The sequence below is a fragment of the Kitasatospora cineracea genome, assembly GCF_003751605.1.
In the GTDB taxonomy this organism is placed as follows: domain Bacteria; phylum Actinomycetota; class Actinomycetes; order Streptomycetales; family Streptomycetaceae; genus Kitasatospora; species Kitasatospora cineracea.
Genome location: NZ_RJVJ01000001.1, coordinates 3,292,960 through 4,194,907, shown reverse-complemented (window position 1 = coordinate 4,194,907; position 901,948 = coordinate 3,292,960). Strand labels below are relative to the sequence as shown.

The following is a 901,948-nucleotide window of genomic DNA, read 5'->3' as shown; positions in this document are numbered from 1 at the left end:
GCGCACCGGGTCCTGGTCGCCGCCGTCGATCCGGGGCACCCGGTCCGGGACGGCGGTCTCCGGCCGGTCCCGGTCGGCCAGGAACACCAGGTCCCACCGGTCCGGGTCTCCGTCCGGAGAAAAGTCCGGCCGGACCGCCAGCGCGCCCGGACCGCGCACCTCCGGCCCCTCGACCCGCCACCGTTCGCCGTGCAGCGCGGAAAGTTCGTCCGCCACCGCATCCAACACCGCCTGCGCGGACGGCTGTTCCGCACTCCTGCCGGGCGCGCCCGGGCCGGTGCCGGACCGGCCGCGCCACCATGATCCCCATGCCATGGCGGACACCGTAACGTTGTACGGATTCGCTCACAATGTGCCTACGGGGCGCTCTGTCAGGTGGTCGATGTCGTCCGCTATGTGTATCGTCGCACTGCGCGATCAGGGACTTACCGCGGGCAGCAGCTGGGGGCGGCAATGGCTGTGGAACTACCATCGGGGCTCAACCACATCATCGGACTGCTGGGCGTGCGCTTCCCGGCGGCCAATGAGGACGAGCTCAACCAACTGGCCGACCAGTTGGAGAAGTTCGCCGGGGCACTGGACAACGCCCAGATGACGGCGGACAAAGCACTGACCATGCTGCACGAGGTCTACCAGGGCAGTTCGGCGGACAAGCTCGCCGAGCTGTGGAGCACCATCACCAAGTACTCCAAGGTGATCGTCGAGATCTGCCAGACGGTGTCCAAGGTGCTGCGGGCCGCGGCCGTGGTGATCGAGGTGGTCAAGACCCAGTCGATCGCGCAGCTGTTCTCCATCTCCGCCCAGCTGGCGGCGGCCTCGTCCACCGGGCCGTGGAGCGCGGCGGCGGTGCTGCGGATCGGCCGCGAGATCATGAACCAGCTGCTGGAGGCGGCGGTCGGCAAGCTCGCCCAGACCATCGCCCGGCCGATCGAGTCCATGATCGAGAAGGCCGCGCAGAAGATCGCGCCCACCCCGTCCAACAACTCCAACGGGCAGGGCTTCTCCATCGACCTGGCCCAACTCGCCCAGTGCGCGGCCGACTTGCGCCGCGGCGCGGACGACATCGAGACGCACGGCACCAACTTCAAGCGGATCGTGCAGAGCCTGAAGATGGGCGACTCCGGCGACAAGTTCGGCAAGATCGTCATCGAGGTCGCCGAGAAGGTGCTGCAGACCATCGCCGAGGAGGTCCTCAAGCGGATCCTCGCCTCGTTCCGCGACACCGCCGACAAGATGGACAAGATGGCGGGCAACCTGAACGAGAACGAGGACAGCAACCGCACGGCGCTCAACAGCCTCACCTCGTTCGCCGCCAACCCGCTCAGCCCCAACGCACCGGCTCCCACCGGCTCGCTCCCCCAGCTGAACGGCCCGCGCCTGGGCGGCGGCGACGCCGGGCTGGCCGCGTTCGCCGGCCTGATGCCCAAGCTCGGCCCGGTCGGCTCCGGCCTCTCCGGCGGCGGCCGCAGCGGCGGCGCCGGCATCAACACCCTCGGCCTCAAGGAACCGCTGCTGTCCGGCGGGCACGGCGGCGCGGGCGGCGGCTCCGGTTCGGGCTCCGGATCCGGCTCCGGTTCCGGTTCCGGCAGCGGCGCCCCGGGCGGCTCGGGCGCGCCGGGCGGCATCGCCGTCGGCCCCCGCCTGGGGATGCCGGCCGGCAGCCTCGGCAGCCGCAGCGGCAGCAGCAGCACCCGGATCGAGACCCAGAAGTCCGGTGAGGGCAGCGGCAGTTCGGCCGTCGGCTCCGGTTCCGGCGGTTCCTCGCCCGGCACCGCGACCAACGGGGTCGGCCGCTCCACCCCGCCGGGCGGCATGATGGGCATGGGAATGGGCATGGGCCACGGCGGCTACGGCCCGGTCGGCGGCTCCGGCATCCGCGGCGCCTCCCAGCGCCGCACCGGCCGCACCGCCGACCAGGACCCGGAGAGCTCCGTCAACGCCGACAGCGTGGTGGCCGGCGACCCCGCCGCCGCCGGCATGTACTCCACCCTCCAGCTGGGCCGGGTCACCCCGCACCGCCAGCCGGTGACCGAGCGCGACGACCGCTACGACGACGACTTCGAGCTCGACCTCGACGGCGTCGACGACGAGTTGGACTGACCGCCCACCCGCCGACCGCCCGCCGCGCCGACCGCCGACCGGTCGGCCCCGCACCGCCCGCAGCCGCCGACAGGGCCCCCGGAGTCCACTCCGGGGGCCCTGTCCCGTTTCCGGGCCCGGCCGCGGCCCGCTCCGGCCGGGCCCGGTCCGTGAATTGACCGTGAACCGTAAACTTTTCGCCGTGGTGGTATGGACCACGAACGAAGCGGATGGCTAGGGTCGTAACGGCTCGCGTCCGCGGCCGTTCGGACCCCTGCGACAGGACGTGAGCGTGGCCGAGACACTGGTGGCCTCCGAGTACGAAGCCGAACGCCTGGACGCCACCGCCGCCTGGGTCGCCCGGCACCGCCCGCCGGGCAGCGGAGCACTGGCCGAACTCGGCGCCGGCGAGGGCGCGTTGACCGGCCGACTGCTCCGGGCCGGATACACCGTGCACGCCGCCGAACCGGACCCCGCCCTGCGGGCCCGGCTCTGGGACCGGCTGCGCGGCCGCGCCCGGCTCCGGCTGAGCGGGGCCGACCTCGCCGCCCCGCCGCCCGTCCGGCGCCGCTTCGGCGCGGTACTGCTGATCGACACCCTGCACGCGGGCCAGGACCTGGAACTGCTGCACGCCCTCCCCACCGACCTGCTGTTCGTCGCCCTGGCCCCGTCCGCCCTCGACAGGCGGCTGCGCCCCTGGCTCTCCGCGCAGCAGGGCTGGCTGCTGGTCGAGGAGATCGACCTCGCCGCCCCGCACCCCGCCCAACGGACCCTCGCCCCGGGCAGCCGCGGCGTCCTGCTCCGCCGGGCCGGACTCCCCTGACCCACCGCGATCCGGGCAACCGGCCGCGATCCGGTCAACCGCCCGCCCCACCCCGGCAACCGACCGGTCCGGGCCGCCGAGGAGGCGGAACGGGCGCTCAGGGCAGCCGGGCGAGCAACCCGTCCATCGCCGCCCGCCCGGACTCCAGCGCGGCCCGCAGCAGCGCCGGGTCCCGGGCCAGCCGGCCGACCTTCGGGGCGTCCGGCCCGGGGCGGACGGAGAGCACGGCGGGACCGTCGGCGGCCGGGGCGAGGTCGTGCCGGCCGAGCAACTCCTCGTCGGCCAACAGCCGTTCGGCCCGCCCCAGGTAGGAGTCGCGCAGCGGCGCGGGGTAGCGGCGCAGCACCGTCCGGGCCACCATCCGGGATCCGCGCGAGGGCCCGGCCGCCGCCCCGGCCGCCGCTCCGGCCGCCGCTCCGGCCGCCGGCGCCGCGAGCGGGGCCCGCGAGCGCAGCACCAGGACGTGCGTGGCGCCCTGGGCGAGCGCGGTGCGGAACGGGACGGACTCGGCGAGCCCGGCGTCGTAGTAGTGGCTGCCGTCGAGCGCGACCGGCGGCCCGGCGAGCAGTGGGAGGGCGGCGCTGGCGCGCAGCGCGAGGCGGAGCCGGGCCGGGTCGGTGAGCAGCGGGTGCAGGTCGGTGGCGGCCCCGGTGCCGGTGTGGGTGGCGATCGGGTGCAGGGTGGTGGGGTTGGCGAGGATCGCGTCGAAGTCCATCCGGGCCACGTGCGCGTACAGGTGCTCGACCAGGTGGTGCAGGTCGACGACGGGGCGGCCGCGCAGCACGTTGGCGGGGCGGACCATCGCCCGGGCGTACTCGGCGTCGGCCCAGCCGGCCAGCTGCCCGGGGTCGCTGCTGAGCAGCCAGGCGCCGGTCAGCGCCCCGGCGGAGGCGCCGTAGACGGCGTCGAACGCGCCGGTGAGGCCGGCCTCGTGGAGGGCCAGCGCCATGCCGCCGGAGATGATGCCGCGCATGCCGCCGCCCTCGACGGCCAGCGCGATCCGCCGGCCGTCGGTGCGCCCGCCGGGACGGCTGCCGGTGCGCCGCCGCTCGGCGAGCGCCGCCAGGACCCGGCCGCCGGGCGCACTCGCCGCGTCCGGCGCGCTCGGCGCCCCCGGCGCCCCGTACTCGTCCTGCTGCTCCACGCCGCCGCCTCCGGTGTCTCCCGCTCGCCCCGGCACCGGTTCCGCCGCACGTCCGCCGCACGCCCGTCCGTCCCGCGCCCGTCCGTCCCGCGTCCGCCCGGGCGCCCCGCCGGGGGTGGCGGCGTCCGGAACGCCCAGAAGTGTCGCACACGGACCCGGGTGCGCCGTCCGGCCGCGCCGCGCCCCACCGGCGGACGCCCACGGGCGCGCCGTGTGCGATTCGTCCGGTTGCGTCCTGCTATGTGTGGTCGATGGTCCTCATCAACCGCGCGCCCCGGCTGCGCGCCGCCACCGCCGTCCTCGCCGCCACCGGCGCCCTCGCGGCGGCGGCCCTGCTGCCCGCCGCCCGCTCCGCGTCCGCCGCGCCGGGGGACCTGGCGAGCGCGACGCTGGTGCAGCTCACCAACCAGGACGTCCCCGCGATCGGACTGTCGGCGTACCGCGGCGCGTACGGCACCGCGCGCTCCACCACGGTGCCCGACACCGACACCGCGGACTTCTCCTCCGACCCGGACGGGATGCTCTCCCGGATCAGCATCGCCACCCGGACCACGCAGACCTCCACCAGCCCGTCCAAGTACTTCGCGCAGGCCCAACTCACCAACCTGGTGGTGTGGTTCAACTCCTCCGAGCTGATCCACTACCGCCCGGTCGAGGCCGGCTCGGTCGGCTCCCTGGACTCGTACGCGGAGTGCGTGCCGCCGCCGGTCGGCCCGTACGCGCTGGCCTACAACCACACCGACGGCGACGAGGTGACCGTCCTCGGCCACCGGGTCGGCGTCGGCACCACCCGGCTGCAGATCACCGGCGCGGACATCGGCCTGCCCGCCACCATCGGCCCGTCCACCCTGGACGTCACCGTCGACCAGCACGCCGACCCGGCCGCGCAGAGCCGCCAGTACACCGCCGAGGCGTGGCTGGACGTCAGCATCTCGGGCACCTTCACCAACCTGCGGGGCGAGCAGCTGTACACCGGCCCGGTCACCGACGCCCGCCTCGGCGAGGTCCACGTCACCTGCCCCAACACCAGCCCCAGCCCCAGCCCGTCCCCCTCGCCCACCCCGTCCCCGTCCCCGTCCCCCACCGCGAGCCCCACCCCGACGCCGACCCCCACCCCGACCTCGACGCCGACCCCCACCCCTTCGCCCACCCGGCCGTCCCCGACCCCGACCCGGACCCCGGCGCCGGTCCCGCTGCCCGACACCGGCGCCGACGGCCGCCCCCTGGGCCTGGCCGCCGCCGCGCTGGGCCTGTGCGCCCTGGGTGTCGGCGCGCTGGCCTACTCCCGCCGCCGACGCTGACACTGACGCCTCATCCCCCCCATGCCGTCACCCTGCGCCACGCTAGTGTGACGGCATGTCAGTCCTCGGGACCGCCTCCTGCACCGACGCCACCGCCCTCCCCGAACCCGTCGCCCGGGCCGTCGAGTTGGCCGCCCGGCTGGGTTTCACCCAGTCCTGCCGCCCGGAGCAGGGACGGCTGCTGCAGGCCCTCGCGGCGGGCGCGTCCGGCCGGATCGGCGAGACCGGCACCGGCTGCGGCGTCGGCCTGGCCTGGCTGCTCGCCGGACGGCGGCCGGGCGTCCGGGTGGTGAGCGTCGAACGGGAGCCCGAACGCGTAGCCGCGGTACGGGAGTTGTTCGCCGACGTGCCCGACCTGGAGGTCCTGCACGGCGACTGGACGCTGATCGGCCGGCACGGTCCGTTCGACCTGCTGGTCCTGGACGGCGGCGGCAACGGCAAGCAGTCCGCGGCCGCCGACCCCGAGCGACTGCTCACCCCCGGCGGCACCCTGGTGGTCGACGACCTCACCCCGCTCACCACCTGGCCGCCGACGTACCAGGGCGCACCCGACACCGGCCGCACCGCCTGGTACGACCACCCGGCACTGCTCACCACCGAGATCCGCCTCGCCCCGGACTCCGCCACCCTGCTGGCCACCCGCCGCCCCTGAACCTCCCCCGGCGCCCGCTGGTTGCGTCCGGGGAAGCGGTGTACGGGTTCCACCCGTACCGGGGTTTCGTCGCGACAGCGGGTGTCGCCTGAGAACGTAAGACGGCCACCGGCTGGTTCTTCGAGGACGACCAAGCTCTTGAAGGAGTCACCGCACGACGGCCGCACCTGACAGTCCGCCGTTCGCCGCCCTGCTGGAGGAGCACCCGGCCTCGGCGGGATCTTCCCGGACCGTTCCTGGGTCATCCGGCCGATCGGCGCGGTCCTGGCCGAGCAGAACGGCGGATGGGCCCCCGGTCGAGAGGCGACTCGACCCGAGCACCTCTGCACTCCGCCGGCACGAGCGGACCTTCGACGGCTCCGGCGTCTCCGGGTTCCCGATGACCGGCGTCCTGGTACTCGACCTTGAGGACCACCCCGTCTGCCGATCCGGACGACCGCATCCGGCAGTCGGAGGCCCGGGTCGCCGCACTCGAGGCCGACGAACCGAAGCCGGCCACCGAGTGCCGGGTGGTCATACGGCGGGCAGCCCGTGGGCGGTGAAGCGCGCGCGGGCGGCCTCGATCTGTCCGGGGGTCGGGGCCGGCGTGTCCGCGAGGGTGAACTCGCGGCCGAGGGCGGCCCACTTGGCCGCTCCGAGCTTGTGGAAGGGCAGCACGTCGACCCGGGAGACGTTTCCCAGCGAGGCGGCGAACGCGGCCACCCCGTCGACGTTGTCGGCCGGGTCGGTGAGGCCGGGGACGAGGACGAAGCGGACCCAGACGTCCTTGCCGAGGTCGGCGAGACGGCGGGCGAAGTCCAGGGTGGGCTCCAGCGGGCGGCCGGTGAGCCGCCGGTACAGGGCCCGGTCCCAGGACTTGATGTCGAGCAGGACGAGGTCGACGTCGGCGAGCAGGGAGTCGCTGGTGCGCGGGCCCAGGTAGCCGGAGGTGTCCAGGGCGGTGTGCAGGCCGAGTTCGTGCTTGAAGCGGTGGAACAGTTCACCGGCGAACACCGGCTGGAGCAGCGGTTCACCGCCGCTGATGGTGGCGCCGCCGCCGGCGGCGCGGATGAACGCGGTGCACTTCGACGCCTCGCCGACCACCTCGTCCGCCGTGGTGCGCCTGCCGTTGCCCATCCGTCTGGTGTCGGGATTGTGGCAGTAGAGGCAGTCGAGCGGGCAGCCGGCCAGGAAGGTGACGAAGCGGGTGCCGGGTCCGTCCACGCCGGTGGAGAGGTCCCAGGAGTGGACGGCCCCGGTGATCGGGCGCCGGGTGGCGGCGCCGGCCGGTGTGACGGCGCGGCCTGCCGTTCCGTCCGGCAGCGCCGGGGCGGGGGCGGGCGACGGGCAGTGCGGGAGGGCGGGTCCGGACGGTGCGGCCATGGCGGGCTCCTCGGTCGGGGCGCGGCCGCCGGCGGTGGGCCGGCGGCCGCGCGCGGACGGGCTACAGCGAGCCGTGGAAGGTGCGGCCCAGGACGTCGAGCTGCTGTTCTCTGGTCAGCCGGACGAAGTTGACCGCGTAGCCGCTGACCCGGATGGTCAGCTGCGGGTACTTCTCGGGGTGTTCCATCGCGTCGAGCAGGGTCTCCCGGTTCAGCACGTTGACGTTCATGTGGAACCCGCCGACCGCGGTGTACCCGTCCAGCACGCCCGCCAGGTTGCGCACCCGCTCCTCGGGGGTGCGGCCCAGCGCGTCGGGCGTGACGGTGTTGGTCAGCGAGATGCCGTCCTCGGCCGCCGCGTACGGGAGCTTGGCCACCGACATCGCGCTGGCCACGTAGCCGTGGGTGTCGCGCCCGTTCATCGGGTTGGCGCCGGGCGAGAACGGCTCGCCGGCCCGGCGGCCGTCCGGAGTGGAGCCGGTCTTCCGGCCGTACACCACGTTGGAGGTGATGGTCAGCACCGACTGGGTGTGCTCGGCGCCCCGGTAGGTCGGGTGCTTGCGCACCTTGCGCATGAACTCCTCGACCAGCCACACCGCGAGCTCGTCGGCCCGGTCGTCGTTGTTGCCGTACGCCGGGTACGCGCCCTCGACCTCGTAGTCGACCGCGAGGCCGGACGCGTCGCGCACCGGACGGACCTTCGCGTACCGGATCGCGGAGAGCGAGTCCGCGGCGACCGACAGGCCGGCGATGCCGCAGGCCATGGTGCGGCGCACCGCGCGGTCGTGCAGGGCCATCTCCAGGCGCTCGTAGGCGTACTTGTCGTGCATGTAGTGGATGACGTTCAGCGCGTGGACGTACGTCTCGGCCAGCCACTCCATCTGCCGGTCGAGGCGGGCCAGCACCTCGTCGTAGTCCAGCACCTCGGAGGTGAGCGCGCCGGTGGCCGGGCCGACCTGGGCGCCGGACCGCTCGTCCCGGCCGCCGTTGATCGCGTAGAGCAGCGTCTTGGCGAGGTTGACCCGGGCGCCGAAGAACTGCATCTGCTTGCCGACCTCCATCGCGGAGACGCAGCAGGCGATGGCGGTGTCGTCGCCGAAGCGCGGGCGCATCAGCTCGTCCGACTCGTACTGGATGCTGGAGGTGTCGATCGACACCCGCGCGCAGAACTCCTTGAAGCCGCGGGGGAGCCGGGGCGACCAGAAGACCGTCATGTTGGGCTCCGGCGCCGGGCCCAGGTTGTACAGGGTCTGCAGGTAGCGGAACGAGGTGCGGGTGACCAGCGGGCGGCCGTCGGTGCCGATGCCGCCGATCGACTCGGTGACCCAGGTCGGGTCGCCGGAGAACAGCTCGTCGTACTCGGGGGTGCGCAGGAAGCGGACGATCCGCAGCTTGATGACGAAGTCGTCGACCAGTTCCTGGGCCTGCTGCTCCGTCAGCAGGCCGGCGGCCAGGTCGCGTTCGAGGTAGACGTCCAGGAAGGTCGAGGTGCGGCCGAGCGACATGGCCGCGCCGTTCTGCTCCTTCACTGCCGCCAGGTACGCGAAGTACAGCCACTGGACGGCCTGGCGGGCGGTGCGCGCCGGGGCGGAGACGTCGTGGCCGTAGCTCGCGGCCATCGCCTTGAGCTCCTCCAGGGCGCGGATCTGCTCGGCGAGCTCCTCCCGCCCGCGGATGGTGTCCTCCAGCGCGCGCGGGTCGCTGGGCGCGGCGTCCAGCGAGGCCTTCTCCTCCCGCTTGGCGGCGATCAGCCGGTCCACGCCGTACAGCGCGACCCGCCGGTAGTCGCCGATGATCCGGCCGCGTCCGTAGGCGTCCGGCAGGCCGGTGACGACGCCGGCCTTGCGGGCGGCCCGGATGTCGGGGGTGTAGGCGTCGAAGACGCCCGCGTTGTGGGTCTTGCGGTGGACCGTGAAGACCTTCTCCAGCTCCGGGTCGACCGGGTAGCCGTAGGTCTCCAGCGCCCCCGCGACCATCCGCCAGCCGCCGTTGGGCATGATCGCCCGCTTCAGCGGGGCGTCGGTCTGCAGGCCGACGATCAGCTCGTTCTCCCGGTCGATCCAGCCGGGGGCGTGCGCCGTGATGGTCGACGGGGTGTCGTACGAGACGTCCAGGACGCCCCTGGCCCGCTCCTCCGGGAACAGGGCGGTGATCTTCCGCCAGACCCCGGTGGTCCGCTCGGTCGGGCCGGCCAGGAAGGATCCGTCGCCCTCGTACGGGGTGTAGTTCTGCTGGACGAAGTCGCGGACGTCGATCGCGTCGCGCCACAGGCCGCCCTTGAAGCCGTCCCAGGCCCCGGTCGGCGCGGACGTGGCGGGGTGCTGCTGCGAGGTGGTCATCTCGGGTCTCCCTGTCTCAGCTCTGGTCGCCGTAGTAGGCCCGGGTCATCAGCTGCTGCATGTCCGCGAGCATCGGCATCCGGGGGTTGGCGGGCGCGCACTGGTCCTCGTAGGCGTTCATCGCCTGCTGCGGCAGCGCCGCCAGGAAGGCCGCCTCGTCCACCCCGGCGTCCTTGAACGAGCGCGGGATGCCGACCTTCTCGCGCAGCTCCTCCACCGCCGCGGCCAGCGACTGCACGCCCTGCTCGGGGGTGTCGGCGGGCAGCCCGAGCGTCCGGGCGATCTGCCGGTAGCGCTCCGGCGCGACGTAGCTGCGGTACTTCGGCCAGCTGGTCACCTTGGCCGGGGCCGACCCGTTGTAGCGGATCACGTGCGGCAGCAGCAGCGCGTTGGTGCGCCCGTGCGCCACGTGGAAGGTCGCGCCCAGGGTGTGCGCCATGGCGTGCACCACGCCCAGGAAGGCCGAGCCGAACGCCATGCCCGCGATGGTGCCGGCGTTGTGCATCTTCTCCCGGGCCACCGGGTCGTCGGGCCCGTCGGTGACGGCCCGTTCCAGGTGCGCGAAGACCAGCCGGATGCCCTGCAGCGCCAGGCCGTCGGTGAAGTCGTTGGCGTACACCGACACGTACGTCTCGATGCAGTGCGTCAGCGCGTCGAAGCCGGAGTCGGCGGTGACGTCCTTCGGCAGGCGGGTGGTGAGCGCCGGGTCGACGATCGCCACGCTGGGGGTGAGCGCGTAGTCGGCGAGCGGGTACTTCTGGCCGGTGGCGGTGTCGGTGATCACCGCGAACGGGGTGACCTCGCTGCCGGTCCCCGAGGTCGTGGGTACGCACACCAGCTTGGCCTTCTCACCCAGGTCGGGGAAGGTGAAGGCGCGCTTGCGGATGTCGAAGAACTTCTCCTTCAGGTCCGCGAACTCCACCTCCGGGTGCTCGTACATCAGCCACATCACCTTCGCGGCGTCCATCGGCGAGCCGCCGCCCAGCGCCACGATGGTGTCGGGTTCGAACGCGCGCATCAGCTCCGCGCCCCGGCGCACCGTGTCGATGCTCGGGTTCGGCTCGACGTCGTCGACGACCCGGACCTCGACCGGCTCGCGGCGCCGGTCCAGCACGGTGCGGATCCGCTCCAGGTGGCCGATCTCCACCATGGTCTTGTCCGTGACCACCACGATCCGGCGGGCGTTCGGCATGCTGGTCAGGTACTTGATCGAGTGGCGCTCGAAGTAGATCTTCGGCGGGACCTTGAACCACTGCATGTTGGTGTTGCGCCGCCCGATCCGCTTGATGTTGACCAGGTTCAGCGCCGAGACGTTGCCCGACACCGAGTTGTGGCCGTAACTGCCGCAGCCCAGCGTCAGCGAGGGCGTGAACGCGTTGTAGACGTCGCCGATGCCGCCCTGCGAGCTCGGCGCGTTCCAGATGATCCGGCAGGCCTTGACCGCCGTGCCGAACTCCTCGGCGAACGCCGCGTCCTCGGTGTGCACCGCCGCCGAGTGGCCCAGGCCGTTGAACTCCACCATCCGCTGCGCTAGTTCCACGCCCTGGGCCCGGCCGTCCGCCCGCAGCACCGCCAGCACCGGGCAGAGCTTCTCCCGGGTCAGCGGCTCGGCCTCGCCGACCCCGCCGACCTCCGCCAGGATCACCGAGGTGTCGTCCGGCACCGCGAAGCCCGCCGCCCGCGCGATCTCCGGCGCCGACCGCCCGACCACGTCGGCGTTCAGCTGCGCGCCCGCGCAGTCGGTGCCCGCGCCGACCCCGAAGAGGTGCCGCTCCAGCAGGGTCTTCTCCTCCGGCGTCGCCAGGTGCGCCTTCAGCTTGCGGAACTCGGCGATCGCCGCCTCGTGGATCTCCGCGTCCAGGATCACCGCCTGCTCGGAGGCGCAGATCATCCCGTTGTCGAAGGACTTCGACAGCACGATGTCGTTCACCGCGCGCTCGACGTCCGCGCTCCTCTCCACGTACGCCGGCACGTTGCCCGCGCCCACGCCCAGCGCGGGCTTCCCGCACGAGTACGCGGCCCTGACCATCGCGTTGCCGCCGGTGGCCAGGATCGTGGCGACGCCGGGGTGGTTCATCAGCGCGCCGGTCGCCGCCGTCGACGGGTGCTCGATCCACTGCACGCAGTGCGCCGGGGCGCCCGCCGCGACCGCCGCGTCCCGCACGGTCCGGGCCGCCTCGGCCGAGCAGCGCTGCGCCGCCGGGTGGAAGGCGAAGACGATCGGGTTGCGGGTCTTGAGCGCGAGCAGCGCCTTGAAGATCGTGGTGGAGGTCGGGTTGGTCACCGGGGTGACGCCCGCGACCACGCCCACCGGCTCGGCGATCTCCACGATCCCGTCGATCTCGTCGCGGCGCACCACCCCCACCGTCTTCGTCCGGCCCATCACGTGGGTGACGTTCTCGCAGGCGAAGACGTTCTTGACCGCCTTGTCCTCGAACAGGCCGCGGCCGGTCTCCTCGACCGCGAGGGCCGCCAGGCCGGTGTGCCGGGCCAGCGCCGCCAGCGACGCCTTCTTGACGATGTGGTCGACCTGCTCCTGGGTGAAGGAGGCGTACTCCTCCAGAGCGGTGAGCGCCTGGGAGACCAGCTCGTCGACGGCCGCGGCGGCGGGAGCCGGAGTCGACGGGGCGCTCGCGGGGGCCGGTTCGCTGTCGGTCTGCGGGCGGCGTGCCATGCTGACCACCTTTCGGATCGTCGTCCGGGATCGGGCGCCTGCGCGGACCGCTCGCGCCCTCGTCCCTCAGCCTTCCGCGCCCGGACCCGCCCCGGGAGGCACCGGATGGGGTACTCCCGTCCGGCCGAAGGTCCCGCCCCGCACGGACGTCCGGTCCCGTCCCGCGCGCGGGCGGCCGGGAACAGGACCGGCCCCGTGCCGTCCGGCCGCCGGCACGACCGCGACGCGGTGACCGCGGCCCGCAATCAGGCCCGGCGCCGGTCGGCGGGGAGGTGCCGGGTGAACAGCAGGGAGCCGCCGGCGACCGCCGCGCAGACCAGGACGGCGGACTTGAGGCCCTGGATCTGCGCGTCCTGGTAGTGGCCGACCAGGGCCGCGGCCTCCTGCGGCGGCACCTCGGGGTGGGCGGCGAGGGCCGCGGAGAGCTGGTCGGCGGGGACGAAGGAGAGGCCCGCCTCGACCTGGGTGCCGACCTGCTGGGCGACGGCCGTGCTGACCCGCGGATCGCCCTCGATCCGGGTGGTGACGGAGGTGGCGAGCGCGCCGATCAGGATCGCGCCGATCAGTGCCGTGCCGAGCGAGGAGCCGAGGTTCTGCGCGGTGTACTGCAGCCCGCCGGCCTCGCTGCGCTCGGCGGGGCGCACGCTGGACTGCACGGTGTTGCCGAGCTGCGAGGCGAGCATGCCCAGGCCGAGGCCGAGCAGGGCCATCGCCCCGGCGAACGAGCCGCCCGCCAGTTCGGGCCGGATCGCGGTGATCAGCCACAGGGTGGCGGCGAGCAGCACCAGCAGGCCGGCCCGGACGATCGCCCTGGGCGAGGCCAGGCGCAGCAGCAGCGAGCCGCTCATCGAGGCGGCGAGCATGGTGACGGAGACCGGCAGCAGGCGCAGCCCGGTCTCGAAGGCGTTCAGGCCCTGGACGACCTGGAGGTAGAGCGGGATGACGAAGAACAGGCCGAGCAGGACGGTGTTCTGGTTGAACAGCGCGGTCAGCCCGGCGCGCAGCGGCCGGTTCCCGAACAGGCCGAGCGAGACCAGCGGGGTCGCGCCGCGGCGCTCCCGGCGCCGCTCGTGGGCGCAGAAGGCGTACAGCACGAGGACGCCGAGGGCGACGGCGAACAGGGTGGGCGCGAACCCGAGGACGGTGAACGGCGGGTTGCGGGGTTCGATCCAGCCCCAGGTGCCGCTCTGCAGCACGGCCAGGACCACCAGGGCCAGGCCGGTGGCGGACAGCACGGCGCCGGCGACGTCGAGCCGGGGCCGGTCGGCGGGGGTCGGCTGCGCGGGGATCCAGCGCATCAGCAGCAGGATCGCGACGACCAGCACCACCTCGCCCGCGAACACCAGCCGCCAGGTCAGGTAGGTGGTGACCCAGCCGCCGAGCAGCGGCCCGACCGCGATGCCCGCGCCGGCCAGGCCGCCGACCACGCCGTAGGCGACCGCCCGTTCGCGCCCCTGGTAGGAGCCGGCCACCAGGGCGGCCAGGGCGGGCAGCACCAGGGCGGCGCCGAGGCCCTCGACCACCGACCAGCCGAGGGCGAGCAGGCCGACGGTGGGGGCGAGGGCGGTCAGCCCGGAGCCGACGCCGTAGACGACCAGGCCGATCACGAAGACGCGGCGGCGGCCGTACATGTCGCCGATCTTTCCGCCGGTCAGCATGAAGGCCGCCATCACCAGGGTGTAGAGGGTGATGACGGCCTGGATGGTGGTGACCTCGGTGTCGAAGTCCTCGACGAGCCGGCTGATCGACACGTTCATCACCGAGGCGTCCAGCACCATCAGGAACTGGGCGGTGCCCAGGACCGCCAGGGGTTTCCACTTGTTCACCACTGCCTCCCGATCCTCACGGCGAGCACGGTGCGCACGGCGAGCGGGGCGAGCACGGTGCGCACGGCGGCACGGTCCGGTTCCGCGCCGGGGTCAGACGAGGGCCGCGCCCCAGGCTTCGGCCCGGACCGCCTCGCCCTCGCGCAGCGGCCCACCGGTCTCCTCCACCAGGAAGCCGGCGGGTTCGGCCGCGAGGTCCCAGTGGTGCCGGGCGAGGCGGGTGGCGATGCCGTCGGCCGCCGCGCCGGCGTGCGCCGCCCCGGCGCGGGTGTCGAACGCGGCGGCCCGGGCTCCCGTCCCGCCGTCCGGCAGCGCGCGGAGCCAGGAGCGCAGGCCCGGGCCGCGTTCCGGTGCGCCCGCCTTGGCGGCCAGGGTGCGGCTGAGGCGGGTGGACATGCCCCGCATGTGGGTGGGGCCGCCGACCACCAGCAGGTCGGCGCCCTCGACGGTCCGGGCCCCGGCCTCGGCGACCGGCAGGCACCGTACCTCGGCGTCCGGCCTGGCCCGTCGGACGCCCTCGGCGATCGCGGCGGCGACCTGGCCGGTGTTGCCGTAACTGGTCTCGTAGACGATCACGGCGCGCATCGTGCGTTCACCTCTCCCGGTTGAGCGGTTCGTCGGCGCCGGGTCCGGCGGGGACGGTGATCGCCGGGCAGGGTGCCCGGCGGATCAGGCCGTGCGGGACGGAGCCGAGGCGCAGGCCGGTGAGGCCGCCCCGGCCGTGGCGGCCGACCACGACGGCCAGGGCGTGGGCGGAGACCCGGACGAGTTCCTCGACGGGGTCGCCCGCGAGGACCTCGTGGGTGAGGTCGAGGTCGGGTTCGTCGGCGGCGCAGCCCGCGGTGCACTCGAACAGCCGGCGCCGGACCTCGGCCGCGTCCTCCAGCGGTTCGAACGGGCGCACGGGGGTGCGCCGGACCCGGACGGCGCGCAGGGCTGCGCCGCGGCGTCCGGCCAGGTCGGCGGCGAAGCGCACGGCGGGCTCGCAGGCCGGGGATCCGTCGACGCCGACGACGACGTAGGGCGGCTGGAGGGTGGTGTGCTCCGGTTCCCGCACCACCGCGACCGGGCAGTGGGCCTGGGCGCTGACCGGGACGGCCACGGAGTAGCGGCTCAGCACCTCTTCCAGGCGGCCCAGGCGGCGCGAGCCGAGCACGACGAGCGCGGCGTGCGCGGACTCCGCGCACAGCAGCGGGGCCGGGCTCCCCTCCAGCAGGACGCACTGCCGTCGCAGCCCGGGGTGGCGTTCGGCCACCGTGCCCTCGGCCTTCTCCAGCGCGGCGGCCCCGGCCTCCCGCCGGGACTGGAGGTAGCCCGGGCCGTCGCCGCGCCGGTCGCGGGGCTCGTCGGGGACGGCGTGCACCAGGCGCAGCGGCAGTCCGCGCCGCTCGGCCTCGTCGGCGGCCCAGCCGACGACCACGGGGCTGACCTGCCGGGCGTCGACGCCGAGCAGGACCGGGCGGGGTCCGGTGGGTGGTGTCATGGCTCCTCCACCGCTGGGGGCGGCCGCCGTCCGGTGGCGGCCGGATCGCTTTCCACGCTAGGCGGGCCGGGTGGAGCGGGCGAGGGCCGATCGGCCCCCACCGGGCGGGACGGCGGTCCTGCCCCGGTCAGAGCGCGAAGGTGTGGCTCTCGCCGGGCCCCACCCGGGCGGCGGTGCCGCGCAGGCGCACGGTGACGGGCTCCTGCCGGTCCTGCCCGAGGGTGACCGTCACGTTCTTCCGGTCGACGGCGATCCGCACGCCCCAGTGGCCCCGGTAGCGCACGTCCATGACGAGGGAGCCGAGCGCGGCGGGCAGCCGCGGGTCCAGCCACAGGGCGTCCTCGCGCAGTTCCAGTCCGGTGTAGCAGCGCTGCAGCAGGTCGACGGCGCCGGCCATCGCCCCGAGGTGGACGCCCTCGCGGGTGGTGCCGCCCTGGGAGTCGCGCAGGTCGGCGGTGAGCGCGTCGCGGAAGTGCCGCCAGGAGGCGCGGCGGTCGCAGCGGGTCAGCACCCAGGCGTGCACCACGGAGCTGAGGGTGGAGCCGTGGACGGTGCGGCGCAGGTAGTAGGAGACGGTGCGGCGCATCAGTTCGTGGCCGGCGGGGTGGCCGAGGCGGCGCAGCAGGTCGCGCACCTCGCGGGCGGAGAACAGGTACCAGAGCATCAGGGCGTCGGCCTGTTTGGAGACCCGGTAGCGGTTGGCGCTGTCGCCCTCGGCCTCCAGGATCCGGTCCAGGCGGCGCAGGTCGGGGTAGTGGCGGCGGTAGGCGTCCCAGTCGAGTTCGGCGAGGCGCTCGTAGCCGTCGAACTGGCTGATCACCCCGTCGTGGAGGGGGACGTGCAGGTGGCGGCCGATCTCCTGCCAGCGGTCGGGTTCGGCGGCGTCCAGGGCGAGCGTCTCGGTCAGTTCGGCCCGGCGGCGGGCCGGCAGGGCGTCGAGGGCGTCGGCGGCGCGGGCGAGCACCCAGGAGGCGAGGACGTTGGTGTAGGCGTTGTCGTCCAGGCCGGGCCGGTCCGCCCAGGGGTAGGCGTCGTGGTACTCGTCGGGTCCGAGCACGCCGCGGATCGACCAGCGCTGCCGGGAGGGCGTGTACTCGGCGGCACAGGCCCAGTAGCGCGCGATCTCCACCAGGGTCTCGGCGCCCGCCTCGGCGAGGAAGTCGCGGTCCCCGGTGGCCTGGTAGTACTGCCAGACGTTGTAGGCGACGGCCGAGCCGACGTGCCGCTGCAGGTGGCTGTGGTCGGGCAGCCACCGGCCCGACAGCGGGTTGAGGTGGATCCGGGCGGACTCCTCGCGGCCGTCGTCCGCGCTCTGCCAGGGGTAGCTGGCGCCGCGGCGGCCCTCGGCGCGGGCGGCGCGCCGGGCGGCGCCGAGGCGGCGGTGGCGGTAGCGCAGTGCGGCGCGGGCGAGTTCGGGGAAGTGCAGGTCGAGGACGCGCAGGACGAACAGCTCGTCCCAGAAGACGTGGCCCCGGTAGGCCTCGCCGTGCAGGCCGCGGGCGGGGAGGCCGACGTCCAGGTCGGCGGAGTGCTCGGAGTAGGTCTGCAGCAGGTGGAACAGGTTCAGGTGCAGCGGGCCGAGGCCATCGAAGTCGGCGTCGATCCGGCAGCGCTGCCACAACTGCTCCCAGCGCAGGGCGTGTTCGTCCAGCAGGGTGTCGAAGTCGGGTGCTTCGGCGGCCAGTTGCCGGGCGGCGTCGAGCGGGTCGCCGGTGGCCGGGTCGTGCGAGGTGTGCACGGCGACCGCCTTGTCGAGGGTGACGGGGACGCCCGCGGCGGCGTCCAGGGCGACGACCTGGGCGGCCAGGCCGGTCCGGGTGCCGTCGGCGAAGGCGGCGGGCCGGCCCGTGGTGCGAATCAGGTGGCGGGCCGCGAGCGCGATCCGCCGGCCCGCGCCGGTGGACGCCTGCAGCCACAGCGTCCCGTCCGGCCCGGCGCCCTGGCCCAGCGGCGTCAGGTGGCGGCTGGTGAGGCCGGCGTAGCGGGGCACGCCGGTGTTGGCGACGGTGCCGTCGAGGGCGGAGCGGATCTCCAGGGGGCCCGACCAGTCCTCGGGGGTGAGGACGGTCTCCAGTGCGGCGAGGTGGGGTCTGGCCCTGCTGGCGATCCGGCGCTGGACCAGCCGGGTGCGGCGGCCCCCGCCGTCCACGCACACGGCGCGGCGGGTGAGGAGGCCGCGGCGCAGGTCGAGTTCGAGTTCCTGCCGGGCGGGCGGGCCGGTGAACCAGTCGCCGCCGGCGGGCCGGAAGGTCACGGGCAGCCAGTTCGGGCAGTTGACCAGGTCCTCGTGGGTGAACAGCCGTGCGCCGACGACGGATCCGGTGCGGTCGTAGCAGCCCGCCAGGTAGGTGCCCGGGTAGTGCACGCCGTCCGCCACCGCCTCGGGGGCGGCGCCCCGGGTGGCCAGGTAGCCGTTGCCGACGGTGGCCAGCGCCTCGCGCAGCCCTTCCTCCGCGGGCTGGTACCCGGTCCAGCGCAGGGTCCACGGGTCGGGCATCGGCGGGTGCCGGCCGCCCGTCGGCCGGCCCGGAGGGTCGAGGTCCACGGTCCGCCTCCTGTCGCACGGAGCCGGTTCCAGTGTGCTCGCCGATCCCGCGCCGTGCCGGGCGGGCGGGTGGCGGGCAGAATCGGAGGGGACCGGATCCGACTCCCGGGAGCCCCCATGGACGAGACCCAGTCCGGCGCGGCCGGGCAGCACGTGACGGTGTTCCTGCTCGACGACCACGAAGTGGTGCGCCGCGGGGTGAGGGACCTGCTGGAGGCCGAACCCGACCTCGAGGTGGTCGGCGAGGCGGGCAGTTGCGCGCAGGCGCTGGCGCGCGTCCCGGCGCTGCGGCCCCGGGTCGCGCTGCTGGACGTGCGGCTGCCGGACGGTGACGGCGTGACGGTCTGCCGGGAGCTGCGGGACCGGATGCCGGAGCTGGCCTGCCTGATGCTCACGTCCTTCGACGACGACGACGCCCTGCTGGACGCGATCATGGCCGGGGCCGCCGGGTACGTGCTCAAGCAGGTCAAGGGCGCCGATCTGGTCAGCGCGGTGCGCACGGTGGCCGCCGGCCAGTCGATGCTCGACCCGGCCACCACCCGCAAGCTGATGGAGAGCCTGCGCCACCACGAGCAGAGCGGCGCCGAGGCGGCCCTCGCCCAGCTGACCCCGCGCGAGCGGGAGATCCTCGCGCTGATCGGCGAGGGGCGGACCAACCGGGAGATCGGGCACGAGCTGTACCTCTCGGAGAAGACGGTGAAGAACCACATCTCCCGGATGCTCGGCAAGCTGGGCGTGGAGCGGCGGCTGCAGGCCGCGGTGCTGGCGGCGCACGCGGAGGACGAGCACCACCCCCCGCGCCCGCACTGAGGCCGACCGGACGTCCGGTGGGGCCGGTCGGCCCAAGCCCGGGGCCGCTCCCCCGCCGCACCGTGGACGGTGAGGGGCGCCGCCCCGGCGCCCACCGGTCCGGGAGGCCGCGGTGATGTACTGGAACGATCACGGGATGAACGGCTGGGGCGTCGGCCTGATGGTGCTCACCGTCCTGCTGCTGCTGGGCCTGCTGGCAGTCGTGGCGGTCGTGGCCCTCCGCGCCCTGGGGCACCCGGTCGGGCCGCGGCCGGCGCCGCGGCGCCCGGAGCCCGAGCAGCTCCTCGCCGAGCGCCTGGCCCGCGGCGAGATCGACCCCGACGAGTACCGGCGGCGGCTGGAGGCGCTGTCCGGCGCCCCCGGTCCGGGGAAGGGCGCGGACGGAACGGGGTGGACGCCGTGACTGCCCCGGTCCTGGACGCGCACGCCCTGGAGACCATGGTCTCCGCGGCGGTCGCGGCGCCGTCCATCCACAACACCCAGCCGTGGCGCTTCCGGCTGGTGCCGGAGACCTCCGTGCTGGAGGTCCGGGCGGCCGCCGAGCGCGCCCTGCCGGCCACCGACCCGCAGGGGCGGGCGCTGCACATCTCGGTGGGCGCCGCCGTGCTCAACCTGCGCACCGCCGCCCGCCACCTCGGCTGGTCCCCCGAGGTGCGGCTGCTGCCCGACCCGGCCGAACCGGAGCTGCTGGCCGGGGTGCGGCTCGACGAGCCCGCTCCCTGCCGGCTTCCGGCCGTCGACGCGCTGTACGACGCGATCTGGCGGCGGCACTCGATCCGCTCGCCGTTCACCGGGCCGCCCGTGCCCCGGGGGGTGCTGACCGGGTTCGCGGACGCGGCCCGGGCGGAGGACGCCGAGCTGCTGCTGCCCGACGACGCGGAGACCGCGCGGCTGCTGCGGCTGACCACCGAGGCCGAGCGCCGCAACACCGTCGACCCCGCCCTGCGGGCCGAGAGCCGCCGCTGGCTCCAGGAGTCCGGCGCACGGCCGTACGGCATCCCGGCCGCGGCCCTGGGCCCGCAGGACGCGGGCGGACACCTGCCGATGCGGGACTTCGGCGCGCTCGCCCCGGAACGGCACCTCGCACCGGTGCGCTTCGAGGCGCACCCGCGGATCGCCGTCCTGCTCACCCGCGGGGACGGGCCGGCGGACTGGCTGCGGGCCGGGCTCGCGCTGGAGCACGTGCTGCTGGCGGCGACGGTGCACGGCGTGCGGGCCTCGCTGCTGCACCAGGCGATGGAGTGGCGGTTCCTGCGCTGGGAGGCCAGGGACGTCCGGCAGGGGCCCGCGTTCGCGCAGATGCTGGTCCGGTTCGGCTACGGCCCGGAGGGCACGCCGACCCCGCGGCTGCCGGTCACCGAGGTGCTCGACGGCTGACGGGCCGGACGGCGGGTGTCCCGCCGTTCCGGGAGCCGGTGTCCGCGGGCCGGGCCCGCCGCGGGTGCGCCGGGGCGCGGATGCTCCTATAGACGTCAAGCTGCGGGAGCGAGATCGGGTTGAGTGATTTGTGTGGTTGGTGCGCTGGCCAGGGCGCGGTAGACCTCGCGGGCGACGAATCGTTTGAGGCAGCGCATGATGTCCTTCTTGGACATGCCTTCCTTGGTGCGGCGTTCGACGTAGGCGCGGGTGCGCGGGTCGAAGCGCATGCGGACCAGCACGATGGTGTGCAGGGCGTTGTTGGCGGCCCGGTCGCCGCCGCGGTTGAGGCGGTGGCGGTGGGTGCGGCCGGAGGAGGCGGGGATCGGTGCGACGCCGGCCAGGTGCGCGAACGCGGCTTCGGAGCGCATGCGTTCGGGGTTGTCTCCGGCGGAGGCCAGCAGCTGGCCTGCGCTCTCGGGTCCGACGCCGAACAGCTCCAGCAGTGCGGGGGCGGCCTTCTTGACGAGCGGGCCGATCTCGGTGTCGAACTGGGTGATCTCCTCGTCCATGGCCTGGTGGCGTCGGGCCAGTCGTCGCAGTGCCGCCCGGGTCGCCGCCACCGGGCCCGAGAGGTCGTCGCCGGGTCGCAGCCGGGCGAGCGTGCGTATCAACTCTGTGCGTGACAGGCCGGCCAGCGGCTCGCGCAGCAGGGCCGGCGCGGAGACGAGCAGGCCTCGGATCTGATTCATGGCCTGGGTGCGGGCCTTGACCGCGCTGCGGCGGGCGACCCGCAGCACCCGGACGGCCTCGACCACGCCGTCGCGGCTCTTGGGGACGCCGGTGGCCCGCCCGGAGAGCACGGCGGTGGCGGCGGCGTAGGCGTCGATCGGGTCGGACTTTCCCCGCATGCGGCGCGTTTTGCGGTCAGGGCGGTCGACGTCGACGACCGTGGTCCCGGCGGCGGTCAGTACCCGGGCGAGTTCGGCTCCGTAGGCGCCGGTGCCTTCCACGCCGACCGCGGCGAGGGTGCCGTGCGAGCGCATCCATTCCAGCAGGTCGCGGTAGCCGGCGACGGTGGCGGGGAACTCCCGGTCGGCCAGGTGCCGGCCCAGCGGGTCGACCACCGCCGCGTGGTGGGTCAGGCCGTGGGTGTCGACTCCGCCGGTGATCTGTGAGCCGCCGTGCGTCATGCTGGTCATGTCCGTCCTTGTCGCTTGTCCGAGCCGAGGGCGGCACGCGCCGGTCGGGCGGGTGGACAAGACAGTGACGGGGCCTCTGGCCAGGCTCCTATGAAGTCACAAGCGCCCGTCCGGCCGCGTGCGTGACGAGGAGCTGATGGGCCGACAAATCCCAAACAGGACAGTCTGAACGTCAGTCAGTCGGCGGGTCAGACCCATCAGCAACCCCGTCACCACAATCATCACTGTCAGTCGTCGGGCAGCGGGACCTTCCAGACCAGTTCGGTGCCGCCGGCGGGGCGGGCCCGGGCGCGGAACTCGCCGCCGAGCACCGCGGCCCGTTCGGCCAGGTTCGCCAGCCCGCTGCGCCGGCCGCCCTCGGGCAGGCCCGCGCCGTCGTCGGTCACGGTGACCGTCAGGTGCTCCTCGTCGGTCTCGACCGCCACCTCGACGGCGCTCGCCCCGGCGTGCTTGGCCGCGTTGGACAGCGCTTCCTGGAGCACCGCGGCGGCCTCGTCGGCGACCTGCTCGGGCACGCCCACGTCGAGCAGGCCGGTCATCCGCAGGGCGGGGGCGAAGCCCAGCAGGGTGGTGGCCCGTTCGACGGCCGCCACCACGGCGGCGCGCAGGCCGTGGGCGGCCGGTCCGGCGTCGCGGGTCCGCAGTCCGAAGATGGTGGCGCGGATGGTCCGGGCGGTCTCGTCGAGTTCGTCGATGGCCCGCAGCACCCGCTCCTCGGCCTCGGGGTGGTCGATGAAGCGGGTGGCGCCCTGCAGGGTCATGCCGACCGCGAACAGCCGCTGGATGGCCAGGTCGTGCAGGTCGCGGGCGATCCGGTCGCGTTCCTGCAGCAGGGCGACCTGTTCGGAGTCGCGGCGGCGCCCGGCGAGTTCCATGGCGAGGGCGGCCTGCCCGGCGAAGGCGGTCAGGGGGGTGGACTCGTCCGGCTCGAAGAGCGGCGACCCGGCCTTGCGCGCCAGCATCAGCACGCCGCGCACGCCCAGTTCGGCGGTGCCGATGGGCACGGCGACGGCCGGGCCCAGGCCCTCCCAGCGGGGCGGGCCGACGGTGATCCGCGGGTCGTGGTGGACGTCGGTGCTGGTGACCAGGGTGCCGGTGCGGGCGGCCGTGCCCATGAAGGTGCCCTTCAGCGGGAGCACCAGGCCGTGGTGCGCGCGGGCGCCGTGGCCGACGGCGATCCGCACCTCCAGCTCGTCGCTGCCGGGCAGCGGCAGGGCGACCACCGCCAGGTCCGCGCGGGCGATCCCGGCGGCGCGGTCCACCAGCAGGTCGAGCACCTCCTGCTCGGCGCTGCCGGACAGCAGGCTGTTGGTGACGGCGGCCCCGGCGGCGAGCCACTGCTCGCGCAGCCGGGCCCGGGCGTACAGCCGGGCGTTGTCGATGGCCACGCCGGCCGCGACGGCGAGGGTCTCCAGCACCGACTCGTCCTCGGCGTCGAACTCCTCGGCGCCGCGCTTCTCGGTCAGGTAGAGGTTGCCGAACACCTTGCCGCGGATGCGGATCGGCACGCCGAGGAAGCTGCTCATCGGCGGGTGGTGCGGCGGGAAGCCGTAGGAGGCGGGGTGGTCGGCGAGCCGGGGCAGCCGCAGCGGCTGCGGGTGGCGGATCAGTTCGCCGAGGATGCCGTGCCCGGAGGGCAGCGGGCCGATCCGGCGGGCCTGCTCCTCGGTGAGGCCCACCGGGATGAACTGCGACAGCCTGCGGTCCTCGCCGACCACCCCGAGCGCCCCGTACTCGGCGTCGACCAGGGTCACCGCGGCCTCGACGATGTGCCGCAGCACCTGGGTCAGGTCGAGGTCGCGGCCGACCGCCAGGACGGCCTCCAACAGGCTGTGCACCCGGTCGCGGGTGCCGCGCGCGGCATCGAGGCGGCTCTGCAGTTCGTCCAGCAGGTCGTCGAGCTTGAGCTGCGGCAACGGGGTCGGGTTCTCTTCTGCGCTGCCCACCGCGATCCTCCGGGCTCGGTGACGGCGCCTTCCAGCGTAGGCGCGGTGGCGCGGCAGCGCGTGCCCGGATGGGGCCGGTCGGCCCCGCACCCGGGCCCTGGCAGGCCCATGGCCGGGGCGGCCCGGGCGGCGAGGCTGGAGGTGGAAGCACCCGCGACCGGCGGAGGACGTGAGAGCGATGAAGGCACTGACCTACCACGGGCCCGGGCGCCGCACCTGGGGCGACGTCCCCGACCCGGTGGTCGTCGACCCGGAGGACGCGGTCGTCCGGGTCGACGCCGTCACCATCTGCGGCACCGACCTGCACATCCTGAAGGGCGACGTCCCCGAGGTCGCCGAGGGCCGGGTGCTGGGGCACGAGGCCGTCGGCACGGTCGTCGAGACCGGGGACGGGGTGCGCACCGTCGCGGTCGGCGACCGGGTCCTGGTGTCGTGCATCTCGGCCTGCGGCCGCTGCGCCTACTGCCGGCGCGGCATGTACGGGCAGTGCACGGGCGGCGGCGGATGGGTCCTCGGGCACCTGGTCGACGGCACCCAGGCCGAGTACGTCCGGACCCCGTTCGCCGACAACTCGCTGCACCGGCTGCCGGAGGGCGTCGCGGACGAGACCGCGCTGGTGTTCGCCGACATCCTGCCCACCGCCTTCGAGGTGGGGGTGCGCAACGGCCGGGTGGGCCCGGGCGACACCGTCGCGGTGGTCGGCGCCGGGCCGATCGGCCTGGCCGCGATCGCCACCGCCCGGCTGTACGGGCCGCGCCGGATCATCGCCGTCGACCTGGCCGCGGACCGGCTGAAGGCCGCCCGGCGGGCGGGGGCCGACGAGGTGCTGCGCGGCGACGGCGACACCGGGGCCTCGGTGCGCGCGCTCGGCCCCGACGGGATGGGCGTGGACGTGGCGATCGAGGCGGTCGGCGTGCCCGACACCTTCGAGCTGTGCACCCGGGTGGTGCGCCCCGGCGGCCGGGTCGCCAACGTCGGCGTGCACGGCAAGCCCGCCGTGCTGCACCTGGAGGACCTGTGGATCAAGGACGTCACCATCACCACGGGCCTGGTCGACACCGGCAGCACCCCGCTGCTGCTCGACCTGCTCGCCGCGGAGCGGCTCGACGTGGACGGCCTGGTCACCCACCGGTTCGGCCTCGACGAGATGCAGGAGGCGTACGACGTGTTCGCCGACGCCGCCGACACCGGGGCGCTCAAGGTCGCCCTGTTCCGGACCTGACCCGGGAAGGTGGGATCCGTGCTCATGCAGCCGCAGACCGATCCGGAGACCGCGGGCGCGATCGCCCGCCGGATCGCCGACCGCCGGGCCGTGCTCGGCCTCGGCACCGACGCGCTGGCCCGCGAGGCCGGCATGTCCCGCCCGTACCTGGAGTTCCTGACCGCGGCCGGACCCGGCTTCGACCCCAACGGCTTCCTGCGGATCGCCGCCGCCCTCGGCCTGACCTACCGCGAACTCGTCGAGGGCCTCCCCGACCGGCCCCCGGGGCAGGGCCCCCCCGCCCCCCGGCCGGTGCTGGTCCGCCTCACCGAGGAGGAGTGCTGGGAGCGGGTCGACGCCCGGGGCGTCGGCCGGATCGCCCTGCCCGGCGACCCGGAGCCCGCCGTCTTCCCGGTCAACTACACCGTCGACCGCGGCGGCGTCGTCTACCGCACCCACGAGCGCGGCGCCGCCGCCGCGGCGCCCGGCACCGCGGTGTCCTTCGAGGTCGACCGGATCGACGACCACCGCCGCACCGGCTGGAGCGTGCTGATCACCGGCACCGCCGAGCGGATCGAGGACCACGAGACGCTCCAGCGGCTGCTGCGCGACCTGGCCGTCCAGCCCTGGGCGGGCGGGCCGCGCACGCTCTGGATCCGGATCCGGCCGACCTCCGTCAGCGGGCGCCGGATCGTCGGCGCGCCGCCCCCGGAAGAGGACTGACCCCTCCCCGTTCCCGGGACGGTCGGCCTGCGCACGCGGCCCGGGCGGCCCTACGGCGCCCGGCCGCGCCGGACGAAGCTGGAGTCACCCAGTGGAAGCACCGACAGCAGGGAGGGAAGGAACGATGCGGCACCGAAGCGTGGGGCAGCTGATGACCCGGCCGGTGGTGAGCGTGCGGCCCGGAACGGGCTTCAAGGAGATCGCCCGGCTCCTCGCCGAGCACGACATCACGGCCGTCCCCGTCCTGGACGCCGAGGACCGGCCCGTCGGAGTCGTCTCCGAGGCGGACCTGATGCTCGGCCAGTGCGCCCGGGAGGACCCGTCCGGGATGCTGCTCGCGCCCCGCCTCACGTCCGAGCAGGCCGCCCGCAGCCGGGCCACCACCGCGGGCGGGCTGATGAGCCGCCCGGCCCTGTGCTGCCGCCCCGAGTGGACGGCCGTCGAGGCCGCCCGCCGGATGCAGCAGGCGCACCTCAAGCGCCTCCCGGTCGTCGACGAGGCCGGGCGGCTGATCGGCATCGTCAGCCGGAGCGACCTGCTGCGGGTCTTCCTGCGGCAGGACCGGGCGATCCGGGAGGAGATCCGCCACGACGTCCTCGACCGGGCGATGGGCCTGTCCCCGGACGGGCTGGGCGTCACGGTCGAGGACGGCCGGGTCACGCTGACCGGCACGGTGCAGCGGCGCAGCCTCGTCGGCGTGCTGGAGCGCCTGTGCCGCAGCGTGGACGGCGTCGTGGACGTCACCGTGCGGCTCGACCACCGCGAGGACGACACGGCGGGCCCCGGCGCGGAGCGCTGAGCACTGCGGCGGCTCAGTGCCGGTGCCGCGGGTGCCCGGGCCCGGCGGCGATCCGCCGGGCCCGGGCGACGCTGCGGGCCGCGGCCTGCTCACCGATGCCGAGCGCGCGGGCCAGCCGGTCGGCCGGCCAGCCGTGCCGGGCGAGCAGGACCGCCACCGCGTGGTGGTCCTCGTCCGCGGCGGGGGCCGGCGCGGACGCCGGCGGGGTCGGCGGCACCGGCGCGGGTGCGGGTGCGCGGCGGCGCAGCGCGGCCCGGCGCAGTTCGTCGGCTCCCCAGACGACCAGCGGGAAGGGCGCGACGGTGGCCAGCTGGGCGGGAGTGAGCGCGGCCGTGCCGAAGACCGGGTGCAGCCAGGGCAGGTAGACGATCGCGGCGGCGAAGACCAGGGAGAAGGCGATGCCGCCGAGCAGCCGGGGGTTGCCGAACACGCCGACGGCGCGCAGCGGGGCGCGGTCGGTGCGGGCGGCGAAGGCGGCGCCGATCTGGCAGGCGACGATGCCGAGCCAGGTGACGGTGGTGGCCCGCTGGTACGCGAGGTGCAGCGGGGTGCCGGGGCCGGTGGGGGCGCCGGGGTGCCAGCCGCCGCGGGTGAGGGTGAGGAAGTAGCCGGCCAGGACCAGGAGGGCCGAGATCAGGCCGAGGAAGCCCCAGGCGCGGGCGAGCATCGCGGGGCGGATGATGTGTTCGCCGCGGGAGCGGGGCCGGCGTTCCATCAGTCCCGGTTCGGCGCGCTCCCGGCCCAGCGCGAGGGCGGGGAGGGTATCGGTGCCGAGGTCGACGGCGAGGATCTGCATGACCGTCAGGGGCAGCGGGACGGCGCCGCCGGCCAGGGCGAACACCAGGAACGGCACGACCTCGGGCACGGCGTGCGCGAAGATGTAGACGATGAACTTGCGGATGTCGTCGTACGTCCGCCGGCCGGCCTCCACGGCTTTGACGATGGTGGCGAAGTCGTCGTCGGTGAGCACCATGGTCGCGGCTTCGCGGGCCACGTCGGTGCCGGAGCGGCCCATGGCGACGCCGATGTCGGCGCTGCGCAGGGCGGGCGCGTCGTTGACGCCGTCGCCGGTCATGGCGACGGTGTGGCCCTCGGCGCGCAGGGCGTCGGCGATGCGGAGCTTGGCCTCGGGCGAGGTCCGGGCGAAGACGACCTCCTCGCCGCGGCCGAGCAGGGCGTCGAGGCGGGCGTCGTCCATGGCGTCGAGTTCGGTTCCGGTGACGATCCGCGTGCCGCGGTGGCCGATGCCGACCTGCCGGGCGACGGCGGCGGCGGTGAGTCCGTTGTCCCCGGTGACGACGTGGACGGTGATGCCGGCGGTGTGCGCCCGCCGGATGGCCGCGGGGACTTCGGGGCGGGGCGGGTCGGCGAGGGCGACCAGGCCGAGCAGGCAGAGGTGCTCCTCGGCGTCCTCGCGGCGTGCGGGCGGTGGCCGGCCGGGGGGCGGGGCGGTGCGGGCAACGGCCAGCACCCGCAGGCCGCGGGCCGCGAACTCGACCACGGCACCGACGACTTCGGCGCGGTCGTCCGCGGCGAGCGGACGTTCGGTGGTGCCGTCGAGGAGGCGGTCGGCCCGGTGCAGGACCTCTTCGGGCGCGCCCTTGGTGTGCAGGACGAGGGTGCCGTCCCACTGGTCGGCGGTGGTCATCAGCCGGCGGCGGGGGTCGAAGCGGAACAGGACCCGGCGCTGCCCGTCGCGCTCCGCCGCGGTGAGGGGCGGGCCGAGCCGTTCGGCGAGGTCGAGCAGGGCGAGCTCGGTCGGGTCGCCGCGGCCGGTGGCGGGGTCGGCGGTGGTGCAGCGGGCGGCGGCCCCGGCCAGTGGGCCCAGGGCCGGGGGCGGGTGCGGGCCGTCGGCCGCGACGGTGCCGGAGCGCGGGGTCCAGGCGGCCGTCACCCGCATCCGGTTCTCCGTCAGGGTGCCGGTCTTGTCGGTGCAGATCACCGTGGTCGAGCCGAGCGTCTCCACCGCGGAGAGGCGCTTGACGACCGCTCCGGACCTGGCCAGTTCACGCACGCCGGCGGCGAGGGCGAGGGTGATGGTGGGCAGCAGCCCTTCCGGGACGTTGGCGACGAGCAGGCCGATGGCGAAGCTCAGCGCGGCGGCGAGCGACAGCCCGGCGGCCAGGCCGAGCGGCAGGAAGGCCAGGCCGGCGCCGACGGCCACCAGGGCGATCAGCCGGGCCGCGCGTTCGACCTGCCGTTCCAGCGGGCTCTGCTCGGGCGGCCGGCGCTGGCTCAGGGCCGCGATCCGGCCCAGCTCGGTGTGCATGCCGGTCGCGGTGACCAGGGCGAGGGCCCGGCCGCCGGTGCAGGAGGTGCCGGAGAACACCAGTTCCGGGGCGTCCACCAGGTCCGCGCCGGGCTCCGCCGCGTCGGCGGCGCGGACCACCGGCACCGACTCGCCGGTCAGGGCGGAGAGGTCGACCTCGACCGTCCCCTCCAGCAGCCGGGCGTCGGCCGGGACGCGGTCGCCCTCCTCGACGGCCAGCACGTCACCGGGGACGAGCTCGGCGGCGGGCACCTCGCCGCGGGCGCCGTCGCGGACCACCGTGGCGAGGTCGGGCAGGAAGGCCGCCAGGGCCTCCACCGCCCGTTCGGCCTGCTGCTCCTGGCCGAACGCCAGGCCCGCGTTGAGCAGGATGACCGCGGCGATCGCCACGGCCAGGGCGGGCGCGCCGCTGACCGCGGCCAGCGCGGCGGCCAGCGCGAGCAGCAGGGCCAGCGGGTGGGTGAACTGCCGGGCCAGCTCGCGCGGCCAGCGCCGGCCGCCGCGGCGGGCCAGGGTGTTGGGCCCGTACACGGTCAGCCGGCGCCCCGCCTCCCGTCCGCTCAGCCCGGACGGGGAGCTGTGCAGCTGCCGCAGCAGCAGTCGGACGGGCTCGCGCGGGTCGGGCCGGCCGTCCTGCGCGGCCGGCTCCGGTCGCTCGGCGGTGGTCATCGCCGCGTTCGCCTCCGTTCCGCCCCCCTCCTGGCACGCTACGGGCGCCGGCCGGTCCCCGGGAGGGCCGAGTGGCCCCGGTGGAGGGGGCCCGGTGTGCCCGGGAAGGACCCCCTCGGGCCCTCGTCGCGCCCGGGGCGCGACGCGCACGGTGGGGGCAGCAGGGGCCTGCCCGGACCCTGCCGGACGGAGGAGCGCCGCCATGACCGAGCGATCCGCGATGACCACCCCGGCGCGCACGGGCCTGCCGCCCGGTGCGGAGGCGCTGCTCGCCGACGGCAGCACCGTGTCGATCCGGCCCGTCGTCCCGGCCGACCGTCCGCAGGTGCTGGCCCTGCACGCGGAGCGGATGTCGGAGGCCAGCCGGCGGCTGCGCTTCCTCGGCACCAGCCGCCGCGCACCGGAACTGACGGCGGACCGGCTGTGCGGGCCGCCCCGCCCGGAGCGGTGCGCGCTCGGGGCGTGGGCGGCGGGCGTCCTGGTCGGCGAGGCCGATTTCGAGGCCGCCGCCGGGCGGCCCGACACCGCCGAGCTGGCCCTCGCGGTCGCCGACGCCTGGCAGCACCGCGGGGTGGGCAGCCTGCTGGTGGAGCACCTGGTGCACGCCGCCCGGGAGCGCGGCGTGACCGCCTTCGAGGCGGACGCCCTGGCCGGCAACGGCGCCGTGCACCGCCTGTTCTCCGACCTCGGACTGCCGGTGCACCGCCGGTACGCGCAGGGCGAGGTCCGGATCCGGGTGCCGCTGGACGAGCCGGACCCGGACGAGCGCTACCTGCGGGCGGTGGAGCAGCGCGGCCGCACCGCCGACCTGGCCAGCCTCGCCGCGCTGCTGCGGCCGCGCTCGGTCGCCGTGCTGGGGGCCTCCCGGCGGACCGGGTCGGTCGGGCAGAGCGTGCTGCGCAAGATCCGCGACGGCGGGTTCCGCGGCGAGCTGTGGGCGGTCAACCCGCACGCCGACCGGATCGCCGGGCTGCCCGCCTACCCCTCGGTGGAGGCGCTGCCCCGGATCCCGGAACTGGCGGTGCTCGCCGTCCCGGCCGCCGCCGTCCCCGACGCCGCCGAGGAGTGCGGGCGGGCCGGGGTGCGCGCCCTGGCCGTGCTGACGTCCGGTCTGGACGCCGGGCAGGCCGGGCGGTTGCTGCGCGGCTGCCGCGAGCACTCGATGCGGCTGCTGGGCCCGAACAGCCTGGGCCTGGCGCAGACCGACCCGCTGGTGCGGCTGGACGCCGAGTTCGGCGGGGCGTTCCCGCTGCCGGGGACGGCCGGGGTGGCCGTGCAGTCCGGGGGCGTCGGCATCGCGCTGCTGGAGCGGCTGGCCTGGCTGGGCATCGGCGTGTCGACGTTCGTCTCGCTCGGCGACAAGTACGACGTCAGCGCGGACGACCTGCTGCAGTGGTGGGAGGGCGACGGCCGCACCGACCTGGCGCTGCTGCACCTGGAGTCCTTCGGCAGCCCGCGGGCCTTCGCCCGCACCGCCCGCCGGGTCACCCGCCGCTTCCCGGTGCTGACCGTCGACGCCGGGCGCTCCCCGGCCGGCCGGCGCGGGGCCGCCGCGCACACCGCCGCCGCGGCCGTCCCGGTCTCCACCAGGACGGCGCTGTTCGAGCAGGCCGGCATCACCGCGACCCGCTCGGTGGCCGAACTGGTGGAGACCGCGGCGCTGCTGCACGCCCAGCCGCTGCCCGGGGCGCGCGGTGCGGTCGCGGTGGTCTCCAACGCCGCCGGGATCGGCGTCCTCACCGCGGACGCGTGCGCCGACGCCGGGCTGTCGCTGCCCGCCCTGCCCGGCGGACTCACCGCCCGGCTGCGCCGCGTGCTGCCCGACGGCGCGGGCACCGGCAACCCGGTCGACACCACCCCGGCGGCCGGGCCCGACGAGCTGCGGCACTGCCTCGACCTGCTGGAGCGCAGCGGCGCGGTGGACGCCCTGGTGGTGTGCCTGGTGCCCACGGCCCTGACCCCGGACCCGGAACGGGAACCGCTGCGGGCCCTGCTCGACGGCCGGGGCCGGCGCCGGCTGCCGATCGCGGTGGTGCGGATCGACCAGCAGGTGCCGGTCCGCTACCTGACGGCCGGGGACGGCGGCCGGGTCCCCTGCTACGCGGACCCCGGCTCGGCCGCCTCCGCCCTGGCCCGGGCCCGCGAACGGGCCCGCCTGCTGGCCCGGCCGCCCGCCCCGGAGGCCCTCCTGCGCGGCTGCGACCCGGCGGCCGCGCGGCGGCTGGTGGACGGGTTCCTCGCCGAACGGCCGGACGGCGGGTGGCTGGACCCGGCGCGCACCGCCGACCTGCTGGAGTGCTACCGGCTGCCGCAGCCCCCGGCGGTGTGGACGTCCGAGGAGCACACCGCCGTCCTCGCCGCCCGGTCGCTGCGCCGGCTCGGCCACGGCGGCCGGGCCGTCCTGGCGGCCCACCGCCCCGGAGAGCCCGCCGGGGACCCGGGCAGGGCGGTCGCAACGGATCACGAGGCGCGCGACGCCTTCCGGGAACTGAGCGCGACGGCCGGCGCACGGGCGGCCGGGGCGGTGGTCCGCCCGGCCGTCGGGCCCGGCGTCGACCTGCACGTCGACGTCCGCCAGGACGGGGTCTTCGGTCCGCTGGTGGTGCTCGGCCTCGGCGGCCCGGCCGGCGAGCTGCTGGACGAGCCGGTCGCCCGCCTGGCGCCGCTGACCCGGGACGACCCGCCCGCGATGGTCGCCGACTCGCCCGCCGCGCCCCTGCTCGCGGACCTCCCCGACCCCACCGCCCTGCACCGGGTGCTGGTCGGGGCGTCCCGGATGGCCACCGACCTGCCGCAGCTCACCGAGGCCCGGCTCGGCCCGGTCGTCGTCCGGCCCGAGGGCGTCCTCTGCACCGGGTCCCGGATCCGCGTCGAGCCCAGGCGGCCGTTCGACCCGTACCTGCGCCGGCTGCGCCGCCGACCGCTGCCCGGGGAGGGGCGGTGAGCGGCTCGGCGCCCCGGGCGGGGGCGCACCCGACCCGCCCCGTGGTGGCGGTCACCCCGGACACCGACTTCGCCACCGTGGTGGCGGCGCTGACCGCGTCGCGGCGCGGCGTGCTGCCGGTGGTCGACGGGGACGGCGCGGTGGTCGGCGTGGTGTCCGCCTCCGACCTGCTGGCCGCCTACGACCGGGCCGACGGCACGCCCGGGCCGGCCGCCCGCGACCTGATGACCTCCCCCGCCGTGACCGTGCCGGAGGCGGCGGCGCCGCTCACGGCCGCGCGCACGGCGCTGCGCGCGGGCGTCCACCACCTGCCGGTGCTCGACGCGGACGGGCGCCTGGTCGGCCTGCTCTCCCCGCACGACCTGCTGGGCGCGCTGCGTGCGGCCGACGAGGCGATCCGCGAGCGGGCCCTGGCGCTGGCGCTCACGCCGGGCTCCGGGGTGCTCCCCGGCGCGCTGCGCGTGCGGTGCGAGCGGGGCGTCGTCGTGCTGTCCGGCCGGACCAGGACCGGGGCCGACGCGCGGGCGCTGTGCCGGGCGGTGGCGGGCATCGACGGCGTGACGGGGGTGGCGGCCGAGCGCCTGCACGGCGACCGGGACGGTCCGGACGGGGTGTCCTGACCGTCCCGGACGGGGCGGCGTTCAGTCCGCGAACAGGTGCGGGCGGGGCGGCGTCGCGGGGTGGTCGTAGTGGTGGATCCGGGCGTCGGGGCCGGGGAAGTACTCCGAGACCCGGCCGGTGTCGGACCAGCGCACGTCGTACGGCGGGCTGCCGTCGGCGTGGTGCAGGGCGACGATCTCGCCGTCGCGGCGGGCGGCGCCGGGCCGGGTGGCCTCGACGATGATGCGGTCCCCGACCGCGGCGGTCACGGTGTTCATGGCGTTCTCCTTCTGTCCTTGCGGTCCGTCAGCGGACCAGTACGCGTTCGCCGGGGCGCGGCACGACGGCCGTCCAGCCGAGTTCGCGGTCGATCCGGTCGCGCAGGGCCTGCGCGCCCTCCGGCTCGCCGTGCACGAGGTAGGTGGTCGCCGGTGGGGGCGCCGGGCGCAGCCAGTCGACGGTCTCCCCGGCGTCGGCGTGCGCCGAGAAGGCCGGGACGTCGACGATCTCGGCCCGGACGGGGACGTAGCCGCCGTACATCTTCAGGACCCGGGCCCCGTCGACCAGGTCGCGGGCGCGGGTGCCCTCCGCGGCGTAGCCGACGACGACGACGGTGTTGCGGGGGTCGGGCAGCAGGCGGTGCAGGTGGTGGACGACGCGGCCGCCGGTGGCCATGCCGGAGGCGGAGACCAGGACCGCGGGCAGCGGGGAGTCCTCCAGGGCCAGGGACTCCTGGAGGGAGCGGACCGGCTGGAAGGGCTCCGGGCTGATCGCCGCCCCGCCCCGGGCCAGGACCTCCGGGCGCAGTTCGGGAGCGCGGTCGGCGAAGGCGTCCTGGTAGATCCGCAGGGTGGCGAGGGCCATCGGGCTGTCCACGTACACCGGGACGCCGGCCGGGAGCCGTCCGGTGCGGCGGAGTTCGGCGAGCTGGTGCAGGACCACTTCGGTGCGGTCGACGGCGAAGGACGGGATGACGACGGTGCCGCCCCGGGCGAGTGTCCGTTCCAGGGCCCGGGCGAAGCGTTCGCGGGCCGCGGCCTCCTCGTGCCGCCGGTTCCCGTAGGTGGACTCCAGCAGCAGCGCGTCGGCGCCGGTGAACGGGTCGGGCGGGTTGAGCAGCGGGTGGACGGGGCGGCCGAGGTCGCCGCTGGCGGCGAGGGTGTGTCCGTCCTCCAGGGTCAGGTGCACCCAGGAGGAGCCGAGGATGTGCCCGGCGGGGTGCAGGCGCAGCACGGTGCCGTCGGTGATCTCGACGTCCTCGCCGTGCGGGACGGGGACGAAGCGGGCGAGGGTGCGCTCGACGTCGTCCTCGGTGTAGAGCGGCAGCGCGGGACGGTGCTCGGACCAGCCGTGCCGGTTGGCGTGCTCGGCGTCCTCGCGCAGCAGGTGGGCGCTGTCACGGAGGATCAGCTCGGCGATGCGGGCGGTGTACGGGGTGGTGAACACGGGGCCGCGGAAGCCGTCGGAGACCAGTTTGGGCAGGTAGCCGCAGTGGTCGAGGTGGGCGTGGGTGAGCACCGCGCAGTGCACGTCGGCGGGGTCGAGCGGCAGCGGGCGGCGGTTGCGGCGGCGCAGTTCGGCCAGGCCCTGGAACAGGCCGCAGTCGATCATGACGCGGGCGTGGTCGGTCTCGACCAGGAACTTGCTGCCGGTGACGGTGCCGACGCCGCCGAGGAAGGTGAGCAGTCCCGGCCGGGGTGTCGGGGCGGGCTGGTGGTCCATGGCGGCCTCCCGGGGTTCCCTTCCAGCGTCCGCTCCGCCGCGCCCGTCCGTGAGGGCCGCCGGGGCCCGGTGCGGGGACCGGTCGGCCCTCACGGGGCGGCGGTCGGCGGGCGGATGGTGGGGGTAGCGGAACCGAGCGGCGGAGGAGTGGGAACCATGCAGCACCGAAGCGTCCGCGAACTGATGACCCGCGAGGTGGTGACGGCCCGGCCGGACACCCCGTTCAAGGAGGTCGCCGAACTGTTCCACCGCAACGACATCACCGCCGTGCCGGTCATCGACGACCAGGACCGGCCGATCGGCGTGGTCTCCGAGGCCGACCTGCTCCGCAAGGAGGCCGTCCTGCCCGACCCGGAGGACCGCCACCCCGGCCGCTGGCTGCGGCCCGCCGAGCAGGCCCGGGCCGAGGCGGAGACCGCGGGCGGGCTGATGACCAGCCCCGTGGTGACCGCGCGGGCGTCCTGGGACGTCGGCGAGGCCGCCCGCCGGATGGACCGGCACCGGGTCAAGCGCCTCCCGGTGGTGGACGAGGCCGGCCGCCTGATCGGCATCGTCAGCCGGGCCGACCTGCTGCAGGTCTTCCTGCGGCACGACGGAGCGATCCGCGAGGAGATCGTCCACGAGGTCCTCGGCCGGACCCTGTGGCTCCCCCCGGACGCCGTCTCCGCCACCGTGCAGGACGGCGTGGTCACCCTCACCGGCCGCCTCCCCCGCCGCAGCCTCCTCCCGGTCGCCGAACGCCTGTGCCGCGCGGTGGACGGCGTGGTGGCCGTCCACCTGTCGCTCGACTGGACCGAGGACGACACGGGGACCGCGTTCGAGCATCCCCGGGCCCACCGGGCGGGCGGGCGCTGAGCGGCCGGGGCCCGGGCCGGCGGACGGTTCGCCGGCCCGGGCCCCGGTCCGTCAGCTTCCGCCCTCCGCCTCGGCGATGCACTGCTTGACGGCGGCGAAGCTGTCCGGTGCGACGGAGACCGAGTCGATGCCGCAGTGCACCAGGAAGCGGGTGAACTCCGGGTCGCTGCTGGGGCGTTGGCCGCACAGGCCGACCGGGCGGCCGGCGGCGTGGGCGGCGGTGACCAGGTGCTCGATCGAGCGGGTGACGGCGTGGTCGGCCTCGTCGAAGAGGTCGGAGAGCCGGTCGGAGTCCCGGTCGACGCCCAGGGTGAGCTGGGTGAGGTCGTTGCTGCCGACGGAGAAGCCGTCGAAGCGGGCGGCGAACTCCTCGGCGAGCACGATGTTCGAGGGGATCTCGGCCATCACGTACACCTTCAGGCCGTTGCGGCCGCGGGCGAGCCCGTGGGCGGCCAGTTCGGCGAGCACCCGGTCGGCTTCGTCCGGGGTGCGGCAGAACGGGATCATCACCACGAGGTTGGTCAGGCCGATCTCGTCGCGGACCCGCCGCAGCGCCCGGCACTCCAGCGCGAAGCCCTCGCGGTAGCCGGCGTCGTAGTAGCGGCTCGCGCCGCGCCAGCCGATCATCGGGTTCGCCTCGACCGGCTCGAAGGGGCGGCCGCCGAGCAGGCGGGCGTACTCGTTGGTCTTGAAGTCGCTGGTGCGGACGACCACCGGGGCGGGCCAGTGGGAGGCGGCGAGTTGGGCGACGCCCTGGGCGAGCCGGTCGACGAAGTACTCGGTGCGGTCGGGGTAGCCGTCGGTGAGGGCGTCGACGGCCCGCCGGTCCTCGGGGTCCAGGCGTTCGGGGTGGACCAGCGCCATCGGGTGGACCCGCACCTGGTGGGCGACGACGAACTCCGTGCGGGCCAGGCCGACCCCGTCCGCGGGCAGCCGCCACCAGCGGAAGGCGGCGGCCGGGTCCGCGAGGTTCAGCAGGACGCGGGTGCGGGTGGCCGGGAGCGCGGCGAGGTCGGTCTCCGTCTCCTCCCAGTCGACCCGCCCGGCGTAGACGTGGCCCTCCTCGCCCTCGGCGCAGGAGACGGTCACCTCCTGGCCGTCGGTGAGGACCGCGGTGGCCCGCCCGGTGCCGACCACGGCGGGGACGCCGAGTTCGCGGCTGACGATCGCCGCGTGCGAGGTGCGGCCGCCGTGGTCGGTGACGATCGCCGAGGCCCGCTTCATCAGCGGCTCCCAGTCGGGGTCGGTGACCGCGGTGACCAGGACCGCCCCGTCCGGGAAGCGGGCGATCTCGCCGGGGGACGCCAGCGCGCAGACCGGCCCGCGGCCCGCCGCCTGGCCGACCGCGAGGCCGTCGACCAGTCTCCGCCCGGTGCCGGTGATCCGGTAGCGGCGCAGCACCGGGTCGTGCCGCCGGGACTGGACGGTCTCCGGCCGGGCCTGGACCAGGAAGAGCTCACCGGTGCGGCCGTCCTTGGCCCACTCGAGGTCCATCGGGCAGCCGTAGTGCCGTTCGACGGCGACGGCCCAGCGGCCGAGCACGTCGAGGTCGGCGTCGTCCAGGACCCGGGCGGCGCGCTCCGCGGCGGTGGTGTCGACGAGCCGGGTGAGGCCGTGCTCGGCGTAGACGGCCTTGCACCGCTTGGCCCCGACGGCGGCCCGCAGCAGCGGGGTGCGTGCCGTACCGGCTCCGTCGCCGAGGAGCGGTTTGGCCAGCAGGTACTCGTCCGGGTCGACCTGCCCGCCGACCACGGTCTCGCCCAGGCCCCAGGCCGCGCTGACCAGGACCACGCCCGGGTGGCCGGTCTCGGTGTCGAGGGTGAAGGCGACGCCGGCGCTGCCGAGGTCGGAGCGCACCATCAGCTGCACCCCGACGGACAGGGCCACTTCGAGCTGGTCGAAGCCCAGGCGCCGGCGGTAGTCGATCGCCCGGTCGGTGAACAGCGAGGCGTAGCAGCGCCGGCAGGCGTCCAGCAGCGCGGGAACGCCCCGGACGTTCAGGAAGGTCTCCTGCTGGCCGGCGAAGCTGGCCTCGGGCAGGTCCTCGGCGGTGGCGCTGGAGCGCACCGCGACGTCCGGGTCGGTGCGCCCGGCGGAGTGCGCCAACGCGCAGTAGGCGTCGGCGAGTTCCGCTTCGAGCTGCGGCGGCAGCGGGGCGGCCAGCAGGGCGGCCCGGACGGCGGAGCCGACCTCGGGCAGCGGGGCGCCGTGCTGCAGCCGGTCGAGCCGGTCGGCGACGCGCTGCCGCAGGCCGGTGGTGTCGAGGAACTCCCGGTAGGCGTCCGCGGTGGTGGCGAAGCCCTCCGGGACTCTGACCCCGGCCGCCGCGAGGGCGGTGGTCAGTTCGCCGAGGGAGGCGTTCTTCCCGCCGACCAGGGCGACGTCGGCGCGGCCGAGCCCGCTGAAGGGGACGATCCGTCGCATGGTGTCCTCCCGGTCAGTAGGGCATCGGTCGGCCGGACGGGGTCCGCAGGTCCAGCGGTGGGCGCGGCTGCGGGCGGGTCGGGCGCCCGGAGATCCGGATGCGGTCCATGGCTGCCACCTCCTCGGGGTGTCTCCTCCACCGTCCCGCGCCGCTCCGGCCGCACCCAGTGCCGCGGGGGCCGGGAGCCCGGGGCCGACCGGGACAGGCCGGATGGGGCCGGACGGACTCGGGCGGCCCCATCCGGGCCCGCCCGGAGCACGTCAGCTCGGTTGGCGGCGGGTCCAGTGGGGTTCGACCTGCTGCCACTCGGCGTCCCAGCGGACGTAGCGGCGGCGGTCGAGGACGTACAGCGTGCCCCTCCAGACGAGCGCGCTGACCAGGGGCAGGGCCGTGGCGGTGACCAGGGCGTCGGTCCACGCCGCCGCGGTGGCCTGGCCGGCCGTGGCGGGGGCGTGGACGACGGCGCCGTGCGCGTCCAGCCAGATCTGCACCGGGGCGCCGGCGCCTTGGCCGGAGTCCACCTCGGTGGTGGTCCTGTGGGTGGTGCCGTCGGCGGTCCAGGTGACGACGGCCGGCACGGTGCGGGTCTCGAGTCCGGCCGGGACGTCCTCGGCGAGCCGCGCCGTCACCGGGTGCCGGGCGGCGGCCTCGGCCTGCGCCTCCCGGACCTGGGAGTGGTAGGACGCCAGGCCGACCGCGAGCGCTGCCGGCAGGCCGGCGACCGCGAGCGCCAGCAGGAACCGGGACAGCCACCACTGGAGGCGGTCGCTGCCCCGTCTGAGCGGGTTCTTCCGCTGCCTCGGTCGCGTGCGCATGGCGTCCGCCTCCTCAACCGGCCGGCCGGGCTCCCCGGGTGCTCCCCAGCCTCCCGGGAAGCGGCGCGGCCCCGCATGGTCCGAACGGCCCTTTCCGCCCGGCAACGGGCCCGGGCCGCCGGTCCGGCTCGGCACCGGGCGCGTACGGGAGCACGCTGGGAGGAGGAGCCGTGCACGGGAGGCCGGGACCGGTCAGGACCTTCGCCGCCGTGAACGGGTGCGGGAGAACGGAGCGGGTGATGGACGACAGCGGCGCATCCTCCGCGGAGACCGGGGCCTGGGTGGTGGCCCGCCCCGGCCCGGTCGGGACGGCGGGCTCCGGGCCGCTGGTCCTGGAGCGGCGGCCACCTCCCGTCCCCGGTGCGGGCGAGGTCCTGGTGGAGGTGGAGGCGTGCGGCGTCTGCCGCACCGACCTGCACCTCGCCGAGGGGGACCTTCCGCCGCGGGTGCCGCGGTGCACGCCGGGCCACGAGGTGGTGGGGCGGGTGACGGCGCTGGGGCCGGGGACGGAGGGTTTCGCGGTCGGCGACCGGGCCGGGGTGGCCTGGCTGGCCGGGGTGTGCGGGCGCTGCCGCTACTGCCTCGGCGGACGGGAGAACCTCTGTCCGGCCTCCGCGTACACCGGCTGGGACCGGCACGGCGGCTACGCCGGGTCCGTCACCGCCGACGCCCGTTTCGCCTACCGGCTGCCCGAGGAGCCGCCCGCGGAGGAGCTCGCGCCACTGCTGTGCGCCGGAATCATCGGCTACCGCGCGCTGGAACGGGCCGAACTGCCGGAGGGCGGGCTGCTCGGCATCTACGGCTTCGGCGCCTCCGCCCACCTGACGGCCCAGGTCGCGCTGGCCCGGGGCGCCCGGCTGGCCGTGTTCACCCGGGGCGAGGCGGCCCGCGGCCTGGCCCGGGAGCTGGGCGCGGGCTTCGCGGGCGACTCGTACGACCCGCCGCCCGAACCGCTGGACGCCGCGATCCTGTTCGCCCCCGCGGGCGAGCTGGTCCCGGTCGCCCTGGCCGCGCTGGACCGCGGCGGCACCCTCGCGGTCGCCGGGATCCACCTCACCGACGTCCCCGTCCTGAACTACCAGCGGCACCTGTTCCAGGAACGGACGCTGCGCAGCGTCACCGCCAACACCAGGGCCGACGGGCGGGCGTTCCTGGCGGAGGCCGCCCGGGTCCGGCCGGTGGTGCGGGTGAACCGCTACCCGATGCGGCGCGCGGACGCGGCGCTCGCGGACCTCGCCGCGGACCGGGTGACCGGCGTCGCGGTGCTGGTGCCCTGACGACCTCGCGCATGGTTGGCCGCGGCCCTCGCGGGCTCGGCCCAACGGGTCCCGGCCCAACGGATCCACCGGGACCACGCCGACCCCCGCGGCGCCTACCGCTCACCGAGGGCGACCGCAGAACCGCGCGCCACCGGAACCCGGGTCCACCGCAAGCGGGGCGCTCTGGAGGGTCTTGCGGACCTGCTCCGCCAACCGCGAGACCCTCCAGGGCGCCCGCGACCACGGCGGTCCCGTCACCTGCCACGAGACCGTCCCCGCCCGGCTGACCCGCGACCACGTCCGCGGATCCTCCCGGCGGAGGAGGACCACTGGTCGTCGTCACCGCAGCTCAGCGCTCGCGCCCGCGTGGTTTCAACGGTGTGGCGGGCAGTTGCGGGGCGGGCAGCCGGTCCCCGTCGTAGCCGTGCACCTCGCCGAACCGGTCTCCCGTCTCCCAGTCGAGGCGGGCCTGCACGATCTCCGCACCGGACCGGCCGACGAAGTTCCACCACATGACCAGGCGCTCCTCGAAGGGTTCGCCGCCGAGCAGCAGCAGGGCGGCGTCGGTGCGGGCGCGCAGCGGGAGTTCGCGGCGGCCGCAGCCGAGGTAGAGCAGCGAGCCGGGTTCGACCGGGACGCCGTCGACGTCGACGGAGCCGGTCATGGCGAGGACCGCGTACTCGAAGCCCGGGTCGAGCGGGAGGCGGTGGGCGGCGCCCTCGCGGAGGGTGAGGTCGGCGCCGGTGAGGGCGGTGTGGGTGGTGCCGGGCGAGGTCGCGCCGTCGAGGGTGCCGAGGATGAGGTCGGCGCGCAGGCCGCCGGCGGTGACCACGGGCAGTTCGGGGTGGTGCTCGAAGGCGGGTTCGGTGTGCCGGTGCGCGTCGGGGAGCGCCACCCAGAGCTGGGCGCCGTGCAGCAGCGGCGCGTGCGCGCGCGGGGACTCCTCGGAGTGCGAGATGGCCCGGCCGGAGGTCATCAGGCCGAGTTCGCGGGGGCGGACGGTCTGCAGGCTGCCGAGGCTGTCCCGGTGCAGGACGCTCCCCTCGTGCAGCCAACTGACGGTCTGCAGGCCCATGTGGGGGTGCGGCGGCACCTGCATGCCGGGTTCGTCGGCGATGTCGTCGGGGCCGTAGTGGTCGACGAAGCACCAGGCGCCGACCATCCGGCGGCCGAGGTTGGGCAGCAGCCGCCGGACCACGGTGGACTCGCCGAGCGGGACGTGACGCCCGGTCAGCAGGTCCTTGACGGGGCCGGTGGCGGCCTGCCGCCCGCAGACCGCCGGGGCGGGTTTCCGGTCGAGGTTGCTCATGCCCGCCAGTATCGGCCGCCCGCCCCGGTTACCGAGGGCCGCGCGTCGCCGCTGCCGGTGTGCCCGCCGCACGGGAAGGCCGCCCGGAGGCCCGGACAGGTGGCCGGACAGGTGGCCGGACAGGTGCCCGGGCACCACCGGACGCCTGGACGACGCACCGCGGCTCCCGCACGCGGTCAGTGCTTGCACGCCCACCAGGCGTCCGCGCTGGCCGCCGCCGCCTGGGCGCGCAGCCCGCGGACGGCCTCGGCCGGGTCGGCGGCGCCGTACACCGCGGAGCCGGCCACGAACACGTCCGCACCGGCCTCGGCGCAGGCTTCGATGGTGCCCGCGGCGACGCCGCCGTCGACCTGGAGCCACAGGTCGAGGCCGTGCTTGTCGATCAGCTGCCGGGTGCGGCGGATCTTGGGGAGCATGATGTCGAGGAACGACTGGCCGCCGAAGCCGGGTTCGACGGTCATGATCAGCACCATGTCGAGCTCGGGCAGCAGGTCCTCGTAGGGCTCGATCGGGGTGGCGGGGCGCAGCGCCATCGAGGCGCGGGCACCCTTGGCGCGGATCTCCCGGGCCAGGCGGACGGGGGCGGCGGCGGCCTCGACGTGGAAGGTGACGGAACCGGCGCCGGCCTCGACGTACTGCGGGGCCCAGCGGTCGGGCTGTTCGATCATCAGGTGGCAGTCGAGGGGGGTGTCGGTGGCGCGGGCCAGCGACTCGACGACCGGCACGCCCAGCGTGAGGTTGGGGACGAAGTGGTTGTCCATCACGTCGACGTGCAGCCAGTCCGCGCCGCGCACCGCCTCGGCCTCGTCGGCGAGGCGGGCGAAGTCCGCGGACAGGATGCTGGGGTTGATCTGCGCCATGGCGAGGGTACCTTCACGGTTCGGTGCGGGCGGCCGGTGCGACCGCTCCCGACCATCATCCCCCGGCCCCCGGACGCCCCCGCCGGAGGAGTGCCCCCGCGGCACCCGCCCGCCCGTCCGTCCGCCCACCCTCCCGCTCACCCGCCCGCCCGCTCACCCGCTCACCCGCTCACCCGCTCACCCGCTCACCCGCTCACCCGCTCACCCGCGAAGTGTTCACACGCCCGCAACACTTCCCCTTCCCGGGGTCGGCCCGCTCTGGCAGGCTCCGGAGCAGGCGGAACCAACGCGCTGCTCGCCCCTCACGAAAGGCGTCCGATGACCCAGGTCGTCCACCCCGCACGTGCCCTCTGGTGGCTGTTCGAGCCCGTCCACGCCCTCACCTACTTCTCCCCGGAGGCCCGCGCCGCGTACGAGGCGGCGGGGCTGCGCGGCTACTGGCGCGGCTACTTCGGCGGGCGTTCGGCGCCGCTGGGCGCGGTGGACGCGGCGCCGGTGGTGGCCGCGTTCTTCAACTTCGCGCCGCAGATGGTCGAACGGGCACTGCCGGAGGTCTGGTCGCTGGCCGGCCCGGAGCGGGCGCTGGAGGCCCGGGTCGCGGGGGCGACGGGCGCGCTGCGGCGCGTCCTGGTGGACGTGAAGCCGGATCTGATCGACCGTTCGGTGGAGTTGCTGGAGCGCGCCGTCGACGGCCTGGACTGTTGTGGGCGCGTGCTGGCCGCCGCGAACGCCGACCTGCCTCGCCCGGAGGGCCGCCTGGCCCGGCTGTGGCAGGCCACCACCGTGCTGCGCGAGCACCGGGGCGACGGGCACGTCGCCGCCCTGGTCACCGAGGGCCTCGACGGCTGCGAGGCCCTGGTGGTCCGCTGCGCCCTCGACACCCGCCGCGAGAGCCTGCAGCCGCACCGGGGCTGGAGCGACACCGAGTGGGACGAGGCCACCGCCCGCCTGGTCGACCGCCGGTGGCTGGCCCCGGACGGTTCGCTGACCCCCGAGGGCCGCCGCCGCCACCTCGCCCTGGAGGCCGCCACCGACCTGGCCGCCTCCCGGGTCTGGACCCACTTCCACCGCTCCGAACTGGACGAACTGCTCACCGCGCTGCGCCCGATCGCCACCGCCTGCCGCGCCGACCTTCCCCCGACCACCCCGATCGGCCTCCCCAACGCGGCCTGACGCCCCCTCCGCCGCCCGCCCGCCGCCCCTCGGCACGGAGAACCAAGTACACGGGCCGGCACGGGGGGTCAGTACGGGGGCGGGCCGAGTACGATGCCGCGGCCGGAGTAGAAGCGCTCCAGGTCGCCCCAGGGCACCCGGGCGGCGCGCTGCGAGCCGTCGGGGAAGCCCGACGGGTTGTGGATCAGCAGCGCCTCGTCGTCGGCGCCGACCGCGAGCACCAAGTGGCCTCCGGTGCGCGGCACTTCGGGCGCCAGCGTGCGGATGCCGGGGTGGACGGAGAGCATCGGCAGCCGCCCCTCGCCGAGTTCGGCCGCGACCCGGTCGGCGGGCAGCGGGCTGACGGCCTCGGCGTGCAGGCCCCAGCGGGTGCGGGCGTACGCGGCGAACGGGGCGTGGATCAGCCCGTCGAGCCGCCCGTCGGGGTGCCGGACGTACGCCCCGGCCTGCTGGCACTCCTCGGCGAGCCGGACGGCCGCCGGGGCGACGCCCCACCAGTGGTCGAGCACCATCCGCAGGCAGGCCATCCCGCACAGCCGCCACGACCAGTACTCGTACTCGTCCTCGTTCGCGGCGCCGGACCGCTCCCACAGCGGGTCGTCGGCGGCCCGCAGCGTGCCGTCCAGGATGTCGGGCACGAGTTCGGGCGACTCCCACTGGGAGTAGTAGGGGACCTGATGGCTGATCGGCTTCACCCGGTCATCCTGGCGCACTTCCGCCCGGTTCCCCCGGAGCCCCGTCCGCGACACCGGCAAACACCCCCGCCACCCCGACCGCGCGGACCACCGCCCGCCCAGGTGATCGCCCCCCGCCCGTTTCCGCACTATCCTCCGTCCCCGTCCCCGTCCCGTATCCCTCCCCCTCCGCCTCCCCCGAACGGAACAGCCGTGGCCGAGATCCGCCCCGAACCCGTCGACTCCCCGGACGCCCGCCTGCTGCTGACCGAGTACCAGGCCGAGGTCCGTCGCCGCTGGAGCGGCCCGCCACCCGCCGAACCGCTGCCCGCCGAGGCCCCGGCAGACCTCGAACTCGCGCCGCCCCAGGGCGTGTTCCTGCTCGCCCGACTGGACGGCCGCCCGGTCGGCTGCGCGGGCGTCCGAGCCTTCGGCACCGCTCCCGACGCCACCCGCGCCGCCGCCCCCGGTACCGCCGAACTCAAGCGCCTGTACGTCCGCCCGGCCGGCCGCGGACACGGCCTGGGCCGGCTCCTGCTGGCCGCCGCCGAGGACGCCGCCCGCGCCCTCGGGCACGCCCGGCTGAGGCTGGACACCATGGCCGAACTCGCCGAGGCCCGCGCCCTGTACACGGCCACCGGCTACACGGACATCCCGCCGTACAACACCAACCCGTACGCCGCGCACTGGCTGGAGAAGGCGCTGTGACCGGGCCGGTGGTGAACCTGTGGCGGGCGGGCCTGACCTCCGTGCCGGACGAGGTGTGGGGCCGGACGGACGCCGAGGTGCTGATCCTCGCGGACAACGAGCTGACCGAAATCCCGGACGCCATCGGCGACTTCACGGCCCTCCGCACCCTCGACCTGGGACACAACGCGCTCACCGCCGTCCCCGACCGGATCGGCGACCTCACCGGCCTGTCCGACTTCCTCTACCTGCACGACAACCGGCTCACCGCCCTGCCGGAACGCCTGGGCCGCCTGCACCGGCTGCGCTACCTCAACGTCGGCGACAACCCGCTCACCGAACTCCCGGACAGTCTCGGCGACTTGGGCCGACTCCTCGAACTGCGCGCCCAGGACTGCCGGTTGACCCGCCTCCCCGGCACCCTCGGCGCGCTCACCCGGCTGCGCGAACTGCGCCTGCGCGGCAACTCCCTCACCACGCTGCCCGATTCGCTCTCCGCCCTGCACGAACTGCGCTGCCTGGAACTGCGTGGCAACCACCTCACCACCCTGCCGCCCGCCCTGGCCGGCCTCCCCCTGCTGCGCGAACTCGACCTGCGCGCCAACCCGTTGACGGACCTCCCGCCCTGGCTGGCCGACCTCCCCGCCCTGGAGAAACTCGACCTGCGCTGGACCCCGCACCCGCCCGCCTCGCACCTGGTCCAGGCCCTCGAACAGCGCGGCTGCGCCGTCTACTTCTGACCCCGCCGATACCCCAGCGATACCCCAACGGCACCCCCGACGGCACCCCCGCGGGCGTCCGGCGAAACCCCGCCGGACGCCCCACCGTCGACGCCTCACCAGGCGTAGTGCTCCGGCGCGGTGCGGTAGCCGGGGAAGATCCCGTCCAGCCGCTCCAGCGTCTTGGCGTCCAACTCGACCTCCAACGACCGCACCGCCGCGTCGAGTTGCTCCTCGGTACGGGGACCGATGATCGGGGCGGTGACGGCCGGACGGGTGCGCAGCCAGGCGAGCGCGACGTCGCCGGGCTGGTGGCCGAGCTCCTCGCACAGGTCCTCGTACGCCTGGATCTGCTCGCGGCGCTCGTTCAGGGTGTCCAGCGCGCGGCCCGACGCCCGGCGGACGCCCTCGCGCTCCTTGCGCAGCACCCCGCCGAGCAGGCCGCCGTGCAGCGGGGACCACGGGATCAGGCCGAGGCCGTAGTGCTGGGCTGCGGGGGCCACCTCCAGCTCGACGCTGCGCTCGATCAGGTTGTACAGCGACTGCTCGCTGGTCAGGCCGAGGAAGTTGCGCGCCCTGGCGGCCTCCTGGGCCTGGGCGAGGTGCCAGCCGGCGAAGTTGGAGGAACCCACGTAGACGATCTTGCCCTGGAGGGTGAGCACCTCCATCGCCTGCCAGATCTCGTCCCAGGGCGTGTCCCGGTCGACGTGGTGCATCTGGTACAGGTCGATGTGGTCGGTCTGCAGGCGCTGCAGGCTGGCGTCCACGGCACGGCGGATGTTGAGCGCGGAGAGCTTGCCCTCGTTGGGCCAGTCACCCATGTCGCCGTACAGCTTGGTGGCGATCACGGTCTTCTCGCGCCGCCCGCCGCCCTTGGCGAACCAGTTGCCGATGATGCTCTCGGTGAGGCCCTTGTTCTCGCCCCAGCCGTAGACGTTGGCGGTGTCGAAGAAGTTGATGCCGTGCCCGTGCGCGGCGTCCATGATCCGGTGCGCGTCGGCCTCCACGGTGTGCGGGCCGAAGTTCATGGTGCCCAGGCAGAGCCGGGAGACGGACAGGCCGGTACGGCCGAGGTGGGTGTACTCCATGTCCCCACCCTCTGCCGACCCGCCCCACTTGTCCAGTACCCACCCACCCGACGCCCTGCCACCACCCGACGCCCCATCACCACCCGCCCCCTCCCGTCCCCTCCCGCCCCTCCTCCCCCCGCTCACTCGCCCCTCACCACCCGGTACACCTCGGTCCGGCGCCCGCCGACCGAGGTGACCAGGACCGCGAACTCCGGGCCCTCCGAAACCGCCCGCCCCGACTCCCCTGCCGCGTCAGGCAGTTCGTCGCAGCAACGCCAGGTACATCGCATCCGTCCCGTGCAGGTGCGGCCACAACTGCACGTCCGGCCCGTCCCCCAGATCGGGCACGCCGGGCAGCAGCGGACGGGCGTCGATCCACTCCACGTCCGCCCGGCCGCGCAGCACGTCGTCGACCACGGCCCGGGTCTCCGCCAGGTGCGGCGAGCAGGTCGCGTAGCCGACCACGCCGCCGACCCGCGCCGCGTCCAGCGCCGAACGGAGCAACTCCCGCTGCAGCGGCCCGAATCCGGCGATGTCCTCGGGCCGGCGCCGCCAGCGCGCCTCCGGCCGGCGGCGCAGCGCGCCCAGGCCGGAGCACGGCACGTCGACCAGCACCCGGTCGAACGCCCCGCCCTGCCAGGCGCCCCGCGTCCCGTCCGCGGTGATGACGGCGTACGGTCCGGGGTTGCCGTCCAGCGCGCGGGCCACCAGCCGGGCGCGGTGCGGCTGCTTCTCGGAGGCGACCAGCGCCGCGCCGCGCTCCGCGGCGACCGCGCCGAGCAGCGCGGCCTTGCCGCCGGGGCCCGCGCAGCCGTCCAGCCAGAGCCGGTCGGGGCCGTCCAGCGGGGCGTTGGCGAGGGCGAGGGCGACCAGCTGGCTGCCCTCGTCCTGGACACCGGCCCGGTTCTCCCGCACCGCGTCGACCCCGGCCGGGTCGCCGCCGTCGGTGAGCCGCAGCGCGTACGGCGACCAGCGGCCGTCCTCGACCTCGGGCAGCGCCTCGCGCAGCTCCGCGACCGAGGAGCGCCCGGGGCGGGCGACCAGCGTCACCTCGGGGCGGGCGTTGTCGGCCTCCAGCAGCTGCTCCATCGCCTGCCGCCCGCTCGCGGCGGGCTGCCAGCGGCCGAGCGCGTCCCACAGCGAGGAGACCACCCAGCGCGGGTGGGAGTGGACGACGGCCAGGTGGTCCTCGGCGTCGTCCTCGTAGGGCGGGGCGACCTGGGCGACCCAGCCCGCCAGGTCCTGGGCGCTGATCTTGCGCAGCACGGCGTTGACGAACTTGGCCCGGCCGTCGCCGAGCACCACCCGGGCCAGCTCGACGGTCGCGGACACCGCGGCGTGGCTGGGGATGCGGGTGCCGAGCAGCTGGTGCGCGCCCAGCGAGAGGACGTCCAGCACCGGCGGGTCGACCTCGCGCAGCGGACGGTCCACGCAGGCGGCGATGACCGCGTCGTAGGTGCCCTGGCCACGCAGCGTGCCGTACACCAGCTCGGTGGCGAGCGCCGCGTCGCGCCGCTCCATGCCCTTGCGCTCGGCCTCGCGCAGCAGCGAGGGCAGGATCAGGTTGGCGTACGCGTCGCGCTCGTCGACGGCCCGCAGCGCCCGGAACGCGACGATCCGGGCGGGGTCCTTCTTCGGACGGCGGTGCGGACGGGGGGCGCGCTTCGCGCCGGCGGGGGTGCTCAAAACGAATGCCTCGAAACAAAAGGTGCTACGGATCAGGTCCGACCCGACGAGGGGCCTCCCCCAAGTCTAGGCCGAACCCACCGCGCACCCCGCCCCCGAAGGCTCAGCCCTCGAACCGCTCCCCGTCGACCCGCAGCCCTCAGCCCTCGAACCGCTCCCCGGACTCGATCCGCGCCCCGCGCGCCCAGTCCGCGGCCGCCATCGCCTTCTTGCCCTGCGGCCGGACCTCGCCGAGCTCCACCTCGTGGCTGCCGGTGCCGACCCGGACGCTGTTCTTGGCGACCGCCAACTCGCCCGGCGCCAGGGCGGTTTCGCCGGGCAGCAGGCGGACGGGGCCGGTGACCTTGAGCCGCTCGCCGCGGAAGGTGGTCCAGGCGCCGGGCGCGGGCGCGCAGCCGCGCACCACGCGGTCGACCCGCAGCGCGGGGTGGGTCCACTCGATCCGGGCGTCCTCGACGGTGAGCTTGGGCGCCAGCGACACCCCGGCGAGCGGCTGCGGCTCGGGCCGGGCCTGCCCGTCCTCGATCGCGTCCATGGTGCGCACCAGCAGGTCGGCGCCGGCGTGCGCGAGCCGGCCGAGCAGGTCGCCGCTGGTGTCGGTGGGCTTGACGGTCTCGGTGAGGACGCCGAACACCGGCCCGGAGTCCAGGCCCTGCTCGATCCGGAAGGTGGACGCGCCGGTGACCTCGTCGCCCGCCATCACCGCGTGCTGCACGGGCGCGGCGCCGCGCCACGCGGGCAGCAGCGAGAAGTGCAGGTTGACCCAGCCGTGCACCGGGATCTCCAGCGCGCCGGGCCGGATCAGCGCGCCGTACGCCACCACGGGGCAGCAGTCGGGGGCGAGCTCGGCCAGCCGGGCCGTGAACTCGGGCTCGCTCGGCCGGGCCGGCTTGAGCACCTCGATGCCGGCCTCCTCGGCGCGCTGCGCGACGGGGCTGGCCACCAGCTTGCGCCCGCGCCCGGCCGGCGCGTCGGGGCGGGTCACCACGGCGACCACCTCGTGCCGGGAGGCCAGCAGGGCGTCCAGGGCGGGAACGGCGACCTCGGGGGTGCCGGCGAAGACGAGACGCACGGGCGGGGGCCTTTCACTGGATTCGAACGGTCGGAACATCTGATGGCCGGAAAATACCCGCCGAACGGCCACCGGGCGGCCACCGGGCGACCGCCCTCCGGCCCCCGACAACCGTATTTCCGCACAACCTCAACACATGATCGGCGGACGAACCGTCAGCGGACCGGCCCGAAGGTGGAATGCGGCGAGATCCGCACCGTCGGCGCCGGACCGCCGCCCCAGTCGGTCTCCCGGATCGCCTTCATCGCGGCCTTCCGGGCCTCCCGGTCCAGCCGGTCGATGAAGATGATCCCGTCCAGGTGGTCCGTCTCGTGCTGGATGCACCGCGCCAGCAGCTGGGTGCCCTCCACCGTCACCGGCTCCCCGTGCATGTTGACGCCCCTGGCCACCACGCCGTACGCCCGCTTGGTGTCGAACCGCAGGCCGGGCAGCGACAGGCACCCCTCGGGGCCGTCCTGCTCCTCCTCGCTCAGCGACAGGTCCGGATTGATCAGGTGGCCCACCACCCCGTCCACGTTGTACGCGAACACCCGTAGCGAGACGCCCAGTTGCGGCGCGGCCAGCCCGGCCCCGGGAGCCTCCAGCATGGTGTCGGTCAGGTCCTTCACCAGCTTCCGCAGCTCCTTGTCGAAGACGGTCACCGGCTTCGCGGTCGCCCGCAGCACCGGGTCTCCGAAGATCCGGATCGGCTGAACTGCCAAGACTGCGACTCCCTCTGCACCGACTCTGCACCGACAGGACCGCCCGGAAACGGCGGCCTCCGGGAAGTCTATGCAATCCCCGCCACCGGTTCGGGCGGCCACTGGCATATCCCGAGTCGCACTCCGCGCGTGACCCAATGACCCGACGTGCGTTGGTCAATGCGAATTGACCGGGACGCGCGAGCGCCCCGAGCACGCGACCCGATCGAGAGGTGGCAACGAGGCCATGGCCGAGCAGATCAACCACGACGCCCGGGCCCGGGCGTCCCTGCACCTGCTGGTGCGGGACATCGAGCGGGTCCGACGCCAGGTCGACGCCCTGCGCACGCTCACCGCCCAACTGGGCAACGTCTACCGGCCCCGCCGCCCCAGCACCTCCGCCGGCTTCGTGGTCTACGGCCGCGCCCCCGCCCCGACCGTCCGGCTCGCCCAGGAACTGCGCGAGAGCGTCGAGACCCTGGTCGCCGCCGCCGTCGAGTTCGACCGCGCCCTCGGCTTCTCCTGGGACTCGGTCGGCTCCGCGCTCGGCGTCACCAAGCAGGCCGTCCACCGCCGCTACGGCATGCGCCGCCCCACCGGCGAACTCCTCCCCACCCCGCGCGAGACCGACACCCCCGCCGCCCCGCCGCCGCCCGCCGCCGCCACGGCCGAGCACCCCGTCGCGACGGCCCGCCCCCCGATCCCGCAGGCCCGCCAGGCCAGCCCGCTGATGCCCCAGCGCACCCGCTAGCCCCGCACCGAGCGGCCGGATCCACCCGGGGATCCCTCACCACCCCGGACGGATCCGGCCGCTCGCGCACTCCCCCACCCGTTCCCCCACCGTCCCACCCGCACAGCACGCCCGAGCCCCCACCGCCCCCGCGCACTCCGCCCGCCCCCGCCACCACACAGCGCCCCCCACCCGACGCCCGTCCCACCCGACGCCCGTCCCACCCGACACCCGTCTCACCCGATGTCCGTCGGATCCACCCGGATCCGCACCGTCTCCGCCCCCCGCAACGCCAGCCGCGCGATCTGCGCCGCCTTCAGCGCGGCCGCCAGCGCGGCCCCCTGCCCCGGCGCGACCCGCACCAGCGCACGCTCCACCCCCTCCTCCCGCGCTCCCCCCGCAGCGCCCGCCCCCCCGGCACCGCCCCCGTTCCCCCCGAACACCGGCACCGGCCCCAGCACGTCCGCCCCCGCGGGCAGTCGCAGCAGCCCCAGCAGGTCGGCGACCGCCCGCGCCGACCCCGTCACCGAGGCCATCCGCGAGACCGGCGGGAACCTGAGCTCCTCCCGCTCGTCGAGTTCCGTCCCCGCGTGCCCGGCCGGGTCCCACCGCACCAGCGCCTGCACGGCCCGCGCCGCCGCCTCCGCGACGACCACCACCGTGCCGCCCTCCGTCGCCGGGCGGACCAGCGCGGCCGCCGTCAGCCAGCGCCGCACCGCCTCCTCGCCGGCCCGCAGGTCGGGCCGGTTGAGCAGCGCCCAGCCGTCGAGCAGCAGCGCCGCCGCGTACCCGGGCCCCTCCGCGACCGGTTCGGCGCCCGGCGTGGCCAGCACCAGCGCGGGCGCCCCCGGCACCGTCGCCAGCACCGCGTCCCGCCCGGAGGTGCGGACCGGGATCCGCGGGAACGCCTTGCCCAGCTCCTCCGCCGTCCGCCGGACGCCGACCACCGCGGCCCGCAGCCGGAACGACCCGCACTCGGTGCAGTGCCAGTCGTGCTCCTCCGTGCCGCACCACGAGCACACCAGCACGGCGCCCGCCGCCGGTGACTCCAGCGGCCCGCCGCAGGCCCGGCAGCGCGCCGTCTCCCGGCAGCGCCCGCAGGCCAGCCGGGGCGCGTAGCCCCGCCGCGGGACCTGGACCAGCACCGGCCCCCGGGTCAGCGCCTCGTGCGCGGTCTCCCAGGCCACCGACGGCAGCCGGGCGGCCTGCGCCGCCCCGTCCCGGGCCTGGTCGTACTCGGTGACGGTGCGCACCCGGGGCGCGGTCAGCCGGACGGTCTCCCGGGCGGCCGCCAGCGGCCGGGCCCAGCCGGAACGCAGCAGCTGCGCGGCCTCGACCGTCATCGAGACGCCGCCGAGCAGCACCGCCGCACCCTCCTCGGCGGCCCGCAGCAGCGCCACCTCCCGCACGTGCGGGTAGGGCGCGTTGGGGTCGCTGTGGCTGCCGTCGCCGTCCGACCAGACCACCACCAGCCCGAGGTCGCGCACCGGTGCGAACACCGCCGCCCGGGTGCCGATCGCGGCGTGCACCGAACCGCGGCTGACGGACAGCCAGCGCCGGTAGCGCTCCTGCGGGCCCGCCTCGGCGGCCAGCACCACGTGCCGCCCGGCGCCGAGCAGCTCGTGCAGCGCCGCGTCGACCCGGGCCACCGCCCGCCCGTCGGGCAGCACCACCAGCGCGCCGCGCCCGGAGGCGAGCGTCGCCGCGACCGCCCGGGCGATCTCGCCCGGCCACTCGGGGCCGGGCAGCGCCGTCCACACCGCGCGCGGCGGGTGCCCGCCGGCCAGCGACGCCAGGAACTCGGCGCCGTGCACGTACCGCTCCCAGCTGCCCGCCGCCGGAGCACCCGGCGGCGGCAGCGGCCGCGGCGACGGCTCGCCCTCGGCCCCGGCGTGCCGCGGCGGGACGGCCAGTTGCAGCACGTCCGCCAGCGTCCCGGCGTAGCGGTCGGCGACGGCCCGGCACAGCCGCAGCAGCTCGGGCCCCAGCACCTGCTCGGGCGACAGCACCCGGGCCAGCGGGGCCAGCGGGCCCGCGTAGTCCGAGTCGTCCCGGCGTTCGACGACGAACCCGTCGTGCAGCGCCCCGCCCTCGCGCCGCCCGTGCGCGCCGACCCGGCCGCCGAACCGCACCCGGACCCGGACGCCGGGCCGGGCGTCCTCGGACATCGACTCCGGCACCGCGTAGTCGAAGTACTGGTCGAGGCTCAGCACGCCCTTGTCGACCAGCACCCGGGCCACCGGCTGCCGTTCGGCGAGCACCACCCCGCGCGCGGCCCGCGGCTTCGCCCGGCGCACCGTCTCCCGGATGAACGCCAACTGCTCCCCGGTGCCGTCCGCGCTGCTCACGCCCCCAACCTAGCGGACCCCGCCGACAACACGACGGAGCCGCCCGCCGGGGAAGAACTCCCCGGCGGGCGGCTCCGTTCGAACCGGACGGCTCAGCCCGCGACAGCGGCCTTCAGCGCGTCGACCCGGTCGGTGCGCTCCCAGGTGAAGTCCGGCAGCTCACGGCCGAAGTGGCCGTACGCGGCGGTCTGCTGGTAGATCGGGCGCAGCAGGTCCAGGTCGCGGATGATCGCGGCCGGGCGCAGGTCGAAGACCTGGGTGACGGCCTCCTGGATCTTCAGCACCGGGACGGTCTCGGTGCCGAAGGTCTCCACGAACAGGCCGACCGGCTCGGCCTTGCCGATCGCGTACGCGACCTGCACCTCGGCGCGCCGGGCCAGGCCCGCGGCGACGATGTTCTTGGCGACCCAGCGCATCGCGTACGCGGCCGAGCGGTCCACCTTGGACGGGTCCTTGCCGGAGAAGGCGCCGCCGCCGTGGCGGGCCATGCCGCCGTAGGTGTCGATGATGATCTTGCGGCCGGTGAGGCCGGCGTCGCCCATCGGGCCGCCGATCTCGAAGCGCCCGGTCGGGTTGACCAGCAGCCGGTAGCCCTCGGTGACCAGCTTGATGCCCTCGTCGGCGAGCGCCTTGAGCTCGGGCTCGACCACGAACTCCCGGATGTCGGGGGTGAGCAGCGAGTCCAGGTCGATGTCGCTGGCGTGCTGCGAGGAGACCACCACGGTGTCCAGGCGCACGGCGCGGTCGCCGTCGTACTCGATGGTGACCTGGGTCTTGCCGTCGGGCCGCAGGTAGGGGATGGTCCCGTTCTTGCGGACCGCGCTCAGCCGGCTGGAGAGCCGGTGCGCGAGGGTGATCGGCAGCGGCATCAGCTCGGGGGTGTCGTCGCAGGCGTAGCCGAACATCAGGCCCTGGTCGCCGGCGCCCTGACGGTCCAGCTCGTCCTCGACGTCGCCCTCGACCCGGTGCTCGTGGGCGGTGTCCACGCCCTGCGCGATGTCCGGGGACTGCGAGCCGATCGACACCGACACGCCGCAGGAGGCGCCGTCGAAGCCCTTCTTGGACGAGTCGTAGCCGATCTCCAGGATCTTCTCCCGGACCAGCTGCGCGATCGGCGCGTACGCCTTGGTGGTGACCTCGCCGGCGATGTGCACCAGGCCGGTGGTGATCAGGGTCTCCACGGCGACGCGGGAGGTCGGGTCGTCCTTGAGGAGGGCGTCCAGGATGGTGTCGCTGATCTGGTCAGCGATCTTGTCGGGGTGTCCCTCGGTGACGGACTCCGAGGTGAACAGGCGGCGAGACACAGCGCTCCCTGGGGTTGCAGCGGCTGCTGACTGAATGCGCTCGGAAGTCCCGAGGCATCCGGAAAGACTTGATTCCTGGAGTGGAGTGTAACGGTCGGCTACCGATCGCGGGGCACTCCCCGGCAAGGTCCGCCGTGTCCGGTCGAGGATCACACCGGCCGGTCTGCGCCGGTCAGGACGGGTCGCGGCCGAACCTACCGGCCCGGGGGGATCCAACTACCGGGACAACTCGGGGCGTTGCAGCGGTTAACGCTCCGCCCCGGCCCCGGCGCGGGGCAGCCGGGCGGCGACCTGGTCCCAGACCGCGTCCGCCAGGATCTCCTTGGGGCCGTCCGCGATGTGGACCTCGGAGCCGTCCGCGCCGAGCAGCACGGCGCTGTTGGTGTCCTGGCCGAACGCCTTGCCGTCGCCGACCTCGTTGACCACCAGCAGGTCGCAGCCCTTGCGGGCGAGCTTGGCCCGGCCGTTGGCCAGCACGTCGTCGGTCTCGGCGGCGAAGCCGACCACCACCTGCCCGGCGCGGGACCGGTCGGCGGCGACCTCGGCCAGCACGTCGGGGTTGCGGACCAGCACGATCGGCGCGGGCTCGACCCCGTCCACCTTCTTGATCTTGCCGCTGGCGTACTCGGCGGGGCGGAAGTCGGCGACCGCGGCGGCCATCACCACCGCGTCGGCGTCCTCGGCGGCCTTCAGCACCGCCTCGCGCAGCTGCATCGCGGTGCCGACCCGGACCACGTCCACCCCGGCCGGGTCGGGCAGCGCGGTGTTCGCGGCGACCAGGGTGACCCGGGCGCCGCGGGCCACCGCGGTGGCGGCCAGCGCGTAGCCCTGCTTGCCGGAGGAGCGGTTGCCGAGGAAGCGCACCGGGTCGAGCGGCTCGCGGGTGCCGCCCGCCGAGACCACCAGGTGCCGGCCGGCCAGGTCCTGCTCCAGCGGGCCGCGCAGCAGGACGCGGCGGCAGACCGCGAAGATCTCCGCCGGGTCGGGCAGCCGGCCCTTGCCGGTGTCGACGCCGGTGAGCCGGCCCACCGCGGGCTCGATCACGATCGCGCCGCGCCGCCGCAGCGTGGCGACGTTCTCCTGGGTGGCGGGGTGCTCCCACATCTCGGTGTGCATGGCGGGCGCGAACACCACCGGGCAGCGGGCCGTCAGCAGGGTGTTGGTCAGCAGGTCGTCGGCCAGGCCGTGGGCGGCCTTCGCCAGCAGGTCCGCGGTGGCCGGGGCGACCACCACCAGGTCCGCCTGCTGCCCGATCCGCACGTGCGGGACCTCGTGCACCCGCTCCCAGGTCTCGGTCGCCGCCGGCCGCCCGGACAGCGCCGCCCAGGTCGCCTCCCCGACGAAGTGCAGCGCCGCCGCGGTCGGCACCACCGTGACCTCGTGCCCGGACTCGCTGAACCTCCGCAGCAGTTCACAGGCCTTGTAGGCGGCGATCCCGCCGCTCACCCCGAGGACCACACGGGACGCGTTCATGACGGTCGGCTCTCCTTCATCACGGCACTGCGACGGGCTCGCGCCCACCTTACGGCCCATCAGCGCACGGCTGCGACGTGCCGCCGGGCACACCGGGCCGCACACGGCCGCAGGGCCCGCCCCGACGCCGGACGGCATCGGAACGGGCCCTGCAGGGACTCTCGGGGGCTCAGGCGCCCTCGACCGCCTCGGCGGTGAGCAGGCCGGCGTTGATCTCGCGCAGCGCGATCGACAGCGGCTTCTCGTGCACGTGGGTGTCGACCAGCGGGCCGACGTACTCGAGCAGGCCCTCGCCCAGCTGCGAGTAGTACGCGTTGATCTGGCGGGCGCGCTTGGCCGCGTAGATCACCAGGCTGTACTTGGAGTCGGTGGCCTCGAGCAGCTCGTCGATCGGCGGGTTGATGATGCCCTCGGGCGCGGTCATCGAAGAGGACACGCTGAACCTTCCGAAGTGGTTTACGGGTATCGGCTGGATGCAGCCGATCCGGTCAGGCTACACCGAGCAAGGCTAGCAGTTCGGCCGCTACCTGCTCGACGGAGGTGTTGACAAGGGTCGTGTCGAACTCCGCCTCGGCGGCCAGTTCGACCTTCGCCACCGCCAGCCGCTCGTCGATGACGTCCTGCGGCTCGGTGCCCCGGCCGGTGAGCCGGCGGACCAGCTCGTCCCAGCTCGGCGGGGCCAGGAAGACCAGCTGCGCCTCGGGCATCGACTCCTTGACCTGCCGGGCCCCCTGGAGGTCGATCTCCAGCAGCACCGGCTCGCCCTTGTCGAGCTTGTCGAGCACGGCCTGCCGCGGCGTCCCGTACCGGTTCCCGGCGAAGACCGCCCACTCCAGCAGCTCGCCGTTGGCCACCAGCTTGTCGAACTGCTCGTGGTCGACGAAGTGGTACTGCACGCCGTCGCGCTCACCGGGGCGCGGGTGCCGGGTCGTCGCCGACACCGACAGCCAGACCTCGGGGAACTGCTTCCTCATATGAGCGACGACCGTGCTCTTGCCGACCCCGGAGGGGCCGGAGAGCACGGTCAGCCGCGGACGCTCACTCATGTACCGATTATCCCGGATCGCGGACGTTCCGCCGACACCGGCCTCCGATCAGGAGGCCGCGCCGCCGAACTCCCGCTCCAGGGAGGCGATCTGGTTCGTACCGAGGCCGCGCACGCGACGGCTCTCGGAGATGCCGAGGCGCTCCATGATCTGCTTGGCGCGCACCTTGCCGACACCCGGCAGGGACTCCAGCAGGGCGGAGACCTTCATCTTGCCGATGACCTCGTCGTCGGACTTGCCGGCCTTGATGACGTCGTGCAGCGAGGCGCCCGAGTGCTTCAGCCGGTTCTTGACGTCGGCACGCTTCCGGCGAGCCTCGGCGGCCTTGGCGAGCGCGGCGGTGCGCTGTTCGGGAGTAAGGGGCGGAAGAGCCACGCCGTTCACCTCAGGTGTGGATGGAAGGGATGAGCCATGACTTGGTGGTGCCCGGACGCCACAGGCTCTGACCTGCGGAGGTGGCCGTGACCACCGCCAACTGGCGTCCTACCGCCGGACACTACCCAACTTGGGCCGCCGCGTCAGGAAAAGAACACGAAAAGTCCAGGTCAGCAGGGGCCGACCTGGGAGTTTTCCGGTCAAATCAACCGAGTTGGCGGCCCGATGCTCACGCGTTTGTGACGCCCCTCACATCGTTGACGAACGCCTGCGCGGCCTGTCGCAGCGCCGCCACCGACGGCCCGTGCCGGAGCACGTCGCGGCTCACCGAGGGCACCACGTTGCGCACCTGGTCGCCGAAGACCCGCGGCAGGTCGGCCGCGGTGGCGCCCTGCGCGCCCACCCCGGGGGCCAGCAGCGGGCCGTTGATCGCCAGGTCCACCCCGGCGTCGGCGAGCGTCGCGCCGACCACCGCGCCGAACGACCCCAGCGGCTCGGCGCCCGCGTTCTCCGCCGCCAGCCGCCGCAGCACCGCCTGCGCCACGCTCTGCCCGTCCGCCCCGACCGCGCGCTGCACCTCGTGCCCCTCCGGGTTGGAGGTCAGCGCCAGCGCGAACAGCCCACACCCGTTGGCGTGCGCCAGGTCCACGGCCGGCTGCAGCGAACCGAAGCCCAGGTACGGGCTGACGGTGAGCGCGTCCGAGAACAGCGGGCTGTCCGGGGACAGGAAGGTCTCGGCGTACGCGGCCATGGTCGAACCGATGTCGCCGCGCTTGGCGTCCATCAGCACCAGCGCCCCGGCCGCCCGGGCCTCGGCCACCGAGCGCTCCAGGACCGCGATGCCGCGGCTGCCGAAGCGCTCGAAGAACGCGGACTGCGGCTTGAGCACCGCGACCCGGTCCGCCAGCGCCTCGACCACGGTGCGGGAGAAGGTCTCCAGCCCGGCCAGGTCGTCGTTCAACCCCCAGGCGGTGAGCAGCGAGGCGTGCGGGTCGATGCCGACGCAGAGCTGGCCCCGGGTGTCGAGGGCGGTCCGCAGGCGGGCACCGAAGGGCGTGCTGTCAGTCATCTACTGTCTTCCGTCTTCCGTCGTGGTGGTGCGGTGGGCGAGCCCCACCGCGTCGGTGTAGGCGGCGAAGCCGCGCTCGGCGAGCTCCGTCCGCAGTTCGTCGAGGATCCGCAGCGGTGCGGTCGGGTCGCGCAGCAGCTCCGAGCCGACCGCGACGCCGGACGCGCCGGCCAGGGTGAACTCCAGGGCGTCCCGGCCGGTGCGCACCCCGCCCATGGCGAGGATCGGCACCGTCGGCATCCGCCCGGCCCGCATCCCGGCGTGCACCTGGAACACGCAGCGCACCGCGATCGGCCGCAGCGCCGGCCCGGACAGGCCGCCCAGGCCGCCGGGCGCGCCCAGGGCGGGACGGCGGGCGTCCAGGTCGATGGCCATGCCCCGGGCGGTGTTGACCATCGACAGGCCGTCGGCCCCGGCCGCCACGCAGGCGGCCGCGACCTCGGTGACCGACCCCTGGTCGGGGGCCAGCTTGGCGTAGACCGGCAGCCCGGGCGCGGCGGCCCTCACCGCGGCGACCACGTCGTAGCTGACCGCCGGGTTGGCCGCGAACAGCAGCCCCCGGTCGGCGGCGCCCGGCGCGGACAGGTTCAGCTCCAGGCCGCGCACCCCATCCCGCCCCGCCAGCCGGGCGGCCAGCTCCGCGAAGTCCTCCAGCCGGTGCCCGCCGATCGACACCACGGTGCGCACCCCCCGCTCCGCCAGCCAGGGCAGCTCGCGCCGCAGGAACCCGTCGATGCCCGGCTGCTGGCCGCCCACGGCGTTCAGCACCCCGCCCGGCACCGCGACGATCCGCGGCCCCGGCAACCCGGCCCCCGCCCGCGGCAGCACCGTCCGCGTGGTCAGCGTCCCCAGCTCGTCCAAGGGCACGAACCGCGCCAGCTCCCGCCCGAACCCGGCGCACCCCGCCGCGGTGGACAACGGGTTCGGCACCGTCCCGGACCCCAACGGCGCGGTCAGGTCGACGTCCTGACGGTCCGTCACGCGATCACCCCCGCCCCTTCCACGTCCGCCGGTACGGTGCCCAGCCCGCCCCAGCGGACCCGGGCGCCGTCGAAGACCGGCCCCTCGGTGCAGGCCCGCACCAGCCGGCTGACGCCGTCCGCGTCACGCACCGGCAGCACGCAGCCCAGGCACAGCCCGGTGCCGCAGGGCAGTTCCGCGCCCACCGCCGTCCAACTGCGCACCCCGCGCAGGGTCGCGGCGCCGACCGCCGCCGCGGAGAGCCCGGGCGAGGCGGCGGTGTACAGCAGGTCGGCGTAGAGCGCGCGCAGGGCCTGGTCGACCAGCCCGGCCGGGTCCTCGCCGAGCGGGAGCCCGGCACTGCCGTCCGCGGTGAGCAGCAGGACGTCGGCGGTGAGCTCGCGGGCCGCGTCGACGCCGTACAGGCGCCCGGCGGTCGGCGCGGCGAGCACGAAGGCGACCTGGCTGCCGCCCGCGAGCAGCTGTTCGGCGAGGGCGAGCAGCGGTCCGGCAGCGGTGTCCTCGCCGAGCAGCAGCGCGCAGCCGGGGGTGTCGGGCTGCGGGTAGGGCGTGCCGAGCGGGGCGATCAGGTCGAGGACGGCCGGCGGGTCGGCGGGCAGCAGCAGGTCGAGGTCCTCGCCGTCGGCGCGCAGGATCGGCACGGCCCGGCGCAGCACGTCGGCGCTCCCCCCGGGAGCGGCGAGGGCCGCGAAGTGCCCCGGCCGGAACCGGGCCGCCGCCGTCGCACAGCGCACCGTGACCCGCCGGCCGGGCCCGTCGGCCCGGACCCCGAGCACCTCGGCCCGGGCCACCACCGGATTGGCCATCCCGCCGTCCCTTCCTCCGCGCCCGCCGCCAAGACGGCCGTCCCGCCCAGCTCCTACCCCACCGCCCCGCCCCCGCAGCCGGCGGCCACCGGCTGCCCTCCACCCACCGCGCCCCCGATCCTCGCGCACCCGAAGGCCCGCAGCCGCGCCGACAGGCCCGCCCCGCTCCCCCACCCGCCCCCGCGGCCAGCGGCTGGCGCTGGCGGCTACCAGCTGCCCTTCCCCACCGCGTCCCCGATCCTCGCGCACCCGACGCCCCGCAGCCGCGCCGACAGGCCCGCCCCACTCCCCCAACCGCCCCCGCGGCCAGCGGCTGGCGGCCAGCAGCTACCGGCTACCGGCTACCGGCTACCGGTTGCCCTTCCCCACCGCGTCCCCGATCGTCGCGTACCCCGCGGCCCGCAGCCGCGCCGACAGGCCCTTGTGGAGCTTGCGCATCCAGAACGGCCCCTCGTAGATGAACGCGGAGTAGCCCTGGACCAGGTCGGCGCCGGCCAGGATGCGCTGCCAGGCGTCCTCGGCGGTCTCGATGCCGCCGACGGAGACGATGGCGAGCCGGCCGTCGGTGCGCTTGCGCAGGCGTTCCAGCACCTCCAGCGAGCGTTCCTTGAGCGGGGCGCCGGAGAGGCCGCCCATGCCGATCTCCTCGATCCGGGCGGCGGGGGTGCGCAGCCCCTCGCGCCCGATGGTGGTGTTGGTGGCGATGATGCCGTCGAGGCCGAGGTGCAGGGCCATGTCGGCGATCTCGTCGATGTCCTCGTCGGCGAGGTCGGGGGCGATCTTCACCAGCAGCGGCACGTGGTGGTTGGTGACCTCGTCGGCGGCCTTGCGGACGTCCCAGAGCAGCGGCCCGAGCACCCGCACGGCCTGCAGGTTGCGCAGCCCGGGGGTGTTCGGCGAGGACACGTTGACGACCAGGTAGTCGGCGTACGGCGCCAGCTCCTTCGCGCTCTTCAGGTAGTCGGCCGTCGCCTCCTCCTCCGGCACGGCCTTGGTCTTGCCGATGTTGACGCCGATGACGGGCGTGCTGCTGGTGTGCGGGCGGGCGGCGAGGCGGGCGGCGACCCGGGCCGAGCCCTGGTTGTTGAAGCCCATCCGGTTGATCAGCGCCCGGTCCTCGACCAGGCGGAACAGCCGGGGCGCGGGGTTGCCGGGCTGCGGCTCGCCCGTCACGGTGCCGATCTCGACGTAGTCGAAGCCGAGCATCGACAGGCCGTCGATCCCGATGCCGTTCTTGTCGAAGCCCGCGCCGAGGCCGAACGGTCCGGGCAGGTCGAGGCCGAGCGCGGTGGTGCGCAGCCGGGGGTCGCGCGGGGCGAGCAGGGCGCGCACCAGGGAGCGCAGGCCGGGCACCGAGTGGGCCAGCCGGATCCAGAAGAACGCCAGGTGGTGGGCCTTCTCCGGGTCCATCTTCTTGAACACCAGGTTGAACAGGAGCTTGTACATCGCGGGTTGGACCTCCATCAGCCGAACCGAGCCGGACCGGGCCTGGACATGGACGTGGGGGGCACCCGGCAACCGGACCGGTGTGCCCCCCACGGTTTCGACCTAGTTGCGGCCGGAGTTGATCAGTGCCGCGTGCTCCTGCAGCGACATCACGCCGACCTCGCCGCGCCGCAGCTCGGCGATGCCCTGCACGGCCGCGCCCATCGCCTGAACGGTGGTCAGGCAGGGCACGCCCCGGGAGACCGCGGCGGTGCGGATCTCGTAGCCGTCGAGGCGGCCGCCGGTGCCGTACGGGGTGTTGATGATCAGGTCGACCGCGCCCTCGTGGATCAGCTGGACGATGGTCTGCTCGCCGTTCGGGCCCTCGCCGTCGGAGTGCTTGCGCACCACGGTGGCGGGGATGCCGCCGCGCTGCAGCACCTCGGCGGTGCCGGTGGTGGCGAGCAGTTCGAAGCCGAGTTCGACCAGCGCGCGGGCCGGGAAGACCAGGTTGCGCTTGTCGCGGTTGGCGACCGAGACGAACACCTTGCCCTTGGTGGGCAGGGCGCCGTACGCGCCGGACTGGGACTTGGCGTACGCGGTGCCGAAGACCCGGTCGATGCCCATGACCTCGCCGGTGGAGCGCATCTCCGGGCCGAGCACGGTGTCGACGCCGCGGCCGTGCACGTCGCGGAAGCGCGACCACGGCATGACGGCCTCCTTGACCGAGATCGGCGCGTCGGCGGGCAGCGTGCCGCCGTCGCCCTCGCGCGGCAGCAGGCCCTCGGCGCGCAGCTCGGCGACGGTGGCGCCGAGCGAGATCCGGGCGGCGGCCTTGGCCAGCGGGACGGCGGTGGCCTTGGAGGTGAACGGCACGGTGCGGGAGGCGCGCGGGTTGGCCTCCAGCACGTACAGGATGTCGCCGGACAGCGCGAACTGGATGTTGATCAGGCCGCGCACGCCGACGCCCTTGGCGATGCCCTCGGTGGCCGAGCGCAGCCGCTTGATGTCGTACCCGCCGAGGGTGATCGGCGGCAGCGCGCACGCGGAGTCGCCGGAGTGGATGCCGGCCTCCTCGATGTGCTCCATGACGCCGCCGAGGTACAGCTCCTCGCCGTCGTACAGGGCGTCGACGTCGATCTCGACGGCGTCGTCGAGGAAGCGGTCGATCAGCACGGGGTGCTCGGAGATCAGGCCGGCGTGCCGCTCCAGGTAGGAGGCGAGCGAGGGCTCGTCGTAGACGATCTCCATGCCGCGGCCGCCGAGCACGTAGGACGGGCGGGCCAGCACGGGGTAGCCGATCTCGTCGGCGATCGCCTTGGCCTCCTCGAAGGAGAACGCGGTGCCGTGCTTGGGCGCCGGCAGCCCGGCGTCGCGCAGGACGCGGCCGAAGGCGCCGCGCTCCTCGGCGAGGTGGATCGCCTCCGGCGGGGTGCCGACGATCGGCACGCCGTTGTCCTTGAGCGCCTGCGCCAGGCCGAGCGGGGTCTGGCCGCCGAGCTGGACGATGACGCCGGCCAGCGGTCCGGCCTGCTGCTCGGCGTGGACGATCTCCAGCACGTCCTCCAGGGTGAGCGGCTCGAAGTAGAGCCGGTCGGAGGTGTCGTAGTCGGTGGAGACGGTCTCCGGGTTGCAGTTGACCATGACGGTCTCGTACCCGGCGTCGGCGAGCGCGAAGGAGGCGTGCACGCAGGAGTAGTCGAACTCGATGCCCTGGCCGATCCGGTTCGGGCCGGAGCCCAGGATGATCACGGCGGGCTTGGTGCGCGGCGCGACCTCGCTCTCCTCGTCGTAGGACGAGTAGAAGTACGGGGTCTTGGCGGCGAACTCGGCGGCGCAGGTGTCGACGGTCTTGAACACCGGGCGGATGCCGAGCGCGTGCCGCACCTCGCGGACCACGTCGGCCTTCAGGCCGCGGATCTCGCCGATCTGCTGGTCGGAGAAGCCGTGCCGCTTGGCGTGCCGCAGCAGCTCGGGGTCGAGCTTGTCGCCCTCGCCCAGCTCGACGGCGATCTCGTGGATCAGGAAGAGCTGGTCGACGAACCACGGGTCGATCTTCGTGGACTCGAACACCTCCTCGGGGGTGGCGCCGGCCCGGATCGCCTGCATGACGGTGTTGATCCGGCCGTCGGTGGGGACGACCGCCTTCGCCAGCAGCTCGTCCTTCTCGCCCGCCTCGCCGACCCAGCTGAACTGGGAGCCCTTCTTCTCCAGCGAGCGCAGCGCCTTGTTCAGCGCCTCGGGGAAGTTGCGGCCCATCGCCATGGCCTCGCCGACCGACTTCATGGTGGTGGTCAGCGTGGCGTCGGCGGACGGGAACTTCTCGAACGCGAACCGCGGCACCTTGACGACGACGTAGTCGAGGGTCGGCTCGAAGGAGGCCGGGGTCTGCTCGGTGATGTCGTTGGGGATCTCGTCCAGCGTGTAGCCGACGGCGAGCTTCGCGGCGATCTTGGCGATCGGGAAGCCGGTCGCCTTGGAGGCCAGCGCGGAGGAGCGCGAGACGCGCGGGTTCATCTCGATGACGATGACCCGGCCGTCCTCGGGGTTGACCGCGAACTGGATGTTGCAGCCGCCGGTGTCGACGCCGACCTCGCGGATCACGGCGATGCCGATGTCGCGCAGGATCTGGTACTCGCGGTCGGTGAGGGTCATCGCCGGGGCGACGGTGATCGAGTCACCGGTGTGCACGCCCATCGGGTCGAAGTTCTCGATCGAGCAGACGACGACCACGTTGTCGTGCTTGTCGCGCATCAGCTCCAGCTCGTACTCCTTCCAGCCGAGGATGGACTCCTCCAGGAGTACCTCGGTGGTCGGCGAGAGGGTCAGGCCCTGCCCGGCGATCCGGCGCAGGTCCTCCTCGTCGTGGGCGAAGCCGGAGCCGGCGCCGCCCATGGTGAAGGAGGGGCGCACGACGACCGGGTAGCCGCCCAGCGTCTCCACACCCGCGAGGACGTCCTCCATCGAGTGGCAGATCACCGAGCGGGCGGACTCGCCGTACCCGATCTTGGCGTTGACGGCCTCGACGACGCCCTTGAAGAGCTCGCGGTCCTCGCCCTTGTTGATCGCCTCGACGTCGGCGCCGATCAGCTCGACGTCGTACTTCTCCAGCGTGCCGGCCTTGTGCAGGGAGATCGCGGTGTTCAGCGCGGTCTGGCCGCCCAGGGTCGGCAGCAGCGCGTCGGGGCGCTCCTTGGCGATGATCTTCTCGACGAACTCGGGGGTGATCGGCTCGACGTAGGTGGCGTCGGCGATCTCCGGGTCGGTCATGATGGTCGCCGGGTTGGAGTTGACCAGGATGACCCGCAGCCCCTCGGCCTTGAGCACCCGGCAGGCCTGCGTGCCCGAGTAGTCGAACTCCGCCGCCTGGCCGATGACGATCGGGCCGGAGCCGATGACCAGGACGGACTTGATGTCGGTGCGCTTAGGCACGCTGGCCCTCCATGAGCTGGACGAAGCGGTCGAAGAGGTAGGCGGCGTCGTGCGGGCCGGCTGCCGCTTCGGGGTGGTACTGCACGCTGAAGGCGGGGATGTCGAGTGCCTGCAGGCCCTCGACCACGTCGTCGTTGAGGCAGACGTGGGAGACCTCGACCCGCCCGAAGGGGGTGTCGCTCACCTGGTCCAGCGGCGCGTTCACGGCGAAGCCGTGGTTGTGCGCGGTCACCTCGACCTTGCCGGTGCTGCGGTCCTGCACCGGCTGGTTGATGCCGCGGTGGCCGTACTTGAGCTTGTAGGTGCCGAACCCGAGGGCCCGGCCCAGCAGCTGGTTGCCGAAGCAGATGCCGAAGAACGGGGTCTTCTTCGCCAGCACGCCGCGCAGCACCTCGACCTGGCGGTCGGCGGTGGCCGGGTCGCCGGGGCCGTTGGAGAAGAACACGCCGTCGGGCTGCACGGCGTAGATGTCCTCCACCGAGCTGTTCGCGGGCAGCACGTGCACCTCGATGCCGCGCTCGGCCATCCGGTGCGGGGTCATGCCCTTGATGCCCAGGTCCACGGCGGCGACGGTGAACTTCTTCTCGCCGATCGCCGGGACGACGTAGGCCTCCTTGGTGGCGACCTCGGCGCACAGGTCGGCGCCCTTCATCTCCGGGGCCTGCTGCACCTTGGCCAGCAGCGCCGCCTGGTCGGCGACGGCCGGCCCGGAGAAGATGCCGACCCGCATCGCGCCGCGCTCGCGCAGGTGGCGGGTGAGCGCGCGGGTGTCGATCCCGCTGATGCCGACGACGCCCTGGCGCTCCAGCTCCTCGTCCAGCGAGCGCTGCGAGCGCCAGTTGGAGGCGACCCGGGAGGGGTCGCGGACCACGTAGCCGGACACCCAGATCTGCTGCGACTCGTCGTCCTCGTCGTTCCAGCCGGTGTTGCCGATCTGCGGGGCGGTCATCACGACCACCTGGCGGTGGTAGGACGGGTCGGTCAGGGTCTCCTGGTAGCCGGACATGCCGGTGTTGAAGACCGCCTCGCCGAAGGTCTCGCCGACCGCGCCGTACGCCTGGCCGCGGAAGGTCCGGCCGTCCTCCAGGACGAGCACGGCGGGCACTCGCTCCCGCCTGGTGCGCTGCGTGGTGGGGGCAGGTGCGGTCATGTGGCGGCCTCTTCCGTCTTCATCGTCTTCGTACGTGTCACTAGTGCCTCGACGGCTTCGACCCAGTCGTCGTGCCCCTCGGCGGCGTCCAGCCGGAACCCGCTCTCCAGGGCGCGGTCACCGAGCGTCCAGCCGACCACCAGCAGCCCGCTCGGCACGACCTTCCCGGCGATGCCGGAGTCGGTGCGGGCGCCGGTGAGCGCCGCGGCGGGGATCCACAGGTCGGCCTCGCCGGGGCGGCGGGCCAGCAGGCCCCGCTCGGTGAGGGTCAGTTCGGCCAGGCTGCGGGTGCCGAGGCCGTGCGCGACGACCCGGTCCAGCCAGTTCCCGGCGGTGGTGGAGCCGTGGTAGCGGCCGGGCGCCGCCAGCAGCGCCGGGCCGGTCTCCGCGGGCACCGCGGGCGGTTCGGGCAGGTCGGACTGGAGGGTGCGCCGCCAGTTCCAGCCCTGCCGCATCAGCCAGTACACCAGCGCGATCAGGATCAGCAGGCCGACCGTCGCGCCGATGTACCCGGGCCAGTCGGTGACGTGGCCCTTCTCGGTGGCGAGCGGCATCAGCGCTCGACCAGTTCGCCGGCCAGCACGGTGGCCTCGCCGCGCAGGAAGGTGGCGTGCACCCGGCCGGGCAGGTCCATGCCCTTGTACGGGGTGTTGCGGGAGCGGGTGGCGAAGGTGTCGGGGTTCACGACTCCACGGTACGCGGGATCGAACAGCACCAGGTTGGCAGGCTCGCCCACCGAGATGGGCCGTCCGTGGCCGGTCAGCCGCCCGATCCGGGCCGGCCGGTGCGACATCCGGTCCGCGACGCCCTCCCAGTTCAGCAGGCCGGTGTCGACCATGGTCTGCTGCACGACCGACAGCGCGGTCTCCAGCCCGACCATGCCCATCGCGGCGACCGCCCACTCGCAGTCCTTGTCCTCCGCGGGGTGCGGGGCGTGGTCGGTGGCGACGGCGTCGATGGTGCCGTCGGCCAGCGCCTCGCGCAGCGCCTCGACGTCGGCGGCGGTGCGCAGCGGCGGGTTGACCTTGTACACCGGGTCGTAGGAGCGCACCAGCTCGTCGGTGAGCAGCAGGTGGTGCGGGGTGACCTCGGCGGTGACGTCCCAGCCCTTGCCCTTGGCCCAGCGGACGATCTCGACCGACCCGGCGGTGGACAGGTGGCAGATGTGCACCCGGGAGCCGACGTGCGCGGCGAGCAGCACGTCCCGGGCGATGATCGACTCCTCGGCGACGGCGGGCCAGCCGCCGAGGCCGAGCTCGCCGGAGACCGTGCCCTCGTTCATCTGGGCGCCGGCGGTCAGCCGGGGCTCCTGGGCGTGCTGGGCGATCACGCCGTCGAAGGCCTTCACGTACTCCAGCGCGCGGCGCATGATCACCGCGTCGTCCACGCACTTGCCGTCGTCGGAGAAGACCCGCACCCCGGCGGCGGAGTCGTGCATCGCGCCGAGCTCGGCGAGCTGCTTGCCCTCCAGGCCGACGGTGACGGCGCCGACCGGCTGCACGTCGCAGTAGCCGGACTCGCGGCCCAGCCGCCAGACCTGCTCGACCACGCCGGCGCTGTCGGCGACCGGGAAGGTGTTGGCCATCGCGTGCACCGCGGTGTACCCGCCCATGGCGGCGGCCTGCGTGCCGGTGAGCACGGTCTCGGCGTCCTCCCGGCCGGGCTCGCGCAGGTGGGTGTGCAGGTCGACCAGGCCGGGCAGGGCGATCAGGCCGTGCGCGTCGATGTCGATGTCGGCCCGGACGTCGAGGCCCTCGCCGATCGCGGCGAAGGCGCCGTCGACGATGTGGATGTCCTGGGGGGCGCCGCCGAGGATCTGGGCGTTGCGGATCAGGTAGGTGGTCACTGGGCGGCCTCCGGGAGTTCGGTGGTGCGGGGGGCGTCGGCGAGGGTGGCGCCGCCGACCAGCAGGTAGAGCACGGCCATCCGGACCGAGACGCCGTTGGCGACCTGCTCGACCACGGTGCAGCGCGGCGAGTCGGCGACCTCGGCGGTGATCTCCATGCCGCGGACCATCGGGCCGGGGTGCATCACGATGGCGTGCTCGGGCAGCCTGGCCAGCCGGGCGCCGTCCAGCCCGTAGCGGCGGGAGTACTCGCGCTCGGTGGGGAAGAACGCGGCGTTCATCCGCTCGCGCTGGACCCGCAGCATCATCACCGCGTCGGCCTTGGGCAGCACGCTGTCGAGGTCGTAGGAGACCTCGCACGGCCAGGTGTCGATGCCGATCGGCAGCAGGGTCGGCGGGGCGACGAAGGTGACCTCGGCGCCGAGCGTGGTCAGCAGGTGCACGTTGGAGCGGGCGACCCGGCTGTGCAGGATGTCGCCGACGATGGCGACCTTGCGGCCGGCCAGGTCCCGCCCGGCGCCCGGGTTGAGGTGGCGGCGCAGGGTGAAGGCGTCCAGCAGGGCCTGGGTGGGGTGCTCGTGGGTGCCGTCGCCGGCGTTGATCACCGAGCCGTGCAGCCAGTCCGAGCCGGCCAGCCTGGCGGGCGCGCCGGAGGCGTGGTGCCGGATGACCACGGCGTCGGCGCCCATCGCCTGCAGGGTCAGCGCGGTGTCCTTGAGGCTCTCGCCCTTGGAGACCGAGGAGCCCTTGGCGGAGAAGTTGATGACGTCGGCGGACAGCCGCTTCTCGGCGACCTCGAAGGAGGTCTTGGTGCGGGTGGAGTCCTCGAAGAACAGGTTGACGACGGTGCGCCCGCGCAGCGTGGGCAGCTTCTTGACGGCCCGTCCGGAGAACTGGGAGAGCTCCTCGGCGGTGTCCAGGATCAGCAGGGCGTCGTCGCGGCCGAGGTCGGCGGTGGAGACGAGGTGGCGCTTCACGCGGTTCTACTCCGGGAGTTCGGTGTCGGCCGCAAGGGCCTGGGAGGAGCGGGCGGCGTAGTCGCGGTCGCCCAGCAGGACGGTGTCCAGCCCGTCGGACTCGGCCAGCCGGACCTGCACGGCCTCGCGCAGCGAGGTGGGCAGGTTCTTGCCCACGTAGTCGGCGCGGATGGGGAGTTCGCGGTGCCCGCGGTCGACCAGGACGGCGAGGCGGACGGCGCGCGGGCGGCCGATGTCGCTGAGCGCGTCGAGCGCGGCCCGGATGGTCCGGCCGGAGAACAGCACGTCGTCGACCAGGATCACCAGCTTGCCGTCGATGCCCTCGGCCGGGATCTCGGTGTGCTCCAGGGCCCGGGCGGGCTTCAGCCGCAGGTCGTCCCGGTACATGGTGATGTCCAGCGTCCCGAACGGGATGTCCCGGCCGGTGATCTGGGTCAGCTTGCCCTGCAGTCGGCGGGCGAGGTGGACACCGCGGGTGTGGATGCCGAGCAGCACCACGTCCTCCGCGCCCTTGGCGCGTTCCACGATCTCGTGGGCGATCCGGGTGACGACCCGGGCGATGTCGGTGGCGTCCAGCACCTGGTGCGGGGCGCGGGGGGGTGAACTGGGTGTGGTCATGCCGAAGCGGACCTCCTTCCCCGCCTCACGGGACGGGTCTTAAAGGATGTCTGGAATGGTTTCCGGCCGCAGCCGGAGCCTCGCCCATGGTAGCAGCGTGCTGATCGAAGGCCGTTCGCCGCCCGTTCGCACGAGTGCCCCATTCGGCTTGACGCGCAACCCTCACTCTACGTAACCTCACAGTGAGTTACGAAGGTGCTCTGCAGGGACCCGTCGTCGCTCACTTTTCAGCGCACGCGAAGCAATCTCGTCCGGGGAGATCCATTGTCCAGCGACTACGCGAAGCAGCTCGGAGCCAAGCTCCGGGCGATCCGCACTCAGCAGGGGCTCTCCCTGCACGGCGTCGAGGAGAAGTCCCAGGGTCGCTGGAAGGCTGTGGTCGTCGGCTCCTACGAGCGCGGCGACCGCGCGGTCACCGTGCAGCGCCTCGCCGAGCTGGCCGAGTTCTACGGCGTGCCGGTCCAGGAGCTGCTGCCCGGCGGCACCCCGGGCGGCGCCGCCGAGCCGCCGCCGCGCCTGGTGCTCGACCTGGAGCGCCTCACCCAGGTCCCGTCCGAGAAGGCCGGCCCGCTGCAGCGCTACGCCGCGACCATCCAGTCGCAGCGCGGCGACTACAACGGCAAGGTGCTCTCGATCCGCCAGGACGACCTGCGCACGCTGGCCGTCATCTACGACCAGTCCCCCTCGATCCTCACCGAGCAGCTGATCAGCTGGGGCGTGCTGAACCCGGACGCGCGCCGCGCCGTCCGCGAGGAGGACGCGAGCTGACCTCGGTCGGCCAGTCGCCCGTTTGAAGAAACGTCACAGCGGGGCGGGAGAACCGGAGTTCCGGTCTCCCGCCCCGCTGCTGCGCGTCCTCAGACCACCGTGCCCAGGCTGAACCCGGGGGCCGCCGCGACCCCGGCCACCGCCAGCTCGGCCGGCGACCACTCGTACCCGGTGCTCCGCCAGGCCCAGGCCACCTGCCGGTACTCGCCGCACAGCGCGCCCGAGCCCTGCGTCCCGTGCAGCACCGCGGCGCCCGGCAGCTCGCAGTACAGCCCGGCGCACAGCACCGCGGTGACCAGGTCCAGGTCCTCGTCGTTGATCCGGACCGCGCCGTCCTCCCAGTGCAGCACCCGCGCCCCGGCCTCCAGCGGCCCGCCCGGCGCGTCCACCACCACCCGGAACTCGTACGCCCCGCAGCCCGCGCCGACCAGCACCCGGCGGAACACCTCGGACGCCTGCTGGTACGTCCACCGCGCCCGCGGGTCGGCCGCCGCGTGCTCCGGGCCGCACAGCGCCCCGTCCATCAGCAGGTCCGCGTACCGCAGCGCCAGCCCGCCCTCGCGGGCCCGGACCAGCCGCGGCAGGAAGTCCGCCAGGTCCTCCCCGCGGTACGTCACCAGCTGGGTCTGCAGCGGCGGGTTGACCAGGTAGCCGTCCCGCGCGGCCTGCTCCCGCACGTCCAGCCCGTGCAGCAGGCAGTAGTCGGCGAAGTCCTCCGGGTGGAACATCCGGGCCCGGACCGTCCCGTACTCCTCCACCGCCCCGGCCAGCAGCTCCCCGGCCTCCCGCAGGTACGTCCGGTAGTCGGCCGCGTCCGTCACCCGCCAGGCCCGCACCCGCCGGAAGTCCGCCTCGCTGGTCAGGATCCCCGTCACGAAGACCTCTTCGCCCCGGCACGAGGGCTCCCCGCTGAGCCGGCGCGGCCGGCGGCTGTTCCTGGACATGGGTGGCTCCCGGGTCTATCGGTCGGGCAACTGCTGCCCCACTCCTCCCCGCCCACACCCGCCCCACACACACGGTCCGTCACAACTCTGCAACTGACCGTGCACCACCGGCGGGTCAGCGCGGGGTCTTGGCCAACTGGCGGGACTGGGCGACCAGTCGGCCGTTCTCGTCCCAGATCTCGCAGTCCTCCTCGAAGTAGCCGCCGGCCACGTTGCGGGTGGCGTGCGAGACCCGGAGCCAGCCGTCGGCGGGGAGGGCGCGGAGGTGGACGGTGAGTTCGATGGTGGGGGCCCAGCCGGGGCGGCCGAGGTCGAAGGTGACCGGGGGGAGGGCGTCGGCGGTGAGCAGCAGGGACAGCGGGTCGGCGGGGCGGCCGTCGGCGAGCCGGAACCAGCCCTGGATGCGGCCCTCCTTGGAGGGCTGGCCGAGCGCCCAGCCGACGGTGGCGGGGTCGAGGCGCAGGTCGAGGCGCTCCAACAGGGCGGCCTGGGCGATGAGTTCGCGCGGGGCGTGCTCGATGCCTATGCACTGCTCGGGCGCGGGCAGGGTCGGCGGCAGCGCGGTGGTGGCGACCTCGTCGTCGAGCGCGGCGAGGTCGGTGAACGAGGCGGTGACCCGCAGCCGCTCCTCGCCGCCCTGGGAGAGGATCGCGCTGCCGGTGGCGAGGCTGCGTCCGCGCCGGACGATCTCGGTGCGGACGGTCGCCGGCCCGGGCCGGGAGGCGGAGACGTAGGTGCCGCTGACGGTGAGCGGGTGCGGGTGCGCCGGCCCGGCTTCGAGGGCGAGCGCGTGCGCGGCGAAGGCGAGCAGCAGGCCGCCGTTGACGCCGCCGCCGATCTGCCAGCCCTCGCCGAGCTCGCCGTCGTAGCGGCCGGGCTCGTCGGGGTGCGGGGCGAGTGCGATGCCCCGGTCGAACTCGGAGGCGGTGGTGGTTTCCGGCATGGCTTCGCGGCCCTTCTGCGCAGCGGGCAAAAACATTACTTGCCGGTAGCTTACGCGCGGAGGCCGCCGGACCGACAGGTCCGGCGGCCTCCGAAGGGGCGTGCGGGTGCTCAGCGCCGGATGCTCGGCTTGAGCTCCATGAAGCGGGCGAGCAGGCCGTTCACGAAGGCCGGCGACTCGTCCGTGGAGAACTCCTTGGCGATCTCCACCGACTCGTCCAGGACCACCGCGTCGGGCGTGCCGTCCTCCCAGATCAGCTCGTACGCACCGAGCCGGAGCACGTTCCGGTCGGCGACCGGCATCCGGTCGAGCGTCCAGCCCACCGCGTAGGTGGAGATCAGGTCGTCGATGGTGCGCGCGTGCTGCGCGTAGCCCTCGACCAGCTGCATGGTGTACTCCGCGACCTGCGGGATGCCCTCGTCGGGGCGGGGGTCGCGGGCCCGCGCGATCCAGTCGGCGAGCACCCGCTCGGGGGACACGCCGCGGTGGTCCGCCTCGAACAGGATCTGGAAGGCCCGGGTGCGGGCCTTGCTACGAGCAGAGGCCACGGTTACTTGACCCGGCCGAGGTAGCTGCCGTCGCGGGTGTCGACCTTGACCTTCTCGCCGGTGGTGACGAACAGCGGCACCTGGATCTCGGCGCCGGTCTCCAGGGTGGCGGGCTTGGTGCCGCCGGTGGAGCGGTCGCCCTGGACGCCCGGCTCGGTCTCGGCGATGACCAGTTCGACCGCGGCGGGGAGCTCGACGTACAGCGGGGCGCCCTCGTTCTGCGCGACCAGGGCCTCGAAGCCCTCCAGCAGGTACTTGGCGGCGTCGCCGACGGTGGCGGAGTCGACCGGGATCTGGTCGTAGGTGTCCATGTCCATGAAGATGAACGCGTCGCCGTCGCGGTAGGAGTACTGCATGGTCCGCTTGTCGACGTTGGCGGTCTCGACCTTGATGCCCGCGTTGAAGGTCTTCTCGACGACCTTGCCGGAGAGGACCTCCTTCAGCTTGGTGCGCACGAAGGCCGGGCCCTTGCCGGGCTTGACGTGCTGGAACTCGACGACGGTCCAGAGCTTGCCGCCGTCCAGCTTGAGGACCATGCCGTTCTTGAGATCGTTCGTGGTAGCCACGGGCGCACTTACTCCTGATATGTCCGCTGTCAAGGAACACCAAGCCGCGCGCCGCCGGGACCGCTTCCGGTCACAGCGCGAGGAGCTCCTTGGTGGTGATGGTGAGCAGCTCGGGCCCGCCCTCCTCGGGAGGCCGCACCACGAGCGTGTCCTCGATCCGGACCCCGCCACGACCCGGGAGATGCACCCCGGGGCCGACGGTGACCGGCACGCGGTTGTCCAGTTTACCCATGTCGGCGGGCCCCAGGCGCGGAGCCTCCCGGATCTCCAGGCCGATTCCGTGTCCCAGGGCGTGGACGGAGCGTTCGGCGTGGCCCGCGGCCTGGAGGATCGAGCGGGCCGCGTCGTCCGGGACGTGCTGCTCGACGCCGGGACCGAGGGCCTCCCGGCCGGCCCGCTGGGCGTGGAAGACCAGCCGGTGCAGCTCGACCTGCCAGGCCGCGGGGGCGGCGCCGATCACGAAGGTGCGGGCGGTGGAGATGCCGTAGCCGCGGTAGCGGGCGCCGAGCGCGACGGTGAGGAAGTCGCCCTCCTCGACCCGGCGGTCGGTGGGCTGGTGGTGCTCGAGGCCGGAGTGGCTGCCGGTGCCGACGGAGACCGGGAAGGCGGCCCGGTCGGCGCCGTGGTCGATCATCCGGCGCTCCAGCTCCATCGCCAGGTGTCGCTCGGTGCGGCCGACCAGGATCGACTCGAGCAGCTCGCCGAGGGCCTGGTCGGCGATCTCGGCGGCGATCCGCAGGTCGGCGATCTCGTACTCGTCCTTGACCACCCGCAGCCGTTCCACGGCCCGGTCCAGGTCCAGCAGCCGGGCCGGGCCGACGGCCCGGGCGACGGTGCGGTGCCGGGCCACCGTGAGGTCGTGCTCCTCGACCGCGAGGTCGCGCACCCCGAGCCGGGCGGCGGCCTCGGCGGCGGCGGACGCGGCGTCGGCCTCGGCGGGCACCGGCAGCCGGGTGACCTCCGCGTCGAGCCTGCCCTCGCCGCCCTCGCCGCCCTCGGCGGGCTCCGCGTCCTCGGGCACCGCGAGCACCGCGCGCTCGCGGGTGAGCAGCAGCGCGGCGCCCAGCGGCGGGCAGCCGGTCAGGTAGCGGACGTTGGCGGCGCGCGTGATGAGCGCGGCGTCGGCCCCGGAGGCGCTGCAGTACTCGCGGAGGCGTTCGCGTCGGGCGGCGTGCGCGTCGGACATGGTCCGAGCCTACGAACGGGGGCCCGGGGGCGCCTGTCGGGACCGGCGGACGGGGGCGGGAATGCGGGCGGGTGGCCTCGTGTTGTGGCGTAGTGAAAACGGCAATCGTTGCCGGGAGAGGGAGGCAGAGGCGATGGCACGCAGCGAGCTGCGACCGGTGGTCGCGCTCCGGTCCACGGCGGGCACCGGGTTCACGTACGTGACGCGGAAGAACCGCCGCAACGACCCGGACCGGATGGTCCTGAAGAAGTTCGACCCGGTGGCGGGGCGCCACGTGGAGTTCCGCGAGGCCCGCTGACCGCGGGGCCCGTCCGACCGGCACACGCACAACGAGGAGGAGCAGCCATGCAGCAGGGAATTCACCCCGAGTACCGTCCGGTGGTGTTCCGCGACAAGACCGGGGGCCTGTCGTTCCTGACCCGCTCCACCGCCTCGAGCGACCGGACGGTCGCGTGGGCGGACGGGCGGACGTACCCGGTGGTGGACGTGGAGACGTCCTCGGCGAGCCACCCGTTCTACACCGGCCGGGCCCGCCTGATGGACACCGAGGGCCGGGTCGAGCTGTACCGGCGCCGGTACGGCGGCTGAACGGCCGACGGAGGGCCCCGGGTTCGCCCGGGGCCCTTTTCGCTACGCGCCGGGCGGGGGGACCGAGACCACCATGGTGACCAGGCACGGCGTGTCGCCGTCGTTGCGGTAGCCGTGGGCGGTGCCGGCCTCGTAGGAGGCGGTGGAGCCGGCCGGGACGAGGTGGTCGCGGCCGTCCAGGGTGAGGGTGAGGACGCCCTCGTCGACCCGGGCGATCTCGACGGTGCCGGGCGGGTGCGGGTCGGAGCCGTGCCCCTCGCCGGGCTGCAGGTGCCAGGACCACAGCTCCAGCGGGCCGGGGGCCTCGGTGCCGCCGAGCAGGGTGCCGCTGCCCCCGGCGGGGCCGGTCCACAGCCGGACGGCGTCCTCGACCGGGACGATCCGGACGGTGGCGGAGGCGTCGTAGTCGAGTAGTCGGGCGATCGAGACGCCGAGCGCGTCGGCGAGCCGGACCACGGTGCCGATGCTGGGGTTGGTGCGGGCCTGTTCGATCTGGACGACCATGCCGCGGCTGACCCCGGAGCGGGCGGCCAGGGCGTCCAGGGTGTGGCCGCGTTCGAGGCGCAGCCGTTTGAGGTTGCGGGCGAGGGCCTGGGTGACGAGATCGGCGTCCGGCACGGGCAGTCCAATATTCTGGTTGGGTCAGTGCAGTGGGTTGAACTATGCTGCGGCGGCATCGACAGATCCACCGACTGTACTGCGAGGTCCACCATGCTGTCCGCTTCCTGCGCCGCCGCCCCGTGAGCGCCGCCTTCGCACTGCTCGCCAGCCTGCTGTGGGGCGTCGCCGACTACGGGGGCGGGGCGATCACCCGGCGGCTGCCCGCGCTGACGGTGGTGGTGCTCTCGCAGACGGCCGCCGCCGCGGTGCTCGCGGTGGCGGTGACCGCCACCGGCGGGTGGGGCGGGGCCGGGCCGGCCCTCTGGTACGCGGTGCTGGCGGGCGCGATCGGCCCGTTCGCGCTGCTGGCGTTCTACCGGGCGCTGGCGCTCGGGCCGATGGGTGTGGTGTCGCCGCTGGCCACCGTCGGCGTGCTGGTGCCGATCGGGGTGGGCCTGTTCCTCGGCGAACGGCCGGGCGCCGTCCAGGGGTTGGGGATCGCGGTGGCGGTCGCCGGGGTCGCGCTGGCGGGCGGTCCGCAGCGCGGCGGGCCCGCGGTGGGGCGGCGGGTGCTGGTGCTGACGCTGGGCGCCGCGTTCGCCTTCGGCGCGGTGCTGGCGCTGGTCGCGCACGCCGGGGCGGGCGGCGCGCTGCTGCTGACGCTGTGCGTGCAGCGGTTGACCAACGCGGTGGTCGGCGCCGGGATGCTGGCCGCGCAGGCCCGCCGGCAGTCGCTCGAACTGCGGGCGGGCCTGCGCGAGTTGCCCGCGCTGACCGCCGTCGGGGTCGCCGACGTGGCCGCGAACGGCCTGTACGCGGCCGCCTCCTCCCCGGGGTCGGTGGCGGTGGCGGCCGTGCTGGCCTCGCTCTATCCGGTGGTCACCGCGCTGATGGCGCGCGGCCTGCTGAAGGAGCGGCTGCTGCGGGTGCAGGTGCTCGGTGCGGGCCTCGCGGTGGCCGGGACGCTGATCCTGGCCACCGGTTGACGCGCCGTCAGGACGCCTGCGCGAACGTCCGGGAGCGCTTGGCGATCCGCCAGTAGCCGATCGCGGCGGCCCAGACCACCACGAACAGGCCGACGATCACGAAGCCCACGTTGTCCAGGCTGAGGCCGGCGATCCAGCCGGTGACCGGGTCGGCCAGGTCGAACTTGTCGTGCAGCACGGCGACCAGTTCGATGGTCCCGATCACGAAGGCCACCGCGATCGACAGCCCCGTGATGGTCAGGTTGTAGTAGACCTTGCGGACCGGGTTGGAGAACGCCCACTGGTAGGCGAAGTTCATGAACGTGCCGTCCAGCGTGTCGAACAGGCTCATCCCGGCGGCGAACAGCAGCGGCAGGCAGACCACCGCGTACCAGGGCAGGCCGGAGGCCGCGCCGGAGCCCGCCATCACCATCAGGGTGACCTCGGTGGCGGTGTCGAAGCCCAGGCCGAGCACCATGCCGACCGGGAACATCTGGCCGGGGCGGCTGATCGAGCGGGTGGCCCGGTTCAGCAGCCGGGCCAGGAAGCCCCGGGCCGCCAGGTGCTTCTCCAGCTCGGCCTCGTCGTACTGGCCCTCCCGCATCGCCCGGAACACCCGCCAGATGCCCAGCAGGGCGACCAGGTTGAGCGCCGCGATCAGGTAGAGGAAGGCGCCGGACGCGGTGGTGCCGATGGTGCCCAGCACCCGGTGGGTGGTGGAGTCCTCGTCCATCAGGGTGCCCGCCAGCGCCGCGCCCCCGGCCACCAGGCCGGCCATCAGCACCACCATCGAGGAGTGGCCGAGGGCGAACCAGAAGCCCACCGAGACCGGGCGGCGGCCGTCCGCCATCAGCTTGCGGGTGGTGTTGTCGATCACCGCGATGTGGTCGGCGTCGAAGGCGTGCCGCATGCCCAGGGTGTACGCGGTGAGGCCCAGGCCGACGCCGAACACCTGGGTGCCGACGGCGTAGTGGTGCGGCGCGACCAGGAACAGCAGCGTCCCGAACGCCGCCACGTGCATGGCCAGGATCACCGCCATCAACCCGGCCGTGCGCAGGGTGTCCTCGCGCCGCCAGCGGAAGGCGGGAAGGGGGGAGCCGGGATTGTCCCCGGGCAGGGTCGATTCGGGCGCGGTCATCCGCGTTCACGCTCCAGCACCTCGTGGATCACTTCGTGAGATGCCGTGGCCGGTCTCCTGGCTGACGGGGTGTTGCGCGCCGGCTCCCGGCCTTCCCGACCGCGAGCGGCCAGTGGCACGGGGTGGGAGCCGACGACTCCCCGATCACAGTGGCGAGGGCCGCTCCGGACTCCTGCGACCGAACACTCTCGTGACGGTCGCAGTGCACCGGCTTCCCGAACACCACGGCCCGCCCACCGTAGGCCCGGCGCGGGCGCGGCGGCAAGGGCGCGTCCGGTCCGGTGGCGTAGATCACGCCTGGTCAGGGCCGCGCTGACGGGAGGTCAGGCCATCCAGAAGAAGACGCAGGTCATCCGCTTCTCCGCCAGCACCGCCCCGTGGTACTCGGTCGCGGTGTGGATCAGGTTGGCGGTGTAGAGCAGCAGCCGGTTGTAGCGGTGCGGGACGGCCAGGTCCTCGGTGAAGGAGTCCGGCGGGACGAAGCGGGTGCCGAGGGCGTCCACCAGGTTGTTGTGCGGGGCGACCACGCTGTTGCCGCCGAGCCGGCCGCCGGGCAGGCTCTGCCGGTAGAAGCTGGTGCCGCAGCGCTTGGGGACGGCCGGGTTGAGGTAGAGCACGGCGGCGTAGCGGCACAGCGAGCGCGAGTCGGTGTGCGGGCGCGGCTCGCACTCCCCCGCGCCCACCACCTGCACGCAGTTGTGGTTGAAGGTGCCGCCCTCGGCCTCGCCCAGCGCCCAGATCCGCTCCGCGCCGGTGGCCTCCCGGACCAGCTTCTCGACCTGTGCCAGCTCCTCCGGCTCCAGCCCGGGCATCGCCCGCAGGCCCGGCCAGGACTCCGGCCGGTGCGGGTAGCCCTCGTCCCAGTCGGTGCGCGCCAGGTGCCGGGCGCGCACCGCGTCCGGGTCCGGGAGGACGTCGTCCAGCACCCAGTAGTCACGGCCCCGGGTGGGCTTGCGGTACGGCAGGACCGGGAGCGCCGGGGTGGGGCGCGGCCCCTGGAACGGGAGAGCGGGCATGGCCCCGACAATAGGAGCGCCGTTCCGGGCCCTCGCCCAAGACCGGGTCAACCTTGCGTCAAGGCTTGCCGTGGTGACGGTGCGTCAGGACTGCTGGCAGCGCGGGCACCAGAACAGGTTCCGGGCCGCCAACTCCTCGGTGCGGACCGGGGTCCCGCAGACCAGGCAGGGCTGGTCGTGCCGCCGGTAGACGTACACCTCGCCGCCGTGGTCGTCCACCCGCGGCGGGCGGCCCATCGCCTCCGGGGTGTGCTCGGGGCGGACGGTGTCGATCCGGCCGGCGGCCACGCCGTCGTGCATCAGGGCCACCAGGTCCGCCCAGATCGCGTCCCACTCGGCGCGGGACAGCTCGCGGCCGGCCCGGTGCGGGCTGATGCCGAGCCGGAACAGCACCTCGGCGCGGTACACGTTGCCGACGCCGGCCAGCACCTTCTGGTCCATCAGCAGCGCGGCGACCGTGCTGCCGCTGCGGGAGATCCGCTGCCAGGCCGCGTCGCCCGCCTCGCCGGGGCGCAGCGGGTCGGGGCCCAGGCGGCGGTGGACGGCCGCCTTCTCGGCGGGGGTGAGCAGCTCGCAGGCGGTCGGGCCGCGCAGGTCGGCGTAGCCGCTGTCGTTCACCATCCGCAGCCGGACCTGGCCGACCGGCGCCGGGGCCTCGCCCGCCCCGAAGTCGTACTTCCCGTACAGCCCCAGGTGCACGTGCAGCCAGTGCTCGCCGAAGCCCAGGAACAGGTGCTTGCCGTGCGCCTCCGCCTCGTCGAGCACCCGCCCGTCGATCAGCGCGGCCCCCTCCGCGAAGCGCCCCTGCGGGCTGGACACCCGCACCGGGCGCCCTCCGAACAGCTCGTCGTTCTCCCTGGCCAGGCGGTGGATCACATGCCCCTCGGGCACCGGCGGTCAACTCCTCGGTCGTGGTGGTGGCGAGGAGTCCATTCTCCCAGGCCGCTCGGACAGCCCGGGCCGCCGCCTCAGAGGGCGGCGGCGGCTTCGCACAGGGCGGCCAGCTCGGCCAGCGCCAGGGCGGTGAAGTCCTGGCCGGGGCGGGCGGTCCAGGCGGCGAGGGCGGCGCGCAGGGCGAGCAGGGCGAGCTCGGCGGTGAGGCCGGCGGCCGGGTCGGGGGTGCCGCGCTCGCGCAGCGCGGCGGTGAGGGCGGTGGCGAGGGCCTCGCGCTTGAGCAGCTCGCGCTCGGTCAGCTCCGGGTTGGCGGCGACCACCTGCTGGCGCTCGCGGACGGCCCCGTGGCGCTCGGCGGTGAAGGCGCGCTCCCCGGCGGCGGCCAGCGCGGCCTCGACGGCCTGCCGCGGGCCCGCCCCGGGCGGGGTGGCGGCGACCGCGTCGGTGAGCAGGCGGACCAGGGCGTCGCCGCCGGAGAGCACCTCGCGCTTGTCGGCGAAGTGCCGGAAGAAGGTGCTCTTGGCCAGGCCGGCGCGCTCGGCGATCTCGGCGACGGTGGTGCGGTCGTAGCCCTGCCGGACGAAGAGTTCGAGCGCGGCGCGCTCCAGCCGTTCGCGCGCGTTCGGGTCCCATCTGGCCATGCCCGGATTCTACGTGACAGGACTTGGTCGCATCATCGGACTCCGCGGGCTATGGTGATGGGACAAAGTCTCATCACTTCGGATCTCCGGAGGTCCACCCATGCACGTCTTCGTCACCGGAGCCAGCGGCCACCTCGGCTCCGCCCTCGTCCCCGACCTGCTCGCCGCCGGCCACCGGGTCACCGGCCTGGCCCGCTCCGACGCCTCCGCCGCCGCCCTCACCGCCCTCGGCGCGGACGTCCGGCGCGGCGACCTCGACGACCTCGACGGCCTGCGGGACGCCGCCGCGGCCGCCGACGGCGTGGTGCACCTCGCCTTCAAGCACGAGGCGATGCTCGGCGGCGACTACGCCGGCGCGATGGCCGACGACCTGAAGGCCGTCCGGGCCCTGGTCGAGGCGCTCGCGGGCACCGGGAAGCCGCTGGTCGGCACCGGCGGCACGGGCGCCGGCAACACCCCCGGCCGGCCCTCGCTGGAGAGCGTGGTCGCCCCCGGCGCCCCGCGCACCGAGGCCGAACAGGCGATCGTCGACGCCGCCGCGGACGGTGTGCGCTCCTCCGTCGTCCGGCTGCCCCCCGTCGTGCACAGCTCGCTCGACCGGCACGGCTTCGTCCCCGTCCTGATCCGCACCGCCCGCGCCACCGGCGTCTCCGGCTACCTCGGCGAGGGCGCCAACCACTGGCCCGCCGTCCACACCCTGGACGCCGCCCGCCTCTACCGCCTCGCCCTCGAACACGCCCCCGCCGGCACCCGCCTGCACGGCGTCGGCGACCGGGCCGTCCCCTTCCGCGAGATCGCCGAACGCATCGGCCGCCGCCTCGGCCTCCCCACCGCCCCCGTCGAAGAGGCCCGCGCCGCCGAACACTTCGGCTTCCTCGCCCGCCTCGTCCCCCTCGACCTGCCCGCCTCCGCCGAAGCCACCCGCACCCTGCTCGACTGGCAGCCCGCGCACCCGGGCCTGCTCGACGACCTGGACGAGGACCACTACTTCACCGCGGACTGACCACCGCCGACCCCGCCCGGGCCGAAGGCCCCCCGCACTCACCGCGGAACCTCAGCGGACGTGGGGACGGCCGACGACCACGAGGGCCGGAAGCGCCAGCAGCCCCCGCCGCGGGGCCCCGGCGCGCAGGCAGGCGGCCGAGGACGGGGCGGGCCGAAGGCAGGCAACGTGGCCACGCCCCCCGCCGCGCAGCGGAATCTCCCCGCGCGGCCTCAGCGGGTGTGCAGGCGGCTGAGGATGGCGTGGTCGAGGGCGGCGGCGGTCTCCGGGACGCTCAGGTTCGAGTTGTCGATGATCGGGAGGCCGGAGGTGCGCCAGCCGGCCATCCGGCCGTGGATGCGGGCGACTTCGTCGTCGGAGAGGCGGCGGTTGCCGGAGCGCTCCGCGTTGCGGGTGAGGACCCGGTCGAGGCCGGGGAGCAGCACGACGGGGATCATGCCGGGGCCGATGTGGCGCTTCCAGCCGCCGAGGCCGATCGCGGGGCGGTCGGGGAAGACGGCGTCGTCGATGATGCAGGAGATGCCGTTGGCGAGGTAGTTGCGGCAGGCGAAGCCGCAGGTGCGGCGAGCGAGCCGGTACTGGGCCTCGGAGGCGGTGTTCCAGCCGGACTGCGGGTTGGCGAAGCCGGACTGGACCCATTCGCGGACGTCGTCGAGGCTGATGTGCGCGGTGGGGGTGGGCCGGCGTTCGGCCCAGTGGCGGGCCACGGTGGTCTTGCCCGCGCCGGCCGGGCCGATCAGCAGGACGGCGAGCGGGCCGGTGGGCGGCGGGGCCGGGAACGCGGGCTGCTGCGGCGGCGGCGGGGCGGGCAGTTGGACCGTGCCTCCGGTCGGGAGCAGGAAGTGCCCGGTGCCGCCGGGGGCGATCGGCCCGACGGCCTTGAGCGGGACGGTCGGACGGTCGGGGCGGGGCCCCGTCGGTCCCAGCGTCGGGATCGCCTGGGTGGCGCCCGGGTACGGCGGGTGAGGGCCCGTCGGCTGCGGCGACGCCGCAGGTCGTGGCGGCACCTGGCCCCCCGCGTGCTGGTTCTGCGCGTACTGGCTCACCGTCACCTCCCTGCGCCGAATGTACACGTCGGCCCGGTGGCGGGCACAAGTCCGCCACCGGGCCGAGGGGGCGCTCAGCGGGTGGTGAGCTGCTCCGCGAGGGCGCGCAGGGCGAGTTCGTACGAGCCGAGGCCGAAGCCGGCGATGGTGCCGGAGGCGACGGCCGCGATGACCGAGGTGTGGCGGAAGGTCTCGCGGGTGTACGGGTTGGAGATGTGCACCTCGATGAGCGGCGCGGTGCGCTGCGCGGCGGCGTCCCGCATCGCGTACGAGTAGTGCGTGAACGCGCCGGGGTTGATCACCACGGGGGTCTCGGCGTCCGCCGCCTCGTGCAGCCAGCCGACCATCTCCGCCTCGGAGTTGGTCTCCCGGACCTCCACCGCCAGGCCCAGTTCGGCGCCGAGCTTCGTGCACCGCTCGACCAGCCCGGCGTACGAGGTGGAGCCGTACACGTCGGGCTCGCGGGAGCCGAGCCGGCCCAGGTTGGGGCCGTTCAGCACCAGGACGGGCGTGCTCATCCGGAGACCTCCCCGTAGGCGGCGACCAGCACGGACGGGTCCGGGCCCTCCAGGATGGAGGTCTTGGCCAGGCCGTCCAGGACGACGAAGCGCAGCAGGTCGCCGCGCGACTTCTTGTCGATCTTCATGGCGTCCAGCAGCTTCGGCCAGGCGTCGGCGCGGTAGGTGAGCGGCAGGCCGACGGAGGCCAGCACGGCCCGGTGCCGGTCGGCCGTGGCGTCGTCCAACCGCCCGGCCAGGCGGCCGAGTTCGGCGGCGAAGACCATGCCGATGGAGATCGCCGCGCCGTGCCGCCACTTGTAGCGCTCGTTGCGCTCGATGGCGTGGCCCAGGGTGTGGCCGTAGTTGAGGATCTCGCGGCGGCCGGACTCCTTGAGGTCGCCGGAGACCACGTCGGCCTTGACCTGGATGGCCCGGCGGATCAGCTCCAGGGTGTGCGGGCCGGCCGGGCTGGTGGCGGCCTCCGGGTCGGCCTCGATCAGGTCGAGGATGACCGGGTCCGCGATGAAGCCGGCCTTGATCACCTCGGCCAGGCCGGAGACGTAGTCGTGCTTGCCGAGCGTCTCCAGGGTGCCGAGGTCGGCCAGCACGCCCGCGGGCGGGTGGAAGGCGCCGACCATGTTCTTGCCCTCGGCGATGTTGATGCCGGTCTTGCCGCCGACGGCCGCGTCGACCATGCCGAGCAGCGTGGTGGGCACCGAGATCCAGCGCACCCCGCGCAGCCAGGTGGCCGCGACGAAGCCCGCCAGGTCGGTGGTGGAGCCGCCGCCGAGGCCGACCACCACGTCGCTGCGGGTGAAGCCGGTCTGGCCGAGCACCGACCAGCAGTACGCGGCGACCTCGGCGCTCTTGGCGTCCTCGGCGTTCGGCACCTGGAGGGCGATCGCCTCGTAGCCCTGCGCGGCGAGGTCCTCGCGGATCGCCTCGCCGGTGGCCTCCAGCGCCTCCGGGTGGATGACCGCGACCCGCTTGGCCTTCGGGCCGATCAGCGGAGCGAGCTCGCCCAGCAGCTGGTGGCCGATCAGCACCTCGTACGGGGCGTGGCCGTCACTGCCGGCCACCTGGATCCTGACAACGTCGGCGTCAGACATGGGGGTTCTTCAACTCCAGTGCTTCGAGTACGGCGTCGGCGACCTGCTCGGGCGTGCGGCCCTCGGTGTCGGCCACGGCGGTGGCGACCTCCAGGTAGAGCGGGCGGCGGGCCTCCATCAGTTCGCGCCAGCGGGCCCGGGGGTTGACCGCGAGCAGCGGGCGGGGGGCGTCCAGGCCGACCCGCTTGACCGCGTCGCCGAGCGCCACCTCCAGGAACACCACCGGCAGCGGGGCGAGCAGCGCCCGGGTCTCCTCCGCCATCACGGCGCCGCCGCCGAGCGCCAGCACGCCCGGGAAGCCGGTGACGGCGGCCCGGACGGCCTCCCGCTCCAGCTGCCGGAAGTGCGGTTCGCCCTCGTCGACGAAGATCTCCGGGATGGGCTTGCCCGCGGTCCGCTCGACGTCGGCGTCGGTGTCGCGGAACGGCAGGCCGAGGCGTTCGGCGAGGACCCGCCCGACGGTGGACTTGCCACTGCCGGGCGGGCCGACCAGCACGATGGCCGGTGCGGTCATGTCCACTCCCCGCTTCGCTCGTCGCGTCGTGACCGACAGCGGCTCGTGCTTGACTGCTCGCTCCGCTCGCTCACCGGACGATCAGGTTCTCGAGGTAGGACTGCACGTTGCGACGGGTCTCGGAGACGTTGTCGCCGCCGAACTTCTCCGCCACCGCGTCCGCCAGCACCAGCGCCACCATCGCCTCGGCGACGATGCCGGCCGCCGGGACGGCGCACACGTCGGAGCGCTGGTGGTGCGCCTTGGCGGGCTCGCCGGTGCGCACGTCCACGGTCTGCAGGGCGCGCGGGACGGTGGCGATCGGCTTCATCGCGGCCCGCACCCGCAGCAGCTCGCCGGTGGACAGGCCGCCCTCGGTGCCGCCGGAGCGGCCGGAGGCGCGCTTGATGCCCTCGGCGGTCGGCAGGATCTCGTCGTGCGCCTGCGAGCCGGGGATCCGGGCCAGGTCGAAGCCGTCGCCGACCTCGACGCCCTTGATCGCCTGGATGCCCATCAGCGCGGCCGCGAGCCGGGCGTCCAGCCGGCGGTCCCAGTGCACGTGCGAGCCGAGGCCGACCGGCACGCCGTACGCCAGCACCTCGACCACGCCGCCCAGGGTGTCGCCGTCCTTGTGGGCCTGGTCGATCTCGGCGACCATCGCCTTCGACGCGTCGGCGTCCAGGCAGCGCACCGGGTCCTCGTCCAGGCGGGCCTCGTCGGCGGGCAGCGGCAGCACGCCGGCCGGGGCCTTGGCGGCGGCCAGCTCCACCACGTGGCTGACGATCTCGATGCCGCAGGTCTCCTTGAGGTAGGAGCGGGCGACCGCGCCGAGCGCGACCCGGGCCGCGGTCTCCCGGGCGCTGGCGCGCTCCAGGATCGGCCGGGCCTCGTCGAGCGAGTACTTCTGCATGCCGGCCAGGTCGGCGTGGCCGGGGCGCGGGCGGGTCAGCGCCTCGTTGCGGGCCAGGCCGGCCAGCACCTCGGGGTCGACCGGGTCGGCCGACATGACCTGCTCCCACTTCGGCCACTCGGTGTTGCCGACCATGACCGCCACCGGGGAGCCCATGGTCTCGCCGTGCCGGACGCCGCCGAGGAAGGTCACCTCGTCCTGCTCGAACTTCATCCGCGCACCGCGGCCGTAACCGAGCCGGCGGCGGGCCAGTGCGTCGGCCACCATCGCGGTGGTGACCGGCACCCCGGCCGGCAGGCCCTCCAGCGTCGCGACCAGAGCGGGGCCGTGCGACTCCCCCGCCGTGAGCCAGCGCAAGCTACCCACCGAAAGCTCCTTCGTCAGCGGCCCGCGCCGTGAACGGCGGCCGGCCCGGCGTCTCGTCCTGCCCGGCCGCGGGAACACGGCGGGCGAACTCCGATCCTTTCACGTCCCGCAGGCCACCGGGGCCACGGTCCGGGTGGCGGACAGCGAACGTCCGGAAGCCGCCGGGTGCCTCAGCCCGCGAGCGCCGCCTCCCCCGCCGCCCGCATCGCCGCCAGCGGGCCGCGCTCCACGCCGGTGAACCGCTCGAACTGCAGCACCGCCTGGTGCACCAGCAGGTCCAGCCCGCCCAGCACGGTGCCGCCGCGCTCCAGGCAGGCCGCGGCCAGCGCGGTCGGCCACGGGTGGTACAGCACGTCGAACAGCACGCCCGGCGCGGCCGTCAGCTGCGCCGCGAAGCCGTCGGTGGCCCCGACCGGCGTGGTGGAGACGGTCAGCGGCCCGTCCAGCGCCCGCGCGCCGTCCGCCCAGTCGGCGGTGCGCACCGGCACGCCCAGGCGCTCCCCCAGCGCCCGCATCTCGGCGGCCCGCCCGGCGCTGCGCACGTACGCGGTCACCTCGCCGTCGCAGACCTGGGCCAGCGCGGCCAGCGCGGACGAGGCGGTGGCCCCGGCGCCCAGCACCGCGGCCGATTCCACCCGTTCGACGCCGCGTTCGCGCAGCGCGTTGACCAGGCCGGGGACGTCGGTGTTGTCGCCGTGCCGCCGCCCGTCGCGGTCGAGGACCACGGTGTTGACGGCGTCCACCGCGCGGGCGGTGTCGCTGACGGTGTCCAGCAGCGGGCGGATCGCCCGCTTGAGCGGCATGGTCAGCGACAGGCCGGCCCACTCGGCGGGGTCGAGCCGGGTGACGAACGCCGCCAGGGTCGACTCGTCGACCTCGTGCCGGCCGTACTGCCAGCCGTCCAGCCCGAGCGCGGCGTACCCGGCGTTGTGCAGCGCCGGGGAGAGCGAGTGGGCGATCGGCGAGCCGAGCACGGCGGCCCGGTGCGGGGTGCTCACGTGGTGGGCCTTTCGAGAGGGGCGGGGCGGTGCAGGTACACGTCGACCGGGTCCTCGGACTCCAGCGCGAAGCCGTGCCGCTCGTACAGCCGCCGGGCGGGGCTGCCCTGCAGCACGTTCAGCCGGACGGCCAGGCCCGCGGCGTCGGCCCGCTCCAGCGCGGCGCGCAGCACCGCGGTGCCCAGGCCGCGGCCGTGCAGCGCCGGGTCGAGGTAGAAGTGCTCCAGCAGCAGGGTGCCGGGGGGATCGTCGGGGGCGAGCGCCAGGCAGCCGGCCGGTCCGGGGCGGCCGGGCACCTCGACCACCGAGGTGTGCTCGGGCCGGTACGCGTCGCGCAGCCGCTGCCGGACCCGGTGCTCGTCGTAGCGGCCGAGCCGTTCCAGGTCGGGGCGCATCGCCGCGGCCCGCAGTTCGGCCAGCGGTTCCAGGTCGGCGGCGGTGGCGGGGCGCAGCGTCCACGCCGCCGCGGCCGTCACTCGGTGCCCCGGCGGGTGCGGGCGGACCAGCGGCCCTCGCTGTGGGCGATCCGGATCGGGTGGCGGAAGCACTCGGAGACCAGTTCGGTGGTCAGCACCTCGGCGGCGGGGCCGGCCGCGGTGGTCAGGCCGTCGCGCAGCAGCAGGGCGTGGCTGGTGGTCTCGGGGAGCTCCTCCAGGTGGTGGGTGACCAGCACGGACGCCACCTCGGGGTAGCGGGCGCGCAGTTCGTCCAGGCTCTCCAGGAGCTGTTCGCGGGCGGTCAGGTCGAGGCCGGTGGCGGGCTCGTCGAGCAGCAGCAGCCGGGGTTCGGGCATCAGCGCGCGGGCGATCAGGACCCGGCCGCGCTCGCCCTGGGAGAGCGTGGTCCAGGGGCTCTCGGCGCGGTGCCCGACGCCCAGGGTGCGGATCAACTCCTCGGCGTGGTCGAGCTGTTCGGCCGTGGGCTTGCGGAACGGGTCCGGCTCGATGGACTGCGTGGTACCGGTCAGCACGACCTGGCGCACCGTCAGCGGGGAACGCAGCGGGTGCCGCGGGTTGACGTGCCCGAGGTGCCCGCGCAGCTCCCGGACGTCGACCTTGCCGAGCTGCCGCCCGAGCACCTTCACGGTGCCCGCGGTCGGGTGCTCGACCGCACCCAGCAGCGACAGCAGGGTGCTCTTCCCGGCCCCGTTCGCCCCGAGCACCGCCCAGTGCTCCCCGGCCCGGACGGTCAGCGAAACGTCCCGCAGCAGGTACTGCCCGCCCCGCACCACGTCGACGCGGGCAGCCTCCAACAGGGCCGGCTCGGGCAGGTGCGGCGTGCTCTCCGGTGTCTCCATCCGGATCACGCTACCCGCACCACCCGGCCGCCCCGCAAAGCCGTATCGACCACCGGACGGCGGCTCTTTTCAGTCGGGATCGATCAAGTTCCGGCCATCGAAAGCAAAGGCTTCACCAGCGCCGACCGTCATCGGCACACAATCGCCCCGCCCGTTCGTTCGTCCACCGATCGAGGAGTCTTCGATGTCCCGCGTCTTCCGTGTGATCGCCGCTACCGCACTCGCCGTCTCCGGTCTGTGGATCGGCACCGCCCAGGCGAGCGCCGCCTCCCTGCCGACCTGCACCAAGCAGGACTTCTTCTTCTACAAGCCCGTGGCGGACAACGGCTCGGACAGCTGCATCATGGGCTACGGCAACCAGGGCGACGGCGTGGTGGCGCTCCAGCGCGCTCTCGCGCAGTGCAACAACATCTTCATCGGGGTCGACGGGATCTACGGCAGCGAGACCAAGTCCGCCGTCGTCCAGATCCAGCGCGCCGCGGGCATCACGCAGGACGGCGTCTACGGCCCGAACACCCGCTCCCACATGCACTTCCTCTACATCGGCGGCTCGACCCCGTACTGCATCTGACCGGTGGTCGCCGGCGAGGCCGGAACACGGCGGCGACGGGCCACGGCGGCAGGAGCCGTGGCCCGTCGGTGCTCGCGAGCGCCGGCAGCGCGGACTACTTGCAGACCCCGCGGGACTTGTCGAAGCCCTGCCCGTGCGCGGTGCAGTTCTCCTGGACGTTCTTCAGGTGCTCGTCGTAGGTGGCCGCGAACCGGGTCTCGCTCGGGGACATCGCGTACCAGTAGACCCAGTCTCCGGGCGTCGGGTTGAGCACGGCCTGGATGGCCTCGTCACCGGGGTTCCCGATCGGGGTCGGCGGCAGGCCCTTGACCACGTAGGTGTTGTAAGGGCTCTTGTTCGTCTCGAGCTCGGCGTTCGTGAAGGTGATCCGGCCCAGCTGGTACTGCAGCGTCGTGTCGAGCTGCAGTTTGCCCTGGGTGGCGGTGGTGTTGAGGCGGTTGTACAGGGCTCGGGCCATCTTGCCGAAGTCCTGGTCGTTGTTGCCCTCCGCCTGGAGGATCGACGCTTCCTTGATCACGTCGTAGCCGTCCTTCAGCCCGACCTTCTGAGCCGCCTCGTCCAGCTTGAGGTCGCTGTAGTGCTGAAGCGCGTTGGCGACCATCTGCTTCAGCAGTTCCTCGGGCTTCATCCCGTCGGTGACCGAGTAGCGGGCCGGGTAGAGGAAGCCCTCGGGGTTGTTGCTCGCGTACGCGGGCAGGCCCAGGCTGCCGGCCTGCTCCTTGGCGACGTTCGCCGTGGTGCCCGCCTGGAGCTTCAGTTTGGCGTCGATCTTGCTGTAGACGTCAGCGGCCTTCATGCCCTCCGCGAAGATCAGCACGTTGCCGCCGTTGGAGTCCACCAGCTCCTTGAAGGCCGCGGCGGCGGACATCTGGTGCTTCATGGTGTAGATGCCGGGCTGGATGCCGCGGCCGCGCGGGTCCTTCTCGTACGCGGCGCTGAACGCCTTGATGCTCTTGACCACGCCCGCGTCGAGCAGGGCCTTGCCGATCGCGTCGCCGCCGGCGCCGTCCTTGACGGTGATGTTCACCGAGCCGGTGCCGTCGCCCTTGAAGTCCGGCGGCGGGCCGAAGCGCTCCTGGTAGATGCCGTAGCCCCACCAGCCGGCGCCGCCCAGGCCGCCGAGCAGCACCAGGGCGACCACCAGGCAGGCACCGCCGTTGCGGCGGCCCGACTTCTTGCTCTTCTCCTTGCGCTTGCGCTCGGCCTCGCGGGAGTTGTCCTGCTCGGAGAAGAACGACTCGTCCTCGGCCGCCTCCTCGTCCAGGTACTCGTCCTCGGCCCAGTCCTGGTGCTCCTGGTCGGCCCGCTCGTCGACCGCGGCGGCGGCGCTGCGGCGTCCGGCCGACGGGGCGTCGAGGGCGGCGGCCTCCGCCTCCCAGTCGATCCCGTCCGGCCCGGGGCCCCCGGCCGGCTCGGGCCCGCCCGCGGCGGCGGGGCGCTGCTGCTGCGGGCCTCCCGGTCCGGGCCGGCCCGGCCCGGGGCGCTGCGGCATGCCCGGCTGCTGGGGCTGCTGCCCCAGCAACTGCCCGACCGGGAAGCCGTGCGGCGGGGTGCCCTGCTGGGCCGTGCCCTGCTGCCCCGGCACGCCCTGGCGGGCACCGGGCTGCTGCTGCACGAACTGCTGCTGCCCGCCGTACGAGCCGCCCTGCGGCGCGCCCTGCTGCGGGTGGCCCTGGTGGCCCTGCCCCATCGGCATCTGCTGCGGCACCGGCTGCCCCTGCGGGTAGCCCTGCTGCTGCATCCCCGGCTGCTGCTGCACGAACTGCTGCTGCCCGCCGTAGGAACCGCCCTGCGGCACGCCGCCCTGCTGCTGCGGGTACCCCTGCTGCTGGACGAACTGCTGCTGGCCGCCGTACGAACCGCCCTGCGGCACGCCCTGCTGCGGGTAGCCCTGCGGTATCCCGCCCTGCTGCATGCCCGGCTGCTGCTGCATGCCCGGCTGCTGCTGCACGAACTGCTGCTGCCCGCCGTAGGAGCCGTCCTGCGGCACGCCGCCCTGCTGCTGCGGGTACCCCTGGGGGTACTGCTGGGGGTAGTCCTGCTGCCCGTACGGGCCCTGGGTCTGGGGCTGTTCGCCGGGGTACCACGGCTGGTCGCCCTGGGAGCCGTAGCGCCCGCTCTGATCAGTCATCGATCCCCTTACAGCGTCCAGGGTGTCCATCGAATCCGCGTGCTGTCCGCGCAGCACGTGGTCGGAGACGCTACCGTACCGCAGCGTAGCCAAGGACCGTCACTGACCGCTGTCGTTCACGGGGAAGCGGACGCCGAGGCCGGGGGCGAGGCGTGCTGGGCGCGGTAGGCGTTGAACTCGTCGACGTTCTTGCGCTGCTGCTCCTCGCTGTCGGTGAAGCGGGTGTCCCCGGGCTGGACGGTGACGAAGTACAGCCAGTCACCGTCGGCGGGGTGGAGGGCGGCGCGCAGCGCGTCCCGGCCGGGGTTGCCGATGGGGGTCGGCGGGAGGCCGGGGTGGGCGTAGGTGTTGAAGGGCGAGTCGAGTCTGGTGTCGTCGTGGGTGGTGGTGAGGGTGGAGCGGCCGAGTGCGTAGTTGATGGTGGAGTCGAGTTGGAGCGGCATCTTCTTCGCGAGGCGGTTGTAGACGACCCGGGCGACCTTGGCCATGTCCTCGGGGTTGTCGGCCTCGGCCTGGGCGAGGCTCGCGACGGCCAACAGCCCGTAGGGGGTCACGCCGTTGGCGGTGGCGGCGTCGGCGACGGCGGGGCCCTCGAGGTTGCCGTCGGCCTCCTTTACCATGTCTTGAAGGAGGGTCAGCGGGGTGCTGTCGCCGGTCACGGGGTAGGTGGCGGGGTAGAGGTAGCCCTCGAGGTGCCCGGCGGCGTCGGCGGGCAGGCCCAGCTCGGCGAGGTGCTGCTCGGCGGTGGCCTTGGCGGTGCCGGGCTTCAGGCCGAGCCGGGTGTCGATCGCGGCGAAGACCTGGGTGGAGCGCCAACCCTCGGGAACGGTCAGGGCGTTGGCGTTGGACGGATCGAGCAGCACGTTGAGCGCCGAGACCGCCGACATCTTCTCCTTGAGGGTGTATGTGCCGGGGTGGACGTTGCTGCCGGCCGGGCTCTTGGCCGCGGCGTCGGTGAACGCCCGGGCGGAGGCCACCACGTGTTTGGCCGTCAGGACCTTGCCGATCTGGGTGAGGCTGGCGCCCTGCGCCACCGACACCTGGACCTGGCCGGTGCCGCCGCCCGGGTAGTCGGGGGCCGGCGGCTTGCCCTCGGGCCAGAGCACGAACAGCGCGAGCGCGGCCGCCATCGCCACCCCGAGCAGCCCGGCGACGCTGAGGCAGCACGCGGCGCCGGTGCGGACCTGCTGCGGGTCCGGCGGCTCGACGCCGTACGGCAGGCCGGGCGGGGCGCCCTCGGGCTCGACGACGGGGGCACCGAGGTGGCCGGGGGTGAGTCCGGGCGCGGTGTACGGGTCGGTCACGGGGGCCCTTCCGGCGGCGGGCAAGGAGAGAGGGGCCCGTGCGGACGCGCGCCCGCACGGGCCCCTCTACCGGGAAGCTAACCCGTACCGGTCAGTTGACCGGCTCGACACTCTCGCCGGGCGCCCGGCCGCTCACCCGTTCGGTCTCCAGGGCTGACTGCAGGATGACCACGGCGGCGGCCTGGTCGATCACCGAGCGGCCCTTCTTGGACGACCGCCCGGAGGCGCGCAGCCCGGCGGCGGCGGTGACGGTGGTCATCCGCTCGTCCACCAGCCGCACCCCGACCGGGTGCAGCAGGCCGGCCAGCCGGCCCGCGTACTCGCGGACCTTGGCGGCGGCCGGGCCCTCCTTGCCGTTCAGCGAGCGCGGCAGGCCGACCACCACCTCGACCGCGTCGTACTCCTCGACGATCGCCTTCAGCCGGGCCTGCGAGCGGCCCCCGGCGGGGACGGTCTCCACCGGCGTGGCGATCAGCCCGTCGGGGTCGCAGACCGCGACCCCGATCCGGGCGTCACCCACGTCGACGGCGATCCGCCGGCCGCGCCGGAAGACCTTCTCCTCGGGCTCCATCAGGAAGCCCGCTCCGCGACCAGCGCCCGGACGGCGGCGATCGCCTCGCCGACCGCGGCCGGGTTCGTGCCGCCGCCCTGCGCGACGTCGTCCTTGCCGCCGCCGCCGCCGCCGAGGGTCTTGGCCGCGGCGCGGACCAGCTCGCCGGCCTTGATGCCGCGCGCGCGGGCGTCCTCGCTGGTGGCGATGACGGTCAGCGGGCGGTCGTTGGCCACGGTGAACGCGGCGACCACGGCCGGGCGGTTGCCGAGCCGGGCCCGGATGTCCAGCACCAGCTTGCGCAGCTCGTCCGCGCCGGTGCCGTCACCGACCCGGGCGGCGACCAGGGCCACGCCCCGGACGTCCTCGGCGCCCGCGGCCAGGCCGGCCGCGGCCGCGAGGACCTTCTCCGCGCGGAACTTCTCGATCTCCTTCTCGGCGTCCTTGAGCTTGGCGAGCATCCCGGAGATCTTCTCCGGCAGCTCCTCCGGGCGCCCCTTGACCAGCTCGGTCAGCTGGGAGACCACGGTGTGCTCCCGGGCCAGGAACTTGTACGCGTCGACGCCGACCAGCGCCTCGACGCGGCGCACGCCGGAGCCGATCGAGGACTCGCCGAGCAGCTTCACCAGGCCCAGCTGGGCGGTGTTGCCGACGTGCGTGCCGCCGCACAGCTCCTTGGAGAAGTCGCCGATGGTGACCACGCGCACCGAGTCGCCGTACTTCTCGCCGAACATGGCGATGGCGCCCTGCTTGCGGGCCTCGTCCATCGTCATCACCTCGGCGGTGACGTCGAGTTCGCGGACCAGCACCTCGTTGATCTTCTGCTCGACGTCGGTCAGCACCGAGCCGGGGACGGCCGCGGGCGAGCCGAAGTCGAACCGGAAGCGGCCCGGCGCGTTCTCCGAACCGGCCTGGGCGGCGGTCGGGCCGAGCGCGTCGCGCAGCGCCTGGTGGGTCAGGTGGGTGGCCGAGTGGGCGCGCGAGACGGCCCGGCGGCGGTCGGTGTCGATGGTGGCGTACGCGGACGCGCCGAGCACCACCTCGCCGAACAGCACCCCGCCGGAGTGCACGGTCACGCCGGGCACCGGCTGCTGGACGTCGCGGATCTCGACGACCGCGCCGGAGTCCAGCCGGATCCGGCCGTGGTCGGCGAGCTGGCCGCCGCCCTCGGCGTAGAACGGGGTGCGGTCGAGGACGATCTCGACCTCGTCGCCCTCGGTGGCGGCCGGCGAGGGGACGCCGTCCACCAGCAGGCCGACCACGGTGGCCTCGCCCTCGGTGTTCGCGTAGCCGGTGAAGACCGACGCGCCCGCCTTGTCGGCGACCTCGCGGTACGCGGCGACGTCGGCGTGGCCCATCTTCTTCGCCCTGGCGTCGGCCTTGGCGCGGTCGCGCTGCTCCTGCATCAGGCGGCGGAAGCCGGCCTCGTCGACCTGGAGGCCCTGCTCCTCGGCCATCTCCAGGGTGAGGTCGATCGGGAAGCCGTAGGTGTCGTGCAGCTTGAACGCCTGCTCGCCGGAGAGCACCGCGCCGCCGGACTGGCGGGTCTCGGTGACGGCGGCGTCCAGCAGGTTGGTGCCGGAGCGCAGGGTCTGGAGGAAGGCGTTCTCCTCGGCGACCACGACCGTCTCGATCCGCTTGCGGTCGGTCTCCAGCTCCGGGTACTGCGGGGCCATCGCCTTGATCGAGATGTCGATCAGGTCCTTGGCGACCGGCTCGGTGGCGCCCAGCAGCCGCATGTTGCGGATCGCCCGGCGCAGGATGCGGCGCAGCACGTAGCCGCGGCCCTCGTTGCCGGGGGTGACGCCGTCGCCGACCAGCATCAGCGCGGTGCGGAAGTGGTCGGTGACCACGCGCAGCGAGACGTCCGACTTGTGGTCGGCGCCGTAGGTGTGGCCGGTGAGCTCGGCGGCGCGGTCGAGGATCATCCGCGAGGTGTCGATCTCGAAGAGGTTGTCGACGCCCTGCAGGACGGCGGCGAGGCGCTCCAGGCCGAGGCCGGTGTCGATGTTCTTGCTCGGCAGGTCGCCGAGGATCTCGAACCCGTCCTTGCCGTCGCCGTGGCCGCGCTCGTACTGCATGAAGACCAGGTTCCAGATCTCCAGGTAGCGCTCGCCGTTGACCGCCGGGCCGCCCTCCTCGCCGTACTCGGGGCCGCGGTCGTAGTTGATCTCCGAGCACGGGCCGCACGGGCCGGGGACGCCCATCGACCAGAAGTTGTCCTTCATGCCCAGGCGCTGGATCCGCTCGGACGGGACGCCGATCACGTCCCGCCAGATCTGCTCGGCCTCGTCGTCGTCCTTGTAGACGGTGATCCAGAGCTTCTCCGGGTCCAGGCCGTAGCCGCCGTCCGCCACCGAGCCGGTGAGCAGCTCCCAGGCGAACTTGATGGCGCCTTCCTTGAAGTAGTCGCCGAACGAGAAGTTGCCGCACATCTGGAAGAACGAGCCGTGCCGGGTGGTCTTCCCGACCTCCTCGATGTCCAGCGTGCGGACGCACTTCTGCACGCTGGTCGCGCGCGAGAACTGCGGCTTGACCTCGCCCAGGAAGTACGGCTTGAAGGGCACCATGCCGGCGTTGACCAGCAGCAGGGTGGGGTCGTCGGCGACCAGCGAGGCCGACGGTACGACGGTGTGGCCGCGCTCCTCGAAGAAGCGCAGCCAGCGGCGGCGGATCTCTGCCGACTCCATCAGTGGGGGTCCTTCCGGTCGGTCGTGCGGCCCGGCAGCTCGCGCTGTCGGGGCTTGGCGACGATGGTCTGGGGGGTGGTGCGGCGCTCGGTGCGCGAGGACGGGGGCAGGGCGGCGGCCGGGGAGCCCGGGGCCGCCGAGATAGCTCGGACCCCGTCGTCGGCGGCCGCCGATCCGCTCAGCGCCCGGCGGCGCGGCGGCTCGACCACGGCGGTGCCGTCCAGGCCGAGGTCGGCGCGCAGCTGGCGCTCGCGCTCGTCCATGCCGGAGCGGACGTCCCGGGCGAAGCGCCTGGCGGCGTCGCCGAGGTGGAGCGCGCCGCGGGCGGCGGTGCCGGACAGCGAGTCCGGGGTGAGGCGGTGCACCGCCTCGTTGGCCTTGTTCGCGGCCCAGACCGCGGCACCCGCGCCGACGGCCATCCAGAAGATCCTGCGCACCATCGCGGTCAGCCCCTCACGGCCCGGCGGACCTTGGCCAGCAACCCGCCGCGCGGCGCCGTCGCGGCCCGCACCTCGGCCCGGATCATCCGGGCCAACTCCTCGCGCTCACCGGCCTGTTGCGGCACCCCGACCGGCCCGGCCTGCTGCCGGGCGGCGGCCTTGCGGACGCCGTAGCTGAACGCCGCCAGCTTCACCAGCGGCCCGCCCAGCGTCGCCGCCACGGTCGAGGACAGCGCCTTGGCGTCGGCCGCCGCGTCCTGCACGTTGGCGGTGATCTCGTCGACCCGCTCCAGCTGCTCGTGCGCGCTGCGGACGGCGCTGTTCGCGTCCTGCAGCAGCGGCACGGCCTGCTCGGTGACGGCGGAGACCAGCGCGGTCGCCTCCCGCAGCACCTTGGACAGCCGCACCAGCACCACGGCGAGCAGGGTGACCAGGACCGCCCAGAAGACGGCCACCAGCAGCCCGGCCAGCTCTCCCACGGACACCTTCGCGCGCTCCCTCGGCTGTGCTTGCGAAACTCTTGCGATCCCAGGGTTGAACCCTACCGTGACCACGGCTCGCTCCCCGACCGGTATATCCGCCGGTGGCCCGGCCCCGGCCCGGTCGGGTGTGCGAACCCGGCGCGTAACCTACCGTCAGGTCACCTCGTTGGGGGTGTGGCTCGCGGAGCGCGGGCCCGCCGGTTCCGGTCTCCTGCCGGTCCCCGGTGGTGCACCGGTACGGACGGGGGCGTCCCATGAACAGCACGTCGGCAGCGTCGAGGAGCCCGGGCCGGCTGCCCGCCGAGGTCACCAGCTTCGTCGGCCGGGCCGCCGAACTCGACCGGCTGTCCGCCCTGGTGGCCCGGGCCCGGCTGGTCACGGTGACCGGCCCGGGCGGCGTCGGCAAGTCCCGCCTGGCGCTGCGCGCCGCCGCCCGGCTGGCCGCCGGCTTCCCGGACGGCGCGCACCTGGCCGAGCTCGCCCCCGTGCAGGACCCGCTGCTGCTGGGCCACGCCGTGCTGGAGGCGCTGCAGCTGACCGACCACACCGCCCGCCCGCCGCTGGACGTCCTGGTCGAGCAACTCGCCGACCGCGAGGCCCTGTTGGTGCTGGACGGCTGCGAGCACCTGGTGGACGCCTGCGCCGAGCTGGCGGACGCGCTGCTGCGCGCCGCACCCGGCCTGCGGGTGCTCGCCACCTCCCGGCAGTCGCTGCGCGCCGCGGGCGAGCACCTGCTGCCGCTGGCCCCGCTGCCGTACCTGGCGGCCGACGGCGACGGGGCGGACCCGGAGGCGATGCTGCTGTTCGCCGACCGGGCCGCGGCCGTCCGGCCGGGCTTCCGGCTGGAGCCGCGCAACCGGGCCGGGGTGGCGCTGCTCTGCCGCCGGCTGGACGGCATCCCGCTGGCCCTGGAGCTGGCCGCCGGGCGGCTGCGCGCGCTGTCCGTCGAGCAGCTGGCGGCCCGGCTGGACGACCGCTTCCGGCTGCTCACCGGCGGCGAGCGGACGGCCCCGGCCCGGCACCGGACGCTGCGCACCGCGATCGGCTGGAGCCACGAGCTCTGCACGATGCAGGAACGTTTACTCTGGGCCCGCCTCTCGGTCTTCGCCGGCGGCTTCGACCTGGACGCCGCCGAGTACGTCTGCGCCGGCCGCGGCCTGGACCAGGACGACCTGTGCGAACTCGTCGACTCGCTGGTCGACAAGTCCGTGCTGGAACGCCTCGACGGCGAGGGCACCGTCCGCTTCCGGATGCTCGACACCCTGCGCGAGTACGGCGCCCACTGGCTGCGGGCCGGCGGCGACGACCGGCGGCTGCTGCGCCGCCACCGCGACTGGTACCTCGGCGTCGCCACCTGGGGCGAGGTCGAGTGGTTCGGCCCCCGGCAGGCCGAGACCGCCGAACGCACCCGGCTCGCCCACCCCAACCTCCGCGCCGCGCTGGAGTTCTCGCTCGCCGAGCCCGGCGAGGAGCAGCTCGCCCTCGTCCTGGCCGGCACCCTCTGGTACTTCTGGGTCGGCACCGGCCACCTCGGCGAGGGCCGGCACTGGCTCGACCGGGCCCTCGCGCTGGCCCCCGAACCCACCGACGCCCGGGCCAAGGCGCTCTGGGTCACCGGCTACCTCGCCACCCTCCAGGGCGACCTGGACCGGGCCCGCCCCGCCCTCGAGGAGTGCCGCCGCCAGGCCCTGGAGACCGGCGACGACCGGGCCCTGGCCTACGCCGTCCACCGCCAGGGCTGCGCGGCCCTGATCGGCGACGACCCGGCCCGCGCCGCCGAGCTGTTCGAGGAGGCGCTGTGGCACTACGACACCCTCGGCGAACTCAACTCCAACGTCCTGATGGCGATGTTCGAACTCGCCCTGGCCCGGCTCTTCCAGGGCGACGAGGAACGCGGCCGGGCCGGCATCGAACGCCTCCGGGAGACCTGCGAGGAGCACGGCGAGCAGTGGGCGTACGGCTACTGCCTGTACGCGATGGCCTTCGCCCGGCGGCAGGCCGGCGACCTGCGGCTGGCCCGGTCCTTCGCCCGCGAGTCGATGCGGCTGAACCACCTGTTCCGCGACCTGCTGGGCATCGTGCTGGCGATGGACCTGCTGGCCCTGCTGGCCACCGAGGGCCCGGACGCCGACCTGCACGAGGCCCGCGTCCTGCAGGGCGCCGCGCACCGGCTCTGGCGGGCCGTCGGCACCCCGTTCTTCGGCTCCCGCTCCTTCAACGGCCCGCACCTGGAGTGCGAGCGGCGCGCCCGCGACGGCCTCGACGGCGACGCCTACGCGGCGGCCTTCCGGCTCGGCTCCCGGCTCGACCTGGACGCCGCCGTCCGCCGCGCCCTCGACGGCGGCTCCCCCGAACCGCCCCCGGACGGCGGCGGCACCGACCGCCCCGGCCCGCCGCTCGACCCGGCCCGCCCGTACTCCCCCGTCGGCGCCTGACCCCGCCCGCCGGCCCGCGGACGGTCCGGAAACGGGAAACGCCCCCGCGGTCCGAGGACCGAGGGGGCGTTCCGCTCGCGGGTCAGCGCGAGTAGTACTCGACGACGAGCTGCTCGTCGCAGACGACCGGAACCTCGCGGCGCTGCGGCGCGCGGTCCAGGCGGAAGGCCAGGGCCTTCAGGTTGACCTCGAGGTACTTCGGGGTCTGGCCCTCGCCGGCGTTGCCGCCCTCGCGAGCCACCTGGAAGGGGACCTTCTCCTTGGACTTTTCCTTCACCGTGACGACGTAGCCCGGCTTCAGCTGGAACGAGGGCTTGTTGACCTTCGCACCGTTGACCTGGATGTGGCCGTGCACGACCATCTGGCGGGCCTGGTAGATGGTGCGGGCGATGCCCGAACGCAGGACCAGGGAGTCGAGGCGGACCTCGAGCAGGCCGACCAGGGCCTCGCCCGTCTTGCCCTCGATCTTCTTGGCGGCCTCGAAGGCACGCGCCATCTGCTTCTCGCTGAGGTCGTACTGCGCGCGCAGACGCTGCTTCTCGGTCAGACGGACCTTGTAGTCAGAGTTCTGCTTGCGGCCGCGGCCGTGCTGGCCGGGCGGGTACGGACGGGCCTCGAAGTACTTGACGGACTTCGGGGTCAGCGGAACGCCGAGAGCACGGGCGATCTTGACCTTGGGGCGCTTCTGGTTCGCCATGTTTCCTTTTCCTGTTCAGATACGGCTGTCACCAGGTGTTGACGGAGGACGCTTCTCGCGGCCCGGAGAAAAACCGCCCGTTGCCGGACGGTCAGCCGCTCTCCGCGACCGGGCACTATGTGCTTGCACACGGGACACCCACGACCGGGAAGGGTGGTGGACGACCCGCGACACCGAAGACCGGTGCGCGCCGCTCCTGGGGAACTCCCTCGCGGGAGGCCCCCGTTCAGTGCCCCGCTGGTGCGGCCGGTCGCTCCTCGCGGAACCCCGGGCCCGGGACACACTGCGAGCCAGTCTACAGGCTCCGGACCGGCCGGATTCACTGCCCCTTGAGCCGGGCCCTGGTCCACTCCGCGATCTCCGCGTACCGGGCCTCGCCGCCCCGCCGGGTCGGCCGGTAGTACTCCTTGCCGTGCACCTCGTCCGGCGCGTACTGCTGCGCGGCGATGCCCTCCGGCAGGTCGTGCGGGTACTGGTAGCCCTTGCCGTGCCCGAGCTTCTTCGCCCCGCCGTAGTGCGCGTCCCGCAGGTGCGCGGGCACCGCCCCGGCCAGGCCCTGCCGGACGTCCGCCAGCGCGGCGTCGATCGCCAGGTACGCCGCGTTCGACTTGGGCGCCAGGGCGAGCGCGATCGCCGCCTGGGACAGGATGATCCGCGCCTCCGGGAAGCCGATCAGCGCGACCGCCTGCGCGGCGGCCACCGCGGTGGACAGCGCCGTCGGGTCGGCCAGGCCGACGTCCTCGCTGGCGGAGATCATCAGGCGCCGGGCGATGAAGCGCGGGTCCTCCCCCGCCTCGATCATCCGGGCCAGGTAGTGCAGGGTGGCGTCCACGTCGCTGCCCCGGATCGACTTGATCAGCGCGCTCGCCACGTCGTAGTGCTGGTCGCCGTCCCGGTCGTAGCGCACCGCGGCCTGGTTGACCGCCGTCTCGGTCGCCGCCAGGGTCAGCACCTTCTCGCCCTGCTCCAGCGCCGCCCCCGCCGCCGCCTCCAGCGTGGTCAGCGCCCGCCGCGCGTCGCCCCCCGCCAGCCGCACCAGGTGGTCCTCGGCCTCCGCGCTCAACTCCACGCTGCCGCCCAGCCCGCGCTCGTCGGCGGCGGCCCGGCGCAGCAGGGTCCGGACGTCCTCGTCGGTGAGCGACTCCAGGGTGAGCAGCAGGCTGCGCGACAGCAGCGGGGAGATCACCGAGAAGTACGGGTTCTCGGTGGTCGCCGCGATCAGGGTGACCCAGCGGTTCTCCACCGCGGGCAGCAGCGAGTCCTGCTGGGCCTTGGAGAAGCGGTGGATCTCGTCCAGGAACAGCACCGTCTCCCGGCCGCTCATCCCGACCGCCCGCCGGGCCCCGTCGATCACCGCCCGGACTTCCTTGACCCCGTGCGTGATCGCCGAGAGCTCGACGAACCGGCCCTCCACCGCCTGGCTGATCACGTGCGCCAGCGTGGTCTTGCCCGTCCCCGGCGGCCCCCAGAGGATCACCGAACTCGTCGCCGCCGGCCCCTTCGCCCCCGCGACCAGCCGCCGCAGCGGCGACCCGTCCTTGAGCAACTGCTGCTGCCCCGCCACCTCGTCCAACGTCCGCGGCCGCATCCGCACCGCGAGCGGCGAACGCCCCGGCTCGGCACTCCGGCGTTCCTCGGCAGCATGCGTGAAAAGGTCGGGCTCGTCCACGCTCCGAGCCTATGCGACGCCTCCGACAGAAAACGCACCGCCAGGAAGCGCCCCTGCTTTCGCTCCCCTACTACTCGAAGCGCTCCGGGTCCCCCGCCCCGTAGCGGACGATCTCCGGCACCCCGTCCGAGAAGTCGACGACCGTGGTCGGCACCGTCCCGCAGTCGCCGGAGTCGACCACCGCGTCCAGGACGTGGTCGAGGCGTTCCTTGATCTCCCAGCCCTGCGTCATCGGTTCCTCCTCGTCGGGCAGCAGCAGGGTGCTGGAGACCAGGGGTTCGCCGAGTTCGGCGAGCAGGGCCTGGGTGACGGCGTGGTCGGGGATGCGGACGCCGACGGTCTTCTTCTTCGGGTGCAGCAGCCGGCGCGGCACCTCCTTGGTGGCGGGGAGGATGAAGGTGTAGCTGCCGGGTGTCGCCGCCTTGACGGCGCGGAAGACGTTGTTGTCGAGTTGCGCGAACTTGCCCAGCTGGGCGAAGTCCTGGCACATCAGGGTGAAGTGGTGGCGGTCGTCGAGCCGCCGGATGGTGCGGATCCGGTCCAGTCCGTCCCGGTTGTCCAGCCGGCAGCCGAGCGCGAAACAGGAGTCGGTGGGGTACGCGATGAGGGCGCCGTCCCGGATGCTCGCCACCACGGTGGAGATGGTGCGCGGCTGGGGCGTCTCGGGGTGCACGTCGAAGTACTTCGCCATTGCTCGCCCCTACTTCCCGGCCCGGGCCAGCACCGTCGCGGCGTGGTCGAAGACGTACTTCTGGAGGTCGCGCGGCGGCCGCTGGTAGCCGCGCGGGGCGGGGCGGGGCGGCAGGGTGACGGCGGGCTTGACCACCTCGTGGTACGGGACGGTGGAGAGCAGGTGGGCGATCATGTTGAGCCGGGCGCGGCGCTTGTCGTCGCTGTCGACGACGTTCCAGGGTGATTCGGGGATGTCGGTGTAGACGAACATCTCGTCCTTGGCCCGCGAGTAGTCCTCCCAGCGGGTGATGGACTCGACGTCCATCGGGGAGAGCTTCCACTGCCGCATCGGGTCGTCGAGCCGGTCGCGGAAGCGGCGCTCCTGTTCGACGTCGCTGACCGAGAACCAGTACTTGCGCAGCAGGATGCCGGCCTCGACCAGCATCCGTTCGAAGGTGGGGCACTGGTGCAGGAACTGCCAGTACTCCTCGTCGGTGCAGAAGCCCATCACCTTCTCGACGCCGGCCCGGTTGTACCAGGAGCGGTCGAACAGGACCATCTCGCCGGCCGCCGGGAGCTGCTCGACGTAGCGCTGGAAGTACCACTGGCCGCGCTGGCGCTCGGTGGGGGCGGGCAGGGCGGCGATCCGGGCGATCCGGGGGTTGAGGTACTCGGTGACGCGCTTGATGGCGCCGCCCTTGCCGGCGGCGTCCCGGCCCTCGAAGACGATCACCATCCGGACGCCCTCGGTGCGGACCCATTCCTGGAGCTGGACCAGTTCGCGCTGGAGGCGGAGCAGTTCGTCCTCGTAGAGCTTCTTCGGCATGCGCTTGGCACCGCGGGACTTCTTCCCGCCCCCGTTGCCCCTGCCGCCCCCGTCGCCCTTCCGGCCCTTGTCGCCCCTGCCCGTCCTGCCTGTGCTGGGTGCCGCCACTGGGTGTGCCCTCCGCTCGCCGGGTCGCCGATGCTGACGATCCCTCAGGCTACGGTCCGCCGGGCGGCGCCGCAGTTCGGACGGGGTGCGGGCAGGGCGCGGGTGTCCTTCCCCGGCGGGCACCGGCGGTCCCCTGTGCCGCCGGTGCCGATCGCGCCGGGGAAGGCCGGACCACTCTGCGGCACCCCCGGGTCCGAGGTCCAATGCATTGGTCCATAGCCTGGGGGCATGGATGTGGACACCCGGATGCTGCGCTGCCTGACCGTGGTCGGCGAGGAGGGCCAGCTGACCGCGGCGGCGGCCCGGCTGGGGGTCAGCCAGCCGACGCTGACCAAGCAGGTCCGGGCGCTGGAGCGGCAGCTGGGGGTGGAGCTGTTCCGCCGCTCGCGGGCCGGGATGGCGCCGACGGCGGCGGGCGCCGAGCTGCTGGCCCGGGCCGGGACGCTGCTGGCGGGCTGGGAGGAGGCGGTGCGGGCGGCCAGGCTGGCGGCGGCGGAGGCCGGCGGGGAGCTGCGGGTCGGCTTCGAGGGGTCGACGATGAGCCTGCTGGGCCGCGCGGTGGTGGAGGACTTCGCCCGCCGGATGCCGGGGTGGCGGCTGCGGTTGCGGCAGAACGACTGGTTCGACGAGTCCTCCGGCCTGGCCTCGGGCCGGCTGGACCTGGCGCTGTGGCACGCCCCGGCCTCGATGGCCGAGCGGTACTCGCACGTGCCGCTGGGCACCGAGGAGCGCTGGGTGGTGCTGGCGGCCGACCACCGGCTGGCGGCCCGCACCGAGGTGTCCGTGGCGGACCTGTGGGACGAGCCGTTCGTGGCGGTACCGGAGCAGGCCGGGGTGTGGCGGGACTACTGGCTGGGCGCGCCGGAGCGGGCGGGCCGGCCGGTGCGGATCGGGGCGGTGGCGCACAACGCGGACGAGTGGATGGCCGCGGTGGCCTGCGGGCAGGGGGTGGGGTTCGCGCCGCGCGCGGTGGGCCGCTGGAGCAGCCGCCCGGACGTGCGCTGCCTGCCGGTGCGCGGGCTGGGGCCGAGCCTGGTGGGGCTGTTCCGGCCGCGCGGGCGGGCGCAGACGCCCGCCATGGCGGCGTTCGCGGAGTCCTGCCGGCTGCACCTGGAGGTGCAGTTCCGGGCGACCGGTGGCGGCCGGTCCCCCGAAGCGGCGGCCGCTCAGACCTCGGCGAACGGCGCGGGGTAGCGGCACATGCCGTGCGGGGCGCGGTCGGCGCCGGGCAGCCGCAGGGCCTGGAAGTACCCGTCGGGGACGTCGAACGGCCCGGTGATGCGGTGTCCGGAGGCGGGGGCGAAGCCGAACCGGCCGTAGTAGCCCGGGTCGCCGAGCACCACCACGACGCGTTCGCCGGCCTCGGCGGCGGCGTCCAGCGCGGCCCGCACCACGGCGGTGCCGACGCCCTTGCGCTGCCACTCGGGGGCGACCGCGACGGGGGCGAGGGCCAGGCCCTTGCCGTTGCCGACCTTCAGCCGGGTGAGCAGCGCGTGGCCGATGACCACTTCGCGCTCGTCCACCGCGACCAGGGACAGTGCGGGCAGCCAGGCGGCGTCGCGGCGCAGCGCGTCCACCAGGTCCGCCTCTTCGGGGCCTGGGAAGGCCGCCATGTGCACCCGCCGGGTCTCGGCGGTGTCGGCGGGGAGCTCAACTCTGGTTCGTACGGTCATCCTTGACCCTTCTTGCGCTCTGCACCCCGTTGTGCAGCGTTCCGGGTGGTGCAGCATTCCGGCCCCGGGCGGTGGCAGCCTACTCCTGGTGGCCGCGCACCGGCCGGGGCCGGGACAAATCGTGATCTTTGTGATGCGCCGTCAGAATCCGACGGCGCTCGTGACGGTCCGTCAGGCGGTCGGCTCGGCCTCGGCCTTGGCGCCGTCCTTGTTCTCCTTGGCCTTGGGCTGGGCGTCCACGCCGGCCTCGCGGCGCTGGGCCGGGGTGATCGGGGTGGGGGCGCCGGTCAGCGGGTCGCCGCCGGTGGAGGTCTTCGGGAAGGCGATGACGTCCCGGATGGTGTCGTAGCCGCCCAGCAGGGTGACCACGCGGTCCAGGCCGAGCGCGATGCCGCCGTGCGGCGGCGGGCCGTAGTTGAAGGCGTCCAGCAGGAAGCCGAACTGCGAGGCCGCCTCCTCCTCGGACAGGCCGATCGCGTCGAACGCCCGCTTCTGCACGTCCCGCTGGTGGATGCGGATCGAACCGCCGCCCAGCTCCGAGCCGTTGAGCACCAGGTCGTACGCGTTGGAGAGCGCGCTGCCCGGGTCGGTGTCGAAGGTGGCGAGCGACTCGGCGGTCGGCGCGGTGAACGGGTGGTGCACCGCGTGCCAGCCCTGGAACTCGCCCTTGTCGTCCTCGATCGGCTCGAACATCGGGAAGTCCACGACCCAGAGGAAGGCCCACTGGGACTCGTCGATCAGCTGGCAGCGGCGGCCGATCTCCAGGCGGGCGGCGCCGAGCAGCTCCTGCGAGGGGGTCTTCTTGCCCGCGGCGAAGAACACCGCGTCGCCGGGCTTGGCGCCCGCGGCGGCGGCCAGGCCGGCCAGGTGCTCCTCGGACAGGTTCTTGGCGACCGGGCCGCGCAGCTCGCCGGTCTCGGCGTCCACCAGCACGTAGGCGAGGCCGCGGGCGCCGCGGGCCTTCGCCCAGTCCTGCCAGGCGTCGAGCTGCTTGCGGGGCTGCGAGGCGCCGCCGGGCATCACGACCGCGCCGACGTACGGGGCCTGGAAGACCCGGAACCCGGTGCCCTTGAAGTACTCGGTGAGGTCGGTGAGTTCCTGCCCGAAGCGGACGTCCGGCTTGTCGGAGCCGTAGCGCGACATGGCGTCGGCGTAGGTCATCCGGGGCAGCGGGTTCGGGATCTCGTAGCCGTGGACCTGCTTCCAGATCGCGGCGATGATCTTCTCGCCGAGCGCCAGGATGTCCTCCTGGTCGACGAAGGACGCCTCGATGTCGAGCTGGGTGAACTCCGGCTGCCGGTCGGCGCGGAAGTCCTCGTCGCGGAAGCAGCGGGCGATCTGGTAGTAGCGCTCCATGCCGGCCACCATCAGCAGCTGCTTGAACAGCTGCGGGGACTGCGGCAGGGCGTACCAGTGGCCCGGCTGGAGGCGGACCGGGACCAGGAAGTCGCGGGCGCCCTCGGGGGTGGAGCGGGTCAGGTACGGGGTCTCGATGTCGAGGTAGTCGTTCTCCTCCATCACCGTGCGGATGATGTGGTTGACCTTCGAGCGCAGCCGCAGCGCGCGGGCCGGGCCCTCGCGGCGCAGGTCGAGGTAGCGGTAGCGCAGCCGCACCTCCTCGTTGACCGAGCCGGGCTCGTACTCGGCGACCTGGAACGGCAGCGGCGCGGCCTCGGACAGCACCTCGATCGACTCGACGACGACCTCGACCGCGCCGGTCGGGATCTCCGGGTTCTCGTTGCCCTCCGGGCGGACCCGGACCTCGCCGACCACCTTCACGCAGTACTCGGAGCGCAGCCCGTGCACCGACTCCAGGTCGCGGACCACGACCTGCACGGTGCCGGAGGCGTCCCGCAGGTCGATGAAGGCCACGCCGCCGTGGTCACGGCGGCGGGCCACCCAGCCGGCCAGGGTGACGGTGGTGCCGGCGTGCTCCGCGCGGAGCGTGCCCGCGTCGTGCGTGCGGATCACAGCTGCTTCTCCTTCAGGGTGGTGACGAGCGCCTCAAGGGCGACGGGGGTCTGCTCGCCGGACTCCATGTCCTTGAGCTGGACCACGCCCTCGGCGAGGTCCCGGTCGCCCGCGATCAGGGCGTAGCGCGCACCCGACCGGTTGGCGGACTTCATGGCGTTCTTGATGCTCTTCACGCCGAAGGCCAGGTCGGTGGCGACGCCGGCCCGGCGCAGCTCGACGGTCTTGGCGAACAGCACGTTCTTGGCCTCCTCGCCGAGCGCCACCGCGTACACCTCGGTGGTGGCGGGCAGGTCGAGGACGACGCCCTCGGCCTCCAGCGCGAGGAAGGTGCGGTCCACGCCCAGGCCCCAGCCGACCGAGGGCAGCGCCGGGCCGCCGAGCATCTCGGACAGGCCGTCGTAGCGGCCGCCGCCGCCGATCGCGGACTGCGCGCCGAGGCCGCCGTGCACGAACTCGAAGGTGGTGCGGGTGTAGTAGTCCAGGCCGCGCACCAGCTTGGGGTCGTCGACGAACGCGACGCCCGCGGCGGTGAGCAGCTCGCGGACCTTCTCGTCGTACGCCTTGCACTCCTCGCAGAGGTGGTCGCGCAGCTTGGGCGCGTCCACCAGCTGGGCCTGGACGGCCTCGCGCTTGTCGTCGAGCACGCGCAGCGGGTTGATCTCCGCGCGGCGGCGGGTGTCCTCGTCCAGGTCGAGGCCGGCCAGGAACTCGACCAGGGCGGCGCGGTAGACCGGGCGGCACTGCTTGTCGCCGAGCGAGTTGAGCAGCAGGCGGTAGTCGCGCAGGCCGAGCGAGCGGAAGGCGTCGTCGGCGAGGATGATCAGCTCGGCGTCGAGCGCCGGGTCCTCGGCGCCGATCGCCTCCGCGCCGACCTGCGAGAACTGCCGGTAGCGGCCCTTCTGCGGGCGTTCGTAGCGGTAGAAGTTGCCGGAGTACCAGAGCTTGACCGGCAGGTTGCCGAGCTTGTGGAGGCTGGCCTCCAGCGCGGCCCGGACCACCGAGGCGGTGCCCTCGGGGCGCAGCGCCAGCGACTCGCTGCTCTCGGGGCGCCGGGCGAGGGTGAACATCTCCTTGGTGACGATGTCGGTGGACTCGCCGACACCGCGGGAGAACAGCTTGACGTCCTCGAACACGGGGGTCTCGACGTAGCCGTACCCGGCGCGGCGCAGCGGCCCGGAGAGCCGGTCGCGGATCGCCAGGTAGGCCGCGGAGTTGACCGTCGGCAGCAGGTCGAAGGTGCCCTTGGGGGCGGTGAAGGTGCTCAACTTCTCTTCCGTCACATTCCTCGTCGCGGGAAGGCCGGTGCGTCCGGCGCACCGCCCGCCTGCCGGAGGTAGGGGTTGGTGGCGCGCTCTCGGCCGATGGTGGTCTGCGAGCCGTGGCCGGAGAGCACCACGGTCGCGTCGTCGAGGGGCAGGCACACCCGGGCCAGCGAGCGCATGATCGCTCCGCTGTCTCCGCCCGGGAGGTCGGTACGCCCGATGGAGCCGGCGAACAGCAGGTCGCCCGAGAACAGCACCGGCGGGACCTCTGCCGATGCGGGCGTCCTGAACGTCACCGACCCCTCGGTATGGCCGGGGGCGTGGTCGACGGTGAGGTGCATCCCGGCGAGCTCCAGCACGCTGCCGTCGGCCAACTCGCGGACGTCGTCCGGCTCGCCGACGGTGATCGAGCCCATCAGCTGCTGCCCGAGCGAGCGCCCGAGCGCCTTCTCCGGGTCCGCCAGCATGTAGCGGTCCGCGGGGTGGATCCAGGCCGGGACGCCCTGCGCGCCGCAGACCGGGACGACCGAGGCGACGTGGTCGATGTGCCCGTGGGTGAGCAGCACCGCGACCGGCTTGAGCCGGTGCTCGCGGATCAACTCCTCGACGCCGGCGGCCGCTTCGTGCCCGGGGTCGACGATCACGCACTCCTCACCGGCGGCGGGTGCGACCAGGTAGCAGTTGGTGCCCCAGGCCCCGGCGGGGAATCCGGCGACGAACACGCGAGTCCTTCGTTTCATGCGGCGGCGGTCTGCTTTTCCCCCGCAGCCTACCGGCGGCACCGGGCCGCGGGCGAACCGGTTGTCCGGTGCGTTCAGACCTTTCTCATCTCGCGCTGATCCCGTCCTGACGCGCGGGGTCCTTACACTGGCCGCCGACGGATGCGATGATCCGTGCACGCCAGCTCAACTCCCCCCCCACGTCGACACAGTCCAGGAGACACCCCCGGTGGTCAGCAGCGAACAGCGGCGGCGGCAGCTCGCCCGTGACAAGTACGAGCGCCAGATGCAGGCGCGCTCCGAGGCGGCGGCCAAGCGCAAGCAGCGCAACGCGATCGTCGCGGGGATCCTGGCCGTCGTGGTGGTCGGCGGTGTCGCCACCGTGGCCTCCGGCGTGTTCGACTCGGACAAGAAGAAGGACACCAAGGCGGCCTCCGCCGCGCCATCCCCGTCCGCCACCGGCAAGCAGTGGGCCGCCGAGCCGGCCATGTCGATCGACGCGGCCGCCAAGTACACCGCGAAGATCGAGACCTCGCAGGGCGAGGTGACCCTCGCGCTGGACGCGGCGAAGGCGCCGCACACCGTCAACTCCTTCGTGTTCCTGGCCGGTCAGCAGTTCTGGGACGACACCAAGTGCCACCGCCTCACCACGGAGGGCATCTACGTCCTGCAGTGCGGCGACCCGACCGGCACCGGCCGGGGCGGCCCGGGCTACCAGTTCGCCGACGAGAACCTGGAGGGCGCGACCTACCCCGCGGGCACCGTGGCGATGGCCAACTCCGGCGCGAACACCAACGGCAGCCAGTTCTTCCTGGTCTACAAGGACACCCAACTGCCCCCCAGCTACACCCCGTTCGGCAAGATCACCGGCGGCCTCGACGTGCTGCAGAAGATCGCCGCCGCCGGCGCCGAGGGGACCGGCGGCGACGGCGCCCCCAAGCTCCCCGTCAACGTCACGAGCATCACCACCGCCAAGGGCTGACCCGCCGCGAAAATCGACCGGCGCCGGATGCGGACAGCACCGGCGCTGGTCGCCTATGTTGCTGTTGTATAGGGTGCCCTGACCGTCGGCCGTCACCCTCGGCACAACACCACGACGGCTCGGGACGGCGGGCTCCATCGGTCCGCCGCACATCAACTGTGGACGACGCTCCCGCCCGTGGGCGTGGCGTCATGTGGAGGAGGCGCTGTGAGCAGCGACCCGTGGGGCCGTGTCGACGAGCAGGGGAACGTCTACGTGAGGACGGCCGACGGCGAACGCCAGGTCGGCTCCTGGCAGGCCGGCTCCCCCGAGGAGGCCCTCGCCTACTTCGAGCGCAAGTTCCAGGGTCTGGAGGCGGAGACCGCCCTCCTGGAGCACCGGGTGCGCAAGACCGATCTGGCCGCCAAGGAGGCGCAGACCGCGCTCGACCACCTGCGCGCGCAGGTCACCGAGGCGCACGCGGTCGGCGACCTGGCCGCCCTGGCCGCCCGCCTGGACACCCTGGCCGGCGAGATCGAGACCCGGCAGGGCGAGCGCAAGGCCGCCAAGGCGAGGGCCCAGGAGGAGACCCGGGCCGCCAAGGAGGCGCTGGTCGCCGAGGCCGAGCAGCTCGCCGAGTCCAACCAGTGGCGGGAGGCCGGCGACCGGCTGCGCGCCCTGGTCGACAACTGGAAGGCGCTGCCGCGCCTGGACCGCAAGAGCGACGACGAGCTGTGGCACCGCTTCTCGCACGCCCGCTCGGTGTTCTCCAAGCACCGCAAGTCGCACTTCGCGGCGCTCGACTCGGAGCGCGAGTCGGCCCGTTCGGTCAAGGAGAAGCTGGTCGCCGAGGCCGAGGCGCTGTCCGGCTCCACCGAGTGGGGCCCGACCGCCGCCGCCTACCGCGACCTGATGACGCAGTGGAAGGCCGCCGGCCGCGCCCAGCGGGACGCCGAGGAGGAGCTGTGGGCCCGCTTCCGCGGCGCCCAGGACGTCTTCTTCCAGGCCCGGTCCTCCGCGTTCTCCGAGCGTGACGCCGAGCAGGGCGAGAACCAGAAGGCCAAGGAGGCGCTGCTGGTCGAGGCCGAGGCGATCCTGCCGATCACCGACCTGAAGGCCGCCAAGGCCGCGCTGCGCGACATCGCCGAGCGCTGGGAGGCGATCGGCCACGTCCCGCGCGACGCCCGCCCGAAGCTGGACGGCCGGCTGGGCGCGGTGGAGCGCGCGGTCCGCGAGGCCGAGGAGGCCGAGTGGCAGCGCTCCAACCCGGAGGCCCGGGCCCGCGCCACCGGCATGACCGCGCTGCTGCAGGCCGCCGTGGACAAGCTCGAAGCCGACCTGGCCAAGGCCCGCGCCGCCGGCAACACGGCCAAGGCCGCCAAGCTGGAGACCGAGCTGGCCGGCCGCCGGGAGCTGCTCGACCAGGCGCAGAAGTCGCTCCAGGAGTTCACCTCCTGAGCTCCCGCAGTGCCTGCGCGAAGGGCCCCCACCGTGCGGTGGGGGCCCTTCGCGCGTTCCGCGGCCCGGCGGCTCACACCACCGAGGTCGAGGAGGACGGCTGCTGCAGCTGGTCCAGGTCGAGGCTCTGGTCGGGCCCGGGGGTGGCGCTGGGCACCGGGGTGCCGAAGTCGCTGAACTCGACCGCCCCGGTGTCCTTGGCGAGTTTCAGCGGCACCGGCTCGCCGGTGGTGGCCACGTACAGGGTGCCGGTGCCGGTGCCGGTGCCGGAGGTGTTGGTCAGGGTGAGCGCGGGGCGGCCCTGCACGTTCTCCTCGCCGCCCTTGGCCAGGCCGCTCTTGCCGGTGCCGAGCTGGTCGGCCAGCGCGGTCAGGTCGCACAGGCTGCCGATCTCGCCGAAGTCCGGGTTGTCGCTGGTGGTCTTCAGGTAGCGGTCGCCGACCAGTTGGGCCATCGCCGGACCGCCGTGGGTCTGCCAGAACTCCTGGTCCGGTTTGACCCACAGCTGCTGCCCGGACTTCACCACCTGGAAGCTGCCGACGCCGCCCTGGCTGAGCGTGCCGGTGCAGTCGCCGGTGGTGTCCAGCCGCAGGTCCATGGTGATCTGCCCGCCCTCGCTGCCGACGGTGCCCGCCGCCCGGACCGCGCCGGCGTCCTTGAGCGCCTGCACGGCCCGTTGCAGCACCTGGTCGGCGGACTGCCCGGCCACCCCGTTGTCGGCGGCCGCGGAGGCCGCCGCCGCGGACGCCGACACCGGGCTGCCGGTGCCGCTCGCCGCCGGGCTGCCGGTGCTGCCGGAGCCGCCCGAGCCGCTGCCGCAGCCGGCCGCCAGCGCCGCGGCCGCCGCCGCGCTGGCCACTGCCGTCCTCATCCGTATCCCGTGCACGGTGCCTCCCGGAAAGCCGACCGCCCCCACCCGGCCAGTGTCGGCGGGGCGGGGGCGGTCGGCGACCGGGAGGGCCGCGGGCCTACTTGTTGCGGGCCGAGGTGACCCGGTACACGTCGTACACGCCCTCGACGCCGCGCACCGCCTTGAGCACGTGCCCCAGGTGCTTGGGGTCGCCCATCTCGAAGGTGAACCGGCTCATCGCCACCCGGTCGCGGGAGGTCTGGACGGCCGCCGACAGGATGTTGACGTGCTGGTCGGAGAGCACCCGGGTGACGTCGGAGAGCAGCCGGGAGCGGTCCAGCGCCTCGACCTGGATGGCGACCAGGAACACCGAGGACTGGGTGGCCGCCCACTCGACGTCGATCATCCGCTCGGGCTGCTGCTGCAGGGACTCCACGTTGACGCAGTCCGCGCGGTGCACCGAGACGCCGTTGCCGCGGGTGATGAAACCGACGATCGGGTCGCCGGGCACCGGCGTGCAGCAGCGCGCCAGCTTCACCCACACGTCGTCCACGCCCTTGACGATGACGCCCGGGTCGCCCTTGGCCCGGCGGCGCATCGCGCGCGGCTGGTGCGAGGGGGTGGCGGTCTCGGCGAGGTCCTCGACCGCGCCCTCCTCGCCGCCCATCGCCTGGACCAGCTTCTGCACGATGGCCTGCGCGGCGACGTGGCCCTCGCCGATCGCCGCGTACAGCGAGGAGATGTCCGGGTAGCGCATCTCGTGGGCCAGGGTGACCAGCGAGTCCCCGGTGAGGATCCGCTGGATCGGCAGGCCCTGCTTGCGCATCGCCCGGGCGATCGACTCCTTGCCCTGCTCGATCGCCTCCTCGCGGCGCTCCTTGGAGAACCAGGCGCGGATCTTGTTGCGGGCCCGGGGCGACTTGACGAAGCTCAGCCAGTCCCGGGACGGGCCGGCGTTCTCCGCCTTGGAGGTGAACACCTCGACGGTGTCGCCGTTCTCCAGCGTCGACTCCAGCGGCACCAGGCGGCCGTTGACCCGGGCGCCGATGCACCGGCAGCCGACCTCGGTGTGCACCGCGAACGCGAAGTCCACCGGGGTGGCCTGCGCGGGCAGCGCTATCACGTCGCCCTTCGGGGTGAAGACGAACACCTCGTTGCTGGACAGGTCGAAGCGCAGGGACTCGAGGAACTCGCTCGGGTCCTCGGTCTCCTTCTGCCAGTCCAGCAGCTGCCGCAGCCAGGCCATCTCGTTGACCGCGTCGGCCTTGTCGTGCTGCCGCCCGTGGGTGGGCGTGTCGGTGCGCACCTTGGACGCCCCGGCCACCGCGCGCTGCTTGTACTTCCAGTGCGCGGCGATGCCGTACTCGGCCCGGCGGTGCATGTCGAAGGTGCGGATCTGCAGCTCGACCGGCTTGCCCCCGGGGCCGATCACCGTGGTGTGCAGCGACTGGTACATGTTGAACTTGGGCATCGCGATGTAGTCCTTGAACCGCCCCGGCACCGGGTTCCACCGCGCGTGGATGGTGCCCAGCGCCGCGTAGCAGTCGCGGACGGTGTCGACCAGGACCCGGATGCCCACCAGGTCGTAGATCTCGGCGAAGTCCCGGCCCCGGACGATCATCTTCTGGTAGACCGAGTAGTAGTGCTTGGGCCGGCCGGTCACCTGCGCGGTGATCCGGGCCCCGCGCAGGTCGCCCTGCACCTGGTCGATCACGGTGGCCAGGTACTCGTCGCGCTTGGGGGCGCGCTCGGCCACCAGCCGGACGATCTCGTCGTACATCTTGGGGTAGAGGATGGCGAAGGCCAGGTCCTCCAGCTCCCACTTGATGGTGTTCATGCCCAGCCGGTGCGCCAGCGGGGCGTAGATCTCCAGCGTCTCGCGGGCCTTCTTCTCCTGCTTCTCCCGCTTCAGGTAGCGCATGGTGCGCATGTTGTGCAGCCGGTCGGCGAGCTTGATCACCAGCACCCGCGGGTCCTTGGCCATCGCCACGACCATCTTGCGGACGGTCTCCGCCTGCGCGGCCTCGCCGAACTTGACCCGGTCCAGCTTGGTCACGCCGTCGACCAGCAGGGCCACCGAGTCGCCGAAGTCCTGCCGGAGCGTCTCCAGCCCGTAGTCGGTGTCCTCGACGGTGTCGTGCAGCAGCCCGGCCATCAGGGTCGGCGCGTCCATCCCCAGCTCGGCCAGGATGGTGGCCACCGCCAGCGGGTGGGTGATGTACGGGTCGCCGCTCTTGCGCTTCTGCCCGCGGTGCCACTTCTCCGCGACGGCGTACGCCCGCTCGATGTCCTTCAGCAGCCCCGGGTCGGCCTTGGGGTCGTTGGCCCGGATCGTCCGGAACAGCGGTTCCAGCACCGGGTTGACCATCGAACTGCGCTGTCCGCCCAGCCGCGCAAGCCGAGCCCGCATCCCGCCCTGCGAGGAACGGGAACTGGCGGCAGCGGCCGTGGGCACAACCTCGTCGGGCAAGGACACTCCTACGTCGGATCAACCTTCATCGTACCGACAGCGCACCCCCGCGCGGCGGCGCGCCCGCCTCGAACAGGAAGCCGCCCGGGAACGGTCCTGTTCCCGGGCGGCTCTCGAACAGCGCGGCGTCACACCACGACGAGCGTCTCCAGCGGTGCGCCGTGCAGGTGCGCGGCGAGCTTCGCGCGCCCCGTCAGGAAGCCGAGCTCCATCAGCACGACCACGCCGACCAGTTCGGCCCCGGCCTCCTGGACCAGGTCCAGCGAGGCGGCGATCGTCCCGCCGGTGGCCAGCACGTCGTCCACCACCAGGACCTTCTCGCCGGGCTCGAACGCGTCGCACTGCACCTCCAGCGTCGCCGACCCGTACTCGAGGTCGTACGAGCGGGCGAACACCTCGCCGGGCAGCTTGCCCTTCTTGCGGATCGGGACGAACCCGAGCCCGGCCGCGAACGCGGCCGGGGCGGCGAGCACGAACCCCCGCGCCTCCAGCCCGACCACCTTGGTGGCGCCGAGCTCCCGCGCCCGCTCGGCCAGCGCCCGGGTCAGCGCGCCGAACGCCTCGGCGTCGGCGAGCAGGGGGGCGATGTCCTTGAACAGGACGCCCGGCTTCGGGTAGTCCTGCACGTCCCGGATCCGGCTGTTGAGCAGCTCGGACAGGGCGGGGTCGGTGGTGGAGGTCACGGGGGTTCCTTCGCGGAGGGTCAGCGCTTGCCGGACGGCCGTCCCTTGCCTCGGGAGCGGCTGGTCGGCTGGTTACGCTGTCCGACCATACCGGCCGGGACCTCGTCGCCGTCGTCCTCCCCGCCGTCGAACTCCTCACCCTCGGCGTCCTTGCCCCGGCCCTCGGCCGCGGCCTTGGCCTCCGAGGCGCGCCGCTGGGCAACCCGCTTGGCCAGCGCCTTCATGTCCGGGGCCTGCTCCTTGAGCTGCGCGAGCAGCGGGGTGGCCACGCAGATGGAGGAGTAGGCACCGGCCGCGAGGCCGATGAACAGGGCCAGCGAGATGTCGTTCAGGGTGCCGGCGCCGAGCAGGCCGCCGCCGATGAACAGCAGCGCGGAGACCGGCAGCAGGGCCACCACCGTGGTGTTGATGGAGCGCACCAGGGTCTGGTTGAGGCCGTGGTTGGCGGCCTCGCTGTAGGTCCGGCGGGACTGCTTGGTGATGCCCCGGGTGTTCTCCTTCACGGTGTCGAAGACGACGACCGTGTCGTAGAGCGAGTAGCCGAGGATGGTCAGGAAGCCGATCACGGTGCCCGGGGTGACCTCGAAGCCGACCAGGGCGTAGACGCCGATGGTGATCAGGAGGTCGTGGATCAGGGCGACCAGGGCGGCCACCGCCATCCGCCACTCGAAGGCGATCGCCATGTAGACGGTGACCAGCACCATGAAGACGATCAGACCGGTCAGCGCCTTCTTGGAGATGTCGGCACCCCAGGAGGGGCCGATCACCTGGGCGTTGATGTCCTGCTCCTGGACGCCGACCGCCTGCGAGAACTCCTTGGTGAAGGTCGCCGCCGGGATCGACTCCTGGGCGCTGACCTGGACCCGGACGTCACCCTTGTCCGTGGTCTGCACCAGCGCGGTGTTGGAGCCGATGATCTTGTCGGCGGTCTCCTTCGCCTGGGAGGCCGAGAGGCCGGGCTTGTGCACGGTGTAGACCGAGCCGCCCTTGAACTCGATGCCCAGGTGCAGGCCCATGGCCAGGCCGACGGCGGCCACCAGGACGATCACCGCCGAGATCGAGTACCAGATCTTCCGCTTGCCGACGAAGTCGAAGGAGACCTCGCCCTGGTAGAGGCGGTGACCGATGTTGCGGAGCGACATGGGTCAGACCTCCTGGGTGGTGGTGGAACGGCGGCGGGAGCCGCGGATCGGCGGACGGGCGCCGAGCCGCTTCGGGTCCAGGCCGGACATCGGGTGGCCGCTGGCGAAGAACTTCGTGCGGGCGAGCAGGCTGATCAGCGGCTTGGTGAACAGGAAGATCACCACGACGTCGAGCAGGGTGGTCAGGCCCAGCGTGAAGGCGAAGCCCTGGACCTTGCCGACCGACACCAGGTACAGCACCGCGGCACACAGGAAGGAGACGAAGTCCGACACCAGGATGGTGCGCCGGGCCCGCGGCCAGGCCCGCTGCACGGCGGCCCGCAGCTGGGCGCCCTCGCGGACCTCGTCCCGGATCCGTTCGAAGTACACGATGAAGGAGTCCGCGGTGATGCCGATCGCCACGATCGCGCCGCAGACCGCGGGCAGGTTCAGCGCGAAGCCGATGCCCGCGCCCAGCAGGCTCATGATCGACCAGGTCAGGATCGCCGAGACGACCAGGCCGGCGATCGAGATCAGGCCCAGGCCGCGGTAGTAGACCAGCGAGTACGCGACCACCAGCACCATGCCGATCAGACCGGCGATCAGGCCGGCCTTCAGCTGCTCGGAGCCGAGCTGCGGGGAGACGGTGGTGACGTCGCTCTTGACGAAGTCCAGCGGGAGCGCGCCGTAGCTCAGCACGTTCGCCAGCGACTTGGCCTCGTCCGAGGTGAAGGTGCCGTTGATCACGGCGCTGCCGCCGGTGATCGACTCCTGCACGTACGGGTGGGAGACGACCTGGCCGTCCAGCACGATGGCGAACTGGTTGGCCGGGGTGGACTGGGTGGCCAGCTGGCCGGTGGTGGAGGCGAAGGCCTTGGAGCCGGTGTCGTTGAACGACAGGTCGACCATCCAGCCCTTGCCGGTCTGGGTGTCGTACACGGCCTGGGCCTTGGTGACGTCCGAGCCGTTCACCGCGACGCCGCCGAGCACGAACTTGTACCAGAGGCCCTGCTCCGCGTCGTACGAGCAGGCCAGGGCCGGCGCGGTCGGGTCGTTGGTCTGGTAGTTGATCCGCTGCTCCTTGACCGTGCAGTCCAGGGCGGCGTACTTCTGCTGCAGCGCGACGGTCGCGGCGTCCGGGGTGGGCGCGGCGCTCGGGTCGGCGGCGGGGGCGGAGGCGGCGGTGCTCGGCTGGGCCGAGGCGCCGGCGCTCGCGGAGGCCGTCGGGTCGGCCTGCAGCGCGCCGGACAGCGCGCGGCCCGCCTTGCTGGCGGACGCGGAGGCCGAGGCCGGGGCGGAGGCCGAGGTGGAGGCGCCCGCGGAGGCGGAGGCGCCCGCGCTCGGGGCGGCCGAGGCCGCGGCGTCCGGGGAGCCGGACGGGGCGGGCTGCTGGGCGGCCGCGCCGGACGGCTCGGCGGCCAGCACCGGGCGGAAGTAGAGCTTGGCGGTGTCACCGACCTTGTCGATGGACTGCTGCGTGTTACCACCGTCGGGAATGTTGACGATGATGTTGGCATTGCCCTGGGTCTGCACCTCCGCCTCGGAGACACCCATGCCGTTGACGCGCTTCTGGATGATGCCGACCGCGGTGTTCAGATTGGTCTTGTTGATCGCGGAGGGATCGTCCGACTTTGCGGTCAGCGTGACGCTGGTGCCACCGGCGAGGTCGATACCGAGACGGGGCTTGGTGTTGCCCGTCCCGAACATGAGGGCCACAAGGCCGACGGTGACCACCAGGATGAGCGCCAGCGCCCGTCCCGGGTATCCGTCGCGCGACCGCGACTTGGGTGTTGCCACCTTGCTCGTTTCTCCCTGTCCATGCCGCCCGGCGGCCGGCCCCCGGCCCCGCGCGGGCGGGGGCGGAAGGCGGCGGACGCACGACGGCCCAAGAGGTCCTGTTGGGCTTGCGGCGGATGCCGCTGGTCGAGGGTGACCCCGACCGTACTACTTGCTCTCGGGAGCCTCGGCGTCGACCTTCGCCTCGATCTTCGCCTCGTCCTTCGCCTCGTCCTTGGACAGGCTCAGCGGCTTCTCGTCGGCATCCGCGTCGAGGGCCTCGACGGCCTCGTCGGACTCGTCCTCGGCGGGGCGGCCGTTGATGATCGCGTCGTACTCCAGCGGCTCCAGGACGGCCGCGATCGCGCCCTTGGTGAAGTGGGCCACCACACCGGGGGCGACCTCCAGCTCGACCGTCTCGTCGTTGACGGCCTTCACCAGCGCGTACATTCCGCCGATGGTGCGAACACCGGACCCCGGCTGGAGCGCGGTCTGCATGCTCTGCATCTGGGCCTGACGCTTCTTCTGCGAGCGCATCATCAGGAAGATGGCGAGGAGCGGGAGGAGGAAGATGATGAATTGCACAGCCAGGGTCCTTTGTAGGCCGCCGGTGCGGCAGCCAGTGCGTATACGTCGGCCCGTCGGGTGACTGGGGCGGTCCGGCGGAGTCTAGGCGACCCGCACTGAACGGACAACGCCAAGCATGCCAGTGTGCCGCCGAAAGTGGCGAGCCTTGGCATGCACATAAACTCCCGATAAGGCAGCGGAGTTATCCCTGGCCCGGCCCCTGGCCATCGGCCCACAGCCCGTTCTGCTGCCCGCCCCGCGCCCCGCCCGACGCCCGCGCCGGCTGCGGCGGGGTCAGCCCCAGGTGCTGCCAGGCCGCCGCGGTGGCGACCCGCCCGCGCGGGGTGCGCGCCAGCAGGCCCTCCCGGACGAGGAAAGGTTCAGCCACCTCCTCGACCGTCTCCGCCTCCTCGCCCACCGCCACCGCCAGCGTGGACAGGCCCACCGGGCCACCGCCGAACAGCTTCAGCAGCGCCTCCAGCACCGCCCGGTCCAACCGGTCCAGACCGCGCGCGTCCACCTCGTAGACCTCCAGCGCCCGCGCGGCGATCTCCCGGGTCACCAGGCCGTCGTGCCGGACCTGCGCGAAATCCCTCACCCGGCGCAACAGCCGGTTGGCGATCCGCGGCGTGCCGCGCGAGCGGCCGGCGATCTCGGCCGCGCCCGCCGGGTCGATCTCCACGTCCAGCAGGCCCGCCGAGCGGTGCACCACCCGCTCCAGCTCGGCCGGCGCGTAGAACTCCATGTGCCCGGTGAACCCGAACCGGTCGCGCAGCGGCGGCGGCAGCAGGCCCGCCCGGGTGGTCGCGCCGACCAGCGTGAACGGCGGCAGCTCCAGCGGGATGGCGGTGGCGCCCGGGCCCTTGCCGACGATCACGTCGACCCGGAAGTCCTCCATCGCCAGGTACAGCATCTCCTCGGCGGGCCGGGACATCCGGTGGATCTCGTCGAGGAACAGCACCTCGCCCTCGGTCAGCGAGGACAGGATCGCCGCCAGGTCGCCCGCGTGCTGGATCGCCGGGCCGGAGGTGATCCGGATCGGGGCGTTCAGCTCCGCCGCGATGATCATCGACAGGGTGGTCTTGCCCAGCCCGGGCGGGCCGCTGAGCAGCACGTGGTCCGGCGCCGCCCCGCGCTTGCGGGCCGCCTGCAGCACCAGCGAGAGCTGCTCGCGCACCCGCTCCTGCCCGATGAACTCCTCCAGCAGCTTGGGGCGCAGCGCCGCCTCCACCGCCTGGTCCTCGCCGTCGGCGGACGCCGTCACCAGGCGGTCAACGGGCTCGGACTCGTACGGGCTCATCGGAAGACTGCTCCCCATGTCGACTTGGTGACGGATCGTCACATTGCTTCATCGTGGTCCGGCGGGCCTCAGCGGGCCCGGTTCAGCCCCCGCAGGGCCAGCCGCAGCAGCGCGCCGACGTCCGGCACCGGCTGCGCCTCGGCCTCCGGCGTCACCCGGGCCACCGCCTCCTCCGCCTCCCGCGGAGCGTAGCCCAGGCCCACCAGCGCGGAGTGCAGCTGCTCGTGCCAGGGCGCCGGGCCGGACGCCACCGGCTTCTGCGCCGGGACGGTGCCGTGCGGGGCACCGAGCTTGTCCTTGTACTCCAGCAGCAGCTTCGCCGCCTTCGCCTTGCCGATGCCGGGCACCGCGATCAGCGCCTTCTCGTCGCCGCCCGCCACCGCCGCCCGCAGCGCCTCCGGCGAGTGCACCCCCAGGATCGCCTGGGCCAGCTTCGGCCCCACCCCCGGCGCCGCCTGCAGCACCTCGAACGTCGCCCGCTCGTCGTCGTCCACGAACCCGAACAGCGTCAGCGAGTCCTCCCGGACCACCAGCGAGGTCGCCAGCCGGGCCACCTCCCCCACCCGCAGCGTCGCCAGCGTGGTCGGCGTGCACTGCACCGCCATCCCCACTCCCCCGACCTCCACCACGGCCACCCCGGCCCCCACCACCGCAACCGGCCCCTGCACAAAGGCGATCATGGTGAAGTCGTTCCTCTCGATGGTTCCGATGCTTGACGCGTCCCGCGCCCGTCAGGGCCGCGGGCTTCCGCTCGACCTCCGGGCCCCGTCAGGGGCGCGGGGAACTGCGCGAGCGGCCCGGCACCCTGCCGTACGCCGCCCTGGGCGGGGCCGCCTGCTGCTCGGGCGGATCCTGCTGCCCGGCGTCTCCCGCTTCGCGCGGTTCCCCGCGCCCCTGGTTCCGCCCGGGTGCCCCGCCGTGCCAGGAGCTCCCGCCCGCGCCGTGGGCCTTGATCGCCGCGGTCAGCCGGTTGGTGCTGCCGCCGCGCCAGATGTGGCAGATGGCCAGGGCGAGGGCGTCCGCGGCGTCGGCGGGCTTGGGCGGGGCGTCGAGCCGCAGCAGCCGGGTGACCATGGCGGTGACCTGCGCCTTGTCGGCGCGTCCGGAGCCGGTGACCGCGGCCTTGACCTCGCTGGGGGTGTGCAGCGTGACGGGGATGCCGCGCCTGGTCGCGCAGAGCACGGCGACCGCCGAGGCCTGCGCGGTGCCCATCACGGTGCGGACGTTGTGCTGGGCGAACACCCGCTCCACGGCGACGAGTTCGGGCTGGTACCGGTCGAGCCAGGACTCCAGGCCCTGTTCGATGGCCAGCAGCCGGGGGCCGATCTCGTCCTCCGGCGGGGTCCGCACCACGCCGACGCCGAGCATCGTCAGCTGCCGCCCGGGCAGCCCTTCGACCACGCCGACGCCGCACCTGGTCAGCCCAGGGTCCACACCCAGTACTCGCACGGCCCCGCCTCTCTCCGACCTGCGCAGGTTACTCCCGGCCACCGACAGGCGGCCCCGGACACGCCTCCGCCCGGCGGCCACCAGCGGGCCACCGGGCGGGGAGCAGCCGGACTCAGGCGTCCAGCTCGGCCATGATCTCGTCGGAGACGTCGAAGTTGGCGAAGACGTTCTGCACGTCGTCGCTGTCCTCGAGCGCGTCGATCAGCTTGAAGATCTTGCGGGCGCCCTCGGCGTCCAGCTCGACCTGCATGCTGGGGACGAAGTTGGCGTCGGCGGAGTCGTAGTCGATGCCCGCGTCGACCAGCGCGGTGCGGACCGCGACCATGTCGGTGGCCTCGGACATCACCTCGAAGGCCTCGCCCAGGTCGTTGACCTCCTCGGCGCCGGCGTCCAGCACGACGTCCAGGATCTTGTCCTCGTCCACGCCGTCGGCCTTGGGGACGATCACGACGCCCTTGCGGTTGAACAGGTAGGACACCGAGCCCGGGTCGGCCATGTTGCCGCCGTTGCGGGTCATCGCCACGCGCACGTCGGAGGCGGCGCGGTTGCGGTTGTCGGTGAGGCACTCGATCAGGACGGCCACGCCGTTGGGGCCGTAGCCCTCGTACATGATCGTCGAGTAGTCGGCGCCGCCGGCCTCCGCACCGGAGCCGCGCTTGACGGCCCGGTTGATGTTGTCGATCGGGACGGAGCTCTTCTTCGCCTTCTGGATGGCGTCGTAGAGCGTCGGGTTGCCCGCGGGGTCGCCGCCGCCGGTGCGGGCCGCCACCTCGATGTTCTTGATCATCTTGGCGAAGAGCTTGCCGCGCTTGGCGTCGATCGCGGCCTTCTTGTGCTTGGTGGTAGCCCACTTAGAGTGGCCGGACATCGCCAGCTCCTTTTCGTCGCCAATGGGAAATGAACAGGGGAGATCCTACCGGTGCCGCACCGTCAGGTGGCACACGGTCACCGCGCCGCACCGGGCGCTCAGCGCCCGGCGGCCTCGACCATCCGGACGAAGTACTCGTGGACGCGGTGGTCGCCGGTCAGCTCCGGGTGGAAGGAGGTGGCCAGCAGGTTGCCCTGGCGGACCGCGACGATCCGGGCCTCCGGGCCGTCCGCGGCCGGCACCTCGGCCAGCACCTCGACGCCCGCGCCGACCGCCTCGACCCAGGGGGCGCGGATGAACACGCCGGTGACCGGGTCGCCGGCCAGGCCGGCGAACGGGATCGCGGTCTCGAAGGACTCGTTCTGCCGGCCGAAGGCGTTGCGGCGCACCGTCATGTCGATGCCGCCGACGCCCTCCTGGTCGTCCCGGCCGTCCAGGATCTTGTCGGCCAGCAGGATCATGCCCGCGCAGGTGCCGTACACCGGCATGCCGGCCGCGACCCGCTCGCGCAGCGGGTCCATCAGGCCGAACAGCACCGCCAGCTTGGAGATGGTGGTGGACTCGCCGCCGGGCATCACCAGCGCGTCGACCTCGGCCAGCTCCTCGGGGCGGCGCACCGGCCGGGCCAGCGCGTCGGCGGCGGCCAGCGCCACCAGGTGCTCGCGGACGTCGCCCTGCAGGGCCAGGACGCCGATGGTGGGGGTGCTCACGGTCTCACTACCTCTTCGTTCTCGAACCGATGATCCGGGACGCCACGCAACGGCCCGCCGCGCGAGGGGCGGCGGGCCGGACGCGCGGGCGTGCGTCTGCCGACTACCAGCCGCGGTTGGCGTAGCGCTCGGTCTCCGGCAGGGTGTCGCAGTTGATGCCGACCATGGCCTCGCCCAGGTTGCGGGAGGCGTCCGCGATGATCTTCGGGTCGTCGAAGAAGGTGGTGGCCTTCACGATGGCGGCGGCGCGCTTGGCCGGGTCGCCCGACTTGAAGATGCCGGAGCCGACGAACACGCCCTCGGCGCCGAGCTGGCGCATCAGCGCGGCGTCCGCCGGGGTGGCCACGCCGCCGGCCGAGAACAGCACGACCGGCAGCTTGCCGAGCTCGGCGACCTCGCGGACCAGCTCGTACGGGGCGCGCAGCTCCTTGGCGGCCGCGTACAGCTCGTTGTTGTCGAAGCCGCGCAGCTTGGCGATCTCGTTCTTGATCTGGCGCAGGTGGCGGACGGCCTCCACCACGTTGCCGGTGCCGGCCTCGCCCTTGGAGCGGATCATGGCCGCGCCCTCGGCGATCCGGCGCAGCGCCTCGCCCAGGTTGGTGGCGCCGCAGACGAAGGGGGTGGTGAACGCCCACTTGTCGGAGTGGTTGACCTCGTCGGCCGGGGTGAGCACCTCGGACTCGTCGATGTAGTCGACGCCGAGCGACTGCAGCACCTGGGCCTCGACGAAGTGGCCGATCCGGGACTTGGCCATCACCGGGATGGAGACCGCGGCGATGATCTCCTCGATCATGTTCGGGTCGGACATCCGGGCCACGCCGCCGTCCTTGCGGATGTCGGCCGGAACGCGCTCCAGCGCCATGACCGCGACCGCACCGGCGTCCTCGGCGATCTTCGCCTGCTCGGCGTTGACCACGTCCATGATCACGCCGCCCTTGAGCTGCTCGGCCATGCCGCGCTTGACCCGGGCGGTGCCGACCTGGGGCTGCTCAGCGGAAGTGGGGGTGGTGGACACGTAAGACCTCACTCAGGGATGAACCGGTGCTATCGATCCATCGTAGGCCCGGCGACCCCGCGCCCCATGCGCCACATGGTCCAGGGCCGTCCCCGGCATACGACAATCAGGCCAGCGGCCCGGTTTCGGCAGGAAACGCTGTCAGCCTACGCGGGCGCGCCCTCGGGCGTGAGGGCCGCCGGGGGCTCGTCGTCCATCTCGAAGGCCATCGGGAACGGCGCCCGACCCGCGAGGCGGAAGTAGCGCACCAGCCGGTGCTCGCGCACCGCCCGGGCCGCCCGCACCGCGTCGTTGTGGAAGCGCCGCGCCATCGGCACCCGGCGCACCGCCTCGACCAGGTCGCGCACCGCCTCCTCGCCGCCCGGCGCCGCCCGCAGGGCGCCGACCTGCGCCGGCTCGTCCAGCACCGCCCGCAGCGCCAGGCTCAGCTCGCTCTCCGCCACCTCGCGCTGCTCGTCCTCGGCCTGCCGGGCCGCGTGCGCGGCCTCCAGCAGCAGGATCGACGCGGCCGGGTCCAGCAGCGAGGAGGTGGCCAGCTCCACCGCGACCGCGGAACGGCGCAGCAGCTGGGCATCCAGCGAGGCCCGGGCGGCGTCGATCCGGGCGTGCAGCCGGTCGAGCCTGCCCGCCGTCCAGCTCAGGTAGACGGCGAACAGTACGACGGCCGCAACGGCCCAGATCCAGGTAGCCACGGGGCGCTACGGTACCGGCTCAGCCCCCGAGGACCGCCGAGCGGTAGGCGAGGTGGTCCAACTCCTCGACCTGGACGGCGACCTGCACCGGTCCGGCGTCCGCCCCCAGGTACTCGGGCAGCACCCCCACCACCGCCCCGGACAGCACCGCCTTGGCCTCCGCGCTGCGCCCCGGGAAGACCTCGACCCGGACCGCGACCAGCGCGAAGGTCTCGGTGTCCGCCCCGACCACGTTCTCCTCGGTGCGCCGGAACCTGGTCTTGCACTTCTCCGGCTTGGCGTCCAGCAGCTTCACCGCCAGCCGGTTCAGGGCCAGGCCGAAGCCGCGCCGGTCGAAGGACCCGGCGAGCCGGTCGGTGTAGTCGACGGTGATCAACGGCATGCGGGGACTACCTCTCGGGGCGGTGCGGGGTCATCGGCTCTGGCGCGGACGCCGGTCGGACGGTTCCAGCTCGGCCACCGGGGGCCGCCCGTCGGTGACCGTCTCGTACACCGACAGCACCTCGGCGCCGACCGTCTCCCAGTCGAAGCGCCGCACGTGCCGGGAGGCCGCCTCGCGCAGCGCCGCCAGCCGCTCCGGGCTGCCCAGCAGCTTGACCGCCGAGGCGGCCAGCGCGTCCGCGTCCTCCACCGGGAACAGCTCGCCGGCCGCGCCGCCGTCCAGCACCTGGCGGAACGCGTCCAGGTCGCTGGCCAGCACCGGGGCGCCCGCCGACATCGCCTCGACCAGGATGATGCCGAAGGACTCGCCGCCGGTGTTCGGCGCCACGTACAGGTCCACGCTGCGCAGCAGCCGGGCCTTGTCCCGGTCCGAGACCATGCCGAGGAACTCGACCCGGGCCCGCACCTCGGGCGCCAGGCCCGCCACCGCCTCCTCCTCGTCGCCCTTGCCCGCGACCAGCAGCCGCACGCCCGGGCGCTCGGCCAGGATCCGCGGCAGCGCGGCCAGCAGCGTCGGCAGGCCCTTGCGCGGCTCGTTGATCCGGCCGATGAAGCCGATGGTGCCCGGGCCGCCCTCGGCCGCGCCGCCCTGCCACCGGGGGTTCGGCTCGGCGTCCGCGAAGAACCGCACGTCCACGCCGTTCGGGATGACCACCGCGTCGCCGCCCAGGTGCTCCACCAGGGTGCGCCGGGCGTACTCCGACACCGCGATCCGGCCCGACATCTTCTCCAGGCCCGGCTGCAGGATCGGCGAGGCCGCGATCATCGCCCGCGAGCGCGGGTTCGAGGTGTGGAACGTCCCCACCATCGGCCCGGTCGCCGCCCACGCCGCCAGCATCGACAGCGACGGCGAGTTCGGCTCGTGCACGTGCAGCACGTCGAACCGGCCCTCGCGCAGCCAGCGCCGCACCCGGGCCGCCGACAGGATGCCGAAGCTCAGCCGCGCCACCGACCCGTTGTACGGCACCGCCACCGCCCGCCCCGCCGAGACCACGTACGGCGGCAGCGCCTCCTCGTCCTCCGCCGGGGCCAGCACCGACACCTCGTGCCCCAGCCGGATCAGGTGCTCCGCCAGGTCCCGGATGTGGAACTGCACCCCGCCGGGCACGTCCCAGTCGTACGGGCACACCACGCCGATCCTCACGACGCCTCCCGACGGGGCGTCAGGTCGGCCAGCCACAGCTTCTGCAGCATGTGCCAGTCCACCGAGTGCTCGCGGATCGCCTCCGCCCACACGTCCGCCATCGCCTGGGTCATCGCCGCGGCCTGCTCCTGCCGGGTGCCCTCGCCGGACGGCACCACCTCGGGGTGCACCTCGGCCCGCAGCATCGACCCGTCGTACCAGAGCGACACCGGGAACAGCGCCGCCCCGGTCCGCTGGGCCAGCGCCGCCGGACCGGCCGGCATCCGGGTCGGCTCGCCGAAGAAGTCCACCTGGATCCCGGCCTCCGAGAGGTCCCGGTCACCCACCAGGCACACCAGCTTGCCCTCGCGCAGCCGCCGCGCCAGCGTCCCCACCACCGAGACCTGGGAGCCGGTCAGCGCCAGCACCTCCATCCCCAGGCTCTCCCGGTACGCCACGAACCGGTCGAACAGCGACTCCGGCTTCAGCCGCTCCGCGACCGTGGTGAACGGGAACCCGCCCGCCGAGGCGATCCACGCCCCCGCCAGGTCCCAGTTCGCCATGTGCGGCAGCGCCAGCACCGCGCCCCGCCCGGCCGCCATCGCCTCGTTCAGCTGCTCCAGGTTCTTCACCGTTATGGCACCGGCGATCCGCTCCCGGCTCCAGGTCGGCAGCCGGAACGACTCCCTCCAGTACCGCAGGTACGAACGCATCCCGGCCCGGGACAGCTCCCGCAGCCGGACCGCGTCCGCGTCCGGGTGGACCCGCGACAGGTTGGCCTCCAGCTGCCGCACCCCCTTGCCCTGCCGCCGCCACGCCACGTCGGCGATGGTGTCGAACAGGCCGCGGGCCACCGGCTCGGGCAGGTGCCTGAGCCCCGCCCACCCGGCCGCGTACGCGGCGTCGACCAACCGTTCCCTCACTTGACCCCCTCGGCGGCGGCCGCCGCCTCCAGCTCCGCCGACTCCCGGCGCACCGTCAGCATCCGCTGCGCCACCGTCACCAGGCTGCCCGCCGCGACCGCCCACAGGGCGACCGGCAGCAGCCACTCGATGTACGGCACCCCGAACTTGTGCAGGCCCGCGAACCCGGCCGCGGTCAGGCTGATCACCAGCCGCTCGGCCCGTTCCACCAGGCCCGAGACGTTCACCGGGAAGCCCAGCGACTCGCCGCGCGCCTTGGTGTACGACACCACCTGGCCGCTGGCCAGGCAGAAGATCGACACCGCGCACAGCAGGTCGTTGTTCCCGCCCCCGGCGTACCACATCGCCAGACCGCCGAAGATCGCCGCGTCGGCGACCCGGTCCAGCGTCGAGTCCAGGAACGCGCCCCACTTGCTGGAGCGGCCCGCCTGGCGGGCCATGTTGCCGTCCACCAGGTCGGAGAAGATGAACAGCGTGACGGTGATCACGCCCCAGAAGAACTCCCCGCGCGGGAAGAACACCAGCGCGCCGGCCACCGACCCGGCCGTACCGATCAGCGTGACCGCGTCCGGACTGACACCCCACCGCAGCAGCATCGCGGCGAACGGGGTGAGGACACGTGTGAAGAAGGCACGCGCGTACTTGTTGAGCATGGCCTTCCGGTCCGCTCCGCTCCTCGGATTGGCACCCGCGAACCACAGACCCGCCGGGCGGCCGCGCGAATGGACCCGCCCGGCTGGACAATGGTATCCACGCTGATCGAGCGGCAGGAGGCCAGCCATGCCGGACCGGACGGCCCACACCCCCGCCCCGCCCGCCGACCGACCCGACCGGCTCCGCAACGTGGCCCTGGTCGGGGCCGGCGGAGCCGGGAAGACCACCCTCGCCGAAGCACTCGCCCACACCGCCGGCGTCCTGACCAGACCCGGCACCGTCCCCGACGGCACCACCGCCGCCGACTGGGAGGACATCGAGCACCAGCAGCAGCGCTCCGTCCAGCTCGCCCTCCTCCCGCTCCCCTGGCGCGACCTCAAGGTCAACCTGCTGGACGCCCCCGGCTACGCCGACTTCGCCGGCGAACTCCAGGCCGCCCTGCGCGCCGCCGAAGCCGCCCTGTTCGTCCACTCCGCCGCCGACCCCGAGGTCCCCCGCCCGGTCCGCGCCCTGTGGCAGCAGTGCGAGGACGCCCGCCTCCCCCGCGCGATCGTCCTCACCCACCTGAACACCGCCCGGGTCCGCCTCGACGACGTCCTGCAGATGCTCCAGGACACCCTCGGCACCCCCGACACCGTCCGCCCCCTGCACCACGCCGACCTGCGCGACGGCCACCTGCACGGCAGCACCGACCTGCTCACCGGCCGCACCTACGGCACCCCCGGCGACGCCCCCGACCTGGCCGCCGAACGCGCCCGCCTGGTCGAGGCCCTGGCCGGCGAGGACGACACCCTGATGGCCCGCTACCTCGACGGCGAGCCCCTGGACACCGCCGCCCTCACCGCCGGCCTGCGCCGCGAACTGCTGGCCGGCACCCTGCACCCCGTCCTGGCCACCGCCCCCGACGGCACCGGCTGCGACGCCCTGCTCGACCTGGTCGCCGACGCCTTCCCCTCCCCCGCCGACCGCACCGACGCCCTCCCCGCCCCGGACCCGGACGCCCCGCTCGCCGCCCAGGTCGTGCACACCGGCGAGGACCCCTACCTCGGCCGCCTCAGCCTGCTCAAGGTCTTCGCCGGCACCCTGCGCCCCGACACCGCCGCCCACCTCCCCGACGGCACCGAGGAACGCCTCACCGCCCTGCACAGCCCCCTCGGCCACCAGCTGCGCCCCGTCCCGCAGGCCGTCGCCGGCGACCTCGCCACCGTCACCAAGCTCACCGCCGCCCGCACCGGCGACACCCTCACCACCGGCCGCACCGTCCTACCGCCCTGGCCGCTGCCCGAAGCCCTGCTCCCCACCGCCGTCCGGGCCCGCTCCAAGGCCGACGAGGACAAGCTCTCCCAGGCCCTCGGCAAACTCGCCGCCCAGGACCCGGCCCTGCGCGTCGAACAGAACCCCGACACCCACCAGCTCGTCCTGTGGTGCACCGGCGAGGCCCACCTCGCCGTCACCCTCGACCGCCTCACCACCCGCCACGGCGTCCACATCGACACCGTCGACTACCGGGTCGCCCTGCGCGAGACCTTCGCCGCCCCCGCCGACGGCCACGGCCGGCACGTCAAGCAGTCCGGCGGCCACGGCCAGTACGCCGTCTGCGACCTCACCGTCGAACCGCTGCCCGGCGGCGGCTTCGAATTCGTCGACCACGTCGTCGGCGGCGCCGTCCCCCGCCACTTCGTGCCCTCCGTCGAGAAGGGCGTCCGCGCCCAACTCGCCCAGGGCCTGCACGGCCACCCGATGACCGACGTCCGGGTCACCCTCACCGACGGCAAGGCGCACTCCGTCGACTCCTCCGACGCCGCCTTCCAGACCGCCGCCGCCCTCGCCCTCAAGGAAGCCGCCGACCACACCGCCGTCGCCGTCCTGGAACCTGTCGACGAAGTGCGCGTGCTGCTCCCCGACGAGTACCAGGGCGCCGTGCTCACCGACCTCTCCGCCCGGCGCGGACACGTCCTGGGCACCGAGGTCGGCGGACCCGGCCTCAGCCTGGTCCGCGCCGAGGTCCCCGAGCTCGAACTCACCCGCTACCCGCTCGACCTGCGCTCGCTGTCGCACGGAACCGGCCAGTTCACCCGCAGCTACCTGCGGCACGCCCCGATGCCCGCCCACCTCGCCGCCCGGCACACCGACGGCTGACCCGCCGTCAGGAACGCCGCGGCAGCGCGCACGCCGGAGTACCGCCCGGCATCCGGTCCCGGTTCCTCGCCACCCAGCGGTAGACCACGTCCGCCACCGGCCGCACCGGCGCCAGCGCCAGCGCCCCGCCGGCCCACGCCCACAGCCCGCCCGACCGCATCAGCAGCCGCGCCAGCGCCTGCGCCCCGCCGTACACCTTGCGGTCCGGCGTCACCCACAGCACCTCCCGCGAGGCCCGCTCCGCCGACACCTCCCCGCCGGTGAACTCCGCCAGCGCCGCCATGTCCGCGAACTGCCACGCCACCGCGTCCCACCCCGCCGAGGACAGGCTCTGCCGCGGGTAGCGCTCCGCCCACCGCACGCAGCTGGAACAGAACGCGCAATCACCGTCGAAAACCAGCACCGGCCCCGGTGCGTACGCACTCGTCATGCCCGAGATCCTCCACCCCCGCGGCACCGGCCGACAAACCGGGGGCGTCGAACCCGCCCGCACGGGGCAGCATCACCCCGGAAACCCCGCGCGCGGCCGATATGTGACCCAGGATCAGCCGATGATCCGCACGGCCCGGCCCCCGCACGGTAACCTGCCGCAGATCGATCAGGGGAGAAGGAGCTGCACAGGTGACTCAGCTCGACATGACGCCGGGCGCGCAGGTACCACGCACGGACGTCGGCAACCAGACCGCGGTCACCCAGGCGTTCTCCTCCGCCGCGTACCGCAACGGCGACGTCAAGGAACTGGAAGTCCTCACCGGCGTCTCGGTCAAGGCCGGCAAGTTCGCCCTGTTCCGCCCCAGCGCCGGCGAGGCCTTCAGCCGCGCCCTGATCGACCGCACCCTCGGCGGCGGCCGCAAACCGCTGGTCCCCTCGCACGGCACCGACGTCCGGATGGTCGTCGAGCACTGCCTCGCCGCCCAGGACCTCCGCGAGGCCCGGGACCGCAAACTGGCCGGCCTCAGCCTGCTCTTCGGCCTGCTCTTCCTGCCCGGCACCCTGGTCTGGCTGGCCGCCTACCAGGCCCGCGCCTGGCTCGGCAGCAAGAAGTCCGCCGCCAGGGACGGCTTCATCGGCACCCTGGCCCTGCTGCTCGCCCTCGGCCTGACCCTCCTGCTGCTGGTCCGCCCGCCCTTCGGCGGCCCGCTCGGCCTCTACTTCCGGGTGGTCATGATCGGCCCGGCCGTCGGCTGGTACCTGGCCAAGCGCACCGTGGTCACCAGCGTCATGGAGCAGCGCGCCCGCTGGGGAGACCTGGTCGGCGGCAGCCCGGTCGCCGCCGTCGTCCCCAAGGCCGTCCCCAAGGACCACCTGGACAAGAAGGCCAACACCCTCAAGGCCGGCCTGGACCGCCTCAGCACCGAGCAGAACACCAACATCCAGCACTACGCCGGTCCCAAGGGCATCCTCGGCATCGGCGCCCGCTGGGCCGAGTGGTCCCTGCGCGAGGACCTCCGCCCCGCCGAGGGCCACGACGACTTCCGCACCTTCCACGTCGCCGACCTCACCCGCCGGATCGCCGACCGCCTCTCCAGCCTGACCAGCAGCGACGTCCCCAACGGCGGCCTGCCCAAGCCCCAGATCAACCACTGGGTGGTGCTCGACACCGGTGAGGGCGCCGACGAGATCGGCCGCCCCTCCGGCCCCGACATGGACGGCGACCGGATGCGCGACTTCGCCGTCCAGGAACTCGCCAGCAAGCAGAGCCTCGGCGCCGACACCCGGCACCGGATCGCCGTCCAGTTCGTCCTGCACAAGGGCCAGTTGGTCTCCACCATCGTCATCAACGTGATGGTCCTGGCGCAGAACCTGCAGATCCACGTCACCCCGCACACCCTCGGCCCGATCAACGGCTACTTCACCGCCAAGCCGAAGACCCCCGAGAAGGACGTCGCCAAGACCTTCCGCTTCTGGGAGACCCGCACCGTCCAGCTCGCGGTCGTCAACGACGACGAGGTGGTCCGCCAGGCCGTCCGCGCCCCCTTCCACAAGATCCCCGGCCTGCAGAAGTGGCTCGGCGGCGGCATCTCCTTCCCCGAACCGCTCTGCCTGCGCCAGGCCTGGGCCGACCCGACCTGGAACAGCCGCTACAAGTCGGACGACACCGTCTACCTGCCCAGCCCGGTCATCGGCGTCATCCACGCCGCCGTCGTCGAGTTCCTCGAGGAGCACGACGTGGCCACCGACCGGATCACCAACCGCTCCAACATCCTGCGCAGCGAGATCCAGGGCTCCCGCCCGTTCCGCGCCGACAAGTACGACGCCGGCTGACCGGGCCCGCCGCACGAGCAGCAGGGGCGTGCGGGAACCCTCCCGCACGCCCCTGAGCCGCTGTCAGACCGGCCACACCTCGGACAGCATCTTCCGGGTGTCCGCCAGCAGCTGCGGCAGCACCTTGGTCTGCCCCACCACCGGCATGAAGTTCGTGTCCCCGCCCCAGCGCGGCACCACGTGCTGGTGCAGGTGCGCGGCGATCCCGGCCCCCGCGGCCGCCCCCTGGTTCATCCCGATGTTGAACCCGTGCGCCCCCGACGCCGCCCGCAGCGCCGTCATCGCCTTCTTGGTGAACTCCCCCAGCTCGGCCGTCTCCGGCCCGTCCAGCTCGGTGTAGTCCGCGACGTGCCGGTACGGCACCACCATCAAGTGCCCGCCGTTGTACGGGTAGAGGTTCAGCACCGCGAACACCGACTCGCCGCGCTGCACGATCAGCCCGTCCTCGTCGCTCAGCTTCGGGATCGAGCAGAACGGACAACCGTCGTCGGGAGCCGGCCCGGTGGGCTTGTTCTCGCCCTGGATGTACGCCATCCGGTGGGGTGTCCACAGGCGACGGAAGCCGTCCGGCTCCCCCACGCCCCGCTGCAGTTCCGGCTCACTCGTCATGCCCGCCAGCATAAGCGCCACGGCCCACGAACAGAGCAGTGCGGGGCGCCCTCCCGAAGGAGGCCGCCCCGCACTCACCCGCGGCCGCGGGTCCTACGGCACCTTGGTCTTGTGCGCCTTCCGAATCTTCGGACCACCCCCGCCTTCGCGGGGAATACGTCAGACCTGTACCCGACTCCGTACCGCTTCAACGATCTCGGCGATCGCCTGGTCACGGGGCACGCCGTTCTTCTGCTCGCCGCTGCGGTAGCGGAACGACACCGCACCCGCCTCGACGTCATCGTTGCCCGCGATCAGCATGAACGGCACCTTGCTGCGCTGCGCGTTCCTGATCTTCTTCTGCATCCGGTCGTCCGAGGTGTCGACCTCGACCCGGATCCCGTGCTTCTTCAGCTCGGCCGCCACGTCCAGCAGGTACGGCACGTGCTCGTCGGTGATCGGGATGCCGGTGACGGTGACCGGGGCCAGCCACGGCGGCATGGCGCCCGCGTAGTGCTCCAGCAGCACCGCGAAGAAGCGCTCGATCGAGCCGAACAGCGCCCGGTGGATCATGACCGGCCGCTGCCGCGAGCCGTCCGCCGCGGTGTACTCCAGGTCGAAGCGGTTCGGCAGGTTGAAGTCCAGCTGCACGGTCGACATCTGCCAGGTCCGGCCGATCGCGTCCCGCGCCTGCACCGAGATCTTCGGGCCGTAGAAGGCCGCGCCGCCCGGGTCCGGCACCAGCGGCAGGCCCTGCTTCTCGGCCACGCTGGCGAGGACGGCGGTGGCCTCCTCCCAGTCCTCGTCGCTGCCGACGAACTTCTCCGGGTCCTTGGTGGACAGCTCCAGGTAGAAGTCGTTCAGGCCGTAGTCGCGCAGCAGGTCCAGCACGAAGGTCAGCGTGCGGTCCAGCTCGTCGGCCATCTGCTCGCGGGTGCAGTAGATGTGCGCGTCGTCCTGGGTGAAGCCGCGGGCGCGGGTCAGGCCGTGCACGACGCCGGACTTCTCGTAGCGGTAGACCGTCCCGAACTCGAAGAGGCGCAGCGGCAGTTCGCGGTAGGAGCGGCCGCGCGCGTCGAAGATCAGGTTGTGCATCGGGCAGTTCATCGGCTTGAGGTAGTAGTCGACGCCCTCGTCCAGCTGCATGGGGGGGTACATGCCGTCGGCGTACCAGTCGAGGTGGCCGCTGGTCTCGAACAGCTTCCCTTGGTGGCGTGCGGGGTGTAGACGAACTCGTAGCCCTCCTCCTCGTGCCGCTTGCGCGAGTAGTCCTCCATGGTGCGGCGGATGATGCCGCCCTTGGGGTGGAAGACGGCGAGGCCGGAGCCGATCTGCTCGGGGATCGAGAACAGGTCGAGTTCGTTGCCGAGCTTGCGGTGGTCGCGCTTGGCGGCCTCCTCGAGGAAGTCGAGGTGGGCCTTGAGCTCGTCCTTGGTGGGCCACGCGGTGCCGTAGAGGCGCTGCAGCATGGGGTTCTTCTCGCTGCCGCGCCAGTAGGCGGCGGCCGAGCGCATCAGCTTGAACGCCGGGATGTGCCGGGTGCTGGGCAGGTGCGGGCCGCGGCAGAGGTCGCCCCAGCAGAGCTCGCCGGTCTTCGGGTCGAGGTTGTCGTAGATGGTGAGCTCGCCGGCGCCGACCTCGACGTCGGCGCCCTCGCCGGCCGTGGCGGCCGAGCCCTTGAGGCCGATCAGTTCGAGCTTGTAGGGCTCCTTGGCGAGCTCCTCGCGGGCGGCCTCGTCGGTGACCACGCGGCGGGAGAACTTCTGCCCCCGCTTGATGATCTCCTGCATCTTCTTCTCGATGGTCTTGAGGTCGTCCGGCTGGAACGGCCGCTCGACGTCGAAGTCGTAGTAGAAGCCGTCCCGGACGGGCGGGCCGATGCCGAGCTTGGCCTCGGGGAAGACCTGCTGGACGGCCTGGGCCATCACGTGGGCGGTGGAGTGCCGCAGGATGTCGAGGCCGTCGGGGCTGGAGATCACGACGGGTTCGACCTCGTCGCCGTCCCGGACGGCGTAGGCGAGGTCCTTGAGCTGGCCGCCGACCCGGGCGGCGATCACGGCGCGGTCGTCGGCGAAGAGCTCGGCGGCCGTAGTGCCCGTGGTCACCACGCGCTCTTCCCGATCGGGTTCGCGGTTGATGATGATCCGGACGTCCGTCACCGGTCTCTCCTGACGTTCTGGCTACCGTGGTGCAGCAGAACCGCTGCACCGTGCATGGTACCGAGCCGGGCCGCGTCCCCGTCGCCAAGGCCCGGTCGCGGCCCGGGTGATCGCCCGGTCACGTTCCGCGACGATCCGGCCGCCGGGACGGTTGGCCGCCCGCCAAGTGCGGTATCACTCCTGCACGGCGCTGCCGCTGCACCGGTCCTCGGTGGCAGCGGCCGCCCGGCAAGGACCGTGCGGCGTCTGAGGGGGCGTCATGCAGCAGATCCGTTCCTGGTACCGCGGCCCGCTGGCGTCCTTCGACACCGAGACCACGGGTGTCGACGTCGAGCGGGACAGAATCGTTTCGGCCGCCCTGGTGGTGCAGCCCGCACCGGGCCGGGAGGCCGCCGTCCGGACGTGGCTGGCGAACCCGGGGGTGCCGATCCCGGAGCCGGCCCGCGCGGTGCACGGCATCTCGGACGAACAGGTGCGGGCGCACGGCCGGCCGCCGCGGGCGGTCGCGGTGGAGGTGGCGCTGGCCCTGGCCGAGCAGTCCCGGGCGGGCGTGCCGCTGGTGGTGATGAACGCTCCGTACGATCTGACGCTGCTGGACCGGGAGTTGCGCCGGCACGGGGCGGGTTCGCTGCCGGAGGTGCTGGGCGGCGCGGAGCTGCTGGTGCTCGACCCACGGGTGCTGGACAAACAGGTGGACCGCTACCGCAAGGGCCGCCGCACGCTGACCGACCTGTGCGCGCACTACGGGGTCTCGCTGGTGGGCGCGCACGACGCGGCGGCGGACGCGCTGGCGGCGATGGACCTGGTGCGCGCGGTGGCCTCCCGGCACGAGGCGCGCCTCGGTGCGCTGACGCCGGCCGAGCTGCACCTGCGGCAGGCGGTGTGGCACGCGGCGCAGGCCCGCGGCCTGGAGCGGTGGTTCGAGCGCGCGGGCACCCCGGAGCGGGTGGACACGGCCTGGCCGATGCGCCCGGCCCGCTGCCACTGCGGCGAGCGCCTGGAGCCGGGCCACGCCTGCGAGTTGGCGGCCTGACGCCCCGTCGGGACCGCCCGGCCCGAGAAACGCCGCAGGCCCCGACAGCGTGGTCGGGGCCTGCGGTTGGTGCTCGGTGGGCGATACTGGGATCGAACCAGTGACCCCTTCGGTGTGAACGAAGTGCTCTCCCGCTGAGCTAATCGCCCGGGCAACGAGAAGAACTGTAGCACCACTTGGGCCCCGGTTCACAATCCGTTCCCCGGACGGTCCCCCAGTTCCCGTTCCGGGACGGCACGTTGAATGGCCGTCAGAACTCGGCGCCCGGTACGCGGAAAAGGCGTAGGGCCCCGACCTGATAAACAAGTCGGAGCCCTACGCCTGTGCATTCCGGTGGGCGATACTGGGATCGAACCAGTGACCCCTTCGGTGTGAACGAAGTGCTCTCCCGCTGAGCTAATCGCCCGGGTGCAGGGAAAACATTACCCCATCCGCGCGGGTGCTCCGAACACCCTCGCCACCGCCGCGCCCGCCCCGCTCCCCCGCCTCCGGGGCCGGCCCCCGCCCGACCGTCCCGACCAGCGGCGCGGGCCGGGCACGCCGAGTGACGCCCCCAGTCGGGGCGGCCGCCGGGCCGGGCCGGACGGGGGCCGGCCGGGCGCGCGCCGGGCCAGGTTCGTGGGTTCCTCCAGTCCCGCCGCGGCCGCCCCGGTGCGACCCCCGGTAATGCCCTGCCGTTACCGGCCCGCCGCTCGGGCGACCGGACCGGCCGGGGGATTCCGCAATGCGCCGGAAGGGGTACGACTCGCACCGGAATCGGGACAGACGGGTTTACACCGGGCTTTCAGGTGGGATGGTCCGTTCGCCGACGTGCGATTCCCCGAGCGCACACTGAGCGAAAGGCCCTGGCGCTTATGAACACCACGGTCAGCTGCGAGCTGCACCTGCGCCTCATCGTGTCCAGCGAGTCGTCACTGCCCGTCCCCGCGGGCCTGCGCTACGACACTGCCGACCCCTATGCCGTGCACGCGACGTTCCACACCGGAGCAGACGAGACCGTGGAGTGGGTGTTCGCCCGCGACCTCCTCGCGGAGGGGCTGCACCGACCGACCGGTACCGGCGACGTCCGGGTGTGGCCGTCCCGCAGCCACGGTCAAGGCGTGGTTTGCATCGCCCTGAGCTCTCCGGAAGGAGAGGCCCTGCTGGAAGCCCCGGCCCGGGCGCTTGAGTCCTTCCTCAAGCGGACGGACGCCGCGGTGCCCCCCGGCACCGAACACCGTCACTTCGACCTCGACCGGGAGCTTTCCCACATCCTCGCCGAGAACTGAACCCCGAACGAGTACGGCCCGCCGTCGCGCGGCGGCGGGAACGCCTCGATGCGCACCGTCCTACTCGGGGGCACGGTCGCAGCTCGCAGCCGCCACGGCGGCCTCGGGGCCGGCCCCGGGCGTCCCTCCCACCGGAGCAGACGCCCGGGGCCCAGTCACGTCCGGGTCCGGGCCGCGTGCGGTCGGATCCGGTCGCCTCACGTCACGGCCTGGTCACGTCCCGGCCCGCGCACCCGCCCCGGTGACGGCCCGGGCCGGTAGAGTCGGCGCGCGATGACCGACGCGACGGCCCCCGGCCGGCGCCGCGTGAGGAGCCCCCACGTGCTGATCACCCATGACACCGAGTGCGCGCTGAGCATCCTGGTGGAGCTGCTGAACACGGCGCCGGAGGCGTGCGGCAGCGAACAGCTGCCCGACGTGGCGGCGCTGAGCGCGTTCGTGGTCCGGCAGGAGATCAGCGAGATCGACTCGCTCGGTCCGGCGGACCTGGCCGCCGTGCACGAGCTGCGCTCCCGGCTGCGCGAGGTGTTCTCGGCCGGGTCGGTCGAGCGGGCCGCCGGGCTGGTGAACGCCCTGGTCGCGGAGGCCGGGACCACGCCCCGGCTGACCAACCACGACCACCACGGCTGGCACATCCACTACTTCGCCCCGCACGCCGCGATCGGCCGGCACCTGGCCGCCGAGCTGAGCATGGCGCTGGCGTTCATCGTGATGGCCGGCGAGCTGGAGCGGCTGCGCCGCTGCGAGGCGCCGAGCTGCGCCCGGGTCTTCGTCGACCTGTCCCGCAACCGCTCGCGCCGCTACTGCGACAGCCGCACCTGCGGCAACCGGCTGCACGTCGCCGCGTACCGGGCCCGGCAGCGCTCGGCGGAGGCCGCGGCCGAGGCGGAGGCGGTGCCGGCCCCGGGGCGCTGAGGCGGCGGTCGGCGGGGCGCCGCCGACCTGGGAGACTTGGCGGCATGAGTGATTCCTCGCTGCCCCGTGTCGAGTTCTGGTGCGACCTGCTGTGCCCCGACTGCCGTACCGCGCTGGACGACGTCCGGGCGCTGCGGGAGCGGTTCGGCGACGCGCTGACCGTCGAGCTGCGGCACTTCCCGCTGGAGAAGCACAAGTACGCGTACCCGGCGGCCGAGGCGGCGGCGGAGGCGTTCGAGCAGGGGCGCGGCTGGGAGTTCGTGGAGGCCGTGCTGGAGCGGCTGGCGGACGTCGAGCGGGGCGGGGCGCCGGTGCTGGTGGAGATCGCCGGTGCGGTGGGCGTGGACGCGGACGAGGTGGACACCGCGCTGGTCGACGGGCGGCACATGCTGTGGGTCGACTCGGACGTGGCGGAGGGCCGGGCGATCGGGGTCAAGGGCACGCCGACGTACGTGGTGGCCGGGAAGCGGCTGGACGGCGGGCAGTCGCAGGAGGGGCTGCGGGAGCGGATCGTCGAGCTGCTGAACAGCTGAGGGCGGCCCGGGGCGGCGGGGTGGTCAGCCCAGGGGTTTGCTGAGCAGGTGCCGGGTGGTCCGGTAGCCGAGCGACTCGTACAGGCCGATCGCCACCCCGTTGTCGCGGAAGACGTTGAGGCCGAGGTGGCGGACGCCGGCCCGCAGGCACTCGCGTTCGGCGATGTGCATGAGGGTGCGGCCGTGGCCCCGGCCGCGGTGCTCGGGGGCGACCTTGACCAGCATCACCCAGGCGAGCGGGCTGCCGTCGGGGAGGCGGTCCTGGTGGAGGGTGACCCAGATGCTGCCGAGGACGCGGCCGTCGGCGTCCAGCAGGTGGCGCAGCACGGTGCCGACGGTGCCGGGGCCGACCGGGAGGGCGCGGCGGTGGTCGTTCTCGGCGCGGGCGGTGGCTTCGTCGGGGCCGAGGCCGGCGGTGAGCAGTTCCTCGCGGTAGCCGGCGACGGCGGCTCGGCGCCAGTCCGGGTACTCCTCGGCGGTGATCGGACGGTCCGTCAACCCGTCTGGTATCGGCGGGAGTTGGGCGAGGTCCTTGCCGAGGTTGCGCATCTGCTCGGTGTAGCCGAGGGTGTGCGCGAGGTGCAGGGCGACGGTGGCCCCGGCCGGGACGGTGACCTGGGCGCGGGCGCAGCCCCAGTAGCGGAGGACCTCCTCGGCGGCCAGGACGGCGACGGTAGCGCGGCCGCGGCGGCGGTCCGGTTCGGCCACTTCGAGTTCGCAGATCTCGCCGGGGTACTGGCCGGTGCGGGCCCACGCGTTGGTGCGCAGGCCGCCCGCCCGGCGGCCGTTCACCATGATGTGCCAGCGCTGCGTCCGCCCGCCGCCGACGCCCGCTTCCTCGGGCCCGTCGGGCCGCAACGTGGTGGTCATGCCGTCTCCCTTTCCCGCCCCGGACGTTCTTCTATCCCCGTGCTGCCGCCGGTGTTCAGACCGGGTCGCGGTCCTGGGCGGCGCGTTCGGCGAAGACCTCCATGGCCTTGCGGGTGACCGGGCCGACGCCGGGGAGTTCGCGGTCGTCGATCCGGGTGACGGCCTGGACGTCGCGGAGGGTGGAGGTCAGGAAGACCTCCTCGGCTTCGGCGAGGGCTTCGAGCGGGACGTCGGCCTCCTCGGCGCCGGTCCAGTCGACGACCAGGTGGCGGGTGATGCCGGCCAGGCAGCCGGAGGCGAGGGTGGGGGTGACCAGGCGGCCGTCGAGGACCAGGAAGACGTTGGAGCCGGTGCCCTCGCAGAGCAGGCCGGCGGTGTTGGCGAGGAGGGCCTCGCTGGCGCCGGCCCGGTGGGCGGCGGCGAGGGCGACGACGTTCTCGGCGTAGGAGGTGGTCTTGAGGCCGGTGACGGCGGAGTGCTCGTTGCGGCGCCAGGGGACGGTGACGACCGCGGTGGTCTCGGGGCGGGGGTGGGCGCTGCCGAGGGCGACGACCAGGCTGGGGGCGGCGGTGCCGCGTTCGGAGCCGAGCGGGGAGGTGCCGCCGGTGTAGGTGATGCGCAGGCGGCCGAGCGGCAGCGGCTTGGCGGCGAGGACGGCGGTGCAGGCCTCGCGGACCAGGTCGTGGTCGGGGTCGGGGAGGCCGAGGCCGCGGGTGGAGCGGGTGAGGCGGTCGAGGTGCCGGGTGAGGGCGAAGAGTTCGCCGTGCTCGGCCTTGACGGTTTCGAAGACGCCGTCGCCGACGGTGAGTCCGTGGTCGAGGACGGGGAGTGCGGCGGTGTCCTCGGTGGTGAGGGTTCCGTTGACCCAGATCATCGGCGGCTTGCTCCTTCGGGTGTTTCGGGGGTGCCGGTGGAGGCTATCGCCACCAGTCGGGCGGCCTTGAGTTCGGTTTCCCGCCATTCGCGGTCGGGGTCGGAGTCCCAGGTGATGCCGGCGCCGGTGCCGAACTTGAGGACGGGGGCGCCGGTGGTGGGGCGTTCGATCCAGAAGGAGCGGATGCCGACGGCGAGTTCGGCCTCGCCGCGGTCGGCGTCGACCCAGCCGACGGCGCCGCAGTAGGGGCCGCGGGGGGCGGTCTCCAGGGCGTCGATGATCCGCAGGGCGCTGCTCTTGGGGGCGCCGGTGACGGAGCCGGGCGGGAAGGTGGCGGCGAAGAGCTCGGGCCAGCCGGCGTCGGGGCGCAGGGTGCCCTCGACGGTGGAGACCAGGTGGACCAGGCCGGGGTGCTTCTCGACGGCGCAGAGGTCGGGGACGGTGACGGTGCCGGTCCCGCAGACCCGGCCGAGGTCGTTGCGGACCAGGTCGACGATCATCACGTTCTCGGCGTGGTCCTTGTCGAGCAGGTCGTGCTCGGTGCGGCCGGTGCCCTTGATCGGGCCGGAGCGGACGGTGCGGCCGCGGCGGGCGAGGTAGAGCTCGGGGGAGGCGGTGGCGATCTCGACGCCGTGCTCGGGGAGGCGGATCGTTCCTGCGTACGGCGCGGGGTTGTGGGCGGCGAGCAGGCCGGTGAGGGCGTCGATGTCGGTGCGGGCGGGGTCGGGCAGCGGGGCGCTCAACACCCGGCAGAGGTTGGCCTGGTAGACCTCGCCGGCGGCGATGTGCTCGCGGATCCGGCGGACTCCGGCCCGGTAGGCGTCGGCGTCGAGGGAGCTGTGCCAGGCGGCGGGGGCGGGGCCCTGCCAGCGGGCGGTGGCGGGCGGGGCCGGGTCGGGGCGGACGTCGGCGAACCGGGCGCAGGTGAGGCGGCCCTCGAAGTCGTGGGCGACGGCCCAGAACCCGCCGCGGTCGAGGACGGCCGGGTCGTGGCTGACTTCGCGCAGTCCGGTGGCGAGGCGGCCGGCGAAGCGGGCCATCGGCTGGTCGGGGCTGAGGGGGGCGGTGCGGCCGGACACGGTTCTCCTGCGCGGATTTCGGTGCTGCCCGCCGGCGGCGCCGGTGCCGGGCGCCCGGCGGTACCGGCCGGGCGGGGCCTGGTGGCGGCGCCGGTCCGCGCGGGCGCGGGACGGGCCCCGGGGGATCGCCCCGGTACCGGAAAGTCTAGGTCGGGGGCCTGGGAGAACGCCCGGGCCGGGCGGGGCGGTTCGGCATGCGGCGGCCACCACCGCGCCACGCTGCGGGAACGGATTTTTCAGCTGGGCCGGGAATCCGCTAGAGTTCAACACGTCGCCAGGGAGCGCAGCCGGGAAAACCGGAAAGCACCCGGGCCGACAGGCGGACGTGGCTCAGTTGGTAGAGCATCACCTTGCCAAGGTGAGGGTCGCGAGTTCGAATCTCGTCGTCCGCTCGATGGAGAACGGGTAAGATCGTTCTTCAGAAGTGAGTTGCCTGGTGGAGTGGCCGAGAGGCGAGGCAACGGCCTGCAAAGCCGTGTACACGGGTTCAAATCCCGTCTCCACCTCAAAGAGGTGCCGTCCGGTTCCGACCGGAGGCCCTCCCCGCGCGATTAGCTCAGCGGGAGAGCACTACCTTGACACGGTAGGGGTCACTGGTTCAATCCCAGTATCGCGCACTGGTCTTCGGATCCCGGTCCTTCGGATCGACCCGCGCGATTAGCTCAGCGGGAGAGCACTACCTTGACACGGTAGGGGTCACTGGTTCAATCCCAGTATCGCGCACTCAGGCTTCCCAGCAGGGGATTCCTGGCGCACCCGCGCGATTAGCTCAGCGGGAGAGCACTACCTTGACACGGTAGGGGTCACTGGTTCAATCCCAGTATCGCGCACCACGGTTGAGAGCCGCAGTCCGTCCGGACTGCGGCTCTCGGCGTTTCTTCCCGTGGTCGGGGAACGACCGGTGGCCGGGAACGGCACGCCCTCACCGACGTGTCGTTCCCGGCCATCGGGTGGGCCGGAGCTGCAGCCTGTGCCACTCACTCGAGTCCGTCCACGACTGTGAGGGCGGCTCCGGCCGGCGAAGACCCCCACCCCATGAGGGGGTCAGCGCCCGATCAGGTCGGCGACCGCTCTGGTCTGGGTCGCCAATTGGTCCCACGCTCCGAACAGGGCCAGCAGCAGGACCGCGCAGGGCAGGACGATGGCGAGGGCGACGACCGGGTGCCGGGTCTCCGTGGCGGGGAGGTGGCGGCGGCGAAGGGCTCTGGTGAGCGGTGCCATGGCGTGCTGGGCTCCTGCCGGGCTGGGTGCTGCGGGTCGGGTTCGGAGGGGGTGGGACGGGTGGTGCGGTCTGGCAGCGGGGGCGGGTTCTCGGGGGACGAGCGGGCCCGCCCTCGCTGTGGACAACCGTATGGCGGGGTGGGTGTCCGGGTCGTCATGCCCGCGTACCGTTCCGATCGCCTCCGCTGGGATGAGGCGTGGTGCGGCGGCCTACTCCTGGAGGCGGAGACCGGTGCGCGGGTACCCCTAGACCACCCTGGGGGCGCCCCCTGGGGGTCGGCTCGATCGGCGGCGGAGCCCGGGTTCTGACGGGGCGTGAACGGCGGGCGGCAGGCGGTTCGGACACGGATCGCCGCCGGTGGCGGGCGGGGGCGGGGCGTCCGGGAACGGAGCGTACGGCACCAATCCGACAATCCGACCGGCGGTTCGCGTGTTGCGTGTCGACGCGGGGCCACCACCTGTCCGTAAGCTGTCCCGAGACGGTTGCCTGACGATGCCCCACATCCGACGGGGCCTCATCCCACAAGCTGACGGAACGGGAACGGGTACGGGCAGATGGCAATGATGCGGCTGAGGCGTGAGGACCCCCGCATCGTCGGCCCGTACCGGCTGCACCGGCGGCTGGGCGCCGGCGGGATGGGCGTGGTGTACCTCGGCTCCGACCGCAAGGGGCAGCGGGTCGCGCTGAAGCTGATCCGCGCCGAGCTGGCCGAGGACGCCGAGTTCCGCACCCGGTTCGCCCGGGAGATCGCCGCCGCCTCGCGGATCCGCGGCGGGTGCACGGCCCGGGTGGTCGGCTCCGACATCGAGACCGAACGGCCCTGGCTGGCCACCGCGTACGTGCCCGGGCCCTCGCTGTACAAGCAGGTGTCCGAGGAGGGGCCGCTGGCCTGGCCGGACGCCGCCCGGATCGGCTCGGCGCTGGCCGACGGGCTGGTGAAGGTGCACGAGGCCGGGGTGGTGCACCGGGACCTCAAGCCGTCGAACATCCTGCTCTCCCCCAAGGGCCCGCGGATCATCGACTTCGGCATCGCCTGGTCGCGCGGCGCCTCCACGCTCACCCACGTCGGCACCGCGGTCGGCTCGCCCGGCTTCCTGGCGCCCGAGCAGGTGCGCGGCGCGGCCGTCACGCCCGCCACCGACGTGTTCGCGTTCGGGGCGACGGTGGCCTTCGCGCTGACCGGGGAGTCGCCGTTCGGGTCCGGCGCCTCCTCCGAGGTGATGCTGTACCGGGTGGTGCACGAGGAGCCCGACCTGACCGGCATCCCGCCGGTGCTGGCCCCGCTGGTGCGCGCCTGCCTGGCCAAGGAGCCGTCCGAGCGCCCGCCGGCCGCGGCGCTGCACGAGCGGTTGAGCGAGCTCGCGGCGCGCGGCGGCGGCCGGGCCGGGCGGAGCGGTGGCGGCGGCGCCGCCGGCCGGGCCGACGAGGCGCACGCGCCCGCCGCGCCGCCCGCCGACGGGCCCGCGGAGGGCGCTTCCCCGGTCCGCCGGGCGGCGGCCGGTGCGGCGCCCGGCGCGGTGCGGCGGCCGGAGGGCCGGCCCGACGGGGTGCGCGGCGCGGCGGGCGGGCGGCCCGAGCCGGTGCGCGGCGCGGCCGCGGGCGTCCGGCCGGTGGCGGCGAAGGCGGAGGGGGCGGCCGGGCCCGGCGGGCGGGCGGTGGCCGCGCCCGCGATGCCCCGGCAGGACGCGGCCCGTCCGGAGACCCGCGGCCCCGGGCCGCGGCGTCCGGTCCGGGACGGCGACACCGTCCGGGAGCGCCGCCCGGCGGCCGGGGCCGGGCGCACCCCCGTGCCCGGCCGGGACCGCACTCCCCCGCCCGGGCGCGCCCCGCACACCCTGGGTGGGCGGCCGACGCCCCGTCAGCGGCTGCTGCGGCAGCGGCTGGTGGTGTTCGTGACGGTCACCCTGGGCGTGGCGCTGGCCATCGCCGTCGCGCAGGGCTGCCAGAACCGCGAGGCGCAGGGACTGGGCCCGCAGCCCGGCGCGGTGGTGTCCGGCGGCCCGGGGGCGCCGAGCGCCGGGACGACGCTGTCCGTGGACGGCGTGAACGCCACCGGGCACAGCGACACCGGGCTCGCCCCGTCCTTCGGCAGCCCGCCGCAGGTCGACTGGCCCAACCTCAGCTACCCCGACCCGTCCGGCGGCCCGGCGATCCGGCTGCACGACGGGCGTTCCACCGAGAACGGCCCGCCGATCTCGCTCTCCGCGGTGCTGCCCGCCCGCTACCGGGACGCGCAGGCCGCGCTGGTGGTGCTGCGCCGGCTGGAGGGCGCGGTGCCGGTCGACCTGGTCCAGCTGTACGGCTTCACCGGCGGTTCCCCCGTGCTGCTCGCCGACCGGGCCTCGGCGGCCAATCCGGAGGCGGGCGCGGTGTGGCGGGTCGAGAACGGCGCGCTGATCCGCGAGGAGCGGGTCGACCGGACCGGTGCGGTCTCCTCCACCCGGTACACCGTCCGGGCGGACGGGGGGCTGGAGGAGTCCTGGCCGGGTTCGGGCGTCTCGGGCTCGGCGGACTGACCGGCCCCGGGCGGGTTCACAGGCCGGCGGCGTCCAGGAGCGCGCGCATCTCCTCGACCGGGAGGGCCGGGTTCACGGCGGCGGCCCGTTGGACGGCCGGGGACGGGTCGGCGAGCAGGGCCCGGAAGGTGGCCGGGGTGTGGGCGGGGTGGCTCGCGGCGATGCGGCGGACGCGATCATCGGGGTCGGCGGCGAGGCGTTCCAGTAGGGCGGCGGGCAACTCGGGGTCGCGCAGGGCGAGTTGGCGCATCCGGGGGGTGGGGTCGTCGGCGAGGCGGCGGAGGGTTTCGACGGGCAGTGGGTGGGCGTCGGCGGGGCGCCAGCGCATCCGCTTGACCGGGCGGTGCTCGCGGTCGAGGCGTTCGGCGGTGACCGGGTCGATCGGGTCGGGGCTGCTGCGGGCGGCGGCGAGCGCGACCTCGTTGTCGGGGTCGGCGAGCAGCCGGGCGCGGGCCTCGGCGGGCAGGTCGGGCGAGGCGGCGGCGGCCCGGCGGAAGGCCGGGTGGGGCGAGTCGAGGTGCGGCAGCGGGTCGGCGGTGACCCAGGGGAGGTGGAGCATCCGGAGTTCGATGCCGACCCCGAAGTGGTCGATCTCCAGCTCGATGGCGGTCTCCTCGTCCACGTCCTCGCCGGGTGGTTCGAACGGTCCGGTGATGGAGTCGTGGAGGGCGGCGCGGTCGGCGGCGGGGGTGTCGGGGCGGGCGAGGACGGCGAGGCGGACCAGGGCGCGGGGGTCGGCGGCGAGGCGGGCGCGGATCGCGGCGGGCAGGCCGGGGTGGGTGGCGAGGGCGCGGCGGACGTCCGGGTCGGGGTCGGCGGCGAGGCTTTCGAGGTCGGTGGTGTCCGGGTCGCAGTGCGGGGCGGCACCGGCCCGGGTGAGCGGGTCGGCGAGCAGGGCGGGGACGAGGTCGGCGGGCGGGACGGGGTGCGGCAGGCGGCGGAAGTACCCGGCGCAGGCCGCGGCGCGGACACTGCCCTCGGGGTCGGTGAGCAGGGTGCGGCGGACGGGCTCGGGAGCGTCGGTCCACCACTGGGCGAGGGCGGCGCGGACGTCCGGGGCGGGGTCGTGGGCGAGGCGGGCGCGCAGGTCGGCGGGGGTGCGATCGGACTTGGCGAGCTGCTCGCGCACCCGGGGCGCCGGGTCTGCGGTGAACCGTTCGAACAGGTCGCGTTCGTCGGGGGTGGAGGAGATGACCAGCGCGGTCCGGACGCTCGGGTTGGGGTGGGCGGTGAGGCGGCGGCGGACCTGCGGCGGCAGGTGGCGGCTGAGGGCGACGCCGTGCGCGTCCTGGGTGATCAGGGCGTCGAGTTGGGGTTCGGTCAGGCCGGGGCGGCGGGCGAGTTCGAAGGAGCGGCCCGGGGCGGCGAGCAGGCGGTCGATCAGGTCGGTGGGCAGGGCCGGGTTCTCGGCCAGGCCGTCCAGCAACTCGTAGCGGACGTCGGACATGCGGGCGGAGCTCCTTCAGCGGGTGGTGAGGCGGGCGCGGGCGGCGGGCCAGTCGGTGGCGGTCAGGGTGTAGTGGAGCAGGCCGTGCGGTGGGGCGGCGGAGTCGGCGGGGCGGGCGCCGAGGCGGGTGACGGCTCGGCGGGAGCGGGTGTTGGCGGCGTCGACGCGCCAGCGGATCTCGGTGAAGCCGAGGGTGTCGAAGGCGTGGGCCATCAGCAGGAGCTTGGTCTCGCGGTTGGCGCCGGTGCGCCACCAGCGGCGGCCGAACCAGGTGCCGCCGATCTCGATCCGGCCGGTGGCGGTGTCCCAGCCGTGCAGGTTGGTGGTGCCGATCGCGCGGCCCCGGGCGCGGTCGAGGACGGCGAGCGGGAGGCGGTGGCCGCGGGCGGCGTCGGCGAGGCGGGCGGCGACGATCGCGTGCAGGTCGTCCTCGGTCTGCGGGGTGGGGGCGCTCAGGTGGCGCCAGACCTCCTCGTCCCGGCCGCCGGCTTCGAACAGCGCGGGGACGTGGGCGGCGGTGAGCGGTTCGAGCCGCACCAGGCGGCCCTCCAGGACGACGGCTGTCGGTGCGGTCGGCATGGCCGGGACGCTACCGGACGGGGGCGAACGGCGGTGACGGCTTGTCAGTAGGCGGCGGCAGCATGTGCGCATGATGTGGACGACCGACGCGATGCACGTCGCGTACTGCCAGTACTTCCTGTACGGGCCGGAGCTGCCGGCCGGCTGGGACGCGCACGCGCTGGACCGGCTGTTCCACGGGAACGGGGTGGCCGCGGGCTGCCCCGACCACCTGACGGTGCTGTGCGGGACGCACACCGGGCTGATCCGGCTGGGGGTGGAGCGCTGCGCGGAGCGGCCACCGGAGCCGGGGGCGGAGTGGGAGAGCGCGGTGGAGCTGTCGCTGTACAGCAGCGGCGAGCTGCGGTTGCGCGCCTGGGACGGGGTGGACGTCGACGGGGCGGGGAACCTGGCGCACGCCGGGCGCGGCTGGTACCGGGTGCGGGTGCAGACCCGGGGACGGGACCGGGGGCGGGAGGCCGACACGGCGGCCCGGCCGGTCGAGGAGCACCGGTTGACGGTGTGGCCCGCTCCCCCGGCGCCCGACCTGGTGCTGCGGGTCGGCGACCTGACGGGCCGGCGGCACCACGATCCGCGGCGGCCGGCGCCGCAGCCGATCCGGCCTCCGGCGGCGCGTCGGGCGGCGTGACGGGGGCGGTGGGCTGGGGGCGGTGGGCTGGGGGCGGTGGGCTGGAGGTCGGGCGCGGCATGTCGATGATCACACCGTGCTGTTCGCCGGAGTGCCCGGCGCGGGTGGGCCCGTCGGCCGCCGGATAATGGTGCGCACCGCGGGCCGGTGGCGGCGGCGGTGGACGGTGATCCGGGAGGTGCGGGAGCGATGGCCCTGGTGGAGGGACAGCGTGTCAGGCTGGTCGAGGACCTGGCGCTGGGCGGGGCGTCCGCCGGGGAGGACGGCCCGCTGGTGGGTGTGCTGCTGCTGGGTGCGGGCGTGGAGGGCACCGTGGTGCGGGTGAGCGGCGAGCTGCCGCCGCCCGAGGAGGTCCGCGAGTACGAGCGGCTGCGGGCCCTGTTCGAGGACTACGGGCACACCATGCCCGCGGAGAGCCTGCGCCGACTGGAGGCGCAGTTGGCCGAACTGGAGCCGCACTGGCGGGAGTTCGAGGCGCGGGGCCCGCTGTCATCGGTCCGGGTGCGGTTCGACAACGGGTTCGTGCTGGACGACGCGGACGGGGCGGTGTTCGCCGCCCTCTGACCGCGTCCGCCGACTGTGGCCGCTGCCCGGGCCCGCCGGCCGTAACCACTGACCGCGTCCGCCGGCCGTGGCTGCCGCCCGGGCCCGCCGGCTGCGTCGGACGGCCCGGTCAGCCGTGGTTGACGGCGTAGAACGCGATCGCGGCGGCGGCGCCGACGTTCAGCGAGTCGATGCCGTGGGCCATCGGGATCCGCACCCGCTGGTCCGCGGCCGCGAGGGCCTTCGGGGTGAGGCCGTCGCCCTCGGCGCCGAGCATCAGCGCGGCCCTGGGGAGCAGGTGCGGGCGGGCCGCGGTGAAGTCCTCCGCGCCGGAGGGCGTCAGCGCCAGCAGTTCGAACCCCGCCTCCCGCACCGTGCCGAGCGCCGCCGGCCAGGGCTCGAGCCGCGCGTACGGGACGGAGAAGACGGCGCCCATCGAGGTCTTGACGGCCCGCCGGTACAGCGGGTCCGCGCAGTCCGGCGAGAGCAGCACGGCGTCCATGCCGAGTGCGGCGGCGGAGCGGAAGATCGCCCCGAGGTTGGTGTGGTCGACCAGGCCCTCCAGGACGGCGACCCGGCGGGCCCCGGCGAGCACCTCGGCGGCGGTGGGCAGCGGCTTGCGCTCCATCGAGGCGAGCGCGCCGCGGTGCACGTGGTAGCCCGTCACCTGCTCGGCGAGGGCCGGTTCGACCAGGTGGACGGGGGCGTCCGCCTCGGCGATCACGTCTCCCATCACGCCCAGCCACTTGGCGGTCAGCAGCATCGAGCGCATCCGGAACCCGGCGGCCAGCGCCCGCCGGATCACCTTCTCCCCCTCGGCGATGAACAGCCCTTCGGCGGGCTCCCGGCGGCGTCGCAGTTCGACGTCGGTCAGGTCGGTGTAGTCGCTCAGCCGGGGGTCGGCGGCGTCGGTGACGGTGAGTGGCTCGGACACCGGACGATTTTCGCACGTCGCGGGCGGCGCGCCGGGACGGGAGCGGGCGGCGGGTGCCCGGGGCTCACTCCGGCTCCGCCTCCCGGGCCCCGGCCGCGCGGCGTGGCGGTGCGGGGGTGAGCAGGGCGGCGAGCCGGTGGGTGTCCGCGAGGTACTGCTCGTAGGGGAAGCCGGCGGCCAGCAGGGCGGTGCGGAACTCCTCCTCCAGCGGTTTGCCCTCGGCCAGGAAGGCGGCCTGGCCGGCCGGGGTGAGGGTGACCAGGCGGCGGCGCCGGTGGGCGGGGTCGACGTCGACCGCGACGTACCCCTCGGCCTCCAGCGGGCGCAGGGCGCGGCTGACGGCGGGGTCGGACAGGGCCAGGGCCTCGGCGAGCCGGTGCTGGGTGGCGGGTTGGATCTCCTCGAGGGTGCCCAGCAGCCGCAGTTGGCTGGGCGAGAGGCGCCGGTCGGGGCCGGAGCGGCGCCGGGCGGCGTCCCCCATCAGCATGACCACGCGGTAGAGGAGTTCTGCCAGTCCTTCGTCCATGGGGCCATCCTACCGGAACGCTTGCATGGTTAATATTAACCATGCAACACTCGAAGGCATGGACACTCTCCCGTACGCCGTCCGCACCTCGTTCCCGATCCTCTTCCTGCTGGTGCCCGCCATCGGAGCGCTGCTGAGCTGCCGCCGCCGGAACCGGACCCGTCCGGCGGCGGAGGTCTGGCAGCGCTGGTGGGCCGTCGGCGCCCTGGGCTTCGGCAGCCTCTGGGTCGCGGTCGCGTTCCTGGGCGCCCCGTCCGGCATGGCCGACGCCATCGGGTTCGCGCACTCGCCGTTCCAGTTCGAGATCGCCTGCGCCAACATCGGCTTCGCCCTGCTGGGCTTCCGCGCCGCGTCGGCCTCCCCGCGCGAACGCCTCACCAGCGGGCTGGCGGCGGCCGCGTTCCTGTGGGGGGCGGCGGCCGGGCACCTCTACCAGTGGTTCGCCCACGGCGACCACGCCGCCGGGAACACCGGCGGCATCCTGGCCAACGACCTGCTGATCCCCGCCGTCATGATCGCCCTGGCCGTCCGGGACCTGCGCCGCGAGGCCCGCGCGGCCCGCAGTGCCGGCGGCACCCGCACCGTCCACCCGGTGGGCTGAGCGCGGCGGCCGGTCCTACGACGAAGGGGAACGGCCCGTCCGGAGCGACGGCCGTTCCCCTTCTCCCGTTCCCCTCGTCCGGACAGGGCCTAGACGAGTAGTTCCGAAGTCGGGTGTCTTTGGCTGTTCTGCTTCGGACATGCGGGGAGGGTGTCCAGGCTTCGGGTTGTGACGACCGAAGAGCTGGACACCCTCCTGACGGCACTCTACGTGTGGATCGATGATCATCTGCCTCGAACGCGCTGGTTGGGGCGCCCGCCGCGGCTGACGGACTCGGAACTGGTGTGCCTGGCCGTGGCCCAGGTGCTGCTGGGCTTCCACTCCGAGGCCCGCTGGATCCGCTTCGCCCGCGCCCGCCTGCGCGGCATGTTCCCGCACCTGCCCGAACGCCCCGGTTACAACAAGCGCCTGCGCGCCGCGCGCCCGCTGCTCCAGCAGGCGATCCGCGACCTGGCCCGGGACACCGACCTGTGGGCGGACCCGGTGTGGATCACCGACTCCACACCCGTGGAGTGCGGGCGCTCCCGCGACACCGTGCGCCGCTCGGCCCTGGCCGGGTGGGCCGGCTACGGCTACAGCCGCTCGCACTCACGCTGGTTCTGGGGCCTGAAACTGCACCTGGTCTGCACCCCGGCCGGACTCCCCGTCACCTGGGCCCTGGCCAGTCCGAAGGTCGACGAGCGCGAGGTGTTGGCCGCGCTCGTCGAAACCGAACCGGAGCTGGCCCGCGAGCGGCCCGGCCTGCTGATCCTCGCCGACAAGGGCTACGTCTCCGCCGAACTCGACCGCTTCCTCGAACAGCACGGCGCCCAACTGCTGCGACCGTCCTACCGCAACCGAACCCCACGCCCCGGGGAAGGGCTGCTGAAGTCCGTCCGCCAGCTGATCGAGTCCGTCAACGACACCCTCAAGGGCCAACTCGGCCTCGAACAGCACGGCGGCCGCACCATCGAGGGCCTCGGCGCCCGAGTCGGCCAACGGCTACTCGCAATGACCTGCGCGATCTGGCACAACCGCACCACCGGCCAACCCGTCACACGCTCGTTGATCGCCTACGACCACTGACCGACTAACCGACTTCGGAACTACTCGTCTAGGAGCCCAGGACGTGGACCACCTCGCCGATGACGATGACGGCCGGGGGCTTGATGCCCTCGGCCGCGACGGTCTCGCCCACGGTGGCGAGGGTGGCGTCGACGCGGCGCTGGGTGGCGGTGGTGCCCTCCTGGACGACCGCGACGGGCGTGTCGGCGGCGCGGCCGTGGGCGATCAGCTCGGCGGCGATCGCGCCGATCTTGTCGACGGCCATCAGCAGGACCAGGGTGCCGGTCATCCCGGCGACGGCCGCCCAGTTGGTGAGGGAGCGGTCGCCGGGGCCGACGTGGCCGGAGATGACGGTGAACTCGTGGGTCAGGCCGCGGTGGGTGACCGGGACGCCGGCCGCCGCGGGGACGCTGATCGAGGACGAGATGCCGGGGACGACGGTGACCGGGACGCCCGCCTCGACGCAGGCGAGCAGTTCCTCGCCGCCGCGGCCGAAGACGTACGGGTCGCCGCCCTTGAGCCGGACCACGAACTTGCCCGCCTTGGCGTGCTCGATCAGCGTGTTGTTGATCGCCTCCTGCGCCATGTACCGGCCGTAGGGGATCTTGGACGCGTCGATCACCTCGACGTGCGGGGGCAGTTCGGCGAGCAGTTCGCGCGGGGCGAGCCGGTCGGCGACCACCACGTCGGCGTCGGCGAGCAGGCGGCGGCCGCGGACGGTGATCAGGTCGGGGTCGCCGGGTCCGCCGCCGACCAGGGCGACGCCCGCGTCCCGGGCCCGGTACTGGCGGGCGGCCAGCGAGCCGTCCCGCAGGCCGGCCACGATCGAGTCGCGCAGCGCGGCGGAGTGCCGCGGGTCGCCGGTGAGGACGGCGACGGTCGCGCCGGAGTCGTGGCCGGAGGCGGGCGTCCAGGCGGTGGCGGCGGAGGCGTCGTCGCTGCGCGAGCAGAACACCCGCAGGCGGTCGGCCTCGGCGGAGACGGCGGTGTTGACGGCCGGGTCGTCGGTGGCGACCAGGGCGTACCAGGTGTCGGCGAGGTCGCCGTCCGCGTACGGGCGCCGGTGCCAGGTGAGTTCACCGGCGTCGGCCATCGCGGAGACAGCGGGGGTGGTGGCCGGGGATATCAGGTGGATGTCGGCACCGGCGGCGATCAGCGCGGGCAGCCGGCGCTGGGCGACCTGTCCGCCGCCGACCACCACGACGCGGCGGCCGGTGAGCAGCAGCCCGACGGGGTACGGGGTGAGGCCCTGGGTGGACGGGTGGGGGGTGGGCGCGGTCATGAGGGGAGCTCCTTGGGCGGGCGGTGCGGGGAGCCCCGCACCGGCGCGCCCTTGAGCCGGTGCGGGTTCGGCGGGCGGCCGCCCCCTCGCACTGCGGGGGCGGCCGGCGCCGGACGGTGGTCGGACCTTCTCGGCGACCCCGGTGATCAGGCCTTCTCGGTGACTCCGGCGGAGTCGAAGGTGGCTACATCGTGCATCGCCCGGGCCGCGCTCTGCACCAGCGGGAGGGCCAGCAGGGCTCCGGTGCCCTCGCCGAGCCGCAGGTCGAGGTCGATCAGCGGGCGCAGGCCGAGCTTGGCGAGCGCGGTCTGGTGGCCGGGTTCGGCGGAGCGGTGCCCGGCGATGCAGGCGGCCAGCACCTCGGGGGCGATCGCCTTGGCGACCAGGGCCGCCGAGCCGGCGATCACGCCGTCCAGGATCACCGGGATCCGCAGCGAGGCCGCGCCGAGCAGGAACCCGGCGATCGCGGCGTGCTCCAGGCCGCCGACGGCCGACAGCACGCCGATCGGGTCCGCCGGGTCGGGCTTGTGCAGGTCGAGGGCCTGCCGGATCACCTCGACCTTGCGGGCGTGGGTCTCGTCGTCGATGCCGGTGCCGCGGCCGGTGACCTCGGCCGGGTCGGTCTCGGTGAAGACCGAGATCAGCGCGGCGGAGGCGGTGGTGTTGGCGATGCCCATGTCGCCGGTGATCAGCACCTTGTTGCCGGCCGCGACCAGGTCGCGGGCGGTCTCGATGCCGACCTCGATCGCGCGCAGCGCCTCGTCCCGGCTCATCGCCGGTCCCTGCGTCATGTCGTCGGTGCCGGGCTTGACCTTGCGCGGCAGCAGGCCGGTGGTGCGGCCCTGCTGGATGGCGTCCGGGAGTTCGGCGGCCACGCCGACGTCCACCACGCACACCTCGGTGCCGACCTGGGCGGCGAACGCGTTGACCACCGCGCCGCCGGCCAGGAAGTTGCCGACCATCTGCGCGGTGACCTCCTGCGGCCACGGGGTGACGCCCTGGGCGTGCACGCCGTGGTCGCCCGCGAAGATCGCCACGCAGCCGGGCTCCGGGACGGGCGGCGGGCACTGCCGGGCCAGGCCGGACAGCTGGGCCGCGATCAGCTCCAGCACGCCGAGCGAACCGGCGGGCTTGGTCATCCGCTTCTGCCGGTCCCACGCCTCGCCGAGCGCCTTGGCGTCCAGCGGACGGATCCCGCGCAGGGTGTCGGACAGCAGGTCGTGCGGCTCCTCGCCGGGCAGCGCGCGGTTGCCGTACTGCTCCTCGTGCACCACCCAGGACAGCGGCCGCTTCTTCGCCCAGCCCTGCTGCTGCAGCTCCGGCTCGTCCGGGAACGCGTCCACGTAGCCGACGCACAGGTAGGCGACGACCTCCAGGTGCTCGGGCAGGCCCAGCTCGCGGACCAGTTCCTCGTCGTCGAAGAAGCTCACCCAGCCGACGCCCAGGCCCTCGGCGCGGGCCGCCAGCCACAGGTTCTCCACGGCCAGCGCGGCCGAGTACGGGGCCATCTGCGGCTGGGTGTGCCGGCCCAGGGTGTGCCGGCCGCCGCGGGTGCGGTCGGCGGTCACCACGATGTTGACGGGCGTCTCGAGGATCGCCTCGATCTTGATCTCCTTGAACTGCTTCGCCCGGCCCTTGGGCAGCGAGTCCGCGTACGCCTCGCGCTGACGCGCCGCCAGCTCGTGCATCTTCCGGCGGGTCTTCGCGGAACGGATCACCACGAAGTCCCACGGCTGCGAGTAGCCGACGCTCGGCGCGGTGTGCGCCGCCTCCAGCACCCGGATCAGCACCTCGTGCGGGATCGCGTCCGACCGGAAGCCGTTGCGCACGTCGCGCCGCTCCCGGATCACCTGGTGCACGGCCTCCCGCCCGGCCTCGTCGTACCCGGGCGCGGCGGGCGGGCGCTCGTCCTCTGCGGCCTCCTCGGCGGCGGCTTCGGCGGCTGCGTCGGCAGGCTCTTCGGCGGCCGCCTCCGCGGTCTGCTCGGTGACTGCTGCTTCCGCGGGCTCTTCGGCGGCCGCGGGCTCGGCCTCGGGCTCGGCTTCGGGGGCGCTCTCGACGGCCTCGGCGGTCTCGGCGGCCGCGGGCTGCTCGGCGGCGGCTTCCGGCTGGGCCTCGGCCACCGGCGCGACCTCCGGCTGCGGGGCCTCGGCCTCGGCGGCGGGGGCCTGCGCGGCCGCCGGTTCCGCAACGGCCTCGGCGGCGACGGGGGCCTCGGCCACCTCGGGTGCCTGCGCGGTCTCGACGGCCGCGGGCTGCTCGGCGGCGGCTTCCGGCTGGGCCTCGGCCACCGGCGCGGCCTGCGGCTGCGGGGCCTCGGCGGCCTGCGCGGCCTCGGGCTCCAGCAGCGGCAGTCCGGCGGGCGCGGCGAGGAACGCGGAGATCCGCCGGTGCGCGCCCCGTCCGGACGACTTCGCGGCCGGGGCGGGGATCGGCTCCGCGGCGGCCTCGCCGCTCACCGTCTCCGCGTCCGCCACCGGGACGGCCTCGGGCTGCACGGGCTCAGCGGCCTGCGCGGCCTCGACGGCCACTGGCTGCTCGGCCGACGGCGCGTCAACTGCCGCCGCAGCGACGGCGGGCGCAGCGGCCTCGGGCTGCACCTGCGACGGCGCGGGGGCCGCGTCGGTCTCGGCCGGCTCAACGGTCTCGGCGGCCGCAGCAGCCTCCGTGGCCTCGACGGCCGGAACGACCTCGACGACCTCGGCGGGCTCAACGGTCTCGGCGGCCTCCGCCACCGGCGCGGCCGGCTGCTCGACCGGCGCGGCCGGCTCGGCGGGTGCGGCCGGCTCGGCGGGTGCGGTCGGCTCGGCCGACTCGGCCGGTTCGACGAACACCGGCGCCAGGTTCGCGACGGGCGCGGCCTCGGCGGCCACCGGCTGCTCGACGGCGGCCGGTTCGGCGACGGGCCCGGCCACCACGGCCACGGCCTCCGCCACCGCCTCGGCCGCGGCTTCCACCGCGACGGGCTGCTCGGCGACGGGCTGCTCGACGACGACCACGGGCGCCCCAGCGGCGGCCTCCACCACCTGCGGCTGCACGGGCGCGGGCGCCGCCTGCTGGGCCGGCACCTGCGGAGCGAGGGACTGCGGGGCCTGCGCCTGCACCTGCGCCTGCTGCACCGTTTCGGCGGTCAGCACCGGCACCCCGTACGCGGGCGTGCCGCCGGGCGCGGACGGGCCGCGGTCGGCGAGCGAGCGGACCGGGACGTGACCGGTCATCAGGGACGGGTCGGGGATCGGCGGCCCGGCGTGCAGCGGACGGCGCGGCTGCGGCGGCACCGGCTGCTGCCCGGCGGCGGGTGCCGCGGCGGCAGCGGGTGCCGCGGCGGGCTGCGCCTGCGGGGCGCCGAGGTGCAGGGTGCCGTTCCCGGCGGCCTCCTCGGCCCCGGCGGGCGCGGCCGGTGCGGCGGGCGTGAGCGTCGTCGGCTCGACCGGCGGGGCGACGGTGAGGAGCGGGGGTTCGAGCGGCGGCCAGGACGGCGCGACCGGGGTGCCGGGCGGCTGCTCCCCGCCGACCGGCACGTCCGTGCCCGGGACCGCGCCCGCACCGGCAACCGGCTCGGCCGGCTCGACGGTGCCGTGCACGGCGTCGCCCCAGGCGGTCTGCGGGCCGGGCATCAGCAGGACGTCGTCCTCCTCGTCGCCGTCGGGCTGGTCGAGGAAGGTGTACGCGGGCCGCTGCTGGTCGCCGTGCCAGGCCCCGGCGGGCGCGGCGGGCTGGAGGGGCGCGCCGAGGTGGTGCTCCGGGACGGGTCCGCCGGGCCCGGGTTCGGGCGCGAGGGGACCGGCACTGGGGGCGTGGCCGCCGTCGGTCATGTCAATGCTCCTTCCAGGCCGCTTGCGCGTCCTCGGCGAGGTCCCCGGAGGCCCCGCCCACTTCGCCGGAACGGAACCGCACCGACCCGTCCCTTACTCCATCGGCCGTCACCCGCACGGGTGGCGTGCCATCAGAAACAACGACGGCCCCGGGCAACCGGCACGACGGCGCGGCCGCTCCGGACCCTCACGGCATTCTTCCGGGCGGGTGCGCACCACGTCGAATGCCCGCGAAGCGGGCCGTTCGGGTTGCAACGCGTCAAATCGGCGCGAACCGTGCCGGATCGGACACGGTGCTGCTTCGACGGGCTGGTCCCCCGGGGAAACCCTACCGGCCGTGGCCGGGCCGATCTCGAAACCCTGTCCGGATGCGACGGGGATCACCGTACCGCCGGGGACCGACCGTCCGCGGGGGTGTCCACGGGGTGTCCGCGGGGGTCAGTCGTGCGGTTCGCCCCAGATCAGCAGGGTGTAGTCGCCGCGTCCGAAGGAGGGCCCGGCGCCGGCGGCCTGTTCGGCGCGCAGGGGGGCGGACTGGAGCAGCAGGCCGTCGGTGCGGTAGCCGGCGGCGTCCAGGATCTGGCGGGTCTCGCCGGCTTCGGCGAGGGTGCGGGCGACGGCGACCACGCGTCCGGGCTTGCGGGCGGCGACGGCGCGGACCATGGCGGGGCCGCCCTGCTCGACGGCGACGGCGTCGGGTTCGGGAAGGGCGCCGAGGACTTCGGGGCCGGTGCCGGCGGCGGTCTCGACCTCGACGCCGGCCTTGCGGGCGTTGGCGGAGATCCGGGCGCAGTCGGCGGGTTCGGCCTCGACGGCGACCACGGCGGCGCCGAACCGGGCGGCCTCGACGGCGAGCGCGCCGTCCCCGGCGCCGACGGTCCACAGCAGGTCGCCGGGCGCGGGGGCGAGCCGGGCCAGGGCCAGCGCGCGGACGTGCGGCGGGAGTGCGCGGGGGCGCCGGGCGTCGGCGTCCGCTCCGGCGTACGCCCGGTTGGGGAGCGCCCAGCCGCGCTGCGGGCCGGGGTGGTCGAGCGGGCGGCCGGCCAGCCAGCCGGAGGCGGCCTCGGCGGGCGGGACGTTGCCGATCACCAGGACGACGGAGGGGTCGCGCCAGTCGTGGTCGGGGACGCGTTCGGAGGTGAGGACGGTGACGTCCTCCTCGGAGGTGCCGAGGGCCTCGCAGACCACGAAGGTGCGGGGGACGCCGCGCAGCATCAGGGCGAGTTCGCTGGGGCCGGCGCCGCCGGTGGTGAGGACGGCGACCTTGGGGTGGGCGCGGCAGACGTTGGCGGCGCGGCGCAGCCGTCCGCCGTGCGCGGAGACCACCTGGGCGTCCTCCCAGGCCATGCCGGCCCGGGCGAAGGCGGTGGCCACCGAGGAGACGGCGGGCAGGACTTCGAGTTCGAGGCCGTACTCGGGGCGGCGCAGGGTGCGCACGACGCCGAAGAAGCCGGGGTCGCCCTCGGCGACGACGACGGCGGTGCCGCGGTGGTCGGCGATCCTCCGGGCGGCGGCCCGCAGGTCTGCGAGGCCGATGCGTTCGGCGCGTTCGGGGACGGGGAGGGCGTCGAGCTGGTAGCCCGCCCCGGCGACCAGGGTGGCTCCGGCGAGTGCGCCGGCGGCGGCCTGGGTCAGTGGGGTGCCGTCCCACCCGATGACCGTGATCCGGTCAGCCATCTGCGGCCGCTCTCCCTCATGCCGTGTTCCACCCCTGGCGGGGTGCGCCGCGGGCGCGCCCCTGGGGCAGAGGCTACCGCCTGGCCGGGGTGGTGCGGAGCCGAGGCGCGCGCCGGGGCGTGAACAACGGGCGTACAGGCGTGCGAGCCCCGCGGGGGACGGGTTTCAGTGGCGCAGCGCGTGGTAGCGGTCGTCGGGGTGGGCGGGTTCGGGCGGGTCGAGGTCCTCGGGAGCAGGCTCCACACGATCAGGTCGGTGTGCTCCTCGGGCCCGGGGCCCCATTCGCCGCCGCGGACTATGCCGGCGTTGCGCAGCACGCCCTCGCTGATCGCGCCGGTCTTCTGGGCGACCTGCTGGGCGGCGGTGTTGCCGGCGGCGGTGCGCAGTTCGAGGCGCTGGAAGTCGCGGTCCTCGAACAGCCACTGGGCGGTGCCGAGGACGGCTTCGGGCGCGTAGCCCTCGCCGCGGGCCCAGGGGGCGGTGACGAAGCGGACCTCGGTGGCGCGCAGGTGCCAGTCGGTGCGGTCGAGTTCGAGCAGGCCGACGAGGCGCTGGGTGAGGTGCTCGGTGACGGCGAAAACGATTCCGCGCCCCCGGGCCCGCCGCTCGGGCGCCCGACGGGTGATCAGCTCGTGCGCGTCGGCCGGTCGGTAGGGGCGGGGGTGGCCGGTCCAGGTCTGGACGAGTTCGTCGTCGAGCATGGCGGCCAGTCCGGGGGCGTCCTGCTCCTCAAGGGCGCGCAGCAGCAGCCGTTCGGTGCTGATGGCTGTCTCGGGGAAGTTCGCAACCATGCCGTCTCTCCTCGCCGGGTCGTGGACACACCGTACGCCCCGCCCTTCGTCGGGCGTGCCAGCGTACCCGCTCCGTACCTCACGGCTCGTCAGCACGGTGCCCCCGGCGGGGAGGCCGGGGGCACCAATGGGTTGGAGCGCGGGTCAGAACGCCGGGACGACGGCACCCTGGAAGGTGTCGTCGATGTACTTCTTCACCTCGGCGGAGTGCAGCAGCTCGGCGAGCTTCTGCACCCGCGGGTCGCTCTCGTGGCCCTTCTTGACGGCGAGGATGTTGGCGTAGGGGTTGCCCTCGGCCTTCTCCAGCACCAGCGCGTCGGTGGACGGCTTGAGGTTGGCGCCCAGCGCGTAGTTGCCGTTGATGACGGCGGCGTCGACGTCGTCGAGGGCGCGCGGCAGCTGGGCCGCCTCCAGCTCCTTGAACTTGAGGTTCTTCGGGTTGCCGGAGATGTCCTGGACGGTGGCGGTGGTGCCGGCGCCGGACTTGAGGGTGATGACGTTGTTGTCGGCGAGCAGCTTGAGCGCCCGGCCCTCGTTGGTGGCGTCGCTGGGGACGGCGACCTGGGCGCCGTCCTTGAGCTCGGCGACGCTCTTGACCTTCTTGGAGTAGACGCCGAGCGGCTCCAGGTGGACGGCCTCGACGGAGACGATGTCGGTGCCGTTCTTCTTGTTGAAGTCGTCGAGGTAGGGCTGGTGCTGGAAGTAGTTCGCGTCCGCGGAGCCGTCCTGGACCGAGGTGTTGGGGGTCACGTAGTCGCTGACCTCCTTGATGTCCAGCTTGAGCCCGGCCTTGGCCGCCAGGTTGTCCTGCACGAACTTGAGGATCTGCGCGTGCGGGGTGGGGCTGGCGGCGACCACCAGGGGCTTGTTCGGGTCGGCGGAGGCGCCGGAGCCGGAGGAGCCCGAGGAGCAGGCGGCGAGGGTGAGCGCGAGGCCGGCGGCGGTGGCGGTCAGGGCGGTGGTCTTCAGAACGTGACGCACGAAAAGTGCCTTTCTGCGGGGTGCGAACGGCCCTGGTGGGGCCGGGGCGCCCGTCCGGTGGTGCGGGACGGGGAGTCAGTGCGAGGAGAGCAGGTCCTCCTCGGTGTCCTCCGGCTTCGCCGTGGCGGAGCGGAAGAAGCTGAGCGGGCTGCGGTAGTCGCCGCGGTGCGAGAGCCGCCGGGCGGCGAGGTCGCCGAGCAGCTGGATCGCGGTGACGATGATCACGAGTTCGGCGACGATCACCCACATGAAGGTGGTCTCGAAGCGCTGGTAGCCGTAGCGGATGGCGAGGTCGCCGAGTCCGCCGCCGCCGACCGTGCCGGCCATCGCGGAGTAGCCGATCAGCGCGATCACCGTGGTGGTGGCGGAGGCGACCAGCGAGGGCAGCGCCTCGGGCAGCAGGGTCTTGCGGACGATGGTGCCGGTGCTCGCGCCCATCGACTTGAGCGCCTCGACCAGGCCGCCGTCCACCTCGCGCACGGAGGTCTCCACCAGCCGGGCGAAGAACGGGATCGCGCCGATCGCCAGCGGCACGCTGGCGGCCTGCCAGCCGAGCGAGGTGCCCATGAGCAGCTTGGTGAACGGGATCACCGCGACGATCAGGATGACGAACGGGATGGAGCGCCCGATGTTGACGACCGCGCCGAGCACCCGGCTGACCGCCAGGTTCTGCAGCAGGCCGCCCTTGTCGGTGAGGACCAGCAGCAGCCCGATCGGCAGGCCGATCACCAGGGTGGCGAGTCCGGCGATGCCGACCATGCCGAGGGTCTCCCGGGTGGCGGGCCACAGCAGTTCCTGCATCTGGTCCCAGGTCATGCGGCCGCTCCGTTCGACGGGTCGAGGACGTCCACCTGGAGTCCCTGTTGGCGCAGGTAGCCGATCGGCACCACGTTGTCGGTGTGGCTGCCGGGCAGTTCGACCCGCATCCGGCCGACCAGGCGGCCGGCGATGGTCTCGACGGCCGCGCCGAGGATGTTGATGTCGATCTGGTAGGTGCGGGCCAGCTGGGAGACGAACGGCTGGGCGGGGGCGTCGCCCTGGAAGGTGATCTCCAGGACGGTGTGCTCGCCCTCCTCCGGTGCCGCGGTGCGGGTGCCGAGGTCGCCGAGCGGGAAGAGGTCCCGGGCGATCCGGGAGTGGCCGTCGGCGAGCAGGTCGGTGAGCCGGCCGCTCTCGACCACCCGGCCGCCGCGCATCAGGGCGGCCGAGTCGCAGACCGACTTGATGACGTCCATCTCGTGGGTGATCAGCAGGACGGTCAGGCCGAGCTGCTGGTTGAGTTCGCGCAGCAGCTTGAGGATGGAGCGGGTGGTCTCCGGGTCGAGGGCGCTGGTGGCCTCGTCGGAGAGCAGCACCTTGGGGTCGCCGGCCAGGGCGCGGGCGATGCCGACGCGCTGCTTCTGGCCGCCGGACAGCTGGTCGGGGTACTGCCGGGCCTTGTCGGCCAGGCCGACCAGGTCGAGCAGTTCGGCGGCCTTGCGGCGGCGTTCGCGCCGGTCCAGGCCGATGATCTCCAGCGGGAGTTCGACGTTCTGCTGGACGGTGCGCGAGGACAGCAGGTTGAAGTGCTGGAACACCATGCCGATCCGCTGCCGGGCCTCGCGCAGTTCGCGTCCGGCGCGCTCGCGGCCGCCGGACAGCGCGGTCAGCTCCAGGCCGTCGACGGTGACGGTGCCGGAGGTGGGCCGCTCCAGCAGGTTGACGCACCGGATCAGGGTGGACTTGCCGGCGCCGCTGGTGCCGACGACCCCGAACACCTCGCCCTGCCGCACGTGCAGGTCGACGTCGTCCAGTGCCCGGACCTCGCGGTCTCCCGAGCGGTAGACCTTGGTCAGGCCCTTGGTGGTGATCACAGCTGCTTCCGTGTTCGTCGGCGGACGGCCGTGGGGACGTCCGCGCCAGTGGCGGGACGGGCACGCGGGTGCCCGGGAAGATGGGGCTGCCGGCTTCGTTCCGATCATGTCCGCCGGCCGGCCGGGCCGCCCGTGGGCGTGGCCCTAACGAGTCATCAGCGGACGGGGCGTCAGCGGGCGCCGGGCGCAGGCCCTCAGCGGCGACACATTCGACGGCCGCACATGCGCGACTCACCTGCCGGCGTCGCGCCGGTGGGGATGCATGTCGTCGTCGTGGTCATGGAACCCAGTAAATCAGACATTTGGTCCACGTCCCAATTTCCGGGACGCTCTGTCCGCATTGCGGACACGACCCTTGCGGCACAAGCCCCGCGGCGCCCGACCCCTCGTTCGGGTCGGGCGCCGCGGGGCTGGACGGTCGTGCTCAGGCGGCCAGGGTGGTCGTCACCGGCTTGGCCAGCGTCACGATCGACAGCCGGCGGGACACCTCGCGCACCTCGGTCTCGCGGTAGCCGAGCTTGCGGTACAGCCGCAGGTTGCCCAGGCTGCGGTGGCCGGTGAACAGCTCGAAGCCGCCGGTGGCGCCGTCCTCGGCCAGCTGCGCCTCCAGGCCCTCCAGCAGGCGGCGGCCCAGGCCGTGCCGCTGCATCCGCGGGTGCACCACCAGCCGGCCGATCCGGCCGACGCCGTCGGCGTCCACCCAGCCGCGGACGCTGCCCACCACTTCGTCGCCGAGCCGGGCCACCAGTACCCGGTGCTCGGACAGCTCGGCCCGCAGGCTCTCCAGGGTCTGGGTCAGCGGCTCCAGCGTCCAGTCGCTGTACAGCTCCGCCTCGCTCTGGTAACCGAGGTACTGGAGCTTGAGGATCTGCTCCGCCTCTTCCGGTCGTGCCGCTGCGATGATCACACTCATGCCCATGTGCGGGGGCCTCCATCGTTAAGTGCCCGGCGCGTGCGAGTGAGGGTCTGGCACCGGTTCCTGTCCGAGGTGTGCCCGGACGGGGATCTGCCCGGCCCGGGAGAAGCGCGACGCGCCCCGCCGGACGGTGGCCCGGACAGCCGGAACTGACACGCTCACGCTCAGTATCCGGGGAGTCGGGCGACCGTCAAGAGAGACGTTCGCCACCGCTCTACCCAGCCGCCAGCTGTTCTCAACCTCCCCGACGTCCGACGTGGCGAGCGTCACGCCCCCGCGGGCGGACCGCTCACCCGCTCGGCCGGACGTTCTGGTTGACGCGGAACAGGTTCGCCGGGTCGTACCGGTCCTTCAGCGCCACCAGCCGCTCGTACTTCGCCAGCCCGTACGCCTCCACCACCCGGCCCTGCCCCTCGGCGCCCATCAGGTTGACGTACGCCCCGCCGGAGGAGAACGGCCGCATCGCCTCCCAGCAGCGCCGCACCCAGGCCGCGTGCGGCTCCGCGGGGCCGTCCGTCCAGCGCGCCACCGCGCTCAGCAGGTAGGGGGCCGTCCGGTAGGTGTAGGCGGTGTCCTCCGGGCCGACCCGGGCCACCGCCCCGCCCAGGAACGCCAGTTGCAGCTGGGCCGACGGGCCCGGCAGCGCGTCCACCTGGGCGGCCAGCCGGTCGATCGCCGTCCCGTCCAGCACCGACAGGAACTCCGAGCGGCCGACGTTCCCGGCGCCCGGCCCCCGGTCCACGTCCAGCATCTTCTGCCACAGCGGGTACGGGCGGGTCTGCACGGTGTCCGCGACCACGCCCGGCAGCGCGCGCAGCGGCGCCACCGCCTCCCGGCCCCGGTCGGCGCGGCCCGACCAGCACAGGCCGATCCGCAGCATGGTCCGGGCCGGCAGCTGCGGCATGCCGCGCGGACGCCCGAACTCCACCATCACCGTCAGGCCGTCCGGCGCGGCCGCCATGAAGTCCCGCACCGCGGCCAGGGTCGGCGCCAGCAGCTCCACCGGCACGTACACCGCCCCGCACAGCACGTGCGGCCCGACCCGGTGCAGCCGGTAGGTGAAGGAGGTCACCACCCCGAAGTTGCCGCCGCCCCCGCGCAGCCCGGCGAACAGCTCCGGGTGCGCCGCCGCGCTCACCGTCAGCAACCGCCCGTCGGCGGTCACCACGTCCGCCTCCACCAGGTTGTCGCAGGTCAGCCCGTACGACCGGGCCAGCCAGCCGAGCCCGCCGCCGAGCGTCGTCCCCGCGACGCCGGAGCCCGAGTAGGGCGAGCCGGTGGTCGCCAGGTCGAACGCCTGCGTCTCGTGGTCGAACGCTCCCCAGGTCGCCCCCGGCTGGGCCCGGGCGAGCCGGCGGGCCGGGTCGACCCGGACGCCCGTCAGCCGCGACAGGTCGACCACCATCCCGCCGTCGCAGGTGCCGAGCCCGGCCAGGCTGTGGCCCGCGCCGCGCACCGCGACGTGCAGGCCGTGCTCCCGGGCCACCGCGACGGCCTGCAGCACGTCCGCGGCGCCGGTGCACCGGGCGATCACCTCGGGCCGCCGGTCCACCGCCCCGTTCCACACCGCCCGGGCCGCGTCGTAGTCCGCGTCCCCGGGCACCACGATGTCGCCCCGGAACCCCTCGGCGAGCGCGGCGGCTGCTTTGGACATGGATCCAGCGTAGGCCGGAAGACGGGCGGGGGCCCGGGGAACGGCGGGGGCCCTCCTCAGGCCAGCCAGGACTGCTGGACGGCCAGGTCCTCCTTGACCTCGGCGAGCTGGACGGCGACCGCCGAGGGGGCGGTGCCGCCGCGGCCGCTGCGGGAGGCGATCGCGCCGTGCACCGACAGCACGCTGCGGACCTCGGGGGTCAGGTGCGGGGAGATCCCGGCGAACTGGGCGTCCGTCAGGTCGGAGAGCTCGATGCCCTCGGCCTCGCAGACCTTGACGCAGGCGCCGGCCACCTCGTGCGCGACCCGGAACGGGACGCCCTGCTTGACCAGCCACTCGGCGATGTCGGTGGCGAGCGAGAAGCCGGCCGGGGCCAGCTCCTCGATGCGCTCGCGGTGCACGGTCAGGGTGGCGATCATGCCGGTGAAGGCGGGCAGCAGGACCTCGAGGGTGTCGCAGGAGTCGAAGACCGGCTCCTTGTCCTCCTGGAGGTCGCGGTTGTACGCGAGCGGCAGCGCCTTGAGGGTGGCCAGCAGGCCGGTCAGGTTGCCGATCAGGCGGCCGGACTTGCCGCGGGCGAGCTCGGCGATGTCGGGGTTCTTCTTCTGCGGCATGATCGACGACCCGGTGGAGAAGGCGTCGTGCAGCGTGATGAAGCCGAACTCCTTGGTGTTCCAGATGATGATCTCCTCCGCGATCCGCGAGAGGTTGATGCCGATCATCGCGGTGACGAAGGCGAACTCGGCGACGAAGTCGCGCGAGGCGGTGCCGTCGATCGAGTTGCCCACCGAGCCGCGCTCGAAGCCGAGGTCCGCGGCGACGGCCTGCGGGTCGAGGCCGAGCGAGGAGCCGGCCAGCGCGCCGGAGCCGTACGGGGAGACGGCGGTGCGGGTGTCCCACTGGCGCAGCCGCTCGGCGTCCCGGCCGAGGGCCTGGACGTGGGCGAGCACGTGGTGGGCGAACAGCACCGGCTGGGCGTGCTGGAGGTGGGTGCGGCCGGGCATCGCGGTGTCCGGGTGGGCCTCGGCGAGGCCGACCAGGGCGTGCTGGAGGTCGAGGACCAGGGCGCCGATGGCCTTGCCGTGGTCGCGCAGGTACATCCGGAACAGGGTGGCGATCTGGTCGTTGCGCGAGCGCCCGGCCCGGAGCTTGCCGCCCAGGTCGGGGCCGAGGCGCTCCAGCAGGCCGCGCTCCAGGGCGGTGTGCACGTCCTCGTCGGCGACGGTGCCCACGAAGGCGCCGGACTCGACGTCGGCGAGCAGCTGGTCCAGCCCGGCGAGCATGCCGGACAGTTCCTCGTCGTCGAGCAGCCCGGCCTTGTGCAGGACCCGGGCGTGCGCCTTGGAGCCGGCGATGTCGTAGGGGGCGAGCCGCCAGTCGAAGTGGACGGAGGCGGACAGCTTGGCGAGGGCCTCGGAGGGGCCGTCGGCGAAGCGCGCGCCCCAGAGGCGGACGTCTGCGGGCTGGTCGGCGGTCATCGCGTGGGCTCCTTCAAAAAGGTCGGGGTGTGGCGGCGCCCCGGCCACCGTGTGTCGACGGGGGCCGGGGCACGGGTGCTGACGGGGATCAGGCCAGGTCGCGGCGGGCGGCGATCTTCGAGGACATGCCGAAGATCTCGATGAAGCCCTTGGACATGGACTGGTCGAAGGTGTCGCCGGTGTCGTAGGTGGCGAGGTTGAAGTCGTACAGCGACCGGTCCGACTTGCGGCCGTTGACGACGGCGCGGCCGCCGTGCAGGACCATCCGGATCTCGCCGGAGACGTGCTGGTTGGCCTCGTTGACGAAGCCGTCCAGGGCGCGCTTGAGCGGGGAGAACCACAGGCCGTCGTAGACCAGCTCGGCCCAGCGCTGCTCGACCTGCCGCTTGTAGCGGGCCAGTTCGCGCTCGACGGTGACGTTCTCCAGGGCCTGGTGGGCGGTGATCAGGGCGATCGCGCCGGGGGCCTCGTAGATCTCGCGGGACTTGATGCCGACCAAACGGTCCTCGACCATGTCGAGGCGGCCGATGCCCTGGGCGCCGGCCCGCTTGTTCAGCTCCTCGATGGCCTGCAGGACGGTCACCTTGCGGCCGTCGATCGCGACCGGGACGCCGGCCTCGAAGGTGATGACGACCTCGTCGGCCGCGCGCTCGGCGGCGGGGTCCTGGGTGTACTCGTAGACGTCCTCGATCGGGGCGTTCCAGATGTCTTCCAGGAAGCCGGTCTCGACGGCGCGGCCGAAGACGTTCTGGTCGATCGAGTACGGGTTCTTCTTGGTGGTGACGATCGGGAGGTTCTTGGCCTCGGCGAAGGCGATCGCCTTGTCGCGGGTCATCGCGTAGTCGCGGACCGGGGCGATGCACTTCAGGTTCGGGGCCAGCGACTGGATGCCGACCTCGAAGCGGACCTGGTCGTTGCCCTTGCCGGTGCAGCCGTGGGCGACGGTGGTGGCGCCGTGCTTCTGCGCGGCGGCGACCAGGTGCTTGACGATCACCGGGCGGGAGAGCGCGGAGACCAGCGGGTACTGGCCCTGGTACAGCGCGTTGGCCTTGAGGGCCGGCAGGCAGTACTCGTCGGCGAACTCGTCGCGGGCGTCGGCGACCTCGGCCTCGACGGCGCCGCAGTCGAGCGCGCGCTGGCGGATGACGTCGAGGTCCTCGCCGCCCTGGCCGACGTCGACGGCGACGGCGATGACCTCGGCGCCGGTCTCCTCGGCGATCCAGCCGATGCAGACGGACGTGTCCAGACCGCCCGAGTAGGCGAGTACGACGCGATCGGTCACGGCTATCTCCATTCACAAACACAGGTTCCATGCGGCGTTAGGCATAAGTATGCACCACCGCGTATGAGTTCACAAACCAGTACCGCACAGCGGGTTTGAAACGGGCGGGAACTACTGCGACTTGGCCTGGGCGAGTTGCATCAGGTGGTCGGCGAGCGCCTGCCCGCCGGCCGCGTCGCGGCTGATCAGCAGCACCGTGTCGTCGCCCGCGATGGTGCCGAGGATCTCGAACACCTCGGCGGTGTCGATCGCCGAGGCCAGGAACTGGGCCGCGCCCGGCGGGGTGCGCAGCACCACCAGGTTGCCGGAGGCGGTGGCCGAGACCATCAGCTCGCCCGCCAGCCGGGCCATCCGGGCCTCGCTGGCGGACTCGCCCATGGGAGCGCGGGGGGTGCGGTCCCCGCCCTCGGCCGGGACGGCGTAGATGAGCGCGCCGTCCCGGTTGCGGATCTTCACCGCTCCGAGCTCGTCCAGGTCCCGGGAGAGGGTGGCCTGGGTGACCACGAGTCCGTCGTCGGCGAGCAGCTTGGCGAGCTGGCTCTGCGAGCGGACGGGCTGACGGGTCAGCAGGTCCACGATCCGCCGGTGGCGCGCGGTGCGGGTCTGCGGGACCTGCGGCGTGGGGCCGGTGGCGGGGGTCGTGTGCTCGGGGCGGGGTGCGGTCATAACTGATGATTCTCCTGAAGGACGCTCAGCTGTTCGCGTCGGGGGCGGCTTCGCGGACCGTTCGGAGGATCGCGGGCAGCGCCGCGAGGAAGGCGTCGGCCTGCTCCTCGGTGAGCACCAGCGGCGGGACCAGCCGGACGGCGTCCGCGACGGCGGCGTTGACCAGGAAGCCGGCCTCCTGGGCGGCGGCCTGCACCTGGGCGGCGACCGGCGCGGTGAGCACGATGCCCAGCAGCAGGCCCTTGCCCCGGACGTGGTCGACCAGCGGGTCGCCGATCGCCTCGATGCCGGTGCGCAGCCGCTCGCCGAGCTTGGTGGCGTGCTCCAGCAGGCCCTGCTCCTCGATGGTGCGCAGCACGGCCAGGCCGGCCGCGGCGACCACCGGGTTGCCGCCGAAGGTGGTGCCGTGCTGGCCGGGGCCGAGCAGGTCGGCGGCCGGGCCGAAGGCGAGCACGGCGCCGATCGGCAGGCCGCCGCCGAGGCCCTTGGCGAGCGTGACGAGGTCCGGGTCGACGCCCTCGTACGCCTGGTGGGCGAACCAGTGGCCGGTGCGGCCGGTGCCGGTCTGGATCTCGTCCAGGACCAGCAGGGTGCCGGTGGCGCGGGTGATCTCGCGGGCGGCCTTGAGGTAGCCGTCGGGGAGCGGGATGGCGCCGTTCTCGCCCTGGATCGGCTCCAGGAAGACCGCGGCGGTGTCGGTGGTGACGGCGGCGCGCAGGGCCTCGACGTCGCCGAACGGGACGTAGCTGACGTCGCCGGGCAGCGGCTTGAAGCCCTCCTGCTTGCCGGGCTGGGCGGTGAGCGCGAGGGCGCCCATCGTCCGGCCGTGGAAGGCGCCTTGAAGGGAGACCAGGTGGGTGCGGCCGGTCAGCCGGGAGATCTTGAAGGCGGCCTCGTTGGCCTCGGTGCCGGAGTTGCAGAAGAAGACCTTGCCCGGGCGGCCGGACAGCTCGATCAGCTTCTCCGCGAGTTCGACGGCCGGCTCGGCCATGAACAGGTTGGAGACGTGGCCCAGGGTGGTGATCTGCCGCGTCACGGCCTCGACGATCGCGGGGTGGGCGGTGCCCAGCGCGTTGACCGCGATGCCGGCGACCAGGTCGAGGTACTGCTTGCCGTCGGCGTCCCACAGCAGCGCGCCCTCGCCGCGCACCAGCGGGATCCGCGGGGTGCCGTAGTTGTTCATCAGGCTGTGCTTGTACCGCGCGCTGATGCTCTCGTTGCTCATGCCAGGCCCCCCAGTACGGTGCTCTCGTCGTCCGGCACGACCATGGTGCCGATGCCCTCGTCGGTGAAGATCTCCAGCAGCAGGCTGTGCTGGACCCGGCCGTCCAGGACGCGGGCGGTGCCCACGCCGGAGCGGACGGCGCGCAGGCAGCCCTCCATCTTGGGGAGCATGCCGGTGGCCAGGGTGGGGAGCATCTCCTCCAGCTCGCTGGCGTTGAGCTGGCTGATCACGTCGTCGGAGTCGGGCCAGTCCTTGTACAGGCCCTCGACGTCGGTGAGCACGACCAGCATCTCGGCGCCGAGCGCGACCGCCATCGCGGCGGCGGCGGTGTCGGCGTTGATGTTGTAGACGTGGCCGTCGGTGCCGCGGGCGATCGAGGAGATCACCGGGATCCGGCCGTCGGCGATCAGCGCCTTCACGGCGCCGGCCTCGATGTTGACGATGTCGCCGACCAGGCCGATGTCGACCTGCTCGCCGTCGACCACGGCGTAGCGCTTGACGGCGGTCATGGTGTGGGCGTCCTCGCCGGTCATGCCGACGGCGAACGGGCCGTGGGTGTTGAGCAGGCCGACCAGTTCGCGCTGGACCTGCCCGGCGAGCACCATCCGGACCACGTCCATGGTCTCGGGGGTGGTGACCCGCAGGCCCGCGGTGAACGAGGACTCCAGGCCGAGCTTGTCGAGCTGGGCGCTGATCTGCGGGCCGCCGCCGTGCACGACGACGGGGTGCAGGCCGGCGTAGCGCAGGAAGACGACGTCCTGGGCGAACGCGGCCTTGAGGTCCTCGTCGACCATGGCGTTGCCGCCGAACTTGATGACCACGGTCTTGCCGTGGAAGCGCTCCAGCCAGGGCAGCGCCTCGATCAGGGTGCGGGCCTTGGGCAGGGCGGCGTTGCTGCGGGCCTGTTCGCCCTTGGGTGCGATCTGCATGGCGGTGGGTCGTCCCCCCTGGGGTCAGCTGGAGTAGGCGCTGTTCTCGTGCACGTACTCGGCGGTCAGGTCGTTGGTCCAGATGCTGGCCGTGGCCTGACCGGCCTTCAGGTCGGCGGTGATGACGACCTCGCGGTCCTTCATCGAGACCAGGTCGCGGTCCTCGCCGACGCCGCCGTCGCGGCACACCCAGACGCCGTTGATGGCGACGTCGAGGCGGTCCGGGTCGAAGGCGGCGGAGGTGGTGCCGATCGCGGACAGCACCCGGCCCCAGTTGGGGTCCTCGCCGTGGATGGCGCACTTGAGCAGGTTGCTGCGGGAGACCGTCCGGGCGACGTCGACGGCCTCCTCCTCGGTGGCGGCGTTGACGACGTCGATCCGGATGTCCTTGGAGGCGCCCTCGGCGTCGCCGATCAGCCGGCGGGCCAGGTCGGCGCAGACGGTGCGCACGGCCTCGGCGAACTCGGCCTGCTCCGGGGCGACTTCGGAGGCGCCGGAGGCCAGCAGCAGCACGGTGTCGTTGGTGGACATGCAGCCGTCGGAGTCGACCCGGTCGAAGGTGGTGCGGGTGGCGTCGCGCAGCGCGGCGTCCAGGGCGGCGGAGTCGACCACGGCGTCGGTGGTGACCACGACCAGCATGGTGGCCAGGCCGGGGGCGAGCATGCCCGCGCCCTTGGCCATGCCGCCGACCGTCCAGCCCGCGGGGGCGGTGAACTGGGCGGTCTTGTGCACGGTGTCGGTGGTCTTGATGGCGATCGCGGCGCTCTCGCCGCCGGTCTCCGACAGCGCCGCGACGGCCAGTTCGACGCCGGGCAGCAGCTTGTCCATCGGCAGCCGGACGCCGATCAGGCCGGTGGAGCAGACCGCGACCTCGATGGCGCCGATGCCGAGTTCGGCGGCGACCTTCTCGGCGGTGGCGTGGGTGTCCTGGAAGCCCTCGGGGCCGGTGCAGGCGTTGGCGCCACCGGAGTTGAGGACCACGGCGGCGAGCTCGCCGTCGTTCAGCACCTGGCGCGACCACTTCACCGGCGCGGCGTGCACCCGGTTGGAGGTGAACACCCCGGCGGCGGCGTGCCGCGGGCCGTCGTTGACGACCAGCGCCAGGTCCAGGGTGCCGGAGGCCTTGATGCCCGCGGTGACGCCCGCCGCGCGGAAGCCCTTGGCCGCGGTGACGCCGACGTTCTGGTCCTGGGGGGTGGTCACGGTGCGACTCCGTTCAGCGGGAGGCCGAGCTCCTCGGGGAGGCCGAGGGCGATGTTCATGCTCTGCACCGCGCCGCCCGCGGTGCCCTTCACCAGGTTGTCGATCGCGCTGATCGCGATGATCCGCCCGGCGTGCTCGTCCAGCACCACCTGCAGCACGGCCGCGTTCGAGCCGTACACGGACGAGGTGTGCGGCCACTGACCCTCGGGCAGCAGGTGGACGAACGGCTCGGCGCCGTACGCCTTCTCGTACGCGGCCCGCAGCCCGGCGCCGGTGGTGCCGGGCTTCGCCTTGGCCGAGCAGGTGGCGAGGATGCCGCGCGGCATCGGCGCCAGGGTGGGCGTGAAGGAGACGGTGACCGGCTCGCCCGCGAGCGGGGTCAGGTTCTGCGCCATCTCCGGGGTGTGCCGGTGGCCGCCGCCGACGCCGTACGGGCTCATCGAGCCCATCACCTCGCTGCCCAGCAGGTGCGCCTTGACGGCCTTGCCCGCGCCGGAGGTGCCGGACGCGGCGGTGATCACCGCCTCCGGCTCGGCCAGGCCCGCCGCGTACATCGGGTACATGGCGAGCGTGACGGCGGTCGGGTAGCAGCCCGGCACGGCGATCCGCCTGCTGCCGCGCAACGCCTCGCGGTGGCCGGGCAGTTCGGGCAGGCCGTAGGGCCACGTCCCGGCGTGCGGGGAGCCGTAGAACTGCTCCCAGTCGGCGGCCGACTCCAGCCGGTGGTCGGCGCCCAGGTCGACCACCAGGACGTCCTCGCCGAGCTGGGCGGCGAGCTCCGCGGACTGCCCGTGCGGCAGGCCGAGGAAGACGATGTCGTGCCCGGCCAGCGTCTGCGGGTTGGTCGGCTCCAGCACCCGGTCGGCCAGGCCGATCAGGTGCGGCTGCAGCGCGCCGAAGGGCTGCCCCGCGTTGGAGCCCCCGGTCAGCGCGCCGATCTCCACCTCGGGGTGCGCCTGCAGCAGGCGCAGCACCTCACCGCCCGCGTACCCGCTCGCTCCGGCGACGGCTACTCGCAATACCATGGCGTTCCCTCCTGAAGCCCAGCATGAATATACGTAGGCTAGCAAAATCATGCAAGGATGCGGCCGGTCCGGACCCTGTCGCACCCGTCTCCTAGGGTGCCGCCATGACCGATCTCGCCGTAGTGGCGCACCTGTTGACCGGGGACGGCCTCCCGGTGGAACTGCTGGCCTGCCACCCCCGCCTCCCGCTGGCCGCCGGGATCAGCACCGACGAGGAGGCCGACCGCTCGCGCGTCCGGATCTGGGACTGCTCCGGCGGGCGGCTGCGCGAACTCGCCTCCTTCGAGGTCGCGGTCTTCACCAGCAGCTGGGGCGACCGCCGGCTGCCCCCGATCGCCTGGCACCCGCACGAGCCCCTGCTGACCGTCGTCGACGAGGGCCTGCTGCGCCGCTGGACCCCCGACGGCCGGGCCGAGCCGCTGCCCGCCCCCGAATACTGCGAGGCGCTCGCCCACAGCCCCGACGGCCTCGTCCTGTGGGTCTCGGCGCCCGACGGCGACGACGCCTCGACGGTCCTCGACCCCGCCACCGGCGCCACCGCCCCCGCCCGCTGGTGGGACACCGGCGTCGGCGTGCACCCCTCCGGCGAGCTGGTCGCCACCCTGGTCAGCGACCAGGGCGCCACCTTCTGCGTGTTCGCCCGCCCCGGCGGCGAGGGCGGGGCGATGCGGCAGCAGCAGCGGGCCCTGGTCCTGGACGTCGACGGCTACGGCACCCCGCTGTTCAGCCCCGACGGGCGGTACCTCGCCGTCCGCGGCAACGCCTACGTCGACTCGCTGGACGTCTTCGCCTTCCCCTCGCTGCGCAAGGTCCTGCACACCGTCCTGGCCCGGGACGAGGAGTGGCCGCGCCAGAACCTCGCCTTCGGCCCGCAGCCCGGCGTGCTGTGGATCGGCACCCCCGGCGGCGCCCTGGTCGAACTGGACCTGGAGGCCCGGGAGGCCGTCGAGCGCGGGGGTCCGGACGACGCGGGGGTCACCGCGCTGACCGCGACCACCGCCGGCGAACTGCTGGTCGCCCGGGAGGACGGCAGCCTCACCCTGCTGACCGCACCCACCGGGAGCCGGCCCCCGTCCCCCGCCACCGCGGCGGGCGAGGACGCGGCGGCGTTCCTGGCCGGCACCGGGGACGTCCCCGCCGACGGCGACCTCCACGACCACCTGGACTTCACCGACGGCGAGCACGACTGGGACCGGGAGAAACTGGCCGAGGTCACCGACGCCTCCCCCGCCGACCCCACCTGGCTCCAACTCCAGGCCCACATCAACCGGTTCTCCGCGGGGCACACCGGCTGACGGGCCCCGGGCGACGCCCGGCCCGGCCGTGTGCGAACATCACCGGCATGCCCGACAGCACCTCCGTCGCGGCCGTGGAGTCGCACGTCCGCGCCTTCTTCACCGGCCACCCCGTCCGCTCCGCCACCCCCGCCCCGGGCTCCGGACCGCGGATCCTCGCGGCCGGGCCGGGGCCGCGCGGCGGCGGATGGTCGTACGTGACGGCCGGGTGCGGGGTAGTGGAGTTCGTCCTGTGCGGGCCGGTGGACGACCCCCGGTTCACCGACCTGCTCGGCATGGTGGCGTCGTACCACGCCACCCACCGACTGGACGTCGAGCACAGCCTGCCGATCGGCGAACCCTGGCTGCCCGGCTCCGCCTGCGACCACCTGCTGGTCAGCCTGCCCCACCTGCACGGCCCGGAACTCGAACACTGCCCGCTGCCGGACGGCGGCCACGCCCGGGTGCTGTGGCTGCTGCCGATCACCGCCGCCGAGGCGGCCTTCCGGCGCGCGCACGGCCACGAGGCGCTGGAGCGCCTCTTCGACGAGCACGGGATCGCACCACTGGACCCGCACCGCCCGTCGGTGGTGTGAACCGCCTTACCGGGCGGGCGAGTTGACGCCCCATCACCCGACCCGCCCGATCAGGCGCCCGCGTCCGCGTCCGTGGAAGCCCGGACCACCAGCTGCGGGGCGAAGCGCTCGACCTCCTCGGCGCGGTCGGCGGCCGGGCCCTGGAGCAGGGTGAGGGCGCGTTCGGCCATGTCGGTGAGCGGGTGGCGGATGGAGGTGATCGGGGGGTCGAGGAGTTCGAGCATCTCGGTGTCGTCGAAGCCGGTGACGGCGATCTCGCCGGGGACGGAGACCGCCGAGCGCTGCAGGGTGCTGACCAGGCCGACGGCGAGGACGTCCGCGCCGCAGACGACGGCGTCGACCTCGGCGCGGCGTTCGGCGATCCGGCGGCCGGCGGTGCGGCCGGCGTCGGTGGTGAAGCTGGGGAGCAGGACGGTGGTGGCGTCGGCGCCGCGGGCGGCGGTGAACGCGGCGAGGCGTTCGGCGCCGGAGGAGGACGCCTGGTCGGCGGCGACCAGGGCGATCCGGCGGCGGCCGAGGGCGTCCAGGTGGTCGAGCAGCAGGCGCATCGCGGCGGCGTTGTCGAGGGTGACGGCGACGGTGCCGGAGCCGTGCGCCCAGCGGTCGAACAGCACGACGGGGGCGCGTTCGGCGGCGGCCCGGACGGCGGTGCCGGAGGCCGCGGCGGAGACCGGGACGACCAGCAGCCCGTCGACGCGTCCGCTGAGCAGGGTCTCGATCTGTTCGGCCTCGATGGCGGGCGAGTTGGCCGCGTCGGAGACGACGAGCTGGCCGCCGGCGGCCCGGACCTGCTGGGCGAGGGCGTCGGCGAGCTGGACGAAGTACGGGTTGGCGAGCGAGGGGACGACCACGCCGACGGTGCCGGTGGTGCCGGTGCGCAGCGCCCGCGCGGAGTGGTTGGTGCGGTAGCCCAGGCGCTGGGCGGCCTCCTCGACGCGGCGGGCCAGATCGGGGTCGACGTTGCGCGGGGTGCCGGCCAGGACGCGCGAGGCGGTGGCGCGGGAGACGCCGGCGGCCGCGGCCACGTCGAGGAGTCGGGGCGCTGTCACGTGGGGTCCTCCCCGGTCGGAGCGGTCTCGGAAACGGTGTCGGAAGGGGTCTCGGAAGCGGTGCGCGGGCTGCGCGGCGCGTTCCCGGTCTCGGAAGGGTGTCGGCCGGGTCTCGTTCCGGCAGGTGCCACCCCGGCGGGCCTGAGCTGGCGCAATGCGCAGCACGAGGGTACTTGACGCCCCGTGAGTGCTGGTCCAGAGTGTGGGAGATCGATCTCCCACGGCTCCCGAGGAGTCCCAGATGCCGTCCATCACCGTCGTCGGTTCGGTCAACCGCGACCTCGTCCTGACCGTCGAGGACCTGCCGCGGCCCGGCGAGACCGTGCTCGCGCGGGGCTTCGTCGAGGGCGTCGGCGGCAAGGGCGCCAACCAGGCCGTCGCGGCCGCCCGGCTCGGCTCGCAGGTCCGCCTGGTGGCCCGGGTCGGGGCGGACGGCGAGCCGATCCGGCGGGTGCTGGCCGCCGAGGGCGTCGACCTCGACGCGGTGCTCACCGCGCCGGACGCCCGCACCGGGATCGCCTCGGTGGTGGTCGACCGGGCGGGTGAGAACACCATCGTGGTCAACCCCGGCGCCAACGCCGTCCTCTCGGTGGAGGACCTGCCGCAGTGGCTGGCCCGCACGCCCGGCGAGGTGGTGCTGGTCCAGCACGAGGTGGCCGCCGGCGTGGTGGAGGCCGCGGTGCTGCGGGCCCGGGAGCAGGGCGGCACGGTCGTCCTCAACCCGGCCCCGGCCCGTCCGGTCGCCCCCGCGGCGCTGGCCGCCGTCGACGTCCTGGTGCCCAACCTGGGCGAACTGGCCGCGCTGCTCGGCGCCGAACCGGTCTCCGGCCTCGCCGCCGCCCGCGCACTGCTGGAGCGCGCCGGACTGCCGTGCGGGGCCGTGGTGGTCACGCTCGGCGCGGACGGGGCGCTGATCAAGCAGCCGGGCCGCCCAGCCGTCCACCTGCCCGCCCCGGTGGTGGACGCCGTCGACACCGTCGGCGCCGGCGACACCTTCTGCGGCGCCCTCGCCGACGCGCTCGCCCGCGGCGCCGACCTGCCCGCCGCCGCGGCCCGCGCCGTCCGGGCGGCCTCGCTGGCCGTCACCGGGCTCGGCGCGCAGTCCTCGATGCCGTACCCGGCGCAGCTCGACACCGCCCCCTGATCCTCCGTCAGTTCCCTTGTACCGCCTGCCTGTTCAACGGAGAACACCCATGCGCAGCCTCAAGCTCGGCCTGTTCGAGAACGCCCAGACCAACGCCAGCGGCACCGCCACCTGGCGCCACCCCGACAGCCGCCGCCACCTGTTCGACACCCTCGGCTACTGGCAGGAGGTGGCCCGGCTGTGCGAGGACGCCAAGCTGGACTTCCTGTTCCTGGCCGACGCCTGGGGCTGGTCGGAGATCAACGGGGTCCGCCCGCCGATCGCCACCGAGGAGACCCTCGACCTGCCGCGGCTGGACCCGTTCGTGGTCGCCTCGGCGCTGCTGGCCTCCACCACCGACCTGGGCCTGGTGGTGACCGGCTCGGTGCTGGTCGAGCCGCCGTACGCGTTCGCCCGCCGCCTGGCCACCCTGGACCAGCTCTCCGGCGGCCGCCTCGGCTGGAACGTGGTCACCACCGGCACCGCCGACACCGCGGTGAAGGCGTTCGGGATGGACATGGTCGCGCACGACGACCGGTACGCGATGGCCGAGGACTTCCTCGACCTGGTCTACAAGTACTGGGAGGGCGCCTGGGAGCCGGACGCGCTGGAGAAGGACAAGGCCGGACGCTTCGCCGACCCGGCCAAGGTGCACCTGGTCGAGCACCGGGGCCCGTACTTCCGCTCGCACGGCTTCGGCAACACCGCCCGCTCCCCGCAGGGCACCCCGGTGCTGTTCCAGGCCGGCGCCTCCCCGGCGGGCCGCCGGGTCGGCGGGCGGCACGGCGAGTGCATGTTCGTCGGCAGCGGCAGCGTCGAGCAGCTCGCCGGCCACACCAGGGCGATCCGCGCCGAGGCCGTGAACGCCGGGCGCAAGGCCGACGAGGTCAAGGTGATGTCGGCGTTCTCCTGCGTGGTCGGCGCCACCACCTCGGACGCCGAGCGCCGCTGGCAGCGGATCCTGGACGCGCAGCGCCCCGAGGTGACCGTCGCCTCGTACGCGATGTTCACCGGCCTGGACCTGTCCTCGTACGCGCCGGACACCCCGATGACCGAGCTGTCCACCGAGATGTCGCAGACCCAGGTCGCCCGGTTCGCCGGCAAGACGGTCGGCGACGTGCTGGCCGACTGGCACACCCACGGCGTGGGCGCCCGTCCGGTGGTCGGCACCGCCGAGGAGATCGCCGACGAGATCTGCGCGCTGGCGGAGGGCGCCGACCTGGACGGCTTCCTGCTCTCGCCGACCGTGCAGCCCGCCTCCACGGTCGAGTTCGTCGAGTCGGTGCTGCCGATCCTGCGCGAGCGCGGCGTGTTCCGCGGCGAGTACGCGGACGGCGAGTCGCTGCGCGAGCGCCTGACCGGCTCCGGCGACCGGGCGCTGCCCGCCGGCCACCCGGCCGCGCGGCACCGCCACTGACCTGCCCCACCCGTACCACTTCCGGCACCACGAGAGGACGGCACCGGCCATGGCCACCACCGTTCACCACCCCTCAGCCCTGGACGCGGGCGCGCTGCGGCAGGCGTTCGGGGCCTACCCCACCGGCGTGGTCGCCATCGGCGCGCTGCGCGACGGCGAACCGGTCGGCTTCGCGGCCAGTTCCTTCGTGTCGATCTCGCTGGAGCCGCCGATGGTCGCGGTCAGCGTGGCCCGCACCTCCACCACCTGGCCCCGGCTGGCCGAGGCCCCGGTGCTCGGCCTGAGCGTGCTCAGCCACGGCCAGGGCGCGCTGTGCCGCAAGCTCGCCTCCCGGGCGGGCGACCGGTTCGACGGCACGCCCTGGCAGGCGACGGCCGACGGCGCGGTGCTGATCCACGACGCCGCGCTGTGGCTGACCGCCCGGGTCGGCCCGGTGTACGACGGCGGGGACCACGAGATCGTCCTGCTGGAGCTGCTCTCGGCGGAGCTGTTCCCGGGCGTGGAGCCGCTGGTCTTCCACACCAGCCAGTTCCGCGAGCTCACCCCCCATGGCTGAGTTCCCGTCAACTCCTCTGGTCGGCACGGTCGTTCACGGCGCCGGCCGGGGGAAGGGCCTCGGCTTCCCCACCGCGAACCTCTCCCCCGCACCCGGCACGGCCGTCCCGCCGCCCGCGATCTACAGCGGCTGGCTGGCCCGCCCGGCGATCGGGGGCGTGCACCGGGCGACGATCAGCATCGGGACCAACCCGACGTTCGGCGACTCGTCCGAGGTGCACGTCGAGGTCCACTGCCACGACACCTCGGACGACCTGTACGGCGAACGCGTCGAGCTGTGGTTCGTCGCCCGGCTGCGCGACACCGAGAAGTTCGCCGACGTCGACGACCTGCTGCGCGCCGCCCGCGAGGACGTCCGCCGCTCGGACGCCCTGCTGGCCTCCGCACCCCGCCCCGCCACCCCCACCCCCTGAACCCGGTCGGCCCCGCCTCTCCCCCGCTTCCCGGCGGGGCCGACCGTCCCTCCGCACTCCCCGCCCCCTCCCCGCACGCACCCCCACCCCCACCCCCACCGCACCACCCCGCTCCGCAACGAACCCCCTCCGCACCCCCCGCACGCACCCCCACCCCCACCCCGTCACTGCGCCCGATGCCCGCGTGCCCCGGCCGACCCCTCCCCCCTCCACGGGTCGGCTGCCCCTCCCCCCACCACCTCGCTCCGCAACGAACCCCCTCCACACTCCCCGCACGCACCCCCACCCCCACCCCGTCACTGCGCCCGATGCCCGCGTGCCTGGCCGACCCCTCCCCCCCCTCCACGGGCCGGCCGCCCCTCCCCCACCACCTCGCTCCGTACGAACAAAGGTGTGAGTCATGAGCGCATTCCACTGGTTGAACGAGCAGTTCAGCTTCTTCGGCCTCCCCGTCTACTGGTCCGACTTCCTGGGCAACATCCTGGCGCTCGCCACCGTCTGGCTGGCCCTGCGCCGGTCGCTGGTGGCCTGGCCGGTGCAGATCCTCGGCTCGGTGTTCCTGCTGGTCGCCAGCCTGAACGTGCACCTCGGCGGCAACGCCGCCCGGCAGGTCGTGATCATCGTCTCGGCGTCCTGGGGCTGGGCGACCTGGAAGCGCAGCCGCGAGCAGGAGGGCGCCATCAATGTCCGCTGGGCGAACTGGGGCGAGCGCGCGGTGCTGATAGCCGCGATGGTGCTCGGCACGGTCGCGTTCGCCGCGGTGCTGAGGTGGCAGGACGCCTCGTTCTACCCCGGCGCGCCGATGTGGATGGTGAGCGCGGACGCCTGGATCTTCGTCGGCTCGATCCTCGCCATGTACAGCCAGGCCCGCCGCTACATCGAGTTCTGGTTCGTCTGGCTGGCGGTCGACCTGGTCGGCGTGCCGCTGGCGGTGCACTCGGAGCTGTACTTCTCCGGCATCGTGTACTCGATCTTCTTCGTCATGGTGGTGCTCGGCATCCGCGACTGGGCCTCGCGCAGCAAGCCGCAGGAGATTGCCTCCCCGCTGGAGCCCGCCGTCCTGGTCGAGGGCCGGGAGGAGACCACCCGCTGACGGCTCCCGCTGCCCGCGGGCCGTCCCCCGTCTCCCCGGGGGGCGGCCCGCGCCGGCGTGTCCGGGGCGGGCCCGCTTTCACGGCGGGGGCATCAGGCGCAGCAGGTCGGCGGCCAGGAGGGCCGGGTTGGCGGCGGCCAGGTGGGCGGTGGCGGGGTCGGCGAGCAGGGCGCGGATCCGGTCGAGCGGCAGGGCCGGGTGGGCGGCGGCCCGCTCGCGGGCCCGGCGGTCGCGCAGGCAGGCGGTCAGGGTCGGGCCGTCGGCGGCGGGGTGGCGGGCGACGGCCCGCAGGGTGGCGACGTTGTGCTCGGCGGTGACCAGGGCCCGCAGCAGGGCGGTCGTAGCGTCCGGGTTGGCGGCGATGCCGGGGCCGGCGGCGCGGCCGTGGCGCCGGTGCACGGCCCTCAACTGCCGTTCGTCCAGGCCGGGGTGGGGCGCGACGGCGTTGGCGACCTTGGCCGCCGGGTCGTCGGCGAGCCGGTCCCGGACGGACGGCGGCAGGTCGCGGCGCAGCGCGAGCAGGCGGCGCAGCTCGGGGTCCGCGGAGGCGGCGAGCCGCTCGGTCTCGGCGGGGTCGGCGGCGGCGATCCGGGGCGGCAGCATCGTCCCGAGCTTGAGGACGACGCCCTCCCCCGCCCGCTCCAGGACGTCCAACGGCACGGCCGGGTTGCCGACCACCGCCCGGCGCACCGACTCGTGCGGGACGGTGGCGAGCCGGCGGATCAGCCCCTCCCCGATCGCCGGGTTCCCGGCCAGCTCCTCGAGCACCCACAGCGCGGAGTCGGCGGCGAGTTGCGCGTACGCGTCCGGGTCGAGGCCGGGGTGCCCGGCGAGCCGGGCCCGCAGGAACGGGGACGCGTCGCCCAGGTGGCGCCGGGCGTCGGCCGCGGGCACGGCCGGGTGCGCGAGGGCCGCCGCCACGATCGTGTGCCGGGCGTACTGGTGGCTGCCGTCGCAGGCCGCCCCGCCCGGCAGGTCGCAGTCCGGGTCCGGGCAGTCCGGCGGGTGCGTCCACGGGACGGGGTGGCGTTCGCAGACCTCGCAACTCTCCAGCGGCGGACGGTCGTTCAGCAGGTCGGCGAGGACGGCGGGCGGGGCGGCCGGATTCCAGGCGACGGCCTGCCGGACGTGCTGCGAGGGGTGCGCGGCGAGAACGGCGAGGACGCCCGGGTCGGGCTGCGCCTCGGCGAGCTCCACCAGGACCTGCCGGTCCGCCCCGGCGAGCAGCCGCCGCGCGACTTCGACCGGCAGCCACTCGGTGGCGGCCAACTCGGGCCACAGCTCCCGCCGTTCGGCCAGCAGCTCCGCCCACCCGGCGGGTGCCCGCCCGGCCCGCAGCAGCGCCAGCGCGGCGATCGGCTGCCGCCGGGGGTCGACCCGCTCCACCGCCAGCCGCCCGGCCTCCACCAGGCGCCCGGCCACCGCGATCCCGCGCTCCGCCAGCACCTCGACCTGCCGGTCGGTCAGGTCCGCCCGCTCGACCAACTCCGCCGAGAGGTCCGGCTCGACCAGCCCGACCAGCCGCTCCACCGCCTCCCCCGGCAACGCCGGGTTCCCCGCCAGCCCCTCCCACACACGCCGCATCCCGCCATCCTCCCCACCCGCCCCCACCCCGGCCACCCATTTCCCCAGCCGGAGCCCCCGCCTCCCTCAACCCTGCCGCACGAGCACCACCCGTCCACCCACCCCAACGCCTCCGGATCCAACCCGAAGTACGTGTGGTCCGCCGGCACCCGCGCCCTCACCACCCCCACCTCCCCCGTCTCCCCCAGCGCTGCCGCGAGCCATTCCAGCCCTCTCCCTCACCCTCCCCCGAACAGCCCCTGCTGCCGCGCGATGTCCCGCACGAACACCACCCCGTCCACCCACCCCAACGCCTCCGGATCCAACCCGAAGTACGTGTGGTCCGCCGGCACCCGCGCCCTCACCGCCCCCACCTCCCCCGCCTCCCCCAGCGCTGCTGCGAGCAGTCCGGGGTCGAGGACGGTGCGCGGTTCCGGGAGGGTGGCGAGGAGACCTTCGAGGGTGTCGGGGGCCGGGTGGTCGTCGGGGGCGCGGTGGCCGAAGGTGGTGGCGAGGAAGGTGTAGCCGTCGCCGAGGCGGGACTCGAGGAGGGATCCGGCGCTCCACCACAGGAGTTGGCGGTCGCCGAGCGGGATGCGGCTGGCCTCGCGCTGCAGGTGCCGGTTGTGGGCGAAGGCGAGGGTCGGGCCACGGCGGGCCTCGCGGCGGAGGATCGCCTCGAGGTTGTCGGCGATCATCAAGTCGCGTTGCCGCATCAGGGAGTTGAGCCGGTCGGGCCCGTCCCCGGCGGTCGCCGCGTGGTAGCGGAGCAGTCCGGTGGCGGTGCGGGCGTCGAGTTCGGCCCGCCAGAGCGCGTCCGCGTCCGCGTCCGCGTGGAACTGTGGCCGGTGCGCGGCCAGCAGCAGCCCCAACTCGTCAGCGAGCAGCCGCAGTCGGTCGGCGTCCGCGGTGCGCCCCACCGAGCGGGCCGGGTCGAGTGCGGCGGCGGGTTCGGTCCAGCGGTCGTCCGGCCCGCACCGGCGCAGCAACTCCTCGCGTTCGGGCAGCAGTTCGGCCGGGAGCCGTTCGGCCAGGAAGTCGTGCAGCCGGATCAGCGCGGGGCCGGGTGCGGCGGCCCCGGTCATCTCCAGCGGCCCGTCCGCCCCGTAGAGCCTCAGCCGTTCCCCCTCTTCCGCTCCGGCGTTGAACTCCCGCATCCAGCGCACGAGTTCGCGGTTCCCGGCGTACTCCCCGAACCCGTGGCCGAACCCTTCCCGCACCACGGTGTCCAACTCGCCCGCCGCACCGCCGACGTACGCGTCGACGGCGAGGGCGGCCAGGCAGTCGCTCTCGACCGCGATCGAGCGGTAGCCGTGCGCGGTGACCAGGTGGCGGAAGAGCTCGTTGCGGAGGTCGAGGAACTCCTCGGCGCCGTGGGTGGGTTCGCCGAGGGCGAGCAGCCGGGTGCCGGCGGGGACGAGGTCGGTGAGGGCGGCGGCGGAGAAGGGGCGGGCGGCGGCCCTGAGCTGGGGAGTCACGACTTCCACCGTATCGTTGAAGCCACGGTGTAAACTTTTCCGCTCCCGGCCCGGGAATCGAGCAGAAAACCTTCAAACCCCATGTCCTTCCGCCCGATCGACCTCGCCCGCGAGCACGGCCTGTCCACCCAGGCGGTGCGCAACTACGAGCGGGCGGGCGTCCTGCCGCCCGCCGACCGTTCCGCCCACGGGTACCGGCGCTACGGCGAGCGCCACGCGGCGGCGCTGCGCGCCTTCCTCGCCCTGCTGCCGGGGCACGGCCACCCGGGCGCCACCGCGATCATGCAGGCCGTCAACGTGGGCGACCTGCCCGCGGCCCTGCGCCTGGTCGACGACGGCCACGCCCGGCTCGCCGAGGACCGCCGCACCCTGGACGCCGTCCGCACCGCCCTCGACCACCTCCCCGCCGACGACCCGCCCGCCGCTCCCGGCACCCACATCGGCCCGCTCGCCCACCGCCTCGGCCTGCGCCCGGCCACCCTCCGCGCGTGGGAACGCGCGGGCCTGGTCTCCCCGCCCCGGGACGCCCGCACCGGCTACCGCGTCTACCCTCCCGCCCAGGTCCGCGAGCTGCTGCTCGCCGAACAGCTCCGCCGCGGCGGCCACGGCCTGGCCCGCACCGCCGAGATCCTGCACCACCTGCGCTCCGCAGGCTCCCCGGAAGCCGTCCGCCCCACCCTGGCCGCCTGGCAGTCCCGCCTCACCGCCCGCGGCCGCGCCCTCCTCACGGGCGCGGCCGCCCTGCACGCCTACCTGGACCACCCGGCCCAACCCCCGCTCCAGCCAGAGACCTGAACTCCCCTACACAGCACCCCGGTTGGCCACCACACCGTTCGACATGGCGAGCGGCACCGCCGCCCCCGCGAACGCGTCGGCGTCAATGGTGAGCGGGTCGAGGGCGAAGGCGGTGAGGTCGGCGCGCAGCCCGGGGACGATCCGCCTGGCGTGCTCGAAACGGCACGCGACGGGGGCGGCAGCGAGGGGACGGCCCAGCAAGGCCCTGCTCGACCGCGAGCGGATCGCGGCGCGACGGCGCTCGCCCTGCGCCCGCCGCGATGCCACCCGGGAAGCGTGGGCCCGCTCCTGCCGGGCCGCGTTCGCCGCCCGCCCGCGCAGCGTCCTGCTGCTGACGAGCAGTCTGGCGTTCGCCCCCGAGGTGCTCGAACAGTACGAGCGCGCCGTCGCCCCGCTGCCCTGACACCCCGCCGGTCAAACTTGTCGTAAACCTACAAATCCACCGTGCGCGACTCGGTTCCGCTCGGCAGCCTTCCGCGCCCGTTCCCCTTGGCAGAGTGAGCCCTATCGGATCGTCCGGCCGAACGCCGGAGAGCCCGATCATTGTGCTGCCATCACAACGGGAGTATCGCCATGCGCACCGCCCACGACACCGTCGTCATCACCGGCCTGGGGGCCACCACCCCGCTCGGCGGCACCGCCCCCGCCACCTGGCAGGCCATGTGCGAAGGACGCAACGGCATCCGCGCCCTCGACCGCCCCTGGGCCGCCGACCTGCCGATCCGGATCGCCGGACAGCTCGCCGTCGAACCCGCCACCGTCCTCGACCGGATCGAGGCCCGCCGCCTGGACCGCAGCGAACAGCTCGCCCTGATCGCCGCCCGCGAGGCCTGGGCCGACGCCGGGCGCCCCGCCGTCGAGGGCGAACGGCTCGCCGTGGTCATCGGCACCGGCACCGGCGGCGCGGTCACCATGCTCGACCAGGACGACGTGCTGGAACGCTCCGGCGTCCGCAAGGTCTCCCCGCACACCGTCCCGATGCTGATGGCCAACGGCCCCGCCGCCTGGGTCTCCATCGACCTCGGCGCCAAGGCCGGCGCCCACACCCCCGTCAGCGCCTGCGCCTCCGGCGCGGAGGCCGTCGCCCTCGGCCTCGACCTGATCCGGCTCGGCCGCGCCGACGTCGTCGTGGCCGGCGGCACCGAAGCCTGCCTGCACCCCCTCCCGCTGGCCGGCTTCGCCCAGGCCCGCGCCCACTCGCTGCGCAACGACGACCCGGCCGGCGCCTCCCGTCCCTTCGACACCGGCCGCGACGGCTTCGTCATCGCCGAGGGCGCCGCGGTGCTCGTCCTCGAACGCGCCGACCTGCGCCCGGACGCCCGCCGCTACGCCACCCTGGCCGGCGCCGCCGTCACCTCCGACGCCCACCACATCACCGCCGGCCACCCCGACGGCCAGACCCGCGCCGTCCGCCGCGCCCTCGCCGACGCCGGCCTGCCCCCGGAGGCGATCGGCCTGGTCCACGCCCACGCCACCTCCACCCCCCTGGGCGACCTCACCGAGGCCGAGACCCTCACCCGCGTCTTCGGCCCCCACCGCCCCGCCGTCACCGCCACCAAGTCGATGACCGGCCACCTCTTCGGCGCCGCCGGCGCCCTCTCCGCCCTCGCCACCGCCTACGCCCTCCACCACCAGCACACCCCCGCCGTCCGCAACCTCACCGCCCCCGACCCCGACCTCCCGCTCGACCTGGTCACCACCGCCGGCCCGCTCCCCCACACCGCCGCCCTCACCAACGCCTTCGGCTTCGGCGGCCACAACGCCAGCCTGGTCCTCACCACCTGAGCCGCACCCCCTTCACTCCGCGGCCACCCGCCCACCCGCGTCCAGCGCCACCGCGAGCGCCGCCAACTCCCCCGCCCGCAGCACCCGCCCGGTCGGGGGCAGCGGCACGTGCAGCGCCTCCCGCCAGTCCCCGGGGATCGCCCCGGCCCCGTACACCGCCCCCGCCAGCCCGCCGGTGACGGCGGCCGTCGTGTCGGTGTCGCCCCCGAGGTCGATCACCGCCCGCAGCGCGCCGGGGAAGCTCCCGGTGCTCCGCAGCGCCCACACCGCCGAACCGAGGCAGGCCCACACCGCCCCGTTGCTCTCCGTCGCCGGCTCCGGCCGCCACCGCTCGTCCAGCACCCGCGCCCACCGCTCCCGGTGCTCGTCCCGCACCGCCGCCAGCGCCGCCGGAACGGCCGCCACCGGGTCGCCGCCGTCCAGCGCGACGCGCAGCAGTTCGTGCAGGATCGCGGTCCCCTCCCAGGCCGCGCCGTCACCGTGGGTGAGCGCGGTGATCCGGCGAGCCGCACCCATGGTCGCCGCGCGCCCCTGCGGGGCGAACCACACCGCGCCGGTGACGGCCCGCATCAGCGCGCCGTTCCCGGCGGCCCGGCCCTCGGTCCGGAAGTGGACGGCCGCGGCGAGGTCCCAGGGCAGGCCGCCGCCGAGCACGATCTCGGTCTGGATGCCGATGTCCTTGGGGTCGCCCGCCGCCCAGCTCCGGAAGCGTTCGAACATCTCCGGCAGGTCGAGTCCGCCGGCCGCCAGCAGCGACTCGCCGAGGTGGACGGCCAGCTGGGTGTCGTCGGTGGCCTCCCCGGGCTCCCACCCGCCGCCCCCGCACATCGCGGCCCCGCCGGGGAACCGCGCCCCGAACATCCCGGCCGGCCCGAACTCGAAGGGCGCCCCGAGCGCGTCCCCCACCGCCGAGCCGAGCACCGCCCCGACCACCCGCTCCCGCCGTCCCGGCACGTCGGCCTCACTCTCCGTAGCGTTCTCGCCCTCCGCTAGCCTGGTGGGCACGATGAACTGTTTCACCACCGCCTGGGGCGAGTTCGAGCTGGCCCGTTTCCCGGAGGACCCGCGCGAGCAGCTGCGCGCCTGGGACGCCGCCGACGAGTACCTGCTGCGCGACCTGCACGAGGAGGCGGTGCCGCTGGACGGGGCCGTCACCGTGCTCGGCGACCGCTGGGGCGCCCTGTCGACCGCGCTGGCGGCGAAGGCCCCCGGCCTCACCGCCGTCACCGACTCCTACCTGGCCTCCCGGGCGATCGCCGCGAACCTCGCCCGCAACGGCCTGGACCCGGCCGCGGTGACGGTCCGCAGCACCCAGGACGCCGCGCCGCCGCGGATCGACGTGCTGCTGGTGCGCGTCCCGAAGAGCCTGGCGCTGCTGGAGGACCAGCTGCACCGCCTCGCCCCGGCCGTGCACCCGGGCACCCGGGTGCTGGGCACCGGCATGGTCACCGAGATCCACACCTCCACCCTGAACCTGTTCGAGCGGATCCTCGGCCCGACCCGCACCTCCCTCGCCGTCCGCAAGGCCCGCCTGATCCGCACCACCCCGGACCCGGACCTGGCCCGCCCCGCCAACCCGTGGCCGCTGCGCTACCGGCTCCCGGAGGGCATCGGCGTCCTGTCGGGCCGTCAGGTCGCCAACCAGGCCGGCGTGTTCTGCGCGGACCGCCTCGACATCGGCACCCGGTTCTTCCTCGAACACCTGCCCGCCCCGACCGGCGCCGCCCGCCGGATCGTCGACCTGGGCTGCGGCAACGGCATCGTCGGCACCGCCGCCGCGCTCGCCGACCCGGACGCCGAACTGCTCTTCGTCGACGAGTCGTTCCAGGCCGCGGCCTCCGCCGAGGAGACCTTCCGCACCAACCTGGGCCCGGACCGCCCCGCCGGGTTCCTGGTCGGCGACGCCCTCGCCGACCTCCCGGACGCCTCCGCCGACCTGGTGCTGCTGAACCCGCCCTTCCACTCCCACCAGGCCACCACCGACACCATCGCCCGCCGCATGTTCACCGGCGCCCGCCGGGTCCTGCGCCCCGGCGGCGAACTCCGCGTGGTCGGCAACCGCCACCTCGGCCACCACCTCACCCTGCGCCGCCTGTTCGGCAACTGCCGCACCGTCGCGGGCAACCCGAAGTTCACCGTCCTGAGCACCACCCGCCGCTGACCCGGCCCCCGCCGCCCCGCCCGGTACCCTTCGCGGACGATCACCACAGGTGGGGACGAGCGATGACGGCGGTACGGACGGTCCCGGTCCGGGGCGGCGTGGAGTCACTGGTCTGGGACGGGGACGACCTGGTCGACCTGGTGGGCGGCGGCCGGCGCTGGGCCCCGGACGGAACGGAGCGGGACACCCCGGTCCGCTGGGGCTTCCCGTTCGACCGGGCGGCGCTCTCGCCGTCCGGACGGTACGCGGCGGTCTGGGCCGAGCGCGGCACGGTGCTCGCCGAGCGGCCCGAGGCCGAACTCCCGCAGAAGGACCTGTGCTTCGGCGTCACCCACGTCCCCTCCCCGATCGCCACCCTCAGCCCGGACGGCACCCGCCTCGCCGTCGCCCGCCCGGACGCCGTCGCCGTGATCGACCTGCCGCCCCACCCCTGACACCGCCCACCCCCGAGCCCGGCCGCCCCCGACCCCGTCCTCCCCTGGTGCACGCACCGTCCGCACCGTGCTCTAGGGTGAGCGCCGTTTCGCCGTGGAACCTCGCCGTGGACGCCCCCGCGGCCGAGCGCCACCGCACAGGGGAGGGCCCACGTCCATGGACGCCGCGCACCCCGTCCCGGGGGCCCAGGCCCCCGGGGCGGCACCGACCTGCTTCCGGCACCCCGGCCGGGAGTCGTACGTCCGCTGCACCCGCTGCGACCGCAACGCCTGCCCGGACTGCCGGCGCGAGGCGGCGGTCGGCTACCAGTGCGTGGAGTGCGTCAAGTCCGGGCACCAGGGCGCCCGCCAGGCCCGGACGGCGTTCGGCGGCCGGATCACCGCCCGCCCGTACGCGACCGTCGCGCTGATCGCGCTGAACGTGGCCGCGTACCTGGTCGAGCTGGTCCGGCCGGAGACCCTCGACCGGTTCGGGGTGCTCGGCTCGGGCGTGCTGGCCCCGCCCGCGGACTACGACCCCGTCACGTACGTGCCGCACCTGTCGGGCATCGCGCACGGCGAGTGGGAGCGGCTGCTCACCGGCGCGTTCCTGCACCTCGGGCCGACCACCTGGCCGATGGGGCATCCTGCACATCGTGTTCAACATGTACTGGCTGTGGAACCTGGGCCGGGTGGTCGAGGACCGGCTCGGCGTGCTGCGCTTCCTCGCGCTGTACCTGCTGTCCGCGCTGGGCTCCTCCGCGACGATCTACTGGCTCGCCCCGCACTCCCTGGCGGTGGGCGCCTCCGGCGCGGTCTTCGGCCTGGCCGGCGGGTACTGGGTGCTCAGCCGCCGCCAGGGCTACGACCCGCTCGGCGGCAACCAGATGATGATCACCCTGGTGCTGTGGATGGTCCTCTCCGCGGCTTCGCCTCCTGGCAGGGCCACCTGGGCGGCCTGCTCACCGGCCTGGCGGCCGGCGCCGCCCTCGGCTACGCGCCGCGGCAGCAGCGCGGACTCGTCCAGGCGATCAACCTGACGGCGGTGCTCGCCGTGGTCGCGGTGGTGATAGTGATCGCCACCGACCAGCTCGCGCCCATCTCCTGACGGACCGTCAGGAGATTCCCCGGCGACCTGTCCCCCTGTCAGCCCACCTCCCGGCAGGCCGCACCGAGCAGCGCCGCCGCCTCGCGCAGCCGCTGCTCGGCCAGGCCCGCGTACCCGAGCGCGACGGCCGCCCCGCCCGGGGCCAGCCGGCCGGGCCCGACCGGTGCGATCCGCACCCCGCGCCGCAGCGCCGCCCCGGCCAGCTCCCGCTCGTCCACGCCCGCGGCAGGTCCGCGTACAGGTGCAGCCCGGCGGCGACGCCGCGCAGCCCGGCCTGCGGGAGGTGTTCGCGCAGCGCGCCGACCAGGGCGTCCCGGCGGGCCCGGTAGCGGGGGCGGACGGCGCGCAGGTGGCGGTCGTAGCCGCCGCTCTCCAGCAGGGCGGCGAAGGCGAGTTGGTCGACCGCGCCGGTGCCGAGGTCGGCGTACTGCTTGGCCTGCCGGAAGTCCTCGGCCAGCCAGCCGGGCAGCACCGCCCAGCCCAGCCGCAGCCCTGGTGCCAGGGTCTTGCTGAGCGAGCCCAGGTACACCGTCCGCTCGGGCGCCAACCCCTGGACGGCCCCCAGCGGTTCGCGGTCGTAGCGGAACTCGGCGTCGTAGTCGTCCTCCACCACCAGCCCGCCCGCCCGCGCCCAGCCGGCGAGTTCGGTCCGGCGACGGGCCGACAGCGCGACCCCGGTCGGGTACTGGTGGGCCGGGGTGACCAGCACCGCGTCCGCCCCGCTCGCCGCCAACTCCCGTACCACCAGGCCCTCCTGGTCGACCGGGACGCCGACCGGCTCGACCCCGTGGGCGCGCAGCAGGCCCAGCGTGCCGGGCGATCCCGGGTCCTCCACCGCGATCCGCCGCCGCCCGTGCCGGGCCAGCAGCCCGACCAGCAGCGCCAGCCCCTGCCCCACCCCGCTGATGACCGCGACCCGCTCCGGCCCCGCCGCCACCGCCCGCACCCGGCCCAGGTACGCCGCCAACTCACCGCGCAGCTGCGGCAGTCCGGCCGGATCGCCGTACCCCAGGTCCCGGTTCGCGGCCCCCTGCAGGGCCCGCCGCACCGCCCCCGCCCAGGCCGCCCGCGGGAACGCCCCCAGGTCGGGCGTCCCCGGCTTCAGGTCGTACCGCGGCTCGGCCGCCGGCACCCGCACCGCCTCCCCCGGCCGCTCCACCGCCACCCCCTCCGCGACCCTGGTCCCCGACCCCTGCCGCCCCACCAGGTAGCCCTCGGCGGCCAGTTGCTCGTACGCCTCGACCACCACCCCGCGCGAGACCCCCAGCTCCGCCGCCAGCACCCGGCTCGCCGGCAACCGCGCCCCACCCGCCAGCCGCCCCTCGCGCACCGCCGCCCGCAGCGACCGCACCAGCCGCCCGGCCAGTTCCCCGCCCCCCGGCTCCCACGCGATCAACAGCTCCCGCACCCCGACCACCTCGCATCGACCGACCGACCGACCAGCCCACCCAGCATCCCATCCCCCACCCCCGATTGGTCCTCTCCTCAGCCCCCCAAGTGGCCCTGTGAACCGGACCACCCGGCTCCTAGCGTGGAACCCGTGACCGACACCACCGCCCCCGTCCCGGCCCCCGCCGCCGTCCCGGCCCCCGCCGCCGCGCTGCCCCGCGGCCGCTCCCCGCACCTGACCGGCACCCTGCGCGCGGCCGGCGCGATGTCCGTGCTGGGCGCCTCCACCGGCGTGACCGCCGCGTTCTCGTCCTATCCGCTGGCCGGCGGCCAGGCGCTGCGCTACACCCTGGCGGCGGCGATCCTGCTGCCGCTGGCCCGTCGCCGACCGCGGCTCGCGCACCGGCTGACGCCCCGTGAACTCGCCCTGCTGCTGGCGCTGTCCGCCACCGGCCTGTTCGGGTTCAACCTGCTGCTGGTCGCCGCGCTGCGGCACACCGACCCGGCGGTGGTCGGCAGCGTGGTCGGCTGCACCCCGCTGCTGCTCGGGGTGGCCGGTCCGCTGCTGGCCCGCCGCCGCCCGGCGGCCCGGCTGCTGGCGGCGGCCGTCCTGGTGGTGTGCGGCGCGGCGCTCACCCAGGGCTTCGGCCACGGCGACGCGCTCGGCCTGCTGTACGCGACCGGCACCCTGCTGTGCGAGGCGGCCTTCTCGCTGCTGGCCGTCCCGCTGCTGCCGCGGCTCGGCCCGGTCCGGGTGTCGGCGTACACCACCCTGCTCGCGGTGCCGCTGTTCGCCGTGGCGGCGGCCCTCTCCCCGGCGGCGCTGCGGATGCCGACCGGCGGGGAGCTGCTCGCGCTGCTCTACCTCGGGCCGGTGCTGACCTGCGGGGCGTTCCTGCTCTGGTACTCGGCGCTGACCGTGCTCCCGGCCGACCGGGCGGGCCTGTTCGGCGGCCTGATCCCGCTCACCGCCACCCTCTCCGGCGCGGCCCTGACCGCGACCGCCCCCACCCCGCTCCAACTGCTGGGCGCCGCCCTGGTCACCGGCGCCCTGCTGTTCGGCGCAGCGGCCACCTGACGCCCCGGCGGCCCCGCCGCCCTCGCCACCCCGCTGTCCCCGTCCTCACAGCCCGCAGCCCCCCGCCGCCCTCACCACCCCCACCGCTCACGCCCCGTCACCTCCCCGCGGGGCGGCCACTCGTCCGGGCGGCCACCGTTGCCGCCCGGACGCGGCATCCGCTTAGGCTGGCCGCGATGACAGTCGACCGCCGCAGTGTTCTGCGTTCCGCCTCCCGCCTGGCCGCGCTGAGCGCCGCCGGCGGCCTCGTCGCCGCGTGCGGCGGCCCCTCCGACGGCCACGGTGCGAACGGCCCCTCGGTGGCGGCCCGCCCGCAGCCCGAGCACCTGACCGAGTCGCCGAGCCCGAGCGCGAGCGCCTCGCCGTCGCCCTCGCCCTCCGCAACCCCGTTCGCGCTGCCCCCGCTGGCCGCGGACACCCCGCAGGAGGTGGTGACCGGCCCGCGCAGCCGGCCGCAGCTGGCGCTGACCTTCCACGGGCAGGGCGATCCGGCGATCGCCACCGCGCTGCTGGAGGCCGCCGAGCAGCGCGGCGCCCGGCTGACCGTGCTGGCAGTGGGCAGCTGGCTGGACGAGCAGCCGCAGATCGCGCAGCGGATCCTGTCCGGCGGCCACGAGTTGGGCAACCACACCCAGAACCACCTGGACATCTGCTCGATGCGCCCGGAGCAGGCGCACGAGGAGATAGCGCAGTGCGCACAGCGGCTGCAGCGCCTGACCGGGTCGATCGGCCGCTGGTTCCGGCCGTCCGCGGCGCAGTACGCGAACGCGATGGTGAAGGAGCAGGCCCAGCAGGTCGGTTACGCGCACGTGCTGTCCTTCGACGTCGACCCGCGCGACTACGCGGACCCGGGCGCGGACGCGGTGACCCGCCGGGTGCTGAAGTCGGCGGCGGCCGGTTCGGTGGTCGCCCTGCACATGGGCCACCCGGGCACGGTCACCGCGCTGCCGGCCATCCTGGACGGCCTGGCCGGGCAGGGCCTCCACGCGGTGACGGCCTCCGAACTCTGCGCCTGACCCGCCCTCAACCCGCCTTCACGCCGCCCCACCTCACCCCGCCCCGCCCCGCCCCACCGTCCGGCTCCCCGCCCGTGCGATGCTCGGGACATGCGCTACATCATGCTGGGCGCCGGCGCGGTCGGCGGCACCATCGGCGGACGCCTCCACCAGAGCGGGCGCGAGGTGGTCCTGGTCGCCCGCGGCCCGCACCTGGCGGCGCTGCGCGCCGAGGGCCTGCGGCTGACCGTCCCGGACGGCACCCACCGGCTGGCGGTCCCGGCGGTCGGCGGCCCCGAGGAGGTCGAACTGGCGCCGGACGACGTGCTGGTGCTGGCGGTGAAGACCCAGCACTCGGCGGCCCTGCTCGACCAGTGGGCGCCCCGCCCGGTCGCGGGCGGCGGGACGGCGGGCGAGCGGCTGCCGCTGGTGTGCGCCCAGAACGGCGTGGAGAACGAGCGGCTGGCGCTGCGCCGCTTCGCCCGGGTGTACGGGATGTGCGTGTGGCTGCCGTCCACGCACCTGGAGCCGGGCCGGGTCTCGGCGGCGGGCTCGCCGCGTTCGGGCATGCTGCACCTGGGCCGGTACCCGCACGGCGCGGACGAGTTGGCGTCCCGCGTCGCCGCCGACCTGGCGGACTCTCACTTCGACGCGCCGGTCAGCGCGGACGTGATGGCCTGGAAGTACGCGAAGCTGCTGAGCAACCTGGGCAACGCGCTGGAGGCGGTGGCCGGTCCGATCGACGGCGAGCTGCGGATGCGGGTGTGGCGGCGGGCGCGGGCCGAGGGCGAGGCGGTGCTGGCGGCCGCCGGGATCGCCCACCCGTCCGAGGAGGAGCAGCGGGCCCGGCGCGGCGACCGGGTGGTGCTGGTGCCGCTGGAGGGCGCGGTGCGCGGCGGCGGTTCGTCCTGGCAGTCGCTGGCGCGCGGCACCGGCGACATCGAGGCCGACCACCTGAACGGCGAGGTCGTCCTGCTGGGCCGCCTGCACGGCGTGCCGACCCCGCTCAACGCGGCCCTGCAGCGCCTGGCCGCCGCCTTCGCCCGCGAGGGCCGCCCGGTGGGCTCCCTCCCGGACGCCGAGCTGGCCGCCCTGCTCGACCTCCCCTAGCGCCGGCCTCCCGTCGCGCCGTTCACCCCATCGGGTCGTCCGGCCCGTACGGGCGCAGCCGCAGCGTGCGGGCGTCGGTGGAGCGGATGGTGGCGGCGGAGGCGACCAGGGTCTCCAGGTTGTCGCGCCCGGCGTGCAGGAAGCGCCCGTGCAGCCCGTCGAAGCGGCCGCGGGCGGCGTCGACGGTGACGGCGACCATGTACGGGATGGAGCCCCAGGCCTTCATGTCCCGGAACATCTCCATGCCGGCGGTCATCTCGGTGGCGACCGCGCCGGGGCTGATGTCGAGCACCACGACGCCGTGCTCGCCGACCGAGTCGGCGATGTTGTCGGAGAGCTGCAGCAGCGCGCCCTTGGAGGTGGCGTAGGCGGTGTAGTGGCCGTCGGGGCGCAGCGCGAAGCCGCTGTTGAGGTTGACCACCCGGCCGCGGCCGCGCCGCACCATGCCGGGCAGGACGTTGCGCAGCAGGTTGTAGGGGCCGCGCAGGTTGGTCTCGACGACCTGCCACCACTGGGCGGGGTCGGTCTCCCAGACCGGCACTTCGGCCCGGTCGACCTGCCCGGCGTTGTTGACCAGCAGGTCGACGGGGCCGAGGTCGCGCTCGATCGAGCGGACGGCTTCCCGGACGGCGCCGGGTCGGGTGACGTCGGCGGTGACGGCGACGCCGCGGGCGCCGTGCCGCACGCACTCCTTGAGGGTGGCGATCAGCTTGTCCTGGGTGCGGCCGACCAGGCCGACGGCCATGCCCTCGGCGGCCAGTCCGACGGCGATCTCCCGGCCGATGCCGCGCCCCGCCCCCGTGACCAGTCCGACCTGTCCGGCGAGTGATCCCGTCCCCATCTGCCTGCTCCCTCCTCCGGCTGGACCCCCGCATTCTGGTCCCCGCCTCGGGGCGCGCGGGGAAGCGCGCGCGGCGCACCGCCGACGCTCACCCGTCCGGCCGAGCCCCGGGTGCGGGCCGCTTCCCGGCACGCACCGATGTGAACGGGCGTTAAGGCAGGTAGTACCGTCGTCCGGGCGGGCCACGGCGCCCGCGACACCCCCGGCCGGGTGACCCCCGGCTCCTCCCGAAGGGCATTTGAGTGAGCGACATCGCGCGCGTCGGAGTAGTCGGCTGCGGCCTCATGGGGTCGGGCATCGCCGAGGTCTTCGCCCGTTCCGGCCTGGACGTGCTGGTCTCGGAGAACAGCGGCGAGGCCCTCGAACTGGGGCGCACCAGGGTGACCAACTCGCTGGAGACCGCGGTGCGGCGCGGCAAGCTGTCGGAGGAGGACCGGGACGCGGCGCTGGCCCGGCTGTCGTTCACCACCGAGCTCGCCGACTTCCACGACCGTGACCTGGTGGTCGAGGCGGTCGCCGAGCGCGAGGACGTCAAGGTGGCGATCTTCCGCACGCTGGACCAGGTGATCACCCGGCGGGACGCGATCCTGGCCTCCAACACCTCCTCCATCCCGATCGTGAAGCTCGCCGCCGCGACCACCCGCGCCGAGCAGGTGATCGGCCTGCACTTCTTCAACCCGGCGCCGGTGCAGAAGCTGGTCGAGGTCATCCCGACCCTGACCACCTCCGCCGAGACCACCACCCGCGCCGAGCAGTTCACCGTCGAGGCGCTCGGCAAGGAGCCGATCCGGGCCCGCGACCGGGCCGGTTTCGTGGTCAACGCCCTGCTGGTGCCCTACCTGCTCTCCGCGGTCCGGATGTTCGAGTCGGGCGTGGCCACCGCCGCCGACATCGACAAGGGCATGGAGGCCGGCTGCGCCCACCCGATGGGCCCGCTGCGGCTGTGCGACCTGATCGGCCTGGACACCATCGTCTCGATCGCCGAGTCGATGTACGACGAGTACAAGGAGCCCCTGTACGCGGCCCCGCCGCTGCTGTCCCGGATGGTCGACGCGGGTCTGCTGGGCCGCAAGTCCGGCCGCGGCTTCTACGACTACACCGCCTCCTGACGCCGCGCCGCCGGGCCGTTCCCACTTCGTGGGGGCGCGGCCCGGTGCCGGGCGCCGTCACGGACCGGCGTAGCGGACCACGTCGGCGATCCGGCAGCTGACCGGGCCGTGCGGGTCGGCGGTGCCCTGGGCCTGTTCGAGGGTGTCCTGGCCGGGCGGGAGCGAGCCGGCGGCGGCGACGCCCTCGGTGACCTGCCGGCCGGAGCCGTCCTCGAAGGCGATCTGCACCACGTAACTGCTGGTGGTGGCGGCGTGGTTGGTGATCCGGACGGTGGCGGCGGGCCACTGCAGCTCGTCGTCCACCCGGCAGGCGGTGACCTCGACGTCGCCGAGCGCGGCCCGCGCGGCGTCCTCCGCGCGCTGCGCCCCGGCCTCGCCGCTCCGCCCGCAGCCCGCCAGGGCCAGAACCAGCGCCAGGGCCAGGGCCGAGGCTGCGGCGGCCAGGCAGGCGGCGGTGGCGATCGCTCGGGTGCGCATGGTCTCCCCTCCGGACGGACACGGTTCGGGGCCGACGCTACGAGCCGCCGGGGCCGCCCGCCCGGAATGTGTCCGATCTGTAACCACCGTGCGGAGCAAGCGTGTTGACGGTGCGTCAGCGAATCGAACGGGCGGCCGGAGCGCGCCGAACGGCCCGGCGCGCGGGCGCCGGGCCGTTCGGGCGGTGCAGGGCGGTGCGGGACGGTGCGGTGCAGGGCCGTGCGGACGGAGCGGAGCGGGGCGGTCAGGCGTTGATCTGGTACGGGTCGCCGTAGACCTTCCACTTGAGCGGCGGGTTGAGGTCGAAGTTCTTGGCGTTCAGGAAGACCCGCTGCTCGGTGTCGACCCGGCTGGTGTCGGCGTGCGCCTCCTCCTGCTTCATGATCACCTTGCGGGCGTCCAGGAAGGCGTTCAGGTAGGTGGCCTCGTCGCCGCCCTGGGCCGGGGTCTTGGCCTTCTTCATGGCGGCGGCGCGGATCCCGCCGAAGCTGTCGGAGCTGGTGCCCGGGCCGTGCATCACGATCGCGTCGTAGTAGACGAACTGGCCGAGCGCGCGCAGCCCGTCCGCCTTGGCCTGCTTGACCGAGGGGTTGAAGTACACCCGGTCGCGCTCGTCGTTCTGGGCCTGCTGGAAGACGGTGTCCTTGGCGGCGGTCCTCCAGTCGTTGACGAAGGCGCTGCCGAGGCCGGAGTGCGAGTCGCTGCCGTTGACCTTCTTCAGCGCGGGCAGGTACTTGGCCAGCACGTTGCCGGACTTGAGGTCGGTGTAGTGCTGCACCAGTTCGAGCATGTCGCCGGTGCCGGAGCAGAAGCCGATGATGCCCGCGGTGTAGCCGCGGCCGTCGCCGATGTCCTCGATGTACTTGTACTGGGCCTTCCAGTCGAGCGAGGAGTTCTCGGCCGAGGAGACCAGCTCCATGGCGATCTCCTTCTTCGCCGGGTCGTCCAGCCCGACCGCGGCCACCGCCACGGTGCTCGCGCCGGCCGCCGCCGGGGTGGCGGCGTGGCCGGTCCCGGCCGCGGCCAGGGTCAGCGGGAGGGCGCCGACCAGGAGGGCGAGGGCGGCCCGGGCGGTGCGGGCGGTGCGGTGCTTGCTGGGGTGCATTCTGACGCTCCGTCTGCCGGCTGCGGGCAAGGGGGTGCCCACAGATGAGGGTTAGGAAAGTTTCCTAACAAGGATTGAAGCGTCCGCATCACGCTCCCGCAAGACGTCCGACCGCATCCGGGCCAAGAGATCCGCCCGAACGGCCCGACGCCCCGTCACCCCCCTGCCCTCCCCCGCCCCGTCCGCGCCGAACCGCCCGCACCCCGGCCCGCCCGGGAAACCGCTGGCCACCGGGCCCGCGGACGACCGGCGCCGGACCGGCCGGAGACCTGCGGGGCCGGCGCCGAGAACCGGCCCGCCGCCCGGCCGTTCACCCACCGCACCGCCGCCGCCCACAAGACGTTCACCCACTCCTCCGCCTGACGCCGCGCCACACCCCGCCCGCGGCCACCGCCCCCGACGCCACGTCACACCCCGCGCGCCACCGCCGCCCCCGACGCCACGTCACATCCCGCCCGCCGCCACCGTCCCCGGCACTCCGGGCCGCACCGCCACCGCCGCCTCCCGCACCACCGCCGGCCGCGAGACCACCGTCACCAGCAGCGACACCGCCGCCAGCGCCCCGATCGCCCAGCGCACCTCCACCAGCTGTGCCAGGGTGCCCGCCAGCGCCGCGCCCACGCCCTGCCAAGCGATCCGCCCCGCCGACTCCACGCCCTGCACCTGCCCCCGCACGGCCTGCGGCGTCAACGCCAGCAGCCGCTCCTGCAACGGCAGCGTCGCCGCGAACCCGACGCCCGCCACCCCCACCGCCAGCGCCGCCGCCCACACCGGCGGCCGGGCCGCCAGCAGCAGGAACGGCCCCGCCAGCAGCAGCCGCAGCCCGTACGCCAGCCGGGCCCGCCGGGCCGCGTCCAGCAGCCGGCCCACCACCAGGTCACCCACCAGCATCCCGGCCGAACTCGCCGCCAGCAGCGTCCCGGCCGCCGCCGGCGCGTACAGCAGGAACAGCGCCTCGCAGCCCACCACCAGCCCGTTGGGCACCCACAGGTTCAGCAGCAGCGCCCGCCGCCCCGGCCGGCCCAGCAGCTCGACGTTGCCCCGCCAGGTCTCCCGCAGCCCGGGCCGGCGCGGCGGCCGCACCGACCGCTCCCGCACCGTCGCCGCCACCACCAGCGCCGCCAGTGCCGTCAACCCGGCTGCCGCGCCCAGCAGTTGGTACGGCGTCAGCACTGTCAGCAGCGCCCCGCCCAGCGCGAACCCGAGCACCGACGCCCCGCCCGCCGTGACGTTCATCAGCGACCTGGCGGGCGCGTACCCGTCCGGCGGCACGATCTCCGCCAGCAGGCCCATCCGCGTCCCCGTCCCCAGCGACTGGAAGAGCCCCACCCCCAGCAGCAGCGCGAACCGCGCCGCCAGCGGCAGCCCCGGCACCGCCTGCGCCAGCGTCGCCGCCAGCGCCAGCAGGTGCAGCGCCACCAGCGTCCGGCGCGGCCGCGCCCCGTCCGCGAGCGACATCAGCGTCAACGCGCCCAGCACCGCCGTGAACGACGACCCGTACATGCTCACCGCCGTCAGGAACGGCGCCCCGGTGCGCGCCCGCACCAGCGTGCCCAGCGCGAACCCGGACAGCGTCCCGGCCCCCGCCAGCAGCGTGAAACCTGTGTACAGCCCCGCGAACTCCCGCTGCCGCAGCAGCGCCAGATACCCATGACCAGTCATGAAAAAAGCCTCCGACGCTGCCGCGGGGGCGCGTTCGAAGGCCTACGGGGGAAAATCTACCACTCGACGCCCCGCCCCCGCCCGGGTTTCCCCGGGAACGACGGAGCCCCGCCGCTCCCCCACCCGGGGGCGCGACGGGGCTCCGGCAGGCCGTCAGGCCCCGCGCAGCACCGCGCCGGTGCGCTCACCGGCCACCGCGACCGCCGACGCCCGGGCCGCCGACGCCTCGTCGGCCGTCAGCGTCCGGTCGGTGGCGCGGAAGCGCAGCGTGTACGCCAGCGACTTCTTGCCCGCACCCGCCTGCTCGCCGGTGAACACGTCGAACAGCCGCAGCGACTCCAGCAGTTCGCCCGCGCCCTCGCGCAGCGCCGCCTCCACGTCCGCGGCGTGCACGGCCGCGTCCACGATCAGCGCCACGTCCTGGGTCGCCACCGGGTAGGCGGAGACCGGCGGGCCGGAGACCCGGCGGCCGTCCTCGAACAGCAGGTCCAGGTCGAGCTCCATCGCGCTGGTGCGCTCCGGCAGGTGCAGCGCCTTGACGACCCGCGGATGCAGCTCGCCGGCGTGGCCGACGACCTCCTCGCCGACCAGCAGCTCGGCGCAGCGCCCCGGGTGCCACGGCGCGTACTGCGCCTGGCGGACGGTCAGTTCGACGCCCGCGGCGGCGGCGACCACCCGGGCCGCCTCGACCGCGTCCGCCCAGCCGGACGGCGCGCCCTTGCCCCACCAGCCGGACGGCAGCCGCTCACCGGTCAGCGCGACGGCGACCCGGCGCGGCTGGTCGGGCAGGGCGGCGTCCAGCTCGGCGAGCTGCTCCTCGCTCGGGCGGCGGTCCACCGGCAGCCGCGGCGCGACCTTCGGCTCGGCCTTGGGCAGGAACACCGTGCCGGTCTCGAAGATCGCCAGGTCGGTGTTGCCGCGCCCCACGTTGCGCCGCAGCGCGCCCAGCAGGCCCGGCAGCAGCGTGGTGCGCAGCGCCGGCTCGGCGTCGTTCAGCGGGTTGACCAGCTTGACGGTGCGGCGGCGCGCGTCGTCCGCGTCCAGCCCGAGGCCGTCGAAGGAGGCGTCGCCGACGAACGGGTACGCGTTGATCTCCACGTAGCCCGCGCCGGCCAGCGCCACGCCGACCCGCCGGTGGAAGCGCTGCGCCTCGGACAGGCCGCGCCCGGGCGGGGTGACCGGCATCCGGGCCGGGACGTTGTCGTAGCCCTCCAGCCGGATGACCTCCTCGGCGAGGTCGTACGGGTCGGTCAGGTCGGGCCGCCAGGACGGCGGGGTGACCTCCAGGACGTCCGCCCCGACGACCGAGCAGCCGACCTCCTGCAGGCGGCGGGTGACGGTCTCGCGGCCGTACTCGGCGCCGGCGACCCGGTCGGGCAGGTCCGCGTCGATCGGGATGGTGCGCACCGGGTGCGGGGCCGCGATGTCGGTGACCCCGGCCTCGGCGGTGCCGTCGGCGATCAGCACCAGCAGGTCGACGGCGCGCTGCGCGGCGGCCCGGGCGGCCTCCGGGTCGACGCCGCGCTCGAAGCGCTTGGACGCCTCGGAGGGCAGCTTGTGGCGCTTGGCGGCGCGGGCGATGGCGACCGGCTCGAAGTGCGCGGCCTCGATGATGATCTCGGTGGTGCCGGTGACGGCGCCGGTCTCGGCGTCGACGACCGGGTCGAGGATCTCGGTGGTGGCGCCGCCCATCACGCCGGCCAGGCCGATCGGACCGGAGTTGTCGCAGATCAGCAGGTCCTCGGCGGACAGCTTGCGCTTCACGCCGTCCAGCGTGGTCAGCGTCTCGCCCTCGGCCGCCCGGCGGACCTGGATCGGCCCGTCCACCCGGCTGCGGTCGTAGGCGTGCAGCGGCTGGCCGACCTCCAGCATCACGTAGTTGGTGATGTCGACGGCCAGCGAGATCGGGCGGATCCCGGCCTTCTGCAGGCGGCGCTGCAGCCAGATCGGCGACTTCGCGCCCGGGTCGACGCCGGTGACGGTGCGCGCCACGAAGCGGTCGCAGCCCACCGGGTCGGCGACCTTCACCAGGTAGCCGTACGCGTTGGCCGGCGGCACGTCCAGCAGCGCCGGGTCGGCCAGCGGCAGGCCGTACGCGGCGGCGGCCTCGCGGGCCACGCCGCGCATCGACAGGCAGTAGCCGCGGTCCGGGGTGACCGCGATGTCGAGCACCTCGTCGACCAGCTGCAGCAGTTCGAGGGCGTCGGTGCCGGCCTCGAACTCGGGCGGCAGCACGATGATGCCGTTGTGGTCGTCGCCCATGCCGAGCTCGCGGGCGGAGCAGATCATGCCGGCCGAGGTGTGGCCGTAGGTCTGCCGGGCGGAGATCGGGAACGGCCCGGGCAGCACGCCGCCGGGCAGGATCACCACGACCTTGTCGCCGACCTGGAAGTTGGTGGCGCCGCAGACGATCTCCTGCGGCTCGCCGGTGCCGTTGGCGGCGCCGACGTTGACGAAGCAGTGCCGGATCGGCTTCTTGAAGCCGGTCAGCTCGTCGATGGAGAGCACCTCGCCGACCACCAGCGGGCCCTTGATGTCGGCCCCGAGCTGCTCGACGGTCTCCACCTCGAGCCCCGCGCGGACCAGCCGGGCCGCGACGTCGCGGCCGGTCTCGCCCGCCGGCAGGTCGACGTACTCGCGCAGCCAGGAAAGCGGGACGCGCATCAGATCTCCATCCCGAACGGGAGGGTGAAGCGGACGTCACCCTCGACCATGTCGCGCATGTCGGCGACGTTGTGACGGTTCATCAGGATCCGCTCCAGGCCCAGGCCGAACGCGAATCCGCTGTAGCGGTTCGGGTCGATGCCCGCGGCGACCAGCACCCGCGGGTTGACCACGCCGCAGCCGCCCAGCTCGATCCAGCCCTCCGAGGAGCAGGTCCGGCACGGGCGGTCGGGGTTGCCCACCGAGGCGCCGCGGCACACGAAGCACTGCAGGTCGATCTCGGCGCTGGGCTCGGTGAACGGGAAGTACGAGGGGCGCCAGCGCAGTTCGAGGCCGCCGCCGATCAGCTTCTCCACCAGCACCTCGATGGTGCCCTTGAGGTGGCCGAAGGTCAGGCCCTCGTCCACCGCGATCGCCTCGACCTGGCGGAACACCGGGGTGTGCGTGGCGTCCAGCTCGTCGGTGCGGTACACCCGGCCGGGGCTGACCGCGTACAGCGGCGGCTCGCCGGCCAGCATCGCGCGGATCTGCACCGGCGAGGTCTGGGTGCGCAGCACCATGCCGGAGTCGGCGGTGCCGTCGGGCGCCTCGACGAAGAAGGTGTCCTGCATCGAGCGGGCCGGGTGGTCGGCGTGCAGGTTGAGGGCGTCGAAGTTCAGCCACTCCGCCTCGACCTCGGGGCCGGACGCCACCTGGTAGCCCATGGCGACGAAGGTGTCCTCGATCCGCTCGGCGAGCGTGGTCAGCGGGTGCCGGGCGCCGCGCGGCACGCGGCCGTACGGCAGGGTGACGTCCACCGCCTCCTCGACCAGCACCCGGGCGTCGCGCTCCGCCTCCAGCTCGACCTGGCGCTTGGCCAGGGCCTGGTTGACGGCGCCGCGGGCCTGGCCGATCAGCTTGCCCGCGGCGGCCTTGGCCTGCGGGGGCAGGGCGCCGATCTCTCGGTTGGCGAGCGACAGCGGGGAGCGGTCGCCGGTGTGCGCGACCTTCGCCTGCTTGAGCTCGTCGAGGTCGGCGGCGGCGGCGAAGGCGGCGATCGCCTCGTCCCGGGCCTGCTCCACCACTTCGGGCTTGAGGGCCTCGACCTCGACCGGGTCGTACGACTTATTGGGTGCCGACATCTCTATCTTTCCCGTGCTCCTGCTCGTGATCAGGTCTGCTGCGTCGCCGGGCGTCCAAGAACGCCAAGGGTCGAGTGTAGTCGCAGGCCGCGACCCCCCACCGCGACGGACCGCGGCGCCGGGCGGCTCAGAGCATGAAGTCGGGGACGCCCGCGGGCAGCACGAACCGGAACCGGGCGCCGCCGCCGTCGGCCCGGCTGATCCGGACCACCCCGCCGTGCGCCTCCACGATGCCCTTCACGATGTACAGGCCCAGGCCGGTGCCGCCGCGCCTGGAGCCGCGCCAGAACCGGGTGAACACCCGCGGCATCGCCTCCTCCGGGATGCCCGCGCCCTGGTCGCTGACGGTCACCGCGGTGCCCTCCACCGCCCGCGGCGGCGTCCCGGGCGTCTCCACCAGCTCCCGCGCCGGCCCGACCTCGATGGTCACGGTGCCCTCGCCGTGCCGCACCGCGTTCTCCAGCAGGTTGGCCAGCACCTGGTCGAGCTTGTCCGGGTCGCCCCACTGCTCGGCGGGCGGCCCGGCCACCCGGATGTCGAAGCGCTCGGCGGGGATCCCGGCGGCCACCTTCCCGGCCACGTGCCGGTGCACGGCCGCGGCCAGGTCGATCCGCTGCTTGCGGATCTCCAGCCGGCCGGCGTCGATCCGGGAGATGTCCAGCAGTTCGGCGATCAGCCGCACCACCCGGTCGGCGTCCGCGTCGACGGTCTCCAGCATCACCCGCTTCTGGCCGTCGTTGAACCGCTCCCACTTGGCCAGCAGCGTCGCCGTGAAGCCCTTGACGCTGGTCAGCGGGGAGCGCAGCTCGTGCGCGACGGTGGCGATCAGCTCGGCGTGCGAGCGCTCGGTACGCCGCCGCGCCTCGGTGCCGCGCAGCGTCACCACCACCTGCCGCACCGGACCGCGCGGCGCGTCGCGCACGTACCTGGCGCACACCAGCACCTCGCGCCCGTCCAGCAGCAGGTTCCGCTCGGGCTGCCCGGTGCGCACCGCGAGCCCGCCGTACGGGTCGGTGAGCCGCCACCAGCGGCGGCCGTCCAGGTCCTCCAGCGGCAGCGCCCGCTCCAGCGGCACGCCGATCGCACCGCGCGCCGAGCGGCCGGTGATCCGTTCCGCGGCCCGGTTGAAGACCACCACCCGGCCCTGCCCGTCCGCGACCACCAGCCCGTCCGGCAGGTCGTCAGGTTCGACCGGTGCCCAGTTGACGCCGCCCATGGGTGTCCTCCCCGCCCGCCCCCTCGCAGGCCCAGGAACCGACCCTAGCGCGCCGGGCCCTCGGCGCGACACCCGCTGTGGGAGCGCTGGGCGCGCGCGGAGGCGTACAGGCACACGGCGGCCGCCGTGGCGAGGTTCAGGCTCTCCGCGTGCCCGTGGATGGGCACCCGCACCACCTCGTCCGCCAGCGCGCGGGTCTCCTCCGGCAGGCCCCACGCCTCGTTGCCGAACACCCAGGCGCACGGGCCCTCCAGGGTGCCCTCGTCCAGCTCCTGGTCGAGGTCGCGCTCCCCCGCGCCGTCCGCCGCCAGCACCCGCACCCCGGCCGCCCGCAGCCGCGCCACCGCCTCCTCGACCGGCACCCCGGTCGCCACCGGCAGGTGGAACAGGCTCCCGACGGACGCCCGCACCGCCTTCGGGTTGTACGGGTCCACCGAGGCGTCGGTCAGCACCACCGCGTCCGCCCCGGCCGCGTCCGCGGTCCGCAGCACGGTGCCCGCGTTCCCGGGGTCGCGCACGTGCGCGAGCACCGCGACCAGCCGGGGCCGGGCCGCCAGCACCTGCTCGAACGGGGTGTCGATGAACCGGCACAGCGCGACGATGCCCTGCGGGGTGACGGTGTCGCAGATGTCCGCGACCACTTCCTCGGTGGCGGTCAGCACCGGCAGCCCGGCCTCCCGCGCCCCGGCCACGATCTCGGCGTGCCGCCCGGCGGCCTCCGCCGTCACGTACACCTCCACCACGGCGTGCTCGCCGTCCGGCAGCCGCCCGAACGCCACCGCTTCCCGCACCGCCTGCGGGCCCTCGGCCAGGAAGCGCCGCTCCTTGCCGCGCTGGCTGCGCTTGGCGAGGCGGCGGGCGGCGACGACGCGCGGGGAGCGCAGGGAGGTCAGCAGGGGGGTCTCGGTGCTCATGCTCACGATCTTCGTCACGGGCGGGCGGGGGCGCGGTACGCGACGGACCCGCAGGCCGGGCGGCCTGCGGGTCCGGGGAACGCTTTCAGGGCGAGCGCCTGGATCAGGCGGCGACCTTGGGGGCGTTGACGTCCGCCGGGAGCGCCTTCTGGGCGACCTCGACCAGGGCGTGGAACGCCACGGTGTCGTTCACCGCGAGGTCGGCCAGCATCTTGCGGTCGATCTCGACGCCCGCGGCCTTGAGGCCCTGGACGAAGCGGTTGTAGGTGATGCCGTTGGCACGGGCAGCGGCGTTGATGCGCTGGATCCAGAGCTGGCGGAAGTCGCCCTTGCGCTTCTTGCGGTCGTTGAAGTTGTAGACGAGCGAGTGGGTGACCTGCTCCTTGGCCTTGCGGTACAGGCGCGAACGCTGACCGCGGTAGCCGGAGGCCCGCTCGAGGATGACCCGGCGCTTCTTGTGGGCGTTCACTGCCCGCTTGACGCGTGCCACTTCATTACTCCTTGGTTCCGGACCTCGGATCGTGCCGGCGGTCCGTTATTCGATTCGGTCGGGAAGGATCAGCTGGTGCCCGCGACCCGGTCGCGGGCGGGCGATCACTTGCCGAGAAGCTTCTTGATCTTCTTCGCGTCGCCCGGGGCCAGCTCAACGGTGCCGGCCAGCTTGCGGGTCAGCGTCGAGGGCTTGTGCTCGAGCAGGTGGCGACGGCCGGCACGCTCGCGCAGCACCTTCCCGGAGCCAGTGATCTTGAAGCGCTTGCTGGCGCCGCTGTGCGTCTTCTGCTTCGGCATGTCGCCGTATCTCCTCGTCGGTCCGTTCCGGCCCGCACCGTACGGTGCGGGCCGGAACTGGATGGATCTCGTCTCCAGGGCGGGACGCCCCGGAACCGGGTGCCTCGGCTCCCCGGCCGCCCGAGCCCGAAGGCTCAGGCGTCCTGGGCAGCCTCGGCGGGCTGCTCGACCTCGGCGGCCTCGGCGGCGTCGTCCGCGGGGTCGGCGGTCTCGGCAGCCTCGGTCTCCTCGACCTCCGCCACCTCGACCTCGTCCTCGACGTCGTCCGCCTGGTCCGCGGCCGGTCCGCGACCCAGCCGCTCCGCCTTGCGGGCGTCAGCGGCGGCGCGGGCCTCGGCCATGGCCTCGGTCTTCTTCTTGTGCGGGCCGAGAACCATGATCATGTTTCGGCCGTCCTGCTTCGGAGCGGACTCCACGAAGCCCAGGTCCTGGACGTCGTCCGCGAGCCGCTGCAGCAGTCGGAAGCCCAGCTCGGGGCGGGACTGCTCACGACCGCGGAACATGATCGTGATCTTGACCTTGTCGCCCTGCTTGAGGAACCGGACGACGTGACCCTTCTTGGTGTCGTAGTCGTGCGGGTCGATCTTCGGCCGGAGCTTCATCTCCTTGATGACCGTGTGCGCCTGGTTCTTGCGCGCCTCACGGGCCTTCATGGCCGACTCGTACTTGAACTTGCCGTAGTCCATGAGCTTGCACACCGGCGGGCGCGCCGTGGCGGCGACCTCGACCAGGTCCAGGTCGTACTCCTGGGCAAGCTCCAGCGCCTTCGCGAGCGGGACGATGCCGACCTGCTCGCCGCTGGGACCGACGAGTCGCACCTCGGGGACGCGAATCCGGTCGTTGATGCGGGGCTCGGTGCTGATGGGGCCTCCTCGGTTGCACCTTTTCCGATGCGGCCGTCGGGCGGCGGTCGCACGTAGTGGTTTTCGACCACTGGGCGGGGCTTCATTCATGCTCCGCTGCCGCCCTGCCGCCTGGCAGGAGCACCGAACGCACGAAAAAAGCCCCGCACGGTACAGGCGGGGCTCCACACGTTCCGGGATGTCCTGGCGGACACCACTGGCAGCGAACAATCCTTGCGGCGCTCGCCACGGACCGGACCCGTCGGCCCTTCGGCCGATCAGGTGGGAGACTGTCGCGGTTGCCCTCTCGGGCCTCCTGGAGTGGAGCCTCCACTTGCTGGCCGGGCACCCCGAAGGGTCGCCTGGCCGGTCAGTCTCGAATCATACCAGCGTTCCGGGCCCGACCGGTATTCCGACCCCCTCCCACCCGCCTTGTACGCTCCTTCCGTACTGCGCTTTCGCACCAGCACCCCCGGAGTGACACCTTGACCAGCCAGCCCGACCACGCGCACGAGTCCGAGTCCGACCAGGCCCTCGGCTTCGACGACCTGACCCGCGACATCGCCGAGGTCCCCGCCGTCGAGGTGATCACCACCGTCGCCGTCCACCTGATGAGCGCCGCCGCCGTCAAGTGCGGCCTCGCCGAGGGCGGCGAGGCCGACAAGGACCTCGACGAGGCCCGCAAGCTCATCACCGCCCTGGCCGGCCTGGTCACCGCCGGAGCCCCCGAGATCTCCAACTTCCACGCCGCCCCCCTCCGCGACGGCCTCCGCTCCCTCCAGCTCGCCTTCCGCGAGGCCTCCCTCGTCCCCGACGCCCCCGGCTCCGGCCCCGGCGAGAAGTTCACCGGCCCCGTCTACTCCTGACCCGCCCCCTTTTCCCCCGCCCCGCCAGGGGCGCCGGGAACTGCGCGCAGCGGAAGGCCACACGCAGAAGCCGCCCGACCGAGAGAACTCCCCCGGCGGGCGGCTTCCGTCTTTCCCCCTCCCCCCTCTCCCCGCCGAAGGCGTCTCCCCTCCCCCGCCCCGCCAGGGGCACGGGGAACTGCGCGCAGCGGAAGGCCACACGCAAGAAGCCGCCCAACCGAGAGAACTCCCCCAGCGGGCGGCTTCCGCCGTCAGCTACGCGTCGTACTCGTCCATCGGCGGGCACGAGCACACCAGGTTCCGGTCCCCGTACGCGCCGTCGATGCGTCGCACCGCCGGCCAGTACTTGTCCGCCGGGTTGACGCCCGCCGGGAAGACCGCCTCCTCGCGGGTGTACGGGTGCGCCCACTCGCCGGCCAGCATCGACGCGGTGTGCGGGGCGTTGCGCAGCGGGTTGTCGTCCGCCGCCCACTCGCCCGCGCCGACCTTCTCGATCTCGCCGCGGATGGCGATCATCGCCTCGCAGAAGCGGTCGATCTCGTGCAGGTCCTCGGACTCGGTCGGCTCGATCATCAGCGTCCCGGCGACCGGGAACGACATGGTCGGCGCGTGGAAGCCGTAGTCGATGAGCCGCTTGGCGATGTCGTCGACGCTGACGCCGGTCTCCTTGCTGAGCGGCCGCAGGTCGATGATGCACTCGTGCGCGACCAGCCCGCCGGGGCCGGTGTAGAGCACGGGGTAGTGCGGGGCGAGCCGCTTGGCGATGTAGTTGGCGTTCAGCACGGCCACCTGGGTGGCGCGCTTGAGGCCCTCGCCGCCCATCAGCCGGACGTACGACCAGGAGATCGGCAGGATCGCCGCCGAGCCCCAGGGCGCGGCCGAGATCGGTCCGACGCCGGTCGCGGGGCCGGCCTCGGCCTGCAGCGGGTGGTTGGGCAGGTACGGCGCGAGGTGCGAGCGCACCGCGACCGGGCCGACGCCGGGGCCGCCGCCGCCGTGCGGGATGCAGAAGGTCTTGTGCAGGTTCAGGTGCGAGACGTCCGCGCCGAACTTGCCGGGCTTGGCGAGGCCGACCAGCGCGTTGAGGTTGGCGCCGTCGACGTAGACCTGGCCGCCGGCCTCGTGGACGAGCGCGCAGATGTCGGTGATCTGGGTCTCGAACACGCCGTGGGTGGACGGGTAGGTGACCATCAGGACGGCCAGCTGCTCGCCGTGCTGGGCGATCTTCGCCTTCAGGTCCTCGACGTCCACGTCGCCGTCGACGAGCGTCTTGACCACGACGACCCGCATGCCGGCCATCGCCGCCGAGGCCGCGTTGGTGCCGTGCGCCGACGAGGGGATCAGGCAGACGTCGCGCTGGGTGTCGCCGTTCGCCCGGTGGTAGGCCCGCACCGCGAGCAGACCGGCCAGCTCGCCCTGCGACCCGGCGTTCGGCTGGATCGACACCGCGTCGTAGCCGGTGACCTCGACCAGCTGCTGCTCCAGCCCGCGGATCAGCGTCAGGTAGCCCTCGGCCTGCTCCACCGGCGCGAACGGGTGCAGCTGCCCGAACTCGGGCCAGGTGACCGGCTCCATCTCGGTGGTCGCGTTGAGCTTCATGGTGCAGGAGCCCAGCGGGATCATGCCGCGGTCGAGCGCGTAGTCCCGGTCGGAGAGCCGGCGCAGGTAGCGCAGCATGGCGGTCTCGGAGCGGTGGCTGTGGAAGACCGGGTGGGTGAGGTACTCGTCCTCGCGCAGCAGCCCGGCCGGCAGCGCGTCCGCGTCCTCGGCGACCTCGGCCGACACCCCGAACGCGGCGAACACGGCCGCCAGGTGCTCGCGGGTAGTGGTCTCGTCGCACGACACGGACACCCGGTCCCCGTCGGTCCGGTGCACGTTGACGCCGCCGGCCAGCGCCGCGGCCACGACCTCGTCGGCCCGGCCCGGGACGACCGCGGTGACGGTGTCGAAGAAGGTGTCGTGGGCGAGTTCGACGCCGCCCGCGCGCAGGCCCGCGGCGAGCGCGGCGGCGTAGCGGTGGGTGCGGCGGGCGATGTCGGCGAGGCCGTCGGGGCCGTGGTAGACGGCGTACATGGAGGCCATCACGGCGAGCAGCACCTGCGCGGTGCAGATGTTGGAGGTGGCCTTCTCGCGGCGGATGTGCTGCTCGCGGGTCTGCAGGGCGAGCCGGTAGGCGCGGTTGCCGTCGGCGTCGACGGAGACGCCGACCAGGCGGCCGGGCAGGTTGCGGGCGTGCTCGGCGCGCACGGCGAGGTAGCCGGCGTGCGGGCCGCCGAAGCCCATCGGGACGCCGAAGCGCTGCGAGGTGCCGCAGGCGATGTCGGCGCCGAGCTCGCCGGGCGAGCGCAGCAGGGTGAGGGCGAGCAGGTCGGCGGCGACCGCGACGACCGCGCCGAGCCCGTGCGCCTGCTCGATGACGGCCTTCAGGTCCCGCACCGCGCCGGACGCGCCCGGGTACTGGAGCAGCACGCCGAACACGCCGCGCTCGGCGACCTCGGCGGGGATGCCGTCGCTCAGGTCGGCGGTGACGACCTCGACGCCGGTCGGTTCGGCGCGGGTCTCGATCACGGCGAGGGTCTGCGGCAGGGTGTCCGCGTCGACCAGGAAGACGCCGGGCTTGTTCTTGGTGACGCGCCGGGCCAGCGCCATCGCCTCGGCGGCGGCGGTGCCCTCGTCGAGCAGCGAGGAGCCGGAGGTGTCCAGGCCGGTCAGGTCGGCGACCATGGTCTGGAAGTTGAGCAGCGCCTCCAGGCGGCCCTGCGAGATCTCCGGCTGGTACGGGGTGTAGGCGGTGTACCAGGCCGGGTTCTCCAGCACGTTGCGCAGGATGACCGGCGGGGTGAAGGTGCCGTAGTAGCCGAGGCCGATCATCGAGGTGAGGACCTGGTTGCGGCTGGCCAGTTCGCGCAGCTCGGCGAGCACCTGGGCCTCGCTGCGGCCGGCGGGCAGGCCGAGCGCGGTGAGGCTGCGGATGGCGTCGGGGACGGCGGCGTCGGACAGCTCGTCCAGGGAGGCGTAGCCGACCTGGGCCAGCATCTTCTGCTGGGCGTCGCTGTCGGGACCGATGTGGCGGTGCTCGAAGGGGCTGGCCTGCTCAAGGTCGCTGAGCGTCGGCTGGGCGTTCATGGGGGTCGGGCCTCCTGGTCGCGGACCGGCGGTGGTACGCACGCGGTCGGCGGCCGTGGGAGCGCCTGGGCGTACGAACCCGTCAGCCTCCCCCTCTGTCATCGGTACCTGAGAGCTTCGCACGACCGGGCCGGGGCCCGTCCGGCTTGCACCGTCGGCGAGGGCGGGGGCCGGTCGGCTCCGGTGCCGACGGTCCTGCCCTGCTTTCCAGAGTGACCTGTCCCGTTCGGTACGGATGCCTGAGAGATTCCGGGGAGGGGTTGCTCCTTCGGCGTCCCGCGTCCGGCCTGTTCGGGCCGGTTCGGGACTCTCCCGAGCGGGCTCGGCGGTCGCCTCCGAGGTTACCAGCGCGGACCTCCCGGATCACCGGTGCGGCCCTGTGATCTGCCCCGGACGGCGGTGTCCGGAGTGCCGCCGTCCGTTACGTGCCGTTTGGTGTGGAGTGGCGGCCCGGCACGCTCCTCCGGCCGCCTCCCGGACATCCCTGAGGAGCGGCAGGACTGGAGGACAGCGTGCAGACCGATATCGATCCGCGCGACCTGATCGGACACAAGGCGGTCGACCGGAACGGTGACAAGATCGGCACGGTCGACGAGGTGTACCTGGACGACGCCACCGGAGAACCGGAGTGGGCGGCCGTCCGCACCGGGATCTTCGGCCGGGACGCCTTCGTCCCGCTGACCACCAGCGAGTTCTCGGGCGACGAGCTGCGCGTCCCGTACGACAAGTCGCTGATCAAGGAGTCGCCGGACTTCGGCGTGGGCCAGCACCTCTCGCCGGCCCAGGAGCTGCAGCTGTACCGCTACTACGGGCTGGACACCGGCGCCGACGCCGGTTCGGGTCCGGCGGCGAAGCCCGCGGCAGCGGCGGCGGCCGGGACGGCGGGGACGGCGGCGGCCGCGAAGGAGCATCCGCGCCAGGAGCCCGCGTCGGCGCCCGCCGCAGCCGCTCCGGACCGCGACTTCGGCACCGTCGCCTCCTCCCCCTCCCCGGCCCCGGCCCCGGCCCCGACCGCCGCTGCCGCCACACCGGCCGCCTTCACCGCGGCCAAGCCCCAGCAGACACAGCAGACGCAGCAGGCACAGCAGGCGCAGCCCCAGCCTCACTCGCAGTCGCAGTCGCAGCCGGCCCCGGTGGAGCCGACCGCGCCGGTGGAGATCACCTGCCGCGAGGAGCGCATCGACGTCAGCACCGAGTGGCACGTGGTGGGCACCACCCGGCTGCGCAAGTACGTGACCACCGAGCAGGTGGAGCGCCGGGTGCCGGTGGTGCGCGAGCGGGTGCGGGTGGAGCGGATCCCGGTGTCGGACGCGGAGCGGGCGGCGCTGAGCGAGCAGGAGATCGCCGAGGCGGTCGAGGAGGTCACGCTGCGCGAGGAGCGCCCGGTGGTGCGCAAGTACCTGGCGCCGATCGAGCGGGTGCGGCTGGTGGTCGAGCGGTACACCGAGGAGGAGGTGGTCCGCGAGGAGCTGCGCCGCGAGCAGGTGGAGGTGCACGACGCGGCCGCCGGCGGGGACGGCGAGGCGCCGCAGCAGCGCCAGCCGTGGAATGCGCAGCCGCAGTCGCCGACCGCGGGCAGGCCCCAGGCGTCGGCCGCGAACGGCAGCTCGGAGCACGCCCGGCCGGAGCCGCTGCGCTCCTGACGGTCCGCCAACTGCCCGGCCCCGGCCCGCTTCGGCGGGCCGGGGCCGCCGCTTTGCCAAAGCTTCACCAATCGATATTTGACAGAGTGAAGCATCTCCCGACAGAGTTATTTCAGTTCATGCACTATCGCCTGTCTGAAGCAACCGTCGGAGGAGTCCCCGTGAGTGAGGCACCACAGCCCACCCCCACGGCCGCCAAGCCCACCAGCGCCCGGGTCCTGCCCGCCCTGATCCTCGCCATGCTGGCGTTCAGCGTGGTGCAGACCGCGGTCGTCCCGATCCTGCCGGGCCTGGCCCGCGAGCTGAACGTCTCGGGCTCCAGCGTCACCTGGCTGATGACCGCCAACCTGCTCTCCGCCGCGGTCCTCACCCCGCTGCTGGGCCGCTTCGGCGACCTGCGCGGGCGCAAGCCCATGCTGCTGGTCTCGCTGGCCGGCCTGGTGCTCGGCTCCGGCCTCGCGGTGGCCACCCACTCCTTCACCTGGCTGGTGGTGGCCCGGGTGCTGCAGGGCGCGGGCGGCGGCGTGCTGCCGCTGGCGATCAGCATCGTCCGCGACGAGCTGCCCCGGCACAAGGTCACCGGCGGCGTCGCCGCGATCTCCGCCTCGATGGGCGTCGGCTCCGGCCTCGGCCTGGTCGCCACCGGCCTGCTGCTGGAGCACTGGAGCTACAAGTCGATCTTCTGGATGGGCCTGGTCTTCGGCCTGATCGCGGTCCTGCTGGTGGTCCTGCGGGTGCCCGCCGACCCGGTCACCGACAAGGAGGGCGGCGCCGACCCGCTCGGCGCGCTCACCCTGGCCGGCTGGCTCTCCGCCCTGCTGATCGCCGTCAGCCAGGGCAACCACTGGGGCTGGACGTCCACCCGCACCCTGGGCCTGTTCGCCGTCGCCGCCGTGGTCGCCCTGCTCTGGATCCTGGTCGAGTCCAAGGTCGCCCACCCGCTGGTCGACCTGTCGATGATGGCCCGCCCCGCCGTCGCCTTCACCAACCTCTCCGGCCTGCTGATCGGCTTCGGCATGTACGGCTCGTTCATGGTGATCAGCAACTTCGCGCAGACCCCGGAGAAGCTCGCCCACTACGGCTTCACCGCCACCGTCCTGCACGCCGGCATCATGCTGCTGCCCTCCGCGATCGGCTCGATGGTCGCCGCCCCGCTCGGCGCCCTGCTGATCGCCCGCCGCGGCCCCCGTCTCCCGCTGGTCCTCGGCGGCTTCCTCGGCGCCGTCTCGATGGCCTACCTGGCGCTGCGCCACGGCGCCGAGTTCGACCTCTACTTCTCCTCCGCGGTCTTCGGCCTCGGCGTCGGCCTCGCCTACGCCGCGATGCCCGCCTACATCAACGGCGCCGTCCCCGCCGAGCAGTCCGGCATCGCCAACGGCATGAACGCCGTCCTGCGCACCGTCGGCGGCGCGATCGGCACCGCCGTGATGAGCGCGATCCTCACCGGCGACACCCTCAAGCTCCCGATTCCGCTGCCGGTGCAGCTCCCCACCGAGAGCGCCTACCAGAACGCCTTCTGGGTGGCCGGCGTGATGTGCCTGATCGCCGCCGCCGTCCCCTTCGCCATCCGCGCCGTCAAGGCCGCCCCCGCCCCCGCCGAGCAGGCCGCCCCGGCCCTCGCCAAGACCGACGCCTGACCAGGCGTCCCCTCGCGTCCTGGACACGCGCGAGCAACGGAAGGACCCCCGCGCCAAGGGCATCGGCGCGGGGGTCCTTCCCTTTTCCCACCCCCTCCCCGACGCTGCGCGCGCCCTCGCCGCTACCCCGCCGGCAGCCTGAGCGGGAGCGCTCCCGAGGCCTCCAGCTCCTCGTCCCCCACCGCGAACGTCCGCACCCGCCCCACCCCCGAGTACGGCGTCTCGAACCGCACCGTCACCCGCCCGACCCCGCTGCCCTGCACCCAGCCGGGCCCGAACTCGCGGTGCGTCACGTCCTGCCCGGGCCACCACCGGCGGGCCGCCGGCTCGGCCGGAACCGCCTCCGCCAGCGCCTCCTCGGCCACCGCGGCCGCCCCCGACTCCCGTTCCTCCCGCTCCAGTTGGGCGAACAGGTCCTCCTGGGTGTAGTCCGCGAGCTGGGCCACCCCCACGCCCAGCAGCCGCACCCCGCCGGTGACGTCGACCTGCATCGCCAGCCGACGCGCCGTCGCGGTGATCACCCCCTCGTCGTCCGTCGGCCCGCGCAGCGTCTCGGAGCGGGTCAGCGTCGAGAAGTCGAAGCGGCGGACCTTCAGCACCACCGTCCGCCCGGAGCGCCCGGCCGCCCGCAGGCGGCGCACGCACCGCACGGCGAGCTGCTCGATCTCGCGCAGGATGCGGTCCCGGTCGGCGAGGTCGACCTCGAAGGTGTCCTCCACCGAGACCGACTTGGCGTCCCGGTCCGGCACCACCGGCCGCTCGTCCCAGCCGATCGCCATCTGGAACACGCCCGCGCCGTGCGCTTTCCCGAGCAGCCCGACCAGCTCCGCGAACCCGGCCTCCGCCAAGTCCGCCACCGTGGTCAACCCGGCCCGGCGCAGCGCCTGTTCGGTGGCGGGGCCGATCCCGGGCAACGCCCGCACCGGCATCGGGGCCAGCACCGACCGCTCGGAGCCGGGCTCGATCAGCACCAGCCCGTCCGGCTTGGCCCGCTCGGAGGCGATCTTCGCCATCAGCTTGGACCCGGCGACGCCGACCGACGCGGTCAGCCCGGTGTGCTGCACGATGTCGGCCCGCAGGTCCTCGGCCAGCGCGAGCACCAGCTGCGCGCCTTCCGCGGGCGTCGTCGCGCCGGCCAGCGCGGGCCCGTACGGCCCGGCCTCCAGGTCGACGAACGCCTCGTCCAGGCTGAGCGGCTCGACCAGCGGGGAGCGCTCCCGCAGCAGCCCCATCACGATCTCGCTGTTGGCCCGGTACGCGTCGAACCGGCCGGTCAGGAACGCCGCGTTCGGGCAGAGCCGGCGGGCCTGCGCCATCGGCATCGCCGAGTGCACGCCGAACTTGCGGGCCTCGTAGGAGGCGGTGGAGACCACGCCGCGCCCGCCCAGGCCGCCGACGATGACGGGCTTCCCGCGCAGGCTCGGCTTGGACGCCTGCTCCACCGCCGCGAAGAAGGCGTCCATGTCGAGGTGGATGATGCTCGGCACGGCCCGCACCGCTCGATCATCCCGTGCCGCACTGACATTCCCGCGGACTACCCGTTCGCGTCCGCGTCCGCGAGCGCCCGGGCCACCCCGTCCTCGCGCGGCCCGAGCAGCGTCGGGTCCGGCCGCAGCAGCACGCTCGCCGCCGCCTTCGCCGCACTGCCGATCTCCCGCAGCCCGCCGTACTTCCAGGTGGTGTCGTGCCACTCCTCGACCCCGACCGCGTACGCGTCGATCCCGGCCGCCCGGCACAGCGCCAGCGCCCGCCGGACGTGGAAGGTCTGGCTGACCAGCACCGCCCGGTCGACGCCGAAGATCCGGTGCGCCCGGGCGCAGGAGTCCCAGGTGTCGAAGCCCGCGTAGTCGCCGACCACCCGCACCCCGGGCACCCCGCGGTCGATCAGGTAGCCGCGCATCGCGTCGGTCTCGTCGTACCGGACGGTGCCGTTGTCGCCGGTCACCAGGATCGCCCGGACCTTGTGCGCCCGGTACAGCTCCAGCGCCGCGTCCAGCCGGTGCGCCAGGTACGGGGAGGGCCGGCCGTCCATCAGCCCGGCGCCGAACACCACCGCGACGGGGGCGTCCGGCGCGCTCGCCACCGTACCGACCTTCGCGGACTGGGTCAGGTACAGCCAGGCGCTCGGCGCCAGCCCCAGCGCGGAGCACAGCACCACCGCCTGGAACCAGCGGCGCTGCCGCCGCCGGCCGACCGGACGCACCGCGCGCCACGCCGCCCGCGTCCGCCGCCCCGCGCACCTCAAGATCGTCGACACACGGACGAGGACGAGCGGGACCGGCCCGCCGGTTCCCCGACCGGGGTCCGACAGGTCAGCCCGCGCGGTTGCGGCGCTGCGCCAGCTCGTCGCCCGGGTCGTTGCCCACCAGCGTCTCGCCGGTGTCGGTGCGCTCGCCGTGCAGCCGCCCCAGAGTGGCCTCCAGCTCCTGCCAGACCGCGCCGACCGCGATGCCGAACACGCCCTGGCCGCCGTTGAGCAGGTCGACCACCTGCTGCGGCGAGGTGCACTCGTAGACCGTCGCACCGTCGCACATCAGGGTCAGCCCGGTCAGTCCGGCCTGGTCGGCGGACTGCAGGTGGGTGACGGCCACCCGGATGTTCTGCAGCGACACGCCGGCGTCCAGCAGCCGCTTGACGATTTTCAGCAGCAGAATGTCCCGGAAGCTGTACAGCCGCTGCGCGCCCGCCGGGTACGCCGAGCGCACCGAGGGCTCCAGCAGCCCGGTGCGCGCCCAGTAGTCGAGCTGCCGGTAGGTGATGCCGGCGGCGGCGCAGGCCGTCGGGCCGCGGTAGCCGACCAGCGCGGAGGTCGGGGCGAGCCGCTCGATCGCGGGCTGCCCAGGCTGGACGGCCGGGAAGCGGCCGAGCCTCGGCAGTTCCTCGGCCTCGGGCTCCGGCCGCCAGGGCCGTCCGATCAGAGCACGGCCGGCCCGCGGCAGGTGCACCGCGCACAGCGCTCCGGAACGCGTCTCGTCGCCGGTGCCGCTCATCGCCAACCTCCGTCCATTCCGCCCAAGGCCCCACGGGACCCGCAGGAGCCCTGCCGGGCCCCGGGCTGCGGGTGGCCCGTCCGGCGGGCCATCACCTGACGGTAGGCAGTCGCCAAAGCACCGTCAACGATCGCCACGCCGGGGGCTCCGACAAACTTCACCCCATCGAGTGGTTATTCGTGCCCCATGTGCGGGTAGCAGAACGGTTTTCCGGCGCATCCGAGTTGCGACCGACCGCCGACCGGGCTAGCGCGCCGACGGCCTCCCGGGCCCGGCGCGCCGCCCGCGGGCCGGGCCGCCGACCGGCCCGGCGCCACCGTGCGGCGGCTACTGCGGGCCGCCCCCGAAGTCCTCCGGCGAGACCTGGTCCAGGAACTCCCGGAACTTCTCGACCTCGTCCTCCTGCTCGTCCGGGATCGAGATGCCGGCCTCCGCCAGCACCTCCTCGCTCCCGTAGATCGGCGTACCGGTGCGCAGCGCCAGCGCTATCGCGTCCGAGGGGCGCGCGCTCACCTCGACACCACCGGCGAACACCAGCTCCGCGTAGAACACCCCGTCCCGCAGGTCGTTGATCCGCACCTCGGTCAACTGCTGCCCCAGCGCACCGAGCACGTCCTTGAACAGGTCGTGCGTCAGCGGCCGCACCGGGGTCATGCCCTGCTGGGCGAAGGCGATCGCGGTGGCTTCCCCCGGCCCGATCCAGATCGGCAGGTAGCGGTCCCCGCCGACCTCCCGCAGCAGCACGATCGGCTGGTTGGAGGGCATCTCCACCCGGACACCCACGACGTCGAGCTCATTCACACCAGCAACCCTATGGCGCTCGCCCCCGATAGGAAAGCGCAGCAGGCAGCGGCCACCGCGATCAGGACCGCCGCCCGCCCGGCCGCCACCGGCCGCTCAGCTCCGCGACCGCAGTCCCGCCTGCACCATCGCCGCGTGCAACCGCACCGACAGGGTGGCCAGTTCCCGCGCCGTCGCCTCCGCGTGCGCCCGGGTCTGCGGGTTGCGGTGCCGCCGCAGCGGCGCCACCACCTGCTCCACCAGCGCCACCTCGCGCTCCGCCGCCGCCTTCATCGCCCGCAGGTGCCGCGGCTCCAGGCCGAACCGCCCCAACTCCGCCACCAGCCGGGCGATCTGCAGCGCCTCCCCGTCGTACCCGCCGTCCGGGCCCGGCTGCACCAGGCCGTACGACTCCCACTCGACGAGCTCCCGCTCCTGCGCCTCGGCCGCCGCGATCAGCTCGGCCCGGCCCAGCCGCACCCCGCCCGGCAGCACCCCGGCCGCGGCCGCCAGCTCCCGGTCCGCCTCCTCCAGCGGCCCCGGACGGGACTCCGCCCCCGGCAGCGCCGGCGGCTGCTCGCCGCGCTCGATCGCGTCCAGGTGCTCGCGGATCACCCGCAGCGGCAGGTAGTGGTCGCGCTGCATCCGCAGCACGTACGCCAGCCGCTCCACGTCCGCCGCCGAGAACTTCCGGTAGCCGGACGGGGTCCGCTGCGGCTCGACCAGGCCCTCCGCCTCCAGGAAGCGGATCTTGGAGATCGTCACCTCCGGGAAGTCGTCCCGCAGGAAGGCCAGCACCGCGCCGATCGAGAGCAGCTCGTCACCCCGCCGGCGCGCCTCGCCCGTGCGGCGCGAGGCCGGCACGGGCGAGGACCCGAGGGACGGGGTAGGAATCTGTGGGGTCACTCGGGCTCCAAACGGAGAAGTGGTCAGTACCCCCGGTGGTGGCTGGCGAAGAACACCAGCCGGTACTTCCCGATCTGCACCTCGTCGCCGTTGCTGAGCAGCACCTCGTCGATCCGCTCCCGGTTCACGTAGGTGCCGTTCAGGCTGCCCACGTCCGCGACCGAGAAGCCGCCGTCGGGCTGCCGACGGAACTCCACGTGCCGACGCGACACCGTCACGTCGTCCAGGAAGATGTCACCCTGCGGGTGCCGCCCCGCCGTGGTCACGTCCGAGTCCAGCAGGAACCGGCTGCCCGAGTTCGGGCCGCGCTGCACGATCAGCAGGGCCGAGCCCGGCGGCAGCGCGTCGATCGCCGCCATCACCTCGGCCGACAGCGCCGGCGTGGCGCCCGTCGAGGTCGCCGTCGGGTCGTACGACTCGATGCCGGAGATCGAGATGGTCGAGGTGGTCTCCACCGCGCCCTCCGGGAAACCGCCGCCACGCAGCTGGGTCCCGCAGTTCGAGCAGAACCGGGCCTGCGCCGGGTTCTGGTTCCCGCACCGCGGGCACGGGCTGGTGCCAGCCATGTTCACAGCCTCCTGGCGCGGCACACCCGACTGGACGTGCCCGGCATAGGGGTCCGGGGCAAACCCTCCACCGGAGGTTGAGGGTCCTGCCGGGAAACCTATGCGCGGCCCGCCCGACGAATCAACCGACGCGCCGTAGCCCGCGTCGAACTGCCCGGTCGGGACGCCCGCGCCCTGGGTCACGTCGTCCCGGTACATCGGCCGCTGCCCGTCCGGCGCCGGACGCATCGGGGGCACCCCGGCGTCCTCCTGCCGGTAGCGCGCGGTCGGGGCCTCGGCCGTCTTCTTGTTGCGGCCGAAAAGCTTCGAGAAAAAACTCACGGGCGAATCCCCTTGCGTGTGACAGAACCGCCCGCGGGGCAGGGTTCAAGGCTCGGTGTGGCGGTGGGCCCGGCATCGGACCGGGGACTGACGAACGGTAAGACCCAGTGTCGCCGACCCGCCGCGGAAACCCACCACCGGGGGCTGCCCGCAGCTGACGAACCGTACGGAGCGCGCCCCGTCACTTCGCCGCCGGCTTGCCGTACTGCAACGGCTTCGGCGCGGCCAGCGCGTCCACCAGCACCTTCTGCTGCTGGACGATGGTCGCCCGCGCCTGGTGGTTCTCCAGGCTGCGCACCACGCCACCGGGGATGTTGAGCGCCGGAGTCAGGTCCTGCGGGTTGCCCACCACGGTGAAGCGGAACGGCTGCGAGACGCTCTTCCCGTCGATCTGCACGCCGCCCGACGAGTTGTCGGTGAAGTACGTACCGGCCACCACGCGCACGTCGTTGATCTGAATCGCCTCCGCCCCCGCAGCTCGGAGTTCCTGCAGGGTGTCCAGCAGCATATCCGCCTTCACCTGCCCTTGGGGATCATCGATCGTCAGCACGATCCCCGGCCCGGTGGCCTTCTCCGTCCCCGCCAGCACACCCAGCTCGGCCGCCTTCTTCCGGGTCTGCTCCTGGGCCTCCTTGGCCTGGTTGGACGAGTTCTCCAACTGCGCCAGGGACTGCTCCAGCTGCGTCTTCTCCGACTGGAGACGCTGCTGCTTGCCGTCCAGTTCGTCCAGGATCCGCACCAGGTCCTCCTGGCGGGCCCCGCGCAGCTCGCTGTGGTCGTTGGTCGAGCGCACCTGGATCGCCAGCGCCAGGCCCAGCGCGAACAGCAGCAGCGCCACCACCAGCTGGCCCCGCGACACCCGCGGCGGCCACATCGCCGCCTTCAGCCGGGTCCGCCCGTCCGAGGGCAGCTCCACCGGCTCCCGCCCCGCGGCCGCCGCCACCGGCTCCTCGGGCCCGACCGACTCGACCGGCTCCGCCACCGCAGCCGGCTCGACGGGCGCGACCGGCTCCGTCGACCCGGCCGGCTCCACCGGCTCGACCGACTCGGTCGGCTCCGGCTGCTCCTCGTCCCGCTCCCGCGGCTCCTTCTCCCCGCTCACAGCCGCTCCCTACGCCCTGAACACGTGCCGGCGGATCGCCGCAGCGTTCGAGAAGATCCGGATGCCCAGCACCACCACCACGCCGGTGGACAGCTGCGACCCCACGCCCAACTGGTCGCCCAGGAACACGATCAGCGCCGCCACCACGACGTTCGACAGGAACGACACCACGAAGACCTTGTCGTCGAAGATCCCGTCCAGCATCGCCCGCACGCCGCCGAACACCGCGTCCAGCGCCGCCACCACCGCGATCGGCAGGTACGGCACCACCGCGTTCGGCACCTCCGGCTGCACGAACACGCCGACGATCACGCCGATCACCAGACCCAGTACGGCAATCACGGTGTAGCAGCTCCTGTTCCGGTGGAAGTGGAAGTGGAAGTGGAAGTGGACTTCGTCGCGGTCGACCGCGTGGACTTCGACGGCGCCCCCGAGGGCGAACCCGACACCGCGCCGGACGGCGGGGCCGTCGGGAGGGCGGACCCCGAACCGGACGCCGACGGCGACGGCGACCCCGACGGCTCGGCCGACGCCTCCGCGGACGCCTCCGGCCCGGCCACCCGGAGCGTCACGCCCAGCGCGGCCGGCAGCGTCAACGACTTCTGCGTCGACACCGTCGAACGGATCCCGTAGCTCTCCTGGATGATCTTCAGGTAGCGGCCGCCCTCGTTGTCCTGGAAGGCCTGCGCCAGCCGCGGCCCGTCCCCGATCGCCAGCACCGTGTACGGCGGCACCAGCGGCCGGTTGTCCACCAGGATCGCGTCACCGGCCGCCCGGATCGCCGACAGCGCGGTCAGCCGCTGCCCGTTCACGGACACCGCCTCCGCGCCGGCCAGCCACAGCCCGTTCACGGCGTACTGCAGGTCGTGGTCCTTGACCCGCCCGTCCTTGCCGTAGCTGCCGGTGTTCCGCGGATCGCTGACGTTGCCGCCCGAACCGCTCCCGGACGCGTCGTCGATCACCAGCTTGATGCCCGGCCCGGTGATCGCCCCCGTCCCGGTCCGCGCCGCCAGCTGCTCCGCCCCGCTGTCGTCGCCGCTCTGCAGCGCCGCGTCCTGGGCCCGCTCGACCTTGTCGCGGTCCGCCTCGACCTGCCGCTGCAGCTCGTCCGCCGCCTTGTTGGCGTCGTTCACCCGGCTGACCAGGGCGTCCCGCTCCTTCGCCAGCACGGGCGCCGCGGCGTGCGTGCTCACCGCCCCGACCGTCACCACGACCGCCGCCAGCGCCAGGCCCAGGCCCAGCACCAGCCGCCCCTTGGCCGTCGACGGCAGCCGCGAACTGCCCTCCGCCCCACGGGCCCGGGCCGCCTCCGCGTACCCGTCGTCGAGCGAGTGCTCCATGACCGTGGTCAGCAGGGACATCGAGGCGTCCGGGCGGCGGAAGCGCCCCTCCGGGTCACTCGGCGTCGGCGATGCTGGCATGCGCCACATCGTTTCACGACCACGAGGTGCCCCACGACCAGCCCCGGGCCCCGCAGGACGGTTTCGGCACAGGATCGTGACAAAACCGGGTGGGGACGGGCCGCCGGGCCCGCCCCCACCTCACTTCCCCCGCACTACCTCCCGGCGCCGTCCACGACCGCGGCCCACTCGTCGAGCAGCCGCTCGGTCGCCTCGTCGTCCGGGCCCTCCGCCCACAGGTGGGTGACGGCCTCCGCCGGGTCCGGCAGGACCAGCGTCCACCGGCCGTCCGGCTCGACCACCCGCACGCCGTCCGTGGTGTCCAGCTTCCGGTTCCCGGCCGCCTCCACCACCGAACGCATCACCATGCCCTTGGCGGCCCACGGCGTGGCGATGTCCCGCTTCTGGATGTGCGCCTGCGGGATCCGCGCGTCGATCTGGCTCAGCGTCAGCTGCGTCCGCGCCACCAGGCCGACCAGCCGCACGAACGCCGCCGCCCCGTCCAGCACCCCGGAGAACTCGGGCACCACGAAGCCGCCGCGCCCGTCCCCGCCGAAGATCGTGCCGTCCGCCGCCGCGGCCTTCGCCAGGTCGTCCGGCGAGGTCGTCGTCCAGGTCACCTGGGTGCCGTGGTACGCCGCCACCTGCTCGGCGATCCGCGTCGTCGTCACCGGCAGCGCCACCTGCCCGGTGCGGCGCTCGGCCGCCACCAGGTCCAGCAGCACCAGCAGCGCCCGGTCGTCCTGGATCACCCGGCCGAGCTCGTCCACGAAGGACACCCGCTCACCCACCGGGTCGAACCGCACGCCGAACGCCGCCCGCGAGGACGCCACCAGCTCGCCCAGCCTGGCCAGCGCCGCCCGCCGCGAGTCCGCGTCCTCGGTCGGCCGCGCCTCGTCCAGGCCGCCGGCCACCGTCAGCGCCTCCACCCCGAGCCGCCCCAGGATGCTCGGCAGCACCAACCCGGCACTGCCGTGCGCCGCGTCCACCACCACCTTCAGCCCGGCCTCCCGCACCCCCGAGGTGTCCACCGTCCGCAACAGGTTCGTCGCGTACGAGTCGAACACGCTCGCCGGGTGCAGCAGGTCGCCGATCTCGCCCGGGAACGCCCGCCGGAACTCCTGCCGCGAGTACACCCGGTCCAGCTTCCGCTGCCCGGCCTGCGACAGGTCGGCCCCGCGCTCGTCGAAGAACAGGATGTCCAGCGAGTCCGGCACCCCCGGCGTGGTCCGCAGGAAGATCCCGCCCGCACTCCCCCGCGCCGTCGCCTGCCGGGCCACCGGCATCGGCACGTTCTCCAGGTCGCGGACGTCGATCGCGCTGGTCTGCAGCGCCGAGATCATCGCCCGCTTCAACGCCCGCGCACCACGCGAGTGGTCACGCGCGATGGTGACCGTCGCGCCCTTCTTCAACGTGGTCGCGTACGCCCCCGCCAGCCGCACGGCCAGCTCCGGCGTGATCTCCACGTTCAGGATCCCCGACACGCCCCGCACCCCGAACAGGTGCTCCTGGCCGCGGGACTCCCAGATCACCGAGGTGTTGACGAACGCGCCGGCCTCGATCGTCTTGAACGGGTAGACCCGGACGTTGCCCGCGATGATCGACTCCTCGCCGATCAGGCACTCGTCACCGATCACCGCCCCCTCGTCGATCCGCGCGGCCCGCATCACGTCGGTGTTCTTCCCGACCACGCACCCGCGCAGGTTGCTCTGCGCCCCCACGTACACGTTGTCGTGCACCACGGCCTTGTGCAGGAAGGCACCGCTCTTCACGACGACGTTCGACCCCAGCACGGTGTGCTCGCGCAACTCCACGCCGGCCTCGACCTTGGCGTAGTCACCGATGTACAGCGGCCCCCTCAGCACCGCCTCCGGGTCCACCTCCGCACCCTCGGCCACCCACACGCCCGGCGAGATCTCGAACCCGTCCAGCTCGACCTGGACCTTCCCCTCCAGGACGTCTGCCTGGGCCTTCAAGTAGCTCTCGTGCGTGCCCACGTCCTCCCAGTAGCCCTCGGCGACGTAGCCGAACACCGGCTTGCCCTCCTTGAGCAACTGCGGGAACACGTCGCTCGACCAGTCGACCGACTCGCCGGCCGCCACGTAGTCGAAGACCTCCGGCTCCATCACGTAGATACCGGTGTTCACGGTGTCCGAGAACACCTGCCCCCAGGTCGGCTTCTCGAGGAAGCGCTCGACCTTCCCCTCGTCGTCCGTGATGGTGATACCGAATTCCAACGGGTTCGGCACCCGGGTCAGGCACACCGTGACCAGCGCGCCCTTCTCCCGGTGAAAGGCAATCAGGTCGGAAAGGTCGAAGTCCGTCAGGGCATCGCCCGAGATCACCAGAAACGAATCGTCCCGCAGCGCGTCCTCGGCGTTCTTCACGCTGCCCGCCGTCCCCAGCGGTGTTTCCTCATTGGCATAGGTGAGGTGCATGCCCAGTTCCTCACCATCACCGAAGTAGTTCTTGACCAACGACGCCAAGAACTGCACGGTCACCACGGTGTCGTTGAGGCCGTGTCGCCTCAGCAGCCGCAGCACGTGCTCCATGATCGGCCGATTGGCCACCGGCAGCAGCGGCTTGGGCATGCTGGAAGTCATGGGGCGGAGTCGAGTGCCCTCCCCGCCCGCCATCACAACGGCTTTCATTACGGGTGCGTCCTCCTTCGCGGTGGTGAACCCCTGCGGGGTCCATCAAACCGGTCCGACGCATCCCTACCCGGAAGAAAACGTCCGACTCACCGTGGAGGCCGTGTAAAACGTCTCAGGCTGATCTCAAACGGCAACCGAACGCTCCGCCTGGAGGATCTGCCGGGCCTGCACCGCATACAGGGCACCGGCCCACCAGTACAGCGTCGTCCCCCACCAGATGAACGCCCAACTCACCACCCCCGCAACCTGGTGCACCCACCCCTCGCCCACCCCCAACAGCAGGAGCGGAAACGCGTACATCAGATTGAACGTCGCCGCCTTCCCCAGAAAACTCACGTTCAACGGCCCGTAACCCGCCCGGTTGAGCCGCAGCAGCACCACCCCGACGAACGCCTCCCGCGCCACCAACAACGCCGTCAACCACCAGGGCAGGATCTCCCGCCAGGTCAACCCCACCAGCGTCGACACGATGTACAACCGGTCCGCGGCCGGGTCCAGCAACTGCCCCAGCCGGCTGATCTGCCCCCACCGCCGAGCCAGCTTCCCGTCCAGGTAGTCACTGACCCCGCTCAACATCAGAACGACGATCGCCCACCCGTCGTTCTTCGGCCCCCCGAAGACCGGCCACAGCACCAACCACAAGAAGACCGGCACGCCCACCAGCCGAGCCATGCTCAGCAGATTCGGGATCGTGAGGACCCGATCGGTCTGAACGCGCGTCTCCTGGACCTCCACTGTGCGGAGCCTCCTGTATTAACCACCGACAACCGTGCGGGACCGACCCTACAACAAGAAAGCCCCCTGACTTCCCGTCAGGGGGCTTTCCCACAATGATTGTTCGGCGGCGTCCTACTCTCCCACAGGGTCCCCCCTGCAGTACCATCGGCGCTGTGAGGCTTAGCTTCCGGGTTCGGAATGTAACCGGGCGTTTCCCTCACGCTATGACCACCGAAACACTATGAAACTGTCGCCGCCCGGCCGGATCCCTCCGGCGGGGGTCGTTGTTTCAGAACAACACAGTGGACGCGAGCAACTGAGGACAAGCCCTCGGCCTATTAGTACCGGTCAACTCCACCCCTCACAGGGCTTCCATATCCGGCCTATCAACCCAGTCGTCTACTGGGAGCCTTACCCTCTCGATGGAGGTGGGAGTGCTCATCTCGAAGCAGGCTTCCCGCTTAGATGCTTTCAGCGGTTATCCCTCCCGAACGTAGCCAACCAGCCATGCCCTTGGCAGGACAACTGGCACACCAGAGGTTCGTCCGTCCCGGTCCTCTCGTACTAGGGACAGCCCTTCTCAACACTCCTACGCGCACAGCGGATAGGGACCGAACTGTCTCACGACGTTCTAAACCCAGCTCGCGTACCGCTTTAATGGGCGAACAGCCCAACCCTTGGGACCTACTCCAGCCCCAGGATGCGACGAGCCGACATCGAGGTGCCAAACCATCCCGTCGATATGGACTCTTGGGGAAGATCAGCCTGTTATCCCCGGGGTACCTTTTATCCGTTGAGCGACGGCGCTTCCACAAGCCACCGCCGGATCACTAGTCCCTACTTTCGTACCTGCTCGACCCGTCAGTCTCACAGTCAAGCTCCCTTGTGCACTTACACTCAACACCTGATTGCCAACCAGGCTGAGGGAACCTTTGGGCGCCTCCGTTACCCTTTAGGAGGCAACCGCCCCAGTTAAACTACCCACCAGACACTGTCCCTGATCCGGATCACGGACCCAGGTTAGACATCCAGCACGACCAGAGTGGTATTTCAACGGCGACTCCACAACAACTGGCGTTGCTGCTTCACAGTCTCCCACCTATCCTACACAAGCCGAACCGAACACCAATATCAAGCTATAGTAAAGGTCCCGGGGTCTTTCCGTCCTGCTGCGCGAAACGAGCATCTTTACTCGTAATGCAATTTCACCGGGCCTGTGGTTGAGACAGTCGAGAAGTCGTTACGCCATTCGTGCAGGTCGGAACTTACCCGACAAGGAATTTCGCTACCTTAGGATGGTTATAGTTACCACCGCCGTTTACTGGCGCTTAAGTTCTCAGCTTCGCCCGACCGAAATCGGACTAACCGGTCCCCTTAACGTTCCAGCACCGGGCAGGCGTCAGTCCGTATACATCGCCTTACGGCTTCGCACGGACCTGTGTTTTTAGTAAACAGTCGCTTCTCGCTGGTCTCTGCGGCCACCACCAGCTCGGGGAGCAAGTCCCGTCACCAGCAATGGCCCCCCTTCTCCCGAAGTTACGGGGGCATTTTGCCGAGTTCCTTAACCACAGTTCACCCGAACGCCTCGGTATTCTCTACCTGACCACCTGAGTCGGTTTGGGGTACGGGCCGCCATGAAACTCGCTAGAGGCTTTTCTCGACAGCATAGGATCATCCACTTCACCACAATCGGCTCGGCATCAGGTCTCAGACACGTGTTGCGCGGATTTGCCTACGCAACGTCCTACACCCTTACCCCGGGACTACCACCGCCCGGGCTGGACTACCTTCCTGCGTCACCCCATCGCTCACCTACTACCCCGTTGGGTCACCGGCTCCACCACGTCCCTTTGTCCGAAGACTCCGGGCCGGCTTCACGGGCTTAGCATCAAGAGGTTCGACGTTGGCGCTTCAAAGCGGGTACGGGAATATCAACCCGTTGTCCATCGACTACGCCTGTCGGCCTCGCCTTAGGTCCCGACTTACCCTGGGCAGATCAGCTTGACCCAGGAACCCTTGGTCAATCGGCGCAAGAGTTTCCCACTCTTGTATCGCTACTCATGCCTGCATTCTCACTCGTGAACCGTCCACAACTCGATTCCTCGGCTGCTTCACCCGGCACACGACGCTCCCCTACCCATCACAGCAGGCGTTGGCCCTTCATGCTGCAATGACACGACTTCGGTGGTGTGCTTGAGCCCCGCTACATTGTCGGCGCGGAATCACTTGACCAGTGAGCTATTACGCACTCTTTCAAGGGTGGCTGCTTCTAAGCCAACCTCCTGGTTGTCTCTGCGACTCCACATCCTTTCCCACTTAGCACACGCTTAGGGACCTTAGTCGGTGTTCTGGGCTGTTTCCCTCTCGACCATGGAGCTTATCCCCCACAGTCTCACTGCCGCGCTCTCACTTACCGGCATTCGGAGTTTGGCTAAGGTCAGTAACCCGGTAAGGCCCATCGCCTATCCAGTGCTCTACCTCCGGCAAGAAACACGCGACGCTGCACCTAAATGCATTTCGGGGAGAACCAGCTATCACGGAGTTTGATTGGCCTTTCACCCCTAACCACAGGTCATCCCCCAGGTTTTCAACCCTGGTGGGTTCGGTCCTCCACACGGTCTTACCCGCGCTTCAACCTGCCCATGGCTAGATCACTCCGCTTCGGGTCTTGGGCATGCAACTATGGGCGCCCTATTCGGACTCGCTTTCGCTACGGCTACCCCACACGGGTTAACCTCGCTACACACCGCAAACTCGCAGGCTCATTCTTCAAAAGGCACGCAGTCACAGCCCGAAGGCTGCCCCCACGGCTTGTAGGCACACGGTTTCAGGTACTATTTCACTCCGCTCCCGCGGTACTTTTCACCATTCCCTCACGGTACTATCCGCTATCGGTCACCAGGGAATATTTAGGCTTAGCGGGTGGTCCCGCCAGATTCACACGGGATTTCTCGGGCCCCGTGCTACTTGGGAGAAGCTCAAGCGAGCCGTACAGATTTCGTCTACGGGGGTCTTACCCTCTACGCCGGACCTTTCGCATGTCCTTCGACTACCCATACGGTTTCTGACTCGCCCAGCCGCCGGCAGACGACTGAAGAACTTTCCCACAACCCCGTCGTGGCAACCCCTGCCGGGTCTCACACCACAACGGTTTGGCCTCATCCGGTTTCGCTCGCCACTACTCCCGGAATCACGGTTGTTTTCTCTTCCTGCGGGTACTGAGATGTTTCACTTCCCCGCGTTCCCTCCACGCACCCTATGTGTTCAGGTACGGGTGACAGCCCATGACGACTGCCGGGTTTCCCCATTCGGACACCCCCGGATCAAAGCTCGGTTGACAGCTCCCCGGGGCCTATCGCGGCCTCCCACGTCCTTCATCGGTTCCTGGTGCCAAGGCATCCACCGTGCGCCCTTAAAAACTTGGCCACAGATGCTCGCGTCCACTGTGCAGTTCTCAAACAACGACCAGACACCCACCCTCGGGAGCATGACGCACCCTCAACTGAGGCCGGCATCCATGAGGCAACTTCCGTTCCCTCAGGACCCAACAACGTGCCCGACACACCAAGCTGTCCCTGTCTTCCACGCCCCCGAGGGGGCAGTACTGGCAGATCCATACCGTGTGTGCCGAATAGTCAACGTTCCACCCATGAGCTAGCACTCCGGGACATTCGCCCGAAGCTGCCGTGTGCTCCTTAGAAAGGAGGTGATCCAGCCGCACCTTCCGGTACGGCTACCTTGTTACGACTTCGTCCCAATCGCTGGTCCCACCTTCGACGGCTCCTCCCCTTACGGGTTAGGCCACCGGCTTCGGGTGTTACCGACTTTCGTGACGTGACGGGCGGTGTGTACAAGGCCCGGGAACGTATTCACCGCAGCATGCTGATCTGCGATTACTAGCAACTCCAACTTCATGGGGTCGAGTTGCAGACCCCAATCCGAACTGAGACCGGCTTTTTGGGATTCGCTCCGCCTCGCGGCATCGCAGCCCTTTGTACCGGCCATTGTAGCACGTGTGCAGCCCAAGACATAAGGGGCATGATGATTTGACGTCGTCCCCACCTTCCTCCGAGTTGACCCCGGCAGTCTCCTGTGAGTCCCCGACATTACTCGCTGGCAACACAGAACAAGGGTTGCGCTCGTTGCGGGACTTAACCCAACATCTCACGACACGAGCTGACGACAACCATGCACCACCTGTACACCGACCACAAGGGGGCTGATATCTCTACCAGTTTCCGGTGTATGTCAAGCCTTGGTAAGGTTCTTCGCGTTGCGTCGAATTAAGCCACATGCTCCGCTGCTTGTGCGGGCCCCCGTCAATTCCTTTGAGTTTTAGCCTTGCGGCCGTACTCCCCAGGCGGGGAACTTAATGCGTTAGCTGCGGCACCGACGACGTGGAATGTCGCCAACACCTAGTTCCCAACGTTTACGGCGTGGACTACCAGGGTATCTAATCCTGTTCGCTCCCCACGCTTTCGCTCCTCAGCGTCAGTAATGGCCCAGAGATCCGCCTTCGCCACCGGTGTTCCTCCTGATATCTGCGCATTTCACCGCTACACCAGGAATTCCGATCTCCCCTACCACACTCCAGCCTGCCCGTATCGAATGCAGACCCGGGGTTGAGCCCCGGGCTTTCACATCCGACGCGACAGGCCGCCTACGAGCTCTTTACGCCCAATAATTCCGGACAACGCTCGCACCCTACGTATTACCGCGGCTGCTGGCACGTAGTTAGCCGGTGCTTCTTCTGCAGGTACCGTCACTTGCGCTTCTTCCCTGCTGAAAGAGGTTTACAACCCGAAGGCCGTCATCCCTCACGCGGCGTCGCTGCATCAGGCTTTCGCCCATTGTGCAATATTCCCCACTGCTGCCTCCCGTAGGAGTCTGGGCCGTGTCTCAGTCCCAGTGTGGCCGGTCGCCCTCTCAGGCCGGCTACCCGTCGTCGCCTTGGTGGGCCGTTACCCCACCAACAAGCTGATAGGCCGCGGGATCATCCTGAACCGCCGGAGCTTTCCACCGGCCCCCATGCGGGAGACGGTCGTATCCGGTATTAGACCTCGTTTCCAAGGCTTGTCCCAGAGTTCAGGGCAGATTCCCCACGTGTTACTCACCCGTTCGCCACTGATCCACCCCGAAGGGCTTCACCGTTCGACTTGCATGTGTTAAGCACGCCGCCAGCGTTCGTCCTGAGCCAGGATCAAACTCTCCGTGAATGCTTCCACGAAAGAGCGGCACAGCAGCCACCGGAATAAGGCGGCCCCGTGCACTGCGTCCTCGCTAGTGTTTTACTTCAAAAGGAATCTCCAACCCCGACGAGATGTCGAGGCCGGGGATGTCAACATATCTGGCGTTGACTTTTGGCACGCTGTTGAGTTCTCAAGGAACGGACACTTCCTTCGGACCGCATCCCTGCGGACCCTCCGGGCGCTTCGTTCTTTCGTGTTTCGAGCTTATCAGACCGTTTACTCGGTGTTGACCGGAGTTTTACTTGCCTGACTTGCTCTGTTTACCGCCGTTGCGCGGCGACCTGAGCAACCATAGCGGGTCGGCGGCCGAGTGCCTAATCGGGGCGGGGCGGAGTCACCCGGTTGGGCCCGTGGGGGTGGGCGGGCGGGGCGGGTGGGGGCTCACTCGGATGCCGTAGAGTGCGGCGGGTCGACCAAGAGGACTAGACCACTTGCGGGCGGTGGGGTTGGCGGGGATGGTGCGGGGCGGTCGGTTCGTGTGCGGTTCGGTTGGGGCGGGAGGGGATCTTCACCCGGGCGGCTGGTGGGCGTTATGGCATGAGATGTCCGAAGTTGACGTAATTTGGGTTCAGTCGATCAATGGGCCGCTGCCCCGCGGCCGCACGCGATGTACTCCGTACCTGGGAGGCTCCACCATGACCACTGTTACGTCGCCGCTTGCCGGTCGCGCTGTCGGCCTCGCCAACGTTCCCGACCCGGTGTTCGCGGGAGCCATGGTGGGGCCGGGGACGGCCATCGATCCGTTGCGGGAGCCGATCGAGGCGGTGGCTCCGGTGGACGGGCAGGTGGTGTCGATGCATCCGCACGCGTTCGTGGTGATGGACGAGAACGGGCACGGGGTGCTGACGCACTTGGGGATCGACACGGTGCAGCTCAATGGGGAGGGGTTCGAGCTGCTGGTGCACAAGGGGGACCGGGTACAGCGGGGGCAGCCGGTGATCAAGTGGAATCCGGCGGCGGTGGAGGCGGCGGGGAAGTCGCCGATCTCGCCGATCGTGGCGCTGGAGGCGTCGGCGGAGCAGTTGAGTGGGGTGGCGGAGTCCGGTGAGGTCACGGCCGGCGGCGAGCTGTTCATCTGGAACTGACGGAACTTACGGCGACTGACGGCGAAGGGGTTTCGGAACCATGGAGCGGACGCTGCGGGGCGTGGGGGTCAGTCACGGGGTTGCCATCGGGCAGGTGCGGCACATGGGGACGGCGGTGCTGGAACCGCCGGTGACCCAGGTGTCGGCGGAGGAGGTGCCGCGGGAGCAGGCCCGGGCGCAGGCGGCGGTGGATGCGGTGGCCGCGGACCTGGTGGCGCGCGGGAACCTGGCGGGAGGTGAGGCGCAGGCGGTGCTGGAGGCGCAGGCGTTGATGGCGCAGGACCCGGAGCTGCTGGCGGACGTGAACCGGCGGATCGAGTCGGGGAGCAGCGCGGAGCGCGGGGTGTACGACGCGTTCGCGGCGTACCGGGAGTTGTTGGCGGCGGCGGGTGAGTACCTGGCCGGGCGGGTGGCGGACCTGGACGACGTGCGGAACCGGATCGTGGCGCGGCTGTTGGGGGTGCCGATGCCGGGGGTGCCGGACAGTGACGAGCCGTACGTGCTGCTGGCGCGGGACCTGGCGCCGGCGGACACGGCGTTGCTGGATCCGTCGCTGGTGCTGGGGTTCGTGACGGAGGAGGGCGGGCCGACGTCGCACAGCGCGATCCTGGCGCGGGCGATGGGGGTGCCGGCGGTGGTGGCGCTGGCGGGGGCTACGGGGTTGGCGGAGGGGGTGGTGGTGGCGGTCGACGGGGGTTCGGGCGAGGTGCTGGTGGAGCCTTCGGCGGAGCGGCAGGAGGAGTTGCGGCGGCTGGCGGCGGAGCGGAAGGCGGCGCTGGCGGCTTCGAGCGGGCCGGGGCGGACGTCGGACGGGTTCATGGTGCCGTTGCTGGCGAACGTGGGCGGGCCGGCGGACGTGCCGGCGGCGTTGGAGAACGGGGCGGAGGGGGTCGGGCTGTTCCGGACCGAGTTCCTGTTCTTGGACGACTCGGCGAAGGCTCCGGGTGAGGACAAGCAGGTCGAGGCGTACCGGAAGGTGCTGGAGGCGTTTCCGGGGGGCCGGGTGGTGGTGCGGGTGCTGGATGCGGGGCGGACAAGCCGTTGGAGTTCCTGACGCCCGGGGACGAGCCGAATCCGGCGCTGGGGGTGCGCGGGTTGCGGACGCTGTTGGAGCACCCGGAGGTGCTGCGCTCGCAGTTGCGGGCGTTGGCGCGGGCGGCGGAGGGGTTGACGGTGCGCCTGGAGGTGATGGCGCCGATGGTGGCGGACGGGGTGGACGCGCGGGCGTTCGCGGTGGCCTGCCGGGAGGTGGGACTGGACGCCAAGTACGGGGCGATGGTGGAGATTCCGTCGGCCGCGCTGCGGGCGGCGGCGGTGCTGCGGGAGGTGGAGTTCCTGTCGCTGGGGACGAACGACCTGGCGCAGTACGCGTTCGCGGCGGACCGGCAGGTGGGGTCGTTGGCGCGGTTGCAGGATCCGTGGCAGCCGGCGCTGCTGGACCTGATCGCGGCGGCGGCGGACGCGGCGAAGGCGGCCGGGAAGAGCTGCGGGGTGTGCGGGGAGGCGGCGGCGGATCCGCTGCTGGCGTGCGTGTTGACGGGGCTGGGGGTGACCAGTCTGTCGATGGGTGCGGCGTCGATCCCGTACGTGCGGGCGGCGTTGGCGCGGGCGTCGTTGGCGCAGTGCCAGCGGGCGGCGGAGGCGGCGCGGGCGGCGGACACGGCCGAGGAGGCGCGGGCGGCGGCGGAGCAGGTGCTGTCCGGGCAGTAGGAGGGGTGTGGTCTCCCGAGGGGTTCCGCTGCTGCCGTGGGGGTGGCAGCGGGACCCCTCGGGGTCTTGCGCGGTCAGGACTGCTTGCGGGTGGTGGCGAGCTGTTCGAAGAAGCGCAGGTGGTCGAGGTTGTCGACGGAGCCGGGGTTGACGGCCTTGGTGAGGGGGGTGCCGCCGAGCAGGCGCTTGACCGGGACTTCGAGGCGCTTGCCGGTGAGGGTGTGCGGGAGGCCCTGGACGGTGATCACCTCGTCGGGGACGTGGCGCGGGGAGAGTTCGGTGCGCAGCGAGGTGCGGATCCGGGCGGTGAGGGCGTCGTCGAGTTCGGCGCCGGGGGCGAGGACGACGAACAGCGGCATCCAGTAGCCGCCGTCGGGCTCTTCGAGGCCGATGACCAGGGACTCGGCGATCTCGGGGAGGCGCTCGACGACCTCGTAGATGTCGGCGGAGCCCATCCGGACGCCCTGGCGGTTGAGGGTGGAGTCGGAGCGGCCGTGGATGACGACGGTGCCGCGGCTGGTGGCGGTGATCCAGTCGCCGTGGCGCCAGGTGCCGGGGTAGGTGTCGAAGTAGCTGTCGTGGTAGCGGTGGCCGTCGGGGTCGTTCCAGAAGCCGGTGGGCATGGACGGGAGGGGCTTGGTGACGACGAGTTCGCCGACGGTGTCGGTGTGCGGGTGGCCTTCGGTGTCCCAGGACTCGACGGCGGCGCCGAGGCAGGGGGCCTGGATCTCGCCGAGGTGGACGGGGAGGGTGGGGACGCCGCCGACGAAGCAGGAGCAGACGTCGGTGCCGCCGCTGACCGAGGCGAGCCAGAGGTCGGACTTGACCTCGTCGTAGATCCACTGGAAGCCGTCGGGCGGGAGCGGGGAGCCGGTGGTGCCCAGGCAGCGGACGGCGGAGAGGTCGAGGTCGCGGCCGGGGTGCAGGTCGGCCTTGCGGCTGGCGATGACGTAGGCGGCGGAGGTGCCGAGGACGGTGGCGCGGGTGCGGGCGGCGACCGACCAGAGGGCGCCGGTGTCGGGGTGTCCGGGGCTGCCGTCGTAGGTGACGATCGTGGTGCCGGTGAGCAGGCCGGCCAGCAGGAAGTTCCACATCATCCAGCCGGTGGACGTGTACCAGAGGAACCGGTCGTCGGGGCCGAGGTCGAGGTGGAGGGCGGCCTGCTTGAGGTGTTCGACCAGGATGCCGCCCTGGCTCTGCACGATGGCCTTGGGGAGGCCGGTGGTGCCGGAGGAGTAGAGGACCCAGAGGGGGTGGTCGAAGGGGACGGGCTCGAAGACGGGTTCGACGGAGGAGGCGACGAGGGCGTCGTAGTGGAGGGTGCCTTCGGGGGCGGGGGTGTCGAGCAGGGGGACGTGGATGACGGTGGTGAGGGTGGGTAGTTCGCGGCGGAGTTCGGCGACGACCTCGGTGCGGTCGTGGTCCTTGCCGCCGTAGTGGTAGCCGTCGACGGCGAACAGGACGGTGGGTTCGATCTGCTGGAGGCGGTCGAGGACGCTGCGGGCGCCGAAGTCGGGGGCGCAGCTGGTCCAGGTGGCGCCGACGGCGGCGGTGGCGAGGAGGGCGACGGCGGCCTGCGGGATGTTGGGCAGGTAGGCGCTGACGCGGTCGCCGGGGCGGACACCGTTCGCGCGCAGCGCCGCGGCGAGGGAGCCGACCTGGCGGCGGAGTTCGGGCCAGGTGGTGGCGACCGGCTCGGTGGTGCGCTCGTCCAGGTGGAGGATGGCGGGGCGGTCGGCGTTGGCCGGGTCCTCGGCGGCGCGCAGGGCGTGTTCGGCGTAGTTGAGGGTGGCGCCGGGGAACCACGTCGCGCCGGGCATGGTGGCGGGTTCGGCGAGGACGGCGGTGGGCGGGGTGTGGAAGCGGACGTCGAAGTACTCGGTGACGGCCGTCCAGAAGCGGGTGAGGTCCTCGGTGGACCAGCGGTGGAGGTCCGCGTAGCGGGTGGCGGCCTCGGCGTCGGTGGTGGCCGGTGCGAGCGGGGCGGCGGGGGCTCCGTGGTGGGCGGCGGCCCAGCGCTGGAAGTCGACCAGGCGGCTGGCGGCGGCGCGGGCCGGGTCGGGGCGCCACAGCGGTTCGAGGTGGTCCTGGGGGGTCGGAGGGGTGCTCACGTGGTGGTCTCCAGGCCGGGGCGGGGACGGCTCGGCTTGTGGCGGGGCCGTCCGTGGGTGCTGACGGTGCTGACCATGCCACGTGATCGTCCGGGGGTCCAGGGTCGGGCGGTCGGGGTGCTGGTGGGGGCGGGTGGGAGGTGGTAGACCGGCGGGATGACGGTGGCTTATGACGTGGTGATCGTGGGTGGCGGGCACAACGGGCTGGTGGCGGCCGGGTACCTGGGCCGGGCCGGGCTGCGGGTGCTGGTGCTGGAGCGGCTGGGGCACGTGGGCGGGGCGGCGGTGTCGGAGCGGGCGTTCGCGGGGGTGGACGCGCGGCTGTCGCGGTACTCGTACCTGGTGAGCCTGTTGCCGCGGCGGATCCTGGCGGAGCTGGGGGTGCGGGTGGAGTTGCGGCGGCGGCGGATCTCCTCGTACACGCCGTGGGAGCGGGACGGGCGGGTCGGGGGGTTGCTGGTGGACGGCGGGGACGAGCGGCGGACGGCCCATTCGTTCCGTGAACTGACGGGTGGGGAGCGGGAGTTCGCGGCGTGGCGGGAGTTCTACGGGATGACCGGGCGGGTCGCGGAGCGGGTGTTCCCGTCGTTGACGGAGCCGTTGCCGTCGCGGGCGGAGCTGCGGGCGCGGGTGGACGATCCGGTGGCGTGGGCGGAGTTGTTCGAGCGGCCGTTGGGCGAGGCGCTGGAGCGGCGGTTCGCGGACGACGTGGTGCGGGGGGTGGTGCTGACGGACGCGCTGATCGGGACGTTCACGCACGCGCACGATCCTTCGCTGCGGCAGAACCGGTGCTTCCTGTACCACGTGGTGGGCGGCGGGACGGGTGACTGGGACGTGCCGGTGGGCGGGATGGGGGCGGTGACCGGGGCGCTGGCGGAGGCGGCGCTGGCGGGCGGGGCGGAGCTGCGGACGGGGTGCGAGGTGGTGGCGGTGGACCCGGGGGGTGCGGCGGGGCCGGCCGAGGTCGGGTACCTGGACGCGGACGGGGTCCGGCGGCGGGTGGGGGCGCGCTGGGTGCTGTGCAACGCGGCGCCGGCGGAGCTGGAGCGGCTGGTGGGTGGTGAGGGCGGTGCGGAACCCGCGCCGGAGGGGGCGCAGCTGAAGGTGAACATGCTGCTGCGCCGGTTGCCGCGGCTGCGGGACGGGGCGGTGGACGTGCGGGACGCGTTCGGGGGGACGTTCCACGTCGCGGAGTCGTACCGGGAGTTGGAGGGGGCGTACCGGGACGCGGCGGCGGGGCGGCTGCCCTCCCCCGCGCCGTCGGAGATCTACTGCCACTCGCTGGCGGACCGGTCGATCCTGGGGCCGGGCGTCCCGGCGGGGGCGCAGACGTTGACGCTGTTCGGGCTGCAGCTGCCGGCCCGGCTGTTCGCCGGGGATCCGGAGGGAGTGCGGGAGGCGGCGCTGGCGGGGGTGCTGGCGGCGTTGGACGGGGTGCTGGCGGAGCCGTTGGCGGACTGCCTGGCGGTGGACGGGGAGGGGCGGCCGTGCCTGGAGGTGCGCGGGCCGCTGGACCTGGCGGCGGACCTGCGGCTGCCGGGCGGGAACATCTTCCACCGGGACCTGGCGTTCCCGTTCGGGGGCGAGGGCGAGGGCCCGGACGTGGGGCGGTGGGGGGTGGGGACCGGGCATCCGCGGGTGCTGGTGTGCGGGGCCGGGGCGGTGCGCGGGGGCGGGGTGAGCGGGATCCCGGGGCACAACGCGGCGATGGCGGTGCTGGGGCGCTGACCGGCCGGGCCCGGAGCGGGTTCAGAGGCGCAGGTACTCGCCGTCGAACCAGGCGCGGGCGACCCGGGTGTGGAAGGGGAAGGCGAGCGGGGTGTCGGCGGTGGCGAGCTGCCAGCCGTCGGTCTCGTCGGTGGGGACGGAGGGCGGCAGGTCGGCCAGGTTGCGGGCCGGGAGGAGGGCGAACAGGCAGAGGAAGCCGCCGAGGGTGTCGGAGTCGGTGGCGACCAGGCGGGCCTCGGCCGGGTCGGCCAGGATGCCGGTCTCCTCGCGCAGTTCGCGGACGGCGGCCTGCTGCCAGCTCTCGCCGTAGTCGACGTAGCCGCCGGGCAGGGCGAGCAGGCCGTAGCCGGGTTCGATGGTGCGGCGGATGACGGTCAGCCGGGTGTCGCCGTCGGGGTGGTGGATCGGGAGCAGTGCGACGGTGACCGGGAGCGGGTTGCGGTAGCTGATCTCGTGGCAGCCGGGGCAGGTGCGCGGCCAGGCCGCGGTGCCGGCCGGGTAGGGCGTCCCGCACCAGTGGCAGTGGGTGTTGGGGCCGAAGGGGGCGGGGCGGGCGGACGGCTGGGTCGTCATGGGGGCGATGGTAGTCCGGGCGGGTGGCGGGCGGGGTGGAGTCGGGCGGACCGGGGGCGGGGGCGTGCGGGGGTGCGGTCGGCGCGGAGCGGGCGGGGGTGCGGTCCGGCCGGGCGGGTGAATCCGGCGGGCGGCGTTGGAATTCGGAGGTGTGCGCACGGTAGCGATGGGGTGTTCCCGTGAAAGGCACGGGAGTTGACTGTTCATTAAGGATGATTGTGCGAGCGATTCTGGTTTCCCTGATGGCTGCGGGTTCGGTGCTCGGACTGGCGGCGCCCGCTCCGGCGGCCGGGGGCCCGGCGGTCGGCGACGTGGTGGTGTTCTCGACCGAGGCGCAGCCGCTGGACACCTACGTCGACCCGGCCGGATGTCAGCAACTTCCCATTGTGGCACATGTGTTGACCAACCAGACGGACCGGCCGGTGAAGGTGTACGGCAACCCGTTCTGCCTCGGCCCGTCGGTGGTGGTGCAGCCGGGTTACGGGACGCACGTGCCGGGTGGGGCGGGAAGCTTCTCGGCCTGACGGGCATCCGGCCGGCAGTCGGAACTGCGGTCGGAAAATCGGCGCGGGCGATTGGCTGACGCGATGTGCTCATATTGATCGCCCGCTTTTTGTTTCATCATGGAAATGCGGCCGAACGGTCGCACTATGTCATGATGACGAGCGCCGACTCCTCGCCCTTCGCGGCGAATTGGCGCACCGTCAGCGCGGTCGGCTCGTTGTCTCCGGCCCCCCGCGGCAGTCGCGTCCCGGGTTGCGGCCGCCGTCGAGAGGACTGCGTTTCCCGTGGAGCACGTCGCACTTCCCGCTGCCTCCGAGGCGGCCCCGATCCCCTGGCGGGCGTACGCCAGGCTGGCCAAGCTCGACATCTGGGACTACTACCTGAGCGTCCCGCTGGTGGCCGCGATGGTGTCGGCCTCCGGGGCCGGGGTCGGGGCCGGGACGGTCCTGGTGGTGCTGGTGCTGTTCCTGGCGGGCGAGGTCGCCATGAGCGCGGCCATGTGCACCTTCGACGACGTCACCGGGTACCGGGACGGCAGCGACGCGGTGAACTACGGGCCGGACGCGCCCGCCCGGCGGCTGGCCCGGAAGCCGCTGGTGGCCGGGACACTGACGGAGCGCCAGGCGATCCGGTTCGGGTGGGCGGCGGTCGCGGCCTGCGTGCTGTGCTGGGCGGCGGCCGTCGCGGCGGCGCCCGCCCGGCCCTGGTGGGCGGTGGCCGGGACGGCGGCGCTGGCGGTGTTCGGGTTCCAGTACACCTGGTGGCTGCGGATCAGCTACAACGGCTTCCAGGAGTTCTTCCTGGCCGCGCTGGGCTGGTTCTTCGTGCTCCCGCTGTACGGGCTGCTGACCGGGCGGTTCGACGGGTTCGCGGTGGTGCAGGCGCTGGTGTTCGGGCTCGGCCCGCTGCTGTTCGGCGTGTACTCCAACACCAACGACATCCCCGGCGACCGGGCGGTGGGCCGGAGGACCGCCGCGGTGCTGCTCCCGCCGCGCGGCAACGCGGCGTTCGTGGCCGGGTGTTCGGCGCTGGAGGCGGTGCTGCTGGTGGGTTCGGCGGCGGTCGGGGTCGCGCCGTGGTGGTTCCCGCTGGTGATGGCGCCGGTGATCGCGCTGCGGGCCCGGCAGTGGGTGCTCGGGTTCGTCCGGGGCGAGATCCTGCTCGCCCGCCGGCTGGGGATCCACCTGCACCGGGTGTGCTGCGCGCTGCTGATCGGCGTGGACCTGGGCCTCGCGGTGTTCGGCGGCGGGCTGTGACCGGCGGGGCGGGGCGCAGCGGGGCGGGGCGCAGGGGGGCGGGGGCGTTGTTCGGGCGGCTGCCGTTGGACCTGGGGCCGCTGTTCGACACGCTGGCCGAGCAACGCCCTTCGGTGAACGTCCGGTTGGGGCGTCCGCTGGACCTGGCGCCGGAGCGGGGCACCGCGTACGACACCGGGCAGGTGGCCGAGCTGGTGCGGGAGACCGCGGCCTGGCTGGTGGCGGCCGGGGCCGGGCCCGGGTCGTCGGTGGCGGTCGTCAAGCGCAACCACTGGGACTACGTGCTGCTGGCCTGCGCGGCGGCCCGGATCGGGGCGGTGCCCGCGCTGCTGTCGGACCGGGTGCCGCCGGACGGGCTGGCGGCGCTGCTGCGGCGGCTGCGGCCGGACGTGCTGGTCACCCAGCGGGACGTGCTCGGCGGGGCGCGGGCCGCCGGGGTGGAACTGACCGCGCTGGCCGGGCGGACGGTCTGCCTGGACGGGCCCGCCGAGGGCGCGCTGGCGGTGGACGAGCTGCGCGGCGGGCCGGTGCCGGCGGTGCGCGGGCGCGGGGAGGACGAGCCGCTGGCGGTCATCCACACCTCCGGCACCACCGGCGTCCCCAAGCTGGTGGTGCACTCCACCCGGACGCTGATCCGGCGGCTGTCGGCGTTCGAGGCGCGCCCCTGGCCGGTGCTGTCGGTGCGCCGCACGGACACCGTGGCCAGCGCCGTCTCGTTCGCCCACGGGCGGGCGCTGACCTGGACCGTCAGCGCGTTCTGGCGGGCCCCGCGGACCGTCGTGCTGCTGCCCGACTCGGACCCGTCGACGGCCGCCGCGCTGCTGCGCAGCCACCCGCCGACCGTCATGGAGGCGCTGCCGTCCAGCTACGTGCGCTGGCAGGCGCTGGCGGAACCGGCGGCGGGGTCCGCGGGGTCCGCGGGGTCGAACCCGTTCCGGGACGTGCGGCTGTTCATCTCGACCTTCGACGCGGTGCACCCGCCGACCGTGCGGACCTTCCTGGACGCCACCCGGCGGCGGCATCCGCTCTGGATGCAGGGGTGGGGGCAGAGCGAGACCGGGCCGCTGAGCTTCCGGTTCCTGACCCGCGGGGCGCTGACCGAGCCTGCCGGGCGGCACCCCACCACCCGCGACCTGGGGCGGCCGGTGCCCGGGTGGGTGCGGGTGAAGGTCGCCGACCCGGCCCGGCCCGGCCGGACGGTGCCGCCCGGCGAGACCGGGATGCTGTACGCCCGCACCGGGGCGCTCTGCCTCGGCTACCTGGGCGAGCCGGAGCGGTGGGGGCGCAAGCTCGACCGCGGCTGGTTCAACACCGGGGACCTCGGGGTGCGCACCCGCGACGGCCGGGTCCTGGTGCTCGACCGGGAGGTCGACATGGTGCCCGGGATGAGCTGCGTCGAGATCGAGGACGTGCTGCACGAACGGCTCCCCGACGTCGAGGAGGCCGTCCTGCTGTCGGTGGCCGACGGCCGCCCGCAACCGGTGCTGGTCACCGCGGACGGCGGGCTCGACCCGGCGCGCTGGCGGGACGCGGTGCGCGACCTGCCGCCGCTGGCCGAACCGCTGGTGGTCGGCTGGGACGCGGTGCCGCGGACCGCCACCGGGAAGGTGCGGCGGCACGAGCTGCGGGCCCGGGTGCTGGCCGGCAGTGCCGGGATCGGGACCGGGCAGTGGACGTGAACGCGGCGGGGAAGGGCGGGAGTTGACGTGACGAGGGCGGAGGACGCAGTGGGCGCGGAAGACGGCCGGGACGCGGCGGGCGGTTCGGGCGAGGTCGATGTCGCGGTGGTCGGGGCGGGGATCGCCGGACTGACCGCGGCGCACCACCTGGTGGCGGCCGGGCGGTCGGTGCGGGTCTTCGAGGGGGGCGACCGGGTCGGCGGGCGGATGGCCTCCAGCCGGGTGGACGGGTGGCTGCTAGACGAGGGCGCGGAGACCATCGCCGGGGCCGGGTACGAGGCGACCTGGGAGCTGATCCGGGCGGTGGGCGTGCCGGAGTCCGAGGTGCCGGTGATCGAACCCGGGTTCGCGCTGTGGCGGCACGGACGGGCGCACGCCCACCTCGGGCACCCGAAGGGCCTGCTGACCGGCGCCGGTCTGTCCTGGCGGGGGCGCTGGGCGTGGCTGCGCTTCGTCGCCGAACTCGGCACCGCCTGGCGGGGGTTCGACCCCGACCGGCCGGAGACCGCGCCCAGCCGGGACGCCACGCTGAGCGAGTACTGCGCCGGCTCGGCGGGGCGGGAGGAACTGCTCGCCGCGATGCTGCAGCCGCTCTCCAGCCACTGCTTCGGCTGGCGGCCGGAGAGCTCGGCCGTCGCCCCGATGGTGGCCACCCTGCTGTCGGTGGGCGGGGCCGGGGCGCGCTGGATGACCTACCGGGACGGGATGGACACGCTGGCCCGCCGGCTGGCCGAGCGGCTGCCGGTGGAGCTGGGGCGGCGGGTGGTCGCCGTCCGGGAGGAGACGGGCACGGGCCCGGGGGCGGCCGGCGCGCGGGTGGAGTTCGCGGACGGGACGCGGGTGCGGGCCCGGCAGGTGGTGCTGGCGGTGCCCGCGCCGCTGGCGCTGGAGTTGCGCGGGGACGACCTCCCGGACGGGGAGCGGCCGTACCTGGCGGCGAGCACGTACGCGCCGATGCTCAAGGTGGCCTGCCTACTGGACCGGCCGCTGCCCAGCCCGACCGGGGCGCCGAGCTACGCGATGTCGGTGCCGGAGAGCGAGAGCCGGGTCTGCACCGGGCTGATCCTCGACCACCTGAAGGCGGACGGGCGGGCACCCGCGGGGAAGGGGCTGGTCAGCGTGTTCGCCTCGCCGTGGGTCTCCCCCGAGTTGCTGGGCGAACCGGACGAGCGGGTGGTGGAGACGGTCTGCGCGGAGGCCGAGCGCTTCCTGCCCGGCCTGCGGGCGGCCACCGTCCGGACGCTGGTGCACCGCTTCCCGCTCGGGCTGCCGCAGGGGGCGCCGGCGGCCGTCCGGGAGCGGGCCGCGTTCCTGGACCGGCCGACCCGGGCGGTGGAGTACGCCGGGGACTGGGTGATGCTGCGGCCGAGCAGCGAGGGGGCGGTGCGGTCGGGGAGGTTGGCGGCGGAGCGGGTGCTCGCGCACGCGGCGGGGGCGGGTGCGGGTGCGGGTGCCGCTGCGGCTGCGGCTTCGGTGGGGCGGGCGTGATGGGCGGGGCGGTGCGGGAGGCCGGGGGGTCGTACCTGTTCGACAACGGGAGTGCGCACGCGGCCGGGCAGCACCGGTGCCTGGCGGCGTGGCTCGACCCGATCAGTGTCGGCCGGCTGCGGGCGGGCGGGGTCGGGCCCGGGATGCGGTGCCTGGACGTGGGCGCCGGGGCGGGGAGCGTCGCGGCCTGGCTGGCCGAGCAGGTCGCGCCCGGGGGCTCGGTGGTGGCCACGGACCTGGCGCCGCTGCCGGTGCCCTCCCGGCCCGGGCTGGCGGTGCGCCAGCACGACGTGGTGCGGGACCCGCTGCCCGAGGAGGCGTTCGACCTGGTGCACGTCCGGCTGGTGCTGTCCCACCTGCCGGAGCGGGAGGCGGTGCTGGCGCGGCTGTTCGCCGCGCTGCGGCCCGGCGGGGTGCTGCACCTGCTGGAGTTCGACGCCGAGTACGCGCCGGTGCTCACCGTCCCCGACGAGCGGGCCCGGGAGCTGTACGAGCGGTACCAGCGGGCGAAGTTGCGGGCCTTCCGGGCCCGCGGTTCGCACCAGGGGTGGGGGCGGGAGTGCGCCGGTGCGCTGGTGCGGGCCGGGTTCGTCGAGGTGGAGGCGGAGGCCCGGATCGACACGCTCGCCCCCGGGACGCCGCAGCTGGAGATGCAGCTGCACAACACCTGGCACCTGCGGGAGGCGCTGCTGCGGGAGGGGCTGGCGGAGGACGAACTCGCCGAGCTGCGCGGGCTGTTCGGCGACCCGCGGTTCCGGGCCTGCTCGAACGTGGTGTACGCGGTGCGCGGGCGGCGGCCGCGAGTGGCGGGCCGGTGGCGGCCGTGAGTGGTGCGCGGGCGGCGGCCGCGGGTGGCGGGCCGGTGGCGGCCGTGAGTGGTGCGCGGGCGGCGGCCGCGGGTGGCGGGCCGGGCCTGCTTGCGGCGCTGCGGCCGGTGGTGGCGCGGGAGGTGGCGGCCGGGCTGTTGCGCGGGTGCGGGGTGGGCGTGGTGGAGGGGGAACTGCTGGAGGTGGGCGGCGAGTTGGGCTGCCGGATCTCCTGGGCCGGGCCGTTGGGGCTGGCGGTCGGCAGCGAGGCGGACGTCCAGGCGGCGTGCGGGGTGATGCACGTGCACGGCCGGCGGTACGGGGCGCCGACGCCGCTGCGGGTGGACTTCGCGTCGGTGGCGGCCGGGGTGCTGGCCGCGACGGGTGCGCTGGCGGCGCTGCGGGCGCGGCGGTTCGGGGCGGCGTACCGGGAGGTGGGGGTCTCGGTGGCGCAGGCCGCGCTGTTCGGGCTGGCGCAGTACCTGGCCGCGGCGACCGCCCCGGGCCAGGAGTGCGCGGAGCCGTCCGGGGCGGGCGGGCCGCCGTTCGTCGCGGCGGACGGGGTCCGGTTCGAGCTGGAGGCCCTGGCGGCGGACGGCTGGCTGCGGTTCTGGTCCGAACTCGGCGTCGGACGACGGGTGGTGGGCCTGGCCTGGCTGCCGTTCCAGGCCCGGTACGGGACGGCTTCCTGCCCGCTGCCCGAGGAGCTGTTCGCGGCGACGCGGGCGGTCGGCTACCGGCGGCTGGTGCGGGTCGCGGCCGAGTGCGGGGTGGAGTTGACGGTGGTGGCGGCGCGACCGGCCGTCCTGGGCGGGATGCCGTGGCGGCTGCGGGCGGGCGGGGTCGCGGGGCCGGAACGAGGACGTGAACTCGGCTCCGGGGAGGGGCCGTTGGGCGGGGTCCGGGTGGTGGAGATCGCCCGGCGGGTGCAAGGGCCGGTGGCCGGACGGGTGTTGGCGCTGCTGGGGGCCGAGGTCGTGCGGGTCGAGCCGGTGGGCGGGGACCCGCTGCGCGGGGTGCCGCCGATGACGGTGGCGGGTGGCGGCGGGGTGGCGGGTGGCGGGGTGGCGGTGTCAGCGCGGTTCGCGGCGCTCAACCGCGGCAAGGGGGTGCTGGAGGCGGACCTGCGCAGTGCGGAAGGGCGGTCTGCGGTACGGGAGTTGCTGCGGAGGTCGGACGTGCTGCTGCACAGCCTGGCGCCCGCGAAGGTCGCCGGACTGGGGCTGGACGCCGCGGCGGTCGCCGCGCTGCGCCCCGGCCTGGTGTACGCCCAGGCCAGCGGCGGCGGGCCCGGGCTGAGCACCGACTACCCCGTGCAGGCGCACTCCGGCCTGGCCGCGCTGCTGGCGCCGGACGGGCTGCCGCCGCGGCCCACCCTGCTGACCGTCTGCGACGTGCTGGGCGGGCTGGTCTGCGCGGCGGGGACGGTGGCGGCCCTGGAGGCCCGCGAGCGGACCGGGCGGGCGCAGCGCGTCGAGTCCTCGCTGCTGTCGGCGGCGCGGCTGCTGTGCGGGGCGGCGAACCGGGCGGGCGGGGCGGTCGGGGCGGGTGGCGAGGGCGGGGTGGCGGTGTGCACGGATCTGGCCGTCCTGGCGCGGGACCCGCGGGTGGCGGCGGCGCTGGAGTTCGGGGCGGACGGGTGTGCGTTCGTCCGCGCGCCGTGGGAGTTCGGGACGTGAGCGGGGGCGGCGTCGGAAGGGCGAGCGTCCGGGGGCAGTGGCGGGGAGCGGGTTGGCGATGGGTTCGGCGGATCAACGGATGACGGGAGTGGTGGCTGTGACGTGGGTTTCGGTGGCTGGGGTGGAGTTTCCCGACCGGGTGGGGCGGGGGCTGCGGGAGGAGTGGGTGCAGCGGGGATGGTGTCCGGGGCGGGGGCTGTACGAGTTGTTCGAGGAGCGGGTGGCGGCGCACGGCGGGCGGGTGGCGGTGGTCGACGGGGACGGGGAGCTCTCGTACGCGGAACTCGGTCGGCAGGTAAGGGGGTTGGCGGCCGGGTTGGCGGCGCGGGGGGTGCGGCCGGGGTCGGTGGTGGGGGTGAAGGTGCCGGCCGGTCGGCGGGCGTTGGCGGTGGATCTGGCGGTGGCGGCGCTGGGGGCGGTGGTGTTGCCGTGCACGCCGGGGCACGGGCGGCGTGATCTGCTGGCGGTGTGGGGGACGGCGCGGGTGGATGCGGTGGTAACGGTGCCGGAGTGGAAGGCGCTGGTGGACGGGTTGCGGCCGGAGTTGCCGGACCTGCACGAGGTGGTGGTGCTGGGGGCGGAGCCGTGGCCGGAACAGCCGGGGTGGGCACCGGCGGCGGTGGACGCGGAGGCGCCGGCCCGGATCCTGCTGTCCTCGGGGTCGGAGGCCGTGCCGAAACTGATCGCGTACTCGCACAACGCGCTGGCCGGGGGGCGCGGGCGGTACGTGGAGCGGGTGTTGGGGACGGTGGACGGTGCGCCGCCGCGGGTGCTGCTGCTGGTGAGCCCGGCGACGGCGTACGGTTCGCTGGCGGTGGTGGCGCTGGTGCGGTGCGGGGCGACCGTGCTGCTGCCGGACGGGGACCGGTTCGATCCGGCGGAGGCGGTGGCGGCCGTGGGGCGGTGGCGGCCGACGCACCTGGCGGCGGTGCCGACCATGTTGCGCCGGATGGCGGAGCAACTGCCGCTTCCGGGCGAGGACTTGTCCTCGCTGCAGGCCGTGGTGTCGAGTGCGGCGGCGCTGTCTCCGGCGGTGCTGGGCGCGGCCCTGCGGCGGTTCGGGTGTCCGGTGGTGAACGTGTACGGGGCCAGTGACGGGCTGAACTGCCATGCCCGGTGGACGGATCCGGACGGTGACGTGCTGCGGGTGGGCCGGCCGGATCCGGCGGTGGCGGAGTTCCGGGTGTGCGGGCCGGACGGGCGGCCGGTGCCGGCGGGAGTACCGGGCGAGTTGCAGGCGCGCGGGCCGATGACGCCGCTGTGCCACGTCGGGGAGCCCGAGTTGGACGCCCGGCTGCGGGTCGACGGGGGCTGGGTCCGCTCGGGCGACCGGGGGGTGCTGGAGCCGGACGGTTCGCTGCGGGTGCTGGCCCGGATCAAGCAGATGGTGAACCGGGGCGGGGTGTCGATCTCCACGGCGGAGGTGGAACGGCTGCTGGAGGGGCACCCGGAGGTGGTGGAGGCGGTGTGCGTGCCGGTGCCGGACCCGGACCTCGGCGAACGGATGTGCGTCTGTGCGGTGCCGCGCGGGGACGGGCTGACGCTCGGCGAACTGACGGTGTTCCTGGTCGAGTTGTGCGGCCTGGAGCGGTACAAGCTGCCGGAGCGGCTGGTGCTGCTGGAGCAGTTGCCGGTGGGCGCGTCGGGGAAGCCGGACCGGCGGGTGATCGCGGAGCTGGCGGCGGCGGCCGGGCGGGAGACGGAGGCGGTGGAGGCAGTGGAGGCGGTGGGCTGAGAGCGCCGGGCGGGCGGGAGTTGCAGCGCGGCGAGGCGGTGGGCGCCCCGCGGCTCGCGGGGGCCCGCCGCCCGTCGGCGGGATCAGGTGGGGAAGGTCAGGACCGCGGTGGTGATCCGCTCCACCTCGGCGTCCGTCAGGTGCGGGTAGACCGGCAGGGAGAGGCACTGACGGGCCGCCCGTTCGGCGTTCGGCCAGTGGCCGCCGGGGGCGGCGGTGTGGGCGAACGCGGGCTGGTGGGGCAGGGGTTGGGGGTAGTAGACGTGGCCGTCGACGTGGTGGGCGGCGAGGTGGCGGTGGAGGTCGTCGCGGCGTTCGGCGAGCAGGGTGTAGACGTAGTAGCAGCGGCCGTCGGTGCCGGGCGGGGGCGGGAGGATGCCGCGGGTGGCGAGGGGGGTGAAGTGCCGGGTGTAGTGGGTGGCGATCTCGGCGCGGCGGGCGAGGCGGGCGGCCAGGCCGGGGTGGCGGCGGAGTTGGAAGGCGGCGAGGATCTCGTCGAAGCGGCTGTTGAGGCCGACCAGGTGGTGGCGGAAGCGGTGCGTGCCGTCCTGGCCGTGGTTGCGCAGCATCCGGACGGTGCGGGCGAGTTCGGGGTCGGAGGTGACGACGACGCCGCCTTCACCGGGGCCGCCGAAGGACTTCACCTGGACGAAGGAGAAGACGCCCGCGTCGCCCCAGGTGCCGGCCGGGCGGCCGTCCAGGACGGCGCCCTGGGCGACGGCGGAGTCCTCGATCAGGCGGAGGCCGTGCCGGGTGGCGAGGGCGCGCAGGCGTGGCATGTCGGCCATCACGGAGAACATGTGGGCGGGCATCAGAGCCTTGGTGCGGGGGGTGATCAGGGCCTCGGCCGCGTCCGGGTCCATGACCAGGGTGTGCGGGTCGATGTCGGCGAAGACCGGGGTGGCGCCGACGCCGAGGACGGTGTTGGCGAGCGGGGCGCAGCCGAAGGCCGGGACGATCACCTCGTCGCCGGCGGTGATGCCCATGGCGCGCAGGATCAGGGTGAGGGCGGTGGTGCCGCTGCCGCAGGCGATGACGTCTCCGGCGCCGAGGTCGGTGCGCAGCAACTCCTCGAAGCGGGCGGTGCGTTCGCCGAGGATGAAGCGCTGGGCGGGGTCGGTGGCGATCTCGCGGACGGTGTCGAGCAGCAGGTCGCGGTCGTCCTCGAAGAGGTCGGGCGGGAAGAACGGGATGGTGGCGGCGGCGGTCGTGGTGGTCATCGGCGGGTCAGCGCTGCTTTCCGTGCTGGAAGTCGCGGACCAGGTCGCTGACCAGGTCCAGTTGGTGGTCGGCGAGGTCGGGGTAGAGCGGGAGGGCGAGGGCGCGGCCGCAGGCGGCTTCGGCGTGCGGGAACTCGCCGGGTCGGTGGCCGAGTTCGGCGAAGCAGGGCTGGAGGTGCAGCGGCGTCGGGTAGTAGGTCTCGGTCTGGACGCCGTGCCGGGCGAGGTGGTCGGCGAGTCCGTCGCGGTGGTCGGACTCGATCAGGTAGACGTACCAGACGGGGTCGGTCGCGGCGTCCCGGTCGACGACGGTGGGCAGGGTGAGGCCGGGGGTGCCGGTCAGGCGTTCGGTGTAGCGGGCGGCGAGGGTGGCGCGGCGGGCGATGTCCTGGTCGGCGCGGCCGAGTTTGGCGAGCAGGACGGCGGCCTGGATGTCGTCCATCTTGCTGTTGGTGCCGAGGAGTTCGGTGGGGCGGTTGATGGTGGGGAAGTCGTCCAGGGTGCGGCCGGTGCGGCCGTGGTGGCGCATCGCGGAGACGGCTTCGGCGAGGGCGGGGTCGTCGGTGAGGACGGCGCCGGCGTCGCCGATCGCGCCGAGGGTCTTGGTGGGGAAGAAGGAGAGCACGCCGCCGGCGCCGTGCAGTCCGGCGTGGACGCCGTCCCAGCGCATGCCGAACGCCTCGGCGCTGTCCTCGACGACGGTCAGGCCGTGCCGGTCGGCGACGGCCAGCAGGGCGCGCAGGTCGGCGAGTTGGTGGAACAGGTGGACCGGCATGACCATCCGGGTGCGGTCGGTGCGGACGGCTTCGACGCTCGCCGGGTCGAGGCTGTACGTGACCGGGTCGATGTCGGCGAAGACCGGGCGGCCGCCGGCCAGCACCACCGAGGTCGCGGAGGCGACGAAGGAGTAGGCGGGGACGATCACCTCGTCGCCGGGGCGCAGGCCGGCCGCGCGCAGCAGCAGGACCAGGGCGTCGGTGCCGCTGTTGACGCCGATCACGTGCCGGGCGCCGGTCCAGGCGGCGAGGGCGGCTTCGAGTTCTTCGACCTTCGGGCCGTGCGAGTACTTGCCGCGGTCCATGAGTTCGTCGAGGTGGCGCCGGGTGGTGGGCCAGAGCGATTCGAAGGTCTCGGCCTGGGTGAAGAAGGAGACGCCCGGGGAGGTGGTGGCACCCATAAAGCCCTCATCGGATTGTATGGATAAAGCGGATCCGAAGGTCCGTGCCCGAATCTGCCGGGCACCCGAATCTATGCCGACCGCCTCCCCGTCCACCCCGGCCGACAAGCGGGTTCACCCCTTCGAATGGCTTGGTGGGTAAGCGATTTGACGCCCGGCCGGATTGCCGCCGAAGTGCTGATTGAATACCGGACGAAGCAGCGCCGACCGCGGCACCGACCGCACCGCCGCGACCCGGAAGGAATGACACCCCGCCATGCCGAACGGATTCGGGACCTTACTCGTCGGAATGGGACGGGCCGGAGACGGACTCCACCTCCCGGTGCTGCGCCGCCTGCGCGGCGCGCCCGGCACCGCGCACCTGTTCGCCGCCGCGCCGATCCTCGCCGTCGACCCGTACCGGCGCCCCCGGGCGGCCGCCGACCTGCGCCCGACCACCCTCGCCGAGGCGCCCCGGCTGCTCGACCCGGAGCGCACCGTCGTCCACCTGTGCACCCCGCCCACCGAGCGGGTCGCCGCCCTGGACGCCCTCGGCCGGCTCGGCTACCGGCGGGTGCTGCTGGAGAAGCCGGTGGCCGCCGACAGCCGCGGCCTGGACGAGTTGCTCGCGCTGCGCGACCGGTACGGGCTGGACCTGGCGGTGGTCGCCCAGTGGCTGGGCAGCCGCCTCACCGGTCGGCTGCGCGCGCTGCTCGCCCAGGACGCGTACGGGCCGCTGCGCACCATCCACGTCGTCCAGCGCAAGCCGCGGTTCTCCCGCTCGCTGGCCGGGGGCGGGCACCCCACCGCCTTCGACATCGAGCTGCCGCACTCGCTCGGCCTCTGCCTCGCCCTCGCCGGGCCCGGCGAGGTGACCGGCGCGGGCGGCACCGACATGGTGGTCGACGGGCAGGTGCTGCCCCGGCTCGGCACCGCCTGGCTCAACCTCCAGCACCGCGGCGGCGCGTGGACCCGGATCCGCTCCGACCTCACCTCGCCGGTCCGCGAGCGCCGGGTCACCCTGGAGCTCGCCCGCGGCACCCTGATCGGCCACTTCCCCGGCAGCGAGGCCGACGCGTACGCCCGGCTGACCGTCATCGACCACGACGGCGAGAGCACCGAACTGCTGCACGACGACGCGCTGGGCGGCTTCCTGGAGCACATCTACGGGTACTACGCGGCGGACGGCGGGCGGCGCGGCGCGCACCCCGACCTGGCGGTCAACACCGAGGTGGTGCGCCTGCTCGACCGGGCCAAGGCGATCGCGGCCGGTGGTGACGGCGGCGGGGGCAACAGCAGTGGTGGCGGCGTCGGCGGCGGTGCGGCGGGTGGCGGCGCGGCCGGGGTGCCGCGGGCGGTGATGAGCCGGTGAGCGCCCTCCGCAAGGGCGGCCGGGCCAGGCGGCGGCGGGCGAACCGGACGCCGGTGGCCCGGCGACCGGCCGACCGGTCCGGCGGGACGGCTGCCCAGCTCGGCGGGACGGCCGACCGGTCCGGCGGGACGGCCGTCCGGTTCGGCGGGATCGGCGACGAGGCCGCGCCCGACCTGGCCGGACAGCTCGACGCGCTGGAGCAACTCGGCTGGCGCGAACTGGAGTTGCGGACGGTGGACGGCGTCTGGATCGCCGATATGCCGGCCCGGCAGGTCACCGCCCTCGCCCGCACCCTGCGCCGGCGGGGCGTCCGGGTCTGCGGCATCGCCTCCCGGGTCGGCAACTGGGCCTCCGACATCACCGACGACCACCGCCGGGAGGACCTGGAGCTGGAGGCGCTCGCCCTCCGCGCCGCCGTGCTCGGCACCACCCGGATCCGGGTGATGTCCTACCCCAACGGCACCGGCCTGCCGGAGCCCGAGTGGCGCCGCCGGGTGCTGGCCCGACTGCGCGGCGTCGCGGCCGGCGCGCACCGCGGCGGGCGGCTCGCGCTGCACGAGAACTGCGCGGGCTGGGCCGGGAGTTCGGCCGAGAAGGCCCTCGACCTGATCGCCTCGGTGGACAGCCCCGGACTGCGCCTGCTGCACGACACCGGCAACGGGATCGCGTACGGCTACGACGGGTTCGAGCTGCTGCGCCGGACCGCCGGACACGTCGACCACGTACACATCAAGGACGCCGTCGGCGGCGGCCCCGACACCCGGTACGTGCTGCCCGGCGCCGGCGACGCCCGACTCGCCGAATCCCTGCGGCTGCTGACCGCGCGCGGCTGGCGCGGGGTGTGGTCGCTGGAGCCGCACCTGGCCACCCGGCCGCACGAGGGCCTGGCGGCGGACGGCCGCACCGACAGCGGATTCGTCGCCGCCGGACGGGCGTTGACCGCCCTGGTGGAGCGCGAGGTGCTGCCGCACTCCCCCGGCTGGCGCCTCGTCCCGGGCGGGCTGGCACAGGACCTTCCAACGCCCCGACCGGTGCCCCGACCGGCGTCCCGACCTGCGGGCGCGGGCCCGGACGCGGGGGCGAGGGCGGGGACGGACGAGCGGGCGGCTCGGGAGGAGGCGGTGACCGATGCCCGGTGAGGCGTTGGCGTCCGGGGCGGGGACAGTGGGGTGCGCGCAGCTTCCGGACGAAGCGGAAGCGGCGGCCGGGCTCCCGGCGAGCGAGCTCATGGTCGTTGAACTCTCGCAGGACGAGCGCGAGTTGCTGCTCGAACTGCTGCGCCTGCCCACCGCCGGCCCGCTGGAGACCGGACCCGGAACGCCGCTGCCGCTGCTGCCCGAGGCGCTGGACGTGTACGCGCGGGCGGCGGCCGGTCGCGGACTGGTGGAGTTGTACCGCGGCGCGACCGGACGGGACGAACTGGCGGTTGAGGGGGTGCCGTTGACGGTACGTCAGGCCGGGGACGAGGTGCCCGGGTTCCTGGAGTGCCAGCCGAGCCTGGTGCTGCGACTGGGTCCGGAGCTGCCCCGGGCGGCGACGGTGATGTTCAACGTGCACCTGGACACGGTGGCCGGGCCGGAGCCGGTGGGGTTCGACGGGCGGCGGTTCACCGGGCGGGGCGCGATCGACGCCAAGGGCCCGGCGGTGGCGCTGCTGGCCGGGATCCGGGCGGCGGTGGCGGCGGAGCCCCGGGTGGGCCGCGAGGTCGGGGTGCTGGTGCAGGCGGTGTCCGGCGAGGAGGGCGGCGCGATGGGCGTGTTCGGCACCCGTCCGCTGGTCGGGGCCGGGTACGTGGGTGCGCTGAACGTGTTCTGCGAGCCGACCGGCCTGCGCTACCTGCCCCGGGCCACCGCCGCCGCCACCGCCCGGCTGCGGGTGCGCGGCGAGGACGCGATCGACGACTGTCCGGACGCGGGCCACAACGCGACGGTGCTGCTCGGCTTCCTCGCCCAGTACCTGGCCCGGGAGTTGGGCCGCCGGCCCGGTCCGCGCGACCCGGTCTGCGTGGCGGGCCTGGGCACCGGCCCGCTGCACAACCGGGTCTACGGCAGCGGCGAGCTGCTGCTCAACCTCCCCTACCGGGACGCGGGTTCGGGCCGCCGGGCGGTGGCCGCGGTGGAGGCGGCGGTCCGCTCCGGGCTGGACGCGTTCCGCCGCGAGTTCGCCGAGCTGCCGGAGTTCGCCCGGACGGCCGCCGACTGCGCCCGGATCACCCGGCTGGACTGGCCCAAGCGCGGCCTGCCCGTCCTGGACAACCGGCATCCGGAGTTCGAGGACCTGCTGTCCCGGCGGGCCGGCATCCCCCGGATGCCGGACGCGGAACCGGCGTTCACCTGCGACGCGATCTGGACGGCCGACCTGCCGGACGACGCGTTCACCGTGGTGCTCGGCCCCGGCGACCTGGGCGCCAACCGGGCGCACGCGGCGGGCGAGTTCGCCGAGGCGGCCCAACTCGACGCCTTCGCCTCGGCGGTGGCCCGGCTGCTGGTGGCCTTCGCCCGCCACCGCCACCACTCTTGACCCTCCGCTCCCCGTTCCCCCGTCCCGTCCGTCCCGTCCTCGTCCGAAGTCCCCGTCTGGAGGCTGTTCCCCGTGACCACCGTGGCGTCCGCGCCCAGTGCCGCCGGCACCGTCCGCGTCCCGTACGCCGATCTGATCCGTTTCACCACCGAGGTGTTCACCGCGCACCGGTTGCCGCCCGAGCGGGCCCGGGCGGCGGCGGAGGCGCTGTGCTACGGCGACGCCGCCGGGATGGACTCGCACGGGCTGGCCAACCTGGGGCGGCTCTACCTGCCGCTGCTGGCGGAGGGCCGGGCCGATCCGCTGGCGGAGCCGGAGGTGGTGGCGGACCGGGGCGCGGCGGTGCTGGTGGACGCGGGCGGGGCGCTCGGGCTGTGGCAGGCCGGGGCCGCGATGGAGCTGGCCGCGGAGCGGGCCGAGCGGCACGGGATCGGGCTGGTGTCGGTGCGCCGGGCCACCCACTTCGGCTGTGCGGGGCACCACGCGGCGCGGGTGACCGGCCGCGGGATGATCGGGCTGCTGGCGTCGAACTGCGGTCGGCAGCGGATCGCCCGGCCGCCGGGCGGTGCGGTGGCGCTGCTGGGCACGAACCCGTGGAGCGTGGCCGCTCCGGCGGGTGAACTGCCGCCGTACGTCCTGGACATGAGCACCACGGCGGTGCCGACCGGCCGGGTCCGGGCGGCGGAGCGGGCGGGCCGGCCGATCCCGGAGGGGTGGCTGGCGGGGCCGGACGGGCGGCCGGTGACCGATCCGGGCGCGTTCGACCGGGGCGAGGCGCACCTGCTGTGGCTGGGGTCCGGTTCGGGCGGCGAGTTCAAGGGCTTCGGGCTGGGCCTGATGGTGGAGGTGCTGGCCGCGCTGCTGCCGGGGGCGGGCCTGGGCCCGGAGCCGGCCGCGCTGGACGGCGACGGCCGGCCGTCCGGGCGGGACGACGACATCGGCATCTTCGCGCTGGCGATCGCCCCGGCGACGCTGCGGGACGCCGAGCAAGTGGCCCTGGACGCCCGGACCTTGTTCGGGACGGTGCTGGACTGCCCGCCCTCGGTGGGGAGTTCGGGCCCGGTGGCGTACCCGGGCTGGCACGAGGCCCGGCGGACCGCCGAGTCGCACCGCGACGGGGTGCCGCTGGCCGCCCCGCTGCTGTCCGAACTGGCGGGCATCGCGGAGCAGTTCGGCATCCGCCCGGTGGCGGGGGCGGAGGCCGGACGGTGAGCGGGCTGCGGTTCGGGGTGATCGGGCTCGGGGTGATCTCGCGGTTCTACCTGGCCGCCCTGGAACGGGTGCCGGGCGTGCGGCTGGCGGCGGTGTGCGACCGGGACGCGGCGGTGCTGGAGCCGTTCGGCGACCGGGTCGCGCGCTTCACGGACCACCGGGAGCTGCTGGCGGCGGGCGGGCTGGACGCCGTCGTGGTGACCGTCCCGAACGACCTGCACCTGGCGATCTGCCGAGACGCGCTGCGGGCGGGCCTGCCGGTGTGCGTGGAGAAGCCGCTGGCCCTGCGGGCCGCGGAGGGCGAGGAACTGGCCGCCCTGGCGGCCGAACGGCGGGTGCCGCTGTTCACCGCCTTCCACCGGCGGTACAACGCGGCGGTGCGGGAGTTGTGCGCGGCGGTCGCCGAACAGCCGTTGCCCGTACGGTCGGTGACGGCCCGCTACTTCGAACTGATCGAGGAGCACGTCGGCCGGGACCGCTGGTACCTGGACCCGGAGCGGTGCGGTGGCGGCTGCGTGGCCGACAACGGCCCGAACGCGTACGACCTGCTCCGGCTGCTGGCGGGCCGGATGGAGCTGACCGGCGCGGAGGTGGTGCGCGACGGCGGCGGGGTCGACCGGTACGCGGTGCTGGAGCTGGCGGGCCCCGACGGGGTGCGCGGCCGGATCGAGCTGGACTGGTCGTACCCCGGCGAACTCAAGGACGTCGCGGTGGAGTTGGCGGACGGCTCGGTGCTGCGGGCGGACCTGCTGGCCGGGCACCAGGGCTTCAAGCAGTCGCTCTGGCACGAGTACGAGGGCATCGTCGGCGAGTTCGCCGGGCTGCTGGGCGGCCACGACAGCGGCGACGGCGGCGACAGCGGCGACGGAGACGGCAGCGGCGGTACGGCGGCGGCCCGCCCGGCGGAGCGGGGCCCGGACGGGGTGGACGCGCTGCGGGTGGTCGAGGCGGCGTACCGGGCCGAGGCCGGAACCACCGGGGCCGGGTCGGCCGGGCTGACGGGCACGGACACGGGCGCGGGTGCGGATCCGCGGACGGAGGTGCGCGGATGAGCCGGGAGCGGGTGGCGGAGCTGCCGGTGCCGGTGCGCGAGAACGGGCCGAAGCGGACGGTGACCGGCACGCTGGTGAAGGTGCTGCTGCACAGCCGGACGGAGCGCGGGATGAGCCTGGAGCCGTTCGCCAGCCGGTGCGTCCGGGCGGGCGAGGTGCACGAGCTGGTGACCACCGACCAGCGGGACACCGCGGCGGGGGCCCGGATCGACCGGGTGGGGTTCCTGGGGTTCGCGGAGGTCGCGGTGGCGGGGGTGCTGGACCGGGGCGACGAGGTGTTCGTCGGCGAGCACCGGGTGGGCACCGTGCTGGGCTTCGACGCCTGCCACTTCCCGAACCACTACAACGTGCTGATCGCGGCCGACCACCTGCTGACCGGCGAGAAGCTGGACCTGCGCCCGGAGCTGCCGGTGCGGTTCGTCCCGGCCGAGGGCTGAGCCCCCTCCCGAAGGCCGAGCCCGCCGGGGAGCGGGGCGACGACGAGAGGGCCCGGAGCGGGGGGCGCCATCCCCGTTCCGGGCCCTTCGATCGTCGGGAGCCGTCAGCGGCCGTCAGGGGCAGTCGTCCTGCCGACCGCACCGGTCACCGTCGCCGTGCCGGTGGCTCAGCGGCCCAGCAGCGGGACGTCGATGTCGCCCAGGTGGTAGGCGCGCACGGCCTGGACCAGCTCCTCCACGGAGAGCTGGCCGTCGCCGTTGGCGTCGATCTGGCGGAACGCCTCGGCGGGCTCGACGTTGGAGACGCCGATCGCGTCCAGCCAGGTCTTGAACTCGGCCGGGTTGACCTGGCCGTCGCCGTCCACGTCGACCAGCTCGACCATGGCCTGGATGGTCGGCTTGACGACGCGGCCGAAGCCGGCGCCGCCGTTCTCGAGGATGTGCTCCTCGGCGATGTGGTTGAACTGCTCGGGGGTGAGCGCACCGGTCTGCTCGTCGATGCCCGCCTTGTCGGCGAAGAAGCCCCACATGCCGAGGTACGCCTCGGTCAGCGCGCGGCCCGCCGGGGAGACCGGGGCCTCGCCGAAGGCCTGCAGGATGCGCTGGGCCTCGGCCTGCCAGTCGGCCCGGTCGATCTGGCCGTCGCCGTTGACGTCCCAGAGGTCGAAGCGCTTCTGGGCACGGTCGAGCTGGACGGAAGTGGTCATCGCTGAGTTCTCCAGTGTGGATCCGGTGCGGGCGGCGGCCGCCCCAGGGACAGGGTCGGCGGGGTGTCGCCCGGCGAGGCTTTCGAATGAGCCGTCACACAATCGGTGCGGCAACGGAACGTCACACTACCGGCACGGTGAGCGACGGATCGCACACGTGCGGCCGACCGGGTGACTTTCCCCGTTCGTTGACGTCCCGTCAGATCGGCGGCCCTTGAACAGGCGCTCCCCCGCCACGATTTGGGGACACCGTCAACCGTTTCGGCGGCGGCCTCCCGGGCGGGTGATCCGGGCCGCGACCGCCCCGACCGGGCCCCTGGCCGCCGTTACGCTCGAAGGATGCCCCGCGCGGGATCGCCTGCGGGAGGCGCTCGCGGGAAGGTGCTCACGGAGGCCGTCCGAGGTGCTCGCGGGGGGCCGTCCGAGGCGCTCGCGAGGGCCGCTCGGAGGGCTCCGGCGCCGCCGCCGCGGGCCGGTTCGCCGGAAACCGGCGCCGGGTGCAGGCTGGAGGGATGGCGACGGACTCCGGCAGTTCCCCTCCCCGCCCCGGCGGCTCCCCCTCCGGCTTCGACGGCTCCCCGGGCAGCCTGGCCCTGGTGTCGGCGCTGGCGGCCGGTCCGGTGCTGCTCGACGGCGGGCTGTCGAACCGACTCGCCGACCAGGGCTGCGACTTGTCCGACGCCCTGTGGTCGGCCCGGCTGCTGCTGGACGAACCCCGGCAACTGGTGGCGGCGCACCGGGCGTACTTCGAGGCGGGCGCCCAGGTGGCGACCACGGCGAGCTACCAGGCGAGCCGTCCGGGTTTCGCCGCCCGCGGAGTGGACGCGGGAAAGGCGGACCGGCTGCTGGCGCTGAGCGTGGAGGTGGCCCGGCTGGCCGCCGAGGAGGTGTCGGCGGAACTCGGCGACGGCCGCCCGCGCTGGGTGGCGGCCTCGGTGGGCCCGTACGGGGCGGTCCTCGCGGACGGCTCCGAGTACCGGGGCCACTACGGCCTGTCCGCCTCGGAGTTGGCGGAGTTCCACCGCCCCCGGCTGGAGGTGCTGGCCGCCGCCGGGCCCGACGTGCTGGCGGTGGAGACCGTGCCGGACCTGCTGGAGGCAGCGGTCCTGGCGGACTGCGTCCGGGGTCTGGGCGTGCCGGTGTGGTTCTCGTTCAGTGCGGCGGACGGGCTGACCCGGGGCGGGGAGCCGCTCTCCGAGGTGTTCGCGCTGGTGTCGGAGGTGCCCGAGACGGTGGCGGTGGGGGTCAACTGCTGCGCCCCGGAGGAGGTGGCGTCGGCGGTGGCCCTGGCCGCCGAGGTGACGGGCCTGCCCGGGGTCGCGTACCCCAACAGCGGAGAGGGCTGGGACGCGGCGGCCCGGGACTGGACGGGCGCGGCGGCCTTCGACCCCGGCCTGGCCGCGGACTGGGCGGCCGCCGGGGCCCGGCTGGTCGGCGGCTGCTGCCGGGTGGGGCCGGCCGCGATCGCCGGGCTCGCGGCGGCGGTGCAGGCTCGGCCGCGCTGAGCGGAGTCGCCTCCGTCGGCCCGCCCGATCGTCTGCCCGTTCGGTTTTTCGGCGGCGGGTCGCTCTGCGGTCTGGTACTGATGGCGGGCTGGGTGGCGGAGCCTGCCCCCGGTTCCGGGAGCGCGACGGGAGGGGGCGTGGTGGGCGCGGGTGCGGTTGAGCGGGTGAATGCGTTGGGGGCTTGCTGGGGGCGGGAGTTGGGGTTCGGGGGCGGTCAGGTGTGGACGGCCCTGGGGGTGTGGCCGCTGCTGGCGATGCTGGCGGCGGGCGCCAACGGGCCGGCCCGGGCGGAGCTGGAGCGGGCGTTGGGCGTTCCGGCCGAGCAAGCCCCGGCAGTGGCCCGGGAGTTGCTGGCGCAGGTGCGGGCGGTGCCGGGCTGCGCGGCGGCGCTCGGGCTGTGGACGGCCGACGGCGTCGCGGTGGAGCCGGGCTGGGTCGCCGAGTTGGGCGCCCCGCTGTGGGGGCGGCTGTCCGGCGATCCGTTCGAGGACCGTGCGGTGCTGGACCGTTGGGCCCGGGAGTGGACCGGCGGGCTGGTGCCGCGGATGCCGGTCGACCCGGCGGGCGCGCTGCTGGTGCTGGCGTCGGCGGTCGCCGTCCGGACCAGGTGGCTGCGGCCGTTCCAGGAGGGCCGCTTCCAGGTCCTCGAAGGCCCTTGGGCGGGACGGGACTTCGCGCAGCTCTCGGTGTCCGGCCCGGAGCTGTTCGAACGGATCGCGGTGGCGGAGAGCTCGGCGGGACGGGTGACGGAGGTGCGGGTCGCGGGCACCGGCGAGGTGGACGTCCACCTGGTGCTCGGCGAACCGGGAGCCGCGCCGGGCGCGGTGGTGGCGGCCGGGTTCGAACTGGTCGCGGGCGCGGCGCGGCGGACGCCGGTGGCGGGCCTGCCGGACGGGGTGCAGGGGCCCGGGCTTCAGCTGTCCACCGTCGACTCGCCCGTCCCGCAGCACCTCGGCGCGCTGAACACGGCGGCTTTCCGGGTCCGGGCGGAGCACGACCTGCTGGTGGCTGCCCGGCTGTTCGGCCTGGGAACGGCGGCGCAGGACGGCGACCACTTCCGGGGCATCAGCCGGAGCACCCCGCTGAAGGTCGCCCGGGCCCAGCAGGCCGCGACGGCGGAGTTCTCCGCGCAGGGCTTCGAGGCGGGCGCGGTCACGGCGGTGGTGATGGCCCCGGGCAGCGCGATGTTCGCCCCGCTGCAGCAGTACCGGATCCGGGTGGCCGCCGCCCGCTTCGACCGCCCCTTCGCCTTCCTGGCGCTGCACCGGCCGACCGGACTGGTACTGATGGCGGGCTGGGTGGCGGAGCCCGCGCGGGCCTGAGCCGGCGGGCGAACCGGGAGGCACGGCGGGCGGCGGGCGTTGCCCGTGGGCGGCTTCGTCGTGGTCGGCCGCGCGGTTCCTCGTCGGCCGCGCGGTTCCTCGCGCCCCTGCCGGGACGAAAGGACCGGGGGTGGGTTGGTGGGTTCGGTGGGACGGGCGGGGCGGTGGGGGGCGGGGGTTCGTGGGTTCGGCCAGTACGGGGGGCGGGTGGGGTGGCGGGAGGATTTCGGGTAGGGGCCGCGGCTGGGGCCGACGCCATGGACGGAGGGGACCGGACTGATGGTTGGTCAGCTGTACGACGGGATCGGAGAGGCGTTCGAGGGGTTCAAGACGCTGCCGTTGGCGCGGTACGGCGAGGTGCCGGGGTTCTTGGGCCTGGTGGGGGACGTGCGGGGGCGGTCGGTGTTGGACCTGGCGTCGGGGACGGGTTTCTACAGCCGGGAGCTGCGGCGCCGGGGGGCGTCGCGGGTGCTGGGGGTGGACATCTCCTCGGCGATGGTGGACGCGGCTCTGGCGGCGGAGGAGCGGGAGCCGCTGGGGGTGGAGTACGAGGTGGGTGACATCGCGGAGTTGCGGGAGTTCGGGGAGCCGTTCGACCTCGCGGTGGCGGTGCAGGCGTTCAACTACGCGCCGGACGTGGCGACGGTGGAGCGGATGTGTCGTCGGATCCACCGGAGCCTGGTGCCGGGCGGCGGGTTCTTCGTGTTCGGGCAGAGTCCGGACTTCCGGTTCGACGGGCCGCCGCTGGACCGGTACGGCTTCCGGTGCGAGCGGGCGGGCGAGGATTCGGAGGTCGGCCCGCGGGTGCGGGTGACGGCGCTGTTGGAGCCGCCGATCTCGTTCCTGGCGAATCCGCCGTCGCGCGAGGTGTACGAGTCCTGCCTGCGGGCGGCCGGGTTCCGCGACCTGGAGTGGGTGCCGCTGGAGGTGTCGGCGGAGGGCCTGCGGGCGTTCGGCGCGGAGTTCTGGGCGGACCTGGCCGCGAATCCTCCGCTGACGATGCTGCGCTGCCGGGCGTAGCGGCCGCGGCGGAGGTGGGGGGCGGGGGCGGGACGGCGCGGTGGCCGGGTCATGCGGTCTTCGGGGGCGCGCCGTCCCGCTTCCGGCAGGTCGGGGGATGCGGAGGGCGCACTGATCCGCGAGCAGGGGCATCCGGCTGCGGTTGGCTCCCGAGTGGTGTTCGATGTGGTCGAACGCTGCTGAACGCCCCGGCCGAAGGCTCCGGTGGTCCGCGAGCCCGCCTGGTTTGCCGGACCCGCGCGCACGGGGACTGACGAATGGTCACCCCTGCCCGTCGACGCCCGGAGCCGAGGATCCCCGTATGACTGCCAATTACATTGCCGCGATCGATCAGGGCACCACGTCGAGCCGGTGCATCGTGTTCGGTGCGGACGGCCGGATCGTGTCCGTGGACCAGCAGGAGCACGCGCAGATCTTTCCGCAGCCGGGTTGGGTGGAGCACGATGCCGCCGAGATCTGGACCCGGGTGCGGTCGGTGGTGCGGGGTGCGTTGGAGAAGGCGGGGTTGTCCCGGGAGGACATCCGGGCCGTCGGGATCACCAATCAGCGTGAGACGACGGTGTTGTGGGACCGGCACACGGGTGTGCCGGTGCACAACGCGCTGGTGTGGCAGGACACCCGGACCGAGGGGCTGTGCCGGGAGCTGGGGCGCAATGTGGGCCAGGACCGGTTCCGGCGGGAGACGGGTCTGCCGTTGGCGTCGTACTTCGCGGGGCCGAAGATCCGCTGGCTGCTGGACAACGTCGAGGGGCTGCGTGAGCGGGCCGAGGCGGGGGACATCCTGTTCGGGACGATGGACACCTGGGTGATCTGGAACCTGACGGGGGGTGTGGAGGGCGGTCGGCATGTGACGGATGTGACGAACGCGTCGCGGACGATGCTGATGAACCTGCACACGCTGCAGTGGGACGAGAAGATCGCGGAGTCGATGGGGGTGCCGTTGGCGGTGCTGCCGGAGATCCGGTCCTCGGCGGAGGTGTACGGCGAGGCGGTGGGTGATCTGGCGGGGGTGCCGGTGGCCTCGGCGCTGGGGGACCAGCAGGCGGCGCTGTTCGGGCAGACGTGCTTCGACGAGGGGGAGGCGAAGTCGACGTACGGGACGGGGACGTTCCTGCTGCTGAACACGGGCGAGAAGATCGTCAACTCGTACCACGGGCTGCTGACGACGGTCGGCTACCGGATCGGGGAGCGGAAGCCGGTCTACGCGCTGGAGGGTTCGATCGCGGTGACGGGTTCGCTGGTGCAGTGGCTGCGCGACCAGTTGGGCATCATCTCCACCGCGGCGGAGATCGAGACCCTGGCGGGCACCGTGGAGGACAACGGCGGGGCGTACTTCGTGCCGGCGTTCTCGGGCCTGTTCGCCCCGTACTGGCGTTCGGACGCCCGCGGTGTGATCGCGGGGCTGACCCGGTACGTGACCAAGGGGCACCTGGCGCGGGCGGTGCTGGAGGCCACCGCGTGGCAGACCCGCGAGGTGGTGGACGCGATGCAGAAGGACTCCGGGGTCACGTTGACCGCGCTGAAGGTGGACGGCGGCATGACGTCCAACAACCTGCTGATGCAGAACATCGCGGACGTCCTCGACGCCCCCGTGGAGCGCCCCTACGTCGCGGAGACCACCGCGCTGGGCGCCGCCTACGCCGCCGGTCTGGCCGTCGGGTTCTGGGACGACCTCGACACCCTGCGCGCCAACTGGCACCGCGCCGCCGAATGGACACCCAAGATGACCGCCGACACGCGCGAGCGCGAGCGCCGCAACTGGTTGAAGGCCGTGGAGCGCACCATGGGCTGGATCGACCAGGACGAGCGGCCGGAACTGTGACCCGGGCCCGTCAGGACCGCACCGATCGGAAGGAGACGCGGACCGGCCGTACGCCGGGCCGCCCACCACACACCATGGCAACCATCCCGACCCTGGGCGCCGAGCGCGCCGCCGGCCGCGTCGCCTCCCGCGCCGCCACCCGCGAACTGCTCGGCCGGGCCCGCTACGACCTGCTGGTGATCGGCGGCGGCATCCTCGGCACCGCCACCGCGTGGACCGCCGCCCAGGCCGGGCTGAAGGTCGCCATGGTGGAGGCGGGCGACTTCGCGGGCGCCACCTCCTCCGCCTCCTCCAAGCTGGTCCACGGCGGCCTGCGCTACCTGCAGACCGGTGCGGTGCGGCTGGTCGCGGAGAACCACAAGGAGCGCCGGGCGCTGGCCACCGACGTGGCCCCGCACCTGGTCAACCCGCTGACCTTCTTCGTCCCCGTCTACCAGGGCGGCCCGCACTCCGCCCCCAAGCTCGGCGCGGGCGTCTTCCTCTACTCCGCGCTGTCCGCGTTCCGCGACGGCCTGGGCCGGGTGGTCTCCCCCGCGGTGGCGGCGCGTGCCGTGCCGGGGCTGCGCACCGAGGGGCTGCGGCGGGTCGCGGTGTACGGCGACCACCAGATGAACGACGCCCGGATGGCCGTGATGACGGTCCGGGCGGCGGTGGACGCGGGTGCGGTGGTGCTCAACCACGCCGAGGTGACGGGCCTGCGCTTCACCCGGGGCCGGGTCACCGGCGCGGAGGTGCGCGACCGCCTGGACGGCAGCGAGTTCGGCGTGGACGCCCGGCTGGTGCTGAACGCCACCGGTCCGTGGGTCGACCACCTGCGGCGGATGGAGCACGCGGGTGCGGCGCCGTCGATCCGGCTGTCCAAGGGTGCGCACGTGGTGCTGCGGCGGCAGGCGCCGTGGCGGGCCGCGCTGACCATCCCGATCGACCACTACCGGGTGTCGTTCGCCATCCCGTGGGAGGACCACGTCCTGCTCGGCACCACCGACGAGGAGTACACCGGCGACCCGCTGGACGTCCGCGCCACCGACGCCGACGTCGACCAGATCCTGTCCGAGGCGGGGCACGCGGTGCGGGGTGAGCACCTGCGGCGCGAGGACATCACGTACTCCTTCGCGGGCCTGCGGGTGCTGCCGGGCGGGCCGGGGACGACCGCGGCGGCGAAGCGGGAGACGGTGGTGACCGTGGGCCGGGCCGGGATGCTGTCGGTGGCGGGCGGCAAGTGGACGACCTACCGGCACATCGGCCGGGTGATCCTGGAGAGGCTCAAGCACGCCCCGGGCGTGGGCCTGGCCGAGGACGTCTCGCCGATCCCGGCCACCGTCCCGCTGCCCGGCATCGGCGCCCCGGACGCCGTCGCCCGCCGCCTGCTGGTCGACCGCGAGCCGGGCTCCCGGATGGACCCGCTGGTGGCCCGGCACCTGGCCACCCACTACGGGACGCTCTCGTTCGAGATCGCCCGCCTGATCGCGGAGCGCCCGGAGCTGGGCGAGCGGGTGCATCCGGACGGCCCGGACGTGTGGGCGCAGGTGGTGTACGCGGCCGGGCAGGAGTGGGCGTACACGGTGGACGACGTGCTGCGGCGGCGCACCACGCTGACGGTGCGCGGGCTGGACGGTGCGGAGGTGCGCAAGCGCACCGCGGAGCTGCTCCGGGAGTAGCGGCGGGAGTAGCGGCGGGACGGAAAAGGCGACGCCCTCCGGGAGAAGCGGGAAATCCGGAGGGCGTCGCGGTCTTGGGGGGGTGGGGGGTAAGGCAGCGGTTCGGGTTCGTCAGATGATCAGGCTGAGCGGCAGGATCAGGGCGATGGCGACCACCGAGATGATCGTCTCCATCACCGACCAGGACTTCAGCGTCTGGCCGACGCTCATCCCGAAGTACTCCTTCACCAGCCAGAACCCGGCGTCGTTGACGTGCGACAGGAACAGCGAACCGGCGCCGATGGCCAGCACCAGCAGGGCGGCGTGGCTGGTGGACATGCCGGCGGCCAGCGGGCCGACGATGCCGGCGGCGGTGATGGTGGCGACCGTCGCGGAGCCGGTGGCGAGCCGGATCAGCACCGCGATCAGCCAGCCGAGCAGCAGCGCGGAGATGTGCCACTTGCCGGACCACTCGCTGACGGCCTGGCCGACGCCGACGTCGATCAGGGTCTGCTTGAAGCCGCCGCCCGCGCCGACGATGAACACGATCCCGGCGATCGGGCCGAGCGCCGAGCCGACCGTGTCGGAGATCTTGCCCTTGTCGAAGCCGGCCGCCCGGCCGAGGGTCAGCATGGCCAGCAGGGTCGCGGCGAGCAGGGCGATCAGCGGCGAGCCGATGAAGTCGAAGATCCGCTGGCCGGTGGCCTTCGGGTCGTCGATCACCACGTCGGCCAGCGCCTTGCCGAGCATCAGCACGACCGGCAGCAGGATGGTGGCCAGCACGGCGCCGAACTTCGGCGTCCGCTCCCGCTTGACCGTGTCGACCGGGGCGGTCTCGGCGGGGAGCTCCAGCGGTCCGACCCAGCGCTGGGCGAGGCGGCCGAACAGCGGGCCGGCCACGATCAGGGTGGGGACGGCGATCAGCAGGCCGAGCGCCAGGGTGACGCCGAGGTCGGCGTGCAGGGCGTCGACGGCGACCAGCGGGCCGGGGTGCGGCGGGACGAGGCCGTGCAGCACCGAGAGGCCGGCCAGGGCGGGGATGCCGATGCCGATCAGCGGAGCGTTGCCGCGGCGGGCCACCAGCAGCACGATCGGCACCAGCAGCACCACGCCGACCTCGAAGAACAGCGGCAGGCCGAGCACGGCGGCGATCAGCGCCATCGCCCAGGGCAGCAGCTTGGGGCCGGTGCGGGCCAACACGGTGTCCGCGATGGTGTTGGCGCCGCCGGAGTCGGCGAGCAGCTTGCCGAGCATCGCGCCGAGGCCGATCAGCAGGCCGACCGAGGCGACGGTGGAGCCGAAGCCGGTGGAGAAGCTGGCCAGCAGCTTGTCGAAGGGCGCGCCCGCGACGGCGGCGAGCAGCCCGGAGCCGAGGGTGAGAGCCAGGAACGGGTGCAGCTTGAACCGGGTGATCAGCAGCACGATCGCGCCGATGCTGAGCAGCACCGCGAGCAGCAGTTGTCCGTTGCTCGCCGTGTGCGGCAGCGCCGGTGCGCCGGCCGCCAGCAGGGTGGGGGTCACGGAGGTCTCCATTGACGGGCCGTCACCGTCCGGCTGTCGGGCGGCCGGTGGCGGGGGTGTGACGTGGGGGGTGGGGGAGCCTGGGCGGGTCGGGGCTCTCAGCGGGCCAGGGCGGCGACGGCGCGTTCGACCAGGGTGTCGGGGGCGGCGTCGACGTCCAGCACGGTGCCGCGCTCGTCCGCCTGGAGCGGTTCGAGGACGGCGTACTGGGAGTCCAGCAGCGAGGGCGGCATGAAGTGGCCGGTGCGGTGCGCCAGCCGGTCGCCGATCAGGTCGTGGCTGCCGCTCAGGTGCAGGAAGAACGCGTCCGGGCAGGCGGCGCGCAGCACGTCGCGGTAGTCGCGCTTGAGTGCGGAGCAGGTGACCACTCCCCCGCTGCCGGCTTCGGCGCGTTCGCCCAGCCAGCCGCCGAGCGCCCGCAGCCAGGGCTGCCGGTCGCGGTCGTCCAGCGGGGTGCCGGCGCTCATCTTGGCGATGTTGGCGGCGGGGTGGAAGTCGTCGGCCTCCGCGTACGGGAGGTCGAGGCGGTCGGCGAGCAGTCGGGCGACGGTGGTCTTCCCGACTCCGGAGACGCCCATCACCACGACGACGGGCGGCTGCTGGTTCTCGGCGCTGAGAGCCATGGTGGTGCTCCTGTCCTTGCCTGCTTGCGTGGGCAACCTTGACGCAAAGGTATGACTTATTCAAGCGTCCGAAACCCAATCGTCATACTTTTTGTCGTTCGCCCTGGTCGGACGGGGTGCGCTTCGGCCGAGCGGGGGCCGTCTTCCCCCGGGCCGCGCCGATAAGCTGGGCCGATGGAGATCCAGGGTCTGCCCGGCCGCCTGCTCGCCGTCCTCGGTCCTGCGATCGCCTCCGGCGAGCTGCCGGAGGGGACGGTGCTGCGGGCGGAGGAGCTGGAGCAGCAGCACGGGGTGTCCCGGACGGTGGTCCGGGAGGCGGTGCGGATCCTCGAGTCGATGCGGCTGGTCGAGCCGCGGCGGCGGGTCGGGACCACCGTGCGGCCGAAGGCCGACTGGGACGTGTTCGACCCGCTGGTGATCCGCTGGCGGCTGGCCGGCGCGGACCGCTCCGCGCAGCTGCGCTCGCTGGGCTCGCTGCGGGTCGCGGTGGAGCCGGCCGCGGCGGCGCTGGCGGCCCGGTGCGCGGGGGACGACGACCGCCGCGAGCTGAGCGCGCTGGCCGTCGAACTGACCGTCACCGCCCGGGCGGCCGACCTGGACGCCTTCCTCGCGCACGACATCGCCTTCCACGCGGCGGTGCTGCGGGCCTCCGGCAACGAGATGTTCGCGCACCTGAAGGACACCGTGGGCGCGGTCCTCACCGGCCGCACCGAGCACCGGCTGATGCCGCACCGGCCGCGCGAGTACGCGGTGCAGCTGCACCGGGACGTCGCGCAGGCGATCTGCGCGGGCGACCCGGAGCTGGCGGAACGGGCGATGCGGACCATCGTGGTCGGCGCGCTGGAGGAGTTGGACGCCACCCTGCCGGACTGACCGCCACCTTGCCCGACTGACCGCCACCTTGCCGGACTGACCGCCACCGGCCTGCCCGGAGCGGCCGAACGGCCGGAACGGCGCCCTTGCGCGGCGGAATACGATCCTGACGGGGAGTCGGGGCGGTGTCGGCGCGACACGCCCGCTGTCGGCTGGATCGGCCCGGTCGGCGGAATAGCCTTGACCGGGTGGGGGCAGGGCTGGTCCTGGCGCGCCCGGGCGGGTGCGCGACCGACAGGGGGTGGGCGATGGCCGTTCGTCGGCGTGGCCGGCTGCCGGACGAGGTGCGGGGGGCCGCGGTCCGGGCCGGGATGTCGTTCGCGTTCACGGTGGTGGCGTTCGTGGTGGCGCTGCTCGCCTCCTGGGCCCACACCGGCCTGCTGACACCGGCGTTGGCGCTGATGGCGCTGGGCGTCTTCCTCACCGCCTGGTGCCTGATCGACGTGGTGGTCTCCCGCCAGGTCGCCGCCTCCCGCCGCCGGGCCCCCAACTCGGCCGCCCCGCTGGACGGTTCGCGCGAGCAGCGGAACGGCGAGCGGGCCCGGGGTCACTGACGGACCGTCAGTTCTGCTGGTGGCGGCCGGGGGTGGTGCCGAAGGCGTGCCGGAACGCCTCGATGAACGCGCTGGGCGAGCGGAAGCCGCAGGCGACGGCGGTCGCGGTGACCGAGCGGCCCTCGGCGAGCAGCACCAGGGCGTGCTGGAGGCGCAGTTGGGTGCGCCACTGCGGAAAGCCGAGGCCGAGTTCGCGGCGGAACAGGCGGCTGAGGGTGCGTTCGGCGGCGCCGACGGCGCGGCCGAGTTCGGCCAGCGAGCGGTCGTCGGCGGGGTCGGCGGCGAGCAGGTCCGCCAGGTCGCGCAGCCGGGGGTCGGTGGGGCTGGGCAGGCCGAGCGGGAGTTCGGGGGCGTGCGCGAGCTGGTCCAGCGCGGCCTGTTCGAGCGTCCGGGCGGGGCGTCCGGTGGGGGCGTCGGGGCCGGTCAGGTGGGCGATGATCTCGCGCAGCAGCGGGGTGGCGGCGAGCACGGCGGGCGCGGCGAGCCGCAGCGGGTTCGTGCCGGCCGGGTAGACCAGGCAGCGCAACTCGCTCGGCCCGTGCGCCCGGTGGGTGTGCGGCACCCCGGCGGGCAGCCACACCGCGCGGTGCGGCGGGACGACCCACTGCCCGTACGGGGTGCGCACCTCCAGGGCGCCGCGGCCGGGGGTGATCAGCTGGTTGACGTCGTGCCAGTGCCAGTCGATCCGCTCCCGGTGGGCCAGCGGGTGGCGGCTGGGGCCGGTCTCCTTCTGGTGCGCGGCGGACGCGTGGGCGGCGGACGCGGGCGCGGCGGCGGGCGTGGCGGCGGGCATGGCCCGCGCTGCTGCGGCGTCCGGGCCGGGGTCCGGCGGAGCGTCCGGGCCGTCCGGGGCAGGTTGGCGGGTTGGCGACATGGATTGGCAGAGTACCGGAAGCCCGCACGGCGCCCCGGCCGCCAGGCTGGTGCGCATGACGAGCGAACTGGCCGGTGTGTGGCGCCGGATGCGGATGTGGGGCGCGGCGCACGCCGTGGACGACCTGTACCAGGGGCTGGTGCCCGCGGTGGTGCCGTACTTCGTGCTGGAGCGCGGCTACGGGTATGTGGCGGCGGGCGGGCTGACGCTGGCGGCGACGCTGGGCAGCGCCGTCCCGCAGCCGCTGGTTGGCCTGCTGGTGGACCGGCGTCCGCTGCCCTGGCTGTCGGCGGCGGGGCTGGCGCTGGCCGGGCTGGGCGTGGGGCTGAGCGGGCTGGCCGACGGGTACGCGCTGGTGTGGCTGCTGGTGCTGCTCTCCGGCCTCGGGGTGGCGGCGTTCCACCCGGCGGCGGGGCGGGCGGCCCGGGAGGCGGCGGGCGACTCCACCAGTGCGATGAGCGTCTTCGCGGCGGGCGGCAGCGTCGGGTTCTTCCTGGCGCCGGTGCTGGCCACCCCGCTGCTGGCGGCCTGGGGCGTGCGGGCGACGGCGGTGTTCGTGCTGCCGGCGCTGCTGATGGCGGCGGTGCTGTTCCGGGCCCGGCACCGGACGTACCCGCACGCCGGGGGCGGGGCGAAGCGGGCCGGGAAGGACCGCTGGCGGCCGTTCCTGGTGCTGACCGGGGTGGAGGTGGTCCGCTCGGTGGTGTTCTTCGGCGTCAGCACCTTCATCGAGCTGTACTGGCTGCGGCAGTTGGGCGCCTCGCACCTGCTGGCCGGGGCCGCGCTGACCTGCTTCCTGCTCGGCGGCGTCGGGGGCACCCTGGGCGGCGGGCGGCTCGCGGACCGGATCGGCATGGTCCGCACCGCGCAGTGGGGCACCGCGCTGACCGTCCCGATGCTGGTCCTGCTGCGGGTGACGCCCGGCGCGTGGGCGCCGCTGCTGTTCGCGGTGCTGGCGGGCGCGGCGCTGAACCTGCCGTTCGCCGTCCTGGTCAAGCTGGGCCAGGACTACCTGCCCAACCGCCCCGGCACCGCGGCCGGCGTCACCCTGGGCCTGGCCGTCAGCATCGGCGGCCTGATCGCGCCGCTGTTCGGGCTGATCGCCCAGCAGCACGGCCCGCAGGGCGTGTTGACCGTACTGCCCGCGATCCCGCTGCTGGGCGTGGCGCTCGGCGCGTTCATGGTCGAGCCGGGCCGCTGGACGGACGCGGCGGACGACGACCCGGCCGACGACGACGACCCGGCCCCGGAGCCCGAACTGGTCGCCTGAGCAGGGTGCTTGAGCCCCGGGCGGAACGGCCGGGCGGCGGGGTGCACACCCCCGAGGTGCACCCCGCCGACCGTTCCGCCACTGACCGTTCCGCCGTGGCGGGAGTCAGCCGCGGCGGGGCTCAGCCGCGCGAGCCGACCGCGTAGCCGTACTGGGCGGGCCAGTTGCGCGGGACGTCGAGTTCGCGGGCGGCGTGCAGCGGCCAGTAGGGGTCGCGGAGCAGTTCGCGGCCGAGCATGACGGCGTCGGCGCGGCCCTCGGCGACGATCTGCTCGGCCTGGGCGGCGTCGGTGATCAGGCCGACCGCGTTGACCGGCAGGCCGGACTCGCGGCGGACGGTCTCGGCGAACGGGACCTGGTAGCCGGGCTCGACGGCGATCTTCGCGTGCGGGACGTTGCCGCCGGTGGAGACGTCGACCAGGTCGACGCCGATGGCCTGCAGTTCCTTGGCCAGCAGGACGGACTCCTCGACCGTCCAGCTGGGCTCCTCGGGGAGCCAGTCGGTGGCCGAGATCCGGAAGAACACCGGGAGTTCGGCGGGCCAGACGGCCCGGACCGCGGCCGCGACCTCGCGGGCGAAGCGGCTGCGCCCGGCGAAGTCGCCGCCGTAGCCGTCGGTGCGGTGGTTGGAGACCGGGGAGAGGAACTGGTGGGTGAGGTAGCCGTGGGCGCCGTGCACCTCGACGACCTGGAACCCGGCCGCCAGGGCGCGGCGGGCGGAGTCGGCGAAGTCCTCGACCAGTTCGGCGATCTGAGCCTCCGTCATCTCCTCCGGAACGGGGTAGCCCTCGTTGAACGGGAGCGGGGAGGGGCCGACCACCGGCCAGCCGCCCTGCTCGACGGGGAGCGGGCCGCCGCCGGCCAGCGGCTTGTCGGTGGACGCCTTGCGCCCCGCGTGGGCGAGCTGGATCGCCGGGACGGAGCCGTGCCGGGTGATCAGCGCGGCGACCCGGGCGAGCTGCTCCTGCTGGCGGTCGTTCCACAGGCCGAGGTCCCACGGGGAGATCCGGCCGTCGGGGCGGACGCCGGTGGCCTCGACCATCACCAGTCCGGCGCCGCCGGCGGCGCGGGAGCCGAGGTGGGCGAGGTGGAAGTCGGTGGCGGCGCCGGTGTCGGGCCCCTCGGAGGCGGCCGAGTACATGCACATCGGGCTGAGCCAGATCCGGTTGGGGATGGTCAGCGAGCGGAGGGTGAGGGGCTCGAACAGGGCGCTCACGGCTGCCTGTCCTTCCTGTGGTCCGGAGTCGGGGTTCTTTCGCGTGCTTCGCTTCGTACGATACTCACCGTACTACGACATCTGTCAAACTACGAGAGGTGTCGTACTATGGCGGCGTGACCATCGACCACGACCGGGACTGCCCCGGCCTGCTGCCCGAGCCCGCCACCGCGGAGCTCCAGCTGGTCTGCGTGCTGCACGCGCTGGCGGACCCGATCCGGCTGCGGATCGTCGCCGAGCTGGCGGGCGCGGGGGGCAGCGAGCTGAACTGCCTGGCGTTCGAGCTGCCGGTCACCAAGTCGACGATGACGCACCACTTCCGGGTGCTGCGGGAGGCCGGACTGATCCGGCAGCACCGGCGCGGCACCTCGAAGATGAACACCCTGCGCGGGGACGACCTGGCCGCCCGCTTCCCGGGCCTGCTGGACGCGGTGCTGGCCGCCGCGCCCGCCTGCCCGAACGCCGCCCCGGCGGCCGCCGCGACGCCCGCCGCGAGCTCCGCACCCGCCGCGCCCGTCGCGTCCGTCGCGCGCTGACCCGGCCGCAGCGACTACCGAGCGCCATCTGACGGCCCGTCAACTCCCGGCGGAATCGCGCCACCCCGTTCGGCGAACGCCCGCCACTCCATGATCGGAACCGGGGCGCCACTCTGCACGTCACCCGCCCCCAAGGCCCCGTGCGCACCCGCGCGCTGCCCGTCCGTGACACGGTCATGCCTGATCACGCACCCTTCACCGGAGTTGAGCCACTGTTCATCCCCCGTGGTCATTTGGTCTATACCAATCGGGTAATCTGACCGGCGACAGGTGTCAATGTCTGGCCGTGGGGGGCCCAATGACTGCCAATCACCTTCCGTCACCACCTTCCGATCAGGAGCTCTATTGGTATTTCGGGCCTCAGCGCCGCTGGGTCCCGCTGCTCTCCGCGCTCGCCTTCACGCTCAGCGCGGGCACCATGCTCAGCTTCTCGCTGCGCACCCCGGCGCTGTGGCCGTTCCTCGCCGTCCTCGGCGTCAACGCCGTCGCACTCGCGCTGACCTGCCTGAACGGCCTGCGCCGCCGCCGCTTCACCCGGGGCGGCCACGAACTGCTGGTCGCCACCTGGCAGCCCGCCGAACCGCCGTCCGTCGACCTGTACCTGCCGACCTGCGGCGAACCGCTCGACATCCTGGCCAACGCCTACCGCGCCGTCGCCCGCAACACCTACCCGGGACAGCTCGACGTGTGGGTGCTCGACGACGCCGACCGGCCCGAAGTCGCCGCGCTGGCAAAGGAGTTCGGCTACCACTACGTGGTCCGCCCGAACCGCGGCGAGTTCAAGAAGGCCGGCAACCTCAACCACGCGCTGACGCTCAGCCGCGGCGAGTACGTGGCCATCCTGGACGCCGACTTCGCGCCGCGCGCCGACCTGCTGCAGCACCTGCTGCCGTACTTCGGCGACCCGAAGGTCGGCATCGTGCAGAGCCCGCAGTGCTTCGACACCGACGCCTCGATGGGCTGGGTGCAGCGCGCCGCCGGCTCCGCCCAGGAGTGGTTCTTCCGCTGGGTGCAGCCCAGCCGGGACGCCTCCGACGCCGCCATCTGCTGCGGCTCCAACGCCGTCTACCGGCGCGCCGCGATCGACGCCGCGGGCGGCTTCGCCCGGCTCGACCACAGCGAGGACATGTACACCGGCCTCGCCCTGCACCAGCAGGGCTACACCACCCGGTACGTGCCGGTGCTGGTCGCCAAGGGCACCTCGCCGGACTCCACCACCAGCTTCGTCAACCAGCAGTACCGCTGGACGATGGGCAACCTGCACCTGATCGGCGACCGGGCCACCCGCAAGGCGATGACCTGGCGGATGCGCCGCTGCTTCGACGAGGGCATCATCGGCTACCTGGCCGCCGCCGTGAACGTGCTCACCGCCCCGCTGCCGCCGCTGGTCATGCTGTTCGCCTTCCCCGGCGAGGTCCGCGCCTGGTACGTGCTGCCGATGCTCTCCCTGCTGTGGCTGTGGCACGTGCTGCTGCCCCGGGTCAGCCGCACCCGCTGGCGCTCCGAAGTGCTGCGCGCCAACGTGCTGATGAGCTTCGCCGCCGCCACCGCCTACTGGCACACCGCCCGCGGCCGCAGCGCCGCCTGGGTGCCCACCGGCGTCGCCAAGCCCGGCCGCTCCGGCGGCATGGCCCGCAAGGTGCTGCTGGTCTCGCTGCTCTGGACGGCCGGCACCCTGCTCGCCACCGCCGCCGGCGTCGCCGCCGCCACCTGGCTGCACGGCTGGAACACCACCTGGGGCCTGGCCCTGTACCTGGCCGTGCAGCTGCACCTCGGCGTGCCGCTGATCCGCGACCTGTACGCCGAACTCCGGCCGCGCGCCGTCGAATCCGCCGACTCCGCAGAATCCGCCGACTCCGGGGCCCACCCCGCGATGCGTCCGCGGCGCTGGCCCGAGGCCCTCGCCGTCACGAGCACGCTCGCCCTGGTCGCCCTGCTCGCCTCCGGCTGGGCGGCCCCGATGCTGCCCTGGCTGGGCTGAAAGGTCCACGCTCCCGTGTCCACCAGTACCGCTCCGAGTACCGCCCCGCTCACCGTCGTGCTGAACCGACCACCGGCCGAGCGGCCGAAGTTCCGACCCGACATCGAGGGCCTGCGGGCCGTCGCCGTCCTCGCCGTGCTGGCCTTCCACGCCGCCGTACCCGGCCTGGCCGGCGGCTTCGTCGGCGTCGACGTCTTCTTCGTCATCTCCGGCTACCTGATCACCGGACTGCTGCGCACCGAGACCGCGCGCAGCGGACGCGTCCGGCTCGCCGAGTTCTACTCCCGCCGGGCCCGCCGACTGCTGCCCTCCGCCGCCGTCGTGCTGGCCGCCACCGCCGTGCTCGGCGCCCTGCTCACCGCGCCGCTGCGCCGCGCCGACCTGGAGCGCGACGTCCTCGCCTCCGCGCTGTCCGTCGCCAACTGGCGCTTCGTCGCCGAACAGACCGACTACCTGGCGGCCGGCCGCGACCCGAGCGCCCTGCTGCACTTCTGGTCGCTCGCCGTCGAGGAGCAGTTCTACCTGCTCTGGGCCCCGCTGCTGGCCCTCGCCGCCCGCTGGGCCTGGCGGCGGCGCACCCTGCTCGGCCTGACCCTGCTGCTCGGCGCCGGCTCCTTCTGGCTCTCCCTGCACTGGAGCGCCGGCGCCTACCTCTCCACCCCGACCCGGGCCTGGCAGTTCGCCGCCGGCGCCGTCATCGCCCTGCTGCCGATCGACCGACTGCCGAAGCCGGTAAGGGAGTTGCTGGGCCTCGGCGGCCTGGCCGGGGTGCTCGCCGCGGTGCTGCTGTTCGACGCCCGCACCCCCTACCCCGGCTACGCCGCGCTGCTGCCGACCGCCGCCACCGCCGCGATCGTGCTGGCCGGCTCCGGCGGCACCCACCTGGTCGGGCGGGCGCTGTCGCTCGGCGCGCCGCGCGCGATCGGCCGGCTCTCCTACAACCTGTACCTGTGGCACTGGCCGGTGCTGGTGCTCGCCGAGGCCCACTGGGGCACCCTGCACTGGGGCGTCAAGGCCGCGCTCACCGCCGCCGCCGCGCTGCCCGCGTACGCCGCGCTGCGCTGGCTGGAGCAGCCGCTGCGCCGCAGCCTGGTGCTCGGCGAGATCCCGCGCCGCGGGCTGTCGCTGGGCCTGACCGCGGTGGTCTTCCCGGTGCTGCTGGCGCTGGTCGTCGGCTCCGGCACCATCCGCAACCTGGGCCCGGCCACTCCCCCGGACCCGTCCGGCCTGCCGCCGGGCGCCCGCACCGGCAGCAGCCTGCTGGCCGCCGCGCCGCCGCCGCACGCGCCGACCGTGCCCAACCCCGTCCAGGCCCGGCAGGACTTCCCGCCGGACGGCGCCTGCGAGGTGGACCCGGCCGACACCACCAGCCCGCCGTGCCGCTTCGGCACCGGCGAGGACCGGATCGTGCTGCTCGGCGACTCGCACGCCGGCCAGTGGTTCTCCGCGCTGCTCGGCATCGCCGCCCAGCACCGCCTGTCGGTCGAGGAACTGGTCAAGCAGGGCTGCCCGCTGCCCGAACTCACCGTCACCAACCCGCAGTTGGGCCGCACCTACCACGAGTGCGACACCTGGCGGGCGAACGCCCTGACCCGGCTCAAGGACGGCCCGAAGCCCAAGCTGATCGTGGTCTCCACGCTCAACCGCTACACCGCCGACCGGGCCGCCCTGCTGCACGGCTGGGAGCAGACCCTCACCCCGCTGCGGGAGCTGGGCGTCCCGATCGTCTACCTGCAGGACACCCCGAACCCCGGCCTGGACGTCCCGGCCTGCGTCTCCGGGCACCCCGACACCACCTCCGCCTGCGACTTCCCGCGCGCCGAGGGCCTGTACGCCGACCCGCTGGCCGAGGAGATCGCCGCCGGGAGGTTCCCCGGCGTCAAGGCCGTCGAGGTCAACTCGGTGCTCTGCCCGGCCGGCGGGCGCAGCTGCCCGGCCGTCCTGGAGCACGTGCTGCTGTACCGCGACGACTCGCACCTGACCAACGCCGCGGCCGTGGTCCTCACCCCGCGGCTGGACCAACTCCTCACCGAAGCGGGCGTGTTCGGCACCGGGTGGACCACCCTGCTGCACGACGGCTTCGACGGCCCGGCCGGCGCCGGGCCCGACCCCGCCACCTGGCAGTACGACCTGGGCACCTGCTACCCCGGCTGCCCGGCCGCCCAGTGGGGCACCGGCGAGATCGAGACCATGACCGACTCCGCCGAGAACGTCCACCTGGACGGCAAGGGCGCGCTGGAGATCACCCCGACCCGGGACCCGGCCGGCCGCTGGTCCTCCGGGCGGATCGAGTCCAGGCGGGCCGACCTGGCCGCCCCCGCGGGCGGAGTCCTGCGGGTGGAGGCCGAGTTGGCGCTCCCCGCCGTCAACGGCAAGGCCGCGGCCGGGTACTGGCCCGCGTTCTGGGCGCTCGGCGGCAAGCTCCGCGACGGGTACACCGGCTGGCCCGGCGTCGGCGAGCTGGACGTGCTCGAATCCGTCGGCGGGCGCGGCGTGTTCGGCACCCTGCACTGCGGCACCACCCCCGGCGGACCGTGCAAGGAGCCGAACGGCCTGGGCTCGGGCGAGCAGCCCTGCGCGGACTGCTGGGGCGCCTTCCACACCTACACCGTCGAGGTCGACCGCTCCACCAGCCCCGAACGGGTCCGCTGGCTGCGCGACGGCCGGCAGTACTTCGAGGTCACCGCCGACCAGGTCGACCCGGCCGCCTGGGACCAGGCCGTCCACCACGGCGTCTTCCTGATCCTGAACGTCGCCATCGGCGGCAACCTCCCGGCCGCGTACGGCAGTTCGCCCACGGAGGCGACGGAACCGGGCCACCCGATGAAGGTCGCCTCGGTCACCGTCTCCACCCGGCAGTAGGACCGGCAGGGGCGCGGGGAACTACGCGGCCCGTGTGATCCGGATTGGCGGTTCCACAGGGGCGAAGGGGCCCCGCCCGGAGTAGGTCGCGGGCGGGGGCTCTTGTGCTGTTGGACTGGCAGAGGTACGCCACGATGGGCGCACAGGCAGGGCTCCGAGCAGGGTGGGGACAACACGATCGAACATGCCCGGCAGCTCTTCGAAAGCTGTGCGGACGTGAGCCCCCGGAGCCGGTCCTCAGCGGCTCCGGGGGCTTTTGAGCCTCTGCCGGCAGCCAACTCCTACAGGTGCGTCCAGGCGCGTTCAGAGACGTAACAGCAGCCCCGTCCGCTGCTGCTCTGCGGGCGGGGCCGGTGCGCCGTCGGTCAGTGCGGGATACCGGCGATGATCTCCCGTGCGCCCTGGCGGAGCAGTTCGGCGGCGACGCGGGCGCCGAGGACGGCAGGGTCGCCCTGGTGCTCGTCCCGCATCATCGCGTTGGCGAACTTGCTGCCCTCGCAGTCGAACACCATGCCGCGCAGCGACATCTGCCCGTCCGCCTCGGTGGTGCAGTAGGCGGCGATGGGGCTGTTGCAGTGGCCGCGCAGGTGGTGCAGCAAGACGCGCTCCGCGGTCACCTCCCGTTGCGTCTTCGGGTGGTTGATCTTCTCCAGCAGCGCTGCCGTGGCGTGGTCCTCCTGTCGGCACTCCAGCCCGAGGACGCCCGCGCCGACGGCGGGCAGCATCTCGTCCATGCCGAGCACGTAGCCGGGACGTTCGATTCCGAGCCGGGCGAGTCCGGCAGCGGCGAGGATCATCCCGTCGGCGTGGACGTCGATCTTCTTCACGCCGTCCAGCTTCTCCAGCCGGCTGCCGACCGCCCCGCGCACCCGCACCACCTTGAGGTCGGGGCGGGCCCGGAGGATCTGCGCCTTGCGGCGGACGGCGGACGACAGGATGACCGCGCCCGGCGGCAGGTCGGCGAGCGTGCGGTACTCGGACCCCTCGGGGAACAGCAGCACGTCCCGCACGTCCGGCCGTTCCATGTACGCGGCGAAGACCAGCCCCTTGGGCAACGGCACGTCGCCGGGCACGTCCTTCACGCAGTGCACGGCCATGTCGACGGTGCCCGCTTGCAGCATGGCGTCGATCTGCTTGGTGTACAGGCCCTTGCCACCGAGCTGCGCAAGGTCGCCCTGCCACAGGTCGGCCTCGGTGGTCACCGGCACCACCTCGGACACCAGGTCGGGGACGTGCTCCCGTAGGGCCGCGATCACCATGTCCACCTGCGCGAGGGCGAGCGGCGAACTACGGGTGCCGATCCGCAGCGTCCTGGCGGGGTACTCGGCCGTCGTCATGGCGGGCCGTCCTTTCGGTTCGGGTCTCTTGATAGGTAACGCTTCCGGGCCACTGGAGAGGCGCCCGGATCCGGGCAGCAACCGCGGGGTGGAGCAGTCGGCGGGCATCGTCCCGGTCGGCCCGGCGCCATGCAGCCAACTCCCTTGGCTGCAAGGTAATTTGATCGGTATCGGCACTGCCGGGCATCGGTCCGGACCACAGGAACACAATCCGGTTCCGGGCGCCCTCGCGGCGGCCCTGGGCCCATTCGACGCCGAGCAGGTCATCGGGCAACAGGTCGAGTTTCAGACCGAGTTCTTCCCGGGCCTCCCGGCGAACGGCATCGAACGGGGACTCCCCCACCTCCACCACGCCGCCGGGAAGGTGCCACGCCCCGGCTCCGGCCGCCTGCACGATCAGCAGGCGCGACGCGGGGTCGGTGCACAGCGCATAAGACGACACCGGGTGTCCGGGTGCTCCGCTCATCTCACTCCCTCGGATCGAACGGACACGCCCGCCCCGGCCGGAGAGACGGCAACGGCCGGGGTGCGAGTTGGGAGCGCGCTACGCCGCGCTGTTGTCGTCGCCGCCGTCAGGCTCGGATGCGGGGCGCGTCTTGTCGTAGAACACCTGCTGCAACTCCCGGTGGTCGCGTACCTGTTGTTTCTGGTTGTCGCCGGCCTTCTGGTCCACCTTCTTCGTGGTGGTCCGCTTGGTGCGCCGGCCTCGGACACCCATTGAAAGGTCCTTCACACGGCGCCGCCAGCGCGAACCCGAGCACCACGCCCGACGGCACAGCGCACACCCCGAGCACCACGCCCGACGGCACAGCGCACACCCCGGGCACCAGCACGCCCGTCACCAGCGTCACCGGGTCATTTCGGCTCCGTCTCGGGCACCGCCACCATCGGCACGTCCGCGATCATGCGGAACGACCTGTGGTCCGGATGGCGCATCACGTGTCCGACCGGTACGGGCACTTCGGTCGGGGACACCGAAAGGGTCCGGGTCGTGCGGGGAGACGAGCGGAATGCCGAACGAGGGACTGAAAGCTGTCATGGCGTCGGGCGGTTGGACGTGCTCCGCCCTGGCGGAGAGAGCCGGCGTGGACACCAAGGCGGTCGAACGATGGGCCGATCAGAACCGGACACCCGACTGAGAGCGGCCCGTCCGGCCGGCGAAGCACTGGGAGAAGACATGTTCGACCTGTGGCCGCCCTGGCGGCAACCACGTGCCGCCGGGGCGATAAGCCCCGAACTGGTGGCGCTCTACGAGCAGCGTGCCGACCTGCCGGTGTCCGTCTCGCCCTCATGCACTACCGACCGTTGCTCGGCACGTCGGGGATCGAGGTCCGCACCCACGGAACCACGCTCCACAACAGCCTCTACCGGGCAGACGACCAGACGTTGGTGAATGCGCACGTCTGGGGAGCCAACGCTTTCGCGGCGTCCGCAGTGGTGACCGACAGCGAGGGGCGCGTCCTGCTCCAGCGACGGACCGACAACGGCCTGTACGCGTTGCCGGTTGGCGCCATGGATCTCGGCGGGTCGCTTCCGGGAACAGCCGTCCGGGAGGTCCGCGAGGAGACCGGCCTCGCTGCTTGCGGCTACTCGGGCTTGCGGAACACCCTGGTCGCGGTGATCTCGCCGTGGACGGTCGGCCCGTCCGGGCCCTGCGGGGCCGGGAGGCCGGGGCGCAGGTGCTCCTCGACCGAGATGTACTTGAGGCCGGCCCGCAGGTCGGCGTCGTTGCGCAGCCGGATGACGAGCGGGAACTCGGCGAGTGCGGTGGTGTCGAACAGGCCAGTGGTGTAGATGAGTTGGACGCCGAGCGCGTCGGCGACGGCGCGCTGCAGCTCCAGCAGGTAGGTGGCGTTGGCGCGGCCGATCGGGTTGTCCAGGAACAGCGTGCCGGCGTGCCGCAGCTGGGACTGGCCGCGGTCGTTGGCGCGCAGCGCGGCCATCGTGCAGTAGAGGGCGATGGCGGCGGTGAGCAGCTGGCCGCCGGAGAAGACGTCCGACATCTGGCCGACCGAGACGCGTTCGGCGCGCAGCACCGCGTCCGGCTTGAGGATCTCGACCGAGACGCCCTTGGGGCCGATCGCGGCGGCGACGCCGCGCAGCAGCAGGGACATGCCGTCGCGGCGCAGGTCGGAGTTCTTCCTGACGGCGGAGCGGGTGGCCTCGTCGATGACCTCGCCGAGGCGTTCGACCAGGACGGCGTGGTCGGGGTCCTCGAAGCGGATCCGGAGGAACTCCTGGCCCGACCACTCGCCGAGGCCCTCGGGGAGCCGGGAGAGCCGCTGGGCGGCGCGCAGGGTGCCGAGCGAGGTCTCGACCAGGCCGCGCAGGCGGTCGACGATGGAGGAGCGGTTGCGTTCCAGCTGGGCGAGTTCGTCGGTGAGGACGCGCAGCCGGGGCGCGAACGCGGCGGCCCAGGCGGCGGCGTGGTCGGGCAGCGCGGCGGCGGGCAGTTCGCGGATCTGCTGCCGGGCGGGGGTGCGGACGGCCTCGTAGCGGGCGGCGTTGGCGTGCCGGACGAGGGCGTCGGAGGCGTCCCGGACGGCGAGTTCGGCGCCGGTGAGTTCGGTGGCGGCGGTGCGCATGGCGCGCCGGGTGTCGGTGACGGCGGAGCGGGCGGCGGCGAGCGAGCCGAGGTAGGCGTCGGCCTCGGGGTCGGTCTCCTCGCCGTTGTCGCGCAGGGCGTCGCGGAGCTGTCCGGCGAGTTCCTCGAAGTCGCCCGCGGCGGCCTGCGCCTGGTCCGACGTGCGTTGCAGGTCGCCGTGTTCGGTGCGGGCGGCCTCGACGCGTTCGCGGCGTTCGGCGAGCAGCGCGGTGGCGGTGCGCAGCAGGGCCTGGGCGTGTTCGGGGTCGGCGGGGAGCAGGTCCTCGGGGAGTTCGGTGTGCGCCTCGCCGTCCGCCGGGGCGGAGCGTTCGGCGTCGCCGCGCAGGCGGCCGACCTCCTCGGAGGCGGCGCCGGAGCGGGCCTCGATCAGGGTGACGAGTTCCTCGGCGCGGGCGGCGGCGGCCTGCCGGGCGGGGCCGTCGGCGCCGTCGGGGCTGGCGAGGAGTTCCTCGGCGCGGGCCTTGACCTTGTTGCTGAGGCGGTCGAGTTCGGCGGCGGAGGCGGTCTCGTCGCTCTCGGCGCGGGCCTGTTCGGCGCGCAGGTCGGCGCCGACGCCGACCTTCTCGTAGAGCTGGGCGGCGGCCCGGTACGCCTCGCGCAGGGCGGGCAGCGAGGCGGGGGCGACGGCGGTGTCGGGTTCGGCGTTGGCGCCGACGGCAGCGATCTCGGCGCGTTCGCCGCGCAGGGTGCGGGCGGTGCGGCGGGCGTCGTCGGCGGCGCGCTGGGCGGCGCGGCGGTCCTCGTCGCAGGTGCGGGCGCGTTCGGCGCACTGGGTCTGGCGGCGTTCGCACTCGGCGACGTCGTCGGCGAGTTCGCGCAGCCGGCGGGTCCAGTTGGGGCGTTCGCGCAGCCGGAAGGCGAGTCCTTCGAGGGCGTCGGCGCGGCGGCGGGCGCGCTGGGCGGCGTCCCGGCACTCCTCGTGGCGGGCGGCGGCGGCCTGGTGCTCGGTGTCGGCGTCGGCGCGGTCGGCGCGCAGGGTGGCGAGTTCGGCGGCGGTGGTCTCGGCGTGCAGGGCGGCCGCGGCGGCGCTCTCGGCGAGTTCGGCGAGGGTGCCGGGCGGGCAGCTGGCGTGCCAGGAGGCGAGCCGGGCGGCGAGGGCGCGGTCGCCGCCGAGGCGGGCGGCGAGTTCGCGGATGTGCTCCTCGCGGGCGGTGGCGCGGGTGCGCAGTTCGCGGCGTTCGTCGTCGGCGGCGGTCTCGTTGTGCATGGCCGGGTTCGGCGGCACCAGGAAGTAGGCCGGTTCGCCCTGGATCGGGGCGATCAGGGCGGCGGCGGTGCCGACGGCGACGGTGGAGCGGGGCAGCAGGGCGGCGGCGGCGAGCGCTTCGCGGGCCCGGTCGAGCGAGGCGGGGTCGGTGACGACGACGCCGTCGACGAGTTCGGGGCGGGCGGCGAGGATGGCCTCGTGGTCGGCGGGGTCCACGGACTGGGCGAGGTAGCGCCAGCCGGGGAGGGCCGGGATGCCCTGCTCGCCGAGGTGTTCGACGGTGGCGAGGACGTCGGGGCCGGGCGGCAGCAGGCCGCCGTCGCCGAGGGCGGCGAGGATCCGGGAGTCGTCGGCGGCGGCGGTGCGCAGGTCGAACAGGGTGCGTTCGGCGGTGGCCACCGACTGGTCGAGCAGTTCGCGCAGGTCCTCGGCGGAGGCGTCGAGTTGACGGGGCGTCAGGAAGCCTTCGGACTCCTGGGCGCCGTCCTGGTAGGGCGTCAGGGAGAGCAGTTCGGCGAGCCGGGGTTCGGCGGCGAGCCGGGCGGCGGTGCGCTGCTCGGCGGCCAGGGCGCGGTCGGCGGCGGCGCGGGCGTCGCTGGCGCGGGCGGCGGCGAGGTCGGCGCGGGCCTCGGCGGCGGCGGCTTCGCGGGCCCGGGCGGCGGCCTGGTCGGCGGCGGTGCGGGCCTGGTCGAGGGCTTCGGTGGCGGTGGCTCCGGCGTCGGCGGCCTGCAGGGCGGCGCGGGCCGGGTCGGTTTCGGTGCCGGGGTCGTCGATCCAGCCGGCCGCGACGGCGGCGGCGGTCTCCTGTTCGACCTCGCCGAGGCGCTGGCGCAGGTGCTCGGCCTCGGAGCGGGCCTTCTGGGCGGCGGTGGCGGCGGCGGTGGCCTCGGACTGGGCGGCGGCGCCGTCCTCCTGGAGTTCGCCGGCCCGCAGCTCCTCCTGGTCGGCGCGGGTCTCGGCGGAGGCGGCGGCGGCTTCCAGGGCGCGGGCGAGGGCGGCGGCGGCGCGGTCGCGGGCGGCGAGGGCGGGGGCGGCGTCGAGTTCGGCTTCCCGGATGGCGGCGGCGACCCGGGCCGCCCGGTCGGCGGCGGCGCGGTGCCGCAGGACCGCTTCGGCGGCCTGCCAGGCGGCGAACTGGGCGCGGGCGTCGGTGAGTTCGCGGCGCAGCCGGGCGGCGCCCGCGGTGGCCGCCTCCAGGCCGAGGGTGGCGTGCCGGTAGGTCAGTTCGGAGACGATCAGCGAGTGCCGGGTGCGGTCGGTCTCGGCGGCGGTGACGGCGCTCGCGGCGGCGGCGACCTCGACGGCCAGGTCGTGGACCCGGTCGCGTTCGACGGCGGAGCGGGCGGCGAGCGACAGCGCGAGCTTGCGGGTGCGGCGTTCGGCGGCGCGGTGGCCCTCGCGGACGGTCTCGCGGGCGGCGGTGGCGTCGACGATGCGCTGCAGCAGGTCGACCGAGCCGGCGGTGAAGTCGCGTTCGGCGGCGAGTTCGGAGCGGCGGCCGAGCTTGGCGGCGAAGCCGTGGACGAGGTCGGCGAGGCCGTCGGTGTCGCGGGTGTCGGTGACGGCGCGCAGCAGCAGGTCGGTGAAGTCGGCGTCGTTGCGGACCGCGAACAGGCCGGCCGCCTCGCCCTCGTCGGCGTTCATCTCGCGCTGGTAGCGGAAGAGTTCGGGGTCGAGGCCGAGGGCGCCGAGGTGTTCGATCCAGCGGTCGTGGATCTCCTCGAAGGTGACGTCGAGGTGCGGCTGGGTCTTGCCGGCCTCGGTGAGGGCGTCGCGGAAGCCCTTCATGGTGCGGCGGCGGCCGCGGGTCTGCTGGTCGCCGGTGAGGGCGGGGCGTTCGGCGACCGGCAGGCCGTCCAGGGTGAGGCCGGGGCCGGGGCGGAAGGAGTACCAGAGTTCGGCGAACTTCCGCGGGTCGGAGGAGACCTGGCGGCCGCGCCACTCGCTGACCTTGCCGACCACGATGAGTTCGCCGGTGACGGTGTGCTGCCACTCGAGGGCGACGTGGCCGCAGTCGTCGGCGAGCAGGAACTTGCGCAGCACGCCGGAGGAGGCGCCGCCCAGGGTGTTGCGGTGGCCGGGCAGCATCACCGAGAAGATCAGCTTGAGCAGCACGGACTTGCCGCCGCCGTTCTCCAGGAACAGCACGCCGGCGGGCGCGGGGCGGCGCTGCGGGCCCTCGGGCTCCTCGCCGAACAGGCCGATCTGCTGCGGCTGCGGCTCGGGGACCGGCTCGCCGACTCCGCGCAGGTCGAGCACCGTGTCGGCGTAGCGGGCGCCCGCCGGTCCGATCGAGTACAGGCGGACCCGGTTCAGCTCGTACATGTGCGGTGGTTCTCCTGGAAGCTGTCTCAGCCGTGGCTGGGGTGGATCAGAGGGCGTGGAACGGCAGGCCGGCGTCGGCCACCAGCTCGTCGCTCTCGTCGGGCGGGGCCAGCGTGGGGGTGCCGTCGCTGACCGGGACGACGCCCAGGTCGAGGAGTTCGGCCATCGCGGCGCCGCCGGCCAGGTCGCGGACCTGCAACTGGTAGCGGGCGGTGGTGCGGTAGGTGCCGCCGGAGTCGTCGGAGGTCTTCTGCAGGAAGCCGGAGTCGACCAGGAAGGACACCGCCTTGGAGACGATGCCGGTGGTGGAGCCGGCCAGTCGGCGGGCGTCCTTGGTGGCGCCGGTCGCGGAGCGGCGGGCCCAGACCCGCCAGGCGGCCTCCAGGCCGGGGGCGTCGCTGGCCGGGTCGGTGTTGGCGCCCTCGGCCTCGGCGCGCTCCTCCAGGCGGCGGCAGGCCTGCCGGACGAAGGCGTCCACGCCGTTGACGGTGACCCGGCCGAGGTAGCCGTCGTCGGCCAGGTCCTCGGGGCGGGGGAAGGCGAGCGCGGCGACCGCGAGGTGCGCCAGGCCGTGCAGGAAGCGGTCGGTGGACTCGGAGGCGGCGCGCCGCGAGTAGTCGCCCATCCGGACCGCGAACACCGAGTCCTCGGCGGCGGCCACCGCCATTCCGGCCCGGGCGGAGACCTCCAGCACCACCAGGCCCATGCCGGTGGCGACGGCGTCGGCGAGCCGGCCGAACGGCGGGTCCTCCCGGTAGCGGCGCACCAGTTCGCCGTACTCGGCGTCCCGGGCGGGCAGCAGCTTGGCCTGCAGGCCGAAGGAGACCAGCCGGGCGGCCTCGGTGACGTCCGCCGGACTGATCGGCGCGGGGGCGGCGGCCGGTTCGCTCTCGGGCGGTGTCCACGCCTCGCTGGTGGTGGTCATCCGAGGGCTCCTTCGGTGCGGGCGGTACGGGTGGTGCACGCGCTACGGGTGGTGCAGGTGGTGCGGACGGTACGGGAGTTGCGGGGCGCGGGACGGGTCACACGGCGTCCTTGCGGTCGGCGGCCATGCCCACCGCGTCCAGCAGCGCGCTGCCGACGATCAGGTCGGCGCCGCCGAAGCCGGGGTCGTCCAGCCGGGTGCCGTCGTCGACCGCGAACAGCAGCCGTTCCTCGCCCTGCCGGTACGCGGTGCCGACCGGCGGGCTGGCCGCGTGCACGGCCAGCAGGGCGACCAGGTAGGCGAGTTCCTCGCCGTCGCCGTCCCCGCCGGGACCTGTGCCGCGGGCGCGGGCGTCGGCGAGCAGGCCGGAGAGCCGGCGGGGGGCGTCGGCGGGCAGGTCGAGCAGGTCGAGGGCGGCTTCCAGCTGGGCCTCGGAGAACCGGCTGTCGTCGGGGGTGGCGACCAGGTCGGGTTCGGGGAGCTCGACGCCGAGGTGCTCGCGTTCGACGGGCGGGGTCAGCAGCAGGTCGACCAGGTCCGCGACCCGGACCGAGACGGGCGTGCGCAGGCCGGTGGCGCGGGCGAAGAACGCGTCGGTGGGCCGGGTGGCGTCGCCGAGCGGCAGGGTGAGCACGGGGGCGAGCAGCTGGCCGTACAGGTCGATGCCGCTGCGCGCGGTGGGCGCGGCGAACGCCTGCCGGTCCTGTTCGGCGCGGAACAGCGGGCCGGCCTCCAGCAGGCGGGTCTGCAGCTGGGTGTGGCGGCGGATGCAGTCCTTGACGATGTCGACGAGTTCGGCGGCGCGGCGCTTGTGCTCGCCGTCGGTGCTCTCGTCGCGGGCCTTGCGGATGTTGGTGAGGATCGCGTTCTCGTGCCGGTAGCGGTCGGCGATGTGGTCGAGCGCCTCGTCGATCAGGTCGGGGACGGTCTCCATCCAGTCGACCGCGCGGACGTTGCGCCGGGTGGCCTCCAGGGCGCGGCGCAGCGTCTCGGCGTACTGGACGGTGCGGTAGCGGGCCTGTTCGGCGGCGAGCTGGGCGTCGGCGAGGCGGCCGCGCCGGATCAGCACCTCCAGCTTGACCTCGGCGGCGATCTGGGCGCTGGTGACGTCGGTGTCGAGGGCGCCGACCAGCACGTTGACGGCCTCGTCGGTGGTGCGCAGGTAGACCCCGCCGTCCTGGCCGGGGACCTCCTCGATCAGCTTGAAGTCGTAGTCGCGGCGGGTGTACTCGCCGTCCGGGCCGAAGGTGCCGTAGACGGCGCGGAAGCCGCGGTCGACGCTGCCGACGTTGATCAGCGACTCCAGCACCCAACGGGCGACCCGCTCGTGCTCGGCGACGGTGCGCCGCGGGTTCTGGGCGGCGATCCGGGGCAGCAGGCGGGCGAGCACTATGTCCCGGTCGGCGCCGGTGTCGAAGTCCATGTTGAGGGTGACCAGGTCGATCGCGGCGAGGCCGACCTCGGCCATGGCGTACGAGGCGTACTCGCCGGCCAGGTTGACCTTCCGGCTGTCCAGGTCGTGCAGCGGGGCGGTGCACGCCAGCGCCTTGAGCCGGCGGGCGAGTCCCTCGTCGGCGGCCGGGCCGGGGGCGGGCCTGGTGGGCTGGTCTGCGATGGCGGTCACGGTGGACAAGATTAGGGCTTTCCGCGGACAGGTCCGAAAAGCCCCTTTCGGGCGGCCTGTCCTGGCGTGTTGAACACGTTCAAATTCAGGTCTAGAGTCCAAGGCGCGACACCGCGTGCCGTCTCCGGCACCCGCGCCATGAGGGGGGTTCCCCATGTCCGACATCGCCACCGTCCCCGCCGGTTCCACCACCGCCGGCCCGGATTCCGCACCCGCCGCCGACACCGCGCTCGTCCGCCGCCGGATCAGGCGCTGGCTCTGGCTGTTCATCACCTGCCTGGTGCTCAGCGGCCTGACCGCCTTCCCGCTCCAGAGCGAGACCTCGCTGCTGGCCCGCCTGGTCGACGCCACCGGCCTGGACTCCCTGCTCCCCGCCCTCGACGTCTGGGTCCACCGGGTCCGCGAGGGCGTCGCCGACGGCTACGGCGACCACCCGTTCCTCGCCTACGGCACCGACTGGCTGGCCTTCGCCCACCTGGTGATCGCCGCCGCCTTCTGGGGCCCGCTGCGCGACCCGGTCCGCAACGTCTGGGTGATCCGCTGGGCGATGCTCGCCTGCGGCGGCGTCATCCCGCTCGCCCTGATCTGCGGCCCGCTGCGCGACATCCCGCTGTTCTGGCAATTCGTCGACATGTCGTTCGGCGTGCTCGGCGTCGTCCCGCTGCTGATCGTCCACCGCCTGATCCGCACCCTGGAGTGGCAGCAGGCCCTGCGCACCCACCACGACTTCGCCCGCGTCGTCCCCTCCCCCTGACCCGCCCGGGGCCGGGAACCGGGCTTCCGGCCCGGCGGGGCACCGGACCGAGCCGACACCGGACCGGCCAGGCTCCGGCCGGAGCCGGGGAGCCGGGCTTCCGGCCCGGAGCCGCCGGGGAGCCGGGCTTCCGGCCCGGAACGGGAGTGCTGAGCCTTCGGGGGGAGGCTCAGCACTCCATGCCGTAGCCCAACTCCTCCGCGGCGATGCACCAGTACGCGTTCTCGTCCGCCACCGCCGCCGGGTCCACCGCCGCCGGGTCCACCGCCGCGAACCGGGCCAGCAGCGCGTCCGCCGGCTCCTCCGCCGCCGCCGGCGACTCGTCCGGCTCCTCGTCCGCCTCGTACCGCTCGGCCTCCGCCGCCGCCTCCCGGTACAGCTCCAGGAAGGCGAGCAGCTGCCCCGGACCGGAGTTCAGCAGCCCGGGCTCGCCCTCCTCCTCCGGCAGCACCATCACCGGCCCGCCGTCGACCCGCACCCCGATCGCGCTCACCCCCGGATCGACGGCGACCAGGTGGTAACGCGCCCCGTCCACCTCCCGCTCCTCGTACGGCGCCCGCCGCCACTCCCCCGGGTAGGGCAGCACGCCGGCACAGGCCAGGGTCAGCGCGTCGAGCCGGGTGTCGTCCATGCGGGGCACGCTGTCCCTCCCGCCGGACAGCGGCGCGGAACACTCGGCGGCGCCGCCCGACCGGGCGATCCGGTCCGGGAGTCCGGTCATCGCGGGGTTCCGGTTCCGGTCAGCCGCAGGTCGCCGTCCCAGGACTCGCAGCGGACGGTGCCGGTCGGGAAGTCGAGTTCGAGGGCGGTGCGGCCGGTGAGCGGGGTGTGCTCCTCGCGGGCGGCCAGGACGGGGTGGCCCAGGTGCGGGGCGAAGGGGGTGTCGTGCGGGGCGTCGCGGACGTCGAGGCGGCCCCACTCGCCCAGGTCGACGTCGGCGTGCGGCCGGTCGTCGGCGACGATCAGGCACCAGTCGCTGCCGGTGGCGACGAAGGTGCAGCCGCCGCGGTCGTCGCGCAGCCAGACCACCACGGGGTCGGCCGCGCGTTCGCCCTCGTGGCTGTACCAGGACGCGACCACACCGGTCAGCCGGCGGCCGACCAGGGCGGCGAGGTCGGGGCCGGGGCCGTGCGCGGGGCACATGGGCGGCGTGGCGGGTGCGGCGGGGGTGTTCACCAGCGCATCCGGACGTCCTCGGCCCAGCCCAGCAGGCCGTCGACCGCGACGCGCAGGCCGTCGTCGGTGCGGACGGTGCCGCGGTAGTGGCCGAAGCACTGGTCGGTGCGGTTGGCGATCAGGCCCGCCTCGGTGCGGGTGCGGCGGTCGTGGAAGGGGTGGAAGACCAGGTCGACCTGGTCGCTGCCGGGGGTGGTGATCCGCCAGGGGGCGAGCGGGTCGGCGGGGTCGTGGCGCCAGTCGAGTTCGGTGCCGATCTTGCTGAGCCGGCCGTCCACGCACAGCGCGTTCTCGGTGCTGCCGGTGCCCTCCGTCCACTGCCCGCCGAACTGCAGGCCCACGGTGTGCCCGTCGGTGCGGCCGGACGCGGCGCCCCAGTTCCAGCCGAGCGAGCGTGGCCAGCGCCCGCGCCCGTGGTCGAGCACGCCCCAGGAGTCCCCGTCCGTCCCGAATCCGTACGTGCGGTCGCCGAGCCGGACGGTGCCGGTGGCGGGGCGGGCGGTGTGCTTGGAGGTGTACTGGAAGCGCTTGTCGTCCCAGGGGACGACCACCGACAGGGTCTCGTGGCCGTCGGGCAGCGCGACCAGCAGGTCGGCCTCCAGCGGGCGCAGATCGGCGGTGAGGGCGCGGGCGCGCAGCCGGGTGCCGCCGGGTTCGTGGGTGATCGAGATCCGGACCCGGCGGCGGCCGGGGCGCTCCGGCCCGACGGTGAGGTCGGCGCCGTGCGGGCCGCCGGAGCCCGCGATGCCCGCGGGGAAGGCGGTGGGGCGCAGCGGCAGGCCGGGGGCGATCGCGGTGCGCTCGTGGTCCTCGAGGACGCCGTGCTCGTCCCAGGACAGGAAGTACACGGTGTCGAGGGTGAGGAAGTCGAGGTCGCTGACGGTGAGCGCGAGCAGGTGGGTGGGCGTGGTGACGCACCAGTACTCCCACCGCTTGGTGCGCCCCCAGCCGCGCAGGTTGCCGCGGTGCAGCGGGGTGCGCGACCAGCCGACGGCCCCGCGGTGCAGCCGCCCGTCGGGGCCGCACAGGTCGACGGGGCCGGTGATCTCTCGCTCGTGGGTCGCCATCCGCGCACCCTACTGCCGTGACCTGCGCGATAGCCATGGCCCGACGATGCCCGGCCGCCGTTCCTCCGCGCGGGGACGAACCGCCCGCCTGCCCGGGGACGCCGCCGGGCGGGCGGTTCGTCTCCGCGTAGAGGAACCGCCTGCCCGGAGGGCCCCGCCGAGCGTTCATCTCTGCACGGATGAACCGCCGACCCGGAGGACCCCGCCGGGCGTTCGTCTGCGCGTAGACGAACCGCCGGCCCGGAAACGGCGGTGGGCCGTTCCTCCCCGCGGGGACGAACGGCCCACCCGGGCGGGCGCGGGGGCTACTTGGCGGTCGCGCCCTCGGTGACGGCGGTCAGCTGCGGTCCGTCCTTCGGGTCGGCCGCGCCGCCGGCCACCGCGCGGCGGATGCCGGGGATGGCGAGGGTGACCAGCGCGGCGGCGACGGCCGCGCCGGCGCCGATCATGAAGGCGGTGCGGAAGCCGCCCTCCGAGGGCAGGGTGTGCCCGTGGAAGTCGGTGGTCATGTGGGCCAGCACCACGCCGATGACGGCGGAGGAGCTGGAGGTGCCGATGGAGCGCATCAGGGTGTTGAGGCCGTTGGCGGCGGCGGTCTCGGAGACCGGGACGGCGCCCATGATCAGGGCGGGCATGGCCGCGTAGGCGAACGCGATGCCGCCGCTGATCAGGCAGGAGAAGACCAGCACGCCCCAGGCGTGGCCCATCAGGGCGAGCGCGGAGAGGTAGCCCGCGGTGATGATGACGGCGCCGACCAGCAGCGAGACCTTGGGGCCCTTGGCCCGGGAGAGCTTGGCGGAGATCGGCGAGAGCAGCATCATGACCAGGCCAGCGGGGGCCATCCAGAGGCCGGCGGCGACCATCGACTGGCCGAGGCCGTAGCCGGTGGCGGTGGGCATCTGGAGCAGCTGCGGCGAGACCAGGCTCATCGCGTACATCGCGAAGCCGATCACCACGGAGGCCAGGTTGGTCATCAGCACCTGGCGGCGGACGCTGGTGCGCAGGTCGACCAGCGGCTGCTGGGTGCGCAGCTCCCACCAGCCCCAGACCGGGAGCACCACGACGGCGGCGGCGAGCATGCCCAGGGTGGTGCCGGAGCCCCAACCCCAGTCGCTGCCCTTGGAGATGGCGAGCAGCAGGGCGACGAGTCCGATGGTGAGCCCGATCGCGCCGACCACGTCGAAGCGGCCGCCGGAGCGGACCGGGGACTCGGGGACGAGGAAGAACACGGCGACGGCGACCAGCAGGCCGAGCGCGGCGGAGATCCAGAACAGCGCGTGCCAGCTGGCGTTCTGGGCGATGACGGCGGACAGCGGCAGGCCGAACGCGCCGCCGATGCCGAGCGAGGAGCTCATCAGCGCCATCGAGGAGCCGAGCTTCTGCGGCGGGAGTTCGTCGCGCATGATGCTGATGCCGAGCGGGATGACGCCGGCGCCGACGCCCTGGAGCGCGCGGCCGACCACCATCGGGGCGAGCGAGCTGCTGAAGCCGCAGATCAGCGAGCCGATGACGAGCATGGTGAGGCTGGCGAGCAGGATGCGGCGCTTGCCGTACATGTCGCCGAGTCGGCCGAGCACCGGGGTGGCGACGGCACCGGCCAGCAGGGTGGCGGTGATCGCCCAGGACGCGTTGGCGGCCGTGGTGTGGAGCAGGTTCGGCAGGTCCGGGATCAGCGGGACGACCAGGGTCTGCATCAGCGAGACCACGATGCCCGCGCCGGCGAGCACTCCGACGACGGGGCCGGTGCGTGCCTGACTCATGGGGTACTTCCATCTCTTCGGCTAGATATGCATGATGCACACAATGTGTACCATACATATGACCCTCTCGCGGGATATGCTGCCGAAAAGTGACGCAAGGGACGGAGGAGCATGCGGCGCGACAAGGAACTCGCCCTGATCGAACGGGAAATGATGCTGCTCGCCCGCCATCAGGTGCTCGCCACCGCCCGCACCAACGGCGGCCCCGACGCCCTGGAGCGCAGCGCCTACACCCTGCTCAGCCGGATCGAGACCGAGGGCCCGCTCACCATCGGCCAACTCGCCGAGGCGTTCGGGCTGGACACCTCCACCGTCAACCGGCAGAGCGCCGCGATGCTCCGGGCCGGACTGGTCGACCGCATCCCCGACCCGGACGGCGGGGTGGCCCGCAAGCTGCGGATCACCGAGGAGGGCCTGCGCCGCCTGCGCCAGGACCGCGACTGGTCGATCCAGGGCCTGTCCCGGGTGGTCACCGACTGGACCGCCGCGGACCTGGCCGACTTCGCCGAGGTGCTCGAACGCTTCAACCGCGACATCGAACGCATCCAGGGCCGCCCCTGGCCGCGCGGCTGACCGCAGCCCCACCGGCCACCAGCTCGCCGACCACCGCCCCGCCGACCACCGCCCCGCCGACCACCGCCCCGCCAGCCACCGCCCCGCCGACCGGCGTTGCGCCGAGCGGGTGGCCGTCCGGACGCCCCCGCGCGACCTGGCGGGTAAAACCTGCCGCCCGGGCCGCGACCCCCGCCCCGGCCGAAACGATCAGGCCCTACGATCACCCCCAGGAGCGGACCCCGGGCCCGGATCGGCCCGCGCGGAAGGGCGGACGAGGAAAAAGTGGCCGACGCGGTGATCGACCTCAATGCGGACCTCGGCGAGGGCTTCGGACGCTGGAGCCTGACCGACGACGACGCCCTGCTCTCGGTGGTCACCAGCGCCAACGTCGCCTGCGGCTTCCACGCCGGCGACCCGTCCACGATGCGCCGGGTCTGCTCGCTGGCGGCCGAGCGCGGGGTGCGGATCGGCGCCCAGGTCTCCTACCGCGACCTCGCCGGGTTCGGCCGCCGCGCCATGGACGTCCCGCCGGAGGAACTCGCCGACGAGATCGCCTACCAGATCGGCGCGCTCCAGGTGTTCGCCCGGGCGGCCGGCTCCCGGGTCTCCTACGTCAAGCCGCACGGCGCGCTCTACAACCGGGTGGTGCAGGACAACGAGCAGGCGGAGGCGGTGGTCTCGGGCGTGCTGCGGGCCGGCGCGGTCTGCGACGGCCCGCTGCCGCTGCTCGGCCTGCCCGGCTCCCGGCTGCTCGCGGTCGCCGAGGGCGTCGGACTGCCCGTGGTCACCGAGGCGTTCGCCGACCGCGCCTACACCTGGGCCGGCACCCTCGTCCCGCGCCGCGAACCGAACGCCGTCGTGCACGACCCCGAGGCGGTCATCGCCCGCGCCGTCGGCATCGCCCGGGACGGCACCGCCACCGCCGTCGGCGGCGAGCCCATCACCGTCCGGGCCCGATCCCTCTGCGTCCACGGCGACACCCCCGGCGCCGCCCAACTCGCCTGGCGCATCCGCGGCGCCCTCGCCTCCGCGGGCGTCCGCGTCGAAGCCTTCACCTGAGCCCGCCCGACGCCCCGTCACGCCCCAGGAAAATTCCCCGGATTCCCCACTCCCCCGCCCGCCCGGAAACCCCCCTTCCCGGCCCTCCGCCACACCGCCGCGCCCCTTCCCCCCACCCCGGAACCTCCGGCGGCGGCCCCCGCCCGAAACCCCCCGCCGCGGGCCGTACACGGCTTCACCAAATGGCCTCTGACCTGGCATTTTCCTGATTCTCCCCTAGGGTTGGCGACATCACAGGAGACCGTCGGAGGGGACCGCCGTGAGCGAGTACGACGCTGCGCACATCCAGGTGCTGGAGTGGCCGGAAGCCGTCCGGAAGCGGCCCGCCATGTACATCGGCTCGACCGGGGAGCGCGGCCTGCACCACATGGCGCAGGAGGTGCTGGGGGCCGCCGCGAACGAGGTGCTGTCCGGCCGCGCGAGCCGCGTCGAGGTCGCGCTGACGGCCGACGGCGGCGTGCGGGTGAGTCACGACGGCGTCCAGCAGGCCGACCTGGCCCGCGCGTTGACCGTCCTGCCGACCTGCTGGGACGGCCCCACCAGACGGAGGCTCCTGGCCTGGGCCACTTCCTGCCTTGCCGTGGTCAACGCGCTCTCCGTCCGGCTGGTCGCGGAGGAGCACCGGGGCGGCGTGACGCACCGTCAGGAGTACGTTCGCGGCCGGCTGCTCGCCCCGCCCGCCGTGGTCGGCCCCACCGCTCGCACCGGCACCACGGTCGCCTTCCACCCGGACCCGGAGGTTTTCGGGACGACGGCGTTCGACGCCGGTGCGCTGGTCGACCACCTGCGCGAACTCGCCCTGCTGAACCGCGCCCTGGACTTCACCCTCACCGACGAGCGCACCACCCCGCACCGCACCGAGCGCCTGCACCACCCCGCCGGCCTGGCCGACTTCACCACCCGCCTCGGCGGCGACCCCGCCGCCACCCTCACCGTCGAGGCCACCGACGAGCGGATGGGCGGCACCCTCGACCTCGCCCTCAGCTGGACCGGTGGCGGCGGCCTCCACGGCTACGCCAACAGCCGCCGCACGGACGAGCAGCACAGCACCCACCTCCTGGGCTTCCGGGACGGCCTGGCCGCCGCTCTGGGCCGGTCCGAGCTGCCCGCCGGGCTGACGGCCGTCGCCTCGGTGAAGCTCGACGCCCCGGAGTTCAACGGCGCCACCCGCCGCCGACTCGACAACGGCGCCGTCCGCACCTGTGTCGCAGCGGCCGTCCGGCACGCGGTGGAGTCCTGGCGCGCCGGGCGGGACTGACCGCCTCAGCCCAGGTACCGCACTGCCACGTCGGCGCTGTGCGGTGCCAGCAGGGCCTGCAACTCGCCTGCTGCTTCGGCGAGTTCGGCGCCGTCCATGGTCTCCAGCACGAACAGCACGTCGGTGGCGTGCTCGGTGACGCGGGTGCGGTGGGCGTCGCGGTGGTTCCAGTGGCGGGTGAGGACGCCCGCCGCGTCGGCGTAGACCACCTCGCCGGGCTCGGGGTGCTCGACGGTGTCCGGCTCGCCGAGCGGGGTGAAGTGCTCGCCGCCGTCGGCGAACCGGATCTCGACGGGGCCGTCGACCGCCGCCAGGTCGAACGCCCCGGCGGGGAGGGCGTGCCGGACGGAGACCGCGTTGTAGGAGTCGACGGCGGGGTTGATCCGGGGCAGCGCGCCCTGCTTGGCGAGACGGCGGCCGAGCGCGTCCACGCTGGGGCGGATCCGGCGCGGGTTGGTGCCGAAGGCGCGGTAGGCGGCGTGCCAGGCGGCGATCCGCGGGTCGTGCTCGTCGGCGGGGCGCCACGCGCCCTCGGCGGTGCGGGCCTCCAGCCGGGCGAGCGCGGCGGCGGTGGCGGGCCACGGTTCGGTGCCGCGGACGCCGCGGGCGGTGAGGACGGCGATCCGGGCGGCGGGGAAGGCCGCGGCGACGTCGGGGTGCAGGTGCGGGACGGTCAACGGGGGTCCTTTCGAACGGGAGGGTCAGGTCAGGGCCAGCAGGCCGACCGCGAGGGCGGCCGTGCCGAGGCCGGCGAGCTGGCCGCGGTGGATGCGTTCGGCCAGGACGGCGCGAGCCAGCAGCACCGTGCCGGCCGGGTAGAGCGCGGTGACCACCGCGACCACCGCCAGGTCGCCGCTGCGGGCGGCCAGCAGGAAGAGCACCCCGGCGGCCGAGTCGAGCACCCCGGCGGCGGCCGCCAGGCCGTACGCGGGGCGCTCGGGGCCGAGGCGGCGGCGCCACAGGGCGGTGGCGGTGACGGTGAGCGCGGAGGTGACGGCCCGGCCGACGATCAGCGGGGCGACGCCGCTGCCGGACGGGGCCTGGTGCAGGCAGACCAGCTGGACGGCGATCGCGGCGCCCGCGCCGAACGCCAGCAGCAGCGCGGGCCGCGTCACCCGGGCCCGGCCGTCGGCCGTCCCGGCGCTCACCAGCACCACCGCGACCAGCGCCAGCGGCAGGCCCAGCAGCCCGGCGGCGCCCAGGTGTTCGCCCTGCAGCAGGCCGACGGCCACCGGCAGCATCGCGGAGATCAGCGCCGTCACGGGCGACAGCACGTTCATCGGGCCGATCGCCAGCGTCCGGTACAGCAGCGCGAACGCCGCCGCCGAGGCCACCCCGGAGGCCGCGCCCCAGCCGACCGCCCCGGCCTCGAACCGCGCGCCGAGCAGCGGCCAGAGCAGCAGCTCGACGGCCAGGCTGGCGGGCGCGGCGACCAGCACGGTGCGCAGCACGTGCGCGCGGCGGGCGCCGAGGCCGCCGAGGAAGTCGGCGCAGCCGTAGGCGAGGGAGCTGCCGAGGGCGAGCAGCAGGGCGATCATGGCACTTCCCCATCAGTAGGCCGGAACAGCCACAACGGTACAACAGAGTGAATCGAGCAGAGCAACTCAGTGATCTGTCGGGACATTCCCGCCGCCCCGAAATCCGCTTGCCGCGCCGCCGCCCCCGGTGCTCTGCTCGCCCGATGAGCACCCCTCCCCCGATGAGCACTCCTCCCCCGCACCTGCGCCTGCGCACCGAACGGCTCGCCCTGCGCCGTCTCACCCCCGCCGACCTGCCCGCCGTCACCGCCCTGTGCGGCGACCCGGAGGTGATGCGGTACATCGACGACGGCCGCCCCGTCCCGCCCGCCCGGGTCGCGGACGAGCTGCTGCCCGGCCTGCTGCGCGAGTACGCCGAACTGCCGGACGGGCTGGGCTGCTGGGCGCTGGAGGCGGACGGGCGCTTCCTCGGCTGGGCGGCGCTGCACCCGCCGGCCTCGGTCGGCCTGGACCCGGCGGACGGCCTGGAGCTGGGCTACCGCCTGCTGCCCGCCGCCCGGGGCCACGGGTACGCGACCGAGGCGGCGGCCGCCCTGGTCCGCGCCGCGTTCGAGGAGCTGCGGGCCGAGCGGGTGGTGGCCACCACCATGGCGGTGAACACGGCCTCCCGGCGCGTCCTGGAGCGGGCCGGACTGCGCCACGTCCGGACGTTCCACGTCGACTGGCCGGACCCGATCCCGGGCAGCGAGCACGGCGACGTGGTGTACGCGCTGACCCACGCCGAGTGGGCCACCACCACGCCCTGACGCCCACCGGGGCGAACGGTCCGGTTCGCCCCGATCCGCCCCATTGCGATCTTCAGTACATCCGGAGCCCCTATCATCTGCCCGCACCGGACCGCTCCCCGGCCGCCGGACCACCCACGAGCGAACAGGAAACCGCCATGCCGAACCTCCGAGAGATATCCGCGGCGGGTGTCCGGTGATCAACTGGTTCCACGCGGCCGTGCTCGGCCTGGTGCAGGGGCTGACCGAGTTCCTGCCGGTCTCCTCCAGCGCCCACCTGCGGGTCTTCTCCGCCCTGGCCGGCTGGGACGACCCGGGCGCGGCGTTCACCGCGGTGACGCAGCTGGGCACCGAGTCCGCGGTGCTGATCTACTTCCGCAAGGACATCGGCGCGATCATCAAGGCGTGGACGCTGTCGCTGTTCCGGGCCGAGTGGCGGCGCGACCAGAACGCGAAGCTCGGCTGGTACGTGATCATCGGCACGCTGCCGATCGGCATCCTCGGCAAGCTGTTCCAGGACACCATCGAGACCACCCTGCGCGACCTGCGGCTGATCGGCACCACGCTGATCCTGTTCGGCGTGGTCCTGGCCGTCGCCGACCGCTCCCGAGCCGTCCGCAACGCCCGCAGCATCGAGTCGCTGAACTTCAGGCACGCCCTGATCTACGGCGCCGCCCAGTCACTCGCCCTGATCCCGGGCGTCTCCCGCTCCGGCGGCACGATCAGCGCGGGCCTGTTCCTCGGCTACAGCCGGGAGGCGGCCGCCCGCTACTCCTTCCTGCTCGCCATCCCCGCCGTGCTGGCCTCCGGCGGCCTCGAACTGCTCAAGATCGGCGAGGGCCCGGCGCCCGCCTGGGGGCCGACGGTCCTGGCCACCCTGATCGCCTTCGCGGTCGGCTACGCGGCGATCGCCTGGTTCCTGAAGTACATCTCGCACAACAGCTTCACGCCGTTCGTGGTCTACCGGATCCTGCTCGGCATCACCATCATCGCGCTGGTCACCGCGGGCACCCTGGCCCCGGACGCGGGCGCCGTGCACTGACGCCGCCGCCGCGTCCCGCGGGGACGGTCCGCCGGGGCCCCCGGCCGACCGTCCCCGCCCCGTTTCCCGCCCCTCGCCGGGCGACGCACCGACCCCCCGGAGATCGTTGCCGCTCGATCTGACGTGCGATTGAATCCCTTGGCATGACGCTCACTTGGAAACTGGTCGTGGACAGCCGGGACGCCGCCGCACTCGCCGAGTTCTGGGCCGCCGCCCTCGGGTACGAGGTCGAGGACCCGACCGCACTGATCGACGGCCTGCTCGCCGCCGGCCGGCTCCCCGCCGCCGCGGTCCTGGAACGCGAGGGCCGCAAGCTGTTCCGCGGCTACTCGGCCGTCCGCCACCCCGAGGACCCGCACGACCCGGTGAGCGGCATCGGCCAGGGCCGCCGGATCCTCTTCCAGGACGTCCCCGAGGCCAAGCAGGGCAAGAACCGGCTGCACCTCGACGTCCACTCCGGCGGCGAACTCGACACCGTGGTCGCCCGGTTGGAGGGGCTCGGCGCCACCCGGGTCGAGGAGCAGCAGCAGGGCCCGGCCGGCCACTGGTGGGTGATGCGCGACCCCGAGGGCAACGAGTTCTGCGTCGCCTGACCGGCGGCCGGGCTCAGCCGGTGCCCGGCCCCGCCGCCAACCGGTCGCCCAGCTCGGTGCGGTGGTAGAGCACCCGGCGGCCCACCCTGGTCCGGTCGACCAGGCCGGTGTCCCGGAGGATCGCCAGGTGGCCGCCGACCGTGCCCACCGACTGCCCCAGCAGCAGGGCGAGTTCACTGGTGGTGGCGGGCGTCTCCAACTGGCCCAGGATCTGCGCCCGCCCGCCGCCGAGCAGCCGGGCCAGCGCCCGCCCGTCACCGTCCCCGCCCGCCCCGCCGCCCGAGCCGCGCGCCGCGTACACCATCGCGAACGGGCGGCCCGGCGCCTCGCACAGCCAGGAACTGCGCTGCGCCGTGACCGGGACGAACAGCAGGCCGTCCGACCCGACCACCCGGTCCGGGCCGGGGCGGTCGCTGAACCGGATCGCGTCCGTGCCGACCCAGGCGCTGGTCCGGTTCATCAGGTGCAGCGCCCGCGGCCAGCCGTGCGCGGCCAGCAGCCCGGCCCGGTAGGTGACGTCGCGCTGGAGGCCCGCCCGCCGGGCCGGCCAGTCCGCGGCCAGGTGCGCGTCCCAGACCTCGCGGAACAGCGCGGCCGCCCGCGCCCCGTGGCCGCGGCCGCCCAGCCAGTCCAGCCGCTGGCCGGCCCAGGCGTGCTCCTGCGCGGTGCACAGCCCCGCCACCGCGACCTCGTCCGGCACCCGGGCCACCTCGGCGAGCTCCGCCTCCAGCGCGGTCTCCATCCCGCCGCCCGGCGGCAGCGTCAGGTGCCCCGGCAGGTACTTGGTCGCCGAGATCAGCTCGACCAGCCCGCGCGCGTACCCGTCCTCCGCCAGCCGCGCCAGGAACGCCGGCCGGTGCCGCTCCCGCCACGGCACCGCCCACGGTTCGCTGTACGGGCGGGCCAGTTGGACGATCGCCGCCAGCGTCTCGGCGAACGGCGACAGCGCGAACCGGGACCGCGACAGCGCGAGCGAATCCAGACGCAGCACGACCACGCGCCGCCCTCCCTCCGGTGACCTTTCGGTGGAACCCGAAACGATAGAGGCCCCGGCACGACCGCTCGCACACTCTGCGGGTGCTTCCACCACTCCTTCACCACTCCGGCTTCCGCCGCTTCTTCACCGGCCGGGCGATCTCCCTGCTCGGCAGCTCGATGGCCCCCGTCGCGCTCGCCTTCGCCGTCCTCGACGCCGCCCACGGCCGGGCCGCCGACCTGGGCACCGTCCTCGCCGTCCGGATGCTCCCGCTGCTCGCCCTGCTGCTGCTCGGCGGCGCGGTCGCCGACCGGCTGCCCCGGCGCACCGTCCTGCTCACCACCCACCTCGGCGCGGGCCTCAGCCAGGGCGCCGCCGCCGCCCTGCTGCTCACCGGCCACTACGCGCTCGGCCCGTTCGCCGCCCTGGAGTTCCTCAACGGGGCACTCACCGCGTTCACCTCGCCCGCCCTGCGCGGCGTGCTCCCCGAACTCGTCCCGAACGACCGGCTCCGGCCCGCCAACGCCCTGCTGGGCATGGCCGCGAACGGCAGCAAGCTGTTCGGCCCGCCACTGGCCGGCCTGCTGGTGGCCGGCGTCGGCCCCGGCTGGGCGGTCGCCCTCGACGCCCTCAGCTACCTGCCCGCCGCGTACCTGCTCGCCCGGCTGCCCGCCGGACCGGCCCGCAGCCGCCCGACCGCCCTCCGCACCGACCTGCGCGAAGGCTGGACGGTGCTCCGCCGCACCCGCTGGGTCTGGTGGACCACCTGGTCGTTCTGCGCCACCAACCTGCTGCTGGTCGGCCCCTGGCAGATCCTCGGCCCGCAACTGGCCGGCCCCGCCCTCTGGGGCACCCTGCTCGCCGCCCGCGGCGCCGGACTGCTGCTCGCCGACACCGCCGCCTACCGGCTGGCCCCCCGCCGCCTGCTCGCCACCGGCCAGCTCGCCGGCCTGCTCCTGCCGCTCCCGCTGCTCGCCCTCGGCCTGCGCGCCCCCGTGCCCTGGCTGTTCGCCGCCGCCCTCGCCTCCGGCCTGGGCCTCGCCCTCTCCGCCACCGCCTGGAACACCTCCGTCCAGGAACACCTCCCGCACGACGTCCTCTCCCGGGTCTCCGCCAACGCCGACACCCTCTCCTACCTCGCCATCCCCCTCGGCCAGTTGGCCTGCGCCCCGCTCACCACCCGCCTCGGCGCCCCCGCCCTCGCCGCCACCGCCGCCCTCGCCCAGGCCGCCCTCACCCTGCTCCCCCTGCTCTCCCCCGCCGTCCGCCACCTCCCGCACCGGCCCGCGACCCCGGCCCCCGCCCCGGCCCCGGCCTGACCGGGACACCCCGGCACGACGAAACCCCCGCGCCCGCCCCGGCCGGGCCGGAACGAACGCGGGGGTGACGGACTACCGCGCTAGGAGGCCGACCTGCGGCGGCGCAGCACCAGCACGACCAGCGCGGCGAGGACCGCGACGCCCGCGACGCTGCCGAGCACCACCGCGGTGGTGCTGCCGCCGTCCTCGCCACCCCCGGCGACGACCGCGGGAGCGGACGCGGACGCGGACGGGGATGCAGGCGGGGACGAGGTGTATGCGAACAGCGTCACGTCGCTGGTCGGCAGCGCGATCGCGCCCGGGGCGGCCGGGGCGAGGGCGAGCACCGGCGCGGGGTGCTGCGGCTTGGTGTCGCCCTGCGGGAGTTCGATCCAGCGGTCGGTGTGGCCGTCGGAGTAGTCGACCAGGGTCTTGAACACCAGCGAGGCGGCGTCCGGGAGTTGGCGGACCCGGACGGTCCAGTCGGCGGCCGTGCCGGGTGCCAGCGCGGGGCCGGCCACGGTGAAGCCGTCGGCGGTGGGGGCGAGCGTCCAGCCGGCGGGGGCCTTGGCCAGGGTGAGGTCGGCGGGGGTCAGCCCGGCGGGCAGCACGACCTTGACGTCGGTGATGCCCGCGGTGGAGGACTCTCCCTCGGCGGAGAAGGCGACCTCGGCGTCGACGGCGAGCGCCTGCGCGGTCGGCGACTCGACCTCGACGTGCGCGGCGGCGGTGCCGGCCGCGCCGAGCACCAGGCCCAGCGCGAGGAGGGGCGCGGCGGAGCGGTGGCGGAGTCGTCGGCGCATGGCGGGAACCCTACCGGTCGCGGGCCGTCAGCCGGCCGCGGACCGCCGCGTGCACCTCGGCCTCCTCGGCCGGGTCGGCGGCGAGCCGGCGCAGGCGTTCGAGGACCCGGACGTCGCCGGTGGTGGTGACGTGGGTGGCGGCGAGCTCGCGGGTGGACTCCTCGCAGTCCCACAGGCACTCGACGGCGGGGCCGGCCCCGAAGTTGGGGTCGGTGACGGCGAGCGCCTGGGCGGCCCGGCCGCGCAGCTCGGAGGAGGCGGCCTCGCCGTAGACGTGCCGCAGGGCGGGGACGGCGGCGGCGGCGTGCAGCCGGCCGACGCCGTCGACCAGGCTGCCGAGGGCGGCGCCGGCCACGCCGTTCAGTGAGATCCACTGGTGCAGGGCGGCGACGACCAACGGGGCGTCGCAGGGTTCGCCGGCGTCCGCGAGCAGGCGGACGGCGGCCTGGGCGAGGGCGCTGTCCGCGCCGCCGGTCGCCGGGTCGGCCCAGCGGCGGGCGTGCGCGAGCGCCTCGGGACCTCGCATCCGGCCGAGCAGTTCCAGCGAGGCGCGGACCACCCGGTGGTCCAGGTCCGCCGCGGCGGTCTCGATGAATCCGGCGGCGGCCGGGTCGCGCTGTTCGACGAGGTGGCGCAGCGCGGCGCAGCGGGCGCCGGCCGGGCCGTGCGCGGCGGCGTCGTGCAGCAGCGGCACGTCCTCGGGGCGGACCACGGCGGTGAGGCAGCGGGCGGCCGCGGCGGCGCGGCGGGCGAGGGCGTCGGGCGCGGTGCCCTCGCCCTGGTCGGCCCAGGCGAGCACGTCGGCGGTGGACCAGCCGGGGGTGACGCCGGGGCGGTTGAGCTGCCGTTGCCACAGGTCGAACGGTGACTGCTCGGTGGCGGCGGCCACCCTGGGGTGGTGCGGGGCCCACAGCCGCCACACCCGCGGCTCGTAGGCGGCGCGGATGGTCTCGCGCAGGTCGGCGTCGCCCTCCGGGTCGGCCGGGAAGCGGTCGAGGACGGCGGGGGCGAGGGCGAGCAGGGCCTCGTCGGTGTCGCGCAGGGCGAGTTCGTCGAGGGCCCAGGCCCAGTTGGTTCCGGTGGTGGTGTAGGCGCGCAGCAGGTCGAGGGCGTCGCGGCGGCCGTAGCCGGCGAGGTGGCCCAGGACGGCGAGGGCGAGGCCGGTGCGGGCCTCGTCGGTGTCGAGGCTGTCCTCGGGCGAGTGCAGGTGGAGCTCGATGCCGGTGAGGGGGGCTTCGAGCTCCATGTAGAGGCGGGCGTAGTACAAGGAGCGGTTCTCGACCTGCCAGTCGGCGCGGGGGTCGTTGGTGACGCAGGTCTCGACGGCGGCGATCGCCTCGTCGCGGTCTGCGGCCAACGCATGCAGCTGCCCGTCTCCGCGGCCTCTCTGGAGGAGGCCGAGGAGGCTGGCGCTGGGCGCTATCACTGGCTCGAACATGAGGTCAGCATCCGTTGCGGCGGTCGTCGTGGCAACGGGATTTCCGTCGCCGGGGTCGGTTGGCACAGCTCAGGCGCCCGGGCGCCGGAATCACCGAAGGTTACCGCCTGGGTGGCCGATCCGCACACAGGGCAACGGATTTCCGCCCGGTGACCGCGCCAAACCGGGTCCGTCCGTACCGGATCGACCCCTTCCGGAATGTGCGGTGCGTTCGGGTGCGAATCAGCCCGTTGTTCGGCATTCGGACACCCCTCGGCCGGAGGTGCCCGGAGCCGGTGCGGACGGGGGACGGATCGGGCGGGGACGGATCGGGCGGGGACGGTACGGACGGAGCCGGTGCGGACGGAGCCGGTGCGGGCGCGGTCAGATCGGGCGGGGTCCGCGGGGTGCGGGCAGCACGGCGTGGATCCGGTCGCGGAGTTCGGCCACCTCGGGCAGTCCGCGGTAGCGGGTGGAGAGCCGGTACATCTCGCGCAGCCGGTCCCAGGTGCGCTTGGAGGAGGTGTCGTTGATCGAGGCGAGGGCGAGTTTGGCCTGCACCTGGGCCTCGTCGGGTTCGCCGGAGATCCAGTGGATGGAGGCCAGCGTGATCCGGTCGAGCAGCGCGGAGCGCTCCCGGCCGGTCGTCTGGCGCAGCCGGATCGCGGTCCGGGCGTGCCGGACGGCGAGCGGGACGGCTCCGGGGTCGTGCTCGGCGAGGGTGCGGTAGACCAGGGCCTGCATGCCGTGCAGTTCGGCCTCGTTGAACAGCTGCATCCAGCTGGGCGGGGGTTCGGGGCTGTCCTGGACGAACAGCTCCTCGGCCTCGCCGAGCACCCGGTGGGTGGCCTCGGAGCGGCCGAGCGAGGCCTGCGCCCAGGCTTCGACGGTGTGCAGCATGGCCCGGGTGCGCGGCTGGGTGCCGTCGCCGGGGCCGGCGCTGGCGTTGGCGAGCTGCATGAGTTCGAGGGCGTCGTCGGCCCGGCCGAGGTGGAGCATCTGGCGGGCGGCGCGGGAGATCGCCTCGCCGGCCCGGGGGCGGTCGTCGGCCTCCCGGGCTGCCTGCGCGGCGATCACGAAGTAGCGCTGGGCGGTGGGTTCGAGGCCGACGTCGTGGGACATCCAGCCGGCCAGCACGGCGAGGTTGGCGGCGACCGTCCACAACCGGCGCTCCAGCGCGGGCGGGTGGCCGTGGGTGAGCAGGCCGCCGACCTCGTTGAGCTGGCCGACCACGGCCTTGCGCTGGAGTCCGCCGCCGCGCGAGGCGTCCCAGGCCCGGAACACGTCGACGGCGCGCTCGAGGGCGGCGACCTCGTCGTTGCCGACCGGTCCGGGTTCGTAGACGTCCAGGACGGGGTGCGCCCCGCCCTGCACCAGGACGGGGCGGGGGCCCGGGCGGGCGGCCGCCTCGGCGACCGCGCCGCCGGTGAGCCAGTCGTGCAGGTTGTCGGCGATGACCGCGCCCGCCGCGAGGGCGGCCGAGGCGCCGACCAGTCCGCGTCTGTTCAGCATGAGGTCCATTCCCGTGAACTCGGTGAGGACCGCGGCCGTCCGATCCGGTGCCCAGGGCTCCTTCGGCGGTGCTGCGCTGCTGCCGGACCTGGTGGGCCGGTGTCGTTCGAGACCAAGGTCCTCGGTGGTGACGACACGGCCGAGCCGCTCCGTGAACACGGCGGCCAGCACCCTCGGCACCGGGTCGCGCGGGATCTCGCCGTGCTCGATCCAGCGCCGCACCCGGGAGGTGTCGGTGGACAGCTGCTGCTCGCCCAGCGCGGCACCCCGCCGGTTGACCAGCCGGGCCAGCTCGCCCTTGGACCATCCGGTCAGGGCGAAGTGGTCGGCCAGTCTGGTGTTCGGCCCCTTGCTCAACTGAAGCCCCCAGGATCCTCGGCTGGTTCCCGACCCTAGTGGCTCTGTCACATGCCAAGCGACCATTCGCCAGGGTTCGCCAGGGTGCGCTACGTGGTGTGCCAGTGCCGTCCGGGTGTCAGGTAGGTATGCGCCACCCCGGCTCCGCGCCGGAACGGCCCCCGACCGGCCCGGATCCCGATCCGACGGTGCGTCGGGCGGCCTTCCGGGAGCGGTGTCGCGGGGGGTGGCGCGACCGGGTGGCGCGGGGGCGCCGGGCAGGGCGCGGTGGTCGGGACGGACGTACTTCCCCAGGGTGCGGACGGTTCCGGCGGGCCGCCGACCGTGCCCGGCGCCCGCGCCCCACCCGGCGGGCCCGACCCCAGTCGACGGGCCACTCACAGCTTTGCCGCCGGTCAAGGAAGGACCCTCACCAGCCCATGTACTCCACAGCCAGCACCGGTACCCGCTCGTCGTCCCCGAACGGGGTGGACGCCGCGGCCGCACGCCCGTCACGCTCCCCCCTGCGCCCCCCGACCGCCGGTGCGGGCCGGCCCGCGCCGCGCGGCGCGGAGCTGCGCGACCCGCGCGGGCGCACCACCCTGGTGACCCGTCCGGTGGCGGACCAGGCCGGTCGGCTGGGCCGGCCGGCCGGGGGCCGGGCCCCGGAGGCGTTCGTGGACCGGGTGGACCCGGCCGCGCTGCAGACCCCGGCGGTGCGGGCGGTGCTCGCCAACGTCGCGCGGATATGTCCGGCGTTCCTGCCGCGCCAGGTGCTGCGGGAGGGCGGTCGGCACATCCTGATCGCGGGCACCATCGGCCGGGCCCCGGTGGTGGCGAAGTGCCTGGCGCCGGCGGCGCTGCGCGGGGAGCGGGCGGAGCAGCTGATCGAGCGCTTCCACCACGAGGTGGCGGTGTACCGGGCGTTCGTCCGGCACCGTCCGCCGGTGCGGCTGCCGCGGCTGGTGGCGGCCGACCACGACCGCTGCGTGCTGGTGCTGGAGCGGGTGCCGGGCCGGCCGGCGGCCCGCGAGCGGCACCCGGTGAACGCGCCGACGCCGGGCGAGGTGCGCGCGGTGCTGGGCGCGGTGCGCACGCTGAACCTGTGGCGGCCGCCGACCGACGTGTTCGGCAAGCCGATGGACTACCAGACCGAGATCGCCCGGTACCACTCGCTGGGCCTGCTGACCGACCGGGACGCGGGCGACCTGCGCGGCCTGCTGCACGGCCTGTCCTCGATGCCGTGGCAGCTGAACCACGGCGACGCGCTGCTCGGCAACATCCTGCTGGCCCCGTCCGGCCCGGTCCTGCTGGACTGGGAGCAGGCCGGCTGGTACCTGCCGGGCTACGACCTGGCGGTGCTGTGGAGCGTGCTGTCGGGCGACACCGCGGCCCGCCGCCAGATCAGCCAACTCGCCCAGTCCGGCGGCACGCTGGCCCGGGACGCGTTCCTGGTGAACCTGGTGCTGGTGCTGATGCGCGAACTGCGGCTGCACGACGTCCCGGGTGCGGGCGAGGAGCAGCGGATCATGATCCGCCGGCTGTACGACGACTCGGCGCTGGCCCGCCGCGCGGTCCGCGCGGCGGTCGGCACCCGCTAGTCCGGCGCCGGGGACCCGGACGGCGGGTTTCAGCCACCCAGCAGGGATTCGCCGAGGGCGTCCAGCACGGCGTCCTCGGCGGGCAGTTGGGTGCGCAGGCTGAGGGTGTCGCGCAGGTGGCGCTCGAGCGGGTGGCGGCGGTCGAGGCCGGTGCTGCCGGTGAGGGTGAGGGTCCGCTGCACGGTGTCCGCGGCGGTGCGGGCGGCGAGCAGTTGGACGGCGGGCGCCCGGGTGGCGGCGGCCGGGTCGGCGTCGGTGCGGGCGGCCAGGCCGTGGACGAGCTCCTCGGCGCCGGTGAGCGCGGCGTCGAGTTCGCCGAGCGGGCGGCGGTGGGTGGCGGCGGTGCCGCGCAGCCGCCCGGCGGACCAATCCAGGGCGGCCCGGGCGGTGCCCAGCAGGACGGCGGTCAGGGCGAGTTGGCGCCAGGCCGCGGCGAGCGGGTCGGCGGGGAAGGCCGGCCCCTTGGGCAGGTGGGCGGCGTCGGTGCCGATCCGGGTGTCCGCGAGCAGGACGTCGTGGCCGGCCGCGGCGCGCAGGCCGAGCTGGTCGGCGGCGGGGTCGATCTCCAGTCCGGGGCTGTCGGCGCGGACCAGGAACAGGCCGGTGCGTGGCCGGTTCTGGGCGGTCCGGTCCTCGGCGGTGCGGGCCTCGACGACCAGCCAGGCGAGCGCCTCGGCGCCGGGGCAGTGCGGGGCGCGGCCGACGAGCCGCCAGGCGTCGCCCTGCCAGTGCGCGGTGACGGCGGGCGGGCGTCCGGCGGGGGCCCGGAGGGTGCCGACCAGGGCGGGGCCGCGGCGGGACTCGGTGAGCAGCCGCCGGTAGAGCGCGGCGGGCCAGGGCGCGGTGCGGGCCTGTTCGGCGTGGTGCAGCAGGGTGTGCGCGGCGAGCAGGGCGACCGAGGCGTCGCCGCGGCCGAGCCGGGCCAGCACCCGGACGGTGTCGGCCAGTCCGGCGCCGGGCCCGCCGTGCCGCCGGCCGACGGTGAGGGTGAGCAGCCCGGCCTCGTGGACGGTTTCGACGCCCTGGTAGGGGAAGGTGCCGTCGCGGTCGTGCTCGGCGGCCCGGGCGGCCAGCAGGTCGACGACCCGGGGCAGCCGGGCGAGCGCCCGTTCGACGGCGCCGTCGGCGGCGGGGTCCGCGGGGGCGGGGGCGGGGACGGTCGGCTGCGCTGCGGTGCGGGTCATGGCGGGGCCTCCGGGCGGGCGGCGTGGGGTGTCGGGCGTCCGTGACTGGGTGGTTCAGGACGCCGGACAGGCCGCGCCGGCGGTGCGCCGGAGGTCCACGTGCAGGCGGCGGGTGAGCAGCAGCGGCCGGGGCATCGCGCGTCAGCCCTGCTGGAACATCTCCGCCGGAAGCGGCTTGAGGAGCTGGTAGAGGTCGTCCGAAATCGGCCGGTCCCAGGAGGCGATGGTGACCTGGACGCCGTCGCTGCGGCCGAACTGCGAGCAGTAGAGCCGTTCCTCGGTGACCTTGACCTTGCGGACGATCAGCAGGTCGTCGCCGAGCATGACCGGGAAGTCCTCGGCCGAGACGAAGTCGACCTGTTCCTCGTTCTCCAGCGAGGCGAGCAGCTGGCGGGCCTCGATCGGCACGCCGTCCTCGCTCTCGCGGGCGGGCGACTCCTGCGGGACGTTGCCGATCAGCATGGCCGGGCCGCGGCCGCCGAGCAGGTCGTACTGCAGGAAGATGCCTTGGCAGGAACCGTCCTGACCGGCCAGGATCATGGCGCCGAAGTCGCCGGGCCAGTCGCCCGGATCCATGGCCAGTACGTCGAAGTCCGGGCCGGCGGGCTGTCCGGAGCGACGGCGGAGAAATGACATGGGCCCATCGTACGTGTCCGGTGGGTGGGGGCCGGTGCGCGGGTCCGCGATCAGGCCGAGATCTACGCTCAGGGACCAATGTTGACTCTGAGCAACCGTCCGGGCTACGTTCGGTTCAGCACGACGGCCGCTCCGGGGCGAGATCCACAGGGGGCGGCTTGTCGCAGCGTGCCTTGCGCGCATTCCCTCACTGCGCACGCGGTCGTGTGAACTCCGAGCACCATTTGCTGATTCAATGGTCTTAGACGGTTCCTTGAGCCTGCGGGTGATTCCGGCGGGCTCCGGGCGGTCGAAGTGCCATCGGGTCGGCACCACCACAGCCACATAACAAACCCAAGAGCCAGGTTCGCGGGGCCCTCGTGCCGTCGCGTCCGCGAACCTTGCCCGGATCACCGCCGCGTGGGGGCGTGCGGAATCCGGGCTCCGGCCCACCCCGGGGAGTCGCTCTTCCCGGTCGGGCCAACTCCCGCTGCGACGGCTGCCGCACCCTGTGCGGCACAGGGATCTGGGAGAGCCCGTCAGCGGCGCCGTTGACGGGCAGCACAAGCGGGCGCCGTGCCTATACCGCGTGGGGGCGGTAGGCACGGCGTCTGCCTGCTCTTACTGTGCTGGCAGGCTTGTCGACCAGTCAACAAGATTCGGTCCATCAGAACTCTTTTGTAACCTCGGCGTATGCCCAGTCGTCACCTGCGCGCGGGTTCCGGCCCGCTCCGCCGCGCCCCGGAACTCCTGGTCCGGGACGTGGCGGCCCGGTGAACGCCGGGCCAACCGGCGGGCCCGGGGTTGGCCGGTTCCGGGCCGGTCCGGCCGCGGCCGCCGGTTGCTCCGCTACTGGTTGCGCGGGTCGAACTCGCCGTCCCGGGCGCCCAGGACGAAGGCCCGCCACTCGGCGGGGGTGAAGATCAGCGCCGGGCCGTCCGGCTCCGCGCCGTTGCGCATGGCGATGTACCCGTCGACGAAGGCGATCTGCACGCCCTGTTCGTCGCCCGCCGCGTTCTGCCACTCGGCCCCGCTCACGTCGAGCTCGATCTTGCGCCGCTCGTTCGCCGCCCGGGCCGCCTCTGCCGGCGTCATCCGCTCACCCTCCCGCTGGGTCCTGCCGTGGTCGAGCGCCAGCCTAGCCACCCGGCCCGCCCGGGCGGGCCGATCGGGGCCCGGCCGGCCCGCGGGGCGGTGCAGATGGGCCGATCCGGCCGTCCGGCGGCGACACCTGTGCTAAGAGGACGTCCCGGCCGCCGCCTCGGGTGAGGATGGGGTCGACCAGTCCGCCACCGACCCGGGAGCAGCCGATGGACCAGCGGGACCGCAGCCGCGCCGACGTCATCCCGATCTCCACCGCGCCGTCGGCCCCGCCGGTGGGCGCCGCGACCGGCACGGTGACCGCGCCGGTGCCCTCGGTGCCGCGCCCGGCCCGGCCGGCCGGGCACGGGCGGGTGGGCCTGGTGCTGGTCTCGCACAGCCAGGAACTCGCCGACGCGGTGCGGGCGGTGGCCCTGGCCGTGACGGAGGCGGACGATCCGGCTCCGGTCGCGGCGACCGGCGGCTCGCTGGCCGACGGGCCGGGCAGCAGCGCGGTGCTGGTGGCCGCGGCGGCCCGCCGGGTCGACCAGGGCCACGGCGTGGCGGTGCTGTGCGACCTGGACGGCCCGGTGCGCACCGTGCTGACGGTGCTGGCCGCGGCCGACGAGCACGGCCTGCCGTTCCCGACCCGGTTCGCGGACGCCCCGTTCGTGGAGGGCGCGGTGGCGGCGGTGGCGACCGCGACCGCGGGCGGCGACCTGGCGGCGGTGCTGGACGCGGCGGAGGAGACCGCCCGCCGCCCCAAGCACTGACCCGGCCCACCCGCTTCCGGACCCTCCGCTTCCGGACCGCCCGCTTCCGGCCCCCCGGTTCCGGACCCTCCGCTTCCGGACCGCCGCACCGGATGCGGCGGTTCGGTTGCGCGTGTGGGGATTTCGCGCACGGCGGGCACGGGGCCGCCGCTAGAGTCGGGCGATGGCCCGGCGGGGGGAGTCCCCGGGCCCGAGCAGAGGGGTGGTGCGCGGCCGTGCGTGTGGTGATCACCGGTGGGGCAGGGTTCATCGGGGCCAATCTGGCCCGGGAGTTGACGTCGCGTCCGGAGGTGGCGGAGGTCCGGGTGGTGGACGACCTGTCCACCGGCAGCAAGGCCAACCTGGCGGGGGTGGACGTCTCCTTCTTCGAGGGCAGCATCCTCGACCCGGCCCTGCTGGACGCGGCGTTCACCGGCGCCGACGCGGTGGTGCACCTGGCGGCGCTGCCGTCGGTGCCGCGTTCGGTCGCCGCCCCGCTGGCCAGCCACCGGGTGAACGCCACCGGCACCCTGGAGGTGCTGGAGGCGGCCCGCCGGGCGGGCGGCCTGTACGTCGCGGCGGCGTCCTCGTCCTCGGTGTACGGCGCCAACCGGGAGCTGCCCAAGCGCGAGACGATGCGCACCGCCCCGATGAGCCCGTACGCGGTCTCCAAGCTGGCCACCGAGTCCTACCTCGGCGCGTACCACCACTGCTACGGCCTGGGCGTGCTGCCGCTGCGCTTCTTCAACGTGTTCGGGCCGCTGCAGGCCGCCGGGCACGCGTACGCGGCGGTGGTCCCGGCGTTCTTGGACGCGGCGCTGGCTGGCCGGCCGGTGACGGTGCACGGGGACGGGCGGCAGAGCCGCGACTTCACCTACGTCGGCACGGTCGCGCAGGTGCTGGCCGAGGCGGTGCTGCGCCGGGTGGTCTGCGCGGACCCGGTGAACCTGGCCTTCGGGACGCGGACCTCGCTGCTGGAGCTGATCGACCTGATGGGCACCGTGCTGGGCGCGCCGGTCGCCGCCGCGCACGTCGATCCGCGGCCGGGGGACGTGCGGGACTCGCAGGCCGACAACGCGCGGCTGCGCGGGCTGTTCCCGGACGTGGTGCCCGTCCCACTGGAGGAGGGGCTGCGGCGCACCGCGGACTGGTTCCGGACGCTCTGACCCGCGGGCGGGGGCGCGCACCGGACGCGCGCCCCCGCCTCGCTAACGGCCCGTCAGCTCGAAGTGCGCCTCGTCCTTCCCGGCCAGGGCGCGGGCGATGTGGTCGCGGTGCCGGTCCCCGATGTCGGGGAGCGCGTCCGGGTGGAACCAGCCGACCTGGAGCGACTCGTCGTCGTTCACCCGGGCCTCGCCGGACAGCGGGCGGCAGCGGAAGACCAGGTCCAGGTACTGGGAGCGGTCGCCGTTCGGGTACTCGATCATCGGGGAGACCGACACCGAGACCAGCTGCTCGGGCAGCACCGTCACCCCGGTCTCCTCCAGGCACTCGCGCACCACGGTGTCCGCGGGCTGCTCCCCCGGGTCGATGATGCCGCCGATCAGCGCCCACCTCCCGTTGTCCACCCGCTGCCCGAGCAGCACCCGCCCGTCCTCGTCGACCACCACGGCCGACACCCCGGACAACCAGAGCGGCCGGTGCCCGACCACCTCGCGCAGCTCCGCCAGAAACGCAGGAATTCCCATGTGGGGAAGCCTATGCGACGCCTTCGGGGGAGGTGCGGGCGAGCGGGCGGGCGGGGGTGCCGACGACGGTGGTGGCGGGCGGAACGTCGCGGGTGACGGTGGCGGCGGCGCCGACGAAGGCGGCGCGGCCGACGGTGCGGCCCTGGAGGACGACGGCGCCGGAGCCGACGGTGCTGTCGTCCTCCAGGTGGACGGCGCCGGAGACGTTGGCGCCGGGGTAGACGGTGACCCGGGCGCCGAGGCGGGTGTCGTGGCCGACGGTCGCGTTGTAGTGGACCTGGCTGTGCAGGCCGAGGCGGACGCTGCTGGAGACGTGCGCGCCGCCCATCACCAGGCAGCCGGGGGCGAGTTCGGTCTCGGGGGCGATGATCGCCCGTGGGTGCACCAGGGTGACGGGGTGCCCGCCGGCCGCGTCCAGCACGGCGGCCAGCCGGGCCCGGACCGCCGGGTCGGCGATGCCGATCAAGTACGGTGCGCCGGAGGGCAGTTCGACGGGTTTCCGGACCGGCAGGCCGCGCACCAGGCCCCCGGCGAGCCGGTCGTCCAGGAACCCGGCGACCTCGACGCCCGCGGCGAGCGCCACGTCCAGCGCCTCCCGGCCGACGCCGCCCGCGCCCGCGATCCACACCATCTGCCGTGCTCCGTCCGTCGGGTCCGTTCCTCCTTCCGGAAGGTACCGGTTCAGCCGCGCAGTTCCTCCCGGGCCAGCCGGGGCGCGGTCGCGGTGGCCTGCCGGGGCAGCACGATCCGGGCGGCGGCCGATTCGGCGGGGGCCGGGGCCGGGGAGTGGGCGGGGGCCGGGAAGCCGGGGTTGACGCCGCCGGCGGCGGTGATGCCGGCGGGGCGCAGCAGCACCTTCACGGTGAGGGCGAGGATGCGCAGGTCGAGGGCGAGGCTGTGGTGCTCGATGTACCAGAGGTCGAGTTCGATGCGTTCGGGCCAGGTGATGGAGTTGCGGCCGCGGACCTGGGCCCAGCCGGTGAGGCCGGGGCGGACGGCGAGCCGGCCGCGCTGGCGGTCGGAGTAGTGGACGACCTGCTCGGGCAGGGTGGGGCGGGGGCCGATGACGCCCATGTCGCCGCGCAGGACGTTCCACAGCTGCGGGAGTTCGTCCAGGCTGGTCTTGCGCAGCAGCGCGCCGAGGCGGGTGATGCGCGGGGCGTCGGGTTCGTCCTCGTGGCGCTTGTCGCGCATGGTGCGGAACTTGAGGATGGCGAACTCCCGGCCGTGCCGGCCGGTGCGGGTCTGACGGAAGATCACCGGTCCGCCCGTGGTGGCGCGGATCAGGAGGGCGATCAGCAGGCCGAGCGGGACGGCGATGATCCCGGCCAGCACAGTGACCGCGAGGTCCCCCCCTCGCTTCATTTCTCCCCCAACTGGGTCGGTGCGTCGTGGTGTGGTGGGCGCGCCCGGGGCTGCCCGGCGCGCGGCGGTGGTGACGGTGCGGGTCGCTGTGGTGCTGCGCGGTGCTCAGTCGGTGGTCCAGCGCAGCCCGCGGCGGCGGGCGACGGCGGCGTAGGTCTCCAGCGAGACCCGGGCGACCGCGCGCTGGTCGAACCGGTCGAGGGCGCGGCGGCGGGCCGCCGCGCCCAGGCGTATCCGCAGGGCGGGCTCGGTGAGGAGCCGGTCGAGGGCGGTGGTGAGGGCGGCGGCGTCGGCCGCCGGGGCGAGCAGCAGGTGTTCGTCGTGGGTGCCGATCTCGCGGCAGCCGCGGATGTCGCTGAGCAGCAGGGGCAGGCCGCTGGCGGCGGCCTCCATGCCGGAGCGGGAGAAGCCCTCCCGGTGGGAGGGGAGGACGAAGACGTCGAGGGCGGCGTACACGGCGGGCATGTCGTCGCGGGGGCCGAGGAACTCGACGCCGGCCTCGGCGGCGCGCAGCGCGTCGGGCTTGTCGGGGTCGTCGGGGCCGATCCACACGAAGCGGGCCTTGCCGGCCAGGGCCCGGGCGGCCTCGGCGTACTCGCGGATGCCCTTCTCGGCGACCCGCCGGCCGACCCCGCCGACCAGCAACTCGTCCTCGGCGAGGCCGAGTCGGGTGCGCAGCCGGGCGCGCAGGGCGTCCCGGGCCGGGCCGGGGGCGGGGAAGCGGTCGAGGTCGATGCCGTTGCCGACCACCCGGGAGCGCCGCGCGGGGACGCCCCACTTGGCGAGCGCGGCCCGGTCCTCGGCGTTCTGGTAGAGCTCGGCGTGCGAGAAGCGGGCGGCGAGCGCCTCGGCGCCGAGCACGGCGAGCCGTTTGGCCAGCGGGTCGTGGGCCTGCGCCCACAGGCCGTGGCAGGTGTTGACGACGACGGGGACGCGGGCGAGCCGGCCGAGGATCCGGCCGAGCACGCCGGTCTTCGGGTTGTGGGTGTGCAGCACGTCGGGGCGGATCCGGCGCAGCTCGGCGAGCAGTTCGCGGGCGGCGGCGAGGTCGGCGCCGGGCTGCCAGGCGCGGGTGAGCGAGGGCAGCGGCCGGTGCCGGACGCCGAGCTGCTCGATCCGCTCCAGGTGGGGTCCGGGGGCGCTGATGCCGTAGGTGTGCAGGCCGTGCTGGACGTCGACGGCGAGTTCGGTGGCGAGCAGCAGGTGCAGCGACATGTCGACGGTGGTGAGGTGGGCGACCCGCAGCGGCCGGCCGCCCTCGCCGCGCAGGCGGAGCGGGAGCTGGTCAGGCACCGGCGCCCACCGCCTTCGCGGTGGCGACGATCCGGGCGTAGGCGCGTTCGGGGACGAGCCGGCCGTACAGCTTGGCCCGGAAGAAGTCGATCGGGTCGGTGCGCCGGACCGGGACGCGGTGGAAGCGGACCGGGTCGTAGCCGGGCAGGTTGCGGCCGACCTGCCCGGTGGCGCAGGTGCGGAAACGGGCCCGCAGCGCGGCGTCCAGGTGCGGGACGGGGCGGCCCCAGGTGTAGGCGAAGTGCGCGGGGCGGGTGCCGAGGTGTTCCTCGACGTCGTCGCCGCAGGCGTCGAGTTCGGCGGTGGTGAGCAGTTCGGGGCGGGCGTGGCTGCGGGTGTGGTTGGCGACGGTGCACAGCCCGGAGGCGGTCATCTCGCGCAGCTGCTCCCAGCTGAGGCCGGTGGCGGGGGCGCCCTTGGCGGTGGAGCCCTCCCAGCGCATCGGGGCGCCGACCAGGCCGCTGGCCAGGTAGACGGTGAACGGCAGGCCGCGTTCCCTGAGCAGCGGCCAGGCCGTCTCGTAGGTGTCGGCGAAGCCGTCGTCGAAGGTGAGGACGGTGCTGGGGGTGCGCAGGCCGGCGTCGAGGCGGTCGGCGGCGGTGTCCAGCGGGACGACCCGGCCGGGCGGGAGCTCGGCGAGCAGGTCGGCCTGGGCGGTGAAGTCGGCGGTGGCGAGGTCGAGCTCGTCGGCGGTGCCGCCGCCCACCCGGTGGTAGATCAGCAGGGTGGCGCCCGCGCCGGGCACCCGGCCGGCCGCGCGGGCCAGCTGCTGTTTGACCTTGGTCCGGACGCCTCCGGCCCCGGCGGCGCTGCTCGGCATGGATCCCCCTCGCGGTGCCCCCGCACCGGACTGTGACTCCCCCGGCCCGCGGCTGCCGCGGGCGATGCGCATCACAGTAGGGGGAAGTGTGAGGCTGGTGCCCCGGAAACGTGAAAGAAGTGCGTAGGTAGGCCGAAAATCAGCCGGTCCGACCGGTCCTGTCCCATTGGTGGACGTTTTCCGGTCGGCGGTCGGTCAACGGGGCGGGTCCGAGGAGACGTCCGGGGCTCAGGGAGTGGCGCCGCCGCCCGGGCGCAGCAGCGCGACGCCGATCCGGACCAGCACCAGTACCCCGGCGGCCAGGCAGCCGGCCACCGCCATCACCCAGGCCGGGCCGTCGGTCTGCGGGACCAGCACGGCCACCGCGATGCCCATGCCGACGCAGACCAGGCCGACCAGGGCCAGCAGCGGCTGGTGGCGGCGCAGCGCGCAGCCGCTGAACAGGGCGGAGCGGCGGGTAGCGGCACGGTCACTTCGGGTGTCTGCCATGCCCTCAACGGTAACCCGGTGCGGGAGCGCGGGCCATGGTCCTCCTCCCCCGCCGGAACGCCACCGGGCGGTGCCGGCCGGTGCCCGGCGGGTGCCGGACGGGTGCCGGGGGACGGCCCGGCGGGTGCCGCTGCAAGGGCTTCCGGCGGCTGCCGGGGCGCCTTGCGGAGCGTTTCCGGACCGTCCGCGAAATCTCGCCGTCCGGCGTACAACCATCCCGGGGCGTCGTGGGTCTCCACTACATTGAGCGATCCAGGAGCCGCCTGACGAGCGGGGTCGGGAGTACCCGCCGCGGGCTAGATCACTCGGGTGCGGAGCCGCCGCGCCCGGGGTCGGAGGCCGGGCTCCGCCTGCCGACGGTACCGCCACGCCGCTTGCCGGCGACCGAGGGGGGAACCGTGTCGTACGCCACCACCGCCGCTGCCGTCTGCGCCCCGCCCCAGCCCGTCGTCCCGTCCGCCGCGCCCACTCCGCGCCGGCCCCGGGAGCAGGGGCGGGACCGGAGCAGCTGGCTGCGGTTCAGCCCCGCCCAGCCGCTGTTCCGGGCCCGGGCCGCGCAGCGGCTCGCCGTGCTCGCCTACCACGGGATCACCGACCCGGCCTCGTTCGGCGCCCAGCTGGACCGGCTGCGGCGGCTGGCCACGCCGGTGTCCGTGCAGGACGTGGAGCGGGCGCTGGCCGAGGGCCGGCCGCTGCCGCCGCGCTCGGTGCTGGTGACCTTCGACGACCCGGACCGCACCGTGCTGCGGCACGCGCTGCCGGAGCTGGTGGCCCGGCGGATCCCGGCGGCCGCGTTCGTGATCGCCGAGCTGGTCGGCACCGAGAAGCCGTTCTGGTGGCACGAGGCGGCGTTCCTGTCCCGGCACGGCGGCCGGGCCCGGCTGCTGTCCCGCGGCGCCGACCCGGCCCGGGTGCTGGCCCTGCTCAAGGCGATGCCCGACCCGGACCGGCGGCGCAGCCTGGCCGAGCTGCGGGTCTCGGCGAACCGCCGCCCGCCGTCCCAGGAGCAGCTGCGCCCGGAGGACCTGCGCACCCTGCGGGACGCGGACGTCGCGGTCGGCAACCACACCCTGGGGCACCCCTCGCTGCGGCGCTGCGACGAGGCGACGGTGCACGCGGAGATCACCGGCGCGCACCGGGCGCTGACCCGCTGGCTGGGCGAGGCCCCGTCGGCGTTCGCCTACCCGGACGGCGGCTTCGACGAGCGGGCGGACGCGGTGCTGCGCCAGCTCGGCTACCGGCTCGGTTTCCTCTCCGACCACCGGCTGGGGCCCCGGCTGCCCGCGCACCCGCTGCGGATCAGCCGCCTCCAGGTCGACTCGACCACCTCGACCCGCCGGTTCGACACCATCCTGTCCGGCCTGGAGCCGGCGGTGCAGCGGCTGCTGGGCGCGCAGTCCTGACCCCGTCCGAACGGCGAGCGGCCCGCACCCCTGCGCAGGGGTGCGGGCCGCTCGCGTGCGGGCCGGGCCGGGTCAGTCGGTGGCGGTGGGGCGGATGCCGCGCATCCGGCCGATCGCGTAGACGGCGCCGGCCAGGGCCAGGTCGGAGAGCAGCATGAAGCCGATCGAGTAGCTGCTCTTGGCGCTGTAGATGGCGCCCATCACCAGCGGCGGGACGAACCCGCCCAGGCCGCCGATCGCGCCGACGATGCCGGTCACCGAGCCGACCTGGGCGACCGGGGTGACCTGGGCGACCAGTGCGAACACCGAGCCGCTGGTGGTGCCCAGGCCGGCCGCCATCACCATGAAGGCGATGGTGCCGACCGGGCTGAGGGCCGGGTCGAAGGCCTGGACGACGGCGAACAGCGCGGTGACCGCCAGCGCCCAGCAGGTCACCACGGCCGGGTGGACCCGGTCCGACAGCCAGCCGCCGAACGGCCGGAAGACCACCGTGACCAGCGCGAACCCGGCGGCCTTGGTGCCCGCGTCGGTGGCGGACAGCTCGTACCAGGTCTTCAGGTAGGTGGGCAGGTAGACGCCGAACGCGACGATGCCGCCGAAGCCGATCGCGTACAGCGCGGACAGCTCCCACGTCACCCGCAGCCGCCCGGCCCGCCCGAGCCGGGAGGCCAGCGAGGCGGTCGGGACCACCCGGTCGGGGCGGTCGCGCAGCAGGAAGAAGGAGACCACCGTGTACGCGGCCAGGGCGATCGCCATCACCCAGAACGGCAGGTCGTGGCCGTGCTTCCACAGCCGCGGGGTGAAGTAGCCGGACAGCGCGACGCCGCCCATGCCCATGCCGAACACGCCGATGCCCAGGCCGCGCTTGCTGGCCGGGAACCAGGAGTTCACCAGCGGCACGCCGATGGCGAAGGTGGTGCCGCCGAGCCCGAGGAAGAACCCGACCGCGAGCAGCGCCCCGTACGACCCGCGGGCCGGGATCAGCAGCAGCACCGGGACGATGGTCAGCGCCGACATCAGCGGGAACATCAGCCGGGCCCCGAACCGGTCGGTCAGCGCGCCGACCGGGACGCGGCCCAGCGAGCCGACGATGACGGGCACCGCGACCAGGAACGACTGGGCGAACGACGACATGTGCAGTGTCTTGTCGAACTCGCCCGCCAGCGGGGCGATCAGGTTCCACGCCCAGAAGGTCAGCGCGAAGCCGATGGTGGCGACCACCAGGTTGGTGTAGGCCGTGCCCGACACCTTGCTGTCGGCCGGTACCCGTTCGTTCGATGCTGTCAGCTGTCCCATGGGACCCAAGCCTCGGAGGAGGTGCCGCCACTGGCCGGGGACACGCCAAGATCGCGGTCATACCGTCAGTCAAACGGAGCAGGCCGGGGTCCCCGGAGCCCGGGGGCCACGGCTCGCGCCGGAGCGCCCGGGGCGGGGACGGCGGCTCCGCGGGGGCCGCGGGGGCACGGGGTAGAGTCGGTGCTCGTGAAGATCGCCCTCGTGGACTCCGGACTCGGACTGCTCGCCGCCGCCGCCGCGATCCGGCGGCTGCGCCCCGACGCGGACCTGGTCGTCTCCTGCGACCCCGACGGCATGCCCTGGGGGCCGCGGACGCCCGAGGACATCACCGGGCACGCGCTGGCCTGCGCCCGGGCCGCGATGGCGCACCGCCCGGAGGCGCTGGTGGTGGCCTGCAACACGGCGACGGTGCACGCGCTGGACCGGCTGCGGGCCGAGTTCGAGCCGGGGCTGCCGGTGGTCGGGACGGTGCCCGCGATCAAGCCCGCGGCCGCGGCCGGCGGGGTGGTGGCGATCTGGGCGACCTCGCGGACCACCGGCAGCGCGTACCAGCGCGGGCTGATCGCCGAGTTCGGCGGGGCCGCCGAGGTCCACGAGGTGGCCTGCCCCGGGCTGGCCGAAGCCGTCGAGCGGGCCGACGGGGCCGCGATCGCCGCCGCCGTCGCCTCGGCCGCCGCCCGCACCCCCGCCGGGACCACCGACGTGGTGCTGGGCTGCACCCACTACGAACTGATCGACGACCGGATCGCCGCCGCCCTCGCCCACCCGGTCCGCCTGCACGGCTCCGCGGACGCGATCGCCGCCCAGACCCTGCGCCGCCTCGGCCCCGGCGCCCGCCCCGGCGACGGAACGCTGACCGTCCTCCACTCCGGCCGCCCGTCCGCCCTCCAGGCCGAGGCCCTCGCCTACCCGCAGGGCGCGCTCCTGACGGCCCCCGCCCGGGTCTGAGCCCGCCGCCGCCCCGGGCCCGGGCCCTGCCTCGCGGGCGGCGGAGACCTTGCGGAGGGATTCCCGCCGCCCCGGGCCCGGGCCTACGCTTCGCGCTGTGATCCTCCCCTCGCACGAGACCCAGGCCGAACGGGACGCCTCCGCGGCCCGGTTCGGCGCCGAACTGGCCCGGCTCGCCGCCGCGGCGGGCCTCCCGCTGCCCCCGGCGCGGAAACTCGCCTGGTGCACGGCCGAGTTCGAGGGGCCGCCCCTCCCGCCCGCGCCGCACCACGGGGGCGGCCCGGGCCCGTCGGCACCCGACGGGGCGAGACTGCGCGGGGAGAACGACCGCCGCCCCCCGCACCTGACACTGCGCCGCGGCCGGCTGCCGCTGGCCGAGGGACGCCCGCCGGACCTGCTCTCGGCCCTCCGGGCGGTCTCGGCCTGGCTGGCCGGGGCGGACCTGGCGGCGATCCGGCGGACCGCCCCGTTCCTGCACGTCCAGGAGTGGGCGTTCGCCCACGAGCGGGCGCCGCTGGACCGGATCGAACTGAACTGGCGGGTGCGCATGCAGGACTTCGAGCACGGCCCGTACCCCCTGGCCCGCGAGGAGGTGAAGGCCCTGTGGGAGGCGGCGTTCGCGCAGCCCCGGCTACGGCGGCTGCGGCCGGTCACCAGCCACCACACCCTGTGGTTCTCCAGCACGCCCGACCACCCGTTCGAGCGGGTCGGCGCGTCCGTCGAGCCGCTGTACCGCGGCGGCTACCTGGTCCGCGCGGGCGGCGGCGAACCCACCACGGTCGCCACCGCCGCCGAGGCCGTCGCCCTGGCCGTGGCCGCGCTGCCGCCGGAACCCGCCTGACACCCCCGCGCTTCGGGCCGCCGTACCCCGGACCGTCGCGCCCCGGGCCGTCGCGCCCCGGACCGCCGTACCCCGGACCGTCGCGCCCCGGGCCGTCGCGCCCCGGGCCGCCGTACCCCGGGCCGTCGTGCCCCGGTCCGTCGCGCCTCGGGGGTGGCCGGGGCCGGATCGGGCAGACTGCCCGGGTGACGGTGCTGTGGTGGGTCTCGGTGGTGTCGCTGCTGGCGTGGGTGTGGCTGGCGGTGTGCCACGGGGGGTTCTGGCGGACGGACCAGCGGCTGCCGCGGGGCGGTGACGAGCCCGCGCCCTGGCCCTCGGTGGTGGTGCTGGTCCCGGCCCGGGACGAGGCGCAGGTGCTGCCGGTGTCGCTGCCGAGCCTGCTGGCGCAGGAGTACCCGGGGCGGGCCCGGGTGGTGCTGGTGGACGACCACAGCACCGACGGCACCGGTGGGCTGGCCCGGGAGCTGGCGGAGCGCACCGGGGGGCTGGAGCTGGCGGTGACCACTCCCCCGCCGCTGCCGGAGGGTTGGACCGGCAAGCTGTGGGCGCTGCGGCACGGCGTCGGACAGGCCGGGGACGCCGAGTGGCTGCTGCTGACGGACGCCGACATCGCGCACCGCCCCGGTTCGCTGCGGGCGCTGGTCGCGGCCGGGGAGGGCCACCGGCTGGACCTGGTCTCGCAGATGGCCCGGCTGCGGGTGGCCGGCGGCTGGGAACGGCTGATCGTCCCGGCGTTCGTGTACTTCTTCGCCCAGCTGTACCCCTTCCGGCGCGCCAACCGGCCCGGCGCCCGGACCGCCGCCGCGGCCGGCGGCTGCTCGCTGGTGCGGCGCTCCGCGCTGGAGCGGGCGGGCGGGGTCGCGGCGATCCGCGGGGCGGTGATCGACGACGTCTCGCTGGCCCGGGCGGTCAAGCGCACCGGCGGCCGGACCTGGCTGGGCCTCGCGGACCGGGTCGACTCGGTCCGCCCCTACCCCGCGCTGGGCCCGCTGTGGCGGATGGTCTCGCGCAGCGCTTACGCCCAACTCCGGTACTCGCCGCTGCTGTTGGCGGGGACGGTGGCGGGCCTGGCGCTGGTCTACCTGGTACCGCCGGTGGCCGCCGTCGCCGGGGCCGCCGCCGGGGCATGGTGGACGGCCGGGGCGGGCCTGGCCGGGTGGGCGGTGATGGCCGGGACGTACGCGCCGATGCTCCGCTACTACGGGCAGCCCGTGGCCGCCGCGCCGCTGCTGCCGTTCACCGCGCTGCTGTACCTGCTGATGACGGTCGACTCCGCCGTCCAGCACTGGCGCGGCCGGGGCGCCGCCTGGAAGGGCCGCACCTACCCGCGGCCGCAGCGCGCCGAATAGCTCCCGACCGGAACGGGCAGGATCCGACGATGGAGCGCCAGGAGATCTCACGGATCGCGCACCGCGACCACCCGGTCGCCGCGCCGCTGTCGGACGAGGCGGTGCGGGAGCTGCTGGAGCGGCTGCTGCGCGGCCGGGCGGACGGGCGGCTGCTCGACTTCGGCTGCGGCGAAGCCCCTTGGCTGGTACGGGCGTTGGCCGCGCACCCGGCCCTGCGGGCGGTCGGTGTCGACACCGACCCGGCCGCGCTGCGCACCGCCCTGCGCACCGCGGAGCGGCTCGGCGTGGCCCGGCGGATCGGCCTGCACCACTGCGACGCCCGGGAGTTCACCGCGGCCGAGCCCTTCGACGCGGTGCTGTGCGTGGGCGCGACCCACGCCTTCGGCGGGCTCGGCCCGGCCCTCGCCGCGATCGGTCCGCTGCTCGCGCCGGGCGGCGCGGTGCTGCTCGGCGAGTCCTACTGGGAGCGCGAACCGGCGCCCCGCGCCAGGGAGTTGTTCGGTGACGGCCTCACCGACCTGGCCGGGACGGTGTCCGCGGTCCGGGACGCCGGCTGGCGGCCCGTCGCCGGGCACACCTCCAGCCGGGCCGAACTCGACGCCTACGAGTGGGCCTGGACCGGCTCCCTCGCCGACTGGGCCCTCGACCGGCCGCCGGGGCCCGAGCGCGAGGCCGCGCTGCGCGCGGCGGACACCCACCGGGAGGAGTGGCTGACCGGGTACCGCGACAGCTTCGGCTTCGTCACACTGGTGCTCCGGAAGGGGAGTTGAGTCCCGGCAGCGTTCCGAGGGGGAACCCGTGGGCTTCACCGGCCACCTGATCGTCTTCCGTGCCGGGAGCGCGGAGCTGCCCGAGGTCCCCGAACCGGCCGAGGTCCTCCCGTGTCCCGGCGGCTGGCACGTCCTGACCGACTACGGCACCGCCGCCCCCGCCCCTCCCGACGACCTCGCCGCCCGCCTCGCCGGACGGACCGCCGCCCCCGCGCTGGTGGCCCGGGTCTTGCACGGCGACCGGTCCGAGATCCACGGCTGCCTGCCCGGCGGCCCGGCCTGGATGTTCGAGCAGGCCGTCCACCTGGTCGTCGAGCAGGCCGTGCGGGAGCGGTTCGGCTGCGAGCAGGACGACGAGGGGCTGAGCGCCGAGGAGTGGCAGGAGTGCGTCGACGAGGTCACCGCCGAGTGGGAGCAGCAGCGCGCCGAGGCCCTCGGCCACGCCCTCGCCCGGGCCCGCGCCGCCGGGCTGCCCTGCGATCCCCGACAGGTCGAACTGGCCGTCGAATCCGACGAGTTGTACGCCGAACACGCCGCCTGGGACCTGCTCCGAGCCCTCGGTGTCCCCGTCCCGCCGTCATGATCCGCGAGGCGGTCCCGTTCGTTCCGCTCGCGGAGGGGTGATGGGGTGTCAGCGGCCGATCAGGCGGCGGGCCGTGGGCTTCACGAACTCGTAGCGGGACATCTGTTCGAGGTCGCGGAGCCAGGCGGTGCGGCCGGGGGGCTGGTGGAGGAGTTCGCGGTAGATCTCCTCGAAGGCGGTGGTGACGTGGGCGAGGGAGAAGCGGTCGACGACCCAGTCGCGGCCCCAGCTGCCGAGTTCGGCGCGGCGGGTGGGGGCGTCGGCGAGGGCGCGGATCTGGGCGGCCAGGGCCTTGGCGTCGGCGGGGTGGTCGCCGTGGCCGTACATGCAGCGGGAGGCGTGCGGTTCGACCAGGGGGCCGGGTTCGTGGACGGCGGTGTAGCCGCTCGCGCCGTGGACGATGACGGGTTTGGCGAAGGCGAGGCCGCGGAGGGCGGAGCCGCCCATGCCGAGGACGAGGTCGGCGGCCTGGTAGGCGGGGCGGGGGTCGGGGCGCTGGCCGGTGAGGACGACGGCCCGGCGGCCGAGTTCCTCGTTGGCGGCGGCGGCTTCGGCGCGCAGGCGCTCCTCGCTGGGACCGCCGCCGACGACGGCGAGGACGAGGCGGGGGTCGTCGAGGAGGCGGAGGGCGGCGATGGTGCGGGAGACGCCGGCGTCCTTCTCCAGGCCGGAGACCAGGCGGGTGACGATGCAGAGCAGGAGGTGGTCGGGAGAGGCCCCCACTTCGGCGCGGAAGGCGTCCCCGGAGACCGAACCCGGCGCGTCGGAGTCGGTGTTGACGGGGGGTTCGATCAGGCGCAGGTCGCGGTGGCCGAAGGCGCGGCCGTCGGGGAGCAGCGCGCCGAGGCCGAGGACCAGGGGCTGGTGGCGGGGCATGCCGCGGAGCATCCGGATGCCGTAGAAGGTGGTGACGACGGGGAGGCGGCCCTGGCGGCCGGGGCCGAAGTAGGCGTTGCGGGCGGCCCGGACCTCCCAGGCGTGGACGAGTTGGGAGCCGTGTTCGTCGGCGAGCCGGGTGAGGCGGGCGCGGACGACGGCGTGCGGGGTGGCGGGGTCGCCGGCGACGACCAGGTCGAGGCCGTGTTCGGCGGCGAGGTCGACCAGCGGGGCGGGGCCGTCGACGCCCTGGGCGAACAGGACGGGCTGGTGGCCGCGGTCGCGCAGGGTGCGGGCGATGTCGACGGCGTTGAGCTGGGCGCCGCCGAGGGCGAGGTTGTTGAGGTGGACCAGGACCCGGACGGAGCGCATGATCAGTCCTCCCACTGGTGCGGGACGAAGACGGGGGCGGCCATCACGACGGCGCGCGGCGGGGTGTCGAGCATCGGGCCGAAGACGTCGAACTGCCCGGCGGAGTGCCAGCTCATCAGGGTGCCGCCGTCGGTCTTGCCGATCGAGTAGACGCCCGTCCACAGGGTGTAGCGGCCGCGCGGCAGCGGCAGCCGCGGGATGACGCAGGCGACGCGGTGGTCGCCGCCGGTGAGCCGGATCTCGTGGCTGATCTGGAAGATCGGGCTGGAGGTGCCCTCGCTGACGCCCAGGTGCAGGGTGGCGTCGCCGCGGTAGTCGCCGCCGAGGGTGAGTTCGACGGTGACGGGCTCGTCGGTGTGCAGGGTGGTGTCGTCGGCGTCCTCGCCGCGCACCTCGTACTTGAGCAGTTGCAGGGGTTCGCCGACCCGGGCGCTCGCCTCGGACTGGGCCTCGATGGAGTCGCGGTAGCCGGCCAGCGCGTCCGTGATGCCGGCGTCGACCCGGACGGTGCCCTGTTCGAGCCAGATGCCGCGGCGGCAGATGGACTGCACGGCGGGCAGGTCGTGCGAGACGAAGACGATGGTGGTGCCCTGTTCGGCGACTTCCCGCATCCGGTCCAGGCAGCGCTGTTGGAAGACGGCGTCGCCGACCGCGAGGACCTCGTCGACCAGCAGGACGTGCGGTTCCAGGTAGGCGGCGACCGCGAAGCCCAGGCGCATCTGCATGCCGGAGGAGTAGAACTTGACCTGCCGGTCGATCGCGCCGCCGAGGCGGGCGAACTCGACGATGTCGTCGAAGCGTCCGGCGACCTCGCGGCGCTTGAGGCCGAGCAGCGCGCCGAACAGGTAGATGTTCTCGCGGCCGGTCAGGTCGGGGTGGATGCCGGCCCGGATCTCGATCAGGGCGCCGATCCGGCCGCGCACGTCGATGACGCCCGCGTACGGGTACATGACCCGGGTGAGCATCTTCAGCAGCGTCGACTTGCCGGAGCCGTTGGAGCCGATCAGGCCGACCGACTCGCCGGGTTCGACGTGCAGGTTGATGTCGCGCAGGGCCCAGCGCCAGTCCTCGCCGCGGTCGCCGCGCAGGCGGCGGGCGACCTGGTCGACCCGGTCGCGCAGCAGCATGCGCTGCTGGTCGGCGCGGAACCGCTTCCAGACCTGCTCGGTGCGGATGGTGCCCGGCGGGTAGTCACGCGACATCGGCGATCCCCGTTTCCAGCTTCTTGAAGACCAGGTAGCCGCCGACCAGGAAGACCAGCGAACTGGCCGCGGCGATCAGGGTGAGCTGGGCGTTCGGCGCCTCGCCGTACAGCAGCGCCTTGCGGTAGCCCTCGATGACGGCGCCGAGCGGGTTGACGCCGACGTAGACCTCCTGCAGCCGGTGCGGGATCTTGGCCAGCGGGTAGGCGACGGGGGTGGCGAAGACGCCCATCTGGGTGATGATCGGCAGCAGGTGGCGGACGTCGCGCAGGTAGACCACGGCGACCGAGAGGACCAGCGCGATGCCGTAGGTGAAGGCGAACTGGACGGCCAGCAGCGGCAGCACCCACAGGAAGGTCGCGGCGGGCGCCGTCCAGAAGACCAGGAACATCAGGCCCAGCACACCGACGCCGATCGCCATGTCGACGGTGGCGACCAGCATGGTGGCGAGCGGGAACACCTCGCGCGGGCAGTACACCTTGTTCAGCAGGCTGAGGTTGTTGGCCAGGCTGAGCGCGCCCTGGTTCATCGTGTTGGAGAAGAACTGCCAGACGATCAGGCCGAGGTAGGCGAACAGCGTGTACGGGACGGCGCCGGTCTCGATCTTGACCGCCCGGTGGAACACCAGGGTGAAGATCGCGCACAGCGCGAGCGGGGTGAGCACCGCCCAGGCGAAGCCGAGCACCGCCTGCTTGTACCGGGCGCGCAGGTCGCGCTCGGCCAGCGCCCGCACCAACTCCCGTGCGGCCCACAGCTCGTGGGCGACCCGGACGGGGCGCAGCCGGCGTTTGAAGACCAGTTCGGGCGGTGGCCCGGTCGGGGTGGCGGCACCCGGTGGGGCGACCCGGCCCGGCTGCTCGTCGATGACCTGCGCGCGCTGTCCCCCCACGGACTCCCGCCCTCCCCGGGGGCGGTGGCCTCCCCCGGCGCCTGTGCCGTCCGGCTGCGCCCGCTGGCCGCGCCGTCCGCCTGTCGTCTGCCTGTCGTCCGCCGCGCGGACGGTGCGGGCGGCCGATCCCCCCGGCCGGGCCGACCCGCCGACCACAATGACACAGAGTGTGCGGGCGGGGGGCGGGTTCGGTGAAGAATGCGGCGACTCGGCCGGGTACGGGACGGTTCCGGACCGAACCGCCCTTTCCGGCCGGGGAGTTCGGGCGACGAGGGCCGGCCGGGGGTCGGTCGGAGGTTCAGTCGGCGACCAGCTGGTCGAGGGCGGACGGCATGCCGTCCACGCCCCCGGCCCTGGTGGGCGAGGTGCGGCCGTTGCCGTCGACGACCACGGTGGGCAGTTCGGTGATCCGGTTCTGGGTGAACAGCTTCGGGGCGTCCTCGACGGCCCGGTCGACCTCGGCGGAGCGGTACGCGGCCCGGAACTTCGCCGCGTCGACGCCCTGGGTGGCGGCCCAGTCGGCGGCGGACTGCTCGGTGGTCAGGTCGGTGTGCTGCTCGCGGACCGCGCGGAACACCGCGGCCTGCATCCGGTCGACCTCGCCGAGCCGGTCCAGGGCGTAGAACAGCCGTGCGTGGGCCCGCTGTTCGGCCTCGTCGGGGCTGCCGACCCAGATCGCGGGGACGCGGCGCAGCGTGACGTCCGCCTGGTGCTCGGCGGCCCAGCGGGTGAGCGGCTGCTCGAGCAACGCCGAGTGCGAGCAGTCGTACCAGAAGAACTCGACCGCCTCGTGGGCCCGTTGGGCCTTCGGCGCGGCCGGCAGCGGGGCGGCGGCGTCCAGCGGGCGGGTCGCGGGCACCGGCGCGTGCTGCTGGGTGGGGCCGGTCGGCCGGACGGCGGGGAGCTGGTGACCGGGCGTCGGCAACTGCTGGCCGTTCGGGCCGAACGGCAGCCCGGGGAGGGCCGGCGCGGCCTCGGCGACGGCCGGGGCGGCCAGCAGGCCCCCGGCGACGGCGAGCAGGACAGTGGTTCTGAGCAGCGACTTCACCCCGGCAGACTGGCAGGCCGGGATGCGGCGTTCCAGGCGATCGGGCCCCGGACGGCGGAATTCGCCGGATGTTCGCCGGATCGGAGCAGCCCGGTGGCACGGCGGTTCGAACGGGCGTCGGGCGTTCGAAGTCCCGGCCGTCCCGGCCGTCTTGGCCGTCCTGGCTGTCGCAGCTGTCGCGGCTGCTGCGGCTGTCGCGGCTGTCGCGGCCGCGGTGCTCGGCCCCCTCGGCTCCGGTGGGCGGGCGCGCCCCCGCTCCGGCGCCCACCTGCGTCGGGGGACGGCCGGTTACTTGCCGTCGTGCTTCCACTGGGCGCGGGCCTCGGCCTCGCCGGCCTTCGGGACGCCGATCTGGATCTGGTCGGAGCCCTCCTCGGCGATCGGGCAGTAGCGGCCGTCCTTGACCTGCATCTGCAGGGCGAGCACCTCGCCGTTGCGGACCAGTTCCAGCACGTCGCCGGTGGCGCAGGTGGCGTTGGCGGCGACCGGCGGCGAGGAGAGCCAGCTGACGGCCTGGTAGACCGGGACGCCCGGGCGCAGCACGGTGCCGTGCGCCTTGTCGGTGGCGAAGCTGCCGGCGCCCAGGACGCCGCTCTTGAGCTTCATGAAGGTGGTGGGCACGTGGTTGATCCGCAGGTCGGGGCCGCCGTAGACGACGCAGTCGTGGCCGCTGGTGTTGGTCAGCTTGATGATGCCGTTGACCCGCGGGTCGGCGCTCTTGTCGAGCGTCAGCTCGGCCTTGACGTCGCTCTCCTTCTCGGAGTTGCCGCAGATCGGCATGTCGGCGGCGACCGTGCCGCCGGTGCCGCCGGTGTTCCCGGCGGGGGCGGCGGTGCTGCCGCCGGTGCCGCCGGACGGGGCGGTGGAGGCGGCCGGGGCGGCGCCGGGGGCGCTCGCCGCGGTGGAGGCGGCCGGGGCCGCGCTGCCGCTGTCCTCGGGGTCACAGGCCGTCAGCGCCAGGACGGCGCAGGCGGCGAGGGCGGCCAGGGCGACGGGCTTGCGAACGTTCATCTCGGACTCCTGCGGTGTGCTGCGGTGGCCGCCGGTCGGCGGCAAGCATCACCACGGCGTCCGGCTATCGGGCGGTTGCGGGCCGGAACGTCCGGTACAGCGCTGTTACACGGGCCGTTACACGGGAGGCCGGACGCTCCGTCAGGCGCCTTTCCGGCGACGGGTGGTTCGTGCACCCGCCGGGTTCCGGCCGTGACGCTACCGGGAGTGCGGGGCAGGGGCGCCGGTCAGCGCGGGCGGGCGACTTCGCGCAGCAGGTGCTGCCAGGCGGTGGTGACCGGGGCGAGGTCGAAGTGGGCCAGGGCGTGCGCCCGGGCGGCCGCCGCGTAGCGGGTGCGGTCGGCGGCGAGCAGGGTGCGCAGGGCGGCGGCCAGCGCGGCCGGGTCGCCGGGCGGGACCAGCAGGCCGCCCTCGCCGGGGCGCACCACGTCCGAGACCCAGCCGACGTCGGTGGCCACGGCCGGGACGGCGGCCAGTGCGGCCTCGATCAGCACGCCCGGGACGCCCTCGGAGTCGCTGGTCAGCAGCAGCAGGTCGGCGGCCCGGTAGAGCGGGGCCGGGTCGGCCAGCGGGCCGAGCAGGTGGGTGCGCGGGCCCGGGGCCAGACCGGTCCGCAGCGGGCCCTCGCCGGCCAGCGCGAGGTGCACGTCCGCCGGGAGCAGGGCGTGCGCGGCGAGCGCCAGGTCGGGGCGCTTCTCCGGGCTGAGCGCGCCGACCCAGGCGATCAGCGGGGCGTCGGCGGGCAGGCCGAGGGCCGCGCGGGCGGCGGCCCGGTCGGCGGGGTCGGCGGCGGGCCGGAAGCGGTCGGCGGGGCGGGCGTTGGGGAGGGTGCGCAGTCGGCGGGCGGGCAGCCGGAACCGGGTGCGCAGCACCTCGACGGCGTGCGGGGAGATCGCGGCGACGGCCGCCGCCCGGTGCAGGAACGCGCCCACCCGCAGGCGGCGCAGCGGGGTGGCGGTCCAGTGCCGGGGGTCGCCGATGTTCACGTAGACGAAGGGGGTGCGGGCGGCGAACAGCCCCAGCGCGCACGCCTGGAGGGTGGAGGAGCCGTGCGCGACCACCACGTCGGCCCGGGCGGCGGCCCGCCGCAGCGCCCGCAGGGTGGCGGGGTGGTGGCGGGACGGGCCGAGGACGGGGACGGCGGCGGCGGGGTCGGCGTCGGGGTGCGGGTGCAGGGCGGCCAGGGCGGAGGGCTGGCCGCGGCGCAGCAGTTCCCCGTGCAGGTCGTGGGCGAGGCGTTGGGCGCCGCGGGCCCTGGGGTCGGTGATGACGTGGAGTACCCGGGGGTCGGCCATGGCGTGACCATATCGAGCAGGGGCTGGCGGGGGGCGCTGATGTTCAAAAGCCCGTGGCAGCACGGGCTTTCCGGGGGTTCGGGGGACGGGGGGCGGGGCGGGCTGGGATGCTGGGCGGCGGTCGGGGGGCGGGTCGGGCGAGGGGGTCGCTGTGGTGCGCGTGGTGTACGTGATCGACAGTGTGAGCCGGGTGGGGGGTGCGGAGCAGGGGTTGGTGGCGATGGCTCCGCTGCTGGTGCGGGCGGGGGTGGAGTTGCACGTGGCGTTCCTGAAGGAGTCGCCGGGCGGGTTCCAGCGGGAGTTGGCGGCGGCGGGGGCGGGGGTGCACCCGGTGCCGGGGGGTTCGCGGGGGGCGCGGGTGGCGGGGTTGCGGGGGTTGTTCCGGGGGTTGCGGCCGGACCTGGTGCACACGACGTTGTACGAGTCGGACGTGCTGGGGCGGTCGGCGGCGTTCGCGGCGCGGGTGCCGGTGGTGTCGAGCCTGGTGAACTCGGCGTACGGGCCGGAGCACGTGCACGCGCGGGGGTTGAGTCCGTGGAAGGTGCGGGCGGCGCAGGCGGTGGACGCGGTGACGGCGCGGGGGGTGCGGCGGTTCCACGCGTTGACGGAGCACGTGGCGGAGGTGATGGCGGCCCGGTTGCGGGTGGCGCGGCGGCGGATCGAGGTGGTGCCGCGGGGGCGGGACCCGCTGGCGCTGGGGCGGGTGACGGCGGAGCGGCGGGCGGCGGTGCGGGGGGCGCTGGGGCTGGCGGAGGAGGTGCCGGTGGTGCTGGCGGCGGCCCGGCAGCAGTACCAGAAGGGGTTGGACGTGCTGGTGTCGGCGTGGCCGCGGGTGCGGGCGGCGCGGCCGGACGCGGTGCTGCTGCTGGCGGGCAGCCGGGGGGCGGAGACGGCCCGGTTGGAGGGGTTGGCGGAGCGGACGGGCGGCGTGCGGTTCCTGGGGCCGCGGGACGACGTGTTCGACCTGATGGCGGCGGTGGAGGTGTGCGCGGTGCCGTCGCGCTGGGAGGGGCTGGGGAGTGCGGCGCTGGAGGCGATGGGGGTGGGGGTGCCGCTGGTGTGCGCGGACGTGCCGGCGCTGCGGGAGACGGTGGGCGGCGGGGAGGAGTGCGCGCTGCTGGTGCCGCCGCAGCGGCCGGAGGCGTTGGCGGGGGCGCTGGTGCGGGTGCTGGAGGGGCGCGGGGAGGCGCTGGTGCGGGCGGAGGCGGCGCGGGCGCGCTTCCTGGCCGGGTACACGCTGGAGCGGGTGTCGGCGCGGATGGTGGAGTTCTACGGGCGCGCACTGTCCTGACGGCGGGCGGGCACCGGCCTGACGGCGGGCGGGCGGGCCGGGCGGGCCGCCGGCCCTCCGGTCCGTCCCGTGCGGGCTTTTGATGACCGTTCGTCAGTTCGGGTACGGGCGTCCGGATTCGGCCCAACGGCAGGTGTCAGTATGGCCAAAGTGCTTGCGCCGCAGGTCCGGGGCGGGAAGCATCGGGCGCAGGGGAGGGCCGTGGGGGCGGCCTCGTTCGTTTCGACTTTTTCTTTCCGCCGCAGCCGGGGGCGCGTACGGGGCCGGGGTCCGGTGCCGTTCCCGGGGGATCCGAGGTCCGGGGTGGCCGGGCCGGCCGTACCGATGCGCGCCGCCCATGGGGCGGGTGCGGCCGTGGGCGCGTGGGCACCGTGACGAGGCGAGGGGAACCAACCGGTGGAACCGGCAAATCTGTTCACCGTTCTGCGGCGGTACTGGCGGCTGCTGGCGGCCTGCACGGCGGCCGCGCTGGTCGTGGGGTACCTGCTGACGCCGGCCGGTGACGCCGTGGACAACGGCAAGTGGCAGTGCAAGGTGGCGATCACGCCGGTGGCGGGCGCGGCGGACACCGTGCGGGCCGACCAGGTGCTGTCGTACGCGCAGGGGTCGGCGGTGACCACGGCGGCGGCGCAGAAGCTGCACCTGACGGACGTGGCGGCGCTGACCGCGCGCCGGACGGTGGCGGCGGAGTCCACCCAGATGCTGCTGTTCACCACCACCGGCCCGACCCAGCAGTCCTGCGCGGACCTGGCGGCGGCGCTGTCGGAGGCGACGATCACCGGCTACGCCCAGGAGTCGCGCAAGAGCGCCGACGAGTCGATCAAGCGGCTGCGCACCCAGGCGGACGCCCAGCAGGCGCAGCTGGACGACCTGCAGAAGTCGTTCAGCAGGGCCAACGCGAGCGATCAGGCCAAGCTGCAGCCGCAGCTGTCGACGGCGACGGCGGCGCTGACCAAGACCCTCGGGGCCATCGCCGACCTGCAGAACTACAGCCAGACCGACGCGATCCAGCAGTGGGGTTCGATCGACACCAAGGAGCTCGGCGGCAGCCTGCTGACCTCGCCGACCCGCGGGGTGCGCCTGGCGCTGGCGGTGGTGCTGGGCCTGGCGCTGGGCGTGGTGGCGGCGCTGATGCTGTCCCGGATGGACACCCGGCTGCGCACCCGGGACGGCGTCGAGGAGGCGTTCAACCTGCCGGTGGTCGGCGAGATCCCGGTCCTGTCGCGGCGGTTGCGGCGGCTGCGCGAGCCGCTGGTGACGGCCCGGCCGGCGGACCCGGCGACCGAGGCGTTCCGCTCGCTGCGCTCGACGCTGCTGCTGACCGGCCCGGAGGCGCTGTCCGCGCAGTTCGGGCAGGGCGGCCTGGACCAGGACGAGCGGCGGGTGCGGCGGGCGGTGGAGCCGGCGCCGGTGGTGCTGGTGATGTCGGGGCGTTCGGGCGACGGGCGGACCACCACGGTGGCGAACCTGGCGGCGGCGCTGGGCGAGACGGGCCGTCAGGTGCTGGTGCTGGACTGCGACTTCCGGCAGCCGGAGCTGAACGCGCACTTCGGGCTGGACGAGGGCCCGGGCATGGCGGAGCTGCTGTCCGGGGAGCAGCCGGCCTCGCTGGTGGAGCTGATCCGGCCGACCCGGGTGCCGAACGTGGCGCTGATCGCGGGCGGCCACGCCACCGCGTACCCGGCGGCGCTGGTGCTGCGCGCCGCGGAGGTGCTGGCGCTGGCCCGGCGGCACGCGGACGTGGTGCTGATCGACTCCTCGCCGCTGCTGAACGCCAACGACGCGTACGACCTGGTGCGGCACGCGGACGCGGTGCTGGTGACGGTGATGGCGGGCAACGTCCGCCCGGAGGAGGCGGACCGGGTGTCCGAGCTGCTGGCCCGCACCGGGGTGCCGGTGGCGGGGGTGGCGCTGCTGGGCGCGGAGGTCGCCACCGGGCGGCGCAACCGTTCGCCGCGGCTGCGGCCGGGGCGGCCGGGCGGGCGGGCGCCGCTGGGTCCGGCGCCGGAGCGGGCGGAGCTGCCGCGTCCGGCGGCGGCCGGGCCGCAGCGGCCGGAGCCGCGGCGGGCCGAGCCGGGCCGGGCCGAGCACCAGCGGGCGGCGGACACCCGGCGGCGCGAGCCGGTGTACGGCGAGGGCGGCCGGGGCGAGGACGCCGACCGGCGGGACCGGGCGGCGAGCTGGGGCCGCCGGCCGGCCGAGCTGCCGCCGGAGGAGCCGGTGGAGACCACGCTGCAGCTGCGGCTGGGCGAGGAGCGGTGACCGGGGGGCGGGCGCGGGTGCTCTGGCTGGCCAAGGGCCTGGGCCGGGGCGGCGCGGAGCAGTTGCTGCTGAACTGCGTGCGGCACGCGGACCGGGAGCGGTACGCCATCGAGGTGGCGTACGTGCTGCCGCACAAGGACGCGCTGGTGCCGGACCTGGCGGCGGCGGGCGTGCCGGTGCACTGCCTGGGCGGCGCGCCGGGACGGCGCTGGCCGCTGCGGCTGCGGCGGCTGCTGGCCGAGCGGCGCTACGACCTGGTGCACACCCACATGCCGGTCCCGGCGGTGGCGGCCCGGCTGCTGGCGGGGCGGCCCCGGCCGCGGCTGGTGCACACCGAGCACAACCTGTGGGAGCGCTACCGGCTGCCGACCCGCTGGGCGAACGCGCTCACCTATGGGCGCAACGACGCGGTGATCGCGGTGTCGCACGCGGTGGCGGCGGGGGTCGGGCGGCGGCGGGCGGGCGCGTGGCTTTCGGTGGTGCACCACGGGCCGGACCTGGGCGGCGCGCCGTCCGGCCCGGCGGCGCGGCGCGCGGCGCGGGCCGCGCTCGGGCTGCCGGAGGACGCGTTGGTGGTCGGCACGGTCGGCAACCTGACCGCGAAGAAGGACCAGGCGACGCTGCTGGCGGCGTTCGCGCTGCTGCGCGAGCGGGAGCCGGACGCCCGGCTGGTGCTGGTCGGGTCGGGCCCGCTGGAGGCCGAGCTGCGGGCCCGGGCGGGCGGCGGCGTGCTGTTCGCGGGCATGCGCGCGGACGTCCCGGCGCTGCTGCCGGGCTGGGACGTGTTCTGCCTGAGCTCCCGTCAGGAGGGCCTGCCGGTGGCGCTGATGGAGGCGATGGCCTCGGGCCTGCCGTCGGTGGTGACGGCGGTCGGCGGCGTGCCGGAGATCCTGGACGACGGCGTGCAGGGCCGGCTGGTGCCGCCGGGCGATCCGGCCCGGCTGGCGGCGGCACTGGGCGAGTTGGCCGATCCGGCCCTGCGCGGGCGGATGGGCGCGGCGGCCCGCGAGCGGTCGGCGTCCTTCGACGTGGCGGGCGCGCAGCGGGCGGTCGAGCGGGTGTACGCGCGGGTCCTGGCGAACTGAACCGACGGGTGGGGCGGAGCACGACGTGGGTGGTGGACTGACGTACCGCGGGCTGGAGCCGGCGGACGTTCCGGCGGTGCTGGAGCTGTTGACGGCTTCGCTGGCGGGCGGCCCGACCGGGCGGCGCAGCGCGGAGTTCTTCGACTGGAAGCACCGGGAGAACCCGTTCGGGTCGAGCCCGGGCCTGGTCGCGGTGACGGACGGCGGGCGGGTGGTGGGGGTGCGGCTGTTCCTGCGCTGGTGCTGGCGCGGGGCGGGCGGCCGCGAGGTGCGGGCGGTGCGGCCGGTGGACACCGCGACGCACCCGGACTTCCGGGGCCGCGGGATCTTCCGCGGGCTGACCACCGAGCTGCTCGAACAGGTGCGCGGCGAGGCCGAGTTGGTGTTCAACACGCCGAACGGCAGCAGCCTGCCCGGCTACCTGCGGATGGGCTGGCGGGAGCTGGGCCGCGTCCCGGTGGCGCTGCGGGTGGCCCGGCCGGTGTCGTTCGCCCGGGGCGCCCGCTCGGCGCTGGCCCGCCGCCCCGGCCCGTCGGGGCCGCCGCGCTGCGAACTGCCCACCGCCGCCGGGTGGTTGTCCTCCCCTGACGCCCGGACGGCCGCGCAGCTGGCCGAGCTGCTCGCCGAGCGCGAGCGGGCGGACGCGGCCGACCCGCGGCTGCACACCGTGCGCACCCCGCAGTACCTGGCCTGGCGGTACGGGGCGGCGCCGGGCCTGGACTACCGGGTGGCGACGGTGGAGCGGGGCGGCGAACTGGTCGGGGTGGCGTTCGGGCGGCCCCGGCGGCGCGGCCCGCTGGCCGAGTTCACGCTGGCCGAGCTGATCGTCCGCCCGGGCGACCGGGCCGCCGCCGCCCGGTTGCTGCGCACCGCCGCGGCCTCCGGCTGCGACCACGCCGCCACCCACCTGTCCCCCGGCACCGAGGCCGCCGCGGCCGCGCTGCGGGCGGGCTGCGTGCGGGCGCCGCGCACCGGGATGGTGCTGGCCGCCCGCACCCCGGCCGGCCCGCTGCCCGCCGAACGGTCGCTGGCCGACTGGCGGTTCAGCCTCGGCGACCTGGAGGTCTTCTGATGGCGGCGCTGCTCGCCGCCCGCCGTCCGCGCCGCCCCCGCCCGGCGGCGCGGCTGCACGCGGCGCTGCGCCGGGGCGGCCCGTCCGCGCTGGCCTGGGCGGTGGTGCTGGGCTACGTGACGGTGTTCGTGCTGGCGATGGTGCACACCACGTACGACACCTGGGGGGCGCTGCTGGTGGCCCCGGCGCTGATGGCGGTCGGCACGCCGGTCCTGGCCCGGGTGGCGGCGGCCAACCCGGAGCGCGGGGTGTTCCGGCTGCTGATGGTGGCGATGGCGGCGAAGCTGGCCTGCGCCTTCCCGCGCTACCTGATGGCGTTCGTGCTGTACGGCGGCGCGGCGGACGCCAAGATGTACGACCAGAAGGGCTCCGAGCTGGCCCGCTACCTGACCACCACCGACTTCTCCGCCGGCCTGCACTACGACCTGGGGATGAAGGTCGCGGGCACCGGCTTCGTGATCATCGTGACCGGTGTGGTCTACGCGGTCACCGGGCCGACCCTGGTCGGCGGTTTCCTGGTGTTCTCCTGGCTGGGCTTCTGGGGGCTGCTGTTCTTCTGGCGGGCGCTGCAGATCGCCTTCCCGGAGGCGGACTCGCGGCGCTACGCGAAGCTGGTGTTCTTCCTGCCCTCGCTGCTGTTCTGGCCGTCCAGCATCGGCAAGGACGCCTGGATGATGTTCTGCCTGGGCCTGACTACGTACGGGGTGGCGCGGCTGCTGGACCGCCGGTTCGGGGCGTTCGCGTGCATCGCGCTGGGCTCGCTGGGCACCGCGATGGTGCGCCCGCACGTGACGGTGCTGGCGGGCGCGGGCCTGAGCGTGGCGTACCTGCTGCGGCAACGGCCGCGGCAGGTGTCGGCGCTGGGGCCGCTGCGCACGGTGCTGACGGCGGCGGTGCTGGCGGCGGGCGTGATGCTGATGCTGCAGCAGGTGTCGACGTTCTTCGGGACCAGCGGCACCGGCGGGGACGCGGTCAACCAGGTGCTGTCGGAGACCTCGCGGCGCACCTCGCAGGGCGACTCGGTGATCAACGCGGCCGCCGCGGACGAGCCGGCGCCCGGGTTCAGCCTCAATCCGGTGAAGCTGCCGGTGTCGGTGGTGAGCGTGCTGTTCCGGCCGTTCCCGTTCGAGGCGTCGAACGTGCAGAACCTGATCCAGTCGGTGGAGTGCTTCGCGCTGCTGGTGATGTTCGTCCGGGCCTGGCCGCAACTGGCCCGGGTGCCCAGGCTGTTCGTCCAGCGCTCGTACGTGGCCTTCACGGTGGTGTACACGCTGCTGTTCTGCTGGGCGTTCTCGACCATCAACAACATGGGCATCCTGTCCCGCGAGCGGGTGCAGGTGCTGCCGCTGGTCCTGGTGCTGCTGGCGGTGCCCCGACCGGCCGCCGACCGCCCGGTGCGGCGGCGACGGCGGCTCGGCCGGGCCCGGCCGGGCCCGCGGGGCGCCGCCCGGCCGGGCCCCGAACCTCCGGCCGCCGTCGGCGCGCCGGATCCGTCCCGAACCCAGGGGGGCTCGACCTCTTGACATCCTCTCCCCCCTGGGGGGGAGATTCCCCTCAGCCTCGCGGCTGAGCCGCTGCGCGTGGGCGCGGCGGTGGGACGACTTCCTGCTTCATTGACGACTGCCCGCCCGGAGTGCTCCGTTGAGGTCTTACACCGTCTCCACAGGCTGCTGCCACCAGTCCGGCGGCCAGGATGTTGCGCGCCGCGTTGACGTCCCGGTCGTGGACCGCACCGCAGTCGCACGTCCACTCGCGGACGTTGAGGGGCATCTTGTCGCGGACGGTTCCGCAGGCGGAGCACAGCTTGGAACTGGGGAACCACCGGTCGACGGCGATCACCTCGCGTCCGTACCACTGGGCCTTGTACTCCAGCATGGACCGCAGCTCGGTCCACGAGGCGTCGCTGATGGCCCGCGACAGCTTGCGGTTCCCCAGCATGTTGCGGACCGACAGGTCCTCGATCACGACCGCTTGGTTCTCACGGACGAGTCGAGTGGTCAGCTTGTGCAGGAAGTCACGCCTGCGGTCGGCGATCCGGGCGTGCACCCGAGCGACCTTGACACGGGCCTTCTCCCGGTTGTTGCTGCCCTTGGCCTTGCGGGCCAGCTCCCGCTGGGCCCTGGCCAGGCGCTCGCGGTCGGCGCGCTCGAACTTCGGGTTGGCGACCTTCTCACCGGTGGAGAGCGTCACCAAGCCGGTGATCCCGGCGTCGATACCGACAACCGCGTTGACCGGGGCGGGCATCGACGGCCGGTCCTCGCACAGCACCGAGACGAACCAGCGACCCGAAGCGTCCTGCGACACGGTCACCGTGGAGGGAGCCGCGCCCGCGGGCAGCGGGCGCGACCACACGATGTCCAGCGGCTCCGCCATCTTCGCCAGCGTCAGAGCGCCGTTCCGGAACCGGAACGCGGACGACGTGTACTCGGCGGAGCGGCGGGACTTCCGCTTGGACTTGAACGTCGGGTACTTCGCCCGCTTCGTGAAGAAGTTGGTGAACGCCCCCTGCAAGTGCCGGAGGGTCTGCTGCAACGGGACGGACGACACCTCGGAGAGGTAGGCCAGCTCCTCGGTCTTCTTCCACGCCGTCAGCATCGCGGAGGTGGTGTTGTAGTTGATCCGCTCCTGACGGAGGCTCCACGCCTCGGTCCGGGCCTGCAACGCCAGGTTGTAGACCTTCCGCACGCAACCGAAGGTGCGCGACAGCTCAGCCGCCTGCGCATCCGTCGGGTGGAAGCGGTACTTGAAAGCCCGCTTCACGTGGTTCGTGGTCATGCTCACAACTTAGTGGGACCACCTGTAAAGACTAAACCTCCCGGTCAGAGCACTGCGGTCCGCCTTGCGGCGAAACGCAGCCCATTGCCCTGCTCCGCAGGAGATCCGTTTCCTCCCCCGGCTGAAGCCGGGGGTATCCACGGAGGTATCCGATGACGACCGACCAGAACCGCCCCGCCGCCCTCGGCGGCCCGCCCGCCTTCCCCGACGGCCTGCCGCTGACCCGGGTCCGGGTGCCCGACCGGGAGGGGCTGCTCGGGCGGCTCGGCGCGGTGCTCGACTCCGGGATGCTCACCAACGGCCCGCTGGTGCGCGAACTGGAGGAGCGGGCCGCCGAGTTGATGGAGGTGCCGCACGTGGTGGCGGTGTCCAACTGCACGGCGGGCCTGATGCTGGTGCTGCAGGCCGCGGGGGTCGGCGACCGGCGCCCGGTGCTGATGCCGGGCTTCACCTTCTCGGCGACCGCGCACGCCGCGCACTGGGCCGGCGGCACCCCGCTGTTCGCCGAGGCCCGGGAGCGGGACATCACCCTGGACCCGGCCGACGCCGAGGCCCGGCTGAAGGCCGCCGACTCCCCCGCCGCGCTGATGGCCACCCACGTGTACGGGACGCCCTGCCAGGTCGAGGAGCTGCAGCGGGTCGCCGACGCGGCCGGGCTGCCGCTGGTGTACGACGCCGCGCACGGCCTCGGCTCGAAGCGGCGCGGCGTGCCGGTGGGCAACTTCGGCCTGGCCGAGGTGTTCTCGATGAGCCCGACCAAGGTCGCGGTGGCCGGCGAGGGCGGCCTGGTCGCCACCCGGGACGCCGCGCTCGCCCGGACCCTGCGCACCGCCCGCGACTACGGCAACCCGGGCGACTACGACACCCTGTTCCCCGGCCTGAACGCCCGGATGAGCGAGCTGCACGCCGCGGTCGGCCTGACCTGGCTGGCCGGCCTGCCCGAGCGGGTCGCCCACCGGGGCGCGCTGGTCGCCGAGTTCGCCCGCACGGTGGCCGGCGTCCCCGGCCTGCGGCTGGCCCTGCCGGAGGACGGCGACACCTCCACCTTCAAGGACCTGACGCTGATCCTGGACCCGGCCGCCTTCGGCCTGGACAACCGGCAACTGGCCGACGCCCTGCGGGCCGAGGGCATCGACACCCGCCGCTACTTCTTCCCGCCCGTCAACCGGCAGCGCGCCTACGCCCACCTCGGGCAGGCGGACGACCTGCCGCGCACCGACCGGCTGGCGGCCGCGGTGCTGACCGTCCCGCTGTGGTCGCAGATGGACCCGGCGACCGTCCGGCGGGTCGCCGACGCGGTGGTGCGCATCCAACCCTTCGCGGCCGAGCTGGCGGCGGCCGCGGCGCGCGGCTGAGCCCGTCCGATCGAGTCTCGCAAGGCGGTTCGGAGATTAGTCGGATCAGGTGAACTCGGTTGGACCGAGGGGAGGTTGGCGCGTCAGGATGGCTGACATGTTCAAGGGATTCCGCAGCTTCCTGCTGCGCGGCAACGTCGTCGACCTCGCGGTCGGCATCGTCATCGGCGCCGCCTTCACCGCCGTCGTGACCGGTTTCGTCTCCGCCTTCCTGACCCCGCTGATCGGCATCGCCGCCGGCGCGGTCGGCGACTTCAGCAAGGAGGCGTTCACCGTCGCCGGGGTCACCTTCCCGTACGGCGCGTTCCTCCAGGCCCTGATCAGCTTCGTGCTGGTCGCCGCGGTGATCTACTTCGCCGTCGTGATGCCGGTCGGCAAGCTGCAGAACCGTTTCAACCCGGTCAAGGACACCCCGGTGACCAAGGCCGACTGCCCCGAGTGCCTCAGCACCGTCCCGGCCGCCGCGACCCGCTGCGCGCACTGCACCACCGAGCTGGCCGGCCGCCCGGGCTTCCCGGCCCAGGCCGTCGCCGCGGCCGCCCGCTGAGCCCCCTCCCGCACCATCCCGGCCCGGACGGCACCCGCCGTCCGGGCCGGTCCCGTTCCCGCCCCGTTCCCGCCCCGGACGGCGCCCCGCGGACGGCGGTCTGGACCACTGAGGCTTAACGGAACCTTGGCGCAGCCTTTCGGCCGTCCGATCGGAGGGCTTTTGTCCACCCCGGATGAGCGGGTGGGGTACGGACGATGGATCCCGGATGACCGAAACGGGACGTCAGTTCGCCCGGCTGTGTCCGGCATTGCCCGATTTAAGCGAGCGAAGAGTCTGTAAACAGTTGAACTCCAGGCCGTTCCGCTCTCCTCAGCAGGCACGTTGTGGGCTTACGGTATGCCCCATGACCTCGCCCCGCTCCTACGACGGAGTCGGCTACCCCTCTCCGTCCTTCTCCTCCGGCACGCCCATCTACGACAGCCTGGTCGCAGAGCGCGGCATTCCGCAGATCGCACCCATCAACGTGCCCCCGGCCCTCCCGGCCTCCTCCTGGTCCTCCGCCTACGGCAGCGGTTTCGGCACCGGCTTCGACGCCCCCCAGTCGAACCTGCCCGCCCTGCCCCCGGCCCGTCTCGCCCTCGGCCCCGGCCCGAGCAGCACCCCGGCCCCCGCGCCGTACATCCCGGCCCAGCCCGGCTACCCGGGCGCCCCGCAGCCCCAGCAGCCCGGCTACGCGAGCGCCCCGCAGGGCTTCGGCCAGCGCCCGGCCGCCCCGTCCTACCCGCAGCCCGGGCAGGCGTACCCGGCCCCGCAGGCCCCCGGCGGCTTCGCCGCGGCCCCGCAGAGCTTCACGCCGACCTTCAACTCCCAGCAGTTCGGCGCCCAACCCGCCCCGCAGCAGCAGTCGTTCGGCGACCAGTCGTTCGGCGGCAACACGCTCCGCCCGGCGGCCGCCCCCCAGCAGTACCCGCAGTACCGGCAGTACCCCCAGGCCGGCTGAGGACCCCTCCCGAGGGGGCGAGGTCACCACGCAACGGAGCGTTTTCTCCCCCACACCCCCGCCCGCGCACACCGCCCGGACGGGACCGCACCACCACGGTTCCCCGTGTTCCCCCGCCAGGGGAGGGCACGGGGAACCGTCGTACCCGCCCGCTCCGGCCGGAGCGGGCCTGGCAGGATGGCCCCATGCCCCGTCTAGCCGCGCTCCACCTGTACCCCGTCAAGTCGATGTACCGGCTCAGCCCGCCGTCCGCCGTGGTGCAGCCCTGGGGCCTGGCCGGGGACCGCCGCTGGATGCTGGTCGACGCCGACGGCACCGCCCTCACCCAGCGCGACGAGCCCTCGATCGGACAGTTCCGCCCCGTCCCGTCCGCCGACGGCACCGCGCTCGCCCTGACCGGCCCGGACGGCGACGTCCACACCCTGCCGGTGCCCGCCCTCGCCACCGGCGCCCCCGAGGCCGCCGTCGACGTCTTCGGCACCCGCTTCTCCGCCGCCCTGACCGGCAAGGAGACCACCGCCTGGCTGGCCGGACGGCTGCCCGCCAAGCACGGCGAGGTCCGGCTGGTCCACCTCGACCGCCCGGCCACCAGCCGCCCGATCGACCCGGGGTACGCCGCCCCGGACGAGACCGTCTCGATGGCCGACGGCTTCCCGCTGCTGGTCACCACCACCGCCTCGCTCGACGAGCTGAACGCCCGGATCGCCGCCGACCACCCCGACGACCCGCGCAAGGCCGCCGCGCTGCCGATGGAGCGCTTCCGCCCCAACCTGGTGGTCTCCGGCACCGTCCCGTGGGCCGAGGACGGCTGGCGGCGGATCCGGGTCGGCGGCCTGGAGTTCCGGGTGGCCAAGCCGTGCGGGCGCTGCGTGATGACCACCACCGACCAGGAGACCGGCGAGCGGCGCGGCCCCGAGCCGCTGCGCGCGCTGGGCCGGCACCACCGCTTCGGGCAGAAGCTGGTGTTCGGCCAGAACCTGGTCCCGGTCCGCCCCCTCGGCACCGACCCGGCCGCCGAGGTGCTGGGCACCCTGGCGGTCGGCGACCGGGTCGAGGTGCTGGAGGAGGTCCCGGCGCCGCTGCCGGACCGCCGCTGAACCACCGCGCCGCCGCCGCTCCCCGGCGCCGTCAGCTCCGTGCACCCGGAACCACCCCCGGCCCCGCTCGTTGAACCGGGCGCCGGAGCCGGACGGCGGTCCGCCGGGTCCGCACCGCGCGCTACGGTGGGGTGATCGCGCGGCGTCCCGACGCAACCGACGTAACCGACGAAGGCGGGGATGACAGATCGTCATGGCTGAGCTCAGGGTCCGGGTCACGCAGGACAGCGCCTCGCGGTGGCGCCGGCGCAGCGGGGAGTACGCCACCCTCCGCGAGGCCCTGGAGGTCGCCGAGCCGGGCGACACCCTGACGGTCCGCCCCGGGACGTTCCGCGAGGCCGTGCTGATCGACAAGCCGGTGACGCTGGTCCCCGAGCAGGGCCCGGGCAGCGTCCGGATCTCCCCGCCGGAGAGCGCGGTGCGCGGCGGCACCGCGCTGACCGTGACCGCCGCGGCCACCGTCAGCGGCCTGGTGGTGGAGGGCTCCGACCGCTCCGCGCCCGCCGTGCTGGTGGCCGGCGCGGACGGCGCGGTGCTGTCCGGCTGCCGGGTGGAGACCTCCTCGGCGGTGGGCGTGGAGCTGGCCGACGGCGCCCGGGCCCGGCTGGTCGACTGCGTGGTGGAGAACCCGTCCGGCCTCGGGGTGCGGCTGCGCGCGCAGTCCCGGGCCGAACTGCTGGACTGCGAGGTCGCCGCGGCCGGGCAGAGCGGCCTGGCCGTGCTGGCCGGCTCCCGGCTGCACGCCGAGCGGGTCAAGGTGCGCCGCACCGGCGGGGCCGGCGTCCTGCTGGCCGACCCGGGGACGCTGGCGGAGCTGATCGGCTGCGAGGTCTCCGAGGTGCGCGGCTCGGGCGTGCAGGCCGAGGCGCAGGCGGTGGGCCGGCTCACCGACTGCACGGTCCACCGGGTCTCCGGCAACGGCCTGAGCCTGGACACCGGCGCCGAGTTGGAGCTGTCCTCCTGCCGGGTGCACGAGGTGCCGGAGAACGCCGCGGACCTGCGCGGCGGCGCGAAGCTGACGCTGCGCCAGACCACCGTGCACGGCTTCGGGCGGGGCGCGCTCTCGGTCTGGGACGGCGGTACCCGGGTGCTCGCCGAGGGCTGCCGCTTCCACTCCGCGCAGGGCGACTACCCGGCGCTGTGGGTGAGCGACGGCGCCGCCCTGGAGCTCGCCGACTGCGCCCTGGACGACCTGCCCGACGCCCTGTTCGTGCTCGACCAGGGCTCGACGGCCACCGCCCGGGACTGCTCGTTCAGCGCGATCCGCTCCTCCGCGGTCTCGGTCAGCGGCGGTGCCAGCGCCGACCTGTCGGGCTGCCGGATCCAGGGCGCGGGCACCGGCCTGTGGTTCCGCGACCACGGCTCGGGCGGCCTGCTCACCGACTGCGAGATCGCCGACGTCGCCACCGGCGTGATCGTCACCAAGGGCGCCGACCCGGTGCTGCGCGAGTGCACGGTGCGCGGCGCCAGCGAGGCCGGGGTGTACGTGTCGGCGCAGGGCCGCGGCGAGTTCGACACCGTCCGGGTCTCCCAGGGCGGCTTCGGCTTCCACGTGATCGACGGCTGCCGGACGAAGCTGATCCGCTGCCGGGCCGAGCGCAACTCCCGGGCCGGGTTCGAGTTCTCCGAGCCGGGCCCGGTCGCCGAGGGCTGCACCTCGGACGACGCGGCGCCGGCGCCGGCCCCCGCGGCCGTTCCCGCCGGGCCCCTCGTGCCCGCGCCGGCGGGGCCGCCGCTGGCCACCCTGGTGCAGACCTCCTCCCCCGCGCTGCCCGCCGCCGCCGTGATCGCCCCGATCCCGGACTGCCGGCCCGCGGACGTGGCGCTGGCCGAACTCGACTCCCTGGTCGGCCTGGCCACCGTCAAGCAGGAGGTCCGCACCCTGATCGACCTGATCTCGGTCGGCCGGGCCCGCCAGCGGGCCGGGCTCAAGGCCCCCTCGCCGCGCCGCCACCTGGTCTTCACCGGCGCCCCCGGCACCGGCAAGACCACGGTGGCCCGCCTGTACGGCGAGATCCTGGCCTCGCTCGGCGTGCTGCAGCGCGGCCACCTGGTCGAGGTGGCCCGGCTCGACCTGGTCGGCGAGCACATCGGCTCGACCGCGATCCGCACCGCCGCCGCCTTCGACAGGGCCCGCGGCGGCGTGCTGTTCATCGACGAGGCGTACGCGCTCGCCCCCGAGGACGGCGGGCGGGACTTCGGCCGCGAGGCGATCGACACCCTGGTCAAGCTGATGGAGGACCACCGCGACGCGGTGGTGGTCATCGTGGCCGGCTACACCGCCGAGATGGAGCGCTTCCTGGCCGCCAACCCCGGCCTGTCCTCGCGCTTCTCCCGCACCGTCACCTTCCCCGACTACACCGCCGGCGAGCTCCTCGACATCGCCCGCGCGCAGGCCGCCGAACACGAGTACCGGCTCGCCGACGCCACCGAGACCGCCCTGCTCACCCACTTCACCGGCATCGACCGCTCCACCGGCTTCGGCAACGGCCGCACCGCCCGCCAGGTGTTCGAGACCATGGTCGAACGCCACGCCTCCCGGGTCGCCCACCTCCCCTCCCCCACCACCGAGGACCTCCAGCTCCTCGTCCCCGCCGACCTCCCCTGACCGGGCCGGGCCCGGCTCCCCCATGTCCGATCGCCCGCCGGCTCGTTGGACCCGGTGTGGGAAAGCGACCGCCGTGGCTGGTGTCGGACGACCTGTGGGAGGTGGTCGAGCCGATGCTGCCGGTGCGGCGCCGCCCGGCCACCGGGCGGCCCTCGCTGGGCGACCGGGGGTGCCTGCAGGGGATCCTGTTCGTGCTGCACACCGGGATCCAGTGGGAGTGGCTGCCGCAGGAGCTGGGCTTCGGCTCCGGGATGACCTGCTGGCGGCGGCTGCGGGAGTGGCAGGAGACCGGCGTCTGGGACCGCCTGCAGGGAGTCCTGCTGAGCGAGTTGGACCGCGCGGGCGACCTGGACTGGGCCCGGGTCGGCCGCTGAGCCCCGCCCGGCGGCAGCGGGCCGGGCCCCGGCGGCCGGGGGCGGGCTCGGGAGGCCGGGGGCGGGCTCGGGAGGTCAGACCAGGCGTCCGCCGCCGTCGACGTGCAGGACGGTGCCGGTGACGTACGGGTTGTCGATGGCGTGCAGGACGGCCTTGACCAGGTCGTCGGGGGTGCCGACCCGGCGGGCCGGGTTGCGGGCGGCGACCGAGGCCAGGAAGGACTCCTTGTCGGCGCCGAGGCCGTCCCAGGAGCCGGTGTCGACGATGCCCGGGGAGATCGCGTTGACCCGGACGGGCGCGATCTCCACGGCGAGGGCCTGCACCAGGAAGGCCAGCGCGCCGTTGGTGGTGGCCATCACGGTGCGGGCGGGGGCGGGGCGCCAGGCGGCGACGCCGGAGAAGAAGGTGAGCGAGCCGTCCGCGGCGATCCGCCCGGCGAGGTGCTTGGCGAGCAGCAGCGGCCCGATCACCTTGGCGTCGAACGCCCGCCGCACGTCGGCGAGTTGCAGTTCGGCGAGCGGCCCGTTGGCGGGCAGCCCGGCGGTGGACACCAGGTGGTCGAGGCGGCCGAGCTCGGCCGCGAACGCCTCGATGGACGCCTCGTCGGTGAGGTCGACGGGCAGCACGGTGGCCGGGCCGGACAGCTCGCCGGCCGTCCACTCCAGCTTGCGCGGGTCGGGCCCGGCCAGGACGAGTTCGGCGCCGGCGGCGGAGGCCGCGCGGGCGAGGTGCCGGCCGGTGCGGGAGCCGGCGCCGACGACGGCCAGGCGGCGGCCGGACAGGGATGCGGACACGGTGGTTCTCCTCGGTTCTCGGGGCGGCCGGGTCGTGCTCCCGGCCCGCCCACCAGCCTGCTCCGACCTGCGGTGATAGGTCCAAGGCTTGTTTTCGACCGGATCGATAGACTCCGTTCATGGCAACCCTTCGCCAGCTGGAGTACCTGGCCGCCGTGGTCGACACCGGCTCCTTCACCCGCGCCGCCGAGCAACTGCACGTCACCCAGCCCGCGCTCTCCCACCAAGTCCGGGCCCTGGAGGCCTCGTTGGGCGGCCCGCTGCTGGAACGCCTGCCGCGCGCCGTCCGGCTCACCCCGCTCGGCCGGGCCGTCCTCCCGCACGCCCGGGCCGTCCTCGCCGACGCCGGGCGCCTGCACGCGGCGGCCCGCCGGGCGAGCGGCCTGGCCGAGGCCGAACTCGAGGTCGCCACCGTCCACTCGGTGGCCCTCGGCATCCTCCCGCCGGTCCTGCGGGCCTGGCGGGCCCGGCACCCGGGGGTGCGGATCCGGCTGCGCGAGTACCCGCACGCGGAGCTGCTGCGCGCCGCCACGGCAGCCGGCCGGGCCGACCTCGCGGTCGGACCGCTCCCGGACGACTGGGACGGCCCGGTACGGGAGTTGGGCGTCGAGGAGTTCGCCCTCGTGCTGCCCCCGGACGACCCGCTGGCCGGCGCCCCGGGCGGCGCCCTGCCGCTCGCCGCGCTCGCCGACCGCGACTGGGTGCACTACGCCCCCGGGCACGGCCTGGCCGAAGTCCTGGACGCCGCCTGCGCCCGCGCCGGCTTCACCCCCCGCGCCGCCGTCCGCACCGAACAGACCTCCGCCGCCCCCGCCCTCGCCGCCGCCGGCCTCGGCCCCACCCTCGCCCCCGCCACCATCCTCCCGCCCACCCTGGACGCCGCCGTCCTCCGCCCCGACCCCCCGATCCGCCGCACCCTCACCGCCTACACCCGCACCCGCCCCGACCGCCTCACCACCGCCTTCACCGACCTCCTCGCCGCCCGCGTCCGGCTCGGGGGCTGACGGCACCCCGATCCGATAGCTGCGAACCGAATACTAGCGGCGCTAGACATCCGACCGCTCGTCGGCCTAGCATCACTCCTGTCGCTAGCGCCGCTAACCACGCGGCGGACCGGAGCAGTTCGAGGAAGCAGGGGGAACCACCATGTCCGCACTCACCGCCACCGCCACCACCGCCCGCGCGGTCAGCAGCCGGCTGCGCGTCAACCTCGCCACCGGGTTCACCCTGGTGGTCGCGCTGGGCATCGCCTACGTCGGGGTGAGCTTCCTGGTCGCCCCGGAGAGCACCGCCTCCGGGTTCGGGCTGCCGGCCTGGCCGCGGGGGGACGCGGCGGCGTTCCTGAACGTCAAGGGCGTCCGGGACATCGTCTCCGGGCTCGTCCCGCTGGCCCTGCTGCTGACCGGGCACCGGCGGGCGCTCGGGTGGGCGATGCTCGCGGAGTCGGTCACGCCGTTCGGGGACTGCGCGACCATCCTGCTGCACCACGGCAGCACGGCGACGGCCCTCGGCGTGCACTTCGCCACCGCCGTCTTCGTGGTCGTCACCGCCGTCCTGCTGCTCACCGAGCGCGGCGGGGCCCGGCAGGACTGACGGGCGCTCAGCCCTCCGGCCAGGCGCCGCCCGCGAGGAACTCCTCGAGGGCGGCGCGGTGCGGCCGGGGGTCGAGGTGCTCGTCGGCGAGCCACTGCGCGGAGTAGTACTTGTCGAGGTAGCGGTCGCCCGGGTCGCAGATCAGGGTGACGACGCTGCCGGTGCGGCCCGCGGCGCGCATCTCGGCGACGATCCGCAGCGCGCTCCACAGGCCGGTGCCGGTGGAGGCGCCGGCCTTCTTGCCGAGCACGTCGGCCAGCAGGTGGACGGCGGCGACCGAGGCCGCGTCGGGGACCTTCATCATCCGGTCGATCGCGCCGGGCACGAAGGAGGGCTCCATCCGGGGGCGCCCGATGCCCTCGATCCGGGAGCCGTTGGGGCAGTGCGCGTCCGGGTCGTGCTGGACCCAGCCGTCGAAGAAGCAGGAGTTCTCCGGGTCGGCGACGCAGATCCGGGTGTCGTGCTGCATGTAGTGGACGTACCGGGCGATGGTCGCGGAGGTGCCGCCGGTGCCGGCGGTGGCGACGATCCAGGCCGGTTCGGGGTGGGGCTCCATCCGCAGCTGGGCGAAGATCGACTCGGCGATGTTGTTGTTGCCGCGCCAGTCGGTGGCCCGCTCGGCGTAGGTGAACTGGTCCATGTAGTGGCCGCCGGTCTCGGCGGCCAGCTCGGCGGCCGCGGCGTAGACCTCGCCCGCGTTGTCGACCAGGTGACATCGGCCGCCGTGGAACTCGATCAGCTCGATCTTGGCCCGGCTGGTGCTGCGGGCCATCACGGCGACGAACGGGACGCCGATCAGCTGGGCGAAGTACGCCTCGGAGACGGCGGTGGAGCCGCTGGACGCCTCGATGACCGGGGCGCCGGGCCGGATCCAGCCGTTGCACAGCCCGTACAGGAACAGCGAGCGGGCCAGCCGGTGCTTCAGGCTGCCGGTGGGGTGCGTCGACTCGTCCTTGAGGTACAGGTCGATGCCCCACTCGGCGGGCAGCGGGAAGCGCAGCAGGTGGGTGTCGGCGGAGCGGTTGGCGTCGGCCTGGACGCGGCGGACCGCCTCCTTCAGCCAGGCCCGGTACTCGGGGTCGGTCCGGTCCACGTCCTGGGTGTGGTCGCTCATCGCACGCTCTCCTCGCCGCCCGGTTCCCCCGAATGCCCCACCGAGTGTAACAGTCGACTACGATAAGTGACGATTACGGAAGCCCCAGCTTCCCCTTATGCGTACGGGTGCGCACGGATGCGTACGGGTGCGCACGGGCGGGGAAGCCGGGGCGTCCGACGGGGCGTCAGCCGCCCGCCACCGCCCGCAGGACGTCGAGCTTCGCCGCCCGGGCGGCGGGCCGCAGCCCGGCCAGCGCGCCGGCCGCCAGGCCGACCAGGGCGACGACGGCCAGCCGTCCGGCGGGCAGCGCGAAGGAGCCCGTCCCGGCGCTGTCGGCGGCCCGGGTGAGCGCCCAGCCGAGCAGGGCGCCCAGGGCCAGCCCGCCGGCCGTGCCGAACGCGGCGACCAGGACCGACTCCCACCGCACCATGGCCCGCAGTTGGGGCCGGGTCTGGCCGACGGCGCGCAGCAGGCCGAGTTCGCGGGTGCGCTCGTGGACGGCGAGGGTGAGGGTGTTGGCGATGCCGAGCAGGGCGATCAGCACGGCGAGCGCCAGCAGCGCGTAGACCACCGAAAGCATCATGTCGACGCCGGAGGCGGAACTCGCGGCGTACTCGGCGCGGGTCTGCACCTGCGGGCTGCCGTACTCCCGGGCCAACCGCCCGATCGCGGCCTTGCCCTGCTCCACCGTGACGCCCGGCCGCAGTGCGACGGCGACCAGCGTGTCGGCGTCCTGGACGCGGTGCGGCTGCCAGGCCCCCCGGCTGATCAGGTAGTCACCGGCGACGCCGCCGCCCTGGTAGAGGGCGCGGACGGTGAAGGTGGCGGCGCCGTCGGTGAACCGCGCGGCCACCGTGCTGCCCACCCGCCAGCCGTGCGCGTCGGCCTCGGCGCGGGAGACGGCGAGGCCGTCGGCGCCCAGGGCGGCGAGCGAGCCGTCGATCCGGCCGAGGTCGGTGACCTGCGCCAGCGCGACCGGGTCGGCGACGCCCAACTGGGTTCCGTGCCCGTCGAGTTGGGCGACGCCCCGGCCGAGGCCGACCGCGGTGCGCACCTCGGGGAGGGCGGCGATCGCGGGGGCGAGCTTCGGGGAGACGCCGCTGCCGCCGGCCCCGGCGGCGGGGGCGGTGACGGCGAGGTCGCCGGCGAAGGTGCGCGAGACGGTGTCGTCCAGGGTGGCCTTGACCGAGGCGCCGAACACGGTGAACAGGGTGACCACGGCGACGCCGACCATCAGCGCGGTCGCGGTGGCGGCCGTCCGCTTCGGGTTGCGGGCCGCGTTGCGGCGGGCCAGCGCGCCGGTGACGCCGCGCAGCCGGGGCAGCGGCGCGCCCAGCACCCGGACGGCGAGCGCGGCGGCGACCGGCCCGAGCACGACCGTCCCGGCGAGCAGTGCGAGCGCCCCGCCGACGGTGAGCGGCAGCGAGGGGCCGCGGGTCGCGCCGACCACCACAGCGGGCAGCCCCGCCGCCACCAGGACCGCTCCGACCAGCTTCCGCACCAGGGCACTTCGGCCCTGCGCCGACTCGTCGACGGCGGTGTCGCGCAGGGCGGCGAGCGGGGCGGTGCGGGCGGCGCGCAGCGCGGGGGCGAGCGCGGAGACCGCGGCGACCAGGGTGCCGGTGAGCAGCGGGAGCAGGATCGTCGCGGGGTGGACCACGGTGCCGCCGGTGGGCAGCGTGAAGCCGATCGCGGCGAACAGCGCCTTGAGTCCGGCGGCGACGCCGAAGCCGCCGAGCAGGCCGAGCACGGAGGCCAGCAGGCCGATGGCGAGGGCCTCGCCGAGGGTGGTGCCGAGCACCTGCCGGCGGCCGGCGCCGAGGGCGCGCAGCAGGGCGTTCTCCCGGGTGCGCTGGGCGGTGACGATGGCGAAGGTGTTGTGGATGGTGAAGGTGGCGACCAGCAGGGCGATCCCGGCGAACACCAGCAGCAGGGTGGTGAACAGGCTCAGGAAGCGGCCGGAGACGTCGGCGGTGGACTGCGCGGTGGCGTCCGCGCCGGTCAGCGCCTCCACCCCGTTCGGCAGCAACGGCCTTATTCTGTCGACCAGTTGGCGCTGGGTCAGGGTGTCCGAGCGGAGCCGGACGGTGGACACCTGCCCGGCGCCCTTCGGCGTCAGGTGGGCCTGGGCGTCGGCGAGGGTCAGCGCGGTGAAGGTGCTGGGGCCCATGCCGTCGGCGTCGGCGCCGAAGGTGGCGATGCCGACCACGGTGATCCGCACCGGGTCGGGGGTGCGCAGCACCGCGCTGTCGCCGACCTTCAGCCCGCCGGTCCTCGCCGCGCCCCGGTTGATCACCGCCTCGCCGGGCGCGGCGGGGGCGCGGCCCTCGGCGAGCCGGTACGGGTTGAGCCCGGGGTCGGCGATCCAGTTCCCGGCCAGGGTGGGCGGGCCCTGCCCGCCGACGGGCTTGCCGTCGGCGCCGATCAGCTGGCCCGCGCCCTGCACGGACGGTTCGGCGGCGCTCACCCCGGGCGCGGCGCGCAGCTTCGCGGTCAGCGCCTCGTCCAGCGGGGCGCGGACCCCGCCGGGGGCGTTGGGGACGTCCAGCACCTCGGCGCTGCGGACCACCGCGTCGGTGCCCGCGTCGGCGTCCGCGAACAGGGTGTCGAAGTTGGCCCGCAGGGTGTCGCCCAGCACCATGGTGCCGGTCAGGAACGCCACTCCGAGGACGATGGACAGCACGGTGCCGAACAGCCGGCGCCGGTGGGCGAGCAGCGAGCGCGCCCCGATCCGCACGCTCGCGTTCACCGGGCGGCCGCCCGGCCGCGACGGGTGTCGAGGGCCTTCATCCGGTCCAGCACCCCTTCGGCGGTGGGCCGTTCCACGGTGTCGACCAGGCGGCCGTCGGCCAGGAACAGCACCGTGTCGGCGTACGCGGCGGCGGCCGGGTCGTGGGTGACCATCACCACCGACTGCCGCATGGTGTCCACCGCGGAGCGCAGCAGCCCGAGCACCTCCTCGCCGCTGCGGGAGTCCAGGTTGCCGGTCGGCTCGTCCGCGAACACCACCTGCGGCCGCCCGGCCAGCGCCCGGGCGACGGCCACCCGCTGCTGCTGGCCGCCGGAGAGCTGGCTCGGCCGGTGGTGCAGCCGGTCGCCGAGACCGACCACGTCGATCAGCGCGTCCAGCCACTCCCGGTCGGGGGCGGCGCCGCCCAGGTCCAGCGGCAGCGTGATGTTCTCCCGGACGGTGAGCGTCGGCAGCAGGTTGAACGCCTGGAAGACGAACCCGATCCGCTCCCGGCGCAGCAGCGTCAACTCCCGGTCGCCGAGCCCCGAGAGCTCGGTCTCCCCCAGCCAGGCCCGGCCCCCGCTCAGGGTGTCCAGGCCCGCCGCGCAGTGCATCAGGGTGGACTTCCCCGACCCGGAGGGCCCCATCACGGCGGTGAACCGGGCCTCCGCGAACTCCACGCTGACGCCGTCCAGCGCCCGCACCCGGGTCTCCCCCGCGCCGTACTCCTTCACGGCGCCCTCGACCCGGGCCGCGGCCGTCACCGCTTCCCCCCGCCGCTGCCGTGCTCCTCGGTCAGGACGCCCCGGCGCTCCCGGTACTCCGCCTCGTCGATCTCCCCCTGCGCGTACCGCCGCCCCAGCACCGCCAGCGGGGCGTGCTCCCCACCGCCGCACCAGCCGCGCCGCCGCCACACCGACCGCCGCAGCACCGTCACCACCAGCACCGCGACCAGCAGCCAGAACAGCGGGAACACCAGCACCCACGGCCCGGGCCCGTGCCCGGACCACCCATCGGCCAGCAACGTCACCATCACCACTCATCCCCTTCGGTCGAGCCGCCGGCTCCCTGCCGGCCCCTCCACCGTCCCCCCGCACCCCCGCCCGGAGCGTCCCCCACCGGGCGACACCCGCCCTACTCCCTGCGCACTACCCCGGCCGCACCGCCCGCCTACCCCAGCCACCCTGGCCTGACCAGCCCCGACTCGTAGGCCAGCACCACCAGTTGGGCCCGGTCGCGGGCGCCGAGTTTGACCATGGTGCGGCTGACGTGGGTCTTGGCGGTGAGGGGGCTGACCACCAGGCGGCGGGCGATGTCCTCGTTGGTGAGGCCGAGGCCGACCAGGGCGAGGACTTCGCGTTCGCGGTCGGTGAGGACGTCCAGGCGGGTGGTGGCGGGTTCCTTGGAGCGGGCGGCGAACTCGCCGATCAGGCGGCGGGTGACGCCCGGGGAGAGCAGGGCGTCACCGGCGGCGGCGACCCGGACGGCGCGCAGCAGGTCGCCGGGTTCGGTGTCCTTGACCAGGAAGCCGGCGGCGCCCGCGCGCAGTGCTTCGAAGACGTACTCGTCCAGTTCGAAGGTGGTCAGCACGACGACCCGGACGTCGGCGAGTTCCGGGTCGGCGCAGATCCGGCGGGTCGCGGCGAGGCCGTCCAGGCGGGGCATCCGGATGTCCATCAGGACCACGTCGGGGCGCAGTTCGCGGGTGAGGGCGAGGGCCTGTTCGCCGTCCTCGGCCTCGCCGACCGCCTCCAGGTCGGGCTGGGCGTCCAGCAGGGCGCGGAATCCGGCCCGGACGAGGGTCTGGTCGTCGGCCAGCAGCACCCTGATCACGTCGTGTCCCCGTTCTCCGTCGTCGTCGCCGTCACCGGCAGCCGGGCCCGGACCCGCCAGCCGCCGGCCCCGTCCGGGCCGGCTTCGACGCTGCCGCCGAGGGCGGCGGCCCGTTCGCGCATGCCGGTGAGTCCGTTGCCGCTGCCGCCCGCGTCGCCGCCGCCGGGCGGGCCGGGGTCGGTCACCGTGACCGTCAATCCGACAGTGTCCCAGGCGAGTTCGACGGTGGCGGTGCGGGCGGTGGAGTGCCGCAGCACGTTGGTGAGCGCTTCCTGGACGATCCGGAACGCGGCGAGTTCGAGTCCGGCCCCGGTGCGGGCGGGGCGGCCGCGGCGGGTGACGGACACCGCCAGCCCGGCGTGCCCGGCCTGTTCGACCAGTTCGTCCAGGCGCTGCAGTCCGGGCGCGGGGGTGCGCGGGGCGGCCGCGCCGGGTCCGCGCAGGGTGCCGAGGACCTGGCGGACCTCGCCGAGTGCTTCCTTGCTGGTGGCCTTGATGGTGGTGAGGGCGTCGCGGGCCTGTTCGGGGCGGGCGTCGAGCAGTTCCAGGGCGACGCCCGCCTGGACGTGGATCAGCGAGATCGAGTGGGCCAGGATGTCGTGCAGTTCGCGGGCCATCCGCAGCCGTTCCTCGTCGTTGCGGCGGGCCCGGGCCTCCTCCTCGGCGGCCCGTACGGCGGCGATCCGCTCCTGCCGGAAGCGGGCCAGTTCGGCCCCGGCGAAGACCAGCAGCAGCCAGGCGGTGACGCCCAGTTCCTGCCAGCCCCGCACGGCGTGGTTCGGGGCCCGCAGCCAGGCGTCGGGCAGTGCGTAACCGGTCAGCAGGTGCACCAGGTAGAACCCGGCGGCGCTCAGCCAGGCCGCCCGCCGGTGCCCGTGCCGGACCGCGCCGAAGAACGCCACCACCAGCGCCAGGAACCCGGGCCCGTACGGGTAGCCCGCCCACAGGTAGCCGGCGGTCACCGCCGAGACGGCGGCCACGGTGGCGGCCGGCCACCGGCGGCGCAGCACCAGCAGCGCGGGGCCGAGCACCAGCAGCAGGTACCCCCAGGCGTCCAGCGGCACCCGGCCGCCCTGGTGCCGCTGGGCCGCCGTCGTCCCGGCCACCTGCAGCACCGCGACCACGACGGCGCCCGCCACCGGCCACCCGGCCTTCGCCGCCCGTACCCACGGGGGCACCCACAGCCGCGTCTCACCCATACCCGAAGGCTAACCACACCGCCGCGCCCCACCATCGTCCGCACGGAGCAGACGCGCCTACTCCCCGCGCAGTAGCGCAGCGGCGCAGCAGCCCGGCGGCGGGCCGGGGGCCGGGCCCGCAGGAGGGGCCGTCACATCCGCACGGCCCGCCCGGTGACCCGGACCCGGTCGTCGCCCTCGGTGAGGTCGACGGTGAGCACGCCGGGGCGGCCGAGGTCCTGGCCCTGGTGGAGGGTGAGGCGGGCGGTGCCCAGGCCGCGCAGCTCGCGCAGGTAGGCGCCGAAAGCGGCCGCGGCGGCGCCGGTGGCCGGGTCCTCGACGACGCCGCCGACCGGGAACGGGTCGCGGACGTGGTAGGTGGTGGCGTCCTGTTCCCAGACCAGTTGGAGGGTGATCAGGTCGAGCCGCCGCATCAGGGCGGCGAGCGCGTCGAAGTCGTAGTCGAGGTCGGCCAGCCGGGCCCGGGTGGCCGCGGCGAGGACGAGGTGGCGCGCCCCGGCGTAGGCGATCCGCGGCGGGAGGCGGTGGTCGAGTTCGTCGGCCCGCCAGTGCAGCGCGGCCAGCGCCTCGGCGACGTCGGCCGCCGCGGCGTCCTCGACGGCGGTGGGGACGCTGGTCAGGGTGGCCCGGTAGCCGTGCTCGGCGTCCCCCGTGACGGTGACCGGCACCGGCCCGGCCTTGGTCTCGAAGCGGAACTCGCCGGGGCCGTGCCGCTCGCCGAGGACGACCGCGGCGGCGATGGTGGCGTGGCCGCAGAACGGCACTTCGGTGAGCGGGCTGAAGTAGCGGACGGCGTAGCCGCGCGGCCGGTCCGGGTCGGCGGTCAGGAAGGCGGTCTCCGAGTGGCCGAGGCGGGCGGCGAGGGCGAGTTGCTCCTCGTCGGTGAGCGCCGCGGCGTCCAGGACCACTCCGGCGGGGTTGCCGCCGGCCGGGTCGGCGGTGAAGGCGGCGTACTGCAGCGGCTCGGGGCGGTGGCCCGGTGCGGTGTCGGTCATGCCTGCTGAACGGGGCGGCCGGGCCCGGGATTCCCCGGCCCCGGGCCTGCGGTTCCCCGGGCCCGGGCCGGGGAGGGGGCGGGAACGGCCCGGTGGGACGGACGTTCGGACAAGAACGCTAGACTGCCGCATCCGGCTCGCACGGCATCGAGGAAAGAAGAACATGGCTGAGGTCCACCCGAAGGTAGTTGTGGTTGTGCCGACCTACAACGAGCGGGAGAACCTCCCGGTCCTGGTCGGCCGGCTGGCCGAGCTCGGCATGGCGAACCTGCACGTGCTGGTCGTGGACGACAACTCCCCGGACGGCACCGGCGAGGTCGCCGACAAGCTGGCGGCCGACTCGGGCGGCACCCTCTCGGTGCTGCACCGGACCGAGAAGGACGGCCTGGGCCGGGCCTACGTCGCGGGCATGTCCCGGGCGCTGGAGGACGGCGCCGACATCGTGGTGCAGATGGACGCCGACCTGTCGCACCCGCACACCGCCCTCCCCGCGATGGTGGAGAAGCTGACCGGGACGGACGCCTCGGTGGTGCTGGGCTCGCGCTACGTGCCGGGCGGCTCGACCGCCTCGGAGTGGCCGTGGCACCGCAAGGCGCTGTCGGCCTGGGCGAACTTCTACGTCAACGCGATCCTCCGGCTGAAGGTCAAGGACGCCACCGCCGGCTTCAAGGCGTGGGAGGCCGGGGCGCTGCGCAGCGTGGACCTGGATTCGGTGCGTTCCAACGGCTACTCGTTCCAGGTCGAGATGAACCACCGGGTGGTCCGGCAGGGCATGCGGATCGCCGAGGTGCCGATCCGCTTCGAGGAGCGGGTCGAGGGCATGTCGAAGATGAGCCTGGGCGTGCAGCTGGAGTCCGCGGTGGCCCCGTGGAAGCTGCGGTTCGGCAAGAAGTAACGGCGCCCCCGGGGCGCACCGGACGGCGCGGGTCGACGATTCGTCACCCGCGCCGTTCCGTTTTCCCGGCCGCCCCGCCCCGGTGCTCGGGCACTCGGGGCGCTCAGGGCGCGGCGGCGGCCTGCGGGTCGTCCAGGTAGGGCTCCCAGGCGAGTTCGGCGGCGCCGACCAGTCCGGCGTGCACGACCTGGGCGGGGACGATCGGGATGCGTCCGCTGCGGCCCCACAGGCAGCGTTCGGCGACCACGGCGGCGAGCCGGTCGGGGGCGGCGGCGAGCAGGTCGAGGTGCAGGCCGCTGAGCACGATCCGGTCGGGGTTGAGGATGTTGACCAGTCCGGCGAGGCCGAGGCCGAGCCGGTCGACGACGTGGTCGAGGGCGTCGGCGGCCTCCGGGTCGCGGGCCAGCGCGCGGGCCTGCGGGAGCAGCGGGCGGTCCGGGTCGGGGCGGCGCTCGGCGGCGGCGAACAGCGCGTCGGTGTCGGTCTCGGCGTTCAGGCAGCCGCGGTTGCCGCAGGCGCAGGGGCGGCCGAGCGGGTCGACGGTGAGGTGGCCGACCTCGAGGGCGAGGCCGGAGCTGCCGGTGTGCAGGTGCCCGTCGATGACCAGGGCGCCGCCGACGCCGCGGTGGCCGGAGGTGACCAGCAGCAGGTGGCGGGCGCCGCGGCCGGCGCCGTGCCGGTGTTCGGCGAGGGCGGCCAGGTTGGCGTCGTTGGCGACGGCGGTGAGCAGGCCGGTGCGGGCGCGCGGGCCGAGGTCGGCGCGGGCGACGGCGGCGGCGAAGAGTTCGGCGGCGGGGGTGCCGGAGGGCCAGCCGAAGTGCAGGGCGGCGAGCGCGGTGCCGTCGGGTTCGGTGACGGGGTTGGGCAGGGCGAGCGCGAAGCCGAGGATCCGGCGGCGGCTGTCGCGGGCGAGCCGGGCGCCGGTCTCGGCGACGGCGCCGAGCAGTGCGGCGGGCGAGGTGTCGGCGGGCAGCGGCAGGTGGACGGGGTCGTGCAGGCGGCCGCCGAGCCCGGCCAGGGCGGCGGAGAGGCCGTCGGCGTGCAGCTGGGCGGCGAGCACGGCGGGGCCGGGGTCGGCCGGGGCGAGGCGGTGCGAGGGGCGGCCGCGGCCGCCGCCGCCCGGGCGGGAGTCGACGGTGATCAGGCCGAGCGCCTCGAGTTCGCCGGTGACGGCGCCGGCGGTGGCGCGGGTGACGTCGAGGGCGCCGGTGAGCGCGGAGCGGGTGGGGGCCTGCCCGGTGTGGATCAGGCGCAGGGCCGGTCCGAGCAGGGTCCGGCCGCGGTCGGGCGCGGCGCGCCGGGCCGGGCGCGGGGCGCCTGCTGTCCCGGCGGCGGGTCGGCCCGACGTCCCGGCTGCGGCTGCGGCTGCGGTTCCGGGCTCCCGGGCGGGTTCCGGCTCGGATTACGGCTCGGATTCTGGCTCGGATTCGGACTTGAAGGTGTGTGCGGCACTCCCCTATTCTGACTTTGTGCCGCTACTGAACAAAACAGAAGCCCGTCCTGCCCGCCCCTCCTCCCCCACCTCCCCGTCCGGCCGACGCTCCTCCTGGTCGGCGGCACGCCTCGCCCTCACCGCCTTCTTCACCGTCGACGGCTTCCTGTTCGCCGCCTGGGTGGTCCGGATCCCGGACGTCCGCGCCCAGGTCGCGGCCTCGCACAGCGCGCTGGGCCTGGCCCTGCTGTGCATCTCGGCCGGCGCGGTCGCCACCATGGCCCTGGTCGGACGGCTGTGCCTGCGGTACGGCTCGCGCCGGGTCACCGTCGCCTCGGTCGCCGTGTTCTCGCTCGCGGTCGCCCTGCCCGCGCACACCCACTCGGTGCTCGCGCTCGGCGCGGTGCTGCTGCTGTTCGGCGCCGGCTACGGCGCGGCCAACGTGGCGATGAACAGCGCCGCGGTCGACCTGGTCGCCGAACTCCGACGCCCCGTCATGCCCAGCTTCCACGCGGGCTACAGCCTCGGCGGCCTGCTCGGCGCCGCGGTCGGCGGCCTGCTCGCGGGCCGGATCAGCGCCTCCTGGGCGCTGGCCGCGTCCGGCGCGCTCGGCCTGGCCGTGGTCGCCCTGGCCGGCACCGCGCTGCTGCGCGCCCCGGCCGCCGCCCGCCCGGCCCCGCGCGAGAGCGCCGCCCCGGCCCCGGCCGGTGCCGCCGCCCGGCTGTCCGGCCACGCCCGGCTGCTGGTCGTCCTGCTCGGCCTGACCGCGCTGTGCACGGCGTACGGCGAGGGTGCGCTCGCCGACTGGGCCACCCTGCACCTGACCGACGACGTGCACGCCAGCACCGCGACGGCCGCCGCCGGGTACGCCGCCTTCGCCTTCGCCATGACCGCGGGCCGGCTCTCCGGCACCTGGCTCTCCGAACGGCTCGGCCAGACCAGGGTGATGCTGCTGGGCGGCCTGGCCGCCTGCGCGGGCATGGCGACCGCCGCGCCGGCCCCGTCCGTCCCGCTGGTGCTGGCGGGCTTCGTCCTGGTCGGCCTCGGCCTGGCCAACGTCTTCCCGCTGGCGATCGCCCAGGCCGGGGCCGCCGCCGGCCCGCAGGGCGTGGCCACCGCCTCCACCCTCGGCTACGCGGGCATGCTGATCGGCCCCCCGGTGATCGGCTTCCTCGCCGACGCCCTCTCGCTGCCCGCCGCCCTGCTCACCGTCGCCGCCAGCTCCGCGCTGGCCGGCCTGCTCGCCCTCGCCGTCCGCCGCCACCGCACCGGCCGCCCGGCCTGACGGCTCCCCGGAACCGACGAACGGCGGCCCGGACGTCCCCACGCGCCCGGGCCGCCGCCCGCCGTCACCACCGGCGGACCGTCACGGCCGGTAGAGCTGGGTGATGCTGAGCACCTTGTTCTGGGCGCCGACCTTCACCTCGTACTGGTTGCCGAAGCAGCGGTACGGCGCGGCGGGCCGGGCCTGCTTCAGGCAGGCCTCCTGCGCCTTCATGAAGACGAACAGGTCGACGCTCTTCGCCTTCAGGTTCTCGTCCAGCAGGTAGGTCTTCACGTCGTTGTCGAAGCTGTAGAGCCGGGGGTCGCCCTGCGCCTCCCAGTAGCCGTCGTCGGGGACGTCGGGGCCGCAGACGAACTCGGTGGACTTGGCGCGCATCCACACGTGCGTCAGGTAGGCGTTCTCGGTGGCCTCCACCACCGTCCGCCCGGCCGCGCCTGCCGTGCAGTCAGCGGCGGGGACGGTGGCCTTCCCGGTGGTACCACCGGCGGTGCCACCGGCGGTGGACTTTCCCCCGCTCGCCGCCGGCTTCGGGCTCCCGGAGGCGGCCGGCGCGGCAGCGGGGGCGGAGCCGCCCGCGGAGGCGGTGGCGGCCGGGGCGGAGCCGGACGCGCCGGAGGAGGAGCCCTCCGGGTCGCACGCGGTCAGGGCGAGGGCGGAGGCGGCCAGCACGGCGGCCACGGCGAAACGGTTGAGACGCATGACGCGAATTCCCCCGTGAACTAGTGGGTGGGTAGGGCGGATCCGGCCGTGTTTCCGTCGACGCCCCCGCGGCCCGACCTGCACTTCCAAGATCCAACGGACGGACATCCTGCCCGATCCGACAGACCCCACCACGCCGGCCCGCCCCGCCCGGTTTCCCCCGTTGCGCAGCCGTGACAGTCGTTGCACCCCGGGGGCTTCCCGCCGGATCCCCGCAAAACACCCGCCCGCCCGGACCGGCGCCCCGTCAACTCCCGTCCGCCGAGATCCCTTCCACCCGGTACGAGTCCCCCGCCGGGTGCCCGATCCGCGCCGCCCACTGCGCCGTGGCCTCCGCCCCGACCGAGCGCGCCGCCACCAGGCCTGGCGGCAGCGCGTCCCGCTCCAGCAGCTCCGCCCACTGCCCCCGCGTCAGCGCGAGGTACCGCAGCCCGGCCGACTCGCCCAGTACGCCCAGGTCCTGCACCACAGCGCAGCGCGACAGGTCCAGCCACCACAGTGCGGGCAGCGCGCGCAGCGGCGCCAGGTCCAACGGGACGTCGCAGGCCAGGTCGAGCGCGCCGAGGTGCGGGTGCCCGGCCAGCGGCGCCAGCCCCTCGCCGTCCAGCCCGGCCCGCAGGAACTCCACCGGCAGCGGGCGCAGCGCGCCGAGCCCGATGGCGGTGCGGGCCCCCAGGTCGAGCCGGCGCAGCCGGGGCGCGGCGGCCAGCGGGGCGAGGTCGAGCGGGGCGGCGGGGGCCCGGGGCGTGATCCGCACCGATTGGAGGTCCGGGCCGGGGGCGGCGGGCAGCCCGGCGTCGCTCCACTCCGGTTCCTCCGGTTCCTCGTCCGGGTCCCGGTCGAGCAGCAGGTGGGGCGGCCAGTCGTCCTGGAGCGCGTAGTGGCCGCGCTCCAGCAGGTCGAGGTGGTGGACGAGCAGCGAGGTGACGGAGTCGGCGACGTACCGCGGGCCCTCGTGGTGGTCGGCCCCGATGTCCAGCACCTGTCCGGGTCGGCCCGCCGCGGCCGGGGCGAGGTCGACGGCGTGGTGGTTGCCGCTGCCGTCGGTGGTGAACGGCACCCACCCCGGGTGGTCGTGGCAGCGGCGGACGGCGCCGTGCGGCCGGGGTTCGAACGGGACGGCCGCGTCGCCGGGTTCGTCCCAGGCGAAGCGGAACCTCCCGGCGTAGCGCAGGTGTTCGGCGGCGTGCACCATCTCGTCGAGCGTCAGCAGCTCCCGGCCGTCGATCAGGCTCGAGGTGCCCCCGCCGCCGTCGGTGGTGAGGTAGAGCGCCCGCAGGTCGTCCGGCAGCCGGTGGCCGAGGCGCCGTTCGGCCTCGGCCACCTGCTCGGGCGTCGCGGGCGGAGCCGATTGCTCCGCCTCGCCGAGCAGTTCGGCCCGGCCGCGGAGGAAGGCGCGCAGCGCCGCGACGGCCCGGGCCGCGTCCCCGGCCGGGGGCAGGGCGGAGCCGGGGGCGCGCTCGTCCGGCAGCGGGTGGACGTACCCGGGGTCGAGGACCACGGTGTCCCCCGAGAGCACCGTCCCGGGCTCCGCGCCGAAGTCGAACGTCCCGCCCGGCCGTCCCCGCACCGCCAGCCGGGCGCCGCGCCAGCCCCGTTCGGCCGCGATCGCCGCCGCGAGCGCCTCGGCCCCGGCCACCGCCCCCGTCGGCCGCGGCACCCTGCCGGGCACCACCCACCAGCCGTCGCACTCCGTCCCGGCCGGCCCGGCCTTGACGGTCAGTTCGAAATCCGTCCACCCCTCGGGTGCGCCGCGCACCAGCCGGGCGACGAACTCCCGTACGTCCTGTTCGAGCCGTTCCACCGTCGCCGCCCTCTCTCCGTCCGTGTCCGGCGGGATCGTCGCAGCCGGTACCGACAGCCCTACGGCACCGGCGGCTGTTCGCCCGGGAGGCGGAGGTCCCAGCCGACCAGGGCGCGGAGTTGTTCGGCGGTGACGCCGTCGGGGACCGGGCGGGGCGCCTCGTGGCGGATGGGGGGCTGCCAGCCGTCCTCGGGGTTCCAGGTGCGGACCTGGCGGGCGGGGGCGCCGGCGACCACGGCGTAGTCGGGGACCTCGCCGGCGACCACGGAGTTGGCGGCGACCACGACGTTGCGGCCGATCCGGGCGCCGGGGAGGATCACCGCGCCGGTGCCGATCCAGGAGCCGGCGCCGATCGAGACGGGCTCGTTGCGGGGCCACTGCTTGCCGATCGGGAGTCCGGTGTCGCGGTACTCGTGGGCCTGGTCGGTGATGTAGACGTCGGGGCCGGTCCAGACGTCGTCGCCGAGTTCGATCCGCTGGTGGCCGACGATGTGGCTGCCGCGGCCGATGACGCAGCCGCCGCCGATCCGGACGATCGGTTCGGGGCCGAGGTCGAGGCCGGGCAGGAAGCCGGCCGACAGGGTGACGCGTTCGCCGATGATGGAGAACGGGCCGATGGTGATCCAGCGCTCGTTGAAGACGGTGCCGAGCGGGAAGGCGAGTTTGGTGCCGTCGCCGAGCTCCCCGAACCGGTACGGCCCGGGGTTGCGGTTGCTGACCGCGCCGGCGTCCTGCACCCAGCGCCAGCCGCGGTGCACGGCGTGCCCGGCCGCCCGGCGCGACCTCTCGCGGACGGGTCCGAGCAGCCTGCGGACGATCGACATGCGCTCACGGTAGCGGCCGGTGCGCCCCGGCGGCCCGCAACGGGACCAAACTCACACCGGCCGGTAACTTCCGGGCCGGAGGGCCCCGGAGCGCGGGGTCAGCGCACCCAGCGCGCGGGCCGCTTGGCCAGGAAGGCCCGCATGCCCTCCTGCGCCTCCTCGGAGCCGAAGAGCTTGGCCGACAGCGCGACGAGCTCCTCGGTGTGCCGGTCGAAGGACTCCCGGACGTCGGCGTTGGCGAGCAGCTTGGACTCGGCGAGGCCCTGCGGCGAGCAGAGCCGGATGGCGTCCAGGAGGGTGCGCAGTCCGGCGGCGGCGTCGTCGGCGGCCTCGGTGACCAGGCCGATCCGGGCGGCCTCGGCGGAGTCGAAGGTCTCGCCGGTGAGGTAGTAGCGGGCGGCGGCGCGCGGGTCGAGCTTGGGACGCAGCGGCAGCGAGATGACGGCGGGGGCGAGGCCGAGCCGGGACTCGGTGAACGCGAAGGTGGAGTCGGGTCCGGCGACGGCGAGGTCGCAGGCGCCGACCAGGCCGAGCCCGCCGGCCCGGACGTGGCCGTCGACCAGGGCGATGACGGGCTTGGGGCAGTCGACGACGGCGCGCTGCAGGGCGACCAGGCCGCGCGGTCCGACGGTGGGGTCGTCGCCGGTGGCCTCGGAGAGGTCGGCGCCGGCGCAGAACACCCGGCCGGTGTGGCCGAGGACGACGGCGCGGACCTCGGGGTCGGCGGCGGCGTCGGCGAGGCCGGCGGTGAGTTCGGCCATCAGCCGGGTGGAGAGGGCGTTGCGGTTGTGCGGGGAGTCGAGTTCGAGGGTGGCGACGGCGTCGGCGGTGGTGGCGCGGACGAGCGGCGCGTGGGTGGTCATCTGGCGTGGCCTGCCTTCCGGCTGAGGGTGGGTCGGACGGGGCGTCGTCTGCACCCTGGCACACCGCGGCCCTACTGGCCAGTACCCGATCTTCGGGGCGCGCTCGCCGCGGGGCTCCGCGCCCCCGCCCCCAACTTCCTTAAGGTCTAGACCTATTGACAGTTAACGGACAAATTCGCTTGAGTGCTGGGTACACCGCTCGTTCCCCCACAAGGAGTGGCCGAATGTCCCACACCCGTACCTCCCACCGGCCGGCCCACCGGGCCGGCTCCCGCCGCGGCCGGGTCGCCGCACTGCTGACCGGCGCGCTGGCCGCGACCGGACTGGCCGTCATGGTGCCCACCACCTCGACCGCGGCCGCCGCCTGCACCACCCCGTACTCGGCGACGCAGGTCTACACCGGAGGCATGTCCGCCTCGTACAACGGGCACAACTGGAACGCCAAGTGGTGGACCCAGGGCGAGACGCCGAGCACCGGCGGCTCCGGCGTCTGGGCCGACCAGGGCGCCTGCGGCGGCGGTGGCGGCACCACCACCACCCCGACGCCCAGCCAGGGCACCTGCAACCACCCCACCTGGGTGGCCGGCACCCAGTACGCCACCGGCACGGTGGTCAAGTACGCGCCCAACGGCCAGTACTACGTCGCCACCCACGACAACCCGGGCTACGACCCGACCATCTCCACCTGGTACTGGAGCCCGTACACCTGCACCGGCGGTGGCGGCACCAGCCCGAGCCCGACCACCACCACCCCCAACCCGGGCGGGTTCGTGGTCTCCGAGGCCCAGTTCAACCAGATGTTCCCGAACCGGAACCCCTTCTACACGTACTCCGGCCTGGTCGCGGCACTGAACGCCTACCCGGCGTTCGCGGGCACCGGCTCGGACACCGTGAAGAAGCAGGAGGCGGCGGCGTTCCTCGCCAACATCAGCCACGAGACCGGCGGCCTGGTGTACGTGGTCGAGCAGAACACCGCGAACTACCCGCACTACTGCGACACCACCCAGCCCTACGGCTGCCCGGCCGGCCAGGCCGCGTACTACGGCCGCGGGCCGATCCAGCTCAGCTGGAACTTCAACTACAAGGCGGCCGGCGACGCCCTCGGCATCGACCTGCTGAACAACCCCAACCTGGTGCAGACCGACGCGGCCGTCGCCTGGAAGACCGGCATCTGGTACTGGATGACCCAGAACGGCCCGGGCACCATGACCGCGCACAACGCCATGGTCAACGGCGCCGGCTTCGGCGAGACCATCCGCTCCATCAACGGCTCGATCGAGTGCAACGGCGGCAACCCCGCCCAGGTGCAGAGCCGGGTCAACGCGTACACCAGCTTCACCTCGATCCTGGGCGTGCCCACCGGCTCCAACCTGAGCTGCTGACGCCCTGAAACACCGGGCCCCCGGCCGACGCGACGTCGGCCGGGGGCCCGGTGCGCTCAACGCCGCACCAGCGCCGTCATCCCGAAGCCCGCGGCGGCGAACAGCGCCGCCAGCAGCGCCCAGCCCGCCAGGCCGTGCGCGATCACCACCGAGGTCATCAGCGCCGGGCCGAGCATCAGCGCGCCTGACATGCCGGTGTTGAACACGCCCTGGTAGGCGCCGTGCGCGTCCTCCTTCGCCAGGTCGTAGCTGAGCGCCCAGGCGCCCGCCTGGCTGTACACCTCGCCCAGCGCCTGACAGGCCACCCCGCCCGCCACCAGCAGCGCCGCCGCCCAGCCGGGCAGCCCGGCGGCCAGGCCCACCACCAGGCAGGACGCGGCCACCAGCAGCGCCCCGCGGCGGAACACCAGGGCCGCGGCCCGCGGCTGCTCGGTGCCCCGGGTGGCCCGCACCTGCAGCACGATCACCAGCGCGGTGTTCACCAGCAGCCCGCCCGCGACCATCCAGCGCGGCGCGGCGGTGTCGCGCACCACCCACAGCGGCAGCCCGACCTCGATCATCACGAACTGCAGGGTGATCACCCCGTTCAGGCCGGTCAGCAGCAGGAACGTCCGGTCGCGCAGCGCCGGGTTCGGCCCGGACGCGGCCCGCTCGGTGTGCCCGGCGGCGCGCGGCGTGGCCGGCACCAGCAGCCCGTACAGCACCGCGATCACCCCGAACGAGGCCGCGTCGACCAGCAGCGCCGTCAGGTAGGCGCCCCGGGTGTCCAGTTGCAGGACGGCCGCGGCGCCCAGCGTGCCCACCGCCAGGCCGACGTTGGTGACCGAGCGCAGGTAGGCCCGGCCGGCCACCCGCCCGTCCACCGGCAGCACCTCGGCGAACAGCGCCCCGCGCACCGCCGAGCCGCCCCGGTCGGCGACCGCCACCAGGCAGGCCAGCAGCGCGAACACCACCAGGTCGTGCACCAGCACGTAGGCGGCCGCGCACACCGCCTGCCCGGCCAGCAGCACGACCAGCACCCGCTTGGGCCCGTACCGGTCCGACAGCCGCCCGGCCGGGACGCCCGCCGCCACCCCGCACGCCCCGGCGACCGTCAGCACCAGGCCGACCGTGCCGACGCCGAAGCCCATCACCCGGGTGAAGTACACCACCGCGAGCGTCATCCCCAGGCCGTTGCCGAGGGTGTTGACCAGGGTGATCGCGGACAGCCGGCGCAGCACCGGGTCCTCGGGCAGCAGCCGGGCGAGCCGGTGGCGGGCAGGGGGAAGCGACACGGCCGGATCGGCCGCGGGGTCAGTGGCGGTCATGCCCCGATCAGACCGGGTACGGAGCGCCCGTGGTATTGATTTAGCCCCCGCCTCAATCCCCGGTGCGGGACGGACCACCTGGGGGGCGTCGTGGTACTGCGGTTCCGGCTGGGGCTGGCCGACCTGGCCGCCACCTACTTCGCCTGCTCGCCGCTCCAGGAGGCGGTGCTCAGCCTGCGGATGTGGACCCACCCCGGGCAGTACCCGCACGGCGCCGCGTTCGAGGCGATGCGCCCGGCCTTCGAGGCCCTGCCGCAGGCCCCGCTGCTGCGCGCCCTGGTGGCGAGCAACAAGTACGTGCCGGACTTCCTGACCCCCCGCCCCGCCGTCCCGTTCCCGGAGTTCCGGGCCGAACTGGCCGTCGTCCGGGCCTTCGACCCGGCCCGGCTGGCCGGCGAACTCGCCCTGGCCTTCCTCCCGCACGACCGGGCCCTGCCGCCGCTGCTCGCCGACCGCGCCCACCGCCCGGCCGCGCTGATCGCCGAGATCGCCGACGCCTTCCAGGCGTACTGGACGCACGTCCTGGAACCCGGCTGGTGGCCGCGGGCCCGCTCGGTGCTGCACGCCGACATCGTGCACCGCGCCCGGGTGCTGGCCGAACGCGGCGCCGCCGGACTGTTCGCCGACCTCGACCACCGCCTGCACTGGGCGGACGGGGTGCTGACCATCGACCGGGACTGGGGCGACGGCGACCTGGACGTCCCCGTCGACCGACGCGGCCTGGCCCTGCTGCCGACCTGCTTCGCCCGCGGCGCGCTCACCGCGATCGGCCCGGACCTCACCCCGTCGATCACCTACCTCTCCCGCGGCCAGGGCAACCTGGCCGGCCCGCCCGACCCGCCACCCGCCCCGCACGCCCTGGAACAGCTGCTCGGCACCCCCAAGGCCCGCCTGCTCACCCTGCTGCACGAACCCACCGCCACCACCGAACTGGCCCGCCGGCTCGGCGTCACCCCCGGCGCCGTCAGCCAGCACCTGGCCGTCCTGCACGCCACCCGCCTGGTCACCCGCGCCCGCCACGGCCGCCTGGTCCTCTACACCCGCAGCCCCCTCGCCGACCAGCTCCTCGGCCCCTGAACGCGGACGAGGGGCCCCGCCCAGGGGCCCGGGGAACGGCGGGTCGATGCCGCTGGAGGCCGGAGCCCACCGGAAAGTCCGCGCGGCCGGGGGCTGTCGGAACCGGCAACCCCCCGCCCGCCGCAGGCGCTAGGAGCTGTCCGGCCGATCATCTGACCGCCTCGCGCTCAGGTCGCCATCCTGGGCACGAGGCGGATTGATCTCGGTGATCGGCGGGACTCCACACCGGCGCGGAATTCGGCAGTGCTCGGCCTTCCGCAGTCGGGACGGCCCCGCGATGATGGTCGACATGGACGCTGCTACAGATCCGGTGGCCGCGGTGGCCCGCCTGCGGGACGAGCCGTGGAACCGCAGGTGGAATGATCTTGAGGTGGCCGGCGTCGATCTGGCCTCGCTCGACACCAGACTGGAAGGCTGTGCCTACACCTGGGTCGCCAACGGTGGCTCCCTGCACGAACGGGGAATGACGACCGTGAGGCTCATCCTCGGCCAGTTGGAGAGGGCCATTCCCGAGCTCACCGAGGATGACAGCCCGGACGTCTGGCATCGGCTGCACGAGATGGCCCGGCTCATCGTGGCGCACAACGCCCCGCCCGCTGAGGTGATTTCCTAGGAACCTGTTCAATCAGCTGCGGAGCCAGATAACCACGGCTGCCACGGTGACGGTACCGAGGAAGACATAACCGCGCTTGTCGTACCGGGTCGCGACGGCACGGGAGTTCTTCAACCTGTTGATGGCCCGTTCGACGGTGTGGCTTTATACGTGAGTGGTGAGAGCACCTGTCGCTGAGCGGCGAGAGCACCCCGTGCCACGGGAGAGTGATGTCGCCGAGTTTCGAGAACACCTGGGTGCTCGCCTCGGGAGCATGGTTGTGCACTGCACGACGAGGGGGCCCGGGTGCTGCCGAAGTCCAAGGTCGATCTGTACGCGGCGATCCGCCGTGACTCGCGTTCCGGGTTGTCGAACCGCGCCCTGATGCGGAAGTACGGCGTCGGCTTCCTCTCCGAGCTGCTGATGTCCGAGTGCGACGACCGGGCCCGGCGCCGCTCGGAACGGCGGATCAAGGCCGCCGGCTTCCCCCCGGGACAAGTCCCTGCGGAAGTTCGACTTCGACGCGAACCCGAACATCGACCCTGCGACGATCCACACCCTCGCGACCTGCGAGTGGATCAAGAAGAGTCTGCCGCTCTGCCTGATCGGCGACTCCGGCACCGGCAAGTCCCACCTGCTGATCGCGCTCGGCACCGAGGCCGCGATGGCTGGGTTCCGGGTCAAGTACGTGCTGGCCACCAAGCTCGTCAACGAGCTGGTCGAGGCCGCGGACGAGAAGCAGCTGGCCAAGACCATTGCCCGCTACGGCCGCGTTGACCTGCTCTGCATCGATGAGCTGGGCTACATGGAAATCGACCGCAGGGAAGCCGAGTTGCTCTTCCAGGTGCTGGCCGAGCGCGAGGAGAAGAACAGCGTCGCCATCGCCTCGAACGAGTCGTTCGCCGGCTGGACCAAGACCTTCACCGACCCTCGCCTCTGCGCGGCCATCGTCGACCGCCTGACCTTCAACGGCACCATCATCGAGACCGGCACCGACTCCTACCGACTCGCCAGCACCCGCGCCCGAGCCGAACAGCAAGCCGTCGGCTGAGAAAGTCCCGGGACGGGCCGACCGTCGACGGCCTACTCCTCGCGCAGGAATTCCCGCAGGTCTGCGGCGACGGCCGTCATCCCTTCGCCGGCCTCGATCACGGTCGTCACGGTGCAGCTCCAGTCGCCCGGGAAGAAGCCAGATCGCAGGGTCCAGCCCAGATACACATGACCGCCCGAGCCGAACGTCGCTGTCACGACCAGGTGATTGGTGACCCAGACCCGTTCGCCCTCCCAACCACGGAAGTCGCGCGCGAGGCCATCGAAGAACTCGCCCATGCTGTCCCAGACAGTCACGGTCACGGTCTCAAGCCGTGCCCGCAATCCGTCATCGATGGCCTCCACAGCAAAGGCGACCTCGTACTCCGCCCGGGACCAGTCGAACAACCGGACAGAGGCCGCCGAGGCCCCTGCCCCCTGAACGACGAGCTCGACCTGCCCTGGAACCATCTCGATCAAACTCACCCAGCGAAGGATACGGACGCCCCAAGTCGACGTCACCACCATTCCCAGGCACTGGAACCGTTCCTACTTCTCATCAACATTTGGGTGCCCATCAGCCACCTCCGTGCTGCCAGCTCTCACCAACAAGCGCTCTTCGTTCTCACCTATGCAGCCAACGGTGTTGCGCTTCTTGTACCGCTCCTCGTCGAAGCCCGGCGGCCGTCCGCCGCGTGCTCCCCTGCGCAGACAGGCGGCCCGGCTGTCGGCCTTCTCCGGGATCGTGTGCGGGACGCCCCGTCGCCGCAGGTGCTCGCGGCAGGGGCCGTTGCTGTAGGCCTTGTCGGCCGCGACACTGTCGGGCTTCTTGCAGGGCTGGCCGAGCCCGAGCCGGGGCACCCGGATCTTCTCCAACACCGGCACGAACTGGGTGCAGTCTGCCCGCTGCCCCGGTGTGACGATCAGCGACAGCGGGCGGCAACGGCCGTCCGCGCTCAGGTGGATCTTGCTGGTGAAACCGCCACGCGAACGCCCCAGGCCCTCGCCTCCCGCACCACCTCCACCAGCTGGCCGACCAGGCCCTGCCAGGGACTTTCGCCCTGGTGTTCCAGCGCGTCGTCCCCCTTTGAGGTGGCGGGTCGGTGCGGGCGCCGGCCGCGTGCTGGTACGCGCGCACGATGGTGGAGTCCACCGAGATGTCCCAGTCGATCTCCCCTGTCGCATCGGCCGCGGCCTGGACCCGCTGCAGCAGCCGCTCCCAAGTGCCGTCCGCCGACCACAGCCGATGGCGCTCGTAGACGGTCTTCCACGGCCCGAACCGCTCCGGCAGGTCACGCCAGTGCACCCCGGTCCGCACCCGGCGCAGGATCTCGTCGATCACCTGCCGGTGATCGCGCCACCGCCCGCATCGGCCGTTGCTCACCCGCAGGAACGGCCGCAGCCTCTCCCACTCCGCGTCCGACAGATCGCCGCGTTCTCCCCGCCCCATACGCGGGATAACGATCCGACCAGGCGACAGTCACATGATCGGCCGGACAGCTCCTAGCAGAACGCCAGCACCGCCCCCGTCTCCACCGAGCAGCGCGCCGCCAGCCGCAGCTGCAGGCAGACGAACGCCTCGGTCCCGTACCGCCGCCACCCCTCGGCCGCCGGGTCCGGGTCCTCCGCGGCGTCGGTGACCTCCGCGGAGTCCGGGTCGAGGTCGTCGGGCAGGCCCAGGGCCAGGGCGAGCGCCTCCAGTTCGGCCAGCAGCCGCACCGAGGAGCCGAGCAGGCCACCGCTCAGCTCCGGGTCGGCCAGGACGGGGGCGAAGTCGACCGGCGCGTAGTAGCCCTCGCAGTCCGAGTGGTGGATCAGGTGGTCGAACGGGCCGGGCCGGTCGTCGGGGACGTCCTCGTACGCGGCCCGCAGCACCGGGTCGTCGGTGGCTCGCTCCCCCTCCGCCAGCGGTTCGGGCAGCTGCCCGCCCGCGGCGAGGTGCGCGGCGAGGCGGCGCAGCGTGTGCAGGCCCGAGTAGCCCCAGATCCGCTCGCCGAAGCGCGGTCCGTTCTCCGGTTCCCGCCAGCCCGGCAGCCCTTCGGCCGCCAGTACCCGGGTGATCTCCGCGCACTCCGCGCGGAACCACTCGGCCGTGTCCTCCTCGGCGCCGATCAGCGCGCCCACCATCACATCGAGTCCCATGGCGGTGATCCTGCCAGCCGCCGCCGACAGTCGTGGATCAAGGAGCTGACGTCCCGTCAACCCCCATCCGGTATAGACCTGTTGACGAGTTGGTCCAGTCCACTTACCCTCCTGAGTGCCGCTCCCGGCACCCCTGTACGGAATCCCCCACACCAGACAGGGAGTACCGATGCACGTCCGCTCCAGGCAATGGCTCAGGGCCCGTCTGCTGGCCCTGCTCGCCGCGCTCGCACTGCCACTGGCCCTGCTCGCCGCCACGCCCGCGCACGCCGCGGCCAAACTGACCGCCACCTTCACCGGTGACAACTACGGGTCCTGGTGGAAGGGCACCTTCGTCGTCAAGAACCCCAACGCCACCGCCGTCACCGGGTGGACCCTGGACTTCGACCTGCCGCCCGGCGTCACCATGACCGGCACCTACAACGGCACCTCCACCACCACCGGCAGCCACGTCACCGCGACCAACGCGTACTACAACGCGACGGTGCCCGCGAACGGCTCGACCGAGCCGTACAGCTTCTGGTTCATCGGCAACGGCCCGATCACCGCCCCGCTCAACTGCCGCGTCAACGGCGACAAGTGCGACGGCACCCCGGACGTCCCGCCGACCGCGCCGGGCGCCCCGACCCTGGTCGACGCCACCGCGCACAGCCTCTCGCTGAGCTGGCCGGCCGCGTCCAAGGGCGACTTCCCGGTCGCCTCGTACGACGTGCTGAACGGCTCGGTGATCCTCGGCTCGGCCGCCGGCACCGCCACCACGCTGACCGGACTGACCCCGGCCACCACCTACGGCCTGACCGTCCGGGCCAAGGACACCCGCGGCAACACCGGCCCGGTCAGCCCGGTGCTGAGCGCCGCCACCGTCGACCCGGCCACCGACACCGTGCCGCCCACCGCGCCCGGCAACCTGCGCTCCACCGGGGTCACCAGCACCGGCGTCTCGCTGGCCTGGGACGCCGCCACCGACAACAAGCGGGTCGCCGCGTACGACGTCTACCAGGGCGGCAACCTGGTGCAGACCGTCGGCGGCACCACCACCGCCGCCACCGTCGGCCAGCTCTCCCCCGCCACCCCGTACGCCTTCACCGTCAAGGCCCGGGACGCCGCCGACAACAGCTCCCCCGCCTCCACCACGCTGAACGTCACCACCGGCGACCTCGCCGGGCCCGGCAAGTACTCCCGGGTCGGCTACTTCGTCCAGTGGGGCATCTACGGCCGCCAGTACTTCGTCAAGAACCTCGACACCTCCGGCAGCGCCGCCAAGCTCGACGTCATCAACTACGCCTTCGAGAACATCGACCCGGTCAACCTGACCTGCCTGGCCGGCGTCACCAAGGGCACCACCGCCGACCCGGAGGACCCGGACCAGGGCACCGGCGCCGGTGACGCCGACGCCGACTACGCCCGCCCGATGAGCGCCGCCCAGTCCGTGGACGGCGTCGCCGACGACGGCTGGTCACCGCTGCGCGGCAACCTCAACCAGCTCAAGAAGCTGAAGGCGAAGTACCCGAACCTCAAGGTCGTGGTCTCGCTCGGCGGCTGGACGTACTCCAAGTACTTCTCCGACGCGGCCGCCACCGACGCCTCCCGCAAGAAGCTGGTCTCCTCCTGCATCGACATCTGGATCAAGGGCAACCTGCCCGCCTACAACGGCGCGGGCGGCCCCGGCACGGGCGCCGGCATCTTCGACGGCATCGACGTCGACTGGGAGTGGCCCGGCTCCCCCGACGGCCACCCCGGCAACCACTACTCCGCGAACGACAAGCAGAACCTGACCCTGCTGCTGGCCGAGTTCCGCCGCCAGCTCGACGCCCTCGGCGGCTCGCACAAACTGCTCACCGCCTTCACCCCCGCCGACCCGGCCAAGGTCGGCCAGGGCTGGGACCTCTCGCAGATCTTCCGGTCCCTCGACATCGCCAACGTCCAGGGCTACGACTTCCACGGCTCCGGCAGCGACAACTCGTGGGAGCCCAACCGCACCGGCCAGCAGGCCAACCTGCACACCGACCCCACCGACCCCTACCCGTTCCACTTCTCGATCGAGAACGCCGTCGACACCTACCTGGCGGCCGGCGTCAACCCGCGCAAGCTCACCATCGGCTTCCCGTTCTACGGCCGCGGCTGGCAGAACGTCACCGACGGCGGCGCGCACGGCGCCTGGCAGGCCGCGGGCGGCGCCGCACCCGGCCAGTTCGCCGAGGAGGCCGGCACCCGCGGCTACAACAACCTGATCACCTCGGTGCCCAACCTGACCGTCTACCACGACCCGGTGTCCGTCTCCACCTACGGCTACACCGGCAGCGGCGGCCAGTGGTGGACCTTCGACGACGCCTGGTCGATCGGCCAGAAGACCGCCTGGCTCAAGTCGAAGAACCTGCTGGGCGCGATGGTCTGGGAGATGTCCGGCGACACCCCGTCCGGCACCCTGATGAACGCCCTGGACGCGGGCCTGAAGTAACCCCGGGAACGCGGGCGCGGGGCGGCCCCCGAATCCCAACCCCCCGCGCCCGTCCGCACGGCCCGCCCGGAGAGGAACCCCTCCCGGGCGGGCCCGCCGACCACCGGCGCCCGGCCGCCGACTCCCGGCCGGCGGCGCCCGGCTACTGCCGCCCGGCGACCGACGCCAGCTTGCGCGCCGCCCGGTGGTCCCGCATCAGCTGCGCGAACGTGGTGTGCCCCTGGGTGGTCCGGGCGAACGCCCGCCACGCCGGGTTGATCAGCGACACCGCCGCGTGGAACAGGTACGGGCGCTTCTCGAACGAGGCCAGCATGACCTTCCCGGCCCGCATCTCCACGCCCAGCCCGGCCTTGATCGCGAACGCGTAGTTCAGCGCCTGCCGCCGCACGTCCGCCGCGCCGCCCGCCTCGGCCACCTGCACCGCCCACTCGCCGGCCAGCCGGCCCGAGCGCAGCGCGTACGAGATGCCCTCCCGGGTCCACGGCTCCAGCAGCCCGGCCGCGTCGCCCGCGACCAGCACCCGGCCGCGCGACAGCGGCGAGTCCTCGGCCCGGCAGCGCGTCAGGTGCCCGGACTCCACCAGCGGTTCGAACCCGGACAGGCCCAGGCGGCGGATGTACGCCGCCAGGTACTCCTTGGTCCGCTCGCCCTCGCCGCGCGCCGAGATCACCCCGACGGTCAGCGTCCCCGAGTCGGTCTTCGGGAACACCCAGCCGTAACTGCCCGGCAGCGGGCCCCAGTCCAGGTGGATCCGGCCCGCCCAGTGCCGCGACACCGACTCCGGCACCGGGATCTCCGCCTCCAGGCCCAGGTCGATCTGGTCGAAGGTCACGCCGACGTGCCGGCCGATCCGGCCGGCCGAGCCGTCCGCGCCGACCACCGCCCGCGCCTCGACCTTCCGGCCGTCCGCCAGCGTCACGAACACCGTCCGGCTGTCGCCGCCGCGCTGCTCCACGCCGGTCGCGGTCACGCCCGTCACCAGCACCGCCCCGGCCTGCTCGGCCGCCTGCACCAGGCGCAGGTCGAACTCGTCCCGGTTGACCACGCCGAACAGCATCCGCTTCGAGCGCCGGGTCCGGGTCCACCGGCCGTTCAGCGCGAAGGTCACCGCCGAAATGCGGTCCTGCAGCGGCAGTTTGAAGTCCTCCGGCAGCGAGTCCCGGGACGGCCCGATGATGCCGCCGCCGCAGGTCTTGTACCGGGGGTGCTCGGCCTTGTCGAGCAGCAGCACCCGCCGCCCGCGCGAGGCCGCCGCGTACGCCGCCGAAGAGCCGGCCGGACCGGCGCCGACCACCACGACGTCCCACACCCCGTCCGGCAGCTCCACCGCCCCCGCCTCCCGCCCGTCGTCCTGCGGGCCGGTGCCCGCTGCCTCCTCCGACACCCCGTCACCGGCGTCGTCGGCGGGGGCCGCGACCGGCTCGACGGGGTCCAGGTCCTTGGTGCTACCGGTGTCAGTCACGGTCGCCCATCCTAATCTGCCCGCCCCCCGCCACGGCCATGCCCCGCCCTTCCCGCACCGGCTCCGCCTTCCCAGGTCATGGGCTTGCCAAGCCCGCGCCGAACCGCTTCAGTGACCCCCATGCCCCACATCGCACTGCCCACCGACGCCCCCGGCATCCAGGGCCTGCTCGCCGCCAAACCCTCCTCCGGCCTGCGCCTGAGCGAACTCGCCGAGCAACTCCTGCGCGGCGACTCCCCGCTGGGCGTCGGCGACCGCGAGCTGATCGCCGCCCACGTCTCCGCCCTCAACCGCACCCGCTACTGCGCCGGCGCCCACGGCGCCACCGCCGCCCACCGCCTCGGCGGCGACTTCGCCCTGGTCGAGGCCGTCCAGACCGACCTCGCCACCGCCCCCGTCACCGACCTCCAGCGCGCCCTGCTGCACCTCGCCGGCAAGGTCGCCGAGAGCGGACTGTCCGTCACCCCCGAGGACGTCGCCGCCGCGAAGGCCGCCGGCGCCGACGACGAGACCGTCCACGACACCGTCCTGATCGCCGCCGCCTTCTGCATGTACAACCGCTACGTCGACGGCCTCGCCGCCCTCACCCCCGACGACCCCGCCGCCTACCGCGCCATCGGCGCCCACCTCGCCGCCAACGGCTACCTCTGACGGCCCCGGCCGGAGGTCAGAGCCTGGCCAGGAAGGCGTCCAGCTGCGGCCGGGAGGTGAACCACACCTCCATCCGCACCGGCCGCTTCGCCTGCGGCAGCCGCAGCCACACCCGGCTGCGCCGGCGGCCGTGGGCGACCTTCGCCACCAGTGCCCCGGCCTGCTCCAGCGGCACCACGGCCAGGGCCTCCTCCGGCTCGCCCGTCGACCGCGGTCCGCGCAGCACGAACACCGACCGGTCGGTGACCGCGAGGTAGTAGGTGCGCATCAGCACCATGGCCATCGGCCCGAGCAGGCCCTGGACCAGCGGGTGCGGCCCGCCGGTGCCCGGCACGATCAGTCGCGGACGCTCGGTCGGGTCGAGCCGCAGCACCGCCCGCCGGGCTCCCGAGGCCAGTTCCGGCAACCGGTCCGACGTACCCACCGTGCTCGCCATCGTGGCCGTTCCCCCCTGCTTCGTACGCGCCCCCTCCGAGCCCGGGGGCCGCCCCTGCCCAGCGCCTCCGACGGTCCGTCCGCCGGGCCGGTCAACTCCGGTCGGCGGACGGCCGGTTCGACCCGGTCCCGGGGGTTTCCGGCCGCTCTCCGCCCCGGACTCCGGCCAGCCCGAGGACCGCCGCGCCGACCGCCAGGCCCGCGCCCGCACCGAAGCAGGCCTCGTCGACCACGCCCCGCTCGCCGCGCAGGACCCGCTCGGCCGCCCCCGCGAGGGTCGCGGCGGCGAGCAGCGCGGCGGTGCCCCGGCGGCTCTCCCGCCAGGGGCCGGCGTACCGGGCGAGCACGCCCAGGCCGAGCAGCGACGTCCCGTACTGCAGGGCGGTGTGCAGCGGGACGCCCGCGACCTCGCGTTCCAGCACCGGCAGGGCCCGGACGCCGGCCCGGCCGTGGTGGGTGAAGGAGTCCCAGGCCAGGTGGGTGGCCGCGCCCGCGGCCAACGCCCCGGCGGCCAGCAGGAGTTCGCCGGGGGCCGGGCGCCGCTCGGGGGCCACCGCGTTCCACCGGCCGGGCACCGCGGCCCGCAGCGGCTCGCGCCACAGGCCGTACCAGCCGGCCACCAGCCCGGCCCCGACCGCGACGTCGAGGGTGGGGGCGGCCCACCAGCGGTGCGTCAACCCGCCGTGCCGGTAGACCCCCCGGACGAGGGACTCCGCGAAGAACGGCACGTCGGGCGCCAGCGAGCCGGCGACGAGTCCGGCGGCGACCAGCGCGCCCTTGCGCTTCGCGGCCCGCAGGCCGGGCAGGACGGCGGCGGCGTGGCTCAGGGTGAACGGCATCCCCCCATCCTGCCCCCGCCCGCCCCGGCCCGGGGAACCCGCCCGGGGAACCGCCTCCTCAGCGCGCGGACGCCGCCCCCGTCGCGGCGGGCCGCCCGCCCTCCAGGTAGCGCAGCTCGCCGACCGCCCGGGCCTCCAGCGCGGCGGCCAGCCGCCGCATCCGCCCGGCGGGCAGCATCTCGGCGGCCTCCCGCAGGGTCGCGAAGTGCCAGTCGCGCAGTTCCCCGGCGGGCAGCCGCAGCCGCAGCACCTGGGAGGGGCCGAGCCGCCCGCCGTCGTAGACCAGGCGCAGGCCGCCGCGTCCGCGTCCGGCGCCGGGCTCCCAGTCGACGGCGAGCAGCCGCAGTTCCTCCGGGTGCAGCCGCAGGCCGAGTTCCTCGGCGACCTCCCGGACGCCGGCCGCGGTGGGCGCCTCGCCGCACTCGACGACGCCGCCGGGGAACTCCCAGTGCGGCTTGTACGCGGGGTCGACCAGCAGCACCCGGTCCCGGTCGTCGAAGAGCAGCACCGCCGCGGCGACGGTGTCCCCGGCGCCGCCCTCGCTGCGCACGATCGGGCAGCGCGCGGCGCCGCCGCGCACCAGGTCGGCGATCCGCTCGGCGGTCTGCCGGGGCGTCAGCACCCCGTTGTCGACCATCCGGGCGTCCCCGGCCAGCCAGCCGCGGGCGGTGAGGTAGGCGGGCAGCGCCTCGCGGGCGCGGCGGCGCAGCCGGGCGGTGGCCTCCGGGTCCCCGGGGACGTCCTCGCGGGTGGCGATCCGGGCCCGCAGGATCGTCTCGACCGGGTCGAGGACGACGTGGTGGACCGGGATGCCGCGCCCGGCCAGCGAGCCGAAGACCTCGTCGCGGTGCTCTTGGCGCAGCAGCGTGGCGGGGACCAGGACCGGCCCGTCGGCCTCGGCGGCCAGCGCGGCGGCGGTCTCGGCGGCCAGGTGCCGCCAGGCGGGCGAGTCCTGGAGCTCGCCCGGCCCGTGGTCGGGCCGGGCGGCCCGCAGGACCGGCCCGAGGGTGTCAGGGTCGAACAGCACGCTCCCCGGCAGCAGTCCGACCAACTCCCGGCAGGCGCTCGTCTTGCCCGCCCCGAACGCCCCATTGACCCAGACGATCACAGCATCCCCTGCCCCTCCGTGGCACCGGCCCGGCCGTGCGCCGGGCAGCGCGGGGCACCGGCCCCCACGCCACCCCAGTGGTACCCACTCCCCGCCCTCCTGAAAGGACGGCCCGCGAACCGGCCCGCGCACCGGTCGGCGCACCGGCCCGCGAACCGGCCGACAGCCCGGGTTACCCTGCGCCGTCCAGGAGTTGCTTCTTGAGCACCTTGCCCATCGCGTTGCGCGGCAGGTCCTCGACCAGGACCACCCGGCGGGGCCGCTTGTGGACGGACAGCCGCCGCGCCACGAAGTCGATCAGCTCCCGCTCGCCGACCCCGCCGGCACCGGCCCCGCCGCCGTCCGCCGCGACCACGTACGCGACCACGGCCTGGCCGAGGTCCGGGTCGGGGGCGCCGACCACGGCGGCGTCGGCGACGCCGGGGTGGTCGCGCAGCGCGGCCTCGACCTCGCCGGCGCCGATCCGGTAGCCGCCGCTCTTGATCAGGTCGACGGAGGCCCGGCCGACGATCCGGTGGAAGCCGTCGGGTCCGATCACGGCGACGTCCCCGGTGCGGAACCAGCCGTCGGCGGTCCAGGACGCGGCGGTGGCCTCGGGCCGCCCGAGGTAGCCGTCGAACAGCGTGGGCCCCTGGAGCTGGAGTTCGCCGACGCTCTCGCCGTCGGCGGGCACCGGCCGCCCGTCCTCCCCGGCCAGCCGGGTCCGCACGCCGGGCAGCGGCACGCCGACCGCGCCGGGGCGGCGCTCGCCGTCGGCCCGGGTGGCGACGGTGATCAGCGTCTCGGTCATGCCGTACCGCTCGGCGGGGGCCTGCCCGGTGAGTTCCCGCAGCCGTTCGAAGACCGGGACGGGCAGCGGCGCGCTGCCGGACACCAGCAGCCGGGCGGCGGCGAGTTCGCGGGCGGCGGCCGGGTCGGCGGCGATCCGCGACCACACGGTGGGGACGCCGAAGTACAGGCTGCCGCGGGCGGCCGCGTACCCGGCGGGGGTGGGCCGGCCGGTGTGCACGAGGCGGCTGCCGGTGCGCAGCGCGCCGAGCACGCCGAGCACCAGGCCGTGCACGTGGAACAGCGGCAGGCCGTGCACCAGGGTGTCCTCGGCGTCCCACTGCCAGGCTCCGGCGAGCGCGTCGAGCCCGGCGGCGACGGCCCGGTGCGCGATCAGCGCGCCCTTGGGGGCGCCGGTGGTGCCGGAGGTGTACAGCACGAACGCGGTCCGGTCGGCGTCCTCGGCGGCGGGGCGCCAGGTGCCGGACGGGCGGTCCGTCAGCGACACCGGAAGGGCCGTCAACTCCGCTGTGTCGTCCGGCAGTCCGGCGCCGGCCAGCAGGGTGGCGCCGCTGTCGCGCAGGATGTGCGCGCGCTCCACCGGCCCGGAGTCGGGCGGCACCGGCACCACCGGCACGCCCGCGAGCAGGCCGCCGGCCACGGCCGCGACCGTCTCGGCGGTGGGCCGGGCCAGGACGGCGAGGCCGGGCGCCCCGGCGGCGCGTTCGGCCACCGCCCCGGCCGCGCCGAGCAGTTGTTCCCAGGACAGGGCGGTCCCGTCCACCACCACGGCGTCCGCCCGGTCCCCGTACCCGCCGTCGAGTGCTGTCAGCAGTCCCATGCCGCCCGACTCTACGAGGCCGGGCCGCCCGCGCGCAGCAGGGCCCGGCCGACCGTCCGGAGCTGCGGCGTTACCGAACCTCTCCGTTCCCTTTACCGAATCAGGTGGCCGACCGGGGCCATCGGGGCGGCCCGCCCGGACTATGGAAGGGCCCGTCGGCTGCCGATGGGATAGGGGCCGCCCCGGCCGGACCCGGCTCGGGCCCCTTCTCATCGAGGAGTCTCCTTGGGCATGCACCCCGCCACCGCGGGCACCCGACGCTCCACCGCGCTGCGGGCCGCCGCGCTGCTCGCCGTCGGGGCCACCGCCCTGACCGGTGCGACCGCAACCGCCCAGTCCGCCGCGCACCTCCCGGCGACGTTCAAGCTGCGCCCCGCCTCGGCCGGGCAGATCGACGCGGTCGGCCGGGTCGCGCCGATATCGACCTCGGACTGCGTGACGCAGATCGGCATCCACTGCTACTCGCCGCTGCAGTACCGCACCGCCTACCACCTGGACCCGCTGTACCGGCAGGGCGTGACCGGCAAGGGCCGCACCATCGTGATCGTGGACTCGTTCGGCTCGCCGACGATCCAGCACGACCTGGAGACCTTCGACAAGCAGTGGGGCATCCCGGACACCCAGGTCGAGGTGGTCAAGTGGGGCGACGTCCCGGTGTTCGACCCGACCAACGCCGACCACACCGGCTGGGCCGGCGAGACCACCCTGGACGTCGAGTACGCGCACGCGATCGCCCCGGACGCGCACATCGTGCTGGTGGAGACCGGCGTCGCCGAGACCGAGGGCGTCACCGGCCTGCCGGAGATGATGGACGCCGAGAAGGCCGTCATCAAGTCGCACGACGTGGACGTGATCTCGCAGAGCTTCGGCGCCACCGAGAACACCTTCCCGGGCTACGACAAGGGCGACTTCAAGTCGATCGAGAAGCTCCGCTACGCCTTCAAGTACGCGGCCGCCAAGGACGTCACGGTGCTCGGCGCGTCCGGCGACAACGGCGCCACCGACGCGATGGAGAACGGCAGCGACCTGTACCCGTACAAGGTCAACTCCTGGCCGTCCTCGGACCCGCTGGTCACCTCGGTCGGCGGCACCCAGCTGACCCTGGACAACGACGGCAACCGCACCGCCCCGGACAAGGTCTGGCACGACGACTACGGCGCGGCGGGCGGCGGCGTCTCCGGCGTCTTCGAACGCCCCTGGTACCAGACCGCCGTGGCGAACGTGACCGGCAACCACCGCGGCACCCCCGACATCTCGATGAGCGCGGCGGTGGACGGCGCGGCCTGGACGTACGAGTCGTACGACCCGACCCGGGTCGGCTGGCACCTGGTCGGCGGCACCAGCGAGGCGACCCCGGTCTTCTCCGGCGTCGTCGCGCTGGCCGCCCAGCTCGCGGGCCACCGCCTGGGCCAGCTCAACCCCCGCCTGTACGGCCTGGCCCTGCTGCCCTCGCAGCTCAGCGGCATCACCGACGTCACCGCGGGCGACAACTCCTGGGACACCGTGACGGGTTACCGGGCCACCAAGGGCTACGACCTGGCCTCCGGCCTCGGCACCGTCGACGCCAACCGCTTCGTGCGCTCCCTCGCGGGCCGCTGACAGCACGACGGCGCGGCTCCCGGAGACCCCGGGAGCCGCGCCGTCGGCCGTTTCCGGCCGGGTCCGGTCAGGTCAGCCCTTGCGGGCCTTGACCTCGCCGGTGAGCTGGGGGAGGACGGTGAAGAGGTCGCCGACGACGCCGTAGTCGACGAGTTCGAAGATGGGGGCTTCGGGGTCCTTGTTGACGGCGACGATGGTCTTGCTGGTCTGCATGCCGGCGCGGTGCTGGATGGCGCCGGAGATGCCGGCGGCGACGTAGAGCTGGGGGGAGACCTGCTTGCCGGTCTGGCCGACCTGGCTGCTGTGCGGGTACCAGCCGGCGTCGACGGCGGCGCGGGAGGCGCCGACGGCGGCGCCGAGGGCGTCGGCGAGGTCCTCGACGACGGTGAAGCCGTCGGCGGCGCCGACGCCGCGGCCGCCGGAGACCACGATGGCGGCCTCGGTCAGCTCGGGGCGGCCGGTGGACACGCGCGGGGTGCGGGCGGTGACGGTGGCAGCGTTGCCGCTGAGTGCCACGGTGACGTTCTGCACCTCGCCGGCGGCGGGGGCGGGCTCGGGGGCGGTGCTGTTGGGCTTGACGGTGATGACCGGGGCGCCGGTGGTGACGGTCGACTTGACCTGGAAGGACGCGGCGAACACCGACTGGGTGGCGACGGGGCCGCCGGTGCCCTGTTCGACGTCGACGGCGTCGGTGATCAGGCCGGAGCCCAGGCGCAGGGCGGTGCGGGCGGCGACCTCCTTGTTCTCGCCGGAGGAGGTGACCAGGACGGCGGCGGCGCCGGTGTCCTCGGCGATCTGGGTCAGCGCGTCGACCTTGGGCACCACCAGCTGGGAGGTGAACTCCTCGGCGTCGGCGGTGTAGACCTTGGCGGCGCCGTACTCGGCGGCCTTGGCGGCGATGTCGGCGGCCGCGGCTCCGGCGCCGAGGACGACGGCGGAGGGGGTGCCCAGGCGGCGGGCGAGGGTCAGCAGTTCGAGGGCGGGCTTGCGCACGGCGCCGTCGGCGTGGTCGACGAGGACCAGGATCTCGCTCATGGTTGTTTGCTCCGTATCCCTTTGTTCCCGGCGGCCCGTCAGATGAACTTCTGCTCGGCGAGGTAGGCGGCGAGCTGCTTGCCGCCCTCGCCCTCGTCGGTCACGATGACGCCCTTGGTGCGGGCGGGGCGGGCGGTGACGTCCTCGACCTTCGTCCAGGCGCCGGCCAGGCCGACGGTGTCGGCGTCGATGCCCAGGTCGTCCAGGTCCAGGGACTGCACCGGCTTCTTCTTCGCCGCCATGATGCCCTTGAACGAGGGGTAGCGGGCCTCGCCGGACTGGTCGGTGACCGAGACCACCGCGGGCAGCGCCGCCTCGACCTGCTCGGTGGCCGCGTCGCCGTCCCGGCGACCGCTCACCCTGCCCCCGGCCACCGCCACCTCCGACAGCAGCGTGGCCTGCGGCACGCCCAGGCGCTCGGCCAGCAGCGCGGGCAGCACGCCCATGGTGCCGTCGGTGGAGGCCATGCCGCACACCACCAGGTCGTAGCCGGTCTTCTCCAGCGCGGCCGCCAGGATCGCCGAGGTCCCGAGCGCGTCCGTGCCGTGGATGTCGTCGTCGTTGACGTGCACGGCCTTGTCCGCGCCCATCGACAGCGCCTTGCGCAGCGCGTCCTTCGCGTCGTCCGGGCCCACGGTGAGCACCGTCACCTCGGCGCCCTCGTTGGCCTCCGCGATCCGCAGCGCCTGCTCGACGCCGTACTCGTCCAGCTCCGACAGGAGGCCGTCCACGCCCTCCCGGTCGGTGGTGGCATCGTCCGCGAAGCGACGGTCACCGGTCGCGTCGGGCACGTACTTCACACAGACAACGATCCTCAAGCTCACGGCCTGCTCTCCTGTTACTGGTCCGATCCGGCGGCTGCGGCAACTGTCCGTGCGCGCCGGGCGATCCTCGCCCCACGCGCGGGGCCCGCGGCCCGAGCGACGTGCGCAGGTGCCCCTCCGGAACTCCCCGGCAGCATACTCACGAGTAGCCCAGCCGTCACTACTCGCCAGTAGCTTACGCTGCCCGCCGGTCCGGCCGGGCACCATGCCGCCGCCTGTGGCCCATCCTGCCCCAGCCCGACCCGCGTGCCACCTGACTCGGCGCCAGATCCCCTGTGAGATTGAACGCCCCCGCGCCGGGTGCTTCCTAGACCGCCTCGCCCAGCGCCGCGATCACGTCCGCCCGGCGCGGCTGACCCGCCGCCCGCCGCACCACCCGGCCCGACGCGTCCAGCACCAGCACGGTCGGCGTCCGCAGGACCTCCAGCCGCCGCACCAACTCCAGCTGCGACTCGGCGTCCACCTCCACGTGCGCGACGCCCTCCACCATCCCGGCCACCTCCGCCAGCGTCCGCCGGGTGGCCCGGCACGGCTGGCAGAACGACGTCGAGAACTGCACCAGCGTCGCCCGCGCCCCCAACGGCGCCCCCAGCTCCGCCCCGGTCAACCGCACCGCACCGTCCCCGCCCCGCACCCGCAGCCTCCCGTCCCGCGCCTTGCGCAGCGCTCCGAACCCGCCGGCCACCACCAGCACCACCAGGCACAGGATCAGTCCGGTCACCCGCCCAGTGTGACAAACCCGCCCCGGTAGCATCGCCCCCGTGACCGCCCGCACCCCGTCGTCGAACGCCCGGCTGACCAGCCGCCGGGTGATCGACCCGTGCCGGGCCTGCACCACCCGCTGTCGCTGAGCGCACGTCCCCGACGTCCGCCCTCCCGCTGGCGACCCCTTCTCCGGAGCCCCTCCGTGCAGCCCGCGCAGACAGACCCCCGCGGCCCCCGTTCCGCCGCCGTCCTCACCACCCTCGTCCTCGCCGCCGCCCTGATCACCGGCAGCCGCCTGCTGCTCGCCGTCCAGGCCGCGGTCTTCGCCGCCGGCGCGCTCGGCGGCCACCGCTACGCCCCGTACGGCCTGCTCTACCGCGCCCTGGTCCGCCCCCGGCTCGGGCCGCCCGCCGAACTCGAGGACGCCCGCCCGCCGCGGTTCGCCCAGGGCGTCGGCCCGGCCTTCACCCTGCTCGCCGTCCTGGCCGCACCGGCCGGCCTCGGCCCGCTCGCCACGGCCCTCACCGCACCGGCCCTGGGCGCCGCCTCCCTGAACGCCGCCTTCGACTACTGCCTCGGCTGCGAGTTCCACCTGCTGCTGCACCGCGCCCGCGCCCGGCCCCCGGAGGGGGCGGGCGTGACAGACCGTGCCCGTTCGGGGGATCATCGGGGGGAAACACCCGTGGCCGCCGCGGCGTGCCGCGACTTCGCGGCCCTGCCACCACGCCCCGGGTACCACCGGACCGGGCGCATGGCCCGTGGGAAGTAGGGCTGACCGTGGCTGAGTTCGTGTACCCGCCGGTGATCCGTACCGCGCTCGCCGCCTTCAAGGCGCTGGACCTGCGGATCTCCATCGTCGGCGCCGAGCACGTCCCCGCCACCGGCGGCGCCGTCCTGGTCAGCAACCACATCAGCTACCTGGACTTCATCTTCGCGGGCTTCGGCGCGTACCGGGTGGGCCGCCGCAAGACCCGCTTCATGGCCAAGGACGACGTGTTCCGGCACAAGGTCTCCGGCCCGCTGATGCGCGGCATGAAGCACATCCCGGTGGACCGCACCGACGGCCAGCCCGCGTACGAGGCCGCGGTGAAGGCGCTGCGCGAGGGCGAGGTGGTCGGGGTGTTCCCGGAGGCCACCATCAGCCGCTCGTTCACGCTGAAGAAGTTCAAGACCGGCGCGGCCCGGATGGCCGCGGACTCCGGCACCCCGCTGCTGCCGGTGATCCTGTGGGGCACCCAGCAGCTGTGGACCAAGGGCCGCCCGAAGACGCTGACCAAGCGCCACGTCCCGGTCACCATCATGATCGGCGAGCCGATCCACCTGGCCCCGACCGACAAGCCCGTCATGGTGACCCGCCGCCTGCGCGCCGCGATGACCGAGATGCTGGACCGCGCCCAGCGCGACTACCCGGCGAAGCCGGCCGGCCCGGACGACTCCTGGTGGCTGCCCGCCCACCTGGGCGGCACCGCGCCGACCCTGGAGCAGGCGGAGGCCGAGGACGAGGCGGAGGCCCAGCGCCGCGCCGCCCGCTGACGGCCCGTCGGCCCGGCCATCGTTCTCTCATCCGATCCCAAGACCGCCCTCATCCGCCGTTCCTACGCTGCCCGGAACGGTAAAGGGATCGAAAAGGGACGGGAAACCGATGGCAGCCGAGCAGCAGCACCCCGGGCACGACCACGACGAGGGCCGGCGGGTCAGCCGCCGCCGCGCCCTGGCCGGCATCAGCAGCATCGGCCTGGGCGCGCTGCTCGCCGCCTGCTCCGGCACGGGCGGGGACGGGGGCGGCACCAGCGCGAGGACCACCACGGGGGCCGACGCCTCGATCTCCCCGCAGGCGTCGACCACCGAGGACCTGACCGGCCTGTTCGCGGACGCCAACACCTGCGCGCTGACCGCGCAGACCACCCAGGGCCCGTACTACTTCGACGCCGACAAGATCCGCAGCGACATCCGCGAGGACCGCGAGGGCGTCCGCCTCCGACTGGCGATCCGGGTGCAGGACAGCGAGAGCTGCCGGGCGGTCCCGAGCGCGGTGGTGGAGATCTGGCACTGCGACGCCTCCGGCACGTACTCGGGCGCCGAGCAGCTGTCCACCGGCGGCGGTGGCGGCCCGGGCGGCGGCCCCGGCGGCGGCACTCCCCCGTCGGGCGCCCCGACCGGCGCCCCGCCGTCCGGCGCGCCCACCGGCGCCCCGCCCTCGGGCGGCCCCGGCGGTGGCGGCGGTGCCGGTGGCGGTGGCGGCGCGAACGACGGCATGGCCGACCTGACCCCGCAGGACGACAAGCGCTACCTGCGCGGCGCCCAGGTCACCAACCAGGACGGCATCGTCGAGTTCACCACCGTCTGGCCGGGCTGGTACTCCGGCCGCACCGTCCACGTCCACGCGATGGTGCACATCGACAACGAACGCACCCTCACCACCCAGGTGATGATGGACGAGGCGCTGAACACCGCGGTCTTCGCCAAGGCCCCGTACAGCACCCACACCGGCCGCGACACCTTCAACGACGGCGACAGCATCTACCGGCCGTCGATGCTGCTGAAGGTCACCGAGGACGGCGACGGCTACCTCGGCGTGATCACCTTCGCCGCCGACCCCGACAAGAACGGCACGTAGCCCCCGCCCCTGCCCCGCCCCTGCCCCTGTCCCTCGCCGTCCACCGCCCGCCGCCTGTCGTCCGGCCCCGCCCCGCCCCGCCCGGGATCAGCTCCCCGCGAGGCGGTGGGCGGCGACGTCGTGCAGCAGCCCCAGCAGCGGCCGCAGCCGCCGCTCGGCCCGGCCGGCGAGCGCCGCCAGCACCGGCAGGTCGTCGGCGGTGACGGCGGCCGCGGGCCGGGCCAGCCAGGCCGCCGGGTGGTGCAGGTCGTGCAGCAGGGTGCGGGGCGCCGAGCCCGGCCCGGCCCCGACGGGGCTGCCGCCGTGGACGACGTACCGGCCGTCGGCGGACGCCTTCCAGGCCGTGACGGGCTCCGACAGCCCGGCGGTCAGCGGCGGTTCGGGGACGGGGTCGAGCGTCCCGGTGTCGTGGAAGTGCGGCCGGCCGAGCGCCCAGCCGCCCACCACCCGCCAGGACGGCACCGCGAACAGCGGGTGCAGGACCGGGGTGTCCACCGCGCCCGTCTCCCGCAGCTGCCCGCCGTGCCGCTCCCAGCGGCGCAGGCCGCCCCCGGCCCCGGCGGTGACCAGCAGGTCGGGGCCGAGCAGGACGGCCTCCGCCGCGCCCCCGGTCTCGGCCGCGGCGATCGCCCGCCCCTCGGGCAGGCCGACCAGCACCGTCCGGCGGCCGTCCGTGAGCGCGACCCGGGTGCCGGTCGGGTCGACGGCGAGGCGGTCGCAGCGCGACAGCCCGGTGCCGGCCAGGTCGACGGCGACCGGTGGCTCGCCGCCCGTCCCCACCAGGATGCCGCGCATCCGCGCCAGGCCCACCACGTAGCCGTCCGCGGTGGCCGCCACCCGGGCGCCGCGCAGCGCGTTGCCCTCGGCGAGCTGCTCCCCGGCGCCGCCGTCGAGCAGCGCCAGCACCTGGTGCGGCGGCTCCGGCAGGTCCAGCACGGCGACGACCCGCCGCGGGCCGAGGCAGGCGACCGCCTCCCACCCGTACGGGCCGGCGCCGCGGTGCAGCACCCGCAGCCGGCCGCTGCCCGCGTCGAACCCCCTGATCGCCCAACGGCCGTCCGGCTGAAGGCCGTTGACCGCGAGCGCGGGCCGGCCGTGGGCGAAGCCGACGCCGTCCGCGCTGCCGCCGAGGACCGGCAGCTCCCGGTCCGGGGCGGCCGGGGAGCGGCGGGCGGGCACCGCCGGGTCCGCGGCCGCGAGGCGCTCGGCCAGCGCCCGCGCGGCGGGCCCCGGCGGCTGCCACCGCCCGGCGAGCGCCCGGGCCAGCCGCGCACCGTCCGCCACCGGGACGGACAGCGCCAGCGCCCACAGCCCGGCGTCGTCCCCGGCCGCGGTGAGCCGCCGCGCCTCGGCGTCGATCTCCCCGGCCGGCCCCCAGGGCAGCCGCGGGGCCAGGCGGCGGCGCCGCTGCTCCTGCTCGGCGGCGGCGATCCGGGCCGCCAGCCGCTCCTGCTCCGCGCCGGCCCGCTCGTCCTCCGCGTCCGTCCCGAGGGTGCGCCGGACCATCCTGATCACCCCCAACGCGCCGACCAGGGACGGCCCGTAGGCCGCCAGGTCGGCGTCCACCAGCTCCTGCCAGAGCGGGACGGCCGCCTCCCGGTCGGCCAGGCCCGCGCGGTCGTACGGGGCGACGGCGCCGACGTGCTCCAACGCCTCGGCCAGCAACGGGCGGTGGGTCTCCGGGTCGACGCTCGCCAGGTACGCGCACAGGGTGACGCCGGTCCGGGCCGCCGCCATCGTCTCCCGGCGGTGGTCGACCGGCTCCGGCGGCTCGGCGACGTCCACCGGGCGGCCGGATTCGGGCTCGGCCAGCCGCTCCCGCAGCGCGGCGCTCTCCGCCAGCGCGACGGCGGCCTCCTCCGGCTGCCCGGCGGCGGCCAGGGCCCGGCTCAACACCCGCAGCGACTCGGCGAGTTGGAGCTCCATCACGGCGGGCGTCCCGGTCAGCAGCCGCCGGTCGACGTCCACCGCCTCCCCGGCCAGGGCCACCGCACGCTGCCGCCAGCCCGCCGCGACGGGCTGGTGCAGGCCGGGGCTGTCCGGCGCGGCCCGGATGATCGCCTCGGCCAGCTCGTAGTGCTGGACCAGCCACTCGGCCAGCATCCGCAGGGCGCCGGCCAGGGCGGCCTCGTACCGGGCCGGGTTGCCCGCGGCGAGCCTGCGGTCCAGGACCACCGCCTGTTCGAGCGCCGCCAGCGCGGCCCGGCCCCCGAGGTAGCCGCGCGGCAGCAGCATGGCGATGTTGTTCAGGCAGGCCGACAGATGGGACAGCCCCTCCGCCTCGGACGACCTGGTCCGGGACATCCGCCAGAAGATCCCCAGCGCCTCGTGGTCGGCCTCCAGCGCCTCCGCCGTCCGCCCGGCCACCCGCAGCCGGCTCGCGAGGTTCACCAGCAGCGCGCCGCCGCCCGTCCCCGTGGCCGTCGGCTCCATCAGGCCGAGCCGCCGGGCGGTGTCGACCGCCTCCAGCGCGAAGGCCAGCGAGGTCTGCCGCTCCCCGTACCGGGCCAGCCGGGTGGCGAGGTTGGACAGCACGAAGGCCAGCGGCCGCTCGAACGTCGCCGGGTCGGCCTGGGCCAGCGGCCGGTAGAGCTCGACCGCCTCGGTCAGCGCGTCCAGGTTCTCGCGGTAACGCCCGGCCCCGGCCAGCGCGTTGGCGAGCCGGGCGTGGATCGCCGCCCGCTGCGCCGGGTCCCCGGTGCGGGCCAGCCGCCGCCGGGCCAGCACGCAGGCCAGGTCGGCCGCGCCCGGCGCCAGGTCGACGTGCTGGTAGGGGGGCAGCTGCGACTCCACCGCCTCCAGCAGGTCGAACGGGACGCCGGGCAGCGCGGCAAGCGCGCTCAGCACCGGGCTGCCCGCCTCGACGGCCAGCCCGGGCCGCCCGCGCAGCAGCGGGAACAGGTGCCCGTCCGCCACGTGCGGCCAGCGCTCGGCGGCCGCGGCCAACAGCAGCAGGGTGCGCCGGATCCAGCCGGGGGCCGGCCGGTCGCCGGTGAGCGTGCGGACGCTGCCCGGTGCCCAGTCCCGGGCCGGGTAGTCCGCGGCGTGGCCGGGCAGCGTCAGGGCGGCGAAGTCCTCGGCCAGCCGGTCGGGTTGCAGCGGTTCCAGGACGGTGGCCCGGTCGGCCCCGGCGGGCGGGTAGCAGCTCGTGTGGTCGGCCAGCACCCGCTCCGCGGGCAGCCCGAGCTCCAGCCCGTCGAGCGCCCGCGCACCGGCCCGCGGCGCCAGCGGGCCGGTCAGCGCGGCCGCGAACACCACCCGGTTCATCACCTCCGGCGGAGTGGTCCACGGCGCCTCCCGGGAGCCTCCGTCCGACCGGTGGCTGCCGTCGCCGTCCAGCCGGTGGGTCCCGTCGCCGTGCCGGCGCGCCCAGTGCAGGTGCTCGCGGTCCAGCAGGTAGACGGTCAGCCCGGCCGGGTCCGTGGGCGTCTGCCGCCCGGCCAGGTGGGCGTCGACGGACACCAGCGCCGCCAGGTGGACGGCCAGGGTGAGCCCGAACTCCGGCCCGTCCAGCCACGGCGGCGGGGACATCCAGCCGGGGACCGCCACCCCGTACCGCGCCGCGAAGCCGTCCCGGGCCGCGGTGAACATCCGGGCCCGGTGGCCGGCCGGGTCGTCGCCGTCACCGAGGGCCGCCAGCTCCTGCGCCGAGGTCCCGGCCCGGTGGTCGGCCAGCACCGCGCGGACCGCCGGCCAGGGCCCGGTGTCCCGGGCGAGCATCAGCACCCGGGCCGGCACGGCCGGGTCGTGCAGCAGCGCGTTGCTGAGCAGCCAGGTCAGGTGGGAGAGCGGCCACCGGTCGGCGTAGTCGACGAGCAGCAGCAGGCCCGGCGCACCGTCCAGCCGCAGGTCCTGGCTGCCCGGCGGCGGCAGCACCGACCCCGGGCCCTCGGTGGCGGTGACCACCTTCCACCCGTCGTCGGCCAACTCCCGGGCCAGCCGGGCCGCCAACCGGGTCTTGCCCTGCCCGCCGGGCCCGTGCAGCCAGCGGACCCCCAGCCGGGGACCGCCCCCGCACCAGGCCCGCAGCTCGGCCAGCTCCGCCGCCCGGCCGGTGAAACCGACCACCTCCCAGCGGGCGTTGAGCATCCGGCTCGGCAACTCGCCCAGCCAGGCGTCCTCGACGGCCTCCCCCGGCCGCCAGTTCTCCAGCACGTAGACGGGCGTGCCGTCGCCGAAGACGTGGATGTCCGCACCGATCGCCCCGTACGCGAACCCGGCCTCCGCGACGACCCGCTGCTCCGCCCGCCCCGACCAACCGCCCCGCCCGTCGGACGGCCCCGGCGGTCTCACCGCTGCCCCTCGCCCGCCTCCCCGCCCCCGTCCGGGACGGGCCCGCGCGGCGGATCGGGCTGCGCCGCCTCGTGCACCACCACGTTCCCGCCGATCGCACCGTAGGCCCGGCCGTGGTCGCGCGCGGTCACGTTCAACGTCCAGTTCTGCTCGGCCCGGGGCAGCGCGGCCACCGTCTGCTCCACGAACACCCGCAGCTCCTCGGCCAGTTCGGGGTGCTCGGTCAGCAGCGCCTCCAACTCGACCTGCCACCCCGGGGCGAGCCCCTGCCGCGCCCGCTCCGGCTCCGACGCCAGCGCCACCAACCCGGCGTCCCGGTCCAGCCGGGCCTCCACCACCTCCTGCCCGACCGCCCCGCCCCGCCCGAACAGCCTGGCGGCACGGTCCCTGACGGTCTGCCAGGCGTCGGTGGCCATCGCCCCCACCAACGCCGTACCACCCGCGCCGGCGAGCGCGACCAACGATTCGGCGAGCATCCGTTCCCCCTGGACCGCTTGTTCCCGTCCCATCGCCGTAACCCGGCCGTCTCATGGTGCCACCCGACGCGCCCGGCCGGGGTCCCCCCGGACCACGTTCACCGGACCGTGTCCACCCAACCGCCCTCCCCACGCCCCGACGGCAGCGCCCACCGGCGGCTGCTCGGCCGGCGAACCCGGCCCACCGCCGGCCGCTCAGCCGGTGAACCAGCCGACCACTGGCACCCTCAGCCGGTGAACCAGCCCGCGCGTCCAGCCGGAACCCGGGACGAACCGGTCAACTGCGCGAGCCCGTCCTCCAGTTCGCGCAGCCGCCGCTCCCCGAGCGCGGCCGCCCAGCGCCCCCGGATCTCCTCGAACCCGGCCGCCGACCGGGCAGCAGGTCCAGCCCGTACGGCGTCAACCGGACGATCTTGCGCCGCGCGTCCCGCGGATCGTCCGCCCGCTCCGCGTACCCGAGCGCCTCCAGCCGGTCGACGGTCTTCCGGCGGCCTGCTTGGACACCCCCAGCCGCCGGCCGATCTCGCTCGCACTCGCCCCGTCGATCCCGATCGCCTGCAGGCGAACCCGTGCGCGGGCCGGGCGTCCGGGTGCCCCTCGCGGGCCAGCCGGTCGTGCAACTCGTCGATGATCGTGCGGAATCCGGCGAACAGCAGCAGCGGCAGCTCGAACCCGTCCCGGGCCCGGCCGGCCGGATCCCCGTTGCGCGAATCGACAACCTGGTTTACGTTTTGGTCAACCACGTTGTCCATTCTAGGACGCACCGCCGGGGCCCGCTCGTCGGCCACCCCGGCCTGCCCTCCACCCACCCCGAAAGGCCCACCCATGCCCACCTCCACTCCCTCCACCTCCCCCGCCTCCTCCACCGGAACGCACTTCCCCGACCTCACCCCCGACACCGCCCCGCCGGCCGCCCGCCGCCAGCTCGACCAGGTCACCCGCCACCTCGGCTACCTCCCCTCCGCCGCGGCCCGCCTCGCCCACTCACCCCAACTCCTCGACGGCTTCCTCAAGTTGACCGCCCTCTTCGACACCACCGAACTCGACCCGACGGTCCGCGAAACCGTCATCCTCACCATCGCCACCCGCAACGCTGCCACCTCTGCGTCGCCATGCACACCGCCGCCCTCACCCGACTCGACGCCGCCCCCGACCTGATCACCGCCCTGCGCGCCCAACAGCCCCTCCCCGACGCCCGGTTGGAAGCCGTCCGCCGCTTCGTCCACACCGTCCTCGACCACACCGGCGCCGTCCCCGAACCCGACCTCGCCGCCTTCCTCGCCCACGGCTTCACCCCGCGCAACGCCCTCGAAATCGTCCTCGGCATCGGCGCCTACACCCTCTCCACCTTCGCCAACCGCCTCACCGACGCCCCCGTCGACCCCCAACTCGCCCCTACGCCTGACCGTCCGCACCCGGCCGGTACGCTCCCCCGGTGACCGGCCCCGTCCTCCCCGCCCTGCGCCACCAGCTGGTGGCCGCGGTCCTCACCCTGGCCGCCCCCGGCCTCCAGGACGACGCCTTCGACCCCGCCCCGCTGCTCGCCACCCTGTTCGGCGAAGCCTGCGACGCCGACGACCCCCTCCCCTGGATCGGCCACACCCTGCGCACCGGCGAAGAGGCCGCCCTCACCGCCGACCTCGGCGCCGCCCTCCGCACCCTCCTCACCACCCTCCCGCCCGACCCCCGCCCCACCGACCACCTGCACTCCCCCGCCTGGCCCCCCGTCACCACCGCCGCCGCCCGCCTGGCCCGCACCCTGGTCGCCAACGACCACCACACCACCGACTGAGGGGTCCCGACCAACACGGCCGGGACCCCTCACACCCACACCTCCCGGGTCAGCGCCCCGGACCCTCACCCACCCCCGCCGGCCCACCCTCCGGCAACACGAAGTGCGGGTTCTCGATCAGCCCCACCACCGCCCCCGAAGGCTCCAGCACCGTCCCGACCCGGATGCCACCCCCCACCTCCTGCACCTGCTCCCGCACCACGGCCCCCGCCGCCACGAACCGCTCCACCGCCACCGCCACGTCCCGCACCCCCCAGTACGACACCGGCCCGACCGCCGGATCCGCGTTCGGGTCCAGCCCCAACTCGTACCCCCCGACGTTGAACCCCACGTAGAACGGCTCGTCGAAGTACGGCTCCACCCCCAGCACCGAGCTCCACCACGCCTTCGCCGCACCGAGATCCGGCGCGGGATGAATGACCGTCCGAAGACCGAGAAGCACGCCAACGTCCTTTCCGAAGAGCCGAACCGGCAGGAAGCCGAGCCTAGTACTCCGGCAGCCGAGGGCGGGCCGGCGGCTGCGCCTCCAGCCTCCCCGGGAACGCGAAAAAGCCCCCTGACTTCCCGTCAGGGGGCTTTCCCACAATGATTGTTCGGCGGCGTCCTACTCTCCCACAGGGTCCCCCCTGCAGTACCATCGGCGCTGTGAGGCTTAGCTTCCGGGTTCGGAATGTAACCGGGCGTTTCCCTCACGCTATGACCACCGAAACACTATGAAACTGTCGCCGCCCGGCCGGATCCCTCCGGCGGGGGTCGTTGTTTCAGAACAACACAGTGGACGCGAGCAACTGAGGACAAGCCCTCGGCCTATTAGTACCGGTCAACTCCACCCCTCACAGGGCTTCCATATCCGGCCTATCAACCCAGTCGTCTACTGGGAGCCTTACCCTCTCAAGGAGGTGGGAGTGCTCATCTCGAAGCAGGCTTCCCGCTTAGATGCTTTCAGCGGTTATCCCTCCCGAACGTAGCCAACCAGCCATGCCCTTGGCAGGACAACTGGCACACCAGAGGTTCGTCCGTCCCGGTCCTCTCGTACTAGGGACAGCCCTTCTCAACACTCCTACGCGCACAGCGGATAGGGACCGAACTGTCTCACGACGTTCTAAACCCAGCTCGCGTACCGCTTTAATGGGCGAACAGCCCAACCCTTGGGACCTACTCCAGCCCCAGGATGCGACGAGCCGACATCGAGGTGCCAAACCATCCCGTCGATATGGACTCTTGGGGAAGATCAGCCTGTTATCCCCGGGGTACCTTTTATCCGTTGAGCGACGGCGCTTCCACAAGCCACCGCCGGATCACTAGTCCCTACTTTCGTACCTGCTCGACCCGTCAGTCTCACAGTCAAGCTCCCTTGTGCACTTACACTCAACACCTGATTGCCAACCAGGCTGAGGGAACCTTTGGGCGCCTCCGTTACCCTTTAGGAGGCAACCGCCCCAGTTAAACTACCCACCAGACACTGTCCCTGATCCGGATCACGGACCCAGGTTAGACATCCAGCACGACCAGAGTGGTATTTCAACGGCGACTCCACAACAACTGGCGTTGCTGCTTCACAGTCTCCCACCTATCCTACACAAGCCGAACCGAACACCAATATCAAGCTATAGTAAAGGTCCCGGGGTCTTTCCGTCCTGCTGCGCGAAACGAGCATCTTTACTCGTAATGCAATTTCACCGGGCCTGTGGTTGAGACAGTCGAGAAGTCGTTACGCCATTCGTGCAGGTCGGAACTTACCCGACAAGGAATTTCGCTACCTTAGGATGGTTATAGTTACCACCGCCGTTTACTGGCGCTTAAGTTCTCAGCTTCGCCCGACCGAAATCGGACTAACCGGTCCCCTTAACGTTCCAGCACCGGGCAGGCGTCAGTCCGTATACATCGCCTTACGGCTTCGCACGGACCTGTGTTTTTAGTAAACAGTCGCTTCTCGCTGGTCTCTGCGGCCACCACCAGCTCGGGGAGCAAGTCCCGTCACCAGCAATGGCCCCCCTTCTCCCGAAGTTACGGGGGCATTTTGCCGAGTTCCTTAACCACAGTTCACCCGAACGCCTCGGTATTCTCTACCTGACCACCTGAGTCGGTTTGGGGTACGGGCCGCCATGAAACTCGCTAGAGGCTTTTCTCGACAGCATAGGATCATCCACTTCACCACAATCGGCTCGGCATCAGGTCTCAGACACGTGTTGCGCGGATTTGCCTACGCAACGTCCTACACCCTTACCCCGGGACTACCACCGCCCGGGCTGGACTACCTTCCTGCGTCACCCCATCGCTCACCTACTACCCCGTTGGGTCACCGGCTCCACCACGTCCCTTTGTCCGAAGACTCCGGGCCGGCTTCACGGGCTTAGCATCAAGAGGTTCGACGTTGGCGCTTCAAAGCGGGTACGGGAATATCAACCCGTTGTCCATCGACTACGCCTGTCGGCCTCGCCTTAGGTCCCGACTTACCCTGGGCAGATCAGCTTGACCCAGGAACCCTTGGTCAATCGGCGCAAGAGTTTCCCACTCTTGTATCGCTACTCATGCCTGCATTCTCACTCGTGAACCGTCCACAACTCGATTCCTCGGCTGCTTCACCCGGCACACGACGCTCCCCTACCCATCACAGCAGGCGTTGGCCCTTCATGCTGCAATGACACGACTTCGGTGGTGTGCTTGAGCCCCGCTACATTGTCGGCGCGGAATCACTTGACCAGTGAGCTATTACGCACTCTTTCAAGGGTGGCTGCTTCTAAGCCAACCTCCTGGTTGTCTCTGCGACTCCACATCCTTTCCCACTTAGCACACGCTTAGGGACCTTAGTCGGTGTTCTGGGCTGTTTCCCTCTCGACCATGGAGCTTATCCCCCACAGTCTCACTGCCGCGCTCTCACTTACCGGCATTCGGAGTTTGGCTAAGGTCAGTAACCCGGTAAGGCCCATCGCCTATCCAGTGCTCTACCTCCGGCAAGAAACACGCGACGCTGCACCTAAATGCATTTCGGGGAGAACCAGCTATCACGGAGTTTGATTGGCCTTTCACCCCTAACCACAGGTCATCCCCCAGGTTTTCAACCCTGGTGGGTTCGGTCCTCCACACGGTCTTACCCGCGCTTCAACCTGCCCATGGCTAGATCACTCCGCTTCGGGTCTTGGGCATGCAACTATGGGCGCCCTATTCGGACTCGCTTTCGCTACGGCTACCCCACACGGGTTAACCTCGCTACACACCGCAAACTCGCAGGCTCATTCTTCAAAAGGCACGCAGTCACAGCCCGAAGGCTGCCCCCACGGCTTGTAGGCACACGGTTTCAGGTACTATTTCACTCCGCTCCCGCGGTACTTTTCACCATTCCCTCACGGTACTATCCGCTATCGGTCACCAGGGAATATTTAGGCTTAGCGGGTGGTCCCGCCAGATTCACACGGGATTTCTCGGGCCCCGTGCTACTTGGGAGAAGCTCAAGCGAGCCGTACAGATTTCGTCTACGGGGGTCTTACCCTCTACGCCGGACCTTTCGCATGTCCTTCGACTACCCATACGGTTTCTGACTCGCCCAGCCGCCGGCAGACGACTGAAGAACTTTCCCACAACCCCGTCGTGGCAACCCCTGCCGGGTCTCACACCACAACGGTTTGGCCTCATCCGGTTTCGCTCGCCACTACTCCCGGAATCACGGTTGTTTTCTCTTCCTGCGGGTACTGAGATGTTTCACTTCCCCGCGTTCCCTCCACGCACCCTATGTGTTCAGGTACGGGTGACAGCCCATGACGACTGCCGGGTTTCCCCATTCGGACACCCCCGGATCAAAGCTCGGTTGACAGCTCCCCGGGGCCTATCGCGGCCTCCCACGTCCTTCATCGGTTCCTGGTGCCAAGGCATCCACCGTGCGCCCTTAAAAACTTGGCCACAGATGCTCGCGTCCACTGTGCAGTTCTCAAACAACGACCAGACACCCACCCTCGGGAGCATGACGCACCCTCAACTGAGGCCGGCATCCATGAGGCAACTTCCGTTCCCTCAGGACCCAACAACGTGCCCGACACACCAAGCTGTCCCTGTCTTCCACGCCCCCGAGGGGGCAGTACTGGCAGATCCATACCGTGTGTGCCGAATAGTCAACGTTCCACCCATGAGCTAGCACTCCGGGACATTCGCCCGAAGCTGCCGTGTGCTCCTTAGAAAGGAGGTGATCCAGCCGCACCTTCCGGTACGGCTACCTTGTTACGACTTCGTCCCAATCGCTGGTCCCACCTTCGACGGCTCCTCCCCTTACGGGTTAGGCCACCGGCTTCGGGTGTTACCGACTTTCGTGACGTGACGGGCGGTGTGTACAAGGCCCGGGAACGTATTCACCGCAGCATGCTGATCTGCGATTACTAGCAACTCCAACTTCATGGGGTCGAGTTGCAGACCCCAATCCGAACTGAGACCGGCTTTTTGGGATTCGCTCCGCCTCGCGGCATCGCAGCCCTTTGTACCGGCCATTGTAGCACGTGTGCAGCCCAAGACATAAGGGGCATGATGATTTGACGTCGTCCCCACCTTCCTCCGAGTTGACCCCGGCAGTCTCCTGTGAGTCCCCGACATTACTCGCTGGCAACACAGAACAAGGGTTGCGCTCGTTGCGGGACTTAACCCAACATCTCACGACACGAGCTGACGACAACCATGCACCACCTGTACACCGACCACAAGGGGGCTGATATCTCTACCAGTTTCCGGTGTATGTCAAGCCTTGGTAAGGTTCTTCGCGTTGCGTCGAATTAAGCCACATGCTCCGCTGCTTGTGCGGGCCCCCGTCAATTCCTTTGAGTTTTAGCCTTGCGGCCGTACTCCCCAGGCGGGGAACTTAATGCGTTAGCTGCGGCACCGACGACGTGGAATGTCGCCAACACCTAGTTCCCAACGTTTACGGCGTGGACTACCAGGGTATCTAATCCTGTTCGCTCCCCACGCTTTCGCTCCTCAGCGTCAGTAATGGCCCAGAGATCCGCCTTCGCCACCGGTGTTCCTCCTGATATCTGCGCATTTCACCGCTACACCAGGAATTCCGATCTCCCCTACCACACTCCAGCCTGCCCGTATCGAATGCAGACCCGGGGTTGAGCCCCGGGCTTTCACATCCGACGCGACAGGCCGCCTACGAGCTCTTTACGCCCAATAATTCCGGACAACGCTCGCACCCTACGTATTACCGCGGCTGCTGGCACGTAGTTAGCCGGTGCTTCTTCTGCAGGTACCGTCACTTGCGCTTCTTCCCTGCTGAAAGAGGTTTACAACCCGAAGGCCGTCATCCCTCACGCGGCGTCGCTGCATCAGGCTTTCGCCCATTGTGCAATATTCCCCACTGCTGCCTCCCGTAGGAGTCTGGGCCGTGTCTCAGTCCCAGTGTGGCCGGTCGCCCTCTCAGGCCGGCTACCCGTCGTCGCCTTGGTGGGCCGTTACCCCACCAACAAGCTGATAGGCCGCGGGATCATCCTGAACCGCCGGAGCTTTCCACCGGCCCCCATGCGGGAGACGGTCGTATCCGGTATTAGACCTCGTTTCCAAGGCTTGTCCCAGAGTTCAGGGCAGATTCCCCACGTGTTACTCACCCGTTCGCCACTGATCCACCCCGAAGGGCTTCACCGTTCGACTTGCATGTGTTAAGCACGCCGCCAGCGTTCGTCCTGAGCCAGGATCAAACTCTCCGTGAATGCTTCCACGAAAGAGCGGCACAGCAGCCACCGGAATAAGGCGGCCCCGTGCACTGCGTCCTCGCTAGTGTTTTACTTCAAAAGGAATCTCCAACCCCGACGAGACGTCGAGGCCGGGGATGTCAACATATCTGGCGTTGACTTTTGGCACGCTGTTGAGTTCTCAAGGAACGGACACTTCCTTCGGACCGCATTCCTGCGGACCCTCCGGGCGCTTCGTTCTTTCGTGTTTCCAGCTTATCAGATCCGAGCTTGTGCTCTTTCCCGACTCGCTTTCGTCTTCTGCGGCTTGACGCCCCGTCCGACGTTTCAAACTCTAGCCGATCCCCGCTCCTGAAAGCGAATCGGCCGCAATCTCCGGAAAAGCACACGCCGAAAATGCGAACGGGGACGCGAAAAAGACGCGACCCGTCACGGATCATCGAACTGGTTTCTCAAGGGATTGGCCGCCCCGGGACCGTCCACACAGATGCGTGTCCGGTGCTCCCTGCCGAGCGACCAGTGAACACTACGCCCGATCCGGCCCAGGTGCAAACAACGACAGGACGGCCGGCCCGGGAGGCTTCTCCCGAACCGGCCGTCAGGCCGTCCGTCGCGCCCCTGGAGGGGGTCAGTCCTCGCGGGCCATCTCCTCCGCGATCGCCGCGGCGAAGGCGTCGATGTCCTGTTCGGTGGTGTCGAAGGCGGTCATCCAGCGGACTTCGCCGGTGTGCTCGTCCCAGAAGTAGAAGCGGTAGCGCTTCTGGAGGCGTTCGCTGACCTCGCGCGGGAGGAGGGCGAAGACGGCGTTGGCCTGGACGGGGCGGACCACCGTGATGCCGGGGATGTCGCGGACGGCTGCTTCGAGGCGGCGGGCCATCGCGTTGGCGTGGCCGGCGTTGCGGAGCCAGAGGTCTCCGGTGAGGAGGGCCTCGAACTGGACCGAGACGAAGCGCATCTTCGAGGCGAGCTGCATCGACATCTTGCGCAGGTACTTGAGGTTGCGGACCTTGTCCGGGTTGAGGACGACCACGACCTCGCCGAGCAGCAGGCCGTTCTTGGTGCCGCCGAAGGAGAGGACGTCGACACCGGCGTCGGTGGTGAACTCGCGGAACGGGGCGTCGAGGGAGGCGGCGGCGTTGGCGAGCCGGGAGCCGTCCAGGTGGACGAGCATGCCGCGTTCGTGGGCGTGTTCGCAGATCGCCCGGATCTCGTCGGCGGTGTAGAGGGTGCCGAGTTCGGTGGACTGGGTGATCGAGACGGCGAGCGGCTGGGCACGGTGCTCGTCGCCCCAGCCCCAGGCCTGCTGGTCGATCAGGTCGGGGGTGAGCTTGCCGTCGGGGGTCGGGACGAGGTGGAGCTTGATCCCGGCGATCTTCTCGGGGGCGCCGCACTCGTCGACGTTGATGTGCGCGCTCTCCGCGGCGACGACCGCGCCCCAGCGCGGGAGCAGGGCCTGGAGGGCGACGACGTTGGCACCGGTGCCGTTGAAGACGGGGTACGCCTCGGCGCGGTCGCCGAAGTGGCGGCGGAAGACGGTCTGGAGGTGTTCGGTGTAGGCGTCCTCGCCGTAGGCGACCTGGTGGCCGTCGTTGGCGAGGGCGATCGCGGCGAGCACCTCGGGGTGGACGCCGGCGTAGTTGTCGCTGGCGAAGCCGCGGACGGCGGGGTCGTGGTGCCGTACCGCGTCGGTCGGGCCGAAAACGGGGGTCATCGGGCTGTCAGCCACAGGTGCTGTCCGTTCAGTTCTGCTGCGGGGCGGTCCCAGAGGGACGCCAGGGTGGTGGCCAGGTCGGCGGTGTCGGTGAAGCCGGCGAACTTGGCGTCCGGCTTCTCGGCCCGCATCTCGGGGCTGACCAGGGCTTTGATCACCAGGATGACGGCTGCCGCGGTGGGGTCGCCGTCGGGGGCGGTGGTCTCCTTGCGGAAGGAGTCGGCCATCGCCAGCGTCCAGGCCTCGGTGGCGGCCTTGGCGGCGGCGTAGGCGGCGCCGCCCGCGGTGGGCTTGTGCGCGGCGGCGGCGGAGACCATGGCGTAGCGGCCGGCGGGGCTGCGGAGCAGCGCGGGCTGGAAGGCCAGCGAGGTGTGCTGGAGGGTGCGCACGACGGTGTCGTGCAGGAAGTCCCAGTCGTCGATCCGGCTCTCGAAGAAGGTCTTGCTGCCGCGCCAGCCGCCGACCAGGTGGAGCAGGCCGTCGACGTGGCCGTGCTCGGCCTCGAGGTGGTCGGCCCAGTCGTGGACCTCCTGCGGGTCGAGCAGGTCGATGACCTGGCCGTGGACCTTGGCACCGGGGACGGCGGTGCGGACGGCGGCGAGAGCCGCGTCCAGCCGGCGCTGGTCGATGTCGGCGCCGATCACGGTGGCGCCGTCGGCGGCGAGGCGGCGCAGGGTGGCCTGGCCGGCGGGGCCGCTGGCTCCGGCGACGGCGATCACCCGGTCGGTGAGGGGACGGGTGCTCATGCGGCGATCTCCTGGGTGCTGGTGCCGGTGATGCCCTTGGTGTCGGCGATGACGCGGCGGAGTTTCTTGGACAGGGCCTCGTAGAACATGCTGAGCGGGAACTCGTCGGGGTGGACGGCGTCGCACAGGGCCTTGCGCAGGGCCTTGTCGTCGGCGAGGTCGAGCGGGAGCGCCTCGGGGCCCTTGGCCCAGGTGGAGGCGGGGTGCGGGGTGAGGTAGCGGGAGACCAGCTGGTAGGCGGCGATCCAGTGGGCGGTCTTGGGGCGGTCGATGCCGTCGCGGTAGAGCGTCTCGATCTCGGCGCAGAGCTGGTTGGTGACGTCGGCGACGCGGTCCCAGTCGATGGTGAGGCGGTTGTCGCGCCAGCGCAGGGCGTCGTGCTTGTGCAGGTAGGCGAAGAGCAGCTGGCCGCCCATGCCGTCGTAGTTGCGGACCCGGTCGCCGCTGACCGGGAAGCGGAACAGGCGGTCGAAGAGGATCGCGTACTGGACGTCGCGGCCCTGGGGGTGGCCCTCGGCCTCGAGCTTGACCGACTTCTTGAAGGTGTTGAGGTCGCAGCGGAGCTCTTCGAGGCCGTACATCCAGAACGGGCTGCGCTGCTTGATCATGAAGGGGTCGAAGGGCAGGTCGCCGTGGCTGTGGGTGCGGTCGTGGACCAGGTCCCACAGGACGAAGGTCTGCTGGGTGCGGTCCTGGTCCTGGAGCAGTGCGGCGGCGTCGGCGGGGATGTCGAGGTCGAGCTGGCGGACGGCGCTGGTGCTGACGGCGCGGAAGCGGGCGGCTTCGCGGTCGCAGAAGATGCCGCCCCAGGTGAAACGTTCCGGCGCTTCGCGGACGGCCACGGTCTCGGGGAAGAGCACGGCGGAGTTGGTGTCGTAACCGGCGGTGAAGTCCTCGAAGGCGATGCCGAGGTAGCCGGGGTTGTCGAAGCGGGTGCGCTCGAGTTCGGCGATCCAGTCCGGCCAGACGACCTTCAGCAGGACGGCTTCCAGGTTGCGGTCGGGGTTGCCGTTCTGGGTGTACATCGGGAAGACGACCAGGTGGCCGGTGCCGTCGACGCGCTGCTCGTTCGGGCGGAAGGCCAGCAGCGAGTCGAGGAAGTCGGGCTCGCGGTAGCCGGTGTCGGCCCACTTGGCGAGGTCGGCCCGGACGGCGGCCAGGTAGGCGGCGTCGTGCGGGAAGAGCGGGGCGAGCTCGGCGACGGCGTCCTGCACGGTCTCGACCAGCGGGTCGACCGTGGAGCGCGGGACGGCGGCGAGGTCGATCGAACCGTCCTTGGACTGCAGCGGCCGGAGGGCCTCGACGGCGTCCTTCAGGCGGGTCCAGGCCGGGTGCGCGACCGGGTCGGTGGCGTGGGCGTCGCCCGCGAGCGCGAGCGTCGGCGAAAGATTCTGCATCACAGGCTCACTTCGACAGGAGTTATTACGACAAGACCACGTTAAATGCGAAAGGTTCTCCGGCTCAAGGCCGGTTTGACGGTAGACGCTCCAGTTCGTAGTACCGGCACCCGCCGATCTCTCCGCGGTGGAGTAGGAGGGGAGCGGGCGCGGACCGGAACGGACGGCTCCGGCCCGCCCGGCCCGGGGGCGCCCGACCTGCCCCGACCATGCCCCGGCCCCCACCGGGTCGCCACCGGGGCGCCCACCGTGCGCGCAGGACCGGTCACGCCTCGGTGCGCCCCCGTTCACGCCCTGCTGCGCCCGGGCCGGGTCGGTGATCGTGGAGGGGACGCGGACCCCGGCCTCCTGCGGCGACCGGCGGCACCCTCCGAGAGGGCCACGGGGTCACGGGGTCCCGGCGACATCCGGCACGGAGGGGGACGCGATGCACGGTCCGGCGCTGGTGAGCTGGCTGCTGGCGGCGCTGGCCGCGGGCAGCGGCGGCTACTGCGGGTGGCGGGTGCGCCGCTGGAGCACCGAACCGGCCTGCGGCGGCCACCACCGGGCGCGCCGGGAGTCGGACGTGCTGGAGGCCGCGATGGGCCTGGGCATGGCCGGGATGGCGCTGCTGCCGGGGGTGTTCTGGGGCTGGCCGTACGCGCTGCTGGCGGCGGTGCTGCTGGTCGGCGCGCTGGCCGGGCGCGGCGCGGGGCTGCGGGTGCACCGGCTGCACCACGGGATCGGGGCGCTGGCGATGGCGTACATGGCGCTGGCGATGGCCGGCGGGTCGGCGGGCGGGCACTCCGGGCACGCCGGGCACCACGGGCAGCCGGGCGGGCTGCCGCTGCTGACGGGGGTGCTGCTGGTGTACTTCGGGGCGTACGCGCTCTGGGAGGGCAGCCGGGTGCTGGCGGCGGGCGGTCCGGTGGCGGCGGCGCCGCTGCCGCGGGCCTGCCGGGCGGCGATGGGGATCGGGATGTTCGCCATGCTGCTGTCGATGTGAGCCCCCGGCGCGGCACGGGCGTTCGACCGCCGGGCGGGGGTGCGGCTGACGGGGCGTCGGGCGGTCCGGCGGCGGTGGTCGGGCGTGGCCTTGGTCACTGGACCGACCCGGCCGTTCCGCGCGGGCGTGTGGCGGCATAGGTTGGGGGGAAGCGCATCGCCGCGCCTCGAACCCCTCCCTCGGGGAGACCTCTGCCATGACGGCACTGCTGAGCCTGCTGCTGCTCGGACTGCTGCTCGCCACCGTGGCGCCGAGCCGCCTGGCCCGGGCCCGCTGGCCGGAGCGCGAACCGGTGTTGGCCCTGTTGGTGTGGCAGATGCTGGTGGTCGCGGTGCTGCTGTGCTGCGTGCTGAGCCTGCTGCTGGCGAGCGCGGCCGCCCTGCCCGCCTGGCGGGACGTGGTGTTCTCGGGCGCCCCGGCCGGGGTGGAGGACGCGTACGAGCTGGTGGGCCTGGAGGGCTGGGGTCGGCTGTCGGCGGCGGTGCTGGCCGCGGGCGGGGTGTGGACGGCGGTGTCGCTGGCCCGGGAGGTCCGTTCGGCGCGCGCGGAGCGCGGTCACCGGCACGCCCAACTGGTGCGTCGCGCGCCGGAGTTGCCGAGTTCGCTGCTGCCGCGTCGGCGCCGGGTGCGCGAGCCGCTGGTGGTGCTGGAGAACGTCCGGCCGCAGGCCTGGTCGCTGCCCGGGCCGCGGGCCCGGCTGGTGGTGACCACGGGGGCGCTGCAGCAGTTGTCGGACCGGGAGCTGGCGGCGGTGCTGAGCCACGAGCGCGGTCACGTCCGGGCCCGGCACCACTGGTTGGGGCAGTGCGCGCAGGCGCTGGCGACCGGGTTCCCGGGGGTGGAGGTGTTCTCCGCGTTCCGGGACCAGGTGGCGGTGCTGGTGGAGCTGGCGGCGGACGACCGGGCGGCCCGGCGGCATGGGCGGGTGACCACGGCGCTGGCGCTGGCCGAGCTGAACAGCGAGGTGTTCGCCTCCTGCCCGCCGGCCCAGCTGGCGCAGTCCCCCGCCCGGGTGGACCGGCTGCTGCTGGGCGAGCCCCGGCTGCCGGTGCCGGCCCGGCTGGGCTGGACGCTGGCGGCGCTGGCCGCCCCGCTGGGCGCGGCGGTGCTGGCGGTGGCGCCGGGGCTGTCGGCGCTGCTCTGACGCGCCGCCCCTCCTCTCCGCCGGCCGGGTGCGGGCCCGTCGGCAGCGCACCCCTTGACGGTCCGTCAGCCGCCGGGCTCCGGCCGGTTCAGCCCTCGGGGCCGAGCGTCTCGGCGAGGATCCGGCGGTGCACGGGGCGGGCCTTGAGGTAGCGCTCGCGGCCCTCGTCGGTGAGCGCGATGTAGATGCCGCGCCGGTCGTCGACGCAGTGCGTGCGCCGGACCAGGCCGGCCTTCTCCATCCGGGCGACCAGCCGGGAGAACGCGCTCTGGCTGAGGTGCACGGTGCCGGCCAGGGCCTGCGCGCGCTCGCCGCGGCCGGGCTCCTCCCGCTCGAACTCCCGCAGCCGCTCCAGCAGTTCGAACTCGCTGACGCCGAGCCCGTACGCCTCGCCCAGCTCGCGGTCGATGGCGCAGGCGGTGGCCGCGTGGCGGGCCAGCAGGGCGCGCCACTGCTCGCTGAGCGCCGTCTCCGCGGACGGGTCGTGGTCTGGGTCGAAGTCGGTCACGCCGCCAGGTTAGCACATGCACGTACATCTGTTGCGTCCACATTAAATGCGTTTGCATCCCATGCATATGCATGTAGCGTGCTGTGCCATGACCGACACGACGGTGACCCACACGCCTGCGGCCGACCATCCGTCCGCGACCGAGCACACCCGCTGGAGCCCCCGACTCTGGGGCGCCCTGGTGGTGCTGTGCGCCGCGATGTTCCTCGACGCGCTCGACGTCTCGATGGTCGGCGTCGCCCTGCCCTCCATCGGCGCCGACCTGCACCTGTCCGACTCCGCCCTGCAGTGGGTGGTGAGCGGCTACGTCCTTGGCTACGGCGGGCTGCTGCTGCTCGGCGGCCGCGCGGCCGACCTGCTCGGCCGCCGCCGGGTGTTCCTGGTCGCGCTGGCCGTCTTCGCCGGCGCCTCGCTGCTCGGCGGGCTGGTGGACAGCGGGCCGCTGCTGATCGGCGCCCGCTTCCTGAAGGGCGTCAGCGCCGCGTTCACCGCCCCGGCCGGCCTGTCCATCATCACGACCACGTTCCCGGAGGGCCCGGCGCGGAACCGGGCGCTCTCCATCTACACCACCTGCTCGGCCGCCGGCTTCTCGCTCGGCCTGGTGATCAGCGGTCTGCTGACGTCGGCGGGCTGGCGGCTGACGTTCCTGATGCCCGTCCCGGTCGCCCTGATCGCCCTGGTCGCCGGCGTCAAGCTGCTGCCCCGGCGGCACGACGGGCAGCGCGCCTCCGGCGGGTACGACCTGGCCGGCGCGGTCACCGGCACCGCGGCGGTGCTGCTGCTGGTGTTCACGGTGACGGAGGCCCAGGGCGCGGGCTGGCTGTCCGCCCGCACCCTCGGGTCGCTGCTGCTGGTGGCGGCGCTGGCCGCGGCCTTCCTGACCATCGAGTCCCGCACCGCCCACCCGCTGGTCCGGCTCGGCATCTTCCGGGACGCCGGCGTCCGCCGGGCGAACCTCACCGCGCTGACGCTGATGGGCAGTTACGCGGGCTTCCAGTTCGTGGCCACGCTGTACCTGCAGCGGCTGCTGGGCTGGTCGGCGCTGGAGACGGCGCTGGGGCTGCTGCCCGGCGGCGCGGTGGTGGCGTTCTCGGCGGGCGCCGTCGGCCGGCTGCTGGACAGGTACGGCCCGGCCCGGGTGCTGCCGGTCGGCGTGGCCTCGATGGCCCTCGGGTACGCGCTGTTCCTCCGGCTGGACGAGCACAGCGGCTTCCTCGGCCTGGTGCTGCCGAGCATGCTGCTGATCGGCGCGGGCTTCGCACTGGCCTTCCCCTCGATCAACGTGGCGGCCACCGCGGGGGTCGCGGACGACGAGCAGGGCCTGGCCTCGGGCCTGGTGAACACCGCGCTCCAGGTCGGCGGTGCGATCGTGCTGGCCGTCACCACGGCGGTGCTCACCGCGGGCAGCGCCGGCGGCACCGACGCGCACGCCCAACTGTCCGGCTACCGGCCCGCGTTGCTGCTGGTGACAGGCACCACCGCGCTCGGCCTGCTGATCGCGCTGACGGGCGCGATCCGCTCCGGCCGCCGACGCAGCCAGGCCCCGGCCCCGGTCGCCGACCACACCTACCCGGCGGAGGCGTCGGCAGAGCAGGAGCAGGAGCAGGGGGTGCTGGTGTCGGAACGCTGAACGGAGCGGAGCCCGAGCCCGGGCGGTCGGCCTCCCGCCGCCCCGGGCGCTCCGGCCGTCCTCCGGGCCGGCTCCACCAAACCCCCGTCTTGGTGGAGCCGGTGCGCGCGGTCCGCCACCGGGCGGACTTCGGAGCAGTCACCATCGCAGTTGGGCGGGCCACGGTCAATCAGTGCAGCCGCACCGAGACCGAACTGCCACCCGCCACAAGGAGGTTGAGCCGCACCCCGCGCCGCCCGCGCGCCACCGGCGCCCTCGGTGCACCACCGGCGCCCCCTCCGCACCACCCGCGCTCCGGCGGAGGAGCCGCGGGGGGCGGGCGGTTGCGCTACTGGCTCTTGAGGATCGAGTGCAGCAGGTCGAGGGTCTGCTGCGGGGTGAGGCTGTCCACGCACAGCCGCTCCATCACCTGGAGGTACTCGTCGACGTCGTCGCGCTTGTCCAGGTAGAGGGCGCTGGTGAGCTGTTCCAGATAGACCACGTCGGGCAGGTCCTGCTCGGGGAAGCGCAGCACCGAGAAGGCGCCGCTCTCGCCGGCGTGCGCGCCGAACCGGAACGGCATCACCTGGACGACCACGCTGGGGAGTTGGGCCAGTTCCACCAGGTGCTCCAGCTGGGCCCGCATCACCTCGGGGCCGCCGACCGGGCGGCGCAGCGCGGCCTCGTCGATGACGGCCCAGAGCTTGGGGCCGCGGCCGTCGGTGAGCAGTTTCTGGCGGCGGGCCCGCAGGGTGACCCGGCGGCCGATCTCGGCGTCGTCGAGGGTGGGGCGGTTCTGCGCGAAGATCGCCCGGGCGTAGTCCTCGCACTGGAGCAGGCCGGGGATGAACTGCACCTCGTAGGTGCGGATGAGGGCGGCGGCCTCCTCCAGGCCGATGTAGGTCTGGAACCAGTTGGGCAGCACGTCGTTGTAGCTGTGCCACCAGCCGGACTTGTTGGCCTCGCGGACCAGCGCCAGCAGGGCCTCCCGGTCGGGGCCGGCGGCGAGGCCGTACAGGCTGAGCAGGTCGGCGACGTCGCGCTCCTTGAAGGAGACCCGGCCGAGTTCCATCCGGCTGATCTTGGACTCCGAGGCGCGGATCGCGTAGCCGGCGTCCTCCCGGCTGATGGCGCATCCCTCGCGGAGCCGGCGGAGTTGGGAGCCGAGGAGGATGCGGCGCACCATCGAGCCCCCGCCGGGCTGAACTGTGGTCATTTGACCAAACCTCCACTCGGACGGACCAGTTGCACAGTCTGCCATCAGTTGGGCGCGCTGAGTGCCGGTAGTGGTGCACCCGACTGTCGCTTCGGCCACTTCCGGGTCCATCTTGCACGTGCATCCGGTGCATGCATATGCCAATCGCACGACTGCACGTGAACCGGCTCTTGCATCTGCCGTGAGCGCAGAGGACCATGGTGCACGTGCACTTGCACGCCCTGGCAATCCCGCGGGCCCCGCGTCGACCCCATGCGCGAACCCGCACACCCTCCCGGCAACGCCCGCGCGTCGCTGGGTACTTGCGTGTGCGGACCGGTCGGCCGACGGTCCGGCGGCCGAGCGAGTCGGAGGTGACCGGCATGACCCCGGTGGGTCCCGCCGTGTCCGCCCCCTTATGGGAGGAGCTCTTCATGAGCACCGGTACGGTCCTGGCGACCGACCCTCATGTGGTCAGCTGCACCCTCGCTCCCCGTTTCGAAGCCGTGCGCACCGCACGGGAGTTCACCAGGCGGTCGCTGGAGGCCTGGGGGCTCGGGGAGATCTTCGACGACGTGGCCCTGGTGGCCTCGGAGCTGGTGACCAACGCCCTGCGGCACGCGCTCGGCCAGAGCGAGCCGTCCCGGGTGCCGGTCCAGAGCGTCCCGCAGCCGACGGTGGAGACGCTGCCGATCCGGATCAGCCTGGTGCACCGCGCGCCGCAGGTGGTCTGCGCGGTGAGCGACCCCTCCAGCACCGGTCCGATAGCCCGGGAGGCCGACTTCGTGGCCGAGTCGGGCCGCGGGCTGCACCTGGTGGACTCCTTCTCCCGGTCCTGGGGCTGGCACCCGCTGGCCGGCGCCGGGAAGGTGGTCTGGGCCCTGTTCGACGCCCACACCGAACTGCCCGTCCCGGAACAGCTGTCGAACTCCGGCCGGCACCGCCGCTCCGCCTGACCCGCACACCACCCGCCCGACCCGCGCCCCCCGCCCGACCCGCACCCCCCGAAGCGAACCGTCCGGCGGATCCCGCTGCGAACGGCCTCCCTTGACGGAGCGTCAGGAGAGTCGGGCGGCGCCCGGAACCACGAAGGCCGTCGCGGGATCCCCCACGACGGCCCGGGTGAACGGGAGCCGACCTGCCGTCAGGGCGTGCCGCCCAGGTGGTCGAACTCCCCGTCCTTGACGCCGAGCAACATCGCGGTGATCTCGTCCCTGGTGTAGACCAGTGCCGGACCCTGCGGGAAGCGCGAGTTGCGCATCGCCACGTCGCCGTTCGGCAGCGCGGCGAATTCCACGCAGTTGCCCTTCGAGTTGCTGTGACGGCTCTTCTGCCAGACCACCCCGTCCAGGTCCGCCGCCGCCATGCCGTTGTACGCCTCACGCATTGTTTTCTCCCCAGAGCCTGGCGAATGCCTCACTTGACGTGATGATAGCTCTCCTGCACGTGCATCAGCATGGGAAATTTCCCGTGCAGAAGAACGTGCCAATGCTGTCACCAACCCTTCACAGCCGTGCAATTGACGGTGCGTAAGCGGACACAGCCGGGCGAAACGCCAGTCACTCCATGACCGTCCGCACACATTCGTCTGCGCGTTGTCGATCATCACCACCTTCCACGCGGTTCACAGGTAGTCACGATTCGCACTGTGATGACTGTCACTTCCTGGCGGAAACCCGCCCGCTGCCGGTATCCGGCTGCAACGCGCGAGGGGACATGTCCTACGATCTGGCGCATGAGCACCGCAGCCATCCCGGGCGCGCCACTGCCCGTCCGTACGCCAGGCTCCCGTGCGCGGGGGCGCCACCGCCGTCCCGAGCGCCCCGAGATCATGGCCGGTTCGCCCGCCCTGGTGCTGGCGGTCCCGGCCGTCGCCGGGCCGGAGAGCCGCCCGGTCGTCGAGGAGCTGCTGTCCATCGTCCGCACCGAGCAGGCGGGGATCGAGGTGACGGCGGCCTACCAGGGCGGTGAGGACGCGCCGACGGTCGCCGGCCTGATGGCGGCGGCCGCCGAGGCGGGCCTGCCCGCGCCGGTGGTCGTCCCGCTGGTGCCCGGACCGCACGGCTTCCTGCCCGAACTGCACAAGCTGGCCGCCGAGACCGGCGCCCAGGTGCTGGACCCGCTGGGCCCGCACCCGCTGCTGGCCGAGGCCGTGCACGTGCGGCTGTCCGAGGCCGGGCTGGCCCGCGCCGACCGGGCCCGGCTGTTCGCCATCGCCACCGCCGCCGACGGCGTGGTGCTGACCACGGTCGGCGGCGAGGAGGCCGCCGCCGCGGCCGGCATCACCGGCGTCCTGCTGGCCTCCCGGCTGGCCGTGCCGGTGGTTCCGGCCGCACTGGACGTGCCCGGCTCGGTGGCCGCGGCCGTCGCGCACCTGCGCGCCACCGGCTCCGAGCGCCCGGCGCTGGCCCCGCTGGTGATCGGCCCGGAGGCCGACACCGAGCTGCTGGCCACCGCCGCCGAGGAGACCGGCTGCGCGAGCGCCGCCCCGATCGGCGCCTACCCGACGGTGGGCCAGCTGATCGCCTCCGCCTACCTGGCCGCGCTCCCCGAGCCCACCCAGGAGCAGTTGGAGGCCGCCGAGGCCGCCATCGAGCAGCAGCGCGCCCCGGGGGCGCACGCGGCTCGCTGACGCCGACCGAGAGCCGCGACGGGCGGGAGCAGCGAATCGACGCGCTCCCGCCCGTCGCGCTTCCCCCCTGCTACGTCGACCGGTCCCGACGCGCCTCCCCCCGTGCCACGCCGACCGGTCCCGGCGCGCCTCCCCCCTGCCGCGCCGACCGGTCCCGTCCGGCTGCCGCTCAGCCGGTGGTGACGCGTCCCGTCCCGGGTGCGCGGTCGGTGAAGGCGAGCGCGGGCAGGGCGACCGGGCGCGGCGGGACGGGTGCCTCGGCCGGCGTGGTGGTGGCGTTCCACGGCGTGCCGGCGAGCCCCGGTCCGCCGCCCTTGCCGAGCGCGACGGTCTGCGTCTGCCCGGCCGGGCGGAACAGGATCCGGGTCGGGTCGGGCGCGTCCGGGTCGAGCCACAGTTCGCTGCCGGCCGGGCCGCCGAACGCGCAGTCCAGCACCGCGATGTCGTCGGGCTTGCCGTCGCCGGTGGCCCGGAACGCCACCCCGGCCTTGCGGTAGCCGGTCAGCCGGCTGCGGCTCAGGGTGACGGCCTCGCCGGCCAGTTGGTGCTTGAGGGTGGTCACCGCGTAGTCGGACTGCCCGGCGGCGTCGATCAGCAGCCCGTCGAAGACGGTGCCCTTGTCGCGGCCGAGCGCGTGCACGGCGATGCCGCCGGCGGCGTTCCCGTACAGCACCGAGGCGGTGTAGTCGAAGTCGTTCAGGTAGGCGCCGTGCTCGATGCCCCAGCCGCCGTTGTGGTACGCCGCGTACTGGGTGACGGTGTGGTGGTGCTCGGCGTTGAGCCAGACGAAGATGCCGTTCTGCAGGTTGTTGTGCGCCAGGCAGCGTTCGAAGGTCCAGACGCCCTCGCTGGTCTCCGGCCACTCGTAGCCGGACGCGCCGGTGGCGCCCTGCACGCCGACGGCCACGCAGTCCCGGGCCGAGGAGCCCGTCCCGGCGCCGAGGCTGAAGCCGGTGAGCCGGTAGGCGCGCGGGTTGGGCTCGAAGACGGTGCGGGAGGCGACGCAGCCGTCGTAGGCGATGTCGTCGGAGGGGCCCTGCGGGGTGCGGGTGTCGATCGGGCCGTCCCACCAGTACGCGTCCTCCCAGGTGTCGTGGGAGATGCAGCCGCGGAAGGTGATGCCGTGGCTGGCGTGCGGCACGAAGGCGTGGCTGCCGGTGTCGCGAACCACGACGCCCTCGACCACGGTGCCGCGCGAGGTGTCCAGCAGCATGTGGAAGTGCAGCCCGTACCGGCCGAGCACGGGTTCGGTGACGGGCTTGCCGTCCCAGCTGTCCTTGCCGGCGGCGCGCGGGCCGAGCCAGCGCAGGGCGGCGTGCCGGACGTCGGGCGGGCGGCTGGAGGTGAGGTGGACGTGTGCCCGGCCCTGCTCGGTGCCCTCGATCCGGACGTTGCGGCTGAGGTTGAGCACCTCGGCGCCGAAGGTCGCGCCGCCGCCGGTCGCCACCCGCGGGTGGGCGTGCCGCAGCGGGCCGGTCAGGGTGACGGTGGCGCCGTCGACCCGGGCGACCGTCACCAGGTCGTAGGCGGTGGAGAAGTCCGCGGTGTCGGGCGGCGCGGTCGGGGTGACGGCCAGTTCGTCGCCGGGCTGCCAGCCGTCGGGGGCGGCGGCCAGCTTCAGCGCGGTGTCGCCGGGCTCCAGGTCGGCTGCGGCCCGGACCCAGGCGGTGCGGGGCGCGCCGTCCAGTCGCAGGTAGCCCTGGCCGGTGACCCACAGGCCGGTGTCGCTGTCGACGACGGTCATCCCGCCGCCCGCGAACCGGTGTTCGTCGACCTGCGGGAAGCGCAGGGTGTGGGTGTGCGCGGCGTCGGGGGCCAGGGCCAGGACGCCGCGCACCTCGACGTTGCCCGCGCTGGCCAGGGTCAGCGTCCGGTCGGCGGCGAACACCAGCGAGCCGCCGGGCTCCACCAGCAGCGAGCCGACCTCGGCGTCGGCGTCCAGCACCACCCGGTCGGTGATCCGCACCGCGCTGCCGGGGCCCGGCGGTTTTCCGCCCCAGCCCTTGGCGTCGGACCACTTGCGGCCGCCGGCGTCCAGCACCGGGGGCCGGGTGGAGGGCTGCGGGCTGCCGGCGGCGGGTGGCGGGGCGCCGGTGCCGTGCGGGTGGCCGGCCGGGGTGGCGGTGCCGGTCTGCGCGGCGGCGGCGCCCGCCGGTTCGTCGGCCCCGGCCAGCGACTGCCGCAGGACCACTCCCCCGCCGAGCGCCGCCGCCGTCCCGGCCGCCAGCCAGGTCAGCATCCGGCGCCGCCCGACCGGCGGGCGCCGGTGCCGTGCCGGCGGCGGTTGCCGTTCCTCGTCCTGCCCGTGTTCCACCATGGCCGCCCTTCCAGGTTCCGCCGCCCTGAGCCGTCGGGGGCAGCATAGGCAGCGCGGGCGCCGGAAAGCGGCGGATTCGCTTTCGCTTCAGCATTCTGACGTACCGTCAGGAGGCACGGCGGGGTGCTTCGAGGCAGGGACAGAACGCCCATAAAGCGACAAATGACCCGCACACCGGGTGGACAAACGTGAATAATCCCGCATAGCTCAGCATAGGGCAGCAAAACGGGCACAAGATCACCTATCGCCTGACGTCCCGCCAGAATTCGCCGCCGCTCGCGGAGTTCGCCGAATATCCCTTGATCACCCATTCCGGCCGCTGTGATGCCGGTCACGGGCATTTGCGGATTCTCCTTAATTCCGCTTAATCTCCTGCCCACGTTCGTGGACACACGGACCCAGTTCGCCCGGAACGCCGAGTCCTGCCGCCGGGCGGGTCGGCTCATGCACAACGCACCACGGCAGGGGCGGGGGAACCAGGTAAGTCGCCCCGGGCGGTCGAAGGACCGCACGGGGCTAGGGGTGAAGCCGGGCGCACCACGCGGTGCGCGCGGCCGGGCAACTCCAGCCCGAATCCGACAGCTCACCTCGCAGGCGTGGGAGAGGAACGCTTCTTCATGCTGCCCATCAGCTCCAAGCGCGCCCGCCGCCTGATCGCCACCACCGGTGTCGTCGGCATCGGGCTGTCGATCCCCTGCCTGACCGGTGGCGTCGCCTCCGCGGCGACCGTCTCCACCTGGGACAAGGTCGCGCAGTGCGAGTCCAGCGGCAACTGGGCGATCAACACCGGCAACGGCTTCTACGGCGGTCTGCAGTTCACCGCCTCCACCTGGGCCGAGTTCGGCGGCACCGCGTACGCCTCGCGCGCCGACCTCGCCACCAAGGACCAGCAGATCTCGGTCGCCGAGAAGGTCCTGGCCTCGCAGGGCCCCGGCGCCTGGCCGGTGTGCTCGATCCAGGCCGGCCTGACCAAGGGCGGCGCCGCCCCCCAGGTCGACACCTCCGGCTCCGCCTCGTCCGCCACCGCCGCGCCGTCGCAGTCGCAGACCCAGGCGCCCGCCCAGTCGCAGTCGCAGTCCGGCAGCAAGGGCAAGTCCCAGAACGGCTGGTCGCAGAACGGCTGGTCGCAGGGCAAGTCGCAGTCCCAGCCGCAGGCCGAGCAGAGCGCCCCGGCCGCCACCGCCGACCAGTCGGCCGGCACCTACACCGTCGCGGCGGGCGACTGGCTGTCCACCATCGCGCAGAGCCAGCACGTGGACGGCGGCTGGCAGAAGCTGTACGACCTCAACCGCTCGGTGCTCACCGAGGGCCCGGACATGATCTACCCGGGTCAGCAGCTCTCGCTCGGCGGCGCCGCCACCGCGCAGCAGCAGTCCGCGCCGGCCGCCACCACCTCCTCCACCGGCACCCACCAGGGCTCGTCCTGGAAGGGCAACCGTTCCTCCGCCGCCAAGTCGTCGAGCACCCCGGCCAAGTCGTCCACCGCGACCACCGCCACCGCCTCGACCACGGCCGCCGCCACCGCCACCACGACGGCCGCCGAGGCGACCGCCACCAAGGCGACCGGCTCCAAGGCCGCGGCGATCGACTTCGCGCTGTCCAAGCTCGGCCAGGCGTACGTCTACGGCGGCACCGGCAACGGCGGCTGGGACTGCTCCGGCCTGACCCAGGCGGCGTTCCGACAGGCCGGCATCAGCCTGCCGCGCGTCGCCGCCGACCAGGCCGACTACTCGACCCGCGTCTCGCTGGACAGCCTGCAGCCGGGCGACCTGCTGTTCTGGTCCAGCAACGGCTCCAACTCGGGCGTCTACCACGTCGCCCTGTACGTCGGTGACGGCAAGTACGTCGAGGCCGCGAACCCGCGTTCCGGCGTCCGCACCGAGACCATCGCCAACTGGGCCCCCGACTTCGCGGGCCGCGTCTGATCACGGGCACGACCGCCGCTGCCCCCGGGGACCTGGTCGGCCCCGGGGGCAGCGGCCTATCCTCGGCCGGACGGGGCTCGACGAGACTCGACGACCGGGGAGCGGCACCATGGCGAAAGTGACGATCACGCTGGACGCGGACCTGGCCCTGGAGGTGATGATGCGCGTCGGCGCCACCAGCCCCCAGGACGCGGTGGAACTGGTCGTCCGCGACTACCTCTCCACCGACCGCCGCACCATCGCCCGCGCCGGCGGCACCCGTGACGGCGAGCGCTTCCTCCCCAAGCCCCCGCCCGTCGAAGAGGGCTGACGCCCCGCCGGGCCCGAAACCTCCACAACCTCCGCAACTGTCAAGTAACTTACTGTCTAGTAAGTTCACCGGCCAGTACCTAACCTGGGCGAACCCCCACCCCACCCAAGGGAGTTCGCTCATGGCACACCCCCTCGCCCGGGCCGCCCGCGCCACCCGCCCGCCCGTCGAGGTGCTGCGCACCGGTGGGCGGGTCGTCGAGGCCCGGTCCGCGTACCTGGTGCCGCCGCCCGCCGACGGGGTCCTGGGCGACCTGCCGTTCCGCAACGCGCAGGACGCGCCGGAGGCGGTGGTGGTGACGCGGCGCCGACCGGACGGCTCCTGGCGGGACGTGACGGCCCGTGAGTTCGCGGAGCAGGTCGCGGCGGTGGCCCGCGGCCTGGTCGCGGTCGGGGTCGGCCCCGGCGCGCGGATCGTGCTGATGTCGCGGACCGGGTACGAGTGGACGCTGCTGGACTTCGCCGCCTGGGCGGCCGGCGCCTGCGTGGTGCCGGTGTACCCGACGTCCGCGGTGGAGCAGGCGGAGTGGATCGTCCGGGACTCCGGCGCGGTGCTGGCGGTCGCGGAGGATGCCAGCACCGCCGAGGTGCTGACCGTGGCGATCGCCCGCACCGGCGGGACGGTGCCGCTGTGGCGGCTGGACGAGGACGCGGTCGGCGCCCTCGCCGAGCTGGGCCGCCCCGTTCCCGCCGAGGAGTTGGCGCGCCGCAGACGGGCCCAGGGCCCGGACGACGAGGCCACGCTGATCTACACCTCGGGCACCACCGGCCGCCCCAAGGGCTGCCTGCTCACCCACGCCAACTTCCTCACCGAGGCGGCGAACTGCCACGCCCTGCTGGAGCCGGTGTTCGAGGAGGCGACCGGCCGGGCGCCGTGCACCCTGCTGTTCCTGCCGCTGGCGCACGTGCTGGGCCGGATGATCCAGGTGACCTGCGTGTACGGGCGGGTCCGGATCGGCCACAGCCCGTCCCTGAAACCGGCCGACCTGCGGCCGGACCTGGCCTCCTTCGGCGCGACCTTCCTGGTCGGCGTGCCCTACCTGTTCGAGAAGATCCACCAGTTGGGCCGGGCCGAGGCGCAGGCCAAGGGCGCGGTGAAGGTGTTCGACCGGGCGGCCGCGGTGGCGGTGCGCTACGCCCGGGCCGAGCTGGCCGCGGCGGACGGCGGCCGCCCGGCGCCGCTCTCGCTGCGGCTGGCGCACGGCCTGTACGACGCGCTGGTGTACCGGCGGGTGCGGGCCGCGATGGGCGGCCGGGTGCGGTACGCGATCAGCGGCGGCTCCTCGATCGACCCGGAGCTGCTGCTGTTCTTCGCCGGCGCGGGCGTGCTGGTGCACGAGGGCTACGGGCTGACCGAGAGCAGCGGCCCGTCCACGGTGAACCCGCCGCTGCGGCCGCGGCCCGGCACGGTCGGGCAGCCGGTGCCGGGCAGCGCGGTGCGGATCGCCGAGGACGGCGAGGTCCTGCTGTCCGGCGGTCAGCTCTTCGACGGCTACTACGAGTTGGGGGCGCCGCGGCCCCGGCGGCCGCACTGGTTCGCCACCGGCGACCTGGGGCGGCTGGACGAGGACGGCTACCTGACGATCACCGGCCGCAAGAAGGAGATCCTGGTGACCTCCGGCGGCAAGAACGTCTCCCCCGGCCCGCTGGAGGACCGGCTGCGCGGCCACCCCCTGGTCGGCCAGGCCCTGGTGGTCGGCAACGGCCGCCCGTACGTGGGCGCGCTGCTCACCCTGGACCCGGAGGCGGTGGAGCGCTTCCTCGCGCTGGACCCGCCGACCCCGCCGCACGCGCCCGACGGCGTGGACCTCTCCAGCGCCGTCCCGGTGCACCCGGCGGTGCTGGCGGCGCTCGCCGAGGCGGTGCGGGGCGTCAACGCGACGGTCTCGCGCGCCGAGTCGATCCGCCGGGCCCGGGTGGTGGCGGGCGAGTTCACCGAGGAGCGCGGCCTGCTGACGCCCTCGCTGAAGGTCCGCCGACAGGCCGTCAGCACCGCCTACCGCCGCGACCTCGAACAGCTCTACGCATGACGGACGGCCCCCGGGAGGAGCTCCTCCCGGGGGCCGTGCCGACGAGGCGCCGCTCAGCCGTTGCGCGGGCCGGACCCGGTGGAGCCGCGCATCACCAGCTCGGGCTGGAACATGAACTCGGAGCGCTGCGCCGGGTTCCCGCCGACCTCCTCCAGCAGGGCGTCGACGGCGGCGGTGGCCATCGCCTCGACCGGCTGGCGGACGGTGGTCAGCGGCGGCTCGGTGAACGCTATCAGCGGCGAGTCGTCGAACCCGACCACCGAGACGTCCTGCGGCACCGTCAGCCCGCGCTGGCGGACCGCCCGGATCGCGCCGAGCGCCATCATGTCGGAGCCGCAGACGATCGCCGTGCAGCCCTTGTCGAGCAGCGCCTGGGCCGCGGCGTGCCCGCCCTCCACGCTGAACAGGGTGTGGTGGACGAGTTCCTCGGCCTGCTCGGGGGTGCGCCCGGTGAGCTGCTGCACGGCGGCCGTGAAGCCCTCGATCTTGCGCAGCACCGGCACGTACCGCTTCTGGCCGACCGCGAGGCCGATCGTCTCGTGGCCGAGCTCGACCAGGTGCTGGACGGCCATCCACATCGCGGCCCGGTCGTCCGGCGAGATGAACGGCGCGGCGATCTTCTCGCTGTAGCCGTTGATCAGCACGAACGGGACCTGGCGGCCGGTGAGTTTGGCGTACCGGTCGTGGTCGGCGGTGGTGTCGGCGTGCAGGCCGGAGACGAACACGATGCCCGCGACGCCGCGTTCCACCAGCATCTCGACGAGTTCGTCCTCGGTGGAGCCGCCCGGGGTCTGGGTGCACAGCACCGGCGTGTAGCCGTGCCGGCTGAGCACCTGTTCGATGACCTGGGCCAGGGCCGGGAAGATCGGGTTGCTGAGCTCCGGGGTGATCAGGCCGATCAGCCCGGCGCTGCGCTGGCGCAGCCGGGTGGGCCGCTCGTAGCCGAGGACGTCGAGCGCGGCCAGCACGGTCTGCCTGGTGGTCGCGGAGACGCCCGCCTTGCCGTTGAGGACGCGGCTGACGGTGGCTTCGCTGACCCCCGCCTGCGCCGCGATGTCGGAGAGTCGCGCCGTAGTCACGATCCCAGAGCCTATTGCAACCACGTCAGACCGCCCACCATGCGGTGCTGTCGGCCGGGAGTTCCACCTCGTCCGCCGCGGCGACAGCCTCCGCGGAGGACAGCAGCATACGGCCGGGGGCGGGGATCCGGACGGTTTCGCCGGTGGTGTTCACGGTGCACACGAACGAGCCCTCGGGCGACTCGCGCCGGAACGCCAGCACGCCCTCGGGGGCGGGCAGCCACTCGACGCCGGTGCCGGCGCCGAGCGCGGGCTGCGCGCGGCGGACGGCCAGCGCGGAGCGGTAGAGCTCGAGCGTCGAGGTCGGGTCGCCGGTCTGGACCTCCACCGAGAGGCCGGCCCACTCGGCGGGCTGCGGCAGCCAGCTGGGGCCGCCGGCGTTCGGGCCGAAGCCGTAGGGGGCCTCGGTGCCGGACCACGGGATCGGGACCCGGCAGCCGTCGCGGAAGCCGTCCTGGCCGGCCTGCCGGAAGAACGACGGGTCCTGGCGGACCTCGTCGGGCAGGTCGGTGACGTCGGGCAGGCCGAGCTCCTCGCCCTGGTAGACGTACGCGGAGCCGGGCAGCGCGAGCATCAGCAGGGTGGCGGCGCGGGCCCGGCGCAGGCCGAGGACGCGGTCGCCGGGGGTGCGGATCTGGGTGCCCAGGCCGGGCGGGTTGGCGAACCGGGTGGCGTGCCGGGTGACGTCGTGGTTGGAGAGCACCCAGGTGGTGGGGGCCTGCACCGGGCGCATCGAGTCGAGCGAGACGTCGATCACCTCGCGCAGCGCGGCGGCGTCCCAACCGGTGCCCAGGTACTGGAAGTTGAACGCCTGGTGCAGCTCGTCGGGGCGGACGTAGTTGGCGGTGCGCTGGACGGTCGGGGTCCAGGCCTCGGCGACGCCGATCCGGTCGCCGGGGTACTCGTCGAGGATCTGCCGCCAGCTGCGGTAGATGGCGTGCACGCCGTCCTGGTCGAAGAACGGCATGACGTCGTTGCCGAGCAGCTTGAGCTGGTCGTGGCTGCCGAGGTCGGGCAGGCCGGGGGCCTTGACCAGGCCGTGGGCGACGTCGATCCGGAAGCCGTCGACGCCCATGTCGAGCCAGAACCGCAGGATGGAGCGGAACTCGTCGGCGACCGCCGGGTTGTCCCAGTTGAAGTCGGGCTGCTCGGGGGCGAACAGGTGCAGGTACCAGTCGCCGGGGGTGCCGTCCGGGTCGGTGGTGCGGGTCCAGGCCGGGCCGCCGAAGATGGACTCCCAGTCGTTGGGCGGCAGTTCGCCGTCCTCGCCCTTGCCGGGGCGGAAGTGGTAGCGCTCGCGCAGCGGGGAGCCGGGGCCCTCGCGCAGCGCGCGCTGGAACCACTCGTGCTGGTCGGAGGAGTGGTTGGGGACCAGGTCGACGATGATCCGCAGGCCCAGGTCGTGGGCGTCGCGGATCAGCGCGTCGGCGTCCAGCAGGGTGCCGAACATCGGGTCGACGGCCCGGTAGTCGGCCACGTCGTAGCCGGCGTCGGCCTGCGGGGAGGCGTAGAACGGCGAGAGCCAGACCGCGTCCACGCCCAGGTCGCGCAGGTAGGGCAGCCGGCTGCGGATGCCCGGAAGGTCGCCCATGCCGTCGCCGTTGCCGTCGGCGAAGCTGCGCGGGTACACCTGGTAGATGACCGCGTCCCGCCACCAGCCGCCTCTGGAGGCCCCGGTGGTCGCAGCAGTCGTCCGAGCGGCGGGAACGGCGGCGGGCCGGGAGGCGTCGGCCAGGTTCTGGGTCATTGGACAGTCATCCCTCGGAGGCTGTGGAAGTGACGTGGAGGTGGCGCGGGTTCAGGACTTCGCGGCGCCGGCCGTCAGGCCGGTGACCAGGTGGCGCTGCACGAGGTAGAAGACGACCGCGGCGGGGATGGCGATGAGCACCGAGGTGGCGGCCATCAGCTGCCACTGGTGGTCGTGCTCGCTGACGAACGAGGACAGGCCGACCGCCAGGGTGTACTTGTCGGACGAGAGCATGAAGGTCGAGGCGTAGGCGACCTCGCCCCAGGCGGTGAGGAAGGAGTAGAACGCGGCCACCGCCAGGCCCGGGCGGGCCAGCGGCAGGATCAGCCGCCAGAAGGTGCCGAACGGGGAGAGCCCGTCGACCCGGCCGGCCTCGTCGATCTCCATCGGGATGGTGTCGAAGTAGCCCTTCAGCAGCCAGGCGCAGTACGGCACGGTGGTGGCCGAGTAGACCATGATCAGGCCGCTGTAGCTGTCCAGCAGCCCGAGGTTGGACAGGATGTAGTACATCGGCACGATCAGGACCGCGATCGGGAACATCTGGGTGACCAGCAGCACCCACATCAGCTGGCGGTAGCCGGGGAAGCGCATCCGGGAGACCGCGTAGCCGGTGGAGGCGGCGATCAGCACGCCGATCACGGTGGTGCCGCCGGCCACGATCGCCGAGTTGCCGAACCAGGTGAAGAACCCGGTGTCGCCCATCACCTTGCCGTAGTTGGCGAAGGTCATCTTGGCGAAGATCTTGCCGGGGTGCAGGTAGTCGTTGTCGTCCGGGCCGAGCGAGATGTACGCGATGTACAGCACCGGGAACAGCGCGATCAGGCTGGCGGCGATCAGCGCGCCGTGCGAGAGCACGGCGGCGAGCGGGGAGGACTGGCCGCGCCGCCGGACCTTGGCGGGGCGCTTCGCGGGGGCCGCGTCGGCGGCGGGGCGGTCGGCGGTGAGTGTCATGGGGCTGCCTGCCTGGTCGGGTTCCTCGGTCTGGTGGGCGGTCTCGGTGCTCATCCGTTGGCCTTCTCGTTCCGGGCCAGCCAGCGGCGGTAGAAGCTGGTGAAGACGATCAGGATCGACAGCAGCAGGATTCCGTAGGTCGCGGACTGCGCGTAGTCGGAGGGCTGCTGGCCGAAGCCGAGGCGGTAGGCCCAGGTGACCAGGATCTGCGCGTCGGGGGCGCCGGAGCCGAACAGCAGGAAGATGACCGCGAACTGGTTGAAGGTCCAGATCACGCCGAGCAGCACGACGGTGGAGGAGACGGTCCGCAGGCCGGGCAGGGTGACGTAGCGGAAGCGCTGCCAGGGGCTGGCGCCGTCCATCTCGGCGGCCTCGTACAGCTCCTGCGGGATCGACTGGAGGCCGCCGAGCAGCGAGATCATCATGAACGGCACGCCGACCCAGGTGTTGACCAGGATCGCGGCGGCCTTCTGCGCCAGCGGGTCGGACAGCCAGCCGGGTTCGGGCAGGTGCAGGAAGCCGAGCAGGCCGTTGACGGCGCCGCCGTCGGCGAGCATCAGGCGCCAGGAGAAGACGGTGACGAAGGTCGGCACCGCCCAGGGCAGGATCAGCACCAGCCGGTACAGGCCGCGGCCGCGCATCTTCCGGTTGAGCAGCAGCGCCAGGGCCAGGCCGATGCTGTAGTGCAGGACCACGCAGATCGCGGTCCAGGCGACGGTCCAGATGAAGTGCGACCAGAAGCGGTCGTACGCGGTCGGTCCCCACAACACGTCCGCGTAGTTGTCCAGCCCGATGAAGTCGAAGCTGTCCGGGATGTGGTTGACGCCGATCTGCCGGCCGACGTTGAGGCTGGTGGCGTTCGTCAGGGTCAGGTAGATGCCGCGCACCAGCGGGTAGCCGACCAGCACCCCGAGGACGATCACGACCGGCGCGATCATCGCGTACGCGTACCAGTACTTCGAGTACGACAGCCTGATGCGCTGTACGACCGCAACTGCCATGGGTTGACACCTTCTCCGGGAGGTCCGCCGCCTGCCTCGGCGACTGCTGGGGGTCTGACGGGTCCGCCCGGCCCACCGTCAGGTGTGGGCCGGGCGGCCGATCCGATTACTTGGTGAAGTCCGGGAGGAGCTTCGCGTAGTCGGTCGCGGTGGCGTCCAGGCCGGCCTTGGTGTCGCTCTGGTCCTGGACGATCTTGCCGAGGTTGGTGCCGAAGGAGCCGAACAGCGAGGCGTACTCGGGCAGTTCGGGCCGCGGCTGGGCGGAGGTCAGGATCGCCTGGAAGTCCGCGATGCCGGGGTTGGCCTTGACCTCGGCGGTGTAGGCGTCGCTGCGGGTGGGCAGGGTGCCGTTCTTCAGCGCCAGGAAGGTCTGGCTCTCGGCGGAGGTCAGGAACGCGGCGAGCTTCTCGGCGGCGGCCTTGTGGGCGGCGTCGGAGCCGGCGTAGACCGAGACGTTGTGGCCGCCGGTGGGGGCGCCGCCCTTGCCGGTGGAGCCGTTCGGGACGGCGGCGATGCCGAGGTTCTTCTTGTCGGCGAACGCGGCGCCCTTGTAGACGTTGGTGACCTCCCACGGGCCCTGGATGATGGCCGCGACCTTGCCGTTGTTGAAGGCGTCCATCATGTGGGCGTAGGCGTCGGTGGTGACGTCGGCCTTGACCGTGCCGGGCGAGGTGAACATCGACTTGTAGGTGTCGACGGCCTTGACGGCCTCGGGCGAGTTGACGGTGATCTTCTTGCCCGCGGCGTCCACCATGTTGGTGCCCTCGCCGTACAGGAACGGCATGGCGTAGTAGCCGTCCGCGGCCTTCAGCCAGAAGCCGTCGACGCCGGCCTTCTCCTTCAGCTGCGCGGCGTCGGCCTTGAGCTCGTCCCAGGTGGTGGGGGCGGCGGTGATGCCGGCCTTGGCGAAGAGCTCCTTGTTGTACATCAGCGCCAGGGTGTCGGTGACCAGCGGCACGCCGTAGGTCTTGCCCGAGTACTTGGCCTGCTGGATCAGCGAGGGCTGGAAGACCGAGGCGTCGGTCAGCGCGGGGGTGCCGTCCAGCGGCTCCAGGTAGCCGGCCTTGGCGAAGGCGGAGGTCCAGCCCACCTCGGAGCGGAAGACGTCCGGCGCGCCCTTGGCACCCATCGCGGTCTGGAGCTTGTTCTGCGCCGTGTCGAACGGCACGTTCACGAAGTTGACCTTGACGTTCGGGTTCGCGGCCTCGAACTTCTTGACCAGCTCCTGGTAGTTCGGGGCCTCGTTGGTCGCGTTCGAGGTGTCCCAGTAGGTGATGGTGACCGGTCCGTCGCTCTTGCTGTCCGAGCCGGAGCCGCTGCTGCTGCAGGCCGCCATGGTGACTGCCAGAGCCGCAACGAGAGCGGAGGCCGCGATGCCACGCCGCATGGAAACTCCTAGGAAAGGTGGGGGTGCCCGAGATGGAGGAGGACGGCGCATAATGGCTGTCCGAAGCCGACTGCGCCGTTGCGGCCGCCGGGCTTGAGCAGGAACGTAACAGCGCGGCAAGCGTTGCTGAAAGCCCTTGCAGCAAGTTTCTGCAAGGCGGTGGCGATCGTTACGTCCACGTGTCCTTAGAGTTGCCGTCACGCGTCTTGACCATCCGTCGCCTTGCGGAAACTCCTTGCAGTCACCGGGCACGGAAGAGCCCCCGGGAGCAGCGCTCCCGGGGGCTCCCGATCGGGCCCGGCTCAGCCGGCGGTGCCCAGCCGCAGCACGGTGGTGGACCGGAACTCCTGCCCCGGCCGCAGCTCGGTCGACGGGTACGACGGCTGGTGCGGCGAGTCCGGGTGGTGCTGGGTCTCCAGCGCCACCCCGGCGTACGGGCCGTAGGCCGTCCCGGACGGGCCGGTGACCGCGCCGTCGAAGCCGTTCGCGGTGTACACCTGGATGCCGGGCTCGGTGGTCAGCACCTCCAGCGTCCGCCCGCTGCCCGGGTCCGCCAGCAGCGCGGCGCGCACCGGCGGCCCGTCCGCGGGACGCTCGCGCAGCACCCAGTTGTGGTCGTAGCCGCGTGAAAGTTTCAGCTGCGGGTGCCCGTCGTGGATCTGCTCGCCGATCGGCCGGGCGGCGGTGAAGTCGAACGGGGTGCCCGCCACCGGCTCGTACGGACCGTACGGGATCTGCCGCTCGTCGACCGGGGTGTACGCGTCGGCGTCGACGGTCAGCAGGTGGCCCAGCACGTCGCCGCGGCCCTCGCCGGCCAGGTTGAAGTAGGCGTGGTTGGTCAGGTTGAGCACCGTCGGCTTGCTGGTCACCGCCCGGTAGGAGATGGCCAGGTCACGGCCGGTGAGGGTGAAGTCCACCCAGACGTCCAGGGCGCCCGGGAAGCCCTGGTCGCCGTCCGGCGAGTGCAGGTGCATCCGCACCCCGCCGGGGATCTCCTCGGCGTCCCACACCCGGTGCGAGAAGGAGTCGGGGCCGCCGTGCAGGGTGACGCCGCGGCCGGTGGGCAGCAGCGGGTGGTCCTCGCCGTCGAGGGTGATCCGGCTGTCCGCGATCCGGTTGGCGTACCGCCCGACGGTGACCCCGTAGTGCTTGGCCGGGCCGAGCAGGGTGCCCACGTCCTCGCTGGTGAGCAGCAGTTGGGCGGGGGTGCCGGAGCGGTCCGGGGCGGTCAGGGTGTGCAGCGCCGCACCCAGGGTGATCACGGTCGCCTCGACCGGCCCGGCCCGCAGCGTCCAGCGCTCCAGGCCCATCCCGGCCCCGGAGTGGTCGTACGGTGCCCGGTGCACCTCGGTGGGCTCGGCCGGCGCGGTCATGGGGCTGCTCCTCGGTTCGTGATCATCCTGCCCGGTCAGCGTAGCCCGACCCGGCGCGCGGACCGGCGACCCGCCCCGCGCGCCGACCGGATCGGCCGGGCCGTCAGCCGGCCTGCCCGGGGCCGTCGGTGGGCATCCCGAGGGCGTCCGCGAGGCCCTCCGGTCCGGTGCCGAGCTTGCGGTGCACGGCGGCCAGCCGCTGCTTGACGATCCCCAGCGGGATGCCCAGCTCCTCGGCGATCCGCTGCGGCGGCAGCGGCCGGACCGCCAGCCGGGCGACCTCCCACTCCTGCGGGTTGAGGGCGTCCTTGGGCGGGACCGGCGGCCGGCTCGGCTGCAGCCCGGCCGAGGCCAGCACGTTGCGGGCCCGCACCTCCAGCCCGTCCGCACCGCAGTGCTTGGCCAACTCCATGCCCTGGTACAGGTGTTCCGCGGCCTCCAGGCTGCGGCCGACCTGCACCAGCGCGGCCCCGAGGTCGACCATGGCGTGCGCGTGCTCGTAGCTCGCCGGGGAGCGGCCCAGCCAGCCGACCGCCTCCTGGAGCAGCTCGACGGCGTGCACGCCCTCCCAGACGCTGGCGGCCAGCCGCAGCGCGGTGCCGATCGCGGACGGCGAGCCGGACACCATCGCCCGGGCCACCGCGTCCTCGCCGTTCTTCCGGGCGGACGGCAGGTCCAGGTGCGCCATCGCCACCGCCAGGTAGCCGGCCCACGGGGCGTGCACGGTGGAGCGCCAGCCGCGCTTGTCCAGCCGGGTGCCGGTCTCGGCGAGCACCTCGACGGCCATCCCGTAGTCGCCGCGCGAGATCAGCAGCTTGCCGTAGATGGTGGCCACGTCGGGCAGCAGCAGCGCGGTCTGGTGGTAGGGCGGCAGGAAGCGGTACTTGACCGCGATCTCCCAGGCCTCGTGGTCGCGGCCGCGGGCCAGCAGGGTGTCGATCAGCGCGCCGACCAGGTTCCAGGTCAGCGGCAGGCCGGTGCCCATCCGGTCGGCGATCCGCAGGCCGCGGCGCAGGAAGTCCTCGGCCTCCGGGAGGAAGCCGCGGCGCAGCCGGGCGTAGCCCATCAGGAAGTAGGCGAAGCCGCGGTGCGCGCCGCTCCACCCGGCGATCTCGAACTCCAGGATGGCGGAGCTGAACAGCTTCTCGGCGCGGGCGAGTTCGTCGTTGTAGGCGAAGCACAGGCCGAGCAGCGCGGGCAGTTCGAAGTTCCAGGTGGTGTTGGTCCAGCCCAGGCCGCGCGGCAGCCGGCCGTCGACCAGGGCGTCCTCGGCGGCCCGCAGGGCGTCGGCGGCGCTGCCGCCCCGGAGCGTGAGGTCCCAGGCGTACAGGGCGCGGACCGGGTGGGCGACCTCGCTGTCCGGGTCGACCTCGGCGACCAGCCGGCGGACCCGCTCGGCGCGCCCGGGCCCGTCCTCCTCGTCCCGCTGCAGGGCGGTGTACAGCAGGTGGGCGACCAGCAGCCGGATCCGGCCGGGGCCCTCGGGGGCGCGCTCGGACTCGTCCAGGCAGAGCGCGGCGGCCGCGCTCAGGTCGCCGCTGTGCGCGATCACCTCGGACAGCCGGAACACCGCCTCGACCCGCAGGTCGGGGCTGAGGCCGTTGTCCATGTCGATGGCGCGGCGCAGCTGGTTGGCGGTGGCCTCGGGGTCGGTGAGCAGGCTGGCGCAGGCGAGTTCGTACAGCACCTCGGCCTGGTCCTCCTCGTCCGGCGGCTCGTTGAGGGCGCGCTCCAGACAGCGGCGGGCGGCTTCGGGGGCGCCGATGGCCAGGTTCTCGGCGGCGGCCCGGCGCAGTTTGCGGACGATGACGTCGTCGCCCTCGCCGGGGTGGGTCTCCAGCAGGTGGCGGGAGGAGGAGAGCAGCGAACCGCCGCTGTTCTCGATCGCGGTGGCCGCGATGCCGTGCATGCCGGTGCGGACGCCGGGCGGGATCGACTGGTAGATCGAGGTGGCGATCAGCGGGTGGACGAACTCCAGCCTGCCGTTGGGCTGGCTGGTGAGCACCCGCATCCGGCGCAGCGCCTGGACGGACTCGCCGGACTGGGCGGGGCCCTGCCCGCAGATCCGGCCGGCCAGGTCCTCCTTGATCTCGGTGCCGAGCAGGGCGGCGGCCCAGGCGAACTGCAGGACGGTGGTGCCGAGCTTGTCGAGCCAGTAGTCGCGGCCCTCGCCGCGGGCCGCGGCGGCCAGGTCGCGCAGCCGGGGCGAGTTCTCCTCGACCGGTTCGAGGTTCTGGTCGCGGACCTCGCGCAGCAGCGCCACCGTGTCGTACGGGCCGCCGGCGGTGACCGCCCAGACCTGGCGGCAGAACGCGTCGTCGGCCTCGGCGAACTCGCCGTGCACGATGGCGGCCACCGACACCGGGTTGAGCGGCAGCAACTCGTGCTTGCGGGCGGCCCGTTCGTGGATCTGCTGGGCCAGCGCCCGGGACTCCTCCTCGAACTCGTGCCGGTAGGCGAAGACCAGCAGCACGGGCAGCTCCCGGGCGCGCACCGCGAAGGACGCCAGCCAGGTCAGCGACTCCTGGTCGACGGCGTGCAGGTCGTCGACGATCACCACCAACGGGGCGCGCCGGGGCGCGAGTTGGGTGATGACGAAGTCCAGGCCGTCGCGGACGCTCTGCGGGTCGATCCGCTCGACCTCGTCGGACGGCGGGGCCAGGCCGATGGCCGGGGCGACGATGTTGTGCCAGCTGCCGAAGACCTCCTCGACCTCGACCTCGGTCAGGTCGCTGAGCACCGGCAGGAGCAGCTGGCGCAGCACCCGGAACGGCTCCCGGCGCTGCCGCTCGCTGCCGCGGGCGAACAGCACGGTCGAGTCCTGGCGGGCGCCGGCGATCCGGCGGACCTGCTCCAGCATGGAGGTCTTGCCGATGCCGGGCGATCCGGAGAAGACCAGCAGTTCGCCGATCTTCAGACCGCCGGCGGCGAATTCCCGGCACAACCTGTCCACGGCCTGATCGACGGAACGCAGTTCCTGATCGCGCTCCCACAGCCGCTGGCCGACCGGCTCCGCGCCGGCCTCCCACTCCTGCGGCCCGTTCTGCTCTTCGGCCACGTCCGTCCCTCCGACTCGCCGTCCGGCACTCCGTTCCCGACCTTAGCGCCGCCGCGGGCCGCGCGGGCGGCGTTCGTGCAGGCAGGGGTGCCTGACGCAGGGTTAGGAGGCGATGCCCGGGGCAAATGCCTTACCAGCCATGACATCTGACGATCCGATCGGATAACTTTCGGGCTACAAGGGTGTAGTTGATCTTCGCCGGGGAAGGTCACCGCCGGGACCGCGCATCCCTTGATCAGCGCCGCACCGGAACAGGCCGCACTGGAGACACGTTGGCTGCAATACCCCCGCTTTTCTGCCCCATCCCGTCCGGCCTGCACCCCGATCACGAAGCCGTCGGCAAGAGCACCGAACTGTGGCTCGAAACGATGGGCTTCGCTTCGGACGCGGAACGCCGCCGCCGTCTCCTGGCCATCGGCGCGCACGAGTTCGTCTGCCGGATCGCCAAGGACGCCGAGGGCACCACCGGGCTGGAGCTGGTCTCGCAGTGGCTGTGCAGCATGCTCACACTGGACGACGAGTGGGACACCGGCAGGCTCAGCCGGGACCCGTCCCGTGTACTCACCATAGCAGCCACGCTACTGGCTGTTATCAATTCCGCTCATTCCCACCCGCACGAGACCGACCTGTACGTCGGCGCGGTGCGCGACGTGTTCGAACGGGCCCGGGCCTGGGCCCCCGCACTGTCGGTCAAGCGCTGGGCGGACAGCCAGTTGGAGTCCTTCATGGGCGCCGCCACCATCGTCGCCTACCGCTCCGAGCGCCGGCCGATGACGCTGGCCGAGTACCTGACGATCGGTCCGCTGGACCGCGGCAGCCGCTCCTGCATCGAGATCATCGAGGTCTGCGAGCGCACCGCCATCCCGCAGTCCCAGCTGGACTCGCCCCGGGTGCACGCACTCACCGAGGCCGCCAAGTTCCTGGTGCTGGTCTCCGCCGACGTCTACTCCTTCCGCCGCGAGGACGACCACGGCGCCCTGGAGAGCAACATCGTGGACGCGCTCCAGCGCCACCTGGGCTGCGGACAGGAACAGGCCCTGCAGGAGGCCGCCGCCCTGCACGACCGCACCATGTGCCTGTTCCTCCGCCTCTCCGACCGCACCGGCCGCCGGGCCGGGGCCGAACTGCGGCGCTACATCCAGCAGTTGTCCAACCTGGTGAGCGGCAACCTGGAGTGGGGCTTCACCTCCGCCCGCTACACCGAGCGCACCCCGGGAACGCTGCCGGCCGCCGTGCGCGCCGAACGGCCCGCCGACGGCCGGCTCACCCCGCCGCCCTACCCCGAGATCGCCTGGTGGTGGGACCAGCTGTGGTGACCGCCGGCCCCGACCGGCCGCCCCGCACGCCGCGGACACCGCCGCGCCCCGCGAACGCCGCACCCGGCACCGTCCGCCCCGGGTCCGCCGTCCGCGCTCAGGCCAGCAGCCGGGCCTTCGCGGCGGCGAACTCCTCCGGGGTGAGCAGCCCCTGCTGCACCAGCTGCGCCAACTGGGCCAGCTTGCTCGCCACGTCCTCGCCACCCGCGGCGGGAGCCGCGGGCGCGGCGGCCGGCGCCGGTGCCGGAGCGGTCGGCGGCGGGGCGTAGGCCGGCTGCTGCCCCGCCTGCTGCTGCGCGGCCCGGTCCTGCTCGGCCTGCAGCTCGGCGATCGCCCGGTCCTGGTCCTGCTCCTCGGCGGCCCGCCGGGCCCCGGCCCGGCCCGCCGCGTACGCGGCACCGCCCACCACCAGCCCGCGGGCCAGCGGGCGGCCCACCGGGCGGACCGCCCGGACCGGCCGGATCGGCCTCATCGGTCGGAACACGCCGTCCTCACTCTCCCGCCGCGCCGCGCGCCTCGGCGGCGCGGACGGCTTCCTCGATGTTCTCCGGCGGAATGCGCACCCCGGAGGCGATCCGGCCGCCGACCGCGCGCAGCGCCGCGGCCGCCTCCGCGGCCCACAGGTGCTCGATCAGCACGATCAGCGCCGCACTGCCGGGCACCAGCAGCTCGGCCACCTCCTGGGCGTCCTCGGGCCCGATCAGCGGCAGCTCCTCCGCGTCCAGCCCCGCGACGCCCCGCAGGTGCTCGAAGTCGGCGAGCTCCCCGTAGGTGGCCTCGCCCTCGGCGTCCCGGAGCACCGCCAGCGAGTCGATCACCCGAACCCCGGCCGCGTCCCGCAGCCGGACCAGCGCGGTGGCCGCCTCGGCGCTGATCGTCGCCTCGGGGAAGGTCAGGACGAGCAGTTCGGCCGGTCCCATCGGGGCTCCCTTCCGTGCACAGATTCCCGGATGTCCCTCATATCGGGATGAAATCACACGAATCCGGGCACCCTCGGCACGCCACGCGAGGCCGCCCGGGCCGCGCGGGCGGCGGGGCGGTCTCCGAGTGGCCCACGGCAGCTGGCGGGCGGCGGTCCGGCGTGGTCACGTCGAGGCAGCATCCGCCCCACCGACAAGGAGCCAGCCGTCATGACCATCGCCGTCGACAAACTCTCCGACCCGGCCGTCCGCCGCCTGCTCGGAGCGGTCAACTCCGGTGACCGCAACGCCTTCTTCGCCGCCCTGACCGAGGACGCCACGATGTCCGACGACGGCTCCGAACGCGACCTGGCGGACTGGGTCGACCGGGAGATCTTCTCCTCGCACGGGCACATCGAGGTGCAGACCGAGAAGTCCGGCGGCCGCGCCCTGGTCGCCGACTACCGCAACGACACCTGGGGCGAGATGCGCACCGCCTGGCGCTTCACCGTCGCCCCGGACGGCCGGGTCAGCCACTTCGACACCGGCCAGGCATAGGGCCCGCCCCCGCTCCCCGGTTCAGCCGCGCGCCGCCAGGCACTGCCGGACGGCGGCGATCAGCGCCCGGGAGCGGACGTCCCCGGTGACGCCCGGCTGCATGCCGTTGGTGACGTAGCCGAAGCCGATGCCCAGCTCCGGGTCGGCGAAGCCGAGCGAGCCGCCCCGGCCGGGGTGGCCGAAGCTCGCCGGGGAGGCCATCGGCGAGGTGCCGCCGTGCCGGAAGAAGCCCTGGCCGAAGGCGGTGTTGACGATCAGCACCCGGTCCGGCCCCTGCACCGAGGGGCCGGCCGCCTCGGCCAGGGTCCCCCGCTCGAACAGCGCGGGCAGCCGCTGCCCGGGCGCGTCGGCCCGGTCGGCGGCGCCGATCAGCGCCGCGTAGAACCGGGCCAGCGAACGGGCGGTGCCGATCCCGCCCGCCCCCGGCACCTCAACGGCCTGCACCGCCGGGTCGTTCAGGTCGACACTGCTGCGCACCGAGCCGAACGCCCGGGCGGTCAGCGAGTGCGGGTCCCGGTAGGCGTCCAGCACCGACTGCTTGGGACGCATCCGCATCCCGCTTGGCCCGAGCCCGGCGGCCTCCGGCGCGGGCAGGTCGACCAGCCGGCCGACCCGGCCGGCCGCGGCGGCGGGCAGGCCGATCCACAGGTCCAGGCCGAGCGGGGCGGCGATCTCCTCCGCGAAGTACCGGCCCACGCTGCGGCCCCCGGCCCGCCGGACCACCTCGCCGACCAGCCAGCCGAAGGTCAGCGGGTGGTACCCGTGCGCGGTGCCGGGCTCCCAGGCGGGGGCCTGGGCGGCGACGGCCGCGACGGCCGGCTCCCAGGCCAGCACGTCCTCGATCCGCAGCGGCACGTCCAGCGCGGGCAGCCCGGCCTGGTGCGAGAGCAGCCAGCGCACCGGCACCCGCCCCTTCCCGGCCCGCCCGAACTCCGGCCAGTACGCGGCCACCGGGGCGTCCAGGTCCAGCAGTCCGCGCTGCGCGAGGTGCAGGGCGGCGGAGGCGGTCAGCCCCTTGGTGACGGACCGCAGCACCTGCGCCGTCCCCTCCTGCCAGCCGACCGCCGGGGCCGGCCGGGCCCCGACCTCCGGCCGGGCGTCCCCGCCCCACAGGTCGACCACCTTCCGCCCGTCGAGGTACAGCGCGAAGGCCGCGCCCAGCTCCCCGTACTGCCGGAAGTTGCCCTCGAAGGCCGCCCGGACCGGCTCGAACCCGTCCGCCGTGAACCCCTGGATCTGGTGTCTCTCCACCCGTCCACCCTAGACAACCCCGCTCATCGCATGATCACTCCACCGTCCATCCGATGTGCCCGATGCCGGTGGAGTAGATGGCGCAGTGGCCAGAGGACTCCTGGGTCTGGCCCGGCCAGGCCGTCACCGAGTTGCCCGTCACGTCCGGCGCCCAGCCGCAGACGATGTCGGCGTGGAAGGTGATCGGGCCGCCGGTGTTGTTGGTGCAGTCGACGCCTCCGTACAGCGGGTCGTTGTTGTGGATCCAGGTGGTGCAGTCCAGCCCCGAGCGGACCGACTTGACGGCGGCGGCGGCCGGAGCCGGCGCGGCCGAGGCGGGCAGCGCGGTGCCGAGCGCGACCAGGGCGGCGGCGACGGACAGGAGGGCGGCGCGGTTCTTCAACTCTGCTCCCGGGAAAGGTTCCTGACGGTACGCCCGGGTTCCTTCCCGGGCCGATCCCTACGTATACCAACTCTTTCGGGTGACACCGCTGCGGATCGCCGGGGCACGTCACAATGGCGGACATGGACAACCCCGCCGACTCCCCCGCGAACGCCCCCGCCACCAACCCCGACGAGATCCTCGACGTGGTCGACGAACAGGACCGCGTCCTGCGCACCGCCCCGCGCTCCGAGGTCTACCGCGACGGCCTGATCCACCGCTGCGTCTTCGTCCTGGTCCGCGACCCGCACGGCCGGATCTTCACCCACCGCCGCACCGACACCAAGGCGTTCGCCCCCGGCGCGTACGACTGCTTCGTCGGCGGCGTGGTCGGCACCGGCGAGAGCTACCCCGAGGCCGCCGTCCGGGAGGCCGAGGAGGAACTCGGCGTCACCGGCATCCGCACCCGCCCGCTCTTCCGCTTCCTCTACACCGACGGCGACCGCTACAGCTGGTGGTCCGACGTCCACGAGGCCGAGTGGGACGGCCCGGTGCACCCCCAGGAGTCCGAAGTCGCCTGGCACGCCTGGCTCACCGAGGACGAACTCGCCGAACGCCTCACCACCTGGGACTTCGTCCCCGACGGCCGCGAAGCCTACCGCCGCTACCTGTCCCAGCGCCCCACCCCCTGACCCGCCCCGCCCGTCCCACGCTTCTCCCCTTCTCTTCCCTGCCCCTCTCCCACCCCCCGCTCCTCCTCACCGCCCCCGCCACGCCCCTCCCTCCACCGCCACCCCTCCTCACCGCCCCCCGCTCCTCCTCACCGCCCCCCGCTCCTCCTCACCGCCCCCGCCACGCCCCTCCCTCCACCGCCCCCCCTCCTCACCGCCCCCCATTCCTCCTCGTCGCCCCCGCCACGTCCCTCCCCCGTCCCCCGCTTCTCCTCGCGCCCCTTCTCCTCCCCCGTTCCTCCTCGTCGCCCCCGCCACGTCCGAAGAACTAGGGTGGGCCGCATGGCTTCCCGTACGCCGTCCGCGGCCCCCCTCGCGGAGGAACAGCGTCCTGCCGCCCGTGCGCCCCGGCGGCGGCTGAGCGTCGACGAGCGCCGCGAGCAGCTCATCGCGGTGGCGCTGCAGCTGTTCTCGGACCGCGCGCCCGAGGACGTCTCGATCGACGACATCGCCGCGGCCGCCGGCGCCTCCCGTCCGCTGGTGTACCACTACTTCCCGGGCAAGCAGGCCCTGTACGAGGAGGCGCTGCGCCGGGCCGGGCGCGAGCTCGCCGGGCGGTTCGAGGAGCCGGGCGAGGGCCCGCTCTCCGAGCGCCTGTACCGGGTGATGGGCCGCTACCTCGACTTCGTGCAGTCCCACGCGGCCGGTTTCACCGCGCTGCTGCGCGGTGGTTCGGTGGCGGCCAGCCCGGACGCGGACGCCGTCATCGACCAGGTCCGGCGGGCCGCCCAGGAGCAGATCCTGCTGCACCTCGGCGTCCCGGCGCCCAGCCCGACCTTGCGCCGCACCGTCCGGGCCTGGATCGCCAACGCCGAGATCAGCTCGCTGGACTGGCTGTCCGACAAGCCCGTCCCGGTCGAGACGCTGCAGCTCCAGCTGGTTCAGGAGCTGGTCGCCGCGCTCGCCCTCACCGCCACCCGTGACCCCGAACTGGCCTCCCTGCTCGGCGAGTTCTTCGCCGAGGAACGCCCCGACGGCCCGACCGCCCTGCTGGTCCGCGATCTCGCCGCGACCTTCACCGCTCCGGCCCTCACCGAGGCCCTGTTCCGGCTGGCCGCCCCGCCCGCTCCCTGAGCCCCGTTCACCCCCGGCCAACCCACCGACCCGCACGGTCCCGGTCTGATAAGAATTGGCTGAACTGTCCACACCCGAGAACGAGGGGGCTCGGCGAATGACGCAGGACGGCTTCGCCGCCGCAGACCGGATCACGGCCACGCTGGACGCGGCGTGCGCCGCACTTCTCGGCAGCCGTGCCACCCATTACCAGGCCGACGCCCTCACCGCGTTCCGGCACTCCGAACACCCCGCCGCCAAGGCCCTGTTCGGCCTGCGGATCAGCCAGATCGGCCCCGGCCTGCTCGCCGTGCCGAAGCTCGGCACCGTCGTCGAGGTGTCCAGCGTCCGCCGTCCGAACGCCGCCGCCGGCCGCGAGGCCGTCCCGGTGCTGGCCCAGCGCTTCGGGGCGTCCGCGCTCGGCCTGACCGACGTGCCGTCGGCCGCCGCGCTGCGGCTGTCCGTCGATCCGGTCGGGCTGGACGACGAGACCGTGGCCGGGTTCACCCCGGCCCTCGCGGCGCTCGCGGAGCCCCGGACGACCGTCGCGCCCGACGAACTGTCGACCGGCTCCGGCGTGGAGGCCCGGCTGGTGGTGCCGCCCGCGTTCCACACCCTGACGGTCCGCGGCTCGGGCAACGCGCTGTCCGCGCACCTGGCGGAGACCGCCGAGGAGGTGTTCTCGGGCGGCACCCCGGCCGAGCGCAACGACTTCGCGGTGGTCGCGGCGATGCTCGCCGAGCACTTCGCGGCGGCGGACGTCGCGTACGCGGGTGTCGGCGCGCTGCTGGTGAACGGCCGGCGCTCCCGGGTGTCGCTGGTGGTGTCGACCGTCCAGTGCTCCCAGCCGATCCAGGAGTTGGCGGTGGACCTGTCCACCGAGCGCCCGTACGCCGAGGTGTGGACGGTGCTGCTGCCGTCCGGCCCGGCGGCGCTGCTGGTGGAGACCCGGGCCGTGCCCGCACTGAAGGAACTGCGGGACGAGGACCCGAGCGGCCGGGTGGTGAGCACCGTGGTCGAGGCGTTCCTGCCGATGCCGGACGGGGCCACCGTGCTGACCGTCCAGCTGACCACCTCGGACCCCGAGGACTGGGACGTGTACACCGAGGTGTTCGCCGACCTGCTCTGCACCGTGCAACTCGCCTGGGACGGCGTGTCGGTGGCCCCGACCCCGGTACCGGTCGGACGGGCCCTCCCCGCCCAGCCGGCCGCCGCGCCCCCGGCCGCACCCGCGCCCACGCCGGTGCCCGCCCAGGCCCAGGCCCCCGCCCCGACCGCGTCCCCCGCTCCGCCGGTGCAGGTGCCGGTGCCGGTCGCCGCGCCCGAGCAGCCCGAGAGCACGCCGGGCACGGCGGTGCGGGTGCCGCCCTCCGACTTCAACCCGTTCGGCACCCCGGCCCCGGGCGACCTGCCCGCGCAGAGCACCGCCTCCCCGGTGCTGGCCTCCACGGACGCGTTCGCCGCCCCGGCGCCGTCCTCGCCGATCGACGAGGACGAGGAGCCCAAGGGACGCCTGGTCAAGGTCCCCCCGGCCGACTTCAACCCCTTCGCCGCCGCAGCCCCGGCGCCGGCCCCGGCCGCACCCGCTGCACCGGCCGCTGCCGCCGACCCGTTCGCGGGCAGCGACCCCTTCGGCGCCGCAGCACCCGCCCTGGCAGCCCCGGCCCCGGCCGAGGAGCCCGAAGAGGCCGACCCCACCAAGGGCCGCCTGGTCAAGGTCCCGCCCGCGGACTTCAACCCCTTCGCATCCCTCACCCCCGCACCCGCCACCGCAGCCCCGGCCGCACCCACCGCACCAGCCGCTGCCGCCGACCCCTTCGCAGGCAGCGACCCCTTCGGCGCCCCGGCAGCACCCGCCCCGGCCGCGCCCGAACCGCCCCAGGAACCCGAAGAGGCCGACCCCACCAAGGGCCGCCTGGTCAAGGTCCCCCCGGCGGACTTCAACCCCTTCGCCGCCGCAGCCCCGGCCGCGCCCTCCGCGGGCCAGGCCGAGGAGCCCGAGGAGGCCGACCCGACCAAGGGTCGCCTGGTCAAGGTCCCGCCCGCGGACTTCAACCCCTTCGCCGCCGCAGCACCCGCCCCGGCAGCCCCAGCCGCGCCCGCCGCCCCGGTCCCCGCCCCGGCAGCTCCGGCCCCGGCCCCGGCCCCGCGTCCGGCCGCCGCCGACCCGTTCGGGACGACGCTCTCCTCCGAGCCGTCCGACCCGTTCGGCACCGTGACCACCCCGACCGCAGCCCCGGCCCCTGCCCCGGCCGCGAACATCCCCCCTCGTCCGAGCGCCCCGCCGATCGTCCCGGCCCCGGCCGCCGAACCGGAGGAGGCGGACCCGACCAAGGGCCGCCTGGTCAAGGTTCCCCCGGCGGACTTCAACCCCTTCGCCGCCGCAGCCCCGGCCGCGCCCGCCGCGGGCCAGGCCGAGGAGCCCGAGGAGGCCGACCCGACCAAGGGCCGTCTGGTGAAGGTCCCGCCGCCGGACTTCAACCCGTTCGGCGCGGCCGCCCCCAGCGCCCCCGCCCCGGCCCAGCCCAGGCCCCGCCGCCCCCGCCCCCGCCCCCGGCCAGCCCCTTCGGCTGATCCCCCGTAGCACCGCCCAACCGCCCCACCGAACGGCGAGCCGACCCCGGCTCGCCGTTCGCGTTCCCGCCCCGGAACCGCCCCGCCCCGCCCCTCACCCCGAAACCTCCCGACCCCGAAACCTCTCCACCCCGACTGTCAGCGGCCGTTGCGAAGATCGCCGCACCACCACCGCAGGAGGAGACACCATGGGCGCCTGGGACACCGGCCACTTCGACAACGACACCGCCGCCGACTTCGGAGGCAGCCTCGACGAGACCGCCCCGGAGCAGCGCGCCGAGCTGATCCGGGCCGTGCTGGCCGAGGCCGCCGGGGAGGAGGACGACCTGGACTCCGACGTGGCCCTCCACGCGGTGGCCGCCGCGGCGCTGGTGGCGGCGCAGTGCCCGGGTGGCGAGCCGGTCACCACCGCGTACGGGCCGCAGGAGCCGCTGCCGCCGTTCCCGGCGGAGCTTCGCCCGCTGGCGGTGGCCGCGCTGGACCGCGTCCTGGGCGCGGACTCCGAGCTGGCCGAGCTCTGGGACGAGACCGACCTGTCCGCCGACTGGCGCGAGGGCATCGACCGGCTGCGCACCGTCCTGCGCCCGGCCTGACCGCCCGCGGCCCGGCAGTCGGCCGCCGACCGCAGCCGCCGCACCACCCCCGACGTCCCGTCAGTGCACCCCGGCGTCCCGTCAGTGCACCTCCGCCGCCCGCCGGTCGTCGACCTCCTCGGCGAGCACGGCCATCCGGTACAGCGTGACGAAGTAGCTGGTGGCGTAGGTGTCGGCGGCGACGGCCGGCAGCAGGTCGGCGAGCAGGGCGCGGCGCTGGCGCAGGTGTTCGCGGTGGCGGTCGGCGAGCGGGCCGTCGAGGGCGGCGACGGTGCAGCCGGTGAGGGTGGTGGCGAGGGTGACGAGGCTCGTGCCACCGGGTTCCCGGTCGTACCAGCCCGGGGGGAACCGCAGGGCGCCGAACTCCTCGAGGAGTTGGGCCAGCAGTTCGATCTCACGTTCGAGCATGCCAATGATCATGCCGCACCCACCACGCGATTGGGAACGCGTGTCGCACACATCACCCTCACCCCACCCCCCTCCCACCCGGGTCCGTCACCCGATTTCCGCGGTGTGCGCACCGCCGGAGGAAGGGCCGCTCAAACCCCCGATTCCCCTCCCCTTGCGGTAATTTCCGCATGGTCCAGACCTATTGCCATTCCATTACCCGATCCCTACCCTCCAATGACACAGGAACTCCCGGGCTCCCCGACGGCCAAGGAGTCCGCCGCCCGCGCCCGCCCGCGCCCGCCCGCGCCCGCCCGCCCGGGCCTGCCAGGGCCCGCCGGGCCGCGGCCTGCTCGATCCGCACCTGCACACGCAAACTCCTCCTCCCCCAGGCAGTGGAGCCTGCCCGCGCGTGCCTCGCGCGGCTCCGCTCCCGGACAGGAGCCCTTCATGCGCAGACGTCGGTACCGCCTCCCCCTGCTCACCGTCGGCGGCCTGCTCGCCCCGCTGCCGGCGGTCTCCCTCCCCGCCCGGAGCGCGCACGCGGCCGAGCCCACCGCGGTCTTCCACAAGGACCAGGACCGGGGCTCGGGTTACGGCGGCGGCTACACCATCACCAACGCGGGCAGCGCCGCGATCAACGGCTGGACGCTGGAGTTCGACCTCCCGGCGAACCACACCCTCGGCTCGCTGTGGAACGCCGCGTACACCGCCGCGGCTTCCCACGTCACCGTCAAGAACCCGGGCTGGCAGCCGCGGGTCGCCCCCGGCGCCTCGTACGACTCCGGCTTCAACGTGGCCTACTCGGGCCCGTTCGCCGAGCTGAGGAACTGCAAGCTGAACGGCAAGCCGTGCGACGGCAGCGGCGGCGACGACCAGGCCCCGACCGCCCCGACGAACGTCACCGCGACGCAGTCCGGCTCGGGCCGGGCCGCCGTGTCCTGGACGGCGTCCACCGACGACGTGCGGGTCGCCGGGTACGACGTGTACGAGGGCGCGGCCAAGGTCTCCACGGTGACGGGCGACGGCACGGCGGTGACGATCGGCGGCCTGGCGGACGGCCGGCACGCTTTCACCGTGGTCGCGTTCGACACCTCCGCCAACCGCTCGGCGGCCTCCGTCCCGGCGACCCTGCGCACCGGCAAGGTGAACCCGCAGACCGGCCTGACCATCGGCTACTTCACCCAGTGGTCGGTGTACGCCCGCGGCTACAGCGTGAAGAAGCTGGACACCTCGGGCAGCGCCGCGAAGCTGGACCACCTGAACTACGCGTTCGCCAACGTCCACCCGTCCACCAAGCAGTGCTTCCTCACCGACAAGGCGGCGGGCAACGACTCCGACCCGAACGCGGGCGACGGCGCGGGCGACGCCTGGGCGGACTTCGGGCGCGGCTGGGACGCGGGCACCTCGGTGGCCGGGACGACCGACACCTGGGACCAGAAGCTGGCCGGCGACTTCAACCAGCTCAAGCAGCTCAAGCAGCTCAAGGCCAAGTACCCGAACCTCAAGGTGCAGATCCCGCTGGGTGGTTGGCCCTACAGCAAGTGGTTCTCCGACGCGGCGGCCACCGACGCCTCGCGCAAGGCGCTGGTCTCCTCCTGCATCGACCTGTACCTCAAGGGCGATCTGCCGGTGATCGACGGCCGCGGCGGCGCCGGTTCGGCGGCGGGCATCTTCGACGGCATCGACCTGGACTGGGAGTGGCCGAACTCGGAGGGCCACCTCGGCAACGTGCTCCGCCCGGCCGACAAGGCCAACTACACCTTGCTGGCCCAGGAGTTCCCCCGCCGGCTGGACGCGCGCGGCGCCACCACCGGCAAGCACTACACGCTGAGCGCCTTCCTGCCCGCCGACCCCGCGAAGATCATCGCGGGTATCGACATCCCGGGCCTGTTCGGGGCGTTCGACTTCGCCACCGTCCAGGGCTACGACTACCACGGCGCCGGGAGACGACCACCAACCAGCAGTCCGCGCTGGAGGTCGCCGCGGGCGACCCGTCCACCCCGGACCGGCGGTTCAGCTCGGAGCTCGCCATCGACGCGTACGTCAACGGCGGCGCCCCGAAGTCCAAGCTGACCCTCGGCGTCCCGTTCTACGGCCGCGGCTGGACGGGCGTGCCGCGCGGCAGCACCAACGGCCTGTTCCAGACCGCGACCGGCCCCGCGCCGGGCAGCTACGAGAACGGCTTCGAGGACTACCACAAGCTCAAGGAGAAGCTGGCCGGCGGCGGTTACACCCTCTACCGGGACCCGGTGGCCGGCCACGCGTACCTCTACAACGGCACCGTGCTCTACACCTACGACGACCCGACGGAGATCACCCGGAAGGCCACCTGGATCAAGGAGCGGGGCCTCGCCGGAGCGACGGTCTGGTCCTTCGACGGCGACACCGCCAACGGCGAGTTGATGACGGCGCTCGCCAACTGCCTGAACTGACAAGGCAGTTCAGGCGCGGCGTGCCAGGTGGACGACATCGGGCACGCCGCGCTCGACCGCGATCTCCTCGGTCCGGACGCCGGTGAACCCGGCCTCCTGCAGCGCCTGTTCGAAGGCGGCGGACGGCTGCGCGCTCCACACCGCCAGCACCCCACCGGAGTTGAGCCGGGCGGCGGCGCTCGCCAGCCCAGCCGGCCCGTACAGCCGGTCGTTCTCGGCGCCGACCGTCCAGTCCGGCCCGTTGTCGATGTCGAGGCAGAGCGCGTCGTAGCGCTCCCCCGGCCCCGCGAGGTACTCGACCAGGTCGGTGTGCAGCACCTCCACCCGGGGGTCGTCCAGCGCCCCGGCGGAGAACGCTCCCAGCGGGCCGGTGCGGTGCCAGTCGATGATCGCAGCCTCCCGCTCGGCCACCGCGATCCGCGCCCAGCGCGGCTCGGCGGCGGCGTGCGCCAGCGAGAAGCCGACACCCAGCCCGCCGATCAGCACGCTGGGACGCGCCACCGCCGCGAGTTCGTCCAGCGCGGCCCGCACCAGCAGCCGTTCGGAGCGGCCGTCGACGGTGTCCATCAGGAAGCAGCCGTTCACGATGACCTCGCAGTGCCCGCCGCGCCGCCGCAGCACCACCTCGCCGCCGGCGCTCTCCCGCCGGTCGAGCACGTCGGCCCCGGACAGGCCCTGGCGGCTGGGCAGCACGGACATCCGGCAACTCCTGGGAAGGTCGGCACCGATCGTGGACCTCCTGACCCTAACCGACCCACCCGGTCACCGACCGCTACCCCTGCGGGTCGGGCGTCAGCCCGGCCGCCGCGACCGGCGCACCGCCCTTCGCCTTCGGGCTGCGCCGCCCGCGCCGCTCCAGCCACTTGGCGAACCAGGAGAGCAGCAGACACATGCCGATGTAGACCGGGGCGACCACCATCACCACCGGGATGAACGGCAGGTCGTAGTCCAGGTTGGTGGCGATCAGCTTCCCGGCGTGCAGGAACTCCTCGTAGGTGATCAGGAACCCGAGCGAGGTGTCCTTGAGCGCCACCACCAGCTGGCTGACGATGGTCGGCAGCATCGCCCGGTTCGCCTGCGGCACCAGCACGTACGCCATCACCTGGGTCTTGCGCAGCCCCAGCGCGTACGCCGCCTCCCGCTGCCCCTTGGGCACCGCGAGCACGCCGGCCCGGAACACCTCGGCCAGCACCGAGCCGTTGTACAGCGTCAGCCCGGCGACCAGCGCCCACATCGGCGGGGCCTTGAGCGCGACGAAGATGAAGAAGATCATCACCAGCAGCGGCATCGCCCGGAAGAACTCCACCACCACGGTGGACACCCAGCGCACCACCCGGTGGTCGGAGAGCCGCCCGGCGGCGAACAGCGCACCGAAGGGCAGCGCGAACAGCGCCGTCCAGCCGAACGCCTTCAGGGTGTTGGCCAGGCCGCGCAGCAGCAGCTCCTGGACGCCCTTGTACTCGAAGGGCATCCACTTCTGGTACGTGAACTGCTGGGTGTGGAACAGCATGTAGACCACCCAGCCGATCACGGCGGCAATCACCAGCAGCGCCAGCCACCCGTACAGCCGGTGCCGGGCCAGCGCCTTCGGGCCGGGCACGTCGTACAACGCGGAGGACTCCACCGTCATCGGAACACCTCCGTCATCGGGACACCGCCACCCGTCGCTCCAGCAGGTTGAACAGGGCGCTGATCGCCAGCGTCAGGATCAGGTACCCGACCGCGATCCAGACGAAGGTCCAGACGATGCCGTAGCCCAGCTCGTTGATGGTTCGGTAGGTGCCGAGCAGTTCGACCACGCTGAACGAACCCGCGATCGCGGTGTTCTTCGCCAGCGCGATCATCACGCTGCCCAGCGGCGCGACCACCGAGCGGTACGCCTGCGGCAGGATCACCAGGCCCAGCGTCTGGGTGAACGTCAGACCCAGGCTGCGGGCCGCCTCGCCCTGCCCGACCGGCACCGTGTTCACCCCCGAGCGCAGCGTCTCGCAGACGAACGCCGAGGTGTAGCAGCCCAGCGCCAGCACCGCGAAGGTGAAGAACGGCAGCGTGATGTCGAACCGGGGCAGCCCCAGCACCACGATGAAGAACAGCAGCGTCAGTGGCGTGTTGCGCAGCACCGTCACCCACCCGGTGCCGAACGCCCGCAGCGGCCGCACCGGCGACACCCGGAACCCCGCGACCACCACCCCGAGCCCCAGCGCCAGCGCCGCGCTCACCAGGGTCAGCCACAGCGTGCCGAGGAACCCGTGCCAGTACGTGGACCAGTTGTCGGTCAGGACGTTCACCTGTCCTCCTCCCTGCTCACTGGTAGCGGTCCGACTGGTCGTGCTCTCACTGGTGACGGCCTCACTGGTAGCGGTCGATCGGCGGCGGCTCGGGCGCGGGCACCCCGGACAGGCCGAGCGTCGCCTCGTACGCCTTCTTCCAGTCGCCGTTCTGCTCGTGCCGCTGCAGCGCGTCGTCCAGCGCCAGCCGCAGCACGGTGTCGTTCTTCGGCACGCCGATGCCGTACGGCTCCTTGGAGAACGGCTGCCCGGCGATCTTCAGCTCGTCCGGGACCTTCGCCGCGTAGCCCTGCAGGATCGCGTTGTCGGTGGTCACCGCGTCGACCTGACCGGTGATCAGGTTGTCCACGCAGGCCGAGTAGGTGTCGTAGCCGATCAGCTTCGCCTGCGGGTAGTCCTGCTGGATCCGCTGGTACGGGGTCGACCCGGCGGCCGAGCAGACCTTCCGCCCGGCCAGGTCCTGCGGGCCGTTGATCTTCGTCTCGTTCTTGCGGACCAGCAGCGCCTGCCCGGCGATGAAGTACGGCCCGGCGAAGCCGACCAGCTTCTTGCGGTTGTCGTTGATGGTGTAGGTGCCCACGTAGTAGTCGACCTGCCCGTTCTGCAGCGCCGTCTCGCGGTTGGCGGAGGCGATGGTGCGGAACTCGATCTGCTCGGGGGCGAAGCCCAGGTCGGCGCCGACCATCTTGGCGATCTCGATGTCGAAGCCGGAGTACTCGCCGGTCGCCGGGTTCTTCTGCCCCAGGTACGGCTGGTCCTCCTTGGCGCCGACCACCAGGTGGCCGCGCGAGCGCGCCGCGTCCAGGGTCGGCGAACCGGTGACGGTGTCGCTGCTGCGCACCTGGTAGCTGGGCAGCGCGCTGGGCTGCGGGCCCTTCGGCGGCGGGGTGCCGTCCTTGCCGCAGCCGGACAGGCCCCCCAGCACGGCCAGCAGGACGAGCACGGACAGCACGACGTTCTTCCTCACCCGAACCACCTCAGTGCTTCAGGATCTTGGAGAGGAAGTCCCGGGCCCGTTCGCTGCGCGGGTTCGCGAAGAACTCCTCGGGGACGCGGTCCTCGACGATCCGCCCGTCCGCCATGAACACCACGCGGTTGGCGGCCGACCGGGCGAAGCCCATCTCGTGCGTGACCACCACCATGGTCATGCCCTCGGCGGCCAGCGAACGCATGACCTCCAGCACCTCGTTGATCATCTCGGGGTCGAGCGCCGAGGTGGGCTCGTCGAACAGCAGCGCCTTCGGGTCCATCGCCAGCGCCCGGGCGATCGCCACCCGCTGCTGCTGGCCGCCGGACAGCTGCGCCGGGTACTTGGCCGCGTGCGCCGCCAGCCCGACCCGCTCCAGCAGCTGCCGCCCCTTGGCCTCCGCCTCGGCCTTCCCCCGCCTGCGGACCTTGACCTGGGCCAGCGTCACGTTCTGCAGCACCGTCTTGTGCGCGAACAGGTTGAAGGACTGGAACACCATCCCCACCTCGGCGCGCAGCTTCGCCAGCCCCTTGCCCTCCGCGGGCAGCGGCTGCCCCTCGATCAGGATGCTGCCGCTCTCCACCGTCTCCAGCCGGTTGATCGCCCGGCACAGCGTGGACTTGCCCGACCCGGACGGGCCGATCACCACCACGACCTCGCCCCGGCCCACCGTCAGGTCGATGTCCTGGAGCACGTGCAGCGCACCGAAGTGCTTGTTCACCCCGCGCAGTTCGATCAGCGGCTCCCCCGCCGACCCGCCCGGCGACCCGGCCGCCGACGCCCCCGCGCTCTCCCCCGGGGCCGTCACCTGCTGCGCCGCCCCTTCAGCAGCCAGCCCAGCGCCGTCCCGGCCAGCAGCGTCGCCAGCAGCGCGATCCACAGCGGGCAGGTGACGGTGAACACCCAGAACTGGATCTTCACCTTGTCCAGGTTGGCGAACAGGAACCAGACCGCCAGCACCACGATGACGCCGATCCCGATGTACCGGGTCGGAATCCCCGCGATCTCGTTGCGCTGGGTGCCTGACGGAGAACCACCTGATGTCTTGGTCACCCCCGCAGTCTGCGCCCGCCCCCACCCACCGACCGCCGCGCCACCCCGCCGCCCCCGCCCATTCACCCGCCCCGTTCACCCGTCCGCGCTACACCCGCCCACCTGCACCGGTCCGCCTGCACCGGTCCACCTGTACCGGGCCACCAGGCACCGGCCCGCCGCCGCACCGTCCGCCGGAATCCCCGCCGGACGGTGCGGCAACAGCCCCTCCCCCGCTACCTCTCGTCCCGCCAGGACCGCCAGAGCGCCGCGTACGGCCCGCCGGAGGCCACCAGCTCCGGGTGCGGCCCGTACTCGGTGATCCGGCCCTGCTCGACCACCGCGATCACGTCGGCGTCGTGCGCGGTGTGCAGCCGGTGCGCGATCGCCACCACGGTGCGCCCGGCCAGCACCCGGGAGAGCGAACGCTCCAGGTGCCGGGCCGCCCGCGGGTCGAGCAGCGAGGTGGCCTCGTCCAGCACCAGGGTGTGCGGGTCGGCCAGCACCAGCCGGGCCAGCGCCAGCTGCTGGGCCTGAGCGGGCGTCAACGCGGTGCCGCCGGAGCCGACTTCGGTGTCCAGCCCGTCCGGCAGCGCGTCCACCCACTCCTGCGCGTCGACCGCGGTGAGCGCGGCCCGCAGCTCGGTGTCGTCGGCCTCCTCGCGGGCCAGGTGCAGGTTGTCCCGCAGGGTGCCGACGAAGACGTGGTGCTCCTGGTTGACCAGTGCGACCTCGGTGCGCACCCGCTCGGCCGGCATCCGCGACAGCTGCGCCCCGCCGAGCGTGACCAGGCCCCGGCCCGGCGCGTAGATGCCCGCCAACAGCCGGCCCAGCGTCGACTTGCCCGCCCCCGACGGCCCGACCAGCGCCACTCGGCTGCCCGGCTCGACGTCCAGCGTGATGTCGCGCAGCACGTCCGCCCCCTCCCGGTAGCCGAAGCTGACCTGCCGGGCCTCGACCCGGCGGCCGTCCGGGCGCAGCGCCGCGTCGGTCTCCGGCTCGGCGACCTCGCGGACGCCGACCAGCCGGGCCAGCGAGGTCTGCCCGATCTGCAGCTCGTCGTACCAGCGCAGGATCCGGGAGACCGGGTGCACCAGCGCCTGGGCGTACAGCACCCCGGTGGTCAGCCGGCCCGGACCGATCCAGCCGTGCAGGGCGAACAGGCCGCCCAGCACCAGGGTGCCGAGCACGGCCAGCGCGTAGGTGCCGTCCACGGTGGGGAACCAGACGCTGCGCAGCCACAGCGTGTACCGCTCCCAGGAGATCCACTCGCTGATCTTCCGGTCCGTCAGCTCCACCCGGCGGTCGCCGAGCCGCAGCGCCTCGACCGTCCGCCCGGCGTCGACCGTCTCGGCGAGCACGGTGTTGACCGCCGCGTACCCGGCCGACTCGTTGCGGTAGGACTGCGGGGCCCGCCGGAAGTACCAGCGGGAGGTGAGGACCAGCAGCGGCAGGCCGAGCACGGCGGTGGCGGCCAGCAGCGGTGAGGTGACCACCAGCGCGCCGAGCACCAGCACCACCGAGACCACGGCGACCACCAGTTCGGGCACCGCGTCGCGGACCGAGCGGGCCAGCCGGTCGATGTCGGTGGTGCCCCGGGAGACCAGGTCACCGGTGCCGGCCCGCTCCAGCACGCCGAGCGGCAGCCCCACCGAGCGGACCAGGAAGTCCTCCCGCAGGTCGGCCAGCGCCTCCTCGCCGAGCACGCTGCCGCGCAGCAGCGACAGCCCGGTGAACACCGACTGCACCACCAGCGCGGCCAGGTACCACCCGATCGCGGCGGCGATCCGCCCGCCCCCGCCCTCCACCGACAGCGACTGCACCAGCGACCCGAGCACCGCTGGCCCGACCAGCCCCGCCACCGTCGCCGCCCCGTGCAGGCCCACCACCGCAGCCAGCCCCTTGCGGTGACGCCGCAACAGCATCCGCCCGTACGCCCGCACGGCCGCGGTGGAGCCGACCGGCAGCGTGGTGGCCGGCCCCTGCTCGTGGATCTTCGGGGGCTTCACGACGTACTCCTTCGACTCTGACTCCGGCTCCGACTCCGGTTCCGACTCCGCTGGACGTGCTGGTGGACGCGCCCCCGGACAGCCTCCGCGGCAGTCCGGACCACGGACGGGCCCCCGTTCACTGCGCACCCCCCGAACCCACCGCTACCTCCGCTTCCCCTGCCTCCCCCGCCCCCGCGCCGCCCGGCGCGCCCTCGTCCCGGGTGACGACCGCCCGGTAGCGCGGGTCCGCCGCCATCAGCTCCCGGTGGGTGCCGGTGGCGGCGACCCGGCCCTGCTGGAGCAGCAGGACGGTGTCGGCCCGGTCGAGCAGCAGCGGGCTGGTGGCGAAGACCACCGTGGTGCGCCCGGCCCGCAGTTCGCGCAGGCCCGCGGCGATCCGCGACTCGGTGTGGGCGTCGACCGCGCTGGTCGGTTCGTCCAGCACCAGCACCGGCGGGTCGGCCACCAGCGAGCGGGCCAGCGCGAGGCGCTGGCGCTGGCCGCCGGAGAGCGAGCGGCCGCGTTCGGTGATCCGGGCCGCCATCGGGTCGCCCGCGCACTCGGGCGAGCCCTCGACCAGCGCCTCCAGCGCGTCCTCGGCGCGGGCGGCGGCCAGTGCCTCGGCGGGCTCGACCCGGCCGGAGCGGGGGACGTCGAGCAGCCCGGCCAGGGTGCCGGAGAGCAGCACCGGCTCCTTGTCGTGGACCAGCACCGCTGCTCGGGCGGCGGCCAGCGGCACCGCGTCCAGCGCGATCCCGCCGAGCCGGACGGAGGGCTTGGCCCGCTCTCCCTCGGCGAGCGCGGGCCGCCCGCCGAGCCGGGCCGCCAACTCCCCCGCCGCGTCCGGGTCGCCGCAGACCACCGCGGTCAGCCGCCCGGCCCGGGCGGTCAGCCCGCTGACCGGATCGTGCAGGTCCGACCGCCCGGCCCGGCGCACCAGCTCCACCGCGCCCTCGCCGTCCCCCGCACCGACCGAAACTGACGCTCCGTCACCATCCGGGCCTTCCTCGTCCAGGCCTTCCTCCCGGGTCAGCGCGAGCACCTTGACCGCCCGCCCGGCCGAGACCCGGGCGACGCTCCAGGCGTGCGCGGCCTCGCCGATCACCCGCAGCGGGGCGGCGAGGAAGGCGGTGGCGCCGTAGACGGCGATCAGCTCGCCGACCCCGATCGACCCGTCGAGGGCCAGCCGGGCGCCGTACCAGGTGACGCCGATGACGAACAGGCCGGGCAGCAGCACCTCCTGGGCCTGCATCACCGCCCAGGTGCGGGCGGTGCGGACGGCGGCGGCGCGCACCCGCTGGGAGGCGGCCCGGTAGCGGCGCAGGAACAGCTCCTCGCCGCCGATGCCGCGCAGCACCCGCAGCCCGGCGACCGTGTCGGCGGCCAGCTCGGAGGCCTTGCCGCCGAGCGCGCGCTGCTCGGTGTACCGCCGCTCGAACGGCCCGAGCAGCGGCCACACCGCGGCGGCCAGCACGGGCACGCCGAGCAGCACGGCCAGCCCGAGGCCGGGCCGGTGCCACAGCACCACGGCGCTGACGCCGAGCCAGGCCAGCACCGCGCCGTACAGCCGGGCGGTGAGCTCGACGTACCAGCCGATCTTCTCGACGTCACCGCTGGAGACGGCGACGATCTCGCCGGTGGCGATCCTTCGGCTCAACCCGCCGCCCAGCGCGGAGGCCTGACGGGCCACCAGCTGGCGGACCTGGGAGGCGGCGTGGATCCAGTTCCACACCGCCCGGCGGTGCACCAGCACCGTCATCGCGGTCTGCAGGGCGGACAGCAGCAGGGCGAGCAGGCCGGCCGCCAGCAGGGCCCGGGTGTCCCGGTCGACGACGGCCTGGACGCCGCGGCCGATCGCCACCGGCAGCGCGGCCAGCGCGCCGAGCTCCAGGGTGCTCCACAGCGTGGCGAGCAGCCGGCCCCGGGGCTGGGAGCGGCCGAGCCAGCGCAGGAACCCGCGCGGCGAACTGAGGTCCGGGCTGCCGGGATCGGGTAGCGGGAGGGGGACGAGCGGCATGGTCGCTCCGTTACGGGGTGGGGCGGGGCAGGGAGGGACGGGCCCGGCCGGGGGAGCACGGCGGGCGGCGTCGGCCGGCCGGGCCCGGTGCGGGCTCCGGCGCGTCGGAGGTGTGCGGCGGAAGGGGTGGTCGGCTCGTCACATGCGGCGAGCCTGACCGTCGCGCTGTGACGCACGCAACAGGTTTTCCGGCAGAACGGCCCGATCCGGCCGCCGACCCCGCCGGCTTTCATCCGTTCCGGGGAACTCCCCTCTCCCGGGAATAAACCGCAGCTCACCGCCGTTGCAGCCGCTCCGGAACCCCGGAGAGGCAATACGGGCAACAACAGCAGGACCAGCAGGACCAGCAGGACCAGCAGAAGCGAACCGGCAACCGAAGGGCACCCCTTCCCGTGACCAGCACCCCCGCAGTCCCCCCGATCCCCTCGATCACGCTGAACGACGGCGTGCGGATCCCGCAGCTCGGCTTCGGCGTCTGGCAGGTGCCGGACGCGGAGGCCGTCCCCGCGGTGCGCACCGCGATCGAGGCCGGCTACCGCTCGATCGACACCGCCGAGATCTACGAGAACGAGAAGGGCACCGGCCAGGCGATCGCCGAGTCCGGCGTGGCCCGCGACGAGCTGTTCGTGACCACCAAGCTGTGGAACTCGGGCACCGTCGACTGGTCCGGTCAGCAGGGCCGCGACCGGGTGCTGCGCACCTTCGACGAGTCGCTCGGCCGCCTCGGCCTCGACCGGCTGGACCTGTACCTGATCCACTGGCCGCGCCCGATGCACGGCGACGTCTTCCTGAACATCTGGCGCGCCTTCGAGCAGCTGCACGCCGAGGGCCGGGTCCGCGCGATCGGCGTCTCCAACTTCCGGGTGCCGGACCTGCGGGCGCTGCTCGCCGAGGCCGAGGTGAAGCCGGCCCTGAACCAGATCGAGCTGCACCCGTACTTCCCGCAGGCCGAGCTGCGCGCCCTGCACGCCGAGCACGGCATCGCCACCGAGGCGTGGAGCCCGCTGGGCCAGGGCAAGGACCTGCTGGCCGAGCCCGCCCTGCTGGCCGTCGCCGCCAAGCACGGCCGCACCGCGGCCCAGGTGGTGCTGCGCTGGCACCTGCAGTCCGGCGTGATCGCCATCCCGAAGTCGGTCACCCCGGCCCGGATCCGGGAGAACCTGGCCGTCACCGGCTTCGAGCTGGACGCCGAGGACCTCGCGGCGATCGACGGCATCGCCACCGGGCGGCGGATCGGCCCGGACCCGGCGGACTTCGACTGGAACTGAGAGCGGAGTTGACGCCCCGTCCGCTGACGGAGAGTCAACTCCACCGACGCCGGAGGGGGCCGAAACCCGATCGGGTTTCGGCCCCCTCCGGCACGTCCCGGGCGGTGCCGCGTTACCGGCCGGGGCGTGCTCGCCACCCGAACGACCGGGCAGCGTTTTGCAGAATCGTTACAGCCGGGCCGCCTTCGCGAGCAGCGCCAGCGCCGGTGCGTGCTCCTGCGGTTCCAGCGGGGCGAGCAGCGCCTCCTGGACCTCGCGGACCCCGGCGGTGGAGCGGTGCAGCAGCTCCTGGCCGGTCGGGGAGAGCGAGAGCAGGTTGCGGCGCCCGTCCGAGGGGTCCCGGCGGCGCAGCACCAGGCCGCGCCGGACCAGCCGGCTGACCATCTCGGCCATCGTCGCCTTGTCGAGCGAGGCCAGCTCACCGACCGTGCGCTGGTCGGCGCCCGGCTCGGTCTCCAGGGCGTCCAGCACCGCGTACTGAGGGGCCGTCAGCTCGGTGCCGACCTTCTCCGTCCAGAGCTTGGTGTGCACCTGCTGGGCGACCCGGATCAGGTAGCCGATGGCCCGCTGGGCGTCCAGCGTGGGCCTGGCCTCCCCCGGCACGGCGACCGCGGACGGCTCCAGCCGGGCTATCCGGGCCATCACCCGGACGATCTCCAGCTGCTCGTCCGGGCCGAGCGGCTCGAACAGGGTCCGCTGGACCCGGACCACGCCGCCGGTCGCCTCGCGGACGGCCTGAGCGCCGCTCTGCGAGAGGGCGAGCAGCTTGCGGCGGCCGTCGGCCGGGTCCCGGCGGCGGAGCACCAGGCCGCGCCGGACCAGCCGGGCGACCATCTCGGCCATCGTCGCCTTGTCGAGCGAGGCCCGTTCGCCGACCGTGCGCTGGTCGGCTCCGGGCTCCAGGGCCAGTACCAGCAGCACCGCGAACTGCGGAGCCGTCAGCTCGGTACCGACGTATTCGGACCACAAGCGGGTGTGCACCTGCTGGGCCACGCGGATGAGGTGACCGGGCGACTGCTGCAGTCGGCCGGGCACGCGGGTTGTCGGGATCTCCCCCAGCACCATGAAATCCGTCCCGGTGTCACGCCCGAGTGTGTGTGGGACACCCGAGCGGGGCAGTAACGGCGAGTGAGCATCCCGCTGTGAGTGAGGACGCGTCGGCCGTGCAGCCGGTGGCTGCTGGCGCACACTATACAAACGGTCGGCCTGGACTGGCAGGTAGGGGCGCAGAGTAGTCGCAGGTTCGGCGAAGTTGGCATATTTCCCCCGTATGTCGGGACCACGCCCAACCCGGTTCACCCGCTCGGCCGCTTTTCGCCCTCACCCTCCGTCACCTGCGGCGCTGCCCCTGGCCGGAAACCCTACCCGCCGGTAGGGTTGCCGCGCTGCGCGCTGCGCACCTCATTCATTTCTCATCCACGGGTCGCCGGCCCGCGCCGGTCCCGTCGTCCGACTTCGAGAGAGACGAGTACGAAGATGACCGAGCAGAGCACGTCCGTGACCGCCGACGCCCCGGTGCGGGTGGCCGTGGTGACGGGTGCGGCGCGTGGGATCGGCGCCGCCACCGCGCTCCGGCTGGCCGCGGACGGTTACGCCGTCGCCGTGGTCGACCTGGAGGAGTCCACCGCCAAGGGCACCGCCGAGGCGATCGAGGCCGCGGGCGGCCGCGCGCTGGCCGTCGGCGCGGACGTGTCGGACGCCGAGCAGGTGCAGGCCGCGGTGGACCGGATCGCCGCCGAGCTGGGCACCCCGGTGGTGCTGGTGAACAACGCCGGCGTGCTGCGCGACAACCTGCTGTTCAAGATGTCCGAGTCGGACTGGGACACCGTGATGAGCGTGCACCTCAAGGGCGCCTTCCTGATGACCCGCGCGGTGCAGAAGCACATGGTGGCGGCCGGCTTCGGGCGGGTCGTCAACCTGTCCTCCTCCTCCGCCCAGGGCAACCGCGGCCAGGCCAACTACTCGGCGGCCAAGGCCGGCCTGCAGGGCTTCACCAAGACCCTGGCGATCGAGCTGGGCAAGTTCGGCATCACCGCCAACGCGGTCGCCCCCGGCTTCATCGCCACCGACATGACCGCGGCCACCGCGGCCCGGGTCGGCATGGAGTTCGAGGCGTTCAAGCAGGCCGCCGCCTCCGCCATCCCGGTCCAGCGGGTCGGCGTGCCGGAGGACATCGCGCACACCATCTCCTTCCTCGCCTCCGAGGGCGCCGGCTTCGTCTCCGGCCAGGTCATCTACGTGGCCGGCGGCCCGCTCGACTGACCCGGCCGGCGCCGCGGCGCGCTCGTGGTGCGCCGCCCGGGGCCGGGGTCCAGACTCGATGGCAGACCTCCCGCCGCCGGCCCCGGCGGCGGGCGCGCCCCGTCGGAGGGGCCGGGCCGGCCCCTCCGACGCTCCACCCACGGAGGATCTTGATGACCGACCCCACGGACAGCGAGTCCACGCCGACCCCGGACAACCTGCTGCACACCGGGGCGGAGCACCCGGTCGACCCCGAGGACCTGGTGATGGCCTCGGGCCGCACGCCCACCCCGGCGCTGCTGGCGAAGGCCAAGAAGGACCTGGAGGAACAGGGCGCGGCGGCCGTCGAACGACTGCTGCCCTGAGCCCGGCGCCGCCCGTTCGAATCGGCGGCCGATTTCCCGGAAGCGACCCGGAAGTGACCTGGGTCACGGGAAATCGGCCGCCTCATTCGTTCTCGCACCACCGTCCGGGCTATTGGAGAAACCACCGGAATGCGGCGCCCGGGAGCGCCGGGGAGCGTGATTTCCCCCACGCACCGCACCTTTCCGGCCCCGCCGCCCCGCCCTTGAACTGCCCCTATGGAGAAACCGGGGACGACACGTCACCAGCGGGTGACAGATCCCCCGAATAGCCCGGAAGGCTCCGGGGCGACCGGTAATGTCGAAGCCGTGCCAGCCAAGCCCGAATCACCCGAGCGACAGATATCGACCGCACCGCGCGCGGTTCCGGTCCGATCCGGTCACGATCCCCACACCGGAACGACCGAATCCGCGCTCCCGTCGATCAGCCGGCGGCACGCCCTGCTCTTCGGCCTGGTCGGAGTGCTCTACCTGCTGGTGGTCCTGGCCATCCTGTACGACTCCCCGCTGGTCGACCTGGACTGGTCGCTGCAACTGCTGCGGCCGTACCGGCGCTGGCCGGACGCCCTGCCCTACCTGGACATCTGGGTGATCGCCGGACAGCGCGGCCCGACCGCGATCGCGGCCTGCCTGTGGCTGGGCTGGCGCTGCTACCGCTCGCACTCGGCGCGGCCGCTGCTGGTGATGGGCATGGCCCTGCTGCTGCTGAACGTCACGGTCGGCGGGGTGAAGATCCTGACCGGCCGGCTGGGCCCGCACTACGCGCACTACGTGGGCTCGCCCGAGCTGTTCTCCGGCGGCAGCATCTTCCCCTCCGGCCACACCGCGAACGCCGTGGTCACCTGGGGCGTGCTGGCCTACCTGGCCACCCGCTGGCGCCGCACCGGCACCGTGCTGGCGGGGCTCACCGCGGCCTCGATCGGGCTGACCACCGTCTACCTGGGCACCCACTGGATCTCGGACGTGTTCGCGGGCTGGGCGGCGGGCGCGCTGGTGCTGCTCTCGCTGCCGCTGGCCGAGCCGGCCGTCGCCGCGCTGGACCGGCGGGTGCTGGCCGCCTGGCACCGGGAGGGCCGCTTCGCCCGCCCGGCCGCCGTGCCCCGGCCGCGCCCGACCGCGTCCCCGCTCCCGCAGCCGTGGCCGTCCCACCCGCTGCCGGCCCGTCCTCAGCCCGCCCAGGCGCGCTCCACCACGCCGTCGCACACCGTCAGGTTGAGCCGGTCCGAGCGGTACTCCATGGTCAGCAGCGCGTCCGGCGCCAGCACCCGCACGGTGCGCCAGCCGCGCTCGGCGGCCAGCGCCCGGGCCGGCTCCACCGGCAGCCCCGGATAGTCGTCCAGCCGGTCGTCCATCGTTCCGCCTCCCCGTACCCGAACGGTCCTACCCTGGAAGGGTACGAGGGAGGCGGTTGCGTATGCGGCGGGCCAGGACCCCGAAGGTGTGGCTGAGCGGGACGGAGCCGGCCAACGCGCGCAGCGACCTGAAGCTGCGCTTCCTGCTGTCGGTGCTGTTCCTGCCGTTCTTCGCGCTCTGCACGGCCGGGTTCGCGGTGTGGGCCGCGCTGGCCTCCCCGCACGGCGCGCCCAGCAGCGGGACGCTGGTGGTGTTCGCGGTGGGCTGCGGGGTGCTGACCGCGGTGGCGGCGGCGGACCTGTGGGTCGTGGTGCGCCGCCGCCGCACCGAGCTGTGACCGCTACCGCGAGCCGACCGCCTGCTTGACCAGCGTCCGCCCGAAGTCCCACATCAGGCCGCTGCCGCGGTGGGCGTCGTCCATCACCTCGGTGAAGGCGTCGACGAAGCGGTCGACCTCCTTCTCGGTGACGATCAGCGGCGGGATCAGCTTGATCACCTCCAGGTGGTCGCCGGAGACCTGGGTGAGGATCCGGTGCCGCTGCAGCAGCGGGACGACCACCATCTGCGCGAACAGCCCCTTGCGGGCGGCCTGCAGCGCCGTCCAACCGGTGCGCAGCTTCAGCGACTTGGGGCGGCCGAACTCGATGCCGATCATCAGCCCGCGCCCGCGCACCTCGGCGAGCAGCTCGTACCGCTCGGTCAGCGCCGCCAGCCGGGACCGGAACAGCTCGCCGACCTTCGCGGCGTTCTCCACCACGCCCTCCTGCCGCATCACGTGCAGGGTGGCCAGTCCGGCGGCCATCGCCTGGGCGTTGGAACCGAAGCTGGCGGAGTGGACCAGCACCCGGTCCATCGAGGAGTAGACCTTCTCGAAGATCCACGACTTGCCGAGCGTCGCCCCGATCGGCACGTACCCGCCGGAGAGCGCCTTGGCCGCGCAGACCAGGTCGGGGCGGACGCCCTCCTCGGCCTGGTAGGCGAAGAAGGTGCCGGTGCGGCCGACGCCGGTCTGCACCTCGTCGCAGATCAGCAGCGCCTTGTGGGCGTGCAGCAGTTCCTGGGCGGCGGCCAGCCAGCCGGGCGGCGGGGCGAGCACGCCCTTGCCCTGGACCGGTTCGACGATCAGCGCCGCGACGTCGCCCTTCTTCAGCTCCTTCTTCAGCGCGTCGAGGTCGCCGAGCGGGATCGGGGTGTCCGGCAGCAGCGGGTCGAAGCCCTTGCGGAAACCGCCCTCGCCGTTGACCGAGAGCGAGCCGGCGGTGAGGCCGTGGAAGGCGTGGTCGCAGTACAGGACGCGGCGCTTCCCGGTGGCGTACCGGGCGAACTTGAGCGCCGTCTCGACCGCCTCGGTGCCGCTGTTGCCGAAGAACACCCGGTCCAGGCCGGGGGCGCGGGCGATCAGCTGCTCGGCGAGCAGGCCGGGCAGCGGGGAGCAGTCGAAGCGGGTCAGGTCGGCCGTCTCCAGCTCCATCACCTGCTCGATCGCGGCCCGGACGGCGGGGTGGTGCCGGCCGAGCGCGAAGATGCCGAACCCGGCGAGCATGTCGAGGTACTCGTTGCCCTCGGCGTCGTAGAAGTACGGTCCCTTGGCGCGTTCGTAGTACCGGTCGAAGCCGATGGTGTGCAGCATCCGGGGCAGCTGCGGGTTGAGGTAGCGGGCGTGCAGTTCGTAGCGCTCGCCGCCCCGGGCGTCGAGCAGGGCGGCGAGGTCGAGCGGTTCGGCCTGGGTCACGCTGGTTCTCTCCGATCGGTCACTTGCGCGGCACCCTGGGCCGGTACTCCTGGGCGCCGCTCCGCGTGCCGGGCAGCAGGCGGCGGGCGTAGGCGGCGGTCTGGGCGGCGACGCCGGTGCCGGTGAGTCCGATCTCCTCGAGGATCTCACCGCGCGAGGCGTGCGCCAGGAACTCCTGCGGGATGCCCAGGTCGCGCAGCGGGACGTCGACCTCGGCGTCCCGCATGGCCTGGGCGACGGCGGCGCCGACGCCGCCGGCCCGCCCGTTGTCCTCGACGGTGACCACCATCCGGTGCGCGGCGGCCAGCGCGACCAGGGCCGGGTCGACGGGCTTGACCCAGCGCGGGTCGACCACGGTGGCGGTGATGCCGTCGGCGGCGAGCAGCGCGGCGGCGTCCAGGCAGGCGGGCGCCATCGGGCCGACGGCGACCAGCAGCACGTCGGGGCTGGGGCCGGTGCGGGCCAGCACGTCGACGCCGCCGATCCGCTCGACCGCCGGGATCGCGGGCCCGAGGTCGCCCTTGGGGAAGCGCACCACGGTGGGCGCGTCCTCGACGGCGACGGCCTCCCGGAGCTGTTCGCGCAGCCGGTCGGCGTCGCGCGGGGCGGCCAGCCGCAGCCCGGGGACGACCTGCAGGACCGACATGTCCCACATGCCGTTGTGCGAGGCCCCGTCGTTGCCGGTGACGCCCGCCCGGTCGAGCACGAAGGTGACGCCGAGCCGGTGCAGCGCGACGTCCATCAGCACCTGGTCGAAGGCCCGGTTCAGGAAGGTCGCGTACACCGCGACGACGGGGTGCAGCCCCCCGGTGGCCAGGCCCGCGGCGGAGGCCACCGCGTGCTGCTCGGCGATCCCGACGTCGTAGGTCCGCCCGGGGTGCGCGGCGGCGAACGGCCCGAGCCCCACCGGGTGCAGCATCGCGGCGGTGACGGCGACCAGGTCGGGCCGCTCGGCGCCGAGGGCGAGCATCTCCTGCCCGAACACGGAGGTCCAGGAGGCCCCGGCGGACGGGGAGACCGGCAGGCAGGTGTACGGGTCGATCGGGCCCACCGCGTGGAAGCGGTCGGCCTCGTCCTGCTCGGCGGGCCGGTAGCCGCGGCCCTTGACGGTCAGGCAGTGCACGATGACGGGCCCGCCGAAGTTCCGGGCCTGGCGCAGCGCCTGCTCGACGGCGGCGATGTCGTGGCCGTCGATCGGGCCGAGGTACTTCAGCCCGAGGTCCTCGAACATGCCCTGCGGGGCGAAGGCGTCCTTGAAGCCCTTCTTGGCGCCGTGCAGCGCGTCGAACAGCGGCGGCCCGACCACGGGGGTGCGCTGCAGGGCGTCCTTGCCCCAGGCCAGGAAGCGCTCGTAGCCGCGGGTGGTACGCAGGGTGGCGAGGTGGTGGGCGAGGCCGCCGATGGTCGGCGAGTAGGAGCGCTCGTTGTCGTTGACGACGATGACCAGCGGGCGGTCCTCGGCCTCGGCGATGTTGTTGAGCGCCTCCCAGGCCATGCCGCCGGTGAGCGCGCCGTCGCCGATCACGGCGACGGTGCAGCGGTCGACGCCGAGCAGCTGGTTGGCCTTGGCGATGCCGTCGGCGTAGCCGAGCGCGGTGGAGGCGTGCGAGTTCTCGATCAGGTCGTGCTCGGACTCGGCCCGCGAGGGGTAGCCGGAGAGCCCGTCCTTGGCGCGCAGCCGGCTGAAGTCCTGCCGTCCGGTGAGCAGCTTGTGCACGTAGGCCTGGTGGCCGGTGTCCCACAGGACGCGGTCGTGCGGGGAGTCGAAGACCCGGTGCAGGGCGATGCTGAGCTCGACCACGCCGAGGTTGGGGCCGAGGTGGCCGCCGGTGCGGGTGACGGCGTCGATCAGGAAGTCGCGGATCTCGTCGGCGAGCACCGGCAACTGCTCGGGGTGCAGGCGTCGGAGGTCGGCGGGCCCGGTGATCCGGCTCAGCAGTGGCATGGCGTACCCCTCACGGCTGGTTCGGTGTGCGTGGACTGTCGGTGTCCAGCCTGCGGCCCGGCACGCGCGGTCGCCTGTCGGCGTGGGCCGCCCGCGCCGGGTCCTGACGCGCGGTCAGAGCGCCTTGGGCGAGGCGAGGGTCTCGCGGGCGGCGCGGATGGACTCCTTGAGCGAGCCCATGGTGGCGAGCACCGCGGTCGGCTCGTAGCCGCAGTGGGCCATGCAGTTGTCGCAGCGCGGGTCCCGGCCGCGGCCGTACTTGTCCCAGTCGGTCTTCTCGATCAGCTCGCGGTAGGTGGGGACGTAGCCGTCGGACATCAGGTAGCAGGGGCGTTGCCAGCCGAACAGCGAGTAGTTGGGGATGCCCCAGGCGGTGCACTCGAAGTCGACCTTGCCCTCGAGGAAGTCCAGGAACAGCGGGCTGTGGTTGAGCCGCCAGCGCCGCCGGTTGCCGCCCGCGAAGGCCTTGCGGAACAGCTCGCGGGTCTGCTCGACGCCGAGGAAGTGCTCCTGGTCGGGGGCCTTCTCGTAGGCGTAGGCCGGGGAGATCATCATCTCGTCGACCTTGAGGTCGTCGTTGAGGAAGTCCAGCACCTCGACCACGGTCTGCGCGGTGTCGGTGTTGAAGAAGGTCGAGTTGGTGGTGACCCGGAAGCCCCGCCGCTTGGCCTCCTTGATCGCCTCGACGGCCTCCGCGAACGTCCCCTCCTTGGCCACCGAGGCGTCGTGCCGCTCCTCCAGGCCGTCGATGTGGACGGCGAAGGTGAAGTACGGCGAAGGGGTGAACTTGTCGAGCTTCTTGCGCAGCAGCAGGGCGTTGGTGCACAGGAAGACGTACTTGCGGCGCTCCACCAGCTGGCGGACGATCTCGTCGATCTGCGGGTGCATCAGCGGCTCGCCGCCGGCGATGGAGACCATCGGGGCGCCGCACTCCAGGACCGCGCCGACCGCCTGGGCGACCGGCATCCGCTGCTTGAGGACGCCCGCCGGGTGCTGGATCTTCCCGCAGCCCTCGCACTTGAGGTTGCAGGCGAACAGCGGCTCCAGCTCGACGATGAGCGGGAACTTCTTCCGCCCCCTGATCTTCTGCTGCATGAGGTAGGTGGACACGCGGACGGTCTGACGCAGCGGCATGGCCATGGCTTAGCTCGCCTCCTGGGGGAGCGTCGAGGGCTGTGGGTTCGTCAGCTGGGCGGGCGTGGCGGCGACCTGCCGGTGCCACGCGGTGAGGGCGGGGACGGCGGCGCGCAGCGTCCGCCAGGCCCGGACCCCGGCCGGCAGGGTGCCGGGGCGGATCAGTTCCCGCTCGGGGGTGTCGACCACGACCCGCAGCACGGCCGCGGGCAGGTCGGGGGCGTGCGCGGCGCGGGCGGCGAGGACGGCGGCGGCCTCCATGTCGACGGCGAGCGCGCCCGCGGCGTGCAGCCGGGCCCGTTCGGCGCCGCGCACCACGTGGTCGGCGGTGCGGTGGGTGCCGAGGTGGACCCGCAGGCCCGCCTCCTCCAGGGCGGTGGCCAGTGCGGGCGCAAAGGCCAGCGGGTGGTCGCCGCCCTCGGCGTCGGTGACCCGGTCGGCGACGATCACCTCGCCGGGGCGCACCCCGGGCCCGAGCGCCGCGCCGAACCCGGCGACCAGCAGGGCCCCGTAGCCGCCCGCGTCGAGCAGTGCGGCGGCCTTCTGTCCGGCGGCCCGGCGGCCCATCCCGGTCCGGGCCAGCACCGGCGGGCCGCCGGCCGCACCGGACCAGTCGCCGCCGCGCAGCGCCCAGGCCTCCGGCCCGAGCGCGCACAGCACCAGCAGGGGCGCGGTCATCGTTCACCGCCCCGGCCGAGCGGGGCGTCGTGCACGTAGCGGCCGAGCGCGGTGACCGGGAAGACCAGGCGGTACAGGTGGTAGTTGATGGAGAAGTCCCAGGGGAAGCCGGTGCCGGTGAACTGTGGTTCGTCCCACGTCCCGTCGGGGCGCTGGGTGGCGGTGAGCCAGGCGACGCCGCGCTCGACCGCCTCGGACTCGCGCTCGTCGGCCGCCAGCAGCGCCATCAGCGCCCAGGCGGTCTGCGAGGCGGTGGACTCGCCGCGGCCGGCCCAGGTGGCCGGGTCCTCGTAGGAGCGCATGTCCTCGCCCCAGCCGCCGTCCGGGTTCTGCCGGCCGGTCAGCCAGGTGACGGCGCGCCGGACGGCGGGGTGGCCGGGGGTGAGGCCGGCGGCGATCAGGGCGGGCACCACCGAGCCGGTGCCGTAGATGTAGTTGGTGCCCCAGCGGCCGAACCAGGAGCCGTCGGCCTCCTGGTGGCGCAGCAGCCAGGCGACGCCGCGCCGGGTGCGCGGGTCCCGGGTGCGGCCGGTCTCGGCGAGCATCTCCACCACGTGCGCGGTGACGTCGGCCGAGGGCGGGTCGATGACCTCGCCGAAGTCGCAGAACGGGAGCTTGTTGGGGAGCCTGCTGGTGTTGTCGGCGTCGAAGGCGCCCCAGGCGCCGTCCTTGGACTGCATGCCGAGGTTCCACTCGACGGCCCGCTCGACGGCGCCGGCCAGCCGGGCGGTGTCGGGGTGGTCGATCCGGCGCAGCGCGAGGACCACCTCGGCGGTGTCGTCGACGTCCGGGTAGGTGTCGTTCTGGAACTCGAAGGCCCAGCCGCCGGGGGCCAGCCGGGGGCGTTTGACGGCCCAGTCGCCGCGGGTGGTGATCTCCTCGCCGAGCATCCAGCTGCCGGCGCCCACCAGGGCGGGGTGGTCGCCGGGCAGTCCGGCGTCGCGCAGCGCGATGGCGGCCAGGCAGGTGTCCCAGACCGGGGACTGGCAGGCCTCCATCCAGCGCTTGCCGTCCTCGGTGTGGACGGTGAAGGAGTCGAAGGCGGCGAGCCCGGCCTTCATCACCGGGTGGTCGAGCCGGTAGCCGAGCAGCCGCAGCGCGATCAGCGAGTAGACGGCGGGCGGCTGGATGCCGCCCCAGCAGCCGTCGGCCTCCTGCCGCTCGATGATCCAGGCGGCGGCCTGCCGCAGCGCCAGGCGGCGCACCGGTTTGATGGCGTGCCGGTGGTAGCGGTGCATCAGCTGGTCGAGCCGCTGGAACAGGCCGTCCCAGGTGTGCGCGGGGGCGAGCGGCCGCTCGGGGTACGGGTCGGCCGGGTCGGTGTGCAGTTCGCCGAGGCCGAACGGGGCGGGGCGGACCGGGCGGTGGGCGGAGACCACGGTGAGCGGGACGATGGTCTGCCGGGCCCACTGGCCGAAGGAGTAGATGTTCAGCGGCGCCCAGCTGGGCAGGAACAGCACTTCGGGGGGCAGCTCGGGGAGTTTCTCCCAGGGCCACCAGCCGAACAGGGCGAGCCAGATCCGGGTGAACACCCGGCTGGCGGCGATGCCGCCGCGTTCGCGGACGAAGGCGGCGGCGGCCCGCATGTGCGGGGCGTCCGGGGCGTCCCCGGCGAGCCGGAGGGCCACGTACGCCTCGACGGTGGTGGAGAGTTCGGGCGGGCCGCCGTGGAAGGTGGCCCAGGTGCCGTCCTCCCGCTGCCGGGAGCGGATCCAGGCCGCGGTGGCCCGGGTCTGCTCCTCGGTGCGGATGCCCAGGAACTCCCTGAGCAGCAGGTCTTCGGCGTCCATGGTGACGTTGGTCTCCAGGTCGCCCTTCCACCAGCCGTCGGCGTGCTGGAGTGACAGCAGGTGTGCGGTGGCCCGGCTGAGCGCCGCCGCGGGTGAGGAATCGTCAGATCGTGCTGGTGCAACTGAGGTTTGGGGTCCGAGCCTTCCACCCGCGGTTGCTGTCACTCTTACGTCACCTCTCTCTGACCACCACGAATTCGGCGAGTGCGACGAAGTGCTCGCGCACCTCGTCGGCCATGGGCACCTCGCCGAGGGCGGCGAGGGCGGTGTCGTACTGGCGGCGGGCCTCTTCCTGCGTCCAGGCCCGGCCGCCGGCCCGCTCGATCAGCGCGGCGCGGGCGGCGAGCGTCTGCTCGCTCTCCTCGCCGCGGCCGGTCGGGTCGGCCAGCTGTGCGGCCAGCTCGCGGGAGGCGGCGCCCCCCTCGGCCAGCGCGGCGCACACCGGCAGCGACTTCTTCCGCGACTGGAGGTCGCTCCAGTGCGGCTTGCCGGTCACTTCGGTGGCACCCCAGATGCCCAGCAGGTCGTCCACCGCCTGGAACGCCAGGCCCAGGTGGTGGCCGTACCGCTGGAGCGCGTCGGAGACCTTGTCGTCGGCGCCGGCCAGCACCGCGCCGATCGCCGCGGAGGCCGCCAGCAGGGCGCCGGTCTTGCCGCCCTCCATGGCCAGGCACTCCTCGACCGTCACCGCGTCGCGCTGCTCGAACGAGACGTCCAGGGCCTGGCCGTCGATCAGCCCCCGGGTGGCGGTGGTGATCAGCCGGACGGCCCGGGCGGCGTCGGCCGGGGCGGCCCCGCCGGTCACCGCGGCGTCCAGCAGGACCTCGGTGCCGAGGGTGGCCAGCGCGTCGCCGGCCAGCACGGCCTGGGCCGGGCCGAAGACCGTCCAGGCGGTGGCCCGGTGCCTGCGCGTCTCGTCACCGTCCATCAGGTCATCATGGAGGAGGGAGAAATTGTGCACCAGCTCGACCGACACGCCGCCGGGTACGCCCACCTGCGCGTCGGCGCCCACCGCTTCGGCGGACAGCAGGGCCAGCGCCGGTCGCACGGCCTTGCCGCCGTCGCCCGCGGCGGGGCGGCCGTCCCGGTCGATCCAGCCGAAGTGGTAGGCCGCGACGGTGTCCATCGGTGCCGCCAAACGGGCGACGGCCGCGCGCATCGGCGGCGTGCAGAGCGTGCGTCCGCGCGCCAGCAGGTCGAGGACGGTCGGGGTGTCCTCGACCGTCAAGCCGGTGCGTGCCTCCACGTGCGTTCCCTCTCGGTGCGTCCGTCCGGCCGCGGCGGGCGGTCGGACGGTTGTGGTGTCGGTGGTCGGGGGGTGGGGGCTCGGCGTCATCGGGGCCACCGCCCGTCCCCCCGGTCGACCGGGAGCCGGCCGTGGCCGGCCAGGGCGGCGTCGGCGGCAGCGTGCCCGCTGCGCACCGCGCCCTCCATGGTCGCTGGCCAACCCGTGGCCGTCCAGGACCCGGCGAGCAGGATGCCGGGGAGGTCGGTGCGCGCGCCGGGGCGCAGCCGGGCGGTGCCGGGCGCCGGGTCGAAGGTGGCGGTGCGCTCCCGGGTGACGAAGAAGTCCAGCACCCGGGCGCCGCGGGCGGCCGGCAGCAGCCGCTCCAGCTCCGGCAGGTAGCGGGCCCGCAGTTCGGCCACCGGCAGGTCGATCTCGTCCTCGGCGGCGGACTGCGAGACCGCCAGGTACTGGGCGCCGGGGACGGCCAGGCCGGAGTGCCGGGTGCGGTCGAAGACGAACTGCACCGGGGAGCCGAGCGCCGCGAAGAACGGGCGGCGGATCAGCGGCCGGTCGTAGACCACGTGCACGTTGAGGATCGGGGCGGTGCCGAAGCCGGCCAGCCGGTGCTGGTCGGGGACGGCGCCGGGCGGCAGCAGGGCGGCGGCGGTGTCCTGGGCGCCGGCCAGCACCACGGTGTCGGCGGTGAGCAGTTCGCCGCCCTCCAGCCGGACGGCGTTCTGCTCGGCGGCCTTCAGCTCGGCGGCCCGGGTGCGCAGCCGGATCCGGACGCCGGCCCGCTCCAGCTCGGCCGTCGCCCGGTCGTGGTGGATCTCGCCGAGCGGGACGCCGGCCGTGCCGATGTCGGCGGCGCCCGGCTCGGAGAGCAGGCCGGTCTTGAAGACCATCGCGGCCAGCGCCAGCGAGGTGCGGTCGGCGGTGGCGTTCAGGGTGGCCACGCCGACCAGGTCCCAGACGGCGGCCACGGTGGCCGGGGTCTGGCCGTGCCGGCGCAGCCACTCGCCGAAGGAGAGGTCGTCCAGCGCCGGGTCGGCGAGGTCGAGCTTCTGCAGGGCGAGCGCGCCGCGCACCACCCGCAGCCGGTCGGCCGGGCTCAGGTGCCGGTAGGTGGCGAGGCTGCCGGCCAGGTGCAGCGGGACGGGCAGCTCGGCGCGGCGCAGCCGGCCGAGGCTGCGGGTGCCGTCGGGGGCGAGCGAGAGCACCGGGACGTCCAGCCGGGGCTGGAGGTCGACCAGGGCGTTCGCGCCGAGCCGGTCGACCAGGCCGCGGTAGGCGGTGCAGCAGCGCAGGTAGACGTGCTGGCCGTTGTCGACGGTCAGGTCGCCGCGCTGGAAGGAGAAGGCCAGGCCGCCGAGCCGGGGCCGGGCCTCCAGCAGGGTGGTGCGCACGCCCGCGTCGGCGAGGCGGAGGGCCGCGGTGATGCCGGCCAGGCCGCCGCCGACGACCACGGCGGTGCGCTCGCGCGGCGTTGTCGGCGTGCTCATCGGCCCTCCCGGACGGCAGTGGACGGTGGGCACAACAACGTGCGCATGCGTCGTGATTCCCTGTTGACACAGCGTGACAGAACTGGCGCGAGAATCAAGAACGCCCTCCGGCGAGCCCGGACAGTGCCACGTACGCCTTCTCCCAGCCGGGCAGCGAGACCCGGCCGCGGAGCACCGAGTGCGGGTCGGCGGCGATCCGGCCGAGCAGGCGGTGGTAGATGCCGGCCATCGCGGCGGTGGCGGCGCGGCTGCGGCGGTCGAGCATCGGGAGCAGCCGCAGGCCCTCCTCGAAGGCGCGCTGGGCGCGTTCGGCCTCGAAGGCGACCAGGCCGGTGAAGTCGGCGCCGGCCGGGAGGGCGGGCAGCGCGAAGCCCTGCTGGCAGCCGAACCGGACCAGGTCCTCGGTGGGCAGGTAGGTGCGGCCGTTCAGGGCGTCCTCGCGCACGTCGCGCAGGATGTTGGTGAGCTGCAGGGCCAGGCCCAGGGTGTCGGCGTACTCGGCGCCGCGCTCCCACTCGTCGCAGCCGTAGACGCCCAGCGAGAGCCGGCCGATCGAGCCGGCCACGCAGCGGCAGTAGACCTTGAGCTCCTCGTAGGTGCCGTACTCGACGCCCTTGAGGTCCATCTCGACGCCGTCGATCAGTTCGTCGAAGCCGCCGAGCGGGATCGGGAAGCGGCGGGCCGCGTCGGCCAGCGCGACCTTGATCGGGTCGGTGTCCTCCTCGGTGACCGCGCCCGCCCGGACCTCGTCGAGCAGGACGCGGGTGCGGGCCAGTGCCTCGGCCTTCTGCTCGGCGGGCAGTTCGCCGTCGCCGATGTCGTCGACCCGGCGGGCCAGCGCGTACAGCGCGGACATCGCCAGCCGCTTGGCCTCGGGCAGCAGCCGGATTCCGTAGCTGAAGTTGCGGGCCTGCAGGGCGGTGACCGCCTCGCAGTACCGGTAGGCCGCCATGACCGGCGCGGACGCCAGTGGTGATGCCCCCACGCGGGCGCTCACCTTCCCTTCACGAAGAGTGCCGCCGCCCGGCCGGCCAGGCGGCGCTTGTCGGGCTTCGCCCGGTGCGCGAGCACGTCGAACCTGACCGCCTCGATGGCGTCCAGGGCCGCGTACCCGCCGGCGGTGAATCCCGCCAGCAGCAGTCGGAGCCTCCCGTGAACCGTACCCACCAGCGGCGCGCCGCGGTCGAGCAGGGTCCGGGCCCGGCTCGCCTCCCAGGCGATCAGCTGGCGCACGCCGCGGGAGGCGGTGTCGGCGGCGAGGTCGCGCTCGGTGACGCCGAAGGCCGCCAGGTCCTCGAGCGGGAGGTAGATCCGGCCGCGGTCGAGGTCCTCGGCGACGTCCTGGAGGTGCTCGACGATCTGCAGCGCGGTGCAGATCGCGTCGGACAGCTCGATCCGGTCCGGGGTGGCCCGGCCGGCCAGCGCGAGCACCAGGCGGCCGACCGGGTCGGCGGAGAGCGTGCAGTAGTGGCGCAGGTCGGCGTAGGCCGGGTAGCGGGTGGTGGTCTGGTCCACCCGGTTGGCCTCGATCAGCCGGCGGAACGGCTCGGGGGTGACGGCGTGCCGCTCGATCAGCGGGACCAGGGCGCGCATCAGCGGGTGCCGGGGCTCGCCGGGGTCGGTGCCCAGGACGGTGCCGTGCGGGGACGGGTCGTCGCCGAGGGCGGCGGCGAAGGCGCGGTCCAGGTCGCGCTCCAGGCCGTCCAGCAGGGCGAGCCGGAAGCCCTCGTCCGCGGGGGCGCCGGGCACGTCCAGCAGCCGGGCGGCGGCGGCCGGGTCGGCGAGGTCGCCGTCGCCGGCGTCGTCGACCAGGCGGGCGAAGCCGTAGACCGCCATCAGGTCGCCGCGCCAGGCGGCGGGCAGGAAGCCGGGGGCGACCGGGAAGTTCTCCAGGTCCGCCTTGTCCAGCGTCACCGCCGCTGTCTGGTTATCCGACTTAGTTGAATCCGACACTGCCGTCACTCCCCCGTTCTACACCGGGCCGCACCGCCACCGCGCCACGGACACGCTTCCGTCGCCACGCCTTCACCCGCCGCACGGCGCAGGGCCGGTGCCCGGGGATCCGCTCCCCGCGCACCGGCCCTGCGCCGTGCGACCCGCCCCCGCTCAGGGGCGCTCGCCCTTCTCGTACCGGCGGACCACCTCGTCGGTGTGCCCGTCCATGATCAGCTCGCCGTGCTCGATCCAGATGGTGCGCTCGCAGACCTCGCGGATCGCGTTGTTGTCGTGGCTGACCAGGAAGACCGTGCCGGCCTCCTTGCGCAGCTCGTTGATCCGGGCCTTGGAGCGCTGCTGGAAGCCCTGGTCGCCGGTGGCGAGGGCCTCGTCGATCAGCAGCACGTCGTGGGTCTTCGCCGCCGCGATGGAGAACCGCAGGCGGGCGCCCATGCCTGAGGAGTAGGTGCGCATCGGCAGCGAGATGAAGTCGCCCTTCTCGTTGATGCCCGAGAAGTCGACGATGCCCTGGTAGCGCTTGCGCACCTGGGCCGGGGACATGCCCATCGCCAGGCAGCCCAGCACCACGTTGCGCTCGCCGGTCAGGTCGTTCATCAGCGCCGCGTTGACGCCCAGCAGCGAGGGCTGGCCGTGGGTGTAGATGGCCCCCCGCTCGGTCGGCAGCAGGCCGGCGATGGCCGCCAGCATGGTCGACTTGCCGGAGCCGTTCGAGCCGATCAGGCCGATCGCCTCGCCCTTGTACGCGGTGAAGCTGATGCCGCGCACCGCGTGCACCTCGCGGATCGAGGGCGACTTCTTGCGGGTGATGATCCGGCTCAGCGCCGAGGTGGCGCTGCCCTTGCCGGAACCGGCGCCGTGCACCTTGTAGACGATGTGCACGTCGTCCACCACCACGGTGGGGACCCTGGCCTTGTCGGTGTCCACCGCGGTGGCCTCCTTGACGGTGTCGAGAGCTGCGTCAGCCACGGCCGTACTCCTCCTCTGCCTTCCAGAAGAACAGGAAACCGACGGCGAAGGCGACGACCGCCCAGGTGGTGGCCATGATCCAGATGTGGTCGGGCAGGATCAGCGCCTTCGGCAGCTGGTTGCCGTGGGCGTCCAGGCCGCCCGGGTAGAGCTTCTTGTCGAAGCTCTCGGGCATGAAGGCGTAGCGGATCAGGTCCATGTAGACCACGGCCGGGTTCCACGAGTAGATCGTCTGCCAGAGCGGCGGCCACTTCTCGATGAAGCTCGACACGCTGTACATCACGCCGGAGACGTACATCCAGGTGCGCAGCAGGAACGGCATCAGCTGCGAGATGTCGGAGGTCTTGGAGCCGATCCGGGCCATCACCAGGGCCAGGCCGGTGTTGAACATCGACTGGAGCACCAGCGCCGGGATGATCAGCAGCCAGGTCGTGCCCGGGGTGATGCCGTTCAGCAGCACGATGACGACCAGCACCACCATCGAGATCAGCAGCTGCTGGAGCTGGATGATGGTGAAGGCGATCGGCAGGCTGGCGCGCGGGAAGTGCAGCGCCCGGATCAGGCCCAGGTTGTCGGAGATCGACCGGGTGCCGGCCTGGATCGCGCTCTGCGAGAACTGGAAGATGAAGACGCCGATGCAGAGCCAGGCGATGTAGTTCGGGACGGTGTCCCGGTTGCTCATGATCAGACCGAAGACCAGGTAGAACACCGCGCAGTTCAGCAGCGGGGTGAGCACCTGCCAGACCTGGCCGAGCTTCGCCGTGGTGTACTGCGCGACCAGCCGGGCCGTGGCGAACGCGCTGATGAAGGCGCGGCGGGCCCACAGCTGGCGGACGTACTCGGACAGGCTCGGCCGCTTGCCGCTGACGGACAACCCGTACTTGTCCGCGAGCTGCTTCGGGGTCAGACCCGCGTCGGAACCCCTTGGTGCGGAGAGGTTGACCGGGTCACTCAGTGTCGACACATTCGTCCTTCAGGGGGTCGGAATCCGCTGCCCGGGGGGACGGGACAGGGGACCGGGGCGTACCACGGGGAGCTCTGGTGTGCGTCCGGCCGGCCCGGGGAAGGAGCCGACCGGTTGCGATCAGATGATTGGCGGTCTGCCGAGTCGGGTCAAGCGCCAGACGGTGGACCACTTCATCGGCCGGCGCGGACCGCAGGGCTCGCTCCAGCCGGCCCGGAACCCGCCGAGCCACGCCTTCAGCGCCGCCCCGGAGGGACGCCTGAGCACGGTCAGCAGGAACCAGGTTCCCAGGTAGAGAGGCACCAACGGGGCCGGAAGGTTCCGTCGGGCCAGCCACACCCGGTTGCGGGCCACGTTGTGGAAGTAGGTCGCGTGCCGGGCCGGGGAGGTCGCCGGGTGGTGCAGCACCACGTCCGGGCGGTAGTCGATCGACCAGCCGGCGTCCAGCGCGCGCCAGGCCAGGTCGGTCTCCTCGTGCGCGTAGAAGAACTCCGCCGGCAGCTGCCCGGCCTGCGGGAACACCGCGCTGCGCACCGCGCTGGCGCCGCCCAGGAAGGTGGTGACCCGGGAGGCGTGCAGCGGGTCGCTGGCGCGCAGCCGGGGGACGTGGCGGCGCTGGGTGGTGCCGGTCTCCGGGTCGGCGATCCGGAACGAGACGATGCCCAGGCCCGGGTCGGCGGTGAACGCCGCGCGCAGCAGCTCGGCCGAGTCGGTGTTCGGCAGCAGGCCGTCGTCGTCCAGGAAGAGCACCGCGTCGACGTCCCGGCCGTCCGGGCCGAACAGCTCGATGCCGACGTTGCGGCCGCCGGGGATGCCCAGGTTCTCCGGCAGCTCGACGCTGCGCACGCCCTCGGGCAGGACGGGCAGCGGGGCGCCGTTGCCGACCACCGCGAGCTCCACCGGCGGGCCCTGCTGGGCGCGCACCGACTCGATCAGGGCGTTCAGTTCGGCGGGCCGGTTGCCCATCGTGATGATGACCGCGCCGAGCCGGAAGTCGTCGCTCATCGCAGCCTGCTGGACAGCACGATGGACAGCAGGTGCAGGACGGTCTGCAGCACGGCGATGGCGGCCAGCACCACGACCGCGAGGCGGGTGAAGAACAGGTCGCCGCGGACCGCGTCGGCGATGCCGGCGGCCAGGATGAACAGCGAGGCCTCGACCGCGCCGACCAGGCGGTGGAACTTCAGCAGCGAGGCGGCCCGGCGGGCCTTGGCCACCGCGGTCGAGCGCGGCACCGAGGCGCTGTCCTCGACGGCGGTCAGGCCGGAGCGGGCCCGGGCCACGTCCACCAGGTCGGTCTCGGACTTGATCAGGATCGCGCCGAGCGCGGCCAGCGTGCCCAGGAAGGCCCACTGCCAGGCGGCGTGCGCGCCCTCGCGGTGGAACAGGTCGGCGGCCCGCAGGCCCAGGCCGGTGAGCAGCGCGGCCTCGGACATGTAGTGGCCGACCCGGTCCAGGTAGACGCCGGTGAGCGAGGTCTGCCGGCGCCAGCGGGCCACCTCGCCGTCCACGCAGTCCAGCAGCAGGTAGACCTGGATCAGCACCGCGCCCAGGACCGCGCCGGTCAGGCCGGGGACGATCAGAGCGAGGCCGGCCAGGATGCCGGTGAGCATCATCAGGTAGGTCAGGCCGTTGGGCGTGATCGCCGTGGCGGTCGACAGGACCCGGGTGATCCGCAGCGAGATCCTCCGCATGTAGAGGCGGCCGGCCCAGTGCTCGGCGCTGCGGCGCTGCAGCATCCCCTCGGGGTGGATCACCGCCCGCAGTTCCTCGATCGACGGGCGCCGGGTGAGGTCGACCGGCGGGCGTTCAGCTGTTGACGGCTTGGACATAGTCGGCGTACGCGTCCCTGATGTCTGTGGCGGAGAGGTCGAGGTGTTCGAGGATGGTGAAGCGCCCCGGTCTGGTGTTCGGAGCGTAGTGCACCGCTTCGGTGAACTCCGCCCCGGTGAAGCCGATCTGACCGGCGGTCACCGGGAGGCCGTGGAAGCGCAGGCGCTCCACGATCAGTCCGGACAGTTCCCGTTCGCCCCGCAGGTGGCAGGCGAAGGCGGCGCCGAGGCCGACCTGCTCGCCGTGCTGCGCGGACCGCTTGGGGTACAGCACGTCCAGGGCGTGCGAGATCTCGTGGCAGGCACCCGAACTGGGCCGGGTGCTGCCCGCGATGTTCATCGCGATGCCGGACAGTACCAGGGCTTCCGCCAGCGTGGTCAGCAGGTCCGGGTCCTCCAGGGTGCCCGGGTGCCGGAGCAGGTTCTCGCCGGCCGAGCGGGCCATCGCCACGGCCAGTCCGTCGACGGGTTCGCCGGTCACCGCGTGCGAGAGCTCCCAGTCCGCGCAGGCGGAGATGTTGGAGACGGCGTCGCCGATCCCGGCGGCCACGAAGCGCTTCGGGGCCTTGGCGATGACGTCCAGATCGACCACGATGCCGATCGGCCCCGGCACCCCGTAGGAGCCGCGGCCGGCGTCGTTGTCGAGGGTGGAGACCGGGGAGCAGATGCCGTCGTGGGCCAGGTTGGTGGCGACCGCGACCACCGGCAGGCCGACCCGCGCCGCGGCGTACTTCGCCACGTCGATGATCTTGCCGCCGCCGAGGCCGACCAGGGCGTCGTAGTGGCCGCGGCGGATCTCGTCGGTCAGCCGGACCGCGCTGTCCAGGGTGCCGTCCTCGACCAGGTACCAGTCCGCGCCGGGCAGCGCGGGCTCCAGGCGCTCGCGCAGCACCGCGCCGGAGCCCCCGCTGATCGCCACCGCGATCCGGCCGGCCGCGGAGAGCCGCTGGTCGGCGAGGATCCCGCCGAGCGAGTCCAGGGCGCCCGCGCGGATCTCCACGAAGACCGGCGAGGGCACCAGGCGGGTCAGTACCGGCACGCGATCTCCCGGGCCTTGGCGAGGTCCTCGTGGTTGTCGACCTCGACCCAGGAGACCTCGCCGATCGGCTGCACGTCGATCGTCAGGCCGCGGTCGACCATCTCCTGGTAGCCGTCCTCGTAGTACAGCTGCGGGTCGCGCTCGTACACGGCCTTGAGGGCGTCGGCGAGGGCGTCGGCGGCGGACGGGTTGATCACGGTGACGCCGATGTACTCGCCGGTGGCGTCCAGCGGGTCCATCAGCTTGGTGATCCGGCGCATCCCCAGCTCGGGGTCGACGACGACCTTCATCTCCTCGTCGGCGAGCTTCTTCACGGTGTCCAGCGCGAGCAGGATGCCGGGGGCGCGGCCCTCCTTGATCCGGCGGTCGTTGCCGTCCAGCATGGTGCGCTGCACCGAGGCCGGGTGCACGGTGTCGCCGTTGGCGAGCAGCAGGCCCTCGGCGAACAGCTCGCGGGCGCACCACAGCGAGTAGGCGTTGTTCCACTCCTCGGCCCTGTCGTTCTCGACGAGGGTCAGCTTGACGCCGTAGGTCCGCTCCAGCGCCTCGCGGCGCTCGTACACCGCCTCCTTGCGGTAGCCGACCACGATCGCCGCCTCGCGCAGGCCGACCTCGGCGAAGTTCCCGAGGGTCAGGTCGAGCACCGTCCGCTCCCCGTCCACCGGCACCAGCGCCTTGGGCAGGGTGTCGGTGTAGGGGCGGAGCCGGCGGCCGGCGCCGGCGGCCAGGACGAGGCCGATCATGCGGGACTCCAGGGTCTCTCGGGTGCCGCGGACGCCGATCCGGGTCGGTCGCGCCGTGCGGGCCTGGTGCGGCCGCGGCTGCGGCGCGCCGAGCGGGCGGCCGCTGCGGACCGCCCGGTGCCACTGATGGTAGGCGACCTCGGCGACCTGCCAGAACGCGGCCCCGCACGGCGTCGGTGATCGTTCGGGGGAGCTCGGTGAACGTCCGGTGACCGTGGTGGACCGCTGGTCGAACACTTCTGCCAGTGGTGCCCTCCTCCGACCCCCGGGTGTGCGTCGCGGGCCCGCACGGGGCGGGCCATGCGGCAGACTTGGGCCCCGACGGCGTCGGCCGGACCGACCAATCCGGGCCGACGCGCGTGCAGCCGACCCCACGGACCGGGGCGGGCAGCCGCGGACCGCACCGGCCCGGGCGGCGGCTCCGGTCCACGTGCCGAAAGGGGCATTGTGCCCATGAGCCCTGCTGTCAGCCCGACCGAGGCCCTCTCGCCGGAGCTGGTCCCCCCGTCCCCGGCCGCGCCCGGCGAGATCCTGCTGGAGCTGGTCGACGACGACGGTGTGACCATCGGGACCGGTGAGAAGCTCTGGGCCCACCAGCAGCCGGGCCGACTGCACCGGGCGTTCTCGGTCTTCCTGTTCGACCGCCAGGGGCGACTGCTGCTGCAGCGCCGGGCGCTCGGCAAGTACCACTCCCCCGGCGTCTGGTCGAACACCTGCTGCGGGCACCCGTACCCGGGCGAGCAGCCGTTCACCGCGGCCGCCCGGCGCACCGCGGAGGAGCTCGGCGCCGCGCCGGCCCTGCTCTGCGAGGCGGGCACCGTCCGCTACGACCTGCCGGACGAGGCGTCCGGGCTGATCGAGCGGGAGTGGAACCACCTGTTCGTCGGGCTGGTCACGGCGGAGCTGGAGCCGGACCCGGAGGAGATCGAGGACACCCGGTTCGTGACCGCGGCCGAGCTGCGCGAGCTGCGGGCCGGGAAGCCGTTCTCGGTCTGGTTCGAGACGGTCTTCGAGGCGGCGCTGCCGGGCATCCGGGAGATCGCCGGGCACGACTGGTAGCCGGACCGTCCCGCCGGTCGGCCTCAGTCGTCGGGGTCGGCCTCCGGGCCCGCCCCGGCGGCTCCCGGGCCGGGCAGCGGCAGGCTGGCCCAGATCACCTTGCCGCCGTCCGCGGTGCGCTCCACGTCGCACTCGCCGCCGGCCTGCAGGGTGATGCTCTTGACCAGGAGCAGCCCGCGCCCGCCCGGCCGGGCCGGGTCGTTCTCCTGCGCCTTGGGCCGGTACGGGTGGCCGTCGACCACCGAGATCCGGACCCGGTCGGCGGTGACGGCGAGTTCGCACACCACCTCGGGCGAGAGCACCGCCGCGTGCGTGACGGCGTTGGACACCAGCTCGGAGACGATCAGCAGCAGGTCGTCCACCAGTTCCTGGTAGCGCTCCCCCGCCATCCCCTGGGCCAGCAGCCGGTCGCGCACCGCGTGCCGGGTGCGCGGCACCGACGCCTCGTGGGAGACCGCCGAGAACCGCCACACCCCCGGGTCGGGGCCCGGCCCCCGCTCGCGGCCGGGCCACCAGCTCGCGGCGTCGGGGACCGCCTTGTCCGTCTGTTCCACTGCATGCCGCCCTTCACGCGGGGACGGGAGGCTCCCGCGCCGGGGTCCGACCGGCGGCGGCTGTCGGGAATCGGGCGTTCCGCTCAAGGCTCCCTGGTCCACAGAGGCTAGGAGAGCACCCCCCGATGACCCGCACCGGGACTGGAACTACGCGTGTCGTGAAGGTTCCCGACCGATTCGGTACGGGTTCTGCGCCGTCCTGGCCGGTCGCGTCGCGCCGCGGGCCCACTGTTGCCCCCAGAACGCCCGTCCGAAATCGCCTCCGCCCCCGCCCACCAGCGCAATCGCCCTCCCGGCGGCCGGGCCGCCGCCCGGCTTGTCCGGTTCTGCCCCGATCCCCGGGCCGGGGCCGCCCGGGGCACCGAAAACGCAGGTGAGAAGCACTCCCCGGGCCTGGTAGTGTTCTCTCTGTCGCCAGGGGGCAGCCGAGAGGAAGCCCCGCGGTGAACACCCGGTCCGGGTGGCGGAATGGCAGACGCGCTAGCTTGAGGTGCTAGTGCCCTTTATCGGGCGTGGGGGTTCAAGTCCCCCCTCGGACACCAGAGTGAGACCCCAGTTGATCTGGGGTCTTTCTGCTTTTCCGGGCCGGTCCGGGCTGCGGGCGGGCGGCCCGGCGGCCGTGGGGCCGCCGGGCCGGCGGGTCAGCCGCGCGGGGGCAGCAGGTCGGTGCGGTGCGGGGTGAGGTCGGTGACGCTGTCCAGGTCCGCCTCCACGGTGTACCGGGTGTGCGTCCCGTCGGGGGCGGTCTCCTCGTCCAGCTGGTGGCCGTCGGCGAAGCCCCAACTGCCGCCGGTGTAGACGCCCTTGATCCGGCCCTCCACGGTGCCGACGGCGTCGAACGGGCCGTCCTGCCAGCGGAACGTCCAGTGGGTGCGGTACCAGGCGTCGAGCTGCTCCGGGGGGACGGCGCCGCCCTCGGCGAGGACGACCAGGCCCCGGGCGTCGGTGCTGGTGGCGGCCCGGTGGGTGGTGCCGGCGAGGACGGCGCGGCCGCCGGGCCGGAAGTGGTCGGCCTCGGCCAGCCGCCGGGCCAGTTCGAGGCGCGGGCCGAGCAGGTCCTCGCGGTGCTCCTCGGGCTCGGTGACCTCGGCGAGCGGGAAGGTGCCCCGGTGGCCGGTGATCCGGCGCTTCAGGTGCCGGGCGGCGAACTCCCGGTCGCCGCCGAGGTAGTTGCCGGAGACGGTGTCGCCGACCCGGTCGGTGCACTCGAAGGGCTCGCCGCGCCAGCGGAAGGTCCAGTGCGCGGTGTACCAGGCGTCGAGCAGTTCGGGCGGCAGCGGGTAGCCGGCCACCGAGCCGTCGGCGGCGAGCCGGGGGGCGACGCCCTCCGGGGCGGGGGTGCCGGGGGCGGGGAGCAGTTCGACGCACGGCCAGCGGCCGGCGGCGGCGCGGGCCGGGTACAGCGCGCCGCGGAAGGCCGCGAACTCGCCCCTGACCGGCTGGTGACGGCCCGTCGGGTCAGTTGTCATAGTACTTCCACAGCCCATCGTCCTTGTCGAAGTGGCCGACGGCCTCTTCGGTCCCGTCGGCGTTCATCCGCCAGATCTCCGCACCGTGCGGGAAGCCGGTGGGCCTGGCGTCCCACTCCGGGACGCCGCCGCCGGTGTAGCCGGTGCCCAGGAACGGTTCGTCCCAGGCCCTGCCCGCATTCTTCCCGGCCAGGCCCGCGACCCGGTCGGCCAGGGCCTGGTCGCCGACCGCGCCGAGGGTCGGGTCGGCCTGCATGCCGTGCGGGGCGGGGAAGCGCAGCTGGTACGCCTCGGAGGCGCCGGGCGGGACCGGGGTCCAGCCGGCGCCGCCGTCGTCGAGGGCCAGGCCGTTGCGCAGGTCGTCCATGCTGCGCAGGTCGGCGGTGTCGGAGCCGCGCGCGATGGAGCCGCGGAACTCGCCGGGGTCGAAGGTGCGGCCGCCGAGCGAGGTGCTGTTCTCCAGGTACGCCTCCGCGACGTCGGGCTTGACGATCTTGGTGACCATCCGGCCCTCGTCCAGCTTGATCGCGTCGCGGACCTGGACGACCTGGCGGAGCTGCTGCTCGTCCAGGTCGTTGGTGGGGGTGAGGCGGAGGCGGTCGTGCTCGGCGCGGTCGAGGCCGCGGGGGGCCAGCTCGCGGTCGATCTCCTGCTGGTAGCCGGGGCCGTCGCGGAGCGCGCCGTTGCCGTAGTGCTCGGGTTCGAGCGGGCCGCGGCCGGTGCCGGTGCGCGGGGCCGGGACCGTCCCGGGTGCCTCGCCCGCCAGGCGGGGGCCGGGCGTCTTGAGGTCCTTCGGGGCCACCGCCTTGAGGTCCTCGGCGATCTTCGCCTCGGTGGCGGCGTGGGCCGCGAGGTTCCGGGTGCCCTTCTCGGCGGCCTCCTCGACGACCGAGGCGTGCTTCTCGGCGATCTTCGGCAGCGAGTCCAGGGCGTCGTTCTTGAGCGCCCGGAAGACCGCCTGCTCCTCTCCTCCGGCCCCCATCAGAACGCCAGCCTCTCGAGTCCGCCGCGCAGTTCCCGCGCGTGGCCGCGGAACGCCTCGGTGTGGGCGCGCATCGTGCTCAGGTGCCGGTCGGCCAGGTCGGCGTCGAGGCTGAAGCCGTCCGCGGCGCCGGCTCCGCCCGAGGTCCGGCCCCAGTCCAGGCCGGACATGGCGTGCTCGATCTTGGCGAAGAGCGGTTTGGCCGCGGCCTCGATGATCTCGCCGATGACGTACTGGATGATCTGCTGCTTGAGCGTCTCCAGCAGCTTCTTCCCGGCCTCCACGATCACCGGCACGGCGGCCTCGGCCAGTCCGAGGGTGGCCACCGCGGCGGCCTGGTCGGCGATGAAAGCGGCGGCCATGACGCCCAGTTCGACCAGGGCCTCGACCTTCTGCGCGACGATCACCTCGGCGCCGACCTCCAGCGCCTCGGCGAGCAGCGTGCAGCCCAGCACCAGCTCCCGGGTGTGCCGTTCGGAGAGCTCGGACCAGCCGGACTGCATCCGCCGGGTGGCGGCGCCCTGGTACGCCTGGGCGAAGCCGTCCATCGCCCGGGTCGCCTCGGCGTGGGTCCGCTCCACGGCCTGGCCGAACTTCCGCACCATGGCGGCGAACTCGCGGACCTCGTCCTCGTTGATGTACGGCCAGGGCACTCCGATGACGTTGAGGAACGTCACCACCGGTGCCGGCAGGTCGTCAACCGCCACTGCGCATCCCCCGTGCAGTCGATCGGGCCCGGCGGGTGCGCCGCCGGGTCGGGCGGCCAGACTGTAGCGCAGCGCGCGGCGGGTCGGGGAGCGCGGTGGGAGGGCGTCCGACCTGGGGTAAAGCTTTGTCCTCGGGGGTCAAATCCTGGTCAAGGGTTCGGGGTCCAGAGGCCCTCGGCGCGGCCCTCGGCGAGCCGGGCGCGGTAGGTGGCGACCTTGTGGTCGATGCGGTCGAGGTGGGTGCGGAGTTCGGCGAGGCGGGCGGCGGTCTCGGCCTGGTGGGCCTCCAGCAGGGCCAGGCGTTCGGCCTCGTTGCCGGTGCCCGCCATGACGAGTTCGGCGTAGCGGCGGATGCTGCGGATCGGCATGCCGGTGGCGCGCAGCCGGGTGCAGATGTCGATCCAGCGGAGGTCGCGGTGGTGGTAGCGGCGGCGGCCGCCGGGGGTCCGGTCGATCGGGGTGACGACCAGGCCGGCGCGTTCGTAGTAGCGCAGGGTGTGGACGCTGACGCCGGTGCGTTCGGCGGCTTCGGCGATCGTCACGCCCTCGGCGGGGAGCACGGTTTCGGGCTTGATCTCGAGCACGCTCGAAATCGTAGCGTCGGTGCCGCCGGCCGGTCGGGGCCCCGTTGACGTGCGGTCAACACCCGTGCCGGCGGCGGACGGAGGCGGACCGGTGCCTGGACTGGACGACCGGCGAAGGTGGTTGGTGCTCGCGGTGTGCTGCCTGAGCATGCTGCTGGTGGTGCTGGACATCACCGTGGTGAACGTGGCGCTGCCCGCCGTGCGGCGGGAGTGGGGGGCGCCGGTGCCGGCCCTGCAGTGGACGGTGGACGCGTACACGCTGGTGCTGGCGGCGTTCCTGCTGCCGGCGGGGGCGGCGGCGGACCGGTGGGGGCGGCGGCGGGTGTTCGTGCTGGGGCTGCTGGTGTTCGGGCTGGGGTCGGCGCTGTGCGCGCTGGCGCCGGGGACGGGCTGGCTGGTGGCGGCGCGGGCGGTGCAGGCGGTGGGCGGGACGATGCTGAACCCGGTGGCGATGGCGATCGTGGCCACCGCGTTCCCGGAGCCGGCCGAACGGGCCCGGGCGATCGGGGTGTTCGGGTCGGTGTCCGGGCTGGGGCTGGTGCTGGGCCCGGTGCTGGGCGGGGCGCTGGTGGACGGCTGGGGCTGGCGGGCGGTGTTCTGGGTGAACCTTCCGGTGGTGGCGGCGGGCGTGGCGGGCGCGCTGCGCTGGGTGCCGGAGTCCCGGGCGGCGCGGGCCCGCCGGTTCGACCCGGTGGGGCAGCTGCTGGTGGTGGCGCTGCTGGGCGGGACGGTGTTCGGGCTGATCTCGGCGGGCCGGTCGGGCTGGTCCGCGCCGACGGTGTGGGGGCCGCTGGCGGTGGCGGCGGCGGCCGTCCCGGCGCTCGGGTGGTACGAGGCGCGGCGGACGGACCCGCTGCTGGAGGTGCGGCTGCTGCGCCGCGGCCCGCTGGTGGCGGCGCTGGCGATGGCGTTCGCGGCGCTGTGCGCGTTCGGGGCGTTCCTGTTCGCGGTGACGCTGTACCTGCAGGAGGAGCGCGGGATGCCGGCGCTGCGGGCGGGGCTGTGCCTGGCGCCGGTGGGGGTGCTGATCCTGGTGCTGTCGCCGCGCACCGGCCGGGCGGTGGGCCGGTCCGGGCCGCGCGGGCCGCTGCTGGTGGCGGGCGTGTCGCTGGCGCTGGCCGGGCTGCTGCTGCTGCCGGTCGGCCCGGGGACGCCGGTGCCGGTGCTGCTGGCGGTGTTCGCGCTGGTGGGGGTGTTCCAGGGGACGGTGAACCCGCCGATCAGCAACACGGCGGTGTCGGGGATGCCGGGGTCGATGGCCTCGGTGGCGGCCGCGCTGGCCTCGACGGCCCGGCAGACCGGCTCGGCGGTGGGCGTGGCGGTGGCGGGCAGCCTGCTGGCGCCCGGGGTGGCGGCGGGCGGCGCGGCGTTCGCTTCGGCGGCGCGCGGGGTGTGGTGGCTGCTGGTGGCGGCGGGGGTGCTGATCGCGCTGCTGGGCGCGGTGCGGCCGGGCGGGGCCGTCGATCGGGCGGCGGTGGCCGATCGGGCCGGGGCTCGCGATCGGGCGGCGGTGGCCGATCGGGCCGGGGTGGTGCGGGGGCCGGGTCAGGCGCAGTCGGGGCAGAGCCCGCGGTAGGTGACCTCGGCGGTGGCGACGGCGAAGCCGAAGCGCTCGGCGGCGGGGAGGGCGGCGAGCGGGTCGCCGGTGGGGTGGACGTCCCGGATGGTGCCGCAGGCGGAGCAGACCAGGTGCTGGTGCGGCCGGTGGGCGTTGGGGTCGTAGCGCTTGGCGCGGCCGTCGGTGGCGACCTCCAGGACCTCACCGAGGGTGACGAGTTCACCGAGGGTGTTGTAGACGGTGGCGCGGGAGATCTCGGGGAGGCGGTCGGCGGCGCGTGCGTGCACCTCGTCCGCGGTCAGATGGACGTGGTCGCCGTCGAGCACCTCGGCGACCACCCGTCGCTGCGAGGTCAGCCGCCAACCGCGGGACCGCAGCCGTTCCAGCAGGTCACTCATCTTGTTCACCCAATCAGCTCAATATTCGCCCGAACTGTACAGCGGGCCTCGCCGGACACCCGATTCGAGCGGATCACCACCCGATTGACCCTCTTCTTGACTTAGACTGGGTCTATCTTAGGATCGGTTCCGGCAAACAGCCAAGGTGCCCGTCGCAGAACGTGATCCGCCCGACCCGGAGGGACTTCCCCATGCCCGAGAACGACGACGCCATCGTCACCGACCCCAAGTCCGAGGGTGCGGGCGGCTGCCCGGTCGCGCACGGCCGGGCCGCGCACCCGACCCAGGGCGGCGGCAACCAGCAGTGGTGGCCTCACCGGCTGAACCTGAAGATCCTGGCGAAGAACCCGGCCGTGGCGAACCCGCTGGGCGCGGACTTCGACTACCCGGCGGCCTTCGCCGCGCTCGACCTGGCGGCCGTCAAGCGCGACATCGAGACCGTGCTCACCACCTCGCAGGACTGGTGGCCGGCCGACTTCGGCCACTACGGCCCGCTGATCATCCGGATGGCCTGGCACAGCGCCGGCACCTACCGGATCTCCGACGGCCGCGGCGGCGCGGGCGCCGGGCAGCAGCGCTTCGCCCCGCTCAACTCCTGGCCGGACAACGCCAACCTGGACAAGGCCCGCCGCCTGCTCTGGCCGGTCAAGCAGAAGTACGGGCAGGCGCTGTCCTGGGCCGACCTGCTGGTCCTGTCGGGCAACGTGGCGCTGGAGTCGATGGGCTTCGAGACCTTCGGCTTCGGCGGCGGCCGGGCGGACGTCTGGGAGGCCGACGAGGACGTGTACTGGGGCCCGGAGACCACCTGGCTGGGCGACGAGCGCTACACCGGCGACCGCCACCTGGAGGAGCCGCTGGGCGCCGTCCAGATGGGCCTGATCTACGTCAACCCGGAGGGCCCCAACGGCAACCCGGACCCGATCGCGGCGGCCCGCGACATCCGCGAGACCTTCCGCCGGATGGCGATGAACGACGAGGAGACCGTCGCGCTGATCGCCGGCGGCCACACCTTCGGCAAGACCCACGGCGCGGGCCCGGCCGACAACGTCGGCGACGACCCCGAGGGCGCGGGGCTGGAGGAACAGGGCCTCGGCTGGAAGAGCACGTACGGCTCCGGCAAGGGCGCCGACGCGATCACCTCCGGCCTGGAGGTGACCTGGACCAACACCCCCACCGCCTGGGACAACTCCTTCTTCGAGATCCTGTTCGGCTACGAGTGGGAGCTGACCAAGTCGCCCGCCGGGGCGCACCAGTGGAAGCCGAAGGGCGGCGCCGGCGCGGACACCGTGCCGGACGCCTTCGACCCGGCGAAGAAGCACGCCCCGCAGATGCTCACCACCGACCTGTCGCTGCGCTTCGACCCGGTGTACGAGCAGATCTCCCGCCGCTTCCTGAACGACCCGGCGGCGTTCGCGGACGCCTTCGCCCGCGCCTGGTTCAAGCTGACCCACCGCGACATGGGCCCGGTCGTCCGCTACCTCGGCCCCGAGGTGCCGTCCGAGGAACTGCTCTGGCAGGACCCGCTGCCGGCCGCCCAGGGCGAGCCGGTCGACGCGGCGGACGTGGCGGCGCTCAAGGCCAAGCTGCTGGACTCCGGGCTGACCACCGCCCAGTTGGTGTCCACCGCGTGGGCCGCGGCGTCGTCCTTCCGCGGCAGCGACCTGCGCGGCGGCGCCAACGGCGCCCGGATCCGGCTGGAGCCGCAGCGCGGCTGGGAGGCCAACGACCCGGAGCAGCTGGCGCAGGTGCTGCGGGTGCTGGAGGGCGTGCAGCAGGAGTTCAACGCGCAGGGCGGCAAGCAGGTCTCGCTGGCCGACCTGATCGTGCTGGGCGGCACCGCGGCGGTCGAGCGGGCCGCGAAGGAGGGCGGCGTCGAGGTCGAGGTGGGCTTCCGCCCGGGCCGGGTGGACGCCACCCAGGAGAAGACCGACGTCGAGTCGTTCGCCGCGCTGGAGCCGCAAGCCGACGGGTTCCGCAACTACCAGGGCAAGGGCACCCGGCTCCCGGCCGAGTACCTGCTGGTGGACAAGGCCAACCTGCTGAACCTGTCCGCCCCCGAGCTGACCGTCCTGGTCGGCGGCCTGCGGGTGCTGGGCGCCAACACCGGCGGCTCGCAGCACGGCGTGTTCACCGACCGGCCGGGCACCCTGTCGAACGACTTCTTCACCAACCTGCTGGACCTCGGCGTCAGCTGGTCCGCGGTCGCCTCGGACAACACGGTGTACGAGGGCCGCGACGCGGCCGGCGCCGTCAAGTGGACCGGTACCCGGGCCGACCTGGTGTTCGGCTCCAACTCGGAGCTGCGGGCGCTGGCCGAGGTGTACGCCTCGGACGACGCCAAGGAGAAGTTCGTCAAGGACTTCGCCGCCGCCTGGACCAAGGTGATGGAGCTGGACCGCTTCGACCTGGTGTGAGCGTGAGGCAGTGAAGCGGGCAGGGGCCCGGACCGCCGGTGCGGTCCGGGCCCCTGCCGTTGCGCGGGTTCAGTGGCGCAGTTCCAGGGTGCAGCACTTGACGGCGCCGCCGGCCCGGAGCAGCTCGGTCAGGTCGACGCCGACCGGGGTGAAGCCGCGTTCGCGCAGCCGCTCGGCGAGGCCGACGGCGGCCTCCGGGAGGACCACGTTGGCGCCGTCGGAGACCGCGTTCAGGCCGAACACCCGGGCGTCGTCGGCGCCGGCCAGCAGCGCGTCCGGGTAGAGGCGCTCCAGGACGGCGCGGGAGGCGGCGTCGAAGGCCGGCGGGTAGTACATGACCTCGGTGTCGCTGAGCACCGCGAGCGCGGTGTCCAGGTGGTAGTAGCGCGGGTCGACCAGCCGCAGGGTCACCACCTCGCGGCCGAGGAACTCCGCCGCCTCGGCGTGCGCGGCGGCCTCGGTGCGGAAGCCGGTGCCGGCCAGGATCCGGTCGCCCGCCACCAGCAGGTCGCCCTCGCCCTCGTTGACCTGCTCGGCGTCCCTGACCCGCCAGCCGCGCTCGCGGAACCAGTCGGCGTACGCGGGGCCCTCGGCGGCCCGCTCGGGGTGGCGGAAGCGGGCGCCGAGCACCCTGCCGTCCAGGGTGGTGGCGCCGTTGGCGGCGAACACCATGTCCGGCAGGCCGGGCAGCGGTTCGATCAACTCCACGGTGTGGCCCAGGCGTTGGAACAGCGCGTGCAGCTGGTCCCACTGGGCGAGGGCGGTGCCGGTGTCGGTCGGCTTGGCCGGGTCCATCCACGGGTTGATCGAGTAGTCGACGGTGAAGTGCGCGGGCCGGCACATCAGGTAGTGGCGCGGGGTGGCGGTACGCGGCGACACGGTGGTGTCTCCTTCCGGGCATGGCGGAGGAACTGACGGTCGGTCAGTCCTGTTCCGTGGCGGGGGACTCGGGGTTCGGGCTCGGGGTTCGTTCAGCTGCCGACGGACTGCGGGAAGGCGAACAGCCCGTCCGGGTCGTGGCGGCGCTTGGTGGCGACCAGCCTCGGGTAGTTCGCACCGTAGTAGGCCGCGCGCCAGCCCCGCAGGTCCGGGTCGGTGAAGTTCAGGTAGGCGCCGCCGGTCGCGTGCGGGGCGATCAGGTGATCGAGTCCGGCGAGGTGGGCGAGGTGCGGGGCCGGGTCCTCGCCGGGCAGCCAGGAGGTGTCCAGGCTGACCAGGTACCGGGCGTCGCGGTGGACGAACGCGGTGGCCGCCGGGTCGACCCGGTTGATCGCGCCACCCCAGCCGAACAGGGCGAACCCGCAGCCGTCGGCGTTGCCGCTCGGCGGCGCGGCCGCCAGGTGGGCCAGCGCGGCCGTCAGGGCCTCCGGCGGCAGCGGGCGGGCGGCGAAGTGGGTGCGGACCGCGAACGCCCCGCCGCTGGTCTCGTGCTTCAGGTAGTCCATCGCGTCCCAGAACGGCCGGTCGGCGAGCTCCGCGCGCAGCGGCGGGGCGGCCGCGAACGCCGGGGCGAGCAGTTCGCGCAACTCGGCGGCCGGGCCCAGGTGCAGGCCGACGGCGGAGACCACCGTGCGGCCGCCGGAGCGGGCGACGCCCAGGCGCAGCGAGGTCTCCTCGGGGGCGGTGAGCATCAACTGCTGGACGGCGAACAGGACTTCGGCGGCGTGGGCGGCCTCCCAGAGCAGCAGGCAGGTGGCGGCGGCGGGGGCCTCGACGGCCTGGAAGGTCAGGTCCAGGTTGATCCCGAAGTTGCCGCCGCCACCGCCCCGGCAGGCCCAGTACAGGTCCTCGTGCTGCCCGGCGTCGCAGGTCAGGACGGTGCCGGCGGCGGTGGCCAGGGTGGTGGCGCGCAGCGTGTCGGCCGTCAGCCCGAACCGGCGGGAGGTCGCGGCCGAGCCGCCGCCGAGCGCCAGGCCGGCGATGCCGACGCCCGCGCCGTTGCCGAGCGGCAGCGCCAGCCCGTGCGGGCGCAGCGCGGCGTACAGCGCGCCGGTCAGGACGCCGCCGCCGACGGTGACCCGGCCGGTGGCGGGATCGACGGCGATCGCGTCCAGCGCCCGCAGGTCCACCACCAGGCCGGAGTTCACCGAGTACCCGGCGTACGAGTGACCGCCCCCGCGCGGCACGATCGGCACCCCGTGGTCCCGGGCCCAGTCGATCGCCCGCAGCACGTCCGCGGCGTCGGCGGCCCGCAGCACGGCGACGGGCGCGCGGTGCGCCCAGCGCTCGTTGAACGCGGCGGAGGACTCCTGGAAGGCCGCGTCCCCGGGGTGCAGCAGGGGGCCGGCGGTGTGCTTGTCGAGCAACGCCCAGTCGGGGTCGGTCATGGCGCTGCCTCCGGCACGGTCGGGCGGGTGCGGCCGCTGTGCGGGGCCGTGGGCGGGTGGGGGGCGGGGGTCACGGGGTGATCTCTTCGATGGTGGAGGTGCCGGTGGTGGGGTGGGGGCCGTAGCGTTCCCAGGTCTCGTGGAGGCGGATGCGGCCGTCGGGGGTGAGGGTGGGGGTGTTGTGGGTGCGGCCGCAGATGACCTGGCCGTCGGTGAGGACGAAGGTGTAGCCCATGGCGAGGGTACCGTCGGGCTGGCGGGTGCCGGCGGTCCAGCCGCGCTGGATGGTGCCGCCGGTGATCTCGGCCCAGACCAGGTCGTCCTGCTGGTGGTAGAGGGCGGTGGTGCGGCGGTCGCCGTCGGGGGCGTGGAAGCGGCGGCCTTCGTAGTCGAGGCGGTCGGGGGCGGCGGGGTCATGCCTGCCACCAGATGGCGTAGTAGGCGAAGTCGGTGTCGTGCGGGTTGGCGACGGCGTGGTCGGTGTCGGCGGGGAGCAGGACGAGGTCGCCGGCGGTGACGGGGTGGCTGGTGTCGGCGGTGCGGATCTCGCCGCTTCCGCTGATGCAGACGAAGAGTTCGCGTTCGGTGTGCTGGTGGGTGTCGGTGAGGTCGCCGGGGCGCAGGACGCACCAGGCGCCGTGGAAGGGGGCGGTGAGGTCGCCCCAGGGGTGGAGGAGGCGGAGGTCGAGGCCGTGGGCGCGTTCGAGGTGGTCGGGTTCCTGGCGCCGGATCACCACGGTTTCGGGCATGGCGGGGCTCCGTTCGGAGGCTCGGGGTTCGGGATTCGGGTTCGGGTCCGGGGTTCGGGTCCGGAGTTCGACGGGGGTGCGGGCGCGCGGGGCGCGTCAGCGGGCGGGGGCGTGGCCGAGGCCGGCGTCGCGGGCGAGGACCAGGGCCTGGGCGCGGTCGGCGACGCCGAGTTTGCCGAGGATGCCGGAGATCCGGTTGCTGACGGTCTTGGAGGCGAGGGCGAGTTCGCGGGCGATGAAGGTGTTGGAGCGGCCGGCGGCGAGGTGTTCGAGGACGTCCCGTTCGCGGTCGCTGAGCTGCGGGAACGGGTAGCTGCGCGGACGCTGGCCGGTGCCGATCAGGGTGCCGAGGCGGGCGGCGATGACCCGGTCGAGGATGGCCTCGCCGGCGCCGACGGCGTGGATGCCGCGGACGATCTGGTCGGCGGTGGCCCGTTTGACCAGGTAGCCGCGGGCTCCGGCGTGGAAGGCGGCGGCGACGGCCTTGTCGTCGTCGAAGGGGCTGAACACCAGGACGCCGGTCTCCGGGGTGAGGCGCAGGACCTGGCTGATCATCCGCATGCCGGTGCCGTCGTCCATCTGCGGGTCGAGGACCAGGACGTCGGGGCGGTGCCGGGCGGTGGCGGCGAGCACTTCGCCGGTGGTGCCGGCCTCGTCGACCACGGCCGCGCCGCCGCCGGCCTCGACCATGGAGCGGACGCCCCGGCGGACGGCGGGCTGGGCGTCGGCGAGCAGCACGGTCAGCGGCGTGGTGGTCCCGTGCTGGTTCATCGTCCCCTCGCGGCGTGTGGTGGTGCGGCGGTGGTGCGGTGCGGTGCGGCCCGGAGTTGATCACCGGTAGTGATGATTCCGTTACGTCATCATGATCTGATCAATTCGGCGCCTCAAGTGCACAATGTCACGCAGGAGTTGGCAGATGTGAGGGTTGGGCGGCGGCTTCCCGGGCCTTGCGCATGATCTCCTCGCGGCCGCGCCAGTGCGACCAGAACGCGCCGGTGTAGCCGAGGCCGCCGAGGCTGGTGAGGAAGGGGTTGTCGGCGTAGTTGTTGTCGTGCTCGCTCATGCCCTCGACGGTGGGCAGCATGACCCGGTGGTGGTCGGCCGGGTCGATCAGCGCCCACAGGTCGGCGACCGCGCCGTGCCAGCGTTCGGCGGGGTCGGCGGCGCGGGCCGGGTCGGGCAGCAGGTCGGGCGAGAAGTAGCAGACCAGCCGGAAGTTGCCGTGCTCGTCGAACATGAACTGCCGCTCGTACTCGGCCGGGGAGGCGCACATCCGCAGCGGCTTGAGCACGATCGGGCCGTCGGCGGTGTTGGACTGCAGGCCGGGGACGGTGCGCACGCCCGCGCAGCGTTCGGCGATGTCGATGCCCATCGGGGTGTACGGGAACAGCCGCAGGCCGAGCGAGAAGCCGGTGACGGTGGCGTCCAGCGCCATGAAGGCGTCCACGCAGGCGCGGACCGTCGCGGGGGTCTCCCCCGGCATGCCGAACAGCGCCTCGACCATGGTGAGGATGCCGCGTTCACGGCACAGCCGGACCAGCCGCTCGGTGTCGGCGAAGGTGTAGTAGGTGCCGCCCTTCTCGGTGACCTTCCAGCCGCTGAGCACCTCGGGGCGGATGTGGTCGCTGCCGACGTTGACGCCCCGGCAGCCCGCCGCGGCCAGCAGGTCGGCGAACTCCTCGTCGAACGGGCTGGGCTGGCAGTAGACCCACAGCCGCAACCCGTTCAGCGGGTTGTCCGGATCGGCGTGCCGACGGCGGACGATCTCCCGCAGCAGGTTCTTGGCGTGCGCGATCGAGAGGTTGAACTCGCTGTCGGTGGTGTGCTGGTCCAGGATGCCCTGCGCGGCCAGCGACTCCATCTCGTCGACCACGGAGGCGAGTTCGCGCTGCCCGTAGCGGGTGCCCTTGGCGTCGGGCTCGACGCAGTGCGAGCAGCGGTAGGCGCAGCCGTTCTTGGTCAGGATGGAGCCGAGGCCGCCGCGCCGGTAGTACTCCAGGTTGTCGACCCGGCGCGGGACGCCGGAGCGCCGCCGGTACACCGAGAGCCGGTCGACCTGCCACACCCGGGGCTCGAACTGGCCTGTGGCCTCGGCGAGTTGAGTCTGCCCGTGGCGGACGGTGAGCACCGCGGGCGGGACCCGGACGGCGCCGCGGGCGGTGTTGCGGATCAGGCCGGGGATGCCGGCGGTGTCGCGGCCCCCGGCGACGGCGGCGGCCAGTTCGCAGAGGATCTTCTCGCCGGGGCCCTTCACCCCGTAGTCGATGCCGAAGTACTCGACCAGCGCGAACGGCATGGTGGAGAAGCCGATTCCGCCGCCGACCACGGGCGCGTCGGTGAGCCGGCGGATCTCGGTGATGATCTCCCGGTGCTCGCCGACGAACGGGCGCTGCTCGAAGGCGTACACGGTGTCGGTGTTGCGGACGGTCACCCCGACCAGCATCGGGGAGCGTTCGGCGAAGTACTCGTGCAGGCAGGTCTTCCAGTCGTCGCGGCGGAAGGTCAGGTCGAGCACCTCCACCTCGAAGCCGTCGTCCTCCAGTGCGGTGGTGAGCACGTCGAGGGCGTAGGGGGCGATCGGCGGATGCACCTTGTTCGGGTTGACCAGCAGGACGAGTCTGCTCATCGGGGTTGCCTCCCTCGTGGGTTGGGGTTCGCGGGGTCAGACCAGGCCGAGGCTGATGCCGAACTCGGGCTCGGCGCCCAGCAGGTAGGCGCCGGCGGACTGCAGGATGCGGTCCTGGGCGACCAGGTGCTGGGCGAGGACGGTGGTGTCGCGCAGCCAGCGGTCCATCGGCGAGGAGCGGTTGATCGACCAGGTCTGCAGCAGGTCGTAGAGCCGGGCCACGATGTCCCGGGAGCTGCGGAAGGCGTGCAGCCAGGACAGCGGGGAGGCGGCCCGCTCGGTGGGGGTGAGGTCGTCCAGGGTGCCGCCGGCCGCCAGCACCTCCCACTGGCGGTGCATCGAGCCGTACACGCCCGCCCGGACGGCGTTGAACTCGGCTTCCAGCCGGGCGAGTTCGGTCTGCACCCGCCAGCTGTCGGCCCAGCTGCGGCCGGCCATACGGTCGTAGCGGGTGGTGGCGACCTCGCGGGCGTGGTCGAGGGCGGCGCGGGCCACGCCGAGCGGGACGCCGCACATCGCCCGGGTGAAGGAGTCCGGCTGGGCGAGCGGGCCGGGGCGGCCCTGCGGGGTGGCGAAGGTGTAGGTGTGCTCCTCGGGGACGAACACGTCGGTCATCGTGTAGTCGCAACTGCCGCTGCCGCACAGGCCGGTGGTGTCCCAGTTGTCGATCACCTCGACCTGTTCGCGGCGGACCAGGAACTGCCGGGAGTCGTGCCGGTGCTTGCTGCCGGGCTCGGCCCAGGGCTCGCCGTCCTGGAACAGGAAGGCGCCGGAGGTCACCCAGTCGGCGTGCTTGATGCCGGAGCCGAACGACCAGCGGCCGCTGAGCCGGAAGCCGCCGGGGACGCGCTCGGCCCGGCCCGAGGGCTGGAGCAGGCCGGCCACCACCAGGTCGAGGCGGGGGAAGACCTCCTTGGCGACGGTCTGGTCCAGGAAGTTGGCGTAGATGCCGGTGTTGGCGCCGATCACGGCGCACCAGGCGGCCGAGGCGTCGCCGTACGCGAGTGCCTCCACCACCTCGGTCTGCTGCATCGAGGTGAGGCCGGGGCCGCCCCACTCGGGGCCGTAGCACATGCCGAACACGCCGGTGGTGCGCAGCAGTTCGACCACCTCGGCGGGCAGCGTGCGGTTGGCCTCGATCGCCGGGGCCTTCTCCCGCAGCGTCGGCGCCAACTCCTGGGCGCGGCGCAGGATTTCCGATGTCATCGGGTCGTTTCTCCTTCTGCGGTGGGCGGTCGTCGTTCAGGTGGAGAGGCCGAGGCTGATCCGGAACAGCGGCGGCCGGCCGAGCAGGTAGGCGCCGACCGACTCCAGCACCGCGTCCTGGGCGGTGAGGTTCTGGCACATCACGGCGGTGTCGCGCAGCCAGCGGTCCATCGGCGAGGAGCGGTTGATCGACCAGGTCTGCAGCAGGTCGTAGAGCCGGACGACGACGGCCCGGGAGGCCCGGAAGGCGTGCAGCCAGGCGAGCGGGGAGGCGGCCCGCTCGTCCGGGGTGAGGTCGTCCAGGGTGCCGCCGGCCGCCAGCACCTCCCACTGCCGCCGGGCGGCGGCCCGGGCGCCCTCCCGGGCGGCGTTGAACTCGGCCTCGCAGCGGGCGAGTTCGGTCTGCACCCGCCAGCTGTCGGCCCAGCCGCGACCGGCCATCCGGTCGTAGCGGGCGGTGGCGACCTCGCGGACGTGGTCGAGGGCGGCCCGGGCCACTCCGAGCGGGACGCCGCACAGGGCGCGCATGAAGGAGTCCGGCTGGGCGAGCGGGCTCGGGGCGCCGCGGACCTCCCAGAAGGTGAAGGTGTGCTCCTCGGGGACGAACACGCCGTCCATCGTGTAGTCGCAACTGCCGGTCCCGCGCAGGCCGGTGGTGTCCCAGTTCGGGACCAGTTCGACGGCGGAGCGGGGCACCAGGAACTGCCGGGAGTCGTGCGCGTGCGGGCTGCCGGGCTCGGCCCAGGGCTCGCCGTCCTGGAACAGGAAGGCGCCGGAGGTGACCCAGTCGCTGTGCGCGATGCCGGAGCCGAACGACCAGCGGCCGCTGAGCCGGAAGCCGCCGGGGACGCGCTCGGCCCGGCCGGCGGGGGCGAGCACGCCCGCGGTGATCAGGTCCAGGTCGGGGTAGACGTCCTTGACCACGGACTGGTGCAGGAAGTTGGCCAGCAGGCCGCTGTTGGCGCCGATCACGGCGCACCAGGCGGCCGAGGCGTCGCCGTACGCGAGCGCCTCCACCACCTCCAGCTGTTCCAGCGAGGTGAGTTCGGGGCCGCCCCAGGAGCGGGCGAAGCACATCCGGAACACGCCGGTGGCGCGCAGCAGTTCGACCACCTCGGCGGGCAGCGTCCGGTGGGCCTCGATCTCCGCGGCCTTCTCCCGCAGCACCGGCGCCAACTCCCGGGCCCGGCGCAGGATCTCGGCGGCGTCCAGGGCCGCGGCGGCGCTCACCGGTCCACGTCCAGCAGCCCGGCGGGCATGGCGAACGGGGCCTGCGGGTCGGCCGGGCCGACCGCGGAGACCCGCGCCTCGACCAGGGCGGCGGCGTCGGCCAGGCGCTGTTCGCAGGCGGGGAGGCTGTCGGCCTCGCAGACCACGAAGGAGTGCCGGGCCAGGTAGCCGCCGGGGGGCAGCCGCAGCACGGTGCCGGGCGGGGCCATCGGCGCGGCGTGCCGCAGGCCGGGTGCGTCGCCGGGCTCGGGGAGGGTCAACTCCTCCAGGCGGCAGTCCTGTTCGGGGCAGCCGAAGCGGATGCCGGCCACCGCGGTGCGGCTCGGCGCGGTCTCCGGACGGCGGCCCACGGCGACGTCGAACAGCACCTCGCCGGGCTCGATGCCGGTGGCGATCCGGCCCAGCAGCGGAATCAGGTCGCCGCCGAGCCGGCCGTTGACCTCGACGATCAGCGGGCCGCGCGGGGTGAGCCGCAGCTCGGTGTGGGTGATGCCGTCCTCGACGCCGAGCGCCCGGTGCGCGTCGGCCAGGTGGGCCAGCAGCGCGGGGTCGGCGAGCAGCGGGTCGGCGGCGTCGACGATGTGGCCGACCTCCTCGAAGTACGGCTCGTCGCTGCTGTACTTGCGGGCCAGGAACAGCGGCAGGTACTCGCCCTTGTGGACGGCGCCGTCCACGCTGATCTCCGGGCCGCCCGCGTACTCCTCGACGATCACGCTGGCCCGGTACGGCCCGGGGTCGACCTCGCTGGCGGACAGCGCGGTGCGGAACGCCTCGTCGAGCTGGTGCTCGTCGGCGGCGAACACCACGCCGATGCTGGCGCCCATGGCGCGCGGCTTGAGCACCACCGGGTAGCCGATCCGGGCGGCGGCGGCCCGGGCCTCGGCCGGGCTCGTGGTGAGCGCGAAACCGGGCTGGCGCAGGCCGGCGGCGGTGAGCACGGTGCGGGTGCGCTCCTTGTCGCGCACGCCGCGCACGCCGCGCTCGGACAGGCCGGGGACGCCGAGTTCGGCAGCCAGCAGGCCGGCGTCCAGCACCAGCGGCTCGTCCCAGCAGAGCAGGCCGACGACGTGCCTGCGGGCGGCGATCTCCCGGACGGTGGCGTTCATGGTGGCGGTGTCGAAGACGTCGGCGACCACGATCTCGTCGAAGTACTCGCGCTGCCAGGTCGGCCGCAGGTTGTTGACCAGCAGCAGTTCCAGGCCGGCGGCGCGGGCCCGGCGGCTCATCGGGCCGACCAGGTACTCGCGGTACTCCTTGAGTCCGCTGCCGATCACCAGCAGGGTGTCCGGTGTCGTTTCCTGATGTTCCGTCATGATTCCTCCTCCACTCGGGAGTCGATGTCGAACCGGACCAGTGCGGCGGCCTCGTCGGCCAGTCGGCGGGCCTCGGCGGGGGTGTCGGCGAGGGTGGTGACGATGCCGACCCGGTCCCAGGAGCTGCGCAGGCCGGCGGCGCGGTGGCCGGGGGCGATGCCGACCGCGGCGAGCTGCACGCCCGCGGCGGCGGCGGCCGCGTCCAGGCCGTGCACGGCGGTGACGGTGCCGGGCCGGTCGGGGGCCAGGAAGGCGGCGGCGGTGGCGCGTTCGGCCTTGGCGGGCAGCGGGCCGGGGTCCTCGCCGCGCATCAGCGCGAAGTAGGCGCGGGTCAGTTCGACGGGGTAGGCGGCCTCGATCAGGTCGGTGATCGAGTCGCCGGGCAGCCGTCCGGCGCACTCGACCAGCACCGGGACGCCGTCGGCGAGGATCCACTCGCAGTGCAGCACGCCGGTGCCGAAGCCGACCGCGGCGGCCAGCCGTTCGGTCTCGGCGGCCAGCAACTCGCGTGTCTCGAACGGGAGTTCGGCCGGGACGGTGTGTCCGGCCTCGATCGGGTACCGGCCGGGGTAGAGCAGCTTGCCGGTGGTGTTGGCGAACAGCGGGCGGCCGCCTCCGACCAGCATCTCGACGCTGAACTCCGGCCCCCGGACGTACTGTTCGGCCAGCATGACGGGGGCGATCGGCCGGTCCGGTACGAACGCGCCCTCGTCCTGGGCCTGTCCGAACGCCCAGGCCGCCTCGGCCTCCTCGGGGCCGTGGACCACCAGGGTGCCGACCGACGCCTGCCGGTTGGCGGGCTTGAGCACCGCCGGGCCGGGGTGCCGGGCCAGGAAGCCGGCCAGGGCGGCGGCGTCGGCGACCGGTTCGCTGGCCGGGTTGGCGATCCCGGCGGCGGCCGCGACCACCCGCAACTGGTGTTTGTCACGCAGCAGTTGGGCGGCGCCGAGGCCGGCGCCGGGCAGCCCGTAGCGTTCCGCCAGCCGGGCCGCGAACGGCACCGCGTACTCGACGGCCGGGATCACCGCGACCGGGTCGAGCCCGGGGTGGGCGGCGAAGAAGGCGTCCGCCCGGCCCGGCAGGTGGTACTCCCACTCGATCAACTCGCGGGCGTAGTCGATGCGTTGGACGGCCTCGGCGAGGTGCCGCTTGCGGGCGACGTCCGGTTCCTCGACGTACACCACCGAGTCGGGGCCCTGGAAGGCGGCGACGGCGGGCACCGCGAAGGCCACGTAGCCGACGATCAGCACCGGTCGCGGCCGGTCGGGCGCGTTCACGCGGTCTCCCCCACGGGTTCCGGGGCGGTGTCCGGCCGGGCGGTGTCCGCCCGGTCCGCCCGGTCCGCCCGGTGCTTGGTGCCGAGCAGGGCGAGCACCCCGGCCAGGCCGTTGACCAGGGCCATCAGCACCCAGAACCCGGCGTGCAGGTGCGTCCAGGCCCAGACGCCGAACAGCGGTCCGACCGCCGAGGCCAGGCCGGCCGCGGCCTGCATGGTGGCCAGGTAGCGGGCCTTCGACCCGGCCGGGAAGGTGGCCGGGTGGGCGAACATGCTGGGCCCGGCGATCATCAGGCCGCTGACCGCGAGCACCGCGCCGAACAGCACGAACGCCCCGGAGTGCACGGCCAGCCCGTAGGCGGCCAGCCCGACCGAGTTGACCAGGTGGCCGACGCCGACCGCCAGGTGGGTGGGGATCCGGGTGATGTACGCGGTGATCTTCAGCTCGCAGGTGATCAGCACCAGCGAGGAGGCGGTCAGCACCGCGCTGTACAGCCAGGTCGGGTAGCCGTCGTGGACGATCTCCAGTGGCAGCGAGATCGAGGACTGCACGTAGGCGACCGTCCCGAGCACCACCGCCGCCAGGTAGGCGAGGTAGGCCCGGTCCCGGAGCATCCGCCCGTACGCGGCCCGGCCGCCGGAGCGGCGCTCGGCCCTCGTCCGGGGGGCGGCCGCCGGTTCGGACGCCTGCTCGGGCGCCGCGTGCCGGGGCAGCAGCCGGTGGGCGAGCAGCGCGTAGACCAGGGTGGTGGCGCCGTCCAGCCAGAACAGCAGGTCCCAGTCGAGCAGGATCACCCCGGCGGCGATCAGCGGGGCGAGCGCGGCGCCGGTGTTCAGGGCGATCCGCATCATGGAGAACGCCATCACCTGGTAGCGCTCCGGCATCAGGTCGCTGAGCAGCACCGAGGCGGCGGGCCGGTACGCCTGGGCGAACAGGCCGGCCAGCGCGATCGCCGCCAGCAGCACCGGGACCCGCCCGGGCCGGGCCAGCAGCGGCAGCACCGCGACCAGCGGCGCGGAGCCGGCCATCGCCGCGACGATGGTGGTGCGCGCCCCGAGCCGGTGGGTGATCTCCCCGCCGAGCACGGTGCCGAACACGGTGCCCAGGCTGTACGCGGCGAGCGCCAGGCCCGCGGTGCCGCCGGACATCCCCCGGTGCGTCAGGTACAGCACCAGGAAGGTCTGGACGAACGCGCCGAGCTGGTTGACCAGGACGCCGCCGAGCAGGTAGCGGACGGTGGTCGGGGTGGCTCTGAGCGTGTCGAGGACGCCGATCGGTGGCTTGTCGTCGTCGGTCACGCCTCCTCCTTCACTGCCTCGGCGATGCGTTCCGCGACCAGCGGAGCGGTGGAGAACCCGCTGCCGCCGCACGCGGCGCGGGTCCACAGGCCCGGGGAGACCCGGGTGAGCAGCGGGCCGCCGGTGGCGGTGTCCGCGGTGTAGTGGCAGACCCGGACGCCGGCCACGGGGTAGCGCTCCAGGTCGGGCAGGACGCCCTCGGCGGCGAGCCGGTCCAGGTACGGCTGCTGGTCCTCGCCGCGGCTGTCGGTGTCCGCGACGGGGCGGCACACCGTGTCGGAGCTGAGCTTGAGCAGGGTGCCGGCGCCGGGCGGCAGCACCCAGCCGCGGCCCGCCCGGCCGAGGCCGCCCGCGGCGGGGGCGTCGTCCCAGCGGTCGCCGCCGGGGCTGCTGCCGCTGTCGCCGGGGCCGCTGCCGCTGCCGCCGGATCCGGTGCCGCCGACCACGGCGCCGTCCGGGCGTCCCAGGTAGAGCATGGTCTGCCGGTACAGCGTGACCGGGCTGTCGGCCAGCCGGCGGGTCCACGGGCCGCCGGCCAGCAGGGCGAGGTCGCCGCGGAGCACCTCGCCGGTGTCCAGCACGATCCGGCCGGAGCCGGTGAACACCGAGCGGACGGTGCTGTGCGGGCGCAGCGCCACCCCGGGCCGGGCGGTCAGCCAGCGGGCGGCGGCCCGCAGCACCCGGTCGGCGAGCAGCACGCCGCCGGTGCGCTCGCGCACTCCGACGGTGCCGGGCGGCAGGCCGAGCGGCGGGAGTGCGTCCGGCGCCGGCAGGTCGACCGGGACGCCGGCCCCGTCGGCCTCGGCGAGCAGGTCGTCGACCCGTTCCGCGGGGTGGGCGGTGAGCGTGCCGACCCGGCGGTGCAGCGGGGTGCCGAACAGGGTTTCCAGGTCTTCCCAGTGGCGGTGCGCGGCGAGCCGGCGGGCGGTGCCGTCGGGGTCGCCGGGCAGCAGGGTGCGCAGGGCGCGGTGCTGGTCGTGCGAGGTGGCGTCGGGGTTGGGCAGCGGGCCGCGTTCCAGCACGGTGACCCGGTGCCCGGCCCGGGCGCAGGCGACGGCGGTGAGCAGGCCGGTGACGCCCGCGCCGACCACCACCACGTGCGCGGCGGTGCTCACCGTCCGCCGCCGCGCGCACTGCCGCGCACGCCGGTCGCCAGCCGGGGCAGGGCGCGGGGCCGGACGGTGGTGGCGGTGGGTTCGGCGGGGATGGCGGGGTCGGGCAGGCCCTCGGCGCCGAGGTCGACCAGCAGCGGGGCGGCGCAGCGCAGGAACAGGTCGAGTTCGTGCCAGAAGTCGCCGGCGTCGGTGTCGGTGACCTCCCAGCGGTCGAGCCGGCCGAGTTGTTCGGTGAGGGTGAAGGCGGCGGCGCTGAGGCTGAAGCGGCGCGGGCGCAGGGCGGCCGCGAAGCGTTCGGCGATCAGGGCGGCGGCGTGCCGGGAGCGGGCGCTGACCGGCAGCGGGCCGCGGTCGAGGTACGCCTCGGCCTTGGCGGCGACCCGGTTCCACGGTTCGACCAGGCGCTGGCCGCAGACCCGGTCCATGGCGGCGCGGGTGAAGTTGGTGCGCTGGAAGTCGGGGCCGGTGGCGGCCAGGTAGTAGCGGGCGAGGTCGCGCGGGACCTCGGCGGTGAGCTGGCGGCCGGTGACGACGTGGCCGCGGCTGGTGGAGAACTTGTCGCTGTCGAGTTCGTAGAACTCGTTGGTGACGAAGTGCGCGGGCAGCGCGAGGCCGCCGAGGGCGAGCAGCATGGCGGTGCCGGCCAGGGCGAAGGCGAAGCTGGCGTCGGAGCCGAAGAAGTAGGCCACTTCGGGCCCGGCCTCCAGTGCCCAGTGCCGTTCCTCGTCGCCGGGCACCTCGCCGCGGGACTCGGCGGCCAGCGCGATGGCGTGCAGGCTCCAGGCGACGGTCTCGGTGTCGGAGTACAGCACCTGGCCGGGGGTCTCGGCGAACGGGGCGGGGATGCCCCAGTCGATCGGCAGGGTGATCGGGTAGTCGGGCAGCCGGCGGGCCATCAGCTCCTCGACCAGCTGGGCGAGCCGGGGCCGCATGGTGGGGGCGAGCCGGGCGAAGTGGCTGGCGAGCGCGGTGCGGTGCTCCTCCAGCGGCAGCACCAGGACCTCCTTCTCCCGGAGTTCGACCGGGAGTTCGGGGTGCCGGGTGGAGCGCGGGTCGAGCAGGTCGCCGGAGGCGATCCAGTGGCCGCAGTTCTCGCACAGTCCGGCGCAGCCCTCGGCCAGGCAGACCGGGCAGCCGCCGCGGACGTAGGCGTCGGTGAGGTACTCGCCGGTGTCCGGCAGGTACGGGAAGCGCACCTTGCGCAGTCTCAGGTGGCCTTCGCCGTGCAGCCGTTCGAAGAAGGTGCGGACGGTCTTGAGGTAGCGCTCGTCGAACCGGACGAAGCCGTCGGGGACGATGCCGGCCGCGGCCAGGGTGGCCTCGACCTGTTCGGCGGCGCGCAGCCGCAGGTCCTCGGGGGCCTCGCCGAGCCGGCGGGCGGTGGTGACGATGTAGTTCTGGGTGAAGTGGACGCCGGTGCCGAACAGGCTGTCGCGGCCGGTGGCGCGGGCGTAGCGGGCGCACACGTCGGCGGACAGGAACGGGCCGGCCAGGTGGCCCAGGTGCAGGTCCCCGTTGGCGGTGGGGCCGGGGGCGATCACCAGCAGCGCGGCCATCAGCGGGCACCGGCCGGGGTGAGGCCGTGGCGCTCCAGCAGGTCGCCGGTGATGTCGCGGGCCCGGTGGGCGAGCACGCTGATCAGCGAGTCCGCGATGCCGTGGGTGGCCTCGTTGACGCCCTGGAGGTAGAGCGCGGCGTCGGTGCCGGTGCCGAGGTCGACCCGGTAGTCGCGGCTGACGGAGACCTCGGACAGCCCGGTCTTGCCGGTCAACTCCCTTACCAGGGACGGCATCCGGCTGTCGTAGCCGGTGCCGAGCAGGACCAGGTCGCAGCGGAGTTCGGTGACCTTGCCGGTGCGCCGGTCGCGCAGGTCGAGGACCACCTCGCCGTCCTCCTCGCGGGCGGCGGCGACCTCGGTCATCGCCCGGACCTCGGCCCGGCCGGTGCCGATCATCTTCTCCCGGTACAGCAGCATGTACAGCTCGTCCAGGAACGGCGGGGCGAGCGCGGCGTAGTTGGTGAACCGCATCTCGTCGAGGAGCTGGGCGCGGGTGTCGGCGGGGGCGTCGAAGAACTCGTCGACGAAGGACGGGTAGAACAGCTCGTTGACGAACTTGCTGGTCTGGTAGTTCTGCAGGCCGATCGAGCGGACCAGCATGGTGACGGTGGAGTTCGGCAGGTTCTCGTACAGCGCCATGAACATCTCGGCGGCGCTCTGCGCGCCGCCGACGACCACGGTGCGCAGCGGGGCGTCCTTGTCGACGGCGTTGATCCGGCTGCGGAAGCGGGCGCTGTGGATGAGCTTCTCGGCGGGCAGGTCGGCGAAGACCGGCGGGATGTGCATGTCGCGGCCGGCGCCGACCACCAGGTCGCGGCAGCGGATGGTGTCGCCGTCGGCGAGGGTGACCTGCCAGCCGATCAGCTTGCCGTCGACGTCGTGGCGCGGCTCGGTGGCGGTGGCCTTGGCGTCGTAGCGGATCCGCACCTGCTCCAGCGAGCGGGCCACCCACTGGAGGTAGTCGGAGAACTCCCAGCGGTGCGGGTGGAAGGTGCCCAGGTTGATGAACTGGTCCAGCCGGTCGTGCTGGTGCAGGAAGTTGAGGAACGAGAAGCGGCTGCGCGGGTCGCGCAGCGTCACCAGGTCCTTCAGGAAGGACACCTGGCTGCGGGCCCAGGGCATCAGCAGGTCGCGCTGCCACTTGATGTCCGGGGCCTGCTCCAACAGCAGGGTGTTCCGGGCCAGTTCGGCGGAGCCGCTCTCCTCGATCGCGGCGGCGAGGGCCAGGTTCGCCGGGCCGGCGCCGATCGCCAGTACGCCCACCTCTAGGTCAGCCACACTTTCCCCCTCGTGAACTCGGTTTCGTCCAGGGCCGGTCGGCCGGTCGGCCGGCCGGTGAGCCGGTGAGCCGGTTGGCCGGTTGGTTCGAGGAGGAATCTAGGAATCCCGGATTCCCGGCGGGTAGGGCGGGTTTCCCGGCCGTGGGGGAAATTCCGGACGGGCACGCGAAGGGCCCCGGGGATCGCCGGAACCGGTCCGGCCCGACCCCGGGGCCCGTTCTGCCGTGCGGCCGCTACTTCCGGGTGATCCGCAGCACCCCGGTCTCGGTGCCCTGGTAGAGGGTGCCGTCGGGGGCGGTGGTGCCGGTCATCTGCAGCGGGTCGTACAGCAGGCCGATGCCGAAGGTGCTCCCGGCGACCTTGGCGCCGGTGGCCGGGTCGATCACCGCGTGCGCGTAGGTGGCGAAGGTCTGGGCGCCGACCGGGTCGGTGGGGCCGCTGACGGTGGCAGTGTAGATCAGGCCGTCCCCGAGCGAGAGCCGGGGCAGCGCGGCCGACTTGACGTCGCTCTCCCAGACGGTGGCGCAGCCGGTGCCGCTCGCGTTCAGGTCGATCCGGGCCATGCCGCCCTGGTAGGAGGCCGAGGCGGGGACGCCGGCGGGCGCGCCGTCGGGCAGCGCCGGGTACGGGTAGCCGTAGGTGTTGGTGACGAACACGCTGCGGCCGGAGGCGATCACCGCGTCCTCGGTGCCGCTGGCCGCCCACTTGGTGAGCGCGGGCGTGGTGCAGACCGGTACCGGCCCGGCGTCGACCTTGTAGACCAGCAGGTTCTCGTGCGGGGCGGCGTTGTCGGTGAGGGTGACGTACTCGGTGCCGTCGCCGGGCCCGAAGAAGCTGGGCGTGGCGCCGGTGCCCCAGCTGAGCTGGCCGGGCTTGCGGCCGGGGCCGCGGTCGTACGGGGCGCGCCACTGCACGACGGGGGTGCCGTCGGCGGCCTGGCCGAGCAGGTACAGGGCGTGGTCGGTGGCGACGGCGGTGTGGCCGGGGACGGTGGAGATGCTGTTGGCGACGCCCTCGCCGGTGGCCAGGGTGCGGACCGTGCCGGTGGCGGTGTCGGCGGTGCCGATCACGCCGTGGTCGGTGGCGAACCAGACCTTGCCGTCCCAGCCGGGGCTGAGGCCGACGATGTTGTCGCCGGACGGTACCGCACCGGCCAGCGGGGTGCGCCGGTCGACCGTCAACTGCCAGCCGCTGCCGGTGCGGTGGTGCCCGATCCGGAGCAGGTCGTCGTTGCCGTCGACGGCGACCAGGGCGTCGTTCTGGTCCAGGTAGGCGTACACGCCGCCGAACAGGGCGCCCTTGGGGAGCTCCAGCGAGGCCAGGTCGTCGCCGTTCGCGGGGTCTAGCAGGTGCACGGTCGGGGTCCGGCCGAAGATCGTGGTGCACAGCGCGACCGGGTAGCCGTCCTGTCCGACCGTGACGGTGGGGCAGGCCGAGGCGAGCGCGGTGCGGCTCCAGTCGACGGCGCCGGTGCCGGGCCCGGCGTACGGGGTGGTGTCGCTGGACGCGGAGTCGCCGTGCATGCCGGCGTTGCCGTTCGGGGCGGTCGCCGGGTTCTGCGGGGGCAGCGGCCCGAAGGCGGTGGCGGCGAGCGCGGCGGCCAGGGCGAGGGCGGGCAGCAGCAGACGTGGGCGCATGGCGGGGTCCTGTTCGGGGAGTCGCGGCCCTTCCGCCGGGAGCGGAAGGAAGGGACGCCGAACGGCACCCGGTACCGGGGACGGGGCAGGCGCGGGGCCGCTCGGCGCAGTGCGTGAGCGGCCCTCGACGGGAGGGGAGGGTGCGGGCCGCGTCAGCCGACGCGGCGACAACCCGTCGTGGTGGCGCGGCCGTGGTCGACATGGCGGCGGCTCACCAGCAGGGTCATGGCGGGAACCTTAGCGACCGGGTGCCCTGTCGCGCTGCCCCTTTCTCACTCCTCGGACGGAATCCCTGACCCGTTGTCACCACCCGTGCCGGAACCCGGCGTCCGGCAGGCGGCAGGCGGCAGGCGGCAGGCCGACGGTCAGTCGGCGGTCAACTCCTCCAGTTCGCCGAGGATCTCGGAGGCGGCGACCGGGTCCAGGCCGCCGAGGCGCTCGCGGTACTCGCGGCCGTTCGGCCAGTAGCGCTCCAGCGTGCCGTCCAGCCAGACCGCCTCGATGGTCTGCTCGTCGTACTCGTTGGGGAGGCCGGTGTAGATGCCCGGCTGGATCTCGACCACCAGGTGGCGGCCGTTCGGGAGCGGCTTGTGGAACCACCATTCCAGTCCCGCGTCCTGCGGTTCGCCGCGCCGCCAGCCGCGCTTGGTCATCGCGAGTATCCGGCTCGTCGGGACGGTGTGCTCCTCGAACCGGCGCAGCCGGTGGCCAGCGGCCTCCTCCTCGGTCAACTCGGGTGTTGGGCGGCCGAGTTGGCGGAAGGGCTGGAGGATCTCGTAGTCCGCGAACAGCTCGGACCAGACGGCGAGTTCGGCGGGCGCCAGGTGCAGCGGGTGGGCGAGCCGGACGGTGGCGTCGGCGGGAAGGGCGAACGGCTCGTCGCGGACGTCGGTGAGGCTGCGGTCCTCGGCGACCCGGAAGGCGGTGGTACCGGTCGTCCAGAGCAGGCGGCGCACCAGCCGGCCGAGCAGCGGGTGGGCGACCATCAGGTCGGTGAACTCGCCGGCGCTCCACGTCCGTTCAGCGACCATCGCGGCCTCCAGCCGGGCGCTCTGGTCGGCGAACAGGGTGCGGGCCTCCTTCTTCAGCGCGGCGAAGCGCTTGCGTTCGGCGGGGGCGAGCTCCTGGTCGTCGCGGGCGCCGGGCGCGGGCAGGTCCTTGCGCCGCTTGCCGTCGGCGTCCAGCACGTACGGGCGCAGCTCTTGGTCGAAGCCGACGGTGAACGTCCGGGCGCCGTAGTCGATGACGGTGCTGCCGTCCGGGTCCAGGCCGAGGTCCGGCACCAGGCGGTCGCCGAGCTGTTCGGCCGTCAGGTCGAGCGACTCGGCGATCTCGGCGATCTTCTCCCGGGCACGGGCCTTGAGCGCCTTGAACTTCACCCGCTGGGCGATGCCCTGGAGTTGCATCAACGCGACGTCGGTGCCGATCGCGGCCAGCACGTCCAGGCCCTCCACCGCCCGCTGGTGGGCGTTCTGACCGGGCCATTCGGACAGCAGCGGGGCCAGTTGCCGGGCGGTGTCGTCGTCGCCGAACTCGCCGAGCGCGTACAGCGTCCAACTGTCCGCCCCCGGCATCCCGACCTGTCGCCACTCCTCCAGCAGCGCCCAGCAGAACGCCCGTACCGTGTCGGCCCGCAGCGCCGGGGCGACCAGCGCCAGGCCCGGGTACGGGTCGCGCAGCTTCCCCAGTTGCAGCACGGTCAGCAGGTGGCGCACCGCCCGCTGGGGCAGGGCGCCGCTCCCGTCGGCCAGTTGGACCTGCGGCAGCACCTCCGTCCGCAGCCAGGAGGGGAGCTCGGGCAGCTTCGCGGGCAGCGCGGTCTCCAGCGGGTCGGATTCCAGCGCGTCCGCGACCACCGCCGCGGCCGGCTCGCCGTACCGCTGCGCCACCTCCGCCGTCAGCGCCTGGGCCCCCTGCTGGGCGGCCACCAGCCGCAGCGCGTGCTCCGCCGCGGTCCGCTCGCGGCCGGCCTTGCCGACCGCCGCCGGCACCAGCAGCAGCGCACCCGCCACCCCGTGCCGGGCGAACCACGAACGCGCCACCTGACGAACGGACTTGAGCCGCAGCAGGGCGTCCGCCATCACTCCCGCCGCGACCGCGCCGCGCACCGGCAGCAGCACCGGCGCGACCTGGGCCGGCCGGGCCACTGCCGCACCGAGCACCAGCCGCAGCGCGGCCGGGCCGAACCTGGCCAGTACCGGCGCCAACTGCTCGCCGCAGGAGGCCAGTTCGCGCGGGTCCCAGGACTCCAGGTACGGCGCCATCAGCTCCGCCGGGGCGATGGCCAGCAGCCGGCAGCACTGGCTGGTCCAGCCGTTCTCCTCGGAGTTGCGCACCTTCTCCGCCCAGCCGATGTTCGCCGAGTAGTCCCAGGAGCGGTAGAGGGTGGCCGCGAACGCCGCCGACTCACCCTCCTCCCAGAGCAGTTGGACCTCCTGGCCGACCGCCTGGACGGCCAGCACCCGCGGCTTGCGGACGGCCCGCCGACGCGTCCACGGCGGGTCGACCAGCAGCGCGGGCAGCCGCTCCGGCGCCGCCTCGGGCAGCGGATCCCGCGCCCCTCCAGGCCCCGCACGTACGCCGCGCTCTCCTCGTCCAGGGTTGGCAGGATTTCCGGCAGCCGCGAACGCAGCACCGCCACGTGCCCGTTGAGCAGGTGCCGGACCGCCGCCGCGGCGGGGGCGGGGCCACCGCGCCGCGCCGCCGCCGACAGGACCCGCACCGCCCGCACCGGGAAGCGCCGTACCGTCTCCAGCAGTACCGGCCGGACGGCCCGCGAGGCGATCCGATCGACCAACTCGCCCATCGCCGCGTCGGTCGGGAACTCCGCCACGTACTCGGCGTACTCGCGCACCCGGTCGCCCTCGCTCCCGTAGTGCCCCAGCACCTCCGCCACCAGCGGCACCGCGGCCGGCCCCACCCCGTCGGCGAGAGTGGCCACCAACTGGGGCGTCCAGTAAAGCCACACCCCGCGCGTCGCCGCGTCCCACCGCCGCGCCTGCCCGGCGCTGCCGAGCGCGGGCAGCAGCAGCGCGCGCAGCAGGCGGGTCACCGCGGCCGTGTGCCCCGACAGCTCGGCCAGGCACTCGTCCACCCACTCCGTCCGCTCCGGCAGCAGGAACGAGGTGGCCGCCCGGCGCACCGGCGTGTCCCGCAGCTCCGCCAACTCCGCCACCACGGCGGCGTGCTCGGGCTCCGGCGCGGCGGCCAGCGCCCGGCGGGCGGCCGCCAGCACCCGGAGGTCGAAGCCCGGGTCGGGAGCGTACGGGGAGTCCAGGTCGCGGACGGTCACCCTGGCCCGCTGCCCGTGGGGCGCCTGCAGGTGGGAGGTGTCCACCTCCAGGGAGACCAGGGCGGCCCGCACCGCGAGGCCCAGGCCGAAGCGCACCGTCCAGCCCGCGAACGACCGCTCGGCCCAGTCGGGATCGTGCCAGTCCCGGACCATCGCGGTGACCACCGCCAGCCCCACCGGGTCCGGCGTCCCGGCCCGGTACGCCCGGACGGCGGCCACCACCCCGGGGTCGGACCCCGGGGCGGTCAGCACCTGCTCGATCGCCCGGTGCGGCCGGGTCATGTGGAGGTCCTCCGCCTCGGCCACCGCCGCCGCGTCCACCACCGGCCACCACTCGGGCAGCGACACCGGCACCCCGCCCCGGCGGCGCGGCAGCACGTGCTCGCGCCACGCCTCGGGCAGCACGAACGCGTCCTCGTCCGGGAACCCGGCCGAAGATGCGGGCCCTCCGGCCTCCCGGAACCCCGCCGAACCGCCCTCCACCAGCTCCCAGCGCCGCACTCGCCCCTCCAACACGCCGACCGGACGACCACGAACGGCCGACCACCTGGCGGCACCCTAGCGAGCGGTGCGGACACCCCGGCCCGGGAGGGTCAGAGCATCCGCTGCGCGGTCGCGGCCTTCGCCAGCAGGGCCTCGGCCTCGGCGGTGCGGCCCTGGGCGGTGAGCAGGCGGGCCCGGTACTCCATGGCGTAGGCGTCGCCCAGTTCCTCGGCGCGGCGGAAGGCGTGCACGGCCCGGTCGAGGTCGCCGTCATCGCGGAAAGCGACGCCGAGGGCGGTGACCGGGAACGCCTCGTCCTGGGCGAGGATGCCGGGCGCCCAGCGGTCCACCGTGGCCGTGTCGCCGCGTTCCAGGCCCTGCTTGACCAGGCCCAGCATGGCGTCGGCGTCACCGAGGGCGGCGACCTGCTCCCAGATCACCTGGGCCCGATGGGGATCGCCGGCGGCCGAGTGGTACATGCCCAGGTTGTACCCGGCCATGGTGTTCCCGGCCGCCCAGGAGCGTTCCCACCAGTGCAGCGCGGCGGCCGGCTCGCCGTTCGAGTGGAACACCGCCCCCAGGTTGCTCATCGCGATGTCGTCCCCGGCCTCGGCGGCGGCCAGCATCTCGACCAGTTCGCCGTCCGGCGGCCGGCAGGACGCCCCTTCCACCAGCCGCGCCTCCACCACCTCCTGCTGCTCGCGTTCCCGCTGTTCGCGACGCTTCCCGCGCGACCACCACCGACCCACCGCCACCACTCCCGCCTGCGCCCGAACTCCGTGACCCGGCGATGATGCCACCCCGCCCCGGACGTCCACGCACCGGACGCCCACGCACCGGGCACCCGGGCACCGGGCCGGTTGGTTCCCCGGGGGCGGGGCGGGGCATGGCTTGGGGGAACACCGGTGTGCGGTGCGGGACGGTTGACGGTTCGGGACGAGAGGGGCAGTGGTGGGTACGGAGTGGGCGCGGGGTGCGGTGCTGTACCAGATCTACCCGCAGAGTTTCGCGGACGGGAACGGGGACGGCGTCGGCGACTTCGCGGGGCTGACGGAGCGGCTGGAGTACCTGCGCTGGCTGGGGGTGGACGCGGTGTGGCTGAACCCGTGCTTCGCCTCCCCGTTCGGCGACGCGGGCTACGACGTGGCGGACTTCCTGACCACCGCGCCCCGCTACGGGACGCCGGAGGACCTGGCGAAGTTCACCGAGGAGGCCCGCCGCGGCGGCATCCGGGTGCTGCTGGACCTGGTCGCGGGCCACACCTCGGACCGGCACCCGTGGTTCGTCCGCTCGGCCGCCGACCCGGACGACCACCGCTACGTGTGGGCGGACCGCCCGGCGCCCGGGTACGTGGCCTCGCCGGGCAGCCGCCCGGGCTGGTACAAGCCGAACTTCTTCGACTTCCAGCCCGCGCTGAACTTCGGCCACGCCCGCACCGACCCGGCCGAGCCGTGGCGGCAGCCGGTGGACGCCGAGGGCCCGCGGGCCAACCGGGCGGCGCTGCGCGAGATCATGGCGCACTGGTTCGCGCTGGGCGTCTCCGGCTTCCGGGTGGACATGGCGTCCTCGCTGGTCAAGGACGACCCCGGGTTCGTGGAGACCGGGAGGCTGTGGCGGGAGACCCGGGCCTGGATGGACTCCGAGCACCCCGACAACGTGATCCTCGCCGAGTGGGGCGACCCGGCCCGCTCGGTGCCGATGGGCTTCCACGGCGACTTCTTCCTCCAGTTCGGCGGCCCCACCGAGGGAGCCGCGCTGCGCTCGCTGTGGGACAACGGCACGGGCACCGTGCACGAGGAGTGGCCCGAGCAGCCCTGCTACTTCGACCCGGAGGGCCGCGGCTCGATGCGGCCGTTCCTCGCCGAGTGGGAGCGCGCCGCGAAGGCGATGGACGGCCGGGGCTTCGCCTCCCTGCCCACCACCAACCACGACTTCTCCCGGCTGGCCTGCGGCCCGCGCACCCGCGAGCAGCTGGCGGCGGCGTTCGCCTTCCAGCTGACCTGGCCGACCGTCCCGACGATCTACTACGGCGACGAGATCGGCATGCGCTTCGTACCGGGCCTGCCGGACACCGAGGGCAGCGTGCTGGGCCCGCGCTACAACCGGGCCGGTTCGCGCACGCCGATGCAGTGGGACGCGACCGCGGACGCCGGGTTCTCCTCCGCCGCCGCCGACCGCTTCTACCTGCCGCTGGACCCCTCCCCCGACCGCCCCGACGTGGCCTCCCAGCGCGCCGACGAGTCCTCGCTGCTGCACCGGGTACGGGAGTTGATCGCGCTGCGCCGCGCGCACCCCGGCCTGGGCCCGGACGGGCCGGTCGAACTGCTGCACACCGGCTACCCGTTGGCGTACCTGCGGGGCGAGCGCTACCTGGTGGTGGTCAACCCGCGCCGGACGCCTGCCTGCCTGCCGGTGGAACGGGACCTGCCGGGGCGCCTGCTGCACGGGCGGGGCGTGTCGCTGACGCACTCGGTGCTGCGCGCGGAGGGCTTCTCGTACGGCGTCTTCACCCGCTGAGGCCGCCGAGCGCGTGCGGTCGCCGCCCGGCCCCCTTCGGCCGCCGCCTCCGATCAGCCCGACCCGCCCGCGCCGCACAGCAGTTCGGCCGCGGCCGTGCGCAGGTAGAGCACGGTGCGGCCGGTGCGGTGGCGGGCGGCGAGGCCCGCGTCGTGCAGCGCGGACAGGTGGTGCGAGACGGTGGGCGCGGACAGGCCGGTGCGGGCGGCGAGTTCGGTGGTGCTCGCGGGCGCGTCGAGTTCGGCGAGCAGCCTGGCCCTGGCCCGGCCGAGCACCCGGGCCAGGCCGTCGGGGGCGGGCGCGGCGGACTCCCAGAGCGTGGCGACGCCGCGCGGCGGGTAGACCAGGCCGGGCTGCCAGGGCGGGTTGAGCTGGGAGAACACCCCGGGCCAGGCGAACACGGTGGGCACCAGGACGAGTCCGCGCGCGCCGTCCAGCCGCCGGTGCTCCTCCAGGTGCCGGTGGCCGATCCGCAGCAGGTCGCGCTCCCAGCCGACCGAGGGGTGCAGGTCGGCGAACAGCCCGGCCGGGCCGGAGGCCGCCAACTGCCGGGCCCGACGCAGGATCTCGCCCTCGGCGAGCCGTTCGATCCGTCCCCAGTGCGGGGCGATCGCGGCCTGCCAGTAGGCCCGCGCCTCGGCCACCAGCCGGCGCGTCCCGGCCGCCGGGTCCGCGTACAACTCGGCTACCAGCAGCGGGAGTTCGCCGCTGATCCGGTCCAGGTCGCGGCGCACGGCGGCCGGGTCGAGCGCGGTCAGCTCGGCCAGCTGGTCGGCCAGTGCCGGGCTGCTGTCGGCGGGCACCGGGGTGAGGAAGTCCGGCACGTAGACCGTCGGCAGCCGCACCAGCTGGGAGAGCAACTCCCACTGCACGCCCACGAGTTCGCGTCGGGCCCGGCGCACCCAGGGCAGGTGGACGGCCCGCCGCCCCGGGTCCTTGAGCACCTCGACGCTGGTGGTCAGCTCGCACAGCGGCGAGCGCGCGAACCTGGTGCGGGCCAGGTCCTGCGCGGAGAACTCCCAGGTCAGCACCGCTCCCCCTCGTCGTCGCGGCCGGCGGGATTCGAGCAGGATCGAATCCGTGGGCGGCCCCGATCATCGCAGGCAGCCTCGGACCATGACCAGCGCACCCCCCGCCCCGCAGCACCCACAGCACCCACAGCGTCCGCACCGCCCGCACCGCCCGCTCGGGGACCGCCTCGGGTTGCCCGCCGAGGCCGGCCGCCACCGCCCGCTGATCGGCGCCCACCTGATCGACAGCCTCGGCACCGGCCTGGTGCTCGCCTTCACCCTGGTGTTCTTCACCCGCACCACCGACCTCCCGCTCACCACCGTCGGCGCGGCCGTCTCCGCCGCCCGGCTGCTCGCCCTGCCCGCCGCGCCCGCCGTCGGCCCGCTGATCGACCGCTACGGCGCCCGGAAGGTCGCCGCCTGGGCCAACGCGCTCTCCGCGCTCGCCCACGCCGCCTTCCTGCTCGCCGACCGCGGCTGGCTGATCGTGCTGGTCTGCCTGCTCGCCCAGGCCGGCCAGGCCGGGTACTGGACCGCCAGCACCGGCCTGGTCGTGCTGGCCGCCCCGGACGGCGGGCGCACCCGCTGGTTCGCCCTGGTGCAGACGCTGCGCAACGCCGGCCTCGGCCTGGGCGGCGCGGCCGGCGCGCTGCTGGTCGGCGACGGCGGGGCGGGCGGCCTGCGGCTGCTGGTCGCCCTGAACGCGGCGTCCTACCTGGTGGCGGCGCTGCTGCTGGCCCGCTGGCGGCCCGCGCCAGTGCCCGCGCAGCCCGCACCAACCGCGGCCGTGCCCGCGCAGCCCGTACCAGCCGCGGCCGTGCCCGAGCGCGGCGGCTACCGGGCGGTGCTGGCCGACCGCCGCTACCTGCTGATGGTGCTGGTGAACCTGTCCTTCGTGCTGGCCTCGATGGTGCTGAGCGTGCTGCTGGCCGTGCACGTGACGGCCGCCCTGCACCTGGGTGCCCCGCTGGCCGGCGCGCTGCTGGTGCTCAACGGCGTGCAGGTGGTGCTCACCCAGAACCCGGTCTCCCGGCTGCTGGAGGGCCACCGCGCGACCCGGACGGCCGCCGCCGGCGCGGTGCTGAACGCGGCGGCGTTCGCGCTGTTCGCCGTGCTGCCCGGCGACGGCCCGCGCCGGCTGGTGCTGCCCGGGCTGGTCGCGGCCATGCTGGTGTACAACCTGGCGGAGACCGTCGCCACGCCCGGGCGCGAGGAGTTGAGCGTGGCGCTCGCCCACCCGGCCCTGCGCGGCCGGTACCTGGCGGTCAACCAGCTCTCCTGGAACCTCGGCCAGGCGCTCTGCCCCGGCCTGCTGACCCTGCTGTTCGCCCACGGCCCGTCCTGGCCCTGGCTGTTCCTGCTCGCCACCTCGCTGGCCGCCGTCCCCGGCCTGCTCCGGCTCGAACGCCCGGGCCCCGCGGTTCCCGACATTCGGTCGGAAACCGGACCGCCCGCACGGCGCTAACATTCCGTCAGCACGAGCTGTTCGAAGGGGAGTTGACGATGGTCGAACTGGTGGTGGGGTCACGCGCCAGCCAACTGGCCCGGGCCCAGGTCAAGGAGTTCCTCGCCCCGCTGCGCGCCCGGTTCCCGGACGTCGCCTTCCGCCACCGGGTGATCCTGGAGGACGGCGACCTCGACCGGAAGTCCGACCTGCGCGAGGTCTCCGAACGCGGCGGCGGTGCCGCGTTCGCCGGCCGGCAGGCCGCCGCCCTGCTCGACCGCGAGGTCGACGTGGTCGTCCACTCCCTCAAGGACCTCCCCACCGCCGACCCCGACGGCCTGCTGCTGCTCCCCTCCCCGCCCCGCGCCGACGTCCGCGACGCCCTCTGCGGGGCCGCCCTCGCCGACCTCCCCACCGGCGCCCGGGTCGGCACCTCCGCCGCCCGCCGGATCGCCCAACTCCTGTACGCCCGGCCCGACCTGGCGCCCGAGCGGATCCGCGGCAACGTCCCCACCCGGCTCACCCGGCTGCGCACCCTGGACGCGGTCGTCCTCGCCGCCGCCGGCCTGCACCGCCTCGGCCGCGCCGGGGAGGTCGCCGAGTACCTCCCGCTCGACCGCTTCCCGCCCAGCCCCGGCCAGGGCGCCCTCGGCATCCAGGTCCGCGCCGACGACGCCGGGGCCCGCGAACTCCTCGCCGGCACCGGCGACCCCGTCACCGACGCCGAGGTCCGGGCCGAACGCGCCATGCTCGCCGAACTCCACGGCGGCTGCTCCGTCCCGATCGGCGCCCACGCCACCACCGCCGACGGCATCCTCACCCTGCACGGCCAGCTCACCACCCCCCGCGGCACCCGGCAGATCGAGGCCCGGCTCTCCGGCACCTCCGCCGAACCCGAGAAGCTCGGCCGCGCCGTGGCCGCCCTGCTGCTCGACCAGGACGCCGAAACCCTGCTCCGCGCCCCGCAGTTCCAGCCCCGCTGACCGCCCCTCCGGGGCCGGAACGCACCGGCCGATAGCCGCCAGCGCCGGGCCCGCGCCCGGGCGAAGCTCGACGTCATGAACAGCAACCGAATCGAAGGACGCGTGGCCCTGGTGACCGGCGGCAGCCGGGGCATCGGCGCGGCCGTCGCACTGCGGCTCGCCGAGCAGGGCGCCGACGTCGCCCTGACCTACCGCCAGAACGCCGAACAGACCCGGCAGGTGGCCCGGAAGATCGAAGGGATGGGCCGCCGGGCGCTGGCGGTCCCGGCGGACGGCGCGGACGAGGAGGCGCTGACCGGCGCGGTGGAGCGCACGGTCGGCACCCTCGGCCGGCTGGACGTCCTGGTCAACAACGCGGCGCTCTTCCCGTCCGGGCCGCTGGCGGACGTCGACACCGCGGAGCTGGACCGCGTCCTGGCCGTCAACGTCCGGGCCCCGTTCGTCCTGGCCCGGGCCGCCGCGGCGCACCTGCCGGAGGGCGGGCGGATCATCGGCATCGGCAGCAACATCGCCGACCGCGTCCCGTTCCCGGGCCTCGCCCTGTACGCGATGACCAAGACCGCGATGGTCGGCCTCACCAAGGGCCTGGCCCGCGAGCTGGGCCCGCGCGGCATCACCGTCAACCTGGTCCACCCCGGCCCGACCGACACCGACGCCAACCCCGCCGACGGCCCGAACGCCCCCGCGATCAGCGGGATCACGGCACTCGGCCGGTACGCCGACCCGGCCGAGATCGCCGCCGTCGTCGCCCACCTGGCCGGCCCCGAGGCCGGCTACGTCACGGGCGCGGTGATCGCCGCGGACGGCGGCTTCTCCGCCTGACCGGTGCCCGCCCCGCGCCGCCGTCGCCCTCCGGGCTACAGCCCCGGCCCCCGGCCGAACAGCAGGACGGCCAGGGCGACCGCCGCGGCGGCGATCACCGCCAGGAAGGGCGCGCGGCTGCGCGGCGGGGCGAGCAGGACGGTGAGGGCGGGCGGGGCGGTGACCGCGAGGGTGGGCCAGCCGGGGGCGAGGAGCAGCGCGGCGGCGGTCGCGGCGAGGACGGCGGCGGTGGCCGAGACGCGGCGGCCGAGGCGCTGCGGGAGGCCCCGGACGCCCGCAGCGCGGTCCGCGGCCAGGTCGGGCAGGACGTTGGCGAAGTGCGCGGAGACCCCGAGCAGCGCGCCCGCGCCGAGCACCGCGGGGGCGGGCCAGCGCCCGCCGGGCGGGGCGAGCGTCACGAACGCGGGCAGCAGCGCGAACGCCACCGCGTACGGCAGCCAGGACCAGGCGGTGGCCTTGAGCCGCAGGTTGTAGGCCCAGCCGGCGGCCACCGCCACCAGGTGCGCGGTCGCCGCGGCGGGCCCGCAGGCGGCGGAGAGCAGCACGCAGCAGACCACCGCCCACCGGGTGGCCCCGGCGACCCGCCCCGCCGACACCTCCCGCCCGGCGAGCGGCTTGTCGGTGCGCCCGGCGTCCGCGTCCCGCCCCCGGTCGACCAGGTCGTTGCTCCAGCCGATCGAGAGCTGCCCGGCGGCGACCGCACCGGTGGTCAGCGCCGTACCGAGGACGCCGCGCCCGGCCGCGAGGGCCATCGCCGCGCTCAGCGCGGTCACGGCGGCGGCCGGGGCTGGATGGCAGGCGCGCAACAGGACCCCGGTCCGGGCCACCCTGCTCGTCGCCGTCGTGCTGCTCACACCGGCCAGGCTAGGCGGTGGACGCCGGTTCTCCTCCGAAGCCACGGACGAATCTCCAAGTTCCTTGCACACCAAGGCAATTGACGATTCCTGACCCGTCGTCACCACCCGGGACGCGCCCGGAAGGGCGAATTGCCGGTTTCGGGTGGAGTGTTCCCTATCCTGGGTCGGTGACGCGGATCGCGGCTGTGCACGGGGTGCTTCCGGCCCACCGCTACGGGCAGCGGGAGTTGGCCGGGGCGGTGGCCGCGCTGCGCCCGGACGGTGGGGAGGTGCGGGCGCTCGCGGAGCGGTTCTTCGCGGGGGCGGGGGTGGAGTTCCGGCACCTGGCGTTCCCGCTGGAGCGGTACCCGGAGCTGGCGGGTTTCGGCCGGGCCAACGACGCCTGGCTGGCGGCCGCGGCCGAACTGGCCGAGCGGGCGGCCGGCGCGGCCCTGGACGAGGCACAACTCCCTTCCTTCCAGGTCGACTTCGTCGTCTCGACCACGGTCACGGGCATCGCCGTCCCGTCCCTGGAGGCCCGGCTGGCGCCCCGGTTGGGGCTGCGGGCGGACGTGCGGCGGCTGCCGCTGTTCGGCCTGGGGTGCGCGGGCGGGGCGGCGGGGATGGCGGCGGTGGACGGGCTGCTGGCGGGGCGGCCGGACGGGGTGGCGCTGCTGCTGGCGACCGAGCTGTGCTCGTTGACGTTGCAGCGGGCCGACGTCTCGGCGGCGAACCTGCTGGCCACGGCCCTGTTCGGGGACGGCGCGGGCGCGCTGGTCGCGGTCGGGGACGGCGTCGACTGCGCAGGCCCGGAGGTGGTGGCGACCCGCAGCCGGCTGTACCCGGGCACCGAGCGGCTGCTCGGCTGGGAGGTCGGCGACGACGGCTTCCGGATCCTGCTGGGGGCCGAACTCCCGGAGCTGGTGCGGCTGTTCGTGGGCGAGGAGGTGTCGTCCTTCCTGGCCGCGCACGACCTCAAGCCGGGGGACGTGACGGCCTGGGTCTGCCACCCGGGCGGCCCCCGGGTGCTGGACGCGCTGGAGCAGGAACTCGGCCTGCCGGAGGCCGCGCTGGCCCCGAGCCGGGCCTCGCTGGCGCGCTGCGGCAACCTCTCCTCGGCCTCGGTGCTGCACATCCTGCGGGACGTGCTGCAGGCCGACCCCCCGCCGCCGCCCGGCTCGTACGGGCTGGTGCTGGCCCTCGGGCCCGGTTTCGCCTCCGAACTCGTCCTCCTGCGCTGGTAGTTGCCGATGACCGCCTACACCGTCCTGATCGCGCTGGTCGCCGTGGAGCGGCTGGCCGAGCTGCTGGTCGCCCGCCGCAACGCCGCCTGGAGCCTGGCCCGGGGCGGCGTCGAGTACGGGCGCGGGCACTACCCGGCGATGGTCGCGCTGCACACCGCGCTGCTGGCCGGCTGCCTGCTCGAAGTCCACTTCGCGGCAAGGCCGTTCGTGCCCGCGCTGGGCTGGCCGATGCTGGTGCTGGCGCTGGGCGCGCAGGGGCTGCGCTGGTGGTGCATCCGGACGCTGGGGCCGCGCTGGAACACCCGGGTGATCGTGGTACCGGGCCTGCCGCTGGTGGCGGGCGGCCCGTACCGGTGGCTGCGGCACCCGAACTACCTGGCGGTGGTGGTGGAGGGCTTCGCGCTGCCGCTGGTGCACACCGCCTGGGCGACCGCGCTCTGCTTCACGCTGCTGGACGCCTGGCTGCTGGCCACCCGGCTGCGCTGCGAGGACGCCGCGCTGGCCCGCTGCCGGGCGGCCGCGTGATCGACCTGCTGGTGGTCGGCGGCGGCCCGGCGGGGCTGGCCACCGCGATCCACGCCGCCCGCGCGGGCCTGTCCGCGACCGTGCTGGAGCCGCGGGCGACGCCGATCGACAAGGCGTGCGGCGAGGGCCTGATGCCGGGCGCGGTGCGGGCCCTGGAGCGGCTGGGCGTCGAGGTCGAGGGCCGCCCGTTCGCGGGCATCCGCTACCTGTCCGCGGACGGCGCCCGCACCGCCGAGGCCCGCTTCCGCACCGGCCCCGGCCTGGGCGTGCGCCGCACCGCCCTGCACGCCGCGCTCGCCGCCCGCGCCGACCACCTCGGCGTCCACCGCCTCGCGCTCCGGGCCGACGGCCTGCGGTTCGGCCGACACGCAGTCAGCGTCGGAGAGTTGACCGCCCGCCACCTGGTCGCGGCGGACGGCCTGCACTCCCCCGTCCGCCGCGCCCTCGGCCTGCACCGCCCCGCCCCCGGGCGGCTCCCGGCCCGGTACGGGCAGCGGCGGCACTTCGCGGTCCGGCCGTGGAGCGACCTGGTCGAGGTGTACTGGTCGCGGCACGCGGAGGCGTACGTGACGCCGGTCGCGGACGGGACGGTCGGGGTGGCCGTGCTGGGCAGCGAGCGGATCCCGTTCGACCGCCAACTCGCCGCCTTCCCCGCCCTGTTGGCGCGGCTCGGCGACGCTCCCCCGGCCGGCCCGGTGCGCGGCGCGGGCCCGCTGCGGCAGCGGGCCGCGGCCAGGGTGCACGGCCGGGTGCTGCTGGTCGGCGACGCGGCCGGCTACCTGGACGCCCTCACCGGCGAGGGCGTCGCGCTGGCCCTGGCCTCCGCCGAGGCCGCCGTCCGCTGCCTGGCCGCCGGCCGCCCCGCCTCCTACGAGCGGGCCTGGCACCGCGCCACCCGCCCCTACCGCCTGCTCACCGCCGCCCTGCTGGCCGCCCGCCACCACCCCCGGCTCGGCCCGCGGATCGTCCCGCTGGCCGCCGCCCTCCCCCCGGCCTTCGGCGCCGCCGTCAACCTGCTGGCCCGCTGACCCGCTCGGACAGCAGCATCGGCTGCGGCCCGGGCGACAGCACCAGCCGGGGCACCGGCCGCACCGGGCCCGCCCCCGCGGGGCGCAGCCGCCACCGGCCCGCGACGGTGGCCAGCGCCAGCGCCGCCTCGGTCAGTCCGAACCGGTCGCCCAGGCAGCGCGTCGCCCCGGAGCCGAACGGCAGGTACGCGCCCCGGGGCGGCTCGCCCGCGAACCGGTCCGGGTCGAACCGCTCCGGGTCCGGGAAGAGCTCGGGCCGGCGCTGCAGCAGGTACAGGCAGCAGACCACCAGGGCCCCGGCGGGCAGCCGGACCCCGGCGAGTTCGGTGGGCCGGGTGGTGGTGCGGCTGATCGCCCAGGCGGGCGGGTAGAGCCGCAGGGTCTCACTGATCACCCGTGCGGTGTACGGGAGTTGCGGGAGGTCCTGCCAGCGGGCCGGCGCCCCGGCCGGTCCGGCGTCGACCTCGGCGTGCAACGCCCGTTCCACGTCCGGGTGTTCGGCCACCAGCCGGAGCGACCAGGCCAGCGCGGAGGAGGTGGTCTCGGCCCCGGCCAGCACCAGGGTGGCGACCTGGTCGGCGAGTTCGCGCTCCCCGAGCGGCCGGCCGTCCTCGTCGCGGGCGGCCAGCAGCAGCGAGAGCACGTCGCCGCGGTCGATCCCGCGGGCCCGGTAGTCGGCGATGATCGCCGCCACCCCGGCGTGCCAGGTGGCCAGCGCCCGCCGGTAGGTGCGCCGCGCCGGGGTGGGCAGCAGGTCGGCCGCGGGCAGCACCACCCGCCGGTAGATCCCGCGCAGCAGCACGTCCAGCGCCCCGCGCAGGGCCTCCGCGGCCCTCGGCTCCAGCCCGGCCGAGAACAGGGTGCGCACGGCCACCGCGGTGGTGAGCCGGAACGCCTCGTGGGTGACGTCGACGACCTGCCCGGCCCGCCACCCCGCGGTGAGCGCCGCGGCCTCGTCCGTCATCGCCGCCGCGTAGTGCGGCAGCAGCGCGTGCTGGAAGGCGGGCTGCACGATCCGGCGCAGCCTGCGGTGGTCGGCGCGCGGGCAGGAGGCCAGCCCGTTGCCGAGGAACGCCCGGATCTTCGCGTACAGCGGCCCCGTCCGGTCGTACCCCGCCCGGTCGGCCAGCACCTGCTGCACCAGTTCCGGGGCGCTGACCACGTACATCTCGCGCGGTCCGACCCGCACCCGGACCGGGTCGCCGCAGCCGGGCAGCGTGTCGAGGAAGGCCAGCGGCCGCGAGAGCAGCGCGGGCAGGTGCCCCAGCAGCGGCACCCCGCCGGGGGCGGTGACGGGTCGGTCGGTGCGCACGGACGACCACGATACGTGGCGGCGCGGGCACGGAGGGGGACATCGACGGGACGTTGCGCGCCGGGCGCGGGACACTGGAGTCATGAGCGAGTCCGGAGACATATTCCACCCGCCGGTCGTGGTCCGCCCGCCGACCCGCGGGGAGCGGCCGTACCGGCGGGTGGAGATCTACGGGCGGACGGTGGGGCGGGCGACCGGCCCGGCGGACGTGGTGGAGCTGATCCGGCACGCGGGCGTCGCCGAGCCGGACCTGGACGACCCGGACCTGGTGGCGTGGCGGGGCGGCGACCGCACGGTGTGGGCGCACGCGCAGGAGCAGGCGGAGGGCTGAGGGTCTAGTGCCGCGTCAGACAACCTTCGCCCGTCGCGGCGCCCGGCACGCCCTCTCGCCGCACCGGCCGAAAACCCAAGTACATCCAGTACGAGGGCTTCCGGCCGGCACGCCGAGAGCACGCACCGGACGCCGCTCCTTCACGGCAAAGGCTGCCTGACGCGGCACTAGACGGCGCGGCGGTAGAGCCAGACGCCGAGCGGGGCGAACGCGGCGATGATGCCGGCGTCCCAGGCCAGGGCCTGCCAGACCTGGGTGCCGACCGGGCCGCCGATCATCAGGGCGCGGACGGCTCCGGCGGTGATGGTGACGGGCTGGTGGTTGGCGAAGACCTGGAGCCAGCCGGGCATGGTCGCGGTCGGGACGAACGCCGAGGAGGCGAAGACCAGCGGCGCGAGGACGGGGAAGGCGGCGGCGGTCGCGGTCTCCGGGTCGCCGACGGCCAGGCCGACCACGGCGAAGACCCAGGACATGGCGAGCCCGAAGGCCAGCACCAGCAGCGCGCCGCCGAGGAACGCCCAGACGCCGTTGTGGATCCGGAAGCCGACCAGGAAGCCGACGCCGGTCATCAGCGCGACCACGAACACGTTCCGGGCCAGGTCGGCGGTGGTCCGCCCGGAGAGCACCGCGGAGCGGGCCATCGGCAGCGAGCGGAAGCGCTCCATCAGCCCGGTCTGCAGGTCGCCGGCCAGGCCGATCGCGGTGTTGACCGCGCCGAACGTGACGACCTGCACGAACACGCCGGGCATCAGGTAGTCGACGTACGAGACGCCGTGCAGGACCGCGCCGACCACCCCGCCGAAGACGTAGCGGAACATCAGCACGAAGACGATCGGCTGCACGGTGGAGAAGATCAGCAGCCGCGGCACCCGGCGCAGCGCGATCAGGTTGCGCCCGGCGACGGCCAGCCCGTCCCGGACCGGGGCGAGCAGGCGGTCGGCGAGCGGCGGGTGCAGGGGGACGGCGACGGTCATGACGACGGGCCTCCTCCGGCGGACGGCGGGGCGGGCCGCTCGGCAGGGGGTGCCTCGGCAGCGGGCGTTTCGGCGGCGGTCGACGCAGCGGCGGCGGGCCCGGCGGGCGGCGGGGCGGTGCGGTGGCCGGTGAGGGCGAGGTAGACGTCGTCGAGGCTGGACTCGCGGACGGCGATGGTGCGCGGGGCGAGCCGTTCCGCCTCGAGCGCGTGCAGGACGTCCATCAGCAGCAGCGAGCCGTCGGCGCTGGGCAGGCGCAGCACCGCGCCGTCGCGTTCGGGGGCGTGCCGGAGGCGGTCGGCGAGCAGGGCGGCGGCGCGGGTGGCGCGCGGGTCCTCGCCCATGCCGAGTTCGAGGACGGTGGTGCCGAGGCGGGCCTTGAGGGCGTGCGGGCTGTCGTCGGCGACCACCCGTCCCTCGGCGAGGACGGCGACCCGCTGGGCGAGCCGGTCGGCCTCCTCCAGGTACTGGGTGGTGAGCAGCACGGTGGTTCCCTCGGCGACGAGTTCGCGGATCAGTTCCCACAGCGCGGTGCGGCTCTGCGGGTCGAGGCCGGTGGTGGGTTCGTCGAGGAACAGCACGGGCGGTTCGGGGACGAGCGCGGCGGCGACGTCGAGCCGGCGGCGCATGCCGCCGGAGTAGGTGCGCACGGGCCGGTCGGCGGCCGCCGTCAGGTCGAAGCGGGCCAGCAGGTCGGCGGCGCGCGGGTCGCGGCGGCGGCGGGGCAGTTGGGTGAGCCGGCCGATCAGCCGGAGGTTCTCCCGGGCGGTCAGGTTGGGGTCGACGGCGGCGTACTGCCCGGCGAGCCCGATCAGCCGGCGGACGGCGGCGGGGTGCGCGACCACGTCGGTGCCGAGCACCTCGGCGCGGCCCGCGGTGGGCCGGATGATCGTGGTGAGGATCCGGATGGCGGTGGTCTTGCCCGCGCCGTTCGGGCCGAGCAGGCCGAACACGGTGCCGGGCGGGACGGTGAAGTCGACGCCGTCCAGGGCGACGAGGTCCTTGAAGCGCTTGCCGAGCCCCTGGACCCGGATCGCGCTGCCGGTTCCGGCCGGCTGGGTGGTCATGGGGCGCCCCCTCGGGCGAGTGGTACCACTCCAGTGTCCGCCCGCCGGGGCGGGGGGCGAAGCGGGCGCGGGCCGGGCCCGGGGGCGGCGCGCGGGTGGGCCTTCCGGGGCAACGGGGTCCCCCCTGGTGCGGAGCGGCCCGGCTCTGGAGTGGCCGGGCGCCGGGCGGCGGGGGTGGATGGTCTCCAGTGCCGCGCCGTCCCCTGGAGCCCCGATGCCCCGCACCCGCCGTGCTGCCGCCGCCCCGCCGTCCCGCACCCGCCGAACCGCCGCCGCCCTGGCGGCGCTGTCGCTGTCCGCGCTCTCGGCCGCGGGCTGCGCGTCGTCGCCGGACCTGGACGCCCCGCCCGCCGCCGAGTCCTCGGCCGCCGCCGTCCCGGTCGTCGACTCCGGCCCGCCGGTGTCGGCGTTCGCCAGCACGGCGGGCGCCCGCGTCTCGCTGGCCAGCGCGGGCAGCCTGGGCCCGATCCTGGTGGACGCGCAGGGCCGCACCCTGTACCTGTACGGCGCGGACACCACGGTGCACGCGAGCTGCCTGGACGAGTGCGCGAAGTCCTGGCCGCCGGTGACCACTCCGGGCTTCCCGCTGGCCGGCCCGGGCGTGGACGACGGGCTGCTGGGCGCGGCGGCGCTGCCGGACGGGACCGCGCAGGTGCTGTACAAGGGCCACCCGCTGTACCGCTACACCGGCGACCACGGGCCGGGCGAGACCGCCGGGCACACCGTGGCGGGCCCCGGCGGCACCTTCTACGCGGTCACCTCGCTGGGCGACCCGGTCGGCGTCGACATCGCCACGCTGCGCGGCGCGGGCGGCGCGGTGCCGAGCCCGGGCGCCGGCGCGAGCGCGAGCGCGGGTGCCAGTGCCGGCGCCCAGCCGGGCGCGGCGGCGAGCGCGAGCGCGGCCCCGGCCGCCCCGGGCGATCCGGGCGCCCAGGCCCAAGCCCAGGCACCGGCGCAGACCCCCGCCGCCCAGGCCCCCGCCCAAGCCCCCGCGCAGGCCCCGGCCGTCCAGCCCCCCGTCCAGCCCCCCGCCGACGGCGCGGACGCGGGCGCGGCAGCGGGAACGGACGGCAGCGGCGGTGGCGGTGCCCCGGCCGGCGACGACGGTTCGCAGGAGGGCTGAGGTGGCGGGTCGTCACCGTCCGGACCGGGGTGGGTCGGCCGTGCTGCCGGTGCTGGCGCTGGTCGCGCCGCTGGCGGTCTCGCTGGGGTTGCTGTGGTTCGGGCGGGCGCACGTACCGGATCCGGGGCGGAGCCTGTTCGGGGCGTCCGGCGAGGACGCGCTGCGGTTGAAGTCGTGGCTGGGCACGGCGCTGCTCGGGCTGGCGCTGGTGCAGGTGCTGCTGGCGCTGGGGATGTACCGGCGGGGCCCGGCGGCGCGTCCGGTCCGGCGGGCGCACCGGGTGGGCGGCTGGCTGGCGTTCGCGCTGTCGCTGCCGATCGCCCAGCACTGCCTGCTGGCGTACGGGGTGCAGTTCACGGACGTCCGGGTGGGCGTGCACTCGGCGGCGGGGTGCTTCCTGTACGGGGCGTTCGCGGCGAAGGTGCTGCTGGTGCGGCGCGGCGGGCTGCCCGGGTGGGCGCTGCCGGTGGCAGGCGGGGCGCTGTTCTGCGCGGTGGGGGTGCTGTGGTGGGCGGCGGCGCTGTGGTTCCTGAACGGGTACTCCACGCCGTGGTTCTGAGGGCCCGGCGGGCGGGGCGCTGCGGTTGTGGGCGGGGCGGGCCGGTGTTCGAGTGGAGGGCAGTCGCGGTGGACGGCCCTCGCCGCCGCGCGGTCACGGCGCCCCGGTCGGGGGCGCCCGAGGAGGATTCCCCCCGATGTCGCAGCACGTTCCCTTCACCACGAACAACGCGGGTGTCCCGGTCGAGAGCGACGAGCACTCGCTGACGGCGGGCCCGGTCGGCCCGGTCCTGCTGCACGACCACTACCTGATCGAGAAGATGGCCCAGTTCAACCGGGAGCGGGTGCCGGAGCGGGTCGTGCACGCCAAGGGCAGCGGCGCGTACGGTTCCTTCGAAGTGACGCAGGACGTCAGCCGGTTCACCGTGGCGGACCTGTTCCAGCCGGGCAAGCGGTGCGAGATGCTGGCCCGGTTCTCCACCGTGGCGGGCGAGATGGGGTCGCCGGACACCTGGCGCGACCCGCGCGGCTTCGCGCTGAAGTTCTACACCGAGCAGGGCAACTACGACCTGGTCGGCAACAACACGCCGGTGTTCTTCGTCCGCGACCCGATCAAGTTCCAGGACTTCATCCGCTCGCAGAAGCGGCGTCCGGACAACGGGCTGCGCGACCACGACATGCAGTGGGACTTCTGGACGCTCTCCCCGGAGTCGGCGCACCAGGTGACCTGGCTGATGGGCGACCGGGGCATCCCGCGGACCTGGCGGCACATGGACGGCTTCTCCTCGCACACCTACCAGTGGGTGAACGCGGACGGGGAGCGGTTCTGGGTGAAGTACCGCTTCAAGACGGACCAGGGCATCGAGTTCCTCCCCCAGGCGGAGGCGGACCGGCTGGCGGGCGCGGACGGCGACTACCACCGGCGCGACCTGTTCGAGGCGATCGAGCGCGGCGAGCACCCGTCCTGGACGCTGCACGTGCAGGTGATGCCGTTCGACGAGGCGTGGGACTACCGGTTCAACCCGTTCGACCTGACGAAGGTGTGGCCGCACGGCGACTACCCGCTGATCGAGGTCGGCCGGTTCACCCTGAACCGCAACCCGGAGGACCACTTCGTCCACATCGAGCAGGCCGCGTTCGAGCCGTCCAACCTGGTGCCGGGCATCGGGGTGTCGCCGGACAAGATGCTGCTGGGGCGGATCTTCTCCTACCCGGACACCCACCGGTACCGGATCGGGCCGAACTACGCGCAGCTGCCGCCGAACCGGGCGCACGTGCCGGTGCACTCGTACGGCAAGGACGGGCCGATGCGGTTCGACTCGGCGCGCACCGCCCGGCCGTACGCGCCGAACTCGTACGGCGGGCCGGCCGCCGACCCGTCGCTGTGGGGCGGGGAGATCGGGTGGGAGGTGGCGGGGCGGATGGTGCGCGAGGCGTACCCGCTGCACCGGGAGGACGACGACTGGGGGCAGGCCGGGACGCTGGTGCGGGAGGTGCTGGACGACGCGGCGCGCGGCCGGCTGGTGGCGAACATCGCCGGGCACCTGCAGGACGGGGTCTCCGCGCCGGTGCTGGAGCGGGCCCTGCAGTACTGGCGCAACGTGGACCGGGACCTCGGCGACCGGGTCGCCGCCGCCGTGGCCCGCTGACGCGCCCCGCGCGCACCGCCCGTCCGGGACGCCGTTCCGGGCGGGCGGTGCGCTGCCGCTCGTTGACAAGCGCCGCCGCCGGGCCGATCCTAAGCAAGCGCTTAGTCAGTACGCTCCGACCCCTGCGAGGTGCCCCGATGACCACCGCTGCTCCGCCCGGCCTGGACCTGGAGAGGCTGCGCGCCCACCTGGACACCGCCCTGCCGGCGCCCGTCGCGGGGCCGCTCACCGCGCGGATGTTCGAGGGCGGCCGCTCCAACCTGACCTACCTGGTCGAGGACGGCGCCTCCCGCTGGGTGCTGCGCCGCCCGCCGCTCGGGCACGTGCTGGCCACCGCGCACGACATGGGCCGCGAGTACCGGGTGCTGGGCGCGCTGGCCGGGACGGCCGTGCCGGTGCCCCGGCCGGTGCTGCTGGTCGAGGACACCGCGGTGATCGGCGCGCCGTTCTACCTGATGGAGTACGTGCCGGGCACCGCGCACCGGGACGCCGGGGCGCTGGCCGCGCTCGGCGAGGAGCGGGTGCACGCGCTGGGGGTGCGTCTGGTGGAGACCCTGGTCGCCCTGCACGCACTGGACCCGGACGCGGTGGGCCTGGCCGGCTTCGGCCGCCCCGAGGGCTTCCTGGAGCGCCAACTGCGGCGCTGGGGCAAGCAGTTGGACGCCTCCCGGAGCCGCGAGGTACCGGGCGTGGACGAGCTCCACCGCCGCCTCGCCGACGCCCTGCCCGTCTCGCCCGCCGCCACCCTGGTGCACGGCGACTACCGGCTCGACAACGTCCTGGTGGACGACCGGGACCGGATCACCGCCGTCCTGGACTGGGAGATGTCCACCGTCGGCGACCCGCTCACCGACCTGGGCCTGCTGGTGATGTACACCGAACTGGCCTGCCGCTTCGACGGGTTGCTGCCCGGCGCGGCCCTCGCGCCCGGCTTCCCCGGCACCGCCGAACTGGTCCGCCGCTACGCGGACGCCTCCGGCCGGGACGTCTCCGGGCTCGGCTGGTACGTCGCCTTCGCCTCCTTCAAGCTGGCGGTCGTCCTGGAGGGCATCCACTACCGCTACACCCGGGGCGGCACCGTCGGCGCGGGCTTCGACCGGGTCGGTGAACTGGTGCCGCTGTTCGTGGAGTTCGGGCTCGAATCGCTGGAGGGCTGAGGAATGGACTTCGAGTACGACGCCAGGACGACCGAACTGCTCGGCGAACTCGGCGCCTTCATGGACGAGTTCGTCTACCCCGCCGAACCGGTGCTGGCCGCCCAGCTCGCCGACCCGGCCCGCGCGCCGTGGTCGGTTCCGCCGGTGGTCGGCGAGTTGCGGGCCGCCGCGAAGGCCCGCGGCCTGTGGAACCTGTTCTTCGTGGACAACCACGGCCTTCCGGGGGAGCCCGGGGCCGGGCTGACCAACCTGCAGTACGCGCCGCTGGCCGAACTCACCGGCCGTTCCGTCCTGTTGGCCCCGCCCGCGCTCAACTGCGCGGCCCCCGACACCGGCAACATGGAACTGCTCGCCCAGTTCGGCTCCCCCGAGCAGCGCGAGCGCTGGCTGCGGCCGCTGCTGGACGGCACGATCCGCTCCGCCTTCGCCATGACCGAGCCCGAGGTGGCCTCCTCCGACGCCACCAACATCACCACCCGGATCGAGCGCGACGGCGACGAGTACGTGGTCAACGGCCGCAAGTGGTACATCACCGGGGCGATGAACCCGGACTGCGGGGTCTTCATCGTGATGGGCAAGACCGACCCGGCCGCCGAGCCCCACCGCCAGCAGTCGATGGTCCTGGTCCCGCGCGACACCCCGGGCGTGCAGGTCCTGCGCGGCATGCGGGTGTTCGGCTACCCGGACGAGGACCACGGCGGCCACGCCGAGATCCTGTTCGAGGACGTCCGGGTCCCGGCCGCGAACCTGATCGGCGAGGAGGGCGGCGGCTTCGCCATCGCCCAGGCCCGGCTCGGGCCCGGCCGGATCCACCACTGCATGCGCGCCCTCGGCATCGCCGAGCGCGCCCTGGAACTGACCTGCCGCCGGGTCAACTCCCGGGTGGCGTTCGGCCGTCCGCTCGCCGACCAGGGCGTCGTCCAGGACTGGATCGCCGAGGCGCGGGTCCGGATCGAGCAGGCCCGGCTGCTGGTGCTGAAGACCGCCTGGCTGATGGACACGGTCGGCAACCGGGGCGCCCACACCGAGATCCAGGCGATCAAGATCGTCGTGCCGTCCGCCGTCGAGTGGATCCTCGACAAGGCCGTCCAGGCCCACGGCGCGGCCGGCGTCAGCCAGGACACCCCGCTGGCCCAGCTCTGGGCCGGCAACCGCACCCTGCGCCTGGCCGACGGGCCCGACGAGGTCCACAAGCGCTCGCTGGCCCGGCGCGAACTGCGCAAGCACCGCTGAGCGGGCGGGCCCGTCGGGGCCCGGCGTCCGTGCGCCGGGCCCCGACGGGCGGCGGGCCGGTCAGGGCAGCAGGGTGAGGCGGCCGGTGGTGGTGCCGGCGGCGAGGTCGTGGACGGCGGTGGCCGCGGACTCCAGCGGGAGGCGGGCGGAGACCAGCGGGCGCGGGGCGAGGGCGGTGAGCGCGGCGTGGCAGGCCCGGACGGCGGCCGGGTCGCGGGTGGTGTACAGGCCCCAGTGCAGGCCGAGCAGCGAGTAGTTCTTGACCAGGGCGTGGCCGAGCGGCGGGGCCGGGATCTGCCCGGAGGCGAAGCCGACCAGCACGATCCGGCCCTCGAAGGCCACGCACTTGGTGGAGCCGGTGAAGGCCGGGCCGCCGACCGGGTCGAAGACCACGTCGGCGCCGCGGCCGCCGGTGGCGGCCCGGACGGCGGCGGCGAAGTCCTCGGCGTGCCGGTCGACGACCAGGTCGGCGCCCAGGCCGGCCGCGACCCGGGCCTTCTCCGGGCCGCCGACCACCGCGATGACGAACGCCCCGGCGGCCTTGCCGAGTTGGACGGCGGCGCTGCCGACGCCGCCGGCCCCGGCGTGCACCAGCAGGGTCTCGCCGGGGGCCAGCCGGGCCCGGCGGTGCAGCGCGAACCAGGCGGTCTGGTAGGCGAGGTGGAACGCGGCGGCCTCGGCGTCGTCCAGGTGGCCGGGGGCGGGCAGTGCGCCGGCCGCGTCCATCAGGGCGTACTCGGCGAACGCCCCGGCGGGCAGTTCGGCGGTGCCGATCAGGCGTTCGCCGGTGCGCGGGCCCTCGGCGACCTCGCCGCAGAGTTCCACGCCGGGGGTGAACGGCAGCGGCGGGCGGACCTGGTACTGCCCGGCGGCCATCAGCGCGTCGGGGAAGTTGACGGCCGCGGCCCGGACCCGGACCAGGAGCTGTCCCGGTCCGGGGACCGGGCGGTCGGCGTCCTCGACCAGTTTCATCACGTCCAGCGGCGCGCCGAGTTCGGTGATCTGCCAGGCTCTCATCGGGTCTCCTGGGCGGTGGGGAGGGTCTCGATCTGCTGCTGGAGCCGGTTCATTCCGTGCAGCCAGCGGTCGGGGGTGGTGGCGCGGGCCGCGTACTGCCCGGCGGTCTCGGGGTGCGGGAGGATCAGGAACTCGTCCGCGGCCATGCCGCGCAGGGCCGCGGCGGCGGCGTCGGCGGGGTCGATCGCGGTGGGCGCGAGCAGCACCTGCCCGTGCGGGCCGGTGCCGTCCAGCATCCGGGTGCGCACGCCCTGCGGGCACAGCGCGTGCACCCGCAGGCCGCGGTGCCGGTACGTCGCGGCGAGCCACTCGGCGTAGGCCAGCGCGCCGTGCTTGGTGACGCTGTACGGGGCGGAGCCGAGCATGGTGAGCAGTCCGGCGGCGGAGACGGTGGCCAGGAAGCGGCCGGTGCCGCGCTCCAGCCAGTCGGGCAGCAGCAGGCGGGTGGCCCGGACGTGGCCGAGCACGTTGACCTGCCAGGCCAGTTCCCACGCCTCGGGGGTGGCGTCGGGGCCGCCGGTGGTGGCGACGCCCGCGTTGGCGCAGTACAGGTCGATCGCGCCGAGCCGGGCCCGGGCGGCGTCGACCAGGGCGGCGACGCCGTCCTCGCTCGCGGCGTCGCCGGCGGCGGCGTGCCCGCCGATCTCGGCGGCCACCGCGCGGGCCGCGCCGGCGTCGAGGTCGTTGACCACCACCCGGGCGCCGGCCGCGGCCAGGGCCCGGGCGAGGGCGGCGCCGATGCCGCGCCCGGCGCCGGTGACGACGGCCCCGATCCCGGCGAACTGCCGCTCGACGTCGGGGAGTTCGGGCTGCCCCTGGTCGGTTCGGCCTGCGGGCCCGGTCACAGGCCGGCGCCGAGGGTGACGCCGCCGTCGATGACCAGGGTCTGGCCGGTGATCCAGCCGGCGTCCGCGGAGAGCAGGAAGCAGACCGCGCCGGCCACGTCCTCGGGCAGGCCGAGCCGGCCGAGCGGGTAGGCGCGGGCGACCTTCTCCTCGCGGCCCGCGTAGAGCGCCTCGGCGAACTTGGTCTTGACCACGGCGGGGGCGACCGCGTTGACCCGGACGTCCGGGCCGAGTTCGGCGGCGAGCTCGGTGGTGAGGCGGATCAGCGCGGCCTTGGAGACGCCGTACATGCCGATGCCGGTGGAGGCGCGCAGGCCCGCGATGGAGGCGACGTTGACGACCGCGCCGCCGTGCTCGCCCATCCAGGCGGCGTGGGCGCGGCGGGTCCAGGCCAGCGGGGCGAGCACGTTGACGGCGAGGATCTTGGCCGCGACGCCCGGGTCGGTGTCCAGGACGGGGCCGTGGACGGGGTTGATGCCGGTGTTGTTGACCAGCAGGTCGAGGCGGCCGTAGGTCTCCAGGACGGTGGCGACGGCCTCCTCCTGGTGCGCGGCGTCGTCGGACTTCCCGGCGACGGCGATCGCGTGGCCGGGCCCGCCGAGCGCCTGGACGGCCTCGTCCAGGGTCTCCTCGGTGCGGGCGGTGAGGCAGACCTTCGCCCCGCGCCGGACCAGTTCCCGGGCGATGCCGAACCCGATGCCCCGGCTCGCGCCGGTGACCACGGCCACCTTGCCCTCGAACGACACTGCCATCGTCGTACCTCGTACCTCTCGGAGCGGATGTGACTAAGCGCTTGCTTAGCATCTTTGCGGCGGGCGACACTGTCAACAGCCCGGCCCGCCGGGCCGCGCCGAACCGTCTGGGAGGATTGACCCCATGACCGACCCAGCGACCGCCGCGCTCTGGCCCGGGGAGCGCACCGAGGCCGCCCGGCGGCTGCTGCTGGCCGCCGTGGACTCCTTCGCCCGCCGCGGCTACCACGCCACCACCACCCGGGACATCGCCACCGCCGCCGGGATGAGCCCGGCCGCGCTGTACATCCACTACCCGTCCAAGGCCGCGCTGCTCGCCGAGATCTCCCGCACCGGCCACCGGGCCACCCTGGAGCTGGTGGAGCGGGCCGAGGCCGCCGGGTCCGACCCGGTGGAGCGGATGCGGGCGCTGGCCGAGTCCTTCACCGTCTGGCACGCCCGCGGCCACACCGTCGGCCGGATCGTCAACCACGAGCTGCACGCGCTGCCGGAGGAGGACTTCGCGGCCGTCGCCGAGCTGCGGATCCGGATCGAGGAGACGGTGCTGCGGATCATCGCGGACGGGGTGGCGCAGGGCCTGTTCCGCGTCCCGGACCAGCGCACCGCGGCCCGTGCGGTCACCTCGCTCGGCATCGACGTCTCGCGCTGGTACACCGAGCGCAGCAGCGAGTCCCCGGAGGAGCTGGGGCGCCGGTACGGGCAGCTGGTGCTGCGGATGCTGGGCGCGCCGGCCGGGCGGACCGGGGACTGAGGGCGCCCCCGCGCTGGACTGCCAACCCTCCCATTGATTAGGTTAGCCTTACCTAAATCACAAGGAGGCTTCCTCGTGCTGCCCCAGCCCGCCCGCCGCCCCTCCCCCGCCGAACGCGCCCGCACCCTGCTGGAGTTCGCCTCCTCGGCGGTGCTGGACGTCCGCGGCGCCGACCTCACCGCCCGCCCCGGTCTGCCCCCGCAGGTCGCCTGCGCGCTGCGGCCGGACGGCTCGGTGGCGGTCCTGGTCGGCCGCGAGTCCGCCCTGCACCGGATCACCGCGCTGGCCCGCGGCCCGCTCACCGCCGAACTCGACTGCGTGGACGTCGCCCCCGTCGCCGTCCCGCACCGCGTCCGCGGCCGCCTCGGGGTCCAGGGCCTGCTCACCCGCTCCCCCGGCGAGAGCGCCACCGCACTGTTCCCGCACCGCGACGGCGTGCTGCTCCGGCTGGCACCCGACCACCTGGCCCTGGACGACCTCTGGGGCTCCGAGTGCTGCCTCGACCCGGACGCGCTCACCACCGCGGCCCCCGACCCGGTGGCCGCCGAGGAGGCCGGGCTCCTCCAGCACCTGGCCGCCGCCCACGCCGACCGGCTCCTGCTGCTCGGCGCCGGCGCCCTGGCCGGACGCCCCGACGGCCCGCCGGGCCGCCTGCACGAAGTCCGCCCCGTCGCCCTGGACCGCCACGGCCTGCGGATCCGCCTGCTCGGCGACACCGGCACCCTGGACGCCCGCTTCGACTTCCACCGCCCGGTCACCCGCCCCGACGACCTGCCGGAGGCCATGCACCGGCTCTTCCTGCCGACGCTCACCCCCTGAGACGCGCGACGGCCGCGCGGCGGGTGCCGCGCGGCCGTCGTACCGTCCGGGGTTCCGGCGGGCGGTCAGGACTCCCGGGAGCGGCGGCGGGCGACCACCAGGGCGCCCGCGCCGAGCGCGATCGCGGCGGCGCCGCCGACCGTCAGCGAGCGCACCGGGGCGTCCGTGCCGGTGGAGGCCAGCTGGGCGGCAGTGGCGCCGGTACCGGTGCCCGTCGCGGTGGTGGACCCGGTGGTCGCGGTCGTGGTCGTGGTGGACCCGGTGGTCGCGGTCAGACCGGCCTGGGTGACGCCGCTGCCGTCCTTCGACGGCTGCTCGGTGCCCTGCTCAGCGCCCTTCCCGCCCTGCTCGGCCTGCTCGGCCTGCTCGGCCGCCGCCCGGTCCCGGGCCTGGGCCTCGGCGAGGCCCTTGGACAGGAAGGCGCGCAGCGCCGTGCCGGTGCGGTCGCCGTTCACCGACTCGATGAAGTCCGCGTCCAGTGCCGCGTTGGCGGCCTTCCGCACCTCCGGGCCGAACGACATCGAGCGGAGGGTCTGGATCCGGTAATCGTCCATCATCAGCCCGTGCGACTTGCCCAGGTAGGCGGCGATCTCCGCGGAATCGCCCCGCTCCAGCACGGCGAGCGCCTCGGCGCGCAGCCCGGCGCTGATGAGCGGGTCCGCGATGAACTGGGAGAGCTTGACCCGGTTGTCGGAGTTGGTCAGGTCCGGGACGGTGACGTGCAGGAAGTGCTCGATCGCCTCCGGGCTGCCGTCGTCGAACGCCTTCTGGGCCGCCTCCCAGATCGGGGTATCCGGTCCGGCCGCGCTCATGATCTGGGCGGCCTTGACGTTGTTGTCGTCCCGGACGACCGTGGTCAACTCGACGTCGAGGAAGTGCTGGATCTGCTCGGCGGTACCGGCCTCCGCCTTCTTCACCGCCTTGTAGTAGTGGTCGTAGTGGCCCGGCTCCGCGAGGGCCGCGGCCAGCCGGGCCCGCAGCGCGGCCTCGTCCAGCACCGGCGTGGCGGGGGTCTCCGGCGCAGAGGGGGTCTCCGGCTCGGCAGGTGTGACCGGGGCAGCGGGCTCGGCAGGCGTGACCGGGGCAGCGGGCTCGGCAGGCGCAGCCGGAGCAGCGGGCTCGGCAGGCGCAGCCGGGGCAGCGGGGGCGGCAGGCGCAGCCGGAGCAGCGGGGGCGGGCTCGGTGTCCGGCACGGCGGCGTCCGGGGTGGACTGGCCGGTCGGGATGGTCTCGGCCATGGCCTGCACGGTGCCGAAGACGGTGGGCGCGGAGACGGCCGCGACGAAAACGGCAGCGGCTATCGACCGACGGATGCTCAAAACTCCCCCAGGAAAGGTGGTACGCGCGGGAGCCGCCGCCGTGGTGAAGCGGTCACACGGCGGCGGACGCAAGGGATCGTACCGGAACCTTACCTGCCGTCATAACGTATTCTTTTCAGACTCTTTGCTGGGAAATTCCCGTTCCGGGCCGTTCAGCCGGCGGGCCCGAGCACCGAGAAGTGGCCGCCCTCCGCGTCCGCGAGCCGGGCCACCCGGCCGTACGGGGAGTCGGCCGGGCCGTCCAGGACGCGGCCGCCGAGGGCGGTGGCGCGGCGGGCGGCGGCGTCGGTGTCGGGGACGGAGAAGAAGACCTCCCAGTGCGGGGCGAGGTCCTTGGCGGCGCGCAGCGCGGCGACGCTGCGGTCCTCGGAGCGCAGCACCACCCGCTCGTGCTCGTAGCGGACCTCGAACCGCCCCGGGTCGCGGTCGTCCCAGCGGAACACCTCGCCGTAGAAGAGCGCGGCGGCGAACGGGTCGGCGGTGCGCAGTTCGATCCAGGCGGGGGCGCCGGGCTCGGCGGTCCAGGGGGCGTCGCCGGGGCGGGCGTCGGCGGGTTCGCCCTCCCAGATGCCGAAGGTCGCGCCGAACGGGTCGGCGGCCAGCGCGACCCGGCCCGCGTCGAAGGAGAGCGGGCCGACGGCGAGGGTGCCGCCGCGCTCGCGGACGCCGTCGGCGGCCCGGTCGGCGCTCTCGATGCCGAAGTAGGTGGTCCAGGCGACCGGGCGCTCCCAGTCGGTGCCGAGCTCGCTCAGCCCGGCCACCTCGACGCCGTCGACCACCGCGCGCAGGTACGGGCCCCAGCGGTCCGGTCCGGGGACGAACTCCCAGCCCAGCAGCGGCCCGTAGAAGCCCTGGGCGGTCGGCAGGTCACGTGCTGTCAGGCCGACCCAGCACGGCACCGCGGGCACGCAGCGCACCGTGGCCGTTCGCTCCACCATCCCGCGGGCTCCCTTCGCCGCTCCGCCGGCCGGCCGGCCGGACCCGCCCCAGCCTAGGTCCGCGCCCCCGCCGGAGCGTGGTCCGCCTCGCGGGCGAATCCCGGTGGCGGCGGGGCGCCGACCGGCGCGGGTCCCCCGGTCGGGCGTGTGGCGGTGCCAAGGTCGGGCAGGACGGCTACAAGGGAACGCCGCTGTGGAAGGACGTGGGGCATGGACACCGGGATCGTGATCGTCGGGGCGAGCCTGGCCGGGGCGAAGGCCGCCGAGGCGCTGCGCGCCGAGGGCTACCGGGGGCCGGTCACCCTGGTCGGCGACGAGGCCGAGCGGCCGTACGAGCGGCCGCCGCTGTCCAAGGGGTACCTGCTCGGCAAGGACGAGAAGGAGAAGATCTACGTCCACCCCGCCGACTGGTACGAGCAGCACGAGGTGGTGCTGCGGCTGGGCACCGCGGCCACCGCGATCGACCCGGCCGGGCACACCGTGACGCTGGAGGGCGGGGAGCGGCTGCCGTTCTCGAAGCTGCTGCTGGCCACCGGTTCGGCGCCGCGCCGGCTGCCGGTGCCGGGCGGGGACGGGGACTTCGTGCGGACGCTGCGCCGGGTCGGCGACAGCGAGCAGTTGCGGGCCGCGTTCCGGCCCGGCGCCCGGGTGGTGGTGGTCGGCGCGGGCTGGATCGGGCTGGAGGCGGCCGCGGCGGCCCGCACCGCCGGGGCGGAGGTGACGGTGCTGGAGGCGGCCGAGCTGCCGCTGCTGCGGGTGCTGGGCCGGGAGGCCGCGCAGGTCTTCGCCGACCTGCACCGGGCGCACGGCGTCGACCTGCGGTTCGGCGCAAAGGTCGAGGAGCTGCGGGCGGACGGGGTGCGGCTGGGCGACGGCAGCACCGTCCCGGCGGACGTGCTGCTGGTCGGCGTCGGCATCTCCCCGAACACGGCGCTGGCCGAGAACGCGGGCCTGACCGTCGACAACGGGGTGCGCACCGACCAGCACCTGGCCACCTCGCACCCCGACGTGTTCGCGGCGGGCGACGTGGCGAACGCCTTCCACCCGCTGTTCGGCAGGCCGATCCGGGTGGAGCACTGGGCGAACGCGCTCAACCAGCCCGCGGTGGCGGCCGCTTCGATGCTCGGCAAGGCGGCCGTGTACGACCGCGTCCCGTACTTCTTCACCGACCAGTACGACCTGGGCATGGAGTACACCGGCTACGCGGAGCCGGGCGGCTACGACCGGGTGGTGTTCCGGGGCGACGTCGCCGGGCGGGAGTTCATCGCGTTCTGGCTGTCCGGCGGGAAGGTGCTGGCCGGGATGAACGTCAACGTCTGGGACGTCACCGACCCGATCCGCGAACTGGTCCGCTCCGGGCGGGCCGTGGACCCGGAGCGGCTGGCCGATCCGGCGGTGCCGCTCGACGAACTCTGACCGGGGGCGCGGTCGGGTCAGGTCGGGTCAGGTCGGGTCGGGTCAGGTCACGTCGCGCCACATCAGCGGGGCGGTCGGGTCGGCGGTGGGCCGGGCGACCTCCTCGTGGGCCTTGGTGAGCAGTTGCATGGCGAGGTCGTTGAGCGCGCGGGCCCCGGCGACCTCCTCGCCGACCCGCAGCTGCGGGCTGTCGTCGTGGTGCCGGGTGGAGTAGCCGTGGCCGCGCAGTTCGCTGCCGTCGGCGAGGCGGACCAGCGCGGCCGCCTTGGTCCGGTCGCCGTCCTCCTCGAACTCCATCTCGATGTGCCATCCGACCAGGGTCCTCATCATGGCCGCCACCTCCCGGGTGGGTGCGGGGTGTTCGGGTCGTCGGGCCGGTCCGGCCCCTTCCAGGGTGCGACGGGCGGGCCGGGGCGGCCAGGCGGGGGCGGGGTCAGCAGCGGTTGAGACCGCTGCGCTCGGGGTCGGTCGGCGGTTCGCCGACCACCTCGCCGTCGTCCTCGCCGACCACCTCGCCGGCGGGCTCGTCGCAGGGTTCGCGGCCGGTCTCGGTGTGCACCACCCGCACCGGGTGGTGCGGGTCTTCCTGGTGGACGATCCGCTGCGGTCGGCCGCAGCGCGGGCAGAGCAGGGGGATCTGGTTCATGGCCGCTGTCCACGCGCCCCGCGGCGGGCAGTTCCCGGGCCCGCGTGGCCTCCTCACTCCAAGTGTGCCGCGAAGTGCGCCGCACCGGCCCGGTCAACGGGGTGGACCGGGACGGTGACCAGCACCGACGTCCCGGCGCGGACCTCGAAGCGGGCGATGGCGGCCGGGGCCAGCCCGCTGCCGCCCGCGGTGCGCAGCCCGGTGGTGGCGCCGTAGCCGGTCGGCGGGACGGTCCAGGTGGTGACGGTCTGCCGGGTGCCGTCTGCGCCCACGGCCACCAGCTCGCAGGTCTGCGGGCCGGGGACGTGCCCCAGGTCGAGGGTGATCCGGCTGCCCCAGGGCGCGGGGTCGACGCCGACCGTGGCGGACACCCCGGTGGCCGGATCGGTGGCGCTGAACTGCTGTGCGGCGGACGCCACTTGGCCGGTGTCGACGACCGCCCAGGTGATCGCGGGCCCGCCCAGCGCGAGGACCGCCGCGACGGCCGCCAGCACCAGCCGCCGCACCCGGGCCCGCCGCCGCTCGCCGGCCACCCGGCCGAGCAGCCGCTCGACCGGCTCCGGCCCGTCCTCCTGCGGCAGGTGCACGTCGGCGGCGAGTTCGGCGAGCAGCGCGGTGGTGGGGGCGAGTTCGGCGGCCTCGGCGGTGCAGCGCGGGCAGTGCGCGAGGTGCTCGGCGAACCGGGCCGCGCGGTCGGGTTCGAGCACGCCGAGCAGGTGCGCGCCGAGGTCGGCGTGCGGGTCCTCCGGCCGGTCCGGGACGGCGGTCATCGGGTCTCACCCCGTTCCTCCAGCGCGAGCCGCAGGGCCCGCAGGGCATAGTGCAGCCGGGACCGGACGGTGCCGGGCGGCACGCCGAGGACGGCGGCGGCCTCGGTGGCGGTGCGGCCGCGCAGGTAGGTCTCGGTGATCGCGGCGCGGTGCGCGGCGGACAGCGAGTCGAGCGCGTCGGTGAGCGTCATCAGCCGCAGCGCGCGGTCGAGTTCGTCCTCGGCGGCGGGGGCCTCGGCGTCCGGGAGCCGGTCGAGCGCGCTCTCCGGGACCTCCCGGGGGCGGGCCCGGGCGCTGCGGTGGCCGTCGATGACGATCCGGCGGGCGACGGTGGCCAGCCAGGGCCGCAGGCTGCCGCGGGCCGGGTCGAGCCGGTCGAGGTGGCGCCAGGCGCGCACCAGGGTCTCCTGCACGACGTCCTCGGCACGCTGCCGGTCGCCGCCGACCAGGTGCAGCACCAGCCCGTACAGCGGCCCGGCGTGCTCCCGGTACAGGGCGCGCATCAGCCGGTCCTCGGCGGCGGGGTGTCCGGTGCTGCGGGGGCCGGTGCTGCGCGGGGGGTCGGCCACGGCGCCATCCTCGCGCGCGGGCCGGGACGGGGCGATCGGGCGCGGCGGGCGGGGGGCGCGGGGCGGGCGCGGGCTCTCAAGTCCGGGGCGGCTCGTGTCGATAACCGTTGCGGGGGTGCGGCTCGGGCGCCAGCGCCGCACCCCCTCTGCCGACAGTTCTGCCGACAGCTCTGCCGACAGCTCTCCCGGGTGCGGCCCGGTCCCGCGCTCCACGGCCCGTCCCCTCTCGTCCCGTCCTGTGCCGTTCCGTCCTGTGCCGTTCCGTTCCGGCCCGGCGCCGGGCGCTCAGTAGCCGCCGCCGGACGGCGTGCTGGGTGTGCCGCCGCCGGTGGGCATCGCCTTGCCGCCGGTCGGGGTGGCCGCGAACCAGGTGCCGCCGACGCCCTGGCCCTTGGTCTCGCCGGGCTTGGTGTCGGGGGCGTAGCGGTACAGCGGCCAGCCGTTGAGGGTGAGTTGGTGGCTGCCGTCGGGGCGGGTGACGGTGGAGACCAGCTTGGCGTCGATGCCCTTGAGGTCGGCGCTGCCGCTGCCGTTCGCCAGTTCGGGCGGCCACAGGGCGGCGCAGGCGTCGGTGCAGTGGGTGGCCGGCGGGTTGTCGGTGTCCTGGTCGAAGCGGTACAGGGTGAAGCCCTGGCCGTCGGTGACCAGGGTGCCGAGGGTGGCGTCGTGCTCGGTCATCAGGGTGCCCTGGCTCTGTCCGGGGTTGCCGGTGTGGCCCGCGGAACTGCTGCTGCTTCCGCCGCCGCTGCTGCCGCAGCCGGCGACCAGGGCCGCGGCGGCCAGGGCGCCGGCGGCGAGCAGGGTGAGGCGGCGGCCGCTGGGGACCGTCCGGCCGGTGGTGGTCATCGGGGTGCTCCCGTCCGGGAGGGTGCGGTCCGGTCGTCCCGCCCGGCCCGCGGGCCGGGGTTCGACCGGTTCGCCCGGGGGTACGTACGGCGGGTCCCGGGCGTTCACGTGCCCGCGGCCCGCGGAATAGTTCCGCAGGTGGCGGGGTTGTGCGGGGCGAAGGGCCCGATCGGCGGGGCCAGGTCTGCGAGAGGCAGGTGGCGATGATGAGCACGGTGGAATTGACCAAGGACAACTTCGACGAGGTGGTCCAGGGCGAGGACGGCAAGGGCTTCGTCCTGATCGACTTCTGGGCGGCCTGGTGCGGCCCCTGCCGCCAGTTCGCGCCGGTCTTCGAGCGTGCGTCCGAGAAGCACGGGGACATCACCTTCGCGAAGGTCGACACCGAGGCCCAGCAGGAGCTGGCCGCGGCGTTCGACATCCGGTCGATTCCGACCCTGGCGATCATCCGCGAGGGCGTCCTGGTCTTCGCCCAGCCCGGAGCGCTCCCCGAAGCCGCCCTGGAGAACCTGATCGACCAGGCCCGGAAGCTCGACATGGCCGAGGTCCACGCCGGCGTCGAGGCCAAGAAGGCCGCCCAGAACTGACCGCCCCCGCAGGGCGGTTGCCCTGACGGCCGCGCAGCACCCGTAGGACCCGCAGCACCTGCGGCACCCGAAAAGGGGCGCCCGGAGAACCACTTCTCCGAGCGCCCCTTTCGGCTGCCCCGCCCGGCGCGGCCGGGCCCGGTGCGGACACAGCGGAGGCCCGCCGGGCGGGCGGGCCTCCGGGGGGTGGGGAGGGTCAGTTGAGGGCGGCGGTCATTTCCCACTGGAGGAGTTCGGCGCCCTCGGGGCCGGCGGTGACGCGTTGGCCCTCGGCGGCGGTGATGCGCAGGGCGTCGCCCTGGTGGAGGAGGCCGGCGCCCTCGACGGCGGCTTCGCCGCGGGCGACGTAGAGGTGGACGAAGGGGGCGGTGGCGAGTTCGAGGGTCTCGTCGGGGCGCAGGCGGGCGACGTGCAGGGCGGCGTGCTTCTGGCGGATGCCGATGGCGCGCCGGTCGGCGTGCTTGGCCATGCCGGAGGCGAGGGTGGTCCAACCGCCCCGGGTGAGCTGGTCGTTGATGTCGAGCTGCTCGTAGCCGGGGGCGATGCCGGCGGTGTCGGGGATGGTCCACATCTGGACGAAGCGGACCGGGTCCCGGTGGGCGGGTTCGCCGGTGAGCGTCCAGGAGTCGTTCTTCTCGCTGTGCAGGATGCCGCTGCCGGCGCTCATCCGCTGGGCCAGACCCGGGTAGATGACGCCGTTGTGGCCTTCGGAGTCCTGGTGGACCAGGCCGCCGTCGAGCACCCAGGTGATGATCTCCATGTCCCGGTGCGGGTGGGTGTCGAAGCCGGTGCCGGGGGCGACGGTGTCGTCGTTGGAGACCAGCAGCAGGCCGAAGTGGGTGTTGGCCGGGTCCCAGTGGTGCGAGAACGAGAAGGAGTGCTTGGAGTCCAGCCAGCCGGCGCGGGTGCGGTAGCGCTCGTCGGCGCGGCGCAGGTCGATCGTGGATGCCATCGGGGGCCCTCCTCCGTCGGGGACGTGCACGGTGTCGTCCACCGTGTTGTTGAATTGTAAACCATTTGGGGGGCGGCAGGCATTCCCGGGCCGCCCGGCGCGGTGGCGTGCGGGTGTCAGTGGCCGGGAGCACACTGCTTCGGGACCGCGTACGACCGAGTCTCCGGGTGGGTTCGACGATGAACGATGTACGGGATGCACGGGATGTCCTGCTGGCCGTCGGCACGCAGAAGGGCCTGTTCCTGGGCCGCAGTTCGGACCGCGGGAGGTGGGAGTTCAGCGGGCCGCACTTCCAGATGAACGCGGTCTACGCGGTGGGCATCGACCGCCGCGGCGGCCGCACCCGGCTGCTGGTCGGGGCGGACAGCAGCCACTGGGGCCCGTCGGTGTGGTGGTCGGACGACCTGGGCGCCAGCTGGCAGGAGCCCGCGCGGCCCGCGGTGCGGTTCCCCGAGCGGACGGGCGCCTCGCTGGAGCGGGTGTGGCAGCTGCAGCCGGCCGGCGAGGAGGCCCCGGGCGTGGTGTACGCGGGCACCGAGCCCGCCGCGCTGTTCCGCTCCACCGACGGCGGCGAGAGCTTCGAGCTGGTCGACGCGCTGTGGGACCACCCGCAGCGCGAGCACTGGGGCGCGGGCTTCGGCGGCCAGGGCATGCACACGATCCTCACCGACCCGCGCGACCCGGACGCGCTGCTGGTCGCGGTCTCCTCCGGCGGCGCGTACCGCAGCGCGGACGGCGGGGCCGGCTGGGAGCCGTCCAACACCGGCATCCGCACCGACTTCCTGCCCGAGCGGTTCCCCGAGTTCGGCCAGTGCGTGCACAAGATCGCCCGGGACGCGGTCGACCCCGACCGGCTGTACCTGCAGAACCACGGCGGGGTCTACCGCAGCGACGACGCCGGGCGGACGTGGAAGTCGGTCGCCGACGGCCTGCCCGCCGACTTCGGCTTCGGCGTCGCCGCGCACCCGCACGACCCGGACACCGCGTACCTGTTCCCGCTGGACGCCGACTACGCCCGGCTGCCCGTCGACCGCCGCTGCCGGGTCTTCCGGACCACCGACGCGGGCGACACCTGGCAGCCGCTGGACAACGGACTGCCCACCGAGCAGCACTACGGCGTGGTGCTGCGCGACGCCCTGTGCACCGACGACGCCGACCCGGCGGGCGTCTACTTCGGCAACCGCAACGGCGAGGTGTACGGCTCCCCCGACGGCGGCGAGCACTGGTCGCTGCTCGTCTCGCACCTGCCGGACGTGCTGTGCGTGCGGGCCGCGGCGCTCTGACCCGCGGGCCCCTCGGCGCCCGCGGGCCGGGCCGGCTCAGGAGTCGGCGGCCCGCAGCCGCTCGCTGACGGTGCCCAGGACGTCGGCCAGGGCGGCGAGCTGCTCCGGGGTGAGCACGTCGATCAGCGCCTCGCGGACGGCGGCGACGTGCCCCGGGGCGGCGGCCCGCAGCGCCGCCCAGCCCTGGCCGGTGAGCTCGGCGAAGACGCCGCGCACGTCGCTCGGGCAGGAGCGGCGGCCGACCAGGCCGGCCTTCTCCAGCTGGGTGACCTGGTAGGTGAGGCCGCTCTTGGAGGTGACCAGGCGGTCGGCCAGGTCGGTCATCCGCAGCGAGCCGCCGGGGGCGGCGGACAGCTGCACCAGGATCTCGTACTGGGTGTGGGAGAGCCCCGCGTCCTCCTTGAGCTGGCGCTCCAGCCGGCGGGCGACCAGGTTGGTGGCCGCGACGAACCCGCGCCAGGCGGCCATCTCGGTCTCGTTGAGCCAGCGGGGATCGTCCATGCCCGCAGTCTACTCCGGTTGTTCAAATTCGAACTCGGGTGTACCTTCGGGGTCACAAGGTTCAAATTTGAACTACAGGTCGGCAGCCGCCGGCGGCCCCGGCAACAGGAGGACGGACCCATGAGCACCCCCACCACCGAGCGCATGCCCGCCCTCTACCTCTCGCACGGCGCGCCCCCGCTCGCCGACGACCCGGTCTGGCCCGGCGAACTCGCCGCCTGGTCCGCCGACCTGCCCCGCCCCAAGGCGATCCTGATGGTCTCCGCGCACTGGGAGGAGGCCCCGCTGGCGATCGGCGCGGTGCGCACCCTCCCGCTGGTCTACGACTTCTGGGGCTTCCCCGAGCACTACTACCAGGTGCGGTACGCCGCCCCCGGCACCCCCGTGCAGGACGTGCCGGACCGCGGACTCGACCACGGCGCGTACGTCCCGCTGGTCGAGATGTACCCGGACGCGGACATCCCCGTCCTGCAGGTCTCCCTCCCCACCCTCGACCCGCAGCAGCTCCTGGAGATCGGCCGCAAGCTCGCCCCGCTGCGCGACGAGGGCGTGCTGATCGTCGGCTCCGGCTTCTTCACCCACAACCTGCGCGCCCTCTCCCCCGACGGCCGGATCACCTCCGTGATGGCCGAGTTCGACGACTGGGGCCGCCGCGCCCTGGACGCCCGCGACCTCGACGCCCTGCTCGACTTCGAGCACAAGGCCCCCGCCGGACGCCTCGCCCACCCCCGCACCGAGCACTTCGCCCCGCTCTTCGTCACCCTCGGCGCCGGCGAGGCCGACCTCGGCGCGCAGCGCAGCGTCATCGACGGCTTCTGGATGGGCCTGGCGAAGCGCTCGATCCAGCTGGGCTGACGGCGGGGGTCCCTCCTGCCCGGGCTCGTCCTTACGCGTCCTTTCCGTGGCGTCCGACAGAATGCGGACGGTGGACCGGTGGACCGGTGGACCGGCGGTCGGTGGACCGGCGGGCCGGTCGTCGAGCGGAAGGCGGGAGGTGGGAGCGATGGCCAGGGCGCGGTACTGCCTGGCACTGATGGTCGTCGGCTGGGCGGGCAGCTGGGTGGCGCTGCGGTCCGAGGAGAACGCGCAGGAGCTGCTGAAGCACTGCCTGGACAGCCCCGGCCTCCCCGGGTACGCGCTGCTGCTGGCCTGGGCCGGGCCGGTGCTGAGCCTGGCCGCCGCCGGCTGGGCGGTCCGGCCGGCGCTGCGGACGCTGCGGGAGACCAGCCGGCCGATCAGCGCCGGGCGCGGGCTGCTGTTCGTGGCGCTGCCCGCGGCCCTGCTGATCGGGGTCTTCCAGGGCGCCGTCCTCGAGGACGGGCACACGTACCGCGGGGCGCAGCGGAGCCCCTGCGCGGGGGCCGCGACGGCCCTCCGGTAGCGCCCGCGGCGGCGTCAGTAGGCGCAGGTGAAGCGTTCGCCGTGGTGGGCGGGGTGCTCGAGTTCGTCGACCAGGGCGACGGCGAGGTCCGGGAGGGAGAGGGTGGACAGGCCGTCCGGGGTCTCCACCAGGGCGTCGGTGTCGGAGCGGTAGGCGCCGGTGCGCTCGCCCGGCAGCAGGCTCTGCGGCGGGCTGAGCACCGTCCAGTCGAGGTCGCGGACGGTGCGCAGGTAGTCCAGGGCCCGGCCGTGGGCCCGCATCAGCTCGAACTGGCGGGGCGGCACCGCCGGGTCGTCCCACAGCGGCGTGCCCGCCGCGGTGGTGAGACTGCCCGCGCTGCCGACCACCAGAAGGCGCGGGGCCGCGTCCGCGAGCTGCCGCAACCCCGCGACCAGCGCGTGCGCGGCGGGCTCCACCAGCCGCCCCCGGCCGGGGCCGTCCCCGCCGCCGACCGCGCTCACCACCGCCTGCTGCCCCTGCGCGACCCGCGCCACGTCCGCCGGATCCAGCACGTCCCCGCGCTCCACCCTGATCGCCAGCCCCTGGTACTCCTCCGGCCGCCGCACCACCGCCGTCACCAGGTGCCCCCGCGCCAGCGCCTCGGTCACCACGCACCGGCCGATGCCGCCGTTCGCTCCGATGACCGCGATCCGCATGCTCGACCAGCCTCGCTCTCCGCGTCCGGGAATCCGACGTTTCATCAGAACACGCGGACGCCGGGTGGGGCGGGAGGCCGCCGGGCGGGCTTCGAGAGGACGGGGGCGGGGTGGGATGCGGGGGGCGGGGTTCGGGTAGGGGTGGGGGGTCGGGTCGTCGGGTGGGGAAAAGGGGTCGGACGGATGGACGGGCTGGTGGCGGATCTGGTGGCGGAGGGGGAGGACGTGGAGGCGCTGGTGGGCGGGGCGGGGGTGATGGGGGTGGAGACTCCGGCGGCGGGGTGGACGGTGGCGCACCAGGTGGCGCACCTGGCGTGGACGGATCGGTGGACGTTGCTGGCGGTGCGGGATCCGGCGGGGTTCGCGGCTGCGCTGGGGCGGGAGTTCGCGGCGGGGGCGGCGGCGGTGGACCGGGGGGCCGCGGAGGGCGTCGGGGAGGATCCGGCGGCACTGGTGGGGCGGTGGCGGGCGGGGCGGGCGGAGGTCGCGGAGGCGCTGGCGGGGGTGTCGCCGGAGGTGCGGGTGCCGTGGTTCGGGCCGCCGATGAAGGCGCGGTCGATGCTGACGGCGCGGCTGATGGAGACCTGGGCGCACGGGCAGGACATCGCGGACGGGCTCGGGGTGGAACGCGTCCCGACCGACCGCCTGCGGCACGTCGCGCACCTCGGGGTGCGGACCGTCGGCTTCGCGTTCGCCGCGCACGGGCGGCCCGCGCCGGAGGTGCCGATCAGGTTCGAACTGCGTTCTCCCGGTGGCGGGTCGTGGTGCTGGGGGCCGGAGGACGCGACCGACCGGGTGAGCGGACCGGCGCTGGACTTCTGCCTGCTGGTCACCCAGCGCCGGCACCGCGACGACCTGTCGCTGACGGCGGAGGGCTCCACCGCGCGGGCCTGGCTGCCGATCGCCCAGGCGTTCGCCGGTCCGCCCGGGGAGGGGCGGAAGCCGCTGCGGGGGTGAGGGCCGGGGCGGGGCCACGAGGCGGCCGCAGCAACGATGTCCGAGTGCGGGCGTGCGGTGCGGCGGGCTCGGCGACCCGTCCGATTTGACCTAGATTGCCCGGTTATGGAAGACAGTGGCTCGATCAGCCGGCGGACAGTGCTCAGGGCGGCCGCCGTCGCCGGTCTCACGGCGGTGGCGGGAACGGCCGGGGCGGGGACGGGGGCCGCGGCGACGGGAGGGGCCCCGCAGCCGGAGTTCCCGCAGCCCGGGTTCCCGCAGCCCGGGTTCCCGCAGCCGGTGACGGTGCGGCGGCGGCCGGCGCCGGGGCGGGTGCCGTCGGTGCTGGAGCAGGTGCTGGACGTCCGGTTCGCCGAGGTCGAGGTGCCGGGCCACGGACGGATCACCACCCGCGCCTACAACGGGGCGCTGCCGGGGCCGACGCTGCGGGTGCGGGCCGGGGACACCCTGCTGCTCACGCACGTCAACGGGCTGCCGCCGAACCCGGCCGGGTCCGACCACGGGCCCCGGATGCCGCACCGTCCCAACAGCTTCAACCTGCACACCCACGGGATGCACGTCTCCCCGGCCGGGCACGCCGACAACGTGCTGCGGGAGTTCGCGCCGCGCGCCGCGGCGGGCGACCCGGAGCCGCGCTACCGCACGGTGGTGCACGTCCCGGCCGACCACCCCGCCGGGACGTACTGGTACCACCCGCACCTGCACGGCTCGACCGCCGAGCAGCTCGCGGGCGGCCTGGCGGGGGTGGTCGTGGTGGAGGGGGACGTCGACGAGGTGCCGGAGATCCGGGCCGCCGCCGACGTGGTGGTCTGCGTCAACGAGCTGAAGCTGCGCGACGGCCGGGTGCCCGCGTTCACCTCCGGGGCCTGGCTGACCGGGGTGCCGTCGGTGTTCACCGTCAACGGCGCGGTCAACCCGGTGCTGGCGCTGCGGCCCGGCGAGGTGCAGCGGTGGCGGCTGGTCGGGGCCACCGCGTTCACCGCGCTTTCGCTGCGACTCGCAGGTCCGACAGGTGAGTTGACCATGCACCGGATCGCCCAGGACGGGGTGACGCTGCCCGCGCCGGTGGCCGCGGGAACGGTGGAACTGGTGATGGGCAACCGGGTGGACGTCCTGGTCCGGGGCGGCGCGCCCGGGCGGTACGAGCTGCGGGCCGAGCGGGTCGAGCAGCCGCTGCTGACCGTCGAGGTGGCGGGCGAGCCGGTCGACCCGCCGATGGGCCTGCCGGCCGCGCTGCCGCCGGGCCGCCCGCCCCTCGACGAGCGGGACGTGACCGGCCCGGGCCGGGAGGTGGTCTTCCACGTCGACCCCGGGGTCTTCCCGCAGCCGTTCCCGGACGCCTTCCGGGTCCTGGGCAGCCACCCCACCCCGCCCGCCCGCCCCGGCGGCGACCTGCGCCACGACCCGGCGTACGGCCTGTACGACCCCGGCTACGTCAACCACCTGCTCCCGCTGGGCCGCACCGAACGCTGGACGGTGCGCACCGGCGAGACCTCCCCCGGCTTCAACCACCCCTTCCACCTGCACACCAACCCGTTCCTGGTCACCCACCGCAACGGCGTCCGGCTGGACCCGCCGGTCTGGCACGACACCGTCGGCCTGGCGGGCGGGCACCCCGGCGAGTCGGTGACCTTCCTGGTCCGCTACGAGGACTTCACCGGCCGGGCCATCGCGCACTGCCACCAGCTGCACCACGAGGACCTCGGCATGATGCAGACCGTGGAGTACGTGGAGGGTTGAGCCCGGCCGCCTCCGGCCGGACGCGTCCTCGCTCCCCCTCCGGTTCGGCCGGGTCCGGGGCGGGGCCGTTACAGCTGCTCGAACCGGAAGGAGCGGATGAAGCAGTCCCGGGGCTGGGCGAGGGCGAACAGGACGCAGTCCGTCACCGACTGGGTGGTGAGCGGGTCGGCGGCGGTGCGGGGCGCGGTGTGCCAGGACGGGGCGAGCGGGTCGGCGCCGGTGATGACCAGGGTGCGGTCCTTCGGTTCCATCGGGGCCTCCGTCGGTGGGGCGTCTCCTGCGGGGGAAGATACCGGGGTGGACGGGAGGGCCGAGGTGGCGGGTTGGGGTGCGGGGGTGGCGGCGCCGTGCGGTTGTGGGGCGTGGGGGCGGCGGGAGGTCGGGCAGGTGGTGCGGGGCGGGCAGTTGGGGTGGGACGCCGAGTTCCGGTGCGGGGCGTGCGGGGGCGGCGGCTGCCTGGGGTTCGGTGGGGAGGACGCGCCGGACTGGGTCCGCGGGCCGCTGCTGGAGCGGTACGGGCCGGTGCTGGTGCGGCTGGTCGGGCCGGGGGTGGACCGGGGTGCGGTGCTGCGGGTGGTGCGGGCGGCCTGGCCGGTGACGCTGCCGCAGGCGGCGGGGCTGTTGCGGCAGTTGGCGGGGGACGGGCTGGCGGGGACGCCCGCGGAGGCGGCCTGGCTGTGCGGGCGGCTGGCCGAGCGGGGGGTGGCGGCGGAGGCCGTCCCGGGGCGGGGCATGGTGGTGGCCGGGGCCGACTGGCCGTGGGGGCTGTCCGGGTAGGGGTCAGTCCTTGGGGTCGGTGGGGCGGCGGCGGTGGGTGGTGCGGGTGAAGGCGCCGGTGGTGACGCGGGCGGCGAGGGTGTCGTCGGGGCCGGAGAGGAGGGAGCCGTAGCCGGTGGCGGCCCAGAGGCTGCGGTCGGCGGGGACTTCGAAGTAGGGGACGGTGCGGCCCTGGTCGCGGACGGCGAGGACCTGGGGGGAGCGGCGGGCCTTGAGGGCCTGGGCGCAGTCCTCGCAGACGGCGACGTCGACGCGTTCGCGGCGGCCGAGCGGGCGCCAGGTGGTGCGGCGGGCGGCGGTGCCGTGGCGGGGGTCGAAGAAGCAGAGCGGGAGCCGGGGTTCGGTGGCGAGCGCGGCGCGGCCCTCGGCGGCCAGGGCGAGGACGCCGGCCAGGTCGGGGAGGCCGTCGGCGGCGTCCAGGACCCGGCCGGCCGCGTCGTAGGCGTCCAGGGCGCGGCCGAGGCCGGGGGTGGTGCTGCCGTCGGCGCCGTCCAGGAGGGTGCCGAGGGCGAGCACCTCGTCGGCGGCCTGGCGGCGCAGGCCGGCCTCGTCGGCGGCCCGGTCGGCGGCGAACACCGCGTCGGGGAAGGTGAAGGCGGTGTGGCGGGGGCGGCGGCGGCTGCGGGCCACCAGGGCGGCGCCGATCACCAGGGCGAGCACCAGGACGGCGGCGAGGGCGAACAGGCCGGTGGAGGACGAGGAGGAGCCGGGGGCGCCGGCGGTGTCGTCGGTGTGCGGGCGGGCCGAGTACTCGCGGTCGACCCGGTCGGCCTCGGCCTTGTAGACCTCGGTGCCCTTGCCGGTGCTGATCAGTTCGACCGCCCGGCCGACCTTGGCGGCCAGGCCGGCGTCCTTGAGTTCCTTGAGCAGGCTGACGGCGTTGGCCGAGTCGCGGACCTGGTGGGTGTCGGAGGGCCACTCGTAGCCGTTCAGCCAGCTGCCGTAGTCGTCGCTGGTGATCATGATCAGCGGTGACTGGCCGAGGCGCTCCTGCACCACGGCGGACAGCCCCTTGGCACGGCCGCCGAAGGCGTCGCCCTGCTGCAGCGGCACCAGCACCACCTTGATCGGCAGTCCGGTGGCGGCGATCTGCTCGGCGATCTGCTGCTGCTGGGCGGGGGTGACGGCGGCGGCGAAGGCCGGGTCGACGTACACCGGGGAGGTCTTGAGCGCCGCGGCGATGCTCTCGCCGGTCGCCGTGGTGGCGGGGGTGGCGTCGGCGCGGGCCGGGGCGCCGGTGCCGAGCAGGGCGGCGCAGGCCAGCAGCAGGGCGGCCAGCAGGCCCGGCAGCGGCCGGTGGCGCGGGGCGGCGGTCGCGGCGGTCGCGGCGGCGGTGGTGCGGTCACTGGACACTGGCGGACTCCCTGGCCCTGAGGACGAGTGCGTCGAGGTTCTCGAGCGCGGCGGGCAGGACCTGGCCGGACCGGTCCCAGACGGTGGCCTCGGTGCGGCCGTCCGCGCCGGGCACCCGGAGCAGCAGCTTGTCGGCCTCGGCGCGGCGGGCGGCCCGGTCGGCGGCGGGGCGGTCGGCGCCGCTGCGCCGGAGGGCGTCCCGGCAGCCGGTGCACAGGCGGGCGGTGCCGGTGCCGAGGTCGACGACGGGGAACCAGGACGGGACCCTGCCGCCGTCGGCCGCGCCGTGCAGCGGGCTGAGCCGGCACAGCCGGGCCTCCCGGCTGCCGTGCAGGGCGTCGAACCCGGCCCGGGCGAGGGCGGTGGCGGCGGCCAGGTCGGACGGGTCGGCGGTGCGGCCGCCGTCCTCGCCGAGCAGGAGTTCGGCGGCGTCCAGGCAGTCCCAGGCGCGGGCCCGGCCGGAGGCGTCCTGGTCGGCGGCGGCGAGCCGGACGGCCAGCGCCCGGGTGTCCTCGGCGGCCCAGCCGCGCAGTTGGCGGGCGGACGGCTGGGCCGCGGTGCGCCGGGGGCCGGGGGCGGCGTGCTGCGGCGGGGTCGGGTCGGCGGCCGGGGCGCGCCGGGAGCGGACCACCGCCCGGGTGACGGCGATCGCGGCCCAGGCGAGCAGCAGCAGGACGCCGTACAGCATGAAGCCGAGCATCAGGCCGGGGCCGAAGTCGCTGCTGAACAGCGGCGGGAGCTTGTTGCTGCGCAGTTCGGGCAGGGCGGTGGGACCGTTGCCGTAGGCCGGTTCGCCGGTGGGCCGGGCGGCGGCCACGGTGTCCAGGACGCTGTTCAGCCGGTCCGGGATGCGCAGGTCGTCGGAGGCGGTGCTGCGGTCGGGGTAGCGCAGGTCGGCGCGCCGGAAGCGGGTGGGGGCGTCGGTGCCGGCCGGGCCGAACTCGGCGAGTTCGAAGTAGCCGCCCACCGGGTCGACCTGCACGTACACGCCGTCCCGGCCGGTGCGCTGGTGCACCTGGGCGAGCAGGGTGGTGCCGCTGCCGCCGCTCTCGTCGTCGCTGTCGGACCCGGTGAACAGCAGGTACACCGGGGTCCTGGCGGCCAGCTCGGCCGTCCGCTGCCGGACGGCGGCCAGTTGGGCGGGCGTCAGCACGGTCGGGGCGGAGGGGTCCTGGTAGATCCCGTCGGCGGCGAGCGCGGCGGCGGCCTCGGTGGTGCGGGCGTCCAGGTCGGCCCGGGTGACGGTGAGGTCGGGGTCGTCGAGGGTCTGCGGGAAGACCTTGGGGGCGGCGAGCACCACGCCGAGCACGGCGGCGACCGTGGCCAGCAGGGTCACCGCGAGCACGGTGCGGCGCAGCGGCGCCGGGGCGGGCTGCCCGGCCTTCTTCCCGGGGCTCTTGGCGACGGTGCTCTTCGCGGGGCTCTTGGCGGTGGGGCCCTTGGCGGCGGGGTCCTTGGCCCTGGCGAGGGCTACGGCCTGCTGCTTGCCCAGGTCGACGGCCCCGGGCCGGCGCGCGGCGGGGGCCGGTTCGGTGGGGCGCGGGAGGCCGCGGCGGCGGGAGAGCCGCAGGCCGAGGGCGAGCAGCAGACCGGGGAGCACCACGACCGCCAGGCCGAGCAGCAGGTTCTGGTTCTGCCGGTCGGTGGCGGAGATGTAGCGGCCGGCGTAGTCGTCGTCGCCGTGCCGTTCCGTCGCGAGGGCTTCCGCGGCGGCCCGGTCCTTGCCCAGCCGGACCTTGTCGGCGAAGACGGTGAACCCGGCCAGCGGCCCGGCGTCGTACGGGGTGACGTGGTTGGCGATCCGGGCGGCGTCCTCGGCGGGGAGGTCGACGCCGAACGCGGAGACGGTCAGGCCGCCGTACTTCTGCACCAGCACGTACAGGCCGTCGGCGCCGAGCCGGTCGTGCACCTGGGCGAGCAGCGTCCGGTCGGCGTCGGGCAGCACCAGCACGTAGGTGGGAACGCCGGTCCGGCGGGCGACGGCGGCGAACTCCGGGCCGAGCGAGCGGGGCACCTGGCGCGGCTGGTCGGCGGAGATGTAGACCGGGTCCCTGCGCAGTTCGGCGGCCAGCCGCTCGGCCTGGGTGGCCTCGGCGGGCAGCAGCCCGGCCGCGGAGCCGGAGGCGGCGGGCGCGGAGGCTGCGGGTGCGGTCGCGGCGGCGGTGGGCCCGGGGGTCGGGTCGGCGGCGGTCGCCGGGGTGGCGGCGGCGGTGAGCAGCGCCAGTGCGGCCAGGACGGCGGCGGCCAGCGGGGCTCCCGGGGCCACCGGCGTGGCCGACCGGCTCCGGTCCGCCGTCCGCTTCTGTGTCCGCATGGGTGCCTCCCGGGTGGTTCGGCCGGTCACTTTACCCGCGCTTTATGGAGACGCGGACCGCTGCCCGTCGGTTCCGGGTGGTTGGATCGGGGCCGCGGGGTCGCCACGGGCGCCGCCGGACGGAGGGACGAGGACGATGAGCGGCGCGGCGGCGACGAGCGGTGCGGACGGGCGGCACCCGGCGGACAGCCACGACCTGATCCGGGTGCACGGGGCCCGGGTGAACAACCTGAAGGACGTCAGCGTGGAGCTGCCCAAGCGCAGGCTGACGGTGTTCACCGGGGTGTCCGGCTCGGGCAAGAGCTCGCTGGTGTTCGGGACGGTCGCGGCGGAGTCGCAGCGGCTGATCAACGAGACGTACAGCGCCTTCGTGCAGGGCTTCATGCCGTCGCTGAGCCGCCCCGAGGTGGACGTGCTGGACGGTCTGACCACCGCGATCGTCGTGGACCAGCAGCGGATGGGCGCCGACCCGCGCTCGACGGTGGGCACCGCGACGGACGCCAACGCGATGCTGCGGATCCTGTTCAGCCGGCTCGGCGACCCGTACCTCGGGCCGCCGCCCGCGTTCTCCTTCAACGTGCCGACGGTGCACGGCGCGGGCGCGATCACGGTGGAGCGCGGCGAGGGCACGACGACCGAGGAGCGGACGTTCGGGCGGAGCGGCGGGATGTGCCCGCGCTGCGAGGGCCGGGGCAGCGTCTCGGACATCGACCTGGGGCAGCTGTACGACGGCACGAAGTCGCTGAACGAGGGCGCGCTGACCATCCCCGGCTACAAGCCCGGCGGCTGGAACCACCGGCTGTACACCGAGTCCGGCCTGGTCGACCCGGACAAGGCGATCGACGCGTACGGCGAGCAGGAGCGGCACGACTTCCTGTACCGGGAGCCGGTCCGGATGAAGATCGCCGGCATCAACATGACCTACGAGGGCCTGGTGCTGCGGGTCCGGAAGTCCATGCTGGCCAAGGACCGGGCCGCCCTCCAGCCGCACGTCCGCGAGTTCGTGGACCGGGCCGTCGCCTTCGCCACCTGCCCCGAGTGCGACGGCACCCGGCTCGGTCCGGGCGCCCGCGCCTCCAGGATCAGGGGCGTCTCGATCGCCGACGCCTGCGCCCTGCAGATCAGCGACCTGGCCGACTGGGTACGGGAGTTGGACGAGCCGACGGTGGCCCCGCTGCTGGCCTCGCTGCGCCAGCTGCTGGACTCGTTCACCGCGATCGGCCTCGGCTACCTGTCACTGGACCGCCCGGCCGGGACGCTGTCCGGCGGCGAGGCGCAGCGGGTGAAGATGATCCGGCACCTGGGCTCCTCGCTGACCGACGTCACGTACGTCTTCGACGAGCCGACCACCGGCCTGCACCCGCACGACATCCAGCGGATGAACGGGCTGCTGCGGCAGCTGCGCGACAAGGGCAACACGGTGCTGGTGGTGGAGCACAAGCCGGAGACCATCGAGATCGCCGACCACGTGGTCGACCTCGGCCCGGGGGCCGGCTCGGCGGGCGGCGAGGTGTGCTTCGAGGGCAGCGTGGCCGGGCTGCGGGCCAGCGGCACCGTCACCGGCCGGCACTTCGACGACCGGGCCGCGCTCAAGCCCGAAGTCCGCACCCCCACCGGCGCGTTGGAGATCCGCGGGGCCGACGCGCACAACCTGCGCAAGGTCGACGTGGACGTGCCGCTGGGCGTGCTGGCGGTGGTGACGGGCGTGGCGGGCTCCGGGAAGAGCTCGCTGGTGCACGGCTCGCTGGTCAGCGGGAAGGCGCTGGCGGGCGGGGTACCGGAGGGCGTGGTGGCGATCGACCAGAGCCCGATCCGGGGCTCGCGGCGTTCCAACCCGGCCACCTACTCGGGCCTGCTGGAGCCGATCCGCAAGGCCTTCGCCAAGGCGAACGGGGTGAAGCCCGCCCTGTTCAGCGCCAACTCGGAGGGCGCCTGCCCGGCCTGCAACGGCGCGGGCGTGGTCTACACCGACCTGGGCATGATGGCCGGGGTGGCGACGGTCTGCGAGGAGTGCGAGGGCAGGCGCTTCCAGGCCGCGGTGCTGGAGTACCGGCTCGGCGGCCGGAACATCGCCGAGGTGCTGGCGATGTCCGTCGACGCGGCGCGGGAGTTCTTCGGCGCCGGCGAGGCCCGCACGCCCGCCGCGCACACCGTCCTCAAGCGGCTCTCCGACGTCGGCCTCGGCTACCTGACGCTCGGCCAGCCGCTCACCACGCTCTCCGGCGGCGAGCGCCAGCGCCTCAAGCTGGCCGCGCAGATGGCCGAGAAGGGCGGCGTGTACGTGCTGGACGAGCCGACCGCCGGACTGCACCTGGCCGACGTCGAGCAGCTGCTCGGCCTGCTGGACCGGCTGGTCGACTCCGGCAAGTCGGTGATCGTGGTCGAGCACCACCAGGCGGTGATGGCGCACGCCGACTGGATCATCGACCTCGGCCCGGGCGCCGGCCACGACGGCGGCCGGATCGTCTTCGAGGGCACCCCCGCCGCCCTGGTCGCCGACGGCAGCACGCTGACCGGCCGCCACCTCGCCGCGTACGTCGGGGCGCGCGCCGGCGCCTGACCGGACGGGCGCCGAGCGGTCGGCCGGCCGGACGCCGGGCGGTCGCACGGCCAGGCGCCGGGTGGTCGGCCGACCGCGCGCCGGCGCCTGACCGGTCGTCACCGACCGTCGCCGTGACCTGCGTTTCCGTGGTGCGGCGGCGACGGTCGGCCACCGGGCCGATCCCTTCCGTGACCCTCCATCACTCCCCCGCATCACCTCGGCAAAGTTTTCGTCCCGGGCGGAAAATCCCCACGACAGCGCGACGGCTCCGCCCCAGAATGTCCGTGATCTTCACGGGGCACGGCCGAGTACGGGGGAGCGCATGACCACGGAAATCCCGCTGACGGAACTGGACGCCACGCGGTGGGAGGGGCTGGAGACCGCGCACTGGTCCAGCCCCGCGACGATGGTGCCGCGGGTGCTGCACCGGCTGGCCGCCGTCGGGCCCGACGGCGGCCGCCCCGAGGACTGCGAACTGCTGTACTGCCTGATCCCCGAACCCGGGCGGCCCGTCCCGTCCGCGACCCCCGTCGCCCTGCCATTCCTGCTCGCGCTGGCCGCCGACCCCGCCACCGGCGCCGCCCGCGGACCGCTCACCGCCCTGCTGGCCCGCCTGCTGCCCGCCGCCCCCGACCTGCCCGAACGGCACCGCTCCCGGGCCCTGCCGCTGCTCACCGACCCGGACCCGGCGGTCCGCCGCGCCGCCCTCCCGCTCGCCCCCGACCCGGGCTGCCTGCTCGGCCTGTGGCGCACCGAGACCGACCCGTCCGTCCGGCTCTCCCTGCTGCTCGCGCTGGCCGGCACCGCCACCACCGGCGCCCGCGCCGTCCTCGCCGAGACCCTCACCGAGGACCACCCCGCGCTGTACGTCGCCGCCGTGCACGCCTCCGCCGGCCACGACCCCGACCTGCCGGTCCGCCACCTCGACCGGCTGCTCACCCTGCTCACCGACCCCGCGCTGCGCCCCCGCTTCGACGACGTCTGGTACCCGGCGCACCGCCCCGGCCCGCTGACCCGCGAGCACCTGCTCTGGTCCGTCTACGGGCTGCTGGTGCACCGCCCCGACCTGCAGTCCGCCTACCCCGGCCACCTGCTCGCCGCGGCCGACCGCACCGGCGACGAGGCGCTGCGCCGGGAGGCCGTCCTGCTGGCCCGGCACCACGGCGGATCCTGACCGGCCGTCAGCCGGCGGCCGGCCGGGCACCGCGGCGCCTGACGGCCGCCGACTGACGGCCGCTCACCCCGCGGCCGGACCGGCGGCGTGCGCGAGCGCGGCCCGCAGCCGGGTGAGCCGGGCGATCTCGGCGTCCAGCGCGGCGAGGCGGCGCCGGACCACCGGACCGCCGGAGGCGCCCGTGCAGCGGCGGGCCGGGTCCGCGACCAGCAGGTCGAAGGACTCGGCGTGGCCGCGCAGGTCCTCGATGGTTAGCCCGAGGGAGAGCAGGGTGCGGATCACCCGGACCCGGGCCACGTCCGCGCTGTCGTAGCAGCGCTGGCCGCTGGTGCTGCGGGCGGGCGGCGGCAGCAGGCCGCGCTGCTCGTACAGGCGCAGCGCCCTGGGCGTGGCTCCGGCGGCGGCGGCCGCGTCCCCAATCCGCATGAGCGTCATGTCCGTGCGTCCTCCCCGGTGGCCGGTGCCCGGCCGCCGGTGGACGGCGGCCGGTGGTCCTTGGAACCGCCGGCGCCGCCCGGTCATTCCGCGGGCAGTTCCACCAGCACCGTGCCGAAGTGCCGCCCCTCGGTCATCTCCTGGAAGGCCCGCGGGGCCCGTTCCAGGCCGCTCACCCGGACGTGCGGGAAGGCGATCCGGCCCTCCCGCAGCCACTCGCCGAAGCGGGGCCGCCACGCGGCCTCCACCTCGGCCTGCCCGGCGTTCCCGCAGCCGACCAGCCGAACGCCCTTGATGATGAGCTGGAAGGCGTCCAGGCGCAGCGGGGGGTGCGCGGCCGGGGTGTCGCCGAGCTGTCCGGAGAGCACGCCGACCAGGGCGGCGCGGGCGCCGGGGCGGGCGGCGGCGAGGGCCGCCTCGGCCTGGTGGCCGCCGACGTTGTCGATCAGCAGGTCGATGCCGTCGGGTGCGGCCTCGGCGAGCTGCCGGGCGAAGCGCTCGGCACGGCCGGGCCCGTCGCCCGTCCGCTCGTCCACCAGCACGGCGTCGTAGCCGAGTTCGCGCAGCCGCTCGGCCTTGGCCGGGGAGCCGGTGGTGCCGATGACGGTGCCCGCACCGAGCAGCCGGGCGGTCTGGCCGGCCAGGGTCCCGACGCCTCCGGCCGCGCCGGTGACCAGCACGGTGTCGCCGGGGCGGACCGGCGCGATGCGGGTGAGCACCCCGTAGCCGACCGAGCCGGGCGCGAGGTGGGCCGCCGGATCGGCCAACTCCTCTACCAGCGGGGTCAGTTCGTCCGGGCCGGCCACCGCGTACTCGCGCCAGCCCCGGAAGTGGACGACCAGGTCGCCGGGGCGCAGCCCGCTGCCCGCCGGGGCGTCGACCACCTCTCCGACGGCCGGCCCGAACAGCGTGTCGCCGGGTTCGATCGGCGGGAACGGCGTACCCGGCGGGGTCTCGCCGAGCAGCGTCGCCAGCCCGGCGAACAGCAGGAACCACCGGTTGCGCAGCAGAACCTGACCCGCCGCGGGCCTCGGGGCGGGCGTCTCGACCACCGCCAGGTCGGCGGCGACCGGACGGCCCTGCGGGCGGCGGGCGAGGCGGATCTCGCGGACGGTTTCGGGCACGCTCATGGACGGCTCCTCGGGGAGTACCGGACGGCAGGTGCCGGAACGCTAGCCCTTGACCCGCGGGTCAGGGTCAAGCACGCCGGAGCGCGTCGCGCCGACTGCACGGAGAGGGGCGGGAGACGGACGCGCCGGCCACCGGCCGGATCTCGCACGCCGACCTGGCCGTCGCCCTGCTGGAGGAGATCGAGTCCCCGCGCCACCACGCCGTCCAGCTCGCCGTCTCGCACTGACGGCCCGCCGGGCCCGGTGGACACGGCGGAACGACCGGCCGCCGCGCAATCTGTCCGGACGCGGCGGAACAGCCGGGCGGATTGCGCGGCGGCCGGCCGGGTAGCCGGGAGGCCGGGACCGCACGCCCCGAGCCCGAGGAGGCACCGATGACCGCACGCCGCGACCCCGCACCCGAGGACCGGAACGCCGACCGCAGCACGGGCCGGCCGGGCAGCGAGGGCGACCGCCGGTACGGGGACCGGGCCGCCGACGTCCGGCCGACCCGCGAGCCCGACCCGGACGTCCGCGGCCCGCAGGAGGGGTACGACGCGACCGCCGACGCCGCCCGCCGCAGCGGCGCACCCGCTCCGGACGACCGGGACCCGCAGCCGGAGCACCCGTGAGCGCGGCACGGCAGACGCACCCGTCCGCGCCGGGACGCCCCTGACCGTCCCGCCGGGCCGGGCCTATGCCCCGGCCGCCGCTCCGGCGAGGAGGAGGGCGATCGCGTCGTCGACGAGGTCCTCGCCCTGGGCGGGCGTGATCCGGCGGGAGGTGACGAGTGCCGAGGCGCCCTGGACGGTCGCGGACAGGAGGAGGGTGAGCCGGCCGACGTCGGACGCCGGGTAGGCGCCCGACGCGGCGCCCGCGGCCATGAGGTCGGCCAGCGCGGCGAACAGGCGCTCCGCGGCGGCGCCCACCGCCGCGGAGGGCTCTTCGGCCTTCGTCGTGAACATCAGGTCGAGCAGCGCCGGTTCCCGGACGGCGAATTCCACGTACGCCCGGGCCGCCGCGCGCAGGGTGCGCACCTGGTCGTGCGCGGCGTCGGGGGTGCGGTCGGGGGCGAGGCCGTCCCGGGCCCGGGCGGCGGCCCGGCGGATCTCGTCGGCGAGGCGGAGGAAGCCGCGTTCCGCGAGCGCGTCGAGCAGGGCGCCCCGGTCGGGGAAGTGGCTGCGCGGGGCGCCGTGGCTGACCCCGGCCTCGCGGGCCAGTTCGCGGAGGGAGAGCGCGTCGAGTCCGCGTTCGCGGAGCACCTTCTCCGCCTGTTCGAGCAGCACGGCGCGAAGGTTGCCGTGGTGGAAGGGCCGGTGGGACATGGCCCCATCCTATCCAAAACTAGTCATTGACTAGTTTCTAGGCACTGCCTAGTCTCTGGGTGCCGGACACCGACGTACCGGATCGCCAACTCCAGGGAGCGGGAACCGAGATGACCCACCCGAACACCGCGCTGTGGCTGCCGAAGCGGGGCGCGCCCTTCACCGTCGGCCCCGCGCCCTACACACCCCCGGCGGCGGGCGAGGTCGTCGTCCGGGTGCGGGCGGTCGCCGTGAACCCGATCGACGGCCTCCCGGGCTTCCTGTACCGCCTGGCGCTGCCCTGGCTGGCCTTCCCCGCCGTCGTGGGCTCGGACGTCGCGGGCGAGGTCGTCGAGACGGGCCCGGGCGTGACCCGGCTGCGCCCGGGGGACCGCGTCCTCGGGCACGCGTTCGGCGTCGACGAGTCCCGCAACCGTCCGGCCGAGAGCGCCTTCCAGCACTACGCCGTGCTCCTGGAGCACATGGTCGCCCCGCTGCCCGACGCGCTGCCCTTCTTCCGGGCGGCCGTGCTCCCGCTGGCCCTCTCGACCGCCGCCACCGGCCTGTTCCAGCAGGACCACCTCGGCCTCGCGCCGCCCTCCGCCCGGCCCGCCGACCGGGGGGAGACGGTGCTGGTCTGGGGCGGCGCGACGAGCGTCGGGAGCAACGCGATCCAGCTCGCCCGCAACGCCGGCTACCGGGTGGTGGCCACCGCCTCGCCGGCCGGTTTCGACCACGTCCGCGCCCTGGGCGCCGCGCACGCCGTCGACCGCACCGCCCCCGACGCCGTCGAGCGGGTCCTGGAACTGCTCGACGGCGGTCCGCTCGCGGGCACCCTGGCGATCGGGGCCGGTTCGCTCCGCCGGACGGTCCCGATCGCGGCCCGCGCGGCGGGCAGCGGGCGGATCGCCTCTACCCAGCCCGCGGTCCTCGTCCGCCTCCCGGCCCTGCGCGCGCTCCGACGCGGCGTCCGGGTCAGCGGCGTCTGGGGCGGCACCCTGAAGGACAACGAGGTCGGGCCCGCCGTCTACACCGGCTTCCTGCCGTCCGCACTGGCCACCGGCGCCTACCGGGCCGCACCGGACGCCGTCGTCGTCGGCCACGGCCTCGACCGGATCCCCGACGCCCTGCGGGAGTTGAAGCGCGGAGTGCACGCGAAGAAGCTGGTGGTGACCCTCTGAAACCCGCGCGGTCCGCAGCGGCTCCCGGGCCCGCGCCCGCGACACCTCCCGGCCCGCCCGCGGCGGCTCCCGGCGCGTCCGGTCCGGGCGCTGTCACGGGCAGCTGGCAGGCTGGCCCGATGAGCGAATCCACCACCTCGCCGCAGAACTTCTCGCCCGCCTGGGCCGGCATCGCGGGCCGGGCCGATCCGCCGCTGGTCGGCGACGAGCGGGAGATCCTGCTCTCCTACCTGGAGTTCCACCGCGAGACCTTCGCGCTGAAGTGCGCGGGCGTCCCGACCGAGCGGCTGTCGGAGTTCCTGGTGCCGCCGTCCGGGCTGACCCTGCACGGGCTGGTGCGGCACCTGGCCGGGGTCGAGCAGTGGTGGCTGCAGATCCAGTTCGCCGAGGACGAGTCCCGGCCGCTGGTGTACTACTCGGACGACGACCCGGACCAGGACTTCGAGCGCCTCGACGGGGACTTCGACCAGGCCCTGGCCACCTGGCGCGCCCAGGTCGAGGTGTCCCGCCGGATCGTCGCCGAGGCGCCCTCGCTGGACGCCACCGGCACCCACAAGGCCACCGGGCAGCCGGTGTCGCTGCGCCGCGTCCTGGTGCACCTGCTCGCCGAGTACGCCCGCCACAACGGGCACGCGGACCTGCTGCGCGAACGGATCGACGGCGCCACCGGGTACTGACGGGCCCCGCGGCGCCGCCGGTACCGCCCGGAGGCTTCCGGGCGGGGGTTGTAGCCTGGTGGGGTGCTCCTACTCGTCAGCCGTCGCCACGTGGACCTGCTCCGCGTCACGAGCATGTCCTGTCGACGCTCCGGCTGACCTCACCCCTCCCCCTCCGGCCCCCGCCCTCCCCCACCGGGACGCGCGGGCCCCCGTCCCCCCGGCCCGTCCGGCGTGATCCGCCGTCCCCGCCGGGGTCTTCACCACCGCGGACGCACCCCCATGACGCAGCAGCACCCCACCTCCCTCCCCGTCATCGACCTCTCGCTCGCCGACGGCACCCCCGCCGACCGGGAACGCCTGCACCGCGACCTGCGCGCGGCCGCCACCGGCGTCGGCTTCTTCCAGCTCACCGGGCACGGCGTCACCCCCGCCGAGACCGCCGCGCTGACCTCCGCGATGCGGGCCTTCTTCGCCCTACCCGAGACCGACCGGCTGTCGGTCAGCAACCTCAACTCCCCGCACTTCCGCGGCTACACCCGCACCGGCGACGAGCGCACCGGCGGCCGCCGCGACTGGCGCGACCAGCTCGACATCGGCCCCGAACTGCCGCCGCACGTCCCGGCCCCCGGCGAGCCCGCCTACTGGTGGCTGGAGGGGCCCAACCAGTGGCCCGCCGCCCTGCCCGAGCTGCGCACCGCCGCCCTGCACTGGATCGACCGCCTCGACGGCGTCGGCCGCCGCCTGCTGCACGAACTGCTCGCCTCGATCGGCGCCCGCCCCGACTTCTACGACGACGCCTTCGCCCCGCACCCCCACCTGCACCTCAAGCTGGTCCGCTACCCGGGCAGCGCCCCCGACGGCCCCCCGCAGGGCGTCGGCACCCACAAGGACTACGGCTTCATCACCCTGCTCCTCCAGGACACCGTCGGCGGCCTCCAGGTCGAACGCCCCGACGGCACCTTCCTGGACGTCCCCCCGCTGGACGGCGCCTTCGTCGTCAACCTCGGCGAACTCCTCGAGGTCGCCACCGACGGCTACCTCAAGGCCACCTCCCACCGCGTGCTCTCCCCGCCCGGCGCCCGCGAGCGCTTCTCCGTCCCGTTCTTCTACAACCCGCGCCTGGACGCCCACATCACCCCGCTCGACTTCCCGCACGCCCACCACGCCCCCGGCATCACCCGGGACCCCGGCAACCCGCTGCACGCCGAGTTCGGCACCAACGAGCTGAAGGGCTACAGCCGCGCCCACCCCGAGGTCACCCGCCGCCACCACGCCGAACTGCTCGCCAGCGGCTGACCGGACCCCCGCTCGGCCCGCGCCGACCGCCCCCGGGTGTCCTGGTGCGGGGGCGGCGGCGGGTGCGACACTGCCGGTGTCACAGTGGGGTCTGGGTGAGGGGTCGGGTGTGGTGGACGGGCCGCGGTGGACGGTGGAGGAGCTGGCGGACCGGGCCGGGGTGACGGTGCGGACGCTGCGGTTCTACGGGACGAAGGGGCTGCTGCCGCCGCCGGAGCTGGGGGCGCGGCGGGTGGGGTGGTACGGGGCGGAGCACCTGGGGCGGCTGGAGCTGATCGAGGAGTTGCAGCGGCAGGGGCTGACGCTGGCCGCGATCGACCGCTACCTGGCGCAACTGCCGCAGGACATCGGCGAGTTGGACCTGGCGATCCACCGGGCGCTGGTGGCGTCCTGGACGCCGGAGTCGGCCGAGGAGGCGAGCCGGGAGCAGGTGGAGCGGCGCGCCGGGCGGGCGCTGTCGGACGCGGACCTGGACTCGCTGGCGGCGATGGGCGCGCTGCACCGCACCGGCGACCCGGACGTGTTCAAGGTCGACCCGGGCCTGCTGCCGCTGGGGGTGCGGGTGCTGGACGTGCCGATCCCGCTGGAGACGCTGCTGGCGGCCCGGGCGGTGGTGCGGCTGCACAGCCGGGCGACGGCGCACGACCTGCACCGGCTGTTCCGGGACACCGTGTGGCGCCCGTACCGGGAGAGCGGCCCGGCGCCCGCGGAGCTGGAGCGGATGCGGGAGCTGACCGACCGGATCCAGCCGATGGTGGTGCAGGCGCTGGTGACGGCGTTCCAGCGCTCGCTGGCGGAGGAGCTGGCCCGCCCGGCGGAGTGAGGCCGCCGGGCGGGGGTGCGGCGCGGGTCGTCAGTCGGCGTACCGTCCGCCGCTCCCGGCGAGGGCGGTCAGCGAGGCGGGCGGGGTGAAGCGGTCGCCGTAGGCGGCGGCGAGTTCGCGGGCGCGGGCGGTGAAGCCGGCCGGGCCGCCGGGGTAGCCGTTGACGTACTGCAGGACGCCGCCGGTCCAGGCGGGAAAGCCGATGCCGAGGATCGAGCCGATGTTGGCGTCGGCGACCGAGGTGAGGACGTGCTCGTCGAGGCAGCGGATCGAGTCGAGCGCCTCGGCGAACAGCATCCGCTCCTTCATGTCCTCGAACGGGATCTCCGCGCCCTCGCGCCGGAAGTGCTCGCGCAGGCCGGGCCAGAGCCGGGTGCGGCGGCCGTTCTCGTACTCGTAGAAGCCGGCGCCGCCGCTGCGGCCGGGGCGGTCGAACTCGTCGAGCATCCGGTCCATGACGGCCTCGCCGGGGTGGGAGGTCCAGCTGCCGCCGGCCTCCTCGACGGCGCGGCGGGTCTCGTTGCGGATCTTGCGGGGCAGGGTGAGGGTGAGCTCGTCCAGCAGCGAGAGGACCTTGGCGGGGTAGCCGGCCTGGGCGGCGGCCTGTTCGACGGAGGACGGGTCGAGGCCCTCGCCGATCATGGCGACGCCCTCGTTGAGGAACTGGCCGATGACCCGGGAGGTGAAGAAGCCGCGGGAGTCGTTGACCACGATCGGGGTCTTGCGGATCTGCCGGACCAGGTCGAAGGCTCGGGCGAGGGCCTCGTCGCCGCTGCCCGGGCCGCGGATGATCTCGACCAGCGGCATCTTGTCGACCGGCGAGAAGAAGTGCAGGCCGACGAAGTCCGCGGGCCGCTCCACGCCTTCGGCGAGCAGGCCGATCGGCAGGGTGGAGGTGTTGGAGCAGAGCAGCGCGTCGGGGGCGACCACGTGCTGCACCTCCTGGAACACCTTGTGCTTGAGCTCGGGGTTCTCGAAGACCGCCTCGATGACGGTGTCGCAGCCGGCCAGGTCGGTGGCGTCCGCGGTGGGGGTGATCCGGGCCAGGAACGCCGCCCGCTCCTCGGCGGTCATCCGGCCGCGCGCCACCTGCTTGTCCAGCAGGCCCGCGCTGTACGCCTTGCCGCGGTCGGCGGCCTCCTGGGTGACGTCCTTGAGCAGGACCTCCAGGCCCGCCTTGGCGCAGGAGTACGCGATGCCCGCGCCCATCATGCCCGCGCCCAGTACCGCGACCTTCGACGCCTTCCACGCGGGCACCGAACCCGGGCGGGAGGCACCGGAGTTGACGGCCTGCATGTCGAAGAAGAAGGCCTGGATCATGTTCTTGGAGGTGGGTCCGCAGGCCAGCTCGGTGAAGTACCGGGCCTCGACGGCGAACGCGGTGTCCACGTCGACCTGGGAGCTCTCCACGGCGGCCGCCAGGATGTTGCGCGGCGCCGGGTAGGGCGCGCCGTTCAGCTGCTTGCGCAGGTTGGCCGGGAAGGCGGGCAGGTTGGCGGCGAACGCGGGGGTGCTGGGCGTGCCGCCGGGGATCCGGTGGCCCTTGACGTCCCAGGGCTGCAGGCTGGTCGGGTTGGCGGCGATGAACTCGCGCGCCTTGGCGTCCATCTCCTCGGCGGTGGCGGCGAGTTCGTGCACCAGGCCGTGTTCCAGGGCCTGCGCCGGACGGTACTGCTGGCCCTGCAGCAGCACCTTGAGCAGGGCGTCGGTGATGCCGAGCATCCGCACGGTGCGCACCACCCCGCCGCCGCCGGGCAGCAGGCCGAGGGTGACCTCGGGCAGGCCGATCCTGCTCCCGGGGGCGTCCAGCGCGATCCGGTGGTGGCAGGCCAGCGCGATCTCCAGGCCGCCGCCGAGCGCGGCGCCGTTGATCGCGGCGACCACCGGCCGGCCGAGGGTCTCCAGGCGGCGCAGCGCGCGCTTGATCCGCATCGAGTCGGCGAACACCTGCTCGGCGTCGTCCGGCCCGACCGAGGACAGCAGTTTGAGGTCGCCGCCCGCGAAGAAGGTCTTCTTCGCGGAGGTGACGATGACGCCGGCCAACTCCTCGGTGGCGGCGAGCCGTTCGACGACCGCTTCGAGCGCGTCGGTGAAGCCGGCGTTCATGGTGTTGGCGGACTGGGCCGGGTCGTCGAGGACGAGGGTGACCACGCCGTCCTGGTCCTGCTCCCAGCGGATGGGGCTGCTCACGTCGGTCATGTCTGCGAAGTCCTTGGGTGAGTACGTGAGTTGACGGGTGGTCAGGCGTTGATGCGTTCGATCACGGTGGCGATGCCCATGCCGCCGCCCACGCACAGGGTGGCCAGGCCGTAGCGCAGGTCGCGGCGCTCCAGCTCGTCGATCAGGGTGCCGATCAGCATCGCGCCGGTCGCGCCGAGCGGGTGGCCGAGCGCGATCGCGCCGCCGTTGACGTTCACCTGGTCGTGCCGGAAGCCGAGTTCGCGCATGAAGCGCAGCGCGACGGCGGCGAACGCCTCGTTGATCTCGACCAGGTCGATGTCGGCGGCGCTCAGCCCGGCCTTGGCGAGCGCCTTGCGGGTGGCGGGGGCGGGGCCGGTGAGCATGATGGTCGGCTCGGAGCCGGAGACCGCGGCGGACACGATCCGGGCCCTCGGGGTGAGGCCGTAGCGCTCGCCGATCTCCTTCGACCCGATGGCGACCAGCGCGGCGCCGTCCACGATGCCGGAGGAGTTGCCCGCGTGGTGGACGTGGTCGATGGACTCCACCCAGTGGTACTTCTGCAGCGCGACGGCGTCGAAGCCGCCGAGCTCGCCGATGTCCGCGAAGGACGGCTTCAGCCCGGCCAGCGACTCCACCGTGGTGCCGGGGCGGATGAACTCGTCGCGGCCCAGCACCACCAGCCCGTTGCGGTCGCGCACCGGCACCACCGAGCGGTCGAACAGGCCGTCGGCCTGCGCCTTCGCGGCCCGGGCCTGCGACTCGACGGCGAACGCGTCCACGTCGGTGCGGGACAGGCCCTCGACGGTGGCGATCAGGTCGGCGCCGATGCCCTGCGGGACGAAGCCGGTCTCGTAAGCGGTCATCGGGTCGGCGAACCAGGCGCCGCCGTCGGAGCCCATCTTCACCCGGGACATCGACTCGACGCCGCCCGCCAGGATCAGGTCCTCCCAGCCCGAACGGACCTTCGCCGCCGCCAGGTTGACCGCCTCCAGGCCGGACGCGCAGAAGCGGTTCTCCTGCACGCCCGCGACGGTGTCAGGCAGCCCGGCGGCGATCGCCGCGACCCGGGCGATGTCGGAGCCCTGGTCGCCGATCGGGCTGACCACGCCGAGCACGATGTCGTCGATCGCCGCCGGGTCCAACGACGGGAAGCGGCGCCGCAGTTCGTGGATCAGACCGACCACCAGGTCGATCGGCTTGGTGCCGTGCAGGGAGCCGGTCTGCTTGCCGCGCCCGCGCGGGGTGCGGATCGCGTCGTAGACGTACGCTTCGGTGGTCACGGTGGGGATGCCTTTCGGGCGGAGGGTCGGGCGGGTCGGGGGCTGACGGGCTGACGGGCTTCAGGCGAGCAGGGAGCGGCCGATGATCTCTTTCATGATCTCCGTGGTGCCGCCGTAGATGGTCTGGACGCGCCCGTCGGTGAACGCCCGGGCGACCGCGCTGTCACTCATGTAACCGGAGCCGCCGTGCAGTTGCAGGCAGCGGTCGGCGGTGCGCTTCTGCAGCTCGGTGGCCCACCACTTGGCCATCGAGGCGTCCACCGGGGTCAGCGCGTACCTGTTGTGCTCGCTCACGCAGCGGTCCACGAAGGCCCGGGTGACGGCGCACTCGGTGGCCAGCTCGGCGATCTCGAACCGGACGTGCTGCAGCTTGGCCAGCGGCCGGCCGAACGCGGTGCGCTGCTTCACGTACCCGGTGGTCTCCTCCACCAGCTGCTCGGCGGCGGCGATCGCGGCGACCGCGATGGCCAACCGCTCCTGCGCCAGGTTGCGCATCAGGTACAGGAAGCCCTGGTGCTCCTCGCCCAGCAGGTTGGCCTTCGGCACCCGCACGTCGTGGAAGAACAGCTCGGCGGTGTCCTGCGCCTTCTGCCCGATCTTGTCGAGGTTGCGGCCGCGCTCGAAGCCCGGCGTGCCGCGCTCCACCACCAGCAGGCTCAGCCCGTGCGCGCCGCCCTCCGCGGTGGTCTTCGCCACCACCACGACCAGGTCCGCCAGGATGCCGTTGGAGATGAAGGTCTTCGCGCCGTTCAGCAGGTAGTGGTCGCCCGCGTCGACCGCGGTGGTGCGGATCGCCTGCAGGTCGGAGCCGGTGTCGGGCTCGGTCATCGCGATCGCGGTGATCAGCTCGCCGGAGCAGAACCCGGGCAGCCAGCGCTCCTTCTGCTCCTCGGTGGCCAGACCGGTCAGGTACGGGCCGATGATGTCGTTGTGCAGGCCGACCGCCAGTCCGCTGGCCCCCGCCCGGACGAACTCCTCCGCCAGCACCGCGGCGAACCGGAAGTCCGGGCTGCCCCCGCCGCCGTACCGCTCGTCCACGGCGGTGCCCAGCAGCCCGGCCTTCCCGGCGGCCAGCCAGGCGGAGCGGTCCACGATGCCCTGCTGCTCCCAGCGGGCGTGGTGCGGGACGACCTCCCGGGCGAGGAAGGCCCGGACGGTGGTGCGGAAGTCCTCGTGTTCCTCGGTGTAGAGCTCGCGCTGCACGGGCGTTCCCTTCGGGGCGCTGGCGGGGTCGTTCAGGAGGCCGGCGGGGCGGGGCGGTCGAGTGCGGGCACGTCCCAGTCGCGGGCCACCTCGGCGGTGTGCGCGCCGGGGACGGCGGGCGGGGTGCGCAGCGCGCCGGGGGTGGCGGAGAAGCGCGGGGCCGGGGCGGGTTGCGGGGTGCCGTCCCGTTCGGTGTAGCTGCCGCGGGCCGCCAGGTGCGGGTGCGCGGCGGCCTGACGGAGCGTCAGCACCGGTGCCACGCAGGCGTCGTGGCCCTCGAACCGGGCGGTCCACTCGGCCTGGGTACGGGTGGCGAACCGGGCCGCGACGGCCTCCCGCAGTTCGGGCCAGCGCGCCGGGTCGTACTGCTCGGGGGCGTCCGCGTCCAGCTCCAGCAGCCGGGCGAACTCGGCGTAGAAGCGCGGCTCCAGCGGGCCGACCGCCATCCACCGGCCGTCGGACGTCTCGTACGTCCCGTACCAGGGGGCGCCGCCGTCCAGCAGGTTGACGCCCCGGCGGTCCTGCCACAGCCCCGCGTCCATCAGGCCCCACAGCATGGTCGACAGGTGCGCGGCGCCGTCCACGATCGCGGCGTCCACCACCTGGCCGGTGCCGGTCGCGCGGGCGTGGTGCAGGGCCGCGAGCAGGCCGACCACCAGGTAGAGCGAACCGCCCGCGTAGTCGCCCAGCAGGTTGGCCGGGATCGCCGGGGGCCCGTCCGCCGGGCCGATCAGCCCGAGCAGGCCGGCGGCCGCCAGGTAGGTGACGTCGTGCCCGGCCCGCTGCGCGAGCGGGCCGTCCTGCCCCCAGCCGGTCATCCGGCCGTACACCAGCGCCGGGTTGCGGGCCAGGCAGTCCTGCGGGCCGACCCCGAGCCGCTCGGCCACCCCGGGACGCCAGCCCTCGATCAGCAGGTCGGCCCGGGCGGCGAGGTCCCGCACGACGGCCGCGCCCCCGTCGTCCTTCAGGTCCACCAGCACCGAGCGCTTGTTCCGGTTCGTCAGGTCCCGGGCCGGGTCCGGCCCGAGCCCCTGCCCGCCGGGCCGGTCGACCCGCACCACGTCCGCCCCGAGGTCGGCCAGCAGCATCGCGGCGAACGGCCCGGGGCCGATGCCCGCGAGCTCCAGCACCCGGACCCCCGCCAGGGGGCCGGAAGGGGGTGTTGCGGGGGTCATCGTCGACCGCCTCCCAGGTTTGACAGTGAAGCTGTCACAGTGGCGATGATAGGGACGTGACTCGCCGGTAACAAGAGCCCGCCCGCCCTGCACGGGCCGCCGGAACCGCGGGACCCGGCGGCCCGGGTGCGCGATCATGGGGTGGACCGATCGACCGGGAGGGACCGGAGCCCATGCGCGATCTCGATGCCGCCACCGCCGTACTGGACGACCCCGTGGCCGCCTCGCTGGACGGGGCGCACGCCCACCTGGCCCGGCGGCACGGGCAGGCGGTGCGGTACGACCCCGAGGTGGCGAGCTTCAGCAGTGTCACCGCCCGGCCCGGGCCGGGGGCCTGGACGGACCTGGCCGAGCTGCTGGGGGCGGGCGAGTTCGCCGACCTGTTCAACTGCCCGGCGCTGCCGCCCGCCCGCTGGGAGCCCGAATTCACCCTGGCCGGGCACCAGTTGGTGCAGACGCAGCCGGTCCGCCCGGCCGCGCCCGCGGCTCTGCGGGTGGTCGAGCTGGGCGCCGCCGACGTGCCCGCCATGCTGGAGCTGGTGGAGCGGACCCGCCCCGGCCCGTTCCGGCCGCGCACCCGCGAACTCGGCACCTACCTGGGCGTCCGCGGCCCCGACGGGACGCTGCTCGCGATGGCCGGCGAGCGCCTGCACCCGCCCGGCTTCACCGAGGTCTCCGCCGTCTGCACCGCCCCCGAGGCCCGCGGCCGGGGCCTGGCCGCGCACCTGGTCGGCGAGCTGGCGGCCCGGATCACCGCCCGCGGCGAGCGCCCGTTCCTGCACGTCGCCGCCGCCAACACCGGCGCGCTCGCGCTGTACGAGCGGCTGGGCTTCGTCCGCCGCGCCGAGGTGGTCTTCCGCGGCTTCCGCACCCCCTGACGCGCCCGGGACGCACACCGGCCGCTGTCGCGCCTCGCTGCCGCCCGCCTGACCACGGGCGCTGCGCGGAGGCCACACCCCGCCGGGCCGCGCGTTGTGACCTTCCGGCCTGGCGGGGGCCGGACGGCGTTGGCGATCATGGAGCGACCCGTCCGCCCACCGCCAGGGAGCCCCCGTGCCCACCGCCCCGGACGCCCCCGCACCCGGCTCCGCCTCCGCTCCCGTCCCCGTCCCCGAGCACCTGGACGTGCTGATCGTCGGCGCCGGGATGTCCGGCATCGGCGCGGGCTGCCGGCTGGCCGCCGAGCGCCCCGGCCGGAGCTTCGCGCTGCTGGAGGCCCGGGACGGCTGCGGCGGCACCTGGGACCTGTTCCGCTACCCGGGCGTCCGCTCCGACTCCGACCTGTACACCTTCGGCTACGCGTTCAAGCCGTGGCGCCACCGGGAGTCGCTGGCCCGCGGCCCGCAGATCCTCGCCTACCTGCGCGAGACCGTCCGGGAGCACGACCTGGAACGGCGGATCCGCTACCGGCAGCGGGTGGTCGGCGCGTCCTGGTCGACCGAGCGGGCCCGCTGGACGGTCGAGGTCGAGCACGTCGGCACCGGCCGGCGCACCACCCTGACCTGCGGCTGGCTGTTCTGCGCGGCCGGCTACTACCGCTACGACCGGGGCCACACCCCGCCGCTGGCCGGGTTGGAACGGTTCGCCGGACCGGTCGTCCACCCGCAGCACTGGCCCGCCGACCTCGACCACACCGGCCGGCGGGTCCTGGTGGTGGGCAGCGGCGCGACCGCCGTCACCCTCGTCCCGGCGCTGGCCGAACGGGCCGCGCACGTCACCATGCTGCAGCGCACCCCCGGCTACGTGATGCCGGTGCCCCGGCGCGACGCCCTCGCCGCCCTGCTGCGCCAGCTGCTCGGCGAGCGGCGCGGCCACGCGCTGGTGCGCCGCCGCAACATCGTCCGGCAGCACGCCGTCTGGGCGTTCTGCCGGCGCCACCCGCGGGCCGCCCGGCGGATCATCCGCCGGGCCAACGCCCGCCGCCTGCCGCCCGGTTACCCCGTCGACGAGCACTTCGCCCCGCCGTACGACCCGTGGGACCAGCGGCTGTGCGCCGCCCCCGACGGCGACCTGTTCACCGCGATCAGCGACGGCCGGGCGTCCGTGGTCACCGACCGGATCAGCCGCTTCACCGAGCACGGCGTCCGCCTGGCCTCCGGCCGGGAACTCGCCGCCGACCTGGTGGTCACCGCGACCGGGCTGGAGGTGCGGGCCTTCGGCGGCATCCCGCTGCGGGTCGACGGGGTGCCGGTGCGGCCCGCCGAGACCGTCGCCTACAAGGGCGTGATGCTCTCCGGCGTCCCCAACTTCGTGTACGCGCTGGGCTACCCGAACGCCTCCTGGACCCTCAAGGTCGACCTGCTGTGCGCGCACTTCGCCCGGCTGCTCGCCCACATGGACCGGCACGGCCACCGGATCTGCCGCCCCGAGGTCGCCGACCCCGCGATGCCGCTGCGGCCGCTGCTCGACTTCGCCGCCGGCTACCTCCGGCGGGGCGCCCCGCTGCTCCCCCGCCAGGGCGACCGCTCCCCCTGGCGGGCCCCGGCCGGCTACCGCGAGGACACCCGGCTGCTCGGCGCCGGGCCGGTCACCGACCCCGAACTGCACTTCTCCGACTGAGCCCCCCGCCGTCCGGGCGCGGCCGCACGTTGACGCGCACCGCGCCCGGGCGGACGCTGGGAGGGAGCGAGGCGCACCGGCCGCCCGTGCGCGGTGCGCACCCGGAAGGTGAACCGCCATGCAGAACCACTGGGTCGTCGACCTGACCTTCGACGAGGACGAGTCCCGCACCACCTGCACCGCCGCGCTCAGCGGGTTCAGCGCCCCCGGCGCCCGCGGCACCGGCACGGCCCGCCGCAACCCCGGCGATGACGCCGACGCCGCGATCGGCGAGGAGCTGGCCGCCGCCCGGGCCTGCAACGACCTCGCCCAGCAGCTGATCGGCCGCGCCGCGACGGGCATCGAGGGCCACACCCACACCCCCGCGCAGCTGTCCTTCTGACGCCCGGCCCGGCCCGCACCACCCCCGACCGGTGATCTTTTCCGACCGCCGAACCGGCGGGTAGAGTGCGGCGATCTGTCGTGCCCACGGGGGGCACCGCCGAAACGAACGTCCGGTGACCGCATGACCGTCTGGACCCGTCCCGCCACCTGGTGGCGCTGCGCCATCGTCCTGTCCGCGTTCCTGGGGATCTTCCTCAGCAACAGCTCCCTGGTGTACTTCACCATCCAGAGCAACGTGATCGTGCTCGGCTACTTCCTCGCCGCGCTCTACTGGACGGCCAGGCGCGACACCACCGACGCCCCGGCCCCCCGCCTGCGCGGCGCCGCCGTCCTGTACATCACCATCACCGGCATCGTCGCGCACGTCCTGCTCAACCACGGCGAGAACCCGCTCCCCGGCCTGGTCTCCGGCCCCGACCGCCTCCAGCACTGGTCCAGCTTCTTCCTGCACTACACCACCCCGGTGCTGGTCCTGGCCGAGTGGCTGCTCTGCTCCCCCCGCAACGCCTCCCGCTGGCGCGACCTCCCGCTCTGGCTCTCCTACCCCCTCGGCTACGCCGTCCTCACCGAGACCCGCGCCATCCTCTTCCCGGACTTCCCGGTCCGCTACCCCTACTTCTTCCTCGACCCGACCGAGAAGGGCTACGCCTGGGTCGGCCTCCAGATGATCCAACTCGTCGCCGAGTTCGCCGTCCTCGGCGCCCTGGTCATCGGCCTCGACCGCCTCGGCACCAAGCTCCGCCGCGCACCGGCGGCCGAGACCGCCGAGGTCTGACGGCCCGTCCGCCGCCGCCCGCCCCGTCCACCCGCCGGTGGGCGGGGCGTCGTCGTCAGCGGGTGGAGCCCATGGTGCGGGAGACGCGGGCGGCGGTGGCGGCGACGACGGGGCCGAGTTCGCGGGCGCGGGCGGCGGTGATGCGGGAGGTGAGGGCGGAGGTGGAGATGGCGCCGATGACGGTGTTGTTGTGGTCGAAGACGGGGGCGGCGATGCAGCGGACCTCGGGTTCGTTCTCGCGGTCGTCGACGGCGTAGCCGCGGGTGCGGATCCGGGTGAGTTCGGTGCGCAGGGCGGCGGCGGAGGTGAGGGTGCGGGTGGTGATGGCGGGGAGGCCGTCGGCGACGACGGTGGCGAAGGCGTCCTCGGGCATCCAGGCGAGCATGGCCTTGCCGACGGCGGTGCAGTACATGGGGGCGCGGCTGCCGATCCGGGAGGCCATCCGGACGGCGGTCTCGTTCTCGACCTTGTCGACGTAGACGACGTACGGCGCGTCGGGGACGCACAGGTGGACGGTGCCGCCGACCTCGCGCATCAGCTGGTGGGCCTCCTCGGAGGCGGCGGTGCGCAGGTCGAGGGTGGCGAGGTACGCCTGGCCGAGCCGGAGGGCGCCGGGGCCGAGCCGGAAGTGGCCGCTGTCGCGGTCGCGGGCGAGGAGTTGGGCGTCGACCAGCGGGGCGGCCAGGCGCAGCACGGTGGACTTGGACATCCCCAGGCCGTCGGCGAGCGCGGTGAGGCCGAGGTCGGTGCCGGCCGCCGCGTGGTCCCGGACGTGTTCGAGCACCGCGAGGGCGCGGCGCAGCGACGCGGACTGGTTGCGTTCCGGCCGACCCTCGGGGGTCCGGCTCTCGGCGGCGGTGCTGGTCATGGGGTGTGACGCTACGGCGCGGCCGGGCGCGGTGCCAGTTCCGCAGCACATCGTTTTGCAGTGCAGAACTTTCGCGGTCTGCTCTTGTCGCCGTACCCGGTGAGTTTCTAACGTCCCGCTCACACCGATCCCCCACTGCATGTCCCGGTTCGTCCCGGGGCGCGCAGGTGCGTCCCGCTGCGGCGAGGAGATGACGTTGAGCATGAAGAAGCTGGCCCGTGGTGCCGCCCTTGCCGTGCTGGCCGGCACCGTGGCCACGGCCTGCGCGCCGGGCACCGCGAAGACCGCGACGTCCGCGGACAAGCAGACCGGCACCGTGAAGGTCTGGCTGTACGACGAGGCGAACCGGACGCCGAAGGAGCAGGTGGTGGCGCAGGCCGTCGCCGACTTCAAGGCGAAGCACGCGGGCGTCGAGGTCGAGGTGTCGTACATCCCGACCGACGCCGGTCCGCGCGCCGAGAAGATGAAGGGCGCGTTCAACGACCCGTCCTCGGCGCCGGACGTGGTGGAGTTCGGCAACACCGACCTGTTCGGCTACACCGCCTCGGGCGGCCTGGCCGACATCACCTCCGACCTGTCCGGCTGGGAGGACGGCAAGGACCTGCCGCAGGACCTGAAGGACACCGCGGTGGTCGACGGCAAGACGTACGGCCTGCCGTGGTGGCTGGGCGTGCGCGCGCTGTACTACCGCACCGACGTGTTCACCGAGCTGGGCCTGCAGGCGCCGACCACGTACGACGAGCTGAAGTCGGCGGCGGAGAAGGTCCGGGCCGCGCACGGCGACCTGCTGGGCATCGCGGTCGGCGGCAAGTACACCTTCGGCGCGCTGCCGTTCGTCTGGGCCAACGGCGGCGACCTGGCCGCGCAGAGCGGCTCGGCGTACGCCTCGGCGATCGACTCGGCGCAGTCGCAGGCCGGTGTGAAGCAGTACACCGACCTGTTCACGGACGCGATCTGCCCGGCGCAGCAGTGCGCCGACCTGACCGGCGGCAAGACCGTGGAGGCGTTCGCGGCGGGCAAGGCCGGCATGGCGATCCTGCCGAACTCCTCGCGCAGCGCGGTGGAGGCGGGCGCGGCGAAGGGCAAGTACGCGATCGTGCCGCTGCCGGGCACCGCGGCCGGGAAGATCGCCCCGGCGTTCTCCGGCGGCAACGACCTGGGCGTCATGAAGTCGACCCAGCACCGCAGCCTGGCGGTCGACTTCATGAAGGAGCTGGCGTCGAAGAAGAACCAGCTGGCGCTGTTCGACGCGATGGGCAACCTGCCGACGCTGTCCTCGGCGCGCGCCGAGGTGGTGCAGAAGCAGCCGTGGCTGAAGCCGTTCACCGACACCATCGAGGCGGGCACCAAGTTCGTCCCGAAGGACGCCGCCTGGGCCAAGATCGACGCCCAGAACGTGGTGCCGACGATGCTGCAGAAGGTCATCACCGGCAAGTCCGACGTGGCCGGTGCCACCAAGGAGGCCGCCGCCGCGATGAACGCCTCGTTCAGCGGCAAGTAGCCGTCAACCCGTAGAGGAAGCGGAAGTCGTCGATGCCTGCCACGACCGTCACCGCCCGGGCGGACCACGGGGACTCCTCCCCGGTCCGCCCGGCGGGCGGCGCCCCCGCCACGGGCCGCCGCCGCCCCGGGCCGCTGTCCCGGATCCCCGTCCCGCTGTGGCTGCTGCTGCCGGCCGCCCTGGTGCTGATCCCGCTGTTCGGCTACCCGCTGTACCAGCTGGGCCTGCTGTCGGTGCTCAAGTTCGGGCAGCCGCAGGCGTCCGGCGGCGTGCCGACCGAGTTCGTCGGCCTGTCGAACTACACCGACGTGCTGGGCGACGCCCAGTTCTGGACGGTGCTCGGCCAGACCCTGGCGTTCGCCGCGTTCTGCGTGCTGGCCACCCTGGCGGTCGGCGCGACCTGCGCGGTGCTGCTGACCCGGGTCGGCAGGTGGCCGCGGCTGATGCTGATGTTCGGCGCGCTGGGCGCCTGGGCGGCGCCCGCGATGACCGGCTCCACGGTGTGGATGTTCCTGCTGGACACCAACTCCGGCCTGGTCAACGAGGTCCTCGGCACCCAGGGCCACAACTGGATGTACGACAAGTGGTCGGCGTTCGCCATGGTCGCCGTGGTCGTGGTCTGGCACAGCTTCCCGTTCGTGATGATCACCCTCTACGCGGGCATCCAGGCCATCCCGGACTCCGTCGTCGAGGCCGCCCGCCTGGACGGCGCCGGGACGGTCACGATCTTCCGGAAGATCATGCTGCCGATGCTGCGGCCGCTGCTGGTGATCGTGGTGATCCAGTCGATCATCTGGGACTTCAAGGTCTTCACCCAGATCTACGTGATGACCGGGGGCGGCGGCATCGCCGGCCAGAACCTGGTCCTCAACGTCTACGCCTACCAGAAGGCGTTCGTCGCCGAGAACTACAGCCTGGGCGCCGCGATCGGCGTCCTGATGACGCTGATCCTGCTGGGCGTCACCGCCGTCTACGTCCGCAGCCTGCGCCGCTCCGGGGAGGAACTTTGATCCGCAAGCCCTTCACCGCCGGGCGCCGCGACAACCGGGTGCTGCGGCAGGGTGCGAACACCGTCGCCGTGGTGCTGGCCCTGCTGACGGTGTTCCCGCTGTACTGGATGGTGCTGTCGGCGCTGAAGCCGAAGGGCGAGATCACCTCGGCGCACCCGCGGCCGTGGACGTTCGCGCCGACGCTGGAGAACTTCCGCAACGCGCTGGGGGTGTCCGGCTTCGGGCGGTACTTCCTGAACAGCCTCGCGGTGGCGGTGGTCGTGGTGGTGGTGTCGGCCGCGATCGCGTTCCTGGCGGCGGTGGCGCTGTCCCGGTTCAGGTTCCGGTTCAAGACCACCATCCTGATCATGTTCCTGGTGGCGCAGATGGTGCCGGTCGAGGCGCTGACCATCCCGCTGTTCTTCCTGGTCCGGGACATCGGCTCGGTCGCGCCGGGCTTCGGCCTGTCCTCGCTGGGCTCGCTGATGCTGGTGAACCTGGCGTTCTCGCTGCCGTTCGCGGTGTGGATGCTGCGCGGTTTCGTCGCGGCGGTGCCGGAGTCGCTGGAGGAGGCGGCCCGGATCGACGGGGCGAGCCGGTTCACCATCCTGTGGCGGATCCTGTTCCCGCTGGTGGCCCCCGGGCTGGCGGCGACCAGCGTGTTCTCCTTCATCACGGCCTGGAACGACTTCGTGTTCGCCAAGACCCTGATCCTGGACACCGACCACCAGACCCTGCCGGCCGCGCTGATGGTGTTCTTCAAGCCGGACGAGAACGACTGGGGCGGCATCATGGCCGCCTCGACCCTGATGACCGTCCCGGTGCTGGTCTTCTTCGTGCTGGTGCAGCGGCACATGGTCTCGGGCCTGGGCGGCGCGGTGAAGGACTGAGCCCGCACCGCGCACCACCCCCGTTCGCCGCCCGGGCGGTCAGCCCTCCGGCCGGGCCGCCCAGGCGGCGAACGCGTCGTGGAAGCCGGGGAAGGTCTTGCGCACGCAGCCCGGGTCGTCGTAGGTCGTGCCGGGGGTGCGCAGCCCGGCGACGGCGAAGGACATCACGATCCGGTGGTCGCCGTGGGTCTCGATCTCGACCGGCTTCGGGGTGCCGGGGCGGATCTCGATCCAGTCCCGGCCGGTGGCGACGTCGACGCCCTGGCGGCGCAGGTTCTGCGCGCAGGCGTCGAGCCGGTCGCACTCCTTGATCCGGGTGTTGTAGACGTCCTCGATCCGGATCGGGCCGGAGGCGAACGGGGCGATGGCCGCCAGCGTCGGCATGGTGTCGGAGATGTCGCGCATGTTGACGGTCCCGCCGGTGAGGGTGCCGCCGGTGACGGTGGTGGCGTCCGCCCCGATCTCGACCTTCGCGCCGAGCCGCTCCAGCACCTCGACGAACTTCAGGTCGCCCTGGAGGGCGCCGCGGCCCAGGCCCGGGACGGTCACCTCGCGGCCGGTCAGTGCGGCGGCGGCGAAGAAGTACGAGGCCGTGGAGGCGTCCGGCTCGACCGGGTACCGGGCGGCGGTGTAGCCGCCGGCCGGGACGTCGAACACGTTCCCCTCGCGGGCCACCTCGACGCCGAAGCTGCGCATCATGGCGAGGGTGATCTCGACGTACGGGGCGGAGACCAGGTCGGTGACGCGGATCCGCAGGCCGGTGCGGGTGAGCGGGCCGAGCAGCAGCAGCGCCGTCAGGTACTGCGAGGACAGCCCGGCGTCGAGCGTGACCTCGCCGCCCTCGACGCCGGCCGCCCGGACGCTCAGCGGGTGGTGGCCCTCGGCGCCGTGGTGCTCCAGGGCGACGCCGAGGTCGCGCAGCGCGGTGGTGAGCGGGCCGAGCGGACGGCGGCGCATCTGCTCGGAGGCGTCGAAGTGGAAGGTGCCGTGCCCGGCGGCGGCCAGCGTGGGCAGGAAGCGGGCGGTGGTGGCGCCGTCCCGGCAGAACACCGAGGCGCCGTCGGCGCCCGGCCCCTGCGGGCGGCCGGTGATCCGCCACTCCCGCTGCTCGCGCTCCACCTGGTACCCGAGCGTGCGCAGGCCCTCGGCGAAGCCCTCGGTGTCGTCCGACACCAGCGGGCGCACCAGGGTGGTCACCCCGTCCGCCGCGGCGGCCAGGAACAGCGCGCGCGCCGTGACCGACTTCGAACCGGGGATCTCGACCAGCGCCACGGCACACCCTCCAGCGGGACAACGACAGACCGACAACAGGACCGCCCCCGATCCTGCCCTCCCGCCGGGCGCCCGGGCCCGGCCGTCCCACGGTACGGACACCGGAATGGGACGGACCGGCCGGACGGCCCCGCCGGACGGGCCGGGGCAGGTCGGGCCTGGGCGGGCCGGGGCAGGTCGGGCCTGGGCGGGTCGGGCCTGGGCGGGCCGGGGCGGGCCGGGCGGCGCGGGCAGGTCAGCGCGGGTCGGTCGGGCGGAGGTCACCCCCGTCCCACTCCAGCCAGCGGGTGATGCCGATCTCCCGGAGGAAGGGGTAGTCGTGGCTGGCGACGATCAGGGTGCCCCGGTAGCCGGCCAGGGCCTGGGTGAGCTGGCGGACGCTGGCCAGGTCCAGGTTGTTGGTCGGCTCGTCGAGCAGCAGGAGCTGCGGCGGCGGGTCGGCCAGCAGCAGGGCGGCCAGGGTGGCCCGGAAGCGCTCGCCGCCGGAGAGCGTGCCGGCCGGCTGGTCGGCCCGGGCGCCGCGGAACAGGAAGCGGGCCAGCCGGGCCCGGACCTCGTTGTCGGTGGCGGCGGGGGCGTGTGCCCTGACGTTCCGGAAGACCGTCTGCCCGTCGTCCAGCACGTCCAACCGCTGGGGCAGGTACCGCAGTTGCACCGGGGTGGTGACCATGCCCTCGGCGGGGGCGAGTTCACCGGCGACGGTGCGCAGCAGCGCGCTCTTGCCGGAGCCGTTGCGGCCGAGCAGGGCGACCCGTTCGGGGCCGCGCAGTTCCAGGTCGATCCGGCCGCGGCCGCCGTGGGCCAGGCGGACGCCCTCCAGGGAGAGGACGGTGCGCCCGGCGGGGACGGCGGTGCGGGGCAGGTCGATCCGGATCTCGGCGTCGTCCCGGACGGCCTCCTCGGCGGTGGCCAGCCGGTCCTTGGCCTCGTTGAGGCGCTCGGTGTGCATGCCGCGCAGGCGGCCGGCGGTCTCCTCGCCCTTGCCCTGGAGCTTGTCGGCCAGCGCCTTGGGGTCGTTGCGCCGCACCGAGCGCTGCTTGCCGTAGGCGGCGGACTTGGCGAGCCGCTGGGTGGCCTCGACCAGGTCCCGCTTCTGCCGCTTGACGTCGGCCTCGGCGTTGCGGACGACGCGCTCGGCGGCCTCCTGCTCGGCCTCCAGGGCCTCCTGGTAGGCGCTGAAGTTGCCGCCGTACCAGGTGACTTCGCCGTCCCGCAGGTCGGCGATCTGGTCGACCCGGTCCAGCAGTTCGCGGTCGTGGCTGACCAGCAGCAGCACGCCGGGGAAGCCGGCCACCGCGTCGTACAGCCGGGCCCGGGCCTGGGCGTCCAGGTTGTTGGTGGGCTCGTCGAGCAGCAGCACGTCGGGGCGGCGCAGCAGCAGGGCGGCGAGGTGCAGCAGGACGGCCTGGCCGCCGGAGAGCTCGCCGGTGGTGCGGTCGAGGTCGAGCTCGGCGAGGCCGAGGCGGTCGAGGGTGGCGCGGGCGCGCTCCTCGACGTCCCAGTCGTCGCCGACCGCGGTGAAGTGGCGCTCGTCCACGTCCCCCGACTCGATGGCGTGCAGGGCCTCGCGCTGGGCCCGGATGCCGAGCGTCTCGTCCACCCGCTGCCCGGCGGCGACCGTCAGGTCCTGTGGCAGGTAGGCGAGTTCGCCCGCGACCCGGACGGTGCCGGCGGCGGGGGCGAGCTCCCCCGCGATCAGCCGCAGCAGCGTGGACTTGCCCGCGCCGTTCAGCCCGACCAGCCCGGTGCGGCCGGGGCCGACGGCGAGGTGGAAACCGCTCAGCAGCGGACGGCCGTCGGGCCATTCGAAGCCGAGGTCGGTGCAGAGGATCGAGGTGGTGGGTTGCGCCATGAGGGCCTCCTGGAGGTTGCCGTGGGAAGGGGAGCAACACGGGAGACACCGGGAACGCGGGAGCGCACAGGGCCGTCACGGGGAACGGGGGAACCGCCGCGGGAAACAGGAAACCCGCACGGGAGCCGCAGAACCGCCGACCGGCCGAGGTCGCACTCGCGCCCGCACGCCGACCGACCCGGAAAGGACACGGGTGTGGCGTGTGCGCGGTGTCTCATGACCTCAGACGAGCAACGGCCTTCTCCAGACGTGCGGGGATGCAACGTCTCCGAGGGTACGCAGCCCCCTCCGCGCCCCGCAACGGAATTAGGTCCCGACCTCGAACCCCCCGGCCCCGGCACCCCTGCCGCCCCCGGCCGAACCCCCGGCCCGGCCCCTGTCAGTGGCCCCGGGCACACTCGGCCGCCATGGACGAGGACGAGTTCTGGCTGCTGCTGGAGGAGTGCCGCCCGCCCGGGGCGGACCCGGACGCGGAGCGGCTGGCCGCCGCGCTGGAGGAGCGCCTGTCGGCCGGGCCGGTCGCTGCGGTGGCCGGCTTCGCCGAGCGGCTGTCCACGGCGCTGTACCGGCTGGACCGCCGCGAGCTGGGCGAGGAGCTCTCCGGTGACGCGTTCCTGTACACCCGGGCAGCGGTGGTCGCCGACGGCCGCGCCGCGTACCTGGCGGTGCTGGCCGATCCGGGCCGCTTCGCGCCGTACGCCGGGGAGCTCGTCTGGGCCGAGCCGCTGCTGTACGTCCCGGACCGGGCGTACCGGCGGCTGACCGGCGAGGAGTGGCGGCGCGGGACGGCGCACGGCTACGAGTCGCGCTCCAACACCGGGGGCTGGGCCCGCCAGTAGGCCGCCCGTCCGGGGGGAGCCGGGCCGCCGCCTAGAATCGACCCCATCATGACTGCCACTCTCGTCGTCAAGGACCTCGCCGCCGGCCACGGCGAGCGCACGCTGTTCTCCGGGTTGGACCTGGTCGTCGCCCCCGGGGACGTGATCGGGCTGGTGGGGGTGAACGGCGCCGGGAAGTCGACCCTGCTGCGGCTGCTGGCCGGGCTGGACGCCCCGGAGGGCGGCAGCCTGAAGCTGAGCCCGCCGACCGCGAACGTCGGGCACCTGCCGCAGGAGCCGGAGCGCCGCGAGGGCGAGTCGGTGCGGGACTTCCTGGCCCGGCGCACGGGCGTGGCGGCGGCGCAGGCGGCGCTGGACGAGGCCACCGAGGGCCTGGTGGAGGGCCGTCCGGGCGCGGACGACGCGTACGCGGCGGGCCTGGACCGCTGGCTGGAGCTGGGCGGCGCGGACCTGGAGGAGCGGGCCGAGGAGGTCGCCGACCAGCTCGGCCTGAAGGTCTCGCTGGACCTGCCGATGACGGCGCTGTCCGGCGGCCAGGCGGCCCGGGCGGGCCTGGCCTCGCTGCTGCTGTCGCGCTACGACGTGTTCCTGCTGGACGAGCCCACCAACGACCTGGACCTGGACGGCCTGGAGCGCCTGGAGGCGTTCGTGAAGGGCCTGCGCGCGGGCACCGTGCTGATCAGCCACGACCGCGAGTTCCTGGCCCGCACCGCGACCAAGGTGCTGGAGCTGGACCTGCACCAGCAGCAGGTCAACCTGTACGGCGGCGGCTACGAGTCGTACCTGGAGGAGCGGGCGATCTCCCGCCGGCACGCCCGCGAGCAGTACGAGGAGTACGCGGACACCAGGTCCGGCCTGGAGGCCCGCGCCCAGATGCAGCGCAACTGGATGGACAACGGCGTCCGCAACGCCCGGCGCAAGGGCGGCGACAACGACAAGAAGGCCCGGGCGCAGCGCGCCGAGTCCAGCGAGAAGCAAGCCGCGAAGGCCCGGCAGACCCAGCGGATGATCGAGCGCCTGGACGTGGTGGAGGAGCCGCGCAAGGAGTGGGAGCTGCGGATGGAGATCGCCGCCGCGCCGCGCTCCGGCTCGGTGGTGGCGACGCTCCGTCGGGCCGCCGTCAGGCGCGGGGAGTTCGCGTTCGGCCCGGTGGACCTGCAGATCGACTGGGCGGACCGGGTCGCGATCACCGGCGCGAACGGCGCGGGCAAGTCGACGCTGCTGGCGGCGCTGCTGGGCCGCCTGGAGCTGGACTCGGGCTCCGCGGCGCTCGGCTCCGGCGTGCTGATCGGCGAGGTGGAGCAGGCCCGCGGGCACCTGTTCGGCGGGGACGCGGAGCAGCCGCTGCTGGCGGCGTTCTCGGCGGCCGTGCCGGAGATGAACCCGGAGGACGTCCGCACCCTGCTGGCCAAGTTCGGCCTGAAGTCGGTGCACGTGCTGCGCCCGGCCGGGACGCTCTCGCCGGGCGAGCGGACCAGGGCGGCGCTGGCGCTGCTGCAGGCCCGCGGGGTGAACCTGCTGGTGCTGGACGAGCCGACCAACCACCTGGACCTGCCCGCGATCGAGCAGTTGGAGCAGGCGCTGGCCTCGTACACCGGCACCCTGCTGCTGGTCACCCACGACCGGCGGATGCTGGACACCGTGCAGGTGAACCGGCGCCTGGTGGTCGCGGACGGCCGGGTCACCGAGGCGTAGCGCCCCGGCCCCGGCCCCGCCCGCCGTCCTCGCCGGTACGTGCCGACCGCTTCTTGCCAGTACGTGCCGACCGCGCCCCGGCCCCTTCCGCCGGGGCGCGTCGCGTGCTGGGCTGGCGCGCATGGTTGACAGTGCACCCGCTCCGGCGCCGTCCCACCCGACGACGCCGCTCCGCCCGATGAGTGTCCCCGCCCACGAGGCGGCCGACCGCTGCCGGGCCTTCCACCAGGTGATGGACCAGCGCCGCACCGTGCGCGACTACTCGACCCGCCCGCTGCCCGAGGGGGTGGTGGAGTGGGCGGTGCGGACGGCGGCGACCGCGCCGAGCGGCGCGCACGTGCAGCCGTGGCGGTTCGTGGTGATCACCGATCCGGAGCGCAAGCGGCGGCTGCGGGAGGCCGCGGAGGCGGAGGAGCGCGAGTTCTACGACCACCGGGCGTCCGAGGAGTGGCTGGCGGCGCTGGCCCCGATCGGCACCGACTGGCGCAAGCCGTTCCTGGAGGACGCGCCCGCGGTGATCGTGGTGTTCGAGGTGCACAAGGGCCCGCACTCGCCGCGCCCCTACTACACCAAGGAGTCGGTGGGCATCGCGGTCGGCTTCCTGCTCTCCGCCCTGCACCAGGCGGGCCTGGCCACGCTGACCCACACGCCCAGCCCGATGCGCTTCCTGAACGAGGTCTGCGACCGCCCGCCGGAGGAGCGCGCCGCGTACGTCATCCCGGTCGGCTACCCGGCCGAGGACGCCCGGGTGCCCGACCTGGTCCGCAAGCCGCTGGACGAGGTGATGGTCCGGCTCTGACGGGCACGGGGGGCGGTCCCGATATCCGCTGGTCGGCGCGTTGGTGCATGGCGCATACTCCGTTCATGAGTCACTCCACCGACGCACCTGACAACGTTGCGCGACCGCTCACCGCGGGCCGCCCGCCCGAGCTGCTGCCCCTCGGCGACGGCGCGCACCTGCGCCGCCGCCGGCTGGCGGACGCCGCCGGGCTGAACGCCGCGGTGCTCGCCAACCTCGACCACCTGCGTCCGTGGATGCCCTGGGCCCAGCAGGCGCCGACCCTCCCGGAGAGCGAGCAGCTCTCGGTGCGCGGCGAGGCGGCCTGGGACGAGGGCAGCGACTTCCTGTACCTGCTCGGCCTGGACGCCGAACCGGCCCTGGTGATCGGCGGTTTCGGCCTGCACGGCCGGATCGGCCCCGGCGCGCTGGAGATCGGCTACTGGGTGCACCGCGAGCACACCGGCCGCGGCCTGGCCACCGCCGCCGCCCGCGCCCTGACCTCGGCGGCCCTCGCGCTGCCGGGCATCACCCGGGCCGAGATCCACTGCGACGAGTCGAACGCGGCCAGCGCCGCCGTCCCGCGCAAGCTCGGCTACACCCTGGACCGGATCGACCAGGAGGCGCCGACCGCCCCGGCCGAGACCGGCCGCAAGATGATCTGGCTGACGGGCGCCTGACGGCCCCTCGACACACCTCCGGGAGGGGGCGGCCCCGCCCGGGCCGCCCCCTCCCGCGCGTCCGCGTGCGCCGCCGGTCAGCGCCGGGCGAGCCGTTCGACCAGGGCCTGCCAGCTGTCGCCGAGCAGGGTGGGCAGGTCGCCGCTGTAGCAGCGTTCGGCCGGGTCGGCGGGCGGCTCGCCGGTCAGGAAGAGCAGCGGGGGGCCTTCGAGGGCGCTGGTGAGCTGGAGGGCGAGGGTGTCCGGGTCGGGGAGGCCGAGGGCGGCCTGGCCGAGCAGCATCCGGATGTGCGGGCGGGAGAAGTCGGGGCCGGCGGCGGGCTGGACGGGGCCCTTGCGCTCGAACGCGGCGCGGGCGATGTCGTGCCGGGCCAGCAGGAAGGCCGTCCGGGCGCGGCCGTAGGCGATCAGCCGGTCGACCGGGTCGCCGCCGGGGCCCAGCGGGGGCGGGCCGGACAGCACCTGGCACTGGAAGCGCTGCTCCTCGGCGTCGAGCAGGGCGCGGAAGATCCCGGCCCGGGTGCCGAAGCGGCGGAAGACGGTGCCCTTGCCCAGCCCGGCCCGTTCGGCGAGCCCGTCCATGGTGACCCGGTCGGCGCCGAGCTCGGCGATCATCGCGCGGGCGGTGCAGAGCAGCACCTCGCGGTTGCGGGCCGCGTCCGCGCGCTCGGTGGGGGGGTTTCCGAAGGGGACCAGGGAGCTGTCCATGCCGCCAATTTACCTGGCGAGAGAAACGGGGTAAAGTCCGTTTACGTCGAGCACGGCGCCCCGGCCCGTGCCCGACCTTGCCGTACCCAGCCGCACCCGGCCGTACCCACCGCGTCCGCCACTTCCCTGACGGGGCGCGAACCGAGGAGTTCTGTCATGCACCTGTTCCGCCTGGACGCCAGCATCATGCCCGGCACCTCCACCAGCGCCGAGCTCGCCAACGCCGCCGAGGCCGAGTGGGCCGCCGCCCACCCCGAGGGCACCGTCACCCGCCGCAACCTGGGCACCGACCCGCTGCCCGGCGACATCTGGGCCACCGCCGCCCTGGCCGGCTTCACCCCCGAGGACCAGCGCACCCCCGAGCAGCAGGAGGCCGCCGCGCTCGGCGCCACCCTGGCCGAGGAGCTGCGCGCCGCCGACGCCGCGATCATCGCCGTCCCGCTCTACAACTGGGGCGTCTCCCAGCACTTCAAGACCTGGGTCGACCTGGTCATCGCGGGCGCCGGCCCGACCGCCGAACTCCTCAAGGGCAAGCCGGTCGTCCTGCTCACCTCGCTCGGCGGCGGCTTCGCCCCCGGCACCCCCCGCGAGGGCTGGGACCACTCCACCCCGTACCTGGAGCGCATCCTGCGCGACGTCTGGGGCGCCGAGCTGACCACCGTCCGCCGCGAACTGACCCTGGCCGCCGTCAACCCGGCGATGGAGGGCCTGCGCGGCCTCGCCGCCGAGTACCACACCCAGGCCCTGGACGCCGCCACCGCCGCCGGCAAGGCCCTGGTCCGCGCCTGACCCGCACCCGCACCCGGGCACCACGAAGCCCCGCGCACCCGAACCCCGGGCCCGCGGGGCTTCGCCGCACCCCCGCAGCCTCAGACCTCGCCGAACCCACCGGACTTGACCGCCGCCACGAACGCGGCGAACGCCCCGGCGGGGAACACCAGCACCGGCCCCTGCGGGTCCTTCGAGTCCCGGACCGGGACGATGCCGTGCATCTGAACAAGGTTCATCGCCGGTTCGACGCACTGGCCGCCGGAACCGCTGTAGCTCGACTTGCTCCAACGCGCGGCGCTCAGGTCGGGGAGAAGGGTCACCGTTCCAGTTCCTTTCGTACGGCACGGACCGTCGCCATCGAGTCGGCCACGGACGGCGCGTCAGCCTGCAGGCGAGCGTAGTCCCTGGACCACTCCCGAACAGTGGGGATGTCTCGTTCGAGGTGTCCTTGCTTCATATCCTCCACGTAGCCGATCTGCATGTGGTTGGGGAGAGTGAGCAGGGTCAAGGAGTGGTGGAACGGGCGGCGAGCGCCGAGGCTGAAGGGCGCCACCTGGATGATCATGTTCGGCAGTTCGGCCAGTTCTTCGACGCGGCGCAGCTGCGGAACCATCACCGCAGGACCGCCGACCTGCCAGCGGAGTGCACTCTCGTCCATCACCACGTGGATCATGGGCGCCGGCTGTCGGGTGATCGCCGCCTGCCGGGCGAGCCGGAAGGAGAGCCGCTCGGCGGCCTGTTCGGTTGAAATGTTGCCACGCGAGACTCCAGCGGCGAGTTCGACCTGCGCGTACTCCGGGGTCTGGAGCAGCCCCGGCATGATGCCGAGTTCGAAGAGTCGCAGCTCGGTGGCCTTCGCCTCGCACTCGGTGAACTCCGGAAAGCCTTCGAACAGTGCGGTGTGCCGGATGTTCCAGTACATCAGCGCCAGCGTCCCGCCGGTCTCCAGCACCTCGTCCGCCCTGTTCACGGTGTCGATGTGAGGCATCCGGCTCGCGCGCTCGAAGCAGCCGACGTAGGTGCCCGTGACCCCCAGCAGATCCCCGAGCTGGGCCTGGGTGAGCCCCTTCGTCTCGCGCGAGCGCCGGAACTGGACCCCGAACGCGTGCGCGGGAGAAATCGTGGGGTCAAGGTCCTTCTTGTTCACGGCAGTTGCCCCCCAACTGAAATATCCAGACTGTCCGGTTCAGATGGTGGCGGAGCGTCAGCGATCCCGCTACCATGGACACACGGACGGTCACACAGCGTCCGCATTCCCCCATCGTCCCGACCAGTTGGCGAAAGGCCCCGGCAGATGAGCACAACGGCAGAACTCCGCGCCGCCATGGTGGACGGCCTCACCGGAGACGGCCCGGGTGGGAACCTGCCGGCCTGACCGCCCACCCCGCCGCACCCCCTTCCGTCCAGCACCACCAGCCGCGAGGTCATCCCCCATGTCCGACCACCCGTACCCGGAGTCGAGAGCGAAGTTGACGATCCGCGTCTACACGGTGCGGGCCGACGGCACCCGGCTGCCGGTCTCGTCCTGCACGTCCGACGAGCCGCTCGTGCCCGCGCCGCGCTCCGCGCTGACCTGGCCGGCCTGCCGGTGTCCGCGGTGTGCCGACGGGCGGGGGGAGTCGGATGCGCTCTGAGGAGCGGCCGGCGGACCCCGGCGAGGAGGTCCGGCGGCGGGCGTGGACGATCGCGGACCGGCTGGCGCGGGCCGGCGGGGAGGAGGCGTGGCTGATCTCCTTCGAGGACGGGTACCGGGTCGAACTCCGCTCGACCCGGCCCGCGCCGGACGTGCCCGGGGTACTGGCGGCCCTCGCGCTGGGCGACCGCTGGGGGCACCGGCGCTCGATCCTCCCCTGCACTGGCGGCCTGGTGCAGGACACCGTGTGGAGCGAGGTCCGGCTGGAGCCGTCCGGCGGCCCGGGCCCGGGGCGGGAGGGCCGCACCAGTGGTGTCGGCGAAGGGAGCCTTAAGGGTGGCTCAAGCCGGGCGGGGAACGCTTGACGGGCCTCGGCGACCCGGGCATTTTGAGTGCACGGGGCGGTCCGGCCGCCTCGTGCACGGTGTTCGAAACCCGTCCCCGGGACGGGTGTTGAGAACCAACCCCCACACGGCCCGGCCGTCGCGCTCCCCCACAGTCAGTAAGCGCGATCGGCCGGGCCGGTTCCGTGCCCCCGGCATTCGCTCCATGAGGGACCGTCAGGTGAACGTCCAGCGCGGCGGGTTGACGGTTCGCCACGGGCGGGTGACGTTTCGTCCGCCTTGTTGACCATCCGGGTTCGTCCGGGACCGTTCAGGACTACGATCGATCGATGACGGACACCACACGCAGAGCAAGCGAAAGCACCGAACTGGCGGCCCGGTACCCGGCCCTGCACGCGCCGCAGCGCTGGGAGTGGGGCGGTATCGACGCCCAGTTCAGCACCGATCTGCCGCCGGACGAGCTGGTCACCAACATCCACCTGGTGGGCTTCGCCGAGGGCCGGGTCGTCCTGTGCCGGGACGTCCGGGGCCACTGGTTCCTGCCCGGCGGCACCCGGGAGGCCGCCGAGAGCGTCGAGTCCTGCCTGGAGCGCGAGTTGCGCGAGGAGGCCGGCGCCCGGCTGGTCGGGCCGCCGACCTGGATCGGCCACCACCTGGCGGTCACCGACACCCCGGTGCCCTACCGCCCCTGGCAGCCGCACCCGGTGAAGGCGTGGCTCTGGGGCTGGGCCGACGTCCTGGTCGACTCCGCCCCCACCAACCCCGACGACGGCGAGCAGGTCGTCGAGGTCCGCCCCGTCGCCCCCGAGGAGGCCCAGCGGCTCCTCTCCCAGTACCGCGAACCCTGGTGGCCCGAACTCGTCGCGCTCGCCGTGGAGTCCCGCACCGGCTGAGGGGCGGCCGGGCCCGGCCGCCCCCCGGGGCGCGCTACTTGCCCAGGCCCGCGCGGCGGAGGGCGTCGGCCATGGCCGAGTTGGCGGGGGCGGGCTGGGCGGTGTTCGGCCGGCGGTCCTGGCGCGGGGGCCGGGAGTCGCGGCGGGGGGACTGCTCGCGGCGGTTGCCGCCGGAGCCCGAGCCCGAGCCGGATCCCGAGCCGGGGGTGGTGTCGTCGTCGAGCCGCAGGGTCAGGCCGATCCGCTTGCGCGCGACGTCGACGGTGGTGACCTTGGCGCGGACGATGTCGCCGGGCTTGACCACCTCGCGCGGGTCCTTGACGAAGTTCTTCGACAGCGCGGAGACGTGCACCAGGCCGTCCTGGTGCACGCCGATGTCGACGAAGGCGCCGAACGCGGCGACGTTGGTGACCACGCCCTCCAGCACCATGCCGACCTCCAGGTCGGAGATCTTCTCCACGCCGTCCTTGAAGGTGGCGGTCTGGAAGGCGGGGCGCGGGTCGCGGCCGGGCTTGTCGAGCTCGCCGAGGATGTCGGTGACGGTCGGCACGCCGAAGGTCGCGTCGGCGAAGTCGCCGGGGCGCAGCGCGCGCAGCACCGCGCCGTTGCCGATCAGTTCGCCGAGCTGCCCGCCGGTCGCGGTGAGGATCCGGCGCACCACCGGGTACGCCTCGGGGTGGACGGCCGAGGCGTCCAGCGGGTCGTCGCCGCCGGGGATGCGCAGGAAGCCCGCGCACTGCTCGAACGCCTTGGGGCCGAGCCGGGCGACGTCCTTGAGCGCCTTGCGGGTGCGGAACGGCCCGTTGGCGTCGCGGTGGGCGACGATGTTGTCGGCCAGCGTGCCGGTGATGCCGGAGACCCGGGTGAGCAGCGGCGCGGAGGCGGTGTTGACGTCGACGCCGACGGCGTTGACGCAGTCCTCGACCACGGCGTCCAGCGAGCGGGAGAGCTTGAGCTCGCTCAGGTCGTGCTGGTACTGGCCGACGCCGATCGACTTGGGGTCGATCTTGACGAGCTCGGCCAGCGGGTCCTGCAGGCGGCGGGCGATCGAGACGGCGCCGCGGATCGACACGTCCAGGCCGGGCAGCTCCTGGGCGGCGAACGCGGAGGCCGAGTAGACGGACGCTCCGGCCTCACTGACCATCACCTTGGTGAGGCCCAGCTCGGGGTGGCGCTTGATCAGGTCGGCGGCCAGCCGGTCGGTCTCCCGGGACGCGGTGCCGTTGCCGATCGCCACCAGGTCCACCCGGTACTGGGCGGCGAGCCGGGCCAGCGTGGCGAGCGCGGCGTCCCACTTGTTGGCGGGCTGGTGCGGGTAGATCGTCTCGTGCGCGACGACCTTGCCGGTGGCGTCGACCACCGCGACCTTGACGCCGGTGCGGAAGCCCGGGTCGAGGCCCATGGTGGCGCGCGTCCCGGCGGGGGCGGCGAGCAGCAGGTCGCGCAGGTTGGCGGCGAAGACCCGGACCGCCTCGTCCTCGGCCTCGGCGCGCAGCCTGGTCCGCAGGTCGATGCCGAGCCGGACCAGCACGCGGGTGCGCCAGGCCCAGCGGACGGTGTCGGTCAGCCACTTGTCGGCGGGGCGGCCGCGGTCGGCGATGCCGAACCGGGCGGCGATCCGCTGCTCGTAGTCGCTGGCGCCGGGCAGGTCGGCCTCCTGCTCGCCGTCGAACGGGGAGAGTTCGAGGTCGAGGACCTCCTCCTTCTCGCCGCGCAGCATGGCCAGGATCCGGTGCGAGGGCAGCTTGGTGTACGGCTCGGCGAAGTCGAAGTAGTCGGCGAACTTGGCGCCGTCCTGCTCCTTGCCGCCCCGGACCTTGGCGACCAGCCGGCCGCGGGTCCACATCCGCTCGCGCAGCGAGCCGACCAGGTCGGCGTCCTCGCCGAAGCGCTCGACCAGGATGGCCCGGGCGCCCTCCAGCGCGGCGGGCGCGTCGGCGACCTGCTCGTTGACGTACCCGGCGGCGAGCGCGGCGGGGTCCCGGGAGGGGTCGTTCAGCAGGGTGTCGGCGAGCGGTTCGAGGCCGGCCTCGCGGGCGATCTGCGCCTTGGTGCGCCGCTTGGGCTTGTACGGGAGGTAGATGTCCTCCAGCCGGGCCTTGGAGTCGGCGGCGAGGATCTGCGCGCGCAGCGCGTCGTCCAGCTTGCCCTGGGCCTCGATCGACTCCAGGACGGCGGTGCGGCGCTCCGCCAGCTCGCGCAGGTACCGCAGCCGCTCCTCCAGGGTGCGCAGCTGGGTGTCGTCGAGGGCGCCGGTGGCCTCCTTGCGGTACCGGGCGATGAAGGGCACGGTCGCACCGCCGTCGAGCAGGCCGACGGCGGCCTGCACCTGGTTCTCGCGGACGCCGAGTTCTTCGGCGATCTTGCGTTCGACGGACATGGTCACGGTGCCGGTCACCCCTTCGGACGGTTGCGCGGTGTCGCCCGTGCATTCTGGCAGGTCCGGCCGACGTCCATCCGGTGGACCGGTCGGCCGCCCGGAGCGTGGCGCGTTCCGGGGACGCGGGCGGACACGCGTCCGGGCGGCCCGGAGGCCGGTCGGATCGTCTGGTATGAGAGGTGGACGACCGTTTTCCGGGCTCTCGTCGGCGCCGCTGCCGGAGCTGCCGTCCGCGCGCATTGGAGGACATGGTGGCGCAGGCCCCCGCCCCGGCACCGGCCCCCGCACCGACCCCGGCCCCGGCCCTCCGGCCGCCCGACCGGCCGGTCCGCTGGACCCGCCCCGCCGACTGGCCCCGCGAGGTGCTGGCCCTCGCCGCGTACTGGATCGCCGGCCGGGTGCTGATGGTCGGGCTGATCCGCTCCGGCCGGACCGAGCCCGCCATCGAGGTGCACCGGCTCTACCACGGCTGGTACCAGGTCCTGCGCACCGGCACCTTCCCGGTCGGCGACGTCACCTGGCAGTACCCGCCCGGCGCGGCGCTGCCGATGCTCGCCCCGGGCCTGCTGCCGTTCCTGACGTACCTCCAGTCCTTCGTGCTGCTGTCCCTGCTGGCCGACGCCGCCGTGCAGGCCGCCCTGCTGGCGGCCGGCCGCGGCCCGGGGCGCTCGACCTGGGGGGCCTGGGCGTGGGCGCTGGCCCTGCCGCTGCTGCTCGGCCTGCCGTACGGGCGCTACGACCTGTCGGCGACCGCGCTCGCGGTCGGCGCGCTGCTGCTGTTCCCGGCCCGGCCGCGGCTGGGCGGGGTACTGGCCGGGATCGGCGCGATGGTCAAGGTCTGGCCCGCGCTGACGCTGCTCGGCACCCCGCGCGGCCGCACCACCCGGCAGACCTGGACGGCCGCCGCGCTCTCCGCGCTCGCCCTGCTGCTGGTCCTCGCCGCCTGCTTCGACCACACCCTCGGCTTCCTGCACGCCCAGGGCGGGCGCGGCGTGGAGATCGAGTCGCTGGGCGGCAGCGCCCTGCAGGCGGCACGGCAGTTCGGCTGGTCCGGCCGGGTCGAGCAGCACTACGGCTCGTTCGAGTTCCTCGGCCGGTACGTGCACCGGATCGCCCAGTTGTCGCTGCTGCTGACCGCCGCGGCCTTCGGCTGGCTGCTGCTGTGGCGGGTCCGGGCCCGGCGCTGGACGGCCGCCACCCCGTACGACGCGGCGCTGACCGCGGTGCTGCTGTTCACCGTCACCAGCCGGGTGATCTCCCCGCAGTACCTGGTCTGGCTGATCGGCCTGGCCGCCGTCTGCCTGACCGTGGAGGACACCACGCAGCGGCCGGTCGCCCTGCTGCTGCTGCCCGTGGTCGGCGTCACCACCGTCGACTACCCGCTGTTCTTCGACGCGATGCAGGCCGGCGGCTGGTGGCCGACCGCGGTCATCCTGCTCCGCAACGGGCTGCTGCTGGCCGCCTCGCTCTGGTCCGCCGCCCGGCTGTGGCGGGCCACCGCCTCGCCCCGGCCCGTCGGCACCGGCGCCGCCTCGGCGGCCTGACGGGCCGTCGGGAGACGTAGACTGCCCCGATGGCCGACACCGCGCTGGACCGGCTCGCCGCCGGGAAGTACCTGCTGATCACCAGTTACAAGAAGGACGGCAGCCCCGTCGCCACCCCGGTCTGGGTGGTCCGGGACGGCGACGCGCTGGGGGTGTGGACCGTCGCCGACTCCTGGAAGGTCAAGCGGATCCGGCGGCGCGGCGACGTCCTGGTCGGACCGTGCGACGTGCGCGGCAACCCGAGCGGCTCCCCGCTGCCCGCCACCGCCGAGATCGCCGACCCCGCCACCACCGAGCGCTACCGGCAGCTGCTCGGCCGCAAGTACGGGCTGGTCGGGCGGCTCACCCTGCTCGGCAGCCGGCTGCGGCGCGGCAAGGGCGGCACCGTCGGCATCACCGTCCGGCTGGACGGCTGACGGCCGGACGGCTGACAGCTGCCGGTGACCGCTGCCGGCCGTCGGCGTTCAGCCCTCGTACGGCAGCAGCTCCGGGCGCTTCGCCGGGCGGCCGTCCCCGGAGGAGCGGCCGCGCAGGCGGCGGCCGATCCACGGGCCGACGTGGGTGCCCAGCCAGCGGACATCCTCACGGGCCTTCCGGCCGCGGGTGCGGGTGTCCGGCTCGGCCAGCGGGGCCCGCCAGTCCTCGGCGGACGGGCGGCCGAGCGCCTCCAGCACCGCCAGCGCGACCCGGCGGTGGCCCTCCGGGGACAGGTGCAGCCGGTCCTCGGCCCAGAGCCGACGGTCGTCGAACACCGGCGCCGAGAACAGGTCCACCAGCACCACCCCGCCCGGGTGCTCCCGGACCACGCCCTCCACGAACGCCTTCATCCGCAGGATGGCGGGCAGCAGGCGGCTGCTGCCCGCCATCCGCCGGGTCGGATCGGTGGAGGTGAACAGCACCACGGTGCGGCCCTCGGCCAGCAGTTCGCGGGTGCACTCGCCGAGCAGCCGCTCGACCTCGGCCACCTCGCAGCCCGGGCGCAGCACGTCGTTCAGGCCGCCCGCCAGCGTCACCAGGTCGGCGTCGGTGGCCGCGGCCAGGTCGACCTGCTCGGCCCGGATCTGACCGATCAGCTTGCCCCGCACCGCCAGGTTCGCGTACCGGAAGCCGTCCGCCCCCGCCTCGGCGGCCAGCGCGTCGGCGACCCGGTCCGCCCAGCCGCGGAACTGCCCGTCGGGCAGGGTGTCGTCGCACATCCCCTCGGTGAACGAGTCCCCCACCGCCACCATCGCCCGGTACTGCCGCACACCGCCTCCTGGAGTCGTCCCTGGCCGGGCCCCACCCTACCGAGAGGCCCGCCGGGGGCGGGGTGCGGGAGGGGAGAGGCGGGGGCGGAGGCCGGGACAGGGGCAGTGGCAGCAACGGGCCGCCGGGGCAGGGAGGCGGTCGACGGCGGGCCCGGCGGTCGGGGGCGGTGGGTGCGGTTCAGCAGGGGCGTGGGCGGTCGTCGGGTTCGGGGGCGGGGAGCGGGCGGGGCACCACGTCCAGGGTGGCCGGGCCGTTGACGATCATCGACGGGAGCCGGGCGGGTGGCCGGTCGGGCTCGGCCAGGGCCAGGGCGGGCAGCCGGGCGAACAGGGTGCTCAGGGCGGTCTCCGCCTCCAGCCGGGCCAGGTGGGCGCCGAGGCAGAAGTGCGGGCCGTACCCGAACGCCAGGTGGCTCTTGTCGGGGCGGCCCGGGTCGAACGCGTCCGGGTCCGCGGGGTGCACCCGCGGGTCCCGGCCGGCGGCGGCGAAGCCGAGCAGGACCGGGTCGCCCTTGCGGATCAGGACGCCCTCGCCGAGGTCGACGTCCGCCAGGGCGTAGCGCAGTGGCAGGTGCATCACCGGGCCCTCGACCCGCAGGGTCTCCTCGACCACGTCCGCCCAGCCGGTCGCGCCCGCCCGTGCCCGGGCCAACTCGGCCGGGTGGGTGAGCAGTTCGAGGGCCGCGCTGGTGATCAGGTTGACGGTGGTCTCGTACCCGGCGCCGACCATGGCGAACAGGGTGCCGAGCAGGAGCGGTTCGGGCAGCGGGTGGCCGTCCGGGCCGGCCGACAGCAGCAGGTCGCCGGTCAGGTCGGCGGCCGGGTGGGCCCGCTTGTGGGCCAGCAACTCGGCGAGCCGGACGGCCAGTTCGGCCTGGGCGGCGAGGGCGGCGGGCGGGGCGAGGGAGGAGTCCATCAGGGTGTCGATGGCGTGGCCGAGCGCGCCGCGCAGGTGTTCCGGCACGCCGAACAGGTCGCAGATCACCGTCATGGTCAGCGGCAGCGACAGTGTCTGCCGCAGGTCGGCGCGCGTTCCGGGCGGCAGCGCGGCCAGCGCTCCGACCAGGCGTTCGGCGGTCTCCCGGACGTGGGGGCGGAGCAGTTCGACCCGGCGCGGCGAGAACGCCGGGGCGATCCGGGCCCGGGCGCGGCGGTGCTCGGCGCCGTGCGTGTTGAAGAAGCTGTCCTGGAACGCGAACGGGGCCAGCGCCCAGCCCTCCGGCGCCAGGTGCGCGTCCGGCCAGTGCCGGTGGTCCCGGGACAGCCGGGGGTCGGCGGCCAGCGCCTGGATCTCGGCGTGCCGGGTCACCGACCAGGCCCGCACCCCGCCCGGCAGTTCCACCCACACCGCCGGGCCCTGCTCGCGCAGTTCCGCGGCCTCCGCGTGCAGCGCGGCCCCGGCCGGGTCGAGCACGGGGCAGCCCGCGGCCGGGCGGGCGGGTCCCGCCGGCCGCGGCGCGGACCCGGCGGGCGGGGCGAACGGCCGGTCGGCGGTCATCCGGCCACCGGCCGGGGCACCACGTCCAGCGCGGCCGGGCCGTTGACGATCATCGACGGGAGGCGGTCGGGCGTCCGGTCGGGCTCGGCCAGGGCCAGGGCGGGCAGCCGGGCGAACAGGGTGCTGAGCGCGATCTCCGCCTCCAGCCGGGCGAGCGGGGCGCCGACGCAGAAGTGCGGGCCGTGGCCGAACGCCAGGTGGCTCTTGTCGGCGCGGGCCGGGTCGAACGCGTCCGGGCGCTCCGGGTGCACCCGCGGGTCCCGGCCGGCGGCGGCGAAGCCGAGGATGATCGGGTCGCCCTTGCGGATCAGCACGCCTTCTCCGAGGTCGAGGTCCTCGACCGCGTAGCGCAGCGGGACGTGCATCACCGGGCCCTCGACCCGCAGGGTCTCCTCGATCACGTCCGCCCAGCCGGTCGCGCCCGTCCGCACCCGGGCCAACTCGGCCGGGTGGGTGAGCAGTTCGAGGGCCGCGCTGGTGATCAGGTTGACGGCGGTCTCGAACCCGCCGGTGATCATCGTGAACAGGGTGCCGACCAACTCGGGCTCGGACAGCGGACGTTCGCCGGGGCGGTCGGACAGCAGCAGGTCGCTGGTCAGGTCGGCCGCCGGGTCGGTCCGTTTGCGTGCCAGCAACTCGCGCAGCCGGACGTCGAGTTCGATCTGCGCGGCGAGCGCGCGGTCTTCGGAGAGCGAGGAGTCCAGCACGGTGTCGATCGCCTCGCAGAGCGCGCCGCGCAGCTCCTCCGGCACGCCGAACAGGTCGCAGATCACCGTCAGGGTGAGCGGCCGGGACAGCGCCAGCCGCAGGTCCGTACGCTCCCCGGGGGCCAGTTCGGCCATGGCCGCCACCAGCCGGTCCGCCGTGGCCTGCACCTGCGGGCGCATCCGCTCCACCCGGCGCGGCAGGAAGGTCGGCGCGAGCCGGTTCCGCGCGGCCCGGTGCTCGGCCCCGTACTGGTTGACGAAGCTGTCCTGGAACGCCACCGGCCCCAGCACCCAGCCCTCCGGCACCTCCGCCGCCCCCGGCCAGTGCAGCCGGAAGTCCCGGGAGACCCGCGGGTCGGTGGTCAGCGCCTGGATCACCGCGTGCCGGGTCACCGACCAGGCCCGCACCCCGCCCGGCAGCTCCACCCACACCGCCGGGCCCTGCTCGCGCAGTTCCGCGGCCTCCGCGTGCAGCGCGGCCCCGGCCGGGTCGAGGAACGGACAGCTGGGAACGGAAGAATCGGACACGGTGTGCTCCCCTCACCGAAAGTCCCCGTACTGCCCCCATGGTGGGGCCCGCCGCACCACCGCCGGAAGACTCCGCGCAGCTCTGTCCGGATTGCGCCCCCGGTGCCGTCAACTCCCTTTCCACCAGCACCTGTTGGCACCAGAAACCCCACCCGCTCCGAACGCGCGGGTGGGGCTCCGGGCCTCGGTTGCTGACGGACCGTCAGATCGAGCCGAGGGCGACCGCGGCCTCCGGGGTGTGCAGCTGGAAGGTCAGGGACTCCTGGAGGTAGAGGTGCACGGTGGTCTCGTCGTGGGAGAGGTAGCCGATCGAGAGGTCCTCGCCCAGGTGCAGCTCGAAGTCGCCGCCGCGGGCGGACAGCAGGACGGCGCCCTCGACCGCCGGGGCCCAGATGATCTCGCCGTCCAGCAGGCGGGCCAGGTGGTTGTGGACGGGGTAGCCGTGGTCGGAGGTCTCGTTGACGGCGGTGAAGGCGTCCGCGCCGAGCAGCAGCGAGTACGGGCCGCCGACCCCGGCCAGGCGCAGCGCGGTGAGGGCCCGGCTGACGGCGTTGGGGTACTCGCGGACGTCGGCGGGCAGTTCGACCGGGTGGTTGGAGGAGCCGTCCCGGATGCCGGTGATCCCGGCGGCCGGGTAGCCGTCGAAGACCGCGCGGTCCTCGGCGAGCGCGATGGTGCGGGCGGCGTCCTTGACCGGGTCCCAGTCGGAGTCCTGGGAGCCGCGCTCGACGTCGTCCACGGCGGCCCGGGTGACGGTGAACGGGACCCGCAGCTCGACCACCTGGAGGGACTCCCGGGCCCGGGCCTGGACGCCGCTGCCGGGGGCCGCGATGTCGGCGAGGTGCCCGGTGCCGACCGCGGCCAACCCGGGCCCGTCGGGCCCGGCCAGGTCGACCACCCGCCGCCCGGCGACGTGCAGTCGGAAGGTCCGCCGGGCCTCCTCCTCGATCTCGTCCCAGGCGGCGGCGGAGACGGGCGCCAGGTCGCGGTGTAGGTTGTTCACGGTGCGGTGCTCCTTTTCAGGCTGCCGATGCGGAGGCTGCCGTCCCGGACCGGCAGGGGGACGGCCGGGGCTTCGGTCTGGGCGCCGGGGGCGGGGGGCGGGTCGTTCAGGAAGTCCGCGGAGGGGACGTGGAAGGAGGTCCCGGTGACGGCGGTGGAGAAGTCCAGCAGCCGGTCGTGGGCGGCGGCCCCGCGGCCCAGGAACATGTTGCGGAGCATCTCCTCGGTGACTCCCGGGTCGCGGGCGTACCCGATGAAGTAGGTGCCGCACTCGCCGCCCTCGGCGAACGACCCGAACGGCATGTTCAGCCGCCAGATGTCGCGGTCCTCGCCGTCGGGGCCGGTGACGGTGTTCAGGGCGACGTGCGAGTCGGCGGGCTTGGCCGCGTCGTCCAGCTCGATGTTGTCGAGCTTGGTGCGGCCGATCACCCGTTCCTGGTGCTCGGTGCTGATCGCGTTCCAACCCGCCATGTCGTGCAGGTACTTCTGCACGATGACGTAGCTGCCGCCCGCGAAGTCCGGGTCCTCGTCGCCGATCAGGACCGCCTCGGCGGCGTCCCGGCCGGTGGGGTTCTCGGTGCCGTCGACGAAGCCGATCAGGTCCCGGCAGTCGAAGTAGCGGAAGCCGTGGGTCTCGTCCAGCACGGTGGCCCGGTCGCCGAGCCGCCGGCTGATCCGGGCGGCCAGTTCGAAGCACAGGTCCATCCGCTCCGCCCGGACGTGCAGCAGCAGGTCGCCGGGGGTGGCGGGGGCGAGGTGCCGGGGACCGGCCAGTTCGACGAACGGGTGCAGTCCGGCGGGGCGGGGGCCGGCGAACAGGCGGTCCCAGGCGTCGGAGCCGATCCCGACCACCAGGCCGACCTCCTCGTGCGGGGCCCGGGAGCCGACCGAGCGGGCCAGCCCGCCGAGGTCCGGCAGCAGGTCGCGGACGGTCTGCTCACCGCCGTCCTCGATCCCGAGCACCAGGAACACGGCGGCCCCGGTCAGCGCGGCGAGGACCGGTTGGGGCTGCGGCATGGCGGGGGCTCCCAGGGGGCTGCCGGACGTTCGGACGCGAGCCGACCATACCGGGCAAAAGGTTCGAGAACCCGTGATGGCGCCCGAATCGGGCGTGTCCGGCGGGGCCGGACCGGGAAGGGTCCGCGGCGGCCCCGGCTCAGGCCCGTTCGGTGCGCCTGACCTGCCGCAACTCGGCCAGCTCCGCGGTCATCCGGGTCAGGAAGCGCACCACGGTGTCCACCTGCTCCGGCGCGAACTCGGCCCGCACCCGGTCCGTGCACTCCGCGACCGGGGCGAACCACTCCCCGGCGATCCGGGCCGCGTCCGGGTGGTAGTGCACGTGCACCTGCCGCCGGTCCGCCTCGTCCTTGGTCCGGTGCACGTGCCCCGCCCGCTCCAGGCGGTCCAGCACCGCGGTCACCGCGCCCGAGGTGAGCCCCAGTTCGGTCCGCAGCCCGCCGGGGGTGATGCCGGGCGGATCGGCCGCCCGCAGCACCGCGAGCAGCGCCTGCACATCGGTGGCGTGCAGGCCCGAGGCGGCGGCGAAGTCGTGCCCCAGCAGGTTCATCTCGGACGCCAGCCCCTGCAGCAGCCGCCCGAACTCCCGCTGCTCCACCACCCGCTGCTCCACCGCACCCACCACCCGCTGCTGCCCGACCCTGCCGCCCCGACCCTAGCGCGACCGCCTCCGCCGGGGCACGGAGGAACGGCACGGGGCCGGGCCGGGCCGGGCGAGGGGCCCCTCACGGGGCAGGGGCCGCTACGGCCCCGGGGCCCGGACGCCGCGGGCCGGGAACGCGTCGGGGTCGGGAGCGCGCTCGGCCGGGAGGACGGCCTGCCCGCTCACCGGCCGTCCGGCCCGTCCGCGCCCAGGGCCCGGGCCAGCAGGGTGAGGGTGTCCGGGAGGTCGCGGGGGGCCAGGGTGCCGGGTGGGCGGGTGGTGCGGTGCCAGCCGGGGCCGGCGGCGAGGACGGCGGGGCGGAGGCGGGCGCCGCGGGGGCCCCACGGGGTGGTGGCGACGGTGCGGGCGGGGGCGGGGTCCGCGGTGGCGCGGGTCTGCGACCAGAGCAGGACCGCGGCGGGGCCGGTGCGGCGGACGGCGGCGGCGAGGGCCGCCGCGGGCAGGGCGGCGCCGAAGACCCGGAACGGCAGGCCGCGTTCGGCGAGCGCCGCGGCCACCGCCTCCACCGGCAGGGTGTGCTGCTCGCCGGGCATCGCGGCCAGCAGCACCGGCGGCCCGGCCGCGCCCGCCGGGGGCACCGCGACCCGGCGCAGCGCGCTGGAGACGTGCCAGGACAGCAGGTGCTCGACCTCGACGTCCTGCTCGCCGCCGCCGCGGGCCCAGCGGCGTCCGGAGGCGCGCAGTGCGGGCGCCATCAGGTCCGTCCAGGCGGTGACGGCGCCGAACCGTTCGACCCCGTCGTGCAGCAGCCGGGCCACCTCGGGTCCGTCCAGCCGCCGCGCGGCCCGGGCCAGCCCGCGCACCTCGGGGGGCACCGCGCCCGGCGGCGCCGCCCGTTCGACCGGCGCCGCCCGTTCGCCCCGTTCGGCCTGCGCGGGGGCCAGCCGGGCGGCCTCGGCGGGCGGCACCCCGTGCGCGGTGAGGCGGCACATCGCCTCCAGCACGGCCACGTCGCGGGCGGTCCAGCGCCGGTGCCGGCCGGCCGGGCGCTCGGCCGGACCGATCCCGTAGCGGCGCTCCCAGGAGCGGACGGTGGTCGGCGAGACCCCGAGCCGCCGGGCGACCGCCCCGGTGCTGGCGCCCGCCTCGAGCGGTACTTCTGACATTCCGTCACCCTAGGTCCGATTCACGGCGCGGGGCCCCCGCACCACAGGTCTCTCAATCATTGAGATATTCTGGCGGCCATGTCGACTCCCGCACCGCCCTCGCCCGCACCGCGCCCGCCCGCGGCCCGCCGCCTGCGGTTCCTGCTCCCGCTCGTCCTCCTGCTGGTCTGGTTGGTGCTCGGCGGCGCGCTCGGGCCGTTCGCCGGGCGGCTGGGCGAGGTGTCGACCAACGACGGGGCCGCGTTCCTGCCGCGCAGCGCCGAGTCGACCCGGGTCGCCCAGCTCGAGAAGGACTTCCGCACCGACTCGACGCTGCCGGTGGTGCTGGTCTGGGAGGCGGAGTCCGGGCAGGTGGACGAGGCGCTGCGGGCCGAGGCCGGCAAGGCGCTGGCCGCGGCCGCGCAGGTGCCCGGCGGCACCGGGCAGGTCTCGCCGCTGCTGCCGTCCGAGGACGGGCGGGCGCTGGAGGCGGTCGTGCAACTGCGCGCCGACCTCGGGCCGGACACCAAGGAGGCGGTCGCGGCCATCCGCGACCTGGCCGGGAAGGTCCCGGGCGCCACCGCCGGGGTGGCCGGACCGGCGGCGGTGCTGGCCGACCTGTCGGGGGCGTTCGCGGGCATCGACGGCCTGCTGCTCGGGGTCGCGCTCGGCGTGGTGCTGCTGATCCTGCTGCTGGTCTACCGGGCGGTGCTGCTGCCGCTGCTGGTGATCCTCGGCGCGGTGTTCGCCCTCGCCGCGGCCTGCGCGATCGTGTACGCGCTGGCGCAGCACGGCGTGGTCCGGGTGGACGGGCAGGTGCAGGGGCTGCTGTCGATCCTGGTGATCGGCGCGGCCACCGACTACGGGCTGCTGCTGTCCGCCCGCTTCCGCGAGGAGCTCGCCGCCGGGCAGGACCGGTTCGCCGCCGCCCGCACCGCGCTGCGCCGCTCGGTGGAGCCGGTCGCCGCCTCGGGCCTCACCGTGGGCCTGGGCCTGCTGGTGCTGCTGCTGTCCGACCTGACGAACAACCGGGCGCTCGGCCCGGTCGGCGCGATCGGCATCGCCTGCGCGGTGCTGTCCGCGCTGACCTTCCTCCCGGCGGCGCTCGCGCTGTGCGGCCGGGCCGCGTTCTGGCCGGCCCGGCCCGGCACCGGCGGCGGCTCGAACCGGCTCTGGCAGCGGGTCGCCGACCTGGTGGGCCGCCGTCCGCGCGCGCTGTGGGTGGGCTCGGTCGCGGTGCTGGCGGCGCTCGCGGCCTGCTCCCCGCTGCTGGACGCCCGGGGCGTGCCGCAGTCCGAACTGTTCACCACCGCCCAGCCCTCGGTCGCCTCCCAGCGCCTGCTCTCCGCGCACTTCCCGGGCGGCTCCGGCAACCCGGCGGTGATCGTCGCCGACGCCGCGCACGCGGACGCCGTGGCGGACGCCGCCGCGCAGGTGCCCGGCGTCGCCGCGGTCCGCCCGTACACCGGCGGCGCGCCCACCGCCCCGCCGGTGGTCGCCGACGGCCGGGTCCGGCTCGACGCGACGCTCGCCGACCCCGCCGACAGCGACGCCGCGCTCGCCGCCGTCGGCCGGCTGCGCACCGCCGTGCACGCCGTGGACGGGGCCGACGCCCTGGTCGGCGGCTACTCGGCGCAGCAGGCCGACACCCGGGCCACCGCCCGGCACGACCGGACGCTGATCATGCCGGTGGTGCTGCTGTGCATCCTGGTGGTGCTGATGCTGCTGCTGCGCTCGGTGCTGGCGCCGCTGCTGCTGGCGGCGACGGTCGCGCTCTCCTACCTGGCCACGCTGGGCGTCTCGGCGCTGGTCTTCCCGCACGTGTTCGGCTTCTCGGCGACCGACCCGTCCGTCCCGCTGTACGGGTTCGTGTTCCTGGTCGCACTGGGCGTGGACTACAACATCTTCCTGATGACCCGGGTCCGCGAGGAGACCGCCGCCCTCGGCACCCGGGCGGGCGTGCTGCGCGGCCTGACCGCGACCGGCGGCGTCATCACCTCCGCGGGCGTGGTGCTCGCCGCGACCTTCGCGGCGCTGGGCGTCATCCCGCTGGCCTTCCTCGCCCAGATCGCCTTCATCGTGGCCTTCGGCGTCCTGCTCGACACCCTGCTGGTCCGCTCGCTGCTCGTCCCGGCCCTGGTCCACGACCTGGGCGGCCGGGTCTGGTGGCCGGCCCGCGCGGCGGACTGACGCCACGTCAGCCGAGCTCGGTCCGCAGCCGCCGCAGCCCGTCCCGGACCCGGCTCTTCACCGTCCCCAGCGGCGCACCCAGCAGCGCGGCGATCCGCGCCTGGGTGCAGCCGCCCCAGTAGGCGAGGGCCAGCGCCTCGCGCTGGGCGGGGGCGAGGGCGGCCAGGGCGGCGCGGACGGCCCGGTCCTCGATGCGGCGTTCGGCCTCGGCGGCGACGCTGTCGTACGCCGGGCGGTACTCGCGCAGGGCGGCCGCCCGCTCCCGCTCGGCGCCGGCCCGGGCCGCGCGGACCCGGTCGACGGCGCGGTGGTGGGCGGCGGTCAGCGCCCAGGCGTGCACGCTGCCGCGCTCGGGGCGGTAGCGCCCGGCGGTGCGCCAGAGCTCCAGGAACACCTCCTGGACGACCTCCTCGCTCTGCGCCCGGTCCCGCAGCACCCGCCGCACCACCGCCCCCACCGGGCCCAGCAGCTGCCGGTACAGCACCTCGAAGGCATCCGGCTCCCCCCGGGCCACCCGGGCCACCAACTCGCCGCCGCACGTCTCGACCGTCACCCCGCCAAGGTCGTCCGCCCCACCGCCGGACGCCACCCGCAGCGTTCGTGCAGCGTTTCAGCCGGCGGCCGCGGCCGGATCCGTCCCGTCCGCGCCCGGAACCCACCGCGCCGTGCAAGTGCCGTGCCGGGTGGCCGGACCGCCCGCCAACTACCATGCGTAGGGAACGAGTTGCCATCGGTTGCACTGGAAGGGACCCGCATGCGCGCCACCATCCGCCGGGCCGTGATCCCCGCTGCCGGGCTCGGTTCCCGGCTCCTCCCGCTCACCAAGGCCACCCCGAAGGAGATGCTGCCGGTCGGTGACCGGCCGGTGATCGAGCACACCGTCCGCGAGCTGATCGACTCCGGGATCACCGACATCACGGTCGTCGTCTCCGGCGACAAGTCGCTGATCCAGGAGCACTTCCGGCCCAATCCGGCGCTGGTCGCCCAGCTGCGCGCCGCCGGGAAGTCCGGCTACGCCGACGCGGTGGAGGAGGTCGGCGAGCTGTCCCGCCGCGGCCACCTCACCTACCTGTACCAGCACGGCCCGTACGGCAACGGCACCCCGGTGCTGAACGCCGCCCGGAACTTCGGCGACGAGCCGTTCCTGGTGCTGTGGCCCGACGACGTGTTCGTCGCGGCGGTGCCGCGCGCCCGGCAGCTGGTCGCCGCGTACGAGCGGACCAACGCCCCGGTGCTGGCGCTGATGCCGATGGGCCCGGAGGACTCCCGGCGGTACGGCGTGCCCGTGGTGAAGGAGGACCTCGGCGACGGGTCGCTGCGGATCACCGGCCTGGTGGAGAAGCCGGAGCCCGCCGACGCGCCCTCGCGGTACGCCGCGATCGGCGGCTACGTGCTGACGCCCGGCGTGGTGGACGAGCTGCGCGAGCAGTACCGCCGCCACCAGGAGGACCCGGTCGGCGAGCTGTACCTGACCGACGCGCTCAACGCGTACGCCACCCGGCGCGCCGTGTACGGCCAGGTCATCGAGGGCCGCTGGTACGACACCGGCAACCCCGGGGCGTACCTGATCGCGCAGTTCGCCCACGCCCTGGCGCACCCCGAGTACGGGCCCGTCCTCCGGCGGCTGGCCGGGGAGCGCGGTGGGGCCGACTCCCCCGGTGCTAGCGGGCGTTGAGTACCGCGATGCCGCAGTCGCCGGTTTCGAAGCCTGCCAGCAGGGCGTCCAGTGAGGCGGGCGGGCCGGTGTGGTCGATGAGCAGGACGGCCTGGAGTCCGCCGTCCTGCTCGGCGGGGGCGAAGTCGGTGGCGAGTTCGCGGCGCAGCAGCGGGACACACTCGTCGTCGCCGGGGAACTCGGCCAGCAGGGCGGGCTGTTCGGCGAAGCAGCGGGTGAGGACGGCGCGGGCGGTGACCAGGGTGACGGCGAGGCGGTCGCCGGTGCGGGCGTAGCGGGCGGCGAGGTCGTCCGGGAGGAGGTAGCAGACGCCCTCCTCGCCCTCGTGGCCGTAGCCGAGCAGCCCGTTGACGGCCCGTTCGCCGGGGTCGGCGGAGGCGGTGTCGACGGAGAGCAGCACGCCGACGTCCTCCGCTCCGAACGGCGGGACGGCGGTGATCCAGATACCCGGGGAGTCGTTCACGGCGCCCAGCCAAGCACCCTCCGCCGACAGCGCCCACCGGCAGCGCCCGGGCGCCGGCGGGGTCAGGGGTGCCAGGGGCGCAGGACGTCGGCCCGGCGGGCGGGGGTGCCGTCGGCGGTCAGGCCGTGGGCCCAGTGGTCGGGGTCCTGGTGGGGCGGGCCGCCTGCCGGGGCGACCCGGCGCAGGCCGTCCCAGGCGCCGGGGTCGCCGGCGTCGACCGCGCGGGCGTAGGCCCGGCGCGCGCCGGTCCGGTCCCCGTCCTGCTCGTGGAGCCGGCCCAGGGCGGCCCAGGCCGCGGGATCGCCGAGTTCGGTGCCGTGCCGGTAGGCGCGGGCGGCGGCTTCGGGGTCGTGGTCCTCGCGGACCCGGCCGAGCGCGGTCCAGGCGCCGTCGCCGCCGGCGGTGACGGCCCGGCGCACGGCCAGTTCGGCGGCCCCGGGGTCGCCGGCGCGTTCGCGGAGCCGGGCGAGCGCGGCCCAGGCTCCCGGGTCGCCGTGCGCGGCGGCCCGGGCGGCCGCGTCGTCGGCGCCGGCGGGGTCGGCGGCGCGTTCGCGGAGCCGGGCGAGCGCGGCCCACGCCTCCGGGTCCCCGGCGTCGGCGGCCCGGTCGGCCGCGCGGTCGGCGGCCGGGCGGTCCCCCACCCGCTCCCGGCGGCGGGCGAGTTCGGACCAGGCGTAGGCGTCGCCCAGGCGGGCGGCCCGGGCGGCCGCGTCGTCGGCGCCGGCGGGGTCGCCGGCGCTCTCGCGGAGCCGGGCGACCTGGGCCCAGGCGAGCGGGGTGCCGAGGGCGGCGGCCCGGCGGTAGGCGGTCTCGGCGCCCGCCGGGTCGTCGGCCGTCTCGCGGAGCCGGGCCAGCGCGTTCCAGCCTTCGGCGGTTCCGGCCTGTCCGGCGCGCTCGGCGGCGGCTTCGGCGGCGGCCCGGTCGCCGGCCTCCCAGTGGCAGCGGACCAGGTCCGCCCCGGTGGTGGTGGCGCCGACGACGGCGGCCTCCAGACAGGTGAGTTCGGCGTCCGCCAGGTCCCCGTTGCTCCGGTGGACCCGGGAGAGGCCGGTCCAGGCCCAGGCGTCGCCGCCCCAGGCGGCCTCCTGGTAGGCGCGGGCCGCGCCGGCGTGGTCGGCGGCGTGCTCCCGGAGCCGGCCGAGGGCGGTCCAGGCCTGCGGGTGGCCGAGGGAGAGTGCGCGGGCCGCCGACTCCTCGGCCCCGGCCGGGTCCTGACGCTGTTCGTGGAGCCGGGCGAGGGCGGCCCAGGCCAGTGGTTCGCCGTGGTCGGCCGCCACCGTGTAGGCCCGTTCGGCGGCGGCCCGGTCGCCGGCCGCTTCGGTGGCGGTGGCGAGCAGCATCCAGGCGCGCGGGTCGTCGGCGGCGGCCCGTTCCGCTCCGGTCAGGTCGCCGAGTTCGACCAGGAGCGCGGTGGCCGCGGCCCGGGCGACCCGGCTGCCCGCGTCGGCGGAGCCCCGGTGGAGGCGCAGCGCGTGGCCGTAGCGGCGGCGGTCGACGGCGGCGGCGGCGACCGCGTCGAGGTCGTCGGTGGTGCGGGCGTGGCGGGCGACGGCGTCCCAGAGGGTGGCGGGCGGGCAGAGGTGGCCGCGACGGTGCCGGAGGTGCCGGTCGAGGTAGTCGGTGATCCGGTAGCCGTCCGCCGCGCCGAGGCCGGGGGTCTCGCGGACGGCGGCGAGAGCGGCGAGTCCGCGGTGGGCGTGTTCGCCGACGGGGTGGCAGAGCGAGTCGACGGCGGCGGCCAGCCAGCCGTCACCGGTGACCCGGGCGGTGTCCGGCAGGTAGCCGCCGACGGCTTCGGCGAGCAGGTCCGCCGGGAGCGGCCCGGTGTGGCCGATCCGGCGGGCGTCGGCGGCGGCGCTGATCAGGGCGTGTTCGATCTCGGTGAAGAAGTGGCCGGGGCCCTGTTCGTAGCGGCGCACCAGGACGGGACCGCCGGTGAGGTGCTGCAGGACCCGGCCGTCGGCGGCGGCGCGCAGGGCGGCGGCCAGCCGGGGGTCGCGGGCGGCTTTCTCGGCGAGTTCGGGCAGGTGGTCGGCCATGGTGCCGGGGACGTCGAATTCGGTCTGCCAGGTGGTCAGCAGGGCCCTGGCGCGGGGGTGCCGGTCGCCGGCCGGGCCGGGCCGGGCGGTGAGCCGGCGCAGCTGGTCGGTGCGGACGGTGCCGATCGCCACGATCGGGGCGGCCCGTTCCAGCAGGTCGGCGAGCGCGGTGGCGACGTCCTCGCCGGTCCCGCCGTCGAGGTGGCGGGCCAGGTCGTCGAGCCAGAGCACGGTGCGGGGCGGGACGGCGTCGGCGGCGAGCAGGGCCAGCAGTTCCTCCGGTCCCCGGGCGGGGTGCAGCAGCGGCCAGTCGGGGACGGCCCGGTGGACCGCCCGGTACGCGGCCCTGGTCCGGCCCGTGCCGGGGGCGCCGGCCAGGACGGCGAGGACGGAGCGGCGGCGGCCGGGCCCGGCGGCCTGCCGCAGGTGCGCGCGCAGCGCCAGGTCGTGGGCGCGTTCGACGTACTCGGTGGGGGTGCCGGGGTCGCTGCCGTCGGCCGCGGGGGCCCGCTGCACCCCGAGCGCCACCGGGTCCCACTGCCGGACGGTGCGCGGCCGGGGCGGCCGGTGCGCGCCGGCCTCGGCCCAACGGGCGCGGACGGCTTCCCGCACCTCGTCCGGCGACCGGTCGGCCCGGGCGGCGAGCACGGCGGCGACGGACACCGCGTCGTCACGGCCCGGCAGGGTGTCGCCCCCGAGGATCCGGGCGACGGTGTCCTTGCCGGGGGCGCCGGGCAGGTCGTCGCGTTCGCCGACCTCGGCGGCGATGCCCGCCAGGGTGGGGGCGCCCGCGTCCAGGTAGAGCCGGTGCAGGTACTCCTTGAACTCGCGCAGCGGCCCCGGCGGCAGCTGCGGCGGCGGCACCTGCCGGGCCGTCCCCGCGCGGCCGCGGTTCCCGTCGCTCCCCATCGCACGCTCCCCCCGTCCCGTCCCGCTCCGGCCGCGGCCCCGTCGCACCTCGTCGCAGGAGCGCGGCCGCCCTGGTCGCGGGCTCCATTGTGGACCGGGCCGGGGAAGGACCGGCGCCGATCGGAAACTTCACCCGGAGGTCGAAGTGCCCTTGCTGCCCGTCCCGTTGTCCGACCGCCCGTTCGACGCGGCCCGGGCCGTCGCCGTGGTCGCGCTGCTGGCGCCACCGCTGCTGCTGGCCGCCGTCGCCAGCCTCCCGGCGCTGGTGCTGCTCCCGTTCCTGCCGGGCGGGGACCGGCGCGCCGAGCGGCTGATGCGTCAACTCATGCTCTGGACGGCCAGGTTGGTGGACGCCGGCCGCCGCACCGGCGGCCCCGCGTAGGATCCCGCCAGGCGCCGTGGACGGAGGGGAACGCGTGGAGACCATCACCACTTCCTGTGGGGACCTCACGGTCTCGTGCCAACACGTCTCCGCCGCGGCGACCGTGGTGACCGTCGTCGGCGAGCTCGACGTCTACACCTGTCCGACCCTGCGCGCGACGCTGACCGACGTGGTCGACCGGGGCCACGTGCGGCTCGTCGTCGACCTCACGCGCTGCGAGGCCATCGACAGCACCGGACTCGGGGTGCTGGTGGGCGCCTTGAAGCGGACCCGGGCGCGGGGCGGCACGGTGGTCTGCGTCACGAGCGACCCGCGGCTGATGGAGTCGTTCCGGATCACGGGGCTGATCAGGGTCTTCGCGTTCTACGACTCGGTCGCCCGGGCGGAGGAGGAGCTGCCGCGGCAGGTGGCGGCCGTCGGTGCCGCCCCGGCGGCCCGCCCCGGCCCGGCCGTCCGGCCGGCGGGCGGCGCGGCCGCGCCCCGGCACCCCGAGGTCTGCGCCGGGCTGGAGCTGTCGGAGGCGGCGGAGCAGGAGGGGTCCAGCGCCCGGATCGCGCTCTCCGGCTGCTTCTGCCAGCGCACCGCGCAGAACCTGCGCCGGCGGATCCACGACCTCGCCGGCCAGGGCCGAACCCGGCTCGTCGTCGGCCTGGACGGCGTCGGGCACCTGGACGGCGCCGGACTGGGGGCGCTGGTCGGCGGGCTCAAGCTGCTGCGGGGCGAGGGCGGCACGCTCGTCCTCGCGGTGACCGAGCCGCGCCTCCTGAAGGTGCTCCGGACCACCGGGCTGGTGAAGGTCTTCGAGATCGACGCCACCGTGTCCGAGGCGCCGCGGCCGCAGGCCCGGGCGGCCTGACGCACGCCGGGCCCGCCGGAGGCGCGGTTCGCGGCGCCGCACCGGCCCTGCGGGACACGGCGCTCGCCGGACACGGGTGCGCCGGGCCTACTGGGCCGGGCCGCCGCCCGTCCAGCTGTGGTGGGCGGAGCGGTGGTGGCGGGAGACCGCCGCGGCGCGGTCGACCTCGGCGCGGTGGGCCTCGGCGTGGTCGTACGCCCGGCGCCCGGACCGGAACGGGCGGGTGGCCGCGCGGGCGGCCGAGGCGGCGAGTGCGAGCAGGCGCGGCATGGTGGGGACCCCCGTCCGTCTCCGGGGCCGGTGCGGCGACCCGGATGGCGTCAGGCTACCCGGCAGAGGGTTCGTCAAGCCTCAAGGTGGGCTCAGGAGTTGGAGGCGGGACGGGGTTCAGTCGGCGGCGGTGTACCAGTGCGCACGGACGGCGTCGGTGGGCCGCGGTTCGCCCAGGTCGGGGCCGCCCCAGCGGGCGAGCGCCTCGACGACGGGGCGCAGGTCGGCGCCGCGGGGGGTGAGTTCGTAGACGGTGGCGTTGGCGGGGCGCTCCAGGCGGCGGCGCTCGACCAGGCCCTCGCCCTCCAGCTGCTTGAGCCGGGTGGCGAGGATGTCGGTGGAGACGCCGGGCAGGTCGGCGTGCAGGTCGGTGTAGCGGCGCGGTCCGCCGAGGAGTTCACGGACGATCAGGAGGCTCCAGCGCTCCCCGACCGCGTCCAGGGCGCGGGCGACGGCGCAGTACTGGTCGTAGCTTCGGCGTGGCATGCCGTCAGCATAGCCAATAGGTTGGACTTTCCAAGTGCTCACTTGGTAGAACGAAGCAAGCCGGCCGCAGGGGCTCGGTGACGGGTCGGGAGGCCGCTGATGGAGTTTCGCCAGTCCAGCAAGCTGAAGGACGTGTGCTACGAGATCCGGGGCCCGGTCGTCGACACCGCCAACGCGCTGGAGGAGGCCGGCCACAGCGTGCTGCGGCTGAACACCGGCAACCCGGCCCCGTTCGGCTTCGAGGCCCCGGAGGAGATCCTCCAGGACATCATCCGCAACCTGCCCAACGCGCACGGCTACTCCGACGCCCGCGGCATCCTCCCCGCCCGCCGCGCCGTCGTGCAGTACTACCAGCAGCGCGGCGTCCCGGGCGTCGGCGTGGACGACGTCTACCTGGGCAACGGCGCCTCCGAGCTGATCCAGATGGCCGTCCAGGCGCTGGTGGACGACGGCGACGAGGTGCTCGTCCCGGCGCCGGACTTCCCGCTGTGGACGGCCGTGGTCCGGTTCGCCGGCGGCAAGGCGGTGCACTACCTGTGCGACGAGGAGTCCGACTGGTACCCGGACCTGGACGACATCGCCGCCAAGATCACCCACCGCACCAAGGCCATCGTGGTGATCAACCCGAACAACCCGACCGGCGCGGTCTACCCGAAGGAACTGCTGGAGGGCATCCTCGACCTGGCCCGCCGCCACCACCTGCTGGTCTTCGCCGACGAGATCTACGACAAGATCCTCTACGACGACGCCGAGCACCACTGCCTCGCCGCCCTCGCCGACGACGTGGTCACCCTCACCTTCAACGGCCTGTCCAAGGCGTACCGGGTGGCCGGCTTCCGCAGCGGCTGGCTGGTGGTCTCCGGCCCCAAGGAGCACGCCAAGGACTACCTGGAGGGCCTCACCATGCTGGCCGCGATGCGGCTGTGCCCCAACGTGCCCGCCCAGTACGCCGTGCAGGCCGCGCTCGGCGGCCGGCAGTCCATCAACGACCTGGTGCTGCCCAACGGCCGGCTCACCGAACAGCGCGACGTCACCTGGCGCGCCCTGAACGAGATCCCCGGCGTCTCCTGCGTCAAGCCCAAGGGCGCCCTGTACGCCTTCGCCAAGCTCGACCCCGCCGTGCACCGGATCGTCGACGACGAGCGCTTCGTCCTCGACCTGCTGCTCCGCGAGAAGATCCACATCGTCCAGGGCACCGGCTTCAACTGGCCCCGCCCCGACCACTTCCGCTTCGTCACCCTCCCGCGCGCCGACGAACTGGAGACCGCGATCAACCGGATCGGCCGCTTCCTGGCCACCTACCGCCAGTAGCGCGAGGCCCGGGCCCGGGCCCCGGCTCAGCGCCCGCCGAACGGCCGGAACGGGGTCGGGGACGGGGAGGGCCGGGGCGGGCGGGTCGGCTGTCCCGGCTCGGCCGGGAGCGGGGGCGCGTTCCAGCCGTCCAGGTCGGCCATCAGCTTCTCGGCCAGCGCGGGCAGCAGGCCGCTGTCCGCGAAACCGCCGTCCTCCCGCCACAGGGAGACTTCGAGGGAGCCGCCGCTGCCGTCCGCGTTCCGGGCCACCATCAGGTGGTACGCCGTGCCGGGGTCGCCCTGGGGCACGGAGACCCGGCCGGAACCCGAGCCCGAGCCCGGACCCGAGCCGCCGGTACCGAGGTTGACGGTCATCCAGTGCAGCTGCTCCGCGTAGGCGACCGCGGGCCGCCCGGCCACCGGCGCCACCTCGCGGGCGCTCACCCGGGCGCTGTCCAGCAGCAGGTCGTACGGGACGGTGCGGCTCTCGGACACCGCGGCCTTCACCTTGCCGACCTGCACCTGCGCCGCCCCGGTCTCCCACGGCGAGTAGGAGCCGACCCCGGCGGACACCACGCGCTCGCCCGGGGCGCCGACCAGCTCCGCCAGGCCGGGGCGGTTCAGCGCGGCGCACATCGCCGGGTAGCCGGCCGGCTCGCCCTCCTGGATCGGGCGGCACACGGCGGGCCCGCCGTCCTCGGTCCGCGCCCCGTCCGCCCGTCCGCCCGGGTCCTGCACCGCGTGCCAGAACAGCCCGCCCACCAGGACGAACGTCCCCACCACCGCGCGCACCGCGATCGTCCGGCCGATCCCCGCCACGTAGTCCCGCATGATCCTCCCCGCCTGAAGCCCGGTGAATGCAGCACTTCCGTTCGAACCCGCACCGGGCTTTCCCGTCGGGGAGGCCGGCGCCGCGGTCACCCCCTCGACGGCCGGCTCTCCGGAGTGCCGGGCCGGTCCGCACACGGGCCGTCAAGTCGCTTGCACCGCTGGGGACTCCGGAGGGGTGGAAGCTGATCGCCGGGCTGCGCGCGGACCCGAGCCGGCACGTCCGGGTTTGCGTCGAGGGGGTGCTGCGCGGCGTTCCGATTGCCGATCGGTAACGAAGCCATCACTCGAAGTCCACCGGTCGCACACACTCGGAAGGATGGCGTCCCGTCCCGAGCCGTCCCTCCGAGATGAGTCCTCTTGTCCCTCTCCCTCCGCCTGCGCCGGGCCTCGGCGGCCGGCGCGCTGCTGGCCGCCGCGCTGTTCGCCACCGCCTGCGAGCCGACCGACCAGGTCGCGCCCGCGTCCGTCGCGCCGTCGCACAGCAGCAGCGCCCCCGCGCCGAGCCCCTCCCCCACGCCGACCCCGACACCGACGCCCACGCAGACGCCCGAAGCGACGCCGACCCCGACGCCGGAGCCGACCGTCGCGGCGACCACCCAGGCGCCGAGGACCGCCACCACCAAGCCCGCCGCCACGCCCACCGCGGCGCGCACCACCAGCAAGCCGCCCGCCGAGCCGACGCACACCCAGCAGGCGGCGGGCTGCCACCCGCTGTCCAACGCGGGCAACTGCTACAAGGCGGGCCAGTTCTGCCGGGCCTCCGACCACGGCGTCTCGGGCACCGACGCCTCCGGCCGGACCATCGTCTGCGTGGACAAGAACGGCTGGCGCTGGATCGCGTCCTGACCGGCCGGACAGGACCTACCGGCGCGGCCCGTACATGATCACGCCGACGCCGGCCAGGCAGACCAGCGTGCCGAGCACGTCCCAGCGGGTGGGGCGGAACCCGTCCAGGAGGACGCCCCACAGCAGCGACCCGGCCACGAACACGCCGCCGTACGCGGCCAGCACCCGGCCGAAGTCGGCGTCCGGCTGGAGGGCCGCGGTGAAGCCGTACAGGCCCAGCGCGACCACGCCGAGCCCGGCCAGCCACCACGGGCGGGACTCACGGACGGACTGCCAGACCAGCCAGCAGCCGCCGATCTCCAGGACCGCGGCCAGCGCGAACAGCAGGATCGAACGGGCGGTGCTCACCGCCCCACCCTAGACGGCGCCCGCCCCGGACCCGGCAGCACCTGGTCCGGGGCGGGCGCCGACCCGGCGTCAGTGGCCGTGCTCGCTGCGGCCCGCGCGGCGGACGATCGAGTAGTGGTCGATCCGGGTGCCGTTCTCGGCCAGCGCGGTCACCTCCATGGTGGTGTTCGCGCCGCGGTGCGCCGGGGTGACGTCCACCTTGATGAAGGAGTAGCCGGTGTAGCGGACCCGCGACCACTGGACGGTCTCGGGGACCTTCACGGCGCCCTTCTCGAAGTGGAAGGTGACCACCTCGTCCTGGTGGTTCTCGTGGCCCTCGTAGGTGTCGGGGGCGTCGAAGTAGTACAGGCTGCGGCCGGCCGCGCCCGCGGTCACGTAGACCACGCCGTCCTTGACCGGGTCGACCGTCGCGCCGCTCGGCACCGCCTTGCTGACCTTGTTGCCGAGGATCGCGTCGGTGCGCTCGTACACGTGGTTGTGGCCGTTGACGACCAGGTCCACCCGGTACTTCTCGAACAGCGGCACCCAGGCCTCCCGGACACCGCCCTCGGACGCGTGCTGGTGGGTGGTGGAGAAGGCGCAGTGGTGGAAGAAGACCACCATGAAGTCGATCGACTCGTCGGCCCTCAGCTCGCGCAGGGTGCGCTCCAGCCACTGGGTCTGCCGGCCGTTGGTGAGGCCGAAGTTGACCGGGATCTCGTACGAGACGTCGTTGGCGTCCAGCGAGATCACGCCGACGTTGCCGTAGGTGAAGGAGTAGACGCCGGGGGCCTTGCGCGGGTCCGGGCCGTTGCCCGGCAGGGTGAAGCGGGTGTCGGCGCCGCCGTACCCGTTGTGCGAGTACCAGGCCTCCATGTCGTGGTTGCCGTAGGAGACCATCCACGGGATCTTCGCGGAGACCGGCTCGGTCTGCGCCAGGAAGGCGTCCCAGGTCAGCGCGTTGAACGCGGACTTGTCGCTGTCCAGGCCCTGGCCCATCGGGTCGGCGTAGCAGATGTCGCCGGCGTGCAGGTGGAACACCGGGTCCTGCGCCAGGATCACGTTGTCGTTGCCGGCCGCGTGGGTCGAGACGCCCTGGTCGCCGAAGGCGGTGAAGGTGAACGGCTCGAACGGGCGGTTGTGCCGGCCGTGCCGGGACGGCGCGGTGGTGAAGGTCCTCAGGGTCGAGACGGCCTGCTGCGAGGCCGGGTCGAAGCCCTCGTGGCCGACGCCGTAGTAGTAGGTGGTGCCCGGCTGCAGGTGGTCCAGCGACACGTGCAGGTAGTACTGGTCGACCGGGGTGGCGCCGTCGACCAGCGCCGGGGTGTGCAGCGCGCGCACCTCGGCCTCGATCTTGCCGCTCAGGTCCCAGGGGTGGCGGCCGAAGCGCAGGAACGGCTTCTTCACCGCGGCCGGCACCTGCCAGGACACCCGCATCTGGGTGCCGGCGTCGGCGCCGAACTGCAGGTGGCGGCCGATCGGCGCGACCAGCGAACCGGTCACCCCGTCGGTGGCGGACTTCACGGGCTGGTCGGCGAACGCCGTGCCGGAACCCGTCGCCCCGCCGACGGCCAGCGCGCCGACCGTGACCGCGCCGGAGCGCAGCAGGGTGCGGCGGGACAGCTTGCTGCGCAGGTACTCGTGCTGCTCCGCCATGCTCATGCGGGCGGCGAGCCGGGCGGGCACGCCCATGTTGGGGATATCCATGCGCGGGAGACTGTCAGCGGCCGGTGGCCGCCGCCCGGATGGTCGGTGAACGACCGTCATCGTGTCGGCCTGGCCCAGCACATGATCAGACCATGGGATGGTAAAACCGCCCCCGCGACCGGCCCCGCCTGCCCTCACGCCCCCCACCGGCCCCGTCCCGCTACAAGCGCTCCCCCGGCACCGCCAGGTACGCCTCCCGCAGCCGCGCCACCCCCGCCGTGTCGAACACCCGCCCGTCCACCGCCGCCACCGGCCGCACCCCGACCGCCGCGTTGGTGGCGAACACCGCCTCCACCCCCGCCAGTTCCGGCCCCACCCGCTCCTCCGCGCCCCCGCACGCCCCGCGCAGCAGCGCCATCGCCGTCCCCGCCAGGTACGCCCCGCGCGGCCACAGCACCCCGCCCCCGCGCAGGAACCCGACGTTCCACGTCCCGCCCTCGGTCACCCCGCCGTCCCGGTCCACGAACAGCGCGTCGTCGAACCCCGCCTGCTGCGCCAGCCGCCGCTGCCGCAGCGCCCCGAACAGCGCCACGCTCTTCACCTCCGGCAGCTCCCGCTCGAACCGCACCGTCCGCACCCGGATCGGCCCCGGCACCCCGCTGCCCACCGGACGCGCCGTCACCAGCACCCGCGGCTCCGCCTTCCCCCCGATGCTCCCCAGGTCGATCGCCGGATCGAACAGCGTCACCCGCACCGCCACCACCCCCGCCCCCGGCACCGCCCGCCGGGCGAACTCCCGCACCCGCTCCCGGTCCGGCACCACCCCGAACAGCGCCGCGCAGTCCCGCTCCAACCGCTCCAGGTGCAACCCCAGCCCCCGCACCCGCCCGTCCTCCACCACCATCGTGGTGAAGTGCCCGTAGTTCGTCAGCGCCAGCACCTGCAACTGCCCCGCCGACACCGGCCGTCCGTCCAACTCCGCCACCGCGACTCCTCCGCTCACGCCCCCATTCTCGACGATCACCGGGGCCGGGCCGTTCGACGGGTCGGGCCGGATGCGGCATCCTCACTGCCGCGCACCCGACTTCGTCCGACCACCAGGGGTTCCACCGGGACTTCCCGCGCCGGCCGCCGAAACCCGGTGCGCCCCGGCGCCGGGCCCGGCTAGGTTCACGGACATGACGACCTTCGAAACGCAGCGCCGCCCCGTGCCCCTCGCCGACGGCGGCGAACTCGACATCGCGCTCGCCTTCCTGGCCTTCGCCCGGGAGTGCGTGGTGAAGAAGACCGAGGGGCTGGCGGAGGAGCAGCTGCGCCGCGTCCTGGTGCCGACCGGGACGAACCTGCTGGGGCTGGTGCAGCACCTGACGGCGGCCGAGCGGTACTGGTTCGGCTACCACCTGGCGGGCCTGGCCGAGTACGAGGACGTCGACTTCGACATGGCCGTCCCGGCGGACGTCCCGGCCGAGCGGGTGCTGGCCGACTACCGGCGGGCCTGCGCGGACAGCGACGCCGCCATCCGGGCCGCCGGCGGCCCGGACGCCCCGACCGCGACCCCGGTGGTGCGCGGCGAACCCCGTTCGCTGCGCTGGGTGCTGGCCCACATGACCGGTGAGACGACCCGCCACGCGGGCCACGCCGACATCCTGCGCGAACAGCTCGACGGCACCACCGGCCGCTGAGCCGCCCGGCCGACCCGCCGGCCCCGCCCCGCCGGGCCCGCCGGCCCCGCCGCGGGTCAGCCGGTGGCGGCCGCCGCGGCCCGGCCGGCGGTGCGGCCGGAGAAGAGGCAGCCGCCGAGGAAGGTGCCCTCCAGGGAGCGGTAGCCGTGGACGCCGCCGCCGCCGAAGCCCGCCGCCTCGCCGGCCGCGTAGAGGCCGTCCAGGACGGTGCCGTCGGCGCGCAGGACGCGGGAGTCGAGGTCGGTCTGCAGGCCACCGAGGGACTTGCGGGTGAGGATGTTGAGCCGGACGGCGATCAGCGGGCCGGCCTTGGGGTCGAGCAGGCGGTGCGGGCTCGCGGTGCGGATCAGCTTGTCGCCGAGGTAGCGGCGGGCCCCGTGGATGGCGGTGACCTGGAGGTCCTTGCTGAACGGGTTGGCGATCTCGCGGTCGCGGGCCTCGATCTCGCGGCGCAGCTCGGCGCCGTCGATGGCGGGGGCGTCGCCCTGCCGCTCGTTCATGCCGCGCACCAGTTCCTCCAGGGTGTCGGCGACCACGAAGTCCGGCCCGTGCTGCTTGAACGCCTCGACCGGGCCGGTGGCGCCGGGCAGGGCGCGGCCGAGGACCTGGCGGATCGAGCGGCCGGTGAGGTCGGGGTTCTGTTCGGAGCCGGAGAGCGCGAACTCCTTCTCGATGATCTTCTGGGTGAGCACGAACCAGGTGTGCTGGTGGCCGGTGCGCATGATGTGTTCGAGGGTGCCGAGGGTGTCGAAGCCGGGGAAGAGCGGGACGGGCAGCCGCTTGCCGGTGGCGTCGAGCCAGAGCGAGGACGGGCCGGGGAGGATCCGGATGCCGTGCCTGGCCCAGATCGGGTTCCAGTTCTCGATGCCCTCGGTGTAGTGCCACATCCGGTCGCCGTTGACCAGGTGGCCGCCGGCCTCGCCCGCGACGTCCAGCATCAGGCCGTCGACGTGCGCGGGGACGCCGGAGAGCAGCTTGGCGGGCGGGGTGCCGAGCCGCTCGGGCCAGGCGGCGCGGACCTTGTCGTGGTTGCCGCCGATGCCGCCGGAGGCCACGACCACGGCCTGGGCGCGCAGTTCGAAGTGCCCGGTGACCTCGCGGGAGCTGGCCTCGCCGCGCTGCACGGCGGACGGGGCGAGCACCTCGCCGGTGACGGTGTCGAGCGTCCCGGCACTGGCGGCGAGGCCGGTGACCCGGTGCCGGGGGCGCAGTTCGACCAGTCCGGCCCTGACGGCCTCGCGGACCCGGCGGGCGAAGGGCTCGACGATGCCGGGGCCGGTGCCCCAGGTGATGTGGAAGCGCGGGACGGAGTTGCCGGGCCCGGAGGCGAGCAGTCCGCCGCGTTCGGCCCAGCCGACCACCGGGAACAGCCGGACGCCCTGGGCGTGCAGCCAGGCGCGCTTCTCGCCGGCCGCGAAGTCGACGTACGCCTCGGCCCAGCGGCGCGCCCAGGCGTCCTCGTCGCGGTCGAACCCGGCGGTGCCGAGCCAGTCCTGCCAGGCGAGGTCGCGGGAGTCCTTGATCCGCATCCGGCGCTGTTCGGGCGAGTCGACCAGGAACAGGCCGCCGAAGGACCAGTGCGCCTGTCCGCCGAGCGAGCCGGCGGGCTCCTGGTCGAGCAGCAGCACCTTCCGTCCGGCGTCGGCGAGTTCGGCGGTGGCGGCCAGGCCGGCGAGGCCCGCTCCGATCACGATGACGTCGGCGTCGTGGGCCATGCGGGGCCGTCCTTCCAGACCTGGCTCGGGGGTGCCATGATCCTCCGGCCTGCGCGCCCCGCGGTCAACCCACCGGTAACTTCCGGTGGGCGCGCCGCGGCCCCCGCCCGGCGCGGACGGCCGGACGGGGGCTGCGGGGAACTACGGGAACCGCGGGCCGTCAGGGCTTGACCCGGACCACCTGCGGGTCGTGGTCGGACGCCTGGGCGGCGAACTCGCTGTTGATGTGCACCACGTCGTAGCGGACGTGCTGCCGCTTGAACGCGTCGCTGACCAGGATGTGGTCGAGGACCTGCGAGTTGCCCTGGTAGACGTACGAGTAGCGCTCGTCGGCGGGCAGGTCGTTCACCAGGTCGCGCAGCACGCCGTCCTTGGTGAGGGTCTGCAGCGCGGGCGAGAACTGGTAGTCGTTGAAGTCGCCGAGCGAGACGATCCGGGCGCCGGGGTCGGCCGCGAGCAGCTTGGCGACGAACGCCTGCTCCAGGGTGGCCTGCTGGACGCGCTGCACCTCGGAGGAGCGGGTCGGGGCCTGGAAGCGGCTGTCGATGCCCTGGTCGCCGCCCTTGCTGTTGAAGTGGTTGGCGATCACGAAGACCGGCTTGTTGTGGAAGCTGAACTGGCCGACCAGCGGCTTGCGGCTGGAGTTCCAGGCTTCGTCGTTCGGGGCGATCCGGCCGGGCGAGGCGGTCAGCGCGGTGCGCTTGCCGGTGCCGGTGACGTCCACGGCGGTGGTGGAGGTGCCGCCGGGGATGTCGGTGAAGGAGACCCGGTCGGGGTTGAACAGGAACACCTGGCGGATGTTGCCGCCGGGCTCGCCGCCGTCCTTGCCGTCCACCGGGTCGATGGAGCGCCAGTCGTAGGACGGGCCGCCGGCCGCCTTGATCGCGTCGGTGAAGGTCTTGACGGTGAGCGAGGCGTCCACGGTGCCGTCGTTGACGGCGCCGTTGTCGTCCTGGATCTCCTCCAGGGCGATGATGTCGGGCGAGCGCAGGTTGGTGACGACGGCCTGGGCGAGCTCGTCGAACTTGGCCGGGCCGTCGCTCGGGTCGAGGTTCTCCACGTTGTAGGTGGCGATGGAGAGTTCGCTGGGCAGCGCCCGGTCGGCGACCTCGCGCTGCAGGCCGTTGTCCCGGACGGCGCCCAGGGTGTTGGCGGCGATGGTGTAGCCGCCGAACTGGTTGTAGTCGAGCGGGCCGGCGGTGGCGCCGGTCAGCTCGTCGCCGACGTTGGCGACCGGGAACGGCGTCTCGGTCAGCGGCGGCAGCGACTGGACCATGATCCGGCCGCTGTTCGGCTTGTCGTAGCCGAGGTAGACCACGCCGCCGCGGTCGGTCCGCGGGTCGGCCGGACGGGCGTCCACCCACAGCTCGTTGTACTTGTCGGTGGCCTGCACCACCGGCACGTCGGCGACCTGGACGTTCATGCCCTCGAGCGACTCGTAGAGGTCGAGGGCGTACTTCGACGGGTCCAGCGGCAGCGCGTCGATCGAGCCGCCGGCCGCGTCGGGGGCGTAGGCGGCCGGGATGTTCGCGCCGTCCAGCACGACCGGCGCGGGCACCGGGTTGCCGGAGGAGAGCACGGTGGTCTTGGGGCCGGTCAGTTCGGTGATCGACTGCGAGCCGCCGGAGCTGTTCGGGTAGTACTCGCTGACCTTGGCGGTGACCAGCACCGAGTCGCCGACCTTCACGGTCGGGGCGGCGGAGGTGTAGACGAACACGCCCTCGCTGGTGGCCGGGTCGTTGTCCGGGTTCGGGTCCTGGATCCAGAAGCCCTTGGTGCCGTACGCCCGCACGCCGGTGACGACGCCCGGCACGTTGGTGACGGTCTGTCCGTTCTTCGGCGAGATCCGGGTGGTGCCCTGGATGTCGTGGATCCGCAGCGCGCCGGGCACCGGCGGGGTGGTGCCGCCGTCGCCGCCGCCGGGGGTGGTGCTGCCGCCGGTGGTCTCGCCCTTGGTGTTGGTGGGCGTCGGGTCGCCGGCCGCGAGGTCCTTGGCGTTGTCGTCGGTGTCGGCGAGCGAGGCGCCGCGCGCCACCGAGGCGCTGTTGGAGGCGCCCGCGGCCGGGCCGCTGCCCTCGCGGACCACCGCGGTGCCGAAGCCGGCCAGGTCGACGATCCGCGGGTCGGCGGCGCAGTCTGCGGCGGTCTTGCAGGTCAGCGCGGCGGTGCCGTCGACCAGGGCGACGGTGCCGCTGGTGGCCGACAGCGCCAGGGTGCCGGTGGCGTCGGCGGCGGGCAGGGCGGTGGTGCCGCCGGTGCCCGCGGCCTCGGCGACGAGGTAGCGGCCGCCGGGGGCGACCGAGCCGGTCAGCGGGGTGACGCCCCACTGGCTGGAGGCGCTCGGGCTGCCGGGCAGGTACTGCACGCTGTAGCCGGCCAGGCCGAAGGCCGCGCCGGACGGGTTGCCCAGCTCGATGAAGTCGTTCTTCAGCGTCGCACCGGAGTTGCCGCCGCCGCCGTACACCTCGGCGATCACCGCGCCGGTGGACGGCGCGGCGGACGCGCCCGGCAGCGGGACGGCCAGCAGGGACGCGGCGACCGCGGCCGTCGCGGTGACGCGCAGCAGGGTGCGGCGGGAACGGCGGACGGGAGTGGGGCTGGGCACCGTTGCGGGGCTCCTTCACGGCAGGACCGAAGCCCGGGGCGCCGCCGGGGCGCTCCGGGTGGTGAGGGTTCGTCAGAAGGCTGTCGGCCAGGGCCGGTCCGGACAGCCGGACGGGCCCTGTCGGGCTACTCGCGTAGATCCGGTTCCAGAAGATACGCGCGTAGAAGTTGACGCGACAAGGGTGCGGACGTGAACAGTTCCCCACCTGCGCAGACCTCCCGCCCCGGGAACGCCGGAAGGGGCGCCCGGACGGGCACCCCTCCTCCTGCTCGCGCCGCGGACGACGGCCGTCGGCGGCCGCCGCGCTACGACTGCTCGCGCAGCCCCGCGCCCCACTTCTGCTCGACCCGGCCGAACTTCCAGAACGCCAGCGCCCCGGCCCAGGTGACCACGAACAGGCCGACGATCACGTAGCCGACCAGGTTGAGGTCCAGCGAGCCGATCCAGCCGATCGGGCCGCCGGTGATGTCCAGCTTCTCGGAGAGCAGCCCGACCAGTTCGATCACGCCGATCACCAGCGCCACCACCACCGACAGGCCGGTCACCGTCAGGTTGTAGTAGATCTTCCGGACCGGCTTGGAGAACGCCCACTCGTAGGCGAAGTTCATGAACGAGCCGTCGATGGTGTCGAGCAGGCTCATGCCGGCCGCGAACAGGATCGGCAACACCAGCAGCGCGTACCAGGGCAGTGCGAACGCGGCCGCGCCGCCCGCCAGCACCAGCAGCGAGACCTCGGTGGCGGTGTCGAAGCCGAGGCCGAACAGCAGGCCCACCGGGTACATGTGCCAGGGCTTGGTGACCGCCCGGGTGACCCGGCCGAGGATCCGGTTCAGGAAGCCGCGCCTGTCCAACTGGCGCTCCAGCTCGGCCTCGTCGAACTCGCCCCGGCGCATCTTGCGGAACACCTTGAGGATGCCGTTGAACGCGCCCAGGTTGATCAGGCCGATCAGCACCAGGAAGGTGCCGGAGACGCTGACCCCGATCAGGCCGGTGGCCTGGTGCAGCGTCGAGTCGTCCGACTCCACCTGCCCGGCCAGCGAGCGGATCCCGAACGCCAGCAGCGCGCACAGCGCGAACACGATCGACGAGTGGCCGAGCGAGAACCAGAAGCCCACCGAGAGCGGGCGCTTGCCCTGGCCCATCAGCTTGCGGGTGGTGTTGTCGATCGCCGCGATGTGGTCGGCGTCGAAGGCGTGCCGCATGCCCAGGGTGTACGCGGTGAGGCCCATCCCGGCGCCGAACACCTGGCCGCCCACGTCGTAGTGCCTCGGGGCGATCACCGCGAGCAGGGTGACCCAGCCCACCACGTGCAGGAGCAGGACGAACCCGCCCATCCCGGCGAGCCGGAGCCACTCCTCCCGGGTGAGCCGGTCGCGCAGACGGCTGGGCGCTGCCATGGGACTTCCTTCCGAACAGGGTGCCGCGGGGGCGGTGAGCTGGGCCATCCTTCCTTTTATCCGCTCGTAATTGCAAGTCATGTGCAACTACGAGCCAGGGGCGCACAACGGCGCCACTCGCGCTCCCGGGACGCCCCCGCAGAAGGACTGATCGGAAAGGTTCCTGACGGTTCGTGGGCCGAAATCCTTGACCCGGACGAATGGTCCAGTCCAATCTAGGTGACGCGCTCACCCCAGGCGCGCAGGCTCCCACCTGGTCCCCACGGCCGCCGCACCTACCGGACAACCCCACTTCTCCGGAGGTTCCTCCATGCTCGAACGGGCCACGCCCACCACCGAACCGACCCCGCGCCGGGCCCCCTCCCGCCGCCGCGCCGGCGCCCTCGTGGTGGCCGCCGCGATGACGGTCGGTTCCACCGCGCTCGCGCTCTCGCTCGGTTCCGCCTCGGCGGCCACCGTCAACCTGCTCGCCAACGGCGACTTCGAGTCCGGCACGCTGAGCGGCTGGACCTGCACCGGCGGCTCGGTGGTCACCACCCCCGTGCACGGCGGCTCCTACGCCCTGAACGGCAACGCCACCGCCTCGGACACCGGCCAGTGCCAGCAGACCGTCACCGTCCAGCCGAACACCAAGTACACCCTCTCCGGCTTCCTCAAGGGCAGCTACGTGTACCTGGGCGCCACCGGCACCGGCGTCAACGCCTCCACCTGGACGCCCGGCGCCGCCAACTACACCCAGCTGAGCACCACCTTCACCACCGGCGCGTCGACCACCTCGGTGACGGTGTTCACCCACGGCTGGTACGGCACCGGCGCCTACCAGGCGGACGACCTGACCCTGACCGGCCCGGGCGGCGGCAGCTCCAGCCCGTCCCCCTCCACCAGCACCAGCGCCTCGCCGAGCCCGTCCGGCTCGACCTCGGCCTCGCCGAGCCCGTCGAACTCCGCCTCCCCCAGCCCGTCGAACTCGACCTCCCCGTCGCCGTCCGCGAGCTCCAGCTCTGGCACCGGCAACGGCCCGTCGGGTGACGGCAAGATCACCGTGCCGGGCGGGGTGGCGGTCACCAAGGCCACCTCGAACGCGGTGGTGCTGAAGTGGAACGCCTCGACCGACTCCACCGACAACTACGTCGGCTACAAGGTGTGGTCGAAGGGCCAGCTGGTCGGCACCTCGATGGGCACCACCGTCGCCGTCTCCTCGCTGCTGCCGAACACCTCGTACACCTTCACCGTGCAGGCGTACGACAAGGCCGGACACGCCTCCCAGCAGTCCGCCGCGGTGAGCGCCACCACCTCCGCCGCACCCGCCGCCAAGCCGCTCAAGTCGGCCTACTTCGACCAGTGGTCGGTCTACGACGCCGCCTACTATCCGAAGAACGTGGACACCTCGGGCGCGGCCGCCAAGCTCGACGTGATCTCCTACGCGTTCGAGAACATCCACCCGACCAACCTCAACTGCTTCGAGGCGGTCAAGGCGTCCGACGCCGGCCACGAGGACAACCCGAACGCGGGCGACGGCGCGGCCGACGCGTACGCCGACTACCAGATGGACTACTCGAACGCCATCTCGGTCGACGGCTCGGCCGACGACTGGCAGCAGCCGCTGAAGGGCAACTTCAACCAGCTGCGCCAGCTCAAGGCGAAGAACCCCAACCTGCGGGTCACCCTCTCGCTGGGCGGCTGGACGTACTCCAAGTACTTCTCCGACGCGGCGGCCACCGACGCCTCGCGCAAGAAGCTGGTCTCCTCCTGCATCGACATGTTCCTCAAGGGCAACCTGCCGACGGGCGTGGCGGGTGACGCCTCCGGCGGCGCGGCCACCGGCGCGGGCATCTTCGACGGCATCGACATCGACTGGGAGTACCCGGGCTCGGCCGGCGGCCACACCGGCAACCACTACTCCGCGGCCGACAAGCAGAACTTCACCGCGCTGCTCGCCGAGTTCCGCAGCCAGCTCGACTCGTACGGCGCGAGCGTCGGCAAGAAGTTCCTGCTCACCGCGGCGCTGCCGTCCGGCCAGGACAAGATCCAGTACATCGAGACCGACCAGATCGGCAAGTACCTGGACTACGCCGACATCATGACGTACGACATGCACGGCTCGTGGGACGCCACCGGTCCGACCAACCTCCAGGACCCGCTGCACGACAGCCCGGCCGACCCGACCACGCCGATCGCCCCCGGCACCGCCAAGTACAACGTGGACACCACGCTGGCCGCGTACACCACCGGCCTGCCCGAGTACGGGATCAAGGGCGGCTTCCCGTCCAACAAGATCATCCTCGGCATCCCGTTCTACTTCCGCGGCTGGACCGGCGTCCAGGCCGGCAGCAACTACGGCCTGTACCAGAAGGCCACCGGCGCCACCCCGGCCAAGCCCGGCAGCCAGGAGGCCGGCCTGGCCAGCTGGCGCGAGCTCGCCCTCACCGCCCAGAACACCCACTGGGACCCGGTGACCGAGAGCACCTGGGTCTACGACGGCACCAACTTCTGGACCGGCGACGACCCGAAGGCCATCCAGGCCCGCGCCGCGTACGCGAAGAACAAGGGCCTGGGCGGCATGTTCGCCTTCGCCCTGGAGAACGACGACGACAACTCCACCCTGCTCAACACCATCTCCACCAGCCTGGGCTGACCCCTCCCCGGACCGGCGGCCCGCCGCACCTTCCCCATGGGTGCGGCGGGCCGCCGCCCGTCCCGGGCCCCCGCCGCCGGCGTTCCTGACAGGCCCGCGCCGCAGGTGGGTTGGGGTGCGCTTGGGGCCGCCTTGGCCAAACCGTGAACCTGCTGGGAGCCGACTGTGAGCTTCGTGAAGGCGTACCTTACGATCATCGGGTGCCCAGCCTGACCGGACTCCCGCTGCAGATCATCGCCGTCCTGGCGGCCGTCGCCGCGTTCGCCGCCACCATGTGGCTGTGGCCCCGGCTCGGCGGGCGGGGCTGGCGGTCCTGGCTCGGCCGGATCGGGGCGTTCCTCGGCACCCAGGTCGCGGTGCTGGTCGCCATGGGACTGGTCGCCAACTCGTACTTCGGCTTCTACTCGACCTGGAGCGACCTGCTCGGCCTGGACGGCAGCCCCGGCACCGTGGTCGACCACCAGCCCGGCGGCAAGGCCGTCTCGGTGACCGGCGAGCAGAAGATGTACTCCGCGCAGGGCTCCGCCCAGGACCGCTCCGGGGTGATCCAGAAGGTGGAGATCCACGGCACCGGCACCGGCCTGACCGGCACCCCCGCGTACGTCTACCTGCCGCCGCAGTACTTCCAGCCCGCCTACGCGAACAGCCGCTTCCCGATGGTGCTGGCGCTGTCCGGCTACCCGGGCACCCCGGAGAAGCTGATCTCGCTGCTGCAGTACCCGGCGTCCACCCTGAAGGCCATCGAGGCCGAGGAACTGCCGCCCACCGTGCTGGTGATGATGCGGCCCACCCTGGTCGGCAACCGCGACACCGAGTGCATGGACGTCCCGAACGGCCCGCAGGTGGAGACCTTCTTCACCGAGGACCTGCCGAAGGCGATGTCCGCCTCCTACCGGGTCGACGACCGGCCCGAGTCGCGGGCCGTGATCGGCGACTCCACCGGCGGCTACTGCGCCGTCAAGTTCGCGGTGCGCAAGCCCGACGCGTACCGGTCGGCGATCTCGCTGTCCGGCTACTACGAGGTGCACAACGACCCCACCACCGGCGACCTGTTCGGCGGCAGCGACCAGGTCAAGCAGGACAACGACCTGCTGTGGCGGCTGCGCAACCACCCCGCCCCGCCGGTCTCGCTGCTGCTGGCCACCAGCCGCAACGAGGAGAACTACCAGCCCACCCAGCAGATGGTCGCCGCGTTCAAGGCCCCGACCCGGGTGTCCACCATCACCCTGGACAGCGGCGGCCACAACTTCCACACCTGGACCCGCGAGATCCCCCCGGCCCTCACCTGGCTCGGCACCCGCCTCGCCCCGCCCACCCCGGCCCCCACGGCCGCCCCCGCCGCCGGCTGACGCACCGTCAGGGCGCGCGCGGCGGCGCAGGTCCACCCGGACGCCCGGAGATTAGAGCGGCCTCATAGCCCCCTCTCATCAACCTCTCAGCCTCGCCTCCGAGCGTATTGCCCATGACCACGTCCAGTTCCGTTCCTCCGACCAGCGAGCCGTGGCCCGAGGCCGCGAACTACCCGCCACCGGCGGTCGCGGCCGACGCCGCAGCCGGGCCGACCGCCTGGCCCGACGCGGCGCCGCTCCCGCCCGCCGGGGCCGAACGCGAGCGGCCCGCTGAGACGCTGTTCCCGCCCGTCGCGCCGCCCCCCGCCGGCCCCGGGGGCCGGGCCTCCCGGGCCGGCCGGCTGCGCACCCTGCCCGCCCGCACCTGGCGGGGGCGCGAGGACGACCCGCGCTGGGTGCGTCCGGCGTTCCTCGGCCTGCTGCTGGCGACGGCCGTCCTGTACTTCTGGAACCTGACCGCCTCCGGCTGGGCGAACGCCTTCTACTCGGCCGCCGTGCAGGCCGGCTCGGTCAGCTGGAAGGCGATGTTCTTCGGCTCCTCGGACTCGGCGAACTTCATCACCGTCGACAAGCCGCCGCTGTCGCTGTGGCCGATGGCGCTCTCCGCCCGCCTGTTCGGCCTCAGCTCGTTCAGCGTGCTGGCCCCGCAGGTGCTGATGGGCGTCGGCACGGTCGCCACCGTGTACGCGACGGTGCGCCGCCGCTTCACCCCGCTGGCCGGCCTGGTCGCGGGCGCCGCGCTGGCGCTCACCCCCGTCGCGGCGCTGATGTTCCGCTTCAACAACCCGGACGCGCTGCTGGTGTTGCTGCTCACCCTGGCCGCGTACGGCACCGTCCGGGCCACCGAGACGGCCTCCACCCGCTGGCTGGTGTTCGTCGGCGTGATGTTCGGCCTGGGTTTCCTCACCAAGACCCTGCAGGCGTTCCTGGTGCTGCCCGCGTTCGCCCTGGTCTACCTGGTCTGCGCGCCCACCGGTCTGCGCCGGCGCTTCCTCCAACTGCTGTACGGCACCCTCGCGATGGTGGCGGCCGGCGGCTGGTGGGTGGCGGTCGTCGAGCTGATGCCGGCCTCGGCCCGCCCGTACATCGGCGGCTCGCAGGACAACTCCTTCCTCTCGCTGACCTTCGGCTACAACGGCTTCGGCCGGATCACCGGCGACGAGACCGGCTCGGTCGGCGGCGGCGGCGGTGGCGGCCGGACGGGCGGCGGTGGCGGTGGCATGTGGGGTTCCACCGGCATCACCCGGCTGTTCGACGGCGACATCGGCGGGCAGATCGCCTGGCTGATGCCCGCCGCGCTGATCCTGCTGCTCTTCGGCCTGTGGGCGACCCGCCGCCACCCGCGCACCGACTCGGCCCGGATCGGCTTCCTGGTCTGGGGCGGCTGGCTGCTCTCCACCGCGCTGACCTTCAGCTTCATGTCCGGCATCTTCCACCAGTACTACACGGTGGCCCTCGTCCCGGCGGTCGCCGCCCTGGTCGGCATGGGCGCCGACGGCCTGTGGCGGGCCCGCCACCGCCTCCCGTACGCGGCCGTGCTGGCCGTCACGGTCGCCGTCACCGCCTGGTGGGCGCACCAACTGCTGGGCCGCAGCTCGCAGTTCGTGCCCTGGCTGCGGAACGCGGTGCTGATCGGCGGCGTCCTGGCCGCGATCGCCCTGCTGCTGGCCGGCCGCATCCCCGGCCGCCCCGGCCGCCGGATCGCCACCGTCGCGGGCCTCACCGCACTGGCCGCCGGCCTGGCCGGCCCGGCCGCGTACGCCCTCGACACCGTCTCCACCGGCCACAGCGGCTCCATCGTCACCGCCGGACCGGCCGTCCAGAGCGGCGGCTTCGGCGGCCGGGGCGGCTTCCCGGGCGGCGGAGGCGGCTTCCCCGGCGGCAACCGCAACGGCGGCCAGAACGGCACCTTCCCGGGCTTCCCCGGCGGCGGCACCGGCGGCGGCACCGGCGGCAGCACCAACGGCGGCAGCATGCCGAACTTCCCCGGCGGCACCCGGAACGGCACCGGCACCGGCAGCACCGGCACCTTCCCGGGCTTCCCCGGCGGCACCGGCACCGGCAGCACCGGCGAGAGCCGGGACGGCCGCACCGGCCGCGGCGGCTTCGGCGGCACGGGAGGCGGCATGGGCGGCGGCGGCATGGGCGGCCTGCTGAACGGCGCCCGGGTCTCCTCCGAGGTGGCCGACCTGCTCAAGCAGGACGCCGGCCAGTACACCTGGGTCGCGGCCGCCGTCGGCTCGCAGAACCAGGCCAGCTACCAACTCGCCAGCGGCGAGCCGGTGATGGCGCTGGGCGGCTTCAACGGCAGCGACCCGTCGCTCTCCCTGGACGGCTTCAAGCAGCTGGTCAAGGAGGGCAAGGTGCACTGGTTCATCGGCGGCGGCGGCATGGGCGGCATGGGCGGCGGCAGCATGGGCGGCTCCAACTACTCCTCGGAGATCACCTCCTGGGTGGAGTCCACCTACACCGCCAAGACCGTCGGCAGCACCACCCTGTACGACCTGACCGCGGCGCCCAAGTCCCCCGGCCTCTGACCGGAGACCGGCGCGCCCGCCCCGGAAAGCCCCCGAGGCCGTCCGGACTCCCCACCCCCCGGGGAGTCCGGACGGCCTCGGGCCCGTCGGCTCCCCGGCGCGGTGAGCGGCACCGCGGGGACGGCTCAGGGGGCGAGCGGTTCGATCTCCCCCGCGAAGACGACGACCTGGTCGATGAGGCTCCGGCGCAGATGGACCACGTCCGTCCCCACCAGGCGGGGACCCCCGTCCGGCGTGGCGAAGACCCACCGGTACCGGGCCCACTCGTCGGGCACGTCCACCTCCGAGCAGCGCGCCATCGTGCCGGTCCCCGCCGGGTGGTGCCGGATGTCCAGCACGAACCGCTCGACCGCCGCGATCCCCTCGCTGCGTCCCAGCGGCCCCCAGAAGACCACGTCCGAGGTCAGGGCCCGGGAGAGCAGAGCCGTCACTTGACATCCTCCCTGGCCTAGGGGCCAGGGATTCCCGCCTGCTCCCACACCGGCAGTGTGGGTCGCTTCGGGTGGGTTCCTGCTTCGCTGCGCGGTGCGGGCACGGGTGTCCGTCTGACCTGCGCTCCACAGGCTGTCACCGCCAGTCCGGCGGCCTTGGCGACGTTGACCGCCGCGTTGACGTCCCGGTCCAGGACGGCCCCGCACGCCCCACACGTCCACATCCGGACGTGCAAGGGCTTGGGGCCGTCCTTGACGCCGCAGTTCGAGCACACCTGGCTGGTGGGCTCGAAGCGGCCGATCCGGACGAACCGCCGCCCGTAGCGCGCGGCCTTGTACTCCAGCACGGCCACGAACGCCGACCACCCGGCGTCGTACACCGACTTGGCCATGCGCGTACGCGCGAGCCCCTTCACCGACAGCGCCTCCACGGCCACCGCCTGGTTCTCGCGGACGACCTTCGTGGAGAGCCGGTGGTGGAACTCACGCCGCGCGTCGGCCACTTGCGCGTGAGCACGGGCGACCTTGCAACGGGCCTTCTCCCGGTTCCTGCTCCCCTTCTCCTTGCGGGACAGGGCGCGCTGGGCCTTCTTGAGCTTCTTCTCGGCGCGGCGCAGGAAACGCGGGCTGTCGGTCTTCGTGCCGTCGGACAGGACCGCGAAGTGCGCAAGCCCCAGGTCGATGCCGACCACATGGTCGGTGTCGGGCATGCGGGCCAGGTCGGCGGCGGGGTCGGTCTCCACGATGAAGCTTGCGAAGTACCGGCCCGCACTGTCCTTGACCACCGTCACCGTGGACGGCGTCGAGGGCAGCGTGCGCGACCACTTCACCGTCAGGTCACCGATCTTCGGCAGGGACAGCTTCCCGCCCGGGGTGATCCTCCAGCGGGCGTTGGCGGTGAAGCGCACGACCTGCCGGGTGTCCTTGCGCGACTTGAACCGCGGCACCCCCATGCGCGGACGCCTGCCCTTCAGCCCGTCGAAGAAGTTCCGGTACGCGGCGTCCAGGTCCCGCAGGGACTGCTGGAGCACCACGGCCGACACCTCGCCGAGCCAGGCGCGTTCCGGGGTCTTCTTCGCCCCGGTGATCAGCGCCTTCGACAGGTCCCCCGCCTTCGGGAACGGCAGCCCCGCCGAACGGGCGTCCTCCCGGGCACGCAAAGCGTCGTTGTACACCACCCGCGCGCACCCGAACGCCCTCGCCAGCGCCGCCCGCTGACCCGTCGTCGGGTAGACGCGGAAGGAGTACCTGAGCTGCACAACCGCACCGTAGCCCCCCGACCCACGGCCGGACGCCACAACGACCCGAACGGTCGACACCCGCCCACACACTGGGCCTTCATGACGGAATACCGCCACAAAATGTCCGCCGACCGCCACCTGAGCCGGCTCGAAGAGACCACGCGGAGCATCCGCGCCGACTCCGCGCCGACCCTGCGAGTCCAACGGGGAGGGCGACCGCATCCATCCGCTCGCCCCCCAAGGCCACCCCGGTCAAGCACTACTGGCGGGCACAGCGGCTCTGGTCCGGCTCGTACTTCGCCGGCTCCGTCGGCGGCGCACCCCTGTCGGTGGTACGCCAGTACATCGAGCAGCAGAACCGCCCGACCTGACGCCCGCGGTGGACACCGTCCACAGCGCGGGAGGACACCCACTACCGACGTCAGAACAGGGCCCAGAACCGCTCCACCACCGGACCGAAGCCCGGCGCACTGCAATTAGTCCAGGTAGCTGTCGTCCGAGGCGTTGAACGCGGAGATGAACGTGTCGATCGCGGAGCGTGCAATCTCTTCCTGCATGTCCTAGTAATACCAGCCGTTCCGGGCGCGCCCGGCTCCTCGCCTCAGCCGCCGCACAGCGCGAGCATGGTCTTCTTGTCGGCGGGCGTCACCGGCAGTTGGTACTTCAGCGACACCTGCGCCCAGCGGATCGCGTACGAGCAGCGGATCTCGGTGTTGGCGGGAAGCCAGGACGCCGGGCCGGCGTCGCCCTTGGAGGCGTTCTGCGAGCCGTCGGCGGGGATCAGGTTGAGCGGGTCGTTGGCGATCTGCACCCGCTTGGCCTTCTCCCACTGCGAGGCGCCCTGCTGCCAGTCGTAGGACAGCGGCATCACGTGGTCGATCTGGATCTTCGACGGCTGCTGCTTGGTCCACTGCACGGTCTTGCCGGTGTACGGGTCCCAGATGGTCATCGCGGTGACCACGCAGGCGGAGCCGTCCTTGCGCTCGACGCCCTTGCCGTCGCGGGCCAGCACGTCGTCCCTGGTCCCGCAGTTGTTGTGCCCCATCGGCACGCCGTCCACGTTGTCCGTCCAGGCCGGTCCGAACTGGTCCCGGTCGTAGCCGGTCTTCGGGCCCGGGTCGGCCGTCCTGACCTGGACGATCAGGTCGCGTCCGGCCTTCTTGTCGGCGTCGGCGGTGACGGGCGCCAGGCCGGGCTTGGTGCCGTCCGGGTTCTGCAGCGGGTTCGTGCCCTGCGACACCGCCCCGGAGCCGGAACCGGAACCCGCCCCGCCCGACGGCCCCTTCTTCGCACTGGTGCACCCGGCGAGGGCCAACGGGGCGAGCAACAGGACGGCGACTGCGGCGGTACGGCGGGAGCGCACGGTGTTCCTCTGCGGCTGGGCGACTCTGACGGCCCACCAGGAGACCAGCCCCGCCCTGCCGGGTCAAGCGGTTCGGGCCGCAGCATGACCCACCTCACAAAACGGGCAAATATCGTCCCGACGCACGCCTGACCCGTTCCCGCTCCGCCACCGACCGCAGATCGCCGGTCACCGGCTCCCGGCTCCCGGCTCCCGGCTCCCGGCTCCCGGCTCCCGGCTCCCGGCTCCCGGCTCCCGGTCAGCGGTCGCCGAGCAGCAGCCGTTCCAGCGCCTCCCGGGCGCGGGCGTCGGAGCGGGCCCGGGCGGTGAGGGCCGCGGCCAGCTCCCGGGTCCACTCGTCGAGCGGGACCGGCCGCCGCGACAGCACCACGCCGCGCACCACCTGGCACACCTCGGCCGCCGCCCGCCCCCCGGTGACGGTCAGGCTGAGCCGCTGCCCGTCGGTCGAGACGTCCAGCCGCTCGATCCGGCCGGGCCGCCCGGCCATCCGGTCGGCCAGGCCGCGCCTGCGCCCGACCGTCACCGCGTCCGCCGGGAGGGCGTCCGCGAGCGCGCCGGCCAGCACCCGGGTGTACGCCTCCAGGTCGGCGGCGTCCCGGCGGAGGGCGGCCGTCAGCAGGTCGATCGAGCCCTCGTCCGGGGCGGCCGGTTCGAGCTGGCCGTCGGTCATGTCACTCCTCGGTGCGGTCGGTCGGCGGGTGCGCCCGCGCTGTCCGCAGCGAGCCTACGGGTCCGGGGCGCGGCGGCGGTCCGGGCCTCAGCCGTCCAGGCTCAGCACCATGGTGGGCCGTTCGATCTCGTGGTCCTCGCGCAGCGGGCGGACCGCGGTGCCGATGGCGAAGAACTCCGTGGTGTGGCCGCCCCAGCGGTGGTTGTGCGCGTTGAGCTGCACCCCGACGATCCCCTCGGCGCCCAGCGCCTCGGCCTCGGCCTGCATCCGGGCCATCGCCAACTCGCGGGCGTCGTACAGGGCCTGGGTGAACGGCTCGATCTCCACGTTCTTGCCGAGGTTGGAGAAGACCGAGCTCATCTTCTGGTGCGCGATGTGGTAGACGCAGGTGCCCATGGTCATGCCGAGCGGTGCGTAGCCGGCCCGGATCAGGGTCCAGAAGTCCTGGCCGGAGAGGTCGGAGGTGAACGGCTGGCCCTTGTTGTTGCGCCAGTCGGTGCCGCCGGGCGCGGGGTGGTCGGCCTTGACGGCGGTGCCGATGGCGATGAACTCGGCGATGTCCGCGCCGAAGTCCCGCGCCTCCACGCTCAGCCGGACGCCGACGATCCCGTCCGCGCCCAGGGTCGCGGCCTCGGCCTCCATCCGGGTCATGGCGAGTTCGCGCGCGTGGTACATGGCCTGGCTGAGCGTCTCCAGCTCCTGGTTCTTGCCCCAGCGGCCGAGCTGGATCCCGACGTGGTAGATCGAACTGCCCAGGACCAGCCCGATCGGCCGGAACCCGGCCTCCCGGACCAGCAGGAACTCGTTGACCGACAGGTCGCTGGTGAAGATCGAGCCCGGCTTGCCGGGCTGCAGCTCGGCGAGCCGCCGCATCGCGTCGGCCGGCACGCCCTGCGCGGTGGGATCGAAGGTGTTCATCCGGTCAGTCTCCCCATGGCTGTGCTGATGTGGCGTGCGGCGCTGGTGCGGTGTCAGGCGCCGATATGGCGTGCGGCGCTGGTGTGACGTGCGGTCCGGTGGCGGTCCGGTGTCGGTCCGCCGCTACCGGCGGGCCGCCTGGGCGAGGCGGCGGCGCAGCCGGTCGCCGTCGCCGTTCAGCGGCATGACGGTGAGGGTGCGCGGCCGGGCGGGGGCGGTGGCGAAGCGGACGACGGCGGTGCCGACCAGGGTGCTCTCGGTGATGTGGTCGGTCTGCTTGTCCCTGGTCAGGCAGGGCTCCTGCCAGACCCGCAGGTCGTGGTCGGCGAGGATCACGCCCCGGCCGCCGCAGTCGGCCGCCTGCCGGCGCAGCTGGGCCCGGGCGTCGGCCCGGACCTGCCGGACCAGGTCGGTCCAGCCGTCCACCTCCTGGTTGGACCAGGAGAACCGCTGCAGGCCGGTCCGGTAGTCGTCGTGGCGCACCCCGACCGACATGCCGACCAGCAGGCCGACCGGCACCCAGCCCGCGGTGATCAGCTTGGCGAAGCCCGCGCCGTCCAGGTGCGAGGTGAACGGGCGGTGCGGCCGGACCTCCCCCGCGGCGCGCACCGCGGTGCCGATCACCTTGAACTCCAGGCAGTGCGGCGCGGCCGGGAACGGAGCCATCGTCAGCCGGGCCGCCACCACGCCGTCCCCGCCGAGCGCGGTGCACTCGGCGGTCATCCGGCCCAGCGCGGCGCGCCGGGCGTCGTCCAGCACCTGCACCAGGGCGGCGGAGGGCGCGCCCTGCCCGGACAGGGCGACGGGCGCGGGGTTGCCGCCGTTGGACCACCCGCTGCGGTATCCGCAGGCGTGGTACCCCCAGTACCGCCCGCTGCGGCCGACCCGGTAGACCGCCGACCCCATCACCTGGCCGACCGGCTCGAACCCGACCGACCTGATCGCGGCGAACTCGCCCGTGGACAGCGCCGACGACCACGTCCCGCCGTCCCGCCCCCCGGCGACCCGCGCCGCCGCCACCGGCGGCAGCCCCGCACCGTCCCAGGCCCCCGTCATGCCGCCCACCCCCGTCCTGCGGCCCCGCCGGTCCGACGCCGGGGCCCGTCCGGGCACCCTACGCCCGGCTGCCGGCCCGGCGACAGCAGCCCCCGTCGGCTACGGCCGGCGGTCGGGCCGGGCCCGGATCCGCCACGGGGCGTCGAGCCGGCGGGCGCGCACCGAGGCCGCGGCCCTCGCGGGGGCGGACGCTTCCTCCCCGCCCCGCCGGTGTCCCCCTCCTCCCCGCCGCCCCGTCCTCAGCCGCCGATCGCCGACATCGGCCGGTCCGGCCGGACGAAGCCCGCGTCGCCGATCCGGTGTCCGGGCGCCTTGCGGGCGACGCAGTCCCGCCAGGCCCGTTCGATCCGGGCGTCGTCGGCGCCCCCGCGCAGCAGGGCCCGCAGGTCGGACTCCTCGGTGGCGAACAGGCAGTTGCGCAGCTGGCCGTCGGCGGTGAGCCGGACCCGGTCGCAGCCGCCGCAGAACGGGCGGGTGACGGAGGCGATCACGCCGACCACGTGGTCGGTGCCGGCCAGCCGCCACTCCTCGGCGGGCGCGTTGCCGTGCCGGCCGACCGGGACGAGGCGCCAGCGGGCGGCGAGGACGTCGAGGATCTCGTCGGCCGTGACCATCGCGGCGCGGTCCCAGGCGCCCTGGGCGTCCAGCGGCATCGATTCGATGAACCGCATCCGGTAGCCGCCGTCGACGGCGAACTCGACCAGGTCGACGAGTTCGTCCTCGTTGACGCCGCGCACCGGCACCGCGTTGACCTTCACCGGCGCCAGCCCGGCGGCCCGGGCGGCGGCCAGCCCGGCCAGCACGTCGGGGAGCCGGTCGCGGCGGGTGAGCGCCGCGTACCGCTCGGGGCGCAGGGTGTCCAGGCTGACGTTCACCCGGTGCAGTCCGGCCTGCTTCAACTCCGTTGCCCGCCGGGCGAGTCCGATGCCGTTGGTGGTGAGCGAGAGTTCGGCGCCGAGGCCGGCCAGCCGGGCCACCAGGCCGGGCAGGCCGCGGCGCAGCAGCGGTTCGCCGCCGGTCAGCCGCAGGGTGCGGATGCCCAGGCGGTGGACGGCGATGCCGGCCAGGCGCAGCAGTTCGTCGTCGTCGAGGGTCTGGTCGCGCGGCAGCCAGTCGAGTCCTTCGGCGGGCATGCAGTAGGTGCAGCGCAGGTTGCACCGGTCGGTGAGCGAGATCCGCAGGTCGGTGTGGACCCGGCCGTACCGGTCGACCAGCGGTGCGGGGGCGTCGGCGGGGGCGTCAGTGGTGCGCGGTGCCATGGGGCCAGTGAACGGGGGCGGCGGGGGGCCGGTCCAGGGACGGAACGGCCGGGAGCGGCGGCGGCCGGGCCGGTGCGGCCTGTCGGATCGTCCAAGGCGGCCCGGCGGGGGACGGGGGCAGACTGGCGGGCATGGCGGAACTGCGGGTGCCGGCCCTGGTGCTGGCGGCGGGCGGCGGCTCCCGGTTGGGCGGGCGTCCGAAGGCGCTCCTCCCCTACCGGGGGCGCCCGCTGCTGGAGCACGCGCTGGCGACGGCCCGGGCGGGCGGCTGCGCCGGGGCGGTGGCGGTGCTGGGCGCGGCCGCCGCCGAGGTGCGGGCCCGGGTGCGCGCCGCCGACGACTGTCGACTCGTCGACAATCCCGGCTGGCCCACCGGCATGGCCTCCTCGCTGCTCGCCGGCCTGGCCGCCCTGCCCCCGGGCACGACGGCGGCCCTGGTCCTGCTGGTGGACACCCCGGGCGTCACCCCGGAGGCGGTCCGCCTCCTGCTCGCGGCCCACACCGGCCCCGCCGACCTCGCCGCGGCCGCCTACGCCGGCCGCCGGGCCCACCCGGTCCTGATCGGCGCCGCCCACTTCCCCTTCCTCCGCGCCACCGCCACCGGCGACGCGGGCGCCCGCCGCCTGCTGGCGTCCCGCCCGGTGGCGCTGGTCGACTGCACGGACGCGGCCGTCCCGGACGACCTCGACACCCCGGCCGACCTCCCCCGCTGGGGCATCGCCTGACGCGCCGCCCGGCCCCCACCGGGAACCCCGCCTGACGCACCGTCAACTTCCGCCCCCGGCACCCGCGGCGGCCGCGTGCGCCCCCCGGCGCGCGACCGTTCGCGCACCTTTTCCCCACCTCAACTCCGCTGGAGGAATCCCTCATTCCGTGCCGGGCGGGGCGCCGATCGGCCAGGATGGAGTCCTACCCCTCCCGAGCTCCACCTCCCGATCCGAACGGACGGTGACCGCCCATGCCGCTGCCCGAGGACGCCGCCGACGCCGCCCGCGCCCCGGAGCCGACCGGTTTCCCTCCCGGTTCGCCGTCGGGGGCGAGCCACCTGCGCTGCCCGGCCTGCCGGGCCGAGCACCGGTACGAGCCGCCGAGCCTGCCGTGCCCGTGCGGGGCGCAGCTGCGGGTGCCGCTGCTGCGCGGCGGGGTGCCGGTGCAGGTGCGGTTCCGGTCCTGGGAGGACTCCTGGCTGAGCATGCGCTGCCCGCACTGCGGGCGCAGCGACCAGTGGCCGCAGCCGGAGTTCACCTGCGACTGCGGGGCGACGGTCCGGCTGCCGGTGGACCGGGCACCGCGGCTGCAGAGCGCCGGTCCGCGTTCGGCCCGCCCGGTGGAGACCGCCCGCCCGTACACGACGGCGGTGCCGCCGGTCGCGCCGTCCGTGCTGCCGGACCCGCCGGCCGCGGGTTCGGGCCCGGCCCGGGCGCTGCGTCCGCCGTTCCGTCCGCAGCCGGTGAGCACCCCGCAGGACGCGGTGCTGACGGCGGCCCGCTACCTGCAGTGGCTGGGTTTCGCCGATCTGGAGCTGACACCGGGCCAGGAACGGGACTCGACCACCCTGCTGGGCGGCCGGATCGTGGCCCAGGTGGACACCTGGACCGAGCCGGCCGACGTCAAGGCGGTGGAGTGCCTGTGGCTGGAGACCCTGCACAGCGAGGACGTCGCGGCCGCCATGTTCACCGTCTCCGGCTACTCCCGGCAGAGCGTGGTGCGCGGCGAGCAGCTGCTGGTCGCGCTGTTCACGCTGGACGCGGCGGGCATCCCGCAGCCGTCGAACGGCGCCGCGGAGGCCCTGATGGAGACCGGCTGGACGTCCTGACCGGGGCCGCCCCCGCCGCCTGACCCCCTCCGCCGCCCTCCGCCGCCCTCCGCCGCCTTCCGACCGGGAGCGGCCCGGCGCCCTGGCGCCGCGTCGGCCGCGCACCGTCCGGATCGGGCCGTTCCGGATTTCCTCGCGCTCGTGATCTGGTGCACAAGCTCCCGCGCGTGTTGAATTGCCGCCACGATGCGGGCCCTTGGGGAGGGCCGGCGGGTCGCTGCATGGCGCGCACAAGGAGGTGGCGTTGTCGGTGCACGGGACTGCCCCGGGGGGCATGGCGGACGTCGTCTGGCGGCTGAGATCGCGCGGCTGCTGGCAGGACGCGGCCGACCTGCTGCGCCCGCAGGCCGGGCGGGACCCGGCCGCGGCGCTCCAGCGGGCCGAGCTGCTGATCGAGCAGTGCCTGTTCACCGCGGACCACTGGGAGCGGGCGGAGGACGCGCTGCGCCAGGCGGAGGCGTCGGTGGCGGGCATCGAGGCGCGGGCGTCGGCGTCCTGCGCCCGGGGGTTCCTGGCGTACGTGGCGAGCGTGCTGGGCCGCCGGGACCGGCTGGACGAGGCGCAGGCGGCGCTGGGGCGGACGTCGGCGCTGCTGGCGCCGCGGGCGGCGGGCCGTCCGCTGCTGGACTTCCGGCGCGGGCTGGTGGCGGAGAACCTGCTGCACGACCCGGCGGCGGCGCACAGTGCGTACGCCCGGGCGCACGAGGGGGCCCGGGAGCGCGGGGACGAGCTGCTGCGGTCCTCGACCTGGCGGCACCTGGCGGGGCTGGCGCAGGCGGCGGGCGACCGGGAGCGGGCCCAGGCGGGGTTCGCGGCCTCGCTGCGGCTGCGCGAGGAGCTGGGTTTCACGGTGGGGGTGGCGCCGGCGCTGGCCTCGCTGGCGGAGGTGTCGGAGCCGGCCGAGGCGGAGCGGCTGCGGGCGGAGGCGGCCCGGCTGGTGCAGGCGCTGGGCGGGGTGCCGGTGTGGCTGGCGAGGCGGTTGGCGCAGGTCCCGGCGCAGCCGGGTCCCCCGGGCGGCGGCGCACCGCGCGACCTGCGGCACGACATCAGCTAAGGTGAGCCTTACCTGCCCGGGCCGAGCAGCAGCCCGGGCAGGTCCACCTCGCCGTACCCGGGCCCGCCCCCGGGAGCACCACCAGGGAGCCCGCGTGACCGTCCACCAGGTCGAGCAGTGCCCCCCGTCCCTCGACTCCCTTCCCTGTCGGGGCAGTTGGCTGCGGCTGGGCCGGGTCTTCCCGGACCTGCGGATCCACCACGCGGCCCCGCGCACCGGCCCGGGCTGGACCACCGCCGCGGCGCTGGCCGGGGAGCCGGCCGCGCTGGCGGCGATGGTCGCCTTCGACGAGCGGCTCGGCCTCGACCTGTACGGCGCCCCGACCCGCCCGGACGTCACCGCCGGGTTCAGCCTGCACCGCTACGCCTGGCCGGTCGCGCTGGCCTTCACGCTGCCCTGGCTGCTGGAGCGCCGGGTCCCGCTGCTGCCGCCGTCCCGGGTCTCGATCAACCGCACCACCGGGGAGCTGACCGCCCGTCCGGCCGGCTTCCACTGCCTGCCCGACGACCCGGCGGCCGGCCGCCCCGACGCGCTGGTGGTCCCGGACCGGCCGGCGCTCGACGCCGCCCTGCGCACCGCGCTCGCCGAGCACTTCGCGCCGGTCCTCGACTCCTTCCGCCCCCTGGTCCGGCGCGGCCCGCGCACCCTGTGGGCACTGGTCACCGACGACGTGGTGGACGGCCTCTGGTACGCGGCGGGCCTGCTGGGCGAGGAGCCCGCGGCGGTGGCCGCGCTGGAGGCGCTGCTGACCGGGGACGCGGCGGCGGCCCCGTTCGTCGGCACCCCGGGCTTCCGCGCCGGGGGCGGCGGCCGGGCCCGGACCAGGGTCAGCTGCTGCCTGTACTACACGGTGCGCCCGACCGAACTCTGCGTCAGCTGTCCGCGCGTCAAATAGATCTGACAATAATTCATTTCCGGGGGATATCCCGGCGGAAATTCCCCCCTATCGGGGTAATGGCCCCGATCCCGCCTTGATCGCCGATTTTCTCCGCCATGATGGTCCCCGCCATCACGACGCGGAAAGCGAGGCTTGATCAGGTCATGAGACTGTCGGACATACCGCTTGGCTGGGCCGTCGCCGGTACGGCCGCCCTGGTGGTCGCCGTCGCACTGCTGGCCTTCGCCCGCAGCCGCACCACCGGCTCCGCCCCCGCCGGCAGCGGTACGGACTCCTCCTGGGAGCGCGCCGAGGAACGCCGCCGCCGCACCGAATCCCTCTACGGCGGCGCCTCCTACCTGCTGCTCTTCTGCTGCGCCGGCGTGGCCGCGGCCCTCTCCTTCCACGGGCTGGTCGGCTTCGGCGTCCAGAACCTCGGGCTCTCCGGCGGCTGGGAGTACCTCGTCCCGTTCGGCCTGGACGGCGCGGCGATGTTCTGCTCGGTGCTCGCCGTCCGCGAGGCCAGCCACGGTGACGCGGCGCTCGGCTCCCGCCTGCTGGTGTGGTTGTTCGCCGCCGCGTCCGCCTGGTTCAACTGGGTGCACGCCCCGCGCGGCGGTGCCCACGACGGGGCGCCGCAGTTCTTCGCCGGGATGTCGCTCTCGGCGGCCGTGCTGTTCGACCGGGCGCTGAAGCAGACCCGGGTCGCCGCCCTGCGCGAGCAGGGCCTGGTGCCCCGCCCGCTGCCGCAGATCCGGGTGGTGCGCTGGCTGCGCGCCCCGCGCGAGACGTACGCCGCCTGGTCGCTGATGCTGCTGGAGGGCGTGCGCACCCTGGACGAGGCGGTCGAGGAGGTCCGCGACGACAAGCGGACGGCCGCCGAGAACCGGGAGCGCCGCCGGCTGGCCTCCCGCCGGGAGCGGGCCGAGATCCGGGCGATCGGCCGCCAGCCGGGCAGCGGCTGGCGCCACCGCGCCGCCCGCCAGCTCGAACCCGCCGCCGCCACCGTCCCGCCCGCCCCGACGGAGCCCGCCATAGCCCCCGCCGGCCTGCCCGCCACCCCGGCGGCCCACCGCAGCATCGACCTCACCCCGGAGGAGGACACCGTGACGCTGCCCCGGCTCGACTCGCTGGAGCAGAAGCTCAAGGACCTGGAGCAGCAGTTCGGTTGACGGTCCTGACGGGGCGTCAGCCACCGATCCCGACGGGACGTCGGCTGCCGAGCCGGTCGGAGCGTCAGCTGCCGAGCCCGACGGGGCGTCAGCTGCTGAGTTCGAACCACATCCGCTTGCCGGTGCCCCGGGGCTCCACGCCCCAGGTGTCGGCGAGCGCCTCGACCAGCATCAGGCCGCGGCCGGAGGACGCCTGCTCGCCGGGGGTGCGGCGGGTCGGCCAGAGGTCCGACTCGTCCTCGACCTCGACCCGCAGGCGGGCCCGGCCGTGCTCCTGGTAGAGGCGGGCGGTGAACATCGCGTCCCGGTCGGTGTGCCGGATCGCGTTGGTGACCAGCTCGGAGGAGAGCAGTTCGGCGGTGTCGATCAGTTCGGGCACGCCCCAGCGGCGCAGCGCGTCGCGGAGTTCGCCGCGCAGTTCGGCGATCCGGGCCAGGTCGGCCTGGCCGATCCGGCGGCGCAGCTGCTGGGCGGCGCGGCCGCCCGCGGGGCCGTCCCAGCGCAGCAGGAGCAGGGCGATGTCGTCCTCGCGCTCGCTGCTGTCGGAGGCCCCGGAGGCGATCCGGTCGGCGAGTTCCTCGAGCGGTTCGCGCGGTGACTCGTCGATGCCGGGGAGGTCGCCGGAGACGTTCTCGCAGAGCCGGGCGAAGCCGGTGTCGAGGTCCATGTCGCGGGCCTCGACCAGGCCGTCGGTGCAGAGCACGACCGTCTCGCCGGGGTCGAGGCTGAACCGGGTGACCCGGTACTCCTCGTCGGGGTCGACGCCCAGCGGCAGGCCGCCGGAGACCGGGACGGGGTGCGCGGTGCCGTCGGCGCGGCGCACCACCGGGTCGAGGTGGCCGGCCCGGACGGCGTAGACCACGCCGTAGTCGACGTTGACCTCGGCGTAGGTGCAGGTGGCGAAGTGGTCGGTGTCGAGGTCGGCCAGGAAGCGGGAGGCGCGGGCCATCACCGCGGCGGGCGGGTGGCCCTCGGCGGCGTAGGCGCGCAGCGCGATCCGCAGCTGGCCCATGATGCCGGCGGCGTGCACGTCGTGGCCCTGGACGTCGCCGATCACCAGGCCGACGTGCCCGCCGGGCAGCGGGACGACGTCGTACCAGTCGCCGCCGATCTGCAGGCCCGAGCCGGCCGCGAGGTAGCGGACGGCGGTGCTGACGCCGGGGACGGCGGGGACGGTGCGGGGCAGCATGACGCGCTGCAGGCCGGCGGCGAGCTCGTGCTCGGCGTCGTGCAGGCGGGCCCGGGCCAGGGACTGCGCGACCAGGCCGCCGAGGGTGGAGAGCAGGGTCCGCTCGTCGGCGTCGAGTTCGCGGTCGTCGTCGAAGGAGACCACGCAGATGCCGGTGGGGCGGCCGCTGGCGATCAGCGGCAGGAAGGCCCAGGAGGAGCGGCCGCTCTCCTCGGCCCAGTCCCAGGCCTCGGGGTAGCGCTCGCGGTACTCCTCGCGGCTGGAGACGAAGATCGGGGCGCGCTGCCGGACCGCCTCGGCGGCGGGGTGGGTGGGCGCGAGCGGGATCCGGTCGAACTGGTTGCTGAGCCCGTTGTGGTAGCCGTTGGAGCCGAGCAGCGCGATCCGCCCGGCCTCCAGCGAGGCCAGCGCGAGGCCGTCGGGGCCCAGGCCCGGCAGCGGCAGTTCGGTGAACACCCGGGCGACGTCCCGGACGGTGACGGCCTCGGAGAGCGCCCGGGCGGCCTCCTTGATGAACCGGGAGCGCTGCTCGCGCAGCTGGGCCTGTTCGTCGGCCCGCTCGCGCTTGTGCAGTTCGACGGTGGCGTCCCAGACGAAGCCGACCATCCGGGACGGGCGGCCGAAGGCGTCGGCCAGCACCCGGCCGCGGAAGCGCACGGCGTGCAGTTCGCCGTTCGGGAAGACGGTGCGGTAGTAGGCGCCGCACTGGCCGAGTTCGGCGACGGCGCGCTCGACCCGGCGGCGCACCACGGGCGCGTCCTCGGGGTGCAGCAGGGCCAGGAAGGAGGCGGAGGTGCGGTCGAAGGGCTGGCCGACCAGGCCGAGGATCGCGCAGGCCCGCTGGTCGCCGACCAGCACGTCGCGGCGGATGTCCCAGTCGAACGAGCCGATGCCGTTGGCCGCCATCGCGGGTTCCAGCCACTCGGGGCTGGAGTCGCCGGTGCGGGTCGGCAGGCCGCGGCCGGACGGCGCGATCCGCCCGCCGGACGGGCCGGGGGCGGTGCGCAGCGGGTTCGCGGGGGTCTCGTTCCTGGTGGCCTGGGCGGGCGGGGTGCGGCGGGCGGGCCCAGGCGCCTCGGGCTCTGTGGCCATGCTTCTCCTGCCGGTGCCTTGCCTGGCGGCCGCTGGTTGTTCCCGTGTCCCCTACTGGGCCGGCCGGACCGCGATGGTTGCGTGTGCCTCCTGGCACACATTCTCACTACCCTCTCGTATGTTCGGCAAGGCGGCAATGGCAGGGGGCCGAACGGTGCCGATCGCACACGATCGCCTCCGGCATATTCACCCGCCCCGGCCCGCGGCCGGGCCCGGTGGCGGGTGGGCGCAATTCCCGGTTCAGCCCGCGGAGAGCTCGAACCAGGTGGTCTTCCCGTCCGCCCGCAGCTGCACGCCCCAGTCGTCCGCCAGCGCCTCCACCAGCAGCAGGCCGCGCCCCGAGGTGGCCGTCTCGGAGGCGGCGCGCCGGTTGGGCACCTGGCCGCCCGCGGCGTCCTGCACCTCGACCCGCAGCCGCGAGCCGCCGGTCAGCACCGCGTCGAACACCGCGCCCCGGCCGGTGTGCACCAGCGCGTTGGTGACCAGTTCGGAGGCGAGCAGCTCGGCGGTGTCGGACAGCTCCGCCGGGAGGCCCCAGTGGTCGAGTGCCGCCCGCAGCCGCCGGCGCACCGCCCCCACCGCCGGCAGGTCCGCCGCGTCCAGCGCGGCGTGCAGCCGGCGGTGCAGTGCGCACCCGGGCTGGTGTGCCGCCGGCGTCTGCGCCACCGGCCCCCGGTGCTCGGCCCCCTCCCGCCACGTGGCCGACCGCTGTCGCGGAAACCTCGCCTGACCGTCCATCAACCTCGTACGCCCCCGGGGTAGTTCCGAACGGCCGCCGCCCGCTCCCCCGCCGGGCCGGCTGCCCCTTCTCGTTCCTCCTCTTGCCCACTCAGCCCTCGAAAAACCCTCCGGGGCCCGTCGACGGCCCCTCGACCGGGCCCGCGGGTCCGTCGCCCGTGTGCCCAGGGTGTCGGCGGTGCTAAGTTTGAACGACGTTCTAACATCTGTACCGACCATCCCTCCGCGACCCCCGCAAAGCGAGGCACCGTGCGACTGACCCCCACTGAACGGGACCGGCTGCTGATCTTCACCGCGGCCGAACTGGCCCGCGCCCGGCGGGCCCGGGGCGTGCGGCTGAACGTCCCCGAGGCGACGGCCCTGATCGCCGACACCGTCTGCGAGGCGGCCCGCGACGGCCGCCGGCTGGCCGAGGCGATCGAGGCCGGCCGCACCGTGCTGGGCGCCGGGGACGTGCTGCCGGGCGTCCCGGACGTGGTCACGGTGGTGCAGGTGGAGGCGGTGTTCGAGGACGGGACGCGGCTGGCCGTGGTCACCGACCCGTTCCGCGGCGCGGGCTCGCTCGGCGAGGGCGCCCCGGGCGCGGCGCTGCCCGGCACCGGGGCGGGCTACGACCCGGTGGAGGAGACCCTGCGGCTGCCGGTGCACAACACCGCCTCGGTGCCGATCTCGGTCACCTCGCACTTCCACTTCTTCGAGTCCAACCCGCGCCTGGCCTTCGACCGGGCCGCCGCGTACGGCACCCACCTCGCGGTGCCGGCCGGCTCCTCGGTGCGCTTCGACCCGGGCGCGACGGTCGAGGTCGGCCTGGTCCCGATCGGCGGGGCCCGGGTCGCGATCGGCTTCGCCGGGCTGGTGGACGGCCCGCTGGACGCGCCGGGAGCGAAGGACGCGGCGCTGGCCAAGGCCCGGGCGACCGGCTACCTGACCGAGTTCGACGACGCCGGGCCGACCCGGTGACCGCCCCCGCGACCCCCCGGAAGGACCTTGCATGAGCGCCATCACCCCGCACGACTACATCTCGGTGCACGGCCCGCGCGCGGGCGACCGGGTCCGGCTCGGCGACTCCGGGCTGATCGTCCGGGTCGAGTCCGACTCGCAGGCCCCCGGCGACGAGTTCCTGGCCGGGTTCGGCAAGACCGCCCGGGACGGCCTGCACCTGAAGCCCGCCGCCGTCCGGGAGACCTGCGACGTGGTGGTCTCCAACGTGCTGGTGATCGACGCGGTGCAGGGCATCCGGAAGACCTCGATCGGCATCCGGGAAGGCCGGATCACCTCGATCGGCCGGGCCGGCAACCCGGACACCCTGGACGGGGTCGAGGTGGTGGTCGGCACCGGCACCACCATCGTCTCCGGCGAGGGCCTGATCGCCACCGCCGGCGCCGTCGACACCCACGTGCACCTGCTCTCGCCGCGCATCATGGAGGCCTCGCTGGCCTCCGGCGTGACCACGATCATCGGCCAGGAGTTCGGCCCGGTCTGGGGCGTCGGCGTCAACTCGCCCTGGGCGCTGCGGCACGCGTTCAACGCCTTCGACGCCTGGCCGGTCAACATCGGCTTCCTGGGGCGCGGCTCGTCCTCCGACCCGGCGCCGCTGGTGGAGGCGCTGGCCGAGGGCGGCGCCTCCGGCTTCAAGGTGCACGAGGACATGGGCGCGCACACCCGGGCGCTGGACACCGCGCTGCGGGTCGCCGAGGAGTACGACGTCCAGGTCGCCCTGCACACCGACGGGTTGAACGAGTGCCTGTCCGTCGAGGACACCCTCGCCGTCCTGGAGGGCCGCACCATCCACGCCTTCCACATCGAGGGCTGCGGCGGCGGCCACGTGCCGAACGTGCTGAAGATGGCGGGCGTGGAGAACGTCATCGGCTCCTCCACCAACCCCACCCTCCCGTTCGGCCGGGACGCGCTGGGCGAGCACTACGACATGATCGTCTCCGCCCACGACCTCAAGCCCGACCTGCCCGGCGACGCCGCGATGGCCCGCGACCGGATCCGGGCCGGGACGATGGGCGCCGAGGACGTGCTGCACGACCTGGGCGTCATCGGCATCACCTCCTCCGACGCCCAGGGCATGGGCCGGGCCGGCGAGACCGTCCGCCGCACCTTCGCGATGGCCGGGAAGATGAAGGCCGAACTCGGCCCGCTCGACGGCACCGGCTCGTACGGGACCGCCGAGGGCGGCGACGACAACGAGCGGGTGCTGCGCTACATCGCCAAACTCACCATCAACCCGGCGATCGCGCACGGCCTCTCGCACGAGATCGGGTCGATCGAGGTCGGCAAGCTCGCCGACCTGGTGCTGTGGCGCCCCGACCACTTCGGCGCCAAGCCGCAACTCGTCCTCAAGGCCGGCTTCCCCGCCTACGGCGTGGTCGGCGACCCGAACGCCTCCACCGACCGCTGCGAACCCCTCGTCCTGGGCCCGCAGTTCGGCGCGCACGGGGCCACCGCCGCCGACCTCTCGGTGGCCTTCGTCGCCCAGGCCGCCGCCGACTCCGCCTACCTGGACGTGGCCGGCGACCAACTCCCCACCCGCCGGCGCCGGGTGGGCGTGCGCGGCACCCGCGGCATCGGCCCCCGCTCGATGCTCCGCAACGGCCGGACCGGCCGGGTCGACGTCTCCGCCACCGGCCTGGTCTCGCTCGACGGCGAGCCGCTGCGCTCGGCACCCGCCGACTCGGTCTCGCTCAGCCGCCTCTACTTCCTCTGAACAACCCTCCCCCGCATAGGACTTGACCCCATGAGCAACTCCCCCACCCCCGCCGAGCTCGGCTTCAAGATGCCCGCCGAGTGGCACCCGCACCAGCGCACCTGGATGGCCTTCCCCACCCCGAACCCCACCTTCGACGGCCCCGAACAGCTCGACGCGGCCCGCCGCGCCTGGGCGGAGGTCGCCGACACCGTCGTCCGGTACGAGCCGGTCACCGTGGTGGTCAACACCGGCGAGAGCGAGGAAGCCCGCCGCTACCTCGCCGCCGAGGTGGAGATCGTCGAACGGCCGCTGAACGACGCCTGGATGCGCGACATCGGCCCGTCCTTCCTGATCGACGGCAACGGCGAACTCGCCGCCGCCGACTGGGTGTTCAACGGCTGGGGCGCCCAGTCCTGGGCCCGCTGGGACAAGGACCAGGACATCGCCGAACACGTCACCGACCTGACCGGCGCGCGCCGCTTCGCCTCCCGGCTGATCAACGAGGGCGGCGGCATCCACGTCGACGGCGAGGGCACCGTCCTGGTCACCGACACCGTGCAGCTCGGCGAGGGCCGCAACGCCGACTGGACCCGCGAACAGGTCGAAGCCGAACTCCACGCCCACCTCGGCACCACCAAGGCGATCTGGCTGCCGCGCGGACTCACCCGCGACTACGACGAGTTCGGCACCCGCGGCCACATCGACATCGTCGCCGCCTTCGTCCGCCCCGGCACCGTGGTCGTCCACTCCCAGCCCGACCCGGCCCACCCCGACCACGCCGTCTGCCAGGAGCTCGCCGACCTCCTGCGCACCGCCACCGACGCCCGCGGCCGCACCCTCGAAGTGATCGAACTCCCGGCCCCCACCGTCCTGTTCGACGAGGACGGCGAACCCGTCGACTACTCCTACATCAACCACTACGTGGCCAACGGCGCCGTCGTCCTCTGCGCCTTCGACGACCCGCGCGACGAACAGGCCAAGGCGATCCTGGAGAAGGCCTACCCCGGCCGCACCGTCGAACTGGTCGACGCCCGCGAGATCTTCGCCAACGGCGGCGGCATCCACTGCATCACCCAGCAGCAGCCCCGGCCCTGATCCCGCTCACCACCGCGTCACCACCGCGGGCCGGAACCCACCTCCGCAGAGGGGGAGTTCCGGCCCGCGGCCGTTCCCGGCGACGGGTCGAGGGCGGCCTGCGCCTCCTCGTGGCGGCGCTCGCGGCGGCGGCGTTCGGCCATCGCGGCGACGGTGCCGGTCAGAAAGGCGTCCCAGCAGTCCTGTTCGGCGGTCGGGGGGCGGCCCGTGCCGGTGGTGCAGCGCGGGCACCGGCGGCACGGGCGGTAGTGGTGCTCGGGGCCGCCCGGGGGCGGGCCGGGCTGCGGCTGGTCGGCGGTCACTGCTCCTCCTCGATCTGGGCCCAGATGACGGTCTGTCCGTCGGCGGTGACCGAGCCCCAGCGGTCGGCGGTGCGCAGCGCCTGGAGCAGTTCGCTCCAGGTCGGGGCGTCGTCGGGTGGGCAGGGGATGCTGATCCTGGTGCTGCCGACGGCGAACCGCACGTCGGCCCGCGCGCCCGAGGCCCGTTCGATCGCCGTCCGCAGGTCGGACGCACGCGTGCTGATCTGCACCACTCCCCCAGAGTACATATAGGGCTAGACTCTACACGTAGAGTAGTGCCCCACCGGATACTGTGTCACCGATCGGCGGACCACACACCTCTCGGAGGAACGTCCCATGACCGGTAGCGGGCCCTCCGCGTATCTCCAGGTGGCTGAGCGGATCCGCGAGCGGATCGCCTCCGGCGAGTACCCGCCGGGCAGTCAACTCCCGTCCCTGGCCGAGATCCGGGCGCAGTACGGCTTCTCGCACGGCGTCGGCCAGTCCGCGTACCGGCTGCTGGAGCAGGAGGGCGTGGTGCTCGCCCGGCAGGGGCGCGGCTACTTCGTCCGGCCGCAGGAACCCCGCCCCACCCTGGTCCGCCGCGGCGGCGCGGCCGGCGCCGTCGGACCTGACACCGTCGGCCTCGCCCAGCAGGGCGTCACCCCCACCTGGCGCAGCCACTCCACCACCGAGGCCGCGAGCAAGGAGATCGCCGGGCGCCTCGGCATCGAGCCCGGCGACCCGGTGATGCACACCTCGTACGTCTACCTGGTCAACGGCGACCCCGGGTACCTCGCCGAGTCCTGGGAGACGATGGCCGTCACCGGCCAGGCCCTGATCGTGCTGCCCGAGGCCGGACCGTACGGCGGGATCGGCGTCGCCGCGCGGATGGCCGTCATCGGCATCGACGTCGGCGAACCCGTCGAGGAGGTCACCGCCCGCGGCCTCAACCGGGCCGAGGCGCAGACCTTCACCACGCTCCCCGGCGCGCCCGCCCTCGTCATCCGCCGCACCCACTACGACCGGGCCACCGGCCGGCCCGTCGAGACCGCCGACTTCGTCCTGCCCGGCGAGCACTGGTCCACCCGGTACGGCCGCCCGCCCGGCGACTGAACCGGACCGCCGGGCCGCCCGTCGCCCGCTGCGCACCGCCCCGTCCGGGCGGGCGGGCGGCGGAGGGGCGCGGTGTGATGGACCCATGACCCCGGAGAACCTGGACGACCTCACCGCCGAACTCCTCCGCCTCGCCCCCGGCCTCGACCCGGCCCGGGCCGCCGCCCTGCTCCGCCGCGCCTACCGCGCCGGACTCGCCGACGGCCGCCGGGAGACCACCGAGAGCCGCGAGCACGGCGGCTGGTGAACCCCGCGCCCGGCCCGTGCGGGAGACTTCCCGTACGGGGAGGAGAACCGGACCTCCCCGCCCGGGAGCCGGAACCGGACCCCGCACAGCACCACACCGAGGAGTACGGATGGCGCCCCGCACCCGCCGCCCGGCGCGCCCCCGCGAAGAGGTCTACGCCGCCGCCCGCGCCGCGATCGCCGAACACGGCCTCGCCCGGCTCACCATGGCCGGCCTCGGCGAACAGCTCGGCATGAGCGCCGGCCACCTCCTCTACTACTTCGGCAGCAAGGACCAGCTCCTGCTGGAGACCCTCCGCTGGAGCGAGGCCCAGCTCGGCGAGCGCCGCAGCCGCGAACTCGCCCGCCGCGAGGTCCCCGTCCTCGACCGGCTCGACCGCTACCTCGAGCTCTACCTCCCCGAGGGCCCCGGCGACCCCCGGTGGATCCTGTGGATCGAGGTGTGGAGCCGCTCCCCCGGCACCGCGGAGCTCCGCCAGGGCCAGCTCGACATCGAGACCCCCTGGCAGGACGACCTCACCGCGCTCCTCGCCGAGGGCCGCGCCACCGGCCTCCTCCCGGCCGCCGGCACCACCCCCGCCCGCGCCGCCCAACTGCGCGCCCTGCTCGACGGCCTCGCCATCCCGCTCGCCATCGGCCTGCCCGCCACCACCCGCGAGGACGCCCTCGCCCAGGCCGGCTCCGCCGCGCGCGCCCTGCTGGGGCTGCCCGCGTAACGGCAGCCGTCCGCCGGGCCCGCCTTACTCCGTCCAGTCGCTCCGTCCAGTCACCCCGTCCGGTCACCCCGTCCGGTCACTCCGTCCAGACCGCGGCCGCGGTGCGGTCGTCCGCGTAGCCCTTGGCGCGGACCTGGATCTGGCGGAGGAAGTCGACGGTGCCCGGCGGGTGCGGGTGGGCCCAGTGGCTGGAGAGGAAGTGCGCCACGGCGGGCTCCTCGGCGATCGGGGCGGCCAGGCCCGGGGTGCACAGCAGCAGGATGTCGCCGGAGGTCGCCGGGACCAAGCGGAAGCGGAACGGCCGGGGCGCGGGCATCGAGGCCGGCGGGAGCGGGGGCTGCCCGTCCGGGTGGTGCAGCAGCCGCGCGGCGTAGGCGTCGATCCAGTGCCCGGAGCGCAGCAGGTACAGCCCGCCGGGGCCGGTGCCGAACGCGGCCCGGTGGGTCGCCGCCGGGTCCGCGGACATCAGCAGGCAGTGCAGCGAGGCGGTCTCCTCGGGCGGCAGGCCGGCCGGCCCGTCCCCGTCCCCGTCCTGGGCGGCCTGCTCCGCGGCACTGCGCAGCTGCACCGCCGCCTGGAGGGCGATCCGCTGCAGCCCGTAGCGCAGCCGGTCGCGGGCCCCGGCCCGCAGGTCGGCGGCGAGTTCGGCCCGGCTGCGGCCGATCGCGGCAGCCAACTGCCGGGCCGCCTCGGCCGCCGCGGCCGACCCCCACTGGGCGTTGGCCCGGCGCGCGGGCGCGGCCAGCACCGCGAGCACCAGCGCCTCCTCGCCCTCGCCGAACCGGACGGTGAGCAGCGCGTCGGTGCGCGGCTCGCCCCGGTAGCGGGCCGAATCCCCGCGGATCGACACCGCCCGCAGCGTGGTCCCCGCGAACCCGGCGCCGTCGATCGCGGTGTCGGGCACCAGCGCCGCCAGCCCGGCCGGATCGGCGGCGGGCAGGCTGGTCGGCTCCGGCGCGTACGTCGGGGGCCGCTCCCCCACGTGCGGCACGGCCGGCGCCTGCGGACGCCCCGACCAGGGCGCGGCCCGGTCCGGCGGCGGGGCCCCCACCACGACCGTCGGCGCGGGGGCGGGGGCGGGGGCGGGGGTCGGAGCGGAGGCGGGAGCGGGGGTCGGCTCCGGTGTCGGCACGGGGGCGGGTTCGGTCACCGCTTCGGGTTCGGGCTCGGGCGAGGACTCCGGCTCGGGTTCGGGCGAGGGCTCCGGCTCCGGTTCGGGCTCGGGTGAGGGCTCCGGCGGGGCCGTCGGAAGGTCCGTCAGCGTCGGGGTCGGGGCGGCCGGTTCCTTCGAGAGGTTCGGCTGGAGCTCGGGCCAGGCGGCCTCGGCCCAGCTGCGCGGCGTCGGCCCCGGCTGCGGTTCGACCGCCGCCTCCGCCTCCGCCACCTCCGCCGTCTCCGCCGCAGCGGCCGCGCGCTCCGGTTCCGGCGCCCCCGATCCCGGCGCCTCGGGTTCCGGCGCCGGGGCCTCCGGTTCGGGGCGGCGCTGCGGGGCGATCAGTCCGGCGGCGGTGGTGAACCAGTCGTCGACGGTGCCGGTGTCGGCGCCGGCGTCCGCGGCGGGGGTGTCGGGGAGGGTGCCGGCGGGGCCCGCGTAGACGGTGTGCCACCAGGCGTCGTCGGGACGGGGCTGCCTGGGCGGGCCCTGCTCGTTCAACTGACCGCTCCTGATCCGTGAGGGGGCCGGACGTCACGTCATTCTTCCGAAGGACAACGACGGTGTCCGGGATTCGAAACATCGCGCGGACGTCCGGGGAGGGGTTCCGGCCACGGGTGGCGCGGCGGTGGCGACGGGGCGACGGTACGGGGTCAAACGGGTTCCAACAGGGGCTTCGGGGATGGGGTGGCGGGGCGTTCGTCCGGAAAATGAGAGCCCAAGGGGGGCATCGCTTCACCCGATCGGCTGATTAATATGTGCGCATGGCCGCGCCAGGATCTCGTACCCGCCCCGGAGGGCCCGCAGTCGCGGTGCTCCGTCCGGTGGCGGTGCTGTGGTCCCTGCTGCTGGCCGCGCTGCTCGCGCTGCTGCCCTGCGCGGCGACCGCCGCGAGCGCCCGGCCGCTGAGCTCCCCGCCGGCCGGCCAGGAGGCCCACGGCGCGTCCGCGCCGCAGCGGACGGCGCCCGGTACGGACCGGGCCGCCGGGGCATCCCGGACGGCGGCCCCGGTGCGGGCGGGTGCGACGGCGTCGCACCACGGGCCGGCGACGGTGCTGCCGGTCGCGGCCGGGGAGGCGCCCGGCGCGGCGTTCATCCTGTGCACCGCGGACAACCCCGGTCCGGTGCCCGGCCACGGCTGCTCCAGCCACCCCTTCTGCGGCCCGGAGTCGCACCTGCCGAACGCGCCGCCGGAGCCCGGCACGGCCGTCCGACCGCGCCTGGTCGCCCCGCCGGTGACGCCCGCCGCTTCGGCCTGCGGCGCACCGACCGGGTCGCACCACGCGCCCGACCTGCACGTCCTGCAGGTTCACCGGTCCTGAGCGGAACCCACCGCCGACCGACGCCCCGCCGCGCGGGGAGGTCGGCGGCTCCGCTGCCCCCACCCCACCGCAGACCGCCGTGCCAGCCACGGCGGGGACAAGGAAGACATCCATGGGTTCCGCCTCCAAGCAGTCCAACCCCACCGGCAAGCAGCCCAAGCCGGGCAGCAAGGCCGCCCAGCAGGCCGACCGCCGGGCCCGGATCGCCGAGCTGCGCGCCGTCGAGCAGCGCCGCGAGCGCCGCAACAAGACGATCACCATCGGCATCTCGTCCGTCCTGCTGCTCGCCATGATCGGCGGCGGCAGCTGGCTGGTGATGGACTCCAAGGACAAGAGCGACAAGAAGAAGGCGGCGGCCACCGCCGCGGCCGAGGCCGCGCAGAAGGCCAAGGACGACGCCTCGAAGGCCGACATCCCGGGCCTGCAGACCTTCGGCAAGCTCACCCAGAACCACGTCAAGACCGAGGTGAAGTACCCGCAGACCCCGCCGGTCGGCGGCGACCACGACCCGGTCTGGCAGACCTGCATGGGCAACGTCTACGACAAGCCGGTCCGCAACGAGAACGCCGTCCACTCGCTGGAGCACGGCGCGGTCTGGGTCACCTACAACGGCAAGGCCACCCCCGAGGACATCAAGACCCTCAGCGACAAGGTCAAGGCCACCCCGTACAGCCTGATGAGCCCGTACCCGGACGAGCCGGGCACCATCACGCTGACCGCGTGGAGCAACCAGCTGGTGGTGGACTCCGCCAGCGACCCGCGGGTCGCGACCTTCTTCGCCAAGTTCGTGCAGGGCCCGCAGACCCTGGAGCAGGGCGCGAGCTGCAGCTCGGGGCAGATGTGACCGCGGCCCCCGCCGACGGCGGGCAGCCGGAGTTCGAGGAGCACGAGGGGTTCGAGGAGGAGCTGCCGGCCGCCCCGCGCGGGCGGCGGCGGTTCTGGTGGCCCGCCGCGCTCGCGGCCGTGGTCGCCCTGGGGCTCGGCGTGCCCGCGCTGGTCTCCGGCAGCACCCCGGCGTCCGGCAGCCCGACGGCCGCCGCCTCGGCCGCGCCGGCCACCGACTCGGCGGAGGCCGGGTTCGCCCGCGACATGGCCACGCACCACCAGCAGGCCATCGACATGTCGTTCATCATCCGGGACCGCACCCAGAGCGAGGAGGTGCGGGGCTTCGCGTTCGACATCATCAACACGCAGGCCAACCAGCGCGGCATGCTGATGGGCTTCCTCGACCAGTGGGGCCTGTCGCAGAGCACCACCGCCAAGCCGATGGCCTGGATGAACCACCCGTACGAGGCGCACGACGGCTCGCTGATGCCCGGCATGGCGACCAACACCGAGCTGGACAGGCTCCGTTCGCTCAGCGGCCAGGACGCCGAGGTGTACTACCTGCAGCTGATGATCAAGCACCACAAGGCGGGCGCCGAGATGGCCCAGGCGTACGTGGACGCGGGGCGCAACGCCCCGGAGAAGCGGCTCGCCCAGGGCATGGTCGACGCGCAGCACGCCGAGATCCAGCTGATGACGGACATGCTCGCCGAGCGCGGCGCGCAGCCGGCCGCCTGAGCCGGTGGGCACGAGGCACGACCGGCTGCCCGAGCCGGTGGGCACCGGGCCTGAACGGTCCGCCTGAACAGGTGGGCACCGGGCGCAGCCGACGCGCCGGAGGGCGCCGTCCCGGGGGAACCCGGGGGCGGCGCCCTCCGGCGTCGGGTCGGGCGGCTCAGCCCCTGCAGAGCCGGACCGCCAGCGCCGCGACCGCCGCGAGCAGCAGCAGGACGGCGCGGCCGCCCGCCGCCGCACCGGCCTGGTGGACGGCCAGCACCGGGAGCGCGGTGCCCAGCGCGGTGCCGAGGCTGCGCACCATGTTGACCAGCCCGCCGCCGACGGCCGAGCTCTGCGCGGGGATCGCCCGCATCACCAGGGCGTTGTTGGCGGGCAGCAGCAGCCCGAGGCCGTAGCCGGTGAGCAGCAGCGGCGCGGCCGTCGTCCACGGGCCGGGGGCGGGCAGCAGGGCCAGGGCGAGCAGTCCGGCGGCGGCGGTGAGCGCGCCGCAGCGGCAGCGGGCGGCGTCGCTCCAGCGGCCGGGCAGCAGCGCGCCGCCGACGGTGGCGGCGAGGGCGAACGCGGCGGGCAGCGCGGTGATCGCGGCGCCCGCGGCGGTGGCGGTGGTGCCGCGTCCGGCCAGCACGACGGGTTCCAGCACCAGCGGGCAGAACAGCAGCAGGTAGCCGACCAGGGCGACCAGCAGGCCGGCCCGGATGCCGGGGGTGTTGACCAGTCCGGGCGGGATGATCGGCCGGTCGGCCCGGCGCTCCTGCCGGACCAGGGCGAACGTGGCGGCGGCGGCCGCGGCCAGCAGTCCGGCGACCGCCCAGCCGGGCAGCGGCAGGCCGGAGGCGGCCGAGAGGGCGAGCAGCAGCGCGGTGGAGGAGCCGGCCAGCAGCAGCAGTCCGGCCAGGTCGAAGCGGCCGTCGCGGTCCGGCGTCCGGGCCGGGCAGCGGCCGTCGGGGAAGGTGCGCGGCAGCAGGAACCAGCCCGCCAGCATGCCCAGCACGCCGATCGGCACGTTGACCCAGAACGCCCAGCGCCAGGACGCGTGCGCGACCAGCAGCCCGCCGAGGGTCGGGCCGAGCGCCAGGCCGAGCGCCTGGGCGGCGGCCTGCACGCCGAGCGCGGTGCGCATCGCCCGTTCGGGTACGCCGCGGGCCACCAGGGCGACGCTGTTGGCCTGCATCATCGCGCCGCCGACGGCCTGCACGGCCCGGCAAGCCACCAGGACCGCCAGGTTCCCGGCCAGCCCGGCGCCCAGCGAGGCCAGCGCGAACACCGCGAACCCGCCCAGGTACATCGTCTTCCGGCCGACCAGGTCCGACAGCCGCCCGACCGGGGCGAGCAGCGCGACCAGCACCAGCAGGTACGCCAGCGAGACCCACTCGACGGCGGCGAACGAGGCGTCGAAGTGGTCTTCCAGCGCGGGGAAGACCAACGAGGTGACGCTGGCGGTGAGTTGGCCCAGGAACGCGCCCAGGCAGACGGTGCCGACCGCCAGCCAGTGCGCGTGCGGCCAGCGCGCGACGGCCCGGGGGCGGGGGCGTTCGGCCAGTTGCAGGGTGTCGAGCAGCCGGGAGGCGACCGCGGGTTCAGCCATGAGGCGAACATATCTGTTTCCGACATAATCGCTCAAGGAGCGTTTCGGAACCCGACCGATCCGCCCGCCACTCTTCCCCCGCCCTTCCCCTCGCCTTCCGCTCCCCTTGCCCCTCCCCCACCCGCCCCCTGCCCTTTTCCGCCCCCGCCTCGCCCCGCCTCGCCCCGCCCAGCACGGTGTTTCGGCCGGTCGACGGGTGGACACCCGGCGGCCCGCGGGTGGCCGGACGCTACGCTGTCCGCCATGTCTTCGCAGCCCCAGCCGCTCCCGCCGCCGACCGGACCCGCGGCCGCGGGCGCCGACACGCTCGCCGGGGCGCAGCAGCTCACCGACGTGATCACCCGCCTGCGCCGGGCGCTGCGGAGCTCCATCCGCTCCGAGTTCCCCTGGGAGGCGCTGCCGATGGCCCAGGTCGAACTGCTCCAGACCCTGGCCGCCTCCCCCCTGCGGGTCGGCGAACTGGCCGCCCGCCAGCGCCTCGCGCCCAACACCGTCAGCGGCCTCATCTCCAAACTGCTGGAGGCCGGCCTGGTCGACCGCCAGCCCGACCCGGGCGACCGCCGCACCGCCCGGATCGCCCTCACCGAGGCCGGCCACCAGCAACTGCGCGACTGGCAGAGCGCCCACGAACGCCGCCTCGCCACCGCCCTGGAGAGCCTCACCCCCACCGACCGCGATGCCGTCATGCGCGCCCTCCCCGGCCTCGACCGCCTCGCCCACTCCCTCGCGGGCACCGACCCGCTCCGCTGAGGCCCCGCTCCGCCGACGGCCCGACCCCTGCGTCAGGGGCGTCCACGGCGATGTCCGATTCCCGCCAGTCGGTGTTCCCGCGATCGCGCAGACTGGAAGGCGTGATCGACGACGAGACCAGGTACCGGGCCGTGGACAGCCGGGACGCCCGCTTCGACGGAGTGTTCTTCACGGCGGTGCGGACCACCGGCATCTACTGCCGTCCGAGCTGCCCGGCCACCACCCCCAAGCGCACCAACTGCACCTTCTACCCGACCGCGGCCGCCGCCCAGGGCGCCGGCTACCGGGCCTGTCGGCGCTGCCGGCCGGACTCGGTGCCCGGCTCGCCCGAGTGGAACCACCGGGCCGACCTGGTCGGCCGCGCCGTGCGGCTGATCGGGGACGGCGTGGTCGACCGGGAGGGCGTCGCCGGGCTGGCGTCCCGGCTCGGCTACAGCTCCCGGCAGTTGCAGCGGCAGCTGACCGCCGAGCTCGGCGCGGGCCCGCTCGCGCTGGCCCGGGCGCAGCGCGCGCAGACCGCCCGGCTGCTCCTGCAGACCACCGAACTGCCGGTCACCGACGTGGCGTTCGCGGCCGGCTTCGCCTCCGTCCGGCAGTTCAACGACACCATCCGCGAGGTGTACGACCGCACCCCGTCCACGCTGCGCACCGAGCACGGCGGCCACCGCCGCACCCCGGCCGGCGGCGGCACGCTCGGCCTGCGGCTGGCCTACCGGGGCGCGATCGACACCGGCCACCTGCTGGACTTCCTCGGCCTGCGGGCCGTCCCGGGCGTCGAGGAGGTCGTCCCCGGCCCGCGCCCCGGCACCCGCAGCTACCGGCGCACCCTGTCCCTCCCGTACGGGCACGGCCTGGCCGAGGTGGACGGGCTCGCCCCCGGCGACCCGCCGGACCGGGGCTGGCTGGACTGCCGGCTGACCCTCACCGACCTGCGCGACCTGACCACGGCCGTGCACCGGCTGCGCGCCCTGTTCGACCTGGACGCCGACCCGGACGCGGTGGACGCCCGGCTGGCCGCCGACCCGCTGCTGGCCCCGCTGGCCGCCGCCCGGCCCGGGCTGCGCTCGCCCGGCCACGTCGACCCGCACGAGCTCGCCGTCCGGGCGGTCCTCGGCCAGCAGGTCACGGTGGCCGCCGCCCGCACCCTCGCCGGCCGGCTCGCCGAGCGCTACGGCAGCGCGCTGCCGGCCGCCGACGGCGGGTTGCGCCTGCTGTTCCCGACCGCCGCCGCGCTGGCCGCCGCCGACCCGGAGCACCTGGCGATGCCGCAGTCCCGCCGCCGGGCCCTGCTCGGGCTGTGCACGGCGCTCGCCGACGGCACCGTCCGGCTCGACCCCGGCGTCGACCGCGAGCAGGCCGCCGCCGAACTGCTCGCCCTGCCCGGCATCGGCCCGTGGACGGTCGGCTACCTGCGGATGCGCGCCCTGGCCGACCCGGACGTGTTCCTGCCCACCGACATCGGCGTCCGCGACGGCCTGCGCGCCCTCGGCGCGGACGGCGACCCGCGCTCCGCCGCCGAACGCTCCGCCCGCTGGGCGCCCTGGCGCTCCTACGCCCTGCACCACCTGTGGTCGGCCGCGGCCGAACGCCACGCCGCCACCCCCCGTACCCGCAAGACCCGCGAGGACCAGTCATGACCACCGCACCCGCCACGCCCGCCACCACGCCCACCACCGTGTTCACCACCATGGACAGCCCGCTCGGCACCCTGCTGCTCAGCGGTCCCCTGGACGCCGACGGCCGCTTCGCGCTGGCCGCCGTCACCGCCCCCGGCCAGAAGGGCGCCCTCGCCGAGCCCGCCGCCCACTGGCGGCCCGACGCCGACGCCCTCGCCCCCGCCGTCGAGCAGCTCACCGCCTACTTCGCCGGCGAGCGCACCGCCTTCGACCTGCCGCTGGCCCCCGTCGGCACCGCCTTCCGGCAGCAGGTCTGGGACGCCCTGGACGACATCCCGTACGGCGCCACCCTCACCTACGGCCAACTCGCCGACGCCGCGGGCCAGTCCCCGCGCGCGGTGCGCGCCGTCGGCGGCGCGGTCGGCGCCAACCCGCTGCTGATCGTCCGCCCCTGCCACCGCGTGATGGGCGCCAACGGCAGCCTCACCGGCTTCGCCGCGGGCATCGACGCCAAGCGCTGGCTGCTGGCCCACGAGAGCGGCGACCGGCTGTTCTGACGGACCGTCAACTCCCTTCCGCGGCGGGCTGGGAAGCGTCGGGCGGGGAGGCTTCGGGCTGGGAGGCGGCGGGCGGGGAGGCTTCGGGCGGCAGGGACTCCAGCCGCCGGGCCAGCCGGGCGGTGTCGGGGGCGGCGAGCCGCTGGTACGCCCGGTGCGCGGTGTCGAACAGCTCCCGGGCAGCCGCCGAGTCGCCTTGGGCGAGGGCCAGTTCGCCGAGTCCCTCGTCGGTGCGGGCCTGCCAGTGTGCGGATCCGGCCGCCACGAACCCGGCCCGGGCCGCCTCCAGGTCCGCCCGGGCCTCCTCGTACCGGCCGGCCAGCAGGTGCGCCCGGGCCCGGACCGCCCGGGCTCGGGATACCTCGTACGGGTCGTCGGCGGCGGTCAGGTCGGCGACGGCCGCGGACAGGTGGCGGACGGCCCCGGCCTCGTCGGCCGCGTCCACCGCCACCTCGCCCAGCGCGATCCGGACCAGGCCGACGCCGCGCCGGTAGCCGAGCGACTCGCGCAGATGCAGCGCGGCCTCGAACTGGGCACGTGCGGAGTCGAGTTCGCCGAGGATGCGGTGCGCGTGCCCGAGCCCGGTCCAGGACTGCGCCTCGGCCAGCACGTCGCCGTTGGCGCGGGACACCTCCAGGGCCCGGGCGTACCAGTCGGCGGACTCCCGGATCCGGCCGGCGCTGCGCAGCCCCTGCCCGCCGGAGGTCAGCATCCACTGCTCCGCGATCCGGTCCCCGCTCTTCCTGGCCGCGTCCAGCCCCAGCGCGTGGGCCTCCAGTTGGAGGGCGTGCGGGCGGAGCCGGATGAACATCGGCTGCATCGCGTCCGCCAACTGCCAGACCAGCCCGTACCGGCGGTTCCGCGAACCGTCGCGGAGTACTGCGGCGAGTTGGTCGCGCTCCCGCTCGAACCAGTCGAGTGCCTCCGACTCCTCTGCGAACTCCGGTGCGTGCAGCGGTGGTTGGAGGTAGTCGCGGGGCAGGAGGCGGTGGCTCGGCATGACCAGGGCCTCGGCGGCGGTCGCCGCGGCCAGGTAGTGCTCGGCGACCCGGCGGACGGCTGCCCCGCCCTGCTCCGGCGGCTCCTCGGCAGTGCCGCGCTCCCGGGCGTGCAGCCGGACCAGGTCGTGGAAGCGGTAGCGGCCCGCGGCGCGCTCCTCCAGCAGGTGCACCCCGGCCAGTGCGTCGAGCAGGCAGTCGGCCCCGTCCCGGGAGAGCTCGCCGGCCGCACCGGTCGCCTCGGGGGTGAACTCCGGCACCGGTAGCAGGCCGAGCAGTCGGTACAGCCGCGCGGCGGCCGGTTCCAGCGCGCGGTAGGAGGCGTCCAGCACGCCGCGTACGGCGGCCTCACCGTCCAGCCGCAGGGCGGTCAGCCGGTCGCCCTCCCGGCGCAGCGCCTCGGCGGTCGCGGCCAGCGGCTGCTGCGGGCGGGCCGCCATCCGGGCCCCGGCCACGCAGATCGCCAGCGGCAGCCCCGCGCAGCGGGTGACCACCTGGTCGGCGGCCGACCGCTCGGCGGCGATCCGCTCCGCCCCGACCTGCTGGGCGAGGATGGCGTTCGCGGCGTCCGGCCCGACCAGGCCGACGGTGAGGAACTCGGCGCCGTCCATGGCGAGTCCGGTGAGCCGGGTGCGGCTGGTCACCAGCGTCACCGCGGCGGCAGCCGTCGGCAGCAGCGGCCGGACCTGGGCGGCGCCGACCGCGCTGTCGAGCAGGACGGCGATCCGCATCCGGGCGGTGGCGGAGCGCCACAGTGCGCTGGCCTCGGCGAGTTCGGCGGGCACCGCGGTGTGGCCCAGGGCGCGCAGGAACCGGCCGAGCGCCTCGATCGGATCGGCCGGGTCGCCGTAGGAGTGGCCGCGCAGGTCGGCGTAGAAGGCGCCGTCCGGGAAGCGGTCGCGGTGCGCGCGCAGCCAGTTGACGGCCAGGGCGCTCTTGCCGACGCCGGCCGGCCCGTTGAGGACCAGGAGCGAACCGGCGGGCCGGTCGGCGCCCAACGCCCTTTCCAGCGCGGCCAGTTCACTCCGTCGGCCGGGGAGGTGCGCAGGGGCGGGTGGAAGCTGATGGGGCACTGGAAGCTGCGCCGGAGCATGCACGGAGACGTGTACGCCCCCCTCGATCCGATCGGCCTGGAGCGCCATTCCGTTGATCGTCGCGTTCCCCTCGACGCTGTTGCGGCGAACGGAGCCTTGCTGAGCTGGAGAGTTCGGCGATACGCCGGATTCGTGCGCCAACTCTGCTCCTCCTTGGGCCTGGTGGGGCGGATACCGGATCGCGGGAGAAGGACGCGGCGCAGGCGGTTCGCCCATACCACGTCGGTTTCCCTTTCGCCCGGACAACATGGAAACCCGCAGTTCAGGAAACCGGGCGGTGGTATAGCAGACGGTTCCCTCTCATGCCATGCTCGCCTCCTGCGCGTCCGGGGAACAGACGACAGGGGGCATTTTCGGTGGAGATCCATCTTCTGGGGACCATAGGGCTGGCGGTCGACGGGACGCCGCTGACGATCCGCTCGCACAAGGTGCGAATACTGTTGGCCGGCCTGGCCCTGGACCTCGGAAAACCGCTCTCGCCCGCCGTCCTCGCCGACCGCATCTGGGACGGCGAACCACCGGTCAGCGCCACGTCCACCCTGCAGAGCTACGTCTCCCGGCTGCGCACCGTGCTCCGGGAGGCCGCCGCCGGGGCCCCGGGGCGGCCGGGCACCCGGATCGAAATCGTCTCCCAGGCCGGCACGTACGCGCTGCAGGCCCGGTCCGAACAGGTCGACTGGCACCACTTCCGCACCCTGACCGGCCGGGCCCGCACCCTCGCCGAGTCGGGCCAGGACCACCGGGCCTGGACCCTCCTGCGCGAGGCCGAGGACGTCTGGCAGGGCGAACCGCTGGCCGGACTCCCCGGCGAATGGGCACAGTCCACCCGCGTCCTGCTGGCCGACCGGAAACTGGCGGCCACCCTCGCCCGCATCGAGATCGAACTGCGCCTCGGCCGGTTCTCCGACGTGGTCGCGGAGCTGATCGCCCTGGCCGCCGACCACCCGTGGAACGAGCGGGTCTCGGCACTGCTGATGACCGCCCTGTACGGCTGCGACCGGCTGGCCGAGGCACTCAGCGTCTACCGCGATGTCCGGCGGAAGCTCCGGGAGGATCTGGGGACCGGTCCCGCCGAGTCGCTGAACCGGCTGAACGAGCAACTCCTGCACCGGGTGCCGGTCGGCAACCTGCTGCGCCGCCCGGCGGCCACTGCCGGCAGATCGGCCGCCCATCGCGCCTCCGCACCTCCGTCGACCCTTCGCTCCGCTCCCGAACTCATCGGCCGGGAATCGGAGTTGAACGCCATTCTGGACGCCGCGCGCAACCCGGACCGGGCCGGCGGCGGGCGGCCCGACCCCTTGACGGTGGTGACCGTCTCCGGCATGCCGGGTGCCGGCAAGACCGGACTCGCCCTGGCTGCGGCCGCCCTGCTGCGCGGGGAGTTCCCGGACGGCCAGGTGTTCGTACCACTGGCCGCGCACGCGGGCGGCACGTCCGCCCTCGGTCCGGAGACCGCCGCCACCGCGCTGCTGCGGCAGTTCGGCGTACCCGCCCAGCAGATACCGCTCGACCCGGAGGAACTGCTCGCCGAGTGCCGCGAACTGCTGGCCGGCCGGCGCGCCCTGGTGGTGCTGGACGACGCCGCCGGACCGGCCCAGGTACGCCCGCTGCTGCCGGCCGCGTCGCCCTCCTTCGTCCTGGTCACCAGCCGCCACCGGATGGCAGAACTCCCCGCGGTCCGTACGGTCCTCCTCACCAGGCTGTCACCGTCCGCGTCCCGCGCGATGTTCCGGAGGCTGGCGGGCGGGGGCCGGATCGCGGAACCGGAACAGGCCGCAGAGGTGACCGCGGTCGCCGAGTTGTGCAGCGGACACCCGCTCGCCCTCGACCTGGCCGCCAGTCGCTTCCGGGCGCACCCGACGTGGACCCTCGAACACCTCATCCGGCGACTCTCCCGCGCGGACGGCAGGATCGGCGAGCTCTGGAACGACCTCGGCAGCCTGGAGGGGGCCTTCATGATGTCGTACCGAACCCTGGCAGCTGATCATCAGACCGCGTTCCGCCGCCTGTGCCTGCATCCGGGCGGGGAGTTCGGCCCGCACACGGCGGCCGCGCTGGTCGGCCTCCCGGTGGCGGCGACGGAACGCATCATCGACGCGCTGCTGACCGTCCACCTGGCGTCCGAGCCCGCCCCCGGCAGATACGAAATACACGATCTCATCAGCGAGTTCGGCCGAATCCTGGCAAGCCGAACGGACCCGCCGGAAGATCATTCCAGTACGGTCCGAAGACTGTCGGCCTTCGCCACCGACGCGTTGGTCGCCCTCGACCACACCCGCTCGCCCCGGCGTTTCCGGCTGGCACCGCCGGCAGGTCTTCCCGATTTCGACGAAGGAACGCCGCCCGACACCCCGGAGTGGCCCGACGAGGCCTCGGCCACCACCTGGCTGCGCCGCGAACTTCCCGGATTCATCGCGCTGGAAGGGAAGTTGCGCGCGGACGGCAACGTCTCCGAAGCCGGCTGGCTGTCCCACGTGCTCGCCCCCCACCTGGACACCGCCGGCCTGTGGCACGAGGCCCACCAGATGCAAGAGGCCGCAGCCACCGCCGGGCCGGCGCAGGACGATCCCCGGCGGACGGCACACGCCCTGCTCGACCTGGCCCGGACCCTGATCCGCTTCGCCCGCTACCCCGACGCCGCCGACGCCGCCGAACGCGCCCTCGCTCTGGCCCGGCGCACCGGCGACGACCCGGCCCACGCCGACGCGCTGAGCCGGCTCGCCGAACTGCACGGACAGATCGGCGACCCTGCGACCGCCCTCACCTACCAGCACGCAGCGGTGACCCTGCGCCGCTCGATCGGCGACGAGGGACCGCTGGCCCGCAGCCTCAACAACCAGGGCATCTTCCACACCCTGCTCGGCGACCAGGAATCCGCCGTCCGGTCCCTCCGGGAAGCACTTCCGATTTTCCGGAGCCTCGGCGATCAGCGCAGCACCGGCTCGCTCCTGAACAATCTGGGCGGCATCCATCTGAGCACCGGCGACCGGAAATCCGCCCGCACGTCCTTCGAAGCCCTACTGGAACTCGACGGCGGAAATCTCTCCGAAGCCGACCTCGCGGCCGTCCGTCTCAACCTGTCACTGACCCTGGACATTCCCGAGGAATCCCGGCTGGCGACGGAACTGCTGAATTCATCGGCCCGGACCTTCGGACTCCTCGACGACGTCCGCCACGAAATCGACGCACGCAACGCACTCGGCCTGGTGCACCGCCTTTCGGGGAACCTCCCGGAGGCCCACCGGCAGTACTCCACCGCAGCCGGCCTGGCAGCCCGCATCGGCGCCGCGCACGAGGAGCAGGAGGCCCGGCAAGGACTGGAGCAGGTGGAGGACGTCATCGGCACCACCCCTCAGGACGAGGGGAACGGTGAACAGTCGTCCGACCGCTCCCGCCTCGCCCGCGCCGAGGAGGCGACCGCTCCGAACCTGGGCGACCTGACCGAATCACTGCTCCGACGTGACTGGCCGGACCCCTCCGACACCCCGAATTCGAAGCGAATGAATTCCAGATCTAGCCAAGGTGATCAAAATTGAACACAACCAGTCGGCCGAGGGCGCCGGGATCCACCGGGGGCGACAAGTTCGCGACACCTCCCGAGAATCGGAGACGAAGGGTTCCGATGATGCCGAGTTGATGATCGACCCGCGTCGCGGATAGCCTGTTCGAGACAAGGGTGTCGATTCTCGAACGCCACGGATCCCGCACAAACGGAACCTGCAAATGCATCGTGCACGTCTGACTGCCCGAACCGCCCCTCCCCCGCCCAAGCCCTCCAGGGGGAGGGGAAATTTGTCCACGTACATCACGCTCGTGGCAACGGCAGTCACCCTGGGCTGGATACCCATCTACCTGGCGATCGCCCAACTCCCCTCGGACAGCGCGACCAGCGGCCCCGTAGCCGCCGCGCGGATCCTCGAAACGCCCCGACCGGTGCTCGGAGCAATCTGACCCGGCAGAACGACGGGCCCGATTCCCGCTCTCGGTTGCAGCGGGGATCGGGCCCGTTGGTACGACCCGGGGCCCGGGGGCGCAGGGGTCAGGGCTTGGGGCGGGTGCGGGTGGTCTTGGTGAGGTGCTTGCGGTGGCGGGCGCGTTCGGCACGGAGGCGGGCGTCGGTGCGGGCGGCGATCCAGTCGTTCTCGCGCTGGAGCTTGAGGTAGCTCTCCCAGCGGCGTTCGGGGAGGGTGCCGTCGGTGAGGGCGGTGCGGACGGCGCAGCGGGGTTCGCTGCGGTGGGAGCAGTCGGCGTAGTGGCAGTCGGCGGCGAGGGCGCTGATGTCGGCGAAGGCCTGGTCGATGCCCTCGCCGCCGAAGAGGCCGACGCCGCGCAGGCCGGGGGTGTCGATGACGGCGCCGCCGGCCGGGAGCGGGACGAGTTCGCGGACGGTGGTGGTGTGGCGGCCCTTCTCGTCGACGGAACGGACCTGCTGGACCGTCATCGCGGACGTCCCGGCGAGGGCGTTGGTGAGGGTGGACTTGCCCGCGCCGGACTGGCCGATCAGCGCGCAGGAGCCGGTGGCCCGGGCGCGCAGCTCGTCCATCCCCTCGCCGGTTTCGGCGCTGACCGTCAGTACGGTGACACCGGGTGCGATCGCCTCTACGTCCGCCCGGACGAAGTCGCCGTCGTGGACCAGGTCGGACTTGGTCAGGACGATCAGCGGTTCGGCCCCGGACTCCCAGGCGAGGGCGAGCAGGCGCTCGACCCGGCCGGGATCGGGTTCCGCGGCGAGCGAGACGGCGATCAGTACGGTGTCGACGTTGGCGGCCAGGACCTGGCCTTCGGAGCGCTTGTGGGCGCCCTTGCGGATGATCGCGGTGGTGCGGGGCAGCACCGCCGCGAGGGCGGGGGCGGGACGGGCGGCCGGGTCGAACGCGACCCAGTCCCCCGTACAGGGGTTGTGTGCGGTGTCGGCCGTCATGACCGGGCGGGTGGCGGCGCGCTGCACGGCCGGCTCCCCGCTCTCGGGGTCGACGAGCAGCACTTCGCAGCTGCCGCGGTCCATCCGGACGATCCGGCCGGGCAGCAGCCCGGTGGCGGCGAGCGGGGCGAACGCGGCGGCCCGGTCGTCCGTCCAGCCGAGCCCGGAGAGCGGGTGGGCGGACGGGGAGGGGGCGGAGGGGCGGGTGGGGACCTGCATGGTGATCAACGGGGACCCTTCGAGGGAACGGGCGGCCCCGGCCGGAGGGCGTCAGCGGGTGCGCGACGCCGGAGGACGGCGGGCCGGGGGCCAGGGGGTAATGGACTCGGCAGACTTCTGAACACAGCGGAAAACACCTGCGAGAACAGGCCTCACGGTCCTCACCTCCTTCCTCTCCTGGCACGCCTCGCCCACCCCGCCCGGGGTGCGCTCGATCGGCGGACGCCACGCTAGTCCCCTCCCGTCACCCGCGCCACCGAATTTCCGCCGGTCCATGATGGTCGGTCAACTCACTTGCACAGCAAGGAAGTTGAGGCCGATGGATGGACGCAAGGGTTCCGCAAGCCGCGCAAGGGTTCTCCAGCCGTCCCACCACCGCGCCCGGACATCCCTCCCCTGACGGCGGTGCACGGGGCCCGCCGTCCCGGTGGAAGGCCGGGAGGAGAACGGGAAGGAAGGGGGGAGGCCCGATGTCCTGGGCGACTCTGCTCGACCGCAAGCGGGTGCTGGCGGTCGTGCACACGGTGGTGTACGGGCAGCGGCTGCGCGAGGTGTGCGAGCTGCTGGCGGCGGACCTGCGGGTGCAGGTGGTGTTCACCGTCGCGCCGCACGCGTTCAACGAGGGGGTGGCGGCGTTCCTGATGGGGCTCGGCGGCACGGTGGTGCCGTGGGAGCAGGCGGTGGCCACCGAGTTCGACCTGGTGCTGGCCGCCGGCTCGCAGGGGATCGAACAGGTCCGCGGCCCGCTGGTGCGGCTGCCGCACGGGGCCGGACACCTGAAGCTGGCCCGGGCGCTGCCGCCCGCGGGCTCGGTGACGGGCGTCCGGGAGCAGCGGCACGCCAACACCACCAGTAGCAGCGGCAGCGGCCCGCGGGAGGTCTCCGGCCTGGGCCGGAACTACCTGCTGTGGGAGGGCCGCCCGAACGCGGCGGCGTACGCGCTGGCGCACCGGGACGACCTGGCGGCGCTGGAGCAGTCCTGCCCGGAGGTGGTGCCGATCGCGGAGGTGGTCGGCGACGGGGACCACGACCGGATCCTCGCCGCGCTGCCCCGGCGGGCGGAGTTCCGGGCGGCGCTGGGCCTGGGCGAGCGGGAGCGGCTGGTGCTGCTCTGCTCGACCTGGGGGCCGGACTCGGTGTTCGGCGGGTTGGACGCGCTGCTGCCCCGGCTGGTGCGCGAGCTGCCCGCCGGACGCTTCCGGACCGCGCTGGTGGTGCACCCCAACGTGACGGCGGGGCACGGCGGCTGGCAGGTGCGCCGCTGGGTGGAGGGGGTGTCCGGCGGGACGGTGGCGCTGGTCGCCCCGCAGACCGACTGGCGTCCGCTGCTGGTGGCCGCCGACTACGTGATCGGCGACCACGGCTCGGTGACGCTGTACGCCTCGCTCACCGGGGCCCGGATCCTGCTGGCCCGGTTCCCGCACCGGAACGTCAACCCGGACTCGCCGGGCGTCCAACTGGCGCGCACCGCCCCGGCGCTGGACCCGGCGCACCCGCTGGACCGGCAGCTCGCGTACGCGGACGGGCTCTACCGGCCGGAGGCGTACGCGGCGATCGGGGCCCGGATCTCCTCCGAGCCGGGCTCGTTCCTGCCCCGGATCCGCCGCCTGCTGTACCGGGTGCTGGACCTGGGCGAGCCGGCCCACCCGGCCGCGGAACCGCCGCTGCCCCCGCCCGCCCCGCTGTTCACCGGCCCCGACCGGCCCGACGGAAGCGGAAGCGGGAACGGGAACAGGAGTGGGAACGGGGACGGAAGCAGGAACGGGAACGGGGGCGGCCGATGGCGGTGACGGTGACGGTCCGGCTCCCGGCCGCCCCGGGCGTCCCGGCCCGGTGCGACCGGCACCTGGCGGCCCGGACGGACGAACCGGCCCGGGTGCGGCACCTGGCGGACGTGCTGCACGGCGAGCACCCGGACGGGTCGGACGAGGAGTTGTGGCGGCGGCACCCGGGCTGCGCGGTGCTGGCACTGCGCGGTCCGGACGGCCTGGTGCGGGTCCGCTTCCGGGGCGGCACGCTCACCCTCCGCCCGGGCCCCGCCGCCCCCGACCCGGCCGCGCTGGCCGGTTCCCTGGTGCACGCCCTGCTGTCCGCTGCCACCGCGCGGCAGCAGCGGCAGCAGCAGTAGCGGCGGCAGTAGTAGCGGCGGCAGTAGTAGCGGCAACAGCAGCAGCGGCCCCGCTACCCCCGGCGGGCGGGGCCGCCGTTCACGGCCCGGATCGGCGGCGGCGGCGCTCGCCCCCGCCGCCGATCCGGCGCCGGACGTCGCCGTAGGGGAGGAAGGAGGCCCAGCGCTCCGGGTACTCGCTGGGGACGTCGTCCTCCTCGTCGTCGTCGAAGAGTTCCTCGTCGTGGCCGTCGGCGAGGCCGAACTGGCGGGCCCGGTCGGCGCGTTCGGCGGCCCGGCGGGCGGCGGCCTCGCGGCCGCGCTGGACGGCGGCGTCCTCGGCGATGCGCTCGTTCTCGGCGCGGGCGTCGGCGGTCTCGACGGTGGGCCAGCGGCGGTCTATCGCGGCGTTCATGGCGGCGCCGATGAGCACGGCCAGCGCCACCACGAAGATCCACAGCAGCACGGCGACGGGGGCGGCCAGCGAACCGTAGACGGAGTGGCCCTCGACCGAGCTGACCAGGTAGATCCGCAGCGCGACGCTGCAGACCACCAGGACCAGCAGGGCGACCAGCGCGCCGGGGATGTCCTCGCGCCAGGGCGTGGAGACCGGGACGGCCACGTGGTAGAGGGTGGTGAGGGAGACGATCAGCAGGACGATCGCGGCGGGCCAGTAGAAGCTGGTGATCGCCCCGGTCCAGCTCGGGAAGGTGTTGATCAGCAGGCCGGGCCCGGCGACCAGCAGCGGCAGCACCAGGGAGCCGATCACCAGTGCGCCGAGGTAGAGGCCGAGCGACATCAGCCGGGTCTTGACCAGGCCGCGCTTCCCGTCGAGGCCGTACATCACGGTGATGGTGTCGATGAAGATGTACAGCGCCCGGGAGCCGGACCAGAGCGAGAGCAGGAAGCCGATCGAGATCAGGTCCGGCCGGGCGCTGTCGAAGACGTCCTGCAGCAGGGGTTGGACGATCTCGTCGATGGAGCTCGGTGAGAGCACCGTCCCAGCTGCTGAGACGATGTCGTTCTTGAGCTTGTTGATGGTGCCGGCCCCGAGGATGTCGTCGAGGTAGCCGAGGGTGCCGGCCAGGCAGAGCAGCAGCGGCGGGATCGACAGCAGGGTGAAGAAGGCCGCCTCCGCCGCGAGTCCGGTGACGCGGTACTCGACGCAGGTGTTGGTGGTGTCCTTCACCAGCGCCCACACGGTGCCGTACCAGGTGTTCCGCTTGGCGGCGCGGCGCCGTCCGCCGCGGCGGCGGGAGGGCCGGTCGCCGGCGGGCCCGGGTCCTCCGGCCGGGTGGGGGGTACTGCCTGCTGCTTGCACGTCCCTACGGTATCGGCCCGGGCCGCGGGCCCCGTGCGCCGCCGCCGGGAACGGAACCCCCGCGGGGCCGCGAGCAGCCCCGCCTCCATGATGGTTCCACCATTCGGAACGCTGGAGTCCAGGATTCGGACGTTAGTGGACCGCGAGTCGCTCGCCGTGCGAATCTCTTGCCATGTCTAGCGCCGGAACCACCCTAGTTGGCCGACTCCACGTCGACCTCCTTCGCGTGTCCAGCGCCATCTGTCCGGTGACCTGAGCCCTTCGTACGCCGCACCGCACCGGCGCCATCCCCGCCGTCGCGGATGTGCGCAAGACCCGCCCGGCCAGCGTCACCCCTCCCACCGCCTGCGTAGAACGCCGCAGGTGGGAGCGGAGCGCGTCCGGGGACCGCCAGCACCTCGCACCTGCCAAGCCGCTCAAAGGACTGACACCATGGCCCGCACTCCCGACACGGTCGAGCCTCAGGACGGCGCCGCGCCCGCGGCCCGCCCCGCCGCCCGCAAGGTGACCCGCCACCGCGGCGAGGGCCAGTGGGGCATGGGGCACTTCACCCCGCTCAACGGCAACGAGCAGTTCAAAAAGGACGACGACGGTCTCAACGTGCGGACGCGGATCGAGACGATCTACGCCCACACCGGCTTCGCCGGGATCGACCCCAACGACCTGCGCGGCCGGATGCGCTGGTGGGGCCTCTACACCCAGCGCAAGCAGGGCATCGAGGGCGGCAAGACCGCCGTCCTGGAGCCGCACGAGCTCGAGGACGAGTTCTTCATGATGCGGGTGCGCATCGACGGCGGCCAGCTGACGGTGGCCCAGCTGAAGGCGGTCGGCGAGGTCTCCGAGCAGTACGCCCGCGGCACCGCCGACCTGACGGACCGGCAGAACGTCCAGTACCACTGGGTGCGGATCGAGGACGTCCCGGCGATCTGGCAGAAGCTGGAGGCCGTCGGCCTGTCCACCACCGAGGCGTGCGGCGACTGCCCGCGCGTGGTGATCGGCTCCCCCGTCGCGGGCATCGCCGAGGACGAGATCATCGACGGCTCCTGGGCCATCGACGAGATCAACCGCAAGTACATCGGCAACAAGGAGTTCTCCAACCTCCCGCGGAAGTTCAAGACCGCGATCTCCGGCTCGCCGCTGCTCGACGTGGTGCACGAGATCAACGACATCGCCTTCGTCGGCGTGGTCCACCCCGAGCACGGCCCGGGCTTCGACCTGTGGGTCGGCGGCGGCCTGTCCACCAACCCGAAGCTGGGCGTGCGGCTCGGCGCCTGGGTCCCGCTGGAGGACGTCCCGGACGTCTGGGCGGGCGTGGTCGGCATCTTCCGCGACTACGGCTACCGCCGCCTGCGCAACCGCGCCCGCCTGAAGTTCCTGGTCGCCGACTGGGGCCCGGAGAAGTTCCGCCAGGTCCTGCAGGACGAGTACCTCAAGCGCGAGCTCGCCGACGGCCCCGGCCCGCAGGAGCCCAGCAACCGCTGGCGCGACCACGTCGGCGTGCACCGGCAGAACGACGGCAGGTTCTACGTCGGCTTCGCGCCGCGGGTCGGCCGCGCCAACGGCAAGCTGCTCTCGCAGATCGCCGACCTGGCCGCCGAGCACGGCTCGGACCGCCTGGCCACCACCGTCGAGCAGAAGATGATCGTGCTCGACGTCGCCGAGGACCGGGTCGAGTCCCTGGTGGCCGGCCTGGAGGCGCTGGACCTGCGGGTCACCCCGTCCACCTTCCGCCGCGGCACGATGGCCTGCACCGGCATCGAGTACTGCAAGCTGGCGATCGTCGACACCAAGGAGCGCGGCCGCACCCTGATCGACGAACTGGAGCGCCGCCTGCCGGAGTTCGACGAGCCGCTGAGCATCAACATCAACGGCTGCCCGAACGCCTGCGCCCGCATCCAGACCGCCGACATCGGCCTCAAGGGCCAGCTGGTCGTCGACGCGAACGGCGAGCAGGTCGAGGGCTTCCAGGTGCACCTGGGCGGCGCCCTGGGCCTGGACGCCGGCTTCGGCCGCAAGGTCCGCGGCCTGAAGGTCACCAGCGCCGAACTGCCCGACTACGTCGAGCGCGTGCTGACCCGCTACCAGGCCGACCGCCAGGACGGCGAACGCTTCGCCCAGTGGACGGTCCGGGCCACCGAGGAGCAGCTGTCGTGAGCGAACGCGCCGCCCCTTTCTACTGCCCGTACTGCGGGGACGAGGACCTGCGCCCGTCCGAGAGCGGCCACGGCGCGTGGGAATGCCGGGCCTGCCGCCGGGGCTTCCAGCTGAAGTTCCTCGGACTGCTGTCAACGACCGACGGGGGTAACGGACATGACGACCGCCACTGACTACGAGGCGATAGCCGTCAGGGCCGGCCGCGAGCTGGAGGAGGCCACCGCGCAGGAAGTGCTGCGCTGGGCCGCCGACACCTTCGGCAAGCGGTTCTGCGTGACGTCCTCGATGGAGGACGCGGTGGTCGCCCACCTGGCCTCCACCGCGCTGCCCGGCGTGGACGTGGTCTTCCTGGACACCGGCTACCACTTCGCGGAGACCATCGGCACCCGGGACGCGGTCGCCGCGACCATGCCGGTCAACGTGATCACGCTGACCCCGAAGCTCACCGTCGCCGAGCAGGACGCCCAGTACGGGCCGAACCTGCACGACCGGGACCCGGACCTGTGCTGCTCGCTGCGCAAGGTCGAGCCGCTGGGCCGCGGCCTGGGCGGCTACGACGCCTGGGCGACCGGCCTGCGCCGCGACGAGTCGCCGTCCCGCGCCAACACCCCGGTGGTGGCCTGGGACGCCAAGCGCCGCAAGGTGAAGATCGCCCCGATCGCCCGCTGGACGCAGGACGACGTGGACGCCTACGTGCAGGCCAACGGGGTGCTGCTGAACCCGCTGCTGTGGGAGGGCTACACCTCGATCGGCTGCTCGCCGCTGTCCTGCACCGCCAAGCCCGGCGAGGGCGAGCAGGGCCGGGCCGGCCGCTGGGCGGGCTCCGGCAAGACCGAGTGCGGCATCCACCTCTGATCCGCGCCACCCACCGAACCACCGTCACCGACCTTCAGGAGTAACCACCGTGACCACCGCCGACACTCTGGCCGCGGGCCGCGAGCGCGGCGCCACCGTGTGGCTGACCGGCCTGCCCAGCGCGGGCAAGACCACCCTCGCGTTCGCGCTGGCCGAGCGGCTGCGCGCCGAGGGCCACCGGGTCGAGGTGCTGGACGGTGACGAGATCCGCGAGTTCCTCTCCAAGGGCCTGGGCTTCACCCGCGAGGACCGGCACACCAACGTCACCCGGATCGGCTTCGTCGCCGAGAAGCTCGCCGCCAACGGCGTCAAGGTGCTCGCCCCGGTGATCGCCCCGTTCGCCGACTCCCGCGCCGCGGTGCGCGAGCGGCACGCCGCGAACGGCACCGAGTTCCTGGAGATCCACGTCGCCACCCCGGTCGAGCTCTGCTCCGAGCGGGACGTCAAGGGCCTGTACGCCAAGCAGGCGGCCGGCGAGATCTCCGGCCTGACCGGGGTCGACGACCCGTACGAGGCCCCCGAGAAGCCGGAACTGCGCCTGCAGACGCAGGGCCGGTCGGTGGCCGAGTCCGCCGCCGAACTGCACGCCTTCCTGACCGAAAGGGGACTGGCATGACCGTCACCACGCAGCGCCTGGTCCAGGCCGAGGACAGCCCGTACGCGCTGTCGCACCTGGACGCCCTGGAGGCCGAGTCGGTGCACATCTTCCGCGAGGTCGCGGGCGAGTTCGAGCGGCCGGTGATCCTGTTCTCCGGCGGCAAGGACTCCATCGTGATGCTGCACCTGGCGCTGAAGGCGTTCGCGCCCGCGCCGGTGCCGTTCGCCCTGCTGCACGTCGACACCGGGCACAACTTCCCCGAGGTGCTGGCCTACCGGGACCGCGCGGTCGCGAAGCACAACCTGCGGCTGCACGTCGCCTCCGTCCAGGACTTCATCGACCGCGGCGTGCTGCGCGAGCGCGCCGACGGGCTGCGCAACCCGCTGCAGACCGTCCCGCTGCTGGACGGCATCGAGTCCAACAAGTTCGACGCCGTGTTCGGCGGCGGCCGCCGCGACGAGGAGAAGGCCCGCGCCAAGGAGCGCGTCTTCTCGCTGCGCGACGAGTTCGGCGCCTGGGACCCGCGCCGCCAGCGCCCCGAGCTGTGGTCGCTGTACAACGGCCGGCACGCGGTCGGCGAGCACGTCCGGGTCTTCCCGCTGTCCAACTGGACCGAGCTCGACGTGTGGCAGTACATCGAGCGCGAGGGCATCGAGCTCCCGGAGATCTACTACGCCCACCGCCGCGAGGTGTTCAAGCGCGACGGCATGTGGCTGACCGCCGGCGAGTGGGGCGGCCCGAAGGAGACCGAGCAGGTCGAGACCCGCCTGGTGCGCTACCGCACCGTGGGCGACATGTCCTGCACCGGCGCGGTCGACTCCGACGCCGACACCATCGAGGCCGTGATCACCGAGATCGCCGCCTCCCGCCTCACCGAACGAGGGGCGACGCGCGCCGACGACAAGATGTCCGAGGCCGCCATGGAGGACCGCAAGCGCGAGGGGTACTTCTAAGCAATGAGCACCACCCAGGAAGCAACCGCCACCTCGCTGCTGCGCTTCGCCACCGCGGGCTCCGTCGACGACGGCAAGTCCACGCTGGTGGGCCGGCTGCTGCACGACTCCAAGTCGGTGCTGGCCGACCAGCTGGAGGCCGTCGAGCACGCCTCCCGCCGGCGCGGCCAGGAGGCCCCCGACCTGGCGCTGCTCACCGACGGCCTGCGGGCCGAGCGCGAGCAGGGCATCACCATCGACGTGGCGTACCGCTACTTCGCCACCGCCCGGCGCCGGTTCATCCTCGCCGACACCCCCGGCCACGTGCAGTACACCCGCAACATGGTGACCGGCGCGTCCACCGCCGAGCTGGCCGTGGTGCTGGTCGACGCCCGCAACGGCGTGGTCGAGCAGACCCGCCGGCACGCCGCGGTCGCCGCCCTGCTGCGCGTCCCGCACGTCGTCCTGGCCGTCAACAAGATGGACCTGGTCGCGTACGCGGAGCCGGTGTTCGCACGGATCGCCGAGGAGTTCACCGCGTACGCGGCCTCGCTCGGGGTCAAGGACGTCGTGGCGGTGCCGATCTCGGCGCTGGCCGGCGACAACGTGGTCGAGCCCTCCGCGAACATGGACTGGTACGGCGGCCCGACCCTGCTGGAGCACCTGGAGACGGTGCCGGTCGGCACCGACCCGAGCGCCGAGCCGGCCCGCTTCCCGGTCCAGTACGTGATCCGGCCGCAGAGCGAGGAGTTCCACGACTACCGCGGCTACGCGGGCCAGCTGGCCTCCGGCGTGCTGCGGGTCGGCGACCCGGTGACGGTGCTGCCCTCCGGCCACACCACCACCGTCGCGGCGATCGACGCGCTCGGCGAGCCCACCGAGATCGCCTGGGCCCCGCAGTCGGTGACGGTCCGCCTCGCGGACGACATCGACATCTCCCGCGGCGACCTGATCGCGGCCGCCCCCGCCCCCGTCCCCACCAAGGACGTCCGGGCCACGGTCTGCCACCTCAACGAGCGTCCGCTGCACGTCGGGGCGAAGGTGCTGCTCAAGCACACCACCCGCACGGTGCGCGCCCTCGTCAAGGAGATCGAGTACCGGATCGACATCGACACCCTCGAACGGCGCTCCGGCGCCGAGGGGTTGAACGTCAACGACATCGGCCACGTGGTGCTGCGCACCGCCGAGCCGCTGGCCCTCGACGACTACACCGACAACCGCCGCACGGGTTCGTTCGTCCTGATCGACCCGTCCGACGGCACCACGCTCACCGCCGGCATGGCGGGCGAGGCGTTCGACACCGTCAGCACCACCGACGCTTCCCAAGAGGAGGACTGGGTCTGATGCCCAGCGAGGCGTTCTCGGGCATGGACAAGGAAGGCGGCCGCATCGGCAGCGGCGTCCTCGGCAGCGGCCAGGGCGGCCTGACGCGATGTGGGGGCGGACAGGGGCGCTGAGCCCCTGTCACCGGGCCCGCACGCCGCCGTTCCTCCCCACAGCAGGCACGGCGGAGGCGGCCCGGCCCCGGTCAGGCACGACCATTCCTCCCCCATCGAACGGGACACCTCTCATGGCACCGAGCTCTCAGCCCCCCCATACCTCCGCACGCCCCCGCGCGGGCCGGATCAGACGCGCCGCCGTGGCGGCCGTCGCCGTGCTGACCGCCGCCGGCCTGCTCTCGGCCTGCGGCTACGGCTCCAAGAGCGAGGACGACTCCTCCGCCAAGCCGTCCGCGAGCGGCGCGAAGCTCTCCGTGGACACCGTGAAGATCGGCTACTTCGCCAACCTCACCCACGGCACCGCGCTGGTCGGCCTCAAGCAGGGCATCATCCAGCAGGAGCTGGGCGGCACCCGGATCAAGACCCAGGTCTTCAACGCCGGCCCGGCCGAGATCGAGGCGCTGAACGCCGGCTCGATCGACATCGGCTGGATCGGCCCCTCCCCGTCGATCAACGGCTACACCCAGTCCGGCGGCAAGTCCCTGAAGATCATCAGCGGTTCGGCCTCCGGCGGCGTCAAGCTGGTCGTCAACCCGGACAGGATCAAGACCCTGGACGACCTCAAGGGCAAGAGGATCGCCACCCCGCAGCTCGGCAACACCCAGGACGTCGCCCTGCTCAACTACCTGGCCGAGAAGGGCTACAAGGTCGACGCCCAGACCGGCGACGGCGACGTGAAGGTGCTGCGCACCGACAACAAGGTCACCCCCGACGCGTACAAGTCCGGCTCCGTCGACGGCGCGTGGGTGCCCGAGCCGACCGCCTCCAAGCTGGTCACCCTCGGCGCGAAGGTCCTGCTCAACGAGAAGGACGTCTGGCCGGACAAGAAGTTCGTCATCACCAACCTCGTCGTCTCGCAGAAGTTCCTCAAGGAGCACCCGGACGTGGTGGAGGCCGTGCTGCGCGGCTCGGTGAAGACCAACGCCTGGATCAAGGCCAACCCCGCCCAGGCCAAGGACGTCGCCAACGCCCAGATCAAGGCCGACGCGGGCAACGCGCTGGACGCCTCGATCCTCGACCCGGCCTGGCAGGACATCGACTTCATCGACGACCCGCTGGCGAACACCCTGCAGGCCGAGGCCGACCACGCCGTCACCGCCGGCCTGCTCAAGCTGCCCCGTTCCAGTTCCGCTGGCGCGGGGGCCAACCTGGCCGGGATCTACGACCTGACCCTGCTCAACAAGGTGCTGAAGGAGAACAACCAGCCCGCCGTCGCCGACGCCGGTCTGGGCACCGAGTAAGTCCTCCCAGGCCCCGAGGTCCGCGCCCCGCGCCCGCCCACCCGATGCCCACTCACCGGGCGGGCGCGGGGCCGGACCCCGGACACCGATCCCGTCCCTGCCCGGAACCACACCCGCAGGAGGTGCCCGTGACCACGGCACTGACCACCTCGCCCGACGCCCCCGGCACGGGCCGCCCGGACGCCGGCACCGCCGTCCGGATCTCGCACGTGCACAAGACCTTCGGCCGCCCCGGCACCGCCGCGCCGGTGCTGGAGGACATCAACCTCACCGTCGCACCCGGCGAGTTCGTCACCCTGCTCGGTGCCTCCGGCTGCGGCAAGTCCACCCTGCTCAACCTGGTGGCCGGCCTGGACCGGCCGACCTCCGGCACCATCGAGGTGCCCGGCGGCCGACCCGCCCTGATGTTCCAGGACCACGCCCTGTTCCCCTGGCTCACCGCGGGCCGCAACATCGAACTCGCGCTGCGCCTGGCCGGCGTCCCCAAGGAGGAGCGCCGCCCCGAGGCCGAGCGGCTGCTCGAACTGGTCCGCCTCAAGGGCTCCTACAAGAAGCGCGTCCACGAGCTGTCCGGCGGCATGCGCCAGCGCGTCGCCCTGGCCCGCTCGCTCGCCCAGGGCTCCCAGGTGCTCCTGATGGACGAGCCGTTCGCCGCGCTCGACGCCATCACCCGCGACGTCCTGCACGACGAGATCACCCGGATCTGGGCGGAGAAGCAGCTCGCCGTCCTGTTCGTCACCCACAACGTCCGCGAGGCCGTCCGCCTCGCCCAGCGCGTCGTGCTGCTCTCCTCCCGCCCCGGCCGGGTCGCCAAGGAGTGGCGCATCGACCTGCCGCAGCCGCGCCGCATCGAGTCCGCCGGGGTCGCGGATCTGTCCATCGAGATCACCGAAGAACTGCGTGGGGAGATCCGCCGCCATGTCCAGCACTGACACCGCCGCCGCTCCCCCCGCCAAGGACGAGTCCGCCGACAGCGCGAGCGTCGAGGCCGGCCTCGACGCCCTGGAGACCGTCCAGGCGCAGCGCACCCCGCTCTCCGTGGTGCTGCGCCAGAAGGTCCTGCCGCCCGTCCTCGGCGCGGTGCTGGTCCTGGCCGTCTGGCAGCTCGCCTACAGCCTCGAACTCACCACCCCCGACAAGCTCCCCAGCCCCTCCGACGTCTGGCACTCGCTCACCGAACTCTGGTACGCCGGAACGCTGTTCTCGATCATCTGGACCAGCGTCTGGCGCGGCCTGTCCGGCTTCGTGCTGTCCGTCGTCATCGGCACCCCGATCGGCCTGGTCGTCGCCCGGATCAAGCCGGTGCGGGCCGCGCTCGGCCCGGTCCTCTCCGGCCTGCAGTCGCTGCCCTCGGTGGCCTGGGTGCCCGCCGCGATCATCTGGCTCGGCATCACCAACTCCGCGATGTACGCGGTCATCCTGCTCGGCGCCGTCCCGTCCATCGCCAACGGCCTGATCAGCGGCATCGACCAGGTCCCGCCGATCTACCTGCGGGCCGGCCAGACCCTCGGCGCGACCGGCCTGCGCGGCGCCCGCCACGTCCTGCTGCCCGCCGCGCTGCCCGGCTACCTGGCCGGACTCAAGCAGGGCTGGGCCTTCTCCTGGCGCTCCCTGATGGCCGCCGAACTCATCGCCGCCTCCCCCGACCTGGGCCTCGGCCTCGGCCGCTACCTGGAGAACCAGCGCGAGTTCTCCAACATGTCCGGCGTCCTGCTCGGCATCCTGCTGATCCTGTTCGTCGGCGTCGCCATCGACCTGCTCTTCTTCTCCCCGCTGGAGCGCCGCGTCCTGCGCAGCCGCGGCCTCCTCGTCAACTCCCGCTGACCCCATGTCCCCCAGCCCGGAACGCAGCACCCCCGCGCCCCACCAGGGGCGCGGGGCCCGGCCGCATCCCCTCTCCCCGCCCCGCCAGGAGCGCAGCGACCTGGCCCTGCCCGGCGCCCCTGCTCTTCGTCAGCAGCCCAGCAGCAACCCCCCGCCCCGCCAGGGGCGCGGGGAACTGCGCGCAGCGGAAGACCACCACCCGCAGCCGGGCGCCGTGCCCGCCCCCGCGCGCCGCACGCCCGTCCCGCCGCTGCTCCTCCTCGCGCACGGCTCCCGCGACCCCCGCCACGCCGCCACCGTCGAGGCCCTCGCCGACGCCGTCCGCGCCCTGGCCCCGCGCCTGCCCGTCACCACCGCCTACCTGGACCACTGCGCCCCGCGGATCGCCCAGGTCGCCCCGCGCCTGACCGGCGCGATCGCCGTCCCGCTGCTGCTGAACCGCGCGTTCCACGCCAAGCACGACATCCCGGCCGCCCTGCGCGCCGCCGGCTCGTCGATCCCCGTCGCGGACGTCCTCGGGCCCTCCCCGCTGCTGCTGGCCGCCCTGGACCGCCGGCTCGCCGAGACCGGCCTGGACGTCGCCGACCCAGCCGTCCGGGCCCGCACCGGCGTGGTGCTGGCCGCCGCCGGCTCCTCCGACCCGGCCGCCAACGCCACCACCCGCGCGGTGGCCGCCGAGTGGCGCCGCACCCGGGGCTGGGCCGCCGTCACCACCGCCTACGCCTCCGCGACCACCCCGACCGTCCCGGACGCCCTGGCCGAACTCCGCACCGTCCCGGCCGTCCGCACCACCGCCGTCGCCCCCTACCTGCTGGCCCCCGGCCTCCTCCCCGACCGGATCGCCACCGCCGCGACGACCGCCGCCGCCGACCACCTCGCCCCGGTCCTCGGCGCCGCCCCCGAACTGGCCCGCCTCCTCCTCACCCGCCACACCGAAGCCGCGGCAGCCACCGACACGACTGCCGCCCGCACCGCCTGACGGCGTGCCACCGCTTCGTCCGTCTTCTCGCATCAGCTGGACAGCGAACGGGCCGGAGGCCGTGTCTGCGGGCCTACCGGTGCGGGTCCACCGTCTCGGGATCCTTGAGTCCCCTTTGCACGGAGAGCAGCCAGTCCTCCCACCTGGCTGGGTCGGAGTCCAGATAGTGAAGAAGGAGGATCAGCCCTTCGTCGGGGTTCTTCTCGAGCGAGATGTACTGCTCGACCATGTAGAACGCCGCTCGGTAAGCCTCCTGCAGCGTCACCGCCGCCGGCAGGTCACGTTCCAGCTCCTCGAAGTCCATTCCGCACGTCGCTCTCTCTTGTCCGCCGGGTTCCTACCGCCACCGCGGGGAAGCCGGTCCCCGATGCTACGCCTGCGGTGATCTGCGAACCGGGCCCTGTTGTGGTCGGCGCGGATCACGGTGGCAGGTAGTAGCGGGTGGCCGCCGCGGCAGCCACCGACACGACTGCCGCCCGCACCGCCTGACGGCGCGGCGGTTCAGGCCGCCAGCCCGTGGCGGTAGGCGTAGACGACGGCCTGGACGCGGTCGCGGAGCTGGAGTTTGGTGAGGATGCGGGAGACGAAGGTCTTGACGGTCTCCTGGCTGATGACGAGGGCCGCGGCGATCTCGCTGTTGGAGAGGCCGTCCGCGAGCAGCCGGAGGACCTCGAGTTCGCGGGGGGTGAGCGGGATGTCCCGGGAGGGGTCGCCGACGGGGCGGATCCGGGCGGCGTAGTGCCCGACGAGCCGGCGGGTCACGTCGGGGTCGAGGAGGGCCGCTCCGCCGGCCACGGTGCGGATGCCGTGCAGCAGCCGGTCCGGGGGCGCGTCCTTGAGGAGGAAGCCGCTGGCGCCGACGCGCAGGGCCTCGTACACGTACTCGTCGAGGTTGAACGTGGTCGCCACGAGGACCTTGACCGGGTCGGGCACGGCGATGCCGGCCAGCAGGCGGGTGGCTTCGAGTCCGTCGAGGACCGGCATCCGGATGTCCATCACGACGACGTCGGGCCGTAGCGCGCGGGCGAGTTCGACGCCGGTGCGCCCGTCCCCGCACTCGCCCGCGACCTCCATGTCGGGCTGGGCGCCGATGATGGTGACCAGGCCGGTGCGGACCAGCAGTTGGTCGTCGCAGACCAGGACCCGGATCGGCGCGCTCACGCGGCGGCCCCGGCGGGGAGGTGCGCCCGGACGGTGAAGCCGCCGTCGGGTTCCGGCCCGGCGCTGAACTCGCCGCCCAGGACGTCGACGCGCTCGCGCAGGCCCGCCAGGCCCCGTCCGCCGCCGGTGGCGACGGCGGCCCGGGTGCCGGTGCCGTCCGTGCTGACCTCCACGGTGATCCCCTCTCCGCCGTACCGTATCCGTACCGAAGTCCGGCTGCCGTGAGCGTACTTGAGGGCGTTGGTGAGCGATTCCTGCACCACCCGGTGGACGACCAGGTCGGCGCTGCCGGCCGGGGCCGACGGGGTGCCCTGTTCGGTGAACTCGACGGGCTGTCCGGCCCGGCGGGTCTGCTCGACCAGGGTGCGGACCCGGCCGACGACCGGTGTCCTGGGCTCCGCGCCCGCCGCCGGGCCGGTGCCGTGGCCGGGGTGGAGCAGGTCCAGCAGGTGGCGCAGGTCGGCGATGGCGAGCCGGCCGGTGTCGCTGACGGCGGTCAGCGACTGCTCGAGCCGCCCGGGGTCGGCGGTCAGGTAGCGGGCGGCCTCGGCCTGGATCACCATCGCGGTCACGTGGTGGGTCACCACGTCGTGCAACTCCCGGGCGATGCGGGCGCGTTCGGCGGCCCGGACCTCGGCGGCGACGGCCTCGCGGCGCCCGTCCTCCGCGGCCCGGGTGGAGCGCAGCCACGCCCCGGCTCCCCAGGCCGCCGCGAGCACCAGGTAGAAGGTGGCGAACCCGGTCGGCGTCTCGGTGCCGGAGCCGAGCCGGGTGAGCGCCACCGCCAGCGGCGGGTACGCCGCGGAGAGCAGGACCACGGCGGTGCGCCGGTGCCGTTCCAGGTGGGAGCCCGCGCTGATCAGCGCGAGCGGCAGGGCGGTGCCGGCCAGTGAGTGGTAGCCGCGCAGCTGGTCGAGGGCGAAGCCGGCCGCCACCAGGGCCAGGCTGACGGCCGGCCGGTGCCGGCGCAGCACGAGGGAGAGGCCCTCGGTCCCGACGGCCAGGACGGCGAGCGCGTCGAAGGCGCGGGTCGGCAGGTCGCCGAGCTCCGTTCCGTTGCCGCGCAGCGCCGGGACGAACGAGGCGGCGACCAGCAGGGCCCCGAACGGGAGGTCGCGCAGGGTGACGTGGAGTCCGAGCCACGTCCGGCCGACCCGCTGAAGGCTCATCACCGGGCGAGTGTAGCCAGCGCGTTGACGCGCCCGGCCTGCCGCCGGGGGACGATGCGGCCGCGCCGGTGGGCCAGTCGCAGGAAGACGGCCATCATCACCGCGCCGAACAGCACCGCGTACCCGCTGGCCTCCGGGCCGAACTCGCCGCCGGTGACCAGTGCGGAGCCCGAGGTCGCGGCGTCCAGCAGCCCGTGCGTGCTGCCGTTGCCGGAGACCTCGGTGCCGAAGATGCCGGACTCCGCGAAGTTCCAGCCGAAGTGCAGGCCGATCGGCAGCCACAGCGAGCGGGTGGCGGCGTACCCGGCGGCGAGCATGCCGCCGGCCTCGACCGCGATGGCGGCGGCGCCCACCAGGGTGGCGTCCTTGTTGAACAGGTGGGCCGCGCCGAACAGCACGCCGGACAGCGCCAGCGCGGCGTACGTCCCGAGGCCGCGCTCCACCAGCCGGAAGAGCAGGCCGCGGAACATCAGTTCCTCCGTGACGGCGGCGCCCGCCATGAAGCCGACCAGCCCGATCGGCCCGCTCAGCGAACCGAAGCCGTGGACCCGGTAGTCGCCGAGGAGGTAGATGTTCGCCATCACGCACCCGAACATCACCGTCCCGATCACCAGGCCCCGCAGCAGGGCCCGGGACGCTCCCCGGGGGGCCAGTTCGGTGACCGGGCGCTGCTCGGTGCGCCCCACGACCCACCGGTAGACGGCCACCGCGAGCACCGCCGCCAGGCCGCCCACCAGGAGCGAGAGCCACGGGTTGTCCTGGACCGCGGTGGCGCTCTGCCCGCCGATCGCGCAGGCCAGCACCACGGCCAGGATCTGCCACACCAGTTTCATGACGACTTCCCTCTTCGGTTGCGGTCCGCGGCCCGGGCGCCGCGGCTGCATCGAACGTTAGGCAACCGGCGAACGGAAATCGTCACCTCCCGGGGGACACCTGCGGGTAGCTCGCACGGGGGACAGGACCGGCCCGTCGACCCGTCAACTGCCCGCCGCCGCCCCGGAGTCGGGGTCGAGCCGTCCGTACTCCCACGGGTCGGCGGCGGCCCGGGCCGCCGCCCGGCGGGCGGTCTCGAAGCGCCGCGCCAGGTCCGGGTGCGGGGCGTCCGCCCAGCGCCAGGCGCCGACCGCGCAGACCCGGCGCAGCGGGTCGCCGCCCTCCAGGGCAGCGACCAGTTCCTGCTGGAGCCGCCGACTGCCGCCCCCGACGGCCAGCACCTGGGCCAGCCAGCGCGGCGAGGAGGGGTCGTCGTCGGCCAGCAGCGCGTCCAGCACCGCCCCGTAGTGGGCCCGGACCGCGGCCCGGTCCCCGGCCAGCCTCCGGTACGCGGCCTGCCGCTTGTGCCCGATCCGGTGGTACTGCGCGTAGCCGGGGGCGCGGGCGGCCAGCGCGTCGACGCGCGGGTCCGGCTCGGTCCGGACCTCGGTGCCGAGCGCCGCCAGCAGCGCGTCCAGCGCGGCCTCCTGCGCGTCCAGCCGTGCTCCCTGTTCCACTGCGGCCGCCCTCCTTCCGGCTCCCCCGCCCCGCCACATACTTGCAGGCGCGGGAATTTGCGTACCTCGACTAAGCTTGTCCCCGACAGGACCACGACGAAGGGAGCACGGGCCATGACCCGACCGGACCCCGGACTGGCGCACGGCTGGTGCGCCCTCACCGCCCTGCACGGCCGGATCGAGGCCCACGTCGAGCGCGCCCTCCAGGCCGAACACGAGCTCAGCGTCCGCGAGTTCTCCGTCCTGGACGTGCTCTCCGCGCAGCACGACGGCGACGGCGGCCACTTCCGGATGAACCAGCTCGCCGACGCGGTCGTGCTCAGCCAGAGCGCCACCACCCGCCTGGTCACCAGGCTGGAGGACCGCGGCCTGCTGGCCCGCTACCTCTGCCCCACCGACCGCCGCGGCATCTACACCAACGTCACGCCGGCCGGCCTCGCCCTCCTCGAACAAGCCCGCCCGACCAACGACCTGGCCCTCACCGAGGCCCTCGACAGCGCCGGGCAGCGCCCCGAACTGGCCCCGCTGGTCACCGCCGTCCGCCACCTCGCCGCCTCCGGCTCCTGACCCCGGCGGGGCCCCGCCCCCCCCCCGACAGCCGCCGGACCGGCGCCGCGCACCGTCGCCGCAACCCCGAAAAAACCGCCGGCGCAGGCCCGCCGGGCCCCCGGAGCCCCGAAGGACCCGGGCACCCGGCCGCCCCGCGCCGGCGGTGCAGCAGCCCAGCGGCAGCCCTAGTCGGCCTTGCGCCGCTGGCGCCCCGTCCCGTAGTTGGCACCGCTCTTCGAGCCGGAGCCCGGCTTCGCCCGCCCGGAGGACTTGCCGATGAAGCCGGCCGCCATCTGCGGGCTCCCGGCGCCGGGGCGCTGCTTGGGGCGGGGGCGGCGCGGGTTGCCGCTCATGTCGAGGTCCTTGGGCAGGCCGGCGTCGGCCCGCTTCGCCGGGCGACGGCGGCCCTCGCCGTCCACCGGCTTCGCGCCGCCGCGCCCGCGGCCCCGCCCGCGTCCGCCGCCGGCGTTCTCGGTGCCGCCGGTCGCGGCCGCGACCGGCTGCTGGGCGGGGACGGCCGAGGCCGGGACCGGCAGGACCACGGCCACGCCGGACGGGGTGCGGGCGCCGGTGATGCGCCCCAGCTCGCCGTCCCCGGGGCGGACCTTGGTGACGGTCGGGCGGATCCCGGCGATGCTCATCAGCCGGTTGACCTCGCGACGCTGCTCGGGCAGCACCAGGGTGACGACGGTGCCGGACTCGCCGGCCCGGGCGGTGCGGCCGCCGCGGTGCAGGTAGTCCTTGTGGTCGATCGGCGGGTCGACGTTGACGACCAGGTCGAGGCCGTCGATGTGGATGCCGCGGGCGGCCACGTTGGTGGCGATCAGCGCGGTGACCTCGCCCTCGCGGAACTGGTCGAGGACCCGGTTGCGCTGCGGCTGCGACTTGCCGCCGTGCAGCGCGGCGGCGACCACGCCGTTGGCGCGCAGCTGCTTGGCGAGGCGGTCCGCGCCGTGCTTGGTGTGCACGAACATGATCACCCGGCCGTCGCGGGCGGCGATCCGGGCGGTGGTCTCGGCCTTGTCGGCGGGCTCCAGCTGGAGCAGGTGGTGGTCCATGGTGGTGACCGCCCCGGCCGACGGGTCGACGGAGTGGGTGACCGGGTCGGTGAGGAAACGGTTGACCAGCCGGTCCACGTTGCGGTCGAGGGTGGCGGAGAACAGCATCCGCTGCCCGCCCTCGGCGACCTGCTCCAGCAGCTTGACGACCTGCGGCAGGAAGCCCATGTCGGCCATCTGGTCGGCCTCGTCGAGGACGGTGATCGCCACGTCGTCGAGGAACACGTCGCCGCGCTGGATCAGGTCGTCCAGCCGGCCGGGGGTGGCGACCAGCACCTCGCTGCCGCGCCGGACCTGGTTGGACTGCCGGGTGATCGACATGCCGCCGACCACGGTGGTGATCCGCAGGTTCAGCACCCCGGCGTACGGGGCGAGCGCCTCGGTGACCTGCTGGGCCAGCTCGCGGGTGGGCACCAGCACCAGGGCCAGCGGGCGGCGGGCCGAGGCCCGCTTGCCCGCGGTGCGGACCAGCAGCGGCAGGCCGAAGGCCAGCGTCTTGCCGGAGCCGGTGCGGCCGCGGCCGAGCACGTCGCGTCCGGCCAGCGCGTCCGGCAGGGTGGCGGCCTGGATCGGGAACGGCTCGGTGACGCCCTGCGCGCCGAGTTCCTTCAACAGCCCGGCGGACAGCTCCAGTTCGGCGAAGCTCGCGGCCGGCGGGCGGGACGGGGTGCCCTGCACGGGCGTGAAGTCCGCGGCGGGCGCGGCCGCGGGGGCGGCGCCGCGGCCGCGGGGGCGGCGCGGCTGCTCGGTGCGCGGCGCACCGCTGCGGGGCTGGCCGCCACCGGTGCGCGGCTGTCCGCTGCGGGTGCGCGGCCGCTCGGTGCGCGCGGACTGCCCGCTGCGGGGGCGGTCGGCGCGGGGCTGGTCGCCGCGGGGCTGGTCGGTGCGCGGACGGGACTGCTCGGGCATGCGTGTTCCCACTTCCTGGGGGCCGCCGGCCGGCGCGCCGAGAGAAGGGGCGCGGGAGCCGGGAGATCGGATCGGCCGTCGGAAAGGGGGAGGAGGGGCCGCCCCGGCCGTCGGGCGGCATGGACGAGGGCCCGTACCTGGTGGAGGTACGGGCCCTCGCCTATGACATCTGTGCGTCGGCGTGAGCCGGGACTCAGATGGCGCGGATGTTCTCCGCCTGCGGGCCCTTCTGGCCCTGGGTGACGTCGAACTCGACCTTCTGGCCCTCGACGAGCTCACGGAAGCCGGTGGACTGGATGTTCGAGTAGTGGGCGAAGACGTCGGCGCCGCCGCCGTCCTGCTCGATGAAGCCGTAGCCCTTTTCGCTGTTGAACCACTTCACGGTGCCGGTAGCCATAACCGTCTCCACTTTCACTGGGGCATTGGGACACACACCTCGTGCGCCCCACGTAGCCGCGATCCCCATCCGGAGACTAAACACCGGACAAAACAAATGCGCCTGTGGTTGGAACCAGCAGGCGCACACACACGTTCATGGGAACCAATACTGCAACTGCTTCGACAATAGCACGTCGCCCCCCGTCAATGGCGGCAATGGTTGCGCTGGTCACACCGTGTTTCGCCGCCACGCGGAGGGGGCATGCGGTCCTCTCGGACCGCATGCCCCCGCGCACCGGGCCGTCGGGCTCCCGGCGGCCGCCGGATCAGGCCCGGCCGGCCGGCTCCGGCTCGCGCTCGCCGCCGCCGATCGACTCGGGGCCGTGGTCGGGCATCGCGCCGTGACCGGGCCACCACGCCTTCTTGCCGAGCAGCGCGGTGATGGACGGGGTGAAGAACATCGCCATCACGAAGGCCGCCAGCGCGATGCCGACGGACAGGGCGAAGCCCAGCTCCGCGAAGAGCACGTTGCCCGCCAGCATGAAGGTCGCGAAGGACGCCGCCAGGATGAAGCCCGCCGCCGCGACGGTCGGACCGGCGTGCCGCAGCGCCTCCTCGGCCGCCTTGCGCGGGCTGCGGCCCTCGCGGGCCTCCTCCCGCAGGCGGGCGATGATCAGGATGTTGTAGTCGGTGCCGATCGCCACCACGAACAGGTAGATGAAGATCGGCAGCATGAACATCAGGCCGGGCTCGGAGCCGATCTTGAGGAAGGCCAGCGTGGTGGCGCCCAGGGTGGCCGCGAAGCCGAGGCCGACCGAGGCCATCAGGTACCAGGGGGCGACCACGCTGCGCAGCTGCAGGCCCAGGATCAGCAGGATCAGCACGCCCGCGACCGGGAAGACCAGCTTGTAGTCGTGGGTCATCGCCAGGTTGATGTCCTTGTAGATCGACGAGGTGCCGCCGACCAGGGCCTCGCTGCCGCTGGGGGCGGCGGCGTGCGCGGTGGAGCGCAGGTCGGTGACGGTGTCGATCGCCGCGTTGCTGGCCGCGGAGTCCTTCAGGGACACCTTGAAGTCGGCGGTGCTGCCGTCCTTGCTGAGCTTCGGTTCGGCGTCGACGCTGGACACGCCGGGGACCTGACCCAGCTTGGCGCCGAAGCCGTCCAGTGCGGCCGTGTCGAGCTTGCCGCCGTCGGCGGTCAGGAAGACGTGCGTCGGGTCGGCGCCGCCCAGCATGCCGCCCTTGCCCAGGTCGTCCAGGACGACCATGGACTCGACGTCCTTCGGCATCATGCTCTTCGCCATGTCGAAGGTGCCCTGGTAGCCGAGACCGGCCAGCGAGAGGACCGCCAGCAGGCCGCCGGAGACCAGCGCGACCACTCCGGGGCGGCGGCCGACGAACTTGCCGATCTGGTGGAAGCGGGCGCCCTTGGGCTCCTCCATCCACTTCTTGCCGGGCCAGAAGGTGGCCTTGGCGGGGATCACGGCGAGCACGGCCGGGAACAGAGTCAGCGAGGCGAGCGCGGTGACGACCACCGAGATGGCCAGCGCCGGGCCGAGCGAGGTGAACATGCCCAGCTCGGAGAGGAGCAGCACGGCGAAGGCGACGGTGACCGCACCGGCCGCCGAGGCGATCGCCTCGCCGACCCGGCCGATGCCGTTGGCCACGGCCGACTTGCGGTCGTCGCCGGCCCGCAGCCGCTCGCGGTAGCGGAACATCAGGAACAGGAAGTAGTCGGTGCCGACGCCGAGGATGACCACGATCTGGATCGCCGAGGCGATCGTCGAGCCCTTGAGGTCGAACAGCTTGGTGACGGTGCTGATCAGGCCGCTGGCGGCGAGCATCGGGACGATCGCGAGCAGCACCGGCAGGAACCCGACCAGCAGGCCGCGGAAGATCACGCCGACGATGCCCACGACCAGGACCACGGTGGCGACGAAGGTGATCGCGTCGGTGGCGCTGGAGGCTTCCTTCTGGTCCAGCGACATCGCGGCCTGGCCGCCGACCTGGTACTTGAGCGCGGTGCCCTCGGTGAGCTTCTTGCCCTCGGTCCGCAGGTCCTTGGCGGCGTCGGTGTACTCGTCGGTCTGCATCTTGGTCTTGTCGATGGCGACCGCGCCCATCGCGTAGCGACCGTCCTGCGAGATGGTGTGCGTCTCGGCGGAGGGCGCGACGACCTGCTGGACCAGCGGGATCTGCTTGTCGCCCAGACCCTTGGTGATCTTGGCTATGTCGGCCTGGTCGGCGTCGGTCAGCGCGCCGCCGTCGGTGCGCTCGAAGAGCAGCAGGGCGCCCGGCGAGAACTCGGCGGGGAACTTGTCCTCCTGGACCGCCGAGGCCCGGATCGCCTCGTAGTGCTTCGGCAGGAAGTCGGCCTCGTCGGTGGTGGCGCTCATCTTCGGGGCGAAGGCGACCAGGGCGACGGTGGCGACCAGCCAGGCCGCTATCACCCACCAGGCCCGCTTGACGACGAAGTGTCCAAGTCGGTGGAACATGCTCGAAATGCCTCCTGGGCATGGTTCACCGCCGCCGGGGGACGGGGACCGGGCAACGGCTCTGACCGGCGCACGGACCCCAGCGGGGCGTCTAGCCGGTCGGCAGGTAAGGACTAGTGGGCATCCTACGGGACCTTACTTGCCGCCCGGCAAGTGGGTTTGCGGATGCCCTCCGGGGGACGGCGGTGAAACCGGCCCCGCACCATGGTCACCCGGCGCGGGGTCCCCCACCTCGTGCTCCGGGTGGAGATCGCTCCCCCTCAGGGTGGACGTCCGACCGCCCCCAAGGAGGAGATCCCGACCCCGGGGGTGGGGTTAACCCCCATCCCGGCCCTGGGGACAGGTTCAGGGGAAAGACGGTGACTGCCCGGATGGTCCGTCAGCGCGCCGGTTCCTAGCGTGGGTTGTGCCGCGCGGCAGTGCCCGCGGCGCACTGGCCGGGGCGGTCCACGACCGCCCGAGACCCTGGGGGAACCCGCAGTGAAGCAAGGAATCGCCGCCACGATGGGCGCCTGGAGCGCCCGCCACCGGAAGACCGCGGTCTTCGGCTGGCTGCTGTTCGTCGTCCTGGCCTCCTACCTGGGCGGGATGCACGGCGCCCACAAGGTCACCGACGCCGAGTCGATGCCCGGCCAGGTCGCCCGGGCCGCGAAGATCCTCGACGACGCGGGCGTCAAGTCCCCGGCCGGCGAAACGGTGCTGGTCCAGCACCCCTCGCTGACCGTCGACGACCCGGCCTTCCACGCCGCCGTCGACCAGGTCGCCGCCGCCGTCCGGGCCACCGGCCGCACCGCCGGGGAGCTCGGCCCCTACGAGACCGGGGCGGTCTCCGCCGACCGGCACTCCGCGCTGCTCCGGTTCACCGTCGACGGGGCGGACCGCGAGGCCGCGGTGGCCAACGTCCCCGCGGTGATGGACGCGGTGGCCCGGGCCCAGCGGCAGCACCCCGGCTTCGTGGTCGAGGAGTACGGCGAGGCCAGCTCCGGCAAGTGGTTCGGCGACCAGTTCAAGAACGACTTCGCCCGCGCCGAGTGGACGGCCGTGCCGCTCGCCCTGGGCATCCTGCTGATCGCCTTCGGGGCCGTGGTCGCCGCCGTCCTGCCGGTGGTGCTGGCGATCACCGCGTTCGTCGCCGCCGGCGGCCTGGTCGCCCTCTGCTCCGGGCTGTTGCACACCAGCGACGACGCCAGCTCGGTGATGCTGCTGGTCGGCCTCGCCGTCGGCGTCGACTACTGCCTGTTCTACCTGCGCCGCGAGCGCGAGGAGCGCGCCGCCGGCCACGACCCGGCCACCGCGCTGCGGATCGCCGCCGCCACCAGCGGCCGGGCCGTCCTGGTCTCCGGCGTCACCGTGGTGGTCGCCATGGCCGGCATGTTCCTCACCGGCATCGCCGACTTCCGGGCGATGTCCTTCGCCACCATCGTGGTCGTGGTCACCGCCGTGCTCGGCTCGCTGACGGTGCTGCCCGCCCTGCTCTCGATGCTCGGCGACCGGGTGGCGAAGGGCCGCGTCCCGTTCCTGCACCGCCTGCGGCCCGGGGCCGGCGACGGCAGCCGGTTCTGGAACGCGGTGCTCACCCCCGTGCTGCGCCGCCCGCTGGCCGCCGCCGTCCTCGCCACCGGCCTGCTGCTCGCCGTCGCCGCCCCGCTGCTGACCATGCACACCGCGAACCTCACCTTCCAGCAGCAGCTGCCCAGGGGCAACGCGCTGGTCGCCACCGCGCAGCGGGTCGAGGCCGCCTTCCCCGGCACCCCCGCCCCCGCCACCGTGGTGGTCAAGGCCAGGGACATCACCTCCCCCGAGATGACCCGGGCGCTGGCCGACCTGCAGTCCCGCGCCCTGGCCACCGGGCGGATGCACGGCCCCACCGAGGTCACCGTGCACGCCGAACAGAACGTCGCCACGGTCGACATCCCGCTCTACGGCAGCGGCAACGACGCCGTCTCGGCCGCCGCCCTGGAGGCGCTGCGCGAGGAGGTCGTCCCCGCCACCGTCGGCGCGGTGCCCGGCACCGAGGCCCCGGTCACCGGCAGCACCGCCGGCTCGGTCGACTTCAACCGGCAGATGTCCGACGCGATGCTCCCGGTGTTCGGCTTCGTGGTCGCCTTCGCCTTCCTGCTGATGCTGCTCTCCTTCCGCTCGCTGTCCGTGGCCGTCACCGCCGTCGTGCTCAACCTGCTCTCCGTCGGCGCGGCCTACGGCGTGCTCGCGCTGGTCTTCCAGCACGGCGTCGGCGCCGCCCTGATCGGCACCGCGGGCGTCGGCGCGGTCGAGAGCTGGGTCCCGCTGTTCCTGTTCGTGATCCTCTTCGGCCTCTCGATGGACTACCACGTCTTCGTGGTCTCCCGGATCAAGGAGGCCCGGGACGCCGGCCTGCCCACCCGGGCCGCCGTCGCCCACGGCATCCGCAGCACCGCCGGCGTGGTCACCAGCGCCGCCGTGATCATGGTCGGGGTGTTCGCCGTCTTCGGGACGCTCTCCATGCAGTCCATGAAGCAGATGGGCGTCGGCCTCGCCGTCGCCGTCCTGATCGACGCCACGGTCATCCGGGCCGTGCTGCTCCCCGCCGTGATGACGCTGCTCGACGAGAAGAACTGGTACCTGCCGCGCTGGCTGCACCGGCTCCCCCGGGCCGGCGCCGAGCCCGCCCCGGCCGGCCTCCCGGCCGCCCCCCGCCCCGAACCGGCCCCGGCCGGCGCCCACCGCTGAGTCCCGGGGAGGTTCCCCGACAATGGACGGGTGATCTTCGACGAACCGAGGGCGCTGGCCCTCCTGCAGGAAGCAGCCGCCCCGGCCGGGATCGACCCGGCCGGGGCGGCGCTGCTCGCGCTCGGGCAGAACGCCGTCTTCGAGCTGCCCGCCGAGGGCCTGGTGGCCAAGGTCGGCCGCACGCCCGGGGAGGCGGCCCGGGCCGAGCGCGAGCTGGCGCTGGCCTCGTGGCTGGACGGCGCCGGGGTGCCGGTGGTGCGCCCGGCCGCGGCGGCCGTCGCGGTGGCGCAGGGGCACCCGGTGACGTGGTGGCACCGGCTGCCCGCGGCCGTCCGCCCGGCCCGGCCGGTCGACCTGGCACCGCTGCTGACGGCGCTGCACGCGCTGCCCGCGGCCCCCGTCCCGCTGGGCCGGCGCGACCTGCTGGCGCCGGTGGACAGCTGGCTGGCCGCCGCGGCGGGCCACGTCGACCCGGCCGACGCGGACTTCCTCCGTGTCCGGAAAGAGAGCTTTGTCACCGCGATCGCCGGACTGGACCCCGTCCTGCCCCCCGGCCCGATCCACGGCGACGCGCTGCCGCGCAACGTGCACGTCACCGCGGACGGCCCGGTGCTGCTCGACCTGGAGTACACGGCCGCGGACCTGCGCGAGCACGACCTGGTGGTGCTGGCGCTCAGTCAGGACCGCTACGGCGTACCGGCCGAGGAGGTCGACGCGTTCCACGCCGCCTACGGCTGGGACGTGCGCGGGTGGCCCGGCTTCGCGGTGCTGCGCGGCGCCCGGGAGACCGCGAGCGCCGCGTGGGTGGCCCAGCAGGCGGCCGGGAACCCGGCCGCGGGCGCCGAGTTCCGCCGCCGGGTGGACTCCCTGCGCGACGGGGCGACGGCAGTACGCTGGTTCGCGTTCTGACCGCTTCCGTCCGTGCCCGCCGTGTGGCGCAGCGCACATCCGGACGGAACCACCCCGCTCGTGCCTGGCGTCGTACCGGACGCCCCGCCCCCGAGGCGGCCGGTACGACGTCAGGAGTCGCCCCATGGTGAAGTCCCGCATACCCGCCCCCCGTCGTTCTCTCCTGCTGGGTGCCTCGGCGCTGCTCGGCACGTCCGCCCTGCTGGTGGCGTGCGGCGCGCAGGGCTCCCCCTCCGCGGCGGGGGACGCCGCGCACCGCCCGGCCGTGCCGAGCGCGAGCACGGGCACGACCGGCGCGGCGGGCGGGACTCCCTCGGTCGCGGCCCGACCCACCCCGGGCGAGGGCACGGAGACCCCGACCGCGCCCGACCGCACCCCCGAGCCGTCCGCGAGCAGCACCGCGCCGGCCTCCCCGTACGCCTCCCCCACCCCGTCCGCGCCGCGGACCACCGCGGTCCCCTCGCAGCCCTCCGGCAGCACCGCCGCCGCCACCCCCTCGCAGCCCTCCTCGCACGCCCCGGCCACCGGGGTGCTGCGGCACACCGCCTCGGGCGGCAGGACGGTCGCGCTGACCTTCGACGACGGCCCGGGCCCGGCCACCGGGCAGGTGCTGGACCTGCTGGCGCAGTACGGCGCGAAGGCCACCTTCTGCGAGATCGGCGACAACGCGAAGACCCGCCCGGCGGCCGTGCAGCGGATCCTCGCCGAGGGCCACCGGCTGTGCGACCACACCGTGGACCACCCGCAGCCGATGCACACCCGCCCGCACGAGCAGCAGGTCGCGGAGATCGCCGACGCCAAGTCGATGATCGAGAACGCGGCGGGCAACAGCCCGACGATCACCTGGTGGCGCGCCCCGGGCGGTGACTTCACCGCCGAGAACGAGCGGATCGGCGCCGACCTGGGCATGAAGTCGCTGGGCTGGACGGTCGACCCGCGCGACTGGTCGCGCCCGGGCGTGCAGGCGATCGTCTCCAACGTGCAGCAGAACCTGCGCCCGGGCGGGGTGGTGCTGATGCACGACGGCGGCGGCGACCGCAGCCAGACCGTGGCCGCGCTCAAGCAGCTGCTGCCGTGGATGGTCGCGCAGGGCTACGCCTTCGACTTCCCGCAGTCCTGACGGCAGGTCACCGCGGCGGTCAGGACGCCTCCTTGAGCGGCCAGCGCGGGTCGACCACGGCCGCCGGGTCCTTGCGGCGCAGCCAGCTCTGCAGGTCGACCGCCCAGTCCCGGTACCAGCCGACCTGGCGCCGGTGCAGTTCGTCCAGCGGCAGGTCGCCGGCCTGCGGGTACCGGCGGCCGAGCGCGACGGCGACCCGGACGGCGGCCAGTGCGTCGCTGCCGGCCTCGTGCGCGTCGCGCAGTTCGACGCCGTAGACCTCGCAGACCCGCTGCAGGGTGCGCGAGCCCTTGCGGTACTTGTCCAGGGCGCGGTCGACGACCATCGCGTCGACCACCGGGGTGACCGGGCCACCGAGGCGGTCGGCCAGCGTGGGCAGGGCGTGGCGGCGCAGTTCGGCCTCCAGCAGCGAGAGGTCGAACGGGGCGTTGAAGGCGACCACGGGCCGCCCGGCGGCCAGCCGTTCGGCCAGGGCGCGGGCGATCTCCTCGACCGCCTCGGCGGCGGGACGGCCGTGCGCGCGGGCCTCGGCGTCGGTGATGCCGTGGATCGCGGCGGCCTCGGCGGGTATCGGGACGCCCGGGTCGACCAGCCAGGTGGTGGCGCGCTCGACGCCGGCTCCGCGGGTGTCGACCACGGCGGCGGTGACGATCCGGGCCTCCTCCGGGTCGGTGCCGGTGGTCTCCAGGTCGAAACCGGTGAGCGGCCCCTTCCACCAGGTCATGGGGGTGTGTCCTTCCGTCAGCACTGCCAAGGTGGGTCCATCATCGCGCGGCGCAGTGACAGCGCCCGCGGCACTCCTGCCCGGCGGCGGGGCGGCCAACCGCCGGGGCCCGGCCCCGGACGCGCCCTAGGACACCGGCCGGGAGTCCGCCCACAGGTCCTCGAACTCCTCGCGGTAGACCTCCAGCAGCCCGGGTTCGGTGCCGCCGGACTCCTGTCCGGCGCCGCCGCGCAGCACCAGTGCGGGCGACTCGATGCCGCGGGCCCGGCGCAGGTAGGGCTGGACGACGCCGAGGTCGGTGGAGCGGCGGCGGCCGCCGGCGCCGGTGGTGCGCGGCCCCTCGACCAGGTACGCGGTGAACCGGGGCAGTTCGTCGAAGACCCGGATCTCGAAGCCGCCCTGGTCCCGCAGCCGGGCCCGGACCCGTCGCACGTGCATGATGTTCATCTCCACCGCGCGCCCCAACTCGCCGCGTCCGATGCCCAGTTCGCGTTCGCGGCGGCGCACCGCGCTGCTCGCCGGGTTGAGGAACAGCAGCCGCACCCGGCAGCCCTCGGAGGCGAGGCGGACCAGCCGCTTGCCGGTGTAGTTCTGGCAGAGCATGCCCAGGCCGATGCCGACCGCGTCGAGCCGCCGGGCCCCGTCGAGCAGGTCCTCGACCGGCAGGTCGCGCTGGAGGCGGACCCGGTCGGCGTGCACCGCGACCACGTCGGCGTAGCGGCCGGCCACGAGCTCCTCGACCACGTCGGCGGGGACGCCGCCGTGCGCGCCGTCGAGCAGGGCGAGCAGCCGGGCGGCGGCCCGCTCGGTCTGGTCGAGGACGGTCTGCGACAGGGCCCGGTTGCGGGAGACCACGTGCCGGGCGACCTCCAGCTCGTCGAGGGCCAGTTCGATCTCCCGGCGGTCCACCAGGTGCGGTTCGAAGCACGGCCAGTGCTGCACCATCAGTTCGCGCAGCTGCGGCAGGGTGAGGAAGACCAGCGGGTCGTCGTCCGCCGGGTCGAGCAGGTAGCCCTTGCGGCGGGAGACCTCGCGGACGGCCGCGGCCCGGTGCACCCACTCCTCGCCGGCCGGGCCGGCGGCGGCGGTGACCCACTCCTCGCCGTGCGCGGGCGCGTAGACCGGGCGCAGCACCTCGTCGACCAGGGCGCGCAGCCGCTGCTCGACCAGGTTGAGCCAGACGTAGGCGCGGCCGGCCAGCCGGACCCGGCGGTAGGCGTCGTCCCACTGGTCGGCGGCCCAGGCGGGCGGGATCCCCTCGGCGGAGCCGGGCTGCGGGGGCAGCGGGCCGCGGCCGCCGCGGACGACCAGCGTCGGGGCCTCGCTGCTGCCGGCCCGCGGGTCCGTGCCGTCGCCGCCGGCGGGGAACCCCATCCGCTACCTCACCTCTCGTCCGCCGCCCTCCGGGTGACGGTGCGTCCGCTGAATCCCTCCAGCACGGCCCTGGTCGCACGCCGCGCGGGCCGGGGCCCAGGGCCTGTCGATCAAGGGTATCGCCCGCCGCCGCCGGGCCGCAGCCCTCTTGACAGCAAGCGGGCCCGTCCCCGACGGTCCGTCACCGCCCGGCCACGCCGCGCCGACGACCCGGCCCGCCGGGACACCCGTTCGGGCGAACCACGCGCGGATGGGCGGGGAGTTCGGGCCGCCGCCGGGGAGTATGCGGGTGTGCCGTGCGTCACCTGGTTGCCGCCCCGCACATGGCCGGGCGCTCCGCCGGGAAACCCCCGTAGGAGCGCCAGTTCGCGTCTGGCACAAGGAAGTTGAGGTCACATGCAGGTCTGGCCGGGGCAACCGTACCCGCTCGGTGCCACCTATGACGGGGTCGGCACCAACTTCGCGGTGTTCTCCGAGAGCGCGAACCGGATCGAGCTCTGCCTGCTCGCCGAGGACGGCACCGAGACGGCCGTCGAGCTCCGGGAGACCGACGCCTTCGTCCGGCACGCCTACCTCCCGGGCGTCCAGCCCGGCCAGCGCTACGGCTTCCGGGTGCACGGCCCGTACCAGCCGGGCCTGGGCCAGCGGCACAACGCCTCGAAGCTGCTGCTCGACCCGTACGCGAAGGCGATGAGCGGCCACATCGACTGGGACGAGTCGGTGTACGGCTACCACTTCGGCGCGCCCGAGCGCCGCAACGACCTGGACTCGGCGCCGCACACCATGCACTCGGTGGTGACCAACCCGTACTTCGACTGGGGCACCGACCGGCCGCCGCGCACCGACTACCACCGCACCGTGCTCTACGAGGCGCACGTCAAGGGCCTGACCGAGCTGCACCCGGGCATCCCCGAGGAGATCCGCGGCACGTACGCGGGCCTGGCCCACCCGGCGGTGATCGAGCACCTGGCGAAGCTGGGCGTCACCGCGATCGAGCTGATGCCGGTGCACCAGTTCGTCCGCGACCACCGGCTGCGCGACCTGGGCCTGACCAACTACTGGGGCTACAACACGATCGGCTTCTTCGCCCCGCACTCCTCGTACTCCTCCACCGGCGACCGCGGCCAGCAGGTGCAGGAGTTCAAGTCGATGGTCAAGGCGCTGCACGCGGCCGGCATCGAGGTGATCCTCGACGTGGTCTACAACCACACCGCCGAGGGCAACCACCTGGGCCCCACGCTTTCCTTCCGCGGCCTGGACAACGCCTCCTACTACCGGCTCGCCAAGGACCAGCGCTTCTACGAGGACACCACCGGCACCGGCAACTCGCTGCTGATGCGCAGCCCGCACGTGCTCCAGATGATCATGGACTCGCTGCGCTACTGGGTCACCGAGATGCACGTGGACGGCTTCCGCTTCGACCTGGCCGCCACGCTGGCCCGGCAGTTCCACGAGGTCGACCGGCTGTCCTCGTTCTTCGACCTGGTCCAGCAGGACCCGGTGGTCTCCCAGGCCAAGCTGATCGCCGAGCCCTGGGACCTCGGCGAGGGCGGCTACCAGGTGGGCAACTTCCCGCCGCTGTGGACCGAGTGGAACGGCAAGTACCGCGACACCGTCCGCGACTTCTGGCGCGGCGAGCCCGCCACGATGGCCGAGTTCGGCTCCCGGCTGACCGGCTCCTCCGACCTCTACCAGGACGACGGCCGCCGCCCGATCGCCTCGATCAACTTCGTCACCTGCCACGACGGCTTCACCCTGCGCGACCTGGTCTCCTACGACGGCAAGCACAACGAGGCCAACCACGAGGACAACCGGGACGGCGAGTCGCACAACCGCTCCTGGAACTGCGGCGCCGAGGGCGACACCACCGACCCGGCCGTCCTCGAACTGCGGGCCCGCCAGCAGCGCAACTTCATCGCCACCCTGATGCTCTCCCAGGGCGTCCCGATGCTCTGCCACGGCGACGAGAACGGGCGCACCCAGCGCGGCAACAACAACGCCTACTGCCAGGACTCCGCACTCACCTGGGTGGACTGGGCCGCCGCGGACGCCGGGCTGCTGGAGTTCACCCAGGGCATGATCTGGCTGCGCCGCGACCACCCGGTCTTCCGCCGCCGCCGCTTCTTCCACGGCCGCCCGGTCTCCGGCACCCACGACGACCTGACCGACATCGCCTGGTTCACCCCGTCCGGCGAGGAGATGACCGAGCAGGACTGGTCCACCTCGTACGCCAGGTCGCTCACCGTCTTCCTCAACGGCAACGCCATCTCCGAACCCGACCGCCGCGGCGGCAAGATCGTCGACGACTCCTTCCTGCTGCTGTTCAACGCCCACTCCGAACCGCTCGCCTTCACCGTCCCCGCCGACCACGGCGAGGCCTGGCAGCTCGTCGTCGACACCTCGCTGCCCACGCTCCCCCCGCGCGGCACCGGCCCCCGGGTCAAGGCCGGCGACACCCTGCGCCTGCTGGACCGCGCACTGATGGTCCTCCAGCGCCCGGCGTGACCCCCGTGCTCCGGTTCGTCCCCGACCTTCAGGTCTGGGGCCGGGCCGGGCCGGGTAGTCCCCTCCGCACTGCGGAACCGCAGACCAGAGGGGGTACGAAGTGTCTCGTCGGTGGTTGGTGACCGGATGTTCGTCGGGGTTGGGGCTGGCGCTGGCGCGGGCGGTGGCGGCGGGTGGGGACCGGATCGTGGCGACCAGCCGGGGGGCCTCGCCGCTGGACGCGCTGGCGGCCCGGTTCCCGGGGCGGGTGGTACCGGCCCGGCTGGAGCTGCGCAGCGCCGCGGACTGCGCGGCGGCGGTGGAGCTGGCCCGGGAGCGCCTGGGCGGGGTGGACGTGCTGGTGAACAACGCCGGGGTGGGCCTGTTCGGGGCGGTGGAGGAGGTCTCGGACGCGGAGCTGCGCGAGCAGCTGGAGGTGCTGGCGGTGGCGCCGTGGCGGCTGGCGCGGCTGGTGCTGCCGCTGATGCGGGCGCAGGGCGGCGGGCACGTGGTGAACGTCTCCTCGGTGGGCGGCCGGATGGCCTTCCCCGGGCTGGGGGCGTACGTGGCGGGGAAGTTCGCGCTGGAGGGGATGAGCCTGGCGCTGGCGGCGGAGGCCGCGCCGTTCGGGGTGCGGGTGACGGTGGTCGAGCCGGGCGGGTTCGCCACCTCGTACGGGAACTCGCTGGCCGAGACGGCGGTGAAGCTGCCGGAGTACGGGCGGACGCTGGAGCCGATGCACCGGGCGCTGCGCGGCATGGCCGGGGACGCGGAGCTGAACCGGCCCGAGGCGTTCGCGGAGCTGGTGCTTCGGGCCGTCGCGGCGCCGGCCGGCCCGGTGCGGGTCCCGGTGGGGCCGGACGCGTACGCGATGGTGGAGGCGGCGCTGGCCGGGGAGGCGGCGGAGCTGGCGGCGGCGCGGGCGCTGGCGGAGGAGGGGGCGGTGGAGCCCGATCCGGTCTGAACCGGCCCGTTCGGCGCAGTGCGGGCGGTATCCCCGGGGCGCCTCGGGTAGGCATCCGGGTATGACGTCCGCCGCCGCACGCCCCGAGACTGCCGATGCCCCGACGGCCAGCTACCGGCTCCAGCTGCAGCCGGGGTTCACCCTGCACGACGCCCGCCGGGCGGTGCCGTACCTGGCCGCGCTGGGGGTCTCGCACCTGCACCTGTCGCCGCTGCTGGAGGCGGTGGCGGGCTCGACGCACGGGTACGACACGCTCGACCACAGCCGGATCAGCGAGCAGCTGGGCGGCGAGGGGGCGCTGCGCGAGCTGGCCGCGGAGGCGGCGGCGCACGGGCTGGCGCTGATCGCGGACGTGGTGCCGAACCACATGGCGCTGCCGGTGCCGGAGCGGCTCAACGGGCCGCTGTGGGAGGTGCTGAAGAACGGCCCGGACGACCCGTTCGCGGCCTGGTTCGACATCGACTGGTCCGCCCAGCCGGGCCCGGTGGACGCGCCGGAGCGCGGGCGGCTGCTGCTGCCGCTGCTGGGCGACCGGCTGGGCGCGGTGCTGGAGCAGCTGGTGGTGGACGGGGAGGTGCTGCGCTACCACGAGCACGAGTTCCCGCTGCGGCCCGGCACCGCGCACCTGCCGCTGGCGGAGCTGCTGGAGCGGCAGTGGTACCGGCTGTGCTGGTGGCAGCTGGCCGACGAGCAGGTCAACTACCGGCGGTTCTTCACCGTCAACGACCTGATCGCCGTCCGGGTCGAGGTCCCGGAGGTGTTCGAGGCCACCCACGGGGTGCTGCTGCGGCTGCACCGCGAGGGCGTGCTGGCCGGTTTCCGGATCGACCACCCAGATGGGCTGGCCGACCCGCGCGGCTACCTGCGGCGGCTCGCCGGGGCGACCGGCGGGGCGTACACGGTGGTGGAGAAGATCCTGACGGGGGACGAGGCGCTGCCCGCGGACTGGGCGTGCGCGGGGACGACGGGGTACGACGCGCTGCGCCGGATCGACGGGGTGCTGACCGACCGGCGGGGCGCGGAGAGGCTGTTCGCGGCCTACCGGCGGGACGTGGGCGACGCGGCGGACCCGGCGGCGGCGGGCCGGGCCGGGCGGGCCGAGATGGTCGCGCCGGGCGGGGCGCTGGCGGCGGAGACCGACCGGCTGGTGCGCCTGGTCGGGCGGATCTGCGCGGAGGGCCCGGAGCTGGCCGACCACTCGCCGCTGGCGGTGCGCCGGGCGCTGGAGGACCTGCTGGCGCACTACCCGGTGTACCGGCCGTACGTGGTGCCGGGCGAGCCGGCCCCGCCGGAGGCCGTCGCGGCGCTGGCGGCCCCGGCGGACGCGTCGGGGACGGAGCGGCTGGTGCGGGAGCTGGCGCTGGGCCGGCTGGGACGGTCGGCGGCCAGGGACGAGTTCTGCCACCGGTTCGGGCAGACCGCGTCGGCGGTGGCGGCCAAGGGCGTGGAGGACACCGCGTTCTACCGGTTCAACGCGCTGCTGTCGCTGAACGAGGTGGGCGGCCTGCCGGAGCGGCCGGGTGTGTCGGTGGCGGAGTTCCACCACTGGTGCACCGGGCAGGAGCGGCTGTGGCCGGGGGCGATGACGGCGCTGTCCACGCACGACACCAAGCGCAGCGCGGACGCCCGGGCCCGGCTCGCGGTGCTGGCGGAGCTGCCGGAGGCGTGGGCGGCGGAGTGCGCGGCGTGGACGCTGGCGGCGGGGCCGTGCGCGGACCGCTCGACGGCCTGGCTGCTGTGGCAGACGCTGCTGGCGGCCTGGCCGGTGCCGGAGGACCGGCTGCTGGAGGTGGTGCTGAAGTCGGTGCGGGAGGCGAAGCGGCGCACCTCGTGGAAGGAGCCGGACGCCGGATTCGAGGGCTGGCTGGCGCAGTACGTGCGGGGGGCGCTGGCCAATCCGGGGCTGTGCCCGCGGATCGCCGGGTTCGTCGGACTGGTCGCGCCGTTCGCCCGGGTGAACTCGCTGTCGGCGGCGCTGCTGCACCTGCTGGTGCCGGGCGTGCCGGACGTGTTCCAGGGCGGCGAGGAGCCGCTGTACACGCTGGTCGACCCGGACAACCGGGCGCCGGTGGACCTGGGCGCGCTGGCGGTGCGGCTGACCGACTCGCCGGAGCCGCGGCCGGGCGACCTGGCCCGGGAGAAGCTGCACCTGACCACCACCGCCCTGCACCTGCGCCGCTCCGGCGCGTTGGGCTCCTACCGGCCGCTGGCGGCGGACGGACCGGCCGCCGAGCACCTGGTGGCGTTCGGGCGGGGCGAGCGGGTGCTCGGCGCGGTGACCCGGCTGCCGTACGGGCTGCACCGGGCGGGCGGCTGGCGCGAGACGGTGCTGGAGCTGCCGCCGGGCCGCTGGACGGACCTGCTGACCGATCGCCGGTTCACCGGCGGATCGGTCGAACTGTCTTATCTGTTCCGGCAGTTGCCGGTAGCACTGCTCGTGGAGGGGTCGTGATGCGGTACCAGGTGTGGGCGCCGGACGCCAAGGTGGTCGAGGTCGAGGTCGGGGCGATCCCGTACCTGCTGGAGCGCGACCCGGACCGGCCGGGCTGGTGGCACGGGGAGGGCCCGGAGGGCGACTACGGGTTCCGGCTGAACGGCGGGACGGCGCTGCCGGACCCGCGCTCGGCCCGGCAGCCGTTCGGGCCGGACGGGCTGAGCCGCCGCGTCGACCACGGCGCGTTCGCCTGGTCGGAGACGGCCTGGCGGGGGCGCCCGCTGCCGGGGTCGGTGGTGTACGAGCTGCACGTGGGCACCTTCACCCCGGAGGGGACGTTCGACGCGGCCGCCGCCAGGCTCGACCACCTGGTAGAACTGGGCGTGGACTTCGTCGAGTTGATGCCGGTGTGCGCGTTCCCGGGCCGCTCCGGCTGGGGCTACGACGGGGTCGACCTGTGGGCGGTGCACGAGCCGTACGGCGGCCCGGACGGGCTGAAGCGGTTCGTGGACGCGGCGCACCGGCGCGGGCTGGGCGTGGTGCTGGACGTGGTGCACAACCACCTCGGGCCGTCCGGCAACTACCTGCCGCAGTACGGCCCGTACTTCACCGACCGGCACCGGACGCCGTGGGGCTCGGCGGTCAACCTGGACGCGCCGGGCTCGGACGAGGTGCGGGCGTTCCTGATCGGCAGCGCACTGGCCTGGCTGCGCGACTACCGGATCGACGGGCTGCGGCTGGACGCGGTGCACGCCCTGGCGGACACCCGGGCCCGGCACTTCCTGGAGGAACTCGCCGCTGAGGTGAGGAAGTTGGCGCAGGCCACCGGTCGGCCGCTGTTCCTGGTCGGCGAGTCCGACCTGAACGACCCGCGCACCACGACCGCCCGGGAGGCGGGCGGGCAGGGCCTGGACGCGCAGTGGAGCGACGACTTCCACCACGCGCTGCACTGCCTGCTGACCGGCGAGTCCCAGGGCTACTACGCGGACTTCGCCGCCGACCCGTACGCGGCCCTCGTCAAGACGCTCACCGGGGGGTTCTTCCACGACGGGAGCTGGTCCTCGTTCCGGGGCCGCTCGCACGGCCGCCCGTTCCCGCCGGAGCACGGGCACCGGCTGCTGGGCTACGCGCAGACCCACGACCAGGTCGGCAACCGGGCCACCGGCGACCGGCTCGCCGCCTCGCTGCCGCCGGGGCGGCTGGCGGCGGCGGCCGCGCTGGTGCTGACCTCGCCGTTCACGCCGATGCTGTTCATGGGCGAGGAGTGGGGCGCGGGCACCCCCTGGCAGTACTTCACCGACCACACCGACCCGCAGCTCGCCGAGGCCGTCCGGCAGGGGCGGCGCCGGGAGTTCGCCGGACACGGCTGGCGGGCCGAGGACGTGCCGGACCCGCAGAGCCCGGCGACGGTGGCCGCCTCCACCTTGGACTGGACCGAACCGCAGCGCCCCCCGCACGCCGAACTGCTCGCCTGGTACCGGGAGTTGATCCGGCTGCGGCGGGCCGCCCCGGAGCTGGCGGACGGCGACCTGGCGGCGGTCCGGGTCCGCCACGACGCGGCGGCGGGCTGGCTGGCGGTGCACCGCGGCCGCTACCGGGTGCTGGTGCGGCTCGGCGGCGCCGGGCAGCCGCTGCCCGTCCCGCTGGAGGGCGAACTCGCCGCGCTGGAGGCCGCGTTCGGCGACGTCGCGGCCGGCGGGGCGGCGGCCGGGGAACTGCTGCTCGGCCCGGACGCGGTCGCGGTGGTGCGCACCGCGTAGGCCCTACCGGGCCGGCGCGGGGTGCGCACCGCGCAGCCCGCACCGGGCCGGGCGCGTCACCACAGGTACGAGGCGATCGCGGCGTGCAGTCCGGCGGCGTCCAGGCCGTACGCGGCCAGGTGCTCGGAGATCGAGCCGTAGTGCCGGTGCTCGGCCACCGGCACGCCCAGGCCGAGCACCCGGTGCGGCAGGCCCTCCAGCGCGCGGTGCGCGGCGCGCTCCGAGGTGCCCGCCAGGTAGGGCTCCACCAGCACCACGTCGGCCCGGTCGCCCAGCGCGGCGCGCAGGCCCACCGTGTCGAACGGGCGGACGGTGGCCGCGTACAGCACCGTGACGTCCAGCGTCTCGGTGGCCTCCAGCACGGCGTCCAGCATCGGGCCGACCGCCAGCACCACGCCCGCCAGCCTGGTTCCCTGACGTACCGTCAGGAACCTTCCGGGGACGACAGGTTGGCGCTCGGCGTTCTGGTGGGCGGAGAGCCGGACGTACTGCAGGGTGTCGGCGGCGGCGACCGCGTGGCGCAGCAGCAGGTCCGCCTCGGCGGGGTGGCCGGGGACGTGGACGTGCCAGCCGGGGAGGGTGTCGAGCAGGGCGACGTCCCCCGGGGACATGTGGGTGCGGCCGCCGGCCGGCCAGTCGTAGGAGCCCGCGGCGCTCACCAGGACCGCGCCGACGCCCTGGTGCACCAGGTCCAACTTGACCTGCTCGAAGGGACGTTCGACGAGGAAGCTGGCGAAGGTGTGGGCGATCGGCCGCATCCCGGTGAGGGCCAGGCCGCCCGCCACGCCGATCAGCAGCTGCTCGCGGATGCCGACGTTGACCACCCGGTCGGGGTGGTCGCGGGCCGCGTCGGGGAACTGCGCCGTCCCGATGTCGGCGAGCACCAGCGCGGTGCGCGGGTCGTGCTCCAGCAGTTCGGTGACGGTGGCGCCGAACTGCTCGCGCATGGTCGCCTCCTGGACCCGCGGACGGATGCGCGGGCGGGCGCTCGGACGGACGCTCGGACGGACGCTCTGCATGGTCTCTTCTCCCCTGCGGTCAGCTGTACTTGGGTTCGGTGCGGGCCACCACCACGTGCGGGCGGCCCGGGTGCGGGGCGGTGAACGCCCGGTACAGCTGCTCGTGGTCGCGGCCGTCCACGGTGGCCGTCGACCAGCCCTCGCCCGCGAACCGGGCCGCGATGCCGCCGCTCCAGCCGTGCGTGGCCGAGGAGTTGTCGATCACCAGGGTGTGCAGCCGATCCAGCCCGTACGCCCCGGCGAAGGCCACCGCCTCGTGGTTGGAGCCCTCGTCGAACTCGGCGTCCCCGATCAGCACCCACACCGCCGGACCGGTCAGGCCCTGCGCCCGCAGGCCCAGCGCCGTCCCCACCGCCAGCGGCAGGCCGTGCCCCAGCGAGCCCGAGCCGATCTCCGCGCCGGGCACCAGCAGCCGGTCCGGGTGGTGGCCCAGCGGCGAGTCGTACGCGCCGAAGCCGTGCAGCAGCTCCACCGGGAAGAAGCCCTTCGCGGCCAGCACCGCGTAGTACGCCATCGGGCCGTGGCCCTTGGACAGCAGGAACCTGTCCCGCTCCGGCGCGTCGACGTTGCCCGGGTGCACGTCCAACACCCGGTCGTACAGCACCCAGAGCGCGTCCAGGGTGGAGTGCGCCGCCGGGGAGTGCTTCTCGTCGCCGGTCATCAGGGCGACCAGGTCCAGCAGGCCGGCCCGGTCGGTGACGGCGCGGCGGGGGCCGGGGCCCGCGGGCGCGCGGGTCGGCGCGGTCGCGGCGTGCGCCGCGGAGTGGTTCGTCATGGGGACCAGCCTCTGACTTCAAGTGCACTTGAGGTCAAGCGGGCCCGCCCCGGTACCCTGCGGGCATGGCACCCTCCCGGCACGACGTCCTCACCATCGGCCAGCTCGCCGAACGCAGCGGCCTCGCCGCCTCCGCGCTGCGCTACTACGAAAGCCTCGGACTGATCCGCTCCACCCGCACCACCGGGAACCAGCGCCGCTACGCCCGCTCCGCCCTGCGCCGGATCGCCTTCGTCCGGGCCGCCCAACAGGTCGGCCTCAGCCTCGACGAGGCCCGCACCGCGCTCGCCCGGCTCCCCGAGGACCGCGCCCCCAGCACCGGCGAGTGGGACGCCGTCGCCGCCGCCTGGCAGCACCGGATCGACCGGCAGATCGCCGAACTCCAGCACACCCGCGCCAAGTTGACCGGTTGCATCGGCTGCGGCTGCCTCTCGCTGACCCGCTGCGGCCTCTACAACGCCGACGACCGGGCCGGGCGGACCGGCCCCGGCGCCCGCTACCTGCTCACCCGGGACCCGGACACCGGCCCCGAACCCGGGCCCGACCCGGCCGCGGAGGACTGAGCCCGACCGGCGGACGGAGGACGGCGGCGCGGGCCGACGGCTCTCGCCCCGCGCCGCCGCCCCCGTCCGCCGGTCGGGCTGATCCACTTCTTTCCCGGCCCGCTGCCGCAGCACCCGCCGGGCCGTCTATGCTGCCCCCGGAAGCGCGTTCCACCGACGGGGGAGCCAGATATGACCGACCATCAGGAAATCGCCCTCGACTGGATGTCCGGCGACCAGACCCCGCCGCCCTCCGCCGAGCTGCGCCCCGAGGTCCCGCACCCGGCCCGGATGTACGACTACTACCTCGGCGGCAAGGACAACTTCCCCGCCGACCGGGCCGCCGCCGACCAGGTCCTCGCGCTCAGCCCGCTGGTGCGGATCAGCGCCCGCGCCAACCGGGCCTTCCTGCAGCGCGCCGTGCGCACCCTCGCCGAGCTGGGCGTGCGCCAGTTCCTCGACATCGGCACCGGCATCCCCTCCGCCGGGAACACCCACGAGATCGCCCAGGCCGTCGACCCCGCCGCCAAGGTCGCCTACCTCGACAACGACCCGATCGTGCTGGTGCACGGCCGCGCCCTGCTGGCCGGCGCCCAGCAGGGCAGCGTCAGCGTCCTGCAGGCCGACCTCCGCAAGCCCGAGGCGATCCTCGCCGACCCGGCCGTCCGCGACCTGCTCGACCTGCGGCAGCCCGTCGCGCTCCAGCTGTTCGCCATCCTGCACTTCATCGACGACACCGACGACCCGTACGCGATCGTCCGCACCCTGGTCGACGCCCTGCCCTCCGGCAGCTACCTGGCCCTCTCGCACGCCACCGGCGACTTCGTCGACCCCGCCGAGGCCGAGAAGGGCCCCGCCGTCTACAAGTCCGCCACCGCGCAGCTCAGCATGCGCACCCGCAGCCAGGTGCTGCGCTTCTTCGACGGCCTCGACCTGCTCGAACCCGGCCTGGTCACCGCCCCGCTGTGGCGCCCCGACCAGGACCCGCAGGACACCGACGCCGAGGTCGCCATCTGGGCGGGCGTGGGCCGCAAGCCCTGACCGCACCCGGCCGTCCGCGGCGGTGCCATCATGGGCCCACCCCCGCGCCGGGGACCGAGAGAGCCACCAGGGAGCCGCCCGCCGTGACCGCACCGCCGCCGCTGATCGACCCGTCCTGGCTCGCCGCCCGGCTCGGCCGCCCCGACCTGGTCGTCCTGGACGCGGGCATCGGCGCGCACCGGCACGCCCCCGCCCGGATCCCCGGCGCCCGGGCCTTCGACCTCGACGGCGCGCTGTCCGACCACGCCTCCCCGCTGCCGCACACCCTGCCCTCCCCCGCCGACCTCCAGCGCGAACTGCGCGCCCTCGGCGTCGACGACCGCTCCACCGTGGTGCTCTACGACGGCGCGGGCATCTACTCCGCCCCGCGCGCCTGGTGGATGCTGCGCGCCATGGGCTTCGACCGGGCCGCCGTCCTGGACGGCGGCCTGCCCGCCTGGCAGGCCGCCGGACACCCCGTCAGCACCGACCCGCCCGCCCCCGCCCCCGCCGGGGACTTCACCGCCCGCCCGCGCCCCGCCCTGCTCGCCGACCGGGACGCCGTGGCCGCCGCCCTCACCGACCCCGCCACCGCCGTCCTGGACGCCCGCAGCCGCGCCCGCTTCACCGGCGCCGCCCCCGAACCCCGCCCCCACCTGCGCCCCGGCCACCTCCCCGGCTCCACCAGCCTCCCCTTCACCGAACTGCTCACCCCCGACGGCCGCCACTACCTCCCCCTCCCCGCCCTGCGCACCCGCCTCACCGCCGCCACCGCCGGCCGCCCCCACCTCGTCACCACCTGCGGCTCCGGCGTCACCGCCTGCATCCTCGCCTTCGCCGCCCACCTCACCGGCCACCCCGCCCCCGCCGTCTACGACGGCTCCTGGTCCGACTGGGGCCGCCCGGAAACCGGCCTCCCGGCGGCCACCGGCGACTGAACGGAGTCCGTCCGGTCCTGCACGTCCGTGGTGTGCGGGACCGGACAGAGGACGGTCAGTCGTTCTGGAAGTCCTGCCACGGGGCTCCGGGCCGGGGTGGTTCCCGGTCGTACTGGTCGGGCGTTCCATCGGGACCGGCCAGGTCCTCCGGGTCCGGCCCGGCCGCTTCCCGGTCGGGGCGGGCCGCATGCGTGGCGCGTCCGACCCGGTCGAGCCACACCATGCCCTCCTCGCTGTCGGGAGAGAGGCCGAGATCGTTCATCAGGTCGGCCACCCGCGCGGTGAAACCGTCGTCGCCGGTGCCGCTCGCCGCCTGCTCCTCCTGCATCAGCAGATCCGCCAGCTCGTCGTCGAACTCGGGGTCCTCGCAAGGGTCTCCCGGAGCACCGGACCGTCGGCCGACGTAGTGCCGGAAGACCTCGGGCACGTCGGAGTCATTGGCTGCTGCGGCCAGTTCCGTGAGCGGCCCGATGAGCTGCACCGCCTGTTCGATCTCTTCCTCGTGCCTGCTCAGCCACCACACCACCGCGGAACCCGTGCTCTTCAGCACCTCACCGCCGAAGTACTCCCGGCGGCTGCGCTCGTACTGGCGCTGCTGCTCCCAGGCTTCCTCCGCCTTGCGGAGGGCCGCCATCTTCTCGAGCCGTGCGGTGTCCTCGCCGGTCAGGGTCACGGTGATCCCGGCGGCCATGGCCACCACTAGGCCGCCACCGTCGTACGCGGGAGCACCGAGCAACCCCGCGAGCCGCATCGCCAGCAGATCGGGACGGCCGGGATCCTCGTTCGCGGAGACCTGCCGGGCTCGTACGAGGATCGCGTCCGCGGCGAGGCCGGCCAGGTTGGCGTGCGAGGTCAACGACAGCGGCTGGGTCGGCCGCCACAGAACGGTCGCGGAGAACCGGAAATCGTAGTCCGGCCGGGAGCTCGGGAGCGGCAGGTTCTGCAGGGGCACTTCACGGAACGGCAGTTCGGTCGGCGGCTCCGGCTCGGGGACCGGCGGCCGCACGGGCGGCACGTCCGGTGCGGCCGCCCGGGGGATCCGGGCCATCATGAGCAGTCCCGTGCACGCCACCAGCACCGCACTGCCGAAGACGCACAGCCAGATCGACCAGCCGAAGTGCCGGCCGAGGAAGATCGGTGTCAGGCCGCTCAGCAGAACCGCGAAGAACAGCTGGACCCGATGACGGGTGTTCACGAGACCTCCGAAGGATTCGTCGTTTCGTTGTCGTGACGGCGCGGGCCGGTGCCCTGCGCCCGGTCGATGGCCTGCTGCAGCCGTTCGGCGACCGCCCGGCGGCCGGCACCGGGGATTTCCGGTCCGCCCCGTTCCCATGCCAGGGCCACCAGGTAGAGCCGGGTGAGCAGGTCGTTCCGGTGCCGGGCAGCCCGGACCAGGACGTCCGGCGCCGCTTCCCAACGGCGTTCGGTCGCGGCCGCGGTGAGCCACTCGTACGCCACGCGGCTCCAGCGGGCCCGCTCCGTACCGGACATCACGCTGCGCCAGACCGACTCGACTTCTTCCGAGGTCGGCTCGATCAGCAGGCGGTGCGGATCGAGCAGTCCGATCAGCAGGTCCTCGCCGCGCCGCGGCTCCTGTCCCGCACGGGCCGGGACCCGTTCGAACAGGTGCCGGAACAGACGGCGGTCACTGCGGGCCAGTTCGAGTGCCGCCTCGGTCGCTGCGGCCGAACCCTGCCGGCTCGACAGGTGGTAGAGCCGGGTCAGCGCCATGGACGGATGGGTCGCGGCCAGCACGTGCCGGCACACATCGGTCAGTACGTCCTTGAGGTGCGATGTCAGGTTGCCCGTCGTGGTCCAGGTGTAGATCCGCTCCCGTACGCCCGCAGCGTGCTTCTCGTGGTCGAGTCCCTGGGCGAGCAGCAGCGCCGCCTCCCCCGGCATCGGCTTGCCGGCGGTGGTCCACCGTTCGACGAGGGCGTACAGGTCGTCCGGCCTGCCCACGGCCAGGGCCTGCTCCGCGAAACGGGCCACCAGGTCGCGCCGTTCGGGACGGCCGAGCCCCGGTAGCCGGACGGCGTCGCCCGTCCAGTCCCGCAGGCCGTCCCGCAGCCCGGGGAAGTAGGTCCAGAAGTGCGACCGCACCGCGCTGCTGTAGGCGAGCCGTTTGAACTCGACCCGGCCGTCCGGGTCCCGCGCCATCTCCAACTCGCCGAGCTGGACCCGGAGGTCCGGTCCGTCCAGGGCCGAGGAGCCGTCGGAGTCGCGCCCGAGGAGCCGGAGGAGGTCGCCGGTGCCGGCCACCGCAGCATCGACCGGGGCTCCGTCGAGCATCGCGCCGACGAGGAGCAGGGCACGTCTGGAGCCGTCCTCCAGCGAGTCCACCTGCCGGGCGGTGGTGTCACCCCAGTCGGTGACCACGTGGAGGGCGGTGGTGCACCAGTCCTCGAACCCGCTGCCGTGCTTCCGGCTCTCCCGCGCCTGCCCGATCGTCCGGACCAGCCTGGCGATCTCCCGCATGGGAGCCGTTTCCAGCAGGAGGTCGAGGTCCGGCCGCTTCAGGTCTTCCGGGGTGAACGGGATCTCGTCCAGCCGGAGGTAGCGGCGCAGCACGATGTCCGGTCGGGGCCGCTCGATCCGGACCACCTGCTGCTGGAGCTCCGAGGGGAGCATCGGCTCGATCGGATCGGAGAGGATCACCACCAGCCGGGCACCGGCCTGCTCGGTCGCGGAGCGGTAGACCCCGAGTTTCCGTAGGGCCTGCTCCTGGTCCTGGTCCGCGATCGCTGACAGGTCGAGGAGCAGTCGGTCTCCGGCGGAGATCGCGGCTCCGTCGTCGTCCTTGACCGAGAGTTCCTCGAGTTGCCCTCCCTCGTCGGGGAGTCCGTGCAGGAGGAAGGTTCCGGCGGCTCTCCGGCCGGTGCCGGCCGGTCCGGTCAGCAGGACCGTCGCCCCCGGCTTGGCGAGCCGCTCGGCGGCCCGGCCCAGGTTGCCAGGGGGAACGAAGCGCCGGCTCAGCCAGTGCCGGTGGTCCTCCGCGATCCGGAGCCGTTCGGCCCGTGACCCCAGGAACTCACCCGCGCCGTAGCCGTAGTGGATGTGCTGGTCGCCCGAGCCCGCGTGGACGGGGCCTCCGGGATCGGTGACCCAGGTGTGGCCGGGACCGCTCACCTGTCCTGACCGTCCTCGGGTCCGGCCGCCCGACCCACCTGCTGCCGGATTTCCCGGACCCGGCCGCCGTCGACGTACTGGACGCCCATGCCGTCGCCGTTGAACTGCGGGCCGTTGTGCTGAGCCCCGCTGCCGGTGTGGACCGGGCCCCGCGGGGCTGTGATCACCGTCCCGGACAGATCGCGGCCGACCTGGCCCAGACCGTCCCGCGTCCGGATCCTGGTCCCGCCTTCGTCCTTCCCCTTCTTCTCCTTCTTCTCCTTGTCCTTGGTGCCTCCCGCCAGCGGAGACCTGGTGTCCGCCTTGGCCAGCACCGGTACGAGCCGGGACAGGTCGTCCCCGATCCGGTCGAGGTCGGCGTGCGAATTGCGCATGCTGAGCCGGCGGTACTGGCAGTCGGCGAGGACGGACAGTTCCGGCGGCAGGAGGCTCCGGTCGATCCGCACGGAGTCGACCAGCACGGGGATGACCAGTGCCCCGGTCTCGAACGCCTCGATGATCTCCCGGCGCGTCCAGTCGTCCGGGTCCTCCACGGCCGGCCGGCCGCCGGGCGTCCTGGGGTCGAACCACCGGCGGCCGATCACCGCGAGCAGCACGTGGCTGCGCCGGACCGCGGTGATCAGTGCCTGCGGGAACCGGCTCCCGGCCGGAATCGACTTGCTCGCCCGGAACACCTGCTCGCTGCCGAACCTGGCGGACAGCTCGTGCTCCAGCAACGCGGCGACCTCGTCGCCGTCTCCCGTGCGGTAGTTGACGAAGACAGTGGACATGACGAAACAGCCCCTTCTACACGATGGATGGAAAACCCGGCTGCTGACGACCGGTCAGCAGTTGTCGGCCAGCGCGCCGAGCAGTGCGGGCTGGAGTTCCCGGACGGCCCGGTTCGTCCGGAACCGCCTGAGCTCGCGGTCGAGTCGGCGCACATCGGCCGTGATGGTCGCGGACCTCACCTCGCCCGCGATGCCGAGCAGGTCCTCGGCGACCGCGCACGACTGCTCAACCTCTCCCGCGGCGGCGTGGGCCAGCGCCTGTCGCAGGCCGTACCGGGCCCGGGTGCGCAAGGCGTGCGCCGGGATGCGCTCGCACTCGCGGGCGAGCAGTTCCGCCGCTTCCCGGGGGTGGCCCAGGTCGTACAGGCACCAGCCGCTGACCATCGCAGCCGGGTTGGCGAGGTTGCTCGTTCCGATGACCGGACTCGCCTCCTCTCCGTCGCCCCCGGCAGCGGACAGGAGGCCGTGGGCCTGTTCCAGGCTCCGCAGGCACCGCAGGTGGTCCCCGGCCAGGGCGTGCCCCTGGGCCTCCCGCTGCGCGGCCAGGCCCCTGATCCGGGGCGGGAGTTTGCGGTCCCCCGCCGCTGCGGCTGCCAGGTCGATGGTCCGGGCCGCGTCGTTGTCGTAGAACGTCACCAGTGCCCGGCGGACCAGCGCGTAGGAGGCGAGGTGCGGATCCCCGGCCTCCTCGGCGAGGCTCACCGCCTCCGCGGTGTGCGCGAGCGCGGCGCCGGTGTCACCGGCCTCCTGTGCCATCCAGCCGGTGAACTCGGCGAAGCGGGAAGCCAGCAGGAGGAGTTCGGACCGGGTGCGCCCCCGGGAGCACGCTGCGAGCCGCGCCGTGGTCCGGGCCTGCTCCGTCAGCATCGGCAGCAGGACGGCCGGGTCGACGCACTGCCCGAGCCGGCGGGCGTGGTCGTACCCCTGCCGCAGTAGAACCGGAACGCTGAATTCGGACGGGTCCGCAGGCCGGTGCTCCGCACCACGGTCCGCGCGACCGGTCGGTACCGACAGGGCCAGCAGCGAGAGGGCCCCGGCGGCGATCAGTTCGCGGCGCCCGCTGAGGCTCGGCCGATCGTTCCGGCCCTCCCCCTCGACCAGCGCGAGCAGCCGTCCACCCGCCTGGAGGGCGGCATCGCATCGCCGGGCGAGGTCGACCGGCGCCGCCTGCCGTCCCCGCTCGATCCTGCTGAGGTAGCCCTTGCTGTACTTCAGCTGCTCGGCGAAGCCTGCCAGCGAGAACCCCCGCTCCTGTCGCAATCGCCGCAGTTCGGCGCCGAACACTAACGCCATGGCCATGCCACAACCCCCTCCGGAAATACGCCCCAGCCCGCCATCGAGCCGGGGATCCGGGCCGCCCGACGGGCTCCCGGAAAGGAAGTCTGGCACGCACCGCATTCGCCCAATGGCGTTCCGTGAGGGTTTCCGGTTTCCAAAATCCGCCCACCGTACGGTCAGTGAACGGTTTTGTCCGTTCTGCCCGCTCAGGGAACCGCCGCCGGCCCGGACCGGTGCGGGTGGTCGGGCCACCACATCCGGTGGTCGAGGTCGGCGGTGAGGGCGGTGACCAGCACCGAGCGGACCACCAGGGTGTCCAGCAGGACGCCGAGGGCGACGGCGAAGCCGATCTCGGCGAAGCCCACCACCGGGAGGGTGCCGAGCACCGCGAAGGTCGCGGCCAGGATCAGCCCGGCGGAGGTGATCACGCCGCCGGTCGCGGCCAGGCCCGCGACCGCGCCCCGGCGGGTGCCCAGGCGGGCGGACTCCTCGCGCACCCTGGTCATCAGGAAGATGTTGTAGTCGATGCCCAGCGCCACCAGGAACACGAACACGAACAGCGGGAACGCCTGGTCCTGGCCCTCGAAGTGGAAGACGTGCGCGAAGAAGAACGCGCTGATGCCGAGCGCCGCCGCGTACGACAGCACCACCGTGGCGATCAGCACCAGCGGCGCGACCACCGCGCGCAGCAGCGCCGCCAGGATCAGCAGCACCACCGCCAGCACCAGCGGGATGACCACCCTGTTGTCGTGCGCGGCGGCCCGCCCGGCGTCCAGCACCACCGCGGTGGAGCCGCCGACCTTCGCGTCCGCGTCCGGCACCGCGTGCACGGCCTCCCGCACCCGGTCGACGGTCGCCTTGGCCGCCGCGGAGTCCGGCGGGTCGGCCAGGGTCGCCGGGAAGTACGCCTCGCCGCCGGCCGTCACCGGCGGGCCGATCCCGGCGATCCCGGGGGTGCTCGCGGCGGCCTGCCGGACGGCGTCCAGCGGGGCCGCATTGCTGACCACCGACAGCGGGGCGCCCGTGCCGCCGGGGAAGTGCGCGGCCAGCACCTGCTGCCCGGTGACGGAGTCGGGCCTGCCGGTGAACGTCCCGGCGGCGCTCAGCCCGCCCGCGTTCAGCGAGACCAGTCCGGCCGTGCAGGCCGCCAGCGCCAGCGCGGTGCCCACCCACACCTTGCGCGGCCGGCCCGCGATCCAGCCGCCGATGTGCGCCCACCGGCCGGTGGCGGTCGGCTCGGGCGTGCCGTACCCGGGGCGCACCGGCCAGAACACCCAGCGCCCGCACGCCACCAGCAGCGCGGGCAGCAGGGTCAGCATCGCCAGCAGCGCCACCACCACGCCGATCGCGCAGACCGGGCCGAGGCCGCTGGTGGAGTTCATCTCGGCGACCATCAGGCACAGCATCGACGCGGCGACCGTCGCCGAACTCGCCAGCACCGCGGGGCCGGCCCGGTGCAGCGCCGCCGCCATCGCCTCGTGCCGGTCCCGGTGCCGGCGCAGCTCCTCCCGGTAGCGGGCGGTCAGCAGCAGCGCGTAGTCGGTGCCCGCGCCGAGCACCAGCACGATCAGGATGCCCGCGCTCTGCGCGTTGACGGTCAGCCCGGCGTGCGCCGCGAACAGGTAGACCGCGCCCTCCGCGACGGTGAGCGCCGCGCCCGCCGACAGCAGCGGCAGCAGCCACAGCACCGGGCTGCGGTAGGTGAGCAGCAGCAGGACGACGACCACCGTGACGGTGGCGTACAGCAGCGTGCCGTCGATGCCCTGGAACGCCTTCGACTGGTCGGCCCCGATCCCGGCCGGGCCGGTGACATGGGTGGCCAGACCGGGCTGCGCGCCGGCCGCGGCGGTGGCGCGCAGGCTTTCGACGGCCGGGCCGAGGTTGTTCCAGCCGCTGTCGCCGGTGACCACCGGCACCACGGTCTGCAGCGCCCTGCCGTCCGCGGACTCGGTCGGGCCGACGATCGGCGCGGTGGCGTGCGGGGCCCCGGCGAACTCCCGGGCGTCGCGCGCCGCCCCGGCCCGGTCCTCGACGGTGATGCCGCTGTCGCGCTGGTACACCACCACCGCGTCGGCGGTCTGCACCGGCTGGAACCGCAGTTGGGCGTCCAGCACCCGGGTGGACTCGGCGTTCGCGGGCAGCCAGCTGGACGCCTGGTTGTCCTCCGCGCCGTTGAGCTTCCCCGCCAGCGGCGCCGCCACCAGCAGCACCAGCAGCCACAGGGCGAGCACCACCCACTTCCCGCGCCGCCCGCACGGCAGCGCGGCCGCTCTCCTGCCGGGGCTCATCACGACCGTCCCTCCGGCACCGGGCCCGTCCGGCCCCGCGCGCTCCTTCCACCATCGCGCCCCGCTCCGCGCCCCGCACCCGGCGGCGCGCCGGTCGGCGTTTGCGCCCAGGACCCGTGCGGGGACGAATCGTTCGGGGACCGACCCGTTCCGGGGGGCAGGACTCCGCCGACCAGCACGAGGGGGCTTCTCTTGACCGCACCCACCCCGCCCGACGGAACCACCCCGCCCGACGGAGCGCCCCCGCACCCGGCGCTGCCGCCGGCCCCCGCGACACCGCTCCCCGCAGAGCCGCTCCTCGTCGAGGCGCACCTCGTCGAGACGCACCTCACGGAGCCGCACCTCGTGGAACTGCACCTCACGGAGCCGCACCTCGTGGAACTGCACCTCGTGGAACCGCACTTCGTGGAGCCGCACCCGGCGGAACCGGTCCCGGCGGAAGCGGTCCCGGCGGATGCGGCCGCGTCCCGTCGGTTCGACCTACAGGGGTGGAGCGCCGTGGTGACCGCGCTGGTCGGCGTCGCCACCCTCGGGGCCGGCTTCGCGGGCGGCTACCTCAGCCAGCCCCAGGGCGCCACCGGCAGCCGGCCGCAGCCGACCGTGACCGTGTCCGTGCCCGTACCCGGCCCCACCGTCACGGTGACCGCCCCGGGCACCGGCCCGCCGCCCGTCGGCACCCCGACCGGCGGGGCGCCGGCCGGCCCGCGGCCGAGCGCGGCCCCGGCCCTGCTGGCCTCGCCGGACTCCGGGCGCGGCGGGACGCGGACGGTGCTCTCCGGGCAGGGCTTCCCGCCCGGCGCGGTGGTCCGGGTCTCCTTCGTGGTCAAGGGCGAGAGCGACGTGGAGTACCTGCACCGGGACCTGCGGGACACCGCGTCCGACGCCGCGGGCGCCTTCTCGGTCGAGGTGGCCGTCCCGTCCGACCTGGACGGCTACGCCGACCGCAACACCTACCTGCGGGCCCGGGCCGGCACCGGCGCGGTGCTCGCCGAGACGGTGTTCGACCTACTGCCCTGACCGCCGCTCAGCCCCGGCGCCGCTCCAGCTGCTGCCACAACTCGTCGACCCGGGCGGCCAGTCGGGCCAGGTCGCCGCTGTTGTCGAGCACCAGGTCGGCGACCGCGAGGCGGGCCTCCCGGGTGGCCTGGGCGGCCATCCGGGCCTTCGCCTCGTCCTCGGCCATGCCGCGCAGCGCGACCAGCCGGCGCAGCCGTTCCGCGTCGGGGACGTCGATCACCACCACCAGGTCGTACAGCGGGGCGAGGCCGTTCTCGGCGAGCAGCGGGACGTCGTGGACGACGATCGCGTCCGGCCCGGCGGCGGCCTCGAGTTCGGCGGAGCGGGCCCGCACCAGCGGGTGGACGACGGCGTTGAGCCTGGCCAGCCGGTCCGGGTCGGCGAAGACGATCCGGCCGAGCGCGGGGCGGTCCAGCGCGCCGTCGGGGAGCAGCACGCCGGGCCCGAACTCGGCGGCGACGGCGGCCAGTCCGGGCGTCCCGGGGGCGACCACCTCGCGGGCGATCACATCCGAGTCGACGATCACCGCGCCGTGCGCGGCCAGTTGGCGGGAGACCTCGCTCTTGCCCGCGCCGATCCCGCCGGTCAGTCCGATCCTCAGCATGCCGCCAGGTTACCGGCCCGTACCGCCCTCGCCGCGGCGGCCCCGGCCGGGACGAACGGCGCGGACGAACGGCGGGCGAACATCGCGGGAACTCTCCGGCGGCCGCCCCTTGCGGCGCCCGGCCCGGGTCGTCCGGACCGGATTCCGGGCGCCGGACGGCCGTCTACGGTGTCGGAGACCCTCACCCGTCCCCCGCAGGAGCACCCCCGTGTCCAGCCCCTGGCCCGCCGGGCCGCGCCGCGTCCTGGTCGTCGGCATCGACGGCGTCCGCCTCGACCTGCTGCCCGCCGTGCACACCCCGCACCTGGACGCGGTGGCCGCGGCCGGCTTCCTCGCCCCCGTCGAGGTGGACGACGCCACCCCGACCATGTCCGGCCCGTGCTGGGCGACCATCGCCACCGGCGTCGGCGCGGCCAAGCACGGCGTGTACGGCAACCACCTGGGCGGCCACCGCCTCGACGTGTTCCCGGACTTCACCACCCGGCTGGCCGGGGCGCACCGGCGCCGCACCTTCGCGGCCGGCGGCTGGGAGCCGCTGTTCCTGGCCCGCGACGGCGGCCCGCTGTTCGCCGCCCCCGGCCGGCTCGCGTACATCGCACCCCTGGAGGACACCCCGGAGGCGTGGGAGGTGTGCGACGAGCGGGTCACCGCCGAGGCCGAGTACGTGCTGGGCCGCTCGGACGACGACCCGCAGGCGTCCTTCGTCTACCTGGGCGCGGTCGACGAGACCGCGCACTTCCGGGGCTGCGGCGCGGACTACCGGCGGGCGATCGAGACCGCCGACGCCCGGCTCGGCCGCCTGCTCGCCGCGCTGGAGGCCCGCCCCGGCCACCCCGACGAGCAGTGGACGGTCATCGTGGTCACCGACCACGGCCACGTCGACGCGGGCGGCCACGGCGGACGCACCGCCCTGGAGCGCACCGCCTGGATCGCCGCCCGCGGCCCCGGCATCACCCCGGGCGCCCCGGTGCTCGGCCCGCTGCACCACACCGACGTGGCCGCGCACGTGTACGCGGCGCTGGAGATCGTCCCGGACCCGCACTGGACGCTCGACGGGCGGCCGTTCACCAGCGCGCCGGTGCCCGTCTCCTGACGGCACGCCGGCTCCGGCCCCGCGCACGGCGGTTCAGGCGATCTCGAGCGACTCCCCGGCGGCCAGCGTCCGGTACTCCACGCCGCCGGTGCCGGGGCCCTGCGGGCCGAGCAGCCGTCCGTGGATCGCCTGCCCGGCCTCGCTGAGCGTCGCCTCGTGGATCGCCACCGCCTGCCGGGGCCGGGCGTCGCGCAGGTAGTCGACCAGCTCGCCGGCCCGCAGCCAGGGCGCGCCGAGCGGCAGCAGCAGGGTGTCGACGGTGTCCGGCGGGACGGTCAGCGCGTCGCCCGGGTGGAAGGCCCGGGCGCCGAGCAGGAAGCCGACGTTCGGGATCCGCGGGATGTCGGGGTGGATCTCGGCGTGCCACTCGCCGTGCACCGTCACCGGCAGCCCGTCCAGGTCGAACGCGTCGCCGTCGCCGACCACCGTCACCTTCGTGCCGATGCCCTCCAGCTGCCGGGCCACCGAGGAGTTGGTGTACACCCGCAGGCCCGGGTTGGCCTCGACGGCGGCCCGGACCTGCCCCTCGGTGAAGTGGTCGGCGTGCTCGTGGGTGATCAGCAGGGCGTTCACGCCCGCCACCACCTCGGGCCCGCTGAACATGCCGGGGTCGATCAGCACCGCCCCCTGGGCGTGCTCGATCCGGACGCAGGCGTGGCCGAACTTCGTCAGTCGCATGCGGCCCAGCGTACGACCGGCGCCGGACGGGCCCCTACGGCGCGCCCACCAGCCCGCGCCGTTTCACCAGGCGCGGCGCGGGCAGCACCACGGGACGCAGCGGCGGCAGTTCGACGTTCTCGTGCAGGCCGACGATCCGGTGCAGGCGGCGCAGCGGGGCGGGCGCCCACCAGTTGAGCCGGCCGAACAGCGTCATGGTGGCGGGCACCAGCAGGGTGCGCACCAGGGTGGCGTCCACCGCGACGGCCACCGCCAGCGCGATGCCCATCTGCTTGACCATCAGCATCTGCCCGGCCGCGAACCCGGCGAACACGATCACCATCAGCAAACCGGCCGAGGTGATGATCCGACCGCTGCGCTGCAGGCCCAGCTCCACCGACTTCGCACAGTCGTAGCCCTGGTCGTGCAGCTCCTTGATCCGCGACAGCAGGAACACCTCGTAGTCCATCGACAACCCGAACGCGAAGGCGAACACCAGCACCGGGATCACCGTCTCCAGGCCGCCGGTCGGCGTGAACCCCAGCAGCGAACTGAAGTACCCGTGCTGGAACACCAGGGTCAGCGCGCCCAGCGACGCCCCCAGCGACAGCACGTTCATCAGCAGCGCCTTCACCGGCAGCACCACCGACCCGGTCATCAGGAACAGCAGCACCAGCGTCCCCGCCGCGACCAGCCCCAGCGCCCACGGCCCGCGCGAGCCGATCTCGTGCTGGAAGTCCACCAGCGACGCCGCGTCGCCCGTCACGTACGTGTCCAGCCCGCCGCGCTCCGCGCGCAGCCCGCCCACCACCCGCTTCGCCTCCGCGCCCTGCGGGTCGCCCTTCACCAGCACGTCCACGGTCTGCACCCGGTCCGAGACCGGCGACACCGCCCGCACCCCGGCCACCCCCGGCAGCTTCGCCACCACGGTGTCCGCGTACTCCTGCGCCTGCTGCGCCGTCCCCTCGACGACCACCTGCACCGCCGCCGGCACCTGGCCGGGGAAGCGCGCCTCGACCGTCTCCGCGACCTGCCGGGACGCGAAGCTCTTCGGCAGCACGTCGGCGCCCGAGTTGCGGAAGTGCGAGCCCAGGAAAGGCGCCCCCGCCGCCAGCAGCAGCGCCACGCACGCCAGCATCACCGGCACCGCCCGGCGCTGCACCCGGCGCACCGTCCGGGAGAAGAACCCCTCGTCCGGGACCGGCGCGGACGGCGCCTTGATCCGTCGCCCCATGAAGCCCAGCAGCGCCGGCACCAGCGTCAGCGCCGCCGCCACCGCGATCACCACCACGCTCACGCCCGCCACCGCGACCGCCCGGAACACCGGACTGGTGAACACGAACAGCCCGCTCAGCGCGACCGCCACCGTCAGCCCCGAGAACGCCACCGTCCGGCCGGCCGTCGCCGCCGTCCGTTCCACCGCCTGCGCGATGTCCGCGCCGTGGCCGCGCTCCTCCCGGAACCGGTTCACCATCAGCAGCGCGTAGTCGATCGACAGGCCCAGGCCCAGCACCGTGGCGATCGGCAGCACCGAGGTGTCGATGTCCATCAGCTTGCTGAACCCGAACATCGCCAGCAGCGCCCCGCCCACCGAGGCGATCGCCCCGATCCCCGGCAGCCCCGCCGCGGCCAGCCCGCCGAACACCAGCACCATCACGACCAGGGTCAGCGGCAGCGTCACGATCTCGCCGAACCGGGTGTCCTTCGCGGTCTGGTCCTTCACCTCCTGCTGCAGCACCAGGTCGCCGCCGACCACGGTGTGCGCCCCGTCCGCGTCGATCGCCTCCAGCCGGTCGGTCACCGCCGCCAGCTGCTTCGGCGTCGACCCGTCCGCCATCCGCACGCTCACCAGCGACGCCTTGCCATCGCTCGCGGTCAACTGCCCGCCCGACGCGTACGTGTCCGCCACCGAGACCACGCCCGGCAGCTTCGCCACCTCCGCGCTCGCCCGCTCGACCGCCGCCTTCACCCCGGCCCCGTCGACGGCCGGCCCGTCCACCACCGCCGTCACCGTGCCCTGCACCGGATCCGCGGCCTGCACCACCGCCGTCCCCGCCGCCGACTCCGAGCCGCCGCTCCCGGTCGCCGCCACCGACCCCTCGAACACCCGCCCGCCGAACACCACCCCCACCGCGAGCACCAGCGCCCAGAACGCCAGCACCCAACGCCGGTGCCGGAAACACACTCGCCCCAGCGCGGCCAACCGACCGGAAACCTGGGAAACCTGGACCTCTGCTGCGGTGGAGCGGGAGCTGCGCATGCGGGGAGCCTTTCGGACAAGTCCCCTCAATGTATGTGCGACTTCGCTTTCGTCCTATAGACGGACGATGAGCCTCATCTCACAATTCCCTTCACATAAACGCCACTTAAGCACCACGCCCCGCTCACCCCACCCCCGCCCGCCAGCACGGGCGCGCAGGCGGGCGGGCAGCAAAACAGCGACCCCCCGCCCAGGGAAACCCTGGAACGGGGGGTCGCTGTCAGTCGGCTCAGTCAGCTAGGCAGCTGCCGAAGCGCAGAGCTTCAGCTCTGGCCGCCGGCCAGCTTCTCGCGGAGCGCGGCCAGGGCCTCGTCCGAGGCGAGCGCGCCGGAGCCCTCGTCGCTGCTGGAGGAGTACGAGCCGCCACCGGACACCGGGGCCTCCTCGCCGGCCTCGGCCGCAGCGGCGGCGTCGGCCTCGCGGGACTTGATGACCTGGGCCTGGTGCTGCTCGAAGCGGGACTGGGCCTCGGCGTACTGCCGCTCCCACTCCTCGCGCTGCTTCTCGAAGCCGGGCAGCCAGTCGTTCGCCTCGGGGTCGAAGCCCTCCGGGTAGATGTAGTTGCCCTGGTCGTCGTAGGACGCGGCCATGCCGTACAGGGTCGGGTCGAACTCGACCGACGCCGGGTCGGCACCGAGGGACTCGTTGGCCTGCTTCAGCGAGAGGCTGATGCGGCGGCGCTCGAGGTCGATGTCGATGACCTTGACGAAGATCTCGTCGCCGACCTGGACGACCTGCTCCGGGATCTCGACGTGGCGCTCGGCCAGCTCGGAGATGTGGACCAGGCCCTCGATGCCCTCGTCCACGCGGACGAACGCACCGAACGGAACCAGCTTGGTGACCTTACCCGGGACGACCTGCGAGATCTGGTGGGTCCGGGCGAACTGCTGCCACGGGTCCTCCTGGGTCGCCTTCAGCGACAGGGAGACGCGCTCGCGGTCCATGTCCACGTCGAGAACCTCGACGGTGACCTCCTGGCCGACCTCGACAACCTCGTTCGGGTGGTCGATGTGCTTCCAGGACAGCTCGGAGACGTGCACCAGACCGTCGACGCCGCCGAGGTCGACGAACGCACCGAAGTTGACGATCGAGGAGACGACGCCGGAGCGCACCTGGCCCTTCTGCAGGGTGGTGAGGAAGGTCTGGCGGACCTCGCTCTGGGTCTGCTCCAGCCAGGCGCGGCGGGACAGGACCACGTTGTTGCGGTTCTTGTCCAGCTCGATGATCTTCGCCTCGAGCTCCTTGCCCACGTAGGGCTGGAGGTCGCGGACGCGGCGCATCTCGACCAGCGAGGCCGGGAGGAAGCCGCGGAGGCCGATGTCGAGGATGAGACCACCCTTGACGACCTCGATGACGGTACCGGTGACGATGCCGTCCTCTTCCTTGATCTTCTCGATCGTGCCCCAGGCGCGCTCGTACTGCGCACGCTTCTTGGACAGGATGAGGCGACCCTCCTTGTCCTCCTTCTGGAGAACCAGGGCCTCGATCTCGTCGCCGACCTTGACGACCTCGTGCGGGTCAACGTCGTGCTTGATCGAGAGCTCGCGGGAGGGGATGACACCCTCGGTCTTGTAACCGATGTCGAGGAGCACCTCGTCACGGTCGACCTTCACGATGATGCCCTCGACGATGTCGCCATCGTTGAAGTACTTGATGGTCTCGTCGATCGCGGCGAGGAACGCGTCCGCGTCGCCGATGTCGTTGACCGCGACCTGCGGGGTGGTGCTGACAGAGGTGTCGGTGGGGCTCGTCATTAGGAAAAGGGCTCCGGTACGGACATGAAGTCGTAGGTAATGCCACGCGGGGGGCCCTGATCGCTCCCACCGAAAGCCGTACAGGCCAGAGAACGGCCCACCGGAAGAATCCCCATACCAGCAGAGGATCCCGGCGTCCGTCTGACGACCGTGGGGTCTTCGACAGATGCGAGCGCGACCTGCTCCGTCCGAGGCGCGCAGGCCCGCAGCGCAACTTGTAGCATACGGGGACACCCCGGCACGGTCAACGTCGAAGCCGACGAGACCGGTAGAGGCCGGGACGGATCAGGCCATATCCTCCAACGGCGCTTCTCGCACCGACCAGGAGCAGCGGCCCTACCCCGAATGCCACCGCCCGACCCGGTCCCCGTACAGGGCCGGCTCCGCGGCAGCGGCGCTTCCGCAAGCCCATAGCCTACGTGACGGATTCCATGACCCACTCCACCGCCCCCGGTCCCGACGAGCCCCGCGACGACGAGCCCGGCGGGTACGACCCGTCCGGCTACGACGTGCCCTCCGTTCCGCAGTCGGCGGACGGGGAGGAGGACGGCGACGAGGCGCTGCGGCGGGAGGCCGGGGAGCAGGAGTCGAGCCGGGCCAGCCGGCACTGGTGGGACCGGAACGCGGACGACTACCAGGACGAGCACGGGGAGTTCCTCGGCGACGACCGGTTCACCTGGTGCCCCGAGGGCGTGGACGAGGCCGAGGCGCGGCTGCTCGGCGACCCGGCCGAACTCGAGGGCGCGGACGTGCTGGAGATCGGCTCGGGCGCCGCCCAGTGCTCGCGCTGGCTGGCCGCCCGGGGCGCGCGCCCGGTCGCACTGGACATCTCCTACCGGCAGTTGCAGCACTCGCGCCGGATCGACCTCGGCCGCGGGCTGGAGCCCGTCGCCGTGGTGCAGGCCGACGCCTCGGCGCTGCCGTTCGCGGACGGCTCGTTCGACCACGCGTGCTCGGCGTACGGCGCGGTGCCGTTCAGCGCCGACACCGGGCGGCTGATGCGCGAGGTGCACCGGGTGCTGCGGCCGGGCGGGCGGTGGGTGTTCTCGGTGACGCACCCGATCCGCTGGGCGTTCCCGGACGAGCCGGGGGTGGAGGGGCTGACCGCCACCTCCTCGTACTTCGACCGCACCCCGTACGTCGAGCAGGACGAGCAGGGCGTCGCCACCTACGTCGAGCACCACCGGACGCTGGGCGACCGGGTGCGGGAGCTGGTCGCGGCCGGGTTCGCGCTGCTGGACCTGGTCGAGCCGGAGTGGCCGGAGGGGTTGGAGCAGGAGTGGGGCGGCTGGAGCCCGCTGCGCGGCGAGCACATCCCCGGCACGGCGATCTTCGTCGCCCGCCGGAACGGCTGACCGCGGTGCGTCCCGGGGGGCTCGGACTGCCGGTCGCCGCGGTGCTCCCCGAGCTGGCCGCGGCGCTGGACGGCAGCGGCGCGGCGGTGCTGTCCGCGCCGCCCGGCACCGGCAAGACCACCCTGGTGCCGCTGGCCCTGGCCGGGCTGCTCGGCGGCGCGCCCCGCCGGGTGCTGGTCGCCGAACCGCGCCGGCTCGCGGTGCGGGCGGCGGCCCGGCGGATGGCCTGGCTGCTGGAGGAGCCGGTCGGCGCCACGGTCGGGTTCACGGTGCGCGGCGAGCGGAGGGCCGGGCCCGGCACCCGGGTCGAGGTGGTCACCACCGGCGTCCTGCTGCAGCGCCTGCAGCGCGACCCCGAACTGCCGGGCGTGGACGCGGTGGTGCTCGACGAGTGCCACGAGCGGCACCTGGACGCCGACACCGCGCTGGCCTTCCTGCTGGACGTCCGGGCCGCGCTCCGCCCCGAACTGCGGCTGCTGCTGGCCTCGGCGACCGCCGACACCGCGGCCTGGGCCGAACTGCTGGGCGGCGCACCGGTGGTGGCCGCCGCGGGCGTCTCGCACCCGGTGGAGACGGTGTGGGCGCCGCCGCCGTCGGCCGTCCGCCCGCCGCACGGCACGAAGGTCGACCCGGCGCTGCTGGCGCACGTCGCGGCGACGGTCCGCCGGGCGCTGGCCGAGCGGGACGGCGACGTGCTGTGCTTCCTGCCCGGTGTCGGCGAGATCGCCCGGGTGGCCGGGCAGTTGTCCCCGGACGGGGTCGAGGTGCTGCCACTGCACGGGCAGGCGCCGCAGGCCGTGCAGGACGCGGCGCTGGCCGCCGGGGAGCGGCGGCGGGTGGTGCTGGCCACCTCGGTCGCCGAGTCCTCGCTGACCGTGCCGGGCGTGCGGGTGGTGGTCGACTCCGGGCTGACCAGGGAACCGCGCACCGACCACGCCCGCGGCCTGTCCGCGCTGGTCACCGTCCGCACCTCGCTGGCCGCCGCCCGGCAGCGGGCCGGCCGGGCCGGGCGCGAGGCCCCCGGCACCGTCTACCGGTGCTGGGCCGAGGCCGAGGACGCCCGCGCCGCCCGCTTCCCCACCCCCGAGATCGCGCTCGCCGACCTCACCTCCTTCGCCCTGCAGGCCGCCTGCTGGGGCGACCCCGACGCCGCCGGCCTCACCCTGCCCGACCCGCCGCCGGCCGGGGCGATGGCCGCCGCCCGCGACGTGCTGCGCGCCCTGGCCGCCGTCGACGAGGCGGGCCGCCCCACCGACCGCGGCCGCGCCATCGCCCGCACCGGCCTGCACCCCCGCCTGGCCCGCGCGCTGCTCGACGGCGCCCCCGCGGTCGGGCCGCGCCGCGCCGCCGAACTCGTCGCCCTGCTCTCCGAGGAGCCGCCGCGCGCCCTCGGCGACGACCTGGCCGAGATCCACCGCACCGTCCGCCGCTCCCCCGCCGACCCGTACGCCCGCCGCTGGAAGGACGAGGCCCGCCGCCTCGAACGCGCGCTGCCCTCCGGGTCCGACGAGGGGGCCGGCAGCGGGTCCTCCGGGCCGTCCGACGCCGTCGCGGCCGGGCTGGTGGTCGGGCTGGCGTACCCGGAGCGGGTGGCGCGGGCCCGGGAGGGCGGGGACGGCGCGTACCTGATGGCGTCCGGGACGGCCGCCCAGCTGCCGCCGGGGACGCGGCTGCCGGCCGGCGGGTGGCTGGCCGTCGCGGTTGCCGACCGGCCCGCCGGGTCGCCGTCCGCGCGGGTGCTGCGGGCGGTCGCGGTGGACGAGGCGACCGCCCGGCGGGCGGCCGGGCCGCTGCTGACCGCCCGCGAGGAGGTGCACTGGTCGGCCCGGCAGCGCGAGGTGACCTCCCGCCGGGTGGAGGCGCTGGGGGCGATCGAACTGGCCGCCGCCCCGCTCGCCGCCCCCGACCCGGCGCTGCTGCGGGCCGCGCTGCTGGACGGCCTCGAACGGGAGGGCGTCTCGGCGCTGCTGACCTGGCCGCCCGCCGCGAGCGGGCTGCGCGAACGGCTCGCCTTCCTGCACCGGACGGTCGGCGACCCGTGGCCGGACGTCGACGACCCCGCGCTGCTGGCCGCCGCCGACCGGTGGCTGGAACCCGAGCTCTCCCGGGCCCGCCGCCGCGCCGACCTCGAACGGATCGACACCGCCGCCGCCCTGCCGCGCCTGCTGCCCTGGGCGAGCGGCCAGGCCGGACGGCTGGACGAGCTCGCCCCGGAGCGGATCACCGTCCCCAGCGGCAGCCGGATCCGGGTCGACTACGCGAGCGACCCCGAGCGGCCGGTCCTCGCCGTCAAGCTCCAGGAGCTGTTCGGCTGGTCCGCCGCCCCCGCCCTGGCCGGCGGCCGCGTCCCGCTCACCGTCCACCTGCTCTCCCCCGCCGGCCGCCCGGCCGCCGTCACCGGCGACCTGGCCGCCTTCTGGCACACCGGCTACCCCGCCGTCCGGGCCGACCTCCGCGGCCGCTACCCCCGCCACCCCTGGCCCGAGGACCCCACCACGGCGGAACCCACCCGCCGGGCCAACCCGCGCAGGTGACGGGCCGTCAGGTCCAGTCGTCGGCGAGGGCGGCCATGTCGATGTCGTCGATCCACTCGTCGGCGTAGCGCAGCACCTGGCGGCGGACGCCCTCGACCTTGAAGCCGGCCTTCTCGTAGGCGCGTTGGCCGCGGGCGTTGAAGGCGTAGACGGAGAGCGAGACGCGGTTGAGGCCGAGGGTGCGGAGGGCGTGGTCGGTGAGGAGGCGGACGGCTTCGGTGCCGAGGCCGCGGTCGCGGCCGTCGGGGCCGATGGCGATGCGGAGGTTGCAGGCGCGGTTGGGTTCGTCCCACTCGTTGAGGACGACTTCGCCGACGCCGCGGCCGGTGGCCCGGTCGACGACGATCAGGTCGAGGCGGTCGGGCTGCTCGTTGCGGGTGGTGTACCAGTCGACGACGCGGCGCTCCATCGCCTCGTCCCACTCGGGGGCGACGGGGGTGTACGCGTCGGAGGTGTAGCGGAGCACGTCCGGGTCGTTGATCATGACGCGGAGCATGGGGAGGTCCTCCTGCGGCCGCACGGGCCGCAGGAGGACCTTCTCGCCCAGCAGGGTGGGCTTGTCGGAGAAGGTGGGCATCCGGCCAGTCTCGGAGGGCCGGCCGGACGCCCGCAACGCAATATCAGTGCGCCGCGGCCTCCCAGTTCGGGCCGGCGCCGACCGAGACGTCGAGCGGGGCGCGCAGCGGGTACGCGCCGGCCATCTGCTCGCGGACCAGGGCCTCGACCTGCTCGCGCTCGCCGGGGGCGACCTCCAGGACGATCTCGTCGTGCACCTGGAGCAGCATCCGGGTGGTGAGGCCCGCGGCGCGCAGGGCCTCGTCGACCCGGAGCATGGCGATCTTGACGATGTCGGCGGCGGTGCCCTGGATCGGGGCGTTGAGGGCCATCCGCTCGGCCATCTCGCGGCGCTGCCGGTTGTCGCTGGTGAGGTCGGGCAGGTAGCGGCGGCGGCCGAGCAGCGTCTCGGTGTAGCCGACGGCGCGGGCCTCCTCGACGACGTCGTGCAGGTAGTCGCGGACGCCGCCGAAGCGCTCGAAGTAGGTGTCCATCAGGCCCTGGGCCTCGGCGGGCTTGATGCCGAGCTGCTGGGAGAGGCCGTACGCGGACAGGCCGTAGGCGAGGCCGTACGACATGGCCTTGATCTTGCGGCGCATCTCGGCGTCGACGTCCGCCGGGGCGACCGAGAAGACCTGGGAGGCGACGGTGGTGTGCAGGTCCTCGCCGCTGGCGAAGGCCTCGATCAGGGCCTCGTCCTCGGAGAGGTGGGCCATGATGCGCAGTTCGATCTGCGAGTAGTCGGCGGTGAGCAGCGTCTCGTAGCCCGCGCCGACCACGAAGGCGCGGCGGATGGCGCGGCCCTCCTCGGTGCGGACCGGGATGTTCTGCAGGTTCGGGTCCTGGGAGGAGAGCCGGCCGGTGGCGGCGACCATCTGGTTGAAGGTGGTGTGGATCCGGCCCTGCGGGGAGACGGTCTTGAGCAGGCCCTCGACGGTGGTGCGGAGCTTGGCCTGGTCGCGGTGGCGGAGCAGGATGACCGGGAGCTCGTTGGTGGTCTGGGTGGCGAGCCAGGTGAGGGCGTCGGCGTCGGTGGTGTACCCGGTCTTGATCTTCTTGGTCCTGGGCAGGCCGAGGTCGCCGAACAGGACCTCCTGGAGCTGCTTGGGCGAGCCGAGGTTGAACTCGCGGCCGGCGGCGGCGTGCGCCTCCTCGACGCAGCGCTGGATCTCGGCCGCGAACTGCGACTCCAGGCCCTGCAGCCACTCGCGGTCGGCGGCGATGCCGTGGCGCTCCATCCGGGCCAGGAGTTCGGCGATCGGCAGTTCCATGTCGTGGAACAGCTCGACCGCGCCGACCTCGGCGAGCCGGGTGTCGAACAGGCCGGCGAGGTCGTGGACGGCGCGGGCCCGGGTCATCAGGGCCTGGGCGCCGGCCGTCGGGTCGGGCTCGTCGGAGTCGAAGCTGAGCTGGCCGGTCTCGGTCTCGGCAGCGGGGGCGAGCGAGCGGCCGAGGTACTCCTCGGCGAGGACGTCGAGGGTGAAGGCGCGGCGGCCGGGCTTCTCCAGGTAGGCGGCGAGCGCGGTGTCGGCGGTGACGCCGGCGAACTGCCAGCCCTGCTCGGCGAAGGCCCGCATGACCTGCTTGGCGATGTGCAGGGCCTTGGGGCGCTTGGGGTCGGCGAGCCAGGCGGTGAAGGCGCGGTCGTCCTCCTCGCCGAGCGCGGCCGGGTCGAACCAGGCGGCGGCGGTGCCGGTGGCGAGGGCGACCTGCTCGACCTTGCCGGTGCCCAGCGCCCAGCTGTAGTCGGCGGCGAGCGCGGTGCGCCCGGCCTCGCCGGTGTGCTCCTCCAGCCAGGCGGCGAGCGCGCCGGGGACGGTGAGCAGGTCGCCGTCGACGGCGGGGCCGGCCGGGACCTCGACGGCGGCGGCGGACTCGGCGCCGGCCGGGTCGATGCCGGCCACCCGGTCGCGGAAGTTGGGGTTGCGGAACTCGAGCGCCTCCATCAGCCGGGCGACCTCGTCCTTGTCGAACGGGGCGCGGGCCAGCTCGGCGATGCCGAGGGGGAGTTCGACGTCCCGGACGAGCTCGGTGAGGAAGCGGTTGCGCTTGACGGAGTCGAGGTGCTCGCGGAGCTTCTCGCCGACCTTGCCCTTGACCTCGTCGGCCCGGTTGACCAGTTCCTCGAAGGAGCCGAACTGGTTGACCCACTTCGCGGCGGTCTTCTCGCCGACGCCGGGGATGCCGGGCAGGTTGTCCGACGGGTCGCCGCGCAGGGCGGCCAGGTCCGGGTACTGGTCGGGGCGGACGCCGTACTTCTCGGCGACCTTCTCGGGGGTGTAGCGCGTCAGCTCGGAGACGCCCTTGGTGGGGTACAGCACGGTGACGTGCTCGTTGACGAGCTGGAGGGAGTCCCGGTCGCCGGTGACGACCAGCACCTCGAAGCCCTCGGCCGCGGCGGCGGTGGCCAGGGTGGCGATGACGTCGTCGGCCTCGAAGTTCTCGGCGGTGATCCGGGGCACCCGCATGGCGTCCAGGAGTTCGCCGATCAGCGGGATCTGGCTGCGGAACTCGTCCGGCGTGGCCGAGCGGTTGGCCTTGTACTCGGGGTACTCGGCGGACCGGAAGGTCTGCCGGGAGAGGTCGAAGGCGACCGCGAGGTGGGTGGGCCGCTCGTCGCGGACGGTGTTGGCCAGCATCGAGGCGAAGCCGTAGACCGCGTTGGTGTGCTGTCCGGTGGCGGTGGAGAAGTTCTCCACCGGCAGGGCGAAGAAGGCCCGGTAGGCCATCGAATGCCCGTCCAGCAGCATCAGCCGGGGCCGTTCGGCCGCACTCTTGCCCGCACCCTGTGTCGCCACGTCACGTCCCGTTCCTGCCGGTTGCTCTGCCTCCCCGATCCTATGGCCCGGCGCCGACATCCCCGGCGCGGCGCGGGGCCTCCCTACCGGCGGGTAGACAGTCGTACGATCGACGCGCAACGAAGCGAACCCCCCGGAAGCAGGAGCACCATGACCGACTCGGCGCCCGTACTGAAAGTGCCCCAGGACGTGCTGGACCACTTCGCCAAGCTGGGGGTGAGCCCGAGCACCTTCTCCGGCGGGCACCTGGGCGAGAAGCTGGGCATCACCGTCGTCGAGGCGTCCCCGGACCGGGTGGTGGGCACGATGCCGGTCGAGGGCAACCAGCAGCCGTACGGGCTGCTGCACGGCGGGGCGTCGGCGGCGCTGGCCGAGACGGTGGGCTCGATCGGCGCGATGCTGCACGCCGGTCCGGGCCGCTACGCGGTGGGCGTGGACCTGAACGCGACGCACCACCGGTCGGCCACCTCGGGCCTGGTGACGGGCGTGGCGACGGCGGTGTTCAAGGGCCGCACCGCGGCGACGTACGAGATCGCGGTGACGGACGACACCGGCCGCCGGATCACCTCCTGCCGGCTGACCTGCATGCTGCGCGACCTCTAGCGGGACCGCGGTCCCGCACGCGCCCCCTCGGAGTTTGGCCGGGCCCCGCCAAGGGCAACCTGGGCTGGACGAGGGGGCGCCGCCATGTCCGGAGAGCGCGAACTGCCAAGCGGCCCAGGGGGGTTCCTCGGTCCGGTCGAGCCGGGCGAGGGCACCTGGACGCCGCTCGCGCTGCGCCCGGAGCCGCCGCCGGAGCGCCCGCCGCGGCTGCTGAGCAGGCGTCAGAAGTGGCTGCTGGCAAGTTTCTTGCTGCTCGCGGCGCTGGGACTGACGATCGCGCACGCCGTGAACTATCCTGAGCGGGCGGCGAATTCGCCCCCGCCGCAGCAGCAGTTGCCGCCCTTCCCCTCGCAGTCGACCAGGTTCGAGTACGGCGGCCCGGCCCCGGCGTTCCAGGACTCCTTCGCCATCCGGCTGACGGTGCGCAACACCGGCCCCGCCCTGGTGGACGTGCTGGGGGTGAGCCAGGGCTACCCGGGCCTGACCGTGCGGGTGTCGGGCTGGCTGCCGCAGACGGTGCCGTCCGGCGGGACGATCGAGCTGCGGGTGGGGCTGAAGGTGACGGACTGCTCGGGAGCCCCGGCGGACGCGACCCTTCCTTTCCTCGATGTAACGCTGCGTAATACGCGTGCAATGGAGACCGTGAGTCAGATCCTGGGGGACGCCTATGCCCGCGATCTCTCCGCCGCCCTGCATTCCGCCTGCGGCGGTTCCGATTATCGGACGCCCGCGACCACCCCGTGAGCTCCGGACAAACCTGTCCGATAATCGGTGAACCCTGGCGTGACCAGGGAGTTGAGGAAGGAGGCCATCCGCTACTCGGGACGGATCCCGGAATTTCGGGCTCCACCTGGGGTTTTCGACCATGATGTGAGATCAACATCCGCCGTGGTCATAACAAGAGAATCACAGCCTCTCCCGTCCCACTGCCCGAGTCGGCAGCGGCGGTCTAGAGTCACGCCCAGTCACCGCTCCGTCCGGTTCTCGGGCCGGGCCGTCGCTACCGGCACCGCCAGCCCTGTGCGCGTGTCCTCCAGATCCAGAAGGAGACCCTCGTCGTGCGAAAGAGCTCACTTCTCGTCGTGGCCGTTGCGGTAACCGGAGCGCTCACCCTCTCCGCCTGCGGTTCGCGCGGCGGCAACTCCGGCTCCGGCTCCGGATCCGACAAGGCGAGCGGCGGGACGAAGGTCGTCATCGGCGTCGACGCGCCGATCAGCGGCAGCCTGTCGGCCCTCGGCCTGGGCATCCGCAACTCGGTCGAACTCGCCACCAAGCAGGCCAACGAGAAGAACTACGTCCCCGGCGTGACCTTCTCCATCGAGGCCAAGGACGACCAGGCCAACCCGACCACCGGCAAGCAGAACGCCACCGCCCTGGTCGACACCAAGGGCGTCGTCGGCGTGGTCGGCCCGCTGAACTCCAGCGTCTCGCAGACCATGCAGAAGGTCTTCGACGACGCCAAGCTGGCCCAGGTCTCGCCGGCCAACACCAGCCCGGAGCTGTCGCTCGGCCCGAAGTGGGGCGAGAACCAGTTCGCCCGCCAGTACAAGTCGTACTTCCGCACCGCCACCACCGACGTGGTGCAGGGCAAGTTCGCCGCCCAGTACCTGTACAACGACGCGAAGAAGACCAAGGTCTACGTCATCGACGACAAGAAGACCTACGGCGCGGGCCTGGCCGCCATCTTCCAGGCCGAGTTCAAGCGGCTCGGCGGCACCGTGGTCGGCGCCGACCACATCAACCCGGGCGACAAGGACTTCTCCGCGGTCGCCACCAAGGTCGCCTCCTCCGGCGCCGACTCGGTCTACTACGGCGGCGAGTACCCGGACGCCGGCCCGCTGAGCGACCAGATCAAGAAGGGCGGGGCCAAGGTCCCGCTGTTCGGCGGCGACGGCATCTACGACCCGGAGTTCATCAAGCTCGCCAACGGCAACGGCGAGGGCGACCTGGCCACCTCGGTCGGCGTCCCGGTCGAGGAGCTGGACACCGCCAAGGAGTTCGTCGCCAACTACGCCAAGGCCGGCTACAAGGACCCGTACGCGGCCTACGGCGGCTACTCCTACGACGCCGCCTGGTCGGTCATCGAGGCGGTCAAGGCCGCGGTCGAGCACAACGGCGGCAAGGTCCCGGACGACCTGCGCACCAAGGTGCTGGACGAACTCGGCAAGGTGAAGTTCACCGGCGTCACCGGCCCGGTCTCCTTCGACGAGTACGGCGACACCACCAACAAGCAGCTCACCGTGTACAGCGTCCAGGGCGGCGCGTGGAAGAAGGTCAAGAGCGGTACCTACACCGGCTGATCCGCACCCCTCCCCCCGCAAGACAGCCGTGACGGCGGAGGGCACCACAAGTGCCCTCCGCCTCCTCGTACCCCCCTATCCACGGAGGCCCGCGGTGCACGAACTGCCGCAAAACCTGGCCAACGGACTGATGCTCGGCCTGATGTACGGCCTGATCGCCATCGGCTACACGATGGTCTACGGCATCGTCCAGCTCATCAACTTCGCCCACGGCGAGATATTCATGATCGGCGGCTTCGGCGCGCTGACCGCCTACGCGGCACTGCCGCACGGCACCTCCCTCTGGCTGGCGCTGCCGGTCATGATCCTCGGCGGTGTGCTCGCCTCCGTGCTCACCGCCGCCGCCGCCGAGCGGTTCGCCTACCGGCCGCTGCGCACGGCGCCCCGGCTGGCGCCGCTGATCACCGCGATCGGCCTGTCGATCGCGCTGCAGCAGGTGGTGTGGGCGTTCTACCCGGGCGCCAAGAAGGCGCTGTCCTTCCCGCAGTTCGAGGGCGACCCGATCGGCCTGGGCTCCTTCCACCTGCAGCGCAACGACCTGTTCCTGCTGGTCGCCGCACCGCTGTGCATGCTGGTGCTGGCCGCCTTCGTGCGGCTGACCCGCACCGGCCGGGCGATGCAGGCCACCGCGCAGGACCCGGACACCGCGAAGCTGATGGGCATCGACACCGACCGGATCATCGTGGTGGCGTTCGCGCTCGGCGCGGCCTTCGCCGCCGTCGCGGCCGTCGCGCACGGCCTGCGGTACGGCCAGGTCGACTTCACCATGGGCTTCCTGGCCGGCCTGAAGGCGTTCACCGCGGCCGTGCTGGGCGGCATCGGCAACATCTACGGCGCGATGCTGGGCGGCCTGGTGCTGGGCGTCGCCGAGTCGCTGGCCACCGCGTACATCCAGGACGTCCCGGGCATGCACCAGCTCGGCGGCGGCGCCTGGGCCAACGTGTGGGCGTTCGTGCTGCTGATCGTGGTCCTGCTGGTGCGGCCGCAGGGCCTGCTCGGCGAGCGCGTCGCGGATCGGGTGTGAGCACGATGACGACTCCGACGACCCACGAGACCTCCCCGGTCCTGCCGCTGCCCGCCCGGCTCGGCTACGGCGCGGCGGTGCTCGGCGGCGTGCTCGCCGCCGCCTCCGCGGCCATGTCCTGGACCTGGACGCCGGACTTCCCCGGCGACCTGACGTACTACGGCTCCCCGGCCGGCCTGCAGTGGCTGGCGCTGGCCGGCGGCCTGCTGACCGCGCTGCTGGCACTGGCCGCGGCCGGCCTGAAGGGCCTGCGCTGGCTGAGCCCGTCGGGCGGCCACAACGGCGTGCTGCTCGCCGCGCTGGGCACCATGGCGGTGTGCTGGTACGCGGTGGCGGCGATCGCCGTCGAGCTGAACGGCCTGGTCAACCTGGACCCGGGCGGCTGGCTGGCCGCGGCCGGCTCGCTGCTCGCCGTGGTCGGCGCGCTCGGCCTGCCGCTGGACCGCCGCCGCACCGTCCGCCACCCCGAGCTGCACTGGGGCCTGTACGCGGCGCTGGTGGTCTCGGTGGTGCTGCGGGTCGGCTTCGGCCAGGGCTGGGCGCTGCACGCGGTGCCGCCGGGCATCCGGCCGATCTTCACCGAGAACCTGTGGTTCTTCGTCGCGCTGCCGCTGGCGATCGCCGGGTTCCGGCTGTGGCGGCTGCTGGACGGATGGCTGCGGATCGGCCGGATCGAGCGCCCGCTGCCCGCCGCCTGGAAGCTGCCCGCCTGGGCGGAGATCCTGGTGGTCACCGCGGTGTTCGCGGTGGGCCTGGGCGTGGTCGAGTTCGGCGTCTCCACCGAGTACGGCGAGCTGTTCGTCGGCTTCCTGCTGCTGACGGCCTTCGGCACCGCGGCGCTGCTGGCCTCGGGCGCGATCGGCCGGCTGCGCGAACTGACCGCCCGGAACCGGGCGGTGACCACCGGCGCGGCGTTCGCGGCGGCGGGCGCGTTCCCGTTCACCCAGGGCAGCGAGACGTACGTGCTGATCGGCACGAACATCCTGATCTTCGCCACGGTGGCGCTCGGCCTGAACGTGGTGGTCGGCCTGGCCGGCCTGCTGGACCTCGGCTACGTGGCCTTCCTGGGCGTCGGCGCGTACGCGGCGGCGCTGGTGTCGGGCTCGCAGTTCTCGGTGTTCAGCGGCGTGCACCTGCCGTTCCCGGTGGCGGTGCTGATCGGCGCGCTGGCGGCGCTGGTGTTCGGCGTGGTGATCGGCGCGCCGACGCTGCGGCTGCGCGGCGACTACCTGGCGATCGTGACGCTGGGCTTCGGCGAGATCTTCCGGATCGCCATGAACAACCTGGACGGCCGCTCCGGCCCGAGCCTGACCAACGGCCCGAACGGCATCGCGGCGATCCCGGACGTCAACCTGTTCGGCTTCGACTTCGGTTCGGCGCACGACTTCGCGGGCCTGCACCTGGGCAAGAACGGCAACTACCTGCTGCTGATGCTGGTGGCCACCGCGATCGTGGTGACGGTGTTCGGCCGGGTCGCCAACTCCCGGATCGGCCGGGCCTGGGTGGCGATCCGCGAGGACGAGACGGCGGCCGAGGCGATGGGCATCAACGGCTTCCGGGTGAAGCTGATCGCCTTCGCGCTGGGCGCGACGCTGGCCGGCCTGGCCGGCGCGGTGCAGGCGCACGTGTCGGGCGCGATCTCGCCCGACCAGTACCTGTTCAGCAGCCCGACGCCGCCGAACTCGGCGTTCCTGCTGGCCGCGGTGATCCTCGGCGGCATGGGCACCATCAGCGGCCCGCTGGTGGGCGCGGCGCTGCTGTTCCTGATCCCGGCGAAGCTGGAGTTCCTGCAGTCCTACCAGCTGCTGGCGTTCGGCGTGGCGCTGATCCTGCTGATGCGCTTCCGCCCGGAGGGCCTGATCGCCGGCCGGCGGCAGCAGTTGGAGTTCCACGAGGCGCAGCTGCCCGCGCAGGCCGCCCCGACCGACGACGTACCGACCAAGGCAGGGGCGTGAGCGCCGTGACCACCGACACCGCCCCCGCCGCCGCGGCGCCCGCGCCGCCCGCCGAGACCGTGCTGGAGGCCTCCGGCGTGGTGATGCGCTTCGGCGGCCTCACCGCGGTCAACAACGTGGACCTGACGGTCCGCCAGGGTGAGATCGTCGGTCTGATCGGCCCGAACGGGGCCGGGAAGACCACCTTCTTCAACTGCCTGACGGGGCTGTACGTCCCGACCGAGGGCACCGTGACGTACAAGGGCCGGGTGCTGCCGCCGAAGCCGCACCTGGTGACCCAGGCCGGGATCGCCCGGACCTTCCAGAACATCCGGCTGTTCGCCAACATGACGGCGCTGGAGAACGTCCTGGTGGGCCGGCACACCCGCACCAAGGAGGGGCTGTTCTCGGCGATCCTGCGCGGCCCGGGCTACCGGCGGGCCGAGCGGGAGGGCCGGGAGCGGGCCCGGGAGCTGCTGGAGTTCTGCGGCCTCGGCGCGAAGGCCGACCACCTGGCCCGGAACCTGCCCTACGGCGAGCAGCGCAAGCTGGAGATCGCCCGGGCGCTGGCGTCCGAGCCGGGCCTGCTGCTGCTGGACGAGCCGACCGCGGGCATGAACCCGCAGGAGACCCGGGCCGCCGAGGAACTGGTGTTCGCCATCCGGGACCTGGGCATCGCGGTGCTGGTGATCGAGCACGACATGAAGTTCATCTTCAACCTGTGCGACCGGACCGCCGTGCTGGTGCAGGGCCAGAAGATCGTCGAGGGCGACCGGGAGACCGTGCAGAACGACGAACGGGTCGTCACCGCCTACCTGGGCGCCCCGCTCGAAGGAACCACCGCAGCTCAGGAGGACGGCCAGTGACCGCTCTGCTGGAGGTCGAGGACCTCCGTGTCGCCTACGGCAAGATCGAGGCCGTCAAGGGCATCTCGTTCACCGTCGAGCAGGGCGAGGTCACCACCCTGATCGGCACCAACGGCGCCGGCAAGACCACCACCCTGCGCACCCTGTCCGGGCTGCTCCGGCCGACCGCGGGCAAGGTCCTGTTCGAGGGGCAGGCGATCGACACGGTGCCCGCGCACCGGATCGTCGCGCTGGGCCTGGCCCACTCCCCCGAGGGCCGGCACATCTTCCCGCGGATGACCATCGAGGAGAACCTGCTGCTCGGCGCGTTCCTGCGGCGCGACGCGGCGGGCATCGCCGAGGACGTGGAACGGGCCTGCACGCTGTTCCCGATCCTCGCCGAGCGCCGCAAGCAGGCCGCCGGCACCCTGTCGGGCGGCGAGCAGCAGATGCTGGCGATGGGGCGGGCGCTGATGTCCCGGCCCAAGCTGCTGATGCTGGACGAGCCGTCGATGGGCCTGTCGCCGCTGATGATGCAGAAGATCATGGCGACCATCGTGGAACTGAAGGCCGCGGGCACCACCATCCTGCTGGTGGAGCAGAACGCGCAGGCCGCGCTCTCGCTCTCGGACCGGGCGTACGTGATGACCACCGGGAAGATCACGCTGTCCGGCACCGGCGCGGAGCTGCTGCACGACGAGTCGGTGCGCCGCCAGTACCTGGGCGAGGACTGACCGCCCGTCGCACGCGCGGGAGCGCCCCCGTCCGGACCGGTGTCCGGGCGGGGGCGCTCCCGCGCGTGCGGGGGGCGGTCAGTCCTCGGCGGCGTCGGCCTTCTTGCGGTCCTGGGCGGCGCCCTCCTCGATCACGGCCTCGGCGACGGCGGCCATGGTCATCCGGCGGTCCATCGAGGTCTTCTGGATCCAGCGGAACGCGGCGGGCTCGTTCAGGCCGAACTTGGTCTGCAGCACGCTCTTGGCGCGGTCGACCAGCTTGCGGGTCTCCAGCCGCTGCGAGAGGTCCGCGATCTCCTGCTCCAGGGTGCGCATCTCGGTGTAGCGGGAGACCGCCATCTCGATCGCGGGCACCAGGTCGCTCTTGCTGAACGGCTTGACGATGTAGGCCATCGCGCCGGCGTCCCGGGCCCGGTCGACCAGCTCGCGCTGGGAGAACGCGGTGAGCATCAGCACCGGGGCGAGGTGCTGCTCGTGGATCCGCTCGGCGGCCGAGAGGCCGTCCAGGACGGGCATCTTCACGTCCAGGATGGCCAGGTCGGGCTTGAGCTCCTCGACCAGTTTGACCGCCGTCGCGCCGTCACCGGCCTCACCGACGACGGTGTAGCCCTCCTCCTCCAACATCTCCTTGAGGTCGAGGCGGATCAGTGCCTCGTCCTCGGCGATGACGATTCGGGTGATCTGGGGCGAGTCGGTGTCAAGCGGCTGGGCCTGCTCGTCGGCGGTGCTCACGGGGCTCCTCGGTCCGGCGGGGTGCTGCATGCATGAGCCTACCCAGACACGGTATGTTTGGTTCACCGCGGTGGGGGGTTCGACCTTCGATCCGCTGGGCCCCGATAGCCCAATCGGCAGAGGCAACGGTCTCAAACACCGTCCGGTGTGGGTTCGAATCCCACTCGGGGCACTTTCTCTTCGAATCCAAGGCGGCGGCAGCCTCCTGGAGGCCGCGCCCTCACCCGGCGCGGAGCGTGACCGCCACCGGCCGGTCCGCCGCCCCCTCGACCAAGCCGTCCGCGGCCTCCAAGGTGTACGTCCCGGCGGTGTCGCCGTAGAAGTCGAACCAGGCCGCCAGGCTGACGGTGTCCGGCCGGCCCGGGTGGGCGGTGGCGTCGACCGGGGTGCTGGGGGCGAGCCGGCGGCCGTCCGGGAGCGTCAGGTGCAGCACCAGCTGCTCGGGGGTGGTGCCGGCCGGGGCCTCGAACAGGACCTCCACGCTGTGCTGACCGGGCTTCAGGGCGCGCAGCGAGCGGGGCACGAAGGGCGTGGTGCCGATCGGCACGGCCCGGGCCGGCAGCGGGTTGCCGGTGCAGTCCTCGCGCAGCCGGGCGGAGGACAGCACCAGCCGGTAGCGGCCGACGTGCACGGTGTCGGCGGAGGGGTGCAGCACGGTCGGCCGGAGGTCCACCGGGTCCTGCCCGGAGCGGGCCCCGATCGGGAGCACCGCGCGGGCGGCCCCGGGGGCGGCCAGCACCAGGGCGAGCCGGTTCGGGTCGAGCAGCTGCCCGGGCGGGCCGACGTCCTGCACGGTGACGGTCAGCGAGGCCCGGCCGAACGGCGGCGGCTGGACCTCCAGCGGGCCGCTGACCGCGACGCCCTCCTGCTCCAGCGCCACCCGGGGCAGCGCGGAGGCGGCGGGCACCGGCGACTCGACCACCACGCCCAGGACCAGTTCGACCTCGGTGCGGCCGTTGGGCTGCGCGGTCGCGGTCACCCCGGTGAGCCGGTAGGAGCTGCCGCCCCACCACGCCGTCCGGTCCACCGCCACGCTCCGGGCCACCGCCCGCGCCGGACTCCCGGAGGCCACCGCCTGCAGGGTGTCCGCGCCGTAGGGGGTGCAGCCGGCGGTGAGCACGGCCGCGGCGCAGAGCGCAGCGGTGCGGCGGCGTATCAAGCGGTTCCAACCCCCGTTCGCGGCGCGGGCCCGACCCCGGTGGCCCACCCGAGGCATGCTACCCACAGCGGTGGCGGTGGTGCGGCGGGTGACTGACGGGACGTCACGCGACGGCCGGGGCCGCGCCGTCCGGAGCGGACGGAACGGCCCCGGCCGCGGGGTCAGTTGGCCGGTTCGCCGACGTGGTGCACCCGCACCAGGTTGGTCGATCCGGCCAGGCCGGGCGGGGAGCCGGCCGTGATGATCACGACGTCGCCGGGCTTGCAGCGGCCCAGGCTCAGCAGCGCCGAGTCGACCTGGGCGACCAGTTCGTCGGTGGTGGTGACGAACGGGCCGAGGAAGGTCTCCACGCCCCAGGTGAGCGCCAACTGGCTGCGCACGGCGGGCTCGTAGGTGAACGCCAGGACCGGGATCGGCGAGCGGTAGCGGGTCAGCCGGCGGGCAGTGTCGCCACTCCGGGTGAACGCGATCAGGTACTTGGCGTCCAGGAAGTCGCCGATCTCGGCGGCCGCCCGGGCGACCGCGCCGCCCTGGGTGCGGGGCTTGCTGCTGGTGGTGAGGACGGGCAGGCCGGCGGCGAGGACGTCCTCCTCGGCGGCCTCGACGATCCGGGCCATCGTCTTCACCGTCTCGACCGGGTACTTGCCGACCGAGGTCTCGCCGGAGAGCATCACCGCGTCGGTGCCGTCCAGCACCGCGTTGGCCACGTCGGACGCCTCGGCGCGGGTCGGCCGGGAGGCGTTGATCATCGAGTCCAGCATCTGGGTGGCGACGATCACCGGCTTGGCGTTGCGCTTGGCCAGCTTGACGGCGCGCTTCTGGACGATCGGCACCTGCTCCAGCGGGAGTTCGACGCCCAGGTCGCCGCGGGCGACCATGATGCCGTCGAAGGCGTCCACGATGGACTCGAGGTTCTCCACCGCCTGCGGCTTCTCGATCTTGGCGATGACCGGGATCCGGCGGCCCTCCTCGGCCATGATCCGGTGCACCGCCTCGACGTCCTTCCCGCTGCGCACGAACGACAGCGCGATGACGTCGGCCCCGGTCCGCAGGGCCCAGCGCAGGTCTTCGACGTCCTTGTCGGAGAGCGCGGGCACCGAGACGGCGACACCGGGGAGGTTGAGGCCCTTGTGGTCGGAGACCAGTCCGCCCTCGATGACGATGCAGTGCACCCGGGGGCCCTCGACGTGGGTGACCTCCAGGCAGACCCGGCCGTCGTCGACCAGGATCCGCTCGCCGCGCGAGACGTCCGCGGCCAGGCCCTTGTACGTGGTGCCGCAGATCTCGCGGTCCCCGGGGACGTCGTCGACGGTGATGGTGAACTCGTCCCCGCGCTCCAGCAGGACCGGCCCGTCGGCGAAGGTGGCGAGGCGGATCTTCGGGCCCTGCAGGTCGGCCAGCACCCCGACGCTGCGACCCGACTCGTCCGAGGCCTTGCGGACCCGGTGGTAACGCTCCTCGTGCTCCGCGTGGGAGCCGTGGCTGAGGTTCAGTCGGGCGATGTCCATACCGGCGTCGACCAGGGCCTTGATCTGGTCGTACGAGTCTGCGGCAGGCCCGAGAGTACAAACGATTTTTGCTCGGCGCATACAGCAGAGCCTAGGCATTACCGGGTCGTAACAGCGCGGTTCCGGCCAGTCCTCCCATGGCAGTTGGCAAAAGATTTGGTGAACGGACCTGCACCGGGCGGGCGGTGGCGCGCGGAGTGGGCGCCCGCCGCCCGGGTTGACGCACGGCAGTTCGCCCGGCGGGTGCTCCGCGGGCGTCCGGCGGCCCCGGGGCGGGTCCGCGGCGGGCGGGCGCGCCACCCGGGGGTCACCCGGATCTCACCTGTTGGATGGCGAATGGGTCTGGCCTCGGGGGCCGGAAACCGGCAGACTGCCAGTCGCGTTTTCTACGCGCGTCACCACGGGTGGCGGGGCGTCACCTGCCCTGCCCCGGACGCCGGCTGACCGCCCGTACCGCCCGACTTGGAGTCCTCGATGTCCCTCAACCGCCGTGACTTCGTCACCCGCTCCGCCGCCACCGCGGCCGGTGCCGCCCTGGTCGGCGGCCTGTCCGCCGCCGCGGCCACCCCCGCCGCCGCCGCGGACCACGACCGGGACGAGTCCCACGGCAGGGGCCCCGTCCCGTTCAAGGGCGCCTTCACCGTGATGGGCACCACCGACCTGCACGGCCACGTCCTCAACTGGGAGTACTTCACCGACTCCGAGTACGACGACGCCGCGCACAACGACGTCGGCCTCGCCAAGATCTCCACCCTGGTCGAGCAGGTCCGCAAGGAGAAGGGCCGCGGCCGCACCCTCCTGATCGACGCCGGCGACACCATCCAGGGCACCCAGCTCTCCTACTACTTCGCCCGGATCGAGCCGATCACCGGCAAGAAGGCCCCGCGCCACCCGATGGCCACCGCCATGAACGCCATCGGCTACGACGCCGCCGCGCTCGGCAACCACGAGTTCAACTACGGCATCCCGCTGCTGCGCGCCTACCAGGACCAGCTGGAGTTCCCGCTGCTCGGCGCCAACGCGGTCGACCCCAAGAGCGAGAAGCCGGCCTTCCCGCCGTACGTCATCCGCGAACTGCACCTCGGCCACGGCCGCCCGGTCCGGGTCGGCATCCTCGGCCTGACCAACCCCGGCATCGCCATCTGGGACAAGGCCAACGTGCAGGGCAAGCTGGCCTTCCCGGGCATCCCCGAGATCGCCGCCAAGTGGGTCCCCAAGGTCCGCGCGGCCGGCGCCGACGTGGTCGTGATCACCGCCCACACCGGCGTGGACGGCGCCTCCTCCTGGGGCGACCAACTGCCCTTCTCGGAGAACGCGGGCGCCGAGATCGCCGCGACCGTCCCCGGCGTGGACGCCATCCTGGTCGGCCACGCCCACAAGGAGGTCCCGCAGCGGATCGTGGTCAACCAGCAGACCGGCAAGAACGTCGTGCTCTCCGAGCCCGCGCTCTGGGGCGAGCGGCTGACCTGCTTCGACTTCGAGGTCGAGTTCTCCCGCGGCCACTGGACCGTCACCGGCGTCAGCGCCCGGCTGCTGAACTCCAACACCGTCACCGAGGACCCGAAGATCGTCAAGCTGGTCAAGGACCAGCACCAGAAGGTCGTCGCCTACGTCAACCAGGTCATCGGCACCTGCAAGGAGACCCTCTCCATCGCCGAGTCCCGGTTCCGGGACACCCCGATCATCGACCTGATCGGCCGGGTCCAGGCCGACGCCGTCCGCGACGCGCTGGCCGGCGGCCAGTACGCCGCGCTGCCGGTGCTCGCCCAGGCCGCGCCGTTCAACCGCACCGCGGTCATCCCGGCCGGCGAGGTCAAGCTGCGCGACGCGGCCGGCCTGTACATCTACGAGAACACCCTGGAGGCCCGGATCCTGACCGGCGCCCAGCTCAAGGACTACCTGGAGTACTCCGCCAAGTACTACGCCCAGGTCGCCCCCGGCGCGCCGATCGACCGGGACGCCCTGACCAACCAGGCCAACAACACCCCCGACTACAACTACGACTCGATCTACGGCCTGTCCTACGACATCGACATCGCGCAGCCGGTCGGCAGCCGCATCGTCAACCTGTCGCACCAGGGCACGGCGGTCGACCCGGCCGCGCAGTTCGTCCTCGCCGTCAACAACTACCGCGCCAACGGCGGCGGCAACTTCCCGCACGTCGCGGCCGCCCAGCAGGTGTGGGCCAACTCCGACGAGATCCGCAACACGATGATCGCCTGGGTCAAGGCCAAGGGCGTCATCGACCCGGCCGACTTCTCCGGCGGCGCCAACGGCGGCTGGCGCCTGGTCCGGGCCGGCGTCCCGGTCTTCTAAACCCCCAGACCCCGACCGGAGACAGCCGCCGCCGAGCTCGATCGGACGGCCGCGCGGGCACGACCCCTGGAGATCACTCCGGACGGCCGTGCCCGCGCTGCTGCCGCGAGCCGGCCCGGCTGCCCGACGCCGACCACCTGCCACCGCTCCGAGCCTCCCGGCACCGAACCGTCGGGAGGACCGTCCGACTCGCGGCCCGCGCAGGGGCGTTGAGGGGGATCCCGGGAACGGACAAGGCCGCCCACCTCTCCGGGCATCTCGGCCCGGGAGCCACGCTGCCGGTGTCCGTCCCCGGCACCGCCGAGGTGCAGTTCGCGGACGGCTCCCGGCCGACCGTGCCGCAGCGCTCCGCGAAGGAGGTCTTCGCCCGGCCGACCGGCCGGAGCGACGTCCGCGCCACCCGCTGCGACAGCCGGCCGACCGTCACCGCCGTCCGGCCCGGCACCACCACCGCGGCCGCCTCACGCGGGCAAGCCACCCTCCCGGTCCGGGAGTTCACCCCCTCCGGCCACGACCGGCCGTTCCGCCGCCCCGCCGTCCTCTCCCGGGCCCCGGCCGCCGGCCCCACCGCGAACACCTTCAACGGCTCCTCCGCCATGCTCGACCCGGTCTCCGCCGACGGCCCGGTCGTCACCGCCGCGGTCCCGCACGGCAGTTGCGGCACCGTCGCCCCGGCGAGGTCCACGAGACCGACCTGGCGGTCGTCCCGATCGGCCGCGTCGACCGCGCTCCCGCCCGGGCCTGCGACGCCGCCCTGCGCTCCGCGCTGGTCGCGTTCCGCCTCTCCCGCCCGCTCGGCGCCCGCACCGTCCCGGGCCTCGCCGACGGCCGGCCCCGGTTCCCCCTCGGCCGCCCCGACCGCCCCGGCTGACGCCGGCGGCCGGGCCGCCGCCCCTCCCCCGACGGGCGGCGTAAATGTCTCGGAGCGGATATTCCCACCGCTTCGAACAGCGACTCGCCGACGAGGGCCGGAAATCAATCACCGGCGATCAGGAAATGGCCCGGACGATTCTCCGCCGACCCGCCGTCGGCGATTTCCACGGGTCGCCGGATCGGGCCGCCGACTCGGGCCGGTGAGCTTTCCCGGGGGATTTCCTTCCGCATTCCGTTCCGGACCGGGACCACTCCGGCCCATCGGTCGGCGGCCCGCCCGGCACCCGGTCCGCACCGCGTACACGCGAGCTGTCAAGTCGCCCCGAGCGGGTGTCCCGGCCCGTGCGGGCCGGGCCGCTCCGGGGCGGGCGAGCTTGTGCCCAATGTCGGCAGTTCCCACAGGATGTCCTGACATACGGGCAAGTTGAGGGTTCGTCAGACATGCGCGGAACCTCTTCCGGCGGTCGCGACCAGCCACGCCGGAAGCCACGCCCCACCGGGAGGGTGGTCTACTCCAATCCTTGACAGCGCTCACACGGGTACCCCAGGATGATCGTCAGCCGCCGCTTGTTCAGGGCGCGGACCAGTAATTCATCCACTTCGTAGGCCGTTCACGGGGGACAGGCTGCCGGAGCTTGCAATGGCGCAGGCGGCACAGTCGGATCGAAGTCCTTGCACATTTCCCCGTGGCCGCCGCACGCCATCTGCTGAACAGGCCGGGGCTTTCGCCTGCCCTCTCGCACGCCTGGTCGGCCGCGCCACCAAACGGGATGAGGTTTCGTCAGACGTGCAAAGCAATGCAGAAACGAAATCCGCACGACCAGTTCACGCACGACGGATCGCCCGGAGAGCCGAGCACGCGCCACCGGACTTCGAGACCGACATGTGGGCCCGGATGGCCCTGCCGGCGGCACCGTCCTTAGCGCCCGCCGAACCGGCCTCGGCCGCGGGTCTGAGGCTCGCGCTGTCCCTCCTGGAGGAGGGCGTGCTGACCAGCCGGGGCGCACGTTCTCGCGGGGCGCACGGGGCGCGGGCGGTACCGTCCGCCGGGGCCGTGTACCCGTACGAGTTCGCCGTCCTCACGCGGGAGAACGGCCGGCCGACCGCCTTCCTGGTCGACTCCGACCGCCGCACCTGCACCCGGCTGGCCGCCGGGGGCGTCGCCGAAGCGCTGCGTGCCTCGACGCTGGAGATCCCCGCGGGCGACGGCGCGGTGATCGTGACCCTCACCCGCCCCTGGTTGTCGATGCGCAAGTACGGCGACCGCGGCTACCTGTACACCCAGCTCGATGCCGGGCACGCCGTCGGGAACCTGCTGCTGGCCACCACCGGCCGGCGCGCGCCGGGCACGCTGCGGCTGCGCTTCCCGCGCTCGCCCCTGTCGGACCTGCTGGAGGCCGGCGAGAACTGCCGGGAGGTGCACTCCGCCCTGCTGGTCCCGGCGGCCGAGGCCGACGACGCCTGGGCCCGCTGGACCGTGCACGACGACGCCGACCGGGAGCGGCGCGAGCCGGCCTGGCGGTCCTGGCTGGAGGAGACCTGCTGGGACTCCCTCTCCGCACGGGCGGAGCACCCCGGGAGCACCCGCGCGCCGGACGCCTCCGCGCCCCTCGCGCAGCTGCCCGACAGCGGCCGGCCGACCGGCGCGCAGGACGGCCTGGGCGATCCGTCCGACTGGCCGGAGCTGCTCGCCGCGCGGGCCTCCAGCAAGGCGTTCGTTCCCGGCACCGTCCCCGCGGCCGAGGTCTGGCAGGCCGTCTCGGCCCTGTCCACGCCGGTGCGGACGGACCTGCCGGCCGACTCCCCGATGGGCGCCACCCTGGTCCTGCGGTCGGCGGAGGAACCCGAGCACAACGCCGTCCACCTGCTGACCGGCGAGGGTGCACGGCGACCCGGCCGGCTGCCGTCCACCGACGAGGTGGTCCGCGCCTGCATGCAGCAGCGCAGCCTGGCCGACAGCGCAGCCGTCGTCCTGCTGCACGCGCCGCGAACCGCGCTCAGCGACACCGCCGCCGAGGCGGCCGCCGGCAGCGAGGACCTGCGCGAACTCGCCTTCCGGTGCGGCGCCCTGGGCCAGTTGCTGTACCTGGGGGCGACTCGCGCCGGGATCGGTGTGACCGGCGTCGGCGGCTTCGACGCGGCGCTCTGGCACTCGCTGGCCGGGCTGCCGGACAGCGACGAGATCCTCTACGTCCTGCTGCTCGGGCGCCCGGACGACTCCGGCATCAAGTTCGACCGGCTCGCCACCGCACACGCCCAGAACGAGCGGTGAGGCCACGATGAACGCCGTCCTTCCCGGCGCCTTCACGGACGCTCTCGCCCGGCACGGCGACCGTGTCGCGGTCACCGACGCCGACACCTCGCTCAGCTACGCCGAACTGGCCGACCGGGCCCGGGCCGCCGCCGCCCGGCTGGCCCCGCACGGCGCGGCCGGCGAGCGGCTGCGGATCGGCTTCTACGCCGCCAACTCCACCGACTACGTGGTGGGTTACCTGGCCGCCCTGTTCGCCGGCGCGGTTCCCTTCCTGGCCGACTCGGCCTTCGGGCCGTTCGAGCTGGCCCGGATCGCCGAGGACTGCGGACTGGACCTGCTGGTCCACGCACCGGATGCCGACGTCGAGCAGGTCACCGAGCGGATCCCCGGCGCGGGCGAGTTCGCGGGGGGCGAGTTCGGCGGCCTCACGGTCAGCCGGGTGCGCCGCTTCGACGCCCCCGCCCCACCGCTGCTGCCCGACACCGAGGTCTGCCGCTTCACCTCCGGCTCCACCGGCCGGCCCAACTGCATCGAGTTCTCCGGCGCGGCCGTGCTGGCGGCGGCCCGCAACTGGGTCGAGGGAACCGGGCTCTCGGCCCGGGACCGGATCGCCTGCCTGGCCGCGCTCTCCAACGGCCTGGCCTTCAACACCTCCTTGCTCGCCGCCTTCCTGCCCGGCGCCTCGCTGCACCTGTCGCGCGGCCTGCCGACCGCCTCCCGGATCGTGCGGCTGCTGGAGAGCACCGGTGCCACCCGGCTGGTGGCCTTCCCGGCGCTGTACGAGTCGATCGTGCGGCGCTCCTCCACCGGGGGCTTCGCCGGCGTCCGCGCCGCGATCTCCTCGGGAGCCCCGCTGCGCGACAGCGTCCGTGAGGAGTTCACCCGGCTCACCGGCGTGCCGATCCACAACTACTACGGCGTGGCCGAGGCAGGGCCCCTGACCTTCGCCGCCGACGGCACCGGCACCGGGCTCGGCACCCCGCTGCCCGGTGTGGAGGTGATCGCGGACGAGGAGGGGCTCCGGGTCCGGAGCGAGTCGATGGGCTCCCGCTACCTCAACGCCCCCGGGGTCTTCGAAGCGCGGGTCGACGACGAGGGCCGCTACCGCACCGGCGACCAGGGCCACCTGCTCGACGGCGTGCTCCACCTCACCGGCCGCACCGGGCGACTGGTCAACGTGGGCGGACGCAAGATCGACCCGATCGAGATCGCCGAGGTGCTGCGGAAGGCCGCCGGAGTGCTCGACGTCGTCGCCTTCGAGGCCGAGGGCCGGCACGGCGACCCGGTCCTGGCCGCCGTCCTCGCCGTCGAGGCCGGTCCCACCGTGCAGTCCCTGCGCGCCCACTGCGCGGCGCTGCTGCCCTCCTTCAAGGTGCCCTCGGTCTTCCACCTGGTGGACCGGATACCGGTGAACTCGATCGGCAAACCGTCGGTCGAGCGCCTGCGGCGGCTGCTCGCCGAAGCCCGGAGCAACTGACCCCCTCCCCAGCACAGGAGCCCACCATGGACAACAGCTCTCTCCACACCAAGATCCTCGACCTCGCGGTCGCGGCCGGCGACGGCAGCTTCACCGCCGGCGAACTCGCCGAGGCCGGTTACTCGTTGAGCGCGGTCAGCTTCTCCTCGCTCTCCTACATGCGCCTGATCGACAGCATCGAGAACGACCTCGGCGTCTACCTGGACCCGGAGGTCGGCGCCGAGCACTACGAGACCATCGACAGCGTCGCGGCCCTGGTGGTCGCCAGCGGTGTCGGCGCCGATGCCTGATGAGGTGCCCGCGACCGGCGGCCCCGCCCTGGGCGTCGTCGGTCGCGGGCGGCTCGGCTCGGCCCTGCTGGCGGCCTGCCGGGCCGACGGCACGCGGGTGTCGCTGACCGCCTCCCGCCGCGACGGCTGGCAGGTCGACGCCGTGCCCGACGTCCTGGTCGACGCGAGCGCGCCCGAGGCGCACGCGGACGTCCTCGCGTACTGCACGGCGTACCGGGTGCCGCTGGTCGCCTGCGTCTCCAACCTGACGGACGCCCAGTGGACGTCCCTGGAGGAGCTGGCGACGGTGGTGCCGGTGGTGCGCGCCACCAACCTGTCCTTCGCCCACTACGTCCAGCTGCGCATCGCCGAGTTCACCGCCGCCCTCACCCGGGGCCCGCTCGGCCCGACCACCACCACCGTCCGGGAGCGGCACCCGATCGGGAAGGCGCACCGGCCGAGCGCCACCGCGCTGGTCCTGGCGCAGACCTGGGCCGGGGCGAGCGGCCGGACGGTGGCCGACATCGCCGACGAACGCGCCGGACTCCCCGTCAGCGAACACGAGTTGACCCACACCTGGAACGGCGAGTCGCTGCACGTGCGCCACCACGTCGGCAGTTGGGCGGTACCGGCCCGGGGCGCGCTGACCGCCGCCGGCTGGGCCCGCACCGCCGCGCCCGGCCTGGTCACCATGCGGACCGTCTACGACGACCTGACAGCAAGGAGCACGCCATGACCACCGCAGAGGTGCGGCCGCTCAGCCCCGCCGAACGCCGGCTCGTCCTCCAGGTCGCGGTCGGTGCCCGGATGCTCTCCCTCGACGGGCACGACGACTTCAACCAGGGCCAGATCTCGGCCCGGATACCCGGCCGCGACGAGTTCTTCATCAAGGGCGCCCTGGTCGGCTTCGACGAGGCCGCCCCCGCCGACGTGGTCCGCTGCTCGGTCGACCACACGCTGCCCGCCCCACCGCTGGCACCCCCGGAGCTGCCGCTGCACCAGGCGATCTACCGGGCGCGTCCGGACGTCAACGGCATCGTGCACAGCCACGCGCCGTACACCCTGCTGTTCGGGGCCACCGACCTGCCGATGCGTCCGATCTCCCACGACGGCGCGTACTTCCGGGACCGGATCGGCCTGTTCACCGAGACCAGCAACACGGTCCTGGACATCGGGACGGGTGACGCCATCGCCAAGGACCTCGGGGACCACCCGGCCGTCCTGCTGCGCAACCACGGCGGGGTGGTCGTCGGCAAGAGCGTGCGGCACGCCGCCGTCTTCGCGCAGGTGCTGGAGCGCGCCTGCCGGCTCCAGCTGACCGCCGAGGGCACCGGCGTCCCGTACGTCTGGTCCACCGAGCAGGACGTGGCCGCCAAGCAGGACTTCATCTACGCCGACCTCTCCGTCCGCTCGTACTGGGACTACGCCGTCCGCCGGGTCGGCCGGCACTGGCCCGAGACCGTCGACTGGACCCGCGGCTGACCGTCGTCCCGCCCGCCTCGGACGGCTCCCGGAGCGGTCCGGGCCCGTCCTTCCCCGCCCACGCACCCACGCACCCACGCACAGAGCCGGAGCGCCATGCCGACCTTGACCACCGCCGACCCGCCGCGCCACGACCGTGCCCGGGTGCAGCGACGGACCGTCCGGACCCTCGTGGTCGCCGAGGTGATCAGCGGCAGCGGCATCGCCACGGGTTTCGCGGTCACCAGCCTGCTGGCCGAGGAACTCGGCGGGAGCGCCACCGTCGCCGGCCTGTCGCAGACCGCGGCGACGCTCGGCGGCGCGGCCGCGGTGGGGGCGATCGCGGCGATCACCCACGTCCGGGGGCGGCGCCCCGGGCTGGCCACCGGGTACCTGGCCGCCGCAGTGGGCGCGGTGGCCTGCGTGGTGGCCGCGGTGGTGCACAGCTTCCCGCTGTTCCTGCTCGGCATGGTGTTCTACGGGGCCGCCGGGGCCACCGGCCTGCAGGCCCGGTTCGCCGCCGCCGACCTGGCCGAGCCGCAGCGCCGGGGCCGGGCCATGTCCCTGGTGCTCACCACCACCGTGGTCGGCGCCGTGATCGGGCCCAATCTCACCGGACCCGGTGCCGCGATCGCCGAACACCTGGGCCTGCCGCCGCTGTCCGGCACCTACCTGTTCGCGATCGTCGGCTTCGCCGCCGCGTTCACCGCGATCGCCGTCTTCCTGCGCCCCGACCCGCTGCTGCTGGCACGCGGGCAGGACGAGGCCGGGGAGCGGGAGAAGCCGCCGCCGCTGCGCGCCATGCTGAAGGCGCTGCGCGGGAACCGCCCGGCCGTCCTGGCGATCCTCAGCATCGTCGCCGGGCACCTGGTGATGATCGCGGTGATGTCGATGACCGGCATCCACATGCACCACGCCGGCACCGGGCTGGGTGTCATCGGCATGGTGCTCAGCGGCCACCTGGCGGGGATGTACGGGTTCTCCACCGTGTTCGGCTGGGCCGTGGACCGTTTCCGCAGCACCCCGGTGCTCTACGGGGGCACCGCCGCGATGCTGCTCTCGCTGTGGCTCTGCGGCACCGCCGGCGGCGACGACGTCGTCCAGCTCGCCGTCGCGCTGGCGCTGCTGGGGCTCTCCTGGTCGGCGGTGCTGGTGGCGGCCTCGGTCCGGCTCTCCGAGAGCGTCCCGGTCGCCGAACTGCCGGCCGCCCAGGGGTTCTCCGACATGGCGATGAACCTGGCCGCGGCCGCGGGGGCCGCACTGTCCGGCGTCGTCCTCGAACGGCTCGGCTTCGCCACCCTGAGCGCGCTGTCCGCGATCGTCCTGCTGCTGCCCTTCCTCGCCCACCCCGCGCTGCACCCGAAGACGAACCGATCCGCCTGAAACCCGGGGCCGCCCCGGGTCCCTCCCTGCGAACGGACCGCCACACCATGACGATCCCCACCACCTTCCACGTCACCCCGCCGACACCCAACACCTCCACGGAGGTCCGCCCCGCCACCCGGGGCGCGGCGGTGCCGGCCACCCACACCCAGCAGGAGCGCCTGATCTGGGGCCGGCACGTGCACCAGGTGAACAACAACATCGCGCTCGGCCTGCGCTTCGACGGGCGGCTCGACGTCGCCCTGCTGGAACGCAGCCTCAACCTGCTGGCCGAACGCCACGAGACGCTGCGCACGGTCTTCCCCGAGGCGGACGGGGAGTCCTCCGAGGAGCACGTGATGCTGCTGCTCCCGCCGCAGCCCCGCGCCCTCCCCGTCCTGGAGGCACCCGACGAGCCCGCGGAGACCCGCCTGCCGCGGGTGCTCGCGCTGCTCGCCGAGCACGCCAACCAGCCCTTCGACCTGGCTGCCGGGCCGCTGTTCCGCCCCGTGCTCGGCCGGGTGAGCGAGAGCCTGCACGTGCTCTCGATGACCACCGACCACATCGTCTTCGACGCCTGGTCGGCCCGGATCATGATCAACGACCTGCTGACCATCTACGCCTCGGAACAGGGCGACGACGTACCGCCGCTCCCCGAACTCCCCGTCCAGTTCCCGGACTTCGCCCTCTGGCAGCACGGCCACCTGGGCGACGTGCAGCTGGAGCGCCAGCTCGGCTACTGGCGCAAGCAGCTCGACGGCATCACCCCGATCCCCGCCTCCGGCCTGGCCGACCCGGACGCGCCCACCGGCGCCGAGCCGGGCGTGACCAAGTTGCTCGAACCGGTCGGACCGGAACTGAGCGCCGCCGTCGAGGAGTTCGCGGTTCGCGAGCGGGTGACCTCGGCCGTGGTGCTCGCCGCGGCGCTCAAGGCCGCCATGTGGCGCCTGCGCCTGGAGACCGTGGGCGAGGACGCCGCCGGCGACGTGGCGACCTTCGGTTCGCTCGCCAACCGGACCCGGCCGGAGACCGACGCGATGGTCGGCTACGTGGCCACCCCGGCCACCTTCCGCACCCGCTTCACCGGGGGGACGCCCTTCGGCGAACTCGTCCGCCTGGAAGCGCAGACGCTGTTCAACGCGATGCGCCACCAGCGGATTCCGTTCTCGCTGATCAGCCGGGAACTCGCCCCCGAGCAGTACGGCGTCCGCTTCCGCGAACCCGGCAGCGTCCCGATCTACCTCAACTTCGACATGGACATGGTGGAGGACGAGCGCGAGCCGCTGCTCCGGCCGTCCGGCCTCGACGTGCAGCCGATCGGCATCCCGATGCCCGAGGTACCGCGGGGCGGCCTGCGGGTCATCGGCTACCGGCGCAAGGACGGCATCGCGATCGAACTCCGCTACCGCCACGACCTCTACGGCCGCGACTGGGCCACCCGCTTCGTCCGCCTGATCCACGCGTTCCTGCAGCACGGCGTGGACGCGCCCGACACCCCCATCGAGGAGCTCACCGCATGACCGCCGTCCCCCACCTGCCCCGCCTGATCGCCGTGGACCTGGACGGCACCCTGCTGCGCCCCGACTACTCGGTCTCGCCGCGGACCCGCCGGGCCGTCGCCCTGGCCCACGAGCACGGCATCGAGACGGTCTTCGTGACCGTCCGCCACGCCGCCGCCATCGAGTACATCGTCGAGGCCCTGGACCTGACCGGGGAGGCGATCTGCTGCGGCGGCGCCGCACTCTGGCAGGTGCCCTCGATGGAGCTGACGGAGGCCTCCACGATCGACGCCGAGACCGCACGCGAGACGGCCGCCCGGCTGAAGCGGGCACTGCCGGACGCCGCGATCGGCTGGATGCTGGCGGACCGGCGGGTCGGCTACGCGCCCGACTACCCCGAGCCGCTGCTGATCGGCGAGTCCTACCGCGCCGACCCGGCGACCATCGACGTCCCGGTGCTCAAGCTCTTCGCCGTCACGCCCCGGCTGCGCGAGATCGACACCGCGGAGGTCGAGGAGATCCTCGGCGGGCTGGTCGCCGTCTCCCACCACCACAGCGGTGTCGTCGACCTGGTGACCCACGGGGTGAGCAAGATCGCCTCGCTGGAGAAGCTCTGCGCCGAGCGCGGCATCGCCCCCGCCGAGGTGATCGCCTTCGGTGACGCCCGGACCGACCTCGACATGATCCGCTGGGCCGGTCGCGGGGTGTTCATGGCGAACGCCGATCCCGCCCTGCACCCCGAGGCCGACCTGATCGCGCCCTCCAACGCCGAGGACGGCGTCGCCGTCGTCCTGGAGAACCTGCTGCGGCCGCAGCACCCGACGCTCGCCGAGGTGGCCCGATGAAGATCCAGCGCATCCTGCCCAGCGAGGAGGCCGCCGACCTGCTCGACCTGGTCCGGGACCTCGCCGCCAACGAACTCGCCCCGCGGGTCGCCGAGTTCGAGGCCAACCACGAGTTCCCCCGGGAGGTCGTGCGCACGCTCGGCAAGGCCGGGCTGCTGAGCCTGCCCTACCCCGAGGAGTACGGCGGCGGCGGGCAGCCGTACGAGGTCTACCTCCAGGCGCTGGAGGAGGTCGCCTACCACTGGCTGGCCGTGGCCGAGTCGGTCAACGTGCACAACCTCGCCTGCTTCGGCACCGCCACGTACGGCACCCGGGCCCAGCGCGAGGAACTGCTGCCCGACATGCTCAGCGGCGAACTCCTCGGCGCGTACTGCCTGTCCGAGCCGGAGGCCGGTTCGGACGCGGCCTCGCTCTCGACCAGGGCGACCAAGGAGGACGGCGGCTACCGCATCTCGGGGACCAAGTCCTGGGTCACCCACGCCGGTCACGCGGACTTCTACAACGTGTTCAGCCGCACCGGCGGCCCGGGGGCCCGCGGCCTGTCCTGCCTGGTGGTGCCCGCGGGCACGCCCGGCATGGTGGTGCACGAGCGCGAGAAGAAGCTCGGCGTCTGGTCCTCGCCCACCGCGCAGATCGGCTTCGACTCCGTGCGGGTCCCGTCCGACCGGCTGGTCGGCCGCGAGGGCAAGGGCTTCCTGATCGCGATGGGCGCGCTGGACTGCGGCCGGCTGGGCATCGCCGCCTGCGCGGTCGGCCTCGCCCAGGCCGCCGTCGACTACGCCGTGCGGTACGCCAAGGACCGCCGGCAGTTCGGGGAACGGATCATCTCCTTCCAGGGCGTCGGATTCATGCTGGCGGACATGGCCACCCAGGTCGCCGCCGCGCGGGCGCTCACGCTGGCCGCCGCCCGTCTGAAGGACGCCGGCCTGCCCTACTCGCTGGAGGCGGCGAAGGCGAAGCTCTTCGCCACCGACATGGCGATGAAGGTGACCACCGACGCCGTCCAGGTGCTCGGGGGCGCCGGCTACGTCGCCGACCACCCGGTGGAGCGCTTCATGCGCGAGGCCAAGCTGCTGCAGATCGTCGAGGGGACCAACCAGATCCAGCGGCTGGTCATCGCCCAGGGCCTGGCCTGACCCGGGGGCACGGGCGGGTGCGCGAGGCGGGAGGCACCCGCCGGCAGGATCGCGGCTCGGGCAGTGACCTGCCGTTGACCGCGACCTCGCCGGCGGTGCGCAGCCTGTCGCGCCCGCCGTGCGCGGCGACTGTCAGAACGGGAAGCGCGACCGCCCGTGCTGGATCGAGATCCACTTGACGGTGGTGAACGCGTCCACGCTGGTGTCGCCGTTCAACCGGCCCACGCCGGAACCCTTCTCGCCGCCGAACGGCACGATCGGTTCGTCCGCGATCGTGCCGTCGTTGACGTGGATCATGCCGGTGTCGATCCGCTGGGCGAACCGGACGCCGCGCTCGACGTTCGCGGTGTGGACGGCGCCGGAGAGGCCGAACGGGGTGTCGTTGGCGATCCGGACGGCCTCCTCCTCGCCGTCGAAGGGGATCAGCAGGGCGACCGGGCCGAACACCTCGCGGCGCAGGATCGGGTCGTCGGCGGGGATGTCGGTGAGGACGGTCGGCCGGACCAGGGTGCCGACGGTGGTGCCGTGCAGCAGCGGGCGGGCGCCGTCCGCTATCGCGCGGTCGACCTCGGCGGTGATCGCCTCGGCCTGGGCGGAGTTGATCAGCGGGCCGAGCTGGGTGGCCGGGTCGCCGGGGTCGCCGACGGTCAGCGAGGCGACCTTGGCGGTGAACTTCTCGCCGAACTCGGCGAGCACCGCGCGGTCGACCAGGATCCGGTTGGCGGCCATGCAGATCTGGCCCTGGTGGGTGAAGCGGCTGGCGACGGCGGCGTCCACCGCGTAGTCGAGGTCGGCGTCGTCGAGCACCACCAGGGCGCTGTTGCCGCCGAGTTCGAGCACCGTCCGCTTCAAGTGCGCGGCGGCGACGGTGGCGACGTGCCGGCCGACGGAGTCCGAGCCGGTGAAGGCGATCACCTTGGGGACGGGGTGCTCGATGAAGGCGTCGCCGATCTCGGCGATGTCGGTGAGCACCACGTTCAGCAGGCCGGCCGGCAGCCCGGCCTCCTCGAAGACCTTGGCGATCAGGGTGCCGCCGGCCACCGGGGCGTCCTGGTGCGGCTTGAGGACGACCGCGTTGCCGAGCGCGAGCGCCGGGGCGACGGCCTTGAGCGACAGGAAGACCGGGGCGTTGAACGGGCTGATCACGCCGACCACGCCGACCGGGAGCCGGTAGAGCCGGTTCTCCTTGCCGGGGACGGGCGAGGGCAGGATCTTCCCCTCCGCGCGCAGGGCCAGCGCGCCGGCCTCCCGCAGCATGTCCTTGACCAGGGCGAGCTCGAAGGCGGACTTCCCGAGGGTGCCGCCGAGTTCGACGGTCATCACCTGGAGGATCTCGGCCTCGCGCTCCTCGACCACCCGCAGCGCGCGCTCGAAGACCAGGCGCCGCTCGTAGGGGCTGGTGGCGGCCCAGGCGGGCTGGGCCCGCTCGGCGGCGCGGTAGGCCAGGTCGATCTCCTCGGCGGTGGCGACCGTGAACGAGGCCAGTTTCTCCCCGCTGTACGGGTCCAGGTCCACGATGTCCCAGGAGCCGGTGCCCGGCCGCCACTGGCCGTCGATGTACTGCAGGGCGAGTTCCGCGATCAAGGACATCCGATCCCTCTCGGCGCTGACGATCACCTACTGACGGATCATCATCCTAATTGCGGTTCAGGCGTCTTGGAGGATCTCCGCGAGAAGCGACCTGGTCTCCTCCTCGGACAGCGCGGCCGCCGCCACCCGCTCCAGCGCGGTCGTGTACTCCGCCACCTCGACCGGCTTGTCCAGGTACAGCGCGGTGGTGAACTGCTCGACGTAGACCACGTCCGCCAAGTCCGGCTCGGGGAAGCACAGCACGGTGAACGCCCCGCTGTCCGCCGCCAGCGCGCCCATCCCCAGCGGCAGCACCCGCAGGCTGATCGTCTCGCGCCGGGAGAGCTCGGCCAGCCGGTCCAGCTGACCGGCCATCACCTCGGGGCCGCCGCACGGGCGGCGCAGCGCCGTCTCGTCGACGATCAGTTCCAGCCGGGCGGTCGACCCCTCGGCCAGGAAGCGCTGCTGCCGGCGCAGCCGGACCGCGGCCCGGCGGGCGATCTCCTCCTCCGGCGCGGCCGGGCTGCCCGCCCGCATCACCGCGTGCACGTACTCGGGGGTCTGCAGCAGCCCGGGCACGAACTGCACCTCGTAGCTGCGGACCAGGTCCGCGGCGTCCTCCAGGTTGAGGTACGTCTGGAACCAGCCGGGGACGACGTCCCCGTAACCGTGCCACCAGGACGGGGCGTTGGTGCCGCCGACCAGGCCGAGCAGCGAGGCCCGGGACTCCTCGTCGTCGACGCCGTAGAGCGTCAGCAGGTCCGCCACGTCGCGCTGCTTGAAGCCGACCCGGCCGAGCTCCATCCGGCTGATCTTCGACTCCGAGGCCCGGATCGAGTACCCGGCGTCCTCCCGGGTCACGCCGCGGGCCTCGCGCAGGCGCCGCAACTGGGCCCCCAACTGGATGCGACGCGCGGTCGCACCGCTGCCCGTCTGCAGGCCCGTCATGCAAACCTCCGCCCCAGGAACGCCGATTGGACCCCGTGGGATGCAGTCTGCCACTGCGCGACGACACTCCGCGAGATCCTTCCGGTATTTGGCCAATCCGTTGTACGGGCCCGGGTTTCGACTCCGCTCAGGACAGCGCCGGCAGCACGCCCGCCAGATCGGTGCGCGAGCCCACGCCGAGCTTCGGGTACGCCTTGTACAGGTGGTGCCCGACGGTGCGGGCGCTCAGGAACAGCTGCGCGGCGATCTCCCGGTTGGACAGGCCCTGCGCGGCCAGCCGGACGATCTGCGACTCCTGCGGGGTCAGCCCGGCCACCGTCCGCTCCGGACCCGCGGCGGCCGGGCCGCCGGTGGCCTCCAGCTCCAGCCGGGCCCGCTCCGCCCACGGCCCGGCGCCCAGCCGCCGGAAGGCCTGCTCGGCGGAGCGCAGCGGGGCCCGGGCCTCCGCCTTGCGGCGGCCGCGGCGCAGCCACTCGCCGTACAGCAGCTCGGTCCGGGCCTGCTCCCAGGGCCGGGGCTGCTCGGCGTGCCCGGCCAGCGCCGCCAGGTAGCGGTCCTCGGCGAACTCGTCGGGCGCCAGCAGCGCGTGGCAGCGGTGCACCAGGGCCCGGGCCCACGGCCGGTCGGCCCGCGCGGCCCAGCGCTCGAACCCGGCCAGCGGCCCGGCGGTCCGCTCCCCCCGGCGCAGCCGCACCGCGGCCTCCACCAGGTCGGGCACCGCGCGCACCGCGCTGACGTGGTGCGCGTGCGGGCCGCCGGTGAGCGCGGCCAGCTGCCCGAAGGCGTCCTCGGCCCGGCCCGCGCCCAGGTCGAGCACGCCCAGCGCCCAGCGCGCCCAGGGGGCGCCCGCGCCGCCCCGGGCGAAGGCCGCGGCGGCCTGCTCCCGGCACGGGTCGCCGTCGCCGCGGACGGCGGACAGGTAGGCCAGGAAGCCGTGCAACTGCCCGGTCCACAGCGGCTGTCCGGTGTCCCGGGCCAGCCCCAGCGCCTCGGCCGCGTGGTCGGCGGCCAGGCCGGGGCGGCCGTCGAAGAGCTCGGCCTCGGCGAGGAAGAACAGCAGCGTCGGCAGCGTCCCGAAGGCCCCGGCCTCCCGCCCCTCCCGGACCAGCCGGCGGGCCAGGTCCAGCACCTCCGCGTCGTGGCCGGGCACCAGCCCCGCCCCGCAGGCCAGCGCCAGGTCGACGGGCACCGCCGCCCCGGCCGCCCGCGCGGCCCGCTCCGCCTCGGGCAACGTGGGGACCCCGGCGCCCGCTCCCCCGGCGCCGGCCGGACCCGCGTCCGGCCCCTGCTCCTGCTCCTGCTCCTGTTCCCCCACCAGCGGGCCGAGCGCCGCCGCCAGGTAGCGGACGACCGGTTCGAGCGGGTCGTCGGCGGGCAGCGGCAGGGCGGTGAGCGCCGCCAGGGTGTCCCGGACGGCCGGGAGGCCGTCGTACCAGGCGACGTGCACGGCCTGCACCAGGACGCGGGCGGCCGGGCCGGGGTGCGGGTCGGCGACGAGTGCGGCGGCCTCGGTCAGCCGGCGGTGCGCGGGGCCGTGCTCGCCGCGCCAGAACTCGGCGACGCCGCGGGCGAACAGCAGGTGGGCGCGGGTCACCGGGTCGCTGTCCGGCCGGTCGGCGGCGAGGGCGAGCCGTTCGGCCCGGTCCACTTCGCCGGCCTCCAGCGCGGCCTCGACCGCCTCGACCGTCCAGCGGCGGGCGAGGTCGGGGTCGGGGCTGAGCCGGGCGGCCCGCTCGTAGGCGGCGGAGGCCCCGGTGTGCCCGCCGCGGGCGGCGGCGGCCCCGGCCGCGGCGGCGAGTTCTCCGGCGGCGTCGGCGTCCCGGCCGGTGGCGGCCAGGGCCCGGTGCCAGGCCCGGCGCAGCGGTTCGGCGGGCCCGTGGGCGGCGGCCAGGGCCCGGTGCGCGGCCAGCCGGTCGACGAGCGGGGCCCGGTCGGCGACGGCGGAGCGCAGCAGCGGGTGGCGGAACGCCACCCGGCCCGCCGTCAGGTCGACCTTCAGCAGGCCCTGTTCCTCGGCGGGGGCGAGGTCGGCGGCGTCCAGGCCGCTCTCGGCGGCGGCCCGCAGCAGTACTTCCAGGGCCCCGGTCTCCTCCAGGGCGGCGAGCAGCAGCCAGCGCTGGGTGCGGCCGGGCAGGCGGCTGACCTGGCCGTGGTAGGCGAGCCGGAGCCGTCCGGCGGGCGGCAGGGCGCCGGTGTCCGCGCCGTGCGGGAGTTCGCGCAGGGCCAGCGGGTTGCCGGCGGCGGCGGCCAGCACCCGTGCGGGGTCCGGGAGTTCGGGGGCGAGGTGGTGCAGCAGGGCGGCCGCGTCGGGTTCGGCCAGCGGTCCGATCCGCAGGTCGGGCAGTCCGGCCGGGTCGGGGCCGTCGTCCTCCCGGGTGGCGAGCAGCAGGGCGACGCGTTCGGCGCCGAGCCGGCGGGCGGCCAGCCGCAGCACCGCCGCGGACTCCGGGTCGGCCCACTGGAGGTCGTCCACCAGGGCCAGGACCGGCTGCCGTTCGGCGAGGTCGCCGAGCAGGGTGAGCACCGCGAGGCCGACCAGCAGCCGGTCCCCGGCGGGGCCGTCGGCCAGGCCCAGGGTCCGTTCCAGCGCGGCCCGTTGCGGTCCGGGCAGGCCGTCCAGTTCGCCCAGGGCGGGGGCCAGCAGCTGGCTGAGCACCGCGTGCGGCAGCCGGGCCTCGCTCTCTACTCCGGCGGCCCGCAGCACCCGCCACCCGGCGGCCGCGCTGGCGGCCGCGTCCAGCAGTGCGCTCTTCCCGATGCCCGGTTCGCCGCGCAGCACCAGCGCCCCGGCCCGTCCCCCGCCGGCCGCCGCGAGCAGCTGGTCGACCGCGGCCCGTTCCGTCCCCCGTCCGTACAGCATGGGTCGACCCTACCTATGGGTGACCGATTCCCCGGCCGGGCGATCTCCGTAACTTCTTGTCCTGCAAGGGAGACCGCAGCTCAGAAGGAGACCACGATGGACCTGCAGCACCTGGCCGAGCGCTACCTGGCCGCCTGGAACGAGACCGACCCGGCCGCGCGCCGCAAGCTCGTCGAGGAGACCTGGGCCGCCGACGGCAGCTACACCGACCCGCTGGTCGAGACCCGCGGCCACGAGCAGTTCGACGCCGCCCTGGCCGCCGTCCAGGCCCAGTTCGCCGGCCTGGTCTTCCGCCTCGGCCCGGTCGACGCCCACCACCACGTGGCCCGCTTCACCTGGGAGCTGGCCCCGGAGGGCGCCGCGGAGCCCCTGGTGGTCGGCTTCGACGTCCTGACCGCGGACGGGGACGGCCGGATCGCCACCGTGGTCGGCTTCCTCGACAAGGTCCCGGCGGCCTGAACGCGCGGGGTCCGGGAACGACAACGACGCCTGCCCTTACCTGGTCGGGGAGTGGGCAGGCGTCGTGATGACCGGGTCCCGGCGGCTCTGGCGGGTCGGTGTTTGTCGGCCGTACCCCCCTCGCGGGGGGCTGGGCGTTCGTGGGGCGGCGGTCGGTCAGACCACCAGCGAGCGGTCGGTCGGCTTGATCGGGGCGGGGAGCGGGGTCTTGCCGCCCAGGTAGGCGTCGACCGCCGAGGCGGCCGAGCGGCCTTCCGCGATCGCCCAGACGATCAGGGACTGGCCGCGACCGGCGTCACCGCAAACGTACACCCCGTCGACGTTGGTGCCGAACTTGCCGTCGCGGGCGACGTTGCCGCGGGCGTCGAGGTCGACGCCGAGCTGCTCGACGAGGCCGTTCTTGACGTCGGTGCCGGTGAAGCCCATGGCGAGGGTGACCAGCTGGGCCGGGATGACCTTCTCGCTGCCGGGGACGGGCTCGAACTTGCCGTTCTTGAACTCGACCTCGACCAGGTGCAGTTCCTGGACGTTGCCGTCCTCGTCGCCGGCGAAGTGGGTGGTGGAGACGGAGTAGATCCGCTCGCCGCCCTCCTCGTGGGCCGAGGTGACCTTGTAGGTCATCGGCATGGTCGGCCAGGGCTGGCCGGCCGGGCGGTCCTCGGAGGGCCGCGGCATGATCTCCAGCTGGGTGACCGAGGCCGCGCCCTGGCGGTGCGCGGTGCCGACGCAGTCGGCGCCGGTGTCGCCGCCGCCGATGACGACGACGTGCTTGCCCTTGGCCGAGATCGGGGAGTCGACGTAGTCGCCCTCCTGGACCTTGTTGGCCAGCGGCAGGTACTCCATCGCCTGGTGGACGCCGTTCAGCTCCCGGCCCGGGACGGGCAGGTCGCGGGCGGTGGTGGCGCCGGCCGCGACGACGACCGCGTCGAAGCGCGAGCGCAGGTCCTGGCCGCTGATGTCGACGCCGGCCTCGACGCCGGTGCGGAAGCGGGTGCCCTCCGCGCGCATCTGCTCGATGCGGCGGTTGATGTGGCGCTTCTCCATCTTGAACTCGGGGATGCCGTAGCGCAGCAGGCCGCCGATCCGGTCGGCGCGCTCGTACACCACCACGGTGTGCCCGGCCCGGGTGAGCTGCTGGGCGGCGGCCAGGCCGGCCGGGCCGGAGCCGATCACGGCGACGGTCTTGCCGGACAGGCGCTCGGGGACCTGCGGGGTGACCCCGCCGCGGTCCCAGGCCTTGTCGATGATGGTGACCTCGACGTTCTTGATGGTCACCGCGTCCTGGTTGATGCCCAGGACGCACGCCGACTCGCACGGAGCCGGGCACAGGCGGCCGGTGAACTCCGGGAAGTTGTTGGTGGCGTGCAGCCGCTCGATCGCGCCGGTCCAGTCGTCCCGGTAGGCGAGGTCGTTCCACTCGGGGATGAGGTTCCCGAGCGGGCAGCCGTTGTGGCAGAACGGGATGCCGCAGTCCATGCAGCGGCCGGCCTGCTTGGTGATGATCGGAAGGAGGCTGCGCTCGACGTAGACCTCGTTCCAGTCGCGGAGCCGGACGTCCACCGGACGGCGCTCCGCCAGCTGCTTGGGCGTGGTCAGGAAGCCCTTGGGGTCAGCCATTTGCCGCCTCCATCATCTTGCGAGTGGTCTCCACCTCGGAGAGGCCATCGCGCTCAGCGGCGTCCTTGGCGGCGAGCACAGCCTTGTAGTCGGTGGGCATGATCTTGGAGAAGCGGGAGACCCCGCTGCCCCAGTCGGCCAGGAGCTCGGCGGCGACGGTGGAGCCGGTCTCCTCGTAGTGCTGCTGGACGGTCTCGCGCAGCCAGTCGCGGTCGGCGGCGCCGGGGGCCTCGATGCCCACCATGCCGCTGTTGACGTTGGCCGGGCGGAGGTCGAGCACGTAGGCGATGCCGCCGGACATGCCCGCCGCCAGGTTCCGGCCGGTCTCGCCGAGGATCAGCACCCGGCCGCCGGTCATGTACTCCAGGCCGTGGTCGCCCACGCCCTCGACCACCAGGGTCGCACCGGAGTTGCGGACCGCAAAACGCTCGCCGGCCTTGCCGCGCAGGTGGATCCGGCCGGAGGTGGCGCCGTAGCCGATGGTGTTGCCGGCGATGACGTGGTTCTGCGCGTCGGCGCCGATCGCGGCGGCGTCCCGGGCGGGACGGACCACGATCACGCCGCCGGACAGGCCCTTGCCGACGTAGTCGTTGGCGTCGCCCTCCAGGCGCAGCGTGATGCCGCTGGGCACGAAGGCGCCGAACGACTGGCCGGCCGAGCCGGTCAGGGTGACGTCGATGGTGCCCTCGGGCAGGCCCTCGCCGCGGTACCGCTTGGTGACCTGGTGGCCGAGCATGGTGCCGACGGTGCGGTTGACGTTGCGGACCGGCAGCTGGATGCGGACGGCCTCGCCGCGCTCCAGGGCGTCCTCGGCGAGCTCGATGAGCTGGTTGTCGAGGGCCTTGTCGAGCGCGTGGTCCTGCGCGGTGGTGTGGTGCAGGGCCGCGCCCTCGGGCAGCGCCGGGACGTGGAACAGCGGGGCCAGGTCGAGCCCGGCGGCCTTCCAGTGGTCGATGGCGGCCTGGGCGTTGATGTGCTCGGCGTGGCCGACGGCCTCCTCGATCGAGCGGAAGCCGAGCTCGGCGAGCAGCTCGCGGACCTCCTCGGCGATGAACTCGAAGAAGTTGACCACGAACTCGGGCTTGCCGGAGAACCGGTCGCGCAGCACCGGGTTCTGGGTGGCGACGCCGACCGGGCAGGTGTCGAGGTGGCAGACCCGCATCATGATGCAGCCGGAGACCACCAGCGGGGCGGTGGCGAAGCCGAACTCCTCGGCGCCCAGCAGGGCGGCGATGACCACGTCGCGGCCGGTCTTGAGCTGGCCGTCGGTCTGCACGACGATGCGGTCGCGCAGGCCGTTGAGCAGCAGGGTCTGCTGGGTCTCGGCGAGGCCGAGCTCCCAGGGGCCGCCCGCGTGCTTGAGCGAGGTGAGCGGGGAGGCGCCGGTGCCGCCGTCGTGGCCGGAGACCAGGACGACGTCCGCGTGCGCCTTGGAGACGCCGGCCGCGACGGTGCCCACGCCGACCTCGGAGACCAGCTTCACGTGGATGCGGGCGTCCGGGTTGGCGTTCTTGAGGTCGTGGATCAGCTGAGCCAGGTCCTCGATGGAGTAGATGTCGTGGTGCGGCGGCGGGGAGATCAGGCCGACGCCCGGGGTCGAGTGCCGGGTCCTGGCCACCCACGGGTAGACCTTGTGGCCGGGCAGCTGGCCGCCCTCGCCGGGCTTGGCGCCCTGGGCCATCTTGATCTGGATGTCGTCGGCGTTGACCAGGTACTCGGAGGTGACGCCGAACCGGCCGGAGGCGACCTGCTTGATCGCCGAGCGGCGGGCCGGGTCGTACAGGCGCTCCGGGTCCTCGCCGCCCTCGCCGGTGTTGGACTTGCCGCCGAGCCGGTTCATCGCGATGGCGAGGGTCTCGTGCGCCTCCATCGAGATGGAGCCGTAGGACATCGCGCCGGTGGAGAACCGCTTGACGATCTCGGAGACCGGCTCGACCTCGTCGAGCGGGATCGGGGTCCGGCCGAGGGCGTCCAGCTGGAACAGGCCGCGCAGCGTCATCAGGCGCTCGGACTGGGAGTTGACCCGGTCCGTGTACTGCTTGAAGACGTCGTAGCGCTTGGTGCGGGTGGAGTGCTGGAGGCGGAAGACCGTCTCCGGGTCGAACAGGTGCGGCTCGCCCTCGCGGCGCCACTGGTACTCGCCGCCGATCTCCAGCGCGCGGTGCGCGGCGGCGATGCCGGAGGCCGGGTACGCCTTGGCGTGCCGGGCGGCGGTCTCCTTGGCGATCTCGTCCAGGCCGATGCCGCCGAGCTTGGTGGTGGTGCCCGCGAAGTAGGCGTCCACCAGCTGCTGGGAGAGGCCGATGGCCTCGAAGACCTGCGCGCCGCGGTAGGAGGCGACGGTGGAGATGCCCATCTTGGACATCACCTTCAGGACGCCCTTGCCGAGCGCCTTGATCAGGTTCTTGATCGCCTTCTCGGCCTCGATGCCCGAGACGAACACGCCCTGGGCGACCAGGTCCTCGACCGACTCCATGGCCAGGTACGGGTTGACCGCGCCGGCGCCGTAGCCGACCAGCAGCGCGACGTGGTGCACCTCGCGGACGTCGCCGGCCTCGACCAGCAGCGACACCTGGGTGCGCTGCTTGGTGCGGATCAGGTGGTGGTGGATCGCCGAGGTGAGCAGCAGCGACGGGATCGGCGCGTGCTCGGCGTCCGAGTGCCGGTCGGAGAGGACGACGATGCGGGCGCCGTCGGCGATCGCGGCGTCGGCCTCGGCGGCGATCTCGGCGAGCCGGGCGGCCAGGCCCTGGCCGCCCGCGGCGACCTTGTACAGGCCGGACAGGGTGACGGCCTTCAGGCCGGACTGGTCGCCGTCCGCGTTGATGTGGACCAGCTTGGCCAGCTCGTCGTTGTCGATCACCGGGAAGGTGATGCCGACCGAGCGGCAGTGCGCCGGGGAGGCGTCCAGCAGGTTGCCCTCGGGGCCGAGGTTGCTGTGCAGCGAGGTGACCAGCTCTTCGCGGATCGCGTCCAGCGGCGGGTTGGTGACCTGGGCGAACAGCTGGGTGAAGTAGTCGAACAGCAGGCGCGGCTTCTCGCTGAGCGCGGCGATCGGCGAGTCGGTGCCCATCGAGCCGAGCGCCTCGCCGCCGGTCTTGGCCATCGGCGCGAGGATGACCCGCAGCTCCTCCTCGGTGTACCCGAAGGTCTGCTGGCGGCGGGTGACCGAGGCGTGGGTGTGCGCGATGTGCTCGCGCTCGGGGAGCTTGGCGAGCTGGATCTGCCCGCCCGCGACCCACTCCTCGTAGGGGTGCTCGGCGGCGAGCGCGGCCTTGAGCTCCTCGTCCTCGACGATGCGGTGCTCGGCGGTGTCGATCAGGAACATCCGGCCGGGCTGCAGGCGGCCCTTCCTGGTGACCTTCTCCTGGTCGATGTCGAGCACGCCGACCTCGGAGGAGAGCACGACCAGGCCGTCCTCGGTGATCCAGTACCGGGCCGGGCGCAGGCCGTTGCGGTCCAGGACCGCGCCGATCTGGGTGCCGTCGGTGAAGGTGACGCAGGCCGGGCCGTCCCAGGGCTCCATCAGGTTGGAGTGGTACTGGTAGAACGCGCGGCGGGCCGGGTCCATGGTGGCGTGGTTCTCCCACGCCTCCGGGATCATCATCAGCACCGAGTGCGGCAGCGAGCGGCCGCCGAGGTGGAGCAGCTCCAGGACCTCGTCGAAGGACGCCGAGTCGGAGTGGTCCGGGGTGCAGATCGGGAAGATCCGGTCCAGGTCGCCGGGGATCAGGTCGGTGGCGAGCTGGGACTCCCGGGCGGTCATCCAGTTCCGGTTGCCCTTGACCGTGTTGATCTCGCCGTTGTGCGCGACGAAGCGGTACGGGTGGGCGAGCGGCCAGCTCGGGAAGGTGTTGGTGGAGAAGCGCGAGTGCACCAGACCGATCGCGGAGGCGTAGAGCCGGTCCGACAGGTCGGGGAAGAAGGGCTCCAGCTGGCCGGTGGTCAGCATGCCCTTGTAGACCAGGGTGCGGGCGGAGAGCGAGGGGAAGTACACCCCGGCCTCGCGCTCGGCGCGCTTGCGCAGCACGAAGGCGACCCGGTCCAGCGCGATGCCGGTGCGCTCGCCGTGCGTGACGCTGTGCTTGTCGTTCGTCGCTTGCGCGACGAAGAGCTGGCGGAAGCGCGGCATCACGGAGCGGGCGGTGGCGCCCAGCAGGTCGGGGGTGACCGGGACGTCGCGCCAGCCGAGGACGGCCAGGCCCTCCTCGGCCGCGATGACCTCGATCCGGGTGGCCGCGGCGGCGGCCTCCTCGTCGTCCTGCGGGAGGAAGGCGATGCCGACGGCGTAGGAGCCGGCGGCCGGCAGCTCGAAGTCGGTGTTGGCGCGCAGGAACGCGTCCGGGACCTGGGTCAGGATGCCCGCGCCGTCTCCGGAGTCCGGCTCGGCGCCGGTGGCGCCGCGGTGCTCCAGGTTGCGCAGGACGGTCAGCGCCTGCTCGACGATCTTGTGGTCGGCGATGCCGGTCAGCGTGGCCACGAAGCCGACGCCGCAGGCGTCGTGCTCGTTGCGCGGGTCGTAGAGACCCTGGGCCTGGGGGCGCGCATCCGGGACGAGGGCGTAGGGGCCGGTGGCCTTGGCGTCCTCGTGGCCGGAGGGCAGGGATGCAGACAGCATCGGCTCTCCCGTCGTCGTAAACAGTTGCTTCATGCAAAGGGACGACGTTGGCCCTGATGCGATTTGTCGGTGCAGGTTACATGATGCCGCTTGTCCCGGGAAGTGGATTCAGACGTCCACATCTCGGGATGATCCCCAGGTCAGGGGGCGGATGGAGGGGGTGGCGCAGCGTCGCGCGTTCCCTCCAGTGTGCCCGGTGCCGAAGGGCGTGAAACGAGGGCGAAACGCCCTCGGAACAGCCGTTGGGGTGTCCTCACCTGGGATTCTTCGAAGTCGACGCCGCCCCCGGTTTCGATTGCGGGGGTCGACAGCCGGATGTCGAGACTAGGGCAAGGTGCAGGCTCGGGCCCATGTGCGGAACATCACGCGTTCCATGGCATAACTATACAGAGGTCTGGGTTTTCGTACAGGTCCGTCCGGGTGGCCGGTCAGCCGATCGCCCCGCCGATCAGCCGCCCCAGCAGGTAGGTGACGCCCGCCGCGGCGCCGCCCAGCACCAGTTGCCGCAGGCCGGAGAACCACCAGCTGCGGGCGGTCACCCGGGCCACCACGGCGCCGCAGCCGAACAGGCCGAGCACCGCCAGCAGCGCGGCCGGCCAGAGCGTGGTCGCGCCCAGCAGGTAGGGCAGCACCGGGAGCAGCGCGCCGAGCGCGAAGCAGCCGAACGAGGAGACCGCGGCGACCAGCGGCGAGGGCAGGTCGTCCGGGTCGACGCCGAGCTCCTCGCGGGCGTGCACGGCCAGCGTGGTGTCCGGGTCGGCGGACAGCTGTCGGGCCACCTCGCGGGCCAGCTCCGGGTCGACGCCCCGGGACACGTACAGTTCGGCCAGTTCGGCCAGTTCGCCGTGCGGGTTGCGCCGCAGCTCGATCCGCTCGGCCTCCAACTCGGCTTCCACCAGCTCGCGTTGGGAGGCCACCGAGGTGTACTCGCCGGCCGCCATGGAGAACGCGCCGGCCGCCAGGCCGGCCAGGCCGGTGAGCACCACGGTGCTCGGCGCGGCGTCGCCGCCCACCACGCCGGTCATCAGCGCGAAGTTGGAGACCAGGCCGTCCATCGCGCCGAACACGGCGGGGCGCAGCCAGCCGCCGTTGACGTCCCGGTGGTGGTCGGCGTCGGGTATCCGGGGCTGCGGGCTGTCGGTGTGCGGGTCTGCGGTGATGGTGCTCATGCGGACGGCTCCCCTTCCGGGCACGGCGGTTCCCCCCGGGGCGGGCGCCGGCCGGGCTTGCTGCTCCTCGAACGTAGCCGTTTGACCTGCGAGTTTCCAGCAAAGTAAGCCTGCCCAAAGGCAGTTGGGGCCGCCTCGCCGGTCTCGGCGGGGCGGCCCCAACGGGGTCGGGCGCAGCAGCTCAGGAGGGCTTCTCGGAGTCCTTGGAGAGCTTCGCGGGGGTGTCCGGCACCGGCTCGGCGGTGGCGTCCGCCCGGTCCTCGTCCGAGGCGGACTCGACCGGAGCGTCCTTCACCGGGGCGGACTCGGCCGGGGCGTCCCCGGCCGGGGCGGACTCGGCGGCGGCCGCGGCCTCGGCGCGCTCCGCGGTGGCCTGCGGGTCGATCGAGTCCGGGTCCTCGCGGCCGGGGCGGAGCTTGGCGGAGAGCACGAAGGCGGCGACCGAGCCGAGGAAGACCAGGATCGCGGTCCAGTCGTTCAGGCGCAGGCCGAAGAAGCGGTGCGCCTCGTCGATCCGCAGCCACTCGGTCCAGAACCGGCCGACCGTGTAGGCCGCCACGTACAGCCAGAAGGCCCGGCCGTGGCCGAGGTTGAAGCGCTTGTCGGCCCAGATCACCAGGACGGCGACCAGCACGCACCAGATCGACTCGTACAGGAAGGTCGGGTGGTAGATGCCCTGGACCACGGTGCCGTCCGGGAGCGTCTTGTCGATCTTCAGGCCCCAGGGCAGGGTGGTGGGGCGGCCGTACAGCTCCTGGTTGAACCAGTTGCCCCAGCGGCCGCAGGCCTGGGCCAGCACGATGCCGGGGGCGATCGCGTCGGCGTAGGCGGGCAGCGGGACACCGCGGCGGCGGGCGCCGATCCAGGCGCCGACCGCGCCGAAGGCGATGGCGCCCCAGATGCCGAGGCCGCCCTCCCAGATCTTCAGCGCGTCGATCGGGTGCTTGCCCTCGCCGAAGTACAGCTGGTTGTCGGTGACGACGTGGTAGAGCCGGCCGCCGACGAGGCCGAACGGCACCGCCCAGACCGCGATGTCGCCGACCGTGTGGCGGCCGCCGCCGCGGGCGACCCACCGCTTGCTGCCGAGCCACACGGCCACGACGACACCGATGATGATGCAAAAGGCGTAGGCGCGCAGCGGGATGGGCCCCAGGTTGAGGACGCCCCGCGACGGGCTCGGAATGTATGCGAGATCCATGGCACTCTCGACGCTACCGTGTCCCACCGGTCACACCGGCACCGGAGCCGGTCACGGTAGCGTCACGCGGCGGCCGCCGGTCAGGGCGAGGGCGGGGTGTTGGACTCGGCGGCGGTCGAGCTGGGCGCCGGGCTCTGGCCGTTGGAGCCGGGGGTGCCGAGCTGCTTGCCCTGGTTGGCCGCGTCCACCCACTTCACCAGGTTCTCCGGGCTGATCTGCTCGTCGCCCTTCTTCGGGTAGATCGCCTCGCCGTTCAGCAGCACCGTCGGGGTCGACTTGTAGCTGGACTTGTCGAAGTCCTGCTGCACCGCGGAGACCCAGCCGCCGAACTTGTTGGAGTTGACGCAGGACTGGAACTCGGGGGTGTCCAGCCCGGGGACCTGCTTGGCCAGGTCGATCAGGGTCTGCTTGGTGCCGAAGGAGTCCTCGGTCTCCTCCGGCTGGTTGCGGTAGAGCACGTCGTGGTAGTCGCGGAAGTGCCCGGCGTCCTGCGCGCAGCCCAGCGCGTTGGCGCCGTACTTGGAGCCGCTGCCGCCCAGCGAGCGGTCGATGAACGAGACGATGTGGTAGTTGACGTAGACCTTGCCGGCGTCCTCCAGCTGGTCGACGGTCGGCGAGAAGGTCCGCTCGAAGCTGCCGCAGGCCGGGCAGCGCGGGTCCTCGTAGACCGTCAGCGTGGACGGGGCGTTGGCGGCGCCGACCGGGATGACCAGGTTCTTGTCGCCGATCGTGCCGGCCGGGGCGGCGGTCGGGGTCTCCGGCTTGGACCGCTGGTTCTGCACCACCACGCCGACCACCACGGCGGCCGCGATCACCACGGCCACCACGCCGCCGACCGCCAGCTTCCTGTTCCGCCGCGCCTTGGCCTCCTCGGCGGCCCGGGCCTCCTTCATCTTGTCCCGGGCGTTGCGCTTGCCTTCTCGGTTCTTCTCGCTCATGGGGTGCTCTTGCCAGTCCAGGGGTCGGGTCGTCGGGGTCCGCGGGCGCGGATCGGTGGGGAGGGGCGCGCCGGGGGTCAGGCGGCCAGCCAGGCGTCCAGCGAGAGCTTCGTCCGGGGCCGGTAGACCAGCCACGCCGCCAGCAGCAGGAACCCGGAGTCGCGCAGGATCTCCTGCAGGTACTTGGTCTGCGACTCGTCCACCGTGCCGCCGCCGCCGAAGCAGCCGCAGTCGATCGAGATGCCGCGCGCCCAGGCGGAGGAGATCCCGGCGATGAAGACCAGCAGCAGCACGCCCGAGACGATCGCCACGATCCTGGTCCCGAGGCCGAGCAGCAGCAGCAGGGCCAGCGCCAGCTCCAGGAACGGCAGGCCCCAGCCGACCGGCTTGACCAGCGACTCGGGCAGGATCTCGTACGCCCGCACCGCCTGGGCCGCCTCCGCCGGGTCGGCGACCTTCGCCAGCCCCGCCCAGCCCCAGACCAGCGCCAGGCCCAGCCGCACCGCCAGCCCGAACCACTCGGCCGCCGAGCCGTCCACCGCCCGGCGCAGCCCGCTCACCCGGCCCCGGTCGGCCTGCTGACTGGCCATCAGTTCCCCCTCGGGCGCGTTCCACCGTTTCCTGCCTGATGAACCGTAGGGGATGGCGGGGGGTTCCTCCACATTGGCGAGTTAAGCCGTTTGAGCGACCTTAAACGGTCATACGTCCGATTTTCCGGATCATCGGGCCGACGGGCCGCAGACCTGGTCGGCCTGCTGGCACAGCACCGCCCGCTCCGCCCCGCGGCGTGCCAACTCCCGTTCCACGCCCCCGCTTCCGGCCAGCGCGGCGGCCAGCGCCAGCCCCGCCGCCAGCGCCCGCAGCAGCACCGCCCTGTGAACCCGCGCCATCCGGATGCCCTTTCGCCGACGAACCACCGGAGGGTCCAACGGCCCCGGCGGGGACGGGAGTACCAGCACCCGCCGGTTTTTCACCCTCGCGGAGTAGGCACGGCACGCGAAGGGCCGCCCGGGGAGCGGCAGTTGCTCCCCGGGCGGCCCTTCGCGCGCTGCGGTGCTACTTCCGGCGGACGCCCTGCGCCAGCTCGCCCGCGAGCGCCCGGACGGCGGCCGTGCCGTCCGCCAACCGCTCGGCGTCCAGCAGGCGCTGGACGAACGCGGAGCCGACGATCACGCCGTCCGCGAAGGCCGCGACCTCGGCGGCCTGGTCGGCGTTGGAGACGCCCAGGCCGACGCAGACCGGCAGCGCGGTGGTGGCGCGGGTGCGGGCCACCAGGTCCTCGGCCAGGTTGCCGACCGCGGCCCGGGTGCCGGTCACGCCCATCACGGCGGCCGCGTACACGAAGCCGGAGCCGGCCGCGGTGACCTCGGCCAGCCGGTGGTCCTTCGAGGACGGGGCGACCACGAACACGGTGTCCAGACCGTGCTCGGCCGCCGCCTTGCGCCACTCCTCGGACTCCTCCACCGGCAGGTCCGGCAGGATGCAGCCCGCTCCCCCGGCCGCGGCCAGGTCGGCGGCGAACCGGGCGGTGCCGTAGCGGTCCACCGGGTTCCAGTACGTCATCACCAGCACCGGCACGGCCGGGTGGGCCGCTACGACCTCGGCGACGGTGCGCAGCACGTCCTTGATCTTCACGCCGCCGCGCAGCGCGATGTCGTCGGCGGTCTGGATGACCGCGCCGTCCAGCACCGGGTCCGAGTGCGGCAGGCCGACCTCGACGACGTCGCAGCCGCCCTCGATCAGCGCGTTGATCGCGGCGATGCCGCCGTCCACGGTCGGGAAGCCGGCCGGCAGGTAGCCGATCAGGGCCGCCCGGCCCTCCGCCTTCGCGGCGGCCAGCGCGGTGGTGAGCTTGGTGTCGGCCATCTCAGTTGGTCCCCTCGGCGTCGTAGAGGCCGAAGTACTCGGCAGCGGTGTGCATGTCCTTGTCGCCGCGGCCGGAGAGCGAGACCAGGATGGTCGCCTCCGGGCCGAGCTCGCGGCCGAGTTCGAGCGCACCGGCCAGGGCGTGCGCGGACTCGATCGCCGGGATGATGCCCTCGGTGCGGGACAGCAGCCGCAGTGCCTCCATCGCCTGCGCGTCGGTCACCGGGCGGTACTCGGCCCGTCCGGTGTCCTTCAGCCAGGCGTGCTCCGGGCCGACGCCCGGGTAGTCCAGGCCGGCCGAGATCGAGTGCGACTCGATGGTCTGGCCGTCCTCGTCCTGGAGCACGTAGGTGCGCGAGCCGTGCAGCACGCCCGGGTCGCCCTTGGTCAGGGTGGCCGCGTGCTTGGGGGTCTCGGCCCCCTCGCCGGCCGCCTCGCAGCCGACCAGCCGCACGCCCGCGTCCGGGATGAACTCGTGGAAGATGCCCATCGCGTTGGAACCGCCGCCGACGCAGGCCACCACCGCGTCCGGGAGCCTCCCGGTGCGGTCCAGCACCTGCTGCCGGGCCTCGACGCCGATGACCCGGTGGAAGTCGCGGACCATCATCGGGAACGGGTGCGGGCCCGCCACCGTGCCGAACAGGTAGTGGGTGGAGTCGACGTTGGCGACCCAGTCCCGGAACGCCTCGTTGATGGCGTCCTTCAGGGTCCGGCTGCCGGACTTCACCGGGACGACCTCGGCGCCCAGCATCCGCATCCGGGCCACGTTCAGCGCCTGGCGCTCGGTGTCGACCTCGCCCATGTAGACGGTGCAGTCGAAGCCGAACAGCGCGCAGGCGGTGGCGGTGGCCACGCCGTGCTGGCCGGCGCCGGTCTCGGCGATGATCCGGGTCTTGCCCATCCGCTTGGTCAGCAGCGCCTGGCCCAGCACGTTGTTGATCTTGTGCGAGCCGGTGTGGTTGAGGTCCTCGCGCTTGAGCAGGACCCGCGCCCCGCCGGCCTCCGCGGAGAACCGGTGGACGTCGGTCAGCGGGCTCGGCCGGCCGGTGTAGTCCTTGAGCAGGGCGTCCAGCTCGGCGGCGAACGCCGGGTCGTTCTTGGCCTTCTCGTACTCCTCGGCGACCTGCTCCACGGCGGCGACCAGCGCCTCCGGGATGAAGCGGCCGCCGTAGGCGCCGAAGTAACCGCGGGCGTCGGGCACCTGGGCGCCCGGAAGGTAGTGCTCGGACATGATCCGTCCTCGGATGAAGGATTGACGGCGTGGAAGGGGGAGCCTGCGGCGAATCGTCAGCCGCAGGTGCCGCGCCATCGGCGTCCGGGGACCTGTCCGGGCTCGCAGCCGATCACGTACCGCACCCGCCGCCCCAGCGCCCGGCGCGCGGGCGCGCGACAGCCGCGCGGGCGGCAGCCGGGGGCGAGACGGGTGGCGATCGACATGGCCGGGGCTCAGCCCCGCCCGTTGTTGCGCAGCGCCGGGTGCGCCCCGGCGGCGACCAGGTCGGCGACCGCGGCCTTCGGGTCCCGGCCGGTGACCAGGGACTCGCCGACCAGCACCGCGTCGGCGCCCTGGTTGGCGTAGGTGATCAGGTCGTGCGGGCCGCGCACGCCCGACTCGGCGACCTTGACGACGTGCGCCGGGATGGCGTCCACCACGTTGCCGAAGGTGTTCCGGTCGACCTCCAGCGTCTTCAGGTTGCGGGCGTTGACGCCGATGATCCGCGCGCCGGCGTCCACCGCGCGGGCGATCTCCTCCTCGTCGTGCACCTCGACCAGCGGGGTCAGCCCGATCGACTCGGCCCGCTCGATCAGCGAGACCAGGGCCGGCTGCTCCAGCGCGGCGACGATCAGCAGCGCCAGGTCCGCGCCGTGCGCGCGGGCCTCCCACAGCTGGTAGGCGGTGACGATGAAGTCCTTGCGCAGGATCGGGGTGGGCACCGCCGCGCGCACCGCGTCCAGGTCCGCCAGCGAGCCGCCGAAGCGGCGCTGCTCGGTGAGCACGCTGATCGCGGCGGCCCCGCCGGCCGCGTAGTCGACCGCCAGCGCGGCCGGGTCGGCGATCGCCGCCAGCGCGCCCTTGGACGGGCTGGAGCGCTTGACCTCGCAGATCACCCGGACGCCGTCACCGCGCAGCGCGGCCACGCCGTCCTTCGCCTCGGGCGCCTTCGCGGCGAGCTCCTTGAGCTCGTCCAGGGAGACCCGGGCCTGTCGCTCGGCGAGGTCCTGCCGGACCCCGTCGATGATCTCGTCGAGCACAGTCACGCGTGCGCCCCCATCGTGTTTCGGTGGTGAGGCCGGGGGCGTCGAGCGCGGTCCCGGCCCTTCGATGGTATCGGGCGCGGGGGGCGCACTCCGCATCCGACCGGCGCGCGTCTCGATCGGCGGACCGCCCGGCGGACACCGCGCGCGCCCGGCTCACACCGCCGGCGGCGCCAGCAGCGTCCCGACCGGCAGGTTCCGCACCACCGCGAACAGCAGCAGCACCAGGACCAGCGCCCCCGCCTGCCGCCCGGTGACCCGCCACCCCCCGCCCGGCCGGCCGCGCACCGCCCGCACCACCCAGCGCACCCAGAGCGCCAGCAGGACGAACGCCCCCACCGCCACCAGCAGGTTGTCGTGCCCGGCCGTCAGCACGTCCCCCCTGGTCAGCGCGTGCACGCAGCGCAGCCCCCCGCAACCCGGGCACCACCAGCCGGTGGCCCGCAGGAACGGGCAGACCGGGTAGTGGCCGGGCGCGTTCGGATCCACCAGCGCGACGAACCCGACCGGCAGCGCGACCGAGACCAGCGCCGCCAGCGGACGGACCAGACGGCGCGCCGGACCGGCGGCGCAGGACGGGGCGGCGGGAGCGTTCACGGGCACGATTGTGCCCCCGCCGCGCCCCCGGACGGCCCCACCCCGGCCCGCGAAACGCCGAACGGCGGGCCCTGGGCCCGCCGTCCGCTCCGTCCTGCTTCCGCTCTCGCCCTACCGGCACTCAGCCCGCGGTGACCGCGCTGCGCTCCTCGGCGCCGATCGGGGCGAAGTTCTTGCTGGGCTGCTTGCCCATGCCCGCCATCGACATGGCCTTGCCGACCACGCCGCCGATCAGGACCACGGCGAGGCCCGCGATGACCAGCACGACGTTCGGCATGATCATCGCAACACCCGCGACGCAGAAGCCGACGAAGGAAATGACCACGCCGGTCCACGCGGCGGGGGTGTGGCCGTGCGCTGCTGCAGCCATCTTGTTGGTGCTCCTTGTTTCTCCGGGGCCCGGTCGGGCGGCCCTGGGGCGGCGCTCGACGGGTTGACGCCTCCATTGTGCCGGGCCGAACACGGCACACCCAAGCCGGGGCGTGCGTGGTGCCGCGCACACTGCGCCGCGGACGGTCAGCCGGTCGGGTCCTCGCCCCGGTCCAGCGCCTTCCACAGGTCCGCCGGGCCGGCCGCCTTCCCCGTCGCCGCCTTCCGGGTCGGCGCCTCGTACCGGGAGCCCATGGCCGGCCAGCCGCTGCCGAACCGCGCCGTCAGCACCCCCGCCGCCACCAGCAGCACCCCGCCCGCCAGCGCCACCCACGGCCACGCCGTCCGGGTGATCTCCTCGGCCCGGCCGCTGGACAGCGCGAGCCGGCCGGCCGCGACGGCGTGCAGCCCCGCGGTGTCGGTGTACCCGATCACCGCCCCGACGACCGCCCCCACGCCCGCCAGCACCGTCAGCGCGCCCACCAGCACCCGGGTCCGGCCGCGCACCGCGAACACCGCGACCGCCGCCGCCATCGCCACCAGCGCCATCCCGGTCGGCAGCTGCGTCAGCTTGCTCCCGCTGGCCTGCACCGCGATCCGGCTGCCGCCCATCCCCGGCGCCACCCCCTCCGCCCAGGTCCGCCCCACCGCCGTCAGCACCAGCACGGCGCCCAGCGCGGTCAGCAACAGCATCAGCCCCAACGTGCCACGGGAGCCACGGGCCTTCGGGGAAGCGGGGGAAGCAGAGGTCTCACTCACCCCCCCAGTGTCCCCGACCTCACCCCGCCCCCACCCACCACCCCCGACGCAGCCGGACCGGCGCCAGGAGCCGAAGGCCGGAGGCGGGAGGCCAGGAGCCGGAGGCCAAAGCCAAGGGCTGGAGGCCAAGGGACCGAAGGCCGGAGGCGGGAGGCCAAGAGCCAGGGGGCCGGAGGCCAAGGGCTGGAGGCCAAGGGACCGAAGGCCGGAGGCGGGAGGCCAAGAGCCAGGGGGCCGGAGGCCAAGGGAGCCGGGGATGCGGGGATGCGGGGCCGGGGCCCGAGGCGGAAGGCCAGGGGCCCGGGGCTCGGGGCCCGGGGCCGGGAACGAGGGGCGGTGGCCGGGGCCCCGGCTCAGCGGAGGGTGTTGGCCGTGGCGACGGCGCGCAGGACCGCGGCCGCCTTGTTGCGGCACTCGGTGTCCTCCGCGTGCGGGTCGGAGTCGGCGACCACGCCCGCGCCCGCCTGGACGTACGCGGTCTCGTCGCGGATCACCGCCGTCCGGATGGCGATCGCCGTGTCGGAGTCCCCCGCGAAGTCCAGGTAGCCGACGCAGCCGCCGTACAGGCCGCGGCGGGTGGGTTCGAGCTCCTCGATGATCTGCATGGCGCGCGGCTTGGGCGCGCCGGAGAGGGTGCCGGCCGGGAAGCAGGCGGTGAGCACGTCGAACGCGCTGCGGCCCGCGGCGACCTTGCCGGTGACGGTGGAGACGATGTGCATGACGTGGCTGTAGCGCTCGACGGTCATGAACTCCACCACCTCGACCGAGCCCGGCGCGCAGACCCGGCCCAGGTCGTTGCGGCCCAGGTCGACCAGCATCAGGTGCTCGGCCCGCTCCTTGGGGTCGGCGAGCAGTTCGGCGGCCAGCTCGGCGTCCTCGTGCGGGGTGGCGCCGCGGTGCCGGGTGCCGGCGATCGGGTGCAGCATCGCCTCGCCGCCGGCCACCTTGACCAGCGCCTCCGGGCTGGAGCCGACCACGTCGAAGCCGCCCTCGGCGCCGCCGTCCGGCCCGGGGAAGCGGAACAGGTACATGTACGGGCTGGGGTTGGTGGTGCGCAGGACGCGGTAGACGTCGAGCGCGGAGGCCGGGCAGGGCGCCTCGAAGCGCTGCGAGGGGACGACCTGGAAGGCCTCGCCCGCCCGGATCCGCTCCTTCACCACGTCGACGGCCTTGCGGTACGGCTCGCCGCCGAACGGCGAGTGCGCGTCGACCGCGGTCGGGGTGTAGGTGGCGAGGCCGGGGTCGACGGGGCGGCGCAGGTCGGCCTCCATCGCGTCGAGGCGGGCGACGGCGTCCGCGTGCGCCTCGTCGACGCCGGTGGCCAGGTCGTTGTGGTTGACCGCGTTGGCGATCAGCAGCACGGTGCCGTCGGCGTGGTCGAGGACGGCCAGGTCGGTGGCGAGCAGCAGGGTCAGCTCGGGGAGCTTCAGGTCGTCGGGGGTGAGATCCGGGAGCTTCTCCAAGCGGCGCACCACGTCGTAGCCGAGGTAGCCGACCAGGCCGCCGGTGAGCGGCGGCAGGCCGTCGTCCGGGTGCCGGGGGGTGTGCAGGGCGGCCAGGGTGGCGCGCAGCACCTCCAGCGGGTCGCCGCCGGTGGGGATGCCGACCGGGGGTTCGCCGAGCCAGCGGGCGCCGCCGTCCTCGCCGACGGTCAGGACGGCGCCGGAGCGCACTCCGACGAAGGAGTACCGGGCCCAGCTGCGGCCCTGCTCGGCGGACTCCAGCAGGAAGGTGCCGGGGCGCTCGGCGGCGAGGCTGCGGTACACGCCGATCGGGGTGAGGCCGTCCGCCAGGAGCCTGCGGGTGACCGGGATGACCCGGGTGTCGGCGGCGAGCGTGCGGAAAGCCTCAAGTTCCATGGGACACCGATCGGCTGGGAGGGGCGGGCTGGTCGGGGGACAGGCTACTGGGCGAGCGGCAGCACGTCGGCGTCGAAGCAGGTCCGGTCGCCGGTGTGGCAGGCCGCGCCGACCTGGTCGACCTTGACCAGCAGGGTGTCGCCGTCGCAGTCCAGCGCGACCTGCTTGACGTGCTGGACGTGGCCCGAGGTGTCGCCCTTCACCCAGTACTCGCTGCGGCTGCGGCTCCAGTACGTGCAGCGGCCGGTGGTCAGGGTGCGGTGCAGCGCCTCGTCGTCCATCCAGCCGAGCATCAGCACCTCGCCGGTGTCGTACTGCTGGGCGACGGCGGGCAGCAGGCCGTCCGGGGTGCGCTTGAGGCGGGCGGCGATCGCCGGGTCCAGGGCGGTGCTGCCGGGGGCGGCGGGAGTGGTCGACATGCCCCCATTCTGGCAGGCCCGAACAGGCTGCCGGACCTCCTTGCCGGGTGCGGTCGGAATGGTTTCCCCCACCGGGTAGCCTGCTCCCCGCGGAAAACCGAACCGCATTGGGAAATGGGGGATTTGTCGAATGAGCGCCTATCACCAGCAACCGCTTCCGGCGGTCGCTTACGGGGATTACCGGCTCCAGCGAACCGCAGGTGAGCACCTGTATCCGGGCGAGCCGATGATCGGCACCTGGGCGGTCGAACTGGACCGCCTGCTGCCGCTCTGGTGGGACCGCGACACCGTGCGCGCCGCCGGTTTCGCTCCTCTCGTCCGGGCGATGAACTTCTGCAAATCCGTCTGGCGCGGACTGTGGCTGTACTTCCTGCCGCGCTGGTTCGTCGACATCTTCGGACCGAGCGCCTACGGCCGCCGCCCCTACGGCCTCTCGCTGACCCGGCGCGCCTACCGGGCGCTGCGCCGCCCGCTGCACGGCGGCTCCTGGCACGCCCCCGAGGGCTCCACCGCCCGGCTGTTCTGGCGGGCGGTGCGCACCACCGCGGGCGAGAAGCTGAAGGCCGACCACGACCTGTTCACCCTGCTGCTCACCGACCGACGGCTGCTGGTGCTCAGCCGCTGGACCGCCCGCCAGGCCGACGACCACTACCGGGCCACCCCACTGCTCGAACTGCCCGCCGGCGGCTGGTGGCTGCGTCCGGACACCCCGAACGACGTGTGGGCCCAGCGGCAGGACCTGCTGTTCGCGGACGGCTCCTGGCTGGCGCTGGCCTTCGACGGCGAGAGCGACCTGCAGGCGTTCCGCGCCGCGGCGGCGGGGCGCTGACCGTCGCGCCCCGCCCGTCGGCGACGGGCGGGGCGCTGCCGGGCCGGTCAGCCGAACGCGGTCTGGATCCGCGAGCGGTCCACCCGGTAGGGCGTCGGCTCCTGGTCCAGGCCGATGTCGTTCAGCAGTTCCTGCTCGACGGCGTTCTTGTTGACGTCGCCCTTCAGGCCCTCCTTGGCGACGCCCAGCGCCGACTTCCCGGCCGCCTTGAGGTCGCCCTTGAGGGTGCCGTCGCCGATCTGGACGCCCGAGCGGTCGTCCTCGTCGATGCCCAGCCCCTCCTTGATCTTGTCCTGGGCCCAGTCCCCGGCCTTCTCGGTGACCTTCTGGTCGATCTTCTGGGCGATCTTGGCGGCCTTGCTGGTGCCCTCCTCCAGCTTCCGGACGTCGTTGAAGGCCGTCTCGACCTTCTTCATCTTCTCCATGACCTTGGCGACGTCACCGAGCTTCCGGGTCGCCTTGACCGCCTTGCCCATCTCCTGGAGCGCCTTCAGCAGCTCCTCCAGGGCCTTCGCCAACTTGGTGGAGACCTGCGCCACCCGGCCGACGAAGACGCCGATCTCGGCCTCGTCGATCAGCGCGCCGACCACCGCGGCCGCGCCGAAGGTGACCAGCGAGAGCACCGCCTCCGCGGCCAGCGAGGCGATCAGCGCCTCGATCGCCTCGGTGATGATCTCGATCACCAGGCCCTCGGCCATCGCGCACTCCTGCGCCGCCGAGTTGATGATCTGCGCGGTCTGCATCATCTCCTCGGCGGTCTGGTCGAGCGCGTCCGCCACGTTGCCCATGTGGCCGCCGAAGGCGTCGCTCGCCGACCCCTGCCAGCTCTGCGCCACCGGCGCCACGCCCGACCGCAGCTCCGCCGCCACCGAGCGCACCGCGCCCGCCTGGGCCTGCCACTCCATGGTGGCCGCGTTCAGCTCCGCCAGGTTGCCGGTGACCTTCTCCAGCATGTCCAGCAGGCCGGACTCCTCCAGCGCCCACTCGACCGCCTGGTCCAGCGCCCCGCCCAGGCCGCCGCGCGACTTGTGCTCGGCCTCCGGCAGGTCCTGGATGGAACGCTCGATCTGCGCGTGGGCCCAGGCGTACGCGTCGCTCTGCCGGCCCGGCGCGCCGTAACCCGGCATCGACCCGTACGCGGGCATCGTGCTCGCCCCGCCGTACCCGCCGAGCCCGCCCGTCCCGTACCCGGGGGCCGGGGCGGGCAGCGTGCTGACGCCCTCGCGGGCCTGCTGCTGCTCGGCCTGGGCCTGCCGGATCGCCTCGATCGCCGGCCCGGCGATCCCGGTGGCCACCGGGGCGTCCCCCGCGGACTCCCCGGCCGACCCGCCCGCCTCGCCGCCCGCCGGCTCCTCGCCGGACCCGAACAGCTTGCCGCCGAGGTAGTCGCCGGCCTTGCCGCCGAGGCTGCCCGCCGCACTGCTGACGGCGTTGCTCCCGGCGTCCTTGAGCATGCCGCTGAACCAGGACTGCCGCGGGTCGGCCGGCGCCCCGTCCTCGCCGCCGTCCCCCGCCGCCGCGGCCTCGCCGGTCCGCTGCCCCCCGGGGCGGATCCGCTCCGGGTCCCCCACGTGCGGCGCCGTCCCGGTGCTGCGGCCGGGCACGGGCGCGGGCGCCGGGGTGGTCTGCCGCGGCCGGTTGCCGACCTCGGACGGGTTGCTCACCCGCTGGTGCGAGTCGTTCCGCCTCCCGGACGAGCCGCCGGAGCTGCCTCCCTTGTGCTTGCCGCCCGTCACGCTCACGCCCGGCCCCCGCTCATGGTGCCCACGACGTACTCCTCGTGGTCCGTGTAGTTGCGCGACACCCCGGCGAGCCCCTGCGAACTGCCGTTCACCGCACTGCCGAGCATCCCGACGTTCTCGCGGCTGGCACCGGCGTGCTCCTGGAACGCCGACGCCAGGTGCTGGGCGTTCGGCAGGTGCCCGAAGGCATCCGAGGAGATGGTGATCGCGGCGGTGGCCTCGGCGATCCGGCTCAGCTGCTCGGCCTGCTCGGCAAGCAGTGACGAGTACCGGTCGAGCGCACTGGGCTCGACCTGAAACCCGCTGTCCCCCATGACAGTTGCCTTTCTCGTACATCCCTGTGACAGACGGGTCATCGTACTGATCAGCATGCAAAGGATGAGCAAACTGATGCCCGAAAAGGACTGACGTGACAGCTGTTGTGCCCTCAGAATGTCCTTGGATCCAGGGGGGTTGGCATGAACGGACGACAGAAGGCTTTTCTCGCGGTCCTGGTGGCCGCACTCGTCGCGGCCGGGGCGATCGCCCTGTGGCCCGCCCCGAAGAAACCCGCCGCCGCACCCCCGCCCCCCACGACCAGCCCGCCCCCCACCCCCACCCCCAGCCCGTCGAAGACCTACCCGTACCCCTTCTACCCGCCGGGCACCTGCCTGTTGATGCCCTGGATCAGCGGGGTGAAGGACAGCACCGTCACCCCGTGCGACCAGCCGCACGACGCCGAGACCACCGCCAACGTGGTGATGCCCGAGGGCCTGGCCGACGACCGGGGGATCAACAAGGCCCTGCTGGAGCTCTGCGCGCCGTCGTTCCACGCGGTGCAGCAGCAGAAGAACGGCACCGACCTGTACAACAACAGCCCGATCGTCCCGCTGACCAAGTACTACCAGCAGGGCTACCGGGACGTCAGCTGCACCGTGACCGTCAGCAACCAGCAGCCGGACCGCAAGATGACCGCCCCGCTCCACTAGCCCTCCCGCCCCGTACGCTGGGTGCATGGTGAGTCTTGCGCAGGGTGAGCGGGCCCGGTTGAGTCGGTTGTTGGCGGCGGCGGGGCCGGAGGGGCCGACGTTGTGCGAGGGGTGGGTGGCGCGGGACTTGGCGGCGCACCTGGTGGTGCGGGAGGGGCGGCCGGACGCGGCGGCGGGGATCCGGGTGGGGGCGCTGGCGGGGTGGACGGAGCGGGTGCAGGGGAGGGCCGCGGGGCGGGGGTACGAGGGGCTGGTGAAGTCGTTCCGGTCGGGGCCGCCGGCCTTCTCGCCGTTCAACCTGCCGGGGGTCGACGGGGCGGCGAACCTGGTGGAGTTCTTCGTGCACGCGGAGGACGTCCGCCGGGCGGTGCCGTTCGAACCGGAGCCGGTGGGGGCGGAGTTGGCGGAGGCGCTGTGGAAGCGGGTGCCGATGGTGGCCCGGTTCGGTGACGCGAAGGCGCCGGTCTCGCTGCGGCTGGTGCACCCGGACGGCCGGGAGGTGACGGTGCGTCGGCGGGGGACGCCGGTGGTGACGGTGAGCGGGGAGCCGGGCGAGCTGGTGCTGTTCCTGTACGGGCGGGGCGCGCGGGCCGCGGTGGTGGCGGAGGGCGCGCCGGAGGCGGTGGAGACGCTGGCGCACGTGCTGCCGCTGCCGGAGCCGGGGGCCTGACGGCGCGTCGGTCCGTTTTGTCCGGTCGGTGTGCCAGCCTGGCCGTGGCCCGACGGGCCGTCCCCCGTCCTTCGCACTTTCAGGAGCGCGCGCCATGGTGAGCACCGACTTCCGGCCCGGTTCGCCGAACTGGCTCGGTCTGGGCAGTCCGGACCTCGCCGAGTCCGAGCTGTTCTACGGCTCGGTGTTCGGCTGGACCCTGGACCCGGCCGGCCCGAACGGCTACGCGTTCTTCCGCAGCGGCGGCCGGACGGTGGCGGGGGTGGGCGCGCTGACCGAGGCGGAGGCGCTGCCCGCCTGGACGGTGTACTTCGCGGCGGCGGACGCGCACGGCACCGCGGCGGCGGTGCGGCGCGCGGGCGGGACGGTGCGCGTCCCGCCGTCGGAGGTGCCCGGCGAGGGCTGGTTCGCGCAGCTGTCGGATCCGGCGGGCGGCCGGTTCGCGGTCTGGCAGGCCGGCGGGACGGCCGGGCTGGAGGCCGCGGGCGGGCCGGGCGCGCTGTGCTGGGCGGAGCTGCACACCTCGGACGTCCCGGGGTCGCTGCGGTTCTACCAGGGCCTGTTCGACTGGCGGACCAGGGACTCGGTGGTGCCGGGGGCCGGGTACACGGTGCTGCGCCCGGCGGACGGCGGGGCGGACTTCGGCGGGGTCGCGGGCGTGCACCCGCGGGTGGACGCGGGCTGGCTGGCGCACTTCGCGGTGCCGGACGCGCTGCTGGCCACCGACGAGGTGCGCCGGCTGGGCGGGAGCGTGCTGGTGCCGCCGGAGCAGGTGCCGACGGTGGGCCGGGTCGCGGTGCTGGCGGACCCGTTCGGCGCCCAGTTCGCGCTGCTGGAGCCGGAACCCCGCCGGTAGCGCACCCGCGGGGTTCCGGAGCGGCCGTCGGCGGCCGTCAGCGGACGGGGTGCCCGGTGACCCGGAGTTCGTCCTTGACCTGGCCGATGGTCAGGTCCCCGAAGTGGAAGACGCTGGCGGCGAGGACGGCGTCGGCCCCGGCGTCGACCGCGGGGGCGAAGTCGGCGAGCTTGCCGGCGCCGCCGGAGGCGATGACCGGGATGGAGACGGCCTTGCGGGCGGCCCGGATCATCTCCAGGTCGTAGCCGTCCTTGGTGCCGTCGGCGTCCATCGAGTTGAGCAGGATCTCGCCGGCGCCGAGTTCGGCGGCGCGCACCGCCCACTCGATCGCGTCGAGGCCGGTGCCGCGGCGGCCGCCGTGGGTGGTGACCTCGAAGCCGGAGGCGGTCTCGGTGCCCTCGGGGCAGCGCCGGGCGTCGACCGAGAGGACGAGCACCTGGCGGCCGAAGCGCTGCGCGATCTCGCGGACGAGTTCGGGGCGGGCGATGGCGGCGGTGTTGACGCCGACCTTGTCGGCGCCGGCCCGCAGCAGCTTGTCGACGTCCTCGACGGCGCGGACGCCGCCGCCGACGGTGAGCGGGATGAAGACCTGCTCGGCGGTGCGGCGGACCACGTCGTAGGTGGTCTCCCGGGAGCCGGAGGAGGCGGTGATGTCGAGGAAGGTCAACTCGTCGGCGCCCTGGGCGTCGTAGAGCTTGGCGAGCTCGACCGGGTCCCCGGCGTCGCGCAGGTTCTGGAAGTTGACGCCCTTGACGACGCGTCCGGCGTCCACGTCCAGGCAGGGGATGACGCGTACTGCGAGTGTCACGGCTGGGTGCCTTCCGAAGTGCGGGCCGGGCCGGGCCGGTGGGCCTCGACCTCGACCTCGACCATCATCCGGGAGTCGGTGAGGCCCTGGACGACCACCATGGTGGTGACCGGGCGGACTCCGTCGAAGATTTCCTTGTGCGCGCGGCCGACCTCGTCGCGGTCCCGGACGTGGGTGAGGTACATCCGGGTGCGGACCACGTCGGCGGCGGTGAGTCCGTAGCGGTCGAGCGCGCCGAGGGCCGTCCGGAAGGCGGCCAGCGTCTGCTCGTACGGGTCGCCCTCGGCGGCGGCGTCGCTGTCGTCGAGGGCGGTGCAGCCCGCGACCAGGACGAAGTCCCCGGCCACCACCGCCCGGGAGAATCCGTACTGGTCCTCGTAGGGGGACCGCTCGGACGGGCGGGCGGCGGTGGTCGGGGTCTCGTCGGTCATCGGGACACAGCCTCCAGGGCTTCCTCAAGGGTGAACTTCTGCTCGTAGAGCGCCTTCCCCACGATCGAGCCCTCGACGCCCTCCGGCACCAGGGTGGCGATGGCGCGCAGGTCGTCGAGCGACGACACGCCGCCGGAGGCGACGACGGGCCGGTCGGTGGCGGCGCAGACGTCACGCAGCAGCTGGAGGTTGGGGCCGGTCAGGGTGCCGTCGCGGTTGACGTCGGTGACCACGTAGCGGGCGCAGCCCTCGGCGTCGAGGCGGGCCAGCACGTCGTAGAGCTGGCCGCCGTCGCGGGTCCAGCCGCGGCCGCGCAGGGTGGTGCCGACCACGTCGAGGCCGACGGCGATCTGGTCGCCGTGCTCGGCGATGACCTTGGCGACCCACTCGGGGGCCTCCAGGGCGGCGGTGCCGAGGTTGACCCGGGTGCAGCCGGTGGCGAGGGCCGCGGCGAGCGACTCGTCGTCGCGGATGCCGCCGGACAGCTCGACCTTGATGTCGAGGCGGCCGGTGACCTCGCGGAGCAGCTCGCGGTTGCTGCCGGTGCCGAAGGCGGCGTCCAGGTCGACCAGGTGCAGCCACTCGGCGCCGGCGCTCTGCCAGGCGAGGGCGGCGGCGAGCGGCTCGCCGAAGGAGGTCTCGGTGCCGGAGGCGCCCTTGACCAGGCGGACCGCCTGGCCGTCGCGGACGTCGACGGCGGGCAGCAGTTCGAGGCGGTTGGTCATGGTGTGGAGGACTCTTCCGTCGTCAGAGGGTGTCGACCCAGTTGGTCAGCAGGGCGGCGCCGGCGTCGCCGGACTTCTCGGGGTGGAACTGGGTGGCCCACAGCGGGCCGTTCTCCACGGCGGCGACGAACGGCTGCCCGTGGGTGGCCCAGACGACCTTGGGGGCGCGGATCTTCTCGGAGTGCGTCTCCAGCACCCAGTGCCGCACGCCGTAGGAGTGCACGAAGTAGAACCGGGTGTCGGCGTCCATCCCGGCGAACATCCGGGTGCCGGCGGGGGCGTCGACGGTGTTCCAGCCCATGTGCGGGACGATCGGCGCGTCCAGCGGCTCGACGGTGCCGGGCCACTCGTCGCAGCCGGCGGTCTCCACGCCGTGCTCGACGCCCTTCTCGAACAGGATCTGCATGCCGACGCAGATGCCGAGCACCGGGCGGCCGCCGGCCAGCCGGCGCCCGATGACCTGCTCGCCGCGGACGGCCTTCAGGCCGCGCATGCAGGCTTCGAAGGCGCCGACGCCGGGCACCAGCAGCCCGTCGGCGTCGAGCGCCTCCTGGAAGTTCGAGGTGACGGTGACGGTGGCGCCGGTGCGCTCGACGGCGCGCTGGGCGGAGCGCAGGTTGCCGGACCCGTAGTCCAGCACCACGACGTTCTTGGACATCTCGCGGTCTCCTAGTAGCGCATGATGCCGGCGGCCAGGCACATGGCCGAGGCGAAGCCGAGGACGAGGATGACGCTCCTGGGCTTCTCCTGCTTCCAGAACGACCAGACGCCCGCCGCGAAGAAGAGGCCGAGGAAGATCAGTACCGAGGCCATCAGAGCGCGCCCTTGGTGGAGGGCAGGATGCCCGCGGCGCGCGGGTCGCGCTCGGAGGCGTAGCGCAGCGCCCGGGCCAGCGCCTTGAACTGGCACTCGACGATGTGGTGCGCGTTGCGGCCGTAGGGCACGTGCACGTGCAGGGCGACCTGCGCCTGGGCGACGAAGGACTCCAGGATGTGCCGGGTCATCGTGGTGTCGTACGCGCCGATCATCGGGGCGATGTTCTCGGGCTCGGTGTGCACCAGGTACGGGCGGCCGGAGAGGTCGACGGTGACCTGGGCGAGCGACTCGTCCAGCGGGACGGTGCAGTTGCCGAACCGGTAGATGCCGACCTTGTCGCCGAGCGCCTGCTTGAAGGCGGCGCCGAGCGCGAGGGCGGTGTCCTCGATGGTGTGGTGGGTGTCGATGTGCAGGTCGCCCTCGGTCTTGACGGTGAGGTCGAAGAGGCCGTGGCGGCCGAGCTGGTCGAGCATGTGGTCGTAGAACCCGACGCCCGTGGAGACGTCCGTCTTGCCGGTTCCGTCGAGGTCGATCTCGACCAGGACGGAGGTCTCCTTGGTGGTGCGTTCGACGCGGCCGATGCGGGACATTCGGGGTTACAGCTCCTTGCTCACGGTGGAGACGGCGCTCAGGAAGGCGTCGTTCTCGGCGGGGGTGCCGGCGGTGACGCGCAGCCAGCCGGGGACGCCGTTGTCGCGGATCAGCACGCCCTGGTCGAGGATCGCCTGCCACACCGCACGGGTGTCGGCGAAGCGGCCGAACTGGATGAAGTTGGCGTCGGACTCGGTGACCTCGAAGCCCAGTTCGCGCAGCCCGAGGACGACCCGGTCGCGCTCGGACTTCAGCCGGTCGACGTAGCCGAGCAGGGTGCCGGTGTGCTCCAGGCAGGCCAGCGCGGTGGCCTGGGTGACGGCCGACAGGTGGTAGGGCAGCCGGACCAGCTGCACCGCGTCCACCACGGCCGGGTCGGCGGCCAGGTAGCCCAGCCGCAGGCCGGCCGCGCCGAACGCCTTCGACATGGTGCGCGAGACCACCAGGTGGGGGCGGCCCTCCAGCAGCGGCAGCAGCGAGGCGCGGTGCGAGAACTCGACGTACGCCTCGTCGACCACCACCATGCTCGGCCCGGCGGCCTGCGCGGCCTCGTACAGGGCGAGCACGGTGTCGGCCTCGACGGCGGTGCCGGTCGGGTTGTTCGGCGAGCAGACGAACACCACGTCGGGGCGCAGCTCGGCGATCGCGGCGCGGGCCGCGTCCACGTCGATGGTGAAGTCCTCGTTGCGCGGGCCGGAGACCCAGCCGGTGCCGGTGCCGCGGGCGATCAGGGCGTGCATCGAGTACGAGGGCTCGAAGCCGATCGCGGTGCGGCCGGGCCCGCCGAAGGTCTGCAGCAGCTGCTGGAGCACCTCGTTGGAGCCGTTGGCGGCCCACACCTGGTCCTTCGTCACCGCGAAGCCGGTGGTGTCGGTGAGGTACGCCGCCAGGCCGGTGCGCAGCTCGACCGCGTCCCGGTCCGGGTAGCGGTTGAGGTGGCGGGCGGCCTCGGCGACCCGCTCGGCGATCCGGGCCACCAGCGGCTCGGGCAGCGGGTACGGGTTCTCGTTGGTGTTGAGCTGGACGGGCACGTCCAACTGCGGCGCGCCGTAGGGGGACTGGCCGCGCAGCTCGTCCCGGATGGGCAGGTCGTCGATCTTCGTCACGCGCCGGGTACCGTCCAGTCGAATCGGGCCTTCACAGCATCGCCGTGGCCGGGCAGGTCCTCGGCCGCGGACAGGTTGACCACGTGCGCGGCGATCCCGGCCAGCGCCTCGCGGTCGTACTCGACCACCTGGACGCCGCGCAGGAAGGTCTGCACGGACAGGCCGGAGGAGTGGCAGGCGCAGCCGCCGGTGGGCAGCACGTGGTTGGAGCCGGCCGCGTAGTCGCCCAGCGAAACCGGGGTGTAGCGGCCGAGGAAGATCGCGCCCGCGTTGCGGACCCGCTCGGAGACGGCGTGCGGCTCGGCGGTCTGGATCTCCAGGTGCTCGGCGGCGTAGGCGTTGACCACCGCGAGGCCCTGCTCCAGGTCGTCGACCAGGATGATCCCGGACTGCGGGCCGCCGAGCGCCTCGGCCACCCGCTCGGAGTGCTTGGTGCGGGCGACCTGCGTCTTCAGCTCGGCCTCGACCGCGTCGGCCAGCAGCGGGGAGGCGGTGACCAGCACGGAGCCGGAGGTGGGGCCGTGCTCGGCCTGGCTGATCAGGTCGGCGGCGACCTCCGCGGCGTCCGCGGTGTCGTCGGCGAGGACCATGATCTCGGTCGGGCCGGCCTCCGAGTCGATGCCGATCCGGCCCGCGAACAGGCGCTTGGCGGCGGCGACGTAGATGTTGCCGGGGCCGGTGACCAGGTTGACGGGCGCGCACTCCTCGGTGCCGAGCGCGAACATCGCCACCGCCTGGGCGCCGCCGACCGCGTACACCTCGTCCACGCCGAGCAGCGCGCAGGCGGCCAGGATCGCCGGGTGGACCCGGCCGCCGAACGCCTTCTGCGGCGGCGAGGAGACCGCGATGCCGGGCACCCCGGCCTCCTGGGCGGGCACCACGTTCATCACCACGGAGGACGGGTACACGGCGAGGCCGCCGGGCACGTACAGGCCGACCCGGTCGACCGGCACCCAGCGCTGGGTGACGGTGCCGCCGGGCACCACCTGCGTGGTGTGCCCGACCCGGCGCTGGTCGGAGTGGACGGCGCGGGCGCGGCGGATCGACTCCTCCAGCGCGGCGCGGACCTCCGGGTCCAGCTGCTCCAGCGCCTCGGCGATCTGCTCGGCCGGGACGCGGGTGGACTCCAGCCGGACGCCGTCGAAGCGCTCGGTGATCTCGATCAGCGCCGCGACCCCGCGATGGCTCACGTCCTCGGCGATCGGCCGCACCTTCTCCAGGGCGGCTTCGACGTCGAACTCGGCACGGGGCAGCACGTCGCGCGGGTCCGTGGAGGAGCCGCGGAGGTCGATTCGAGAGATCACAGGCCCAAGTGTAAGGAGTGGCGAAAACCGGCAGCCCGGCATTTCAGTCCGTGATACGAAGGGTGAGACGAGACCAAGATCATCGGGGGGCGCGGTGGAGCAGGCACCGGACGACTGGAGCGACACCGAACGGGGCCTGTGGGAGGCCTTCCGGCACGGCGAGGTGTACGACCTGCGGGCCGGCAGCGGCCCCGCCGACCTCCTGCTGCCCGCCCCCGCCGGGCACACCACCCGTCCGGGCGACGAGGAGCACGGCCCCGACGACCCGTTCACCGCCGGGGAGTGGGGCCCCGAGCGCACCGTCCGCGCCGAGGCGATCGCCCGGCTGCTGCTGCACGGGCCCGCCGCCGCGCCCGGCAAGGTCGCCGCGCTCAAGCTCATCGGCGCCCGCGTCACCGGCGAGTTCACCCTGGCCGGCGGCCGGATCGGCTGCTACGTCGAGTTCCAGCTCTGCCGCTTCGACCGCAAGCTGCTGCTCTCCGAGGCCACCGCCGGCACCCTGCGGATCGTCTCCTGCGCCCTCCCCCGGCTGGAGGCGTCCCGGCTGGCCAGCGAGGGCGACGTGCACCTCGCCCGCTGCGGGATACCCGGCGGCGTCCGGCTCACCGACGCCCGGATCGGCACCGACCTGCTGCTCAACCAGTCCGCCGTCGGCCCCGACGCGTACGGGCGGGCGGTGTCCGCCGACGGGATCTCCATCAACCAGGACTGCGAGGCCGAACGCCTCGACCTGCTCGGCGAGTTGAGCCTGCGCTCGGCCCGGATCGGCGGCCGGCTCTCGCTCCGCGGCGGCTCGCTGCGGGCCGCCGGACCGGACAACCCGAACGCGATCAACGCGGCCCGGATCACCGTCGGCCACACCCTCTACCTGTCCGGCTCCGAGGACGCCAACTGGACCGGCTCGCGCACCGTCTACGGCTCCGGCTACGGCGGGTCCACGGCCGCCGCCCCCTACCGGGACACCACCCACACCCCGTTCCGCTCCTGGGGCCGGATCCGGCTCTCCGACGGCCGCTTCGACAACGCCGTCCTGATCACCAACGCCGAGTTCCGCCTCGGCGAGGGCGAGGAGCTCGCGCTCAGCCGGATCCAGACCCCCGAGCTCCGCTTCACCTGCGACACCCCGCCCACCGGCGCCGTCAGCCTCAACCGGGCCCGGATCGGCAACCTGGTCGACGCCCCCGCCGCCTGGCCCACCGAGCACCACGTCTCGCTCACCGGCTTCAGCTACGAGTCGCTCCGCCCCACCGAGCCCTTCCCGCTGGAACGCCGGATCGCCTGGGTCGACTCCGGCCGGGAGTTCCGCCCCGAGGCGTACGAGCAGCTCGCCGCCGCCCTGCGCCGCGACGGCGCCGACGAGGACGCCCGCACCGTCCTGTACGCCAAGCAGCGCCGCCGCCGGCGCACCCTGCCGCTGCCCGGCCGGATCTGGGGCCACCTCCAGGACGCCGCCGTCGGCTACGGCTACCGCCCCGGCCGGGCCGCCGCCTGGCTGGTGCTGGCCTGGGCGCTGGGCACCGCGTACTTCGCCGCGCACCGGCCCGCCCCGATCAAGGCCGACGAGCACGTGGTGTGGAACCCCGCCCTGTACGCGGCCGGGAAGGTCCTCCCGCTGATCGACCTCGGCCAGAACGGCTGGGACCCGGGCCCCACCGGCCAGTGGGTCGCCACCGCCCTGGTGCTGACCGGCTGGGTGCTCGCCACCACCGCCGTCGCGGGCGTCACCAGGCTGCTCCAGCGCGGCTGACGCCGGCCGCCGCCGCGCCGTCCGGCGACAAACTGCGGCGCGGCGGCGGCCCGCCGCCAACTACGCTGTCCGCCGTGACTGATCGGCTCCCGCTCTTCCCGCTGAACACGGTTCTGTACCCGGGCCTGGTGCTGCCCCTGCACGTCTTCGAGGAGCGCTACCGCCACCTGGTCGCCGACCTGCTCGAACAGCCCGAGGACGAGCCCCGGCGGTTCGGCGTGGTCGCCATCAAGGACGGCCGGGAGACCGCGCCGGTCCGCGAGCACGAGGGCCCGGCCGGCCCGCTGGACGGCCTCGGCGCCCCCGGCGGCGACCCGCTGGACGCCCTGCACGCGGTCGGCTGCGTCGCCGACGTCGCCTCCGTCCGGGAGCAGCCCGAGGGCCGCTACGAACTCCTCGTCACCGGCACCACCCGGTTCCGGCTGCGCGCCCTGGACGCCACCGGCCCCTACCTGGTCGGCGAGGTCTCGGTGCTCGCCGAGGAGCCCGGCGAGGGCTCCGGCGCGCTCGCGGCCGGCGTCGAACGCGCCTTCCGCACCTACCAGAAGCGGCTGGCCGGGGCCCGCGAGGCCACCCTCAGCGGCGAACCCGACCTCCCCGACGACCCGCAGGTGCTCTCCTACCTGGTCGCCGCCGCCACCTCGCTGCCCACCAAGGACAAGCAGGAACTCCTCGCCTGCCCCGACACCGCCCAGCGCCTGACCCGCGAACTCGCCCTGCTCCGGCACGAGAGCGCGGTCCTGGCGAAACTCCCCTCGCTGCCCGCCGTCGACCTCACCCGCCAGGCGTTCAGCCCCAACTGAAGACCCTGGAGGAGCACCCCTTGGCCAGGAAGAAGAGCCCCGGCGGCACCCCCGCCACCGTCGCCCTCGACACCGCCGGCGTCCCGTTCACCGTCCACGAGTACGCCCACGACCCGGCCGCCGCCTCCTACGGCGCCGAGGCCGCCGAGGCGATGGGCGTCTCCCCCGACCGGGTCTTCAAGACCCTGCTCGCCGAGACCGACGGCACCCTCGCCGTCGCCGTCGTCCCGGTCTCCGGCCAGCTCGACCTCAAGGCGCTCGCCGCCGCGCTCGGCACCAAGCGCGCCGCGATGGCCGACCCCGCCGCGGCCGAACGCTCCACCGGCTACGTGGTCGGCGGCATCTCCCCGCTCGGCCAGCGCCGCAGGCTCCGCACCGTCGTCGACTCCGGCGCGCTCGCCCACCCCACCGTCTTCGTCTCCGCGGGCAAGCGCGGCACCGAGGTCGAACTCGCGCCCGCCGACCTGGTCCGCCTCACCGCCGCGCTCACCGCACCCATCGCCAAGGGCTGAGCCCGGGGGCCGGGAGCGCCTACTCGGCCGGCGGCGGTCCCTGCACCGGGCCGGGCTGGGCCGGGCCGGGGTGCAGCGGCTCCGGCGCCTCCCAGTACGGCGGGCGGTCCGGCTCGCGCTTGCCGAACGTCGCGGAGAGGGCCAGCAGCAGGATCATCGCCGTCATCGGCCAGACCATCAGCGCCCCCTTCGCGGTCAGCTCCAGCGGCCCGTCGAAGGTGCCGCCGTTGCCGACCGAGAGCGCGTGCGCCCGCAGGTCGGGGGTGGCGCCGAGGTGGGTGCCGAGCTGCCAGGCGATCACCGAGCCGAGCAGGCCGCCGACCGCGAGGCCGACCGCGACGGCGATGCCGCCGCCCCGGCCCCGGGTCCACAGGAAGGCGCCGAGCGCGGTGAGCAGCCCGAGGGCCAGCCCGAGCAGCGAGAAGACGCCGACCGCACCGATCAGCTCCTCGCCCTCCGGGTCCCGGTACAGGATGTGGTCGTCCTGGACGGCGTAGCCGACCCGGGGGGCGAGCCAGAGCCAGAGCAGGCCGAGCACCACGCCGAGGACCGCTCCGGCGAGGACGATGACCGCCCCGATCCGCAGTTCGGGACCGAGCGGCGGCCGCTTCGCGCGGACGGGCGGCTGCGGCGGGAAGGGCGGGGCGAAGGGGTCCGGCCCGGGCGTGCTACCCGCAGGTGTGTTCGGTACGGTCACGGCCCCATCGTTTCACGTCGGGCCCGGGAGGTGTCGATCTCCGCCAGTCGACGGCTGCCACCCGCCGCACGCCGCCAGGCCGAACAACGCGCACGTCGGGCCCGGCAGGTGTCGATCTCCGCCCGCCGACGGCTGCCACCGGCCCCGGCCCCGGACCCGGGGGCTCAGGTCGCGGCGCGCCGGTACGCCCAGGTGGCGAGGGTGAGCGAGACCAGGCCGACCGCGCCGCAGACGCCCAGGTCGAGCAGGACGCGGGCCCAGTCGGGGTGCGGGGCGAAGGTGAGGGCGAAGGCGTCGACGCCGTAGCTGGAGGGGAGCAGGTCGCGCAGCCACTGAACGGGCTCGGGGAGCCGGGCGGCGGGCAGCACGCCGAGCAGCAGGGCGGCGGACATGCCGAGCTGTCCGGCCAGGGTGGCGAGCTCCTGACGGGGGGCGAGCAGGCCGAGGGCCGCGCCGAGGCCGGCCAGGGCGGCGCCGGAGAGCGGGACGACGGCGAGCAGGATCCACAGCCGGGCCAGCGGCAGGTCGAACATCCAGCTGCCGATCCCGGCCGTGACGAAGACCCCGGGCACGGTGAAGGAGGCGTACGCGGCGGCGGTGCCGAGCACCACGGAGGCGGGCGGCACCGGCAGCGTCGCGTAGTGGTCGAGGCCGCCGGTGGCGCGCAGCCGGCCGAAGTACTGGGCGAGCAGGTTGAGCGCGACGAAGGCGACGACCAGGACGGCGGAGCCGGCCACCACGGCGTGCGCGGAGGGGTTGTCGCCGGGGTCGACGACGCCGCGCATCATCACCAGGATGCCGATCGACTGGAAGGTGGCGACGAACAGCAGCGGGATCCGGGAGACCTTGGCCCGGGCCAGCTGGGCCCGGTATACGGCGGCCAGCGCGGGCATCAGCCGGGCGGCGGGGGCGAGCGGCGCGGGCTCGGTGGCGACCGCGGGGGCGTCGAGCAGGGTCATCGGGCGAGTCCTCCGGGCCGGCCGCCGAGCCGGAGGTAGGCGTCCTCCAGGGTGGGGGTGGCGAGGGTGAAGTCGTCGAGGGCGGCGAAGGCGGGGCCGGTGGTGACGGCGGCGACCAGTTCGCGGGCCTCGTCGGGGGTGGTGCGCAGGGTCCAGCGGCGGCCGGTGCGTTCGGCGCGTTCGGCGAGGTGGGCGACGGCGGGGACGGTGAGCGGGGCGTCGGTGCGCCAGACCAGGTCGAGCCGGACGTGGCCGTCGACCAGGGCCTTCAGCCCGCCGGGGGTGTCGCAGGCGATGACCCGGCCGGCGTCGACCACGGCGACCCGGTCGAGGACGGTCTCGGCCTCGATGACGTTGTGGGTGACCAGCAGCACGGTGGTGCCGTGCTCGGCCCGGCGGCGGTCGACGGCGCTCCAGACGGCGCGGCGGGCGACCGGGTCCATGCCGGTGGTGGGCTCGTCCAGGACCAGCAGCGGGCGTTCGCCGACCAGGACGGCGGCGAAGCAGGCGAGCCGGCGCTGGCCGCCGGAGAGCTTGGCGAGCGGGCGGTGGGCGAGCGGTTCGAGGCCGAGCTCGGTGATCACGTCGGCGGTCGCGGCGCGGGCGGCGGCCCGGGTGAGGCCGCGCAGCCGGCCGGTGGTCTCGGCGGCGAGGGCGACGGTGAGCTCGTCGAGGGCGGTGGACTCCTGGCCGAGGTAGCCGAGCAGCCGGGCGGCCCGTTCGGGGTGCCGGACGATGTCGTGGCCGAGCAGGTCGATGGTGCCGGCGTCGGGGCGGAGCAGTCCGGTGAGCTGGCGGACCAGGGTGGACTTGCCGGCGCCGTTGGGCCCGAGCAGGCCGAAGACCTCGCCGCGCCGGACGTCGAGGTCGATGCCGTCGTTGGCCCTGACCTCGGTGCCGCCCGTCCGGTAGGTCTTGACCAGGCCGCTGACCGTGCAGCAGCCCTGAGGTGCCTTGCTCACGACGGAAGACTCTACGCGCCGTAAGGGGCGTTCCGGACACGCGGGGTCCGGGCCGCGCCCCGGGCGTCAGTCCTCCCGGAGCGCCTCCGGGGGCTGCCGGGCGTCGGGGACCCGGGCGGCGAGCTCCTTCCAGAAGCCCTCCCGGATCGCGTACCTGTCCTGCTCGTCGATCTGGTCCTCCTTGTGCGCGAGCAGGCCGAACCGGGCGGCGTAGCGCAGCAGTTCGCCGTCCAGGCGGTGCGGGATGCGCGGGTGGTCGGTCCACAGCAGGGCGGGGCGCCCGGCGTCGGCGAGGCGGTCGAGCCAGCGGCGGGCGAAGACCTGGCCGACCTCCTGCGGGTCGCCGCCGACGCTGGTGATGTCCTCCTCGCGGTCCGCCCAGCGCTGGGCGGAGGTGGTGAGCCGGTCCAGGGTGGGCAGCGCGTCGGCGGCGGTGGCGGTGTCGGCGCGGTCGACCAGGCCGCGGTCGGAGGACCAGCGCAGCACCGGGCCGACCGGGGCGGCGGGCCCGGCGGGCGGGCCGGTGGCGGCCCGCCCGGCCAGGTCCTTGGGGGTGGGGATGACCCGCAGCGGGGTGCTGCGGGCGGCCGCGACGGCGGCGGCGGGCGCGGGGGCGGGCACCAGCGGGACGGTGCGGGGCCGGGCCGGGTCGGGCAGCACCGCGACCGGGGCGACGGCGACGGCGGGCTCGGCGGCGGCCTCCCGGGGGCGGGCCCAGCGCTGGATCCAGGCCCGGTCCAGCACCCGGCGCTCGTCGGCCTCGCCGACCAGCTCCTCGGACTGGTTGAAGTCCCCGTCGGCGGCCTCCAGCGCCCACAGGTGCAGCGCGACGCCGTGCTCCTTCGCGGAGGCGACGCCGGGCAGCAGGTCCCCGTCGCCGGTGACCAGCACCACGTCGGCGCAGGCGTGGTTGCGGGCGAGCTCGCTGAGTTCGGCGTGCATCGCGGCGTCCACGCCCTTCTGCACCCAGCGGCCCTCGGCCCTGGTCAGCGCGCCGAGCCGGACGGTGACCCGGGGCAGCACCCGCAGCCGGCGGTGCTCGGGGGCGGGGCGGCGGTCGACGGCCGCGTCGAACCAGTAGATCCGCAGCAGCGGCAGGCCGGTCTCGGCCTCGGCCCGCTCGCGCAGCGCGGCGATCAGCACCGGGTGGTCGACGGCGATCCGGGCCCGGCCGGGCTCCCCCGCGAGCAGGCTGGCGGCCGCGCCCAGCAGGTAGCCCGCGTCGACCAGGACGACGCAGCGGTCCATCTCCGGCACCTCCTCCTCGGCCCGGCCCCCGGCGGTGGGGCGCCGCCCGGCGGCCCGGAGACCGTTGGGCACACCTTTACCCCCCGCTCGCCCGCCGAACCGCCCACTTCCCCCAGCCTCCCCGCCCCGCCCACGCCGCCCTCACGCACCGAGCCCCACCACCCGCAGCCCGCCACCCGCAGCCCGCAGCCCGCAGCCCGCAGCCCGCAGCCCGCAGCCCGCAGCCTCCCTGCCCATCTCCCCCTCGCTCACGCCGCCCTCACGCGCCGAGCCCCGCCCCGGCCTCCCGCCGTCCCCGCCCTCCCCGTCCTCGCTCACGCCGTCCTCACGCGCCGACCCTGGATACTGGGACACCGTGCGGAAGAGTGCGGTGGCGATGTGCGCGGTGGCTGCGGTCGGGGCGGTGGCCGTCGTCCTGGTCCCGGCGACCTCGCCGGAGGTCTCCGGCGGGGACACCGCGCTGGTCTCGGTGGTGGTCAACCACGGCCGCACGGTCGAGCTGGGCCCGGACGAGACCCGGACGATCGAGATCGAGGTGACGGCGAGCGACCGTTCGGGGATCCGCGCGGTGGATCCGATCGGCCTGTGGGGTCCCAACTACGCGACCCTGAAGGTCGGTCCGATGTCCTGCGTGCCGCTGTCCGCGGGCGGGACGACCTCCCGGTGCAGCGGCGAGGCGACGGTCGCGGCCGGTTCGCGGGCGCTCTTCGACGACCAGGCCGGCACCTGGTTCGTGGACCTGCGGATCCGGGCCGCCGACGGCGACCGCTACGTCTCGAAGAACGCCGCCGGGTTCTCGCTGAAGCGCTCCGCCCGGTTCGACCTGGCCGCCGCCGATCCGGCCCGGGTGGCGGAGGGCGGGGCGGTCACCGTCCGGGCCCGGTTGCAGCGGGCCGACTGGGACCGCAAGGCCGAGGTCCCGCAGCAGGGCACCGCCGCGTACCTGCAGTTCCGTCCGGTGGGCAGCGACACCTGGACCACCCTGGCCACCGCCCGCACGGACGCCGACGGCCTGCTCTCGGTGAACGTGCCGGCCCGCGGCCCGGGCGCGTTCCAGTGGTACGCGCCGGGCGACAAGTGGACGGCGGGCGCGGTGTCCGAGGTGCTGCCGCTGGAGGTCGACGGGCCGGGGGCGCATCCGGGCCAGTGAGCCGGTGCGGACGCGGCGGGCCCCCGGGGCGGTCGTCGTCCCGGGGGCCCGCCGCGGGGTGCGGCCGGGGTCAGCCGCGCAGTTCCTCGGCGACCAGTTCGGCGATCTGCACGGCGTTGAGCGCCGCGCCCTTGCGCAGGTTGTCGTTGGAGAGGAACAGCGACAGGCCGTGCTCGGCGGTCTCGTCGGCGCGGATCCGGCCGACGTAGCTCGGGTCCTGGCCGGCGGCCTGCAGCGGGGTGGGGATGTCGGTGAGCTGGACGCCGGGGGCGCCGGTGAGCAGCTCGGTGGCGCGCTCGGGGCTGAGCGGGCGGGCGAAGCGGGCGTTGACCTGGAGCGAGTGGCCGGTGAAGACCGGGACGCGCACGCAGGTGCCGGAGACCTTGAGCTCGGGGATGCCGAGGATCTTGCGGCTCTCGTGGCGGAGCTTCTGCTCCTCGTCGGTCTCGTTGCTGCCGTCCTCGACGATCGAGCCGGCCAGCGGGACGACGTTGAAGGCGATCGGGCGCTGGTAGACGCCGGGCGCCGGGTACTCGACGGCGGCGCCGTCGTGGACCAGGGCGGCGGCCCCGTCGACGACCTTGCGGGCCTGCTCGTGCAGTTCGGAGACGCCGGCCAGGCCGGAGCCGGAGACCGCCTGGTAGGTGGAGACCACCAGGGCGACCAGCTCGGACTCCTCGTGCAGCGGGCGCAGCACGGGCATCGCGGCCATGGTGGTGCAGTTCGGGTTGGCGATGATGCCCTTGGGGCGCTCGGCGATCGCGTCGGGGTTGACCTCGGCGACGACCAGCGGGACCTCGGGGTCGCGGCGCCAGGCGGAGGAGTTGTCGATGACGACGGCTCCGGCGGCGGCGACCTTGGGGGCGAGCGCCTTGGAGGTGGCGCCGCCCGCCGAGAAGATCACGATGTCCAGGCCGCTGTAGTCGGCCGTGGCGGCGTCCTCGACGGTGACCTCGGTGTCCTTCCAGGGCAGGGCGCGCCCCGCCGAGCGGGCCGAGGCGAACAGCCGCAGCTGCTCGACCGGGCCCAGTCCACCGGGTACATCAGCGCGCTCCGCCAGGATCTCGCGGACCACGCCGCCGACCTGACCGGTGGCACCTACGATGCCGATCCTCATCCGTCTCTCCTCCTGCTACCGGTTGTGCCGGTTGTCCCGGCCCATCATGCCTTGTCAGAGCGGGTTTTCGCGGGGGCGTCCCAAAGCGTGAACGCTTGCCGTCCGCGGCGGAAATCCCTCCTGCGCGGGCCCGTCCCCGCCGGAAATCCTGCGTGCGGGCGGCCGTCGCTCAGGCGTGCGCGAGCAGCGGCAGCCGCACCGCGGGGGTGGGGATGCGGCCGGCGCGGTGCAGCAGGGCCTTGAGCGCGGTCGGGTTGGGCCCGGCGAAGGCGGTGCGGGAGAGTCCGGCGAGTTCGGCGCCGAGCTTGCGGGCGAGTGCGGCGTCGCCGTCCTGCCAGGCCCGGTGCAGGGCGACGAAGCGGGCGGTCTCCAGGTGGGCGGAGGCCAGGATGCCGCCGTCGGCGCCGAGGGCGAGCAGCGGGGAGAGGAACAGGTCGTCGCCGGCCATGACGCCGCGCGGTCCGGCGGCCAGCAGGGCGATCGTCTCCTCGTCGATGCCGCCGGGCGCGTACTTGGTCCCGGCCACCGCGGGCAGTGCGAGCAGTTCCAGCAGGGTGGCGGCGCCGAGCGGCTGCCCGGTGCGGTACGGGATGTGGTAGATCACCAGCGGCAGCGGGCTCGCCCCGGCGAGGGCCCGGAAGTGGGCGAGGACGCCGGCCTCGCCGGGGCGGACGAAGGCGGGGACGGCGACCAGGGCGGCGTCGGCCCGGCCGTCCAGCGCGGCGACCGCCTCGGCGGTGCGGGCGGTGCCGCCGTGGCCCGCGCCGACGGTGAGCGGGGCGCCGTGGGCGTCGCAGGCGCGGCGGCAGACCTCGATCACCGCGTCCTGTTCGGCGTCGGTGAGCGAGCCGGGCTCGCCGGTGGTGCCGAGGGCGACCAGGCCGGCGGCGCCGGCTTCCAAGCTGTCGTGGGCGAGCCGTTCCAGGGCGTCGAGGGCGACGGCGCCGTCGGCGGTGAAGGGCGTGACCAGCGGGATGTGGATGCCGTGCAGTTCCATGCGGGAAGCCTGCCGGGCGGTGACCGTGCGGGTCCAGTTCACATTTCCGATGGTTCTCGTAAGCTGGGCCGATGCTTGAGGTGCGGAGGTTGCGGTTGCTGCGCGAACTGGCCCGGCTGGGGACGATCGCGGCGGTCGCGGAGGCGTTGGCGTTCAGTCCTTCGGCGGTGTCCCAGCAGCTGTCGGTGCTGGAGCGGGAGGCGGGGGTGCCGCTGCTGGAGCGGACCGGGCGGCGGGTGGCGCTGACCCCGGCGGGGCGGAACCTGGTGCGGCACACCGAGGCGGTGCTGGAGCTGCTGGAGCGGGCGGACGCCGAGCTGGCGCACGCCCGCAGCGGGCCGGCCGGGCCGCTGCGGATCGGCGCCTACCCGTCCGCGGTGCGCGCCCTGGTGCCCGCGGCGCTGGCCGAACTGGCGTCCCGGCACCCGGAGTTGGAGCCGATGGTGAGCGAGGTGGACCCGGCGGCGGTGGCCGGGGCGCTGCGCGCGGGCGAGTTGGACGTGGCGCTGGTGCACGAGTACGACCTGGTGCCGGGCGAGCCGGAGGAGGGGGTGGCGCTGACCGGTCCGGTGTTCGCCGAGCCGCTGTACCTGGCGGCCCGTTCCGGCGGCGCACTGGCCGGGCACCGGGACAGCCCGTGGATCACCGCGCCGGTCGGGACGCTCTGCCACGCGATGGTGCAGCGGGTCTGCCAGTCCGCCGGGTTCGCGCCGCGGGTGCGCCACCTGGTGGACGACTTCGCGGCCCAGCTGGCCCTGGTGGCGGTGGGCCAGGGGGTGGCGCTGGTGCCGCACCTGGGCATCGGCCGCTGCCCGCCGGGCGTGACGCTGACCCGGCTGCCGCTGTACCGGCGCACCCGCACCGCGTTCCGGGCCGGTGCGGCGGCGCACCCGGCGGTGGCGGCCTTCGCGGCGGCCCTGCACGCGGCCGTCCCGGCCGAACTGCGCTCGGCCTGACCTCCGGGTCCCGCCGGTCCGGACGGGCCGCTAGCCTTCCGCCATGCATCAGTTGAACGAGCAGCAGGAGCAGCCGGGCCGGTTCGGGCCGGACGCCACGGTGGAGGTCCGGGCCGAGGGCGTGGGCCCGGTGCGCACCGAGTACGCGCCGGACCACGACGGCGACCCGGACCCGGGCGAGATCGTCTGGACGTGGGTGCCGTACGAGGAGAACGACGGGCGGGGCAAGGACCGGCCGGTGCTGGTGGTGGCCCGGGAGGCGGGGGGCTCGCTGCTGACGGTGATGCTCTCCAGCAAGGGGCACGACGACGACCGGGACTGGGTGCCGCTGGGCGCGGGCCCGTGGGACCGCAGCGGGCGGGACTCCTGGGTGGCGCTGGACCGGGTGTTCCGGGTGCGGGACGGCGGGATGCGGCGCGAGGCGTGCGCGCTGGACCGGGCGCGGTTCCGGCTGGTGGTGGACGCGTTGCGGCTCCGTTACCGCTGGCGCTGAGTAACGATTATCGGATCTTCCTTCCCTGGTTCACCCCGGGACCGGTACAACAACTCCAGGATTCCCCACAGTTGAGCTGGAGTCGTACGCATGAGCAGCAACACCCCTCCCGGCTACGGGCCTCCGCAGGACCCCTACGGCAACATCCCGCAGGGTGCGTTCCCGGGCTGGCTCAGCCCGACCCCGCCGCCCGGCGCCCAGCCCGTGCCGGGCACCCGGGTCCTCGCCGCGCCGGTGGACCGCTTCCTGGCCCGCCTGATCGACGCGGCGGTCCTGATCGTCCCGTTCATCGTCGTGGCCGTCATCACGATGGGCAGCTTCCTCTACTACCTGCTCGCCGCGGTGGTCCTGGTGGCCTACGAGGGCGGCATGATGCTGACCCAGCACGGCCAGACCGTCGGCAAGAAGGCGATGCGGCTGCGGGTGGTCAGCGCGGCCACCGGCGGCCGTCCGACCGACAACGAGCTGTGGACCCGGGCGGGCGTCTACGGCGGCCCGTTCCTGGTCCCGTACATCGGCGGCCTGTTCTCGCTGGTCAACTGCCTGTCCCTGCTCTGGGACAAGCCGCTCCAGCAGTGCTTCCACGACAAGGGCGGCAAGACCGTGGTGGTCAAGGAGTTCTGACGCCCCTTCGGCACCGCCACCCGGGCCCCGGCGGAGACGCACTCCGCCGGGGCCCTTCGCGCCTCCCGGCGCCCCGCGCGCTCAGCCGGCCAGGCAGCTCGGCCCGAGCAGCTGCTTGAGGTCGCCGAACAGCGCCGGGTCGGACTTCACCCGGTGCCGGTCCAGGCGCAGCACCACCGTCCTGCTCCGGCCGCGCAGGTGGACGTGCACCTCGGTGCTGCCCCGGTGGCTGCCCAGCACCTCGCCGAGCCGGGTGACGATCGGCGGGGTGAGCTTGTTCTCCGGCACGGTGATCACGATCGGCAGCTGCGCCCCGACGTTGCTCAGGTCGGGCACCGACAGCTCCATGCCCATCAGCCGCGGCACGTCCTCCCGCTTGTCGAGCTTGCCGCGGACGAACACCACGGCGTCCTCGACCAGTTGCGAGGAGACCAGCTGGTAGCTGGCCGGGAAGAACATGCAGTCGATCGAGCCGGCCAGGTCCTCGACGGTGGCGATCGCCCAGGCGTTGCCCTGCTTGGTCATCTTGCGCTGCAGGCCCGAGATGATGCCGCCGATCGTCACGATCGTGCCGTCCGGCCGCTCGGCCAGGTCGGCGACCGCGCAGTCCGACTTGTCGGCCAGCACGTGCTCGATGCCGTTCAGCGGGTGCGAGGAGACGTACAGGCCGAGCATCTCGCGCTCCTGGGTGAGCAGGAAGGACTTCTCCCACTCCTCCTCGGAGAACACCACGTCCAGCCCGAACGAGGGCTCGTCGGAGACGCTGTCGCCGCCGAACAGGTCGAACTGGCCCTCGGCCTCCTTGCGCTTGATCCCGACCACGTTGTCGATCATCGGCTCGAACTGGGCGGTCAGGCCCTTGCGGGTGTGCCCGAGCGAGTCGAAGGAACCGGCCTTGATCAGCGATTCCACGGTGCGCTTGTTGCACACCACCGACTCGACCTTCTCCAGGAAGTCCGGGAACGAGGCGTACTTCCCCTTGGCCTTGCGGGTGCGGATCATCGACTCCACCACCGGCCCGCCGACGTTGCGGATCGCGGTCAGGCCGAACCGGACGGTCTCGCTGCCGTGCGGGGTGAAGTCGGCGTCCGACTCGTTGACGTCCGGCGGCAGCACCTGGATGCCCATCTTGCGGCACTCGTTCAGGTAGACCGCGGACTTGTCCTTGTCGTCCTTGACCGAGGTGAGCAGCGCCGACATGTACTCGGCCGGGTAGTTGGCCTTCAGGTACGCCGTCCAGTACGAGACCAGCCCGTAGCCCGCGGTGTGCGCCTTGTTGAAGGCGTAGCCGGAGAACGGCACCAGCACGTCCCAGACCGCCTGGATCGCCGCGTCCGAGTAGCCGCGCTCCCGGCAGCCCTTCTGGAACGGGACGAACTCGGCCTCCAGGATCTCCTTCTTCTTCTTGCCCATCGCGCGGCGCAGCAGGTCGGCCTGGCCGAGCGAGTAGCCGGCCAGGATCTGCGCGGCCTTCTGCACCTGCTCCTGGTAGACGATCAGGCCGTAGGTGGGCTTGAGGATCTCCTCCAGGGGCTTCTCCAGCTCCGGGTGGATCGGGGTGATGTCCTGCTGGCCGTTCTTGCGCAGCGCGTAGTTGGTGTGCGAGTTGACGCCCATCGGGCCCGGCCGGTACAGCGCCAGGACGGCGGAGATGTCCTCGAAGTTGTCGGGCTTCATCAGGCGCAGCAGCGAGCGCATCGGGCCGCCGTCGAGCTGGAAGACGCCCAGCGTGTCGCCGCGGGCGAGCAGTTCGTAGGCGGGCTTGTCGTCCAGCGGCAGCTGGAGCAGCTCGATCTTGACGCCCTTGTTCTTCTCGATCGCCTTGACCGCGTCGTCCATGATCGTCAGGTTGCGCAGTCCGAGGAAGTCCATCTTGAGCAGGCCGAGGCCCTCGCAAGTGGGGTAGTCGAACTGGGTGATCGTCACGCCGTCGGTGTGCCGGGTCCAGACCGGGATGTGGTCGGTCAGCGGCTCGGCGGACATGATCACGCCGGCCGCGTGCACGCCGGGCTGCCGGATCAGGCCCTCGATGCCGCGCGCGGTGTCGATCACCTTGCGGACGTCCGGGTCGTTCTCGTACAGGCCGCGGATCTCGCCCGCCTCGCCGTAGCGCGGGTGCGAGGAGTCGGTGATGCCGGACAGCGGGATGCCCTTGCCCATCACGTCCGGCGGCATCGCCTTGGTGATCCGGTCGCCCATCGCGTACGGGTAGCCCAGGACCCGGGAGGAGTCCTTGATGGCGGCCTTCGCCTTGATGGTGCCGTACGTGACGATCATGGCGACCTTGTCGGAGCCCCACTTCTCGGTCACGTAGCGGATCACGTCGCCGCGCCGGCGCTCGTCGAAGTCGATGTCGACGTCGGGCATCGAGATGCGCTCGGGGTTGAGGAAGCGCTCGAAGATCAGGCCGTGCGGGATCGGGTCGAGGTCGGTGATGCCCATCGCGTAGGCGACCAGCGAGCCGGCCGCCGAGCCGCGGCCGGGGCCGACCGCGATGCCCTGGCTCTTGGCCCACATGATGAAGTCGGCGACCACGAGGAAGTACGCCGGGAACCCCATCTGGATGATGGTGTCCATCTCGTACTCGGCGAGCTTCTTGTGCTCCTCGTCGTAGCCGCCCGGGAAGCGCCAGTCCATGCCCTCCCAGACCTTGGACTTGAAGAAGTCCGCCTCGGACTCGAAGCCCTCCGGGATCGGGAAGCGCGGCATCAGGTTCTTGAACTCGAACATGCCGGCGGTGTCGACCCGCTGGGCGACCAGCAGCTGGCTGTTGCGGCAGCCCTCCTGCCAGGCGTCCGAGGAGTCCAGGCCGTACATCTCGGCGGCCGACTTGATGTAGTAGCCGGTGCCGTCGAACCGGAAGCGGTCCGGGTCGGAGAGGTTCTTGCCGGTCTGCACGCACAGCAGCAGGTCGTGGGCGCCCGCGTCGCCCTCGGTGGTGTAGTGCGAGTCGTTGGTGACCACCGGCGGGATGTTCAGCTTCCTGCTGATCTCCAGCAGGCCGTCGCGGACCCGCTTCTCGATGTCCAGGCCGTGGTCCATCAGCTCCAGGAAGTAGTTCTCCTTGCCGAAGATGTCCTGGTACTCGGCCGCCGAGCGGACCGCCTCGTCGAACTGGCCCAGCCGCAGCCGGGTCTGCACCTCGCCGGACGGGCAGCCGGTGGTGGCCATCAGGCCCGCCGCGTGCTCGGAGATGATCTCCTTGTCCATCCGCGGCCACTTCACCAGCCAGCCCTCCGCGTAGGAGCGCGAGGTCAGCTTGAAGAGGTTGTGCAGGCCCTCCTTGTTCCGGGCCCAGATGGTCTTGTGGGTGTACGCGCCGGACGCCGAGACGTCGTCCTTCTTCTGGTGCGGCTGGCCCCACAGCACGCGCTTGGTGTTGGACCGGGAGTCCGGCGCGACGTACGCCTCGATGCCGATCACCGGGGTGATGCCCGCCGCGGTGGCCTGCTTGTGGAACTCGGCGGCGCCGTACATGTTGCCGTGGTCGGTCATCGCCACGTGGGTCTGCCCCAGCCGCTCGACCTCCTTGAACAGCTGCTTCAGCCGGGCGGCGCCGTCCAGCATCGAGTACTCGGTGTGGACGTGCAGGTGCGCGTACGGCTGGTCGCTCAAGGCGGGGCCTCCGGGGTCCTGGGAGAGGGCTGAAACACGTGAGGCCCGAGCCACCACCAGGGCTCGGACCACGGCTTCCGGGATCGCGCCCCCGAGTCTAATCCCCTCCGGTACCGTCCCCTCACACCACCGCGCGACCCGCGCGGACGTTCCCAGGGGGAGACGCCATGGCCTTCGCACCACCTCCTTACCGGTCGCCCCGCAGGCCCGGCGGACTGCCGGTGATCGGCACCGTGCTGCTGTTCCAGGCCCTCGCCCTGGTCGCCGTCCTGGCGTACGACCTGAACAAGGCGGGCAGCGGCTACCTGCCCACCGCGCTCGGCTTCTCCTACCGGCGGATGATGGCCGGCCCGGCCGTCTTCGGCGGCGCCTCCGCCGCCTACCTGGTGGTCGTCCTGGTGGCGGCGTTCCGGGCGTTCGCCGGCGCGGCCTGGGTGCGCGGGGCCGCGGTGGCGCTGACCGGGTACGTCGGGTACGCCTCGGCCACCCAGCTGTGGGTGCTGTTCACCGGGCCGCTCGGCGAGGAGGGCTACGCCACCAAGCCGCTCGACCACCTGCTGCTGACCCTCACCCACGTGCTGAACGTGGTGGTGTTCCTGGTCGTCGTCCTCGCGGTGGCCGCCACCCGGGCCCCGGGCGCCCCGGCCGTCCCGACCGGCTACCCGCAGCCGCCGTTCGCCCCCGGCCCGGCCGGCCACGCGGTCGTCCCCGGCCCCGGCCCGCTGCCCGGCCCGTCCGCGCCCGCGCCCGGCCCGTGGGGCGCGCCTCCCCCGGGCGCCCCGCAGCCGCCCGCCGCCCCGCCGCAGCCGCCCGCCGCCCCGCCGCAGCCGCCCGCGGCCGGCCACGGCGCCGCGTACGCCTACCCCCCGCCGCCGCCCGTCCCGCCGGTGTCCTGACCGGCCCTCACCCCGCTCCTTCACCCACCCTCCATGTGCCGGTCGGTCTAAGGTTGGGCCGTCCCTGCGACCGCGCCCGGGAGGCCCGGCGATGCCCGACGTCCGCACCCTGTCCGACCGCGAGCTGACGGTCGGCTACTTCGAGCGCCAACTGCTGCACCGCAAGCAGGAGTTGACCGCCGCCGCGGCGGTGTCCCGGCTGGCCGCGCTGCAGGCGCAGTACTCGCCGTCGCCGCACCTGGCGCTCTGGGCCCGGCTGCCCGGTTTCGGGCAGCCGGAGCTGGAGGCCGCCCTGCGGGACGGCACCGTGGTCAAGTCGACGCTGATGCGCGGCACCCTGCACCTGGTCCCCGGCGCCGACTACGGGCACCTGGCGGCGGCCTGGCGCCGCCGCTGGCTCACCGAGCTGCGCGGCCGGCACCGGGACACCGGCCTGGACGAGGCGGCCCTGGAAGCCTCGCTGCGGGCCTTCGCGGCCGTCCCGCGCAGCGCCGAGGAGCTGCGCGAGCACACCGCGCTGGCGTCCGGCGGCCGGGTCCGCACCGAGGACCTGCTGCACTACCCGCGGGCGCTGCTCCCGCTGGTGCACGTCGCCCCGTCCGGGCACTGGCGGGCGCACGGCAAGCCCCGGATGGTGCTGTGGGACGGCGAGCTGCCGCCCGAACCGGCCGCCACCGCCCGCCTGGTGCGCCGCTACCTGGCCGGCTACGGCCCGGCCTCGCGGGCCGACGTGGCGCACTTCGGCGGCCTGCGGCTGGGCCAGGTCGACCCGGCGCTGGCCGAACTGGACCGGCAGGGCGGGCTGGTCCGCCACCGGGCCGAGGACGGCCGCGAACTGCTCGACCTGCCCGGCGCCCCGCCGCCGTCCGACCCGGACCGCGAGCTGCCGGTGCGCTTCCTGCCGAAGTGGGACGCCGCGCTGCTCTCGCACGCCGACCGCACCCGGATGCTGCCCGCCGCGATCCACCGGCAGGTCTACCGCGCGGTCAACGGGACGCTGCTGGCCTCCTACCTGGTGGACGGCCTGGTCGCGGGCGTCTGGGAGCACCGCTGCACCCGGGGCGCGGCCGTGCTCACCCTCACCCCGCTGCTGCCGCACGCCCGGCGCCCGGAGCTGGAGCGGGAGGGCGAGCGGCTGCTGGCCTTCCTGGAGCCCGGCGCGGAGAGCCGCACGGTGGCCTTCGCGTCCTGAGCGCCCGTCAGCCCTGCTCGCTCTGCTCGCCCCGCTCGCCCTGCCCGCCCCGCTCGCTCTGCCCGTCCAGCTCGGCCAGGAACGCCAGCGCGGCCGCCCAGGTCCGCTCGGCGGCCTCGGCGTCGTGGTCGGGCAGGTCCGCGTCGGTGTACAGGTGCCCGGCGCCCCGGTAGCGGTGCACCTCGACGTCGGCCCCGGCCCGGGTCATCAGCAGGTACCAGGTGTTCAGCCAGTCCTCGGACTCGAACGCGTCCGGCTCGGCGACGTGCAGTTGCACCGGGATCTCCGTGGCGGCGTCCTCCCGCAGGTCGGAGGTGCCGTGCAGGAGCAGCAGGCCGCGGGCCTGCTCGTCGGCCAGCGCCAGGTTCTGCGCCAGCGACCCGCCGAGCGAGAACCCGGCGTACACCAGCCCGCCCGCCGCCGGCAGCAGCGGCGCGACCGCGCCGACCGCGCGCCGCAGCAGCTCGTCGTTGCCGACCTCGTCGCGGTACGCCATGCCCTCCTCCAGCTCGTCGAAGGTCCGGCCCTCGTACAGGTCCGGGGTGTGCACGGTGTGCCCGGCGGCGCGCAGCCGGTCGGCGGCCTCGGTGACGGCGGGGCGCAGGCCGTACGCGGAGTGGAACAGGACGATCTCGGCCACGGGTCGGGCTCCTCGGTGCTGCGGGTGGTGCGGACCCTCCATGATCGCCCATCCCGGGACGCGCGGGGGCCCGGCCCACCGGTGGGTGGGCCGGGCCGTTCGGCGCGGGGGCCGGTCAGTACGAGGTGCTGACGGAGGCGCCGCCGAAGGACTGCTGGCCGTAGAGGCTGACGTAGTTGTAGCCCGCGGGCGGGTTGCTGATGGTGAGGGTCTCGGCGTTGCCGCTGCCGGTGGACTTGGCGGTGTAGGAGCCGGTGGTGGCCCAGTTGCTGCCGTTGTAGTAGAGGTCGGCGTTGCCGGTGCCGCCGCTCGCGGTGATGGTCAGGCTGGTGGTGCCGGCCGGGACGTACAGGTAGAAGTAGGCGTAGTTGCCGACGGTGGCGGCGACGTTGGAGCGGCCGCATCCCTTGTCGAGCTGCCGGGTGTCGGCGCCGGTGCACTCGGGGGCGGTGGGGGTGGTCGGGGTGCCGCAGTTGCCGCCGTTGCAGGCGGTCAGCCAGGCGTTGAAGTCGGCGTCGTAGCGGGTGCCGATGGTGGTCTTGAGGATCGTCCGGGCCCCGTTCCAGTCACCGGCGCGGTACTTGGCCAGCACGGCGTCCAGGTCGGAGCGGTGCGACTGGAGCATGTAGCGGACGGCCAGGTAGCCCCAGTTGTAGATCCGGGTCTGGTCGGCGTTGTCGTAGGTGGTGTCGAACAGGGTGGACAGCGCGTAGGTGTGCTGCCCGGCCTGGGTGAGCGCGTCGGTGTACTCGACGTTGCGGTACGAGTAGGAGACGTACTCGGCGAAGCCCTCGACCCACCAGACGGTCGGGGTGGTCATGCCGGCGTCGAAGTCGCCGGCCATGTCGAACCGGCCGTCGAGGTAGTGGGTGTACTCGTGGTTGAGGTTCCAGATCTGGAAGTCCGGGCGGACCCACTCGGCCTCGTAGGCGACGAACCGGGGCTGGTTGCCCGCCGCGGCCGGGTCGCCCTCCAGGTACATGCCGCCGTTGTCGGTGGAGATCCCGAAGATGGTGCCGGCGTAGGTCTGGTAGTCGCTGCTGGAGTGGAAGACCACCACCTCGATGGTGGAGTTGTTGTCGTTCGCCACCGCGCCGGTGTCCCGGACCACGCCGTGGAAGTAGGCGTCCTGGCCCTTGAGGCTGGTGCAGGCGGTGGTCAGCTGGTCGGCCGTCAGCGCCTGGGCGATGATCCTGATGCTGGGGCTGCAGGTGTAGTTGACCGTCAGCACCGCGGCCTTGAGCCGGCTCGCCAGGTCGCAGGTGCCGTAGTACGAGCAGTTGGCCCGGTCGTAGCTGTCGGTCATCTCGGCCAGGCCGACCCACAGCGGGGCGGTGCGGCCGGTGATCGAGCTCTGGTCCAGCAGGCTCTTCACCAGCGGCCGGGCCTTGGCCTGCAGCGCCGGGTACTGGAGGAAGCGGCCCAGTTCGCGGCCGGCGTTGGAGACCAGGAAGTCGTTGCTGCCACCGAGCATCGCGTTGTTGCGGGAGGCGAAGGACTGCAGGGCGTCCAGCACGCTCGGGTCGGCCTGCACGGCGGGCAGGAAGTCGCTGTTCTGGTGGCCGCGCCAGAGCACCGTGTAGGTGTTGTTGACGGCGTTGACCATGTACCAGGACGCGTCGTAGCTGCTGTTGTAGCCGTTCAGCAGGCGCTTGACGACGTTCAGGTAGCGGGCGTTCTCGGCGGCGCTGTCGATCAGGGTGACCGCCTCGCCCAGGGTGGCGCCGTTCGCGTCGGTGACGTCCTGCGAGTGCGCGCCGGCGAAGAAGCGGTCCAGGCCGCCCTCGATCGCGCTCTTCAGGCTGCTGCCGTACGTGCCGACCACGTCCGGGTTGTACCACTGCACGTAGTAGCCGGCCCGCAGGTACAGCACGACCTGGGTGGCCGAAGTGGAGTCGTCGCCCGGGTAGTCGGCGGACAGGTCGCGCAGCGCGTTGGCCACGCTGACCATCTGCGACTCGTTGAAGGCCAGCTTCGCGTCGTTGCCCTTGAGCAGGAACAGCGAGTTGACGCAGTCCACGGTGGACGCCTTGATCTGCGTCACCAGGGCGCTGCCGGTCCGGCCGGTGAAGTCCGAGGCGTTGCAGGTCGCCGCGGCGGCCAGCGACCGCGCCGCGCCGGGCTCGCCCTTGGCCGCCAGCGGCGGCCGCTTGCTGGCGTCCGCCCGCACGTCGCGGTCGGAGTCCTTGCGGCGCTCGGCCGCCTCGGTGCTGCGCGGTGCCGACTTCGCCGACTTGGCGGGCACGGCCGGTTTGGCCGCGGCCGCCCGCTGCCCGCCCTGGGCGGCGCCGGCGGTCGGCGCCAGCGCGCCGACGAAACCCAGGGCCATGCTCAGGGACAGCAGCAGACTCGTCGCCCGTCCTACGGACGCGGCTGATTTCCGGAAGGTTCGCACGTGGGGGCCTCCGGGCCGATATGACGCCGCGGTGGGGGTCCGCGGCGGAGGGTCGGAGGCCGTCGGGGTGCCCCCCGACGGCCAGGTGACATGTACAATTGCACATGTCACCTGGCACCGGAAGACCTCGGGTCCAAGTCAACTGCCCCGGATAACGCCCCGGTCCGCCAGCCGCCCGGCCAGCCCCGGCAGGTCCTCGACGAACCACAGCTGCAGGCCCCGGTTGCTCTCCCGGACGAAGTCCCGCAGCGCGTCCGACTCCGCCACCCGCGCCGAGACGTCACCCACCACCGCCAGCCCCGTCCGGTACTGCGCGAACTTCTGCACCACCGCCCCCGCGACCCCGCTGCGCAGCCGGAAGAACTCCGCCCCCAGCCGCTCCACCGGCAGCGCCACCCAGGACGCCTCCCGGTAGTACGCGTCGCCCAGCAGGTCCAGCGCCTCGCGCTCCCCCGCCACCGGCTCCCCCGCCGCCGCGGCCACCAACACCCGCTCCCCGCCCAGCTCCTGAAGCTCCATCAGCGCACCTCTCCCGTCAGATCGTCGATCAACGCCAACATGTCCGCCACCCGCCGCGGCGGCCCCATCACCACGAACCGCAACGCGCTCCGCTCCTCCTCCCGCACCGCCTGCACCCACAGCGGCCGCGACCCGCCCGACCACGCCCCCGCCGCCGCCAGCACCCCCGTCACCAGGCGGTCCGCGTCCCGCGCCCCCACCCCCTCCACCTGCACCACCGCCGAAACGTCCACCCGCGCCGGCCGCGCCGGCATCCCGCCCCCCGTGAACGCCTCCACCTCCGCCCGCGCGATCCGGTACTGCTTCCCGATCCGCACCGCCTTGAGCTTCCCGTCCCGCACGTACCCGCGCACGGTCTTCACGTGCAGGCCGAGCAGCTCCGCCACGTCCTCGACGGAGTAGAAATCATTCATTCCCTATCCTTCCCTATCCCACCCCACTGTACGTCCCGATAGGGAACTTCCCCACCCCGACACACCGACCGCCCTTCCCCTCCCGCCCGCTTCCCCCCGTCCCGCCCCCCTCTCCATCGCCCCTCTCTCCCGCCTCCCCTCCCGCCCCCCTCCCCTCCCGCCCCCTCCCCTCCCGCCCCCTCCCCTCCCTCCCGCTCCCCTCCCTCCCGCTTCCCTCCCTCCCGCGCCCCGCCAGGGGCGCGGGGAACTGCGCGCCCAGCCACCCGCCCCGCCGCCGCCTCGCTCCTCCTCCCCCGCCCCGATCCCCCTCCGAAAAACCCCTTGCGCCCCACCCCCCACTCGCTAGAGTGGTCCACGTCCCGCCGCGCCACTGCGCGTTCGCGGGCCTGACGAGAGGAGGTGCAGACCGATGGTTGCCGCCGTGACGCGGTGCGCCTTCGTGTGCGCGCCATACGCCTCCCCCCGTCTTCTTCCCACCGGCTGATCGCGCGTCATCCCGCGCCCCGGTGGGCCACTCCACAGGAGCCACCGCAGTGCGCGAGCGCTTTGCCGACAGCGATTCCTTCTCCCGCATCCGCCCCAAGGGCGCTTCCCGTCGCGGCCGCCGGGCCGACCGCTTCGACGACTCCCAGCCCGAGTACGACTACTTCGCCCCGGCCGGGTTCGAGGCCGACGGCCACGAGGGCGCCGAGGGCTACGACCACGACGACGCCGAGCAGGAGTTCCTCGTCCCGGTGACCGACGGCCCCGCCGTCGGCGACCGCTGGTCCACCTGGGACCAGTCCACCCCGACCGAGAAGGGCCCCGAGCCGCGCCCCGACTGGGTCGTCACCGAACTCGCCGCGGTGGACACCGAGTTGGGCATCGTGAAGACCGGCAAGGAGGCGGACGTCTTCCTGCTGGAGCGCGCCGTCCCCGACACCGGCCGGCGCACCCTGATGGCCGCCAAGCGGTACCGGGACGCCCAGCACCGGATGTTCCACCGCGATTCCGGCTACCTCGAGGGCCGCCAGCACAAGGAGTCCCGGGTCAGCCGGGCGATGGCCAAGCGCACCGCCTTCGGCAAGGAGGCGATCGCCGGCCAGTGGGCGGCGGCCGAGTTCGCCGCGCTGTGCCGGCTCTGGTCGGCCGGTGTCGCCGTGCCGTACCCGGTGCAGATCACCGGCACCGAGATCCTGATGGAGTTCGTCGGCGACGAGGACGGCACGGCCGCGCCCCGGCTGGCCCAACTCCGCACCGAGGAGGCCGACATCGACGACCTGTGGGCCCAGCTGGGCCGCAGCCTCGCGCTGCTGGCCTACGACGGCTACGCCCACGGAGACCTGTCGGCGTACAACATCCTGGTGCACCGCGGCCGCCTGGTGATCATCGACGTTCCGCAGATCGTCGACGTGGTGGCCAACCCGCGCGGCCTCTCCTTCCTGGAGCGGGACGTCCGGAACGTCGGCGCCTGGTTCGTCTCCCGCGGCCTCCCGCCCGCGAGCGTCGAGGCCCTGGTCGAGTCCCTCGCCGCCGACGCCCGCCTGCGCCGCTGATCTCCCACCGGAAGGGCGGGTCCCGGCCGCACCCCGGCCCCGGCCCCGCCCTTCCGGGAGCACCGCACACGCACGGGGCGGCCGCCTCCCCGGCCGGCTTCCCGGTCGGCTTCCCGGCTGACCTCCCCTCATCCCGCCGCCTCCGCCCGGCAGTTGTGCCGCGCAACGGGTGTAGAGTCGCCGCGGTCGGACGGGGTCGGGGGCGCCAGCGGCTTCCCCCCGCGCGTTCGAACAGCGAGAATCACTGCTGACAAGTCGTACAACATGCTCGGGGGACTGCGGGACATGTGGGGTCGGGGGACCGTGCTCGGGGGCCGCTACGCCCTCTCCGAACGGCTCGGCAGCGGCGCGATGGGCGAGGTCTGGCGGGCCGAGGACCAGGTGCTGGGCCGACAGGTCGCGGTGAAGATCGTGCTTCCGGCGCTGCTGGAGGACGAGGTCTTCGCCGCCCGGTTCCGCCGCGAGGCGACGGTGCTGGCCGCGATGAACCACCGCGGCGTGGTGCACATCCACGACTACGGCGAGGACGGCACCGACCCGGACGCCCGGACCGCGTACATCGTGATGGAGCTGCTGACCGGCAAGCCGCTCGACAAGGCCCGCGGCCGCACCGCCTTCCCGCCCGACCGGGCGCTGGACGTCGCGGCCCAGGTGCTGGACGCGCTGCACGCCGCGCACCAGCAGGGCATCGTGCACCGGGACATCAAGCCGTCCAACCTGATGATCGACCAGGACGGGCGGGTCACCGTCACCGACTTCGGCATCGCCCGCACCCTCGCCGACACCCGGATCACCACCGCCCACGCGGTGATCGGCACCGCCCTGTACATGGCCCCGGAACGCGCCGAGGGCAAGGACGCCTCGGCCGTGTCCGACCTGTACTCGGTCGGCGTGGTGCTGTACGAACTGCTGGCCGGTGCGGTGCCGTTCACCGGCGGGACGCCGCTCGAAGTGGTGCTCAAGCACGTCCGCGAGCCGGTGCCCGAGCTGCCCGCGGAGATACCCGCGCCGGTCCGGGCCCTGGTCGCCCGGGCGCTCGCCAAGCAGCCCGAGGACCGCCACCGGGACGCGGCGGCGATGGCCCTCGCCGCCCGCCGGGCGATGTCCACCCCGGCCGGGTTCGGCGCGGTGCTCTCCGCGCCCGAGCCCGTCGAACCCCCACCGGCCCTCCCGGCCCCGGCCGTACCCGCCGCGCCCGCCAAGCCGGAGAGCACCCCGGCCCCGGCCCCGACCGAGCCCGCCCCGGCCCGGGACAAGCGCGCCGGGCGCCGCCGCCTGGCCACCCTGATCCTGCCGGTGGTCCTGGTCGGCGGCGGTGGCGTGACGGCCCAGCAGTTCGACCTGCTGCCCTGGCAGCACCCGGACCAGCGGACCACGGCCGGTTCCACCCCGAGCCCCGGCAGCCCCGGCGGCCCCGCCACCGGCCCCGCCGCGAGCGCCACCCCGCCGTCCACCGCCCCGGGCACCACCCAGGCCGACCCCACCCCGCCCGCCTCCGCCCCGGCCACCGACCAGGCCGGCAACCCCGTCCTGCCGGGCACCGATCCCGGCACCGGCGCCAACCCGGGCACCGGCAACGGCGGCGGCAGCAACCCCGGTGGCACCACGAACAGTTCGGGCGGCAGCAACCCCGGCACCGGCGCGGGCAGCAACCCCGGCACCGGCTCGGGCTCGGCTTCCGGCGGCGGCTCCGGCAACGGCGGCGGCGGCGGTGGCAGCACCCCGAACCAGCCCAAGCCGACCACCCCCGCCACCACCCCGCCCGCCACCGGCTCGGGCCCGGCCAAGGGCTGCGGCGGCAGCGGCTGGGGCCACCTGGTGAACACCGGCAGCGGGCGCTCCGTCGGGCTCGGCTCGGACGCGGTCAGCGCGGGCGTCCCGGTGGTCTCCGGCGGCTACACCTCCTACGGCTGGATCATGAGCAGCAGCAACGGCGTGGTCACCTTCACCGCCTGCGCGGCCAACAGCGGCATCAGCCTCGGCGCGCCCTACGCCGGCAGCCCCAACGCCGCCGAACTGGCCGGGGCCTCCTCCTACGGCGACATGACCAGCTGGATGGTGACCGACGCCGGTTCCGGCTCCTTCCAGCTGAAGTTCGGCTACGGCATCCAGAGCTGCCTGACCGACAACGGCAGCGGCGCCGCCCTCACCGTCGGCACCTGCAGCCCGGGCGCCAAGTCCCAGCTCTTCCGCTTCTCCTGAGCGCCGGAGCCCCCTTCGCACCCGCACCGCCCGCCGCCCGCACCGCCCCCGTCCGGCCCGGCCGCCAACCCCCGGCCCCACCAACCGAGTTGTCCCCCGGCCGGGGCAGAATGCGGGCATGGCCGAACAGTACTTCTCCGCTTTCGCGGTGGACGCCGCCGTCCTGCACCGCCTGCCGGGCTCGGGCGAGCGCGTGCTGCCCGGCGTGCCGCCCTCCGCCGCGCTCACCGAACTGCTCTCCGGCCGGCTGCGCGCCGACGCGGACTCCCGCTACACCGCGCTGCTGCCCGCGCTGGCGGGCGCGTTCGGCACGCCGCTGGGCGCGGTCTCCGTCCCGGGCCGGCACTGGGACGACCTGACGGAGGTGTTCACGGGGCTGGAGCTGCCCGCACTGGCCGCGCTCTGGTCCCGCCCGTGGCCGTTCCCGGCCGACGCCGGCTACGACTGGCCGTGGCCGTACCCGACCCTGGCGGCCCGCGCCGACACCGCCGACCTGCTCGCCGAACTCGCCGCGCTGGCCTCGGAGTCCATCCACGAGCAGGACGTCGAGGCGCTGGACGAGGACGACCTGGAGGAGGCGGCCTGGTTCCTCACCGAGCACCTCCCGGTCTGGGCCTCCCGGGCGCACGCCCTCGACCTCGACCTGCTGCTGATCCGCGACGGCGCCCGCTGACCCCGCACCGCCCGCACCGCCCCGCCCCTACGGCGCCCGCTGACCCCGCACCGCCCGCCCCGCGCCGCCCCTCAGGACACCACGTCCTTCGCCGCGAACCCGCGGAACGCCAGCGCCAGCAGCACCACCGCGTACGACAGCGACAGCACCACGCCCTGCACCATGCCGCCCCACTCCAGTTGCGGCTGCAGCGCGTCCGCCCAGGCGTACTGCCAGTGCGCGGGCAGCCACTCGCGCAGCGAGCCGAGCGCGGTGACGGCGTCCAGCACGCCGGTGATGATGGAGGCGAAGACCGCGCCGCCGACCGCGCCGAGCGGGGCGTCCGTGGCCGTGGAGAGCCAGAACGCCAGTGCGCCGACCACGATCTCGGCGAGGAAGACGTACAGCACGGCGATCGCCAGCCGGGGCAGCGCCTCGGCCGCCGACAGCGTCGCCCCGGTGGGGAGCTTGAGGTCGCCCCAGCCGTACGCGGCGGTGCCGACCACCAGCCCGACGGCGGGCAGCAGCACCACCGCGGCCGCCGAGAAGGCCATCGCCACCGCGAACTTGCGCACCAGCAGCCGGGCCCGGGGCACCGGCGCGGCCAGCAGGTAGCGCAGCGAGGACCAGCTCGCCTCGGAGGCCACCGTGTCGCCGGCGAACAGCGCGACCGGGATGACCAGCAGGAAGCCGGTGCCCATGAACAGCAGCGTGGCGGCGAAGTTCGCCCCCGACGCGGTGGCCAGCTCGATGAACGTGGTGCGGTTCTCCCGCCCGGGCGTGCCGCCGATCTGGAACGCCGCCAGCACGACGAACGGCAGCACGGCCAGCACCCCGCCGACCACCAGTGTCCGGCGGCGGCGCAGCTGCCGCATCGCCTCGACCCGCAGCGGCAGCGTCCGCCCGGGCCGGTAGCCGGGCGCGGCGGTGTCCCGCCCCGCGCCGAGCACGGTCGCGTCACTCATGCCGTCCCTCCGTCCACAGTCCCACGTCCGACACCGACACCGTCACTGACACTGACCCCGTCCCCGACGCCCCCGCTCATGCCCCGGCCCCCCGGATCAGGGACAGGAACGCGTCCTCGAGCCGCCGCTGCGGGCCGATGCCGGTCACCGGCACGCCCAGGCGCACCAGTTCGGCGGTCAGCCGGCTCGCGGGCAGGCCGTCCAGCCGGACCAGCAGTCCGGCGTCCACGGCCTGCGCCTGCGCGATGCCGTCCAGCGCGGCCAGCTTCTCGGCGACCGCCTCGCCCCCGTCGAAGCCCGGCTCGACGGACACCAGCAGTTGCTCGCCCGCGCCGGTGATCTCCGTGGTCGGCCCGGCGACCACGAGCTGCCCGCGTTCCATCACCACCAGGTGGGTGCAGGACTGCTCGACCTCGGCCAGCAGGTGGCTGGAGACGATGACGGTGCGTCCGGCGGCGGCGTAGCGGACCATCACCTCGCGCATCTCGCGGATCTGCGGCGGGTCGAGCCCGTTGGTGGGTTCGTCGAGGATCAGCAGGTCGGGCAGGCCGAGCATGGCCTGGGCGATGGCGAGGCGCTGCCGCATGCCCTGCGAGTAGGTGCGGACGGCGCGTTCCAGGGCCTCGCCGAGGCCGGCGATCTCCAGCGCCTCGGCGAAGTGCGCGTCCTCGACGGGCCGTCCGGTGGCCGCCCAGTACGACTCCAGGTTGGCCCGTCCGGACAGGTGCGGCAGGAAGCCGGCGCCCTCGACGAACGCGCCGACCCGGGAGAGCACCGGCGCGCCGGGCCTGATCGCGTGGCCGAAGACCCGGATCTCGCCCGCGTCGGGGCGGATCAGGCCCATCAGCATCCGCAGCGTGGTGGTCTTGCCCGCGCCGTTGGGGCCGAGCAGGCCGAGCACCTGCCCGGTCTCCACCCGGAAGGACAGGTCGCGCACCGCGTACCGGTCGGTGGCCCCCTTGTACTTCTTCGCCAGGCCGGTGATCTGCAGCGGCACGTCGGCGAGCGCCGGGTCCGGGGCGGGGGTGGTGTCGCGGCGCCGCCGGGCGAGCACCAGCAGCGCGCCGAGTGCCAGCGCGACCAGCGGCAGCACCCAGGTGCGGTTCGGCAGCGGCGCGGCCTCGGTGCGCAGCCCGGGCACCGTCGGGACGCTCAGCGGGCCGACCGCGGAGACGGTGTAGGTGGCGGCCTGCGCGGGCGAGGCGTACGCCAGGTCGGTGCTGGCCAGCACCAGCCGCAGCCGGTGCCCGGCCGGGAACTCGTGGTCGACGGCGGGCAGCGCGACCCGCACGGTCCGGCCGCCGTCGGCGTCCGCGCCGGTCACCCGCAGCGGGGCGACGAGCTGCTGCGGCAGGGTCTGCTTGCCGTCGGGGGCGACGTCGTACAGCTTGGCGAACAGCACCGCCTCGGGGGTGTCGGCCTTCACCCGCACCTGGACGGCGGGGGCGCCGGTCAGGTGCAGGGCGCTGCCGAGCGGCTGGGAGTCGAAGGAGGCGAACTGGCCGGGGAAGTCGATCGACAGGCCCGCCCCGACGGAGGAGAGCTGGGCCAGGGCGCCGATGCCGGGCAGGGTGGAGATGTTCGGCGGGGCCCCGCCGGGCGGGTTGGCGATCCGCTGCTCCCGGCCGGTCAGCGCGACCTCCTGCCGGGCCGTGCCGTCCAGGCCGGGGTAGGCGCCGGCGTCGGCGCCGCGCAGCACGGCCTGGAAGCCGGTCGAGTCGACGCCGCCGGTGCGAGTGACCCGGAACGCGGGGCCGGTGTCCGCGCCGGTGCCCCTGAGGTAGTGGTCGAACCAGGCGGTGACCCGGGCGTCGGCGCGGGTGCTGGTCTCCTGGCCGCCGTCGTGGCCGGCGCCGAACCAGTCCACCGCGACGGGGGCGCCGTTGGCGGCGACCGCCTTGGCGATCCGGTCGCCCTGGTCGAGCGGGAAGAGCGAGTCCTGCTGGCCCTGGACGACCAGGGTCGGGACCTTGATCCGGTCGGCCACCGAGGCGGGGCTGGAGTGCTCCAGCAGCTTCACCGCGTCGGCGTCCGGCCGTCCGGCGGCCGCGACCCGGTTGTACATCGCGCACAGCTCTTCGCGGAACCGCCCGCAGCCCACCGGCCCGGCGGCCGGGGCGGCCGGAGCGGTCGAGCCGGCCGGGGCGGCGGAGCCGTCGCCGAAGGCGGCCGAGGAACCGGTGGTGAAGAAGATCCCGGCCCACAGCTTCTTGAAGACCCCGTCGGCGGCCGAACTGCCCTGCGCGGCCTGCGGGAACAGCGCGTCGGCCAGGTCGAACCAGGTGATCTGCGGGGCGATCGCGTCGATCCGGCTGTCGTACCCGGCGGCCAGCAGCGACACCGCGCCGCCGTACGAGGCGCCGGTCACGCCGACCCGCGGGTCGCCGGGCCCGTCGAGCTGAACCTCGGGGCGCTGGGCCAGCCAGTCCACCAGCCGGGAGACGTCGGCGACCTCGCGTTCGGGCTGGTTCAGCCCGATCTGCCCGGTCGACTTCCCGAACCCGCGCGCCGACCAGGTCAGCACCGCGTACCCGTGCCGGGCCAACTCCTCGGCGCGGGAGCGCAGTTCGTCCTTGGAGCCGCCGAAGCCGTGCGCCAGCAGCACGGCCGGCCGCCGCCCGGAGCCGCCCGCGGTGAAGAACGAGGTGTCGATCCGGACGGTCTCCGGGCTGCCCGCGCTCTCCGGCAGGTCCAGGAACCGGTCCTCCCGGTGCACCCGCTCCGGCTGCCCCGCCACCGCGACCGCCCCGCCGCCGACCAGCAGCGCGGCCGCCACCGCACCGGCCAGCACCGCCCTGCGCCGGGTCAGCCACCTTCGCCACGCCCCACCGAAGCCCATGGCGGTGATCCTAACCGGGCGGCAGGTAAGGAACCCATCAGCCCGCCGACGATCCGGTACGGCCCCTCCCCGGCCCGGCTGACGAACCGCCACGATCCCCCACGATAGGGTGCGAATCCCCCCGTTGCCGGACGCCAGCGAGGTGACCCGTGCTCTGGCCGCTCGCCAGCCTGCTCACCGCCGTCTTCGCCACCCTGTTCGCCGGCTGGCTGGTCGACCAGACCCTCCAGCGCCTCGACGCCCGCCACCCCGACGCCCCGGTCTGGGCCCAGCTGCGCCGCTGCCGCGTCCCGCTCCAACTGGTGCTGCTCTCCGCCCTGCTGCTCGCCGCCCGGCCGGTGCGCCGGATCTTCCACAGCGACGACGACGCGCTCCGGCACGGCGTCCTGCTGGTGCTGATCGGCTCGCTCGGCTGGCTGACCGTCCGGGTGCTGGCCGCCGTCGTCGAAGCCGCCTTCAGCCGCTACCAGACGGTCACCGAGGACGCCTCCCGCATCCAGCGGGTGCGCACCCAGCTCGGCCTGGTCCGCCGGGTCGGCTCCGCCGTGCTCTGGACGGTCACCGCCGGCGCCCTGCTGCTCACCTTCGACGCCATGCGCACCGTCGGCGCCAGCCTGCTCGCCTCCGCCGGCATCATCGGCATCATCGCGGGCATCGCCGCCCAGTCCGCGCTCGGCAACTTCTTCGCCGGCCTGCAGATCGCCTTCAGCGACACCGTCCGGATCGGCGACACCGTCGTGGTGGACGGCCAGCAGGGCACCGTCGAGGAGATCACCCTCTCCTACCTGGTGCTGCGGCTGTGGGACGAGCGCCGCCTGGTCGTCCCGGTCTCCTACTTCGTCTCCAGGCCCTACGAGAACTGGACCCGCCGCGACCCCGGCCTGCTCGGCTGGGTCCTGCTCCACCTCGACCACCGCACCCCCGTCGACGCGCTGCGCGCCGAACTGGGGCGCTACCTGGCCGGCAGCGGGCTCTGGGACGGCCGGGACTGGTCCCTCGCCGTCTCCGACACCACCCCGTCCACCGTCGTGGTCCGCGCCACCATGACCGCCCGCGACCCGGACACCACCGCCGCCCTCCGGCTCGCCGCCCGCGAACACCTGCTGGCGTACCTGCGCGACCAGCACCCGGAGTCCCTGCCGCGCGTGCGCACCGACTGAACGCGCGGCAGGACCGCCCAGCCGCTACAGCACCCGGGTCATGGTCCGGTGCGGGATCCCGGCGTCGTCGTACACCGGCCCCTCGGCCGCGTACCCGAGCCGCTCGTAGAACCCGAGCGCCTGCACCTGCGCGTGCAGCTCGACCTCGCGCGCCCCGTGCTCGCGGCCCAACTCCTCGACCGCGCGCACCAGTCGCGCGCCGAGGCCGGTGCCGCGGGCGGCGGCGACCACGGCGAGCCGGCCGAGCAGCACCCGGCCCTCGGTGCCGCCGGTCATCGCCAGCGCCTCGGCGCCGTGGATCAGCCGGGCGGTGCCGAGCGCCGCGCCGTCGGGGCCGACGGCCAGCAGGTGCGCCGAGGTGGCGTCGTACTCGTCGTACTCCAGCTCCGGCGGCACGTCCTGCTCGACCACGAACACCTCGTGCCGCACGCCGCGCGCCAGCGCCATCTCCGCGTCCCCGTCGACCACCCGGATCGACACGCCCGTCAGCGGGGTGCCCATCTCAGCTCTCCGCCGCGATGACGTCCAGCGCGTGCTGCAGGTCCTCCGGGTAGGTGGAGGTGAACTCCACCCAGCGCCCGTCCTCGGGGTGCTCGAAGCCCAGCGAGACGGCGTGCAGCCACTGCCGGGTCAGGCCCAGCCGCTTGGCCAGCGTCGGGTCCGCGCCGTAGGTCAGGTCGCCGACGCAGGGGTGGCGCAGCGCCGACATGTGCACCCGGATCTGGTGGGTGCGGCCGGTCTCCAGCTTGATGTCCAGCAGCGACGCGGCCCGGTACGCCTCGATCAGGTCGTAGTGCGTGACGGACGGCTTGCCGTCCCGGGTGACGGCCCACTTCCAGTCGCTGCTGGGGTGCCGGCCGATCGGCGCGTCCACGGTGCCGGACAGCGGGTCGGGGTGGCCCTGGACCAGCGCGTTGTACTTCTTCTCGGTGACCCGGTCGTGGAACTGCCGCTTCAGGTCGGTGTAGGCCCGCTCGGACTTGGCGACCACCATGATCCCGGAGGTGCCGACGTCCAGCCGGTGCACGACGCCCTGGCGCTCGGCGGCGCCCGAGGTGGAGATCCGGTAGCCGGCCGCGGCCAGACCGCCGATCACGGTGGGGCCGGTCCAGCCGGGGCTGGGGTGCGCGGCCACGCCGACCGGCTTGTCGATCACCACGACGTGGTCGTCGTCGTGGATGATCCGCATGCCCTCGACGGCCTCGGCGACGATCTGCACCGGCGCCGCCGGGGCCGGGATCTCGACCTCCAGCCAGGACCCGGCGGTGACCCGGTCCGACTTCCCGGCGACCGCGCCGTCCAGCGTCACCTTGCCCTCGGCGGCGAGTTCGGCGGCCTTGGTGCGGGAGAACCCGAACATCCGGGCCAGGGCGGCGTCCAGCCGCTCGCCCTCCAGGCCGTCGGGTACGGGGAGGCTACGGGTCTGCGCTGCGATACTCACCCACCCGAGTATGCCCGACCCGCACCTCCCCCCGACCCCACCGGCCCCCGCCCCGCACCCCGCCCGAGGCCCCGCCGCGCACCGGCCGGAGCCCCTCCGGGCCCCTCCGGGCCCTGGCCGCCGACCGCCCGGGCCCGCCTCCTAGCATCGGTCTGCACCACCACACGACGGCCCGGTCGACGGGGACGGGGCCGAACACGAGGGGGAAGTCCCATGAAGGCCCGCACGATAGGCACCGCCGCCGCGGCCGCGGTGGCCGCGCTCGCCGCCCGCGACCTGCTCCAGAAGCGGCACGCGCTGCTGCGCAACTTCCCGGTGGCCGGGCACGCCCGCTACCTGCTGGAGCGGATCGGCCCGGAGCTGCGGCAGTACATCGTGACCTCCAACGAGGAGGAGCGTCCGTTCAGCCGCGACCAGCGCAGCTGGATCTACGCCTCGGCCAAGGAGGAGAACAACTACTCCGGGTTCGGCACCGAGGTGGACGTCGCGCACGTGCAGGGCCACGCCTACCTGAAGCAGCGCACCTTCGCCGGCCCGCTGCCCGACGCCCACGACCCGCAGGCGCCGCTGCCCTCGGCCAAGGTGCTGGGCGGCCCGCGCGGGCGCGCCGGGGCGTTCCGCCCGAGCAGCGTGGTGAACATCTCCGCGATGAGCTTCGGCTCGCTCTCCGGCGCCGCGATCACCGCCCTGAACGAGGGCGCGGCGCAGGCCGGCGCGCTGCACAACACCGGCGAGGGCGGCCTGTCCCCGTACCACCGCAAGGGCGGCGGCGACCTGGTGCTGCAGCTGGGCACCTCGTACTTCGGGTGCCGCAACGAGGACGGCAGCTTCGACCTCGGCAAGCTCAAGGAGGTGGTGGCGTCCGCCCCGGTCCGGGCGATCGAGATCAAGCTCTCGCAGGGCGCCAAGCCGGGCCTGGGCGGCATGCTGCCGGGCGCCAAGGTGACGCCGGAGATCGCCGAGATCCGCGGCATCCCGGTCGGGCGGGACTGTGCCTCGCCGTCCCGGCACAGCGCGTTCGGCGACGCCGACTCGATGCTGGACTTCGTCGAGCTGCTGGCCGCCGAGACCGGCCTGCCGGTCGGCATCAAGAGCGCGGTCGGCGAGCTGGGCTTCTGGCAGGAGCTGGCCTCGATGACGGCCCGCGGCGACCGCGGCGTGGACTTCGTGACCGTCGACGGCGGCGAGGGCGGCACCGGCGCGGCCCCGCGGATGTTCGCCGACTCGGTGTCGCTGCCGTTCCGGATGGGCTTCTCCCGGGTCTACGGCACCTTCGCCGAGCTGGGCCTGACCGACCGGCTGACCTTCATCGGCTCCGGCAAGCTCGGCCTGCCCGAGAACGCCGCGGTGGCCTTCGCGCTGGGCGCCGACATGGTCAACGTGGCCCGCGAGGCGATGCTGTCGATCGGCTGCATCCAGGCCCAGAAGTGCCACACCGACCGCTGCCCGACCGGCATCGCCACCCAGAACCCGTGGCTGGCCCGCGGCATCGACCCGGCCTCCAAGGCCACCCGGGCCGCGGTCTACCTGCGCACCCTGCGCCGGGAGTTGACCAAGGTCTCCTCGGCCGTCGGCGTCGCCCACCCGTCGCTGATCACCCCCGAGGACATCGAGGTGCTGAACGGCGACTACGAGGCCCGCACGCTGGCCTCGGTCTACGGCTACAAGGAGGGCTGGGGCCGGCTCGGCCCGGAGCTGGCCGAGGAGATCACCGCCCTGCTCACCGCCTGAGCCTCAGCGCAGCAGCAGCACCGCGCCCACCGCGGCCGTCGCCGCCAGCACCACCACGGCGGCGACGTGCACCGCGACGTCCCAGGCCCACGAGCGCCGGTCGGCCGCCGGGTCCAGGGTGAACTCGGCCGGGTTCGCGGGCGTGTGGTGCACCGTCACCTCGCGCCCCCGCGCCCGGGCCGGGTCGGCGAGGTGCGCGGTGCAGTGCGCGGTGACGGCGGTGCCGTCGCGGGTGGTGAACGCCACCACCGGGGTACGGGTGGTCAGCACGGAGCCGCTCTCCTCGTCGGTCCGGACGTCCCGGAACACCGCGACGATCCGGCCCGGCACCGCGTCCATCGCGGCCAGCCGCTCCCGCCTGCCCCGCCGGTCCCGGACGGCCCCCGGCAGGTGCCAGAGGCCGGACAGCGCCCACGGGCCCGCGCCGCCGACCAGCGCCCACGGCCACCCCCGGTGCAGCGCGGCCAGCGCCACCAGGCCCGCGTAGGCCGCGAACAGCGCGGCGGCGGGCCCGGCCAGGCCGCGGGAGGGCGGCTGCGGCGCGTCGGCGAACCCGAACTCGTGCGGCCGGCCCCGCGGGTGGCCGACCCCGATCTCCCGGCCCGCCCAGGCCGCGGCGACCGTCTCGCCGCGCCCCTCGTCGTCCGTGACGACGACCTCCCGCCCGCTGTCCGGGTCCCGGTACGACACCTCCAGCGGGATGCCGCCGATCCGCGAGGCGCCGTGCCGCGGCACCCCGACCGCCCGGATCCGCCCGGTCAGCCGGACCGTCCGCTGCGCCTTCGTCACCCCGGCCAGCGAGCGCACCGCGCCGACCAGCGCCACCGCGCCCCACGCCGCGCACCACAGCCTCAGGAACCAGTCCCACCCCACGCGCCCTCCCCGGCCGCCGCCCCGTCCCGGAGCACTCTGCCCGGTCGGACGGCCCCGGACACACCGGTGCCCGCCGGACCTGGTCCGGCGGGCACCGCGGGCGCGGGGCGGCGCGGGCTCAGCCCTCGCTGCCGCCGTCCTGCTCCGCCGGCTGCTTCTTCGCCGGGGCGCCGTGCACGGTGCCGTCCGGGTTGGAGCCGCGGAAGGAGAGCAGCACCACCAGGATGCCGCCGCAGACGATCGCCGAGTCGGCCAGGTTGAAGACCGCGAAGTGCTGGACCGAGATGAAGTCGACCACGTGCCCGCGGAACACCGACGGGGAGCGGAACAGCCGGTCGGTGAGGTTGCCGAGCGCGCCGCCGAGCAGCAGGCCCAGCGCGATCGCCCAGGGCAGGCTGTACAGGCGGCGGGCAATCCGCCAGATCACCACGATGACGCCGGCCGCGATCGCGGTGAACAGCACCGTCATCGCCTGGCCCATGCCGAACGCGGCGCCGCCGTTGCGGATCACCTGGAAGGTCATCCAGTCGCCGATCACCTTGATCGGCTCGCTGCGGCCCTCCAGTTCGGAGACCACCAGCAGCTTGGAGCCGAGGTCGATCAGGTAGGCGAGCACCGCGACGGCCAGCAGCAGGCTGATCCGGCGGCGGCGGACCACCACCCGGGCGCCCTCGGCCGCGGTCGCGCCGGCCTCGTCGGCCGGGTGTTCCGGCTCGGCCGCCGGGCGGCTCACCGGCTGCTCACCCGCCCCGCTGGGTGGGGCGGTGGGGACGGCGTCGTCCTGGGTCTGGTGGGAACCTGGCGTGCTGATGATCCGCTCCGCTGCCGTGTGGAATGCCGGGTGGAATGCCGGTCGACGTACTGGGGACGAGGGTACGGCACCACCCGCCCCGTTGGCCGCCGCGGCCGGAAACCTCCGGCCCGCGGGGACGGCCGACCGGCATCCGCGGTCAGCGGCGTTCCTGCTTGGCCTTGCAGCTGACGCAGAGCGTGGCGCGCGGGAAGGCCTGCAGGCGGGCCTTCCCGACGGGCTGGCCGCAGGACTCGCACAGGCCGAAGCCGGTGCCCTCCAGCCGGGCCAGGGCGCGCTCGGTCTGGGCGAGGCTGTCGCGGGCGTTGCTGGCGAGCGCGAGCTCGCTCTCCCGGTTGATGTTCTTGGTGCCGGCGTCGACCTGGTCGTCGCCCGCACCGTCGTTGGAGTCCCGCATCAGACCGGCGACGGCGGCCTCGGAGGCCTCGATCTCGGCCCGCAGCCGGACGATGTCGGCGGCCAGCTCCTCGTGCAGCTCGGCCACCTCCTCGGCCGTCCACGGGTCCTCGCCGGGGCGGACCGGCAGCTCGGCCGGGTCGACCGCCTCGGCGCCGCCGCGGGCTCCGGTGCCCGCCGGCACGTGGGTGCGGCTGCTCGCCGCGGTGTGTCCGGTGGTGCCGGTCTTTCGCCGCGCAGTACTCACGGTCCCCTCCCCTGGGTCGCCCGCCACGGCCTCGCGCGACCTCCTGGTCACGGTTCCTGTCGCTTTCTCAGCCATGGCTTTCGACCTCATTCACGAATGATCAGAAGCGTCGGTTCCCGACGATCTTGCCGGTCCCGGAACGATAAACCCCATCGAATCGCCCCACAACGGGACATACCGAAGCGCCTCACCGATCCCACCCGCGCAGCCGCCGTCGGGCCGGCGCTGCACAAGTTGTGCCCAGATCGCCCCCGGCTAACCACCCGGCCCCGGCTCGCGGGTGCACAAAGCCGCTTGCGGGGGCCGATACACTGGGCCCTGCAAGGCGCAGATGGGACGAGTACCGACGTACGCAGCCAGGAGCGACCCGGGGGCGGTGTGAGCCCGGGGGTGTGCGCGGCGGGAAGATCACCCCGGAGCCGCCGGAAGAACGGCCCGGTCACGGGCCCGGTAGAACCGGCCGCAAACCCAAAGAGAGGGCCGCAGCGCGCGCGGTCAAGGAGGGTGGTACCGCGGGGCGGCTCGCCGTCTCGTCCCTCCGTCGGAGCCAGTCCACGCATCCGCCGGAGGTTGAACGCCCGCCATGCCCCCCGTCTACAACGCCGTCCCGAACACCGTCGACCTGCCCGCGCTCGAGCACGGGATCCTCTCCTTCTGGCAGGACAACGGGGTCTTCCAGCGCAGCCTGGAGCAGTCCGAGGGCCGCCCCGAGTGGGTGTTCTACGAGGGCCCGCCCACCGCCAACGGCATGCCGGGCGCGCACCACATCGAGGCCCGCGTCTTCAAGGACGTCTTCCCGCGCTTCCGCACCATGAAGGGCTACCACGTGGCCCGCAAGGCCGGCTGGGACTGCCACGGCCTGCCGGTCGAGCTCGCGGTGGAGAAGGAACTGGGCTTCTCCGGCAAGCCGGACATCGAGAAGTACGGCATCGCCGAGTTCAACGCCAAGTGCCGCGAGTCGGTGACCCGGCACACCGACGCGTTCGCCGAGCTGACCGAGCGGATGGGCTACTGGGTCGACCTCGACCAGGCCTACCGCACCATGGACCCGTCCTACATCGAGTCGGTCTGGTGGTCGCTGCAGCAGATCTTCGACAAGGGCCTGCTGGTCCAGGACCACCGGGTCGCCCCCTGGTGCCCGCGCTGCGGCACCGGCCTGTCCGACCACGAGCTGGCCCAGGGCTACGAGACCGTGGTCGACCCCTCGGTGTTCGTCCGCTTCCCGCTCACCTCCGGCCCGCTGGCCGGCACCGCCGCCCTGCTGGTGTGGACCACCACGCCCTGGACGCTGGTCTCCAACACCGCCGCCGCCGTGCACCCCGAGGTGACCTACGTGGTCGCCACCGACGGCACCGAGCGCCTGGTGGTCGCCGAACCGCTGCTGGCCAAGGCCCTCGGCGAGGGCTGGGAGGCCACCGGCGAGTCCTTCACCGGCGCCGAGATGGAGCGCTGGGCCTACCGGCGGCCGTTCGAGCTCGTCGAGATCCCGGACGCGCACTACGTGCTGACCGCCGACTACGTCACCACCGAGGACGGCACCGGCATCGTCCACCAGTCGCCCGCCTTCGGCGCCGACGACCTCGCCACCTGCCGCCGCTACGGCCTGCCCGTGGTCAACCCGGTGGAGACCGACGGCACCTTCGCGCCCGAGGTGCCGCTGGTCGGCGGGGTGTTCTTCAAGAAGGCCGACGAGACCCTGGTCGCCGACCTGCAGGCCCGCGGCCTGCTGTTCCGCCACCTCCCGTACGAGCACAGCTACCCGCACTGCTGGCGCTGCCACACCGCGCTGCTCTACTACGCGCAGCCGTCCTGGTACATCCGGACCACCGCCGTCAAGGACGCGATGATCCGCGAGAACGAGGCCACCAACTGGTACCCGGAGACGGTCAAGCACGGCCGCTTCGGCGACTGGCTGAACAACAACATCGACTGGGCGCTGTCCCGCAACCGCTACTGGGGCACCCCGCTGCCGATCTGGCGCTGCGCCGACGACCACCTGACCTGCGTCGGCTCGCTCGCCCAGCTCTCCGAGCTGACCGGCACCGACCAGTCCGGCCTGGACCCGCACCGCCCGTACATCGACGAGGTCACCTTCCCCTGCCCGCAGTGCTCCACCACCGCGGTCCGGGTGCCCGAGGTGATCGACGCCTGGTACGACTCGGGCTCGATGCCGTTCGCGCAGTACGGGTACCCGTACCGCAACAAGGAGTTGTTCGAGAAGCGCTACCCGGCGCAGTTCATCTCCGAGGCGATCGACCAGACCCGCGGCTGGTTCTACACGCTGATGGCCGTCGGCACGCTCGTCTTCGACAGGAACAGCTACGAGAACGTGGTCTGCCTGGGCCACATCCTGGCCGAGGACGGCCGCAAGATGTCCAAGCACCTGGGCAACATCCTGCAGCCGATCCCGCTGATGGACCAGCACGGCGCCGACGCCGTCCGCTGGTTCATGGCCGCCGGCGGCTCCCCCTGGTCGGCCCGCCGGGTCGGCCACGGCACGATCCAGGAGGTGGTCCGCAAGACCCTCCTCACCTACTGGAGCACCGTCTCCTTCCAGGCCGTGTACGCCCGGATCGCCGAGTGGGCCCCCTCCGCGAACGACCCGGCCCCGGCCGACCGCCCGGTGCTCGACCGCTGGGTGCTCTCCGAACTGCACACCCTGGTGCGCGAGGTGGACGCCGCCTACGAGGCGTACGACACCCAGCGGGCCGGCAAGCTGCTGTCCGGCTTCATCGACGACCTGTCCAACTGGTACGTCCGCCGCGGCCGCCGCCGCTTCTGGCGGGGCGACGCCGCCGCGCTGGCCACCCTGCACGAGGCGCTGGAGACCGTCACCCGGCTGATGGCCCCGCTCACCCCGTTCATCACCGAGCGGGTCTGGCAGGACCTGGTCGTCCCGGTCGTCCCGGACGCCCCGGTCTCCGTCCACCTGAGCAGCTGGCCGGTCGCCGACGAGAGCCTGGTCGACCCCGAACTGGCCAAGCAGGTGGCGCTGGTGCGCCGCCTGGTCGAGCTCGGCCGCGCCACCCGGGCCGGCAGCGGCGTCAAGAACCGCCAGCCGCTGCTGCGCGCGCTGATCGCCGCCCAGGGCTGGGAGGAGCTCCCCGCCGACCTGCGCGCCCAGATCTCCGAGGAGCTCAACGTCCTGGAGCTGGAGTCCCTCGCCGAGGTGGGCGGCTCGCTGGTCGACACCTCCGCCAAGGCCAACTTCCGCGCCCTCGGCAAGCGCTTCGGCAAGGGCGTCCAGGACGTCGCCAAGGCCGTCGCCGCCACCGACGCCGCCCGGCTCTCCGCCGAACTGCGCGCCACCGGCACCACCTCGGTCGAGCTGAACGGCGAAACGGTCGCGCTCTCCCCCGAGGAGGTGATCATCACCGAGACCCCGCGCGAGGGCTGGGCCGTCGCCAACGAGTCCGGCGCCACCGTCGCCCTCGACCTGACGATCACCCCCGAGCTCAAGCGCCTCGGCGTGGCCCGCGACGCGATCCGGCAGGTCCAGGAGGCCCGGAAGAACTCCGGCCTGGAGATCACCGACCGGATCCACCTCCAGCTCACCAGCGCCGACCGGGACACCCTGGCCGGCCTCACCGAGCACCAGTCCCTGATCGCCACCGAGGTCCTCGCCGAGACCCTCGGCCTGACCATCACCGACCCCGACGCCCCGCGCTTCGCCGACGAGGACCTCGCCCTGGAGTTCACCCTCCGCAAGGCGTGAGCGCACCGCGCGGTTCCCCGCGCCCCCGGCAGGAGCCGGCAAGCCCGGCAGCCGACAGCCGGGGGCGCGGGGAACCGCGCGCCCGGCCGGGCCGCAGGGGCCGCCCTCCCCGGACGGCACCCGCCGACGGCGAAGGGCGCCCCCAGCCTCCAACGGCCAAGGGCGCCCTTTCGGTTGCGCGCTGCGCTACTGCTAGTTGTCGCCGTCCTCGTCGATCAGGAAGCCGCGCATCGGAGCGGGCGCCTGCTGCATCGGCTGCGGGGGCTGCGGCCGCACGGCCGCCATCGGCTGGGTCATGCCCGCCGGCGCCATCGCCCCGTTGCCGCTGCTCGCCGAGGCACCGCCGAAGGACGGGGCGCCGGACGAGCCGCCGAAGGAGGAACCGCCGAAGGACTGGTTCCCGCCGAAGGACGGGGTGGAGCCGAAGGACGGCGCCGGGGAGGACATCGCGCTGGCACCGGCGGGCGCCATCGACGACGCGGCCGGCGGCAGCGACGCGGTGGCGGGGATCCGCGGCGGGGCGAGCGAGTCGTCCGCCTGCGACTCCAGCTGGCGCAGCTGGGTCTCCAGGTAGGACTTCAGCCGCGTGCGGTACTCGCGCTCGAAGGCGCGCAGGTCCTCGACCTTGCGCTCCAGGGTGGCGCGGGCGGACTCCAGCGAGCCCATCGCGACGCGGTGCTTCTCCTGGGCGTCCCGCTCCAGGGCGTCGGCCTTGGCACGGGCGTCCCGCTCCAGGCCCTCGGCGCGGCTGCGGGCCTCGCCGACGATCTTGTTGGCCTCGGAGCGGGCCTCGGAGATGGCCTGGTCCGCGGTCTGCTGGGCGAGCGCCAGGACGCGGGCGGCGCTGTCGCCACCGGGGTTCTGCTGCTGCTGCATCGGGTTGCCCATCGGGCCGCCCATCGGCTGCAGCTGCTGCCCGCCCATCGGCTGGAGCTGCTGCCCGCCCATGGTCTGGCCCATCTGCTGCTGCATCGGGTTGCCCATCGGCTGCAGCATCTGGCCGCCCATCGGCTGGACCAACTGCTGCTGGCCGCCCATGGTCTGGCCCATCTGCTGCTGCATCGGGTTGCCCATCGGGCCGCCCATGCCCTGCTGCTGACCGGCGGGCAGCTGCGGGGCGCCGGAGGGCAGGCCGAGCGGCTGGTTGCCCATGCCCTGGCCCATGCCCTGCTGGTTGCCCATGCCCTGCTGGTTGCCCATCCCCTGCTGGGGGCCGCCGAGCTGCTGCGGACCGCCGAGCTGCTGCGGACCGGGGCCCTGCTGGCCGGGCACCGGCGGGCCGGATATGGCGGCGGGGACGGGGGCGCCGGGGCGGCCGCCGTCCTGCGGAGCCTGCTGCTCCTTGCGCATGTTCGCCTGGTTCTGCGCGGCGGCACGCGTGGCGGCGGCCAGCTTGGCGCGCAGGTCCTCGTTCTCGCGCAGCAGGCGGGTCAGCTCGGCTTCGACCTCGTCGAGGAAGGCATCGACCTCGTCCTCGTCATAGCCTTCGCGCAGCCGGACGGTCGTGAACTGCTTGTTCCGAACGTCCTCGGGGGTCAATGGCATCTCTTCACCTCAACGTGATCGTCGGACCGGCATCCTGTCGCATCGTTCAGAACGACAGGCGCTGCACGAGCGAGATCAGGACATACACAATGATCATCAGTACGAAGAAGGACAGGTCGAGCGCCACGCCCCCGAGACGCAACGGCGGAATGAAACGCCGAAGAAGCTTGAGTGGCGGATCCGTGACAGTGTACGTGGCCTCCAGCACCACGACCATGGGCTTCCCGGGACGCCATGAACGGGCGAACTGGAACACCCAGTCCATGACGAGTCGGAAGAGCAGGATCAGCAGGAACACGGTCAGCACCCAGTAGAGCACCGAACCGAAGATCCCCATCGCGTCTCCCTCTCCCTGTCCGACGTACCGTCAGTGACGCTCTGTCAACAGACCCACACATGTAGTCGTGGTCGGGTCAGCTCTGGTTGAAGAACCCACCCTCGGCGATCCGAGCCTTGTCCTCCGCCGTTACATCGACGTTAGCAGGCGACAGCAGGAACACCTTCTGTGTCACGCGCTCGATACTGCCGTGCAGGCCGAAGACCAGTCCAGCGGCGAAGTCTACGAGCCGCTTGGCGTCCGTGTCGTCCATCTCGGTCAAATTCATGATCACGGGCGTCCCGCCGCGGAACTGTTCCCCGATGGTACGGGCCTCGTTGTAGGTCCTCGGGTGCAGCGTGGTGATGCGGTACGGCTCTCGTTCGTTGACGACCTTGGGCATGATCACCGGGGTGCTCTTCTCCAGGTTGCGGTGGCGCTCGGATGTGATGGACGACACGGGAGCCATCCGCGGCTGCTCCTGCCGGATCGGCACCGCGGCGGGCACCGGCTGGGGCGCGATGTGCGCCACGGGCGCCGGCTGCGGGGCGGGCGCGGCGGGAGCGGGGGCGGACGCGGCCCGGAGGTCCTCGGTCCGGCCGGTGCGGATCGGCTCCGGGTCCGCGTCGTAGTCGTCGTCGGGGTCGTACCCCTGGCTGTCGTAGGTCTCGTCCTCGACCAGACCGAGATAGACCGCCATCTTGCGCATCGCGCCGGCCATGCTGCTGTCTCCTCCGCTCATGCGCCCACCGTGTCGCCCTGCGGATGCCGCGGTTCCCCTACGATCTGTCAGGCCGACGGTCCGTCAGACCGCGGAGAGGCGCTCGGATGCGATCCACGGTTTACCTGCAGACTGATCATCTGCTAGGTTCTGTCCTATTTTGTCCTGCAGTCTGATCTACTTACTCGGTGACGTTACCCGAGCGGTGACCGCACTCCGAGTACCGCCGTACCGACGCGTACGTGTGTCGCCCCGGCGGCGATCGCCTGCTCCAAGTCCCCGCTCATCCCTGCCGAGACCATGGTTGCAGCCGGATGGGCCGCGCGTACGTCGCTTGCGATTTCCGCCAGCCGCGCGAAGGCGCGCGCCGGGTCGCCCGCCAGCGGGCCGGCGAGCGGGGCGACCGTCATCACGCCGTCGAGCCGCAGCCCGGGCGTGTCGGCGATCTTCTCCGCCAGCGCGAGCACCTCGGCCGGGGCGACGCCCGCGCGGTGCTCGCCCTCCCCCGCCTCCTTGTCCAGGGCCACCTGCACCAGGCAGCCCAGCGGCGAACGTTCGGCGGCGCGGACGGCGGCGGCCAGCGAGTCGACCAGCCGGGCCCGGTCCACCGAGTGCACGACGTCGGAGTAACGGACCACCGAGCGGGCCTTGTTGGTCTGCAGTTGGCCCACGAAGTGCCAGTCCAGCGGGAGTTGGCCGCACAGCTCGGCCTTGGGGGCGGCGTCCTGGTCGCGGTTCTCGGCGACGTCGGTGACGCCGAGCCCGGCGAGCAGCGCGGTGTCCTCGGCCGGGTAGGTCTTGGTCACCACGATCAGGGTGACCTCCGCGCGCGGGCGGCCCGCCGCGGCGCAGGCGTCGGCGATCCGGCGCTCGACCACGTCGAGGTTGGCGCCGAGCTGCTCGTAGCGGGCGCGCTGCCCCTCGGTGAGGGCGGCGGCGAAGTCCGGTCCGCCCGGGAACGGACCGTAGATGTCGTTCGTCATGAGTGTGAGGGCCCCAGCCAGACGTAGCTCGCGAGTCGGCCGGTCCGCTGCTCCCGGCGGTAGGAGTAGTGGTCCGGCGATTCGAGGGTGCAGACGGATGATCGGACCACATCCTGCACGCCCGCCGCGGCGAGCTGTGCGGCGGCCCCGGCGGGGACGTCCAGCGCGGGGGTGCCCCAGGAGGTCTCGGCGTACGCGGCCGGGACGAGCGCGGCGACCTCGGCGCGCATCGCCTCCGGCACCTCGTAGCAGCGGCCGCAGACCGCGGGGCCGATCGCGGCCAGCATCCGCTCGGGGCGGGCGCCCAGTTCGCGCATCGCGGCGACCACCGCGGGGACGACCCCGGCGGCCAGGCCCGGTCGGCCCGCGTGCGCCGCGCCGACCACGCCGGCGGCGGGGTCCGCCAGCAGCACCGGGGTGCAGTCGGCGGTGAGCACGGCCAGGGCCAGCGGGCGGTCGGTGACCACCGCGTCGACGGTCGGGGCGGTGCCCTCGGGCTGGCGCCCCGTCACCACCGCGACCTCGGCGCCGTGCACCTGGTTCATCCAGACCACATCGGCCGGATCCAGCCCCAGCTCCCCGGCCGCGAAGAAACGGTTCTGCTTGACGGATTCGGACGAATCGCCCACCGCACCGCCGAGGTTGAGCTCCCCGTACGGCGCGGTGCTCACCCCGCCCCACCGGGTGGTGGAGGCGAAGTGAGCACCGTGTCGGGAGAACGTATCGATCACTTGAGGAAGTCCGGCACGTCGAGCTCCTCCGCGGGGCTCTCGACGTACGGCTGCCGGACCGGCTGGACCTGCGGCGGCACCGGCGGGGCGGCGGCCGTCACCGGGGCCGGCGCCTCGGCGGTGCGCGACGGCTCCTCGGCGCGGGTGACCGAGCCGATCGAGCCGTAGGACGGGCGGGTGGCCGGGCGCTCCGGGGCCGGCGTGGACGAGGACGCCGCGGACGAGGAGGTCGACTTGACCACCGGCTCGCGGACGATGGCGGGCGGCTGCCCCCCGTCGAACCCGGCGGCGATCACGGTGACCCGGACCTCGTCGCCGAGCGCGTCGTCGATGACCGCGCCGAAGATGATGTTCGCCTCCGGGTGGGCGGCCTCGCTGACCAGCTGGGCGGCCTCGTTGATCTCGAACAGGCCGAGGTCGGAGCCGCCGGAGATGGAGAGCAGCACGCCGCGGGCGCCGTCGATGGACGCCTCCAGCAGCGGCGAGGAGATCGCCATCACGGCGGCGGCCTTGGCGCGGTCCTCGCCGCGGGCCGAGCCGATGCCCATCAGCGCCGAACCGGCGTCCGACATGACCGACTTCACGTCCGCGAAGTCCAGGTTGATCAGGCCGGGGGTGGTGATCAGGTCGGTGATGCCCTGCACGCCGGAGAGCAGCACCTGGTCGGCGGAGCGGAACGCGTCCAGCACCGAGACCTGGCGGTCGGAGATCGACAGCAGCCGGTCGTTGGGGATGACGATCAGGGTGTCCACCTGCTCGCGCAGGCTGGCGATGCCGTCCTCGGCCTGGTTGGCCCGGCGGCGGCCCTCGAAGGTGAACGGCCGGGTGACCACGCCGATGGTGAGGGCGCCGAGCGAGCGGGCGATGTTGGCCACCACCGGCGCGCCGCCGGTGCCGGTGCCGCCGCCCTCGCCGGCCGTCACGAAGACCATGTCGGCCCCCTTGAGGACCTCCTCGATCTCCTCGCGGTGGTCCTCGGCCGCCTTCCGGCCGACCTCGGGGTTGGCGCCGGCGCCGAGGCCGCGGGTGAGTTCGCGGCCGACGTCGAGCTTCACGTCGGCGTCGCTCATCAGCAGCGCCTGGGCATCGGTGTTGATCGCGATGAATTCGACGCCCTTGAGGCCGACCTCGATCATCCGGTTGATGGCGTTGACTCCGCCGCCGCCGATGCCGACGACCTTGATGACCGCGAGGTAGTTCTGGGGTGCTGCCACGTCGGGGCCTCTCGCCTCGAATTTCCGGGTCGGCTCCCCTGGATTGTGAAGGCCGACGGATGTCGATGGGTGGGAAGCACGTGGTTCCAACCCGAACCCTAAACTTGAGGTTGAGGGTTATGGCTGTGCCCGTGTCACCTCGGTGTCGAGCACAGCTCGTTGACACAGGACAGTAGGTCGCAACCGGCGCGCGTTTCAACGAACACGCCGAGCTTCCCTTTTTCTTTTGAGCCTATGTGATCATCGACCCCACGGTGAAACCGGGGTGACCACCAAGGGTCGGACCGGAGCCGTGGCTCCGTCAATACCGCCCCCGGCAACAGAACTTACCGGATCAGCCGGACACCGCCGGGGCATCCGGCGCACTCACGTCGTAATTCGACGCCTTCCGACCGAGCAGGGCGGTCAGCACCTTCGCCTTCCGACCGGTGTCCTGCGCGCTGCCCCAGCGCACCGTCGCGCCGGAGGCCAGCTTCAGCCGGATGTCGTCGTAGGAGTGGACCGTGAGCGAACCGGCCTGCTGCGCCACCTCCGGCGGCAGGCCGGCCGCCACCGTGATCGCCGCGCGGACCAGGGCCGGGCGGTCGATCACGGACAGCGCGTCCTGCGCGGGCCCGCTCAGGTCGAGCGCCACCACCGGGACGCCGGCGGGGGGTTGCGGCTCGGTGGCGAACTCCACACCGTCCGCGTCGACCTGGACGAAGCCGCCGCCCTCGTGCTGGATCGCCGCCACCGGGCGGCGCTCGGTGACCTTCACCCGCAGGGTGTGCGGCCAGCCGCGCCAGACCTCGGCCCGAGCCACCCGGGGCACCTTCGCCACCTCGGCCCGGGCCTCGTCCAGGTCGACCCGGGCCAGCGGGCCGCGGGCGGTGCCGCCGAGCGCCCGCTCGACGTCCTGCTGGGTCAGCCGGCCCGAGTCCAGGCCCTGGACGGCCACCCCCCGGACGTCCAGGGCGGAGGAGAAGAACACCGTCCAGCCGAGCGCCCCCGCCACCAGCGCGCCCAGCGCGGCCAGCACCGCGACGCCCCGGCGGGACAGGCGGAGCCGGGGCGGGCGGGCGGGGCCGCCCTCCTCCCCCAGCTCCTCCTCGTACTCCTCGTCAGCCACGGCGGCGGCCGCCGCGGGCGGCCTCGATCGCCTCGTACACCATCTGCACCAGCAGGTCGTCGGCGTCCCGGCGGCCGAACTCGGCGGCCGCGCGCGACATCTCCCACAGCCGGGCCGGATCGGTCAGCACCGGAAGCACGTTCTTCAGCACCCAGTCCGGGGTCAGCTCGGCGTCGTCGACCAGCAGGCCGCCGCCCGCCTTCACCATCGGCTGGGCGTTCAGCCGCTGCTCGCCGTTGCCGATCGGCAGCGGCACGAACGCGGCCGGCAGGCCCACCGCGGCCAGCTCGGCCACCGTCATCGCGCCGGCCCGGCAGAGCATCATGTCGGCCGCCGCGTAGGCCAGGTCCATCCGGTCCAGGTACGGCAGCGCCCGGTACGGCGGCATGCCGGGGATGTCGTCGATGGTCGGCAGCTCGTTCTTCGGGCCGACCGCGTGCAGGATCTGCACGCCGTACTGCTGGAGCCGGGGCGCGATCGCCTGCACCGTCTCGTTCAGCCGGCGGGCGCCCTGCGAGCCGCCGGAGACCAGCAGGGTGGGCAGCCGCTGGTCGAGGCCGAAGTGGTGCCGGGCCTCCGGGCGGACGGTGCCGCGGTCCAGGGTGGCGATGGTGCGGCGCAGCGGGATGCCGATGTAGCGGGAGTCGCGCAGCTTGGAGTCCGGGGTGGAGACCGCGACGAAGTCGCTGTAGCGGGCGCCGATCTTGTTGGCCAGGCCGGGGCGGGCGTTGGCCTCGTGCACCACGATCGGCACGCCGGCCCGCTTGGCCGCCAGGTAGGCGGGCATCGCCACGTAGCCGCCGAAGCCGACCACCGCGTCCGCGTTGACCCGCTCGATCACCTCCTGGGCGGCGCGCACGGTGCCGCGCAGCCGGCCCGGGACGGTGATCAGTTCCGGGGTGGGCTTGCGGGGCAGCGGCACGGCCGGGATCAGCGCCAGCTCGTAGCCGCGCTCGGGGACCAGCCGGGTCTCCAGGCCGCGCTCGGTGCCGAGGGCGGTGATCCCGACGGACGGGTCGTGCCTGCGCAGCGCGTCCGCGAGCGCCATGGCCGGCTCGATGTGACCGGCGGTCCCGCCGCCGGCGAGTACGACATGCACCGAAATTCACCGCTCCCTGCGCGGCGGCCGGGGGGCCTTGCGCGCTGTGGTTTTCCTACCTGGCAGCACCCGGTCCAGGACGGGCCCGAACCGGGAGTTGGCCCCTTTTCGCCATCTGCGGGGCCGGGCAGCCAGCGCTGCCTTCGCCGCCGGGGAACTGCGTGCGAAGCACAGCAGCAGCCCGACGGCGCACATGGCCGACAGCATCGCGGAACCGCCGTACGAGAACAGCGGCAGCGGGACGCCCGCGATGGGCAGGAGTCCCAGCGCCGACCCCAGGTTGACCACGGCCTGAGCCATGATCCACGTGGTGGCGGCGCCCGCCGCGTACCGCACGAACGGGTCCGTGGTGCCGAGGGCCACTCGGATACCCGCGTAGCCTAGTGCCGCGAAGAGGCCGAGCACCGACAGCGTCCCCACCAGGCCGAGCTCCTCGCCGGTCGCGGCGAAGATGAAGTCGGTGTGGGCCTCCGGGAGTTGCCCCCACTTCTCCACCCCGGCGCCCAGTCCGGATCCGAACGGCCCGCCCGCGGCCAGGGCGTACAGGCCGTGCAGGGCCTGGAAGCAGTCCATCGAGGGGTCGGGCTTGGTGACGCCGACGCAGGAGAGCCGGCCCAGCCGGTGCGGCACCGTGATGATCAGCGCGGTGCAGGCGACCACCGCGATGCCCAGGGTCGCGGCGAACAGCCGCAGCGGGGCGCCGACCATCCAGAGCAGGCCGAACAGGATGGCGATCAGCACCATGGTGGTGCCCATGTCGCCGCCGATCATGATCAGCATCATCAGCACGACGGTGCCGGGCACCAGCGGGACCAGCAGGTGCTTCCACTGGTCCAGCATGTGGGTGCGCTGCTTGCGGGCCAGCAGGTCGGCCGCCCACAGCAGCAGGGCGAGCTTGGCGAACTCGGACGGCTGGATCTGGAAGAAGCCCAGGCTGATCCAGTTCCGGTTGCCGTTGATCCGCACGCCGACGCCGGGGATGGCCACCAGCACCAGCGCGCCCACCACGCCGAACAGCAGCGGGTAGACGGCGGCCCGCAGCACCCGGACCGGGGCCCGGGTCAGCGCCACGGCGATCGCCCCGCCGAGCAGCAGGGCGATCAGCTGCTTGCGGAAGAAGAACGTCATCGGCAGGCCGTACTCGACCACCACGCTCTGCGAGGCGGAGAACACCATCACCAGGCCCAGCACGACCAGCAGCAGCGCGGCGCCCAGGATCAGGTAGTACGGCGTCAGCGGGCGGGCCATCAGGTAGCCGAACCGCTCCCGGGCGGCCCGGAAGCGGGCGATCGGGCCGGCCGACTTGAAGGTGGTGGTGGTCGCCGAGATCAGCTGGAGGCCCTGGGGCGGCTCCTTCTCCCTGGTCGGCACCACGGGCTCCTCACGGTTCGGGTCACGGACGGGAACGCGCCGGGGGTCCTCCGACGGCGAGGCCGCGCCCGGGCGGTGAGCCGCCGGCGGGCGCGACCTCGTGGTGCGTGGCTCAGGGCTGCAGGGCCCGGACGGCGGCGGCGAACAGGTCGCCGCGCTCACCGTAGTTGGTGAACATGTCCATCGAGGCGCAGGCGGGCGCCAGCAGGACGGTGTCGCCCTTCTCGGCGGCGGCGGCCGCGGCCGCGACGACCGCGGCCATCGCTCCGGCGCCAGTCTGGCCCGGTGCGGGCTCGAAGACCGGGACCTGCGGGGCGTGTCGCTCCAGCGCCTCGCGGATCAGCTGCCGGTCCTGGCCGATCAGCACGGCGGCCCGCAGCCGGGGTGCGGCGTCGGCGACCAGCTCGTCGAAGGCGGCGCCCTTGGCCAGGCCGCCGGCGATCCACACCACCGGCCGGTACGCGGCCAGCGAGGCGGCGGCGGCGTGGGTGTTGGTGGCCTTGGAGTCGTCGACGTAGGTGACGCCGTCGAGTTCGGCGACGTGCGCGATCCGGTGCGCGTCGGGGGTGAAGGCGCGCAGCCCGTCCCGGACGGCCTTGGCGTCGACGCCGTAGGCGCGGGCCAGCGCGGCGGCGGCCAGCGCGTTGGTGATGTTGTGCGGGGCCGGCGGGTTCACGTCGGCGACGGCGCCGAGTTCGGCGGCCGCGTTGGCCCGGTCGGCGACGAAGGCCCGGTCGACCAGCAGGCCGTCGACCACGCCGAGGTTGGAGACGGCGGGGGCGTCGAGGCCGAAGCCGACGGCCCGGCAGCCCTCCTCGACGTCGGCCTCGCGGACCAGCGCCTCGGTGGCCGGGTCGGTCAGGTTGTAGACGCAGGCGACCTGGTTGCCCTCGTAGATCCGGCCCTTGTCGGCGGCGTACGCCTCCATCGAGCCGTGCCAGTCGAGGTGGTCGGGCGCGAGGTTGAGGACCGCGCCGGAGTGCACCCGCAGCGAGGGCGCCCAGTGCAGCTGGTAGCTGGAGAGTTCGACGGCCAGCACGTCGTACGGCTCCTCGGCGAGCACGGCGTCCAGCACCGAGACGCCGACGTTGCCGACCGCGGCGGTGCGCTTGCCCGCGGCGGTGAGGATCGAGGCGAGCATCTGGACGGTGGTGGTCTTGCCGTTGGTGCCGGTGACGGCCAGCCAGGGGGCCGGTTCGCCGGTGGCGGGGTGCGGGGTGCGCAGCCGCCAGGCGAGTTCGACGTCGCCCCAGACCGGGACGCCGGCCGCGTCGGCGGCGGCGAACAGCGGGCTGTCGGGGGCCCAGCCGGGCGAGGTGACGACCAGGGCGGTGCCCTCGGGCAGGGTGGCGCCGTCGCCGAGGCGGACGCTGACGCCCTGTCCGGTGAGGGCGGCGGCCTTGGCCGCGAGGCCCGGGCCGTCACCGCCGTCCACCACGGTGACGTGCGCGCCGAGTCCGTGCAGGACGCGGGCGGCACTGATCCCGGAGAGGCCGAGTCCCGCCACGACGACCGGCAGTCCGGCCCACTCCGGGTTGTTCATCCGGTCACCCATCCCGCGTAGAAGAGTCCGAGTCCGACGGCGACGCACAGGCCCTGGATGATCCAGAACCGGACCACGATCAGGACTTCGCTCCAGCCCTTGAGCTCGAAGTGGTGCTGGAGCGGCGCCATCTTGAAAACGCGCTTGCCGGTCATCCGGAACGAGCCGACCTGGATGATCACCGAAAGGGTGATGATCACGAACAGGCCGCCGAGGATGGCGAGCAGCAGCTCGGTGCGGGAGACGATGGCCAGGCCGGCCAGCGCGCCGCCGAGGGCCAGCGAGCCGGTGTCGCCCATGAAGATCTTCGCGGGCGAGGTGTTCCACCACAGGAAGCCGAAGCAGGAGCCCATCAGGGCGGCGGCGACCACGGCGAGGTCCAGCGGGTCGCGGACGTCGTAGCAGGAGGCGGTGGCCTTGATCGCGTAGGCGCAGTTCTGGCCGTGCTCCCACAGGCCGATGAAGGTGTAGGCGCCGAACACCATCACCGAGGCGCCGGTGGCCAGGCCGTCCAGGCCGTCGGTGAGGTTCACGCCGTTCGACATCGCGGCGATCATGAAGTAGGCCCAGATGACGAACAGCACCGGGCCGATCGACCAGTTGAAGTCCTGGACGAAGGAGAGCTTCTGGGAGGCCGGGGTCAGGTTGCGGCTGTCGCTGAACTGCATGGCCAGGATGGCGAAGGCCAGGGCGACGAAGGACTGGCCGAGCAGCTTCGCCTTGGCCCGCAGGCCCAGCGAGCGGCGCTTGACCACCTTGATGTAGTCGTCCAGGAAGCCGACCAGGCCGAGGCCCGTGGTCAGGAACAGCACCAACAGGCCGGAGGCGGTGGGCATCTCGCCCGTTATCGCCTTGGTCCCGAAGTAGGCGATCAGCGTCGCCAGGATGAAGGCGATGCCGCCCATGGTGGGCGTGCCGCGCTTGCTGTGGTGCGCCTTGGGGCCGTCGTCCCGGATGTACTGGCCGTAGCCGTGCTTGGCGAGCAGCTTGATCAGGGCGGGGGTGCCGAGCAGGGTCAGCACCAGGCCGATCATGCCGGAGAAGAGGATCTGCTTCACTTCGCGGCACCGTCCGCGAGCAGCGCCTCGGCGACCCTCTCCAGCCCCACCGAACGGGAGGCCTTCACCAGGACCACGTCCCCCGGCCGGACCTGACTGCGCAGCAGCTCGATCGCCGCGTCCGCGTCGGACACCAGCACCGACTCCTCACCCCACGAACCTTCGTTCCTCGCGCCCAGTTCCATCCGGGCCGCCTCGCGTCCGCCGACCGCCACCAGCTTGGTGATGTCCAGCCGCACCGCGAGCCTTCCGATGGTGTCGTGCTCGTCGAGGCTGTCCTCGCCGAGCTCCCGCATCTCACCGAGCACCGCCCAGGTGCGGCGGCGCTCCGGGCCGGTGCCCGCCATCGTCGCCAGGGTCCGCAGCGCGGCCCGCACGGACTCCGGGTTCGCGTTGTAGGCGTCGTTGACGACGGTGAGGCCATCGGCCCGGTCGACCACCTCCATGCGCCAGCGGGACAGCGCACCCGCCTCGCTGAGTGCTTCGGCGACGCGGTCGACGGGCATCCCGAGCTCCACCGCCACCGCGGCGGCGGCGAGGGCGTTCGAGACGTGGTGCTCACCGTACAGGCGCAGCTGCACGGGTGCGGAACCGGCCGGGGTGCTGAGCGTGAACTGCGGCCTCCCGGTGGCGTCCAGGCGAACACCGGTGGCCCGGACGTGGGCGTCCGGGGACTCGCCGAACAGCACCACCCGGGCCCTGGTGCGGCTGCTCATCGCGCGCACCAGCGGGTCGTCGGCGTTGAGGACGGCGACGCCCTCGGGCGCGAGGGCCTCCACCATCTCGCCCTTGGCCTCGGCGATGCCCTCGCGGGAGCCGAACTCGCCGAGGTGGGCGGTGCCGATGTTGAGGACGAGTCCGACGGTGGGCGGGGTGATGCCGGTCAGGTACTCGATGTCGCCCTTGTGCCGGGCGCCCATCTCCATCACCAGGTGACGGGTCGTCGGGGCGATCCGCAGCGCGGTCAGCGGGTGGCCGATCTCGTTGTTGTGCGAACCGGCCGGGAAGACCGTCTCGCCGTGCTTGGACAGCAGTTGGCCGATCAGGTCCTTGGTGGAGGTCTTGCCGGCCGAGCCGGTCAGACCGACGATCCGCACGTCGGCGGAGCGGGCCACCACGGCGCGGGCCAGCCGGCCGAGCGCGACCACCACGTCGTCCACCAGGATCGCGGGCACGCCGACCGGCCGGGTGGCGAGCACCGCGACCGCGCCGTCGGCGACGGCCTTCGCCGCGAACTCGTGCCCGTCGACGCGCTCGCCGAGCACGCAGACGAACAGCCCGCCGGGCTCGATCTGCCGGTTGTCGGTGACCACCGCGCCGGTGATCGACGCCTGCGGGTCCGCGCTGTCGAGGGTGCCGCCAACGGCCTGCGCCGCCTCGGCCAGGGTCAGAGCAATCACCGGTCAACCTCTCCCTTGTTCGCCCGCTCGGTGGCGTTGAGCTGCTCGATCGCGTTCCGCAGGACCTGCCGGTCGTCGAACGGGCGGACCTCGCCCTTCACGTACTGGCCCAGTTCGTGGCCCTTGCCCGCCACCAGCACGGTGTCGCCGGCGTGGGCCCGGGCGACGGCCAGGGCGATCGCCTCGCCCCGGTCCGGGACGGCGAGCACCTCGCCGCGCTCCTGCTCGGGCACCTCGGCGGCGCCGGCCAGCATGGTGGCCAGGATCGCGAGCGCGTCCTCGGAGCGCGGGTTGTCGCTGGTGAGGACGGCGGTGTCGGCGAGCCGGGCGGCGATGGCGCCCATCGGCCCGCGCTTGTACGGGTCGCGGTCGCCGCCGCAGCCGACCACGACGTGCAGCCGGCCCTTGGTGACCTCGCGCAGCGAGGCGAGGACGGCGCTGAGCGCGTCCGGCTTGTGTGCGTAGTCGACCACGGCGACGTAGTCCTGCCCGGCCTCGACCTTCTCCAGCCGGCCGGGCACCCCGGCCACCCCGGCGACGCCCGCCACCGCGGCGTCCAGGTCGACGCCGGCGGTGACCAGCGCGGTGATCGCGCCCAGCGCGTTGGCGACGTTGAACGGGCCGGGCAGCGGCACCGAGGCGTCGGCCTGCTCGCCGTCCGGGCCGAGCACCCGGAACGTCGAGCCGGACGGGCCGAGCCGGACGTCGGCGGCGCGCCAGTCGGCGGCCGGGTCGCCGGCCGCGGAGAAGGTGGTCATCGGGATCCGGGCCTCGGCGGCCAGCCGACGGCCGTAGGAGTCGTCCCGGTTGGCGACGCCCCGGCGGGACTTGCCCTCCTCGAACAGCCGGGCCTTGGCCCGGTAGTAGTCCTCCATGTCGGGGTGGAAGTCGAGGTGTTCGGGCGTCAGGTTGTTGAACAGCGCGACGTCGTAGACCACGCCGTCGGTGCGGCCGTACACCAGCGCGTGGCTGGAGACCTCCATCACCACCGCGTCGGCCCCAGCCTCGCGCATCACGCCGAGCACGGCGTGCAGTTCGGTGGCCTCGGGGGTGGTGCGCTCGGACTTGATCCGCTCCTCGCCGACCCGCATCTCGACGGTGCCGATCACGCCGGGCAGCCGCCCGGCCCCCCGCAGGCCGCCCTCGACCAGGTAGGAGGTGGTGGTCTTGCCGTTGGTGCCGGTCAGGCCGATCATCAGCATGCTCGCGCTGGGCGTGCCGTACACCGCGGCGGCCAGCGGGCCCATCGCCTCGCGCGGGCTGTCCACCACCAGCAGCGGGACGCCGGCGTCGGCGGCCAGTTCGGCCCCGGCGGCGTCGGTGAGCACCGCGACCGCGCCGGACGCGACCGCGCCGGCGGCGAACGCCGCGCCGTGGTGGTTGGCCCCGGGGAAGGCCACGTACACGTCGCCGGGGCGCACCGCCCGGGAGTCGTGGGTGACGCCGGTGACGGCGGGCCCCTCCAGGGGGTCCAGGCCGAGCAGCCGGGCCGCCTCGGCGAGGGGCAGCGCCGCGGTGCGGCCGGGTCGGGGCGGGATCGCGGAGGTTTGATCGGGTTTCGGCACGGCCGGAAGGCTATCGGCCCCGCGCCCCCCGGGGCCAAACCGGGCCTGCTCCGTGACGCTGCTCACACGGCGCGGTCCGCGCCCTGGGGTGTCGCTCATCTCAGGGTTTCCAGTCGACGGGCAGGTTCGGCGCCTCGCTGCCGCTCGGCGGGACCTGGAGGGACTTGAGGGTGAACTCCATCACCTGCTTGAAGACGGGCCCGCACAGCTGCCCGCCGAAGTGCCCGTTGACCGGGTTCTGGATGACGCAGGAGACCGTCACCCGGGGCTGGTCGGCGGGCGCGAAGCCGATGAAGGAGGCGGTGTACCCGGAGTACTTGCCGGTCTTCGGGTCCACCCGGTTGGCGGTGCCGGTCTTGCCCGCCACCCGGTAGCCGGGGATCTTCGCGGTGTTGCCGGTGCCCTGCTCGTCGGTGACGACGGACTCCAGCATCTCGGTCAGCGTCCTGGCGGTCTGCTCGGACACCACCCGGTTCTGCGCCCCGGCCGGCGCCGGGGCGAACTTCCCGTCCGGACCGGTGGTCCCGGCCAGCAGGCTCGGGGCGACCCGCACGCCGCCGTTGGCGATGGTGGAGAACACCGAGGTGGCCTGCAGGGCGTTCACCGACAGGCCCTGGCCGAACGGGATGGTGTACTGCTGCGAGCCGTTCCAGTCCTCGGGCTTGGCCAGGATGCCGCGGGTCTCGCCGGGGAAGCCCAGGCCGCTGGGCTTGCCGATGCCGAACCGGTCCAGGTAGTCGGCCAGCACCTTGTTGGACTCGGCCTGGGTGGCGCCCAGGTGCTCGGCGGCCTCGATGGTGCCGATGTTGGAGGACTTGGCGAGCACGCCCGCCAGGGTCAGGTACCAGGTCTCGTGGTCGACGTCGTCGTGGAACACCCGGTCGGCCCGCTGCAGCGTGTTGGGCACCTCGACGTGGGTGTCCCAGTTCGCCTTGCCGGTGTCCAGCACCGCCGCCATGGTCATCAGCTTCGCGGTCGAGCCGGGCTCGTAGGCGTCCTGCAGGGCGGCGTTGCCGAGCTGGTCGGCGCGGGCCGAGGACAGGTCGTTCGGGTCGAAGCCGGGCGAGGTGGCCATCGCCAGCACCTGTCCGGTCTTCACGTCCTGGACGATCACGTAGCCCTTCTCCGCCCCGGCGTTGGCCACCTGGTCGGTGATGGCCCGCTGGGCGGCCCACTGGATGTCCGGGTCGACGGTCAGCCGCAGGTCGGTGCCGGGCACCGGGTCCTGCCGGGCGCCGCCCGCGGTGGCGACCCGGCGGCCGCCCGACGCGGCGTACGTGGAGTGGCCGTCCTGCCCGGCCAGCTGCTGCTGGTACTGGAGTTCCAGGCCGCCGGTGCCGGTGCCCTCGGCGTTGACGAAGCCGACCAGGTTGGAGCCCAGGCCGCCCGCCGGGTAGCTGCGCCGGGTCGACTGGTCCCAGAACAGCCCGGCCAGCGGGTTCACGCAGGCCGCGTCGAGGAACTGCCGGCCGCCCTTGTCGACGGGCTTCTTGAGCAGCTGGACCTGGGCGCGGCAGGCCGCGGTGTCGGTCTGCTTGGTGAGCGCGGTCTTCAGGTCGGCGATCTGGTTCTTGGCCGCCGGGGACTGCCGGGCCATCAGCAGCGCGTACTGGCTCTTCGGGTTCTTGCTGTTCGGGTGCAGCTTCTCGGCCAGCTTCTCCTTCGGCTGCCCGAGGATCGGCGCGAGCAGCGCCGCGGCCTGCTCCGGGGCGTCCGGGAGGTGGGCGAACTCCGGGGTGAACATGGTCGGGTCGGCGGTGATGTCGTACGCGTCGACCGAGGTGGCCAGCACGGTGCCGTCCGCGGCGGTGATCGAGCCGCGCTCGGCGGGCAGCGCCACCCGCACGTACTTGTTGGCGCCCGCGGCGGCCGCCAGCGCGTCGGAGTCCAGCAGTTGCAACTGCACCAGCCGGCCCGCGAAGAGGGCGAACACCAGCAGCAGACAGACCGTCACCAGCCGCAGTCGGCGCCGCGGATCGGCCAGCTTGATGCTGCGGGGCCCGGACGGGGCCGGGCGGCGCGGCGCCGGGCGGCGGGCCGGGCGGGCGCTCGGGCGGCGCGGCGGGGCGACCTCGCGGTGCCCGGCGGCGGCGCGCGGCCGGACCGGACGGGCGGGGGCGCCGTCGGCGGTGCGGCGCGGCTCGGCGACCCGGCGGCGCGGCGGCTGCTCAGCGGAACGGCCCGAACCGGCGCGCCCCGCCCCGGAACGGCCCGCGGCGGAGCGCCCCGCGGCGGAACCCGAACCGGCGCGCCCCGCAGCGGGCTTGGCCGGCTTGTCGGCCCCGGACCGGCCGCCGGAACGGCCCGCACCCGAGCCCGAGCCGGAGCCCGATCCGCCGGAGGCGGTGCGGCGCGGCCGGGGCGCGTCCCCGGGCGGGCGGCTCACCGCTGCGCCCCGGCGGACGGGCTGCCGGACGCGGGCGGGGCGGCGGAGGCGGGCGGGGCGGGCGCGAGGTCGATGCCGGGGTCGCCGGGGCTCGCGCTCGCCCCGGGCGAGGCGGCGGCGGCCGGGTCGGAGGGCGCGGCGGTGCTGGGGCGCGGCACCGGCGGCTTGTCCTCGGCGGGCTTGGCGGTGCCGGTGACGGTGCCGTCGGGGTTGAGGAAGGCCGGGTCGCCGCCGGCCACCATGCCGAGTTCGCGGGCGCGCCGCTCCAGCGCGTCGGGCGCGGACTGCTCGGCGATCTGCTGCTGCAGGGTCTGCTGCTGGTCGGTGCCCTCGGTGGTCTGCTTCTTGAGCCGGGAGAGGGTGAACGATCCTTCGTTCAGGGCGGTGTTGAGCATCAGCAGCCCGAGCAGCCCCGCCGACAGCAGGGTGACCACCAGCACCGCGAAGGGGGTGCGCCCCCGCATCGAGCGCGCCCCGGGCCGGACGGTGATCCGTGCCCTGCCCCCCTGCCCGGGGACGCTCCCCCGGGTCCGCTCGCCGGCCACCGGCACCGCTCCACTCCCCTTCGCTCCGCTGCTCCCGGCGGCTGGCTACCTCCGGGTCCGTCTGATCCTCTCCGCCACGCGCAGCCGTACGGGCGCGGCGCGCCGGTTCTCCTCGATCTCCTCCTCGGTGGCCAGTTCGGCTCCGCGGGTGAGGAGTTTCAGCCAGGGCTGGAGCTCCTCGGGGACGATCGGCAGGCCCGGCGGGGCGGTGGAGGTGGCACCCGCCTGGAGGTACTGCTTGACCAGGCGGTCCTCCAGCGACTGGTAGGACATCACCACGATCCGGCCGCCCACCGCGAGGGCGTCCAGCGCGCCGGGGATGGCCCGGTCCAGCACCTCCAGTTCGCCGTTGACCTCGATCCGCAGCGCCTGGAAGGTCCGCTTGGCCGGGTTGCCGCCGGTGCGCCGGGTGGCGGCCGGGATGGCGTTGCGGACCAACTCCACAAGACGAGCACTGGTGCTGAACGGTTCCCGCTCGCGCTCGCGCAGCACCGCGGAGGCGATCTTCCCGGCGAACCGCTCCTCGCCGTACACCTTGAGGATCCGGGCCAGGTCGCCGTGGCTGTAGGTGTTGAGGACCTCGGCGGCGGAGATGCCGCGGGTCTGGTCCATCCGCATGTCCAGCGGGGCGTCCTGGGCGTAGGCGAAGCCGCGGTCGGCCTCGTCCAGCTGCATCGAGGAGACGCCGAGGTCGAACAGCACGCCGTGCACCTCGGGGACGTCCAACTCGTCCAGGACGCGCGGGATCTCGTCGTACACGGCGTGCACCAGGGTGGCCCGGTCGCCGAACGGGGCGAGCCGCCGGGCGGAGAGCTCCAGGGCCTGCGGGTCGCGGTCGACGGCGATCAGGCGGACGTCCGGGAAGCGGGTCAGCAGGGCCTCGCTGTGGCCGCCCAGGCCCAGGGTGGCGTCCACCACGACGGAGCCGGGCGCCGAGATCGCCGGGGCGAGGGCGTCCAGGCAGCGCTCCAGCATCACCGGGACGTGCCGGGGGGCGGGGCTGTCGGTACTCATACGGGGGCGGGGCCCTTCCTCAGGTGCGGTGTGGCCGGGCCATTCTCGCGCACCGGGCCGGCCGGCCCGCACACCGCCCGTGGTCCCCGCCCGCTCGCTCGGGGGAAGGAGCGACCGCCCGGCACCGGGGAAGGTGCGCCAGGTGGGCACGGAGCGGGAGGAGGCCGCGGATTGCGTACGGGCCGGCCGGCCCGGCGCGGAGAGCGGGCCGCCCGCCCGGTTGCCGGGCGCCGTCCGCCGTGCTCCACTGCGCCTGCAGCCTATCGTCCGCGCCCCCGCAGTCAACGTTCCGCTCCGGCGCACCACCCGGCCGGCGGTATCGGTTTGCGCAGGTGGGGCCGGTGTGCGGGCCCGGACGGGGCGGGGCGCGGGGCCCGGCCCCCCGCGCCGGGCGAACCGGGGCGAAGGCGCCCGAACGGCCCCGGCCGGCCCGGGGCGCCCGTCCCGGTCCGCGGGATCCGCCGGGCCGCGCGAAACCGCCGGGGCCCGTCCCCCGTCCCAAACCGGGACAGCCTTCGCGTGTCGCCCGGCCGGGTGACTTCTGACCGGGGGACAGGGAAGAATGCGCCAAGTATTCGGGGTGGGCCGGGCTCGAACCAGCCGCCCGGTGACTGGGCAACATGGGAGCGTACGGGTGACGACCATCAACGGACAGGGCACCGACCAGCCGGAACCGGGGCGCTACGACCGTCGGGAACCGGCCGGTCTGGCAGAGCTGGCGGCCGTGGTCGACCGGGTCCGGAAGTCCGTGGAGAGCGTGATCGAGGGCAAGCCGGAGGCGGTCCGGATCGCGCTGACCGTGCTGCTCGCCGAGGGCCACCTGCTGCTGGAGGACGTGCCCGGCGTCGGCAAGACCATGCTGGCCAAGGCCCTGGCCCGCTCGGTGGACTGCACGGTGCGCCGGATCCAGTTCACCCCGGACCTGCTGCCGTCCGACGTCACCGGCACCAACGTGTTCGACCAGCACCAGCGGGACTTCGAGTTCCGGCCCGGCGCGATCTTCGCGCAGATCGTGGTCGGCGACGAGATCAACCGGGCCTCGCCGAAGACCCAGTCCGCGCTGCTGGAGTCGATGGAGGAGCGCCAGGTCACCATCGACGGCACCACCCACGAACTGCCCTCGCCGTTCATGGTGATCGCCACCCAGAACCCGGTCGAGATGGAGGGCACCTACGCCCTGCCCGAGGCCCAGCGCGACCGCTTCATGGCCCGGGTCTCGATCGGGTACCCCAGCGCCGACGCCGAGTTCGCCATGCTCGACCTGCACTCGGCGGCCAACCCGCTGGACGACCTGCAGCCGGTCGCGCACGCCGCCGACCTGCTCAAGCTGATCGACCTGGTGAAGACCGTCTACGTGGCCGACCCGGTCCGCCGCTACGCCGTCGACCTGGTCGCCGCCACCCGCACCACCTCCGAACTGCGGCTCGGCGCCTCCCCCCGGGCCACCCTGCACCTGGTCCGGGCGGCCCGCGCGCACGCCGCCCTGGACGGCCGCGACTACGTGCTGCCGGACGACCTCCAGGCGCTCGCCGTCCCGGTGCTGGCCCACCGCCTGCTGCCCACCTCGGAGACCCAGCTGAGCCGCCGCACGGTCGAGCAGGTGGTGCTCGACCTGGTGGCCCGACTGCCCATCCCGCGTCCGCAGGGCCGCTGAGGTGGCGCGCCCCGCCCGCGCCTCCGGGGTGCGCGCCGCGCTGCGCGGACTGACCACCCGGGGGCGCTCCTTCCTCGCCGCGGGCCTGACCGCCGCGCTCTGCGCGTTCCTGTTCGGCCAGCCCGCCCTGCTCCAGGTCGGGGTGCTGCTGGCGGCGCTGCCGCTGGCCGCCGCCGCGCTGCTGGTGCGCACCCGCTACCGGGTCGCCTCCGGCCGCCGGCTCAGCCCGCAGCGGGCCGCGGCCGGCCAGGAGGCCCGGGTGCACCTGCGGCTGGACAACGTCTCCCGGGTGCCCACCGGCCTGCTGCTGCTGGAGGACAAGGTCCCGTACGTGCTGGGCCCGCGCCCGCGCTTCGTGCTGGACCGGGTCGAGCCGCGCGGCTTCCGCGAGGTGTCCTACCGGGTCCGCTCCGACCTGCGCGGCCGCTACCCGCTGGGCCCGCTGCAGCTGCGGCTGTCCGACCCGTTCGGGATGTGCGAGCTGACCCGCGCGTTCAGCGCCGCCGACGTGCTGACCGTCGTCCCGCAGGTCCAGGACCTGCCGCCGGTCCGGCTGCCCGGCGAGTCCGGCGGGCAGGGCGACTCCAACACCCACACCCTGGCGCTGGCCGGCGACGACGACGTCATCCCGCGCGAGTACCGGCACGGCGACGACCTGCGCCGGGTGCACTGGAAGTCCACCGCCCGGTACGGCGAGCTGATGGTCCGCCGGGAGGAGCAGCCGCTGCAGGCCCGCGCCACCGTGCTGCTGGACACCCGGGAGACCGCGCACCGCGGCTCCGGCCCGGCGTCCTCGTTCGAGTGGGCGGTGTCCTGCGCCGCCTCGGTCGCCGTCGACCTGGTGCAGCGCGGCTACCGCACCCGGCTGCTCACCGACACCGGCTTCTCGGTGCCCGACTCCGGCACCGGCGGCACCGGGGCCGGGGCGGCCGAGTCGGTCGGGATGCTGCTGGACGCGCTGGCCGTGGTCGAGCACTCCGACGGCGGCACCCTGGCCCGGGCCGAGGAGGTGCTCCGGCTCGGCGGCGAGGGCCTGCTGGTGGCGGTGGTCGGCGACCTCGACGAGGAGCAGGCCGAGCGGCTGGCCCGGCTGCGCCGCCGCACCGGCGGCGCCGTCGCCCTGCTGCTGGACACCGGCACCTGGTCCGGGCTGCGGCTCCTGCTGCCGGACACCCCCGACGAGGAGGCCGCCGCCCGGGTCGCCCGGCTGCGCGAGTCCGGCTGGACGGTGCTGCCGGTGCGGGCCGGCGACTCGCTGCCCGCCCTGTGGCGGGCCGCGGACCGCACCCAGAACACCACCGTTCCCTACCGAGACGAGGTCGGCGCGTGACCACCCGGGCCAAGTTGACGCTCTGCGCGGCCCTGGCGACCGCCCTGGCGGCGCTGTGCCTGTCCCCGCTGTTCCGGGACTCCTTCGCGCTGGCCCCGCACGGCCTGCTGATGATCGCCGTCACGGCCGGCGCCGGCGCCGGGCTGCGCGCCCTGCCGCTGCCCCGGGCCCTGGTGACGCCGCTGCAGCTGCTCGTGGTGCTGTACGTGCTGATGCTCACCACCGTGCAGTCCGCGATGAGCTTCGGCGTGCTGCCCGGCCCGGGCGCCCTGGACGCCGTCTCCACCCTGCTGAGCAGCGGCGGCACCGACATCCAGGAGTACGCGATCCCCGCCCCGGCCACCGACGGCCTGCGGCTGATCGTGGTCGGCGCGATCGCCCTGGTGGCCGTGCTGGTCGACGCGCTGGCGGTCACCTACCGCCGGGCCGCCGCCGCGGGCCTGCCGCTGCTCGCCCTGTACTCGGTGGCCGGCGGCCTCGTCGACTCCCCCGGCGGCATGTGGCTGTGGTTCCTGTTCGGCGCGGCGGGCTTCCTGGCCCTGCTGTACACCGAGGGCCAGGACCGGCTCACCCGCTGGGGCCGGGTCTTCCACGGCACCGGCCGCTCCGCCGTGACGCTCTCCAACGGCGGCCGCCGGATCGGCGTGATCGCGCTGGCCGCCGCCCTGCTGCTGCCGGTGTTCGCCCCCGCGGTCGGCCCCGGCCTGTTCGGCAGCGTGGGCGGCCACGGCGGCGAGGGCGGCGGCAACGGGAACGGCAAGGGCGACGAGCGCTCGCTCAACCTGGTCGTCGCGCTCACCGCCAACCTGCGCTCCAGCGACGACACCCCGCTGCTGAGCTTCTCCACCGACTCGCCCGACGCCGACCAGCTCTACCTGCGGATCGCCGCGCTCAGCGAGTTCAACGGCCAGGAGTGGCTGCCCGGCGAGCAGAACGCCCAGCCGCTGCCCGCCACCGTGCCCGCCCCCGAGGGCCTCGCACCGAACCTCCCCACCACCACGGTCCGCACCAGGGTCACCGTCACCGAGCAGCTCAGCACCGCCTGGCTGCCGATGCCGTACCCGATGTCCTGGCTGGAGCTGCCGAACACCGGGAACTGGCGCTTCGACCCGGCCGGACGCACCGTCAGCGGCGCCAACGGCCAGAAGAGCAAGGGCCTGACGTACTCGGTCGGCTCGGTCGCGGTCAACGCCACCGCCGCCCAGCTGCGCGCGGCCGGCCCGGCCCCCGCGGACATCACCAAGCGCTACCTGGACCTGCCGTCCAACCTGCCGCCCGTGGTCGCCCAGACCGCCAAGGACGTCACCAAGGGCAAGAGCACCCCGTACGACCAGGCGGTCGCCCTCCAGCAGTACTTCACCAGCGGCGGCTTCACCTACAACACCAAGATCGACGCCCACACCGGGCCGGACGCCATCGCCAAGTTCCTCCAGGACAAGGAGGGCTTCTGCGTCCACTTCGCGGCCACCATGGCCGCGATGTCCCGCTCGCTGGGCATCCCGGCCCGGGTCGCCATCGGCTTCACCCCGGGCACCGGAAACGGCACCGACCGGGTGGTGCGCAGCTCCAACTACCACGCCTGGCCCGAGCTGTACTTCGACGGCTACGGCTGGATGCGCTTCGAGCCGACCCCGAACCGGGGCACCACTCCGCTGTACTCCGTCCAGCAGACCACGCCCACCAGCGCGCCTAGCACCGCCCCGAGCAGCGCCGCGCCGAGCGACCGGCCCTCCGCCCAGCCGTCCTCCTCCAGCAGCTGCCCCCCGCAGCAGCACCGGATCGGCGACTGCGCCGACGAGCACGCCCAGGCCGCCCACCAGGGCGGCACCACCTCGTGGTGGCTGTCCTGGCCGGGCCTGGTCACCGTGCTCGCCGTCCTGCTGCTGCTGGCCGCACTGGCCTTCCCGCTGCTCTGGCGCACCAGGCTGCGCCGCCGCCGCCTCGGCGCCGGCCGCCACCTGTCCGGCGCGGACGGGCCGCGGCTCACCGACGAGCAGGTGCTCGCCGCCTGGGCCGAACTCGTCGACTCCGCCTGGGACCTGGGCATCCCGCCGGACGAGGCCCGCACCCCCCGCAACGCCGCCCGCCGGCTCGCCGAGGACGCCGGCCTCGACGCCGACGCCGCGGCCGCCGCGGGCCGGGTCGCGCTGGCCACCGAGCGGGTCATGTACGCCCGCGAGTCCGAGGCGCCCGCGCACCTCGGCGGGGACGTCCGCACCGCCCGGCAGGCGCTGCTGGTCCGCGCCACCCGCACCCGCCGGCTGCGCGCCCTGCTGCTGCCCGCCTCCGCGGTCCGCCTCTGGTGGCGCGCCCAGGACCGGGCCGCCGCCCGCCGGGAGCGCACCGCCGAGCGGACGGCCGCCGTGCGGGCCGCGCTGGCCAGGCCGTTCCGGCGGCGGAAGAAGGAGCAGGAGTGAGTCCCCGCCCCGCCGGGTGACCGGCCGGGGGGCCGGGGCCCGGCCGGGCCCCGGCCCCCCGACGTCCCGGGCGCCCTGGGCGTCCTGGGCGCACACGAAAGATCCGCCCGGCGGAGGGTTTCCCCTCGCCGGGCGGATCACGTCTCGGTGGGTGCTGCTACAGCCCGCTCTGCTCGTCGCGGCGCCGCTGCCAGCGCTGTTCCATACGGTCCATGACGCCGGTCCGCCGGCGTGGCGCTGCCGCCTGCCGTGGGCCGGGCCCCGCCGGGCCGCGCCGCCACGCGGTGACCGCGAGGACCGCACAACCAAGCATCACCAGGAACCCGACCACACTGACCCAGATGACCTGCGTGACCAGGCCGCCCATGAGCAGCGCGACGCCCGCCACGAACCCCGCCACGGCCAGGTAGACCCGCCGACGGGTGTAGGTGTGCAGGCCGGTTCCCTCGAGCGCTGACGCGAACTTGGGATCTTCGGCGTACAGCGCTCGCTCCATCTGCTCGAGCAGTCGCTGCTCGTGCTCCGAGAGCGGCACGGAGTCCTCCTACTCGTCGGTCGCGGGGCGACCGGTCCGCCACCCCTGGCTCGGGCCTGTGTGGTCCATATGCCCCACCGGTCTGGCCGTCATGCTTACCGGCTTTACCCAGATCATACGGTCCACGGCCCTGGTTCGGCGTGGTCAATCAGGCGTGGCTCGGGCCACCTCGGCGGTGGTCCCACCCGTGCAACGAGCGAGGGGCCCGCTTGGTGCCCCCGGCCGGGGGTCAGATCGCCTCGGCGAGCAGGTGCAGCTGGGTGGCGACGGCGTGGAAGGCGGGCTGTTCGGCGGCCGCGAGCTCGAGCTTGAGCAGGGCGTCGAGCGCGCCGGGCTCGGTGTCGACCAGCACGCCGGGGACGAGGTCGGCGAAGACCCGGATGCCGTGCACGGAGGTGACCCGCAGCCCGGCGGCGGCGGCCAGCCCGTCCAGCTGCTCGCCGGTGAAGCGGCGGGGCATCGGGTCGCCGGTGCCCCAGCGGCCGTCGGCGGCGTCCAGCGCGGTGCGGGCCTCGGTGAACTGGCCGGCCACCGCGCGGGCCAGCACGGCGCCGTTGCGGTTGGCGGCGAGCAGGCTGACCAGGCCGCCCTTGCCGAGGGTGCCGACCAGGTTGCCGAGCGCCTCGGCGGGGTCGTCGACGACCTCCAGGACGCCGTGGCAGAGCACCGCGTCGACCGATCCGGCCGGGACGAGGTCGGGCAGCGTCTGGGTGTCGCCCTGGACGGCCCGGACCAGCTCGGTGACGCCCGCCTCGGCGGCCCGGCGCTCCAGCGCGAACAGCGCGTCGGGGCTCGGGTCGACCACCGTCACCCGGTGGCCCAGCCGGGCCACCGGCACCGCGAAGTTGCCGGTGCCGCCGCCGGTGTCGACGACCTCCAGGACCGGCCGTCCGAGCTCGGCGGAGCGCCGCTCCAGCGCCTCCCGCAGCACCTCCCACACCACGGCGGTACGCAGCGCACTGCGGGGACGAGTCGGATACAAGGCGGCACCCCTCTTGGCAGGTTCTTCCACGGCGGTCTTCCACGGCGGGAACGGCTCCCAGCTTATCCGCCGGGGCCGGACGGCTCCGGCGCGGCGCAGCCGCCGCGGCCGCCGGGCGCTGCGGTCAGGGGTGCAGGGCCAGGATCCGCTCCACGATGCGCAGGTACAGGGCGGTGTTGCGGATCAGGTCGTCCGCGTCCCGCGGCCCGGCGGCGCCGGCGATGCCCGCCTCGGCGGCGGCCCGGCGGCGGGCGCCGGCCGCGAAGTAGGCGGCCCACTCGGCGAGTTCGGGGGCGACCTCGGGCAGCAGCTCCCAGGCCGGGCGGATCGCCTGGCGGCGGCGCGGGTGGCGCACCGGGCGGCCGCGGACGGCGAGCACGGCGGCGGTGGCCCGCAGCGCGGCGAGGTGCGCGGTGGCGTAGCGCTCCAGCGGGTCCTGCCGGCCACGGGCGTGCACCAGGGTGCGGTGCGCGTGCCGGAGCAGTTCGAGCGCGGCGGGCGAGGCCGAGCTGCGGCGCAGCACCGGGTGCGCGTCCCCGCCGCGGCCGGCCGGCAGGGTGGGCTGCTCGACGGCGGGCCGCCCGGGGTCGGGCCGCCCGGCGGCGGGTCGGTCGGCGGCGGATTGATCGACGGCAGGGCGGGCGACAGGCTCAGGACGGCTGATGGTCATGGGTCTCCCCCGTTCACTCCGGACCTTTGCCCGGACCGGTCGGTCCGCGCATGCATCCATCGTGAACGGGGGGTCTGACAACTCGGAGTCCCCCGACTCCGCGGGGTCCCCCGACCCCGTCCCGTCGTCCCCGTCCGGCCGGATCCCCAGGATCCCCCCCCGGGGGAGGGAGGGCCGGGCTCCGCCGCCCCGTGTCGGCGGTGCCCGGCCCTCCCGCTCCGGCCGCTGGTCGCGCTCCGGGCCTGTGGTGCGGGCCGTCGTTCCCCCGGACCGGCGGCCTGCCCAGAGCGCTCCCGGGTGGCTCCGCCCGGCGGCGGCCTTCCCGGTGCGCACTACTCTGCCGCCGGGCGGGAGCGGTGGGTATCCGTGCGGGTACTCAACCGGCGATCTGAGTACGGATACTCAGTCCGCCCGGTCGTCCTCCCCTCCCGGGCCGTCGGCCGGGCCCGGTACGGTGGCCGCGTCCCGTCCGAGGTCCGGGCGGGTACGGGGAGGGGGCCGCGGTGGGAGCCGTTCCGCTGATCTTCACCAGCGGCTGGGCGAGCGGGATCAACGCCTACGCCGTGGTGCTGCTGCTGGGCCTGTTCGGCCACTTCGGCGGGGCCGACTCGGTGCCGCCGGTGCTGGAGCGCACCGACGTGCTCATCGCCGCCGGGGTGCTGTTCCTGTGCGAGGCGGTGCTGGACAAGATCCCGTACGTGGACAGCGCCTGGGACGTCGTCCACACCTTCGTCCGGCCGGTCGCGGGCGCGACGGTGGGCGCCCTGATGGCCGCGCACGACCCGGGCTCGCTCGGCGAGGTCGCGGCCGGGGCCCTCGGCGGCACCACCGCCCTGGTCAGCCACGGCGTCAAGGCGGGCCTGCGGATGGCCGCCAACACCTCGCCCGAGCCCGCCTCCAACATCCTGCTCAGCCTCGCCGAGGACCTCTCGGTCGCGGGCCTGGTCACGCTGGCGATCTTCCACCCCTGGCTGGCCGCGTCGACCGCCGCGGTGCTGCTCGCCCTCGGCGTGCTGGTGGTCTGGTTCGCGGTCTCCCGGATCCGCCGCTTCTGGCTCCGCCGCCGGGAGCGCCGGCTGGCCCGCGCCGCGGCGGCCTGAGGCCGGGGCCCGGCCCGGGGCCGCATAGGATCTGCTGCCATGGCTCGGATCATCGTCGTCGGTGCAGGCATGGGCGGACTGGCCGCCGCTTCGCGGTTGGGCACGCTCGGGCACCGGGTGACGGTGCTGGAGGCCGCCGGGACGCACGGGGGGCAGGTCGGGGCGTACCGGCGGGACGGGTTCGGGTTCGACACCGGGCCGGGGCTGCTCGCGCTGCCCGCCGTCTACCGGGACCTGGCGCTGAAGACCGGGCGGGAGCCGCTGGAGCAGCTGGTCGGGCTGCGGCCGGTCGACCCGGAGAGCCGGCACCTGTTCCCGGACGGGACGGAACTGCTGCTGCCGAACGCCTCCCGGGGCGGGGTGGGCCAGGCGCTGGACGCGGCGTTCGGCGCGGGGACGGGCGCCCGCTGGGGCGAACTGCTCAACCGGGGGCGGACGGTGTGGGAGGCCACCCGGCGCCCGCTGCTGGAGGAGCCGCGCCCGGCCGCCGACCCGGCGGACCCGTACCCGGTGCCGCCGCGGCGCGGGCTGTCCCGGCTGCTGCCGCGCGGGCGGCACACCCTGGCCGACGCGGCCCGGGAGCTGGGCGGCGGCCCGGGCCCGGCCGCGCTGCTGGGCGAGTACGCGCTGCGGTACGGCCTGGACCCGCGGTCCGCGCCCGCCTCGGCGACGGTGCTGCCGTACATGGAGCAGTCGTTCGGCGTCTGGTACGTGGACGGCGGGCTGCGGGCGCTGGCCGACGCGGTGTTCGAGCGGTGCGGGAAGCGCGGGGTGGAGTTCCGGTTCGACACCCCGGTGCGGGCCCTGGAGCAGGACGGCGACCGGGTGGTCGGCGTCCGCACCGACCAGGGGGTGCTGGCCGCGGACGCAGTGCTCTCCGCCGTCCCCGGCCTGGGGGTGGCCGGGCCCGCCGCGCCCGCGCCGGGCCGGTTCACGGTGCTGCTCGCGCTGGACGGCGCCCGCCCGGCCGGCACCGCGCACCGCACCGTGGTGCACGCCGCGGACCCGGCGGCCGAGGCCCGCGCGGTGTTCGCCGGACGGGGGCTGCCGGACCGGCCCACCGTGCAGGTGCTGCGCCCGGACGACCCGGCGCTGGTGCCCGGCCCGGACGCGGAGGCGGCCGTGCTGACCGTCACGGTGCCCGCCGGGCTCACCCCCGCCGACGCCGAACGGGACGCCTACGCCGGGCGGTTGCTCGACCACCTGGCCGCCGCGGGCCTGGACCTGCGCCCCCGGGTGCGCTGGCGGGAGACCCGGCTGACCGCCTCGGTGCCGGTGCCCTCGCTGGCCGGCGGCCACCTCGCGCAGGCCAACCGGCCGGGCCCGGCGGGCCTGTACCTGATCGGCGCGCACGCCCACCCGGGCGGCGGGCTGGCCCGGGTCGGGATGTCCGCCTCGATCACCGCCGGGCTGCTCGGCCCGGCCTGACGGGACGTCAGTACTGCTGCTGGTAGTACCAGTTCTGGTCCGGCGACTGCTGCTGGGGCTGCGGCTGCTGCGGGATCCAGGGCTGCTGGTACTGCTGCTGGGTGTACGGGTCCTGGTAGACCGGCTGTCCGTACTGGTCGTAGCCGATCAGCTGCAACTGCGGCTGCTGCTCCGGCTGTTGCTGGAACTGCTGCTGCTGCTGGAACTGCGGCTGGTACTGCTGGTGGGCGGCCCACTGCTCCTGCTGGGCGTACTGCGGCTGCTGCGGGACCTGGTAGGCGTTCGGGTCGTCGGCGTAGACGCCCGCGTCGAGCTGCTGGAACTCCTCGTAGCCGGCCGGGCGTTCGTCGAACGGGTCGGCGGACTCGTCCTCGATCGGGCCGACCTCGCCGACCGGGGCGACCGGTTCCGGCTCGGCCGCGGCGGCGGCCGTCGCGCCGGTGGCGGCGGCCAGCAGCGGGACCTTCGCCAGCGGGCCGGGCAGGGCGCCGTCGGGGCGGCGCAGCGACCAGCCGACCGGGCGGCCGCGCTTGACCGAGCCGGTCACCAGCACCTGGCCGAGTCCGAACGCGGCGGCGCCCGCCGCTATCACCGGCAGCGAGGAGGTGCGCATCCCGGCGACCACGCCGAGGAAGCCGAGCAGCGCGAGCACCCGCCAGTGCAGCGGGGCCCGGTGCTGGAGCAGGAGTTCGGCGGTCAGCCAGAGCGCGACCAGGGCCAGCGCGCCGTAGAGGAGCAGGTACCCGATGCTCATCCCGCAACCTCCAGACGCCACCATCACCGCGCGGTTGCGGGCGACTGTACAGCCTCCGGGCGAACAGCACCGCATCCCGGACCGGGCCGTCCGCGCAGCCCGTGCTCAGCGGGTGTGCAGGCCCAGGTTCTGGTAGATCTCCAGCGTCGAGGTGGAGTGGTTGAGGGTGATGAAGTGCAGGCCGGGGGCGCCCTCCGCGAGGAGGCGCTCGGCCATCGCGGTGGCGTGCTCCAGGCCCGCCGCGCGGACCGCGACCGGGTCGTCGGCGACGGACTCCAGCTTGCGCCGGAAGTCGGGCGGGAAGTCGGAGCCGGACAGCTGCGGGAAGCGCACCAGCTGGCGGATGTTGGTGACCGGCATGATCTCCGGGATGATCGGGGTGTCGCAGCCGGCCGCGGCGACCCGGTCGCGCAGCCGCAGGTAGTCCTCGACCTCGAAGAACATCTGGGTGATCGCGTAGTCCGCGCCGGCCCGGCACTTGGCGACGAAGTGCCGGATGTCCTCGTCCCAGTTCTCCGAGCGCGGGTGCATCTGCGGGAACGCCGCGACGCCCACGCAGAAGTCGCCGATGTCCTTGATCAGTCCGACCAGTTCGGCGGCGTAGCTGACGCCCTCGGGGTGGCGCACCCACTCGCCCATCGGGTCGCCGGGCGGGTCGCCGCGGACCGCGAGCACGTTGCGCACGTTCTGGTCGGCGTACTGGCCGATGATGTTGCGCAGTTCGGCCACCGAGTGGTCGACGGCGGTGAGGTGGGCGACCGGGGTCAGGGTGGTCTCGGTGGCGATCCGGCCGACCAGGTCGACGGTGCGGCCGCGCGAGGAGCCGCCGGCGCCGTACGTCATGCAGACGAAGTTCGGTTCCAGGCACTCGACCCGGCGGATCGCGTCCCAGAGCTTGCGCTCGCCCTCCTCGTTGCGCGGCGGCATGAACTCGAAGGAGAAGGAGCGGTCGCCTGCCGCCAGCAGGTCGCGCACGGTCTGTGCGCGGTCGCTTCTGGTGGAGGGAATCCCGAGTGCCATGCAGGCAGGTTAGCCGTCGGCGGCGCGGCCCGGACAAACGACGTCCAGCAATTGAGACACCACTTGAGATTTCCGGCCGCGGGCCGGTCCGCCCCGCGCACCCCGGGCCCGGCCGCGGTGGAACGGGGCACCCGACCGCGCACGTTAATCTGACTGTCAGCCCCCTCGATCCGGAGTTCCAGGTGCCCCCCTCCATCCGCCTTCCCCGCAACCCCGTCGACGCGGAGGACGTGCGCGAGCGCGTGAACGCCACCCTCGGCGCGTTCATGGCCGAGCGGGCCGCCCTGCTCTCCGGCATCTCCGACGACCTCGGCCCGGTCGCCGACGCCCTGCGCGACTTCCTGCTCGACGGCGGCAAGCGGCTGCGCCCCGCGTTCTGCTACTGGGGCTGGCGGGCGGCCGGCGGCGCCGACGACGAACCCGGCATCGAACGGGCCGCCGCCGCACTGGAACTGCTGCAGGCCAGCGCCCTGGTCCACGACGACCTGATGGACCGCAGCGACACCCGCCGCGGCCTGCCCGCCGTCCACCGCCGCTTCGAGAACCTGCACCGGGCCGGCGGCTGGCGCGGCGACCGCGAACAGTACGGGGCCAGCGCGGCGGTCCTGCTCGGCGACCTGCTGCTGATCTGGTGCGACGAACTGTTCCAGCGCTCCGGGCTGCCGGCCGCCGCCGTCTCGGCCGCCAAGCCCGCCTTCGACCTGATGCGCACCGAGGTCATGCTCGGCCAGTACCTGGACGTGCTGGAGCCGGTCGCGGGCGACTCCACCGACGCCGGCGCGATCGAGCGGGCCCGCACCGTCCTGCACTACAAGTCCGCGAAGTACACCATCGAACGCCCGCTCCAGGTCGGCGCGCTGCTGGCCGGCGCCGGACCGGACCTGGTCGACGCCCTCGGCTGCTTCGGCCTGCCGCTCGGCGAGGCGTTCCAGCTCCGCGACGACCTGCTCGGCGTCTTCGGCGACCCCGCCGTCACCGGCAAGCCCGCCGGCGACGACCTGCGCGAGGGCAAGCGCACCCTGCTCGTCGCCCACGCCATGCGCGGCCTGTGCCCGGCCGACGCCGCCCGGCTGGACGCCCGGCTCGGCTCCCCCGGCCTGGACGCCGGCGAGATCGCCGCCCTGCGCGACCTGATCACCCGCAGCGGCGCCCCCGAACTCGTCGAGGCCCGGATCGACGCCCTGCTCGCCGAGGCCCTGACCGCCCTCGACGCCGCCCCGATCGCCGACGGCCCGACCCGCGAAGTGCTCCGGGCGCTGGCCGACGCCGCCACCGTCCGCAAGTACTGACGGGCCGTCAGGACGCCCGGCGCCGCCACCAGCGGCGCGAGGCCAGCGCCGCCAGCGCCGCCCCGACCGCGTTCAGCAGCACGTCGTCCACCGAGGAGACCCGGTCCAGCCGCAGCACGTACTGGGCCGTCTCCACCAGCACCGAACCCGCCGCCCCCAGCGCCAGCACCCGCCACACCGAGGCCAGCGCCGCGAACCGCAGCGGCGCCAGGAACCCGAACGCCGCGAACACCAGCATGTTGCCGACGATCTGCGCCACCGCGGTCGCCGGCGGCCCGGCGCCGACGATCTCCGCGATGTCGTGCAGCGGCACCAGGTTGACCCGGCGGCGCGGACCGCCCGGGTCGACGCCCGGCAGCAGGATCATCCACACCCACGGCACCGTCCCGTGGACCATGCCGACCTCGGCCAGCGCCGAGCGCCGCGCCCACCCCGCCGCCACCCCGGCCGCCCGGCGGCGACGGGCCAGCGCCCACACCGCCAGCACCGCCACCGGCAGCGCGGCCGCCGCCAGGAACACGATCCCGTTGACCGTCCCCACCCAGCCGTTCCACCCGGCGTGGTCACCGAGCGGCCGCTGGGCGAGGAACGCGACGGCGGCGGCGCCGAGCAGCGCCGGAACGAGGAGCGCCACCCGGCGGGCGCGGCGGACGGCGGACACGGTCTGATCCATGCCTGCACGGAGTACCGCCCGGGGCCGCCCGGTTCCCGCCCGGGGCCGGATCCTCCCCCGGCCGCCCTGCCGCCCCGCGCAGTCCCCCGCGCCCCTGCCGGGGCCCGGGGCGCGGTGTCAGCGCAGGCGGGCCGCCAGGGCGGCCGCCGCGGCGCGGGGGTCTTCGGCGGCGGTGAGGGCGCGGACGACGACGATGCGGGTGGCGCCGGCGGCCAGGACCTGGTCGAGGTTGTCGGCGTCGATGCCGCCGATGGCGAACCAGGGGCGGTCGGGGCGGCGGGCGGCGGCGTGGCGGACCAGGCCGAGGCCGGGCGCGTGGCGGCCGGGCTTGGTGGGGGTGGGCCAGACCGGGCCGGTGCAGAAGTAGTCGACGCCGGGTTCGGTGAGCGCGGTGTCGACCTCGCTCTCGCTGTGGCAGGAGCGGCCGATCAGCACGTCCTCGCCGAGGATGCGGCGGGCGACGGCGACCGGCAGGTCGTCCTGGCCGAGGTGCAGCACGTCGGGGCGGGCGCCGTGGGCGACGTCGGCGCGGTCGTTGACGGCGAGCAGCTTGCCGTGGCGCCGGGCGGCGTCGGCGAAGACCTCCAGGTGCTCCAGCTCCTGCTTGGCCTCCAGGCCCTTGTCGCGGAGCTGGACGATGTCGACGCCGCCGCTGAGCACCGCGTCCAGGAACTCGGGCAGGTCGCCCTGTTCGCGGCGGGCGTCGGTGCAGAGGTAGAGCCGGGCGTCGGCCAGGCGTTCCCGGGCGGTGGGCGCGGCCGTCACAGGGCCAGTGCCTGGGCGCGGCGCTTGACCTCGGTGCCGCGGTTCTCGCGCAGGGCCTGGATCGGGCTGCCGGGCAGGGAGTCGTCCTCGGTGAACATCCACTCGAGGATCTCCTGGTCGGAGAAGCCGCAGTCGCGCAGCACGGTGAGGGTGCTGACCAGGTGCTTGACCTGGCCGTCGTCCTCGATGAAGTCGGCGGGGACCTGCAGGGAGTTGTTGGGGCCGCGGCGGACGGCCAGCAGGGTCCGGCCGCGCACCATGTCGCGGACCTGGGTGATCACCACGCCCCACCGCTCCGCGATGTCGGGCAGGTACAGCCAGGCGGGGACCAGGGCGTCAATCTTGGGATCAATCTCGCTCACTCCCCCAGCCTAGGCGCTACCGGGCCGCGGCCTTCAACTGGACGGCCGGGTCGGCGGCGCGGACCGGGTCCAGCGCGCCGCCGCGTTCGATCAGGCGGCGGCCCTGGGCCAGGTCGCGCGGCCGGTCGACGGCGAGCAGCGCGACGAGCGCGCCGTCGCGCAGCCACAGCACCGTCCAGTCGGGGTCGGACGGGGAGCCGCGCCACAGCAGGTGGTCGGCCCCGGCGTGCCGGCCGGCGTACTGGACCATGCGGCCGAACTGCTCGGACCAGAAGTAGGGGACGGGGTCGTAGGGGGCGTCCAGGGTGCCGAGCAGCGAGGCCGCGGCGGCGGCGCCGGAGTGCAGGGCGTGGTCCCAGTGCTGGACGGCGAGCCGGGTGCCGGAGCGGGCGGAGGGGTAGGAGGCGCAGTCGCCGACCGCGAGGACGCCGGGCAGGGCGGTGCGCAGCCGGTCGTCGACCGGGACGGTGCCGTCGGGGTCGGGGACGAGCGGGCCGCCGCGCAGCCAGTCGGTGGCGGGGGCGGCGCCGATGCCGACCAGGACCTCGTCGGCGGGCAGGTGGGTGCCGTCGGCGAGCAGCACCCCGCCGTCGACGGCTCCGGCGACGGCGGCGCCGCAGCGCAGGTCGACGCCGGCGGCGGCGTACCAGTCGGCCATCAGGGCGCCGAGTTCGGCGGGCAGGGCTCCGGCCAGCGGGGTGGCGGCGGCTTCGACGACGGTGACCTCGCAGCCGAGGTGGCGGGCGACGGTGGCGGTCTCGGCGCCGATCCAGCCGGCACCGACCAGCACGATCCGGCGGCCGGGGGTGAGGGCGGCGCGCAGGGCGTGGGCGTCGTCGACGGTGCGCAGGGTCCGGGCGCCGGGCAGGCCGGGGAGGGTGCGGGGTTCGGCGCCGGTGGCGATCACCAGGGCGTCGTACGGGAGTTCGCCGCGGTCGGTGTGCAGGACGCCGTCGGCCAGGCCGGTGGCGCGGCGGCCGGTGAGCAGGTCGACGCCGAGGCCGTGCCAGTCGATCTCGAAGGCGGTGGCGTCGGTCTTGCCGAGCAGCACGTCCTTGGAGAGCGGGGGCCGGTCGTAGGGGAGGTGGAGTTCCGCACCGACCAGGGCGAGCGGGCCCGGCCAGCCGCCCTGCCGCAGGTTGAGGGCGGTCTGGGCGCCCGCCATGCCCGCGCCGACCACGACGACCCGGTCCGTTGCCTTCAGCTCAGCCACCACGGCGTCCACCCTACTCACCGGCACCGTCCACCCTGCGCACGCGCCTTCGGGCGGCGGCGGGGGCGGCGTTAAGGTGGGGGGAGTACTTACACGGGAGCCCGGTGCACCGGGCTGAGAGGCGGGCTGCGGCGGCCTGCGACCGTCCGAACCTGATCCGGGTCATGCCGGCGAAGGGAGAATCAGCGGCTGTGGCACATTCCGACGCGCCTGACGTGCTGGTGGTCGGCGGCGGCATCATCGGTCTCGGTGTGGCCTGGCGCACCGCGCAGCGCGGCCTGTCCGTCGCGGTGGTCGATCCGCGCCCGGGTGGCGGTGCGGCGCAGGTCGCCGCGGGCATGCTCGCCCCCGTCACCGAACTGCAGTACGGCGAGGAGCCGTTGCTGCGCCTGGGGATGGCGTCGAACGAGCGGTACGCCGCGTTCGCCGCCGAGCTGGCCGAGCTGACCGGGCTGGACACCGGCTACCGGGCCACCGGCACGCTGGCGGTGGCGCTGGACTCCGACGACCGCGCGGAGCTGCGCGAACTGCACGCCTTCCACGGCCGGTTGGGCCTGGCCTCCGAGTGGCTGACCGGCCGCGAGTGCCGCCGGCTGGAGCCGATGCTGGCGCCGGGCGTGCGCGGCGGGCTGCACGTCGCCGACGACCACCAGGTGGACGGGCGCCGGCTGGCCGCCGCGCTGGTCGCCGCCTGCTCGCTGGCGGGCGTGGTCTTCCACCGGGCGGAGGCCGCCGAGCTGCTGGTGGCGGACGGCCGGGCCACCGGCGTGCGGCTGTCGACCGGCGAGCGGCTGGCGGCGGGGCGCACGGTGCTGGCCGCCGGTTCGCGCAGCCACCTGCTGCCGGGCCTGCCGGACGGGGTGCTGCCGGCGATCCGCCCGGTCAAGGGGCAGGTGCTGCGGCTGCGGATGCCCACCGCGCACGGGCCGTTCCTGTCCCGCAACGTGCGGGCGGTGGTGCGCGGGCAGCACCTGTACCTGGTGCCGCGGGCGGACGGCGAGCTGGTGGTCGGCGCGACCACCGAGGAGCTGGGCCACGACACCACCGTCACCGCGGGCGGTGTCTACGAGCTGCTCCGGGACGCGCACGAGCTGGTGCCCGGCATCACCGAACTGCCGCTGGTGGAGACCTGCGCGGGCCTGCGTCCCGGCTCCCCCGACAACGCGCCGGTGCTGGGCCCGACCGCGCTGGTCGGCCTGGCCGCCGCCACCGGGCACTACCGCAACGGCGTGCTGCTCACCCCGGTCACCGCCGACCTGCTCGCCGACTACCTGGCCACCGGCGAACTGCCCGCCCTGGCAGCCGACTTCACCCCTGACCGCTTCGCCCCGAAGGTCCCCGCATGAACACCGTCGCCCTGACCGTCAACGGCGAGCCGCGCACCCTGCCCGCCACCACCACGCTGGACGTGGTGGTCGCCGAGGTGTCGGCCGCCAACACCGGCGTCGCCGCCGCCGTCAACGAGGCGGTGGTGCCCCGCAGTTCGTGGCCCGCCACGACCCTCGGCGAGGGCGACCGGGTCGAGATCCTCACCGCCGTCCAGGGAGGCTGAACCATGGCGGACGACGCACTCGTCATCGGCGGGACCGCCTTCGACTCCCGCCTGATCATGGGCACCGGCGGCGCCCCCAGCCTGGAGGTGCTGGAGCAGGCGCTGCGGGTCTCCGGCACCGAGCTGACCACGGTGGCGATGCGCCGGGTCGACACCGCCACCCAGGGTTCGGTCCTGGAGGTGCTGGCCCGCAACGGCATCCGGGTGCTGCCCAACACCGCGGGCTGCTACACCGCGGGCGAGGCGGTGCTGACCGCCCGGCTGGCCCGCGAGGCGCTCGGCACCGACTGGGTGAAGCTGGAGGTGATCGCCGACGAGCGGACCCTGCTGCCCGACCCGATCGAACTGCTGGACGCCGCCGAGACGCTGGTCGACGACGGCTTCACCGTGCTGCCGTACACCAACGACGACCCGGTGCTGGCCCGCAAGCTGGAGGACGTCGGCTGCGCGGCGATCATGCCGCTGGGCTCGCCGATCGGCTCCGGCCTGGGCATCCGCAACCCCCACAACTTCCAGCTGATCGTCGAGGCGGCGAACGTCCCGGTGGTGCTGGACGCGGGCGCGGGCACCGCGAGCGACGTCGCGCTGGCGATGGAACTCGGCTGCTCCGCCGTCATGCTGGCCTCCGCGGTGACCCGCGCCCAGGAGCCGGTGCTGATGGCGGAGGCGATGCGCAAGGCCGTCGAGGCGGGCCGGCTGGCCCACCGCGCGGGCCGGATCCCGCGCCGCTACTACGCCGAGGCGTCCTCCCCCACCGCGGGCCTGGCCGACACCCGCGAGCGCCCGGCGTTCTGACGCCCCCGGCCGCCGCGTGTCCCGGTTCGGGAACGGTTCGCCCCGCGGCCGTGCCCGGGCCGGGGGCCGCTGCCACCATGGCAGCGTCGTACGGGGAACCGGGGGGATCCGATGGCGGGGACGGACGGGCGCGGGCCGAGCGCGGCGGACGCGGTGCTGACCTGCGGGCCGGTGCTGCTGTTCGACGGCTGGATGCTGGCCGCGGGCTCGCCGGTCCTGCTGGTGCCCATGGCCCTGGTGCTGGTCGGCGCCGCGATCGGTGCGGGCACCGCGCGCGCGGGCTCGCCGGCCCCGGTGCGGCTGTGCCGGGCGGGGGTGGGCGCGCTGGTCGCGCACTTCCTGCTGGCGGTCCTGCTGTTCGTGCTGCTCCTGCTGTTCCCGCCGCGCATTCCCTGGTGACCGGCCCGCCGACGGCTGGCGCCGATACCGACCCCCTAGACTCCATCGGGTGGACATGACCCTCGACGATCCCCTGCACGGCGTGCTCCTCGACGGCCGGTACCGGGTCGAGCAGCGGATCGCGGTGGGCGGCATGTCGACCGTCTACCGGGGCACCGACACCCGGCTGGACCGCACCGTGGCGCTGAAGGTGATGCACCCCTCGCTGGCGGGGGACGACGAGTTCACGGCCCGCTTCATCCGCGAGGCGAAGGCGGTGGCCCGGCTCGCGCACCCGAACGTGGTGAACGTTCTGGACCAGGGCGCCGACCCGCGGGCGGTGTTCATGGCGATGGAGTACGTCCCCGGCCGCAACCTGCGCGACGTGCTGCGCGACCGCGGGGCGCTGTCGGTGCGGGCCGCGCTGGACGTGCTGGAGCCGGTGCTGGCGGCGCTCGGCGCGGCGCACCGGGCCGGGCTGGTGCACCGGGACGTCAAGCCGGAGAACGTGCTGATCACCGACACCGGCATGGTGAAGGTCGCCGACTTCGGCCTGGTCCGGGTGCTGGCGGGCGCCGACTCGACGGCCGCCTCGACCACCGAGACCGGGCAGCTGCTGGGCACCGTCTCCTACCTGGCGCCGGAGCAGATCCGCCAGGAGCCCACCGACCAGCGGGTGGACGTCTACGCGACGGGCATCCTGCTGTACGAGATGCTGACCGGCGGCAAGCCGCACACCGGGGAGAACGCCGCCCAGGTGATGTACCGGCACCTGCACGAGGACGTCCCGCCGCCGTCCCGCACCGCCCCCGCGGTGGGCCCGGAGCTGGACGCGATAGTGGCCGCCGCGACCGCCCGCGACCCGCAGGCCCGCCCGTGGGACGCGGTGGAGCTGCTGGCCTCGGTGCAGCGGGTCCGCCGCTCGCTGCCCGCCGCGCAGCTGGACGCCGAGCCGCCCGCCTCGACCCGGCCCACCCCGCGCTACGGCCCGGGCGAGGCCACCGCGGTGATCGAGAAGGTCCCGGCGCTGGAGCGCACCAGCGTGCTGGAGGTCCCGCCGGAGCTGCTGCCGCCGGTGCGCCCGGTGGTGAACGACGACCCGCCGCGCGGCCGCCCGGACCGGGCCCGCCGCCGGGGCCCCGGCCGCCGGCCGGTGGTCTGGTCGGCGGTGCTGGTGGCGCTGCTGCTGCTGGTCGGCGGGGTGACGTACGCGCTGTCCAGCGCGGTGTACGCGACGGTGCCGAGCGTGCTGGGGCAGAGCCGGGAGCAGGCGTCGGCGACGCTGGACGGGCAGGGCCTGCACGGGGCGTTCAGCGAGCAGTTCAGCGAGTCGGTGCAGGCCGGCCGGGTGATCTCCACCGATCCGGGGGTGGGCGTCCGGGTCCGCAAGAGCGACGCGGTGAAGGTGGTGCTCTCGCGCGGCCCGGAGCGGGTCCAGGTGCCGGACCTGGCGGGCCGTCCGCTGGCGGACGCCACCAAGGCGCTGGGCGGGGCCCGGCTGGTGGCGGGCGGGACCACCGAGGAGTTCAGCGACACCGTGCCGAAGGGCTCGGTGATCTCCACCGAGCCGTCGGCGGGTGCCGCCCTGTCGCCGAACTCGCCGGTGGCGCTGACCGTCTCGCAGGGCATGCACCTCGTGCCGGACGTCGGCGGGATGAGCAAGGAGGACGCGACCAAGGCGATCCAGGACGCCGGGTTCGTGCCGCAGGTCGCCGGGCTGATCCCGATCGGCAAGGTCACCGGCCAGTCCCCGCAGGCGGCCACCCCGGCCCGGCAGGGCAGCACCGTGACGATCACCGTCAGCCTGTTCTAGCCGTCCCGGGCGCAGCCGTCCCGGGCGCAGCCGCTCCGGGGCGCAGCCGCTCCGGGGCGCCGCTCTCAGCGCAGCGGGCCGTCCCCGGGCTGCTCCTGGTAGGAGTAGCGCTGCTCGCGCCACGGGTCGGCCAGGTTGTGATAGCCGCGCTCCTCCCAGAAGCCGCGCCGGTCGGCCCGCATGTACTCGACGGCGCGCACCCACTTGGGGCCCTTCCAGGCGTACAGGTGGGGCACCACCAGGCGGACCGGGAAGCCGTGTTCGAGGGTGAGCGGGCGGCCGTCGTGGTGGGTGGCGAAGACGGTGGCCGGGTCGGCGAAGTCGGCGAGCCGCAGGTTGGCGCTGTAGCCGTACTCGGCCCAGACCATCACGTGGGTGACGGTCGGGTCGGGCGGGACGAGGTCGAGCACGGTCCTCGCGGCGACGCCGGTCCACTCGTTGCCGAGCATCGAGAACTTGGTGACGCAGTGGAAGTCGCCGCGGACGGTGGTCTTGGGCAGCGCGTGGAAGGCGGTGAAGTCCCAACTGGCCTTCTCCGCGTCGGCGGTGGCCCCGAACACCTGGAAGTCCCAGCTCTCCGGCTTGAACCGGGGCACCGGCCCGTAGTGCAGGACCGGCCAGCCGCGCTGCGGGCGCTGCCCCGGGGGGAGCCTCGGGTCAGTCGGCGGCTGCGGTTCCGATCGGTGCTGACCCATGCCTCCATGGTGACAGACGGCGGACGGCGAATCGCGCGCGCCCCCGCCGCGCGCCCCCGGCGGAAATCCGACCGCCGGAGGGGGGAGCCGCACCGCGAATCCGCGCGCGCGTTCGGGCCAGATACCGCCGAACGGCCTAATCGCTCCGACGTCACCGCAGGTCAGCGCGGTGCGGGGCGGGTGGAAATACCGCCCGCGAGCGCGCCTGTAAGCGTGAACTTACTGGAAGCGCACCCGTTCAACTGCCACGATGCGGGGCATCCGGACAGCGACCGGAATGCGCACAGGAAGGCAGGCCATGCAGGGCGATCCCGAGGTCATCGAGTTCCTCAACGAGCAGTTGACCGCCGAACTCACCGCCATCAACCAGTACTTCCTGCACGCGAAGATGCAGGAGAACTTCGGCTGGACCAAGCTCGCCAAGTACACCCGGCACGAGTCCTTCGACGAGATGAAGCACGCCGAGGTGCTGACCGACCGGATCCTCTTCCTGGACGGCCTGCCGAACTACCAGCGGCTGTTCCACGTCCGGATCGGGCAGACCGTCAAGGAGATGTTCGAGGCCGACCGGCAGGTCGAGGTCGAGGCGATCGACCGGCTGCGCCGCGGGATCGTGGTGATGCGCGCCAAGAACGACGTCACCTCGGCGAACATCTTCGAGTCGATCCTCGCCGACGAGGAGCACCACATCGACTACCTGGACACCCAGCTGGAGCTGCTGGACAAGCTCGGCGAGGCGCTCTACATCGCGCAGCTGATCGAGCAGCCCGAGAGCAGCTGAGCCGAGAGCAGCTGAGCCGGGCGCCGGGCGCGCAACCGCGCCGGGCGCAGAGCCCTGCGTCAGGCGGCCCTGGGGGCGCCCTGCGGGGCGGCCCCCGGATCGGCCAGGCCGAGGCGCTCGGCCAGCCGGGCGGTGGGGCAGGGGCGGGCGCCGTGCTCGCCGAGCAGCGCCTGGATGCGCCGCACGCAGGAACCGCAGTCGGTGCCGGCCCTGCAGCCCTGGGCTATCTGGCGCGGGGTGCTGGCCCCCTCGTCGATCTTCTGCTTGACCTGGGCCTCGGTGACCGCATGGCACATGCACACGTACATGTGCGGCCCCTTCCACGTTCGGTGCGGTGTACTGAGCCTTACCTTACCTGGCGCTCCGGGTACGAAGAAGGCCCCTCCGCACCGGATCGCCCGGAAACGGAGGGGCCTTCGTCACATCTGCCGCTACGGCCTCACTGGCCGCGGTACATCTCGGCGACCAGGAACGCCAGGTCCAGCGACTGGCTGCGGTTGAGCCGCGGGTCGCAGGCCGTCTCGTAGCGCTGGTGCAGGTCGTCGACCAGCACCTCGTCGCCGCCGCCGACGCACTCGGTGACGTCGTCGCCGGTCAGCTCGACGTGGATGCCGCCCGGGTGGGTGCCGAGCGCGCGGTGCACCTCGAAGAAGCCCCGGACCTCGTCCAGCACGTCGTCGAACTTGCGGGTCTTGTGGCCGCTGGAGGCCTCGTAGGTGTTGCCGTGCATCGGGTCGGTGATCCACACGACCTGGGCGCCGGACGCGGTGACCTTCTCCACCAGGGTGGGCAGGTGGTCGCGGATCTTGCCCGCGCCCATCCGGGTGATGAAGGTGAGGCGGCCGGGCTCGCGCTCCGGGTCGAGCCGGTCGATCAGGGTCAGCGCGTCGTCCACCGTGGTGGTCGGGCCGAGCTTGACGCCGATCGGGTTGCGGATCTTGGACGCGAACTCGATGTGCGCGTGGTCCAGCTGCCGGGTGCGCTCGCCGATCCACACCATGTGGCCGGAGACGTCGTACAGCTCGCCGGTGCGCGAGTCGGTGCGGGTCAGCGCCGTCTCGTAGTCCAGGATCAGCGCCTCGTGCGAGGAGAAGAACTCGACCGTCTTGAACTCCTCCGGGGCCACCCCGCAGGCGTTCATGAAGGCCAGCGCCTGGTCGATCTCCCGGGCCAGCTGCTCGTAGCGCTGCCCCGCCGGGGAGTTGCGCACGAAGTCCTGGTTCCAGGCGTGCACCTGGCGCAGGTCGGCGTAGCCGCCGGTGGTGAAGGCGCGCACCAGGTTGAGCGTCGCCGCGGAGGCGTTGTACATCCGCTTCAGGCGCTCCGGGTCCGGGATCCGGGCCTCGGCGGTGAACTCGAAGCCGTTCACCGAGTCGCCGCGGTAGGTCGGCAGGGTGACGCCGTCGCGGGTCTCGGTGCTCTTCGAGCGGGGCTTGGAGTACTGGCCGGCGATCCGACCGACCTTCACCACCGGCACGGACGCCGCGTAGGTGAGCACCGCCGCCATCTGCAGCAGGGTCTTCAGCTTGTTGCGGATCTGGTCGGCCGACACGGCGTCGAACGCCTCGGCGCAGTCGCCGCCCTGGAGCAGGAACGCCTCACCACGCGCGACGGCCGCGAGCCGGGCGCGCAGCTGGTCGCACTCGCCGGCGAAGACGAGGGGCGGATAGGAGGCGAGCTCGGCAAGGGTCTTGCGCAGAGCCTCTTGGTCCGGCCATTCAGGCTGCTGCGCCGCGGGCAGGGACTGCCAGGAGTGGTTAGTCACGGTCACAGGGCAAGGCTACGGGGTGGCACAACCGGATTGGGGATGCCGCCCGGTGGGTGAGACAGCTCGTGGACATCCGGCCGATCCCTCCCGCCGCCGCCCGCCGGTGGGCTAAGGTCGGCTCCGTGACCGCGACGCACACCTTCTCCTGGTGGTGGGCCAGCCCGTTGGGCGGCCCACTGATCGCGCGTCCCTGACGACGAACGACGGCCGCCCTCCGGGGCGGCCGTCGACGTGTGTGTGCAGCGTCACGGCCTCCCGGAGGCGGCGGAACCCCCGCAGCAACCTCCCGGAAGGAACACCGCAGTCGTGACCACCACCACCGCCGACCTGCTCGCCCGGCTCACCGCCCCCGGCGCCCCGGCCTTCGCCCTGCTGCACCGCCGCGCCCCCCGGCTGGCCCCCGACACCGTCGAGCTGCTGATCGGCGAGGTCTCCGACCACGAGGCGCTGGCCGACCTGCCCGTCCCGGCCGGCGCCCCCGCCGGCGGCCCCCGGCACGACCTGCTGGCCCTCGTCCCGTACGCGCAGATCCGCGAACGCGGCTTCGCCGCCCGGCAGGACGGCACCCCGCTGCGGGCGCTGTCCGTCGACGAGCAGTACGCGCTGCCGCTGGCCGGGGTGCTGGCCGCGCTGCCCGACGCGCCGGTGGAGCTGCGCGGCGGGGAGTTCGACATCGACGACGAGGAGTACGCGGAGATCGTCCGCCGGGTGATCTCCGACGAGATCGGGCGCGGCGAGGGCGCCAACTTCGTGATCCGGCGCGACTTCCGGGCCGAACTGGCCGGGTACTCCACCGCCACCGCGCTCACCCTGTTCCGCCGCCTGCTGGAGCACGAGCGCGGCGCGTACTGGACCTTCCTGGTGCACACCGGCGACCGGGTGCTGGTCGGCGCCTCCCCCGAGGTCCACGTCCGGCAGTCCGGCGGCACCGTGGTGATGAACCCGATCTCCGGGACCTACCGCTATCCGGCCGCCGGCCCGACCACCGGGTCGCTGCTCGAATTCCTGCACGACCCCAAGGAGTTGGAGGAGCTCACCATGGTGGTCGACGAGGAGCTGAAGATGATGTGCGCGGTCGGCGACCTCGGCGGGCAGGTGCTCGGCCCCCGGCTGAAGGAGATGTCGCACCTCGCGCACACCGAGTACGAGCTGCGCGGCCGCACCTCGCTGGACGTCCGCGAGGTGCTGCGGGAGACCATGTTCGCGGCCACCGTCACCGGCAGCCCCGTGCAGAACGCCACCCGGGTCATCGACCGGTACGAGCGCGGCGGCCGCGGCTACTACTCCGGCGCGCTCGCCCTGATCGGCCGCTCCGCCAGCGGCGGCCAGCAGCTGGACTCGCCGATCTGCATCCGGGCCGCCGACATCGACCCCGCCGACGGCTCGCTGGTCGTCCGGGTCGGCGCCACCCTGGTCCGGCACTCCGACCCGCACTCCGAGGTCGCCGAGACGCACGCCAAGGCCGCCGGCGTGCTCTCCGCGATCGGCGCCCGCCCGGCCCGCTCCGCCCGGCAGACCGCCGCCCGGCCCCGGCTCGGCGAGGACCACCGGGTGCAGGCCGCGCTCGACGCCCGCCGGGCCGGCCTGGCCCCGTTCTGGCTGCGGATGCAGCAGCCCGCCGCACCGCTGCCCGGCGCCGACGCCCTGATCGTCGACGGCGAGGACACCTTCACCGCGATGCTCGCCCACCTGCTGCGCTCGCTCGGCCACACCGTCACCGTGCTCCGCCACGACACCCCCGGCCTGCGCGAGCGGGCCGCCGCCCACCCCGGCCCGCTGGTGCTCGGCCCCGGCCCCGGCGACCCGGCCGACCCGGCCGACCCGAAGATGGCGCTGCTGCGCCCGATCGTCGCCGACGCGCTGGCCGCCGCCCGCACCGGGACCCGCACCGCGCCGCTGCTCGCGGTCTGCCTCAGCCACCAGCTGCTGTCCGCGCAGCTCGGCCTGGAGCTGGCCCGCAAGGCCGTGCCCTACCAGGGCGCCCAGGAGCGGATCGACCTGTTCGGCACCCCGCACACCGTCGGCTTCTACAACACCTTCACCGCCCGCTGCGACGACGCGGCCGCCGCCCGGCTGGCCGCCGAGGGCGTCGAACTCGCCCGGGACGCCCGCACCGGCGACGTGCACGCGCTGCGCGGGCCGGGCTTCGCCGGGCTGCAGTTCCACCCCGAGTCGGTGCTCACCCGGGAGGGGGTGCGGATCGTCGCCGACCTGCTGCGCACCGCCGCGGCCGTCGGCGGCTGAAACCGACCGCCCGCCGCATGATCCCGCCGGTTCCGGAAAGGTATGGATCTCGCCGAACCTGACTGGTATTCATGTCCTGCCGCACAGTCATGAGTTGGGGGATGCATGACGTACCCGTCCGTACCCGGCACCGTCGAGATCGCCATGGAGGACGGCAGTGTCCTGCACGCCGCCGTCCGTCCGGGCTCCGAACGCGCCGCGGGAGACGCCGGCGCGGTCTCCGCCACCGTCGCGCACAGCCTCGGCGAAGTCCGGCGCACGGTGCGCTCGGTCGGGCGGTGGGCCCGCGAGACGGCCCGGGAGGCGGGCGACCCGGACGGCTTCGAGGTGGAGTTCGGCCTCACCCTGGGGATGAAGTCCGGCCGGCTGATCGGCGTCCTGGCCGAGGCCAGCGGCGAGGCCAGCCTGGTGGTCCGGCTGAGCTGGAAGCGGCCGGACGACCGCGCCGCCGAGTGAGCCCGTCCACCGCGCCCGCCGCGGCGGTCCGGCTCACCGACCCGGCCGGGACCTTCCTCGGCAGCGGCTTCCACCTCGGCGCGGGCCTGCTGGTCAGCTGCGCGCACGTGGTGCACGGCCGCCCGGAACTCACCGCCCGGCAGGGCGGGACGGCCCACCCGGTGCGCACCGTCCGGCTGTTCCCGCCCGAGCCCGGGCCCGGCGCCGCCGCCTACCCCGAGCCGGACCTCGCGCTGCTCACCGCGCCCGGCCTGGCCGGCGCCCCGGCGGTGCCACTGGGCGGCGCCGACCCGGCGGGCGACTCCGCCGTCCTGGTGCACGGCTTCGCGGTCAACCCGGTGACCGGCGAGGTCGGCCCGGAGTCGGCGCTGCTGGCCGTCGCCGGGCCGTCCGGACTCGGGCTGCGGGTCCAACAGGGCTGGATACAGCGCGGGTTGAGCGGCAGCATGGCGGTCGACCGGCAGGGCCGGGTGGTCGGCGTGGTCAAGGCCACCGCCGACGGCGGCGGCCCGGCCGGCGGCTGGCTCACCCCGCTCTCCGCGCTGCTCCCGCTGCTGCCCCCGGAACTGGCCCCCGCCCCCGCGCCCCTGACGGCGGTGACGGCCGGCCAGGTGGCCCGGCTGCTCGGCGCCCCCGCGCTGTTCCAGGACCCGGCGGCCCGGCTGGAACTGGTCCAGGCGGTCGGCGAGCGGCTCGGCCCCGGCGAGGAGATCCGGGTGCCGTACCACGCGCACGCCGCCGTGCACCTGCGCGCCGTCGCCGCGGCCTGCCTGCACCACCGCCGCCCCGACCGGGCCCTGCGCGCCCTGCTCGCCGGGGCCCGCGAACTGTGCGGCCCGCACCGGGCCCTGGACGAGCTCGCCGCCCTGCTGGCCGTCGACCCGGAGGAGTGAGGATGGACCGCTGCACCTGGGAGACCCGGCAGCTGCTGGAGCGCATCCTGTCGGGCTGGCACGAGCTCGCCCCCGTCCTGCCGGACCTGGAGCAGCACCTGGCCGAGACCGTCCGGTACCCCGTCCACGTCCAGCACTACGAACTGTCGGTGTCCGCCCGCCGGATCGCCCGCTTCCTGGCCGAGGAGCACGGGCAGCCCGGCGCCGCGATCGGGCACCTGCACGACTGGCTGGTCAGCGTCACCGGCGCGCAGCTGCGCAACGACTGGGTGGCGTTCCTGGCCCGGGTCCAGGGCGCCCCCGGGCTGACCGTGCGCGAGCGGGCCGACCTGGTGGTGATCGCGGGCGTGCTGTGCTTCCCGCCGGTGACCCCGGTCCGGGCGGACGGTCGGCGGCTGGTCGAACTGGCCACCCACGCGCTGGTGATCGGCAGCCCCACCCGGCTGCTGGAGGACCTCGCCGCCCAGCAGGAGCAGGAGTTGGCGCAGCACGCCCGGGAGGCGGTGGAGAGGTCCCACCACGGCCCGCAGCCGCCCAAGGAGCCGGAGCGCGGTACGCGGTCGGTGCCCCGGGCCGTGCTGGCGGCCGCCGCGGTGGCCGTGCTGGCGGCGGCCGGCCTGGGCACGGTGCTGCTGCTGCCCGACGGCCCGACCGTCCTGCAGGAGCAGCAGGTGATCTGGACCGGCTCCACGGTCAAGCCGAACGGCAAGGTCAGCGCGTCCGTGGACATCCCCGCAGGAGCCACCCGGCTGGACGCCCAACTGCTGCTGGCCGACCCGGCCCCCGGCACCGGAAGCTGCCACGACCTGACCGCCCAACTCACCACCGACCAGGGCGACGAGAGCGGCTGGCAAGCCCCCGGCAAACGGGTCTCCGTCGCCGTCCCTCCCGGCCGCACCACCATGACGCTCGACCTGTGGCTGCGCGGCATGGCCGGCTGCGAACAACAGGTCAAGATCCAGAACGTCCGGTTCACCCGCTAGGAGACCCCCGTGCCCATCCCGCGCCCGCTCCGCCTGGCGGTCGTCCTCGCCCTGCTCGCCCCGGCCGCGGCCGGCTGCGGCGGCGGCGACAAGCCCGCGTTCGGCAGCGACCGGATCAACATCGGCTTCAAGGGCGACCGGCCCGGCATGTCAGAGTTCACCGACAAAGGCACCTACGACGGCTTCGAACCGCACCTGGCCACCATGGTCACCGGCACGATCACGGTCGGCGGCAAGCCGCTCACCTACACCGCGACGCCGGTCACCACCGCCAACTGGGAGGACGCCCTGCTCGACGGCCAGGCCAACCACAACAAGGCCGACCTGGTGATCGCCGACGTCTCCGAGCGCGACGACCTCAAGAAGGAGTACGACCTGGCCGGCCCCTACCTGCAGACCCCGCTCGGCGTGCTGCTGAAGGCCGACGACACCCGGACGGTCGGCAAGGCCGAGGACCTCAGGACGCTGCGGGTGTGCGTGTCGACCGGCACCACCGCCGAGGCCCAGCTGAACGAGATCGGCGGCCTGCCGCCCGTCCACGGCGAGAACCTCACCCAGTGCCTGGCCCGGGTCGACGACGGCACCGCGGACGCCGTGCTCTCCGACTACCTGGTCCTCAAGGGCGTCGCCGCCAACTCCGGCAGCAACGGCCGGCGCGCCTACCGGGTCGCCCGGGACGCGCACATCGGCAAGACCCAGTTCCTGATGATGGTCCTGCCCAAGGGCCACCAGAAGGCCTGCGAGCAGCTCCGCAGGGCGATCAACGACTACCTGCAGACCCCGGACTGGATGAACAGCCTGCGCCGCTACTTCGACTTCGCCCCGGCCGACTTCACCGACAAGGAGCTCCGCGACACCTTCCAGCCGATCACCACCTCGGCCGGCGACCGCTGCTCGGCCTGAACTCCCGCCCGGATCAGCCGAGTTCCTCGTCCAGGCCCTGCTCGATCGCGTACCGGACCAGCTCGACCCGGTTGTGCAGCTGCAGCTTGCCCAGGGTGTTCTGGACGTGGTTCTGCACGGTGCGGTGCGAGAGCACCAGGCGGTCGGCGATCTGCCGGTAGGACAGGCCCTTGGCGACCAGCCGCAGCACCTCGGTCTCGCGCGGGGTGAGCTGCGGGGCGGCGGGCTCGGCCGGGGTACCGGGCTCGCCGGCGAGGCGGCGGAACTCGCCGAGCACCAGGCCCGCCAGGCCCGGGGTGAACACCGGGTCGCCGACGGCGGTGCGGCGCACCGCGTCGAGCAGCTCCTCGCGGCCCGCCGACTTCACCAGGTAGCCGGTCGCGCCGGACTTCACCGCCTCCAGCACGTCGCCGTGCTCGCCGCTCGCGGACAGCACCAGCACCCGCACCGCCGGGTCGGCCTCCACCACCCGGCGGCACACCTCGGCGCCGGACAGCGACGGCAGGTTGAGGTCCAGCACCACCACCTGCGGGGTGCTGGCCCGGGCCCGGCGGACCGCCTCCTCGCCGTCCCCGGCGGTGGCGACCACCGCGAACCCGGCCTCGGCCAGGTCCCGGGCCACGCCCTCGCGCCACATCGGGTGGTCGTCCACCACCATCACCCGCACCGGCTGATCAGCCGTCATGTCCCCTCCTCGGCCACCGCAGTTCCACCTCGACGCCCTCGCCGGGCACCGAGTACAGCTCGGCGCTGCCGCCGAGGTCCAGCATCCGGCCGCGGATCGACTGCGCGACCCCCAGCCGGCCGTCGCGCTGCGCCTCGGCCAGCCGCCCGGCCGGGAAGCCCGGGCCGTCGTCGCGCACCGACACGGTGACCGCCTCCGGCTCGTCCTCGACCAGGATCCAGGCCCGGGCCGCCTCCCCCGCGTGCCGGCGGACGTTGTCCAGCGCGGCGGCCACCGCGGCGGCCAGCTCGGCCGCGGCGGCGGCGGGCAGCAGGACGGGCGTGGCGGGCGCGGCGACGGTGATCCGCTCGTCGGCGTGCCGGGAGACCAGCGGGCGCAGGTCCTGCTCGCCGCCCGGCTCGGGCTGCTCGGGCAGCCGTCCGCCGGTCATCAGGGCCCGCAGCGCCCGTTCCTGCTCGCCGGCCAGCCGGCCGAGCTCGGCGGCGTCGCCCTGCTGGCGGTGGACCAGGGCGAGCACCTGCAGCACCCCGTCGTGGATGTCCCGGGAGAGGCGCTCGCGCTCCCGGGTGGCGGCCTCCACCTGGAGCGCCCGGGTGAGCACCGCCTCGCTGGCCCGGGCCAGTTCGATCACGTAGCCGATGGCGCAGCCCGCGAGCAGCAGCAGCACGATGTTGTGCAGGTTGTCGGGGCTGACCCCGCCGTGCCCCAGGATGTTGGCCGCGCCGATCACCGCGCCGGCGAACGCGGCGGGCCGCCAGCCGCCCTTGCCCGCGAAGCCCAGCACGGTGCCGGCCGCCCAGATGGTCGGCAGGGTCGGCGCGCCCGCGTGGATCCGGGCCGGGGTGTCGATGTACCCGCTCATCACGATGCCGGTGACGGCCGCGGCCAGGTCGGTGCCCAGCACCGGCCAGGTGCACCGCTGCGGCCCGGCGAACGCCCGGGTGGAGGCCAGCGTCCACAGCGACAGCGCGCCCAGGAAGATCCAGCCGGACACCGGGTGCAGGAACTCCCGGTACGCGGTGAGGTACCGCAGCACCGCGTACGCCAGTGCGAGCACCCGGAAGTACCCCATGGCGCGCCACAGCGGCAGCTCCACCGACATCCCGCCGGCCGCCACCGCCGCCGCCACCCCGGCGGGCGCCACCGGCGCGGCCGGCGCGGCCGGCCGGCGCCGCGGCGCCGCGACGGGTCTGTGGTCCTCGCTCACCCCGAGCCCCCCTCGTGACGGACCGTCAGGCCCCGGCGTCCTTCGCGTCGTCCGCGTTCTTCGCGTCGTCCGCGGCCGCCTTGCCGTCCGCAGCCGCCTTGCCGTCCGAACCGGCCTCGGCGTCCGCCTGGGCGTCGGCCTCGGCCTGGGCCTTGGCCGCCTTGGCCTCGGCGTCCGCCTCCGCCTTCTCGGCCTTCTGCTGCGCCTTGCGGTCGGCGTCCGCGGCCTTCTTCTCCTCGGCGAGCTGCCGCTTGGCGGCGGTCGCGTAGATGTCCACGTACTCCTGGCCGGACAGCCGCATGATCTCGTACATCACCTCGTCGGTGACCGAGCGCAGGATGAACCGGTCGTTCTCCATGCCCTGGTAGCGCGAGAAGTCGAGCGGGCGGCCGATCCGGATGCCGGGCCGGACGCCGAAGTTGGGCACCACCTGGCCGGGGGGCTGCACCTTCTCGGTGTCGATCATCGCCACCGGGATCACCGGCGCGCCGGTGGCCAGCGCGACCCGGGCCAGGCCGCCGACCTTGCCCCGGTACAGCTTGCCGTCGGGCGAGCGGGTGCCCTCCGGGTAGACGCCGAACAGCTCGCCGCGCTCGACCACCGCGATGCCGCTGCGGATCGCCGCCTCACCGGCGCCGCGGGCGCCCGAGCGGTCCACCGGCAGCTGGCCGACGCCCTTGAAGAACGCGGCGGTCAGCCGGCCCTTGATGCCGGGCGTGGTGAAGTACTCGGCCTTGGCGATGAAGGTCACCCGGCGCTTGAGCAGCGCCGGCAGGAAGAACGAGTCGGAAAACGAAAGGTGGTTGCTGGCGAGGATGGCCGGACCCTCGTCCGGGATGTTCTCCTCGCCCTCCATCCACGGCCGGAAGAAGATCCGCAGCAGCGGGGCGACGATCATCTTCATCAGTCGGTAGAACAACCGGGGCCTCCTGTGGTGCGGACCGGACGATCCTAATGCCCCCGTCTGCCGCCCGGTGCACCCGGCGAACCGCCGGTGCCCGCGCCGGGCCCCTGTACGGCGCATCGCACCCGTGGGACGATCGAGCCACCCCCACCTGCCCGCACCTCCAGGAGTCCTGCATGCCGCTGCTGCCGGGAGCCGAGCCGTACCGCCGCGCGGGCGGTCCGGTCGGTGTGCTGCTGGTCCACGGTTTCACCGGTTCACCGCAGTCCATGCGTCCGTGGGCCGAACACCTCGCCGAGGCCGGCCTGACCGTCTCCGTCCCGCTGCTGCCCGGCCACGGCACCCGTTGGCAGGACCTCCAGCCGACCCGCTGGGAGGACTGGTACGCGACCGTCGGGGCCGCCTTCGAGGAACTCGCCGCCGACTGCGAGCAGGTCTTCGTCTGCGCGCTGTCGATGGGCGGCTCGCTGGCCCTGAAACTGGCCGCCGAGCACGGCGACCGGATCTCCGGACTGGTGCTCGTCAACCCGTCGGTGCGTTCCGACAACCCCGCGACGGTGCTCCTGCCGGTGCTGCGCCACCTGCTCCCCTCGCTCCCCGGCGTGGCCGGCGACATCGCGCTGCCCGGCGCCGCCGAGGTCGGCTACGACCGCCTGCCGCTGCACGCCGCCTGGTCGCTGTCGAAGCTGTGGGAGGGCGTCCAGCGGGGAATGCCGGCGGTGACCCAGCCGGTTCTGCTGATGCACAGTCCGCAGGACCACGTGGTCTCGCCGCGCAACTCGGCGCTGGTGCTCGCCCGGATATCCTCGACCGATGTGACGGAGCTGCTGCTCGAGCGCAGCTTCCACGTGGCCACGCTGGACCACGACGCCGGTCTGATCTTCGGGGCGAGCCTCGACTTCGTCCGGCGGCTGGCCCCGGCAGCGGCGGTCGATGCCGGGAACCACTCGGGCTGAAAGGCCGAATGTGAACGAGACCAGCAAGGCGAACGACGACGAGGACCTGCCCCGCGACGAGCCCACGGCGGCCCCCGACTCCCCCGCCCCGGCCGCCGGGGCCGACGGGGGCGCGCCCGCTCCGGCGCCGCGCCGCCCCGCCGCGGGCAGCCAGGCCGAACAGGACGCCATCTTCGCCGCGCTGGTCGCCCAGTTCGACGACCCGGTCGACCTCACCGACCCGGCCTGGCCCGAGGTGGAGAACCTGCGCGCCCAGCACGAGCGCGGCGAGCGTCCCCGGCCGACCGCACCTGCCGCCGGCAGCGGTGGCCTGGGCGACTTCACCCCGCGCCCGGTGCCCCGCCCGGGCGACGGACCGCGCGACTTCACCCCCGCCGAGGACCCGGACGAGGGCCACTTCGTCCCGCCGGAGCCCCCGCCGCTGCCCGCCGCCGACACCACCGCCAAGTTCGCCTGGCTGGCCGTCCTGGGCGGCCCCGCGCTGCTGCTGTTCGACGCGGTGGTGTGGCGCGAGGTCTCCGGCTGGCCCGCCTGGGTCGGCATCCTGTCCTTCCTGGGCGGCTTCGGCACCCTGGTGGCCCGGATGAAGGACCGCGACGAGGACGAGCCGGAGGACCCGAACGGCGGCGCCGTCGTCTGAACGCCCGCCGCCCGCCCGGAGGTTGACGACCGCCCGCCTCCGGGCCCTAGTAGTGCTTTGTTAGGTGGTGCGTGGGCTCTGGTCCCGGGTGTGTTTCGGGGGTTCTCTGGAGGTATGACTCCGGATGAACTGGGTTCGTTACGTGATGAGTTGCAGGCGTTCGCGGCGGAGGTGTTCGCTCCGCTGCGACGCTCGGACCAGCAGGACAAGGGCGTCAGCTACCTCCGTGGCCTGCTGCTGGACGGCCGGCGCAAGTCGATGCAGCCGATGGCCGAGCGGCTCGGCATCGACCACCAGCGCCTGCAGCAGTTCATCTCCTCCTCGACGTGGCCGGTGGAGCAGATCAGGTCCAGGCTCGCCGACCGTGCGACACGCGTCCTGGGAGCGGATGCGTGGGTCGTGGACGACACCGGCTTCCCGAAGGACGGCGCCGGTTCGCCGGGCGTGGCCCGCCAGTACTCGGGCCCTTTGGGCAAGGTCGGCAACTGCCAGGTGGGGGTGAGCGTTCACGCGGTCACCGACAGCGCGTCCTGCCCGCTGAACTGGAGACTGTTCCTGCCCGAGTCCTGGGATCCGGCGAAGGCCGCAGACCCGGCCGGGGCGGCCTTCGCCGAACGCCGCCGGGCCCGCTGCGGAATCCCGCCCACCGAGGGCCACCGACCGAAGTGGCAACTGGCCCTGGAGATGCTCGACGAGCTCGCAACGTGGAAGCTCCTCCCTCCGGTCGTGGTCGCCGACGCCGGCTACGGCGACAACGCGCACTTCCGCGCGGCCCTCGACGAGCGCGGGCTGCGGTGGATCGTGCAGGTCAAAGGTCTGACGACCGCCCACCCCATCGACGCCGTCACCCACCGACCGCCCTACGGCGGACTCGGCCCACGGCCCAAGCCCCGCTACCGCACCCGTCCCGTTCCGCTGGCCGAGCACGTCCGGGCCGCAGGTCGGGAAGCAGCCCGGACGGTGACCTGGCGGCGTGGCTCCCGCGACCACCTGACCTCGACCTTCGTCGTGCTGCGCGTGCGTCTGGCCGGACGTCGTCCACGGATCGAGGAGGACGGCACCCTGCCGCCGTGCTGGCTTCTTGCCCAGTGGCCGCCGGAGGTGTCGGAGCCGTCCCACTACTGGGTCTCGAACCTGCCCGAGGACACCCCTCTCGAGGAACTCGTGCGGCTCGCCAAGATCCGCTGGCGGATCGAGCACGACTACCGCGAGCTCAAGACCGCCCTCGGCCTGGACCACTTCGAGGGCCGTTCCTGGGTGGGCTGGCACCGGCACGTCACGCTCGTCACCGCGGCCCACCTCTTCGTGACACTGACCCGGAGCCGCCCAAAAGTCCCTGCTCGGGCATGACCCTCTACCAGACCGTCAGAGCACTCCAACAGCTCCTGGCCACCTGGAACGGACCATGCCCGACATGCCACCGCCCCGCCGCCACACCAACCCCAGCCCCGACCTAACAAAGCACTACTAGGGCCCGTCTTCAAACCCCCGCCTGCCCCGCGACGCCTGGCACGCCCTCTCGCCGCACCGGGCGAAAGGCCAAGTACATCCAACGAGGCCTTCCACCCGGCACGCCGAGAGCACGCACCAGACGCGGCAGGGTTGCGACGGGGGTTTGAAGACGGGCCCTAGGTGTTCTGACCATGGAGGTTGGTGACGGGGTTCACGGTGTGGTGATCTTGAAATGAGTGAGGGCCTTCTGGCCTGGTGTGGATTGCGACATCTGCACCGGCGACCAGAAAGGCCCTCATGCCACACCGTAACGCACCGCTGACCGAGACCGGACGGCTGCGCCTGGCCCGCTGCGTGGTCGAGGACGGCTGGCCGCTGCGGCGGGCCGCCGAGCGCTTCCAGGTCTCACCGACCACGGCCAAGCGGTGGGCGGACCGCTACCGGGAGCTCGGCGAGGCCGGCATGAGCGACCGCTCCAGCCGACCGCACCACAGCCCGAACCGGACCCCGACCCGCACCGAGCGGCGGATCATCAAGGTCCGCGTCCTGCGCCGCTGGGGCCCGGCCCGCATCGGCTACCTGCTCCACCTGAACCCGGCCACCGTGCACCGGGTCCTGACCCGCTACCGACTCGCCCGCCTCTCGCACCTCGACCGTGCCACCGGCCGGCCGATACGACGCTACGAGCATTGCGCGCCGGGCGAGTTGGTCCACGTCGACGTCAAGAAGCCCGGCAACATCCCCGACGGCGGCGGCCACAGGGCACTGGGTCGCCCCGCAGGCCGCAAGAACCGCTCCGGAGTCGGCTACAGCTACCTGCACAACGCCGTCGACGACCACTCCCGCCTGGCCTACAGCGAGATCCTCACGGACGAGCGCAAGGAGACCGCAGCCGCGTTCTGGGCCCGGGCGAACGACTTCTTCGCCCGGGCCGGGATCACCGTGAAGCGGGTCATGACCGACAACGGCTCCTGCTACAAGTCCCACCTCTGGCGCGATGCCCTCGCGTCCGGCGGGATCACGCACAAACGCACCCGCCCCTACCGGCCGCAGAGCAACGGCAAAGTCGAACGCTTCAACCGCACCCTGCTCGACGAATGGGCCTACGCCAAGCCCTACCGCACCGAACAGGAACGCCGAGACGCCTACCCCGCCTGGCTCCACACCTACAATCACCACCGCGGACACACCGCACTCGCAGGCCAACCACCCGCCAGCCGCGTCCCCAACCTCACAGGACAGAACACCTAGGCCTGCGGCTCCGGGGCCGGGACGCGCAGCGCGGCCAGCACCGGCAGGTGGTCGGTGGCCGCCCGCAGGTCCGCCGCCGTGACGCCCGGCAGCGGGTACGGCACCCCGCAGCCCAGCACCTCGACGTCCGGCGTGGCGAACACCCCGTCGATCCGCTGGTAGGGCTGCGCGGGCACCGAGGTGTACGTCCCGCCCCAGGGCGCCGCGGCGTGCGCGTCGGTCAGTTCTGCCGCGAGGCCGCGCCAACCCGGGCCCTCCGGCGGCTCGTTGAAGTCTCCGGCGATCACGCCCGGTTCGCCCGGCCGCAGTTGGTCCCGCAGCAGGCCGAACTGCCGCAGCCGCTCGGCGGGTTCGAGGCTCAGGTGGCAGCTGGTCACCGAGAACGGCCGGCTCCCGCCGATCCGCAGCAGCGCACTGGCGAACCCGCGCGCGTGCAGCCCCCGGGTCTTGGGCAGCAGCACGTCCCGCAGCTCCAGCAGGTCCACCCGCAGGTTGCCCAGCAGCAGCGGCCCGGCCGCCACCCGCCCGCCGCCGGCCAGGATCACCAGGCCGGTCTTGTGCGCCAGCCAGGCCGCCGCCTTCTCGGTCTTCCAGTACCGGGGCGACTCCTGCACGCACACCACGTCCGGTTCGCAGGCCCGGATCACCCGGGCCACCGCGGCCCGGTCGTCCCGCAGCGACCGCACGTTGTAACTCAGCACCCGCACCCGGCGCGCCCCGTCCGGCTCCGCCCCGGACGACGCCAACGCAACCTCAGTGTCCGTCACCTGACCGACAGTAACAGGGATGGGGCGACGGTTGGTTGAGGAGGCGTGCAGCGGCCGGGAGGCCGTGCCGCAGCACGCGACCGGGGCGCGGGGAGCGGCGCGCGGCGGGCGTCACCGCCCGGCCGCGCGCCGCTCCCCGCGCCCCGGTCGGGCGCCCGTCGTCAGATCCGGGCCAGGTCCGCCGCGCCCGCGATGCCGGACGCCGAGCCCATCGACGCCAGCACCACGTGGGCGCGGGGCCGGGCCGGGCCGCCGGTCAGGTACTTCTCGAAGCTCGCCGCGACCGGGTCGAGCAGCAGGTTGCCGGAGTCGGAGACGCCGCCGCCGAGGACGAAGACGGCCGGGTCGAACAGCGCGGCGAGGTCGGCCATGCCGCGGCCGAGCCAGTCGGCGAGCTCCGCGTAGCAGGACAGCGCCAGCGGGTCGCCCTCCTCGGCGGCCTCGGTGATGTGGATGCCGCGGATGGTCTCGGCGACGCCGTCGTTGAGGTCGAGCATCCGCTTGCCGGCGATCGGGTCGGCGGCGGCGCGCTCGCGGCCGTAGCGGCGCAGGGCGCGGCCGGAGCCGTACTGCTCCCAGCAGCCGTGGCCGCCGCAGCCGCACTCCAGGCCGTCGGGGACCATGTTGAGGTGGCCGATCTCGCCGGCCACGCCGAACCGGCCGCGGTGCAGCCGGCCGTCGAGGACGATGCCGCCACCGATGCCGGTGCCGACGGTGATCAGGACCATGTCCTCGTACTCGGCGGCGGCGCCGAACCGGAACTCGGCCCAGGCGGCGCAGTTGGCGTCGTTCTCGACGACGGTCTCCAGGCCGGTGAGCTCCTCGACCCGCTGCTTGAGGGGCTCGTTCTCCCAGGCGATGTTCGGCGCCATCAGAACGGTGGAGCGGTCCCGGTTGACGAACCCGGGCGCACCGACGCCGACCGCCGCGACGTCGGGGAACTGCTCCTTCAACTCCCGTACGCCCTGGGCGATGGCGTCGACCGCCCACTGGGGGTCGGCCGGGGTCGGCACCCGGGTCTTGGCCAGAATCTCGCCGGACTCGTCGACCACGCCTGCTGCGATCTTGGTACCGCCGACGTCCACGCCGATGGTCAGAGCCATGTGTCCCTCAGCTATTCACTCGTTCCCGCTCAGCGGAACCGTACCCGCTGAGGGGTACCCACGTATACAGCCAGGCGTACATTATTCGAAGGCAATTCCCGGCCCACTGGTCATGGTGCCTTCAGAAGTCATACCAACGGTACCGTTCGGTAATGAGTTTTCGTCGTAGCGTGACGGCGATATTCCACTGCCTTAACTACTTGTCGGAGGGCCCGTCGGCCCCGTCCAGGTCCACCCGCTCGGTCCCGGCGTGTTGGGGCGCGGACCAGCTCCGCTCGTGGCCGGCCACCGCGGCCCGGTAGGCGGCCAGCAGCTCACCGCCCGCGGCGGCGAGGTGGCCGTACACCTCGGGGTTCGACTCGCGCAGCCGGCCGCCGAACTCCACGGCCTTGCCGCCCAGTGCGGTGGCGAACCTCCGCACCTCCTCCACCAGCGGCGCGAACTCCCCCGCCCCGGACGGCCGTTCCCGCTCCTGCCGCTCCGCGTCCTGCTGTTCCGTGCTCACCGCGCCACTCCCTCTCTCTCCTGCTGCGTTCTTCCCCGGCCTCGGTCTACCCGCGCGGCCACAGCGCGGGATCGGGCGTGAACCGCACCGACAGCACCCCGTCCGCCAGTCCGGCCCCGCTGACCGTGCAACGGCGCAGGCCGGACGGGAGTGCCAGGACCCGCCGGTAACCTCCGACGCCGAGCACCAACTCGTCGCCGCGGCGCAGCAGTTCCAGCTCGCCCCGGTCGGCGCCGGGCAGCGGCAGGTGCCAGACCAGCCGGTTCTCCTCGGCCAGCCGGTCCTCGACCCGGGGCTCGGCGGGGGCGGGCGGCCGGGGCGCGCCGGCCGCGTAGAGCCGCTCGGCGAGCGTCTCCAGGTCGCCGTCGGGCTGCCGGGCGACCAGCACCGGCGCCCCGCCGACCTGCTCGGCGACGGCGGCCAGCTGCTCGTCCTGCCGGGCGGCCGCGGCGGCCAGCCAGGGGTCGGCGGAGCCGGTCGCGGCGGCGGGCAGCGCGCCGTGCGCGACCACCGCGTCCAGCGGGAGGCCGTGCAGCGCCAGCCCGGCCCGGATCCGGGCCAGCGCGCGCGGCGCCGGGCGGGCGGCGTCCAGCACCAGGCGGACGGTGGTGCCGGGGGCGGTGATGGCGGCGGCCGCCTCGGCGAGCGCGGCGGACGCGGCGGCCCGGGCCTCGAACAGCTTGTCGGTGGGCATCGGGACGCCGGCCAGGCCCGCCAGCAGCGGGCGCAGCGCCCGGGCGGCCTGCCGCTGCTCGGGCAGCAGCCGGGCCAGGTAGCGCTCCAGCTGGGCGGGCAGCGCCAGGGTGGCGATCAGTTCGGCGGGCGGCGGGGCGGCGACCACCAGCACCTCGGCCTTGGCCCGGGGCAGCGCCCGCAGCAGGGCGAGGGCGCGGGTGCCGGGCAGCGGGGCGAGTTCGTCGGGGTCCAGCGGCTGGGCGCCGATCAGGTCGAGCGCGGGGGCGAGCCGGTCGCGGTAGCCGTCGAGGGCGGCCCGGAAGGCGGCCTGCTCGTCGAGCCGGACGGCGGCCAGGTGCCGCTCCAGGTCGACGGGTCCGGGTCCGAGCCGGACGCCGAGCAGGTCGTCGACGGCGCGGTGCGGGTCGTCGGCGGCCAGCAGCAGGGTGTCGCTGCCCTGCCGGGCGTGGTGCAGGGCGGTGGCGGCGGCGATCCGGCCGGACTCCGGGCCGCTGACCAGTACGGTGCGGGTGGCCACGAGCCGGGTCAGCCCTCGACGCGCTTCTTCAGGCCGGCCAGCGCCCGGTCGATGATGACCTTCTCGGCCTTGCGCTTGATCATGCCGAGCATCGGGATCTTGACGTCCACGGCCAGCTGGTAGGTGACCTCGGTGCCCTTCCCGGCGGGGGCGAGCGCGTAGGAGCCGTCCAGGGAGCGCAGCATCTGGCTGCTGACCAGCGTCCAGCTGACCACCCGGTCGCCGTCCCAGGTGTAGGCGAGGGTGTGCTCGTCGCGGATCGCCCCGGCGTCCAGCAGCAGCCGGACCTTGGCGGCGCGGCCGTCGGGGCCGGTCTCCAGGACGTCGATCTCCTTCACCTCGCCGGTCCACTCCGGGTAGGCGGCGAAGTCGGCGATCACCGCCATGACCTCGGCCGGGGTGGCGTCGATGACAATGCTCGACCTGGTGTGCTCCGCCATTGCGGCCTCCGCGATCTCCCTGTGCTGCTGTACGCCCAGCAGAGGCTATCGCGGGCGGGACCGCGCGCTTCCCGCGCGGGCACCTACCGGCGGGTCACCTCCGCGCTGTCGTAGGGTTCGAATCGGCCCGCCGCACTTCCGACCTGCGGTGTGACGATCGGAACACCGGGGCCGACCCCCCTGGCCGAACCCGCCTACCCGGCAGTAACGTCCAGTCGTCCCGCAGCGTCGCAGACGAGGAGCAGTCTTGCTCGACGAGTTCAGCCTTCCGGCCCGCTACCAGGTCCCGAGCGACGGCAACCTCGCCGACCTGGTCCACCAGAACGCGGAGCGCCACCCGGGCGTCGCTGTGCTCAGCCGCAAGTCCGCCGGGCAGTGGCAGGACGTCACCGCCGCACAGTTCCTCACCGAGGTGCACGCCGTCGCCAAGGGCCTGATCGCCACCGGCGTCGGCCCCGGCGACCGGGTCGCCGTGATGTCCCGCACCCGCTACGAGTGGACGCTGCTCGACTTCGCGATCTGGACCGCCGGCGCGATCACCGTCCCGGTGTACGAGACCTCCTCCGCCGAGCAGGTGCAGTGGATCCTCGGCGACTCCGGCGCGCTCGCCGTCGTCACCGAGACCGACCAGCACGCCGCTGTGGTCGAGCGGGTCCGCGGCGAACTGCCGGAGCTCGAGCACACCTGGCAGATCGAGCAGGGCGGCATCGCCGAACTGACCCGGGCCGGCGCCGGCGTCGACGACGCGGTCGTCGCCGAACGCCGGCGGCTGGCCCGGCCGGACTCGATCGCCACCATCGTCTACACCTCCGGCACCACCGGCCGCCCCAAGGGCTGTCAGCTCACCCACGGCAACTTCCTCGCCGAACTGGGCAACGTCACCGCCCGGATGCCCGAGCTGTTCCGCACCGGCGAGTCCTCCGTCCTGCTCTTCCTGCCGCTGGCCCACGTGCTCGGCCGGATCGCCGAGATCGCCGCCGTCATCGCCCCGGTCAAGCTCGGCCACGTCTCCGACATCAAGAACGTCACCGCGGAACTCGGCTCCTTCCGGCCGACCCTGATCCTCGGCGTCCCCAGAGTGTTCGAGAAGGTCTACAACACCGCCCGCGCCAAGGCCCAGTCCGACGGCAAGGGCAGGATCTTCGACCGCGCCGCCGACACCGCCGTCGCCTACAGCCGCGCCCTCGACGCCGGCGGCCCCTCGCTCGGCCTGCGGATCCGCCACGCCGTCTTCGACAAGCTGGTCTACAGCAAGCTCCGGGCCGCCCTCGGCGGCCGCTGCAGGACCGCCATCTCCGGCGGCGCCCCGCTCGGCGAGCGGCTCGGCCACTTCTACCGCGGCATCGGCTTCTCCGTCCTGGAGGGCTACGGCCTCACCGAGTCCTGCGCCGCCACCGCCTTCAACCCGAACGACAAGCCCAAGATCGGCACCGTCGGCCAGCCGCTGCCCGGCTCGGCGATCCGGATCGCCGGGGACGGCGAGGTCCTGCTCAAGGGCCCGCAGATCTTCACCGGCTACTGGAACAACCCCGCCGCCACCGCCGACGCCCTGCAGGACGGCTGGTTCGCCACCGGCGACCTCGGCTCCCTCGACGACGAGGGCTACCTCACCATCACCGGCCGCAAGAAGGAGATCATCGTCACCGCCGGCGGCAAGAACGTCGCCCCCGCCGTGATCGAGGACCGCATCCGCGCCCACGCGATCGTCGGCGAGGTCATGGTGGTCGGCGACCGCAAGCCCTTCATCGCCTGCCTGGTCACCGTCGACGACGAGTTCTTCCCCCACTGGAAGGCCCTCAACAACAAGCCCGCCGACGCCACCGTCGAACAGCTCCGCGACGACCCCGACCTGCTCGCCGCCGTCCAGGCCGCCGTCGACGACGGCAACCAGGCCGTCTCGCACGCCGAGGCCGTCAAGAAGTTCCACCTCCTCACCACCACCTTCACCGAGGCCGGCGGCCACCTCACCCCCTCCCTCAAGCTCAAGCGCAACGTCGTCCTCAAGGACTTCGCCACCGAGATCGAGGGCCTCTACACCCGCTAGGAGCAGGCGCACCCCAGCGAAAGCAGGGGCGCGGGGAACTGCGCGGCCAAGCAAGCACGCACAGCCGGATCGCCCCGCAGGACAGTGTGTTGCACTATCCCGCGACCGCACCGACGTGCGACTCCGCCGCGCGCAGTTCCCAGCGCCCCCGGCCCCGCATCCCGCGGCCCCCTACCGCTCCGGCGACAGCAACCCCGTCAGCCGCTCCGCGAGCATGTCCCAGCGCCAGGCCTCGTGCACCCACTTGCGCCCGGCCTCGCCCATCTCGCGTCGCAGACCCTCGTCGCCGAGCAACCGCACCAGCCGCTGCGCCAGCAGCTCCTCGCCGCCCACGCCCGGCACCACGTACCCGGTCTCGCCCTCGCGGACGGCGTCCGGCGCCCCGCCCGAGTCCCCGGCGACCACCGGCAGTCCGGTCGCGGAGGCCTCCAGGTAGACGATGCCGAGGCCCTCGACGTCCAGCCCGCCGCGCCGGGTGCGGCAGGGCATGGCGAAGACGTCGCCGGCCCCGTAGTGCGCGGGGAGCTCCTCCCAGGGGACGGCGCCGGTGAAGACCACCGAGGAGCGGACGCCCACCGTGTCGACGAGCTTCTCCAGCTCCGCCCGGTACGGCCCGCCGCCGACGATCAGCAGCACCGCGTCGGGCTGGGCGGCCAGCACCCGCGGGAGGGCCCGGATCAGGGTGTCCTGCCCCTTGCGCGGCACCAGCCGCGACACGCACACCACCACCGGCCGCTCGCTGAGCCCGAGCCGGGCCCGGACGGCGTCGCCCCCGGAGTCCGGCCGGAAGGTGGACTCGTCGACGCCGGGCGGCAGTTGGACCATCCGCGCGGCGGCGTCCGGGCCGACCGCGCGGGCGATCCGGGAGCGGGTGTACTCGCCGAGGTAGGTGAGCACGTCGGTGCCGGCCCCGATCCGGCGCAGCAGCTGTGCGGAGACCGGCAGTTGGGCCCAGGCGGCCTCGTGGCCGTGGGTCATGCCGAGCAGCCGTGCCGCACCGGCCCGGCGCAGCGCGGGGGCCATCAGCCCGAGCGGGGCGGCGGCGCCGAACCAGACCGAGGTGCAGCCCTCGGCGCGGAGGATCTCCGCGGCCCGGCGGGTGACCCGGGGGGTGGGGACCATCATCCTGGTCCGGTCGCGGATCACCCGGAAGGGCTGCTGGGCGTCGAACTCGGCGACCTCCCGGCCGTCCTTCCAGGTGGAGGCGTACACCACGACGGACCCGGCGGGCTGCCGGACGGCCATGTTGTGGACGAACGCCTGGATGCCGCCGGGCCTGGGCGGGAAGTCGTTGGTGACGATGAGGGTCTTGTGCATTGCCGCGGCTCGCTCGGTCGGGGGGTGCTCGGACTACCTGTGAGTGGTCCGTACGATAGGTCACCGTGCCCGTTCGCCGGGAACGCGGCCCGGGCCCGGCCGGAGCGCCGGCCGCCCCGCCGCCCCGGGCGGTTCGGACACGGTTCGGTGACGCCGGTGGCGCCGCCGCAACCGTTCGGGCCCGGCGGCGGTCCTTCCGGTGAGGGCCCCGTCCGGCCGGTGTTCCGGCGTGCACGCGACGACCTGAAGGAGCGCAGTGGAGTCAGCCCAGGCCGAGAGGTCCGGTGGCGCGGAGCCGTCGGCGCCGTCGTCCCCGGCCGGTGCCGCGCCGAGCCGCCGTCCGCTGTGGGCACTGGCCGCCGGCTGGGTGGCGACCCGGGCGCTGATCGTCCTGATGGCGCTCAACGTGCTGCGGATCGGCGACGTCAGCTCCGACATCTCGGTGATCTACCACAGCTGGTACGAGGTGCTGCGCACCGGGACCTTCCCGCTGGACGACGTGACCTGGCAGTACCCGCCGGGCGCGGCGCTGGTGATCCTGCTGCCGGGGCTGCTGCCCTGGTCGTACCTGGTGTCGTTCTTCGTGATCTGCGGGGTGGTGGACGCGGCCGCGATGGCGCTGCTGATGCGCGCGGGCGTCCGCCGGGGCCGCAGCTACCTGGGCGGCTGGTACTGGGTGGCGGGCGTGCCGCTGCTGGGGCCGACGGCGTACTGCCGGTACGACATCATCGTGACGGCGCTGGCGGTCGCGGGCCTGCTGGTGATGCTGCGGCGGCCGGCCCTGAGCGGGGTGCTGCTGGGCCTGGGCGGGCTGCTGAAGGTGTGGCCGCTGCTGGCGCTGATCGGTTCGCCGCGCGGCCGGCGGACCAGGCGGGCGTGGACCTCGGCGGTGGCGTTCGCGGCCGCGCTGGGCTTCCTGCTGACGGCGGGCATGAACGGGGCGTTCGAGTTCCTGAAGTTCCAGTCGGAGCGCGGCATCGAGATCGAGTCGGTGGGCGCGCTGCCGCTGCACTTCGCCCGGCTGGCGGGGTCGTGGCACGGCACCGTGACGATGAACTACGGCTCGACGGAGTTCCTCGGGCCGTGGGTGCCGGTGATCTCCAAGGTGATGGTCGGGCTGTCGGTGCTGGGCTTCGGCTGGCTGCTGGTGTGGCGGCTGCGGGCGGCCCGCTGGACGACGGCGACCACCTTCGACGCGGCGCTGTGCGCGCTGCTGATCTTCGTCACGACCAGCCGGGTGATCTCCCCGCAGTACCTGATCTGGGTGGTCGGCCTGGTCGCGGTCTGCCTGACGGTGCGCGGCAGCAGCCAGCGGCCGGTGGCGGTGCCGGTGCTGGTGGCGGCGGCGCTGACCACGCTGGAGTTCCCGGTGATGTTCGGCGCGGTGAACCACAGCCAGCTGAGCGGCGTGCTGGTGCTGACCGCCCGCAACCTGCTGCTGGTGGTGTGCACGGTGCTGTCGGCGTACCGGCTGTGGCGCTCGACCCGGCCCCGGGAGGCGCTGACCACGGTGGTGCTGCCGGCCGGGCAGGCCACCCCGCAGTACCCGGTGCGGCCGGGCATCGCCTACGAGCAGGACCTGCTGGACGACCTGGCCCCGGCCGACCGCCCCTGACCTCGGGCTCCGCCCTCCGGAGGCCCTCCGGCTCCCCCGAAGCATCCTTGCAAGTTTCTGAAAACTCTTGCAGGGGTGGCTTCCGGGCTGCCACCATCGCCGGATGATCGACTACGACATCCTGATCGTCGGCGGCGTCGGCGTGGACACCATCGTGCGGGTGGACCGGCTGGAGGTCCCCCCGGGCCGCGACTCGGTGGGCGTGCTCCCGGTGCTGGACTACCCCGCGCACACCGGCAACGGCGTGGCCCTGGCCTGCCTGGCGCTCGGCCTGCGCACCAAGTTCGCCGACTTCCTCGGCGACGACCCGCAGGGCGCCCTGGTGCTGGCCGAGTACGCCCGCCGCGGCCTGGACTTCAGCCACCTGCCCGCCCCGGCCGGCACCCCGCGCAGCGTCAACCTGGTCGACCGGGACGGCCTGCGGTTCTCCTTCTACGACGGCCGGCACCCGGCGGACGCCCGGCTGCCGCGCGAGTTCTGGCTGCCGCTGCTGGAGCGCTCGGCGCACGTCCACCTGTCGATCACAGGCGTCAACCGGGACATGTACCCGGACATCGAGCGCCTGGGCCGCAGCAGCTCCACCGACCTGCACGCCTGGGACGGCGTCAACGAGCACCACCTGCACTACGCCCTCCGCTCGGACCTGGTGTTCCTCTCCGCGGCGGGCCTCGGCGGCCGCCCGGAGGCGGCGATGCGCGCGGTGCTGGCCCGGGGTCGGGCCGAGCTGGTGGTGGCCACCGCGGGCGCGGACGGCGCCTTCCTGCTCACCCGCGGGGACGCCGCGCCCCGGCACTTCCCGACCGTCGACCCGGGCGCCCCGGTCGTGGACAGCAACGGCGCGGGCGACGCCTTCGTCTCCGGCTTCCTGCACCGGCGGCTGGCGGGCCGCCCGGTGGAGGAGTGCATGCGGGCCGGCGCGGTGGCCGGCGCGTACACCTGCACCGTCGCGGGCACCCACACCGCGTTCCTGGACGCGGCCGGCCTGGAGCGGGCGCTGGACGCCTGAGCGCGCGGGCGGCGCTCAGCTCCGGAGCCGGGCCACCTCGGCCGTCCAGTCCTTGGTGAACTCCGCGACCCCGATGCCGAGTTGGGCCTTCATGGCGCGCTCAAGACCGCCCTCGCCGAAGGACCCGACGGTGCGGTAGAACGCCACCAGCCGGTCCTGCCCGTACCGGCGGGCGATCAGGTCGCAGGCCAGCCAGGCCAGCTCGTAGGCCTGGGCGATGCCGGCCGCCCCGGCCGCGAACGCCTCGTCGGCGGGCAGCGCGGCGGGCATCCGGCCGGCCTGGACGTCCTTGGCCAGCTCGGGGGCGATCTGCCGGACGGTGCGCCCGGTGTCCCGGTAGCCGGTGTAGTCGGCGACGCCCTCGGAGAGCCACAGCGGCGTCCAGGACTTGGTGTCGGCCCGGGTGGCGACGTGGGTGGCCTCGTGGGTGACCACCACCCGGCGGCCGAGCTCGCTGAGCTGCCGGTAGGCGTCGGGGTTGACCACGATCCGGTCGGCGGGGGTGTGCACGGGGGCGCCGCCGACCGCCAGGGTGACCGCGGCTATGCCCTGGTAGGCGTCCGCGGAGACGTCCATCCGGCGGGCGAACTGCTGCTCGGTGAGGGGCAGTTCGAGCAGCAGCCGGCCCGCGAACGGCCCCCAGACCGCCTCCACGGCGGGCACCGCGCGGTCGGCCAGCTCGGCCAGCGCGGCCAGTTCCGCCCCCTCGCCGAGGCCGAGCACCAGGCTGTGCCGGCCGTCCGCGGCCCGGACGGTGCCCAGGTCCCAGGGCGCGGCCGCGCCGGTCGCCGTCTCCCGGGCCACCCGCCAGCCGTCCGCCTCCCGGACCAGCTCGACCTGCCGCTCCAGCAGCGCCGGGTAGTCGTCCACCCCGGCCAGCCGGTAGCCCAGCTCGGCGCCGACCCGCACCCGGGCCGCGTCGGCCGGCGGCTCGGCGAAGGAGGTCAGCCGCAGCGTGTACTCGGCGAAGCGCAGCCCGGCGGTCCGGGCCAGCAGGTCCCGGTCGGCCTCCTCGGAGCCGTCCGCGGAGACCGCCAGCAGCGCGGCGGTGTCCCGCCCGGCCACCGCCCGGGCCCGCTGCCCGAGCAGCCGGACGGCGGTCTCCCGCAGCCCGGGGGGCGCCTCGGCGGGCGCGGCGGGGGCCGGGCGGCCGGGCCGCAGCAGGGGCAGCGACAGCTGGGTGGCCCCGGCGGCGGCCAGCAGCAGGGCGGCCCGCCGGGACAGCGGAGCACCGGCCCGCGGCGGCCCGCCGGCCGTCGTCAGGTCGGTGACCAGGGGTTCGTCGACGAGGCTCAGATCCGTACCACCGAGCTGACCGGCATCGCGCTGACGCTCTCGTAGCGGACCCGGGCGCCGGGGTGGGGCGCGTGCACGACGACGCCCCCACCGGCGTACATGCCGACGTGGTGCCTGTCGTTGAAGAAGATCACCAGGTCTCCGGGCCGGGCTTCGGCGAGGCTCACCCGCCGGCCGGCCGAGGCCTGTTCCTGCGAGGTCCGCGGCAGGGTCACTCCGGCCTGCCGCCATGACCAGTACATCAGACCGGAGCAGTCGAAGGTGCCGGGGCCGGTCGATCCGTAGACGTACGGGGAGCCGATCTTCGAGATGGCGGCGGCCAGCGCGGCGGCGGCCCGGTCGGAGGAGGGCGGCTGGTCGCCGAGGTCGATCCGGTCGGTGCCGCGGGTGGCGCGCCGCCGGGCGGCCCGGGCGTCGTCGGCCGCGATCCCGGCCCGGTCGGCGGGGGCGAGGCCGTTCAGCAGCCGCTGGGCCCTGGCCAGCCGTTCGCGGACGTCGTCCTTGGCGGCGGCCAGCCGCTGCCGGGCCTGCTCCAGCTCGGTGAGCTTGGCGCCGGCCTCGTGCCGCCGCTCGTCGAGCCGGCGCGCCCGCTCGGCCACGTCGCGCAGCCGGTCGCCCTGCCGGGCGGTGGCCTGTTCGAGCGAGCGGGCGCCGGTGAGGTAGCCGGCCGGGTCCTGGTCCAGCATCAGCCGGACCGCGGGGTCGATGCCCTGGGCCCGGTACTGGGCGGCGGCGACGGCGCCCAGGTCGCCGCGCAGCCGGTTCAGCTCGTCCTGCCCGGCGGCGACCTGGTCCTGCAGGGTGCCGGCCTCGGCCTGCAGCCGGCGCTGCTGCTCCAGCGCGGCGTTGTACTGCTCGGAGGCCCGCTCGGCCTCCTCGTAGAGCTGGTCGACCTGCGCCTTGACCTGGTCCTTGGTCGGCGCGGGCTCGGCGTGCGCACCGCCGACGGTCAGGCCGAGCGCGCTGGTGGCGGCGGCGGTGAGCGCCAGGGCCCGGGCGAGGCGCTGGACGCCGGGCAGTGGGGTGCGGCGGGGCACGGACACGCGCGACGGCTCCGTTCTGCGACCGGCCTCCGCCGCCGTCCGCGGTCGGACGGCCGTCCTCGCGGGGGCCCGGGGGCAGAGGTTAGCGAGTCGGATCGATCCAGTCCAAACCCTGACAGCACCGAATATTTGACCATGAATCGGACACCCGAACGGAAACGGCCCGGCACCCCGTGCGGGGTACCGGGCCGACGGCTCCGACGGAGCGTCAGATCCGGACGATCCGGTTGATCGGCATGACCGTCGCCGACTCGTAGCGGACCTGCGCGCCGGTGTGCGGGGCGTGGATGATCTGCCCGTTGCCGACGTACATCCCGACGTGGTGCTGGTCGCCGTAGTAGATGATCAGGTCGCCCGGGCGGGCCTTGGAGATGTCGGTGCCCAGGCTGGTACCGGCCCCGGCCTGCGCCTGCGAGGTCCGCGGGATCGACACGCCGGCCTGCTTGTAGGCCCACTGCATCAGCCCGGAGCAGTCGAAGGTGCTCGGGCCGGCCGCGCCGTACGAGTACCAGCTGCCGAGCTTGGAGACGGCCGCGCCGACCGCGTTGCCCGAGAAGCTGGAGGACGCCGGGGCGTTCAGCTCGACCCGGGCGGTGTCGCGGGAGGCCCGCTGCGACTGCTGGGCGGCGTCGGCCTTCGCCCGGGCGTCGTCGGCGGCCTTGGCCTCGGCGGCGGCGAGCTGCTCGCGCTCCTGCTGGGTCAGCGTGTTGAGCAGGTCCTGGGCCTTGGCCAGCTTCGCCTGGACGTCCTCCTTGTCGGCCTTGAGGGCCTTGGTGGTGGTGTCCAGTTCGGCGAGCTTGGACTCGGCCTCCTTGCGCTGCGCGTCGAGCTGCGCCTGCTCGTCCTTGAAGGTCTTCAGCAGGTCGGCCTGGGTGGAGCCGACCGCGTTCAGCGCGCCGGCCTGGCCGAGGAAGGTGTCCGGGCTGCTGGAGAGCATCAGCTGCATGGTCTGCGGCATGCTGCCGGTGCGGTACTGCTCGGCGGCGATGCCGGCCAGCGCCTCGCGGGCGGTGGTGACGTGCTCCTGCTGGCAGGCGAGCTGGTCCTGGAGCTGGCCGACCTGCTGCTGCAGCGCCTGCTGCTTCTCGACCGAGGCGTTCAGCGCCTCGGTCTTGACCTCGGCCTGCTCGTTGAGCTCGTCGACCTGGGCCTTGACCTGGTCCTTGGTCGGCGCGGGGTCGGCGTGCGCACCGCTCTGGGCGGACAGCGCCACGGCAGCGGCGGCGGTGGCAGTGAGAATCGAGACCCGGGCACGGCCGACGGGCTTGGGACGGCGATGGGACGCCACGAAGGCGGACTCCTTCTTCCTCACACCGCCTACCGGGTGAGCTGACGGGTTCGGGCCGGAAGAGATGCCCTACGGCGCTTCACCGACCGCGCGCGGCGGTCGACCGGGCGCCGATTCACCCCGGGGGAACGTGGTTCCCCGGCTCCGTTCGACAGCACCCCCACAGGGGTATCCCCGTCGGCAGACCCGGTGTTGACGGTCTGCCCGCTGCGTCACGGACTCGGCGGCGACCTCCGCCGCCGCCCCCCTTGGGCGATCGACACTGCGGTGGTCGAGGCACGACCCTAGTAACCGATCCGTGATCCGTTCAAATCCTTGTCGGAAAAAAATCTGATTCTGAATCAAACACCCCGGTAAATCTGACCGAACGTGATCGATTCCTTACCCCGAGCACAGCGTTTCCCGCCATTCACCCGGGAAACACCACACCCGGGCGTGTCTCGAATCACAGGGTGATTGCGAGCCGCCCGGGCGTGTCACGACGCGTCAATTGTTGCCCGGTGGGGCGTTTGTCCGATTCGTTGGGCCGTCAGGCCCGCCCCGCTCAGACCCGGCGGATGGTGGAGATCGGCAGGGTGTCGACCTTCATCGTCTTCACCACGTCACCGGTGCGCGGCGCGTGCACCACCAGGCCGTTGCCGATGTACATGCCGACGTGGTGCCGGTCGCCGTAGTAGACGACCAGGTCGCCGGGCTGCGCGTTGTGCCAGTCGGTGCCCACGCTGGTGCCGTAGCTGCCCTGCGACTGCGAGGTGCGCGGCAGCGAGACGCCGGCCTGCTTGTACGCCCACACCATCAGGCCGGAGCAGTCGAAGGTGCTGGAGCCGGTGGCGCCCCACACGTACGCCGAACCCTGCTTGCTGAGCGCGGCCGCCACCGCGGTCGCGGCGTAGCCGCTGGCCGGCGGCAGGCTCTTCGGGTCGATCCGGTCCGCGCTGCGCGAGGCGGTGCCGCCGGAGCCCTGGAGGATCGCGGCGCGGTCCGCGGCGTTCAGCTTGGAGAGCAGCTTCTGCGCCTCGGCGAGCTTGCTCTGCACGTCGTTCTTGGCGTCGTTGAGCGCCTGGGTCTGGCTGTCCAGCTCGTGCAGGACCTGGGCGGCCTCCTGCTTCTGCTGGTCCAGGCGGCGCTGCTGGTCCTTGAGGGACTTGAGCGTCTCGGCCTGGGTGCTGGCCGCCTGCCCGAAGGAGGTGGCCTGGGTGAGGTAGTGGTCCGGGTCCGAGGAGAGCATCAGCTGCATCGACGGGTCGACGCCGCCCTGCCGGTACTGGTCGCCGGCCACCGCCGCCAGCCCGGAGGCCAGCTCGGTCAGCTGCTCCTGGCCGCGGGCCACCTGGTCCTGCAGGTCGTCGGCCTGCTTGCGCAGCTGGTCGGCCCGCTCCTTGGCGCCGTTGTACTTCTCGGCCGACTGCTCCTGCTCCTCGAGCAGCTTGTCGACCTGCGCCTTGACCTCGTCCTTGTTCGGCTGGGCCGGCGCGGCGTGCGCACTGGCCTGGGCCGTCAGGGCGACCGCGGTCGCGGCGGCGGCGGTGAACACGGAGATCCGCGCACGGCTCGGCTGCTTGGGACGGCGGTGGGAGGCCAAGGGTGAGCTCCTTCTTCCTGCTGGACTCACCCCGACGAGTGATGGTCCGGAATATAGGTTTGACGCCAGACCCTAGTGAAGTCCCAGCCCCCGCGTCCACTCCCGGGGGCTTCCGGTTCCACCTCCCCGCCCCCCTTCACCGGACCGTCACACCCCGGCCGCCCGCAGGCCCGCTGACCGCCCCTCAGCTGCGGGCCAGCCGGTTCAGCAGCAGCACCGAGGCCACCGGCCGCGCCCCCGCCTTGCGGACCCCGTCGGCCACCTCCTTGTCGGCGGAGACCACCACCACCGGACGGCCCTGCGGCTCGGCCCGCACCAGCCGCCGGATCAGCTCGTCCGCGGTCTCCCCGGTCCGGCTGAACCGCACCCGCACCCCGCGCGGCGGCGCCATGATCACCGGCACGTCCAGGTCCTGGCCGTCGAACACGCAGGTCACCTCGGCCTGGGTGCGCTGGGCCAGCATCGCCAGCCCGCCCAGCAGCCTCAACCGCTGCTGCTCCAGGGGCAGTTGCGGGTACCCGGTCTTGGTCACGTTGTAGCCGTCCACCACCAGGTGCACCTGCGGGATCGCCAGCAGCTGGTCCAGCAGCGCCGGGTCGTCCTCGGCCAGGCCGCGCCGGGCCACGTCGTGCGGCGAGGCCGAACCGGGCTCGACCGCCTCCACCAGGTCGGCCGGGCGCAGCGCGGTCACCGGCAGCGCCAGCTCGCGCTGCAGGCCCTGCGCCGACTGCAGCACGCTGTCCAGCAGCAGCCGCAGCCGCATGTCCTCGACGCTGCGGCCCTCCCGGGCGGTGCGCCGCCCGCTCTCCACCGCGGCCTCCAGCTCGGCGATCCGGTGCCGCAGCCGCCGGGCCTCGCTCTCGGCGGCGCTGCGCTCGGCCGCCGCGGCGGCCCTGGCCGCCTCCAGCTCCCCGGCCAGCCGACGGCTCTCGGCCTGCGCCCGGCGGGTGTCCGCCTCCAGCGAGCGGACCTTCTTGCGCAGCGACTCCGCCTCCTTGCGCACCCCCTCCGCCTCGACCCGGTGCCGCTCCAGCTCGCCGCGGGCGGCGGCCCGGGCCTCGGCCAGCTCCTCCTGGAGCTTCCCGGCCAGCCGGGCGGCCTCGGCGGCGGCGCCCTCGGCGTCGGCCCGCTCGGCCTCCTCGCCGGCCTCCTCGACCAGCCGGGCCCAGCCGGCCGGGCGGACCAGGTAGGCGGCGGCCGCGACGTCCATCGGGTCGGCGGCGGCCGGGACGGTGCCGGTCTCCAGCGCCTGCACCAGGTCGGGCTGGCCGAGCCGCAGCCGTTCGGCTATCCGGACCCGGAACGCCGGGTCCGACTCCAGCGCGGCGGCCAGCGCGGTCGCCGCGTACTTGGCCCGCCGGGCCGGGGTGAACTTGGCGTACGGGCGCAGCGAGGCGGGCAGTTCGCCCGCCGCGATGCCGCCGAGCGCGTCGGAGGCGATGCCGACCACCCGCCGGCGCACGCCCTCGGGCAGGGGGCGCCCGGCCGTCTCCGCGCCGTCGTGCGGCTCCGGGGCCGGGCCGGGCGCGGTCCCGTCCGTGCCCGCGGGCGCGTTCGCTGCCTCCGCCACTGTCCTCGGCTCCGATCCTGGTCCGGGCGGGCCCTCCCGGCGGGTGCCGGGCGGGCGTTGCTGTCCGCCGCTGCTGCTCAATTGTCCCGTCTACCGTGCCGCACCGACAGCACCCCGCCGACGAGTCCGCCCCGCGCCCCCGTCCGGGGCGGACGGGAACGCGGGGCGGTGGGAACTGCGTCAGCCCTGCTGGGCGTCGCCCTCGGCGGGCTCCTCGGCACCGGGACGGGCCACCAGCTCGACCTGGTCGACGGCGTTGCACCAGCGGCAGCGCACCGACTCGATGGTCTCGGACAGCACCTGGGTCTCCTCGACCTTCGACTCGCCGGAGAGGTCGAAGTGCAGGAAGTCGGTCACCCGGGACGAACGGGTGACGTCGAAGCGGGTCAGGTTGCCGCACAGGGTGCAGCGCCAGCGGGTCTCGGCGGTCGGCGCGGCAATGCTCATCAGTGGTCCCTCTCGGCTGGTCCCGGTTCCGGGCCTCCAGCCTATTGCCTGCGGCCGGACGGACGGATCACCGGTCCACAGCCCGGACGCTCACCCGGCCGGCCCAGCGCCCGGTGTCGCGGGTGCGCCCCCGAGGAATGCTGACCGGTATGGTGCTCTCCGCCCCCGCCCGGGCCGGTTCGCCGGCGGCCGAGCGGGCCGCCCGCACCCCGGTCGCCACGTACCTGCTGATCGCGCTGGCCGCCCTGGTCATGCTGCTCGGCCCGTCCGGTCCCAACCCGCTGTACGGCAGCGGCGACGCCCGGGCCTGCGCCGAGCAGCGCTACGAGCACCGCTGGGGCGCCGTCCCGGCCGAGCTGCTGGGCGGCCGCCCCCTGACGGCCGCCCAGCTGTCGGCGCTCCCCCCGGCGGCGCCCGGCTGCGTGCTGCCGGCCACCCCCGGCAAGAGCCCCGAACTGTCGGTGCTGACCGCGCTGTTCGTCCACGCGGGCTGGCTGCACCTGATCGGGAACCTGCTGTTCCTGTACGTCTTCGGTCCGGCCGTGGAGGCCCGGCTGGGCCGGGTCCGCTTCCTGGTCGGCTACCTGGCGATCGGCTACCTGGCCACCTACGGCTACGCGCTGGCCGAGTCCGGCACCCCCGACGCGGTGCGGGCGCTGGTCGGCGCGTCCGGCGCGATCGCCGGGGTGCTGGGCGCGTTCCTGCGGCTGTACCCGCGGGCCCGGGTGACCGCGCTGGTGCCGCTCCTGCTGTTCCTCCCGCTGCGCTTCCCGGCCTGGCTGGTGCTCGGCCTGTGGTTCGTCCTGCAGTCCTGGTCGGTCACCTCCGGCGGCGACGGGGTGGCCTACCTGGTGCACGTGATCGGCTTCGCCACGGGCTGGCTCTTCGCCTGGGCCGCCCGTCCGGCGGGCGATACCCTGGGCGCACCTTCTCGAACAGGAGTTGCTCAGTGATCACCGCGATCGTCCTCATCAACACCGACGTCGACCGGATCCCCGAGATCGCCGAGGCGATCGCCGCCATCGAGGGCGTCAGCGAGGTCTACTCCGTCACCGGCACCTACGACCTGGTGGCCATGGTCCGGGTCCGCAACCACGAGGACCTGGCCGAGGTGATCCCCGGCCGCCTCAACAAGGTCCCGGGCGTGACGAACACCGAGACCCACATCGCCTTCCGCACCTACTCGCAGCACGACCTGGAGGCCGCGTTCTCGCTCGGCCTGGACGGCTGACTCAGCCCTGCCGGCGGGTGTCCGCGACGCAGCGGCCGCCCTCGTTGCGGTAGCTCCACTGCGCGCCGTCGCTGACCAACTCCCCGACCGCGGCCAGGAACCGGTCCAGGTGCTCGACGGGCGTCCCGGCGCCGAAGCTCACCCGGATCGCGTTCAGGCTGCGCTCGCCGGGCAGCGACGGCTCCGGCGCCCCGCACTGGCCGGGGGCCGACTCCTCCCCGCCCAGCAGGGTCCGCACCAGCGGGTGCGCGCAGAACAGCCCGTCCCGGACGCCGATGCCGTACTCGGCGGACAGCGCGGCCGAGAAGTGCGAGCTGTTCCAGCCGCGCACCACGAAGGACACCACGCCGACCCGGTCGGAGCCCTCGCCGAACAGGTTGAGCACCCGCACCTCGGGGATCGCCGCCAGGCCCTCGGTCAGCTTCGCCACCAGCGCCCGCTCCCGGGCCTCCAGCGCCTCGAAGCCCGCCTCGTCCAGCGCCCGGCAGGCCGAGGCGATCGCGTACGCGCCGATCACGTTCGGCGAACCGGCCTCGTGCCGGGCCGGGCCGGTGTGCCACTCGACCGCCACCGAGCCGTCCAGCTCCCGGGCCACCGTCCGGCTCGCCCCGCCGCCGGCCAGGTACGGCTCCGCCGCGTCCAGCCAGTCCGAGCGGCCCGCCAGCACGCCGGCCCCGAACGGCGCGTACAGCTTGTGCCCGGAGAACGCCACCCAGTCGACGCCCGACTCCCGCACCGAGACCCGGTGGTGGGGCGCCAGCTGGGCCGCGTCCAGCACCACCCGGGCGCCGTACCGGTGCGCGACGGCGGTCAGCTCCTTCACCGGCCACAGCTCGCCGGTCACGTTGGACGCGCCGGTCACGCAGAACAGCTTCGGGCCCTGCCCCGCGCCCAGCAGCGCCTCCTCCAGCGCCGCCACCGCCTCGGCGTGCGAGCGCGGCGCCCGCAGGTAGCGCACCGTCAGGCCCTCGCGCCGCCACGGCAGCAGCGAGGCGTGGTGCTCGGTCTCGAACGCGAACACCTCGGTCCCGGCCGGGACCGCCCCCGCCAGCAGGTTCAGCGAGTCGGTGGTCGCCCGGGTGAACACCACCTGGTCCCCGTCCCGCAGGTCCAGGAACTCCGCGACGGTCCGCCGGCTCTGCTCGAACAGGTCGGTGGACAGCTGCGACAGGTACCCGGCCCCGCGGTGCACCGACCCGTAGTACGGCGCGTACGCCGCCACGTCGTCCCACACCCGCTGCAGGGCCGGCGCGCTCGCCGCGTAGTCCAGCGCCGCGTACCCGACCTTCTCCCCGGAGGCCAGCGGGACCTCGACGTCCCCGCCCAGCACCGCCAGCGGCTCGCAGATCTCGGTGACGACAGACATGGGTGCACTCCTCCAGGGGTCAGGACCCCGGAAGTGCACCCACCGGAAGTCCGCGCTTGCCACGCGGACTCATCGCCGCGCGGCCCGGTCCTCACCCAGGGCACCCCGCCACGGACGGAGGGTTGCCGGACAGCAAGCTGGGGCTTGTCGCTGCCACTCATGACCTGCGGAAGACAGTACACGAGACCACCCCGGTCTCAACACCCGTCCACATCCCGATACGGAACCGGCCCCGGCGGCGGCCGGGGAACGGCGGGCCGACCCGGCCGAAGTCCCTTGCGGCCGGGGGCAGTCGGCGCCGGAGCTGCGGACCGGCCGCCCCGGCCCGCCCTCAGGCCCGCGTCGCCTCCGCCCAGCGCTTCAGCAGCTCCCCCGCCGCCCCGGAGTCGATCGCCGCCGCCGTCCGCCCCATCGCCGCCGCGATCTGCTCGACCAGCGGCGCGTCCCCGAGCTCCAGTGCGACCAGCGCGGCCGCGCTGTTGAGCAGGACGGCGTCCCGCACCGGCCCGCGCTCGCCGTTCAGCACCCGGCGCGCGACCTCCGCGTTGTACTCGGCGTCGGCGCCGCGCAGCGCCTCGATCCCGACCAGGTCGATCCCGACCTCGCGCGGGTCGAACTCGAGCTCCGTCACCTCGCCGCCGCGGATCACCCAGACGTGCGAGGTGGTGGTGACGGTCAGCTCGTCGAGCCCGTCGTCGCCCCGGAAGACCAGGCCCTGCGCGCCGCGCCGGGCCAGCACGCCGGCGATCAGCCCGGCCAGCCGGGTGTCGAAGCAGCCGACGGCGTGCGAGGTGACCTTCGCCGGGTTGGTGAGCGGGCCGAGGATGTTGAAGACCGTCGGGACGGCCAACTCGGCGCGCGCCTGGGCGGTGTGGCGCATCGAGGGGTGGAACTTGGCGGCGAAGCAGAAGGTCAGGCCGACCTCCTCGGCCACCGCCGCGACCCGGTCGGCGGACAGCTCCAGGTTGATGCCGAGCCGGCCGAGCACGTCCGAGGAACCGGAGGCCGAGGAGGAGGCCCGGTTGCCGTGCTTGACCACCTTCGCCCCGGCCGCGGCCGCGACCACCGCGGACATGGTGGAGATGTTGACGGTCTTGGCCCGGTCGCCGCCGGTGCCGACGATGTCGACCGCGGGGCCGGGGATCTCCAGCGGCAGGGCGTGCGCGTACATCGCCTCGACCAGGCCGGCGATCTCCTCGACCGTCTCGCCCTTGCCGCGCATGGCGATCAGGAAGCCGGCCACCTGGACGGGGCTGGCCTCGCCGCTCATGATCCGGTCCATCGCCCAGGCGGTGTCGGCCTGGCCGAGGTCGTTCCCCCGCAGCAGCGAGCTGAGCAGGTCGGGCCAGGTGCGGACCACCTGCGCGGGGTCGCTACCGCCGTTCGCAGAGTGCGCGTTCACCATGGCTGACTCCAGCTCTCGTCATCGTCCCGGAGGGATCCCAGAGGAATGACGTCAGCCTATCGAGGGAGCGGGGACGGCCGCCCGGGGTTGCCGTCCCCTTCTCTCCAGTTGAGACGCGGTGGTGGGACGGCTCAGCGCCCGGCGGGCGCCCGCCGGGCCAGCCGGGCCCGCAGCAGCGCGGTCGCGGCGTCGGCGAGGGCGACCGGGTCGACGGGGTGCGAGATCGCGGCGTCGGCCCGGCTCCAGGCGGCGAGCCAGGAGTCCTGCGGCCGGCCGATCACCACCAGCACCGGCGGGCAGCCGTAGATCTCGTCCTTCAACTGCCGGGTCAGGCCCAGCCCGCCGACCGGAGCGGCCTCGCCGTCCAGCACGCACAGGTCGATGCCGCCCTTCTCCAGGGCGCGCAGCACCGCGGGGGCGGTGGCGCACTCCAGGTACTCGAGGGCGGGCACGTCCGCGGCGGGCCGCCTGCCGAGGGCGAGGGTCACCTGCTCACGGGTGTTGCGGTCGTCGCTGTAGACGAGAACGGTGAGCGTCTCGTCGGAGTGCTGCGCCATGGCCCCTGCTTCCTGGTGCTCGTCCTCTTATATGTGTGCCCACGCCGGGCGGCCCCGACCGAACGGCCCAGTGTGACCCGGACCACGTCCTGGGACGGATGCTACTCCCGCGCGCCCGTCCTGCGGAGACCCCGACGCGATCTCGCTCAAGCCGCCGCGCCCTGGACTCACCCCGCCGGCCCAGTACGCTCACCCGGTCCGAACAACCGTCAGAAAACGGGCGGTGCGCGAGGCGGGCATACCTCACGCACCGGACACTCCGAGGGACACCCCCCGGCGTGAAGACGGAATAAGGGACCGACATAATGTCCGTCGTGGCGACAGCAACAGCAACAGAAACCGGACACGCGCACGGAGCGGTCAACAGGCCGAACCTGGTCAGCGTCGGAACCATTGTCTGGCTGAGCTCGGAGCTGATGTTCTTCGCGGCCCTGTTCGCGATGTACTTCACCCTCCGCTCGGTCAAGGGCGCCGAGTTCTGGCACGAGAAGGCCCATGCCCTCAACGTGCCCTTCTCCTCGGTCAACACCACGATCCTGGTGCTCTCCTCCCTCACCTGCCAGCTCGGCGTGTTCGCCGCCGAGCGCGGTGACGTGAAGAAGCTGCGCTCGTGGTTCACGATCACCTTCGTGATGGGCGCCATCTTCATCGGCGGCCAGATCTTCGAGTACACCGAGCTGGTCAAGAAGGACGGCCTCTCGCTGTCCTCGGACCCGTACGGCACGGTGTTCTACCTGACCACCGGCTTCCACGGACTCCACGTGACGGGTGGTCTGATCGCCTTCCTGCTGGTCCTCGGACGGACCTACGCGGCGCGGCGCTTCACCCACGAGCAGGCCACCGCGGCGATCGTGGTGTCGTACTACTGGCACTTCGTCGACGTCGTGTGGATCGGCCTGTTCGCGACCATCTACCTGATCAAGTAACAGCCGCCCCGCCCCTGACCCCGCGTCACGTCGACGCGTGGGAGTCGGGGGCAGGCTGCTGCCGACCAGATCCTGACACCGGGGTTATTCCGTGAAAAAGCTCTCCGCACGACGGCGCCACCCACTGGCGGCGGTCGTCGTCCTACTTCTCGCCCTGGCGGCCACCGGGGGGCTGTACGCCGCTTTCGCGCCCGCCGAGAAGGCGCAGGCCGACAGCTCCGCGCAGTCGCTCGCCATCGACGAGGGCAAGAAGCTCTTCGCCGTCGGCTGCTCCTCCTGCCACGGCCTGAACGGCCAGGGCACCTCCGACGGTCCGTCGCTGGTCGGCGTCGGCTCCGCGGCTGTCGACTTCCAGGTCGGCACCGGCCGCATGCCGGCCCAGCAGCCGGGCGCCCAGGTCCCGCGCAAGAAGAACATCTACTCCCAGGCCGAGATCGACCAGCTGGCCGCCTACGTGGCCTCGCTCGGCCCCGGCCCGGTCGCGCCGGACAGCAAGCAGTACCAGCCCTCCGACGACCCGGTGACCAACGCCGAGCAGGTCGCCAAGGGCGGCGAGCTGTTCCGCACCAACTGCGCCCAGTGCCACAACTTCGCCGGCAAGGGCGGTGCGCTGACCAACGGCAAGTACGCCCCGTCCCTCGAGGGCGTGGACGCGAAGCACATCTACGAGGCCATGCAGACCGGCCCGCAGAACATGCCGTCCTTCCCCGACACCACCATGCCGGAGGAGCAGAAGCGCGAGATCGTGGCGTTCGTCCGCCACACGAACGACGAGCCCAACCAGGGCGGTCTCGCCCTGGGCAGCCTCGGTCCGGTGACCGAGGGCCTGTTCGGCTGGATCTTCGGTCTCGGCACGCTGATCGTGATCGCGATCTGGGTCGCCGCCCACACCACCAAGGCCAAGAAGTCATGAGCCACGACATGTCAGAGAACCTGCCGGAGGCGCACGGCGCCTCCCACGGCACGGACGTCGCCACCCACGGCGACCCGTTCGCCGACCCGGGCCTGCCGGCCCACGAGCCGCGTCGGACCGACATCGACGAGCGGGCCGCCAAGCGGGCCGAGCGCCAGGTGTCGCTGCTGTTCGTGGTGTCGATGCTGGCGACCGTCGGCTTCATCGCGTCGTACGCGTCGATCGACGCCGACAAGATCGTCTACATCTTCCCGCTGGGCCACGTCAGCGCGCTCAACTTCGCCCTGGGCATGACCCTCGGCGTGGCGCTGTTCTGCATCGGCGCGGGCGCGGTCCACTGGGCCCGCACCCTGATGTCGGACCACGAGCTGCCGGCCGAGCGCCACCCGATCGAGGCCGACGACGACGTCCGCAACGACGTCATCGAGCAGTTCAAGACCGGTGCCGCGGAGTCGGCCTTCGGCCGCCGCAAGATGATCCGCAACACCCTGATCGGCTCGATGGCCCTGGTGCCGCTGTCCGGCGTGGTGCTGCTGCGCGACCTCGGCCCGCTGCCGGAGAAGAAGCTCCTGCACACCGGCTGGGTGGAGGCCACCGCCAACAAGCCGATCAAGCTGGTCAACATGAACACCGACCAGCCGATGAAGCCCGAGGACATCGTCCAGGGCTCGCTCACCTTCGCCAAGCCCGAGGGCCTGGAGGAGTCGGCGGAGGACTTCCAGCAGAAGATCGCCAAGGACGCCCTGATGCTCATCCGGATCGCCCCGGAGGACATCAAGGACACCAAGTCCCGGGACAAGGGCTTCGAGGGCATCCTCGCCTACTCGAAGATCTGCACCCACGTCGGCTGCCCGATCTCGCTGTACGAGCAGCAGACCCACCACGCGCTCTGCCCCTGCCACCAGTCGACCTTCGACCTGGCGGACGGCGCTCGCGTCATCTTCGGCCCGGCCGGCCACCCGCTGCCGCAGCTGAAGATCACCACCGATGAGCAGGGCTTCCTGGTCGCCACCGGCGACTTCGACGAGCCCGTCGGCCCGAGCTACTGGGAGCGTCCGCGATGAGTTCCGCAAGCGGCACCAACAGTGCCTCCAAGCCGGCCAGCACGCGGGCCAAGCCCGCGAACAAGGCCGAGGCGGCTGTTGACTGGGTCGACGGCCGGCTCGGGCTCTACTCCCTGGCCAAGGCCAACCTGCGCAAGATCTTCCCGGACCACTGGTCCTTCATGCTCGGCGAGATCTGCCTCTACAGCTTCATCATCATCATCCTCACGGGTGTGTACCTGACGCTGTTCTTCAAGCCGAGCATGGCGGAGACCGTCTACCACGGCACCTACCTGCCGCTGAACGGCATCAAGATGTCGGAGGCGTACGCCTCCACGGTGAACATCAGCTTCGAGGTCCGCGGCGGTCTGCTGATCCGTCAGATCCACCACTGGGCCGCGCTGGTCTTCGTGGCCGCGATGTTCGTCCACATGATGCGCGTCTTCTTCACCGGCGCGTTCCGCAAGCCGCGCGAGATCAACTGGCTGTTCGGCTTCCTGCTGCTGTGCCTGGGCTTCTTCGACGGCTTCTTCGGCTACTCGCTGCCGGACGACCTGCTGTCGGGCACCGGCATCCGCTTCATGGAGGGCGCGATCCTGGCGGTGCCGATCGTGGGCACCTACATCCAGATGTTCCTGTTCGGCGGCGAGTTCCCGGGCACCGACATCATCCCGCGCTTCTTCACCATCCACGTGCTGCTCATCCCGGGCATCATGCTGGGCCTGCTGGTCGCGCACCTGATCCTGGTCTTCTACCACAAGCACACCCAGTGGGCGGGCCCGGGCAAGACCGAGAAGAACGTCGTCGGCATGCCGCTGATGCCGGTCTACATGGCCAAGGCCGGCGGCTTCTTCTTCCTGGTCTTCGGCATCATCGCGGCGATGTCCGCGATCGCCACGATCAACCCGGTCTGGGCGTACGGCCCGTACCGTCCGGACCAGGTCTCCACCGACGCCCAGCCCGACTGGTACATGGGCTTCGCCGAGGGCCTGATCCGCTTCATGCCGGGCTGGGAGATCTCCGTCTGGGGCGGCCACACCCTGAACCTGGGCGTGTTCATCCCGCTGATGATCTTCCCGCTGGTCCTGGTCGCCATCGCGGTGTGGCCGTTCATCGAGTCCTGGGTCACCGGTGACAAGCGCGAGCACCACATCCTGGACCGCCCGCGCAACGCCCCGGTCCGCACCGCGTTCGGCGCGGCCTGGATCGCGCTGTACCTGGTCCTGCTGGTCGGCGGTGGCAACGACCTGTTCGCCACCCACCTGCACATGTCGATCAACACGATCACCTACGCGGTCCGCGTCGGCTTCTTCGTGGTGCCGGTCCTCACCTTCATCGTCACCAAGCGCTGGTGCCTCGGCCTCCAGCGCCGCGACAAGGAGAAGGTGCTGCACGGACGCGAGTCCGGCATCATCAAGCGCCTGCCGCACGGCGAGTTCGTCGAGGTCCACACCCCGCTGGCGCAGAAGGACCTGCACACCCTCACCGCCCACGAGCAGCCCCAGCCGCTGGAGCTGCCCGCCGAGACGGACGAGAACGGTGTGGCCCGCAAGGCCGGCGTGATCACCAAGACCCGGGTGAAGCTCTCCGAGGGCTTCTACGGCGAGGGCAACCAGATCGCCAAGCCCACCACCGAGGAGTACCACGAGATCACCAGCGGCCACGGCCACCACTGATCCCGTGTAGCTGTCACGCCACGTCAGAACCCCCACCGGCCCCGGCCGGTGGGGGTTCTGGCATATCCGGACGGGACTTTCCCTGACGCCCTGTTATGTTGGCCGGGTGCACGTGGCGATCGATCCCCAGTCCCCCACACCGCCCTACGAGCAGGTCCGCTCGCAGATCGCGGCCCAGGCCCGTAGCGGCGAGCTCCCGATCGGCCTGAAGCTCCCCACCGTCCGCGCCCTCGCCGAACGGCTCGGCCTCGCCGCGAACACGGTGGCCCGCGCCTACCGCGAGCTGGAGGCCGACGGCGTGGTCGAGACCCGCGGCCGGGCCGGCACCACCATCGCCCCCACCGGGGACACCTCCCACCGCCTCGCCGCCACCGCCGCGACCGAGTACGCGGCCCGCGCCGCCCACCTCGGCCTCAGCCACGACGAGGCCCTGGCCGCGATCGCCACCGCCCTGGACGCCGCCTACCGCTGACCGGCACAGCACGACGGCGCGGCCGGCCCCTCCCGGGGAATCCGGCCGCGCCGTCCGTCCTGCCGTCCTGCCGCCGTCACACCGCCCGGTGCGTGACCTCGCCGTCCGACACCGTCAACAGCACCGGCACGCCCGCCAGTTCGGTGTCCGGCACGGTCAGCGGGTTCTCCGCGAGGACCGTCAGGTCCGCCCGGTGGCCGACCGCGAGCCGTCCGGCCCGGTCCTCCTCCCCCGCCGCCCAGGCCGGGGCGAGGGTGTAGCCGGCCAGCGCCTGGAGCGGCGTCAGCGCCTGCCCGGGCAGGTGCGGCGGCTGCCGCAGGTCGCGGGCGGGCCGCCGGTGCCGGGCGCCGGCCATCACGCCCAGCGGTTCGAACGGCGCGATCGGCCAGTCCGAGCCGAGCACCACCCGGGCGCCGGCCGCGGCCAGGTCGCGGCAGCGGAAGGCCCGGTTGGCCCGCTCCTCGCCGAGCCGGCGGGACCAGTTGTCGGTGTGGTCGGCGCGGGTGTACTCGGTGCAGTGGGTGGGCTGCATCGAGGCGGCCACGCCCAGCGCGGCGAACCGGGCGACGGTGTCGTCGGGCACCGTCTCGACGTGCTCGACCCGGTGCCGCACCGCGCCCCTGCCGTGCGCGGCCACCGCCCGCTCCACCGCGTCCAGGACGTGCCGGACGGCCGCGTCCCCGATCGCGTGCGTCGCGGTCGGCACCCCGGCCCGGTGGAGTTCGCCGATCACCCGGGTGTACTCGGCCGGGTCGGGCCAGAACGCGCCGGTCGACTCGCCGTGGCAGTCCGGGTGCTCCAGCCAGGCGGTGCCGTTGTCGATGGTGCCGTCCATGAAGAGCTTCGCCCCGTCGACCCGCCAGCGCCGGCCGCCCCCGCCCTGGCGCCGGACCAGTTCGGCCAGGTCCGCCGGGCTCGCGCCGGGCTGCACCCAGGGGGCGATCCGCAGCCGCAGCGGGAGCTGTCCGCGCTCCTCCAGGGCCGCGTAGACGGCCAGGCTCTCGCCGTTGGCGTCCATCGCGTGGCCGCCGGTGAGGCCGGCCGCGGCCATCCGCCGCAGCACCTCGGCGCTGGCCCGGCAGAGCTCCTCGAAGCTCGGACGGGGGGCGACGGCCTCGACCAGCTCGCAGGCGGCGTCCTCCAGCAGCAGGCCGGTCGGGCGGCCCGCCGGGTCGCAGACCACCTCGGCGGAGCCCTGCTCGAAGCGGCGCGGCCCGTCGATCCCGGCCAGTTCCAGCGCCCGGCGGCTGGCCAGCATGGAGTGCGCGTCGAACAGGTCGATCGCGGCGGGGACGCCGTCCAGCACCGGGCCCACGCTGTCGGCGGAGACCGGCAGGTCGCCGAAGGCGTTCGGGTCCAGGCCCCAGCCGCGCAGCCACTGCCCGGCCGGCAGTTCCCGCACCGCCCCGGCCAGCGCGGCCCGGACGCCCTCCAGGTCGGTGCACCCCGACAGGTCCACCCCGGCGGTGCGCTCGGCGCCCGAGACGGGGTGCAGGTGGCCGTCGGTCAGCCCGGGGACGACCACCGCGCCGCCCAGGTCGAGCACCTCGGCGCCGGCCGCGGCGGCCGCGGCGGCCGCCCCGAACCCGGCGATCCGGCCGCCGCTCAGGACGAGCGCGTCGTGCGGCAGGAAGTCCCCGCTGCCGGGGTCGAGCAGCCGGGCGTTGGTCAGGACGAGGTCGGGGTGCACGGGTGGCTCCTCAGCGGTGGTGCGGTCAGTGCGGGGTGCCGAGCGCCCCGGCCGGCAGGCCGAGTTCGCGTTCGGCGAGGGCGTGCGCCATCCCGGTGACCGCCCCGGGTCGCCCGGTGCGGTCGGTGTTGGCGTGCGCCCCCAGGCCGTCCAGGACGACCAGGAG

General features: G+C 74.2%; 785 protein-coding genes, 9 tRNA genes, 6 rRNA genes, 19 pseudogenes and 6 riboswitches (2 of these 825 running past the window's edge). Of the genes and pseudogenes, 336 read left to right on the top strand and 483 right to left on the bottom strand.

Features of this window, described 5'->3' with window-relative positions; translation table 11 throughout:
• A protein-coding gene (locus EDD39_RS19075; protein WP_148089472.1) for a DUF6348 family protein crosses the window boundary here: on the bottom strand, positions 1-315 show its start. It extends 477 nt beyond the left edge of the window; only the first 315 of its 792 coding nucleotides appear in the window; the start codon lies at positions 313-315; its stop codon lies off the left edge, out of view.
• 144 nt (positions 316-459) lie between these two features.
• Here EDD39_RS19075 and EDD39_RS19070 point away from each other — a divergent pair, with 144 nt between their 5' ends.
• Complete coding sequence (locus tag EDD39_RS19070; RefSeq protein ID WP_148089471.1) at positions 460-2,100, top strand: WXG100-like domain-containing protein; 1,641 nt, start codon at positions 460-462, stop codon at positions 2,098-2,100.
• A gap of 271 nt (positions 2,101-2,371) precedes the next feature.
• The gene (locus EDD39_RS19065) at positions 2,372-2,902 is read left to right on the top strand and encodes a class I SAM-dependent methyltransferase (RefSeq protein ID WP_123557602.1); all 531 of its coding nucleotides are present in this window, start codon (positions 2,372-2,374) and stop codon (positions 2,900-2,902) included.
• Between the two features lie 97 nt (positions 2,903-2,999).
• Here EDD39_RS19065 and EDD39_RS19060 read toward each other — a convergent pair whose 3' ends face one another.
• Positions 3,000-4,046: a patatin-like phospholipase family protein gene (locus tag EDD39_RS19060; RefSeq protein WP_244256796.1), complete on the bottom strand. Its 1,047-nt coding sequence runs from the start codon at positions 4,044-4,046 to the stop codon at positions 3,000-3,002.
• A 251-nt stretch (positions 4,047-4,297) separates the two neighbouring features.
• On the opposite strand from EDD39_RS19060, the gene EDD39_RS19055 reads away from it, so the two are divergent.
• Together EDD39_RS19055 and EDD39_RS19050 are read left to right on the top strand one after the other, a co-directional pair.
• The gene (locus EDD39_RS19055; protein WP_123557600.1) at positions 4,298-5,347 is read left to right on the top strand and encodes a hypothetical protein; all 1,050 of its coding nucleotides are present in this window, start codon (positions 4,298-4,300) and stop codon (positions 5,345-5,347) included.
• Positions 5,348-5,402: 55 nt separating this feature from the next.
• Positions 5,403-5,999: an O-methyltransferase gene (locus EDD39_RS19050; protein WP_123557598.1), complete on the top strand. Its 597-nt coding sequence runs from the start codon at positions 5,403-5,405 to the stop codon at positions 5,997-5,999.
• Positions 6,000-6,512: 513 nt separating this feature from the next.
• Here the strand turns inward: EDD39_RS19050 and pflA are convergent.
• The 7 genes from pflA to EDD39_RS19015 form a co-directional block, all read right to left on the bottom strand.
• A complete protein-coding gene (gene pflA, locus EDD39_RS19045; RefSeq protein ID WP_123557596.1) occupies positions 6,513-7,361 on the bottom strand; it encodes a pyruvate formate-lyase-activating protein in 849 nt (282 codons plus the stop codon).
• 61 nt (positions 7,362-7,422) lie between these two features.
• Positions 7,423-9,699, bottom strand: coding sequence for a formate C-acetyltransferase (pflB, locus tag EDD39_RS19040; RefSeq protein ID WP_123557593.1), 2,277 nt, complete (start codon positions 9,697-9,699; stop codon positions 7,423-7,425).
• 16 nt (positions 9,700-9,715) lie between these two features.
• Positions 9,716-12,373, bottom strand: coding sequence for a bifunctional acetaldehyde-CoA/alcohol dehydrogenase (gene adhE / locus EDD39_RS19035; protein WP_123557592.1), 2,658 nt, complete (start codon positions 12,371-12,373; stop codon positions 9,716-9,718).
• A 245-nt stretch (positions 12,374-12,618) separates the two neighbouring features.
• Entirely contained in the window at positions 12,619-14,199 is a 1,581-nt protein-coding gene (locus tag EDD39_RS19030) for an MFS transporter (protein ID WP_123560591.1), read from the bottom strand.
• Between the two features lie 93 nt (positions 14,200-14,292).
• Complete coding sequence (locus EDD39_RS19025; protein ID WP_123557590.1) at positions 14,293-14,784, bottom strand: flavodoxin family protein; 492 nt, start codon at positions 14,782-14,784, stop codon at positions 14,293-14,295.
• 7 nt (positions 14,785-14,791) lie between these two features.
• Positions 14,792-15,682 carry a universal stress protein gene (locus EDD39_RS19020; protein ID WP_123557588.1) on the bottom strand — a complete coding sequence of 297 codons (891 nt, stop codon included), beginning with the start codon at positions 15,680-15,682 and terminating at the stop codon, positions 14,792-14,794.
• A 127-nt stretch (positions 15,683-15,809) separates the two neighbouring features.
• Positions 15,810-18,227: a glycoside hydrolase family 65 protein gene (locus tag EDD39_RS19015; protein ID WP_341869305.1), complete on the bottom strand. Its 2,418-nt coding sequence runs from the start codon at positions 18,225-18,227 to the stop codon at positions 15,810-15,812.
• Between the two features lie 117 nt (positions 18,228-18,344).
• Here EDD39_RS19015 and EDD39_RS19010 point away from each other — a divergent pair, with 117 nt between their 5' ends.
• The 3 genes from EDD39_RS19010 (at position 18,345) to EDD39_RS19000 (ending at position 20,414) form a co-directional block, all read left to right on the top strand.
• Positions 18,345-19,037, top strand: coding sequence for a response regulator (locus EDD39_RS19010; protein ID WP_123557587.1), 693 nt, complete (start codon positions 18,345-18,347; stop codon positions 19,035-19,037).
• A gap of 115 nt (positions 19,038-19,152) precedes the next feature.
• Positions 19,153-19,440 (top strand): SHOCT domain-containing protein, encoded by a 288-nt coding sequence (locus tag EDD39_RS19005; RefSeq protein WP_208765531.1) that lies wholly within the window; start codon positions 19,153-19,155, stop codon positions 19,438-19,440.
• On the top strand, positions 19,437-20,414 hold the full coding sequence (locus EDD39_RS19000) for an Acg family FMN-binding oxidoreductase (RefSeq protein WP_244256794.1): 978 nt from the start codon (positions 19,437-19,439) through the stop codon (positions 20,412-20,414). The genes EDD39_RS19005 and EDD39_RS19000 overlap by 4 nt, the downstream gene beginning before the upstream one ends.
• A 95-nt stretch (positions 20,415-20,509) precedes the next feature.
• Here the strand turns inward: EDD39_RS19000 and EDD39_RS18995 are convergent, their stop codons facing one another.
• Positions 20,510-21,595 (bottom strand): IS110 family RNA-guided transposase, encoded by a 1,086-nt coding sequence (locus tag EDD39_RS18995; protein WP_123552944.1) that lies wholly within the window; start codon positions 21,593-21,595, stop codon positions 20,510-20,512.
• A gap of 227 nt (positions 21,596-21,822) precedes the next feature.
• Complete coding sequence (locus EDD39_RS18990) at positions 21,823-23,541, bottom strand: sensor histidine kinase (RefSeq protein ID WP_123557582.1); 1,719 nt, start codon at positions 23,539-23,541, stop codon at positions 21,823-21,825.
• Between the two features lie 178 nt (positions 23,542-23,719).
• Here EDD39_RS18990 and EDD39_RS18985 point away from each other — a divergent pair, with 178 nt between their 5' ends.
• The 3 genes from EDD39_RS18985 (at position 23,720) to EDD39_RS18975 (ending at position 26,264) form a co-directional block, all read left to right on the top strand.
• Positions 23,720-24,763: an alcohol dehydrogenase catalytic domain-containing protein gene (locus tag EDD39_RS18985; protein WP_123557580.1), complete on the top strand. Its 1,044-nt coding sequence runs from the start codon at positions 23,720-23,722 to the stop codon at positions 24,761-24,763.
• Positions 24,764-24,787: 24 nt separating this feature from the next.
• Positions 24,788-25,465, top strand: coding sequence for a helix-turn-helix domain-containing protein (locus EDD39_RS18980; protein WP_244257233.1), 678 nt, complete (start codon positions 24,788-24,790; stop codon positions 25,463-25,465).
• Between the two features lie 124 nt (positions 25,466-25,589).
• The gene (locus tag EDD39_RS18975) at positions 25,590-26,264 is read left to right on the top strand and encodes a CBS domain-containing protein (protein ID WP_123557576.1); all 675 of its coding nucleotides are present in this window, start codon (positions 25,590-25,592) and stop codon (positions 26,262-26,264) included.
• A 13-nt stretch (positions 26,265-26,277) separates the two neighbouring features.
• On the opposite strand, the gene EDD39_RS18970 is transcribed toward EDD39_RS18975, so the two are convergent.
• Complete coding sequence (locus EDD39_RS18970; RefSeq protein ID WP_167518078.1) at positions 26,278-29,202, bottom strand: cation-translocating P-type ATPase; 2,925 nt, start codon at positions 29,200-29,202, stop codon at positions 26,278-26,280.
• A gap of 202 nt (positions 29,203-29,404) precedes the next feature.
• On the opposite strand from EDD39_RS18970, the gene EDD39_RS18965 reads away from it, so the two are divergent.
• Both EDD39_RS18965 and EDD39_RS39650 read left to right on the top strand, forming a co-directional pair.
• Complete coding sequence (locus EDD39_RS18965; RefSeq protein ID WP_123557574.1) at positions 29,405-32,146, top strand: bifunctional acetate--CoA ligase family protein/GNAT family N-acetyltransferase; 2,742 nt, start codon at positions 29,405-29,407, stop codon at positions 32,144-32,146.
• Positions 32,143-32,766, top strand: a complete 624-nt coding sequence (locus EDD39_RS39650; protein WP_162870057.1) for a CBS domain-containing protein — start codon at positions 32,143-32,145, stop codon at positions 32,764-32,766. The genes EDD39_RS18965 and EDD39_RS39650 overlap by 4 nt, the downstream gene beginning before the upstream one ends.
• A 21-nt stretch (positions 32,767-32,787) precedes the next feature.
• On the opposite strand, the gene EDD39_RS18950 is transcribed toward EDD39_RS39650, so the two are convergent.
• Complete coding sequence (locus tag EDD39_RS18950) at positions 32,788-33,024, bottom strand: DUF1918 domain-containing protein (RefSeq protein ID WP_244256792.1); 237 nt, start codon at positions 33,022-33,024, stop codon at positions 32,788-32,790.
• Positions 33,025-33,052: 28 nt separating this feature from the next.
• A complete protein-coding gene (locus tag EDD39_RS18945) occupies positions 33,053-34,468 on the bottom strand; it encodes an MBL fold metallo-hydrolase RNA specificity domain-containing protein (protein WP_123557572.1) in 1,416 nt (471 codons plus the stop codon).
• A 156-nt stretch (positions 34,469-34,624) separates the two neighbouring features.
• On the opposite strand from EDD39_RS18945, the gene EDD39_RS18940 reads away from it, so the two are divergent.
• Positions 34,625-35,323 (top strand): CBS domain-containing protein, encoded by a 699-nt coding sequence (locus tag EDD39_RS18940; protein WP_123557570.1) that lies wholly within the window; start codon positions 34,625-34,627, stop codon positions 35,321-35,323.
• 51 nt (positions 35,324-35,374) lie between these two features.
• Here EDD39_RS18940 and ppsA read toward each other — a convergent pair whose 3' ends face one another.
• Together ppsA and EDD39_RS18930 are read right to left on the bottom strand one after the other, a co-directional pair.
• Positions 35,375-37,747: a phosphoenolpyruvate synthase gene (ppsA, locus tag EDD39_RS18935; protein WP_123557568.1), complete on the bottom strand. Its 2,373-nt coding sequence runs from the start codon at positions 37,745-37,747 to the stop codon at positions 35,375-35,377.
• Between the two features lie 261 nt (positions 37,748-38,008).
• The gene (locus tag EDD39_RS18930) at positions 38,009-38,563 is read right to left on the bottom strand and encodes an Rv1733c family protein (protein ID WP_123557566.1); all 555 of its coding nucleotides are present in this window, start codon (positions 38,561-38,563) and stop codon (positions 38,009-38,011) included.
• Between the two features lie 239 nt (positions 38,564-38,802).
• Here EDD39_RS18930 and EDD39_RS18925 point away from each other — a divergent pair, with 239 nt between their 5' ends.
• Positions 38,803-39,840 carry a zinc-binding alcohol dehydrogenase family protein gene (locus EDD39_RS18925; RefSeq protein WP_123557564.1) on the top strand — a complete coding sequence of 346 codons (1,038 nt, stop codon included), beginning with the start codon at positions 38,803-38,805 and terminating at the stop codon, positions 39,838-39,840.
• A gap of 331 nt (positions 39,841-40,171) precedes the next feature.
• On the opposite strand, the gene EDD39_RS18920 is transcribed toward EDD39_RS18925, so the two are convergent.
• Together EDD39_RS18920 and rpe are read right to left on the bottom strand one after the other, a co-directional pair.
• Positions 40,172-41,131 (bottom strand): pirin family protein, encoded by a 960-nt coding sequence (locus tag EDD39_RS18920; protein WP_123557562.1) that lies wholly within the window; start codon positions 41,129-41,131, stop codon positions 40,172-40,174.
• A gap of 176 nt (positions 41,132-41,307) precedes the next feature.
• Complete coding sequence (gene rpe, locus EDD39_RS18915) at positions 41,308-41,991, bottom strand: ribulose-phosphate 3-epimerase (protein WP_030464649.1); 684 nt, start codon at positions 41,989-41,991, stop codon at positions 41,308-41,310.
• A 318-nt stretch (positions 41,992-42,309) separates the two neighbouring features.
• Here rpe and EDD39_RS39645 point away from each other — a divergent pair, with 318 nt between their 5' ends.
• A complete protein-coding gene (locus tag EDD39_RS39645) occupies positions 42,310-43,164 on the top strand; it encodes an SCO6745 family protein (protein ID WP_162870056.1) in 855 nt (284 codons plus the stop codon).
• Between the two features lie 68 nt (positions 43,165-43,232).
• Here the strand turns inward: EDD39_RS39645 and EDD39_RS18910 are convergent, their stop codons facing one another.
• Positions 43,233-43,859, bottom strand: a complete 627-nt coding sequence (locus EDD39_RS18910) for a C39 family peptidase (RefSeq protein WP_232795271.1) — start codon at positions 43,857-43,859, stop codon at positions 43,233-43,235.
• A 192-nt stretch (positions 43,860-44,051) separates the two neighbouring features.
• On the opposite strand from EDD39_RS18910, the gene EDD39_RS18905 reads away from it, so the two are divergent.
• Together EDD39_RS18905 and EDD39_RS18900 are read left to right on the top strand one after the other, a co-directional pair.
• On the top strand, positions 44,052-44,546 hold the full coding sequence (locus EDD39_RS18905; RefSeq protein WP_244256789.1) for a GNAT family N-acetyltransferase: 495 nt from the start codon (positions 44,052-44,054) through the stop codon (positions 44,544-44,546).
• Positions 44,543-45,265 carry a leucine-rich repeat domain-containing protein gene (locus tag EDD39_RS18900; protein ID WP_425269703.1) on the top strand — a complete coding sequence of 241 codons (723 nt, stop codon included), beginning with the start codon at positions 44,543-44,545 and terminating at the stop codon, positions 45,263-45,265. Before EDD39_RS18905 ends, EDD39_RS18900 begins: the two co-directional genes overlap by 4 nt.
• A 95-nt stretch (positions 45,266-45,360) precedes the next feature.
• On the opposite strand, the gene EDD39_RS18895 is transcribed toward EDD39_RS18900, so the two are convergent.
• The 4 genes from EDD39_RS18895 to def all read right to left on the bottom strand — a co-directional run bounded on the left by EDD39_RS18895 (position 45,361) and on the right by def (position 49,773).
• On the bottom strand, positions 45,361-46,332 hold the full coding sequence (locus EDD39_RS18895; RefSeq protein WP_123557560.1) for an aldo/keto reductase: 972 nt from the start codon (positions 46,330-46,332) through the stop codon (positions 45,361-45,363).
• Positions 46,333-46,566: 234 nt separating this feature from the next.
• The gene (locus EDD39_RS18890; RefSeq protein WP_123557558.1) at positions 46,567-48,000 is read right to left on the bottom strand and encodes an RsmB/NOP family class I SAM-dependent RNA methyltransferase; all 1,434 of its coding nucleotides are present in this window, start codon (positions 47,998-48,000) and stop codon (positions 46,567-46,569) included.
• Between the two features lie 139 nt (positions 48,001-48,139).
• Positions 48,140-49,072: a methionyl-tRNA formyltransferase gene (gene fmt / locus EDD39_RS18885; RefSeq protein ID WP_123557556.1), complete on the bottom strand. Its 933-nt coding sequence runs from the start codon at positions 49,070-49,072 to the stop codon at positions 48,140-48,142.
• A gap of 155 nt (positions 49,073-49,227) precedes the next feature.
• Positions 49,228-49,773, bottom strand: a complete 546-nt coding sequence (gene def / locus EDD39_RS18880; protein WP_123557555.1) for a peptide deformylase — start codon at positions 49,771-49,773, stop codon at positions 49,228-49,230.
• A gap of 226 nt (positions 49,774-49,999) precedes the next feature.
• On the opposite strand from def, the gene EDD39_RS18875 reads away from it, so the two are divergent.
• A complete protein-coding gene (locus EDD39_RS18875) occupies positions 50,000-50,503 on the top strand; it encodes a hypothetical protein (RefSeq protein WP_123557553.1) in 504 nt (167 codons plus the stop codon).
• A 215-nt stretch (positions 50,504-50,718) separates the two neighbouring features.
• Here the strand turns inward: EDD39_RS18875 and EDD39_RS18870 are convergent, their stop codons facing one another.
• From EDD39_RS18870 to pyrR, 16 genes are all read right to left on the bottom strand, one after another.
• A complete protein-coding gene (locus tag EDD39_RS18870; RefSeq protein WP_123557551.1) occupies positions 50,719-52,830 on the bottom strand; it encodes a primosomal protein N' in 2,112 nt (703 codons plus the stop codon).
• 92 nt (positions 52,831-52,922) lie between these two features.
• A complete protein-coding gene (metK, locus tag EDD39_RS18865; RefSeq protein ID WP_123557549.1) occupies positions 52,923-54,134 on the bottom strand; it encodes a methionine adenosyltransferase in 1,212 nt (403 codons plus the stop codon).
• A gap of 246 nt (positions 54,135-54,380) precedes the next feature.
• On the bottom strand, positions 54,381-55,607 hold the full coding sequence (gene coaBC / locus EDD39_RS18860; RefSeq protein ID WP_123557547.1) for a bifunctional phosphopantothenoylcysteine decarboxylase/phosphopantothenate--cysteine ligase CoaBC: 1,227 nt from the start codon (positions 55,605-55,607) through the stop codon (positions 54,381-54,383).
• 169 nt (positions 55,608-55,776) lie between these two features.
• Positions 55,777-56,043 carry a DNA-directed RNA polymerase subunit omega gene (gene rpoZ / locus EDD39_RS18855; protein ID WP_030459184.1) on the bottom strand — a complete coding sequence of 89 codons (267 nt, stop codon included), beginning with the start codon at positions 56,041-56,043 and terminating at the stop codon, positions 55,777-55,779.
• Positions 56,044-56,095: 52 nt separating this feature from the next.
• Positions 56,096-56,653: a guanylate kinase gene (gene gmk / locus EDD39_RS18850; RefSeq protein WP_123557545.1), complete on the bottom strand. Its 558-nt coding sequence runs from the start codon at positions 56,651-56,653 to the stop codon at positions 56,096-56,098.
• A gap of 48 nt (positions 56,654-56,701) precedes the next feature.
• On the bottom strand, positions 56,702-57,028 hold the full coding sequence (gene mihF / locus EDD39_RS18845; protein ID WP_030459182.1) for an integration host factor, actinobacterial type: 327 nt from the start codon (positions 57,026-57,028) through the stop codon (positions 56,702-56,704).
• A 229-nt stretch (positions 57,029-57,257) separates the two neighbouring features.
• Positions 57,258-58,097, bottom strand: a complete 840-nt coding sequence (pyrF, locus tag EDD39_RS18840) for an orotidine-5'-phosphate decarboxylase (protein WP_030459181.1) — start codon at positions 58,095-58,097, stop codon at positions 57,258-57,260.
• Positions 58,098-59,078, bottom strand: coding sequence for a dihydroorotate dehydrogenase (locus tag EDD39_RS18835; protein ID WP_208765529.1), 981 nt, complete (start codon positions 59,076-59,078; stop codon positions 58,098-58,100).
• Complete coding sequence (locus EDD39_RS18830; protein WP_123557543.1) at positions 59,075-59,884, bottom strand: iron-sulfur cluster-binding protein; 810 nt, start codon at positions 59,882-59,884, stop codon at positions 59,075-59,077. Before EDD39_RS18830 ends, EDD39_RS18835 begins: the two co-directional genes overlap by 4 nt.
• 348 nt (positions 59,885-60,232) lie before the next feature.
• A complete protein-coding gene (locus tag EDD39_RS18825; RefSeq protein ID WP_123557541.1) occupies positions 60,233-61,330 on the bottom strand; it encodes a quinone-dependent dihydroorotate dehydrogenase in 1,098 nt (365 codons plus the stop codon).
• Between the two features lie 102 nt (positions 61,331-61,432).
• Positions 61,433-64,741, bottom strand: a complete 3,309-nt coding sequence (carB, locus tag EDD39_RS18820) for a carbamoyl-phosphate synthase large subunit (RefSeq protein WP_123557538.1) — start codon at positions 64,739-64,741, stop codon at positions 61,433-61,435.
• Entirely contained in the window at positions 64,734-65,891 is a 1,158-nt protein-coding gene (gene carA, locus EDD39_RS18815) for a glutamine-hydrolyzing carbamoyl-phosphate synthase small subunit (protein ID WP_123557536.1), read from the bottom strand. Before carA ends, carB begins: the two co-directional genes overlap by 8 nt.
• The gene (locus tag EDD39_RS18810; RefSeq protein ID WP_123557534.1) at positions 65,888-66,445 is read right to left on the bottom strand and encodes a PH-like domain-containing protein; all 558 of its coding nucleotides are present in this window, start codon (positions 66,443-66,445) and stop codon (positions 65,888-65,890) included. The genes carA and EDD39_RS18810 overlap by 4 nt, the downstream gene beginning before the upstream one ends.
• Complete coding sequence (locus tag EDD39_RS18805) at positions 66,445-67,677, bottom strand: dihydroorotase (protein ID WP_425269753.1); 1,233 nt, start codon at positions 67,675-67,677, stop codon at positions 66,445-66,447. Before EDD39_RS18805 ends, EDD39_RS18810 begins: the two co-directional genes overlap by 1 nt.
• A 56-nt stretch (positions 67,678-67,733) precedes the next feature.
• Positions 67,734-68,714, bottom strand: a complete 981-nt coding sequence (locus EDD39_RS18800) for an aspartate carbamoyltransferase catalytic subunit (protein WP_123557530.1) — start codon at positions 68,712-68,714, stop codon at positions 67,734-67,736.
• A gap of 6 nt (positions 68,715-68,720) precedes the next feature.
• Positions 68,721-69,332, bottom strand: a complete 612-nt coding sequence (pyrR, locus tag EDD39_RS18795) for a bifunctional pyr operon transcriptional regulator/uracil phosphoribosyltransferase PyrR (protein ID WP_123557528.1) — start codon at positions 69,330-69,332, stop codon at positions 68,721-68,723.
• A gap of 264 nt (positions 69,333-69,596) precedes the next feature.
• Between pyrR and bldD the strand changes: the two genes are divergently transcribed.
• On the top strand, positions 69,597-70,100 hold the full coding sequence (gene bldD, locus EDD39_RS18790; protein ID WP_030459171.1) for a transcriptional regulator BldD: 504 nt from the start codon (positions 69,597-69,599) through the stop codon (positions 70,098-70,100).
• Positions 70,101-70,189: 89 nt separating this feature from the next.
• Here the strand turns inward: bldD and EDD39_RS18785 are convergent, their stop codons facing one another.
• From EDD39_RS18785 to EDD39_RS18765, 5 genes are all read right to left on the bottom strand, one after another.
• Complete coding sequence (locus EDD39_RS18785; protein ID WP_123557526.1) at positions 70,190-71,044, bottom strand: hypothetical protein; 855 nt, start codon at positions 71,042-71,044, stop codon at positions 70,190-70,192.
• Between the two features lie 115 nt (positions 71,045-71,159).
• On the bottom strand, positions 71,160-71,987 hold the full coding sequence (locus EDD39_RS18780; protein ID WP_123557524.1) for a thioesterase family protein: 828 nt from the start codon (positions 71,985-71,987) through the stop codon (positions 71,160-71,162).
• A gap of 110 nt (positions 71,988-72,097) precedes the next feature.
• Complete coding sequence (gene nusB, locus EDD39_RS18775; protein ID WP_030907427.1) at positions 72,098-72,535, bottom strand: transcription antitermination factor NusB; 438 nt, start codon at positions 72,533-72,535, stop codon at positions 72,098-72,100.
• Positions 72,536-72,537: 2 nt separating this feature from the next.
• Positions 72,538-73,101 (bottom strand): elongation factor P, encoded by a 564-nt coding sequence (efp, locus tag EDD39_RS18770; RefSeq protein ID WP_123557522.1) that lies wholly within the window; start codon positions 73,099-73,101, stop codon positions 72,538-72,540.
• A gap of 70 nt (positions 73,102-73,171) precedes the next feature.
• Positions 73,172-74,287 (bottom strand): aminopeptidase P family protein, encoded by a 1,116-nt coding sequence (locus EDD39_RS18765; protein ID WP_123557520.1) that lies wholly within the window; start codon positions 74,285-74,287, stop codon positions 73,172-73,174.
• Between the two features lie 133 nt (positions 74,288-74,420).
• On the opposite strand from EDD39_RS18765, the gene rpmG reads away from it, so the two are divergent.
• Together rpmG and EDD39_RS18755 are read left to right on the top strand one after the other, a co-directional pair.
• Positions 74,421-74,585: a 50S ribosomal protein L33 gene (rpmG, locus tag EDD39_RS18760; protein WP_123557518.1), complete on the top strand. Its 165-nt coding sequence runs from the start codon at positions 74,421-74,423 to the stop codon at positions 74,583-74,585.
• Between the two features lie 47 nt (positions 74,586-74,632).
• A complete protein-coding gene (locus EDD39_RS18755) occupies positions 74,633-74,875 on the top strand; it encodes a type B 50S ribosomal protein L31 (protein ID WP_030459164.1) in 243 nt (80 codons plus the stop codon).
• A 42-nt stretch (positions 74,876-74,917) separates the two neighbouring features.
• On the opposite strand, the gene EDD39_RS18750 is transcribed toward EDD39_RS18755, so the two are convergent.
• A complete protein-coding gene (locus EDD39_RS18750) occupies positions 74,918-75,493 on the bottom strand; it encodes a helix-turn-helix domain-containing protein (RefSeq protein WP_123557516.1) in 576 nt (191 codons plus the stop codon).
• A gap of 122 nt (positions 75,494-75,615) precedes the next feature.
• On the opposite strand from EDD39_RS18750, the gene EDD39_RS18745 reads away from it, so the two are divergent.
• Positions 75,616-76,461 carry a DMT family transporter gene (locus EDD39_RS18745; protein ID WP_123557514.1) on the top strand — a complete coding sequence of 282 codons (846 nt, stop codon included), beginning with the start codon at positions 75,616-75,618 and terminating at the stop codon, positions 76,459-76,461.
• A gap of 7 nt (positions 76,462-76,468) precedes the next feature.
• Here the strand turns inward: EDD39_RS18745 and nicT (EDD39_RS18740) are convergent, their stop codons facing one another.
• The 4 genes from nicT (EDD39_RS18740) to EDD39_RS42100 form a co-directional block, all read right to left on the bottom strand.
• Positions 76,469-77,578, bottom strand: coding sequence for a Nickel transporter NicT (gene nicT, locus EDD39_RS18740; RefSeq protein ID WP_123557512.1), 1,110 nt, complete (start codon positions 77,576-77,578; stop codon positions 76,469-76,471).
• Positions 77,579-77,608: 30 nt separating this feature from the next.
• Positions 77,609-77,820: riboswitch (cobalamin riboswitch) on the bottom strand.
• A gap of 81 nt (positions 77,821-77,901) precedes the next feature.
• Positions 77,902-78,594: a DUF6445 family protein gene (locus EDD39_RS18735; RefSeq protein WP_123557510.1), complete on the bottom strand. Its 693-nt coding sequence runs from the start codon at positions 78,592-78,594 to the stop codon at positions 77,902-77,904.
• 84 nt (positions 78,595-78,678) lie between these two features.
• Positions 78,679-79,485, bottom strand: coding sequence for an Fpg/Nei family DNA glycosylase (locus EDD39_RS18730; RefSeq protein WP_123557508.1), 807 nt, complete (start codon positions 79,483-79,485; stop codon positions 78,679-78,681).
• Positions 79,486-79,562: 77 nt separating this feature from the next.
• The gene (locus tag EDD39_RS42100) at positions 79,563-80,129 is read right to left on the bottom strand and encodes a TetR/AcrR family transcriptional regulator (protein WP_123557506.1); all 567 of its coding nucleotides are present in this window, start codon (positions 80,127-80,129) and stop codon (positions 79,563-79,565) included.
• 100 nt (positions 80,130-80,229) lie between these two features.
• On the opposite strand from EDD39_RS42100, the gene EDD39_RS18720 reads away from it, so the two are divergent.
• Positions 80,230-81,132 (top strand): SDR family oxidoreductase, encoded by a 903-nt coding sequence (locus EDD39_RS18720; RefSeq protein ID WP_123557504.1) that lies wholly within the window; start codon positions 80,230-80,232, stop codon positions 81,130-81,132.
• A gap of 212 nt (positions 81,133-81,344) precedes the next feature.
• On the opposite strand, the gene EDD39_RS18715 is transcribed toward EDD39_RS18720, so the two are convergent.
• The 8 genes from EDD39_RS18715 to EDD39_RS18680 all read right to left on the bottom strand — a co-directional run bounded on the left by EDD39_RS18715 (position 81,345) and on the right by EDD39_RS18680 (position 87,851).
• Positions 81,345-82,178 (bottom strand): AAA family ATPase, encoded by an 834-nt coding sequence (locus EDD39_RS18715; protein ID WP_425269702.1) that lies wholly within the window; start codon positions 82,176-82,178, stop codon positions 81,345-81,347.
• Positions 82,179-82,252: 74 nt separating this feature from the next.
• Positions 82,253-82,696, bottom strand: coding sequence for a type II 3-dehydroquinate dehydratase (aroQ, locus tag EDD39_RS18710; protein WP_123557502.1), 444 nt, complete (start codon positions 82,694-82,696; stop codon positions 82,253-82,255).
• Positions 82,693-83,787 carry a 3-dehydroquinate synthase gene (aroB, locus tag EDD39_RS18705; protein ID WP_030459154.1) on the bottom strand — a complete coding sequence of 365 codons (1,095 nt, stop codon included), beginning with the start codon at positions 83,785-83,787 and terminating at the stop codon, positions 82,693-82,695. The genes aroQ and aroB overlap by 4 nt, the downstream gene beginning before the upstream one ends.
• The gene (locus EDD39_RS18700) at positions 83,780-84,301 is read right to left on the bottom strand and encodes a shikimate kinase (protein WP_123557500.1); all 522 of its coding nucleotides are present in this window, start codon (positions 84,299-84,301) and stop codon (positions 83,780-83,782) included. The genes aroB and EDD39_RS18700 overlap by 8 nt, the downstream gene beginning before the upstream one ends.
• A gap of 70 nt (positions 84,302-84,371) precedes the next feature.
• A complete protein-coding gene (aroC, locus tag EDD39_RS18695; RefSeq protein ID WP_123557498.1) occupies positions 84,372-85,556 on the bottom strand; it encodes a chorismate synthase in 1,185 nt (394 codons plus the stop codon).
• 170 nt (positions 85,557-85,726) lie between these two features.
• Positions 85,727-86,554, bottom strand: coding sequence for a shikimate dehydrogenase (locus tag EDD39_RS18690; RefSeq protein WP_123557496.1), 828 nt, complete (start codon positions 86,552-86,554; stop codon positions 85,727-85,729).
• Complete coding sequence (locus EDD39_RS18685) at positions 86,551-87,030, bottom strand: GNAT family N-acetyltransferase (protein WP_123557494.1); 480 nt, start codon at positions 87,028-87,030, stop codon at positions 86,551-86,553. The genes EDD39_RS18690 and EDD39_RS18685 overlap by 4 nt, the downstream gene beginning before the upstream one ends.
• A complete protein-coding gene (locus tag EDD39_RS18680) occupies positions 87,027-87,851 on the bottom strand; it encodes an ABC transporter ATP-binding protein (RefSeq protein ID WP_123560572.1) in 825 nt (274 codons plus the stop codon). The genes EDD39_RS18685 and EDD39_RS18680 overlap by 4 nt, the downstream gene beginning before the upstream one ends.
• A 184-nt stretch (positions 87,852-88,035) precedes the next feature.
• Here EDD39_RS18680 and EDD39_RS18675 point away from each other — a divergent pair, with 184 nt between their 5' ends.
• On the top strand, positions 88,036-88,422 hold the full coding sequence (locus tag EDD39_RS18675; RefSeq protein ID WP_123557492.1) for a peptidoglycan-binding domain-containing protein: 387 nt from the start codon (positions 88,036-88,038) through the stop codon (positions 88,420-88,422).
• A gap of 94 nt (positions 88,423-88,516) precedes the next feature.
• On the opposite strand, the gene mltG (EDD39_RS18670) is transcribed toward EDD39_RS18675, so the two are convergent.
• From mltG (EDD39_RS18670) to EDD39_RS18645, 6 genes are all read right to left on the bottom strand, one after another.
• Entirely contained in the window at positions 88,517-90,553 is a 2,037-nt protein-coding gene (gene mltG / locus EDD39_RS18670; protein WP_123557490.1) for an endolytic transglycosylase MltG, read from the bottom strand.
• A gap of 116 nt (positions 90,554-90,669) precedes the next feature.
• The gene (gene mltG / locus EDD39_RS18665; RefSeq protein ID WP_244256786.1) at positions 90,670-91,857 is read right to left on the bottom strand and encodes an endolytic transglycosylase MltG; all 1,188 of its coding nucleotides are present in this window, start codon (positions 91,855-91,857) and stop codon (positions 90,670-90,672) included.
• 91 nt (positions 91,858-91,948) lie between these two features.
• Entirely contained in the window at positions 91,949-92,428 is a 480-nt protein-coding gene (gene ruvX / locus EDD39_RS18660; RefSeq protein ID WP_123557488.1) for a Holliday junction resolvase RuvX, read from the bottom strand.
• On the bottom strand, positions 92,428-95,097 hold the full coding sequence (gene alaS / locus EDD39_RS18655) for an alanine--tRNA ligase (protein WP_123557486.1): 2,670 nt from the start codon (positions 95,095-95,097) through the stop codon (positions 92,428-92,430). The genes ruvX and alaS overlap by 1 nt, the downstream gene beginning before the upstream one ends.
• Complete coding sequence (locus tag EDD39_RS18650) at positions 95,097-95,537, bottom strand: DUF6167 family protein (RefSeq protein ID WP_123557484.1); 441 nt, start codon at positions 95,535-95,537, stop codon at positions 95,097-95,099. The genes alaS and EDD39_RS18650 overlap by 1 nt, the downstream gene beginning before the upstream one ends.
• Positions 95,538-95,542: 5 nt before the next feature.
• Positions 95,543-96,022 carry a DUF948 domain-containing protein gene (locus tag EDD39_RS18645; protein WP_208765527.1) on the bottom strand — a complete coding sequence of 160 codons (480 nt, stop codon included), beginning with the start codon at positions 96,020-96,022 and terminating at the stop codon, positions 95,543-95,545.
• Between the two features lie 251 nt (positions 96,023-96,273).
• Between EDD39_RS18645 and EDD39_RS18640 the strand changes: the two genes are divergently transcribed.
• The gene (locus tag EDD39_RS18640; protein ID WP_123557482.1) at positions 96,274-98,454 is read left to right on the top strand and encodes an ATP-binding protein; all 2,181 of its coding nucleotides are present in this window, start codon (positions 96,274-96,276) and stop codon (positions 98,452-98,454) included.
• Between the two features lie 82 nt (positions 98,455-98,536).
• Here EDD39_RS18640 and rpsD read toward each other — a convergent pair whose 3' ends face one another.
• The 4 genes from rpsD to ppk2 all read right to left on the bottom strand — a co-directional run bounded on the left by rpsD (position 98,537) and on the right by ppk2 (position 102,318).
• A complete protein-coding gene (gene rpsD / locus EDD39_RS18635; protein ID WP_030459141.1) occupies positions 98,537-99,151 on the bottom strand; it encodes a 30S ribosomal protein S4 in 615 nt (204 codons plus the stop codon).
• A gap of 319 nt (positions 99,152-99,470) precedes the next feature.
• Positions 99,471-100,820: a replication-associated recombination protein A gene (locus EDD39_RS18630; RefSeq protein WP_123557480.1), complete on the bottom strand. Its 1,350-nt coding sequence runs from the start codon at positions 100,818-100,820 to the stop codon at positions 99,471-99,473.
• A 70-nt stretch (positions 100,821-100,890) separates the two neighbouring features.
• A complete protein-coding gene (locus EDD39_RS18625) occupies positions 100,891-101,511 on the bottom strand; it encodes an L-threonylcarbamoyladenylate synthase (protein WP_123557478.1) in 621 nt (206 codons plus the stop codon).
• 9 nt (positions 101,512-101,520) lie between these two features.
• Complete coding sequence (gene ppk2, locus EDD39_RS18620) at positions 101,521-102,318, bottom strand: polyphosphate kinase 2 (RefSeq protein ID WP_123557476.1); 798 nt, start codon at positions 102,316-102,318, stop codon at positions 101,521-101,523.
• A gap of 336 nt (positions 102,319-102,654) precedes the next feature.
• On the opposite strand from ppk2, the gene EDD39_RS18615 reads away from it, so the two are divergent.
• Entirely contained in the window at positions 102,655-103,620 is a 966-nt protein-coding gene (locus tag EDD39_RS18615; protein WP_123557474.1) for a LysR family transcriptional regulator, read from the top strand.
• Here EDD39_RS18615 and EDD39_RS18610 read toward each other — a convergent pair.
• From EDD39_RS18610 to EDD39_RS18595, 4 genes are all read right to left on the bottom strand, one after another.
• Positions 103,593-104,099 carry a GNAT family N-acetyltransferase gene (locus EDD39_RS18610; protein WP_123557472.1) on the bottom strand — a complete coding sequence of 169 codons (507 nt, stop codon included), beginning with the start codon at positions 104,097-104,099 and terminating at the stop codon, positions 103,593-103,595. The two genes, EDD39_RS18615 and EDD39_RS18610, sit on opposite strands and share 28 nt — an antisense overlap.
• A gap of 171 nt (positions 104,100-104,270) precedes the next feature.
• A complete protein-coding gene (gene aspS / locus EDD39_RS18605) occupies positions 104,271-106,070 on the bottom strand; it encodes an aspartate--tRNA ligase (RefSeq protein ID WP_123557470.1) in 1,800 nt (599 codons plus the stop codon).
• Complete coding sequence (gene hisS, locus EDD39_RS18600; protein WP_123557468.1) at positions 106,067-107,338, bottom strand: histidine--tRNA ligase; 1,272 nt, start codon at positions 107,336-107,338, stop codon at positions 106,067-106,069. Before hisS ends, aspS begins: the two co-directional genes overlap by 4 nt.
• Positions 107,339-107,349: 11 nt before the next feature.
• Entirely contained in the window at positions 107,350-108,057 is a 708-nt protein-coding gene (locus EDD39_RS18595; RefSeq protein ID WP_030459133.1) for an MBL fold metallo-hydrolase, read from the bottom strand.
• 226 nt (positions 108,058-108,283) lie between these two features.
• Here EDD39_RS18595 and EDD39_RS18590 point away from each other — a divergent pair, with 226 nt between their 5' ends.
• A complete protein-coding gene (locus tag EDD39_RS18590) occupies positions 108,284-109,036 on the top strand; it encodes a peptidylprolyl isomerase (RefSeq protein ID WP_123557467.1) in 753 nt (250 codons plus the stop codon).
• 207 nt (positions 109,037-109,243) lie between these two features.
• Entirely contained in the window at positions 109,244-110,473 is a 1,230-nt protein-coding gene (locus tag EDD39_RS18585; protein ID WP_123557465.1) for a DUF349 domain-containing protein, read from the top strand.
• Positions 110,474-110,546: 73 nt separating this feature from the next.
• Here the strand turns inward: EDD39_RS18585 and EDD39_RS18580 are convergent, their stop codons facing one another.
• The 17 genes and pseudogenes from EDD39_RS18580 to pgsA all read right to left on the bottom strand — a co-directional run bounded on the left by EDD39_RS18580 (position 110,547) and on the right by pgsA (position 127,114).
• Positions 110,547-111,344, bottom strand: a complete 798-nt coding sequence (locus tag EDD39_RS18580) for a hypothetical protein (RefSeq protein WP_148089470.1) — start codon at positions 111,342-111,344, stop codon at positions 110,547-110,549.
• A gap of 97 nt (positions 111,345-111,441) precedes the next feature.
• Positions 111,442-113,733, bottom strand: a complete 2,292-nt coding sequence (locus tag EDD39_RS18575; protein WP_123560568.1) for a RelA/SpoT family protein — start codon at positions 113,731-113,733, stop codon at positions 111,442-111,444.
• Between the two features lie 188 nt (positions 113,734-113,921).
• On the bottom strand, positions 113,922-114,476 hold the full coding sequence (locus tag EDD39_RS18570; RefSeq protein WP_123557461.1) for an adenine phosphoribosyltransferase: 555 nt from the start codon (positions 114,474-114,476) through the stop codon (positions 113,922-113,924).
• A 20-nt stretch (positions 114,477-114,496) separates the two neighbouring features.
• On the bottom strand, positions 114,497-115,618 hold the full coding sequence (gene secF, locus EDD39_RS18565; RefSeq protein WP_123557459.1) for a protein translocase subunit SecF: 1,122 nt from the start codon (positions 115,616-115,618) through the stop codon (positions 114,497-114,499).
• A gap of 3 nt (positions 115,619-115,621) precedes the next feature.
• Positions 115,622-117,394, bottom strand: coding sequence for a protein translocase subunit SecD (gene secD, locus EDD39_RS18560; RefSeq protein WP_123557457.1), 1,773 nt, complete (start codon positions 117,392-117,394; stop codon positions 115,622-115,624).
• Between the two features lie 147 nt (positions 117,395-117,541).
• A complete protein-coding gene (yajC, locus tag EDD39_RS18555; protein WP_244256784.1) occupies positions 117,542-117,958 on the bottom strand; it encodes a preprotein translocase subunit YajC in 417 nt (138 codons plus the stop codon).
• Positions 117,959-118,142: 184 nt separating this feature from the next.
• Entirely contained in the window at positions 118,143-119,240 is a 1,098-nt protein-coding gene (gene ruvB / locus EDD39_RS18550) for a Holliday junction branch migration DNA helicase RuvB (protein ID WP_123557452.1), read from the bottom strand.
• 68 nt (positions 119,241-119,308) lie between these two features.
• Positions 119,309-119,920 carry a Holliday junction branch migration protein RuvA gene (gene ruvA, locus EDD39_RS18545; RefSeq protein WP_030459123.1) on the bottom strand — a complete coding sequence of 204 codons (612 nt, stop codon included), beginning with the start codon at positions 119,918-119,920 and terminating at the stop codon, positions 119,309-119,311.
• 173 nt (positions 119,921-120,093) lie between these two features.
• Positions 120,094-120,689: pseudogene (ruvC, locus tag EDD39_RS18540) on the bottom strand (crossover junction endodeoxyribonuclease RuvC); the annotation flags it as partial.
• Between the two features lie 112 nt (positions 120,690-120,801).
• Positions 120,802-121,557, bottom strand: a complete 756-nt coding sequence (locus tag EDD39_RS18535; protein WP_030459121.1) for a YebC/PmpR family DNA-binding transcriptional regulator — start codon at positions 121,555-121,557, stop codon at positions 120,802-120,804.
• Positions 121,558-121,655: 98 nt separating this feature from the next.
• Entirely contained in the window at positions 121,656-122,267 is a 612-nt protein-coding gene (gene pdxT, locus EDD39_RS18530) for a pyridoxal 5'-phosphate synthase glutaminase subunit PdxT (protein ID WP_030459120.1), read from the bottom strand.
• A gap of 103 nt (positions 122,268-122,370) precedes the next feature.
• On the bottom strand, positions 122,371-123,282 hold the full coding sequence (pdxS, locus tag EDD39_RS18525) for a pyridoxal 5'-phosphate synthase lyase subunit PdxS (protein WP_030459119.1): 912 nt from the start codon (positions 123,280-123,282) through the stop codon (positions 122,371-122,373).
• Positions 123,283-123,428: 146 nt separating this feature from the next.
• Positions 123,429-123,974, bottom strand: a complete 546-nt coding sequence (locus EDD39_RS18520) for a hypothetical protein (protein WP_123557448.1) — start codon at positions 123,972-123,974, stop codon at positions 123,429-123,431.
• 19 nt (positions 123,975-123,993) lie between these two features.
• On the bottom strand, positions 123,994-124,356 hold the full coding sequence (locus tag EDD39_RS18515) for a 5-carboxymethyl-2-hydroxymuconate Delta-isomerase (protein WP_123557446.1): 363 nt from the start codon (positions 124,354-124,356) through the stop codon (positions 123,994-123,996).
• Between the two features lie 30 nt (positions 124,357-124,386).
• On the bottom strand, positions 124,387-125,559 hold the full coding sequence (locus tag EDD39_RS18510) for a glycosyltransferase family 4 protein (protein WP_123557443.1): 1,173 nt from the start codon (positions 125,557-125,559) through the stop codon (positions 124,387-124,389).
• Complete coding sequence (locus EDD39_RS18505; protein ID WP_123557441.1) at positions 125,556-126,461, bottom strand: phosphatidylinositol mannoside acyltransferase; 906 nt, start codon at positions 126,459-126,461, stop codon at positions 125,556-125,558. The genes EDD39_RS18510 and EDD39_RS18505 overlap by 4 nt, the downstream gene beginning before the upstream one ends.
• Positions 126,458-127,114, bottom strand: coding sequence for a phosphatidylinositol phosphate synthase (pgsA, locus tag EDD39_RS18500; protein WP_123557439.1), 657 nt, complete (start codon positions 127,112-127,114; stop codon positions 126,458-126,460). The genes EDD39_RS18505 and pgsA overlap by 4 nt, the downstream gene beginning before the upstream one ends.
• Before the next feature lie 127 nt (positions 127,115-127,241).
• Here pgsA and EDD39_RS18495 point away from each other — a divergent pair, with 127 nt between their 5' ends.
• Positions 127,242-129,254, top strand: coding sequence for an elongation factor G (locus tag EDD39_RS18495; protein WP_123557437.1), 2,013 nt, complete (start codon positions 127,242-127,244; stop codon positions 129,252-129,254).
• Between the two features lie 7 nt (positions 129,255-129,261).
• Here the strand turns inward: EDD39_RS18495 and EDD39_RS18490 are convergent, their stop codons facing one another.
• On the bottom strand, positions 129,262-129,684 hold the full coding sequence (locus EDD39_RS18490; RefSeq protein WP_123557435.1) for a thiol-disulfide oxidoreductase DCC family protein: 423 nt from the start codon (positions 129,682-129,684) through the stop codon (positions 129,262-129,264).
• Between the two features lie 191 nt (positions 129,685-129,875).
• On the opposite strand from EDD39_RS18490, the gene EDD39_RS18485 reads away from it, so the two are divergent.
• Positions 129,876-131,519, top strand: coding sequence for a hypothetical protein (locus EDD39_RS18485; RefSeq protein ID WP_123819114.1), 1,644 nt, complete (start codon positions 129,876-129,878; stop codon positions 131,517-131,519).
• Positions 131,520-131,582: 63 nt separating this feature from the next.
• On the opposite strand, the gene EDD39_RS18480 is transcribed toward EDD39_RS18485, so the two are convergent.
• Both EDD39_RS18480 and thrS read right to left on the bottom strand, forming a co-directional pair.
• The gene (locus EDD39_RS18480) at positions 131,583-132,140 is read right to left on the bottom strand and encodes an HIT family protein (protein ID WP_030459110.1); all 558 of its coding nucleotides are present in this window, start codon (positions 132,138-132,140) and stop codon (positions 131,583-131,585) included.
• Positions 132,141-132,287: 147 nt separating this feature from the next.
• A pseudogene (gene thrS / locus EDD39_RS18475) lies at positions 132,288-134,266 on the bottom strand (threonine--tRNA ligase).
• Between the two features lie 268 nt (positions 134,267-134,534).
• On the opposite strand from thrS, the gene EDD39_RS18470 reads away from it, so the two are divergent.
• A complete protein-coding gene (locus EDD39_RS18470; protein WP_162870197.1) occupies positions 134,535-135,299 on the top strand; it encodes an exonuclease domain-containing protein in 765 nt (254 codons plus the stop codon).
• A gap of 77 nt (positions 135,300-135,376) precedes the next feature.
• On the opposite strand, the gene EDD39_RS18465 is transcribed toward EDD39_RS18470, so the two are convergent.
• Positions 135,377-135,448: transfer RNA gene (locus EDD39_RS18465), tRNA-Val, on the bottom strand.
• Between the two features lie 185 nt (positions 135,449-135,633).
• Positions 135,634-135,705: transfer RNA gene (locus tag EDD39_RS18460), tRNA-Val, on the bottom strand.
• 448 nt (positions 135,706-136,153) lie between these two features.
• Here EDD39_RS18460 and EDD39_RS18455 point away from each other — a divergent pair.
• From EDD39_RS18455 to EDD39_RS18445, 3 genes are all read left to right on the top strand, one after another.
• Positions 136,154-136,567, top strand: a complete 414-nt coding sequence (locus tag EDD39_RS18455; protein ID WP_030459107.1) for an SsgA family sporulation/cell division regulator — start codon at positions 136,154-136,156, stop codon at positions 136,565-136,567.
• A 321-nt stretch (positions 136,568-136,888) separates the two neighbouring features.
• Complete coding sequence (locus EDD39_RS18450; RefSeq protein ID WP_030459106.1) at positions 136,889-137,482, top strand: CGNR zinc finger domain-containing protein; 594 nt, start codon at positions 136,889-136,891, stop codon at positions 137,480-137,482.
• Positions 137,483-137,526: 44 nt separating this feature from the next.
• A complete protein-coding gene (locus tag EDD39_RS18445; RefSeq protein WP_123557428.1) occupies positions 137,527-138,015 on the top strand; it encodes a DsbA family protein in 489 nt (162 codons plus the stop codon).
• A 24-nt stretch (positions 138,016-138,039) separates the two neighbouring features.
• On the opposite strand, the gene EDD39_RS18440 is transcribed toward EDD39_RS18445, so the two are convergent.
• The 3 genes from EDD39_RS18440 to EDD39_RS18430 are packed head-to-tail and all read right to left on the bottom strand — an operon-like array spanning position 138,040 to position 140,799.
• Entirely contained in the window at positions 138,040-138,885 is an 846-nt protein-coding gene (locus EDD39_RS18440) for a GNAT family N-acetyltransferase (RefSeq protein WP_123557426.1), read from the bottom strand.
• A 55-nt stretch (positions 138,886-138,940) separates the two neighbouring features.
• Positions 138,941-139,759, bottom strand: a complete 819-nt coding sequence (locus EDD39_RS18435; RefSeq protein ID WP_123557424.1) for an aminotransferase class IV — start codon at positions 139,757-139,759, stop codon at positions 138,941-138,943.
• On the bottom strand, positions 139,756-140,799 hold the full coding sequence (locus tag EDD39_RS18430) for a chorismate-binding protein (protein WP_123560566.1): 1,044 nt from the start codon (positions 140,797-140,799) through the stop codon (positions 139,756-139,758). Before EDD39_RS18430 ends, EDD39_RS18435 begins: the two co-directional genes overlap by 4 nt.
• Before the next feature lie 358 nt (positions 140,800-141,157).
• On the opposite strand from EDD39_RS18430, the gene EDD39_RS18425 reads away from it, so the two are divergent.
• The 5 genes from EDD39_RS18425 (at position 141,158) to EDD39_RS18405 (ending at position 141,671) form a co-directional block, all read left to right on the top strand.
• Positions 141,158-141,230 (top strand) — tRNA-Gly (locus EDD39_RS18425).
• A gap of 43 nt (positions 141,231-141,273) precedes the next feature.
• Positions 141,274-141,344 (top strand) — tRNA-Cys (locus tag EDD39_RS18420).
• Positions 141,345-141,383: 39 nt separating this feature from the next.
• Positions 141,384-141,455: transfer RNA gene (locus EDD39_RS18415), tRNA-Val, on the top strand.
• 34 nt (positions 141,456-141,489) lie between these two features.
• Positions 141,490-141,561, top strand: a tRNA-Val gene (locus EDD39_RS18410).
• A gap of 35 nt (positions 141,562-141,596) precedes the next feature.
• Positions 141,597-141,671 (top strand) — tRNA-Val (locus EDD39_RS18405).
• 211 nt (positions 141,672-141,882) lie between these two features.
• On the opposite strand, the gene EDD39_RS18400 is transcribed toward EDD39_RS18405, so the two are convergent.
• Positions 141,883-142,059: a hypothetical protein gene (locus EDD39_RS18400; RefSeq protein WP_157852248.1), complete on the bottom strand. Its 177-nt coding sequence runs from the start codon at positions 142,057-142,059 to the stop codon at positions 141,883-141,885.
• 555 nt (positions 142,060-142,614) lie between these two features.
• On the opposite strand from EDD39_RS18400, the gene EDD39_RS18395 reads away from it, so the two are divergent.
• Positions 142,615-144,576, top strand: a complete 1,962-nt coding sequence (locus EDD39_RS18395; protein ID WP_208765525.1) for a serine/threonine-protein kinase — start codon at positions 142,615-142,617, stop codon at positions 144,574-144,576.
• A 16-nt stretch (positions 144,577-144,592) separates the two neighbouring features.
• Here EDD39_RS18395 and EDD39_RS18385 read toward each other — a convergent pair whose 3' ends face one another.
• Complete coding sequence (locus tag EDD39_RS18385; RefSeq protein ID WP_123557422.1) at positions 144,593-146,023, bottom strand: hypothetical protein; 1,431 nt, start codon at positions 146,021-146,023, stop codon at positions 144,593-144,595.
• 15 nt (positions 146,024-146,038) lie between these two features.
• Positions 146,039-146,602, bottom strand: coding sequence for a GNAT family N-acetyltransferase (locus EDD39_RS18380; protein WP_123557420.1), 564 nt, complete (start codon positions 146,600-146,602; stop codon positions 146,039-146,041).
• A 70-nt stretch (positions 146,603-146,672) separates the two neighbouring features.
• Between EDD39_RS18380 and EDD39_RS18375 the strand changes: the two genes are divergently transcribed.
• Together EDD39_RS18375 and EDD39_RS18370 are read left to right on the top strand one after the other, a co-directional pair.
• Positions 146,673-147,230, top strand: a complete 558-nt coding sequence (locus EDD39_RS18375; protein WP_123819108.1) for a hypothetical protein — start codon at positions 146,673-146,675, stop codon at positions 147,228-147,230.
• 189 nt (positions 147,231-147,419) lie between these two features.
• Entirely contained in the window at positions 147,420-147,794 is a 375-nt protein-coding gene (locus tag EDD39_RS18370; protein ID WP_123557416.1) for a hypothetical protein, read from the top strand.
• A gap of 109 nt (positions 147,795-147,903) precedes the next feature.
• On the opposite strand, the gene EDD39_RS18365 is transcribed toward EDD39_RS18370, so the two are convergent.
• Together EDD39_RS18365 and EDD39_RS18360 are read right to left on the bottom strand one after the other, a co-directional pair.
• Entirely contained in the window at positions 147,904-148,707 is an 804-nt protein-coding gene (locus tag EDD39_RS18365; RefSeq protein WP_123557414.1) for a TrmH family RNA methyltransferase, read from the bottom strand.
• 64 nt (positions 148,708-148,771) lie between these two features.
• Positions 148,772-149,233, bottom strand: coding sequence for a MarR family winged helix-turn-helix transcriptional regulator (locus EDD39_RS18360; RefSeq protein ID WP_123557412.1), 462 nt, complete (start codon positions 149,231-149,233; stop codon positions 148,772-148,774).
• 58 nt (positions 149,234-149,291) lie between these two features.
• On the opposite strand from EDD39_RS18360, the gene EDD39_RS18355 reads away from it, so the two are divergent.
• Together EDD39_RS18355 and EDD39_RS18350 are read left to right on the top strand one after the other, a co-directional pair.
• Positions 149,292-149,834 (top strand): DUF6790 family protein, encoded by a 543-nt coding sequence (locus tag EDD39_RS18355; RefSeq protein WP_123557410.1) that lies wholly within the window; start codon positions 149,292-149,294, stop codon positions 149,832-149,834.
• A 168-nt stretch (positions 149,835-150,002) separates the two neighbouring features.
• Positions 150,003-150,899, top strand: a complete 897-nt coding sequence (locus EDD39_RS18350) for an IS982 family transposase (RefSeq protein ID WP_123557408.1) — start codon at positions 150,003-150,005, stop codon at positions 150,897-150,899.
• Positions 150,900-150,927: 28 nt separating this feature from the next.
• On the opposite strand, the gene cobA is transcribed toward EDD39_RS18350, so the two are convergent.
• The 16 genes and pseudogenes from cobA to argC form a co-directional block, all read right to left on the bottom strand.
• The gene (gene cobA / locus EDD39_RS18345; RefSeq protein WP_123557406.1) at positions 150,928-152,160 is read right to left on the bottom strand and encodes a uroporphyrinogen-III C-methyltransferase; all 1,233 of its coding nucleotides are present in this window, start codon (positions 152,158-152,160) and stop codon (positions 150,928-150,930) included.
• Positions 152,161-152,306: 146 nt separating this feature from the next.
• Positions 152,307-155,975 carry a nicotinate-nucleotide--dimethylbenzimidazole phosphoribosyltransferase gene (cobT, locus tag EDD39_RS18340; RefSeq protein WP_123557403.1) on the bottom strand — a complete coding sequence of 1,223 codons (3,669 nt, stop codon included), beginning with the start codon at positions 155,973-155,975 and terminating at the stop codon, positions 152,307-152,309.
• Between the two features lie 438 nt (positions 155,976-156,413).
• Positions 156,414-157,652, bottom strand: a complete 1,239-nt coding sequence (gene cbiE, locus EDD39_RS18335; RefSeq protein WP_123557401.1) for a precorrin-6y C5,15-methyltransferase (decarboxylating) subunit CbiE — start codon at positions 157,650-157,652, stop codon at positions 156,414-156,416.
• A 227-nt stretch (positions 157,653-157,879) separates the two neighbouring features.
• Positions 157,880-158,443, bottom strand: a pseudogene (locus tag EDD39_RS18330) (GNAT family N-acetyltransferase); the annotation flags it as partial.
• Positions 158,444-158,587: 144 nt separating this feature from the next.
• Complete coding sequence (locus EDD39_RS18325; RefSeq protein WP_123557397.1) at positions 158,588-159,424, bottom strand: MetQ/NlpA family ABC transporter substrate-binding protein; 837 nt, start codon at positions 159,422-159,424, stop codon at positions 158,588-158,590.
• Positions 159,425-159,499: 75 nt separating this feature from the next.
• Positions 159,500-160,240 (bottom strand): methionine ABC transporter permease, encoded by a 741-nt coding sequence (locus EDD39_RS18320; protein WP_030462908.1) that lies wholly within the window; start codon positions 160,238-160,240, stop codon positions 159,500-159,502.
• Positions 160,237-161,277: a methionine ABC transporter ATP-binding protein gene (locus EDD39_RS18315; RefSeq protein WP_123557395.1), complete on the bottom strand. Its 1,041-nt coding sequence runs from the start codon at positions 161,275-161,277 to the stop codon at positions 160,237-160,239. Before EDD39_RS18315 ends, EDD39_RS18320 begins: the two co-directional genes overlap by 4 nt.
• Positions 161,278-161,701: 424 nt before the next feature.
• Positions 161,702-162,196, bottom strand: coding sequence for a GNAT family N-acetyltransferase (locus EDD39_RS18310; RefSeq protein ID WP_123557393.1), 495 nt, complete (start codon positions 162,194-162,196; stop codon positions 161,702-161,704).
• 286 nt (positions 162,197-162,482) lie between these two features.
• Entirely contained in the window at positions 162,483-163,847 is a 1,365-nt protein-coding gene (locus EDD39_RS18305) for an FAD-binding oxidoreductase (RefSeq protein ID WP_123557390.1), read from the bottom strand.
• A 56-nt stretch (positions 163,848-163,903) separates the two neighbouring features.
• Positions 163,904-165,325 carry an argininosuccinate lyase gene (gene argH, locus EDD39_RS18300; protein ID WP_123557388.1) on the bottom strand — a complete coding sequence of 474 codons (1,422 nt, stop codon included), beginning with the start codon at positions 165,323-165,325 and terminating at the stop codon, positions 163,904-163,906.
• 88 nt (positions 165,326-165,413) lie between these two features.
• On the bottom strand, positions 165,414-166,607 hold the full coding sequence (locus tag EDD39_RS18295) for an argininosuccinate synthase (RefSeq protein ID WP_123557386.1): 1,194 nt from the start codon (positions 166,605-166,607) through the stop codon (positions 165,414-165,416).
• A gap of 111 nt (positions 166,608-166,718) precedes the next feature.
• Complete coding sequence (locus EDD39_RS18290; RefSeq protein ID WP_030462902.1) at positions 166,719-167,273, bottom strand: arginine repressor; 555 nt, start codon at positions 167,271-167,273, stop codon at positions 166,719-166,721.
• A 25-nt stretch (positions 167,274-167,298) separates the two neighbouring features.
• Positions 167,299-168,498, bottom strand: coding sequence for an acetylornithine transaminase (locus EDD39_RS18285; protein WP_123557383.1), 1,200 nt, complete (start codon positions 168,496-168,498; stop codon positions 167,299-167,301).
• Positions 168,495-169,427, bottom strand: coding sequence for an acetylglutamate kinase (gene argB / locus EDD39_RS18280; RefSeq protein WP_123557381.1), 933 nt, complete (start codon positions 169,425-169,427; stop codon positions 168,495-168,497). The genes EDD39_RS18285 and argB overlap by 4 nt, the downstream gene beginning before the upstream one ends.
• 24 nt (positions 169,428-169,451) lie before the next feature.
• Complete coding sequence (argJ, locus tag EDD39_RS18275) at positions 169,452-170,630, bottom strand: bifunctional glutamate N-acetyltransferase/amino-acid acetyltransferase ArgJ (protein WP_123557379.1); 1,179 nt, start codon at positions 170,628-170,630, stop codon at positions 169,452-169,454.
• On the bottom strand, positions 170,627-171,655 hold the full coding sequence (argC, locus tag EDD39_RS18270) for an N-acetyl-gamma-glutamyl-phosphate reductase (protein ID WP_123557377.1): 1,029 nt from the start codon (positions 171,653-171,655) through the stop codon (positions 170,627-170,629). Before argC ends, argJ begins: the two co-directional genes overlap by 4 nt.
• A gap of 104 nt (positions 171,656-171,759) precedes the next feature.
• Here argC and EDD39_RS18265 point away from each other — a divergent pair, with 104 nt between their 5' ends.
• Together EDD39_RS18265 and EDD39_RS18260 are read left to right on the top strand one after the other, a co-directional pair.
• Positions 171,760-172,950: a WD40 repeat domain-containing protein gene (locus tag EDD39_RS18265; protein WP_244256781.1), complete on the top strand. Its 1,191-nt coding sequence runs from the start codon at positions 171,760-171,762 to the stop codon at positions 172,948-172,950.
• A 47-nt stretch (positions 172,951-172,997) separates the two neighbouring features.
• Complete coding sequence (locus EDD39_RS18260) at positions 172,998-173,525, top strand: suppressor of fused domain protein (protein WP_123557375.1); 528 nt, start codon at positions 172,998-173,000, stop codon at positions 173,523-173,525.
• Positions 173,526-173,575: 50 nt separating this feature from the next.
• On the opposite strand, the gene EDD39_RS18255 is transcribed toward EDD39_RS18260, so the two are convergent.
• Positions 173,576-174,574: a LacI family DNA-binding transcriptional regulator gene (locus EDD39_RS18255; protein ID WP_123557373.1), complete on the bottom strand. Its 999-nt coding sequence runs from the start codon at positions 174,572-174,574 to the stop codon at positions 173,576-173,578.
• A gap of 241 nt (positions 174,575-174,815) precedes the next feature.
• On the opposite strand from EDD39_RS18255, the gene EDD39_RS18250 reads away from it, so the two are divergent.
• From EDD39_RS18250 to EDD39_RS18230, 5 genes are all read left to right on the top strand, one after another.
• A complete protein-coding gene (locus EDD39_RS18250) occupies positions 174,816-175,718 on the top strand; it encodes a ribokinase (RefSeq protein WP_123557371.1) in 903 nt (300 codons plus the stop codon).
• Between the two features lie 49 nt (positions 175,719-175,767).
• Positions 175,768-177,114 (top strand): NtaA/DmoA family FMN-dependent monooxygenase, encoded by a 1,347-nt coding sequence (locus tag EDD39_RS18245; protein ID WP_123557369.1) that lies wholly within the window; start codon positions 175,768-175,770, stop codon positions 177,112-177,114.
• Positions 177,115-177,163: 49 nt separating this feature from the next.
• Positions 177,164-177,670 carry a flavin reductase family protein gene (locus EDD39_RS18240; RefSeq protein ID WP_123557368.1) on the top strand — a complete coding sequence of 169 codons (507 nt, stop codon included), beginning with the start codon at positions 177,164-177,166 and terminating at the stop codon, positions 177,668-177,670.
• On the top strand, positions 177,663-178,082 hold the full coding sequence (locus EDD39_RS18235) for a riboflavin kinase (protein ID WP_123557366.1): 420 nt from the start codon (positions 177,663-177,665) through the stop codon (positions 178,080-178,082). The genes EDD39_RS18240 and EDD39_RS18235 overlap by 8 nt, the downstream gene beginning before the upstream one ends.
• Before the next feature lie 400 nt (positions 178,083-178,482).
• Positions 178,483-179,175 carry a nicotinamide mononucleotide transporter family protein gene (locus EDD39_RS18230; RefSeq protein ID WP_123557364.1) on the top strand — a complete coding sequence of 231 codons (693 nt, stop codon included), beginning with the start codon at positions 178,483-178,485 and terminating at the stop codon, positions 179,173-179,175.
• A 78-nt stretch (positions 179,176-179,253) separates the two neighbouring features.
• Here EDD39_RS18230 and EDD39_RS39640 read toward each other — a convergent pair whose 3' ends face one another.
• Positions 179,254-180,759: a hypothetical protein gene (locus tag EDD39_RS39640; protein ID WP_162870054.1), complete on the bottom strand. Its 1,506-nt coding sequence runs from the start codon at positions 180,757-180,759 to the stop codon at positions 179,254-179,256.
• A gap of 218 nt (positions 180,760-180,977) precedes the next feature.
• Positions 180,978-182,216, bottom strand: a complete 1,239-nt coding sequence (locus EDD39_RS18220; protein ID WP_123557362.1) for an erythromycin esterase family protein — start codon at positions 182,214-182,216, stop codon at positions 180,978-180,980.
• Between the two features lie 81 nt (positions 182,217-182,297).
• Between EDD39_RS18220 and EDD39_RS18215 the strand changes: the two genes are divergently transcribed.
• The 3 genes from EDD39_RS18215 (at position 182,298) to EDD39_RS18205 (ending at position 184,796) form a co-directional block, all read left to right on the top strand.
• The gene (locus tag EDD39_RS18215; protein ID WP_123557360.1) at positions 182,298-183,011 is read left to right on the top strand and encodes a MerR family transcriptional regulator; all 714 of its coding nucleotides are present in this window, start codon (positions 182,298-182,300) and stop codon (positions 183,009-183,011) included.
• Positions 183,012-183,033: 22 nt separating this feature from the next.
• Positions 183,034-183,414 (top strand): hypothetical protein, encoded by a 381-nt coding sequence (locus EDD39_RS39635; RefSeq protein ID WP_162870053.1) that lies wholly within the window; start codon positions 183,034-183,036, stop codon positions 183,412-183,414.
• Between the two features lie 170 nt (positions 183,415-183,584).
• On the top strand, positions 183,585-184,796 hold the full coding sequence (locus EDD39_RS18205) for a beta-ketoacyl-[acyl-carrier-protein] synthase family protein (RefSeq protein WP_123557356.1): 1,212 nt from the start codon (positions 183,585-183,587) through the stop codon (positions 184,794-184,796).
• Between the two features lie 12 nt (positions 184,797-184,808).
• Here EDD39_RS18205 and EDD39_RS18200 read toward each other — a convergent pair whose 3' ends face one another.
• Entirely contained in the window at positions 184,809-185,750 is a 942-nt protein-coding gene (locus EDD39_RS18200) for an ADP-ribosylglycohydrolase family protein (protein ID WP_244256780.1), read from the bottom strand.
• 52 nt (positions 185,751-185,802) lie between these two features.
• Here EDD39_RS18200 and EDD39_RS18195 point away from each other — a divergent pair, with 52 nt between their 5' ends.
• From EDD39_RS18195 to EDD39_RS18185, 3 genes and pseudogenes are all read left to right on the top strand, one after another.
• Positions 185,803-186,957 (top strand): methyltransferase, encoded by a 1,155-nt coding sequence (locus EDD39_RS18195; RefSeq protein WP_123557354.1) that lies wholly within the window; start codon positions 185,803-185,805, stop codon positions 186,955-186,957.
• Between the two features lie 62 nt (positions 186,958-187,019).
• The gene (locus tag EDD39_RS18190) at positions 187,020-187,391 is read left to right on the top strand and encodes a hypothetical protein (protein ID WP_123557351.1); all 372 of its coding nucleotides are present in this window, start codon (positions 187,020-187,022) and stop codon (positions 187,389-187,391) included.
• A 157-nt stretch (positions 187,392-187,548) separates the two neighbouring features.
• Positions 187,549-188,478, top strand: a pseudogene (locus EDD39_RS18185) (rhomboid family intramembrane serine protease).
• Positions 188,479-188,485: 7 nt separating this feature from the next.
• Here the strand turns inward: EDD39_RS18185 and pdxR are convergent.
• Complete coding sequence (pdxR, locus tag EDD39_RS18180; RefSeq protein WP_244256779.1) at positions 188,486-189,886, bottom strand: MocR-like pyridoxine biosynthesis transcription factor PdxR; 1,401 nt, start codon at positions 189,884-189,886, stop codon at positions 188,486-188,488.
• 132 nt (positions 189,887-190,018) lie between these two features.
• On the opposite strand from pdxR, the gene EDD39_RS18175 reads away from it, so the two are divergent.
• The 3 genes from EDD39_RS18175 to EDD39_RS18165 all read left to right on the top strand — a co-directional run bounded on the left by EDD39_RS18175 (position 190,019) and on the right by EDD39_RS18165 (position 193,050).
• Positions 190,019-190,945 carry a DMT family transporter gene (locus EDD39_RS18175; protein WP_123557349.1) on the top strand — a complete coding sequence of 309 codons (927 nt, stop codon included), beginning with the start codon at positions 190,019-190,021 and terminating at the stop codon, positions 190,943-190,945.
• A 176-nt stretch (positions 190,946-191,121) separates the two neighbouring features.
• Entirely contained in the window at positions 191,122-191,961 is an 840-nt protein-coding gene (locus EDD39_RS18170; protein WP_123557347.1) for a polysaccharide deacetylase family protein, read from the top strand.
• Positions 191,962-192,051: 90 nt separating this feature from the next.
• Positions 192,052-193,050 carry a ketopantoate reductase family protein gene (locus tag EDD39_RS18165; RefSeq protein ID WP_123557345.1) on the top strand — a complete coding sequence of 333 codons (999 nt, stop codon included), beginning with the start codon at positions 192,052-192,054 and terminating at the stop codon, positions 193,048-193,050.
• 22 nt (positions 193,051-193,072) lie between these two features.
• Here EDD39_RS18165 and EDD39_RS18160 read toward each other — a convergent pair whose 3' ends face one another.
• Positions 193,073-193,891 carry an SDR family NAD(P)-dependent oxidoreductase gene (locus EDD39_RS18160; RefSeq protein ID WP_123557342.1) on the bottom strand — a complete coding sequence of 273 codons (819 nt, stop codon included), beginning with the start codon at positions 193,889-193,891 and terminating at the stop codon, positions 193,073-193,075.
• A gap of 242 nt (positions 193,892-194,133) precedes the next feature.
• Here EDD39_RS18160 and EDD39_RS18155 point away from each other — a divergent pair, with 242 nt between their 5' ends.
• Entirely contained in the window at positions 194,134-195,000 is an 867-nt protein-coding gene (locus EDD39_RS18155) for a 3-hydroxybutyryl-CoA dehydrogenase (protein WP_123557341.1), read from the top strand.
• Positions 195,001-195,057: 57 nt separating this feature from the next.
• On the opposite strand, the gene EDD39_RS18150 is transcribed toward EDD39_RS18155, so the two are convergent.
• The 10 genes from EDD39_RS18150 to infC form a co-directional block, all read right to left on the bottom strand.
• Positions 195,058-195,477 (bottom strand): hypothetical protein, encoded by a 420-nt coding sequence (locus tag EDD39_RS18150; protein ID WP_123557338.1) that lies wholly within the window; start codon positions 195,475-195,477, stop codon positions 195,058-195,060.
• Between the two features lie 244 nt (positions 195,478-195,721).
• A complete protein-coding gene (locus tag EDD39_RS18145; protein ID WP_123557336.1) occupies positions 195,722-196,582 on the bottom strand; it encodes a chitosanase in 861 nt (286 codons plus the stop codon).
• 444 nt (positions 196,583-197,026) lie between these two features.
• On the bottom strand, positions 197,027-198,244 hold the full coding sequence (locus EDD39_RS18140) for an MFS transporter (protein ID WP_123557334.1): 1,218 nt from the start codon (positions 198,242-198,244) through the stop codon (positions 197,027-197,029).
• A gap of 153 nt (positions 198,245-198,397) precedes the next feature.
• Positions 198,398-200,908, bottom strand: a complete 2,511-nt coding sequence (gene pheT / locus EDD39_RS18135) for a phenylalanine--tRNA ligase subunit beta (protein ID WP_123557332.1) — start codon at positions 200,906-200,908, stop codon at positions 198,398-198,400.
• The gene (pheS, locus tag EDD39_RS18130) at positions 200,908-202,029 is read right to left on the bottom strand and encodes a phenylalanine--tRNA ligase subunit alpha (RefSeq protein WP_030464253.1); all 1,122 of its coding nucleotides are present in this window, start codon (positions 202,027-202,029) and stop codon (positions 200,908-200,910) included. The genes pheT and pheS overlap by 1 nt, the downstream gene beginning before the upstream one ends.
• A gap of 127 nt (positions 202,030-202,156) precedes the next feature.
• Positions 202,157-203,245, bottom strand: coding sequence for a sensor histidine kinase (locus tag EDD39_RS18125; protein WP_123557330.1), 1,089 nt, complete (start codon positions 203,243-203,245; stop codon positions 202,157-202,159).
• 44 nt (positions 203,246-203,289) lie between these two features.
• Entirely contained in the window at positions 203,290-204,159 is an 870-nt protein-coding gene (locus EDD39_RS18120; RefSeq protein ID WP_123557328.1) for a TrmH family RNA methyltransferase, read from the bottom strand.
• Between the two features lie 103 nt (positions 204,160-204,262).
• Positions 204,263-204,649 (bottom strand): 50S ribosomal protein L20, encoded by a 387-nt coding sequence (gene rplT / locus EDD39_RS18115; RefSeq protein WP_030464250.1) that lies wholly within the window; start codon positions 204,647-204,649, stop codon positions 204,263-204,265.
• Between the two features lie 104 nt (positions 204,650-204,753).
• Positions 204,754-204,948 (bottom strand): 50S ribosomal protein L35, encoded by a 195-nt coding sequence (rpmI, locus tag EDD39_RS18110; protein WP_014134668.1) that lies wholly within the window; start codon positions 204,946-204,948, stop codon positions 204,754-204,756.
• Between the two features lie 134 nt (positions 204,949-205,082).
• Positions 205,083-205,766, bottom strand: coding sequence for a translation initiation factor IF-3 (infC, locus tag EDD39_RS18105; protein WP_425269699.1), 684 nt, complete (start codon positions 205,764-205,766; stop codon positions 205,083-205,085).
• Between the two features lie 509 nt (positions 205,767-206,275).
• Between infC and EDD39_RS18100 the strand changes: the two genes are divergently transcribed.
• Positions 206,276-206,656, top strand: a complete 381-nt coding sequence (locus tag EDD39_RS18100) for a DUF1844 domain-containing protein (protein WP_030464248.1) — start codon at positions 206,276-206,278, stop codon at positions 206,654-206,656.
• 255 nt (positions 206,657-206,911) lie between these two features.
• Here EDD39_RS18100 and gcvP read toward each other — a convergent pair whose 3' ends face one another.
• Positions 206,912-209,782 carry an aminomethyl-transferring glycine dehydrogenase gene (gene gcvP / locus EDD39_RS18095; RefSeq protein WP_123557325.1) on the bottom strand — a complete coding sequence of 957 codons (2,871 nt, stop codon included), beginning with the start codon at positions 209,780-209,782 and terminating at the stop codon, positions 206,912-206,914.
• 217 nt (positions 209,783-209,999) lie between these two features.
• A riboswitch (glycine riboswitch) is annotated at positions 210,000-210,107 on the bottom strand.
• A gap of 187 nt (positions 210,108-210,294) precedes the next feature.
• Here gcvP and EDD39_RS39630 point away from each other — a divergent pair.
• Both EDD39_RS39630 and EDD39_RS18085 read left to right on the top strand, forming a co-directional pair.
• Positions 210,295-211,425 carry a PRC and DUF2382 domain-containing protein gene (locus EDD39_RS39630; RefSeq protein ID WP_123557323.1) on the top strand — a complete coding sequence of 377 codons (1,131 nt, stop codon included), beginning with the start codon at positions 210,295-210,297 and terminating at the stop codon, positions 211,423-211,425.
• Positions 211,426-211,586: 161 nt separating this feature from the next.
• Positions 211,587-213,062 carry an MFS transporter gene (locus tag EDD39_RS18085; RefSeq protein ID WP_123557321.1) on the top strand — a complete coding sequence of 492 codons (1,476 nt, stop codon included), beginning with the start codon at positions 211,587-211,589 and terminating at the stop codon, positions 213,060-213,062.
• 122 nt (positions 213,063-213,184) lie between these two features.
• Here the strand turns inward: EDD39_RS18085 and EDD39_RS18080 are convergent, their stop codons facing one another.
• The 14 genes from EDD39_RS18080 to EDD39_RS18015 form a co-directional block, all read right to left on the bottom strand.
• Positions 213,185-214,558, bottom strand: coding sequence for a DNA polymerase IV (locus EDD39_RS18080; RefSeq protein WP_123557319.1), 1,374 nt, complete (start codon positions 214,556-214,558; stop codon positions 213,185-213,187).
• Positions 214,559-214,596: 38 nt separating this feature from the next.
• Complete coding sequence (locus tag EDD39_RS18075; protein ID WP_244256778.1) at positions 214,597-215,265, bottom strand: SanA/YdcF family protein; 669 nt, start codon at positions 215,263-215,265, stop codon at positions 214,597-214,599.
• A gap of 109 nt (positions 215,266-215,374) precedes the next feature.
• On the bottom strand, positions 215,375-216,052 hold the full coding sequence (locus EDD39_RS18070; protein WP_051817891.1) for a MerR family transcriptional regulator: 678 nt from the start codon (positions 216,050-216,052) through the stop codon (positions 215,375-215,377).
• 327 nt (positions 216,053-216,379) lie between these two features.
• Positions 216,380-216,853, bottom strand: coding sequence for a bifunctional nuclease family protein (locus EDD39_RS18065; RefSeq protein ID WP_030463664.1), 474 nt, complete (start codon positions 216,851-216,853; stop codon positions 216,380-216,382).
• Between the two features lie 96 nt (positions 216,854-216,949).
• Positions 216,950-217,696, bottom strand: a complete 747-nt coding sequence (ftsR, locus tag EDD39_RS18060) for a transcriptional regulator FtsR (RefSeq protein ID WP_123557315.1) — start codon at positions 217,694-217,696, stop codon at positions 216,950-216,952.
• Between the two features lie 65 nt (positions 217,697-217,761).
• Positions 217,762-218,304, bottom strand: coding sequence for an FHA domain-containing protein (locus tag EDD39_RS42545; protein WP_030463666.1), 543 nt, complete (start codon positions 218,302-218,304; stop codon positions 217,762-217,764).
• Between the two features lie 502 nt (positions 218,305-218,806).
• On the bottom strand, positions 218,807-219,727 hold the full coding sequence (locus EDD39_RS18050) for a DUF881 domain-containing protein (RefSeq protein ID WP_425269698.1): 921 nt from the start codon (positions 219,725-219,727) through the stop codon (positions 218,807-218,809).
• A 9-nt stretch (positions 219,728-219,736) separates the two neighbouring features.
• Positions 219,737-220,069 (bottom strand): small basic family protein, encoded by a 333-nt coding sequence (locus tag EDD39_RS18045; protein WP_030463668.1) that lies wholly within the window; start codon positions 220,067-220,069, stop codon positions 219,737-219,739.
• On the bottom strand, positions 220,066-221,148 hold the full coding sequence (locus tag EDD39_RS18040; protein ID WP_341869304.1) for a DUF881 domain-containing protein: 1,083 nt from the start codon (positions 221,146-221,148) through the stop codon (positions 220,066-220,068). The genes EDD39_RS18045 and EDD39_RS18040 overlap by 4 nt, the downstream gene beginning before the upstream one ends.
• A 134-nt stretch (positions 221,149-221,282) precedes the next feature.
• A complete protein-coding gene (locus tag EDD39_RS18035) occupies positions 221,283-223,778 on the bottom strand; it encodes a mannose-1-phosphate guanyltransferase (protein WP_123557311.1) in 2,496 nt (831 codons plus the stop codon).
• A 126-nt stretch (positions 223,779-223,904) separates the two neighbouring features.
• Positions 223,905-224,516, bottom strand: coding sequence for a cardiolipin synthase ClsA (clsA, locus tag EDD39_RS18030; protein ID WP_123557309.1), 612 nt, complete (start codon positions 224,514-224,516; stop codon positions 223,905-223,907).
• A gap of 101 nt (positions 224,517-224,617) precedes the next feature.
• Positions 224,618-224,734 (bottom strand): 5S ribosomal RNA (gene rrf / locus EDD39_RS18025).
• 82 nt (positions 224,735-224,816) lie between these two features.
• Positions 224,817-227,924 (bottom strand): 23S ribosomal RNA (locus tag EDD39_RS18020).
• Between the two features lie 273 nt (positions 227,925-228,197).
• Positions 228,198-229,714 (bottom strand): 16S ribosomal RNA (locus EDD39_RS18015).
• The 16S, 23S and 5S rRNA genes sit together here, the layout of an rRNA operon.
• Positions 229,715-230,382: 668 nt before the next feature.
• On the opposite strand from EDD39_RS18015, the gene EDD39_RS18010 reads away from it, so the two are divergent.
• Positions 230,383-230,832 (top strand): PTS sugar transporter subunit IIA, encoded by a 450-nt coding sequence (locus EDD39_RS18010; RefSeq protein WP_030464622.1) that lies wholly within the window; start codon positions 230,383-230,385, stop codon positions 230,830-230,832.
• Positions 230,833-230,872: 40 nt separating this feature from the next.
• A pseudogene (ptsP, locus tag EDD39_RS18005) lies at positions 230,873-232,542 on the top strand (phosphoenolpyruvate--protein phosphotransferase).
• A 74-nt stretch (positions 232,543-232,616) separates the two neighbouring features.
• On the opposite strand, the gene EDD39_RS18000 reads toward ptsP, so the two are convergent.
• Positions 232,617-234,653 (bottom strand): acetoacetate--CoA ligase, encoded by a 2,037-nt coding sequence (locus tag EDD39_RS18000; protein ID WP_123557307.1) that lies wholly within the window; start codon positions 234,651-234,653, stop codon positions 232,617-232,619.
• Positions 234,654-234,809: 156 nt separating this feature from the next.
• Between EDD39_RS18000 and EDD39_RS17995 the strand changes: the two genes are divergently transcribed.
• Entirely contained in the window at positions 234,810-236,381 is a 1,572-nt protein-coding gene (locus EDD39_RS17995) for a phytoene desaturase family protein (RefSeq protein WP_123557305.1), read from the top strand.
• Between the two features lie 21 nt (positions 236,382-236,402).
• Here the strand turns inward: EDD39_RS17995 and EDD39_RS17990 are convergent, their stop codons facing one another.
• On the bottom strand, positions 236,403-236,954 hold the full coding sequence (locus EDD39_RS17990) for an NUDIX domain-containing protein (RefSeq protein WP_123557303.1): 552 nt from the start codon (positions 236,952-236,954) through the stop codon (positions 236,403-236,405).
• A gap of 212 nt (positions 236,955-237,166) precedes the next feature.
• Here EDD39_RS17990 and EDD39_RS17985 point away from each other — a divergent pair, with 212 nt between their 5' ends.
• The 7 genes from EDD39_RS17985 to EDD39_RS17955 all read left to right on the top strand — a co-directional run bounded on the left by EDD39_RS17985 (position 237,167) and on the right by EDD39_RS17955 (position 246,101).
• The gene (locus EDD39_RS17985) at positions 237,167-237,478 is read left to right on the top strand and encodes a hypothetical protein (RefSeq protein WP_123557301.1); all 312 of its coding nucleotides are present in this window, start codon (positions 237,167-237,169) and stop codon (positions 237,476-237,478) included.
• A 264-nt stretch (positions 237,479-237,742) separates the two neighbouring features.
• Complete coding sequence (locus tag EDD39_RS17980) at positions 237,743-238,714, top strand: UbiA family prenyltransferase (protein ID WP_123557299.1); 972 nt, start codon at positions 237,743-237,745, stop codon at positions 238,712-238,714.
• Positions 238,715-238,761: 47 nt separating this feature from the next.
• Positions 238,762-240,393 (top strand): class I adenylate-forming enzyme family protein, encoded by a 1,632-nt coding sequence (locus EDD39_RS17975; RefSeq protein ID WP_123557297.1) that lies wholly within the window; start codon positions 238,762-238,764, stop codon positions 240,391-240,393.
• A gap of 48 nt (positions 240,394-240,441) precedes the next feature.
• Entirely contained in the window at positions 240,442-241,881 is a 1,440-nt protein-coding gene (locus EDD39_RS17970) for a protoporphyrinogen/coproporphyrinogen oxidase (RefSeq protein ID WP_123557295.1), read from the top strand.
• Positions 241,881-242,708 carry a class I SAM-dependent methyltransferase gene (locus EDD39_RS17965; protein WP_123557293.1) on the top strand — a complete coding sequence of 276 codons (828 nt, stop codon included), beginning with the start codon at positions 241,881-241,883 and terminating at the stop codon, positions 242,706-242,708. Before EDD39_RS17970 ends, EDD39_RS17965 begins: the two co-directional genes overlap by 1 nt.
• A 35-nt stretch (positions 242,709-242,743) precedes the next feature.
• Positions 242,744-244,366: a CoA transferase gene (locus tag EDD39_RS42095; RefSeq protein WP_279638388.1), complete on the top strand. Its 1,623-nt coding sequence runs from the start codon at positions 242,744-242,746 to the stop codon at positions 244,364-244,366.
• 121 nt (positions 244,367-244,487) lie between these two features.
• Positions 244,488-246,101 (top strand): class I adenylate-forming enzyme family protein, encoded by a 1,614-nt coding sequence (locus EDD39_RS17955; protein WP_244256777.1) that lies wholly within the window; start codon positions 244,488-244,490, stop codon positions 246,099-246,101.
• Between the two features lie 83 nt (positions 246,102-246,184).
• Here the strand turns inward: EDD39_RS17955 and EDD39_RS17950 are convergent, their stop codons facing one another.
• Both EDD39_RS17950 and EDD39_RS17945 read right to left on the bottom strand, forming a co-directional pair.
• Entirely contained in the window at positions 246,185-247,321 is a 1,137-nt protein-coding gene (locus EDD39_RS17950; RefSeq protein WP_123557291.1) for a DegT/DnrJ/EryC1/StrS family aminotransferase, read from the bottom strand.
• 7 nt (positions 247,322-247,328) lie between these two features.
• Positions 247,329-248,498 (bottom strand): DegT/DnrJ/EryC1/StrS family aminotransferase, encoded by a 1,170-nt coding sequence (locus tag EDD39_RS17945; RefSeq protein WP_123557289.1) that lies wholly within the window; start codon positions 248,496-248,498, stop codon positions 247,329-247,331.
• A 289-nt stretch (positions 248,499-248,787) separates the two neighbouring features.
• Between EDD39_RS17945 and EDD39_RS17940 the strand changes: the two genes are divergently transcribed.
• The 6 genes from EDD39_RS17940 (at position 248,788) to EDD39_RS17915 (ending at position 255,070) form a co-directional block, all read left to right on the top strand.
• Entirely contained in the window at positions 248,788-249,849 is a 1,062-nt protein-coding gene (locus EDD39_RS17940; RefSeq protein WP_208765524.1) for a Gfo/Idh/MocA family oxidoreductase, read from the top strand.
• Positions 249,846-250,988 carry a sugar phosphate isomerase/epimerase family protein gene (locus EDD39_RS17935; RefSeq protein WP_123557285.1) on the top strand — a complete coding sequence of 381 codons (1,143 nt, stop codon included), beginning with the start codon at positions 249,846-249,848 and terminating at the stop codon, positions 250,986-250,988. The genes EDD39_RS17940 and EDD39_RS17935 overlap by 4 nt, the downstream gene beginning before the upstream one ends.
• Positions 250,989-251,076: 88 nt before the next feature.
• Positions 251,077-252,369, top strand: coding sequence for a M20/M25/M40 family metallo-hydrolase (locus tag EDD39_RS17930; protein ID WP_123557283.1), 1,293 nt, complete (start codon positions 251,077-251,079; stop codon positions 252,367-252,369).
• Between the two features lie 72 nt (positions 252,370-252,441).
• Positions 252,442-253,581, top strand: a complete 1,140-nt coding sequence (locus EDD39_RS17925) for an Ldh family oxidoreductase (RefSeq protein ID WP_123557281.1) — start codon at positions 252,442-252,444, stop codon at positions 253,579-253,581.
• Complete coding sequence (locus tag EDD39_RS17920) at positions 253,578-254,633, top strand: Gfo/Idh/MocA family protein (RefSeq protein WP_244256776.1); 1,056 nt, start codon at positions 253,578-253,580, stop codon at positions 254,631-254,633. Before EDD39_RS17925 ends, EDD39_RS17920 begins: the two co-directional genes overlap by 4 nt.
• The gene (locus EDD39_RS17915) at positions 254,630-255,070 is read left to right on the top strand and encodes a DUF6917 domain-containing protein (RefSeq protein WP_244256775.1); all 441 of its coding nucleotides are present in this window, start codon (positions 254,630-254,632) and stop codon (positions 255,068-255,070) included. The genes EDD39_RS17920 and EDD39_RS17915 overlap by 4 nt, the downstream gene beginning before the upstream one ends.
• Positions 255,071-255,237: 167 nt before the next feature.
• Here EDD39_RS17915 and EDD39_RS17910 read toward each other — a convergent pair whose 3' ends face one another.
• Entirely contained in the window at positions 255,238-255,777 is a 540-nt protein-coding gene (locus tag EDD39_RS17910; protein WP_123557279.1) for an EF-hand domain-containing protein, read from the bottom strand.
• 512 nt (positions 255,778-256,289) lie between these two features.
• Between EDD39_RS17910 and mmuM the strand changes: the two genes are divergently transcribed.
• From mmuM to EDD39_RS17885, 5 genes are all read left to right on the top strand, one after another.
• On the top strand, positions 256,290-257,282 hold the full coding sequence (gene mmuM, locus EDD39_RS17905) for a homocysteine S-methyltransferase (RefSeq protein ID WP_244256773.1): 993 nt from the start codon (positions 256,290-256,292) through the stop codon (positions 257,280-257,282).
• Positions 257,283-257,500: 218 nt separating this feature from the next.
• Complete coding sequence (locus tag EDD39_RS17900; protein WP_244256772.1) at positions 257,501-258,604, top strand: serpin family protein; 1,104 nt, start codon at positions 257,501-257,503, stop codon at positions 258,602-258,604.
• Between the two features lie 279 nt (positions 258,605-258,883).
• The gene (locus EDD39_RS17895) at positions 258,884-259,624 is read left to right on the top strand and encodes a class I SAM-dependent methyltransferase (RefSeq protein WP_030925190.1); all 741 of its coding nucleotides are present in this window, start codon (positions 258,884-258,886) and stop codon (positions 259,622-259,624) included.
• A 301-nt stretch (positions 259,625-259,925) separates the two neighbouring features.
• Positions 259,926-261,446: a glycerol kinase GlpK gene (gene glpK / locus EDD39_RS17890; protein ID WP_123557275.1), complete on the top strand. Its 1,521-nt coding sequence runs from the start codon at positions 259,926-259,928 to the stop codon at positions 261,444-261,446.
• 74 nt (positions 261,447-261,520) lie between these two features.
• Entirely contained in the window at positions 261,521-263,104 is a 1,584-nt protein-coding gene (locus EDD39_RS17885; RefSeq protein ID WP_123557273.1) for a glycerol-3-phosphate dehydrogenase/oxidase, read from the top strand.
• Between the two features lie 111 nt (positions 263,105-263,215).
• Here EDD39_RS17885 and EDD39_RS17880 read toward each other — a convergent pair whose 3' ends face one another.
• Complete coding sequence (locus EDD39_RS17880) at positions 263,216-264,616, bottom strand: GntT/GntP/DsdX family permease (protein ID WP_123557271.1); 1,401 nt, start codon at positions 264,614-264,616, stop codon at positions 263,216-263,218.
• A gap of 86 nt (positions 264,617-264,702) precedes the next feature.
• Positions 264,703-265,227 carry a gluconokinase gene (locus EDD39_RS17875; protein ID WP_123557269.1) on the bottom strand — a complete coding sequence of 175 codons (525 nt, stop codon included), beginning with the start codon at positions 265,225-265,227 and terminating at the stop codon, positions 264,703-264,705.
• A 174-nt stretch (positions 265,228-265,401) separates the two neighbouring features.
• On the opposite strand from EDD39_RS17875, the gene EDD39_RS17870 reads away from it, so the two are divergent.
• Positions 265,402-266,100 (top strand): FadR/GntR family transcriptional regulator, encoded by a 699-nt coding sequence (locus EDD39_RS17870; protein ID WP_030460219.1) that lies wholly within the window; start codon positions 265,402-265,404, stop codon positions 266,098-266,100.
• 248 nt (positions 266,101-266,348) lie between these two features.
• Positions 266,349-266,654, top strand: a complete 306-nt coding sequence (locus EDD39_RS17865) for a hypothetical protein (protein ID WP_123819051.1) — start codon at positions 266,349-266,351, stop codon at positions 266,652-266,654.
• Positions 266,655-266,661: 7 nt separating this feature from the next.
• Here EDD39_RS17865 and EDD39_RS17860 read toward each other — a convergent pair whose 3' ends face one another.
• Positions 266,662-267,528 (bottom strand): helix-turn-helix transcriptional regulator, encoded by an 867-nt coding sequence (locus EDD39_RS17860; RefSeq protein WP_244256771.1) that lies wholly within the window; start codon positions 267,526-267,528, stop codon positions 266,662-266,664.
• 55 nt (positions 267,529-267,583) lie between these two features.
• Between EDD39_RS17860 and EDD39_RS17855 the strand changes: the two genes are divergently transcribed.
• A complete protein-coding gene (locus EDD39_RS17855) occupies positions 267,584-268,798 on the top strand; it encodes an MFS transporter (protein ID WP_123557263.1) in 1,215 nt (404 codons plus the stop codon).
• Positions 268,799-268,919: 121 nt separating this feature from the next.
• Here the strand turns inward: EDD39_RS17855 and EDD39_RS17850 are convergent, their stop codons facing one another.
• The gene (locus EDD39_RS17850; protein WP_123557261.1) at positions 268,920-270,014 is read right to left on the bottom strand and encodes an NADH:flavin oxidoreductase/NADH oxidase; all 1,095 of its coding nucleotides are present in this window, start codon (positions 270,012-270,014) and stop codon (positions 268,920-268,922) included.
• 122 nt (positions 270,015-270,136) lie between these two features.
• On the opposite strand from EDD39_RS17850, the gene EDD39_RS17845 reads away from it, so the two are divergent.
• From EDD39_RS17845 to EDD39_RS17835, 3 genes are all read left to right on the top strand, one after another.
• Positions 270,137-270,550: an ArsR/SmtB family transcription factor gene (locus tag EDD39_RS17845; RefSeq protein WP_208765627.1), complete on the top strand. Its 414-nt coding sequence runs from the start codon at positions 270,137-270,139 to the stop codon at positions 270,548-270,550.
• 298 nt (positions 270,551-270,848) lie between these two features.
• The gene (locus tag EDD39_RS17840; RefSeq protein ID WP_123557257.1) at positions 270,849-272,531 is read left to right on the top strand and encodes a glycosyltransferase family 2 protein; all 1,683 of its coding nucleotides are present in this window, start codon (positions 270,849-270,851) and stop codon (positions 272,529-272,531) included.
• A 15-nt stretch (positions 272,532-272,546) separates the two neighbouring features.
• On the top strand, positions 272,547-275,393 hold the full coding sequence (locus EDD39_RS17835) for an acyltransferase family protein (protein WP_123557256.1): 2,847 nt from the start codon (positions 272,547-272,549) through the stop codon (positions 275,391-275,393).
• A 365-nt stretch (positions 275,394-275,758) separates the two neighbouring features.
• Here EDD39_RS17835 and hemC (EDD39_RS17830) read toward each other — a convergent pair whose 3' ends face one another.
• The 3 genes from hemC (EDD39_RS17830) to EDD39_RS39625 form a co-directional block, all read right to left on the bottom strand.
• Positions 275,759-276,730 (bottom strand): hydroxymethylbilane synthase, encoded by a 972-nt coding sequence (gene hemC / locus EDD39_RS17830; protein WP_123557254.1) that lies wholly within the window; start codon positions 276,728-276,730, stop codon positions 275,759-275,761.
• The gene (locus EDD39_RS17825; RefSeq protein ID WP_123557252.1) at positions 276,681-277,196 is read right to left on the bottom strand and encodes an NUDIX domain-containing protein; all 516 of its coding nucleotides are present in this window, start codon (positions 277,194-277,196) and stop codon (positions 276,681-276,683) included. Before EDD39_RS17825 ends, hemC (EDD39_RS17830) begins: the two co-directional genes overlap by 50 nt.
• Before the next feature lie 78 nt (positions 277,197-277,274).
• On the bottom strand, positions 277,275-277,448 hold the full coding sequence (locus EDD39_RS39625) for a hypothetical protein (protein WP_162870052.1): 174 nt from the start codon (positions 277,446-277,448) through the stop codon (positions 277,275-277,277).
• Between the two features lie 292 nt (positions 277,449-277,740).
• On the opposite strand from EDD39_RS39625, the pseudogene EDD39_RS41025 reads away from it, so the two are divergent.
• Positions 277,741-278,158, top strand: a pseudogene (locus EDD39_RS41025) (XRE family transcriptional regulator); the annotation flags it as partial.
• A pseudogene (locus EDD39_RS41020) lies at positions 278,153-278,305 on the top strand (NUDIX domain-containing protein); the annotation flags it as partial. The pseudogenes EDD39_RS41025 and EDD39_RS41020, both read left to right, overlap by 6 nt.
• 11 nt (positions 278,306-278,316) lie before the next feature.
• Here the strand turns inward: EDD39_RS41020 and EDD39_RS17815 are convergent.
• From EDD39_RS17815 to EDD39_RS17805, 3 genes are all read right to left on the bottom strand, one after another.
• Positions 278,317-282,867: a coiled-coil domain-containing protein gene (locus EDD39_RS17815; protein ID WP_123557250.1), complete on the bottom strand. Its 4,551-nt coding sequence runs from the start codon at positions 282,865-282,867 to the stop codon at positions 278,317-278,319.
• Positions 282,868-282,913: 46 nt separating this feature from the next.
• Complete coding sequence (locus EDD39_RS17810; protein WP_123557248.1) at positions 282,914-283,792, bottom strand: hypothetical protein; 879 nt, start codon at positions 283,790-283,792, stop codon at positions 282,914-282,916.
• 97 nt (positions 283,793-283,889) lie between these two features.
• A complete protein-coding gene (locus EDD39_RS17805) occupies positions 283,890-285,416 on the bottom strand; it encodes a hypothetical protein (RefSeq protein ID WP_208765523.1) in 1,527 nt (508 codons plus the stop codon).
• 154 nt (positions 285,417-285,570) lie between these two features.
• Between EDD39_RS17805 and EDD39_RS17800 the strand changes: the two genes are divergently transcribed.
• Positions 285,571-286,170: a hypothetical protein gene (locus EDD39_RS17800; protein ID WP_123557246.1), complete on the top strand. Its 600-nt coding sequence runs from the start codon at positions 285,571-285,573 to the stop codon at positions 286,168-286,170.
• A 169-nt stretch (positions 286,171-286,339) separates the two neighbouring features.
• On the opposite strand, the gene EDD39_RS17795 is transcribed toward EDD39_RS17800, so the two are convergent.
• The 4 genes from EDD39_RS17795 to EDD39_RS17780 all read right to left on the bottom strand — a co-directional run bounded on the left by EDD39_RS17795 (position 286,340) and on the right by EDD39_RS17780 (position 290,173).
• Positions 286,340-286,801, bottom strand: a complete 462-nt coding sequence (locus EDD39_RS17795) for an SUKH-4 family immunity protein (RefSeq protein ID WP_123560547.1) — start codon at positions 286,799-286,801, stop codon at positions 286,340-286,342.
• 86 nt (positions 286,802-286,887) lie between these two features.
• Positions 286,888-287,346: a hypothetical protein gene (locus EDD39_RS17790; RefSeq protein ID WP_244256770.1), complete on the bottom strand. Its 459-nt coding sequence runs from the start codon at positions 287,344-287,346 to the stop codon at positions 286,888-286,890.
• Positions 287,343-288,413, bottom strand: a complete 1,071-nt coding sequence (locus tag EDD39_RS17785; RefSeq protein ID WP_123557244.1) for a DUF2804 domain-containing protein — start codon at positions 288,411-288,413, stop codon at positions 287,343-287,345. The genes EDD39_RS17790 and EDD39_RS17785 overlap by 4 nt, the downstream gene beginning before the upstream one ends.
• Before the next feature lie 305 nt (positions 288,414-288,718).
• Positions 288,719-290,173 carry an MFS transporter gene (locus EDD39_RS17780; RefSeq protein WP_123557242.1) on the bottom strand — a complete coding sequence of 485 codons (1,455 nt, stop codon included), beginning with the start codon at positions 290,171-290,173 and terminating at the stop codon, positions 288,719-288,721.
• Positions 290,174-290,284: 111 nt separating this feature from the next.
• Between EDD39_RS17780 and EDD39_RS17775 the strand changes: the two genes are divergently transcribed.
• The 3 genes from EDD39_RS17775 to EDD39_RS17765 all read left to right on the top strand — a co-directional run bounded on the left by EDD39_RS17775 (position 290,285) and on the right by EDD39_RS17765 (position 293,045).
• The gene (locus EDD39_RS17775; protein ID WP_030460202.1) at positions 290,285-290,746 is read left to right on the top strand and encodes a MarR family winged helix-turn-helix transcriptional regulator; all 462 of its coding nucleotides are present in this window, start codon (positions 290,285-290,287) and stop codon (positions 290,744-290,746) included.
• A 264-nt stretch (positions 290,747-291,010) separates the two neighbouring features.
• Positions 291,011-291,787 carry a LamB/YcsF family protein gene (locus EDD39_RS17770; protein WP_227480659.1) on the top strand — a complete coding sequence of 259 codons (777 nt, stop codon included), beginning with the start codon at positions 291,011-291,013 and terminating at the stop codon, positions 291,785-291,787.
• Between the two features lie 259 nt (positions 291,788-292,046).
• Positions 292,047-293,045, top strand: a complete 999-nt coding sequence (locus EDD39_RS17765; protein WP_123557240.1) for a DNA topoisomerase subunit B — start codon at positions 292,047-292,049, stop codon at positions 293,043-293,045.
• Between the two features lie 5 nt (positions 293,046-293,050).
• Here EDD39_RS17765 and EDD39_RS17760 read toward each other — a convergent pair whose 3' ends face one another.
• Together EDD39_RS17760 and EDD39_RS17755 are read right to left on the bottom strand one after the other, a co-directional pair.
• Positions 293,051-293,722 (bottom strand): B3/B4 domain-containing protein, encoded by a 672-nt coding sequence (locus EDD39_RS17760; protein ID WP_123557238.1) that lies wholly within the window; start codon positions 293,720-293,722, stop codon positions 293,051-293,053.
• A 24-nt stretch (positions 293,723-293,746) separates the two neighbouring features.
• On the bottom strand, positions 293,747-294,583 hold the full coding sequence (locus tag EDD39_RS17755; RefSeq protein WP_123557236.1) for an EamA family transporter: 837 nt from the start codon (positions 294,581-294,583) through the stop codon (positions 293,747-293,749).
• 143 nt (positions 294,584-294,726) lie between these two features.
• On the opposite strand from EDD39_RS17755, the gene EDD39_RS17750 reads away from it, so the two are divergent.
• The 3 genes from EDD39_RS17750 (at position 294,727) to EDD39_RS17740 (ending at position 296,943) form a co-directional block, all read left to right on the top strand.
• Positions 294,727-295,329 carry a GNAT family N-acetyltransferase gene (locus tag EDD39_RS17750; protein WP_244256769.1) on the top strand — a complete coding sequence of 201 codons (603 nt, stop codon included), beginning with the start codon at positions 294,727-294,729 and terminating at the stop codon, positions 295,327-295,329.
• A gap of 178 nt (positions 295,330-295,507) precedes the next feature.
• Entirely contained in the window at positions 295,508-296,350 is an 843-nt protein-coding gene (locus tag EDD39_RS17745) for an undecaprenyl-diphosphate phosphatase (RefSeq protein WP_123560543.1), read from the top strand.
• Between the two features lie 143 nt (positions 296,351-296,493).
• Positions 296,494-296,943: a VOC family protein gene (locus tag EDD39_RS17740; RefSeq protein ID WP_123557232.1), complete on the top strand. Its 450-nt coding sequence runs from the start codon at positions 296,494-296,496 to the stop codon at positions 296,941-296,943.
• A gap of 13 nt (positions 296,944-296,956) precedes the next feature.
• On the opposite strand, the gene EDD39_RS17735 is transcribed toward EDD39_RS17740, so the two are convergent.
• Entirely contained in the window at positions 296,957-297,940 is a 984-nt protein-coding gene (locus EDD39_RS17735) for an ArsR/SmtB family transcription factor (RefSeq protein WP_123557230.1), read from the bottom strand.
• 80 nt (positions 297,941-298,020) lie between these two features.
• Between EDD39_RS17735 and EDD39_RS17730 the strand changes: the two genes are divergently transcribed.
• Entirely contained in the window at positions 298,021-299,238 is a 1,218-nt protein-coding gene (locus tag EDD39_RS17730) for an MFS transporter (RefSeq protein WP_123557228.1), read from the top strand.
• Between the two features lie 80 nt (positions 299,239-299,318).
• Here the strand turns inward: EDD39_RS17730 and EDD39_RS17725 are convergent, their stop codons facing one another.
• The 3 genes from EDD39_RS17725 to EDD39_RS17715 form a co-directional block, all read right to left on the bottom strand.
• Positions 299,319-300,020, bottom strand: a complete 702-nt coding sequence (locus tag EDD39_RS17725; protein WP_123557226.1) for a DUF1775 domain-containing protein — start codon at positions 300,018-300,020, stop codon at positions 299,319-299,321.
• 10 nt (positions 300,021-300,030) lie between these two features.
• On the bottom strand, positions 300,031-301,458 hold the full coding sequence (locus EDD39_RS17720) for a HEAT repeat domain-containing protein (RefSeq protein ID WP_123557224.1): 1,428 nt from the start codon (positions 301,456-301,458) through the stop codon (positions 300,031-300,033).
• 363 nt (positions 301,459-301,821) lie between these two features.
• The gene (locus EDD39_RS17715) at positions 301,822-303,306 is read right to left on the bottom strand and encodes a DNA-binding protein NsdB (protein WP_123557222.1); all 1,485 of its coding nucleotides are present in this window, start codon (positions 303,304-303,306) and stop codon (positions 301,822-301,824) included.
• A 419-nt stretch (positions 303,307-303,725) separates the two neighbouring features.
• Here EDD39_RS17715 and EDD39_RS17710 point away from each other — a divergent pair, with 419 nt between their 5' ends.
• Positions 303,726-304,886 carry an aminoglycoside phosphotransferase family protein gene (locus tag EDD39_RS17710; RefSeq protein ID WP_123557220.1) on the top strand — a complete coding sequence of 387 codons (1,161 nt, stop codon included), beginning with the start codon at positions 303,726-303,728 and terminating at the stop codon, positions 304,884-304,886.
• Between the two features lie 29 nt (positions 304,887-304,915).
• Here the strand turns inward: EDD39_RS17710 and EDD39_RS17705 are convergent, their stop codons facing one another.
• The 4 genes from EDD39_RS17705 to EDD39_RS17695 form a co-directional block, all read right to left on the bottom strand.
• Positions 304,916-306,070: an acyl-CoA dehydrogenase family protein gene (locus EDD39_RS17705; RefSeq protein WP_123557218.1), complete on the bottom strand. Its 1,155-nt coding sequence runs from the start codon at positions 306,068-306,070 to the stop codon at positions 304,916-304,918.
• Between the two features lie 54 nt (positions 306,071-306,124).
• Positions 306,125-306,205, bottom strand: coding sequence for a putative leader peptide (locus EDD39_RS42540; RefSeq protein ID WP_341869173.1), 81 nt, complete (start codon positions 306,203-306,205; stop codon positions 306,125-306,127).
• A 6-nt stretch (positions 306,206-306,211) separates the two neighbouring features.
• Complete coding sequence (locus EDD39_RS17700) at positions 306,212-306,706, bottom strand: hypothetical protein (protein ID WP_030460187.1); 495 nt, start codon at positions 306,704-306,706, stop codon at positions 306,212-306,214.
• 828 nt (positions 306,707-307,534) lie between these two features.
• Positions 307,535-307,780 (bottom strand): DUF397 domain-containing protein, encoded by a 246-nt coding sequence (locus EDD39_RS17695; protein WP_030920714.1) that lies wholly within the window; start codon positions 307,778-307,780, stop codon positions 307,535-307,537.
• Between the two features lie 215 nt (positions 307,781-307,995).
• Between EDD39_RS17695 and EDD39_RS17690 the strand changes: the two genes are divergently transcribed.
• Together EDD39_RS17690 and EDD39_RS17685 are read left to right on the top strand one after the other, a co-directional pair.
• Entirely contained in the window at positions 307,996-308,538 is a 543-nt protein-coding gene (locus EDD39_RS17690; protein WP_078914807.1) for a PTS-dependent dihydroxyacetone kinase phosphotransferase subunit DhaM, read from the top strand.
• 215 nt (positions 308,539-308,753) lie between these two features.
• Positions 308,754-309,683, top strand: coding sequence for an NAD-dependent epimerase/dehydratase family protein (locus tag EDD39_RS17685; protein ID WP_123557216.1), 930 nt, complete (start codon positions 308,754-308,756; stop codon positions 309,681-309,683).
• 42 nt (positions 309,684-309,725) lie between these two features.
• On the opposite strand, the gene EDD39_RS17680 is transcribed toward EDD39_RS17685, so the two are convergent.
• The 6 genes from EDD39_RS17680 to EDD39_RS17655 all read right to left on the bottom strand — a co-directional run bounded on the left by EDD39_RS17680 (position 309,726) and on the right by EDD39_RS17655 (position 314,172).
• Positions 309,726-310,205, bottom strand: a complete 480-nt coding sequence (locus EDD39_RS17680) for an NUDIX hydrolase (RefSeq protein WP_123557214.1) — start codon at positions 310,203-310,205, stop codon at positions 309,726-309,728.
• 10 nt (positions 310,206-310,215) lie between these two features.
• Entirely contained in the window at positions 310,216-310,836 is a 621-nt protein-coding gene (locus tag EDD39_RS17675) for a NeuD/PglB/VioB family sugar acetyltransferase (RefSeq protein ID WP_123557212.1), read from the bottom strand.
• A gap of 50 nt (positions 310,837-310,886) precedes the next feature.
• Positions 310,887-311,570, bottom strand: a complete 684-nt coding sequence (locus EDD39_RS17670; RefSeq protein ID WP_123557210.1) for a sugar transferase — start codon at positions 311,568-311,570, stop codon at positions 310,887-310,889.
• A gap of 105 nt (positions 311,571-311,675) precedes the next feature.
• A complete protein-coding gene (locus tag EDD39_RS17665; protein ID WP_123557208.1) occupies positions 311,676-312,863 on the bottom strand; it encodes a glycosyltransferase in 1,188 nt (395 codons plus the stop codon).
• Positions 312,856-313,683 carry a polysaccharide deacetylase family protein gene (locus tag EDD39_RS17660; RefSeq protein WP_123557206.1) on the bottom strand — a complete coding sequence of 276 codons (828 nt, stop codon included), beginning with the start codon at positions 313,681-313,683 and terminating at the stop codon, positions 312,856-312,858. The genes EDD39_RS17665 and EDD39_RS17660 overlap by 8 nt, the downstream gene beginning before the upstream one ends.
• Before the next feature lie 228 nt (positions 313,684-313,911).
• Positions 313,912-314,172 carry a hypothetical protein gene (locus EDD39_RS17655; RefSeq protein ID WP_123557205.1) on the bottom strand — a complete coding sequence of 87 codons (261 nt, stop codon included), beginning with the start codon at positions 314,170-314,172 and terminating at the stop codon, positions 313,912-313,914.
• Between the two features lie 398 nt (positions 314,173-314,570).
• On the opposite strand from EDD39_RS17655, the gene EDD39_RS17650 reads away from it, so the two are divergent.
• Positions 314,571-315,575 (top strand): polysaccharide deacetylase family protein, encoded by a 1,005-nt coding sequence (locus tag EDD39_RS17650; protein WP_123557202.1) that lies wholly within the window; start codon positions 314,571-314,573, stop codon positions 315,573-315,575.
• A 72-nt stretch (positions 315,576-315,647) separates the two neighbouring features.
• Here EDD39_RS17650 and EDD39_RS17645 read toward each other — a convergent pair whose 3' ends face one another.
• The gene (locus EDD39_RS17645; RefSeq protein ID WP_123557200.1) at positions 315,648-316,871 is read right to left on the bottom strand and encodes an MFS transporter; all 1,224 of its coding nucleotides are present in this window, start codon (positions 316,869-316,871) and stop codon (positions 315,648-315,650) included.
• Between the two features lie 186 nt (positions 316,872-317,057).
• On the opposite strand from EDD39_RS17645, the gene EDD39_RS17640 reads away from it, so the two are divergent.
• The 5 genes from EDD39_RS17640 to EDD39_RS17620 all read left to right on the top strand — a co-directional run bounded on the left by EDD39_RS17640 (position 317,058) and on the right by EDD39_RS17620 (position 321,362).
• On the top strand, positions 317,058-317,819 hold the full coding sequence (locus EDD39_RS17640) for a glutamate racemase (RefSeq protein WP_123560541.1): 762 nt from the start codon (positions 317,058-317,060) through the stop codon (positions 317,817-317,819).
• 97 nt (positions 317,820-317,916) lie between these two features.
• Positions 317,917-318,660 carry a DUF6193 family natural product biosynthesis protein gene (locus tag EDD39_RS17635; RefSeq protein WP_123557198.1) on the top strand — a complete coding sequence of 248 codons (744 nt, stop codon included), beginning with the start codon at positions 317,917-317,919 and terminating at the stop codon, positions 318,658-318,660.
• Positions 318,661-318,845: 185 nt separating this feature from the next.
• Positions 318,846-320,009 carry a glycosyltransferase gene (locus tag EDD39_RS17630; RefSeq protein WP_167518077.1) on the top strand — a complete coding sequence of 388 codons (1,164 nt, stop codon included), beginning with the start codon at positions 318,846-318,848 and terminating at the stop codon, positions 320,007-320,009.
• Positions 320,010-320,038: 29 nt separating this feature from the next.
• Positions 320,039-320,779 carry an SAM-dependent methyltransferase gene (locus tag EDD39_RS17625; protein ID WP_123557196.1) on the top strand — a complete coding sequence of 247 codons (741 nt, stop codon included), beginning with the start codon at positions 320,039-320,041 and terminating at the stop codon, positions 320,777-320,779.
• Between the two features lie 28 nt (positions 320,780-320,807).
• Positions 320,808-321,362 (top strand): hypothetical protein, encoded by a 555-nt coding sequence (locus EDD39_RS17620; RefSeq protein ID WP_123557194.1) that lies wholly within the window; start codon positions 320,808-320,810, stop codon positions 321,360-321,362.
• A 48-nt stretch (positions 321,363-321,410) separates the two neighbouring features.
• Here the strand turns inward: EDD39_RS17620 and EDD39_RS17615 are convergent, their stop codons facing one another.
• The 6 genes from EDD39_RS17615 to EDD39_RS17585 form a co-directional block, all read right to left on the bottom strand.
• Positions 321,411-322,610, bottom strand: coding sequence for a glycosyltransferase family 4 protein (locus EDD39_RS17615; RefSeq protein WP_123557192.1), 1,200 nt, complete (start codon positions 322,608-322,610; stop codon positions 321,411-321,413).
• A 2-nt stretch (positions 322,611-322,612) separates the two neighbouring features.
• Positions 322,613-323,812, bottom strand: coding sequence for an ABC transporter ATP-binding protein (locus tag EDD39_RS17610; protein ID WP_123557189.1), 1,200 nt, complete (start codon positions 323,810-323,812; stop codon positions 322,613-322,615).
• Positions 323,802-324,701, bottom strand: a complete 900-nt coding sequence (locus EDD39_RS17605; protein WP_030460167.1) for an ABC transporter permease — start codon at positions 324,699-324,701, stop codon at positions 323,802-323,804. Before EDD39_RS17605 ends, EDD39_RS17610 begins: the two co-directional genes overlap by 11 nt.
• Positions 324,702-324,999: 298 nt before the next feature.
• Positions 325,000-325,749 (bottom strand): thiol:disulfide interchange protein DsbA/DsbL, encoded by a 750-nt coding sequence (locus tag EDD39_RS17600; RefSeq protein WP_123557187.1) that lies wholly within the window; start codon positions 325,747-325,749, stop codon positions 325,000-325,002.
• A 288-nt stretch (positions 325,750-326,037) separates the two neighbouring features.
• Positions 326,038-326,760 carry a hypothetical protein gene (locus tag EDD39_RS17595; RefSeq protein ID WP_162870051.1) on the bottom strand — a complete coding sequence of 241 codons (723 nt, stop codon included), beginning with the start codon at positions 326,758-326,760 and terminating at the stop codon, positions 326,038-326,040.
• 227 nt (positions 326,761-326,987) lie between these two features.
• Positions 326,988-328,055 carry a glycosyltransferase gene (locus EDD39_RS17585; RefSeq protein WP_123557181.1) on the bottom strand — a complete coding sequence of 356 codons (1,068 nt, stop codon included), beginning with the start codon at positions 328,053-328,055 and terminating at the stop codon, positions 326,988-326,990.
• A 151-nt stretch (positions 328,056-328,206) separates the two neighbouring features.
• On the opposite strand from EDD39_RS17585, the gene EDD39_RS42090 reads away from it, so the two are divergent.
• From EDD39_RS42090 to EDD39_RS17560, 5 genes are all read left to right on the top strand, one after another.
• Positions 328,207-329,346 carry a glycosyltransferase family 4 protein gene (locus EDD39_RS42090; RefSeq protein WP_279638387.1) on the top strand — a complete coding sequence of 380 codons (1,140 nt, stop codon included), beginning with the start codon at positions 328,207-328,209 and terminating at the stop codon, positions 329,344-329,346.
• Between the two features lie 396 nt (positions 329,347-329,742).
• Complete coding sequence (locus tag EDD39_RS17575) at positions 329,743-331,608, top strand: polysaccharide biosynthesis tyrosine autokinase (protein ID WP_123557179.1); 1,866 nt, start codon at positions 329,743-329,745, stop codon at positions 331,606-331,608.
• Positions 331,605-332,693, top strand: coding sequence for a glycosyltransferase (locus EDD39_RS17570; RefSeq protein ID WP_123557177.1), 1,089 nt, complete (start codon positions 331,605-331,607; stop codon positions 332,691-332,693). Before EDD39_RS17575 ends, EDD39_RS17570 begins: the two co-directional genes overlap by 4 nt.
• A 25-nt stretch (positions 332,694-332,718) precedes the next feature.
• Positions 332,719-333,765: a GNAT family N-acetyltransferase gene (locus tag EDD39_RS17565; protein ID WP_123557175.1), complete on the top strand. Its 1,047-nt coding sequence runs from the start codon at positions 332,719-332,721 to the stop codon at positions 333,763-333,765.
• A complete protein-coding gene (locus EDD39_RS17560; RefSeq protein WP_123557173.1) occupies positions 333,765-335,288 on the top strand; it encodes a hypothetical protein in 1,524 nt (507 codons plus the stop codon). Before EDD39_RS17565 ends, EDD39_RS17560 begins: the two co-directional genes overlap by 1 nt.
• A gap of 31 nt (positions 335,289-335,319) precedes the next feature.
• On the opposite strand, the gene EDD39_RS17555 is transcribed toward EDD39_RS17560, so the two are convergent.
• Entirely contained in the window at positions 335,320-336,540 is a 1,221-nt protein-coding gene (locus EDD39_RS17555) for an RNA-guided endonuclease InsQ/TnpB family protein (RefSeq protein ID WP_123557171.1), read from the bottom strand.
• Between the two features lie 152 nt (positions 336,541-336,692).
• On the opposite strand from EDD39_RS17555, the gene EDD39_RS17550 reads away from it, so the two are divergent.
• From EDD39_RS17550 to EDD39_RS17525, 6 genes and pseudogenes are all read left to right on the top strand, one after another.
• The gene (locus tag EDD39_RS17550) at positions 336,693-337,895 is read left to right on the top strand and encodes a DegT/DnrJ/EryC1/StrS family aminotransferase (RefSeq protein WP_123557169.1); all 1,203 of its coding nucleotides are present in this window, start codon (positions 336,693-336,695) and stop codon (positions 337,893-337,895) included.
• A 97-nt stretch (positions 337,896-337,992) separates the two neighbouring features.
• Complete coding sequence (gene mscL, locus EDD39_RS17545; RefSeq protein WP_123557167.1) at positions 337,993-338,442, top strand: large conductance mechanosensitive channel protein MscL; 450 nt, start codon at positions 337,993-337,995, stop codon at positions 338,440-338,442.
• A gap of 346 nt (positions 338,443-338,788) precedes the next feature.
• The gene (locus EDD39_RS17540; protein ID WP_123557165.1) at positions 338,789-339,385 is read left to right on the top strand and encodes a DUF6643 family protein; all 597 of its coding nucleotides are present in this window, start codon (positions 338,789-338,791) and stop codon (positions 339,383-339,385) included.
• 185 nt (positions 339,386-339,570) lie between these two features.
• Positions 339,571-340,482: an MOSC domain-containing protein gene (locus EDD39_RS17535; RefSeq protein WP_123557163.1), complete on the top strand. Its 912-nt coding sequence runs from the start codon at positions 339,571-339,573 to the stop codon at positions 340,480-340,482.
• A gap of 193 nt (positions 340,483-340,675) precedes the next feature.
• On the top strand, positions 340,676-343,090 hold the full coding sequence (locus EDD39_RS17530) for a right-handed parallel beta-helix repeat-containing protein (protein ID WP_123557161.1): 2,415 nt from the start codon (positions 340,676-340,678) through the stop codon (positions 343,088-343,090).
• Positions 343,091-343,146: 56 nt separating this feature from the next.
• Positions 343,147-343,452, top strand: a pseudogene (locus EDD39_RS17525) (transposase); the annotation flags it as partial.
• An 87-nt stretch (positions 343,453-343,539) separates the two neighbouring features.
• Here EDD39_RS17525 and EDD39_RS17520 read toward each other — a convergent pair.
• The gene (locus EDD39_RS17520) at positions 343,540-344,259 is read right to left on the bottom strand and encodes an SDR family oxidoreductase (protein ID WP_123557156.1); all 720 of its coding nucleotides are present in this window, start codon (positions 344,257-344,259) and stop codon (positions 343,540-343,542) included.
• A 119-nt stretch (positions 344,260-344,378) separates the two neighbouring features.
• On the opposite strand from EDD39_RS17520, the gene EDD39_RS17515 reads away from it, so the two are divergent.
• Both EDD39_RS17515 and EDD39_RS17510 read left to right on the top strand, forming a co-directional pair.
• On the top strand, positions 344,379-345,263 hold the full coding sequence (locus EDD39_RS17515) for a LysR family transcriptional regulator (protein WP_123557154.1): 885 nt from the start codon (positions 344,379-344,381) through the stop codon (positions 345,261-345,263).
• A gap of 142 nt (positions 345,264-345,405) precedes the next feature.
• On the top strand, positions 345,406-345,852 hold the full coding sequence (locus tag EDD39_RS17510; RefSeq protein ID WP_123557152.1) for a DUF4267 domain-containing protein: 447 nt from the start codon (positions 345,406-345,408) through the stop codon (positions 345,850-345,852).
• 7 nt (positions 345,853-345,859) lie between these two features.
• On the opposite strand, the gene cds1 is transcribed toward EDD39_RS17510, so the two are convergent.
• The 7 genes from cds1 to EDD39_RS17475 form a co-directional block, all read right to left on the bottom strand.
• The gene (gene cds1, locus EDD39_RS17505) at positions 345,860-346,966 is read right to left on the bottom strand and encodes an L-cysteine desulfhydrase Cds1 (protein WP_123557150.1); all 1,107 of its coding nucleotides are present in this window, start codon (positions 346,964-346,966) and stop codon (positions 345,860-345,862) included.
• A gap of 166 nt (positions 346,967-347,132) precedes the next feature.
• Positions 347,133-349,697 (bottom strand): ABC transporter permease, encoded by a 2,565-nt coding sequence (locus EDD39_RS17500; RefSeq protein ID WP_123557148.1) that lies wholly within the window; start codon positions 349,695-349,697, stop codon positions 347,133-347,135.
• Positions 349,694-350,443, bottom strand: coding sequence for an ABC transporter ATP-binding protein (locus EDD39_RS17495; RefSeq protein WP_123557146.1), 750 nt, complete (start codon positions 350,441-350,443; stop codon positions 349,694-349,696). Before EDD39_RS17495 ends, EDD39_RS17500 begins: the two co-directional genes overlap by 4 nt.
• Positions 350,440-350,712 carry an SHOCT domain-containing protein gene (locus EDD39_RS41005; protein ID WP_123557144.1) on the bottom strand — a complete coding sequence of 91 codons (273 nt, stop codon included), beginning with the start codon at positions 350,710-350,712 and terminating at the stop codon, positions 350,440-350,442. Before EDD39_RS41005 ends, EDD39_RS17495 begins: the two co-directional genes overlap by 4 nt.
• Positions 350,713-350,849: 137 nt before the next feature.
• A complete protein-coding gene (locus EDD39_RS17485) occupies positions 350,850-351,512 on the bottom strand; it encodes a response regulator (protein WP_030462884.1) in 663 nt (220 codons plus the stop codon).
• Entirely contained in the window at positions 351,509-352,711 is a 1,203-nt protein-coding gene (locus EDD39_RS17480) for a sensor histidine kinase (protein ID WP_123557142.1), read from the bottom strand. The genes EDD39_RS17485 and EDD39_RS17480 overlap by 4 nt, the downstream gene beginning before the upstream one ends.
• 131 nt (positions 352,712-352,842) lie before the next feature.
• Positions 352,843-353,706 (bottom strand): PhzF family phenazine biosynthesis protein, encoded by an 864-nt coding sequence (locus EDD39_RS17475; RefSeq protein ID WP_123557139.1) that lies wholly within the window; start codon positions 353,704-353,706, stop codon positions 352,843-352,845.
• 163 nt (positions 353,707-353,869) lie between these two features.
• Here EDD39_RS17475 and EDD39_RS17470 point away from each other — a divergent pair, with 163 nt between their 5' ends.
• Positions 353,870-354,601, top strand: coding sequence for a polyprenol monophosphomannose synthase (locus EDD39_RS17470; RefSeq protein WP_123557137.1), 732 nt, complete (start codon positions 353,870-353,872; stop codon positions 354,599-354,601).
• Positions 354,602-354,704: 103 nt separating this feature from the next.
• On the opposite strand, the gene EDD39_RS17465 is transcribed toward EDD39_RS17470, so the two are convergent.
• Entirely contained in the window at positions 354,705-355,871 is a 1,167-nt protein-coding gene (locus EDD39_RS17465; protein ID WP_123557135.1) for an ROK family protein, read from the bottom strand.
• A gap of 199 nt (positions 355,872-356,070) precedes the next feature.
• On the opposite strand from EDD39_RS17465, the gene EDD39_RS17460 reads away from it, so the two are divergent.
• Complete coding sequence (locus tag EDD39_RS17460; protein WP_123557133.1) at positions 356,071-357,318, top strand: MFS transporter; 1,248 nt, start codon at positions 356,071-356,073, stop codon at positions 357,316-357,318.
• Positions 357,319-357,399: 81 nt separating this feature from the next.
• Here EDD39_RS17460 and EDD39_RS39620 read toward each other — a convergent pair whose 3' ends face one another.
• From EDD39_RS39620 to EDD39_RS17435, 4 genes are all read right to left on the bottom strand, one after another.
• On the bottom strand, positions 357,400-358,017 hold the full coding sequence (locus EDD39_RS39620; protein ID WP_162870050.1) for a hypothetical protein: 618 nt from the start codon (positions 358,015-358,017) through the stop codon (positions 357,400-357,402).
• A 247-nt stretch (positions 358,018-358,264) separates the two neighbouring features.
• Positions 358,265-359,821, bottom strand: coding sequence for an SMI1/KNR4 family protein (locus EDD39_RS38990; protein WP_162870049.1), 1,557 nt, complete (start codon positions 359,819-359,821; stop codon positions 358,265-358,267).
• A 59-nt stretch (positions 359,822-359,880) separates the two neighbouring features.
• Positions 359,881-360,645 (bottom strand): acyltransferase, encoded by a 765-nt coding sequence (locus tag EDD39_RS17440; RefSeq protein WP_123557126.1) that lies wholly within the window; start codon positions 360,643-360,645, stop codon positions 359,881-359,883.
• Between the two features lie 98 nt (positions 360,646-360,743).
• The gene (locus EDD39_RS17435; RefSeq protein WP_123557124.1) at positions 360,744-361,508 is read right to left on the bottom strand and encodes an enoyl-CoA hydratase family protein; all 765 of its coding nucleotides are present in this window, start codon (positions 361,506-361,508) and stop codon (positions 360,744-360,746) included.
• Between the two features lie 224 nt (positions 361,509-361,732).
• On the opposite strand from EDD39_RS17435, the gene EDD39_RS17430 reads away from it, so the two are divergent.
• On the top strand, positions 361,733-362,890 hold the full coding sequence (locus EDD39_RS17430) for a glycoside hydrolase family 19 protein (RefSeq protein ID WP_123557122.1): 1,158 nt from the start codon (positions 361,733-361,735) through the stop codon (positions 362,888-362,890).
• A gap of 56 nt (positions 362,891-362,946) precedes the next feature.
• Here the strand turns inward: EDD39_RS17430 and EDD39_RS17425 are convergent, their stop codons facing one another.
• The gene (locus EDD39_RS17425) at positions 362,947-364,197 is read right to left on the bottom strand and encodes an MFS transporter (RefSeq protein WP_123557120.1); all 1,251 of its coding nucleotides are present in this window, start codon (positions 364,195-364,197) and stop codon (positions 362,947-362,949) included.
• A gap of 90 nt (positions 364,198-364,287) precedes the next feature.
• Here EDD39_RS17425 and EDD39_RS17420 point away from each other — a divergent pair, with 90 nt between their 5' ends.
• Both EDD39_RS17420 and EDD39_RS17415 read left to right on the top strand, forming a co-directional pair.
• Entirely contained in the window at positions 364,288-365,274 is a 987-nt protein-coding gene (locus EDD39_RS17420) for an ArsR/SmtB family transcription factor (protein ID WP_208765522.1), read from the top strand.
• A 289-nt stretch (positions 365,275-365,563) separates the two neighbouring features.
• Positions 365,564-365,887 carry a hypothetical protein gene (locus EDD39_RS17415; RefSeq protein ID WP_148089466.1) on the top strand — a complete coding sequence of 108 codons (324 nt, stop codon included), beginning with the start codon at positions 365,564-365,566 and terminating at the stop codon, positions 365,885-365,887.
• A 12-nt stretch (positions 365,888-365,899) separates the two neighbouring features.
• On the opposite strand, the pseudogene EDD39_RS17410 reads toward EDD39_RS17415, so the two are convergent.
• Positions 365,900-366,022 (bottom strand): annotated as a pseudogene (locus tag EDD39_RS17410) (IS5/IS1182 family transposase); the annotation flags it as partial.
• A 129-nt stretch (positions 366,023-366,151) separates the two neighbouring features.
• Here EDD39_RS17410 and istB point away from each other — a divergent pair.
• Positions 366,152-366,917: pseudogene (gene istB, locus EDD39_RS17405) on the top strand (IS21-like element helper ATPase IstB).
• A 32-nt stretch (positions 366,918-366,949) separates the two neighbouring features.
• On the opposite strand, the gene EDD39_RS17400 reads toward istB, so the two are convergent.
• From EDD39_RS17400 to EDD39_RS17390, 3 genes and pseudogenes are all read right to left on the bottom strand, one after another.
• Positions 366,950-367,381, bottom strand: coding sequence for a DUF6228 family protein (locus EDD39_RS17400; protein ID WP_123560533.1), 432 nt, complete (start codon positions 367,379-367,381; stop codon positions 366,950-366,952).
• A 153-nt stretch (positions 367,382-367,534) separates the two neighbouring features.
• Positions 367,535-368,345: pseudogene (locus tag EDD39_RS17395) on the bottom strand (IS5 family transposase); the annotation flags it as partial.
• 53 nt (positions 368,346-368,398) lie between these two features.
• Positions 368,399-369,037, bottom strand: coding sequence for a hypothetical protein (locus tag EDD39_RS17390; protein ID WP_123557113.1), 639 nt, complete (start codon positions 369,035-369,037; stop codon positions 368,399-368,401).
• A gap of 169 nt (positions 369,038-369,206) precedes the next feature.
• Between EDD39_RS17390 and EDD39_RS17385 the strand changes: the two genes are divergently transcribed.
• Positions 369,207-371,495 carry a glycosyl hydrolase family 18 protein gene (locus EDD39_RS17385; protein ID WP_123557111.1) on the top strand — a complete coding sequence of 763 codons (2,289 nt, stop codon included), beginning with the start codon at positions 369,207-369,209 and terminating at the stop codon, positions 371,493-371,495.
• A 142-nt stretch (positions 371,496-371,637) separates the two neighbouring features.
• Here EDD39_RS17385 and EDD39_RS17380 read toward each other — a convergent pair whose 3' ends face one another.
• Complete coding sequence (locus EDD39_RS17380; protein WP_123560531.1) at positions 371,638-372,822, bottom strand: geranylgeranyl reductase family protein; 1,185 nt, start codon at positions 372,820-372,822, stop codon at positions 371,638-371,640.
• 255 nt (positions 372,823-373,077) lie between these two features.
• Here EDD39_RS17380 and EDD39_RS17375 point away from each other — a divergent pair, with 255 nt between their 5' ends.
• Positions 373,078-373,608, top strand: a complete 531-nt coding sequence (locus tag EDD39_RS17375; RefSeq protein ID WP_123560530.1) for a carboxymuconolactone decarboxylase family protein — start codon at positions 373,078-373,080, stop codon at positions 373,606-373,608.
• A 16-nt stretch (positions 373,609-373,624) separates the two neighbouring features.
• Here EDD39_RS17375 and EDD39_RS17370 read toward each other — a convergent pair whose 3' ends face one another.
• The 4 genes from EDD39_RS17370 to EDD39_RS17355 all read right to left on the bottom strand — a co-directional run bounded on the left by EDD39_RS17370 (position 373,625) and on the right by EDD39_RS17355 (position 377,599).
• Entirely contained in the window at positions 373,625-374,044 is a 420-nt protein-coding gene (locus EDD39_RS17370) for a hypothetical protein (protein WP_123557109.1), read from the bottom strand.
• Positions 374,045-374,135: 91 nt separating this feature from the next.
• Positions 374,136-374,882, bottom strand: a complete 747-nt coding sequence (locus EDD39_RS17365) for a DUF4184 family protein (protein ID WP_123557107.1) — start codon at positions 374,880-374,882, stop codon at positions 374,136-374,138.
• A 58-nt stretch (positions 374,883-374,940) separates the two neighbouring features.
• Positions 374,941-375,990, bottom strand: a complete 1,050-nt coding sequence (locus EDD39_RS17360; protein ID WP_123557105.1) for an NUDIX hydrolase — start codon at positions 375,988-375,990, stop codon at positions 374,941-374,943.
• A 172-nt stretch (positions 375,991-376,162) separates the two neighbouring features.
• The gene (locus EDD39_RS17355) at positions 376,163-377,599 is read right to left on the bottom strand and encodes an AMP-binding protein (protein ID WP_123557103.1); all 1,437 of its coding nucleotides are present in this window, start codon (positions 377,597-377,599) and stop codon (positions 376,163-376,165) included.
• A 231-nt stretch (positions 377,600-377,830) separates the two neighbouring features.
• Between EDD39_RS17355 and EDD39_RS17350 the strand changes: the two genes are divergently transcribed.
• On the top strand, positions 377,831-379,198 hold the full coding sequence (locus EDD39_RS17350; RefSeq protein WP_425269696.1) for a S53 family peptidase: 1,368 nt from the start codon (positions 377,831-377,833) through the stop codon (positions 379,196-379,198).
• A 72-nt stretch (positions 379,199-379,270) separates the two neighbouring features.
• Here the strand turns inward: EDD39_RS17350 and EDD39_RS17345 are convergent, their stop codons facing one another.
• From EDD39_RS17345 to EDD39_RS17335, 3 genes are all read right to left on the bottom strand, one after another.
• Entirely contained in the window at positions 379,271-380,233 is a 963-nt protein-coding gene (locus tag EDD39_RS17345) for an electron transfer flavoprotein subunit alpha/FixB family protein (RefSeq protein ID WP_123557099.1), read from the bottom strand.
• 38 nt (positions 380,234-380,271) lie between these two features.
• Complete coding sequence (locus tag EDD39_RS17340; RefSeq protein WP_425269695.1) at positions 380,272-381,057, bottom strand: electron transfer flavoprotein subunit beta/FixA family protein; 786 nt, start codon at positions 381,055-381,057, stop codon at positions 380,272-380,274.
• Between the two features lie 307 nt (positions 381,058-381,364).
• Positions 381,365-381,778, bottom strand: a complete 414-nt coding sequence (locus tag EDD39_RS17335; RefSeq protein ID WP_123560528.1) for a TlpA family protein disulfide reductase — start codon at positions 381,776-381,778, stop codon at positions 381,365-381,367.
• A gap of 186 nt (positions 381,779-381,964) precedes the next feature.
• Here EDD39_RS17335 and EDD39_RS17330 point away from each other — a divergent pair, with 186 nt between their 5' ends.
• The 3 genes from EDD39_RS17330 (at position 381,965) to EDD39_RS17320 (ending at position 384,379) form a co-directional block, all read left to right on the top strand.
• Complete coding sequence (locus EDD39_RS17330) at positions 381,965-382,531, top strand: DUF4395 domain-containing protein (protein ID WP_123557095.1); 567 nt, start codon at positions 381,965-381,967, stop codon at positions 382,529-382,531.
• 8 nt (positions 382,532-382,539) lie between these two features.
• The gene (locus EDD39_RS17325) at positions 382,540-383,295 is read left to right on the top strand and encodes a lysophospholipid acyltransferase family protein (RefSeq protein WP_123557093.1); all 756 of its coding nucleotides are present in this window, start codon (positions 382,540-382,542) and stop codon (positions 383,293-383,295) included.
• Between the two features lie 109 nt (positions 383,296-383,404).
• A complete protein-coding gene (locus EDD39_RS17320) occupies positions 383,405-384,379 on the top strand; it encodes a peptidase associated/transthyretin-like domain-containing protein (RefSeq protein ID WP_123557091.1) in 975 nt (324 codons plus the stop codon).
• An 87-nt stretch (positions 384,380-384,466) separates the two neighbouring features.
• Here the strand turns inward: EDD39_RS17320 and EDD39_RS17315 are convergent, their stop codons facing one another.
• From EDD39_RS17315 to EDD39_RS17305, 3 genes and pseudogenes are all read right to left on the bottom strand, one after another.
• A complete protein-coding gene (locus tag EDD39_RS17315) occupies positions 384,467-388,672 on the bottom strand; it encodes an ATP-binding protein (protein ID WP_123557089.1) in 4,206 nt (1,401 codons plus the stop codon).
• Positions 388,669-389,148, bottom strand: coding sequence for a hypothetical protein (locus EDD39_RS17310; RefSeq protein ID WP_123557087.1), 480 nt, complete (start codon positions 389,146-389,148; stop codon positions 388,669-388,671). The genes EDD39_RS17315 and EDD39_RS17310 overlap by 4 nt, the downstream gene beginning before the upstream one ends.
• A gap of 227 nt (positions 389,149-389,375) precedes the next feature.
• Positions 389,376-389,900, bottom strand: a pseudogene (locus EDD39_RS17305) (MarR family winged helix-turn-helix transcriptional regulator).
• 73 nt (positions 389,901-389,973) lie between these two features.
• On the opposite strand from EDD39_RS17305, the pseudogene EDD39_RS17300 reads away from it, so the two are divergent.
• Together EDD39_RS17300 and EDD39_RS17295 are read left to right on the top strand one after the other, a co-directional pair.
• A pseudogene (locus tag EDD39_RS17300) lies at positions 389,974-390,587 on the top strand (carboxymuconolactone decarboxylase family protein).
• A complete protein-coding gene (locus tag EDD39_RS17295) occupies positions 390,584-390,940 on the top strand; it encodes an SCO4402 family protein (protein WP_123557086.1) in 357 nt (118 codons plus the stop codon). The pseudogene EDD39_RS17300 and the gene EDD39_RS17295 overlap by 4 nt, the downstream one beginning before the upstream one ends.
• Positions 390,941-390,989: 49 nt before the next feature.
• Here EDD39_RS17295 and EDD39_RS17290 read toward each other — a convergent pair whose 3' ends face one another.
• From EDD39_RS17290 to EDD39_RS17260, 7 genes are all read right to left on the bottom strand, one after another.
• On the bottom strand, positions 390,990-391,382 hold the full coding sequence (locus EDD39_RS17290) for a VOC family protein (protein WP_123557083.1): 393 nt from the start codon (positions 391,380-391,382) through the stop codon (positions 390,990-390,992).
• 149 nt (positions 391,383-391,531) lie between these two features.
• Positions 391,532-391,648, bottom strand: a 5S ribosomal RNA gene (rrf, locus tag EDD39_RS17285).
• 82 nt (positions 391,649-391,730) lie between these two features.
• Positions 391,731-394,837 (bottom strand): 23S ribosomal RNA (locus tag EDD39_RS17280).
• A 273-nt stretch (positions 394,838-395,110) separates the two neighbouring features.
• A 16S ribosomal RNA gene (locus EDD39_RS17275) occupies positions 395,111-396,627 on the bottom strand.
• A gap of 610 nt (positions 396,628-397,237) precedes the next feature.
• Entirely contained in the window at positions 397,238-398,320 is a 1,083-nt protein-coding gene (locus EDD39_RS17270) for a threonine aldolase family protein (protein WP_208765520.1), read from the bottom strand.
• A complete protein-coding gene (locus EDD39_RS17265; RefSeq protein ID WP_123557079.1) occupies positions 398,317-399,066 on the bottom strand; it encodes an SDR family NAD(P)-dependent oxidoreductase in 750 nt (249 codons plus the stop codon). Before EDD39_RS17265 ends, EDD39_RS17270 begins: the two co-directional genes overlap by 4 nt.
• A complete protein-coding gene (locus EDD39_RS17260; RefSeq protein ID WP_123557077.1) occupies positions 399,063-400,463 on the bottom strand; it encodes a DUF6421 family protein in 1,401 nt (466 codons plus the stop codon). The genes EDD39_RS17265 and EDD39_RS17260 overlap by 4 nt, the downstream gene beginning before the upstream one ends.
• A gap of 427 nt (positions 400,464-400,890) precedes the next feature.
• Here EDD39_RS17260 and EDD39_RS17255 point away from each other — a divergent pair, with 427 nt between their 5' ends.
• Positions 400,891-401,448: a DUF5134 domain-containing protein gene (locus EDD39_RS17255; protein WP_123557075.1), complete on the top strand. Its 558-nt coding sequence runs from the start codon at positions 400,891-400,893 to the stop codon at positions 401,446-401,448.
• 196 nt (positions 401,449-401,644) lie between these two features.
• The gene (locus tag EDD39_RS17250) at positions 401,645-402,592 is read left to right on the top strand and encodes a M56 family metallopeptidase (protein ID WP_030462211.1); all 948 of its coding nucleotides are present in this window, start codon (positions 401,645-401,647) and stop codon (positions 402,590-402,592) included.
• 88 nt (positions 402,593-402,680) lie between these two features.
• Here the strand turns inward: EDD39_RS17250 and EDD39_RS17245 are convergent, their stop codons facing one another.
• Positions 402,681-403,100: a MarR family winged helix-turn-helix transcriptional regulator gene (locus EDD39_RS17245; protein WP_123557073.1), complete on the bottom strand. Its 420-nt coding sequence runs from the start codon at positions 403,098-403,100 to the stop codon at positions 402,681-402,683.
• Between the two features lie 88 nt (positions 403,101-403,188).
• Here EDD39_RS17245 and EDD39_RS17240 point away from each other — a divergent pair, with 88 nt between their 5' ends.
• On the top strand, positions 403,189-404,730 hold the full coding sequence (locus EDD39_RS17240) for an MFS transporter (RefSeq protein WP_123557070.1): 1,542 nt from the start codon (positions 403,189-403,191) through the stop codon (positions 404,728-404,730).
• Positions 404,731-405,058: 328 nt separating this feature from the next.
• Here EDD39_RS17240 and EDD39_RS17235 read toward each other — a convergent pair whose 3' ends face one another.
• A complete protein-coding gene (locus EDD39_RS17235) occupies positions 405,059-405,925 on the bottom strand; it encodes a helix-turn-helix domain-containing protein (RefSeq protein ID WP_030462208.1) in 867 nt (288 codons plus the stop codon).
• 413 nt (positions 405,926-406,338) lie between these two features.
• Between EDD39_RS17235 and EDD39_RS17230 the strand changes: the two genes are divergently transcribed.
• A complete protein-coding gene (locus EDD39_RS17230) occupies positions 406,339-406,860 on the top strand; it encodes an ATP-binding protein (RefSeq protein WP_123557068.1) in 522 nt (173 codons plus the stop codon).
• Positions 406,861-407,048: 188 nt separating this feature from the next.
• Here the strand turns inward: EDD39_RS17230 and EDD39_RS17225 are convergent, their stop codons facing one another.
• Positions 407,049-407,291 carry a DUF397 domain-containing protein gene (locus EDD39_RS17225; protein WP_030920417.1) on the bottom strand — a complete coding sequence of 81 codons (243 nt, stop codon included), beginning with the start codon at positions 407,289-407,291 and terminating at the stop codon, positions 407,049-407,051.
• Positions 407,292-407,639: 348 nt separating this feature from the next.
• Here EDD39_RS17225 and EDD39_RS17220 point away from each other — a divergent pair, with 348 nt between their 5' ends.
• Positions 407,640-408,536 carry a sirohydrochlorin chelatase family protein gene (locus tag EDD39_RS17220; protein ID WP_244256767.1) on the top strand — a complete coding sequence of 299 codons (897 nt, stop codon included), beginning with the start codon at positions 407,640-407,642 and terminating at the stop codon, positions 408,534-408,536.
• A gap of 169 nt (positions 408,537-408,705) precedes the next feature.
• On the opposite strand, the gene EDD39_RS17215 is transcribed toward EDD39_RS17220, so the two are convergent.
• Complete coding sequence (locus EDD39_RS17215) at positions 408,706-410,853, bottom strand: hypothetical protein (protein WP_123557066.1); 2,148 nt, start codon at positions 410,851-410,853, stop codon at positions 408,706-408,708.
• A gap of 442 nt (positions 410,854-411,295) precedes the next feature.
• Positions 411,296-411,465: riboswitch (cyclic di-AMP (ydaO/yuaA leader) on the top strand.
• On the opposite strand from EDD39_RS17215, the gene EDD39_RS17210 reads away from it, so the two are divergent.
• The 3 genes from EDD39_RS17210 (at position 411,450) to EDD39_RS17200 (ending at position 415,117) form a co-directional block, all read left to right on the top strand.
• Entirely contained in the window at positions 411,450-412,778 is a 1,329-nt protein-coding gene (locus EDD39_RS17210) for a transglycosylase family protein (protein WP_208765519.1), read from the top strand. Its footprint overlaps the riboswitch before it by 16 nt.
• A 109-nt stretch (positions 412,779-412,887) precedes the next feature.
• Positions 412,888-413,088 (top strand): hypothetical protein, encoded by a 201-nt coding sequence (locus tag EDD39_RS17205; protein WP_123557062.1) that lies wholly within the window; start codon positions 412,888-412,890, stop codon positions 413,086-413,088.
• Between the two features lie 121 nt (positions 413,089-413,209).
• Positions 413,210-415,117, top strand: a complete 1,908-nt coding sequence (locus EDD39_RS17200) for an AMP-dependent synthetase/ligase (protein ID WP_123557060.1) — start codon at positions 413,210-413,212, stop codon at positions 415,115-415,117.
• A 53-nt stretch (positions 415,118-415,170) separates the two neighbouring features.
• Here EDD39_RS17200 and EDD39_RS17195 read toward each other — a convergent pair whose 3' ends face one another.
• The 7 genes from EDD39_RS17195 to EDD39_RS17165 all read right to left on the bottom strand — a co-directional run bounded on the left by EDD39_RS17195 (position 415,171) and on the right by EDD39_RS17165 (position 425,713).
• Positions 415,171-416,196, bottom strand: a complete 1,026-nt coding sequence (locus tag EDD39_RS17195; RefSeq protein WP_208765518.1) for a LacI family DNA-binding transcriptional regulator — start codon at positions 416,194-416,196, stop codon at positions 415,171-415,173.
• 25 nt (positions 416,197-416,221) lie between these two features.
• Complete coding sequence (locus tag EDD39_RS17190; RefSeq protein WP_123557056.1) at positions 416,222-417,943, bottom strand: glycoside hydrolase family 13 protein; 1,722 nt, start codon at positions 417,941-417,943, stop codon at positions 416,222-416,224.
• A 51-nt stretch (positions 417,944-417,994) separates the two neighbouring features.
• Positions 417,995-418,948, bottom strand: coding sequence for a sugar ABC transporter permease (locus tag EDD39_RS17185; RefSeq protein WP_425269694.1), 954 nt, complete (start codon positions 418,946-418,948; stop codon positions 417,995-417,997).
• Entirely contained in the window at positions 418,945-419,895 is a 951-nt protein-coding gene (locus EDD39_RS17180) for a carbohydrate ABC transporter permease (protein ID WP_123557055.1), read from the bottom strand. Before EDD39_RS17180 ends, EDD39_RS17185 begins: the two co-directional genes overlap by 4 nt.
• 106 nt (positions 419,896-420,001) lie before the next feature.
• On the bottom strand, positions 420,002-421,282 hold the full coding sequence (locus EDD39_RS17175) for an extracellular solute-binding protein (protein WP_162870048.1): 1,281 nt from the start codon (positions 421,280-421,282) through the stop codon (positions 420,002-420,004).
• 302 nt (positions 421,283-421,584) lie between these two features.
• On the bottom strand, positions 421,585-422,655 hold the full coding sequence (locus tag EDD39_RS17170; RefSeq protein ID WP_123557050.1) for an aldose epimerase family protein: 1,071 nt from the start codon (positions 422,653-422,655) through the stop codon (positions 421,585-421,587).
• 103 nt (positions 422,656-422,758) lie between these two features.
• Positions 422,759-425,713, bottom strand: coding sequence for a helix-turn-helix transcriptional regulator (locus EDD39_RS17165; protein WP_123557048.1), 2,955 nt, complete (start codon positions 425,711-425,713; stop codon positions 422,759-422,761).
• Between the two features lie 272 nt (positions 425,714-425,985).
• Here EDD39_RS17165 and EDD39_RS17160 point away from each other — a divergent pair, with 272 nt between their 5' ends.
• Positions 425,986-427,029, top strand: coding sequence for a terpene synthase family protein (locus EDD39_RS17160; RefSeq protein WP_148089465.1), 1,044 nt, complete (start codon positions 425,986-425,988; stop codon positions 427,027-427,029).
• Between the two features lie 97 nt (positions 427,030-427,126).
• Here EDD39_RS17160 and EDD39_RS17155 read toward each other — a convergent pair whose 3' ends face one another.
• Both EDD39_RS17155 and EDD39_RS17150 read right to left on the bottom strand, forming a co-directional pair.
• Entirely contained in the window at positions 427,127-427,513 is a 387-nt protein-coding gene (locus EDD39_RS17155) for an SHOCT domain-containing protein (protein WP_244256765.1), read from the bottom strand.
• A gap of 7 nt (positions 427,514-427,520) precedes the next feature.
• Positions 427,521-427,949 (bottom strand): DUF6325 family protein, encoded by a 429-nt coding sequence (locus tag EDD39_RS17150; RefSeq protein ID WP_123557042.1) that lies wholly within the window; start codon positions 427,947-427,949, stop codon positions 427,521-427,523.
• A gap of 210 nt (positions 427,950-428,159) precedes the next feature.
• Between EDD39_RS17150 and EDD39_RS17145 the strand changes: the two genes are divergently transcribed.
• Positions 428,160-428,486 (top strand): nuclear transport factor 2 family protein, encoded by a 327-nt coding sequence (locus EDD39_RS17145; protein WP_123557040.1) that lies wholly within the window; start codon positions 428,160-428,162, stop codon positions 428,484-428,486.
• Between the two features lie 21 nt (positions 428,487-428,507).
• On the opposite strand, the gene EDD39_RS17140 is transcribed toward EDD39_RS17145, so the two are convergent.
• Complete coding sequence (locus EDD39_RS17140) at positions 428,508-429,737, bottom strand: serine hydrolase domain-containing protein (RefSeq protein WP_208765517.1); 1,230 nt, start codon at positions 429,735-429,737, stop codon at positions 428,508-428,510.
• Between the two features lie 34 nt (positions 429,738-429,771).
• Positions 429,772-430,119, bottom strand: coding sequence for a hypothetical protein (locus EDD39_RS17135; protein WP_123557038.1), 348 nt, complete (start codon positions 430,117-430,119; stop codon positions 429,772-429,774).
• A gap of 113 nt (positions 430,120-430,232) precedes the next feature.
• Here EDD39_RS17135 and EDD39_RS17130 point away from each other — a divergent pair, with 113 nt between their 5' ends.
• The 4 genes from EDD39_RS17130 (at position 430,233) to EDD39_RS17115 (ending at position 435,049) form a co-directional block, all read left to right on the top strand.
• Entirely contained in the window at positions 430,233-430,790 is a 558-nt protein-coding gene (locus tag EDD39_RS17130; protein ID WP_123557036.1) for an NUDIX hydrolase, read from the top strand.
• 321 nt (positions 430,791-431,111) lie between these two features.
• Positions 431,112-431,903, top strand: coding sequence for a TetR/AcrR family transcriptional regulator (locus EDD39_RS17125; protein ID WP_123557033.1), 792 nt, complete (start codon positions 431,112-431,114; stop codon positions 431,901-431,903).
• A gap of 97 nt (positions 431,904-432,000) precedes the next feature.
• Positions 432,001-434,466, top strand: a complete 2,466-nt coding sequence (locus tag EDD39_RS42085; RefSeq protein WP_123557031.1) for a hypothetical protein — start codon at positions 432,001-432,003, stop codon at positions 434,464-434,466.
• Positions 434,467-434,644: 178 nt separating this feature from the next.
• On the top strand, positions 434,645-435,049 hold the full coding sequence (locus EDD39_RS17115; protein ID WP_123557029.1) for a DUF4259 domain-containing protein: 405 nt from the start codon (positions 434,645-434,647) through the stop codon (positions 435,047-435,049).
• Positions 435,050-435,130: 81 nt separating this feature from the next.
• Here EDD39_RS17115 and EDD39_RS17110 read toward each other — a convergent pair whose 3' ends face one another.
• Complete coding sequence (locus EDD39_RS17110) at positions 435,131-435,457, bottom strand: hypothetical protein (protein WP_123557027.1); 327 nt, start codon at positions 435,455-435,457, stop codon at positions 435,131-435,133.
• A gap of 216 nt (positions 435,458-435,673) precedes the next feature.
• Between EDD39_RS17110 and EDD39_RS17105 the strand changes: the two are divergent.
• A pseudogene (locus EDD39_RS17105) lies at positions 435,674-437,871 on the top strand (glycosyl hydrolase family 18 protein).
• A 9-nt stretch (positions 437,872-437,880) separates the two neighbouring features.
• On the opposite strand, the gene EDD39_RS17100 reads toward EDD39_RS17105, so the two are convergent.
• The 8 genes from EDD39_RS17100 to EDD39_RS17065 all read right to left on the bottom strand — a co-directional run bounded on the left by EDD39_RS17100 (position 437,881) and on the right by EDD39_RS17065 (position 446,166).
• Complete coding sequence (locus EDD39_RS17100; protein WP_123557025.1) at positions 437,881-438,570, bottom strand: spermidine synthase family protein; 690 nt, start codon at positions 438,568-438,570, stop codon at positions 437,881-437,883.
• Positions 438,571-438,643: 73 nt separating this feature from the next.
• Positions 438,644-439,501: an amino acid ABC transporter permease gene (locus tag EDD39_RS17095; RefSeq protein WP_123557023.1), complete on the bottom strand. Its 858-nt coding sequence runs from the start codon at positions 439,499-439,501 to the stop codon at positions 438,644-438,646.
• Between the two features lie 13 nt (positions 439,502-439,514).
• Positions 439,515-440,159 carry an amino acid ABC transporter permease gene (locus EDD39_RS17090; RefSeq protein ID WP_123557020.1) on the bottom strand — a complete coding sequence of 215 codons (645 nt, stop codon included), beginning with the start codon at positions 440,157-440,159 and terminating at the stop codon, positions 439,515-439,517.
• 61 nt (positions 440,160-440,220) lie between these two features.
• Positions 440,221-441,126 carry a glutamate ABC transporter substrate-binding protein gene (locus EDD39_RS17085; protein ID WP_208765516.1) on the bottom strand — a complete coding sequence of 302 codons (906 nt, stop codon included), beginning with the start codon at positions 441,124-441,126 and terminating at the stop codon, positions 440,221-440,223.
• Positions 441,127-441,136: 10 nt separating this feature from the next.
• Complete coding sequence (locus EDD39_RS17080; protein WP_030464132.1) at positions 441,137-441,865, bottom strand: amino acid ABC transporter ATP-binding protein; 729 nt, start codon at positions 441,863-441,865, stop codon at positions 441,137-441,139.
• Positions 441,866-441,930: 65 nt separating this feature from the next.
• Entirely contained in the window at positions 441,931-442,179 is a 249-nt protein-coding gene (locus EDD39_RS17075) for a LapA family protein (protein ID WP_014134887.1), read from the bottom strand.
• Between the two features lie 215 nt (positions 442,180-442,394).
• The gene (locus tag EDD39_RS17070) at positions 442,395-444,167 is read right to left on the bottom strand and encodes an ABC transporter ATP-binding protein (RefSeq protein ID WP_123557016.1); all 1,773 of its coding nucleotides are present in this window, start codon (positions 444,165-444,167) and stop codon (positions 442,395-442,397) included.
• Between the two features lie 118 nt (positions 444,168-444,285).
• The gene (locus EDD39_RS17065; RefSeq protein WP_123557014.1) at positions 444,286-446,166 is read right to left on the bottom strand and encodes an ABC transporter transmembrane domain-containing protein; all 1,881 of its coding nucleotides are present in this window, start codon (positions 446,164-446,166) and stop codon (positions 444,286-444,288) included.
• Positions 446,167-446,558: 392 nt separating this feature from the next.
• Between EDD39_RS17065 and EDD39_RS17060 the strand changes: the two genes are divergently transcribed.
• Positions 446,559-447,434 (top strand): aldo/keto reductase, encoded by an 876-nt coding sequence (locus tag EDD39_RS17060; RefSeq protein ID WP_123557012.1) that lies wholly within the window; start codon positions 446,559-446,561, stop codon positions 447,432-447,434.
• Between the two features lie 168 nt (positions 447,435-447,602).
• Here EDD39_RS17060 and EDD39_RS40995 read toward each other — a convergent pair whose 3' ends face one another.
• Positions 447,603-448,427, bottom strand: a complete 825-nt coding sequence (locus tag EDD39_RS40995; RefSeq protein ID WP_244256763.1) for a MarR family winged helix-turn-helix transcriptional regulator — start codon at positions 448,425-448,427, stop codon at positions 447,603-447,605.
• Between the two features lie 483 nt (positions 448,428-448,910).
• On the opposite strand from EDD39_RS40995, the gene fabG reads away from it, so the two are divergent.
• The 4 genes from fabG (at position 448,911) to EDD39_RS17035 (ending at position 451,727) form a co-directional block, all read left to right on the top strand.
• Complete coding sequence (gene fabG, locus EDD39_RS17050) at positions 448,911-449,696, top strand: 3-oxoacyl-ACP reductase FabG (RefSeq protein WP_051816991.1); 786 nt, start codon at positions 448,911-448,913, stop codon at positions 449,694-449,696.
• Between the two features lie 152 nt (positions 449,697-449,848).
• Complete coding sequence (locus tag EDD39_RS17045; protein ID WP_123557010.1) at positions 449,849-450,040, top strand: hypothetical protein; 192 nt, start codon at positions 449,849-449,851, stop codon at positions 450,038-450,040.
• A 459-nt stretch (positions 450,041-450,499) separates the two neighbouring features.
• Complete coding sequence (locus EDD39_RS42710) at positions 450,500-451,369, top strand: phosphatase PAP2 family protein (RefSeq protein ID WP_425269693.1); 870 nt, start codon at positions 450,500-450,502, stop codon at positions 451,367-451,369.
• Positions 451,370-451,451: 82 nt separating this feature from the next.
• Positions 451,452-451,727: a DUF6343 family protein gene (locus EDD39_RS17035; protein ID WP_030460401.1), complete on the top strand. Its 276-nt coding sequence runs from the start codon at positions 451,452-451,454 to the stop codon at positions 451,725-451,727.
• Between the two features lie 3 nt (positions 451,728-451,730).
• Here the strand turns inward: EDD39_RS17035 and EDD39_RS17030 are convergent, their stop codons facing one another.
• From EDD39_RS17030 to EDD39_RS16960, 15 genes are all read right to left on the bottom strand, one after another.
• Positions 451,731-453,122 (bottom strand): aspartate aminotransferase family protein, encoded by a 1,392-nt coding sequence (locus tag EDD39_RS17030; protein ID WP_123557008.1) that lies wholly within the window; start codon positions 453,120-453,122, stop codon positions 451,731-451,733.
• Between the two features lie 19 nt (positions 453,123-453,141).
• Positions 453,142-455,067 carry a 1-deoxy-D-xylulose-5-phosphate synthase gene (gene dxs / locus EDD39_RS17025; protein ID WP_123557006.1) on the bottom strand — a complete coding sequence of 642 codons (1,926 nt, stop codon included), beginning with the start codon at positions 455,065-455,067 and terminating at the stop codon, positions 453,142-453,144.
• Positions 455,068-455,181: 114 nt separating this feature from the next.
• Entirely contained in the window at positions 455,182-456,207 is a 1,026-nt protein-coding gene (gene hpnH, locus EDD39_RS17020; RefSeq protein WP_123557004.1) for an adenosyl-hopene transferase HpnH, read from the bottom strand.
• A gap of 3 nt (positions 456,208-456,210) precedes the next feature.
• Positions 456,211-456,879 carry a phosphorylase family protein gene (locus tag EDD39_RS17015; protein WP_123557002.1) on the bottom strand — a complete coding sequence of 223 codons (669 nt, stop codon included), beginning with the start codon at positions 456,877-456,879 and terminating at the stop codon, positions 456,211-456,213.
• Positions 456,876-458,834, bottom strand: a complete 1,959-nt coding sequence (gene shc, locus EDD39_RS17010) for a squalene--hopene cyclase (RefSeq protein ID WP_123556999.1) — start codon at positions 458,832-458,834, stop codon at positions 456,876-456,878. The genes EDD39_RS17015 and shc overlap by 4 nt, the downstream gene beginning before the upstream one ends.
• A 7-nt stretch (positions 458,835-458,841) precedes the next feature.
• A complete protein-coding gene (locus tag EDD39_RS17005) occupies positions 458,842-459,915 on the bottom strand; it encodes a polyprenyl synthetase family protein (protein WP_123556998.1) in 1,074 nt (357 codons plus the stop codon).
• A gap of 86 nt (positions 459,916-460,001) precedes the next feature.
• Positions 460,002-461,399 carry a hydroxysqualene dehydroxylase HpnE gene (gene hpnE, locus EDD39_RS17000; RefSeq protein ID WP_123556997.1) on the bottom strand — a complete coding sequence of 466 codons (1,398 nt, stop codon included), beginning with the start codon at positions 461,397-461,399 and terminating at the stop codon, positions 460,002-460,004.
• Between the two features lie 94 nt (positions 461,400-461,493).
• Positions 461,494-462,351 (bottom strand): presqualene diphosphate synthase HpnD, encoded by an 858-nt coding sequence (hpnD, locus tag EDD39_RS16995; RefSeq protein WP_123556995.1) that lies wholly within the window; start codon positions 462,349-462,351, stop codon positions 461,494-461,496.
• Positions 462,352-462,392: 41 nt separating this feature from the next.
• Positions 462,393-463,313: a squalene synthase HpnC gene (gene hpnC / locus EDD39_RS16990; protein ID WP_244256761.1), complete on the bottom strand. Its 921-nt coding sequence runs from the start codon at positions 463,311-463,313 to the stop codon at positions 462,393-462,395.
• Between the two features lie 192 nt (positions 463,314-463,505).
• The gene (locus EDD39_RS16985; RefSeq protein ID WP_123556991.1) at positions 463,506-464,321 is read right to left on the bottom strand and encodes an ABC transporter ATP-binding protein; all 816 of its coding nucleotides are present in this window, start codon (positions 464,319-464,321) and stop codon (positions 463,506-463,508) included.
• Positions 464,314-465,285, bottom strand: a complete 972-nt coding sequence (locus EDD39_RS16980; RefSeq protein WP_123556989.1) for an ABC transporter permease — start codon at positions 465,283-465,285, stop codon at positions 464,314-464,316. The genes EDD39_RS16985 and EDD39_RS16980 overlap by 8 nt, the downstream gene beginning before the upstream one ends.
• A 120-nt stretch (positions 465,286-465,405) precedes the next feature.
• A complete protein-coding gene (locus tag EDD39_RS16975) occupies positions 465,406-466,290 on the bottom strand; it encodes a glycosyltransferase family 2 protein (RefSeq protein WP_123556987.1) in 885 nt (294 codons plus the stop codon).
• Positions 466,287-467,117: a CDP-alcohol phosphatidyltransferase family protein gene (locus EDD39_RS16970; protein WP_123556985.1), complete on the bottom strand. Its 831-nt coding sequence runs from the start codon at positions 467,115-467,117 to the stop codon at positions 466,287-466,289. The genes EDD39_RS16975 and EDD39_RS16970 overlap by 4 nt, the downstream gene beginning before the upstream one ends.
• Positions 467,095-468,156, bottom strand: coding sequence for an iron-containing alcohol dehydrogenase family protein (locus EDD39_RS16965; protein WP_123556983.1), 1,062 nt, complete (start codon positions 468,154-468,156; stop codon positions 467,095-467,097). The genes EDD39_RS16970 and EDD39_RS16965 overlap by 23 nt, the downstream gene beginning before the upstream one ends.
• Complete coding sequence (locus tag EDD39_RS16960) at positions 468,144-468,899, bottom strand: phosphocholine cytidylyltransferase family protein (protein WP_030460416.1); 756 nt, start codon at positions 468,897-468,899, stop codon at positions 468,144-468,146. The genes EDD39_RS16965 and EDD39_RS16960 overlap by 13 nt, the downstream gene beginning before the upstream one ends.
• Positions 468,900-469,346: 447 nt before the next feature.
• On the opposite strand from EDD39_RS16960, the gene idi reads away from it, so the two are divergent.
• Positions 469,347-469,958: an isopentenyl-diphosphate Delta-isomerase gene (gene idi, locus EDD39_RS16955; protein WP_208765515.1), complete on the top strand. Its 612-nt coding sequence runs from the start codon at positions 469,347-469,349 to the stop codon at positions 469,956-469,958.
• 23 nt (positions 469,959-469,981) lie between these two features.
• Here idi and EDD39_RS16950 read toward each other — a convergent pair whose 3' ends face one another.
• Positions 469,982-470,512 carry an ATP-binding protein gene (locus EDD39_RS16950; protein WP_380371640.1) on the bottom strand — a complete coding sequence of 177 codons (531 nt, stop codon included), beginning with the start codon at positions 470,510-470,512 and terminating at the stop codon, positions 469,982-469,984.
• A gap of 454 nt (positions 470,513-470,966) precedes the next feature.
• Between EDD39_RS16950 and EDD39_RS16945 the strand changes: the two genes are divergently transcribed.
• A tRNA-Leu gene (locus EDD39_RS16945) sits at positions 470,967-471,054 on the top strand.
• Between the two features lie 99 nt (positions 471,055-471,153).
• Here the strand turns inward: EDD39_RS16945 and EDD39_RS16940 are convergent.
• The 4 genes from EDD39_RS16940 to EDD39_RS16925 all read right to left on the bottom strand — a co-directional run bounded on the left by EDD39_RS16940 (position 471,154) and on the right by EDD39_RS16925 (position 474,254).
• A complete protein-coding gene (locus tag EDD39_RS16940) occupies positions 471,154-471,981 on the bottom strand; it encodes a hypothetical protein (protein WP_123556981.1) in 828 nt (275 codons plus the stop codon).
• Entirely contained in the window at positions 471,971-472,963 is a 993-nt protein-coding gene (locus EDD39_RS16935) for a hypothetical protein (RefSeq protein ID WP_123556979.1), read from the bottom strand. The genes EDD39_RS16940 and EDD39_RS16935 overlap by 11 nt, the downstream gene beginning before the upstream one ends.
• A complete protein-coding gene (locus tag EDD39_RS16930) occupies positions 472,963-473,670 on the bottom strand; it encodes a WXG100-like domain-containing protein (protein ID WP_123556976.1) in 708 nt (235 codons plus the stop codon). Before EDD39_RS16930 ends, EDD39_RS16935 begins: the two co-directional genes overlap by 1 nt.
• A 149-nt stretch (positions 473,671-473,819) precedes the next feature.
• Entirely contained in the window at positions 473,820-474,254 is a 435-nt protein-coding gene (locus tag EDD39_RS16925) for a MerR family transcriptional regulator (RefSeq protein ID WP_030911921.1), read from the bottom strand.
• A 91-nt stretch (positions 474,255-474,345) separates the two neighbouring features.
• On the opposite strand from EDD39_RS16925, the gene EDD39_RS16920 reads away from it, so the two are divergent.
• Positions 474,346-475,830: an MFS transporter gene (locus EDD39_RS16920; RefSeq protein ID WP_244256760.1), complete on the top strand. Its 1,485-nt coding sequence runs from the start codon at positions 474,346-474,348 to the stop codon at positions 475,828-475,830.
• On the opposite strand, the gene EDD39_RS16915 is transcribed toward EDD39_RS16920, so the two are convergent.
• Positions 475,800-476,210: a Fur family transcriptional regulator gene (locus tag EDD39_RS16915; protein WP_030460424.1), complete on the bottom strand. Its 411-nt coding sequence runs from the start codon at positions 476,208-476,210 to the stop codon at positions 475,800-475,802. The two genes, EDD39_RS16920 and EDD39_RS16915, sit on opposite strands and share 31 nt — an antisense overlap.
• Before the next feature lie 191 nt (positions 476,211-476,401).
• Between EDD39_RS16915 and katG the strand changes: the two genes are divergently transcribed.
• Positions 476,402-478,624, top strand: coding sequence for a catalase/peroxidase HPI (katG, locus tag EDD39_RS16910; RefSeq protein ID WP_123556974.1), 2,223 nt, complete (start codon positions 476,402-476,404; stop codon positions 478,622-478,624).
• Positions 478,625-478,693: 69 nt separating this feature from the next.
• Here the strand turns inward: katG and ddaH are convergent, their stop codons facing one another.
• The 18 genes and pseudogenes from ddaH to EDD39_RS16820 all read right to left on the bottom strand — a co-directional run bounded on the left by ddaH (position 478,694) and on the right by EDD39_RS16820 (position 500,770).
• Positions 478,694-479,503, bottom strand: coding sequence for a dimethylargininase (ddaH, locus tag EDD39_RS16905; RefSeq protein WP_123556972.1), 810 nt, complete (start codon positions 479,501-479,503; stop codon positions 478,694-478,696).
• A gap of 92 nt (positions 479,504-479,595) precedes the next feature.
• Positions 479,596-480,951, bottom strand: a complete 1,356-nt coding sequence (locus tag EDD39_RS16900) for an FAD-binding oxidoreductase (protein ID WP_123556970.1) — start codon at positions 480,949-480,951, stop codon at positions 479,596-479,598.
• Between the two features lie 70 nt (positions 480,952-481,021).
• A pseudogene (locus EDD39_RS42865) lies at positions 481,022-481,282 on the bottom strand (avidin-fold protein); the annotation flags it as partial.
• An 82-nt stretch (positions 481,283-481,364) separates the two neighbouring features.
• Positions 481,365-481,700, bottom strand: a complete 336-nt coding sequence (locus tag EDD39_RS16890; RefSeq protein ID WP_051816995.1) for a cupin domain-containing protein — start codon at positions 481,698-481,700, stop codon at positions 481,365-481,367.
• Positions 481,701-481,796: 96 nt separating this feature from the next.
• Positions 481,797-482,471, bottom strand: a complete 675-nt coding sequence (locus EDD39_RS16885) for a response regulator (RefSeq protein WP_030460430.1) — start codon at positions 482,469-482,471, stop codon at positions 481,797-481,799.
• A 127-nt stretch (positions 482,472-482,598) separates the two neighbouring features.
• Positions 482,599-484,326, bottom strand: coding sequence for a tryptophan 2-C-methyltransferase (gene tsrT, locus EDD39_RS16880; protein WP_123556968.1), 1,728 nt, complete (start codon positions 484,324-484,326; stop codon positions 482,599-482,601).
• Positions 484,327-484,362: 36 nt separating this feature from the next.
• Complete coding sequence (locus EDD39_RS16875) at positions 484,363-485,532, bottom strand: acyl-CoA dehydrogenase family protein (protein WP_123556965.1); 1,170 nt, start codon at positions 485,530-485,532, stop codon at positions 484,363-484,365.
• Between the two features lie 36 nt (positions 485,533-485,568).
• Positions 485,569-486,762 carry an acyl-CoA dehydrogenase family protein gene (locus EDD39_RS16870; RefSeq protein ID WP_123556963.1) on the bottom strand — a complete coding sequence of 398 codons (1,194 nt, stop codon included), beginning with the start codon at positions 486,760-486,762 and terminating at the stop codon, positions 485,569-485,571.
• On the bottom strand, positions 486,759-488,075 hold the full coding sequence (locus tag EDD39_RS16865; protein ID WP_123556961.1) for an ATP-grasp domain-containing protein: 1,317 nt from the start codon (positions 488,073-488,075) through the stop codon (positions 486,759-486,761). Before EDD39_RS16865 ends, EDD39_RS16870 begins: the two co-directional genes overlap by 4 nt.
• Positions 488,072-489,352: an ATP-grasp domain-containing protein gene (locus EDD39_RS16860; RefSeq protein WP_123556959.1), complete on the bottom strand. Its 1,281-nt coding sequence runs from the start codon at positions 489,350-489,352 to the stop codon at positions 488,072-488,074. The genes EDD39_RS16865 and EDD39_RS16860 overlap by 4 nt, the downstream gene beginning before the upstream one ends.
• The gene (locus EDD39_RS16855) at positions 489,349-490,650 is read right to left on the bottom strand and encodes an MFS transporter (RefSeq protein ID WP_123556957.1); all 1,302 of its coding nucleotides are present in this window, start codon (positions 490,648-490,650) and stop codon (positions 489,349-489,351) included. The genes EDD39_RS16860 and EDD39_RS16855 overlap by 4 nt, the downstream gene beginning before the upstream one ends.
• The gene (locus EDD39_RS16850; RefSeq protein ID WP_123556955.1) at positions 490,647-491,765 is read right to left on the bottom strand and encodes an NAD(P)/FAD-dependent oxidoreductase; all 1,119 of its coding nucleotides are present in this window, start codon (positions 491,763-491,765) and stop codon (positions 490,647-490,649) included. Before EDD39_RS16850 ends, EDD39_RS16855 begins: the two co-directional genes overlap by 4 nt.
• Positions 491,762-493,321: a class I tRNA ligase family protein gene (locus EDD39_RS16845; RefSeq protein ID WP_123556953.1), complete on the bottom strand. Its 1,560-nt coding sequence runs from the start codon at positions 493,319-493,321 to the stop codon at positions 491,762-491,764. Before EDD39_RS16845 ends, EDD39_RS16850 begins: the two co-directional genes overlap by 4 nt.
• Positions 493,321-494,601 (bottom strand): SidA/IucD/PvdA family monooxygenase, encoded by a 1,281-nt coding sequence (locus EDD39_RS16840; protein ID WP_123556950.1) that lies wholly within the window; start codon positions 494,599-494,601, stop codon positions 493,321-493,323. Before EDD39_RS16840 ends, EDD39_RS16845 begins: the two co-directional genes overlap by 1 nt.
• Positions 494,602-494,836: 235 nt before the next feature.
• Positions 494,837-496,240 (bottom strand): hypothetical protein, encoded by a 1,404-nt coding sequence (locus EDD39_RS16835; protein WP_123556948.1) that lies wholly within the window; start codon positions 496,238-496,240, stop codon positions 494,837-494,839.
• A gap of 365 nt (positions 496,241-496,605) precedes the next feature.
• Positions 496,606-497,646, bottom strand: coding sequence for a DUF4132 domain-containing protein (locus EDD39_RS40975; protein ID WP_244257224.1), 1,041 nt, complete (start codon positions 497,644-497,646; stop codon positions 496,606-496,608).
• An 857-nt stretch (positions 497,647-498,503) separates the two neighbouring features.
• Positions 498,504-500,033 carry a hypothetical protein gene (locus tag EDD39_RS40970; protein ID WP_123556944.1) on the bottom strand — a complete coding sequence of 510 codons (1,530 nt, stop codon included), beginning with the start codon at positions 500,031-500,033 and terminating at the stop codon, positions 498,504-498,506.
• A gap of 92 nt (positions 500,034-500,125) precedes the next feature.
• Positions 500,126-500,770: a tetratricopeptide repeat protein gene (locus EDD39_RS16820; protein WP_148089463.1), complete on the bottom strand. Its 645-nt coding sequence runs from the start codon at positions 500,768-500,770 to the stop codon at positions 500,126-500,128.
• 193 nt (positions 500,771-500,963) lie between these two features.
• On the opposite strand from EDD39_RS16820, the gene EDD39_RS16815 reads away from it, so the two are divergent.
• The gene (locus tag EDD39_RS16815) at positions 500,964-502,532 is read left to right on the top strand and encodes an alpha-amylase family glycosyl hydrolase (protein WP_123556940.1); all 1,569 of its coding nucleotides are present in this window, start codon (positions 500,964-500,966) and stop codon (positions 502,530-502,532) included.
• A gap of 53 nt (positions 502,533-502,585) precedes the next feature.
• On the opposite strand, the gene EDD39_RS16810 is transcribed toward EDD39_RS16815, so the two are convergent.
• Entirely contained in the window at positions 502,586-503,563 is a 978-nt protein-coding gene (locus tag EDD39_RS16810; RefSeq protein ID WP_123556938.1) for an ArsR/SmtB family transcription factor, read from the bottom strand.
• 85 nt (positions 503,564-503,648) lie between these two features.
• On the opposite strand from EDD39_RS16810, the gene EDD39_RS16805 reads away from it, so the two are divergent.
• The 3 genes from EDD39_RS16805 (at position 503,649) to EDD39_RS16795 (ending at position 506,791) form a co-directional block, all read left to right on the top strand.
• Positions 503,649-505,007, top strand: a complete 1,359-nt coding sequence (locus EDD39_RS16805) for an MFS transporter (RefSeq protein ID WP_148089462.1) — start codon at positions 503,649-503,651, stop codon at positions 505,005-505,007.
• A 38-nt stretch (positions 505,008-505,045) separates the two neighbouring features.
• Positions 505,046-505,969: a hydroxymethylbilane synthase gene (gene hemC, locus EDD39_RS16800; RefSeq protein WP_123556934.1), complete on the top strand. Its 924-nt coding sequence runs from the start codon at positions 505,046-505,048 to the stop codon at positions 505,967-505,969.
• 75 nt (positions 505,970-506,044) lie between these two features.
• Positions 506,045-506,791, top strand: coding sequence for an SDR family NAD(P)-dependent oxidoreductase (locus tag EDD39_RS16795; protein WP_123556932.1), 747 nt, complete (start codon positions 506,045-506,047; stop codon positions 506,789-506,791).
• Between the two features lie 35 nt (positions 506,792-506,826).
• Here the strand turns inward: EDD39_RS16795 and EDD39_RS16790 are convergent, their stop codons facing one another.
• The gene (locus EDD39_RS16790; RefSeq protein WP_244256758.1) at positions 506,827-507,645 is read right to left on the bottom strand and encodes a UbiA family prenyltransferase; all 819 of its coding nucleotides are present in this window, start codon (positions 507,643-507,645) and stop codon (positions 506,827-506,829) included.
• Between the two features lie 170 nt (positions 507,646-507,815).
• Here EDD39_RS16790 and EDD39_RS16785 point away from each other — a divergent pair, with 170 nt between their 5' ends.
• From EDD39_RS16785 to EDD39_RS16775, 3 genes are read left to right on the top strand one after another with little or no spacing between them, the layout of a single operon-like run.
• Complete coding sequence (locus tag EDD39_RS16785; RefSeq protein WP_123556930.1) at positions 507,816-508,871, top strand: type III polyketide synthase; 1,056 nt, start codon at positions 507,816-507,818, stop codon at positions 508,869-508,871.
• A gap of 6 nt (positions 508,872-508,877) precedes the next feature.
• The gene (locus EDD39_RS16780) at positions 508,878-509,396 is read left to right on the top strand and encodes an isoprenylcysteine carboxyl methyltransferase family protein (protein WP_123556928.1); all 519 of its coding nucleotides are present in this window, start codon (positions 508,878-508,880) and stop codon (positions 509,394-509,396) included.
• Positions 509,393-510,424 carry an NAD(P)/FAD-dependent oxidoreductase gene (locus EDD39_RS16775; RefSeq protein ID WP_123556926.1) on the top strand — a complete coding sequence of 344 codons (1,032 nt, stop codon included), beginning with the start codon at positions 509,393-509,395 and terminating at the stop codon, positions 510,422-510,424. Before EDD39_RS16780 ends, EDD39_RS16775 begins: the two co-directional genes overlap by 4 nt.
• On the opposite strand, the gene EDD39_RS16770 is transcribed toward EDD39_RS16775, so the two are convergent.
• Entirely contained in the window at positions 510,405-511,736 is a 1,332-nt protein-coding gene (locus EDD39_RS16770; protein WP_244256757.1) for a cytochrome P450, read from the bottom strand. The two genes, EDD39_RS16775 and EDD39_RS16770, sit on opposite strands and share 20 nt — an antisense overlap.
• Positions 511,737-511,818: 82 nt before the next feature.
• Here EDD39_RS16770 and EDD39_RS16765 point away from each other — a divergent pair, with 82 nt between their 5' ends.
• The gene (locus tag EDD39_RS16765) at positions 511,819-512,067 is read left to right on the top strand and encodes a hypothetical protein (RefSeq protein WP_123556924.1); all 249 of its coding nucleotides are present in this window, start codon (positions 511,819-511,821) and stop codon (positions 512,065-512,067) included.
• A 167-nt stretch (positions 512,068-512,234) separates the two neighbouring features.
• Here EDD39_RS16765 and EDD39_RS16760 read toward each other — a convergent pair whose 3' ends face one another.
• Positions 512,235-513,041, bottom strand: coding sequence for an ABC transporter permease (locus EDD39_RS16760; protein WP_123556922.1), 807 nt, complete (start codon positions 513,039-513,041; stop codon positions 512,235-512,237).
• Positions 513,038-514,108 carry an ATP-binding cassette domain-containing protein gene (locus tag EDD39_RS16755; protein WP_123556920.1) on the bottom strand — a complete coding sequence of 357 codons (1,071 nt, stop codon included), beginning with the start codon at positions 514,106-514,108 and terminating at the stop codon, positions 513,038-513,040. The genes EDD39_RS16760 and EDD39_RS16755 overlap by 4 nt, the downstream gene beginning before the upstream one ends.
• Before the next feature lie 214 nt (positions 514,109-514,322).
• Between EDD39_RS16755 and EDD39_RS16750 the strand changes: the two genes are divergently transcribed.
• The 5 genes from EDD39_RS16750 to EDD39_RS16730 all read left to right on the top strand — a co-directional run bounded on the left by EDD39_RS16750 (position 514,323) and on the right by EDD39_RS16730 (position 519,768).
• The gene (locus tag EDD39_RS16750) at positions 514,323-515,231 is read left to right on the top strand and encodes a COG4315 family predicted lipoprotein (protein ID WP_162870047.1); all 909 of its coding nucleotides are present in this window, start codon (positions 514,323-514,325) and stop codon (positions 515,229-515,231) included.
• Between the two features lies 1 nt (position 515,232).
• The gene (locus EDD39_RS16745; RefSeq protein ID WP_232794976.1) at positions 515,233-515,790 is read left to right on the top strand and encodes a DUF6529 family protein; all 558 of its coding nucleotides are present in this window, start codon (positions 515,233-515,235) and stop codon (positions 515,788-515,790) included.
• A gap of 136 nt (positions 515,791-515,926) precedes the next feature.
• Positions 515,927-517,378, top strand: coding sequence for a catalase (locus EDD39_RS16740; RefSeq protein ID WP_123556915.1), 1,452 nt, complete (start codon positions 515,927-515,929; stop codon positions 517,376-517,378).
• Between the two features lie 137 nt (positions 517,379-517,515).
• Positions 517,516-518,535 carry a phosphotransferase family protein gene (locus EDD39_RS16735; protein WP_123556913.1) on the top strand — a complete coding sequence of 340 codons (1,020 nt, stop codon included), beginning with the start codon at positions 517,516-517,518 and terminating at the stop codon, positions 518,533-518,535.
• A 3-nt stretch (positions 518,536-518,538) separates the two neighbouring features.
• Entirely contained in the window at positions 518,539-519,768 is a 1,230-nt protein-coding gene (locus EDD39_RS16730) for an acyl-CoA dehydrogenase family protein (protein WP_123556911.1), read from the top strand.
• 60 nt (positions 519,769-519,828) lie between these two features.
• On the opposite strand, the gene EDD39_RS16725 is transcribed toward EDD39_RS16730, so the two are convergent.
• The 3 genes from EDD39_RS16725 to EDD39_RS16715 form a co-directional block, all read right to left on the bottom strand.
• A complete protein-coding gene (locus tag EDD39_RS16725; RefSeq protein ID WP_123556909.1) occupies positions 519,829-520,785 on the bottom strand; it encodes an NADPH:quinone oxidoreductase family protein in 957 nt (318 codons plus the stop codon).
• A complete protein-coding gene (locus EDD39_RS16720) occupies positions 520,782-521,558 on the bottom strand; it encodes an SDR family oxidoreductase (protein WP_162870193.1) in 777 nt (258 codons plus the stop codon). The genes EDD39_RS16725 and EDD39_RS16720 overlap by 4 nt, the downstream gene beginning before the upstream one ends.
• Before the next feature lie 68 nt (positions 521,559-521,626).
• Entirely contained in the window at positions 521,627-522,382 is a 756-nt protein-coding gene (locus EDD39_RS16715; protein WP_123556906.1) for an SDR family oxidoreductase, read from the bottom strand.
• A gap of 124 nt (positions 522,383-522,506) precedes the next feature.
• Here EDD39_RS16715 and EDD39_RS16710 point away from each other — a divergent pair, with 124 nt between their 5' ends.
• Positions 522,507-523,133, top strand: a complete 627-nt coding sequence (locus EDD39_RS16710; protein WP_030911806.1) for a TetR/AcrR family transcriptional regulator — start codon at positions 522,507-522,509, stop codon at positions 523,131-523,133.
• Between the two features lie 75 nt (positions 523,134-523,208).
• Positions 523,209-523,952, top strand: a complete 744-nt coding sequence (locus EDD39_RS16705) for a DUF2470 domain-containing protein (RefSeq protein WP_123556904.1) — start codon at positions 523,209-523,211, stop codon at positions 523,950-523,952.
• Positions 523,953-524,017: 65 nt separating this feature from the next.
• Here EDD39_RS16705 and EDD39_RS16700 read toward each other — a convergent pair whose 3' ends face one another.
• Together EDD39_RS16700 and EDD39_RS16695 are read right to left on the bottom strand one after the other, a co-directional pair.
• Entirely contained in the window at positions 524,018-525,271 is a 1,254-nt protein-coding gene (locus EDD39_RS16700) for an LPXTG cell wall anchor domain-containing protein (protein ID WP_123556902.1), read from the bottom strand.
• A 152-nt stretch (positions 525,272-525,423) separates the two neighbouring features.
• Entirely contained in the window at positions 525,424-526,209 is a 786-nt protein-coding gene (locus EDD39_RS16695; protein WP_123556900.1) for a VOC family protein, read from the bottom strand.
• Positions 526,210-526,419: 210 nt separating this feature from the next.
• Here EDD39_RS16695 and EDD39_RS16690 point away from each other — a divergent pair, with 210 nt between their 5' ends.
• Complete coding sequence (locus EDD39_RS16690; protein ID WP_123556898.1) at positions 526,420-527,625, top strand: NAD(P)/FAD-dependent oxidoreductase; 1,206 nt, start codon at positions 526,420-526,422, stop codon at positions 527,623-527,625.
• 42 nt (positions 527,626-527,667) lie between these two features.
• Here EDD39_RS16690 and EDD39_RS16685 read toward each other — a convergent pair whose 3' ends face one another.
• The 5 genes from EDD39_RS16685 to EDD39_RS16665 all read right to left on the bottom strand — a co-directional run bounded on the left by EDD39_RS16685 (position 527,668) and on the right by EDD39_RS16665 (position 530,456).
• Positions 527,668-527,955 carry a DUF1876 domain-containing protein gene (locus EDD39_RS16685; protein ID WP_208765514.1) on the bottom strand — a complete coding sequence of 96 codons (288 nt, stop codon included), beginning with the start codon at positions 527,953-527,955 and terminating at the stop codon, positions 527,668-527,670.
• A gap of 103 nt (positions 527,956-528,058) precedes the next feature.
• On the bottom strand, positions 528,059-528,271 hold the full coding sequence (locus EDD39_RS16680; protein WP_123556894.1) for a hypothetical protein: 213 nt from the start codon (positions 528,269-528,271) through the stop codon (positions 528,059-528,061).
• A 53-nt stretch (positions 528,272-528,324) separates the two neighbouring features.
• Positions 528,325-529,041 (bottom strand): anti-sigma factor family protein, encoded by a 717-nt coding sequence (locus tag EDD39_RS16675; protein ID WP_123556892.1) that lies wholly within the window; start codon positions 529,039-529,041, stop codon positions 528,325-528,327.
• Positions 529,038-529,610 (bottom strand): sigma-70 family RNA polymerase sigma factor, encoded by a 573-nt coding sequence (locus EDD39_RS16670; protein ID WP_123556890.1) that lies wholly within the window; start codon positions 529,608-529,610, stop codon positions 529,038-529,040. The genes EDD39_RS16675 and EDD39_RS16670 overlap by 4 nt, the downstream gene beginning before the upstream one ends.
• A gap of 285 nt (positions 529,611-529,895) precedes the next feature.
• Complete coding sequence (locus EDD39_RS16665; RefSeq protein WP_148089461.1) at positions 529,896-530,456, bottom strand: hypothetical protein; 561 nt, start codon at positions 530,454-530,456, stop codon at positions 529,896-529,898.
• Positions 530,457-530,659: 203 nt separating this feature from the next.
• Here EDD39_RS16665 and trxA point away from each other — a divergent pair, with 203 nt between their 5' ends.
• Positions 530,660-531,043 (top strand): thioredoxin, encoded by a 384-nt coding sequence (gene trxA / locus EDD39_RS16660; RefSeq protein WP_078914469.1) that lies wholly within the window; start codon positions 530,660-530,662, stop codon positions 531,041-531,043.
• Between the two features lie 196 nt (positions 531,044-531,239).
• Here the strand turns inward: trxA and EDD39_RS16655 are convergent, their stop codons facing one another.
• Positions 531,240-531,995, bottom strand: coding sequence for a pirin family protein (locus EDD39_RS16655; RefSeq protein ID WP_123556886.1), 756 nt, complete (start codon positions 531,993-531,995; stop codon positions 531,240-531,242).
• 179 nt (positions 531,996-532,174) lie between these two features.
• On the opposite strand from EDD39_RS16655, the gene EDD39_RS16650 reads away from it, so the two are divergent.
• Complete coding sequence (locus EDD39_RS16650) at positions 532,175-533,278, top strand: WD40/YVTN/BNR-like repeat-containing protein (protein ID WP_123556884.1); 1,104 nt, start codon at positions 532,175-532,177, stop codon at positions 533,276-533,278.
• A gap of 36 nt (positions 533,279-533,314) precedes the next feature.
• Here EDD39_RS16650 and EDD39_RS16645 read toward each other — a convergent pair whose 3' ends face one another.
• Entirely contained in the window at positions 533,315-533,779 is a 465-nt protein-coding gene (locus tag EDD39_RS16645; RefSeq protein ID WP_123556882.1) for a MarR family winged helix-turn-helix transcriptional regulator, read from the bottom strand.
• Between the two features lie 120 nt (positions 533,780-533,899).
• On the opposite strand from EDD39_RS16645, the gene EDD39_RS16640 reads away from it, so the two are divergent.
• Together EDD39_RS16640 and EDD39_RS16635 are read left to right on the top strand one after the other, a co-directional pair.
• The gene (locus EDD39_RS16640) at positions 533,900-534,634 is read left to right on the top strand and encodes a dioxygenase family protein (protein ID WP_123556880.1); all 735 of its coding nucleotides are present in this window, start codon (positions 533,900-533,902) and stop codon (positions 534,632-534,634) included.
• A 148-nt stretch (positions 534,635-534,782) separates the two neighbouring features.
• Entirely contained in the window at positions 534,783-535,160 is a 378-nt protein-coding gene (locus EDD39_RS16635; RefSeq protein WP_123556878.1) for a hypothetical protein, read from the top strand.
• Positions 535,161-535,174: 14 nt separating this feature from the next.
• On the opposite strand, the gene EDD39_RS16630 is transcribed toward EDD39_RS16635, so the two are convergent.
• Positions 535,175-535,816 (bottom strand): NAD(P)-dependent oxidoreductase, encoded by a 642-nt coding sequence (locus tag EDD39_RS16630; protein ID WP_123556876.1) that lies wholly within the window; start codon positions 535,814-535,816, stop codon positions 535,175-535,177.
• Between the two features lie 183 nt (positions 535,817-535,999).
• Here EDD39_RS16630 and EDD39_RS16625 point away from each other — a divergent pair, with 183 nt between their 5' ends.
• Positions 536,000-536,773 carry a TIGR03084 family metal-binding protein gene (locus EDD39_RS16625; protein ID WP_123556874.1) on the top strand — a complete coding sequence of 258 codons (774 nt, stop codon included), beginning with the start codon at positions 536,000-536,002 and terminating at the stop codon, positions 536,771-536,773.
• A gap of 105 nt (positions 536,774-536,878) precedes the next feature.
• A complete protein-coding gene (locus EDD39_RS16620; protein WP_148089460.1) occupies positions 536,879-538,513 on the top strand; it encodes a multicopper oxidase family protein in 1,635 nt (544 codons plus the stop codon).
• A 68-nt stretch (positions 538,514-538,581) separates the two neighbouring features.
• Here the strand turns inward: EDD39_RS16620 and EDD39_RS16615 are convergent, their stop codons facing one another.
• Entirely contained in the window at positions 538,582-538,764 is a 183-nt protein-coding gene (locus tag EDD39_RS16615; protein WP_123556870.1) for a hypothetical protein, read from the bottom strand.
• A 46-nt stretch (positions 538,765-538,810) separates the two neighbouring features.
• Between EDD39_RS16615 and EDD39_RS16610 the strand changes: the two genes are divergently transcribed.
• Complete coding sequence (locus EDD39_RS16610; RefSeq protein ID WP_123556868.1) at positions 538,811-539,290, top strand: hypothetical protein; 480 nt, start codon at positions 538,811-538,813, stop codon at positions 539,288-539,290.
• Between the two features lie 3 nt (positions 539,291-539,293).
• On the opposite strand, the gene EDD39_RS16605 is transcribed toward EDD39_RS16610, so the two are convergent.
• Together EDD39_RS16605 and EDD39_RS42080 are read right to left on the bottom strand one after the other, a co-directional pair.
• Positions 539,294-540,643: a hypothetical protein gene (locus tag EDD39_RS16605; RefSeq protein ID WP_244256756.1), complete on the bottom strand. Its 1,350-nt coding sequence runs from the start codon at positions 540,641-540,643 to the stop codon at positions 539,294-539,296.
• On the bottom strand, positions 540,633-542,957 hold the full coding sequence (locus EDD39_RS42080) for a hypothetical protein (RefSeq protein ID WP_162870046.1): 2,325 nt from the start codon (positions 542,955-542,957) through the stop codon (positions 540,633-540,635). Before EDD39_RS42080 ends, EDD39_RS16605 begins: the two co-directional genes overlap by 11 nt.
• 136 nt (positions 542,958-543,093) lie before the next feature.
• Between EDD39_RS42080 and EDD39_RS16595 the strand changes: the two genes are divergently transcribed.
• Both EDD39_RS16595 and EDD39_RS16590 read left to right on the top strand, forming a co-directional pair.
• Positions 543,094-545,517: an ATP-binding cassette domain-containing protein gene (locus tag EDD39_RS16595; RefSeq protein ID WP_123556866.1), complete on the top strand. Its 2,424-nt coding sequence runs from the start codon at positions 543,094-543,096 to the stop codon at positions 545,515-545,517.
• A gap of 304 nt (positions 545,518-545,821) precedes the next feature.
• Positions 545,822-546,673 carry a HEAT repeat domain-containing protein gene (locus EDD39_RS16590; RefSeq protein WP_123556864.1) on the top strand — a complete coding sequence of 284 codons (852 nt, stop codon included), beginning with the start codon at positions 545,822-545,824 and terminating at the stop codon, positions 546,671-546,673.
• A gap of 63 nt (positions 546,674-546,736) precedes the next feature.
• Here the strand turns inward: EDD39_RS16590 and EDD39_RS16585 are convergent, their stop codons facing one another.
• The gene (locus tag EDD39_RS16585; RefSeq protein ID WP_123560514.1) at positions 546,737-547,099 is read right to left on the bottom strand and encodes a MerR family transcriptional regulator; all 363 of its coding nucleotides are present in this window, start codon (positions 547,097-547,099) and stop codon (positions 546,737-546,739) included.
• Between the two features lie 92 nt (positions 547,100-547,191).
• Positions 547,192-548,238 (bottom strand): MDR family NADP-dependent oxidoreductase, encoded by a 1,047-nt coding sequence (locus EDD39_RS16580; protein WP_123556862.1) that lies wholly within the window; start codon positions 548,236-548,238, stop codon positions 547,192-547,194.
• A 374-nt stretch (positions 548,239-548,612) separates the two neighbouring features.
• Here EDD39_RS16580 and EDD39_RS16570 point away from each other — a divergent pair, with 374 nt between their 5' ends.
• Positions 548,613-548,849, top strand: a complete 237-nt coding sequence (locus tag EDD39_RS16570) for a hypothetical protein (RefSeq protein WP_123556860.1) — start codon at positions 548,613-548,615, stop codon at positions 548,847-548,849.
• A gap of 63 nt (positions 548,850-548,912) precedes the next feature.
• Here the strand turns inward: EDD39_RS16570 and EDD39_RS16565 are convergent, their stop codons facing one another.
• Positions 548,913-549,542, bottom strand: coding sequence for a TetR/AcrR family transcriptional regulator (locus EDD39_RS16565; protein WP_123556858.1), 630 nt, complete (start codon positions 549,540-549,542; stop codon positions 548,913-548,915).
• Positions 549,543-549,652: 110 nt separating this feature from the next.
• Between EDD39_RS16565 and EDD39_RS16560 the strand changes: the two genes are divergently transcribed.
• From EDD39_RS16560 to EDD39_RS16545, 5 genes are all read left to right on the top strand, one after another.
• Positions 549,653-550,702, top strand: a complete 1,050-nt coding sequence (locus tag EDD39_RS16560) for a zinc-binding alcohol dehydrogenase family protein (protein ID WP_123556856.1) — start codon at positions 549,653-549,655, stop codon at positions 550,700-550,702.
• Positions 550,703-550,821: 119 nt separating this feature from the next.
• Positions 550,822-551,379 carry a DinB family protein gene (locus tag EDD39_RS16555; protein WP_123556854.1) on the top strand — a complete coding sequence of 186 codons (558 nt, stop codon included), beginning with the start codon at positions 550,822-550,824 and terminating at the stop codon, positions 551,377-551,379.
• A 63-nt stretch (positions 551,380-551,442) separates the two neighbouring features.
• Entirely contained in the window at positions 551,443-551,517 is a 75-nt protein-coding gene (locus tag EDD39_RS42705) for a putative leader peptide (RefSeq protein WP_354644872.1), read from the top strand.
• A gap of 123 nt (positions 551,518-551,640) precedes the next feature.
• Positions 551,641-552,657, top strand: a complete 1,017-nt coding sequence (locus EDD39_RS16550; protein WP_123556852.1) for an isopenicillin N synthase family dioxygenase — start codon at positions 551,641-551,643, stop codon at positions 552,655-552,657.
• Between the two features lie 112 nt (positions 552,658-552,769).
• Positions 552,770-553,480 carry a MerR family transcriptional regulator gene (locus EDD39_RS16545; RefSeq protein ID WP_123560513.1) on the top strand — a complete coding sequence of 237 codons (711 nt, stop codon included), beginning with the start codon at positions 552,770-552,772 and terminating at the stop codon, positions 553,478-553,480.
• Positions 553,481-553,510: 30 nt separating this feature from the next.
• On the opposite strand, the gene EDD39_RS16540 is transcribed toward EDD39_RS16545, so the two are convergent.
• The 4 genes from EDD39_RS16540 to EDD39_RS16525 are packed head-to-tail and all read right to left on the bottom strand — an operon-like array spanning position 553,511 to position 559,319.
• Positions 553,511-555,679 (bottom strand): 3-hydroxyacyl-CoA dehydrogenase NAD-binding domain-containing protein, encoded by a 2,169-nt coding sequence (locus EDD39_RS16540; protein WP_123556850.1) that lies wholly within the window; start codon positions 555,677-555,679, stop codon positions 553,511-553,513.
• A gap of 41 nt (positions 555,680-555,720) precedes the next feature.
• On the bottom strand, positions 555,721-556,941 hold the full coding sequence (locus EDD39_RS16535; protein ID WP_123556847.1) for an acetyl-CoA C-acetyltransferase: 1,221 nt from the start codon (positions 556,939-556,941) through the stop codon (positions 555,721-555,723).
• A gap of 60 nt (positions 556,942-557,001) precedes the next feature.
• Entirely contained in the window at positions 557,002-558,144 is a 1,143-nt protein-coding gene (locus tag EDD39_RS16530; protein WP_123556846.1) for an acyl-CoA dehydrogenase family protein, read from the bottom strand.
• A gap of 32 nt (positions 558,145-558,176) precedes the next feature.
• Positions 558,177-559,319, bottom strand: coding sequence for a CaiB/BaiF CoA transferase family protein (locus EDD39_RS16525; protein ID WP_208765513.1), 1,143 nt, complete (start codon positions 559,317-559,319; stop codon positions 558,177-558,179).
• 173 nt (positions 559,320-559,492) lie between these two features.
• Between EDD39_RS16525 and EDD39_RS16520 the strand changes: the two genes are divergently transcribed.
• From EDD39_RS16520 to EDD39_RS16505, 4 genes are all read left to right on the top strand, one after another.
• Entirely contained in the window at positions 559,493-560,197 is a 705-nt protein-coding gene (locus tag EDD39_RS16520; RefSeq protein ID WP_123556841.1) for a GNAT family N-acetyltransferase, read from the top strand.
• Between the two features lie 175 nt (positions 560,198-560,372).
• Positions 560,373-561,878: a flavin-containing monooxygenase gene (locus tag EDD39_RS16515; protein WP_279638386.1), complete on the top strand. Its 1,506-nt coding sequence runs from the start codon at positions 560,373-560,375 to the stop codon at positions 561,876-561,878.
• A gap of 118 nt (positions 561,879-561,996) precedes the next feature.
• The gene (locus EDD39_RS16510; RefSeq protein WP_123556839.1) at positions 561,997-562,260 is read left to right on the top strand and encodes a DUF1876 domain-containing protein; all 264 of its coding nucleotides are present in this window, start codon (positions 561,997-561,999) and stop codon (positions 562,258-562,260) included.
• Between the two features lie 123 nt (positions 562,261-562,383).
• Positions 562,384-563,037: a Pr6Pr family membrane protein gene (locus EDD39_RS16505; RefSeq protein WP_123556837.1), complete on the top strand. Its 654-nt coding sequence runs from the start codon at positions 562,384-562,386 to the stop codon at positions 563,035-563,037.
• 55 nt (positions 563,038-563,092) lie between these two features.
• Here the strand turns inward: EDD39_RS16505 and EDD39_RS16500 are convergent, their stop codons facing one another.
• Positions 563,093-563,905 carry an IclR family transcriptional regulator gene (locus tag EDD39_RS16500; RefSeq protein ID WP_123556835.1) on the bottom strand — a complete coding sequence of 271 codons (813 nt, stop codon included), beginning with the start codon at positions 563,903-563,905 and terminating at the stop codon, positions 563,093-563,095.
• 202 nt (positions 563,906-564,107) lie between these two features.
• Here EDD39_RS16500 and EDD39_RS16495 point away from each other — a divergent pair, with 202 nt between their 5' ends.
• From EDD39_RS16495 to EDD39_RS16485, 3 genes are read left to right on the top strand one after another with little or no spacing between them, the layout of a single operon-like run.
• Positions 564,108-565,406: a sugar ABC transporter substrate-binding protein gene (locus EDD39_RS16495; protein WP_162870190.1), complete on the top strand. Its 1,299-nt coding sequence runs from the start codon at positions 564,108-564,110 to the stop codon at positions 565,404-565,406.
• A gap of 32 nt (positions 565,407-565,438) precedes the next feature.
• A complete protein-coding gene (locus EDD39_RS16490) occupies positions 565,439-566,416 on the top strand; it encodes a carbohydrate ABC transporter permease (protein ID WP_123556831.1) in 978 nt (325 codons plus the stop codon).
• Entirely contained in the window at positions 566,413-567,285 is an 873-nt protein-coding gene (locus EDD39_RS16485) for a carbohydrate ABC transporter permease (RefSeq protein WP_425269692.1), read from the top strand. Before EDD39_RS16490 ends, EDD39_RS16485 begins: the two co-directional genes overlap by 4 nt.
• A gap of 39 nt (positions 567,286-567,324) precedes the next feature.
• Here EDD39_RS16485 and aroA read toward each other — a convergent pair whose 3' ends face one another.
• A complete protein-coding gene (aroA, locus tag EDD39_RS16480; RefSeq protein WP_123556829.1) occupies positions 567,325-568,557 on the bottom strand; it encodes a 3-phosphoshikimate 1-carboxyvinyltransferase in 1,233 nt (410 codons plus the stop codon).
• A gap of 235 nt (positions 568,558-568,792) precedes the next feature.
• Complete coding sequence (locus tag EDD39_RS16475; RefSeq protein WP_123556827.1) at positions 568,793-570,409, bottom strand: ABC-F family ATP-binding cassette domain-containing protein; 1,617 nt, start codon at positions 570,407-570,409, stop codon at positions 568,793-568,795.
• 407 nt (positions 570,410-570,816) lie between these two features.
• Between EDD39_RS16475 and EDD39_RS16470 the strand changes: the two genes are divergently transcribed.
• The 4 genes from EDD39_RS16470 (at position 570,817) to EDD39_RS16455 (ending at position 574,401) form a co-directional block, all read left to right on the top strand.
• Positions 570,817-571,248, top strand: a complete 432-nt coding sequence (locus tag EDD39_RS16470; RefSeq protein ID WP_123556825.1) for a DUF4240 domain-containing protein — start codon at positions 570,817-570,819, stop codon at positions 571,246-571,248.
• A gap of 48 nt (positions 571,249-571,296) precedes the next feature.
• Complete coding sequence (locus tag EDD39_RS16465) at positions 571,297-572,943, top strand: ABC-F family ATP-binding cassette domain-containing protein (protein ID WP_123556823.1); 1,647 nt, start codon at positions 571,297-571,299, stop codon at positions 572,941-572,943.
• Positions 572,944-573,064: 121 nt separating this feature from the next.
• Positions 573,065-573,742, top strand: a complete 678-nt coding sequence (locus EDD39_RS16460; protein WP_123556821.1) for a nitroreductase family protein — start codon at positions 573,065-573,067, stop codon at positions 573,740-573,742.
• Positions 573,743-573,807: 65 nt separating this feature from the next.
• Positions 573,808-574,401 carry a GNAT family N-acetyltransferase gene (locus tag EDD39_RS16455; RefSeq protein WP_162870045.1) on the top strand — a complete coding sequence of 198 codons (594 nt, stop codon included), beginning with the start codon at positions 573,808-573,810 and terminating at the stop codon, positions 574,399-574,401.
• Positions 574,402-574,478: 77 nt separating this feature from the next.
• Here the strand turns inward: EDD39_RS16455 and EDD39_RS16450 are convergent, their stop codons facing one another.
• Entirely contained in the window at positions 574,479-575,108 is a 630-nt protein-coding gene (locus tag EDD39_RS16450) for a TetR/AcrR family transcriptional regulator (RefSeq protein ID WP_123556817.1), read from the bottom strand.
• A gap of 156 nt (positions 575,109-575,264) precedes the next feature.
• On the opposite strand from EDD39_RS16450, the gene EDD39_RS16445 reads away from it, so the two are divergent.
• Positions 575,265-575,897 carry an FMN-dependent NADH-azoreductase gene (locus tag EDD39_RS16445; RefSeq protein WP_030916132.1) on the top strand — a complete coding sequence of 211 codons (633 nt, stop codon included), beginning with the start codon at positions 575,265-575,267 and terminating at the stop codon, positions 575,895-575,897.
• 80 nt (positions 575,898-575,977) lie between these two features.
• Here the strand turns inward: EDD39_RS16445 and EDD39_RS16440 are convergent, their stop codons facing one another.
• Together EDD39_RS16440 and EDD39_RS16435 are read right to left on the bottom strand one after the other, a co-directional pair.
• Complete coding sequence (locus EDD39_RS16440; protein WP_123556815.1) at positions 575,978-576,199, bottom strand: DUF397 domain-containing protein; 222 nt, start codon at positions 576,197-576,199, stop codon at positions 575,978-575,980.
• A complete protein-coding gene (locus tag EDD39_RS16435; protein WP_123556813.1) occupies positions 576,196-577,026 on the bottom strand; it encodes a helix-turn-helix domain-containing protein in 831 nt (276 codons plus the stop codon). The genes EDD39_RS16440 and EDD39_RS16435 overlap by 4 nt, the downstream gene beginning before the upstream one ends.
• A gap of 286 nt (positions 577,027-577,312) precedes the next feature.
• Between EDD39_RS16435 and EDD39_RS16430 the strand changes: the two genes are divergently transcribed.
• The 3 genes from EDD39_RS16430 (at position 577,313) to EDD39_RS16420 (ending at position 578,749) form a co-directional block, all read left to right on the top strand.
• On the top strand, positions 577,313-577,513 hold the full coding sequence (locus EDD39_RS16430; protein ID WP_123556811.1) for a hypothetical protein: 201 nt from the start codon (positions 577,313-577,315) through the stop codon (positions 577,511-577,513).
• Entirely contained in the window at positions 577,503-577,877 is a 375-nt protein-coding gene (locus EDD39_RS16425; protein WP_123556809.1) for a hypothetical protein, read from the top strand. The genes EDD39_RS16430 and EDD39_RS16425 overlap by 11 nt, the downstream gene beginning before the upstream one ends.
• A gap of 308 nt (positions 577,878-578,185) precedes the next feature.
• Positions 578,186-578,749 (top strand): NUDIX domain-containing protein, encoded by a 564-nt coding sequence (locus EDD39_RS16420; protein WP_123556807.1) that lies wholly within the window; start codon positions 578,186-578,188, stop codon positions 578,747-578,749.
• A 34-nt stretch (positions 578,750-578,783) separates the two neighbouring features.
• On the opposite strand, the gene EDD39_RS16415 is transcribed toward EDD39_RS16420, so the two are convergent.
• Complete coding sequence (locus EDD39_RS16415) at positions 578,784-581,129, bottom strand: Tex family protein (RefSeq protein WP_123560508.1); 2,346 nt, start codon at positions 581,127-581,129, stop codon at positions 578,784-578,786.
• A 248-nt stretch (positions 581,130-581,377) separates the two neighbouring features.
• Here EDD39_RS16415 and EDD39_RS16410 point away from each other — a divergent pair, with 248 nt between their 5' ends.
• Positions 581,378-582,673 (top strand): glycosyltransferase family 87 protein, encoded by a 1,296-nt coding sequence (locus tag EDD39_RS16410; protein WP_123556805.1) that lies wholly within the window; start codon positions 581,378-581,380, stop codon positions 582,671-582,673.
• A gap of 29 nt (positions 582,674-582,702) precedes the next feature.
• Positions 582,703-583,089 (top strand): PPOX class F420-dependent oxidoreductase, encoded by a 387-nt coding sequence (locus tag EDD39_RS16405; RefSeq protein ID WP_123556803.1) that lies wholly within the window; start codon positions 582,703-582,705, stop codon positions 583,087-583,089.
• Between the two features lie 48 nt (positions 583,090-583,137).
• Here the strand turns inward: EDD39_RS16405 and EDD39_RS16400 are convergent, their stop codons facing one another.
• The 7 genes from EDD39_RS16400 to EDD39_RS16370 form a co-directional block, all read right to left on the bottom strand.
• On the bottom strand, positions 583,138-583,920 hold the full coding sequence (locus EDD39_RS16400) for an SGNH/GDSL hydrolase family protein (protein ID WP_123556801.1): 783 nt from the start codon (positions 583,918-583,920) through the stop codon (positions 583,138-583,140).
• Positions 583,921-584,098: 178 nt separating this feature from the next.
• A complete protein-coding gene (locus EDD39_RS16395; protein WP_123556799.1) occupies positions 584,099-585,418 on the bottom strand; it encodes a cytochrome P450 family protein in 1,320 nt (439 codons plus the stop codon).
• Positions 585,415-586,653: a cytochrome P450 family protein gene (locus tag EDD39_RS16390; protein ID WP_123556797.1), complete on the bottom strand. Its 1,239-nt coding sequence runs from the start codon at positions 586,651-586,653 to the stop codon at positions 585,415-585,417. Before EDD39_RS16390 ends, EDD39_RS16395 begins: the two co-directional genes overlap by 4 nt.
• 202 nt (positions 586,654-586,855) lie before the next feature.
• Positions 586,856-587,656 carry a family 1 encapsulin nanocompartment shell protein gene (locus EDD39_RS16385; RefSeq protein ID WP_030462461.1) on the bottom strand — a complete coding sequence of 267 codons (801 nt, stop codon included), beginning with the start codon at positions 587,654-587,656 and terminating at the stop codon, positions 586,856-586,858.
• On the bottom strand, positions 587,653-588,672 hold the full coding sequence (locus tag EDD39_RS16380; RefSeq protein ID WP_123556796.1) for a Dyp-type peroxidase: 1,020 nt from the start codon (positions 588,670-588,672) through the stop codon (positions 587,653-587,655). Before EDD39_RS16380 ends, EDD39_RS16385 begins: the two co-directional genes overlap by 4 nt.
• Positions 588,673-588,811: 139 nt before the next feature.
• Entirely contained in the window at positions 588,812-589,285 is a 474-nt protein-coding gene (locus EDD39_RS16375) for a MarR family winged helix-turn-helix transcriptional regulator (RefSeq protein ID WP_244256755.1), read from the bottom strand.
• A gap of 212 nt (positions 589,286-589,497) precedes the next feature.
• Positions 589,498-590,442: a MerR family transcriptional regulator gene (locus tag EDD39_RS16370; protein WP_123556794.1), complete on the bottom strand. Its 945-nt coding sequence runs from the start codon at positions 590,440-590,442 to the stop codon at positions 589,498-589,500.
• A gap of 78 nt (positions 590,443-590,520) precedes the next feature.
• Here EDD39_RS16370 and EDD39_RS16365 point away from each other — a divergent pair, with 78 nt between their 5' ends.
• Positions 590,521-592,611, top strand: coding sequence for an MMPL family transporter (locus EDD39_RS16365; RefSeq protein WP_123556793.1), 2,091 nt, complete (start codon positions 590,521-590,523; stop codon positions 592,609-592,611).
• A 7-nt stretch (positions 592,612-592,618) separates the two neighbouring features.
• On the opposite strand, the gene EDD39_RS16360 is transcribed toward EDD39_RS16365, so the two are convergent.
• A complete protein-coding gene (locus EDD39_RS16360; protein ID WP_123556791.1) occupies positions 592,619-593,164 on the bottom strand; it encodes a sigma-70 family RNA polymerase sigma factor in 546 nt (181 codons plus the stop codon).
• A gap of 201 nt (positions 593,165-593,365) precedes the next feature.
• Here EDD39_RS16360 and EDD39_RS16355 point away from each other — a divergent pair, with 201 nt between their 5' ends.
• Positions 593,366-594,286 (top strand): UTP--glucose-1-phosphate uridylyltransferase, encoded by a 921-nt coding sequence (locus EDD39_RS16355; protein ID WP_123556790.1) that lies wholly within the window; start codon positions 593,366-593,368, stop codon positions 594,284-594,286.
• On the opposite strand, the gene EDD39_RS39610 is transcribed toward EDD39_RS16355, so the two are convergent.
• Positions 594,273-594,749, bottom strand: a complete 477-nt coding sequence (locus EDD39_RS39610; RefSeq protein ID WP_162870044.1) for a hypothetical protein — start codon at positions 594,747-594,749, stop codon at positions 594,273-594,275. The genes EDD39_RS16355 and EDD39_RS39610 overlap by 14 nt on opposite strands.
• Positions 594,750-594,811: 62 nt before the next feature.
• A complete protein-coding gene (locus EDD39_RS16350; protein WP_123556788.1) occupies positions 594,812-597,697 on the bottom strand; it encodes a tetratricopeptide repeat protein in 2,886 nt (961 codons plus the stop codon).
• A gap of 145 nt (positions 597,698-597,842) precedes the next feature.
• Here EDD39_RS16350 and EDD39_RS16345 point away from each other — a divergent pair, with 145 nt between their 5' ends.
• Together EDD39_RS16345 and EDD39_RS42530 are read left to right on the top strand one after the other, a co-directional pair.
• On the top strand, positions 597,843-598,079 hold the full coding sequence (locus EDD39_RS16345) for a dTMP kinase (RefSeq protein WP_123556787.1): 237 nt from the start codon (positions 597,843-597,845) through the stop codon (positions 598,077-598,079).
• 34 nt (positions 598,080-598,113) lie between these two features.
• A complete protein-coding gene (locus EDD39_RS42530) occupies positions 598,114-598,935 on the top strand; it encodes an STAS domain-containing protein (protein WP_123556785.1) in 822 nt (273 codons plus the stop codon).
• An 87-nt stretch (positions 598,936-599,022) separates the two neighbouring features.
• Here EDD39_RS42530 and EDD39_RS16335 read toward each other — a convergent pair whose 3' ends face one another.
• Positions 599,023-599,205: a hypothetical protein gene (locus tag EDD39_RS16335; protein ID WP_123556784.1), complete on the bottom strand. Its 183-nt coding sequence runs from the start codon at positions 599,203-599,205 to the stop codon at positions 599,023-599,025.
• 132 nt (positions 599,206-599,337) lie between these two features.
• Positions 599,338-599,691, bottom strand: a pseudogene (locus EDD39_RS16330) (winged helix-turn-helix transcriptional regulator); the annotation flags it as partial.
• Positions 599,692-599,790: 99 nt separating this feature from the next.
• Here EDD39_RS16330 and EDD39_RS16325 point away from each other — a divergent pair.
• Complete coding sequence (locus tag EDD39_RS16325; RefSeq protein ID WP_123556781.1) at positions 599,791-601,002, top strand: pyridoxal phosphate-dependent aminotransferase; 1,212 nt, start codon at positions 599,791-599,793, stop codon at positions 601,000-601,002.
• A 26-nt stretch (positions 601,003-601,028) separates the two neighbouring features.
• Here EDD39_RS16325 and EDD39_RS16320 read toward each other — a convergent pair whose 3' ends face one another.
• Complete coding sequence (locus tag EDD39_RS16320) at positions 601,029-601,814, bottom strand: DUF6215 domain-containing protein (protein ID WP_162870043.1); 786 nt, start codon at positions 601,812-601,814, stop codon at positions 601,029-601,031.
• A 357-nt stretch (positions 601,815-602,171) separates the two neighbouring features.
• On the opposite strand from EDD39_RS16320, the gene EDD39_RS38985 reads away from it, so the two are divergent.
• Positions 602,172-602,660, top strand: a complete 489-nt coding sequence (locus tag EDD39_RS38985) for a hypothetical protein (protein ID WP_148089457.1) — start codon at positions 602,172-602,174, stop codon at positions 602,658-602,660.
• A gap of 15 nt (positions 602,661-602,675) precedes the next feature.
• On the opposite strand, the gene EDD39_RS16305 is transcribed toward EDD39_RS38985, so the two are convergent.
• From EDD39_RS16305 to EDD39_RS16295, 3 genes are all read right to left on the bottom strand, one after another.
• Complete coding sequence (locus EDD39_RS16305; RefSeq protein WP_123556772.1) at positions 602,676-603,008, bottom strand: YnfA family protein; 333 nt, start codon at positions 603,006-603,008, stop codon at positions 602,676-602,678.
• A 69-nt stretch (positions 603,009-603,077) separates the two neighbouring features.
• Positions 603,078-604,694 (bottom strand): purple acid phosphatase family protein, encoded by a 1,617-nt coding sequence (locus EDD39_RS16300; protein WP_123556770.1) that lies wholly within the window; start codon positions 604,692-604,694, stop codon positions 603,078-603,080.
• Positions 604,695-604,854: 160 nt separating this feature from the next.
• Entirely contained in the window at positions 604,855-605,619 is a 765-nt protein-coding gene (locus EDD39_RS16295) for an aminotransferase class IV (protein ID WP_123556768.1), read from the bottom strand.
• A gap of 193 nt (positions 605,620-605,812) precedes the next feature.
• Here EDD39_RS16295 and EDD39_RS16290 point away from each other — a divergent pair, with 193 nt between their 5' ends.
• A complete protein-coding gene (locus EDD39_RS16290; protein WP_123556765.1) occupies positions 605,813-606,316 on the top strand; it encodes a DinB family protein in 504 nt (167 codons plus the stop codon).
• 56 nt (positions 606,317-606,372) lie between these two features.
• Here EDD39_RS16290 and EDD39_RS16285 read toward each other — a convergent pair whose 3' ends face one another.
• From EDD39_RS16285 to nicT (EDD39_RS16275), 3 genes are all read right to left on the bottom strand, one after another.
• Positions 606,373-608,031, bottom strand: coding sequence for an FAD-binding dehydrogenase (locus tag EDD39_RS16285; protein ID WP_123556763.1), 1,659 nt, complete (start codon positions 608,029-608,031; stop codon positions 606,373-606,375).
• A gap of 160 nt (positions 608,032-608,191) precedes the next feature.
• On the bottom strand, positions 608,192-610,636 hold the full coding sequence (locus EDD39_RS16280) for an endonuclease/exonuclease/phosphatase family protein (protein WP_123556761.1): 2,445 nt from the start codon (positions 610,634-610,636) through the stop codon (positions 608,192-608,194).
• Between the two features lie 305 nt (positions 610,637-610,941).
• Positions 610,942-612,033, bottom strand: a complete 1,092-nt coding sequence (gene nicT / locus EDD39_RS16275) for a Nickel transporter NicT (protein ID WP_123556759.1) — start codon at positions 612,031-612,033, stop codon at positions 610,942-610,944.
• A gap of 310 nt (positions 612,034-612,343) precedes the next feature.
• Between nicT (EDD39_RS16275) and EDD39_RS40945 the strand changes: the two genes are divergently transcribed.
• The 3 genes from EDD39_RS40945 to EDD39_RS16260 all read left to right on the top strand — a co-directional run bounded on the left by EDD39_RS40945 (position 612,344) and on the right by EDD39_RS16260 (position 618,554).
• Positions 612,344-614,668, top strand: a complete 2,325-nt coding sequence (locus EDD39_RS40945) for a glycosyl hydrolase family 18 protein (RefSeq protein ID WP_162870042.1) — start codon at positions 612,344-612,346, stop codon at positions 614,666-614,668.
• A 200-nt stretch (positions 614,669-614,868) separates the two neighbouring features.
• Positions 614,869-616,017 carry an alpha/beta hydrolase gene (locus tag EDD39_RS16265; RefSeq protein WP_123556757.1) on the top strand — a complete coding sequence of 383 codons (1,149 nt, stop codon included), beginning with the start codon at positions 614,869-614,871 and terminating at the stop codon, positions 616,015-616,017.
• 113 nt (positions 616,018-616,130) lie between these two features.
• A complete protein-coding gene (locus tag EDD39_RS16260) occupies positions 616,131-618,554 on the top strand; it encodes an ArnT family glycosyltransferase (RefSeq protein WP_123556755.1) in 2,424 nt (807 codons plus the stop codon).
• 125 nt (positions 618,555-618,679) lie between these two features.
• Here the strand turns inward: EDD39_RS16260 and EDD39_RS16255 are convergent.
• Together EDD39_RS16255 and EDD39_RS16250 are read right to left on the bottom strand one after the other, a co-directional pair.
• Positions 618,680-618,985: pseudogene (locus EDD39_RS16255) on the bottom strand (nuclear transport factor 2 family protein); the annotation flags it as partial.
• Positions 618,986-619,002: 17 nt separating this feature from the next.
• Positions 619,003-620,244, bottom strand: a complete 1,242-nt coding sequence (locus tag EDD39_RS16250) for an RNA-guided endonuclease InsQ/TnpB family protein (RefSeq protein WP_123556753.1) — start codon at positions 620,242-620,244, stop codon at positions 619,003-619,005.
• A 260-nt stretch (positions 620,245-620,504) separates the two neighbouring features.
• On the opposite strand from EDD39_RS16250, the pseudogene EDD39_RS16245 reads away from it, so the two are divergent.
• Positions 620,505-620,597 (top strand): annotated as a pseudogene (locus EDD39_RS16245) (transposase); the annotation flags it as partial.
• 111 nt (positions 620,598-620,708) lie between these two features.
• On the opposite strand, the pseudogene EDD39_RS16240 reads toward EDD39_RS16245, so the two are convergent.
• From EDD39_RS16240 to moaA, 6 genes and pseudogenes are all read right to left on the bottom strand, one after another.
• Positions 620,709-620,783: pseudogene (locus tag EDD39_RS16240) on the bottom strand (nuclear transport factor 2 family protein); the annotation flags it as partial.
• A 44-nt stretch (positions 620,784-620,827) separates the two neighbouring features.
• Entirely contained in the window at positions 620,828-621,589 is a 762-nt protein-coding gene (locus EDD39_RS16235) for an HNH endonuclease family protein (protein WP_123556751.1), read from the bottom strand.
• Positions 621,590-621,827: 238 nt separating this feature from the next.
• Positions 621,828-622,259 carry a hypothetical protein gene (locus EDD39_RS16230; protein ID WP_030461525.1) on the bottom strand — a complete coding sequence of 144 codons (432 nt, stop codon included), beginning with the start codon at positions 622,257-622,259 and terminating at the stop codon, positions 621,828-621,830.
• An 87-nt stretch (positions 622,260-622,346) separates the two neighbouring features.
• On the bottom strand, positions 622,347-623,177 hold the full coding sequence (locus EDD39_RS16225; protein WP_208765512.1) for a heavy metal-binding domain-containing protein: 831 nt from the start codon (positions 623,175-623,177) through the stop codon (positions 622,347-622,349).
• 123 nt (positions 623,178-623,300) lie between these two features.
• Positions 623,301-624,233, bottom strand: a complete 933-nt coding sequence (locus tag EDD39_RS16220; protein WP_148089456.1) for a heavy metal-binding domain-containing protein — start codon at positions 624,231-624,233, stop codon at positions 623,301-623,303.
• A gap of 239 nt (positions 624,234-624,472) precedes the next feature.
• Positions 624,473-625,492, bottom strand: a complete 1,020-nt coding sequence (moaA, locus tag EDD39_RS16215) for a GTP 3',8-cyclase MoaA (protein WP_123556747.1) — start codon at positions 625,490-625,492, stop codon at positions 624,473-624,475.
• A 131-nt stretch (positions 625,493-625,623) separates the two neighbouring features.
• Between moaA and EDD39_RS16210 the strand changes: the two genes are divergently transcribed.
• From EDD39_RS16210 to EDD39_RS16190, 5 genes are all read left to right on the top strand, one after another.
• Positions 625,624-626,217 carry a nucleotidyltransferase family protein gene (locus EDD39_RS16210; protein ID WP_123556745.1) on the top strand — a complete coding sequence of 198 codons (594 nt, stop codon included), beginning with the start codon at positions 625,624-625,626 and terminating at the stop codon, positions 626,215-626,217.
• Positions 626,218-626,450: 233 nt separating this feature from the next.
• The gene (locus EDD39_RS16205) at positions 626,451-627,308 is read left to right on the top strand and encodes a hypothetical protein (protein ID WP_244256753.1); all 858 of its coding nucleotides are present in this window, start codon (positions 626,451-626,453) and stop codon (positions 627,306-627,308) included.
• Between the two features lie 274 nt (positions 627,309-627,582).
• A complete protein-coding gene (locus EDD39_RS40340) occupies positions 627,583-628,362 on the top strand; it encodes a hypothetical protein (protein WP_123818883.1) in 780 nt (259 codons plus the stop codon).
• 94 nt (positions 628,363-628,456) lie between these two features.
• Positions 628,457-629,257: a (2Fe-2S)-binding protein gene (locus EDD39_RS16195; RefSeq protein ID WP_123556743.1), complete on the top strand. Its 801-nt coding sequence runs from the start codon at positions 628,457-628,459 to the stop codon at positions 629,255-629,257.
• A 146-nt stretch (positions 629,258-629,403) separates the two neighbouring features.
• The gene (locus EDD39_RS16190; RefSeq protein ID WP_123556741.1) at positions 629,404-630,411 is read left to right on the top strand and encodes a DUF2637 domain-containing protein; all 1,008 of its coding nucleotides are present in this window, start codon (positions 629,404-629,406) and stop codon (positions 630,409-630,411) included.
• Positions 630,412-630,499: 88 nt separating this feature from the next.
• On the opposite strand, the gene EDD39_RS16185 is transcribed toward EDD39_RS16190, so the two are convergent.
• Positions 630,500-632,692: a SpoIIE family protein phosphatase gene (locus EDD39_RS16185; RefSeq protein WP_123556739.1), complete on the bottom strand. Its 2,193-nt coding sequence runs from the start codon at positions 632,690-632,692 to the stop codon at positions 630,500-630,502.
• Between the two features lie 240 nt (positions 632,693-632,932).
• On the bottom strand, positions 632,933-633,358 hold the full coding sequence (locus tag EDD39_RS16180) for an ATP-binding protein (RefSeq protein WP_232794953.1): 426 nt from the start codon (positions 633,356-633,358) through the stop codon (positions 632,933-632,935).
• Between the two features lie 321 nt (positions 633,359-633,679).
• Here EDD39_RS16180 and ureA point away from each other — a divergent pair, with 321 nt between their 5' ends.
• Genes ureA through EDD39_RS16165 form a run of 3 tightly spaced genes read left to right on the top strand, consistent with a single transcriptional unit; the run spans position 633,680 to position 637,220 of the window.
• Positions 633,680-634,390: an urease subunit gamma gene (gene ureA / locus EDD39_RS16175; protein WP_123556735.1), complete on the top strand. Its 711-nt coding sequence runs from the start codon at positions 633,680-633,682 to the stop codon at positions 634,388-634,390.
• A gap of 31 nt (positions 634,391-634,421) precedes the next feature.
• On the top strand, positions 634,422-636,143 hold the full coding sequence (locus EDD39_RS16170; protein ID WP_123556733.1) for an urease subunit alpha: 1,722 nt from the start codon (positions 634,422-634,424) through the stop codon (positions 636,141-636,143).
• 30 nt (positions 636,144-636,173) lie between these two features.
• Positions 636,174-637,220, top strand: a complete 1,047-nt coding sequence (locus tag EDD39_RS16165) for an agmatine deiminase family protein (protein WP_123556731.1) — start codon at positions 636,174-636,176, stop codon at positions 637,218-637,220.
• A gap of 17 nt (positions 637,221-637,237) precedes the next feature.
• Here the strand turns inward: EDD39_RS16165 and EDD39_RS16160 are convergent, their stop codons facing one another.
• A complete protein-coding gene (locus tag EDD39_RS16160; RefSeq protein WP_123556728.1) occupies positions 637,238-637,522 on the bottom strand; it encodes a hypothetical protein in 285 nt (94 codons plus the stop codon).
• Complete coding sequence (locus EDD39_RS16155; protein WP_123818878.1) at positions 637,519-637,755, bottom strand: hypothetical protein; 237 nt, start codon at positions 637,753-637,755, stop codon at positions 637,519-637,521. Before EDD39_RS16155 ends, EDD39_RS16160 begins: the two co-directional genes overlap by 4 nt.
• A gap of 103 nt (positions 637,756-637,858) precedes the next feature.
• On the opposite strand from EDD39_RS16155, the gene EDD39_RS16150 reads away from it, so the two are divergent.
• The 3 genes from EDD39_RS16150 to EDD39_RS16145 all read left to right on the top strand — a co-directional run bounded on the left by EDD39_RS16150 (position 637,859) and on the right by EDD39_RS16145 (position 639,579).
• The gene (locus tag EDD39_RS16150; protein ID WP_123556724.1) at positions 637,859-638,617 is read left to right on the top strand and encodes a GntR family transcriptional regulator; all 759 of its coding nucleotides are present in this window, start codon (positions 637,859-637,861) and stop codon (positions 638,615-638,617) included.
• Between the two features lie 85 nt (positions 638,618-638,702).
• The gene (locus tag EDD39_RS39605) at positions 638,703-638,864 is read left to right on the top strand and encodes a hypothetical protein (RefSeq protein WP_157852334.1); all 162 of its coding nucleotides are present in this window, start codon (positions 638,703-638,705) and stop codon (positions 638,862-638,864) included.
• 109 nt (positions 638,865-638,973) lie between these two features.
• Positions 638,974-639,579: a TetR/AcrR family transcriptional regulator gene (locus tag EDD39_RS16145; RefSeq protein WP_123556722.1), complete on the top strand. Its 606-nt coding sequence runs from the start codon at positions 638,974-638,976 to the stop codon at positions 639,577-639,579.
• 76 nt (positions 639,580-639,655) lie between these two features.
• Here EDD39_RS16145 and EDD39_RS42070 read toward each other — a convergent pair whose 3' ends face one another.
• A complete protein-coding gene (locus EDD39_RS42070) occupies positions 639,656-641,233 on the bottom strand; it encodes a protein phosphatase 2C domain-containing protein (protein ID WP_123556720.1) in 1,578 nt (525 codons plus the stop codon).
• Between the two features lie 263 nt (positions 641,234-641,496).
• On the opposite strand from EDD39_RS42070, the gene EDD39_RS16135 reads away from it, so the two are divergent.
• From EDD39_RS16135 to EDD39_RS16125, 3 genes are all read left to right on the top strand, one after another.
• A complete protein-coding gene (locus EDD39_RS16135; protein ID WP_148089455.1) occupies positions 641,497-642,054 on the top strand; it encodes a hypothetical protein in 558 nt (185 codons plus the stop codon).
• Between the two features lie 112 nt (positions 642,055-642,166).
• Positions 642,167-642,898: a DUF3105 domain-containing protein gene (locus EDD39_RS16130; RefSeq protein ID WP_123556716.1), complete on the top strand. Its 732-nt coding sequence runs from the start codon at positions 642,167-642,169 to the stop codon at positions 642,896-642,898.
• A complete protein-coding gene (locus tag EDD39_RS16125) occupies positions 642,895-643,617 on the top strand; it encodes a DUF305 domain-containing protein (RefSeq protein ID WP_425269691.1) in 723 nt (240 codons plus the stop codon). The genes EDD39_RS16130 and EDD39_RS16125 overlap by 4 nt, the downstream gene beginning before the upstream one ends.
• A gap of 157 nt (positions 643,618-643,774) precedes the next feature.
• On the opposite strand, the gene EDD39_RS16120 is transcribed toward EDD39_RS16125, so the two are convergent.
• On the bottom strand, positions 643,775-645,202 hold the full coding sequence (locus tag EDD39_RS16120) for an MFS transporter (RefSeq protein ID WP_123560495.1): 1,428 nt from the start codon (positions 645,200-645,202) through the stop codon (positions 643,775-643,777).
• A 243-nt stretch (positions 645,203-645,445) separates the two neighbouring features.
• Here EDD39_RS16120 and EDD39_RS16115 point away from each other — a divergent pair, with 243 nt between their 5' ends.
• From EDD39_RS16115 to EDD39_RS16105, 3 genes are read left to right on the top strand one after another with little or no spacing between them, the layout of a single operon-like run.
• Complete coding sequence (locus EDD39_RS16115; RefSeq protein WP_123556714.1) at positions 645,446-645,952, top strand: MarR family winged helix-turn-helix transcriptional regulator; 507 nt, start codon at positions 645,446-645,448, stop codon at positions 645,950-645,952.
• 50 nt (positions 645,953-646,002) lie between these two features.
• Positions 646,003-647,589 (top strand): DNA-3-methyladenine glycosylase 2 family protein, encoded by a 1,587-nt coding sequence (locus EDD39_RS16110; RefSeq protein WP_279638385.1) that lies wholly within the window; start codon positions 646,003-646,005, stop codon positions 647,587-647,589.
• Positions 647,586-648,125, top strand: coding sequence for a methylated-DNA--[protein]-cysteine S-methyltransferase (locus EDD39_RS16105; RefSeq protein ID WP_123556710.1), 540 nt, complete (start codon positions 647,586-647,588; stop codon positions 648,123-648,125). Before EDD39_RS16110 ends, EDD39_RS16105 begins: the two co-directional genes overlap by 4 nt.
• Before the next feature lie 7 nt (positions 648,126-648,132).
• On the opposite strand, the gene EDD39_RS16100 is transcribed toward EDD39_RS16105, so the two are convergent.
• A complete protein-coding gene (locus EDD39_RS16100) occupies positions 648,133-650,121 on the bottom strand; it encodes an NB-ARC domain-containing protein (protein ID WP_244256751.1) in 1,989 nt (662 codons plus the stop codon).
• 452 nt (positions 650,122-650,573) lie between these two features.
• On the opposite strand from EDD39_RS16100, the gene EDD39_RS16095 reads away from it, so the two are divergent.
• Positions 650,574-653,753, top strand: a complete 3,180-nt coding sequence (locus EDD39_RS16095) for an AfsR/SARP family transcriptional regulator (protein WP_162870040.1) — start codon at positions 650,574-650,576, stop codon at positions 653,751-653,753.
• A 277-nt stretch (positions 653,754-654,030) separates the two neighbouring features.
• Positions 654,031-654,168 (top strand): hypothetical protein, encoded by a 138-nt coding sequence (locus EDD39_RS39600; RefSeq protein ID WP_162870039.1) that lies wholly within the window; start codon positions 654,031-654,033, stop codon positions 654,166-654,168.
• A gap of 88 nt (positions 654,169-654,256) precedes the next feature.
• Here the strand turns inward: EDD39_RS39600 and rsgA are convergent, their stop codons facing one another.
• On the bottom strand, positions 654,257-655,357 hold the full coding sequence (gene rsgA, locus EDD39_RS16090) for a ribosome small subunit-dependent GTPase A (protein WP_244257215.1): 1,101 nt from the start codon (positions 655,355-655,357) through the stop codon (positions 654,257-654,259).
• Positions 655,358-655,827: 470 nt separating this feature from the next.
• On the opposite strand from rsgA, the gene EDD39_RS16085 reads away from it, so the two are divergent.
• Together EDD39_RS16085 and EDD39_RS16080 are read left to right on the top strand one after the other, a co-directional pair.
• A complete protein-coding gene (locus tag EDD39_RS16085; protein WP_123556701.1) occupies positions 655,828-657,147 on the top strand; it encodes a hypothetical protein in 1,320 nt (439 codons plus the stop codon).
• Complete coding sequence (locus EDD39_RS16080; protein WP_123556699.1) at positions 657,138-657,485, top strand: hypothetical protein; 348 nt, start codon at positions 657,138-657,140, stop codon at positions 657,483-657,485. The genes EDD39_RS16085 and EDD39_RS16080 overlap by 10 nt, the downstream gene beginning before the upstream one ends.
• A 79-nt stretch (positions 657,486-657,564) precedes the next feature.
• Here EDD39_RS16080 and EDD39_RS16075 read toward each other — a convergent pair whose 3' ends face one another.
• On the bottom strand, positions 657,565-658,785 hold the full coding sequence (locus tag EDD39_RS16075) for a YihY/virulence factor BrkB family protein (RefSeq protein ID WP_123556697.1): 1,221 nt from the start codon (positions 658,783-658,785) through the stop codon (positions 657,565-657,567).
• Between the two features lie 172 nt (positions 658,786-658,957).
• Here EDD39_RS16075 and EDD39_RS42700 point away from each other — a divergent pair, with 172 nt between their 5' ends.
• The 10 genes from EDD39_RS42700 to EDD39_RS16025 all read left to right on the top strand — a co-directional run bounded on the left by EDD39_RS42700 (position 658,958) and on the right by EDD39_RS16025 (position 668,867).
• On the top strand, positions 658,958-659,041 hold the full coding sequence (locus tag EDD39_RS42700; RefSeq protein WP_318264789.1) for a putative leader peptide: 84 nt from the start codon (positions 658,958-658,960) through the stop codon (positions 659,039-659,041).
• A gap of 176 nt (positions 659,042-659,217) precedes the next feature.
• Positions 659,218-660,939, top strand: a complete 1,722-nt coding sequence (locus EDD39_RS16070) for a nitrite/sulfite reductase (protein WP_425269690.1) — start codon at positions 659,218-659,220, stop codon at positions 660,937-660,939.
• A gap of 156 nt (positions 660,940-661,095) precedes the next feature.
• Complete coding sequence (locus EDD39_RS16065) at positions 661,096-661,794, top strand: phosphoadenylyl-sulfate reductase (protein ID WP_123556695.1); 699 nt, start codon at positions 661,096-661,098, stop codon at positions 661,792-661,794.
• A 49-nt stretch (positions 661,795-661,843) separates the two neighbouring features.
• Positions 661,844-662,410, top strand: a complete 567-nt coding sequence (cysC, locus tag EDD39_RS16060) for an adenylyl-sulfate kinase (protein WP_030460134.1) — start codon at positions 661,844-661,846, stop codon at positions 662,408-662,410.
• A complete protein-coding gene (cysD, locus tag EDD39_RS16055) occupies positions 662,407-663,345 on the top strand; it encodes a sulfate adenylyltransferase subunit CysD (RefSeq protein ID WP_030460133.1) in 939 nt (312 codons plus the stop codon). Before cysC ends, cysD begins: the two co-directional genes overlap by 4 nt.
• A gap of 3 nt (positions 663,346-663,348) precedes the next feature.
• Positions 663,349-664,668 carry a sulfate adenylyltransferase subunit 1 gene (locus EDD39_RS16050; protein ID WP_123556693.1) on the top strand — a complete coding sequence of 440 codons (1,320 nt, stop codon included), beginning with the start codon at positions 663,349-663,351 and terminating at the stop codon, positions 664,666-664,668.
• Positions 664,669-664,894: 226 nt separating this feature from the next.
• The gene (locus EDD39_RS16045) at positions 664,895-666,064 is read left to right on the top strand and encodes an aliphatic sulfonate ABC transporter substrate-binding protein (protein WP_123556691.1); all 1,170 of its coding nucleotides are present in this window, start codon (positions 664,895-664,897) and stop codon (positions 666,062-666,064) included.
• 128 nt (positions 666,065-666,192) lie between these two features.
• Complete coding sequence (locus EDD39_RS16040) at positions 666,193-666,996, top strand: ABC transporter ATP-binding protein (RefSeq protein WP_425269689.1); 804 nt, start codon at positions 666,193-666,195, stop codon at positions 666,994-666,996.
• Positions 666,983-667,888, top strand: a complete 906-nt coding sequence (locus EDD39_RS16035) for an ABC transporter permease (RefSeq protein ID WP_123556689.1) — start codon at positions 666,983-666,985, stop codon at positions 667,886-667,888. Before EDD39_RS16040 ends, EDD39_RS16035 begins: the two co-directional genes overlap by 14 nt.
• 214 nt (positions 667,889-668,102) lie before the next feature.
• Positions 668,103-668,867 carry a sirohydrochlorin chelatase gene (locus tag EDD39_RS16025; RefSeq protein WP_123556685.1) on the top strand — a complete coding sequence of 255 codons (765 nt, stop codon included), beginning with the start codon at positions 668,103-668,105 and terminating at the stop codon, positions 668,865-668,867.
• A gap of 73 nt (positions 668,868-668,940) precedes the next feature.
• Here the strand turns inward: EDD39_RS16025 and EDD39_RS16020 are convergent, their stop codons facing one another.
• The 5 genes from EDD39_RS16020 to EDD39_RS16000 all read right to left on the bottom strand — a co-directional run bounded on the left by EDD39_RS16020 (position 668,941) and on the right by EDD39_RS16000 (position 672,687).
• Entirely contained in the window at positions 668,941-669,171 is a 231-nt protein-coding gene (locus EDD39_RS16020; protein ID WP_123556684.1) for a hypothetical protein, read from the bottom strand.
• Between the two features lie 197 nt (positions 669,172-669,368).
• Complete coding sequence (locus EDD39_RS16015; protein ID WP_123556682.1) at positions 669,369-670,028, bottom strand: response regulator; 660 nt, start codon at positions 670,026-670,028, stop codon at positions 669,369-669,371.
• Entirely contained in the window at positions 670,025-671,197 is a 1,173-nt protein-coding gene (locus EDD39_RS16010) for a sensor histidine kinase (protein WP_162870187.1), read from the bottom strand. Before EDD39_RS16010 ends, EDD39_RS16015 begins: the two co-directional genes overlap by 4 nt.
• The gene (locus EDD39_RS16005) at positions 671,197-672,030 is read right to left on the bottom strand and encodes a CPBP family intramembrane glutamic endopeptidase (protein ID WP_123556678.1); all 834 of its coding nucleotides are present in this window, start codon (positions 672,028-672,030) and stop codon (positions 671,197-671,199) included. The genes EDD39_RS16010 and EDD39_RS16005 overlap by 1 nt, the downstream gene beginning before the upstream one ends.
• Before the next feature lie 144 nt (positions 672,031-672,174).
• The gene (locus tag EDD39_RS16000; RefSeq protein ID WP_123556676.1) at positions 672,175-672,687 is read right to left on the bottom strand and encodes a hypothetical protein; all 513 of its coding nucleotides are present in this window, start codon (positions 672,685-672,687) and stop codon (positions 672,175-672,177) included.
• A 114-nt stretch (positions 672,688-672,801) separates the two neighbouring features.
• Here EDD39_RS16000 and EDD39_RS15995 point away from each other — a divergent pair, with 114 nt between their 5' ends.
• Entirely contained in the window at positions 672,802-673,254 is a 453-nt protein-coding gene (locus tag EDD39_RS15995) for a MarR family winged helix-turn-helix transcriptional regulator (protein ID WP_123556674.1), read from the top strand.
• A 167-nt stretch (positions 673,255-673,421) separates the two neighbouring features.
• On the opposite strand, the gene EDD39_RS15990 is transcribed toward EDD39_RS15995, so the two are convergent.
• The 3 genes from EDD39_RS15990 to EDD39_RS15980 all read right to left on the bottom strand — a co-directional run bounded on the left by EDD39_RS15990 (position 673,422) and on the right by EDD39_RS15980 (position 678,076).
• Positions 673,422-675,203 (bottom strand): DEAD/DEAH box helicase, encoded by a 1,782-nt coding sequence (locus EDD39_RS15990; RefSeq protein ID WP_123556672.1) that lies wholly within the window; start codon positions 675,201-675,203, stop codon positions 673,422-673,424.
• Positions 675,204-675,396: 193 nt separating this feature from the next.
• The gene (locus tag EDD39_RS15985) at positions 675,397-675,600 is read right to left on the bottom strand and encodes a cold-shock protein (RefSeq protein ID WP_030460121.1); all 204 of its coding nucleotides are present in this window, start codon (positions 675,598-675,600) and stop codon (positions 675,397-675,399) included.
• Between the two features lie 307 nt (positions 675,601-675,907).
• The gene (locus EDD39_RS15980; RefSeq protein WP_123556670.1) at positions 675,908-678,076 is read right to left on the bottom strand and encodes an MMPL family transporter; all 2,169 of its coding nucleotides are present in this window, start codon (positions 678,074-678,076) and stop codon (positions 675,908-675,910) included.
• A 504-nt stretch (positions 678,077-678,580) separates the two neighbouring features.
• On the opposite strand from EDD39_RS15980, the gene EDD39_RS15975 reads away from it, so the two are divergent.
• The 3 genes from EDD39_RS15975 to EDD39_RS15965 all read left to right on the top strand — a co-directional run bounded on the left by EDD39_RS15975 (position 678,581) and on the right by EDD39_RS15965 (position 682,814).
• A complete protein-coding gene (locus EDD39_RS15975) occupies positions 678,581-680,785 on the top strand; it encodes an MMPL family transporter (protein ID WP_162870186.1) in 2,205 nt (734 codons plus the stop codon).
• A 30-nt stretch (positions 680,786-680,815) separates the two neighbouring features.
• Positions 680,816-681,694 carry an aminoglycoside phosphotransferase family protein gene (locus EDD39_RS15970; RefSeq protein ID WP_425269688.1) on the top strand — a complete coding sequence of 293 codons (879 nt, stop codon included), beginning with the start codon at positions 680,816-680,818 and terminating at the stop codon, positions 681,692-681,694.
• A 124-nt stretch (positions 681,695-681,818) separates the two neighbouring features.
• Positions 681,819-682,814, top strand: coding sequence for a polysaccharide deacetylase family protein (locus tag EDD39_RS15965; RefSeq protein WP_123556665.1), 996 nt, complete (start codon positions 681,819-681,821; stop codon positions 682,812-682,814).
• A gap of 19 nt (positions 682,815-682,833) precedes the next feature.
• On the opposite strand, the gene EDD39_RS15960 is transcribed toward EDD39_RS15965, so the two are convergent.
• Both EDD39_RS15960 and EDD39_RS15955 read right to left on the bottom strand, forming a co-directional pair.
• Entirely contained in the window at positions 682,834-683,538 is a 705-nt protein-coding gene (locus EDD39_RS15960) for an exonuclease domain-containing protein (RefSeq protein WP_030460116.1), read from the bottom strand.
• Positions 683,539-683,664: 126 nt separating this feature from the next.
• The gene (locus tag EDD39_RS15955) at positions 683,665-684,912 is read right to left on the bottom strand and encodes an SAV2148 family HEPN domain-containing protein (protein WP_208765511.1); all 1,248 of its coding nucleotides are present in this window, start codon (positions 684,910-684,912) and stop codon (positions 683,665-683,667) included.
• A gap of 396 nt (positions 684,913-685,308) precedes the next feature.
• On the opposite strand from EDD39_RS15955, the gene glgX reads away from it, so the two are divergent.
• The 4 genes from glgX (at position 685,309) to treZ (ending at position 692,554) form a co-directional block, all read left to right on the top strand.
• The gene (gene glgX / locus EDD39_RS15950; protein WP_123556663.1) at positions 685,309-687,417 is read left to right on the top strand and encodes a glycogen debranching protein GlgX; all 2,109 of its coding nucleotides are present in this window, start codon (positions 685,309-685,311) and stop codon (positions 687,415-687,417) included.
• A gap of 100 nt (positions 687,418-687,517) precedes the next feature.
• A complete protein-coding gene (locus EDD39_RS15945) occupies positions 687,518-688,360 on the top strand; it encodes an SDR family oxidoreductase (protein ID WP_123556662.1) in 843 nt (280 codons plus the stop codon).
• A 61-nt stretch (positions 688,361-688,421) separates the two neighbouring features.
• Positions 688,422-690,812, top strand: coding sequence for a malto-oligosyltrehalose synthase (gene treY / locus EDD39_RS15940; RefSeq protein WP_123556660.1), 2,391 nt, complete (start codon positions 688,422-688,424; stop codon positions 690,810-690,812).
• Positions 690,812-692,554: a malto-oligosyltrehalose trehalohydrolase gene (gene treZ, locus EDD39_RS15935; RefSeq protein ID WP_123556658.1), complete on the top strand. Its 1,743-nt coding sequence runs from the start codon at positions 690,812-690,814 to the stop codon at positions 692,552-692,554. Before treY ends, treZ begins: the two co-directional genes overlap by 1 nt.
• Before the next feature lie 56 nt (positions 692,555-692,610).
• On the opposite strand, the gene EDD39_RS15930 is transcribed toward treZ, so the two are convergent.
• Both EDD39_RS15930 and EDD39_RS15925 read right to left on the bottom strand, forming a co-directional pair.
• A complete protein-coding gene (locus EDD39_RS15930; protein WP_244256749.1) occupies positions 692,611-693,501 on the bottom strand; it encodes a transketolase family protein in 891 nt (296 codons plus the stop codon).
• A 91-nt stretch (positions 693,502-693,592) separates the two neighbouring features.
• Positions 693,593-694,348, bottom strand: a complete 756-nt coding sequence (locus tag EDD39_RS15925; protein ID WP_123556654.1) for a thiamine pyrophosphate-dependent enzyme — start codon at positions 694,346-694,348, stop codon at positions 693,593-693,595.
• Between the two features lie 65 nt (positions 694,349-694,413).
• On the opposite strand from EDD39_RS15925, the gene soxR reads away from it, so the two are divergent.
• From soxR to EDD39_RS15910, 3 genes are all read left to right on the top strand, one after another.
• The gene (gene soxR, locus EDD39_RS15920; protein WP_123556653.1) at positions 694,414-694,911 is read left to right on the top strand and encodes a redox-sensitive transcriptional activator SoxR; all 498 of its coding nucleotides are present in this window, start codon (positions 694,414-694,416) and stop codon (positions 694,909-694,911) included.
• A 171-nt stretch (positions 694,912-695,082) separates the two neighbouring features.
• Positions 695,083-695,931 carry an SAM-dependent methyltransferase gene (locus tag EDD39_RS15915; protein WP_123556651.1) on the top strand — a complete coding sequence of 283 codons (849 nt, stop codon included), beginning with the start codon at positions 695,083-695,085 and terminating at the stop codon, positions 695,929-695,931.
• Between the two features lie 83 nt (positions 695,932-696,014).
• Positions 696,015-696,848 (top strand): sulfurtransferase, encoded by an 834-nt coding sequence (locus EDD39_RS15910; RefSeq protein ID WP_208765510.1) that lies wholly within the window; start codon positions 696,015-696,017, stop codon positions 696,846-696,848.
• Between the two features lie 55 nt (positions 696,849-696,903).
• Here EDD39_RS15910 and EDD39_RS15905 read toward each other — a convergent pair whose 3' ends face one another.
• The 5 genes from EDD39_RS15905 to EDD39_RS15885 form a co-directional block, all read right to left on the bottom strand.
• Entirely contained in the window at positions 696,904-698,043 is a 1,140-nt protein-coding gene (locus EDD39_RS15905; protein WP_123556649.1) for a hypothetical protein, read from the bottom strand.
• On the bottom strand, positions 698,040-699,977 hold the full coding sequence (locus EDD39_RS15900; RefSeq protein ID WP_123556647.1) for a hypothetical protein: 1,938 nt from the start codon (positions 699,975-699,977) through the stop codon (positions 698,040-698,042). The genes EDD39_RS15905 and EDD39_RS15900 overlap by 4 nt, the downstream gene beginning before the upstream one ends.
• Complete coding sequence (locus tag EDD39_RS15895; protein WP_123556645.1) at positions 699,974-700,747, bottom strand: toll/interleukin-1 receptor domain-containing protein; 774 nt, start codon at positions 700,745-700,747, stop codon at positions 699,974-699,976. The genes EDD39_RS15900 and EDD39_RS15895 overlap by 4 nt, the downstream gene beginning before the upstream one ends.
• Before the next feature lie 54 nt (positions 700,748-700,801).
• Positions 700,802-702,046: a helix-turn-helix domain-containing protein gene (locus tag EDD39_RS15890; RefSeq protein WP_123556643.1), complete on the bottom strand. Its 1,245-nt coding sequence runs from the start codon at positions 702,044-702,046 to the stop codon at positions 700,802-700,804.
• A 185-nt stretch (positions 702,047-702,231) separates the two neighbouring features.
• Positions 702,232-704,313 carry an MMPL family transporter gene (locus tag EDD39_RS15885; RefSeq protein ID WP_148089454.1) on the bottom strand — a complete coding sequence of 694 codons (2,082 nt, stop codon included), beginning with the start codon at positions 704,311-704,313 and terminating at the stop codon, positions 702,232-702,234.
• A gap of 192 nt (positions 704,314-704,505) precedes the next feature.
• Here EDD39_RS15885 and EDD39_RS40930 point away from each other — a divergent pair, with 192 nt between their 5' ends.
• Entirely contained in the window at positions 704,506-705,330 is an 825-nt protein-coding gene (locus EDD39_RS40930) for a hypothetical protein (RefSeq protein WP_244256748.1), read from the top strand.
• Positions 705,331-705,337: 7 nt separating this feature from the next.
• Here EDD39_RS40930 and coaE read toward each other — a convergent pair whose 3' ends face one another.
• On the bottom strand, positions 705,338-705,934 hold the full coding sequence (gene coaE, locus EDD39_RS15875) for a dephospho-CoA kinase (RefSeq protein ID WP_123556637.1): 597 nt from the start codon (positions 705,932-705,934) through the stop codon (positions 705,338-705,340).
• Between the two features lie 208 nt (positions 705,935-706,142).
• Between coaE and EDD39_RS15870 the strand changes: the two genes are divergently transcribed.
• Positions 706,143-707,027, top strand: a complete 885-nt coding sequence (locus EDD39_RS15870) for an alkaline phosphatase family protein (RefSeq protein ID WP_123556635.1) — start codon at positions 706,143-706,145, stop codon at positions 707,025-707,027.
• 33 nt (positions 707,028-707,060) lie between these two features.
• On the opposite strand, the gene EDD39_RS15865 is transcribed toward EDD39_RS15870, so the two are convergent.
• The 3 genes from EDD39_RS15865 to rpsA form a co-directional block, all read right to left on the bottom strand.
• Positions 707,061-707,705, bottom strand: coding sequence for an MBL fold metallo-hydrolase (locus tag EDD39_RS15865; RefSeq protein ID WP_123556633.1), 645 nt, complete (start codon positions 707,703-707,705; stop codon positions 707,061-707,063).
• A gap of 34 nt (positions 707,706-707,739) precedes the next feature.
• Positions 707,740-709,845, bottom strand: a complete 2,106-nt coding sequence (locus EDD39_RS15860; protein ID WP_208765509.1) for an MMPL family transporter — start codon at positions 709,843-709,845, stop codon at positions 707,740-707,742.
• 362 nt (positions 709,846-710,207) lie between these two features.
• Complete coding sequence (rpsA, locus tag EDD39_RS15855; protein WP_123556627.1) at positions 710,208-711,698, bottom strand: 30S ribosomal protein S1; 1,491 nt, start codon at positions 711,696-711,698, stop codon at positions 710,208-710,210.
• Positions 711,699-712,129: 431 nt separating this feature from the next.
• Here rpsA and EDD39_RS15850 point away from each other — a divergent pair, with 431 nt between their 5' ends.
• The gene (locus EDD39_RS15850; RefSeq protein ID WP_425269752.1) at positions 712,130-713,053 is read left to right on the top strand and encodes a class I SAM-dependent methyltransferase; all 924 of its coding nucleotides are present in this window, start codon (positions 712,130-712,132) and stop codon (positions 713,051-713,053) included.
• Between the two features lie 5 nt (positions 713,054-713,058).
• Positions 713,059-715,587, top strand: a complete 2,529-nt coding sequence (gene hrpB, locus EDD39_RS15845; protein WP_123556625.1) for an ATP-dependent helicase HrpB — start codon at positions 713,059-713,061, stop codon at positions 715,585-715,587.
• A gap of 7 nt (positions 715,588-715,594) precedes the next feature.
• Here the strand turns inward: hrpB and EDD39_RS15840 are convergent, their stop codons facing one another.
• Positions 715,595-716,164, bottom strand: a complete 570-nt coding sequence (locus EDD39_RS15840) for a GNAT family N-acetyltransferase (protein ID WP_123556623.1) — start codon at positions 716,162-716,164, stop codon at positions 715,595-715,597.
• Between the two features lie 43 nt (positions 716,165-716,207).
• Positions 716,208-718,940: a DNA polymerase I gene (polA, locus tag EDD39_RS15835; protein ID WP_208765508.1), complete on the bottom strand. Its 2,733-nt coding sequence runs from the start codon at positions 718,938-718,940 to the stop codon at positions 716,208-716,210.
• 150 nt (positions 718,941-719,090) lie between these two features.
• Here polA and EDD39_RS15830 point away from each other — a divergent pair, with 150 nt between their 5' ends.
• The 7 genes from EDD39_RS15830 to EDD39_RS15800 all read left to right on the top strand — a co-directional run bounded on the left by EDD39_RS15830 (position 719,091) and on the right by EDD39_RS15800 (position 726,380).
• Positions 719,091-719,543, top strand: a complete 453-nt coding sequence (locus EDD39_RS15830) for a PaaI family thioesterase (protein ID WP_123556621.1) — start codon at positions 719,091-719,093, stop codon at positions 719,541-719,543.
• An 84-nt stretch (positions 719,544-719,627) separates the two neighbouring features.
• Entirely contained in the window at positions 719,628-720,287 is a 660-nt protein-coding gene (locus EDD39_RS15825; protein WP_123556619.1) for a Tat pathway signal sequence domain protein, read from the top strand.
• Positions 720,288-720,601: 314 nt separating this feature from the next.
• Positions 720,602-721,843 (top strand): branched-chain amino acid ABC transporter substrate-binding protein, encoded by a 1,242-nt coding sequence (locus tag EDD39_RS15820; RefSeq protein ID WP_123556617.1) that lies wholly within the window; start codon positions 720,602-720,604, stop codon positions 721,841-721,843.
• A 94-nt stretch (positions 721,844-721,937) separates the two neighbouring features.
• Positions 721,938-722,867, top strand: a complete 930-nt coding sequence (locus EDD39_RS15815) for a branched-chain amino acid ABC transporter permease (RefSeq protein ID WP_030460072.1) — start codon at positions 721,938-721,940, stop codon at positions 722,865-722,867.
• Positions 722,868-722,872: 5 nt separating this feature from the next.
• Entirely contained in the window at positions 722,873-724,822 is a 1,950-nt protein-coding gene (locus EDD39_RS15810) for a branched-chain amino acid ABC transporter permease (protein WP_123560479.1), read from the top strand.
• Positions 724,823-724,905: 83 nt separating this feature from the next.
• Positions 724,906-725,667 (top strand): ABC transporter ATP-binding protein, encoded by a 762-nt coding sequence (locus EDD39_RS15805; RefSeq protein ID WP_227480507.1) that lies wholly within the window; start codon positions 724,906-724,908, stop codon positions 725,665-725,667.
• Positions 725,664-726,380 (top strand): ABC transporter ATP-binding protein, encoded by a 717-nt coding sequence (locus tag EDD39_RS15800; protein ID WP_030460075.1) that lies wholly within the window; start codon positions 725,664-725,666, stop codon positions 726,378-726,380. The genes EDD39_RS15805 and EDD39_RS15800 overlap by 4 nt, the downstream gene beginning before the upstream one ends.
• Before the next feature lie 78 nt (positions 726,381-726,458).
• Here EDD39_RS15800 and EDD39_RS15795 read toward each other — a convergent pair whose 3' ends face one another.
• Positions 726,459-727,142, bottom strand: coding sequence for an ANTAR domain-containing response regulator (locus tag EDD39_RS15795; protein WP_425269687.1), 684 nt, complete (start codon positions 727,140-727,142; stop codon positions 726,459-726,461).
• 68 nt (positions 727,143-727,210) lie between these two features.
• On the opposite strand from EDD39_RS15795, the gene EDD39_RS15790 reads away from it, so the two are divergent.
• Positions 727,211-727,284, top strand: a tRNA-Leu gene (locus tag EDD39_RS15790).
• Positions 727,285-727,332: 48 nt separating this feature from the next.
• On the opposite strand, the gene EDD39_RS15785 is transcribed toward EDD39_RS15790, so the two are convergent.
• Entirely contained in the window at positions 727,333-728,319 is a 987-nt protein-coding gene (locus EDD39_RS15785) for a hypothetical protein (RefSeq protein ID WP_148089453.1), read from the bottom strand.
• A gap of 113 nt (positions 728,320-728,432) precedes the next feature.
• Positions 728,433-729,860, bottom strand: coding sequence for a pyruvate kinase (gene pyk, locus EDD39_RS15780; protein WP_123556611.1), 1,428 nt, complete (start codon positions 729,858-729,860; stop codon positions 728,433-728,435).
• A gap of 393 nt (positions 729,861-730,253) precedes the next feature.
• On the opposite strand from pyk, the gene EDD39_RS15775 reads away from it, so the two are divergent.
• The 11 genes from EDD39_RS15775 (at position 730,254) to EDD39_RS15720 (ending at position 743,271) form a co-directional block, all read left to right on the top strand.
• A complete protein-coding gene (locus EDD39_RS15775; RefSeq protein ID WP_123556609.1) occupies positions 730,254-732,095 on the top strand; it encodes a bifunctional metallophosphatase/5'-nucleotidase in 1,842 nt (613 codons plus the stop codon).
• A gap of 655 nt (positions 732,096-732,750) precedes the next feature.
• On the top strand, positions 732,751-732,966 hold the full coding sequence (locus EDD39_RS15765; protein ID WP_123556605.1) for a hypothetical protein: 216 nt from the start codon (positions 732,751-732,753) through the stop codon (positions 732,964-732,966).
• 1,056 nt (positions 732,967-734,022) lie between these two features.
• Entirely contained in the window at positions 734,023-735,240 is a 1,218-nt protein-coding gene (locus EDD39_RS15760; protein WP_162870037.1) for a nitroreductase family protein, read from the top strand.
• Between the two features lie 7 nt (positions 735,241-735,247).
• Complete coding sequence (locus EDD39_RS15755; protein ID WP_123556601.1) at positions 735,248-736,699, top strand: class I adenylate-forming enzyme family protein; 1,452 nt, start codon at positions 735,248-735,250, stop codon at positions 736,697-736,699.
• A gap of 26 nt (positions 736,700-736,725) precedes the next feature.
• On the top strand, positions 736,726-736,989 hold the full coding sequence (locus tag EDD39_RS15750) for a hypothetical protein (protein WP_123556599.1): 264 nt from the start codon (positions 736,726-736,728) through the stop codon (positions 736,987-736,989).
• Complete coding sequence (locus EDD39_RS15745; protein WP_148089452.1) at positions 736,982-737,704, top strand: dihydrodipicolinate reductase C-terminal domain-containing protein; 723 nt, start codon at positions 736,982-736,984, stop codon at positions 737,702-737,704. Before EDD39_RS15750 ends, EDD39_RS15745 begins: the two co-directional genes overlap by 8 nt.
• Positions 737,701-738,450: a class II aldolase/adducin family protein gene (locus EDD39_RS15740; protein ID WP_123556595.1), complete on the top strand. Its 750-nt coding sequence runs from the start codon at positions 737,701-737,703 to the stop codon at positions 738,448-738,450. The genes EDD39_RS15745 and EDD39_RS15740 overlap by 4 nt, the downstream gene beginning before the upstream one ends.
• 96 nt (positions 738,451-738,546) lie before the next feature.
• Positions 738,547-739,812 (top strand): MFS transporter, encoded by a 1,266-nt coding sequence (locus EDD39_RS15735; RefSeq protein WP_123556593.1) that lies wholly within the window; start codon positions 738,547-738,549, stop codon positions 739,810-739,812.
• 47 nt (positions 739,813-739,859) lie between these two features.
• Positions 739,860-741,311: a condensation domain-containing protein gene (locus EDD39_RS15730; protein ID WP_123556591.1), complete on the top strand. Its 1,452-nt coding sequence runs from the start codon at positions 739,860-739,862 to the stop codon at positions 741,309-741,311.
• A complete protein-coding gene (locus EDD39_RS15725) occupies positions 741,308-742,135 on the top strand; it encodes an HAD family hydrolase (protein ID WP_123556589.1) in 828 nt (275 codons plus the stop codon). The genes EDD39_RS15730 and EDD39_RS15725 overlap by 4 nt, the downstream gene beginning before the upstream one ends.
• The gene (locus EDD39_RS15720; protein WP_030460088.1) at positions 742,132-743,271 is read left to right on the top strand and encodes an acyl-CoA dehydrogenase family protein; all 1,140 of its coding nucleotides are present in this window, start codon (positions 742,132-742,134) and stop codon (positions 743,269-743,271) included. The genes EDD39_RS15725 and EDD39_RS15720 overlap by 4 nt, the downstream gene beginning before the upstream one ends.
• Positions 743,272-743,403: 132 nt before the next feature.
• On the opposite strand, the gene EDD39_RS15715 is transcribed toward EDD39_RS15720, so the two are convergent.
• The 3 genes from EDD39_RS15715 to EDD39_RS15705 form a co-directional block, all read right to left on the bottom strand.
• Complete coding sequence (locus EDD39_RS15715; RefSeq protein WP_123556587.1) at positions 743,404-744,861, bottom strand: aldehyde dehydrogenase family protein; 1,458 nt, start codon at positions 744,859-744,861, stop codon at positions 743,404-743,406.
• 57 nt (positions 744,862-744,918) lie between these two features.
• Entirely contained in the window at positions 744,919-745,788 is an 870-nt protein-coding gene (locus EDD39_RS15710; protein ID WP_123556585.1) for a helix-turn-helix domain-containing protein, read from the bottom strand.
• A 127-nt stretch (positions 745,789-745,915) separates the two neighbouring features.
• The gene (locus tag EDD39_RS15705) at positions 745,916-748,648 is read right to left on the bottom strand and encodes a helix-turn-helix transcriptional regulator (RefSeq protein WP_123556583.1); all 2,733 of its coding nucleotides are present in this window, start codon (positions 748,646-748,648) and stop codon (positions 745,916-745,918) included.
• Positions 748,649-748,744: 96 nt separating this feature from the next.
• Between EDD39_RS15705 and EDD39_RS15700 the strand changes: the two genes are divergently transcribed.
• Positions 748,745-749,107, top strand: coding sequence for a nuclear transport factor 2 family protein (locus EDD39_RS15700; RefSeq protein ID WP_123556582.1), 363 nt, complete (start codon positions 748,745-748,747; stop codon positions 749,105-749,107).
• Positions 749,108-749,263: 156 nt separating this feature from the next.
• Here EDD39_RS15700 and EDD39_RS15695 read toward each other — a convergent pair whose 3' ends face one another.
• The 16 genes from EDD39_RS15695 to hisI form a co-directional block, all read right to left on the bottom strand.
• Entirely contained in the window at positions 749,264-750,724 is a 1,461-nt protein-coding gene (locus EDD39_RS15695) for a glutamate synthase subunit beta (RefSeq protein WP_123556580.1), read from the bottom strand.
• On the bottom strand, positions 750,717-755,342 hold the full coding sequence (gltB, locus tag EDD39_RS15690; RefSeq protein WP_244256746.1) for a glutamate synthase large subunit: 4,626 nt from the start codon (positions 755,340-755,342) through the stop codon (positions 750,717-750,719). Before gltB ends, EDD39_RS15695 begins: the two co-directional genes overlap by 8 nt.
• A 428-nt stretch (positions 755,343-755,770) precedes the next feature.
• The gene (locus tag EDD39_RS15685; protein WP_123556578.1) at positions 755,771-756,511 is read right to left on the bottom strand and encodes a VIT1/CCC1 transporter family protein; all 741 of its coding nucleotides are present in this window, start codon (positions 756,509-756,511) and stop codon (positions 755,771-755,773) included.
• 181 nt (positions 756,512-756,692) lie between these two features.
• The gene (gene lgt, locus EDD39_RS15680) at positions 756,693-757,709 is read right to left on the bottom strand and encodes a prolipoprotein diacylglyceryl transferase (RefSeq protein ID WP_123556576.1); all 1,017 of its coding nucleotides are present in this window, start codon (positions 757,707-757,709) and stop codon (positions 756,693-756,695) included.
• Positions 757,710-757,789: 80 nt separating this feature from the next.
• Complete coding sequence (locus tag EDD39_RS15675; protein ID WP_123556574.1) at positions 757,790-758,647, bottom strand: DsbA family protein; 858 nt, start codon at positions 758,645-758,647, stop codon at positions 757,790-757,792.
• Between the two features lie 77 nt (positions 758,648-758,724).
• Positions 758,725-759,237 (bottom strand): MauE/DoxX family redox-associated membrane protein, encoded by a 513-nt coding sequence (locus EDD39_RS15670; protein WP_208765506.1) that lies wholly within the window; start codon positions 759,235-759,237, stop codon positions 758,725-758,727.
• Between the two features lie 129 nt (positions 759,238-759,366).
• Complete coding sequence (locus EDD39_RS39590; protein WP_162870036.1) at positions 759,367-759,537, bottom strand: hypothetical protein; 171 nt, start codon at positions 759,535-759,537, stop codon at positions 759,367-759,369.
• Positions 759,538-759,703: 166 nt separating this feature from the next.
• Positions 759,704-760,513: a tryptophan synthase subunit alpha gene (gene trpA, locus EDD39_RS15665; RefSeq protein ID WP_123556572.1), complete on the bottom strand. Its 810-nt coding sequence runs from the start codon at positions 760,511-760,513 to the stop codon at positions 759,704-759,706.
• 1 nt (position 760,514) lies between these two features.
• Entirely contained in the window at positions 760,515-761,747 is a 1,233-nt protein-coding gene (trpB, locus tag EDD39_RS15660; RefSeq protein ID WP_030460100.1) for a tryptophan synthase subunit beta, read from the bottom strand.
• A gap of 53 nt (positions 761,748-761,800) precedes the next feature.
• The gene (gene trpM, locus EDD39_RS42695) at positions 761,801-761,950 is read right to left on the bottom strand and encodes a tryptophan biosynthesis modulator TrpM (RefSeq protein ID WP_360291891.1); all 150 of its coding nucleotides are present in this window, start codon (positions 761,948-761,950) and stop codon (positions 761,801-761,803) included.
• A gap of 9 nt (positions 761,951-761,959) precedes the next feature.
• Positions 761,960-762,772 carry an indole-3-glycerol phosphate synthase TrpC gene (gene trpC, locus EDD39_RS15655; protein WP_030460101.1) on the bottom strand — a complete coding sequence of 271 codons (813 nt, stop codon included), beginning with the start codon at positions 762,770-762,772 and terminating at the stop codon, positions 761,960-761,962.
• 153 nt (positions 762,773-762,925) lie between these two features.
• On the bottom strand, positions 762,926-763,366 hold the full coding sequence (locus EDD39_RS15650; protein WP_123556570.1) for a DUF2752 domain-containing protein: 441 nt from the start codon (positions 763,364-763,366) through the stop codon (positions 762,926-762,928).
• 121 nt (positions 763,367-763,487) lie between these two features.
• Positions 763,488-763,736: an HGxxPAAW family protein gene (locus tag EDD39_RS15645; RefSeq protein ID WP_030460103.1), complete on the bottom strand. Its 249-nt coding sequence runs from the start codon at positions 763,734-763,736 to the stop codon at positions 763,488-763,490.
• A gap of 146 nt (positions 763,737-763,882) precedes the next feature.
• Positions 763,883-764,428, bottom strand: coding sequence for a TIGR02234 family membrane protein (locus EDD39_RS15640; protein WP_123556568.1), 546 nt, complete (start codon positions 764,426-764,428; stop codon positions 763,883-763,885).
• Between the two features lie 419 nt (positions 764,429-764,847).
• The gene (locus EDD39_RS15635; protein WP_123556566.1) at positions 764,848-766,353 is read right to left on the bottom strand and encodes an anthranilate synthase component I; all 1,506 of its coding nucleotides are present in this window, start codon (positions 766,351-766,353) and stop codon (positions 764,848-764,850) included.
• A 44-nt stretch (positions 766,354-766,397) separates the two neighbouring features.
• On the bottom strand, positions 766,398-766,772 hold the full coding sequence (hisI, locus tag EDD39_RS15630; RefSeq protein ID WP_030464595.1) for a phosphoribosyl-AMP cyclohydrolase: 375 nt from the start codon (positions 766,770-766,772) through the stop codon (positions 766,398-766,400).
• 226 nt (positions 766,773-766,998) lie between these two features.
• Here hisI and EDD39_RS15625 point away from each other — a divergent pair, with 226 nt between their 5' ends.
• Entirely contained in the window at positions 766,999-767,601 is a 603-nt protein-coding gene (locus EDD39_RS15625) for a hypothetical protein (RefSeq protein WP_123556564.1), read from the top strand.
• A 47-nt stretch (positions 767,602-767,648) separates the two neighbouring features.
• On the opposite strand, the gene EDD39_RS15620 is transcribed toward EDD39_RS15625, so the two are convergent.
• Positions 767,649-769,265 (bottom strand): WXG100 family type VII secretion target, encoded by a 1,617-nt coding sequence (locus tag EDD39_RS15620; protein ID WP_148089451.1) that lies wholly within the window; start codon positions 769,263-769,265, stop codon positions 767,649-767,651.
• Positions 769,266-769,339: 74 nt separating this feature from the next.
• Positions 769,340-769,657, bottom strand: coding sequence for a hypothetical protein (locus tag EDD39_RS15615; RefSeq protein WP_123556560.1), 318 nt, complete (start codon positions 769,655-769,657; stop codon positions 769,340-769,342).
• 144 nt (positions 769,658-769,801) lie between these two features.
• On the opposite strand from EDD39_RS15615, the gene EDD39_RS15610 reads away from it, so the two are divergent.
• From EDD39_RS15610 to EDD39_RS15600, 3 genes are all read left to right on the top strand, one after another.
• Entirely contained in the window at positions 769,802-770,311 is a 510-nt protein-coding gene (locus EDD39_RS15610) for a septum formation family protein (RefSeq protein WP_123818792.1), read from the top strand.
• A 25-nt stretch (positions 770,312-770,336) separates the two neighbouring features.
• Positions 770,337-770,981, top strand: a complete 645-nt coding sequence (locus EDD39_RS15605; protein ID WP_123556556.1) for a TIGR03085 family metal-binding protein — start codon at positions 770,337-770,339, stop codon at positions 770,979-770,981.
• A 94-nt stretch (positions 770,982-771,075) separates the two neighbouring features.
• Complete coding sequence (locus EDD39_RS15600) at positions 771,076-771,837, top strand: VOC family protein (RefSeq protein WP_123556553.1); 762 nt, start codon at positions 771,076-771,078, stop codon at positions 771,835-771,837.
• A gap of 37 nt (positions 771,838-771,874) precedes the next feature.
• Here EDD39_RS15600 and hisF read toward each other — a convergent pair whose 3' ends face one another.
• The 8 genes from hisF to hisD are packed head-to-tail and all read right to left on the bottom strand — an operon-like array spanning position 771,875 to position 777,618.
• Positions 771,875-772,645: an imidazole glycerol phosphate synthase subunit HisF gene (gene hisF, locus EDD39_RS15595; RefSeq protein WP_123556551.1), complete on the bottom strand. Its 771-nt coding sequence runs from the start codon at positions 772,643-772,645 to the stop codon at positions 771,875-771,877.
• On the bottom strand, positions 772,642-773,076 hold the full coding sequence (locus tag EDD39_RS15590) for a RidA family protein (RefSeq protein ID WP_123556549.1): 435 nt from the start codon (positions 773,074-773,076) through the stop codon (positions 772,642-772,644). Before EDD39_RS15590 ends, hisF begins: the two co-directional genes overlap by 4 nt.
• The gene (priA, locus tag EDD39_RS15585; RefSeq protein WP_123556547.1) at positions 773,073-773,801 is read right to left on the bottom strand and encodes a bifunctional 1-(5-phosphoribosyl)-5-((5-phosphoribosylamino)methylideneamino)imidazole-4-carboxamide isomerase/phosphoribosylanthranilate isomerase PriA; all 729 of its coding nucleotides are present in this window, start codon (positions 773,799-773,801) and stop codon (positions 773,073-773,075) included. Before priA ends, EDD39_RS15590 begins: the two co-directional genes overlap by 4 nt.
• A 22-nt stretch (positions 773,802-773,823) precedes the next feature.
• Positions 773,824-774,459, bottom strand: a complete 636-nt coding sequence (hisH, locus tag EDD39_RS15580) for an imidazole glycerol phosphate synthase subunit HisH (RefSeq protein ID WP_123556545.1) — start codon at positions 774,457-774,459, stop codon at positions 773,824-773,826.
• Positions 774,460-774,470: 11 nt separating this feature from the next.
• The gene (locus EDD39_RS40140) at positions 774,471-774,614 is read right to left on the bottom strand and encodes a hypothetical protein (RefSeq protein WP_167518075.1); all 144 of its coding nucleotides are present in this window, start codon (positions 774,612-774,614) and stop codon (positions 774,471-774,473) included.
• On the bottom strand, positions 774,614-775,207 hold the full coding sequence (gene hisB, locus EDD39_RS15575) for an imidazoleglycerol-phosphate dehydratase HisB (RefSeq protein ID WP_030463810.1): 594 nt from the start codon (positions 775,205-775,207) through the stop codon (positions 774,614-774,616). Before hisB ends, EDD39_RS40140 begins: the two co-directional genes overlap by 1 nt.
• Positions 775,208-775,213: 6 nt before the next feature.
• Positions 775,214-776,314 carry a histidinol-phosphate transaminase gene (locus tag EDD39_RS15570; protein WP_123556543.1) on the bottom strand — a complete coding sequence of 367 codons (1,101 nt, stop codon included), beginning with the start codon at positions 776,312-776,314 and terminating at the stop codon, positions 775,214-775,216.
• Positions 776,311-777,618: a histidinol dehydrogenase gene (gene hisD / locus EDD39_RS15565; protein WP_123556541.1), complete on the bottom strand. Its 1,308-nt coding sequence runs from the start codon at positions 777,616-777,618 to the stop codon at positions 776,311-776,313. The genes EDD39_RS15570 and hisD overlap by 4 nt, the downstream gene beginning before the upstream one ends.
• 94 nt (positions 777,619-777,712) lie before the next feature.
• Between hisD and EDD39_RS15560 the strand changes: the two genes are divergently transcribed.
• From EDD39_RS15560 to ybaK, 3 genes are all read left to right on the top strand, one after another.
• Entirely contained in the window at positions 777,713-779,365 is a 1,653-nt protein-coding gene (locus EDD39_RS15560) for an oxidoreductase (RefSeq protein ID WP_162870034.1), read from the top strand.
• Positions 779,366-779,439: 74 nt separating this feature from the next.
• Complete coding sequence (locus tag EDD39_RS15555) at positions 779,440-780,168, top strand: LON peptidase substrate-binding domain-containing protein (protein ID WP_123556538.1); 729 nt, start codon at positions 779,440-779,442, stop codon at positions 780,166-780,168.
• A gap of 20 nt (positions 780,169-780,188) precedes the next feature.
• Complete coding sequence (ybaK, locus tag EDD39_RS15550) at positions 780,189-780,680, top strand: Cys-tRNA(Pro) deacylase (protein ID WP_123556537.1); 492 nt, start codon at positions 780,189-780,191, stop codon at positions 780,678-780,680.
• A gap of 19 nt (positions 780,681-780,699) precedes the next feature.
• Here ybaK and EDD39_RS15545 read toward each other — a convergent pair whose 3' ends face one another.
• The 4 genes from EDD39_RS15545 to EDD39_RS15530 all read right to left on the bottom strand — a co-directional run bounded on the left by EDD39_RS15545 (position 780,700) and on the right by EDD39_RS15530 (position 784,546).
• Entirely contained in the window at positions 780,700-781,377 is a 678-nt protein-coding gene (locus EDD39_RS15545; protein WP_208765505.1) for a DUF2567 domain-containing protein, read from the bottom strand.
• Between the two features lie 164 nt (positions 781,378-781,541).
• Positions 781,542-782,336 (bottom strand): ABC transporter permease, encoded by a 795-nt coding sequence (locus tag EDD39_RS15540; protein ID WP_123556535.1) that lies wholly within the window; start codon positions 782,334-782,336, stop codon positions 781,542-781,544.
• Complete coding sequence (locus EDD39_RS15535) at positions 782,333-783,298, bottom strand: ABC transporter ATP-binding protein (protein WP_123556533.1); 966 nt, start codon at positions 783,296-783,298, stop codon at positions 782,333-782,335. The genes EDD39_RS15540 and EDD39_RS15535 overlap by 4 nt, the downstream gene beginning before the upstream one ends.
• A 66-nt stretch (positions 783,299-783,364) precedes the next feature.
• A complete protein-coding gene (locus EDD39_RS15530) occupies positions 783,365-784,546 on the bottom strand; it encodes an NYN domain-containing protein (RefSeq protein WP_123560469.1) in 1,182 nt (393 codons plus the stop codon).
• Positions 784,547-784,901: 355 nt separating this feature from the next.
• On the opposite strand from EDD39_RS15530, the gene EDD39_RS15525 reads away from it, so the two are divergent.
• Positions 784,902-785,696 carry a hypothetical protein gene (locus EDD39_RS15525; RefSeq protein WP_148089450.1) on the top strand — a complete coding sequence of 265 codons (795 nt, stop codon included), beginning with the start codon at positions 784,902-784,904 and terminating at the stop codon, positions 785,694-785,696.
• Between the two features lie 70 nt (positions 785,697-785,766).
• Here EDD39_RS15525 and EDD39_RS15520 read toward each other — a convergent pair whose 3' ends face one another.
• Together EDD39_RS15520 and EDD39_RS15515 are read right to left on the bottom strand one after the other, a co-directional pair.
• Positions 785,767-786,813 carry an aspartate-semialdehyde dehydrogenase gene (locus EDD39_RS15520; protein ID WP_123556529.1) on the bottom strand — a complete coding sequence of 349 codons (1,047 nt, stop codon included), beginning with the start codon at positions 786,811-786,813 and terminating at the stop codon, positions 785,767-785,769.
• Between the two features lie 169 nt (positions 786,814-786,982).
• Positions 786,983-787,852 (bottom strand): dihydrodipicolinate synthase family protein, encoded by an 870-nt coding sequence (locus EDD39_RS15515; RefSeq protein ID WP_244256745.1) that lies wholly within the window; start codon positions 787,850-787,852, stop codon positions 786,983-786,985.
• A 29-nt stretch (positions 787,853-787,881) separates the two neighbouring features.
• Between EDD39_RS15515 and EDD39_RS15510 the strand changes: the two genes are divergently transcribed.
• The 3 genes from EDD39_RS15510 (at position 787,882) to EDD39_RS15500 (ending at position 789,883) form a co-directional block, all read left to right on the top strand.
• Entirely contained in the window at positions 787,882-788,766 is an 885-nt protein-coding gene (locus EDD39_RS15510; RefSeq protein ID WP_123556527.1) for a LysR substrate-binding domain-containing protein, read from the top strand.
• Between the two features lie 43 nt (positions 788,767-788,809).
• Complete coding sequence (locus EDD39_RS15505; protein ID WP_123556525.1) at positions 788,810-789,259, top strand: type II toxin-antitoxin system PemK/MazF family toxin; 450 nt, start codon at positions 788,810-788,812, stop codon at positions 789,257-789,259.
• Between the two features lie 90 nt (positions 789,260-789,349).
• Entirely contained in the window at positions 789,350-789,883 is a 534-nt protein-coding gene (locus tag EDD39_RS15500) for an RDD family protein (RefSeq protein ID WP_123556523.1), read from the top strand.
• Between the two features lie 81 nt (positions 789,884-789,964).
• On the opposite strand, the gene dnaE is transcribed toward EDD39_RS15500, so the two are convergent.
• Positions 789,965-793,498, bottom strand: a complete 3,534-nt coding sequence (gene dnaE, locus EDD39_RS15495) for a DNA polymerase III subunit alpha (protein WP_123556521.1) — start codon at positions 793,496-793,498, stop codon at positions 789,965-789,967.
• Between the two features lie 167 nt (positions 793,499-793,665).
• Between dnaE and EDD39_RS15490 the strand changes: the two genes are divergently transcribed.
• Positions 793,666-794,394, top strand: coding sequence for a hypothetical protein (locus EDD39_RS15490; protein WP_148089449.1), 729 nt, complete (start codon positions 793,666-793,668; stop codon positions 794,392-794,394).
• 91 nt (positions 794,395-794,485) lie between these two features.
• Positions 794,486-795,586 (top strand): winged helix DNA-binding domain-containing protein, encoded by a 1,101-nt coding sequence (locus EDD39_RS15485; protein WP_123556517.1) that lies wholly within the window; start codon positions 794,486-794,488, stop codon positions 795,584-795,586.
• A 7-nt stretch (positions 795,587-795,593) separates the two neighbouring features.
• On the opposite strand, the gene EDD39_RS15480 is transcribed toward EDD39_RS15485, so the two are convergent.
• The 4 genes from EDD39_RS15480 to EDD39_RS15465 form a co-directional block, all read right to left on the bottom strand.
• The gene (locus tag EDD39_RS15480) at positions 795,594-796,226 is read right to left on the bottom strand and encodes a dienelactone hydrolase family protein (RefSeq protein ID WP_244256743.1); all 633 of its coding nucleotides are present in this window, start codon (positions 796,224-796,226) and stop codon (positions 795,594-795,596) included.
• Positions 796,227-796,341: 115 nt separating this feature from the next.
• Entirely contained in the window at positions 796,342-798,555 is a 2,214-nt protein-coding gene (locus EDD39_RS15475; protein ID WP_123556511.1) for a M9 family metallopeptidase, read from the bottom strand.
• A 204-nt stretch (positions 798,556-798,759) separates the two neighbouring features.
• Positions 798,760-799,140, bottom strand: coding sequence for a DUF4180 domain-containing protein (locus EDD39_RS15470; RefSeq protein ID WP_123556509.1), 381 nt, complete (start codon positions 799,138-799,140; stop codon positions 798,760-798,762).
• Entirely contained in the window at positions 799,140-799,553 is a 414-nt protein-coding gene (locus EDD39_RS15465) for a helix-turn-helix domain-containing protein (RefSeq protein ID WP_123556506.1), read from the bottom strand. The genes EDD39_RS15470 and EDD39_RS15465 overlap by 1 nt, the downstream gene beginning before the upstream one ends.
• A gap of 533 nt (positions 799,554-800,086) precedes the next feature.
• Here EDD39_RS15465 and EDD39_RS15460 point away from each other — a divergent pair.
• From EDD39_RS15460 to EDD39_RS15450, 3 genes are all read left to right on the top strand, one after another.
• Positions 800,087-801,088, top strand: coding sequence for a serine protein kinase RIO (locus EDD39_RS15460; RefSeq protein ID WP_123556505.1), 1,002 nt, complete (start codon positions 800,087-800,089; stop codon positions 801,086-801,088).
• Positions 801,089-801,373: 285 nt separating this feature from the next.
• Positions 801,374-803,290 carry a serine/threonine-protein kinase gene (locus EDD39_RS15455; protein WP_162870033.1) on the top strand — a complete coding sequence of 639 codons (1,917 nt, stop codon included), beginning with the start codon at positions 801,374-801,376 and terminating at the stop codon, positions 803,288-803,290.
• Between the two features lie 118 nt (positions 803,291-803,408).
• A complete protein-coding gene (locus tag EDD39_RS15450; protein WP_123556500.1) occupies positions 803,409-803,963 on the top strand; it encodes a hypothetical protein in 555 nt (184 codons plus the stop codon).
• Between the two features lie 71 nt (positions 803,964-804,034).
• Here the strand turns inward: EDD39_RS15450 and EDD39_RS15445 are convergent, their stop codons facing one another.
• Positions 804,035-804,907, bottom strand: coding sequence for an ABC transporter permease (locus EDD39_RS15445; RefSeq protein WP_051818070.1), 873 nt, complete (start codon positions 804,905-804,907; stop codon positions 804,035-804,037).
• A gap of 76 nt (positions 804,908-804,983) precedes the next feature.
• The gene (locus EDD39_RS15440; RefSeq protein ID WP_123556498.1) at positions 804,984-807,746 is read right to left on the bottom strand and encodes an alpha/beta fold hydrolase; all 2,763 of its coding nucleotides are present in this window, start codon (positions 807,744-807,746) and stop codon (positions 804,984-804,986) included.
• 149 nt (positions 807,747-807,895) lie between these two features.
• On the opposite strand from EDD39_RS15440, the gene EDD39_RS15435 reads away from it, so the two are divergent.
• Entirely contained in the window at positions 807,896-808,906 is a 1,011-nt protein-coding gene (locus EDD39_RS15435) for a mechanosensitive ion channel family protein (RefSeq protein ID WP_123556496.1), read from the top strand.
• Positions 808,907-808,930: 24 nt separating this feature from the next.
• Here EDD39_RS15435 and EDD39_RS15430 read toward each other — a convergent pair whose 3' ends face one another.
• Together EDD39_RS15430 and EDD39_RS15425 are read right to left on the bottom strand one after the other, a co-directional pair.
• A complete protein-coding gene (locus tag EDD39_RS15430) occupies positions 808,931-809,407 on the bottom strand; it encodes a GNAT family N-acetyltransferase (RefSeq protein WP_123556494.1) in 477 nt (158 codons plus the stop codon).
• A gap of 1 nt (position 809,408) precedes the next feature.
• Positions 809,409-810,347 (bottom strand): RluA family pseudouridine synthase, encoded by a 939-nt coding sequence (locus EDD39_RS15425; protein WP_123556492.1) that lies wholly within the window; start codon positions 810,345-810,347, stop codon positions 809,409-809,411.
• A gap of 213 nt (positions 810,348-810,560) precedes the next feature.
• On the opposite strand from EDD39_RS15425, the gene EDD39_RS15420 reads away from it, so the two are divergent.
• Positions 810,561-812,078: an FMN-binding glutamate synthase family protein gene (locus tag EDD39_RS15420; protein ID WP_123556490.1), complete on the top strand. Its 1,518-nt coding sequence runs from the start codon at positions 810,561-810,563 to the stop codon at positions 812,076-812,078.
• A 3-nt stretch (positions 812,079-812,081) separates the two neighbouring features.
• Here EDD39_RS15420 and EDD39_RS15415 read toward each other — a convergent pair whose 3' ends face one another.
• The 3 genes from EDD39_RS15415 to EDD39_RS15405 all read right to left on the bottom strand — a co-directional run bounded on the left by EDD39_RS15415 (position 812,082) and on the right by EDD39_RS15405 (position 814,405).
• Positions 812,082-812,951 (bottom strand): DUF3592 domain-containing protein, encoded by an 870-nt coding sequence (locus EDD39_RS15415; protein WP_123556488.1) that lies wholly within the window; start codon positions 812,949-812,951, stop codon positions 812,082-812,084.
• 118 nt (positions 812,952-813,069) lie between these two features.
• Positions 813,070-813,765, bottom strand: a complete 696-nt coding sequence (gene lspA, locus EDD39_RS15410) for a signal peptidase II (protein ID WP_123560465.1) — start codon at positions 813,763-813,765, stop codon at positions 813,070-813,072.
• A 136-nt stretch (positions 813,766-813,901) separates the two neighbouring features.
• Positions 813,902-814,405, bottom strand: a complete 504-nt coding sequence (locus EDD39_RS15405) for a TraR/DksA family transcriptional regulator (protein WP_244256740.1) — start codon at positions 814,403-814,405, stop codon at positions 813,902-813,904.
• Between the two features lie 583 nt (positions 814,406-814,988).
• Between EDD39_RS15405 and ileS the strand changes: the two genes are divergently transcribed.
• Positions 814,989-818,120: an isoleucine--tRNA ligase gene (ileS, locus tag EDD39_RS15395; protein WP_123556482.1), complete on the top strand. Its 3,132-nt coding sequence runs from the start codon at positions 814,989-814,991 to the stop codon at positions 818,118-818,120.
• A 192-nt stretch (positions 818,121-818,312) separates the two neighbouring features.
• Here ileS and EDD39_RS15390 read toward each other — a convergent pair whose 3' ends face one another.
• The 16 genes from EDD39_RS15390 to rsmH form a co-directional block, all read right to left on the bottom strand.
• Positions 818,313-819,665: a DivIVA domain-containing protein gene (locus tag EDD39_RS15390; RefSeq protein ID WP_123556480.1), complete on the bottom strand. Its 1,353-nt coding sequence runs from the start codon at positions 819,663-819,665 to the stop codon at positions 818,313-818,315.
• Positions 819,666-819,711: 46 nt separating this feature from the next.
• Positions 819,712-820,002, bottom strand: a complete 291-nt coding sequence (locus EDD39_RS15385; protein WP_030463138.1) for a YggT family protein — start codon at positions 820,000-820,002, stop codon at positions 819,712-819,714.
• 76 nt (positions 820,003-820,078) lie between these two features.
• Positions 820,079-820,702: a cell division protein SepF gene (locus EDD39_RS15380; protein ID WP_123556478.1), complete on the bottom strand. Its 624-nt coding sequence runs from the start codon at positions 820,700-820,702 to the stop codon at positions 820,079-820,081.
• 194 nt (positions 820,703-820,896) lie between these two features.
• On the bottom strand, positions 820,897-821,685 hold the full coding sequence (locus tag EDD39_RS15375) for a YggS family pyridoxal phosphate-dependent enzyme (RefSeq protein WP_123556476.1): 789 nt from the start codon (positions 821,683-821,685) through the stop codon (positions 820,897-820,899).
• Positions 821,682-822,416, bottom strand: coding sequence for a peptidoglycan editing factor PgeF (gene pgeF, locus EDD39_RS15370; RefSeq protein ID WP_123556474.1), 735 nt, complete (start codon positions 822,414-822,416; stop codon positions 821,682-821,684). The genes EDD39_RS15375 and pgeF overlap by 4 nt, the downstream gene beginning before the upstream one ends.
• The gene (gene ftsZ / locus EDD39_RS15365; protein WP_123556472.1) at positions 822,413-823,630 is read right to left on the bottom strand and encodes a cell division protein FtsZ; all 1,218 of its coding nucleotides are present in this window, start codon (positions 823,628-823,630) and stop codon (positions 822,413-822,415) included. The genes pgeF and ftsZ overlap by 4 nt, the downstream gene beginning before the upstream one ends.
• A gap of 334 nt (positions 823,631-823,964) precedes the next feature.
• The gene (locus EDD39_RS15360; protein WP_123556470.1) at positions 823,965-824,738 is read right to left on the bottom strand and encodes a cell division protein FtsQ/DivIB; all 774 of its coding nucleotides are present in this window, start codon (positions 824,736-824,738) and stop codon (positions 823,965-823,967) included.
• Positions 824,731-825,837, bottom strand: a complete 1,107-nt coding sequence (murG, locus tag EDD39_RS15355) for an undecaprenyldiphospho-muramoylpentapeptide beta-N-acetylglucosaminyltransferase (protein WP_030909181.1) — start codon at positions 825,835-825,837, stop codon at positions 824,731-824,733. Before murG ends, EDD39_RS15360 begins: the two co-directional genes overlap by 8 nt.
• A 6-nt stretch (positions 825,838-825,843) precedes the next feature.
• On the bottom strand, positions 825,844-827,211 hold the full coding sequence (gene ftsW, locus EDD39_RS15350; protein WP_123556468.1) for a putative lipid II flippase FtsW: 1,368 nt from the start codon (positions 827,209-827,211) through the stop codon (positions 825,844-825,846).
• Positions 827,212-827,320: 109 nt separating this feature from the next.
• Entirely contained in the window at positions 827,321-828,751 is a 1,431-nt protein-coding gene (murD, locus tag EDD39_RS15345; protein ID WP_123556465.1) for a UDP-N-acetylmuramoyl-L-alanine--D-glutamate ligase, read from the bottom strand.
• Positions 828,748-829,809, bottom strand: a complete 1,062-nt coding sequence (mraY, locus tag EDD39_RS15340) for a phospho-N-acetylmuramoyl-pentapeptide-transferase (protein ID WP_123556463.1) — start codon at positions 829,807-829,809, stop codon at positions 828,748-828,750. The genes murD and mraY overlap by 4 nt, the downstream gene beginning before the upstream one ends.
• Positions 829,806-831,209 carry a UDP-N-acetylmuramoyl-tripeptide--D-alanyl-D-alanine ligase gene (locus EDD39_RS15335; RefSeq protein ID WP_123556461.1) on the bottom strand — a complete coding sequence of 468 codons (1,404 nt, stop codon included), beginning with the start codon at positions 831,207-831,209 and terminating at the stop codon, positions 829,806-829,808. The genes mraY and EDD39_RS15335 overlap by 4 nt, the downstream gene beginning before the upstream one ends.
• Positions 831,206-832,873, bottom strand: coding sequence for a UDP-N-acetylmuramoyl-L-alanyl-D-glutamate--2,6-diaminopimelate ligase (locus EDD39_RS15330; RefSeq protein WP_425269686.1), 1,668 nt, complete (start codon positions 832,871-832,873; stop codon positions 831,206-831,208). The genes EDD39_RS15335 and EDD39_RS15330 overlap by 4 nt, the downstream gene beginning before the upstream one ends.
• A 1-nt stretch (position 832,874) precedes the next feature.
• Positions 832,875-835,160: a peptidoglycan D,D-transpeptidase FtsI family protein gene (locus EDD39_RS15325; protein WP_244256737.1), complete on the bottom strand. Its 2,286-nt coding sequence runs from the start codon at positions 835,158-835,160 to the stop codon at positions 832,875-832,877.
• Entirely contained in the window at positions 835,157-835,624 is a 468-nt protein-coding gene (ftsL, locus tag EDD39_RS15320) for a cell division protein FtsL (RefSeq protein ID WP_244256736.1), read from the bottom strand. The genes EDD39_RS15325 and ftsL overlap by 4 nt, the downstream gene beginning before the upstream one ends.
• A gap of 126 nt (positions 835,625-835,750) precedes the next feature.
• Complete coding sequence (gene rsmH / locus EDD39_RS15315) at positions 835,751-836,719, bottom strand: 16S rRNA (cytosine(1402)-N(4))-methyltransferase RsmH (RefSeq protein WP_123556455.1); 969 nt, start codon at positions 836,717-836,719, stop codon at positions 835,751-835,753.
• A gap of 634 nt (positions 836,720-837,353) precedes the next feature.
• On the opposite strand from rsmH, the gene EDD39_RS15310 reads away from it, so the two are divergent.
• From EDD39_RS15310 to EDD39_RS15300, 3 genes are read left to right on the top strand one after another with little or no spacing between them, the layout of a single operon-like run.
• Complete coding sequence (locus EDD39_RS15310; RefSeq protein WP_402731903.1) at positions 837,354-838,373, top strand: AAA family ATPase; 1,020 nt, start codon at positions 837,354-837,356, stop codon at positions 838,371-838,373.
• A gap of 1 nt (position 838,374) precedes the next feature.
• On the top strand, positions 838,375-839,703 hold the full coding sequence (locus EDD39_RS15305) for a DUF58 domain-containing protein (RefSeq protein WP_123556453.1): 1,329 nt from the start codon (positions 838,375-838,377) through the stop codon (positions 839,701-839,703).
• Positions 839,700-842,120 carry a transglutaminase TgpA family protein gene (locus EDD39_RS15300; protein ID WP_123556450.1) on the top strand — a complete coding sequence of 807 codons (2,421 nt, stop codon included), beginning with the start codon at positions 839,700-839,702 and terminating at the stop codon, positions 842,118-842,120. Before EDD39_RS15305 ends, EDD39_RS15300 begins: the two co-directional genes overlap by 4 nt.
• Before the next feature lie 157 nt (positions 842,121-842,277).
• Here the strand turns inward: EDD39_RS15300 and EDD39_RS15295 are convergent, their stop codons facing one another.
• The 3 genes from EDD39_RS15295 to EDD39_RS15285 form a co-directional block, all read right to left on the bottom strand.
• A complete protein-coding gene (locus EDD39_RS15295; protein ID WP_030461029.1) occupies positions 842,278-842,655 on the bottom strand; it encodes a DUF3040 domain-containing protein in 378 nt (125 codons plus the stop codon).
• A 229-nt stretch (positions 842,656-842,884) separates the two neighbouring features.
• Positions 842,885-843,637: a methyltransferase domain-containing protein gene (locus tag EDD39_RS15290; RefSeq protein WP_162870032.1), complete on the bottom strand. Its 753-nt coding sequence runs from the start codon at positions 843,635-843,637 to the stop codon at positions 842,885-842,887.
• A 124-nt stretch (positions 843,638-843,761) separates the two neighbouring features.
• A complete protein-coding gene (locus EDD39_RS15285) occupies positions 843,762-844,307 on the bottom strand; it encodes an SAV_6107 family HEPN domain-containing protein (protein ID WP_244256735.1) in 546 nt (181 codons plus the stop codon).
• Between the two features lie 503 nt (positions 844,308-844,810).
• Here EDD39_RS15285 and EDD39_RS15280 point away from each other — a divergent pair.
• Together EDD39_RS15280 and EDD39_RS15275 are read left to right on the top strand one after the other, a co-directional pair.
• Complete coding sequence (locus EDD39_RS15280; protein ID WP_123556445.1) at positions 844,811-845,407, top strand: DUF4126 domain-containing protein; 597 nt, start codon at positions 844,811-844,813, stop codon at positions 845,405-845,407.
• 39 nt (positions 845,408-845,446) lie between these two features.
• Positions 845,447-846,835 (top strand): phytoene desaturase family protein, encoded by a 1,389-nt coding sequence (locus EDD39_RS15275; RefSeq protein ID WP_123556443.1) that lies wholly within the window; start codon positions 845,447-845,449, stop codon positions 846,833-846,835.
• A gap of 7 nt (positions 846,836-846,842) precedes the next feature.
• Here EDD39_RS15275 and EDD39_RS15270 read toward each other — a convergent pair whose 3' ends face one another.
• Together EDD39_RS15270 and metF are read right to left on the bottom strand one after the other, a co-directional pair.
• On the bottom strand, positions 846,843-847,589 hold the full coding sequence (locus EDD39_RS15270) for a hypothetical protein (RefSeq protein ID WP_123556441.1): 747 nt from the start codon (positions 847,587-847,589) through the stop codon (positions 846,843-846,845).
• A gap of 105 nt (positions 847,590-847,694) precedes the next feature.
• Positions 847,695-848,609, bottom strand: a complete 915-nt coding sequence (metF, locus tag EDD39_RS15265; protein WP_123556439.1) for a methylenetetrahydrofolate reductase [NAD(P)H] — start codon at positions 848,607-848,609, stop codon at positions 847,695-847,697.
• A gap of 182 nt (positions 848,610-848,791) precedes the next feature.
• On the opposite strand from metF, the gene EDD39_RS15260 reads away from it, so the two are divergent.
• Positions 848,792-849,898 carry a polyprenyl synthetase family protein gene (locus EDD39_RS15260; RefSeq protein ID WP_123556437.1) on the top strand — a complete coding sequence of 369 codons (1,107 nt, stop codon included), beginning with the start codon at positions 848,792-848,794 and terminating at the stop codon, positions 849,896-849,898.
• 7 nt (positions 849,899-849,905) lie between these two features.
• Here EDD39_RS15260 and EDD39_RS15255 read toward each other — a convergent pair whose 3' ends face one another.
• The 4 genes from EDD39_RS15255 to EDD39_RS15240 all read right to left on the bottom strand — a co-directional run bounded on the left by EDD39_RS15255 (position 849,906) and on the right by EDD39_RS15240 (position 852,914).
• Positions 849,906-850,571, bottom strand: a complete 666-nt coding sequence (locus EDD39_RS15255; protein WP_123556436.1) for a VanZ family protein — start codon at positions 850,569-850,571, stop codon at positions 849,906-849,908.
• A gap of 117 nt (positions 850,572-850,688) precedes the next feature.
• A complete protein-coding gene (gene thiE / locus EDD39_RS15250; protein ID WP_123556434.1) occupies positions 850,689-851,336 on the bottom strand; it encodes a thiamine phosphate synthase in 648 nt (215 codons plus the stop codon).
• On the bottom strand, positions 851,333-851,698 hold the full coding sequence (locus tag EDD39_RS15245) for an Rv2175c family DNA-binding protein (protein ID WP_123556432.1): 366 nt from the start codon (positions 851,696-851,698) through the stop codon (positions 851,333-851,335). The genes thiE and EDD39_RS15245 overlap by 4 nt, the downstream gene beginning before the upstream one ends.
• Before the next feature lie 16 nt (positions 851,699-851,714).
• Positions 851,715-852,914, bottom strand: coding sequence for an NAD(P)/FAD-dependent oxidoreductase (locus EDD39_RS15240; RefSeq protein ID WP_279638384.1), 1,200 nt, complete (start codon positions 852,912-852,914; stop codon positions 851,715-851,717).
• An 80-nt stretch (positions 852,915-852,994) separates the two neighbouring features.
• A riboswitch (TPP riboswitch) is annotated at positions 852,995-853,107 on the top strand.
• On the opposite strand from EDD39_RS15240, the gene thiO reads away from it, so the two are divergent.
• The 5 genes from thiO (at position 853,103) to pknB (ending at position 857,449) form a co-directional block, all read left to right on the top strand.
• The gene (gene thiO, locus EDD39_RS15235; RefSeq protein ID WP_123556427.1) at positions 853,103-854,257 is read left to right on the top strand and encodes a glycine oxidase ThiO; all 1,155 of its coding nucleotides are present in this window, start codon (positions 853,103-853,105) and stop codon (positions 854,255-854,257) included. (Overlaps the previous riboswitch by 5 nt.)
• Complete coding sequence (gene thiS, locus EDD39_RS15230) at positions 854,254-854,463, top strand: sulfur carrier protein ThiS (RefSeq protein ID WP_030461016.1); 210 nt, start codon at positions 854,254-854,256, stop codon at positions 854,461-854,463. The genes thiO and thiS overlap by 4 nt, the downstream gene beginning before the upstream one ends.
• A 3-nt stretch (positions 854,464-854,466) precedes the next feature.
• A complete protein-coding gene (locus tag EDD39_RS15225; RefSeq protein ID WP_123556425.1) occupies positions 854,467-855,258 on the top strand; it encodes a thiazole synthase in 792 nt (263 codons plus the stop codon).
• A gap of 111 nt (positions 855,259-855,369) precedes the next feature.
• The gene (locus EDD39_RS15220) at positions 855,370-855,657 is read left to right on the top strand and encodes a hypothetical protein (RefSeq protein ID WP_123556423.1); all 288 of its coding nucleotides are present in this window, start codon (positions 855,370-855,372) and stop codon (positions 855,655-855,657) included.
• A 55-nt stretch (positions 855,658-855,712) separates the two neighbouring features.
• Positions 855,713-857,449, top strand: coding sequence for a Stk1 family PASTA domain-containing Ser/Thr kinase (pknB, locus tag EDD39_RS15215; protein WP_123556421.1), 1,737 nt, complete (start codon positions 855,713-855,715; stop codon positions 857,447-857,449).
• A 65-nt stretch (positions 857,450-857,514) separates the two neighbouring features.
• Here the strand turns inward: pknB and EDD39_RS15210 are convergent, their stop codons facing one another.
• Positions 857,515-858,144: a sulfite oxidase-like oxidoreductase gene (locus EDD39_RS15210; RefSeq protein WP_123556419.1), complete on the bottom strand. Its 630-nt coding sequence runs from the start codon at positions 858,142-858,144 to the stop codon at positions 857,515-857,517.
• A 298-nt stretch (positions 858,145-858,442) separates the two neighbouring features.
• Between EDD39_RS15210 and bfr the strand changes: the two genes are divergently transcribed.
• The gene (bfr, locus tag EDD39_RS15205; RefSeq protein ID WP_030461011.1) at positions 858,443-858,925 is read left to right on the top strand and encodes a bacterioferritin; all 483 of its coding nucleotides are present in this window, start codon (positions 858,443-858,445) and stop codon (positions 858,923-858,925) included.
• 59 nt (positions 858,926-858,984) lie between these two features.
• On the opposite strand, the gene EDD39_RS15200 is transcribed toward bfr, so the two are convergent.
• Positions 858,985-859,233: a (2Fe-2S)-binding protein gene (locus tag EDD39_RS15200; protein ID WP_123556417.1), complete on the bottom strand. Its 249-nt coding sequence runs from the start codon at positions 859,231-859,233 to the stop codon at positions 858,985-858,987.
• 131 nt (positions 859,234-859,364) lie between these two features.
• A complete protein-coding gene (locus tag EDD39_RS15195; protein ID WP_123556415.1) occupies positions 859,365-860,696 on the bottom strand; it encodes a class II 3-deoxy-7-phosphoheptulonate synthase in 1,332 nt (443 codons plus the stop codon).
• A gap of 303 nt (positions 860,697-860,999) precedes the next feature.
• Between EDD39_RS15195 and EDD39_RS15190 the strand changes: the two genes are divergently transcribed.
• The 5 genes from EDD39_RS15190 (at position 861,000) to EDD39_RS15175 (ending at position 866,172) form a co-directional block, all read left to right on the top strand.
• The gene (locus tag EDD39_RS15190; protein ID WP_123556412.1) at positions 861,000-862,937 is read left to right on the top strand and encodes an anthranilate synthase family protein; all 1,938 of its coding nucleotides are present in this window, start codon (positions 861,000-861,002) and stop codon (positions 862,935-862,937) included.
• 105 nt (positions 862,938-863,042) lie between these two features.
• Positions 863,043-863,393 carry a CU044_2847 family protein gene (locus tag EDD39_RS39580; RefSeq protein WP_162870030.1) on the top strand — a complete coding sequence of 117 codons (351 nt, stop codon included), beginning with the start codon at positions 863,043-863,045 and terminating at the stop codon, positions 863,391-863,393.
• The gene (locus EDD39_RS15185; RefSeq protein WP_162870029.1) at positions 863,390-864,286 is read left to right on the top strand and encodes a S1 family peptidase; all 897 of its coding nucleotides are present in this window, start codon (positions 863,390-863,392) and stop codon (positions 864,284-864,286) included. Before EDD39_RS39580 ends, EDD39_RS15185 begins: the two co-directional genes overlap by 4 nt.
• A gap of 2 nt (positions 864,287-864,288) precedes the next feature.
• The gene (locus EDD39_RS15180; protein ID WP_123556408.1) at positions 864,289-865,269 is read left to right on the top strand and encodes a hypothetical protein; all 981 of its coding nucleotides are present in this window, start codon (positions 864,289-864,291) and stop codon (positions 865,267-865,269) included.
• A 9-nt stretch (positions 865,270-865,278) separates the two neighbouring features.
• A complete protein-coding gene (locus tag EDD39_RS15175; protein WP_123556406.1) occupies positions 865,279-866,172 on the top strand; it encodes a substrate-binding periplasmic protein in 894 nt (297 codons plus the stop codon).
• A 13-nt stretch (positions 866,173-866,185) separates the two neighbouring features.
• On the opposite strand, the gene EDD39_RS15170 is transcribed toward EDD39_RS15175, so the two are convergent.
• The 3 genes from EDD39_RS15170 to EDD39_RS15160 form a co-directional block, all read right to left on the bottom strand.
• Positions 866,186-866,857 (bottom strand): response regulator, encoded by a 672-nt coding sequence (locus tag EDD39_RS15170; RefSeq protein ID WP_030461003.1) that lies wholly within the window; start codon positions 866,855-866,857, stop codon positions 866,186-866,188.
• Entirely contained in the window at positions 866,847-867,959 is a 1,113-nt protein-coding gene (gene macS, locus EDD39_RS15165; protein WP_123560459.1) for a MacS family sensor histidine kinase, read from the bottom strand. The genes EDD39_RS15170 and macS overlap by 11 nt, the downstream gene beginning before the upstream one ends.
• A 130-nt stretch (positions 867,960-868,089) precedes the next feature.
• Positions 868,090-868,968, bottom strand: a complete 879-nt coding sequence (locus tag EDD39_RS15160; RefSeq protein ID WP_123560457.1) for a lysophospholipid acyltransferase family protein — start codon at positions 868,966-868,968, stop codon at positions 868,090-868,092.
• Positions 868,969-869,144: 176 nt separating this feature from the next.
• On the opposite strand from EDD39_RS15160, the gene EDD39_RS15155 reads away from it, so the two are divergent.
• From EDD39_RS15155 to EDD39_RS15140, 4 genes are all read left to right on the top strand, one after another.
• Complete coding sequence (locus EDD39_RS15155) at positions 869,145-869,924, top strand: alpha/beta hydrolase (protein WP_123556404.1); 780 nt, start codon at positions 869,145-869,147, stop codon at positions 869,922-869,924.
• A 10-nt stretch (positions 869,925-869,934) separates the two neighbouring features.
• Entirely contained in the window at positions 869,935-870,564 is a 630-nt protein-coding gene (locus EDD39_RS15150) for a hypothetical protein (RefSeq protein ID WP_244256734.1), read from the top strand.
• Positions 870,565-870,678: 114 nt separating this feature from the next.
• Entirely contained in the window at positions 870,679-871,914 is a 1,236-nt protein-coding gene (locus EDD39_RS15145; RefSeq protein WP_123556402.1) for an IS701 family transposase, read from the top strand.
• Positions 871,915-872,313: 399 nt separating this feature from the next.
• The gene (locus tag EDD39_RS15140) at positions 872,314-873,267 is read left to right on the top strand and encodes an IS481 family transposase (protein ID WP_123556400.1); all 954 of its coding nucleotides are present in this window, start codon (positions 872,314-872,316) and stop codon (positions 873,265-873,267) included.
• On the opposite strand, the gene EDD39_RS15135 is transcribed toward EDD39_RS15140, so the two are convergent.
• From EDD39_RS15135 to EDD39_RS15115, 5 genes are all read right to left on the bottom strand, one after another.
• Positions 873,264-874,034 (bottom strand): endonuclease/exonuclease/phosphatase family protein, encoded by a 771-nt coding sequence (locus EDD39_RS15135; protein WP_123556398.1) that lies wholly within the window; start codon positions 874,032-874,034, stop codon positions 873,264-873,266. The two genes, EDD39_RS15140 and EDD39_RS15135, sit on opposite strands and share 4 nt — an antisense overlap.
• A gap of 161 nt (positions 874,035-874,195) precedes the next feature.
• Positions 874,196-875,137 carry an ROK family glucokinase gene (locus EDD39_RS15130; RefSeq protein WP_030460997.1) on the bottom strand — a complete coding sequence of 314 codons (942 nt, stop codon included), beginning with the start codon at positions 875,135-875,137 and terminating at the stop codon, positions 874,196-874,198.
• A gap of 196 nt (positions 875,138-875,333) precedes the next feature.
• Positions 875,334-875,642, bottom strand: a complete 309-nt coding sequence (locus tag EDD39_RS42690) for a DUF5304 family protein (protein ID WP_030460996.1) — start codon at positions 875,640-875,642, stop codon at positions 875,334-875,336.
• 46 nt (positions 875,643-875,688) lie between these two features.
• The gene (locus tag EDD39_RS15120; RefSeq protein WP_123556396.1) at positions 875,689-876,855 is read right to left on the bottom strand and encodes an ArsA family ATPase; all 1,167 of its coding nucleotides are present in this window, start codon (positions 876,853-876,855) and stop codon (positions 875,689-875,691) included.
• An 8-nt stretch (positions 876,856-876,863) separates the two neighbouring features.
• Positions 876,864-877,295 (bottom strand): SRPBCC family protein, encoded by a 432-nt coding sequence (locus EDD39_RS15115; RefSeq protein WP_030460994.1) that lies wholly within the window; start codon positions 877,293-877,295, stop codon positions 876,864-876,866.
• Positions 877,296-877,542: 247 nt separating this feature from the next.
• Here EDD39_RS15115 and EDD39_RS15110 point away from each other — a divergent pair, with 247 nt between their 5' ends.
• The gene (locus EDD39_RS15110; RefSeq protein ID WP_123556393.1) at positions 877,543-879,339 is read left to right on the top strand and encodes an AMP-dependent synthetase/ligase; all 1,797 of its coding nucleotides are present in this window, start codon (positions 877,543-877,545) and stop codon (positions 879,337-879,339) included.
• 171 nt (positions 879,340-879,510) lie between these two features.
• Here EDD39_RS15110 and EDD39_RS15105 read toward each other — a convergent pair whose 3' ends face one another.
• A complete protein-coding gene (locus EDD39_RS15105) occupies positions 879,511-880,656 on the bottom strand; it encodes a glycosyltransferase family 4 protein (protein ID WP_123556391.1) in 1,146 nt (381 codons plus the stop codon).
• Positions 880,657-880,912: 256 nt separating this feature from the next.
• On the opposite strand from EDD39_RS15105, the gene EDD39_RS15100 reads away from it, so the two are divergent.
• Together EDD39_RS15100 and EDD39_RS15095 are read left to right on the top strand one after the other, a co-directional pair.
• The gene (locus EDD39_RS15100; RefSeq protein ID WP_123556389.1) at positions 880,913-882,271 is read left to right on the top strand and encodes a glycosyltransferase family 87 protein; all 1,359 of its coding nucleotides are present in this window, start codon (positions 880,913-880,915) and stop codon (positions 882,269-882,271) included.
• A 103-nt stretch (positions 882,272-882,374) separates the two neighbouring features.
• A complete protein-coding gene (locus tag EDD39_RS15095) occupies positions 882,375-883,277 on the top strand; it encodes a carbohydrate kinase family protein (protein WP_123556387.1) in 903 nt (300 codons plus the stop codon).
• A gap of 15 nt (positions 883,278-883,292) precedes the next feature.
• Here EDD39_RS15095 and EDD39_RS15090 read toward each other — a convergent pair whose 3' ends face one another.
• The 6 genes from EDD39_RS15090 to EDD39_RS15065 form a co-directional block, all read right to left on the bottom strand.
• On the bottom strand, positions 883,293-884,342 hold the full coding sequence (locus tag EDD39_RS15090) for a gluzincin family metallopeptidase (RefSeq protein ID WP_123556385.1): 1,050 nt from the start codon (positions 884,340-884,342) through the stop codon (positions 883,293-883,295).
• Between the two features lie 227 nt (positions 884,343-884,569).
• Positions 884,570-885,616 (bottom strand): C40 family peptidase, encoded by a 1,047-nt coding sequence (locus tag EDD39_RS15085; RefSeq protein ID WP_123556383.1) that lies wholly within the window; start codon positions 885,614-885,616, stop codon positions 884,570-884,572.
• A 208-nt stretch (positions 885,617-885,824) separates the two neighbouring features.
• Positions 885,825-886,904 carry a C40 family peptidase gene (locus EDD39_RS15080; RefSeq protein WP_123556381.1) on the bottom strand — a complete coding sequence of 360 codons (1,080 nt, stop codon included), beginning with the start codon at positions 886,902-886,904 and terminating at the stop codon, positions 885,825-885,827.
• A gap of 10 nt (positions 886,905-886,914) precedes the next feature.
• Positions 886,915-887,071: riboswitch (cyclic di-AMP (ydaO/yuaA leader) on the bottom strand.
• A gap of 377 nt (positions 887,072-887,448) precedes the next feature.
• Entirely contained in the window at positions 887,449-888,486 is a 1,038-nt protein-coding gene (locus EDD39_RS15075) for a C40 family peptidase (RefSeq protein ID WP_123556379.1), read from the bottom strand.
• Positions 888,487-888,670: 184 nt separating this feature from the next.
• On the bottom strand, positions 888,671-890,056 hold the full coding sequence (locus EDD39_RS15070) for an NYN domain-containing protein (protein WP_123556377.1): 1,386 nt from the start codon (positions 890,054-890,056) through the stop codon (positions 888,671-888,673).
• 180 nt (positions 890,057-890,236) lie between these two features.
• The gene (locus EDD39_RS15065; protein WP_123556374.1) at positions 890,237-890,503 is read right to left on the bottom strand and encodes a hypothetical protein; all 267 of its coding nucleotides are present in this window, start codon (positions 890,501-890,503) and stop codon (positions 890,237-890,239) included.
• Between the two features lie 149 nt (positions 890,504-890,652).
• Between EDD39_RS15065 and EDD39_RS15060 the strand changes: the two genes are divergently transcribed.
• Together EDD39_RS15060 and EDD39_RS15055 are read left to right on the top strand one after the other, a co-directional pair.
• Positions 890,653-891,456, top strand: a complete 804-nt coding sequence (locus EDD39_RS15060) for a rhomboid family intramembrane serine protease (RefSeq protein WP_244256733.1) — start codon at positions 890,653-890,655, stop codon at positions 891,454-891,456.
• The gene (locus EDD39_RS15055; protein WP_030460982.1) at positions 891,453-891,734 is read left to right on the top strand and encodes an Lrp/AsnC ligand binding domain-containing protein; all 282 of its coding nucleotides are present in this window, start codon (positions 891,453-891,455) and stop codon (positions 891,732-891,734) included. Before EDD39_RS15060 ends, EDD39_RS15055 begins: the two co-directional genes overlap by 4 nt.
• A 1-nt stretch (position 891,735) precedes the next feature.
• Here the strand turns inward: EDD39_RS15055 and EDD39_RS15050 are convergent, their stop codons facing one another.
• The 3 genes from EDD39_RS15050 to EDD39_RS15040 all read right to left on the bottom strand — a co-directional run bounded on the left by EDD39_RS15050 (position 891,736) and on the right by EDD39_RS15040 (position 895,062).
• A complete protein-coding gene (locus EDD39_RS15050; RefSeq protein ID WP_123556370.1) occupies positions 891,736-893,100 on the bottom strand; it encodes an aminotransferase class V-fold PLP-dependent enzyme in 1,365 nt (454 codons plus the stop codon).
• A 47-nt stretch (positions 893,101-893,147) separates the two neighbouring features.
• Positions 893,148-893,265: riboswitch (SAM riboswitch) on the bottom strand.
• Between the two features lie 166 nt (positions 893,266-893,431).
• The gene (trpD, locus tag EDD39_RS15045; RefSeq protein WP_123556368.1) at positions 893,432-894,505 is read right to left on the bottom strand and encodes an anthranilate phosphoribosyltransferase; all 1,074 of its coding nucleotides are present in this window, start codon (positions 894,503-894,505) and stop codon (positions 893,432-893,434) included.
• A gap of 131 nt (positions 894,506-894,636) precedes the next feature.
• Positions 894,637-895,062 carry a DNA-binding transcriptional response regulator gene (locus EDD39_RS15040; protein WP_030460979.1) on the bottom strand — a complete coding sequence of 142 codons (426 nt, stop codon included), beginning with the start codon at positions 895,060-895,062 and terminating at the stop codon, positions 894,637-894,639.
• 305 nt (positions 895,063-895,367) lie between these two features.
• Here EDD39_RS15040 and ctaE point away from each other — a divergent pair, with 305 nt between their 5' ends.
• From ctaE to EDD39_RS15015, 5 genes are all read left to right on the top strand, one after another.
• Positions 895,368-895,988, top strand: coding sequence for an aa3-type cytochrome oxidase subunit III (gene ctaE / locus EDD39_RS15035; protein ID WP_030460978.1), 621 nt, complete (start codon positions 895,368-895,370; stop codon positions 895,986-895,988).
• Between the two features lie 91 nt (positions 895,989-896,079).
• Positions 896,080-896,901 (top strand): cytochrome bc1 complex diheme cytochrome c subunit, encoded by an 822-nt coding sequence (gene qcrC, locus EDD39_RS15030; RefSeq protein ID WP_030909017.1) that lies wholly within the window; start codon positions 896,080-896,082, stop codon positions 896,899-896,901.
• Between the two features lie 8 nt (positions 896,902-896,909).
• Complete coding sequence (gene qcrA / locus EDD39_RS15025; RefSeq protein WP_244256732.1) at positions 896,910-897,965, top strand: cytochrome bc1 complex Rieske iron-sulfur subunit; 1,056 nt, start codon at positions 896,910-896,912, stop codon at positions 897,963-897,965.
• Positions 897,962-899,620 carry a cytochrome bc1 complex cytochrome b subunit gene (gene qcrB / locus EDD39_RS15020; protein ID WP_123556364.1) on the top strand — a complete coding sequence of 553 codons (1,659 nt, stop codon included), beginning with the start codon at positions 897,962-897,964 and terminating at the stop codon, positions 899,618-899,620. The genes qcrA and qcrB overlap by 4 nt, the downstream gene beginning before the upstream one ends.
• 106 nt (positions 899,621-899,726) lie before the next feature.
• Entirely contained in the window at positions 899,727-900,092 is a 366-nt protein-coding gene (locus EDD39_RS15015; protein WP_123556362.1) for a GntR family transcriptional regulator, read from the top strand.
• 76 nt (positions 900,093-900,168) lie between these two features.
• Here the strand turns inward: EDD39_RS15015 and EDD39_RS15010 are convergent, their stop codons facing one another.
• Both EDD39_RS15010 and EDD39_RS15005 read right to left on the bottom strand, forming a co-directional pair.
• Positions 900,169-901,782 carry an amidohydrolase gene (locus tag EDD39_RS15010; protein WP_123556359.1) on the bottom strand — a complete coding sequence of 538 codons (1,614 nt, stop codon included), beginning with the start codon at positions 901,780-901,782 and terminating at the stop codon, positions 900,169-900,171.
• Positions 901,783-901,807: 25 nt separating this feature from the next.
• Positions 901,808-901,948: the 3' portion of a TetR/AcrR family transcriptional regulator gene (locus EDD39_RS15005; protein WP_123556357.1), read on the bottom strand. Its footprint extends 492 nt past the window's final position; the window shows 141 of its 633 coding nt (coding positions 493-633); the start codon falls outside the window, past its right edge; it ends in the stop codon at positions 901,808-901,810.

What these genes read in the sequence shown, in the direction of transcription:
- EDD39_RS19055 (WP_123557600.1), top strand. Translation starts at nt 4,298, where the DNA reads ATGGTCCTCATCAACCGCGCGCCCCGGCTGCGCGCCGCCACCGCCGTC.
- EDD39_RS19050 (WP_123557598.1), top strand. Translation starts at nt 5,403, where the DNA reads ATGTCAGTCCTCGGGACCGCCTCCTGCACCGACGCCACCGCCCTCCCC.
- pflA (WP_123557596.1), bottom strand. Translation starts at nt 7,361, where the DNA reads ATGGCCGCACCGTCCGGACCCGCCCTCCCGCACTGCCCGTCGCCCGCC.
- pflB (WP_123557593.1), bottom strand. Translation starts at nt 9,699, where the DNA reads ATGACCACCTCGCAGCAGCACCCCGCCACGTCCGCGCCGACCGGGGCC.
- adhE (WP_123557592.1), bottom strand. Translation starts at nt 12,373, where the DNA reads ATGGCACGCCGCCCGCAGACCGACAGCGAACCGGCCCCCGCGAGCGCC.
- EDD39_RS19025 (WP_123557590.1), bottom strand. Translation starts at nt 14,784, where the DNA reads ATGCGCGCCGTGATCGTCTACGAGACCAGTTACGGCAACACCGGCCAG.
- EDD39_RS19020 (WP_123557588.1), bottom strand. Translation starts at nt 15,682, where the DNA reads ATGACACCACCCACCGGACCCCGCCCGGTCCTGCTCGGCGTCGACGCC.
- EDD39_RS19010 (WP_123557587.1), top strand. Translation starts at nt 18,345, where the DNA reads ATGGACGAGACCCAGTCCGGCGCGGCCGGGCAGCACGTGACGGTGTTC.
- EDD39_RS19005 (WP_208765531.1), top strand. Translation starts at nt 19,153, where the DNA reads ATGTACTGGAACGATCACGGGATGAACGGCTGGGGCGTCGGCCTGATG.
- EDD39_RS18995 (WP_123552944.1), bottom strand. Translation starts at nt 21,595, where the DNA reads ATGACCAGCATGACGCACGGCGGCTCACAGATCACCGGCGGAGTCGAC.
- EDD39_RS18985 (WP_123557580.1), top strand. Translation starts at nt 23,720, where the DNA reads ATGAAGGCACTGACCTACCACGGGCCCGGGCGCCGCACCTGGGGCGAC.
- EDD39_RS18980 (WP_244257233.1), top strand. Translation starts at nt 24,788, where the DNA reads ATGCAGCCGCAGACCGATCCGGAGACCGCGGGCGCGATCGCCCGCCGG.
- EDD39_RS18975 (WP_123557576.1), top strand. Translation starts at nt 25,590, where the DNA reads ATGCGGCACCGAAGCGTGGGGCAGCTGATGACCCGGCCGGTGGTGAGC.
- EDD39_RS18970 (WP_167518078.1), bottom strand. Translation starts at nt 29,202, where the DNA reads ATGACCACCGCCGAGCGACCGGAGCCGGCCGCGCAGGACGGCCGGCCC.
- EDD39_RS18965 (WP_123557574.1), top strand. Translation starts at nt 29,405, where the DNA reads ATGACCGAGCGATCCGCGATGACCACCCCGGCGCGCACGGGCCTGCCG.
- EDD39_RS18950 (WP_244256792.1), bottom strand. Translation starts at nt 33,024, where the DNA reads ATGAACACCGTGACCGCCGCGGTCGGGGACCGCATCATCGTCGAGGCC.
- EDD39_RS18945 (WP_123557572.1), bottom strand. Translation starts at nt 34,468, where the DNA reads ATGGACCACCAGCCCGCCCCGACACCCCGGCCGGGACTGCTCACCTTC.
- EDD39_RS18940 (WP_123557570.1), top strand. Translation starts at nt 34,625, where the DNA reads ATGCAGCACCGAAGCGTCCGCGAACTGATGACCCGCGAGGTGGTGACG.
- ppsA (WP_123557568.1), bottom strand. Translation starts at nt 37,747, where the DNA reads ATGCGACGGATCGTCCCCTTCAGCGGGCTCGGCCGCGCCGACGTCGCC.
- EDD39_RS18930 (WP_123557566.1), bottom strand. Translation starts at nt 38,563, where the DNA reads ATGCGCACGCGACCGAGGCAGCGGAAGAACCCGCTCAGACGGGGCAGC.
- EDD39_RS18925 (WP_123557564.1), top strand. Translation starts at nt 38,803, where the DNA reads ATGGACGACAGCGGCGCATCCTCCGCGGAGACCGGGGCCTGGGTGGTG.
- EDD39_RS18920 (WP_123557562.1), bottom strand. Translation starts at nt 41,131, where the DNA reads ATGAGCAACCTCGACCGGAAACCCGCCCCGGCGGTCTGCGGGCGGCAG.
- rpe (WP_030464649.1), bottom strand. Translation starts at nt 41,991, where the DNA reads ATGGCGCAGATCAACCCCAGCATCCTGTCCGCGGACTTCGCCCGCCTC.
- EDD39_RS39645 (WP_162870056.1), top strand. Translation starts at nt 42,310, where the DNA reads ATGACCCAGGTCGTCCACCCCGCACGTGCCCTCTGGTGGCTGTTCGAG.
- EDD39_RS18895 (WP_123557560.1), bottom strand. Translation starts at nt 46,332, where the DNA reads ATGGAGTACACCCACCTCGGCCGTACCGGCCTGTCCGTCTCCCGGCTC.
- EDD39_RS18875 (WP_123557553.1), top strand. Translation starts at nt 50,000, where the DNA reads ATGGCCGAGCAGATCAACCACGACGCCCGGGCCCGGGCGTCCCTGCAC.
- coaBC (WP_123557547.1), bottom strand. Translation starts at nt 55,607, where the DNA reads ATGAACGCGTCCCGTGTGGTCCTCGGGGTGAGCGGCGGGATCGCCGCC.
- gmk (WP_123557545.1), bottom strand. Translation starts at nt 56,653, where the DNA reads ATGAGTGAGCGTCCGCGGCTGACCGTGCTCTCCGGCCCCTCCGGGGTC.
- pyrF (WP_030459181.1), bottom strand. Translation starts at nt 58,097, where the DNA reads ATGACTGACAGCACGCCCTTCGGTGCCCGCCTGCGGACCGCCCTCGAC.
- EDD39_RS18830 (WP_123557543.1), bottom strand. Translation starts at nt 59,884, where the DNA reads ATGGCCAATCCGGTGGTGGCCCGGGCCGAGGTGCTCGGGGTCCGGGCC.
- EDD39_RS18825 (WP_123557541.1), bottom strand. Translation starts at nt 61,330, where the DNA reads ATGTACAAGCTCCTGTTCAACCTGGTGTTCAAGAAGATGGACCCGGAG.
- carA (WP_123557536.1), bottom strand. Translation starts at nt 65,891, where the DNA reads ATGACCGCACCTGCCCCCACCACGCAGCGCACCAGGCGGGAGCGAGTG.
- EDD39_RS18810 (WP_123557534.1), bottom strand. Translation starts at nt 66,445, where the DNA reads ATGCCGCTCGCCACCGAGAAGGGCCACGTCACCGACTGGCCCGGGTAC.
- pyrR (WP_123557528.1), bottom strand. Translation starts at nt 69,332, where the DNA reads ATGACCACACCCAGTTCACCCCCCCGCGCCCCGCACCAGGTGCTGGAC.
- EDD39_RS18785 (WP_123557526.1), bottom strand. Translation starts at nt 71,044, where the DNA reads ATGTCCAGGAACAGCCGCCGGCCGCGCCGGCTCAGCGGGGAGCCCTCG.
- EDD39_RS18780 (WP_123557524.1), bottom strand. Translation starts at nt 71,987, where the DNA reads ATGCCGGAAACCACCACCGCCTCCGAGTTCGACCGGGGCATCGCACTC.
- EDD39_RS18765 (WP_123557520.1), bottom strand. Translation starts at nt 74,287, where the DNA reads ATGTCCGACGCGCACGCCGCCCGACGCGAACGCCTCCGCGAGTACTGC.
- rpmG (WP_123557518.1), top strand. Translation starts at nt 74,421, where the DNA reads ATGGCACGCAGCGAGCTGCGACCGGTGGTCGCGCTCCGGTCCACGGCG.
- EDD39_RS18755 (WP_030459164.1), top strand. Translation starts at nt 74,633, where the DNA reads ATGCAGCAGGGAATTCACCCCGAGTACCGTCCGGTGGTGTTCCGCGAC.
- nicT (WP_123557512.1), bottom strand. Translation starts at nt 77,578, where the DNA reads ATGACCGCGCCCGAATCGACCCTGCCCGGGGACAATCCCGGCTCCCCC.
- EDD39_RS18735 (WP_123557510.1), bottom strand. Translation starts at nt 78,594, where the DNA reads ATGCCCGCTCTCCCGTTCCAGGGGCCGCGCCCCACCCCGGCGCTCCCG.
- EDD39_RS42100 (WP_123557506.1), bottom strand. Translation starts at nt 80,129, where the DNA reads ATGGCCAGATGGGACCCGAACGCGCGCGAACGGCTGGAGCGCGCCGCG.
- EDD39_RS18720 (WP_123557504.1), top strand. Translation starts at nt 80,230, where the DNA reads ATGCACGTCTTCGTCACCGGAGCCAGCGGCCACCTCGGCTCCGCCCTC.
- aroQ (WP_123557502.1), bottom strand. Translation starts at nt 82,696, where the DNA reads ATGAGCACGCCCGTCCTGGTGCTGAACGGCCCCAACCTGGGCCGGCTC.
- aroB (WP_030459154.1), bottom strand. Translation starts at nt 83,787, where the DNA reads ATGTCTGACGCCGACGTTGTCAGGATCCAGGTGGCCGGCAGTGACGGC.
- EDD39_RS18700 (WP_123557500.1), bottom strand. Translation starts at nt 84,301, where the DNA reads ATGACCGCACCGGCCATCGTGCTGGTCGGCCCGCCCGGCAGTGGCAAG.
- EDD39_RS18680 (WP_123560572.1), bottom strand. Translation starts at nt 87,851, where the DNA reads ATGGAGACACCGGAGAGCACGCCGCACCTGCCCGAGCCGGCCCTGTTG.
- EDD39_RS18675 (WP_123557492.1), top strand. Translation starts at nt 88,036, where the DNA reads ATGTCCCGCGTCTTCCGTGTGATCGCCGCTACCGCACTCGCCGTCTCC.
- mltG (WP_123557490.1), bottom strand. Translation starts at nt 90,553, where the DNA reads ATGACTGATCAGAGCGGGCGCTACGGCTCCCAGGGCGACCAGCCGTGG.
- ruvX (WP_123557488.1), bottom strand. Translation starts at nt 92,428, where the DNA reads ATGGAGCCCGAGGAGAAGGTCTTCCGGCGCGGCCGGCGGATCGCCGTC.
- alaS (WP_123557486.1), bottom strand. Translation starts at nt 95,097, where the DNA reads ATGGAGTCGGCAGAGATCCGCCGCCGCTGGCTGCGCTTCTTCGAGGAG.
- EDD39_RS18650 (WP_123557484.1), bottom strand. Translation starts at nt 95,537, where the DNA reads ATGGTGCGCAGGATCTTCTGGATGGCCGTCGGCGCGGGTGCCGCGGTC.
- EDD39_RS18640 (WP_123557482.1), top strand. Translation starts at nt 96,274, where the DNA reads ATGAACAGCACGTCGGCAGCGTCGAGGAGCCCGGGCCGGCTGCCCGCC.
- rpsD (WP_030459141.1), bottom strand. Translation starts at nt 99,151, where the DNA reads ATGGCGAACCAGAAGCGCCCCAAGGTCAAGATCGCCCGTGCTCTCGGC.
- EDD39_RS18625 (WP_123557478.1), bottom strand. Translation starts at nt 101,511, where the DNA reads ATGGCGAAGTACTTCGACGTGCACCCCGAGACGCCCCAGCCGCGCACC.
- ppk2 (WP_123557476.1), bottom strand. Translation starts at nt 102,318, where the DNA reads ATGCCGAAGAAGCTCTACGAGGACGAACTGCTCCGCCTCCAGCGCGAA.
- EDD39_RS18615 (WP_123557474.1), top strand. Translation starts at nt 102,655, where the DNA reads ATGGATGTGGACACCCGGATGCTGCGCTGCCTGACCGTGGTCGGCGAG.
- EDD39_RS18610 (WP_123557472.1), bottom strand. Translation starts at nt 104,099, where the DNA reads ATGACCGTACGAACCAGAGTTGAGCTCCCCGCCGACACCGCCGAGACC.
- EDD39_RS18580 (WP_148089470.1), bottom strand. Translation starts at nt 111,344, where the DNA reads ATGAGGACGGCAGTGGCCAGCGCGGCGGCGGCCGCGGCGCTGGCGGCC.
- EDD39_RS18575 (WP_123560568.1), bottom strand. Translation starts at nt 113,733, where the DNA reads ATGCGGGCTCGGCTTGCGCGGCTGGGCGGACAGCGCAGTTCGATGGTC.
- secF (WP_123557459.1), bottom strand. Translation starts at nt 115,618, where the DNA reads ATGTCGCTCCGCAACATCGGTCACCGCCTCTACCAGGGCGAGGTCTCC.
- ruvB (WP_123557452.1), bottom strand. Translation starts at nt 119,240, where the DNA reads ATGAGCCCGTACGAGTCCGAGCCCGTTGACCGCCTGGTGACGGCGTCC.
- ruvA (WP_030459123.1), bottom strand. Translation starts at nt 119,920, where the DNA reads ATGATCGCCTTTGTGCAGGGGCCGGTTGCGGTGGTGGGGGCCGGGGTG.
- EDD39_RS18535 (WP_030459121.1), bottom strand. Translation starts at nt 121,557, where the DNA reads ATGTCCGGCCACTCTAAGTGGGCTACCACCAAGCACAAGAAGGCCGCG.
- EDD39_RS18515 (WP_123557446.1), bottom strand. Translation starts at nt 124,356, where the DNA reads ATGCCGTTGATCACCGTCGACTACACCGACCGGCTCGCCGGGTCCTTC.
- pgsA (WP_123557439.1), bottom strand. Translation starts at nt 127,114, where the DNA reads ATGCTCAACAAGTACGCGCGTGCCTTCTTCACACGTGTCCTCACCCCG.
- EDD39_RS18495 (WP_123557437.1), top strand. Translation starts at nt 127,242, where the DNA reads ATGCCGGACCGGACGGCCCACACCCCCGCCCCGCCCGCCGACCGACCC.
- EDD39_RS18490 (WP_123557435.1), bottom strand. Translation starts at nt 129,684, where the DNA reads ATGACGAGTGCGTACGCACCGGGGCCGGTGCTGGTTTTCGACGGTGAT.
- EDD39_RS18480 (WP_030459110.1), bottom strand. Translation starts at nt 132,140, where the DNA reads ATGCTGGCGGGCATGACGAGTGAGCCGGAACTGCAGCGGGGCGTGGGG.
- EDD39_RS18455 (WP_030459107.1), top strand. Translation starts at nt 136,154, where the DNA reads ATGAACACCACGGTCAGCTGCGAGCTGCACCTGCGCCTCATCGTGTCC.
- EDD39_RS18445 (WP_123557428.1), top strand. Translation starts at nt 137,527, where the DNA reads ATGAGTGATTCCTCGCTGCCCCGTGTCGAGTTCTGGTGCGACCTGCTG.
- EDD39_RS18440 (WP_123557426.1), bottom strand. Translation starts at nt 138,885, where the DNA reads ATGACCACCACGTTGCGGCCCGACGGGCCCGAGGAAGCGGGCGTCGGC.
- EDD39_RS18435 (WP_123557424.1), bottom strand. Translation starts at nt 139,759, where the DNA reads ATGATCTGGGTCAACGGAACCCTCACCACCGAGGACACCGCCGCACTC.
- EDD39_RS18430 (WP_123560566.1), bottom strand. Translation starts at nt 140,799, where the DNA reads ATGGCCCGCTTCGCCGGCCGCCTCGCCACCGGACTGCGCGAAGTCAGC.
- EDD39_RS18400 (WP_157852248.1), bottom strand. Translation starts at nt 142,059, where the DNA reads ATGGCACCGCTCACCAGAGCCCTTCGCCGCCGCCACCTCCCCGCCACG.
- EDD39_RS18395 (WP_208765525.1), top strand. Translation starts at nt 142,615, where the DNA reads ATGGCAATGATGCGGCTGAGGCGTGAGGACCCCCGCATCGTCGGCCCG.
- EDD39_RS18385 (WP_123557422.1), bottom strand. Translation starts at nt 146,023, where the DNA reads ATGTCCGACGTCCGCTACGAGTTGCTGGACGGCCTGGCCGAGAACCCG.
- EDD39_RS18380 (WP_123557420.1), bottom strand. Translation starts at nt 146,602, where the DNA reads ATGCCGACCGCACCGACAGCCGTCGTCCTGGAGGGCCGCCTGGTGCGG.
- EDD39_RS18375 (WP_123819108.1), top strand. Translation starts at nt 146,673, where the DNA reads ATGATGTGGACGACCGACGCGATGCACGTCGCGTACTGCCAGTACTTC.
- EDD39_RS18370 (WP_123557416.1), top strand. Translation starts at nt 147,420, where the DNA reads ATGGCCCTGGTGGAGGGACAGCGTGTCAGGCTGGTCGAGGACCTGGCG.
- EDD39_RS18360 (WP_123557412.1), bottom strand. Translation starts at nt 149,233, where the DNA reads ATGGACGAAGGACTGGCAGAACTCCTCTACCGCGTGGTCATGCTGATG.
- EDD39_RS18355 (WP_123557410.1), top strand. Translation starts at nt 149,292, where the DNA reads ATGGACACTCTCCCGTACGCCGTCCGCACCTCGTTCCCGATCCTCTTC.
- cobA (WP_123557406.1), bottom strand. Translation starts at nt 152,160, where the DNA reads ATGACCGCGCCCACCCCCCACCCGTCCACCCAGGGCCTCACCCCGTAC.
- cobT (WP_123557403.1), bottom strand. Translation starts at nt 155,975, where the DNA reads ATGACCGACGGCGGCCACGCCCCCAGTGCCGGTCCCCTCGCGCCCGAA.
- cbiE (WP_123557401.1), bottom strand. Translation starts at nt 157,652, where the DNA reads ATGGCTGACCGGATCACGGTCATCGGGTGGGACGGCACCCCACTGACC.
- EDD39_RS18320 (WP_030462908.1), bottom strand. Translation starts at nt 160,240, where the DNA reads ATGACCTGGGACCAGATGCAGGAACTGCTGTGGCCCGCCACCCGGGAG.
- EDD39_RS18310 (WP_123557393.1), bottom strand. Translation starts at nt 162,196, where the DNA reads ATGGGCATGAGTGTGATCATCGCAGCGGCACGACCGGAAGAGGCGGAG.
- EDD39_RS18305 (WP_123557390.1), bottom strand. Translation starts at nt 163,847, where the DNA reads ATGTCCAAAGCAGCCGCCGCGCTCGCCGAGGGGTTCCGGGGCGACATC.
- argH (WP_123557388.1), bottom strand. Translation starts at nt 165,325, where the DNA reads ATGACCGCCGACCAGCCCGCAGACGTCCGCCTCTGGGGCGCGCGCTTC.
- EDD39_RS18290 (WP_030462902.1), bottom strand. Translation starts at nt 167,273, where the DNA reads ATGACCGCACCCCGCCCCGAGCACACGACCCCCGCCACCGGCCCCACG.
- EDD39_RS18285 (WP_123557383.1), bottom strand. Translation starts at nt 168,498, where the DNA reads ATGAGCAACGAGAGCATCAGCGCGCGGTACAAGCACAGCCTGATGAAC.
- argB (WP_123557381.1), bottom strand. Translation starts at nt 169,427, where the DNA reads ATGCAGATCGCACCCAAGGGCGAACAGGCCCGCAGCAACGCCGCCCTG.
- argC (WP_123557377.1), bottom strand. Translation starts at nt 171,655, where the DNA reads ATGGTATTGCGAGTAGCCGTCGCCGGAGCGAGCGGGTACGCGGGCGGT.
- EDD39_RS18265 (WP_244256781.1), top strand. Translation starts at nt 171,760, where the DNA reads ATGACCGATCTCGCCGTAGTGGCGCACCTGTTGACCGGGGACGGCCTC.
- EDD39_RS18260 (WP_123557375.1), top strand. Translation starts at nt 172,998, where the DNA reads ATGCCCGACAGCACCTCCGTCGCGGCCGTGGAGTCGCACGTCCGCGCC.
- EDD39_RS18250 (WP_123557371.1), top strand. Translation starts at nt 174,816, where the DNA reads ATGCCGTCCATCACCGTCGTCGGTTCGGTCAACCGCGACCTCGTCCTG.
- EDD39_RS18245 (WP_123557369.1), top strand. Translation starts at nt 175,768, where the DNA reads ATGCGCAGCCTCAAGCTCGGCCTGTTCGAGAACGCCCAGACCAACGCC.
- EDD39_RS18240 (WP_123557368.1), top strand. Translation starts at nt 177,164, where the DNA reads ATGGCCACCACCGTTCACCACCCCTCAGCCCTGGACGCGGGCGCGCTG.
- EDD39_RS18235 (WP_123557366.1), top strand. Translation starts at nt 177,663, where the DNA reads ATGGCTGAGTTCCCGTCAACTCCTCTGGTCGGCACGGTCGTTCACGGC.
- EDD39_RS18230 (WP_123557364.1), top strand. Translation starts at nt 178,483, where the DNA reads ATGAGCGCATTCCACTGGTTGAACGAGCAGTTCAGCTTCTTCGGCCTC.
- EDD39_RS39640 (WP_162870054.1), bottom strand. Translation starts at nt 180,759, where the DNA reads ATGCGGCGTGTGTGGGAGGGGCTGGCGGGGAACCCGGCGTTGCCGGGG.
- EDD39_RS18215 (WP_123557360.1), top strand. Translation starts at nt 182,298, where the DNA reads ATGTCCTTCCGCCCGATCGACCTCGCCCGCGAGCACGGCCTGTCCACC.
- EDD39_RS18205 (WP_123557356.1), top strand. Translation starts at nt 183,585, where the DNA reads ATGCGCACCGCCCACGACACCGTCGTCATCACCGGCCTGGGGGCCACC.
- EDD39_RS18195 (WP_123557354.1), top strand. Translation starts at nt 185,803, where the DNA reads ATGAACTGTTTCACCACCGCCTGGGGCGAGTTCGAGCTGGCCCGTTTC.
- EDD39_RS18190 (WP_123557351.1), top strand. Translation starts at nt 187,020, where the DNA reads ATGACGGCGGTACGGACGGTCCCGGTCCGGGGCGGCGTGGAGTCACTG.
- EDD39_RS18170 (WP_123557347.1), top strand. Translation starts at nt 191,122, where the DNA reads ATGACAGTCGACCGCCGCAGTGTTCTGCGTTCCGCCTCCCGCCTGGCC.
- EDD39_RS18165 (WP_123557345.1), top strand. Translation starts at nt 192,052, where the DNA reads ATGCGCTACATCATGCTGGGCGCCGGCGCGGTCGGCGGCACCATCGGC.
- EDD39_RS18160 (WP_123557342.1), bottom strand. Translation starts at nt 193,891, where the DNA reads ATGGGGACGGGATCACTCGCCGGACAGGTCGGACTGGTCACGGGGGCG.
- EDD39_RS18150 (WP_123557338.1), bottom strand. Translation starts at nt 195,477, where the DNA reads ATGCGCACCCGAGCGATCGCCACCGCCGCCTGCCTGGCCGCCGCAGCC.
- EDD39_RS18145 (WP_123557336.1), bottom strand. Translation starts at nt 196,582, where the DNA reads ATGCACCCCAGCAAGCACCGCACCGCCCGCACCGCCCGGGCCGCCCTC.
- EDD39_RS18140 (WP_123557334.1), bottom strand. Translation starts at nt 198,244, where the DNA reads ATGACTGGTCATGGGTATCTGGCGCTGCTGCGGCAGCGGGAGTTCGCG.
- pheT (WP_123557332.1), bottom strand. Translation starts at nt 200,908, where the DNA reads ATGCGCGTCCCGCTTTCCTGGCTGCGCGAGTACGTCGACCTGCCGGCG.
- pheS (WP_030464253.1), bottom strand. Translation starts at nt 202,029, where the DNA reads ATGTCGGCACCCAATAAGTCGTACGACCCGGTCGAGGTCGAGGCCCTC.
- EDD39_RS18125 (WP_123557330.1), bottom strand. Translation starts at nt 203,245, where the DNA reads ATGGGCGGCGTCAACTGGGCACCGGTCGAACCTGACGACCTGCCGGAC.
- EDD39_RS18120 (WP_123557328.1), bottom strand. Translation starts at nt 204,159, where the DNA reads ATGAGCACCGAGACCCCCCTGCTGACCTCCCTGCGCTCCCCGCGCGTC.
- rpmI (WP_014134668.1), bottom strand. Translation starts at nt 204,948, where the DNA reads ATGCCGAAGCAGAAGACGCACAGCGGCGCCAGCAAGCGCTTCAAGATC.
- gcvP (WP_123557325.1), bottom strand. Translation starts at nt 209,782, where the DNA reads ATGAACGCCCAGCCGACGCTCAGCGACCTTGAGCAGGCCAGCCCCTTC.
- EDD39_RS18070 (WP_051817891.1), bottom strand. Translation starts at nt 216,052, where the DNA reads ATGAGCGGCACCGGCGACGAGACGCGTTCCGGAGCGCTGTGCGCGGTG.
- EDD39_RS42545 (WP_030463666.1), bottom strand. Translation starts at nt 218,304, where the DNA reads ATGGCTGGCACCAGCCCGTGCCCGCGGTGCGGGAACCAGAACCCGGCG.
- EDD39_RS18040 (WP_341869304.1), bottom strand. Translation starts at nt 221,148, where the DNA reads ATGCCAGCATCGCCGACGCCGAGTGACCCGGAGGGGCGCTTCCGCCGC.
- EDD39_RS18035 (WP_123557311.1), bottom strand. Translation starts at nt 223,778, where the DNA reads ATGAAAGCCGTTGTGATGGCGGGCGGGGAGGGCACTCGACTCCGCCCC.
- EDD39_RS18010 (WP_030464622.1), top strand. Translation starts at nt 230,383, where the DNA reads ATGACCACTGTTACGTCGCCGCTTGCCGGTCGCGCTGTCGGCCTCGCC.
- EDD39_RS17995 (WP_123557305.1), top strand. Translation starts at nt 234,810, where the DNA reads ATGACGGTGGCTTATGACGTGGTGATCGTGGGTGGCGGGCACAACGGG.
- EDD39_RS17990 (WP_123557303.1), bottom strand. Translation starts at nt 236,954, where the DNA reads ATGACGACCCAGCCGTCCGCCCGCCCCGCCCCCTTCGGCCCCAACACC.
- EDD39_RS17985 (WP_123557301.1), top strand. Translation starts at nt 237,167, where the DNA reads ATGATTGTGCGAGCGATTCTGGTTTCCCTGATGGCTGCGGGTTCGGTG.
- EDD39_RS17965 (WP_123557293.1), top strand. Translation starts at nt 241,881, where the DNA reads ATGGGCGGGGCGGTGCGGGAGGCCGGGGGGTCGTACCTGTTCGACAAC.
- EDD39_RS17950 (WP_123557291.1), bottom strand. Translation starts at nt 247,321, where the DNA reads ATGACCACCACGACCGCCGCCGCCACCATCCCGTTCTTCCCGCCCGAC.
- EDD39_RS17945 (WP_123557289.1), bottom strand. Translation starts at nt 248,498, where the DNA reads ATGGGTGCCACCACCTCCCCGGGCGTCTCCTTCTTCACCCAGGCCGAG.
- EDD39_RS17940 (WP_208765524.1), top strand. Translation starts at nt 248,788, where the DNA reads ATGGGACGGGCCGGAGACGGACTCCACCTCCCGGTGCTGCGCCGCCTG.
- EDD39_RS17930 (WP_123557283.1), top strand. Translation starts at nt 251,077, where the DNA reads ATGGTCGTTGAACTCTCGCAGGACGAGCGCGAGTTGCTGCTCGAACTG.
- EDD39_RS17915 (WP_244256775.1), top strand. Translation starts at nt 254,630, where the DNA reads ATGAGCCGGGAGCGGGTGGCGGAGCTGCCGGTGCCGGTGCGCGAGAAC.
- EDD39_RS17910 (WP_123557279.1), bottom strand. Translation starts at nt 255,777, where the DNA reads ATGACCACTTCCGTCCAGCTCGACCGTGCCCAGAAGCGCTTCGACCTC.
- mmuM (WP_244256773.1), top strand. Translation starts at nt 256,290, where the DNA reads ATGGCGACGGACTCCGGCAGTTCCCCTCCCCGCCCCGGCGGCTCCCCC.
- EDD39_RS17895 (WP_030925190.1), top strand. Translation starts at nt 258,884, where the DNA reads ATGGTTGGTCAGCTGTACGACGGGATCGGAGAGGCGTTCGAGGGGTTC.
- glpK (WP_123557275.1), top strand. Translation starts at nt 259,926, where the DNA reads ATGACTGCCAATTACATTGCCGCGATCGATCAGGGCACCACGTCGAGC.
- EDD39_RS17885 (WP_123557273.1), top strand. Translation starts at nt 261,521, where the DNA reads ATGGCAACCATCCCGACCCTGGGCGCCGAGCGCGCCGCCGGCCGCGTC.
- EDD39_RS17880 (WP_123557271.1), bottom strand. Translation starts at nt 264,616, where the DNA reads ATGGAGACCTCCGTGACCCCCACCCTGCTGGCGGCCGGCGCACCGGCG.
- EDD39_RS17875 (WP_123557269.1), bottom strand. Translation starts at nt 265,227, where the DNA reads ATGGCTCTCAGCGCCGAGAACCAGCAGCCGCCCGTCGTCGTGGTGATG.
- EDD39_RS17870 (WP_030460219.1), top strand. Translation starts at nt 265,402, where the DNA reads ATGGAGATCCAGGGTCTGCCCGGCCGCCTGCTCGCCGTCCTCGGTCCT.
- EDD39_RS17865 (WP_123819051.1), top strand. Translation starts at nt 266,349, where the DNA reads ATGGCCGTTCGTCGGCGTGGCCGGCTGCCGGACGAGGTGCGGGGGGCC.
- EDD39_RS17860 (WP_244256771.1), bottom strand. Translation starts at nt 267,528, where the DNA reads ATGTCGCCAACCCGCCAACCTGCCCCGGACGGCCCGGACGCTCCGCCG.
- EDD39_RS17855 (WP_123557263.1), top strand. Translation starts at nt 267,584, where the DNA reads ATGACGAGCGAACTGGCCGGTGTGTGGCGCCGGATGCGGATGTGGGGC.
- EDD39_RS17840 (WP_123557257.1), top strand. Translation starts at nt 270,849, where the DNA reads ATGACTGCCAATCACCTTCCGTCACCACCTTCCGATCAGGAGCTCTAT.
- hemC (WP_123557254.1), bottom strand. Translation starts at nt 276,730, where the DNA reads ATGACGACGGCCGAGTACCCCGCCAGGACGCTGCGGATCGGCACCCGT.
- EDD39_RS17825 (WP_123557252.1), bottom strand. Translation starts at nt 277,196, where the DNA reads ATGAGCGGAGCACCCGGACACCCGGTGTCGTCTTATGCGCTGTGCACC.
- EDD39_RS39625 (WP_162870052.1), bottom strand. Translation starts at nt 277,448, where the DNA reads ATGGGTGTCCGAGGCCGGCGCACCAAGCGGACCACCACGAAGAAGGTG.
- EDD39_RS17815 (WP_123557250.1), bottom strand. Translation starts at nt 282,867, where the DNA reads ATGTACGAGCTGAACCGGGTCCGCCTGTACTCGATCGGACCGGCGGGC.
- EDD39_RS17810 (WP_123557248.1), bottom strand. Translation starts at nt 283,792, where the DNA reads ATGACCACCACCAGCGAGGCGTGGACACCGCCCGAGAGCGAACCGGCC.
- EDD39_RS17800 (WP_123557246.1), top strand. Translation starts at nt 285,571, where the DNA reads ATGTCCGACATCGCCACCGTCCCCGCCGGTTCCACCACCGCCGGCCCG.
- EDD39_RS17795 (WP_123560547.1), bottom strand. Translation starts at nt 286,801, where the DNA reads ATGGACGACACCCGGCTCGACGCGCTGACCCTGGCCTGTGCCGGCGTG.
- EDD39_RS17785 (WP_123557244.1), bottom strand. Translation starts at nt 288,413, where the DNA reads ATGGCGACCCACGAGCGAGAGATCACCGGCCCCGTCGACCTGTGCGGC.
- EDD39_RS17780 (WP_123557242.1), bottom strand. Translation starts at nt 290,173, where the DNA reads ATGAGTCAGGCACGCACCGGCCCCGTCGTCGGAGTGCTCGCCGGCGCG.
- EDD39_RS17775 (WP_030460202.1), top strand. Translation starts at nt 290,285, where the DNA reads ATGCGGCGCGACAAGGAACTCGCCCTGATCGAACGGGAAATGATGCTG.
- EDD39_RS17755 (WP_123557236.1), bottom strand. Translation starts at nt 294,583, where the DNA reads ATGATCGCCCTGCTGCTCGCCCTCGGCAGCTCCCTCGCCTACGGCTGC.
- EDD39_RS17750 (WP_244256769.1), top strand. Translation starts at nt 294,727, where the DNA reads ATGAGCACCCCTCCCCCGATGAGCACTCCTCCCCCGCACCTGCGCCTG.
- EDD39_RS17740 (WP_123557232.1), top strand. Translation starts at nt 296,494, where the DNA reads ATGACGCTCACTTGGAAACTGGTCGTGGACAGCCGGGACGCCGCCGCA.
- EDD39_RS17725 (WP_123557226.1), bottom strand. Translation starts at nt 300,020, where the DNA reads ATGCGCCGACGACTCCGCCACCGCTCCGCCGCGCCCCTCCTCGCGCTG.
- EDD39_RS17720 (WP_123557224.1), bottom strand. Translation starts at nt 301,458, where the DNA reads ATGTTCGAGCCAGTGATAGCGCCCAGCGCCAGCCTCCTCGGCCTCCTC.
- EDD39_RS17710 (WP_123557220.1), top strand. Translation starts at nt 303,726, where the DNA reads ATGTACTCCACAGCCAGCACCGGTACCCGCTCGTCGTCCCCGAACGGG.
- EDD39_RS17705 (WP_123557218.1), bottom strand. Translation starts at nt 306,070, where the DNA reads ATGACCCGCACCGCAGCGCAGCCGACCGTCCCCGCCCCCGCCCCCGCG.
- EDD39_RS42540 (WP_341869173.1), bottom strand. Translation starts at nt 306,205, where the DNA reads ATGCCCCGGCCGCTGCTGCTCACCCGCCGCCTGCACGTGGACCTCCGG.
- EDD39_RS17700 (WP_030460187.1), bottom strand. Translation starts at nt 306,706, where the DNA reads ATGTCATTTCTCCGCCGTCGCTCCGGACAGCCCGCCGGCCCGGACTTC.
- EDD39_RS17695 (WP_030920714.1), bottom strand. Translation starts at nt 307,780, where the DNA reads ATGACGCCGGCAGAGGCGGCCCGGGCGGCGAACGAGCGGCGCAAGATC.
- EDD39_RS17690 (WP_078914807.1), top strand. Translation starts at nt 307,996, where the DNA reads ATGGACCAGCGGGACCGCAGCCGCGCCGACGTCATCCCGATCTCCACC.
- EDD39_RS17680 (WP_123557214.1), bottom strand. Translation starts at nt 310,205, where the DNA reads ATGGGAATTCCTGCGTTTCTGGCGGAGCTGCGCGAGGTGGTCGGGCAC.
- EDD39_RS17675 (WP_123557212.1), bottom strand. Translation starts at nt 310,836, where the DNA reads ATGGTGTGGATCGCGGGCGCGGGCGGCGTCGGCCGGGAGGCGCTGGAC.
- EDD39_RS17670 (WP_123557210.1), bottom strand. Translation starts at nt 311,570, where the DNA reads ATGAAGCGAGGGGGGGACCTCGCGGTCACTGTGCTGGCCGGGATCATC.
- EDD39_RS17660 (WP_123557206.1), bottom strand. Translation starts at nt 313,683, where the DNA reads ATGCCGAGCAGCGCCGCCGGGGCCGGAGGCGTCCGGACCAAGGTCAAA.
- EDD39_RS17655 (WP_123557205.1), bottom strand. Translation starts at nt 314,172, where the DNA reads ATGGCAGACACCCGAAGTGACCGTGCCGCTACCCGCCGCTCCGCCCTG.
- EDD39_RS17645 (WP_123557200.1), bottom strand. Translation starts at nt 316,871, where the DNA reads ATGGGACAGCTGACAGCATCGAACGAACGGGTACCGGCCGACAGCAAG.
- EDD39_RS17625 (WP_123557196.1), top strand. Translation starts at nt 320,039, where the DNA reads ATGGAGCGCCAGGAGATCTCACGGATCGCGCACCGCGACCACCCGGTC.
- EDD39_RS17615 (WP_123557192.1), bottom strand. Translation starts at nt 322,610, where the DNA reads ATGCGCTCCGTCCGGGTCCTGGTCCACCTCAACAACCTCGCCCTCGGC.
- EDD39_RS17610 (WP_123557189.1), bottom strand. Translation starts at nt 323,812, where the DNA reads ATGTCGCGTGACTACCCGCCGGGCACCATCCGCACCGAGCAGGTCTGG.
- EDD39_RS17595 (WP_162870051.1), bottom strand. Translation starts at nt 326,760, where the DNA reads ATGAACGTTCGCAAGCCCGTCGCCCTGGCCGCCCTCGCCGCCTGCGCC.
- EDD39_RS17585 (WP_123557181.1), bottom strand. Translation starts at nt 328,055, where the DNA reads ATGGCCGACCCCCGGGTACTCCACGTCATCACCGACCCCAGGGCCCGC.
- EDD39_RS17560 (WP_123557173.1), top strand. Translation starts at nt 333,765, where the DNA reads ATGGCGGCGCTGCTCGCCGCCCGCCGTCCGCGCCGCCCCCGCCCGGCG.
- EDD39_RS17555 (WP_123557171.1), bottom strand. Translation starts at nt 336,540, where the DNA reads ATGACCACGAACCACGTGAAGCGGGCTTTCAAGTACCGCTTCCACCCG.
- EDD39_RS17550 (WP_123557169.1), top strand. Translation starts at nt 336,693, where the DNA reads ATGACGACCGACCAGAACCGCCCCGCCGCCCTCGGCGGCCCGCCCGCC.
- mscL (WP_123557167.1), top strand. Translation starts at nt 337,993, where the DNA reads ATGTTCAAGGGATTCCGCAGCTTCCTGCTGCGCGGCAACGTCGTCGAC.
- EDD39_RS17540 (WP_123557165.1), top strand. Translation starts at nt 338,789, where the DNA reads ATGACCTCGCCCCGCTCCTACGACGGAGTCGGCTACCCCTCTCCGTCC.
- EDD39_RS17535 (WP_123557163.1), top strand. Translation starts at nt 339,571, where the DNA reads ATGCCCCGTCTAGCCGCGCTCCACCTGTACCCCGTCAAGTCGATGTAC.
- EDD39_RS17530 (WP_123557161.1), top strand. Translation starts at nt 340,676, where the DNA reads ATGGCTGAGCTCAGGGTCCGGGTCACGCAGGACAGCGCCTCGCGGTGG.
- EDD39_RS17515 (WP_123557154.1), top strand. Translation starts at nt 344,379, where the DNA reads ATGGCAACCCTTCGCCAGCTGGAGTACCTGGCCGCCGTGGTCGACACC.
- EDD39_RS17510 (WP_123557152.1), top strand. Translation starts at nt 345,406, where the DNA reads ATGTCCGCACTCACCGCCACCGCCACCACCGCCCGCGCGGTCAGCAGC.
- cds1 (WP_123557150.1), bottom strand. Translation starts at nt 346,966, where the DNA reads ATGAGCGACCACACCCAGGACGTGGACCGGACCGACCCCGAGTACCGG.
- EDD39_RS41005 (WP_123557144.1), bottom strand. Translation starts at nt 350,712, where the DNA reads ATGGTGACGTTGCTGGCCGATGGGTGGTCCGGGCACGGGCCCGGGCCG.
- EDD39_RS17480 (WP_123557142.1), bottom strand. Translation starts at nt 352,711, where the DNA reads ATGGGTGAGACGCGGCTGTGGGTGCCCCCGTGGGTACGGGCGGCGAAG.
- EDD39_RS17475 (WP_123557139.1), bottom strand. Translation starts at nt 353,706, where the DNA reads ATGACCGACACCGCACCGGGCCACCGCCCCGAGCCGCTGCAGTACGCC.
- EDD39_RS17470 (WP_123557137.1), top strand. Translation starts at nt 353,870, where the DNA reads ATGGCTGAGGTCCACCCGAAGGTAGTTGTGGTTGTGCCGACCTACAAC.
- EDD39_RS39620 (WP_162870050.1), bottom strand. Translation starts at nt 358,017, where the DNA reads ATGCGTCTCAACCGTTTCGCCGTGGCCGCCGTGCTGGCCGCCTCCGCC.
- EDD39_RS17440 (WP_123557126.1), bottom strand. Translation starts at nt 360,645, where the DNA reads ATGTCGATCGTCCGCAGGCTGCTCGGACCCGTCCGCGAGAGGTCGCGC.
- EDD39_RS17435 (WP_123557124.1), bottom strand. Translation starts at nt 361,508, where the DNA reads ATGACCACCCACGCGCCGCTCGTCCGCGCCACCACCGCCGACGCCGTC.
- EDD39_RS17430 (WP_123557122.1), top strand. Translation starts at nt 361,733, where the DNA reads ATGTCCCACACCCGTACCTCCCACCGGCCGGCCCACCGGGCCGGCTCC.
- EDD39_RS17425 (WP_123557120.1), bottom strand. Translation starts at nt 364,197, where the DNA reads ATGACCGCCACTGACCCCGCGGCCGATCCGGCCGTGTCGCTTCCCCCT.
- EDD39_RS17415 (WP_148089466.1), top strand. Translation starts at nt 365,564, where the DNA reads ATGGACGCTGCTACAGATCCGGTGGCCGCGGTGGCCCGCCTGCGGGAC.
- EDD39_RS17390 (WP_123557113.1), bottom strand. Translation starts at nt 369,037, where the DNA reads ATGGGACTCGATGTGATGGTGGGCGCGCTGATCGGCGCCGAGGAGGAC.
- EDD39_RS17385 (WP_123557111.1), top strand. Translation starts at nt 369,207, where the DNA reads ATGCACGTCCGCTCCAGGCAATGGCTCAGGGCCCGTCTGCTGGCCCTG.
- EDD39_RS17375 (WP_123560530.1), top strand. Translation starts at nt 373,078, where the DNA reads ATGCCCCACATCGCACTGCCCACCGACGCCCCCGGCATCCAGGGCCTG.
- EDD39_RS17370 (WP_123557109.1), bottom strand. Translation starts at nt 374,044, where the DNA reads ATGGCGAGCACGGTGGGTACGTCGGACCGGTTGCCGGAACTGGCCTCG.
- EDD39_RS17365 (WP_123557107.1), bottom strand. Translation starts at nt 374,882, where the DNA reads ATGCCGTTCACCCTGAGCCACGCCGCCGCCGTCCTGCCCGGCCTGCGG.
- EDD39_RS17355 (WP_123557103.1), bottom strand. Translation starts at nt 377,599, where the DNA reads ATGGGACTGCTGACAGCACTCGACGGCGGGTACGGGGACCGGGCGGAC.
- EDD39_RS17350 (WP_425269696.1), top strand. Translation starts at nt 377,831, where the DNA reads ATGCACCCCGCCACCGCGGGCACCCGACGCTCCACCGCGCTGCGGGCC.
- EDD39_RS17345 (WP_123557099.1), bottom strand. Translation starts at nt 380,233, where the DNA reads ATGAGCGAGATCCTGGTCCTCGTCGACCACGCCGACGGCGCCGTGCGC.
- EDD39_RS17320 (WP_123557091.1), top strand. Translation starts at nt 383,405, where the DNA reads ATGGCAGCCGAGCAGCAGCACCCCGGGCACGACCACGACGAGGGCCGG.
- EDD39_RS17310 (WP_123557087.1), bottom strand. Translation starts at nt 389,148, where the DNA reads ATGCTCGCCGAATCGTTGGTCGCGCTCGCCGGCGCGGGTGGTACGGCG.
- EDD39_RS17270 (WP_208765520.1), bottom strand. Translation starts at nt 398,320, where the DNA reads ATGACCCCCGTTTTCGGCCCGACCGACGCGGTACGGCACCACGACCCC.
- EDD39_RS17265 (WP_123557079.1), bottom strand. Translation starts at nt 399,066, where the DNA reads ATGAGCACCCGTCCCCTCACCGACCGGGTGATCGCCGTCGCCGGAGCC.
- EDD39_RS17260 (WP_123557077.1), bottom strand. Translation starts at nt 400,463, where the DNA reads ATGCAGAATCTTTCGCCGACGCTCGCGCTCGCGGGCGACGCCCACGCC.
- EDD39_RS17255 (WP_123557075.1), top strand. Translation starts at nt 400,891, where the DNA reads ATGCACGGTCCGGCGCTGGTGAGCTGGCTGCTGGCGGCGCTGGCCGCG.
- EDD39_RS17250 (WP_030462211.1), top strand. Translation starts at nt 401,645, where the DNA reads ATGACGGCACTGCTGAGCCTGCTGCTGCTCGGACTGCTGCTCGCCACC.
- EDD39_RS17240 (WP_123557070.1), top strand. Translation starts at nt 403,189, where the DNA reads ATGACCGACACGACGGTGACCCACACGCCTGCGGCCGACCATCCGTCC.
- EDD39_RS17235 (WP_030462208.1), bottom strand. Translation starts at nt 405,925, where the DNA reads ATGACCACAGTTCAGCCCGGCGGGGGCTCGATGGTGCGCCGCATCCTC.
- EDD39_RS17230 (WP_123557068.1), top strand. Translation starts at nt 406,339, where the DNA reads ATGAGCACCGGTACGGTCCTGGCGACCGACCCTCATGTGGTCAGCTGC.
- EDD39_RS17225 (WP_030920417.1), bottom strand. Translation starts at nt 407,291, where the DNA reads ATGCGTGAGGCGTACAACGGCATGGCGGCGGCGGACCTGGACGGGGTG.
- EDD39_RS17220 (WP_244256767.1), top strand. Translation starts at nt 407,640, where the DNA reads ATGAGCACCGCAGCCATCCCGGGCGCGCCACTGCCCGTCCGTACGCCA.
- EDD39_RS17215 (WP_123557066.1), bottom strand. Translation starts at nt 410,853, where the DNA reads ATGGTGGAACACGGGCAGGACGAGGAACGGCAACCGCCGCCGGCACGG.
- EDD39_RS17205 (WP_123557062.1), top strand. Translation starts at nt 412,888, where the DNA reads ATGGCGAAAGTGACGATCACGCTGGACGCGGACCTGGCCCTGGAGGTG.
- EDD39_RS17200 (WP_123557060.1), top strand. Translation starts at nt 413,210, where the DNA reads ATGGCACACCCCCTCGCCCGGGCCGCCCGCGCCACCCGCCCGCCCGTC.
- EDD39_RS17190 (WP_123557056.1), bottom strand. Translation starts at nt 417,943, where the DNA reads ATGACCCAGAACCTGGCCGACGCCTCCCGGCCCGCCGCCGTTCCCGCC.
- EDD39_RS17185 (WP_425269694.1), bottom strand. Translation starts at nt 418,948, where the DNA reads ATGAGCACCGAGACCGCCCACCAGACCGAGGAACCCGACCAGGCAGGC.
- EDD39_RS17180 (WP_123557055.1), bottom strand. Translation starts at nt 419,895, where the DNA reads ATGGCAGTTGCGGTCGTACAGCGCATCAGGCTGTCGTACTCGAAGTAC.
- EDD39_RS17175 (WP_162870048.1), bottom strand. Translation starts at nt 421,282, where the DNA reads ATGCGGCGTGGCATCGCGGCCTCCGCTCTCGTTGCGGCTCTGGCAGTC.
- EDD39_RS17170 (WP_123557050.1), bottom strand. Translation starts at nt 422,655, where the DNA reads ATGACCGCGCCGGCCGAGCCCACCGAGGTGCACCGGGCACCGTACGAC.
- EDD39_RS17150 (WP_123557042.1), bottom strand. Translation starts at nt 427,949, where the DNA reads ATGGGACCGGCCGAACTGCTCGTCCTGACCTTCCCCGAGGCGACGATC.
- EDD39_RS17145 (WP_123557040.1), top strand. Translation starts at nt 428,160, where the DNA reads ATGACCATCGCCGTCGACAAACTCTCCGACCCGGCCGTCCGCCGCCTG.
- EDD39_RS17130 (WP_123557036.1), top strand. Translation starts at nt 430,233, where the DNA reads ATGGCGGACATGGACAACCCCGCCGACTCCCCCGCGAACGCCCCCGCC.
- EDD39_RS17125 (WP_123557033.1), top strand. Translation starts at nt 431,112, where the DNA reads ATGGCTTCCCGTACGCCGTCCGCGGCCCCCCTCGCGGAGGAACAGCGT.
- EDD39_RS42085 (WP_123557031.1), top strand. Translation starts at nt 432,001, where the DNA reads ATGACGCAGGACGGCTTCGCCGCCGCAGACCGGATCACGGCCACGCTG.
- EDD39_RS17115 (WP_123557029.1), top strand. Translation starts at nt 434,645, where the DNA reads ATGGGCGCCTGGGACACCGGCCACTTCGACAACGACACCGCCGCCGAC.
- EDD39_RS17110 (WP_123557027.1), bottom strand. Translation starts at nt 435,457, where the DNA reads ATGCTCGAACGTGAGATCGAACTGCTGGCCCAACTCCTCGAGGAGTTC.
- EDD39_RS17100 (WP_123557025.1), bottom strand. Translation starts at nt 438,570, where the DNA reads ATGTCCGTGCTGCCCAGCCGCCAGGGCCTGTCCGGGGCCGACGTGCTC.
- EDD39_RS17095 (WP_123557023.1), bottom strand. Translation starts at nt 439,501, where the DNA reads ATGACGGTGGAGTCCTCCGCGTTGTACGACGTGCCCGGCCCGAAGGCG.
- EDD39_RS17065 (WP_123557014.1), bottom strand. Translation starts at nt 446,166, where the DNA reads ATGCCGCTCGTCCCCCTCCCGCTACCCGATCCCGGCAGCCCGGACCTC.
- fabG (WP_051816991.1), top strand. Translation starts at nt 448,911, where the DNA reads ATGACCGAGCAGAGCACGTCCGTGACCGCCGACGCCCCGGTGCGGGTG.
- EDD39_RS17045 (WP_123557010.1), top strand. Translation starts at nt 449,849, where the DNA reads ATGACCGACCCCACGGACAGCGAGTCCACGCCGACCCCGGACAACCTG.
- EDD39_RS17035 (WP_030460401.1), top strand. Translation starts at nt 451,452, where the DNA reads ATGCGGCGGGCCAGGACCCCGAAGGTGTGGCTGAGCGGGACGGAGCCG.
- dxs (WP_123557006.1), bottom strand. Translation starts at nt 455,067, where the DNA reads ATGCCACTGCTGAGCCGGATCACCGGGCCCGCCGACCTCCGACGCCTG.
- hpnH (WP_123557004.1), bottom strand. Translation starts at nt 456,207, where the DNA reads ATGGCCATGCCGCTGCGTCAGACCGTCCGCGTGTCCACCTACCTCATG.
- EDD39_RS17015 (WP_123557002.1), bottom strand. Translation starts at nt 456,879, where the DNA reads ATGACCGCGCCCCTGCTGGTGCTGTGCGCGCTCGGGCCGGAGGCCTGG.
- hpnE (WP_123556997.1), bottom strand. Translation starts at nt 461,399, where the DNA reads ATGAGCACGCCGACAACGCCGCGCGAGCGCACCGCCGTGGTCGTCGGC.
- hpnD (WP_123556995.1), bottom strand. Translation starts at nt 462,351, where the DNA reads ATGGCGGCCTACCGGTACTGCGAGGCGGTCACCGCCCTGCAGGCCCGC.
- EDD39_RS16975 (WP_123556987.1), bottom strand. Translation starts at nt 466,290, where the DNA reads ATGAGCGACGACTTCCGGCTCGGCGCGGTCATCATCACGATGGGCAAC.
- EDD39_RS16970 (WP_123556985.1), bottom strand. Translation starts at nt 467,117, where the DNA reads ATGTCCAAGCCGTCAACAGCTGAACGCCCGCCGGTCGACCTCACCCGG.
- EDD39_RS16960 (WP_030460416.1), bottom strand. Translation starts at nt 468,899, where the DNA reads ATGATCGGCCTCGTCCTGGCCGCCGGCGCCGGCCGCCGGCTCCGCCCC.
- EDD39_RS16940 (WP_123556981.1), bottom strand. Translation starts at nt 471,981, where the DNA reads ATGACAACTGACCCGACGGGCCGTCACCAGCCGGTCAGGGGCGAGTTC.
- EDD39_RS16935 (WP_123556979.1), bottom strand. Translation starts at nt 472,963, where the DNA reads ATGGGGGCCGGAGGAGAGGAGCAGGCGGTCTTCCGGGCGCTCAAGAAC.
- EDD39_RS16915 (WP_030460424.1), bottom strand. Translation starts at nt 476,210, where the DNA reads ATGAGTGACCTGCTGGAACGGCTGCGGTCCCGCGGTTGGCGGCTGACC.
- katG (WP_123556974.1), top strand. Translation starts at nt 476,402, where the DNA reads ATGCCCGAGAACGACGACGCCATCGTCACCGACCCCAAGTCCGAGGGT.
- EDD39_RS16900 (WP_123556970.1), bottom strand. Translation starts at nt 480,951, where the DNA reads ATGACCGACCCCGACTGGGCGTTGCTCGACAAGCACACCGCCGGCCCC.
- EDD39_RS16890 (WP_051816995.1), bottom strand. Translation starts at nt 481,700, where the DNA reads ATGCCCGAAACCGTGGTGATCCGGCGCCAGGAACCCGACCACCTCGAA.
- EDD39_RS16885 (WP_030460430.1), bottom strand. Translation starts at nt 482,471, where the DNA reads ATGAACCAGCACGGGACCACCACGCCGCTGACCGTGCTGCTCGCCGAC.
- tsrT (WP_123556968.1), bottom strand. Translation starts at nt 484,326, where the DNA reads ATGAGCAGACTCGTCCTGCTGGTCAACCCGAACAAGGTGCATCCGCCG.
- EDD39_RS16875 (WP_123556965.1), bottom strand. Translation starts at nt 485,532, where the DNA reads ATGACATCGGAAATCCTGCGCCGCGCCCAGGAGTTGGCGCCGACGCTG.
- EDD39_RS16865 (WP_123556961.1), bottom strand. Translation starts at nt 488,075, where the DNA reads ATGACGGAACATCAGGAAACGACACCGGACACCCTGCTGGTGATCGGC.
- EDD39_RS16845 (WP_123556953.1), bottom strand. Translation starts at nt 493,321, where the DNA reads ATGGCCGCGCTGCTGGTGATCGCCCCCGGCCCCACCGCCAACGGGGAC.
- EDD39_RS16835 (WP_123556948.1), bottom strand. Translation starts at nt 496,240, where the DNA reads ATGCGCCCACGTCTGCTGCTGCCCGCCCTCGCCCTGGCCGCCGCGCTC.
- EDD39_RS40975 (WP_244257224.1), bottom strand. Translation starts at nt 497,646, where the DNA reads ATGCAACTCCAGGGCATCGCCCAGCGGGTGAAGTTCAAGGCGCTCAAG.
- EDD39_RS16805 (WP_148089462.1), top strand. Translation starts at nt 503,649, where the DNA reads ATGACCAGCGCACCCCCCGCCCCGCAGCACCCACAGCACCCACAGCGT.
- hemC (WP_123556934.1), top strand. Translation starts at nt 505,046, where the DNA reads ATGGTCGAACTGGTGGTGGGGTCACGCGCCAGCCAACTGGCCCGGGCC.
- EDD39_RS16795 (WP_123556932.1), top strand. Translation starts at nt 506,045, where the DNA reads ATGAACAGCAACCGAATCGAAGGACGCGTGGCCCTGGTGACCGGCGGC.
- EDD39_RS16780 (WP_123556928.1), top strand. Translation starts at nt 508,878, where the DNA reads ATGACCGCCTACACCGTCCTGATCGCGCTGGTCGCCGTGGAGCGGCTG.
- EDD39_RS16765 (WP_123556924.1), top strand. Translation starts at nt 511,819, where the DNA reads ATGAGCGAGTCCGGAGACATATTCCACCCGCCGGTCGTGGTCCGCCCG.
- EDD39_RS16760 (WP_123556922.1), bottom strand. Translation starts at nt 513,041, where the DNA reads ATGACCGTCGCCGTCCCCCTGCACCCGCCGCTCGCCGACCGCCTGCTC.
- EDD39_RS16755 (WP_123556920.1), bottom strand. Translation starts at nt 514,108, where the DNA reads ATGACCACCCAGCCGGCCGGAACCGGCAGCGCGATCCGGGTCCAGGGG.
- EDD39_RS16750 (WP_162870047.1), top strand. Translation starts at nt 514,323, where the DNA reads ATGCCCCGCACCCGCCGTGCTGCCGCCGCCCCGCCGTCCCGCACCCGC.
- EDD39_RS16740 (WP_123556915.1), top strand. Translation starts at nt 515,927, where the DNA reads ATGTCGCAGCACGTTCCCTTCACCACGAACAACGCGGGTGTCCCGGTC.
- EDD39_RS16735 (WP_123556913.1), top strand. Translation starts at nt 517,516, where the DNA reads ATGACCACCGCTGCTCCGCCCGGCCTGGACCTGGAGAGGCTGCGCGCC.
- EDD39_RS16730 (WP_123556911.1), top strand. Translation starts at nt 518,539, where the DNA reads ATGGACTTCGAGTACGACGCCAGGACGACCGAACTGCTCGGCGAACTC.
- EDD39_RS16725 (WP_123556909.1), bottom strand. Translation starts at nt 520,785, where the DNA reads ATGAGAGCCTGGCAGATCACCGAACTCGGCGCGCCGCTGGACGTGATG.
- EDD39_RS16715 (WP_123556906.1), bottom strand. Translation starts at nt 522,382, where the DNA reads ATGGCAGTGTCGTTCGAGGGCAAGGTGGCCGTGGTCACCGGCGCGAGC.
- EDD39_RS16710 (WP_030911806.1), top strand. Translation starts at nt 522,507, where the DNA reads ATGACCGACCCAGCGACCGCCGCGCTCTGGCCCGGGGAGCGCACCGAG.
- EDD39_RS16695 (WP_123556900.1), bottom strand. Translation starts at nt 526,209, where the DNA reads ATGGTGGAGCGAACGGCCACGGTGCGCTGCGTGCCCGCGGTGCCGTGC.
- EDD39_RS16690 (WP_123556898.1), top strand. Translation starts at nt 526,420, where the DNA reads ATGGACACCGGGATCGTGATCGTCGGGGCGAGCCTGGCCGGGGCGAAG.
- EDD39_RS16685 (WP_208765514.1), bottom strand. Translation starts at nt 527,955, where the DNA reads ATGATGAGGACCCTGGTCGGATGGCACATCGAGATGGAGTTCGAGGAG.
- EDD39_RS16680 (WP_123556894.1), bottom strand. Translation starts at nt 528,271, where the DNA reads ATGAACCAGATCCCCCTGCTCTGCCCGCGCTGCGGCCGACCGCAGCGG.
- EDD39_RS16675 (WP_123556892.1), bottom strand. Translation starts at nt 529,041, where the DNA reads ATGACCGCCGTCCCGGACCGGCCGGAGGACCCGCACGCCGACCTCGGC.
- EDD39_RS16665 (WP_148089461.1), bottom strand. Translation starts at nt 530,456, where the DNA reads ATGACCACCACCGGCCGGACGGTCCCCAGCGGCCGCCGCCTCACCCTG.
- trxA (WP_078914469.1), top strand. Translation starts at nt 530,660, where the DNA reads ATGATGAGCACGGTGGAATTGACCAAGGACAACTTCGACGAGGTGGTC.
- EDD39_RS16655 (WP_123556886.1), bottom strand. Translation starts at nt 531,995, where the DNA reads ATGGCATCCACGATCGACCTGCGCCGCGCCGACGAGCGCTACCGCACC.
- EDD39_RS16650 (WP_123556884.1), top strand. Translation starts at nt 532,175, where the DNA reads ATGAACGATGTACGGGATGCACGGGATGTCCTGCTGGCCGTCGGCACG.
- EDD39_RS16645 (WP_123556882.1), bottom strand. Translation starts at nt 533,779, where the DNA reads ATGGACGATCCCCGCTGGCTCAACGAGACCGAGATGGCCGCCTGGCGC.
- EDD39_RS16640 (WP_123556880.1), top strand. Translation starts at nt 533,900, where the DNA reads ATGAGCACCCCCACCACCGAGCGCATGCCCGCCCTCTACCTCTCGCAC.
- EDD39_RS16635 (WP_123556878.1), top strand. Translation starts at nt 534,783, where the DNA reads ATGGCCAGGGCGCGGTACTGCCTGGCACTGATGGTCGTCGGCTGGGCG.
- EDD39_RS16630 (WP_123556876.1), bottom strand. Translation starts at nt 535,816, where the DNA reads ATGCGGATCGCGGTCATCGGAGCGAACGGCGGCATCGGCCGGTGCGTG.
- EDD39_RS16625 (WP_123556874.1), top strand. Translation starts at nt 536,000, where the DNA reads ATGGACGGGCTGGTGGCGGATCTGGTGGCGGAGGGGGAGGACGTGGAG.
- EDD39_RS16620 (WP_148089460.1), top strand. Translation starts at nt 536,879, where the DNA reads ATGGAAGACAGTGGCTCGATCAGCCGGCGGACAGTGCTCAGGGCGGCC.
- EDD39_RS16615 (WP_123556870.1), bottom strand. Translation starts at nt 538,764, where the DNA reads ATGGAACCGAAGGACCGCACCCTGGTCATCACCGGCGCCGACCCGCTC.
- EDD39_RS42080 (WP_162870046.1), bottom strand. Translation starts at nt 542,957, where the DNA reads ATGCGGACACAGAAGCGGACGGCGGACCGGAGCCGGTCGGCCACGCCG.
- EDD39_RS16595 (WP_123556866.1), top strand. Translation starts at nt 543,094, where the DNA reads ATGAGCGGCGCGGCGGCGACGAGCGGTGCGGACGGGCGGCACCCGGCG.
- EDD39_RS16590 (WP_123556864.1), top strand. Translation starts at nt 545,822, where the DNA reads ATGACCACGGAAATCCCGCTGACGGAACTGGACGCCACGCGGTGGGAG.
- EDD39_RS16585 (WP_123560514.1), bottom strand. Translation starts at nt 547,099, where the DNA reads ATGCGGATTGGGGACGCGGCCGCCGCCGCCGGAGCCACGCCCAGGGCG.
- EDD39_RS16580 (WP_123556862.1), bottom strand. Translation starts at nt 548,238, where the DNA reads ATGAGCGTGCCCGAAACCGTCCGCGAGATCCGCCTCGCCCGCCGCCCG.
- EDD39_RS16570 (WP_123556860.1), top strand. Translation starts at nt 548,613, where the DNA reads ATGACCGCACGCCGCGACCCCGCACCCGAGGACCGGAACGCCGACCGC.
- EDD39_RS16565 (WP_123556858.1), bottom strand. Translation starts at nt 549,542, where the DNA reads ATGTCCCACCGGCCCTTCCACCACGGCAACCTTCGCGCCGTGCTGCTC.
- EDD39_RS16560 (WP_123556856.1), top strand. Translation starts at nt 549,653, where the DNA reads ATGACCCACCCGAACACCGCGCTGTGGCTGCCGAAGCGGGGCGCGCCC.
- EDD39_RS16555 (WP_123556854.1), top strand. Translation starts at nt 550,822, where the DNA reads ATGAGCGAATCCACCACCTCGCCGCAGAACTTCTCGCCCGCCTGGGCC.
- EDD39_RS16550 (WP_123556852.1), top strand. Translation starts at nt 551,641, where the DNA reads ATGACGCAGCAGCACCCCACCTCCCTCCCCGTCATCGACCTCTCGCTC.
- EDD39_RS16540 (WP_123556850.1), bottom strand. Translation starts at nt 555,679, where the DNA reads ATGACCGACGTGAGCAGCCCCATCCGCTGGGAGCAGGACCAGGACGGC.
- EDD39_RS16525 (WP_208765513.1), bottom strand. Translation starts at nt 559,319, where the DNA reads ATGACCCCCGCAACACCCCCTTCCGGCCCCCTGGCGGGGGTCCGGGTG.
- EDD39_RS16520 (WP_123556841.1), top strand. Translation starts at nt 559,493, where the DNA reads ATGCGCGATCTCGATGCCGCCACCGCCGTACTGGACGACCCCGTGGCC.
- EDD39_RS16510 (WP_123556839.1), top strand. Translation starts at nt 561,997, where the DNA reads ATGCAGAACCACTGGGTCGTCGACCTGACCTTCGACGAGGACGAGTCC.
- EDD39_RS16505 (WP_123556837.1), top strand. Translation starts at nt 562,384, where the DNA reads ATGACCGTCTGGACCCGTCCCGCCACCTGGTGGCGCTGCGCCATCGTC.
- EDD39_RS16500 (WP_123556835.1), bottom strand. Translation starts at nt 563,905, where the DNA reads ATGACCAGCACCGCCGCCGAGAGCCGGACCCCCGAGGGTCGGCCGGAA.
- EDD39_RS16495 (WP_162870190.1), top strand. Translation starts at nt 564,108, where the DNA reads ATGAAGAAGCTGGCCCGTGGTGCCGCCCTTGCCGTGCTGGCCGGCACC.
- EDD39_RS16490 (WP_123556831.1), top strand. Translation starts at nt 565,439, where the DNA reads ATGCCTGCCACGACCGTCACCGCCCGGGCGGACCACGGGGACTCCTCC.
- EDD39_RS16475 (WP_123556827.1), bottom strand. Translation starts at nt 570,409, where the DNA reads ATGGCGCAACCCACCACCTCGATCCTCTGCACCGACCTCGGCTTCGAA.
- EDD39_RS16470 (WP_123556825.1), top strand. Translation starts at nt 570,817, where the DNA reads ATGGACGAGGACGAGTTCTGGCTGCTGCTGGAGGAGTGCCGCCCGCCC.
- EDD39_RS16465 (WP_123556823.1), top strand. Translation starts at nt 571,297, where the DNA reads ATGACTGCCACTCTCGTCGTCAAGGACCTCGCCGCCGGCCACGGCGAG.
- EDD39_RS16460 (WP_123556821.1), top strand. Translation starts at nt 573,065, where the DNA reads ATGGTTGACAGTGCACCCGCTCCGGCGCCGTCCCACCCGACGACGCCG.
- EDD39_RS16455 (WP_162870045.1), top strand. Translation starts at nt 573,808, where the DNA reads ATGAGTCACTCCACCGACGCACCTGACAACGTTGCGCGACCGCTCACC.
- EDD39_RS16450 (WP_123556817.1), bottom strand. Translation starts at nt 575,108, where the DNA reads ATGGACAGCTCCCTGGTCCCCTTCGGAAACCCCCCCACCGAGCGCGCG.
- EDD39_RS16445 (WP_030916132.1), top strand. Translation starts at nt 575,265, where the DNA reads ATGCACCTGTTCCGCCTGGACGCCAGCATCATGCCCGGCACCTCCACC.
- EDD39_RS16430 (WP_123556811.1), top strand. Translation starts at nt 577,313, where the DNA reads ATGTCCGACCACCCGTACCCGGAGTCGAGAGCGAAGTTGACGATCCGC.
- EDD39_RS16425 (WP_123556809.1), top strand. Translation starts at nt 577,503, where the DNA reads ATGCGCTCTGAGGAGCGGCCGGCGGACCCCGGCGAGGAGGTCCGGCGG.
- EDD39_RS16420 (WP_123556807.1), top strand. Translation starts at nt 578,186, where the DNA reads ATGACGGACACCACACGCAGAGCAAGCGAAAGCACCGAACTGGCGGCC.
- EDD39_RS16415 (WP_123560508.1), bottom strand. Translation starts at nt 581,129, where the DNA reads ATGTCCGTCGAACGCAAGATCGCCGAAGAACTCGGCGTCCGCGAGAAC.
- EDD39_RS16410 (WP_123556805.1), top strand. Translation starts at nt 581,378, where the DNA reads ATGGTGGCGCAGGCCCCCGCCCCGGCACCGGCCCCCGCACCGACCCCG.
- EDD39_RS16405 (WP_123556803.1), top strand. Translation starts at nt 582,703, where the DNA reads ATGGCCGACACCGCGCTGGACCGGCTCGCCGCCGGGAAGTACCTGCTG.
- EDD39_RS16395 (WP_123556799.1), bottom strand. Translation starts at nt 585,418, where the DNA reads ATGACCGCCGACCGGCCGTTCGCCCCGCCCGCCGGGTCCGCGCCGCGG.
- EDD39_RS16380 (WP_123556796.1), bottom strand. Translation starts at nt 588,672, where the DNA reads ATGCCGCAGCCCCAACCGGTCCTCGCCGCGCTGACCGGGGCCGCCGTG.
- EDD39_RS16370 (WP_123556794.1), bottom strand. Translation starts at nt 590,442, where the DNA reads ATGTCAGAAGTACCGCTCGAGGCGGGCGCCAGCACCGGGGCGGTCGCC.
- EDD39_RS16365 (WP_123556793.1), top strand. Translation starts at nt 590,521, where the DNA reads ATGTCGACTCCCGCACCGCCCTCGCCCGCACCGCGCCCGCCCGCGGCC.
- EDD39_RS16355 (WP_123556790.1), top strand. Translation starts at nt 593,366, where the DNA reads ATGCGCGCCACCATCCGCCGGGCCGTGATCCCCGCTGCCGGGCTCGGT.
- EDD39_RS16350 (WP_123556788.1), bottom strand. Translation starts at nt 597,697, where the DNA reads ATGGGGAGCGACGGGAACCGCGGCCGCGCGGGGACGGCCCGGCAGGTG.
- EDD39_RS16335 (WP_123556784.1), bottom strand. Translation starts at nt 599,205, where the DNA reads ATGCCGCGCCTGCTCGCACTCGCCGCCTCGGCCGCCCGCGCGGCCACC.
- EDD39_RS16325 (WP_123556781.1), top strand. Translation starts at nt 599,791, where the DNA reads ATGGAGTTTCGCCAGTCCAGCAAGCTGAAGGACGTGTGCTACGAGATC.
- EDD39_RS16320 (WP_162870043.1), bottom strand. Translation starts at nt 601,814, where the DNA reads ATGCGGGACTACGTGGCGGGGATCGGCCGGACGATCGCGGTGCGCGCG.
- EDD39_RS16300 (WP_123556770.1), bottom strand. Translation starts at nt 604,694, where the DNA reads ATGGATATCCCCAACATGGGCGTGCCCGCCCGGCTCGCCGCCCGCATG.
- EDD39_RS16290 (WP_123556765.1), top strand. Translation starts at nt 605,813, where the DNA reads ATGACGACCTTCGAAACGCAGCGCCGCCCCGTGCCCCTCGCCGACGGC.
- EDD39_RS16285 (WP_123556763.1), bottom strand. Translation starts at nt 608,031, where the DNA reads ATGGCCCACGACGCCGACGTCATCGTGATCGGAGCGGGCCTCGCCGGC.
- nicT (WP_123556759.1), bottom strand. Translation starts at nt 612,033, where the DNA reads ATGGCAGCGCCCAGCCGTCTGCGCGACCGGCTCACCCGGGAGGAGTGG.
- EDD39_RS40945 (WP_162870042.1), top strand. Translation starts at nt 612,344, where the DNA reads ATGCTCGAACGGGCCACGCCCACCACCGAACCGACCCCGCGCCGGGCC.
- EDD39_RS16260 (WP_123556755.1), top strand. Translation starts at nt 616,131, where the DNA reads ATGACCACGTCCAGTTCCGTTCCTCCGACCAGCGAGCCGTGGCCCGAG.
- EDD39_RS16230 (WP_030461525.1), bottom strand. Translation starts at nt 622,259, where the DNA reads ATGACCGACGGCCAGCTCGAACCGGCCGCCCCGGACGAGGGCTCGATC.
- EDD39_RS16225 (WP_208765512.1), bottom strand. Translation starts at nt 623,177, where the DNA reads ATGAACACCTTCGATCCCACCGCGCAGGGCGTGCCGGCCGACGCGATG.
- EDD39_RS16220 (WP_148089456.1), bottom strand. Translation starts at nt 624,233, where the DNA reads ATGACGGGGGCCTGGGACGGTGCGGGGCTGCCGCCGGTGGCGGCGGCG.
- moaA (WP_123556747.1), bottom strand. Translation starts at nt 625,492, where the DNA reads ATGGCACCGCGCACCACTGACGCCCCCGCCGACGCCCCCGCACCGCTG.
- EDD39_RS16210 (WP_123556745.1), top strand. Translation starts at nt 625,624, where the DNA reads ATGGCGGAACTGCGGGTGCCGGCCCTGGTGCTGGCGGCGGGCGGCGGC.
- EDD39_RS16205 (WP_244256753.1), top strand. Translation starts at nt 626,451, where the DNA reads ATGCCGCTGCCCGAGGACGCCGCCGACGCCGCCCGCGCCCCGGAGCCG.
- EDD39_RS40340 (WP_123818883.1), top strand. Translation starts at nt 627,583, where the DNA reads ATGGCGGACGTCGTCTGGCGGCTGAGATCGCGCGGCTGCTGGCAGGAC.
- EDD39_RS16190 (WP_123556741.1), top strand. Translation starts at nt 629,404, where the DNA reads ATGAGACTGTCGGACATACCGCTTGGCTGGGCCGTCGCCGGTACGGCC.
- EDD39_RS16185 (WP_123556739.1), bottom strand. Translation starts at nt 632,692, where the DNA reads ATGGCCACAGAGCCCGAGGCGCCTGGGCCCGCCCGCCGCACCCCGCCC.
- EDD39_RS16170 (WP_123556733.1), top strand. Translation starts at nt 634,422, where the DNA reads ATGAGCGCCATCACCCCGCACGACTACATCTCGGTGCACGGCCCGCGC.
- EDD39_RS16165 (WP_123556731.1), top strand. Translation starts at nt 636,174, where the DNA reads ATGAGCAACTCCCCCACCCCCGCCGAGCTCGGCTTCAAGATGCCCGCC.
- EDD39_RS16150 (WP_123556724.1), top strand. Translation starts at nt 637,859, where the DNA reads ATGACCGGTAGCGGGCCCTCCGCGTATCTCCAGGTGGCTGAGCGGATC.
- EDD39_RS39605 (WP_157852334.1), top strand. Translation starts at nt 638,703, where the DNA reads ATGACCCCGGAGAACCTGGACGACCTCACCGCCGAACTCCTCCGCCTC.
- EDD39_RS16145 (WP_123556722.1), top strand. Translation starts at nt 638,974, where the DNA reads ATGGCGCCCCGCACCCGCCGCCCGGCGCGCCCCCGCGAAGAGGTCTAC.
- EDD39_RS16135 (WP_148089455.1), top strand. Translation starts at nt 641,497, where the DNA reads ATGGCCGCGCCAGGATCTCGTACCCGCCCCGGAGGGCCCGCAGTCGCG.
- EDD39_RS16130 (WP_123556716.1), top strand. Translation starts at nt 642,167, where the DNA reads ATGGGTTCCGCCTCCAAGCAGTCCAACCCCACCGGCAAGCAGCCCAAG.
- EDD39_RS16120 (WP_123560495.1), bottom strand. Translation starts at nt 645,202, where the DNA reads ATGGCTGAACCCGCGGTCGCCTCCCGGCTGCTCGACACCCTGCAACTG.
- EDD39_RS16115 (WP_123556714.1), top strand. Translation starts at nt 645,446, where the DNA reads ATGTCTTCGCAGCCCCAGCCGCTCCCGCCGCCGACCGGACCCGCGGCC.
- EDD39_RS16110 (WP_279638385.1), top strand. Translation starts at nt 646,003, where the DNA reads ATGTCCGATTCCCGCCAGTCGGTGTTCCCGCGATCGCGCAGACTGGAA.
- EDD39_RS16105 (WP_123556710.1), top strand. Translation starts at nt 647,586, where the DNA reads ATGACCACCGCACCCGCCACGCCCGCCACCACGCCCACCACCGTGTTC.
- rsgA (WP_244257215.1), bottom strand. Translation starts at nt 655,357, where the DNA reads ATGCAGGTCCCCACCCGCCCCTCCGCCCCCTCCCCGTCCGCCCACCCG.
- EDD39_RS16085 (WP_123556701.1), top strand. Translation starts at nt 655,828, where the DNA reads ATGTCCTGGGCGACTCTGCTCGACCGCAAGCGGGTGCTGGCGGTCGTG.
- EDD39_RS16080 (WP_123556699.1), top strand. Translation starts at nt 657,138, where the DNA reads ATGGCGGTGACGGTGACGGTCCGGCTCCCGGCCGCCCCGGGCGTCCCG.
- EDD39_RS42700 (WP_318264789.1), top strand. Translation starts at nt 658,958, where the DNA reads ATGTCTAGCGCCGGAACCACCCTAGTTGGCCGACTCCACGTCGACCTC.
- EDD39_RS16070 (WP_425269690.1), top strand. Translation starts at nt 659,218, where the DNA reads ATGGCCCGCACTCCCGACACGGTCGAGCCTCAGGACGGCGCCGCGCCC.
- EDD39_RS16065 (WP_123556695.1), top strand. Translation starts at nt 661,096, where the DNA reads ATGACGACCGCCACTGACTACGAGGCGATAGCCGTCAGGGCCGGCCGC.
- cysD (WP_030460133.1), top strand. Translation starts at nt 662,407, where the DNA reads ATGACCGTCACCACGCAGCGCCTGGTCCAGGCCGAGGACAGCCCGTAC.
- EDD39_RS16050 (WP_123556693.1), top strand. Translation starts at nt 663,349, where the DNA reads ATGAGCACCACCCAGGAAGCAACCGCCACCTCGCTGCTGCGCTTCGCC.
- EDD39_RS16045 (WP_123556691.1), top strand. Translation starts at nt 664,895, where the DNA reads ATGGCACCGAGCTCTCAGCCCCCCCATACCTCCGCACGCCCCCGCGCG.
- EDD39_RS16035 (WP_123556689.1), top strand. Translation starts at nt 666,983, where the DNA reads ATGTCCAGCACTGACACCGCCGCCGCTCCCCCCGCCAAGGACGAGTCC.
- EDD39_RS16020 (WP_123556684.1), bottom strand. Translation starts at nt 669,171, where the DNA reads ATGGACTTCGAGGAGCTGGAACGTGACCTGCCGGCGGCGGTGACGCTG.
- EDD39_RS16010 (WP_162870187.1), bottom strand. Translation starts at nt 671,197, where the DNA reads ATGAGCCTTCAGCGGGTCGGCCGGACGTGGCTCGGACTCCACGTCACC.
- EDD39_RS16005 (WP_123556678.1), bottom strand. Translation starts at nt 672,030, where the DNA reads ATGAAACTGGTGTGGCAGATCCTGGCCGTGGTGCTGGCCTGCGCGATC.
- EDD39_RS15995 (WP_123556674.1), top strand. Translation starts at nt 672,802, where the DNA reads ATGACCCGACCGGACCCCGGACTGGCGCACGGCTGGTGCGCCCTCACC.
- EDD39_RS15990 (WP_123556672.1), bottom strand. Translation starts at nt 675,203, where the DNA reads ATGCCCGAGCAGTCCCGTCCGCGCACCGACCAGCCCCGCGGCGACCAG.
- EDD39_RS15985 (WP_030460121.1), bottom strand. Translation starts at nt 675,600, where the DNA reads ATGGCTACCGGCACCGTGAAGTGGTTCAACAGCGAAAAGGGCTACGGC.
- EDD39_RS15980 (WP_123556670.1), bottom strand. Translation starts at nt 678,076, where the DNA reads ATGTTCCACCGACTTGGACACTTCGTCGTCAAGCGGGCCTGGTGGGTG.
- EDD39_RS15975 (WP_162870186.1), top strand. Translation starts at nt 678,581, where the DNA reads ATGGGCGCCTGGAGCGCCCGCCACCGGAAGACCGCGGTCTTCGGCTGG.
- EDD39_RS15965 (WP_123556665.1), top strand. Translation starts at nt 681,819, where the DNA reads ATGGTGAAGTCCCGCATACCCGCCCCCCGTCGTTCTCTCCTGCTGGGT.
- EDD39_RS15960 (WP_030460116.1), bottom strand. Translation starts at nt 683,538, where the DNA reads ATGACCTGGTGGAAGGGGCCGCTCACCGGTTTCGACCTGGAGACCACC.
- EDD39_RS15955 (WP_208765511.1), bottom strand. Translation starts at nt 684,912, where the DNA reads ATGGGGTTCCCCGCCGGCGGCGACGGCACGGACCCGCGGGCCGGCAGC.
- glgX (WP_123556663.1), top strand. Translation starts at nt 685,309, where the DNA reads ATGCAGGTCTGGCCGGGGCAACCGTACCCGCTCGGTGCCACCTATGAC.
- treY (WP_123556660.1), top strand. Translation starts at nt 688,422, where the DNA reads ATGACGTCCGCCGCCGCACGCCCCGAGACTGCCGATGCCCCGACGGCC.
- treZ (WP_123556658.1), top strand. Translation starts at nt 690,812, where the DNA reads ATGCGGTACCAGGTGTGGGCGCCGGACGCCAAGGTGGTCGAGGTCGAG.
- EDD39_RS15930 (WP_244256749.1), bottom strand. Translation starts at nt 693,501, where the DNA reads ATGCGCGAGCAGTTCGGCGCCACCGTCACCGAACTGCTGGAGCACGAC.
- EDD39_RS15925 (WP_123556654.1), bottom strand. Translation starts at nt 694,348, where the DNA reads ATGACGAACCACTCCGCGGCGCACGCCGCGACCGCGCCGACCCGCGCG.
- soxR (WP_123556653.1), top strand. Translation starts at nt 694,414, where the DNA reads ATGGCACCCTCCCGGCACGACGTCCTCACCATCGGCCAGCTCGCCGAA.
- EDD39_RS15915 (WP_123556651.1), top strand. Translation starts at nt 695,083, where the DNA reads ATGACCGACCATCAGGAAATCGCCCTCGACTGGATGTCCGGCGACCAG.
- EDD39_RS15895 (WP_123556645.1), bottom strand. Translation starts at nt 700,747, where the DNA reads ATGTCCACTGTCTTCGTCAACTACCGCACGGGAGACGGCGACGAGGTC.
- EDD39_RS15890 (WP_123556643.1), bottom strand. Translation starts at nt 702,046, where the DNA reads ATGGCCATGGCGTTAGTGTTCGGCGCCGAACTGCGGCGATTGCGACAG.
- EDD39_RS15885 (WP_148089454.1), bottom strand. Translation starts at nt 704,313, where the DNA reads ATGAGCCCCGGCAGGAGAGCGGCCGCGCTGCCGTGCGGGCGGCGCGGG.
- coaE (WP_123556637.1), bottom strand. Translation starts at nt 705,934, where the DNA reads ATGCTGAGGATCGGACTGACCGGCGGGATCGGCGCGGGCAAGAGCGAG.
- EDD39_RS15865 (WP_123556633.1), bottom strand. Translation starts at nt 707,705, where the DNA reads ATGCGACTGACGAAGTTCGGCCACGCCTGCGTCCGGATCGAGCACGCC.
- rpsA (WP_123556627.1), bottom strand. Translation starts at nt 711,698, where the DNA reads ATGACGAGCCCCACCGACACCTCTGTCAGCACCACCCCGCAGGTCGCG.
- EDD39_RS15850 (WP_425269752.1), top strand. Translation starts at nt 712,130, where the DNA reads ATGACCCACTCCACCGCCCCCGGTCCCGACGAGCCCCGCGACGACGAG.
- EDD39_RS15840 (WP_123556623.1), bottom strand. Translation starts at nt 716,164, where the DNA reads ATGCCCACCTTCTCCGACAAGCCCACCCTGCTGGGCGAGAAGGTCCTC.
- EDD39_RS15830 (WP_123556621.1), top strand. Translation starts at nt 719,091, where the DNA reads ATGACCGACTCGGCGCCCGTACTGAAAGTGCCCCAGGACGTGCTGGAC.
- EDD39_RS15825 (WP_123556619.1), top strand. Translation starts at nt 719,628, where the DNA reads ATGTCCGGAGAGCGCGAACTGCCAAGCGGCCCAGGGGGGTTCCTCGGT.
- EDD39_RS15810 (WP_123560479.1), top strand. Translation starts at nt 722,873, where the DNA reads ATGACGACTCCGACGACCCACGAGACCTCCCCGGTCCTGCCGCTGCCC.
- EDD39_RS15805 (WP_227480507.1), top strand. Translation starts at nt 724,906, where the DNA reads ATGCGCTTCGGCGGCCTCACCGCGGTCAACAACGTGGACCTGACGGTC.
- EDD39_RS15795 (WP_425269687.1), bottom strand. Translation starts at nt 727,142, where the DNA reads ATGCAGCACCCCGCCGGACCGAGGAGCCCCGTGAGCACCGCCGACGAG.
- pyk (WP_123556611.1), bottom strand. Translation starts at nt 729,860, where the DNA reads ATGCGCCGAGCAAAAATCGTTTGTACTCTCGGGCCTGCCGCAGACTCG.
- EDD39_RS15775 (WP_123556609.1), top strand. Translation starts at nt 730,254, where the DNA reads ATGTCCCTCAACCGCCGTGACTTCGTCACCCGCTCCGCCGCCACCGCG.
- EDD39_RS15755 (WP_123556601.1), top strand. Translation starts at nt 735,248, where the DNA reads ATGAACGCCGTCCTTCCCGGCGCCTTCACGGACGCTCTCGCCCGGCAC.
- EDD39_RS15750 (WP_123556599.1), top strand. Translation starts at nt 736,726, where the DNA reads ATGGACAACAGCTCTCTCCACACCAAGATCCTCGACCTCGCGGTCGCG.
- EDD39_RS15745 (WP_148089452.1), top strand. Translation starts at nt 736,982, where the DNA reads ATGCCTGATGAGGTGCCCGCGACCGGCGGCCCCGCCCTGGGCGTCGTC.
- EDD39_RS15740 (WP_123556595.1), top strand. Translation starts at nt 737,701, where the DNA reads ATGACCACCGCAGAGGTGCGGCCGCTCAGCCCCGCCGAACGCCGGCTC.
- EDD39_RS15735 (WP_123556593.1), top strand. Translation starts at nt 738,547, where the DNA reads ATGCCGACCTTGACCACCGCCGACCCGCCGCGCCACGACCGTGCCCGG.
- EDD39_RS15730 (WP_123556591.1), top strand. Translation starts at nt 739,860, where the DNA reads ATGACGATCCCCACCACCTTCCACGTCACCCCGCCGACACCCAACACC.
- EDD39_RS15725 (WP_123556589.1), top strand. Translation starts at nt 741,308, where the DNA reads ATGACCGCCGTCCCCCACCTGCCCCGCCTGATCGCCGTGGACCTGGAC.
- EDD39_RS15720 (WP_030460088.1), top strand. Translation starts at nt 742,132, where the DNA reads ATGAAGATCCAGCGCATCCTGCCCAGCGAGGAGGCCGCCGACCTGCTC.
- EDD39_RS15715 (WP_123556587.1), bottom strand. Translation starts at nt 744,861, where the DNA reads ATGTCCTTGATCGCGGAACTCGCCCTGCAGTACATCGACGGCCAGTGG.
- EDD39_RS15710 (WP_123556585.1), bottom strand. Translation starts at nt 745,788, where the DNA reads ATGACGGGCCTGCAGACGGGCAGCGGTGCGACCGCGCGTCGCATCCAG.
- EDD39_RS15705 (WP_123556583.1), bottom strand. Translation starts at nt 748,648, where the DNA reads ATGCTGTACGGACGGGGGACGGAACGGGCCGCGGTCGACCAGCTGCTC.
- EDD39_RS15700 (WP_123556582.1), top strand. Translation starts at nt 748,745, where the DNA reads ATGGACCTGCAGCACCTGGCCGAGCGCTACCTGGCCGCCTGGAACGAG.
- EDD39_RS15695 (WP_123556580.1), bottom strand. Translation starts at nt 750,724, where the DNA reads ATGGCTGACCCCAAGGGCTTCCTGACCACGCCCAAGCAGCTGGCGGAG.
- gltB (WP_244256746.1), bottom strand. Translation starts at nt 755,342, where the DNA reads ATGCTGTCTGCATCCCTGCCCTCCGGCCACGAGGACGCCAAGGCCACC.
- EDD39_RS15685 (WP_123556578.1), bottom strand. Translation starts at nt 756,511, where the DNA reads ATGAGCACCATCACCGCAGACCCGCACACCGACAGCCCGCAGCCCCGG.
- lgt (WP_123556576.1), bottom strand. Translation starts at nt 757,709, where the DNA reads ATGGATCTCGCATACATTCCGAGCCCGTCGCGGGGCGTCCTCAACCTG.
- EDD39_RS15675 (WP_123556574.1), bottom strand. Translation starts at nt 758,647, where the DNA reads ATGAGCGAGAAGAACCGAGAAGGCAAGCGCAACGCCCGGGACAAGATG.
- EDD39_RS15670 (WP_208765506.1), bottom strand. Translation starts at nt 759,237, where the DNA reads ATGGCCAGTCAGCAGGCCGACCGGGGCCGGGTGAGCGGGCTGCGCCGG.
- EDD39_RS39590 (WP_162870036.1), bottom strand. Translation starts at nt 759,537, where the DNA reads ATGGCGCGGGTTCACAGGGCGGTGCTGCTGCGGGCGCTGGCGGCGGGG.
- trpA (WP_123556572.1), bottom strand. Translation starts at nt 760,513, where the DNA reads ATGGCCGACACCAAGCTCACCACCGCGCTGGCCGCCGCGAAGGCGGAG.
- trpM (WP_360291891.1), bottom strand. Translation starts at nt 761,950, where the DNA reads ATGTCGATCGCCACCCGTCTCGCCCCCGGCTGCCGCCCGCGCGGCTGT.
- EDD39_RS15645 (WP_030460103.1), bottom strand. Translation starts at nt 763,736, where the DNA reads ATGGCTGCAGCAGCGCACGGCCACACCCCCGCCGCGTGGACCGGCGTG.
- EDD39_RS15640 (WP_123556568.1), bottom strand. Translation starts at nt 764,428, where the DNA reads ATGCTGTTGCTGACCGCGCTGGGCGCCGTGCTGGTGCTGACGGCGGTG.
- EDD39_RS15635 (WP_123556566.1), bottom strand. Translation starts at nt 766,353, where the DNA reads ATGGAACTTGAGGCTTTCCGCACGCTCGCCGCCGACACCCGGGTCATC.
- hisI (WP_030464595.1), bottom strand. Translation starts at nt 766,772, where the DNA reads ATGTCGACCACTCCCGCCGCCCCCGGCAGCACCGCCCTGGACCCGGCG.
- EDD39_RS15625 (WP_123556564.1), top strand. Translation starts at nt 766,999, where the DNA reads ATGATCGGCACCTGGGCGGTCGAACTGGACCGCCTGCTGCCGCTCTGG.
- EDD39_RS15615 (WP_123556560.1), bottom strand. Translation starts at nt 769,657, where the DNA reads ATGGGGGACAGCGGGTTTCAGGTCGAGCCCAGTGCGCTCGACCGGTAC.
- EDD39_RS15610 (WP_123818792.1), top strand. Translation starts at nt 769,802, where the DNA reads ATGAACGGACGACAGAAGGCTTTTCTCGCGGTCCTGGTGGCCGCACTC.
- EDD39_RS15605 (WP_123556556.1), top strand. Translation starts at nt 770,337, where the DNA reads ATGGTGAGTCTTGCGCAGGGTGAGCGGGCCCGGTTGAGTCGGTTGTTG.
- EDD39_RS15600 (WP_123556553.1), top strand. Translation starts at nt 771,076, where the DNA reads ATGGTGAGCACCGACTTCCGGCCCGGTTCGCCGAACTGGCTCGGTCTG.
- EDD39_RS15590 (WP_123556549.1), bottom strand. Translation starts at nt 773,076, where the DNA reads ATGACCGACGAGACCCCGACCACCGCCGCCCGCCCGTCCGAGCGGTCC.
- priA (WP_123556547.1), bottom strand. Translation starts at nt 773,801, where the DNA reads ATGACCAACCGCCTCGAACTGCTGCCCGCCGTCGACGTCCGCGACGGC.
- hisH (WP_123556545.1), bottom strand. Translation starts at nt 774,459, where the DNA reads ATGTCCAAGAACGTCGTGGTGCTGGACTACGGGTCCGGCAACCTGCGC.
- EDD39_RS40140 (WP_167518075.1), bottom strand. Translation starts at nt 774,614, where the DNA reads ATGGCCTCGGTACTGATCTTCCTCGGCCTCTTCTTCGCGGCGGGCGTC.
- hisB (WP_030463810.1), bottom strand. Translation starts at nt 775,207, where the DNA reads ATGTCCCGCATCGGCCGCGTCGAACGCACCACCAAGGAGACCTCCGTC.
- EDD39_RS15540 (WP_123556535.1), bottom strand. Translation starts at nt 782,336, where the DNA reads ATGACCCTGCTCGACGCCCCCGCGGTCGCCACCGAGCCCGCGCCGCTC.
- EDD39_RS15530 (WP_123560469.1), bottom strand. Translation starts at nt 784,546, where the DNA reads ATGGACCGCTGCGTCGTCCTGGTCGACGCGGGCTACCTGCTGGGCGCG.
- EDD39_RS15520 (WP_123556529.1), bottom strand. Translation starts at nt 786,813, where the DNA reads ATGAGGATCGGCATCGTAGGTGCCACCGGTCAGGTCGGCGGCGTGGTC.
- EDD39_RS15510 (WP_123556527.1), top strand. Translation starts at nt 787,882, where the DNA reads ATGCTTGAGGTGCGGAGGTTGCGGTTGCTGCGCGAACTGGCCCGGCTG.
- EDD39_RS15505 (WP_123556525.1), top strand. Translation starts at nt 788,810, where the DNA reads ATGCATCAGTTGAACGAGCAGCAGGAGCAGCCGGGCCGGTTCGGGCCG.
- EDD39_RS15500 (WP_123556523.1), top strand. Translation starts at nt 789,350, where the DNA reads ATGAGCAGCAACACCCCTCCCGGCTACGGGCCTCCGCAGGACCCCTAC.
- EDD39_RS15490 (WP_148089449.1), top strand. Translation starts at nt 793,666, where the DNA reads ATGGCCTTCGCACCACCTCCTTACCGGTCGCCCCGCAGGCCCGGCGGA.
- EDD39_RS15485 (WP_123556517.1), top strand. Translation starts at nt 794,486, where the DNA reads ATGCCCGACGTCCGCACCCTGTCCGACCGCGAGCTGACGGTCGGCTAC.
- EDD39_RS15475 (WP_123556511.1), bottom strand. Translation starts at nt 798,555, where the DNA reads ATGGCCCTGGGTTTCGTCGGCGCGCTGGCGCCGACCGCCGGCGCCGCC.
- EDD39_RS15470 (WP_123556509.1), bottom strand. Translation starts at nt 799,140, where the DNA reads ATGGAGCTTCAGGAGCTGGGCGGGGAGCGGGTGTTGGTGGCCGCGGCG.
- EDD39_RS15465 (WP_123556506.1), bottom strand. Translation starts at nt 799,553, where the DNA reads ATGAATGATTTCTACTCCGTCGAGGACGTGGCGGAGCTGCTCGGCCTG.
- EDD39_RS15455 (WP_162870033.1), top strand. Translation starts at nt 801,374, where the DNA reads ATGTGGGGTCGGGGGACCGTGCTCGGGGGCCGCTACGCCCTCTCCGAA.
- EDD39_RS15450 (WP_123556500.1), top strand. Translation starts at nt 803,409, where the DNA reads ATGGCCGAACAGTACTTCTCCGCTTTCGCGGTGGACGCCGCCGTCCTG.
- EDD39_RS15445 (WP_051818070.1), bottom strand. Translation starts at nt 804,907, where the DNA reads ATGAGTGACGCGACCGTGCTCGGCGCGGGGCGGGACACCGCCGCGCCC.
- EDD39_RS15440 (WP_123556498.1), bottom strand. Translation starts at nt 807,746, where the DNA reads ATGGGCTTCGGTGGGGCGTGGCGAAGGTGGCTGACCCGGCGCAGGGCG.
- EDD39_RS15430 (WP_123556494.1), bottom strand. Translation starts at nt 809,407, where the DNA reads ATGGGCACCCCGCTGACGGGCGTGTCGATCCGGGTGGTCGACGGGGAC.
- EDD39_RS15420 (WP_123556490.1), top strand. Translation starts at nt 810,561, where the DNA reads ATGAAGGCCCGCACGATAGGCACCGCCGCCGCGGCCGCGGTGGCCGCG.
- ileS (WP_123556482.1), top strand. Translation starts at nt 814,989, where the DNA reads ATGCCCCCCGTCTACAACGCCGTCCCGAACACCGTCGACCTGCCCGCG.
- EDD39_RS15390 (WP_123556480.1), bottom strand. Translation starts at nt 819,665, where the DNA reads ATGCCATTGACCCCCGAGGACGTTCGGAACAAGCAGTTCACGACCGTC.
- EDD39_RS15385 (WP_030463138.1), bottom strand. Translation starts at nt 820,002, where the DNA reads ATGGGGATCTTCGGTTCGGTGCTCTACTGGGTGCTGACCGTGTTCCTG.
- EDD39_RS15380 (WP_123556478.1), bottom strand. Translation starts at nt 820,702, where the DNA reads ATGGCCGGCGCGATGCGCAAGATGGCGGTCTATCTCGGTCTGGTCGAG.
- EDD39_RS15375 (WP_123556476.1), bottom strand. Translation starts at nt 821,685, where the DNA reads ATGACGAACGACATCTACGGTCCGTTCCCGGGCGGACCGGACTTCGCC.
- murD (WP_123556465.1), bottom strand. Translation starts at nt 828,751, where the DNA reads ATGAACAACCCGGAGTGGGCCGGACTGCCGGTCGTCGTGGCGGGACTC.
- EDD39_RS15330 (WP_425269686.1), bottom strand. Translation starts at nt 832,873, where the DNA reads ATGAGCGACACCCCAGGGCGCGGACCGCGCCGTGTGAGCAGCGTCACG.
- ftsL (WP_244256736.1), bottom strand. Translation starts at nt 835,624, where the DNA reads ATGCGGGGGCGCACCCCCTTCGCGGTGCTGGTGGTCACCCTGCTGTCG.
- rsmH (WP_123556455.1), bottom strand. Translation starts at nt 836,719, where the DNA reads ATGAGTACCGACAGCCCCGCCCCCCGGCACGTCCCGGTGATGCTGGAG.
- EDD39_RS15285 (WP_244256735.1), bottom strand. Translation starts at nt 844,307, where the DNA reads ATGACCATCAGCCGTCCTGAGCCTGTCGCCCGCCCTGCCGTCGATCAA.
- EDD39_RS15275 (WP_123556443.1), top strand. Translation starts at nt 845,447, where the DNA reads ATGGCTCGGATCATCGTCGTCGGTGCAGGCATGGGCGGACTGGCCGCC.
- EDD39_RS15270 (WP_123556441.1), bottom strand. Translation starts at nt 847,589, where the DNA reads ATGAGCATCGGGTACCTGCTCCTCTACGGCGCGCTGGCCCTGGTCGCG.
- metF (WP_123556439.1), bottom strand. Translation starts at nt 848,609, where the DNA reads ATGGCACTCGGGATTCCCTCCACCAGAAGCGACCGCGCACAGACCGTG.
- EDD39_RS15255 (WP_123556436.1), bottom strand. Translation starts at nt 850,571, where the DNA reads ATGGATCAGACCGTGTCCGCCGTCCGCCGCGCCCGCCGGGTGGCGCTC.
- thiS (WP_030461016.1), top strand. Translation starts at nt 854,254, where the DNA reads ATGAACACCGTCGCCCTGACCGTCAACGGCGAGCCGCGCACCCTGCCC.
- EDD39_RS15225 (WP_123556425.1), top strand. Translation starts at nt 854,467, where the DNA reads ATGGCGGACGACGCACTCGTCATCGGCGGGACCGCCTTCGACTCCCGC.
- EDD39_RS15220 (WP_123556423.1), top strand. Translation starts at nt 855,370, where the DNA reads ATGGCGGGGACGGACGGGCGCGGGCCGAGCGCGGCGGACGCGGTGCTG.
- pknB (WP_123556421.1), top strand. Translation starts at nt 855,713, where the DNA reads ATGACCCTCGACGATCCCCTGCACGGCGTGCTCCTCGACGGCCGGTAC.
- EDD39_RS15210 (WP_123556419.1), bottom strand. Translation starts at nt 858,144, where the DNA reads ATGGGTCAGCACCGATCGGAACCGCAGCCGCCGACTGACCCGAGGCTC.
- bfr (WP_030461011.1), top strand. Translation starts at nt 858,443, where the DNA reads ATGCAGGGCGATCCCGAGGTCATCGAGTTCCTCAACGAGCAGTTGACC.
- EDD39_RS15200 (WP_123556417.1), bottom strand. Translation starts at nt 859,233, where the DNA reads ATGTACGTGTGCATGTGCCATGCGGTCACCGAGGCCCAGGTCAAGCAG.
- EDD39_RS39580 (WP_162870030.1), top strand. Translation starts at nt 863,043, where the DNA reads ATGACGTACCCGTCCGTACCCGGCACCGTCGAGATCGCCATGGAGGAC.
- EDD39_RS15180 (WP_123556408.1), top strand. Translation starts at nt 864,289, where the DNA reads ATGGACCGCTGCACCTGGGAGACCCGGCAGCTGCTGGAGCGCATCCTG.
- EDD39_RS15170 (WP_030461003.1), bottom strand. Translation starts at nt 866,857, where the DNA reads ATGACGGCTGATCAGCCGGTGCGGGTGATGGTGGTGGACGACCACCCG.
- macS (WP_123560459.1), bottom strand. Translation starts at nt 867,959, where the DNA reads ATGTCGGTGGAGCTGCCGCTGTGGCGCGCCATGGGGTACTTCCGGGTG.
- EDD39_RS15160 (WP_123560457.1), bottom strand. Translation starts at nt 868,968, where the DNA reads ATGAAGATGATCGTCGCCCCGCTGCTGCGGATCTTCTTCCGGCCGTGG.
- EDD39_RS15155 (WP_123556404.1), top strand. Translation starts at nt 869,145, where the DNA reads ATGCCGCTGCTGCCGGGAGCCGAGCCGTACCGCCGCGCGGGCGGTCCG.
- EDD39_RS15145 (WP_123556402.1), top strand. Translation starts at nt 870,679, where the DNA reads ATGACTCCGGATGAACTGGGTTCGTTACGTGATGAGTTGCAGGCGTTC.
- EDD39_RS15140 (WP_123556400.1), top strand. Translation starts at nt 872,314, where the DNA reads ATGCCACACCGTAACGCACCGCTGACCGAGACCGGACGGCTGCGCCTG.
- EDD39_RS15130 (WP_030460997.1), bottom strand. Translation starts at nt 875,137, where the DNA reads ATGGCTCTGACCATCGGCGTGGACGTCGGCGGTACCAAGATCGCAGCA.
- EDD39_RS15115 (WP_030460994.1), bottom strand. Translation starts at nt 877,295, where the DNA reads ATGGCGGAGCACACCAGGTCGAGCATTGTCATCGACGCCACCCCGGCC.
- EDD39_RS15105 (WP_123556391.1), bottom strand. Translation starts at nt 880,656, where the DNA reads ATGCACAAGACCCTCATCGTCACCAACGACTTCCCGCCCAGGCCCGGC.
- EDD39_RS15095 (WP_123556387.1), top strand. Translation starts at nt 882,375, where the DNA reads ATGATCGACTACGACATCCTGATCGTCGGCGGCGTCGGCGTGGACACC.
- EDD39_RS15065 (WP_123556374.1), bottom strand. Translation starts at nt 890,503, where the DNA reads ATGAGCATTGCCGCGCCGACCGCCGAGACCCGCTGGCGCTGCACCCTG.
- EDD39_RS15060 (WP_244256733.1), top strand. Translation starts at nt 890,653, where the DNA reads ATGGTGCTCTCCGCCCCCGCCCGGGCCGGTTCGCCGGCGGCCGAGCGG.
- EDD39_RS15050 (WP_123556370.1), bottom strand. Translation starts at nt 893,100, where the DNA reads ATGTCTGTCGTCACCGAGATCTGCGAGCCGCTGGCGGTGCTGGGCGGG.
- trpD (WP_123556368.1), bottom strand. Translation starts at nt 894,505, where the DNA reads ATGGTGAACGCGCACTCTGCGAACGGCGGTAGCGACCCCGCGCAGGTG.
- EDD39_RS15040 (WP_030460979.1), bottom strand. Translation starts at nt 895,062, where the DNA reads ATGGCGCAGCACTCCGACGAGACGCTCACCGTTCTCGTCTACAGCGAC.
- ctaE (WP_030460978.1), top strand. Translation starts at nt 895,368, where the DNA reads ATGTCCGTCGTGGCGACAGCAACAGCAACAGAAACCGGACACGCGCAC.
- qcrA (WP_244256732.1), top strand. Translation starts at nt 896,910, where the DNA reads ATGTCAGAGAACCTGCCGGAGGCGCACGGCGCCTCCCACGGCACGGAC.
- qcrB (WP_123556364.1), top strand. Translation starts at nt 897,962, where the DNA reads ATGAGTTCCGCAAGCGGCACCAACAGTGCCTCCAAGCCGGCCAGCACG.